855 protein-coding genes, 18 tRNA genes, 3 rRNA genes, 1 other RNA gene and 50 pseudogenes (2 of these 927 only partly in view) are annotated in these 907,946 nt (G+C 66.7%); 475 read left to right on the top strand and 452 right to left on the bottom strand.

The annotated features are described in order from the left end of the window. From MICSW_RS09490 to MICSW_RS09475, 4 genes and pseudogenes are all read left to right on the top strand, one after another. A protein-coding gene (locus MICSW_RS09490; protein ID WP_046746337.1) for an IS256 family transposase crosses the window boundary here: on the top strand, positions 1-1,004 show its 3' portion. The gene continues 232 nt to the left of window position 1, outside the view; only the last 1,004 of its 1,236 coding nucleotides appear in the window; its start codon lies off the left edge, out of view; the stop codon is at positions 1,002-1,004. A 37-nt stretch (positions 1,005-1,041) separates the two neighbouring features. After that, positions 1,042-1,374, top strand: a pseudogene (locus MICSW_RS09485) (sulfurtransferase); the annotation flags it as partial. A 75-nt stretch (positions 1,375-1,449) separates the two neighbouring features. Further along, the gene (locus MICSW_RS09480; protein ID WP_464498316.1) at positions 1,450-1,842 is read left to right on the top strand and encodes a sulfurtransferase; all 393 of its coding nucleotides are present in this window, start codon (positions 1,450-1,452) and stop codon (positions 1,840-1,842) included. 60 nt (positions 1,843-1,902) lie between these two features. Continuing rightward, positions 1,903-2,244: a YciI family protein gene (locus MICSW_RS09475; RefSeq protein WP_228178052.1), complete on the top strand. Its 342-nt coding sequence runs from the start codon at positions 1,903-1,905 to the stop codon at positions 2,242-2,244. 15 nt (positions 2,245-2,259) lie between these two features. On the opposite strand, the gene MICSW_RS09470 is transcribed toward MICSW_RS09475, so the two are convergent. After that, a complete protein-coding gene (locus MICSW_RS09470; protein WP_292727944.1) occupies positions 2,260-3,582 on the bottom strand; it encodes a flavin monoamine oxidase family protein in 1,323 nt (440 codons plus the stop codon). A 43-nt stretch (positions 3,583-3,625) separates the two neighbouring features. Next, entirely contained in the window at positions 3,626-5,320 is a 1,695-nt protein-coding gene (locus MICSW_RS09465; protein ID WP_292736191.1) for an ABC1 kinase family protein, read from the bottom strand. Between the two features lie 56 nt (positions 5,321-5,376). On the opposite strand from MICSW_RS09465, the gene MICSW_RS09460 reads away from it, so the two are divergent. Next, on the top strand, positions 5,377-5,907 hold the full coding sequence (locus MICSW_RS09460; RefSeq protein WP_292736194.1) for a hypothetical protein: 531 nt from the start codon (positions 5,377-5,379) through the stop codon (positions 5,905-5,907). Position 5,908: 1 nt separating this feature from the next. Here MICSW_RS09460 and MICSW_RS09455 read toward each other — a convergent pair whose 3' ends face one another. The 5 genes from MICSW_RS09455 to MICSW_RS09435 form a co-directional block, all read right to left on the bottom strand. Beyond that, positions 5,909-6,490 carry a hypothetical protein gene (locus tag MICSW_RS09455; RefSeq protein WP_292736198.1) on the bottom strand — a complete coding sequence of 194 codons (582 nt, stop codon included), beginning with the start codon at positions 6,488-6,490 and terminating at the stop codon, positions 5,909-5,911. After that, entirely contained in the window at positions 6,487-6,837 is a 351-nt protein-coding gene (locus tag MICSW_RS09450; protein WP_292736201.1) for a hypothetical protein, read from the bottom strand. The genes MICSW_RS09455 and MICSW_RS09450 overlap by 4 nt, the downstream gene beginning before the upstream one ends. Then, positions 6,834-7,844, bottom strand: a complete 1,011-nt coding sequence (locus MICSW_RS09445) for a metallophosphoesterase family protein (protein ID WP_464495412.1) — start codon at positions 7,842-7,844, stop codon at positions 6,834-6,836. The genes MICSW_RS09450 and MICSW_RS09445 overlap by 4 nt, the downstream gene beginning before the upstream one ends. A 151-nt stretch (positions 7,845-7,995) precedes the next feature. Continuing rightward, positions 7,996-8,577 carry a hypothetical protein gene (locus MICSW_RS09440; protein ID WP_228178059.1) on the bottom strand — a complete coding sequence of 194 codons (582 nt, stop codon included), beginning with the start codon at positions 8,575-8,577 and terminating at the stop codon, positions 7,996-7,998. After that, on the bottom strand, positions 8,574-9,395 hold the full coding sequence (locus MICSW_RS09435; RefSeq protein ID WP_464498313.1) for an inositol monophosphatase family protein: 822 nt from the start codon (positions 9,393-9,395) through the stop codon (positions 8,574-8,576). Before MICSW_RS09435 ends, MICSW_RS09440 begins: the two co-directional genes overlap by 4 nt. 123 nt (positions 9,396-9,518) lie before the next feature. Between MICSW_RS09435 and MICSW_RS09430 the strand changes: the two genes are divergently transcribed. Then, a tRNA-Lys gene (locus tag MICSW_RS09430) sits at positions 9,519-9,594 on the top strand. A gap of 226 nt (positions 9,595-9,820) precedes the next feature. On the opposite strand, the gene MICSW_RS09425 is transcribed toward MICSW_RS09430, so the two are convergent. Both MICSW_RS09425 and MICSW_RS09420 read right to left on the bottom strand, forming a co-directional pair. Next, the gene (locus MICSW_RS09425) at positions 9,821-11,062 is read right to left on the bottom strand and encodes an MFS transporter (RefSeq protein WP_464495408.1); all 1,242 of its coding nucleotides are present in this window, start codon (positions 11,060-11,062) and stop codon (positions 9,821-9,823) included. Next, complete coding sequence (locus MICSW_RS09420; RefSeq protein WP_292733487.1) at positions 11,059-11,505, bottom strand: MarR family winged helix-turn-helix transcriptional regulator; 447 nt, start codon at positions 11,503-11,505, stop codon at positions 11,059-11,061. Before MICSW_RS09420 ends, MICSW_RS09425 begins: the two co-directional genes overlap by 4 nt. A gap of 181 nt (positions 11,506-11,686) precedes the next feature. Here MICSW_RS09420 and MICSW_RS09415 point away from each other — a divergent pair, with 181 nt between their 5' ends. From MICSW_RS09415 to MICSW_RS09375, 9 genes and pseudogenes are all read left to right on the top strand, one after another. Further along, a complete protein-coding gene (locus MICSW_RS09415; protein WP_292733505.1) occupies positions 11,687-12,889 on the top strand; it encodes a substrate-binding domain-containing protein in 1,203 nt (400 codons plus the stop codon). A gap of 12 nt (positions 12,890-12,901) precedes the next feature. After that, a complete protein-coding gene (locus MICSW_RS09410; protein ID WP_292729717.1) occupies positions 12,902-13,708 on the top strand; it encodes an ABC transporter ATP-binding protein in 807 nt (268 codons plus the stop codon). After that, positions 13,705-14,448, top strand: a complete 744-nt coding sequence (locus tag MICSW_RS09405; protein ID WP_292729721.1) for an ABC transporter ATP-binding protein — start codon at positions 13,705-13,707, stop codon at positions 14,446-14,448. The genes MICSW_RS09410 and MICSW_RS09405 overlap by 4 nt, the downstream gene beginning before the upstream one ends. After that, positions 14,445-15,320 (top strand): branched-chain amino acid ABC transporter permease, encoded by an 876-nt coding sequence (locus MICSW_RS09400; RefSeq protein ID WP_228178065.1) that lies wholly within the window; start codon positions 14,445-14,447, stop codon positions 15,318-15,320. The genes MICSW_RS09405 and MICSW_RS09400 overlap by 4 nt, the downstream gene beginning before the upstream one ends. Next, a pseudogene (locus tag MICSW_RS09395) lies at positions 15,317-16,431 on the top strand (branched-chain amino acid ABC transporter permease). The gene MICSW_RS09400 and the pseudogene MICSW_RS09395 overlap by 4 nt, the downstream one beginning before the upstream one ends. Continuing rightward, on the top strand, positions 16,428-17,996 hold the full coding sequence (locus MICSW_RS09390; RefSeq protein ID WP_292729729.1) for a class I adenylate-forming enzyme family protein: 1,569 nt from the start codon (positions 16,428-16,430) through the stop codon (positions 17,994-17,996). Before MICSW_RS09395 ends, MICSW_RS09390 begins: the two are co-directional and overlap by 4 nt. Then, positions 17,980-18,663 (top strand): TetR/AcrR family transcriptional regulator, encoded by a 684-nt coding sequence (locus MICSW_RS09385; protein WP_292729732.1) that lies wholly within the window; start codon positions 17,980-17,982, stop codon positions 18,661-18,663. The genes MICSW_RS09390 and MICSW_RS09385 overlap by 17 nt, the downstream gene beginning before the upstream one ends. After that, the gene (locus tag MICSW_RS09380) at positions 18,660-19,412 is read left to right on the top strand and encodes a 3-hydroxybutyrate dehydrogenase (protein WP_292733491.1); all 753 of its coding nucleotides are present in this window, start codon (positions 18,660-18,662) and stop codon (positions 19,410-19,412) included. Before MICSW_RS09385 ends, MICSW_RS09380 begins: the two co-directional genes overlap by 4 nt. Positions 19,413-19,482: 70 nt before the next feature. After that, positions 19,483-20,316, top strand: coding sequence for an alpha/beta fold hydrolase (locus tag MICSW_RS09375; RefSeq protein ID WP_464495400.1), 834 nt, complete (start codon positions 19,483-19,485; stop codon positions 20,314-20,316). Positions 20,317-20,356: 40 nt separating this feature from the next. On the opposite strand, the gene MICSW_RS09370 is transcribed toward MICSW_RS09375, so the two are convergent. Beyond that, positions 20,357-23,164, bottom strand: a complete 2,808-nt coding sequence (locus MICSW_RS09370) for a cation-translocating P-type ATPase (RefSeq protein ID WP_464495396.1) — start codon at positions 23,162-23,164, stop codon at positions 20,357-20,359. 199 nt (positions 23,165-23,363) lie between these two features. Between MICSW_RS09370 and MICSW_RS09365 the strand changes: the two genes are divergently transcribed. Further along, positions 23,364-24,206, top strand: coding sequence for a universal stress protein (locus tag MICSW_RS09365; protein WP_292729744.1), 843 nt, complete (start codon positions 23,364-23,366; stop codon positions 24,204-24,206). Between the two features lie 82 nt (positions 24,207-24,288). On the opposite strand, the gene MICSW_RS09360 is transcribed toward MICSW_RS09365, so the two are convergent. Beyond that, a complete protein-coding gene (locus MICSW_RS09360) occupies positions 24,289-25,074 on the bottom strand; it encodes an IclR family transcriptional regulator (protein WP_292729747.1) in 786 nt (261 codons plus the stop codon). A gap of 140 nt (positions 25,075-25,214) precedes the next feature. Here MICSW_RS09360 and MICSW_RS09355 point away from each other — a divergent pair, with 140 nt between their 5' ends. From MICSW_RS09355 to MICSW_RS09345, 3 genes are read left to right on the top strand one after another with little or no spacing between them, the layout of a single operon-like run. After that, positions 25,215-25,994 carry a CoA transferase subunit A gene (locus tag MICSW_RS09355; protein WP_228178074.1) on the top strand — a complete coding sequence of 260 codons (780 nt, stop codon included), beginning with the start codon at positions 25,215-25,217 and terminating at the stop codon, positions 25,992-25,994. A gap of 1 nt (position 25,995) precedes the next feature. Beyond that, positions 25,996-26,649, top strand: a complete 654-nt coding sequence (locus MICSW_RS09350; RefSeq protein WP_228178075.1) for a CoA transferase subunit B — start codon at positions 25,996-25,998, stop codon at positions 26,647-26,649. Next, positions 26,646-27,830: an acetyl-CoA C-acetyltransferase gene (locus tag MICSW_RS09345; protein ID WP_292729754.1), complete on the top strand. Its 1,185-nt coding sequence runs from the start codon at positions 26,646-26,648 to the stop codon at positions 27,828-27,830. The genes MICSW_RS09350 and MICSW_RS09345 overlap by 4 nt, the downstream gene beginning before the upstream one ends. An 80-nt stretch (positions 27,831-27,910) precedes the next feature. Here the strand turns inward: MICSW_RS09345 and MICSW_RS09340 are convergent, their stop codons facing one another. Next, positions 27,911-28,138 carry a hypothetical protein gene (locus tag MICSW_RS09340; protein WP_228178077.1) on the bottom strand — a complete coding sequence of 76 codons (228 nt, stop codon included), beginning with the start codon at positions 28,136-28,138 and terminating at the stop codon, positions 27,911-27,913. A gap of 104 nt (positions 28,139-28,242) precedes the next feature. On the opposite strand from MICSW_RS09340, the gene MICSW_RS09335 reads away from it, so the two are divergent. The 9 genes from MICSW_RS09335 to serA all read left to right on the top strand — a co-directional run bounded on the left by MICSW_RS09335 (position 28,243) and on the right by serA (position 38,564). After that, positions 28,243-29,637: an alpha,alpha-trehalose-phosphate synthase (UDP-forming) gene (locus MICSW_RS09335; protein ID WP_464495389.1), complete on the top strand. Its 1,395-nt coding sequence runs from the start codon at positions 28,243-28,245 to the stop codon at positions 29,635-29,637. 123 nt (positions 29,638-29,760) lie between these two features. Beyond that, positions 29,761-30,579: a trehalose-phosphatase gene (gene otsB, locus MICSW_RS09330; RefSeq protein ID WP_228178079.1), complete on the top strand. Its 819-nt coding sequence runs from the start codon at positions 29,761-29,763 to the stop codon at positions 30,577-30,579. Positions 30,580-30,588: 9 nt separating this feature from the next. After that, positions 30,589-32,295, top strand: a complete 1,707-nt coding sequence (gene ilvD, locus MICSW_RS09325; protein WP_228178080.1) for a dihydroxy-acid dehydratase — start codon at positions 30,589-30,591, stop codon at positions 32,293-32,295. A 45-nt stretch (positions 32,296-32,340) separates the two neighbouring features. Next, a complete protein-coding gene (locus MICSW_RS09320; RefSeq protein WP_228178081.1) occupies positions 32,341-34,143 on the top strand; it encodes an acetolactate synthase large subunit in 1,803 nt (600 codons plus the stop codon). A gap of 3 nt (positions 34,144-34,146) precedes the next feature. Beyond that, positions 34,147-34,656, top strand: a complete 510-nt coding sequence (gene ilvN / locus MICSW_RS09315) for an acetolactate synthase small subunit (RefSeq protein ID WP_228178082.1) — start codon at positions 34,147-34,149, stop codon at positions 34,654-34,656. An 87-nt stretch (positions 34,657-34,743) separates the two neighbouring features. Then, on the top strand, positions 34,744-35,769 hold the full coding sequence (gene ilvC, locus MICSW_RS09310) for a ketol-acid reductoisomerase (protein WP_228178083.1): 1,026 nt from the start codon (positions 34,744-34,746) through the stop codon (positions 35,767-35,769). A 150-nt stretch (positions 35,770-35,919) separates the two neighbouring features. Further along, entirely contained in the window at positions 35,920-36,414 is a 495-nt protein-coding gene (locus tag MICSW_RS09305; protein ID WP_464495384.1) for a DNA polymerase III subunit gamma/tau, read from the top strand. After that, entirely contained in the window at positions 36,411-36,809 is a 399-nt protein-coding gene (locus MICSW_RS09300) for a bacitracin resistance protein (RefSeq protein ID WP_341578793.1), read from the top strand. Before MICSW_RS09305 ends, MICSW_RS09300 begins: the two co-directional genes overlap by 4 nt. 150 nt (positions 36,810-36,959) lie before the next feature. Continuing rightward, on the top strand, positions 36,960-38,564 hold the full coding sequence (gene serA, locus MICSW_RS09295) for a phosphoglycerate dehydrogenase (protein WP_228178086.1): 1,605 nt from the start codon (positions 36,960-36,962) through the stop codon (positions 38,562-38,564). On the opposite strand, the gene MICSW_RS09290 is transcribed toward serA, so the two are convergent. After that, positions 38,467-39,129, bottom strand: a complete 663-nt coding sequence (locus MICSW_RS09290; RefSeq protein WP_464495378.1) for a TetR/AcrR family transcriptional regulator — start codon at positions 39,127-39,129, stop codon at positions 38,467-38,469. The genes serA and MICSW_RS09290 overlap by 98 nt on opposite strands. 78 nt (positions 39,130-39,207) lie before the next feature. Here MICSW_RS09290 and MICSW_RS09285 point away from each other — a divergent pair, with 78 nt between their 5' ends. The 8 genes from MICSW_RS09285 to MICSW_RS09250 all read left to right on the top strand — a co-directional run bounded on the left by MICSW_RS09285 (position 39,208) and on the right by MICSW_RS09250 (position 47,980). Then, complete coding sequence (locus MICSW_RS09285) at positions 39,208-40,818, top strand: MFS transporter (protein WP_464495375.1); 1,611 nt, start codon at positions 39,208-39,210, stop codon at positions 40,816-40,818. Continuing rightward, complete coding sequence (locus MICSW_RS09280; RefSeq protein ID WP_464495373.1) at positions 40,781-41,833, top strand: 3-isopropylmalate dehydrogenase; 1,053 nt, start codon at positions 40,781-40,783, stop codon at positions 41,831-41,833. Before MICSW_RS09285 ends, MICSW_RS09280 begins: the two co-directional genes overlap by 38 nt. A 72-nt stretch (positions 41,834-41,905) precedes the next feature. Continuing rightward, positions 41,906-43,024, top strand: a complete 1,119-nt coding sequence (locus MICSW_RS09275) for a branched-chain amino acid aminotransferase (protein ID WP_292726888.1) — start codon at positions 41,906-41,908, stop codon at positions 43,022-43,024. After that, positions 43,021-43,800 (top strand): fumarylacetoacetate hydrolase family protein, encoded by a 780-nt coding sequence (locus MICSW_RS09270; protein ID WP_228178090.1) that lies wholly within the window; start codon positions 43,021-43,023, stop codon positions 43,798-43,800. The genes MICSW_RS09275 and MICSW_RS09270 overlap by 4 nt, the downstream gene beginning before the upstream one ends. A gap of 2 nt (positions 43,801-43,802) precedes the next feature. Next, entirely contained in the window at positions 43,803-45,050 is a 1,248-nt protein-coding gene (locus tag MICSW_RS09265) for an MFS transporter (RefSeq protein ID WP_341578946.1), read from the top strand. A 52-nt stretch (positions 45,051-45,102) separates the two neighbouring features. After that, a complete protein-coding gene (gene gltX, locus MICSW_RS09260) occupies positions 45,103-46,623 on the top strand; it encodes a glutamate--tRNA ligase (protein ID WP_464495368.1) in 1,521 nt (506 codons plus the stop codon). A gap of 84 nt (positions 46,624-46,707) precedes the next feature. Beyond that, a tRNA-Gln gene (locus tag MICSW_RS09255) sits at positions 46,708-46,779 on the top strand. A gap of 331 nt (positions 46,780-47,110) precedes the next feature. Continuing rightward, complete coding sequence (locus MICSW_RS09250; RefSeq protein WP_464495365.1) at positions 47,111-47,980, top strand: AraC family transcriptional regulator; 870 nt, start codon at positions 47,111-47,113, stop codon at positions 47,978-47,980. Positions 47,981-47,996: 16 nt separating this feature from the next. On the opposite strand, the gene MICSW_RS09245 is transcribed toward MICSW_RS09250, so the two are convergent. From MICSW_RS09245 to MICSW_RS09235, 3 genes and pseudogenes are all read right to left on the bottom strand, one after another. After that, positions 47,997-49,598 carry an ABC-F family ATP-binding cassette domain-containing protein gene (locus MICSW_RS09245; protein WP_464495362.1) on the bottom strand — a complete coding sequence of 534 codons (1,602 nt, stop codon included), beginning with the start codon at positions 49,596-49,598 and terminating at the stop codon, positions 47,997-47,999. 219 nt (positions 49,599-49,817) lie between these two features. After that, positions 49,818-50,186 carry an alpha/beta hydrolase gene (locus tag MICSW_RS09240; RefSeq protein WP_464495358.1) on the bottom strand — a complete coding sequence of 123 codons (369 nt, stop codon included), beginning with the start codon at positions 50,184-50,186 and terminating at the stop codon, positions 49,818-49,820. A 38-nt stretch (positions 50,187-50,224) separates the two neighbouring features. Continuing rightward, a pseudogene (locus MICSW_RS09235) lies at positions 50,225-50,428 on the bottom strand (alpha/beta hydrolase); the annotation flags it as partial. On the opposite strand from MICSW_RS09235, the gene MICSW_RS09230 reads away from it, so the two are divergent. After that, positions 50,342-50,605 carry a hypothetical protein gene (locus MICSW_RS09230; protein WP_464495357.1) on the top strand — a complete coding sequence of 88 codons (264 nt, stop codon included), beginning with the start codon at positions 50,342-50,344 and terminating at the stop codon, positions 50,603-50,605. The pseudogene MICSW_RS09235 and the gene MICSW_RS09230 sit on opposite strands and share 87 nt — an antisense overlap. A 177-nt stretch (positions 50,606-50,782) precedes the next feature. Here the strand turns inward: MICSW_RS09230 and MICSW_RS09225 are convergent, their stop codons facing one another. After that, positions 50,783-51,652 (bottom strand): NYN domain-containing protein, encoded by an 870-nt coding sequence (locus MICSW_RS09225; protein WP_292728481.1) that lies wholly within the window; start codon positions 51,650-51,652, stop codon positions 50,783-50,785. A gap of 144 nt (positions 51,653-51,796) precedes the next feature. On the opposite strand from MICSW_RS09225, the pseudogene MICSW_RS09220 reads away from it, so the two are divergent. From MICSW_RS09220 to MICSW_RS09210, 3 genes and pseudogenes are all read left to right on the top strand, one after another. Further along, positions 51,797-52,390 (top strand): annotated as a pseudogene (locus MICSW_RS09220) (molybdopterin-dependent oxidoreductase). Beyond that, positions 52,384-53,112: an FAD-binding oxidoreductase gene (locus tag MICSW_RS09215; RefSeq protein WP_464495356.1), complete on the top strand. Its 729-nt coding sequence runs from the start codon at positions 52,384-52,386 to the stop codon at positions 53,110-53,112. The pseudogene MICSW_RS09220 and the gene MICSW_RS09215 overlap by 7 nt, the downstream one beginning before the upstream one ends. After that, on the top strand, positions 53,109-53,417 hold the full coding sequence (locus MICSW_RS09210) for a DUF6510 family protein (protein ID WP_292733978.1): 309 nt from the start codon (positions 53,109-53,111) through the stop codon (positions 53,415-53,417). Before MICSW_RS09215 ends, MICSW_RS09210 begins: the two co-directional genes overlap by 4 nt. Before the next feature lie 27 nt (positions 53,418-53,444). Here the strand turns inward: MICSW_RS09210 and MICSW_RS09205 are convergent, their stop codons facing one another. Together MICSW_RS09205 and MICSW_RS09200 are read right to left on the bottom strand one after the other, a co-directional pair. Beyond that, positions 53,445-54,983 carry a mannosyltransferase YkcB-related protein gene (locus tag MICSW_RS09205; protein ID WP_464495353.1) on the bottom strand — a complete coding sequence of 513 codons (1,539 nt, stop codon included), beginning with the start codon at positions 54,981-54,983 and terminating at the stop codon, positions 53,445-53,447. A 15-nt stretch (positions 54,984-54,998) separates the two neighbouring features. Further along, positions 54,999-55,472 carry an ArnT family glycosyltransferase gene (locus tag MICSW_RS09200; RefSeq protein WP_464495351.1) on the bottom strand — a complete coding sequence of 158 codons (474 nt, stop codon included), beginning with the start codon at positions 55,470-55,472 and terminating at the stop codon, positions 54,999-55,001. A gap of 141 nt (positions 55,473-55,613) precedes the next feature. Here MICSW_RS09200 and MICSW_RS09195 point away from each other — a divergent pair, with 141 nt between their 5' ends. Then, complete coding sequence (locus MICSW_RS09195; RefSeq protein WP_464495348.1) at positions 55,614-56,405, top strand: hypothetical protein; 792 nt, start codon at positions 55,614-55,616, stop codon at positions 56,403-56,405. Between the two features lie 15 nt (positions 56,406-56,420). Here the strand turns inward: MICSW_RS09195 and MICSW_RS09190 are convergent, their stop codons facing one another. Continuing rightward, the gene (locus MICSW_RS09190; protein WP_292728477.1) at positions 56,421-57,059 is read right to left on the bottom strand and encodes an MBL fold metallo-hydrolase; all 639 of its coding nucleotides are present in this window, start codon (positions 57,057-57,059) and stop codon (positions 56,421-56,423) included. Between the two features lie 106 nt (positions 57,060-57,165). Here MICSW_RS09190 and MICSW_RS09185 point away from each other — a divergent pair. Next, positions 57,166-57,241: transfer RNA gene (locus tag MICSW_RS09185), tRNA-Glu, on the top strand. A 65-nt stretch (positions 57,242-57,306) separates the two neighbouring features. Here MICSW_RS09185 and MICSW_RS09180 read toward each other — a convergent pair. Both MICSW_RS09180 and MICSW_RS09175 read right to left on the bottom strand, forming a co-directional pair. Further along, positions 57,307-57,525: pseudogene (locus MICSW_RS09180) on the bottom strand (tyrosine-type recombinase/integrase); the annotation flags it as partial. A gap of 191 nt (positions 57,526-57,716) precedes the next feature. Further along, a pseudogene (locus MICSW_RS09175) lies at positions 57,717-58,066 on the bottom strand (transposase); the annotation flags it as partial. A gap of 127 nt (positions 58,067-58,193) precedes the next feature. Here MICSW_RS09175 and MICSW_RS09170 point away from each other — a divergent pair. The 3 genes from MICSW_RS09170 (at position 58,194) to MICSW_RS09160 (ending at position 59,789) form a co-directional block, all read left to right on the top strand. Then, a complete protein-coding gene (locus MICSW_RS09170) occupies positions 58,194-58,820 on the top strand; it encodes a TetR/AcrR family transcriptional regulator (RefSeq protein WP_292726065.1) in 627 nt (208 codons plus the stop codon). 102 nt (positions 58,821-58,922) lie between these two features. After that, positions 58,923-59,171: a ribbon-helix-helix protein, CopG family gene (locus MICSW_RS09165; RefSeq protein WP_292726067.1), complete on the top strand. Its 249-nt coding sequence runs from the start codon at positions 58,923-58,925 to the stop codon at positions 59,169-59,171. A gap of 246 nt (positions 59,172-59,417) precedes the next feature. Further along, positions 59,418-59,789, top strand: coding sequence for a class I SAM-dependent methyltransferase (locus tag MICSW_RS09160; RefSeq protein WP_464498307.1), 372 nt, complete (start codon positions 59,418-59,420; stop codon positions 59,787-59,789). A gap of 196 nt (positions 59,790-59,985) precedes the next feature. On the opposite strand, the gene MICSW_RS09155 is transcribed toward MICSW_RS09160, so the two are convergent. The 12 genes and pseudogenes from MICSW_RS09155 to MICSW_RS09100 form a co-directional block, all read right to left on the bottom strand. Then, on the bottom strand, positions 59,986-60,483 hold the full coding sequence (locus tag MICSW_RS09155; protein ID WP_292726071.1) for a MaoC/PaaZ C-terminal domain-containing protein: 498 nt from the start codon (positions 60,481-60,483) through the stop codon (positions 59,986-59,988). Continuing rightward, positions 60,480-60,908 (bottom strand): acyl-CoA dehydrogenase family protein, encoded by a 429-nt coding sequence (locus MICSW_RS09150; RefSeq protein WP_464495345.1) that lies wholly within the window; start codon positions 60,906-60,908, stop codon positions 60,480-60,482. The genes MICSW_RS09155 and MICSW_RS09150 overlap by 4 nt, the downstream gene beginning before the upstream one ends. Further along, entirely contained in the window at positions 60,908-61,633 is a 726-nt protein-coding gene (locus tag MICSW_RS09145) for an acyl-CoA dehydrogenase family protein (RefSeq protein ID WP_464495343.1), read from the bottom strand. Before MICSW_RS09145 ends, MICSW_RS09150 begins: the two co-directional genes overlap by 1 nt. 10 nt (positions 61,634-61,643) lie before the next feature. Further along, positions 61,644-62,420, bottom strand: a complete 777-nt coding sequence (locus tag MICSW_RS09140; RefSeq protein ID WP_292726075.1) for an enoyl-CoA hydratase/isomerase family protein — start codon at positions 62,418-62,420, stop codon at positions 61,644-61,646. Further along, entirely contained in the window at positions 62,413-64,107 is a 1,695-nt protein-coding gene (locus MICSW_RS09135; protein ID WP_292726077.1) for a long-chain-fatty-acid--CoA ligase, read from the bottom strand. Before MICSW_RS09135 ends, MICSW_RS09140 begins: the two co-directional genes overlap by 8 nt. A gap of 11 nt (positions 64,108-64,118) precedes the next feature. Then, entirely contained in the window at positions 64,119-64,862 is a 744-nt protein-coding gene (locus MICSW_RS09130) for an SDR family NAD(P)-dependent oxidoreductase (protein ID WP_292726079.1), read from the bottom strand. An 11-nt stretch (positions 64,863-64,873) separates the two neighbouring features. Then, complete coding sequence (locus MICSW_RS09125; protein WP_292726081.1) at positions 64,874-66,049, bottom strand: thiolase family protein; 1,176 nt, start codon at positions 66,047-66,049, stop codon at positions 64,874-64,876. A gap of 34 nt (positions 66,050-66,083) precedes the next feature. Further along, a complete protein-coding gene (locus MICSW_RS09120) occupies positions 66,084-66,638 on the bottom strand; it encodes an enoyl-CoA hydratase/isomerase family protein (protein WP_292726083.1) in 555 nt (184 codons plus the stop codon). Beyond that, complete coding sequence (locus MICSW_RS09115; RefSeq protein WP_292726085.1) at positions 66,631-66,852, bottom strand: AMP-binding enzyme; 222 nt, start codon at positions 66,850-66,852, stop codon at positions 66,631-66,633. Before MICSW_RS09115 ends, MICSW_RS09120 begins: the two co-directional genes overlap by 8 nt. A gap of 107 nt (positions 66,853-66,959) precedes the next feature. Further along, positions 66,960-67,481 (bottom strand): annotated as a pseudogene (locus MICSW_RS09110) (AMP-binding protein); the annotation flags it as partial. A gap of 105 nt (positions 67,482-67,586) precedes the next feature. Beyond that, positions 67,587-68,474 (bottom strand): CoA transferase, encoded by an 888-nt coding sequence (locus MICSW_RS09105; protein ID WP_292726088.1) that lies wholly within the window; start codon positions 68,472-68,474, stop codon positions 67,587-67,589. A gap of 371 nt (positions 68,475-68,845) precedes the next feature. Beyond that, on the bottom strand, positions 68,846-69,076 hold the full coding sequence (locus MICSW_RS09100) for a hypothetical protein (RefSeq protein ID WP_292726090.1): 231 nt from the start codon (positions 69,074-69,076) through the stop codon (positions 68,846-68,848). Between the two features lie 47 nt (positions 69,077-69,123). On the opposite strand from MICSW_RS09100, the gene MICSW_RS09095 reads away from it, so the two are divergent. Beyond that, positions 69,124-69,405 (top strand): hypothetical protein, encoded by a 282-nt coding sequence (locus MICSW_RS09095; protein ID WP_292726092.1) that lies wholly within the window; start codon positions 69,124-69,126, stop codon positions 69,403-69,405. Between the two features lie 5 nt (positions 69,406-69,410). On the opposite strand, the gene MICSW_RS09090 is transcribed toward MICSW_RS09095, so the two are convergent. Both MICSW_RS09090 and MICSW_RS09085 read right to left on the bottom strand, forming a co-directional pair. Beyond that, the gene (locus tag MICSW_RS09090) at positions 69,411-69,716 is read right to left on the bottom strand and encodes a type II toxin-antitoxin system RelE/ParE family toxin (protein ID WP_292726094.1); all 306 of its coding nucleotides are present in this window, start codon (positions 69,714-69,716) and stop codon (positions 69,411-69,413) included. Then, the gene (locus MICSW_RS09085) at positions 69,713-69,928 is read right to left on the bottom strand and encodes a hypothetical protein (protein WP_292726096.1); all 216 of its coding nucleotides are present in this window, start codon (positions 69,926-69,928) and stop codon (positions 69,713-69,715) included. The genes MICSW_RS09090 and MICSW_RS09085 overlap by 4 nt, the downstream gene beginning before the upstream one ends. Positions 69,929-70,143: 215 nt before the next feature. Here MICSW_RS09085 and MICSW_RS09080 point away from each other — a divergent pair. Continuing rightward, a pseudogene (locus MICSW_RS09080) lies at positions 70,144-70,840 on the top strand (transposase). Between the two features lie 32 nt (positions 70,841-70,872). Beyond that, on the top strand, positions 70,873-71,271 hold the full coding sequence (locus tag MICSW_RS09075) for a hypothetical protein (RefSeq protein WP_292726098.1): 399 nt from the start codon (positions 70,873-70,875) through the stop codon (positions 71,269-71,271). Here MICSW_RS09075 and MICSW_RS09070 read toward each other — a convergent pair. The 3 genes from MICSW_RS09070 to MICSW_RS09060 form a co-directional block, all read right to left on the bottom strand. After that, positions 71,268-71,642, bottom strand: coding sequence for a hypothetical protein (locus tag MICSW_RS09070; RefSeq protein WP_292726100.1), 375 nt, complete (start codon positions 71,640-71,642; stop codon positions 71,268-71,270). The two genes, MICSW_RS09075 and MICSW_RS09070, sit on opposite strands and share 4 nt — an antisense overlap. Positions 71,643-71,711: 69 nt before the next feature. Continuing rightward, on the bottom strand, positions 71,712-72,845 hold the full coding sequence (locus MICSW_RS09065; RefSeq protein WP_292726102.1) for a DUF4349 domain-containing protein: 1,134 nt from the start codon (positions 72,843-72,845) through the stop codon (positions 71,712-71,714). Continuing rightward, positions 72,842-73,399 carry an RNA polymerase sigma factor gene (locus MICSW_RS09060; RefSeq protein WP_292726104.1) on the bottom strand — a complete coding sequence of 186 codons (558 nt, stop codon included), beginning with the start codon at positions 73,397-73,399 and terminating at the stop codon, positions 72,842-72,844. Before MICSW_RS09060 ends, MICSW_RS09065 begins: the two co-directional genes overlap by 4 nt. A gap of 38 nt (positions 73,400-73,437) precedes the next feature. On the opposite strand from MICSW_RS09060, the gene MICSW_RS09055 reads away from it, so the two are divergent. The 8 genes from MICSW_RS09055 to MICSW_RS09020 all read left to right on the top strand — a co-directional run bounded on the left by MICSW_RS09055 (position 73,438) and on the right by MICSW_RS09020 (position 81,675). Then, the gene (locus MICSW_RS09055) at positions 73,438-73,623 is read left to right on the top strand and encodes a hypothetical protein (RefSeq protein ID WP_464495320.1); all 186 of its coding nucleotides are present in this window, start codon (positions 73,438-73,440) and stop codon (positions 73,621-73,623) included. A 413-nt stretch (positions 73,624-74,036) separates the two neighbouring features. Next, positions 74,037-75,140 (top strand): TerC family protein, encoded by a 1,104-nt coding sequence (locus MICSW_RS09050; RefSeq protein WP_292726106.1) that lies wholly within the window; start codon positions 74,037-74,039, stop codon positions 75,138-75,140. A 135-nt stretch (positions 75,141-75,275) separates the two neighbouring features. Beyond that, on the top strand, positions 75,276-76,760 hold the full coding sequence (leuC, locus tag MICSW_RS09045; protein WP_292726108.1) for a 3-isopropylmalate dehydratase large subunit: 1,485 nt from the start codon (positions 75,276-75,278) through the stop codon (positions 76,758-76,760). 1 nt (position 76,761) lies between these two features. Beyond that, entirely contained in the window at positions 76,762-77,358 is a 597-nt protein-coding gene (leuD, locus tag MICSW_RS09040) for a 3-isopropylmalate dehydratase small subunit (protein WP_292726110.1), read from the top strand. A 69-nt stretch (positions 77,359-77,427) separates the two neighbouring features. Next, positions 77,428-78,795: a UDP-N-acetylglucosamine 1-carboxyvinyltransferase gene (murA, locus tag MICSW_RS09035; protein ID WP_228178116.1), complete on the top strand. Its 1,368-nt coding sequence runs from the start codon at positions 77,428-77,430 to the stop codon at positions 78,793-78,795. 1 nt (position 78,796) lies between these two features. Continuing rightward, positions 78,797-79,561, top strand: coding sequence for a lysophospholipid acyltransferase family protein (locus MICSW_RS09030; protein ID WP_464495308.1), 765 nt, complete (start codon positions 78,797-78,799; stop codon positions 79,559-79,561). Continuing rightward, positions 79,551-80,687: an NAD(P)H-dependent glycerol-3-phosphate dehydrogenase gene (locus MICSW_RS09025; RefSeq protein ID WP_228178118.1), complete on the top strand. Its 1,137-nt coding sequence runs from the start codon at positions 79,551-79,553 to the stop codon at positions 80,685-80,687. Before MICSW_RS09030 ends, MICSW_RS09025 begins: the two co-directional genes overlap by 11 nt. Beyond that, positions 80,587-81,675: a D-alanine--D-alanine ligase family protein gene (locus tag MICSW_RS09020; protein WP_464495305.1), complete on the top strand. Its 1,089-nt coding sequence runs from the start codon at positions 80,587-80,589 to the stop codon at positions 81,673-81,675. The genes MICSW_RS09025 and MICSW_RS09020 overlap by 101 nt, the downstream gene beginning before the upstream one ends. 27 nt (positions 81,676-81,702) lie before the next feature. Here the strand turns inward: MICSW_RS09020 and MICSW_RS09015 are convergent, their stop codons facing one another. Further along, positions 81,703-82,206 (bottom strand): DUF3515 family protein, encoded by a 504-nt coding sequence (locus MICSW_RS09015; protein WP_228178120.1) that lies wholly within the window; start codon positions 82,204-82,206, stop codon positions 81,703-81,705. Between the two features lie 33 nt (positions 82,207-82,239). On the opposite strand from MICSW_RS09015, the gene thiL reads away from it, so the two are divergent. Next, the gene (gene thiL / locus MICSW_RS09010) at positions 82,240-83,223 is read left to right on the top strand and encodes a thiamine-phosphate kinase (protein WP_464495302.1); all 984 of its coding nucleotides are present in this window, start codon (positions 82,240-82,242) and stop codon (positions 83,221-83,223) included. Here thiL and rsmD read toward each other — a convergent pair. Further along, on the bottom strand, positions 83,193-83,798 hold the full coding sequence (gene rsmD / locus MICSW_RS09005) for a 16S rRNA (guanine(966)-N(2))-methyltransferase RsmD (protein ID WP_464495300.1): 606 nt from the start codon (positions 83,796-83,798) through the stop codon (positions 83,193-83,195). The genes thiL and rsmD overlap by 31 nt on opposite strands. Positions 83,799-83,883: 85 nt before the next feature. On the opposite strand from rsmD, the gene MICSW_RS09000 reads away from it, so the two are divergent. The 7 genes and pseudogenes from MICSW_RS09000 (at position 83,884) to MICSW_RS08970 (ending at position 89,673) form a co-directional block, all read left to right on the top strand. Beyond that, on the top strand, positions 83,884-86,070 hold the full coding sequence (locus MICSW_RS09000; RefSeq protein WP_464495298.1) for an ATP-dependent DNA helicase RecG: 2,187 nt from the start codon (positions 83,884-83,886) through the stop codon (positions 86,068-86,070). 25 nt (positions 86,071-86,095) lie between these two features. Beyond that, the gene (coaD, locus tag MICSW_RS08995; RefSeq protein ID WP_228178124.1) at positions 86,096-86,593 is read left to right on the top strand and encodes a pantetheine-phosphate adenylyltransferase; all 498 of its coding nucleotides are present in this window, start codon (positions 86,096-86,098) and stop codon (positions 86,591-86,593) included. 112 nt (positions 86,594-86,705) lie between these two features. Then, a complete protein-coding gene (locus MICSW_RS08990; RefSeq protein ID WP_464498303.1) occupies positions 86,706-87,197 on the top strand; it encodes a YceD family protein in 492 nt (163 codons plus the stop codon). A gap of 33 nt (positions 87,198-87,230) precedes the next feature. Further along, a complete protein-coding gene (gene rpmF / locus MICSW_RS08985) occupies positions 87,231-87,440 on the top strand; it encodes a 50S ribosomal protein L32 (protein WP_195691641.1) in 210 nt (69 codons plus the stop codon). 13 nt (positions 87,441-87,453) lie between these two features. Next, on the top strand, positions 87,454-88,140 hold the full coding sequence (rnc, locus tag MICSW_RS08980) for a ribonuclease III (protein WP_228178125.1): 687 nt from the start codon (positions 87,454-87,456) through the stop codon (positions 88,138-88,140). Between the two features lie 18 nt (positions 88,141-88,158). Next, a pseudogene (gene mutM / locus MICSW_RS08975) lies at positions 88,159-89,102 on the top strand (bifunctional DNA-formamidopyrimidine glycosylase/DNA-(apurinic or apyrimidinic site) lyase). Between the two features lie 10 nt (positions 89,103-89,112). After that, positions 89,113-89,673 carry an ATP-binding protein gene (locus MICSW_RS08970; RefSeq protein WP_228178127.1) on the top strand — a complete coding sequence of 187 codons (561 nt, stop codon included), beginning with the start codon at positions 89,113-89,115 and terminating at the stop codon, positions 89,671-89,673. Here the strand turns inward: MICSW_RS08970 and MICSW_RS08965 are convergent. Continuing rightward, entirely contained in the window at positions 89,659-91,284 is a 1,626-nt protein-coding gene (locus MICSW_RS08965; RefSeq protein ID WP_464495292.1) for a serine hydrolase, read from the bottom strand. The genes MICSW_RS08970 and MICSW_RS08965 overlap by 15 nt on opposite strands. Before the next feature lie 143 nt (positions 91,285-91,427). Between MICSW_RS08965 and MICSW_RS08960 the strand changes: the two genes are divergently transcribed. After that, positions 91,428-93,158, top strand: coding sequence for a sensor histidine kinase (locus MICSW_RS08960; RefSeq protein ID WP_292726131.1), 1,731 nt, complete (start codon positions 91,428-91,430; stop codon positions 93,156-93,158). Next, positions 93,149-93,796, top strand: coding sequence for a response regulator transcription factor (locus MICSW_RS08955; protein WP_228178130.1), 648 nt, complete (start codon positions 93,149-93,151; stop codon positions 93,794-93,796). The genes MICSW_RS08960 and MICSW_RS08955 overlap by 10 nt, the downstream gene beginning before the upstream one ends. Here MICSW_RS08955 and MICSW_RS08950 read toward each other — a convergent pair. Together MICSW_RS08950 and MICSW_RS08945 are read right to left on the bottom strand one after the other, a co-directional pair. Next, positions 93,786-94,898, bottom strand: coding sequence for a GNAT family N-acetyltransferase (locus MICSW_RS08950; protein ID WP_464495287.1), 1,113 nt, complete (start codon positions 94,896-94,898; stop codon positions 93,786-93,788). The genes MICSW_RS08955 and MICSW_RS08950 overlap by 11 nt on opposite strands. A 14-nt stretch (positions 94,899-94,912) precedes the next feature. Next, a complete protein-coding gene (locus MICSW_RS08945) occupies positions 94,913-95,155 on the bottom strand; it encodes a hypothetical protein (protein WP_228178132.1) in 243 nt (80 codons plus the stop codon). A 462-nt stretch (positions 95,156-95,617) separates the two neighbouring features. On the opposite strand from MICSW_RS08945, the gene smc reads away from it, so the two are divergent. From smc to MICSW_RS08930, 3 genes are read left to right on the top strand one after another with little or no spacing between them, the layout of a single operon-like run. Next, entirely contained in the window at positions 95,618-99,124 is a 3,507-nt protein-coding gene (gene smc, locus MICSW_RS08940; protein WP_464495283.1) for a chromosome segregation protein SMC, read from the top strand. A 15-nt stretch (positions 99,125-99,139) separates the two neighbouring features. After that, complete coding sequence (ftsY, locus tag MICSW_RS08935; protein WP_228178134.1) at positions 99,140-100,012, top strand: signal recognition particle-docking protein FtsY; 873 nt, start codon at positions 99,140-99,142, stop codon at positions 100,010-100,012. Between the two features lie 56 nt (positions 100,013-100,068). Then, the gene (locus MICSW_RS08930) at positions 100,069-100,569 is read left to right on the top strand and encodes a DUF2004 domain-containing protein (RefSeq protein WP_228178135.1); all 501 of its coding nucleotides are present in this window, start codon (positions 100,069-100,071) and stop codon (positions 100,567-100,569) included. Between the two features lie 15 nt (positions 100,570-100,584). On the opposite strand, the gene lipA is transcribed toward MICSW_RS08930, so the two are convergent. Beyond that, positions 100,585-101,631 carry a lipoyl synthase gene (gene lipA, locus MICSW_RS08925; RefSeq protein ID WP_228178136.1) on the bottom strand — a complete coding sequence of 349 codons (1,047 nt, stop codon included), beginning with the start codon at positions 101,629-101,631 and terminating at the stop codon, positions 100,585-100,587. Beyond that, entirely contained in the window at positions 101,628-102,266 is a 639-nt protein-coding gene (gene lipB / locus MICSW_RS08920) for a lipoyl(octanoyl) transferase LipB (protein WP_228178137.1), read from the bottom strand. The genes lipA and lipB overlap by 4 nt, the downstream gene beginning before the upstream one ends. 75 nt (positions 102,267-102,341) lie before the next feature. Between lipB and MICSW_RS08915 the strand changes: the two genes are divergently transcribed. The 5 genes from MICSW_RS08915 to MICSW_RS08895 all read left to right on the top strand — a co-directional run bounded on the left by MICSW_RS08915 (position 102,342) and on the right by MICSW_RS08895 (position 107,560). Continuing rightward, positions 102,342-102,902 carry a TetR/AcrR family transcriptional regulator gene (locus MICSW_RS08915; RefSeq protein WP_228178138.1) on the top strand — a complete coding sequence of 187 codons (561 nt, stop codon included), beginning with the start codon at positions 102,342-102,344 and terminating at the stop codon, positions 102,900-102,902. Positions 102,903-102,937: 35 nt separating this feature from the next. After that, positions 102,938-104,506 carry a signal recognition particle protein gene (gene ffh, locus MICSW_RS08910; protein ID WP_228178139.1) on the top strand — a complete coding sequence of 523 codons (1,569 nt, stop codon included), beginning with the start codon at positions 102,938-102,940 and terminating at the stop codon, positions 104,504-104,506. A 101-nt stretch (positions 104,507-104,607) separates the two neighbouring features. Beyond that, complete coding sequence (locus MICSW_RS08905) at positions 104,608-105,792, top strand: hypothetical protein (protein ID WP_464495269.1); 1,185 nt, start codon at positions 104,608-104,610, stop codon at positions 105,790-105,792. After that, positions 105,789-105,974: a hypothetical protein gene (locus tag MICSW_RS08900; protein WP_464495268.1), complete on the top strand. Its 186-nt coding sequence runs from the start codon at positions 105,789-105,791 to the stop codon at positions 105,972-105,974. Before MICSW_RS08905 ends, MICSW_RS08900 begins: the two co-directional genes overlap by 4 nt. Continuing rightward, a complete protein-coding gene (locus tag MICSW_RS08895) occupies positions 105,971-107,560 on the top strand; it encodes a glycosyltransferase (protein WP_464495267.1) in 1,590 nt (529 codons plus the stop codon). The genes MICSW_RS08900 and MICSW_RS08895 overlap by 4 nt, the downstream gene beginning before the upstream one ends. Positions 107,561-107,569: 9 nt before the next feature. Here the strand turns inward: MICSW_RS08895 and MICSW_RS08890 are convergent, their stop codons facing one another. The 3 genes from MICSW_RS08890 to MICSW_RS08880 are packed head-to-tail and all read right to left on the bottom strand — an operon-like array spanning position 107,570 to position 109,476. Next, entirely contained in the window at positions 107,570-108,730 is a 1,161-nt protein-coding gene (locus MICSW_RS08890) for a glutamate--cysteine ligase (RefSeq protein WP_228178142.1), read from the bottom strand. A 60-nt stretch (positions 108,731-108,790) separates the two neighbouring features. Next, complete coding sequence (locus tag MICSW_RS08885) at positions 108,791-109,108, bottom strand: DMT family transporter (RefSeq protein ID WP_267189664.1); 318 nt, start codon at positions 109,106-109,108, stop codon at positions 108,791-108,793. Next, positions 109,108-109,476, bottom strand: a complete 369-nt coding sequence (locus tag MICSW_RS08880; protein WP_228178144.1) for a DMT family transporter — start codon at positions 109,474-109,476, stop codon at positions 109,108-109,110. The genes MICSW_RS08885 and MICSW_RS08880 overlap by 1 nt, the downstream gene beginning before the upstream one ends. Positions 109,477-109,713: 237 nt before the next feature. On the opposite strand from MICSW_RS08880, the gene rpsP reads away from it, so the two are divergent. The 5 genes from rpsP to pyk (MICSW_RS08855) all read left to right on the top strand — a co-directional run bounded on the left by rpsP (position 109,714) and on the right by pyk (MICSW_RS08855) (position 113,272). Then, positions 109,714-110,151, top strand: a complete 438-nt coding sequence (rpsP, locus tag MICSW_RS08875) for a 30S ribosomal protein S16 (protein WP_228178145.1) — start codon at positions 109,714-109,716, stop codon at positions 110,149-110,151. Positions 110,152-110,154: 3 nt separating this feature from the next. After that, positions 110,155-110,385 carry an RNA-binding protein gene (locus tag MICSW_RS08870; protein WP_228178146.1) on the top strand — a complete coding sequence of 77 codons (231 nt, stop codon included), beginning with the start codon at positions 110,155-110,157 and terminating at the stop codon, positions 110,383-110,385. Between the two features lies 1 nt (position 110,386). Continuing rightward, the gene (gene rimM / locus MICSW_RS08865) at positions 110,387-111,031 is read left to right on the top strand and encodes a ribosome maturation factor RimM (RefSeq protein ID WP_292726148.1); all 645 of its coding nucleotides are present in this window, start codon (positions 110,387-110,389) and stop codon (positions 111,029-111,031) included. A 1-nt stretch (position 111,032) separates the two neighbouring features. Beyond that, entirely contained in the window at positions 111,033-111,725 is a 693-nt protein-coding gene (gene trmD / locus MICSW_RS08860; protein ID WP_228178148.1) for a tRNA (guanosine(37)-N1)-methyltransferase TrmD, read from the top strand. 125 nt (positions 111,726-111,850) lie between these two features. Continuing rightward, positions 111,851-113,272, top strand: a complete 1,422-nt coding sequence (gene pyk / locus MICSW_RS08855; RefSeq protein WP_228178149.1) for a pyruvate kinase — start codon at positions 111,851-111,853, stop codon at positions 113,270-113,272. 19 nt (positions 113,273-113,291) lie between these two features. Here the strand turns inward: pyk (MICSW_RS08855) and map are convergent, their stop codons facing one another. Then, complete coding sequence (map, locus tag MICSW_RS08850; RefSeq protein WP_228178150.1) at positions 113,292-114,074, bottom strand: type I methionyl aminopeptidase; 783 nt, start codon at positions 114,072-114,074, stop codon at positions 113,292-113,294. A 113-nt stretch (positions 114,075-114,187) separates the two neighbouring features. Between map and MICSW_RS08845 the strand changes: the two genes are divergently transcribed. From MICSW_RS08845 to MICSW_RS08780, 14 genes are all read left to right on the top strand, one after another. Continuing rightward, positions 114,188-114,679 carry an MFS transporter permease gene (locus MICSW_RS08845; RefSeq protein ID WP_464495255.1) on the top strand — a complete coding sequence of 164 codons (492 nt, stop codon included), beginning with the start codon at positions 114,188-114,190 and terminating at the stop codon, positions 114,677-114,679. Positions 114,680-114,839: 160 nt separating this feature from the next. Continuing rightward, positions 114,840-115,187, top strand: coding sequence for a 50S ribosomal protein L19 (gene rplS / locus MICSW_RS08840; protein WP_228178152.1), 348 nt, complete (start codon positions 114,840-114,842; stop codon positions 115,185-115,187). Between the two features lie 145 nt (positions 115,188-115,332). Next, entirely contained in the window at positions 115,333-116,100 is a 768-nt protein-coding gene (gene lepB, locus MICSW_RS08835) for a signal peptidase I (RefSeq protein ID WP_228178153.1), read from the top strand. Then, positions 116,097-116,765, top strand: coding sequence for a ribonuclease HII (locus MICSW_RS08830; protein ID WP_228178154.1), 669 nt, complete (start codon positions 116,097-116,099; stop codon positions 116,763-116,765). The genes lepB and MICSW_RS08830 overlap by 4 nt, the downstream gene beginning before the upstream one ends. Before the next feature lie 65 nt (positions 116,766-116,830). Next, positions 116,831-117,154, top strand: a complete 324-nt coding sequence (locus MICSW_RS08825; protein WP_195691615.1) for a DUF2469 family protein — start codon at positions 116,831-116,833, stop codon at positions 117,152-117,154. A gap of 94 nt (positions 117,155-117,248) precedes the next feature. Then, a complete protein-coding gene (locus MICSW_RS08820) occupies positions 117,249-117,611 on the top strand; it encodes a YraN family protein (RefSeq protein ID WP_228178155.1) in 363 nt (120 codons plus the stop codon). After that, on the top strand, positions 117,608-119,128 hold the full coding sequence (locus MICSW_RS08815; protein WP_464495245.1) for a YifB family Mg chelatase-like AAA ATPase: 1,521 nt from the start codon (positions 117,608-117,610) through the stop codon (positions 119,126-119,128). Before MICSW_RS08820 ends, MICSW_RS08815 begins: the two co-directional genes overlap by 4 nt. Continuing rightward, complete coding sequence (locus tag MICSW_RS08810; protein WP_464495243.1) at positions 119,125-120,060, top strand: DNA-processing protein DprA; 936 nt, start codon at positions 119,125-119,127, stop codon at positions 120,058-120,060. Before MICSW_RS08815 ends, MICSW_RS08810 begins: the two co-directional genes overlap by 4 nt. Next, positions 119,973-121,007, top strand: coding sequence for a tyrosine-type recombinase/integrase (locus MICSW_RS08805; protein WP_219879460.1), 1,035 nt, complete (start codon positions 119,973-119,975; stop codon positions 121,005-121,007). The genes MICSW_RS08810 and MICSW_RS08805 overlap by 88 nt, the downstream gene beginning before the upstream one ends. Further along, on the top strand, positions 121,001-123,301 hold the full coding sequence (locus MICSW_RS08800) for a tyrosine-type recombinase/integrase (protein ID WP_464495239.1): 2,301 nt from the start codon (positions 121,001-121,003) through the stop codon (positions 123,299-123,301). Before MICSW_RS08805 ends, MICSW_RS08800 begins: the two co-directional genes overlap by 7 nt. Positions 123,302-123,385: 84 nt before the next feature. Further along, positions 123,386-125,716, top strand: a complete 2,331-nt coding sequence (secA2, locus tag MICSW_RS08795) for an accessory Sec system translocase SecA2 (RefSeq protein WP_464495237.1) — start codon at positions 123,386-123,388, stop codon at positions 125,714-125,716. A 13-nt stretch (positions 125,717-125,729) separates the two neighbouring features. Next, positions 125,730-126,227: a DNA-processing protein DprA gene (locus MICSW_RS08790; RefSeq protein WP_464495233.1), complete on the top strand. Its 498-nt coding sequence runs from the start codon at positions 125,730-125,732 to the stop codon at positions 126,225-126,227. A 118-nt stretch (positions 126,228-126,345) separates the two neighbouring features. After that, positions 126,346-127,245: a tyrosine recombinase XerC gene (locus MICSW_RS08785; protein ID WP_464495229.1), complete on the top strand. Its 900-nt coding sequence runs from the start codon at positions 126,346-126,348 to the stop codon at positions 127,243-127,245. Positions 127,246-127,305: 60 nt separating this feature from the next. Continuing rightward, positions 127,306-127,881 (top strand): YdhT family protein, encoded by a 576-nt coding sequence (locus MICSW_RS08780; protein ID WP_228178159.1) that lies wholly within the window; start codon positions 127,306-127,308, stop codon positions 127,879-127,881. Positions 127,882-127,896: 15 nt separating this feature from the next. Here the strand turns inward: MICSW_RS08780 and MICSW_RS08775 are convergent, their stop codons facing one another. After that, positions 127,897-128,448: a murein hydrolase activator EnvC family protein gene (locus MICSW_RS08775; RefSeq protein WP_228178160.1), complete on the bottom strand. Its 552-nt coding sequence runs from the start codon at positions 128,446-128,448 to the stop codon at positions 127,897-127,899. A gap of 329 nt (positions 128,449-128,777) precedes the next feature. On the opposite strand from MICSW_RS08775, the gene rpsB reads away from it, so the two are divergent. The 9 genes from rpsB to MICSW_RS08730 all read left to right on the top strand — a co-directional run bounded on the left by rpsB (position 128,778) and on the right by MICSW_RS08730 (position 135,438). Then, positions 128,778-129,695 (top strand): 30S ribosomal protein S2, encoded by a 918-nt coding sequence (rpsB, locus tag MICSW_RS08770; protein ID WP_228178161.1) that lies wholly within the window; start codon positions 128,778-128,780, stop codon positions 129,693-129,695. Positions 129,696-129,776: 81 nt separating this feature from the next. After that, the gene (gene tsf, locus MICSW_RS08765; RefSeq protein ID WP_228178162.1) at positions 129,777-130,604 is read left to right on the top strand and encodes a translation elongation factor Ts; all 828 of its coding nucleotides are present in this window, start codon (positions 129,777-129,779) and stop codon (positions 130,602-130,604) included. 86 nt (positions 130,605-130,690) lie between these two features. After that, entirely contained in the window at positions 130,691-131,413 is a 723-nt protein-coding gene (gene pyrH / locus MICSW_RS08760) for a UMP kinase (protein ID WP_228178163.1), read from the top strand. 47 nt (positions 131,414-131,460) lie between these two features. After that, on the top strand, positions 131,461-132,015 hold the full coding sequence (gene frr / locus MICSW_RS08755; protein ID WP_292726839.1) for a ribosome recycling factor: 555 nt from the start codon (positions 131,461-131,463) through the stop codon (positions 132,013-132,015). Between the two features lie 8 nt (positions 132,016-132,023). Continuing rightward, a complete protein-coding gene (locus MICSW_RS08750; RefSeq protein ID WP_292734550.1) occupies positions 132,024-133,031 on the top strand; it encodes a phosphatidate cytidylyltransferase in 1,008 nt (335 codons plus the stop codon). A 37-nt stretch (positions 133,032-133,068) separates the two neighbouring features. Then, complete coding sequence (locus tag MICSW_RS08745) at positions 133,069-133,659, top strand: DivIVA domain-containing protein (protein WP_228178166.1); 591 nt, start codon at positions 133,069-133,071, stop codon at positions 133,657-133,659. Between the two features lie 56 nt (positions 133,660-133,715). Beyond that, a complete protein-coding gene (locus MICSW_RS08740; RefSeq protein ID WP_292726841.1) occupies positions 133,716-134,414 on the top strand; it encodes an aggregation-promoting factor C-terminal-like domain-containing protein in 699 nt (232 codons plus the stop codon). Positions 134,415-134,423: 9 nt separating this feature from the next. Next, positions 134,424-134,708, top strand: coding sequence for a hypothetical protein (locus tag MICSW_RS08735; protein WP_228178168.1), 285 nt, complete (start codon positions 134,424-134,426; stop codon positions 134,706-134,708). Position 134,709: 1 nt separating this feature from the next. Continuing rightward, on the top strand, positions 134,710-135,438 hold the full coding sequence (locus MICSW_RS08730; RefSeq protein WP_228178169.1) for an alpha/beta hydrolase: 729 nt from the start codon (positions 134,710-134,712) through the stop codon (positions 135,436-135,438). A 3-nt stretch (positions 135,439-135,441) separates the two neighbouring features. Here the strand turns inward: MICSW_RS08730 and MICSW_RS08725 are convergent, their stop codons facing one another. Beyond that, on the bottom strand, positions 135,442-136,506 hold the full coding sequence (locus MICSW_RS08725; RefSeq protein WP_228178170.1) for an AI-2E family transporter: 1,065 nt from the start codon (positions 136,504-136,506) through the stop codon (positions 135,442-135,444). A gap of 318 nt (positions 136,507-136,824) precedes the next feature. Here MICSW_RS08725 and MICSW_RS08720 point away from each other — a divergent pair, with 318 nt between their 5' ends. The 3 genes from MICSW_RS08720 to MICSW_RS08710 are packed head-to-tail and all read left to right on the top strand — an operon-like array spanning position 136,825 to position 139,489. Next, a complete protein-coding gene (locus tag MICSW_RS08720; protein ID WP_464495213.1) occupies positions 136,825-138,243 on the top strand; it encodes a DUF8094 domain-containing protein in 1,419 nt (472 codons plus the stop codon). Next, the gene (locus tag MICSW_RS08715) at positions 138,141-138,542 is read left to right on the top strand and encodes a hypothetical protein (protein ID WP_464495211.1); all 402 of its coding nucleotides are present in this window, start codon (positions 138,141-138,143) and stop codon (positions 138,540-138,542) included. The genes MICSW_RS08720 and MICSW_RS08715 overlap by 103 nt, the downstream gene beginning before the upstream one ends. Continuing rightward, positions 138,539-139,489, top strand: a complete 951-nt coding sequence (locus MICSW_RS08710) for a tetratricopeptide repeat protein (RefSeq protein ID WP_228178172.1) — start codon at positions 138,539-138,541, stop codon at positions 139,487-139,489. The genes MICSW_RS08715 and MICSW_RS08710 overlap by 4 nt, the downstream gene beginning before the upstream one ends. A 33-nt stretch (positions 139,490-139,522) precedes the next feature. Here the strand turns inward: MICSW_RS08710 and glgB are convergent, their stop codons facing one another. The 3 genes and pseudogenes from glgB to glgX all read right to left on the bottom strand — a co-directional run bounded on the left by glgB (position 139,523) and on the right by glgX (position 145,954). After that, a complete protein-coding gene (glgB, locus tag MICSW_RS08705; RefSeq protein WP_292734553.1) occupies positions 139,523-141,691 on the bottom strand; it encodes a 1,4-alpha-glucan branching protein GlgB in 2,169 nt (722 codons plus the stop codon). Next, a pseudogene (locus tag MICSW_RS08700) lies at positions 141,688-143,648 on the bottom strand (maltotransferase domain-containing protein). Before MICSW_RS08700 ends, glgB begins: the two are co-directional and overlap by 4 nt. Before the next feature lie 203 nt (positions 143,649-143,851). Beyond that, positions 143,852-145,954 (bottom strand): glycogen debranching protein GlgX, encoded by a 2,103-nt coding sequence (gene glgX, locus MICSW_RS08695; protein ID WP_292734556.1) that lies wholly within the window; start codon positions 145,952-145,954, stop codon positions 143,852-143,854. A 92-nt stretch (positions 145,955-146,046) separates the two neighbouring features. Between glgX and MICSW_RS08690 the strand changes: the two genes are divergently transcribed. The 4 genes from MICSW_RS08690 to MICSW_RS08675 all read left to right on the top strand — a co-directional run bounded on the left by MICSW_RS08690 (position 146,047) and on the right by MICSW_RS08675 (position 151,278). Next, a complete protein-coding gene (locus MICSW_RS08690) occupies positions 146,047-147,234 on the top strand; it encodes a cysteine desulfurase family protein (RefSeq protein ID WP_292734559.1) in 1,188 nt (395 codons plus the stop codon). 9 nt (positions 147,235-147,243) lie between these two features. Next, positions 147,244-148,341 (top strand): tRNA 2-thiouridine(34) synthase MnmA, encoded by a 1,098-nt coding sequence (mnmA, locus tag MICSW_RS08685; RefSeq protein WP_348681175.1) that lies wholly within the window; start codon positions 147,244-147,246, stop codon positions 148,339-148,341. A gap of 85 nt (positions 148,342-148,426) precedes the next feature. Next, positions 148,427-150,718: an NAD-dependent DNA ligase LigA gene (gene ligA / locus MICSW_RS08680; RefSeq protein ID WP_464498298.1), complete on the top strand. Its 2,292-nt coding sequence runs from the start codon at positions 148,427-148,429 to the stop codon at positions 150,716-150,718. A gap of 71 nt (positions 150,719-150,789) precedes the next feature. Then, complete coding sequence (locus tag MICSW_RS08675; RefSeq protein WP_228178176.1) at positions 150,790-151,278, top strand: DUF4262 domain-containing protein; 489 nt, start codon at positions 150,790-150,792, stop codon at positions 151,276-151,278. 11 nt (positions 151,279-151,289) lie between these two features. Here MICSW_RS08675 and MICSW_RS08670 read toward each other — a convergent pair whose 3' ends face one another. Further along, positions 151,290-152,990, bottom strand: a complete 1,701-nt coding sequence (locus MICSW_RS08670) for a long-chain-fatty-acid--CoA ligase (protein ID WP_292729865.1) — start codon at positions 152,988-152,990, stop codon at positions 151,290-151,292. A gap of 53 nt (positions 152,991-153,043) precedes the next feature. After that, entirely contained in the window at positions 153,044-153,523 is a 480-nt protein-coding gene (locus MICSW_RS08665) for a TetR-like C-terminal domain-containing protein (RefSeq protein WP_228178177.1), read from the bottom strand. A gap of 95 nt (positions 153,524-153,618) precedes the next feature. Between MICSW_RS08665 and gatC the strand changes: the two genes are divergently transcribed. The 3 genes from gatC to gatB are packed head-to-tail and all read left to right on the top strand — an operon-like array spanning position 153,619 to position 156,970. Beyond that, the gene (gatC, locus tag MICSW_RS08660) at positions 153,619-153,918 is read left to right on the top strand and encodes an Asp-tRNA(Asn)/Glu-tRNA(Gln) amidotransferase subunit GatC (RefSeq protein ID WP_228178178.1); all 300 of its coding nucleotides are present in this window, start codon (positions 153,619-153,621) and stop codon (positions 153,916-153,918) included. Next, the gene (gene gatA / locus MICSW_RS08655) at positions 153,915-155,438 is read left to right on the top strand and encodes an Asp-tRNA(Asn)/Glu-tRNA(Gln) amidotransferase subunit GatA (RefSeq protein ID WP_292727735.1); all 1,524 of its coding nucleotides are present in this window, start codon (positions 153,915-153,917) and stop codon (positions 155,436-155,438) included. The genes gatC and gatA overlap by 4 nt, the downstream gene beginning before the upstream one ends. After that, entirely contained in the window at positions 155,438-156,970 is a 1,533-nt protein-coding gene (gene gatB / locus MICSW_RS08650) for an Asp-tRNA(Asn)/Glu-tRNA(Gln) amidotransferase subunit GatB (protein WP_228178180.1), read from the top strand. Before gatA ends, gatB begins: the two co-directional genes overlap by 1 nt. A 48-nt stretch (positions 156,971-157,018) precedes the next feature. Here gatB and MICSW_RS08645 read toward each other — a convergent pair whose 3' ends face one another. Further along, a complete protein-coding gene (locus tag MICSW_RS08645) occupies positions 157,019-157,612 on the bottom strand; it encodes a DUF2202 domain-containing protein (protein WP_292727737.1) in 594 nt (197 codons plus the stop codon). Positions 157,613-157,737: 125 nt separating this feature from the next. Here MICSW_RS08645 and dinB point away from each other — a divergent pair, with 125 nt between their 5' ends. From dinB to MICSW_RS08630, 3 genes are read left to right on the top strand one after another with little or no spacing between them, the layout of a single operon-like run. Continuing rightward, positions 157,738-159,000: a DNA polymerase IV gene (gene dinB / locus MICSW_RS08640; RefSeq protein ID WP_464495201.1), complete on the top strand. Its 1,263-nt coding sequence runs from the start codon at positions 157,738-157,740 to the stop codon at positions 158,998-159,000. Between the two features lie 58 nt (positions 159,001-159,058). Further along, entirely contained in the window at positions 159,059-159,379 is a 321-nt protein-coding gene (locus MICSW_RS08635; protein WP_195691589.1) for a hypothetical protein, read from the top strand. After that, a complete protein-coding gene (locus tag MICSW_RS08630; RefSeq protein ID WP_228178183.1) occupies positions 159,354-159,944 on the top strand; it encodes a nucleoside/nucleotide kinase family protein in 591 nt (196 codons plus the stop codon). The genes MICSW_RS08635 and MICSW_RS08630 overlap by 26 nt, the downstream gene beginning before the upstream one ends. A 21-nt stretch (positions 159,945-159,965) precedes the next feature. On the opposite strand, the gene MICSW_RS08625 is transcribed toward MICSW_RS08630, so the two are convergent. From MICSW_RS08625 to MICSW_RS08610, 4 genes are all read right to left on the bottom strand, one after another. Next, a complete protein-coding gene (locus MICSW_RS08625) occupies positions 159,966-160,475 on the bottom strand; it encodes a DUF2017 family protein (protein WP_228178184.1) in 510 nt (169 codons plus the stop codon). Next, positions 160,472-160,765, bottom strand: a complete 294-nt coding sequence (clpS, locus tag MICSW_RS08620; protein WP_374198018.1) for an ATP-dependent Clp protease adapter ClpS — start codon at positions 160,763-160,765, stop codon at positions 160,472-160,474. Before clpS ends, MICSW_RS08625 begins: the two co-directional genes overlap by 4 nt. Further along, a complete protein-coding gene (locus tag MICSW_RS08615) occupies positions 160,765-161,115 on the bottom strand; it encodes a metallopeptidase family protein (protein ID WP_228178239.1) in 351 nt (116 codons plus the stop codon). Before MICSW_RS08615 ends, clpS begins: the two co-directional genes overlap by 1 nt. A gap of 31 nt (positions 161,116-161,146) precedes the next feature. Then, positions 161,147-161,219 (bottom strand) — tRNA-Arg (locus MICSW_RS08610). A 63-nt stretch (positions 161,220-161,282) separates the two neighbouring features. Between MICSW_RS08610 and orn the strand changes: the two genes are divergently transcribed. Beyond that, a complete protein-coding gene (gene orn, locus MICSW_RS08605) occupies positions 161,283-161,906 on the top strand; it encodes an oligoribonuclease (RefSeq protein ID WP_228178186.1) in 624 nt (207 codons plus the stop codon). 36 nt (positions 161,907-161,942) lie between these two features. Next, a tRNA-His gene (locus MICSW_RS08600) sits at positions 161,943-162,018 on the top strand. Between the two features lie 7 nt (positions 162,019-162,025). On the opposite strand, the gene yczE is transcribed toward MICSW_RS08600, so the two are convergent. Next, entirely contained in the window at positions 162,026-162,658 is a 633-nt protein-coding gene (gene yczE / locus MICSW_RS08595; RefSeq protein ID WP_228178187.1) for a membrane protein YczE, read from the bottom strand. Between the two features lie 59 nt (positions 162,659-162,717). Between yczE and yczR the strand changes: the two genes are divergently transcribed. Further along, the gene (yczR, locus tag MICSW_RS08590) at positions 162,718-164,142 is read left to right on the top strand and encodes a MocR-like transcription factor YczR (RefSeq protein WP_228178188.1); all 1,425 of its coding nucleotides are present in this window, start codon (positions 162,718-162,720) and stop codon (positions 164,140-164,142) included. 22 nt (positions 164,143-164,164) lie between these two features. Here yczR and MICSW_RS08585 read toward each other — a convergent pair whose 3' ends face one another. Further along, complete coding sequence (locus MICSW_RS08585) at positions 164,165-164,383, bottom strand: hypothetical protein (protein ID WP_228178189.1); 219 nt, start codon at positions 164,381-164,383, stop codon at positions 164,165-164,167. A 120-nt stretch (positions 164,384-164,503) separates the two neighbouring features. Between MICSW_RS08585 and msrA the strand changes: the two genes are divergently transcribed. The 6 genes from msrA to MICSW_RS08555 all read left to right on the top strand — a co-directional run bounded on the left by msrA (position 164,504) and on the right by MICSW_RS08555 (position 169,551). Further along, on the top strand, positions 164,504-165,028 hold the full coding sequence (msrA, locus tag MICSW_RS08580) for a peptide-methionine (S)-S-oxide reductase MsrA (protein ID WP_292734586.1): 525 nt from the start codon (positions 164,504-164,506) through the stop codon (positions 165,026-165,028). Positions 165,029-165,188: 160 nt separating this feature from the next. Further along, a complete protein-coding gene (locus MICSW_RS08575) occupies positions 165,189-165,665 on the top strand; it encodes a single-stranded DNA-binding protein (RefSeq protein WP_464495191.1) in 477 nt (158 codons plus the stop codon). A gap of 103 nt (positions 165,666-165,768) precedes the next feature. Then, positions 165,769-166,731 (top strand): IS481 family transposase, encoded by a 963-nt coding sequence (locus MICSW_RS08570; protein WP_464495188.1) that lies wholly within the window; start codon positions 165,769-165,771, stop codon positions 166,729-166,731. A 108-nt stretch (positions 166,732-166,839) separates the two neighbouring features. Beyond that, positions 166,840-167,310, top strand: coding sequence for a DUF6993 domain-containing protein (locus tag MICSW_RS08565; protein ID WP_292734593.1), 471 nt, complete (start codon positions 166,840-166,842; stop codon positions 167,308-167,310). Positions 167,311-167,351: 41 nt separating this feature from the next. Further along, positions 167,352-169,031 (top strand): energy-dependent translational throttle protein EttA, encoded by a 1,680-nt coding sequence (ettA, locus tag MICSW_RS08560; RefSeq protein ID WP_292734595.1) that lies wholly within the window; start codon positions 167,352-167,354, stop codon positions 169,029-169,031. A gap of 7 nt (positions 169,032-169,038) precedes the next feature. Continuing rightward, entirely contained in the window at positions 169,039-169,551 is a 513-nt protein-coding gene (locus MICSW_RS08555) for an acyl-CoA thioesterase (RefSeq protein WP_341578859.1), read from the top strand. 26 nt (positions 169,552-169,577) lie between these two features. On the opposite strand, the gene MICSW_RS08550 is transcribed toward MICSW_RS08555, so the two are convergent. Beyond that, on the bottom strand, positions 169,578-170,489 hold the full coding sequence (locus MICSW_RS08550) for an acyl-CoA thioesterase (protein ID WP_341578860.1): 912 nt from the start codon (positions 170,487-170,489) through the stop codon (positions 169,578-169,580). Between the two features lie 68 nt (positions 170,490-170,557). On the opposite strand from MICSW_RS08550, the gene MICSW_RS08545 reads away from it, so the two are divergent. Both MICSW_RS08545 and MICSW_RS08540 read left to right on the top strand, forming a co-directional pair. After that, positions 170,558-171,223 carry a DUF8185 domain-containing protein gene (locus MICSW_RS08545; RefSeq protein WP_464495182.1) on the top strand — a complete coding sequence of 222 codons (666 nt, stop codon included), beginning with the start codon at positions 170,558-170,560 and terminating at the stop codon, positions 171,221-171,223. Positions 171,224-171,279: 56 nt separating this feature from the next. Next, on the top strand, positions 171,280-172,845 hold the full coding sequence (locus MICSW_RS08540; RefSeq protein WP_228178197.1) for an APC family permease: 1,566 nt from the start codon (positions 171,280-171,282) through the stop codon (positions 172,843-172,845). A gap of 19 nt (positions 172,846-172,864) precedes the next feature. On the opposite strand, the gene MICSW_RS08535 is transcribed toward MICSW_RS08540, so the two are convergent. From MICSW_RS08535 to pepN, 6 genes and pseudogenes are all read right to left on the bottom strand, one after another. After that, complete coding sequence (locus MICSW_RS08535) at positions 172,865-174,532, bottom strand: FAD-binding dehydrogenase (protein ID WP_228178198.1); 1,668 nt, start codon at positions 174,530-174,532, stop codon at positions 172,865-172,867. Between the two features lie 37 nt (positions 174,533-174,569). Next, the gene (locus MICSW_RS08530; RefSeq protein WP_228178199.1) at positions 174,570-175,019 is read right to left on the bottom strand and encodes a globin; all 450 of its coding nucleotides are present in this window, start codon (positions 175,017-175,019) and stop codon (positions 174,570-174,572) included. Beyond that, on the bottom strand, positions 175,016-176,095 hold the full coding sequence (locus MICSW_RS08525; protein ID WP_228178200.1) for a mechanosensitive ion channel family protein: 1,080 nt from the start codon (positions 176,093-176,095) through the stop codon (positions 175,016-175,018). The genes MICSW_RS08530 and MICSW_RS08525 overlap by 4 nt, the downstream gene beginning before the upstream one ends. A gap of 64 nt (positions 176,096-176,159) precedes the next feature. Next, entirely contained in the window at positions 176,160-176,963 is an 804-nt protein-coding gene (locus MICSW_RS08520; RefSeq protein WP_375236903.1) for an ABC transporter permease subunit, read from the bottom strand. Next, a pseudogene (locus MICSW_RS08515) lies at positions 176,960-177,870 on the bottom strand (ABC transporter ATP-binding protein). The gene MICSW_RS08520 and the pseudogene MICSW_RS08515 overlap by 4 nt, the downstream one beginning before the upstream one ends. A 102-nt stretch (positions 177,871-177,972) precedes the next feature. Beyond that, positions 177,973-180,516, bottom strand: coding sequence for an aminopeptidase N (pepN, locus tag MICSW_RS08510; protein WP_464495175.1), 2,544 nt, complete (start codon positions 180,514-180,516; stop codon positions 177,973-177,975). A gap of 188 nt (positions 180,517-180,704) precedes the next feature. Between pepN and MICSW_RS08505 the strand changes: the two genes are divergently transcribed. The 7 genes from MICSW_RS08505 to MICSW_RS08475 are packed head-to-tail and all read left to right on the top strand — an operon-like array spanning position 180,705 to position 186,743. After that, positions 180,705-181,517 (top strand): BCCT family transporter, encoded by an 813-nt coding sequence (locus MICSW_RS08505; RefSeq protein ID WP_228178204.1) that lies wholly within the window; start codon positions 180,705-180,707, stop codon positions 181,515-181,517. Then, the gene (locus MICSW_RS08500; RefSeq protein ID WP_228178205.1) at positions 181,435-182,442 is read left to right on the top strand and encodes a BCCT family transporter; all 1,008 of its coding nucleotides are present in this window, start codon (positions 181,435-181,437) and stop codon (positions 182,440-182,442) included. Before MICSW_RS08505 ends, MICSW_RS08500 begins: the two co-directional genes overlap by 83 nt. Positions 182,443-182,468: 26 nt before the next feature. Beyond that, positions 182,469-182,999, top strand: coding sequence for a ribose-5-phosphate isomerase (locus tag MICSW_RS08495; RefSeq protein ID WP_228178206.1), 531 nt, complete (start codon positions 182,469-182,471; stop codon positions 182,997-182,999). Beyond that, positions 182,999-183,997: an Fpg/Nei family DNA glycosylase gene (locus MICSW_RS08490; protein WP_464495171.1), complete on the top strand. Its 999-nt coding sequence runs from the start codon at positions 182,999-183,001 to the stop codon at positions 183,995-183,997. Before MICSW_RS08495 ends, MICSW_RS08490 begins: the two co-directional genes overlap by 1 nt. A gap of 30 nt (positions 183,998-184,027) precedes the next feature. Continuing rightward, complete coding sequence (locus MICSW_RS08485) at positions 184,028-184,657, top strand: FMN-binding negative transcriptional regulator (protein ID WP_292727762.1); 630 nt, start codon at positions 184,028-184,030, stop codon at positions 184,655-184,657. Then, positions 184,654-186,150, top strand: coding sequence for an amidohydrolase (locus MICSW_RS08480; RefSeq protein WP_347425043.1), 1,497 nt, complete (start codon positions 184,654-184,656; stop codon positions 186,148-186,150). Before MICSW_RS08485 ends, MICSW_RS08480 begins: the two co-directional genes overlap by 4 nt. A 53-nt stretch (positions 186,151-186,203) precedes the next feature. Further along, entirely contained in the window at positions 186,204-186,743 is a 540-nt protein-coding gene (locus tag MICSW_RS08475; protein ID WP_292727766.1) for a gamma carbonic anhydrase family protein, read from the top strand. 319 nt (positions 186,744-187,062) lie between these two features. Here MICSW_RS08475 and MICSW_RS08470 read toward each other — a convergent pair. Continuing rightward, positions 187,063-187,136, bottom strand: a tRNA-Gly gene (locus tag MICSW_RS08470). Positions 187,137-187,377: 241 nt separating this feature from the next. On the opposite strand from MICSW_RS08470, the gene MICSW_RS08465 reads away from it, so the two are divergent. The 6 genes from MICSW_RS08465 to MICSW_RS08440 all read left to right on the top strand — a co-directional run bounded on the left by MICSW_RS08465 (position 187,378) and on the right by MICSW_RS08440 (position 192,476). After that, positions 187,378-187,451 (top strand) — tRNA-Pro (locus MICSW_RS08465). A 70-nt stretch (positions 187,452-187,521) separates the two neighbouring features. After that, positions 187,522-188,952 carry a trigger factor gene (gene tig, locus MICSW_RS08460; RefSeq protein WP_292726611.1) on the top strand — a complete coding sequence of 477 codons (1,431 nt, stop codon included), beginning with the start codon at positions 187,522-187,524 and terminating at the stop codon, positions 188,950-188,952. A gap of 135 nt (positions 188,953-189,087) precedes the next feature. Further along, on the top strand, positions 189,088-189,714 hold the full coding sequence (locus tag MICSW_RS08455) for an ATP-dependent Clp protease proteolytic subunit (RefSeq protein WP_347425057.1): 627 nt from the start codon (positions 189,088-189,090) through the stop codon (positions 189,712-189,714). Positions 189,715-189,748: 34 nt separating this feature from the next. Further along, positions 189,749-190,426 carry an ATP-dependent Clp protease proteolytic subunit gene (locus tag MICSW_RS08450; protein ID WP_464495169.1) on the top strand — a complete coding sequence of 226 codons (678 nt, stop codon included), beginning with the start codon at positions 189,749-189,751 and terminating at the stop codon, positions 190,424-190,426. 146 nt (positions 190,427-190,572) lie between these two features. Beyond that, positions 190,573-191,841: an ATP-dependent Clp protease ATP-binding subunit ClpX gene (gene clpX, locus MICSW_RS08445; RefSeq protein WP_292735563.1), complete on the top strand. Its 1,269-nt coding sequence runs from the start codon at positions 190,573-190,575 to the stop codon at positions 191,839-191,841. Positions 191,842-191,897: 56 nt separating this feature from the next. Next, positions 191,898-192,476 carry a dihydrofolate reductase family protein gene (locus MICSW_RS08440; RefSeq protein WP_228178213.1) on the top strand — a complete coding sequence of 193 codons (579 nt, stop codon included), beginning with the start codon at positions 191,898-191,900 and terminating at the stop codon, positions 192,474-192,476. 11 nt (positions 192,477-192,487) lie between these two features. Here the strand turns inward: MICSW_RS08440 and MICSW_RS08435 are convergent. Next, a pseudogene (locus tag MICSW_RS08435) lies at positions 192,488-194,547 on the bottom strand (M3 family metallopeptidase). Positions 194,548-194,638: 91 nt separating this feature from the next. Between MICSW_RS08435 and MICSW_RS08430 the strand changes: the two are divergent. Both MICSW_RS08430 and MICSW_RS08425 read left to right on the top strand, forming a co-directional pair. After that, positions 194,639-195,253 (top strand): ArsR/SmtB family transcription factor, encoded by a 615-nt coding sequence (locus tag MICSW_RS08430; RefSeq protein ID WP_374198019.1) that lies wholly within the window; start codon positions 194,639-194,641, stop codon positions 195,251-195,253. A gap of 217 nt (positions 195,254-195,470) precedes the next feature. Continuing rightward, the gene (locus MICSW_RS08425; protein WP_464495165.1) at positions 195,471-196,766 is read left to right on the top strand and encodes an MFS transporter; all 1,296 of its coding nucleotides are present in this window, start codon (positions 195,471-195,473) and stop codon (positions 196,764-196,766) included. Between the two features lie 8 nt (positions 196,767-196,774). On the opposite strand, the gene MICSW_RS08420 is transcribed toward MICSW_RS08425, so the two are convergent. Next, positions 196,775-197,026 (bottom strand): hypothetical protein, encoded by a 252-nt coding sequence (locus tag MICSW_RS08420; RefSeq protein ID WP_228178216.1) that lies wholly within the window; start codon positions 197,024-197,026, stop codon positions 196,775-196,777. A 1-nt stretch (position 197,027) separates the two neighbouring features. Continuing rightward, a complete protein-coding gene (gene valS, locus MICSW_RS08415; RefSeq protein ID WP_347425045.1) occupies positions 197,028-199,595 on the bottom strand; it encodes a valine--tRNA ligase in 2,568 nt (855 codons plus the stop codon). Positions 199,596-200,026: 431 nt separating this feature from the next. On the opposite strand from valS, the gene MICSW_RS08410 reads away from it, so the two are divergent. Continuing rightward, positions 200,027-200,713, top strand: a complete 687-nt coding sequence (locus MICSW_RS08410; protein WP_228178218.1) for an endonuclease domain-containing protein — start codon at positions 200,027-200,029, stop codon at positions 200,711-200,713. Between the two features lie 119 nt (positions 200,714-200,832). Here MICSW_RS08410 and MICSW_RS08405 read toward each other — a convergent pair whose 3' ends face one another. Both MICSW_RS08405 and MICSW_RS08400 read right to left on the bottom strand, forming a co-directional pair. Next, positions 200,833-201,399: a GNAT family N-acetyltransferase gene (locus MICSW_RS08405; RefSeq protein WP_292729257.1), complete on the bottom strand. Its 567-nt coding sequence runs from the start codon at positions 201,397-201,399 to the stop codon at positions 200,833-200,835. Further along, entirely contained in the window at positions 201,396-202,058 is a 663-nt protein-coding gene (locus tag MICSW_RS08400) for a pentapeptide repeat-containing protein (RefSeq protein WP_464495159.1), read from the bottom strand. The genes MICSW_RS08405 and MICSW_RS08400 overlap by 4 nt, the downstream gene beginning before the upstream one ends. A gap of 233 nt (positions 202,059-202,291) precedes the next feature. Between MICSW_RS08400 and ileS the strand changes: the two genes are divergently transcribed. From ileS to ndk, 4 genes are read left to right on the top strand one after another with little or no spacing between them, the layout of a single operon-like run. Further along, positions 202,292-205,693 (top strand): isoleucine--tRNA ligase, encoded by a 3,402-nt coding sequence (ileS, locus tag MICSW_RS08395; protein WP_464495158.1) that lies wholly within the window; start codon positions 202,292-202,294, stop codon positions 205,691-205,693. Then, the gene (locus tag MICSW_RS08390) at positions 205,690-207,042 is read left to right on the top strand and encodes a bifunctional folylpolyglutamate synthase/dihydrofolate synthase (protein WP_228178222.1); all 1,353 of its coding nucleotides are present in this window, start codon (positions 205,690-205,692) and stop codon (positions 207,040-207,042) included. The genes ileS and MICSW_RS08390 overlap by 4 nt, the downstream gene beginning before the upstream one ends. Beyond that, entirely contained in the window at positions 207,039-207,446 is a 408-nt protein-coding gene (locus MICSW_RS08385) for a DUF4233 domain-containing protein (protein ID WP_347425048.1), read from the top strand. Before MICSW_RS08390 ends, MICSW_RS08385 begins: the two co-directional genes overlap by 4 nt. A gap of 2 nt (positions 207,447-207,448) precedes the next feature. Then, a complete protein-coding gene (ndk, locus tag MICSW_RS08380) occupies positions 207,449-207,865 on the top strand; it encodes a nucleoside-diphosphate kinase (protein WP_228178224.1) in 417 nt (138 codons plus the stop codon). A gap of 39 nt (positions 207,866-207,904) precedes the next feature. On the opposite strand, the gene MICSW_RS08375 is transcribed toward ndk, so the two are convergent. Both MICSW_RS08375 and MICSW_RS08370 read right to left on the bottom strand, forming a co-directional pair. Further along, positions 207,905-208,171: a hypothetical protein gene (locus tag MICSW_RS08375; protein ID WP_292729267.1), complete on the bottom strand. Its 267-nt coding sequence runs from the start codon at positions 208,169-208,171 to the stop codon at positions 207,905-207,907. Between the two features lie 196 nt (positions 208,172-208,367). Beyond that, complete coding sequence (locus tag MICSW_RS08370; RefSeq protein WP_292733779.1) at positions 208,368-208,976, bottom strand: vitamin K epoxide reductase family protein; 609 nt, start codon at positions 208,974-208,976, stop codon at positions 208,368-208,370. Between the two features lie 269 nt (positions 208,977-209,245). Here MICSW_RS08370 and MICSW_RS08365 point away from each other — a divergent pair, with 269 nt between their 5' ends. Further along, positions 209,246-211,711: an Rne/Rng family ribonuclease gene (locus MICSW_RS08365; RefSeq protein ID WP_292733791.1), complete on the top strand. Its 2,466-nt coding sequence runs from the start codon at positions 209,246-209,248 to the stop codon at positions 211,709-211,711. 9 nt (positions 211,712-211,720) lie between these two features. On the opposite strand, the gene MICSW_RS08360 is transcribed toward MICSW_RS08365, so the two are convergent. Then, the gene (locus MICSW_RS08360; RefSeq protein ID WP_228178227.1) at positions 211,721-211,996 is read right to left on the bottom strand and encodes a DUF4031 domain-containing protein; all 276 of its coding nucleotides are present in this window, start codon (positions 211,994-211,996) and stop codon (positions 211,721-211,723) included. A 118-nt stretch (positions 211,997-212,114) separates the two neighbouring features. Then, positions 212,115-213,308 carry an integrase gene (locus MICSW_RS08355; RefSeq protein ID WP_228179575.1) on the bottom strand — a complete coding sequence of 398 codons (1,194 nt, stop codon included), beginning with the start codon at positions 213,306-213,308 and terminating at the stop codon, positions 212,115-212,117. Between the two features lie 267 nt (positions 213,309-213,575). On the opposite strand from MICSW_RS08355, the gene rplU reads away from it, so the two are divergent. From rplU to MICSW_RS08305, 10 genes are all read left to right on the top strand, one after another. Further along, positions 213,576-213,884, top strand: coding sequence for a 50S ribosomal protein L21 (rplU, locus tag MICSW_RS08350; RefSeq protein ID WP_228178970.1), 309 nt, complete (start codon positions 213,576-213,578; stop codon positions 213,882-213,884). A 19-nt stretch (positions 213,885-213,903) separates the two neighbouring features. Then, positions 213,904-214,161, top strand: coding sequence for a 50S ribosomal protein L27 (rpmA, locus tag MICSW_RS08345; protein WP_228178968.1), 258 nt, complete (start codon positions 213,904-213,906; stop codon positions 214,159-214,161). Positions 214,162-214,256: 95 nt separating this feature from the next. Beyond that, entirely contained in the window at positions 214,257-215,765 is a 1,509-nt protein-coding gene (gene obgE / locus MICSW_RS08340) for a GTPase ObgE (protein WP_464495150.1), read from the top strand. After that, positions 215,762-216,589, top strand: coding sequence for a glutamate 5-kinase (proB, locus tag MICSW_RS08335; protein WP_228178964.1), 828 nt, complete (start codon positions 215,762-215,764; stop codon positions 216,587-216,589). The genes obgE and proB overlap by 4 nt, the downstream gene beginning before the upstream one ends. A 10-nt stretch (positions 216,590-216,599) precedes the next feature. Beyond that, positions 216,600-217,880 carry a glutamate-5-semialdehyde dehydrogenase gene (locus tag MICSW_RS08330; RefSeq protein ID WP_464495148.1) on the top strand — a complete coding sequence of 427 codons (1,281 nt, stop codon included), beginning with the start codon at positions 216,600-216,602 and terminating at the stop codon, positions 217,878-217,880. Between the two features lie 51 nt (positions 217,881-217,931). Further along, entirely contained in the window at positions 217,932-218,156 is a 225-nt protein-coding gene (locus MICSW_RS08325) for a hypothetical protein (protein WP_228178960.1), read from the top strand. Positions 218,157-218,163: 7 nt separating this feature from the next. After that, positions 218,164-218,760 carry a nicotinate-nucleotide adenylyltransferase gene (gene nadD / locus MICSW_RS08320; protein WP_228178958.1) on the top strand — a complete coding sequence of 199 codons (597 nt, stop codon included), beginning with the start codon at positions 218,164-218,166 and terminating at the stop codon, positions 218,758-218,760. Then, a complete protein-coding gene (locus MICSW_RS08315) occupies positions 218,757-219,806 on the top strand; it encodes a hypothetical protein (RefSeq protein ID WP_228178956.1) in 1,050 nt (349 codons plus the stop codon). The genes nadD and MICSW_RS08315 overlap by 4 nt, the downstream gene beginning before the upstream one ends. Positions 219,807-219,879: 73 nt before the next feature. Then, complete coding sequence (gene rsfS / locus MICSW_RS08310; protein ID WP_464498286.1) at positions 219,880-220,230, top strand: ribosome silencing factor; 351 nt, start codon at positions 219,880-219,882, stop codon at positions 220,228-220,230. Positions 220,231-220,306: 76 nt separating this feature from the next. Then, positions 220,307-220,382 (top strand) — tRNA-Ala (locus MICSW_RS08305). 64 nt (positions 220,383-220,446) lie between these two features. Here MICSW_RS08305 and MICSW_RS08300 read toward each other — a convergent pair. Then, entirely contained in the window at positions 220,447-221,133 is a 687-nt protein-coding gene (locus MICSW_RS08300; RefSeq protein WP_292726935.1) for a hypothetical protein, read from the bottom strand. A 63-nt stretch (positions 221,134-221,196) separates the two neighbouring features. Beyond that, entirely contained in the window at positions 221,197-222,489 is a 1,293-nt protein-coding gene (locus MICSW_RS08295; protein WP_464495145.1) for a M15 family metallopeptidase, read from the bottom strand. 42 nt (positions 222,490-222,531) lie between these two features. On the opposite strand from MICSW_RS08295, the gene MICSW_RS08290 reads away from it, so the two are divergent. Continuing rightward, the gene (locus tag MICSW_RS08290) at positions 222,532-223,809 is read left to right on the top strand and encodes a glycoside hydrolase family 3 N-terminal domain-containing protein (RefSeq protein ID WP_464495143.1); all 1,278 of its coding nucleotides are present in this window, start codon (positions 222,532-222,534) and stop codon (positions 223,807-223,809) included. 9 nt (positions 223,810-223,818) lie between these two features. Here the strand turns inward: MICSW_RS08290 and MICSW_RS08285 are convergent, their stop codons facing one another. From MICSW_RS08285 to MICSW_RS08275, 3 genes are read right to left on the bottom strand one after another with little or no spacing between them, the layout of a single operon-like run. Beyond that, positions 223,819-224,544 (bottom strand): SOS response-associated peptidase, encoded by a 726-nt coding sequence (locus MICSW_RS08285; protein ID WP_464495141.1) that lies wholly within the window; start codon positions 224,542-224,544, stop codon positions 223,819-223,821. 9 nt (positions 224,545-224,553) lie between these two features. Next, on the bottom strand, positions 224,554-225,555 hold the full coding sequence (locus MICSW_RS08280; RefSeq protein WP_464498283.1) for an App1 family protein: 1,002 nt from the start codon (positions 225,553-225,555) through the stop codon (positions 224,554-224,556). Between the two features lie 39 nt (positions 225,556-225,594). Beyond that, positions 225,595-226,296 carry a DedA family protein gene (locus tag MICSW_RS08275; protein ID WP_292726925.1) on the bottom strand — a complete coding sequence of 234 codons (702 nt, stop codon included), beginning with the start codon at positions 226,294-226,296 and terminating at the stop codon, positions 225,595-225,597. Positions 226,297-226,338: 42 nt separating this feature from the next. Between MICSW_RS08275 and MICSW_RS08270 the strand changes: the two genes are divergently transcribed. The 5 genes from MICSW_RS08270 (at position 226,339) to holA (ending at position 234,422) form a co-directional block, all read left to right on the top strand. After that, on the top strand, positions 226,339-227,661 hold the full coding sequence (locus MICSW_RS08270; RefSeq protein ID WP_464495136.1) for an anthranilate synthase component I family protein: 1,323 nt from the start codon (positions 226,339-226,341) through the stop codon (positions 227,659-227,661). An 80-nt stretch (positions 227,662-227,741) separates the two neighbouring features. After that, a complete protein-coding gene (gene leuS, locus MICSW_RS08265) occupies positions 227,742-230,312 on the top strand; it encodes a leucine--tRNA ligase (protein ID WP_464495133.1) in 2,571 nt (856 codons plus the stop codon). Between the two features lie 93 nt (positions 230,313-230,405). Further along, positions 230,406-230,984, top strand: coding sequence for a ComEA family DNA-binding protein (locus MICSW_RS08260; protein WP_464495131.1), 579 nt, complete (start codon positions 230,406-230,408; stop codon positions 230,982-230,984). A gap of 51 nt (positions 230,985-231,035) precedes the next feature. After that, entirely contained in the window at positions 231,036-233,384 is a 2,349-nt protein-coding gene (locus MICSW_RS08255; protein WP_464495129.1) for a ComEC/Rec2 family competence protein, read from the top strand. Positions 233,385-233,393: 9 nt separating this feature from the next. Next, positions 233,394-234,422, top strand: a complete 1,029-nt coding sequence (gene holA, locus MICSW_RS08250; protein WP_292729430.1) for a DNA polymerase III subunit delta — start codon at positions 233,394-233,396, stop codon at positions 234,420-234,422. A gap of 55 nt (positions 234,423-234,477) precedes the next feature. Here holA and rpsT read toward each other — a convergent pair whose 3' ends face one another. Next, on the bottom strand, positions 234,478-234,738 hold the full coding sequence (gene rpsT / locus MICSW_RS08245; RefSeq protein WP_363495110.1) for a 30S ribosomal protein S20: 261 nt from the start codon (positions 234,736-234,738) through the stop codon (positions 234,478-234,480). A gap of 107 nt (positions 234,739-234,845) precedes the next feature. Next, positions 234,846-235,571: an alpha/beta fold hydrolase gene (locus MICSW_RS08240; RefSeq protein ID WP_464495123.1), complete on the bottom strand. Its 726-nt coding sequence runs from the start codon at positions 235,569-235,571 to the stop codon at positions 234,846-234,848. A 112-nt stretch (positions 235,572-235,683) separates the two neighbouring features. On the opposite strand from MICSW_RS08240, the gene lepA reads away from it, so the two are divergent. From lepA to era, 11 genes are all read left to right on the top strand, one after another. Next, complete coding sequence (gene lepA / locus MICSW_RS08235) at positions 235,684-237,531, top strand: translation elongation factor 4 (protein ID WP_228178934.1); 1,848 nt, start codon at positions 235,684-235,686, stop codon at positions 237,529-237,531. Positions 237,532-237,541: 10 nt separating this feature from the next. Further along, the gene (locus tag MICSW_RS08230; RefSeq protein WP_228178933.1) at positions 237,542-238,186 is read left to right on the top strand and encodes a DUF1990 family protein; all 645 of its coding nucleotides are present in this window, start codon (positions 237,542-237,544) and stop codon (positions 238,184-238,186) included. Continuing rightward, positions 238,186-239,394 (top strand): radical SAM family heme chaperone HemW, encoded by a 1,209-nt coding sequence (gene hemW, locus MICSW_RS08225; protein ID WP_292729418.1) that lies wholly within the window; start codon positions 238,186-238,188, stop codon positions 239,392-239,394. Before MICSW_RS08230 ends, hemW begins: the two co-directional genes overlap by 1 nt. Positions 239,395-239,504: 110 nt before the next feature. Next, positions 239,505-240,539: a heat-inducible transcriptional repressor HrcA gene (gene hrcA / locus MICSW_RS08220; RefSeq protein WP_292729415.1), complete on the top strand. Its 1,035-nt coding sequence runs from the start codon at positions 239,505-239,507 to the stop codon at positions 240,537-240,539. A 48-nt stretch (positions 240,540-240,587) separates the two neighbouring features. Continuing rightward, positions 240,588-241,703 (top strand): molecular chaperone DnaJ, encoded by a 1,116-nt coding sequence (gene dnaJ / locus MICSW_RS08215; RefSeq protein WP_228178930.1) that lies wholly within the window; start codon positions 240,588-240,590, stop codon positions 241,701-241,703. 2 nt (positions 241,704-241,705) lie between these two features. Beyond that, a complete protein-coding gene (locus MICSW_RS08210) occupies positions 241,706-242,443 on the top strand; it encodes a 16S rRNA (uracil(1498)-N(3))-methyltransferase (RefSeq protein WP_228178929.1) in 738 nt (245 codons plus the stop codon). Between the two features lie 52 nt (positions 242,444-242,495). Then, complete coding sequence (locus tag MICSW_RS08205; RefSeq protein ID WP_228178928.1) at positions 242,496-242,843, top strand: HIT domain-containing protein; 348 nt, start codon at positions 242,496-242,498, stop codon at positions 242,841-242,843. Positions 242,844-242,907: 64 nt separating this feature from the next. Then, positions 242,908-243,936: a PhoH family protein gene (locus tag MICSW_RS08200; RefSeq protein ID WP_228178983.1), complete on the top strand. Its 1,029-nt coding sequence runs from the start codon at positions 242,908-242,910 to the stop codon at positions 243,934-243,936. Further along, entirely contained in the window at positions 243,933-244,403 is a 471-nt protein-coding gene (gene ybeY / locus MICSW_RS08195) for an rRNA maturation RNase YbeY (RefSeq protein ID WP_228178927.1), read from the top strand. Before MICSW_RS08200 ends, ybeY begins: the two co-directional genes overlap by 4 nt. Continuing rightward, positions 244,400-245,746: a hemolysin family protein gene (locus MICSW_RS08190; protein WP_292729407.1), complete on the top strand. Its 1,347-nt coding sequence runs from the start codon at positions 244,400-244,402 to the stop codon at positions 245,744-245,746. Before ybeY ends, MICSW_RS08190 begins: the two co-directional genes overlap by 4 nt. Further along, positions 245,743-246,660: a GTPase Era gene (era, locus tag MICSW_RS08185; RefSeq protein WP_292729404.1), complete on the top strand. Its 918-nt coding sequence runs from the start codon at positions 245,743-245,745 to the stop codon at positions 246,658-246,660. Before MICSW_RS08190 ends, era begins: the two co-directional genes overlap by 4 nt. A 20-nt stretch (positions 246,661-246,680) precedes the next feature. On the opposite strand, the gene MICSW_RS08180 is transcribed toward era, so the two are convergent. Next, positions 246,681-247,298 (bottom strand): hypothetical protein, encoded by a 618-nt coding sequence (locus tag MICSW_RS08180; protein ID WP_292729401.1) that lies wholly within the window; start codon positions 247,296-247,298, stop codon positions 246,681-246,683. Positions 247,299-247,485: 187 nt separating this feature from the next. Here MICSW_RS08180 and leuA point away from each other — a divergent pair, with 187 nt between their 5' ends. Then, positions 247,486-249,246, top strand: a complete 1,761-nt coding sequence (leuA, locus tag MICSW_RS08175) for a 2-isopropylmalate synthase (RefSeq protein WP_292729398.1) — start codon at positions 247,486-247,488, stop codon at positions 249,244-249,246. A 27-nt stretch (positions 249,247-249,273) separates the two neighbouring features. Here the strand turns inward: leuA and MICSW_RS08170 are convergent, their stop codons facing one another. Continuing rightward, on the bottom strand, positions 249,274-249,996 hold the full coding sequence (locus MICSW_RS08170; protein WP_228178908.1) for a trimeric intracellular cation channel family protein: 723 nt from the start codon (positions 249,994-249,996) through the stop codon (positions 249,274-249,276). A 36-nt stretch (positions 249,997-250,032) separates the two neighbouring features. Here MICSW_RS08170 and recO point away from each other — a divergent pair, with 36 nt between their 5' ends. The 3 genes and pseudogenes from recO to MICSW_RS08155 all read left to right on the top strand — a co-directional run bounded on the left by recO (position 250,033) and on the right by MICSW_RS08155 (position 252,932). Further along, the gene (gene recO, locus MICSW_RS08165) at positions 250,033-250,809 is read left to right on the top strand and encodes a DNA repair protein RecO (protein WP_228178906.1); all 777 of its coding nucleotides are present in this window, start codon (positions 250,033-250,035) and stop codon (positions 250,807-250,809) included. Next, positions 250,806-251,617 (top strand): annotated as a pseudogene (locus tag MICSW_RS08160) (isoprenyl transferase). Before recO ends, MICSW_RS08160 begins: the two are co-directional and overlap by 4 nt. Continuing rightward, positions 251,580-252,932: a glutamate decarboxylase gene (locus MICSW_RS08155; RefSeq protein WP_464495105.1), complete on the top strand. Its 1,353-nt coding sequence runs from the start codon at positions 251,580-251,582 to the stop codon at positions 252,930-252,932. Before MICSW_RS08160 ends, MICSW_RS08155 begins: the two are co-directional and overlap by 38 nt. A gap of 23 nt (positions 252,933-252,955) precedes the next feature. Here MICSW_RS08155 and MICSW_RS08150 read toward each other — a convergent pair whose 3' ends face one another. Continuing rightward, positions 252,956-253,459 (bottom strand): glutathione peroxidase, encoded by a 504-nt coding sequence (locus tag MICSW_RS08150; RefSeq protein ID WP_228178900.1) that lies wholly within the window; start codon positions 253,457-253,459, stop codon positions 252,956-252,958. A 70-nt stretch (positions 253,460-253,529) separates the two neighbouring features. Here MICSW_RS08150 and dusB point away from each other — a divergent pair, with 70 nt between their 5' ends. The 5 genes from dusB to MICSW_RS08125 all read left to right on the top strand — a co-directional run bounded on the left by dusB (position 253,530) and on the right by MICSW_RS08125 (position 258,909). Beyond that, positions 253,530-254,693, top strand: coding sequence for a tRNA dihydrouridine synthase DusB (dusB, locus tag MICSW_RS08145; protein WP_228178899.1), 1,164 nt, complete (start codon positions 253,530-253,532; stop codon positions 254,691-254,693). After that, positions 254,686-256,002, top strand: coding sequence for a deoxyguanosinetriphosphate triphosphohydrolase (locus MICSW_RS08140; protein WP_292729386.1), 1,317 nt, complete (start codon positions 254,686-254,688; stop codon positions 256,000-256,002). Before dusB ends, MICSW_RS08140 begins: the two co-directional genes overlap by 8 nt. 9 nt (positions 256,003-256,011) lie before the next feature. Beyond that, positions 256,012-257,907, top strand: coding sequence for a DNA primase (gene dnaG / locus MICSW_RS08135; protein ID WP_464495100.1), 1,896 nt, complete (start codon positions 256,012-256,014; stop codon positions 257,905-257,907). A gap of 53 nt (positions 257,908-257,960) precedes the next feature. After that, positions 257,961-258,749, top strand: coding sequence for an ATP-binding cassette domain-containing protein (locus tag MICSW_RS08130; RefSeq protein ID WP_292729380.1), 789 nt, complete (start codon positions 257,961-257,963; stop codon positions 258,747-258,749). Between the two features lie 84 nt (positions 258,750-258,833). After that, positions 258,834-258,909 (top strand) — tRNA-Asn (locus MICSW_RS08125). Positions 258,910-258,933: 24 nt separating this feature from the next. Here MICSW_RS08125 and def read toward each other — a convergent pair. Beyond that, positions 258,934-259,500, bottom strand: a complete 567-nt coding sequence (gene def, locus MICSW_RS08120) for a peptide deformylase (RefSeq protein ID WP_292729377.1) — start codon at positions 259,498-259,500, stop codon at positions 258,934-258,936. Between the two features lie 56 nt (positions 259,501-259,556). On the opposite strand from def, the gene MICSW_RS08115 reads away from it, so the two are divergent. Then, positions 259,557-260,534, top strand: coding sequence for a DMT family transporter (locus MICSW_RS08115; RefSeq protein ID WP_292735442.1), 978 nt, complete (start codon positions 259,557-259,559; stop codon positions 260,532-260,534). Between the two features lie 58 nt (positions 260,535-260,592). Beyond that, positions 260,593-260,666 (top strand) — tRNA-Ile (locus MICSW_RS08110). A gap of 243 nt (positions 260,667-260,909) precedes the next feature. Here MICSW_RS08110 and MICSW_RS08105 read toward each other — a convergent pair. Next, positions 260,910-262,496, bottom strand: coding sequence for an SPFH domain-containing protein (locus tag MICSW_RS08105; RefSeq protein ID WP_464495094.1), 1,587 nt, complete (start codon positions 262,494-262,496; stop codon positions 260,910-260,912). A 239-nt stretch (positions 262,497-262,735) separates the two neighbouring features. Between MICSW_RS08105 and MICSW_RS08100 the strand changes: the two genes are divergently transcribed. Continuing rightward, the gene (locus MICSW_RS08100; RefSeq protein WP_292729368.1) at positions 262,736-263,239 is read left to right on the top strand and encodes a DUF3145 domain-containing protein; all 504 of its coding nucleotides are present in this window, start codon (positions 262,736-262,738) and stop codon (positions 263,237-263,239) included. Between the two features lie 138 nt (positions 263,240-263,377). On the opposite strand, the gene MICSW_RS08095 is transcribed toward MICSW_RS08100, so the two are convergent. The 7 genes from MICSW_RS08095 to aceE form a co-directional block, all read right to left on the bottom strand. Then, positions 263,378-265,078: a hypothetical protein gene (locus MICSW_RS08095; RefSeq protein WP_464495092.1), complete on the bottom strand. Its 1,701-nt coding sequence runs from the start codon at positions 265,076-265,078 to the stop codon at positions 263,378-263,380. Between the two features lie 41 nt (positions 265,079-265,119). Next, positions 265,120-266,355: a beta-ketoacyl-[acyl-carrier-protein] synthase family protein gene (locus MICSW_RS08090; RefSeq protein WP_464495091.1), complete on the bottom strand. Its 1,236-nt coding sequence runs from the start codon at positions 266,353-266,355 to the stop codon at positions 265,120-265,122. 51 nt (positions 266,356-266,406) lie between these two features. After that, a complete protein-coding gene (locus MICSW_RS08085; protein WP_464495088.1) occupies positions 266,407-266,655 on the bottom strand; it encodes an acyl carrier protein in 249 nt (82 codons plus the stop codon). A 93-nt stretch (positions 266,656-266,748) separates the two neighbouring features. Beyond that, positions 266,749-267,750, bottom strand: coding sequence for a beta-ketoacyl-ACP synthase III (locus MICSW_RS08080; protein ID WP_464495085.1), 1,002 nt, complete (start codon positions 267,748-267,750; stop codon positions 266,749-266,751). Beyond that, positions 267,747-268,682, bottom strand: coding sequence for an ACP S-malonyltransferase (locus MICSW_RS08075; protein ID WP_464498279.1), 936 nt, complete (start codon positions 268,680-268,682; stop codon positions 267,747-267,749). Before MICSW_RS08075 ends, MICSW_RS08080 begins: the two co-directional genes overlap by 4 nt. An 85-nt stretch (positions 268,683-268,767) precedes the next feature. Further along, positions 268,768-269,985, bottom strand: coding sequence for a PucR family transcriptional regulator (locus MICSW_RS08070; RefSeq protein ID WP_292729357.1), 1,218 nt, complete (start codon positions 269,983-269,985; stop codon positions 268,768-268,770). 10 nt (positions 269,986-269,995) lie between these two features. Further along, positions 269,996-272,725 (bottom strand): pyruvate dehydrogenase (acetyl-transferring), homodimeric type, encoded by a 2,730-nt coding sequence (gene aceE, locus MICSW_RS08065; RefSeq protein WP_228178882.1) that lies wholly within the window; start codon positions 272,723-272,725, stop codon positions 269,996-269,998. Positions 272,726-272,933: 208 nt separating this feature from the next. Here aceE and MICSW_RS08060 point away from each other — a divergent pair. The 3 genes from MICSW_RS08060 to rnpB all read left to right on the top strand — a co-directional run bounded on the left by MICSW_RS08060 (position 272,934) and on the right by rnpB (position 274,170). Then, positions 272,934-273,006, top strand: a tRNA-Val gene (locus MICSW_RS08060). Position 273,007: 1 nt separating this feature from the next. After that, positions 273,008-273,739, top strand: a complete 732-nt coding sequence (locus tag MICSW_RS08055; RefSeq protein WP_228178881.1) for a zinc ribbon domain-containing protein — start codon at positions 273,008-273,010, stop codon at positions 273,737-273,739. Between the two features lie 73 nt (positions 273,740-273,812). Continuing rightward, positions 273,813-274,170, top strand: an RNA gene (gene rnpB / locus MICSW_RS08050) — RNase P RNA component class A. Positions 274,171-274,209: 39 nt separating this feature from the next. Here rnpB and ppgK read toward each other — a convergent pair. Then, a pseudogene (ppgK, locus tag MICSW_RS08045) lies at positions 274,210-275,006 on the bottom strand (polyphosphate--glucose phosphotransferase). 72 nt (positions 275,007-275,078) lie between these two features. Between ppgK and MICSW_RS08040 the strand changes: the two are divergent. The 3 genes and pseudogenes from MICSW_RS08040 (at position 275,079) to MICSW_RS08030 (ending at position 279,661) form a co-directional block, all read left to right on the top strand. Continuing rightward, a complete protein-coding gene (locus MICSW_RS08040; RefSeq protein ID WP_464495079.1) occupies positions 275,079-275,291 on the top strand; it encodes an SPOR domain-containing protein in 213 nt (70 codons plus the stop codon). Positions 275,292-275,313: 22 nt separating this feature from the next. After that, positions 275,314-276,651 carry a type I glutamate--ammonia ligase gene (gene glnA, locus MICSW_RS08035; protein ID WP_228178876.1) on the top strand — a complete coding sequence of 446 codons (1,338 nt, stop codon included), beginning with the start codon at positions 275,314-275,316 and terminating at the stop codon, positions 276,649-276,651. A 17-nt stretch (positions 276,652-276,668) separates the two neighbouring features. Next, positions 276,669-279,661: pseudogene (locus MICSW_RS08030) on the top strand (bifunctional [glutamine synthetase] adenylyltransferase/[glutamine synthetase]-adenylyl-L-tyrosine phosphorylase). Between the two features lie 76 nt (positions 279,662-279,737). On the opposite strand, the gene glnA (MICSW_RS08025) reads toward MICSW_RS08030, so the two are convergent. Next, positions 279,738-281,162 carry a type I glutamate--ammonia ligase gene (glnA, locus tag MICSW_RS08025; RefSeq protein ID WP_228178865.1) on the bottom strand — a complete coding sequence of 475 codons (1,425 nt, stop codon included), beginning with the start codon at positions 281,160-281,162 and terminating at the stop codon, positions 279,738-279,740. Positions 281,163-281,303: 141 nt separating this feature from the next. Between glnA (MICSW_RS08025) and MICSW_RS08020 the strand changes: the two genes are divergently transcribed. Beyond that, on the top strand, positions 281,304-281,699 hold the full coding sequence (locus MICSW_RS08020; protein WP_228178864.1) for an RDD family protein: 396 nt from the start codon (positions 281,304-281,306) through the stop codon (positions 281,697-281,699). Positions 281,700-281,745: 46 nt separating this feature from the next. Here MICSW_RS08020 and MICSW_RS08015 read toward each other — a convergent pair whose 3' ends face one another. Next, positions 281,746-282,456, bottom strand: a complete 711-nt coding sequence (locus tag MICSW_RS08015) for a DUF4191 domain-containing protein (protein ID WP_292726371.1) — start codon at positions 282,454-282,456, stop codon at positions 281,746-281,748. A 156-nt stretch (positions 282,457-282,612) separates the two neighbouring features. Between MICSW_RS08015 and MICSW_RS08010 the strand changes: the two genes are divergently transcribed. Then, positions 282,613-283,953 carry a hypothetical protein gene (locus MICSW_RS08010; protein WP_464495072.1) on the top strand — a complete coding sequence of 447 codons (1,341 nt, stop codon included), beginning with the start codon at positions 282,613-282,615 and terminating at the stop codon, positions 283,951-283,953. A gap of 35 nt (positions 283,954-283,988) precedes the next feature. Here MICSW_RS08010 and sucB read toward each other — a convergent pair whose 3' ends face one another. From sucB to MICSW_RS07995, 3 genes are all read right to left on the bottom strand, one after another. After that, positions 283,989-285,737 (bottom strand): 2-oxoglutarate dehydrogenase, E2 component, dihydrolipoamide succinyltransferase, encoded by a 1,749-nt coding sequence (gene sucB / locus MICSW_RS08005; protein ID WP_228178861.1) that lies wholly within the window; start codon positions 285,735-285,737, stop codon positions 283,989-283,991. A 62-nt stretch (positions 285,738-285,799) separates the two neighbouring features. Further along, positions 285,800-287,173: a dihydrolipoyl dehydrogenase gene (lpdA, locus tag MICSW_RS08000; RefSeq protein WP_228178857.1), complete on the bottom strand. Its 1,374-nt coding sequence runs from the start codon at positions 287,171-287,173 to the stop codon at positions 285,800-285,802. After that, positions 287,170-288,654 (bottom strand): leucyl aminopeptidase, encoded by a 1,485-nt coding sequence (locus MICSW_RS07995; RefSeq protein WP_464495069.1) that lies wholly within the window; start codon positions 288,652-288,654, stop codon positions 287,170-287,172. Before MICSW_RS07995 ends, lpdA (MICSW_RS08000) begins: the two co-directional genes overlap by 4 nt. An 82-nt stretch (positions 288,655-288,736) precedes the next feature. Between MICSW_RS07995 and MICSW_RS07990 the strand changes: the two genes are divergently transcribed. From MICSW_RS07990 to MICSW_RS07980, 3 genes and pseudogenes are all read left to right on the top strand, one after another. Further along, entirely contained in the window at positions 288,737-289,654 is a 918-nt protein-coding gene (locus MICSW_RS07990; protein ID WP_228178854.1) for a proteasome assembly chaperone family protein, read from the top strand. 107 nt (positions 289,655-289,761) lie between these two features. After that, positions 289,762-291,254, top strand: a pseudogene (locus tag MICSW_RS07985) (RNA polymerase sigma factor). Beyond that, entirely contained in the window at positions 291,251-291,949 is a 699-nt protein-coding gene (locus MICSW_RS07980; protein WP_228178849.1) for a coenzyme F420-0:L-glutamate ligase, read from the top strand. The pseudogene MICSW_RS07985 and the gene MICSW_RS07980 overlap by 4 nt, the downstream one beginning before the upstream one ends. 7 nt (positions 291,950-291,956) lie before the next feature. Here the strand turns inward: MICSW_RS07980 and MICSW_RS07975 are convergent, their stop codons facing one another. Beyond that, positions 291,957-292,973, bottom strand: coding sequence for a sugar-transfer associated ATP-grasp domain-containing protein (locus MICSW_RS07975; RefSeq protein ID WP_228178847.1), 1,017 nt, complete (start codon positions 292,971-292,973; stop codon positions 291,957-291,959). Between the two features lie 32 nt (positions 292,974-293,005). Continuing rightward, complete coding sequence (locus MICSW_RS07970; protein WP_374198029.1) at positions 293,006-293,221, bottom strand: DUF7455 domain-containing protein; 216 nt, start codon at positions 293,219-293,221, stop codon at positions 293,006-293,008. A gap of 166 nt (positions 293,222-293,387) precedes the next feature. Here MICSW_RS07970 and MICSW_RS07965 point away from each other — a divergent pair, with 166 nt between their 5' ends. After that, a complete protein-coding gene (locus MICSW_RS07965; protein WP_374198028.1) occupies positions 293,388-295,460 on the top strand; it encodes a DNA gyrase/topoisomerase IV subunit B in 2,073 nt (690 codons plus the stop codon). Between the two features lie 31 nt (positions 295,461-295,491). Here MICSW_RS07965 and MICSW_RS07960 read toward each other — a convergent pair whose 3' ends face one another. Beyond that, entirely contained in the window at positions 295,492-297,951 is a 2,460-nt protein-coding gene (locus MICSW_RS07960) for a DNA gyrase/topoisomerase IV subunit A (protein ID WP_375236765.1), read from the bottom strand. Between the two features lie 71 nt (positions 297,952-298,022). Here MICSW_RS07960 and MICSW_RS07955 point away from each other — a divergent pair, with 71 nt between their 5' ends. Then, positions 298,023-299,144 carry an alkaline phosphatase family protein gene (locus tag MICSW_RS07955; RefSeq protein ID WP_464495057.1) on the top strand — a complete coding sequence of 374 codons (1,122 nt, stop codon included), beginning with the start codon at positions 298,023-298,025 and terminating at the stop codon, positions 299,142-299,144. A gap of 22 nt (positions 299,145-299,166) precedes the next feature. On the opposite strand, the gene sepH is transcribed toward MICSW_RS07955, so the two are convergent. Next, complete coding sequence (sepH, locus tag MICSW_RS07950) at positions 299,167-300,213, bottom strand: septation protein SepH (protein WP_464495056.1); 1,047 nt, start codon at positions 300,211-300,213, stop codon at positions 299,167-299,169. A 210-nt stretch (positions 300,214-300,423) separates the two neighbouring features. Between sepH and MICSW_RS07945 the strand changes: the two genes are divergently transcribed. Beyond that, complete coding sequence (locus MICSW_RS07945) at positions 300,424-300,717, top strand: DUF4193 domain-containing protein (RefSeq protein WP_228178831.1); 294 nt, start codon at positions 300,424-300,426, stop codon at positions 300,715-300,717. Between the two features lie 16 nt (positions 300,718-300,733). Here the strand turns inward: MICSW_RS07945 and MICSW_RS07940 are convergent, their stop codons facing one another. After that, on the bottom strand, positions 300,734-301,204 hold the full coding sequence (locus MICSW_RS07940; protein WP_292728995.1) for a DUF3093 family protein: 471 nt from the start codon (positions 301,202-301,204) through the stop codon (positions 300,734-300,736). Between the two features lie 24 nt (positions 301,205-301,228). On the opposite strand from MICSW_RS07940, the gene dut reads away from it, so the two are divergent. The 5 genes and pseudogenes from dut (at position 301,229) to dxs (ending at position 308,128) form a co-directional block, all read left to right on the top strand. Then, entirely contained in the window at positions 301,229-301,702 is a 474-nt protein-coding gene (gene dut / locus MICSW_RS07935) for a dUTP diphosphatase (protein WP_292728992.1), read from the top strand. Continuing rightward, positions 301,699-302,327: pseudogene (locus MICSW_RS07930) on the top strand (DUF3710 domain-containing protein). Before dut ends, MICSW_RS07930 begins: the two are co-directional and overlap by 4 nt. Then, positions 302,324-303,079: a DUF3159 domain-containing protein gene (locus MICSW_RS07925; protein ID WP_414683138.1), complete on the top strand. Its 756-nt coding sequence runs from the start codon at positions 302,324-302,326 to the stop codon at positions 303,077-303,079. The pseudogene MICSW_RS07930 and the gene MICSW_RS07925 overlap by 4 nt, the downstream one beginning before the upstream one ends. 132 nt (positions 303,080-303,211) lie before the next feature. Beyond that, positions 303,212-306,046, top strand: a complete 2,835-nt coding sequence (locus MICSW_RS07920; protein ID WP_464495050.1) for an aconitate hydratase — start codon at positions 303,212-303,214, stop codon at positions 306,044-306,046. Positions 306,047-306,181: 135 nt separating this feature from the next. Next, positions 306,182-308,128 carry a 1-deoxy-D-xylulose-5-phosphate synthase gene (dxs, locus tag MICSW_RS07915; protein WP_292733643.1) on the top strand — a complete coding sequence of 649 codons (1,947 nt, stop codon included), beginning with the start codon at positions 306,182-306,184 and terminating at the stop codon, positions 308,126-308,128. 66 nt (positions 308,129-308,194) lie between these two features. On the opposite strand, the gene MICSW_RS07910 is transcribed toward dxs, so the two are convergent. From MICSW_RS07910 to MICSW_RS07895, 4 genes and pseudogenes are all read right to left on the bottom strand, one after another. Further along, positions 308,195-310,342 carry a 3-hydroxyacyl-CoA dehydrogenase NAD-binding domain-containing protein gene (locus MICSW_RS07910; protein WP_347424358.1) on the bottom strand — a complete coding sequence of 716 codons (2,148 nt, stop codon included), beginning with the start codon at positions 310,340-310,342 and terminating at the stop codon, positions 308,195-308,197. A 12-nt stretch (positions 310,343-310,354) separates the two neighbouring features. Further along, on the bottom strand, positions 310,355-311,560 hold the full coding sequence (locus tag MICSW_RS07905) for a thiolase family protein (protein ID WP_228178819.1): 1,206 nt from the start codon (positions 311,558-311,560) through the stop codon (positions 310,355-310,357). Positions 311,561-311,633: 73 nt separating this feature from the next. Next, positions 311,634-312,836: an HRDC domain-containing protein gene (locus tag MICSW_RS07900; RefSeq protein ID WP_464495044.1), complete on the bottom strand. Its 1,203-nt coding sequence runs from the start codon at positions 312,834-312,836 to the stop codon at positions 311,634-311,636. Next, positions 312,829-313,388: pseudogene (locus MICSW_RS07895) on the bottom strand (DUF3000 family protein). The gene MICSW_RS07900 and the pseudogene MICSW_RS07895 overlap by 8 nt, the downstream one beginning before the upstream one ends. Before the next feature lie 48 nt (positions 313,389-313,436). Here MICSW_RS07895 and MICSW_RS07890 point away from each other — a divergent pair. Further along, positions 313,437-314,645 carry an alpha/beta hydrolase family protein gene (locus tag MICSW_RS07890; protein WP_464495041.1) on the top strand — a complete coding sequence of 403 codons (1,209 nt, stop codon included), beginning with the start codon at positions 313,437-313,439 and terminating at the stop codon, positions 314,643-314,645. Here MICSW_RS07890 and MICSW_RS07885 read toward each other — a convergent pair. Continuing rightward, on the bottom strand, positions 314,617-315,324 hold the full coding sequence (locus MICSW_RS07885) for a dihydrofolate reductase family protein (RefSeq protein WP_292726713.1): 708 nt from the start codon (positions 315,322-315,324) through the stop codon (positions 314,617-314,619). The genes MICSW_RS07890 and MICSW_RS07885 overlap by 29 nt on opposite strands. Positions 315,325-315,482: 158 nt before the next feature. On the opposite strand from MICSW_RS07885, the gene zapE reads away from it, so the two are divergent. The 3 genes from zapE to MICSW_RS07870 all read left to right on the top strand — a co-directional run bounded on the left by zapE (position 315,483) and on the right by MICSW_RS07870 (position 318,576). Next, entirely contained in the window at positions 315,483-316,514 is a 1,032-nt protein-coding gene (gene zapE / locus MICSW_RS07880; RefSeq protein ID WP_292726711.1) for a cell division protein ZapE, read from the top strand. A 182-nt stretch (positions 316,515-316,696) separates the two neighbouring features. Beyond that, complete coding sequence (locus tag MICSW_RS07875; RefSeq protein ID WP_292726709.1) at positions 316,697-317,956, top strand: ammonium transporter; 1,260 nt, start codon at positions 316,697-316,699, stop codon at positions 317,954-317,956. 98 nt (positions 317,957-318,054) lie between these two features. Then, positions 318,055-318,576, top strand: a complete 522-nt coding sequence (locus MICSW_RS07870) for a type II toxin-antitoxin system PemK/MazF family toxin (protein ID WP_292726707.1) — start codon at positions 318,055-318,057, stop codon at positions 318,574-318,576. 9 nt (positions 318,577-318,585) lie between these two features. On the opposite strand, the gene MICSW_RS07865 is transcribed toward MICSW_RS07870, so the two are convergent. Continuing rightward, positions 318,586-318,661 (bottom strand) — tRNA-Val (locus MICSW_RS07865). A gap of 144 nt (positions 318,662-318,805) precedes the next feature. Here MICSW_RS07865 and MICSW_RS07860 point away from each other — a divergent pair. From MICSW_RS07860 to MICSW_RS07850, 3 genes are all read left to right on the top strand, one after another. Beyond that, a tRNA-Gly gene (locus MICSW_RS07860) sits at positions 318,806-318,878 on the top strand. A 50-nt stretch (positions 318,879-318,928) separates the two neighbouring features. Continuing rightward, a tRNA-Cys gene (locus tag MICSW_RS07855) sits at positions 318,929-318,999 on the top strand. 28 nt (positions 319,000-319,027) lie between these two features. Then, a tRNA-Val gene (locus MICSW_RS07850) sits at positions 319,028-319,102 on the top strand. A gap of 78 nt (positions 319,103-319,180) precedes the next feature. Here MICSW_RS07850 and MICSW_RS07845 read toward each other — a convergent pair. Together MICSW_RS07845 and MICSW_RS07840 are read right to left on the bottom strand one after the other, a co-directional pair. Then, entirely contained in the window at positions 319,181-320,041 is an 861-nt protein-coding gene (locus tag MICSW_RS07845) for a VOC family protein (protein WP_292726705.1), read from the bottom strand. Positions 320,042-320,073: 32 nt separating this feature from the next. Continuing rightward, positions 320,074-320,649 (bottom strand): NADPH-dependent F420 reductase, encoded by a 576-nt coding sequence (locus tag MICSW_RS07840; RefSeq protein WP_292726703.1) that lies wholly within the window; start codon positions 320,647-320,649, stop codon positions 320,074-320,076. 115 nt (positions 320,650-320,764) lie between these two features. On the opposite strand from MICSW_RS07840, the gene MICSW_RS07835 reads away from it, so the two are divergent. Beyond that, complete coding sequence (locus MICSW_RS07835; RefSeq protein ID WP_292726701.1) at positions 320,765-321,271, top strand: MarR family winged helix-turn-helix transcriptional regulator; 507 nt, start codon at positions 320,765-320,767, stop codon at positions 321,269-321,271. A gap of 51 nt (positions 321,272-321,322) precedes the next feature. Here the strand turns inward: MICSW_RS07835 and MICSW_RS07830 are convergent, their stop codons facing one another. Continuing rightward, positions 321,323-322,096: a hypothetical protein gene (locus MICSW_RS07830; protein ID WP_228178786.1), complete on the bottom strand. Its 774-nt coding sequence runs from the start codon at positions 322,094-322,096 to the stop codon at positions 321,323-321,325. A 149-nt stretch (positions 322,097-322,245) separates the two neighbouring features. Here MICSW_RS07830 and MICSW_RS07825 point away from each other — a divergent pair, with 149 nt between their 5' ends. The 3 genes from MICSW_RS07825 to MICSW_RS07815 all read left to right on the top strand — a co-directional run bounded on the left by MICSW_RS07825 (position 322,246) and on the right by MICSW_RS07815 (position 326,894). Beyond that, on the top strand, positions 322,246-324,264 hold the full coding sequence (locus MICSW_RS07825; RefSeq protein WP_464495030.1) for a DUF262 domain-containing protein: 2,019 nt from the start codon (positions 322,246-322,248) through the stop codon (positions 324,262-324,264). Positions 324,265-324,330: 66 nt separating this feature from the next. Further along, the gene (gene thrS, locus MICSW_RS07820; RefSeq protein ID WP_292733664.1) at positions 324,331-326,340 is read left to right on the top strand and encodes a threonine--tRNA ligase; all 2,010 of its coding nucleotides are present in this window, start codon (positions 324,331-324,333) and stop codon (positions 326,338-326,340) included. After that, a complete protein-coding gene (locus tag MICSW_RS07815; protein ID WP_292726693.1) occupies positions 326,337-326,894 on the top strand; it encodes an HIT family protein in 558 nt (185 codons plus the stop codon). Before thrS ends, MICSW_RS07815 begins: the two co-directional genes overlap by 4 nt. 9 nt (positions 326,895-326,903) lie before the next feature. On the opposite strand, the gene pdxY is transcribed toward MICSW_RS07815, so the two are convergent. Together pdxY and MICSW_RS07805 are read right to left on the bottom strand one after the other, a co-directional pair. Beyond that, positions 326,904-327,755 (bottom strand): pyridoxal kinase PdxY, encoded by an 852-nt coding sequence (gene pdxY, locus MICSW_RS07810; protein WP_292726691.1) that lies wholly within the window; start codon positions 327,753-327,755, stop codon positions 326,904-326,906. Continuing rightward, a complete protein-coding gene (locus MICSW_RS07805; RefSeq protein ID WP_464495024.1) occupies positions 327,752-329,107 on the bottom strand; it encodes an aminotransferase class I/II-fold pyridoxal phosphate-dependent enzyme in 1,356 nt (451 codons plus the stop codon). Before MICSW_RS07805 ends, pdxY begins: the two co-directional genes overlap by 4 nt. A gap of 63 nt (positions 329,108-329,170) precedes the next feature. Between MICSW_RS07805 and pdxS the strand changes: the two genes are divergently transcribed. The 10 genes and pseudogenes from pdxS to MICSW_RS07755 all read left to right on the top strand — a co-directional run bounded on the left by pdxS (position 329,171) and on the right by MICSW_RS07755 (position 339,337). Beyond that, positions 329,171-330,061: a pyridoxal 5'-phosphate synthase lyase subunit PdxS gene (gene pdxS / locus MICSW_RS07800; protein ID WP_414683112.1), complete on the top strand. Its 891-nt coding sequence runs from the start codon at positions 329,171-329,173 to the stop codon at positions 330,059-330,061. After that, the gene (gene pdxT / locus MICSW_RS07795) at positions 330,055-330,657 is read left to right on the top strand and encodes a pyridoxal 5'-phosphate synthase glutaminase subunit PdxT (protein WP_292726722.1); all 603 of its coding nucleotides are present in this window, start codon (positions 330,055-330,057) and stop codon (positions 330,655-330,657) included. The genes pdxS and pdxT overlap by 7 nt, the downstream gene beginning before the upstream one ends. A 36-nt stretch (positions 330,658-330,693) precedes the next feature. Next, positions 330,694-331,452 (top strand): YebC/PmpR family DNA-binding transcriptional regulator, encoded by a 759-nt coding sequence (locus MICSW_RS07790; protein WP_228178775.1) that lies wholly within the window; start codon positions 330,694-330,696, stop codon positions 331,450-331,452. A 46-nt stretch (positions 331,453-331,498) separates the two neighbouring features. After that, on the top strand, positions 331,499-332,062 hold the full coding sequence (gene ruvC / locus MICSW_RS07785) for a crossover junction endodeoxyribonuclease RuvC (protein WP_228178773.1): 564 nt from the start codon (positions 331,499-331,501) through the stop codon (positions 332,060-332,062). Between the two features lie 78 nt (positions 332,063-332,140). Further along, positions 332,141-332,752: a Holliday junction branch migration protein RuvA gene (gene ruvA, locus MICSW_RS07780; RefSeq protein ID WP_292726684.1), complete on the top strand. Its 612-nt coding sequence runs from the start codon at positions 332,141-332,143 to the stop codon at positions 332,750-332,752. Beyond that, a pseudogene (gene ruvB, locus MICSW_RS07775) lies at positions 332,745-333,766 on the top strand (Holliday junction branch migration DNA helicase RuvB). The gene ruvA and the pseudogene ruvB overlap by 8 nt, the downstream one beginning before the upstream one ends. 67 nt (positions 333,767-333,833) lie before the next feature. After that, positions 333,834-334,286: a preprotein translocase subunit YajC gene (locus tag MICSW_RS07770; RefSeq protein WP_228178770.1), complete on the top strand. Its 453-nt coding sequence runs from the start codon at positions 333,834-333,836 to the stop codon at positions 334,284-334,286. Positions 334,287-334,306: 20 nt separating this feature from the next. After that, on the top strand, positions 334,307-336,028 hold the full coding sequence (secD, locus tag MICSW_RS07765; RefSeq protein ID WP_228178769.1) for a protein translocase subunit SecD: 1,722 nt from the start codon (positions 334,307-334,309) through the stop codon (positions 336,026-336,028). After that, positions 336,028-337,017: a protein translocase subunit SecF gene (secF, locus tag MICSW_RS07760; RefSeq protein ID WP_228178765.1), complete on the top strand. Its 990-nt coding sequence runs from the start codon at positions 336,028-336,030 to the stop codon at positions 337,015-337,017. The genes secD and secF overlap by 1 nt, the downstream gene beginning before the upstream one ends. A 52-nt stretch (positions 337,018-337,069) precedes the next feature. Continuing rightward, on the top strand, positions 337,070-339,337 hold the full coding sequence (locus tag MICSW_RS07755) for a RelA/SpoT family protein (RefSeq protein ID WP_292726675.1): 2,268 nt from the start codon (positions 337,070-337,072) through the stop codon (positions 339,335-339,337). Here the strand turns inward: MICSW_RS07755 and MICSW_RS07750 are convergent. Together MICSW_RS07750 and MICSW_RS07745 are read right to left on the bottom strand one after the other, a co-directional pair. Beyond that, positions 339,324-339,872, bottom strand: coding sequence for a type IV toxin-antitoxin system AbiEi family antitoxin (locus MICSW_RS07750; RefSeq protein WP_228178761.1), 549 nt, complete (start codon positions 339,870-339,872; stop codon positions 339,324-339,326). The genes MICSW_RS07755 and MICSW_RS07750 overlap by 14 nt on opposite strands. A 67-nt stretch (positions 339,873-339,939) precedes the next feature. After that, the gene (locus MICSW_RS07745) at positions 339,940-341,196 is read right to left on the bottom strand and encodes a DUF349 domain-containing protein (RefSeq protein ID WP_228178760.1); all 1,257 of its coding nucleotides are present in this window, start codon (positions 341,194-341,196) and stop codon (positions 339,940-339,942) included. A gap of 124 nt (positions 341,197-341,320) precedes the next feature. On the opposite strand from MICSW_RS07745, the gene MICSW_RS07740 reads away from it, so the two are divergent. The 47 genes and pseudogenes from MICSW_RS07740 to MICSW_RS07510 all read left to right on the top strand — a co-directional run bounded on the left by MICSW_RS07740 (position 341,321) and on the right by MICSW_RS07510 (position 389,197). Beyond that, on the top strand, positions 341,321-342,685 hold the full coding sequence (locus MICSW_RS07740; RefSeq protein ID WP_228178758.1) for a replication-associated recombination protein A: 1,365 nt from the start codon (positions 341,321-341,323) through the stop codon (positions 342,683-342,685). Positions 342,686-342,843: 158 nt separating this feature from the next. After that, positions 342,844-343,473 carry a 30S ribosomal protein S4 gene (gene rpsD, locus MICSW_RS07735; protein WP_228178756.1) on the top strand — a complete coding sequence of 210 codons (630 nt, stop codon included), beginning with the start codon at positions 342,844-342,846 and terminating at the stop codon, positions 343,471-343,473. A gap of 161 nt (positions 343,474-343,634) precedes the next feature. Next, positions 343,635-343,931 carry an ATPase gene (locus tag MICSW_RS07730; protein ID WP_228178755.1) on the top strand — a complete coding sequence of 99 codons (297 nt, stop codon included), beginning with the start codon at positions 343,635-343,637 and terminating at the stop codon, positions 343,929-343,931. Positions 343,932-343,994: 63 nt separating this feature from the next. Further along, on the top strand, positions 343,995-346,655 hold the full coding sequence (alaS, locus tag MICSW_RS07725) for an alanine--tRNA ligase (RefSeq protein WP_228178754.1): 2,661 nt from the start codon (positions 343,995-343,997) through the stop codon (positions 346,653-346,655). After that, complete coding sequence (gene ruvX, locus MICSW_RS07720) at positions 346,652-347,125, top strand: Holliday junction resolvase RuvX (RefSeq protein ID WP_228178752.1); 474 nt, start codon at positions 346,652-346,654, stop codon at positions 347,123-347,125. Before alaS ends, ruvX begins: the two co-directional genes overlap by 4 nt. A gap of 379 nt (positions 347,126-347,504) precedes the next feature. Beyond that, the gene (gene mltG / locus MICSW_RS07715) at positions 347,505-348,791 is read left to right on the top strand and encodes an endolytic transglycosylase MltG (RefSeq protein ID WP_228178751.1); all 1,287 of its coding nucleotides are present in this window, start codon (positions 347,505-347,507) and stop codon (positions 348,789-348,791) included. Between the two features lies 1 nt (position 348,792). After that, positions 348,793-349,632, top strand: a complete 840-nt coding sequence (locus MICSW_RS07710) for a shikimate dehydrogenase family protein (protein ID WP_228178750.1) — start codon at positions 348,793-348,795, stop codon at positions 349,630-349,632. Positions 349,633-349,636: 4 nt separating this feature from the next. Continuing rightward, positions 349,637-350,881, top strand: a complete 1,245-nt coding sequence (gene aroC, locus MICSW_RS07705) for a chorismate synthase (RefSeq protein WP_228178748.1) — start codon at positions 349,637-349,639, stop codon at positions 350,879-350,881. Further along, on the top strand, positions 350,868-351,419 hold the full coding sequence (locus MICSW_RS07700; protein WP_228178747.1) for a shikimate kinase: 552 nt from the start codon (positions 350,868-350,870) through the stop codon (positions 351,417-351,419). The genes aroC and MICSW_RS07700 overlap by 14 nt, the downstream gene beginning before the upstream one ends. Continuing rightward, entirely contained in the window at positions 351,416-352,492 is a 1,077-nt protein-coding gene (gene aroB / locus MICSW_RS07695) for a 3-dehydroquinate synthase (protein WP_347424368.1), read from the top strand. The genes MICSW_RS07700 and aroB overlap by 4 nt, the downstream gene beginning before the upstream one ends. A 35-nt stretch (positions 352,493-352,527) precedes the next feature. Continuing rightward, positions 352,528-353,058 carry a GNAT family N-acetyltransferase gene (locus tag MICSW_RS07690; protein ID WP_292726661.1) on the top strand — a complete coding sequence of 177 codons (531 nt, stop codon included), beginning with the start codon at positions 352,528-352,530 and terminating at the stop codon, positions 353,056-353,058. Next, a complete protein-coding gene (locus tag MICSW_RS07685; RefSeq protein ID WP_292726659.1) occupies positions 353,055-353,516 on the top strand; it encodes a type II 3-dehydroquinate dehydratase in 462 nt (153 codons plus the stop codon). Before MICSW_RS07690 ends, MICSW_RS07685 begins: the two co-directional genes overlap by 4 nt. A 41-nt stretch (positions 353,517-353,557) precedes the next feature. Continuing rightward, a pseudogene (locus tag MICSW_RS07680) lies at positions 353,558-353,686 on the top strand (TetR family transcriptional regulator); the annotation flags it as partial. 374 nt (positions 353,687-354,060) lie between these two features. Next, positions 354,061-354,213: a hypothetical protein gene (locus MICSW_RS07675; protein ID WP_464498496.1), complete on the top strand. Its 153-nt coding sequence runs from the start codon at positions 354,061-354,063 to the stop codon at positions 354,211-354,213. Next, complete coding sequence (locus tag MICSW_RS07670) at positions 354,210-355,064, top strand: 3-hydroxyacyl-CoA dehydrogenase (RefSeq protein ID WP_228178739.1); 855 nt, start codon at positions 354,210-354,212, stop codon at positions 355,062-355,064. The genes MICSW_RS07675 and MICSW_RS07670 overlap by 4 nt, the downstream gene beginning before the upstream one ends. A gap of 160 nt (positions 355,065-355,224) precedes the next feature. After that, positions 355,225-355,785, top strand: coding sequence for an elongation factor P (gene efp / locus MICSW_RS07665; protein ID WP_228178738.1), 561 nt, complete (start codon positions 355,225-355,227; stop codon positions 355,783-355,785). A gap of 13 nt (positions 355,786-355,798) precedes the next feature. After that, positions 355,799-356,233, top strand: a complete 435-nt coding sequence (gene nusB / locus MICSW_RS07660) for a transcription antitermination factor NusB (RefSeq protein WP_228178737.1) — start codon at positions 355,799-355,801, stop codon at positions 356,231-356,233. Positions 356,234-356,310: 77 nt separating this feature from the next. Beyond that, positions 356,311-357,876: a Rieske 2Fe-2S domain-containing protein gene (locus MICSW_RS07655; RefSeq protein WP_228178736.1), complete on the top strand. Its 1,566-nt coding sequence runs from the start codon at positions 356,311-356,313 to the stop codon at positions 357,874-357,876. Positions 357,877-357,947: 71 nt separating this feature from the next. Continuing rightward, on the top strand, positions 357,948-358,478 hold the full coding sequence (gene pyrR, locus MICSW_RS07650; RefSeq protein ID WP_228178734.1) for a bifunctional pyr operon transcriptional regulator/uracil phosphoribosyltransferase PyrR: 531 nt from the start codon (positions 357,948-357,950) through the stop codon (positions 358,476-358,478). Further along, the gene (locus MICSW_RS07645; RefSeq protein ID WP_228178733.1) at positions 358,475-359,455 is read left to right on the top strand and encodes an aspartate carbamoyltransferase catalytic subunit; all 981 of its coding nucleotides are present in this window, start codon (positions 358,475-358,477) and stop codon (positions 359,453-359,455) included. The genes pyrR and MICSW_RS07645 overlap by 4 nt, the downstream gene beginning before the upstream one ends. Next, positions 359,452-360,762: a dihydroorotase gene (locus MICSW_RS07640; protein ID WP_228178732.1), complete on the top strand. Its 1,311-nt coding sequence runs from the start codon at positions 359,452-359,454 to the stop codon at positions 360,760-360,762. Before MICSW_RS07645 ends, MICSW_RS07640 begins: the two co-directional genes overlap by 4 nt. Continuing rightward, positions 360,759-361,280: a PH-like domain-containing protein gene (locus MICSW_RS07635; RefSeq protein ID WP_228178730.1), complete on the top strand. Its 522-nt coding sequence runs from the start codon at positions 360,759-360,761 to the stop codon at positions 361,278-361,280. The genes MICSW_RS07640 and MICSW_RS07635 overlap by 4 nt, the downstream gene beginning before the upstream one ends. Next, positions 361,277-362,434, top strand: coding sequence for a glutamine-hydrolyzing carbamoyl-phosphate synthase small subunit (gene carA / locus MICSW_RS07630; RefSeq protein WP_228178728.1), 1,158 nt, complete (start codon positions 361,277-361,279; stop codon positions 362,432-362,434). The genes MICSW_RS07635 and carA overlap by 4 nt, the downstream gene beginning before the upstream one ends. After that, positions 362,427-365,714: a carbamoyl-phosphate synthase large subunit gene (gene carB / locus MICSW_RS07625; protein ID WP_464494997.1), complete on the top strand. Its 3,288-nt coding sequence runs from the start codon at positions 362,427-362,429 to the stop codon at positions 365,712-365,714. Before carA ends, carB begins: the two co-directional genes overlap by 8 nt. Beyond that, on the top strand, positions 365,711-366,565 hold the full coding sequence (pyrF, locus tag MICSW_RS07620; RefSeq protein ID WP_228178725.1) for an orotidine-5'-phosphate decarboxylase: 855 nt from the start codon (positions 365,711-365,713) through the stop codon (positions 366,563-366,565). The genes carB and pyrF overlap by 4 nt, the downstream gene beginning before the upstream one ends. Continuing rightward, positions 366,558-367,466 carry a guanylate kinase gene (gene gmk / locus MICSW_RS07615; RefSeq protein ID WP_228178723.1) on the top strand — a complete coding sequence of 303 codons (909 nt, stop codon included), beginning with the start codon at positions 366,558-366,560 and terminating at the stop codon, positions 367,464-367,466. Before pyrF ends, gmk begins: the two co-directional genes overlap by 8 nt. A gap of 60 nt (positions 367,467-367,526) precedes the next feature. Continuing rightward, entirely contained in the window at positions 367,527-367,781 is a 255-nt protein-coding gene (gene rpoZ, locus MICSW_RS07610) for a DNA-directed RNA polymerase subunit omega (protein ID WP_267189766.1), read from the top strand. Positions 367,782-367,854: 73 nt separating this feature from the next. Then, positions 367,855-369,048, top strand: coding sequence for a methionine adenosyltransferase (gene metK, locus MICSW_RS07605; RefSeq protein WP_228178722.1), 1,194 nt, complete (start codon positions 367,855-367,857; stop codon positions 369,046-369,048). 1 nt (position 369,049) lies between these two features. Continuing rightward, entirely contained in the window at positions 369,050-371,044 is a 1,995-nt protein-coding gene (locus MICSW_RS07600; protein ID WP_464494992.1) for a primosomal protein N' family DNA-binding protein, read from the top strand. Next, entirely contained in the window at positions 371,041-372,009 is a 969-nt protein-coding gene (fmt, locus tag MICSW_RS07595) for a methionyl-tRNA formyltransferase (protein ID WP_292726643.1), read from the top strand. Before MICSW_RS07600 ends, fmt begins: the two co-directional genes overlap by 4 nt. Further along, entirely contained in the window at positions 372,006-373,388 is a 1,383-nt protein-coding gene (locus MICSW_RS07590; protein ID WP_292726642.1) for an RsmB/NOP family class I SAM-dependent RNA methyltransferase, read from the top strand. Before fmt ends, MICSW_RS07590 begins: the two co-directional genes overlap by 4 nt. A gap of 26 nt (positions 373,389-373,414) precedes the next feature. Beyond that, positions 373,415-374,110: a ribulose-phosphate 3-epimerase gene (rpe, locus tag MICSW_RS07585; RefSeq protein WP_228178717.1), complete on the top strand. Its 696-nt coding sequence runs from the start codon at positions 373,415-373,417 to the stop codon at positions 374,108-374,110. Positions 374,111-374,144: 34 nt separating this feature from the next. Next, positions 374,145-374,408, top strand: a complete 264-nt coding sequence (locus tag MICSW_RS07580; protein ID WP_228178713.1) for a phosphoribosyl-ATP diphosphatase — start codon at positions 374,145-374,147, stop codon at positions 374,406-374,408. Between the two features lie 38 nt (positions 374,409-374,446). Continuing rightward, complete coding sequence (hisG, locus tag MICSW_RS07575) at positions 374,447-375,286, top strand: ATP phosphoribosyltransferase (protein WP_292726638.1); 840 nt, start codon at positions 374,447-374,449, stop codon at positions 375,284-375,286. Next, positions 375,287-376,051: an imidazole glycerol phosphate synthase subunit HisF gene (gene hisF, locus MICSW_RS07570; RefSeq protein ID WP_228178711.1), complete on the top strand. Its 765-nt coding sequence runs from the start codon at positions 375,287-375,289 to the stop codon at positions 376,049-376,051. Continuing rightward, positions 376,048-376,407: a phosphoribosyl-AMP cyclohydrolase gene (gene hisI / locus MICSW_RS07565; RefSeq protein ID WP_228178710.1), complete on the top strand. Its 360-nt coding sequence runs from the start codon at positions 376,048-376,050 to the stop codon at positions 376,405-376,407. The genes hisF and hisI overlap by 4 nt, the downstream gene beginning before the upstream one ends. Next, on the top strand, positions 376,404-376,991 hold the full coding sequence (locus tag MICSW_RS07560; protein ID WP_228178709.1) for a Trp biosynthesis-associated membrane protein: 588 nt from the start codon (positions 376,404-376,406) through the stop codon (positions 376,989-376,991). Before hisI ends, MICSW_RS07560 begins: the two co-directional genes overlap by 4 nt. A gap of 42 nt (positions 376,992-377,033) precedes the next feature. Next, positions 377,034-377,264, top strand: coding sequence for a DUF6704 family protein (locus MICSW_RS07555; RefSeq protein WP_228178708.1), 231 nt, complete (start codon positions 377,034-377,036; stop codon positions 377,262-377,264). A gap of 2 nt (positions 377,265-377,266) precedes the next feature. Beyond that, on the top strand, positions 377,267-378,043 hold the full coding sequence (trpC, locus tag MICSW_RS07550; RefSeq protein ID WP_228178707.1) for an indole-3-glycerol phosphate synthase TrpC: 777 nt from the start codon (positions 377,267-377,269) through the stop codon (positions 378,041-378,043). After that, positions 378,040-379,254: a tryptophan synthase subunit beta gene (trpB, locus tag MICSW_RS07545; RefSeq protein WP_464494984.1), complete on the top strand. Its 1,215-nt coding sequence runs from the start codon at positions 378,040-378,042 to the stop codon at positions 379,252-379,254. The genes trpC and trpB overlap by 4 nt, the downstream gene beginning before the upstream one ends. Then, on the top strand, positions 379,251-380,036 hold the full coding sequence (trpA, locus tag MICSW_RS07540; protein WP_228178705.1) for a tryptophan synthase subunit alpha: 786 nt from the start codon (positions 379,251-379,253) through the stop codon (positions 380,034-380,036). Before trpB ends, trpA begins: the two co-directional genes overlap by 4 nt. Positions 380,037-380,108: 72 nt before the next feature. Beyond that, positions 380,109-381,080 (top strand): prolipoprotein diacylglyceryl transferase, encoded by a 972-nt coding sequence (gene lgt, locus MICSW_RS07535; protein ID WP_228178704.1) that lies wholly within the window; start codon positions 380,109-380,111, stop codon positions 381,078-381,080. A gap of 95 nt (positions 381,081-381,175) precedes the next feature. Further along, on the top strand, positions 381,176-385,756 hold the full coding sequence (gltB, locus tag MICSW_RS07530; RefSeq protein ID WP_228178703.1) for a glutamate synthase large subunit: 4,581 nt from the start codon (positions 381,176-381,178) through the stop codon (positions 385,754-385,756). Beyond that, positions 385,749-387,215, top strand: coding sequence for a glutamate synthase subunit beta (locus tag MICSW_RS07525; protein ID WP_228178702.1), 1,467 nt, complete (start codon positions 385,749-385,751; stop codon positions 387,213-387,215). Before gltB ends, MICSW_RS07525 begins: the two co-directional genes overlap by 8 nt. A 70-nt stretch (positions 387,216-387,285) precedes the next feature. Beyond that, positions 387,286-388,734 carry a pyruvate kinase gene (pyk, locus tag MICSW_RS07520; protein ID WP_464498211.1) on the top strand — a complete coding sequence of 483 codons (1,449 nt, stop codon included), beginning with the start codon at positions 387,286-387,288 and terminating at the stop codon, positions 388,732-388,734. A 110-nt stretch (positions 388,735-388,844) separates the two neighbouring features. Continuing rightward, positions 388,845-388,946, top strand: a pseudogene (locus tag MICSW_RS07515) (hypothetical protein); the annotation flags it as partial. Further along, positions 388,937-389,197, top strand: coding sequence for an SHOCT domain-containing protein (locus tag MICSW_RS07510; RefSeq protein WP_464498208.1), 261 nt, complete (start codon positions 388,937-388,939; stop codon positions 389,195-389,197). The pseudogene MICSW_RS07515 and the gene MICSW_RS07510, both read left to right, overlap by 10 nt. Positions 389,198-389,283: 86 nt before the next feature. Here the strand turns inward: MICSW_RS07510 and MICSW_RS07505 are convergent. Next, positions 389,284-389,366: transfer RNA gene (locus tag MICSW_RS07505), tRNA-Leu, on the bottom strand. A gap of 38 nt (positions 389,367-389,404) precedes the next feature. Between MICSW_RS07505 and MICSW_RS07500 the strand changes: the two genes are divergently transcribed. After that, a complete protein-coding gene (locus MICSW_RS07500; protein ID WP_228178700.1) occupies positions 389,405-390,025 on the top strand; it encodes an ANTAR domain-containing response regulator in 621 nt (206 codons plus the stop codon). Between the two features lie 64 nt (positions 390,026-390,089). Here MICSW_RS07500 and MICSW_RS07495 read toward each other — a convergent pair whose 3' ends face one another. Beyond that, positions 390,090-390,545 carry a hotdog fold thioesterase gene (locus tag MICSW_RS07495; RefSeq protein ID WP_228178699.1) on the bottom strand — a complete coding sequence of 152 codons (456 nt, stop codon included), beginning with the start codon at positions 390,543-390,545 and terminating at the stop codon, positions 390,090-390,092. Between the two features lie 49 nt (positions 390,546-390,594). Here MICSW_RS07495 and polA point away from each other — a divergent pair, with 49 nt between their 5' ends. The 6 genes and pseudogenes from polA to MICSW_RS07465 all read left to right on the top strand — a co-directional run bounded on the left by polA (position 390,595) and on the right by MICSW_RS07465 (position 397,422). Continuing rightward, the gene (polA, locus tag MICSW_RS07490; RefSeq protein ID WP_347424793.1) at positions 390,595-393,243 is read left to right on the top strand and encodes a DNA polymerase I; all 2,649 of its coding nucleotides are present in this window, start codon (positions 390,595-390,597) and stop codon (positions 393,241-393,243) included. A 27-nt stretch (positions 393,244-393,270) separates the two neighbouring features. Then, on the top strand, positions 393,271-394,944 hold the full coding sequence (locus tag MICSW_RS07485; RefSeq protein WP_292732688.1) for a DUF885 domain-containing protein: 1,674 nt from the start codon (positions 393,271-393,273) through the stop codon (positions 394,942-394,944). A gap of 60 nt (positions 394,945-395,004) precedes the next feature. Next, positions 395,005-396,068, top strand: a pseudogene (locus tag MICSW_RS07480) (LLM class flavin-dependent oxidoreductase). Positions 396,069-396,072: 4 nt separating this feature from the next. Then, entirely contained in the window at positions 396,073-396,837 is a 765-nt protein-coding gene (locus tag MICSW_RS07475) for an SGNH/GDSL hydrolase family protein (RefSeq protein ID WP_464498201.1), read from the top strand. Positions 396,838-396,869: 32 nt separating this feature from the next. Continuing rightward, on the top strand, positions 396,870-397,037 hold the full coding sequence (locus tag MICSW_RS07470; RefSeq protein WP_464498199.1) for a hypothetical protein: 168 nt from the start codon (positions 396,870-396,872) through the stop codon (positions 397,035-397,037). 121 nt (positions 397,038-397,158) lie between these two features. Continuing rightward, positions 397,159-397,422, top strand: a complete 264-nt coding sequence (locus MICSW_RS07465; RefSeq protein ID WP_228178693.1) for a DUF6458 family protein — start codon at positions 397,159-397,161, stop codon at positions 397,420-397,422. 33 nt (positions 397,423-397,455) lie between these two features. On the opposite strand, the gene MICSW_RS07460 is transcribed toward MICSW_RS07465, so the two are convergent. After that, on the bottom strand, positions 397,456-398,802 hold the full coding sequence (locus tag MICSW_RS07460) for a D-alanyl-D-alanine carboxypeptidase family protein (protein WP_464498196.1): 1,347 nt from the start codon (positions 398,800-398,802) through the stop codon (positions 397,456-397,458). A 276-nt stretch (positions 398,803-399,078) separates the two neighbouring features. On the opposite strand from MICSW_RS07460, the gene MICSW_RS07455 reads away from it, so the two are divergent. The 5 genes from MICSW_RS07455 to MICSW_RS07435 all read left to right on the top strand — a co-directional run bounded on the left by MICSW_RS07455 (position 399,079) and on the right by MICSW_RS07435 (position 403,392). Next, complete coding sequence (locus MICSW_RS07455; protein ID WP_464498194.1) at positions 399,079-399,678, top strand: RNA polymerase sigma factor; 600 nt, start codon at positions 399,079-399,081, stop codon at positions 399,676-399,678. A 166-nt stretch (positions 399,679-399,844) separates the two neighbouring features. Beyond that, positions 399,845-400,852 (top strand): hypothetical protein, encoded by a 1,008-nt coding sequence (locus MICSW_RS07450; RefSeq protein WP_464498192.1) that lies wholly within the window; start codon positions 399,845-399,847, stop codon positions 400,850-400,852. 249 nt (positions 400,853-401,101) lie between these two features. Then, on the top strand, positions 401,102-401,743 hold the full coding sequence (locus MICSW_RS07445; protein WP_464498190.1) for a hypothetical protein: 642 nt from the start codon (positions 401,102-401,104) through the stop codon (positions 401,741-401,743). Between the two features lie 68 nt (positions 401,744-401,811). Further along, entirely contained in the window at positions 401,812-402,732 is a 921-nt protein-coding gene (locus MICSW_RS07440) for an AEC family transporter (RefSeq protein WP_464498187.1), read from the top strand. A 99-nt stretch (positions 402,733-402,831) separates the two neighbouring features. Continuing rightward, entirely contained in the window at positions 402,832-403,392 is a 561-nt protein-coding gene (locus MICSW_RS07435) for an HdeD family acid-resistance protein (protein WP_464498184.1), read from the top strand. A gap of 71 nt (positions 403,393-403,463) precedes the next feature. Here MICSW_RS07435 and MICSW_RS07430 read toward each other — a convergent pair whose 3' ends face one another. Next, positions 403,464-404,264, bottom strand: coding sequence for an SDR family oxidoreductase (locus MICSW_RS07430; RefSeq protein WP_375237044.1), 801 nt, complete (start codon positions 404,262-404,264; stop codon positions 403,464-403,466). Between the two features lie 101 nt (positions 404,265-404,365). Here MICSW_RS07430 and MICSW_RS07425 point away from each other — a divergent pair, with 101 nt between their 5' ends. The 4 genes from MICSW_RS07425 (at position 404,366) to MICSW_RS07410 (ending at position 407,108) form a co-directional block, all read left to right on the top strand. After that, on the top strand, positions 404,366-404,863 hold the full coding sequence (locus tag MICSW_RS07425; protein ID WP_292726002.1) for an NfeD family protein: 498 nt from the start codon (positions 404,366-404,368) through the stop codon (positions 404,861-404,863). Next, positions 404,856-405,785, top strand: a complete 930-nt coding sequence (locus tag MICSW_RS07420; RefSeq protein WP_292726001.1) for an SPFH domain-containing protein — start codon at positions 404,856-404,858, stop codon at positions 405,783-405,785. The genes MICSW_RS07425 and MICSW_RS07420 overlap by 8 nt, the downstream gene beginning before the upstream one ends. Continuing rightward, positions 405,782-406,570: a glycerophosphodiester phosphodiesterase family protein gene (locus MICSW_RS07415; protein WP_464498180.1), complete on the top strand. Its 789-nt coding sequence runs from the start codon at positions 405,782-405,784 to the stop codon at positions 406,568-406,570. The genes MICSW_RS07420 and MICSW_RS07415 overlap by 4 nt, the downstream gene beginning before the upstream one ends. Before the next feature lie 154 nt (positions 406,571-406,724). Then, positions 406,725-407,108: an RNA polymerase-binding protein RbpA gene (locus MICSW_RS07410; RefSeq protein ID WP_292710486.1), complete on the top strand. Its 384-nt coding sequence runs from the start codon at positions 406,725-406,727 to the stop codon at positions 407,106-407,108. Between the two features lie 72 nt (positions 407,109-407,180). On the opposite strand, the gene lnt is transcribed toward MICSW_RS07410, so the two are convergent. The 9 genes from lnt to MICSW_RS07365 all read right to left on the bottom strand — a co-directional run bounded on the left by lnt (position 407,181) and on the right by MICSW_RS07365 (position 417,183). Continuing rightward, on the bottom strand, positions 407,181-408,731 hold the full coding sequence (lnt, locus tag MICSW_RS07405; protein ID WP_292732669.1) for an apolipoprotein N-acyltransferase: 1,551 nt from the start codon (positions 408,729-408,731) through the stop codon (positions 407,181-407,183). 50 nt (positions 408,732-408,781) lie between these two features. Next, on the bottom strand, positions 408,782-411,271 hold the full coding sequence (locus MICSW_RS07400; protein ID WP_464498177.1) for a DEAD/DEAH box helicase: 2,490 nt from the start codon (positions 411,269-411,271) through the stop codon (positions 408,782-408,784). Then, the gene (gene tatC / locus MICSW_RS07395; RefSeq protein WP_228179075.1) at positions 411,268-412,029 is read right to left on the bottom strand and encodes a twin-arginine translocase subunit TatC; all 762 of its coding nucleotides are present in this window, start codon (positions 412,027-412,029) and stop codon (positions 411,268-411,270) included. The genes MICSW_RS07400 and tatC overlap by 4 nt, the downstream gene beginning before the upstream one ends. Before the next feature lie 69 nt (positions 412,030-412,098). Further along, positions 412,099-412,368 (bottom strand): Sec-independent protein translocase subunit TatA, encoded by a 270-nt coding sequence (tatA, locus tag MICSW_RS07390; protein ID WP_228179074.1) that lies wholly within the window; start codon positions 412,366-412,368, stop codon positions 412,099-412,101. Between the two features lie 100 nt (positions 412,369-412,468). Then, positions 412,469-413,446, bottom strand: a complete 978-nt coding sequence (locus tag MICSW_RS07385) for a helix-turn-helix transcriptional regulator (RefSeq protein ID WP_228179073.1) — start codon at positions 413,444-413,446, stop codon at positions 412,469-412,471. Then, on the bottom strand, positions 413,443-414,375 hold the full coding sequence (locus tag MICSW_RS07380) for a helix-turn-helix transcriptional regulator (protein WP_267189816.1): 933 nt from the start codon (positions 414,373-414,375) through the stop codon (positions 413,443-413,445). The genes MICSW_RS07385 and MICSW_RS07380 overlap by 4 nt, the downstream gene beginning before the upstream one ends. A 123-nt stretch (positions 414,376-414,498) precedes the next feature. Next, the gene (locus MICSW_RS07375) at positions 414,499-415,461 is read right to left on the bottom strand and encodes an FKBP-type peptidyl-prolyl cis-trans isomerase (protein ID WP_464498173.1); all 963 of its coding nucleotides are present in this window, start codon (positions 415,459-415,461) and stop codon (positions 414,499-414,501) included. A 4-nt stretch (positions 415,462-415,465) separates the two neighbouring features. Continuing rightward, on the bottom strand, positions 415,466-416,503 hold the full coding sequence (locus MICSW_RS07370; protein WP_292727515.1) for a tRNA (adenine-N1)-methyltransferase: 1,038 nt from the start codon (positions 416,501-416,503) through the stop codon (positions 415,466-415,468). Next, positions 416,500-417,183 (bottom strand): HAD family hydrolase, encoded by a 684-nt coding sequence (locus MICSW_RS07365; RefSeq protein WP_464498170.1) that lies wholly within the window; start codon positions 417,181-417,183, stop codon positions 416,500-416,502. The genes MICSW_RS07370 and MICSW_RS07365 overlap by 4 nt, the downstream gene beginning before the upstream one ends. Before the next feature lie 125 nt (positions 417,184-417,308). On the opposite strand from MICSW_RS07365, the gene MICSW_RS07360 reads away from it, so the two are divergent. Next, on the top strand, positions 417,309-418,175 hold the full coding sequence (locus tag MICSW_RS07360) for a PAC2 family protein (RefSeq protein ID WP_292734621.1): 867 nt from the start codon (positions 417,309-417,311) through the stop codon (positions 418,173-418,175). Positions 418,176-418,200: 25 nt separating this feature from the next. Here the strand turns inward: MICSW_RS07360 and MICSW_RS07355 are convergent, their stop codons facing one another. Beyond that, complete coding sequence (locus tag MICSW_RS07355; RefSeq protein ID WP_228179068.1) at positions 418,201-419,025, bottom strand: undecaprenyl-diphosphate phosphatase; 825 nt, start codon at positions 419,023-419,025, stop codon at positions 418,201-418,203. Between the two features lie 14 nt (positions 419,026-419,039). After that, entirely contained in the window at positions 419,040-420,347 is a 1,308-nt protein-coding gene (locus tag MICSW_RS07350; RefSeq protein WP_375237089.1) for a M20/M25/M40 family metallo-hydrolase, read from the bottom strand. 112 nt (positions 420,348-420,459) lie between these two features. Here MICSW_RS07350 and MICSW_RS07345 point away from each other — a divergent pair. Further along, positions 420,460-420,545 (top strand) — tRNA-Leu (locus tag MICSW_RS07345). 263 nt (positions 420,546-420,808) lie between these two features. Here the strand turns inward: MICSW_RS07345 and MICSW_RS07340 are convergent. The 4 genes from MICSW_RS07340 to MICSW_RS07325 all read right to left on the bottom strand — a co-directional run bounded on the left by MICSW_RS07340 (position 420,809) and on the right by MICSW_RS07325 (position 424,678). Next, complete coding sequence (locus tag MICSW_RS07340; protein ID WP_292727509.1) at positions 420,809-420,937, bottom strand: hypothetical protein; 129 nt, start codon at positions 420,935-420,937, stop codon at positions 420,809-420,811. Then, complete coding sequence (locus MICSW_RS07335; protein ID WP_464498165.1) at positions 420,934-421,596, bottom strand: DsbA family oxidoreductase; 663 nt, start codon at positions 421,594-421,596, stop codon at positions 420,934-420,936. Before MICSW_RS07335 ends, MICSW_RS07340 begins: the two co-directional genes overlap by 4 nt. A 64-nt stretch (positions 421,597-421,660) precedes the next feature. Next, on the bottom strand, positions 421,661-422,743 hold the full coding sequence (locus MICSW_RS07330; RefSeq protein ID WP_464498163.1) for a VIT1/CCC1 transporter family protein: 1,083 nt from the start codon (positions 422,741-422,743) through the stop codon (positions 421,661-421,663). Positions 422,744-422,839: 96 nt separating this feature from the next. Then, entirely contained in the window at positions 422,840-424,678 is a 1,839-nt protein-coding gene (locus MICSW_RS07325) for a DEAD/DEAH box helicase (protein WP_464498161.1), read from the bottom strand. A gap of 71 nt (positions 424,679-424,749) precedes the next feature. On the opposite strand from MICSW_RS07325, the pseudogene MICSW_RS07320 reads away from it, so the two are divergent. Further along, a pseudogene (locus MICSW_RS07320) lies at positions 424,750-425,597 on the top strand (SGNH/GDSL hydrolase family protein). On the opposite strand, the gene MICSW_RS07315 reads toward MICSW_RS07320, so the two are convergent. Then, the gene (locus MICSW_RS07315) at positions 425,572-426,384 is read right to left on the bottom strand and encodes a TrmH family RNA methyltransferase (RefSeq protein ID WP_228179062.1); all 813 of its coding nucleotides are present in this window, start codon (positions 426,382-426,384) and stop codon (positions 425,572-425,574) included. The pseudogene MICSW_RS07320 and the gene MICSW_RS07315 overlap by 26 nt on opposite strands. Before the next feature lie 101 nt (positions 426,385-426,485). On the opposite strand from MICSW_RS07315, the gene MICSW_RS07310 reads away from it, so the two are divergent. The 3 genes from MICSW_RS07310 (at position 426,486) to MICSW_RS07300 (ending at position 428,564) form a co-directional block, all read left to right on the top strand. Continuing rightward, entirely contained in the window at positions 426,486-427,370 is an 885-nt protein-coding gene (locus MICSW_RS07310) for a Sir2 family NAD-dependent protein deacetylase (RefSeq protein WP_228179061.1), read from the top strand. Continuing rightward, on the top strand, positions 427,367-427,975 hold the full coding sequence (locus MICSW_RS07305; protein ID WP_292728278.1) for a histidine phosphatase family protein: 609 nt from the start codon (positions 427,367-427,369) through the stop codon (positions 427,973-427,975). The genes MICSW_RS07310 and MICSW_RS07305 overlap by 4 nt, the downstream gene beginning before the upstream one ends. Before the next feature lie 115 nt (positions 427,976-428,090). Further along, positions 428,091-428,564, top strand: coding sequence for an Lrp/AsnC family transcriptional regulator (locus MICSW_RS07300; protein WP_228179059.1), 474 nt, complete (start codon positions 428,091-428,093; stop codon positions 428,562-428,564). Here the strand turns inward: MICSW_RS07300 and MICSW_RS07295 are convergent. Then, entirely contained in the window at positions 428,536-429,528 is a 993-nt protein-coding gene (locus tag MICSW_RS07295; RefSeq protein WP_228179058.1) for an EamA family transporter, read from the bottom strand. The two genes, MICSW_RS07300 and MICSW_RS07295, sit on opposite strands and share 29 nt — an antisense overlap. 88 nt (positions 429,529-429,616) lie before the next feature. Between MICSW_RS07295 and MICSW_RS07290 the strand changes: the two genes are divergently transcribed. Beyond that, positions 429,617-430,171 carry a CGNR zinc finger domain-containing protein gene (locus MICSW_RS07290; RefSeq protein ID WP_228179057.1) on the top strand — a complete coding sequence of 185 codons (555 nt, stop codon included), beginning with the start codon at positions 429,617-429,619 and terminating at the stop codon, positions 430,169-430,171. On the opposite strand, the gene MICSW_RS07285 is transcribed toward MICSW_RS07290, so the two are convergent. The 4 genes from MICSW_RS07285 to glgA all read right to left on the bottom strand — a co-directional run bounded on the left by MICSW_RS07285 (position 430,131) and on the right by glgA (position 433,493). After that, the gene (locus tag MICSW_RS07285; RefSeq protein ID WP_464498153.1) at positions 430,131-431,030 is read right to left on the bottom strand and encodes an alpha/beta fold hydrolase; all 900 of its coding nucleotides are present in this window, start codon (positions 431,028-431,030) and stop codon (positions 430,131-430,133) included. The two genes, MICSW_RS07290 and MICSW_RS07285, sit on opposite strands and share 41 nt — an antisense overlap. Before the next feature lie 96 nt (positions 431,031-431,126). Beyond that, positions 431,127-431,384 (bottom strand): type B 50S ribosomal protein L31, encoded by a 258-nt coding sequence (locus tag MICSW_RS07280; protein ID WP_067246295.1) that lies wholly within the window; start codon positions 431,382-431,384, stop codon positions 431,127-431,129. Positions 431,385-431,470: 86 nt separating this feature from the next. Continuing rightward, on the bottom strand, positions 431,471-432,259 hold the full coding sequence (locus MICSW_RS07275; protein WP_292728245.1) for an ABC transporter ATP-binding protein: 789 nt from the start codon (positions 432,257-432,259) through the stop codon (positions 431,471-431,473). Between the two features lie 10 nt (positions 432,260-432,269). Beyond that, complete coding sequence (glgA, locus tag MICSW_RS07270; RefSeq protein WP_292735709.1) at positions 432,270-433,493, bottom strand: glycogen synthase; 1,224 nt, start codon at positions 433,491-433,493, stop codon at positions 432,270-432,272. A gap of 46 nt (positions 433,494-433,539) precedes the next feature. Here glgA and MICSW_RS07265 point away from each other — a divergent pair, with 46 nt between their 5' ends. The 3 genes from MICSW_RS07265 to MICSW_RS07255 all read left to right on the top strand — a co-directional run bounded on the left by MICSW_RS07265 (position 433,540) and on the right by MICSW_RS07255 (position 436,020). Continuing rightward, the gene (locus MICSW_RS07265) at positions 433,540-434,781 is read left to right on the top strand and encodes a glucose-1-phosphate adenylyltransferase (protein ID WP_228179052.1); all 1,242 of its coding nucleotides are present in this window, start codon (positions 433,540-433,542) and stop codon (positions 434,779-434,781) included. A 39-nt stretch (positions 434,782-434,820) separates the two neighbouring features. Then, positions 434,821-435,456 carry a phosphoserine phosphatase SerB gene (gene serB, locus MICSW_RS07260; RefSeq protein ID WP_228179051.1) on the top strand — a complete coding sequence of 212 codons (636 nt, stop codon included), beginning with the start codon at positions 434,821-434,823 and terminating at the stop codon, positions 435,454-435,456. Between the two features lie 69 nt (positions 435,457-435,525). Continuing rightward, complete coding sequence (locus tag MICSW_RS07255) at positions 435,526-436,020, top strand: alpha/beta fold hydrolase (protein WP_347424470.1); 495 nt, start codon at positions 435,526-435,528, stop codon at positions 436,018-436,020. Between the two features lie 46 nt (positions 436,021-436,066). Here the strand turns inward: MICSW_RS07255 and fabG are convergent, their stop codons facing one another. Beyond that, on the bottom strand, positions 436,067-436,777 hold the full coding sequence (fabG, locus tag MICSW_RS07250) for a 3-oxoacyl-ACP reductase FabG (protein ID WP_228179049.1): 711 nt from the start codon (positions 436,775-436,777) through the stop codon (positions 436,067-436,069). Between the two features lie 142 nt (positions 436,778-436,919). Here fabG and MICSW_RS07245 point away from each other — a divergent pair, with 142 nt between their 5' ends. From MICSW_RS07245 to MICSW_RS07230, 4 genes are read left to right on the top strand one after another with little or no spacing between them, the layout of a single operon-like run. Next, a complete protein-coding gene (locus MICSW_RS07245) occupies positions 436,920-437,363 on the top strand; it encodes a DUF4190 domain-containing protein (RefSeq protein WP_228179048.1) in 444 nt (147 codons plus the stop codon). A gap of 60 nt (positions 437,364-437,423) precedes the next feature. Further along, the gene (locus MICSW_RS07240) at positions 437,424-437,795 is read left to right on the top strand and encodes a DUF3099 domain-containing protein (RefSeq protein ID WP_267189799.1); all 372 of its coding nucleotides are present in this window, start codon (positions 437,424-437,426) and stop codon (positions 437,793-437,795) included. Beyond that, positions 437,785-438,009, top strand: coding sequence for a hypothetical protein (locus tag MICSW_RS07235; protein ID WP_228179046.1), 225 nt, complete (start codon positions 437,785-437,787; stop codon positions 438,007-438,009). The genes MICSW_RS07240 and MICSW_RS07235 overlap by 11 nt, the downstream gene beginning before the upstream one ends. Next, positions 438,006-438,866 (top strand): SURF1 family cytochrome oxidase biogenesis protein, encoded by an 861-nt coding sequence (locus tag MICSW_RS07230; protein WP_228179045.1) that lies wholly within the window; start codon positions 438,006-438,008, stop codon positions 438,864-438,866. Before MICSW_RS07235 ends, MICSW_RS07230 begins: the two co-directional genes overlap by 4 nt. A gap of 28 nt (positions 438,867-438,894) precedes the next feature. Here the strand turns inward: MICSW_RS07230 and abc-f are convergent, their stop codons facing one another. After that, positions 438,895-440,493, bottom strand: coding sequence for a ribosomal protection-like ABC-F family protein (gene abc-f / locus MICSW_RS07225; RefSeq protein ID WP_228179097.1), 1,599 nt, complete (start codon positions 440,491-440,493; stop codon positions 438,895-438,897). 109 nt (positions 440,494-440,602) lie between these two features. On the opposite strand from abc-f, the gene MICSW_RS07220 reads away from it, so the two are divergent. After that, the gene (locus tag MICSW_RS07220) at positions 440,603-441,241 is read left to right on the top strand and encodes a biotin transporter BioY (RefSeq protein WP_228179044.1); all 639 of its coding nucleotides are present in this window, start codon (positions 440,603-440,605) and stop codon (positions 441,239-441,241) included. Positions 441,242-441,244: 3 nt separating this feature from the next. Here MICSW_RS07220 and MICSW_RS07215 read toward each other — a convergent pair whose 3' ends face one another. From MICSW_RS07215 to sufB, 9 genes are all read right to left on the bottom strand, one after another. Further along, entirely contained in the window at positions 441,245-442,399 is a 1,155-nt protein-coding gene (locus MICSW_RS07215) for a MalY/PatB family protein (protein WP_464498132.1), read from the bottom strand. A gap of 236 nt (positions 442,400-442,635) precedes the next feature. Beyond that, positions 442,636-443,226 carry a disulfide bond formation protein B gene (locus MICSW_RS07210; RefSeq protein ID WP_464498130.1) on the bottom strand — a complete coding sequence of 197 codons (591 nt, stop codon included), beginning with the start codon at positions 443,224-443,226 and terminating at the stop codon, positions 442,636-442,638. Further along, positions 443,226-443,384, bottom strand: a complete 159-nt coding sequence (locus tag MICSW_RS07205; protein WP_228179041.1) for a DUF5993 family protein — start codon at positions 443,382-443,384, stop codon at positions 443,226-443,228. Before MICSW_RS07205 ends, MICSW_RS07210 begins: the two co-directional genes overlap by 1 nt. A gap of 67 nt (positions 443,385-443,451) precedes the next feature. Further along, positions 443,452-444,156 carry a lysophospholipid acyltransferase family protein gene (locus tag MICSW_RS07200; RefSeq protein WP_228179040.1) on the bottom strand — a complete coding sequence of 235 codons (705 nt, stop codon included), beginning with the start codon at positions 444,154-444,156 and terminating at the stop codon, positions 443,452-443,454. A 59-nt stretch (positions 444,157-444,215) separates the two neighbouring features. Continuing rightward, on the bottom strand, positions 444,216-444,545 hold the full coding sequence (locus tag MICSW_RS07195) for a metal-sulfur cluster assembly factor (RefSeq protein ID WP_195693758.1): 330 nt from the start codon (positions 444,543-444,545) through the stop codon (positions 444,216-444,218). A gap of 9 nt (positions 444,546-444,554) precedes the next feature. Further along, positions 444,555-445,325, bottom strand: a complete 771-nt coding sequence (gene sufC / locus MICSW_RS07190; protein ID WP_228179039.1) for a Fe-S cluster assembly ATPase SufC — start codon at positions 445,323-445,325, stop codon at positions 444,555-444,557. A gap of 11 nt (positions 445,326-445,336) precedes the next feature. Beyond that, positions 445,337-445,678, bottom strand: a complete 342-nt coding sequence (locus MICSW_RS07185; protein ID WP_228179038.1) for a non-heme iron oxygenase ferredoxin subunit — start codon at positions 445,676-445,678, stop codon at positions 445,337-445,339. Further along, the gene (sufD, locus tag MICSW_RS07180; RefSeq protein ID WP_292735720.1) at positions 445,675-446,865 is read right to left on the bottom strand and encodes a Fe-S cluster assembly protein SufD; all 1,191 of its coding nucleotides are present in this window, start codon (positions 446,863-446,865) and stop codon (positions 445,675-445,677) included. Before sufD ends, MICSW_RS07185 begins: the two co-directional genes overlap by 4 nt. Before the next feature lies 1 nt (position 446,866). After that, entirely contained in the window at positions 446,867-448,285 is a 1,419-nt protein-coding gene (gene sufB, locus MICSW_RS07175; RefSeq protein WP_228179036.1) for a Fe-S cluster assembly protein SufB, read from the bottom strand. A gap of 241 nt (positions 448,286-448,526) precedes the next feature. Here sufB and MICSW_RS07170 point away from each other — a divergent pair, with 241 nt between their 5' ends. Both MICSW_RS07170 and MICSW_RS07165 read left to right on the top strand, forming a co-directional pair. Next, positions 448,527-449,516, top strand: coding sequence for a COX15/CtaA family protein (locus tag MICSW_RS07170; protein WP_228179035.1), 990 nt, complete (start codon positions 448,527-448,529; stop codon positions 449,514-449,516). A gap of 90 nt (positions 449,517-449,606) precedes the next feature. After that, complete coding sequence (locus MICSW_RS07165; protein ID WP_228179034.1) at positions 449,607-450,047, top strand: dinucleotide-utilizing enzyme; 441 nt, start codon at positions 449,607-449,609, stop codon at positions 450,045-450,047. 93 nt (positions 450,048-450,140) lie between these two features. Here the strand turns inward: MICSW_RS07165 and MICSW_RS07160 are convergent, their stop codons facing one another. Beyond that, entirely contained in the window at positions 450,141-451,061 is a 921-nt protein-coding gene (locus MICSW_RS07160) for a heme o synthase (RefSeq protein ID WP_464498119.1), read from the bottom strand. 249 nt (positions 451,062-451,310) lie between these two features. Here MICSW_RS07160 and tkt point away from each other — a divergent pair. From tkt to pgl, 6 genes and pseudogenes are all read left to right on the top strand, one after another. Further along, positions 451,311-453,409: pseudogene (tkt, locus tag MICSW_RS07155) on the top strand (transketolase). A 27-nt stretch (positions 453,410-453,436) separates the two neighbouring features. Next, positions 453,437-454,546: a transaldolase gene (tal, locus tag MICSW_RS07150; RefSeq protein ID WP_292727578.1), complete on the top strand. Its 1,110-nt coding sequence runs from the start codon at positions 453,437-453,439 to the stop codon at positions 454,544-454,546. Between the two features lie 7 nt (positions 454,547-454,553). Beyond that, positions 454,554-456,173, top strand: coding sequence for a glucose-6-phosphate isomerase (locus tag MICSW_RS07145; RefSeq protein ID WP_464498116.1), 1,620 nt, complete (start codon positions 454,554-454,556; stop codon positions 456,171-456,173). A 13-nt stretch (positions 456,174-456,186) separates the two neighbouring features. After that, positions 456,187-457,736 (top strand): annotated as a pseudogene (gene zwf, locus MICSW_RS07140) (glucose-6-phosphate dehydrogenase). Beyond that, a pseudogene (locus MICSW_RS07135) lies at positions 457,733-458,679 on the top strand (glucose-6-phosphate dehydrogenase assembly protein OpcA). Before zwf ends, MICSW_RS07135 begins: the two co-directional pseudogenes overlap by 4 nt. After that, positions 458,672-459,451 carry a 6-phosphogluconolactonase gene (gene pgl, locus MICSW_RS07130; RefSeq protein ID WP_292727583.1) on the top strand — a complete coding sequence of 260 codons (780 nt, stop codon included), beginning with the start codon at positions 458,672-458,674 and terminating at the stop codon, positions 459,449-459,451. Before MICSW_RS07135 ends, pgl begins: the two are co-directional and overlap by 8 nt. A 79-nt stretch (positions 459,452-459,530) precedes the next feature. Here the strand turns inward: pgl and MICSW_RS07125 are convergent, their stop codons facing one another. The 3 genes and pseudogenes from MICSW_RS07125 to MICSW_RS07115 form a co-directional block, all read right to left on the bottom strand. Continuing rightward, positions 459,531-459,884, bottom strand: a complete 354-nt coding sequence (locus tag MICSW_RS07125) for an RNA polymerase-binding protein RbpA (protein WP_228179026.1) — start codon at positions 459,882-459,884, stop codon at positions 459,531-459,533. Further along, the gene (secG, locus tag MICSW_RS07120) at positions 459,884-460,132 is read right to left on the bottom strand and encodes a preprotein translocase subunit SecG (RefSeq protein WP_228179025.1); all 249 of its coding nucleotides are present in this window, start codon (positions 460,130-460,132) and stop codon (positions 459,884-459,886) included. The genes MICSW_RS07125 and secG overlap by 1 nt, the downstream gene beginning before the upstream one ends. Before the next feature lie 93 nt (positions 460,133-460,225). Beyond that, positions 460,226-460,405, bottom strand: a pseudogene (locus MICSW_RS07115) (IS3 family transposase); the annotation flags it as partial. Between the two features lie 5 nt (positions 460,406-460,410). Between MICSW_RS07115 and MICSW_RS07110 the strand changes: the two are divergent. After that, positions 460,411-461,088, top strand: a pseudogene (locus tag MICSW_RS07110) (IS6 family transposase); the annotation flags it as partial. 121 nt (positions 461,089-461,209) lie between these two features. Here MICSW_RS07110 and MICSW_RS07105 read toward each other — a convergent pair. Both MICSW_RS07105 and MICSW_RS07100 read right to left on the bottom strand, forming a co-directional pair. Next, a complete protein-coding gene (locus tag MICSW_RS07105; RefSeq protein ID WP_292727585.1) occupies positions 461,210-461,992 on the bottom strand; it encodes a thioesterase family protein in 783 nt (260 codons plus the stop codon). Positions 461,993-462,248: 256 nt separating this feature from the next. Next, positions 462,249-462,443 (bottom strand): annotated as a pseudogene (locus MICSW_RS07100) (IS3 family transposase); the annotation flags it as partial. A gap of 225 nt (positions 462,444-462,668) precedes the next feature. Here MICSW_RS07100 and MICSW_RS07095 point away from each other — a divergent pair. Both MICSW_RS07095 and MICSW_RS07090 read left to right on the top strand, forming a co-directional pair. Next, the gene (locus tag MICSW_RS07095) at positions 462,669-463,904 is read left to right on the top strand and encodes an IS256 family transposase (RefSeq protein WP_046746337.1); all 1,236 of its coding nucleotides are present in this window, start codon (positions 462,669-462,671) and stop codon (positions 463,902-463,904) included. 181 nt (positions 463,905-464,085) lie between these two features. Continuing rightward, complete coding sequence (locus MICSW_RS07090) at positions 464,086-465,144, top strand: IS110 family RNA-guided transposase (protein WP_347425086.1); 1,059 nt, start codon at positions 464,086-464,088, stop codon at positions 465,142-465,144. A 54-nt stretch (positions 465,145-465,198) separates the two neighbouring features. Here MICSW_RS07090 and MICSW_RS07085 read toward each other — a convergent pair. From MICSW_RS07085 to MICSW_RS07030, 12 genes and pseudogenes are all read right to left on the bottom strand, one after another. Then, positions 465,199-465,399: pseudogene (locus MICSW_RS07085) on the bottom strand (DDE-type integrase/transposase/recombinase); the annotation flags it as partial. A gap of 12 nt (positions 465,400-465,411) precedes the next feature. After that, on the bottom strand, positions 465,412-465,849 hold the full coding sequence (locus MICSW_RS07080; RefSeq protein WP_464498109.1) for a transposase family protein: 438 nt from the start codon (positions 465,847-465,849) through the stop codon (positions 465,412-465,414). Next, positions 465,846-466,139 carry a transposase gene (locus MICSW_RS07075; RefSeq protein WP_292729955.1) on the bottom strand — a complete coding sequence of 98 codons (294 nt, stop codon included), beginning with the start codon at positions 466,137-466,139 and terminating at the stop codon, positions 465,846-465,848. Before MICSW_RS07075 ends, MICSW_RS07080 begins: the two co-directional genes overlap by 4 nt. Before the next feature lie 161 nt (positions 466,140-466,300). Continuing rightward, positions 466,301-467,089: a triose-phosphate isomerase gene (tpiA, locus tag MICSW_RS07070; protein ID WP_464498106.1), complete on the bottom strand. Its 789-nt coding sequence runs from the start codon at positions 467,087-467,089 to the stop codon at positions 466,301-466,303. Beyond that, positions 467,077-468,294, bottom strand: a complete 1,218-nt coding sequence (locus tag MICSW_RS07065; protein ID WP_228179023.1) for a phosphoglycerate kinase — start codon at positions 468,292-468,294, stop codon at positions 467,077-467,079. Before MICSW_RS07065 ends, tpiA begins: the two co-directional genes overlap by 13 nt. Before the next feature lie 22 nt (positions 468,295-468,316). Beyond that, on the bottom strand, positions 468,317-469,327 hold the full coding sequence (gene gap / locus MICSW_RS07060) for a type I glyceraldehyde-3-phosphate dehydrogenase (protein ID WP_228179022.1): 1,011 nt from the start codon (positions 469,325-469,327) through the stop codon (positions 468,317-468,319). A gap of 152 nt (positions 469,328-469,479) precedes the next feature. Beyond that, on the bottom strand, positions 469,480-470,106 hold the full coding sequence (locus MICSW_RS07055; protein ID WP_228179021.1) for a superoxide dismutase: 627 nt from the start codon (positions 470,104-470,106) through the stop codon (positions 469,480-469,482). Between the two features lie 148 nt (positions 470,107-470,254). After that, positions 470,255-471,232, bottom strand: a complete 978-nt coding sequence (whiA, locus tag MICSW_RS07050; RefSeq protein ID WP_374198030.1) for a DNA-binding protein WhiA — start codon at positions 471,230-471,232, stop codon at positions 470,255-470,257. Between the two features lie 95 nt (positions 471,233-471,327). Then, on the bottom strand, positions 471,328-472,206 hold the full coding sequence (gene rapZ, locus MICSW_RS07045; protein WP_228179020.1) for an RNase adapter RapZ: 879 nt from the start codon (positions 472,204-472,206) through the stop codon (positions 471,328-471,330). A gap of 104 nt (positions 472,207-472,310) precedes the next feature. Further along, positions 472,311-474,287 carry an excinuclease ABC subunit UvrC gene (gene uvrC, locus MICSW_RS07040; RefSeq protein WP_464498098.1) on the bottom strand — a complete coding sequence of 659 codons (1,977 nt, stop codon included), beginning with the start codon at positions 474,285-474,287 and terminating at the stop codon, positions 472,311-472,313. A 2-nt stretch (positions 474,288-474,289) separates the two neighbouring features. Then, positions 474,290-477,196, bottom strand: a complete 2,907-nt coding sequence (gene uvrA / locus MICSW_RS07035) for an excinuclease ABC subunit UvrA (protein ID WP_292729965.1) — start codon at positions 477,194-477,196, stop codon at positions 474,290-474,292. A 225-nt stretch (positions 477,197-477,421) separates the two neighbouring features. After that, positions 477,422-477,664: a hypothetical protein gene (locus tag MICSW_RS07030; protein ID WP_464498095.1), complete on the bottom strand. Its 243-nt coding sequence runs from the start codon at positions 477,662-477,664 to the stop codon at positions 477,422-477,424. Between the two features lie 37 nt (positions 477,665-477,701). On the opposite strand from MICSW_RS07030, the gene MICSW_RS07025 reads away from it, so the two are divergent. Further along, positions 477,702-478,148: a MarR family winged helix-turn-helix transcriptional regulator gene (locus tag MICSW_RS07025; protein ID WP_464498093.1), complete on the top strand. Its 447-nt coding sequence runs from the start codon at positions 477,702-477,704 to the stop codon at positions 478,146-478,148. 89 nt (positions 478,149-478,237) lie between these two features. Here the strand turns inward: MICSW_RS07025 and MICSW_RS07020 are convergent, their stop codons facing one another. Further along, a complete protein-coding gene (locus MICSW_RS07020; protein ID WP_464498090.1) occupies positions 478,238-478,663 on the bottom strand; it encodes a VOC family protein in 426 nt (141 codons plus the stop codon). Positions 478,664-478,709: 46 nt separating this feature from the next. Next, a complete protein-coding gene (gene uvrB, locus MICSW_RS07015) occupies positions 478,710-480,791 on the bottom strand; it encodes an excinuclease ABC subunit UvrB (RefSeq protein ID WP_292729977.1) in 2,082 nt (693 codons plus the stop codon). 108 nt (positions 480,792-480,899) lie between these two features. Here uvrB and MICSW_RS07010 point away from each other — a divergent pair, with 108 nt between their 5' ends. Then, complete coding sequence (locus MICSW_RS07010) at positions 480,900-481,529, top strand: DUF4126 domain-containing protein (protein ID WP_228179013.1); 630 nt, start codon at positions 480,900-480,902, stop codon at positions 481,527-481,529. Here MICSW_RS07010 and coaE read toward each other — a convergent pair. From coaE to MICSW_RS06950, 12 genes and pseudogenes are all read right to left on the bottom strand, one after another. Beyond that, on the bottom strand, positions 481,469-482,089 hold the full coding sequence (gene coaE / locus MICSW_RS07005; RefSeq protein ID WP_228179012.1) for a dephospho-CoA kinase: 621 nt from the start codon (positions 482,087-482,089) through the stop codon (positions 481,469-481,471). The genes MICSW_RS07010 and coaE overlap by 61 nt on opposite strands. Before the next feature lie 2 nt (positions 482,090-482,091). Then, positions 482,092-483,360: a nucleotidyl cyclase domain-containing protein gene (locus MICSW_RS07000; protein ID WP_228179011.1), complete on the bottom strand. Its 1,269-nt coding sequence runs from the start codon at positions 483,358-483,360 to the stop codon at positions 482,092-482,094. After that, a complete protein-coding gene (locus tag MICSW_RS06995) occupies positions 483,357-483,764 on the bottom strand; it encodes a sensor histidine kinase (protein ID WP_464498269.1) in 408 nt (135 codons plus the stop codon). Before MICSW_RS06995 ends, MICSW_RS07000 begins: the two co-directional genes overlap by 4 nt. A gap of 233 nt (positions 483,765-483,997) precedes the next feature. Continuing rightward, positions 483,998-484,300: pseudogene (locus MICSW_RS06990) on the bottom strand (histidine kinase dimerization/phospho-acceptor domain-containing protein); the annotation flags it as partial. Between the two features lie 881 nt (positions 484,301-485,181). Further along, the gene (locus tag MICSW_RS06985; RefSeq protein ID WP_292729330.1) at positions 485,182-485,802 is read right to left on the bottom strand and encodes a hypothetical protein; all 621 of its coding nucleotides are present in this window, start codon (positions 485,800-485,802) and stop codon (positions 485,182-485,184) included. Positions 485,803-485,884: 82 nt separating this feature from the next. After that, entirely contained in the window at positions 485,885-486,493 is a 609-nt protein-coding gene (locus tag MICSW_RS06980) for an alkylhydroperoxidase domain protein (RefSeq protein WP_341579150.1), read from the bottom strand. After that, positions 486,490-487,122: a CMD domain protein gene (locus tag MICSW_RS06975; RefSeq protein WP_464498081.1), complete on the bottom strand. Its 633-nt coding sequence runs from the start codon at positions 487,120-487,122 to the stop codon at positions 486,490-486,492. The genes MICSW_RS06980 and MICSW_RS06975 overlap by 4 nt, the downstream gene beginning before the upstream one ends. An 18-nt stretch (positions 487,123-487,140) precedes the next feature. Further along, entirely contained in the window at positions 487,141-487,893 is a 753-nt protein-coding gene (locus MICSW_RS06970) for an ABC transporter ATP-binding protein (RefSeq protein ID WP_464498079.1), read from the bottom strand. Continuing rightward, entirely contained in the window at positions 487,890-488,852 is a 963-nt protein-coding gene (locus tag MICSW_RS06965) for an ABC transporter ATP-binding protein (RefSeq protein ID WP_464498077.1), read from the bottom strand. Before MICSW_RS06965 ends, MICSW_RS06970 begins: the two co-directional genes overlap by 4 nt. Next, on the bottom strand, positions 488,849-489,649 hold the full coding sequence (locus tag MICSW_RS06960) for a branched-chain amino acid ABC transporter permease (protein ID WP_464498075.1): 801 nt from the start codon (positions 489,647-489,649) through the stop codon (positions 488,849-488,851). The genes MICSW_RS06965 and MICSW_RS06960 overlap by 4 nt, the downstream gene beginning before the upstream one ends. A gap of 389 nt (positions 489,650-490,038) precedes the next feature. Continuing rightward, positions 490,039-490,842 (bottom strand): annotated as a pseudogene (locus MICSW_RS06955) (branched-chain amino acid ABC transporter permease); the annotation flags it as partial. A 119-nt stretch (positions 490,843-490,961) separates the two neighbouring features. Further along, on the bottom strand, positions 490,962-492,119 hold the full coding sequence (locus MICSW_RS06950) for an ABC transporter substrate-binding protein (RefSeq protein WP_292729313.1): 1,158 nt from the start codon (positions 492,117-492,119) through the stop codon (positions 490,962-490,964). A 247-nt stretch (positions 492,120-492,366) separates the two neighbouring features. Between MICSW_RS06950 and MICSW_RS06945 the strand changes: the two genes are divergently transcribed. The 5 genes from MICSW_RS06945 (at position 492,367) to MICSW_RS06925 (ending at position 498,611) form a co-directional block, all read left to right on the top strand. Beyond that, the gene (locus tag MICSW_RS06945) at positions 492,367-494,388 is read left to right on the top strand and encodes an FAD/NAD(P)-binding protein (protein ID WP_464498069.1); all 2,022 of its coding nucleotides are present in this window, start codon (positions 492,367-492,369) and stop codon (positions 494,386-494,388) included. Then, positions 494,385-495,092, top strand: coding sequence for an SDR family oxidoreductase (locus MICSW_RS06940; RefSeq protein ID WP_464498066.1), 708 nt, complete (start codon positions 494,385-494,387; stop codon positions 495,090-495,092). Before MICSW_RS06945 ends, MICSW_RS06940 begins: the two co-directional genes overlap by 4 nt. Positions 495,093-495,449: 357 nt before the next feature. Further along, positions 495,450-497,810, top strand: a complete 2,361-nt coding sequence (locus MICSW_RS06935; RefSeq protein WP_464498064.1) for an ATP-binding cassette domain-containing protein — start codon at positions 495,450-495,452, stop codon at positions 497,808-497,810. 145 nt (positions 497,811-497,955) lie between these two features. Continuing rightward, positions 497,956-498,180 carry an antitoxin gene (locus tag MICSW_RS06930; RefSeq protein WP_228178998.1) on the top strand — a complete coding sequence of 75 codons (225 nt, stop codon included), beginning with the start codon at positions 497,956-497,958 and terminating at the stop codon, positions 498,178-498,180. After that, positions 498,177-498,611, top strand: a complete 435-nt coding sequence (locus tag MICSW_RS06925; protein WP_464498060.1) for a TA system VapC family ribonuclease toxin — start codon at positions 498,177-498,179, stop codon at positions 498,609-498,611. The genes MICSW_RS06930 and MICSW_RS06925 overlap by 4 nt, the downstream gene beginning before the upstream one ends. Before the next feature lie 153 nt (positions 498,612-498,764). On the opposite strand, the gene MICSW_RS06920 is transcribed toward MICSW_RS06925, so the two are convergent. The 4 genes from MICSW_RS06920 to MICSW_RS06905 all read right to left on the bottom strand — a co-directional run bounded on the left by MICSW_RS06920 (position 498,765) and on the right by MICSW_RS06905 (position 503,005). Next, positions 498,765-500,354, bottom strand: a complete 1,590-nt coding sequence (locus MICSW_RS06920; protein ID WP_228178996.1) for an MFS transporter — start codon at positions 500,352-500,354, stop codon at positions 498,765-498,767. A gap of 170 nt (positions 500,355-500,524) precedes the next feature. Then, positions 500,525-501,193: a response regulator gene (locus tag MICSW_RS06915; protein ID WP_464498056.1), complete on the bottom strand. Its 669-nt coding sequence runs from the start codon at positions 501,191-501,193 to the stop codon at positions 500,525-500,527. Further along, positions 501,190-502,305 carry a sensor histidine kinase gene (locus MICSW_RS06910; RefSeq protein ID WP_464498053.1) on the bottom strand — a complete coding sequence of 372 codons (1,116 nt, stop codon included), beginning with the start codon at positions 502,303-502,305 and terminating at the stop codon, positions 501,190-501,192. The genes MICSW_RS06915 and MICSW_RS06910 overlap by 4 nt, the downstream gene beginning before the upstream one ends. Positions 502,306-502,309: 4 nt before the next feature. Further along, entirely contained in the window at positions 502,310-503,005 is a 696-nt protein-coding gene (locus MICSW_RS06905; RefSeq protein ID WP_464498049.1) for a DUF2306 domain-containing protein, read from the bottom strand. Between the two features lie 134 nt (positions 503,006-503,139). Here MICSW_RS06905 and MICSW_RS06900 point away from each other — a divergent pair, with 134 nt between their 5' ends. From MICSW_RS06900 to MICSW_RS06890, 3 genes are all read left to right on the top strand, one after another. After that, complete coding sequence (locus MICSW_RS06900) at positions 503,140-504,126, top strand: NAD(P)-dependent alcohol dehydrogenase (RefSeq protein ID WP_348681448.1); 987 nt, start codon at positions 503,140-503,142, stop codon at positions 504,124-504,126. 89 nt (positions 504,127-504,215) lie between these two features. Beyond that, positions 504,216-504,671, top strand: coding sequence for a DUF6326 family protein (locus MICSW_RS06895; RefSeq protein WP_228178991.1), 456 nt, complete (start codon positions 504,216-504,218; stop codon positions 504,669-504,671). 35 nt (positions 504,672-504,706) lie between these two features. After that, complete coding sequence (locus MICSW_RS06890) at positions 504,707-505,441, top strand: GIN domain-containing protein (RefSeq protein ID WP_347424341.1); 735 nt, start codon at positions 504,707-504,709, stop codon at positions 505,439-505,441. A gap of 22 nt (positions 505,442-505,463) precedes the next feature. Here MICSW_RS06890 and MICSW_RS06885 read toward each other — a convergent pair whose 3' ends face one another. From MICSW_RS06885 to MICSW_RS06845, 9 genes are all read right to left on the bottom strand, one after another. After that, the gene (locus tag MICSW_RS06885; protein ID WP_464498041.1) at positions 505,464-505,916 is read right to left on the bottom strand and encodes a hypothetical protein; all 453 of its coding nucleotides are present in this window, start codon (positions 505,914-505,916) and stop codon (positions 505,464-505,466) included. Between the two features lie 63 nt (positions 505,917-505,979). Beyond that, the gene (locus MICSW_RS06880) at positions 505,980-506,414 is read right to left on the bottom strand and encodes a hypothetical protein (protein ID WP_464498038.1); all 435 of its coding nucleotides are present in this window, start codon (positions 506,412-506,414) and stop codon (positions 505,980-505,982) included. A 123-nt stretch (positions 506,415-506,537) separates the two neighbouring features. Then, positions 506,538-508,013 carry a 30S ribosomal protein S1 gene (rpsA, locus tag MICSW_RS06875; protein WP_443476352.1) on the bottom strand — a complete coding sequence of 492 codons (1,476 nt, stop codon included), beginning with the start codon at positions 508,011-508,013 and terminating at the stop codon, positions 506,538-506,540. 383 nt (positions 508,014-508,396) lie between these two features. Continuing rightward, a complete protein-coding gene (locus tag MICSW_RS06870) occupies positions 508,397-508,966 on the bottom strand; it encodes a hypothetical protein (RefSeq protein ID WP_464498034.1) in 570 nt (189 codons plus the stop codon). Beyond that, positions 508,963-509,472, bottom strand: coding sequence for an AAA family ATPase (locus tag MICSW_RS06865; protein WP_464498031.1), 510 nt, complete (start codon positions 509,470-509,472; stop codon positions 508,963-508,965). The genes MICSW_RS06870 and MICSW_RS06865 overlap by 4 nt, the downstream gene beginning before the upstream one ends. A gap of 177 nt (positions 509,473-509,649) precedes the next feature. After that, positions 509,650-510,375 (bottom strand): AAA family ATPase, encoded by a 726-nt coding sequence (locus MICSW_RS06860; RefSeq protein WP_464498028.1) that lies wholly within the window; start codon positions 510,373-510,375, stop codon positions 509,650-509,652. Then, positions 510,372-513,368, bottom strand: a complete 2,997-nt coding sequence (locus MICSW_RS06855) for a restriction endonuclease (RefSeq protein WP_464498024.1) — start codon at positions 513,366-513,368, stop codon at positions 510,372-510,374. The genes MICSW_RS06860 and MICSW_RS06855 overlap by 4 nt, the downstream gene beginning before the upstream one ends. Positions 513,369-513,370: 2 nt before the next feature. After that, complete coding sequence (locus tag MICSW_RS06850) at positions 513,371-515,230, bottom strand: site-specific DNA-methyltransferase (protein ID WP_464498021.1); 1,860 nt, start codon at positions 515,228-515,230, stop codon at positions 513,371-513,373. 60 nt (positions 515,231-515,290) lie between these two features. Further along, entirely contained in the window at positions 515,291-518,191 is a 2,901-nt protein-coding gene (locus tag MICSW_RS06845; protein ID WP_464498019.1) for an SNF2-related protein, read from the bottom strand. Positions 518,192-518,407: 216 nt separating this feature from the next. On the opposite strand from MICSW_RS06845, the gene MICSW_RS06840 reads away from it, so the two are divergent. Continuing rightward, a complete protein-coding gene (locus MICSW_RS06840; RefSeq protein WP_464498017.1) occupies positions 518,408-520,198 on the top strand; it encodes a GmrSD restriction endonuclease domain-containing protein in 1,791 nt (596 codons plus the stop codon). A gap of 455 nt (positions 520,199-520,653) precedes the next feature. Here the strand turns inward: MICSW_RS06840 and MICSW_RS06835 are convergent, their stop codons facing one another. Continuing rightward, positions 520,654-521,292 (bottom strand): hypothetical protein, encoded by a 639-nt coding sequence (locus MICSW_RS06835; RefSeq protein WP_464498015.1) that lies wholly within the window; start codon positions 521,290-521,292, stop codon positions 520,654-520,656. A gap of 251 nt (positions 521,293-521,543) precedes the next feature. Between MICSW_RS06835 and MICSW_RS06830 the strand changes: the two genes are divergently transcribed. Then, a protein-coding gene (locus MICSW_RS06830) for an IS3 family transposase (RefSeq protein ID WP_370428832.1) occupies positions 521,544-522,940 on the top strand; the annotation gives its coding sequence in 2 pieces (ribosomal slippage) (positions 521,544-521,880 and positions 521,880-522,940; 1,398 coding nt in all). Here MICSW_RS06830 and MICSW_RS06825 read toward each other — a convergent pair. Next, the gene (locus tag MICSW_RS06825) at positions 522,924-523,352 is read right to left on the bottom strand and encodes a type II toxin-antitoxin system VapC family toxin (protein ID WP_464498012.1); all 429 of its coding nucleotides are present in this window, start codon (positions 523,350-523,352) and stop codon (positions 522,924-522,926) included. The genes MICSW_RS06830 and MICSW_RS06825 overlap by 17 nt on opposite strands. Then, on the bottom strand, positions 523,349-523,618 hold the full coding sequence (locus MICSW_RS06820) for a FitA-like ribbon-helix-helix domain-containing protein (RefSeq protein WP_464498009.1): 270 nt from the start codon (positions 523,616-523,618) through the stop codon (positions 523,349-523,351). Before MICSW_RS06820 ends, MICSW_RS06825 begins: the two co-directional genes overlap by 4 nt. Before the next feature lie 84 nt (positions 523,619-523,702). On the opposite strand from MICSW_RS06820, the gene MICSW_RS06815 reads away from it, so the two are divergent. Together MICSW_RS06815 and MICSW_RS06810 are read left to right on the top strand one after the other, a co-directional pair. Continuing rightward, positions 523,703-523,924 (top strand): ribbon-helix-helix domain-containing protein, encoded by a 222-nt coding sequence (locus MICSW_RS06815; RefSeq protein ID WP_464498007.1) that lies wholly within the window; start codon positions 523,703-523,705, stop codon positions 523,922-523,924. Then, positions 523,921-524,289 carry a type II toxin-antitoxin system PemK/MazF family toxin gene (locus MICSW_RS06810; protein WP_464498004.1) on the top strand — a complete coding sequence of 123 codons (369 nt, stop codon included), beginning with the start codon at positions 523,921-523,923 and terminating at the stop codon, positions 524,287-524,289. The genes MICSW_RS06815 and MICSW_RS06810 overlap by 4 nt, the downstream gene beginning before the upstream one ends. Positions 524,290-524,295: 6 nt before the next feature. Here the strand turns inward: MICSW_RS06810 and MICSW_RS06805 are convergent, their stop codons facing one another. Both MICSW_RS06805 and MICSW_RS06800 read right to left on the bottom strand, forming a co-directional pair. Next, a complete protein-coding gene (locus MICSW_RS06805) occupies positions 524,296-525,576 on the bottom strand; it encodes an RNA polymerase sigma factor (RefSeq protein ID WP_464498267.1) in 1,281 nt (426 codons plus the stop codon). Next, a complete protein-coding gene (locus MICSW_RS06800; protein ID WP_464498000.1) occupies positions 525,569-526,006 on the bottom strand; it encodes a YciI family protein in 438 nt (145 codons plus the stop codon). Before MICSW_RS06800 ends, MICSW_RS06805 begins: the two co-directional genes overlap by 8 nt. A 459-nt stretch (positions 526,007-526,465) precedes the next feature. Between MICSW_RS06800 and MICSW_RS06795 the strand changes: the two genes are divergently transcribed. Together MICSW_RS06795 and MICSW_RS06790 are read left to right on the top strand one after the other, a co-directional pair. Continuing rightward, the gene (locus tag MICSW_RS06795; protein WP_363493359.1) at positions 526,466-528,289 is read left to right on the top strand and encodes a hypothetical protein; all 1,824 of its coding nucleotides are present in this window, start codon (positions 526,466-526,468) and stop codon (positions 528,287-528,289) included. 98 nt (positions 528,290-528,387) lie between these two features. Next, positions 528,388-528,798 (top strand): DUF6994 family protein, encoded by a 411-nt coding sequence (locus MICSW_RS06790; RefSeq protein ID WP_464497996.1) that lies wholly within the window; start codon positions 528,388-528,390, stop codon positions 528,796-528,798. Here MICSW_RS06790 and MICSW_RS06785 read toward each other — a convergent pair. The 3 genes from MICSW_RS06785 to MICSW_RS06775 all read right to left on the bottom strand — a co-directional run bounded on the left by MICSW_RS06785 (position 528,746) and on the right by MICSW_RS06775 (position 531,320). Further along, positions 528,746-529,669: an AbaSI family restriction endonuclease gene (locus tag MICSW_RS06785; RefSeq protein WP_464497993.1), complete on the bottom strand. Its 924-nt coding sequence runs from the start codon at positions 529,667-529,669 to the stop codon at positions 528,746-528,748. The two genes, MICSW_RS06790 and MICSW_RS06785, sit on opposite strands and share 53 nt — an antisense overlap. Positions 529,670-529,797: 128 nt before the next feature. After that, entirely contained in the window at positions 529,798-530,076 is a 279-nt protein-coding gene (locus MICSW_RS06780; RefSeq protein ID WP_228179538.1) for a hypothetical protein, read from the bottom strand. Beyond that, positions 530,073-531,320, bottom strand: coding sequence for a hypothetical protein (locus MICSW_RS06775; RefSeq protein ID WP_464497988.1), 1,248 nt, complete (start codon positions 531,318-531,320; stop codon positions 530,073-530,075). The genes MICSW_RS06780 and MICSW_RS06775 overlap by 4 nt, the downstream gene beginning before the upstream one ends. Before the next feature lie 167 nt (positions 531,321-531,487). On the opposite strand from MICSW_RS06775, the gene MICSW_RS06770 reads away from it, so the two are divergent. Further along, positions 531,488-532,357, top strand: coding sequence for a DnaJ domain-containing protein (locus tag MICSW_RS06770; RefSeq protein WP_464497985.1), 870 nt, complete (start codon positions 531,488-531,490; stop codon positions 532,355-532,357). A gap of 235 nt (positions 532,358-532,592) precedes the next feature. Further along, positions 532,593-533,627, top strand: a complete 1,035-nt coding sequence (locus MICSW_RS06765; RefSeq protein ID WP_464497982.1) for an ECF transporter S component — start codon at positions 532,593-532,595, stop codon at positions 533,625-533,627. Between the two features lie 62 nt (positions 533,628-533,689). Here the strand turns inward: MICSW_RS06765 and MICSW_RS06760 are convergent, their stop codons facing one another. From MICSW_RS06760 to MICSW_RS06745, 4 genes are all read right to left on the bottom strand, one after another. Further along, positions 533,690-534,088, bottom strand: a complete 399-nt coding sequence (locus MICSW_RS06760) for a hypothetical protein (RefSeq protein ID WP_464497979.1) — start codon at positions 534,086-534,088, stop codon at positions 533,690-533,692. 96 nt (positions 534,089-534,184) lie between these two features. Next, a complete protein-coding gene (locus MICSW_RS06755) occupies positions 534,185-534,907 on the bottom strand; it encodes a hypothetical protein (protein ID WP_228179533.1) in 723 nt (240 codons plus the stop codon). Beyond that, positions 534,904-535,389, bottom strand: coding sequence for a KH domain-containing protein (locus MICSW_RS06750; RefSeq protein WP_464497974.1), 486 nt, complete (start codon positions 535,387-535,389; stop codon positions 534,904-534,906). The genes MICSW_RS06755 and MICSW_RS06750 overlap by 4 nt, the downstream gene beginning before the upstream one ends. A 147-nt stretch (positions 535,390-535,536) precedes the next feature. After that, a complete protein-coding gene (locus tag MICSW_RS06745) occupies positions 535,537-536,196 on the bottom strand; it encodes an NUDIX hydrolase (RefSeq protein WP_228178683.1) in 660 nt (219 codons plus the stop codon). A gap of 270 nt (positions 536,197-536,466) precedes the next feature. On the opposite strand from MICSW_RS06745, the gene MICSW_RS06740 reads away from it, so the two are divergent. After that, positions 536,467-536,757, top strand: a complete 291-nt coding sequence (locus MICSW_RS06740) for a hypothetical protein (RefSeq protein WP_464497972.1) — start codon at positions 536,467-536,469, stop codon at positions 536,755-536,757. A gap of 25 nt (positions 536,758-536,782) precedes the next feature. Here the strand turns inward: MICSW_RS06740 and MICSW_RS06735 are convergent, their stop codons facing one another. After that, a complete protein-coding gene (locus MICSW_RS06735; protein ID WP_464497969.1) occupies positions 536,783-537,067 on the bottom strand; it encodes a hypothetical protein in 285 nt (94 codons plus the stop codon). A 3-nt stretch (positions 537,068-537,070) separates the two neighbouring features. Between MICSW_RS06735 and MICSW_RS06730 the strand changes: the two genes are divergently transcribed. Next, the gene (locus tag MICSW_RS06730) at positions 537,071-537,226 is read left to right on the top strand and encodes a hypothetical protein (RefSeq protein WP_464497967.1); all 156 of its coding nucleotides are present in this window, start codon (positions 537,071-537,073) and stop codon (positions 537,224-537,226) included. On the opposite strand, the gene MICSW_RS06725 is transcribed toward MICSW_RS06730, so the two are convergent. The 3 genes from MICSW_RS06725 to MICSW_RS06715 all read right to left on the bottom strand — a co-directional run bounded on the left by MICSW_RS06725 (position 537,202) and on the right by MICSW_RS06715 (position 542,087). Next, on the bottom strand, positions 537,202-537,585 hold the full coding sequence (locus MICSW_RS06725; RefSeq protein WP_464497965.1) for a GyrI-like domain-containing protein: 384 nt from the start codon (positions 537,583-537,585) through the stop codon (positions 537,202-537,204). The two genes, MICSW_RS06730 and MICSW_RS06725, sit on opposite strands and share 25 nt — an antisense overlap. Before the next feature lie 229 nt (positions 537,586-537,814). Beyond that, entirely contained in the window at positions 537,815-539,491 is a 1,677-nt protein-coding gene (locus tag MICSW_RS06720; RefSeq protein ID WP_464497963.1) for an MFS transporter, read from the bottom strand. 610 nt (positions 539,492-540,101) lie between these two features. Then, the gene (locus tag MICSW_RS06715; RefSeq protein ID WP_464497961.1) at positions 540,102-542,087 is read right to left on the bottom strand and encodes an NHL repeat-containing protein; all 1,986 of its coding nucleotides are present in this window, start codon (positions 542,085-542,087) and stop codon (positions 540,102-540,104) included. A gap of 253 nt (positions 542,088-542,340) precedes the next feature. On the opposite strand from MICSW_RS06715, the gene MICSW_RS06710 reads away from it, so the two are divergent. Beyond that, the gene (locus tag MICSW_RS06710; RefSeq protein WP_228178666.1) at positions 542,341-542,793 is read left to right on the top strand and encodes a hypothetical protein; all 453 of its coding nucleotides are present in this window, start codon (positions 542,341-542,343) and stop codon (positions 542,791-542,793) included. Positions 542,794-543,223: 430 nt separating this feature from the next. Here the strand turns inward: MICSW_RS06710 and MICSW_RS06705 are convergent, their stop codons facing one another. The 3 genes from MICSW_RS06705 to MICSW_RS06695 are packed head-to-tail and all read right to left on the bottom strand — an operon-like array spanning position 543,224 to position 544,396. Further along, positions 543,224-543,649: a TIGR02611 family protein gene (locus tag MICSW_RS06705; RefSeq protein ID WP_464497956.1), complete on the bottom strand. Its 426-nt coding sequence runs from the start codon at positions 543,647-543,649 to the stop codon at positions 543,224-543,226. Between the two features lie 55 nt (positions 543,650-543,704). Then, entirely contained in the window at positions 543,705-544,208 is a 504-nt protein-coding gene (locus MICSW_RS06700) for an HNH endonuclease family protein (protein WP_464497953.1), read from the bottom strand. Next, complete coding sequence (locus MICSW_RS06695) at positions 544,208-544,396, bottom strand: hypothetical protein (protein ID WP_464497951.1); 189 nt, start codon at positions 544,394-544,396, stop codon at positions 544,208-544,210. The genes MICSW_RS06700 and MICSW_RS06695 overlap by 1 nt, the downstream gene beginning before the upstream one ends. A 132-nt stretch (positions 544,397-544,528) precedes the next feature. On the opposite strand from MICSW_RS06695, the gene MICSW_RS06690 reads away from it, so the two are divergent. After that, positions 544,529-545,212, top strand: a complete 684-nt coding sequence (locus MICSW_RS06690; RefSeq protein ID WP_295795135.1) for a YoaK family protein — start codon at positions 544,529-544,531, stop codon at positions 545,210-545,212. A gap of 15 nt (positions 545,213-545,227) precedes the next feature. Here MICSW_RS06690 and MICSW_RS06685 read toward each other — a convergent pair whose 3' ends face one another. Next, positions 545,228-546,235, bottom strand: coding sequence for a PQQ-dependent sugar dehydrogenase (locus tag MICSW_RS06685; RefSeq protein WP_464497948.1), 1,008 nt, complete (start codon positions 546,233-546,235; stop codon positions 545,228-545,230). 167 nt (positions 546,236-546,402) lie between these two features. Beyond that, positions 546,403-546,588 carry a hypothetical protein gene (locus tag MICSW_RS06680; protein WP_228178661.1) on the bottom strand — a complete coding sequence of 62 codons (186 nt, stop codon included), beginning with the start codon at positions 546,586-546,588 and terminating at the stop codon, positions 546,403-546,405. A gap of 132 nt (positions 546,589-546,720) precedes the next feature. Between MICSW_RS06680 and MICSW_RS06675 the strand changes: the two genes are divergently transcribed. After that, positions 546,721-547,938 carry an FxLYD domain-containing protein gene (locus MICSW_RS06675; RefSeq protein WP_464497944.1) on the top strand — a complete coding sequence of 406 codons (1,218 nt, stop codon included), beginning with the start codon at positions 546,721-546,723 and terminating at the stop codon, positions 547,936-547,938. A 43-nt stretch (positions 547,939-547,981) separates the two neighbouring features. On the opposite strand, the pseudogene MICSW_RS06670 reads toward MICSW_RS06675, so the two are convergent. Beyond that, positions 547,982-548,661: pseudogene (locus tag MICSW_RS06670) on the bottom strand (GNAT family N-acetyltransferase). A 96-nt stretch (positions 548,662-548,757) separates the two neighbouring features. Further along, positions 548,758-549,219 (bottom strand): hypothetical protein, encoded by a 462-nt coding sequence (locus MICSW_RS06665; RefSeq protein WP_228178659.1) that lies wholly within the window; start codon positions 549,217-549,219, stop codon positions 548,758-548,760. Between the two features lie 123 nt (positions 549,220-549,342). On the opposite strand from MICSW_RS06665, the gene MICSW_RS06660 reads away from it, so the two are divergent. From MICSW_RS06660 to MICSW_RS06645, 4 genes and pseudogenes are all read left to right on the top strand, one after another. After that, positions 549,343-549,912 carry a GNAT family N-acetyltransferase gene (locus MICSW_RS06660; protein WP_228178658.1) on the top strand — a complete coding sequence of 190 codons (570 nt, stop codon included), beginning with the start codon at positions 549,343-549,345 and terminating at the stop codon, positions 549,910-549,912. 28 nt (positions 549,913-549,940) lie between these two features. Next, positions 549,941-550,981 carry an LLM class flavin-dependent oxidoreductase gene (locus MICSW_RS06655; protein ID WP_464497936.1) on the top strand — a complete coding sequence of 347 codons (1,041 nt, stop codon included), beginning with the start codon at positions 549,941-549,943 and terminating at the stop codon, positions 550,979-550,981. A gap of 66 nt (positions 550,982-551,047) precedes the next feature. Further along, positions 551,048-551,452: pseudogene (locus tag MICSW_RS06650) on the top strand (NAD-dependent epimerase/dehydratase family protein); the annotation flags it as partial. Between the two features lie 439 nt (positions 551,453-551,891). After that, positions 551,892-553,958 (top strand): ATP-binding protein, encoded by a 2,067-nt coding sequence (locus tag MICSW_RS06645; RefSeq protein WP_464497932.1) that lies wholly within the window; start codon positions 551,892-551,894, stop codon positions 553,956-553,958. Here MICSW_RS06645 and MICSW_RS06640 read toward each other — a convergent pair. Beyond that, entirely contained in the window at positions 553,955-554,521 is a 567-nt protein-coding gene (locus MICSW_RS06640; protein WP_228178655.1) for a ribonuclease H family protein, read from the bottom strand. The genes MICSW_RS06645 and MICSW_RS06640 overlap by 4 nt on opposite strands. A gap of 63 nt (positions 554,522-554,584) precedes the next feature. Beyond that, positions 554,585-555,268, bottom strand: a complete 684-nt coding sequence (locus MICSW_RS06635; protein WP_464497926.1) for a hypothetical protein — start codon at positions 555,266-555,268, stop codon at positions 554,585-554,587. A gap of 127 nt (positions 555,269-555,395) precedes the next feature. On the opposite strand from MICSW_RS06635, the gene MICSW_RS06630 reads away from it, so the two are divergent. Continuing rightward, positions 555,396-555,863, top strand: a complete 468-nt coding sequence (locus MICSW_RS06630; RefSeq protein ID WP_464497923.1) for a hypothetical protein — start codon at positions 555,396-555,398, stop codon at positions 555,861-555,863. A gap of 27 nt (positions 555,864-555,890) precedes the next feature. Here MICSW_RS06630 and MICSW_RS06625 read toward each other — a convergent pair whose 3' ends face one another. From MICSW_RS06625 to MICSW_RS06610, 4 genes and pseudogenes are all read right to left on the bottom strand, one after another. Further along, complete coding sequence (locus MICSW_RS06625; RefSeq protein WP_464497921.1) at positions 555,891-558,494, bottom strand: LuxR C-terminal-related transcriptional regulator; 2,604 nt, start codon at positions 558,492-558,494, stop codon at positions 555,891-555,893. Positions 558,495-558,502: 8 nt separating this feature from the next. Continuing rightward, positions 558,503-560,203 (bottom strand): glucose-6-phosphate isomerase, encoded by a 1,701-nt coding sequence (gene pgi / locus MICSW_RS06620; protein WP_464497918.1) that lies wholly within the window; start codon positions 560,201-560,203, stop codon positions 558,503-558,505. A 76-nt stretch (positions 560,204-560,279) separates the two neighbouring features. After that, complete coding sequence (locus tag MICSW_RS06615; RefSeq protein ID WP_464498509.1) at positions 560,280-561,437, bottom strand: glycoside hydrolase family 18 protein; 1,158 nt, start codon at positions 561,435-561,437, stop codon at positions 560,280-560,282. Positions 561,438-561,493: 56 nt separating this feature from the next. Next, positions 561,494-561,622: pseudogene (locus MICSW_RS06610) on the bottom strand (glycoside hydrolase family 19 protein); the annotation flags it as partial. Positions 561,623-561,818: 196 nt separating this feature from the next. Between MICSW_RS06610 and MICSW_RS06605 the strand changes: the two are divergent. Then, positions 561,819-562,766 carry an aldo/keto reductase gene (locus tag MICSW_RS06605; RefSeq protein WP_292730447.1) on the top strand — a complete coding sequence of 316 codons (948 nt, stop codon included), beginning with the start codon at positions 561,819-561,821 and terminating at the stop codon, positions 562,764-562,766. Between the two features lie 134 nt (positions 562,767-562,900). On the opposite strand, the gene MICSW_RS06600 is transcribed toward MICSW_RS06605, so the two are convergent. The 4 genes from MICSW_RS06600 to trhO form a co-directional block, all read right to left on the bottom strand. Beyond that, positions 562,901-564,400 carry a DEAD/DEAH box helicase gene (locus tag MICSW_RS06600; protein ID WP_464497913.1) on the bottom strand — a complete coding sequence of 500 codons (1,500 nt, stop codon included), beginning with the start codon at positions 564,398-564,400 and terminating at the stop codon, positions 562,901-562,903. A 257-nt stretch (positions 564,401-564,657) separates the two neighbouring features. Then, positions 564,658-565,752, bottom strand: coding sequence for a fatty acid desaturase family protein (locus MICSW_RS06595; protein WP_292730441.1), 1,095 nt, complete (start codon positions 565,750-565,752; stop codon positions 564,658-564,660). A gap of 381 nt (positions 565,753-566,133) precedes the next feature. Then, a complete protein-coding gene (locus MICSW_RS06590; RefSeq protein ID WP_228178646.1) occupies positions 566,134-566,337 on the bottom strand; it encodes a cold-shock protein in 204 nt (67 codons plus the stop codon). Positions 566,338-566,471: 134 nt separating this feature from the next. Then, entirely contained in the window at positions 566,472-567,407 is a 936-nt protein-coding gene (trhO, locus tag MICSW_RS06585; protein ID WP_228178645.1) for an oxygen-dependent tRNA uridine(34) hydroxylase TrhO, read from the bottom strand. Positions 567,408-567,455: 48 nt separating this feature from the next. Between trhO and MICSW_RS06580 the strand changes: the two genes are divergently transcribed. Together MICSW_RS06580 and MICSW_RS06575 are read left to right on the top strand one after the other, a co-directional pair. Next, a complete protein-coding gene (locus MICSW_RS06580; RefSeq protein ID WP_464497908.1) occupies positions 567,456-567,881 on the top strand; it encodes a DUF3054 domain-containing protein in 426 nt (141 codons plus the stop codon). A 19-nt stretch (positions 567,882-567,900) separates the two neighbouring features. Beyond that, positions 567,901-568,548 carry an LON peptidase substrate-binding domain-containing protein gene (locus tag MICSW_RS06575; RefSeq protein ID WP_228178643.1) on the top strand — a complete coding sequence of 216 codons (648 nt, stop codon included), beginning with the start codon at positions 567,901-567,903 and terminating at the stop codon, positions 568,546-568,548. 40 nt (positions 568,549-568,588) lie between these two features. Here MICSW_RS06575 and MICSW_RS06570 read toward each other — a convergent pair whose 3' ends face one another. The 5 genes from MICSW_RS06570 to MICSW_RS06550 form a co-directional block, all read right to left on the bottom strand. Next, positions 568,589-569,086, bottom strand: coding sequence for a DUF427 domain-containing protein (locus tag MICSW_RS06570; protein WP_292726988.1), 498 nt, complete (start codon positions 569,084-569,086; stop codon positions 568,589-568,591). A gap of 231 nt (positions 569,087-569,317) precedes the next feature. Continuing rightward, on the bottom strand, positions 569,318-569,938 hold the full coding sequence (locus MICSW_RS06565) for a response regulator transcription factor (RefSeq protein ID WP_464497903.1): 621 nt from the start codon (positions 569,936-569,938) through the stop codon (positions 569,318-569,320). Positions 569,939-570,028: 90 nt separating this feature from the next. Beyond that, positions 570,029-570,241, bottom strand: a complete 213-nt coding sequence (locus MICSW_RS06560) for a hypothetical protein (protein ID WP_464497899.1) — start codon at positions 570,239-570,241, stop codon at positions 570,029-570,031. Positions 570,242-570,321: 80 nt separating this feature from the next. Then, positions 570,322-571,371 carry a zinc-dependent alcohol dehydrogenase family protein gene (locus tag MICSW_RS06555; RefSeq protein ID WP_464497895.1) on the bottom strand — a complete coding sequence of 350 codons (1,050 nt, stop codon included), beginning with the start codon at positions 571,369-571,371 and terminating at the stop codon, positions 570,322-570,324. Between the two features lie 41 nt (positions 571,372-571,412). Continuing rightward, on the bottom strand, positions 571,413-571,790 hold the full coding sequence (locus MICSW_RS06550; RefSeq protein WP_228178639.1) for a hypothetical protein: 378 nt from the start codon (positions 571,788-571,790) through the stop codon (positions 571,413-571,415). Positions 571,791-571,905: 115 nt separating this feature from the next. On the opposite strand from MICSW_RS06550, the gene MICSW_RS06545 reads away from it, so the two are divergent. From MICSW_RS06545 to MICSW_RS06520, 6 genes are all read left to right on the top strand, one after another. Continuing rightward, the gene (locus tag MICSW_RS06545) at positions 571,906-572,991 is read left to right on the top strand and encodes an AAA family ATPase (protein ID WP_464497891.1); all 1,086 of its coding nucleotides are present in this window, start codon (positions 571,906-571,908) and stop codon (positions 572,989-572,991) included. Positions 572,992-573,076: 85 nt separating this feature from the next. Next, positions 573,077-574,894, top strand: a complete 1,818-nt coding sequence (locus MICSW_RS06540) for a pyruvate kinase (protein WP_464497888.1) — start codon at positions 573,077-573,079, stop codon at positions 574,892-574,894. 57 nt (positions 574,895-574,951) lie between these two features. Then, complete coding sequence (locus MICSW_RS06535; protein WP_347425257.1) at positions 574,952-575,275, top strand: hypothetical protein; 324 nt, start codon at positions 574,952-574,954, stop codon at positions 575,273-575,275. 79 nt (positions 575,276-575,354) lie between these two features. After that, positions 575,355-575,840 carry a beta-class carbonic anhydrase gene (locus MICSW_RS06530; protein WP_464497883.1) on the top strand — a complete coding sequence of 162 codons (486 nt, stop codon included), beginning with the start codon at positions 575,355-575,357 and terminating at the stop codon, positions 575,838-575,840. Then, positions 575,780-577,129 carry an IS30 family transposase gene (locus MICSW_RS06525; protein WP_464496638.1) on the top strand — a complete coding sequence of 450 codons (1,350 nt, stop codon included), beginning with the start codon at positions 575,780-575,782 and terminating at the stop codon, positions 577,127-577,129. Before MICSW_RS06530 ends, MICSW_RS06525 begins: the two co-directional genes overlap by 61 nt. Then, positions 577,113-577,430 (top strand): carbonic anhydrase, encoded by a 318-nt coding sequence (locus MICSW_RS06520; RefSeq protein WP_464497880.1) that lies wholly within the window; start codon positions 577,113-577,115, stop codon positions 577,428-577,430. Before MICSW_RS06525 ends, MICSW_RS06520 begins: the two co-directional genes overlap by 17 nt. 31 nt (positions 577,431-577,461) lie before the next feature. Here the strand turns inward: MICSW_RS06520 and MICSW_RS06515 are convergent, their stop codons facing one another. Beyond that, positions 577,462-577,896 (bottom strand): YchJ family protein, encoded by a 435-nt coding sequence (locus tag MICSW_RS06515; protein WP_464497877.1) that lies wholly within the window; start codon positions 577,894-577,896, stop codon positions 577,462-577,464. Between the two features lie 106 nt (positions 577,897-578,002). Between MICSW_RS06515 and MICSW_RS06510 the strand changes: the two genes are divergently transcribed. Genes MICSW_RS06510 through MICSW_RS06500 form a run of 3 tightly spaced genes read left to right on the top strand, consistent with a single transcriptional unit; the run spans position 578,003 to position 580,337 of the window. After that, positions 578,003-578,551, top strand: coding sequence for a hypothetical protein (locus MICSW_RS06510; protein ID WP_464497874.1), 549 nt, complete (start codon positions 578,003-578,005; stop codon positions 578,549-578,551). Then, complete coding sequence (locus MICSW_RS06505; RefSeq protein ID WP_464497871.1) at positions 578,542-579,360, top strand: hypothetical protein; 819 nt, start codon at positions 578,542-578,544, stop codon at positions 579,358-579,360. Before MICSW_RS06510 ends, MICSW_RS06505 begins: the two co-directional genes overlap by 10 nt. Before the next feature lie 50 nt (positions 579,361-579,410). Beyond that, positions 579,411-580,337: a 5'-3' exonuclease gene (locus MICSW_RS06500; protein ID WP_464497867.1), complete on the top strand. Its 927-nt coding sequence runs from the start codon at positions 579,411-579,413 to the stop codon at positions 580,335-580,337. Here the strand turns inward: MICSW_RS06500 and MICSW_RS06495 are convergent. The 4 genes and pseudogenes from MICSW_RS06495 to trpD all read right to left on the bottom strand — a co-directional run bounded on the left by MICSW_RS06495 (position 580,309) and on the right by trpD (position 584,691). Next, positions 580,309-581,604 carry an MFS transporter gene (locus tag MICSW_RS06495; RefSeq protein ID WP_292734119.1) on the bottom strand — a complete coding sequence of 432 codons (1,296 nt, stop codon included), beginning with the start codon at positions 581,602-581,604 and terminating at the stop codon, positions 580,309-580,311. The genes MICSW_RS06500 and MICSW_RS06495 overlap by 29 nt on opposite strands. Before the next feature lie 243 nt (positions 581,605-581,847). Beyond that, positions 581,848-582,840 (bottom strand): PHP domain-containing protein, encoded by a 993-nt coding sequence (locus tag MICSW_RS06490; RefSeq protein WP_228178680.1) that lies wholly within the window; start codon positions 582,838-582,840, stop codon positions 581,848-581,850. A 154-nt stretch (positions 582,841-582,994) separates the two neighbouring features. Beyond that, positions 582,995-583,489 carry an aromatic ring-opening dioxygenase LigA gene (locus tag MICSW_RS06485; RefSeq protein WP_228178624.1) on the bottom strand — a complete coding sequence of 165 codons (495 nt, stop codon included), beginning with the start codon at positions 583,487-583,489 and terminating at the stop codon, positions 582,995-582,997. A 141-nt stretch (positions 583,490-583,630) separates the two neighbouring features. After that, positions 583,631-584,691, bottom strand: a pseudogene (gene trpD / locus MICSW_RS06480) (anthranilate phosphoribosyltransferase). Positions 584,692-584,794: 103 nt separating this feature from the next. On the opposite strand from trpD, the gene ctaE reads away from it, so the two are divergent. The 6 genes from ctaE to MICSW_RS06450 all read left to right on the top strand — a co-directional run bounded on the left by ctaE (position 584,795) and on the right by MICSW_RS06450 (position 590,799). Next, positions 584,795-585,439, top strand: a complete 645-nt coding sequence (ctaE, locus tag MICSW_RS06475; RefSeq protein ID WP_228178622.1) for an aa3-type cytochrome oxidase subunit III — start codon at positions 584,795-584,797, stop codon at positions 585,437-585,439. A 24-nt stretch (positions 585,440-585,463) separates the two neighbouring features. Further along, the gene (gene qcrC, locus MICSW_RS06470; RefSeq protein ID WP_228178621.1) at positions 585,464-586,267 is read left to right on the top strand and encodes a cytochrome bc1 complex diheme cytochrome c subunit; all 804 of its coding nucleotides are present in this window, start codon (positions 585,464-585,466) and stop codon (positions 586,265-586,267) included. Between the two features lie 41 nt (positions 586,268-586,308). After that, positions 586,309-587,388, top strand: coding sequence for a cytochrome bc1 complex Rieske iron-sulfur subunit (gene qcrA, locus MICSW_RS06465; protein WP_228178620.1), 1,080 nt, complete (start codon positions 586,309-586,311; stop codon positions 587,386-587,388). Further along, entirely contained in the window at positions 587,385-589,259 is a 1,875-nt protein-coding gene (qcrB, locus tag MICSW_RS06460) for a cytochrome bc1 complex cytochrome b subunit (RefSeq protein WP_464497860.1), read from the top strand. Before qcrA ends, qcrB begins: the two co-directional genes overlap by 4 nt. A gap of 163 nt (positions 589,260-589,422) precedes the next feature. Continuing rightward, complete coding sequence (locus MICSW_RS06455; protein ID WP_434969789.1) at positions 589,423-589,827, top strand: rhodanese-like domain-containing protein; 405 nt, start codon at positions 589,423-589,425, stop codon at positions 589,825-589,827. A gap of 48 nt (positions 589,828-589,875) precedes the next feature. Next, positions 589,876-590,799: a DMT family transporter gene (locus MICSW_RS06450; protein ID WP_464497857.1), complete on the top strand. Its 924-nt coding sequence runs from the start codon at positions 589,876-589,878 to the stop codon at positions 590,797-590,799. A gap of 68 nt (positions 590,800-590,867) precedes the next feature. On the opposite strand, the gene MICSW_RS06445 is transcribed toward MICSW_RS06450, so the two are convergent. The 5 genes from MICSW_RS06445 to MICSW_RS06425 form a co-directional block, all read right to left on the bottom strand. After that, on the bottom strand, positions 590,868-591,284 hold the full coding sequence (locus MICSW_RS06445) for a cytochrome c oxidase subunit 4 (RefSeq protein WP_434969786.1): 417 nt from the start codon (positions 591,282-591,284) through the stop codon (positions 590,868-590,870). A 4-nt stretch (positions 591,285-591,288) separates the two neighbouring features. Beyond that, a complete protein-coding gene (gene ctaD, locus MICSW_RS06440) occupies positions 591,289-593,055 on the bottom strand; it encodes an aa3-type cytochrome oxidase subunit I (RefSeq protein ID WP_464497854.1) in 1,767 nt (588 codons plus the stop codon). Next, positions 593,055-593,966 (bottom strand): aa3-type cytochrome oxidase subunit II, encoded by a 912-nt coding sequence (gene ctaC, locus MICSW_RS06435; RefSeq protein WP_228178614.1) that lies wholly within the window; start codon positions 593,964-593,966, stop codon positions 593,055-593,057. Before ctaC ends, ctaD begins: the two co-directional genes overlap by 1 nt. A 138-nt stretch (positions 593,967-594,104) precedes the next feature. After that, positions 594,105-594,470 (bottom strand): iron-sulfur cluster insertion protein ErpA, encoded by a 366-nt coding sequence (gene erpA / locus MICSW_RS06430; protein ID WP_228178613.1) that lies wholly within the window; start codon positions 594,468-594,470, stop codon positions 594,105-594,107. Positions 594,471-594,555: 85 nt separating this feature from the next. After that, a complete protein-coding gene (locus MICSW_RS06425) occupies positions 594,556-595,950 on the bottom strand; it encodes a dipeptidase (RefSeq protein WP_228178612.1) in 1,395 nt (464 codons plus the stop codon). Between the two features lie 159 nt (positions 595,951-596,109). Here MICSW_RS06425 and MICSW_RS06420 point away from each other — a divergent pair. Continuing rightward, positions 596,110-596,559 (top strand): annotated as a pseudogene (locus tag MICSW_RS06420) (DUF3043 domain-containing protein); the annotation flags it as partial. A 117-nt stretch (positions 596,560-596,676) separates the two neighbouring features. On the opposite strand, the gene MICSW_RS06415 reads toward MICSW_RS06420, so the two are convergent. From MICSW_RS06415 to dnaE, 8 genes are all read right to left on the bottom strand, one after another. Then, positions 596,677-597,708, bottom strand: a complete 1,032-nt coding sequence (locus tag MICSW_RS06415; protein WP_292734140.1) for an alanine racemase — start codon at positions 597,706-597,708, stop codon at positions 596,677-596,679. Beyond that, positions 597,705-598,397 (bottom strand): alanine racemase C-terminal domain-containing protein, encoded by a 693-nt coding sequence (locus tag MICSW_RS06410; RefSeq protein WP_443477362.1) that lies wholly within the window; start codon positions 598,395-598,397, stop codon positions 597,705-597,707. The genes MICSW_RS06415 and MICSW_RS06410 overlap by 4 nt, the downstream gene beginning before the upstream one ends. After that, positions 598,360-599,412 (bottom strand): sugar-transfer associated ATP-grasp domain-containing protein, encoded by a 1,053-nt coding sequence (locus tag MICSW_RS06405; RefSeq protein WP_464497848.1) that lies wholly within the window; start codon positions 599,410-599,412, stop codon positions 598,360-598,362. The genes MICSW_RS06410 and MICSW_RS06405 overlap by 38 nt, the downstream gene beginning before the upstream one ends. 81 nt (positions 599,413-599,493) lie before the next feature. Next, complete coding sequence (locus tag MICSW_RS06400; RefSeq protein ID WP_464497846.1) at positions 599,494-600,474, bottom strand: TauD/TfdA family dioxygenase; 981 nt, start codon at positions 600,472-600,474, stop codon at positions 599,494-599,496. 145 nt (positions 600,475-600,619) lie between these two features. Next, positions 600,620-601,648 (bottom strand): quinone-dependent dihydroorotate dehydrogenase, encoded by a 1,029-nt coding sequence (locus MICSW_RS06395; protein ID WP_292726468.1) that lies wholly within the window; start codon positions 601,646-601,648, stop codon positions 600,620-600,622. A gap of 2 nt (positions 601,649-601,650) precedes the next feature. Continuing rightward, complete coding sequence (nrdR, locus tag MICSW_RS06390; RefSeq protein ID WP_228178605.1) at positions 601,651-602,124, bottom strand: transcriptional regulator NrdR; 474 nt, start codon at positions 602,122-602,124, stop codon at positions 601,651-601,653. 12 nt (positions 602,125-602,136) lie between these two features. Further along, positions 602,137-603,438, bottom strand: coding sequence for a histidinol dehydrogenase (gene hisD / locus MICSW_RS06385; protein ID WP_464497841.1), 1,302 nt, complete (start codon positions 603,436-603,438; stop codon positions 602,137-602,139). Positions 603,439-603,523: 85 nt separating this feature from the next. Next, complete coding sequence (gene dnaE / locus MICSW_RS06380; protein ID WP_347424498.1) at positions 603,524-607,042, bottom strand: DNA polymerase III subunit alpha; 3,519 nt, start codon at positions 607,040-607,042, stop codon at positions 603,524-603,526. A gap of 67 nt (positions 607,043-607,109) precedes the next feature. Between dnaE and MICSW_RS06375 the strand changes: the two genes are divergently transcribed. Genes MICSW_RS06375 through MICSW_RS06365 form a run of 3 tightly spaced genes read left to right on the top strand, consistent with a single transcriptional unit; the run spans position 607,110 to position 608,255 of the window. Then, positions 607,110-607,607, top strand: a complete 498-nt coding sequence (locus tag MICSW_RS06375; RefSeq protein WP_228178602.1) for an NUDIX hydrolase — start codon at positions 607,110-607,112, stop codon at positions 607,605-607,607. A gap of 55 nt (positions 607,608-607,662) precedes the next feature. After that, positions 607,663-607,875, top strand: a complete 213-nt coding sequence (locus tag MICSW_RS06370; protein ID WP_464497837.1) for a hypothetical protein — start codon at positions 607,663-607,665, stop codon at positions 607,873-607,875. Positions 607,876-607,880: 5 nt separating this feature from the next. Further along, a complete protein-coding gene (locus MICSW_RS06365; RefSeq protein ID WP_464497834.1) occupies positions 607,881-608,255 on the top strand; it encodes a vitamin K epoxide reductase family protein in 375 nt (124 codons plus the stop codon). A gap of 21 nt (positions 608,256-608,276) precedes the next feature. Here MICSW_RS06365 and MICSW_RS06360 read toward each other — a convergent pair whose 3' ends face one another. From MICSW_RS06360 to murC, 9 genes and pseudogenes are all read right to left on the bottom strand, one after another. Next, entirely contained in the window at positions 608,277-609,206 is a 930-nt protein-coding gene (locus MICSW_RS06360) for an RluA family pseudouridine synthase (RefSeq protein ID WP_348681370.1), read from the bottom strand. A gap of 63 nt (positions 609,207-609,269) precedes the next feature. Further along, positions 609,270-610,028, bottom strand: a complete 759-nt coding sequence (gene lspA, locus MICSW_RS06355) for a signal peptidase II (protein ID WP_464497831.1) — start codon at positions 610,026-610,028, stop codon at positions 609,270-609,272. Between the two features lie 8 nt (positions 610,029-610,036). Next, entirely contained in the window at positions 610,037-610,624 is a 588-nt protein-coding gene (locus MICSW_RS06350; RefSeq protein WP_228178599.1) for a DivIVA domain-containing protein, read from the bottom strand. Between the two features lie 97 nt (positions 610,625-610,721). After that, a complete protein-coding gene (locus tag MICSW_RS06345; RefSeq protein WP_228178598.1) occupies positions 610,722-611,021 on the bottom strand; it encodes a YggT family protein in 300 nt (99 codons plus the stop codon). A 3-nt stretch (positions 611,022-611,024) separates the two neighbouring features. Beyond that, complete coding sequence (locus MICSW_RS06340) at positions 611,025-611,489, bottom strand: cell division protein SepF (RefSeq protein WP_228178597.1); 465 nt, start codon at positions 611,487-611,489, stop codon at positions 611,025-611,027. A gap of 31 nt (positions 611,490-611,520) precedes the next feature. Then, a complete protein-coding gene (locus MICSW_RS06335; RefSeq protein WP_292727477.1) occupies positions 611,521-612,210 on the bottom strand; it encodes a YggS family pyridoxal phosphate-dependent enzyme in 690 nt (229 codons plus the stop codon). A 43-nt stretch (positions 612,211-612,253) separates the two neighbouring features. Continuing rightward, positions 612,254-613,387 (bottom strand): cell division protein FtsZ, encoded by a 1,134-nt coding sequence (ftsZ, locus tag MICSW_RS06330; RefSeq protein ID WP_228178595.1) that lies wholly within the window; start codon positions 613,385-613,387, stop codon positions 612,254-612,256. A gap of 179 nt (positions 613,388-613,566) precedes the next feature. Continuing rightward, positions 613,567-614,646, bottom strand: a complete 1,080-nt coding sequence (locus MICSW_RS06325) for an FtsQ-type POTRA domain-containing protein (protein ID WP_464497823.1) — start codon at positions 614,644-614,646, stop codon at positions 613,567-613,569. A gap of 65 nt (positions 614,647-614,711) precedes the next feature. Continuing rightward, positions 614,712-616,117 (bottom strand): annotated as a pseudogene (gene murC / locus MICSW_RS06320) (UDP-N-acetylmuramate--L-alanine ligase). Positions 616,118-616,221: 104 nt separating this feature from the next. Between murC and MICSW_RS06315 the strand changes: the two are divergent. Genes MICSW_RS06315 through MICSW_RS06300 form a run of 4 tightly spaced genes read left to right on the top strand, consistent with a single transcriptional unit; the run spans position 616,222 to position 619,075 of the window. After that, a complete protein-coding gene (locus MICSW_RS06315) occupies positions 616,222-616,590 on the top strand; it encodes a PadR family transcriptional regulator (RefSeq protein ID WP_464497821.1) in 369 nt (122 codons plus the stop codon). Then, entirely contained in the window at positions 616,587-617,921 is a 1,335-nt protein-coding gene (locus MICSW_RS06310; RefSeq protein ID WP_464497819.1) for a hypothetical protein, read from the top strand. The genes MICSW_RS06315 and MICSW_RS06310 overlap by 4 nt, the downstream gene beginning before the upstream one ends. A 51-nt stretch (positions 617,922-617,972) precedes the next feature. Beyond that, positions 617,973-618,674: a hypothetical protein gene (locus MICSW_RS06305; RefSeq protein WP_347424494.1), complete on the top strand. Its 702-nt coding sequence runs from the start codon at positions 617,973-617,975 to the stop codon at positions 618,672-618,674. Next, positions 618,671-619,075: a GntR family transcriptional regulator gene (locus MICSW_RS06300; protein WP_464497816.1), complete on the top strand. Its 405-nt coding sequence runs from the start codon at positions 618,671-618,673 to the stop codon at positions 619,073-619,075. Before MICSW_RS06305 ends, MICSW_RS06300 begins: the two co-directional genes overlap by 4 nt. On the opposite strand, the gene MICSW_RS06295 is transcribed toward MICSW_RS06300, so the two are convergent. From MICSW_RS06295 to MICSW_RS06250, 10 genes are all read right to left on the bottom strand, one after another. Continuing rightward, entirely contained in the window at positions 619,072-620,142 is a 1,071-nt protein-coding gene (locus tag MICSW_RS06295) for a UDP-N-acetylglucosamine--N-acetylmuramyl-(pentapeptide) pyrophosphoryl-undecaprenol N-acetylglucosamine transferase (protein WP_228178588.1), read from the bottom strand. The genes MICSW_RS06300 and MICSW_RS06295 overlap by 4 nt on opposite strands. Positions 620,143-620,187: 45 nt before the next feature. Beyond that, the gene (gene ftsW / locus MICSW_RS06290) at positions 620,188-621,420 is read right to left on the bottom strand and encodes a putative lipid II flippase FtsW (protein ID WP_228178587.1); all 1,233 of its coding nucleotides are present in this window, start codon (positions 621,418-621,420) and stop codon (positions 620,188-620,190) included. After that, positions 621,377-622,927 carry a UDP-N-acetylmuramoyl-L-alanine--D-glutamate ligase gene (gene murD, locus MICSW_RS06285; RefSeq protein WP_464497812.1) on the bottom strand — a complete coding sequence of 517 codons (1,551 nt, stop codon included), beginning with the start codon at positions 622,925-622,927 and terminating at the stop codon, positions 621,377-621,379. Before murD ends, ftsW begins: the two co-directional genes overlap by 44 nt. Continuing rightward, entirely contained in the window at positions 622,924-624,033 is a 1,110-nt protein-coding gene (gene mraY, locus MICSW_RS06280) for a phospho-N-acetylmuramoyl-pentapeptide-transferase (RefSeq protein WP_228178585.1), read from the bottom strand. The genes murD and mraY overlap by 4 nt, the downstream gene beginning before the upstream one ends. Then, a complete protein-coding gene (locus tag MICSW_RS06275) occupies positions 624,030-625,442 on the bottom strand; it encodes a UDP-N-acetylmuramoyl-tripeptide--D-alanyl-D-alanine ligase (RefSeq protein WP_464497810.1) in 1,413 nt (470 codons plus the stop codon). Before MICSW_RS06275 ends, mraY begins: the two co-directional genes overlap by 4 nt. Before the next feature lie 23 nt (positions 625,443-625,465). Next, positions 625,466-627,202: a peptidoglycan D,D-transpeptidase FtsI family protein gene (locus MICSW_RS06270; RefSeq protein ID WP_228178583.1), complete on the bottom strand. Its 1,737-nt coding sequence runs from the start codon at positions 627,200-627,202 to the stop codon at positions 625,466-625,468. A gap of 44 nt (positions 627,203-627,246) precedes the next feature. Continuing rightward, a complete protein-coding gene (gene ftsL / locus MICSW_RS06265; protein ID WP_228178582.1) occupies positions 627,247-627,834 on the bottom strand; it encodes a cell division protein FtsL in 588 nt (195 codons plus the stop codon). After that, the gene (rsmH, locus tag MICSW_RS06260; RefSeq protein ID WP_464498261.1) at positions 627,831-628,784 is read right to left on the bottom strand and encodes a 16S rRNA (cytosine(1402)-N(4))-methyltransferase RsmH; all 954 of its coding nucleotides are present in this window, start codon (positions 628,782-628,784) and stop codon (positions 627,831-627,833) included. The genes ftsL and rsmH overlap by 4 nt, the downstream gene beginning before the upstream one ends. A 99-nt stretch (positions 628,785-628,883) precedes the next feature. Then, on the bottom strand, positions 628,884-629,315 hold the full coding sequence (gene mraZ, locus MICSW_RS06255; RefSeq protein ID WP_464497807.1) for a division/cell wall cluster transcriptional repressor MraZ: 432 nt from the start codon (positions 629,313-629,315) through the stop codon (positions 628,884-628,886). 283 nt (positions 629,316-629,598) lie between these two features. After that, a complete protein-coding gene (locus tag MICSW_RS06250; protein WP_228178580.1) occupies positions 629,599-629,964 on the bottom strand; it encodes a DUF3040 domain-containing protein in 366 nt (121 codons plus the stop codon). A gap of 66 nt (positions 629,965-630,030) precedes the next feature. On the opposite strand from MICSW_RS06250, the gene MICSW_RS06245 reads away from it, so the two are divergent. Beyond that, the gene (locus MICSW_RS06245; protein WP_228178579.1) at positions 630,031-631,125 is read left to right on the top strand and encodes a polyprenyl synthetase family protein; all 1,095 of its coding nucleotides are present in this window, start codon (positions 630,031-630,033) and stop codon (positions 631,123-631,125) included. Between the two features lie 40 nt (positions 631,126-631,165). On the opposite strand, the gene MICSW_RS06240 is transcribed toward MICSW_RS06245, so the two are convergent. Together MICSW_RS06240 and MICSW_RS06235 are read right to left on the bottom strand one after the other, a co-directional pair. After that, positions 631,166-632,161 (bottom strand): IS481 family transposase, encoded by a 996-nt coding sequence (locus MICSW_RS06240; protein WP_292801103.1) that lies wholly within the window; start codon positions 632,159-632,161, stop codon positions 631,166-631,168. 116 nt (positions 632,162-632,277) lie between these two features. Further along, the gene (locus MICSW_RS06235) at positions 632,278-632,625 is read right to left on the bottom strand and encodes an Rv2175c family DNA-binding protein (protein WP_348681371.1); all 348 of its coding nucleotides are present in this window, start codon (positions 632,623-632,625) and stop codon (positions 632,278-632,280) included. Positions 632,626-632,750: 125 nt separating this feature from the next. Between MICSW_RS06235 and pknB the strand changes: the two genes are divergently transcribed. Further along, positions 632,751-634,718, top strand: a complete 1,968-nt coding sequence (gene pknB, locus MICSW_RS06230) for a Stk1 family PASTA domain-containing Ser/Thr kinase (protein ID WP_464497800.1) — start codon at positions 632,751-632,753, stop codon at positions 634,716-634,718. A gap of 12 nt (positions 634,719-634,730) precedes the next feature. On the opposite strand, the gene MICSW_RS06225 is transcribed toward pknB, so the two are convergent. Together MICSW_RS06225 and MICSW_RS06220 are read right to left on the bottom strand one after the other, a co-directional pair. Further along, the gene (locus tag MICSW_RS06225; RefSeq protein WP_292727503.1) at positions 634,731-636,068 is read right to left on the bottom strand and encodes a class II 3-deoxy-7-phosphoheptulonate synthase; all 1,338 of its coding nucleotides are present in this window, start codon (positions 636,066-636,068) and stop codon (positions 634,731-634,733) included. A gap of 4 nt (positions 636,069-636,072) precedes the next feature. Continuing rightward, on the bottom strand, positions 636,073-636,786 hold the full coding sequence (locus MICSW_RS06220; RefSeq protein WP_228178678.1) for a lysophospholipid acyltransferase family protein: 714 nt from the start codon (positions 636,784-636,786) through the stop codon (positions 636,073-636,075). Positions 636,787-636,985: 199 nt separating this feature from the next. Here MICSW_RS06220 and MICSW_RS06215 point away from each other — a divergent pair, with 199 nt between their 5' ends. Next, positions 636,986-638,812: an AMP-dependent synthetase/ligase gene (locus tag MICSW_RS06215; RefSeq protein ID WP_464497797.1), complete on the top strand. Its 1,827-nt coding sequence runs from the start codon at positions 636,986-636,988 to the stop codon at positions 638,810-638,812. Positions 638,813-638,831: 19 nt separating this feature from the next. On the opposite strand, the gene MICSW_RS06210 is transcribed toward MICSW_RS06215, so the two are convergent. Genes MICSW_RS06210 through MICSW_RS06200 form a run of 3 tightly spaced genes read right to left on the bottom strand, consistent with a single transcriptional unit; the run spans position 638,832 to position 644,274 of the window. Further along, positions 638,832-639,323: a peptide deformylase gene (locus MICSW_RS06210; RefSeq protein WP_228178574.1), complete on the bottom strand. Its 492-nt coding sequence runs from the start codon at positions 639,321-639,323 to the stop codon at positions 638,832-638,834. Between the two features lie 7 nt (positions 639,324-639,330). Then, positions 639,331-640,821: a MinD/ParA family ATP-binding protein gene (locus MICSW_RS06205; protein WP_464497794.1), complete on the bottom strand. Its 1,491-nt coding sequence runs from the start codon at positions 640,819-640,821 to the stop codon at positions 639,331-639,333. A 45-nt stretch (positions 640,822-640,866) separates the two neighbouring features. Further along, positions 640,867-644,274 carry a pyruvate carboxylase gene (locus MICSW_RS06200; protein ID WP_292734175.1) on the bottom strand — a complete coding sequence of 1,136 codons (3,408 nt, stop codon included), beginning with the start codon at positions 644,272-644,274 and terminating at the stop codon, positions 640,867-640,869. A 71-nt stretch (positions 644,275-644,345) separates the two neighbouring features. On the opposite strand from MICSW_RS06200, the gene MICSW_RS06195 reads away from it, so the two are divergent. Next, entirely contained in the window at positions 644,346-645,155 is an 810-nt protein-coding gene (locus MICSW_RS06195; RefSeq protein WP_228178571.1) for a ParA family protein, read from the top strand. Between the two features lie 168 nt (positions 645,156-645,323). On the opposite strand, the gene MICSW_RS06190 is transcribed toward MICSW_RS06195, so the two are convergent. From MICSW_RS06190 to MICSW_RS06180, 3 genes are all read right to left on the bottom strand, one after another. After that, entirely contained in the window at positions 645,324-645,869 is a 546-nt protein-coding gene (locus tag MICSW_RS06190; RefSeq protein WP_228178570.1) for a MerR family transcriptional regulator, read from the bottom strand. Positions 645,870-645,962: 93 nt separating this feature from the next. Beyond that, complete coding sequence (gene ftsR / locus MICSW_RS06185) at positions 645,963-646,655, bottom strand: transcriptional regulator FtsR (RefSeq protein ID WP_292728913.1); 693 nt, start codon at positions 646,653-646,655, stop codon at positions 645,963-645,965. Continuing rightward, positions 646,655-647,164, bottom strand: coding sequence for an FHA domain-containing protein (locus MICSW_RS06180; RefSeq protein ID WP_374198023.1), 510 nt, complete (start codon positions 647,162-647,164; stop codon positions 646,655-646,657). The genes ftsR and MICSW_RS06180 overlap by 1 nt, the downstream gene beginning before the upstream one ends. 122 nt (positions 647,165-647,286) lie before the next feature. On the opposite strand from MICSW_RS06180, the gene lpdA (MICSW_RS06175) reads away from it, so the two are divergent. Then, on the top strand, positions 647,287-648,687 hold the full coding sequence (gene lpdA, locus MICSW_RS06175; RefSeq protein WP_292728910.1) for a dihydrolipoyl dehydrogenase: 1,401 nt from the start codon (positions 647,287-647,289) through the stop codon (positions 648,685-648,687). A 15-nt stretch (positions 648,688-648,702) separates the two neighbouring features. On the opposite strand, the gene MICSW_RS06170 is transcribed toward lpdA (MICSW_RS06175), so the two are convergent. From MICSW_RS06170 to MICSW_RS06155, 4 genes are read right to left on the bottom strand one after another with little or no spacing between them, the layout of a single operon-like run. Then, positions 648,703-649,335 carry a CYTH domain-containing protein gene (locus tag MICSW_RS06170; RefSeq protein WP_228178567.1) on the bottom strand — a complete coding sequence of 211 codons (633 nt, stop codon included), beginning with the start codon at positions 649,333-649,335 and terminating at the stop codon, positions 648,703-648,705. Positions 649,336-649,351: 16 nt separating this feature from the next. Beyond that, on the bottom strand, positions 649,352-650,611 hold the full coding sequence (locus MICSW_RS06165; protein WP_464497785.1) for a YihY/virulence factor BrkB family protein: 1,260 nt from the start codon (positions 650,609-650,611) through the stop codon (positions 649,352-649,354). Between the two features lie 42 nt (positions 650,612-650,653). Continuing rightward, the gene (locus MICSW_RS06160; RefSeq protein WP_464497782.1) at positions 650,654-651,139 is read right to left on the bottom strand and encodes a prepilin peptidase; all 486 of its coding nucleotides are present in this window, start codon (positions 651,137-651,139) and stop codon (positions 650,654-650,656) included. 11 nt (positions 651,140-651,150) lie between these two features. Further along, entirely contained in the window at positions 651,151-651,930 is a 780-nt protein-coding gene (locus MICSW_RS06155) for a glycosyltransferase family 2 protein (RefSeq protein WP_228178564.1), read from the bottom strand. A 104-nt stretch (positions 651,931-652,034) separates the two neighbouring features. Between MICSW_RS06155 and MICSW_RS06150 the strand changes: the two genes are divergently transcribed. The 6 genes from MICSW_RS06150 (at position 652,035) to MICSW_RS06125 (ending at position 656,344) form a co-directional block, all read left to right on the top strand. Continuing rightward, positions 652,035-652,514 carry a hypothetical protein gene (locus tag MICSW_RS06150; RefSeq protein WP_464497776.1) on the top strand — a complete coding sequence of 160 codons (480 nt, stop codon included), beginning with the start codon at positions 652,035-652,037 and terminating at the stop codon, positions 652,512-652,514. A 93-nt stretch (positions 652,515-652,607) separates the two neighbouring features. Further along, positions 652,608-652,967, top strand: a complete 360-nt coding sequence (gene cmtR, locus MICSW_RS06145) for a Cd(II)/Pb(II)-sensing metalloregulatory transcriptional regulator CmtR (RefSeq protein WP_036297877.1) — start codon at positions 652,608-652,610, stop codon at positions 652,965-652,967. Beyond that, positions 652,964-654,880 (top strand): heavy metal translocating P-type ATPase, encoded by a 1,917-nt coding sequence (locus tag MICSW_RS06140; RefSeq protein ID WP_464497769.1) that lies wholly within the window; start codon positions 652,964-652,966, stop codon positions 654,878-654,880. Before cmtR ends, MICSW_RS06140 begins: the two co-directional genes overlap by 4 nt. Further along, complete coding sequence (locus MICSW_RS06135; protein WP_341579579.1) at positions 654,880-655,488, top strand: cadmium resistance transporter; 609 nt, start codon at positions 654,880-654,882, stop codon at positions 655,486-655,488. Before MICSW_RS06140 ends, MICSW_RS06135 begins: the two co-directional genes overlap by 1 nt. Continuing rightward, positions 655,485-656,015 carry a signal peptidase II gene (locus tag MICSW_RS06130; protein WP_464497766.1) on the top strand — a complete coding sequence of 177 codons (531 nt, stop codon included), beginning with the start codon at positions 655,485-655,487 and terminating at the stop codon, positions 656,013-656,015. The genes MICSW_RS06135 and MICSW_RS06130 overlap by 4 nt, the downstream gene beginning before the upstream one ends. Before the next feature lie 11 nt (positions 656,016-656,026). Beyond that, on the top strand, positions 656,027-656,344 hold the full coding sequence (locus tag MICSW_RS06125) for a hypothetical protein (RefSeq protein ID WP_058631820.1): 318 nt from the start codon (positions 656,027-656,029) through the stop codon (positions 656,342-656,344). Here MICSW_RS06125 and MICSW_RS06120 read toward each other — a convergent pair whose 3' ends face one another. From MICSW_RS06120 to MICSW_RS06110, 3 genes are all read right to left on the bottom strand, one after another. Next, complete coding sequence (locus MICSW_RS06120) at positions 656,345-657,616, bottom strand: hypothetical protein (RefSeq protein ID WP_242868642.1); 1,272 nt, start codon at positions 657,614-657,616, stop codon at positions 656,345-656,347. A 683-nt stretch (positions 657,617-658,299) separates the two neighbouring features. After that, a complete protein-coding gene (locus MICSW_RS06115) occupies positions 658,300-658,635 on the bottom strand; it encodes a helix-turn-helix domain-containing protein (protein ID WP_300591470.1) in 336 nt (111 codons plus the stop codon). Then, positions 658,625-659,743 carry a tyrosine-type recombinase/integrase gene (locus tag MICSW_RS06110; RefSeq protein ID WP_259981722.1) on the bottom strand — a complete coding sequence of 373 codons (1,119 nt, stop codon included), beginning with the start codon at positions 659,741-659,743 and terminating at the stop codon, positions 658,625-658,627. The genes MICSW_RS06115 and MICSW_RS06110 overlap by 11 nt, the downstream gene beginning before the upstream one ends. A gap of 161 nt (positions 659,744-659,904) precedes the next feature. Here MICSW_RS06110 and MICSW_RS06105 point away from each other — a divergent pair, with 161 nt between their 5' ends. From MICSW_RS06105 to MICSW_RS06090, 4 genes are all read left to right on the top strand, one after another. Next, positions 659,905-661,062, top strand: coding sequence for an acyl-CoA dehydrogenase family protein (locus tag MICSW_RS06105; RefSeq protein WP_464497750.1), 1,158 nt, complete (start codon positions 659,905-659,907; stop codon positions 661,060-661,062). A gap of 85 nt (positions 661,063-661,147) precedes the next feature. Further along, positions 661,148-662,298 (top strand): IS3-like element ISAar43 family transposase gene (locus tag MICSW_RS06100; protein ID WP_228178562.1). Its coding sequence is split into 2 segments (ribosomal slippage): positions 661,148-661,418 and positions 661,418-662,298, totalling 1,152 coding nucleotides; the frame shifts between segments, so codons are not numbered across the junction. Between the two features lie 448 nt (positions 662,299-662,746). Next, entirely contained in the window at positions 662,747-663,976 is a 1,230-nt protein-coding gene (locus MICSW_RS06095) for an IS110 family RNA-guided transposase (protein WP_341579622.1), read from the top strand. A 45-nt stretch (positions 663,977-664,021) separates the two neighbouring features. Next, on the top strand, positions 664,022-664,549 hold the full coding sequence (locus MICSW_RS06090) for a hypothetical protein (protein WP_464497744.1): 528 nt from the start codon (positions 664,022-664,024) through the stop codon (positions 664,547-664,549). 9 nt (positions 664,550-664,558) lie between these two features. Here the strand turns inward: MICSW_RS06090 and MICSW_RS06085 are convergent, their stop codons facing one another. Beyond that, positions 664,559-665,128, bottom strand: a complete 570-nt coding sequence (locus MICSW_RS06085; protein WP_464497739.1) for a hypothetical protein — start codon at positions 665,126-665,128, stop codon at positions 664,559-664,561. 204 nt (positions 665,129-665,332) lie between these two features. After that, positions 665,333-665,704, bottom strand: coding sequence for a hypothetical protein (locus MICSW_RS06080; protein WP_013350234.1), 372 nt, complete (start codon positions 665,702-665,704; stop codon positions 665,333-665,335). Between the two features lie 590 nt (positions 665,705-666,294). Here MICSW_RS06080 and MICSW_RS06075 point away from each other — a divergent pair. Together MICSW_RS06075 and MICSW_RS06070 are read left to right on the top strand one after the other, a co-directional pair. Further along, positions 666,295-667,239 carry an alpha/beta fold hydrolase gene (locus tag MICSW_RS06075; RefSeq protein WP_035964342.1) on the top strand — a complete coding sequence of 315 codons (945 nt, stop codon included), beginning with the start codon at positions 666,295-666,297 and terminating at the stop codon, positions 667,237-667,239. A 230-nt stretch (positions 667,240-667,469) separates the two neighbouring features. Beyond that, positions 667,470-667,682: pseudogene (locus MICSW_RS06070) on the top strand (integrase core domain-containing protein); the annotation flags it as partial. A 344-nt stretch (positions 667,683-668,026) separates the two neighbouring features. Here the strand turns inward: MICSW_RS06070 and MICSW_RS06065 are convergent. From MICSW_RS06065 to MICSW_RS06050, 4 genes and pseudogenes are all read right to left on the bottom strand, one after another. After that, complete coding sequence (locus MICSW_RS06065) at positions 668,027-668,656, bottom strand: response regulator (RefSeq protein WP_228178560.1); 630 nt, start codon at positions 668,654-668,656, stop codon at positions 668,027-668,029. After that, a complete protein-coding gene (locus MICSW_RS06060) occupies positions 668,653-669,030 on the bottom strand; it encodes a sensor histidine kinase (RefSeq protein ID WP_464498258.1) in 378 nt (125 codons plus the stop codon). The genes MICSW_RS06065 and MICSW_RS06060 overlap by 4 nt, the downstream gene beginning before the upstream one ends. 93 nt (positions 669,031-669,123) lie before the next feature. Further along, positions 669,124-669,261, bottom strand: a pseudogene (locus tag MICSW_RS06055) (histidine kinase); the annotation flags it as partial. A 530-nt stretch (positions 669,262-669,791) separates the two neighbouring features. After that, positions 669,792-670,208: pseudogene (locus MICSW_RS06050) on the bottom strand (GAF domain-containing protein); the annotation flags it as partial. A gap of 170 nt (positions 670,209-670,378) precedes the next feature. Here MICSW_RS06050 and MICSW_RS06045 point away from each other — a divergent pair. The 4 genes from MICSW_RS06045 to MICSW_RS06030 all read left to right on the top strand — a co-directional run bounded on the left by MICSW_RS06045 (position 670,379) and on the right by MICSW_RS06030 (position 673,577). Next, the gene (locus MICSW_RS06045) at positions 670,379-671,287 is read left to right on the top strand and encodes a universal stress protein (RefSeq protein WP_341579586.1); all 909 of its coding nucleotides are present in this window, start codon (positions 670,379-670,381) and stop codon (positions 671,285-671,287) included. Between the two features lie 38 nt (positions 671,288-671,325). Next, positions 671,326-671,997, top strand: coding sequence for a GAP family protein (locus MICSW_RS06040; protein ID WP_464497722.1), 672 nt, complete (start codon positions 671,326-671,328; stop codon positions 671,995-671,997). Positions 671,998-672,072: 75 nt separating this feature from the next. Further along, positions 672,073-673,392 (top strand): arylsulfotransferase family protein, encoded by a 1,320-nt coding sequence (locus MICSW_RS06035; RefSeq protein ID WP_464497718.1) that lies wholly within the window; start codon positions 672,073-672,075, stop codon positions 673,390-673,392. Then, positions 673,389-673,577: a hypothetical protein gene (locus MICSW_RS06030; protein ID WP_464497715.1), complete on the top strand. Its 189-nt coding sequence runs from the start codon at positions 673,389-673,391 to the stop codon at positions 673,575-673,577. The genes MICSW_RS06035 and MICSW_RS06030 overlap by 4 nt, the downstream gene beginning before the upstream one ends. 78 nt (positions 673,578-673,655) lie before the next feature. Here MICSW_RS06030 and adhE read toward each other — a convergent pair whose 3' ends face one another. Continuing rightward, the gene (gene adhE, locus MICSW_RS06025) at positions 673,656-676,355 is read right to left on the bottom strand and encodes a bifunctional acetaldehyde-CoA/alcohol dehydrogenase (protein ID WP_464497711.1); all 2,700 of its coding nucleotides are present in this window, start codon (positions 676,353-676,355) and stop codon (positions 673,656-673,658) included. Positions 676,356-676,525: 170 nt separating this feature from the next. Here adhE and MICSW_RS06020 point away from each other — a divergent pair, with 170 nt between their 5' ends. After that, a complete protein-coding gene (locus MICSW_RS06020; protein ID WP_228178554.1) occupies positions 676,526-676,918 on the top strand; it encodes a nuclear transport factor 2 family protein in 393 nt (130 codons plus the stop codon). A 2-nt stretch (positions 676,919-676,920) separates the two neighbouring features. Here the strand turns inward: MICSW_RS06020 and MICSW_RS06015 are convergent, their stop codons facing one another. The 3 genes from MICSW_RS06015 to MICSW_RS06005 form a co-directional block, all read right to left on the bottom strand. Further along, positions 676,921-677,160 (bottom strand): toxin, encoded by a 240-nt coding sequence (locus MICSW_RS06015; protein ID WP_228178553.1) that lies wholly within the window; start codon positions 677,158-677,160, stop codon positions 676,921-676,923. Beyond that, positions 677,157-677,420 (bottom strand): ribbon-helix-helix protein, CopG family, encoded by a 264-nt coding sequence (locus MICSW_RS06010; protein ID WP_228178552.1) that lies wholly within the window; start codon positions 677,418-677,420, stop codon positions 677,157-677,159. Before MICSW_RS06010 ends, MICSW_RS06015 begins: the two co-directional genes overlap by 4 nt. A 68-nt stretch (positions 677,421-677,488) precedes the next feature. Next, positions 677,489-678,061, bottom strand: coding sequence for a YdeI/OmpD-associated family protein (locus tag MICSW_RS06005; protein WP_228178551.1), 573 nt, complete (start codon positions 678,059-678,061; stop codon positions 677,489-677,491). A gap of 75 nt (positions 678,062-678,136) precedes the next feature. Here MICSW_RS06005 and MICSW_RS06000 point away from each other — a divergent pair, with 75 nt between their 5' ends. The 6 genes from MICSW_RS06000 (at position 678,137) to MICSW_RS05975 (ending at position 681,048) form a co-directional block, all read left to right on the top strand. Beyond that, on the top strand, positions 678,137-678,622 hold the full coding sequence (locus MICSW_RS06000) for a dihydrofolate reductase family protein (protein ID WP_228178550.1): 486 nt from the start codon (positions 678,137-678,139) through the stop codon (positions 678,620-678,622). Positions 678,623-678,752: 130 nt separating this feature from the next. Then, on the top strand, positions 678,753-679,376 hold the full coding sequence (locus tag MICSW_RS05995) for a hypothetical protein (protein ID WP_228178549.1): 624 nt from the start codon (positions 678,753-678,755) through the stop codon (positions 679,374-679,376). A gap of 92 nt (positions 679,377-679,468) precedes the next feature. Next, entirely contained in the window at positions 679,469-679,720 is a 252-nt protein-coding gene (locus MICSW_RS05990) for a type II toxin-antitoxin system Phd/YefM family antitoxin (RefSeq protein WP_228178548.1), read from the top strand. Beyond that, positions 679,717-679,977: a Txe/YoeB family addiction module toxin gene (locus MICSW_RS05985; RefSeq protein ID WP_228178547.1), complete on the top strand. Its 261-nt coding sequence runs from the start codon at positions 679,717-679,719 to the stop codon at positions 679,975-679,977. The genes MICSW_RS05990 and MICSW_RS05985 overlap by 4 nt, the downstream gene beginning before the upstream one ends. A 103-nt stretch (positions 679,978-680,080) precedes the next feature. Then, entirely contained in the window at positions 680,081-680,539 is a 459-nt protein-coding gene (locus tag MICSW_RS05980; protein WP_228178546.1) for a MarR family winged helix-turn-helix transcriptional regulator, read from the top strand. 23 nt (positions 680,540-680,562) lie between these two features. Next, positions 680,563-681,048, top strand: coding sequence for a glutathione peroxidase (locus MICSW_RS05975; RefSeq protein WP_228178545.1), 486 nt, complete (start codon positions 680,563-680,565; stop codon positions 681,046-681,048). A gap of 42 nt (positions 681,049-681,090) precedes the next feature. Here the strand turns inward: MICSW_RS05975 and MICSW_RS05970 are convergent, their stop codons facing one another. After that, a complete protein-coding gene (locus MICSW_RS05970) occupies positions 681,091-681,318 on the bottom strand; it encodes a PIN domain-containing protein (RefSeq protein WP_464497679.1) in 228 nt (75 codons plus the stop codon). A 147-nt stretch (positions 681,319-681,465) separates the two neighbouring features. Between MICSW_RS05970 and MICSW_RS05965 the strand changes: the two genes are divergently transcribed. After that, positions 681,466-682,980 (top strand): IS1634 family transposase, encoded by a 1,515-nt coding sequence (locus MICSW_RS05965; protein ID WP_464496536.1) that lies wholly within the window; start codon positions 681,466-681,468, stop codon positions 682,978-682,980. A gap of 236 nt (positions 682,981-683,216) precedes the next feature. Here the strand turns inward: MICSW_RS05965 and MICSW_RS05960 are convergent, their stop codons facing one another. The 7 genes and pseudogenes from MICSW_RS05960 to MICSW_RS05930 all read right to left on the bottom strand — a co-directional run bounded on the left by MICSW_RS05960 (position 683,217) and on the right by MICSW_RS05930 (position 688,844). Further along, positions 683,217-683,621 carry a PIN domain-containing protein gene (locus MICSW_RS05960; protein ID WP_228178544.1) on the bottom strand — a complete coding sequence of 135 codons (405 nt, stop codon included), beginning with the start codon at positions 683,619-683,621 and terminating at the stop codon, positions 683,217-683,219. After that, positions 683,618-683,839 carry a type II toxin-antitoxin system VapB family antitoxin gene (locus tag MICSW_RS05955; protein ID WP_292728026.1) on the bottom strand — a complete coding sequence of 74 codons (222 nt, stop codon included), beginning with the start codon at positions 683,837-683,839 and terminating at the stop codon, positions 683,618-683,620. The genes MICSW_RS05960 and MICSW_RS05955 overlap by 4 nt, the downstream gene beginning before the upstream one ends. A 46-nt stretch (positions 683,840-683,885) precedes the next feature. Continuing rightward, positions 683,886-684,829: pseudogene (locus MICSW_RS05950) on the bottom strand (siderophore-interacting protein). Next, positions 684,816-685,625, bottom strand: coding sequence for an ABC transporter ATP-binding protein (locus MICSW_RS05945; RefSeq protein ID WP_228178675.1), 810 nt, complete (start codon positions 685,623-685,625; stop codon positions 684,816-684,818). The pseudogene MICSW_RS05950 and the gene MICSW_RS05945 overlap by 14 nt, the downstream one beginning before the upstream one ends. Positions 685,626-685,699: 74 nt before the next feature. Beyond that, positions 685,700-686,770, bottom strand: coding sequence for a FecCD family ABC transporter permease (locus tag MICSW_RS05940; protein WP_228178541.1), 1,071 nt, complete (start codon positions 686,768-686,770; stop codon positions 685,700-685,702). After that, positions 686,767-687,813 carry a FecCD family ABC transporter permease gene (locus MICSW_RS05935; protein ID WP_228178540.1) on the bottom strand — a complete coding sequence of 349 codons (1,047 nt, stop codon included), beginning with the start codon at positions 687,811-687,813 and terminating at the stop codon, positions 686,767-686,769. Before MICSW_RS05935 ends, MICSW_RS05940 begins: the two co-directional genes overlap by 4 nt. After that, a complete protein-coding gene (locus MICSW_RS05930) occupies positions 687,810-688,844 on the bottom strand; it encodes an iron-siderophore ABC transporter substrate-binding protein (protein ID WP_464497664.1) in 1,035 nt (344 codons plus the stop codon). Before MICSW_RS05930 ends, MICSW_RS05935 begins: the two co-directional genes overlap by 4 nt. Positions 688,845-689,031: 187 nt before the next feature. Here MICSW_RS05930 and MICSW_RS05925 point away from each other — a divergent pair, with 187 nt between their 5' ends. Then, the gene (locus MICSW_RS05925) at positions 689,032-690,090 is read left to right on the top strand and encodes an SDR family NAD(P)-dependent oxidoreductase (protein ID WP_443477538.1); all 1,059 of its coding nucleotides are present in this window, start codon (positions 689,032-689,034) and stop codon (positions 690,088-690,090) included. A gap of 1 nt (position 690,091) precedes the next feature. On the opposite strand, the gene MICSW_RS05920 is transcribed toward MICSW_RS05925, so the two are convergent. Then, positions 690,092-690,652 (bottom strand): TetR/AcrR family transcriptional regulator, encoded by a 561-nt coding sequence (locus tag MICSW_RS05920; protein WP_228178537.1) that lies wholly within the window; start codon positions 690,650-690,652, stop codon positions 690,092-690,094. A 168-nt stretch (positions 690,653-690,820) separates the two neighbouring features. On the opposite strand from MICSW_RS05920, the gene MICSW_RS05915 reads away from it, so the two are divergent. From MICSW_RS05915 to MICSW_RS05890, 6 genes are all read left to right on the top strand, one after another. Then, positions 690,821-691,291 carry an Lrp/AsnC family transcriptional regulator gene (locus tag MICSW_RS05915; RefSeq protein WP_228178536.1) on the top strand — a complete coding sequence of 157 codons (471 nt, stop codon included), beginning with the start codon at positions 690,821-690,823 and terminating at the stop codon, positions 691,289-691,291. Between the two features lie 43 nt (positions 691,292-691,334). Beyond that, a complete protein-coding gene (locus MICSW_RS05910) occupies positions 691,335-692,723 on the top strand; it encodes an aspartate aminotransferase family protein (RefSeq protein WP_464497651.1) in 1,389 nt (462 codons plus the stop codon). 204 nt (positions 692,724-692,927) lie between these two features. Beyond that, positions 692,928-694,169 carry an ABC transporter substrate-binding protein gene (locus MICSW_RS05905; RefSeq protein WP_464497646.1) on the top strand — a complete coding sequence of 414 codons (1,242 nt, stop codon included), beginning with the start codon at positions 692,928-692,930 and terminating at the stop codon, positions 694,167-694,169. Between the two features lie 6 nt (positions 694,170-694,175). Then, positions 694,176-695,321 carry an ABC transporter ATP-binding protein gene (locus MICSW_RS05900; RefSeq protein WP_464497642.1) on the top strand — a complete coding sequence of 382 codons (1,146 nt, stop codon included), beginning with the start codon at positions 694,176-694,178 and terminating at the stop codon, positions 695,319-695,321. Between the two features lie 2 nt (positions 695,322-695,323). Further along, positions 695,324-696,235 (top strand): ABC transporter permease, encoded by a 912-nt coding sequence (locus MICSW_RS05895; RefSeq protein WP_228178532.1) that lies wholly within the window; start codon positions 695,324-695,326, stop codon positions 696,233-696,235. Positions 696,236-696,249: 14 nt separating this feature from the next. Then, entirely contained in the window at positions 696,250-697,035 is a 786-nt protein-coding gene (locus MICSW_RS05890; protein ID WP_228178531.1) for an ABC transporter permease, read from the top strand. Positions 697,036-697,093: 58 nt separating this feature from the next. Here MICSW_RS05890 and MICSW_RS05885 read toward each other — a convergent pair whose 3' ends face one another. Further along, the gene (locus MICSW_RS05885; RefSeq protein WP_228178530.1) at positions 697,094-697,549 is read right to left on the bottom strand and encodes an SRPBCC family protein; all 456 of its coding nucleotides are present in this window, start codon (positions 697,547-697,549) and stop codon (positions 697,094-697,096) included. Between the two features lie 167 nt (positions 697,550-697,716). Between MICSW_RS05885 and MICSW_RS05880 the strand changes: the two genes are divergently transcribed. Next, on the top strand, positions 697,717-698,688 hold the full coding sequence (locus tag MICSW_RS05880; protein WP_228178529.1) for a DNA topoisomerase IB: 972 nt from the start codon (positions 697,717-697,719) through the stop codon (positions 698,686-698,688). Positions 698,689-698,702: 14 nt separating this feature from the next. On the opposite strand, the gene MICSW_RS05875 is transcribed toward MICSW_RS05880, so the two are convergent. The 3 genes from MICSW_RS05875 to MICSW_RS05865 are packed head-to-tail and all read right to left on the bottom strand — an operon-like array spanning position 698,703 to position 701,814. Continuing rightward, the gene (locus MICSW_RS05875; protein ID WP_228178528.1) at positions 698,703-699,557 is read right to left on the bottom strand and encodes an N-acyl homoserine lactonase family protein; all 855 of its coding nucleotides are present in this window, start codon (positions 699,555-699,557) and stop codon (positions 698,703-698,705) included. A 56-nt stretch (positions 699,558-699,613) separates the two neighbouring features. Then, positions 699,614-700,426 (bottom strand): TspO/MBR family protein, encoded by an 813-nt coding sequence (locus tag MICSW_RS05870; RefSeq protein WP_464497622.1) that lies wholly within the window; start codon positions 700,424-700,426, stop codon positions 699,614-699,616. Positions 700,427-700,437: 11 nt separating this feature from the next. Then, the gene (locus MICSW_RS05865) at positions 700,438-701,814 is read right to left on the bottom strand and encodes an HNH endonuclease signature motif containing protein (RefSeq protein ID WP_464497619.1); all 1,377 of its coding nucleotides are present in this window, start codon (positions 701,812-701,814) and stop codon (positions 700,438-700,440) included. Positions 701,815-701,952: 138 nt separating this feature from the next. Here MICSW_RS05865 and MICSW_RS05860 point away from each other — a divergent pair, with 138 nt between their 5' ends. Continuing rightward, a complete protein-coding gene (locus MICSW_RS05860) occupies positions 701,953-703,026 on the top strand; it encodes a winged helix DNA-binding domain-containing protein (RefSeq protein ID WP_292726518.1) in 1,074 nt (357 codons plus the stop codon). Between the two features lie 22 nt (positions 703,027-703,048). On the opposite strand, the gene MICSW_RS05855 is transcribed toward MICSW_RS05860, so the two are convergent. Then, positions 703,049-705,553 carry a glycogen/starch/alpha-glucan phosphorylase gene (locus MICSW_RS05855; protein ID WP_347424556.1) on the bottom strand — a complete coding sequence of 835 codons (2,505 nt, stop codon included), beginning with the start codon at positions 705,551-705,553 and terminating at the stop codon, positions 703,049-703,051. Between the two features lie 126 nt (positions 705,554-705,679). Further along, positions 705,680-706,522, bottom strand: a complete 843-nt coding sequence (locus MICSW_RS05850) for a phosphatase PAP2 family protein (RefSeq protein ID WP_464497606.1) — start codon at positions 706,520-706,522, stop codon at positions 705,680-705,682. Positions 706,523-706,738: 216 nt separating this feature from the next. Here MICSW_RS05850 and MICSW_RS05845 point away from each other — a divergent pair, with 216 nt between their 5' ends. The 4 genes from MICSW_RS05845 (at position 706,739) to MICSW_RS05830 (ending at position 709,002) form a co-directional block, all read left to right on the top strand. Further along, on the top strand, positions 706,739-707,470 hold the full coding sequence (locus MICSW_RS05845) for a glutamine amidotransferase (protein WP_464497602.1): 732 nt from the start codon (positions 706,739-706,741) through the stop codon (positions 707,468-707,470). A 115-nt stretch (positions 707,471-707,585) separates the two neighbouring features. Further along, entirely contained in the window at positions 707,586-707,894 is a 309-nt protein-coding gene (locus MICSW_RS05840; protein ID WP_228178521.1) for an RBBP9/YdeN family alpha/beta hydrolase, read from the top strand. Beyond that, on the top strand, positions 707,894-708,730 hold the full coding sequence (locus tag MICSW_RS05835) for a CoA transferase (protein ID WP_464497596.1): 837 nt from the start codon (positions 707,894-707,896) through the stop codon (positions 708,728-708,730). Before MICSW_RS05840 ends, MICSW_RS05835 begins: the two co-directional genes overlap by 1 nt. Beyond that, positions 708,727-709,002 (top strand): hypothetical protein, encoded by a 276-nt coding sequence (locus MICSW_RS05830; RefSeq protein ID WP_464497591.1) that lies wholly within the window; start codon positions 708,727-708,729, stop codon positions 709,000-709,002. The genes MICSW_RS05835 and MICSW_RS05830 overlap by 4 nt, the downstream gene beginning before the upstream one ends. On the opposite strand, the gene MICSW_RS05825 is transcribed toward MICSW_RS05830, so the two are convergent. The 5 genes from MICSW_RS05825 to MICSW_RS05805 form a co-directional block, all read right to left on the bottom strand. After that, the gene (locus MICSW_RS05825) at positions 708,975-709,655 is read right to left on the bottom strand and encodes a GntR family transcriptional regulator (RefSeq protein WP_375237612.1); all 681 of its coding nucleotides are present in this window, start codon (positions 709,653-709,655) and stop codon (positions 708,975-708,977) included. The two genes, MICSW_RS05830 and MICSW_RS05825, sit on opposite strands and share 28 nt — an antisense overlap. After that, positions 709,636-710,565 (bottom strand): DMT family transporter, encoded by a 930-nt coding sequence (locus tag MICSW_RS05820; protein ID WP_228178518.1) that lies wholly within the window; start codon positions 710,563-710,565, stop codon positions 709,636-709,638. Before MICSW_RS05820 ends, MICSW_RS05825 begins: the two co-directional genes overlap by 20 nt. Before the next feature lie 76 nt (positions 710,566-710,641). Then, positions 710,642-712,414: a hypothetical protein gene (locus MICSW_RS05815; protein ID WP_464497581.1), complete on the bottom strand. Its 1,773-nt coding sequence runs from the start codon at positions 712,412-712,414 to the stop codon at positions 710,642-710,644. A 43-nt stretch (positions 712,415-712,457) separates the two neighbouring features. Next, a complete protein-coding gene (locus MICSW_RS05810; RefSeq protein WP_375237645.1) occupies positions 712,458-712,871 on the bottom strand; it encodes a ribosomal maturation YjgA family protein in 414 nt (137 codons plus the stop codon). A 61-nt stretch (positions 712,872-712,932) separates the two neighbouring features. Beyond that, a complete protein-coding gene (locus MICSW_RS05805) occupies positions 712,933-713,724 on the bottom strand; it encodes an SDR family NAD(P)-dependent oxidoreductase (protein WP_464497574.1) in 792 nt (263 codons plus the stop codon). Positions 713,725-713,838: 114 nt separating this feature from the next. Here MICSW_RS05805 and MICSW_RS05800 point away from each other — a divergent pair, with 114 nt between their 5' ends. Together MICSW_RS05800 and MICSW_RS05795 are read left to right on the top strand one after the other, a co-directional pair. Next, the gene (locus MICSW_RS05800; protein ID WP_464497570.1) at positions 713,839-714,306 is read left to right on the top strand and encodes a MarR family winged helix-turn-helix transcriptional regulator; all 468 of its coding nucleotides are present in this window, start codon (positions 713,839-713,841) and stop codon (positions 714,304-714,306) included. A gap of 43 nt (positions 714,307-714,349) precedes the next feature. After that, positions 714,350-715,042, top strand: a complete 693-nt coding sequence (locus MICSW_RS05795) for a HEAT repeat domain-containing protein (RefSeq protein ID WP_228178513.1) — start codon at positions 714,350-714,352, stop codon at positions 715,040-715,042. Positions 715,043-715,070: 28 nt separating this feature from the next. Here the strand turns inward: MICSW_RS05795 and MICSW_RS05790 are convergent, their stop codons facing one another. Continuing rightward, on the bottom strand, positions 715,071-716,666 hold the full coding sequence (locus MICSW_RS05790; protein WP_228178512.1) for a bifunctional NAD(P)/FAD-dependent oxidoreductase/class I SAM-dependent methyltransferase: 1,596 nt from the start codon (positions 716,664-716,666) through the stop codon (positions 715,071-715,073). A gap of 77 nt (positions 716,667-716,743) precedes the next feature. Between MICSW_RS05790 and MICSW_RS05785 the strand changes: the two genes are divergently transcribed. Further along, a complete protein-coding gene (locus MICSW_RS05785) occupies positions 716,744-717,298 on the top strand; it encodes a helix-turn-helix domain-containing protein (RefSeq protein ID WP_464497560.1) in 555 nt (184 codons plus the stop codon). A gap of 28 nt (positions 717,299-717,326) precedes the next feature. Here the strand turns inward: MICSW_RS05785 and MICSW_RS05780 are convergent, their stop codons facing one another. Then, the gene (locus tag MICSW_RS05780; protein WP_464497556.1) at positions 717,327-717,872 is read right to left on the bottom strand and encodes a helix-turn-helix transcriptional regulator; all 546 of its coding nucleotides are present in this window, start codon (positions 717,870-717,872) and stop codon (positions 717,327-717,329) included. A gap of 318 nt (positions 717,873-718,190) precedes the next feature. On the opposite strand from MICSW_RS05780, the gene MICSW_RS05775 reads away from it, so the two are divergent. Then, entirely contained in the window at positions 718,191-719,249 is a 1,059-nt protein-coding gene (locus tag MICSW_RS05775) for an IS110 family RNA-guided transposase (RefSeq protein ID WP_347425086.1), read from the top strand. Positions 719,250-721,429: 2,180 nt separating this feature from the next. Here MICSW_RS05775 and MICSW_RS05770 read toward each other — a convergent pair. Further along, positions 721,430-721,975, bottom strand: a complete 546-nt coding sequence (locus MICSW_RS05770) for a hypothetical protein (protein WP_292736144.1) — start codon at positions 721,973-721,975, stop codon at positions 721,430-721,432. Between the two features lie 91 nt (positions 721,976-722,066). Here MICSW_RS05770 and MICSW_RS05765 point away from each other — a divergent pair, with 91 nt between their 5' ends. Next, a complete protein-coding gene (locus MICSW_RS05765; protein WP_464497548.1) occupies positions 722,067-722,363 on the top strand; it encodes a hypothetical protein in 297 nt (98 codons plus the stop codon). A gap of 152 nt (positions 722,364-722,515) precedes the next feature. Next, complete coding sequence (locus tag MICSW_RS05760; protein WP_464497544.1) at positions 722,516-724,258, top strand: DEAD/DEAH box helicase; 1,743 nt, start codon at positions 722,516-722,518, stop codon at positions 724,256-724,258. A 39-nt stretch (positions 724,259-724,297) separates the two neighbouring features. On the opposite strand, the gene MICSW_RS05755 is transcribed toward MICSW_RS05760, so the two are convergent. Then, positions 724,298-725,209 carry a L,D-transpeptidase gene (locus MICSW_RS05755; RefSeq protein WP_464497539.1) on the bottom strand — a complete coding sequence of 304 codons (912 nt, stop codon included), beginning with the start codon at positions 725,207-725,209 and terminating at the stop codon, positions 724,298-724,300. A 164-nt stretch (positions 725,210-725,373) separates the two neighbouring features. Further along, entirely contained in the window at positions 725,374-726,720 is a 1,347-nt protein-coding gene (locus MICSW_RS05750) for an IS256 family transposase (protein ID WP_464498255.1), read from the bottom strand. A 95-nt stretch (positions 726,721-726,815) separates the two neighbouring features. On the opposite strand from MICSW_RS05750, the gene MICSW_RS05745 reads away from it, so the two are divergent. Continuing rightward, positions 726,816-728,066, top strand: a complete 1,251-nt coding sequence (locus MICSW_RS05745) for an IS256 family transposase (RefSeq protein ID WP_434969675.1) — start codon at positions 726,816-726,818, stop codon at positions 728,064-728,066. A 474-nt stretch (positions 728,067-728,540) separates the two neighbouring features. On the opposite strand, the gene MICSW_RS05740 is transcribed toward MICSW_RS05745, so the two are convergent. Together MICSW_RS05740 and MICSW_RS05735 are read right to left on the bottom strand one after the other, a co-directional pair. Further along, on the bottom strand, positions 728,541-729,011 hold the full coding sequence (locus MICSW_RS05740; protein ID WP_464497532.1) for a YflT domain-containing protein: 471 nt from the start codon (positions 729,009-729,011) through the stop codon (positions 728,541-728,543). A 46-nt stretch (positions 729,012-729,057) separates the two neighbouring features. After that, entirely contained in the window at positions 729,058-729,942 is an 885-nt protein-coding gene (locus MICSW_RS05735) for a M48 family metalloprotease (RefSeq protein WP_434969673.1), read from the bottom strand. A gap of 290 nt (positions 729,943-730,232) precedes the next feature. Between MICSW_RS05735 and MICSW_RS05730 the strand changes: the two genes are divergently transcribed. Next, complete coding sequence (locus MICSW_RS05730; RefSeq protein ID WP_434969671.1) at positions 730,233-730,427, top strand: hypothetical protein; 195 nt, start codon at positions 730,233-730,235, stop codon at positions 730,425-730,427. Positions 730,428-730,477: 50 nt separating this feature from the next. Here the strand turns inward: MICSW_RS05730 and MICSW_RS05725 are convergent, their stop codons facing one another. Both MICSW_RS05725 and MICSW_RS05720 read right to left on the bottom strand, forming a co-directional pair. Further along, positions 730,478-730,804, bottom strand: coding sequence for a MerR family transcriptional regulator (locus MICSW_RS05725; protein ID WP_434969669.1), 327 nt, complete (start codon positions 730,802-730,804; stop codon positions 730,478-730,480). A gap of 76 nt (positions 730,805-730,880) precedes the next feature. After that, positions 730,881-733,001 (bottom strand): amylo-alpha-1,6-glucosidase, encoded by a 2,121-nt coding sequence (locus tag MICSW_RS05720; RefSeq protein WP_434969668.1) that lies wholly within the window; start codon positions 732,999-733,001, stop codon positions 730,881-730,883. Positions 733,002-733,147: 146 nt separating this feature from the next. Between MICSW_RS05720 and MICSW_RS05715 the strand changes: the two genes are divergently transcribed. From MICSW_RS05715 to MICSW_RS05705, 3 genes and pseudogenes are all read left to right on the top strand, one after another. Further along, entirely contained in the window at positions 733,148-734,299 is a 1,152-nt protein-coding gene (locus MICSW_RS05715; protein WP_434969667.1) for a glycosyltransferase family 4 protein, read from the top strand. A gap of 72 nt (positions 734,300-734,371) precedes the next feature. Further along, positions 734,372-735,410: pseudogene (locus MICSW_RS05710) on the top strand (IS256 family transposase). Positions 735,411-735,452: 42 nt separating this feature from the next. Beyond that, positions 735,453-735,719, top strand: a complete 267-nt coding sequence (locus MICSW_RS05705) for a DUF6112 family protein (RefSeq protein WP_464497514.1) — start codon at positions 735,453-735,455, stop codon at positions 735,717-735,719. A gap of 44 nt (positions 735,720-735,763) precedes the next feature. Here the strand turns inward: MICSW_RS05705 and trxA (MICSW_RS05700) are convergent, their stop codons facing one another. The 5 genes from trxA (MICSW_RS05700) to MICSW_RS05680 all read right to left on the bottom strand — a co-directional run bounded on the left by trxA (MICSW_RS05700) (position 735,764) and on the right by MICSW_RS05680 (position 738,320). Next, entirely contained in the window at positions 735,764-736,186 is a 423-nt protein-coding gene (gene trxA / locus MICSW_RS05700; RefSeq protein ID WP_464497509.1) for a thioredoxin, read from the bottom strand. Then, positions 736,183-736,488, bottom strand: a complete 306-nt coding sequence (locus MICSW_RS05695) for a glutaredoxin family protein (protein ID WP_434969665.1) — start codon at positions 736,486-736,488, stop codon at positions 736,183-736,185. Before MICSW_RS05695 ends, trxA (MICSW_RS05700) begins: the two co-directional genes overlap by 4 nt. Further along, on the bottom strand, positions 736,488-737,135 hold the full coding sequence (locus MICSW_RS05690; RefSeq protein WP_434969893.1) for a redoxin domain-containing protein: 648 nt from the start codon (positions 737,133-737,135) through the stop codon (positions 736,488-736,490). Before MICSW_RS05690 ends, MICSW_RS05695 begins: the two co-directional genes overlap by 1 nt. Positions 737,136-737,232: 97 nt before the next feature. Beyond that, the gene (locus tag MICSW_RS05685) at positions 737,233-737,733 is read right to left on the bottom strand and encodes an Hsp20/alpha crystallin family protein (RefSeq protein ID WP_434969664.1); all 501 of its coding nucleotides are present in this window, start codon (positions 737,731-737,733) and stop codon (positions 737,233-737,235) included. A gap of 176 nt (positions 737,734-737,909) precedes the next feature. Further along, on the bottom strand, positions 737,910-738,320 hold the full coding sequence (locus MICSW_RS05680) for an integrase core domain-containing protein (protein WP_464497499.1): 411 nt from the start codon (positions 738,318-738,320) through the stop codon (positions 737,910-737,912). Positions 738,321-738,461: 141 nt separating this feature from the next. Here MICSW_RS05680 and MICSW_RS05675 point away from each other — a divergent pair, with 141 nt between their 5' ends. Then, positions 738,462-739,820: an IS256 family transposase gene (locus tag MICSW_RS05675; RefSeq protein ID WP_464497426.1), complete on the top strand. Its 1,359-nt coding sequence runs from the start codon at positions 738,462-738,464 to the stop codon at positions 739,818-739,820. On the opposite strand, the gene MICSW_RS05670 is transcribed toward MICSW_RS05675, so the two are convergent. Together MICSW_RS05670 and MICSW_RS05665 are read right to left on the bottom strand one after the other, a co-directional pair. Further along, positions 739,747-740,304, bottom strand: a complete 558-nt coding sequence (locus MICSW_RS05670) for an IS3 family transposase (protein WP_464497494.1) — start codon at positions 740,302-740,304, stop codon at positions 739,747-739,749. The two genes, MICSW_RS05675 and MICSW_RS05670, sit on opposite strands and share 74 nt — an antisense overlap. 17 nt (positions 740,305-740,321) lie before the next feature. Then, positions 740,322-740,639 carry a transposase gene (locus MICSW_RS05665; RefSeq protein WP_195692783.1) on the bottom strand — a complete coding sequence of 106 codons (318 nt, stop codon included), beginning with the start codon at positions 740,637-740,639 and terminating at the stop codon, positions 740,322-740,324. Positions 740,640-740,783: 144 nt separating this feature from the next. On the opposite strand from MICSW_RS05665, the gene MICSW_RS05660 reads away from it, so the two are divergent. The 4 genes from MICSW_RS05660 (at position 740,784) to MICSW_RS05645 (ending at position 745,784) form a co-directional block, all read left to right on the top strand. Continuing rightward, on the top strand, positions 740,784-741,101 hold the full coding sequence (locus MICSW_RS05660; protein ID WP_464497489.1) for a hypothetical protein: 318 nt from the start codon (positions 740,784-740,786) through the stop codon (positions 741,099-741,101). Then, the gene (locus MICSW_RS05655) at positions 741,098-741,853 is read left to right on the top strand and encodes a hypothetical protein (protein WP_464497485.1); all 756 of its coding nucleotides are present in this window, start codon (positions 741,098-741,100) and stop codon (positions 741,851-741,853) included. The genes MICSW_RS05660 and MICSW_RS05655 overlap by 4 nt, the downstream gene beginning before the upstream one ends. 87 nt (positions 741,854-741,940) lie before the next feature. Then, positions 741,941-743,134: an integrase gene (locus tag MICSW_RS05650; RefSeq protein WP_228179575.1), complete on the top strand. Its 1,194-nt coding sequence runs from the start codon at positions 741,941-741,943 to the stop codon at positions 743,132-743,134. Between the two features lie 475 nt (positions 743,135-743,609). Beyond that, on the top strand, positions 743,610-745,784 hold the full coding sequence (locus MICSW_RS05645; protein ID WP_464497480.1) for a recombinase family protein: 2,175 nt from the start codon (positions 743,610-743,612) through the stop codon (positions 745,782-745,784). A gap of 147 nt (positions 745,785-745,931) precedes the next feature. Here the strand turns inward: MICSW_RS05645 and MICSW_RS05640 are convergent, their stop codons facing one another. Next, the gene (locus MICSW_RS05640) at positions 745,932-746,138 is read right to left on the bottom strand and encodes a hypothetical protein (RefSeq protein WP_464497476.1); all 207 of its coding nucleotides are present in this window, start codon (positions 746,136-746,138) and stop codon (positions 745,932-745,934) included. Beyond that, a complete protein-coding gene (locus tag MICSW_RS05635) occupies positions 746,105-746,644 on the bottom strand; it encodes a hypothetical protein (RefSeq protein WP_464497471.1) in 540 nt (179 codons plus the stop codon). The genes MICSW_RS05640 and MICSW_RS05635 overlap by 34 nt, the downstream gene beginning before the upstream one ends. A gap of 588 nt (positions 746,645-747,232) precedes the next feature. Here MICSW_RS05635 and MICSW_RS05630 point away from each other — a divergent pair. Next, positions 747,233-748,127 (top strand): IS5 family transposase gene (locus MICSW_RS05630; protein ID WP_464498253.1). Its coding sequence is split into 2 segments (ribosomal slippage): positions 747,233-747,583 and positions 747,585-748,127, totalling 894 coding nucleotides; the frame shifts between segments, so codons are not numbered across the junction. 61 nt (positions 748,128-748,188) lie between these two features. Here the strand turns inward: MICSW_RS05630 and mobF are convergent. Further along, positions 748,189-750,876 (bottom strand): annotated as a pseudogene (mobF, locus tag MICSW_RS05625) (MobF family relaxase); the annotation flags it as partial. A 481-nt stretch (positions 750,877-751,357) separates the two neighbouring features. On the opposite strand from mobF, the gene MICSW_RS05620 reads away from it, so the two are divergent. From MICSW_RS05620 to MICSW_RS05600, 5 genes and pseudogenes are all read left to right on the top strand, one after another. Continuing rightward, positions 751,358-752,602 carry an ImmA/IrrE family metallo-endopeptidase gene (locus MICSW_RS05620; protein WP_464497467.1) on the top strand — a complete coding sequence of 415 codons (1,245 nt, stop codon included), beginning with the start codon at positions 751,358-751,360 and terminating at the stop codon, positions 752,600-752,602. A gap of 390 nt (positions 752,603-752,992) precedes the next feature. Further along, positions 752,993-755,221, top strand: coding sequence for a glycoside hydrolase domain-containing protein (locus MICSW_RS05615; protein WP_464497463.1), 2,229 nt, complete (start codon positions 752,993-752,995; stop codon positions 755,219-755,221). A gap of 194 nt (positions 755,222-755,415) precedes the next feature. Further along, a complete protein-coding gene (locus MICSW_RS05610; RefSeq protein ID WP_464497459.1) occupies positions 755,416-755,697 on the top strand; it encodes a hypothetical protein in 282 nt (93 codons plus the stop codon). Between the two features lie 115 nt (positions 755,698-755,812). Then, on the top strand, positions 755,813-756,118 hold the full coding sequence (locus MICSW_RS05605; protein ID WP_464497455.1) for a transposase: 306 nt from the start codon (positions 755,813-755,815) through the stop codon (positions 756,116-756,118). Beyond that, positions 756,115-756,792, top strand: a pseudogene (locus MICSW_RS05600) (IS3 family transposase); the annotation flags it as partial. The gene MICSW_RS05605 and the pseudogene MICSW_RS05600, both read left to right, overlap by 4 nt. Positions 756,793-756,816: 24 nt before the next feature. Here the strand turns inward: MICSW_RS05600 and MICSW_RS05595 are convergent. Next, a complete protein-coding gene (locus MICSW_RS05595) occupies positions 756,817-757,875 on the bottom strand; it encodes an IS110 family RNA-guided transposase (RefSeq protein ID WP_347425086.1) in 1,059 nt (352 codons plus the stop codon). 217 nt (positions 757,876-758,092) lie between these two features. Between MICSW_RS05595 and MICSW_RS05590 the strand changes: the two are divergent. After that, positions 758,093-758,287: pseudogene (locus MICSW_RS05590) on the top strand (IS3 family transposase); the annotation flags it as partial. 67 nt (positions 758,288-758,354) lie between these two features. On the opposite strand, the gene MICSW_RS05585 reads toward MICSW_RS05590, so the two are convergent. The 3 genes from MICSW_RS05585 to MICSW_RS05575 form a co-directional block, all read right to left on the bottom strand. Beyond that, entirely contained in the window at positions 758,355-758,852 is a 498-nt protein-coding gene (locus MICSW_RS05585) for a peptidase inhibitor family I36 protein (RefSeq protein ID WP_464497447.1), read from the bottom strand. 1 nt (position 758,853) lies between these two features. Then, positions 758,854-759,699 carry a hypothetical protein gene (locus MICSW_RS05580; protein ID WP_464497443.1) on the bottom strand — a complete coding sequence of 282 codons (846 nt, stop codon included), beginning with the start codon at positions 759,697-759,699 and terminating at the stop codon, positions 758,854-758,856. A 157-nt stretch (positions 759,700-759,856) separates the two neighbouring features. Continuing rightward, positions 759,857-760,309, bottom strand: a complete 453-nt coding sequence (locus MICSW_RS05575; RefSeq protein WP_464497439.1) for an RNA polymerase sigma factor — start codon at positions 760,307-760,309, stop codon at positions 759,857-759,859. 70 nt (positions 760,310-760,379) lie between these two features. Here MICSW_RS05575 and MICSW_RS05570 point away from each other — a divergent pair, with 70 nt between their 5' ends. Genes MICSW_RS05570 through MICSW_RS05560 form a run of 3 tightly spaced genes read left to right on the top strand, consistent with a single transcriptional unit; the run spans position 760,380 to position 762,551 of the window. Continuing rightward, a complete protein-coding gene (locus tag MICSW_RS05570) occupies positions 760,380-760,697 on the top strand; it encodes a transposase (RefSeq protein WP_195692783.1) in 318 nt (105 codons plus the stop codon). A gap of 17 nt (positions 760,698-760,714) precedes the next feature. Beyond that, positions 760,715-761,176 (top strand): IS3 family transposase, encoded by a 462-nt coding sequence (locus MICSW_RS05565; protein ID WP_464497431.1) that lies wholly within the window; start codon positions 760,715-760,717, stop codon positions 761,174-761,176. Between the two features lie 16 nt (positions 761,177-761,192). Further along, entirely contained in the window at positions 761,193-762,551 is a 1,359-nt protein-coding gene (locus MICSW_RS05560) for an IS256 family transposase (protein WP_464497426.1), read from the top strand. A gap of 29 nt (positions 762,552-762,580) precedes the next feature. Here the strand turns inward: MICSW_RS05560 and MICSW_RS05555 are convergent. After that, positions 762,581-763,135 (bottom strand): annotated as a pseudogene (locus MICSW_RS05555) (IS701 family transposase); the annotation flags it as partial. Between the two features lie 188 nt (positions 763,136-763,323). Between MICSW_RS05555 and MICSW_RS05550 the strand changes: the two are divergent. Next, positions 763,324-764,220, top strand: a complete 897-nt coding sequence (locus tag MICSW_RS05550; protein WP_464497421.1) for a tyrosine-type recombinase/integrase — start codon at positions 763,324-763,326, stop codon at positions 764,218-764,220. A gap of 178 nt (positions 764,221-764,398) precedes the next feature. Here the strand turns inward: MICSW_RS05550 and MICSW_RS05545 are convergent. Beyond that, positions 764,399-764,471: transfer RNA gene (locus MICSW_RS05545), tRNA-OTHER, on the bottom strand. Between the two features lie 186 nt (positions 764,472-764,657). Between MICSW_RS05545 and MICSW_RS05540 the strand changes: the two genes are divergently transcribed. After that, positions 764,658-766,055: an MFS transporter gene (locus MICSW_RS05540; protein ID WP_464497416.1), complete on the top strand. Its 1,398-nt coding sequence runs from the start codon at positions 764,658-764,660 to the stop codon at positions 766,053-766,055. Here the strand turns inward: MICSW_RS05540 and trxA (MICSW_RS05535) are convergent. Beyond that, positions 766,052-766,480: a thioredoxin gene (gene trxA, locus MICSW_RS05535; RefSeq protein WP_464497413.1), complete on the bottom strand. Its 429-nt coding sequence runs from the start codon at positions 766,478-766,480 to the stop codon at positions 766,052-766,054. The two genes, MICSW_RS05540 and trxA (MICSW_RS05535), sit on opposite strands and share 4 nt — an antisense overlap. Positions 766,481-766,587: 107 nt before the next feature. Here trxA (MICSW_RS05535) and MICSW_RS05530 point away from each other — a divergent pair, with 107 nt between their 5' ends. Together MICSW_RS05530 and MICSW_RS05525 are read left to right on the top strand one after the other, a co-directional pair. Then, complete coding sequence (locus tag MICSW_RS05530) at positions 766,588-767,307, top strand: lysoplasmalogenase (protein ID WP_292727523.1); 720 nt, start codon at positions 766,588-766,590, stop codon at positions 767,305-767,307. Further along, complete coding sequence (locus tag MICSW_RS05525) at positions 767,304-767,678, top strand: RNA-binding S4 domain-containing protein (protein WP_464497408.1); 375 nt, start codon at positions 767,304-767,306, stop codon at positions 767,676-767,678. The genes MICSW_RS05530 and MICSW_RS05525 overlap by 4 nt, the downstream gene beginning before the upstream one ends. Before the next feature lie 6 nt (positions 767,679-767,684). On the opposite strand, the gene MICSW_RS05520 is transcribed toward MICSW_RS05525, so the two are convergent. Together MICSW_RS05520 and MICSW_RS05515 are read right to left on the bottom strand one after the other, a co-directional pair. Then, entirely contained in the window at positions 767,685-768,608 is a 924-nt protein-coding gene (locus MICSW_RS05520) for an NUDIX domain-containing protein (protein WP_292727527.1), read from the bottom strand. A 351-nt stretch (positions 768,609-768,959) separates the two neighbouring features. Continuing rightward, complete coding sequence (locus MICSW_RS05515; RefSeq protein WP_464497400.1) at positions 768,960-771,437, bottom strand: FAD-dependent oxidoreductase; 2,478 nt, start codon at positions 771,435-771,437, stop codon at positions 768,960-768,962. A gap of 496 nt (positions 771,438-771,933) precedes the next feature. Here MICSW_RS05515 and MICSW_RS05510 point away from each other — a divergent pair, with 496 nt between their 5' ends. From MICSW_RS05510 to MICSW_RS05500, 3 genes are read left to right on the top strand one after another with little or no spacing between them, the layout of a single operon-like run. Further along, a complete protein-coding gene (locus MICSW_RS05510; RefSeq protein WP_464497396.1) occupies positions 771,934-773,829 on the top strand; it encodes a ribonucleoside triphosphate reductase in 1,896 nt (631 codons plus the stop codon). Further along, positions 773,826-774,578, top strand: coding sequence for an anaerobic ribonucleoside-triphosphate reductase activating protein (locus MICSW_RS05505; RefSeq protein WP_292732923.1), 753 nt, complete (start codon positions 773,826-773,828; stop codon positions 774,576-774,578). Before MICSW_RS05510 ends, MICSW_RS05505 begins: the two co-directional genes overlap by 4 nt. Before the next feature lie 53 nt (positions 774,579-774,631). Beyond that, positions 774,632-774,811: a hypothetical protein gene (locus MICSW_RS05500; protein ID WP_292732921.1), complete on the top strand. Its 180-nt coding sequence runs from the start codon at positions 774,632-774,634 to the stop codon at positions 774,809-774,811. An 18-nt stretch (positions 774,812-774,829) separates the two neighbouring features. Here the strand turns inward: MICSW_RS05500 and der are convergent, their stop codons facing one another. From der to MICSW_RS05465, 7 genes are all read right to left on the bottom strand, one after another. Next, on the bottom strand, positions 774,830-776,365 hold the full coding sequence (gene der / locus MICSW_RS05495) for a ribosome biogenesis GTPase Der (protein ID WP_292732919.1): 1,536 nt from the start codon (positions 776,363-776,365) through the stop codon (positions 774,830-774,832). A gap of 2 nt (positions 776,366-776,367) precedes the next feature. Next, positions 776,368-777,162 carry a (d)CMP kinase gene (gene cmk, locus MICSW_RS05490; protein WP_292732917.1) on the bottom strand — a complete coding sequence of 265 codons (795 nt, stop codon included), beginning with the start codon at positions 777,160-777,162 and terminating at the stop codon, positions 776,368-776,370. Further along, entirely contained in the window at positions 777,155-778,288 is a 1,134-nt protein-coding gene (locus tag MICSW_RS05485; protein WP_292725586.1) for a prephenate dehydrogenase, read from the bottom strand. Before MICSW_RS05485 ends, cmk begins: the two co-directional genes overlap by 8 nt. After that, complete coding sequence (locus MICSW_RS05480; RefSeq protein WP_292725588.1) at positions 778,285-779,124, bottom strand: pseudouridine synthase; 840 nt, start codon at positions 779,122-779,124, stop codon at positions 778,285-778,287. Before MICSW_RS05480 ends, MICSW_RS05485 begins: the two co-directional genes overlap by 4 nt. Continuing rightward, the gene (gene scpB / locus MICSW_RS05475) at positions 779,121-779,705 is read right to left on the bottom strand and encodes an SMC-Scp complex subunit ScpB (RefSeq protein ID WP_464497375.1); all 585 of its coding nucleotides are present in this window, start codon (positions 779,703-779,705) and stop codon (positions 779,121-779,123) included. The genes MICSW_RS05480 and scpB overlap by 4 nt, the downstream gene beginning before the upstream one ends. Beyond that, on the bottom strand, positions 779,695-780,507 hold the full coding sequence (locus tag MICSW_RS05470) for a segregation and condensation protein A (protein WP_464498250.1): 813 nt from the start codon (positions 780,505-780,507) through the stop codon (positions 779,695-779,697). Before MICSW_RS05470 ends, scpB begins: the two co-directional genes overlap by 11 nt. Positions 780,508-780,676: 169 nt before the next feature. Further along, on the bottom strand, positions 780,677-781,579 hold the full coding sequence (locus MICSW_RS05465; protein ID WP_228177791.1) for a ParA family protein: 903 nt from the start codon (positions 781,577-781,579) through the stop codon (positions 780,677-780,679). A 77-nt stretch (positions 781,580-781,656) separates the two neighbouring features. Here MICSW_RS05465 and MICSW_RS05460 point away from each other — a divergent pair, with 77 nt between their 5' ends. Continuing rightward, positions 781,657-782,604, top strand: coding sequence for an NAD-dependent epimerase/dehydratase family protein (locus tag MICSW_RS05460; RefSeq protein WP_464497369.1), 948 nt, complete (start codon positions 781,657-781,659; stop codon positions 782,602-782,604). A 7-nt stretch (positions 782,605-782,611) separates the two neighbouring features. Here the strand turns inward: MICSW_RS05460 and xerD are convergent, their stop codons facing one another. From xerD to infC, 35 genes and pseudogenes are all read right to left on the bottom strand, one after another. Further along, positions 782,612-783,535, bottom strand: coding sequence for a site-specific tyrosine recombinase XerD (gene xerD, locus MICSW_RS05455; RefSeq protein ID WP_464497366.1), 924 nt, complete (start codon positions 783,533-783,535; stop codon positions 782,612-782,614). Positions 783,536-783,537: 2 nt separating this feature from the next. Next, entirely contained in the window at positions 783,538-784,128 is a 591-nt protein-coding gene (locus MICSW_RS05450) for an NUDIX domain-containing protein (protein WP_464497364.1), read from the bottom strand. Beyond that, on the bottom strand, positions 784,121-785,872 hold the full coding sequence (locus MICSW_RS05445; RefSeq protein ID WP_375237257.1) for a CTP synthase: 1,752 nt from the start codon (positions 785,870-785,872) through the stop codon (positions 784,121-784,123). Before MICSW_RS05445 ends, MICSW_RS05450 begins: the two co-directional genes overlap by 8 nt. Before the next feature lie 17 nt (positions 785,873-785,889). Continuing rightward, positions 785,890-787,587, bottom strand: coding sequence for a DNA repair protein RecN (recN, locus tag MICSW_RS05440; protein ID WP_464498247.1), 1,698 nt, complete (start codon positions 787,585-787,587; stop codon positions 785,890-785,892). Beyond that, a complete protein-coding gene (locus tag MICSW_RS05435; protein WP_228177787.1) occupies positions 787,584-788,507 on the bottom strand; it encodes an NAD kinase in 924 nt (307 codons plus the stop codon). The genes recN and MICSW_RS05435 overlap by 4 nt, the downstream gene beginning before the upstream one ends. Then, positions 788,504-789,304 (bottom strand): TlyA family RNA methyltransferase, encoded by an 801-nt coding sequence (locus MICSW_RS05430; RefSeq protein ID WP_464497359.1) that lies wholly within the window; start codon positions 789,302-789,304, stop codon positions 788,504-788,506. The genes MICSW_RS05435 and MICSW_RS05430 overlap by 4 nt, the downstream gene beginning before the upstream one ends. 10 nt (positions 789,305-789,314) lie before the next feature. Then, a complete protein-coding gene (locus MICSW_RS05425) occupies positions 789,315-789,536 on the bottom strand; it encodes a hypothetical protein (RefSeq protein WP_228177837.1) in 222 nt (73 codons plus the stop codon). An 89-nt stretch (positions 789,537-789,625) separates the two neighbouring features. Further along, positions 789,626-790,660 (bottom strand): HAD-IIA family hydrolase, encoded by a 1,035-nt coding sequence (locus MICSW_RS05420; RefSeq protein WP_228177785.1) that lies wholly within the window; start codon positions 790,658-790,660, stop codon positions 789,626-789,628. Continuing rightward, positions 790,660-791,367, bottom strand: coding sequence for a hypothetical protein (locus tag MICSW_RS05415; protein WP_464497352.1), 708 nt, complete (start codon positions 791,365-791,367; stop codon positions 790,660-790,662). The genes MICSW_RS05420 and MICSW_RS05415 overlap by 1 nt, the downstream gene beginning before the upstream one ends. Positions 791,368-792,019: 652 nt before the next feature. After that, positions 792,020-792,136, bottom strand: a 5S ribosomal RNA gene (gene rrf, locus MICSW_RS05410). A 101-nt stretch (positions 792,137-792,237) separates the two neighbouring features. Continuing rightward, positions 792,238-795,337, bottom strand: a 23S ribosomal RNA gene (locus tag MICSW_RS05405). Positions 795,338-795,742: 405 nt separating this feature from the next. Continuing rightward, positions 795,743-797,264, bottom strand: a 16S ribosomal RNA gene (locus MICSW_RS05400). Together the 16S, 23S and 5S rRNA genes form the textbook arrangement of a ribosomal RNA operon. 513 nt (positions 797,265-797,777) lie before the next feature. Next, positions 797,778-799,105 (bottom strand): annotated as a pseudogene (gene tyrS, locus MICSW_RS05395) (tyrosine--tRNA ligase). Positions 799,106-799,145: 40 nt separating this feature from the next. Then, positions 799,146-799,844 (bottom strand): hypothetical protein, encoded by a 699-nt coding sequence (locus tag MICSW_RS05390; protein WP_292733388.1) that lies wholly within the window; start codon positions 799,842-799,844, stop codon positions 799,146-799,148. Beyond that, positions 799,841-800,485, bottom strand: a complete 645-nt coding sequence (locus tag MICSW_RS05385) for a SatD family protein (RefSeq protein ID WP_228177781.1) — start codon at positions 800,483-800,485, stop codon at positions 799,841-799,843. Before MICSW_RS05385 ends, MICSW_RS05390 begins: the two co-directional genes overlap by 4 nt. Before the next feature lie 69 nt (positions 800,486-800,554). Next, positions 800,555-801,982, bottom strand: a complete 1,428-nt coding sequence (argH, locus tag MICSW_RS05380; protein WP_228177780.1) for an argininosuccinate lyase — start codon at positions 801,980-801,982, stop codon at positions 800,555-800,557. Beyond that, complete coding sequence (locus MICSW_RS05375) at positions 801,979-802,764, bottom strand: hypothetical protein (RefSeq protein WP_464497344.1); 786 nt, start codon at positions 802,762-802,764, stop codon at positions 801,979-801,981. Before MICSW_RS05375 ends, argH begins: the two co-directional genes overlap by 4 nt. Continuing rightward, complete coding sequence (locus MICSW_RS05370; protein WP_464497342.1) at positions 802,737-803,060, bottom strand: heparan-alpha-glucosaminide N-acetyltransferase domain-containing protein; 324 nt, start codon at positions 803,058-803,060, stop codon at positions 802,737-802,739. Before MICSW_RS05370 ends, MICSW_RS05375 begins: the two co-directional genes overlap by 28 nt. Beyond that, positions 803,039-803,962: an ornithine carbamoyltransferase gene (argF, locus tag MICSW_RS05365; protein WP_228177778.1), complete on the bottom strand. Its 924-nt coding sequence runs from the start codon at positions 803,960-803,962 to the stop codon at positions 803,039-803,041. Before argF ends, MICSW_RS05370 begins: the two co-directional genes overlap by 22 nt. Then, positions 803,959-805,230 (bottom strand): acetylornithine transaminase, encoded by a 1,272-nt coding sequence (locus MICSW_RS05360; RefSeq protein ID WP_464497339.1) that lies wholly within the window; start codon positions 805,228-805,230, stop codon positions 803,959-803,961. The genes argF and MICSW_RS05360 overlap by 4 nt, the downstream gene beginning before the upstream one ends. Before the next feature lie 32 nt (positions 805,231-805,262). Further along, a complete protein-coding gene (gene argB / locus MICSW_RS05355) occupies positions 805,263-806,162 on the bottom strand; it encodes an acetylglutamate kinase (RefSeq protein ID WP_228177776.1) in 900 nt (299 codons plus the stop codon). Further along, positions 806,159-807,316, bottom strand: coding sequence for a bifunctional glutamate N-acetyltransferase/amino-acid acetyltransferase ArgJ (argJ, locus tag MICSW_RS05350; RefSeq protein WP_292727012.1), 1,158 nt, complete (start codon positions 807,314-807,316; stop codon positions 806,159-806,161). Before argJ ends, argB begins: the two co-directional genes overlap by 4 nt. Next, positions 807,313-808,356: an N-acetyl-gamma-glutamyl-phosphate reductase gene (gene argC / locus MICSW_RS05345; RefSeq protein WP_464497332.1), complete on the bottom strand. Its 1,044-nt coding sequence runs from the start codon at positions 808,354-808,356 to the stop codon at positions 807,313-807,315. Before argC ends, argJ begins: the two co-directional genes overlap by 4 nt. Before the next feature lie 226 nt (positions 808,357-808,582). Continuing rightward, positions 808,583-810,415 (bottom strand): YhgE/Pip family protein, encoded by a 1,833-nt coding sequence (locus tag MICSW_RS05340; RefSeq protein WP_464497329.1) that lies wholly within the window; start codon positions 810,413-810,415, stop codon positions 808,583-808,585. After that, positions 810,412-813,312: an MMPL family transporter gene (locus MICSW_RS05335; RefSeq protein ID WP_464497326.1), complete on the bottom strand. Its 2,901-nt coding sequence runs from the start codon at positions 813,310-813,312 to the stop codon at positions 810,412-810,414. Before MICSW_RS05335 ends, MICSW_RS05340 begins: the two co-directional genes overlap by 4 nt. A gap of 130 nt (positions 813,313-813,442) precedes the next feature. After that, a complete protein-coding gene (gene pheT, locus MICSW_RS05330; protein ID WP_464497322.1) occupies positions 813,443-815,977 on the bottom strand; it encodes a phenylalanine--tRNA ligase subunit beta in 2,535 nt (844 codons plus the stop codon). After that, positions 815,977-817,032: a phenylalanine--tRNA ligase subunit alpha gene (pheS, locus tag MICSW_RS05325; protein WP_464497319.1), complete on the bottom strand. Its 1,056-nt coding sequence runs from the start codon at positions 817,030-817,032 to the stop codon at positions 815,977-815,979. The genes pheT and pheS overlap by 1 nt, the downstream gene beginning before the upstream one ends. A gap of 55 nt (positions 817,033-817,087) precedes the next feature. After that, on the bottom strand, positions 817,088-818,026 hold the full coding sequence (locus tag MICSW_RS05320) for an amino acid ABC transporter permease (RefSeq protein ID WP_464497316.1): 939 nt from the start codon (positions 818,024-818,026) through the stop codon (positions 817,088-817,090). Beyond that, the gene (locus MICSW_RS05315; RefSeq protein WP_347424931.1) at positions 818,023-818,670 is read right to left on the bottom strand and encodes an amino acid ABC transporter permease; all 648 of its coding nucleotides are present in this window, start codon (positions 818,668-818,670) and stop codon (positions 818,023-818,025) included. The genes MICSW_RS05320 and MICSW_RS05315 overlap by 4 nt, the downstream gene beginning before the upstream one ends. A 55-nt stretch (positions 818,671-818,725) precedes the next feature. Further along, positions 818,726-819,595, bottom strand: a complete 870-nt coding sequence (locus tag MICSW_RS05310) for a glutamate ABC transporter substrate-binding protein (RefSeq protein WP_347424930.1) — start codon at positions 819,593-819,595, stop codon at positions 818,726-818,728. 73 nt (positions 819,596-819,668) lie between these two features. Then, a complete protein-coding gene (locus tag MICSW_RS05305; RefSeq protein ID WP_347424929.1) occupies positions 819,669-820,463 on the bottom strand; it encodes an amino acid ABC transporter ATP-binding protein in 795 nt (264 codons plus the stop codon). An 89-nt stretch (positions 820,464-820,552) separates the two neighbouring features. Further along, the gene (locus tag MICSW_RS05300; RefSeq protein ID WP_347424928.1) at positions 820,553-821,350 is read right to left on the bottom strand and encodes a TrmH family RNA methyltransferase; all 798 of its coding nucleotides are present in this window, start codon (positions 821,348-821,350) and stop codon (positions 820,553-820,555) included. A gap of 113 nt (positions 821,351-821,463) precedes the next feature. Further along, positions 821,464-821,847: a 50S ribosomal protein L20 gene (rplT, locus tag MICSW_RS05295; RefSeq protein WP_228177768.1), complete on the bottom strand. Its 384-nt coding sequence runs from the start codon at positions 821,845-821,847 to the stop codon at positions 821,464-821,466. Positions 821,848-821,877: 30 nt separating this feature from the next. Beyond that, positions 821,878-822,071 (bottom strand): annotated as a pseudogene (rpmI, locus tag MICSW_RS05290) (50S ribosomal protein L35). A gap of 46 nt (positions 822,072-822,117) precedes the next feature. Further along, positions 822,118-822,735 (bottom strand): translation initiation factor IF-3, encoded by a 618-nt coding sequence (gene infC / locus MICSW_RS05285; protein ID WP_464498245.1) that lies wholly within the window; start codon positions 822,733-822,735, stop codon positions 822,118-822,120. A 278-nt stretch (positions 822,736-823,013) separates the two neighbouring features. Here infC and MICSW_RS05280 point away from each other — a divergent pair, with 278 nt between their 5' ends. Further along, positions 823,014-823,442, top strand: a complete 429-nt coding sequence (locus tag MICSW_RS05280; RefSeq protein ID WP_464497304.1) for a DUF1844 domain-containing protein — start codon at positions 823,014-823,016, stop codon at positions 823,440-823,442. Positions 823,443-823,489: 47 nt separating this feature from the next. Here the strand turns inward: MICSW_RS05280 and MICSW_RS05275 are convergent, their stop codons facing one another. The 6 genes from MICSW_RS05275 to MICSW_RS05250 form a co-directional block, all read right to left on the bottom strand. After that, on the bottom strand, positions 823,490-824,302 hold the full coding sequence (locus MICSW_RS05275) for an SseB family protein (RefSeq protein ID WP_347424927.1): 813 nt from the start codon (positions 824,300-824,302) through the stop codon (positions 823,490-823,492). Further along, positions 824,286-825,032: a bifunctional 1-(5-phosphoribosyl)-5-((5-phosphoribosylamino)methylideneamino)imidazole-4-carboxamide isomerase/phosphoribosylanthranilate isomerase PriA gene (gene priA / locus MICSW_RS05270; protein WP_195693440.1), complete on the bottom strand. Its 747-nt coding sequence runs from the start codon at positions 825,030-825,032 to the stop codon at positions 824,286-824,288. Before priA ends, MICSW_RS05275 begins: the two co-directional genes overlap by 17 nt. 63 nt (positions 825,033-825,095) lie before the next feature. Further along, positions 825,096-825,764 carry an imidazole glycerol phosphate synthase subunit HisH gene (gene hisH / locus MICSW_RS05265; RefSeq protein ID WP_464497299.1) on the bottom strand — a complete coding sequence of 223 codons (669 nt, stop codon included), beginning with the start codon at positions 825,762-825,764 and terminating at the stop codon, positions 825,096-825,098. Then, entirely contained in the window at positions 825,761-826,366 is a 606-nt protein-coding gene (hisB, locus tag MICSW_RS05260; RefSeq protein ID WP_228177763.1) for an imidazoleglycerol-phosphate dehydratase HisB, read from the bottom strand. The genes hisH and hisB overlap by 4 nt, the downstream gene beginning before the upstream one ends. Further along, the gene (locus MICSW_RS05255) at positions 826,363-827,457 is read right to left on the bottom strand and encodes a histidinol-phosphate transaminase (RefSeq protein ID WP_228177762.1); all 1,095 of its coding nucleotides are present in this window, start codon (positions 827,455-827,457) and stop codon (positions 826,363-826,365) included. The genes hisB and MICSW_RS05255 overlap by 4 nt, the downstream gene beginning before the upstream one ends. Before the next feature lie 43 nt (positions 827,458-827,500). Beyond that, entirely contained in the window at positions 827,501-827,875 is a 375-nt protein-coding gene (locus MICSW_RS05250; RefSeq protein ID WP_228177761.1) for a LysM peptidoglycan-binding domain-containing protein, read from the bottom strand. 264 nt (positions 827,876-828,139) lie between these two features. Here MICSW_RS05250 and lexA point away from each other — a divergent pair, with 264 nt between their 5' ends. The 4 genes from lexA to MICSW_RS05230 all read left to right on the top strand — a co-directional run bounded on the left by lexA (position 828,140) and on the right by MICSW_RS05230 (position 832,203). Further along, a complete protein-coding gene (gene lexA, locus MICSW_RS05245; RefSeq protein ID WP_228177760.1) occupies positions 828,140-828,820 on the top strand; it encodes a transcriptional repressor LexA in 681 nt (226 codons plus the stop codon). Positions 828,821-828,882: 62 nt separating this feature from the next. Beyond that, positions 828,883-830,253, top strand: a complete 1,371-nt coding sequence (locus tag MICSW_RS05240) for a hypothetical protein (protein WP_464497288.1) — start codon at positions 828,883-828,885, stop codon at positions 830,251-830,253. Between the two features lie 10 nt (positions 830,254-830,263). Then, positions 830,264-831,598, top strand: a complete 1,335-nt coding sequence (locus MICSW_RS05235) for a TolB-like translocation protein (protein WP_464497285.1) — start codon at positions 830,264-830,266, stop codon at positions 831,596-831,598. After that, entirely contained in the window at positions 831,499-832,203 is a 705-nt protein-coding gene (locus MICSW_RS05230; RefSeq protein ID WP_464498243.1) for a prolyl oligopeptidase family serine peptidase, read from the top strand. The genes MICSW_RS05235 and MICSW_RS05230 overlap by 100 nt, the downstream gene beginning before the upstream one ends. Here the strand turns inward: MICSW_RS05230 and hflX are convergent. Continuing rightward, the gene (hflX, locus tag MICSW_RS05225; protein ID WP_292733400.1) at positions 832,166-833,713 is read right to left on the bottom strand and encodes a GTPase HflX; all 1,548 of its coding nucleotides are present in this window, start codon (positions 833,711-833,713) and stop codon (positions 832,166-832,168) included. The two genes, MICSW_RS05230 and hflX, sit on opposite strands and share 38 nt — an antisense overlap. Before the next feature lie 85 nt (positions 833,714-833,798). Here hflX and MICSW_RS05220 point away from each other — a divergent pair, with 85 nt between their 5' ends. Continuing rightward, positions 833,799-834,440, top strand: a complete 642-nt coding sequence (locus MICSW_RS05220; RefSeq protein ID WP_228177757.1) for a class I SAM-dependent methyltransferase — start codon at positions 833,799-833,801, stop codon at positions 834,438-834,440. A 15-nt stretch (positions 834,441-834,455) separates the two neighbouring features. On the opposite strand, the gene dapF is transcribed toward MICSW_RS05220, so the two are convergent. From dapF to dapA, 13 genes are all read right to left on the bottom strand, one after another. Beyond that, the gene (gene dapF / locus MICSW_RS05215; RefSeq protein ID WP_228177756.1) at positions 834,456-835,328 is read right to left on the bottom strand and encodes a diaminopimelate epimerase; all 873 of its coding nucleotides are present in this window, start codon (positions 835,326-835,328) and stop codon (positions 834,456-834,458) included. A gap of 50 nt (positions 835,329-835,378) precedes the next feature. After that, on the bottom strand, positions 835,379-836,293 hold the full coding sequence (gene miaA / locus MICSW_RS05210; RefSeq protein WP_464497277.1) for a tRNA (adenosine(37)-N6)-dimethylallyltransferase MiaA: 915 nt from the start codon (positions 836,291-836,293) through the stop codon (positions 835,379-835,381). A 129-nt stretch (positions 836,294-836,422) separates the two neighbouring features. Continuing rightward, the gene (gene miaB, locus MICSW_RS05205; RefSeq protein WP_292728589.1) at positions 836,423-837,970 is read right to left on the bottom strand and encodes a tRNA (N6-isopentenyl adenosine(37)-C2)-methylthiotransferase MiaB; all 1,548 of its coding nucleotides are present in this window, start codon (positions 837,968-837,970) and stop codon (positions 836,423-836,425) included. Between the two features lie 112 nt (positions 837,971-838,082). Continuing rightward, positions 838,083-838,805: a regulatory protein RecX gene (locus MICSW_RS05200; protein ID WP_228177753.1), complete on the bottom strand. Its 723-nt coding sequence runs from the start codon at positions 838,803-838,805 to the stop codon at positions 838,083-838,085. 2 nt (positions 838,806-838,807) lie between these two features. After that, entirely contained in the window at positions 838,808-839,857 is a 1,050-nt protein-coding gene (gene recA, locus MICSW_RS05195) for a recombinase RecA (protein ID WP_228177752.1), read from the bottom strand. A gap of 260 nt (positions 839,858-840,117) precedes the next feature. Beyond that, positions 840,118-840,339 carry a DUF3046 domain-containing protein gene (locus tag MICSW_RS05190; RefSeq protein ID WP_464497269.1) on the bottom strand — a complete coding sequence of 74 codons (222 nt, stop codon included), beginning with the start codon at positions 840,337-840,339 and terminating at the stop codon, positions 840,118-840,120. Positions 840,340-840,356: 17 nt separating this feature from the next. Beyond that, positions 840,357-840,665, bottom strand: a complete 309-nt coding sequence (locus MICSW_RS05185) for a helix-turn-helix domain-containing protein (protein WP_195693428.1) — start codon at positions 840,663-840,665, stop codon at positions 840,357-840,359. A 178-nt stretch (positions 840,666-840,843) separates the two neighbouring features. After that, positions 840,844-841,335, bottom strand: coding sequence for a CinA family protein (locus MICSW_RS05180; RefSeq protein WP_228177750.1), 492 nt, complete (start codon positions 841,333-841,335; stop codon positions 840,844-840,846). Next, a complete protein-coding gene (gene pgsA / locus MICSW_RS05175) occupies positions 841,332-841,922 on the bottom strand; it encodes a CDP-diacylglycerol--glycerol-3-phosphate 3-phosphatidyltransferase (protein ID WP_228177749.1) in 591 nt (196 codons plus the stop codon). The genes MICSW_RS05180 and pgsA overlap by 4 nt, the downstream gene beginning before the upstream one ends. A 48-nt stretch (positions 841,923-841,970) precedes the next feature. Continuing rightward, positions 841,971-844,637, bottom strand: coding sequence for an FtsK/SpoIIIE family DNA translocase (locus MICSW_RS05170; protein WP_347424916.1), 2,667 nt, complete (start codon positions 844,635-844,637; stop codon positions 841,971-841,973). A 153-nt stretch (positions 844,638-844,790) separates the two neighbouring features. After that, entirely contained in the window at positions 844,791-845,285 is a 495-nt protein-coding gene (locus MICSW_RS05165; RefSeq protein ID WP_228177747.1) for a GNAT family N-acetyltransferase, read from the bottom strand. 58 nt (positions 845,286-845,343) lie between these two features. Beyond that, positions 845,344-847,020, bottom strand: coding sequence for a ribonuclease J (locus MICSW_RS05160; RefSeq protein ID WP_228177746.1), 1,677 nt, complete (start codon positions 847,018-847,020; stop codon positions 845,344-845,346). Between the two features lie 23 nt (positions 847,021-847,043). After that, positions 847,044-848,021: a 4-hydroxy-tetrahydrodipicolinate synthase gene (gene dapA, locus MICSW_RS05155; protein ID WP_292733340.1), complete on the bottom strand. Its 978-nt coding sequence runs from the start codon at positions 848,019-848,021 to the stop codon at positions 847,044-847,046. Positions 848,022-848,090: 69 nt separating this feature from the next. Here dapA and MICSW_RS05150 point away from each other — a divergent pair, with 69 nt between their 5' ends. After that, positions 848,091-848,636 (top strand): NUDIX domain-containing protein, encoded by a 546-nt coding sequence (locus MICSW_RS05150; protein WP_292728573.1) that lies wholly within the window; start codon positions 848,091-848,093, stop codon positions 848,634-848,636. A 6-nt stretch (positions 848,637-848,642) separates the two neighbouring features. Here MICSW_RS05150 and MICSW_RS05145 read toward each other — a convergent pair whose 3' ends face one another. Both MICSW_RS05145 and thyX read right to left on the bottom strand, forming a co-directional pair. Continuing rightward, entirely contained in the window at positions 848,643-849,407 is a 765-nt protein-coding gene (locus tag MICSW_RS05145) for an SDR family NAD(P)-dependent oxidoreductase (RefSeq protein ID WP_464497248.1), read from the bottom strand. A 34-nt stretch (positions 849,408-849,441) separates the two neighbouring features. Beyond that, positions 849,442-850,167, bottom strand: coding sequence for an FAD-dependent thymidylate synthase (gene thyX / locus MICSW_RS05140; RefSeq protein WP_228177742.1), 726 nt, complete (start codon positions 850,165-850,167; stop codon positions 849,442-849,444). Positions 850,168-850,310: 143 nt separating this feature from the next. Between thyX and MICSW_RS05135 the strand changes: the two genes are divergently transcribed. The 4 genes from MICSW_RS05135 (at position 850,311) to MICSW_RS05120 (ending at position 852,655) form a co-directional block, all read left to right on the top strand. Next, the gene (locus tag MICSW_RS05135; RefSeq protein WP_228177741.1) at positions 850,311-850,748 is read left to right on the top strand and encodes a thioredoxin family protein; all 438 of its coding nucleotides are present in this window, start codon (positions 850,311-850,313) and stop codon (positions 850,746-850,748) included. Beyond that, positions 850,741-851,208 (top strand): DUF4395 domain-containing protein, encoded by a 468-nt coding sequence (locus MICSW_RS05130; RefSeq protein ID WP_464497240.1) that lies wholly within the window; start codon positions 850,741-850,743, stop codon positions 851,206-851,208. The genes MICSW_RS05135 and MICSW_RS05130 overlap by 8 nt, the downstream gene beginning before the upstream one ends. 117 nt (positions 851,209-851,325) lie before the next feature. Beyond that, entirely contained in the window at positions 851,326-851,751 is a 426-nt protein-coding gene (locus MICSW_RS05125) for an OsmC family peroxiredoxin (RefSeq protein ID WP_292733337.1), read from the top strand. Next, complete coding sequence (locus MICSW_RS05120; protein ID WP_292733334.1) at positions 851,744-852,655, top strand: TIGR01777 family oxidoreductase; 912 nt, start codon at positions 851,744-851,746, stop codon at positions 852,653-852,655. Before MICSW_RS05125 ends, MICSW_RS05120 begins: the two co-directional genes overlap by 8 nt. A 10-nt stretch (positions 852,656-852,665) precedes the next feature. Here MICSW_RS05120 and MICSW_RS05115 read toward each other — a convergent pair whose 3' ends face one another. From MICSW_RS05115 to MICSW_RS05090, 6 genes are all read right to left on the bottom strand, one after another. Then, positions 852,666-853,118: a hypothetical protein gene (locus MICSW_RS05115; protein ID WP_464497233.1), complete on the bottom strand. Its 453-nt coding sequence runs from the start codon at positions 853,116-853,118 to the stop codon at positions 852,666-852,668. Beyond that, positions 853,115-853,945, bottom strand: coding sequence for a 4-hydroxy-tetrahydrodipicolinate reductase (gene dapB, locus MICSW_RS05110; protein ID WP_292733328.1), 831 nt, complete (start codon positions 853,943-853,945; stop codon positions 853,115-853,117). The genes MICSW_RS05115 and dapB overlap by 4 nt, the downstream gene beginning before the upstream one ends. Before the next feature lie 42 nt (positions 853,946-853,987). After that, a complete protein-coding gene (locus MICSW_RS05105) occupies positions 853,988-854,590 on the bottom strand; it encodes a histidine phosphatase family protein (protein WP_292733325.1) in 603 nt (200 codons plus the stop codon). A 66-nt stretch (positions 854,591-854,656) separates the two neighbouring features. After that, positions 854,657-855,682, bottom strand: a complete 1,026-nt coding sequence (locus tag MICSW_RS05100; RefSeq protein WP_292733323.1) for an aldo/keto reductase — start codon at positions 855,680-855,682, stop codon at positions 854,657-854,659. 200 nt (positions 855,683-855,882) lie between these two features. After that, complete coding sequence (locus MICSW_RS05095; protein ID WP_228177733.1) at positions 855,883-858,162, bottom strand: polyribonucleotide nucleotidyltransferase; 2,280 nt, start codon at positions 858,160-858,162, stop codon at positions 855,883-855,885. Positions 858,163-858,411: 249 nt separating this feature from the next. Next, positions 858,412-860,490 (bottom strand): glycosyltransferase, encoded by a 2,079-nt coding sequence (locus MICSW_RS05090; RefSeq protein ID WP_292733320.1) that lies wholly within the window; start codon positions 860,488-860,490, stop codon positions 858,412-858,414. 150 nt (positions 860,491-860,640) lie between these two features. Here MICSW_RS05090 and MICSW_RS05085 point away from each other — a divergent pair, with 150 nt between their 5' ends. From MICSW_RS05085 to MICSW_RS05070, 4 genes are all read left to right on the top strand, one after another. After that, positions 860,641-861,255: a DedA family protein gene (locus MICSW_RS05085; RefSeq protein ID WP_292733317.1), complete on the top strand. Its 615-nt coding sequence runs from the start codon at positions 860,641-860,643 to the stop codon at positions 861,253-861,255. A 186-nt stretch (positions 861,256-861,441) separates the two neighbouring features. Further along, positions 861,442-862,224, top strand: a complete 783-nt coding sequence (locus tag MICSW_RS05080; protein WP_292733314.1) for a DeoR/GlpR family DNA-binding transcription regulator — start codon at positions 861,442-861,444, stop codon at positions 862,222-862,224. Beyond that, positions 862,221-863,186 carry a 1-phosphofructokinase family hexose kinase gene (locus tag MICSW_RS05075; RefSeq protein ID WP_464497216.1) on the top strand — a complete coding sequence of 322 codons (966 nt, stop codon included), beginning with the start codon at positions 862,221-862,223 and terminating at the stop codon, positions 863,184-863,186. Before MICSW_RS05080 ends, MICSW_RS05075 begins: the two co-directional genes overlap by 4 nt. Positions 863,187-863,206: 20 nt before the next feature. Beyond that, on the top strand, positions 863,207-865,222 hold the full coding sequence (locus MICSW_RS05070; RefSeq protein ID WP_464497212.1) for a PTS fructose transporter subunit IIABC: 2,016 nt from the start codon (positions 863,207-863,209) through the stop codon (positions 865,220-865,222). Between the two features lie 52 nt (positions 865,223-865,274). On the opposite strand, the gene MICSW_RS05065 is transcribed toward MICSW_RS05070, so the two are convergent. The 7 genes from MICSW_RS05065 to rpsO all read right to left on the bottom strand — a co-directional run bounded on the left by MICSW_RS05065 (position 865,275) and on the right by rpsO (position 872,091). Continuing rightward, positions 865,275-865,916, bottom strand: a complete 642-nt coding sequence (locus MICSW_RS05065) for an FMN reductase (protein ID WP_347424148.1) — start codon at positions 865,914-865,916, stop codon at positions 865,275-865,277. Position 865,917: 1 nt separating this feature from the next. After that, positions 865,918-867,114 (bottom strand): LLM class flavin-dependent oxidoreductase, encoded by a 1,197-nt coding sequence (locus tag MICSW_RS05060; RefSeq protein WP_292730432.1) that lies wholly within the window; start codon positions 867,112-867,114, stop codon positions 865,918-865,920. A 90-nt stretch (positions 867,115-867,204) separates the two neighbouring features. After that, complete coding sequence (locus MICSW_RS05055) at positions 867,205-868,119, bottom strand: alpha/beta fold hydrolase (RefSeq protein ID WP_228177726.1); 915 nt, start codon at positions 868,117-868,119, stop codon at positions 867,205-867,207. Between the two features lie 48 nt (positions 868,120-868,167). After that, the gene (gene efeB / locus MICSW_RS05050; RefSeq protein WP_375236747.1) at positions 868,168-869,457 is read right to left on the bottom strand and encodes an iron uptake transporter deferrochelatase/peroxidase subunit; all 1,290 of its coding nucleotides are present in this window, start codon (positions 869,455-869,457) and stop codon (positions 868,168-868,170) included. A gap of 2 nt (positions 869,458-869,459) precedes the next feature. Then, positions 869,460-870,692 (bottom strand): iron uptake system protein EfeO, encoded by a 1,233-nt coding sequence (gene efeO, locus MICSW_RS05045; RefSeq protein WP_228177724.1) that lies wholly within the window; start codon positions 870,690-870,692, stop codon positions 869,460-869,462. After that, entirely contained in the window at positions 870,673-871,659 is a 987-nt protein-coding gene (gene efeU / locus MICSW_RS05040; RefSeq protein ID WP_228177723.1) for an iron uptake transporter permease EfeU, read from the bottom strand. The genes efeO and efeU overlap by 20 nt, the downstream gene beginning before the upstream one ends. A gap of 162 nt (positions 871,660-871,821) precedes the next feature. Continuing rightward, complete coding sequence (rpsO, locus tag MICSW_RS05035; RefSeq protein ID WP_228177722.1) at positions 871,822-872,091, bottom strand: 30S ribosomal protein S15; 270 nt, start codon at positions 872,089-872,091, stop codon at positions 871,822-871,824. 145 nt (positions 872,092-872,236) lie between these two features. Here rpsO and MICSW_RS05030 point away from each other — a divergent pair, with 145 nt between their 5' ends. Together MICSW_RS05030 and MICSW_RS05025 are read left to right on the top strand one after the other, a co-directional pair. Then, entirely contained in the window at positions 872,237-872,458 is a 222-nt protein-coding gene (locus tag MICSW_RS05030; protein WP_464497191.1) for a DUF167 domain-containing protein, read from the top strand. Then, positions 872,458-873,765, top strand: coding sequence for an MFS transporter (locus tag MICSW_RS05025; protein WP_228177720.1), 1,308 nt, complete (start codon positions 872,458-872,460; stop codon positions 873,763-873,765). The genes MICSW_RS05030 and MICSW_RS05025 overlap by 1 nt, the downstream gene beginning before the upstream one ends. Before the next feature lie 70 nt (positions 873,766-873,835). Here MICSW_RS05025 and MICSW_RS05020 read toward each other — a convergent pair whose 3' ends face one another. Both MICSW_RS05020 and MICSW_RS05015 read right to left on the bottom strand, forming a co-directional pair. Beyond that, positions 873,836-874,399 (bottom strand): YceI family protein, encoded by a 564-nt coding sequence (locus MICSW_RS05020; protein ID WP_228177719.1) that lies wholly within the window; start codon positions 874,397-874,399, stop codon positions 873,836-873,838. A 179-nt stretch (positions 874,400-874,578) separates the two neighbouring features. Continuing rightward, a complete protein-coding gene (locus MICSW_RS05015; protein WP_228177718.1) occupies positions 874,579-874,947 on the bottom strand; it encodes an FKBP-type peptidyl-prolyl cis-trans isomerase in 369 nt (122 codons plus the stop codon). A 167-nt stretch (positions 874,948-875,114) separates the two neighbouring features. On the opposite strand from MICSW_RS05015, the gene MICSW_RS05010 reads away from it, so the two are divergent. The 4 genes from MICSW_RS05010 to MICSW_RS04995 all read left to right on the top strand — a co-directional run bounded on the left by MICSW_RS05010 (position 875,115) and on the right by MICSW_RS04995 (position 878,458). Next, a complete protein-coding gene (locus MICSW_RS05010) occupies positions 875,115-875,816 on the top strand; it encodes a response regulator transcription factor (RefSeq protein ID WP_228177717.1) in 702 nt (233 codons plus the stop codon). Continuing rightward, positions 875,813-876,829, top strand: a complete 1,017-nt coding sequence (locus tag MICSW_RS05005; RefSeq protein WP_228177716.1) for a sensor histidine kinase — start codon at positions 875,813-875,815, stop codon at positions 876,827-876,829. The genes MICSW_RS05010 and MICSW_RS05005 overlap by 4 nt, the downstream gene beginning before the upstream one ends. A 16-nt stretch (positions 876,830-876,845) precedes the next feature. Beyond that, positions 876,846-877,454: a cytochrome c biogenesis CcdA family protein gene (locus MICSW_RS05000; protein ID WP_228177715.1), complete on the top strand. Its 609-nt coding sequence runs from the start codon at positions 876,846-876,848 to the stop codon at positions 877,452-877,454. 140 nt (positions 877,455-877,594) lie between these two features. Then, on the top strand, positions 877,595-878,458 hold the full coding sequence (locus MICSW_RS04995) for a fumarylacetoacetate hydrolase family protein (protein ID WP_375237060.1): 864 nt from the start codon (positions 877,595-877,597) through the stop codon (positions 878,456-878,458). A gap of 29 nt (positions 878,459-878,487) precedes the next feature. Here the strand turns inward: MICSW_RS04995 and MICSW_RS04990 are convergent, their stop codons facing one another. From MICSW_RS04990 to MICSW_RS04980, 3 genes are all read right to left on the bottom strand, one after another. Beyond that, positions 878,488-878,826, bottom strand: a complete 339-nt coding sequence (locus MICSW_RS04990; protein WP_292733281.1) for a DUF4190 domain-containing protein — start codon at positions 878,824-878,826, stop codon at positions 878,488-878,490. Positions 878,827-878,933: 107 nt separating this feature from the next. Then, positions 878,934-880,406: an aspartate ammonia-lyase gene (locus MICSW_RS04985; protein ID WP_292727365.1), complete on the bottom strand. Its 1,473-nt coding sequence runs from the start codon at positions 880,404-880,406 to the stop codon at positions 878,934-878,936. A gap of 12 nt (positions 880,407-880,418) precedes the next feature. Beyond that, entirely contained in the window at positions 880,419-881,327 is a 909-nt protein-coding gene (locus tag MICSW_RS04980; protein ID WP_292733279.1) for a phosphodiesterase, read from the bottom strand. Between the two features lie 45 nt (positions 881,328-881,372). Between MICSW_RS04980 and MICSW_RS04975 the strand changes: the two genes are divergently transcribed. Further along, positions 881,373-883,490, top strand: coding sequence for a S9 family peptidase (locus MICSW_RS04975; RefSeq protein WP_464497163.1), 2,118 nt, complete (start codon positions 881,373-881,375; stop codon positions 883,488-883,490). Positions 883,491-883,591: 101 nt separating this feature from the next. Here the strand turns inward: MICSW_RS04975 and MICSW_RS04970 are convergent, their stop codons facing one another. The 4 genes from MICSW_RS04970 to MICSW_RS04955 form a co-directional block, all read right to left on the bottom strand. Then, complete coding sequence (locus MICSW_RS04970) at positions 883,592-884,467, bottom strand: DUF559 domain-containing protein (protein ID WP_228177709.1); 876 nt, start codon at positions 884,465-884,467, stop codon at positions 883,592-883,594. Positions 884,468-884,678: 211 nt separating this feature from the next. Then, a complete protein-coding gene (locus MICSW_RS04965; RefSeq protein WP_292733274.1) occupies positions 884,679-885,707 on the bottom strand; it encodes a 6-phosphofructokinase in 1,029 nt (342 codons plus the stop codon). A gap of 135 nt (positions 885,708-885,842) precedes the next feature. Then, positions 885,843-887,993, bottom strand: coding sequence for a DEAD/DEAH box helicase (locus tag MICSW_RS04960; RefSeq protein WP_228177707.1), 2,151 nt, complete (start codon positions 887,991-887,993; stop codon positions 885,843-885,845). Positions 887,994-888,190: 197 nt separating this feature from the next. Further along, on the bottom strand, positions 888,191-888,811 hold the full coding sequence (locus tag MICSW_RS04955) for a hypothetical protein (protein WP_228177706.1): 621 nt from the start codon (positions 888,809-888,811) through the stop codon (positions 888,191-888,193). 93 nt (positions 888,812-888,904) lie between these two features. Here MICSW_RS04955 and deoC point away from each other — a divergent pair, with 93 nt between their 5' ends. Next, complete coding sequence (deoC, locus tag MICSW_RS04950; RefSeq protein ID WP_228177705.1) at positions 888,905-889,633, top strand: deoxyribose-phosphate aldolase; 729 nt, start codon at positions 888,905-888,907, stop codon at positions 889,631-889,633. Between the two features lie 17 nt (positions 889,634-889,650). On the opposite strand, the gene MICSW_RS04945 is transcribed toward deoC, so the two are convergent. The 5 genes and pseudogenes from MICSW_RS04945 to MICSW_RS04925 form a co-directional block, all read right to left on the bottom strand. Beyond that, positions 889,651-890,628, bottom strand: coding sequence for a bifunctional riboflavin kinase/FAD synthetase (locus MICSW_RS04945; RefSeq protein ID WP_228177704.1), 978 nt, complete (start codon positions 890,626-890,628; stop codon positions 889,651-889,653). Then, the gene (locus MICSW_RS04940; RefSeq protein WP_292726900.1) at positions 890,625-891,086 is read right to left on the bottom strand and encodes a hypothetical protein; all 462 of its coding nucleotides are present in this window, start codon (positions 891,084-891,086) and stop codon (positions 890,625-890,627) included. The genes MICSW_RS04945 and MICSW_RS04940 overlap by 4 nt, the downstream gene beginning before the upstream one ends. Positions 891,087-891,151: 65 nt before the next feature. Then, on the bottom strand, positions 891,152-891,520 hold the full coding sequence (locus MICSW_RS04935; RefSeq protein WP_292733267.1) for a hypothetical protein: 369 nt from the start codon (positions 891,518-891,520) through the stop codon (positions 891,152-891,154). Beyond that, positions 891,517-892,421, bottom strand: a pseudogene (gene truB / locus MICSW_RS04930) (tRNA pseudouridine(55) synthase TruB). Before truB ends, MICSW_RS04935 begins: the two are co-directional and overlap by 4 nt. Further along, positions 892,418-893,092, bottom strand: coding sequence for a nucleoside/nucleotide kinase family protein (locus MICSW_RS04925; RefSeq protein WP_464497143.1), 675 nt, complete (start codon positions 893,090-893,092; stop codon positions 892,418-892,420). Before MICSW_RS04925 ends, truB begins: the two are co-directional and overlap by 4 nt. Positions 893,093-893,184: 92 nt before the next feature. Between MICSW_RS04925 and MICSW_RS04920 the strand changes: the two genes are divergently transcribed. Next, entirely contained in the window at positions 893,185-894,087 is a 903-nt protein-coding gene (locus tag MICSW_RS04920) for an HhH-GPD family protein (protein WP_464497140.1), read from the top strand. 541 nt (positions 894,088-894,628) lie between these two features. Here the strand turns inward: MICSW_RS04920 and rbfA are convergent. The 4 genes from rbfA to nusA all read right to left on the bottom strand — a co-directional run bounded on the left by rbfA (position 894,629) and on the right by nusA (position 899,313). Continuing rightward, positions 894,629-895,066: a 30S ribosome-binding factor RbfA gene (rbfA, locus tag MICSW_RS04915; RefSeq protein ID WP_228177697.1), complete on the bottom strand. Its 438-nt coding sequence runs from the start codon at positions 895,064-895,066 to the stop codon at positions 894,629-894,631. 90 nt (positions 895,067-895,156) lie between these two features. After that, a complete protein-coding gene (infB, locus tag MICSW_RS04910) occupies positions 895,157-897,934 on the bottom strand; it encodes a translation initiation factor IF-2 (RefSeq protein WP_347424140.1) in 2,778 nt (925 codons plus the stop codon). Positions 897,935-897,991: 57 nt separating this feature from the next. Next, complete coding sequence (locus MICSW_RS04905; RefSeq protein ID WP_228177695.1) at positions 897,992-898,279, bottom strand: YlxR family protein; 288 nt, start codon at positions 898,277-898,279, stop codon at positions 897,992-897,994. Between the two features lie 44 nt (positions 898,280-898,323). Further along, complete coding sequence (nusA, locus tag MICSW_RS04900; protein ID WP_228177694.1) at positions 898,324-899,313, bottom strand: transcription termination factor NusA; 990 nt, start codon at positions 899,311-899,313, stop codon at positions 898,324-898,326. Between the two features lie 131 nt (positions 899,314-899,444). On the opposite strand from nusA, the gene MICSW_RS04895 reads away from it, so the two are divergent. From MICSW_RS04895 to MICSW_RS04880, 4 genes are all read left to right on the top strand, one after another. Then, entirely contained in the window at positions 899,445-900,950 is a 1,506-nt protein-coding gene (locus MICSW_RS04895; RefSeq protein WP_228177693.1) for an alanine/glycine:cation symporter family protein, read from the top strand. Further along, positions 900,947-901,777: an NADH:ubiquinone oxidoreductase subunit 4 (chain M) gene (locus MICSW_RS04890; RefSeq protein ID WP_464497125.1), complete on the top strand. Its 831-nt coding sequence runs from the start codon at positions 900,947-900,949 to the stop codon at positions 901,775-901,777. The genes MICSW_RS04895 and MICSW_RS04890 overlap by 4 nt, the downstream gene beginning before the upstream one ends. An 86-nt stretch (positions 901,778-901,863) precedes the next feature. Continuing rightward, positions 901,864-902,673, top strand: a complete 810-nt coding sequence (locus MICSW_RS04885) for a DUF1206 domain-containing protein (RefSeq protein WP_292733250.1) — start codon at positions 901,864-901,866, stop codon at positions 902,671-902,673. A 51-nt stretch (positions 902,674-902,724) separates the two neighbouring features. Further along, entirely contained in the window at positions 902,725-903,228 is a 504-nt protein-coding gene (locus MICSW_RS04880; protein WP_228177690.1) for a pyridoxamine 5'-phosphate oxidase family protein, read from the top strand. Positions 903,229-903,232: 4 nt separating this feature from the next. Here MICSW_RS04880 and MICSW_RS04875 read toward each other — a convergent pair whose 3' ends face one another. Both MICSW_RS04875 and gtfA read right to left on the bottom strand, forming a co-directional pair. After that, the gene (locus MICSW_RS04875; protein WP_292733247.1) at positions 903,233-905,029 is read right to left on the bottom strand and encodes a proline--tRNA ligase; all 1,797 of its coding nucleotides are present in this window, start codon (positions 905,027-905,029) and stop codon (positions 903,233-903,235) included. 66 nt (positions 905,030-905,095) lie between these two features. Next, a complete protein-coding gene (gene gtfA, locus MICSW_RS04870) occupies positions 905,096-906,583 on the bottom strand; it encodes a sucrose phosphorylase (protein WP_292733244.1) in 1,488 nt (495 codons plus the stop codon). A 103-nt stretch (positions 906,584-906,686) separates the two neighbouring features. Here gtfA and MICSW_RS04865 point away from each other — a divergent pair, with 103 nt between their 5' ends. Both MICSW_RS04865 and MICSW_RS04860 read left to right on the top strand, forming a co-directional pair. Further along, positions 906,687-907,325, top strand: a complete 639-nt coding sequence (locus MICSW_RS04865; RefSeq protein ID WP_292733241.1) for a pyroglutamyl-peptidase I — start codon at positions 906,687-906,689, stop codon at positions 907,323-907,325. Between the two features lie 53 nt (positions 907,326-907,378). Continuing rightward, positions 907,379-907,946: the 5' portion of a GntR family transcriptional regulator gene (locus MICSW_RS04860; protein WP_292733238.1), read on the top strand. The gene runs 146 nt beyond the window's last position; only the first 568 of its 714 coding nucleotides appear in the window; the start codon lies at positions 907,379-907,381; its stop codon lies off the right edge, out of view.

The following is a 907,946-nucleotide window of genomic DNA, read 5'->3' as shown; positions in this document are numbered from 1 at the left end:
TCCCGAAGTTGCGGCAGGGGTCGTTCTTCCCGTCGCTGCTGGAGCGGCGCCGCCGGGTCGACCAAGCCTTGTTCGCGGTCGTGATGGAGGCCTACCTCCACGGCGTCTCAACCCGGAAGGTCGATGACCTCGTCAAAGCGCTCGGCGCTGACACTGGCATCTCGAAGTCCGAGGTGTCCCGCATCTGCCAAGGGCTCGACGCCGAGGTCGCATCGTTCCGCGACCGCTCGCTGTCTGACATCGCCTACCCCTACGTGTTCCTCGACGCGACCTACTGCAAGGTCCGCATCGACCACCGTGTCGTGTCCCAGGCGGTCGTCGTCGCGATCGGCGTCGCCGCTGACGGGCGGCGGGTCGTGCTGGGCTTCGATGTCGGAGACAGCGAGACCGAGGAGTTCTGGAAGCAGTTCCTGCGCTCGTTGAAGACACGAGGTCTGGGCGGGGTGAAGCTGGTGATCTCCGACGCCCACGCCGGACTGAAGAAGGCCGCAGCGACCGTGTTGCAGGGCGCCGCCTGGCAGCGCTGCCGCGTCCACTTCATGCGCAACGTCCTGACCGCCCTCCCGAAGGGCCGGCAGGAGATGGTCGCCAGCGTGATCCGCACGATCTTCGCCCAACCCGACGCCGAGCACATCGATGCCCAGTTCGACGAAGTCGTGCGCATGATCGAGCGCGTCCACCCCAAGACCGCCGTGATGCTCACCGACGCCCGTGACGACATCCTCGCGTTCAAAGCGTTCCCCGCCCGGCATTGGCGACAGATCTGGTCCACGAACCCGCTGGAACGCCTCAATCGGGAGATCAAGCGCCGCACCGACGTCGTTGGCGTGTTCCCGAACAACGCCGCCCTGCTCCGCCTGGCCGGCTCCGTCCTCGTCGAGCAACACGACGAATGGGAAGCCGCCGACCGCCGCTACTTCTCCGAAGCCTCCATGACCGAGCTCACCGCGACCACCCCCACCATCGACGAGGCGGTGATACTCCCCGAGATCACCGCCGCCTAAACTAACGACAGCTGATCATCGCAACGAAGCGAAAGACCACCACTCAAACGGACGCGGCCTCCGGCTTCTTGACGTGCGCTACCGTCTCGACAAGCCAGACGGTCGGGACGACTACCGCGCGGGGCACCTCCCGGGTGCCGTATACGTCGACATGGACACCGAACTTGCCACGCACGGTGCGCCCTCGGAGGGGCGGCACCCGCTCCCATCTCGCGCGACGCTGCAGGATGCCGCCCGCCGCTGGGGTCTGCACGCGGGAGACGCGGTGGTCGTCTATGACGACTTCCGTTCGGTGTCCGCGGCGCGCGCCTGGTGGCTGCTCCGCGGCGCCGGCGTCAGCGACATCCGTGTTCTCGACGGCGGCCTGTCGGCGTGGCGGGCGACTGGACTCCCGCTCGAGACTGGCGACGTTTCACCCGAACCAGGATCGATCTTGTTCGACGGTGTGGAAGAGGGCATCTCGATCGATGAGGCTGCAGCCTGGCCGCAGCGCGGAGTACTGCTCGACGCGCGTGCGCCGGAGCGCTACCGCGGAGAATCTGAGCCGTTCGATCCCGTTGCCGGGCACATCCCCGGCGCGGTGAATCTGCCCGCAGACGCGGTGCTCGATGGTGCGAGCTTCGCGCCACCCGCGACGATTCGCGCAGCTTTCGAGAGTGTCGGAGTTAGCGACCTCACATCGGTCGCTGCGTATTGCGGGTCGGGCCTCACGGCGGCGCACACGGCGCTTGCCGGTGCGGCGGCAGGCCTGGATGTGGCTGTCTATCCCGGATCTTGGAGCCAGTGGTCCAATACGGCGGGCCGCCCGGTCGCGACGGGCGCCGAGCCGGGCGCCTGAGGAGCAGACGCGGCAGCGAAGGGGCTGGATCGCGATCACGCCCGGTGCCACACTGCTCGCATGACGAAGTTCATGATCTCGTTCCCGAGTTCGGCCATGGTGGTTCCCGATGACGAGTGGGAAGCCGTGGGGGAAGCCGCGCACGCCGTGATCCGTGAGGCCAAGGCTGCTGGAGTGTACGTCTTCGGTGGCGGTGTCAACGAGAGCATCGCGCCGGTGACCGTCGACGGCGAGGGCGTCGTGACTGAGGGTACCTATCCAAGCACCGGTGACCTGTTCGGTGGCTACACGATTATCGAGGTGCCGACGGCGGCCGAGGCGTACGAGTGGGCGGCGAAGATCGCGGTCGCGTGCCGCTGCCCGCAGGAAGTGCGCGAGTTCCAGTACGACCCCGAGTCCTGAGGGCCGGCTTCCGCGTCAGCGCCAGAGCGTGTCGATCGGGATGTCGTGACCTGCGATCCGCTCGGCGGCGCGATGGCCAGAGAACATCGCTGCGGGCACCGTTGCGGGATCGTCGGTCCAGGTCGCCTCACCAGCCAGGTGCAGCACGCCGCCGATCGGCGTTGCAAGGTCGTCGTGGTCGGCGGTCGTCGACCCGAGCGTCATGTACGCGTAGGAGCCGCGGGCGAACGGGTCGTCGTGCCAAGACGTGATCGCAACGCTCGTCGGTTCGACGACGCGATCGCCGTAGAGCCGGCGAAGCTGCGTGAGGATGTTGGCGACGATGCGCTCGGCATCCCACCCGGCGACCTCGCGGGCCGTGGGGCCGGCGGCGAACGTCAGCAGCGTCGGCGTGCCGTGCAACGCTGTCAGGTCGTACCAGGAGTGCCAGGCCCGGCTCTCGGGGCCCTGCTGACGGATGGCGTACACGCCCTCGTCCCAGAACTTCGTGGGGAAGCGCAGGAACACCTTGTCGAACGCGTTCATCGTCAGGCGCGAGAGTGCGCCCGCGACCGGCTCGGGCAGCGGGGGGCGGATGACGAACTCGTCCGACCGCAGCACACCGACCGGCACCGTGACTACCGCGGTCTCGCCTTCGAACACGCCTCGATCGGTTGAGACGACGACGCCGTCATCCGACCAGTCGACGCTCGTGACAACGTGCTGGAGATGGATGTCGAACCCGTCGGCCAGCCGCGTCGCGAGCACGTCGTACCCGTCCGGAAACACGACCTCATCTCCCTCGATCGCGTCGTCGTCGAGGCCGTGGGCGGCGAGGTCCTCGATCCAGGCGCCGTACTGCTCCTCGGCGCGGTGCTCGAGATACTCGCGCACCCGCTGGGTGCGCTCGGCGTCCCAGCCCTGATCGGCCAGTGCCTGCTCGGTGACATCCCGGTACGAAGCCTCAGGGGCGGATGCCGCGATCACCGCGAGCAATGCCGCATCGACCGTGTGCACGTCGTCCGCAAACGCGCGGGCCTCAGCATCCGAGAGTCGCACGCCGTCCGGGCCGTAGTAGGCGATCGGCCGGCTGTCGGGCTGGTAGCCACCGACGGTGAACTCCACCGTGCGCATCCCAAACGCCTCGGCCGCCGCGGCGACGGGGCTGTCGGTGATGCCGTGGATCCAGGAGGCGCCGAGATCGGTCACCTCACCATCCGTGCGATCGGTCTGCACGCGTCCGCCGACGCGGTCCCGGGCCTCGAGGATGACGACGGTGCGGCCCGCCGCCACGAGCAGCCGTGCGGCGGTGAGCCCCGCAATCCCGGCGCCGATGACAACAGTGTCGAAGCGTTCCATGCCCTGATTCTGCACTGTCCGGATGCTCGCGGGCAGCAGGATGTCAGGGGCGGCGCCCCAGCAGCGCATCGACCGCCGCCGTCACAAAAGACGCGGCAGCTCCGATAGCCAGTGCGACCCCGGCGGCGACGGGGGAGAGCGATCCTCCCTCGAACGGCGGGAGCACGAACATGACGAACGATGCGACAGTCAGCATCCCGCCGAGGATCACGGTCGAGACGCGACGGATGACGCCCGTGACGACCCGGCGATCACGATCGTCGGCGAACAGCCGGATCTTGACGGTGAGTTTGCCGTCGGCAAGATCGCCGACGATGGTCTCGATCCGATCGGGGAGTCGCCGGAGGCGCGGGAATGCGCCGAGCGCGGACCGCCCGATCGCCCCTGCCAGAGCCCGCGGGCGCAATTGGGAGAGGATGAGCGCCTGCGCTGCGTCGCGGGACTCGCCGATGACATCCATCGTCGGTGCCGCAGTGCGCAGGGTCCCCTCGAGGATCGCGAAAGCGCGGCCGGCGGCGACGAGGTCTGCGGGGAGGGCGCTGCCATAGCGGGTGAACAGGTCGCTGGCGTTGTCGATGGTTCGGAGGGTGATGCGGGAGCCGCTGCCGAGATCGTGGGTGACGAACTCCGCGAGCGCGCGCCGGAATCCGGGCTCGTCGGCGGGGTTTGCCAACGGCATGATCGCCAGCGCGGCATCCGCGACCCGGCGTGTGTCGCCCTGCAGGAACGCGATCGCGAGGTCCTGCACCGTCTGGCGCAGATCCCGGTCGAGCCGCCCGACCGACCCGAAGTCGATGAGGGTCGACGTGCCGTCGGGGTCGATGATGACGTTTCCCGGATGCAGGTCGGCGTGAAAGACGCCGTCGATCACGAGCTGGCGCAAGAAGCTGCGCAGAACCGTGCGCAGGGCATCCTCGATCTCATCGGTCTGCCCCTCCCGCCGCAGCGCGGTGATCGTCTCGCCGTCGATGAACTCCATCGTGAGCACGCGATCGGTGGACAGATCGGGGAAGAACCGCGGGATGCGCACCTCGTCACGAGCCGACCGCGCCGACTGGGCGAGGCTCTCGAGGTTGCTTGCCTCACGCGCGAAATCGGCCTGATTGCGCAGATCCTGGGCATACTGCTTCGCGATGTCGAGCGCACCGAACTGGCGGGCCTGCTTGATGCGACGCGTCGCCCAGCCAGCCAGGCGCAGCATGATGTCGATGTCGCAGTCCAGCAGGGCACGGATGCCGGGGCGCTGCACCTTCACGGCCACGACGGTGCCGTCATCCAGCGTCGCCCGGTGGACCTGGGCGATGGATGCGGCAGCCAGCGGCTCCACGTCGAAGGTTGCGAAGCGGCCGCGACGCTCGCCGAGTTCGCGCTCGAGGAGTTCTTCGATCTGTGCGGCCGGCGCGGGGTTGACTTCCTTCTGCAGGCGCGAGAGCTCGCGAACCCATTCGGCCGGCAGGATGTCGTCGCGTGTCGAGAGGAGCTGTCCGGCTTTGATGAAGCCGCCACCTGCTTCTTCGAGCGCTTCGCGAAGCCCTCGTGCCTGGCGCGCACGGAGATCCGCTGTCGCCGGGTCGTAGCTGAAGTCGAGCTTGCGGAAGGGGAGGAGGCCGTGGCGCCTGGCCAGACCCCAGATCTGCCGGAACCGGGCGCGACGCTGTCGCCAGGTCAGGGGCTTCTCGCCCGCCGCCGCAGCGGCGAGGTCGGAGAATCGGGGCGGCGCGAACAGCGACGAACTCACGGTTCGATTCTTCCGTGTCTTGCGGTGCCCCGGGTCAACCGGGTTACGGTGTGGCCATGACCGATACGGATGCTGCGACCTCGACCTCCCTCACGTCGGGATCAGTTCTTCCCGGTGTGGAGATCATCGCCGCCATCCGCCGGGTTGCTACCGTGACGGCTCTTGCTCTCATGGTCTACGTGACGTTCACGCGAGGCAGCGCTGGCACATGTGCCGGCGGGATCGGGGCAGACGGGGGCTACATCGATTCGAACGGCAACCCGACCGACACGGTGCCGCAGTGCATTTCGCTGACGCTGGAGCCGAGCCCGTTTGTCATCGTCGCTGGCGTCCTGGTCTTCATCGTTGCGCTCACTCTCGTGATTCGACGGGCGCAGAGTGTTCCGGCGGCGTTGCGGATCCTCGACCGCGCGACCATTATGATCCTCGCTATCGCCGCGGTGTCGCTGGTCGTCTCGCTTGTCTGGTTCGGACTCCTCCCCATTCGGGACTGGAGCCCTGACAGCGAGTGGGGGTTCCTCTTCCCCTTCCCGTTCGGGGCGTTCGACCTGTCGATCAGCTCGATGTCGGCATCCGTTAGCGGCTAGATCAGACCCGGTCGCGCCGCGGGGTGGCGAACCACGTCGCGAGGATGAACGCCCCGACCAGGCCGAAGACCAGCCACGTCAGCGCGGCACCGACCCATCCGGTGACGAAGAAACCGAACATGAGCGCTGCGAACCACAGCAGCGCCACCAGCGCGACCGTCATGAGGGTCAGCAGGATGCCGCGCAGCGGCGCCCGTGCGAAGAGGCCGAAGCCCCACGCGGTGCGCTGCGGAACTCCGAAGACGGCAGGCAGCATGATGGCAGCGACCGCGAGCGCGGGAATCACGAGCCACGACGCGGTCAGAGCGCTCGCCGAGACGGCCACCGTGAGCAGCAGCACCGCAAGCCATTCCGCCCAGGTCGGCCATCGCCTGCCGGCGTCGAGCGCAGACCGGAACGCGGCCGCAACCAGCGCGACGCTGACAACGATTCCAGCGAGCGAGACGAGCGCAAGCAGCACGAAGACGACGGATGCCGCGGGCGTGACAAACGGCACCACGAGCAGCACCTGCACCGCGGTGTTCAGCAGGGCGACAGGGACCCACACCCGCCACGCGCGGCCGAGCAGCATCCACGCGCTCACAGGTCACCTCGCACGGCGTCATCCAGGATGTCCCAGTACTTGCCGCTGTAGATCGTCTCGTCGCCGACCGTCACCGTCACCGTGTCGGTCGCGTCGGCGGGCGAGGTGACGGTGATCGTTTCGCCGTCTGCCGTCTCGCCCGTGCACGACACCGCCTCGCCGTCCTGCTCACACACCGGCGCGACGAGGACGTCGATGTTCTTCGCGAGCAGGATGTCGATAGCGGCGTACCGAACCTCGGTCAGGTGGTTCCCGCCGACCGGTGCCAGAGCCTCGACCTGCGAGCATCCGGCCACCGCCAGCATGCTCGCCGCGAGCACGGATGCCGTGATCAGTCGCCGCTTCACAGTCCACGCTCCGTCTCGTACGCCAGGATCCGTGCGTTCTCTGTCAGGTGCTGCTTCTCGAGCGCGGCATCCGTGATTCGCGACAGATCGAACGGGGCCTTCAGGAGTAGCTCGGTGTTGCGATCCAGCGGCGAGCCCCGGCGCATCATGGGGCTTTCTGCCCAGTCGTTCGAGGCGAACTCGCGCGAGCGCGACGCGAGGTCGGCGACGCTGCCGCTGGAACCGGGAACGGCGGGGGAGGCGTGATCGAGCACCGTCGTGAACAGCGACAGGGTGCCGTCGCGGTTGTCGACGATCTCGACCACCTGCTGCTGCTGCGGGAAGTCGATGCACGATGCCGTCGTGATCTCCCAGAAGCCGCGCTCGCCGTCCGCGTGCGCGAGGACCTGATTCAGGTGCGTGTGGCCGTTCAGCCAACCGATCACGACGGGGTACTTCAGCAGCATCGCGACGAACTCCTCGGCGCCGTAGAGCTTCTGCGGGTCATCGAAGCGCTGCGCCTTGTTCTCGAGCGTGAGGCTGTTGTGGTGGCTGAAGATCAGGACGAGCTTGTTCTCGGCCTGCGCCTGCTGCAGCTGCGTTTCGAGCCAGCGGAACTGCACCTCGGGAACCGCGCCGTCGGGCCCCGCGACCTGATTGCACGTGTCGAGGCCGAAACCACGGACGTTCGGTGACAGGTCGGCCGACCACCAGGTCTCGCCCGAGTCGACGTTGTGTTGGGTGAAGCCGTGGCCCACGGGGCCGGGCGTCGGCTGGGTGTTGAAGTGTTCGGCCATGAACTCGCGCTGTTCGAACAGGTAGCGCTCGGGGCTGGCGGCGACCTCCTTGAAACCGGGCCGACCCCACGCGAGCCCCGGCGCATCGACTGCCTGCTGCAGGATGCCGGTGGCAGCGGCCCACCCGCCGAGGGCCATTCCCGCCGTACCCTCGAGGGCGTAGGACTTCTGGGCGCCGATCGCCAGGGCAGCAGCACCAGCCCCCGCACCGTAGGCGACGTGGAGAACCATCGACCATCGGTCGACGGGGCGCGTCCGACGGCGCCGCGTGCTGCGCGGGAGAGCATCGAACCTGGCATGCGGCAAGCACACCAGAGCGCAGAGGATTGCACGAGCGGCTTGACAGCTCAGATGCGGGCGCCCCGGCAGTTCCAGCCCGCGCTCAGGCGTCGGGTCGTTCGATCAGCACGAGACCCTGCTTGGTCAGAGCGAGAGTCACCCAGCCGTCGCCGAACAGGTAGGTCATCCCGTACCCGTCCTCATCGACCGCGACGGCGTATTGCGGGTCTGTCGTGATGTAGGTGCCTTGGGCGCCGTCCTCGCGCAGCCAGCCCTGACCGATGAGGTCGGCCTGCAGGCGCGTTGCCTCGCTGGCGGCGATCGGGGCCCAGCCGAAGACCAGCAGGTTGTCAGTCGCTGGGCCGTCGAAGTCAGCCCAGGTGCACTGCAGGCCACCCTCGACGACCGTCGCGCCGACGAGGAAGTCGTCGGCGCGCGAGGTCCAGCCGTAGCTGGTGAGCTCGTCGACGAGCGAGGCGGAGATGAGTGTGTCGCACGATGGTGCTGACGCCTCCGCGGTGGCGCTGGGGGAGGCATCCGGGGTCTCGACCGGAGCTGCTGGCGGGGCCGATTCTGTGGTCGTTGGTGTGGGAGAGGGTGCGGGACCTGTCGAGCAGGCGGCAAGGGCCAGTGCGCCCAGCAGGATTGGAGCCAGGAGGGTCGTGTGCAACGCTCGTGAGGTCATGACGCTGCCTCATCGCCACGGAGAAGGTCGATGAAGGCATCGTGCAGGATGCCGTTGGTGGCGATGCCCGACCGATCGCTTAGGGTGTGGGTTCCGTCGACCGCAGTGAACCTGCCACCGGCTTCGTGCAGGATCGGCACGTAGGGAGCGATGTCGTATTCCTTCACGCCGAACTCGGCGACCATCTCGAGGCGGCCTTCGGCAAGCAGCATGTAGGGCCAGGCGTCACCGTATCCGCGATCGCGCCAGACGGCGCGGGTCAGACGGATGAGGTCATCGACGCGGCCCGCCTCGTCCCACTGGCCGATGCTTTGAAAGCTGACGCTCGCACGATCGAGGGAGTCGATGTCTGAAACCTGTAGTCGAGTCGCCTCGCCCGAGGGGGTCGAGGTCCACGCGCCGAGCCCGGTGGCGCCCCACCAGCGTCGCCCGATCGCGGGCTGACTGACCACACCGACGCGGGGAACGCCGTCGATCGCGAGGGCGACGAGCGTCGCCCACATCGGGATGCCCTTGAGGTAGTTGGCTGTTCCGTCGATCGGATCGATAATCCACTCCCGTGCGGCGTTGCCGGATGATCCGAACTCCTCGCCGAAGATCCCGTCATCGGGACGCTCGGCCTCGAGGACGTCGCGAATGGCCCGCTCGGTCGCCAGATCGGCCTCCGTCACGTACGTGGCATCCGGCTTGACACGGATGTCGAGATCCGCGGCGTCAAAGCGTGCCATCGACACGGCGTCAGCGGCATCCGCGAGCCGCAGCGCGAGGCTCAGCTCTGTCGAGAGATCGCCGTCGAAGGGTGCGTCAAAGCTGTTCATCGCGGGAGAGAAGCTCACAGACCAAGGATAGGCGGCGGCGCCTCCCGCGATTTCTCGGTGACGTAATCGTGATGCTAGAGTTGACCCTCGGTTCGCCGCGCAATCTGAGCGTCGCAAACCTCTGCACCTCTAGCTCAATCGGCAGAGCAACTGACTCTTAATCAGTGGGTTCAGGGTTCAAGTCCCTGGGGGTGCACCACCTCGTCAGTGCTGTCTCGTGTTCGTTCTTCGACGCGCACCGCTGCAGCGTCCTCCTTGCGTGAGAGTGCTCTCACATAGCGTTCGCATAGCCGGCGCTAAAGGTAGATTCGTTATCAGAGCAACACCTTCACGATATTCGGGTAATCGCGAAGAAGGCGGCCCGGGTGAGAGTTTCTCCCCGGGCCGCATTTCTGTCTTCGCGCGAATCTGGCGCGCAGGATGCCTCAGCCGGCGTCTCCGATGAGCACTGCCGCGCCTTCCTCCTGAACATCGGCGACGTGACCGTCGATGCGGGTAAGGGCTCCGCGCCCGAGCAGGATGATCAGTCCCGACACCAGAACCGCGACGGCGGCGACGTAGTAAGGCACGCTCGCCGAGAACGCGTGCCACAGCAGGGCGGCAAGCGGGGGAGCAGCCGCACCGCCGAGGAAGCGCACGGCAGAGTAGGCCGACGACGCGACGGCTCGCGGGTGGTCTGTGGCTTCCATGACCGACTCGGTGAGAACCGTGTTCATGACGCCAAGAAGGAGGCCGCCGATGACGATGCAGGTGACAAGCGCCGCCGCCGACGAGACCAGCAGCCCCGCGGCCAGAAGGTCCGCGGCAAGCAGCACGAGCGTGCCCTGCATGATCGTGGTGCGAGGCATCCGTCGCGCGAGGGTCGGCGCGACCCAGACGCTCGTGATCGCCAGCGCAACGCCCCAGCCGAAGAAGGTCAGGCCGATCCCCATCGCACCGAACCCGAGGGGGAAGGGTGAGAAGGCAAGCAGGATGAAGAACCCGATGTTGTAGAACAGGGCAGCCGTTGCCAGCACGGCAAGGGCTGGGGTGCGCAGCGCGCGAATCGGTGCCGACAGCGGCATGGGGGTTCGCCGCTCGCCGGTCCCGCGAACAAGCACGGCGACGGCGATGAAGGCGATCGCCATCAGCGCCACCACGCCGAAGAACGGGCCGCGCCAGCTGACCTCGCCGAGAAGACCGCCGAGGAGCGGCCCGATCGCGATCCCCAGTCCGAGGGCGGCTTCGTAGAGGACGATCGCCGCGCCGCTTCCGCCAGCTGCCGCGCCGACGATGGTCGCCAGGGCTGTCGAGATGAATAGGGCGTTGCCGAGTCCCCAGCCGGCACGGAAGCCGATGATGGCGTCGACGCTGCCGGAGAGTGCGGACAGGAGCGAGAAGAGCACGATGAGCCCCAGCCCCGTCATGAGGGTGGCCTTCGTGCCGATCCGGCTCGAGACCCAGCTCGTGACGAGCATCGCAAGCCCCGTGACCAGCAGATAGCTGGTGAACAGCAGCTCGGTTTCCACGGGTGTCGCGTCGAGCGAGGCGGCGATTGCGGGCAGGATCGGGTCGACCAGGCCGATTCCCATGAATGCGACGACACAGGCGAACGCGACAGCCCACACCTGTGCCGGCTGGCGCCAGACCGACGCGACGGATGCCGGGGCGTGGGTGGATGCGGTCATTGGTTCCGTCCTGAGGCGTTGAGGGGTACATCGATCGTGCGCTCGCGCAGCAGCTGAGCGGTGCGCTCGAGCGCGGCGCGGTCATCGTCGGTGAGATCGGCGAAGAGGGGAGCGAGTGTCTCGCTCAGCTGCGCCCGCCATCGCGCGAGCGCTGCTCGTCCATCAGCGGTGATGCGCACCACGGTCGCCCGGGAGTCATCGGGATCGGGGGAGCGGGTCACGAGCGCCTCATCCGCCATCTGGCCGATCAGTCGCGTCATCCCGGGCTGTGTCGTTCGCGCTGCCGAAGCGAGCTCGCCGATCCGGAGCGCGCCGTAGCGCTCGAGAGTGGCAAGGGCCCGCCACTGCGCCGCCGGGGTGTCGTTGCCGGTGCGATGCGCCGCGATGCGACCCAGTGAGTAGGCCGCGCTGATGATCGTTTCGATGGGGCCGGCGTCTGTCACGATCTCGACTATATACCTCAGATATATAACACAGGCATGTAATCCCGATCCGGTCGCGAATCGGTAACGGATGTCGGCATCCCGCAGCCATGACTTGCCCCTTGTTCGCCCGTCGCCTACTGTAGGTGCCACCTGAATCAGCTTTCAGGTATGCCCCCTTCCAACGGTGAAAGGCACGCACATGCGGGTTACGAAGAAGTTGCTCCTGGGCACGGTGGTCGCCACCAGCGCCCTTGTTATGGCGGCCTGTGCGCCGCAGGCCGACGGCGGCGACGCCGGTGGAGACGAGACGATGGGACCCTCCGAGGTCACTGTCGGCATCGTTTCGAGCGAAAGCGGTCCGCTTGCCGGCTACGGCGAGCAGTACCTGTGCGGCTTCCGCGCGGGTATGTCGTACGCAACCGACGGCACGAACGAGATCAACGGGACGACCATCAACGTCGAATACCGCGATGACGCGGGCGATCCGGACAAGGCCGTGACCGCCGTGAAGGAACTCATCGGTGACGGCGTCAACATCATCGCGGGCACGGCATCATCGGGTGTTGCGCTCGCTGTCGCCGAGCAGGCGGCCCAGAACAAGGTGCTCTACATCTCCGGCCCCGCGGCTGCCGACGCGATCACCGGCATCAACGACTACACGTTCCGCTCGGGTCGCCAGAGCTCGCAGGATGTCGCGACCGCCGGCACCTTCCTCGACGACATTTCGGGCAAGACGGTGACCGTCTTCGCACAGGACACCGCGTTCGGGCAGGGCAACGTCGCGGCGGTCGAGACGATCCTCGGTGGCCAGGGCGCGACGGTCAACTCGGTGCTCGTGGCCGAGGACGTCACGGAGTTCACGCCGTTCGCACAGCAGGTGCTCGCCGGCAACCCCGACCTCGTGTTCGTCGCGTGGGCTGGGGCGACCTCGGGTGCGATGTGGCAGGCGATGAGCCAGCAGGGCGTGCTCGACGCGATTCCCGTCGTCACCGGGCTCGGTGACTCCGCCACGTTCGGCGCCTACGGTGAGGCATCCGAGAAGATCAACTTCCTGAACTACTACTTCCCGGGCGCCCCCGACAACGCCGTCAACACCGAGATGATCAGCCTGCTCGAAGAGGACGGCTGCACGCCCGACCTCTTCAGCCCCGACGGCTTCAACGCGGCACTCATGATCGTGCACGCGATCGATGAGGGTCAGGGCGATGTCGACGCGATGATCGCAGCCCTCGAGGGCTACTCCTTCGACGGTCCGAAGGGCACGCTGACGGTGCGCGCTGGCGACCACGCGCTGCTGCAGGAGATGTATCAGGTCAAGCTCGTCGCCGACGGCGGCAGCTTCGTTCCCGAGCTGATCGACACGGTGCCTGCCGACGCGGTAGCCCCCGCCGAAGCGCAGTAAGGCCCAGAACCAATGAGCACTCCGGTTCCGTCCGCGCCCGCGCAGCATCCGGCTCCCTCCGCCCTGCGGGTGGAGAAGCTGGGTCTGCAGATCGGCGGCGCGACGATTCTGAAGGATGTCGACGTCGATGTCGCCCCAGGTTCCCTGGTCGGCGTCATCGGGCCGAACGGCGCAGGCAAAACCACGCTGTTCAACGTCGTCTCCGGCATCATGACCCCCACAGCAGGTCGGGTCCTGATGAACGGCGAAGACATCACGAGGATGTCGGTGCCTGCCCGGGCGCGGGCGGGACTGGGGCGCACCTTCCAAACCTCGAGCCTGTTCCCCAAGCTGAGCGTGCTCGAGAACGTCCGGCTCGCCGCGCAGGTCGCGGTGGGGCGTGACTACTCCCTCTTCCACTTTCCATCGAAGAGCGGTGGCGCGAAGAAGGATGCCGCAACCCAGCGCGCCCTGCAGAATCTCGAAGAAGTGGGCCTGACCCACAAGCTCCTCACTCCGGCGGGAGACATCTCCCACGGCGACAAGCGCAAGCTCGAGATCGCGGTGCTCCTGGCCATGGATTCGAAGATCGTGCTGCTCGACGAGCCGATGGCTGGCGTCGCATCTGGCGATGTGGCGGGCCTCGTCGACAACATCCGCGAGCTGCAGGCGAGAACCGGATGCACGGTTCTCATGGTCGAACACCACATCGACGTACTGATGGGGCTCGTAGAAAAGGTGGCAGTGATGTACTTCGGCTCGATCATCGCGTTCGACTCACCCGCTGAGATCATGGCCAACCCGCTCGTGCAAAGCGCCTACCTGGGCAACGCCGCATGAGCGCCATCCTCGAAGTCAGCGACCTGCGCTGCTCGATCAGCGGCCAGCCGGTCGTCGAGAGCGTGACCTTCTCGGTCCCGGCCACCGGCATCACGGCGGTCCTCGGACGCAATGGTGTCGGCAAGACCTCGACGCTGCGCGGCATCCTGGGATTGATTCATCGCCGCGGCGAGGTGCGCCTTGCCGGAGAGCGGATCGACACGCTCCCCACCCATCGGATCGTCAAGCGGGGCGTCGGCTACGTTCCGGAAGACCGTGAGGTGTTCGCCAAGCTCACGGTCGCCGAAAATCTCGCCCTGGCCGAACGGCAGCGCAATCCGCGCCGTGAGTTCGTCGCCGAGCTCTTCCCCGACCTCGTGAACCGTCGCGACCAGATGGCCGGCACCCTCTCGGGCGGACAGCAGCAGATGGTCTCGGTCGCCCGCGCGCTCATGAACGACAACCAGCTGCTGCTGGTCGACGAACCGACCAAGGGGCTCGCCCCCAAGATCGTCACCGAGGTTGCAGACGCCCTCGAGGAGGCAGCAAAGACGGTGCCGATCCTGCTGGTGGAACAGAACCTCGAGGTCGTCAAACGACTCGCGCACGACGCGATAGTCATCGACAGCGGCCGCGTCGTCCACGTCGGGCCCGCCCGCGAGATCCTCGACGACGAGGAGCTCACCCAGCGACTGCTCGGTGTTCATGCCGAGCGGCCCGCGGATCCCAAGCCTGCACCGTCCTCGGAGGCCCACTCGTGAGCACCATCATCCTGACCCTGGTGACCGGTGTCGGTCTCGGGGCCCTCTACTTTCTCGTCGCCTCGGGCCTGAGTCTGATCTACGGCCTCATGCACGTGCTCAACTTCGCGCACGGGGCGTTCCTGACTCTGAGTGCTTTCCTCGGATGGATGGTCGCGCAGGCGCTCGGGACCGAGTCGTGGTGGTCGTTTCTCGTCTCGATCCTTGTCGGCGCTGCGGTCGGCGCTCTGTTTGCAACCCTGACCGAACTCGTGCTGATCCGCCCGCTCTATGAGCGACACATCGAGCAAGTGCTCGTCACGGTCGGACTCTCATTCGCCGCGGTCGCCCTGTTCGAAGGGGTGTGGGGCACCGACGCGATTCCGATCTCGGGTCCACCCTGGCTCAAGGAGACCACCGAGATCCTCGGAGCCCGGATCCCCAACGTGTACTGGATCCTGATGCTCGCCGCGGGGCTCGTGCTGGCAGCACTGGTGCTGTTCCTCCAGAAGACGCGGTACGGCATGATCATCCGCGCTGGCGTCGAGAACCGTTCGATGGTGACGGCTCTCGGAATCGACGTGCGGCGCTCCTTCACTCTCGTCTTCGCGATCGGCGGGGCAGCTGCCGGCATCGGCGGCGTGCTGGCGATGCACTACTCGACGTTCGTGTCAGCGCACCTCGGATCCACGCTGCTGATCTTCGCGTTCATCGTCACGGTCGTCGGTGGTCTCGGCTCGCTGACCGGGGCCGCAGTGGCATCCGTGCTGGTTGCCGTGTTGCAGCAGTTCGCGAACTTCTACCTCGGCGGCACCGGAGACTTCATCGTCGTCATCCTGCTGGCGGTCGTGCTGCTCGTGCGACCTTCTGGACTCCTCGGGAGGAAGGCATGAGCATCCGTCGATACTGGCCGGCGCTCGTCGGCGTCGGGCTCGTGATCTTCATGGCGGTGCTGCCGCTCCTGAACATCTCGATCCCCGGCATCCTGCCTACCCCCACCTACCAGCCGGGAACCCTGGCGCTGCTCTCGCTGTGCATGGTGTTCGCATCCCTCGCGCTGTCGTACAACCTGCTGCTGGGCACGTCCGGGATGCTGTCGTTCGGGCACGCGCTCTACTTCGGCGCCGGCGCGTATGGCCTCGGCATCGCGCTCGAGCACTTCGGGGTGCCGCTCTTTCCCGGCGTGTTCGCGGCCCTCATCGGCGGGATGATCATCGCCTTCGTCACGGGTGCTGTCGCGATGCGCGTCTCAGGGATTCCCTTCGCGATGGTCACGCTCGCTTTCGCTCAGGCAGGCTCCGTGCTCGTGCGTCGCAACTCCGCGATCACCGGCGGTGAGGAGGGTCTGAGCCTGAACACCGACCAGGTCCCGGACTTCCTCGTCGGCGTGATCAACACGCGAAACCTGTACTGGTTCGCCCTGGCGGTGCTGGTGATCGTGTACCTGGTGACGCTCTGGGTCGACACCTCTCGCCTCGGGCACCTCGCCCGGGCCACCCGCGAGAACGAGCAGCGGGTGCGGGTCCTGGGCCTTCGGCCCTACCGGGTGCGACTCATCGTCTTCGTGATCGCCGCGGTGCTCGCGAGCCTTGCCGGGGTGGCGTACATGCTGCTGCAGTCGGGAACGGTGCCGCGGTCCGTCTCCGCCGATCTCACCATCACCGTGCTGGTCATGGTCGTCCTCGGCGGGGTCGGATTCCGGTGGGGTGCGATCGTCGGGGAGTGCTGTACACCCTGCTCGATCAGCGGCTCACGGTCCTCGCCGGGTCCGAGGCCATCGAGTCGCTCCCGGATTTCCTGCGCATTCCGCTGTCGGAGCCGCTGTTCCTGCTCGGTGCGCTGTTCATCATCGTGGTGATGTTCCTCCCCGGGGGCATCGCCGGCACGATCGATGGCTGGTGGCGTCGTCGTCACGGCGAACGTCACGTGCGCGATAGTCTGCGGAGCATCGACGACGCGGAGGCAGATGCCGATGCGGTCGGTGCCTCGGAGGTTCGAGCGTGAGCAACGACGTACAAGACGAGTCGCACACGATCGGCCGGTGGCTGGTCGAGCGCGCCGCGCACACACCGCATCGTGTTGCGATCGACGATCGCGGGGTGACGATCACCTACGGCGAGCTGGCCGACCGGGCGCGAGAACTCGCCGAGAGCCTCGCAGGAGCGGGCTTCGGCCCGGGAACGCGCATCGCAACGCTCGCGGGAAACTCCATCGACCACGTCGTGCTCTTCTTCGGATGCGCGCTTGTCGGTGTCGCGTTCGTTCCGCTCTCGTGGCGTCAGAGCACGCGTGAGCTCGTCGACACGCTCGGCCGCAGCGACCCCCAGCTGCTGGTGGTCGATGACGAGTTCGCCGCGTCCGCGGCCGACGCCATCCGTGAACTGGCGGAGCCTCCGCTGGTTGCCGCCCTGGGGACTGCCGGCATTGAGCGCGCCGTCCCCCCGGCGCGCGACCCGCGGCCAGCCCGCGCGGTCCGCGACGATGACCCTTTGCTGATCGTGTTCACGTCGGGGAGCGAAGCTGCGCCCAAGGGCGTCATCCTCACCCACGCCAACTGCTTCTGGAACAACCTGGCCCTCGGGCGCGCGCTGCCACTGGGTGAGGGGGATGTCGTTCTCACCGTCTTGCCGCAGTTCCACGTTGCGGCGTGGAACTGCCAGCCGCTGCTCGCGTGGTGGGGCGGCGCGACTGTCGTGCTGGAGCGTTCGTTCGACACCGAGCGCGTGCTGCAGCTCATCCGAGAGCGCCGGGTCACCGCGATGATGGGCGTTCCGACGCAGTATGCGATGCTCGCCGAATCCCGAGGGTGGGACGCCAGCGATCTGTCGTCGATCCGCCTCGCGCTCGTGGGTGGAGCCACCCTACCCAGCGCGGTTCGAGACGCGTGGCACGCCCGCGGCGTTGAGCTGGTCCAGGGTTACGGACTCACCGAAGCAGGCCCCAATGTGCTGCACTGCCCGACCGGCAGCGCCGGCGGCCACGAGGGCGCGGTGGGGCGACCGTATCCTCACGTCAGCGTCCAGGTCGTCGACCCCCACACGCTGCTTCCGCTCCGCGGGGACGCGACGGGGGAGCTCTGGGTCCGAGGACCGAGCGTGTTCGCGGGCTACCTCGGTGACCCGGATGCCACCGCGCGGGCCATGCACGGCGACTGGTTGCGCACCGGCGATCTCGTCCACCGCGACCGAGACGGCGTCTTCACCGTCGTCGACCGGCTCAAAGACATCTTCATCTCCGGCGGCGAGAACGTCGCCCCCGCCGAGGTCGAGCACGCGCTGTGTCTGCACCCTCTGGTGAGCGGCGCAGCCGTGGTCGGCGTCCCCGATCCGGTGTGGGGCGAACGGGGCGTCGCCTTCGTCACGATTCGCGCGGGAGCGGTCATTTCTCGCGACGAGATCCTCGCGCACGCCCGGCGCACCCTTGCGGCCTTCAAAGTCCCCATTGCCGTCGAGGTCGTCGAACGACTGCCCCGATCCTCGATCGACAAGTTGGCGAGGTCGCGGCTGCGTGAGCGTGCCAGAGCGACCGTGGCATCGACTCAGGAGGTGTCGCATGAGCGTTCCCATTGAGGACGAGGACGTCACGCCGGTCTCGTCGGCGACAGGCCGGCCGTTGACCAAGCGGGGCGAGGCCACGCGGAGCCGGCTGCTCGAGGCGGCCGAGACGGTGTTCGCCGATCAGGGGTACCACGAGGCATCCATCGTCAAGATCACCGAGCGCGCCGGTATCGGGCTCGGAACGTTCTATCTGTACTTCGACAGCAAGCAGACGATCTTCGAAGCACTCGTGATCGATCTGAACCGGCGGGTACGGCACTCGATGTCGGAGGCGATGGCAGGAGCGTCGAGCCGTCTTGAAGCCGAACGCGCGGGGTTTGCCGGGTTCTTCCGCTTCACTGCGGCGCATCCCGCGTTGTACCGGGTTGTGCGCGAGGCAGAGTTCGTCTCACCCGACACTCTGCGACTGCATTACACGCGCATCGTCGAGGGGTATGAGGCGGGGCTCCGTGCCGCCCAGGGAAGCGGGGATGTCGATCGCGCGCTCGATCCCGAGGTCACGGCGTGGGCGCTCATGGGCATGGGAGAGCTCATCGGCATGCGGTTCCTGCTCTGGGAACGGGATGCCGAGGGCAGGCCGCCTGCCGAGCTGGACCCCGCCGTGATGGCGTCGATGTCGACGCTCATCGACAACGCGCTCGCTCCCCGAGCGGAACCGAAGAAGGAGGAGCCTCGATGACCGAGAACGACCTTGCGGGGCGACGCGCCCTGGTCACCGGCGGCGCGAGCGGCATCGGTTTCGCATGCGCGACAGAGTTCGCCTCTCGGGGCGCAAGTGTCGTCGTTGCCGACCTCAACGCGGACGCCGCTCACGCGGCTGCCGAACAGATCGGCGGCGAAGCCTGGGTCGTCGACCTCTCCGAGACCGAAGCGCTCGATGACCTGAGCCTCGAGGTCGACATCCTGGTCAACAATGCCGGCATCCAGCGGGTGAGTCCCATCGCCGAGTTCGACCCGGCGACCTACCGGATGATGATGCGCCTCATGCTCGAATCGCCGTTCCTGCTGGTGCGTGCCGCGCTGCCGCACATGTACGCGAACGGATGGGGCAGGGTCGTCAACATCTCCAGCGCCCACGGGCTGCGCGCCAGTCCCTACAAGGTCGCCTACGTCGCGGCAAAGCACGGCCTGGAGGGACTGTCGAAGGTGACAGCGCTTGAGGGCGGCCCGCACGGTGTCACCAGCAACTGCATCAACCCGGCCTATGTGCGAACCCCGCTCGTCGAGAAGCAGATCGCCGACCAGGCGAAGGTGCACGGTATCCCCGAAGACGAGGTCGTCGAGAAGATCATGCTCACCGAGACCGCCGTCAAGCGTCTCGTGGAGTCTGACGAAGTTGCATCCCTGGCCGGCTGGCTCGTCTCAGACAAGGCCGGGATGGTCACTGGCGCCTCCTACACGATGGACGGCGGGTGGACCGCACGATGAGCGCGCACACCTATCGCACTGTCGACGTCGTCGTCCCCGGGGTGACCTGCACGTTGGTGTCTGGGATCCGGTGGCCCCGCAGACCGGCCAGGTGCTGCTGGTCCACGGCGTCACCTCGTCGCACCTGGCCTGGCCGTTCGTCGTCGAGGAGCTCCCCGGGATTCGCGCGATCGCGCCAGACCTTCGTGGGCGCGGACGCAGCAACGAGGTAGCCGGGCCAGCTGGGCTTGCTGCGCACGCGGACGACCTGGCCGCTGTGCTCGATCACCTCGGCATTGAGAAAATCCCGGTCGTCGGGCATTCGATGGGCGCTTTCGTGTCTGTCGTGTTCGCTCACCGGCATCCGTCGCGGGTCGAAAGCCTGCTTCTTGTCGATGGTGGGTTGCCCCTCGACGTTCCACCGGGGTTGGATGCGGATGCCGTCGTCGCGCATGTCCTCGGCCCCACCGCGGCGCGCCTGTCGATGCGGTTCGGATCCATCGATGACTATCTCGAGTTCTGGCGGCCCCACCCCGCCTTCGCGCAGGCGTGGTCGCCCGAACTCGAGAGCTACTTCGCCTACGACCTCGTCGATGACGGGTCCGGGATGCTGCGACCGGCCACAAGCTACGAGACGATGGTCGACGACACCATCGACATGAACACGGGGTCTTCGTTGCCGGACGCACTCGCCGATCTGCAGCATCCGACAACCCTTATCACGGTGCCGCGGGGATTGCAGGGTGAGGAGCCGGGGCTGTACGCACCGGAGTACCTCGAGGGGGTCCTCGCGACGTATCCGAGCATCGAGCACACGCGGCTCGATGACCTCAACCACTACACGATCGCGATGAGCGCGCAGGGTGCGCGCGTCGTCGGTGAGGCGGTGCGTTCGGTGCTCGCCCAGCCGCGCAGCGTTGCGTGACCAGCACCGGCGCGCAGCGTTGCGTGACGTCGTGGATCGATCACTGGCGGCCGCGTGCTGACTCGAAGGCGAATCGGCGGTTGCGTGCAGCAGCAAGGACTCGTCCGATTGCCTTTATCACCTCGATGGCGAGGAAGCACGCAAGGGCATATCCAATCGCTGTCGCCCATTGCGCGAGGCTTAGCGGGACGGAGCCGAACCACGCATGGAACGGTGGCAGGTAGGTGTATCCCGTCTGGAGTGCGGCAAGTATGGCGATGGAGATCCAAATCGCGTGATTCCCGGTGAGTGCACGCAGGGTGAAGCTCGATCGGCGTAGGAGGCGAACGTTGAACAACACGGCCACCTGAGCGACCACGAGTACTGTCACTGCTTCGGCGCGCGCCGTCTCGAGGTCAGCACCGCGAGCGAGTTCGGCGAAGAAGGCAATGATCGTCGCGGCTGATACCACAATGCCCATTCCCGCGAGCATGAGCAGCTTTCCTGAGAGGATCGACTCGCCGGCGGACCGGGGTCGTCGTTTCATCGTTCCGGGCTCGACTGGTTCGTAGGCGAAGGCGAGAGAAAGGGTAACGGCGGTAACGAGGTTCACCCAGAGAATCTGAGTGGGCTGCAGAGGGTCGGGGAAGCCAACCACGACGGCGGTGAAGACGACCAGGGCTTGCCCGAGTGTCGTGGCGAGGATGAAGACCACGGACTTGCGCAGGTTGTCGTAGACGCGTCTGCCTTCGCGTACGGCTCGCTCGATGGTGGCGAAGTTGTCATCGGCGAGGACGATGTCGGAGGCGTCTTTGGCGGCTTCTGTTCCCTTCATTCCCATGGCGACGCCGACGTCGGCTCGGCTCAGCGCGGGAGCGTCGTTGACTCCGTCACCGGTCATCGCGACCACGCCACCGCGGGACTGGAGTGCAGCGACGATGCGCAGTTTGTGTTCTGGGCTGGTACGCGCGTACACGTCGACGTCCGCGACGACATCCCGCAGCTGTACGTCGTCCATCCCGTCGATCTCGGCCCCGGTCAGCACTGTCGCGCCGTCGTCGACGACCCCCATCTCGGCGGCGATGGCATGCGCGGTGCGGGCGTGGTCACCGGTGATCATCTTCACGCTCACGCCGGCCTCCTGGCATTCGGCGATCGCGGCCGTCGCTTCGGGTCGTGGCGGGTCGGCGATGGCGACGATGCCCAGCAGCACCAGTCCGCGAAGATCCTCAGACTCGACGGTCAGGACATCCGGTGACACGTCACGACGAGCTGCGGCGAGGACCCGCATTCCCTGCGCGGTGTACTCGTCGACGAGCGCCTGCCACCGGTCGTGCTCCACCGGGTCCTTCCCTCCGTCGGTGGCTCGCTGGTGCTCGCAAAGGGTGAGCAGACGGTCGGGCGCACCCTTGACGAAGATGACTTGCCTTCCCGCGATCGATCGGTTGAGGGTGGCCATGTACTTCACGCTGGCTTCGAACGGGATCTCGTCCTGGCGCGCGAAGTCGGAGGCGTCGATGCCAGCCTTGCGACCCAGGGTGATCAGTGCGCCTTCGGTGGGATCCCCCACGACCCGCCACCCGGCGGTCTCTGTGTGGTCGAGCCGCGCGTCGTTGCACAGGGTGAGCGCGAGCGCCAATTCGCGCAGATCCGGCATACCCGCGGAATCCAGGTCGCCGTTTCGCAGGATCGCTCCCGTGGGATCGTAGCCTTCGCCGGTGACCGTGTACCGGGCGGCCGCGGTGGTGGCGGCCCTCACGGTCATCTCGTTCTTGGTCAGCGTGCCGGTCTTGTCGGAGCAGATTACGGTGACCGACCCGAGGGTCTCTACCGCAGCCAGTCGGCGGGTGATCGCCCGCTGTGCAGCCATCTGCCGCACGCCCAGTGCAAGGGTGATCGTCACTACCGCCGGCAGCCCCTCCGGCACCGCGGCCACCGCAAATGCGATGGCGGATGATAGTAGCAACTCCGGGGAGTTCCCGTGCAGGATCGATCCGAGCGCGACCATCACGACGACCAGCACGAGCACGGTGACCGTCAGCTGACGTCCGAGCCGGTTGATCGAGCGGATGAGCGGGGTGTCCGTGCGCTCGACATCGCGAACCAGCTGCTGGATACGGCCGAGTTCAGTACGGATTCCGGTCGCGGTGACCACGGCCACAGCTCGTCCGGCGACCACGATCGATCCGGCGTGTATCATATTGTGCCGATCGCCGAGGGCGGCATCGTGCGGCACAGTGTCGGTGTGTTTGGCCGCAGGAACCGCTTCGCCCGTCAGCGCAGCCTCATCTGCCCGCACATCACGCGCTTCGACCAGCCTTGCGTCCGCGGGCGCTCGATCGCCGGCGTGGACTCGAATGATATCGCCGAGGACCAGCGTGGCAGCGTCGATGTCATGCCAGCTGCCATCTCGCCGCACGGTGGCGTGCGGCGAGAGCATCTTGCGGATTCCGCGCAGGGCCTTCTCGGCTTGCCCCTCCTGGACGAACCCGATGATCGCGTTGATAAGTGCGACCGCGAGGATCACCGACGCGTCGATATAGTCACGCGACGCGAGCTTGATCACCGCAGCCGCAAGCAGAACGTAGATGATTGCGTTGTTGAACTGCGCCAGGAACCGCAAGACCGGATGCGTCGGCGACGGTTCTGGCAGACTGTTCGGCCCGAAGTGCGCATGGCGCCGGTCTACCTCCCCCGAGGCGAGCCCCGCACGAGTCGTTTCGAGTCCCTCGAGCACGACACCGGCAGGGTGACCATGGGGATCGTTCGGCGAACCCGATGCCGCGGCCGGGTGATGGGTGAGTTCAGCCGGTGTCCGTCCCCGCGGCGCATGAGGCTCCCGAGACCCTTCGCGGCTCACAGCGGACATTTGATTCTGCTCCCGTCACTCCTCGTCCGGGCGTTCCTTCCACCGTGCCAAACCAGGCGGACGTGAGGTAGGGCCCATGGTCCCCGCCGATGGGACCTCCGCCCCTACCCGAGTGGCGCCCGGCAGGGGATGCTGCGATCAGCAGATCCGGGGCGCGACAGCGCCAACCGGACTCCGGGCCCGAACAAAGGAGTACGAGATGCAGGAGAAGATCATCGTCGGGGTGACGGATGCTGCCGTATCGCGCCGCGCCGTCGACTGGGCCACCGAGCGGGCGACGATCAGGGGCGACCGGCTCGAACTGGTGTCGATCGTCGGCGGTGCCGCCGGTGTCATCGGTGAAGGCAACATCATCGATCATGCGCTCGAGCTGACACAGAACATGCTGGATGAAGAGGCCGAGCGTGTGCGTGCACGTGGCGTGCCCGCCCGGACACGTGTCGCACGCGGCAAGCCGGTCGAACAGCTCATCGAAGCCTCGAAGGATGCCGCGCTGCTGGTCATCGGTAGCGACTACCGCGGCCCGCTATCAGGGCCGGCTCGAGGTCCGCACGGGATCCGCATCACCGCCGCCGCACAGTGCCCCGTGGTCGTCGTGCCCGACCTCGACCTCACTGGCCGGTCCGGGGTTATCGTTGGCGTCGATGGGTCAGACGTTTCCGAGCTCGCTATCGCCTTCGCCGCCGTCGAAGCAGACCGATCCGGAGAACCGCTCACCGCGGTGAGCAGCTGGTCTCCGGTGGCGCTTCCCCTCTACGTTCGGTCATACCCTGACGACTACCTCCAGATCATGCAGAAGCTCACCGAGGAAGCGCTCGCGATTTCGATCGCCGGTATTCCGCAGCTGTATCCCGACCTGGACGTGCGCCGCGTGGTCGAGAGGAGTGATAGTCCGGACACGCTGATCAATCGACTCGCCTCGCAAGCTCGCCTTACCGTCATCGGGTCACATGGCTACGGCCGAGTTGCGCGTTTCCTGCTCGGATCCACCAGCCAGCAGGTACTCGCCCGCCTCGCCACGGTGACAGTCGTCGTACGGTGAACAGACCGCGCTGGAGGCGCAGGTCAATCCGGAGGTCGCCTGAGCGCGGCTGACAGCGCCTGTTGCGGCAGCCCGGGCGGTCTCAGCCCCGGGATGCCGCGACGCGTGTCGTCAGCTGGTGCGCGTGGGCCAGCAGGATGCGGCCGAGCTCGGGGAGCCGGTCGGGTCCGAATCGGAACTCGACTCCCGTGAGACTCAACGCCCACTGCGGGTGCCCTTCGCGTGTGAAAACAGCGGCCCCGACGCCGAAGCTTCCTTCGACGATCAGGCCCGGGTTGACGGCGTACCCGCGCTCGTGCGTCTCGCGCAGACGGCCCCGAAGCCGCGTCGGGGCGTGAGCGGCACCCCACCGCTCCGGGAGCTCAGGATGCCGCTCGAAGTATGCGTCCACATCGTGGTCTGGAAGGAAGGAGAGGATCGCGAGCCCCGCCGACGCGACGCCCAGGGGAAAGCGCACACCCTCGGACAGTACGAAGGATCGGATGGGAAAGCTCCCCTCCTCGCGCAACAGACACACTGTCTCGTCGCCGCGTCGCACCGAGAGGAAGGCGCTTTCTTCGGTGCGGACGGCGAGCGAGCGCACGATGTCGCGAGCGAGGCTCGTGATGTCGTACCGGGATGCTGCGGCCGTACCCATCAGGTAGAGCTCGGGCCCCGGCATCCAGGTGCCGAGTGCTTCGTCCTGGTCGACGAGCCCCTCGTGGCGCAGCGCCGTGAGGAGTCGGTGGGTCGTCGGGCGGGTGAGATCCGCCCGACGGGCCAGCTCCGAAACGGTGAGGCCCGCAGCGCCTCCTGCCGACACCAAGCGCAGCAGAGATGCCGCGCGCGCGATTGCCTGCGCGCCCGGTACGGAGGGAGGGCTGTCCATGATGTGGACGGTAGTCGTGGTGATGTCCACATCGCAAGCGGATGCTGGCGTCGGCGGGCGCCAGGCGGAGACGATGGTGGTGCGGCGAGCCATTCATGATGCGCCCCGCACCCGAACCGGCAGACCGAAGGAGTTCATCCGTGATCGACAAGACGTGGGAGTCGCCGGCCGCAGCCGTGGCCGACATCCCCGACGGCGCTACCCTCGCCGTCGGCGGGTTCGGACTGTCGGGCAACCCGATGGCATTGATCGAGGCGCTGCACGCGCGCGGCGTCGGCGACCTGTCGATCGTGTCCAACAACTGCGGGGTGGATGACTGGGGCCTGGGCATCCTGCTCGCCGACAAGCGCATCCGCAAGATGACCTCGTCGTACGTGGGCGAGAACAAGGAGTTCGAGCGGCAGTTCCTCTCTGGCGAACTCGAGCTCGAGTTGACGCCGCAGGGCACGCTCGCCGAGAAGCTCCGCGCGGGCGGCGCCGGGATCGCCGCCTTCTACACGCAGACCGGCGTGGGGACCCAGGTAGCCGAGGGTGGATTGCCTCGGCGCTATGACGGGTCAGGCGGCGTGGCCGTCGCTTCGCCGGTGAAGGATGTCCGCACCTTCGAGGTGTCGGGGCGCGAGCGCGAGTATGTGCTCGAGGAAGCGATCGTCACCGACTACGCCCTCGTCCACGCGCTGCGTGGTGACCGTCACGGCAACCTCGTCTTCAACAAGGCAGCTCGAAACTTCAACCCCCTCGCGGCGATGGCCGGCCGCATCTGCATCGTGCAGGTCGAGGAGCTGGTCGAGCCGGGCCAGATCGACCCGGATGCCGTGCACCTGCCCGGCGTGTACGTTCACCGCATCGTCGAGGTCGGTTCCGACATCGAAAAGCGCATCGAGCGACGCACCGTCTCGGTGACCCCGGAAGGAGCCTGAGATGGCACTCACCCGCAATGAGATGGCTGCCCGCGCCGCCCAGGAGCTCGCCGACGGCGCCTACGTCAATCTGGGGATCGGACTGCCGACCCTCGTGCCCAACTACGTTCCCGACGGCGTCACCGTCGTGCTGCAATCCGAGAACGGCATCCTGGGCGTCGGTCCCTACCCGCAGGAAGATGACGTCGACCCCGACCTCATCAACGCCGGGAAAGAGACGGTGACGACCCTGCCGGGCGCCGCGTTCTTCGATTCCGCGACGAGCTTCGGCATGATCCGTGGCGGCAAGATCGATGCCGCCATCCTCGGTGCGATGCAGGTGTCGGCCTCCGGAGATCTTGCCAACTGGATGATCCCCGGAAAGATGGTCAAGGGCCCCGGCGGCGCGATGGATCTCGTGCACGGTGCAGCGAAGGTGATCGTCCTCATGGAGCACGTCGCCAAAGATGGCACGCCGAAGATCGTCAACGACTGTTCGCTGCCGCTGACGGGCAAAGGCGTCGTCGACCGCATCATCACCGACCTCGCGGTTCTCGACGTGACACCCGAGGGCCTCGTCCTCGTCGAGCTCGCGCCGGGCGTCAGCGTTGCGGATGTCGCGGCTGCGACAGAGCCCGAGATCACCGTTTCGAGCGACCTTAAGGTGGAGGCATGAACCACGAGGATGTCGTCATCGTCGGTGCCGCACGCACCCCGCAGGGCCGGTTGAAGGGGCAGCTGTCATCGCTGCCGTCCACGGCGCTCGGCAGCATCGCGATCCGCGGCGCGCTTGAGAAAGCCGGGATCAGCCCCGAGGTCGTCGACGCGGTTCTGGTCGGGCAGGTGCTGCCCGCGGGCGCGGGCCAGAACCCCGCGCGCCAGGCGGCGATCGGCGCGGGCATCGGCTGGGATGTGCACGCATCCTCGATCAACAAGGTGTGCCTGTCGGGCCTCACCGCTGTCATCGATGCCGCCCGCATGGTGCGCCTCGGCGATGCCCGGGTCGTCGTAGCGGCGGGGATGGAGTCGATGTCGCAGGCACCGCATCTGCTCATGGGCTCGCGCGAGGGCTGGTCGTACGGATCGATCGAGGTGCTCGACCACATGGCCCACGACGGCCTCACCGACGCCTTCGACCGCGAGAGCATGGGCGGCTCCACCGAGCGCCACAACGCCCGTTACGAGGTCACGCGCGAAGACCAGGATGCCGTCGCCGCTCGCTCTCACCAACGCGCGGCAGCCGCGTGGGAAGCGGACGTATTCGCCGACGAGATCGTTCCGGTGGAGATTCCGCAGCGCAAGGGCGAACCGAAGCTGGTCACCCGCGACGAGGGCATCCGCCCCGAGACGACTGTCGACACCCTCGCGGGGCTTCGTCCGGCGTTCTCGAAGGACGGCACGATCACGGCGGGCAACTCGTCACAGATCTCCGATGGCGCGTCGGCAGTGATCGTCACGAGCCGAGCGCACGCGGACGAGAACGGGTGGCCGGTCCTTGCCGTCCTCGGGTCGGCGGGTCAGGTCGCGGGCCCCGACAACACCCTTCACGCCCAGCCCGCGCGGGCGATCCTCGCCGCCTGCGAGCGGGAGGGGATCGCCGCCGCCGATCTGGACTTCGTCGAGATCAACGAAGCGTTCGGTGCCGTGGTTGCGCGCTCGCAGGCAGAACTCGGACTTCCCGACGACGTCGTCAACATCCACGGCGGCGGCATCGCTATCGGTCACCCGATCGGGGCCTCGGGCAATCGACTTGTGGTTCATGCCGTCCACGAGCTGCTGCATCGCGGGAGCGGCACGGCAGCTGTCGCGCTGTGCGGTGGCGGCGGCCAGGGTGACGCGCTGATCCTCAAGCGCTGAGCGAACCCTGTCACGCCACCAAAGCCGTCATGCGATGAGCGGATGCCGCAGTTTCGGCATCCGCTCAGTCGTTCCCGCGGCTAGTCTTCGAGGCGTCGCGCGGCGGGGGAGTCGGCCGGAACGGGCTTTCCCTGGTCGATGCGACGCATGTCGACGATCGCGCCGATCGCCAGAGCAACGGTGATGCCCCAGTTGATCCACGCCAGCGCGGTACGCCAGGTGAAGGTGTCCTCCCGGAGCGCGCGAAGGAGCGAGAAGCCTGAGATGACTGCTCCGATGATGCCGGTGCCAAAGAGGTACTTGCCCATGCGAACCACGCTACACATCAGCTCGCCGCTGTCCACCCCCGGGGTCAACCCGGCGAAGCGATTAGCCTGGAAGTGCCCGCGTCCGCCATCGTGAAGGAGCTCGCGTGTCGCAAGCTGATTTCGTCGTCGTAGCCAACCGCCTCCCTGTGGACCGTGATGACGACGGCGGATGGCGGCGTTCTCCCGGTGGTCTGGTCACAGCGCTCGAGCCCGTGATGCGCAAGACCGAGGGTGCCTGGGTCGGGTGGGCCGGCAAGCCGGGGCTCGAACTGGAACCCTTCGACTTCGAAGGCACACATCTCGTCCCCATTACTCTCAGCGCCGACGAGGTGCAGAACTACTACGAGGGGTTCTCGAACGACACGATCTGGCCGCTGTATCACGACGTGATCGCCGCGCCGCGGTATCGCCGCGTGTGGTGGGATGCCTACGTCGACGTCAACCGACGGTTCGCTGAAGCTTCGGCCACCGCAGCCGCCGAGGGCGCGACGGTCTGGGTTCAGGACTACCAGCTGCAACTCGTGCCGGCGATGCTGCGCCGGATGCGTCCCGACCTCACGATCGGCTACTTCCATCACATCCCGTTCCCGGCATACGGCCTGTTTTCGCAGCTGCCGTGGCGTCGACAGGTCATCGAAGGACTCCTCGGCGCGGATGTCGTCGGGTTCCAGCGGGTGGCGGATGCCGGCAACTTCGCCCGGGCCGTCAGGCGCCAGTTCCACTACACGACCAAGGCCTCGGGCATCACGGTTCCCCTCGAGGACGGCAGTACGCGAAACGTCCTCGCGAAGGCGTACCCGATCTCGATCGACGCGGAGTCGTACATCGAGCTCGCGCAGCGCCCCGACATCCAAGCCCGTGCCAAGGAGATCCGCGAGAGCCTCGGCAACCCGAAGACCGTGATGCTCGGGGTCGACCGGCTCGACTACACGAAGGGCATCCGTCACCGCCTCAAGGCGTTCGGTGAGCTCCTCGAAGACGGCAGACTCAGCGTCGAAGACGCGACCCTCGTGCAGGTCGCAAGCCCCAGCCGCGAACGGGTGGAGGCCTACATCCAACTGCGCGACGAGATCGAACTGACGGTCGGGCGCATCAATGGCGACTTCGACACGATGGACCACACCGCCATCCGGTACCTGCATCAGGCCTTCCCGCGCGAAGAGATGGTCGCGCTGTACCTGGCCGCCGACGTCATGCTCGTGACGGCGCTGCGCGACGGTATGAACCTCGTCGCGAAGGAATATGTCGCCAGCCGCATCGACAACCGCGGGGTGCTGCTGCTGAGCGAGTTCGCCGGGGCTGCCGACGAGTTGGGGTCGGCGATCCGCATCAACCCCCACGACATCGACGGCATGAAGGATGCCATCATGCGCGCCATCGAGATGCCGGGGACCGAACAGGGCCGCCGGATGCGCACGCTTCGCCGCCGCGTGCTCGATCACGACGTGAGCGACTGGTCCAAGTCCTTCCTCGAGGCTCTCGCGGCGGCGAAGCGCTAACCGCGAGTTGTCCTTCCCCCATGCGAGTTGTCCTTCCTGACCGCGAGTTGTCCCTCCCTCACGCGAGTTGTCCTTCCTGACCGCGAGTTGTCCCGCCCGATCACCCGAACGGAAAGAACCGAGATGACGAATCCCGACGCCAATCCCGTCTCCGACGCCCTCCCCGCCCCGGTGCTCGAAGCCCTCTCATCCGTCGCGGGTGTCCCGACCCTGCTGGTCGCCCTCGATTTCGACGGCACACTCTCGCCGCACGTGGAGGACCCGATGACAGCGCGGATGCTGCCCGCGGCCCGTGACGCGGTCCATGCGCTGGCCGCGCTGCCGAACACGGTGGTAGCCCTCGTGTCGGGGCGCAGCCTCGTCGACCTGCGGATCATTGCCGAGCACACGGATGACTCACCGATCACTCTCGCTGCCTCCCACGGTGCTGAATACTGGTTCCCCGGCGAGGGGCCGGTTGAGCCCGCCGAGGATGACGCCGAGCGCGGTCTCCGCGATCTGCTGCGCGCCCGCGCCGAAGAGATCGCCTCGGACTACGAGGGCGTGTGGATCGAGCCGAAGACCTTCGGGTTCGGTGTTCACACCCGCAACGCAACCGAGGAGGCGGGGGAGAAGGCAGCAGCCGCCGTGGATGAGATGGTCGCTTCCGCAGCCCCCGACTGGCGTCGCCGGACCGGCAAGAAGATCGTCGAGTACGCCTTCCGGCACGAGGGGAAAGACAGCGCCATCGCGAACCTCCGCGAGCGGGTTCACGCCGACGCCGTGCTGTTCGCTGGTGACGACACGACCGACGAGGATGCCTTGCGCAGCCTGCAGTCGCAGGATCTCGGCATCCACGTGGGCGACGGCGAGACGGCGGCTCGCGTGAGCGTGCCCGACATCCCCGCGATGGCCGCCACCCTGGCCGAGCTCGCGGATCAGCGGCGCCACGCGCAGGAATAGACTTCGTGCATGGCCCCGCACGACAGCACCATTGACATCAAACCTCGGAGCCGGGTCGTCACCGACGGCATCGAAGCCACCACCTCCCGCGGAATGCTCCGCGCGGTCGGTATGGGTGATGAGGACTGGGACAAGCCCCAGATCGGTATCGCCTCGAGCTGGAACGAGATCACGCCCTGCAACCTGAGCCTGGACCGCCTCGCTCAGGGCGCGAAAGAGGGTGTGCACTCCGGTGGCGGGTACCCGCTCCAATTCGGCACCATCTCCGTCTCGGATGGCATTTCGATGGGGCACGAGGGAATGCACTTCTCCCTCGTGAGCCGCGAGGTCATCGCCGACTCGGTCGAGACCGTCGTCATGGCAGAGCGCCTCGATGGCACCGTCTTGCTCGCCGGCTGCGACAAGTCCATCCCCGGGATGCTGATGGCCAGCGCCCGCCTCGACCTGTCGAGCGTCTTCCTCTACGCCGGCTCGATCGCGCCCGGGTGGGTCAAGCTCTCGGACGGCACCGAGAAGGACATCACGATCATCGACTCGTTCGAGGGTGTCGGCGCGTGCCTGTCGGGCCGGATGAGTGAGGCCGACCTCAAGCGCATCGAGTGCGCCTTCGCGCCCGGCGAGGGTGCGTGCGGTGGCATGTACACCGCCAACACGATGGCATCCGTCGCTGAGGCGCTGGGGCTCAGCCTTCCCGGCTCTGCCGCCCCGCCGTCAGCCGACCGCCGGCGCGACGCGTTCGCCCACCGCTCGGGCGAGGCAGTCGTGAACCTGCTGAAGCTCGGGATCACGACGCGCGACATCCTCACCAAGGAGGCTTTCGAGAACGCGATCGCTCTCGCGATGGCTCTCGGGGGTTCGACCAACGTCGTGCTGCACCTGCTGGCGATCGCGCGCGAGGCTGATGTCGACATCACCCTGCACGACTTCAACCGCATCGGCGACAAGGTTCCGCACGTCGCAGACATGAAGCCGTTCGGGAAGTACGTCATGAACGACGTCGACCGCCACGGCGGCATCCCGGTGGTCATGAAGGCGATGCTCGACGAAGGACTGCTGCACGGCGACGCGCTCACCGTGACCGGCAAGACCCTCGCCGAAAACCTCGCCGACTTGAACCCCGACCCGGTGGATGGCACCGTCATCCACGGGTTCAACAACCCGATTCACGAGACCGGTGGCATCACGATCCTGCACGGCTCGATGGCCCCCGAGGGTGCGGTCGTGAAGTCCGCGGGCTTCGACAGCGACGTCTTCGAAGGCCCCGCACGCGTGTTCGAGCGTGAGCGGGCCGCCATGGATGCGCTCGAGGCCGGGGAGATCTCGGCCGGCGACGTCGTCGTCATCCGGTACGAGGGCCCGAAGGGCGGCCCCGGCATGCGGGAGATGCTCGCGATCACAGCTGCCATCAAGGGCGCTGGGCTCGGAAAAGATGTACTACTCTTGACAGACGGCAGATTCTCGGGCGGCACAACCGGCCTGTGCATCGGCCACATAGCACCCGAAGCGGTCGACGCAGGTCCGATCGCCTTCGTGCGCGATGGTGATCTGATACGGGTCGATATCGCAGCTCGCTCCCTCGACCTACTCGTCGACGAGGCTGAGCTGAGTTCCCGCCGGCAGGGCTGGGAGCCGCTTCCTCCGCGCTATACCCGTGGCGTCCTCGCCAAGTACACGCGACTCGTGCGTTCGGCATCCGAAGGCGCGACGACGAACTAGGCGTTCCTCTCTCGCAACTCTCGACATCCATCGCAAGGAATCATCATGTCTTCCGACATCGCCACGGCCGTGCCCCGGCCCCCCGCTCGCAGCGCCTCGGCGCCTGTGATGACGGGCGCTGAGGCGGTCGTCCGTTCACTCGATCTGCTGGGTGTGTCCGACGTCTTCGGGCTTCCCGGCGGCGCGATCATGCCCGTCTACGACCCGCTCATGGACGACGAGGCTGTCCGCCACATCCTCGTCCGCCACGAGCAGGGCGCCGGGCACGCAGCCGAAGGGTATGCCTCGGCATCCGGCAAGGTCGGTGTTGCCATCGCGACCTCGGGGCCGGGGGCCACGAACCTCGTCACGGCGATCGCGGATGCCTACATGGACTCCGTGCCGCTGCTGTGCATCACGGGCCAGGTCTTCTCGAGCCTCATGGGCACTGATGCGTTCCAGGAAGCCGACATCGTGGGGATCACGATGCCGATCACGAAGCACTCCTTCCTGGTCAAGCGTGCCGAAGACATCCCCGGCGCGATCGCGGCTGCCTACGAGATCGCCTCGACGGGTCGCCCCGGTCCCGTGCTGGTGGACATCACGAAGGATGCCCAGCAGGCCGAGGCGCCGTTCATCTGGCCGCCGCAGATCGATCTGCCGGGGTACCGGCCGGTGACCAAAGCCCACGGGAAGCAGATCCAGGCTGCGGCTCAGCTGATCGCGGAGGCCGAGAAGCCGGTGCTCTACGTCGGCGGTGGCATCATCCGCTCCCGCGCTTCGGAGCAGTTGCTCGCCCTGGCAGAGGCTACCGGCGCGCCGGTTGTCACCACGCTCATGGCCCGGGGTGCGTTCCCCGACTCGCACGAGCAGAACCTCGGCATGCCCGGCATGCACGGCACGGTCCCCGCTGTGCTGGCGCTGCAGGAGTCCGACCTCATCGTGGCGCTCGGTGCCCGGTTCGATGACCGGGTCACCGGCAAGGCATCGCACTTCGCGCCGCACGCGAAGGTCATCCACGTTGACATCGACCCCGCCGAGATCTCCAAGATCCGTGCCGCTGACGTTCCGATCGTGGGTGACCTGCGCGAGGTTCTCGTCGATCTGGATGCCGCGTTCCGCGCGAACGCCGACGCGGGCCGTGCCGACACCAGCCAATGGTGGGCCTACCTCAAGGGTCTGCGCAGCGAGTTCCCGCTCGGATACGCCCCGACGACCGATGGACTCCTGGCGCCCCAGAAGGTGATCCAGCGGATCGGTGAGCTCACCGGCCCCGAGGCCGTCTACGCCGCCGGCGTCGGACAGCACCAGATGTGGGCTGCCCAGTTCATCAAGTACGAGCGCCCCAACGCCTGGTTGAACTCGGGCGGCGCCGGCACCATGGGTTACGCGGTTCCCGCGGCGATGGGCGCGAAGGTCGCCGAGCCGGATCGTGTCGTGTGGGCGATCGACGGTGACGGATGCTTCCAGATGACCAATCAGGAGCTCGCCACCTGCGTGCTGAACAACATCCCGATCAAGGTTGCGATCATCAACAACTCGTCGCTGGGGATGGTGCGCCAGTGGCAGACGCTGTTCTTCAACGGCCGCCACTCCAACACCGACCTGAACACGGGCCACGGCACCGCACGCGTGCCCGACTTCGTGAAGCTGGCTGAGGCTTACGGATGCCTCGCCCTGCGCGTCGAGAAGGAAGACGAGATCGACGACGCAATCCGCACCGCGCTGGAGACCAACGATCGCCCCGTCGTCATCGACTTCGTCGTGTCGGCAGACGCGATGGTGTGGCCGATGGTGCCCCAGGGTGTCGGCAACAGTGAGATCCAGTACGCGCGTGAGCACGCCCCGACCTTCGATCAGGAGGACTGAGCCATGACAAGTCACGTGCTGAGCCTTCTGGTCGAAGACAAGCCCGGCCTGCTCACCCGCGTTGCGGGCCTGTTCGCCCGCCGTGGATTCAACATCGAATCCCTCGCGGTGGGCGTCACCGAGGTGCCGGGCCTGTCCCGCATCACAGTGGTCGTGGATGTCGAAGGGCTCCCGCTCGAACAGGTGACCAAGCAGCTGAACAAGCTCGTGAACGTCATCAAGATCGTGGAGCTCGACCCCGCGGCATCCGTGCAGCGCGAGCACATGCTCGTGAAGGTGCGTGCCGACAATGCGAGCCGTTCCAGCGTGCTCGAGGTCATCAACCTGTTCCGCGCATCGGTGGTCGATTACGCTCCCGAGGCGATGGTCGTCGAGATCACCGGCGATAAAGGCAAGGTTGAAGCGTTCCTGCGCGCGATCGAGCCCTTCGGTATCAAGGAGCTCGCCCAGTCGGGCATGCTCGCGATCGGCCGCGGCGGCAAGAGCATCACCGAACGGGTCCTGCGGGGCTGAGAAGACCACGCCGATCCGCTCCCGGTCGTTGAGCGGGCTCGGCGAGAACAAACGACCACAATCGCACAGTCAAGGAGAGACACCCCCATGGCCGAAATGATCTACGACCAGGATGCCGACCTCGCCCTCATCCAGAGCAAGAAGGTCGCCATCGTCGGCTACGGCTCGCAGGGCCACGCCCACGCGCAGAACCTGCGTGACTCGGGCGTCGAGGTCGCCATCGCGCTGAAGGATGGCTCGAAGTCCGCGCCCAAGGCGCAGGAGGACGGTTTCGAGGTCAAGTCCGTCGCCGACGCCACCGCGTGGGCCGACGTCATCATGATCCTCGCGCCCGACCAGCACCAGCGCGGCATCTACAACAACGAGATCAAGCCCAACCTCGCACCGGGCAAGACCCTCGCTTTCGCGCACGGTTTCAACATCCGCTTCGGCTACATCGAGGCTCCCGAGGGTGTGGACGTCATCCTCATCGCCCCGAAGGCTCCCGGCCACACGGTTCGTCGTGAGTACGTCGCAGGTCGCGGCATCCCCGACATCATCGCTGTCGAAAAGGATGCCTCGGGCAGCGCCTGGGAGCTCGCCAAGTCCTACGCGAAGGCCATCGGCGGTACGCGCGCCGGCGTCATCAAGACGACCTTCACGGAAGAGACCGAGACCGACCTCTTCGGCGAGCAGGCGGTGCTGTGCGGTGGCGTGTCGCAGTTGATTCAGTACGGCTTTGAGACCCTGACCGAAGCCGGCTACCAGCCTGAGATCGCCTACTTCGAGGTGCTGCACGAGCTCAAGCTCATCGTCGACCTCATGTGGGAGGGCGGCATCGCCAAGCAGCGCTGGAGCGTCTCGGACACCGCCGAGTACGGCGATTACGTCTCGGGCCCGCGCGTCATCGACCCGCACGTCAAGGAGAACATGGCGGCGGTTCTCGCCGACATCCGTTCCGGTGCGTTCGCCGAGCGGTTCATCAACGACCAGGACAACGGCGCCGTCGAGTTCCTCGAGCTGCGCGAGAAGGCCGCAAAGCACCCGATCGAGGCCGTCGGCAAGGACCTGCGTTCGCTGTTCTCGTGGAAGCAGCAGGACAAGGACTACGTGGAGGGCTCGGCCGCGCGCTGATCTTCACACCCTCTTCCGCCGAACCCACACCTCCGGCCCCGAACCCACCTGTTCTGCGCGAGCAGCTCAGTGGGTTCGGGCCGGGACGTGTGGGTTCGGTCGTGGGTAGGCTGAACTCGTGAGCACCGACCGCGACGACGACGCCCTCTCGTGGGGGATGACGACCCGACGCTCGACGCGGGTCCCTCGCTGCCCCCGGGTTACGTCGCCGTCGGCAAGGGGAGCGAGGCGATCGCCCCGACGTCAGCGCCGGCCGCGGATGCCGAATCCGACTCTCGCTCGGATGCTGCAGCTCCCGCGCCGGAAGCGGAGCGGGCGGATGCCGACACCGACGACGCACCCGCAGCAGGCCCGAGCAACGCTGCGCTCATCATCCTCGGCGTCTTCGGCGGCGTGTACGCCCTCGAGAGCATCGGGTGGATCATCGGGGGCCTGCGGCTGCAGCAGTACGCCGAGTTCCTCGTCGCGCCGCTGGCCTATCAGGTGAGTCTGTGGCTAGCGGTGCTGACCCCGCTCATCTGGTTCGTCACGGTGTTGCTGCTGACGCGAGGCGGTCGGTCCTGGGTTCGGATACTGCTTCTTGTCCTCGGGGCGCTGCTCGTGCTGCCGTGGCCGTTCATCATGGTGGGGGCGATCGGACAGTGAGCGAGAACACCAACGAGCCGACCGAAACCTCGGTGTCGTCATCCTCGACGGCGTCTGCACCGGCCGTACGTCGCACCGCCCTCCCGGTGTGGCTCATCGCCACGATCGCCGGCTTCTTCGGCCTGTTCTACGCCTATGCCGTCTGGAACGCCGTCGCCTTCCTGATCTCGCAGGCCACCGGCCCGCTCGGACTCAACGGCGGCGGCTGGGCCCTGCTGCTGACAGCCATCGCCTTCCCGATCATCGTGTTCGCCCTCGCCTTTGCCATCGGGTGGAAGCGACGCGCCGGAGCCTTCGCGCTCATCATGCTGTCGGGCCTGGGGATCGTCGCGGTGTTCTGGATGAACGTCATCGCCTATGCCGCCGTCTACGGCGCATCGCTTCTCGGAGGCTGAGCCGACGGGACCATCGGCACGTCATCTGGTCGGGACGGTGGGCGCGCCCGCGATAGGCTGGCGAAGGCCCGTCGTCATGGCGTGCGGCGTGGCATTACCGTCATCCTGCGTGCGATTCACTCGTGCGCGTCTGCTCCGAAGGATCCACCCGTGTCCAAACCGGTCGTGCTGATCGCCGAAGAACTGTCCCCCGCCACGATCGAGGCCCTCGGTCCGGACTTCGACGTCCGAAACGTCGATGGCACCGACCGGCCCGCATTGCTTGCTGCTCTCGCCGACGCGGACGCCGTCCTCATCCGTTCAGCGACGAAGATGGATGCCGAGGCCATTGCATCCTCGCAGAAGCTTCGCGTGATCGCCCGCGCGGGCGTCGGGCTCGACAACGTCGACATCAAGGCAGCGACTGCCGCCGGCGTCATGGTCGTCAACGCACCGACGTCCAACGTGATCTCGGCCGCAGAACTCACCGTCGGGCACATCCTGAGCCTGGCCCGCCACATCCCCGCCGCCCACGCCTCCCTCGCACAGGGTCAGTGGAAGCGCAGCTCGTTCACGGGCGCGGAACTGTTCGAGAAGACCGTCGGCATCCTGGGCCTCGGCCGGATCGGCGCCCTGGTCGCCGAGCGTCTGCGGGCCTTCGGTGTGCGTCTGGTCGGGTACGACCCTTATGTCACCCCTGCGCGTGCCCAGCAGCTGGGTGTCGAGCTGCTGAGCTTCGACGAGGTTGTGCGCGAGAGCGACTTCCTCACGGTGCACATGCCGAAGACGCCCGAGACCACCGGCATGATCAGCACCGAGCAGCTCGCGGCGATGAAGCCCACGGCGTACGTCGTCAACGTCGCGCGCGGTGGACTGTTCGACGAAGAGGCGCTGCTCGAGGCTCTCACCACCGGCCAGATCGCCGGTGCCGGACTTGATGTCTTCACCGCCGAGCCGCCCAAGCCCGACTCGGCGGCAGCGAAACTCGTAGCCCTTCCGAACGTCGTCGCAACGCCACACCTCGGAGCTTCGACCGATGAGGCGCAGGAGAAGGCCGGCGTCTCGGTTGCGAAGTCTGTCAAGCTCGCGCTCGAAGGCGATCTCGTCCCGGACGCGGTCAACGTCGCCGGCGGCGTCATCGACCCGTTCGTGCGTCCCGGTATCGGGCTTGTCGAGATGCTCGGGCAGTACTTCACGGGCCTGACCCACAGCGCGTTGACCTCGCTGGACATCGAGGTTCGCGGGGAACTCGCCGCGTTCGATGTCAGCGTGTACCGGCTCGCGGCGCTCAAGGGCATCTTCACGAACATCGTCAGCGAGAACGTGTCTTACGTGAACGCGCCGCTGTTCGCTGAGCAGCGCGGCATCGAAACCCGCATGATCGTCGAGGCCGACAGCCCTCAGTACCGCAACCTCACCGTTCTGCGCGGCACCATGTCGGATGGCACGACGTTGAGCGTCGCGGGAACGCTCGCCGGGACGCGCATGGTCCCGAAGATCGTCGCCATCAACGGCTACGACATCGAGGTACCGATCGCCGGCCACCACGTCGTGATGCGCTACCAGGACCGTCCGGGCATCGTCGCGATCTACGCCAGGAAGCTCGGTGACGCCGGAATCAACATCGAGGGGCTCCAGGTCGCGCATCCGGATGCCACCGGGCGTGCTCTCTCGGTGCTCACGGTCGACGCAGCAGTGCCGGACGAGCTGCTCGACCAGATGCGTGAGGCGGTCGGGGCCGACCTGTTCCGTCAGATCGAGATCGTCGAGCCGTAGGCCTTCGGCCGCGGTCAGTCGCGCGGAGCGGTTGCCTGTGCGATGAGCTGCACCAAGGCATCCATCTCGGCGTCGCGGGGACTGGCGTTGCCAGACCATCGTGCTGGAGGGCGTTGTTGTAGTAGACGCCGTCGCTGATGAGCATGACGAGGTCCAACGCCGTCTTGTCGGCGACATGCGGGCGGAGAGTGTCGGCCCAGCGCTCCCGGACAGTTCGGAGGGCATCGCTCGCGGCGCCCCGGCCGGCCTGCGCGAGGCGAGAGACGGCGAGGATCGCTCTGTCCAGCGCGGTGCCGTCCATCGCCGAGGTGCGCACGTAATAGGCGACGGGACCTTCCTCTGAGGAGGTCATGCGGGCGAGGTCTTCGTCGACGCACTTCTCGAGTCGGATGAGCAACGCCGCCTCGAGCGCCTCCTTCGACGCGAAGTGGTAGAGCAGGCCACCCTTGGAGACCCCGGCGGCGCGCGCGATGGCATCCATGGTGGCGGCGCGCTCGCCCTCGGCGATGAGGAGTGACTCGAATGCGTCGAGCACCTTCTCACGGGCGTGCGGGGGACGACTCATGCGTTCGATGCTAGCCAGGCAGTCTCCATGGCTGTTACTATACCAGCCAGACGGTATAGAAATTCTGACGGTGACATGATGACGACCCTGACCGAAGACATCCGCATCGCCGAAAGCGAGGGGCGTCCGGTGACCTGGCGTGGCTGGGCTGCGCTGGTGGTGCTGATGCTGCCCGTGCTGTTGATCTCGGTCGACAACACGGTGCTGAGTTTCGCACTGCCCGAGATCGCGCTCGCACTCGAACCCACCGCGGCGCAGCAGCTGTGGATCATCGATGCCTACCCGCTCGTGCTCGCCGGCCTCCTGGTGACGATGGGAACCCTCGGCGACCGGTACGGTCGGCGACGGATGCTGCTGATCGGCGCCACCGGATTCGCTACAGTGTCGGCGCTGTCTGCCTTCGCCCCCTCGGCGGAGTGGTTGATCGCGGGTCGTGCTGCCATGGGCCTGTTCGGTGCCATGATCATGCCCTCGACACTTGCGCTGCTACGCAGCATCTTCACCCTCCGCAGTCAGCGACGCCTCGCGATCGCCATCTGGGCATCGATGTTCTCGGCCGGTGCGGCGCTCGGCCCGATCGTCGGGGGAGTCCTCCTGGAGCACTTCTCGTGGGGATCCGTGTTCCTCATGGCGGTACCCGTGCTCGTGCCGCTGCTGGTGCTCGCGCCGCTGCTGGTTCCCGAGAGCCGCAACCCGGATGCCGGACGCGTCGACGCCGTCAGTATCGTGCTGTCCATGGCGATGATGGTGCCGATCGTGTGGGCCATCAAGGAGTTCGCGGTCCACGGATTCTCACCGACGATTGTCGTCGCGACAGTTGCGGGCGCTGGTTTCGGCATCCTGTTCGTGCGGCGGCAGTTGCACGCGCGCTCCCCGATGCTCGACATGCGGCTGTTCACGCGAGGCACCTTCAGCGGTGCTCTGCTGGTGAACCTGCTGAGTGTCATCTCGCTCGTCGGCTTCATGTTCTTCATCGCTCAGCATCTGCAACTGATCGTCGGCCTGTCGCCGGTGAAAGCGGGCTTCGCGCTCGTGCCGTCACTGGCGTCGGTCATCGTCTCCGGGCTTCTCGTCGTGCCCATTGCGTCGCGGATTCCACCGCGCATCGTGGTTCCCGCGGCGCTCATGTTCTCGATGAGCGGCTACCTCCTCGTCGCGGCGACAGCGGGGAGCGGTGACCTCGGCTGGCTCTTGCTGGCCAGTGTGCTGCTCGGCATCGGAATCGGTGCCGCCGAGACAGTGTCGAACGAGCTCGTCATGGCGAGCGCCCCGCCGAGCAAGGCGGGGGCGGCAGGCGCTGTCTCTGAGACGGCGTATGAGCTCGGCGCCGTGCTCGGAACCGCTGTGCTGGGCAGCATCCTCACCGCCTCGTACCGGTCGGGAATCGCGATCCCCGCGGGAGTGCCCACTGACCTCGCCGCGCAGGCGCGGGAAACGCTCGCCGGCGCCTACGTCACGGCGGGCGAGCTCGCTGCCCCCATCGCCGACGCGTTGCGTGCTGCCGCGGCAGCTGCCTTCGACTCGGGCGTTGCGGTCACTGCCGCGGTCGGGGCCGGTCTCATGGTCCTGGCTGCCGTTATCGCGGCCACTACGCTGGGATCGGCGCCGTCATCTGTGAATCAGGCGGCGCGATCCGAGAACGAGGAGAGCAATGTCGCGCGAGGTGAAGCTAGCCGTCATCCCCGGTGATGGCATCGGTGTCGAGGTCGTCGCCGAGGCCATGAAGGTTCTGGATGCGGTGACCGCAGGCAGCGACATCCGTTTCACGAAGACCCCGTTCTCGCTGGGTGCCGCGCGTTACCTCGAGACCGGCGACACGCTCACGGATGCTGACCTCGAGGCCATAAAGCAGCACGATGCGATCGTGCTCGGCGCGGTGGGCGGCGTTCCGGGAGACGTTCGCCTGAAGGATGCGAACATCGAACGCGGACTGCTGCTCAAGCTGCGTTTCGAGCTCGACCACTACGTCAACCTGCGGCCCTCGAAGCTCTACCCTGGTGCGCCGGGCCCTCTCGCGAACCCCGGTGAGGTCGACTTCGTGGTCGTCCGCGAGGGCACAGAGGGTCCCTACGTCGGCAACGGCGGCGCGATCCGCAAGGGCACGCCGCACGAGGTCGCGAACGAGACATCCGTCAACACGGCCTTCGGTGTTGAGCGGGTCGTGCGCTACGCGTTCGCGTTGGCCGAACGGCGCCGCAAGAAGCTGACGCTCGTGCACAAGACCAACGTGCTCGTGCACGCCGGCGGAATCTGGCAGAGAATCGTGCGCGAGGTGGCAGAAGAGCACCCCGACGTCGCCGTAGACTATCTGCACGTCGATGCGGCAACCATCTTCCTGGTCACAAACCCTGACCGCTTCGACGTGATCGTCACCGACAACCTCTTCGGCGACATCCTCACCGACTTGGCCGGCGCCGTCACCGGAGGCATCGGCCTCGCCGCTTCGGGGAACATCAACCCCGACGGCGCGTTCCCCTCGATGTTCGAGCCCGTCCACGGATCGGCGCCCGACATCGCGGGTCAGCAGAAGGCCGACCCCACCGCCGCGATTCTGTCCATCGCAATGCTTCTCGACCACCTCGGGTTGCACGACGATTCCGCCCGCGTCACCCGCGCGGTGGAAGATGACATTGCGTCCCGGGGCGAGGCCGCCCGCACCACAGCGCAGATCGGTGACGCAATCGTCGCCCGCCTACAGGCGTAGCCTGGAGCCACTCGGCTCCTTGCCGCGCCGGACGGATCCGCCACCGCCGCGCATGAACGACTGGATTTCGACATGACACTTCTTGACACCGACCCCGACGCCGGCCTTGCGCCCCTGCAGTTCCAGGTGATGCGGAACCTGCAGGCAAAGACGGATGCCGAGCGCGAGGCGATTCTCGCCAACCCCGGTTTCGGTCAGCACTTCACCGACCACATGGTAGATGTCTGCTGGTCGGTCGGCGGCGGGTGGCACCGACCGCAGGTGAAACCCTACGGTCCGCTTTCGCTCGATCCGGCCGCAGCTGTGCTGCATTACGCGCAAGAGGTTTTCGAGGGCATCAAGGCCTACCGTCACGCCGACGGATCGATCCACACGTTCCGTCCCGACCAGAACGGTCGCCGCCTGCAGCGCTCGGCGCGGCGGCTGGCTCTTCCCGAGCTGCCGGTGTCGTACTTCATCCAGTCGCTCGAGGAGCTCATCGCGGTCGACGGCGCCTGGGTGCCCTCGGGCGAGAACCAGAGCCTCTACCTGCGCCCGTTCATGTTCGCCAAAGAGGCCTTCCTCGGCGTGCGTCCAGCCAACAAGGTCGGCTACTACGTCATCGCCAGCCCCGCGGGCGCCTACTTCAAGGGCGGTGTGACCCCCGTGTCGATCTGGCTCAGCGAGGACTACTCGCGGGCAGGCAAGGGCGGCACCGGGGCTGCCAAGACCGGAGGCAACTACGCGTCGAGTCTGCTGCCGCAGTCCGAGGCCTACGAGAACGAGTGCGACCAGGTGGTCTTCCTCGATCAGGACGGCAACGTCGAAGAGCTCGGCGGGATGAACATCGTCTTCGTCTTCAAGGACGGCACGGTCGTGACACCGCAGTCGGACTCGATCCTCGAGGGCGTCACACGCGACTCCATCCTGCAGCTGGCGGCCGACCGCGGCCTCCACGTGCAGGGTCGCAACATCTCGCTGCGCGAGTGGCGTGAGGGTGTGGCATCCGGTGACATCGTCGAGGTCTTCGCCTGCGGGACTGCCGCCGTCGTGACTCCCATCGGCGTGCTCAAGGGACGCGACTTCGTCGACCAGCAGCCCGTCGGCTCGCTCGCGCTCGAGCTGCGACAGGAGCTGACCGACATCCAGTACGGCCACGCCGAAGACCGCCACGGCTGGATGCACCGCCTCGACGCCCGCTCCCAGGCATGAGAATCGCGCGGTTCCGACACGAGGATGCGATCGCCTACGGCATCCTCGACGAGGGCGAGCTCGTGGTGCTCGCGGGTGACCCGATGTTCGCCGGCTACGAGACGACGGGGGAGCGCGTGCCGGTCGGCGAGGTCACGCTGCTCGCTCCGGTCATTCCGCGCTCGAAGGTCGTGTGCGTCGGTAAGAACTACCTCGATCACGCCGCGGAGATGGGGAGCGAGGCACCCGGCGAGCCGCTGCTGTTTCTGAAGCCCAACACGGCGGTGATCGGGCCGGACGAGCCGATCGTGCGGCCGTGGCAGTCGGAGCGCACGGACTACGAGGGGGAACTCGCCGTTGTCATCGGCCGTATTGCGAAGAACGTGTCGGCGGATGCTGCGCTGGACCACGTCTTCGGATACACGATCGGCAACGACGTGACAGCGCGGGACCTGCAGCGTTCTGACGGCCAGTGGTCGCGTGCGAAGGGCTTCGACACCTTCTGCCCGCTCGGACCCGTGATCGAGACCGAGTTCGACCTCGCGGGCGGCGCGACACTGACCACACGCGTCAACGGCGAGGTCCGTCAGCGCGGCGCGATCACCGACATGATCCATTCGGTTCCGGCGATCATCGAGTATGTGTCGGCTGCGTTCACACTGCTGCCCGGGGACGTCATCCTCACTGGCACGCCGGCCGGTGTCGGCCCGTTCGTGTCCGGAGACGTCGTCGAGGTCGAGATCGATGGGCTCGGCATCCTGCGCAACACCGCGCGGGATGCGGAGCCGCGCCGGTGACACTGTCTGACGGCTGGGTCGACGATCGCCAGGAGGCGAGCGAACTCGCCGGCATCCAGCGTCGGACCGTCTGGGTGCTCTCGGCAGGCCAAGTGCTCGGCGGGCTCGGGTTTGGAGCGACAGTCTCCCTCGGTGCGGTGCTTGCCGCCGACATCGCCGGTGACGAGTCGCTCTCGGGGCTGGCTGCGGCGGGTGTGACCCTCGGCACCGCCGCGCTGGCGGTGCCGCTTGCTGCCCTCGCGCGTCGGCGCGGACGCCGTATCTCGCTGGCGTCGGGCATGGCGATCGCGCTCGTAGGCGTTTCGCTGGTCGTGGTGGCGGCGGCCGTTCGGTCGTTCCCGCTGCTTCTGCTGGCCTTCGGGCTCGTCGGAGCGGGTCAGACCGCGAACCTGCAGTCGCGTTTCGCTGCCGCCGATCTCGCCACGGATGCCACGCGTGGCCGCGATCTGTCGATCGTCGTGTGGGCGACGACCATCGGCGCCGTGCTCGGACCGAATCTTGTGCAACCCGGCCAGGCGATCGGAGACGCCCTGGGGATGCCGCCGCTGACGGGACCGTACGTCTTCACGATCGTCGCGCAAGCGCTGAGCATCATTGTGTATCTGTTCGCTCTTCGGCCGGATCCGCTGCTGGTCGCGCAGACGGTGGCGCAGCGGCGCCGCGACCGGGTGGTCGAGCAGATCGTCAAGCCCGACCGTCCGGTGTCGGCTCGCTACGCGATCTTCACGAATGCCGCCGCACACGGCGTCATGGTCTCGATCATGGCGATGACGCCGGTTCACATGCTCCATCACGGCGCGAGTCTGACCATCATCGGTCTGACGATCAGTCTGCACATCGCGGGGATGTACGCGCTCTCGCCGGTCTTCGGCATCCTGGCAGACCGCGTGGGCCGCATTCCGACGATCATGGTCGGTCAGGCGCTGCTCGCGGCATCCCTGGTGACGGTCTTCTTCGGCGCGGAGTCGAACACGGCGGTCACCGTCGCGCTCATTCTGCTCGGCCTGGGGTGGAGCGCTGCGACTGTGGCCGGATCGGCCCTCCTGACCGAATCGTCGTCGGAGGAGCGACGCACCACGCGTCAGGGGCGCAACGACCTCTCGATGAGCCTCGTCGGTGCCGTCGGTGCGATCACCTCGGGCGTCGTCCTCGGGTGGATCGGTTTCACGGGGCTCGCGCTGGTTGTCGGTGTCGCCGTGATCGCGACAGTGCTACTCGCGCCGTACGGCCGCATCCGTCAGGTCGCGTAGTCGTACCGAGGCGCGAGGTAAGGCATCCGCACCGGACCTAGACTTGATGTCTATGCCCGGAACGCCGCATCCTGCCACCACGACCGCCACCGGATCCGACGTTCGGGTCCGCTTCTGCCCGTCACCGACGGGTCTGCCGCACGTCGGACTGATGCGGACGGTGCTGTTCAACTGGGCCTATGCGCGGCACAACGGCGGCAAGCTCATCTTCCGCATCGAAGACACGGATGCCGCCCGGGACTCCGAAGAGAGCTACAACCAGCTGCTCGATGCGCTGCGGTGGCTCCGGATCGACTGGGATGAGGGCGTCGAGGTCGGCGGTCCCCACGCGCCCTACCGGCAGTCCCAGCGCCACGAGATCTATCGCGGCGTCCTCGAGAAGCTCATCGCTGCCGGCGTCGTCTACGAGAGCTATTCCACGGCCGAAGAGATCGACGCCCGCAACGAGGCTGCTGGCCGCGCAAAGCAGCTCGGCTACGACAACTACGACCGCGACCTCACTGACGAGCAGAAAGCAGCGTTCCGCGCCGAGGGCCGTGAGCCCGCGTGGCGTCTACGCGTACCCGATCACGACCTCACCTACGTCGACCTCATCCGCGGCGAGGTCACCTTCCCGGCCGGGTCCTTCCCCGACTTCGTCATTGTGCGGGCCGGCGGCGTGCCCCTGTACACGTTCGTGAACCCGGTCGATGACGCTCTCATGGGCATCACTCACGTCATCCGTGGCGAAGATCTGATGCCCTCAACCGCACGCCAGCTCGCTCTCTATGACGCGCTCGTGACCGCCGGCGTCACCGACTTCGTGCCCCGGTTCGGCCACATGCCGCTCGTGCTGGGGGAGGAGGGCAACAAGAAGCTCTCCAAGCGCGACCCGAAGGCAGACCTGTTCTTGCAGCGCGAGAAGGGCTTCATCCACGAGGGGTTGCTGAACTACCTCGCCCTGCTCGGCTGGTCGATCGCTCCCGACCGCGATGTCTTCTCGCTCGACGAGCTCGTCGCCGCGTTCGACATCGCCGACGTCAACCCGAACCCCGCTCGCTTCGATCAGAAGAAGGCAGAGTCGATCAACGGCGTCCACATCCGGATGCTGGAAGCCGAAGACTTCGCTTCCCGTCTGATTCCGTACCTGGTCGCCGCCGGGGTCGTGTCGGATCCGCTGACTGACGCGCAGCTGGAGATGCTCGCGGCATCCGCCCCGCTCGTGCAGGAACGGATGCAGCTGCTCGGTGACGCTCCCGGGTTGCTCGGGTTCCTCTTCACGGATGCCGTCACCTACGAAGAAGACGCCCTCACGTCTCTGCCCGCCAACGCGGGTGAGGTGCTGGTGGCCGGTGTGGGTGCGATCGAGTTGATTCCCGAGGCGGAGTTCACTGCCGCCGCGATTCAGGAGGCCCTTGCTGCTGCGCTCATCGAGGGCCTCGGTCTCAAGCCGCGCGTCGCCTACGGACCGCTGCGGGTCGCACTCAGCGGCCGTCGCGTCTCGCCGCCGCTGTTCGAGTCCATGGAACTCTTGGGCAAGGATGCGTCGGTCCGCCGCTTCGGGGCACTCGTCGATCACCTCGCCGCGAGCTGAGACGCGCCGCTGCCGGGTCTGGTTTGGCGGGGCCTTTCGCGTCGTCTAGACTTGACCCTTGGCGCCCGTTCCGGCGGGAACCCTTGGGGTATGGTGTAATTGGCAACACGGCTGATTCTGGTTCAGTTGTTCTTGGTTCGAGTCCAGGTACCCCAGCAAGAGAAACCCGCGGAATCCCGCGGGTTTCGTCGTTTCTGATGACCCGCGCGTGCGACGCACCCCCGTCGAGGGCGCGCCGTCGCGAGCCCTCGGGGGCGCCTAGGCTGAGCCCGTGACAAGTCGTGAGTCGCAGGCGTGGGAGTGCCCGACGTGCGGCGACCGGCTACGGTACGAGATCCTCGACGATGAACGTTTCCTCGTCGCATGGTCGTGCGTCAGGTGCGGGCTCGTACGCACGACGGAACCCACCTAGGCCGATCGAACCGGACCGGAACGATCGGGCGCGCGCGGGGTCGACTCTCGCAGGCTGGATGTCGAAGGAGGCCTCATGATCGCGGAACTCAATCGGCTGATCGATGCCATCGACGACGACCTGTCCGATGACCTCGATGTCGCGTCGCTGGCGCGGGAGTCGGGCGTGACGGAGTACCACCTGCGGCGGATGTTCTCGTCGCTGGTCGGAATGCCGCTGTCGGAGTATGTACGCCGGCGACGGATGACGGTGGCAGCCGCAGCGGTCGTCGCGGGTGACCCGCTTCTCGACATCGCAGTGCGATTCGGGTACGGCTCGACCGAAGCCTTTGGTCGCGCGTTTCGTGCCGTCCATGACTCGACGCCCGCCGAGGTCCGCGTGAGTGGCGGTCCCCTTCGTACGCAACCGAAACTCAGGCTCCGCCTGACCGTCGAAGGGAACACCACCATGGACACGCGCATCGCCGAACGCCCCGCATTCCGTCTGGTCGGACACGCCGCTCGCGTGCCGCTCATCCACGAAGGAATCAATCCGCACATCCAGGCGCATATCGGCGCACTTCCCGCGGACGAACACGTCAGGCTCACGGGGCTCAGCAGCACCGAACCGAGCGGCTTGCTGCAGGTGAGTGACGGCGTCGATCCGGACTACCGGGAGGGAACCGAGCTCACCTACCTGCACGGCGTCGCACTGGATGCTGAGGCCCCCGTGCCCGACGATCTTGATGTGATCGAGGTCGAGGCAGGGGAGTGGGCGGTGTTCCGCACGTCAGGACCGTACCCCGCAGCGCTCCAGGAGGCCTACGCGGCCTCCGCGTCGGACTGGTTCCCCGCCAACCCCTGGCAGCTGCGCCCCGGTCCCTCGATCGTCGCCGTCCTCGAACGCGCCGACGACTTCAGTACCGCAACGACGGAGCTCTGGATGCCGATCGCACGCCGCTCATAGGTCACCTGCTCGGCGCCTACCGCATCGCGGTCAGCAGTCCTGCGGCATCCAGCTCGAACTCAGCGTCCAGCCTCAGCCGATCCAGGAATCCGCGGTCATGACTGACCACGATGATCGCCCCGCGGTAGGCGCCGAGCGCATCGATGAGTTGCTCCGTGGTCTGAAGGTCGAGGTTGTTGGTCGGTTCATCGAGCACGATCAGCTGAGGTGGCGGGTCGGTGAGGAGCACCTGCGCGAGCGCGACGCGAAAGCGCTCGCCGCCCGAGAGGGCTCCGACGGGCCGATCCACCATGGTGCCGCGTACGAGGAGCCGCGCGAGCCGGTTGCGAAGCTCAACTCGCGGAACGTGGGGGGCGACCCGTGTCACGTTCTCCATAACGGATGCAGCGTCGTCGAGGTTGTCGAGCCGCTGTGAGAGCTTGCCGATGCGGTGAACGTGCGCGACCGCCGCGGCCGTCCCGGGCGCCGCGGCCACGCCGGAAACGAGTCCCTCGAGCAGCGTGGTCTTGCCGACCCCGTTCTGTCCCGTAATCGCGATGCGCTCCGGTCCCTGGATGATGATCGTGCGCCCGTCGCTCCCCGTGAACTCGGCGATCCGCTTGCCTGGAGGGACGGCCGGGTCGGGAAGGTCGATGCTGAGGCGGTCGTCATCACGGATGCGTGACTCGGCCTCCTGCAACGAGCGCTGCGCCGACTGCATCCGATCATCGAGCAACGAGCGCTGCTTTCCTTGGGTCTTTTCGGCAGAGTTGCGTCGGTCATTGACGACGGCGCCGATGTACTTGCGGTTGGCGGCATCCTTCTTCCCCTGCCGCTGGCTGTGCGCGATACGCTCGGCTGCGTCGATGCGCTGCCGCTTCTCGACGCGCACCGCGTGCTCCGCGGAGCGTACCGCGCGCTCGGCCGCCTCCTGGTCCCGCGAGACCTGCTCTCGGAACGCGGAGTACGGACCGCCGTACAGCGTCAGCGAACCGGCCCGCAACTCAGCGGTGTGCTGCATCAGCTCGAGCAACTCGAGATCGTGACTGACGACGATCACCGGACCGCCCCATGCGCCGATGAGGTCGTGGACTCGCGTCCGTCCGTGGGCGTCGAGATTGTTCGTCGGCTCGTCAAGCAGCGCAATGTCGGCTCCACGCATCCGGATGCCGGCGAGCGCGGCGACTGTCGCTTCCCCGCCCGAGATCGTCGTGACGGGTCGGTTCAGGTCGTCGATGTCGACGCCCGCAGCGCTCAGGGTGGCGACCGCTCGCTCTTCGATGTCCCAGTCTGCGCCGATCGTGTCGAACAGGGCGGGGTTGATCGCTCCCCGTTCGATCGCGGCTATCGCGTCCACGATCGAGCGGATGCCGAGAAGATCGACCAGCGTATGGCTAGGGTCGGCATCCCTCCGTTGCGGCAGATAGTCGACGACGCCAGCCGCCTGGACGGATCCCGACATCGGCCGGAGTTTCCCGGCGATCAGGCGCAGCAGCGTCGACTTGCCGACACCGTTGAGGCCGACCAGTCCCGTCGAGCCGGGTGGGAACGAACCCGACACGGCGTCGAGAACGCGGTGGCCGTCGGGCCAGCTGAATGTGAGGTCGTGCAGAACGACGGAAGGAATGGGGGCAGGCATGCGGAACTCCAGAACGTGTCGGTTCCTGACGAAGTCAGGGGTGACGCTGACACGGGTCCGCAGAAAGGGAGGATGGTCCGGTCAGCAGGGGATGCTGAAGCCCGAACCTGTCATGTCTCTTCCTTGCCGTTCACTCCCTCTCACGAGCAGCGGATGCCGCAGGAGTGCGACCTCAGTATGCCACTGCCGCCGCTGTACGCAAACGCGCCCGCGCGTTCCCTAGTGGGACAGGTGCTTCGCGAGGAACTCACGGCACCGTTCGAAGGCGACGTCACCCTCGGGATGGACATCCGGGAAGAAGTAGAAGCCGTGCGGCATCCCCGCGGGCCAGTAGCCGTCGGTGGGAGAGCCTGCCTTCTCAACCAGGGATGCGAACTCCCGCGCCGAATCGATGATGGGGTCGTGCGTGCCGGTCGCGAGAAAAAGCGGTGGGTATCCGGCCAGATCACCGTAGATCGGGCTTGCGAGGGGCTCGGTCCACGGCGTCGTCGGCAGATAGGCGCTGCGGATGAACGCGAAGAACGGGCTGTCGTAGACGATTCCGCGCGGCGCCTGCCGCCGACGCGGCCCGCCTCCCGCACGAGCCACGCATAGACGTCGGCGACATCATTCAGGGGCGTGGGGAAGGGATACTCCGGAGCCATCCGATAGTTCGTCGACACGACGACGACGGAGTTATCGCGCGCCAGACGCCGAGTGATGTAGGCGGTGTCGAAGTCTGAGCCCACCGTGAACCCGCCGCCATGGGCATACAGGATGACGGGCAGCGCGGCATCCTGGTCAACGGCGTGCGGCCGGTAGACCTGAGCACTGACATATCCGTTGCGCACGGGGAGGTAGACCGTCGTCTCCTCCACGTCGGGGACCACTTCCTCGGCCGAGGGTGGGATGAGCGCCGGATCGGGCTTGCGGATGCGGTCGGCACCGATGTAGCCCGTGCGCACCGGGAGGATCATCATGTCGCGGAGCGCAACGGGCTGGCGATTGTTCGCAATGACCCGGTATGACGGCATCGCGGGATCGTCGGGGGAGATGTAGCTCAGCCCGTCGATCTCCTTTACGACAGTGACATCTTCGGCAGCGTGAGCAGTGCAGCGTCAATCATGTGACCTCCCCGATCCGGGGCGATGCTATCCGACCTGCGCGGCTGGGTCCATCCCCGCGTCTGGTCCGTCGTGTAGGTCTCAGCGCGTGCCCGCAGCCAGACGGATCTGCACGATGTTCTCGGTTTCGTCGATCTCGGCGACCTGCGGATGCGCCTTGATGAACTCCGTGAAGCTGCGGAAGCCCAGGGCGCGCTCGCTGAAGCCGGGATCCAGGCGCGTTATCAGGCTCTTGACCACGTTCGCGTGCTGCCAGTCCGTGCCCTCGCGGTCGCCCTCCAGCCGCAACGCCCGCTCGAGAAGCTCGGCGCCCGGATCTGCGGACTTCTTGCGGCTGCGGCGCGTCTTGCCGGACGCCTTGTCTTCGGCATCCTTCGCCGGCTGGCGCTCGATGCCGGGGAGAGCGTCATAGGTGTCGAAGCGGTCACAGGCCGCGGCGAGGGAGCGGGCGCTGGAGCCTGCAACGCCGACTCCCACGACGAAGCGACCGAGGCGCTTGCAGCGCTGCGCGAGCGGCACGTAATCCGAATCACCGGCGACGATCACCACGTGCGAAAGGTCGGGCAGCCGAAACATGTCCTCGACGGTATCCACGGCGAGCCGAATGTCGGCACCGTTCTTCGCGTACGCAGCGGCCGGGAACAGCTGCACGAGATCGACCGCGCGAGCAACGAGCTGCGAACGGTACTCGGCGTTGACAGGCGACGACCAGTCCGCGTATGCCCGCGTAAGCACGAGTGTGCCGAAGGATGCCGCGTAGTCGATGATCGCGCCGAGATCCACGGTGGCTGCTGCCAACCGCTCCGCGATCTCCGGTTCGGTCGGATCGGATGCGATGCGCTGCCGGTCCCTGCCGTAGGCGTTGCGGCCATGTACGGTGTCGTACCAGGACATCACGATGTTGTCGAAGTCCAGATACACGGCTACGCGTGGGTCGGTTCTCTCAGCCATGCTCACTCCTCGTGGGTCCACGGGCGCCCGCCTGCTTCCCCCGAGCCTAGTCTCGACATCCGTCCGCCCACACGGGTCGCGCTGTCCCGCAGATCGCGGAGGATCCGTAGGGTGCCAGTATCGGTGGTGGAGCGGAGGACGCCCATGTCGCCCATGTCTCGCGGTTTCGGTGCTCGTCGGCGCGAAACGAACGACCGGTTGCCGCCGGGGCAGTACCTGACGACCGACTTCCCGGTGCTGTCGGCTGGCCCGACGCCGCGCATCGACACGAGTGCGTGGAGCTTTACTGTTCGTGACGAACGGGGTGGATCGCGGGCATGGACGTGGGATGAGTTCCGTGCGCTTCCGTTCGAAGACATCCACACCGACATCTACTGCGTGACGCGCTGGTCGAAGCTCGACACGAGCTGGCGAGGCGTCTCGGTCGACACGCTCCTGGCGGGCGTCGAGACGGATGCCGAGGCGGCGATGGCGCACAGCTTCGGCGGGTAGACGACGAACGTGCCGATGTTGGACCTGCTCGGCGGAAAAGCCTGGGTGGTGACGGAGTTCGACGGCGCACCGATCGACCCCGAACACGGTGGTCCCGCCCGGCTGTTGGTGCCGCACCTGTACTTCTGGAAGAGCGCCAAATGGGTCAGTGGTCTGTCGCTCCTGCGCCGCGACGAACCGGGCTTCTGGGAGCAGAACGGTTACAACATGCACGGCGACCCGTGGCGCGAGGAGCGGTATTGGTAGGCGTCGGAGCGTGGCTCACGGCATCCGTGCTGGAGGTGCGCCCCGCCGCGTTCGGCGCCCGCACTCTTGTCCTCGACGTTCCGGACTGGCCGGGGAACCTGCCAGGACAGCACCTGGATCTTCGCCTGACCGCCGAGGACGGTTATCAGGCGGTGCGGTCGTACTCGATCGCGTCGTTCGGTTCCGGCACCGCCGTTGAGCTGGGCGTCGACGAGGTCGAGGACGGCGAGGTCTCTCCCTACCTGGTCGAGGACGTGCGCGCCGGTGACCAGATGGAAGTGAAGGGACCGCTCGGTCAGTACTTCGTTTGGGACGCGACCGACCCGTCGCCGGTTCAGCTGATCGCCGGCGGATCAGGAATCGTGCCCCTGATCGCCATGGTGCGTGCGCACATCGCTGCACGTGCCGTGGCGTCACTGCGCCTGGTGTACTCGGTGAAGGATGTCGAACGGGCGATGTACCGAGACGAGCTGCTTGCCGTTGATACACCGCTGATCTCGACAGCGTGGGCATACACGCGCGCGGCTCCCGACGATTGGTCTGGTACCGTCGGCCGGCTCAGCGCTCCTGCGCTCGCCGATGCGCTGCACCCGGCGTCCGTCGACCCGGTCAGCTTCGTTTGTGGGCCGACGCCGTTCGTCGAGTTCGTCGCCGGGGCGCTCGTCTCGTTGGGGTATCGAGCCGAGCGCATCCGCACGGAGCGGTTCGGAGGAGGATCATGACCGCCACCACACATCCGCTGCCCGATCTACCAGCAGCCACGCGGCCGAGCTTGGTCGATGGGAACGCCCTCGTCGGCATTCTCGAGGAGGCCTTTGGCGCTGCAGCCGAAACGCTCACGCTCACCTGCGGGGCATGCGCCGACGCTGTAGCGCTCGCCGAAGCGGCGGTCGAGCTGGCACCGACATCCGCGATCGTGCGGTGTCGCCGCTGCACGCACACCACGCTCACCGTGCGCTGGAGTGCGCACGACCTCGTCATTGATGGCGCAAGCTGTCAGATGACGGTGCAGCGTGGCGCGCGCTGAATCCATGGATCCTCCGCTCCCCGACGGTTACGGAGCGCAGTCGTAGACGACGTCGGGTGCGTCGGCGACCGTCTCGCACGTTGCCTCGACCCACTCGCGGATCTGTGCCGAGGTCGTCGACGTTCCGCCTGAGGGAGTGCTCGCACCCTGTCCTGCCATGCCGGTGGCCAGCACGTACCGCAGGCTGCCGTCGGCGATGAGTGCCCGGAACTCGTCGAGCGTGGGGACTGCATCGTTGCCGTTGAAGCCACCGATCGGCAGCACCGATCCGCCATCGGTCGCGAGAATGATTCCTGCAGCGCTTTGAGCACCGAAGGACGCGACCAGGTAATCCGCGTCATCCTGGTTCTGCTGTAGCCAGGCGATCAGGTCGTTGGATGCCGCGCCGCCCCGGCTGGTTATGCTTCCGGCGGCGCCGTTGGTCGCTTGTCCGGATGCCGCACCTCCCTGTCGCGGCCCGAGCCCGGGGCTTTGTCCCGGAACGCTGTCAGCCTGACCCGGTGCGTTACCCGGGGCCGCTCCCGCCCCCTGTCCCGGACCGCCGCCGGGGACGCTTCCGAATCCGGGTGCTCCACCGCCCTGCCCGCCCGGCCCCATGCCGCCCATGTCTGAGACGCCCCCGGCAACCGGATTGATATCGCTGGGATAGGCGATGGTCACCACCGACCAGACCGCAGGAGTGAGTACCAGCGCGATCGCCGCCACCGGCGCCGTGATCCAGCGCGGTATCGCCCACCCGCTGCCATCGGTGCGCTTGTGCTCGGCGAACAGCAGCACGATTGCGAGCGCGCCGACCGCAGCCTGGATCACCGAGACCACCGTGGAGTAGCCGGGATACCAGAGCGAGATCAGCACCGCGGTCACGCCGGCCACCACGATGAGCGAGACCTGTGGCCACAGGATGCCTCGACGCCGTGCAACCCCGAACGCGAGCCCGACAAGCAGCGCAACCGGCACGGCGAGCGCGGCGGTATAGAACTGGTGCATCCCGTCGACGGCCGAGAACATTGCCGCGAAGATCACGAGCCACGCCCCGAGGAACACGGTGACTGCGCGCGAGAAGCGCAGCATCCATAGCACCGACGCGGCAAGAAGTGCCGCCGGCAGGAGCCACGCGATCTGGCCGGCGAGCTGCTCGGTGAACAGCCGCACCGCGCTCGGGTCTCCGGAGAAGGGTGGGCTGAATGACAGGTACTCGGATGAGTCGGCGGTGGCCGAGAAGCGGCCAAGGCCGTTGTAGCCGAACACCATCTCCCAGGGATTGTTGCTCAGTGTGCTGCCGATGTAGGGCCGCGAATCGGCGGGGATGAGCGAGACGATCACGATCCACGTCAGCGACGCCGCAATGCTGATGGTCGCCGACGCGGCGAGGTGCCAGAGGCGCCGGATGACTGGCTGGGCGGTGATCAGATACGCGAGCGCGAGAGCGGGCCACACAGCCCATGCGACGAGCATGTACATCTGAAACGCGAGCCCGATGAACAGGCCCGCGGTGATGAGCCAGCCGAGGCTCCGCTGGGCGAGGGCACGCGCCGCAGCCCACGCGACCAGGGACAGACTCAGCACGAAGAAGGTTTCCGGCTAATTGGAGCGCGACACGGCGATGAGGATCGGTGTCGTCGCTGCCACCGCGCCGGCGATGAGCCCGGCCGTAGGCGAAACGAGGCGCCGACCTGTGGATGCCACGACGACAACCGTCGCCAGGGCGGCCAGCGCGTTCGGCAAGACGACCGTCCACGTGGAGTACCCGAACGCGGCGACGAAGAGTGCGGGAACCCAGAACGATCCCGGGATCTTGTCGAGAGTGACGGTTCCCGCTGGGTCGAAGGCGCCGAAGAAGAAGTTCGCCGGGCTCTGACTCATCGAGACCGCGATGGCTGCGTAGTACTGCGACTCGGATGCCGAATCGATCGCCCACACGGTGAGCGCGCCGGTTGCCAGGGCGAGGAGGGCGAGGCCGATGCGGAAGCCCCACGGGGACGGGCTCCGGTCGGTGAGAGGTCGCGTTGTGGAGACGAGGGGCGCAGCGGGCGGCGGGTGAGCGTCGGTGACCATGACCCTGACGGTAGGAATCGTGGTGAGGCATGGTCTTTCGCAGTCCTATGAGGAACCTATGGTTTCCGTCGTCGAGCCTTGCTGTGCGGTCGGGCAGGCGCATCGGCCCCCTGCTCTCCTGCCGCCTCGATAATGGAACCCATGAGCGCGACGTTGCCGAGGGACATTGGTCGCGAGCTGGCAGCGCTTCGAGAACGCGCCTATGGCCCGGATGCCGACATCGCGATGGATCCGGCGGCTACCGCCCGGCTCGCCGAGCTCGAGGCGCTTGTGCGCGAGGGTGAAATCTCGGCGGCCAGGCAGTCCAAGACGGACGACACTGCTGACACGCCGCTGACGACGTCCGCCGGCGGCGTGCTCTCAGGGGCAGACGGGGCCGGTGCAGGCGATAACCCCTCGCTGGGGACCGAGACTTCAGCCGAGGAGCCGCTGCTGCCGCCTCCGGCATCAGCGTGGTGGCGGCACCCGGGAGTGTTCGGTGCGGCCGGACTCGCGCTCGCGGTCGGGCTCGGACTCGGGCTTGCGCTACCTGCTGTCTGGACGGATCGACCCGACTTCATTGCCGGCGTCGACCGCGACGCTCCGGTTGACCCGACCGAGGCGTGGATCCGTCAGGCGGAACGGGCTCTTGACGTGGACGCAGGCAACCTTCGGCAGTACGAGCAGGTGCAAGGCGTGACGATGTGGACGGGCACGAACGCTGTCGGTGCACGGTGTCTCATTGTCGCGTGGGGGGAGCTGTGGGGGAACGGGAGTTGCACGCCCGCACCCCTGGACCCGGTCGTCGACTTCCGCGTGAATCCCGACATCCCCATGCCGCTGGCAGCGCCCCTGGACGAGGGCGGCGTCGTGCGCTTTGTCGCTCGCGGCGACGTCGTCGAGATCTGGGTTCGCGAACCCACCGACCTGGGAAGCAACCTCAGCGCGAGCTGATCGGGAGCGGGGGCCTCAGATGTCGACCGAGGCTCCGGCATCCAGTTCGAGGAACTCGCCCCCGCCCTGCTCGGTCGCCCACCGCAGACGCTGACGCCCCATCGTGCGTCCGATGATCGAGAGCGTCATGTCGTGTGTTCCGAAGCACATCCGTGGAGCGACAGCGAGGACGAAGTCCATGGCCTCCCCGATCTTCAACCACGGCGCGCCGACAGGAGCCGCCAGAAGCTTCACGTTCCGTCCTTCCGGCACCTCGTACGAGTCGCCCGGATAGTAGAGACGGTCGTTCACCAGCACACCGACGTTGTCGATGACGGGGATCGATTCGTGGATGACGGCGTGCTTGCCGCCGAAGAACTCGAGCTCGAACGGGCCGACTTTCATGCTGTCGCCGGGCGAGACCACCGTGACATCGAACCCCGCGGCGGCGTCGGCGAGGCCCTGGGGCCCGATGATCTGCGCCTTCGGTGCGTTGCTGAGGATGCGACGCAGATGCTCCGGTGTCCAATGGTCGGGGTGCTCATGCGTGAGCACGATGGCCACGACATCGCCGTCATCCGGGAGCGGATCGGTGAACGATCCCGGATCGACGACCAGCGTCTTACCGGAGTCGCGGATCGTGAGGGCAGCGTGCTCGTGCTTCGTGACTCGCATATCCCGAGTCAACCCTCGCGACGGGGCTCGAGGCAACCCCGCTGCGGTCTTCGCGTCGATTTGGCCGGCCGTTCGGATGCATGGCATAATCGAACGGTTGTCTTGCGGCCCCATCGTATAGCGGCCTAGTACGCCGCCCTCTCACGGCGGTAACGCGGGTTCGAATCCCGCTGGGGTCACCAACCGCACGAATGCCCCCGGTTATCCGGGGGTTTCCGCGTTCCTGGCGATGGGCCGTTTCCAGGCCCTACGCGGCCTTTGGCAACAGATTGGCAACGTCCGATTGCATCGCGGCGCGATCGATCGCCGTGGCAACGCTGTCCAGTTCGTCATCGAACAGGTCGGCGTACACGTCACCGCGTCACCGCGGCCGAGGCGTGCCCGAGCATCCGCTGAACCGCCTTGACGTTCGCCCCGCGCTGAACGCCAGCGACGCGATTGTGTGGCGCAGCTCGTGCGGCGTGAGGGCCCTTGATCCCGACCGCGGCGGCGTCATCGAACCAGCCGACGCCGTCCAGGGCGAGCGCGTGAACGGTCGTGTGGTGGATCCCGAGCAGCGCTGCCGTCTCCTCCTCGGAGTAGAACAGCGGCCCCGGCCCGGTCTGCACGACGCCCTCAGATCCCTCGCTCATGCAGGCCTCTCTTCGCGTATCAGAGAGACACCCCGAGCAGGTAGCAGGTCGCCACCACCGTCGTGAGGGCCGCCTTCGCGCGGCGGTGCTTGGTCAGCAGCCAGTCCGGGAAGAAGGTCGCCTCGCGCAGCTTCGGGATCGCCACGTCGAGGGTCCCGACCCGGGTGTCAAGGTCCCGGTGGCGGTACCCGTTGCGCCGGTTGGTCCGCTCGGAGGTGCGGGCGCCGTATTCGGCGCCGCAGACACTGTCGGCCTGCGCCGAGAGCAGCGCGTTGACGAACGTCGCCAACAGCTCGCGCATCAAATATCCGGGCTGGCCTGGGCCAGCTGCTCGTCCAGGAACGTGGAAGGGTCGATAATGGGGTTCGCGGTCATCGCTGTGCACTTTCTTCGAGGCGGTCGTGAGAGATCACTCGAAGGATTACGCGGTGACCGTACCTACGTCTGCAGGACACGCTCCCCGGGATCGTCGTCCACCAACGTTATGGACTCAACTCCAACAATGAACAGGAACGAGGGGCAGATGGCGGAGCGACAGCCGGGCGCGGCCGTGTACGCAGACGACCTCACGGCGAAGGCACGAATCCGCAACGCCGCCCTCGAACTCTTCGCCGCGCAGGGCGTCGACGCCACCTCGCTGCGCGCCATCGCCGCCGCTGCAGGCGTGACCGTCGGCCTCATCGTTCACCACTACGGAACCAAGGAAGCGCTCCGGGAATCCGTCGAGCTCGGCATCGTCCAGCAGTTCGCCGAGACCATCGCGTCCGTGCCGCTCGCCAGCCGGCCGGCAGACGAGATCGCGGCCGCGCGCGACCACGCCGTCGCCGACATGCTGTCCGCGAACCAGGCGATCGTCGACTACCTGCGCCGAGCCATTCTCGATGGCCGCGCCGAGCGCGGCGACCTGGTCAGCCGGCTCAGCCAGCTCTCCGCCCAACAGGTCCACGACCTGCGACAGGCCGGCGTCGCCTCCACGAAACACGCCGTCGGCGAACAGGTCATCACGATCATGGTCCGACAACTCGGGCGACTGTTCCTCCAGCCGCTCGTCGACCGCATCGCCGAGGAGTTCGACGACGACATGGGCTCATCCAAGAAGCCACAGCTCGTCGTGGACGTCACCCCCTGACCCGAGCACCGGGGCTGACTTCCGGCGGTGCGTCCTTCCGCCCACAAAGGCGCATATCCGCGGCGCCTTTGTGGGCGCCGGTTTTCGTTATACGATTTTGTCATGGTGAGTGATGACCAAGTGACCGAGGAGCGGATTCGGAAGTGGGCAGACGAGGTCGAGGCCGGGAATGACGTCGCGGAACTGAAGCGCCGCGGGCGGGGCCGTCCGGGGCGCGGGGCCGAGCCCACGCAGGTCATCGCCGTGCGGCTCACGGCCGAGGAGATCGCGGCGCTCGACGCGTACGCCGCGCGGGAACACGTGACGCGCTCAGAGGCGATTCGTCGCGCTCTGGGCGGCCACGCCGCGTGAAGGTGTCCACCGCAGTGCGCTCAAGCACGGGGTGTACTGGATGAGGTCGCGGTTCAGGCTGCCGACCTGTCGCTGTGGATCGAGCCCCTAGAGGAAGAGGAATGGCCACACCGCGAGCTGCGGCTCGGGTTCGACACCAGGCACGACTGCTGGAGACTGTTGTGCGACCATGTTGATCATTTCGCGCGCCGGATCATCGTGGCGGGCGCGGGCCTCAAGGTCACCGACATCGACATTTCAACCGAGATGCTCCGAGTAGCGCGCAGCCACAACCTAGACCTCCCCTTCGCAGCGGCATCACTCACCCAGCTCCCGCTGGCCGACGGCGTGGCCGCACGGGTCTTCTGCTGGTGCGTGCTGCACTACGTCCCGGACGATGACTTCGCGATCGCCGTTCGAGAACTGGCCCGCGTCGCCGCTCCGGGCGGTTTCCTCATGCTCGGTGGCGGTCATGGTCACCGTCACGCGAAATTGGCGGAGACCCTCGATCCAAAGCCGCGTCACAGCGCCGCCTGTCCGCGCGGGACTTTCACGGACATGTTCGGTGAGCGCGGGGCGACATACGCGGCGGGTCTGCGTATGGCCTGCGGCCCAGTTGGCACCCGATGGAAGCGTTGACGCGTCCTGAGTCTCCCGGATGGCTGGTTGTTTACGCGACCTCCGGGTCGAGGGTCACGGTCTTCCGCCGCGCAGGGCCAGGGAGGGATAGGTGCCGTAGCCTACGCGTTGAACGGATCTGCGGGTCGTGAGCGTCGCCCGCTCAGGTGTAAGGCGAGACCAGGAACACCACTGCGATGGCGTGCAGAACAGCGTGTCAATCTGAGTTGACGGCACTCTGCTGGACCGCTCGGGAGCGCACCAAGGATTCGACGTGGAGTTCGAGTACGGGTCGGTGATGTTGGTTGGCGAGCGCCCCGTAGATCGTGACCAGTGATCGTCCGGGACCGGCGGGGTCGACGGACCGGATGACGATGGTGCACGTCAGCGTGTCTCCGGCGCGGACCGGGCGCAGGAAGCGCATGTTGTGGATCTCTTTGCCGGCAACGACGTCGTATCGCTGGTAGACGCCGGTGGTGGCGAGCCTCTGGAAGATCGACGCGGTATGCAGGCCGCTGGCGATGAGGCCTCCGAAGTCGCTGTGCTCGGCGAGATCGCGGTCGATGTGGAAGTACTGGGGGTCCCACGTCGTGGCGAAGTCGACGATCTCCTCCTCGGTCACCTCATAGGAGCCGCAGTCGATCTCCTCCCCGACGGGCATGTCCTCGGCGGGAAGTAGGGCGGGTCCGGTGCTCGATGTGTCGCGGAAGGTCATAGGGATCGGGCCACCAGTTCCTTCATGATCTCGTTGGTACCGCCGTAGATCTTCTGCACGCGGGCGGCGGCGTACATCCGGGCGATGGGGTACTCCATAATGTAACCGTAGCCGCCGAAGATCTGCAGGCAGCGGTCGACGACCTTGTTCTGGATGTCGGTGCACCAGAACTTCGCCAGGGAGGCGCCAGCTGCGTCGAGCTCGCCGGCGACGTGCCTGGTGATGCAGCTGTCGACGAGGGTTCGGGCGGCGAGTGCGTCGGCAGCGCACTCGGCCAGGACGAAGCGCGTGTTCTGGAAGGAGAGCAGGTCCTGCCCGAAGGCCTCCCGCTCCTTGGCGTAGGCGACTGCCTCACGGACGGCGGTGTCGGCGGCGGCGGCGGCGGTGACGGCGATGATGAGCCGCTCCTGGGGTAGCTGCTCCATCAGCTGCTGGAAGCCCCGGCCCTCGACGCCGCCGAGGAGGTTGGCGGCCGGCACTCGCATGTCGACGAACGACAGCTCCCGCGTGTCCTGCCCGTGCATCCCGATCTTCTCCAGGACCCTGCCCCGCTGGAAGCCGGGCAGGTCCCTCGTCTCGGCGACGATGAGCGACAGGCCCCGCCCCCCGGCTCGTCGCTCGTCCGTGTGACGATGACGAGCAGATCGGCGTGGGTGCCGTTGGAGATGAACGTCTTGGAGCCGTTGATGACGTAGTCGTCGCCATCGCGTATGCCGCGGGTGCGCACCCGCTGCAGGTCCGAGCCCGTGGTGGGCTCGGTCATGGAGATGGCGCCGACGAGGTCACCGGAGGCCATACCGGGCAGCCAGCGCCGCTTCTGCTCCTCGGTGCCGAATGCGGCGAGGTAGTGGGCGACGATCGTGCTGTGGACGCTGTTGGCCCAGGCGTCGTCGGCGACCCGGGCCTGTTCGGCGGCGATGACGGCCTCGTGCGCGAACGTGCCCCCTCCCCCGCCGTACTCCTCGGGGATGCTGATGCACAGCAGCCCGGCGGCTCCGGCGGCGCGCCAGAAGTCGCGGTCGACCATGTGCTGCTCGGCCCAGCGCGCCTGGTTGGGCACGACCTCCTTCTGCATGAAGGTCCGGGCCAGCTGCTGCAGGTCAGCAAGGTCCTCGGTCAGCCAAGGAGACCGGTAGTCGTCGAGAATCATCTGGGTCGTCCTATCTGCCGGTGAAGGCGGGGGTGCGTCGGTCGGTGAAGGCGGCGACGCCTTCCTGCGCATCGGACGTGCCAAGCGCGAGCAGGAAGTTGCGTCGTTCGTGGGCGAGGCCTTGGTGGAGCGGGAGGTCGTTGGCCCGGCGAGCCGAGTCGACGGCATACGCGACGGCTCGTGGGGCGTTTTCGGCAATCTGGCCGGCGAGCTCGAGAGCGCGGTGGAGGACCTGGTCGTCGTCGACGAGGTCCGCGACGAGTCCTGCGGCGTAGGCCCATTCCGCGTCGACCGGCGCCCCGGTGGCGAGCATGCGCATCGCCTTGGCCTTGCCCACGGCGTGGACCAGGCGCTGCGTGCCGCCCGCGCCGGGGATGACGCCAAGTTTGACCTCAGGTACGGCGAAGCGTGCCGATCGCCCGGCTACAGCGGTGTCGCAGGCGAGAACGAGCTCGCAGCCGCCGCCGAAGGCGAGCCCGCGGACTGCTGCGATCGTGGGGACCCTCAGGGTGGCCACGGTGTCGAAGAGCCGGTCGAAGGGTAGCGTGTCCAGCGGCGAGGCCCCGGTCATGCCGGGGATCTCGCTGATGTCGGCGCCGGCGCAGAAGGCCTTCGCCGACCCGGTGAGCACGACTGCGCGAACGGCCTCGTCTGCGGCGGCCTCTTCCAGGCGGGTGGCGAACTCGGCTACGAGCGCGCGGCTCAACGCGTTGAGGGCGGAGGGCCGGTCCAGCGTGAGCACCACGGTGGTGCCGTGGCGCTCGACGGTCACGAGCTGCTCAGGCATTGCCGTGGTCTCCTTCGTAGGTTCCTGCGTATGCGGCGCGGATCCGCTTCTTGTCGAACTTGCCGACACTCGTGCGGGGGATCTCCGAGACGATCTCGATCGCGTCAGGCAGCTGCCAGGAGGCGAAGGCGCTGGAGAGGTGGTCGCGCACCTGCTCGAGGGTGACCTCCTGACCCCGCCGGGGGACGATGAGGACGAAGGGTCGCTCCTGCCACTTCGGATGGGCCAACCCCACGACGGCGGCCTCGGCGATCGCCGGGTGGCTCAGCAGCAGGTTCTCCATGTCGATCGAGGAGATCCATTCCCCACCGCTCTTGATGACGTCCTTCACCCGGTCGGTCACCTTCAGGTAGCCGTCCGCGTCGATCGTCCCGACGTCGCCGCTGCGCCAGTAGCCGTCGTGGAACCGGTCGGCCCGGTCGTCCTCGGGCATGTTGTGGTACGTCTGGGTGATCCACGGGCCGCGCATGCAGATCTCGCCCGGCGTCACGCCGTCCCAGACCACGTCGTTGCCGATGCCGTCGACGAGCCGGATGTCGACGCCGGTGACGGGCAGGCCCTGCTTGCGCTTGAGTTCGAACAGCTCGTCCTCGCTGAGGCGCTCCCGAACGCTCGGCTTGTACCGGTTCATCGTCACGAGCGGTGTAGTCTCGGTCGCGCCGTAGGCGTGGACGATCTCGGCGCCCGTCAGGTCGTGGAAGCCGCGCATCATCGACAGCGGCGGCTCGGTCGCACCGGACATCATTCGCAGCCGGGACAGATCCGGCTTCTCCTCGAGCGTCTCGATGTAGTGCAGCATCGGCAGGAAGATCGCCGGCGCGCCGTTGGCGACGGTGACACCCTCGGCGATGATGGCGTCGGTCAGCGGCTTGGTGTCCTCGGCGGCGTAGCGGCCGGGCAGGACGATCTTGTTCGCCATCAGCGTTGCCGCCTGCGGCAGGCCCCACGCCTGGCCGTGGAACATCGGGGTGATGAGCATGGTGCAGTCGTCGAGGACCATGCCGATGTTCGTGGCGATGGCGTAGGAGTGCAGGTAGATCGCCCGGTGCGAGTAGTAGACGCCCTTGGGCCGGCCGGTGGTGCCGGTCGTGTAGCAGGCGCCGTACGCGGAGTGCTCGTCGACCTCCGGCCAGGCGATGTGCCCGCTCGCGGCGGCGACGAGGTCCTCGTAGTGGTGGACGTTGGGCAGGCTGGTCTCGATCTGCGAGAGCGGCTTGTCGCTCATGACGACCCAGGCGCGCACCCCGGGCAGCCGGGGGGCGACCGCCTCGGCGACCGGCAGCAGCGACTCGTCGACGCAGATGACGGAGGTGCCGCTGTCCTCGATGACGAACGAGAGGTCCTCCGGCGCCAGGCGCAGGTTGAGCTGGACCATGACCGCCGCGAGTCCGGGGATGGCCCAGTACAGCTCGTAGTGGCGGCGGCTGTTCCAGTCGAGGATGCCGACCCGGTCACCGGGCTGGACGCCGAGGCCGTGCAGGGCGTTGGCGCCGCGGACGACCCGCTCGTATGCCGCGGCATACGTGTAGCGGTCCCACTCCCCGTCGGGGCGGCGGTAGACGATCTCCCGCTCGGGGTGCGTGCGTGCCGCGTGGCGGATGAGGGTCGTGGTGTTGAGCTGGACGTCGTCCCCCATCGTGGAGGGGTAGCCGGTGACGATGGTGCGGCTCGGGGATGCTGTAATCATGGCGTTCTCCTTTAGCGTGCGGTCATGCGCAGGGCTCCGTCGAGGCGGATCACCTCGCCGTTGACCATCTGGTTTTCGATGATGTGGACGGCGAGGGCGGCATACTCCGTCGGGTCGCCGAGTCGTGCGGGGAAGGGCACCTGCTGGCCGAGGGAGTCGCGGGCGGCCTGGGGCAGCACGCCCATCATCGGGGTGAGGAACAGGCCTGGCGCGATGGTGGCCACGCGGATTCCGTAGCGGGCGAGCTCGCGCGCGATGGGCAGGGTCATCGCGACGACCCCGCCCTTGGACGCGGAGTAGGCTGCCTGACCGATCTGGCCGTCGAACGCGGCGACAGAGGCGGTGTTGACGATGACGCCACGTTCTCCGCTGGGGCCGGGGTCGGACTGGCTCATGGCAGCGGCGGCGAGACGGATGACGTTGAAGGTGCCGGCGAGGTTGACCTGGAGGACCTTCATGAAGAGGTCCAGCGCATGCGGGCCGGTCTTGCCGAGGACCTTCTCGGCCACACCGATGCCCGCACAGTTGACGACACCCGAGAGCGGTCCCGGCTGCTGGGTGGCGACGTCGACGGCGTGGGCCACCGCGTCGGGGTCGGTGACGTCGGTCTCGACGAAGACCGAGCCGGCGGGTGCGGTCCCGGCCAGGTCGGCGACGACAACGTGCGCGCCTCGCTCGAGCAAGGCGGTGGTGGTGGCACCGCCGAGCCCGGACGCGCCGCCGGTGACGAGGAAGGTGCGGTTGCTGATGTCCATGACGGTTCTCCTCAGGCGATGCGCTCGATGATGGTGGCGTTGGCCATGCCGCCGCCTTCGCAGATGGTGAGCAGCCCGTATCGGGCCTGCCTGCGCTCGAGCTCGTTGACGAGCTGCGTGAGCAGGCGTGCGCCGGTCGAGCCGAGCGGGTGGCCGATGGCGATGGAGCCGCCGTTGACGTTGAGCTGGTCCTCGGGGTACCCGAACTCCTCCCGCCACAGCAGCGGCACCGGCGAGAAGGCCTCGTTGACCTCGACGAGGTCGATGTCGCCGACGGCCAGGCCCGCCTGGTCCAGGGCCTTCTGGGTGGCTGGGATGATCGCGGTGAACTGGAGCACCGGGTCGTCCGCGGCCACGGCCATCGAGACGATCCGTGCGCGGGGGCGTAGGCCGGCTGCCTCGGCGGCGGCGCGCTCGGCCACGAGCAGGGCGGCGGCGCCATCGCTCATCTGCGAGGCGTTGCCGGCGGTGATGACTCCGTCCGGGGAGAACGCGGGCTGAAGGGCTGCGACCCGTGCAGGGTCGATGTCGGATCGGATGCCCTCGTCCCGGACCATGGGCGCGATCGTGCCGTCCTTGTGTGTGCCGTCGAGGGGCACGAGCGCCGACGCGAAGTGGCCGGCGTCGGTCGCCGCCGCAGCGCGCAGGTGGCTCTGCACGCTGAACGCGTCGAGCTGGTCGCGGGTGAAGCCCCATTTCTTGGCCACGAGCTCGACGGACGGGCCCTGTGCGGGCAGGTCGCCGCCGAACCGGGCGAGGGCCCGTTCGCCGTACCAGTCGCCTCGTCCGCCGCCGGGGACGAAGAGCGGGCCGAGGTCGACCCGGCTCATGGACTCGACGCCGGCGCCGATGGCGAAGTCGTACTCGCCGGACCTGATCGCCTGGGCCGCGAAGTGAACAGCCTGCTGCCCGGAGCCGCACTGCCGGTCGATGGTCGTGCCGGGCAGTCCGATGGGCAGGCCCGCGCCGAGCAGGGCGTTGCGGGCGACGTTGCCGGTCTGCTCGCCGCGCTGGATGGCGCAGCCGACGATAACGTCCGAGAGACGATCCGGGTCCACGCCCGTGCGCACGGTGAGTTGGGCGAGCGTGTGCGCGAGCAGGTCGACGGGATGCCAGGTGCGCAGCTGGCCGCCGCGCTTGCCGACGGGTGTGCGGACGGCGTCGACGATGACGGCTTCACGGGTCATGGTTGAGCTCCTTGGTAGCGGGTGCGGAAGGTGGTCAGGGCGTGGTGGAACTCGGGCGTGGAGGCGTCGGCGACCTGCGCGGCAGCCTCGCGGTGCCGGGCGTCGGCGAAGGTGTCGTCCCACGTCGTGTCGAGCAGGTGCTTGGTGCGGGCCTGGGCGGAACGGGAGAAGGCGGCGAGAGCCGACCGGCCGGGGCGAGGTTGCACCCGGCGCCGACGGCGGAGCCGCGGACCTTCGCGATGACCGGCTGGGGCAGGTCGCGCAGCGCCGGGATGATGGTGTTGAACTCGGCCATCGCGTCGCCGAGCCGGTCGGCGTCGAGGTCGATCGGGTCGGCGCCTGCGCAGAAGCTGCCACCGGCCGCTGTGAGCACGACGACGCGCGGGGCATCGTCTTCGGCGACGTCCGCCAGCGCGGCCAGCAGATCGTGCGCCGAGCCAGTGCTCAGTGCGTTGCGGCGTTCGGGGCGGGTGAGTTCGATCCTGGCGACCGGCCCATCGACGGTCAGCCGCAGGGTCTGCCACGTGTGCCGCCCGGGCGGGTGGGCGAGGGAGCGTTCGCAGGCGCGTGGTCTGGATGGCTCAGCCATGGAGCTTCTTCCGGATGCGGTGCTTGAGAATCTTGCCCGACGGGTTGCGGGGGAGCTCGTCATCGCGCAGGTCAGCAAGCGTGAGCTCGGCTCCGTCCCGTGGCGTGACGGCGACGACCTTCTCGCCGTACTCGTCGTCCGGGCGCCCGACGATGGCGATGTCCCCCACGGCCGGGTGGCCGGCCAGGGCGCTCTCGACCTCGGCGGAGTACACGTTGCGGCCCCAGTGATGATCATGTCCTTGAGCCGGTCGACCAGGGTGATGTACCCGTCCTCGTCCACGCTGGTCGAGTGGCAGAGCGGCGCGGCGTGCAGCATCCGCTTCCCCTCGTGCAGATAGAGACCGAGCGCCGTGTTGATCCCCACCCACACGATGCGGTGCTGGTCGAAGAGCGCGCCCTTGGGCCGGCCGGTCGTGCCCGAGGTGTGGATGATGAGCGCGTCGTCGTCCTCGGCGACCTCGACATCGAGCGGGTTCCCGGACTGCGTGGACGACGCTGTGAGCACGTCGTCGAAATCGTCCGCCTCCCCCAGCGCGAGGGCAGGTATGCCGCCCGGCCCCTCCTGCTGTGCCTGCCATCCGCGGACGTTCGAGACGAGCTCGGGTCCGAACAGGAGCAGCCTCGCTCCGGAGTCCGTGACGAAGTGGTCGACTTCGGGTGGCGCGGAGCGCGGATTGACGGGCACGACGATGGCCCTGAGCCGGAGCCCGGCGAAGAGCGCGACGACGAAGGCATCGCTGTTCCGCGAGAGCAGCGGGACCCTGTCGCCCTTGCTCAGGCCGTGCCCAGCCAGCTCGCGCGCTAGCTGGTTCACGCGTCGGTCGAGCGCGGCATGGGTCAGCGATGTGGAGCCGAACTGGACCGCGATCCGTTCAGGAACGCGAGTGGCCGTTCGGGAGAGGACTCGGGCGAGGCTGCGGATGGCGGGCTCCTGGCGGGTGAGGGATCAGTCGTCGGACCCGGTGTGGGACCGGGCAGGCGTCGAGTGCGCGGCGACGGGATGCACATCGTGGACCGCGACGATGGGGATGTCGAGCGAGCGGCCCAGCGACTCCCAGTGCGCGCTGGACTCCGTCGCGAAGCGGGCTGCCAGCTCTTCACGGGTACGGCCGACGGCACCGGCCAGGCGCTCGGCGAAGTGGGGTTCGATCGCGCCGACGGCCACGTGCCCGTCCATGGTCGCGTAGATGCCGTATGCCGGCAGCCCCCCGCCGAGGACGTCACCCGGGCCGGTGAGTCGGTGGCGGACTGCGGCCCCCGCATGGAAGGCGACGTCATCGAGCACGACCCGCTCGTGCACGGCCGCGCCGATGTCGCTCCGTCGGCCAAGGCCGGCAAGTGTCGCAGTCACGGCTCGCTCCGCTCCCAGCACGTCGACCAACGGCACCAGCGGCATCGACGGAGGGAGCAGGGTGCCGTGGGCCGCCTGGTAGGTCAGGTCGTGGCCGGGCTCGTCCGCGCGGTCACCGTCGTACCCGACGATCTCCACGTGCACCAGGGCGTGCCGCTCCACGCTGGCGCCCAAGTCCAGGCGATCAGACGCAGAAGGCCGCATCGCGGTCAGCAGTACGTGGGCGGTACCCAACAGCCCCTCCAGGTCCGAGCGGCCAGCAACGTCCTTGAGATCGAGGGCGATGACCTCCTGGCCAGCCACGAGCTCGTCGTACCAGCCCGGCGCCACCAGCTGGAGCGGGTCGCCCGCGGGCGGCTCGACCTTGGTCACCGACGCACCCATCGAGGCGAGGCGGGCGGCCGCCAAGGGACCTGGAAGGTTCACCGCGAGCGAGAGGACCCTGACGCCGGCAAGCGACCCTGCATCTGGACTCACCGACACGCTATTGCTCCTTCGCAACCCCGGCTATCTATACAGTTGTATAGCAACTGGTACGGTTGTGCAATAGCTAGGATCGAGCGGATCGACACCAAAGCACTGCGCGCCGCCGTCGCGCGGGAGCGGACCGCCTCACCCGAGGGCGGGAAGCGAACCGGCTGCACGTCGTCGCCGCCGACGTACGCGACGCACGCGAGCAGTTCACGGCCGCGCTCGAGCGCGGCCGTGCCGATCGCGGACTGACCGAGGCGACCGAGCGGGCGCAACTCGCCGTGGCGGGAATCGTCGCGGGCGAGCCAGTACGAGAAGTGAACGCCGAGCGCGTCCGGCTCACAGAGCGAATCGAGGACGCGGAGAAGCGGGAGGCGTGGTGGTCAAAGGCCGCCGGCCGGCTCGACCACCACGCGGACGAGCACCGCGCCGCCGACGGCGAGCCGCACACGAAGCTCCCCGCTGCACGGGAGCACGCCGAAACGGTGCGTGCCGAGACGGTGGCCCCGTTGGTCGAGCACGCCTTCGAGGACGCGGGGGCGCTCATGGCCGCGCTGGACCGAGCGAGCGAAGCCGATGATCCGCCAGCCGACTCCGCCGCCGCAGCGCCGCACGCACCCAGCAGGCCGCAGGACAGGAATCCTGCTAAGCGGCGGCCGATGTGCGCGAGCGTTGGGGATCGACGCCCGCCACCCCGCCGCGCGTCCCGAGCTGGGCGCAGGAGGACTATGCGCAGCGCGCCGAGCAGGATCGGCAGGTTCTCGCCCAGATCGAGGCCCTACCGCCCGCGCAGGCAGCAGCTCTGATCTGCGAGCGCGCCGAAGCCGAACGCCTCGCGGCGGCGGCGCTGGCAGAGCGCGCAGCACGGCTGGCAATGCCGGAACGCGACACTCACAGTCCGACTCGCGGCGGGCCGGAGCGGGGCCGCGGGATCAGCCTGTAGCGGGTTTAGGGAACCCGCTCGGCAAGGGCGTCGTCTCCGCGGCGATGATGCAGAACGGCCACGACTTGCACGAACCGTTCTTCCTCGAACAGGCGATACCAGACGAGGTAGCGGAACGTCTCGGTGCTGACGTGGCGCAGCCCGAACCGGCTGGCGGGCGGCTGGTGCGCGTGTTCCGCTATCCAGTCCATGACCGCCTCGATCGCGTCGAGACAGCGTTCCGTCTCGTGGGGAGCCTGCTCGTCGTAGTACGCCTCGATGTCAGTGAGGTCACGCTGAGCATTGGCGAGGAGTCGAACGGTGTAACTCACGTAGTCCGACGCGCGCGACGGCGCGCCTTCAACTCGTCGAGCGTGATGTAGTCGTCGGGGTTTGCGTCAGCCTCGGCGACGCGCTGCTCCAAGATCGCCCACTGACCGGAGGGCACGTCATCGCCGAGCTTGGCCTGGATCACGTCACGAAGCTCTACCAGCTCGGATGGGCTGAGCCGTTCGACCTGTTCCATGAGCGCCGTGTTCACCATCCTCCTATGATACCGGGTAGGCCCGACGTCAGACAGGATAGAGCCGCATGGAGTGCTGACGACCCCCGCGTCACGAACTGCGATCGATAGGATTCGGGCATGGTGGTGGACTAAGAGGTCGCGCCGGTAGGTGACGGCGTGGCGTTGAGGTGACGCGGGCACGAGACCTGTTGGTCACGGTTGTGTGAAGAACTCGCTGGTTTCCAGGACGCCTCGTGCCCGCCGTTTCATCATCGATCATTGAACCGATCGGGCACCAGTTCGAAGCACTCATCCCGCCGGTCTTGGATGAGCATCCGCTGGGCTGTCACCGGCCTCGCGTGCCGGACCGGGTCGTGTTCGACAAGCTCGTGCAGGTGCTCGTGCTCGGCGCCGCGTACGTCAAGGCCGTGGACGGGTGCATCGTCAAGGCTCCGTGCGGTGGCGAGGCCGCGGGCCGTTCACCGGTGGATCGCGGCAAACAGGGCACGAAACGCTCGGTCCTCGTCGACGGGAACGGAATCCCGATCGGCTGCGTGGTCGCTGGCGCGAACTGTCATGACTCACCACTGCTGGCGCCGACGCTGGAGAAGCTCGACCGGTTCGAGTTCGACCTCCCCGAACGGATCACCGTGCACCTGGATGCCGGCTACGACTCCAGCAAAACCCGCGACCTGCTCGATGTCCTCGGCTGCGACTATGTCATCAGCAAGAAGGGCGAGCCGCTCCAGGCCGGGAACCCGATGGGTCGTAGAGAGAACGAACTGCTGGCATACACGCGGGTTCCGGAAACTCCAGATCTGCACCGAGGTCCGAGCCCGCGTGATCGACGCGTTCATCGCCCTCGCCACCACGATCATCACCACAAGACGCCTCATCCGAGAAGCCTGGACCCGCTACCGCTGGGACAACCGACCCACCCAAAAACCATGACCTACCGGCGCGACCTCTAAGCCGACGACGGCATGATCTGGGAGAAGAAGCTCGTGGGTCGTCCCAAGGGCACCGACTACTCGCAATCGCGTATGGGCGCTCCCGGAGACAAGAGTCCTCTTCTACGATCGGAAGGGGACTCCAGCCTCGACACGCAAGCGATCATTCGTGACCTTGATGACGAGGACGGCGAAGACGGCGAAGACGGCGAAGGGGGCGACTCGATCAACCCCGTCGTTGCGCTGGGATTGATCGCCGCGGGTGTGGTCGGAACCCTCGCCTACCAGCGATTCGTCAAGCCGAAGGTCGACGAGTACAGGGGAATGCGGTGCGCTCATCGCAGAGGAGATCGGCGGGACCGTCTCCGAGCCCGACATCGGGCGGCTCCCGACCAGGTGGATCTTGACGGAGGGGCGGAGACGGCGGGCTAGGCCGCTGGATCGCCCGGCCGATGCGTCCAAGGATGCTGCGGGGCTGTCCCGGTGCTCCAGTGTTGAGCGCGATGCGGCGGTGGACCTGCTGTTCCTGCTGCGTCCTCTTGCAGTCGCCGGTATGCGGGCACGGTCCGCGGGCCGAGGTAGCCGCGCCGTGCGTAGGCCGCGCCAAACGCCGCTTCGTAGTCTGCCAGCCACCGCGCGGCCTCGGCCGTGGTGAGCTGCAGGTTGTGCTCGCGGCGCAACGTTTCGGCTGCCGTGGGCTCCAGTGCCCAGGCGCCGACCTGGGTGCGGCGGTTGTCGTAGAGGCGGCGGTGCCGAGCGTAGATCTGGATGCGGGCGACGGCGAGTGAACCGGTTCTTGGCAATGGCTCCCTCATCTGCGAGCGACGCGGTGCGAGCTACCGCATTCGCACTCGACGCCGCTCGTTGACGCGCTACCTGGGGGTCTGTCCCGAGCGCTGCGTGCTGGCGACCGCCCCGAGCTCACTCCTGCGCGGAGGGGCGCGCCGCCGGCGTACCAGCACCACCACACCCCAGACGACGCCGCCGATCACCGCGAGCACCGCAATCCAGGGGATGAGGAACCCGAGCGCCACGACGATGCCGTTGAGCGTTGCGACCAGGCCGTTCCAGCCGGCCACGAGGCCGTCCCAGAAGCCGGCGGGGTTTGCGTCGGCCGCCTCGTGGCGGACAGTGAATGAGACGCTCAGCGACGACATCGCGACCTGGTCTTCGAGGCTTTCCAGCTGCTGCTGGTAGGACTCGAGCGTTGCCTGTCGCTCGGCAAGCGCGGACTCCGCAGCGATGAGGTCCGAAACCGATCCTGCCTGCGCCATGAGCTCGAGCAGGCGGTCGACGGATGCCTGCGCGGCATCCGCCCGTGCCTGCAAGTCAACCACTTGGTCGGTGACATCGAACCGGTCAATGGAGGATGCCGTGACCTCGCCGACCTGCTCCAGGTCGCCCATCGCGTCGGCGAGGTCATCGGCGGGAACCCGCACGATGATCCACCCGTTCGTCACGGCGACGCCCGGGTCGGCCAGATCGACGGGCGCTCCCGTGTAATCGGACCCGATACTCATCGACTCGACGTACCCGCCGCGCCTATCGGCTGCGGTCGCGATCTGGTCAGCAGCGGCACGAACGTCGTCGACCACAACGGTGGCTGATGAGGAGGCGATGATCGAACGACCGGATTCGCCGATGGCCGAATCCATCGCCTTCCCACCGACGGAACTGTCGACGACCGCTCCGTCCGTGAGTGCGATCTCACCTCCCGACATGCCGCCGTCCACGGACATGTCTGCGGACACGGTGCCCGCTGCTGCGCCCTCATTCGTGCTCAGCCCGCTGAGAACGGTCGGCGCGATGATGGCGGCGACGGCCACCACGGCAGCTGCAGCCGCACCCGCCATCCACACTCGGCCCTGAGCCACAGAGCGTCGAACGGATGCCGCGCGCTCGCTTTCGATAGCGGTGAAGACGCGGTCTTCCAGGATTGCGATGCGGTCGTCATTCATGAGAGGAAGCTGGTCTGCGGCGGGACGCTGGGGGTTCTCGGTGTTCATGTGCTCTCCTGGGCGACGGTCCGCAGACGCCTGCGGACGCGGGAGAGACGGTTGCGGACAGCGCCGTGCGGGATTCCGAGATGCTCAGCTGCGGCGCTGTAGGCGTAGCCTTCGGCCGCGCACAGGCGCAGGATCTCACGGTCGGTGTCAGAGAGGGTCGCGATCTCGGCGGCGATCAGGCGAAGGTATTCCTCGTCGATCATCTGCTGCTCGACATCCACCGTCGCCGGGAGGGCCTCATCTGCCACCGCGCCGGCGTGCTCACGATCCCTCCACTGTGCGCGCATCCGGTTCGCCGACTGGAAGCGGCAGATCGTTGCCAGCCACGGCAGCAGCGAGTCTGACGCCAGGTCGAGCTCCGGGAGCTTGCGCCAGGCGACGACGAAGGTTTCCTGCACGACGTCCTCGGCGTCTGAGGGATCGCCCAGGAGCCGGTGCGCGATCCAGTACACCGGCCGAACGTAGGCGCGATACAACAGTCGGAAGGCTTGCTCGCTGCCGCCTGCGGCTCGGGCGACGAGTTCGGCATCGCCCGTGGTCACTGAATCGGTCATCGGTTCCCCTGTATCGCACCGCGAGTCGGCGCGCCTCATTGTCTCTCACCCCGTCAGTGTCGGCATCCGGCGATTCGTCTCACGGCGTCGACATCGAGAAACCACAGGAGCGGTGCTCGGTCCTCGGGCTCATCGTCGCAGCGTTGGTGTTCGCCCCGTCGCCCGTCGAGGGGTTCGGCACGAGCAGATCGGGCTTCTGCCGTGGCGTCGCCGATGCCCGCTAGCCGTTGTGCTGGTGCTGCTGGCGGGTTTCGGCGCTGCGGCGCTGGCCGGAAACGCTCTCGCCGGGAATCGCGATCGCGGTGGCTGCCGCGGCGTTTCATATCGCGGTGCGCGGCAGCAGACGTCGGGGGTTCACTGACGGGGCATGCGTGACGGTGCCTATCGTCCTGCTGGCCCTGCTCGGATCGGTGGGAAGCATCGTCGACCCCCGGTTCACGTCGGCGACGCCCAGCTCGTGATCCTCGCCTATGAGTCGGCGCTCGTGACGTCCGGCGGGTAGTCTGGGGGAGCGAGAGGGAGTATCCCGTTCTTGCGCGTTCGTCATCACGGGCCGACGGCCCCGGGCGCGCACCGTCACCTGGCGGGGGAGAGACTTTCGATCCCTGCACCTGCCCGCCTGCCGTGAAAGGCCCTCGTGGATCTCACCCTCCCGCTCTGGTTCGAGATCGGATCGCTCGTCGTTCTGACGCTGATCCTGCTCGCCGACCTCCTCATCATCCTCAAGCGCCCCCACATTCCCTCGACGCGTGAATCGACGCTCTGGGTGGTCTTCTACGTGACCCTCGCTCTGATCTTCGCTGGGGGGATGTGGCTGATAGCCGGTGGCGAGTACGCCGGTCAGTTCGTTGCTGGTTGGCTCACCGAATACAGCCTGTCGATCGACAACCTGTTCGTCTTCGTGCTCATCATGGGCCAGTTCGCGGTGCCGCGCCGCTACCAGCAGGAAGTGCTGATGGTGGGCATCATCATCGCCCTCATCCTGCGGGGACTGTTCATCCTCGCCGGCGCCGCCATCATCGAGAATTTCAGCTGGGTCTTCTACATCTTCGGCGCGTTCCTGGTCTGGACCGCGTATCGACAGGCATTCCCCGGCGCCGACCACGACGAAGACGTGAAGAAGGAGAACTTCGTCGTGCGTTTGGTGCGGCGCACCGTCGACATCAGCGACCATTATGACGGCGCGAAGATCCGCACGACGGTCGACGGGAAGCGGATGTTCACACCGATGATCATCGTGTTCGTCGCGATCGGCGTGACCGACCTCATCTTCGCGATCGACTCGATCCCCGCGATCTTCGGCATCACCCAGAGTGCCTTCATCGTGTTCACCGCGAACATCTTCGCCCTCATGGGCCTGCGCCAGCTCTACTTCTTGCTCGGCGATCTGCTCGACCGCCTCCGTTATCTGCATTACGGCATCGCCTTCATCCTCGCCTTCATCGGGGTGAAGCTGTTCCTCCACGCCATGCACGTCAACGAGCTGCCATTCATCAATGGGGGAGAGCCGATCGACTGGGCCCCCGAGATCTCGACGCTCATGTCACTCGGCGTGATCGTGATTTCGATGGTTGTGGCCACCGCGGCAAGCCTCCTGGCGTCTTCGCGCGAGCGTCGAGCTGAGGCTCAGGCACACGCTGCCGGCGCGGCGGATGCGGCATCCGCCGTCGCGCACGAGAAGGGCACACCTTCGACGGTCGACCCGTCCGCGCCAGCCGATCGCCCCAACGAGCGTCCCTGATACCGGTGGTATTCTGAGCGAATGCGGATCGCTCGCCTCCTTCTTAGCGGCCGCGACGGGTCCTAGTTCTCAGGCCATCCCCGTCGCGGAGTTTCGTCGCGGGCTTGAACCACACCTCCTGGAACGAAAGAGCTCATGAGCGAATCCACCGTCGATGTCGGCATTCCCGATCACCCCCGCACCCTGGCCGAAAAGGTCTGGGACGACCACCTGGTCGTGAAGGGCGAGAACGGTCAGCCCGACCTCATCTACATCGACCTGCACCTGGTGCACGAGGTCACGAGTCCGCAGGCCTTCGACGGGCTTCGCGCCGAGGGTCGCCCGGTGCGACGCCTCGACCTGACGATCGCCACCGAAGACCACAACACCCCGACGCTCGATATCGACAAGCCGATCGCGGATCTCACCAGTCGGACCCAGATCGAGACGCTGCGCCGCAACGCCGAGGAGTTCGGCGTTCGCCTGCACTCGCTTGGCGACAAAGAGCAGGGCATCGTCCATGTTGTCGGCCCTCAGCTCGGCCTGACGATGCCCGGCATCACCGTCGTCTGCGGCGACTCGCACACCTCGACCCATGGCGCGTTCGGCGCGATGGCGTTCGGCATCGGCACGAGCGAGGTCGAGCACGTTCTCGCTACCCAGACGCTGCCTCTGAAGCCCTTCAAGACGATGGCGATCACCGTCGAGGGGGAGCTCAAGCCCGGTGTGACGGCCAAGGACATCATCCTGGCGGTCATCGCGAAGATCGGCACCAACGGGGGCCAGGGGTACGTCCTCGAGTACCGCGGCTCTGCGATTCGGTCCCTCTCCATGGAGGGACGGATGACGATCTGCAACATGTCGATCGAGGCCGGTGCCCGCGCGGGCATGGTCGCCCCGGATGAGACCACCTTCGCCTACCTCGAGGGGCGTCCCCACGCGCCGAAGGGCCAGGACTGGGAGGATGCCGTCGCGTACTGGCGAACGCTGCCCAGCGACGAGGGCGCCGTCTACGACGCCGAGGTCTTCATCGACGCTAACGAGCTCGAGCCCTTCGTCACCTGGGGGACCAACCCCGGTCAGGGCGTGTCGCTCAGTGACCGCGTACCCTCGCCCGAGTCGTTCACCGACCCCAACGAGCGTGCCGCGGCCGAGCGTGCCATCGAATACATGGACCTGGTCCCCGGGACGCCTCTGAAGGAGGTCCCGGTGGATGCCGTGTTCATGGGTTCGTGCACCAACAGCCGCATCGAAGACCTTCGCGCCTTCGCATCGATCATCCAGGGGCGCACAAAGGCCGAGAATGTCAGGGTCATGGTCGTTCCGGGATCGGCTCGGGTACGACTCGAGGCCGAGGCTGAGGGTCTCGACAAGGTCTTCACCGACTTCGGCGCCGAGTGGCGCTTCGCGGGGTGCTCGATGTGCCTGGGCATGAACCCCGACCAGCTGGCGCCCGGTGAGCGGTGCGCGTCGACCTCCAACCGAAACTTCGAGGGTCGCCAGGGCAAGGGTGGGCGCACTCACCTGGTCTCGCCCCTCGTTGCCGCAGCCACCGCTGTACGGGGGACGCTGTCGAGCCCGAGCGATCTCGAGCCGCTTGCGGTCAGCGAAACGGTTACTGCCAGCGGAGCGGAGGCCTGACATGGACAAGTTCACAACTCACACCGGTGTCGTTGCGCCCCTGAAGCGCTCGGCAGTCGACACCGACCAGATCATCCCCGCCGTCTACCTGAAGCGCGTCACGAAGACCGGCTTCGAGGACGCGTTGTTCGCAAACTGGCGTCAGGATCCCGAATTCATCCTGAACCAGCCGACCTTCGCGAACGCTTCGATCCTTGTCGCCGGTCCCGACTTCGGTACCGGATCCAGTCGTGAGCACGCGGTCTGGGCGCTCCGCGACTTCGGTTTCCGGGTTGTCCTCAGTCCCAAATTCGCCGACATCTTCCGCGGCAATTCGGGCAAGCAGGGCCTGCTCACCGGTGTCATCAGCGAGAGCGACCTCGAGGCGATCTGGGCCGCGATCGACGCCGAGCCCGGTGTCCAGATGACGGTGGACCTCGAGGCGCGCAGCGCGACGATCGGCGACCTTCAGGTCGCTTTCGAGATCGACGATTACACTAGATGGCGGCTCCTGGAGGGGCTCGACGACATCGGGCTCACACTGCGAAACGAAGAAGCGATCACCCAGTTCGAGTCGCGCCGCGCATCCTGGCGGCCGCGAACCCTCCCCGTTCCGTAGCCGACTACCGAGGCATCAGCAGACCCGATCGGTCCAGCGATGCCGAGATACAAGTGAGGTTCACCCCGGATGAAGACGCTTCTGAGCGACGACGCCGCGCAGGCGGCAGCTACCGAACCGACCGGCGAGGTGCTGCTGGTGCGCGGCGGACGTCCGCTCCGGGGACGGGTCACCGTCACTGGCGCGAAGAATCTCGCGACCAAGGCGATGGTGGCATCGCTGCTCGGCGACTCTCCCAGCACCCTGCGCGATGTGCCGCAGATCAGCGATGTCCGGGTCGTCCGTTCGCTGCTCGAAGTTCACGGGGTCAAGGTCAGCGACGGAGCAGAACCGGGCTCGCTCGTGCTCGATCCGACGGATGCCGTGTCGGCCCACATGGAAGAGATCGACGCCCACGCCGGTGCTTCCCGCATTCCGATCCTCTTCTGCGGTCCGCTCCTGCACCTGCTCGGTGAAGCGTTCATCCCCGACCTCGGCGGGTGCCGAATCGGCGACCGCCCGATCAACTTCCACCTGGATGCACTTCGTCAGTTCGGAGCGGTCGTCGAGAAGCTGCCGACCGGCATCCGGCTCTCGGCGCCCGAGGGGCTCCACGGCGCGAACATCGAACTGCCCTACCCGAGCGTCGGAGCCACCGAGCAGGTGCTGCTGACCGCCGTGCGTGCCGCCGGTGTGACCGAGCTTCGGGGCGCGGCTATCGAGCCCGAGATCATGGATCTGATCGCTGTGCTGCAGAAGATGGGCGCGATCATCTCTTACGAGCCCAACCGCGTCATCCTCATCGAGGGCGTCGACGAGCTCACAGGGTACGACCACCGCTGCATCTTCGACCGCAACGAAGCCGCGTCGTGGGCGTCCGCCGCACTGGCGACCGATGGTGACATCTTCGTCGAGGGCGCGAAGCAGCAGGAGATGCTCACCTTCTTGAACATCTACCGCAAGGCCGGTGGCTGGTTCGACGTGCGCGAGGACGGCATCCAGTTCCGCCGCGGCGGACCCCTCAAGCCGGTCATCGTCGAGACCGACGTGCACCCCGGGTTCATGACCGATTGGCAGCAGCCGCTCATCGTCGCGCTCACGCAGGCCGAAGGCGAGTCAGTCGTGCACGAGACGGTTTACGAGAACCGGTTCGGTTTCACTGACGCCCTGAACAAGATGGGAGCCAGCATCGCCGTGCACCGCGATGGCCTGGACGCGCCGTACCGTCGCGTTCCGCGGCGCGCTCTCGAGCAGGCAGCCGTCGTGACCGGTCCTACGCCGCTGCACGGGGCTGACGTCGTCGTGCCCGACCTGCGCGGCGGGTACAGCCACCTCATTGCGGCGCTCACCGCCGACGGGGAATCCACCGTCCGTGGCGTCGGGATTCTGAGCCGCGGCTACGAGAAGCTCTTCACGAAGCTTTCGGCGCTCGGCGCAGATTTCGATATCGTCGGCTGACATGGGCGACCCCAAACCGCGAGCCTCCTCGGAGAAGACGCGGCCCAGCCTCTTCTGGCCGTTGGCAGCCATTGTCGTGCCGCTGCTGGGAGTCCTGGCGCGTGTCGACATCACGGATGGCCACAAGCTGCCCCGCGAAGGAGCATTCGTGCTCGCGCCCAACCACATGAGCGAGTTCGATCCGATCATCGTTGCGCGCGCCGTGTGGGGGATGGGACGGGCGCCTCGCTTCATGGCCAAGGAGAGCCTGTTCCGGGTCCCTGTCCTGGGCGCGATCCTTCGTGCCACAGGCATGATCCCGGTAGCGCGCGCATCGCCTGCCGGCTCTGCCAAGCAGACCATGGCGCAGGCGGAGCATTTGGTGGAGGCAGGTCGCGGCGTGATCGTCTACCCCGAGGGCAGCCTCACGCGCGACCCGGACCTGTGGCCCATGCGGGGAAAGACCGGAGCCGTGCGCCTGGCGCTCGAGGGCGGCATCCCGCTGGTCCCTGTGGCGCACTGGGGTGTGCAGCGCATCCTGCCGCGCTACGGCAAGCTCAGCCTGTGGCCGCTGCGCAAGCGTGTACGCGTGCTGGTGGGCGACCCGCTGGATCTCTCGGCTTTCGCGGGGCGGACGCGCGAGGCATCCGCCCTTGTCGCGGCCACCGATCTGCTGATGGCCGAGATCGCACGTCTCGAGGGCGTGCTGCGCGGCGAGACCCCTCCAGCGGAACGCTGGGATCCGGCATCCCACGGGCAGAAGGAGACCGGGCGTCTTGAGTCGTAAAGAGGATGCCGCCCGTCCCCGGGTGACCGTGGTCGGTGCCGGCAGTTGGGGCACGACCTTCGGCAAGGTGCTCGCCGACGGTGGTGCCCGTGTGACGATGTGGGCTCGGCGCCCCGAGCTTGCCGCTGAAATCACCGAAGCCAAGCGCAACAGCCACTACCTGCCGGGCATAAACCTTCCTCGGCACATGACCGCGACCTCCCGTCTGGAGGAGGCTCTGGCGGGGGCCGAGCAGATCTACCTGTCAGTGCCGAGCCAGGCCCTTCGGCAGAACCTGAAGACGATCCGTCCGCTCATCGCCGATGCCGGTGTTCCGGTCGTGTCGCTGATGAAGGGCGTCGAGCGCAAGACCGGTCTGCGGATGAGTCAGGTGATCGAGCAGGAGCTGCGGTGCGATCCTGACCTCATCGCTGTCGCATCCGGGCCTAACCTGGCCCTGGAGATCGCGAAAGAACAGCCGACCGCGGCGGTCATCGCATCCAGCAGCCAGGAGACAGCGGATGCCGTCGCCCGGCGAGCCCGCAACTCGTATTTCCGGACGTTCGTGAACACTGACGTCGTCGGTACAGAATTCGGCGGCGTGCTCAAGAACCTGATCGCCGTCGCGATCGGCATCGTCGACGGCGTCGGTTACGGCGAGAACACGAAGGCGTCGATCATCACGCGCGGCCTTGTCGAAATGACAGACTTCGCTGTCGCACAGGGCGCCCACCCCGCTACCCTGCAGGGACTCGCGGGGCTCGGTGACCTGATCGCGACGTGCCAGTCACCGCTCAGCCGAAACAACACAGCCGGCCGTCTTCTCGGCCAGGGCTACAGCTTCCAGGATGTGGTGAAGCAGATGGAGCAGACCGCCGAAGGTCTTGCGTCTGTTGCCCCCGTCTTGGCGCTTGCCGCCGAGGCCGGCATCGACATGCCGATCGTTGAGCAGGTGAAGATGGTTCTGGACGGCACGATGAATCCCCGCGATATCGCGCCGCACCTCACAACGGATGACGACGAACCCCAGGGCGAGAGGACGCAGAATGGCACAGGCGACGGTGGCGGTGCTGTTTGGCGGTCGCTCCAGCGAGCACTCGATCAGCTCCGTCACGGCGGGAGGGGTGCTGCGGGCACTCGACCGTGAGCGTTTCCGGGTCATTCCGGTCGGCATCACCCGCGACGGCATCTTCGTCCTCGAAGAGGACGACCCCGACAAGTTCGCGCTCGACGCTGCGCACCTTCCCGAGGTGAGCGACAACGGCACGCGCGTGCTCTGGCCCGAAGGCGGTGCCGACCGCGTGCTCCGCGTACGCCACGCTGACGGGAGCGTCGACACGCTCGGTTCACTCGACGTTGTGCTGCCGATCCTCCACGGAGTCCACGGCGAGGACGGCACCGTTCAAGGTTTTCTCGACACCCTCGGCATCCCGTACGCGGGAGGCGGTGTGTTGGATTCGGCGCTGTGCATGGACAAGCACTTCATGAAGATCGTGCTGCAGGCATCCGGGGTGACCGTCGCGCCCTGGGTGACGATCACACGCGATTCTTGGGCGGCGGATCCGGATGCTGCGCGAGCGGCTGCGCGCGCTCTCGGCGTTCCGAACTTCGTCAAGCCCTCTCGGGCCGGATCCAGCGTCGGTGTCTCGAAGGTGCACGATTGGGATGAGTTCGACGCCGCTGTCGAGCTCGCGCTCGCCGAAGATGACAAAGCGCTCGTGGAGACCGCCATCGTCGGGCGCGAGATCGAGGTCGCCGTGCTTGAGTCGCCGGGGGCGGCACCTGCACGTGCATCGTTGCCGGGCGAGATCGTGCTGACAACGCGCGAGTTCTATGACTTCGAAGGCAAGTACCTCGGCGGCGACGGTGCCGAGGTCGTGTGCCCCGCCGCGCTTACAGAAGACGAGGTTGCGGCGCTGCAGGCGGCGGCAGTCCGTGCCTTCGAAGCCGTTGGCGGGCGAGGACTCGCGCGCGTGGACTTCTTCCTCACTCCCGCGGGGATCTACGTCAACGAGCTGAACACGATGCCCGGCTTCACGCCGATCTCGATGTTCCCGAAGTGTTGGATCGCCTCGGGGATGACCTACACCGAGTTGATCAGCGACCTTCTGGACACCGCCCTCGCGCGCACCTGACCGCCACGCATCGAAGCCGGCGCGGAGTCAGCCCTCGGCGGATGAGGAGCCGCTGACCTGGTCAGTGCACTGCAGACCGTTCACGGGGAGCGTGTCGACGATGATGTTCCCGAGTGTGTCGAGGACCTCGGCGCTCGAGACCGTGTCGCTGTCGAGGTAGACCTGCACCGCGGGATCGGTGCCGAACGAGGTGATCCGGTAGTAGGGCGCGTCGGTGTCGTCGACGATCCAGTCGACACCGCTGAGGGTTGAGCACGGAAGGGTCGTCGGACCGGGAACATCAACGCCGCAGGCGACGATGATGTTGCTGCCGCCGCCCTGCTCTCCCCACGCGCCAGTCGCCTGGGCATCCGTCCAGCGACGCTCGAAACCGTCGAGGGTCTGCGGGAACCGTACCGTCACCTCAGCACAGCGCGGGTTGTTCGCGTCGGGCGCCGGTTGCAGCGAGACCGTCGTGCTGCACGCCGCGAGGGCGACCATGCTCGTCGCGCACATCACCATCACGGCGATGGTGCGACGGGCAAGAGGCATTGGTCCAATCTACCGCCGCGGTAGCGTGGGACGATGCAGGATCCCTGGGTTGGTGAGCTCTCCGAGGGCGAGATACTGTCAGCAATCCTGCGGGAGCTGGGGCCTTCGGCGGCCGAGGTGGGGCCGGGTGATGACGCGGCAGTGCTGCCGGCATCCGATGGTCGCGTGGTCGCGACGGTCGACACTCTCGTGCATGGTCCGGACTTCCGCCTCGCCTGGTCGAGTGGGTTCGACCTCGGATGGAAAGCGGCAGCCGTCAACCTCGCCGATATCGCCGCGATGGGTGCGCGCCCGACGTCGCTCCTCGTCGCCCTCGCAATGCCCGATGCCACCCGCCTCTCCTTTGTCGTCGACCTTGCCCGCGGGCTTCGTGCCGGGTGTGAAGCCCTCGCACCCGGTTGCGTCGTGGAGGGCGGCGACCTGACGGTATCGGATGTCCTCACCGTCGCGGTGACCGCGCTGGGCACCCTCGAAGGTCGCCCCGCGGTGCGCCGGTCAGGGGCTCGGCCTGGAGACGTCGTCGCTGCCACGGGGCGTCTCGGGGATGCCGCTCGCGGCTTGCGCCTGCTTTTCGACCGCTTTCGGGATGCCGCCGGCAACCCGGTCCCCGTGGACCGGGCGGATCTGACAGCCGACGAGGCTCGGGAACTCGACGCGCAACTGCGGCCCGCGCCGGGCATCACCGACGGGGTGCGGGCAGCCCTCGCCGGCGCCACGGCAATGATGGATCTGTCGGACGGCCTCGTCCTCGACGCCGGGCGCATGGCCGCGGCATCCGGTGTCACCCTCGATCTGCGTCGCGACGCGCTCGGGCCTCACCCCGACGACGCGCTCTCCGGCGGTGAGGACCACGGCCTGCTCGCGACGTTCCCGGCGACGGATGCTGTGCCCGACGCCTTCCAAATCATCGGGGTGGTCCGCGAGCACGGAGAGACGCCGGTCCTGGTCGACGGGGCACCCTTCGAGGGCAGCGGTGGGTGGGATCCCTATCGTGACTGGGATTCGTCGCGCGGCTGATCGTCGGCGTCAGCGACGCTGGGTGCGCACCGGAGCCACCAGATCGCGGTGTCACCGTACCGGCGGTGACGCGCGAGCGTGAGTCCGGCCGGAAGAGCGGGTTCGGGCGATCGTGCGGCACGCTCGGTCACGACGATCGCATCCGGCGTGAGCGAGGGGACGAGAAGCCGCAGGGTTTGGGCGAGGTCGTCCTCACCGAGGTCGTACGGGGGATCGATGAAGACGAGCTCGTACGGTTCGTGCGGGGCGGCGAGGTACGCGTCCGCTGCGGTTCGATGCACGCGGTACGCGCCGCCGACAGCGTGCCGCACGCGCCCCGCGTTGCGTTCGATGACGCTCGCTGCCCGCGGCGACTTCTCGACGAGGTCGACGGATGCCGCGCCGCGGCTGAGCGCTTCCAGCCCCAGCGCCCCCGACCCGGCGTAGAGGTCGAGTACCCGGGCGCCGGCGATGGCCCCTGACGCGTCGAGCGAGCCGAAGACCGATTCGCGGACCCGGTCGCTGGTCGGTCGCGTGCCGCTTTCCGGAACCTCGAGGCTCAGGGAGCCGGCGGCCCCGGCGATGATCCGTGTCACGCGTCCACTGTACAAACCGGTACAGCGCCGCCGCGGGCGCTCACCCGGTCTTCGCGCGTCGGAGGCTCTGCCTAAACTCAGGTGCATGGTCGCTCTCACGCTGTCGTCGCGACTGGACGGCGCGCTCGGCGGCAAAACGGCCAAGGCACTCGAGCGTGCGTTTGCGATGCGCACGGTGGGTGACCTGCTCGAGCACTACCCACGCCGTTACGCGCGCCGCGGAGAGCTCACACCCATCGCGTCCCTGCCGATCGGCGAACCGGTCACGATCGTCGCCGAAGTCCGCAGGGCGTCCGAGCGACGGATGCAGAATCGCCGGGGTTCTCTGCTCGAGGTGGTGATCAGCGACGGCAACGGGGAACTCACCCTGACGTTCTTCAACCAGGCGTGGCGGATGAGAGAGCTGGTCCCCGGCAGGCGCGGGGTGTTCGCCGGCAAGGTGGGCGAGTACCGCCGTTCGTTGCAGCTCGCGCACCCGGACTATGAGCTGTTCGACGACGAAGACCGAGCGAGGGCGACGGCGGAAGCCACCGCTAACCTTCCCGTACCGATCTACCCGGCCACCGCGTCGCTGGCCAGCTGGCAGATCGCGAAGTTCGTCGGGATGGTCCTCGACGGCCTCGACGATCTGCCGGAGCCGCTGCCCGAGGATCTGCGGCGGGCGCATGGTCTGCTGTCGTATCGCATGGCGTTCGAGCGCATCCATCGCCCGGACTTTCCCGACCAGGTTGAGCCCGCGCGGCAGACCTTGCGCTGGCATGAGGCGCTGGTGCTGCAGACGGCCCTGCTGCAGCAGCGACAGTTCGTGCGCGCGATGTCGGCGACCCCGCGTGAGCCCGGCGCACTCCTCGATCGGTTCGACGCCTCGTTGCCCTTCAATCGAACTCCGGATCAGATCACTGTCGGTGACCAGATCGCCCGGGATCTGGTCGGCGAGTGGCCGATGAATCGGCTCGTTCAGGGTGAGGTCGGGTCGGGCAAGACGCTCGTGGCGCTGCGCGCGATGCTGCAGGTGGCCCAGAGCGGCGGCCAGTCCGCGCTCATCGCTCCGACCGAGGTGCTCGCTTCTCAGCATCTGCGCTCGATCGCTCGGATGCTCGGCCCCGACCTGGCGGTCGAGCTCATGCCGACACTGCTGACCGGTCAGTTGACGGCGGCCGAGCGGCGTCGTGCGGCGCTGCGCGTGGCATCCGGGCAGTCGCGCATCGTCGTGGGCACGCACGCGCTCCTGAGCGACGCGACGACCTTCGCCGACCTCGGGCTGGTCGTCGTTGACGAGCAGCACCGGTTCGGTGTGGACCAGCGTGAGGCGTTGCGGGCAAAGGGGACCACCCCGCACGCTCTCGTGCTCACCGCCACGCCGATTCCTCGAACGGTTGCGATGACCGTCTTCGGTGACCTCGACGTCTCCACGATTCGGTCGATGCCCGCGGGACGAGCCGGTATCGAATCGTTCGTTGCGCCGGTCGCCGACCGCCCCGCGTGGTTCGCGCGCGTGTGGGAGCGCGTGGCCGAGGAGGTGGCCCAGGGGCGCCAGGCCTTCGTCGTGTGCCCGTCGATCGATGCCGCCGCATCCGGCAAGCCGGCAGCAGACGAGGTAGCCGAGGTTCCGGCAGCCGAGTCTGCCACAGCCGCGGCAGAGGAGTCCTCGCGTAAGACGCGCTGGGGCGTGGTGCAGGTCGCCGAACTGCTGTCGCGGCATCCGGCATTCGAGAAGCTCTCGGTTGAGATCCTCCACGGCAAGATGCCCGCAGAGCAGAAGGATGCCGTCATGCAGGCCTTCGCGGCGGGGAGTATCGATGTGCTCGTGGCAACAACTGTCGTCGAGGTGGGCGTGGACGTTCCGAACGCCTCGACGATGGTGATTCTCGAGGCCGACCGATTCGGCGTGTCTCAGCTGCATCAGCTGCGTGGCCGCGTCGGCCGCGGTTCCGTGCCGGGGCTGTGTCTGCTCGTGACCGAGAGCGAGGTAGGCACGTCGGGGCGTGCGCGCGTGGAGGCCGTGGCGGCGACCCTCGATGGATTCGCTCTCGCCGAAGTCGATCTCGAACTGCGCGGCGAGGGTGACGTGCTGGGTGCAGCGCAGTCCGGCGCCAGATCGTCGCTGCGCCTGCTGCGCGTCGTGACGGATGCCGATCTCATCGCCCGCGCTCGGTCAGCAGCTGAAGACATCCTGGCCAGCGATCCGGCGCTGCTGTCTCACCGACCGCTCTCGGATGAGATCGAGCGGCGGGTCGGCCAACAGGAGCGGGCGGCTCTCGCCAAGAACTGATGCTGACCCCCGATAGGCTGGAGGCATGAACAGTCGGATCGCCGTGGTTCCGGGTTCCTTCGATCCGCCGACGCGGGGTCACCTCGACGTCATCCGTCGCGCGGCGAGACTGTACGACCAGTTGCACGTGGTCGTCGTACACAACCCCGGCAAAGAAGCGATGCTTCCGATTGCGCAGCGGCTGTCTCTGCTGGAGCAGTCCATCGCTGAGGCAGACATCGAGGGCAGCGTTGTCGTTGCCTCCTGGAGCGTCGGCCTGCTCGTCGACTACGCGCGCGATGTCAACGCCGGCGTGCTCGTCAAGGGCATCCGTTCGCAGGCGGATGTCGTCTACGAAGTACCCATGGCGGTCGTCAACCGTGACCTCGCGGACGTGGAGACCGTCTTCTTGCTGCCCGATCCCTCGCACGCGATGGTGTCGAGCTCACTGGTGCGGCAGGTGGCAGCCCTCGGCGGCGACGTATCGGCCTATGTCCCGCCCGCGGTAGCTCGATTCCTGCACACCGGCGGCCACGACCTCTGACCCGGCACCGAGACTGCTCTCTCCCACGCGGGTAGCATGGACCCCCGTGAGTAGGCAGCACTCCGGACCGTTCGTCGTCCCCGTCCGCGACATCACGCACCGTCCCGGCGAAATGCGGGAGTTCTCTCTCGAGATACCGGCCCCGCAGAAGTGGGGCGAAGGGTTGGTCTCCGTCGCGGAGGGCGAGCCGCTCGTCCTGGACGTGCGTGTGGAGAGCGTCCACGAGGGGATTCTCGCCACCGGCGAGGTCGACACCGAGTACACCGGGGTGTGTGGACGGTGTCTGGGGGAGGTCGCCGAGAGCGTCCGCGTCGCGTTCCAGGAGCTTTTCGCGTATCCTGGGCAGGAAGAAACTGACTTCGAGGTTCAAGACGACCACGTGGATCTTGAAACTCTGGTCAGGGATGCGATAGTCCTGTCGCTTCCATTTCAGCCGGTGTGTCAGCCGGATTGCCCCGGCCTTGATCCGGTCACGGGTGAGCGACTGACCGAGAGCACCGGTTCGCCCGCGAGCGAACCCATCGATCCCCGGTGGGCGGCGCTCCAGGGCTACAGCACCCAGGACGACACCACAGACCACGGCGACCACGACGCACGCGCGTGAGTGGCTGCCGAGAAGAAAGAGATGAGCTGAACAATGGCTGGTAACCCCCCGAAGCGCAAGGTCTCGCGTTCGAACACCCGCTCGCGCCGTGCGCAGTGGAAGGCCGACGCGCCCACCCTCGTCAAGACCGTTGAGAACGGTAAGACCGTCTACAGCCGCCCGCACCAGGCGAAGGTCGTCACCGACTCGCAGGGCACCGAGCTTTTCCTGGAGTACAAGGGCCGCAAGGTCGCCGACGTCTGAGCGTCGTAGCGACGTGACGACTCGCGAGTCCGCTGAACTCGCGCAGAAGCTCGGGGTCGACATTGACCCCGAGCTTCTCGCGCTGGCACTGACCCACAGGTCCTGGGCGTACGAGAACGGCGGAGTTCCTCACAACGAGCGACTTGAGTTCCTCGGCGACTCCGTACTCGGCCAGGCAGTTACGGTGCGGCTGTTCCGCGCGCATCCCGAGCTCGACGAGGGTGCGCTTGCCAAGCGCCGCGCTGCCGTCGTGTCGACCGTCGCGCTGGCAGAGGTTGCCCGGGGCATCGATCTCGGCGCCTATGTCAAGCTCGGGCGCGGCGAGGAACAGACCGGAGGCCGGGAGAAGGACTCGATCCTGGCCGACACCATGGAAGCAGTGTTCGGGGCCACCTATCTGTCGGCGGGGCCGGATGCGGCATCCGACCTGGTTCTACGGCTCATTGAGCCACTGCTTTCCGACCCCGACCGGTACGGCGCCGCAGTCGACCCGAAGACCGCATTGCAAGAGCTTGCCGCCCGTCGCAGCGTCGCTCCGCCGGCGTACGAGGTCTCATCGACCGGGCCCGATCATGACCGCCGCTTCACCGCTGTCGTGGTCGTCGGCGACCACCGAGCCGAGGGTGTCGGCACCAGTAAGAAGCACGCCGAAATGGCCGCTGCCCTCCGGGCCTGGCGCGACCTCACCTCGCGTAGCTGACATCGGGGCCTGAGCACGATGCCTGAGCTTCCCGAGGTCGAGGTTGTCCGCGCTGGTCTCGCGCCGGCTGTCACGGGTGCCGTGATCGAGGCGGCAACCGTCTCCGATGATCGCGCACTGACGCGGCATCCCCCGGAGCGTCAGACTTCGAGACACGTCTCCTCGGCCGCACCCTGGAGGGTCCGGCGAGACGGGGGAAGTTCCTGTGGATTCCGCTGGCGCCCCGTGATCCCGGCGCACCGCCGACGGAGGCCCTTGTCGCTCACCTCGGTATGAGCGGACAGATGCTGCTGCGCCCTTCCGGGGCGCCTCCGGAGCGGCACGAGCGCGTGCGGCTCGACATTCGGCATCCGAATCACGGCGACCTTGCCGTCGTCTTCGCCGATCAGCGCACGTTCGGCTCGCTCGCGATCGACCCACTTCAGGGCACGCGAGATGGACTCGCTGGCGGATACGGCACTGACGACGCCCTCGTCCCGGCTCAGGTCGCGCACATTGCGCGCGATCCCCTGGATCCAGGATTCGACGTTCGGGCCTTTCGCCGCACTCTGGAGCACAAGGCGTCTGCCATCAAGCGCGTGCTTCTGGACCAAACCGTGGTGTCGGGCATCGGGAACATCTACGCCGACGAGTCGCTGTGGGCGGCGCGGATCTACCCCGATACTTCAGCCTCGCACCTGACCACGCGGGCCGTCCATCGCCTCATCACCGAGGTGCAGGCCGTGCTCGAGAAGGCTCTCGCCGAGGGCGGAACGAGCTTTGACGCCCAGTACGTCAACGTGAACGGGCAGGCCGGATACTTCGCGCACTCCCTGAATGCGTACGGACGCACCGGCCAGCCGTGCGCACGGTGTGGTGCCCCCATCGTGAAGGTATCGTTCACGAACCGCTCCTCCCACTTCTGTCCGCACTGCCAACGTCCGCCCCGCACGAAGGCCTCGGCTTCCGCGGGCCTTCCCTAACGGAGCCTCCATGCGCGTCGTCATCTCGGGAACCCACGGCAGTGGCAAGAGCACGCTGCTCGGCGACTTCGTGGCTTCCCACCCCGAGTGGCACGTTCTGCCCGACCCCTACGAAGACATCGATGCCGCAGCAGACGAACCCGGGGCACTGTTGTTCGCGCATCAACTCGGCATCGCGGCATCTCGACTGCTCGAGCCGGCTCCAGGGCCGGTTCTCGCCGAGCGGGGGCCCCTGGACTTTCTTGCCTACCTCTCGGCGATGCAGTCCCTGGGCAGAGCGATCGTTGACTCCGAGCTGATCGAGCGCGGATATGAGCTGACAGCGGCGGCGATGCACTCGGTGGACCTTCTGGTGATTCTGCCCCTGAACCGACGGGATGCGATATCCATCGGCGAGAGCGAAGACCTCGAGCTTCGCGATGCGATGGATATCGCTCTGCTGGAGTACGCCGATGATTCGGATCTCATCGGGAACGCAACGGTGACGGAGATCGCGGGTGATCGTGATCGACGGCTGCTCTTGCTCGAACGAGCTGTCCGAGAACACCGCGACGCGTCAGTTGCTTCCTGAGCCAGCCAGCGTCCAGGTTCCCAACCCCTGCCGGTTGAAGAACTCCATCGTCAGTGCCGTCACGGCGCCGTCTGTGCGGGAAAAGGTCGCGGACGATCTCGAGCCCGGGGGCGCATTCTCGCCCGTCGGAGTGAAGGCAAACGTGTCGGCATCCCACGGATCAAGCGTCACGACGTACGCGCCATCCGGCCCGAGAGCTGCGCGCAGTTCGCCTGCTTCTTCGCTCACCGCCAGTTCGCCGTAGTACGGGTTCGTGTATGTCCCGACGTAATCGGATGCCGGTGCAGGAGGCGACGCATCCGCAGGTGGCGTTTGTTCGACGAGGTCACCGGTCGGGGCGTAATAGGACCCGATCGCCGCGTTGAAGTCTGTCACCCAGTCCCGGGTGACATAGCCGTATTGCACCAGATCCAGGAACTCCGCGTTGATGGCCTCCGGTACGCCCTGGGGTCCACCGTTGGTCAGGGTCACGATGCCCAGATCAAGACTCGGGACCAGCCGATAGCTCGTTGCCGCGCCCAGGATGAAGGCGCCCGAGTGACTGATCGAGGTTCGGCCACTCAGCTCCGTGCCCGTGTTGAACCCGAAGCCGTACATGCTCGTGCGCGCCGTGTTCGATACCGGATGCCCGCTGATCATTTCGCCCGTGGTGGCAGCTGTCAGCGCTGCCGGATCGATGTACTCGGCCCCGGCGATCTTCCCGTCCGAAAGCACGACATTCATCCAGGCGGCGAGATCGAGCACGGTGGACGAGACCCCTCCCGCGGGGGACTGGGGATCAGGATCTCGCTCGGAGAGCGGGACGAACTCGCCATCAACGAGGACGTGGATCGTTGCGCGGTTCGACTGCGCGAGAAAGTCGGCGTACCGGGCGCTCGAGGACGTCATACCTATCGGCTCGAAGAGCAGCTCGTCGATGGCATCCTCCCACGGCTTGTCGAGAGCGGCGGCTGCCGCTTCGGCACCGACGGTGATCCCGAAGTTCGAGTAGTTGTAGGTCGACCGGAACGCTGACAGCGGCTGCAGGTACAGATGTTCCATGATGTAGTCGCGGTCGTAACCGAGGTCCTCGAGATCGTCGCCGGCTCCGGTGGCAAGTCCCGTCCGGTGCGAGAAGTAGTCGCCGATTGTGGCGTTGTGGGTCACGTACGCATCAGAGAGCGCGAATCCTGGCAGTTCCTCGACCACGGGAGTGTCCCAGGTCACGGCGCCCTCCGTGATGGCCTTGGCGACGGCGGTCGCAGACAGGGACTTCGATACCGAGGCGATTTGGAACACGGTCTGCGCGTCGACCGTGTCATCGGTGCCCGCCGTCTTGACGCCGAAACCATCGCTATAGACGATCTCGCCATCGTGGACCACCGCAACGGCGAGCCCCGGGACCCCGCTTTGCTCAAGCGCTGCGTCGATGAGGCCCGGCAAGGCATCAACGGCCTTCGTCACCGCCGCTGAGACCGACTCAGCCGGGAGGGCGATGGCATCTTCTCCCGGGTTGGGTTGGGTCTGCACCGGGATCGTCGCCGGTGGCGAGGTATCCGTGCAGCCGGTCAGGGCGACGAGAACGCTCGCTGACAGTGCGAGAACGGTGCAGCGTGCCGAAAGTCTGGACATCGGGTGCTCCTTGACGGGGTGCGCGGGGGCTTCATCAAGTCTTTTGCGTTGTCCGCGCCGCCTCCATAGACGTAGGTCCATGGGAACCCGCGGGTTGGGGCGCGATAGTTGTCTGCGTGGTCGATGTGTCAGGCTCGAGGCTCATGAGCTCGAGTCCGCCCGGCATCCGTGCCCAGCCGAATCCGTCCCATGCGCCGGGTGCGTTTCTGGTGGCGCTCGTCGCGAGCCTGGGCATCCTGCTCGCGGGAATGCAACTTGCCGTGATCCTGCCGGGATCGCAGCAGCCCGTCACAGCCGTCCTCATCGTGTACACCGCTGTCTTCGTCGTGTACATCGGGGCGGGAGTTCTGGCCTGGATGCGGCGACCGTCCAACGGAATGGGACCTCTGCTGATTGCGGCCAGTCTCGCGGTGTATGCCGGAAACCTCGGCAACGCTTCGGTTGTAGTTCTCGCGCTGGTCGGTGACGTTTTCGCGACTGTCGTGTTCGCGGCGATCGTGCAGCTGCTGTTGGCTTTTCCCTCCGGACGGCTGCGCGGCACAGTGTCGCGCGTGGTGGTTTCTGCTGCGTACGCGGTTGCGGTGCTCCCTGGAGTCGGTGCTCTCATCGCCCCGGGAGATCCGCAGGCTCAGGACGTCTTCGTGCTGACGCAGCGCCTGGGCGGGCTCGCCGTCATGGTGGTGACAGCTGGGCTTCTCGCGCGTACGGTCCTGGCAGCCGACGCCGTCTTCCGGCGGCTCCTTCTGCCGCTGTACGGGTACGGCATTTTCGCGGTGCTGGCTGTGCCGGCAAGCGCGGCGCTCTTCGACGTCCTCGGCGCCCAGGGCTCTGTGGCGCTCGCGACGATACAGCTCATCATCCTCGCGGGCGTTCCCGTCGCTTTTGTCGCGGTCATCCTGCGTGGCGGTTTTCCGCGCAGCGGCGGGTGGGAAGAGTTGAGTGAGGCCCTCGCGGTGGTCAGGGAGGGCAAAACGCCCCTGCGGGATGCGCTTGCTCGCACGCTCGGAGACGAGACCTTGCGCCTCGTGTTCACGGGCGAGGACGGTGCGTGGATCGACGAGCGCGGCGAGATCATCGATCCGCCGCCGGTCGGCGGTCAGCGCGCGCTCATCCCCGTCATGGTGGAGGGCCGCACCGTTGCATCGATCGAATACGATCCGCGGCTCACGGTCGATGGGGACTACGTCCGCCGAGTCGGTCAGGTCATTGCCGTCGCGATCGATCGCGCACGCTTGTCGGTCGAACTGCTGCGCAGCCGGCGCGAACTGATGGCATCCCGGGCGAGGTTGGTCGACGCCGCCGACCGGGAGCGGCTGCGGATTGCCCAGGACCTTCACGATGGGCTGCAGATGCAGCTGGTGCTCCTCGCGCTCGAAGCGCAGCAGATCGCGAACGCTGCTGAGGAAGGCGAGGCGACCAGTGCCCGCTCGCGAGTGCTCCGCGTGAACATCGATGCTGCCGCGAGTGACTTGCGCCGGCTCGTGCACGATGTTCTGCCGTTGCCCCTGGTCGGTCGCGGACTCGGCAACGCCATCGAGGATCTCGTTGACCGGATGCCGATTCCCACGGCGTTGGAGATGACATCGCTTGAGGAGATTCCCACGGCGGCGGCGACCACGGCGTACTTCGTGGTTGCCGAGGCGCTTACCAATGCCGTGAAGCATGCTCACGCCGACCGCGTCACGGTGACCGTCGCCCGAGTCGATGACGTGCTTCGCGTGTCGGTGACCGATACCGGTGTCGGTGGAGCGCACGTCGAGGGGCGAGGACTGGGCGGTCTCGTCGACCGCGTTGAGGCTGTCGGCGGCTCGCTGACCGTGACCTCGGTGGTGGGGGCGGGTACGAATCTGAGGATGGAGATCCCGTGCGGGTAGTGATCGCTGAAGACGAAGCGTTGTTGCGGCAGGGACTTGCCCTGGTTCTCGAACAGGACGGGTTCGAGGTCGTCAGCGCGGTGGGAACCGCCGCCGAGCTCGAGGACGCCGTTGGTGAACATCAGCCCCAACTGGTGATTACAGACATCCGGATGCCGCCGACGTTCACGGACGAGGGACTCGTGGCCGCGCACCGCATTCGCGCATCGTCGCCCGATGTAGCAATCGTCGTTCTGTCCCAGCACGTACAGCGCCGCTACGCGATCGAACTCGTCGGCACGGGTCAGGGCAAGGTCGGCTACCTGCTCAAGCAGCGCATCGCGGATGTTCGTACCTTCACGCAAGACTTGCGACGCGTCGTTCGCGGGGGGACGGCGCTGGACCCCGACGTGGTCGAGATTCTCCTCTCACGTGCCCAGGTGCTCGGCGGTGGTGTCGAGCGACTGACGCCTCGTCAACGCGAGGTGCTCGGCTACATGGCCGAAGGGCGCAGCAACAGTTGGATTGCGGGCGCCATCGGGTTCTCCGAGAAAGCTGTCGTCCAGCACACGTCGAAGATCTACGACGCCCTCGGTCTCGCGGTCGATGCGGACGACCATCGTCGCGTGCTTGCCGTGCTTCGCTATCTCACCCGCTGACGGCGTCGGTGCTGGCGTCGGATGCGGGCGCGAGCGTCTTCTTCCACGCGCCGATGTAGGCGACCGGGCGGAACCCGATCTCTTCATTCACGGCCAGCATGGGCCGGTTCTCCTCGGCGTTGTAGGTGAGAATCCGCTGCGTGTGTGGCGCCAGTTCGCGCCAGCGAAGCAGCGCAGCGGTCTTGATCAGCATCCCGAGTCGGTGACCGCGGTGCTCGCGAAGCACCAGTGTGTCCTCCTGGTGCGTCACGGGGTGCCCAGGGCTCGACGCCAGCTCGGTGAAGGCAACCAGTCGACCCGACGCGCGATCGCGCGCCGCGACAACGAGCACGTCGCGCCCGCCCTCGATCCAATGGGTGTCGTGTTCGAGTATCCGGGCCGCATCCCAGCTTTCCTCGGCGATCTCCATGCCCGCGCTCGGTGCGTCCACACTCATTCGCGACTTCATCCAGGCGTAGTCGGCCACGAACTCCGGGGGAGTCGGCGGACGCCACGAGACGAGCTCGTACCCGGCTGACGCCACGGACGCCTGCTGATGGAGCTCGCTCACCAGATCGACACTGGTGGCCGAAAGGTCGAGGATGCTCTTGCGTTCGACCTGTTCCAGCGCGTAGCCGTGGCGAAGTGCGAATCGCGCAGCGTGATCGAGCGGAATCCGCCCGAAACCGGTCGGCGGAGCAAGTTGCTCACCGTCTGCGGTCGGGTGTTCGATCCATGACTCGATGATGCGACGCTCGTTCTCGGCGGCAGCCGCCTCGAGGATGCCGAGTGCCGCCGTTCCGACGCCATGACTCCACGCGTGGCGGCGAAGTTCGATCTGCGCGTAGGCAGCCGTGGCGTCCTCGTCGTGAGGGAGATTAAGCCCCGCGCGTCCCACGAACTCACCGCCGGACCACACCCCCCAGATGAGTCGCTGCGCGAACGGAGATGGCCGATAGTGGGGGAGAAGCACGGCGGGATCGAGTTCCTCGTCTCGGTTGCCGCTGATCTCGTCATAGACGATGTTGCGGACCCTCACCATCTCGAGGAAGTCTGCCGCCTCGGGGGCGTGGAGACTGCTCGGGATGGTGAGGGGCCGGATGTCGGGTGTTGCGGTTGTCACGTCGGATCCTTCGATCAGCGGGCGTTCAGATGCCAGGCGGCCAGGCGGACGGCCTGAGCTGCGCGCTCTTCGCGCGCACGCTCCTGGTCGTACCGGAGGCGTGCGACTTCGCGCTGTTCCCGGGAAGCAGCACGACGGAGGTGCTGCGTGAGCACCCAGACGGCTACCCGAAGGCTTGCGCGCTCGGCGAGCGTCAGATGTCGACGGACGTGGGGGTGGGTGGTGAGAGCCTCGACGGGCTCGAGCGTGGTGTACATGAGAGACCTTTTGGTCGGCTGCGGATGCCGGTGTTCTTCCGGCATGCAGCGGGGAGGCATCCGTGCGCTGGCCAGCGGGTCAGTGCAGATGCGGAGAGGTGAACGGACAGGTAGTCCGTGGGGCCGGAACCGACGAGGTCCGGTGGCTCAACCAGCGCGCGTTACGCGGCGGTGGGAGCGGCGAGCAGTCCCAGGAAGGTCAGTCCCATGGGAGCGCGCAGCGGGGTGTGTCCGAACACTGCATTGCGAATCATCATGGCTGTCCTCCTCTCGTGACGTGTCGCGATCTGGAACGTTAGCGGGTCGAAGCAGCGTTCGTCAAGCAAGCTCCCAGAATTCGAGGACCTCCGGGCGTGTCGCCAGTCCTGGGCCTGGCTCCCTCGGTGAAGCGGCCTAGCAGGGTAGCGTAGGTCGACGGTCGGTGGTGGGGGTCGGTACGCCACACGTCGGGAAGGAACGCGCATGCACCTGAAGAGCGTCACGCTCAAGGGGTTCAAGTCGTTCGCCCAGCCGACCACCTTCGCCTTCGAACCGGGGGTGACCGCGATCGTCGGACCCAACGGCTCGGGCAAGTCCAACGTCGTCGATGCGCTGGCCTGGGTCATGGGGGAGCAGGGCGCCAAGACCCTGCGCGGCGGCAAGATGGAAGACGTCATTTTCGCCGGTACCTCGACTCGCGGGCCGCTGGGTCGCGCCGAAGTGCAACTCACGATCGACAACAGCGACGGAGCTCTGCCGATCGAGTACTCCGAGGTCACGATCAGCCGGACGCTGTTTCGCAACGGAGCGAGCGAGTACGCGATCAACGGCGAAGGATGCCGTCTGCTTGACGTACAGGAGCTCCTGAGCGACTCGGGACTCGGGCGCGAGATGCACGTCATCGTCGGGCAGGGTCGGCTCGACACAGTGCTGCAGGCCTCTCCCGAAGACCGACGCGGGTTCATCGAAGAAGCCGCGGGAATCCTCAAGCACCGGCGCCGCAAAGAGAAGACGCTTCGCAAGCTCGAGGCGATGGAAGCGAACCTCACGCGCCTGAGCGATCTGGCCGGTGAGCTGCGCCGACAGCTCAAGCCTCTGGGCCGCCAAGCCGAGATCGCCCGGGAAGCTGCCACGATCGCCGCTGTCGTGCGCGACGCGAAGGCTCGCTTGATAGCCGACGAACTCGTCGGCTTGCGTGCGGAGCTGGCAGATCACATGCGGGCCGAGCATGAGCGCCACGCCGAGCGGCTTGTGTTGCAGGATCGATCCGATCAGCTGCGGGTACGGATCGCGCAGCTCGAGGCTGAGCAGCGGTCCGAGGCTGTCGATGGTGCGCGGCGGGTGCTGTTCTCGCTCGAACGCGTGCAGGAGCGCCTGCGCGGGCTGTACTCGCTCGCCGGCCAGCGGTTGACGCTTCTCGGGGAGTCGTCCGATGACGACGGTGCGGCAGTCCGAACCGTCACGAGCGCAATGATCGATGACGCGCGGGCTGAGATCGACGAGGTTTCTGCAGGTCTCGTGGATGCGGAGGATGCGGCATCCGAGGCTGCCCGTGACGTCATGCGAGCTCGAGCCGAACTCGACGCCCTGGATGTCGACATCGCCGAGCAGAGCGCGCTGGTTTCGCAGCATGAGATGAAGCTCACCGCTCTGCGGGGGTCGGCGGACGCCGCAGCGTCAGCGCTGGCGGCCATCGACGATGCGCTGGCACGGCAGCAACGCGCATTGGATGCCGCGACGGCTCGTCGCGAGTCGGCGGCGGCGGAGCTTGCCGGGGTCGATCCCGAGCTCGTTCCCGAGGGCAGCTCGGCGCAGTACGCAGCCGAGTACGACGAGGCTGGCCGCCGGGCGACGGATGCCGAGACCCGCGTCTCGGAGCTCCGGGACCGCCTTCACGAGACCGAACGCGAGATCGAAGCGCTCACCGCCCAGACCACGGCGCTGACGCGCGCGCTGGGCGTCAAGAACGCCTCAGCTGACCTGATTGCTGAGGAAGCTCCCGGGGTTCGGGGCCTGGTCGGTGACGCCATTCAGATCACGCCCGGGTATGAGGCCGCGATCGCCGCCGTGCTCGGTCCCCGCGCCGAAGGTGTGCTGGTGGACAGCCTCGAGGATGGCTTTGCGCTGGCCGAGCGAGTGCGTGACGCCGATCGCGGGGTGGTCGATTTTGTCATCGGCGAGGTCGCGGAAGCGGTTGAGGATCTTTCTGGATTCGGTTCGCTGCGGCCCGCCTCAGATGTTGTCACCGGTCCCGCCGGTGTGCGGGCGCTTCTGGCGCGTGTCGTCATCGCGGACGACCTCGACGCAGTTCGGAAGAGCGCGCCGCAGGTGGTCGCCGACCCGCGCACGATCACCGTCGTCACCCGGGCGGGTGAGGTGTTCACAGGCTCGTCGCTGCGAGCAGGCGCGGGAGCCTCTCGATCCCGACTTGAGCTCCTGGCCGAACGAGACGCTGCCGCCGACCGTCGCGATGAACTCGTCGTGGTGGCCGACTCCCTGCGGGAGGCGCTCGCCGAGGCGCGCGCCGAGGCCGAGGAGGCCAAACGCCACACGAGCGCGGCGCTGACCCGGCTGCGTGAGCACGACGCAGCGGTGGCTGCGCACGCGGAACAGGTCAACCGCGCCACCGTGCAAGTCGAGGCTGCCAGCGCGGAGTGTGAACGGCTTGAGGCAGGACTCGCGCAGGCGCAGGCTGCCCGGGATGATGCTGCGGCAGCCGCAGCGTCGGCTCAGGCGCAATTGCAGCATGCCCTGGAGGCGCCGCGTCCCATTCTTGACGCATCGGCTCGCGACGGGCTTCTCGAGGCACTCGAGGGTGCGCGGGAGCACGAGATGCGGGCGCGGCTCGAGGTCGAAACGCTCCGTGAGCGGGTTCGCGCCGGACAGGCGCGTGTGCAGCAGCTGGAACGCCAGCGCGAGCGCGAGGCCGCGGCTGCCGCCGAAGCGGCGCGACGCGCTGTCATTCGTCGACGCCAACGTCAGGTTGCCGCCGATGTCGCAGCGACCCTGCCGGCCGTCCTGGATTCGGTCGACCGATCGGTCTCGGCGGCGCGTCTCGAGCTCGCTGAAGCCGAGTCGGCCCGCTCCGCCGTCACGTCAGAGCTGTCGGCAGTTCGGGCCGACGAAGCCGCGGTTCGGGAACGTCTGGCAGGACTCACCGAAAGCGTTCACGGGCTCGAGCTGCAGATGCACGAGAAGCGACTTCACGTGACGAGCATCCTTGACCGGGCGCGATCGGAACTGAGTCTTGAGGAAGACATTCTCGTTTCCGAATATGGGCCCGATCAGCCGATTCCTGCTGACGACGGCGAAGAGCCGGTGGCTTTCGACCGCGCGAGTCAGCGGAAGCGGCTCCAGGATGCCGAACGCAAGCTAGCGCAACTCGGTCGGGTGAATCCGCTCGCGCTCGAGGAATTTGCCGCGCTCGAACAGCGACACACGTTCCTCACGGAGCAGCTCGCCGACCTCACCAGCACGCGAAAGGACCTCGTCACGATCATCGAGGACCTCGATGATCGGATGCAGACGATCTTCCTCGCCGCGTTCGACGACACCCGGACCGCGTTCGACGAGGTCTTTCCGATCCTGTTCCCCGGGGGCTCGGGGAGCCTGAGCCTGACCGATCCGGACAACCCGCTGACTACCGGAATCGAAGTTGCGGTGCGGCCGGTCGGAAAGAAGATCGAGCGGCTCTCGCTGCTGTCTGGCGGCGAGAGATCCCTCGCGGCGGTCGCGCTGCTGACGGCGATTTTCAAGGCCCGTCCGAGCCCGTTCTACATCCTCGACGAGGTGGAGGCGGCGCTCGACGACGCCAACCTCGGGCGACTCCTGGGTGTGTTCGAGCAGCTGCGCGCCAGTAGTCAGCTCATCGTGATCACCCATCAGAAGCGGACGATGGAGATCGCCGACGCACTCTACGGTGTCTCGATGCGACAGGACGGCGTCTCGGCTGTCGTTGGCCAGCGGATCGCCGATCGCGCGGCCAGCTGACCGTAGGCTGGAGCTATGGCCGAATCATCCTGGTCGCTCGGACGAGCGCTTCGCGGCATGTTCGTCAAACCCACGATCGATGAGACGACGTGGGAGGACCTTGAGACGGCGCTCCTGACAGCCGACTTCGGCCCTGACATCACCGAGCGCATCGTGGATGAGCTGCGCGAGAAGGTCGACCGGTATCGGACCACTGATCCGCGTGACCTGCAGCGGATGCTCAAAGAAACGCTCGAAGAACACTTCGCGAGATTCGACACCACGCTCAAGCTCACCGAGCGCCCCGCCGTCGTGCTCGTGGTCGGGGTCAACGGGGTGGGCAAGACCACGACCATCGGCAAGTTCGCGAACTTCTTGCGCCGCTACCAGCGCAGCGTCGTCGTCGGCGCTGCCGACACCTTCCGCGCCGCTGCCGTCGACCAGCTCGCGACCTGGGCTGAGCGTGGCGGCGCGCATATCGTCCGGCCGCAGCATGAGGGGCAAGACCCGGCATCCGTGGCCTTTCAGACGATCGAGTACGCGAAGAACACCGGAACCGAGATCGTGCTCGTCGACACGGCAGGGCGCCTGCACACCAAGGGCGGCCTCATGGATGAGCTCGGCAAGATCCGCCGGGTCATCGAGAAGCAGGCGCCGATCAGTGAGGTCCTCCTCGTCCTGGACGCAACAACGGGGCAGAACGGCGTCATGCAGGCCGAGGCGTTCCTGGAGCACGCCGGCGTCACCGGCCTCGTTCTCACCAAGCTCGACGGCTCAGCGAAGGGCGGGTTCGTCCTCGCTGTTCAGGAGCGCACCGGCATCCCTGTCAAGCTGCTCGGGCAGGGCGAAGGAATCGGCGATCTCACCGGCTTCACCCCGCACGTTTTCGCTGCCGCCCTCGTCGATTGACGCCGCGCCGGGCGCGGGGACTATCGGTCGGCCCCCGGGGCTGGTTTCATGGGGTCATGGCGATCGAGCACGACTTCTTCGGCCTGCTGGAATCTGGTCCGGACGGTTCGATCTTCTGGTCTGAGAACGTCGAGTTCGCAGACCAGTCGGTCACCGTCGATCTGACCGCGCCCGATCAAGACGATGTCTCTCCGGACGCGCTCGATGTAGCCGCGAGCCTCATCTCGTCTCTCGAGACGATTGATCGGATCGCGCGCGAGGCGATGGTGTCGCAGCTGAGCGAGCGCACCAGCGAGGTAACCGAGTACATCCTGCAACAGCAGGAAATGCTGGGCGAGGAGTTGGAGTCGTTCCTCGTCGACATTTCCGGAGACACGCACATCGACGTCATCCGTGCCCTGCAACTGATGAGCATGACGATCCTGGCCGACGAACACGGCGGATCCGACCCGTTCGCCGTGCTCGAGTACGCCCTCGACCCGGATGCCACCGACGACGTGCTCCTGGTGAACATCGCCTCGGACGGCACGGTGCTCTCGGTCACCAGCGCTGATTGACCGCGCCCAGCTCGCTCACACGGCTTGAGCGAAGCTCAGGCCTTCGCGCGCGATGTCGTCGGCGAGGTGCGACAGGTTGTCGGGGATCTGTCGTCCCTTCGACAGCATCGACTGTGCCCACAGCCGCCCGGCGCGGTACGACGAACGGACGAGGGGCCCCGCCAGCACGCCGAGGAATCCGATCCGCTCGGCCTCCTCTTTGAAGGCGACGAACTCGTCGGGTTTGACCCAGCGCGCGACAGGCAGGTGACGCGGTGAGGGCCGCAGGTACTGCGTGATGGTGATGATGTCGGTGCCGGCTTCGTGGAGGTCGCGCAGAGCCTGAACCACTTCCTCGGGCTCCTCGCCCATTCCGAGGATGAGGTTGGACTTGGTGATCAACCCTGCCTGCCGAGCCTGGGTGAGAACGTCGAGCGAGCGCTCGTAACGGAACGCGGGGCGGATGCGCTTGAAGATCCTCGGGACGGTCTCGACGTTGTGGGCGAAGACCTCCGGGCGCGCCGCGAACACGTCATCAAGAAGGGCAGGCTCGCCGTTGAAGTCGGTAGCGAGCAACTCGACACCGGTGCCGGGATTCACGGCGTGAATCTGCCGCACCGTTTCTGCGTTCAACCATGCGCCCCCGTCGGGCAGGTCGTCGCGGGCGACGCACGTGACGGTGGCGTACCTCAGCTGCATCCGCTGGACACTCTCGGCGACCCGCCGCGGCTCGTCGGTGTCGTAGGCGGCGGGCTTTCCCGTGTCGATTTGGCAGAAGTCGCAGCGTCGGGTGCACTGAGATCCGCCGATGAGGAAGGTTGCCTCGCGGTCTTCCCAGCACTCGTAGATGTTGGGGCATCCGGCCTCTTGGCACACCGTGTGAAGACCCTCATCTTTCACCAGGTGCTGCAGCTGGGTGTACTCCGGCCCCATCTTGGCTTTCGTGCGGATCCACTCTGGCTTGCGCTCGATGGGAGTCTGCGCATTGCGGACTTCGAGCCGCAGGAGTTTTCTGCCCTCGGGGGCAGTCTGCGCTCCGGTGGCGGAAGCGCCGCCTGTCGATCCTGTCCCGCATGCACTCATGCTGTGACCTCCGCGTACTCTCGCTCGAACTGTTCGACGACGGTGGCCAGGATGTCTGCTGGTGCGACGGGCGCGCCGACCACCTCGCTGACCGTCGTGACGCCGGCATCCGTGATCCCGCAGGGGATGATCCCGCGGAAACCGGCGAGCGTGTTGTCGCAGTTGACAGCGAAACCGTGCATCGTCACACCCTTTTCCACGCGCACCCCGATGGCCGCCACCTTGTCTTCGGACAGGGGGCGGCGAACCCAGACGCCGCTGCGACCCTCGACCTGGTACCCCTCGACGCCGTGCTGCGAGAGGGCGGAGATGAGCAGCCGCTCGAGGCGACGGACGTGGGCCACGACATCGATCGGATCGGGAAGCCGCACGATCGGATAACCGACGAGCTGCCCGGGACCGTGCCACGTGATCTTCCCGCCGCGATCGACGTCGATCACCGGTGTCCCGTCGGCGGGACGCTCGTGCGGCTCCGTCCGCTTGCCAGCCGTATAGACCGCGTCGTGTTCGAGCAGGACGAGCGTGTCGGGGCGGGAACCTGCGACGACCTCGCGGTGGATGCGGCGCTGCATCTCCCAGGCGTCGAGATAGGGAACTGTCGCGGGAGACAGGCCCGCCACCACCACATCGAGCACGCAAGCCTCCGCAGTTTCTGGACTGCGTCCAACAATACGCTGAATCCTGGAAACGCCGACGTGTACCCTTCCTCCATGTCCGGAGGCAGGCCACATGCGGTATCGCGGGATTCAATCGCTGAAGCGGCATGCGAGCTCTTCCTCGAACAGGGCTACGAGCGCACGACTGTCGCGCATATCGCTCGCCGTGTCGGAGTGAGCAGGTCGAGCTTCTTCAACTACTTCGAGTCGAAGTCCGAAGTGTTCTGGTCGGGCCTGGATGAGCGGATCGAGTTTCTCGACGGATTCCTCGCTGCGGCGTGCCCGTCTTCGCGGCCGGCAGAGGTCGTGGCGGATGCTGTGCGTGAGGCCTTCTCGCGGTTCACCCCCGATGCGCTGGCGCTTGCGCTCGTGAACTCTGAAGCGATGGGAGTCGTTCCCGAGTTGACCCAGGAGATGGCGACGCGGCAGTGGCGTATCGCTGCGTCCATCAGCCCCTACCTGCGTCGAACGGGAGAGGAAGCGCTCGCCGCCGAAGTGCACGCCGCAGCCTACGCGGGGGCTGTCGTCGCTGCGCTGCGGGCCTGGGCGCTGGCTGGTGCGGGGCGCGAGAGCCTTGACGATCTGCTTCGTCGCGCCCTGGGAGTGCTTCGCTGATCCCCGGGGGCACGCTCACGTAGAATCGGACGATCATGGCAACCTTCGGCACGCTCTCGGATCGCCTTACCGAAACCTTCCGCAACCTCCGCACCAAGGGCAAGCTCACGCCCGCGGACGTCGATGGGACCGTCCGCGAAATCCGGCGCGCACTTCTGGATGCCGACGTCGCGCTCCCTGTCGTCAAGGAGTTCACCGCGAAGGTGCGAGAGCGCGCGCTCGGCGACGAGGTCAACCGTGCCCTCAACCCGGCCCAGCAGGTCGTCCAGATCGTCAACGAGGAGCTGATCGGCATCCTCGGCGGGCAGCAGCGGCGACTGCAATTCGCCAAAACGGCTCCGACTGTCATCATGCTGGCGGGCCTGCAGGGGTCGGGAAAGACGACCTTCGCGGGCAAGCTCGCGAAGATGCTCGAGAAGGACGGTCATACACCGCTTCTTGTGGCCTGTGACCTGCAGCGCCCCAATGCCGTGAACCAGCTCCAGGTCGTCGCCGAGCGGGCCGGAGCCGCGATCTACGCGCCCGAGCCCGGCAACGGCGTCGGAAACCCCGTGAAAGTCGCCAAGGATGGCGTCGAGTACGCGAAGCAGAAGCAGCACGACATCGTCATCATCGACACCGCAGGTCGGCTGGGTGTGGATGCCGAGCTGATGAAGCAGGCTGCCGACATCCGGAAGGCGACTGATCCCGACGAGGTGCTGTTCGTCATCGACGCGATGATCGGCCAGGACGCCGTCAACACCGCGAAGGCTTTCCAGGAGGGCGTCGACTTCACGGGAGTTGTCCTCTCCAAACTCGATGGCGACGCACGCGGTGGCGCCGCCCTGTCTGTGGCATCGGTCACCGGTCGCCCCATCATTTTCGCGTCCACGGGCGAAGGGCTGGACGACGTCGAGCCTTTCCACCCCGACCGGATGGCGAGCCGGATCCTCGATCTCGGTGACATCCTCACCCTCATCGAACAGGCGCAGAGCGCCTTCGATGAGGCCGAAGCGGCCAAGATGGCCGAGAAGCTCGCGACTGAGCAGTTCACGCTCGAGGACTTCCTCGAGCAGATGCAGCAGCTCAAGAAGATGGGCTCGATGAAGAAGATGCTCGGGATGCTTCCGGGCATGGGCCAGATGAAGCAGCAGCTCGACGACTTCGACGAGCGCGAGATCGATCGCACCGAGGCCATCATCCGGTCGATGACGCCCGGCGAGCGGCGCAACCCGAAGATCCTCAACGGATCGCGGCGCCTGCGTATCGCGCGCGGTGCGGGGATGACGGTCACCGATGTCAATCAGCTCGTGCAGCGGTTCGATCAGGCGGCCAAGATGATGAAGACCGTCGCGCGCGGCGGTGTTCCCAACATCCCCGGCATGGGTCCGGTTCCCGGCGGCGGTCGGCCCGGTGCGTCAGCCAAGCGCGGCAAGCAGTCCAAGGCGCAGAAAGCACGCCAGGGTTCCCGATCGGGCAACCCCGCGAAGCGCGCTGCCGAAAACGCCGGTCTCGCGACGCAGAACGCGACACCCACCGGTTCGGGCTTCGGCCTGGGCGGCGGGCAGCAGGCTCCGACCGAGGCCGACCTTGCTGAACTCCAGAAAATGCTCGGAAAGAACTGACGCCCGCGCGCTGACATTGCGCAGCTGAACTCTCGCCGCGGGACCGGGGCGTTCGCTACAATCCGCACGTCATCTGTCTTCCCCGGCGAGCGGAACCGAGAATGTCCGTGCTCAGCGGTCAGCACCTGTTCGACCGTGATGTGCCGCGCTTTCTCGAGAGCCCCGCGGGCGTGCTCCCGCCCTACCCTCGGCGCACATGGCTGCGCTGGGCGATGCGGGGAGTGCTCGCTCTCCCGCTGATCGTCGTCGTCGTGCGCTACGCGCTGCTGGCTCCCGAACCGTGGCACGACACGGCCAATCAGGCGCTGCTGTCCCGCGTGCGCGACGGAGCAGGAGCCTCGGATTTCAGCCAGCTCTTGACGACGTACTCGCCGCCGCTGGGCGCGCTGCCGGCCCTGGTCCTCCCGTCGGAGTTACTCCTCGCGCTCGGCGGAGCGCTGCTGGGAGGTTTCTTCCTCCAGGGTCTTGACCAGGCGATGTTCCGCCGCGGGCTGCATGGCATCATCCGTCTCGTCGTCCTGGTCTCGCTGCTGATCTCGCCGGTATTTGTTCTGCTCGCGGCAACCGACATCACAATGTTCGGCGCCGTCGTCCTTTTCGGCTTCGGACTCATCGACATCGTGCGTTTTGAGAATCTCGCCAACACCCAGGCGGGATTTCGTGCAGGGCTGTTGCTCGGGGCAGCGGCGATGACCGACGTACGGGCCATCCCACTCGTTCTCACCGTGGCGATCGTGGGTACTCTTCTCATCCACTCCCGCCCACAGGCCCGGGCGGCGAACGCGGTGATCGTGGCCTTTCCCACCGTCGCGGTCACTGTCGCGCTCGCCCTCGCCGGCGTGATCATCGGCTCGGGACCGCTCACTTTTCTCCGCACCGATGCGACAAGTGCCGCCCGCGCGATCGAGGCGCTGGTCTCGGATCCGCTCAGCGAGCCGCTCATGCTGTATCTCGCGCCCGTGCTTGTTGTGGCGATAACCGCGGGAGTGTTCGGATTCGCGCGCTCGGGCGTCATGATGCTCTTGATCGCGGTGGGTGCTCTGGCGGGTGTGCTGGTGGGTTCCCCGCTGATCGCCGCTGCAGCGCTCGCCTATCTGCTGGTGCACATCTCGGTCGCCATCCTTCCGACCGAATCGCCAGCCCAGCATGCGGCGATCGTCGTGATGTGTTCCGTTCTCGTCGGCATCGTCGGGTGGGTGGTCGCCTCGCGACTTCCCGAAGCCCAGGAGTGGTCGGTCGTCTTCACCGGTTTCGGTTCGGTTCCGTCTGGCGGGGGCGACGGATGACGGACATCGATGTGAGCCTCCTGGATGTCGGCTTTCGCGCGGTGTACGCCCGTGAAGGGTGGATTCCGCTCGCGGCCGGTGAGGACGGCACGATCCTGGTCGGGGCCTCTCGCGAGTTGAACCCCGCACAGGGGAAGCGATCGCAGACGATCTCGGCGCACCGATCGAGGTGGTTCCGGTGAGCCAGCAGTTCATCGTCGATGCCGTGATCGAGGTGTTCGCGGCAGAGTTCGCTGCCGAGGCGGCAGATGGTCTCGCAAATGCCAATCCGGTGCGCTCGGCACGCACCGTGCTCTCCCGAGGCCAGGTCATCGGGTTCGCGATCGTGGCGAGCGTCGCCGTGCTCGGTGCACTCTTGCTGACCGGCGCGACACTCGTCGTCATCCTCGCCGCCATCAATCTCTTCTTCCTGGCCAGCGTGCTGTTCAAGTTCGTCGTGGCCTTCCGGGGATCCCGCTACGACCTCGTGAACAAGGTGTCGCAGTTCGAACTGGCGATGCTCGACGAAGACGAGCTGCCGTTCTACACCGTGCTGGTGCCGGTCTTTCGCGAAGAGAAGGTCGTCGCGCAGCTCATGACCAATCTCGGTCGCCTGGACTATCCGCGCGACCGCCTCGAGGTGCTGATCCTCGTCGAGGAGGGCGACGACGCAACCCGTGCGGCGATCGCTCGGTCAGTAGTCCCGGAGCACTTCATCGTCGTTCCGGTTCCGGCCGGGGTGCCGCAGACCAAGCCCCGCGCGTGCAACGTCGGCCTCGAGCTGGCACGGGGGGACTTCCTCGTGATCTTCGATGCCGAGGATGCGCCCGAGCCCGACCAGCTGAAGAAGGCGGTCATCGTATTCTCGCGAACCGATGAATCGACAGCCGTCGTGCAGGCCTCGCTCAACTACTTCAACGCGCGGGAGAACGCCCTCACGCGTCTGTTCACGCTCGAGTACGGGGCGTGGTTCGACTACATGCTCATGGGTCTCGAGGACTCCGACCTTCCGATCCCGCTCGGTGGAACGTCCAATCACTTCCGGATGACGGCGCTTCGACGCCTCGGGGGATGGGACCCGTACAACGTCACCGAGGATGCCGACCTCGGCATCCGCGCCAGCGCACTGGGCTATCGGGTCGGTGTCGTCGATGCCACGACGATGGAGGAGGCGACCTCGCGGGTCCCGCAGTTCATCAAACAGCGCAGCCGATGGATCAAGGGATACATGCAAACCGCTCTGGTGCACTCGAGGCAGCCCATCGCGCTGATCCGTCGGATCGGCCTGCGGCGCTTCGCAGCGTTCGCTCTGCTGATCGCAGGCACGCCGTTCACGTTCCTCAGCGTCATCCCGTTCGCGATCCTGCTCGTGCTCGCCCTCGCGCTGCCGTTCTATGTCGTTCCCGTTGAGGTTCCGCCGATCGTGATCGTGTTGAGCGCCTTGAACTTCTTGCTCGGCTACTCCCTGCTGATCTACATGAACATGATGGGCCCGTATAAACGGGGATTGTTCGGGCTCGTGCCCTGGGCCCTCTTGAAACCGGTGTTCTGGGTTCTGCACTCCATCGCGGCGTACAAGGCGCTGTGGCAGCTGATCACCAGGCCGCACTACTGGGAGAAGACCGAACACGGAACCTCCCGGTTCGCTGCGCCGCACGCCGACACCGCGGAGCATCCCGATCCCGCGCTGCCTGAGGAACCAGCCTCCGATGATCCGGAGGCGGGCCTCAGCCCCGAGGAGCGGGACGCGCGCAGCGCCGGGGAGCGTCAACGCCGGATGTCGTGGTGAATCTCCCCGCTAGCGCAGAGCGTTCAGGTGATCGCGTAGCGTCGGCCCGTCGCGGAACTCGGTGACGAGGTGACGCACGACTGCTCGCAGGTCTCCGCCGTTCTCGTCCGCCACCCTCAGTTGCCGTTCGTAGCTGGCACCGGTGGCGAGGATCTTCTCGACGCCGGCGAATTCCTTGGCGCATTTGAGCTGGACAGAGATCTCGGCGAGGTCATCCAGAACGTCGCGGAGGTGCTGACGAACTGGCGCGAGTGTTCCGTCCCGGTCGACGATGATCTCGGCATCCAGTCCGTACCTGGCCGCCCGCCACTTGTTCTCGCGGAGGAACCAGGGTTGGATGCCGGTCAGTTCTTCCCCGGCGTCGAGTCGCCGTGAGAAGTGCTCCACCAGCACCTGGATGAGCGCCGCGACCGCTGCAAGCTCGGGCAGCGTCGACATCCCGTCGCACGCGCGCACCTCGATCGTGCCCCAGCGTGGTGCGGGCCGGATGTCCCAGCGCACCTCGGTCGCATCCTCCATGACGCCCGTGCGCACCATGTCGTCGAGGTAGGCCTCGAACGCTGCCCAGTCATCGAGCAGCCAGGGCAGTCCCGCGGTGGGGAGCTGTTGGAATACGAGCGCCCGGTTCGACGCGTAGCCGGTGCGGTCGCCAGCCCAGAAAGGACTCGACGCCGACAGCGCCTGAAGGTGGGGGAGATACGTCGATAGGGCGCGGATGAGCGGCATGACCTTGTTGACGTCCTCGACACCCACATGGATGTGGATGCCCCAGATCATCATGTTCCGGCCCCACCACTGGGTTCGCTCGATGAGTGCCTGGTACCGAGTCTTGTCGGTGACCTCCTGGTCGTACCACTGCGCGAAGGGGTGCGATCCGGCGCACATCAGGTCGAGGTCCCGCGGCTCGGTCGCGGTCCGGAGTGCACGGATGCCGTCCACCATGTCTTCGGCAGCGGCGGCCACTGTCGCGCCGATTCCGCTGGTCACCTCGACCGTGTTCGTGAGCAGCTCGCTCGTGAGCGAAAAGCGTTCGAGCTCGATTGCTGGCGCGAGCTCGTCGAGGATCTCGGGAGCGCGACCGGCAAGGTCACCCGTGCCGCGGTCGGCGAGCATGATCTCCCACTCGAGACCGACGGAGGAGCGAGCGGATGTCGCAAAGCCGAGCGTCATGGCGTCAGTTTCGCATGCGTCGTGTCACCGGGCGCCCATTGCGGCCCGGGGCATCGACGATCAGGAAGCGCCGATCTCGATAAGCAGGACGCCTCCGGCGATCGCCACGACCCCCAAGCCCATCAGCCACGTGAACGGCTCATCGAACAGAATCTTCGCCAACACCGCCGTCAACGCGACACCGGTAGCCGACCAGATTCCATAGGCCACGCCGACAGGCATCCCCTCGGCAAGACACAGGAACAGCAGTGTGAACGCAATGACGTAGGACGCGATGACCGGAGCGATCCAGACCGTGCGCCGAAAGCCCTCGGATGCCCGGAGGGACATCGTGCCGGTGACCTCGAAGACGATGGCGCCCACGAGGTACACCCACATCACTGTGCGTCCTCCGGATCACTCGCCGCCCGTCGCGGTACCGTGCGTGCAGCCCCGGCTCCGAACTCCACGAGAAACACCCCGGCGACGACCACGACGATGCCGAGGCTCATGAGCCACGTCAATGGATCACCGAACAGCACCGATGCGAGCACTGCCGTCAGCGCGACTCCGGAGGCCGCCCACACTCCGTATGTCAGGCCGATGGGCGCACCGGCCCGCAGCAGGAGCGTGAGGCAGGCAAAAGCTCCTACATAACCGATCCCGACGCCGACGAACCAGATAGCCGAGTCGACCGAAAGGCGAAGCGAGAGAGTGCCGCCCACCTCCAGCACGATCGCACCGATCAGATAGAGCCACTTCGTCACGCTGCACCTCCGCCTAGGGCAGTCTCTTGTCGTGTCACGGCTCACACGCTACCGGCGACGTGTGTCGACATCGGACGCCAATCGGCGCGGTTCTCGGCATCCGGTCGGATCTGGCAGAATAGAGGGTCGGACCGCGCTCGACCCTCTATCCAGCGCGTCCACCCCCTGAGCTTCCGCCGGGTGTGCACCCCACGCTCCAGGCGATCAGTTCGTTCGAATCCACCACACAGGAGAATCGTGGCTGTCAAGATCCGCCTCAAGCGGCTCGGTAAGATCCGTGCCCCGTACTACCGCATCGTCGTCGCAGACTCGCGCACCAAGCGTGACGGGCGCGTCATCGAAGAGATCGGCAAGTACCACCCGACCGAGGAGCCCTCGTTCATCGAGGTCGACTCTGCTCGCGCCCAGTACTGGCTGAGCGTGGGCGCTCAGCCCACCGAGCAGGTGCGTGCCATCCTCAAGATCACCGGCGACTGGGGAACCTTCAAGGGCGACAAGAACGCCACCTCGACCCTGAAGACTGCAGAGACCAAGGAGGCCTTCGAGGCCGACTCGGCCAAGAAGTCGGTCATCAAGCCCAAGGCTGAGAAGAAGGCTGAGGAGGCCCCCGCGGCCGACGCCGACGCCGACGCTGCACCCGAGGCCGCTGAGTCGGCCGAGACCGCAGAAGCCTGATCCGTGCTCGCCGCCGCGCTCGAACACGTCGTCAAGGGAATCGTCGACAACCCGGATGACGTGCGTATCCTTTCGTCGGAGTCCTCACGTGGTGAGGTGCTCGAGGTGCACGTGCACCCCGACGACCGAGGACGCGTCATCGGGCGCGGCGGTCGCACGGCCAAAGCTATCCGCACCCTGATCTCGGCCCTGGCCGACGGGCGCCGCGTGCGGGTTGACGTCGCGGACGACTGACGTGGTCGATTCGGACGGGCGTCCGGCGCCGCCCCCTTCGGCAGGAACCCAGCTTCGGGTCGGACGCCTGGTGAAGGCGCACGGGCTGAAGGGTGCACTGAAACTTGAGCTCTACACCGATAACCCCGACGGCCGATTTGTCCCGGGAGCGACGTTCACCCTCCAGGTTCCCGACACCTCGCCCTGGCACGGCAAGCCGTTGACCGTTCGGGAGTTCCGCTGGATGAACTCCCACCCCGTCGCCTTCTTCGAAGGTGTCGATGATCGGACCGCCGCAGAGAGCCTCGTGCGTGCCATCCTCTGGGTCGATGAGGCAGCCGACGCGGCATCCGAGGAAGAGGATGCCTGGTTCGATCACCAGCTCGTCGGCCTCGACGTCCGCCGCGGTGACGCCTCCGTCGGCCGCGTTATCCGCGTTGAGCATCTGCCGGCGCAGGACCTGCTGATCGTGCGCACCGAGGCCGAGAGCGAAGTGCTCGTGCCCTTCGTCAAGGCGATCGTTCCGGTGGTCGATCCCGCTGCGGGGTATGTCGTCGTCACGCCGCCGGCTGGCCTGTTCGAGGAGCTCGTCGACGAGGATCCCGAACCCGCCGCATCCTCTGACGATTCCCCCGAGGACCCGGCTGCCGACACCGACGGGAACTGACGTGCGGATCGACGTCGTCACGATCTTCCCCGCGTTCTTCGACGTCCTCGAGGTTTCGCTGATCGGCAAGGCTCGCGAGCGTGGCCTCCTCGATGTCCGCGTTCACGATCTGCGTCAGTGGACGCACGACCGTCACCGCACCGTCGATGACACGCCCTACGGGGGCGGTGCCGGGATGGTCATGAAGCCCGAACCCTGGGGCGAGGCGCTGGACGAACTCGCTCCAGTCGATGCGTCACCTCGGCCGACGATCGTGTTCCCGTCGCCGGCTGGGGAACTGTTCCGCCAGTCGACCGCGCGTGAGCTCGCCCTCGAAGAGCACCTCGTCTTCGGCTGTGGGCGATACGAGGGCATCGACGAGCGCGTGTTCGAGGAGGCCTCCGCGCGCGGCTCGGTTCGCCTCATAAGCCTCGGTGACTACGTTCTCAACGGGGGCGAAGTGGCGGCCATGGCGATGATCGAAGCCGTCGGACGCCTCATTCCTGGGATGGTCGGCAACCCGGCGAGCATCGTCGAGGAGTCCCACGAAAATGGGCTCCTGGAGTATCCGTCGTACACGAAGCCCGCCGTTTGGCGAGATCGCGCCGTGCCCGACATCCTGCTCAGCGGCAATCACGGTGCGATTGCGCAGTGGCGCGCAGAACAACAGATCGAGCGCACCCGGACGCGCCGCCCTGATCTGCTGCCGGAGTGAGCGGGCGCCGCTGAGGCGGCCCTCCGCCAGCGTGGGGAGTCACCGACTTGTCACATGCGAGAAACCCGCCGGCCGGTTCTGCGCGACAGACTGAGAGTCCGTCACCCGCTGAAGGGACCGTTGCCATGCGCCGCGCCAAGATCGTCGCCACCCTGGGACCAGCAACATCCTCATACGACCAGATCGAGGCTCTCGTTCGCGCGGGGATGGATGTCGCGCGGCTGAACATGAGCCACGGCGAGTGGGACATTCACGAGCGGTCGTACGCCAACGTGCGCCGCGCGGCTGACGCCACGGGGCGTGCGGTCGGCATCCTCGCGGATCTGCAGGGGCCAAAGATCCGGCTCGGACGCTTCGCAGACGGCCCGCACCACCTCGAGCCAGGCGACATCTTCACGATCACCACCGAAGACGTCGAGGGGACGCGCGAGATCTGCGGGACCACGTTCCCGCAGCTGGCCTCGGATGTCGTCGCCGGCGACACGCTGCTCATCGACGACGGCAAGGTGCGCCTGCGAGTGCTCGATACCGACGGCGTCCGGGTCCGCACCGAGGTCGTCGTCGGGGGAGCGGTCTCGAACAACAAGGGAATCAATCTTCCCGCCGTGGCAGTCAGTGCACCCGCGCTGAGCGCGAAGGACGAAGCCGACCTGCGCTGGGCGCTGGCGCTCGGTGTCGACATGATCGCGCTCTCGTTCGTGCGTTCGCCCAAGGACGCGCAGCGGGCCCGGATCATCATGGCCGAGGAGAATCGCCGCATCCCGATCATCGCGAAGATCGAGAAGCCGGAGGCCGTCGAGCACCTGCAGGAGATCATCGACGCGTTCGACGGTGTCATGATCGCGCGGGGCGATCTCGGCGTGGAGTTGCCGCTGGAAACCGTGCCGATCGTGCAGAAGCGGGCGATCGAACTGGCACGACGCTGGGCGAAGCCGGTGATCGTTGCGACCCAGATGCTCGAATCGATGATCGAGAATCCGGTGCCGACCCGCGCCGAAACCTCGGATGTCGCCAACGCCGTGCTCGACGGTGCTGACGCTGTGATGCTCTCGGGCGAGACGAGCGTCGGTGCGCATCCCGTCACAGTGGTCGAGACGATGGCGCGGATCGTCAGATCAACCGAGGAGACCGGGCTCGAGCGCGTACCTCAGCTCGGCACGAAGCCTCGGACGCAGGGCGGCGCTCTGACCCTCGCTGCCGCGACGATCGCCGACTTCGTCGACGCGAAATTCGTGTGCGTGTTCAGTCAGTCCGGCGACTCAGCCCGTCGTATGGCGCGGCTTCGCCACCGCGTACCGATCCTCGCTTTCACCGATCTGCCGGGAACCCGGTCCCGTCTGGCGCTCAGCTGGGGCGTGGAGCCGTTCCTGGTCGCGCGGGCCACCTCGACCGACGGGCTCATCGAACTGCTCGACCGGGTGCTCATCGAGGCCGGTCGGGCGGTTCCCGGCGACGTCGTGATCATGACCGCAGGGGCGCCCCCGGGGACGCCGGGGTCGACGAACAACGTGCGGGTGCACCGCGTCGGTGCCTCCGACGGGTCTTGACCGCGAGTGCAGTCGCTACTCAGCTGACGCCGAGGAAGCTCCGGTCGGTGAGGATGACGGGGCCATCCTCCGTGATCGCGATCGTGTGCTCGGAGTGAGCCCCGCGCGAGCCGTCCGCGCTGCGTAGCGTCCAACCGTCGGCATCCGTTCGCAGCTGGTCCGTCGACTGCAAGAACCAGGGTTCGAGTGCGAGCACAAGTCCGGCGCGCAGGGGGTAGCCCCGGTGTGGTTTGCCATCGTTGGGGACGTGCGGGTCCCCGTGCATCTCGCGCCCCACGCCATGACCGCCGAAATCCGTGTTGATCGAAAGGCCCTCGCCGTGAGCGACGGCGGCGATGGCTGCCGAGATGTCGCCGATGCGGTTCCCGACGACAGCCGCACCGATCGCGGCGTCCAAGGCGCGCTCGGTCGTGTCGATGAGGACGAGGTCCTCGTCACGCGGCGTGCCCACCACGAAAGACACCGCCGAGTCGGCGACCCAGCCGTCGACCGATACGGCGAAATCGAGCGTCACGAGGTCACCGTCTCGGATGGCGTAGTCGAAGGGAAGTCCATGGAGCACGGCGTCATTGATCGACGTGCAGATGACCTTGCCGAAAGGACTCGCCCCGAAGGACGGGTGGTAGTCGATGTAGCACGACTCGGCGCCCGCCTTGCGGATCATTTCGTGCGCTCGGCGGTCGATGTCGAGGAGGTTCGTGCCGACGCGGGTCTCATCGCGCAGGGTCGCGAGCACTTCGGCGACGAAGCGACCCGCCGGTTTCATCGCCTCAATCTCGGCAGGGGTGCGCAACTCGATCATCAGTTTCCTCTCGACCGATCCATTCTGTCCGATCTACTATCGATCGGCTGTGAGGATGCCTCGCATCGCGCGCCCCGGATGCCGCGGCCCAGAGCCGGGCGTAGCATCGAAGCATGTGGCTGCGACGCGCGTATTACGGCTGGATGATCCCCGCCGCCTTCGTGCTGCCGTTGTGGCTCTTCGTCGGCTGGATCGCATTCAACGCCGGCGCGTGGGCGTTGCTGTGGGTCTTGCTCATGGCCATTCCCTCGGTACTCATCGGCCAGCTCGTGCTCACGCTCTTGGTCCGCGCGCGTCCGACCGCCCGGTCTGAGCGAGCGGTGTCGTGGTGGGATGTCGCAGGATTCACGGTGTGGCACGCCCTCACCATCGCGCTGGGCTTCTTCGTCGCAGCGTGGTGGTTCCCCGCCTTCCTGCTGACGGTCGCCGTCGGGCTTTCGCTCTTCTGGCTGATGCTCTGGCAGCTGTGGCGCGAAGCACGTCCGGGCCTGTCTACGCTGCGTAGCGCGTCTGGAGTGTCATACATCCCGCCCTCGCCGTCGACTCCGCCGCGCCGCGAGGACCCCGAGGTCATCGTCATCACCGAGCAGCAGCGCGGCTCCTGACGGTTTTGTTCGCGGCGGCTGTCGTGGCAGAATAGCTGTTTGTGCCTTGACGGATTCTGCCTCAGGGGAATCCACCGCCGGTCCTGACCGCGGTTCGGCACGCCTCATCCTTTTCTATCCACCCGCGACCGACCTGTGGCGGCCGCAGAGAGTAGCGATCATGCAGACCCTCGATATCGTCGACGCAGCCTCCCTGCGCAGCGACATCCCCGCTTTCGGCCCCGGCGACACCGTCAAGGTGCACGTGAACATCGTCGAAGGAAGCCGCTCGCGCGTCCAGGTCTTCCAGGGTGTCGTGCTCGGTCGCTCCGGCGACGGCGTGCGCGAGACCTTCACCGTCCGCAAGATCAGCTTCCAGGTGGGCGTCGAGCGTACCTTCCCCGTGCACAGCCCGATCATCGACAAGATCGAGCTCGTCACCCGCGGTGACGTGCGTCGAGCGAAGCTCTACTACCTCCGCGAGCTCCGCGGCAAGAAGGCAAAGATCAAGGAGAAGCGCGACAACTGAGTCCGCACCTCTCCACGTGTGCCCCGGTACCCCTCGGTGTCGGGGCACACGTGTCTTCCCTGGGTGTTGCCCGCCACCCGGGAGCCCCATCGTGTGACACCCTTATCTGAGCGTCCGCAGCACGGCGGACGGATTGGATCGCTGCATGACTTCCGACGCCGAGGCACCCGCTGAGCCCGTGACACGGTCGCAGCGGCGTCGAGAGGGAGGCCGGCGCGGCGGCTGGGTGTTCCTGCGCGATGTGCTCGTCATCATCCTGATCGCCGTCGTCGTTTCGGCTCTGGTGAAGACGTTCCTGGTCCGTTCGTTCTACATCCCGTCGAGCTCCATGGAGAACACGCTTCAGGTCGACGACCGCATCCTCGTCGACGAGCTCACGCCGCGATGGAACGGGTACCAGCGCGGTGACATCGTCGTGTTCCAGGACCCGGGTGGATGGCTTCCCCCGAGCGTGCGCCCGGCACAGTCTCCGTTCGTCGAGGGCATCGATTGGCTGCTCACGCTGGTCGGTCTCTCGGTCTCGGACTCCGAAGACCACCTCATCAAGCGAGTCATCGGGGTCCCCGGTGACCACGTCGTGTGCTGCAACGCGCTCGGCCAGATCACGATCAACGACGTGCCGATCGACGAGTCGGCATACGTCAAGCTCGACCCGGGCCAGAGCGCGCCGGATCCTGTGCCGTTCGATGTCGTCGTTCCCGACGGGAGCCTCTGGGTCCTCGGCGACAACCGTGACCACTCGAAGGATTCTCGATTCAACCAGGACCAACCAGGTTCTGGGTTCGTGCCGATGGAGAACGTCGTCGGTCGCGCATTCGTGATTACGTGGCCGATTGCTCGGTGGGGACTCCTGGACCCGCACAGTGAGGTCTTCGCCGGGGTTCCCTCGGGCGAGGGAGCCGACGCTCGATGACGAACGCATCGCGAGCGGTCCCGCGCCTCACCCTGGAGCGGAAGCTGCTGCGCGAGTACGACCTCGTCATCTCGTGCGACGAGGTCGGTCGCGGCGCTCTTGCAGGGCCGGTTGCTGTCGGGGCTACCGTGACAGATGCTGCGCTGTCTCGCCGCCGCGTTCCCGAGGGGTTGCGCGACTCGAAGCTGATTCCCGAACCGCGCCGTGCGGAGCTGGCTCGACGCGCCGCTGGTTGGGTCGTCGACAGTGCTGTCGGGTGGGCGAGCTCCGCCGAGATCGATGAGATCGGCATCCTTCCCGCGCTCGGGCTCGCGGCCAGGCGCGCGCTGGCGGAGCTCACGGCCCACGGCGTGGACCTGTCGCGCGCGATCGTGATCCTCGACGGGAACCACGACTACATCTCGCGGGCAGCCGGGCCCCGACTCACGGTCCGCCCCGTGATCAAGGCCGATCGCGACTGCGCGGGCGCTGCTGCGGCATCCGTCATTGCGAAGGTCGCCCGAGACGACCTCATGGTCGGTCTCCACGACGACCTGCCCGCCTACCAGTGGGTTCGCAACAAGGGGTACGCGAGTCCCGAGCACCGTGCTGCGATCCTCGAGCACGGGGTGAGCGATCACCATCGGGTGTCGTGGGCCTTCGCTGGAGCTCCGACGCTCTTCTGAGGTGCCCCCAGGAGGAGCCTGGCCGTGGTCGCTTGCCGCATCCCGGGAACTAGGATGAAAGCACCATGGATGACGAGGTCTTCGAGGACTACGACCGCGAACTGGAACTGGCGCTGTATCGCGAGTACCGGGACGTCGTACACCAGTTCCAGTACGTGATCGAGACGGAGCGACGCTTCTACCTCGCCAACGATGTCAATGTCGTTCGCCGGGACACGGAGCACGACTTCTACTTCGAGATCACGATGAACGACGTGTGGGTGTGGGACATTTACCGCGCGGATCGATTCGTGAAGTCCGTGCGCGTGCTCACCTTCAAGGACGTCAACGTCGAGGAACTCCAGCGCGGCGACTTCCAGTTGCCCGACGAGCTCACGCTCGACAGCTGAGCGTCTTTCCTCCCCAGGGGGTTCATTCCCCAGCTTCTTCGTTTCTTGCCTCGACCTTCGCGCTCGCCGATCCGTGTGCGGCGACGCTGGAGATATGGCACGCAAAGACGAGCTCGGCAGAGCGGGCGAAGAGGCCGCCGAGGCCTACTTTCGGGCACGAGGCTTCGAGATCCTCGATCGCAACTGGCGTTGCCGGGCGGGTGAGATCGACCTCGTCGTTGCCGACGCCGACACTGTCGCCATCGTCGAAGTCAAGACGCGACGCTCTGCCGCTTTCGGTCATCCGTTCGAGGCGATCGATGGCCGAAAGCTCCATCGTCTGCACCAGCTGGCGCGGGAGTGGCGCACCGCCCACCGTGATTCGGCGGGCAGCCGTCGCTTGCGCGTCGACGGGCTCGCCATCACCGGCGACCCGACGGCGCCCCTGCGGATCGAGCACCTGCGAGACCTCGCGTGAGCCTGGCCCGAACGTGGGCGATTTCGCTGGTGGGAATCGAGGGGGTCGCCGTCGAGGTCGAGGCCGACCTTTCCGATCAGCTGCCTGACTTTCGCATCATCGGACTTGCCGACCGGGCGCTGGGAGAGTCATCTCAACGCGTACGCAACGCCTGCGCCAACAGCGATGTGCCGCTTCCCAGCAGGCGCCTGACCGTCAATCTCTCGCCCGCAAGCCTTCCCAAACACGGCTCCGGGTTCGATCTCGCGATCGCTGTCGCTGCCCTTGCCACGCAACTGCCGATTTCGGCAGACGCGCTGATCCGCACTGCGCATATCGGCGAACTCGGCCTCGACGGCAGATTGCGCCCGGTCCCCGGCATCCTTCCCGCGGTTATGGCTGCCGCTCGCGCGGGGCTCGAGACCGTTGTCGTGCCGCGAGCCAGTGAAGACGAGGCAGCGCTTGTGCCCGGAATCACGGTTGTCGGTGCGACGAGTCTCGGCGATGTGTTGTCACGCCACGGGATCGACGCGCGACTTCCCGCGGCCGATCCCGTCGACGCGTCTGCTGACGGCGACGCGGCCGAGGAGACGCTGGACCTTGCCGACGTCGTCGGCCAGGACGAGGCAGTTGCCGCAGTCCTTGTAGCGGCGGCTGGTGGGCACCATCTGCTGATGACCGGTCCGCCGGGCGCCGGCAAGACGATGCTCGCCCGACGGCTCCCCGGGATTTTGCCGCCGTTGGATGATGACGCTGCCCTTTCTGCGGCATCCATCCGTTCGCTCTCGGGGAGCGTTGTCACTCATCTCTCCCGCATCCCGCCGTTCGAAGCGCCGCACCACAGTGCGAGTGCTGCAGCCCTTGTCGGCGGCGGCACCCGGGCTCCGCGCCCGGGCGCGATCGTCCGCGCCAGCGAGGGCGTGCTGTTCCTGGACGAGGCTGCAGAGTTCGCCACCACGGTGCTCGATGCGCTGCGGCAACCTCTCGAGTCCGGGCGCATCACCGTTCATCGGGCCGGATACACGGCGTCTTTTCCCGCACGCTTTCAGCTGGTGCTGGCTACCAACCCGTGCCCGTGTGGAAACCGGGGGCTTCGGGATGCCGTGTGCGAATGCCCGTCGCAGGCGATCAGGCGCTACCAAAACCGGCTGTCTGGCCCGCTTCTTGATCGCGTCGACATCGAGTTGACCCTGCTGCGGGTCGGCCGTGTGCCCGAGGCGCGGGGAGCCCTGGACTCGACTCGGGCTCGAGCCCTCGTGGTCGACGCCCGCAACCGGGCCGCGCGCCGCCTCTCGGATACGCCGTGGCGGCGAAATGCCGACGTACCGGGCACGTGGCTGCGCTCCGGCGCGGGGGCGCTTCCGCCCGGGGTTCGCGCTCCTCTCGATGCTGCACTGGCCCGGGGCAGTCTGACGCTGCGCGGCTACGACCGGGTTCTTCGGGTCGCGTGGACACTCGCCGACCTCGACGGCGAACGGATGCCGACACCCGACCACATTGGCCGAGCGCTGTTCCTGAAGAGAGGAACCATCTCATGATCGATCCGCAACGCGCTCGCGATGAGCTCGGTGCCCTCGTGGCTGGCCCCCTCTCCGACGACGACATCCTCGATCGATACGCCCGCGTGGTCTGGAACAGCCTCACCGAGCCGGGTGACGCGGCGGCAGGCATCCTGACGGGTTCGCTCGGGGCATTCGAAGCGCTGGCTCGCGTGCGGCGCGGAGACATCAGCGACAGCATCCTCGAGCCCGGCGAAGCGCGGGCGGCGATGCAACGGTGGGAACCGAGGATGCGGCCGGGTACGGTGTCCGGGGTACTGCGCACAGCGCGTGCCGCCCGGCTGCGATTGATAACACCAGCTGACGAGGTCTGGCCGGATGCCGTCGATGATCTGGGAGTTCACGCGCCGGTCGCGTTATGGGTCCGTGGGGACCCGCGATCCATTGCGACGGCATGCACCGGTGTGGCTATCGTCGGAGCGCGTGCCGCCACCTCCTATGGCGAACATGTGGCGGGAGAGTTCGCCGCGGAACTGGCAGCTTCGGGCATCCCCATCGTCTCTGGAGCGGCGTTCGGTATCGACGCCGCAGCTCACCGCGCGACCCTCGCCGGTGGCGGTCACACAATCGCCCTGATGGCGGGCGGCCTGGAACGGGCCTATCCGCAGGCTCACACCGACCTCGTCGAGCGCATCGCCGCGACGGGAGCCGTCGTGGGGGAGGTCGCGCCCGGCTCGGCTCCGACAAAGTGGAGGTGTGTTTACCGGACTTGCGGTGCGGTAACTACGTTCACCGTGCGAGGCTCATCGTCGTGTCGTCAGGTCTGGCTGTGGGAGCGCTCGTTGAACCGCCGTTCTGGGCGGTCGGTGTCGACGGTGCACCGATGGCCGAGGTCGAGGACTTCCTGCTGGACTTCTGGGCGTGCGGCAATGCCGAGTCCAGCTGCCGCGCGTACGCGTTCGGGTTGCTGAGATGGTTTCGGCATCTTCAGATCGCGCAGACTTCGTGGGAGCGCGCCACGCGCACCACCGTTCGTGACTTCGTGCTTGCATGCAAGCAGCCGTCCGCGTTGTCATCGAGAACGTTGAAGCCGCGCACGATCAACCACAATCTCGCCGTCGTGTCCGAGTTCTATCGCTTTCAGCTTGGGCAGGGCCGCGGTCCCGTGTCTAACCCCGTGCCGCAACGCGGAGAGTCTCGTCGCAACGGCACAAGGAGCCCGGAAGCGCCGTTCCGACTGGACCCGCGCGCTGACCTTCGGCAGCGCGTCCCGCAGGGGCAGCCGCGATCGCTACCCGAGTCGCGCATCGCAGAGTTGTTCCGGATCCTCGATCACCCTCGTGATCGCGCACTCTTGGAGTTCTATCTCTCCAGCGCAGCGCGCCCATCGGAACTGTTGGCGATGACGTTCGAGGATGTCGATCCAGGCCAGCAGCAGATCACGGTCACGCGTAAGGGCACCAGAGCCCGCCAAGCGCTACCGGCGTCGCCGGAGGCCTTCGTGTGGTTGGCGCTCTATCAGCAGTCACTGCCGCCCGAGTTGCTCGCGCCGGGAAACCCAGTTTGGTGGACGACGAGACGCCCGCTTCGACAGCTGAACTATGACGCAGCACGCGCGATCCTGCGACGGGCAGGGTCCGCGTTGGGCAAACACGTCAAGCTCCATGACCTACGCCACACCGCCGCAGCGCAGATGGCACAGGACTCCGCGCTGAGCCTGTCCGACATACAGCGGGTGCTCGGTCACGTTCACCTCTCCACCACGCAGCATTACCTTCGCCAGCACGACTCAGACGTGCTCGCACGCGTGATCGAGCACCTACAGCGCCGGAACGAGCCACGCCCTCCACCATCGCGACCGCCGCTGGCGTATGACCCCGCGGATCTACACGAGCTAACCGGAGACGACGCATGGTGAAGGACCTGGTCGACGTCGACCTGGACGACGTACTTGACGCCGAGGAGACCTCGCCGCCGGCGAGGGTTCCGATCTTCCGACAGCCCTCCAACGCGGCGATCTCGCGAGAAGATCTGCTGGCCCTGGCTGGCGGGCCGAATCGGCTGGCGCAGAACATCGACCGCGACTACCGCCCGCAGATGGCACTCTTCCTCGATCGACTGCTGCAGGAGCCTGGGCGCACTTGGCAACAGCGATGGGAGGCGAGCGGCGCTGAGCGCGCGACCAAGATCGGAGGATGGGCGGACACCTTCCCCGGGTTGCACGCTGCGTCCGTCGCGCACAGCCGCAGCGGACCGGGCCGGATGATCACCATCCTGCTTCGCGCGGACGTGTTCCGCCCCTCGCTCGAGTTCCTCGCTCTGAACTCGAGGATCGATCTCAGCGGTCTTCCGTGGTCGACGCGAGGCCTGGATGAGGCGCTCGAACGATTCGAGCAGCGCAGTCATCTGATCGATACCCCAGCGCCGCGTCGAGGGCTGCTCGCGATCCAAGCTGCTACCGGAAAGCACCTTGATGAGATCGTCGTCGAGGAACTCGTCGTGCTGGGTCGCTCGCTGACCAAGTACCGACGCGCACAGGCAGCGAACGCCTGGGAGGTGCTCAAGCTGATGGGCATCGCTCCGACCGATGCACCGAGCCTCCGGCAGCTGACCCGAGCACCACGCCGCGACGCCACAAGCATGGTCGACTTCTACCAGGTGGAGCCACCCGCTATCCGAGAGATGTTCCTGCGATACCTCCGCGGGCGCGAAGCAACCGTCGACTACTCCACACTGCGCAACCTCGCCTACGAGCTCCTCAAGAACTTCTGGTCCAAGATCCGCGAGCACAACCCTGCTCAGGAGAACCTGCACCTCAGCCCAGAACTGGCGCATTGGTGGAAGGTCGAGAACGCCCGAGATCGAGTCGACGTGCACCGCACGCTGTTCATGGTCCGGGGTCTCTACAACGACATCGCCGCCTGGGCAACGCAGGACGCCTACTGGGCGGGATGGGCTGCGCCCTCGTTCTTGACGAAGAACGACACCGCTGGGCACATGAAGAACAAGCGGCGCATCCAAGCCGCGATGCACCAGCGGATCCGGCACTTCATCGACCGAGTCCCGCAGCTGCTCGACGCGATCGACACCGACAAAGAGAAACAAACGGCATTGCTCGCGATCGCCCTCGAGACTCCGATGGGCGAGCAGTTCGAGTTCCGCGGCGCACGCTACACGCGTCTCGCGCGGCCGCTGCCCGGCCCTGCGACCAAGGTCTGGATCCGCGACGAGGACACCGGCGAGCAGATCCCGCAGGCACGCATCGAACACTTGTCGTTCTGGGCATGGGCGACGACCCACATCCTCCACGAGACCGGCGTCCGCATGGAGGAGCTCACCGAGCTCACCACGACCGCGCTGTTCACCTTCCAACCTCGGGATGGCGATCGAGTGCTCCTGCTCCAGATCGTGCCGTCCAAATCAGACCGCGAACGGGTGCTCCTGGTCTCCCCGGAGCTCGCTCATGTGCTCGCCTCAGTGCGGCATAGAGTCCGCGGTGACGCTGACAAGGTGCCCCTCGCGGTCCGATACGATCCCCAGGACAAGGTGTTCTCGGAGAAGCTGCCCTTCCTCTTCCAACTACCGGGCCGCGGAACCAACCGAGTGATGGCCTACGCGACCATCTACACGTTCATCCAATACGCCCAGGACATCGCCGGGATCGCGAGTGACGGCACCCGACTGACCGCGCACGATTTCCGGAGGATCTTCGCAACTGACGCGCTTCGCACCGGGCTCCCGGTCCATATCCTCGCCAAGGTCATGGGTCACCAGAACCTCACCACCACCCAGGGATACACTGCCGTCTTCGACGAGGACGTCGCACGTCACTTCCGGGAGTTCGTCGATCGCCGCCGCGCGCTTCGACCCGTCGAGGACTATCGGCGACCCAGCGGGGAGGAACTCGACGAGTTCCAGCAGCACTTCGCGAAACGCAAAGTCGAGCTCGGCTCATGCTCCCGCGGCTACGGCACGCCTTGCATCCACGAGCACGCTTGCATCCGCTGCCCGATGCTGCGGCCTGACCCCGCTCAACGACGCCGACTCGAGTCGATCCGCGCGAATCTGCTCGAACGCCGAGGCGAAGCGACACGCATGGGCTGGCGCGGGGAGCTGGAAGGGATCGAAATCAGCCTCCGCGCCGCCGATGAGAAGCTCGCGCAGATGAGCCGCATAGTCAGGCTGACCCTCGAGCGACGTCGACCCGACTGAGCAACCCGTGACGCCCGGAACAAGAGCGATGGACTCGCGAACCACCTGATGGCTCGAGCATGATGTCGCAGGCAGCGTGTTTGGATGGGAAGCATGAAACGGTGGCTGGCGCGAGCAGTCGGAGCGCCGGGCTCCACGTCTCTGCGTCGCTTTCGTCGCGTTGTCTCACGCGCGAGAGAGAGACAAGAGTGGGCCGACCATCTCGCTGATGATGCGCTGGTCGACGCGGCGCGAAGCTCTTTCGCCGCCGCCGACCCTGGTTCGAGCGTTGAGCCGTCTCCAGAGCTCTTGGCGATCCTGCGCGCTGCCGCGCAGAGGACGCTCGCGCAGACGCCGTTCGATGAGCAGCTGCTGGCGTGCTGCGCGCTGCTAACTGGACATGCCGTCGAAATGGATACCGGCGAGGGAAAGACCCTGGTGGGCGCCCTCGCTGCCGTCGGTTTCGCGATCGCCGGCCGCAGGGTTCACGTGCTCTCAGTCAACGACTACCTCGCCGAGCGAGACGCCGACTGGATGCGTCCCCTGTTCGACGCGCTCGGGGTCAGCGTCGGCTGGATCGGCCAGCACACCGACTCATCGACACGCCGCGAGGTATATCGCAACGATGTCGTCTATGCTCCCGTCAGCGAGGTCGGCTACGACGTCCTCCGCGACAGGTTCGCCACGACCGAAGCCGACCGCGTGCTTCCCGTCCTGGACGTTGCGATCGTCGACGAAGCCGACGCCGTAATGATCGACGAAGCGATGTCGCCGCTCGTGCTCGCCGGGTCCTCGACGGACACGCCCAGTGACTTCACCGCCGCCGATACCCTCGTCCGCGAACTCGCCGCCGGCACGCACTACGCCGTCGACGGAGACCACGCGACCGTCTCGCTCACCGACGCCGGACTGGACCTCTTGGAGCATCGGCTCGGCGGGGTGAACCTCTTCGACACCGAGCACACGGCCACGCTCACACGAGTGAACCTCGCCCTGCACGCGCACGTTCTGATCCAGCGCGACATCGACTACCTCGTCGTCGAAGACACCATCAGGCTGATCAACACCGCCCGCGGCAGGGTCGCTCATCAGCAACGTTGGCCGGACGGATTGCACGCCGCGATCGAGGCGAAGGAGCAACTCGAAGTCTCCTCACCAGGCCTGATTCTCGACACACTGACCGTCCAGGACCTGCTGCGCGACTACGCGACGCTGACCGGCATGAGCGGCACCGTCGTCGCCGTCGCCGAGGAGCTCATCGAGTTCTACTCGCTTCCCGCCGGGCGGGTCGAACGACGGCTACCGAACCAGCGGGTCGATCACACGCCACGAGTGTTCCTCGACGACCAGACCCGTCTGGACGCCGTCGTGACCGAGATCCGTGATCGTCACCACACCGGTCAGCCGATCCTGGTCGGCACGCAGAGCGTCGCCGAGTCCGAGCGCTTCGCCGCTTCCCTCGCCGAAGCAGGCATCCCATCCCGAGTGCTCAACGCCCGAAACGATGCCCACGAAGCCGCCGTGATCGCCAGGGCAGGCGAGCTCGGAGCCGTCACAATCTCGACACAGATGTCCGGGCGCGGCACCGACATCCGACTCGGGGGAACCGACGAGCACGACCATGCTCGCGTGGCCGCGACCGGCGGCCTGGCCGTCCTGCAAGTCGGCCGCTACCCATCGGGACGCCTCGACGCGCAGCTACGCGGCCGCGCCGGCAGACAGGGCGACCCCGGCCTCACCATGACGTTCGTGAGCACCACCGACGAACTCGTGCAAGCCAACGCCCCAGCACATCATCTCGGGAAGATCACCAGACGCGGCCCGCGGTTGGATCAGGCCGCACTCGGAAGCATCGTCGACCAAGCTCAGCGAGTCGCGGAAGGCATCCGACACGACCGGCACCGCGACACCTGGGACTTCAACCGCGCGATCGCACGGCAACGAGCCACTGTCCTGGAAGACCGCAACGAAGTCATGCATCACGACCGCGGCCTCTTCGAGCTTGCCAACCGCGTCCCGTCGAAACTCGCAGAGCTCGAGTCAACCTCCTCATCCGAAGTCATCGCTCGCTTGGCCCGCGAAGTCACGCTCTGGTGCCTCGACGAACAGTGGTGCGACCACCTCGCCCACCTCAGCGAAATCCGCGACGGCATCCACCTCCAAGCCCTCGCAGGCGTCAACCCTCGCGACGAGTTCCACCGCATCGCACTCCGCGAGTTCCACGGATTCTTCGCGACCGCCTACGAACGAGCCGCCGACATCATCCAGAAGGCAACGCCCGATCAGCTCAGTCAAGGAATCGCAGGCCTCGGCCTGCGCAGACCCTCGGCAACCTGGACCTATATGACCAGCGACAATCCCCTCGGCAGCCCCATGGACCGCGCCACGCGCGAAGCTGGCAAATGGTGGCGATCACGCATATATCGCATCGAGTAGTTCCCGAGGCTCGTTGGACAAGAGGCCAGCACCGATTCGAGTCGCGTTAGTTCGGAGAAGGTTCCTCCAGCGCAACCGCCTCATCGCAGCGCTGTCAGCCGCGACAATCGTGGTCGAAGCCGGGTGGCGCAGCGGATCCCTGAACACCGCCCATCACGCGAGCGCCCTGGGTCGGCTCATCGGAGCAGTGCCTGGGCCCGTCACAAGTGCGGCCTCAGCTGGCTGTCACCGGTTGCTCCGCGAACTCGAAGCGACCTGCGTCACGACGGCTGGCGAGGTACGGGAGCTGATCGGTTGGGGCGAGCTCATCGGTCCAGGCGATCAGGAAGCCGCGACGCGCACCACCGACGCAACGCGTGTACGCGACGCTCTCAGTGCACGGGTCGCGCGGACGCCTCAGGAGATCGCGCGGCGCAGTGGCCTGGGCATCGCCGACGTCCAGTCCCATCTCGGGATGCTGTACCTGGACGGCGCCGTCACAAGCGACGCGGCAGGCTGGCGTCTCGCGTGAGATGCTCGGGGCAGAAAGGCGCTGAGGCTTCGCGATCTTGAGCGCGCGACAGCGGGTAGGTCGCGCCACACCGCAGCGGGCTCCAGTCCCGTTCGAGCAGCTGAGGCATCCTGTGTGCATGGAGATCTCCGCGGCGGCCGAGCAGTACTTGCGCTACGTCGCCGACGTTCGCCGGCTGTCTCCCGCAACGGTGCGCGCGTACCGGTCGGATCTCGCCGACCTGGCCGACGCTGTGGGTCCCTCCCGAATCCAGGACGTTGATCTCGAGATGCTGCGGAACTGGATGTGGCGTGCCAGCGAGCGGGGCGACGCCCGATCCACTCTCGCGCGGCGCGCAGCCGCGGTGCGCACCTTCTTCGCGTGGGCGTTGGACGCGAACCTCATCGGCACGGATCCGGCAGTGCGGCTTGTTGCCCCAAAACGGGGGCGGACCCTCCCGAAGGTTGCGTCTGCCGAGGGCCTGGCGCAGTTGCTCGATGAGCTCGGGCAGTCGGCACGCGCGGGTGGCGACCCGATCGAGCTCCGGGATCACGCCATGCTTGAGCTCCTCTATGGCGCTGCGCTTCGGGTGTCGGAACTGTGCGCTCTGGATCTCACCGATCTCGATGGCGGACGACACACTGCGCGCGTGTGGGGTAAGGGGTCCAAGGAGCGGGTCGTGCCCTACGGGGGCGCCGCGGCACGAGCACTGGATGCCTACCTCGTGCGGGGCAGACCTGCGCTGGTCGTATCCGATACGGCTCGTCGAGCGCTCTTTCTCGGAGCTCGCGGTGCGCGTATCGGTTCCCGCACCGTCTATGACGTGGTGGCACGCCGCGTCGGGGTCGTGACGGGAGGCAACATCGGCCCGCATGCGCTGCGTCACTCGGGCGCCACGCATCTGCTCGATGGTGGCGCTGACCTGCGGTCGGTACAGGAGATGCTCGGCCACGCGAGTCTCGGAACCACGCAGATCTACACCCACGTGTCGAGCGAGCGACTGACCGCGAGCTATCGCCTCGCGCATCCCCGCGCGTAGGCGCGACGAGCACCAACCGCCGCGTATCCGACGATCCGCACTTCGCCGTAGGGTTATCGCATGCATGCTCCGCGCCGCACGCTCGGTGTCGCCCTGGCGCTCGCGACGACTCTCGCGCTCGCCGGATGCATCGTGGTACCCGGACCGCGCACGACCGTGATCCCGACCCGCGGGCCCGCGACTCCCGTGCCCTCGCCGACGTGGGAGACGCTCGCCCCAACGCCGGCGCCCACAGTCACGGTTGATCCAGCTCCGGCTCCGGATGCTCTCTGCGTGAACGGCAAAGCTGTCCTCGCCGGTAACGACGTCAGCTTCGCTGTCACGGGAGACTGTGCCGAAGTGACGATTGCTGGCAACCGGATCATCGCGCAGATCGCCGGGTCCGCGGACACCGTGCTACTCCAGGGGAGTGGTAACAGCGTCACGATCGGCGACATGGGTGATGTGCGCATCGAAGGTAACGACAACAGCTTCGTCAGCGGAGCGATCGGATCCCTGCAGATCGCCGGCGACCGTATGCGTATCGACGCTGACGGTGCCATCGGAGACGTCACGGTCAACGGCAACGACAACACCTTCAGCGCGACCGGGTACGGCACGATTCAGGACAACGGCGGCAGGAACGTGTTCGGCTGATCCGGTCGCACGCGCTCATGCGCAGCAGGGAAGCAGAACTGCCCTGGGCACGCCGCCCAGCACCACCATCGGGTTGATGTACTCGCCATGCCATCGCACGCCGAAGTGCACACCGCCAGCGGGCGTGTGGCCGCCGTCACCCACGATGCCGACGTCTTCGCCTCGCGCGACGCGGTCACCTGCCACCAGCGGAGAGGTCACGGGCTCCAGTGTCGTCACGAGCCCGTTGCCGTGGTCAATCGTGATGAGGTCCCGATCGACCACGCGGCCGCTGAACTGCACGAAGCCGGCCGCGGGGGAACGGATGGTTCGCACGCCGAAAAGCTCAAGGTCGATGCCACGGTGACCCGGTCCGTAGCGATGCGCCGGTGCAACGTAGGCAGTGAGGATGCGGAATCCCGACACGGGCCAGACCCAGTCATCCGCCACCAGCGCAGGGTCGGCTGAGCGTACCGCGGCTGCTTCCGCTGCGATCCCTGGCGCGGCGGAAGCGGGTGCGGATGCTGCCAGTGAAGCGGCAGCGGTGAGGGCAAGAACCGCGGTCAGCAGATGACGAAAGGTTGACATGCCATTGAGCATCCGGTTCGCCTCAGCACTCCAGGGGCGGCCGATGCCTCGTCGGGGACAGGCGCCGGGTTCGTCGGGCCTGGGGAGGAACCAGCGCTCCGACCTCTCACGTATCTGGGCCAGGCTACCGCTGGTACACTGGGAGGGCATCCCGATCTCGGGGTGACTTCGCGTGCCCACAGCCTGACTATCAGTCAGGTGGCACGACTTCCATCGGTCTGAGCTCACCAGAGCACAGCGGAAGCGTGTCGGGCGCCAGGATCGTCGGTCGCCGACCGGCGAGATCAACCGTAAGAGACGCGGACTCGCGTCAGCAAAGGAGTACGGCCATGGCCGTCGTTACGATTCGCCAGCTGCTCGACAGCGGCGTGCACTTCGGACACCAGACCCGCCGGTGGAACCCGAAAGTCAAGCGCTTCATCCTCACTGAGCGCAGCGGCATCCACATCATCGACCTGCAGCAGTCGCTGACCTACATCGACAAGGCTTACGAGTTCGTCAAGGAGACCGTCGCCCACGGCGGCTCGATCCTCTTCGTCGGCACCAAGAAGCAGGCTCAGGAAGTCATCGCCGAGCAGGCAACCCGCGTGGGTCAGCCCTACGTCAACCAGCGGTGGCTCGGTGGCCTCCTCACCAACTTCGTCACCGTCTCCAAGCGACTTCAGCGCATGAAGGAGCTCGAGGAGCTCAACTACGACGACCCGGCTGCGAGCGGCTTCACCAAGAAGGAACTGCTGATCAAGAAGCGCGAGCTCGACAAGCTCCACAAGTCGCTCGGCGGTATCCGCAACCTGCAGAAGACCCCGTCGGCAATCTGGGTCGTCGACGCCAAGCGCGAGCACCTCGCAATCGACGAGGCCAAGAAGCTCGGCATCCCCGTTATCGGCATCCTCGACACCAACGCCGACCCTGACGAGTTCCAGTACCCGATTCCCGGTAACGACGACGCGATCCGTTCGGTGAGCCTGCTCACCCGCATCATCGCGGATGCCGCCGCTGACGGTCTCATCCAGCGCCACCAGCCCGCTGGCGAGGCCGAGGCTGAGGCTGCTGAGCCGCTCGCCGAGTGGGAGCGCGAGCTTCTCGAGCAGGGCGCACCCGTCGTCACCGACGTCGCGGAGGTCGAGACCATTGCGACCGAGTCCGAGGCTGACGCTGCCGGTGCCGCCGCGCACGAGGCAGTTGCCGGTGACGCGGAAACCGTCGCCGCTGACACTGACGCTGACGCCGTCGCCGAGTCCAAGTAAGCCGATCGACATCGCTCCGGTGGCGCCACCGCGCCACCGGAGCATCCACGAGAACTCATCACGAACAAGGAGCCGCCACCCATGGCAAACTTCACGATCGCCGACATCAAGGCGCTGCGCGAGCAGCTGGGCACGGGAATGGTCGACACCAAGAAGGCGCTCGAAGAGGCTGACGGCGACGTCGAGAAGGCCGTCGAGATCCTGCGCCTGAAGGGCGCGAAGGGTAACGCGAAGCGTGCCGACCGTTCCACGAGCGAGGGGCTCATCGCCGCCCGCGAACTGGATGGCAAGGTCACCCTCATCGAGCTTGCCTGCGAGACCGACTTCGTTGCGAAGAACGACCGCTTCGTGGCCCTCGCCGACAAGGTCGTCGAGGCTGCCGCAGCCGCCGGCGCGAACTCGGTCGACGAGGCCCTGGCCGCATCCGCGGGCGCGGGAACTGTCGACCAGCTCATCTCGGACGAGGCAGCGATCATCGGAGAGAAGGTCGAGCTGCGCCAGGTGCGCACGCTCGAGGGCGAGAAGTTCGAAATCTACCTGCACAAGACCAACAAGGACCTTCCGCCGCAGGTGGGTGTTGTGTTGGCCTACACGGGTGATGACGCCGAGACCGCTCGCGCGCTGGCGCAGCACATCTCCTTCGCCAACCCGTCGTACCTGTCCCGCGACGATGTCCCCGAGGCCGACGTCGAGAAGGAGCGCGAGATCGTCACCGAGATCTCTCGCAACGAGGGCAAGCCCGAGGCTGCCCTTCCGAAGATCGTCGAGGGCCGCGTGAACGCCTTCTTCAAGCAGGTCGCTCTGCTCGACCAGGACTACGCCCGAGACAACAAGCTCTCGGTCGCCCAGGTTGCGAAGGACGCTGGCCTCACGCTCACCGACTTCGCTCGGTTCAAGGTCGGCGCGTAAGCATCATGTCGAAAGGGTCCGCACCATCCAGTGCGGGCCCTTTCTGATGTGCTTCGGTAGGTTGTAGGCGACAAGAGGAGACGTACGTGGCGGATGAATCGACGGGGCGCCGACGCGTCCTGCTCAAGCTTTCGGGGGAAGCGTTCGGGGGAGGGCAGCTGGGGGTCAACCCGGATGTCGTCAGCCAAATGGCACGCGAGATCGCTGCGGCGGTCGACGAGGTAGAGATCGCCGTCGTCGTTGGCGGCGGTAACTTCTTCCGCGGCGCGGAGCTCAGCCAGCGGGGAATGGACCGAGGTCGCGCGGACTACATGGGGATGCTCGGCACCGTCATGAACGCACTCGCGCTGCAGGACTTCCTCGAGCAGGCGGGAGCCGCAACGCGCGTCCAGTCGGCGATCTCGATGACCCAGGTGGCCGAGCCATACATCCCCCGTCGCGCAGAACGGCACATGGAGAAGGGGCGCGTCGTCATCTTCGGAGCGGGCGCGGGCCTTCCCTACTTCTCGACCGATACCGTCGCCGCTCAGCGCGCGCTCGAGATCGGCGCGAGCGAGGTTCTCGTCGCGAAGAACGGCGTCGACGGCGTTTACACTGCCGATCCGCGCAAGGATCCCACTGCGACCCGCATCGACCGGATCACGTATCTCGACGCGTTGCAGCGTGGCTTGAAGGTCGTGGATTCGACGGCCTTCAGCCTGTGCATGGACAACGGCATGGACATGCGCGTGTTCGGTATGGAGCCCGAGGGCAACGTCACACGCGCTCTTCTCGGCGAATCCATCGGCACTGTCGTCACGGTCGGCTGAAAGCCTGCCGACTAGACTATGCAGGTCACACGCAGTAAGGAGTCGCCGTGATCGCGGATGTTTTGACCGATGCCGGAACCCGCATGGATCGTGCAGTGGAGGCCGCGAAGGATGACTTCGCGACCGTACGCACGGGACGCGCCAACCCGCAGTTGTTCCAGCGGATCATGGTCGACTACTACGGTTCGCCGACCCCGCTTGCTCAGCTTGCCTCGCTGAACAACCCTGAGGCGCGCACGCTTGTTATCAACCCCTACGACAAGTCCGCGCTCAAGGCGATCGAGCAGGCCATCCGGGATGCTCCCAACCTCGGTGCCAACCCGACCAACGACGGCACGATCGTTCGTGTCACGATGCCAGAGCTCACCGAAGAGCGCCGCAAGGAGTTCGTGAAGCTCGTGCGCGCGAAGGCCGAGGACGCCAAGGTGCACGTGCGCGGCATCCGGCGCAAGGCCAAGGATGACCTCGACGCCCTCAAGAGCGACATCGGTGAAGACGAGCTTGCTCGCGCCGAGAAAGAGCTCGATGCGCTCACGCGCGCCCACGTCGACCAGATCGACGAGGCGCTCAAGCGCAAAGAAGCTGAGCTTCTCGAGGTGTAGCGGTCGACATGACCGATGACCGTTCCGATGCGCGCGTCCCTGGCGAATCCGCCGGGGAAGCTACGGAGGAGGCCGGCCCCGGCCTCCAGGCGCAGATGCGCACCGCGCGAACCGAGTTCGAGCAGCATGTGGCACACGCGCGCGCGGAGTTCGAAGAGGCCAACGAGCGCATCAAGAAGCGTACTGGCAGGGACCTGATCCTCGCGATCCTCATCGGCGTGGGTATCGGGGCTGTCGCGCTCCTGTCGCTGATCTTCATCAAGTGGGTCTTCATCTTCTTGGCTCTGGGCGTCGTCGTTCTCGGCGTTGTCGAGTTCTCGCGTGCGCTGGCGGGCTCGGATCGCCGTATCGATCTCGCGCCCCAGATCGTTGCTGCAGTCGTGGTGCTTCTCTCGGGGGCGTTCCTTGAGCTGTGGCTGCACTGGGTGGCGCTGTTCGCTGCGTTGGCTTTCGTCGTCGTCTGGCGATTGATCACCCAGATGGCTGCTGCCGACGGCCGGCGATATTCCGCCGTCACGAGCGACGTACTCGCCGGGACTTTCGTGGTGTTCTACGTTCCGTTCCTCGCGAGCATGGCGATGGTGTTGCTGCGTCAGGATGCCGGTGAGTGGTGGATCATCGCGTTCATCGCGGTCGCCGTTGTCGCTGACACCGCCGCCTACGCTTCCGGACTCACCTTCGGGAAGCATCCGATGGCGCCGCGGATCAGTCCGAACAAGACGTGGGAGGGCTTCGCGGGCGCTGTCGTCGGCGCCGTTGCTGCGGGCACCCTGCTCGGTATCTTCATGCTGGGCATTCCCTGGTGGGCTGGTGCGATTCTGGGTGCTGTGATCCTCGGTACGGCGACAACCGGCGACCTCGGTGAGTCGATGGTGAAGCGAGACCTCGGCATCAAAGACATGAGTTCATGGCTGCCCGGACACGGGGGAGTCCTCGACCGGCTCGATTCGATCCTCCCGTCGGCAACAGCGGCGCTGGCCCTGTACTACCTGTTCTCGCCGTTGGTGGCATCATGATGTGGCGTAGCAGCGTGAGGCTGGCAACCGAATGACAATGACTTCTTCTCCGGAATCGGCAGCGCCCGCTGTCCCCGAACCGGCTCGTGCGCTGTTTCCCGTCACGCGTGGCCGAGTGAAGGGCTATGAGCGCGCCGCGGTCGACAGCTTCCTCTCGCACGCGCGTGATGCCTTTGAGGCTCCGGGACACCCGTCGATGACGTCGGGTCAGATTCGGGCTGCTGCTTTTCCGCTCGCGCGCCGCGGATACGAAATCACGAGCGTGGATGCCGCGCTGACCCGTATCGAGGACGCCTTCGCTCGTCGGGAACGCGACGCCGCCATCGCCCGGGTGGGGACGGATGTCTGGATCGCGCGGACGCGGCGAGACGCCCAGACGGTGCTCGACCGCCTGCAACGACCTTCTCGCCGTCGCTTCCAGCGGACCGGAGCTCTCCGATACGGGTACCGGATCGACGAGGTCGACTTCGTCATGAACAAGCTCGCTCGGTATCTCGAGACCGGGAGCGGCGCGACCATCGAGCAGGTTCGTGGGGTCGCCTTCCGCATGCAGCGGGGCGGCTACCGCGAAGTGCAAGTTGATGCCGTCCTGGACGCTGTCGTCGAGATCATGCTCGCTGTCGAGTGAACCCGCGCGTCGCTCGAGGCGAACCCGTGGCTTCGCCTCGGTAGAATCGGGTCATTGTGACTGATGAACGCCGTGGCGCCGACGTAACCGCGCGCGCGAGCAGTGAGCTCGCCCCGCGGCGTTCCAGCGTGCCGCCCCGGGCAGCTGCAGCCCCTGTCGGACACTGGTCGAAGCGCCGCGGCGTGCTCGCGGTCTTCGCTGCTTTCGCGGCACTGGGCTTTGTTGCGGCTAACGCCGGCCCGAGCGGAATGGCTTTCGCGACGGCCGAGGACGACACGCCCGAGCCTGTCTCGCTGTACGCGAGTTCGATCGTCGACGCGCAGTCACTGGTCATAGACACGGATGCCGAGCCTGTCGCTTTTGATCCAGATCGCGGTGGCTACGAGGTGTACGTCAAGCCCAAGCCCAAGCCCACTCCCGTCGTGGCATCCAGCGGTGGTGGAGGCGGCGCAGCAGCACCGTTGTTCTACTCGGGCGGTGGTTCGCCGGCCGAGTGGATGTCGGCGGCCGGGATTCCCGAGAGCGACTGGGGCTACGTCGATTACGTCGTCTCACGGGAGAGCGGGTGGAATCCCAACGCGACGAACCGGCGGTCGGGAGCCTGCGGTCTGGTTCAGGCTCTGCCGTGCAGCAAGGTTCCCGGAAGCGGCTACAACCCGGTCGACAATCTGCGGTGGGCCAACGGCTATGCCGTGGGACGCTATGGCAGCTGGGCCGGCGCGTACAACTTCTGGGTCAACAACCACTGGTGGTGACCGTCGAAGATGCCACGATCCCATCGTCGTCGACCCGAGCCTGCCGGCGATGACGGCCTCGAACGCCTGATCGCCGGCTGGAAGCGAACCGAGGTACGCCGCGGCGTGGAGTGGACGGTTCAGCCGGTATCGGCGGCGCAGGCGACGAAGTCGTATGCGTGCCCCGGATGCGTTCGCCCTATCGAGCCGGGCACCGCCCACATCGTCGCGTGGCGCGCAGATGGCGTCCTCGGGGACGCTGCCGATCTCGCGGCTCGCCGACATTGGCACTCACACTGCTGGAGGATCAGCTGACATGGAGATTCGCGGACCGATGCTTCTTCCCGCTCGCCGGCAAGAGATCGAGCTTCACACGCAAGACGGACTGACTCTGGTCGGTGAACTCGCCGTGCCTGCCGAGCGCACCCCCCACGCCACGCTCGTCACGCTGCATCCGCTGCCGACGGCTGGTGGATTCATGGACTCGCACATCTTCCGCAAGGCGGCGGCGCGCCTGCCCGCCCTGGCCGATCTTGCCGTGCTCCGATTCAACACACGCGGGACGACGTCGCCGCGGGGGACCAGCGACGGCTCTTTCGACGGTGGTGACTCCGAGCGGTGGGATGTCGCTGCGGCAATGTCGTTCGTCGCCGAACGGGGACTGCCGCGTCCGTGGATCGTCGGCTGGTCCTTCGGGACGGAGCTGGCGCTGAAGTACGCCGCCGACCACGACGTCGAAGGAATCGTGCTGCTGTCACCGCCGCTGCACCGAACCACCGAGGATGAACTGGCGGGCTGGGCAGAAGACCCGCGGCCGATCATTGTTCTTGTCCCCGAGTTCGATGACTTCCTGCGGCCCGACGAGGCGGCCAAGCGTTTCTCGGCGATCCCGCACGCCACGCTCATTCCGGTTGAGGGCGGACGCCACCTGTGGGTGGGGGAGAACCAGACCAGAACCGTGCTGACCGAGATCGTCGCTGCGATCAACCCGGACGCCCTGCCGTTGCCGACGGAGTGGGACGGCGAGCTCGGCGAGCCCGCCTGAGGCTCAGCGCTCGTTCTGGCGCGGGATCACGACCTGCCGGTAGATGATCAAGACGCTCGCCGCCGCCGGGATCGCGATCAGGGCGCCGAGGAGCCCAAGAAGCGATCCTCCCGCGAGTGCCGCGACCACCACGACCGCTCCGGGAATCGCGACGGCGCGACTCATGATTCGAGGCGAGATGACGTACGCCTCGAGCTGCATGTAGATGAGGTAGTAGATCGCCGCGATGAGGGCTATCGTCGGCGAGCCGAGACCCGGGATCAGGCAGGTCAGCACGATAATCGTCGACCCGGTGAGCGTTCCCACGAGCGGGATCAGCGAGAACAGTAGCGCCACCACCGCGAGGACCGCGGGGAACGGCGCATCGATGATGCTGAGGAAAATCCAACTCAGGATGCCGTTGATGACACCCAGGCTGACCTGGCCGATCACGTAATAGCCGACCGAATTGGTGATCTGTTCGGCGAGGTCGACGAACCGCTGACGCTTGGATGCCGCGACCAGTTGGTACACGGCCTTCTTGAGCGAGGGGATGGATGCCGTGAAGTAGATCGTCAGGATCAGCACGATGAAGGCGCCGAAGAGGCCACTTGCGATGGTGGCACCGATAGCGAGGATGTTGCCACCGATCGACCCGCCGATCGACGCGAAGTCCAGTCCCTGGAGCCACTGCAGGATGTAGGCGAAGATGTCATCCCATCTGAGCATGGGGAACACCGACTCGAGCCACGTTTGGAGCTCATCCGGCCACGAGGGGTTCTGCAGAATGCGGGTGACCTCGACGACGAACTGCGTGATCTGTTCCACGATGATCGGGAGCACCATCAGGATGACGCCGGCGAAGACGCCCAACACGACGACGATCGTGACGAGTACCGCCGCCCACCGCGGTACGCGACGGCGGATCAGCCACGAAACCATCGGTTCCAGGCCGAGCGCGAGAAACAGCGCTGTGCCCACATAAAGCAGGATCGTCGACAACGTCTGCACGCTCGCGATGAGCAGGAGTCCGAGACCCACGCCGAGGGTCGCGACGAATGCGACGCGGAAGGGGTTCTGCAGCTTCACGGGACCTCGTTCTCTCAGGCGTGACCCGCCTGGCGATCAGAATACGCATAGCCGGGGCCTAGTCGGTGATGCATCGCCTCCCTGGGGACTTTCAGGACATGTTCGCTAGTCTGAAATGTCGAGTTTTCGGCGTGCGTCGACGTCCGTGCGCCGAGGAAGGTTTTTCGTGCGTTTCGTATGGGCTGTGGTCGCGCTGGTTCTGGCGACCGTGATGATCGGGGCGGGAATCGCCCAGCGGACGATCTTCCAGGGCCACGGTCGACGACAGCCGATGTTTCGATCACCCAAGACGAGCCGTATCTGGTCATCGACGGCGCCGTGCTGACCGCGAACCCCGGGTCCCAGACGCTGCGGGTGCTGGGGGATGGCTCTGTCTTCGCCGCTTACGGCAGAACTGCCGACGTGCAGGCATGGCTTGCTGACACCACCTACAACCAGGTAGTGCAGACCGAGGACGGCTCGCTCGTTACCGAGGAGATCGAGCCGACTCCTGAGCCCGAACCGACCGTCGACCCCACCGCCACGCCGGCAACCGACGCCCCGACCGAGGACGGGGCAGCGGCGGGGGATGCCGCGACCGATCAGGGCACCGAGGAGGAAGCTATTCCGGGGCGGAACCCGGCAGGGTCCGATCTCTGGCTGGATGAGTACCAGCAGGAAGACCTCGTCATCGCGCCGCTGCAGCTTCCATCCGACATGAGCGTCATCATCGCCTCGGATGGAACAGAACCTGCCCCGACGACGGTGAGTGTCACCTGGCCGATCGAGAACTCCACGCCCTGGGCTGGACCCCTGATCGTCGGTGGCGGCATCCTGATGGCGGTCGGCGTTGTGCTCTACGTCCTCGGCATCCGTCACGTGCGCCGTTCGCGGGGTCCGCGCCGCAAGGGTCTGCCCGTGCCGGTGACGGAGCCGATTGATCTGTCTGTCGCGGAGTCTGACAAGGGCGTCATCAGTGCCAGCAAGCCACGGCGGGCGCTCGGGCGCGGACGAAAGACGTTCATTGCTCTCCCCGTTGCGGCGGTCACGGTCGGCCTGCTCTCTGGCTGCACGTCTGACGCGTGGCCGCAGCTGGTGCCGACCGAGACGCCGAGCCCGACCGCGTCGGTCATCGTGCCGGAGGGCCAGCAGGCTCCAGCCGTCACCAAGCAGCAGGCCGAGCGGATCGTCGAGCAGGTGGCTCAGACGGTGGCGCAGGCCGATGAGGCTAAGGATGCTGACCTCGCAGCGACCCGGCTCGACGGTGCGCTTCTGGCAGAGCGCAAGACGAACTACACACTGAGGGAGGCCATCGCCGATTATGCGATGCCGACGGCAGTTCCCGGCAAGCCCGTCGAGGTCGTGCTGCCGCAGGCCTATAACGGCTGGCCGCGTTCGTTCCTGGCGATCGTCACGGATGACGAGGCCAACACGTCGAGCATCATGGTGCTGACCCAGGCAGACCCGTGGACTCCCTACAAGCTGAGCTATATCGGCAACCTCGGTGGCAATACGCTGATGCCCGAGCTCGCCCCCTCCTACATCGGCGCCAGCCAGCTCGCCCCGGATTCGCCGTTCCTGTTGCTGCCGCCTGACGAGCTCGCCTCCGCGTACGCCGATGTGCTCGACAAGGGCGATGAGTCGGAGTTCGCGGGATGTTCGACGAGCAGAGCGACCTCTTCCGTGCGGGAGTCGTCGCCGACCGCAAGGAACGTCTCGACGACTTCAACGAGACCGGAGCCGAAACCGGCAGTCTGACCTTCAGCGCCGCCGCCGGTGAGTTCCCTCCGTTCGCGATCGCCACGCTCGAGAGCGGCGCGATCGTCGCGGTAAGCATCGCCGAGACCGACACCGTCAAGCCGACCAACGAAGACGCCGTCATCAAGCTGGACAACAATGCGACGGTCAAGACTCTTTCGGGCGCGGACCAGTCGGCATCCGGGTTCTCGACGACCTTCAGCGACCAGCTCTTCTTCTATGTTCCGGAAAAGGGATCGAACGAACCGATCCGGCTTCTGGGGTACTCGAGTTCGATTTTGAAAGGCTCTGTGCTGTGACACTTCCCGGCTCCAACGTTCCTCTCCGGGGCGCCGTCGACCTGTCAGCCCTGCGCAACCGCCCGGCAGCGGCATCCCCGAGTGAGCCTGCTGCTGGCGCCCCCGCGGGGGGAAACACGGCGCGGCTGGTGATCGACGTCACAGACGCGATGTTCCCCGAGGTTCTTGAGCTGTCCAAGACGGTGCCTGTCGTCGTGGACCTGTGGGCCGAATGGTGCGGGCCGTGCAAGCAGCTCAGCCCCGTCCTCGAGCGCGTTGTCACGGAGCATGCGGGCCGGTTGGTTCTGGCAAAGGTCGACGTCGACGCCAACCCGCAGCTTGCTCAGGCGTTCCGCGCCCAGTCGATTCCAATGGTCGTGGCCCTGGTCGGCGGTCAGGCTGTGCCGTTGTTCACCGGCGCCGTTCCCGAACAGCAGGTGCGCGAGGTGTTCGCCCAGTTGCTGCAGCTTGCCGCGCAGAACGGCGTCACCGGCTCAGTCGGCTCAGGCGACGCCGACGCTGCTGATGAAGAGGGTGCTGCTGCCGAGCCCGCGATGCCGCCGCTTCACGCCGAGGCGTTCGCTGCGATCGAGTCCGGCGACTATGCGGCGGCGATCTCTGCGTACGAGCGCGCGCTCGCTGAGAACCCGCGCGACGCCGACGCGCGGGCGGGGCTCGCCCAGGTGCGGCTGCTCTCTCGGGTCCAGGATGCCGACCTCCAGGCCGCGCGCGCAGCGGCTGCGGCTGCTCCGACTGATGTCGACGCTCAGCTGCTGGTCGCCGACCTCGATCTTGCGGGTGGTCACGTTGAGGACGCCTTTGATCGATTGCTCGATCTGTTCGCGGCGTTGCCCGACGATGATCGCGCGCCAGTGCGGGAGCGGCTGCTTGAGCTGTTCGGCATCGTGGGCGACGACGACCCGCGCGTCATCCGGTCGCGCAGTCGCCTCGCGTCGCTGCTGTTCTGACAGTGGGCGCCCGGAAGGGCGAATTGCCCTGCGTCAGTCGCGGATAGTGGAGGGCACCCGGGCCTGCGGGTCGTAGCGCAGCCAGATGACGCTCGTCGCGGGCAGCACCATTGACGCTCTGCCGTCCTCGCCTGCAACAACCATCCCGAGGTTGCCGACGCCTGCGCCGCCGTAGTCCTGCGCGTCGGTGTTGAGGATCTCGCGCCAGACTCCGCTGTGGGGAAGGTCGAGCGCGTAGTTCGAGAGCGTGGACCCCGAGAAGTTGCACACTGCGGCGACGATGTTGCCGTCCCAGTCCCGTCGGGTGAAGGCGAGCACACTCGGGTTCCATGAGGGAGCGCCGATGCGCGAGAACGCAGACCCGTCGTTGTCGCGACTCCACAGGGGTGGGTTGGCGCGGTACGTGCCGTTGACAGCACCGACGAAGTCCTGGAGCTGTCGGTGGGTCGGCTGGTCTAGCGTCCACCAGTCGAGCCCGCGCGATTCAGACCACTCCGCCATCTGCCCGAACTCTTGCCCCATGAAAAGCAGCTGCTTGCCGGGGTGCGCCCACATGTAGGCGAGGTACGCCCGCATGTTCGCGAGCTTGGCAGCATGATCGCCCGGCATCCGAGAGAACAGACTTCCCTTGCCGTGCACTACCTCGTCGTGGCTGATCGGAAGCACGTAATTCTCGCTGAATGCGTACACGAACGAGAAGCTCAGCTCACCCTGATGGTAGGAGCGGTACAGGGGATCTCGCTTGATGTATTCGAGACTGTCGTTCATCCAGCCCATGTTCCACTTGAACCCGAAACCGAGCCCGGCGTGGTCGGTGGGCGCGGTCACACCGGGGAAGCTCGTCGATTCCTCGGCCATCATGCTGATGCCCGGGAACGTCTTGTAGCACGTCGCATTGACCTCCTGCAGGAACCGAATGGCCTCGAGGTTCTCCCGACCGCCGTGGATGTTCGGTTCCCACTCGCCAGCGTTGCGCGAGTAATCGAGGTAGAGCATCGAGGCGACGGCATCCACGCGCAGTCCGTCGACGTGGAACTCGTCGTACCAGTACAGCGCGTTGGCGACCAGGAAGTTGCGGACCTCGTTGCGTCCGTAGTCGAAGATGAGCGTTCCCCAGTCCTTGTGCTCGCCGCGACGGGGGTCCGGGTGCTCGTAGAGGGCCCTGCCGTCGAACTTCGCGAGTGCGAACTCGTCCTTCGGGAAGTGTCCGGGAACCCAGTCCATGATGACGCCGATGCCGGCCTGGTGCAGCCGGTCGATCAGGTACTTGAGGTCGTCGGGGCTGCCGAATCTGCTCGTGGGTGCGAAGTAACCCGTGACCTGATAGCCCCAGGATCCGCCGAACGGATGCTCCGCGAGGGGGAGGAACTCCACGTGGGTGAAGCCAAGCGCGCTCACGTGTTCGATCAGAGGGTCGGCTGCGTCGCGGTACGACAAGCCGGGGCGCCACGAGCCGAGGTGGACCTCGTAGATCGACATGGGCTCGGTCACCGGGCGACTCTTGGAACGTCGTGAAATCCAGGCCGAGTCCTGCCATCGGTACGACGACGCGGTGACGACCGACCCGGTAGCGGGGGGAACCTCCGCGAGTCGGGCCAGCGGGTCGGCCTTCAGCCGCCACTGCCCGTCCGGTCCCTGGATCTCGTACTTGTAGACCGCTCCCTCATCGACAGCGGGGATGAACAACTCCCAGACCCCGGAGCCACCCATCGAGCGCATCGCGTGGGCTGCGCCGTCCCACCCGTTGAAGTTGCCGACGACCCGAACTGCGCGGGCGTTCGGCGCCCAGACGGCGAAGGATGTGCCATGGCTGTCTTCGTGGGTTCGAACGTGTGAGCCCAGGACGTCCCAGAGCCGCTCGTGGCGTCCCTCGCGGATCAGATGGAGGTCCAGTTCGCCGATGGTGGGAGAGTGCCGATAGGGATCGTCGTCCCGGTAGTCGGGTCCGTCGTCGTACGTCGCGTCGATCCGGTAGGAACCAATCGGTCCGGTGACCGTGCCCTCCCAGATGCCTGCCGCGACATGCTCCAGCCGCACGCGTTTGCCGCCATCGAATACGGCGGTGACCGTCGCGGCGAGCGGTCGGCGGGTCCGGATGACCCACGTGTTCTTGCCGGTGGGATGGATGCCGAGAACGCTGTGGGGGTCGTGATGGCTGCCGTGCGCGACGGCGTCGAGTGTGGCGGGGTCGATCGTAGTCATCGCTGTCCCTCAATCCGCAGGATGTGCACGGGCTCGCGGAAGGCGTCGAGCCGCACGTAGTTGTGGTCTGTCCAGGTCCACTGGGCCCCGGTGATGAGGTCGGTGACCCCGAAGGCCTCACCCGGTTCGACGCCCCACACGCGAGTGTCGAGGTGGACCGTGGTCTCGCGCACCGAATGGGGGTCGACGTTCACCACGACGAGGATCGTGTCGGATTCGCCCGTCGGCGAGAGGGCGGCATCCAGGTGCTTCGAATAGACGAGGATCGCGTCGTCGTCGCTCCAGTGGACCGTGAGATTTCGCAACTGACGCAGTGCCGGGTGATCCCGGCGGATCTCGTTGAGGCGGGTCAGGAACGGCGCGAGGGATGAGCCCGCCGCGTCGATCGCCTCCCACTCGCGGAACTTGTACTCGTACTTCTCGTTGTCGATGTTCTCTTCGGAGCCCGGCCGGGCGACATTCTCGAACAGTTCATAACCCGCATACACGCCGTAGACCGGCGCAGCCGTGGCGGCGATCGCGGCACGGATGACGTACGCCGCGTGGCCGCCGTACTGGAGGTACTCGGTGAGGATGTCGGGGGTGTTCACGAAGAGGTTGGGCCGAAGGAAATCAGCTGTCTCGTGGGCAAGCGAGGAGAGGAACTCCTCGAGCTCCTCCTTCGTGTTGCGCCAGGTGAAGTAGGTGTAGCTCTGTTGGAACCCCGCCATTGCCAGCCCCTGGAGCGGAGCGGGGCGGGTGAACGCCTCGGCCAGGAAGACGACATCCGGGTGCTCGGCGTTCACCTCGCGGATCAACCACTCCCAGAACTGGAGCGGCTTGGTGTGCGGGTTGTCGACGCGGAAGATGCGTACGCCCTGCGCAATCCAGTGGCGCACGATCCGCAGCACCTCGGCGCGGATTCCCTCGGGATCGTTGTCGAAGTTGATCGGATAGATGTCCTGATACTTCTTCGGGGGTTCTCGGCGTACGCGATGGACCCGTCGGGGAGCGTCGTGAACCACTCCGGGTGGCTTGTCACCCACGGATGATCCGGGGACGCCTGCAGCGCGAGGTCGAGCGCAACCTCGAGCCCTTCGGCGGCAGCTGCCCGCACGAACGCACGGAAGTCGGCGAGAGTGCCGAGATCAGGATGCACGGCATCATGTCCGCCCTCTGCCGCGCCGATCGCCCACGGCGAGCCCGGATCGCCCGGACCGGGGGTCAGCGAGTTGTTCGGGCCCTTGCGATTCGTGCGCCCGATCGGATGGATCGGCGGCAGGTACACGACGTCGAAACCCATCCGTGCAACCGCGGGAAGCCGCTTGCTGGCAGTGCGAAACGTACCGCTCTTGACGGTGCCGTCTTTGCGGAGTTTTGCCCCTTCGGACCGGGGGAAGAACTCGTACCAGGCGCCCACGCCTGCCCGTTCGCGTTCGACGAGCAAGTCGCGGTCGCTGCCCACGGTCACGAGGGACTGCAGCGGGCGAACCGTGAACGCTGCCTCCAGACGCGGATCGTCAATAAGGCTGAGCGGCTCGGTGCCGGCATCCGCGCGGAACTGCTCTGCCATCTCGGTGAGCATGCGGCGCTCGGCTGCCGGTCGATCGCGTTCGGCAGCGCCGCGTTCGCACAGCAGCGCCCCCATCTCCAGCATGAGGGGGACATCGACACCGGCGAGCACTTTGACGTGGGCCGCGTGGTGCCAGGTGGCGAAGTCGTCAGCGAAGGACTCGAAGTGGAACGTCCAGGTTCCCTCCTCAAGGAGCGCAACGTTCGTCCACCAGCGGTCGAATCCGTCCCCCGCAGGGTCCAGGCGATGCAGCGACTCGTCGCCCGACGGTGAGGTCAGGCGCAGGTGAACGCCGATGCGATCGTGGCCCTCGCGGAAGGCCGTGACGCCGAACGCGACAGCCTCGCCGTGAAAGGCGCTCGGGCTATAGGCCGCGTCGGGGGTGTCAGGCCTCGGCCGGACCATGGGGATGCGTCCCATGGCGGCGTCAGCGGCCGGCGCGAGCGGCGAGGCGGGGCGCACCGGGATCGCGGTGGCGCTTCGCCACGGCCGAGGAACGGGGGAGCGTCTGCTGGTTGCCACGTTTCGAACCTACCCCGCGCACCGCCAGCGGGAACAGGTGTGGACAGGGGGCGCGCCGTCCGCAACAATGCGCCCCTGGAAGAGGCTCAGGCCGGGTCGGCTACGAACAGGCGCATCGATGTCGGACCGAGCTCGACGGATGACGCGGGCTCGTGGGCGGTGATGTCGTCCGACGGATGCTCGTCCTCGCTCGACCAGACCGCTCGATATCGCGCGACCCCCTCGACCCGTGGCAGAAGCACGGTAACCGGACGCTCGGTGCCGTGCACCACGAGAAGAATCCGGTTGGGTGCCTCGAGTTCGGGAGTCGAAGTCGCGAGGTACTGCAGCGTGCGGTGCGTCGGATCGGCCCACCGCGCGCCCGACATCATCTCGCCGTGTTCGTCGTACCAGTCCATGACTGACGCTGACGGCGTCTCCTGGTCGTCGCGCGCGAATCTGCTCGGACGCAGCGCGGGGTTCTGCGCGCGCAGGGTCAGGAGGCGCTGGACGTGGGCGAAAAGGTTCGCCTGCCAGGGCGCGTGCTCCCACGGCAACCAGGTCAGCGGCCCGTCGTGGCAGTAGGCGTTGTTGTTGCCATGCTGCGTGCGTCCGAACTCGTCACCTGCAGTGATCATCGGGACTCCCGCGGAGAGCAGGAGCGTGCCCATCAGATTGCGCATAGCCCGGCGCCGCGTAGCCAGGATGAGCGGGTCGTCAGTCTCGCCCTCGGCCCCATGGTTGAACGACCGGTTCGTGTCGGCGCCATCACGATTGTGTTCGCCGTTTGCGGTGTTGTGTTTGACGTCGTACGACACCAGGTCGTGGAGCGTGAAGCCGTCGTGTGCTGTCACGAAGTTGACGCTCGCAAGCGGACCGCGTTCGGCGCTGAAGGTGTTCGACGACCCAGCGAGCCGTGTCGCGAACCCGCCGACCCCCACGGGCGCGCTCGCGGCGCGACGACCGTAGTCGACATCGCTGAGCCAGAAATTGCGCACGCTGTCACGGTAGCGGTCGTTCCATTCCATCCAGCCCGGACCGAAGTTGCCTGTCTGCCAGCCACCCATCCCGACGTCCCACGGCTCGGCGATCTTCTTGACATCCGCAAGCGCGGGATCGTCGATGATCGCTCGAAGCAAGGGATGCTCGGGGGTGAAGGTGTGCTCGCGGTCACGCCCGAGCGTCGTGGCGAGATCAAAGCGGAAACCGTCGACCTGCACGTCGTTGGCCCAATACCGCAGCGAGTCGAGGACCAGGCGGGAGGCGGCATCCGTCGCGGTATCGACGCTGTTTCCGCAGCCTGTGACGTCGATGTAGGCGCCGTCGGCGTGCTGACGGTAGTAGCCCCGGTTGTCGATGCCCCGGAAGCTCGAGCGCGGGCCACCGAGCTCGGCCTCGGATGTGTGGTTGTAGACGACGTCGAGGATGACTTCCAGGCCGGCCTCGTGCAGGAGCTTGACCATGCCCTTGAACTCCCGCAGCACCGCTTCCGGACCCTGGCGCCGGTTCTCTTCGGTCGCATAGGCGGCATGGGGAGCGAAAAAGCCGACGGTGTTGTAGCCCCAGTAGTTCGTGAGGCCCAGCTCGAGCAGGCGGGGCTCGCTCGCGAACTGGTGGACCGGAAGCAACTCAATGCTGGTAACCCCGAGCGCGGTGAAGTGCTCGATCATCGCCGGGTGCGCAAGTCCCGCGTAGGTGCCGTGCAGGGCGGGGGGAACCTCGGGGTGGCGCTTGGTCATTCCTTTGACGTGACCCTCGTAGATGACCGTCCGGTCCAGAGGCACGAGGGGTTTGCGCGCGCCGCACCAGTCGAAATCGCCGGCGACGACCACTGATCGCCATCCGCGGAAGCCATTGGATGCGAGGCCCCGTGCGTAGGGGTCGATGAGCAGCGTGGAGGGATTGAACGTGTTCCCGGGGCCCTGCGGTCCATCCACCTGGATCGCGTAATGGGTTCCCGGGCGCAGCCCCGCCGCATACGCCGACCAGATGTCACCGTCGGTGCGCGCCAGCGGAACAGTCTCGACGACCCAGTCCAGGTCGTCGTTGTCGAAGATCAGGAGGTCGATCGAGGATGCGTGCGCTGACCAGACCCGCAGCGTGCCGCCACCGTCATGCAGCCGGACACCGAGGTCGTCGAACCGCGGTGACAGGAGACCGGCGTCGGTCGTGTCGGCGCGCGAAAGTACAGCTGACTCGGGGATCGGCATGCGTAGAGCATAACGACGCGGTGCCTGCCGCAGACGGGTCTGCCGCAGGCGTCGGCGGCCCACGACCCCGGGGCAGTGGCACAGTGGAGTGCGTGAGCATCTACCTCGACCATGCGGCCTCGACGCCGCTGCGTCCTGAGGCGCGCGAGGCCTGGCTGCAAGCGGCGTCGGTCGTCGGCAATGCATCGTCGATCCACGCGAATGGCCAGAGTGCGCGGCGAGTCCTGGAGGATGCTCGTGAACGGCTCGCTGCGGCGGTGGGTTGCGACCCGATCGAGATCGTGATCACCTCCGGTGGGACCGAAGCCGTGAACCTCGCCCTGAAGGGGCTCTGGCAGACCCGTCGCGCCGGCACCTCCGACATCGTCCTGCCTGACGGTGAGCATCACGCCTCCATCGACCCCGTGGACTGGATCGCGAGGCGCGATGGTGCCGGCATCCGGAGTGTGCCACTCACAACCCGGGGAGCCATCGACGCTGCCGAGTTCGCGGCGGCTCTCCCTGGGGCCGCTCTGGCAACGGCGCTTGTCGCCAACAACGAGGTGGGGACGGTCAACCCCGTCGCCGATCTTGCCCGGGCGGCAGCCTCGGAGCGCGTGCCGCTCCATCTGGACGCCGTTGCGGCGTTCGGCCACATGCCGGTGTCGTTCGCGGGCCTGCGCGGAGATGCTCGGCCCGGAGCCGGACTCCTCGCCATGAGCCTGTCAGCGCACAAGGTCGGCGGACCGATCGGGGTGGGCGCTCTCGTGGTCGCCCGCTCTGCCCGACTGGACCCGCTGCTGCACGGCGGTGGTCAACAGCGCGGACTGCGCTCGGGGACCCAGGACATCGCTGGAGCGGCGGCCTTCGCGGTAGCTGCCGAGCTCGCGGTCAGGGAGCTTGCCGAAGAGTCGGCGCGCTTGTCGGGGATGCGCGATCGGCTGATCGCTGGCGTGCTCGCCACGATCCCCGCGGCCGAACTGCTCGGTGATCCGGTCGATCGCCTATCGGGGAACGCGCACATCCTCTTTCCTGGGGCGTCGGGGGAGTCGCTTCTCTTCCTGCTCGACATGGCCGGGGTCTCGGTGTCGACGGGGTCGGCGTGTCAGGCCGGTGTTCCCGAGCCGTCCCACGTCGTGACGGCCATGGGCAGAAGCGATCGGGAGGCGCGCGAGGTGCTGCGGTTCACCCTGGGGCGCTCGACGACGGATGCCGACATCGACGCGGTTCTGCGGGTGCTTCCTGATGCGGTCGAGCGGGCGCGGGCGGCATCCGGGTCCCATACAGATGGCCGCTCGTAGACTGGGACCATGCGTGTTCTTGCGGCCATGAGTGGCGGAGTCGACTCCGCTGTCGCCGCGGCGCGCGCTGTAGATGCCGGCCACGAGGTCGTCGGGGTCCATCTCGCCCTCTCCCGGGCGGGCGGCACGCTGCGCACGGGAAGCCGCGGCTGCTGCACGATCGAGGATGCGATGGATGCCCGTCGCGCGGCCGATCGCCTGGGCATCCCGTTCTACGTCTGGGACTTCTCGGAGCGGTTCCGCGACGAGGTCATCGACGATTTCATCGCCGAGTACCGAGCCGGTCGCACGCCCAATCCATGCATGCGTTGCAACGAGAAGATCAAGTTCGCAGCGCTGTTGGAGCGCGCGATCGAGCTCGGCTTCGATGCCGTCTGCACCGGCCATTACGCGACCCTCGTTGAGACGCCGGAGGGCCGTGAGTTGCACCGGGCTTCGGATGCGGCGAAAGACCAGTCGTATGTGCTCGGCGTGCTCGACGCTGATCAGCTCGCGCACTGCCTCTTCCCGCTCGGTTCGACCCCATCGAAGGCTGTCGTGCGCGCCGAGGCTGAGGAGCGGGGCCTGACCGTTGCGCACAAGCCCGACAGCCACGACATCTGCTTCATTCCCGACGGCGACACGAAAGGGTGGCTGGCTGAGCGCGTCGGGGTCGCTGAAGGGCCTATCGTCGATCGTTCCGGCGCCCAGGTGGGCACTCACGATGGTGCTCACGCCTACACGGTCGGTCAGCGCCGCGGGCTCGCACTCGGCACTCCGGCTCCTGATGGCAAGCCGCGGTTCGTTCTCGAGATCCGACCCGTGACCAACACGGTGGTCGTCGGGCCGAAGGAGGCTCTCGCGACCGCCGAGATCGCCGGATCCCGGGCGAGTTGGGCGGGGCGGGCGCCGGATGCGGCATCCTTCGCGTGCGACGTACAGATCCGCGCCCACGCCGATCCGGTTCCCGCGCGAGCAGAGATCCTCGACGGCGAGGTCGTGGTCAAGCCCGATGAGCCCCTCGACGGGGTCGCTACCGGGCAGACAGCGGTGCTCTACGACGGCACGCGCGTCATCGGCCAGTTCACGATCGATCGCACGAGGTCGGCTGTTCCCATCGAGGCGTGAGCAGCGGCATCCTGTGTCGGCCTGCCGTGTCGTGGGTGGTGCCTAAACTGCACTCGTGGCCACGAACGACGTTTCCCCTGCATCTGTGACGATCCCGGATGCGGAGCTCGCGCGGCTCAGTCTCGACGATGCTCGGGCGGAGGCTTCGCGCCTCACTGACCTCATTGTCGATGCCCGCGGGGCGTACTACGGGCGTGACGAGGTCATCGTCGACGACGCCACGTACGACACGTGGATGCAGCGGCTGGAGGCCCTCGAGCGACTGCATCCCGAAGTTCAGGGGCAGGATTCGCCGACACTCTCGGTCGGGGCAGCATCAGGCACGCTGTTTTCGCCGGTCGAGCATGCCGAGCGGATGCTGAGCCTCGACAATGTCTTCAGCGACGAGGAATTCCGGGCCTGGGCTGCACGCGTGCAGCGTGACGTCGGCGGCTCAGTTCATTACCTGTGTGAGCTCAAGATCGACGGTCTCGCCCTGTCGTTGCGCTACGAGCGCGGGCGGCTCGTGTCGGCTGCCACGCGGGGTGACGGACGCGTCGGAGAGGACGTGACCGAGAACGTCCGGGACGTGGCCGGTATCCCGACCGCGCTTGCCGGGACGGGACATCCTGAGCTTGTCGAGGTGCGTGGTGAGGTGTTCTTCACCGTGGCTGACTTCGAGTCGCTCAACGCCTACCAGGAGTCGATGGGAGATCGCCTGTTCGCGAATCCGCGGAACGCGGCATCCGGGTCGCTCCGGCAGAAGCGCGAGGGCAAGAACGAGCGCCAGCTCGAGGCGATGCACGAACGGCTCTCGCGGCTGCGGCTGACCGTCCATGGCATCGGCGCCTGGCCGAATCCTCCGGTAGCGACCCAGAGCGAGGTCTATGGGCTGCTGGAGTCGTGGGGTTTGCCGGTGAGTCGGTACTTCACGGTCGCAGAGTCAGTCGATGCCGCCGCCGATTACATCCGCCACTACGGCGAACACCGTCACGATGTCGAGCACGAGATCGACGGTGTCGTCGTGAAAGTCGATGAGTTGGCTTTGCACGACGAGCTGGGCGCGACGAGCCGCGCGCCGCGGTGGGCGATTGCGTACAAGTACCCGCCCGAGCAGGTGAACACGAAGCTGCTCGACATCGTCGTTTCGGTCGGGCGAACCGGCCGCGCGACACCGTTCGCCGTTATGGAACCGGCGCGTGTCGCGGGCAGCGTCGTACGTCAGGCGACGCTGCACAACCAGGACGTCGTGAAGGCCAAGGGGGTCCTCATCGGCGACACGATCGTCATCCGCAAGGCCGGCGATGTCATTCCCGAAGTCCTCGGGCCGGTCGTCGAGTTGCGTGACGGCAGCGAACGCGCATTCATCATGCCGACGCACTGCCCCGAGTGCGGCTCTCCGCTCGCCCCCGCCAAAGAGGGCGACATCGATCTGCGGTGCCCGAACACGCGATCGTGTCCGGCCCAGGTTCGCGGTCGGGTCGAGCACATTGGTTCGCGCGGCGCTCTCGATATCGAGGGGCTCGGTGAGGTGTCAGCTGCCGCCCTGACGCATCCGTTGCGGCCCGAGGTGCCGCCGCTGGTCACCGAGGCGGGGCTGTTCGATCTGCGTGCCGAGGACCTGTTTCCAATCGACGTCGAGGTGCGCGATGCCGAGACGGGGCTTGTTCGGCTCGATGCCGACGGTGAGCCGGATGCGCGCAGCCCGTTCCGTCGTCAGCGCAGGTCTCCGCTGGAAGGTCGTGCGCCGACAGCGTCGCGCCCCGATCCCGTGTTCGATCCTGAGGGGCCGTTCGATGGGGATGCCGACTTCATTCTGTCGGCGGCGGCGTATGAGCTGCTCGACAATCTCGAACGCGCCAAGACGAAGGAGTTGTGGCGCTTCCTCGTCGCGTTGAGCATCCGTCACGTTGGCCCGGTCGCTGCCCGCGCGCTGGCGCAGTGGTTCGGGTCGATTGATGCGATTCGTGCGGCGTCCCGTGAGGAGCTCGCCGCGGTCGAGGGCGTCGGCCCGATCATCGCCGATGCGATCATCGACTGGTTCGAGGTCGACTGGCACGTTGAGATCGTCGAGCGGTGGGCGGCCGCAGGAGCGCAGCTGTCGACCCCCGGCCATCCTGGTCCTGGCGCTGCTGTCGTCTCGGGCGGAGTGCTCGAGGGCGTCACGGTTGTGGCTACCGGAACCCTGGAGGGATATACGCGCGAGGGCGCACAAGAGGCGATCATGGCAGCTGGCGGCAAGGCTGCCTCGAGCGTGTCCAAGAAGACGGATTTCGTGGCTGCTGGCCCGGGCGCCGGCTCGAAGCTTGCGAAGGCGGAGGAGCTCGGTGTGCGGATTATCGATGCAGCCCAGTTCCGCATCCTCGTGGAGCAGGGTCCAGCCGCGCTGGGGGAGTAATCTGGCGCCAATCTGAGTGTCGTACGTTTGTTCTAATCTCATGATCAAGGTCACTGAGGGAGGACAAGATCATGAGTGCACTGGACGCCGCAACGCAGGCATGGCTCGACCAAGAAGATCGCCACACCGTTGAGACCATTCGAAAGTACGGCACGTACATCCAGTACGTCGGTGGGGCCGGGCACGTTGAGCGCGCGCCGTTCGCGTACACGGTTGGTCTGTACGGGATCGGTCATCCCGAGCTCGCGATTCTTGGCGTGGGGCCCGAGACTGCGGCAGCGGTTCTCAACGATCTCTCGGCGCGTGTCCGGGACGGATCCGATCTCATTCCGGGCGAGATTCTGAGCTTCCAGGCGTGGCAACATCGCGTCCGCGTCGAGGCGGTTCCCAACCCGGGCGAGATCGCCTTCGCCGCCAATCGGTTCTACGAGCGACCCGACGCGTTCTCGGTTCCTCTTCTCCAACTCACCTACGACGATGTCAACGGCCACTTTCCGGACGAGGTGGGGTACTCGATTCCCGCATGGATCCAACCACGGCCTGGGCAGTGGCGAGCCTGATGCCGCGAGGCCTACTCCTCGCCCGAGAGCTCCAGAAGCTTCGCGCGCACCTGCCGCCGCAGGACCTTTCCGATCAGTGACTTTGGTAGCTCATCGACGACGAAGATTCGGCGCGGCACCTTGTAGGGGGTGAGGATGCTGCGCGCGAACTCGCGAATAGCGGTCTCGTCGATGTCCTCGACGCTGGACTCGAGCACGATAGCGGCGACAACCTCTTCACCGGAGTGCTCCGACGGCATCCCGACGACCGCGACATCGGCAACGGCAGGATGCTGCCGCAGCACTCCCTCGACCTCGGTCGGGGCGACGTTGAAGCCTCCTGTGATGATGAGCTCCTTGATGCGGTCGACGATCCGCACGAACCCGGCGTTGTCGATTGTGACGATATCGCCGGTGCGGAACCAACCGTCGACGAAGACCTCCTCGGTCTCTTCCGGTCGCCCGTAGTAGCCAGAGAAGACCTGGGGGCCACGCACGATCAGTTCGCCACGCTCGCCCTGCGCGACGTCCGTCGTCGGATCATCTGGGTCGACGACGCGACACTCGGTGCCCGGAAGAGGCAAACCGACGGTGCCGGGGACGCGGTTGTCGGCGACGGGGTTCGCCATCAGTACGGGGGAGCACTCGCTGAGGCCGTAACCTTCGACGAGGTATCCGCCGGTCTCGGCCTCGAACGGCACGACGAGTTCGTGCGGGAGTGCCATTGCTCCCGAGATCGCGACGCCCGTACCCGCGAGCGAAATCCCCGTGCGCTGAGACTCCTTCAAGAGTCGATCAGCGATCGGCGGTACGAGCGGCAAGAAGGTCGCCGGATGCTTCTTCGTGACCTCGAGCACCATGTCGGGATCGAACCGCGGGAAAAGTACCAGGCGGGCGCCCATTGACATCGCGAACGTGAGACACAGCGTCAGTCCGTACGCATGGAACATCGGCAGGACGGCGTAGACGACGCATCCTTCGCCGCGCTGGATCGTGGGAACCCACGCTCGCGCCTGGGCAGCGTTCGAGAGCAGGTTGCGATGTGTCAGCGACGCGCCCTTGGGGTTGCCCGTCGTTCCGCTCGTGTATTGGATCAGCGCGAGATCGTCGGTGGAGGGTGACGGGTGCGCGGCAGGCAGCGGCTCGTGGCTCGCGACGTCATCCCAGCTGACGGCACCGCTGACTCGCTCGGTGAGGGCGGTGCGCGCCTCGCGTGCTTTGGCGATCGGGAGCTTGAGTGCCAGCTGCATCGTCCAGGGCATCGCCTTGGTGATGTCGACCGAGATGAGTGTGTCGACACGCAGATCGCGGGGGAACTCCTGAACGGTGCGCACGACCTTGCTCCACACGATCGCGTGCTTGGCGCCGTGGTCTTCGAACTGCTTGCGCAGTTCCCGCGGGGTGTAGAGAGGGTTGTGCTCGACGACAACGGCTCCCAAGCGCAGGATCGCGTAGAACGCGACGATGTGCTGCGGGCAGTTGGGCAGCACGATCGCGACCGGGTCGCCTGCCCGGACGCCGTGTGCGTGCAAGGCGGCAGCAGCGCGTTGGATCTGCTCGTCGAGCGACCGATAGCTCGTCGTACGTCCGAAGAACTGCAGCGCGGGAGCATCGGGATAATCCCGGACGGATGCCGCAACGATGTCGACGAGTGACCCGCTGACCGGATCGAGGTCCTCGGGGACCCCCTCCGCGTAGCTGGCGATCCAGGGGCGAGGCGGGTCGTACTGCATCACGGCATTCAGCCTAGGGGAGAGCGCGCCGCCCCTGAAGGTCCGGCTCGCGGTCAGAGTGTCTCGAAGGCGAGATGGCGCACGATCGCACGAGCGCGTGAATCCGGATCGGGAGGAGGCGGCGTTGCGCCACTGAGCCAGATTCCGGCGAGTCCGTGCACGATAGCGAACGCAGCGTACGCCGAATCGTGCGCCTCCTCGTCATCCGACGCGTCAGTGCGGGCATCGGCAACGGCCCGCTCGAGGATGCCCCATGTCGCCATCCGTGCTGCAGCGAGTGAGGAATCCTCCTCATCGGTCAGTCGCGGTGTCCACATCACCGCGTAGTGGCCAGGATGGGCGAGCGCCCACGTCACGTAGGTCACGCCGTGGTGGTAGATGTCGCCGCCCGCCTCTGTCAGCGCCGCACTGACAACATCGTCGCGGCCGCCGGGGTAGACAACCCTGCCGCGCCTTCGACGCCGCTCCTTCCGCGAGCGATGCTGCAGGTCGTCTTCATCGCGAGCGGGATCGTGGCTGCGCTCCCGGCTCATCGACTCACCGTGCGTCGGACTGAGCGCTCTGCGGCGTGAAGCCGGAGGGGTCTGCGGGGCACAGGCGGTCGAGGTGCCCCACCTAGAATGGTGCGGTGTCTGAAATCACCCCCGATCTCGTGCGCCATCTTGGTGTGCTCGCCCGGATCCGCCTGAGCGACGACGAGGTTCAGCGCCTCACCGGCCAGCTCGACGCGATCGTCGACAACATCGCCAAGGTGTCGCAGGTGGCCACTCCCGAGGTGCCTGCGACCAGTCACCCGATCGCCCTACACAATGTGTTCCGCGCTGATGTTCCGGGCGACATGCTCACGCCCGAGCAGGTGCTGCAGAACGCCCCGGATGCCGCAGACGGCCGCTTCCGTGTGACCGCGATCCTGGGAGAAGAACAGTGACAGACCTCACCCGCCTGACAGCTGCCGAGCTGGCGTCGTCGCTCGCCTCGGGCGAGATATCGAGTGTCGAGGCTACGCGCGCGCATCTCGACCGGATCGCCGCGGTGGATGCCGACATCCACGCCTTCCTCCACGTCAGCGACCACGCGCTCGAGGTGGCAGCCGATATCGACGCCCGGCGCACGGCAGGCGAAGAGCTCCCCGAGTTGGCGGGAGTCCCGCTCGCCATCAAGGATGTGCTCGTCACGACCGACATGCCGTCCACGAGCGGATCCCGCATCCTCGAGGGGTTCATGTCGCCCTACGATGCGACGGTCGTCGCGCGTTCGCGTGCTGCCGGTCTCGTCCCGCTGGGCAAGACCAACATGGACGAATTCGCGATGGGCTCCTCGACCGAGCACTCGGCCTACGGTCCCACGCGCAATCCATGGGATCTCGACCGAATCCCCGGCGGGTCTGGCGGTGGATCAGCCGCGGCAGTCGCAGCTTTCGAGGCGCCACTTGCTCTCGGGTCCGACACCGGCGGTTCGATTCGTCAGCCGGCGCACGTGACCGGCACGGTGGGTGTGAAGCCCACGTACGGCGCTGTGAGCCGGTACGGGGCGATCGCACTGGCCTCCAGCCTCGATCAGGTCGGACCGGTCACCCGGACGGTGCTCGACGCGGGTCTGCTCCACGACGTGATCGGCGGTCACGACCCCCACGATTCGACCTCGCTCGCCGAGGACTGGCCGTCGTTTGCGGATGCCGCACGCGAGGGTGCCCGCGGCGATGTGCTGAAAGGTCTGCGGGTCGGCGTCATCCGGGAACTGCCCGACAGCGGTTTCCAGAGCGGTGTTTCGGAGTCCTTCCGTGCAGCTCTGGCACGTATGGAGGCGCAGGGTGCCGAGATCGTCGAGATCAGCGCGCCCCACTTCGAGTACGGCGTCGCCGCCTACTACCTGATCCTGCCCGCTGAGGCATCCAGTAACCTCGCGAAGTTCGACTCGGTGCGCTTCGGACTGCGCGTCGACGTTCCGGGAGGAACTGTTGAAGACGTCATGGCAGCTACGCGAGAAGCGGGCTTCGGCGACGAGGTCAAGCGCCGCATCATTCTCGGGACATACGCCCTGAGCGCCGGCTACTACGACGCGTACTACGGATCGGCCCAGAAGGTTCGCACCCTCATCCAGCAGGACTTCGACCAGGCGTTCGCGCAGGTCGACGTCATCGCCACACCCACCGCCCCGACCACGGCGTTCCGCCTGGGGGAGAAGATCGACGACCCGCTGCAGATGTATCTCAACGACGTCGCGACGATCCCTGCAAACCTCGCCGGTGTTCCCGGGATCTCTCTTCCCTCGGGTCTGTCGGCAGACGATGGCCTGCCTGTCGGCATCCAGTTCCTCGCGCCGGCTCGACAGGATGCGCGGCTCTACCGCGTGGGTGCGGCGCTCGAGGCGCTGCTGCTGGACGAGTGGGGTGGTCCGCTGCTTGACCGGGCCCCGGTATTGAGCGCATCGACGGGAGGGCGTGCCTGATGGCTACCGCGAAGCTCATGGATTACGACAAGGCTCTCGAGCTGTTCGAGCCGGTGCTCGGGTTCGAGGTGCATGTCGAGCTGAACACCGAGACCAAGATGTTCTCGGCTGCCGGCAACCCGGCCCACGCCTCCAACCACAGCGCTGAGCCCAACACCCTTGTCGCCCCGGTCGACATGGGGCTTCCAGGGGCGTTGCCGGTCGTGAACGAGACAGCAGTGCGCTCGTCGATCAGTCTGGGGCTTGCCCTCGGTTGCTCGATCGCGCCCTCGAGTCGGTTCGCTCGCAAGAACTACTTCTACCCCGACCTCGGAAAGAACTATCAGATCTCGCAGTACGACGAGCCCATCGCGTTCGAGGGCAAGGTCGAGGTCGAGCTCGAAGACGGCACCATCGTCGAGGTTCCCATCGAGCGCGCGCACATGGAAGAGGATGCCGGAAAGCTCACCCACATGGGCGGTTCCACGGGCCGCATCCAGGGCGCCGAGTACTCGCTCGTCGACTACAACCGCGCGGGCGTTCCGCTGATTGAGATCGTCACCAAGCCGATCTTCGGCGCCGAGCACCGCGCGCCCGAGATCGCCAAGGCCTATGTGCGGACGATCCGCGACATCGTGCTCTCGCTCGGCATCTCGGAAGCGCGTCTGGAGCGTGGGAACCTCCGCTGTGACGCGAACGTGTCGCTGCGCCCGCGCGTCGCGGCCGGCGAGCCGCCGGCTCCGTTGGGAACCCGCACCGAGACGAAGAACGTCAACTCGATGCGCTCGGTCGAGCGCGCGGTTCGTCACGAGATCCAGCGCCAGGCCGCGATCCTCGCTGCCGGCGGCACGATCACGCAAGAGACCCGTCACTGGCACGAAGACACCGGCACGACCTCGCCCGGACGCCCGAAGTCGGATGCCGACGACTACCGCTACTTCCCCGAGCCCGACCTGCTTCCCGTTGAGCCGTCGATCGAGCTGATCGAGGAGCTTCGAGCGGCGCTTCCCGAGTCACCGGCTGCGCGTCGGCGCCGGCTGAAGGCGGAGTGGGGATTCACCGACCTCGAATTCCAGGATGTCGCCAACGGCGGCATCCTCGCCGAGGTCGAGGCGACGATCGCTGCAGGCGCATCACCGGCATCAGCACGCAAGTGGTGGACCGGTGAGATTGCCCGAATCGCGAACGCGCAGGACCGCGAAGCGAGCGACCTCGTCTCGCCCGCCGACGTCGCGGCGCTCCAGCGGCTCGTCGATGCGGGAACACTCACCGACAAGCTCGCCCGACAGGTCCTCGAGGGCGTCATCGCCGGCGAGGGCACTCCGCAGGAGGTCGTAGACGCGCGAGGGCTCGCGGTCGTCTCGGATGACGGGGCGCTGATCGCCGCGATCGATGAGGCGCTCGCGTCCCAGCCCGATGTGCTCGAGAAGATCCGCGACGGCAAGGTTCAGGCTGCCGGCGCGATCATCGGCGCTGTCATGAAGGCGATGAAGGGCCAGGCTGACGCCGCGCGCGTGCGCGAGTTGATTCTCGAGCGCGCTTCGCAGTCCTGACCCTCGGTCGGCTCGAGCTGGTGCAGCCCCGCGCGGGGCTGCACTTCATCAAGCCTGCCGCTCGAACGCGGCGAGGTGATTCTGGGAGCCGGCAAGCAGGCGCTCCAGGACAACCGCGACATCATCGGCAGCGTCGTCTAGGGCACGCGTCAGATCGGCGATGTCGGTTTGCTCGATGAGGACTCCGACATCGATGGCGGCGGCCCTGGACCCGCTGCCATCGGCCACGAGCTGGTCGTAGAGCGCCTGGAGGTCGGGGTCGGTGAACACGCCGATCTCGTCCGAGCGCGGATCGGCAAGGTCGTACTCCACGAGAAGTGTTGCCACGGCATCCTGATGCGAGATCTCGGACGCTGCGATGTTGACGAAGACGTTCCCGCCCCACAGGTCACCGAGCACGGTGTACACGTCGTGAGCGAGCTTCTCCTCTTCGATGAGGTACAGCAACTGCGCCTCCAGGTCGCTCGTGACGATCTCCGCGGGGATGGGTGACCCGGTCGGCGCCAGTGGGCTCGCGGTGGTCGGGGCAGCGGATGCCTCGGCCTCGGCGGTCGGTGCGGACGCGACCGTGCACCCCGAGATCCCCAGAGCCGCAGCTGTGACCACTGCGACGGGGAGGACATGGCGTGCTGAACTGATCATGACGTGCTCCTTCGATGTCGGACTCTTATACCCCCTAGGGTATCCCGGAAGGGTCCGCGGTGACCATCCAGCGCCTATGGGAACGCCGACAGAACACTGTCGGTGGGGTGGGCGAGAATGGATGCATGGGACGAGGGGACGGCAGGAATCGCCTCGTGTCGCCCGACGATGCTGACGACACCGGCGCCGTCATCCTTCACGTCGACATGGATGCGTTCTACGCGGCTGTCGAGGTGCTCGATGACCCGACCCTTGCAGGAAAGCCGATCATCATCGGCGCACCCGAGAGCCGGTCGGTCGTGTCCAGTGCTTCCTACGAGGCTCGCGCGTTCGGTGTTCGAGCTGCCATGCCGGTCGGGCAGGCGTTGCGCTTGTGCCCGCAGGCGATCGTCGTGCCACCTCACTTCGATCGCTACGTGGCGCTCTCGCGCGAGGTCATGCGCGTGTTCCACGAGATCACACCGCTGGTCGAACCGCTGTCGATCGACGAGGCCTTTCTCGATGTGCGTGGGGCGCGGCGCCTGTGGGGGTCTCCCGGAACGATCGCACGGATGCTTCGCGCCCGCGTGCGCGACGAGACCGGCCTGACCTGCAGCGTGGGTGCCGCCGCAACGAAGCATGTCGCGAAGATGGCCTCCACCCTGAGCAAACCCGACGGCCTTCTGATCGTCGCCGAAGCAGACACCGCGGCATTCCTCGCGCCACGGTCTGTCCGCGCGCTGTGGGGCGTGGGACCGAAGGCCGCCGAGGCGCTCGAGTCGCGTGGCATCCGTACGGTTGCCGACGTGCTGGAGACGCCGCAGGCCGTCCTCGAACGTGCGCTGGGCGCAGCAATGGGGGAGCGAGTGTGGAACCTCGCGCGGGGCAGGGATGCACGCGAGGTGTCCACCACCCGTGTCGAAAAGAGTGTCGGGCACGAAGAGACGTTTCACACTGATATCAGCGACCCCGCGGTGCTGCGCTCGGAGCTGCGTCGTCTGGCTGACCGTGTTGCGGCACGCCTGCGCGCAGCATCATGGGAAGCCGGAGCTGTCGCGATCAAGGTTCGGTTCGCCGACTTCAGCACCGTGTCCCGCTCGCGCAGCCTCCCGGAGCCGAGCTCCGTCGGCCAGTGCCTGGGGGAGGTCGCTCTGGAACTGTTCGACGCGATCGACAGGCGCCTCCCCATCCGGCTCGTGGGCGTCCGTGCCGAGAAGCTACGTACCCTCAGTGAGTCAGCGCCCACCCTGTGGGACGACGACGGAGAGTGGCGGCGCGTCGAATCCGCACTGGATACTGCGGCTGCCCGCTTCGGTCGAGGGGCGGTCACCCGTGCGACCCTCATCAGCGAACGCGGCGGCGGGACGCTCCCCTCGAACCCCCGCCTGCCCCGCGACGATCAGCGTTGACGAGGACCGGATCCACGTCGGCCTGTCCTGGAGCGTCCCGGGGCGGTAGCGTGGGGCCATGCCCAACATCGCGCTCGAACTCGGCAAGCAGGCGGCATCCTTCGGTGTCTCCGGCATCTACGGAGAACAACAGGATGTCGACGGCATCAAGATCATCCCCGTCGCCCTCGCGTCCTCCGGCTTCGGCGGGGGCTCGGATGAGGGCGGCAACGGTGGCGGTGGGGCCGGCGGTACGGCGATCCCGATTGGCGCGTACATTCGCCGCGGTGATGACCTGCGCTTCGAGCCCAATCTGATCTCTCTGCTTGCTGTCGGCATCCCGTTCGTGTGGGTCGCCGGGCACGTCCTCATTCGTGTCATCCGCGCCCTCAAGAAGTGACGATCCCGTCGGTCAGGTCCTGACCGAGGCCACCGACGCCCTGCGCGACGACATCCTGACGCTGGGTGGCCCGGCGCCCGTCATCCTGATCGACGGGCGCAGCGGAGCCGGCAAGACGAGCCTGACGCGCCTTCTTCTGGAGCGGTGGCCGTTGGATGCCTCACCTCAGTTGCTCGCGCTGGACTCGACGTACCCGGGTTGGGACGGGCTGGATGCCGCCGTCGAGGACGTCACACGTCACGTCCTCATCCCGCATGCCAACGGACAGCAGGGCCGGTGGCGACGGTGGGACTGGAGCGCGGGTGAGTATGCGGAGTCGTATGGCGTGGATCCGGATCTTCCGCTCGTGATCGAAGGATCCGGCATCCTCACCCCGACGACCGCTGCGCTCGCGAGCGTTCGCGTGTGGGTCGAATCGCCGGCGGACTCCCGACGAGAACGGGCCCTGGAGCGCGACGGGGACACGTACCGACCACACTGGGAGCGGTGGGCGCGCCAGGAGGATCGCCACATCACTCGTGACGACCCGGCAGCACACGCAACGCGGGTCTTCGTCGTTCCGTGAGCCGATCGGTGCCTGGTGTCGTCAGGTGCCGCGGGGATCGGAATCTGCGTCGATCGCGCTAATGAGGCTGTCGAGGCGGTAGCCGAGCCAGTCGTAGATCCCGAAACGCGGATCAGAGGCATCGTGGTCGTCATCGGCCTGAATCCCGAGCCTCGTCGCGAGTACGAGCCGAATCGCCGACAGCGTGCGCAGCAACGCGCTCACATCAGCTGCGCTTGCGTGCACGACGACCTCCTCCGTGAGCGCCGGGTCGTCGGATGCGATCGGCATGGCGGGTAGCGTCGGGCGCAGGATGCCGAGAACAGTCTCGGCATCCGTGTGACGGCGGTCCAGCAGCTCGCGCTCGGTCAAGCGGCGGAACTCGCGAGCTGCGGCGTCATCGTCGAGATACCCCTCGGGAACGAGGCGTGCCACGGCATCATCGCTTGATGCGTCTGTCGTGGCGTCGAGGAGGTCCCGGAACTGCTCCGTCATCTGCGAGAGGTGCAGAGCCTCGATCCGCGTGATGGCCATCACGAGTTCGCGGGTCATGCCGGAGCCCTCCGCACCGTCGCCGAGAGCCCGTAGTCATGCATCGCGTGAACGTGGAGCTCCATCTGCTCGCGCGCACCTTCGGCCACTACGGCATGGCCCTCATGATGCACGGCGAGCATCAGTGATTCGGCCCGCTCGGCGCTGAACCCGAAGTAGCTCCGAAAGACATGGGTGACGTAGCTCATCAGGTTGACCGGGTCGTTCCACACGACTGTCTGCCACGGCGTTTCAGCGGCGCGGAGCGTGTCGACATCCTCATCGGCTCGAGGCAGTGTCGCGCTGTTCATCAAGCCCATCCCAACTCGTGGAGCCGGTCGTCGTCAATCCCGTAGAAGTGCGCGATCTCGTGCACGAGAGTCGTATGGATCTCGGCGCGAAGGTCGTCCAGATCGTCGCACGCTGCCAGGTGCGCTTCGCGATAGACGATGATCCGGTCCGGAAGCTCACCCACGCCATATCGATCGCGTTCGGTCAGCGCCCACCCGTCGTAGAGCCCGAGGAGGTCCAGGGAACCGTCCTCGCCGCGGTCTTCGACGACGAAGATGACGTTGTCCAGTCCGTCGACCATGTCATCGGGAAGTCGGTCGAGTTCTTCGACGACCAGGCGCTCGAACGCGTCGGCATCCATCTCGACCATCGTGCCCCGCGCCTTCCCGCCACTCATCTCGTGCCCCCGACTGGACTCGAACCAGTAACCGTCGGATTAGAAGGCCGATGCTCTATCCATTGAGCTACGGAGGCGCATCAACCAGATTACCGGGAGCCGCCGCAGTAGCCGGGAGCGCCCGCTCTAGGATGGGCGGCATGGCTTCGAGCGAGAACGACCGGCTGGTGTGGATCGACTGTGAGATGACCGGACTGGACCTCGCCGTCGACGAACTCGTCGAGATCGCGGTGATCGTCACCGATTTCGAGTTGCGCCCGCTGGATCCCGGCTTCCAGATCGTTATCAAACCTGACGCTTCTGCGCTGGCGAACATGAATGACTTCGTCACCGCCATGCACGAGAAGTCCGGACTGCTCGAGGCGATCCCGAACGGCGTCAGCGTCGCAGAGGCCGAATTCGAGGTTCTCGAGTACATCCAGCGCTTTGTTCCCCTCGAGGGCAAGGCGCCGTTGGCCGGAAACACGATCGGGACTGACCGGATGTTCCTCGCGAAGTACATGCCCCGCGTCGATCGGTGGCTGCACTACCGCAACGTCGATGTGTCGAGCATCAAGGAACTGGCCAGGCGCTGGTACCCACGCGCATACATCCACGCCCCGGCGAAGGATGGCGGCCACCGCGCGCTCGCCGACATCAGCGAATCGCTGCGCGAGCTGGCGTATTACCGCAGCGTCGTGTTCGTTCCCGAACCGGGTCCGACCAGCGATGAGGCCAAGCAGGCAGCGGCTGTCGCCGTGTCGGCGTTCGCCCCCGGCGTGTGAGAGAATCTTTTGGTTGCGCACTCCGGTGTGCACATGGTGGCTATAGCTCAGTTGGTAGAGCACCGCGTTGTGGTCGCGGGGGTCGCGGGTTCAAGCCCCGTTAGCCACCCCACGTATTCCTACCTCGGTGACGCGAGGGGAGTGGTCGGCGCCGCTACCAGCCGCGATGTCGCCCGCGTGCGAGCGGTGTCGAACAGCGGCAAGGTGAGGTGTACCAGCGGGCCGATGGTCGCCGCGAACAGGACGGTCCCGAGCCCGACGGTGCCTCCCAGCAGCCACCCGATTACCAGCACGGTGAGCTCGACGCTGGCGCGAGCTGCCCAGATCGGCATCCCGAACCGGCTGCGCAGGCCGGTCATCAGGCCGTCGCGGGGACCCGGCCCGAAGTGCGCGCCGATGTACAGCCCCGAGGCGACGGCGACGAGCAGGATGCCGCTTACGAGCACCGCAAGCTGCGCGAGGAATCCCGTGATCGGTGGCAGGACCCAGAGGGTGACCTGCATCGCGGTTCCGACGACGAGGATGTTGGCCACGGTGCCGATGCCGGGGCGTTGGCGCAGCGGAATCCAGAGAAGCAGGATCAACAGGCCGAGGATGTTCGTCATCCACCCGACGCCGATACCGGTTCTGATCGACAGGCCCTCGGCCAGCACAGTCCAGGGGTCGACGCCCAGTCCAGCATCAACCGTCAGCGCAGCTCCGGCCCCGTAGAGGGGGAGCCCGATGAGAAGTTGCAGGATGCGGCGCGGCATGGCACCATCCAAGACCAGAAGTGGACTGACGTGACCAGTCCAATCGGGAAGGAGTGGCCGTGGAGTCCCGAATGTCCGCGCGATCACTGACCCTCGCACTGGGCGGATGGCGCACGCGCGAACCGGCTTACGAGGCGCTCGCCGACGGCATCCGTCTGCTCTGCTTGGACAACCGCATCGCGCCCAGGACCGCGCTTCCGGCTGAGCGCGAACTCGCCACCGCACTTCGAATCAGTCGCAGCACCGTCTCGATGGCCTATCAGAGCCTTCGCGACTCCGGGCACATCAGCAGCCTGCGGGGGTCGGGAAGCGTCACCCTTCCGCTCGGCCGGCGCGAGGTCGCGAGGGTGCTCGGAACTGACGGCACCATCGACCTCCAGCAGGCGAGCCCCCCAGCTTGGCCCGGGCTTGCGGGTCACATGGCCGAGGTTGCGGCCGATGCCGCGACCCTCGCCTCGCGCTCGGGGTACGACGTCCTCGGTCGCGCTGAGCTGCGCGAAGCCATCGCCGAGCTGTTCCGCGCTCGGGGACTGCCGACCGAGTCTCGCCAGATCATGATCACCGCCGGTGCCCAGAGCGCGATCCACCTGCTTGCGAGCGTGCTCATCGGACGCGGCGATCGCGTCGCGATCGAGACCCCCACGTATCCGCATGCAGCCGACGCACTCCGTCGCGCCGGCGGGCGGCTCGTCGGCATCCCGGTAGCGGCCGAAAGCGGATGGGATCTCGAGCGCGTCGCCGAGTCCTTCGCTCGCACCCGCCCCTCCCTTGCCTACCTCATGCCCGACTTCCAGAACCCGACGGGCCGCAGTATGTCGGCGTACGAGCGCGAGACCATCATGACGGCTGCACAGCGCTCTGGAACCCTCCTGGCGATCGACGAGACGACCGCCGACCTCGACATCGATCGAGGATCCCAGGACCGCGGTTTCCAGGCGACCGATGAATCCCTCGTGGTGCGCGTCGGGTCGCTCGGCAAGACCGTGTGGGGAGGTTTGCGTGTCGGGTGGATACGGACCGACCATGACCTCATCGACCGGCTCGTGCAGGAACGCCCGGCGTACGACCTCGGTACACCGGAGTTCGAACAGGCAGTGGCAACCGGGCTGATTCCGCGGCTGCCCGAGATCGCGCGACATCGCGGTGAGTTCCTGCGCGAGGGACGGGATGCGCTGGTCTCAGCGCTGGCGGAACGGCTGCCGGAGTGGCGCGTGCCCTCGGTTGATGGGGGAGTCGCCCTCTGGGTCGAGCTGAACGCGCCATTGAGTTCGGCGCTGGTGCTCCAAGCCAGGACGGCCGGACTGCTCCTGTCGGCCGGTCCGAGGTTCGCGCCAGATGGCGGAAACGAACGGCACCTACGCATTCCGTTTACCGCACCCCCCGGCGACCTGCGCCGGGCCGTCGAGATTCTTGCGGACGTCTGGCCGGGCGTGCTTCGAGATGCTCCGCACGGTGTCCGGGACCTCTGGAGCTCACCGGTCTGAGTCGCCGACCTCGGGACAGACGTCAGGTCGACAGCAGGAGGGCCTCGACGGCGTCATCGCGGCTCCAGAACCGTCCGAGCGCATGGAATTGCCTGTCACTCGGGTGGAAGCGTTTCACCGCGAAGTGCTCACCCTGAGCGTCGCGATCGACGCGCAGGTGACCGATCGGCCCGCGGCCCGCATCAACGACGCGCCAGGCGTCGATCCCGATCGGCACGAGCTGTATCTGTGAGGTCTGCATCAGTGTCTCCCTGAGATCGAACATAGATCCGACCTCCGACACATCGCAGGGAACAGCAATACGCGCGAGACTGTTGTTGCCAGTGGCGCCGAGAACCCGGCGCCACAACAAGGAGAAATCATGCACACGTTCGTTCTCGCAGGCGGCTGCTTCTGGTGTCTCGACGCGGCGTACCGCGCTCTTCGCGGAGTGTCGTCGGTCGTTTCGGGGTATGTCGGCGGCACCGTCGAGAACCCCTCCTATGAGCAGGTCTGCACGGGCCGTACCGGGCACGCCGAGGCCGTCGCCGTCACCTTCGATCCCGACGTCATCTCGGACGACGTCATCCTGGATGCCTTCTTCACGATGCACGATCCGCGACAGCTGAACCGACAGGGAAACGATGTCGGCACCCAGTACCGCAGCGCGATGTTCCCCGCCGACGACCAGCAGCGCGAGCTCTTCGAAGCAGCCCGCGATCGCGCGGCCGAGTGGTGGGATGGCGGCATCGTCACCACGATTGAGCCCCTCGGTGAGTTCTATCCCGCAGAGGAGTACCACCAAGACTTCTTCGCGAAGAACCCCACGCAGGGCTACTGCCTCGCTGTTGCAGTGCCCAAGGTGAATAAGGTTCGTGCGCGCTTCGCGGAGTATGTGACGGCCTGAGTTTTCCTCCCCAGCCACGCCGGTGCGCGGTCTGTCCACGGCTCAATGGGGCGGCGGACGTCGGTTAGCGATGATCGGCGAGCCTGATCTCGGCGCTGGTACCCGACGGGCACTCGGGTACCAGCGCAGCCCGGAACCGCTCCGGGCGGGAAAGGGAGAAATGCAGGACATCATCACCGTCACGGGAAACGTTGCGGGCCCTCCGGAATTCAAGATCACGGCGGGAGGTCTGCCCGTCGTCAACTTTCGGCTCGGGAGTGCGCAGCGCCGTCTCGATCGCTCGACCGGCACCTGGGTCGACGACGGGACGAACTGGTACAACGTCTCCGCGTTCCGGGGTCTTGCCGAGCACATCGCCGCCTCGGTCACGAAGGGGGAGCCGCTGGTGGTCACCGGCCGTCTGCGGCTTCGTCCCTGGGAGGCCGGCGGCAAGAAGGGTGTCAGCATCGATATCGACGCCGACACTGTCGGTCACGACTTGCGGTGGGGAACCACGACCTACACCAAGCAGGCAACCGCGCAGGGGACCGCATCCGCCGCTCCGGTGAGCCACGATGACGGTGCGGACTCGTGGGCTGCACCGGGACTCGACGGCGCCGCCGCTGCCCCAGCGGTCGGCAGCGAGACACCGTTCTAGGTGTACCGGGCCATGAGGTTGGTGGCGGTGCGGGCCTTGTGAATGGGGAGGACCTCCGGGCTTAGTGGAGATATCTGACGTCTCTGCTGACCGGAGGTCCTCGATGTCCCACGCTAATGCGCGCCTGACTGTCCGTGGCAGGCTGCTGATCGTTGAACGTGCCCGCGCCGGGTGGAAGCAGGCGCATATCGCCTCGGCGATGGGGGTATCTCGTCGCTGTGTGAAGCGATGGCTTGACCGCTATCGGGCCGAGGGCGACGCCGGCCTTCATGACCGATCGTCGCGTCCGCACCATGTCGCGAACCGCACTGCGGACGAGGTCATCGCCACGGTCGTCGCGGTGCGGACAGCAGAGCGCCTGGGGCGTGACGAGGTCGCAGCCCGGACGGGAGTGCCGGCCCGGACCGTGTCGCGCATCATCGCTCGTGCGGGGCTTCCTCGCCTGGCCGAGTTGGATCCGATGACCGGGGAACGGATCCGTGCATCCAAGACCACCACGGTTCGTTACGAGCGCGAGCGGCCCGGGGAGCTCGTGCACATGGACGTGAAGAAGCTCGGCCGCATCCCCGACGGCGGTGGATGGCGGGTTCTCGGTCGCGACGTCGTCGACCGGCACCGAAACGTCAAGATCGGGTTCGACTATGTCCACTCGCTCGTCGACGACCACTCCCGGCTCGCGTACTCCGAAGTCCTCGGCGACGAGAAGGGACCCACCTGCGCCGCGTTCCTCGAACGTGCGATCGACTACTTCGCCGCGCACGGCATCCCCCGCATCGAGCGGCTGATCACCGACAACGCGTGGGCGTACAGATGGTCGTTGCGCGAGGTCTGCGTTGCGCACGGCATCCGGCAGAAGTTCATCAAACCGCATTGCCCCTGGCAGAACGGCAAGGTCGAGAGGTTCAACCGGACCCTGCAGACCGAATGGGCCTACCGGCAGCCCTTCACCTCGAACCAGCAGCGCACCGAAGCCCTTGACCCCTGGCTCGACCACTACAACACTGGACGACGCCACTCAGCCCTCGGAGGCAAACCCCCGATCAGCCGACTGCAACCAACGTCATGACCGGGTACATCTAGGCTCCCAGGGAGCCGAGGGGAGTGGGGCTCTAGACTCCTCAGCGTGTGTGCCGCTGAAATGACCGCTCCGCCCCCTGTCAGGGGAGGCTCTCGCTTGGGCGGATTCGCCTCCATAGTCAGCGCGGCACTGGTGGTCGGGATGCTCGCGGGGTGTACCGCGACTCCGGAACCATCGCCGACGCCGACTGTCACTGCCATACCCACCCCGACTGAAACAGCGTCTGCGGCACCGGCTCAGGTCAGTGAGGCGACGACCGCCGACGAGGCGCTGCCGTTCTTCGCCGACGTCGTCGCAACCGTATGGGCAACCGACCAGCGTTTTCAGGGGCGCGCCTATATCGATGGCCTCACCCAGGCGGGTTTCGACAAGTCGGCAATGGAAGTCACGTACGACGAGTCGACCGTCGGCAACCCGGCTGAGAGCATCCAATTCTCGGTTCGGTGGGGCGAAGAGTGCCTTGTCGGCCAGGTCGGCCCTTCGACGGGAGACCCCGTGGTAGCCGTCATGCCGGGTCTTCAGACCGGCCGTTGCCTCATCGGGGACACCCGACCCATCGATTGGTGAGGCGCGGGCGACACTCGGGCGGCCCGTAGACTGGTCGGGCTATGGCTGAGTACATCTATCAGATGGTCCGCGCCCGCAAAGCTGTGGGCGAGAAGCTGATCCTCGACGACGTGACGATGGCGTTCCTCCCGGGAGCGAAGATCGGAATGGTCGGCCCCAACGGTGCCGGAAAGTCGACGATCCTGAAGATCATGGCGGGTCTTGACGCCCCGTCCAACGGTGAGGCGACCCTCAGCCCGGGGTTCAGTGTCGGCATCCTGATGCAGGAGCCGGAACTCGACGAATCCAAGACCGTTCTCGAGAACATCCAGGACGGGATCGCGGTCAAGGCCAAGCTGGATCGGTTCAACGAGATCTCGGGCCTGATGAGTGACCCCGATGCCGACTTCGACAGCCTGCTGGCTGAGATGGGGACGCTGCAAGAAGAGATCGATGCGGCAGACGCATGGGACCTCGACTCGCAGCTGGATCAGGCGATGAACGCGTTGCGCACCCCGCCGGGCGATGCGCAGGTCGCGCACCTGTCGGGAGGCGAGAAGCGCCGCGTCGCGCTCACCAAGCTCTTGCTGCAAAAGCCCGACCTGCTGCTGTTGGACGAGCCGACGAACCACCTCGACGCCGAAAGCGTGCTCTGGCTCGAGCAGCACCTCCAGAAGTATGCAGGCGCGGTGATCGCAATCACTCACGACCGGTATTTCCTCGACAACGTCGCCGAATGGATCGCGGAAGTCGATCGCGGCCGGCTCATCGGGTACGAGGGCAACTACTCGACGTATCTGGAGAAGAAGGCCGAGCGCCTCGACATCCAGGGCAAGAAGGACGCCAAGCTTGCCAAGCGCCTCAAGGACGAACTCGAGTGGGTCCGCTCCAACACCAAGGGGCGCCAGGCGAAGTCGAAGGCACGTCTGGCCCGCTACGAGGAGATGGCAGCCGAGGCCGAGCGCACCCGCAAGCTCGACTTCGAAGAGATCCAGATTCCGCCGGGTCCCCGCCTGGGAAGCGTCGTCATCGAGGCCAAGAAGCTGAAGAAGGGGTTCGACGGCCGATCCCTCATCGATGGACTGAGCTTCAGTCTTCCGCCCAACGGCATCGTCGGTGTCATCGGACCCAACGGTGTCGGCAAGACCACGCTCTTCAAGACCATCGTCGGTCTCGAACCGCTTGACGGCGGTGACCTGAAGATCGGCGAGACCGTCAAGATCAGCTATGTGGACCAGTCGCGCTCCAACATCGACCCCACCAAGACGCTGTGGGAGGTCGTGTCGGACGGGCTCGACATCATCACGGTGGGCAAGACTGAGATCCCGTCCCGCGCCTACGTGTCGAAGTTCGGCTTCAAGGGGCCCGACCAGCAGAAGAAGGCCGGCGTGCTCTCCGGTGGTGAGCGCAACCGCCTCAACCTGGCGCTCACCCTCAAGGAGGGTGGCAACCTGCTGCTGCTCGATGAGCCGACGAACGACCTTGATGTCGAGACCCTTCAGTCTCTTGAGAACGCTCTGCTCGAGTTCCCGGGCTGCGCTGTGGTCATCACCCACGACCGGTGGTTCCTGGACCGGATCGCGACCCACATCCTGGCGTACGAAGGCACCGACGAGAACCCGGATGCGTGGTACTGGTTCGAGGGCAATTTCGAGGCATACGAGAAGAACAAGCTTGAGCGCCTGGGGCCGGACGCGCTCAACCGCGCGAGTTCCACGTACCGCAAGCTCACGCGCGACTGATCCGGCGATGCCCGATACTGACACGTCCAAGGGCGGGAGAACCCGGGTTCACCTGCCGATCCACCTGCGCTGGGGCGATCTCGACGCCTTCAACCACGTCAACAACACATCGATGCTGAAGCTGCTCGAGGAGGCGCGGGTGCGAGCATTCTGGCGCCCCGGCACCGGCGAGAACGCGCCGCCGACCGCGGTCATGGACTCGAGCCTGCACTCCGGCGTCCTCACGCTTATCGCCCGTCAAGAGATCGAGTACCTGCTTCCGGTTCCCTACCAGCGGCATCCGCTCGACGTTCAGCTCTGGTTCGGCAGGCTCGGCGGCTCCAGCATCGACGTGTGCTACGAGGTCTGCAGCCCACGGGAGACTGCCGGCGAAGATGGACAGCAGATCTACGCGCGCGCCACGACGGTAGTGGTCAAGGTGGATGCCGAAACCGGCAGGCCGCTGCGTCTGAGCGAGGTCGAACGAGAAGCCTGGGCGCCCTACGTCGGTGAGCCGCTCCGGTACGGGCACCGTCGCTGAGGCGATCAGGGTTTCTGCCGAGCGTGTCAGTCCCGGTCGTGTGGCAGGCGGATCGTGATCTCCTGCGCGACGCTCGCCACCAGTATTCCCTCTGAGGAATAGATCTTCCCGGTGGCAAGACCGCGGCCTCCGCGCGCACTCGGGGACTCCTGTACGTACAGCAGCCATTCGTCGACTCGCGCGTAACGATGCCACCACATGGCATGGTCGAGACTGGCGACCTTTAGCCCGGGCGCGGACCACGCGACGCCGTGAGCGCGCAGCACGGACTCTTGGATCGTCATGTCGCTCATGTACGCGAGCGCGGCGCGGTGCAGATCGGGATCGTCGGGCAACGACCGGCGCGTGCGAAGCCACACCGCCTGGTGGGGGACGTGCTCACCATCCACGTGCAGATATATGGGGCCGGGGACGTGGCGCACGTCGAGCGGCCGGTCAGTGAACATGCGCTTGCTCATCGGATGCAGGCCGATCAAGTGATCTTCAAGGTCGGGCAGCTCGTCGGCGTGCGGGATGCCGTCGGGCATGGGCACCGCGTGTTCCAGACCGGGGCCCTCATCCTGGAACGACGCGATCATCGAGAAGATCGGCACCCCGTCCTGGTAGGCCTGCGTGCGCCGGGTCGAGAACGACCGACCGTCGTGAATCCGATCGACGGCGAACGTAATGCCCGCCGAAGAGTCGCCCGGGCGCAGGAAGTATCCGTGCATCGAGTGGACGGTTCGTCCCGGCGGCAGCGTATGGGAGGCCGCCACGATGGATTGGGACAGCACCTGACCGCCGTACACGCGCCCGAGCGGCATTGATTGCGAGACACCGGTGAAGATGTCCTCGGTGGTCCGTGCCCCGCTCGAGGACAGGGTGAGAACGGCCAGGAGTGCGGCGACCGGGTCCGCCTCCACGACCTCGCCGGGGGTGTTCGTGGCGCCGTCGGTCATCGGTTCTCCCGGAGCTTGCTGATGTCGCCGCGGCCGCGGCAGCTGTTCCGCTTGGTAGTTTAGGTCGAATGCCGACGCCCCTGAATCTCGCCGACGCCGAGACCGCTGTGGACGCGCAGACCTTCGCCTCACGCGCCGCACGCGTCGGAGACGGTGCCGTGCGTCTGCGCGCAACGGGCGGCATCCTCGTCATGACCTGCGCCCCCATCGCGCCGCGCGGGATCCTGGACACAGCCCCGACAATCCTCGGCGTGCGGGTTCTCGCCGCCGACCCGGAACTCGTATGCGACCTGGTCGTCGACGGCGCTTCTCTGCGGGCGCACGGCGTCACACTCGAATTGCCCGACGCGGGCGTGCGCGCGGCCTGGGCCGGTATCTCCCCGCCGGTGTCGGGCTGGACGGTGACCGGTGAGATCGCCTCGACCGACCTGGCCGCGGCTGCCCACCGCGGCATGGAGGAGGTCGCGACGTCGGTCCCCACGAATGCGGGTGAGGATGTGGTGCGTCAGATCCGTGCAGCGGTGTGGGGAGCGCCGGATGCAGGCCTCGGCGGACTACCGCGCGGCGTCGGATTCGTCGCCCAGGTGCTTGGCTTTCTCGGGCCAGACGTCGAGAGTGTGTCGATGCGCGAAACCGGTGCATGGGTGCGGTTGTCTCTTCGCCGCGGGCACGTTCTGGTGCGCAGATCCGGGATGAACCCGCGCGGGCCGCAGGCCGGGGGCCTCCTCGGCTGAGGGCCGGCCGAAGCATATGCTTGACCGCGAATTCGCCGTGCCCCTACGGTGACGGAATGGCGACTGCACCGATTACCTTCACGGCACCCGAGGGCAAGGGGTTGGCAGCCGGCACGCTGGGCTTGTGGGGATCGACCGTCGTCGGGTTGGCATCGACGGCGCCGGTGTACTCGCTGGTTGCAACGCTCGGGTTCATCGTCATCGCGGTGGGTGCGCAGGCGCCGATAATCTTCGTCCTGGCGTTCGTGCCGATGCTCTTCATCGCCTACGCGTACCGGGAACTCAACCGTGAGATTCCCGACTGCGGGACCACGTTCACCTGGGGAACGAAAGCCTTCGGTCCGTGGGTGGGATGGATGGGCGGCTGGGGAGTCGCCGTGGCCGGCATGGTCGTGCTGGCAAACCTCGCGCAGATCAGCGGGATCTATCTCTGGGCGCTTGTCGACGGCATCGTCGGAAGCCCCCAGGACGCTCTCCTTGCCGACAATGCGCTGCTGGTCACCGCGACGGGCGTCGTCTTCATCGTCGCGATGACGTGGGTCAGCTGGCGCGGTGTCGAGATCGGCGAGAGGGTTCAGAACATCCTGCTCGGCCTGCAGTATCTCGCACTCGCGATCTTCATCGTCGCGGCCCTCTGGCACTTCTTCTCAGGCAGCGCACCCGATCCGACTCCGTTCGAGTGGTCCTGGCTGAGCCCGTTCGCGATCGGCGACTGGAGCGGCTTCGTGCAGGCAATCCTGCTCGCCCTGTTCATCTACTGGGGCTGGGACACGACGCTGGCGCTCAATGAAGAGACGAAGGATCCCCGGCGAATCCCCGGACGCGCCGCACTGCTCACGACAGTCATCCTGCTGTTCACCTACGTTGCGGTGACGATCGCGGCGATGATGTATGCCGGGCTCGGCGATGGACCGACGGGCCTTGGCAACGAAGCCAACGCCGACGACTTCTTCATCGCCATCAAAGACGGCCTTCTCGGTCCGCTCGGGTGGGTGCTGGTCGTCGCGGTCATGGTGTCTGCGATCTCGTCGACGCAGACGACGATCCTCCCGACAGCGCGCGGCACCCTCGCAATGGCCGCCTACCGCGCTCTCCCCAGGAGGTTTGCGACGGTGCATCCGCGCTTCAAGACGCCATCGTTCTCGACCCTCGTCATGGGGATCGTCGCGGTCGTGTACTACGTCGGGATGACGCTGATCAGCGACAGCATCCTGCAGGACTCGATCCTCTCGCTCGGGCTCGCTATCGCGTTCTACTACGGAATCACGGGCTATGCGTGCGTCTGGTACTTCCGTCGCGAGCTGTTCACCTCACGGCGGAACTTCTTCTACAAGTTCCTGTTCCCGTTGCTCGGTGCGCTGATGCTGACCTACGCATTCGTCCAGTCGGCCATCGACATGTACAACGTCGACTACGGCTATACGGTGCTCTTCGGTGTCGGCGGCACGTTCGTTCTCGGCGTCGGCGCACTCGCTTTCGGCGTGTTGCTGATGTTCCTGTGGTTCCTCTTCCCGCGCGCGAAGTCGTTCTTCCGCGGCGAGAGCCTCAACCGCGACACGCCGGTCATGGTCCGCGACGAACCGTCAGCATACGGTCGCTCGGTTGACGGCGGACTGACCTGACGCTGGACGCAGCAATCGGTCACACGGTCGCAGCCGCGCCTCGCCCGGCTGCCCGACCGGAGAACAGGCATCCTCCGACGAAGGTCCCTTCGAGCGCGCGATAACCGTGCACGCCTCCGCCGCCGAACCCGCTGGCCTCGCCTGCGGCGAACAAGCCCGCGATCGGCTCGCCGCTGGGTCCGAGAACCCGCCCGGAGAGGTCGGTCTCGATGCCGCCGAGCGACTTGCGCGTCAACACGTGCAGCTTGACAGCGATCAGAGGTCCTGCAGCGGGGTCGGTGATGCGATGCGGGGCAGCCGTGCGGACGAGCCTGTCACCGCGGTAGGCGCGAGCCGAGCGCAGCATCGCGACCTGGGCGTCTTTGGTGAAGTCGTTGTCCATCTCGCGGTCTCGCGCCTCGACCTCGAAACGCACCCGGTCGGCATCCAGGGCTTCGCCGCCAGGCAGGGCCCGCATGCCCTCGATGAGGCTGTCGAGGTCGTCGCGGATGACGAAGTCGGCGCCATGGTCGAGGAAGGCTTGGACGGGACCGGCAGCGCCCTTTCCGAGCCGCGATCGCAGGAGCAGTCGCACATCCTTGCCGGTGAGGTCGGGGTTTTGTTCGCTGCCCGAGAGCGTGAACTCCTTCTCGACGATCCGCTGTGAGAGCACGAACCAGGAATGGTCGTGGCCGGTGGCTCGAAGGTGCGCGAGGGTGCCGAGCGTGTCGAACCCGGGGAACAGCGGAACGGGGAGGCGCGCGCCGGTTGCATCGAGCCAGATCGAGGACGGGCCCGGCAGGATCCGGATGCCGTGCAGCGGCCAGATCGGGTCCCAGTTCTGGATGCCCTCGACGTAATGCCACATGCGGTCGCGGTTGATGAGGTTCGCCCCCGCGGTCTCCGTGACTTCGAGCATTGATCCGTCGACGTACGCGGGTACGCCTGCCACCATGTCGGCGGGAGCTGCTCCCAGTCTCTCGGGCCACCACTGGCGCACGAGGTCGTGGTTGCCGCCGATTCCTCCGGATGCGACGACCGTTGCGCCAGCCTCGATCTCGAAGGTGCCGACGACGTCCCGCGACGTTGCCACACCACGGGCGGCGCTGGAGGGCGCCAGCACGTCGCCGGCAGCTCCTGTCACGGCGCCGTTTCGCAGCGTGAGGGAGGTCACGCGGTGGCGGGGGAGCACCGTGAGTGTTCCGGCACGCTCGGCATCCTCGAGTGCAGCCTGGAAGGGTGCGACAAGACCCGGGCCGGTTCCCCACGTGATGTGAAAGCGGGGCACGGAATTGCCGGGACCGCCGGCGGTGTAGCCGCCGCGCTCTGCCCAGCCGACGACCGGGAAGAATCCCACGCCGCGTTCGCGCAGCCAGCTGCGCTTCTCACCTGCGGCGAACTCGAGGTAGGCCTCGGCCCAGCGGCGTGGCCAGGCGTCCTCTGCCCGATCAAAACCCGCTGTGCCGAACCAGTCCTGTCGTGCCAGTTCGATGCTGTCCCGAATGCCCATCCGCCGCTGCTCGGGCGAGTCGACGAAGAACAGCCCACCGAAAGACCACCACGCCTGCCCACCGACGTTGGTGCGTGGCTCCTGGTCGATGATCGTGACACGCTTGCCCGCCGCGACTGCCTCTGCGGCGGCGACGAGTCCAGCCAGCCCCCAGCCGATCACGAGGACGTCGGTTCGGTGAACGGATGCTTCGGTCATGCGACTCCCTTGTCGTGGAATACCGTCGTCGTGTGTGTCAGTTCTCGGAGGTCAGCGGGATGTCTGCGCGACCGCCAGCCCCGGGCCCGATCTCGGTTCGTTCGAACGTGTTCACCATGGCATGCGCGGCACGACTCAGGTAGTCCCAGAGGGTTTCTTCGTGCAGGGGCGACAATCCGACCTCGTCGACGGCGGCGCGCATGTGTGCGAGCCATCGGTCGCGTGCGTCAGGATTCACCGGAAAGGGTGCGTGCCGCATCCGAAGGCGGGGATGACCCCGCTGCTGGCTGTAGGTCGTCGGTCCGCCCCAATACTGTTCGAGGAACATCAAGAGGCGCTCCTTCGCCGGCCCGAGGTCCTCTTCGGGGTACATGGGCCGCAGCACCGGGTCACCGGCGACCCCGCGGTAGAAGCCATCGACGATGCGCACGAACGTCTCATGTCCGCCGACTGCCTCATAGAACGACTGCTGCTCGGGCGTGCTCACTGCTCTGCTTCCCCGGATGCCTCGGAGTCGGCATCCGTTTTCTTACTCGTTCGCTTGGCTCGCCACACGGGCCGATCCGGAACCCCGGGCTGCGCGATGGGGGTGGGTTTGGTCCGGGGCGGGTTGGCGCCACGCACCCTGCCGGCCGTCTCGAGACCGGACAGCATGATGGAGTTCATCTGCGGCAGGGTGAGTCCGAGCCCATCGATCGCGCGCTTGAGTCTCATGCGCAGTTCGCGCGCGACGTCGTCCTTCGCCCCTGCCCGTGTCTTGATCACGATCCGGATGACCAACGCGTCGCCCGAGACCGACTCCAGCCCCCACACTTCGGGATCCTCGATGATGCGGCTGCGCCACTTCGGCTCCTGTGCGAGAGCGCGCGCGGCATCCAGCATCGCTTGTTCGACCTCGTCGACATCGGCATTCACCGGTACGGCGAGGTCGATGATTGCGCGCGACCATCCCTGTGACATGTTGCCGATGCGGGTGATTTCGCCATTGCGCACGAACCACAGCGTGCCGTTGACGTCGCGAACCTGGGTGATGCGGACACTCACGTATTCGACGACGCCGGTGGCAAGCCCCAGGTCAGCGACGTCACCGATGCCGATCTGGTCTTCGGCGACGATGAAGATCCCGTTGAGCACGTCTTTGACGATGTTCTGTGCGCCGAAACCGAGGCCGGCCCCGATGGCCGCGCTCAGCAACGTGAACGAGCCCATCACCTGAGGTCCCGCGAGGATCAGGATGATCAGCAGAATCGCGACGATCACGACGGTGACGTTCACGATGTTCTGCAGGATCGACCCGAGGGTGCGGGTCCGCTGCACGACGCGAACGGATGCCAACGGCGACCGTTCGAGCGCCTGCGTGTCGTCGACGCGAGCGCGGGATTTGGCGCCTTCGACCACCCGACGAACGACCCGACGGATGATCAGTCGCAGCACCCAGACGACCACCACGGCGCTCACGAGGACGATCGCGACCTGCAGGAGCGTGCCGCCGATCTCGCCGAGTATGGCGAGGAAGCTCTCCCACGGGGTCGCGGGTGCCGGGGCGGTCTCGAACTGGCGCATCACGAGAATCCTAGGACTCTCGTCTCAGCGTTGTCGCCGGGTTCGGACCGCCCCGGTTCATCGCTCACGCGTCGCGGCTGCGCAGCAGCACCCACCCGCCGATCAACGGGAGGATCGCCCAGCCGATGAGCGTGAGAAGGGGTGCGACGACGTCGGTGGCTCCAACGGCCGTGAGCGTCGAAGCTGCGGTCATCGGCAGGTAGGCGCCGAGATCCACGAGCCACTGCCAGCTCTCGCCAGCGAGCGAGAACAACTGGAAGACGATGGGAAGAACGAACAGGATGCCGACGGTGATCGCGATGGCGCCGGCGCCGTTTCGCACGATGAACCCGACGCCGAGTCCCAACAGTGTGAACGAGACCATCGAGAGCACCCCGTAGGAGAGCGGAATGATCGAGTCCGCTGGCGTTCCCCAGTCGATGCCCGTGGCCAGCAATGGCGCGGTGGCTGCGATCGCCACGGCGTAGGTGACGGCTGTGGCCAGGGCCATGATCACTCCGATGACCACGGCCTTGGCGATCAGCACGGCTCCGCGGCGGGGCTCCGCGGTAAGCGTCGAACGGATCATGCCGGTCGAGTATTCGCCGGTGATCACGATCGCACCGAGGATGCCGGCTACGAGCATCGTGAACTGTGTCGGCGACAGGATCGCCGAGATGGGAGGCAGTGGGTTCGGAAAGTCCCGGGAGCTCGCTGCAATGAGGCACGAGATCGCCAGGGAGAGAACGAGAGCGATCCCGAGCGACCACCACGTGGAGCGCAGGGTTGTCACTTTGATCGCCTCGCTGCGCAGCAAGTTCGCACCGGTGAGGCGGTGCGTGCCGGCGTGTTCGACCGTTCGAGTGGGGGTGGCAGTGGCGGTGGTCATGCGATCTCCTTCGTCCGGTACTCGACGGCCTCGCCGGTGAGAGCAAGGTAGGCATCCTCGAGAGAACCGGCATGGGGCGTGAGTTCGTGCAGCGGGATGCCGCGAGCCGCGGCAAGATCGCCGATGCGTGCAGCTGTCAGCCCCGTGATCGTCGCAAGCTCCGGTTCGTTCGAGGTCACGGTGACCTCCGATCCTTCTATTTCGCTGATGAGCTCGGTCAGCCGAGGCGATCGCACTGTCACGGCTGTGCTCGTCCATTCCTGAACGAGGTCGGGCAGATCACCCTCGGCGAGAACCTTGCCGCGTCCGAGCACGACGATGCGGTCTGCTGTCTGTGCCATCTCGCTCATGAGATGACTCGACAAAAGCACCGTACGTCCCTCACCCGCGACATAACGCACGAACTGCCGTACCCACCGCACGCCCTCGGGATCCAGACCGTTCACCGGCTCGTCCAAGATCAACGTGTGCGGGTCACCGAGCAGTGCGGTTGCGATCCCCAGACGTTGTCCCATACCGAGCGAGAAGGTGCCGGCGCGGCGACCGGCCACAGAGGCGATACCGGTCAGTTCGATGACTTCGTCGACCCTGGCCCGACCGAAACCGTGGGTTGCAGCGATCGCGCGCAGGTGGTTACGGGCGGACCGCCCCGTGTGAACAGCTTTCGCGTCGAGGAGAACGCCCACTTCCGTCAGAGGCGCCCGCATCGACTGGTACCGCGCGCCGTTCACGGTCACGCGACCAGCGGTCGGACGGTCAAGGCCCACGATCATCCGCATCGTGGTGGATTTGCCCGCCCCGTTCGGGCCGAGGAACCCGGTGACCTTCCCGGCGGCACGGTGAAGGAGACATTGTCTACGGCGAGTTTGTCTCCGAAGCGTTTCGTGAGCTGCTCTGCAACGATCATGCCTCCACGCTACGGAGGTCACCGCCGAGAAACATCCATCGCAAGGCGGACACGAGCGCGGGGGAAGTACTACCGAAGTGGTACTTCCCCCGCGTTGATACGTCAGAGCGCGTCGCGCTCCTGGACCGCAAGGGCGCGCTCCACGCCGGCGAGGTTTTCTGCCACAAGCCGGCGCAGCGCCGCTGGCGCTTCCCCGTTGGCGGAGAGCCACGCGCGTGTCGCGTCGCGGAGCTTCGCGTTTGCCAGCGGCGCGGGGTACAGGCCCAGCACGAGGTACTCGGCGATCTTGTACGTGCGCGACTCCCAGACGGGAAGCAACATCGCGAAGTACTGGTCCACGAACTCATCGAGCAGCAGCACACCGGCGGGGTGCGTGAAGCCGAGACCTGCGGCGCGTACGAGCGTGTTGGGCAGGCGATCCGAGTCGACAAGCGATGACCACGCCGCGTTCTTCGCCTCCGGCGTCGGCAGCGCAGCCTTGGCCTGCGCGGCGAACTCAGCGCCCTTGGCCGTGTTGTCGCTAGCCAGCGCCTCGTCGATGACGCCCTCGGTGATCACCCCGCCCGCGGCGAGCGACACGAGCAGCTGCCACGACAGATCAGTGTCGATCGTGAGCCCATCGAGGGTGATCTCGCCGGCGCGCAGGGCGCGCACCGTCTCCCAGTGCTCGGGGGTTGCAGCCGCGCTCGCGAACGCGGTGACGAACTGCAACTGGCTGTCGCTGCCAGCATCCGCTGCCTGCGCGAGCGCCCACAGCCCATCTGCCACCTTGTGACGCGACGCGTCGCGCTTGTCGGGGGCCACGTACGAGTTGGCCGCCAGCTGCAGCTGCGCGAGAGTCGTTCGCACCGTGGTCGATTCGGTCTCGGAGGCGATGTTGCCGAGGACCAGGTCGATGTAGTCGGATGCCGAGGCTTCGGCATCCCGCGTCTGATCCCACGCGGCACCCCACACCAGTGACCGGGCAAGCGGGTCGGAGATCTTCGAGAGATGGTCGATCGCCGTCTGCAGCGACCGCTCGTCGAGGCGGATCTTCGCGTACGCGAGGTCGTGGTCGTTCAGGAGAACCAGGTCGGGGCGGGTCAGGCCGACGAGTTCGGGAACATCGGTGAGGTCTCCGTCGACATCCAGCTCCGTGAAGTGGGTGCGGAAGAGTTCACCGTTCTGCAGGTCGTAGAAGCCGACGCCGAGGCGGTGGGGCCGGATCGTCGGGTAGTCCGACGGGGCCGTCTGGACGATCTTGAACGCCGAGATCGTGCCGTCTGCACCCTCGACGATGGCGGGGGAGAGGGTGTTGACGCCGGCGGTCTCGAGCCACTTCTTCGACCACTCGGTCAGCTCGCGTCCACTGGTCGTCTCGAGTTCGGTCAGCAGGTCGCGAAGCTCCGTGTTGCCGTACTCGTGCTTGCGGAAATACGCCCCGACACCGGCGAAGAACTCGTCGATGCCGACCCAGGCTGCCAGCTGCTTGAGCACCGACCCGCCCTTCGCGTAGGTGATGCCGTCGAAGTTCACCTGAACGTCTTCGAGGTCGCGGATCTCGGCGACGACGGGGTGGGTGGAGGGGAGCTGGTCCTGGCGGTAGGCCCAGGTCTTCTCCATCGCATTGAACGTCGTCCAGGCCTCGGTCCACTCGGTGGCCTCGGCCGTCGCAATCGTCGAAGCCCACTCGGCGAACGACTCGTTGAGCCAGAGATCGTTCCACCACTTCATGGTGACGAGGTCACCGAACCACATGTGGGCAAGCTCGTGGAGGATCGTGACGACGCGGCGCTCCTTGACGGCATCCGTCACCTTGCTGCGGAAGACGTACACCTCGGTGAAGGTGACTGCTCCCGCATTCTCCATGGCTCCGGCGTTGAACTCCGGGACGAACAATTGGTCATACTTCGCGAACGGGTACGGGTAGTCGAACTTGTCCTCGTAGTAGGCGAAGCCCTGGCGGGTCTTCTCGAAGATGTAGTCGGCGTCGAGGTACTGCCACAGGCTCTTGCGCGCGAAGATGCCAAGCGGGATGACGCGACCCGAGGCGCTGGTCAACTCGGAGAACGTCGACTCATAGGGGCCGGCGATCAGTGCCGTGATGTAGGACGAGATCCGCGGCGTCGGCTCGAACTCCCACGTTGCGACGCCCTCGCCGCTGGGTACGGGCTCGGGGGTCGGGGAGTTGGAGATCACCTTCCACGACGCGGGAGCGGTCACGGTGAACTGGAACGTCGCCTTCAGGTCGGGCTGCTCGAACACGGCGAAGACGCGACGCGAGTCGGGCACCTCGAACTGGGTGTAGAGGTAGACCTCGCCGTCGACGGGGTCGACGAACCGGTGCAGGCCTTCGCCGGTGTTCGTGTATTCGCAGTCGGCGACGACGACGAGTTCGTTCTCGAGCGCGAGTTCGTCGAGCGCAATCCGGGAGTCGGTGAACGCCGAGGCCGGGATGCTGCGTCCGTTGAGCGTGACGGAGTGGACGCGTCGGGCGATCAGGTCGATGAAGGTCGACGCGCCCTCGGTGGCGGTGAAGCGCACGGTGGAGGTCGACCGGAACACCTCCGGGCCGGTGGTCAGATCCAGCTCGACCTCATAAGACTGCGTGTCGAGGACGCCGCGACGCTCCTGCGCTTCGATGCGGGTGAGGTTTTCTCCAGGCACTTTCGGATGCTCCCAAGTGTGTGAGGGGTTCATGGATGCCGCGAAACGGCCTCGCGCATTGTGGGCGCGACAACCCCCAAGCCTACGCCGCGACCTCCTCGCAGCCGCGCGACCAGCGCAGGAGGCGGTATAGCGTTGAGCCGACGTTTACCTGACGAGTGAGTGCACACGGAATCAGGGAGACCTCGATGGCGCGGACCAATGACGGTGCGGGGACGAACGGACCTGTCAAGCGAGTGCTCCGCGAGGTCAACACCCCAGAGCTCGAGCGCGGCATCCATCCGGCGCTGATCCCCGGCATCGGTGTTGAACAGACGGGGCGCCGATCCTCAACGAATGTGACGGTCTTTCTCACGGCGGGCGTCTTCGTCGCAGCGGTGATCATCTGGGCGATCGTGTCGCCGGCAAGTCTACAGTTCGTCGGCAGCACCGCGCTCGGCTGGGTGACGACGAACTTCGGCTGGCTGTTTTCGACGCTCGCCGTTCTCGTCCTGGGCTTCATGCTCGTGATCGGCTATGGCCGCACAGGCGGGGTGCGCCTCGGTGCTGACGACGAGAAACCCGAGTTCTCGACGATCTCGTGGATTGCCATGCTCTTCTCGGCCGGAATGGGGATCGGACTGCTGTTCTATGGTCCGCTGGAACCGTTGTCATTCTTCGTCGACCCACCGCATGGTTTCACCGTCGAGCCGGGCACGACTGATGCCATGGAGACAGCCCTCGCGCAGACACTGTTCCACTGGGGCCCGCTGGCGTGGGGGTTCTACGCTCTCGTCGGCGCCGCTATCGCCTACGGCGCGTACCGGCGTGGTCGCGCGCCGCTCATCTCCGGGATTTTCGAGCCCCTGTTCGGCCGCCGGGTGGACGGCTGGGCTGGTGGCGTGATCGACATCTTCGCGATCATCGTCACGCTCTTCGGTGCTGATCGTCACCTTGCTGCCGTCGGGCCTGGTGACCTTCTTCAGCGACCTCGGCATCATGATGTCGCGCAACTCCTTTGAAGGTGAGGATGCCGCATCCTTCATGGCGTCCTGGACTACCTACTACTGGGCATGGTGGATCTCGTGGTCGCCCTTCGTGGGGATCTTCATCGCGAAAATCTCGCGCGGCAGGACGCTGCGCGAGTTCGTCACCGTCGTCATCCTCATTCCCTCGGCCGTCTGCTTCGTGTGGTTCACGACCCTCGGCGGAACGGCGATGTGGATGGAGCAAGAGGGAGTCGGGCTCAGCGAGCTCGCCCAACCCGAGGACGTGCTGTTCGGAGTGCTCGGGGAACTGCCACTGGGTGCCCTGACCTCGGTGGTCGCGATCATCTCGATCGTCGTCTACTTCGTCACCTCTGCCGATTCCGCCTCGATCGTCATGGGGTCGATGAGTCAGCGCGGGAAGCCGGAGCCATCCTCGTGGGTGACCATCACCTGGGGTGTGCTGCTTGGTGGGGTCGCTGCGGCGCTCTTGGTGGTCGGCGGTGCGACAGCGCTGCAGGGGCTGCAGTCCATCATGATCGTGACCGCCTTGCCATTCGCGCTCGTGATCATCGGAATCATGATCGCGTGGGCGAAGGAACTGCGCACAGACCCGTACGTGCTCCGCCGGAAGTTCGCTCGTGCAGCGATCGCGCAGGGGGTCCGGCAGGGCATCGCCGAACACGGCGATGACTTCGTGTTCGACGCCACCGAGGTCGGCTCGGGCGAGGGTGCGGGAGCGTGGCTTGATTCGACGGATCCCGAGCTCACCGAGTGGTACACGACAGCGACGCAGGAGATCGACGTGGTCGATGCTGACGACGTTGCACGCACCCTCGAGCCGGGCCGCATCCAGCCGAAGGGGCCTGACCGTCCCGACCACGAGGCATCCGGCGACGCGTCCCTCGTGACACGCGAGCGGCGGCCGAAACCCGCTGAGGACGACACCCCGCAGACGTGACGTCAGTCGCTTCTAGGATGGGAACCATGCGCATCCACATCGCCACCGACCACGCCGGTATGGAGTTCTCCACGCAGCTCCAGCACCACCTCGCCGAGCAGGGTCACGAGGTCATCGACCACGGCCCTATCGAGTACGACGCCGTCGATGACTACCCGTCGTTCTGCATCCGTGCCGCCCTCGGCGTCGTCGCCGATCAGAGTGCGGGCATCGAGGCTCTCGGCATCGTGTTCGGTGGCTCGGGCAACGGTGAGCAGATCGCTGCGAACAAGGTGCGCGGCATCCGCGCAGCCCTCGTCTGGAGCATTGCGACTGCCGAGCTCGCCCGGCAGCACAACGATGCGAACGTCATCGCGATCGGAGCGCGCCAGCACTCCTTCAGCGAGGTCGTGACCTTCATCGACCGGTTCATAGAGACGCCCTTCTCGAACGAGGAACGTCACGTGCGTCGCATCGGCCAGATCGCCGCGTACGAGGCTGACGGGTCGCTCCTGCCCGACCCGCGGGATGTCGCGAACACCGCCGCGACCGACTCGTTCGACCCGGAAGCTGGTTGATGCCCGAGGGTCATTCCGTTCACCGGATCGCTCGGCAGTTCGCTCGCAACTTCGTCGGTCGCGCTGTGCAGGCATCCAGCCCGCAGGGTCGCTTTGCCGACGGGGCCGCAGCGCTCGCAGGCCGGGAAATGCTCGAGGCGCGTGCGGTCGGCAAGCAGATGTTCCTGCGCTTCGATGGTGACCTGTGGCTGCGTGTGCACCTCGGCATGTACGGTGCGTGGGACTTCGCCGGCGTGATCGACGCCGATCCCACCATCGCCTCCGCGAACGGGCGGATGGGACAGACCAACCAGCGCGGCACGGTGATCGACGAGCCGATCATGGATGCCGCGGGCGAGAACTCGCTCACCTCGATCGGCGCGCCCCGGCGCGCGCGCGTTCACGTGCGGATGTCGGAGCAGACGACCGGGCTGCCCGATGAGGAGGGTCAGTGGCCGCCCCCAGTGGTCGGCCAAGTTCGTCTGAGGCTGCTCACCGACGAGACCTGCGCCGATCTGCGGGGACCCACAGCCTGCGAGCTGCAGACGCCGGACGAGGTCGCCGCATCGCTCGCCAAGCTCGGACCGGATCCGCTCGTGGACGACCTCGCCGAGGGTGAGGAGCTGTTCACCGCGCGCGTGCGACGCGCCCCGACGCCCATCGGGCTGCTGCTGATGGACCAGTCGGTCGTCAGCGGAATCGGAAATGTCTATAGAGCTGAACTCCTGTTCCGGGTTCGGCTGAACCCTCATACCCCGGGGCGCGACGTGCCCGAAGAGACGGTGCGAGCACTCTGGCGCGATTGGACCCGGCTGCTCGCCATCGGCGTTGAGACCGGCCAAATGATGACAATGGATGACCTCGATCCTGACGCCTATCGTCGCGCCATGGCCCACCGCGACGACCGTCACTGGGTCTACCACCGCGCCGGGTTGCCCTGCCGGGTCTGTGGCACTGCGATCGTGGTCGAAGAGGCCGCGTCGCGGAAGCTGTACTGGTGCCCCAGGTGTCAGGCGTGAGCCTGGATCCGACCACCTTAGGCTGAATGCATGCGGCAGAATCCGAGCTTCGCCATGACCGACGTTGGCGAGTTGCGACGGATCGTTGAGCAGAATCCGTGGGCGACCCTGGTCAGTTCGACGGATGACGGTCTCGTCGCCTCCCACTACGCGGTGCTCCTGGATGACACTCGTGACGATCTCACCGTCGTCGGTCACGTCGGCAAGCCCGACGACCTGATCCACGACCTCGGGGCTCGCGAGTTGCTGATCATCGTCCAAGGTCCGCACGGCTACATCTCGCCCGGCTGGTACGGCGACCGGCCGAGCGTGCCGACCTGGAACTTCGTGACAGTGCACCTGCGGGGAGCGCCGGAACTGCTGTCGACCGACGAGAATCTACGGGTGCTCGACCGTCTGGTTGCGCGTTTCGAGACCCCGATGCCCGAGCCTCGGATGCTGTGGGAGCGTCCGAACGATGCTGATTTCGTCGAGCGACTCGAGCGCGGCACCGTCGGCTTTCGCCTCACACCGACGTCGGTGACGGCCAAGCGCAAGCTCAGCCAGAACCGGCCCGTCGAGCTCGTCGACCACATCATCCGTGAGCTCGAGGATGACGGTCCGCATCACAATCCGCCGCTTGCCGCAGAGATGCGCCGCGCGAATGACGCTCGCGCATGAGTGCCGTGGGCGCGACAGTGTCGACCATCGTCGGCGCACGGATCACGGGGCCGGGGAGCGAACTTCTGCCGGTCGAGGGCGCGTATGACGTGTTCATCGAGGGTGGCCGCGTCACGGATCTTGCTCCTACCGGCGCTGTTCGTCCGGTCGGTGAGGTGCTGCAGGCCGGCGGTGCGTGGCTGATCCCGGGCCTGTGGGACCACCACGTGCACACGGTGTCAGCTGCCCTCACTCGACAGCGTGAGCCGCTCGGTGGTGCCGAATCAGCGCACCATGCCGCACACATCATGTCGAGCGCCAGGCTGCTCGGTCGTGGCATCCGGGTCGGCGCTGGCTTTCGGGATGCTTTCTGGCCCGATGAACCGACGCTCGAGATGCTGGATGCGGCCACGGGCACCATTCCTACCTACCTGATCAACGCGGACCTGCACAGCGTGTGGCTGAACTCCGCTGCCTTCGCTCGTGAGCAGATCACGCCCCCGGATGCGTCGGGGATGCTGCGCGAGGAGCCGGCGTTCGAGATCACGCGTCGGCTGGCTGCCGCAAGCCCCGACGACGCCGACGAGGCTGTCGCCGACCTCGCCCGGCATGCTGCGGCGCGCGGCGTTGTCGGAATCATCGATCTCGACATGGCCTGGAATGCGGATTCCTGGTCTCGCCGTGTCGCGGCTGGCTTCGATTCCTTGCGCGTGGAGTTCGGCACCTACCCCTCGCAGCTGAGCCGGCTCATCGAGACGGGGTGGCAGAGCGGCGAGCGCCTCAGCGAGCTGATCACGGTCGGCCCGCTGAAGGTCATCACCGACGGGTCGCTCGGAACCCGGACCGCCGCGTGCTCGCATCCGTATCCGGGTGACCCGCACAATCATGGGGTCCTGACCATCCCGCCCGCCGACCTTGTCGCGCTCATGACGGATGCCACGGCTCACGGCATCTCCTGCGCCATCCATGCGATCGGCGACCTGGCGAACACCCACGCGCTCGACGCCTTCGCGGCAACCGGCGCGACAGGAACGATCGAGCACGCGCAGTTGGTTGCTGCCGTCGACATCCCCCGCTTTGCGCGGTTGGGTGTCGGGGCGAGCGTCCAACCCGAGCATGCCCTCGATGACCGGGATCTCTCCGACACCATCTGGTCTGCCCAGATCGCGCGTCCCTATCCCTTCCGGGAACTGGTGGACGCCGGCGCGAATCTGCTCTTCGGGTCCGACGCCCCAGTGGCGCCGCTCGACCCGTGGGCGGCGATGGCATCGGCGATCTATCGCACCCGCGACGGACGTCCACCGTGGCAGGTCGAGCAGGCCATCGACGCCCGCGTCGCACTGGCCGCGTCGACACACGGGGGATCCGCCGCCCCGGGTCGCATCGAACCGGGGACTGTTGCTGACCTGGTCCTGTGCGCCCAAGACCCGCTGACAGCATCCGAGTCGGATCTTCGCACGATGCCGGTGCGAGCTACCCTGCTCGGTGGCCGCGTGACACACCTCGAGGACTGAATCCCTCGTACTGCGGCTGGCCGGGCCGAGTAGCGCTGATCTACTGTCGGAGCATGACCTCAGATTCCGCATCCGTTCTTTCCGTCGCCGGGCTGAGTCCCGAAGTCGACGAGTCCGCGTTTCTCGCCGCCGGTGCGCGCGTGATCGGTGATGTTCGACTCGGGCCCGAGTCCAGCGTCTGGTACAACGCGGTGCTGCGCGGCGACAGCGCCTCGATCACGGTTGGCGCCGGCTCGAATCTGCAAGACAACGTTTCGGTCCATGTGGATGCCGGCAGCCCGGTGGTCATCGGCGAGAACGTCTCGGTCGGACACAACGCCGTGGTCCACGGCTGCACGGTCGAAGACGGATGCCTCATAGGTATGGGATCCGTGATCCTCTCCGGCGCCGTGATCGGCGCTGGATCGCTCGTCGCCGGGGGAGCGCTCGTTCTCGGCGGCACGATCATCCCACCCGGATCGATGGTCGCCGGCGTCCCCGCGAAGGTGCGGCGTGAACTGACGGACGAGGAGAAGCTCGGCATCCTGCGTAACGCCGAGGTCTACCGTGCCGGTGTCCTCGCGCATCGCGAGGCCCGGGACGCGGGGGAGTAAGACTGCCGTTAGCTGGAGGGGGCGACGGGAATCGTCCCCACCGCCACTCCACACGCCGCTGCGCGGCGCGCGGAGCCTCGGGCGGCGTGGGCCCACCCTGCGGGTTCGCTTCCCGCAGAACGCACGATCGCTCTCCCGCACGGCCTGCGGCCGCACGTGAGAGCGATGGAGGGGGCGACGGGAATCGTCCCCACCGCCACTCCACACGCCGCTGCGCGGCGCGCGGAGCCTCCGGCGGCGTGGGCCCACCCTGCGGGTTCGCTTCCCGCAGAACGCACGATCGCTCTCCCGCACGGCCTGCGGCCGCACGTGAGAGCGATGGAGGGGGCGACGGGAATCGAACCCGCACAACCAGTTTGGAAGACTGGGACTCTACCATTGAGCTACGCCCCCGCAGCGGCCGGAGCCGCAGCATCCGACAGTCTATAGGGCACCGCGACCCGTCCTCGCATCCGCGGCCCAACCGGGCCTCGTGAAGGTAGGAGAAATCGCCTGGGTAGGACGGATGCCGGGCCGATCGTCCTTCCTTAGGAAGAAGTCCTACGGCGGCGAGAAGGTCGGCCCCCGCAACGTCGGTCCGCGCGTCAGCTAGACTTCTGTGGGCCGTCTGTCGCACAGCGCGTGAGATCCCGCCCGGGGCGTAGCTCAGCTTGGTAGAGCGCCCGCTTTGGGAGCGGGAAGTCGCAGGTTCAAATCCTGTCGCCCCGACGTCACGGCCTTACACCCAGACCTTCCACCGCGCTTCGGTGCGGTGCAGCACGAGGAGAACAACACAGGCATGGTCACCAGCACTGTCGAGAAGCTCAGCCCCACCCGCGTCAAGCTGCTGCTCTCGATCACCCCCGACGAACTCAAGCCGAGCATCGCGCACGCTTACGAGCACATCGCGAAGGATGTCCAGATCCCCGGCTTCCGCAAGGGCAAGGTGCCTGCGCCGATCATCGATCAGCGCATCGGTCGGGGTGCCGTTCTCGAGCATGCCGTCAACGACGGACTCGACCGCTTCTACCGCGAGGCGGTAGAAGCTCAGGAGCTCCGCGTTATCGGTCGCCCGAGCGCCGACATCACCGAGTGGCCGAACGAGAAGGACTTCTCGGGCGACCTGAAGGTCGAGATCGAGGTGGACGTTCGCCCCGAGGTCACGCTCCCCGCGCTTGACAGTCTCACTGTCGAGATCGAGGCAGTCGAGGTCGACGAGGCCGCGGTGGATGCCGAACTCGACAAGCTGCGCGCGCGCTTCGGCACGCTCATCACCGTCGACCGCCCCGCCACTTCCGGTGACTTCGTCGAGCTGGATCTCGTCGCCACCATCGAGGGCGCCGAGATCGACCGCGCCGAAGGCGTGTCCTACGAGGTCGGCTCCGGTGAACTGCTCGAGGGCATCGACGAGGCAATCGAATCCCTCACCGCAGGTGAAGACACGACGTTCCGTTCGAAGCTCGTCGGTGGAGATCACGCCGGTGAAGAGGCTGAAGTTGCGGTCACCGTCACCAGCGTGAAGGAGCGCGAACTGCCCGAGGCAGACGACGACTTCGCGCAGATCGCGAGCGAGTTCGACACGATCGCGGAGCTCCGCGAAAGCCTGCGCACCACCGCATCGCAGCAGTCGGGCCTGCAGCAGACCTCTGCCGCCCGCGACAAGCTCGTCGACCTCCTCCTCGAGCAGGTCGAGATCCCCGTGCCGGCCGGACTCATCGAAGACGAGGTGCACCAGCACCTCGAGGGTGAGGGACGTCTGGAGGATGACGAGCACCGCGCAGAGGTGACCGAAGCGTCTGAGAAGCAGTTCCGCACGCAGATGATCCTCGACAAGCTCACCGAAACCTACGACGTCAAGGTGTCGCAGGATGAGCTGACCCAGTACCTGATCCAGTCGGCTGCCCAGTACGGCATGTCGCCGCAGGACTTCGTCAATGCGATCCAGCAGGGCAACCAGCTGCCCGCCATGGTCGGCGAAGTTGCCCGCAGCAAGGCTCTTGTTCACGCCCTTCGAGACGTGAAGATCGTCGACACGACCGGAGCCGCCGTAGACCTGTCGGCGCACCTCATCCTCGGTGAGGACGAGGCAGAGGCCGAAGAAGAGGTCGTCGAAGAAGCGCAGGGCATTGCGGATGCCGCCGCCGACGCCGACGAGATCATCGAGGCCGAAGAGGAGCCGGCTCCCAAGAAGCGCGCGCCGCGCAAGTCGACGAAGGCCGACGCCGAGTAAGACCACTGAGCGGATGCCTCGACCACATCGGTCGAGGCATCCGTCGTTTCTTGGGGTAGCGCGTGCGCGCCCCGCGCAGCACGATCTGCCCACGGCGAACACGAGCGGGTCGCGCGAACCCCGCCGGTAGATTCGATCTCACGCAACGAAACGGGAGCACACATGGCTGAACCACTGGTCGCGACGAGCGTCTTCGACAGGCTGCTGAAGGACCGCATCATCTGGCTGGGATCAGAGGTGCGCGACGAGAACGCCAACGAGATCTGCGCGAAGATCCTGCTGCTGGCCGCCGAGGACTCGCAGAAGGACATCTACCTCTACATCAACTCTCCCGGTGGCTCGATCACCGCCGGTATGGCCATCTACGACACGATGCAGTTCGTGCCGAACGACATCGTCACCGTCGGCATCGGAATGGCCGCATCGATGGGCCAGCTGCTGCTGACAAGCGGCACAAAGGGCAAGCGTTACATCACCCCCAATGCCCGCGTGCTCCTGCACCAGCCGCACGGTGGCTTCGGTGGCACGGCGAGCGACATCCAGACGCAGGCGCAGCTCATCACATCGATGAAGAACCGCCTCGCTGAGATCACCGCCGCGCAAACCGGCAAGTCGGTCGAGCAGATCAACGAGGACGGTGACCGCGACCGCTGGTTCACCGCCGAGGAGGCGCTGGCCTACGGCTTCGTCGATCACATCCGCGAGCACGCTGCCGACGTCAGTGGCGGTGGCGGCACCGACACCTCACCCGCGGCGCAGTGATCGACGCAGCGACGGCAGAAGAGAGAGAATCCGCATGAACACCCCGAACCTTCGCCTCCCGCAGGCCTCGCCCGCTGCGCTGCAGATGCCGGGCAGCCGGTACGTGCTCCCGCAGTTCGAGGAGCGCACCGCCTACGGTTACAAGCGCCAGGACCCGTACAACAAGCTGTTCGAAGATCGCGTCATCTTCCTGGGTGTCCAGGTTGACGACGCCTCCGCCGACGATGTGATGGCGCAGCTGCTCGTCCTCGAGTCGCAGGATCCCGACCGCGACATCATCATGTACATCAACTCGCCCGGTGGATCGTTCACCGCGATGACGGCGATCTACGACACCATGCAGTACGTGTCGCCGCAGATCCAGACAGTCGTGCTCGGTCAGGCAGCTTCCGCTGCCGCCGTGCTGCTGGCAGCTGGGGCTCCCGGTAAGCGTCTCGCGCTGCCCAACGCCCGCATCCTGATCCACCAACCCGCGATGGGCGAGGCAGGACACGGTCAGGCGTCGGACATCGAGATCCAGGCGGCGGAGATCCTGCGGATGCGCACGTGGCTCGAGGAGACCCTTGCGAAGCACTCGCACCGCAGTGCCGACGAGGTCAACCGTGACATCGACCGTGACAAGATCCTCTCCGCAGAAGAAGCGGTCACCTACGGGCTGGTCGACCAGGTACTCACGACGCGTAAGCGTCTGCCCGCGACCCCCGCGAAGTAACACCAGAAACCGGGCCCCGGCATCCGTCGCATGACACGGATGCCGGGGCCCGGCGCTGTCGGCACGAGCTGCGACCAATCCCACCGGATGTCGCCCGCCTCGGTTAGGCTCGGACCACAGCCGCCCGGAACGAGGAGGACCCCCTGATGGCACGCATCGGTGAGAGCGCTGATCTGTTCAAGTGCTCTTTCTGCGGTAAGAGCCAAAAGCAGGTGCAGCAACTCATCGCCGGACCCGGCGTGTACATCTGCGACGAGTGCGTCGAACTCTGCAACGAGATCATCGAAGAGCGTATGGCAGAGTCCGGCGACGGGGTTGTCGCCGACTTCGATCTGCCCAAGCCTCGCGAGATCTTCGCGTTCCTCGAGGAGTACGTCGTCGGTCAGGAGCCAGCGAAACGTGCCCTGTCGGTGGCGGTCTACAACCACTACAAGCGTGTCCGTGCGCACTCGACGCTGCAGCCCGCCGAGCAGCGCGCCGAAGACATCGAGATCGCCAAGAGCAACATCCTGCTTCTCGGGCCGACGGGATGCGGAAAGACCTACCTCGCGCAGACCCTTGCCAAGCGACTGAACGTGCCCTTTGCCGTCGCCGATGCGACTGCGCTGACCGAGGCGGGGTATGTCGGCGAGGACGTCGAGAACATCCTGCTGAAGCTCCTGCAGGCAGCAGACTTCGACACGAAACGTGCTGAGACCGGCATCATCTATATCGACGAGGTCGACAAGATCGCCCGTAAGGCCGAGAATCCGTCGATCACGCGGGATGTGTCTGGTGAGGGCGTGCAGCAGGCTCTCCTGAAGATCCTCGAGGGCACGGTGGCTTCCGTCCCGCCGCAGGGTGGGCGCAAACACCCGCATCAGGAGTTCATCCAGATCGACACGACGAACGTGTTGTTCATCGTGGCCGGCGCCTTCGCCGGATTGGAAGACATCATCTCGTCGCGCGTCGGCAAGCATGGTGTGGGATTCGGGGCGCCGCTTCATAACAAGGGCGACGACCTCAGCCTGTTCAGCGAGGTTCAGCCCGAGGACCTGCACAAGTTCGGCCTGATCCCCGAGTTCATCGGGCGCCTTCCCGTTGTCGCATCCGTGTCGCCGCTTGACCGCGAGGCCCTCATCGAGATCCTCACGGCGCCGAAGAACGCGCTGGTCAAGCAATACCAGCGGATGTTCGAGATCGACGGTGTCAGCCTGGAGTTCGACGACGAGGCGCTCGTTGCCATCGCCGATCTCGCGGTGGCGCGCAAGACCGGCGCCCGCGGCCTGCGCGCGATTCTCGAAGATGTGCTGGGGCCGATCATGTTCGAGATCCCCTCTGCCGAGAACGTCGACAAGGTGATCGTGACGCGCGCTGCCGTCGAGGATGGCGCAGCTCCGACGCTCGTACTGCGCCAGGCTCGCAAGTCCGCCTGAGCGGGCGTCACGTCCTGCCCGTGAAGGATGTCGGGGCCACCGAGTAGCGTCGCGGCGTGACGCGATTCATCTATGACACCGCGACCAGCTTCACCGGCTGGATCGCTGACTCCGACCATTCCTTGCAGTGGCTCTTTGACGTGCCAGGCGGCACCGAGCCAGATCCTGAGCTCCTGCCACCCACAGACGCGCTGATCGTCGAGGGGTCGTCGACCTACGAGTGGATACTGCGCGAGTCTGATCTCGTAGATCACCCCGAGAAGTGGCACGAGCTCTTCGGCACCCGCCGCACGTTCGTCTTCACCTCGAGGAACCTGCCCGTACCGGAGGGTGCGGATGTGACGTTCGTCTCGGGGCCGGTGACGGGCGTGTTGAGCGAGATTCGTGACGCCGCGGGGGAGTCGGACGTGTGGATCGTCGGCGGCGGAGAGCTTGCCGCGCAGTTCTACGACGCTGGAGCGCTCGACGAGATCGCCCTATCGATCGCACCTGTCGCACTGACCAGCGGCGCGCCCCTGTTTCCGCGTCGGGTTGAGTCGGACCGGCTCCGCCTGGTCGAAGCGCGCCAGGTCGGTCAGTTCGCGCGGCTGCGGTTTGTTGTCGACGCGCCCCGCGTCGGCCCGGCTGGAGACTGAGGGCGGGCTCCCTAGCTGTCGAGTCCCCGGCGACGCAGCAGCGGGGCGATCTCGGCCTCGCGGCCGCGGAAGTCCCGGTACGCCTCGAGCGGATCCTTCGACCCGCCGACGCCGAGGAGGCGCTCCCGGAATCTGTCGCCGTTCGCCCGCGTGAGACCGCCGTTCTCGCGGAACCATTCAACGGTGTCGGCATCCAGGACTTCGCTCCAGATGTAGGAGTAGTAGCCCGCGCTGTAGCCGCCGGAGAAGATGTGGGCGAAATACGTGGATGAGTACCGGGTCGGAACCGCCGGATTGTCGAGCCCGATCTCCGCCAGCGCAGCAGCCTCGAACTCCGCGACATCCACCGCGTCAGCACCATCAGTTGAACGAAGCGAGTGCCAGGCCTGATCGAGCCAGGATGCAGCCAAGTACTCGCTCGTCGCGAACCCCTGGTTGAAGCTCTCGGTCGCATTCAGGCGCTCCACAACCTGCGCCGGCAGTGGCTCGTCTGTCTCGATGTGGCGCGCATAGGCTGCCACGATCTCGGGCCAGAAGATCCACATCTCGTTGACCTGGCTCGGGAACTCGACGAAATCGCGGAACACATTGGTGCCGGCGAAGTGCGGGTAGGTGACTGTCGCGAACAGGCCGTGCAGCGCGTGGCCGAACTCGTGGAAAAAGGTCGTGACTTCGTCAAGGGTCAACAGCGTCGGAGTGCCCGGCTCCGGCTTCACGACATTGAGGTTATTTACCACGACCGGCGCCGTGCCGCGCAGCTGGGACTGGGAAACGATGGAGTTCATCCACGCGCCACCGCGTTTGCTATCACGTGTATACAGATCGAGCAGGTAGAGCCCGAGTGCCGAGCCATCGGCATTGAACACCTCGAAGACCCGCACGTCAGGGTGGTAGCCCGGAAGGTCGGGGCGCTCGGTGAAAGTGATGCCGTAGAGCTGTGTTGCTGCACGGAAGACGCCGTCTTGGAGCACGCGCTCAGCCTCGAACCACGGACGCAGCGCTGCGGTGTCGATGTCGTATTCAGCTGACCGAACCTTCTCGGTGAAATAGGCCCAGTCGTGTGCCTCTATCGTGAACGGTTCGGCTTGAGCATCCGCCATCGCCTGAAGCGACGCCTGCTCTGTTCGGGCGTTGCGGGCCGCCGGCGCGGCGAGGCGGAACAGCAGGTCGCGAACGGCTTCGGGGCTTCGCGCTGTCTCATCTGAGGTGACGTAGTCGGCGTGTGAGCGGTACCCGAGGAGCTCAGCGCGCTCTGCTCGCAGCTGCACGATCTCGCGTAGTACAGGGCGATTGTCGTTGCCGTTGTCGCGGGTACCACGAGCGCGGGATGCCGCCATGATTCTCTCGCGTGACCGGCGATTGTGCAGGGAACCCAGGTACGGGTGTCCGGTGAACAGGGTGAGCGAGATCAGCCAGCCCCCGTGATGCCGCGATCGGCAGCTGCTCGCGCGGCCGCCGACAGCTCACCCTCGGTGAGCCCGTCGAGCTCGGTGACATCATCGAACAGGACAGCGAGGTCATTTGTGTCGTTCAGGAGATTCTTCTCGAAGGTCGTGGTGAGGGTCGAGAGGCGACCGTTGATCTCGGTGAGTCGGGCCTTCTGGGCTTCGTCGAGGCCCGCGCCCGCGTGGGTCATCTCGCGGTAGTGACGCTCGACCAGATAGCGATCCTCCGGCGCGAGGTTGAGGTCATCCAGCTGCGCATGCACGCTCGCTATGCGTCGATAGAGCTCGGGGTTCAGCTGCACAGCATCCGTGTGCGCCGCCATCAACGGTGCGAGTGCCTCTTCGATCTCTTGAATCTCCGGCGTCGCGTCAGCAGACGAGACGGTGTAGAACGCCGACGCGACATCGTGGAGCAGCTCACCACTCCGCTCCAGGGGCACCAGTGTGTTCTCGAACGTCGGGGCGGCCGCGACATTCGTGATCGCGTCGATCTCGCGCCGATGCCGGGCGAATGCCTCGGTGAACGCCGGCAAATAGTGCTCCGGACGGATGGCCCGATAGTCGGGGAGCCCGTAGGGGAGCGGGCTTGCGGCGAGGAGCGGGTTCGACAGGGCGGCGTCGGTCATGGACTCAACCTATCTCCTCAGTAGCGGACTCCAAAACGTCGTTTGCAAATATATGCTTGCAAAATATTGTTTGCAATCTTATTCTTGCATCGTGAACGAGTCGGAGGAGATGCCGGGCGATCAGCCGCCGAGGATCGGCGAGGCGCGCGAACTGGACGTTGGCGCACTGCGCGCCCTCGCCCACCCGCTTCGCGTGGAGATTTACGACATCCTGAGTCAGTTCGGTCCTCAGACGGCGAGTTCGCTGGCGGAGCAGCTGGGGGAGTCGTCGGGCGCCACGAGCTATCACCTGCGCGCCCTCGCCAAGCACGATCTCATTCGAGAGGTTCCGGATCGCGGGACGGGGCGCGAGCGTTGGTGGGAACGTCCCAAGGGAGCCGTCTCGATGACCAGCCCGACGGCCGTCAAGAGTCCCGCGGGCCGCGCCGCCAGCCAGGTCGTCATCAGCGAGTTCTATCGACGCCGGAACCGGCAGCTCGAGGATTTCATCTCGCGCCAGATTCGAAAGGATCCCGACGAGTGGACAGCGATGCTCAGCACCGCCACCGTTCGGCTGACCGATGGCCAGTTCGAAGAACTCGTTCGCGAGGTTGAGACCGTCATCGACTCCTATGTCGCTCGCTATCGCGACCAGCAGGGCGAGGGAGTGCGACCCTTCACCATCCGAACCGATGTGTTCCCCCTGACAGACCCGGAGGAGTCATGAGCGTCATCAGCACAGTGGCCCCCAGCCGATGCGAGCAGCCGCAGCCGAGTGCGCTCGAGCGGGCGGCGCTGGCCATCTTGCGAGCGCTGGAACGGGATATTGAAGCGCGGGTTCGGAGGCGCGCATCGACACGTCGGATCCGGCACGCAGCGGAACGCGGGTACGCTGACGGGCGCGCTGATGCCCGCGCCGGCGCCCATCTCGGCATCCTGCCACGATGACCCTCGCCCCGAGCTCCGTCCAGGGTCGGGTTCCGCTCGGCAGGGACTTCGGGAAGCTCTGGACCGCTGCAGCATTCAGTAACCTCGCGGATGGCGTGGGCCGTACGGCGGTCCCTCTCATCGCGACGACGCTGACGCGGGACCCGGTAGCCATTGCCGCTGTGGGAGCGCTGGCGTTCGTTCCCTGGCTGTTCTTCGGGCTTCCAGCAGGCATGATCGTCGACCGGTTCGACCGACGCCGGGTCATGGCCTCGGCGAACGTGCTTCGGGGCGGCGTCGCGGTCGCCCTGGCTGCTCTGACGGCAACCGGTCACCTGGAGCTGTGGCACCTGCTCGTTGCGACTGTAGCGTTCGGCATCGGAGAGACCCTCTTCGATAACGCGACGAATGCGGTGATCCCGTCGCTGGTCGGCAAGGCAGGGCTCGACCGGGCCAACAGCCGGATTCAGGCAGCCCAGATCACGATCGACAACTTCGTCGCGCAGCCCATTGCGGGAGTCCTCTTCGCGATCTCGCTCGTGCTCCCGCTCTGGGTCGGATCGGCGGGCTATCTGATCCCCATCGTTCTAGCGCTCATGCTGCCGATCTCCGCTGCCAGTGCCCTGCGTAGGGCCGCCCCGGATGCCGCATTTGCAAGCGACGAGGTGGCGGTTCCCGGTGAGAGGCTCCCGGCATCTGCCGCTGCGCGGGTCTCGACCAAGGATGCTGCGCTGTACCTGTGGCGCCATCGCTATCTCCGTGCGCTCGTGGTCTTTACCTCGATCCTCGGTGGCGCCTTCTCGTTCGCGCAGGCGCCGACGATTCTCTACTTCCTCGAGACGCAGGGCGTGGCTCCTGCGGCGATCGGTTTCGTCACGGCGGGAATCGGAGCCGGCGCGCTGCTGGGCTCACTCGTCGCGCCGGCGCTCGTGCGTCGCTCCGGCCGCGGCGCCGTCATGCTGGGCGCCAATCTGGCTGCCGGCGTCTGCCTGGCTGCGGTGGGAGTGGCCCCCGAACTCGTCAGCGCGATCGTCGCCTACGCAGGAATGGCGTTCGCAGTGTCGCTCTGGAACGTCCCGTGGGGAGCGCTGCGGCCGATGATCATCCCGGGCGACATCTTCGGCCGGGTCCTCGGGATCATCCGGAGCCTCACCTGGGGGCTCTTCCCCATCGCCACGATGCTCGGGGGCCTGGTCGCACGTGTCGACCTTCGGCTTCCGTACGTCATCGCGGCAGCCGTGACGATCATCGCCGCACTCGCCGCCGCGCGGCTTCTTCTGGCAGCGAGCCGGGTGTCACCGAACGAGGAGTGATCGCAGGTTCACGCGAACTCGTCGTCGGGGTCGTGGTGCACGACCGCCTCGCCGTCGTCGTCGAGAGTCACGATCACGCCGGTGTCCAGTTCCGCGATCGGCCGACCCTCGAGCCAAGTGAGCGTCCAGCGCGGTGTCGGCTCCTGAGCGAGCTGTCCGGCAGAGATCAGGTCCTCGACCGCGGCGATCTGCGCGCGAAGCGCGTCGGGCACGGCGGCCGGCGGTGTCGCCCCGAGGGGCCAGCGGGTTCCGAGCTGCATGTCAGACCTCTCCGAGTTCGATGGATGCCACGGTCGTGCTGTCGGCATCCGTGTACGTGATCGTGTCGATGCGTCCCACGGCCTTCAGGTCGCCCTCGGCGGTGCGCAGACGCTCCACTGTCGCGGCAGGTGCACCGATCGTGATCGAGGCCACCGGCGTCTTCTGCGAGGCCTTTGCCTCCGTCTTGGCGCGACGGATGCCGATGAGCGCCTCACCGACCGCGGTCAGTACCGCGGGGTCCCCGTCGATGCCGAGCGGCTCGGGCCACGACGCCGTGTGAATCGAACCCTCCTCGAACCACGACCAGGCTTCCTCGGTCGCGAACGAGATCACGGGCGCGAGCAGACGCAGCTGCGTCGACAGCGCGATGCGTAGCGCCAGAGCGGCGGATGCCTGCCCGACATCGCTCTGGTCGTAGGCGCGTTCCTTCACCAGCTCGAGATAGTCGTCGCAGAAGGTCCAGAAGAACGACTCGGTGATCTCCAGTGCACGGGCGTGGTCGTACGCGTCGAGTGCTGCGGTGGCGTCGCGCACGACGCCGTCCAGGGTCGCGAGCATCGAGGCATCCAGCGCGTGAGTGATGCGGGCGCCTTCGGTGACGGGGAACGAGAGCACGAACTTCGCCGCGTTCAGGATCTTGATCGCCAGGCGCCTGCCGATCTTGATCTGGGTCGGGTTCTGCGGGTCGAACGCGGCATCCGTGCCCAGACGGCTGGATGCTGCCCAGTAGCGCACGGCATCCGAACCGTGCTGCTGCAGGATGTCGGCGGGGGTGACAACGTTGCCCTTGGACTTGGACATCTTCTTGCGGTCAGGGTCGACGATGAATCCCGAGATCGCGGCATCAGTCCACGGCGCTCGCCCGTCCTCGAGCGCGCTGCGAAGCATCGTCGAGAACAGCCACGTCCGGATGATGTCCTGTCCCTGGGGACGCAGGTCGAACGGTGCGACAAGATCCCAGAGCTCGGGATCGCGCTCCCAGCCGCCGGCGAGTTGGGGAGTCAGGGACGAGGTCGCCCAGGTGTCGAAGATGTCACGCTCGCTGTCGAAGCCGCCCGGGACTCCCCGCTGGTCCGCGGTGTAGCCGGGCGGCACGTCGGTGGTGGGGTCGATGGGAAGTTGGTCGTGAGAAGGGAGCAGGACGCGGTCGTAGTCGCGCTCACCGTTCTCATCGAGGGCGTACCAGACCGGGATCGGCACGCCGAAGAATCGTTGGCGTGAGACGAGCCAGTCGCCGGTGAGGCCGCCGACCCAGTTCTCGTAGCGCACGCGCATGAAGTCCGGATGCCACGCCACGTCGCGGCCGAGTTCGAGGAGCTTTTCACGCAGCGCCTCGTCGCGGGCTCCGTTGCGGATGTACCACTGACGCGTCGAGACGATCTCGAGGGGGCGGTCGCCCTTCTCGAAGAACTTCACGGGGTGGGTGAACGGCTTCGGGTCGCCGATCAACTCGCCTGACTCCTGCAGGAGTTCCACGATGCGCTTCTTGGCGCTGAAAACGGTCTTGCCGGCAAGCTCCGCATAGGCGGCACGCGCGGCGTCCGTCGTGATGACCTCGGGAGCCTCGGCGATGATGCGGCCGTCCTTGCCGATGATCGTGCGGTTGGGGAGGTCGAGCTCGCGCCACCAGATGATGTCGGTGACGTCGCCGAACGTACAGATCATCGCGATACCCGAGCCTTTGTCGGGCTGCGCGAGCGGGTGCGGCAGCACTGGCACCTCGACATCGAACAGCGGCGTGCGCACGGTCGTGCCGAATGCGGGCTGGTAGCGCTCGTCATCGGGGTGGGCGACCAGCGCGACACACGCGGCCAGCAGTTCGGGGCGCGTGGTTTCGATGTGGATGTCGCCGCTGCCGTCGCTCTTGTGGAAAGCGAGGCGGTGGTAGGCGGCTGGCTGCTCGCGGTCTTCGAGTTCTGCCTGCGCGATCGCGGAGCGGAAGTCGATGTCCCACAGGGTCGGCGCGAGCGACTGGTAGGCCTCGCCACGTTCGAGGTTGCGCAGGAACGCGAGCTGGCTCGTGCGCATCGTCTCGTCCGAGATCGTGCGGTAGGTCTGGGTCCAGTCGACGGACAGCCCCAGCATCCGCCAGAGATCTTCGAAGTGCTTTTCGTCTTCGACAGTGAGCTTTTCGCACAGTTCGATGAAGTTGCGGCGGCTGATCGGCACCTGGTCGGCTGCCTTGCTGCTCTTGTTGTCACCGCCCTCGTAGGGGGGAGTGAAGTCGGCGTCATACGGCAGCGAGGGATCGCAGCGGACGCCGTAGTAGTTCTGCACGCGGCGTTCGGTCGGAAGCCCGTTGTCGTCCCACCCCATCGGATAGAAGACGGTCTTGCCCCGCATCCGTTCGAAACGCACCTTCACGTCGGTGTGGGTGTAGCTGAACACGTGACCGATGTGAAGCGACCCGGATGCCGTGGGCGGGGGAGTGTCGACGGAGTAGACCCCGCCGCGTCCGACCTCGGCGGCGGCGCCGCGGTTGAACCGGTAGGTTCCGGCATCCGTCCAGGCGGCATCCCACTTCTGCTCGAGACCTTCGAGGGCGGGCTTGTCGGGTATGGCGGCCATGGGTCTCCTAGCGCGATATGTGCGGCACCGTGTGTGCGTGCCTGAGTGTGGGATACGCCTCGATTCTACCGGCCCGGGGCGGTGAGCACCGGGCCCGCGGGTACACCCGGGAGGTGATGCGCATTCCGGAGGGCCGAAGCTGGAGTCTCGTCCTCCCAAGCGTGCATCGCCTCCCGAGTGTCCGGCGAAAGTCGTACTACGTTCCTCCCCTGCCGCGCTGGCCGGGCGCACTCTCCACGGATGCTGCCACTCGAAGCCTCCGCCCCGGCACCGTGCGATGGGCTGGCGAGATGGATCTCAGCGCGTTCGTCGCGACTCACGGGGGTGTCATACCGTCGTCGTGGCTCAGAGCTCGGCGCGTCTCGTCGCGACGCCTCACTGATGCCCTCCGCTCGGGCGTTCTCATCCGGCCGCGGCGAGGGTGGGTTGCCGTGCCGACCGCCGATCCCGAGCTCATCCGTGCCGCGGGGGAGGGCGTGGTAATCACCTGCATCTCGCTCGCGCGCCGCCGCGGGCTCTGGGTTCTCAAAGAGCCGGAGTGGCATGTTGCCGCTCCATCCCACGCCGGTCATGTGGGGCTGCCCGGCGCGGTAACGCACTGGCGGACGCCACTCGTGCCTCGACCACCCGGCTCCTTGGAAGATGAGATCGAGAACATGCTGGTTCAGGTCGCCCTGTGCCAACCGGATGACGCGGCGCTGGCCATCTGGGAATCTGCGCTGCGCACGGGGCGAGCAGACATTGATCGGCTGCGAAACCTCCCACTCCCAGAGCCGGCCTCTCGACTTCTCGATCAGGTAACGCCCTGGTCGGATTCAGGGCTCGAGACGATCGCCGTCGTGCGGTTGAGGTGGCTCGGGCTCCCGCTGCGTCCGCAGATCTGGATCGCCGGCCACCGTGTCGATCTGCTCATCGGCGACAGGCTCGTTCTCCAGATCGATGGCGGGTCCCATGTTGGCGCACAACGGGACAGTGACAATCGGCACGACGCCGAACTGCGTCTGCGTGGCTATCACGTCATCCGGGTGGGTTACCGGCAGGTCGTCGACAACTGGCCGGAGGTACAGGCGCTTGTCATGGCTGCCGTCGCGGCAGGCCTCCACCGTCGTCCGCGCTAGGCATCCGGCTGGTTAGGGCTGTCGCAAACCGGGTTCACTCGGGAGGCGATGCGCGATCGGGAGGGCCCAAGTGGCGTACCTGGTCCTCCCGAGTGGTCACGCCCTCCGGAATGGCCGAGTCAGGGCGACGGATGCCGAGAGCGCCAGGCCGCGCGCGAGATCGCGAAAGCCAGGTGCGGCATGTCGATGTCGCGGTAGTGCTTGACGAAACGCTCGCGGACCGTCATCCCGAGCCGGATCGCGACGTTCATCGACGCGAGGTTCGTATCGCGCACTATCGCGTAGATCTCCGGCACAACGACGTTCGCGAAGCCCCAATCCAGGCACGCGGACGCAGCCTCCGTGGCATATCCGAGACCCCACCGCTGCCGCAGGAGGTGATATCCGACCTCGACGACCTCTGCCGTTGCAGTGCGCTGAACGGTGAGACCGCAGTCCCCGATGACCTCGTCGGTCTCCGCATCCGTCACGGCCCACAGCCCGAACCCGTCGTCGCGATAGCGGCGGAGTTGGCCCTCGATCCATGTGGCCGTCTCCGCCGGAGAGAAACCATGCTCGTACGCGCTCATCGCGACCTCGTCGCCGAGTACACGATGCAACGCCGAATGATCCTGCGGCGTGAGCTCTCGCAACCCGAGCCGAGCCGTCTGTATGCCCGAGAAGGCAGTCGCCGGCTGGGGAATCACTCGAGGACCCGGATGCCGAGAGCCATGGCCAGGGGCGTCGAGTGCTGCTCGACCTGCCGCGTCGTGAGCGTCGCGCCGCTCAGTCCTGCCGGACTGGTGAACGACAGCGCCTCGAGCCCTCGGAGGTCGAGGTGCTGCGAACGCAAGCCCCGCGAGTCGACCTCATCGGCGTGACATCCCTCGAAGGTGACGCGGGTGAGCGCTGCCTCAGGGAGGTCCAGAGAACCGAACCGGCAGTCCACGAATCGAACGTCGGTCAGGGTGGACATGCTGAGGTTCGCGTAGTCGATGCGCATTCCACGGAACTCGACGCCGTCGAGCTCGGCGCCGCTGAGTTCGAGAGTCGCGAGTCGCCCTCCGTTGATCGTCACGGTGCGCCAGGCGCTGTTGGGTGCGATCAGCCGCGTCGCACGGATGCCACTGATGAGAACATCACGCACCGAGGCGCCGGCGAGAGTCAGGGAGTCGAGGTCGACATCCGGAATCTCACACTCCGCGATTCTCGCGAACGAGCCGTCTACCTCGCCGCGAAGCGCACCCACACGCACGCCGAGAAGGTCATCGTGACGATCGATCGCCGCAACCGATTCGAGACTCGCCGGAAGGTCGGGGCTGCTGACGCGCGGAGCCAGCGGTTCATCGGATCGAGAGCGAGGCACGCATCCACCCTAGGCGCCGCTAGAATCGAGCAATCAGCACCGATCCGGCCATCACCGGGGAGCTCTCGGAAGAACGGTCCCGCGAGGGGCTCAGTAGAACCGAGCGGGTCAGGCCCGTCACAGCCGCAGTGAGAGGGGCTGGACCGGACGCAGACCGGACCGGCACGCAGGGTGGTACCGCGGCTCGCGAGAGTCGTCCCGGCAGATGATGTCCGTGACCCCTGCGAGATGACATGAGCTACCCCCGCCCCTCCGCCTTCGGCCCCGCCGCTGACGTTTCGCCGTGCCCGCGCTTTCCTGCGATTGAGCGCGACGTGCTCGCGTTCTGGAAGCAGGACGACACCTTCCGTGCGTCGATCGAGCAGCGCGACGGCGCACAGGAGTGGGTCTTCTACGACGGCCCGCCGTTCGCGAACGGACTCCCGCACTACGGGCACCTTCTCACGGGCTACGCGAAGGACCTCTTCCCGCGATTCCAGACCATGCGCGGCAAGAAGGTCGACCGCGTCTTTGGATGGGACACGCACGGCCTGCCCGCCGAGCTCGAGGCCATGAAGCAGCTCGGCATCACCGAGAAGGCCGAGATCGAACAGATGGGGATCGCCGCGTTCAACGCGAAGGCCCGCGAATCCGTGCTGACCTACACCCGCGAGTGGGAGGACTACGTCACCCGGCAGGCTCGGTGGGTCGACTTCGAACGCGGCTACAAGACGCTCGATGTCGGATACATGGAGTCCGTGCTCTGGGCTTTCAAGAGCCTCTACGACAAGGGGCTCGCGTACGAGGGCTACCGCGTGCTGCCGTATTGCTGGCGCGACGAGACCCCGCTCTCGAGCCACGAGCTGCGCATGGACGACGACGTCTACAAGATGCGCCAAGACCCCTCAGTCACCGTGACCTTCCCGCTGGTCGGCGCGAAGGCTGAGGCCCTCGGACTCACCGCTGTCCGCGCACTCGCGTGGACGACGACGCCGTGGACCCTGCCGACAAACCTCGCGCTCGCGGTGGGTCCCGACATCCGTTACGTCGTCCTGCCCGGTGGCCCGAACGGTGCGGCGGACGTCCACCGTACGCCTGGGGGAGCGGCTGACGACGCGGTCGAGACGATGGCGCACGAGTACCTGCTCGCCGAAGACCTGCTCGCCGGCTACGCGAAGGACCTGGGGTACGAGAGCCCAGAAGAAGCTCGTGCCGCTGTCTCCCGCAGCATCCTGGGTTCGGAGCTCGCGGGCGTCTCGTACGACAGGCTCTTCGACTACTACGCGGATGCCGAGACCTGGGGCACCCAGAACGCGTGGCAGATCCTCGTCGACGATTACGTCACGACCAGCGACGGCACCGGCATCGTCCACCAGGCCCCGGCCTATGGTGAGGATGACCAGCGGGTTTCGGAGGCTGCCGGCATCCCGACGATTCTCTCGCTCGACGAGGGTGGTCGCTTCCTGCCGCAGGTGACGGATGTCGCCGGGCAGCTGTGGATGGACGCCAACCGTCCCCTCATCCGCCTGCTGCGCGACGGCGGCCGGTTGCTGCGCGAGGCCAGCTACGAGCACTCCTACCCTCACTGCTGGCGGTGCCGGAACCCCCTCATCTACAAGGCAGTCTCGAGTTGGTTCGTGCGCGTGACCGAGATCAAGGATCGCCTGATCGAACTCAACGAGCAGATCACCTGGGCTCCCGAGAATGTCAAGCACGGCCAGTTCGGCAAGTGGCTCGAGGGCGCGCGCGACTGGTCGATCAGCCGCAACCGCTATTGGGGCTCTCCCATCCCGGTCTGGAAGAGCGACAACCCCGAATACCCGCGCGTCGATGCGTACGGGTCGCTCGAGGAGCTCGAGCGGGACTTCGGCACACTCCCACGAAACGAGGCAGGAGAGGTCGACCTGCACCGGCCGTACATCGACGACCTCACGCGCCCGAACCCCGACGACCCCACCGGTCAGTCGATGATGCGCCGCATCGAGGATGTCTTCGATGTGTGGTTCGACTCGGGGTCGATGCCCTACGCGCAGGTGCACTACCCGTTCGAGAACCACGACTGGTTCGATGAGCACGCGCCCGCCGACTTCATCGTCGAGTACATCGGTCAGACCCGCGGCTGGTTCTACGTCATGCACGTGCTCTCGGGTGCCCTGTTCGACCGCCCGGCCTTCACCGGCGTGTCCTGTCACGGCATCGTGCTGGGTTCGGACGGGCAGAAGATGTCGAAGTCGTTGCGCAACTACCCCGATGTATCGGAGGTCTTCGACCGCGATGGGTCGGACGCGATGCGCTGGTTCCTCATGTCGAGCTCGGTGCTGCGCGGCGGCAACCTCGTCGTCACCGAGGAAGGCATCCGTGCGGGAGTCCGCGAGTTCCTGCTGCCGCTGTGGAACGCCTGGTACTTCTTCGCCACCTACGCCAACGCCGCTGCCGGACCCAATGGCGCCGGCTACGAGGCGTCGTGGCGCACCGACTCGACCGATGTGCTCGACCGCTACATCCTGGCGCTTCTTGGAGACCTGGTTGCCGGTGTCGCTGCCGACCTCGAGGTACTGGACTCGACGAGCGCTGCCGAGAAGCTCCGCGATTTCGCCGAGGCGCTTACCAACTGGTACATCCGCCGTTCGCGCGACCGATTCTGGGAGGGCGTCACCGACGACCCGCGTTCCCGCGAGGCGTTCGACACCCTGTACACGGTCCTCGAGACCCTCACTCGCGTGGCTGCGCCGTTGATCCCGCTCGTCGCAGAGCGCGTCTGGCAGGGGCTCACCGGCGGACGCAGCGTCCATCTGCAGGACTGGCCGGATGCGGCATCCTTCGCGCCCGCTGCCGACATCCGCACCGCGATGGATGCCGTCCGCGAGGTATCCAGCGTCGCGAACGCGCTGCGCAAGAAGGAGGGCAAGCGCGTGCGCCTGCCGCTCTCGCGCCTCACGGTGGCTGTGACCGATGCCGCGGCCCTCGGCCAATTCGAGGGGATCCTGCGCGACGAGCTGAACGTCAAGAGCGTCGAACTCGTCGAGCTCACGGAAGGCCTGGCCGAGTCCTACGGCATCAGCCAGCGGCTCGCGGTCAACGCGCGGGCTGCGGGCCCGCGCCTTGGCAAGCAGGTGCAGCACGTCATCGCCGGCGCACGAGCCGGCCTCTGGAGCGAAGAAGATGGCGTGGTCGTCGTCGACGGGATCACGCTCGAGCCCGGCGAGTACGAACTCACCCTCGAAGCCGGGGGAGTAGCCGAGGGCACCGCGATCGCGCTTCTCGCGGCCGGAGGGTTCGTGCTGCTCGACACGACCACCACGCCGGAACTGGAGGCCGAAGGGCTGGCGCGCGACGTCATCCGGGCTGTTCAAGACACGCGTAAGGCTGCGGGATTCGACGTCAGCGACCGCATCCGGCTTCGGCTGCTCTTCCAGAACGCGGATGACGGCCACGCGGTCCAGTCCGCGTTCGAGGCTGCCGACGTTGCGGGGGAGACGCTCGCCGTCGACGCGCGGGTGCTGATCGCGGGGGAGCTCGACCCGGCCGATGCCGGCGGCGTGAACACGTTCTCTGCCGTTGCCGCGCGCGGGCACGGTGTGAACGTCGCGAAAGGAACCTACGCGAACCGCGGTTCGTTCATGGTCGTGGTCGAGCGCATTGGAGGAGCAGCATGAACGAGCGAGAGCGCGCAGACGCCGTCTACGACATCCTGCTGACCCGCCAGGGAGAGCAGTGGGTGCAACCGCGGATCGAGCGCACACAGAAGCTGCTGGACTACCTCGACAACCCACAGCGCACGTACCGGGTCGTGCACGTCACCGGAACGAATGGCAAGACCTCCACGAGCCGCATCATCGAGAGTCTCATCCGTGCCCACGGGCTGCGCACCGGAATGTTCACGAGCCCGCATCTCGAGCGATTCACCGAGCGCATCCTCATCGACGGCGAGCCGGTGACCGACGAGGCCCTCGTGGCGGCCTGGGACGAGATCGCACCCTTCATCGATCTCGTGGATGCCGAACTCACGGCATCCGGTGATGCGGAACTCACCTTCTTCGAGCTGCTGACGGTGCTGGCCTTCGTCGTGTGCGCTGACGCGCCCGTCGATGTGCTGGTGCTCGAGGTCGGGATGGGCGGACTGTGGGACTCCACGAACACTGCCGATGGCGATGTCGCCGTGTTCGCGCCCATCGACCTGGACCATGCCGCGAGGCTGGGCGACACGATCGAGCAGATCGCCACCGTGAAGGCTGGGATCATCAAGGAGGCTGCGGCTGTCGTTTCTGCCCGGCAGGCGCCGTCAGCTGAGGCGGTCCTGCGCGGACAGTCCGGACGACGAGACGCGACGTTTGCTATCGAAGGCGACCAGTTCGCGCTGCAGAAGTCTGCCCTCGCCGTCGGCGGTCAGCTGATTTCGGTCCGCGGGCTGGCCGGCGAGTACCCCGATCTTTATCTTCCGCTGTACGGATCGCACCAGGGTTTCAACGCAGCCCTCGCCATCGCGGCTGTAGAGGCCCTGATCGGCGGCGGGCAGCAGCCCATCGCTTCTGATGTGCTCGTGGAAGGTCTGTCCAGTGTCACGTCTCCGGGGCGGCTCCAACTCGTCGGAACGGACCCGACTGTGCTCGTGGATGCTGCACACAACCCCCACGGCGCGCGAGCTCTCGCCCAGGCACTCGGCGAATCCTTCGACTTCGACGAGTGGGGAGTGGTCGTCGGCATCCTCTCGGACAAGGACGCCGACGGTATCGTCACTGCACTGAGTGAGGTAGCCGCAGAGTTCTTCGTCACCGCGCCCGACTCGGACCGCGCAACGGATGCCGATGCGCTGGCCGACCTGCTCGAAGCCCGAGGTCTTCCCGCAGCCGTCTTCCCCGAGCTGGAATCTGCTGCCGAGGCTGCACGGTCGTGGGCGAGCGCAGCGCCGCGGCGCGCCGTCATCATCACCGGCTCGGTAGTCCTCGCCGGCGAAGCGATCACGCTCTCGGCAGACAATGAGTGGAAAGCGGGGTCAGGCGCGTGAGCGCGGACGAGCCCGCGGCGCCCCGCCGCACCCGCGGTGCTCGCGAGTCCCTCGGGTCGGTCGTTCTCGGCTTCGAGTCGATCATCGTGTTCCTCGGCGGCCTTGTCGTCTACGGCCTTCGTGTGCTGCCCGACGGGATCGAGCCGTGGTGGGGGATCGTTGCCGGGTCCGTGCTTGCACTGGTGATGGTCGTCATAGCTGGACTCCTCCGCCACTCCTGGGCAATCGCGGTGGGCTGGGCTCTTCAGGTGGTCGTTCTGCTCGGCGGCTTTCTGGTGCCGGCCCTCGTCGTCGTCGCGATCATTTTCGGTGGCATGTGGGCGTATGCGACGATCAAAGGGGCATCTCTCGATGCTCGCAACGCCCGACGCGCGGCACCCCCCGAACCCTCGAACGGAGAATAACGATGTCGACCGAAGAGACCCTCGTTCTGGTGAAGCCCGACGGTGTAGCGAGGGGCCTGACTGGCTCGATCCTCGCGCGCATCGAAGCGAAGGGATACGCCCTCGTCGACATCCGTTTGGTCGAACCCGACCGCGATCGGCTCGAGAAGCACTACGCCGAGCACGCCGGGAAGCCGTTCTATGAGCCCCTTCTCGAGTTCATGATGTCCGGTCCGTCGGTGGCCATTCGTCTCGCCGGCAATCGGGTGATCGAAGGCTTCCGGTCTTTGGCAGGCACCACCGACCCCACGACGGCAGCGCCGGGAACGATTCGCGGCGACTTCGGCCGCGACTGGGGGCTGGCGGTCCAGCAGAACCTCGTTCACGGCTCCGACAGCCCCGAGTCCGCCGCGCGCGAGCTCGAGATCTGGTTCGGTTGACGACTCGGCGGCGCTGCTCGGACGGATCCGTGGGAGTCGTCAGGGTGCGACGGTGAATTCGACCGCCGCCGAGGCGCACGACGCTCCCTCGGGACACGTCGCGATGTCCCAGTAGTTCGAGATCGACGCCACGGCCTGCCCCGGGCGGATCGTCGGTGGGACAGTGATGGACACCGCGAACGACCCGTCCGGGTCCGGCGTGACACGCGCTTGCGCGAGCGGAATCGTCTCGCCGACCGGCTGGATTCGCACGGTCAGCTCCGCGCCGGCGGGGAGGGGGCAAGCATCCGTGGTAGAGACTGTCACGATTCTGCCTGGCCTCGGGTTGTCGGGATCGACGGTCAGGGCCGGGACGCACACCGTGGATGGAGCGCTCAGGCATGACGTCAACGGTGCGCACACGACAACGAGGAGCATCGCCATGACTCCAATGCTGACGCGCCGATTCATGGCGCCACGTTAGGCCTGCGCGCCCCGACCCGTCCAGCGGCGCGGCGTGATTCTAGAGACCGAAGATGTTGGTCAGGGCCCGTGTCGGTGCCAGCTGCGCGACGATGACGATGATGCCGTAACTCACGATTGTCGCCAGCGGTACCCACCTCATGAGACCGCGCGAGAACCGCAGCAGGCCGGGCGATGTTCCAAAGGCGCCCGAGCGCATGGCGTGGACGGTGACGGCGTAGAACGTCGGAATCGTCACGCTCCACGTGACCATGCACCAGGGGCACAGGGTGCCGAGGACGAACAGGCTCTGGCTGATGAGCCAGATCACGAAACCGAACGCGAACAGCATCCCTGCCCAGAAAAGCAGCCAGAACCATCGAGCGAAGCGTGCGCCGGCCAGCAGCGCGGCACCCACGACGATCGGTGCCACCCAGCCAGCGAGCCCCAGGATCGGGTTGGGGAAGCCGAAGACACTTCCCTGCCACGACTGCAGATTCGCCGTGCACTGCACCAGGATGCTGAAGTCGCAGGATGCTGTCGCTTCCGGGTCTGCCAGAAGGTGGAATCGCTCGACGGTCAGGCTGAACGCGGCGTACCAACCGATGACACCGGCGAGGATGAGCCAGACGGCAAGGCCGATGGGTCGACGAGCGGATGCTGCGGGCATGCGTCAATTCTGGCATCCGTCTTCTTAGGAGACGCCTGAAAAGCGCGGGTCATCCGAACCAATGGAGTGTTTGTGCTCCGATAGTGCGATAATTGCCGGGACGAGTCCGCGGCCGCGCCGCGCGACATGTCGTCACAGACTTCCGGGCAATGGCTGCCCGTCGCAGCGTGAGCTTCGAGCCTGCTGCACACCGAGTTGATGAGCGACCTCCGGGTCGCGGAGATGTCGTCGGGCGACGCGCGGGGTCGCTCGGCAAGGAGTACGCCGACATGGGCGATGAGAACGATGTACAGAACACGATCGATGCCGACACGGAAGGTACACGAGACGACCTGACCGAGTCCTCCATCGCCGCCGAGACCGAGGAGCAGACTGCCTCGCAAGACGAGTCGACGGAGTCGGCGCCGGCTGAACACGATCCGGCTGCCGTTCCCGAGGCTGAGACGCCGGAGGGCGCGGTCGACGCGGAGCAGCCGGCCGCACAGGATGCCGGTGGCGAGGACGCTGCACCTGCTGACGAGCAGATCGACTCCGCCAGTGACGAGAACGCCGCAGCATCCGAGCCGCAGCACGATGGTGCGGCACCGGAGCAGTCAGCTGCCGAGTCGGAGAGTGACGAGGCTGAGACTCCCGCCGAGCCGGACAGCAACGACGAGGCTCAGGCGGCCGACGAGCCGGCGGGCCCGCCCACTGCCGTCAGTCTGGGGCTGCTGCCCGAGAACTTCGTGTCGTCGGTCTCGACGGCGCTGATGTTCTATGCGCCCGAGATCACGCCTCTTCCCGCACTTCCTGAGGACGAGCCTGACGACTCCGAGCCCTCCGGATCATCGCGGCGCCGCAATCGTCGCCGCGGTGGGGGAGAGTCCCGCGAGGACAACAGGTCTAACGGATCGCGTCAGCGTCAGGCTGAAGTGATCACCGAGCCGCAGCGGATCAAGGGGTCGACCCGTCTCGAAGCCAAGAAGCAGCGCCGTCGTGACGGGCGCGAAGCGGGCCGCCGCCGCACCGTCGTAACCGAAGCCGAGTTCTTGGCGCGCCGGGAGGCCGTCGACCGCGTGATGGTTGTGCGTTCGAAGAACGGACGGGTCCAGATCGGGGTGCTCGAAGACAACGTGCTCGTCGAGCACTACGTCGCTCGCAGTCAGGATGCCTCCCTCATCGGCAACGTCTATCTGGGGCGCGTCCAGAATGTGCTCCCGAGCATGGAGGCAGCCTTCGTCGACATCGGTCGGGGCCGCAATGCGGTGCTCTACTCCGGCGAGGTGGACTGGGATTCTGTCGAGACCGGCAACCAGCCGCGCCGCATCGAACTTGCGCTGAAGTCCGGCGACAAGGTTCTCGTTCAGGTGACGAAGGATCCGGTCGGACACAAGGGTGCGCGTCTCACGAGCCAGATCTCCCTGCCCGGCCGCTACCTGGTCTACGTGCCCGGCGGCGCGATGAACGGCATTTCCCGCAAGCTCCCCGACACCGAGCGCGCGCGGCTGAAGAAGATCCTCAAGGAGGTTCTCCCCGAGTCATCGGGCGTCATCGTGCGCACCGCGGCCGAAGGGGCCACCGAAGATCAGTTGACGCGTGACGTGCAGCGCTTGACCGCGCAGTGGGAGCACATCAACCGCCAGGTCGAGACCACCGGTGCTCCGGCGCTGCTGCACTCCGAACCCGACCTGCTGGTCAAGATCGTCCGTGACGTGTTCAACGAGGACTTCTCGCGGATGCTCATCCAGGGTGAAGATGCCCTGCACACCATTTCGCGCTACCTCGAAGGTGTCGCGCCCGACCTGCTCGAGCGTGTGTCGGCTTACGAGGGTGACGCCGATCCGTTCGACGAATTCCGGATCACGGAGCAGATCGAGAAGGCGCTGGACCGAAAGGTGTGGCTCCCCTCGGGCGGTTCGCTCGTGATCGACCGCACCGAGGCGATGACGGTCATCGACGTCAACACAGGAAAGTTCGTCGGCTCCGGCGGCAATCTTGAAGAGACAGTGACCAAGAACAACCTTGAAGCCGCTGAGGAGATCGTTCGTCAGCTGAGGCTGCGCGACATCGGTGGCATCATCGTTGTCGACTTCATCGACATGGTGCTCGAATCGAACCGCGACCTGGTGCTACGTCGCCTGGTGGAATGTCTGAGCCGGGATCGGACGAAGCACCAGGTGGCTGAGGTCACGTCCCTTGGCCTCGTCCAGATGACCCGAAAGAAGCTCGGCCTCGGCTTGCTGGAGACCTTCAGCGAACCGTGCGAGGTCTGCGCGGGTCGAGGGGTCATCGTTCATCACGATCCTGTCGTCAAGCACCGCACCGCGGCTTCCGGCAATGGTTCGCCGCGTCGGAGCCGAGGCGCGGCTTCCGGGAACGGTTCGTCCTCTTCCTCGTCGTCGTCTCAGGCGGGCAACGGCACGCACGTCATCACAGAGGGCGTGAAGTCGGCCCTCGCGCAGATCGCGGCATCCACGATTCACGCCCCCGTCGATGCGGCGGCCGTCGAGGAAGTCGTTGTGGCGGCGGTTCAGGAGGCGAGTGAGCCGGCCCCCGAGAAGCCCAAGCGTCGCAAGAAGAAGGCAGAAGCCGAGAAGCCCAAGTCCGAGAAGGAACTGCTCCTGGATTCTGTGCTCAACGCCCTACCCGAGCCGAAGGCCCCCGGCCAGGGACGCGGGCGGCGTCGTGTGACGACTGCCGCGCTGACAGGAACTCCCGTTTCTGCGACGCCAGCAGGGTCGGACGACGAGTCCTGACCGTCGTCCCTACGTGCCCTGACGGCGCTCACGTGCCGTCACACGCAGCCCCGACGCGATGAGCGCGCGAACCAGCGTGTGACCGTCGACGGGCCGCGCTCCGGCCGCCACGAGCCTCGCGTGCGCCTCGGCGGGAACGTCGTAGTGATCACGGTCGAAACCGCGGCGCGGGATGTCGTTTTGCTCCGCGAAGTCATGGAGCTCGGCGAGGTCAGTGTCGCTGATCAGGTGCGACCACAACCGGCCGTGCGCCGGCCAGCGGGGGTCGTCGATCAGAATCGTCACGCGCCGATCATAGGTGCTGGCCGACTGAGGTCGTCGGCGATGAGGGCCGCTCGCCTTGCCTCACGTCAAGATGTCCGGGTGTGATTCGTGGTTGCCTCACGTGAAATGTCCGCGTGGGTCATGCGGCGGGTCGGGTTCCCTGGGTGCGGGCTGAGGCCAGTTCGATGAGTTGTTGCTGGATCTGGTTGATCCGTCGGGTGATGCGTGCCGGGTTCAGCTTGGCATGCTCGTGCTCGAGGCGCGTCTTGGTCTTGGCGTCGAGGATGCCGTTGTCCAGGAGTCGCTGGTACGGGGTCCGGGGGGTGTCGTAGATCCGCTTCTTTCGGCCGGATCTCGTGGCGGTCCAGCCGGTCGCTTTCACGCAGGGCAGCAGGTGGTTCTTGCGGGCCATCACCAGGTCCCATAGCTCGTTCAGCAGCGTCATTTCCGCGTCGGTCTCGTACCGGTAGCGGAACGCGTGTCTGCGGATCCAGTCGCCGTTGCGTTGCTCGATGTGCGCGTTGTCGTTGTGCTGGTACGGTCGTCCGCGGGTCAGGGGGATGTCGCGGTTGTCGGCCCAGGCGATCACTGACCAGTTCAGGAACTCGGATCCATTGTCGAAGTCCATCCCGGCGATCGGCACCGGCGCGTGCTTCGCGATCCAGTTCAGCCCTTCGTGCACGTGCACGAACGCCTTGTTGCGGACGGTGCGCATCATCGTCCACCCGATCACCGGGTCGGTCGCGTTCAACGTCCACAGGTGCTCGCCCTTGAGGGTGTGGCCGCAGTGCGCGACGGTGTCCAGCTCCAAGAACCCCGGCACGGTCAGCGGGGCATCCATCGCGGTGCGCTGCGGGATCGACGACCGCAGGATGTGCGACGGTTTCGTGCCTGACAGCGCGACCGGGTATGCGGCATCCTTGTGCGGTTTCAGGTACCGGTCGATCGTCGCCGCGGACATCGACCGCAGTTCGTCGAGCACCAGGTCGGTGACCCGAGGGCCGACCTTGCCGAGTTCACCGAACCGGACGAGCCGTTCCAAGGTGTCGTCCATGACCGCGGCGAGGTACTTGCCCGAGGGCTGACCGGACAGCCGCCAGACCTCCTGCAACACCACGAGCGCGTCGTAGGAGTACTTCCGCTCCCGCGGTTTGCGGGGCTGCCGGCCCGCGGGACCGGTCCGGGCGTTCGCGGATCGGATCGCCCGCCGCGCATGATCCCGCGTCCACCCGGTCGCCGCGACGAGCCCGTCGAGGATCTCGCCCTTCGCATGCTTGTCCGCCCGCACATACTCGCGGGCGAACTTCTTCGTGATCTCACGGCGCGCGGCCATCGACAACTCCTGACTCACACGGCCAGAGAACTACGCGGACATTCCTATCTGAGGCAAACGCCACCGTTCCCGGACCTTTTACATGAGTCAAGTCGCCGCTTTGCGACTACGCCGCCGCATCGGGTAAAGTATTCCTTTGGTGCGTCGTGTGCCGCGTTCCGGACGGCGGCACGTCAGGGCCTCGGTTCCGCACCGCAGCGGTCATCCCCTACGGATGACCCCTCAGACAGACCGGAGCGCTGTGCTCCCAGAAGAAACAGGTGTGAAGTGGTTTACGCAGTAGTGCGCGCCGGCGGCCGGCAGGAGAAGGTTTCGGTCGGCTCGATCGTCGTTCTCGACCGTCTCGCCGCCAAGATCGGCGACAAGGTCGAGCTTCCGGCCGTGCTGCTCGTGGACGGCGACACCGTCACGACCGACGCTGCGAAGCTTTCCAAGGTCAGCGTGACCGCCGAAGTTCTCGGCGAAGAGCGCGGTCCGAAGATCGTCATTCAGAAGTTCAAGAACAAGACCGGCTACAAGAAGCGCCAGGGGCACCGCCAGGACCTCACGCGCGTCAAGGTCACCGGAATCAAGTAAGTCCCAGGAAGGCGCAGCAATGGCACACAAAAAGGGCGCTAGCTCTACCCGTAACGGTCGTGACTCCAACGCCCAGCGACTGGGCGTGAAGCGTTTCGGCGGCCAGGTCGTCAACGCCGGCGAGATCCTCGTTCGTCAGCGCGGCACGCACTTCCACCCCGGCGCGAACGTTGGTCGCGGCGGCGACGACACGCTGTTCGCGCTGTCGGCCGGCGCTGTCGAGTTCGGCACCAAGGGCGGCCGCAAGGTCGTCAACGTGGTGGCCGCCGCGGAGTGATCTGCAGCTGACATCAGTTTTCGGAAGGGGCGGGCTTCGGCTCGCCCCTTCCCGTCATCCGGCCCCGATAAGCATCCGAAGACAGGAGAAAGCGCATGGTCACTTTCGTCGACCGCGTCACCCTGCACCTTCGTGCGGGTAAGGGCGGCAATGGATGTGTGTCGGTTCGCCGTGAGAAGTTCAAGCCGCTCGCCGGACCCGACGGCGGCAACGGCGGCCACGGCGGCGATATCGTGCTGGTCGCCGACCCCCAGGTGACGACCCTGCTCTCTTACCACCACTCGCCCCACCGATCAGGTGGCAACGGCGGATTCGGGATGGGTGACAACCGATCCGGCGCCGCCGGCGAATCCATCGAGCTTCCTGTTCCGCTGGGTACCGTCGTGAAGGACCCGTCTGGCGAGGTGCTCGTCGATCTCGTTGAGCCCGGAATGCGTTACGTGGTGGCGCCGGGTGGTCTCGGCGGTCTCGGCAACGCCTCGCTCGCCTCACCGAAGCGTAAGGCGCCCGGTTTCGCACTTCTCGGCACTCCCGGCTGGGAAGGCGACGTCGTCCTCGAGCTGAAGACCGTGGCTGATGTTGCACTGGTCGGTTTTCCCTCCGCGGGAAAGTCCAGTCTGATCGCCGCCATCTCAGCCGCACGCCCGAAGATCGCGGATTATCCCTTCACAACCCTCCACCCGAACCTCGGTGTCGTCGAAGCCGGTGATGTGCGCTTCACCGTCGCTGATGTGCCCGGCCTGATCGAAGGGGCCAGCAGCGGCCGCGGACTCGGCCTGGAGTTCCTGCGGCATGTCGAGCGCTGCACGGCGCTCGTGCACGTGTTGGACTGCGCGACGCTCGATCCGGGTCGCGATCCGCTCACCGATCTCGATGTGATCCTCGCGGAACTCGCCGCCTATCCCGTTCCCGAGGGGCAACTGCCGTTGCTCGAGCGCCCCCAGGTCATCGCCCTGAACAAGGTCGACGTGCCCGAGGCTCGGGATCTCGCTGATCTGGTGCGTCCCGACCTTGAAGCACGCGGTTACCGCGTCTTCGAGATTTCGACGGTGAGCCGATCTGGTCTCCGCGAGCTGAGCTTCGCGCTGGCCTCCATCGTCGCCGAGCACCGGGCCGCGCAGGCGGACACACCGAAGCCCGAACGTGTCGTCATCCGTCCGCACGGCGCTCAGCAGGACTTCTCTGTCCGCGTCGAGGGCGGCACGTATGGCCCGGTCTACCGCATCCTGGGGGCGAAGCCTTTGCGGTGGGTCCAGCAGACCGACTTTCAGAACGATGAAGCTGTCGGATACCTTGCCGACCGGCTGGAGAAGCTCGGTGTCGAAGACGAGCTGTATCGCCTCGGCGCGACGCCCGGCGCGACGGTCGTCATCGGCGGCGACGACGGTGTGATCTTCGACTGGCAGCCCTCGCTGAGCTCCGTAGCGGAGCTGATGACGGCGCCGCGCGGCACCGATCCCCGCCTCGACCAGAACTCGCGGCGTACGACCGCGCAACGTCGCGAGCGTTACCACGAGCGAATGGACGCGAAGGCTGAGGCGCGGGAGGAACTCGAGGCCGAACGGCTGGCAGCACGGGGCGAGGCGGAGGACGACGAGCAGTGACTGTGACCGAGCGCGAGGGTCTCTTCGGTTGCCGACGGGTTGTCGTCAAAGTCGGATCATCGTCAATCAGCGGTGAGCACGCCTGGCGCATCGACGCGATCGTCGCCGCGATCGCTGCGGCTCATGGGCGCGGTACCGAAGTCGTGCTCGTCTCCTCGGGAGCTATCGCGACAGCCCTTCCGCTTCTGAAGCTCGACGGCCGCCCGGATGACTTGGCAACCCAGCAGGCCTCGGCCGCGGTGGGTCAGAACGTGCTCATGTGGCGGTACCAGACCAGCCTCGACCGGTTCGGCATCCTTGCCGGGCAGGTCCTGCTCACTGCCGGTGATCTGGAGAACGCGACGCACCGCTCGAACGCGCGGCGAGCCATGGAGCGACTACTGGGGCTTCGGATCCTTCCAATCGTCAACGAGAACGACACTGTCGCGACGCACGAGATCAGGTTCGGCGACAATGACAGGCTTGCAGCCCTCGTGGCCCAGCTCGTTGGTGCCGACGCTCTGGTTCTGCTCAGTGACATCGAAGCCCTCTACACGCGGCCGCCGGACGAGCCCGGTGCCACCCCGATCGATCGCGTGGAACCGGGCGATGACCTGCACGGTTTCCAGTTTGGTTCGGTCGTGGTCAACAGCGTCGGGACCGGGGGAGCCGCGACCAAGGTCTCCGCGGCGCGGTTGGCTGCGGCTGCCGGCGTGGGGGTCCTTGTCACCAGCGCCGATCGCGTTGACCAGGCGCTGCGCGGCGAGAACATCGGCACATGGTTCGCTCCGAATCCGCATCCTGTCGCATCTGCTCTCACCGGCCCCATCGCCGTCGATCGGTAGGCTGGCGATCATGTCAACCACGCTGATGTCACCGACGGATGCCGTCACCGGCGCTCGGGAGCGGATGCAGCACGCCAAGAGCGCTGCGCGCACGGTGGGCCTGCTCTCCGCGCAGCGCAAGAGCGACATGCTGAACGCCGTTGCGGCGCGACTGGAAGCCGACACCGATCGGATCGTCGAGGCGAACGCGGCCGACCTGCAACGGGGCCGCGACACCGGGCTCTCGGAGGCGCTCCAGGACCGGCTCCGCCTCGACCCTGTGCGGGTCGCGGCGCTGGCAGCAGCGGTGCGCGAGGTCGCCGAGCTTCCCGACCCGGTCGGTCGAGTGCTCGAGGAGCGTCGGCTCGAGAACGGCCTTGCGCTGACCAAGGTGGCGGTGCCGTTCGGCGTGGTCGGATCCATTTACGAAGCGCGCCCGAACGTGACAGTCGATATCGCTGCACTGGCACTGCGCTCCGGCAACGCTGTTGTGTTGCGCGGGGGCTCTGCCGCAGAGAACAGCAACCGGGCGCTCATCGCGAGCATGCGCGCGGCTCTCGAGAGCGTCGGCGTGGACCCCGAAGCGATCCAGACCGTGGATGACTTCGGGCGTGACGGGGCACGGGCCATGATGCAGGCTCGTGGCCTGATCGATGTGCTCGTGCCGCGGGGCAGTGCCCAACTCATCGAGACGGTTGTTACCGAATCGACCGTGCCGGTCATCGAGACCGGAGCCGGGCTCGTTCACATCGTTCTCGACGAGAGCGCGCGCGCCGATTGGGCGCTCGAGATCGTCGTGAACGCCAAGGCACAGCGGCCGAGTGTCTGTAACGCTGTGGAGACGGTGCTGGTGCACCGTGGTGCCGCTGACCGGCTCGTTCCCGACCTGGTGGCGGCTCTCCACGCAGCCGGCGTGACCGTGCACGGTGACGTCGACGTGTCGGCACGAGCCGAAGGAGTAGTCCCGGCCACACCGGAGGACTGGGCAACGGAGTACCTGAGCCTCGACGTCGCCATCCGTGTCGTTGACGACCTGGATGCCGCGCTCGAGCACATCCGCACATACTCCTCGCAGCACACCGAATCGATCATCACCGAGGATCCCGCGGCTGCTGAGCGCTTCCTCGCGGAGGTGGACTCTGCGGTGGTCATGGTCAACTCGTCGACGCGGTTCACGGACGGGGGCGAGTTCGGCTTCGGCGCCGAGGTCGGGATCTCGACCCAGAAGCTCCATGCCCGGGGTCCTATGGGGCTCCCTGAACTGACGAGCACGAAGTGGCTGGTGCGCGGTGCCGGTCAGGTGCGCGGCTGAGAGCTAAGCTGGATACGCGCACCTGTCGCCGCAGCCACGAACGGAGTTTCAATGACCCTCGTCTCGCTTCTCGCCTTCGCCGCAGAAGAGTCGGAGCACCACGGCAACGTGGCATTGGAGACCGTCATCTTCGGGATCATCGCCCTGGCTGTCTTCGGGCTCTTGGCGCTTGTGACTGCGTCGTATCGCAACGTCGCGAACCGTCACGCGCACAAGGCTGAGGCTTACGCAAAGACCCACGCGGCTGAGCTGCAGCGATCGGGGCACGGCCACTAGGCATCCGATGTCGGCAGCACGAGCACGCCGAATCGGGGTGATGGGCGGGACGTTCGATCCCATCCACCACGGGCACCTGGTCGCGGCAAGCGAAGTTGCCGACTCCTTCGGGCTGGACGAGGTGGTGTTCGTTCCCACCGGACAGCCCTGGCAGAAGAGCGACGTCACGGAGTCCGAGCATCGGTATCTCATGACGGTGATCGCGACGGCATCCAACCCCAGCTTCTCGGTCAGCCGTGTCGATATCGATCGAGACGGCCCGACCTACACGATCGATACTCTCCGTGACGTGCAGCGACTCAATCCCGACGCGGATTTGTACTTCATTACCGGCGCGGATGCGATTGCGCAGATCCTCAGCTGGAGAAATCATGATGAACTGTGGGAGTTGGCGCACTTTGTCGCCGTCTCACGACCCGGCCACGTCTTGAACACTGACGGGCTCCCTGTCGAGGACGTAAGCCAACTAGAGATCCCCGCGCTGGCGATCTCGTCGACGGACTGTCGAGGACGGGTTCGCGGGGGACACCCCGTGTGGTACCTGGTCCCTGACGGAGTCGTCCAATACATTGCGAAGCACCATCTGTATCGGAGCAACGAATGACGAATGAGCAGCAACCGAACCAGCCGTTGACGCGTCGGCAGCTTCGGGAGCTCCGCAGCACGGGTGCAACCCCGATCCTGACGCCCGAGGGCACGCCGATCATGCCGCCGGCCCAGGCGACGACAGCTGCGAACGAGGCCAAGGCGCCGTCCGACGCCGACGATCGTCAGGACGTCGGGCAGGCTCCTGCCACGGCGGACTCCGCCGATGAGGCGTCCGAGACCGGTGAGTCAGCCGAGCCCGCGGCATCCGGGGGATCGGTTGACCCCTCGAGAGAGCCCGCACCGGCTCCGGCGGAGGAGTCGCCAGCCGTGGCTGATAAAGGCCAGGGTTCGGGCCCTAGCCCGTCAGAGCCAACTCCCGATCCTGACGGGGCTCCTCTGACCCGCCGGCGCGCCCGGGAGCGTACCGGCAACACTGACGCTCTCGCCGTCAACAATCCTGACGGTGACCACCGTGTGCCCTTCGTCTCGGTTCCGCCGGTATCGCCGGAGGAGCATCCGATCTCCCAGGCCGCGGCCGGACTCGCGTCGGGCGAACCTGCGGAGCGCGGCACGGTGAGCCCGCAGCTCGGATCGGCACTGCTCGCTGGCGTGGCGACAGAGCCCGACCCGCGACCGAGTTTCGACCAGCTCATCTCGCGTCCCAGCGCGGGCTCGACCGGCACCGGCAGCGCGCTGATCGTTACGGATTCCCCGCCGCAGGGCATCACGGCCCCCGTCAACGCCACAGGCGAGGTGCTCGTCACCGGCAGCCTGGCACTGCCCGACCTTTTCGCGACGACCGGGCAGATGCCCGGCACCTCCGAGGGCTTTGACATCGATGCCACGTTTGCCGACGGGGAAATCCCGCAGCACTCGTCGCCGACGCCGATCGCCGCCAGCGCAGCGATCAGTACGGTGAAGACGACGGCCGAGATCATCAAGCCCCCCGCGCCTGAGAAGGGGTCGCGGCTCATGCTGACCCTCGCCATTACCGCAGGCGTTCTCGCGCTGGCTCTGGTCGGCGTCCTGATCCTCGCCTTCGCGACAGGGGTGTTCTCGTGACGCGCTGCGCCGGTTTGTTGGGTCACGCGAGCACGGGAGCGCGCGCGTGACGGCTACTGAAACGTCGAAGCAGATGCTCGCGATCGCGGCTGCCGCGGCTGAGGCGACGGGTGCCGAGGACCTCGTGGCGCTGGATGTCTCGGAGCCGCTCCCGCTCGTCGATATCTTTCTGCTCGCGACCGGTCGCAGCGAACGCAACGTCGCGGCGATCGCCGACGAGATCGAAGAGAAGCTGCTGGAGGCAGGACACAAGCGTCTGCGCCGCGAGGGCCGCCAAGAGTCGCGGTGGATCCTGCTGGACTTCGGTGATCTGGTCGTCCACGTGTTCCACGAGCAGGAGAGAGCCTTCTACGGCCTGGAACGCCTCTGGAAGGATTGCCCGATCGTCCCCATCAATCGACCGGCGCAGGCTGTCACAGACTGAGAGCGGATGCTGCATCGGTTCGGCTGGCGTTCGCCGATGTAGTAATCTGTTCTAGTTGCCTCTTGGGGCAGCATCCGGGCCTGTGGCGCAGCTGGTAGCGCACCTGCATGGCATGCAGGGGGTCAGGGGTTCGAGTCCCCTCAGGTCCACCAAACGAAGAAGGGCGCCCCGCGTGGGCGCCCTTCTTCGTTTGTACGGGGGACCGAAGCACCTTCTCTAGAACCAGGTGATGGGGATGATCACCGTCAGTCCGAGGCCGAGCAGGAAGATGCCGCTGCTCACGCCGATGAGGACCCACTGGGCGCGGCGGTTTCGGATCACCGCGGCGATACCGAGGAGGAAGAGCGAGATCGCCATCAGGACCGTGTTCAACGTCAATCGATCGCTGTACTGATTGGCTTCGTCGCCTCGAGCGAGCAGAGTTTCAGCCTCGGCATCCGTCTCCGACCATCCTCCGAAGAGCGCTTCAAGGTAGTCCTCTGAACCCTGCGGATCGGTGTAGGTCGTTGGGTCTGCCTCGTTCTCGGCCTGAGCCCTCGTGATCGCGGCGTCCAGGTCGTCTGAGACGCTCGTGAAGTACAACTGGTCGTACTTCTCCGATGCTGTGGCAGCGAGGTTCGGGTCTGCGCTGCCCATCTCGATCTGATACTCGAAGAGGCGTGTCAGGGTCTCGGCATCCTGCACGTACTGCTGGTTGGCTTCGAGGTAGAGCGACTCGGCCTCGGTCTGGGCTGCACCGCCGCGCGAGTACGCGGCGGCTTGTTGGCCGCCGTACAACGCCGCTTGGAAAGAAACGTACGCAGTCGCTACCGAAACGACGCCGAGGAGGATGACGATCAGCAGTTGCAGATCGTCGAGAAACGATCGGCGGGGTGCCGGGATCGCATCGGGAGAGTCGGGCATGAGCGAGATCGTACTGCCTCCGGGAGGCCGCTCAGAATAGGCGGGTGGGGTGGCGAAACGCGCTCAGCTGTAGACCGAGGTAATGCCCAAATACTCCTCGAGCGACAGCCCGCTGTTGTACACCGCCGTCGCGGTGTCGACGCCGAGGTAGCGCAGGTGCCAGGGCTCCCAGATGTATCCGGTCACGCCCTCTTTGCCCTGCGGATAGCGCACGATGAAACCGAATCGGTGCGCGTTGGCGGCGACCCATTGACCCTCGGGTGTGTAGCCGAACGCTTCCGTGATGGTGTTCAGATCGAACGCGAGGCCCGACTGGTGCTCGCTGTGCCCGGGCCGCGCCGAATAGCGGTCAGCGGCAGCCGAACCGTCGCGGGACGCATAGCTGTTGTAGACCTTGACCTGCGTCGCGTACGAGCGGAACCCGCTCGCGATCCAGAGGTTGTGGCCCACGGATGCCGCTTCCGCCCGCATCCGCTCGAACGCGGCGAGCGTGTCGCCGGTGAGCCCGTTCCCGTACCAGCTGGGGAGGCGATAGGTCTTGTTGACGATCAGGATGCCGTTGATGTACGTGGGCTGAACGCCGTCGTCCCCGCCGCCACTGTTGCCCCGCGCCTGCGCAGCCTCAGCTGCGGCTTGCGAGTCTTGGACCGCGGTCCATGATTGCTGGTACGCCCCGATCCGCTGCGACGCGCTACCAGCCGCCGGGTCGCCGAGCGCGGCGACCGCGGCAGCGTACGCATCCTTGGTCTCCTGCGAGGCAAGACTCGGCACCTCGACCGCTGCGCCGTGAGCTGCTGCCGACGCAACGACGGCGTCGATGTCGGCCAACGCCGCAGTGGTGGCGGCCTCAAGCTCCGAGGTCGACTGCTCAGATGTGTCGGCAGTCTCCGTCAGGTGGGCCGTATCCTCGGTGAGCGATTGTGCCTGCGCGAGCTGCGCCTCTCGGCCTTCGGGTACGTCTGGCGTCGAGCGCGGGTCGGGCGCGGTTGTCGTAGCCGTCACCTCACCCGGCGCGGCGATCGTCAGCAGCCCCGCCGCGACTAGTGCATCCAACGACGCTCGCAGCGCGTCGAGCGTTGCTGAGTCCTGCAGCATCTCGGCGTTCGTGACCTCGATGACCGTCGATGCCTCAGCCGCCGCAGCGATGGCATCCGTCTGGGCGGCACTGAACGCGGATGCCGATTCGTCGACGGCTTCTCCGGAGGCTACCCACTCAGCGAGTGCCTCATCGAAGGCGGCACGGGCCTTGGCGTTGTCGGTCGTGATCGTCCCGACGACGCCGGCCGTAGTGAACACCGCCGCGAAGCCGAGGAACGTGCGGCGCGCTATAGCGCGGTCTTTGCGGTTTGCCCCCATGAACACCAGGGTAGTGTGCGCCGGAGCGGGTACCGTGAAAAGGTGAGCGCGGCAGGTCGTCAAGGATTTCACGCGGGGCGCCGCGGAGAGCACGCCGGCGTGCTCACGACGCTCGTGCGTACGAGCCTCGCCACGGGAGCTGCCGCAGCCCTCGCGGTGGGTGCTCTGGGTGTCGCCCCCGCTGCAGATGCCGCCACCTCCACGCCCGGTGAATCGCAAGCACCGGCGGGCGAGGTCGTCGTGATCCCCGGTACCGCCGCGAGTGTCACGACGCGCGCAGCCGCGGCAGTCGTCGCGATGAGCCTGAACGAACGCGCAGCGAGCGTCATCATGGGGCACATCCCGACCACCGACCGGGGCGTTCTGCGCGATTACATGGCCACCACCGGGGTCGGCGGATTCATCCTGATGGGCGCGAACGTGCCCGGAACCGAAGACCGACTGCGCGAGATCACCGCGGCGCTCACGGTCGATCCTGCCGTTCCGCCGCTCCTGGGCATCGACCAGGAAGGCGGCGATGTGTCGCGTCTGCCCTGGGACGACTTTGCTTCCTCGGTGACGTTGAAGTACGAGCCGCCGGAGGCTACCGAGCTCGCTTTCGCCGGACGCGGAGCTCTCGTGCAGCGGGCTGGAATCTCGGTGAACTTCGGTGTCGTCGCCGACATCACCGACGACACCGGCATGTTCATCTATCGCCGCGCGCTCGGCACGACTCCCGAGAGCGGCGCCTCGCACGTTGCGGCAGCCGTGGTCGGGGAGGAACCCGAGGCCCTCTCGACCCTCAAGCACTTTCCCGGTCATGGCGCAGCTCCCGGAGATTCGCACCGCGGCATCCCGTCCACGACGGAAAGCTACGACCAGTGGCTGCAGACGGATGCCGTTCCCTTTGCGGCCGGCATCGAGGCGGGCGCCCCGCTGCTCATGTTTGGCCACCTCGCCTACACCTCGATCGACCCGAACCCGGCGACGCTCTCGAGCGAGTGGCATCGCATCGCGCGCGAAGAACTCGGCTTCGATGGCGTCGCCATCACGGATGACCTGGGGATGCTCGAGGCGTCGGGCCTGCGCGAGTACCAGGATCCCGTCGCCAACGCCGTAGCCGCCCTCGCCGCGGGCAACGACATGCTGCTGTCGGTGCTGGGAACGAACTCCGGGACCGCGGCGGAGCTGACGGCGGGCATCGTCACCGCCGTCGAGTCCGGCGCCCTTCCCGCGGAGCGCCTCGACGAAGCGGCGGTGCGGGTGATGACGCTGCGCCTCCAGGCCGCCGGCGCCGGTCGCGGTCTCGTGCCCTGCTCGTCGTGTGCTCCCGCGGCCTGATCCCCGTCGCTAAGGCAGCGGCGGCCCGGGAACGGGCTCGATCAGTGCGGGGGAGTTGTTGCGGACGTTCCCGACGTCGGCGCTGACCGGATAAACCTCCAGAGTGTCGGCGACAATCCCTGCAGCGTCGACTGCGGCATCCAGGATGTCTCGCGGATAGTCGACAGTGGGATCGAGCCAGGCATCGGCGTGATCGGGATCCATGAAGACGGGCATCCTGGCGTGGAGCGAGCCGAGTCCACCGGCAGAGGCGCGGGTGAGGATCGTGAACGAGAGCACCCACCGGTCGTCTGCGTCTTCGGCCTTTGACGGGTCCTTCCACCATTCGTAGAGCCCGGCGAACAGCAGCGGGGCGCCGTCGGCGGGGTGGATGAAGTACGGGGTCTTTCCGGCGTCAGTGCGATGCCACTCGTAGTAGCCGGTCACGGGGACGATCGCGCGTCGCTTCTCGAGGGCAGCGCGGAACATCGGCTTATCTTCGAGCTCCTCGGAGCGAGCATTGAACGCCCGCGCCCCGATCGAGAGGTCCTTCGCCCAGCCGGGAACGAGGCCCCAGCGCGCAGCTTCCAGCCGCCGAACCGGGGGTTCGGACTTCGCCGAATCGAGCACGACGGCAGCCTTGTCGGTGGGAGCGACGTTGAAGGACGGTCCGGGCAGGTTATCGCCGACGAGGTCGACCCGCAGCATCCCGACGAGTTCGGTTCCAACGCTTGCAACCACGAACCGTCCGCACATGCGGCAAGCCTACGCGGGGGATACCCCAGCGTCCTGGAGGCGATCGAGCAGGCCCGCACCGTCGGATGCCGTAACCCACGGTACTTCGGCAGCCGAGTGGTCGTTCACCGCGGTTCGGCCGCCAGCGAGCACGGCTTCGGCGGGGGAGAGGCGGCGGATCGCGACTGCTGCCACGTGGCCCGGGTTCTCGCTCGCGAAAGCCGTGTAGATCGCATCGTCGTGCTGCCCGTCGTCGCCCACGAGCAACCAGCGGATGTCGGGGAACTCCTCGGCGAGGCGCTGCAGACTGTGCTCCTTGTGGGCTCGTCCGCTTCGGAACCATCGGTCATGGGTGGGGCCCCAGTCCGTGAGCAGCAGCGCTCCTGGCGGGAAGAGGTGGCGTCGCATGAATCGCACCAGCGTCGGCGCGACGTTCCATGCCCCCGTCGACAGGTACACGACGGGAGAGCCGGGGTTCTCGCGCGCAAGCCGCTCGAGCAGCACCGCCATGCCCGGAACCGGCTGTCTGGCGTGTTCGTCGACGACGAAGGAGTTCCATGCCGCAAGAAGTGGACGCGGCAGTGCTGTGACCATCACGGTGTCGTCGACATCCGAGATGATGCCGAAGCGCGCGTCCTGTGCGACGACGAATACCCGTGATTCAACGGGAGCGCTGTCTTCGACCGTCATCGTGAACGTCTGCCAGCCCGGCGGAAGCGTGGCGTCGAGAACGACATCCACGACGCCGCCCCGGTCTGCTGCCACGGTGTGAGTCTTGCCTGCGACGGTTATCTGCACGCTGGCGAAGCCGACCGGAACCGCCAGAAAGCTGCGCCAACCTCGAACCGAGGCATACTCGCCGCCGCCGCGCGGTTTACGCGGCGGAACGATCAGTACTCGTCCGAGAACCCGGATCCAGCCATCGCCGCCGTACCCCGCGAACGGGGTCACCGTCGGCTTGTGGCCGCGCGCGCGGGCACGTCGCTCCCGCCAGGTGTGGAATCGTCGCTCAAGCCGTGCGAGCCACAGGATCTTGGGGGCGCGGGGGTTTCCTCCGGTCCGGGCACCCGTTCAGTCTGTCATGCCATCGGCAGCCGGGTTCCGTGTGGCGTCGCCGACGGGACTGCTCTCGTCATCCGCATCCATGTGCCGCCGCTCGATGCGATGCAGCACCTTCTTGCCCAGGTAGATGGCCAGGATGAACAGCGCGATCGCTCCGACGAAGATGTACCCGGCGTAGTGGGCACTGTCGGCGAGGTCGCGGTAGGTTCCCGCCGCGGCCGACGAGACCGACACGTAGATCGTCGCCCACAGGATGCATGCCGGCGCTGTCCACGCGAGGAACCGCCGGTAGGGGTACCCGGTCATTCCGACCGTGAGTGGAACGAGAGAATGCAACACCGGGAGGAACCTACTGAGGAAGATCGCGATCCCGCCGCGTCGATTGACATACAGCTCGGCTCGGATCCACGCACGCTCGCCGATGCGGGCGCCGAGGCGGGAATATCGGATGCGCGGGCCGAGGAAGCGCCCGAGCCAGAATCCGATGCTCTCGCCGATGAGGGCGCCGATCACGACGGCGACGCCGAGCGCGACACCCTCCCACGGGCCGGCGACGGCGGTGCCAGCAATGATCACGATCGTGTCGCCCGGAACGACAAGTCCGACCAAGACGCTGGTCTCGAGCATGATCGCAAGGCCAGCCACGAGGGTGCGCACTACCGGATCGACTGCCTGCACCGTATCCAGCAGCCACGTGAGCCACTCGTTCATTCTTGAAGCGTAGAGCCGCCGACAGCGTTTAGCCTGTGAGGCGTGACCACGCCGCCGTCGATCGTTCCGTTAGCGGCATGGCTCGACCCAGAGCGAGTCTTCTGTGGATGGGCTCATCGCTTCGAGAATGCGTTCTGGCTGGATGCCGGACCCGGTGCGACCTCAGGGCGGAGTTGGGTCGGTATCGGTGAGTCAGTCGCCTCAACCGTCGTCGAACAGGTGGTCGTGCGGGGAAGTGTTGCCGAAGACGATTCGCGCTCGGATGAGCGCGGTCCGAGGCCGGGGGGATGGGTCGGATGGTTCGGTTACGACGGCGGGGCCCGGCGAGCCGGGGCGCCGAGTCTCTCGGACGCGGATGACGAGACCCGATGGATGCGGGTGCGCGCTGTCGTCGAGTTCGACCACGCGACGTGCCGCGCGACGGTATTCGCGGGAGGCGACGCTCGAGAACTCGCCACCGAACTCGCTGCACTGCCGCATCCGGGTGCCGTCGGGGAGCCGACGCCGGTCGTCGCGTCCTCGCGGCACGACGCGGCCACGTACGCGGCTCTGATTGAGCAGTGCCGCGAGCAGATCCGCCAGGGAAACGCGTACCAGCTGTGTCTCACGACGCGATTCGAGGTGGAAGGTGCCGTCGATGCGGTGGCAGCCTACCGACGCCTTCGACGGGGCGTCAGCGCTCACCATGGCGGTTTCGTGCGGATCGCCGACCGCGCGCTGCTGAGCGCGAGTCCCGAGCAGTTCCTCAACGTCGACCGCGGCCGGGTGCGCACTCACCCGATCAAGGGCACCCGTCCCCGCTCTGCCGACTCCGTGATCGATGCCGAACTCGCCGAAGACCTGCGCACCGACGTCAAAGAGCGCGCGGAGAACGTCATGATCGTCGATCTGATGCGCAACGACCTCTCGCGCATCTGTGAGATCGGAAGCGTGACTGTCGAGCGGCTCTTCGATGTCGAGTCCTACCCGGCAGTACATCAGCTCGTGAGCACGGTTGCCGGCAACCTGTTTCCGGGCCTGGAGGTGGGCGAACTCCTGGGCGCGACATTTCCTGCCGGCAGTATGACCGGCGCGCCGAAGCTCTCGGCGATGTCCATCCTGCAGCGGCTGGAGGGCGCGCCGCGTGGCATCTTCGCCGGATGCTTCGGATGGGTTTCACCCCAGGGGGATCTGGATCTGGCAATGGTCATTCGCTCAATCGTCGTTGAGAACGGCCGCGCGTACGTCGGAGCCGGCGGCGGTATCACCTGGCTGTCGCATCCGCCGTCCGAGGTTGCGGAGGTCGTCGTGAAAGCCCGCGGACCGCTGGCGGCTCTTGGCGCATCCGTGCCGTCCGGTTGGACGATGGTCGCCCCGGACGCGTGATTCCAGGCATCCGGTAGCCTGGATGCTGCGCTTTCGCGTGTCTTCCCTGCATCCCGATTGGTACCCGTTACGTGAGTCAAATGGCCCCTACCGACACCGTTGCCGCCCACGGTCCCGAAGGCGGGTATGACCCGCAGGCGGTCCAGGCCAAGTGGCAGGAGCGCTGGGAGGCGGCCGACCCGTTCCGCGCTGGTGGAGCCGACGACACGCGCCCGCGCAAGTACGTGCTCGCGATGTTCCCGTATCCGTCGGGTGACCTGCACATGGGCCACGCCGAGAACTACCTCTACTCCGACATCGTCGCCCGCAGCTGGCGGCACCGCGGCTACAACGTGCTCAACCCCATCGGGTGGGACTCGTTCGGTCTGCCGGCCGAGAACGCCGCGATCAAACGTGGCGCTGACCCGCGCGAGTGGACGTACGCGAACATCGACCAGCAGAAGGCAGGCTTCCGTTCCTACGGGGTCTCGTTCGACTGGAACCGGGTGCTGCACACCAGCGACCCTGAGTACTACCAGTGGAACCAGTGGCTGTTCCAGCGGCTCTTCGAGCGCGGTCTGGCCTACCGCAAAGAGAGCCCGGTCAACTGGTGCCCGGTCGACCAGACGGTGCTGGCGAACGAGCAGGTCGTGGATGGCCACTGCGAGCGATGCGGCGCCGAGGTCATCAAGAAGAAGCTCACGCAGTGGTACTTCCGCATCACTGATTACGCCGATCGTCTGCTCGACGACCTGAACCAGCTTGAGGGCTTCTGGCCCCACAAGGTCATCCAGATGCAGCGCAACTGGATCGGCCGTTCAGTGGGCGCCGACATCGACTTCGAGATCGAGGGTCGCGACGAGAAGGTCACGGTCTTTTCCACGCGCCCCGACACGCTGTACGGCGCAACGTTCATGGTGGTCGCACCCGACAGCGATCTGGCTGCAGAGTTGGCATCCGGGTCGACGCCGGATGTGCAGAGCGCCTTCCGGGACTACCTCGAGACCGTGCAGAAGCAGACCGAGATCGAGCGTCAGAACACTGATCGCCCCAAGACCGGGGTTTTCTTGGACCGCTACGCCGTCAACCCGATCAACGGCGAGCGCCTGCCGATCTGGGCCGCCGACTACGTGCTGGCCGACTACGGCCACGGCGCGGTGATGGCGGTGCCGGCGCACGATCAGCGCGACCTCGACTTTGCACGGGAGTTCGGCCTACCCATCCGCGTTGTTGTGGACACGACCGCACCCGCCACGGGTGCCATCCCGGTCATCGGGGAGGACGGTCCGCTCTCGGAGGATGCCGATGACATCGAGTCCATCGATCCCGCGAAGACGGGGGTGGCGCTCAGCGGTGAAGGACGTCTGATCAACTCCGGGTCGCTGGATGGCCTGAGCAAGCGGAACGCCATCGCGCGGATCACCGAGATTCTTGAGACTGCGGGCACGGGGCGCGCCTCGAAGTCGTATCGCCTCCGCGACTGGCTCATCTCTCGCCAGCGCTTCTGGGGTACGCCGATCCCGATGGTGCACACCGAGGACGGTCGTATCGTCCCGGTCCCCGAGGACGAGCTGCCCGTCAGGCTCCCCGACGCTCACGGCCTCGACCTGGCGCCCAAGGGTACGTCCCCGCTCGGGGGCGCTTCCGAGTGGATGGCTACCACCGACCCTGAGACCGGTGATCCAGCCCTTCGCGACCCCGACACGATGGACACGTTCGTCGACAGCTCGTGGTACTTCCTGCGCTTCCTGTCACCGGGCAACGACTCGGTTGCTTTCGACCCCGCAGAGGCGCAGCGCTGGGCGCCGGTGGACTTCTACATCGGGGGTGTGGAGCACGCCATCCTGCACCTGCTGTACGCGCGCTTCATCACCAAGGTCCTGTTCGACATGGGACTCGTCGACTTCACCGAGCCGTTCTCGAGCCTGATCAATCAGGGCATGGTGATTCTCGGCGGCTCCAAGATGTCCAAGAGCAAGGGCAACCTCGTGCTCTTCCACGAGGAGCTCGCGACGCACGGTGCCGATGCGCTGCGCGTGGCTCTTGCCTTCGCGGGCCCCGTCGAGGACGACAAAGACTGGGCCGATGTCTCCACGACGGGTGCGCAGAAGTTCCTCTCTCGCGCGTGGCGCATCGCGCAAGAGGTCACGAGCGAGCCGGATGTCGTCTGGGCGGAGGGTGATGTCGCGTTGCGCCGAATCACCCACCGCCTCTGGGCGGAGGCTCCGGGCCTCGTCGAGCAGACGAAGTTCAATGTCGTCGTTGCGCGGCTGATGGAGCTGGTCAACGCGATCCGCAGAACCATCGACACCGGTGCGGGCCCCGCAGACCCGGCGGTGCGGGAAGCAGCCGAGGCTGTGGCGATGATCCTCGACCTGTTCGCCCCGCACACCGCTGAAGAGATGTGGGAAGCGCTCGGCTACGAGCCGTTCGTCGGGCTCGTCGGGTGGCGTCAGGCCGATCCGACGCTGCTGGTCGAAGACACGGTCACGGCGGTCGTGCAGATCGACGGCAAGGTACGTGCGACGCTCGAGGTCTCTGCCAAGATCGACGGCGCCGACCTGGAGGCTCTCGCTCGCGCCGACGAACGGGTGCTCCGCTCGCTCGCCGGACGCGACATCACACGGGCCATCGTTCGCGCTCCGAAGGTCGTCAGCTTCAGCACGAGCTGACGCCTTCCTCCCCACGGGAGGTCTGCGAGAGCTTCTGCACCGCTTCGGTCCCCCCGTCGCTCGGTGACTGAGTCATCGCCATAGCGTCGCGATGTGGGTGGGCTTGCGCGCGAGGAGCGACGTCGCTGGGGCGTCGGTGCTGTCGTCATCCTCGCCCTTGGCGGTCTTGCGATCGCGGTGATCGTGGGGATCGTTCGGGGTGCCGGATCCGCTCAGTCATTGGCCCCAGCGCCGGTGACGGTGGCCACGGCGTCCACCTCGCTCTATGTCCACGTCTCGGGAGCTGTGAACGCTCCAGGGCTGTACGTTCTGCACGCCGATGCGAGGGTCGTCGATGCGGTGGCTGCGGCAGGAGGACTCGCCGAGGATGCCGAGGCTGCCGGGGTCAATCTTGCGCGCCCCGTATCGGATGGGGAGCAGGTGATCGTGCCGCGCGTGGGGGAGGCACCGGCAGCTGGACCTGCCGGTGTCACGGCCGACGGCCGGGTGAACCTGAACACCGCGGATGAAGGAGCGCTCGACACGCTCCCGGGCGTGGGGCCAGCCATTGCCGGACGGATCATCGAGTGGCGGGAGGCGAACGGGCGGTTCGCGAGCGTCGATGATCTGTTGTCGGTCTCCGGGATCGGACCCAAGATGCTCGAGTCCCTTCGTGATCTCGTCACGGTGTGAGCGGGCCGCCCTGTGCTGAGCGGAGGGCGGCGATGGCGTGCCGCGCGGCTCGTGCCGGCCGCGGTGGTGGCATGGGCGACGGCTTTCGTGCTGGTGAACGCTCCTGCGCTCGCGCCGATGGCGGTCATGGCCCTGGCGGCGGCCGGCGTCGGTGGGGGAGTTGTGCTCGGTGCGATCTCGCGACCGCGCTCCTCGACCGTGGCCGCGGAGGCCGGCGGCGGCTATCGGCGCGCACCGGGGACGGTGGGCATTCTGTCTGTTGTCGTTGTGGCTGTCGCGGCGGGCGCTGCTGTCGGCATCCATGTTGCGTTGGCGCAGCCGGGGCGGGATGCCGCGCTCGAAGCCTTCGGAAGCGGCTCGCGTGTCGTCGAGGTCGAGGCGATCGTCAGCGGCAAGGTCGAGCCGCGCGCGGGCGGCCAGCGCGCGTTCGATGCGTCGATCCGACTCATCGGGGCTGATGGAGGTGCGATCTCCGGCTGGACTGACGCGGCAGTACGCGTGTCGGGCGAGCAGGTCAGCAGCGGGCTGGATGTGGGCGCACGTGCACGGATGAATGGAACGAGCAGGCCGGCGTATCCGGGAGATCGTGCCGTTGTTCAGATCCTGGCGCACGAGATAGAGGTCGTCGAACCACCCACCGGCATCCTGCGCATCGCAGCCGACCTCCGGCAGTCGCTGGTCCGAGCCGCCGCGGGTCTGCCCGGCGGCGGGGGAGAGCTCGTTCCTGGACTCGCGGTGGGTGATACCTCAGCGGTCAGCTCCCAGACGGATGCCGACATGAAGGCATCCTCGCTATCCCACCTCACCGCAGTGTCGGGCGCAAACTGTGCGCTCGTCGTGGGGATCGCATTCGTCGTTGCGGCTGGACTCGGGGCTGGGCGCCGGGTCCGCGTCGTTTCCGGTCTCGGTGCGCTCGTCGGGTTCGTCATCCTCGTTACGCCCGAGCCCAGCGTCGTCCGCGCCGCGATGATGGCAGGAATCGCCATGCTCGCCGTCCTGCTCGGTCGCGCTGGCGCGGGGGTCGCGCTGCTGAGCGCGGCCGTGGTCCTGCTCCTGCTCTTCGATCCCTGGTTGGCGGGCTCACTGGGGTTCGCGCTTTCGGTGGCCGCAACTGGGGCGCTTCTGACGCTGGCCCGACCGCTTGCATCGGGGCTGACGCGTGCCATGCCGGCACCGCTGGCGCTTGCCCTCTCCGTGCCGCTGGCCGCCCAGCTGGCGTGCGGACCGCTGCTGGTGCTGATCGACCCAACGGTGCCCCTCTGGGGTGTGCCGGCGAACCTTCTCGCCGCACCCGCCGCCCCCGCAGCGACGGTGCTGGGGCTTGCCGCGTGCCTGGCCGCGCCGTTCCCGGTGCTGCAGAGCGGCCTGGCAGCACTCGCGTGGCTCCCGGCAGCCTGGATCGCCGGGATCGCGGATGTCGCGAGCGGGTTGCCCTTCGCACGCGTTCCTTGGGTGAGCGGACTCGTGGGCGCTCTCTCACTCGCTGTGGTGGGCGGACTCGTCGCCCTCGCGCTCGGCCTACCCGCACAGAGCCCCCGGTCCGCCCGCATCCGTCGTGGCTCGGCGCTGCTGCTCGCAGCTCTCGTCACCATCTGGACCTGCACGACCGTTGTCACCGCGATCACGCAGCGGTGGGGCATCCCCGGCGACTGGTCGATTCTGATGTGCGATGTGGGCCAGGGAGACGCCGTGCTCGTGCGCAGCGAGGGCGCGACGGCGCTCATCGACACGGGTCACGACCCCGCGCTGGTGAGCGCATGCCTCGACCGGGTCGGCGTCACACGCCTCGACTTGCTCGTCCTGACGCACTTCGACAAAGACCACGTCGGCGGCACCGAGGCGGTGATCGGGCGCGCCGAAACCGTGCTCCACGGTCCGACCGACGGAAGCGCCGACGAACGGCTCCTGGAAGAGCTCGCGGCAGCTGGAGCGCAGGTGGTGTCGGCTCAAGAGGGGATGACGGGAACGCTCGGTGGCGCCCACTGGAGCGTGCTCTGGCCGCGTGCCACGGCGCTGTTCGCTGCGGGTAATGACTCGTCGGTGACCGTAAGTATCGAAGGCGGTGGCGTCCCACGATCGCTCTTCCTCGGCGATCTCTCCGCGGATCCGCAACGGATGCTGCGCGCGAGTGTCAGCGGCGTCGTTGAGATCGTCAAGGTGTCCCACCACGGCAGCGCTGATCAGGATCCTGGTCTCTACGAGCAGATCGCGCCGCGCGTCGCGCTCATCGGGGTGGGAGCCGACAACACCTACGGTCACCCCACCACGACGACGATCGCAATGCTGCAGGGCAGTGCCGTCGGGCGCACCGACCAGGACGGGATCGTGGCGGTCGTCGGAGAGGGCGACACCCTCGCTCTATGGCGGGAGCGGGCGGCGTCTGTCGTGGGTGGCGGCTAGGCTTTCGGCATGGCTGCACCCCGTCGCTCGAGTTCCTCGAAGTCGGCGATCCGGCAGGTACCGTGGCGTGATCCGCGTCCTGCTCCCATCGTGCTGGTCTCGGGTCCCGAAGACGTCTGCGCAGAGCGTGCGATTGCGGGTCTGCGTGACTACGTCCGCGCAGAGGACCCCGCCGTCGAGGTGACTGATCTGCGTGCCGACGACTACGTGGCGGGAACGCTGCTCACCGTCACGTCGCCGTCGCTGTTCGGTGAGCCTCGGCTCGTGCGCGTCTTCGGAGTCGAGAAGGCATCCGACTCGTTCCTCACCGAAGCCGTGGCCTACCTCGAGTCGCCCCAGGAAGGCGCAACCGTCGTTTTGCGCCACACGGGCGCGAGCGTGCGAGGCAAGAAGCTGCTCGACGCGATCCGGAGCGGAAAGGCTGATGCTGTCGAGATCGCCTGCCCCGCGGTCAAGCGCGATAGCGACCGCTACGACTTCGCCGCTGCCGAGTTCTCTTCCGCGAACAAGCGGATCGCGCCTGCCGCCCTCCGTGCGCTCGTCTCGGCGTTCTCCGACGACCTCACCGAGCTCGCCGCGGCATGCCAGCAACTCATCGCGGATGTCGATGGTGATGTGACCGACGAGATCGTGCGGCGCTATTACGGCGGACGCGTCGAAACCACAGCCTTTGCCGTGGCAGACACCGCCATCGCGGGACGCTACGGCGAGGCGCTCATTACGCTGCGGCACGCTTTGGCCAGCGGAGCTGACCCGGTGCCGCTTGTCGCGGCGATCGCGTCGAAGCTGCGGACGATGGCGCGTGTTGCCGGCCTGCGCGAGTCCTCTGCCGCGATCGCGGCCCGGATCGGGGTGAAGGACTGGCAGGTTGACCGTGCCCGCCGGGATCTCACCGGCTGGAACGAGGAATCTCTGGGCCGAGCCATCCAAGCTGCGGCGCGAGCGGATGCCGAGGTCAAGGGTGCCTCGCGTGACCCGATCTTCGCTCTTGAGCGACTCGTCACCGTGGTCGCGACGCGCAGCGAGTTCGGGAGCTGACGCCCAGAACGACAAAGCCCGCCCCGAAGGGCGGGCTTTGCATGAAGCGTGAGGCTTAGAGAGCCGCGACCTGCTTCGAGATCGCCGACTTGCGGTTTGCAGCCTGGTTGGCGTGGATGACGCCCTTGCTGACTGCCTTGTCGAGCTTCTTGGTCGCCGTGGCCAGAGCCTTCTCGGCGGCGGCCTTGTCGCCGGCGGCGATGGCCTCGCGGGTGCGACGCACCTCGGTCTTCAGAGCGCTCTTGACTGCCTTGTTGCGCTCGTGAGCCTTCTCGTTGGTCTTGTTGCGCTTGATCTGCGACTTGATGTTCGCCACGTGGAGACGTTCTTTCGTTCGAGTGATGGATGGACTGCCGGCGACGAGAGAGGGGCGTCCACCAGCGATCGTGAGGGTAAAACCCACACACAAGCCAATCAGCGAGTCTACCAGGTCTGTTCGATGGTCGTGAGCGCAAGGTTCAGGACCGCGTTGAACACGCGAGGACGCATGGCCGTAACCAAGTGACTCGTCCGCGGCACAACGATCAGTTCGGCATCCGGCGCGACCCGCGTGAACAGTCGCTCGTTGACCCGCAACTGGTCGAACTGTCCGTTCACGAACCACAGGGGGACCTCGATCCGGCCGAGTGCAGACAGCAGATCCAGCACGGACAGACTTCGCAGTGCCGTGTCTTGCGCGTCGAGCGCATAGCCTCCGGCGCCGAAGTCTGCCCGTGTCTCGGGCGGAAGGGTGGCATCCAGCACCCGTTCGCTCAGCCACGCTCCGCGGTCCGGAAGCGAGTCAAACCCGCGGGCGAGAAGTCGATAGGTCTGCAGGGCGGTGCCGCGCGGAATCGCCGTGCAGGATGCAGCAATGAAGCCCGCGATCGGAGGGGGATTCTCCTGGCCGGCGTACTCGATCGAGAGCAGACCTCCCATGGAGTGGGCTGCCAGCAGCACCGTCCCGTGCTCATCCGCAGCCTGGCGCACGGCATCATCGATCGTCGCGAACGCGCCCTCGAGCGAGAACGTCTCGCTCATCCGAGACCCGTGCCCGGGGAGATCGACCGCCGTCACGGGGTTGCCGCGGTCGGTCAGGTACTGCTCTTGTGCCCGCCACATCGTGCGCGAGGTGCGGATGCCGTGCACGAGAACCACCGCGACCGCCATGGGTTCGAGGATACGGTGCGCCGTGTCGTCTCGCTTCGCTCGCTGGGCGAGCGCAACCCGTGCGCCCAGTAGGCGAAGGCGGGGGTACGCGCGCCGGTAGAATCGTGCGGATATGTCCCCCCGTGCCTCTACGCCGCTGCAGCCGGCAGCCACGCCGCCCGCGCAGATCCGCAACTTCTGCATCATCGCGCACATCGACCACGGCAAATCCACCCTGGCCGACCGCATGCTGCAGATCACGGGTGTCGTCTCCGATCGCGACATGCGCGCGCAGTACCTGGACCGCATGGACATCGAACGCGAGCGCGGAATCACCATCAAGAGCCAGGCGGTGCGGATGCCGTGGCAAACGGATGCCGGCACCTTCGCGCTCAACATGATCGACACTCCCGGTCACGTCGACTTCACCTACGAGGTGTCGCGTTCGCTCGCAGCGTGCGAGGGTGCGGTCCTGCTCGTGGATGCTGCGCAGGGCATCGAGGCGCAGACCCTGGCGAACCTTTATCTGGCGCTCGAGAACGATCTGCACATCATCCCCGTGCTCAACAAGATCGACCTGCCCGCCGCCGACCCCGAGAAGTACGCGGCAGAACTCGCCAGCCTCATCGGCGGCGACCCGGCCGATGTGCTCCGCGTCAGCGGCAAGACCGGTCAGGGCGTCGAAGAGCTGCTCGACCGGCTCGTCGCCGAAATTCCGGCACCCACCGGTGACGCCGATGCGCCGGCCCGCGCCATGATCTTCGACTCCGTGTACGACGCCTATCGAGGCGTCGTGACCTACGTGCGAATGGTCGACGGCAAGCTCGAGCCGCGTCAGCGCATCCAGATGATGTCAACGCGGGCGGCGCACGATCTGCTCGAGATCGGGGTCTCCAGCCCCGAGCCGACCCCGACCAAGGGTCTTGGCGTCGGGGAGGTCGGCTATCTGATCACGGGCGTGAAAGATGTCCGCCAGTCGAAGGTCGGCGACACAATCACGGACCAGCGAAAGCCGGCATCCGACGCACTCCCGGGGTACACCGACCCGAAGCCCATGGTCTTCTCTGGCATCTACCCGATCGACGGCAGCGACTACGCGGATCTGCGCGAAGCGCTCGACAAGCTCAAGCTCTCGGACGCTTCGCTGCAGTACGAGCCCGAGACCTCGGTGGCGCTGGGCTTTGGATTCCGTTGCGGATTCCTCGGCCTCCTGCACCTCGAAATCATCACCGAGCGTCTGTCCCGCGAGTTCGGCCTCGACCTCATCACCACGGCGCCGTCGGTGACCTACACGGTCACGACCGACACCGGAGAAACCGTGACGGTCACCAACCCCAGCGAATACCCCGACGGCCGTGTCGCCGAGGTTTCGGAACCGGTGGTGAAGGTCGGCATCCTGCTGCCCAAGGACTACGTGGGTACCGTCATGGAGCTGTGCCAGTCCCGACGCGGGTCGCTCCTGGGCATGGATTACCTCAGCGAGGACCGCGTCGAGCTGCGCTACAACATGCCGCTCGGTGAGATCGTCTTCGACTTCTTCGACCAGCTGAAGTCGAAGACGCAAGGCTACGCGAGCCTCGACTACGAGCCGGCTGGGTCGCAGACCGCCGACCTCGTCAAGGTCGACATCCTGCTACAGGGCGAGAAGGTCGACGCCTTCAGCTCGATCGTCCACCGCGACAAGGCGTACGGGTACGGCACGATGATGACCGAGCGCCTGCGCAAACTCATCCCGCGCCAGCAGTTCGAAGTGCCCATCCAGGCCGCCATCGGAGCGCGGATCATTGCTCGCGAGAACATTCGCGCGATCCGCAAGGACGTGCTGGCAAAGTGCTACGGCGGTGACATCACCCGCAAGCGCAAGCTCCTCGAAAAGCAGAAAGAGGGTAAGAAGCGCATGAAGATGGTGGGTCGCGTCGAAGTGCCACAGGAGGCGTTCATCGCAGCCCTCTCGGGCGACGTCGAGGGCAAAGAGAAGTAGTCTGATCGCCATGCGCCGCGGAACCTTCCGGGACGAGACCGTCGATTATGCAGCAGTCGGGGCCACTCAGGCTCCCGACCTCATGCAGTACCCGCCGGAAAAGAGCATTCCCGCCGAAGAGTCCTGGCGGATCGGAAGCGGCCAGGCACGATTCGAGTCGGCGACCGAGTCACTCTTGGCGTGGGCGCCGCTGCGTGGCGCCGGGTTGTCGTTGGCAGACATCCGCCCGGCATCCGGGTCCGGCTACGCCGGGGTCGCGTACGACTCGGATGGCGCACCGATCGCGCCGTCGCGTCGCGAAGCCGAGCAGCGCTTTGATGCCGAGGGCACTCCGTATGTCAGTGCCGGCGCGACCGTGCACGTCACCGGCCGGCTCAGCGGATACCGCGCGGATGCCGAACTGCGTGTCATCCTGGCCGTCGAAGAACCCCGGCGCACGGCTTTCGCGCTCGGCACCGTTGGTGGCTCTGTCGTCAGCGGCGAGGAGCTGTTCCTGATCGAGTGGCGCGACAACGACGAGGTCTGGTTCACCGTGCGCGCATTCGATCGCCCCGTCTCGGCGCTCTACCGGCTCGTACCGCGCTTCGTTCGCGGGCGGCGGCGACGGCTCTTCCGGGCCTACCTGACGGCGGTATCGCCCTTGTTCGCTCCCTGATGGGCGCAGCGCTTCCCCTCGGCGATCCCGTTCCGCGCGACGGATCGCTCCCCGGTGCGGTCATCGACCCCGCCACGCCGCTGTCGGCCTACGTCCACATCCCGTTCTGTCGCGTTCGCTGCGGGTACTGCGACTTCAACACCTATACGGGCGAGGAGTTGCGTGGCGCGCGCCGCGAGGACTACGCAGGGACGCTCCTTCGCGAGATCGACCTTGCTTCGGGTGTGCTCTCCGTCCATCCGCGCCCGCTGAACACGGTCTTCTTCGGGGGCGGAACGCCGACCCTGCTTCCCGCCCGCGATCTGGCGGTCATCCTGTCAACCCTGCGGGATCGGTTCGGGCTCGAGCCGGATGCCGAGGTCACCGTCGAAGCAAACCCCGACACCGTGACTCCCGAGGTCACGGAGGAACTGGCCAGTGCGGGAGTCACGAGGTTGTCCATCGGAATGCAGTCGGCCGTGCCGGAGGTTCTTCGCACGCTCGATCGCACGCACCGGCCCGAGAACGTCGCAACGGCGGTGAGCGCGGCACGGCAGAGCGGACTGTCAGTGAGCGTCGACCTCATCTACGGCGCCCCGGAAGAGACGCTCGATCACTGGCGACGCAGCATCGAGGCCGCGCTCGCGATGGAGACCGACCACATCTCGGCCTACGCGCTGATCGTCGAGGAGGGCACCGCTCTGGAGCGCCGCATCCGACGCGGAGAACTCAGCACACCCGACGACGACCTGCAGGCCGCCATGTACGAGCACGCCGACACCGCGTTCGAGGAAGCCGGCTACGGCTGGTACGAGGTATCCAACTGGGCGAAGACTCCCGCCGATCGCTCGCGGCACAACCTCGCGTACTGGCGCGGACACGACTGGTGGGGGTTCGGTCCCGGTGCTCACAGCCATGTCGGAGGGGTTCGATTCTGGAACGTCCGGCATCCTGCCGCCTACGCGCAGCGGCTGGCTGCCGGTGACTCGCCGGGGGCCGGTTCGGAGATCCCCGACGAGGATGCACGACTGCTTGAGCGGGTGATGCTGCGGGTGCGTACGGTCGAGGGCCTGCCCGTGTCGGAGCTGGCACCGGAAAGCCGACAAGCCGTCGCCGGTCTTGTCGCGGACGGACTCGTGGACGGCCGCGGGGCGGTTCGCGGGAACCTCGTACTCACACGCGCCGGACGATTGCTGGCCGACGCTGTCGTGCGCGCACTGACGTCGTGATCTGGGGCGTGGGGGAGAGGCATCCGCTAGAATTGGCACTCTGAGGATGTGAGTGCCAGTGCCACGTCGAGCCGCTCAGACGGCCGACGCCGGATGCGGAAGGAGGCGACATGGTCAGCGAGCGTGGGCTTCAGGTGCTCCGGGCGATCGTGCAGGACTACGTCGATACCCGCGAGCCCGTCGGAAGCAAGGCCATCGTCGAGCGCCACGCGTTCGGCGTATCGGCAGCCACCATCCGCAACGACATGGCGCTTCTCGAAGACGAAGAACTCATCGCGGCGCCCCACACCTCCTCGGGCCGCGTCCCGACCGACAAGGGGTACCGCGTCTTCGTCGACCACCTCGCCGAAATCCGGCCTCTTTCGCCCGCCCAGCGCGCCGCAATCGCGAGCTTCCTGCAGGGGCCCGGTGACCTCGATGGTGCGCTGGCGCGAACAGTGCGGGCACTCACGCAGCTCACCGGTCAGGTGGCGATCGTGCAGTATCCCTCGTTTTCCAAGGCGACCATCACGCACGTCGAGCTCGTTGCGCTCGAGCCTTCCCGGGTGCTCGTCATCGTCGTGACTGACACCGGACGCGTGTCGCAGCGACTTGCGCTTCTGACCGTTGCCCTCGACGAGACGGATCTCGCACGCGTGCGCGCCGAGGTGTCGACACTGCTCGTTGGGCGAAGCGTGCGTCAGGGCGCGAAGCGCGTCGAGGAGCAAGCCGACAGCGACGCGCGAACCGCCCACCAGTCGGCGGTGACCGAGATTCTTCGGGTCGTCCAGGAGGAGCTCGACGAGTTTCGACAGGATCGGCTCGTCATGGCCGGCGCAGCAAATCTCGCCCGGCGCGAGAGCGACTTCCGGGGAAGCATCTACCCGCTCCTGGAGGCGATCGAAGAGCAGGTGACCATCCTTCGCCTGATGGGCGAAATGGTCGCCGACGACAACGGGCTGGCGGCCAGCATCGGACGCGAGAATGAGGCATTCGGGCTGTCTGAGGCATCTGTCATCGCGAGTGACTACGATGCGACGGGCGCCAGAGCCCGTGTTGGCCTGATGGGTCCGACCCGAATGGACTACCCCAGCAACCTTGCGGCGGTGCGGGCGGTAGCGCGCTACCTCACCGGACTGCTGGCTGAGGACGAGAAGGGCCGATGAGCCCGTACGAACTGCCCGCGACCACACGTGGGATGCAGAAAGGTGACCGTGGCTGACCACTACGAGGTCCTTGGCGTGTCGCGAGACGCGTCGCCCGAAGAGATCAAGAAGGCCTATCGACGCCTGGCGCGGGAGCTTCACCCCGACGTGAACCCGGGGGAAGAGGCTGCTGAGCGGTTCAAGCTCGTGACGCACGCCTACGACGTCCTCAGCGACCCGCAGCAGCGGCAGCGCTACGACATGGGCGGCGGCCAGAACGGCGGTTTCGGCGGTGCCGGCGACTTCGGCGGTTTCAGCGACATCTTCGAGAGCTTCTTCGGCGGCGGTGGCGCGGCCCGCGGCGGGCGCCCGCGGTCGCGGAAGGAGCGCGGGCAAGATGCGCTGGTTCGCGTCGACCTCGACCTCAAGGATGTGGTGTTCGGTGTGCATCGCGACATCGACGTCGACACCGCTGTCATGTGCGAGACCTGCAACGGCTCGTGCACGCAGCCTGGGACGACACCGGTTCGCTGCGATATCTGCCACGGCACGGGTCACATCCAGCGCACGGTTCGAAGCCTCCTTGGCAACGTCGTCACCTCCCAGCCGTGCGGCACGTGCCAGGGGTACGGCACGACCATCCCGTACCCGTGCGCGACGTGCCAGGGGCAGGGCCGCGTTCGCGCTCGTCGCACCGTGTCGATCGATATCCCGGCCGGTGTTGACACGGGCCTGCGGCTTCAGCTTCCCGGATCGGGCGAAGTCGGCCCTGGCGGTGGGACGCGGGGCGACCTGTACATCGAGGTCTCCGTCGCGACGCATCCGGTATTCAGCCGCGAAGGTGACGACCTGCTCGCAACGCTCGAAGTGTCGATGCCGGATGCCGTTCTCGGCGCGGCCACGACGATCGAGGGCCTCGACGGGCCGGTGGACCTCGAGGTGCGTCCAGGAGTCCAGTCGGGCGATGTGCTGACTATCAAGGGTCGAGGCATCACACCGTTGCGCGGCAATCAGCGTGGTGACTTGCGCGTTGGCGTGCACGTGGTCACGCCCACGAAGCTCGACGCCAAGGAACGGGGCCTCATCGAGGAGTTCGCCAAGCGCACGAAGGCTCCCGCGCCTCACCTGGCGGAGTTCCATCAGGGTCTGTTCTCGAAGCTGCGCGATCGGTTCCGGAACGGCTGATCGTGCCGCTTCACTTCGTCGTCGACGAACCGCTGGATGCCGATACCGGCCAGACCGTGACCCTCACCGGCGCTGAGGCGCACCACGCCGCCACGGTGCGTCGGGTCCGCGTCGGAGAAACGGTCACGCTCGGTGACGGAGCCGGAGTGTGGCTCGAAGGCGCCTGCGAGCTCGTCGCAGCCCGCGAGGTCCTGGTTCGCGTCACGAACCGGGAGGAGGTACCGCGTCCATCCGTGCGGATCGAGCTCGTGCAGGCTCTTGCGAAAGGCGACCGCGACGAACTCGCGGTCCAAGCGTCGACCGAACTCGGCGTGGATGTCATCACGCCGTGGCAAGCTGCCCGCAGCGTTTCGCGGTGGGACGCGGCCAAGCGTGAGAAGGGTGTCACGCGCTGGCGTCAGATCGCGCGGGAAGCAGGCAAGCAGGCGCACCGTGCGTGGCTTCCAGAAGTCGGCGGCCCGCTGACGACTGCACAGTTGTGCGAGCGGGCCGCGGCGACCCGGATGCTCGTGTTGGAGCCGACAGCGGCGCTGCGTCTCAGCGAATGGATGCCTGACCCGACCGACTGCCGCGATATCGCTATCGTCGTCGGGCCCGAGGGCGGGATCGACGCAGGCGAGCTGACGTCCCTCGAAGCTGCGGGCGCGACGCTCGTGCGCCTGGGCGAGCATGTATTGCGTACTTCCACAGCGGGACCCGCGGCAATCGCTGTGCTCAGCAGCACGCTCGGCCGGTGGTGATCGTGCAAGTGGTAGCTGGGCCCGCCGGAGAGGCCGTCGGTAGACTGAGCGCATGAGCGAACCCTCCGTCTTCACCCGCATCCTGCGTGGCGAGATTCCCGCAGAGATCCTCAGCGAGACCGAGAACGTGTTCGTCATCCGGGATATCGCTCCGCAGGCGCCGCTGCACCTCTTGGTCATTCCGAAGACCGCCGAATACCGCGATGTCACCGAGCTTGCGGCGGGTGATCCTGCGTTGCTCGCCGAGATGGTGGCGGTGGCGGGGGATGTCGCCGCAGAGCATGGCAGCGGCGATTTCCGACTGGTCTTCAACACCGGTCCCGGCGCGGGGCAGACGGTCTTCCACGTGCATGCCCACGTGCTCGGCGGCGACCTTGCAGAAGGCAGTCTCGGTGGCTGATTCGGACAACAGTGCGGAATCCGGAGATCGCGTCACGGAGCGGTTGTTCGCCGACGGTGTAGCCATGGTCCAGCTTCTCGGGCCCCAAGACAGGCTGCTGCGCGTGGTCGAGCGGGAGCACCCGGATGTCGACGTGCACGTGCGCGGGAACGAGATCACTCTCGCGGGAAGCGCCGCAGCTGTGGCCGCGGCCCGAGAGCTCGTCGAGGAACTCCTGACGATGACGCGCACCGGTCACGATCTCGCGCCAGCTGACGTATCCAGCTCGAACCGTATCCTGCGAAGCGATGGCAACCCACGTCCGTCCGAGGTCCTGGGCGAAGCGATTCTCTCCAGCCGCGGTCGGGTGATCCGTCCGAAGACACTCGGGCAGAAGTCGTACGTGGATGCGATCGAGAACACCACGATCACGTTTGGCATCGGACCGGCGGGTACCGGCAAGACCTATCTGGCGATGGCCAAGGCGGTGCAGGCGCTGCAGCGTAAAGAGGTCAGCCGCATCATCCTGACCCGGCCCGCCGTCGAGGCGGGGGAGCGCCTCGGCTTTCTGCCGGGAACGCTGACGGACAAGATCGACCCGTACCTGCGTCCCCTGTACGACGCGCTGAACGAAATGATGGACCCGGAGATCGTTCCCAAGCTCATGGCGACAGGAACAATCGAGGTCGCGCCACTCGCCTACATGCGCGGGCGCACACTGAACGACTCGTTCGTCGTGCTCGACGAGGCCCAGAACACCACACCGGAACAAATGAAGATGTTCCTGACTCGCCTGGGTTTCAACACGAAGATGGTCGTGACAGGAGACATCACTCAGATCGACCTCCCGCAGGGGGCATCGGGTCTGCGCCTGGTCACGAAGGTGCTGAGCACGATCGACGACATCCACTTCGCGTATCTCACGAGCGACGACGTCGTGCGCCACTCGCTCGTCGGCAGGATCGTCGACGCCTACTCCGAGTACGACGAGCGGCGCCTGTCCGCGAAGCGAGAGCGCGACGAGGCGAGCGAGCTCAGCAATCGTGCCGAGCGCCGCGGGGCAAGCCGGCCCGCCGGACCACGCGATCACATGCCCAAACGAGGACGCCGATGACGATCGAAATCACCAACGAGTCCGGGATCGACGTCGACGAAACGGTCCTCCTGCGACTCACCGAGAACAACCTCGCCGAGTTGTTCGTGAGCCCGGATGCCGACCTCGCGATCCTTCTGGTCGACGAGGGCGCGATGGAGTCATTGCACGTCCAGTGGATGGACGAGCCTGGCCCAACGGATGTGCTGAGCTTTCCCATGGACGAACTGCGGCCGGGAACTGAAGATGCCCCGACGCCGGAAGGACTCCTGGGGGACATCGTGCTCTGCCCGCAGGTAGCTGAAAGCCAGGCTCAGGCTGCCGGTCACTCCACGATGGACGAGCTGATCCTGCTCACGACCCACGGTCTTCTGCATCTGCTCGGTTTCGACCACGCCGAGCCGGCGGAGGAACGCGAGATGTTTGCGCTCCAACGAGACCTCATCGTCCGATTCCACGCGGCCGAACGCCGCCGCCTCAAGCCGTGACCGCGGCCCTCCTGCTGGCCACAGCTGCACTCCTGGTCGCCTTCGGCGGTCTGATGGCGGCGGTGGATGCAGCCCTCGGGGTGACCTCGCGATCCGACCTCGAGGAAATGAGCCAGTCCGGACGCAATGCTGCGTTCCTTCGCGGCATCGCGGACGATCCGGCGGCCCATGCGAACGCCGCCGGGTTCATGCGCGTCCTGTCCGAGACCACCGCGGCGGTGCTGGTCACTGTCGCACTCACGATCCTGTTCGACAGCATCTGGTGGGCGATGCTCGCTGCCGCGATCATCATGACGGGGATCTCGTTCGTCGTGGTCGGCGCGAGCCCGCGCAGCGTCGGGCGCCTTCACGCCAAGGGGCTGCTCCGTGGCGCTGCACCCGTCATCCGTGCGATGCGCATCGTGCTGGGCCCGCTCGCTCACGGCCTCGTCGCGCTCGGCGACCGGGTGACACCCGGCGTAGCCCGCGGCTCGTCGTTCGCCTCCGAAGAGCAGCTGCTCAGCATGGTGGATGAAGCCGCGTCACAAGACCTCATCGAAGAGGATGACCGCGAACTGATTCACTCCGTGTTCGACTTCACCGATACGTATGTGCGCGCGGTCATGATTCCGCGCACAGAGATGGTGACAGTCGAGGCAGACACGACGACGAAGGACGCGATGGAGCTGTTCCTCGACAAGGGCGTATCGCGCGTTCCGGTGGTCGACGACGAAGCCGATGACGTCATCGGGATGCTCTACCTCAAAGACCTGGTGCAGTTCGCGTATCGCGACGAGGCTGGCTGGCGTGCTGCTGCGATCTCGCAACTTGCGCGACCGGCCGTCTTTGTCCCCGAATCGATGCGAGCCGAGACCCTCTTGCAGCAGATGAAGCGCGAAGCCGTGCACGTGTGCATGGTGGTCGACGAGTACGGCGGGGTCTCGGGCCTTGTCACCCTCGAGGACCTGATCGAGGAGCTGGTGGGCGAAATCGCTGACGAGTTCGACCCGCGGGCCACCGAGATCGCCGAGGTCGCCGAGGGGCGCTACCGCGTCAGTGCCCGACTCGGCCTTGCCGAGGTCGGGGAGCTTTTCGACCTCGATCTCGAAGACGACGAGGTCGACTCGATCGGGGGACTGCTGGGCAAGCAGCTCGGCAAGGTGCCGCAGCCCGGAGCGGTCACAGACTTCGAGGGGCTGCGCATCACTGGCGGCGCATCCCGCGGCAAGGGTCGCGGCATCACCACCGTCTTTGTGGAGCGCATCCCCGTTCGGGCCGATGCCGCGGAGACCGAGGCCGCAGCTGAGGGCGATGGCTCAGTGGCGGCATCCGAGACATCATCTGAGCGGAAGGTGCGCTCGTGAGCGGCAGCGATTCTCGGTCCGGCTCTGATTTTCGGTCCGGCTTTGTGACCTTCGTGGGGCGCCCCAATGTCGGTAAGTCCACGCTCATGAACGCCCTCGTCGGCGAGAAGATCGCGATCACCAGCGACAAGCCGCAGACCACCCGGCGCGCCATTCGCGGCATCCTGAACCGCCCCGGCGGGCAGATCGTGATCGTCGACACGCCCGGTCTGCACCGCCCGCGCACGCTCCTCGGTCAGCGCCTGAATGACCTCGTCGAAGAGGTGCTCGGAGACGTTGATGTGATCGCGTTCTGCGCCCCCGCCACCGAGAAGGTCGGGCCCGGGGATCGACGGATCGCCGAATCGCTCGACGGGTACGCCTCGGCGAAGAAGATCGCCCTGGTGACCAAAACGGATGCCGCATCCCGCGATCAGATCACGGAGCGGCTCATGGAGGTCGACGCCCTGCGCGAGGACTGGGCGGCCGTCATTCCGCTCTCGGCGGTCACAGCCGATCAGCTCGGGGTTCTGGCTGACGAGATCCTGAAGATGCTCCCCGAAGGCCCGGCCCTCTACCCCGACGACGTCGTCACGGACGAGGCCGATGACGACCGGATCGCCGAGATCATTCGGGAGGCCGCGCTCGATGGCGTGCGCGATGAGTTGCCGCACTCCATCGCGGTCGTCGTGCAGGATGTCCAACCGCGCGAGAACTCGGACCTGATCGACGTCTACGCCGACATCGTGGTTGAGCGCGACAGTCAGAAGGCGATCATCATCGGCAAGAAGGGCTCCCGACTCGCGCGCGTGGGTGCCGCTGCCCGCGAACAGATCGAACCACTGCTTGGATCCCGCGTCTTCCTGTCACTGCACGTCAAGGTAGCCAAGGACTGGCAGCGCGACCCGAAGCAGCTCGGTCGCCTCGGTTTCTGACCTCACGTGCAGATCCCGCCTCAGCCGATCGGTCTGAGAGCGGACTGGACGATGACGACGCCGTCGCCGTATTCGGCATCTGCGGCATCCTGCAGGGTGCCGTCATCCCAGATCACCTGCGCCCACACGTAGCCATCCTGCGTCCAGGTCGCGAGCAGCAGATCATCGAGCGCGGTCGGCAGCTCACGTGCAATCTCGTCGAGCTCTGCGACTGGCGTTTCGCCCGGGCCTCCTCCCGTCGGGTCCTCTGCGCGAATCGGATCGTAGAGCGCAAGCATGATCGGCGGTTGGGTGGCGGTGAAGACCTCGCCGTCGAACGTTCCGAAGACGGCATAGGTGCCCCACCGCGTGTCCCCCGACTCCTCGAACCCGTCGACGCCTTCCCAACTCCAGCCCATGAGCGGCAACCCGTCGCACTGCGGCGGGTAGGACTCGGCGATCGGGCCGAGGCAGAGCGCCACATCCCCAGCGACATCCAGCACAGTTCCCGTGCCGACCACTTCGCCGTCCGGCGGGCTGATTTGTGTGGTCGACAGTGAGCCGCCGGATGCACCGGACCCGCTGGCGCATCCGGTGGTGATCAGCAGGAGCGACGCAGCGGCGAGCGCGGCAGTGCCGAGACGAGCAGTGATCCTCATACCCATACTGTGTCGAGCGCGAACCAAACGTCTCACGGATCAGGGGACGAATTGCTGATAACATCGCGGTATGCGTGCACTCTCGCTTCTTCTTAGCTGCCGCGGCGGGGCCATCTAGGGCCTACCTCGTCGCGGAGCTTCGTGTCGGCCCGTTCACCTCGAGCCAGAAGCAGGAAGAAGCGACACCATGAAGAACACTCAGCAGCCGTCGGGGATGCCGACGCACAAGTACGTTCCTTATCACGAGCAGATCCGCGTGTCGGTTCCCGACCGCACGTGGCCCGACGCGAAAATCACCCAGGCACCGCGCTGGTGCGCCGTAGACCTGCGCGATGGTAACCAGGCGCTCATCGACCCGATGAGCCCCGAGCGCAAGCGGATCATGTTCGATCTGCTGGTGAAGATGGGCTACAAAGAGATCGAGGTGGGCTTTCCGTCCGCGAGCCAGACGGACTTCGACTTCGTGCGTCACCTGATCGACGACGACGTCATCCCCGACGACGTGACTATCCAGGTTCTGACGCAGGCGCGCGAGCACCTCATTGAGCGCACCTACGAATCGATCCGCGGCGCGAAGCGCGCGATCGTGCACCTCTACAACTCGACGAGCATCCTGCAGCGCGATGTCGTGTTCCGCACCGACAAGCAGGGGATCATCGACATCGCCCTCGAAGGTGCTCGCCTGTGCCGCAAGTTCGAGGCGACGGTTCCGGGCACGGAGGTGTTCTACGAGTACTCGCCTGAGAGCTACACCGGCACCGAGCTCGAGTTCGCCGTCGATGTGTGCAACCAGGTTCTCGAGATCTTCGAGCCGACGCCTGAGCGCAAGGTCATCATCAATCTGCCGGCGACGGTCGAGATGGCAACGCCGAACGTCTACGCCGACTCCATCGAATGGATGAGCCGCCACCTGAACCACCGCGAGAACGTCCTGATCTCGCTGCATCCGCATAATGACCGCGGCACGGCGATCGCGGCTGCCGAGCTCGGCTACATGGCCGGGGCCGACAGGATCGAGGGCTGCCTGTTCGGTAACGGCGAGCGCACCGGAAACGTCGACCTGGTCGCGTTGGGGATCAACCTGCTGACGCAGGGGGTGGACCCTCAGATCGACTTCAGCGACATCGACCAGGTCAAGCGCACCGTCGAGTACTGCAACCAGTTGCCCGTGCATGAGCGCAGTCCCTGGGCTGGCGACCTCGTCTTCACCGCCTTCAGCGGGTCGCACCAGGATGCGATCAAGAAGGGCTTCGAGTCGATGGATGCCGCCGCCGCGGCGCAGGGCGTCGGCGTCGATGAGTTGGTATGGGCTGTGCCCTACCTGCCGATCGATCCGAAGGATCTCGGCCGCTCGTACGAGGCCGTCATCCGCGTGAACTCGCAGTCCGGCAAGGGTGGCGTTGCGTACCTCTTGAAGACCGACCACGCCCTGGACCTGCCGCGGAGACTGCAGATCGAGTTCTCGGGCGTCGTGCAGGCAAAGACGGATGCCGAGGGCGGCGAGGTCACCAGCGACCAGATCTGGTCGATCTTCACCGACGAATACCTGCCGAGCTCCGTCGCCGACGAGCGCTGGGGCCGTTTCGAACTGCTCTCCACCCGCACCGAAAGCGACATGACCGGTGACGTGGTCCTCGACGTGAAGCTCCGCGACGGCGACTCCGAGGTCTCGGCGCGCGGAAACGGCAACGGACCAGTAGCGGCGTTCCTGGAGGTGCTGCGCGAACAGGGCTTCGGGGTCACCGTCTACGACTACGTCGAGCACGCTCTCAGCGCCGGGGGTGACGCGCAGGCCGCGGCCTACGTCGAACTGCAGGTCGAAGGCGAGCGGTTGTGGGGTGTCGGTATCGACGGCGACATCTCGACGGCGTCGCTGAAGGCGATCGTCTCGGGCGTGAACCGCGCTATCCGCGTTCGCGAAGAGTCCGGAGTGCTCGCGGCCGTCTGACAGTCGAGCGCGCGCGGGGGTCGCCGGTCAGCCGGTTGCCCCCGCGTCGCCGTTGTCCGTTGCTAGCGGGGCGACGACAGTGATAGCTGATGTCTCGACGGCGACCTTCCGGCGGTAGAGGGCGCGTTGCTCGGGAAGCGAAATATCGAAGACGACGGCGAGGAGCCGGATGACCGTCGTCACGGCCACCGCGATGATCGCCGCGGCAGTCAACGGCGCCCCGAATGAGAACGAGACGGTGAGCACGACACACCCGGCGCCTGCAGCTACCGCGTAGAGCGATCCGACGTGCATGATGGCGACCGGTAGGCCCATCAGCACATCACGCAGGATGCCGCCACCGACTGCCGCGGCGACACCAACGAAGATCGCGGGCACTTCCGGAAGCCCGAGATACAGCGCCTTGCTCGTGCCGAACGCGCCGAACAGGCCGATGACGAGAGCGTCGAGTCCGACGATCAGCCAGCTGACGCGCTCGAGGATCGTTGCGAGCAGCATCCCCAGGAGCGCTGCCGCGACCGCGGTGAGCAGGTACCAGTTGGACTGCAACGTCGAAGGCGTGACGTTCAGCAGCAGGTCACGGATCAGACCGCCGCCCATCCCCATCACGATCCCGATGATCGCGACGCCGAGCAGGTCAAGGCGCCGCTGGCCACGGAATCCCGAGGCAAACAGAGCTCCCTGGAGGCCACCGAGCGCCACGGCGGAAAGATCCGCCCAGAGCGGGATCACGAAGAGCGGCTCGTTCACCCGTCCATTGTCGCTCGATGCCGGGATAATCGAGGGGTGCCCACTTACCGTGACGAAGTCGTGGTTCTGCGCACCCACAAACTGGGTGAAGCGGACCGGATCGTCACGCTACTGAGCAGGCGCCACGGCAAGGTTCGCGCCGTGGCGAAGGGCGTACGCCGCACATCGTCGCGGTTCGGCGCTCGCCTCGAGCCCTTCATGGTTGCCGATGTACTGCTGTACCAGGGGCGCTCGCTCGATATCGTGCAGCAGGCTGACAGCCTCGGCGCCTACGGCGCTGACATCGCGCTCCACTACGACAGGTACACGGCCGCGCACGCGATGGTCGAGGCCGCGGACCGGCTGACGGAGTCCGAGGCGACGACGCAGCAGTATCTTCTGCTGCTCGGCGGCCTTCGAGCGCTGGCTCGGGGCGAGCACGCGTCGCGCAGCATTCTCGACTCGTACCTGCTTCGCGTGATGGCTCTGTCGGGATGGGCGCCCGGGCTGGATGCGTGTGCGCGCTGCGGGCGCGTCGGGGAGCACACCTCCTTCGTCGCCCAGCTCGGCGGGATGGTGTGTTCCGAGTGCTCGCCGGTTGGCTCGGCGCGGGTGGATGCCGAGACCCTCGGAGTGTTGCGCGCGCTCATGACGGGGGAGTGGGACATCGTGGACGCGGCATCCGGTGGGGCAAACGGGGCGGCATCTGGCCTGATCGCGGCGTACACCCAGTGGCACCTCGAGCGCGGCATCCGTTCGCTCGAACACCTTGGCACCTTTGCGCCGCCTCCACAGCAGCCAGCAGCCGTTCAGACGATGGAACCCACTCCATGAGCCCCAAGCCCTACACCCACCGTGACGCCGTTCCCTACCGGCCGATCGATTGGACAGGTCTCTATCCGCCCGAGTTTCCCGCGGGCTCGGTACCGAACCATGTCGCCATCGTCATGGACGGAAACGGACGCTGGGCCAATCGGCAGGGTCTCACCCGTGTCGAGGGTCACAAGGCCGGCGAAGCGGCACTTCTCGATGTCGTGGCTGGCGCCATCCAAGCTGGCGTGAAGCACCTGTCGGTATATGCCTTTTCGACCGAGAACTGGTCGCGCTCACCCGACGAGGTCCGGTTCCTGATGGGCTTTAACCGCGATGTGCTGCACCGGCGTCGTGATCAGCTCAATGAGTGGGGTGTTCGGGTTCGCTGGGCTGGCCGCAAGCCTCGGCTGTGGTCGAGCGTGATCAAGGAACTGCAGTTCGCCGAGCAGCTGACCGCAGGCAATGACGTCCTGACGCTCACGATGTGCGTCAACTATGGGGGCGTGTCGAGCTCGTCGACGCGGTGCGCTCCATCGCCGATGACGTGGCGGCTGGTCGCCTGCGAGCGTCGGCTGTGAGCGAGAAGCTCATCGCTCGACGGCTCTATCAGCCGGACATGCCGGATGTCGACCTGTTCATTCGATCAAGCGGAGAACAGCGCACATCGAACTTCCTTCTCTGGGAGTCGGCGTACGCGGAGTTCGTGTTCCTCGACACGCTATGGCCCGACTTTTCCCGAACAGACCTCTGGCGGGCGATCGATCTCTATCTCGGGCGGGATCGCCGGTTCGGTGGTGCCGTCGACACTCCGGAGGCGCCCGCTCTCTAGGCTGCTCGCTGGTAGGCGTCCACGCCTGATTCGGCTCGCCGCATATCGGCTCGTTTCCGACGAGTTGATCCTCGACGGCAATTCGCGTCAGAACCTTGCGACGTTTTGCCAGACCTGGCTGGAGCCCGAAGTTCGGGACCTCATGCGCGAGACACTCGATAAGAACATGGTCGACAAGGACGAGTATCCGCAGACCGCGGCGATTGAGGCGCGGTGTGTCCACATCCTCGCCGACCTCTGGAACTCTCCCGAGGCGGAGAACATCCTCGGCACATCGACGACCGGCTCGAGCGAGGCGGCCATGCTCGGCGGTATGGCCCTGCTGTGGAAATGGCGCGAGCGCCGGCGGGCAGCTGGTCTGTCGACGGACAAACCGAACCTCATCTGCGGGCCCGTTCAGGTGTGTTGGCACAAGTTCGCCCGCTACTGGGACATCGAGCTGCGCGAAATCCCCATGGAACATGACCGGCTGATCATGACGCCGGATGAGGTTCTTTCTCGCGCCGATGAGAACACGATCGGCGTGGTACCCACGTTGGGTGTTACCTTCACCGGCCAGTACGAGCCAGTGCAAGCAGTCAGTGCGGCACTGGATGACCTCCAGGCACGTACCGGACTCGACATCCCCATCCACGTCGACGGCGCGAGCGGTGGCTTCCTCGCACCCTTCACCGCCCCCGACATCGTGTGGGACTTCCGCCTACCCCGCGTGAAGTCGATCAATGCGTCAGGCCACAAGTTCGGTCTGGCCCCACTGGGGGTCGGGTGGATCGTGTGGCGCGACGCATCCGAGCTTCCCGAGGATCTGATCTTCGAAGTGAACTATCTCGGCGGCAACATGCCGACCTTCGCGCTCAACTTCTCCCGTCCCGGCGGCCAGGTGATCGCCCAGTCCTACAACTTCGTGCGACTCGGTCGGGAGGGGTACCAGCGCGTACATCAGGCCTGCTACGACACAGCGATGTACCTCGCGGCCGAGATCGCGAAGCTCGGTCACTTCGAGATCATCAACGATGGCAGTCCAGAGCACGGCATTCCGGCTATCTCGTGGAAACTCGTCGAGGGAGCCGAGCACGGATTCACCCTGTTTGATCTTGCCGACCGGCTGCGCACACGGGGCTGGCAGGTCCCGGCCTACACTATGCCCGCCGACCGGCAGGACTTGGCCGTACAGCGCATCCTCGTGCGCGCCGGCTTCAGCCGCGATGAGGCAAGCCTGCTGATGGATGACTACCGCGATGCCATTGCGCACTTCGACAAGCACCCCGTCTCGGTGCCGATGAGCGAGGAAGAGGCGGGCAGCTTCCACCACTGACCGGTGGTGAAGGCCTCGCGAGATCAGCGGGGGAGTGAGTCTTCGATCACCTCAACGATCGACGGATCGTCGGGCTTGGTCGTCGGGCGGAACCGGTGGACGGTGCCGTCGGGGGTGAGCAAGAACTTCTCGAAGTTCCAGAGCACCGGACCCCGCTTGCCCTCGGCATCCTTCGCCTTCTTGAGCGCCTTGTAGAGCGGCGCGGCGTGAGAGCCGTTGACCTTGACTTTCTCGGCGATCGGAAACGACACACCCCAGGTGGTCGAGCAGTAGTCGAGGATTTCGTCCATGCTGCCCGGCTCCTGACCCATGAACTGGTTGCAGGGGAACCCGACCACGGTGAATCCGCGATCACCGTAGGTCTTCTGAAGCTGCTCGAGCTGCGCATACTGCGGTGTCAGACCGCACTTTGAGGCGACATTGACCACCAGTACAACACCGTCGCCGTAGTCCCCGAGCGTCGCGGTCTGGCCGTCGGCGGTCACGAAGGGGATGTCACGAAGAGAAAGCTGCTGCACGTCGGTCATGGTTTCAGGCTACCGGCGGCTGCGGGGGAGGGCGCGGCACGTCGAGGCGCAGGTCTGGGAGAATGGGTGGATGCCGTCAACACCGTCAGCCACGTCTGTCGCGCCGTTGCGCATCGGCCCGATCACGGTCGACGCGCCGGTCGTGCTCGCGCCGATGGCCGGCATCACCAACACCGCGTTTCGGCGGTTGTGTCGCGAGTACGGCGCCGGTCTCTATGTCAGCGAGATGATCACGTCACGGGCACTCGTCGAGCGCAACGACACGACGATGCGGTTGATCACCCATCACGAGTCCGAAACGCCGCGATCGATTCAGCTCTACGGTGTGGATCCCGCCACGGTGGAGGGTGCGGTTCGGGTACTGGTCGAGGAAGACCGGGCAGATCACATCGACATGAACTTCGGATGCCCCGTCCCGAAAGTCACGCGCAAGGGCGGCGGCGCCGCCCTGCCGTGGAAGCTCGGCCTCTTCCGTGAGATCGTGACGCGCGCCGTAGCCGCGGCGGGGCCCATCCCCGTGACGGTAAAGATGCGTAAGGGAATCGACGACGACCATCTCACCTATCTCCAAGCCGGCAGAATCGCCGAGGATGCCGGGGTCTCAGCCGTCGCGCTTCACGCTCGCACCGCCGCCCAGTTCTACTCCGGGGAAGCTGACTGGGAGGCGATCGCCCGACTCAAGGAGCACGTCACGTCAGTTCCGGTGCTCGGCAACGGCGACATCTGGGCCGCCGAGGACGCGACGCGGATGATGGCCGAGACCGGGTGTGACGGGGTCGTCGTGGGTCGGGGATGCCTTGGGCGGCCCTGGCTGTTCGGAGAGCTGGCGCGGGCGTTCGATGTGGATGCCGGCCCGACCGTGGACGCGAACCTCGGGTTCGTCGCGCAGGCGTTTCGCCGGCATGCCGAACTCCTCGTCGAGTTCTTCGAGGACGAGGGCCGCGGCTGTCGCGACATCCGTAAGCATGTCGCCTGGTACTTCAAGGGCTACCCGGTAGGCGGTGATCTGCGTGCTCGGCTCGCGACGGCATCCTCGCTCGCCGAGATCGACGAGCTTCTCGCGGAGCTGGACCTGGACGCCCCCTATCCCGGCGCCGCCGCCGAGGGCCAGCGTGGGCGCGCAGGGAGCCCGAAGCGACCCGCCCTGCCCGACCGGTGGCTTGAGTCGCAGGAGATCGACGGCGTGGAATCGTGCGCGCTGGCCGAGGCCGAACTGGATCACAGCGGTGGCTGAGCGGGGCATTCCGGTGCATCCGGGATATACGGATGCCGATGCCGAGCGCTTCTACGCTGAGCACCACCGATCGCAGCGCGACGGCTTCGCACGGGATCGGGCGCGCGTGCTGCATTCGGCTGCGCTTCGTCGACTTGCCGCAAAGACCCAAGTCTTGAGCCCGGCAAGCCCTGCGGACTTCGCTCGCAACCGCTTGACGCACTCGCTCGAGGTCGCGCAGGTCGGGCGCGAGCTTGCGACGGCGCTGCAGCTCGCACCTGACGTGGTCGATACCGCGTGCCTGAGTCACGACCTGGGGCATCCTCCCTTCGGCCATAACGGCGAGCGCGCCCTGAACGACTGGGCAGAAGACATCGGCGGGTTCGAGGGGAACGCGCAGACCCTGCGCATCCTGTCGCGCCTGGAGCCCAAGGTGATCGACGCCACCGGCCGAAGCCACGGCCTCAACCTCACGCGCGCGAGCCTGGATGCCACCTGCAAGTACCCGTGGACTTCCGCGCATCCGCTTCCTGATCCGGGTGGCCGGCTCAAGTACGGGGTATACGACGAGGATGAGGCGGTCTTCACGTGGATGCGCGAGGGCGCTCCCGGCCGCGTTCGCTGCATCGAGGCCGAGGTCATGGATCTCTCCGACGACATCGCCTATTCCGTACACGATTTCGAGGACGCCATCGTCAACGGGTACCTCGACCCCGCGCGCCTGGCCGACCCTGCCGAGCATGACGCGCTCATCCAGGCCATCCAGACCTGGGTGGGATACGACTTTGCGCGGGACGAGCTCGAGGACGCCCTCTATCGCCTCATGCGGATGCCGGAATGGGTTGCCAGTTTCTCGGGAACGCGCTCCGACCTCGCGCGGTTGAAGAACCTGACCAGCGACCTCATTGGACGCTTCGCGCGTGCCGCCGTGACGGCGACCCGGGCAGCAGCCGGAGGTCCGGAACTGACGCGTTTTCACGCACACGTCGTGGTGCCTCGTGTCATCGAGGCCGAGATGGGGGTGCTCAAGGGCATCATTGGTGCTGTGGTGGTGAGTATCGACGGCCGCAAGGCGCTGTACAAAGAGCAGCGGCGCCTGCTCAAGCGCCTGGCCACAGCGCTGTGGGAGAACCCGCATGAGCTGGATGCTGTGCACCGTGAAGACTTCGATCACGCCACGACCGACCGCGAACGGCGCCGCACCATCGTCGATCAAGTCGCAAGCCTGACCGATCAGCACGCGATCTCGTGGCACGGCCGCCTCGTTGGCGAGGTCGATGTCGCATCCCTCGGCATCTGGGTGCCCGGCGCGCCGATGCGGGCCCGGTAGGGCGGCCTGATGCCAGGACGGATCGCGCAGGCCGACATCGACGAGGTGAAGGCGCGGACGAACATCGCCGATGTGATCGGCGAGCGTGTAGCCCTCAAGCCCGCCGGTGTCGGTTCGCTGAAGGGACTGTGCCCCTTCCACGATGAGCGCAGCCCGAGCTTCCATGTGCGACCGCAGGTCGGCTTCTATCACTGCTTCGGGTGTGGCGAGTCCGGCGATGTGTACTCATTCCTGCGCAAGATGGACCACCTGAGCTTCACCGAGGCTGTCGAGCGGTTGGCCGGGCGGATCGGCTACACCCTGCACTTCGAGGAGGGCGGCGCGGCACCGGAGAACTCGGGACGTAGTCGCCTCTACGCGGCAAACGCTGCAGCTGCCGAGTACTTTCGAGCCCAGCTTCTGACGCCCGAGGCCGAGGTCGGACGCCGGTTTCTGGGTGAGCGAGGGTTCGACGCTGCTGCCGCTGCGCACTTCGGGGTGGGCTTTGCGCCCAAGGGCTGGTCAAACCTCTCAGACGCTCTCGCTGGGCAAGGGTTCACGCGCGAGGAGCTGTTGGCTGCGGGGCTGCTCTCGCAGGGCCAGCGCGGCACGTACGACCGCTTTCGTGGCCGCCTCATCTGGCCGATCCGAGATGTGACCAGCCAAGTCGTCGGGTTCGGGGCGCGACGGCTGCTCGAGGATGACCAGGGGCCGAAGTACCTGAACACCCCAGAGACCTCGATCTACCGGAAGTCGCAGGTACTGTACGGCCTCGACCTTGCCAAGCGAGACATTTCCCGGGAGCATCGCGTCGTGGTCGTCGAGGGCTATACCGATGTCATGGCGTGTCATCTCGCAGGCATCACGACGGCGATCGCAACCTGTGGAACGGCGTTCGGCAGCGATCACATCACGGTGCTCAGGCGTGTCATGGGCGACGATTCGAGCGGGGGAGAGGTCGTCTTCACCTTCGACCCGGATGCCGCGGGTCAGAAGGCGGCGCTCCGCGCCTTCGCCGACGAGAAGCGCTTTTCGGCACAGACGTACGTGGCCGTGGCGCCGGACGGGCTAGACCCGTGCGACCTGAGGCTCGCTCGTGGTGACGACGCCGTGCGCGCCCTCATGACAACCAAGGCGCCGATGTTCGAGTTCGTCATCGACCAGCGCCTTTCGCAGTACGACCTCGGCACTGTGGAGGGGCGCGCCGCAGCGCTCCGCGCAGCCGCACCTGTTGTCGCCGACATCCGAGACCCGTCGTTGCGACCCGGGTACGTCCGCGTCCTCGCGCGCCGGATCGGTCTGGATCTCGACGAGGTGAGCGCAGCGGTATCGCGAGCTTCCCGTTCGCGTGACACGGGCGGGTCGCTGCAGCGGCGTGGGCGCGATGACTCGCCGCCGGCTGAGCGCCAGCATCCGGATGACGGAGCCGCCGCCTCCGCACCGGTGCTGATCCCGACGATCGCGTCGCTTCCTCGTACCCGCGATGTCGTGATCGAGCGTGACGCGCTCATGGCGGCTCTGCAATTCGGGCACCGCCTCGACGATGCGACGGTCCGTCGCGCCCTGGGAGCGGCGTTCCAGCACCCCGCGCTCGATGCCGTTCGTGCCGCCGTGGTCGAGGCGCCCGATTACACGCGAGCGGGATGGGCAGTGCAGGCCGTTGACACCATCCGCGAGCCCTACCGCGCGCTCGGCTCGGAGCTGCTCATGTCTGCGTTCCCGGCCCTCGGCGAGGCGGATGCCGCAGCCTCGGCATCCGATTTGATGCGTCGATTGATCGTGCGACGCGTCGATTCGGAGAAGGCGGAACTGGTTCGCGCAGTCCAGCGCGTGCCTCCGGACTCCGAGGAGGGGCGTCGGATTCGCCTGCAGCTGCGCGAGCTCGATCTGGAGCGGCAGCGCTGGACAGGCGACACCGAACGCTGATCGACCGGGACTCTGGACTGGATCCCAGCGCAACGGCACGGCAGGATGAGGGTATGTCTCCTCGTCGCAGAGCCACCGAAGCGGCGATCGTGTGCTCGGACCTCTCGATCAGTCACACCGGTCGCGGCGAGACCGACAAGCTCATCGACGGGATCACCTTCACTGTCGCTCGCGGCTCGGTTCTTGCGCTCATGGGTCCTACCGGCGCCGGAAAATCGAGCCTCCTTTCGGTGCTTGCTGGTCGCGCGCACGAAGGCGTGTCGGTCACCGGGGGAGACGCGCTCGTCGATGGCATCTCGGTCCGGCGCCCCGGCAGGGCGATCCGCGAACTGACATATTTCGCCGGCTACCTGCCTCAATCAGCCGGCGCACACTTGCCCTCCCGGCTGACGGTCTCGGAGGTCATCGCCGAGCCGATCACCTCGAGGGAGCGGCGAATCAACCAGAAGGCCCTCGCGATCCGCGTCGCGGGCCTGCTCGATGAGCTCATGCTTCCCCTGGGCGTTGCGAACAAGTTCCCCTACGAGCTTTCGGCGGGGATGCGCCAGCGTGTGGCGCTCGCCCGAGGCCTCGTCGTCGACCCGCGGATTCTCGTGGCCGACGAACCGTTCGCGAATCTCGATGTCGAAGTCCGCAAAGCCGCGCGCGAGGCCATCACGCGGCGACGAGATGACACCGGCATGGCAGCTGTCGTCTCCACGCATGACCCCGAAGCCGTGAAGGAACTCGACGCGAACGTGCTCGTGCTGCGCGGTGGGCACGTCGTCGCCTTCGGCCACGGTACGAACGATCTGATCTGGACGCCGAGCGCAGAAGCAGACCGCCGCTTCGTCGTGTCCTGACGGCGCGACGAAGGCCTGGCTCGCGTCGTTGAAACCCCGTCGGCTTTGCTAAGATAGTGGGGTTGCCCGCTGCGGCGGGCATATTCCTCGGTAGCTCAATTGGCAGAGCAATCGGCTGTTAACCGATAGGTTCTTGGTTCGAGTCCAAGCCGGGGAGCCATTACTCCATACCCTCGTCCTCCGTTCAGGCGTCGAGGTCGTCCACTCCCGGCATCCACGACTTCCCCGGTGTGCCCCAGCCCTGTTTGCGGGAGATCTTCTGGGCGGTGCGCCAGTCGCGGTCACCGAGCCGGTCCAGGTAGAGCACACCGTCGAGGTGGTCGAACTCGTGTTGCAGGATGCGGGCGCGCCATCCATCGACCTCGATGTCGACGGGCTGGCCGTCGAGATCGATCCCGGTGACCCGGGCACGCTCGGAGCGGCGCAGCGGGAACCGCTCACCCGGGAACGAGAGGCATCCCTCCGACTCCTCATCGGGATCGGGCTCGCCCGGTTCCAGGGGAGTGATCCACAGCTCCGGGTTGATGACCACGCCTCGCCACGGTGCACCGTCGTCATCGGTGTAGCTGTAGGTGAAGATCCGAAGCCCTACGCCTACCTGCGGGGCCGCCAGGCCGACGCCAGGAGCGGCATCCATCGTCTCGTACATGTCAGCGACGAGCTGACGGATGTCATCGCTGATCTCCGCGACGGGAGTGGCGGGAGCGTGGAGGACGGGATCGCCCATGATGCGGATCGGGAGAACAGCCATGCGACAAGCCTATTGAGACACACGGCGTCTGGCCGACGCCGGGATAGGGTCGAATCGTGCTCCTCCTGACCGTGTCGGCAAGCGTGACCGACCAGATCACTGAGGCGTTCCGCGACCCCGCGATCCTCGCCGGGATTCCCCTTGCGCTGCTCGGCGCCATCTTCATGTCGTTCGGTGCCCAGTATCAGTACCGGGGCGTCCAGAAGGTTGAGAAGCTCACCGGCCGCTCTGGCGGGAACGGGCTCGATCGCAATCATCTTCTGAACTTGCTGCGGCGGCCATCGTGGCTGGCGGGCACCATCATGTTGGGGCTCGCGATCGTCTGCCAGCTCGCGGCGCTTTCGGTGGCGCCGCTGATCCTGGTGCAACCGCTCGGAGCCGTCTCGCTGGTCATCACCACCCTGCTCAACGCCCGCATCAGTGGGCATCGCCCCACGCGCCAGTCGATTCGATCGATCATCGCGGCAGTGGGCGGGATCTTCATCTTCGTGACGATCGCCGCGTTCTTTGCCACCGAGCGCCCCGTCACGCAGGCGCAGCTGCTGGTCATCCTCGGTCTGCTGGCGGTGACCATCGTCATTTTCGCCGTTCTCTGGCTCGTGTTCCGCAAGCACGGTCTAGCGCTGTTCTACATCGTCGCCTCAGGCGTTCTCTACGGCTTCGTGGCGACACTCGCGAAGGTGGTCCTGAGCCGGATCCGGGACCAGAACTTCGACTGGCTCACTCTGCTGTGCGTCGTCGCCCTGTTGGCGGCGGTGGCGGTCGGTGCGTACTTCGTCCAGACGGCGTACAGCCTCGGGCCACCCGATCTCGTGATCGCGGGCCTGACGGTGATCGACCCGATCGTGGCGGTGGTCATCGGGCTTGTCGTGCTGCAGGAAGCCGAGACTGCGCCGCTGTGGGCCTTCATCGGGTTCGGGGTCGCCGGCGCCCTCGCCGTATACGGAGTGATCAGCCTGGCGCGCAACCACCCCCAGGTGATCAGCGACAGCCTCGAGCTACCGTTCACGCGCGGAAGCTCCTCGGACGATTGATCGGCAGACGGTTCGAAGTCCGCGTCGTGAGCGCACGCCCGGTACGCTGATCTGGCAGGGGGCGGTGGCCAAGCTGGTCAAGGCAGCGGGCTCATAACCCGACGATCGTGGGTTCAAGTCCCACCCGCCCTACGAACAGAGCCCCGCCGTCTGGCGGGGTTCTGTTCGTTGTCGGGGGTGTTGCCGAGAGCGCACCTTGTGGGTGGGCCCCATTCGCCGGAGGCTCCGCGGATCGCGTAGCGAGCCGTGGAGGGGCGAAAGGGACAAGTCCCACCCGCCCTACGAACAGAGCCCCGCCGTGTGGCGGGGTTCTGTTCGTTGTCGGGGGTGTTGCCGCGAACGCGCCTGTGGGTGGGCGGGTGTTGCCGTCGAACGCTATTCCGCCTTCGGCTTGGTTGTGCGCCGGGAGGTGGCTACTTGCACGGGTTCGCTCGCGGCGGCATCCGCCATACCGGAGCCGAAGGCACGGCCGACGGCCTGCCCCTGGATGATGGTGGCGAGGTCAATGCCGGTTGCCGCCTGAACACTGTCGAAAACCGACTTCATGGCTGTCGCGCTGTCGGCCCCGATGACGCGGGATGCGCCCTCCTCGCCGGATCCGCCACCGACGATCGAGACGTTGCCGATGGCGGAGTAGCCCTTCGCGAACTCCGCCATGATCGAGGGGAGCACATCGAGCACGCGCTGAGACAGAATCGCCTCCTGGTTCGAAGCGATGGCTTCGGCCTCGGCTTCGATCGACTCGGCACGCGCCTGACCTTCGGCCCGGATCGCGTCGGCCTCGGCCTCTGCGCGCAGGCGCCGCGCGGTGGCTTCTGCGTCCGCGAGGGCGCGCAGTGCGCTGGCCTCACCGGCGGCGCGCGCCTCGGCAGCGGCTGCCTCACCGGCGGCGCGGGCCCGATCCGCTTCAGCCTGCTGCTCGGCGATTCGGGTGCGAGCCTCAGCTTCTTTGATCTTCTCGATCGCGGCAGCCTCTGCGGCACGTTCGCGAGTGTAGAGCTCGGCCTGAGCACGCGTCTCAGCCTCGTATCGCTGAGCGTCGGCGACGCGCTTGACGTCGGCATCCAGCTGTGCCTGCCGGTTCTCGGCCTGCTGCTGCAGAACCGCCTGCTCAGCCTGGGCTCTCGCGAGTTGCTCAGCCTGTTCGGCCTCGGCGCGGGCGCGACCGATACCGGCATTCGCATTGGCGGTATTGGTGTCCAGCGCCGTCTGCTCGATCAGGTTCGCTTCTTGGTTCGCGATGTTCTTCTGATTGATCGCGCGGTCGGCGTTGGTCTGCGCAATCTCGGCGGCCTGGCGTTTGGCCTGGATCTCGGGTGCGCCGAGCGACTGGATGTAGCCCATCGCGTCAGTGATTCCCTTGATCTGGAACGAGTCGAGGATGAGGCCCTGCTCGGCGAGCTCCTGAGAGACATCGGCGGCGATCTGATCCGAGAACTTCTTGCGCTCGCGCATGAGTTCGACGACCGACAGCGTCGCAACGATTCCGCGCAGCGCTCCCTCAAGCTGCTCCGTGGTGAACTGTTCGATCGCCTTGTCCTGTGACGCGAAACGCTCGGCGGCACGGCGGACGAACACCGGGTCGGACCCGATCTTGACGATCGCAACGCCATCGACGTTGAGCGTCACATTGTCGAGCGACTGCGCCTCGGCGTTCAACGACACCTGGCGAGAACGCAGGGAGATGATCTCGTGACGCTGCGTGATGGGGTTGACCAGTGACTTGCCGTTGACGATCACGGTGACCGGGGATTCGGACATCTCCGATCGGCTCGTGCCGTCGGCATCCATCACCGTGGTCTGCACTCGCTGCTTGCGGCCCGAGATGACAAGGGCCTCGTCTGCGCGAGCGACCTTGATCCATGCCTTCGCCAACAGGAGGCCGATGAGCGCGATGATGATCGCCGCAACGACTGCTATCCCGATGATGATCAGAGTGCCGACAAAACCGGCTGCCTCCATGGATGTCTCCTTTTGGTTCAGGCGCGCGCTCGAACAAGCGCGCGCCGAGAGCCGCATGTTGCCCCCGGGTTCAGCCTTTCAGACGGACGGGCTCCGGCAAAGCCCGAATATCGCGCCCTGCACCGGTGAATCACAGGCTTGTGATTCGGGTCGCCCCGGGCGATAATGGGCCCAATAACAGAACAGCCACAGATCTCCTGAGGACGTTGGGGAAGACGCACCTCAGAACGGAGATCGATATGGCTACATCAATGACGCGCGGTGTGGTGATGATTCACTCCGCGCCGCGGGCGTTGTGCCCCCACCTGGAGTGGGCGGTGGGACGCGCGCTCGGTCGCGCGGTGAGCTTCGACTGGGCCGACCAGCCGGTATTGCCCGGCGCGCGGCGCGCTGAGTACTTCTGGTCGGGACCTGTCGGCACGGGAGCTGCGATTACGTCCGCCATGCACGGTTGGGAGCACCTGCGTTTCGAGGTGACCGAAGATCCGTCGGCCGCCTCAGACGGCGCTCGGTGGATGCACACGCCGGACCTCGGCATCCATCATGCGCAGACGGATGCCGCAGGCAACGTGGTCGTCGGGGAAGACCGCGTCCGGTACGCGCTGGAACTGGCGATACGGGACGTTCATGACATGCAGCGCGAACTGCAGGTCGCGCTCGGTTCGGCATGGGATGACGAACTCGAGCCGTTTCGTCACGCCAGTGACGACGCGCCAGTGGTGTGGCTTCACAAGGTGGGGTAGCAGGCTTCGCGTGCAGCGCGCGTGCGTACCGGATGTCGGATGAGTCGATTCCCGGCGCTGGGAGAGCGTGGCAGCACGTGACGATGAGAACGGGTTCCTCCGGGCAGAGTTGCGGAGGGGCCCGTTCTGCGTTCGGCTTCAGCAGTTCGGCGGCGTCGGATGACCGGCCGGCGGGTGCCCCTGGATCTCGCCCCAGGCGTATCCGCTGACCGCGTTGCCGTCGAGTGTGCCGGAGTACGAGAACAGCCCCTCGTAGACGGCGCGCCCGAGTGCGTTTAGCTCCTGGTCTTGGGCGGTGGCGTTGAAGACGAGGTCGGCCGCGGGTCGCGATGCCGAGGCATCCAGCTTCACGGCGTAGGACAGCTCATAGACGTAGCAGCTATGCGGCGAGGTCCACGTGCTCGTCGGATCCGGCGTGATGTGGATCGCGCCCTGCGGCCAGTTGGCGGTCGGCTGAAGGGTGCCATTGCCTGACTGGGAAGATCCGGCTCCGCCGAGCATGGCGTAGTAGAGGTTCCCAACGTCCTGCTGGCCGGTCACCGCGATCAGCATGCCCTGGTCGGTGTCGGGTAGTTGGACCGAGAACTCCGTCCATGCGTACCCGTTGCTGACGATGTACTTGGCGGAATCGTTGTACGTCTCGGTGAGATTGTCGAAGAACAGCACGCCTCCGGTGCCGCCTCCCGCGTAGGTCGATCCGATCTGAATCGACCACGACTCGACCTCGACGAGCGGCATCGAGTAGTAGTGCGAGCCCTGACCGGTCATCGGATCATTCGTTGCCGCGAGGTAGCTGCCGATGTCCCCGCCGTAGTCGTTCATGATCGGGGTGCGCTGGTCGCTGGTCGCGATCGGGCCACCGGACGCCGGGAGCGGCGTCCCATCGAACATCCACAGCGGGAAGAACCCGTTGGGTCCGTATCCCCACTGGATGATCCCTGTCGTGTCACGCGCGCGGATGGTCAGGGAGGTCGGCTCGCTGACGCCGGATTGGTAAATTCCGGTGTCGACCGAGACGGTGAGCTCGTAGATCGCGCCGACGGCGCCGATGGATCCGGAAACGACCCGCATGTCGACCGTCTGAGGCGGCTCGCCGTGATTCTGCTGCTCGACGTGGATGCTCCACGGCTGGTAGGTGATGCTCGTGGGAACCGTGATGTCGGCGAGGCCGTCGATTCCACCGAACGCGGGTCCGCTGTTCTGGTCGAGCCGGTTGAAGATCAGTCCCGACTCTTCAATGGTGAGGAGGGGGACCTGAAGGCCCGGGATGACCGAGTTTCCCTGCGACATCAACGCGATCGCGTTGATGCTCCCGTCGTCACCGACGAGGTGCCCGAAGAACTCGTAGGACTGCGAGTCGTACTGGGGGAGACCGGTTGACAGGTAGGCCCGGAATCCGGTGCAGTCCCGACCCTGTGCGAGCGGCACCGGTGAGTACTGGGCGATGGAGCCAAACGCGAGAACGGGATCCGCGGGTGGTGTGTTGCTGGTGGGGCACGCCGGCGGGATCGTGGGTGTCGGCGTCGGTGTCGGTGTCGGCACGGGCGCCGGGTCGGGGTTCGAGGTCGGTTGCGGTGTTGGACGACCGGAGCCGCCCGTGCCGCCGCCGTGACCTGGATCGATCGGTGCTGGCGGAGCGGGCGTCGGACGAGCGGTCGGAGTGGCAGTGGGGGTAGCGGTCGGCGTCGATTGACGCCCCTGGATGGTTGCCGAGGGCGACGAGGAGGGGGACGCTGAGGTCTCCGGTGCGGCAGTGGGAGGTCCGAAGGTGCACCCACTCAGCCCGAGGAAGGACAGCGCCATGACCGGAGCCAGCACCATCGCACGAACAGAACCCACAGGTTGAGTCTGCCACACGGGGTCAGCCCGGCTGAGCGTCCCTAGACGCTGCGGAACGCCGCGACGGCGTTGTGTCCGCCGAATCCGAACGAGTTGCTGATAGCGACATGATCGCCGTCGCCGAGTTCGACGGCTTCGCCCACCCGCAGCGGAATCTCGGGGTCCTGTTCTGTGATGTTGATCGTCGGGGGAGCGAGGCGGTTGTGCAGCGCCAAGACGGTGAAGACTGCCTCCAGAGCACCCGTTCCACCGAGCAGGTGTCCGGTGGAAGCCTTGGTCGCAGAGACGGGGATCTCGTGCACGCGGTCGCCGAAGACCGACAGCAACGCCTTGTACTCGGCGATATCACCCGTAGGTGTTGAGGTGGCGTGTGCGTTGATGTGCGTGACATCGTCGACGGAGGCGCCAGCCTGTTCGAGAGCCTGCCGCACCGCCCGTGAGGCGCCGAGGCCTTCAGGCTCGGGAGCCGTGATGTGGTACGAGTCGGCAGTGACGGACCCGCCGGCTACGACGGCGTATATTCGGGCGCCGCGGGCCCGAGCGTGCTCTTCGGTCTCGAGCACGAGGGCGGCAGCCCCCTCGCCCATGACGAAGCCGTCCCGGTCGATGCTGTAGGGGCGTGAGGCGTGCGCGGGGTCGTCGTTGCGCCGCGAAAGGGCCTGCATCGACGCGAAGGCCGCGAGGGTGATCGGGTGGATCACCGACTCGGTGCCGCCCGCGATCACGACATCGGCGAGGCCGAGGCGGATGTGCTCGACGGCGTTGACGATGGACTCGGTGCTGGATGCACAGGCCGAGGCCACGGTCCGTGCGTAGGCGCGCGCTTCCAGGTGCATCGAAATGGCCGCTGCAGGCGCGTTGGGCATGAGCATGGGAACCGACATCGGCATGACGCGCCGCGGACCCTTTTCACGAAGCGTGTCCCAGCCATCGAGGAGAGTCCACAGGCCGCCGATCCCCGTAGCGAAGTCGACACCGAGGCGTTCGGGTTCGACCTCCGGTGTTCCGGCATCCGCCCACGCTTCGCGGGCAGCCACCAGGGCGTACTGCGACGACGGGTCAAGACGCTTTGCCTCGGGCCGGGCCAGGACGGTGTCCGCCGGAACGCGCGCGGATGCCGCGAACGTCACGGGAAGCTCGTAGGTGGCAACCCAGTCGTGCTCGAGTGAGCGCGCCCCGGATTCGCCGGCCAGCAGTGCCGACCAGGAATCGGGCGCGGTTCCTCCGATGGGGGTGGTGGCGCCGATGCCGGTGACGACGATGCGTGAACTGCTCATGTAGTCCTCAGGGATGGTCCGGTGGGGGCTGCGCCCCCACCGGAGATCGGGTCACGCCTGGTTCGACGTGATGTAGGTGACGGCGTCGCCGACGGTGTTGAGGTTCTTGACCTCGTCGTCGGGAATGGTCACGCCGAACTTCTCCTCGGCGTTGACGACGATGGTCATCATCGAGATCGAGTCGATGTCGAGGTCGTCGGTGAACGACTTCTCCATGGCGACCTCGTCGGCCGAGATGCCGGTCTCGTCGGTGATGAGTTCGGCGAGTCCTGCGAGGACGTCGTCGTTTGTGAGTGCCATGGGTATCTCCCTCTGGGTTGATGTGGATGGGTTGTGGTCGGTGTGGGCCTCAGGTGAGGCCGTCCTGCCAGTCTAGAGTTCGAGGCTCCGCCGTCACGGGAGCACGACGACCTGCGCGCCGTAGACCAGCCCCGCTCCGAAGCCGATCTGCAGGGCGAGGCCGCCGCTCAGTTCGGGGTGCTCCGCCAGAAGCCGGTGGGTGGCGAGCGGGATGGAGGCGGCGGAGGTGTTCCCGGTTGTCTCGATGTCGCGCCCGATCACGACGGACTCCGGCAGCCCGAGCTGCTTGGCGAACTCGTCGATGATTCGCATGTTCGCCTGGTGGGGAACGAAAGCTGCAAGGTCGGATGCCTCGACTCCCGCAGCCGCGAGGGCCTCACGGGCAACCTTGACCATCTCCCATACCGCCCAGCGGAAGACCGTCGGTCCCTCCTGGCGGAGCGTAGGCCACGGTGCGGTTCCGTCACGGAACTCCGTGAGTGTGTAGTTCATTCCGACGGCGTCGGCCTTCGAACCATCCGAGCCCCACACCGTCGGGCCGATGCCCGGAGTGTCGGATGGACCCACCACAGCGGCGCCCGCTCCGTCGCCGAGCAGGAACGAGATGGAGCGGTCGGTCGGGTCGACGATGTCACTGAGCTTCTCGGCGCCGATTACCACGGCGTAGTGCGCGCCGCCCCCGCGGATCAGCGCGTCTGCCTGGCCCACGCCGTACGCGAACCCCGCACACGCGGCGTTCAGGTCGTAGGCTGCGGCATCCTTCGCTCCGATGCGCTCCGCAACGATCGCCGACACCGAGGGGGTCTGCCGGGGGTTGGAGATCGTTGCCACGATCACGGCGTCGATCTTGTCCGGAGCGACGCCCGACTTCGAGACGGCTTCGGTGGCAGCATCCGCGGCAAGGTCGATCGCGGTGGTCGTCTCGACCGCGCGCACTCGGGTCACGATTCCCGTCCGTTGGCGGATCCACTCGTCGCTCGAATCGATCGGCCCGACAAGATCGTCATTGGGAACGACTCGTTCGCCCCGTGCCGCGCCATAGGCGTAAATCCGGGTGTGCGCAGCACCCTGGGGCTGACGAAGGGTCGCGGTCATTCGGCGTCTCCTTGAGCGGATGCGGCTGCCAGAAGCTCGGCTGCCGGTGTGAGGTCATCGGGTGACTTGACCGCGACCGAGGGTACTCCGCGCAGCGCGCGCTTCGCGAGGCCGACGAGGGTACCGCCGGGGGCGAACTCGATAAGTCCCGAAACACCGGCGGCGGAGAACGACTCCATACACGCGTCCCACCGAACCGGAGAAGCAACCTGATCGACGACGAGCGAGAGTGCCTCCGCGCCGCTGTTCACGAGCGAACCGTCTCGATTCGTCCACAACTGCAGGCCCGGGTCTGACGGGGTGACGGCTGCTACGGCTGACCGCAGTGTCTCGACCGCTGGCGCCATGTAGTGCGTATGGAAGGCACCCGCAACCGAGAGCGGAATCACACGGGTCCCCGTCGGGGGCTCGGCGCTTAGCGCGGCGAGCGCCTCAGCCGCACCTGCGGCCACGATCTGGCCACCGCCGTTGAAGTTCGCCGGGGTGAGATCGAGCGACGCGAGACGCTCCTCAACCACTGCCTGGTCGCCGCCGATCACGGCGCTCATTCCGGTGTCAGCGAGCGATGCTGCATCCGCCATCGCCCGGCCGCGGATCCCGACGAGCCGCAGGGCAGTCTCCGCATCAATGACCCCCGCAGCTGCCAGCGCGGCGAACTCGCCCACCGAGTGCCCGGCGACCCCGTCGACCGGCGCAGAGGCGCTCTGCGTAAAGAGCTCCCACGACAGAACGGAGGCGGCGACGATGAGCGGCTGCGCGATTCGCGTGTCACGAATAGTCTCAGCGTCCGCCTCGGTTCCCGCCTCGATGAGGTCGACCTCTGCCCACTGCGAGAACTGATCGAGACGTGCGCGGACCCCATCGCGTTCGAGCCAGGGCCGGAGGAATCCTGGTGTTTGGGAGCCTTGACCAGGGAAGAGGGCGATGATCACCATCCCATCCTGCCAGCGTGTCGAGCGGTCATTCTGGAGATTCTGATCGAGAAAACGCGCATTCGTTTGTCGCGCGTCTACACGCTCAGGCTGACACGCGGCGGTGCAGCGCGGCAGGTCGGCGACGCACCGACTCCGTGCCGATCGATCCCAGGATGAGTGCAGTCTGGAGGATGAGCGCCTCCCGGGGACCCGTGGCATCCCAGCCGATGACCTCCGAGACCCGCTTGAGGCGATACCGAACCGTGTTGGGGTGTACGAACAGTTCACGCGCGGTGGCCTCGAGCGACCGGCCGTTGTCGAGGTAGCTCCACAGGGTCGTGACCAGATCCGTCGAATGCGCATGAAGCGGACGGTAGATGCGCTCGATCAAGGTCTGCTTGGCCAACGGATCGCCGGCGAGGGCGCGCTCGGGCAGCAGATCGTCGGCTTCGACCGGCCGTGGCGCATGCCGCCACGCTCGGGCAACGGCAAAACCGGCCAGGGCCGCCCGCGCGCTCATGCTTGCATCGACCAATGCCGGCACCGCGGGGCCGAGCACGAGGTAGCCCGGCCCAAAGCCGGGCTCGAGGCGACGAGCGATCTCGGGGAAGGGCAAGTCCTGCTCCGCGTCTTCCGCCCGTGGTGACGGCTCCGACCGCCCGATCACCAGAACCAGTCGCGACCCCTGCACGCCGATCAGAACATCCACGCCGAGCTTGCGCGCGGTTCGGCGCAGCTGGTCGACGTCGAACTGCGGCGGCGTCGTGCCCACCAGAACAGCGACTTCGCCGTGACCATGCCATCCGAGTGCGGCAATCCGACTCGGGAGCTCCTCGTCGGCCTCGCCCGTGAGGATCGAATCCACGACGAGGGCCTCAAGACGTGCATCCCACAGTCCCCGCGCTTCGGCGGCTCGCGCATACACGTCGGCCGCGGCGAACGCGACCTCCCGGGAGTAGAGGAGGATCGCCTCACGCAGACTTTCGCTCTTGCTCGCGATCCGCTCCTCCGTGACCGTCACTGAGACGCGGATGAGCTGAAGCGTCTGCTGCAGGCTCACGCTGCGCAACAGCTCGCGGGGCGCGGCGGCGAAGATGTCGGCGGCGATCCAGGGCGTCGACTGCGGATCGTCGTACCACTGGATGAAGGATGTGATTCCCGCCTGAGCGACCAGGCCTACCGCGGACCGACGCGCAGGCGGCATCTCCGAGTACCAGGGCAGACTCTGCTCGAGTCGCTGAATCGTCGCGGTCGCGAGATCCCCCGAGATGCGGCGTAGCCACGCCAGAGTCTCGGCCTTGTCGGTGGGATGCGCTGTCATGGCCGGGTCGTCAGCTCTCCCCGCCCGCGTTTCCGCTTGTGCCCGCCTTGACGTTGTGCAGGTCATACTTGCGGATCGCCTGGCCGGCAAGGGCCCGATCGACGGCTCCCTCCTCGGCCAACGCCTGCAGCGTGCGCACCACGATCGAGGGGCCGTCGATCTTGAAGTAGCGTCGCGCAGCCGGACGCGTGTCCGAGAAGCCGAAGCCGTCGGCGCCGAGCGTCGCGAAACGCCCCGGAACCCACGGACGGATCTGATCCTGAACGGCGTGCATGAAGTCACTGACGGCGACCACGGGGCCCTCGGCGTCCTGCAGCTTCTCGCTGATGTACGCGCGGCGGGGCTCGTTTTCGGGGTGCAAGAAGTTGTGCTCGTCGGCGGCGAGGCCGTCGCGGCGCAGTTCGGTCCACGACGTCACCGACCACACGTCGGCCTGAACGCCCCAATCGTCGCGCAGCAACTGCTGGGCTTCGAGCGCCCACGGCACACCGACCCCCGATGCCAGAAGCTGGGCACGCGGGCCCTCACCCTCGGCGGTGGAGATGCGATGGATGCCGCGCACGATGCCTTCGACATCCACACCCTCGGGCTCCGCAGGCTGAACAAGCGGCTCGTTGTAGACCGTGAGGTAGTACATGACGTCGGGGTCGGGGTGGTGTCCGCCGTACATCCGCTCCAGGCCCGACTGCACGATGTGCGCGATCTCGTACCCGTATGCCGGGTCGTACGAGACCGTGGCCGGGTTCGTCGACGCCAGAAGGTGCGAGTGGCCATCGGCGTGCTGGAGACCTTCACCTGTCAGGGTTGTCCGTCCCGCGGTCGCGCCGATCACGAAGCCGCGCGTCATCTGGTCGCCGGCGGCCCACTGCGCGTCGCCCGTCCGCTGGAACCCGAACATCGAGTAGAAGACGTACACCGGAATGAGCGGCTCGCCGTGCGTTGCGTAGGACGTGCCCGTGGCGGTGAACGCGGCCAGCGCGCCGGCCTCGTTGATGCCGACGTGCATGATCTGACCCTGCGGGCTCTCCTTGTAGGCGAGAAGCAGATCGCGGTCGACCGAGGTGTAGTTCTGGCCGTGCGGGTTATAGATCTTCTGCGTCGGGAAGAACGCGTCGATCCCGAAGGTGCGTGCCTCGTCGGGAATGATCGGCACGATGCGGTTGCCGAATCCCTTCGCGCGCAGCAGGTCCTTGAGCAGGCGCACGAACGCCATCGTGGTGGCGACTTCTTGCGTACCCGACCCCTTCTTTGGCATGGCATACACGTCGTCGCCCGGCAGCGTGATCGCGGTGTGCGAGGTTCGGCGCTGGGGGAGGAACCCGCCGAGGGACCGACGGCGCTCCATCATGTACTGGATGGTCTCGTCCTGCGGTCCGGGGTTGTAGTACGGCGGCAGGTACGGGTTCTCCTCGAGCTGGGCATCCGAGATGGGGATACGCATCGAGTCGCGGAAGTGCTTGAGATCCTCGAGCGTCATCTTCTTCATCTGGTGGGTCGCGTTACGACCCTCGAAGTGGTGACCGAGGCCGTAGCCCTTGATCGTCTTGGCGATGATGACGGTGGGCTGGCCCTTGTGCTCGACTGCCGCCTTGTAGGCCGCGTAGACCTTGCGGTAGTCAAGGCCACCGCGGCGCAGCTTGCCCCAGATCTCGTCGTCGGTCCAATCCTTAACGAGCGCCGCCGTGCGCTCATCGCGGCCGAAGAAGTGCTCACGGATGAATGCGCCGTCTTCAGCACGGTAGGTCTGGAAGTCGCCGTCCGGCGTGGTGTTCATCAGGTGCACGAGCGCGCCGTCGGTGTCTTTGGCGAGCAGTTCGTCCCAGCCGGTTCCCCAGACGACCTTGATGACGTTCCAGCCCGCGCCCCGGAAGAAGCTCTCGAGCTCCTGGATGATCTTCCCGTTGCCACGCACGGGACCGTCGAGACGTTGCAGGTTCGCGTTGATCACGAACGTGAGGTTGTCGAGGCCTTCGTTAGCGGCTACCTGAAGCTGACCGCGGCTTTCGACCTCGTCCATTTCCCCGTCGCCGAGGAACGCCCAGACGTGGCTGTCGCCGACATCCTTGATGCCACGGTTCGTCAGGTACTTGTTGGTCATCGCCTGGTAGATCGCGTTGATCGGCCCGAGACCCATCGACACGGTCGGGAACTGCCAGTAGTCCGGCATGAGACGCGGGTGCGGGTACGACGGCAGACCGTTGGGTGCCGCCGACTTCTCCTGCCGGAAGCCGTCGAGCTGTGCTTCGGTCAGGCGTCCCTCCAGGAAGGAGCGAGCGTAGGTTCCGGGGGAGGCATGCCCCTGGATGAAGATCTGATCGCCGCCGGACGGGTGATCCGGGCCGCGGAAGAAGTGGTTGAAGCCGACCTCGTAGAGGGACGCGGACGAGGCGTAGGTCGAGATGTGACCGCCGACGCTGATGCCCGGACGCTGCGCGCGGTGGACCGTGATGGCAGCATTCCAGCGAATCCAGCGACGGTAGCGGCGCTCCAGCTCCTCGTCACCGGGGAACTCAGGCTCCGCATCCGGCGAGATCGTGTTGATGTAGTCGGTGGTTGGCACCTGCGGCACGTTGAGCTGGAGCTCGTGCGATGTCTGCAACAGGCTCAGCATGATTTCCCTGCCTCGCCCCTGGCCCTTGGCCGAGACGAGCTGGTGGAGGGACTCCTGCCATTCCGCAGTCTCGTCGGGGTCGCTGTCGAGCGGTCCCTGCGAGTACGGATCCTGATCGTTGACGGTCACGTGAAACCTTTCTTCGACGGGCAGGGTGTGCCACGAACGGGCGGCCGTGCGCTGCAGGGTGAGCATCGCAGGGTCTGGTCGTGCGCGTGTCGTACGGCAGACCACGACCCAGCCTAGCGAGTCCCGCATCCGGTGGGAGCGGGCGAGGCGGCCGGGCTCGGTCAGCCGAAACCATGGATGCCGCTTTGGCCCCGTAGACTCGCCTCGAGGGCCTTTAGCTCAGCTGGTAGAGCGCCACGTTTACACCGTGGATGTCGTCGGTTCGATCCCGGCAGGGCCCACATGAATGCGAGTCCCGACGACCAGCGGCGTCTTCTCGAGGTCGCTGCCTTGGACGCCCGCATCCGGAGTGCCGCCGCAGCGGCGCGTTCACCCGAACAGGCCGCGCGGATCTCTGAGCTGATGCAGGCGCGCACCGAGCTGAATCAAGACCTCGTTCGGGCGCGGGGGACCGTCGATGACGTCCGCGCCGAGCAGCGTCGCCTCGACGACGATCTGAAGGTCGTCGAGGCCCGCATCGCCCGCGATACGGCACGGCTCGCCGACTCGGCCAACGCCAAGGAGGCGCAGAACCTCGAGCACGAGCTAGCGGCTCTGGCGCGGCGAAAGAGTGATCTGGAAGACGCCGACCTCGAGGCGATGGAGCGTGCGGAGGCTGCCGAAGAGATTGTCGCCGGCCTCGAAGCTCGACTTCGAGAGGTCAACGAAGAAGGCGCATCGCTCAGCGCCGCGGCGAAGGCGGCGGTATCAGCGGCCCAGGCCGACGAGGCTGCCGCGACCCGTGACCGCGAGGCTGTCGCATCCACGGTCGCCTCCGATCTTCTCGGTCTCTACGACAAGCTCGCCCAGCGAAGCGCCGGTGCCGCCCTGTTGACCCGACAGACCTGCGGCGGATGCCACATGGTGCTTGCTGGCAGCGACCTCAGCGCGCTGCGTGCCGCCGCGCCGGAGTCTGTCGTCACCTGCCCCGAGTGCGGCTGCATCCTCGTGCGCACGGAGGAGTCGGGTCTCTAGCTCAGCCGGCAGCTAGACCCCGCGGGGCGCCGCGTAGACCCCGCGGGGCGCCGCGTAGACTCGGCGGTGCGAATGGGTCGGCCGGACGGTCGCGTCGTGGCGGTGCCACGCCGAGGAACGTCCGGGCTCCACAGGGCAGGGCGGTGGGTAACACCCACCCGGAGCAATCCGCGAGACAGTGCCACAGAAAGCAGACCGCCGGGCTCGTCCCGGTAAGGGTGAAAGGGTGGTGTAAGAGACCACCGGGGTCGTGGCGACACGACCCGCACGGTAAACCTCGTCCGGAGCAAGGCCAGACAGGGGATGATGACGCGGCTCGCCGAGTCCCCGGGTAGGCCGCTAGAGCGGCGCGGCAACGCGTCGCCGAGAGAGATGACCGTCGACGGAGCAGCGCTCCCGAACAGAACCCGGCGTACAGGCCGGCCCATTCGCCCTGTCGGGGCCGTACAGCTCCCGACAGGGCCGCCCTCTCACTGCGCGGCGGTGGCCTGCGCGAGCTGCGGCATCACCCCGAGCGAGAGTGCAGCTGCGCCGATGATCCCGGAGTTGTTGCGGTGCACCGCCGGCACGATCGGGGTGTTGAGCTTCAGCAGCGGCAGGAACTCCTCCGGGTGCTTCGAAACGCCGCCACCCACGACGAAAAGGTCGGGGGAGAAGAGGAACTCGAGGTGGCTGTAGTACCACTGCAGCCGCTTAGCCCACTTTGCCCAGGACAGTTCTTCCCGCTCCATGGCGGAATAGGCCGCGTAGTACTCGGCATCCTTGTCCTTGCCAGGGCGAGCGAGGTGGCCGAGTTCTGAATTGGGAATCAGGACGCCGTTGTAGATCATCGCCGAGCCGATGCCGGTGCCGAGGGTGGTGAGCAAGACGAGTCCCTCAACACCCTTCGCCGCGCCGTAGCGCACCTCGGCAACGCCGGCGACATCGGCATCGTTGGCGAAATGGATGTCGCGGCCCAGCCCGTCTTCGAAGAACTTCTCAGCCTCGAAGCCGATCCACTTTTCCGAAACGTTCGCCGCCGACAGGGTCTTGCCGTTCTTCACGATCGCGGGGAACGCAACGCCCAGGGGGATATCCGAGTCCGCCACCTCGAGCGTTTCGAGAACCTGCTTGACGGCATCCAGCACCGCGGGCGGCTCGGCTCCGGGCGGGGTGGGGACCTTGATGCGATCGGTGACGAGCTCACCCGCTTCGAGGTCGACAACACCCCCTTGATTCCCGTGCCGCCGATGTCGATGCCCACTGCTCGGGTCAGGTCAGATGCCATGCGATCAGCCTACCCATCCCGGCGCCTCCGATCAGTAGGATCGAGTCAACGGAACCCACCGAGGGAGCAGACGTGTCAGCTGACGCCGAGAAGTACTGGTACAACCTGACCACCGGTCAGGTAGAGAAGGGCTTCGAGTCGCCCGCTGTCGACCGTGCCGGTCCGTTCGAGACCGCAGAAGAGGCAGCTCGCGCGCCGGAGATCATGAAGGAGCGCTCGCGCGCGTGGGCTGATGACGAAGCACGCGAGGACTCCTGGGGTTCCGGCGGCAGCGCCACCCACTGACGTTCGTACCGAGAGGACCTCCATGGACAAGCAGCGGGACTTTGTTCTTCGCACGATCGAGGAGCGCGGCGTCAAGTTCGTGCGCCTGTGGTTCACCGACGTGATCGGGACGCTCAAGTCGGTGGCAGTTGCGCCGGCCGAGGTTGAGGGTGCGTTCACGGAGGGCCTGGGCTTTGACGGTTCGGCCATCGAAGGGCTTACCCGCTCCTACGAGTCCGACCTGCTCGCGCATCCCGACCCGACCACGTTCCAGATCCTGCCGTGGCGCGGAGAGATCGACCCGACCGCGCGCATGTTCTGCGACATCACGACCCCCGACGGCCAGCCCGCCGTCGCCGACCCGCGTCATGTGCTCAAGCGCACCCTGGCAAAGGCCGCGGACGCGGGATTCACGTTCTACACGCATCCCGAGATCGAGTTCTACCTCCTCAAGTCCTCGTCGTACGGCGCGGAGGGGCCGGAACCAGTCGACTCCGCGGGGTACTTCGACAACGTTCCCGGCGGCACCGCTCACGACTTCCGTCGCCGGTCGGTGAGGATGCTCGAAGACCTGGGAATCTCGGTCGAATACAGCCACCACGAAGGTGGTCCGGGACAGAACGAGATCGACCTGCGCTACGCCGACGCGCTGGCTACCGCCGACAACATCATGACCTTCCGCACGGTCATCAAAGAGGTGGCCATCGAGCAGGGCGTCTATGCGACCTTCATGCCCAAGCCGCTCAGCGGTCAGCCGGGAAGCGGCATGCACACGCACATGTCGCTGTTCGAGGGGGACGTGAACGCCTTCTACGAGGAAGGCGCCCAATACCAGCTGTCGAAGGTCGGGCGGCAGTTCATCGCCGGTCTCCTGCGCCATGCCAACGAGATCAGCGCCGTCACGAACCAGTTCGTCAACTCCTACAAGCGCCTGTGGGGCGGCGACGAGGCGCCCAGCTTCATCTGCTGGGGTCACAACAACCGCTCGGCCCTCGTGCGCGTCCCGATGTACAAGCCCAACAAGGGTCAGTCCTCGCGGGTCGAGTACCGAGCGCTGGACTCCGCTGCCAACCCCTACCTGGCTTATGCGCTGCTGCTCGCCGCCGGCCTCAAGGGCATCGAAGAAGGGTACGAGCTGCCGGCAGAGGCGGAAGACAACGTCTGGTCGCTCAGTGACTCCGAGAGGCGAGCCCTGGGCTACGCGCCGCTCCCGCAGAGCCTCGACCACGCGTTGGAGTACATGGAGGACTCCGAACTCGTGGCCGAGACGCTCGGCGAGCAGGTGTTCAACTACGTCCTGCTCAACAAGCGCCGCGACTGGCAGCAGTATCGTGCACAGGTCACCCCGTACGAGCTGAAGAGCAACCTCGAGATGCTCTGACGCGCCCGGGACCGTCGATGGCATCCACCGAACGGACCACGGGTCTCACCGACCTGGCGCGCGTCGGCTTCAGCGAACTTGCTCAGGCAGACGCCGGGCTCGCGGAACTGGCTGAGACACTCGGCATCGACCGAGCATCCGTGGCGGCCCCTGCTGCAGCCGCCGCAGATCCCGACGCGGCACTGCAGGCGTTACTCCGGGTAGCGCGCCGCGACGCCGACGCACTGCGGGTCGCCGCCTTCGACGAGCGCCGGTGGTCGCACCTGTGGCTTCTGCTCGGCGCGTCGCGCGGGTTCGGCGAGTTCTATGGCCGGCATCCGAATGAGATCATTCAGCTCGAGGGTGGCGCCGACAGGCTCCCGAGCGAGGCGGAGCTTCGCGAAGTCCTTCTGACCGCAGTGGGCGTCCAGGGAGGATTCGCCGACGACGGGTCGGAAGCCGCCTGGGTCCGTTTGCGCATTGCGTATCGGACCCAACTGGCGCGCATCGCGCTCTTCGATCTCTCGCATGTCGCACCGGAAGCCGTCTTGGACGCCGTGTCGAGGGCGCTGGCCGATGCGGCGGCCGCCGCGCTCGAAGCATCCCTGTGTATCGCCAGAACCCGTATTTCAACGGGAGGACCTGCCGGCCAGTTCTCTCGCGAGCAGGTCGATGCGACCCAGCTGGCGATCATCGGCATGGGCAAGTGCGGTGCCCGTGAACTCAACTACGTCTCCGACGTCGACGTGATTTTCGTCGCGGGGACGGATGACGAGTCCCTGGTGTCCGAGAGCCGCGCTGTGGATATCGGCACGCGCCTGGCCGTGCAAACGATGCGTGGAATCTCCGGCGTTGAGATCGAGCCGCCACTGTGGGAGGTTGACCCGAACCTGCGACCCGAGGGTAAGCAGGGCGCTCTGGTGCGCACGCTCGATTCGCACGTGGCCTACTACGAGCGGTGGGCGAAGAGCTGGGAGTTCCAGGCTCTCCTGAAGGCTCGCCCGATCGCGGGAAACCCAGCCCTGGGGAGGCCTACATCGAGGCAGTTCGACCGCGGGTCTGGGCGAGCGCCGCCCGTGAGAACTTCGTCGACAGCGTGCAGCGGATGCGAGAGCGCGTGACCGACCACATCCCCTCCGAGGAGGTCGCCCAGCAGATCAAGTTGGGTCCGGGCGGCATCCGAGACGTGGAATTCACGGTGCAGTTGCTGCAGCTGGTGCATGGCCTCAGCGACGAGGCGATCCGGCAGCGCGGCACGCTTGCAGCGATTGATGCATTGGTCGCTGAGGGGTACATCGGGCGCACGGATGCCGCGGCATTCGCGCGTGACTACCGGCTGCTGCGGCTGCTGGAGCACCGTCTACAGTTGCGTCGGCTCTCGCGTACGCACCTGATGCCCACTGATCCCGACGAGTTGCGCGTATTGGCCCGCGCATCCGGCCTGGCTGACACCGGCGCTGACCTCATCGCGCAGTGGGAAGCGATCAAGCGCGAAGTCCGCGACATTCATGTGCGGCTGTTCTATCGGCCGCTGCTGTCGGCCGTGGCGGCACTGCCCGCTGAGGAGCGCGCCCTGTCCGAGGATCAGGCTCACGACCGCCTCGCGGCGATCGGCTTCCTCGATCCGCCGGGTGCGCTCCGCCACATTCGTGCGCTGACAACCGGTCTCAGTCGCAAGGCGACCATTCAGCGTCATCTCATGCCCGTGATGATCCGCTGGTTCGCTGACGGCGTTGATCCGGACTACGGCCTGATCTCTTTCCGGCGCCTGAGTGAGCGTCTCGGTGACACTCCGTGGTTCCTCCGAATGCTGCGCGACTCGACGGGGGCTGCTGAGCGACTGACCCGCGTTCTTTCCGGTTCGCGGTACGTGGGGGAACTCGTCGAGTGGATTCCCGAGTCAGCGGCATGGCTGGACGGGGAGGAGCAACTTCGGCCCCGCTCTGGTGTGGCGCTCCAGGAGGAAGCCCGAGCCATCCAGACCCGGCACAGCTCCATCGAGGACGCAGCGCGGGCCGTGCGGGCTCTGCGCCGCCGGGAGGTCCTCCGAACTGCGATGGGCGGCGTTCTCGGAATCCTCTCGATCGACGAGATCGCCAACGCGCTGACGACCATCACCGAGGTGACGATCCAAGCCACGCTGCGGGCGGTGCGGCGAGAGGTCGTGCCGCCCGAAGATGATGCACTCGACTTCTCGGTCATCGCGATGGGCAGGTTCGGCGGCGCGGAACTCGGCTTCGGGTCCGATGCCGATGTGCTCTACGTCTATCGTGCCAACGGTGTCGAGGAGGGGCGTGCGAGCCAGCTGGCGAACGCGCTCGTCGCCGGCTTGCGGCAGCACGCGGAGGATCTGCGGCTGCCGCTCGATCTGGACGCTGACCTACGCCCTGAGGGTCGTACTGGCCCGATCGTCCGGTCGCTGGAGGCCTACGCGGCGTACTACCGCAGGTGGTCGCTGTCGTGGGAGGCCCAGGCACTGCTTCGCTCCCGGGGTGTCGCAGGAAGCGTGAAGCTGATCGGCGCGTTCACGGAGCTCGCCGACTCGGTCCGCTATCCGGCGTCTGCCGACGAGAGCGGTTTGCGTGAGATCAAGCGCATCAAGGCACGGGTCGAGAACGAACGTCTGCCGCAGGGTGTCGATCCTGCGAGACATCTGAAGTTGGGCCCCGGTTCTCTCAGCGATGTGGAGTGGCTGGTGCAGCTGCTCCAGCTGCAGCACGCCCATGACGTTCCCGAATTGCGCACCACGTCGACCCTTCGAGCACTCGACGCGCTGGCTTCGCATGGGTTGTTGCCCGCCAGCGCGGTCGAACGTCTGAGACATGCCTGGATCCTCGCGAGCAGATTGCGGTCGGCCAACACCCTGCTGTCGGGGCAGACGAGCGACGTTTTACCGACGGATCGGCGCAAACTCGACGGGCTCGCTCGCCTGCTCGAGTACCCGCCACACTCGGCTTCGCGGGTGGAAGAGGACTATCTCGGCGTCACGCGGCGCGCACGTCGTGTCTTCGAGAAGCACTTCTACGGCTGAAATCGACGTGCGATGCCCAGTGGAAATGGGAGAAGGCCCGCATCCGAGTGGATGCGGGCCTTCTTCGTGATCGGTATCAGACGCCGAAGTACAGCTCGTACTCGAACGGGTGAGGACGGGCGTTGATCGGCTGGATCTCGTTCTCGAACTTGTACTCGATCCAGGTCTCGATGAGCTCGGGCGTGAACACGTTGCCACGGAGCAGGAACTCGTGGTCGGCGCGCAGGGCGTCGAGCGAGTCCAGCAGCGAGTTCGGCACCTGGGGGATGAGCTTGGCCTCCTCGGGGGGCAGCTCGTAGAGGTCCTTGTCGACGGGCTCGTGCGGCTCGATGCGGTTGATGATGCCGTCGATGCCGGCCATCAACTGCGCAGCGAACGCGAGGTACGGGTTACCCGAGGAGTCGGGGGCGCGGAACTCGAGGCGCTTGGCCTTCGGGTTGGATCCGGTGATCGGGATGCGCACAGCTGCCGAACGGTTACCGGCCGAGTACACCAGGTTGACCGGAGCCTCGTAGCCCTTGACCAGACGCTTGTAGGAGTTGAGCGTCGGGTTGGTGAATGCGAGAACAGCCGGAGCGTGGGCGAGCAGGCCACCGATGTACCACCGAGCGGTGTCGGAGAGCTGTGCGTAGCCGGCCTCGTCGTAGAAGAGGGGCTTGCCCTCGAGCCACAGCGACTGATGGGTGTGCATACCCGAGCCGTTGTCGCCGAACAGCGGCTTGGGCATGAAGGTCGCAACCTTGCCCCACTGCTCAGCCACGTTCTTGACGATGTACTTGAACTTCAAGATGTCGTCGGCGGCGTGAACCATCGTGTCGAACTTGTAGTTGATTTCCTGCTGGCCACCGGTACCGACCTCGTGGTGGGCGCGCTCAAGCTCAAGGCCCGACTCGATCAGCCGCAGCGAGATGTCGTCACGCAGGTCAGCGGTCTTGTCGACGGGGGAGACGGGGAAGTAGCCGCCCTTGTACGGGGTCTTGTTTCCGAGGTTGCCGCCCTCTTCTTCGCGGCCCGTGTTCCAGGCACCCTCGGAGGAGTCCACGGAGTAGAAGCTAGAGTTCTGCTTCACCTCGTAGCGCACGTCGTCGAAGATGTAGAACTCAGCCTCCGGTGCAAAGTACGCGGTGTCCGCGATGCCGGTTGAGGCGAGGAACTTCTCTGCCTTCTTCGCGACCTGGCGCGGGTCCTTGTGGTAGATCTCGCCGGTGCGCGGGTTGTAGATGTCGAAGACCATGATCAGCGTCTTGGCGTCGCGGAACGGGTCGAGGTACGCCGTGGTGACATCCGGAATGAGCTGCATGTCCGACTCGTGGATGTTCGCGAATCCGCGGATCGAGGATCCATCGAACAGCTGGCCGACGGTGAAGAAGTCCTCGTCGACGGTGGATGCCGGAATGTTGAAGTGCTGCTGCACACCGGGGAGATCCGTGAAACGGATGTCGAGGAACTTGACGTCCTCGTCCTTGATGAACTTCAGCACCTCAGATGAATCTTTGAACATGAAGACTCCAGAGGTAGGGCGTGGTGATACCCGTGTCGGGTTTCCCAAAACGGTAGTCGGCAGGGATTGCCCTGCCGTGTCCCTATTGTTTCGGGCATGTTACGAGCCTGTCGAATCGACTCGCCCAGGTAGGCTCGTTCGGTGACCTCAGTTGCCCAGGACTACCCCGGCAAACGGCTCGGACTTCCGGAGTCTGGGCCCGGATCGATGGGTCGACTCGGTCGCCGAGTCGGTGCACTGTGCATCGACTACGGCGCGGCGTACCTGATTTCCGGGTTCTTCGGATGGGACCCGCTCGCCATTCTGGGAATCTTCGCGCTCATTCAGATCGCCTTCCTGCCGACGCTGCAGGGCAGCCCCGGTCACCGGATCTTCGGGTTGACGCTCCAGCGCGTAGACGGGGGCTGGGTCGGCCTGTGGCGACCGGTGATTCGCACGCTGCTGTTGATCGTTGTGATCCCGGCAGTGATCTGGGATGCCGATCAGCGAGGGCTGCACGACAAGGCTGCCGGCACGGTTCTGCTTCGCAGCCGCTGAGGCGGGGGCACGTCCGTGGGATCGACGCTCCGCGGGCTGTCAGGGATCAGCGCGGACGCGGTGCCCTGACCTTGGTCGGGTCGATGCCCTTCGGAATCGGAAGCGACGTGAGCGACTGTGAAACCGAGTCAACTCGCTTGATGACGGCGGCCATCGTTGCGCGGTCGATCTTCTTGGGGAGCTTCTTGATCCGGGTTGCGAGCTGCGAGATCGGCACATCGTCATCACCGTGCCCGACGTAGATCACTGTCAGCGGTACACCGGATGCCACACGCTGAACCTTCTGACGCTCGTCGTTGACCAGCCGAGTCAGTCGTCCGCGTGAACCCTCGCCAATGATGACGACGCCGCCGCGACCAATGACGCGATAAACCGCTTCCTGCGTCTTGGGGTTGACGCCCACGGGGTTCTCGTTAGCCTGCCACGAACGGCCGAGTGAGGTGGAGATCACGTGGCCGGTGGCCCCGGGGACGCCGTCGATGCGCTTGTACATCGCGCGTGTCGACAGTCGCGTCGTCAGGGTCAGGCCCATCAGCACGCCGAAGAGAAGCCCGGTGACACCCCAGAGGATGATGCTCCAGACCGCGACCGGCGGGATGAGGAACCCGACTCCGACGCCGAGGGCGGCGCCTGCGAGCACGACACCGACGAGCATCCAGGGAAGACCGCGGTAGGTCTGCTGCGTGAACGTATACAGGGTACGAAGCTGCGAGAAGAAGCCGGGCCTTTTCTCCGGTGAGGACGCGCGTGCTGCCATCCCTCCAGCGTACCCGGGCGGGGCGTGCCGTATGCGTTGCTGCGTACGGCAGCCGATCCCCGAGCGCTCTCCTCCCCAGGCCATGCTTGGGCTCGTCAGTCCCCGCACCGGATGGGCCTTGGCTGGGGCGCCGCCGCTTCCGCTCAGGCTGGGGGCATGAGTGATGCAATGCCCGGGTGGGCGGATGATCCGTTCTTGATCGCCTTCACCCCGCTCCGCCGTGTCACGACGAGAGAGTCGCCGTACGCGGGAACGCTGGTACGCAGCCCGGCGGGAGTGCACCTTCTGATCGATCCAGAACAGGTGCCCGGTGGCGAGCTCTTCTGGACGCCTCAGGATGACACGCACGTGCTCCGAGCGCTGGATGTCGTCCACATGGGCACCTCGCGCTCTGACGCAGCAGCGGGCGCGCTCGTCGAAGCGTGCCGCGAGCCCCTCGAGACGTACCTCGCGGTTCGCGACAGTCTGAGGTCGCCTGTCACGGAACCCGAATGCGCCACCATCATGATCAGCCTTCTGCGCGGAGCGAACGAGCTGCGCGCTGAAGCCCGGAACGACCTCGGCGGAGGATGGTGGCTGTCGGGCTCGGCCAGGCCGGTCTTCGCGCTCTCGCCCGGTGCTGAGCCCGCTCGCGAGAGCGCATGCCGCATCCTGAATCGACTACCGCTCGATGATGCCCGGGGAGGTTCCGTGCGGGATGCCATCGTGGCGCTCTTGCGGACCGATGACGTTCGGGCGGGCGGCATCGACGCTTGTGAGCGCGCGGTGTTCGAGTGGGTGGAGCCAGGGCCCCTTCGCCCGTCTTCCGAGGCCCCGGCCGCCGTACGGCTGACGCCGAGCCCCGCATCTGTCGAACCGCCGCCGCGGGCGGGGGACGGGGGTGCAGCGCCGGATGAGCCCGGTGCATTCGATCGGCTTGTGCGCGGTGGCGATGGCCGGTGGCAGGAGACCCTTGCCGACGTCGCTGCCTCGGCGCGCGGCGCCATGCGGTCATTCCGGCGTCGGCCGACATCGGAGCGCCCCGTCCGGCGTGGCCGACTCCTGATCGCCGCCGCGGCCGTCGGCGCGGTCCTGGCTATCGCTTTCACGGTCCTGGCTCCCGATGCGCGGAGCGCGCCAGAGGAGGGCGCGCCGACCGGTGAAGCCGCTATCCCACCGGATGCCGGAGTGGATGCCTCGTCTGAATCCCGTGTTCAGGACGACCAGCCGGATCTGCCCCGTGCGGCGGGCGCGATCCTCGATGCCGTGACGACGTGCGCCGGTGATGCCGCGTGCGTGCAGACGATCGCCGAACGTGCGGATGTGACGCCCGCGACCGGAGCTGCCACAGCCCCCGCCCCGCTTAGAACCCTGCACGTGGTTGACGAATACGGGGACGTCGCGGTCATCCGCGCCGAGGCAGACGGTTACCCGCCCCAGCTCGTTGTGATTGCGCGGCACGACGACCGATGGCTGCTGCGCGAGGTTCTCGACCTCGCACAGCAGCCATCGTCGTAGCGGTGATACGTTCCTCCGGGCTCGACGCCGATCCGTCAGATACCGAGGTCGCCGGCGAAGTCTGCCTCTTCGAGGCGGGCCTTCACGGCGCCGAGGAAGCGTGCAGCATCCGCACCGTCGATGATCCGGTGGTCATATGACAGTGCCAGGTAAACGTACGAGCGGACCGAGATCGCATCCTTGCCATCAACCTGCACGACACCGGGGCGCTTGACGACGGTGCCGGTGCCGAGGATCGCTGACTGCGGCAGGAAGACGACCGGCGTGTCGAAGAGCGCGCCTCGGGAGCCGGTGTTGGTGAGCGTGAACGTGCCGCCTGCCAGCTCATCGGGCTTGAGCTTGTTCTCGCGCGTGCGCGCCGCGAGGTCAGCGATCTCGTGCGCGATCTGAGCCAGGTTCTTCGTCGCAGCATCCCGCAGTACCGGCGTGAGCAGGCCCCGCTCGGTGTCGACGGCGATCGAGAGGTTCTCGCTTGCCGGGTACACGATCGAGCCCTCGTCGACCGTGGCATTGATCACGGGGTACGCCTGCAGGGCCTCAGCGGCTGCCAGCGCGAAGAAGGGGAGGAACGACAACTTGTCGCCAGTCTTCTTCTGGAAGTCGCCCTTCACCGCATCCCGGAACGCCGCGACCTTGGTGATGTCGACCTCGACGACCGTGGTCAGCTGAGCTGTCGACTGCATCGACGCGACAGCGCGCTCGGAGAGGACCTTGCGCAGACGCGACATCGGCTGCGTGGTCCCGCGCAGCTCCGAAACCTCGCGTTCAGAACGCTTGGGCGCCTCGCTCGCGGCTGCGGGAGTTGCCGCCGACTCGGCAGCTGCCAGGACGTCCTCCTTGCGGATCCGCCCTCCAACGCCTGTTCCCTTGACGTTCGAGAGGTCGACGCCCTTCTCCTGCGCCAGCTTGCGTACGAGCGGGGTCACATAGGTCTTGCTGTCGCCGTCAGCCTCAGAGCCGGACTCGGTTGCAGCTGCCTCGGTCACCTCGGACGAGGTCGCGGGGGTCTGCGCGGTCTGGCTCGGCTCTGCCGACTTCTCTGGCTCAGCTGCCGGCTTCTCCGGCTCGGCAGCAGGCTTCTCGGGTTCCGGGGCACTCTGCTCGGGCTCAGACTCCGGCTTCGGCTCTTCGGCGGGCGCGGGCTCAGGAGCTGACTGCTGCGGGGCGCCGTCCCCGATGCGGGCGAGCGTCGCGCCGACCGAGACTGTCTCGTCTTCCTGCACCAGGATCTCCTGCAGCGTCCCCGCGACAGGGGACGGGATCTCGGTGTCGACCTTGTCGGTGGAGATCTCCAGTAGTGGCTCATCGACCTCGACCGTGTCACCGACGGCCTTCAGCCAGCGGGTCACTGTGCCTTCCGTCACGCTTTCGCCGAGTTCGGGGAGGACGACGTCCTTGCCCCCACCGGACGCGGCAGTCTGTGCCTCGGGGGCAGGCGCGGGCGCAGGCTCTGGGGCCGGCTCGGGCTGCGGCTCCGGCTCGGCCTCCTGGGGCGCCTCATCCTGGGGGGCCTCCTCGGCGGGAGACTCCGACGACGGTGCTGACGAGCCATCACCGATCTTGGCGAGGACTGCACCAACCTCGACGGTCTCGTCCTCGTCAACGAGGATCTCCTCGATCACGCCCGAAACGGGGGAGGGGATCTCGGTGTCGACCTTGTCGGTCGAGATCTCGAGAAGCCCTTCATCGGCCTGAACTGTGTCTCCCACCTTCTTGAGCCAGCGGGTCACCGTTCCCTCCGTAACACTCTCGCCGAGTGCGGGGAGGACCACGGAAGTGCTCATGAGCTTGTCTCCTTCAGAATGCCGATGTCTTTTCCAGCTTAGTGATTCTGCGGGTGCGGTCGTCAGATCGCGTGCAGCGGTTTGCCCGAGAGCAGCAGGAGCGCCTCGCCCAGCGCCTCGCTCTGTGTCGGATGGGCGTGAATGAGCGGAGCGACATCTTCCGGATGCGCGTCCCACCCCACGAGCAACTGCCCCTCGGTGATCAGTTCGCCGACCCGATCTCCGACGAGATGCACGCCGAGAACGGGACCTTCGCGACGGCGCACGACCCGCGCGAACCCGGATGTTCCCAAGATCTCGCTCTTGGCGTTCGCGGCCAGCGGGATCTCGGCGGTCTCGACAGCGTCTTCGCCGAAGCGTTCGATCGCGGCAGCCGTCGTGAGGCCCACCGACGCGACTTCGGGACTGGAGTATGCAACGCGGGGCACTACCTCGTCCGCTAGCGGGGCAACGGCGAGCCCCGCTATCCGCTCCGCCACCGCGATGCCGTGAGCGAACCCGCGATGGGCAAGTTGCGGGCCCCGGACGATGTCGCCCACCGCCCAGACGTGCGGCGCGCTCGTGCGCAGCTCGGCATCCGTCACAACGAAACCGGCGTTGAGTTCCACGCCAGCATCCTCGAAGCCGAGACCTGCGGTCGCAGGTATGCGGCCCGCGGCGACGAGGACGTAGTCGGCGGTGCGCGTCGAACCATCCGACAACGTCACCGTGACCCGATCCTCGCCGGCATCGACGCCGGTGCACGATGCTCCGAAGCTCGCCGCAATCCCGCGCTTGCGGAACGCTCGGAGCAGTGCGGCACTGCTGGCCTCGTCCTCGGAGGGAAGCAAGCGTGCCAGCGGCTCGATGATCGTGACCTCGGCGCCAAATGAACGCCAGATACTGGCGAACTCGACACCGATGACGCCGCCGCCCAGGATCACGACCGATGACGGCACCTCGTCGAGTTCCAGCGCGGTGTCGCTGCTCAACACTCTTCCGCCGAGCGGCACGTCCGCAAGCTCGCGGGTGCGTCCCCCCGTCGCGAGGACGATGTCGGATGCCGACAGAACACGGTCACCGACGCGCACCCGTCGATCAGCTTCGAGGTAGCCGTCACCGGTGATCGTCACGACTCCGCGTGCGGCGAGAAGTCCTGTGAGGCCCGCGTGTTTCTTGCTGACGATCTTGCGCCGGTAGTCGTGGACCGCAGCAATATCGATGGCCTCAAAGCTCGCGCTCACGCCGTGATGGGCAGCGTTGCGCACGACATCGGCAACCTCACCAGAGTGCAGCAGGGCTTTCGTGGGAACGCAACCGCGATGAAGGCAGGTGCCACCGACCTGGTCTCTTTCAACCAGAGCGACGGTCCGTCCGAGCTCCCGGGCGCGCAGCGCCGCCGCATAGCCCCCGGAGCCGCCGCCGAGGACGATGATGTCGAAGCCGTCCTCGCTCATCGGCGCGCCTCGCTGAGCACGAACTCGATGAGGCTGCGGGTCGTCGCGGCGGTCGGTCCCTTGTCGGTGAAGCCGAACGCTGCCCCCTTGTTCATGCCGACGCCGGCGATGTCGAGGTGAACCCACGGGATGCGCGCTTCGTTGCCGTCGGCTTCGCCGCGTGTGCCGACGAAGTGACGAAGGAACAGCCCTGCGAAGAGAGATCCACCCGCGGGATCGCCGACCTTCGCGTTGCGGAGATCCGCGATAGGCGAGTCGAGTTCATCCACCATGTGGTCGGGAAGCGGCATCTGCCAGGCGAGTTCGTTGACGCGATCGGCGGCTGCGAGGTATCGCGCGACGGCGTCGTCATCTCCCATGACGCCTGCGTGTCGCGTTCCCAGTGCCGTGGTGATCGCACCCGTGAGGGTTGCGACGTCGACGATGAGGTCGGGATGCTCGCGGCTCGCGGCGACCAGTCCGTCTGCGAGGACGAGCCGACCCTCGGCATCCGTGTTCAGGACCTCGACCGTCGTGCCGTCGGCGATGCGAAGCACATCGCCCGGGCGGGTCGCAGTCCCCGAGGGCATGTTCTCGGCCAGGCACAGCCACGCCGACACTTGCACGGGAGCGCCGATCCCGGCAACGGCGCGAAGCACAGCAAGCACGGTTGCAGCTCCGCACATGTCGTACTTCATGTCGATCATTCCGGCGGCGGGTTTGAGCGAAAGCCCACCCGAATCGAAGGTGATGCCCTTGCCGACCAGAGCCACATGGCGCGTCGCGCCGTCCGGCGCATACTCGGCGCGTACGAGGCGCGGGGGGCGCGCCGAGCCGCGGCCGACACCGAGGATGCCGCCGAACCCGCCCGTTTCCAGTTCGGTCTCGTCCCACACCCGGACTGTGGCCGGGAGCTCACGCAGCAGGTCGCTGGTCGCCTGGGCCATATCGGCAGGGCCGAGAGCGTCGGCAGGGGTCGTCACGAGGTCCTTCACCAGCGCGACTGCCTCGATGACGGCGCGAACCCGAGCCACATCCGCTGGCGAAACCGCCGCGGCGGTGTGAACGACGACGCGGGTAGCACGCGGCTTGGGCGGCTCCTTCTTGAAGCTGGCGAAGCTGTAGGCGCCGAGCCCTGCACCCTCGGCTGCTGCAAGCGCCGTGTCTGCTGCCTCATGGAACGGCAGAGCGACAGCGACCGACGCGAACCCGGTGAGGGTGCGGCATCCGATACCGACGGCGTTGCGAACTGACGCGGCGTCTCGCCCCGCGCCGCTACCGACCACGGCGACGGGCTTGGCGAAGAGCTGCGGAGCCGCCACGCGAGCGTACGACCCGGACGAGCCGGTGAACCCGATCGACTCCAGGCTCTCGCGCAAACCGGGAAGCGACTCCCACTCGTCGTCAGTGGTTGCAGAAACAAGAGGGACGACCATCACCACCGCGTCTGCGTCGTGTTCGGTAACCGGGGCTTCGCTGAAATCGACGACAGGACTGGCCATGCATTCATCCTAGGTCGGGGGTGTTCGCTCTGAGCGGCACGCGTCGGGGCGGTCGCCGCGACCACGCGCCTAGCATGGAGGCATGACTCTGTCGGTACCCGTCTATCACCGCGTCGCCAGCGCTCCGCCGGTGCCCGCGGGTCTGCCGCTCGTGATCGCGCTCACCGGGTTCACCGACGCTGGCTCCGCCGTGAGTCGGATCGTCACGTATGTGAGGGAAGACCTGGAGCCGACCCCGATCGCGGTTTTCGAGAACGACATCCTTCTCGATTACCGTGCCCGTCGCCCGGTCATCTCCTTCGAGCACGACCACCTCACTGACTATCGTCCTCCTCGGCTGGAGCTCTCTCTCGTCCACGACGCGCTGGGTCAACCGTTCGTCGCGCTCACGGGATACGAGCCGGACTTTGCGTGGGACTCGTTCACGGCAGCGGTCCTTGACCTCGCCGCGGAACTCGACGTGTCGAGCGTCACGTGGGTGCATGCGATTCCGATGCCCGTGCCTCACACGCGCCCGTTGGGAACCACGGTGAGCGGCACCCGGACGGAACTGACGGCGGCTCACTCGGTATGGCAGCCCGAGACACAGGTGCCCGCGACTGTCGGCCACCTTCTGGAGTATCGCTTTGCCGAGACCGCTGCGGATGTCGCGGGTTTCGTGCTTCTCGTGCCTCACTATCTCGCCGACACGCAATATCCGGCAGCAGCTCTCGCTGCGCTGGACAGCGTGACGGTTGCCACCGGACTGGTCTTCGCGGGAGACGAGCTCCGCGAAGAGAACCGGGAGTATCTCGAGAAGGTGCAGGAGCAGGTTGGTGGCAGCGACGAGCTGCAGCGAATGATCGAGACTCTCGAAGAGCGCTATGACGCCTACATGGCTGGGGCCACGAACGCGACGCCGATCATCCACACCGGTGACCTGCCGACCGCGGACGAGATTGCCGCGGAATTGGAGCGCTATCTCGCGACCCGGCCCGCCGGCGACGACGACAAGGGCTGATCGCCACCTGGGCGACTGGAATAGGTAACGCCTCAGAGAGGTTGTGCTGGGTATCCGTTCGCGTGGCCAGGGGAGTAGGCCAGGAATCGTGCACGGAGTATGAGACAATGGTGGTTCGACCCATTGTCACCCGCGACCGTCACACGCCGCGGGACTTGACAAGGGTCTTACTAGCGTCCGAAACCAACAGCGCGGCAATCAGATCGCCGTGCGCTGAGAGGCGAAACGTGACCGCAAGCACGACATCCACCCGTACGCGCGCTAAGAAGGCCGACGCGGACGAGCTGGCGCCCGAGATCGAGAGCGACGACGAAGTCGCCACGACTCCTGCCAGCAAGCGTCCCGCCGCCAAGAAGCGTAGCGGCGCCGCGGGTGCGAAGGCCAGCACCAAAAAGACATCCAAGAAGAGCGCGGATGACGACCACGTCGACGAGGATGAAGAACTCGCCGAGGCTGACGTGGACGGCGACGATGAGGGCGAAGACGACGACTCTTCGGACTCGGAATCGTCCGATGACGCTTCCGACGCGCCGGCCGCGAAGGATGCCTCCGACGACGGCGACGACTCGGACGACGACGAAACGTCCGGCAAGCCGGTGTTCACCGAGCCGCTCCCCAGCGGCGCCATCGTCATCACGTCGAACGACGAGGATGACGTCCCGATCTACTCGACGCAGATCACCGGTGCGACAGCTGACCCGGTCAAGGACTACCTGAAGCAGATCGGTAAGGTTCCGCTGCTGAATGCGGCCGAAGAGGTCGAGCTCGCTATGCGGATCGAGGCGGGTTTGTTCGCCGAAGAGAAGCTCTCGAACATGACGCCCGCCGAGAAGTCCAGCCAGCTCGGTTTGGACCTGCAGTGGATCGCGCGCGATGGTCAGCGCGCCAAGAGCCACCTGCTGGGTGCGAACCTGCGTCTGGTCGTCTCGCTCGCCAAGCGCTACACGGGTCGCGGGATGCAGTTCCTCGACCTCATCCAGGAGGGCAACCTCGGCCTCATCCGAGCTGTTGAGAAGTTCGACTACACCAAGGGCTTCAAATTCTCGACCTATGCGACGTGGTGGATTCGTCAGGCGATCACCCGCGCCATGGCGGACCAGGCGCGCACCATCCGTATCCCGGTACACATGGTCGAAGTCATCAACAAGCTCGCCCGCGTCCAGCGTCAGATGCTGCAGGACCTGGGTCGCGAACCCACCCCCGAAGAGCTCAGCCGCGAACTGGACATGACCCCGAGAAGGTCATCGAAGTTCAGAAGTATGGCCGTGAGCCGATCTCGCTGCACACGCCGCTCGGTGAGGACGGTGACAGCGAGTTCGGTGACCTCATCGAGGACACCGAGGCTGTTGTTCCTGCCGACGCGGTCGGGTTCACGATGCTGCAGCGCCAGCTGGAGTCTCTCCTCGACTCCTTGTCGGAGCGAGAGGCCGGCGTCATCCGGATGCGTTTCGGACTCGGCGACGGTCAGCCCAAGACGCTCGACCAGATCGGCGACACGTTCGGTGTGACCCGTGAGCGGATCCGCCAAATCGAGTCGAAGACGATGGCCAAGCTTCGCCACCCGTCGCGGTCGCAGTCGCTGCGGGACTATCTGGAATGACCGGCGTCGCCAACGAGGGGAAGGCGCTCGAAGTCGATATCGACGGCGCGCGCTATCGACGGATTCCGATCCGCACGCGGGTGGTCATGCCCGGCGATGATCTCGATGACATCATCCGCGAATACGCCCTCGAGCACGCTGCCGCCGGCGACACGCTGTTCGTCACCGAGAAGATCGTCGCGATCACACAGGGCCGCTCGTACGCGGTTTCGGACATTCAGCCGCGCAAGCTGGCCCGGTTCCTGGCGCGCTACGTGACCCGAACTCCCTACGGGATCGGACTCGGAATGCCCGAGACGATGGAAATGGCGCTGCGCGAGTGCGGCACACCCCGCATCCTGTTCGCGGCGGCAGTCTCCGCGGTCACGAAGGCGTTTGGGCGCTCCGGCGACTTCTACCGGATCGCCGGCGACCGTGCCCGCGCCATCGACGGCCCGACGAGCGGAACCATCCCGCCCTACAACAGCGCCGTGGTGCTGGGCCCGGAGCGTCCCCGTGAGGTAGCTCAGCATCTGAAGACGCTGCTGGCGCCGGGCGTCGAGGTCGCGGTGGTCGACATCAACGACCTCGGCGGGAACATCCTCGGGTCGACCCTTTCGAAGACCGACGAGAAGACGCTGCTCGCTGTGCTTCGCGACAACCCGCTGGGCCAAGGCCACCAGTCCACGCCGCTCGGGATCGTTCGCGCCGTCTAGCCGCCTCTCAGAAGCCGATTGCAGCCCGGTACCGGGGCTTGTGGCCGGTGCGGATGCCGGTCACGCTGGGCTTGTTCTCATAAACCCCTGCCGCCCAGTTGCCTTCGACGAGGACAGGGCCGGCGGGAGTCACGACGACATCCCACCCCACGTAACGCACCGTCGGAACGACGCGTGCTACCTCATCGATGAAGGTCTTCACCTCGCCGAGCATCGGCAGAGTGAAGTCGGAGATGCGGCGTCCGGTGTCGGGGTGCAGCTCGTGCACGTTGCCGTGCGAGTCGTATCCGGCGCCGACCGCACGGCCGTCGTCGTCGAGCATCGAATAGAAGCCGCCGAAGCTCATCTGGTCGCTGACTTGTCCTCGGCCGAACTTCTGCGCCATCGCGAGGATATGTGTGCGTTCGCCGTCGAAGAAGGTCGTCACCCGGGTCGTGTTGACCGTGCCCGGGCAGAAAGCCGCAAGGTCAGGATGCTGCGTGATCACTTCTTCGGCGAGAAGCTCTCCGCGGTCGAGCAGACCCCTGTGGAACGCCGACCAGTCGGTGACGGCATCCGCCCGATAGCGGTGCACGCCGGATCCCGCTTGACCGACCGGCTCCTTGACGATGACGGTGCCGTGGCGCTCGACGAAATCGCGGAACTCGTCCGCGTTGTCGGGCGTGATCGTCATCCATTCGCGATGGAGAAACGGCGCAAACGTCTCGTTGAACGTGATCTTGTTGTGGAACTGGGAACGGTGGCGCGGATCGTCGTATCGCTGTGACAGCTCGTTCGAAACGGGATGCGTCATATAGGTGTCCCGTTCCGCGCGGGTCAGGGTCGCGAAGTCATAGTCGACGTAGTCCTGGAATCCGACCTGACGCACGCCCGCCGACCAGAGCATGTCGGCGAGCACGGCAGGAGTCCAGCGATCGTGCTCCCGTGACGTTTCGCGCGCGCGTTGCCACAGCGACACGACGTCGATCTGTCGTGCCCGCGCGGCGCGGTAGTGCATCCGCGTCCGCGGATCAAGCGAAGCCATTCAGGGTGTGCAGGACTCGACGTGTGCTGAGGTCACTCAGCGCTGAGACGGTGCGTCTCGTCGTGCCAGCTCGTCGCAACCTCGCGCAGCTTCTCTTCGTAGCGGCGTCCGTGGTGGGCGCAGAAGAGCAGCTCGCTGCCGTTCACTTCGGCGGCGATGTAGGCCTGAGCGCCGCACGAGTCGCAGCGGTCGGCGGCGGTAAGACGGCTCTCGATGACGTCGATCTCTGCGGGGGAAAGGGTAGCCATGGTCATGCCTCCTCGGTGCGTCACTCCTGGCGGTGTCATGACATACAACCACGGGGATGTTTCGGGTATGCCGCTATTGGGTCACATTTCGCTGAGCGCGTACCGCAGCCCCCAGTGCCGCGTGGCTCCCCGTCGATCCTGTCGACGCCGCGTAATCTGAACGATTGTGACCGCCGAGTACTCCGCCCATCATCTGCAGGTGCTCGAGGGCCTGGAGGCTGTGCGCAAGCGCCCCGGAATGTACATCGGATCGACGGATTCCCGCGGTCTGATGCACTGCCTGTGGGAGATCATCGACAACTCGGTCGATGAGGCGCTGGCCGGCCACGGCTCGACGATCGAGATCGTGCTGTACGCCGACGGGAGCGTCGAAGTGCGAGATCGAGCCCGCGGCATCCCCGTCGACATCGAGCCTCGCACGGGACTGTCCGGCGTCGAGGTCGTGTTCACGAAGCTGCACGCCGGCGGAAAGTTCGGGTCCGGTTCGTACAGTGCGTCGGGCGGTCTGCACGGCGTCGGGGCGTCAGTCGTCAATGCCCTGTCGGAGCGTCTGGATGTCGAGGTAGACCGCGGCGGCAAGACCTGGGCGATGTCGTTCCACCGGGGTGAACCGGGCGAGTTCGCGGGCCCCACGCCGGACTCCGCCTTCACACCGTTCGAGAAGAGCTCGACCCTTCGCGTGGTCGGCAGGGCTCCGAAGGGCGTCACCGGAACACGCATCCGCTACTGGGCCGATCGGCAGATTTTCACGCGCGACGCATCGTTCTCGCTCGAAGACCTACAGCAGCGGGCCAGGCAGACGGCCTTCCTCGTACCGGGCCTGTCGATCACGATCACCGATGAACGTGACCCCGAGGCGCCGCTCACGACGGAGTACCGCTTCGACGGTGGGATTTCGGAGTTCGCGGAGTTCCTCGCTCCGGACGCCGCGGTCACCGACACCTGGCGGCTGCAGGGCACGGGTACCTTTACCGAGACCGTGCCGGTACTGCAGGCATCCGGGGCCATGGTGCCGACGGAGCTGGAGAGGACGTGTGAGGTCGACGTCGCGGTGCGGTGGGGGACCGGCTACGAGACCACGATGCGCTCGTTCGTGAACATCATCGCTACCCCGAAGGGCGGCACGCACCAGCAGGGGTTCGAGGCCGGCCTCATGAAGGTGATCCGCACGCAGGTCGAGCAGAATGCACGTCGGCTGAAGGTCGGCAACGACAAGCTCGATAAAGACGACATCTTGGCAGGCCTCACTGTCGTGCTCACGGTGAGACTCCCCGAGCCGCAGTTCGAGGGACAGACGAAGGAGGTTCTGGGCACCCCTGCCGTCCGCCAGATCGTCTCGACCGTGGTTGCCCGGGAACTTGCTGCGCGATTCTCCTCGTCCAAACGTGACGACAAGGCGCAGACCTCGCTGCTGCTCGACAAGGTCGTCGCTGAGATGAAGGCGCGCATCTCCGCGCGCGCGCACAAGGAAACCCAGCGACGCAAGAATGCGCTGGAGTCGTCGTCCCTTCCCGCGAAGCTTGTCGACTGTCGCTCGAACGACGTTGCCGATTCCGAGCTTTTCATCGTCGAGGGTGACTCGGCGCTCGGTACCGCCAAGCTCGCGCGCAACAGCGAGTATCAGGCGCTGCTCCCGATCCGCGGAAAGATCCTCAACGTTCAGAAAGCGTCGATCAGCGACATGCTCTCGAACGCGGAGTGCGCGTCGATCATCCAGGTCATCGGTGCCGGTTCAGGTAGGTCGTTCGACATCAGCACCGCGCGCTACGGCAAGGTGATCCTGATGAGCGACGCCGATGTTGACGGCGCCCACATTCGTACGCTGCTGCTCACCCTCTTCTTCCGTTACATGCGACCACTGATCGAGGAAGGACGGGTGTTCGCCGCCGTTCCGCCGCTTCACCGCGTCGTCGTGAAGCATCCGGGGTCCAAACCCAACGAGACGCTCTACACGTACAGCGAGGCGGAGCTTCATGCCCTGCTGAACCGCCTCACGAAGGCCGGCCGTACGTGGCAGGAGCCCATCCAGCGCTACAAGGGTCTTGGTGAGATGGATGCCGAGCAGCTCGCGACCACGACGATGGATCGCGCGGGTCGCACTCTGCGTCGGGTTCGCGTCCAGGATGCGGAGGCTGTGGCATCCGTTTTCGAACTGCTCATGGGTAATGACGTCGCACCGCGACGCGAGTTCCTGATCGAGTCGTCCGACCGGCTCGCCCGCGAACGCATCGACGCCTGAGCGGTTCCCGGCAACAGCGCCGGCGTCGGGCTCAGCGGACGACAGTGCCGATCGCGGCGACGCCGGCTTCGAGCGAGACCCCGGACGCGTCGCGCTTGGCGCCGGCGGGGGGCAGGGTTCGTGCTGCACCGTCTTGCGCCACTGCGCGCGGGTCGGAACCTGCCCAGGCCAGAACCAGGCGATCCTCGCCCTTGAGCAGTCGGTGCGCGCGCACACCGCCGGTGGCGCGACCCTTCGGTGGGAATTCGCTCAGCGGCGATACCTTGCCCGAACTCACGTCTGCACCAGCAAGTGCACCTGCACTTCCCGCCGCCGTCACCACGACCGCCTCGGCAGCTTCCATGGCCGGGATCACGGCGAAGCCGATGACGGCAGCGCCCGAGCCGAGACGGATACCGGCCATACCGCCGGCTGCGCGCCCCTGAGCCCGCACCGCGCTCGCGTCGAAACGCAGCAGCTGCGCATCGTCGGTGACGAAGAGAAGTTCGGCATCGTCGGGAGCCAGCGCTCCGCCCACGACAGCGTCGTGGGGCTTCAGGGAGATGATCTCGATCTCGTCGCGGGCGGCGATTTCGCTCGGGAGGACGCGCTTGACGACACCCTGGGCGGTACCCAGCGCAAGGGGGATCGTCCCATCGAGCGGAACGATCGCGACAACGTGTTCACCGCCCGAGAGCCCGAGGTACTGGTCTGCGCGGGTTCCCGCCGCCAGTTGCACCGAGTTGCCGGGGACGGACGGGAGGTCGACCGGCGTAAAGCGCACGAGGCGTCCGCGGGTCGTCAGGGCCCCGAGGTGCCCGCGAGTGGTCGCGTCGGCGGCGCTGCGGATCGCATCATGCTTCGACCGCCGTGTGGGCGACACGATCCCGCCGCCCGTCGCCTCCGGATCGAGGTCAGCCCGAACCATTCGGCCTGTCGCCGAGAGGAACACACGGCAGGGAGTGTCGGCGATCTGCAGATCGACGGGTTTCTTCGACGACGACCGTGACGCAACGGGGCCGCCGTTGAGCAGCAGCGTGCGGCGGGGCGTGCCGAACGCCTCAGCCGCGGCATCTAGTTCGGTGGCGACCTGCGCGCGGATCAGTTTGTCGCTCGCAAGCAGCGCCTCCAGCTCGGCGATCTCGGCCTTCAACGCGTCGCGCTCCTGCTCGAGCTCGATGCGCGAGAAGCGGGTAAGCCTGCGCAGACGAAGCTCAAGGATGTACTCGGCTTGCGGCTGGGAGAGGTCGAAGACCTCCATGAGTCGTGAGCGGGCCTGCTCGCCGTCATCCGAGGTGCGGATCACCTGGATGACTTCGTCGATGTCCACGATCGCGATCAGGAGGCCCTCGACCAGGTGCAGCCGCTCGCGCCGCTTTCCCAGGCGATGACGGCTGCGCCGCGTCACGACCTCGATGCGGTGCCTGACGTAGACCTCGAGCATTTCCTTGAGGCCGAGCGTCTGCGGCTGCCCCTCGACGAGCGCCACGTTGTTGATGCCGAAGGAGTCCTCAAGTGGCGTCAGTCGGTACAGCTGTTCCAGCACGGCATTCGGGTCGAACCCGGTCTTGATGCCGATGACCAGCTGCAGTCCGCGGTGGCGGTCGGTGAGATCGGTGACATCGGCGATGCCCTGCAGCTTCTTGGACGTGACGGCATCCTTGATCTTCTCGATCACCCGCTCGGGGCCGACGAGGTAGGGAAGCTCGGTCACCACCAGGCCGGTTCGTCGCGGCCCCAACGACTCGATCGACACCTTCGCGCGGGTCCTGACCGAGCCTCGGCCCTTCGCGTAGGCATCCTTCACTCCGTCGAGGCCGACGACGATGCCTCCCGACGGGAAGTCCGGTCCGGGAACGAACTCCATGAGCTCTTCCACGGTGGCCTCGGGGTTTTCGAGCAGATGGATCGCGGCTGCTACGACCTCGATGAGGTTGTGCGGCGCCATGTTCGTTGCCATGCCCACCGCGATGCCCGACGCGCCATTGACGAGCAGGTTCGGGAAGGCTGCGGGCAGCACCGCGGGCTGCTGGAACTGCCCGTCGTAGTTCGGGATGAAGTCGACGACGTCTTCATCCAAGTTCTCGGTGAGCGCAAGCGCCGGGGCCGCCAGTCGCGCCTCGGTGTATCGGGGAGCCGCGGGACCGTCATCGAGCGACCCGAAGTTTCCGTGCCCGTCCACGAGGGGCACGCGCAGCGAGAAGGGCTGCGCGAGGCGCACCAGGGCGTCGTAGATCGCCGCATCGCCATGGGGGTGGAGCTTTCCCATCACCTCGCCGACGACGCGCGAGCTCTTGACGTGCCCGCGATCGGGCCGCAATCCCATGTCTGCCATCTGGAAGAGGATGCGCCGCTGCACAGGCTTGAGCCCGTCGCGTGCATCGGGAAGTGCGCGGGAGTAGATCACCGAGTAGGCGTACTCGAGGAACGAGCCCTGCATTTCAGCTGCGACGTCGACATCCTCGATCCGCTCGGCGACCTCAGCGGGCTGGGGGGGACGGGATGACGGCATGACAAAACCTCGAACGCTGGGACGGACGCACCTCGGCCTCCGGGAAGAGGGGCCGTGGGAGACTGGCGTGGATGCCGATCACACTACCTGCGCACTCGCCGAGAACCCGGAGCCTCACCGACGTCGTGCCGGAGATGTTCCGTTCGCTGCGCGGGGAGAGCATCTGGCTGCGACCCGCCCAGAGCACCGTCCTCGTCATGCTCGACGGAGTGGGCGCTGCACAACTGCGGGCACGCGCCGGCCACGCGAGGTTTCTGGCGAGCATCAGCGGCATCCGCGACGTCGCCCGTACGACCTTTCCCTCGACCACAGCCAGCGCGCTCACGGGCCTGCTCACGGCGACGGATCCCGGACAGAACGGGATGCTCGGGTACCGGGTTCGTGTCCCCAAGACCGGCCGCGTTGCGAACCTGCTCCATGGCTGGGAAGACGGCGACCTGCCCGACGATTGGCAGCAAGAGCAGCCGCTCACTCGTGCGCAGGCCCGGCACGCGCCGGTCTTCGTGGTCTCGAAGCCGGAGTTTGCCACGACGGGCTTCACCCGCGCGACCACCGACGGAGCCCAGTTCGTCGGGGTCACCGACCTGGACGAGCGGATCGCCCGTGCGGGTGCACTCGCGGCGCAGCATCCGGGCAGTTTCACCTACCTCTACGTTCCCGAGCTCGACGGCATCGGCCACCGCGCCGGCTGGGAGTCCGGGGCGTGGACGGAGGGCCTCGAACGCGTGGATGCCTCCCTTCGCGACCTCGTGCGTGCAGCGCCGCAGGCCGGCGTGCTCATCACCGCCGATCACGGAATGATCGATGTCCCAGCGGGCCGTCACGTGCTCCTGGACGACGGCGATCCACGGCTCGAGGGCGTCGCCGATATAGCGGGCGAACCGCGGATGCTGCATCTGTATACGGAGCCTCAAGCGGCTGACGCGGTGGCGGGCGTGTGGCGAGCCGCCGATGCCGACCGCGCCTGGGTGATGACCCGTGACGAAGCCATTGCCGCCGGGGTGTTCGGGAGCGTGCGCCCGACCGTCGCTGATCGGATCGGTGATGTCCTTGTCGCCGCACGAGCCCGGGTCGCCTACTACGACAACCGTCTCGACGACCGGTCACCGCAGCGCATGGTGGGGCAGCACGGATCGCTCACGCTCGAGGAGTCAGTCGTCCCCCTGCTACGAGCTGGCGCATACGCAGTTTGACGGCGTTGGGCCCGGGGTCGGGCTACTCGTCAGAGCGAGCGCCGAAAACGATCTCGTCCCACGTCGGTAGGGACGAGCGACCGCGCCTGCGGGATGACGACAGCTGTGTGGCTTCCAGATCCGCCGGCTCCTCGTCGGCCGCCGCTGCAGGGGGAGTGGTGGTCTCGTCGTATCCGGGCTCGAGCGCATCGAACAGCGCAACCGGCGAACGTTCTGCCTCATCGGTCGAAGGCTCCGGAGCGGATTCGCGCTGGCCGCGACGACGGCGCAGCGCTTCGAGCAGATCCGCTGTCTCCGGAGAGGTCGTCACGACAGGGTCGGCGGCGCGCTTGGTCGCCGCCTCACGGACCGCGGCGCTTGCGCGTTCCGGGGTGCGCTCAGCGGGGCGCTCGGCCTCGCGTGCCTGATCATCGTCTCGCCGAGGGCCGAACGCGCCGGAGTCGAACCGTGAGTCATCCTTCGACGGCGACGGATCAAGGGCACGCAGCCGCGGGATGAGACCGTCGGGGAGTGCTCCTTGCCTCGACAGCTGCGTTGCATCGGTGTTCAACGGCGACAGCGTCGTACGTCGCGGGTCAAAGCCCCAGCGCGCATCGCGGTCGACATCACCGGTGCGGAACTCGAGCTTGATCACCCAGCCCGTCGCATCCTTCCAGCTCGTCCACCGCTCCGCGGTGGCACCCGCTTCAGCGAGCTTCGCGCGCACCGCCGCACCGAACGTGGACTCGCCGTCGGGTTCCAGCTCTGCAGAAACGAGCACCGGGACTGCCAGCGCCTGGCTGAGGACGTGCTCTCGTTCGGCCAGCACGGGACCTTCGTACCGGCGCACATCCTCGACACGAGCCCCGAGAAGCTCCGCGACCTCTTCTGCGCTGAGGCCGGCGCGGATCTGCGTCTGGATGTCTCGAGGGCTCGGGCGAGCAGCAGATGCGTCGGACTCGCGTGCCCGGCGGGCCCGGCGGACCTCGAATGCCAGTGCATCATCGAGGGCGAGCGTGAACCTGTCGCCCGACTCTGTTGCGAGGATCAGCTGATCGTCTTCCGTCGCGATGACTTTGAGCTGTTCCATCCCACGCTCCTCCCGTGCCTCTTCGGCGTGTCGGCCCCATGCTGGCACACCGTTCGGCTGCGTCAGGGAATATCCATCGCGCGCCGCCCGTTTCGTCCACGTCGGCACACGGAGTGAGCATTTGCTAAATCCCGATCTGTCGTGCAAACTATCGCCGCCCATAGCGGCCCCGCAGCACCGCACCACAGCATCACGCAACGGAAGTAGAGAATGGCCACCGACTACGACGCACCCCGCAAGAGCGACGACGACAGCGAGTCCATCGAGGCGCTCAAGGAGCGGGTCCCCGACAAGATGTCGGGTTCGGTCGACGTCGACGACTCCGACAACCCGTCTGGCTTCGAGCTGCCGGGGGCCGACCTCTCCGACCTCGAGCTTGACGTGGTGGTGCTCCCGCCGCAGCAGGACGAATTCACCTGCGCCAGCTGCTTCCTGGTGAAGCACCGCTCGCAGGTGGACCACGAGGAAGCAGTTGGCATCATCTGCAAGGAGTGCGCAGCCTGATCAGCGGGCAAACCGCCTAGCGCGACGCCTGCGCGCGCCGAATCGCCGCAGCGAGCCTGTCCGGTGTCCGACTCGAGATGACCCAGGCCCGTGCCGGGTCGTCCGAGTCGACGACAGGGACGACCACGAGCCCGTCGATCCCGCCGCGAATGACGTGCCATGCCGTCGCATCCAGTCCCGGGCCGCGCGCGAAGCGCGCATCCTCACCAGTGAGGGCGACGGGTTCGCCGAGGTAGCTGGCCTCGATCCAGGCGCGGCCGGCGAAGACGCGTCCCTCGCTGACGCGAACGACCGGGCTGACCCAGACCAGCAGCGCAATTGCGGCGACCCCGATCACGGCACCGACAGCCAGTGCGACGGTGGTGTCGATCGGCACCAGGACCAGCGCCGCCATCGGCGCCACCACCGCAGCAGACACGACCACCCACAGCGACGGACCCAGCCGTTCGCGGTAGTCGGCTGAGGTCTGGACTCTCGTCGTCGCCATCGTGTTCTGCATTACCCTCGTTGCGTGACCCCATCCGTGGACATCCCCATTATCGCCGCCCACCCGCCGACATACAGCCACCCGGGCGACGCCGGCGCGGATCTGGTCGCCGCTGAGGCCGTGCGCCTCGAGCCGGGGGAGCGCGCCCTCGTGGGAACCGGTGTTCGCATCGCACTCCCGGATGGATACGCGGCCTTCGTCGTTCCCCGAAGCGGGCTTGCCGCCAAGCACGGCATCACGGTTGTGAACTCGCCGGGCACGGTGGACGCCGGATACCGCGGCGAGATCAAGGTGTGCCTTCTGAACACCGACGCCCGCGAGTCCTACGAGATCGCGGTGGGGGACCGTATCGCGCAGATGATCATCATGCCGGTGACCATCGCGCGTTTCCTGCCCGTCGAGGAGTTGCCCGACAGCGTCCGCGGCGACGGCGGATTCGGATCGACCGGCTACGTCGGGGGTAGCGTTGACGGCATGGGACGGAGCGCAGCACGATGACGGAGCAGATCGACGACGGTTCACCCGACGCCTCGACTGACGGACCCGAGAAGGACGCCAAGTCCGCTCCCGCGGACCGGGAGCAGTCGGGCCCGTTCGATGAGGCCGAAGCGCGGGCCGTGCGTCCGTACATCGACCTCGGCGCGATCAAGATCCTGCCGCGTGAGGGCCTGAATCTGCGCCTCGAGGTGGAGGAGCAGACCAAGCGCATCGTCGCTGTCGGCCTTGACTACGCTGGTTCTACTCTGCAGGTCCAGGCTTTTGCAGCGCCTCGATCGACCGGTCTGTGGAACGAGACCCGAGACCAGATTCGCGCGCAGATCCGCCAACAGGGCGGTCGCGTCGAAGAGCGCCAGGGCCCGCTCGGGCCAGAGCTCCTCGCGGAAGTGCCGGTTGTGGCCGGAACCGATCCGTCGGCAGGTAAGCGCATCGCGCGCTTCATCGGTGTGGACGGACCCCGGTGGTTCCTGCGTGGCGTCGTCGGCGGCGCCGCGGCCACCGATGTGGAGGCTGCAGCACAGATCGAGGATCTGTTCCGCTCGATCGTCGTGGTGCGCGGGACCACCCCGATGCCCCCCGAGACCTGATCCCGCTTCGAATGCCCGCAACGCCGGGTACCGCGTGAGCACTCCACGCTCGGGCGCCGATGACTCGGCGCACCCCGAAGAGTCAGGGCCTTCCCCGGCAGGCGGAGAGCAGCCGCGGGTCTCGGATGCCGTGAGCGCCGCTCTCGGTGAGGCTGCTCGGCGCGCGGGGCTCGACCCCGCTCAGGACGTCACGACTGGGCGTGCAGTCTGGGCTGCGATCGGCGGCTGGCGCGGCATCCTCGAATCGGTCCTCCCAAGCCTTGCCTTCCTCGTGCTTTATACGCTCACGAGCGAACTTGTGCTGTCGCTCGCAGTGTCGGTGGGGCTCGCACTGGTTTTCACCGTCGCGCGTCTCATTGCGCGCTCGTCGCTGAACGCCGCGCTGGGGGGCTTGATCGCCGCAGCCGCTGCAGCAGCGCTTGCCCTCTGGACGGGAAGGGCGGAGGACAACTTCGTCCTCGGTTTCGTCACGAACGCCGTCTACGGATCGGCATTTCTGGTGTCAGCGGTAGTGGGATGGTCGCTGATCGGGCTCGCCGTGGGATTCCTCATGGGCGAGGGAACGGCCTGGCGCCGCGATCCGCGCAAGCGCCGGGTCTTCTTCTGGTTGTCGATCGCATGGGCCGCGCTCTTCGCTGCGCGCCTGATCGTCCAGCTCCCGCTCTACTTCGCGGGAGACGTGACGGCGCTCGGGACGACCAAGCTGCTGATGGGCATCCCGCTATTCGCGCCCCTCATCGCCGTGACCTGGCTGGTGGTTCGGGCTCTGTATCCGCGCCGCGCCGAGTGATACCATTTATCTTGACGTCAAGATACTTTTCGGCTTCAGACCCAGTAAGGCTCGCCTTGCTGGCAGGGTCCGAAGCTGACGAACAAGATGGGGAGCGACCGGCTTCCCGCCTCCGCCGACGAAGGAGCACACATGTCCACCGTTGACAGCTTCGGTGCCAAGAGCACACTGACAGTCGGGGAGACCGACTACGAAATCTTCCGGATCGACTCCGTCGCCGGCTACGAGAAGCTTCCCTTCAGCTTGAAGGTGTTGCTGGAGAACCTGCTTCGCACCGAGGACGGTGCGAACGTCACCAAGGAGCAGATCCAGGCGCTCGGTTCGTGGAACCCTGACGCCGAGCCCGACACCGAGATCCAGTTCACCCCGGCACGCGTCGTGATGCAGGACTTCACCGGTGTTCCCTGCATCGTCGATCTCGCGACGATGCGCGAGGCCGTGACCGACCTCGGTGGGGATCCCGCCAAGATCAACCCGCTTTCGCCCGCCGAGATGGTGATCGACCACTCGGTGATCGCTGACCTCTTCGGAACGCCCAACGCACTCGAGCGCAATGTCGAGATCGAGTACGAGCGCAACGGCGAGCGTTACCAGTTCCTGCGGTGGGGCCAGACCGCCTTCGACGACTTCAAGGTCGTTCCCCCCGGCACCGGCATCGTGCACCAGGTGAACATCGAGCACCTCGCGAAGGTCGTGTACGACCGTGAGGTCGGCGGTGTGCTCCGCGCCTACCCCGACACGTGCGTCGGTACCGACTCGCACACCACCATGGTCAACGGTCTCGGCGTGCTCGGTTGGGGAGTGGGCGGCATCGAGGCCGAGGCCGCCATGCTCGGTCAGCCGGTCTCCATGCTCATCCCGCGAGTCGTGGGCTTCAAGCTCACCGGCTCGATCCCGGCGGGCGTGACCGCCACGGATGTCGTGCTCACGATCACCGACATGCTCCGCAAGCACGGCGTGGTCGGCAAGTTCGTCGAGTTCTATGGCGAAGGTGTGGCATCCGTTCCCCTGGCCAACCGCGCGACCATCGGCAATATGAGCCCCGAGTTCGGTTCGACCGCTGCCATGTTCCCGATCGACGACGTCACGCTCGACTACCTGCGGCTCACGGGCCGCGACGAGCAGACTGTTGCGCTGGTCGAGGCATACGCGAAGCTGCAGGCGATGTGGCACGATCCGGCCCGCGAACTCGTCTTCAGCGAGTACATGGAACTCGATCTCGGCACGGTCGTGCCCTCGATCGCCGGTCCGAAGCGCCCGCAGGATCGCATTCTGCTTTCTGAGGCGAAGGAGCAGTTCGAGAAGGACATTCTCAACTACGCCGCGCCCACGTCATCGGATTCGATCGTCGACCTCGAGTCGCAGGGCTCGTTCCCGGCATCCGATCCCGGTGGGGAGCCCGGTGACGAGGACGGTCACGTGCACGACGTGCTCATCTCGTCGGGAGGTCCGGCTGCGGCATCCAAGCCCGTCAAGGTGACGACCCCCGAGGGTCAGAGCTATCTGCTCGACAACGGCGCGGTCACGCTCGCGGCGATCACCTCCTGCACGAACACCTCGAACCCGTCGGTCATGCTTGCGGCAGGTCTGCTGGCGAAGAAGGCCGTCGACAAGGGCCTCAAGCGCAAGCCGTGGGTCAAGACGACCCTGGGCCCGGGCTCGAAGGTTGTCACCGACTACTACGAGTCATCGGGCCTCGACAAGGCGCTGGAGGGTCTCGGCTTCTACACGGTCGGCTACGGCTGCACGATCTGCATCGGCAACTCCGGTCCGCTCATCGACGAGGTGTCGGCAGCGATCAATGACCACGACCTTGCAGTGACCGCGGTGCTCTCGGGCAACCGCAACTTCGAGGGTCGGATCAGCCCGGATGTCAAGATGAACTATCTGGCATCGCCGCCTCTCGTGGTGGCCTACGCCCTGGCCGGCTCGATGAACTTCGACTTCGAGACCGACCCGCTCGGCCAGGACCAGGATGGGAACGACGTGTTCCTCAAGGACATCTGGCCCTCGACCGACGAGGTCCAGGAGGTCATCGACTCGTCGATCTCGCGTGAGCAGTTCATCAAGCAGTACGCGACAGTGTTCGACGGTGACGAGCGGTGGCGCAGTCTTCCCACCCCGGATGCCGCGCAGTTCGAATGGGACCCGAACTCCACCTACGTTCGCAAGGCCCCGTACTTCGACGGCATGACGATGGAGCTCACCCCCGTAAGCGACATTCGCGGAGCACGCGTGATGGCTACCCTCGGTGACTCGGTGACGACCGACCACATCAGCCCCGCCGGAAACATCAAGGCGGGAACCCCCGCCGCCCAGTATCTGGCAGAGCACGGCGTCGCGCAGAAGGACTTCAACTCCTACGGCTCGCGCCGCGGAAACCACGAAGTCATGATCCGCGGCACGTTCGCCAACATCCGGCTGAAGAACGAACTTGTCGCTGCCGTCAACGACGGTCAGGTCGTCGAGGGCGGATACACGCGCGACTTCACGCAGGAGGGCGGCCCGCAGTCCTACATCTACGACGCGAGCATGAACTACCAGGAGCGCGGTATTCCGCTGGTGGTCTTCGGCGGCAAGGAGTACGGCTCCGGTTCATCGCGCGACTGGGCTGCCAAGGGAACGAACCTGCTGGGCGTGAAGGCCGTCATCACCGAGAGCTTCGAGCGTATCCACCGCTCGAACCTCATCGGGATGGGTGTCGTGCCGCTGCAGTTCCCCGCCGGGGAGAGCTGGAAGTCTCTCGGCCTGGACGGCACCGAGGTCATCAGCATCACCGGCCTCGAGCAGCTCAACGAAGGCGTGACACCCAAGACGGTGCGGGTGACCGCCGAGCCGAGCGAGTTCTCGCCGGAGGGCAAGCAGACCATCGAGTTCGACGCGATCGTTCGCATCGACACCCCGGGAGAGGCTGACTACTACCGTAACGGCGGCATCCTCCAGTACGTGCTGCGCTCGCTCGTCTGAGGTTCATCACGGCGCTGTCGACGTTCATCGCTGGGCGGGATCGAAACACGAGTGTGCTCGATCCCGCCCAGCGGTGCCTCGATAGACTTGCCAGATCGCATCCCAGCTGGGATGCGACCCGACGGGAGGAGTGAGATGGCTCTGCTGCCCACGATCCGCTCACCACGGGATCTGGACGCGCTCACGACGGATCAGCTGGGCGAACTCGCAGAAGAGGTGCGCGCGTTTCTCGTCGAGAACGTCGCCCGTACGGGAGGCCACCTCGGGCCGAACCTCGGAGTGGTTGAGCTGACCATCGCGCTCCATCGGGTGTTCTCGTCACCCGATGACCCGATCATCTTCGACACCGGGCACCAGTCGTATGTCCACAAACTCCTCACGGGGCGTCAGGATTTCTCACAGCTGCGCAGCCGTGATGGGCTCGCCGGCTACCCTCAGCGCTCGGAAAGTGAACACGACGTCGTCGAGTCGTCGCACGCCTCCAGCTCCCTGAGCTGGGCTGACGGAATTTCGCGGGCTTTCGCGCGAACAGGTCGTCGAGATCGGCACGTGGTGGCCGTTGTCGGTGATGGCTCGCTGACGGGCGGCATGACCTGGGAAGCGCTCAACAACATCTCGGACGACAACGATCGCAATCTGGTCATCGTCGTCAACGACAACGGACGCTCGTACGCACCGACGATCGGCGGCATGGCGCGCTATCTGAATCGTGTACGTACGGCATCCAGCTACGAGACGCTGCGTAAACGATCCGACCGGATATCCAGCCGACTCGGGCCTGCAGCTCGCGCCTTCTACCGGGGGGTGCGCGGCGGAACGCGGGGATTCCTTTCCCGATTCACCAATAACGAGGCGTTGTACTCCAACCTCGATATCAAGTACCTCGGCCCGATCGACGGCCACGACCTGCCGATGCTGCTCGAAACACTCGAGCTCGCGAAGGAGCACGGGGCGCCTGTCATCGTGCACGCGATCACCGAGAAGGGTCGCGGTTACGAACCAGCCCTTCGCGACGTCGCGGACCAGTTCCATGCTGTGGGCAAGATCGACCCCGTTTCGGGTGAGCCGGTCGGTGGGTCGGGCGCATCGGCCTGGACCGATGTCTTCGCCCAGGAGCTCGTGGAGGTGGGAACCGAGCGCGAAGACGTGATCGCCATCACCGCTGCGATGCTGCGCCCCACCGGTCTGCAACCGTTCGCAGAGCGCTTCCCGCAGCGGGTCTACGACGTCGGCATCGCTGAACAGCACGCCGTTGCGTCAGCCGCGGGTCTCGCCTTCGGGGGCCTGCATCCGGTCGTGGCGATCTACGCCACCTTCATGAACCGTGCGTTCGACCAGGTCATGATGGATGTCGCTCTGCACCGCGCGGGCGTCACCTTCGTTCTCGATCGCGCCGGTGTCACCGGGCCCGACGGTCCGAGCCACCACGGCGTGTGGGACCTTGCCATGCTCCAACTCGTCCCGAACATCCGGATCGCTGCCCCGCGGGACGCGGAGCGCCTGCGCGAAGAGTTCCGCGAGGCTGTCGCGGTGTCTGATGCACCCACGGTCGTGCGCTTCCCGAAGGGGTCAGTGCTTCCCGACCTTCCCGCCGTAGAACGTCTCGAGGATGGCGTCGATATCCTTACAAGGGGAGGCGCGGAGGACGTTCTGCTGGTGGGCATCGGCCCCATGGCGCACATTGCTATGGACGTCGCCAGCCGCCTGCGCGCCCAAGGGATCGGCGCGACGGTCATCGACCCGCGCTGGGTGATCCCCGTACAGCGTTCTGTCATCGACCTCGCCGCCGCGCACCGGCTCGTGATCACGATCGAAGACGGCATCCGTGTCGGCGGGATCGGGACGCGCGTGCGCCAGGTCCTGCGCGAGGCGGGCGTCGATACCGCCGTTGATGAGCTCGGCCTTCCGGATGAGTTCATCGCCCATGCAAGCCGCGAGCAGATCCTCGAGGATGCCGGGCTCGTCGCCAGCAAGATCGCTCAGGATGTGGTCGCTCAAGTTCTCGGCACCAGAATTCCGATCGCGCGCCGCGCTGAAAACAGCTCCGATTTCGTCGCCGAGTTCGCCCGGCGCCGCGACTGACGCAACAACGGCAAACGAGGAGGGGCCCGGCTGATCCAGCCGGGCCCCTCCTCGTTTGCCGCCAGGTCAGACGGCGGCGATTCCTCGGATCGGAGGTTCGTGGAAGGTACCCCCGAACACGCGCTGAGATGCGCCCTCGCGATCAAGGTACGGCGATGCGCCCCCGTCGATGAAGGGCCAGCCGGCGCCGAGGATCAGGCAGAGATCGATGTCTTCAACCTCGGGTACGACGCCCTCATCGAGCATGATGCGGATCTCCTGCGCCAACCCGTCCTGGACGCGGCGGAGAATCTCGTCTTCGCCTGCCGGGGCGGTACCCACGGCCGGCTTGAGGATCTTCTCGGCAGGCTTCGTCCAACCGGTGACCTTGCCGTTCTTGTCCTTCTCCACGACCTGGGGCAGCTCCGCCAGCTCGTGGAAGTTCTCGTTGGCGTAGAAGCGTTCGGGGAAAGCGGAAGCCATGGTGTCCTGCACATGCGCAGCGACCTTCCAGCCGACGAGGTCGATGAGCTGGAAGGGACTCATCGGTAGCCCCAGAGGGCTGAAGGCCTTCTCGACCGTGAGCAGCGGCGTGCCCTCGTACACGGCCCGAGCAGCCTCGCCCATGACCTTCGCGAGGAGGCGATTGACGACGAAGCCCGGGGCATCGGCCGTCAAGACGGCGTTCTTGCCCAGACCCTTGGCCACAACGAAGGCAGTCGACAGCGCCGCCTCGTCGGTGGTGGGGGTCTTCACGATTTCGATCAGCGGCATCACCGCCACCGGGTTGAAGAAGTGGAATCCCACGAGCCGCTCCGGGTGCTCGAGCTTCGCTCCGATCTCTTCGACCGACAGCGACGACGTGTTTGTCGCGAGGATCGCGTCTTCGGCGATGATCTTCTCGATCTCGCCGAACACCTGCTGCTTGACCCCGACCTCCTCGAAAACCGCCTCGATCACGAAGTCGCAGTCGGCGTACTCGTTCTTGTCGGTGGTGCCGTGGATGAGCGCACGAAGGCGATTCGCACCATCCCCGTCGAGTCGTCCCTTCTGCTCGAGCTTGCCGATCTCTTCGTGGATGTAGGCGAGTCCCTTGTCGACGCGCGCCTGATCAAGGTCGGTGATCAGGACCGGCACCTGGAGCTTTCGCACGAACAGCAGCGCGAACTGGCTGGCCATGAGGCCGGCACCGATGATCCCGACCTTCTGGACCTTCTTGGCAAGCGCCTTGTCGGGAGCGCCGACGGGTCGCTTGGCACGCTTCTGTACGAGGTCGAACGCGTACATGGATGCCGCGAACTGATCGCCGGTGATGAGATCGGTCAGTGCCTCATCCTCGCGAGCGAAGCCTTCTGCTTTCGTGCCGCCCTTGGCCTTGTCGAGAAGATCGAGCGCGACGTAGGGGGAGCGGGGGACCGTGCCGATGCGGCTCTCCAGCATCCCGCGAGCCATCTTGATCGCGATCGGCCACTTGGTCAGACGCTCGATCTTGCCCGGCTCGTTCTTGCGCTCGACCTTGACCGAGCCGGTGAGGACGCCATCGGCCCAGCGCAGTGAATCCTCAAGGTAATTCGCTGCCGGGAAGATGGCATCCATGATGCCGAGGTCGTAAGCCTGCTGGGGCTTGAGTACCCGGTTCTGCTTCAGCGGGTTGGAGACGACGACTTCGAGCGCGTTCTCGATACCGATGAGGTTGGGGAGCAGGTACGCTCCACCCCAGCCGGGAATGATGCCGAGGAACACCTCGGGGAGCGCGATAGCGGCCGCCGAAGCATCCACCGTGCGATACGTGGAGTTCAGCGCGATCTCGAGCCCGCCGCCGAGCGCGAGACCGTTCACGAAAGCGAAGCTGGGTACGCCGAGGCTCGAGAGCTTGCCGAGGACCTGATGGCCCCGCTGCGCGATCAGTTTGGCGATAGCGGCCGAGGGAACCCGAGAGACGTCGCTCAGGTCGGCACCGGCGGCAAGAATGTACTGCTTGCCCGTGATGGCCAGAGCATCGATCTCGCCGGCCGCGGCGCGAGCGGCGAGAGCGTCGAGTGTTTCCCCGAGCTCCTTGAGCGTTGCCGGTCCGAGCGTGTTGGGCCGCGTGTGATCACGCCCGTTGTCGAGGGTGACAAGGGCCAGCACCTTGCCGGAGGCCAGACGCACGTCGGTCACCAGCGAGTGCGTGATGACCTCGCCGTCGGTGAGGTCATCCAGCGGCGAGAAGTCGATCTCGTCGTAGTTGGTCATGGCGGCGAACTCCTACTTCTTCTTCTTGCCGTTGTAGTGCGGGTTTTCCCAAACGACCGAACCGCCCTGCCCGAGACCCACGCACATGGCGGTCAAGCCGTACCGGACGTCGGGGCGTTCGGCGAACTGTGCCGCAAGTTGGATCATCAGCCGCACGCCGGATGCCGCGAGCGGGTGCCCCAGAGCAATGGCGCCACCCCACTGGTTCACGCGAGGGTCGTCATCCGCCACGCCGAAGTGATCGAGCAGTGACAGCACCTGCACGGCGAAGGCCTCGTTGAGTTCGAACAGCCCGATGTCATCGATCGTCAGGCCGGCTTTCTGAAGCGCCTTCTCGGTAGAAGGAATGGGCCCGATGCCCATGATTTCGGGCTGCACTCCCGCGAAAGCGAAAGACACCAGTCGCATCTTGGGGGCGAGCCCGAACTGCTTGACCGCGTCGCCGCTGGCCAGAAGCCCCATCGTGGCCCCGTCTGTGAGCGGTGATGACGTGCCCGCGGTAACGCGCCCGTGCGGGCGGAACGGGGTCTTCAGCGATGCGAGCCCTTCCATCGTCGTCTCCGGGCGGCGACCCTCATCCTCCGTCGCGAGCCCCCAGGCACCCTCAGCAGTCTTGATCGCGACGGGGACGAGATCAGGCTGGATCTTTCCGGCGTCATAGGCTGCCTGCGCCTTCTGCTGACTCCTCATGCCGAAGCGGTCGGCGCGCTCCTTGGTGAGCTGCGGGAAGCGGTCATGCAACCGCTCAGCGGTGACGCCCATGTTCAGCGCGCCCGGATCGACCATCTTCTCCGCGACGAAGCGCGGGTTGGGGTCGGCGTTGGAGCCGATCGGGTGGCGGCCCATGTGCTCAACGCCGCCGGCGATCGCAAGGTCATACATGCCGAAACCGATCGAGCCGGCCATCGTGGTGACACTCGTCATCGCCCCGGCACACATGCGGTCGATCGCGAAGCCAGGAACGGTCATCGGCAGTCCGGCGAGGATCGCCGCAGACCTGCCGAGCGTCAGTCCCTGATCGCCGGTCTGTGATGTCGCGGCGATCGCAACATCGTCAATGCGGTCTTTCGGAACGTCGGGATTGCGTTCCATCAGTCCGATGATCGCTTTGACTGCCAGGTCGTCAGCCCGGGTGTTCCAGTACATGCCCTTCTCGCCCGCGCGCCCGAATGGGGTGCGCATACCGTCGACGAAGAAGACGTCCGACATTTCGGCCACTCTGCCTCCAAGGATTGGGAATGACGCCAGCCTAGGAAGGAGTCAAAACGGCGCGGAATCGGTTGGGTCGAACCTACGAAGCCCTCTCGGAGGCCTCCGGCGAGGGTTGACCGGATTCCACAAAGGCTTCGGCGATCACCTGTGCAGTCTGCTCAATTTGCCAGGGTCGCGCACCGAGTTCCGACAGCGCTGCGCCGATGGACTCGGCGTCGATCGACGCCGGGGGAGCCCAGGCGACGCGTCGGAGCAGCTCCGGGGTGAGGAGGTTCTCGACCGGCATGTGCAGCGACTGCGCGAGTTCGTCGATCGCCGGCTTGGCGGCCTTCAGACGGGCGTCAGCCTCGGGCGCGCGATCGGCCCACGCCCTTACCGGCGGGATCGTGTCGGTGTTTCGCACCCGTTCGGGTGGCAGGTCGGGGTCGGCGCGTCCTGCTTCGAATGCTGCCCACCACCGATCGAGCTCGGAGCGGCTGGCTCGGCCGGTGAACTCTTTGACCGCCGCGAGCTGCTGCTTGGTCTTCGGGTCGGCCAGGATAGCCGCGACCAGAGCACGGTCGGGCACGAGTCGCCCTGGCGAGACATCCTGCGTGATCGCTAGTTCTTCACGGGCGAGCCACAGCGCCCGCGCGATCGCGAGCCCCCGGCGTCCACGCACCGTGTGGAGACCACTGAGCCGGCGCCAGGGATCCTCCCGCGGCGGTTTGGGCTCCCGGGTGAGGACCGCAGAGAACTCCTGCGCCGCGAACGCCGTCTTGCCGGCATCCGCGAGCTGCTCGACAAGGATGTCGCGCACATCGATCAGGTACTCGACATCGAGCGCGGCGTACTCGAGCCACGCTTGCGGAAGAGGACGAGTGGACCAGTCGGATGCCGAGTGTGCCTTTGCCAGGGTGACGCCGAGGGTTTCTTCGACGACGGCACCCAGGCCCACACGCTCTCGTCCGAGAAGTCGTGATGCCAGTTCGGTGTCGAAGATCGTCGGAGGCTCGAGGCCGAGCTCGCGCAGGGAAGGCAGGTCCTGACTGGCGGCGTGAAAGACCCACTCGAGGTCACCGATTGCCTGTTGCAGTGACGTGAAGTCGGCACCGACAGCTGGTGGGTCGACCAGGAAGACGCCGGCGCCACGGCGGAAGAGTTGAACGAGGTAGGCGCGCTGCGAGTAGCGGAATCCGGAGGCGCGCTCGACGTCGACGGCCACCGGGCCTTCGCCTGCTGCGAGCTCAGCGGCGGCACGATGCAATCCGTCGGCATCCGTGATCACGGTGTACTCAGCCACGGCTCACCCTGCGGGAGGTCACCGTTGCGATCTGCTCAGATCCGGGGGAAGTCCCGCGAGCATGCAGACCAGCTCTGCCCACGCCTCGACGTGCGCGTCGAGGTTCGCGGTCGGTGTCCACGAGGCGCGAAGTTCGATCTGCGCGCCATCGCCCTCGTCGGCAAGGCTCCCGAATCCCTTCGAGAGGGTCTTCGTCGCGGTGCCTGAGGGGGAGTGATAGGTAGCGGCGTGTGCCTGCAGGGCGTCCGTGAGCCACGACCAGGTCACATCCGCCAACAGCGCGTCGATGCCGATCTCGGGCTCCAGTGGCGCCTGCGCAAAGCACACGATGCGCCACGCTCCGTTCCACTGGGAGGGCTCGTCCGGGTCGTGCAACAGGATGAAGCGACCCGTTCCGTACGCTGAGTCGGTGCCGGCTGCCTCGGGTCTCACGTCAGCGGCCAGAGCGAGGGCGTGAGGAGCAAGGCCGGTCGGTGCGGGAATCTCGCGGACCGTGAGGTCGTCACGGAAGGTGGCCTCGCGAATCACCGCGGCCACGTCGTCGAACGCCACCCCGACAGAAGGTCTCCGGTCACCCCGACAGACTAGAGTGAGGACCCCATGGTCGAGTCCAGGCGCGCCGCCTCCCCACAGTACGTCGTTATCGTCAAGGCGGCCCTTGCGGTGATCTCGCTGGCCCTCGGCGCTGTCCTCGCGCTGTGGGGCGGGATCGCCGTCCGAATGGCGAGGAAGGTGGTCACGCCGGCAGCGCGCATCCCCGATTGCCGCATCCTCGAGCTTGATACGTCCGCCCAGACCATCACGCTCACGCGCACTCCCGACACCGAGTTGGCTGGCCGGTATGGCCTGTTCACCACGGGAACAGAGCGCTACCTCAAACTCGGATCCGTGCTGTCGGAGACGGCCGACACGGTCAAGCGCAAGCTTCTCACTCATGTCGGCCCCCAGGCTCGGATCGTCAGGGATGCCGCCTTCAGCGGGTGGTACTACGAGCGTCCCGAAGAACTGCATCTGCCCTTCAGTCCGGAGCTGGTCGGTTCGGCGCTCGGACCCTGCCCCGCCTGGTTGTTCCCCGCCGGCGAGGGTGAGATCTGGGTGATTCAGGTGCACGGGCGTGGCACCACACGAGCGGAGTGCCTACGCGCCGTGCCGATCTTCCACGCACTGGGGATCACATCGTTGGTCGTCTCGTATCGCAATGACGGCGAGGCGCCTCGGAGCCGCTCGGGCACCTACACACTCGGTGCCACCGAGTGGCGCGACGTCGACGCCGCTGTCGGCTTCGCCCGCCGCCGGGGGGCGAAGCGAGTCATCATCATGGGGTGGTCCATGGGAGGAGCGATCGCACTGCAGCTCGCCCTGAACTCGGCCCATCGCGATCTCATCGTCGGCCTCGTTCTCGACTCACCGGTCGTCGATTGGCGCATCGTGCTCGATTACCAAGCGCGGCTCATCAAGCTGCCTCCGGCTGTCACGCGCCTGGCGATCACCGTCCTCGGTGCCGACTGGGCGACGGCCCTCACCGGCGCCGGCGCTGCGATCCCCTTCCGACGCCTCGATGTGCTTGCCCGTGCGGCGGAGCTGCGGCATCCGATTCTCATTCTCCACAGCGACGATGACGGGTTCGTCCCCTCGGATGCTTCCCACGATCTGGTGGTTGCACGCCCCGACCTCGTGGACCTCGACGTCTTCAGTGTCGCCCGCCACACGAAGCTGTGGAACTACGACCAGGAGCGCTGGACGGGCAGGATCACGCGGTGGCTGACACAGCACGGGTTCGTCAGCGAGCGCGCAGACGCAGATACGTGAACCCCGTGTCGTCGACGAGGTGACCCGCGATCTCCGTCTCGACGGCGTCGTTGATCCCCAGAAACGGATGATCGGCGGGCGTCAGCGCGGGCGCGACAGTGATGCAGTACTCGTCGATGATCCCCGACTCCGCGAACTGTCGAGCCAGCGACGGTCCACCCTCGCACACGAGGCGACGAAGGCCCCGGTCTCGGAGAGCGTCGACGATCTGCTGCGGTGTCGTTTCATCGGCGGGCAGTCCGACGACCTCGGCGGAAGGGTGAGCGACTGAGGCTTCGACCTGCTCCGTCCGTGACGCGGGACACAGGACGATGAGGCGCTGGCTCGCCTCGTCCGAGACTCGCAACCCCTCGAGTGAGCCAGAGCGCGTCACGACCGCAAGAGTGGCGGACCGGGGGAGAAGGTAGCTCTCGGCGCGAACTGTCTGCGCCCCGACGATCACGGCATCCGCCGCCGCGCGGATAGCGCTGAGAATTAGCCGGTCCGCTCCTCCGGTGAGCGTCTCGCTGGTGCCGTCACCGCCGACGGCGGACCCGGTGAGGGAGGTGATCATGTTCAGCCGCACAGTCTCCGCCTCCGCCGACCCGTAGCGCGCGGCGATCCACGCGCGTGCTGCATCACGATCGGCATCGATCTCGATCGTGTCGAGACTTCGGGGAGACAGCTCGGTCACGATCATGGAGAGATCCTCTCTGTGCCCACGGGAGTTCGGTCGGGGGAGTCTTCGGGTGCGCGGGGCGCGGCGACAGCCCGCGTAAGGTAGGAGGGTCCTCCCGCCCCCCTGACTCTAGGCGGCACGCGGCCAGCCCGCATCCGTCTCCGCCGCGGAAGCAACCCATGCCAGCATCCGGCCCCACCGGCATCGTCCACCTCGCAACGCGTTCGCCCGAACTCTCCGGCGACCAGATGGTGGCGTCACTCACGCCTCCGCCGCAGTTCGCGCACGCGTCTTTCGAGTCGTACCGCGCCGACCCGGCCTTCCCGTCACAGCAGGAGGCGAAGGAGATGCTCATCGCCTTTGCCGGTGGACGACCCGACGCGCCGCGCGGGGGGCTGTTCCGGCGCCGTCCTAAGCAGCCCGAACTGAAGCCCGGCGTGTACCTCGACGGCGGGTTCGGGGTCGGCAAGACGCACTTGCTCGCCGCGATCTACCATGCGATGCCGGTGCGGCGGAAGTACTTCGGATCGTTCATCGAGTACACGGCGCTGGTCGGGGCCCTGGGCTACCAGAACGTCGTCAAACTCTTCACCGGCGCCGACCTTCTGTGCATCGACGAGTTCGAACTCGATGATCCCGGCGACACGATGGTCATGACGCGTCTGCTGGGCGAGCTGGTCGCCACGGGAACCCGGCTGGCGGCGACATCGAACACCCCACCCAATGCGCTCGGTGAGGGGCGATTCGCGGCGCAGGACTTCCTGCGTGAGATCCACGCGATGGCCGAGAGTTTCCAGACCATACGGATCGACGGCACCGACTACCGTCACCGCGACGTAGACGGACACGCGGTGGCCCTGGAGGCTTCCGACTACGAAGCGGCAATCGAATCGGCATCCGGCGAGGCACTGGTCAGCGACGACGCCTTCGACGATGTGGTCGCTCAGTTGGCGCGCGTGCACCCTTCCCGGTACATCCGTCTCATCGAGGGGGTGTCGTTGGTGGGTCTGCGTGACGTGTCGGTGTTCACCGATCAGTCCGCAGCGCTGAGGTTCGTCGCTCTCGTCGACCGCATCTATGACGCGCAGATCCCGATTCGGGCCACCGGCATCACCCTGGACCGGGTGTTTCCGGAGGAAATGCTGGCCGGTGGGTATCGCAAGAAGTATCTCCGGGCGATCTCGCGCCTGGTCGCATCGACGCTCGCGTGAATTTCGTGGCGACCTCGGGGTCGCCCGAAACCTGATGTTTACCTGAGCGTCGGTCGTGTAACAGACGCGAAACACGGGGCGCCCTCTGGTCGAAACCGGTCGCCGCGAGACTGGCTCCGCAAGTGCATCGGCTACCCGCGTCGGTGCAGCTTTCGACACACGACACGAATTGAGGACTCTCAATGGATGCTGGAACTCTCGCCTGGGGTATTACCTCATCGGCGCTAGTCCTGTTCATGACGCCCGGCGTCGCCTTCTTCTACGGTGGTCTCGTCAAGGCGAAGAGCGTCATCAGCATGATGATGATGAGCTTCGGCGCGATGGCTCTGATCGCTGTGCTTTGGATCCTGTACGGATTCAACATGGCCGCCGTGAGCGACCCCTGGGCTTTCGCAGGAAACCCCTTCTCGAACTTCGCACTCTCGTCGCCTGAGCTCTCGAGCTCCGACTTCGTGCTCGCGCTCTTCGGCTCCACCTTCGCGATCATCACGGTGGCCCTGATCTCGGGCGCCATCGCTGACCGCGCCCGGTTCGGATCGTGGATGATCTTTGCCGGTGTGTGGGCAACAGTCGTCTACTTCCCTGTGGCCGCATGGGTTTGGGGCGGCGGCTGGATCATGAACCTCGGCACCACGCTGTTCGGCGAGGAGTCCGGTATCGCGGTTCTTGACTACGCGGGTGGTACTGCCGTTCACATCAACGCGGGTGCTGCAGCTCTTGCCCTGGCGCTCGTGCTCGGCAAGCGCATCGGCTTCCAGAAGGGCATCCAGAAGCCGCACAACGTGCCGCTGGTCATGCTCGGCGCGTCGATCCTGTGGTTCGGCTGGTTCGGCTTCAACGCGGGTGCAGAGGCGAACTGGCTCAACGGTGACGGCTCGTACGGCGCAATGGGCCCCGACTCGCTCGCTGGCGTCATCGTCATCAACACGCTCGGTGCAACCGCTGCCGCCATCATCGGTTGGCTGATCGTCGAGAAGTTCAAGGACGGCAAGGCCACGTCGGTCGGCGCCGCCTCGGGTGCCGTCGCCGGTCTCGTCGCAATCACCCCCGCGTGTGCGTTCCTGACCCCCGGCTGGGCGCTCCTGCTTGGTCTTGTCACCGGTGTCATCTGCGCCTTCGCGATCGAGCTCAAGTGGAAGCTCGGCTACGACGACTCGCTCGACGTTGTCGGCATCCACCTCGTCGGTGGTGTCGTCGGAACGCTGTACCTCGGCTTCTTCGCAACCGAGACGGGTCTGTTCCTCGGCGGCGGCTTCGAGCAGCTCGCGGTGCAGGCGATCGCAGCCTTCGGTGTCTTGATCTACTCCTTCGTCGTCGCCTGGATCCTGGGCTTCGCCATCGAGAAGACGATCGGTTTCCGCATCAAGAACGAGGACGAGCTCGCCGGTGTCGACACCAGCGTGCACGGCGAAGAGGGCTACTCGCTCGCCGAGCAGGTCTGATCTGCCGGGAGTTCGTCTCCCAACCCTCAGGGGCGTCGCGAATGGTTCGCGGCGCCCCTGAGGCGTCTCCGCGCGTCTTCGGCAGCTAGGGTGACCTGGTGAATCGGCTGTCCTCGTTTGTCCGCAAGGTTGCTCGTGCGCTCACGCCGCCGGTGCGCAGAAACGTGCGCACGGATGCCGCCCCCGACGCGCCGCCGCTCACCGTCCGCACCCGGCTCATTGCCTCACCTGGCGCGAACGGCCTGAAGATCAGCTATGCACCCGACGCGGACGGGGACGCTGACGCCGGCGAGATCGTGTGGACCTGGGTGCCTTACGCCGAAGGCGACGGGCGAGGCAAGGATCGGCCAGTCCTCGTGATCGGGCGCCAGGACGCCGATCACGTCTATGCCGTACGACTGACCAGCCAACCGCACGACGGCGAGGGAGGCTACATCGCGATCGGCTCAGGGCCGTGGGATGGGCGAGGGAGAGCATCCTGGGTCGACATCGAGCAGCTCTACAGTGTGCACCGTCGGGGCATGCGTCGTGAGGCGGCGGCGCTGGATCTCGATCGCTTCGTGCTCGTCGCCAACGCACTGCGCCGCCGTTACGGATGGGACGCCGAGAGGCGCCGATGATGCCGAATGTGGTGGGCGATACCAGACTCGAACTGATGACCTCTTCCGTGTGAAGGAAGCGCGCTACCAACTGCGCCAATCGCCCAAGACCCTCGCGGGCCAAGTCTCGATCCTACCGGATTCCTGGTCGAGCACACGACCGCGGACCCCGACACGCGCGGAGCCGTTTCGGTTTTGCGCGGCGGCGATTCTCGACTAAAGTCGATCAAGCGCCACACGGTGGTGCAATGCGGATGTAGCGCAGTTGGTAGCGCATCACCTTGCCAAGGTGAGGGTCGCGAGTTCGAGTCTCGTCATCCGCTCGAGTGCGGGGCTTCCTTCGGGAGCACGACACGTGGGTCGAACCACACACGGTGGCGTGGCCGAGCGGCTAGGCACCGGCCTGCAAAGCCGTTTACACGGGTTCGAATCCCGTCGCCACCTCGCATGACAACTGAATAGCCTTTTTTAGGCGCGATTGGCGCAGCGGTAGCGCGCTTCCCTGACACGGAAGAGGTCACTGGTTCGATCCCAGTATCGCGCACCACGAACAACGAAAACCCCCGGAGTTCCGGGGGTTTTCTCGTGTGTCCAGGTGGTTGGTTCCGCGCAAGCTCGCTGCGCACTACGCGGCCAGGGCCACCCGGATCGAATTCGCCCAGGGATCCTCGAAGGTAAGTGTCGCGCCGTCATCGGCCACGTCGACACCGTGGTGGCGCATCCGTTCATCGAGCGCGCCGAGGTCGTCACTCGATGGGACCAGGAGATTGACTTCACCGAGGCCCAGCGCGGGCTGACGCCGCCCGGCGCCGCGGCTGTTCCACACGTTCATCGCCATGTGGTGGTGGTAGCCACCGGCGGAGACGAACAGCGCCGAGCCGTGGAAGTCCAGCGTGGCGTCGAACCCCAGCCGGTCGACATAGAAATCGCGCGCTATGCTTACGTCTCCGACGCTGAGGTGGACGTGCCCGACTCGCGCCGCACGGATGCTGTCAGGCTCGGTGGACGGGTCGCTGAGGTGCTCGCGCAGGAACTGATTCGGGTCAAGGAAGAGGGTGTCCATCTCGACCTGTCCGTGCGTCCAGGACCACTGCGTTCGGGCGCGGTCCCAATACAACTCGACACCGTTGCCCTCAGGGTCCGTGAAGTAGAAGGCCTTGCTGACGAGGTGATCGGCGCTGCCGGTGAACGTTCCAGGGGCCCGACGTGCGACCGATGCCACAGCCGAAGCGAGGGCAGTTTCTGTCTCGAACAGGATTGCCGTGTGATACAAGCCCGCCTGCCCGGACGCGGCGTGACGGAGCTCGGGCGTGTGAACAAGGACCAGTACGGGAACGCCGCCACGTCCCAGCGTGGCGGTCGGTCCGGCGTGACTGAGAAGCTGCAGCGGCACCGCCTCGGTGTAGTAGCGGATCATCGCATCCAGGTCTCCGACCTTCAGAGTGACCGCTCCCATGTGGGTTGCTGCCGCGAGCTTGTCAGACATGCCGAACCTTTCGTTCCTGTCGTCCAGAGCCGTTACCGGACGACCGCGAAGCCAGCGGTCCAGCTGGTCTTCTCGGAGGCAGCCAGGGTCAGCTGGAGGAAGCCGATCGCCTCAAGCTCGTGTGCACGCGCCAGAGCGCCGGCGTCAAGCGCTGCAAGCCCACCGGCGGTGACAGCGTTGATCAAGGCAGCTTTCGCGTCAGCGTCGTCTCCGGCGACCAGCACCGTGGTCTTCTCGGTTCCGACCGTTCCAGCCGCCAGGGTAGCCGCGAAGTTCGTGTTGAAGGCTTTGAGGACGCGTGCGCCCGGCAGAGCCTTCTGGAGCTCAGCCGCAGCCGATGAGCCGACCGGCACCACGAGGGAGTCGAACGTCTCGAAGTTCAGGGGGTTCGTGATGTCCACGACGGTCTTGCCCGTCAGCTGCTCGCCGTAGGTTGCTGCGATCGTCTCGAGGGCGCCATACGGGACGGCGAGGACGACAAGGTCGCCCTCGATCGTTGCGTCCGTATCACCGCTGACGATGTGCTGGATCGAGGCGCCCCCGCGAGCGAGGACGCCGGCGATGGCCCCGCCCATGTTTCCGTTGCCGAAGATGGTGATCGTGCTCATGATGTGACCTGCCTTCTCTGAGAGTCCCGCGGGCCTGCGGGAGGTGGATAGCCCATGCGAGCTATGTGACTGCCCAACATAGTTGTAGCAACAACTATTCCCGTAGAATCGCACAATGCACAGAACCCGATCTTTCACGGCCGAGGAGCGGGCCACCTGGGTTCCGCTCGTTGCCGTACTCGAACTGCTCCCCAAACAACTGGACACGCAGCTGAAGCGGGATGAACAGCTCAGCCACTTCGACTACTTCGTCCTCTCGCTACTGGCACTCAGCGATGGGCGCACACTGCGGATGAGCACCTTGGCGATCGAGTCAAACGCCACGCTTCCGCGTCTGTCGCATGTCGTCTCACGCCTCGAAGAGCGAGGATTCGTTCGGCGCCTCCCGGCGCCTGAGGACGCGCGTGCGACGGATGTCGAACTCACCAGTGCTGGACGCCGCAAGGTCATCGCGGCCACACCAGGGCACGTCGCCAACGTGCGTTCTTTCGTGCTCGACGCGCTCTCCCCGACCCAGCAGGCGCTGCTGCGCGAGATCGCGGAGATCATTCTTGATCGCCTTGACCCGACCCAGAGTCTCGCTGCGCACGCACGACACGTGCCGGTCGATTCCAGCACGTAACGACGAAGACCCCCGTCCTTCATCGGATGAGGGCCTTCGGGTCGCTGTGGATCAGGCCTCGCTCATCGCGAGCTTCTCCTTCTGGCCCTTTGCGGCGTAGTACGCGGCACGGGCTGCATCCCGGCGCGCCTGCTCGGCCTGGCCGGCCTCGCGGATCTCCTCCGAGACGGGGTAGTACTCGGTGGTGGGCTTGCCGTGGTACTTCTCGATGTAGGCGTCAAGCTCCGGGCCAGACGTCCAGGATGTGATGAGGCAGTAGCGCGGCTCGTCGCCCTGATGGTGGACGGCGTGCCAGAGACGCTGCGTGTCGACGATCAACTGAGCACCAGCCGGCAGCGCGATGCGGTACTCGATGCTCGGGTCGGTGCGGTTCTCACGCAGGACGAAGTAGCTGTCCTTGTCATCGGTCAGGTTGAAGAACCCACGAACGACCCAACCGGTGCCGTCGGGGTTGAGGCGGTTGTTGTCGTCCTGGTGGAGGTTGTAGAGGCAGTCGGCGTACGAGTTCGGCTGCAGCTCGATGATGCGGCACCGTCCCACGTTCGCGCCTGGCTCCTTCGCCCGGGCGGTGAGGGTTGGTGCAAGTGCGGTCTGGGAATCGATCCAGACGCCGTCCTTGTCGGTACGGGGCGGCTGGTGGTTCCAGAAGCCGTTGCACTCGATCTCGCCCTTGGCAGAGGCAAGAGGTGCGAAACGAGTGTCACCCGAGGACTTCCAATCCACGTACTCGATGTCGAGCCATTCCTTCGGATCGATCGGATCGTTGTAGCTGTCGAGGACGACAAAGCCGGTCTCGTCGAGAGCGGCGCTCTTGATGTAACCCATAGGGTTTGTGCCTTTCGGTCGGTGAGCCAGCGCGTTTTTACAGGCCCAACGTAGGCAACCCTACCTCCGGCCCTGCGCGGGAACCTGGGCATCCGCGCCGTGATTATTAGACTCGTCGGGGTCGTCCACGCAGCCTGAGGAGACACTCGATGATCACCGCGACGAACATCCGCGCTCACGCCGTCAACACGGTCGCGTGGCTGGCGTCGGCGCAGGCGACCATCGTCGTCCCGGTGTATCAGCGCCAGTATCGCTGGGATATCGGGGGCTGCGAGCAACTCCTCAGCGACATCCGCGCTGTCGCCGATCGGGATGCCGATCAGATGCACTTCATCGGCTCGATTCTCAGCGCCGCCGATTCTTCGAGTCCCCGCTCGGGCGACGACACGGAGGAATGGGTGCTCATCGACGGACAGCAACGCATCACGACACTGATGCTGCTGGTCGCCGCGCTGTTCCACACCATCCGGGACGAAGACGCCGCCCTTGCCGCAGAACTTGAGCGCGTGCTCCTTCACGCTGCCACCGGTGACACGAAGCTTCGGCCTCACCGTGAGTGGGCAGGAGCCTTCCGGGACGTCGTCGTTGGGGCTGCGGATGGGGTCCCCGCGCCCTCACGGTTCGCCGACAACTACGCGTTCTTCCGTAGCCAGATTTCCGCCGATGATGTGGCCCGGGTCTGGCGCGGGCTTCAGCGGCTCGAGCACGTCGCCATTTCGCTGGGTACTGGCGCCAATGCGCAGCAGATTTTCGAGAGCCTGAACTCCACGGGCGAGCCACTGCGCGACCACGAGTTGATTCACAACTACGTGCTCATGGGACTCTCGCATGCCGAGCAGCTGGTCATCGAAGACGAGTACTGGGCTGCCATCGAGCGCAGCACCGGCGATCACATCGCCTCGTTCTGGGCCCACTACCTCGTCATGGTCGGCGGACGCGAGGTCGCCACTACCGCGTCGGGTCGCGGTGTCTACGACGTATTCCGCACTCAGTTCCCGCGGCTCGACCCCGTGGCGCTTCGAACCCTGGCAGAACAGTGGCGTTCCTTCGCGCAGCTCTACGCGACGTTGCTTGACCCCGAGGGGGAACCGGATCCCGAAATCCGGGCGCGTCTGCACTACCTCAACACGTTCGGCCGCGGGATGTATCCGCTCATCATGGCGCTCTACGCGCGCCACCGCGCCGGCGAGATCGAGCGCAACGATCTTCTGAGCGTGCTCGACGATCTGCAGTCGCTCCTCTTGCGCCGCGACGTGGTCAGCGTCGGGTCGGATCGTCTCGTTGCCCGCCTCGTCCGCGCATCACGGGAGGGCATCGACGCACTCGCGGCTGCGATCTCTCGCCAGACCCCGTCGGATGACCGTGTGCGTGTTGCGCTGAAGCACAGCCCGCTGCCGCATCCGGAGTATGTCCTGTCCCGGCTGGCCGACGTCGATCCGGCGCAGGATGACCTCGTTATCGACCACGTCTTCCCGCCAGCGCCGTCGGACGACTGGACCGGCGGCGATGGGCGGCGGTGGAAGGACTACAGCGAGGACGAACAGAACAGTCACCGGGCTCTAGCCGCGACCCTCGGTAACCTCGCGCTGCTCGAGGAGCCCCTTGCCGCCCAGGTCTTCGACGCGGACTTCCCCGATAAGCGCACGGTGTATGGCAGGAGTTCCATGACCGTCACGCAGCCGTTGGCGTCGATCGAGACGTGGGGAACCGCCGCGATCAGCGGTCGGTCAGCGGAGCTCGCTCAGCAGGTGATGACGCTCTGGCGCCGCCGGGGCCCGCTCGTCATCGACGACGATGGGTTGACCCCCATTCTGGATGCGATTCCGCGCCGCGGATGGCCCCGAGGCTGGGAGCGCGAATTCTCGTATGTGGAGTACGTCGGTGAGCACTGGGAAGTTCCCGACATCAAGTACCTCTTCAATCGCATCTTCAAGCGGTTGTGGGCGGATCGGCGTGACGCGGTCATCGCGTACTGCTCCCGGCGAGGTGGGCCCGTCTACAACGAGCGTGCGTGGAACGGTGACTGGGACAGCCTGGATGACGACCATCACCTGTACATGGGGTGGGACTCGCGATACATGATGGCTGCCGTGCAGGGAGTGCTCGAGGAGGCGGGGCTCGCGCCCGAGGTCTTCGTCAAGTACTCGTACATCGGGCAGATCATGTGATCACTCTGGTCGGATGCCCCCGCGCGGCTCGGTAGCCTTGAGACTGACATCGCCCAGGAGTTCGCTGTGACACAACCGCTCGTCCCGTCTGACGTGGCCTATCCCGCCGACGGTTTCGCCCTCTTCCCCGATCGCTCTGTCGTGGCCCTGCGGGTCAACGGCACGTTGCGGGATCTCGCGACGGTTGTGACCGCCGAGGACACGGTGGAGCCCGTGACGATCGACAGCGCCGACGGGCTCGACATCCTTCGACACTCGACAGCGCATGTGCTCGCCCAGGCGGTGCAGCGGATCCGGCCGCAGGCGAACCTCGGGATCGGACCGCCGATCACCGACGGCTTCTACTACGACTTCGGCGTCGAGGAACCGTTCACGCCCGAAGACCTCAAAGCCATCAAGAAGGAGATGGAGCGCATTGTCCGCGAGGGCCAGCGCTTCACTCGACGGGTGGTCACCGAGGATGAAGCACGTGCGGAGCTTGCCGACGAGCCGTTCAAACTCGAACTCATCGGGTTGAAGGGTGGAGGAGCGGATGCCGCCGAGGGTGCGTCGGTCGAGGTCGGCGGTGCGGAACTGACGATCTACGACAACGTGACCCGCGATGGCGAGACGGTCTGGAAGGACCTCTGCCGCGGTCCGCACGTTCCGGGCACTCGCATGATCGGTAACGGCTGGGATCTGACCCGAATCGCCGGCGCCTACTGGCGCGGCAGCGAGAAAAACCCTCAGTTGCAGCGCATCTACGGCACCGCTTGGCCGACGAAAGACGAGCTGCGCGCCTACCAGCACCGTCTCGAAGAAGCTGCGCGGCGCGATCACCGCAAGCTCGGCGCTGAACTGGACCTCTTCTCGTTCCCGGACGAGATCGGGCCGGGACTGGCGGTCTTCCATCCCAAGGGTGGCATCATCCGCTACGAGATCGAGCAGTACATGCGTCAGCGCCTGCTCGCCGCCGACTACGAAATGGTCAACTCGCCCCACATCACCAAGGGCGACCTCTTCATGGCCAGCGGCCACCTCCAGTGGTACGCCGACGGGATGTACCCGCCGATGGAGCTTGACGAGATCGTGGATGCCGAAGGCCACGTCACCCGGCAGGGGCAGGAGTACTACCTCAAGCCGATGAACTGCCCGTTCCACAACCTGATCTTCCGGTCGCGAGGCCGCAGCTACCGTGAACTGCCGCTGCGACTTGCAGAGTTCGGCACGGTCTATCGCTACGAGAAGAGTGGAACCCTTGCGGGTCTCACCCGCGTGCGGGGGATGACGCAGGATGACGCCCACATCTACGTGACCGCCGATCAGGTGCGCGACGAGCTGACGCGAAACCTCGATTTCGTGCTCTCGGTGCTGCGCGACTACGGTCTGCAGGACTTCTACCTCGAGCTGTCCACCAAAGAGGAAGGCAACCCGAAGTTCATCGGTGACGACTCCTTGTGGGCGGAAGCTACCGAGACCCTCCGCGAGGTGGCCGAAGCCTCGGGCCTCGAGCTCGTGCCCGACCCGGGCGGCGCCGCGTTCTACGGACCGAAGATCTCGGTGCAGGCCCGCGATGCGATCGGTCGCACCTGGCAGATGTCGACGATCCAGCTTGATTTCAATCAGCCCGAGCGGTTTGAACTCGAGTACACCGGTCCCGACGGCGCGAAGCACCAGCCGGTGATGATCCACCGCGCGTTGTTCGGCTCGATCGAGCGGTTCTTCGCGATCCTCCTCGAGCACTACGCAGGCGCCTTCCCGGTATGGCTGGCCCCCGTTCAGGTCGTCGGCATTCCCGTCGCCGATGAATATGCCGCCTATCTCGGTTCGTTCATCGACCGGCTCCGCTCCGCGGGCGTCCGAGCGGAGCTCGATCGCAGCGACGACCGCATGCAGAAGAAGATCCGCACGCACACGACCCAGAAGGTCCCGCTTCAGGTCATCGCGGGGGAGCAGGACCGTTCCGCGGGAACCGTCTCATTCCGTTTCCGTGATGGCTCGCAGACGAACGGCATTCCGCTGGATGAGGCGGTCGCGCGCATTGCGGCTGCCATCGAGAGCAAGACGCTCGTCGATACCGCCGAGGACCTGGCATGACGGATGCCGCGGCATCCGGATCGGAGGGAGTGCCGTCGTCCGAGTTCGCCGGGGTGCCCGACGGCTTTCAGCGGCTCTGGACACCTCACCGGATGGCGTACATCCAGGCCGGGGCCGACGCGATGCGCGCCGCCTGCCCGTTCTGCGCCGCACCGGGAAAGCCGGATGCCGACGGCCTGATCGTCCACCGCGGCACGAGCGCCTACGTTCTGCTGAATCTCTTTCCGTACAACTCCGGTCACCTGCTGGTGTGCCCGTACCGCCATGTCGCGACGTACGATCAGGCAACGGCCGAGGAGACCCAGGAGATCGCCGAGCTCACGCAGACAGCTATGCGCGTACTTCGCTCGGTGTCGCGTTGTGACGGCTTCAACATCGGGATGAACCAGGGTGCGGTAGCCGGTGCGGGTGTCGACGAGCACCTGCACCAGCACGTTGTTCCGCGATGGGCCTCGGACGCGAACTTCTTTCCGATCATCGCGCGCACCAAGGCGCTGCCTCAGCTTCTGGGCGACGTGCGCGAGACCCTCGCGGCAGCCTGGCCCGCCGACTGAGCGTAGAGGTCAGCGAACGCGTGCGACCTCGAACTGCATCCGCGGGTGGGCATAAACCTCCTGCGATTCGATGAGTTGCAGTTCCCGCTCGCCCGAGCCGTACGTGTTCTGCAACAGATCGAACACGCTTGAGACCGTCCGTGCGAGGGCGAGCGCGGCGTCACCGGTCGCCCCGTAGTGGGCGGTGAACAGCGCGGCAGTCACATCGCCGGAGCCGTTCGCCTTCATCGGGATGCGCGGCGTCTGTACGATCCATGCGCCGTCGTCGGTGACGGCGAGCATCTCGATCGTGCCCTCGGGAGCGTCAGGGCGTTCGACACTGGTGACCAGGACCGTCCGCGGGCCCATGGCGCGGGCGAGATCCGCCGAGACGAGCGTGGATTCGAGATCGGCGGGTTCGGTGCCCGTCAGGAAGCCGAGCTCGAACTGGTTCGGGGTGATGATGTCGGCAGCGGGAACTACACGCTCGCGCAGCAGCACCGGGATGGCCGGCGCAACGAAGCATCCTGACTTCGCATTACCCATGACCGGATCGCAGGCGTAGACCGCCGCCGGGTTGGCGGCTTTGACCCGGGCGACGGCGTCCAGGATCACATCTCCGATGCCCTCGGAGCCCTGGTAGCCCGACAGCACCGCGTCGATCTGCGGAAAGACTCCGCGCTCCTCGATGCCGGTGAGCACCTCCGCGACGTCCGCCGGCGAGATCAGCGGTCCGCGCCAGGCGCCGTACCCGGTGTGGTTGGAGAAGTTCACGGTGTACACCGGCAAGACCTCGACGCCGATGCGCTGCAGCGGAAACACCGCTGCCGAGTTGCCGACGTGGCCGTAGGCGACGGCGGACTGGATCGAAAGGATCTTCATGAGGGCTGGCCTGCTTTCGTGGAACGAGCCGCGTCGATAGCGGCTGACAGATCGGATGCCAGGCGTGTCGCCTCGGCATCGGTGAGGTCGTGAACGGTCAGGCGCAGGTGCCGGGCGGCATCCTCCCCGGCGAGCACGAACTCTTCGCCGGAGCGCGCGAGCCACCCGCGCCGCATGAGATGCTCGCCGACAGCGCGAGCTGGGGCCCCGAGCGGCACCCACAGGTTGAGGCCGTCGGCCGCATGCGCCGGAACACCGGCATTCTGCAGCAGCTGCGCAACTGCAGCGTTGCGTTCGGCGTAGTGGGCTCCCGCACGACGGATGTCGTCGCGGACTGCATCGTCGGTGAGCAGCGCGTGAGCAAGGCGCTGAAGCAGATGGCTCACCCACGTCGTTCCCGGGCTCAGGCGCAGCGCGAGACGTGCCGCCGTTTCGGGGTCCGACGCGGTGACCGCCAGGCACATGTCGGGGCCGAGGAATTTCGACACCGACCGGATGAGAGCCCAGCGTTCGTGATCGGGTCCGACGATCGTGTGGAAGGGGCGCTCGGAGAGGAGGGAGAAGTGGTCGTCCTCCACGACGAGAACATACGGGTGCGCGGCGAGCTCGGCGCGCAACGCGGCTGCCCGCGCTGCTGACAGGCTGGCGCCGGTGGGATTCTGGGCGCGGGGGGTGCTCACGATGGCACGCACCCCGGCATCCAGGGCCGCACGGAGGCCGGCGACAGTCATTCCTTCGTCGTCGACAGGAACCGGCACCGCCCGGTAGCCGCCCAAACGCAGGATGTTCATCGTCGACAGGAAGCAGGGGTCTTCGACGGCGACGGCATCCTCACGGGCGAGGGACTGTCCGAGCAGGCGCTCGATCGCGTCTGACGCGCCGCCGGTGATCGTCAACCGCAGCTCGGGCTGATCGACCATCGCCTCGCGCATCCACGCGTTCGCCCACGCCTCGAAGTCGCGGTCGATGACCGGCTCACCGTAGAGCACGGGTCGGCCAGTGACGCGCGAGAGCAGGCGGGTTGGATCGGGGATGAGTGCGGCATCCGGATTTCCGGTGCCGAGGTCGCGCAGAACCGTTCCGGAAGCAAAGCCCTCCTGCGGCATCCGGGGCGATCCGGCAATGAGGGTCCCGCCCCTGCCCCGTGTCACGACAGTTCCCGCCTGGGCGAGATGGCGATAGGCAGCGACGACAGTATTGCGATTCACGCCCAAACGCTCGGCCAGGGCGCGGACCGGGGGGAGCGCGTCACCGGGAGCGAGCACGCCGCGTTCGACGAGGCCCCGAACGCTCTCCGCGATGTCGGTCGCCGTCGAGCCGGCGATGGCCGGGTGCGCATCGAGGGCAGTCATCCCGACGAGTCTAAGCGGTGGGACATGCTAGGTTTTGGCATAGGTCAAGACGAAGGGATCCTCGTGTCCGCATCCACCACCGGTTCGTCTCGCGTCAAGCGCGGGCTCGCCGAAATGCTCAAGGGCGGCGTCATCATGGACGTCGTCACCCCCGACCAGGCGAAGGTCGCCGAGGACGCGGGCGCCGTCGCGGTGATGGCCCTGGAGCGGGTGCCCGCTGACATCCGCGCGCAGGGCGGCGTGTCGCGCATGAGCGACCCCGACATGATCGACGGCATCATCGAGGCGGTGTCGATCCCGGTCATGGCCAAGGCGCGGATCGGGCACTTCGTCGAAGCTCAGGTGCTGCAGGAGCTCGGCGTGGATTACATCGACGAATCCGAGGTACTCTCGCCCGCCGACTACGTCAACCACATCGACAAGTGGGGTTTCACGGTGCCTTTCGTGTGCGGTGCCACGAACCTCGGTGAGGCTCTGCGCCGTATCAACGAGGGCGCCGCGATGATCCGCTCGAAGGGCGAAGCCGGCACCGGTGACGTCTCTGAGGCCATGAAGCACATCCGCAAGATCAAGGGCGAGATCGCCGCACTCGGTGCGCTCTCCAAGGATGAGCTGTACGTCGCCGCCAAGGAACTTCAGGCTCCGTACGAGCTCGTCGCCGAGATCGCTGAGACCGGAACGCTGCCGGTCGTGCTCTTCGTCGCTGGGGGCGTTGCTACGCCCGCGGATGCCGCGATGATGATGCAGCTCGGGGCCGACGGCGTCTTCGTCGGATCGGGCATCTTCAAGTCCGGGAATCCGGCGGAGCGCGCGGCGGCGATCGTGAAGGCGACGACCTTCCATGACGACGCGAAGGTCATCGCGGACGTGTCCCGGGGCCTCGGCGAAGCGATGGTCGGCATCAACGTCGCCGACCTTCCGGCACCCCATCGCCTCGCCGAGCGGGGCTGGTGAGCACTACCCGTCCGCATGTCGGTGTGCTCGCCCTCCAGGGCGATGTGCGCGAGCATGTGGCGGTGCTGCGCGGCCTCGACGTCGAGGTTTCCGTCGTGCGCCGACCCGAGGAACTCGCCGCTGTCGACGGGCTGGTCCTCCCCGGCGGCGAGTCCAGCGTGATCGACAAGTTGTCCCGAGCCTTCGGGATGCGTGAGCCGATCATCGCGGCGCGAGAGGCCGGGATGCCGATGTACGGCACGTGCGCCGGCCTGATCCTCTTGGCCGACGACATCATCGATGGCATCGATGGTCAGCAGACATTTGGTGGCCTGGACGTCATCGTGCGCCGCAACGCGTTCGGAAGCCAGGTCGACTCGTTCGAAACTGACATCGATGTGCCAGTCTTCGGCGAGCCAGCGGTGCACGCGGTCTTCATCCGTGCGCCGCTGGTCGAGCAGGTCGGGGAGCGAGCCGAGGTCGTGGCATCCCTCGACGACGACCGTGTGGTCGCCGTCCGCCAGGGTGCCCTGCTCGGAACCTCGTTCCACCCCGAGGTGACCGGCGAGACGCGGTTCCACGAGTTGTTTCTGCGCGCCGTGCGCTCGGCAGCCTGACGGAGCACGCTTCACGCGGCCGATAGAATCGAGCGCATGTCCGGCCACTCCAAGTGGGCGACGACCAAGCACAAGAAGGCCGTCATCGACGCGCGTCGTGCCAAGTCGTTCGCCAAACTCATCAAGAACATCGAAGTCGCAGCCAAGCTCGGCGGTGCCGATCTCGCTGGTAACCCCACGCTGTACGACGCCGTGCAGAAGGCGAAGAAGACCTCGGTTCCCAATGACAACATCGACCGCGCAATCAAGCGCGGTGCAGGCATCTCGGGCGACGCCGTCGAATACCAGACGATCCTCTACGAAGGCTACGGACCGAGCGGCGTGGCCCTCATGATCGAGTGTCTGACCGACAACAAGAACCGCGCGGCAGCCGAAGTGCGCACAGCGCTCTCGCGCAACGGAGGAACGCTGGCAGACCCCGGGTCAGTCGCCTACAACTTCCACCGCAAGGGAGTCATCGTCGTCTCGGGTGAGGGCACCACAGAAGACGACGTCATGATGGCGGCACTCGAGGCAGGGGCCGAGGAGATCGAGCCGCACGCTCAGGGATTCGAAGTCATCACCGAGGCATCCGACCTCGTCGCCGTGCGTTCGGCGCTGCAGGAGGCGGGCCTTGACTACGAGTCGGCGGATGTCGAGTTCGTTCCCTCGCTCAAGGTCGAGGTCGACGCCGACACTGCACGCAAGGTTTTCCGGATCATCGACGCTCTCGAAGACAGCGACGACGTCCAGAACGTCTACAGCAACTTCGACCTGTCGGCCGAGGTCCAGGCCGAGCTCGAGAACGACGAGTAGGGCGCGCCTTCTGGGCACCGCCGCTCGTCGCGCCTAGCGTTACCGGGTGGCGACTGTTCGCGTGCTCGGAATCGATCCCGGCCTCACCCGCTGCGGCGTGGGTGTCGTGGATGTCGCTGCCGACCGCTCTGCGGCACTTGTCCATGTCGGCGTGATCCGGACGGATGCCGACCTCGCCATCGAGCTGAGGCTCGCCGGCATCGCGTCCGGCATCCGCGAGATCCTGGATTCGCATCGGCCCGATGTCGTTGCGGTGGAGCGCGTGTTCGCCCAGCACAATCGGAGCACGGTCATGGGTACTGCGCAGGCCAGCGGTATCGCGTTGATGCTCGCGGGCGAGCGGGGTCTTCCGGCGGCTACGCACACCCCGACCGAGGTCAAGGCCGCGATCACCGGGTACGGCAGCGCCGACAAACGCCAAGTGCAGACGATGGTGGCGCGCATCCTGCGGCTGGATGTCCTCCCGCAGCCTGCAGACGCCGCCGACGCCCTGGCGCTCGCTCTGTGTCATGCGTGGCGCGGCGCTCCTCAGGCGCGCGCGGCGACCGGCGGCTCGCTGACCAAGGCGCAGCAGGCCTGGCGGGATGCCGAGCGGCGCGCTCGGGTCTGAGCGTGTCGCTCGAACAAATGTCCGATTCGCCGCATAGCCTGCTCTGAGGCGCGGGCCGCGCCGAACGGAAGGAGCACGATGATTTCGTCAGTGCGGGGCGTCGTCGGCTACGCCGACCTGGACTCGGTGGTGATCGAAGTCGGGGGAGTGGGACTCAACGTCGCCGTGACGCCCGACGTCGCCCGCGCGGCGCGAGTCGGTGAACCGCTGTTCCTGCACACATCGTTGATCGTCCGAGAGGACGCACTGAGCCTCGTGGGCTTCGAGACCCGCGACGAGCTGACGACGTTTCTGCTGCTGGTCGGAGTCACCGGCGTCGGCCCGAAGTCCGCACTGGGAGTGCTCAGCGCGATGTCGGTCGATCAGATCGCCACCGCTGTCGCCGCCGAAGACGACGCGCCCTTCCGTCGGGTATCGGGAATCGGCCCGAAGACGGCAAAGCTGATCGTGCTGCACTTGACGGGGAAGGTCATAGCCCCCGCTGCGGCGTCGCGCGCGGCATCCGGATCTGACAGCCGAGCTGACGCGGTGACAGCCGCGTTGACCGGGCTCGGATGGCCCGAGCGCCACGCCGCCGAGGTGGCAGCGAGCGTCATCGAGGATGCCGCCTCCGAGGCGTCAGTGCAGGATCTGCTGCGCCGAGCGCTGGCAGAGCTCGGGCCCGCACGCAAGGAGACGACCCGTGGATGACCTCACCGACCCCGCGCCCTCGAAGGATGAGTCGGAGCTCGCGATCGAGGGAGCGTTGCGGCCGTCGTCCCTCGCTGAGTTCGTGGGGCAGACGAAGGTCAGGGGACAGCTTCAGCTCCTGCTCGACGCAGCACGCCTTCAGGAGCGACCCGCCGATCACATCCTGCTGGCCGGTCCACCAGGCTTGGGCAAGACGACGCTCGCCATGATCGTCGCTCACGAGAGCGAACGGCCGCTGCGGATGTCGAGTGGACCGGCGATCCAGCACGCCGGCGATCTCGCGGCTCTGCTCTCGAGCTTGACTCCCGGTGAAGTGCTCTTCATCGATGAAATCCATCGCATGGCTCGCTCTGCCGAAGAGATGCTCTACCTCGCCATGGAGGATTTTCGGATCGACATCATGGTCGGCAAAGGCGCCGGTGCCACGAGCATCCCTCTCGATCTGGCCCCGTTCACGCTCGTGGGCGCCACGACGCGCGCGGGCCTGCTCCCGAATCCGCTGCGAGATCGGTTCGGCTTCACAGCGCACCTGGAGTATTACGAGCCCGAAGAACTGGAGCGGGTCCTCGAGCGATCGGCGCGGATGCTGGACGTTCCGCTGCCAGCCGAGTCTCGCGCCGAGATCGCCCGGCGCTCACGAGGGACACCGCGCATCGCGAACCGGCTGCTACGGCGGGTCCGCGACTACGTCGTCGTCCACGGTGGCAGCGCCTCTGCGGCATCCGTAGACGCCGCCCTCGACCTGTACGACGTTGACGCGATTGGCCTTGACCGACTTGATCGCGCCGTCCTGGAGGCGCTCGTGCGCCGGTTCCATGGCGGTCCCGTCGGACTCAACACTCTCGCCGTGACCGTCGGCGAGGAAGCCGACACGATCGAGTCTGTGATCGAGCCCTACCTCGTGCGCATCGGCTTCATGGGCCGCACCCCCGCGGCCGCGTTGCGACTCCTGACGCCTACGCGCACCTCGGTGTACGTCATGCCGATCAGACGCTGAGATTCGATGACCTATAATTCCTGGAGGCTTTGACCCCACGCGGCCCGACGTCTGCGCGGCCGCACCCGAAAGGCGCCCTTCTTCATGAACTTCCAGGACTTCTTCCTCAACTACGGCCTGCTCATCCTGCTGGGCGCCCTCCTGGTGTTCATGTTCTGGAACTCCAGCCGCCGCATGAAGAAGCAGCGCGAGGAGCAGGCACAGAAGGCGCGCCAGACCGTTCCCGGCGCCGAGGTGCTGCTGCAGGGCGGCCTGTACGGCACCATCGTCGAGTTCGACCCCGACAATCTCGACCAGCCTGCGGTTGTCGAGATCGCGCCCGGCGTCGACATCAAGGTCCACAGCCAGGCGATTCTGCGGATCATCACGCCCGCTGACGAGGTTGAGGACGAAACCGACGACGGTTTCGACGACATCGTCGACAACTATCACGAGACCCACGACGGCGAGTCCTCGGATGCTGTGACCACGGACGCGGAGCCGGCCGCCGAGACCGACGCCGACGGGCGCGACGGCGACACCAAGCCCAACGCCTGACCCTTTCTGGAAAGCATCCCGTGGCTGCATCCACTCCTGTTCGCCGTGCCTGGCGGGCCCTCACCGGTCTGCTGACAATCACGGCGGTTCTGTTCGGTATCAACGCCCTGGGCGTCTATGTGTTCAACGCAAGTTCATGGGCACCGGAGCTCGCCCTGGACCTGCAGGGCGGCACCCAGATCATTCTCGAAGCGCAGACCGCGGACGGTGCTGACCCGTCGGCCGAGCAGATGAATCAGGCTGTCACGATCATCCGCCAGCGTGTCGACGCCTCGGGTGTCGGCGAAGCTGAGGTCACCACAGAGGGTGGCAAGAACATCGTCGTGCAGATCCCGGGCGAGGCAGACGAGCAGACCCGGCAGAGGATCGAGGCCTCCGCGCAGCTGCAGCTGCGAGCTGTGCTGTACACGGGGTCGCCTGCCACGTCGTTCATCGGCGAGGACGGCGAGTCCACCCCGTATCCGACGCCGGACCCCAGCCTCGAGTCGACGCCGACAGTGGAGCCCACCAGCGGGAGCGACACCAACTGGATCACGCCGGCATTGCAGGCGGAGTTTCTTGCGTACGACTGTGCGAACCCGGACAACGATCCCGCGAACGCGCCCACTGATGAGCCACTCATCACGTGTGACGCATCGGGAACGGTCAAGTACATCCTCGGACCGGTGGAGTTGGACGGGTCATCGATCGTCGACGCGACGAGCGGACTCGAGCAGACTTCCGGTCGATGGGTCGTGAACCTGCAGTTCAACGAGTCCGGGACTGAGACCTTCGGGCAGATCAGCCAGCGGCTCTTCGGAGCGACGCCGCCGCTCGACCAGTTCGCCTTCGTCCTCGACGGCTACGTCCTGACCGCTCCGTCGATGAATGCGCAGATCCTCGACGGACGCCCGAGCATCAGCGGCAGCTTCACGCAGGAGTCCGCAAAGGTCCTTGCCGACCAGCTGAAGTACGGTGCGCTACCGCTGAGCTTCGTCGTCGTGAGCTCTGACACGATCTCGGCAACCCTCGGGTCCCAGCAGCTGCAGATCGGGTTGATCGCGGGCCTTATCGGCCTGGCCCTGGTCGCCATCTACTCGCTCATCGTCTACCGCGCCCTCGGGTTCGTGATCATCGCCTCCCTCGTCGTGATGGCGGTGCTCACGTACGTGATGCTGCTGATCCTTGGCTGGCGCATGGGCTTCCGGCTCTCGCTCGCCGGTGTCGCGGGTCTGATCGTGTCGATCGGGTTCACCGCTGACTCGTTCATCGTGTACTTCGAACGCATTAGAGACGAATTGCGCGACGGCAAGTCGATCACCGGCGCCGTCGAAGACGGTTGGTCGCGAGCGAAGCGCACGATCTACATCTCGAAGTCGATCAACATTCTCGCGGCGGTCGTGCTCTACATCCTGGCCGACGCAACGGTGAAGGGTTTCGCCTTCACCCTCGGCCTCACGACCGCGATCGACGTTTTGATCTTCATCATCTTCACGCACCCCGTGATGCAGCTGCTGGCCCGCACGAGATTCTTCTCATCCGGCCACCCGCTTTCGGGCCTCGATCCCGACGCCCTGGGCGCCGTCTACCGCGGGCGGGCACAGTTCCGCGCGCCGGTCGTGGCGCCAAAGACAGCCGCCGAGAAGCGGGCGTCTCGCTCCAAAGGTGAGGCCGCGCGCCGCCAGACGATCGCCGAGCGCAAGCTTGCCGAGTCCCGCACGTCCGGCTCTAGCCAGACCACCGAGGGAGAGGACACCCCCTGATGCGCTCCCTCAACCAGCTCGGAAACGACCTGTACAGCGGGAAGACGTCCTTCCCCTTCGTCGGCAAGCGGCGGCTGTGGTTCATCATCGCCGCGATCCTCGTCATCGGTTCGGCACTTGTGCCTTTCATCAGGCCGATTCAGTTCTCGATCGAATTCACCGGGGGCTCCCAGTTCACCGTTTCGGGTGCCACCAGCACCGACCAGCTCATCGCCACCGAAGCAGTGCAGTCGGTCGTGCCGGGCGCGACGACGAAGGTCGCGACAGTCGGTGCCGACACGATCCGCGTCCAGACCGATCAGATGACGGATGCCGAGACGCGCGATGTCGCTGCAGCACTCGCCGAGGCGTACAGCGTCGACGCGAGCGAGGTGACCACGTCGTTCATCGGCCCGAGCTGGGGACAGGACGTCACGCGCCAGTCGCTCTGGGGTCTGGCCATCTTCCTCGCGCTGACCTTCATCATCCTCGCGCTGTACTTCCGCACCTGGAAGATGTCTGCGGCAGCAATCATCGGCCTCGTCGACGTGCTGGTGATCACGGTGGGGATCTATGCGCTGTTCGGTTTCGAGATATCGCCTGCCGCAGTGATCGGGTTCCTCACGATTCTCGCGTATTCGCTCTATGACACGACAGTCGTGTTCGACAAGATCCGGGAGAACACCTCGGAAGACGGCGAGATATCGGGCCGCACCTTCGGCGAGTCGGTGAACCTGGCAGTGAACCAGACGCTGGTCCGCTCGATCAACACGACAGTCGTGGCGATCCTGCCGGTCGGCGCGATCCTGTTCATCGGGGCGTTCTGGCTCGGAGCCGAGACGCTGAGCGACATCTCACTGTCGATCTTCGTGGGAATCATCGTTGCGGCCTATTCGACGCTGTTCGTCGCGGCGCCGCTGTTCTCGCTGTTCCGTGAGGGCGAGCCGGCCATCCGTCAGCGCGATGAGCGGGTCCTCGCCGCCCGCGAACAGGCGGTAGCTTCGGCCTGATCGCCCCTAGCGCAGCGTAGGATATGGGCTCCAGCGAAGGGAGGGCTACCGGGTGACCGAGACAGTCCCGCCCGCCCAGAGCGTGCCTCCAGGGTCCTCGTCGTTGCTGAGGCTCGTGCCGCGCATCTTCTCGCGTGCCGCACGTCGCGACGATGTCGAGAAGCTCTTGCGCACCGTCCGCACGCACCATCCCAAGGGTGATCTGGCGATCATCGAGCGCGCCTACGCGATCGCCGATCGCGCCCATTCGGGACAGAAGCGTCAGAGCGGCGAGCCCTACATCACGCATCCGCTGGCTGTGGCCCAAATCCTCGCCGATCTGGGCCTTGGCCCCAAGGCTGTGGCGGCCGCCCTTCTGCACGACACCGTCGAAGACACCGGTTACTCGCTCGATGCCCTCGCCGCGGAGTTCGGCGACGAGGTGGCGATGCTCGTCGACGGGGTGACCAAGCTCGACAAGGTCAAGTACGGCGAGAGCGCGCAGGCAGAAACCGTACGCAAGATGATCGTCGCGATGTCGCGCGACATCCGTGTCCTGCTCATCAAACTCGCTGACCGGTTGCACAACGCACGGACGTGGGGCTTCGTCCCTCCCGAGAAGGCCCGCAAGAAGGCCACCGAGACGCTCGAGATCTACGCACCACTCGCGCATCGCCTCGGTATCCAGACCATCAAGTCCGAGCTCGAGGACCTGTCGTTCGCTGTTCTGCATCCGAAGCTCTACGCCGAGATCGAGAGCCTGGTCAAGCAGCGCACCCCGCAGCGCGATAAGTACCTGCAGAACGTCATCGACGCCGTCGACACCGATCTGCGCGAGTTGCGTATCCGCGGGCGCGTACTCGGTCGCCCGAAGCAGCTGTACTCCGTCTATCAGAAGATGGTGGTGCGGGGTCGCGAGTTCGACGACATCTACGACCTCATCGGCATCCGCATTCTGGTCGCGTCGGTGCGGGACTGCTACGCCGTGCTGGGTGCGATTCATGCCCGGTGGACGCCGTTGCCCGGGCGGTTCAAGGACTACATCGCCACCCCGAAGTTCAACCTCTACCAGTCGCTTCACACGACGGTGATCGGACCGGAGGGTCGCACCGTCGAGATCCAGATTCGCACCCACGAGATGCACCAGCAGGCCGAGTACGGTGTGGCAGCCCACTGGAAGTACAAGGAGCGGATGGCCGGCGGGAAGATCGACGACAAAGCCGTCGACGCAGATCTCGCGTGGCTCGCGCGGATTTCGGATTGGCAGGCAGAAACCGCCGACCCGGGAGAGTTCCTCGATTCGCTGCGCTTTGAGATCGGCGCGAAAGAGGTTTACGTCTTCACCCCCAAGGGGCGCGTGATCGGACTTCCGGCGGGCGCGACGCCGGTCGACTTCGCCTACGCAGTGCACACCGAAGTCGGTCACCGCACGATGGGCGCGAAAGTCAACGGGCGGCTCGTTCCCCTCGAGTCCGAGCTCAAGAGCGGGGACGTCGTCGAGGTGTTCACCTCGAAGAACCCGGATGCCGGGCCAAGCCAGGACTGGCTGAGCTTTGTCAAGAGCACCAGAGCTCGCAGCAAGATCCGGGGATGGTTCACGAAGGAGCGGCGCGAAGAGGCAATCGAACAGGGCAAGGAGTCGATCGCGCGCGCGATGCGACGCCAGAACCTGCCGCTGCAGCGACTGATGAACCAGGACACGCTCAGCGAAGTGGCTGACGGACTGCGTTACGAAGGCGTATCAGCACTGTACGCGGCTGTCGGCGAAGGCCATGTCTCGACGCAGTCGGTCATCGAGAAGGTCACGGCGCTCGTCAGCGCATCGAACGACACGGCCACGGGGCCGATCGACCTCCCGCACGTCGGGCGCTCGCGTCAGCCGCGCGCCGGTGACTCGGGCGTTCTCGTGCGCGGTGCACCCGACATCCTCGTCAAGCTCGCGAAGTGCTGCACGCCGGTGCCCGGCGACGAGATCCTCGGGTTCGTGACGCGGGGAAGCGGTGTCTCCGTGCACCGAGCTGACTGCACGAACGTGGCATCGCTGCGCTCGGACCCCGAACGCCTCATCGATGTGGAGTGGGCCCCGACGACCAAGAGTGTGTTCCTGGTGCAGATCCAAGTCGAAGCCCTCGACCGTTCAGGGCTGCTCAGTGACGTGACTCGCGTACTCAGCGAACACCACGTGAACATCCTCTCTGCATCCGTATCCACCACGAACGACCGTCTGGCGATTAGCCGCTTCGTGTTCGAGATGGGCGACATCGTCCACCTTGACCGCGTCCTCAATGCGGTCCGCCGCATCGATGCCGTCTACGACGTCTACCGGGTCACGTCCTCGTAGGTTCAGCGCTGCGGGAACGCAACAGGTCGAGGGCTCGCACCTTGTGCGGAACGGTGCCGGCGTGCTCTAGCCAGTCGATGCCTGCCCGGATCGTCGCGGGGTCTCGCGCAAAGCCGTCGAGAGCTGTCCGGTGGTCGGCGTCACCCACGCGAGCAAGGTCGGCGACCGTCCGCGCCGGAGACGTGACCAGCACCCCGCCGATCCGGTAGAGGTCGCTGGCGGGCAGGTACGGGTCTCGATAGTGGAGTCGGCGATGGATGACGCCGTGGATGCGATGCGGCACCGCTCGCTGCACGGTATGCCGGGAGGGCGGCTCACTGATGACACCGTGCACCCATGCTGCCGAGAGGTGAGTCGCCGCCATGAGATCGCGAAGCAAGGGCCCCAGAGACGCTGCCCGCGCGCTGGGCGTTTCCACGGTGTCTGCCGGCATATAGGCGGCGTCGATCTCGATGAGGTGCCCGTCGAGGCGTGCGGCAGACAGCTCCGCCAGCGAGAGTCGCTCATCGACGAAGTACAGAAACGGCGAGGTCATCCCCGCAGTCTGCCTCCGGTCGACTCACTCGCCGGTGCGCTGTTGTCAGTCTGTGGAGAAGTCCCGGTCAGCCCTCGACCGCGCGGAGCCAGGCGCGCCGGGCCTCGAGAGCCTCGCTTGCCTGCTTGATCGCCCGCTGGTCCTTACGTGCGGTGGCCTCGGCAAGCTCCGCCTCGAGCTTGGTGATCGCGTCATACAGCTGGCGGGTCATGTCGTTGGCACGTGCCGTGGTCTCGGGATTGTTCCGCGTCCACTCGGCGTCCTCGCGCGCACGGACCGACACTTCGATCTTGCGCAGCTCATCATCGAGGGCACGCTCCTGATCGCGCGGAAAGATGCGACCGATGTCATCCCACGACCGCTGAATCGCGGTGAGGGCGCTGCGCGCAGCGGCAAGGTCTGACATGTCGAGAATCGGGCGTGCCCGCTCGAGGAGTTCCCGCTTGGCGTCGATCTTCTCTTTCGATGCCTCGACCTCCGCAGCCTCACGACCCGCCCGTGCCGAATAGAGCGCGTCCCCGGCAGCTTTGAACCGAGCCCATAGTGCGTCGTCGACCTTCTTGCCGGCGCGGCCCGCAGCTTTCCACTCGTTCAGCAGGTCACGGTAGGCGCCGATGCCGTCTTCGCCGCGCGGCGCGAGCGCCTCTGCGCGCTCAACCAGACGGTTCTTACGCTCACGAACTGCCTTGTGCGCCTCATCGAGCTCGGCATAGAACTCGCGGCGGTGCTTGTCGACAGTTGCCCGCGCGTCTCGGAATCTCTTCCACAGCGACTGCGAGATCGACTTGGGAAGGTGCGGACCGTTCTGCTGGTGAGACTGCCACTGGTCGAACAGCGAGCTCATCTCGGCCGAGGCCGTCTTCCACTGCACGGTCTTGGGGTCGCGCGCGGCGATCGCTTCGGCCTGCTCGACGAGCCGTGTCCGCTCGGCAATCGCGGCATCCACGGCCTCCCGAGCCTGAGCGGCCTCGGCGGCGCTCGCTTCGGTCAGCGACGCGGTGAGAGCCTCGACCCGGGCGCTCAGCGCTGCGAGGTCGCCGACAGCTGACGCTCCCGAGATCTTCCCGCTGAGGGTCGCAGCTGTCGCACGCAGGTCCGCGGCGCTGGCACCACCGCGGCGGTGGCGAACTTCCAGGAGTGTGACCTCGGAGGCGAGATCAGAGAATTTCCGCTCGTAGTAGGCCAGAGCCTCTTCAGCGGTGCCGTCAGGGTATTGACCGACGACGCGCCACTGGTCGCCTTCGCGAACCGAAACCGTGCCGTCGTCATCGACGCGGCCCCAGGGCTGTTCGACGGGGGTGGAGGACGAAGCTGTGTCTGACACGGAAGGCACCTCAATGCGGCGAAGCCGCCTGCGGGGGATGGACGCTTAAGCCTAATACGGAGCGCCTCCGCGGCCAGGCTCGGATGCGGCGGCGATGTCGTCGTGCGCGGCTAGCCTGGATCCCATGGCGAACACGGCGGGGCTCTTCTCCGGGCAAACCCCGCTGCCGGTGCGGATGAGACCCACGTCCCTCGACGAGGTCGCCGGACAGCAGCACCTGCTGCGGCCGGGTGCGCCGCTTGTCGTGCTCGCGGATCCCGATGGTGGCGCGCGAGCGGCGACATCCGTCATCCTTTGGGGTCCGCCGGGGACCGGCAAGACCACTCTCGCCCAGGCTGTCGCGCGCTCATCCGGTCGCCGCTTCGTCGAGCTGTCGGCTGTCACCGCCGGAGTCAAGGATGTGCGCGAGGTGATGCAGGACGCTCTGACGCAGCGCGACCTGTACGGAACCTCCACGATCCTCTTCCTCGACGAGATCCACCGATTCACCAAAGCGCAACAGGACGCGTTGCTGGCTGGCGTCGAGAACGGTTGGGTCGTCCTGATCGCCGCAACCACGGAGAATCCGTCGTTCTCGGTCATCTCGCCGTTGCTGTCCAGGTCGCTGCTGCTGACGCTGCAGCCGCTGACGGATGCCGATCTCGCCGAACTCATCGACCGGGCGGTGTCGGATGCGCGCGGACTTGCCGGTGCCGTGGCCCTGACCGACGAAGCACGCGCTGCACTCGTGCGGCTCGCTTCCGGTGACGCCCGCCGCGCCCTTACCGCCCTGGAGGCAGCGGCGTCCCTCGCCGAACCGGAAGCCGACGGGGCAGCCGGCACGATCACCGCCGAGCACGTCGCGCAGGCGGTGGACCGGGCGCTCCTTCGATATGACCGTCAGGGCGACGAGCACTACGACGTCATCAGCGCGTTCATCAAGTCGATCCGCGGGTCGGATCCGGATGCCGCGCTGCACTATCTTGCGCGCATGATCGAGGCGGGGGAGGACCCCCGCTTTATCGCACGTCGTCTGATCATCTCGGCCGCCGAGGACATTGGTCTCGCAGATCCGCAGGCCCTCCCGCTCGCGGTTGCGGCAGCCGACGCGGTTCAACTGATCGGCTTCCCCGAGGGACGTATTCCGCTTGCTGAGGCGACGGTGTACCTCGCGACCACGGCCAAATCGAACGCCGCGTATCTGGCGATCGATGCCGCGATCGCCGACGTGCGCCAGGGCGGTGGCGGCAGAGTCCCGCCGCACCTGCGGGACGCGCACTACCCGGGAGCCGCGCGGCTCGGACACGGGAAGGGTTACCGCTACCCGCATGACGATGAGCGCGGCGTGGTCGCGCAACAGTACCTTCCCGATGCGCTGCGCGACCGCAGCTACTATCGCCCGACCTCCCGTGGCGCAGAACGGGAGATTGCGGCACGGTGGAGCCGAATCCGCCGCATCCTCGGCAGGCCGGAAGAGCCCGGCTCGGGTGCCGCTTCCGGCGGGGACTGAGAGCTCTGGTAGACTAGTTCGGTTCGAAACCGAGTTTTCGGATATCCCCTCACTCGAGATCACCTTTCGGTGCGCTGCGACGTGCGAACCGAAGCGGGAGTGCGGGATACGTCCATGAGTCGCGAGAGTCGCGGCCATGTCATCGGAAGGAATCCTTCGTGCCTACGAAGTCCCAGGACCGCCGCAAGGTGCGCATGTCGCGCGCCCTCGGCGTCGCACTTACCCCCAAGGCAGCTCGCTACCTCGAGAAGCGTCCCTATGCACCGGGCGAGCACGGCCGCACCAAGCGCAAGGCCGACAGCGACTACGCCGTCCGCCTGCGCGAGAAGCAGCGTCTGCGCGAGCAGTACGGCATCCGCGAGAAGCAGCTGCGCATCGCGTTCAACGAGGCCCGCCGCAAGGACGGCCTGACCGGTGAGAACCTCGTCGAGCAGCTCGAGATGCGCCTGGACGCGCTGGTTCTTCGTGCCGGCTTCGCCCGCACGACCGCGCAGGCTCGTCAGCTCGTGGTGCACCGCCACATCCTCGTCGACGGCAAGACCGTGGACCGCCCCTCGTTCCGCGTCGCACCCGGCCAGCTCATCCACGTCAAGGAGAAGAGCGAAGGCCTCGAGCCGTTCCAGGTCGCCGCGGCCGGCGGACACGCCGAGGTTCTGCCCCCGGTTCCGGGCTACCTCGAGGTCGAGCTCGACAAGCTCCACGCCCGTCTCGTGCGTCGCCCCAAGCGCGCCGAGGTGCCCGTGGTCTGTGACGTTCAGCTCGTCGTTGAGTACTACGCGGCGCGCTAAGCGGCGCGTAGTACAGCCGCGAAGCGGCCAACAACACCGTTACGCGGCGCGCTAAGCAGTCCGCAGAAGCACGTTCGCGAAGGGCGTCGGGGTGACCCGGCGCCCTTCGCCGTTCTCGCCTACGATGGGATGAGCCGCCGTCGCGGAAAGGGAGTGAGCGCATGAAAAACCTGCTGTGGTTCGCACTGGGACTTGCCGGGGGTTTCGTCGCCGCCCATTACGTCAACAAAGACCCACGGGGACACGAACTGCTCGCCGAGGTGGATGCTCGTATCTCGCAGTTCACCGACCGCATCGCGGATGCCTACCGCGAGCAGGAAGCTCGCATTGTCGGAATCGTCGAGGACGCCGTGGACTCGGCATCGTCGACGGTCGATACTGTGGCCGACGCCGTGACGGATACTGCGGGCGACGTCGCTGACGCGGCAAAAGACGCAGCCAAGAAGCTGACTGACTGATCTCCATGCGTGTTCGCATCGCCCCGCGCGGGCGGTGCAGTTCACCTGTGCAAAGGAAACCCGATGAAGACCGCTGAGATCGCGCAGCGCTACCTCGACTACTTCGAGAAGAACGATCACGTCATCGTCCCGAGTGCGTCGCTTGTCACCGACGACCCGTCGCTGCTGTTCACCGTCGCGGGCATGGTGCCGTTCATTCCGTACCTGACGGGCGTCGTTCCCGCACCGTATCCGCGCGCCGCTGACGTGCAGAAGTGCATTCGCACCAACGACATCGAAGAGGTCGGCAAGACCGCACGCCACGGCACGTTCTTCCAGATGCTCGGCAACTGGTCGTTCGGCGACTACTTCAAGGCAGGCGCCATCGAATATGCCTGGGAGTTGCTGACCTCGCCCGAGTCGGCCGGTGGTCTCGGCTTTGCCGAGCGGGACCTGTGGGTCACCGTGTACGAGGACGATGACGAAGCAGCCGGCCTCTGGAAGCGGATCGCAGGACTCCCTGAGGAGCGCATCCAGCGATTCGGCAAGGAAGACAACTATTGGTCGACCGGTCAGCCTGGCCCTGCGGGTCCCTGCTCGGAGATCTACTTCGACCGCGGACCGGCCTACGGTCCCGACGGGGGCCCGGCAGTCGATGACAGCCGTTTCACCGAGATCTGGAACCTCGTGTTCATGCAGTACGCGATCACGAACGTTCGGTCCAAGGTCGACTTCGATGTGGTGGGGGATCTCCCGCAGAAGAACATCGACACCGGCATGGGCCTGGAGCGCGTCGCGTTCATCAAACAGGGCGTCGACAACATGTACGAGACCGACCAGGTGCGTCCTGTGCTCGATCTCGCCGTCGCGCTGTCGGGCCGCACCTACGGTGCAGTCCACGAGGATGACGTGCGATTCCGCGTCGTCGCGGATCACGTGCGGTCTTCGCTGATGCTGCTCTCGGACGGTGTCCGCCCTTCGAACGAGGGCCGTGGTTATATCCTTCGCCGCCTCATGCGGCGCACGATCCGTGCGATGCGACTGCTCGGCGTCGACGCGCCGACGTTCCGCGAACTGTTCGCGGCGTCACGGGATGCCATGGCCCCCGCGTATCCGACTCTCGCCACCGAGTACGACCGGCTCGAGTCCGCAGCCGTCGCCGAGGAAGAGACGTTCCTGCGCACGCTTGCAGCGGGCTCGACGATTCTGGATCTCGCCGTAGCCGAGACCAAGAGCGCGGGTAAGGCCGAGATCCCGGGCTCCGAGGCTTTCCTGTTGCACGACACCTACGGCTTTCCGATCGACTTGACCCTCGAGATCGCCGAAGAGGCAGGCCTCTCGGTGGATCGGGCCGCTTTCGATTCGCTCATGCAGGAGCAGCGCCAGCGGGCGAAGGCCGACGCGAAGTCCCGCAAGCGCGCTATCGCCGATCATTCCGTGTACCGCGAGTTCCGCGCCCTCGGCGAGACGACGTTCACGGGATACACGGATCTTGAAACCGAGTCCCGCATCCTGGGCGTGCTCGTGGATGGGGTCTCGGTCGATCGCGCGACCACCGGTCAGGTAGCCGAGGTCATCGTCGCCGAGACCGCGCTGTACGCCGAGTCGGGCGGTCAGGTCGCCGACAAGGGCATCATCGTCGGTCCGGGCTATCAGCTCGACGTCATCGATGTGCAGAAGCCGGTACCGGGCCTGGTGAGTCACACCGTGGAGGTGACCAGCGGAGAAGTAGCTGTGGGCCTTGCCGCGACGACGATCGTGGATGCCGCCAATCGTCGTGCGGCAGCACAGGCGCACTCGGCGACACACCTCGTCCATGCCGCCCTCCGCGACACGCTCGGCTCGTCTGCCACGCAGTCGGGATCGCTGAACCGCGCGGGCTACCTGCGTTTCGACTTCGCGTGGACACAGGCCCTGTCGCCCGAGACCAAATCCGAGATCGAGGAGATCGCGAACAACGCCGTGCGGGACAACCTCCAGGTGACCACCCGCGTACTTGCCCTCGACGAAGCCAAAGAGCTCGGAGCAATGGCTTTGTTCGGAGAGAAGTACGGCGACACCGTGCGGATGGTCGACATCGGAGGTCCGTGGTCTCGTGAGCTGTGCGGTGGCACCCACGTCGCGACCAGCTCCGAGGTGGGCCTCATCAACCTGATCGGCGAGTCATCGGTCGGCGCTGCCAATCGCCGCGTCGAGGCGCTCGTCGGGGCGGACGCCTTCCGTGAGCTCGCTGCCGAACGGGCGATCGTCTCACAGCTGACCTCGTCGCTGAAGACTCCCCGGGATCAGCTGCCGGCGCGCATCGCTGAGCTGACCGCGAACCTCAAGGCAGCCGAGAAGAAGATCGCGTCGCTGCAGGCGAAGGCTCTGAGTGAGCAGGTTCCGGATCTCGTTGCCGGAGCTCGTCGTGTGGGTGCTCTGTCCGTGGTCGCTGCTAACCTCGGACGCGCGGGCTCGGCTGACGACGTACGTGCCGTCGCACTGAAGGTTCGTGAGCGACTCGGTTCCGACGCTGCGGTGGTGGCTCTCGGAGGCGAGGTCGACGACCGACCGGTCGTCATCGTTGCGACGACGGAAGCGGCTCGCTCGCTCGGGGTGAAGGCAGGTCCCCTCGCGAAAGCTGCGGCGACAACACTTGGCGGCGGTGGCGGGGGACGCGATGATCTTGCCCAGGGCGGTGGTAGCGACGTGAGCGCGCTGGCGCGGGCCCTTGATGATGTCGTGGCGGGGCTGCCCCGACCGTGAGCGGATTTCGCCGCGGCATCCGTCTCGCCGTCGACGTCGGCAAGGCCCGCGTGGGGGTCGCCCAGTGCGATCCGGACGGGATGCTCGCGACGCCGACTGAGACGGTTGCGCGCGGCGACGGCACGATCGGCCGCCTGATAGACCTCGTGCGCGAGGTCAGTCCGCTCGAAGTCATCGTGGGGCTACCGATCAATCTCCGCGGAGAGCGCACAGCCTCAACCGAGGATGCAGAGTCCTTCGCCCACGAGCTGAGAGAGCGAATCGGCGTTCCGATCCGGATGCTGGATGAGCGCCTCAGCACGGTCTCGGCGCACAGCGCACTACGCGCGTCCGGCAGAAACACCCGATCTTCTCGTACGATTGTGGATCAGGTTGCCGCCGTCGTGCTCTTGCAGCAGGCGTTGGACATCGAGAAGAGCACCGGCCGCCCACCGGGTGCGCTACTACCCCCCGCCGAGGAGCCCGCCTGACATGCCCGACGATTCGTCACCGTTCGACGATCCGTTCGCCGATCTTTTCGGGAAGCTCCCGGACGGCCGTTCGCGACCCACCGCAGGCGCAGCCTCATCGTCAGAACCGTCATCTTCCGCGAACACCGAAGGCGACCCCGCTGACACCGCGGCGGAAGACCACGCACAGGACCAGGGCAGCGGTCAGCCGACGTCGCCCTCGCAGGGCGAAAAGCCAGCATCGGTACCCGATTCCGAGGGATTACCCACGCAACCTCCGCCGTCGCGACGCGCAGCCCGCGAAGCGCGCGCCTCGGCCGCGAGCGGCAGCTCCGGGTCGGTTTCTCAGCTCCCCGCGCAGCCGAGGAGCGCGACCGGCTCTGGCTCGAATAGCGACGATGTGCCACCTGAGCTCTTCTGGGCCGCGGTCGCAGCTCCGCCAGCCTCAACCCAGACTCTCACCTCGACCTCGACATCCGTCCCTCGTGCGGATCGTTCCGCGCCGGCCTCGGCCGGCACCCTCGATGACCTCTTCACGGGAGAGCGCACCACGGATGACATCGGCATGACCCCTCCGCCCGCAGAACGCCGTCGCCGCCGTCGCGGTGGATGGATCGCCCTCATCATCGTGCTCGTGCTCTTCGGCGGTGCTGCGGCCGGTGGTTGGTGGGTGTGGTCGAACTACGAGGACAAGATCCGCGAGGTGTTGGGCTGGGAGGAGCCGCAGGAGTACGAGGAGGGGATGGCCACCGGTGAGGCGTTCCTCACGATCGTCTCGGGCGATACCGGCGCCTCGATCTCACCGAAGCTCTACGAGGCCGGGGTAACGAAGACGCCTGACGCGTTCTATGACTACCTCGTCGCCGAAGACTTGAATCCGCCGTTTGTACCCGGGGTGTTCCGTCTGCAGCAGCAGATGACCTCAGCTGCCGCACTCGAGGCGATTCTCGACCCGGCCAACAGGATGGAGAACACTGCGCAGCTACGCGAGGGACTCACGGTCGACCAGTCGATCCAGATCCTCTCGGAGAGCCTGGCGATTCCGCTTGAAGACTTCCAAGCCGCAGTGGCCGACCCCAGTGTCTTCGGCGTTCCCGTCAACGAGGCTGTCGTTGCCGCGGGCGGGCAGCCGCTGGAGGGCTGGCTCTTCCCGGCTACCTACACGTTCGACCCGGGCGTGACAGCGCAGCAGGTGATTCAGACCCTCGTCGACCGCGCGGTCCAGTCCTTGGATACCGCAGGCGTGCCTGTCGATGATCGGGAGCGCATCCTCACAATCGCCTCGATCATCCAGCGCGAAGCCCGTTTTGAAGCCGACTTCTACAAGGTCTCGCGCGTCATCCAGAACCGGCTCGATCAGGGCATGAAGCTGCAGATGGACTCGACTGCCCAGTACGGCTACGGCGAACTGCACGATGGGACCGTGAGTTCTTCTGGCGAGGCTCTGACCGACGACAATCCGTGGAACACCTACGTCATCGACGGGCTACCGGTTGGCCCCATCGCCAACCCCGGAGACCTCGCGATCGACGCGGCCATGCACCCCGAGGATGGCCCCTGGCTGTACTTCGTCACGGTGAACCTCAATACCGGTGAGACGGTCTTCACGACCAACTACGATGACCACCTCGCCGCCGTCGAGCAGTGGCGCCAGTGGTGCACGGATAACCCCGACGCCGGATGTTGAGGTGACGGATCGTCCTCCGCGTCTGGAGGTTTGGGGCGACCCGATCGAGCACAGCCGGTCGCCCCAGTTACACGCCGCCGCGTACCGCGTACTCGACCTGGACTGGTCCTACGGATGCCGCCGGGTCACGGCGGTGGGGTTCGCCACAGAACTGGCCTCGCTCGACGACACCTTTCGAGGCTTATCGGTCACCTACCCGCTGAAGGAAGCAGCTTTCGCGGCATCCGTGACCCGCGACGCGCGCGCGGAGCTCACGGGAGCAGTAAACACGCTGCTGTTGACCGGCGCTGGGCCCTCCGGCTTCAACACTGACGTCGGCGGAATAGTCAGTGCCCTCGCTGACTGCGGGATCGCCGAGCTGCGCCACGTCCGGATCGTCGGGGCAGGCGCCACAGCGACATCCGCGCTCGTGGCTGTCGCCGAGCTCGGTGCGGACCAGATCGAGGTTGCAGCGCGCCGGCCCGAAGCTGTCGCCGCGCTCAGCGAGATCGGCGAACGGCTGGGCCTGTCCGTTCACGGGGTCCCGCTCACGCGACCAGAGCCCGTACCGGTCGATCTGACGATTGCGGCACTGCCGGGCGGTGCGGTGGTGCCCGAGGCCGACGCCGACGCGCTTGCCTCCGGCGGCGGGCCGTTGTTCGACGTGGTCTATGGGCAGGGGATGACATCACTTCAGGCAGCCTGGTTGCGCGCCGGCCGTGACATCTATACGGGCGAAGCGATGCTGCTGCACCAGGCGGTACTGCAGGTGCGGATCTTCGTCGGAGGAGATCCAGCGGTTCCGCTTCGCGACGAGTCGGCTGTCGTCGGCGCGATGCGCGCGAGCCTCGTGGGAGACTAGACCAATGCTCCGCGTGCTCACGGCCGGCGAATCGCACGGCCCCGAACTGGTTGCCGTCATGGAGGGTCTTCCCTCCGGTGTGCCCGTTTCCCGTTCAGAGATCCAGGCCGACCTTGCTCGTCGCAAGCTGGGATACGGGCGCGGATCCCGCATGAAGTTCGAAGAAGACGAACTCACGATCTCCAGCGGCGTCGTGCACGGCCTGAGCCTGGGCAGCCCGATCGCGCTGCGTATCGCCAACACCGAGTGGCCCAAGTGGGTCGAGGTCATGAGCGCTGAGCCCGTCGAACTGACCGAGAGGTCGCGCGGTCGGGGAGCAGCACTGACCCGTCCTCGCCCCGGCCACGCCGACCTGGTCGGGATGCAGAAGTACGGCTTCGATGAGGCACGGCCCATCTTGGAGCGCGCAAGCGCCCGCGAGACTGCTGCTCGGGTCGCGCTCGGAGCCATCGCCCGCGCGTTCCTGGCAGAGCTCGGCATCCGTCTTGTCTCTCACACGGTGGGTATCGGCCCGGTCGAAGCTCCCCGGGACGCTCCGCTGCCCACGCCGGATGACGTGGAGGCACTGGATGCCGACCTGATGCGCTGCTTCGATCCGGAGACCTCAGCGCGGATGGTTGCCGAAGTCGATGACGCACGGAAAGCCGGCGACACCCTCGGCGGTGTCGTCGAGGTGCTCGCGTTCGGGCTCCCCCCGGGGCTCGGCAGCCACGTGCACTGGGATCGCCGGCTCGACGGCAAGCTAGCGCAAGCGCTCATGAGCATTCAGGCGATCAAGGGCGTCGAGGTCGGCGATGGATTCCTGACCACGCGGCGGCGGGGCTCGGAAGCCCACGACGAACTGTTCGCCACCGACGGCGGCATCGCCCGGGCCACCGATCGCGCCGGAGGCACCGAAGGCGGCATGTCTACCGGCACGGTGCTTCGGGTCCGGGCCGGCATGAAGCCGATTGCCACGGTTCCGCACGCGCTTCGGACTGTGGACGTCGCCTCCGGCGAGACCGCCAGCGCGCACCACCAGCGTTCGGACGTGTGCGCGGTCCCGGCAGCCGGCGTGGTCGCTGAAGCCATGACGGCCCTCGTGCTCGCTGATGTCGTGCTTGAGAAGTTCGGCGGCGACAGTGTCGCTGAGACACGACGCAACCTGCAGTCCTACCTCGACGCGATTCCTGGAACGCTGCGAACGAGCGCGGAAAGCGACGACTCGCTGCTGGATGCCGCGGTTCTCACCGGCGATGGCTCCCACTAGCCCGCTCGTTCTGGTCGGCCCCATGGGGGCGGGAAAGACGAGCATCGGCCGTCGCGTTGCCAAAGCGTTGGGCATCAGGTTCATCGACACGGATGCCGTGATCCAGCGCGAGCATGGGCCGATTGAGCAGATCTTCGAAACCCACGGCGAGTCGACGTTCCGTGCCTGGGAGCGTGAGGCAATCCAGAACGCCCTTGGGTGGGGCGGTGTTGTCGTGTCGCTCGGCGGCGGTGCAGTGTTGAATGCCGACACTCGTGCGGATCTGGCGACATGCGATGTCGTGATGCTCACTGTCGACCCTCGCGTCGTGGCGGGGCGGATTCAGGGAACCGCGCGCCCGCTCCTGACTGGTGAGGACCCCATGGAGCGGTGGCGGCGCATCTGGCAGGAGCGTCGTCCCCTGTATGAGAGCGTCGCCGACATCACGATCGACACCTCGACCGGCCCCCTGCAGCACGTTGTGGACGAGATCGTCGCTTGGGCACGCCCGCGTGCAGCGTCATCCGAACCATGCGACACCGCGAAGGAACAGTCATGACCCCTCCGACGACGATCGCCGTCACCGGCGACAACCCCTACGACATCACGATCGGGCGCGGCATCCTGGATTCGGTTGCGCAGGCCCTCCCGGCAGCCGCCCAGCGGGTACTCATCGTGCACCCGCCGACACTGTCAGCACAGGCCGAGGAACTCCGAGGACGCCTTCAAGGGGAGCGACAGGTGCTTCTCGCCGAGGTGCCCGACGCCGAGGCCGGCAAGCGCGTCGAGGTAGCCGCGTTCTGCTGGCAGGTGATGGGGCAGGCGAACTTCACTCGCACCGATGCCGTCGTCGGCTTCGGCGGGGGAGCGGTCACTGATCTCGCGGGCTTCGTCGCGGCGACCTGGCTGCGCGGGGTGGCCGTGGTCCAGATCCCGACGACGGTACTCGGCATGGTCGACGCGGCGGTCGGCGGAAAGACCGGCATCAACACGGCCGAAGGAAAGAACCTGGTGGGCGCCTTCTGGCCACCGACCGCCGTCGTCTGCGACCTCGACCTCCTCGAAACGCTCTCCCGCAACGAGACCGTCGCGGGATTCGCCGAAGTCGTGAAGGCCGGCTTCATCTGGCATCCGGAGATCCTCGAGCTGATCGAGCAGGACCCGGATGCCGCCACAGATCCGGCATCCGCATCGTTCCGACGGTGTATCGAGCTGGCGATCGGGATGAAGGCGCGAGTGGTCTCCGAGGACCTGCGCGAGGCCGGCCTTCGCGAGGTCCTCAACTACGGTCACACCCTCGGTCACGCCATCGAGCACACCGAGCGGTATCAGTGGCGCCACGGGGCCGCGATCTCGATCGGCATGGTGTTCGCCGCTGAACTCTCTCGGCTTGCCGGGCGCCTTTCCGACGATGCCGCCCAGCGACACCGCGACATCCTGACCTCGCTCGGTCTGCCCACCACCTATCGAGCGGGCGCATGGCAGCAGCTGCTCTCGACGATGCAACGCGACAAGAAGACGCGGGGGAGCATGTTGCGCTTCATCGTCCTCGACGACATCGCGCGTCCGACGGTGTTGCAGGCCCCCGACGAGTCGCTCCTTTTCGCGGCCTACCAAGAGGTCGCCCAATAGTGACAGGCGGGCACGGTCTCGCCTCGCGACACGAGGTGCGACGCGTTCGCCTGCACGAGTGGGCGGCAGTTCGCGAGCTGCGGATCCGCGCGACCGGCGATCCGGATGCCCCGCTCGCATTCCTCACGAGCCAGGCCGATGAGCTCGCCCGGGACGATTCCTTCTGGCGGGACAGGACCGCCGGCGGCGCCCTGGGCGAGAACGGCGCGCAGTTCGTCGCTGTCACTCGGGGTGACCGCTGGATCGGCACAGCCACAGTCCTGCTCCGCGCCGTCGGCGAAACCGACCACCTCGGCCGTGTCCTCAGCTACCCGCGTGCTGATATCGTCGGCGTCTACATCGACCCCGCCCACCGCGGGCAGGGGGTTCTCTCAGATCTCGTCGACGCGGTGTCGGTGTGGGTCGGAGCGCGCGGGCACAAGGCTCTGACGCTGGATGTGCACCGCGACAACGTGAGGGCGCAGCGAGCCTATGCGCGGCTCGGGTTCGCCCGCACGGGCGTCGGTTTCGTGAGCGCGATCGGGCCGGAGATCGAGATGCAGCGGGCAATAGAGTTGCCACTGTGACGTCTCCTCCTCGCCGGCTGCTGTTGCTCAATGGACCGAACCTCAATCTTCTGGGCACACGAGAACCCGACGTCTATGGGCACGAGACGCTCGAGGATGTCGAAGCACTCGTCTCGCGCACCGCTGCGGCATCCGGTTTCGACGTACGTGCACTGCAGTCCAACCACGAGGGTGTCCTCATCGATGCCGTCCACGCAGCGCGAGCGGATTGCGCCGGAATCGTGATCAACCCCGGCGGGCTGACGCACACGTCGGTATCCCTGCGTGATGCGCTGTCGGGCGTCGCGCTGCCGGTCGCCGAGGTCCACATCTCGGACGTGTACGCACGCGAGGAATTCCGTCACTATTCGTACATCCGCGACATCGCCGCCGTCCACGTGGTGGGCGAAGGTGTGACCGGCTACGCACGTGCGACCGATCTGCTGATCGACATCATCGCCGGCCACGCCGACGGCTGACGGACGAATAATGAGTAGACTCATTTCTGAGGCTACTCATTATGACCGCAGAACAAGGCCGCCGAGAACGCAGCAAGCTCCAGAAGCGTGCGCGCATCTTCACCGCCGCACGTACCCTATTTGCGGAGCACGGTTACGCCGAGGTGACGACCCAGCAGATAGCCGAACATGCTGACGTCGCCGCGGGAACTGTCTTTCGGTACGCGGCGACGAAGGCGGAGTTGCTGCTGATGGTGTTCAACGCGGACTTTCGAGCCTGCGTCGAGCGCGGTCTGGCCGAGGCCGCCGGCGTCTGGCCCCCGACGGCCGCGATCTGGACTGCGCTGGCGCCCACGCTTGCGGCGGCTGCCGCTCGCCCTGCCGACACTGCTGCGTATCAGCGCGAGCTCATGTTCGGCGGGGAGGCGGATCCGCATCGCGCCGAGGGACTCGCCATCGTCGCCGACCTCGAGGGGGAATCGCCCGTCTGCTCGCGGGGGAGACCCCTCCCGATGACGCGTATAGCGCTGCGCGCGCCGTGTTCGCCTGCGCGCATGTCGTTCTTGTGCGCGCGAGCACCGGCGGTGACCTCCTCGCCGCGCAGCTGCAGATACAGATCGAGCAGATCGTCGCCGGCTGGGACCGGCGCACCATCCGCGCAGCCGATGTGCCGCGCACAGCCGAGCGGGCGATCCCCGCTGGAGAGAAGGAATCATGACCGACATCACCACTGTCGCCGTCCTGGGCACAGGCGTCCTCGGTTCGCAGATCGCGTTCCAGACCGCGTACAGCGGATTCGCCGTGACCGCTTATGACATCAGCGATGACGCGCTAGCCGCGGCACGGGAACGCTTCGCCCACCTCGCCGCCACGTACCGCGCCGAGGTTCCCGGTGCTGCCGAGGACGGTAAAGCCGACCTCGCGCTGATGCGTCTGACGCTCTCCACCGACCTTGACGCCGCAGCCCAAGCCGACCTCGTCATCGAGGCCGTACCCGAGGTACTGGACCTCAAGCGTGACGTGTACACCAGGCTCGGCGAGCTGGCGCCGGCGAAAACGATCTTCGCGACCAACTCGTCGACACTGCTGCCCTCCGACATGGTCGAGTTCACCGGACGGCCGGATCGCTTCCTTGCGCTGCACTTCGCGAACAGAGTGTGGAAATTCAATACGGCCGAGGTGATGGGCACGACGCAGACCGATCCCGCCGTCTTCGCCACCGTCGAGGAATTCGCCACCGAGATCGGCATGGTGCCCATCGCGATTCACAAGGAGAAGGCCGGCTACGTTCTCAACACTCTTCTCGTCCCGCTGCTGAACGCAGGTATGGGCCTCGCCGCCGGCGGCTACGCCTCGGTCGAGGACATCGACAAGACGTGGCGCATCGCGACCGGTGCACCCCTGGGACCGCTGCAGATTCTCGATGTGATCGGACTCACCACGCCGTACAACATCTTGACGCACAGCTCGACGGGAGACGAGAAGCTCGCCACATGGCTGAAAGAGACCTACATCGATCAAGGCAAGCTCGGCGTTGCCACCGGCGAGGGCTTCTACAAGTACGCGTGAACCGGATGCGGCAGGTATGCGGTCCGGCATTTCGCCGGCCGCGTACCGCTGCCTCCTCCATGGGCGACGGTGCGTGCCGGCCGATCCCGTAGAATCGTGCGTCGGACCTGCCTCGACGAGTTCAGTGTCCCTCGGAAACCCAAGAACGGAACCTCCTCCCATGGCATCCACCGCAGACATCAAGAACGGCGTCGTCCTCAACATCGATGGACAGCTCTGGAGCGTCGTGGAGTTCCAGCACGTCAAGCCGGGCAAGGGCGGCGCATTCGTGCGCACCAAGCTCAAGAACGTCCTGACCGGCAAGGTCGTCGACAAGACCTTCAACGCCGGCGCCAAGATCGAGATCGAGAACGTCGACCGCCGCGACTACACCTACCTGTACAACGACGGCGACAGCTTCGTGTTCATGGACCAGACCGACTACGACCAGATCAACGTGCCCGCCGCCACCGTCGGCGACGCGGCGAACTTCATGCTCGAGAACCAGCAGGTCACCATCGCGATGAACAACGGCACCGCGCTCTACCTCGACCTGCCGGCATCCGTTGTGCTCGAGATCACCTACACCGAGCCGGGTCTGCAGGGCGACCGCTCGTCGGCCGGCACAAAGCCTGCAACCGTCGAGACGGGCTACGAGATCCAGGTCCCGCTGTTCCTCGAGACCGGCACGAAGGTCAAGGTCGACACCCGGACGGGTGACTACCTCGGCCGCGTCAACTGACGCGACAGCACCGATGAGTGCACGTTCGAAGGCGCGCAAGCGTGCGCTGGACATCCTGTTCCAAGCTGACGTCCGCGGTGAGGATGTCGCGCTGACACTTGCCGCAGAAGCCCGTCGCGCCGCGTCCGAACCGGCGCGCGAGGCGTCGTGGCTGTACGCCCGTGAAATCGTCGACGGTGTGATCGACAATGCGCCGGCGATCGACGAGGCGATCACGGCCGCCGCGAAGGGCTGGACGCTTGTCCGAATGCCGGCCGTCGACCGCGCGTTGTTGCGCATCGGCACGTGGGAGATCGTCTACAACGACGGCGTTCCCGCCGCCGTCGCGATCGATGAGGCGGTGGAACTCGCGAAGGAGTTCTCGACCGACGACTCCGGCGCGTTCGTGCACGGTGTGCTCGGTCGTGTGGCGCGCGGGGGCGAGACTGCCACGGGAAAGCTCGACTGACCCGCCGCATTTGCACGGCGTGATCCCACTGCCGACGCGCAGGAGCCGCCTACACTCGTCTCGGGAGAGGAGCGTCCATGCGCATCACCGGACTCGGACATGCCGGCATGTTCATCGAGACCACGGGAGGTTCGATCCTGTGCGACCCGGTCATCGGGCCGTCGTTCTTCGGATCCTGGTTCCCGTTCCCTGACAACCGGGGGTTGGATTGGGAGCGTTTCGGCGCCGCTGACTTCCTCTACATCTCTCACCGGCATCGCGATCATTTCGATCCCCGGATGCTGCACCGGTACGTCCGCCGCGACATCCCCGTGCTGTTGCCGGAGTATCCGACAGATGACCTCGAACGCGACCTGATCGACCTCGGCTACACGAACATCGTCCGCACGGAAGCCGGCGTCCCGGTGACGTTCGGTGAGATGACGCTCATGATCACGCCGCTGCGCGCCCCCTCCGACGGCCCGATCGGGGACTCGTCGCTGTCGGTGGACGACGGCACCGCCAGCATCCTGAACCAGAACGACTCGCATCCGCTGGACCTCGAGAAGCTGCTCGCCTTCGGTCGCCCGGACGCGTACTTCACCCAAGTCTCCGGAGCCATCTGGTGGCCCATGGTCTACGACCTGCCGCAGGATTCGAAGCAACACTTCGCGCAGCTCAAGCGCGACGCGCAGAACAAGCGCGCGATGTACTACATCGACAAGGTCGACGCCGGGCATGTCTTCCCGATGGCGGGACCGCCGATGTTCTTGCGCGAAGAGTTGTTCCGCTACAACGGCACCGGGCTTGAGAACGATTCGATCTTCACCGATCAGGCAGAGTTCCTCGAGCACCTGCGCGCGGAGCGGCCTGACAAGGCGGGTCACCTCTTCATCCCCGGAACCCAAGTCGACATCGTGGGCTCCGACGTGACGATCACCCAGACGCTGTACACCGATGCCGAGATCGAGCGCATCTTCCACGACAAGTGGACCTACCTCGCCGAGCAGCGCGACAGTCGGCAGGACGAGGTCCGCGCCGAGGAGTCGCGGCGTGCGACAGTACTCCCGCCGCAGGAAATGCTCGCGGCGATCAAGGAATGGTGGGAGCCGCTCCTGCGGCGGGCCCGGACGATCCGCGATGGCGTCGGTGGCAACGTCCGGTTCCGCATCGGCGAACTCGATATGGTCGTCGACTTCCCCAAGGCGAAGGTTCGCGAGTACGCGGGGGAGGAGTGCATCTACTGGTACACGATTCCGGCTGACCTCGTCTCGACCAATATCGCCGACCACGAGATCGACTGGTCCAACTCGATCTTCCTCTCGATGCAGTTCTCGGTCGGTCGCAGCGGCAAATTCAACGAGTTTCTCACCACGTTCCTCAAGTGTCTGTCGCGTGACCGCATCGAGTACGTCGAGAACTGGTACGCGGAGCAGTCAGATCAGACCGAGGATGTGCAGCTCGAGGACTGGGTCGTGCAGCGCCGTTGCCCGCACCTCCGGGCCGACCTCACCAAGACCGGCAAGATCGAGGACGGCGTACTGACCTGTTCCCTGCACGACTGGAAGTGGGATCTTGCCAGCGGCAAGTGTCTCACCACGACGGGGCATCCCATCCGGTCACAGCGGATCATCGAGACGGCTGACGCGCCTGCGATTCCCTGACGAGCGCTTCCGGTAGGCTCGGACTACAGCAACCTTTAACACCGTCCTGTGAGGCGGAGAAGGGAGCGACGATGAGCACCCGCGCAGTCATGCAGGATGCCGACATCTCACGCGCTCTGACGAGAATCTCTCACGAGATCATCGAATCCAATCGCGGTGCCGGCGAGCTCGTCCTCCTCGGCATCCCGACCCGCGGCGTGCCGCTGGCAGAGCGCATCGCTGCGCTGATCAGCGGCTTCACCGGCCAAGCGGTGCCCGTCGGCTCACTCGACGTCACGATGTACCGCGACGACCTGCACCGCAATCCGACGCGGACGCCCCACCCCACACGCATCCCGGACTCGGGCATCGACGGGAAGACCGTCGTGCTCGTCGACGACGTGCTCTTTTCGGGGCGGAGCATCCGCGCAGCGCTCGATGCCCTGCAAGACATCGGCAGGCCAGCAGCAGTGCGCCTCGCGATCCTCGTGGACCGCGGACACCGCGAGCTGCCGATCCGGCCGGACTTCGTGGGCAAAAACCTGCCGAGCTCCAGATCGGAGCACGTGGCGGTCCGCCTTCGCGAGATCGACGGCGAGGACGAGGTGAGCATCCGATCATGAGACACCTGCTCGACACAGCGACCCTCAGCCGGGCCGACGCGCTTCGTATCCTCGACACCGCCGAAGACATGTCGGACACGCAACGCCGAGAGGTCAAGAAGCTGCCGACCCTGCGCGGCAAGACCGTCGTGAACCTCTTCTTCGAGGACTCGACTCGCACTCGCATCTCCTTCGAGGCGGCTGCCAAGCGCCTGTCAGCCGATGTCATCAACTTCGCAGCCAAGGGCTCGTCGGTCTCGAAAGGCGAGTCCCTGCAGGACACCGCACAGACGCTCCAAGCGATGGGCGCGGATGCCGTCGTCATCCGCCACGGAGCATCCGGCGCGCCGCACACCCTCGCCACGAGCGGCTGGATCAGTGCGGGCGTCGTGAACGCCGGCGACGGAACCCACGAGCATCCCACGCAGGCGCTGCTCGACGCGTTTACGATGCGCAAGCGTCTCTACGGCGATGACAGTCGTGGCCGGGATCTCGCCGGCACCCGGGTCGCGATCGTGGGCGATGTGCTCCATTCCCGCGTGGCGCGCTCGAACATGTGGCTGCTGCACACGCTGGGAGCGCACGTTACCCTCGTCGCTCCGCCGACGCTCGTGCCGCAGGATGTATCGGCCTGGCCCGCTCACGTCATCTACGACCTCGACGAAGCTATAGCAGCAGCTCCCGACGTGCTGATGCTGCTGCGCATCCAGCTGGAGCGCATGAACGCAGCGCATTTCCCGAGCGAGCGGGAGTACGCGAGGCGCTGGGGCTTTGACGCACGGCGGCTCGCGGCCCTCGGCGCCGATAGCATTGTGATGCACCCGGGCCCCATGAATCGTGGGCTCGAAATCTCCGCCGAAGCCGCCGACTCGGCTCAATCGACAGTCCTGGAACAGGTAGCCAACGGCGTGTCGGTCAGGATGGCGGTGCTCTACCTGCTGCTGGCGGGTTCGACGACAACCACAGCGACGACAACGACAGGGGAGGAACGAGCATGACCGAGGTCCTCCTGGTTCGCGGCGCCGAGCTCGTGGACGGCACCCGCACAGATCTGCTCGTGCAAGACGGCATGATCGTCGAGACAGGCTCCGCGCTGGACAAGCCCGGCGCGCGCGTGATCGACGCGTCGGGCCTCATCGCACTTCCCGGACTGGTCGACCTTCACGTGCACTTCCGCGAGCCGGGCTTCGAGGCATCCGAAACGATCTTCACCGGTTCGCGCGCAGCAGCTGCCGGAGGCTTCACCACGGTCTTCACGATGCCCAACACGTCCCCGGTTGCCGACACCGCCGGAGTTGTCGAACAGGAGCTGGCACTCGGCGAGGCCGCCGGCTACGTCACCGTCCAGCCCATCGGGGCCGTCACCGTCGGCCAGAAGGGAGAGCGGCTCGCGGAGCTCGGCGCCATGGCTACCTCCCGGGCCCGGGTCCGTGTGTTCAGCGACGACGGGTTCTGCGTCTGGGATCCCGTGATCATGAGGCGCGCCCTCGAGTACGTCAAGGCATTCGGCGGCGTCATCGCCCAGCACGCGCAAGACCCGCGCTTGACCGAAGGCGCGCAGATGAACGAGGGTGTGGTCTCGGCCGAACTCGGCCTGGCGGGATGGCCGGCTGTCGCCGAGGAGGCCATCATCGCCCGGGACGTGCTGCTGGCAGAGCACGTCGGGTCGCGCCTGCACGTCTGTCACCTCTCGACGGCGGGGTCTGTCGACATCATCCGCTGGGCCAAGAAACGCGGAATCGATGTCACTGCCGAGGTGACCCCGCACCACCTGCTGCTCACCGAGGATCGCGTTCGCGGCTATGACGCGCGGTTCAAGGTCAACCCGCCCCTTCGCACCGCCGAGGATGTCGAAGCCGTGCGCGAAGGCCTTGCCGACGGAACGATCGACATCGTGGCAACCGACCATGCGCCGCACCCGAGCGAGACAAAGGCGTGTGAATGGCAGGCGGCATCCCACGGGATGGTCGGTCTGGAAAGCGCCCTCCGTGTCGTGCACAGGACGATGGTCGACACCGGTCGGATGACGTGGACGGATGTCGCGCGCGCGATGTCGGCAGCGCCGGCGCGGATCGGGAGCCTCAGCGGGCACGGCACTCCCGTGGCGGCGGGCAACCCGGCATCGTTCACGCTCTACGACCCGGCGCCGAAAACCACCTTCTCGGTCGATGATCTTCGCGGGCGCAGCCGTAACTCGCCCTACCTCGGCGAAGAACTGCCTGGCGAGATCCGCTGGACGATCAACCGGGGCACCGTGACCGTGGCTGACGGAGCTCTTCTCGAGACGCCGGGGGTGGTGTCATGACCCGCGAGGCCGCCGTCCTCGTGATGGTCGCGGTGGCCGTGGTGCTGCTGGGACTCGCCGCCTGGGGCTGGGTGCGACGTGCCCGTCGCGATCGGACCCCCCTCATCCAGCCAGCCGAGCTGAACGCTGCGGACGTACCCCGCGAGACGATAGACGCGCTCTACGTCGCGACCACGGTCCACGATGCTCCGCTGGAACGGATCGCTGCCCCGGGCCTCGGTTTCCGATCACCGGTGACTGTCACCGTGACGGATGCCGCTGTCGCGCTGGACCTGACCAACCAGCCGCGAATCACCATCCCGGCTGACAGGATCACCGCCGTCACACAGGCCACCCTCACGATCGATCGTGTCGTCGAGAAGGACGGCCTCGTGCGTCTGAGCTGGCTCGCCGACACCGGCGTGGTCGTCGACACCTACCTTCGCCCCCGCGACACCTCGGCCAGACAGCTGGCCGACGCCCTCGCGCCGCTCGCCGATGCCACCGACCCCTCCACCGCAACCGGAGATTCCGAATGAGCTTGTTCACCACCGATCCCGCCGTGCTCGTCCTCGAGGACGGAACCCGATTCCGTGGGCGCGCCTATGGGGCGCGCGGCGTGACTCTGGGCGAGGTCGTCTTCGCGACCGGCATGACCGGCTACCAGGAGACCCTCACAGACCCGTCCTACGCGGGTCAGATCGTGCTGCAGACCGCGCCCCACATCGGCAATACGGGAATGAACGACGAGGACCCCGAGTCGCGCCGGATCTGGGTCGCCGGCTACATCGTCCGCGATCCCTCGCGCGTCGTGTCGAACTGGCGAGCCGATGAATCCCTCGACGAAGCACTCGAACGCGACGGCATCGTGGGGATCAGCGGAATCGATACCCGCGCGGTTACCCGTCACATCCGGTCGGTCGGGTCGATGCGCGGTGGCGTCTTCTCCGGAGACGCTGCATCCCTGGACGCCGAGGAACAGCTACGCCTGGTGCGGGAAGCGCCGCTGATGGCCGGCCAGAACCTCTCGGCATCCGTCTCGGTGACGGCCGCGGAGATCACCCCGGCGACGGGGGAGAGGCTCGGGTCTCTCGCGGTCATCGACCTCGGTATCAAGAAGGCGACGATCGAGAACCTCGCCGCCCGTGGGTTCGACGTCCACGTGCTGCCGCAGGATGCCACGATCGACGACATCCGCGCGATCGACCCGGTCGGGGTCTTCTATTCGAACGGCCCGGGTGACCCATCGGCCTCTGCGGATCACGTCTCGCTCCTGCGATCCGTGCTCGATGATCGGGTTCCGTTCTTCGGCATCTGCTTCGGCAACCAGCTGCTCGGCCGCGCCCTCGGCCTCGACACCTACAAACTGCCGTTCGGTCATCGGGGCATCAACCAGCCGGTCCTGGACAAGCAGACCGGCCGCGTCGAGATCACCGCCCACAACCACGGCTTCGCCGTCGACGCACCCTTGGATGAACCGTTCGACAGTCCCCAGGGTTACGGGCGCGTCGAGGTGAGCCACATCGGGCTCAACGACCGGGTCGTCGAGGGCCTTCGCGCCCTGGACATCCCGGCCTTCTCGGTCCAGTACCACCCCGAGGCCGCCGCCGGCCCACACGACGCCAACTACCTGTTCGACCGGTTCGCCGAGCTTGTTCGCGCGAACCTCAGCACGAAAGAAGCGAATGCCTAAGCGCGACGACATCCGCTCCGTCCTGGTCATCGGCTCCGGCCCGATCGTCATCGGCCAGGCCTGCGAGTTCGACTACTCCGGTACCCAAGCCTGCCGCGTACTCCGCGCCGAAGGCGTGCGGGTGATCCTGGTCAATTCCAACCCCGCCACGATCATGACCGACCCCGACTTCGCCGACGCGACCTACATCGAACCGATCACCCCCGAAGTCATCGAGACGATCATCGCGAAGGAGAAGCCCGACGCGATTCTGCCGACGCTCGGCGGTCAGACGGCACTCAACGCCGCCATGGCGCTGCACGACCGCGGCATCCTCGAGAAGTACGACGTCGAGCTCATCGGCGCGAAGGTGGACGCGATCCGCAAGGGTGAGGACCGCCAGGTCTTCAAGGAGCTCGTGATCGAAGCCGGCGCGGATGTCGCTGCCAGCCGCATCTGTCACACGATGGATGAAGTGCTCGCGGGTGCCGAGGAGCTCGGCTATCCGCTCGTCGTTCGGCCGTCGTTCACGATGGGGGGACTGGGGTCGGGCTTCGCGTACACCGAGGCAGACCTGCGCCGCATCGCCGGTGCCGGCCTGCACGACTCGCCGACCCACGAAGTGCTGCTCGAGGAGTCGATCCTGGGTTGGAAGGAGTACGAGCTCGAACTGATGCGCGACACCGCCGACAACACGGTGGTCGTGTGCTCGATCGAGAACGTCGACCCCGTCGGCGTCCACACCGGCGACTCGATCACCGTTGCGCCGGCGCTGACCCTCACCGACCGCGAGTACCAGCGGCTGCGCGATATCGGCATCGACATCATCCGTGCGGTCGGCGTCGACACCGGGGGCTGCAACATCCAGTTCGCCGTCGATCCCGCCAGCGGACGAATCATCGTCATCGAGATGAACCCCCGCGTGTCGCGCTCGTCGGCGCTGGCGTCGAAGGCCACCGGCTTCCCGATCGCGAAGATCGCCGCCAAGCTCGCCATCGGCTACCGGCTCGATGAGATCCCCAACGACATCACCAAGGTCACTCCGGCAAGCTTCGAGCCGACGCTCGACTACGTCGTCGTGAAGGTGCCGCGCTTCAACTTCGAGAAGTTCCCGGCCGCCGACACCACGCTCACGACAACCATGAAGTCCGTCGGCGAGGCCATGGCGATCGGCCGTAACTACGCGACGGCCTTGCAGAAGGCCCTTCGATCGCTCGAGAAGCGCGGCTCGAGCTTTCACTGGGGCCCAGAAGAACGCAGCGTCCAGGAGCTGCTCGAGATCGCTCGGACACCCACCGACGGTCGTATCGTCGTCCTCCAGCAGGCCCTCCGCAAGGGCGCGACCGTTGAGCAGGCGTTCGAGGCGACAGCGATGGACCCCTGGTTCCTCGATCAGATCGTGCTCATCAACGAGGTCGCGGCATTCATCGCCGGAGCGGGGGAGTTGGATGCCGAAACACTGCGGATCGCCAAGGAGCACGGCTTCAGCGACGCGCAGATCGCTGAGTTGCGGGGGATCACCGAAACCGAAGCGCGCGGCATCCGCCACGGTCTCGATATCCGGCCCGTATACAAGACGGTCGACACCTGCGCCGGCGAGTTCCCCGCGCTCACCCCGTACCACTACTCCAGCTATGACGCTGAGACCGAGGTCACGCCGTCGGAGCGCACCAAGGTCGTGATCATCGGCTCGGGACCGAACCGTATCGGTCAGGGCGTCGAGTTCGACTACTCGTGCGTGCACGCCTCGTTCGCCCTCAGCGACGCGGGCTTCGAGACGATCATGGTCAACTGCAACCCCGAGACGGTGTCGACCGACTACGACACCTCCGACCGGCTCTACTTCGAACCGCTCACGCTCGAAGACGTTCTGGAGGTGCTGCACGCCGAGGCGCGCTCGGGCACGATCCTCGGCGTCATCTGCCAGCTCGGCGGGCAGACCCCGCTGGGGCTGGCCAAGGGCATCGAGGCAGCCGGCTATACGATCCTCGGCACGAGCCCAGCCGCGATCGACCTTGCAGAGGAGCGGAGCCTGTTCAGCGGCATCCTGGCTGATGCGGGTCTCGTCGCACCGCGCCACGGCACCGCCGTCGACGTCGAGGGCGCGGTTGCCGTCGCCGAAGACATCGGGTATCCCGTGCTCGTTCGTCCGAGCTTCGTTCTCGGAGGACGCGGCATGGAGATCGTGTACGACACCGCCAGCTTGCGCGACTACTTCGTGCGCATCGCCGACCAGGCCATCATCGGCCCCGGGATGCCGCTCCTGGTCGATCGGTTCCTCGACGATGCCATCGAGATCGACGTCGACGCGCTCTACGACGGCCACCAGCTCTACATCGGTGGCGTGATGGAACACCTCGAGGAGGCCGGTATCCACTCCGGCGACTCCAGCTGCACCCTGCCACCGGTCTCGCTAGGACGCACCGAGATCGATCGCGTTCGCGAAGCGACCCTCGCCATCGCGTCCGGTGTCGGCGTCCGGGGCCTCCTCAACGTCCAGTTCGCGATCAGTGCCGGTGTGCTCTACGTCATCGAGGCGAACCCCCGCGCAAGCCGCACCGTTCCCTTCGTATCGAAGGCCCTGGGCATCCCGCTCGCGAAGGCGGCCAGCCGCATCATGGCAGGCACGTCGATCGCCGATCTCATCGCCGAGGGGCTGCTGCCGGCATCCGATGGCTCTCGTGTGCCGCTGGACGCCCCGGTCGCCGTCAAGGAAGCCGTGCTGCCCTTCAAGCGCTTCCGCACCAAGGACGGTCAGATCGTCGACTCTGTCCTCGGGCCCGAGATGCGCTCTACCGGCGAGGTCATGGGCATCGACCGCGACTTTCCGACGGCTTTCGCGAAGAGCCAGGCCGCTGCATACGGCGGACTGCCGCTGTCGGGAACCGTCTTCATCTCGGTGTCGGATGCCGACAAGCGCGCGGTGATCCTCCCCGCCCACCGGCTGCAGGAGCTCGGATTCGAGCTGCTCGCCACCGAGGGCACCGCCGAGATCCTCGCCCGCAACGGGATCGCCGTCGAAGTCGTGAACAAGTACTCCGCGACGCAAGCCTCGGGTGAGACCAACGTCGTGGATCTCATCAACGAGGGACGCATCGACATCGTGGTCAACACCCCAAGCGGCGGGATGGCCCGGGCCGATGGATACGAGATCCGTGCCGCCGCTGTGGCCGGCGACAAGGCTCTGTTCACGACCATGGCGGTCCTCGGCGCCGCGGTGAGTGCCTTCCCGGTGCTTCGCGAAGGCTTCGAGGTCAAGAGCCTGCAGGACTACGCGATCGAGAGGGCTGAGCGCGCGTGAGGTCGTTCGGCGCTCGACTGTGGGACTCGCTAGGCCAGTTCGGTCCGCTGTGTGTGGGTATCGACCCGCATGCGAGCCTGTTGGAGTCGTGGGGGTTGGATGCCACCGCTGACGGAGCGCGCCGGTTCGGGCTCCGTGTGGTGGAGGCGTGCGCGGGTCGCGTGGGTGTCGTGAAGCCCCAGGTCGCGTTCTTCGAGCGCTACGGCTCGGCGGGATTCGCGGCCCTGGAGGACATCTTGGCAGCGGCCCGGAGCGCTGGGTTGATCGTGATCGCCGATGCCAAGCGCGGAGACATCGGCACGACGATGGACGGTTATGCCGCCGCGTGGCTCGAGCCCGGATCTCCGCTCGAGGCTGACGCCGTGACGCTGAGCCCGTACCTGGGTCCCGACTCGCTCTACGCCACCATCACGACGGCGATCCGCCGAGAGAAGGGCGTATTCGTTCTCGCTGCGACCAGCAATCCCGAGGGCCTTCCGGTACAGACCGCTCTCACCCGAGATGACTCGGCTCCCGGCGACGAGAGCGTCGCGGCCCGGGTGGCGCGCGAGATCGGTTCCCTCAACATCGGCCTACCCGGCGCACTCGGTTCGGCGGGGCTGGTCGTCGGAGCAACCGTCGACCGTGCAGCCTTCGGACTCCGCGACGTCATCCTCGCCGGAACGCCCATCCTGGCTCCCGGCTTCGGTGCGCAGGGGGCGCAGCCCGCCGATCTGACGCGGCTGTTCGGGTATGTGGCAACCAACGTCGTCGCGTCCGAGAGCCGAAGCATCCTCGCTGTCGGACCGGACCGCCTGGAGACGCGCATCGAGGAGCGTGCGGCCCTGTATCCGCGAACCAGCCATGACTGAGCGCCCCGCCCCTCCCGACGTCGACCGCGTCGCAGCATCGCAGCGTGCCGTCGCCGCGCGACGGGAGCGTGCCTCGCTGAAGCAGGATGTCGCCACTCGTGTGATCAGCCCCCAGGAGTTGCTCAGCCGAGCGCTTGCGGCTCCGCATTCACCGGCCGGCGCCATGCGTGTCACCGAGTTCCTCACCGCGATCCCCGCAATCGGCGTCGGAAAGCGGGACAGAATTCTCGAGCGTCTTCAGATCTCCCCGGTGAAGCGGCTCGGCGGGCTTGGCCGCCGACAGCAGCAGGCCCTGCGCGCGTTCCTCGATGACCGTGTACCCGAGCCGCGCCCACGCGCTGACCGGTCGGCGCTGGTCGTGCTCGCGGGGCCGACAGCTGTCGGCAAGGGAACGGTGGCTCAGTACATCCGCGCTCATCACCCCGAAATCCACCTGTCAGTCTCGGCGACCACTCGCCCGCCCCGCCCTGGCGAACGCGACGGCGAGCACTACTACTTCGTCGACGATGCCGAGTTCGATCGGCTCATCGCCGATGGCGAGCTTCTCGAGTGGGCTACCGTGCACAACGCGTACCGTTACGGCACCCCGCGCGCACCGATCCGCGCAGCTCTCGATCGCGGTCAAGCAGTTCTGCTCGAGATCGATCTGCAGGGCGCGCGACAGGTTCGCGCGGCCCAGCCCGACGCGACGCTGGTGTTCCTCCTTCCGCCCAGCTGGGACGAACTGGTCAACCGACTGGTCGGTCGAGGCACGGAGGACGCGGAGGAACGTTCGCGACGCCTGCGCACGGCACGGGTGGAATTGGCGGCCCAAGACGAGTTCGATTACCGCGTCGTGAACGGCGACGTCGCCGTTGCGGCGCGCGAGGTCGTAGAATTGATGAATGCGCCCGCGCGCTGAGCGCGACAGCGGCGCCACAGACCTCTCACCGACATCCGTCGCCAGCGAAGGGATTCCGCCATGGCCGGGAACAACCAGGGCATCATCGAGCCCCCCATCGACAGCCTTCTCGAGAAGGTCGACTCGAAGTACCAGCTCGTGATCTACGCAGCCAAGCGCGCGCGTCAGATCAATGACTACTACTCCGACCTGCACGAGGGGAACCTCTTCGACAACGTGGGACCGCTGGTCGACTCGACCGTCGAGGACAAGCCCCTGACCATCGCGCTCCACGAGATCAACGAAGACAAGCTTCGCCTCCGTCCGATCGACTGACGATCACCTCTTTGCGCGTCGGTGTCGTACGCCGTCGCGATACTGATCGACGTCCACCACTGACGGGAGCTCCATGACCGCGTTGCGTCTGTTCACGTCCGAATCGGTCACGGAAGGTCACCCCGACAAGATCTGCGACCAGATCTCCGACAGCATCCTCGACGCGATCCTCAGCGAGGATCCGAGCGGACGCGTCGCGGTCGAGACCCTCGTCACCACCGGACTCGTGCATGTCGCGGGTGAGGTGAGCACTTCCGCGTACGTCGAGATTCCCGCGATCGTTCGCGACGTCGTCAACCGCATCGGATACACCTCGAGCGAGACCGGCTTCGACGGCGACTCGTGCGGCGTGAGCATTTCGATCGGGGCGCAGTCCTCAGACATCGCCTCGGGGGTGAACAAGGCCTTCGAGCAGCGTGAACGCGGATCGTCCGACCCCCGCGACGAGCAGGGCGCGGGCGACCAGGGCATCATGTTCGGCTATGCGACGACCGAGACGCCGCAGCTGATGCCGATGGCCGCATGGACGGCGCACCGCATGGCTGAACGCCTCGCCGATTCCCGGCGCTCGGGTGCGCTGCCGTTCCTTCGTCCCGATGGCAAGACGCAGGTCACCCTCGGGTTCGAAGGCGCCGTCCCGCGCACCGTCGAGTCCGTGGTGCTCTCGACCCAGCACCATCCCGACATCTCGCAAGAGGACCTGCGCGCCCAGATACAGGAGGTCGTCATCGATCCGGTTCTGGAGAGCACCGGACTCGATCTCTCGGGCGTCACCTACTACATCAACCCGGCGGGCCCGTTCGTCATCGGCGGCCCGAAGGGGGATGCTGGCCTGACCGGCCGGAAGATCATCATCGACACCTATGGCGGCGCCTCGCGTCACGGCGGCGGAGCGTTCAGCGGCAAGGACCCCTCGAAGGTCGACCGCTCTGCTGCCTACGCCATGCGGTGGGTAGCGAAGAACGCGGTGGCCGCAGGACTCGCTGATCGGCTCGAAGTGCAGGTCGCCTACGCCATTGGCAAGGCAGCTCCGGTCGGCCTGTACGTCGAGACGTTCGGGACCGGCCACGTGGCCGATGAGATCATCACGACGGCGATTCTGGACGTCTTCGACCTGCGCCCGAAGGCGATCATCGACCAGCTCGATCTGCTCCGCCCGATCTATGCGCAGACCGCGGCCTACGGGCACTTCGGCCGGGAGCTTGCGGACTTCACCTGGGAGCGCACGGACCGCGTCGACGACCTGCGCTCAGCCGCCGGTCTCTGACATGACCACTCGGCGCATCGCGCGAGTGCTCCTGGATTCCCCGCTGCCACAACTGGATCGGCTCTTCGACTACGAGATTCCCGACGAGCTGGCACCTGAGGCTCGAGAGGGAGTCCGCGTGCGCGTGCCGCTTCGTGCGGCTGGCCGTATCGTTGACGGCTTCATCGTAGAGCTGGACGATGAACCCGCCGCTGACCGCCCCCTCTCGGAGCTCGAGTCAGTCATCTCTCCGGTACCCGTGCTGCCTCGGCGGCTCTACGACCTCGCACGAAAGGTCGCCGACCGGTCGGCGGGGTCGGCATCCGACATACTGCGCCTGGTCGTGCCGCGACGGATGGTGCGGGCCGAACGCTCGTGGCAGAACGCCGAACGGGCGGCCGCTCCCGAGGTTCAGGCATCCACCGCAGAATGGGCGGCAGCAGGGCTTGCAAGCTTCCCCGGTTTGGAGGAATCGCTCTCCCGAGGTGCTCGCATCGCGCTGACGGCACCGACCACTCCGGTAACGCCTGGCTCGCCCGCACCGGGGTGGGTGGGCGTTCTCGCTGCCGCGTCCGCGCAGCTGCTGGCGGCAGGACGCAGCAGCATCCTCGTCGTGCCCGACCACCGAGATCTCGATCAGCTCGAGCAGGGCCTGATCGCGCACGGACTCGGTGAGGCAGTCATCCGGACGGATGCAGCTCAAAGCGCCCCCGCCCGCTACGGCGCGTACCTGCGGGTACTCGAGCCCACGCCGTCGATCGTGATCGGCAACCGATCCGCCGTCTACGCGCCAGTCCACGCCCTCGGGCTTGTCGCTGTCTGGGACGACGGCGATCCGCTTCTGCGTGAGCCGCTCTCACCCGGCGTCCACGCGCGCGACGCCGCGCTGGTCCGGCAAGAGCAGGAACAGTTCGCGCTTATCTTCGCCGGGTTCACCCGCACCACCGACGTCCAACGTCTTGTCGATATCGGGTGGGTGGAGGAACTCCGCGCAGCCCGTCCAGCAGCTCCCCGCGTGGTGCTCACACCACTGCGCGAGGGGGAGACCGGGACCGCGCGGGTCCCCTCTGCGGCGTTCACCGCCGCGCGCGAGGCAGTTCGGAGCGGTCCGGTTCTGGTGCAGGTCTCTCGTCCCGGTTATGCGCCAGTGCTCGCCTGTGCCGACTGCCGGCATCCCGCACGCTGCCGCGCCTGCGGCGGATCGCTCCAGGCCGGAGCGCGAGGGGCGACACCCACCTGCTCCGCGTGCGGACGCCGCGCTGAGGGCTGGACCTGCGCGTCGTGCGGGGGCACACGCTTTCTGCTTATCGGCTCCGGGAGCCGCCGCACCGCCGAGGAGCTGGGTCGCGCGTTTCCCGGCGTCCGGGTCATCGTCTCGGACGCCGAGCATCAGGTCCTCGACGTGCCGGCCGCACCGGCCCTGGTCATCGCGACCCGGGGGGCAGAGCCCCGAACCGCGGGCGGATACCGCGCAGTCCTGCTCCTGGACGGCGAACGGATGCTGCTCGCCGACGATCTGCGGATCGCGGAGCACTGCCTGCGCTGGTGGTCGAACGCGGCGGCCTTGGCCGCACCGGGTGCGCCGGTGCACCTGGTCGGAGTCGCCGGGACACTCGGCCGAGCCCTGGCTACCTGGACCCAGCCGGCATTCGCGCGCGCGGAACTGGCCGAGCGCGCGGAGCTTCGCATGCCGCCCGCCGTTCGGGTCGCCGCGTTGGAGGGGGCCCGACCGGCAGTGGAGACCGCGCTGGCCGCCGTGAGGACGGACGTGCCGCGGTTGCGTGCCGGTGACATCCTCGGGCCCGTGCCGCTGCCCGCAACCGACTCACGAGATGACAACGTGCGCGCGCTCGTGCGCTGCGACTACCACGATGGACCCGACGTCGCGCGCTCCCTGCGCGCGGCTCTTGTCGCTTCAGCGCTGCGGGGACGGCGATCGCGGACACGCGGTGGCTCGCGCGCCACCCTACGCATCCGTATGGACCTGCCCGACCTGAACCTGGAGATACAGCAATGAGAATCGTGTTCGCTGGTACTCCGCAGCCCGCGGTACCGTCGCTTCTCGCCCTCGTGGACGCCGGTCACGAGGTGCCTCTCGTGATCACACGCCCCGATGCACCAATCGGCCGCCGACGCGTCCTGACTCCCTCACCGGTGGCCGCTGCCGGCCTCGAACTGGGCCTTGCAGTGCATCGCACCGCGCGCCTCGATGAGGAAGCGCTCACGGCGGTGCGAGAGGCGCAGCCCGATCTTGGCGTGATCGTGGCCTATGGCGGACTGGTCCGTGAGCCTCTGCTCTCGACGCCCCGGCACGGCTGGATCAATCTTCACTTTTCCGTGCTGCCCCGGTGGCGGGGTGCCGCTCCGGTGCAGCACGCGATCATCGCAGGAGATCCCGAGGTGGGAGCCGACGTCTTTCAGCTGACGCACGGACTCGACGAGGGCGACATTTTCGGCGAGATTCGTTTCCCTCGCCCCGCAGACGCGACAGCAGGCGATCTGCTGGCGACCCTTGCGGAGTCCGGCGCCGAGCTGCTCGCGGCGGTCGTCGGCGAGATCGCAGACGGCACCGCTCGGCCCCGCCCGCAACAAGGCGAGCCGACCTACGCACCGAAGCTCTCGATCGAGGACGGTCGCGTCGACTGGGAGCAGCCTCGGGAACAGGTCGTGTCGCGGATCTTCGGCGTCACTCCGGAGCCGGGCGCTTTCGCGACGGCTGACGGCTCACGGCTGAAGATCCTCGCCGCCGGCCCGGCCTCCGCCGACTCACCGCGCTTGCGCCCCGGACTGGCGGCATCTCACGCGAAGCAGGTGATCGTCGGAACCGCCACTCACCCGATCGCGCTGCAGCGTGTCCAGCCTGCCGGCAAGCCTGCGATGGATGCCGGAGATTGGTGGCGCGGCACCCGGCTGAGCGAGCTCCAGTTCGACACTGGCAACGCCGGCGAGCCGTCTCCCGGAGCGAGCGGGGCCACGGCATGAGCAGTGCACTGTCTGCCCGGCGGGTCGCGTTCGACACTCTGCGCGCGGTCCATGACGCCGATGCGTACGCGAATCTCGTCCTGCCGACAGCCATCGCCCGGGCACAGCTGAGTCCTGCGGACGCAGCGCTCGCGACGGAGCTGACCTATGGAACCCTGCGGCAACAGGGAACCTGGGATGCCGTCATCGCCGTCGCCGCGAACCGTCCGACCGAGACTCTCGACCCGCCCGTGCTCGACATCCTGCGTCTCGGCGTGCATCAACTCCTGGCCACGAGGGTCCCGCCGCACGCTGCAGTCAACGAGTCGGTTGCGCTCACGCGGGCAAGCGCGGGGCAGCGCGCTGTCGGCTTCGTCAACGCCGTTCTGCGCAGAATCGGCGGCGCGGATGCCGCGACCTGGATCTCCCGCGCCGAGGAGGCTGCCCGATCGGACGATGAACGCCTCTCGGTGCGCACCTCCCACCCGGTGTGGGTGATCCGGGCGCTCCGGCGGGCTCTGGACGACGAGGGACGCGCGGGCGAGCTCACCGATCTGCTCGCCGCCGACAACGACCCACCGCGCGTAACGATGACCGCGCTTCCCGGTCTTGCAGCCATCCCCGAAGGGTCGGAGCCGACGTCCTTTTCGCCGTACGGCTTCCGCGCACCGGCGGGCGATCCCGGCAGGCTCGTCGCCGCCTCCGGCGGCGCGCTACGGGTCCAGGACGAGGGATCCCAGCTCGCGGCCCTCGCCCTCTCGGAGGTCGACCCCGTGCGACCCGGAGAGCGCTGGCTCGACCTGTGCGCAGGACCCGGCGGAAAGACCGCTCTGCTGGCCGCGCGCGCACTCGAGGCGCGGGAGGTCGGGAGCCCTCTGGACCTCGAGGCCAACGAGGTGTCATCCACGCGCGCCGGTTTGGTTCGCCGGTCCCTCGAGCCGATCCCGTTCGAGGTTCCCGTCTCTGAGGAAGACGGGAGGGAAAGGGCAGGCTCTGCAGCCTACGACCGAATCCTCGTGGATGCCCCGTGCACGGGCCTCGGTGCACTGCGACGACGGCCCGAATCGCGGTGGCGAAAGTCCCCGCAGGATGTCGCGCCGCTCGCAGAACTCCAGGGCGAGCTGCTGTCCGCGGCAGTGACGGGGCTCCGCCCCGGCGGTGTCGTCGCGTACGTAACGTGCTCTCCGCACCTTGCGGAAACGCGCGATGTTGTCGCGGCGGTGCTGGACCAGCACCGCAATGAGCTGGAGGAACTGGATGCGCGGGGCGTGCTGCGTCGGGTCTCGCGAAACGTTCCGGATCTGGCGACCCCGGGCTCGGGCGGTGGACGCGCGCAGCTGTGGCCTCACCGGCACGGCACCGACGCGATGTCGATCACACTCCTGCGACGACGTGGCTGACGGGCGCCCTCGCCCATAATGGACGGGTGAGTTCCCCCGACGCCGCGACGCATGACGCTACGGTACGCATCAATCCCAGCATCCTCGCCGCCGACTTCGTCAACATGCAGGCGGAACTGCAGCGCATCGCCGCCGCCGACTTCGTTCACGTCGACGTGATGGACAATCACTTCGTCCCCAACCTCACGTTCGGTCCGCAGATGGTCGAGCGAATCCAGGCGACATCGCCCGTGCCGCTGGATGTGCACCTCATGATCGACGATGTCGACCGCTGGGCACCGGGCTATGCAGAGATCGGCGCGGCATCCGTGACCTTCCACACCGAGGCAACCGCAGAGCCCGTGCCTCTGGCGCGCCGACTGCGGTCCATGGGGGCACGCGCCGGAATCGCACTGAAGCCGGCTACACCGGTCGAGCCGCTCTTCGACATCCTCGACGAGTTCGACCAGATCCTCGTGATGACCGTCGAACCCGGATTCGGCGGTCAGTCCTTCATGACTGACATGATGCCCAAGCTCCGCACCCTCGCTGATGAATGCCGCCGCCGCGGTTCCGCGGTGTGGTTGCAGGTGGACGGCGGCATCTCGGAGTCCACGATCGAACAGGCCGCCGCATCCGGGGCCGACACGTTCGTCGCCGGATCAGCCGTGTTCGGGGCCGGCGACCCGGATGCTGCAATCGCAGGGCTGCGTTCTCGCGGCACGCACGCCCATCGGCACTGACCGAGCAGGCCGCGCGGTTCGCTACCCTGGCATGGTGAAGTCCTTCGAAGAGCTGTTCGCCGAATTGACGGTGAAGGCGCAGACCCGTCCCGAGGGTTCGGGGACCGTCGCAGAGCTCGATGCTGGCATCCACGCGATCGGCAAGAAGATCGTCGAAGAGGCCGCTGAGGTGTGGATGTCTGCCGAGTACGAGTCTGACGAGGCTGCAGCTGAAGAGATCTCGCAATTGTTGTACCACCTGCAGGTGTTGATGCTGGCGAAGGGTCTTTCGCTCGAGGACGTGTACCGACATCTCTGAACCCGTCGCCCGCTCCCGCTTCGACCCGAAAGACCCCCATGCTCCGAATCGCCGTGCCCAACAAGGGCTCGCTGGCCGAGACGTCTGCCGCCATGCTCACCGAAGCCGGGTACACCGGCAGACGCGACCCGAAAGACCTCCACGTCATCGACCCTGCGAACGAGGTCGAGTTCTTCTATCTGCGGCCGCGCGATATCGCGACGTATGTCGGCTCGGGTGCCCTGGATGTCGGGATCACCGGTCGCGACCTGTTGCTGGATGCCAGGATGCCGGCGCGCGAGGTCGAGTCCCTCGGCTTCGCCGACTCCACCTTCCGCTTCGCGGGGCCTCCCGGAAGGTTCACCGAGCTCGCTGACCTCGAGGGAATGCGCGTGGCTACGGCTTACCCGGGCCTTGTGGACTCGTTCCTTGACGAGCGCGGGATCGCTGTCGACCTCGTTCCGCTTGACGGCGCGGTCGAATCCGCCGTGCGCCTGGGCGTCGCTGACGCCGTCGCCGATGTGGTCTCGACGGGCACGACCCTCAAGCAGGCGGGGCTGGAGATCTTCGGCCCGGTGCTTTTGGAGTCCGAAGCCGTCCTGATCGGAGGGCCCCGCGAGGTCGAGGGGACCGAGACTCTCCTGCGGCGTCTGCGCGGCGTCATGGTTGCCCGCCGATACGTTCTCATCGACTACGACCTCCCGGCGGACCTCGTCGATCGCGCAGTCGAGATCGCACCGGGTATCGAATCACCGACGATCTCGCCGCTCCGGGACCCGTCGTGGGTTGCTGTACGCGTCATGAGCCCGCGCAAGGGCGTCAATCAGGTGATGGATGCCCTGTACGGCATCGGCGCTCGCGCCATCCTCGTGACCGAGATCCACGCGGCGAGGCTCTAGATGGCTGTCGCGACCCGCGTCATCCCGTGCCTCGACGTCGCCGCCGGGCGGGTGGTGAAGGGCATCAACTTCCTGAATCTCCGCGACATGGGAGACCCCGTCGAACTTGCCGCGGCGTATTTTCGGCAGGGCGCTGACGAGATCACGTTCCTCGACGTCACCGCGACTGTCGACGAGCGCGCGACAACCTACGACGTCGTTCAGCGCACCGCCGAAGAGGTCTTCATCCCGCTCACCGTCGGGGGAGGGGTACGCTCGGGCGACGACGTGGCTCGGCTCCTCGGCGTCGGAGCAGACAAGGTCGGGGTCAACTCCGCCGCCATCGCTCGCCCCGGGCTCGTCGACGAGATCGCCGATCGCTTCGGCGCGCAGGTCCTCGTGCTCTCACTCGATGTGAAGCGCTCCGCAGCGGTCGACTCGGGATTCGTCGTGACCACCCACGGTGGCCGCACCGAGACGACGCTGGATGCGCTGGCATGGGCTCGCGAGGCCATCGATCGAGGTGCAGGCGAGCTCCTGGTCAACTCGATCGACGCCGATGGCACACGGGAGGGTTTCGATCTGGAGCTCGTGTCGCTGATGCGCGAGATCTCGTCGGTACCGGTGATCGCCTCCGGCGGTGCGGGATCGGTCGAGCATTTCGCGCCGGCCGTTCACGCCGGAGCAGACGCTGTGCTGGCCGCGAGTGTCTTCCACTCCGGTCAGCTCACCGTCGGTGATGTCAAGTCTGCACTGGCAGCCGAGAACGTGGAGGTGAGAGCGTGACCGATGTCGATGACCGCATCACGGCAGTCTCCTTCAACCCAGACGGACTTGCGCCGGCGATCATCCAGCAGTGGGACACCGGAGAGGTGCTCATGCTCGGATGGATGGATGCTGAAGCGCTGCGGCGTACGCTCACCAGCGGCCGCGTGACCTTCTGGTCGCGCTCGCGTCAGGAGTACTGGCGCAAGGGCGATACGTCCGGGCATGTGCAGTATGTGCGCGGTGCGAAGCTGGATTGCGACGGCGACGCGCTCCTGATCGAAGTCGAGCAGATCGGTGCAGCCTGCCACACCGGTACGCGAAGCTGCTTCGACACGACCGACCTCGAACCGGCTGTCACCCACGGGGACGCATGATCGCGCGGGCCCGGCTCGTCGGAGTTGTCGCTCTGCTGATCGCTGGTGCGACGGGCCTCATCTCCTCGACCCAGACGTGGCTCCTCGTGTCGTTGACAGACGGTGCCGCGGAACCGCTCGCCGTGGCGGGGGCGTCCGCGGTGGTGCTCCTCGCGCCGCTGAGCCTGACGGCGCTCGCGCTCGGAGCCGCTCTATCCATCGTCGGTCGGATCCTCCGTCCCGTGTTCGGTCTGATCGGGGCCGCCCTCGGGGTCACTCTGGCCGTCCTCGCAGCACCGATCGCCATCAACGCCCCCGTAGACGCCGTCGCAGCCGAAGTTGCAGCCGTGACCGGCATCCGCGGCGAGAGCGCGATCGCGGAGCTTGTGGCAGGGATCACCGTCACGGCCTGGCCCGCCATCACCCTCGTCGCGGCCGTCATTATGGCTGCCGCCGGGACCTGGGTTCTCGCGACAGCCCGCCTGTGGCCCGAGGGTGGGAAACGGTACCAGGCCGAGCGCGCCGAGCGACGCCAGAGCGGCGAACCCCTCGATGCCATCGACTCGTGGGATGACCTCTCCCGTGGCGGGGACCCCACCACCTGACCGCTAGACTGGCCACAGCCCGCGCACTACCGGAGGATATCCATGAGCAACCCCATCGGCGACCCCGGCCACGGACACTCGCCGGCGGCCTGGACGGCTGTCGTCATCATGCTCGCTGCCATCGCCCTGGGCACAGTGGCGTTCTTCCTGGAGATCGTCTGGCTCGTGTGGGCGTCGGTAGTCCTTGTCGTGGTGGGGGCGCTCGTCGGTTGGATCATGGCGAAGGTCGGCTACGGCGTGGGCGGCTCCAGGTACACCGCGAAAGAGCATTGAGCATGCTCGCCGACCTCACGGCCGGCGCTCTCGAGGACGCCCGGTCGCGCGAAGCCGTGCGGCCGCTTGCGGATGTCGAACGCGCCGCACGTGATCGTCCCGCCGCGCTCCCGGCACTCGAAGCACTGGCACCCACCGAGAACGTGCGCATCATCGCCGAGGTCAAGCGTGCCAGCCCATCACGCGGCGACCTCGCCGAGATCCCCGACCCAGCCCACCTCGCATCTCTGTACGAGCGCGGGGGAGCATCGGCCATCTCGGTTCTGACGGAACAGCGTCGGTTCAAGGGGAGCCTCGCGGATCTCGAGTCAGTCCGTGCTGCAGTATCCCTCCCGGTGCTGCGCAAGGACTTCGTCTCCACCGAGTATCAGGTCTTCGAGGCCCGCGCGGCAGGCGCCGATATCGTTCTGCTCATCGTCGCGGCCCTCGACCAGCCGGTACTCGAGCGGCTGATGCGCCTTATCGAACAGCTCGGGATGACGGCACTGGTCGAAACACACTCGCTCGAGGAACTGCAGCGTGCCGCGGACATCGGTGCACGCCTGGTCGGCGTCAACGCGCGCGACCTTTCCACGTTCGAACTCGACCGCGGTCTGTTCGGGCGCCTGCGCGAGTCCATCCCCGCGGATGCCATCGCTGTCGCGGAGTCCGCTGTGCTAGCGCCGGCCGATGTCGCGCACTACCGGGCTGCGGGCGCAGATGTCGTCCTCATCGGCGAGGCGCTGGTTACCGGTGACCCCGTCGCGACCCTCACCACGTTCCTGGAGGCAGGATCATGACCACGAGCCTGCGCGAACAGCGCGGTCCCTTCTTCGGCGACTTCGGCGGGCGTTTCATGCCCGAGTCGCTCATCGCCGCAATCGACGAGCTCGCTGCCGAATACGAGGCAGCTCGCATCGACCCGGCGTTCCAGGCGGAGTTCGTTCGGCTGCTGAACTCGTACGCCGGCAGACCTTCTGCCCTCACCGAGGTGCCGCGGTTCGCCGAGCACACCGGCGCCGGGCGGGTGTTTCTCAAGCGTGAGGACCTGAACCACACGGGGTCCCACAAGATCAACAACGTGCTCGGCCAGGCTCTGCTCACGCAGCGTCTGGGCAAGACGCGGGTGATCGCGGAGACCGGAGCCGGCCAGCACGGTGTGGCAACTGCCACGGCTGCGGCGCTGTTCGGTTTCGACTGCACGATCTATATGGGCGAGGTCGACACGCAGCGCCAGGCGCTGAACGTCGCCCGCATGCGGCTGCTCGGAGCCGAAGTCATCCCGGTCACGACGGGCTCGCGAACGTTGAAGGATGCCATCAACGAGGCATACCGCGACTGGGTCGCCAGCGTTGAGAACACGAACTACATCTTCGGCACCGCCGCGGGCCCGCACCCGTTCCCTGCCATGGTCCGTGACTTCCAGAAGGTCATCGGCGAAGAAGCGCGCGCTCAGCTTCTGGATGAGATCGGACGGCTTCCCGATGCCGTCTTCGCGTGCGTCGGCGGCGGATCGAATGCCATCGGCATGTTCGATGCATTCCTCGACGACGAGGGCGTCGCCCTCTATGGCGTCGAAGCGGCCGGGGATGGCGTCGACACGCCCCGGCACGCGGCATCCATCGAGCGGGGCACGCCGGGCATCTTGCACGGCGCCAAGACCTTCGTCCTGCAAGACGAAGACGGCCAGACGGTCGAGTCCCACTCGATCTCGGCAGGCCTGGATTATCCCGGGGTCGGACCCGAACACGCCTGGCTCGCCGACATCGGTCGTGCCCACTACATCCCCGCCACCGACACCGAGGCGATGGAGGCACTGCGCCTGCTTTCGCGCACCGAGGGCATCATCCCGGCGATTGAGTCGGCTCACGCCCTCGCCGGTGCCCTGCGCATCGGGCGCGACCTCGGACCGGAAGCGGTTCTGGCCATCTCGCTGTCCGGTCGCGGCGACAAAGACATGGACACCGCGGCCCGGTGGTTCGAGCTGTACGACGAGGGAGCCCAGCCGTGAGCGCCGTCGCCACCGCGATCGACGCGGCCCGGGCTGAGGGCCGTGGCGCCCTGATCGGCTACCTTCCCATCGGCTATCCCGACCTGCAGACCAGCATCGAGGCCGCCGTCACGTTGGCCGAGGCCGGCGTCGACATCCTCGAACTTGGACCGCCGTACTCGGATCCGGTGATGGACGGGCCGGTCATCCAGGAGGCAACCAACGCTGCGCTGCAAGCGGGCTTCCGGATGCGTGACACCTTCACCGCGGTTCGCGAGGTGTCAGCACGCACCGACGTTCCCGTCCTGGTCATGACGTACTGGAACCCCGTAGTCCAGTACGGAGTCTCCCGCTACGCCGACGACCTCAGCGCCGCCGGTGGCGCCGGGCTGATCACACCCGACATCACCCCCGACGCGGCATCCGACTGGCTCGCCGAGAGCACGCGAACGGGCCTTGACCGGGTGTTCCTCGCCGCACCGAGTTCGACCGATGCCCGCCTCGAGATGATCGTGCGCGAAACCACCGGGTTCGTGTACACCGTGTCAACGATGGGCATCACGGGGGAGCGGGCGCAACTGGATGCTGCAGCCCGCGCTCTCGTCGCCCGCCTTCGCGAGCACGGTGCAGAGCGCGCGTGCGTGGGCATCGGCGTCTCCAACGCCGACCACGTGCGCAGCGTCCTTGAATACGCCGACGGTGCAATCGTCGGCACGGCGCTCGTGCGGGCGCTGCGTGATGGCGGGCTCGACGGCCTCGCTGCTGCAGCGCGCGAGCTCGTCGCAGGCACCGTTCGCGAGTGAGCCCGCCCCACTCGAACTAGACTCACGTCGTCGGCCCTCCGGTCGGCGCCCGACCAACCGAGGACGATCGACATGATCAGCGCTTTCCAGAACGTCCTGACGAGCATCCCCAGTCCGAGTGTCAGCTACATCGACCTCGGGCCGCTGCGCATCCACTTCTACGCGTTGTGCATCATCGCCGGCATCATCGTCGCCGTCCTGCTTACGAACTACCGCCTGACCAAGCGCGGTGCCGAGAACTGGATCGTCATCGACATCGCGCTGCTCGCGGTTCCCCTCGCGATCATCGGCGCTCGGATCTACCACGTCGTCACGCACCCCGGCTTCTACTTCGGCGAGGGAACCGACATCTGGGCGGTCTTCCGCATCTGGGAGGGTGGCATCGCCATCTACGGCGCGCTCATCGGCGGGGCAGTCGGGGCGTGGCTCGGATGCCGCTGGACCGGCATCCGATTCTGGTCATTCGCCGATGCTTTGGCGCCAGGTCTGATCATCGCCCAGGCCATGGGACGACTCGGCAACTGGTTCAATCACGAGCTGTTCGGCCTTCCGACCGACCTCCCGTGGGGCTTGGAGATCGAGTCCACCAACGCCGCGTTCCCTCCGGGCCTTGCCCCCGGGACCCTGTTCCACCCGACGTTCCTGTACGAGATGATCTGGAACCTGCTCGGCGCTGCTGTGCTGCTGTGGGCGGGGCGTCGTTTCGCGCTGCAGTGGGGACGCCTGTTCGGTCTCTACCTGATCTGGTACAGCGCCGGCCGCATCGTCTGGGAGTCGATCCGCATCGATCCCAGCGAGATCTTCCTCGGCATCCGCACCAACGTGTGGGCAGCGATCTTCGGCGTCGTCATCGGCCTCGCGATCATGATCGTGCAGAGGCGCCGCCACCCCGGGCGGGAGCCTTCACCGTACGTTCCCGGTCGCGAACGCGCCGCGAAAGGCACTGTACAATCGCAGGACACTCCCGACTTCGTCGACGTCAGCGAACCACCGGCCCCCGAAGTCACCGCCGGCAGCGCCACAAGCACCACACGGCCGCAGTGATCTGATCACCGGAGTAGTACCCCGATCACCGCGTACACCACACACAGCCGGGCCGACGTCGTCCCATCTTGAGCATCAACGTGAGGACGGTAGCAATGGCATCGAGCCCCCGTCGCATCGCCACCGGCGAATCCGGCTTCCCCGCCAAGCAGGGGATGTACAACCCTGACTTCGAACGGGACGCGTGTGGCCTGGCCATGGTCGCGACCCTTCGTGGGGAGCCCGGTCACGACATCATCGACCTCGCTCTGACCGCCCTTCGCAACCTTGAGCACCGGGGTGCAATCGGGTCGGATGCCGGTACTGGCGACGGCGCCGGCATCCTCACGCAGATGCCGGATGCCTTCCTTCGCGCTGTCGTGGACTTCGACCTGCCTCCGATGGGGGAGTACGCGGCGGGCATGGTCTTCCTTCCCCTGGATCACGAAGCTCGGGCCGAGCAGAAGGCTGGCATCGAGCGCATCGCGGCAAGCGAGAACCTCGAGGTCCTCGGCTGGCGTGAAGTCCCCACCGACGAGGAGCACCTCGGCAAGCTCGCGTTTGAGGCGCGCCCGGCCTTCGAGCAACTGTTTGTTTCGCGTCCCGCGGTCGGTGACGCCCCTGCGCTGTCGGGAGTCGCGCTGGATCGCCGCACCTACCGGCTCCGCAAGCGCAGTCGCACCGAGCTCGGCGCATATTTCGTCTCGCTGTCGGCACGCACCCTCGGCTACAAGGGCATGGTCACGACGCTGCAGCTCGAGCCGTTCTACCCCGACCTGCAGGACGAGAGGTTTGCATCCGAGCTCGCCGTGGTTCACTCGCGGTACTCGACCAACACCTTCCCCTCGTGGCGACTGGCTCAGCCGCTGCGCATGCTCGCACACAACGGCGAGATCAACACCGTCAACGGCAACCGCAACTGGATGCGCGCACGCCAGTCACAGCTCGAGTCCGAGCTGATCGGCGACATCCGTCCGCTGCTTCCGATCTGCACCGACGGCGCCAGCGACTCGGCCTCCTTCGACGAGGTGCTCGAGTTGCTCACGCTGACCGGCAGAAGCCTGCCTCACGCCATCATGATGATGGTCCCCGAGGCCTACGAGAAGCAGGTCGGGCTCGACCCTGATCTGCGCGCGTTCTACGACTATCACGCGATCCAGATGGAGCCGTGGGACGGTCCCGCCGCCCTCATTTTCACGGATGGCACGCTCGTCGGCGCGACTCTGGACCGCAACGGCCTGCGTCCCGGACGATGGACCGAGACCACCGACGGCCTTGTCGTCATCGGCAGCGAGACCGGTGTGCTCGACTTCGAGCCCGAGCGCATCAAGCGACGCGGACGCCTGCGCCCTGGCCGCATGTTCCTCGTGGACACGGCGCAGCGCCGGATCATCGAGGATGACGAGATCAAGCGCGATCTGGCGACGATGCAGCCCTGGCAGGAGTGGCTGGACGCCGGTCGCGTTCGCCTGGCGGAACTGCCCGAGCGTGAGCACATCGTGCATCCGATCGCGTCGATCACCCGCCGTCAGCGCACCTTCGGTTACACGGAAGAAGAAGTCCGCATTCTGCTGACCCCCATGGGGCAGAAGGGCGCGGAGCCGCTCGGCGCTATGGGCAGTGACACCCCCGTCGCGGTCCTGAGCGACCGCCCGCGCCTGCTGTTCGACTACTTCACCCAGCAGTTCGCTCAGGTGACCAACCCGCCCCTGGACTCGATCCGAGAAGAGGTCGTCACCTCGCTCTCGCTCGGTATCGGCCCCGAGCGGAACCTCTTGGACTGGGGCCCGAGCCACACGCGCACCGTGACCCTGGACTTCCCGGTCATCGACAACGATGAACTCGCGAAGATCCAGCACATCGATACCGCAGTGCCCGGACGCTCCTCGGTAACCATCCGTGGCCTGTACCGCGTCGAGGCTGGCCACAAGGGGATGCAGAAGCGCATCGCGCAGATGTGCAGCGAAGTCGACCAGGCGATCGAGGACGGTGCCGAGTACATCGTGCTCAGCGACCGCGACTCCAACAAGGACCTCGCCCCGATTCCCTCGTTGCTGATGGTCGCCGCCATCCACCACCACCTGATCCGGCGCGAGACGCGAATGAAAGTAGGGCTGGTCGTCGAGGCTGGAGACGTCCGCGAAGTTCACCACGTCGCGACGTTGCTTGGTTACGGGGCGTCAGCAGTGAACCCTTACCTCGCCATGGAGACCGTCGAGTACCTCGTGCGCGCCGGGTACATCACCGGCGTTTCGCCCGAAAAGGCCGTCAAGAACCTCATCTATGCCCTCGGCAAGGGCGTTCTGAAGATCATGTCCAAGATGGGGATCTCGACAGTGTCGTCCTACGCGGGCGCCCAGGTGTTCGAGGCCGTCGGCCTGTCGCAGGAGTTCGTGGACGCGTACTTCACCGGCACCGAGACCAAGCTCGGCGGCGTCGGGCTCGACGTCATCGCCGCCGAGAACCGTGCCCGACACGCCTACGCGTACCCCGAGGACGAAGCAGAGCGCGCGCACGAGCGCCTCTGGACCGGTGGGGAGTATCAGTGGCGCCGAGACGGCTCGCCTCACCTGTTCAACCCTGAGACGGTCTTCCGCCTTCAGCACTCGACCCGCACGCGCCGGTACGACGTGTTCCGCGAGTACACCAAGCTCGTAGATGACCAGGCGAGCGAACTGAAGACCCTCCGCGGACTCTTCCGTCTGCGCACCGGTGTGCGCCGTCCCGTGCCGATCGACGAAGTCGAGCCGGTGTCGGCGATCGTGAAGCGGTTCTCAACCGGCGCGATGAGCTACGGCTCCATCTCGAAGGAAGCGCACGAGACACTCGCTATCGCGATGAACCGGATCGGCGGCAAGTCCAACACCGGTGAGGGCGGCGAGGATGTCGACCGTCTCCTCGACCCCGAACGCCGCAGCGCCATCAAGCAGGTGGCATCGGGGCGCTTCGGTGTCACGAGCCTGTATCTGACGGAAGCCGACGACATCCAGATCAAGCTGGCACAGGGGGCGAAGCCGGGCGAGGGTGGGCAGCTGCCCCCGACCAAGGTCTACCCGTGGGTGGCGCGCACCCGGCATGCCACCGCCGGTGTCGGCCTCATCTCGCCGCCGCCGCACCATGACATCTATTCGATCGAGGACCTCAAGCAGCTGATCTTCGATCTCAAGCGTGCCAACCCGCAGGCCCGCGTGCACGTCAAGCTGGTGAGCCAGTCGGGCATCGGTGCGGTAGCAGCGGGTACGGCAAAAGCGCTGGCCGACGTCATCCTGGTATCCGGACACGACGGCGGCACCGGTGCCAGCCCGTTGAACTCGCTCAAGCACGCAGGCACGCCGTGGGAGCTGGGCCTCGCCGAAACGCAGCAGACCCTGATGCTCAACGGCATGCGCGATCGTGTGGTCGTGCAGGTCGACGGCCAGATCAAGACAGGACGAGACGTGATCATCGGCGCACTGCTCGGCGCCGAGGAGTTCGGATTCGCCACCGCTCCGCTGGTCGTTTCCGGATGCATCATGATGCGTGTCTGTCATCTCGACACCTGTCCGGTCGGTGTCGCCACGCAGAACCCCGTCCTGCGGTCGCGGTTCACCGGCAAGCCGGAGTTCGTCGAGACCTTCATGGAGTTCATCGCTCAGGAGGTGCGCGAGTACCTGGCAGAGCTCGGGTTCCGCTCGCTCGACGAGGCGATCGGTCATCACGAACTGCTTGACACCAACCGTGCGATCGCGCACTGGAAGGCAAGCGGAATGGACCTGACACCCGTGCTGGAGGGTCCCGCGTTCTCCGACGACGAGCCGCGCCGCAACCTGCGTCCGCAGGATCATGAGCTCGACGAGCACTTCGACGTCCCGATCATCGAGCGGGCGCAGGATGTGATCGCGCACGGCGGCCAGATCACGATCGACCTGCCCGTGCGCAATACGGCCCGCGCGGTCGGTACGTTGCTCGGCCACCACGTGACGAAAGCTCAGGGCCAGAACGGTCTGCCTGCAGGTTCCATCACGATCAACCTCACCGGTTCGGCCGGGCAGTCCTTCGGTGCGTTCATGCCCGCAGGGATCACGCTGCGGTTGACGGGAGACTCGAACGACTACGTCGGCAAGGGGCTCTCCGGCGGTCAGATCGTCATCCGGCCTCCCGAGGATGCTGCCTTCGATGCGTCGCAGAACGTCATCGCCGGCAACGTGATCGGCTACGGCGCAACGCAGGGAACCCTGTTCCTGCGCGGCATCGTGGGCGAACGGTTCTTTGTCCGCAACTCGGGGGCGACCGCTGTCGTCGAAGGGGTCGGTGACCACGCGCTCGAGTACATGACCGGTGGTCTCGCCGTCATCCTGGGACCGACGGGCCGGAACCTCGGTGCCGGCATGTCGGGAGGAACCGCGTACATCTACCGGCTCGACGCCGACCTCGTCAACCGGGAGGCGCTGGCCACCGGTGAGCTCGAACTCGGACCGCTGGGTTCCGGGGATGCCGAGATGCTGCGCGATCTGCTCGCGCAGCACGTCGAACAGACCGGATCCGCGCTTGCCGCAGACTTCCTCGCGCGCTTCGACGAGGAGGTCGCCAACTTCGTCCGCGTCGTTCCTCGGGACTACGCCGCCGTGCTGCGTACACGGCAGGAGGCTGTCGACGAGGGCCTCGACCCCGACGGCGACGTTGTTTGGACCCGCATCCTGGAGGTGACCGGTGGCTGATCCCAAGGGCTTTTTGAAGGTGACCGAGCGGGAGCTGCCCGCACGCCGTCCGGTGCCTGTTCGCATCATGGACTGGAAAGAGGTCTACGAACCGGGCGACAGCGCTGTGCTGCGCCGGCAGGCGGGACGCTGCATGGACTGCGGCATCCCCTTCTGCCACCAGGGATGCCCGCTGGGAAACCTCATCCCCGAATGGAACGACCTCACGTGGCGTGGCGAGGGGCGTGCGGCGATCGACCGTCTGCACGCCACGAACAACTTCCCGGAGTTCACGGGTCGGCTCTGCCCCGCGCCGTGCGAGAGCGCGTGTGTGCTGGGGATCAACCAGCCGGCGGTGACGATCAAGCAGGTCGAGGTCTCGATCATCGATCAGGCCTTTGCGAGCGGGTGGGTCGAGCCCAAGCCGCCGGGCCGCCTGACGGGGAAGACCGTCGCAGTGGTCGGTTCAGGCCCAGCGGGCCTCGCCGCCGCGCAGCAGCTCACGCGGGCTGGTCACACCGTCGCTGTCTACGAGCGGGATGACCGTATCGGCGGCCTGCTGCGCTACGGCATCCCGGACTTCAAGATGGAAAAGCGCCACCTGGAGTCGCGTCTTCGTCAGATGCAGGATGAAGGAACCCGGTTCCGTGCCGGCGTGAACATCGGCACCGACATCACCTGGGATGCCCTGCGTGCCCGGTACGACGCTGTCGTCGTCGCAACCGGCGCAACAGTTCCGCGGGACCTTCCGATCCCAGGACGCGATCTCGCCGGCGTCCATTTCGCGATGGAGTACCTCGTCGAGTCGAACCACGCTGTCGCCGGGGATGCCGTAGCCAACCAGATCACGGCGGAGGGCAAGCACGTGATCGTGATCGGTGGCGGCGACACCGGTGCGGACTGCATTGGAACGGCACACCGCCAGGGCGCGCTGAGCGTCACGAACCTCGCGATCGGTCGCCGCCCTCCCGAGGCGCGCCCTGAAGCGCAGCCATGGCCGATGGCCCCCACCCTGTTCGAAGTGCAGTCAGCCCACGAGGAAGGCGGGGAGCGGATGTACCTCGCCTCCACCGTCGAGTTCCTCGGTAACGACGCAGGCGAGGTGCAGTACCTGCGGGTAGCTGAGACCGAGTTCGTGGACGGCCGACGCATCCCGAAGAGCGGCACCGAACGCGAGATCCCCGCAGATCTCGTGCTCATCGCCATGGGCTTCACCGGCCCCGAGCGACTTCTTCTGGAAGACCAGCTCGGCACCAGATTCACCGATCGCGGCAACGTTGCCCGTGAGGACGATTACCAGACGACGCATCCGGGGGTGTTCGTTGCCGGTGACGCCGGGCGCGGCCAGTCCCTCATCGTCTGGGCGATCGCCGAAGGACGCGCGGCCGCTGCAGCGGTGGACCGGTATCTGATGGGCGACACGGAGCTTCCGTCTCCTGTTAACCCGACGGATGTCGCCATCGGTATGGCGCACGCGTAGGCTGGGCCCGGCCCCTGCCTATACCCGCAGGCCTTCTGCCTGCATCACGCAAACAACGGAGCATACTCGGATGAGACGCGCGAAGATCGTCGCAACCTTGGGCCCGGCAACCTCGACATACGAGATGGTTCGCGCCATCATCGATGCCGGTGTTGACGTGGCCCGCTTCAACCTCTCCCACGGCGACTACTCGGTTCACGAGAACAATTTCGCCAATGTCCGCAAGGCTGCCGACGACGCACAGCGCGCCGTCGCGGTTCTCGTCGACCTGCAGGGACCAAAGATTCGCCTAGGCAAGTTCGAGAACGGACCCCACGACCTCGCGGTCGGCGACATCTTCAAGATCACGACCGAGGACATCCTCGGCACGAAAGAGATCGTCTCAACGACGTTCAAGGGTCTTCCTGCCGACGTGAAGCCGGGAGACTTCCTCCTCATCGACGACGGCAAGGTTCGCGTCAAGGTCGTCGAGACCGACGGCACGGTCGTCACGACCGAAGTCATCGTCGGCGGCCCGGTGTCCAACAACAAGGGCATCAACCTTCCCGGGGTCGCGGTCAACGTTCCCGCCCTCTCCGACAAAGACGAGGCTGACCTCCGCTGGGGTCTGCGCACCGGCGCCGACCTGATCGCCCTGTCGTTCGTCCGGAATGCCAAGGACGTCCAGCGTGTTCACGTGATCATGGCCGAGGAGGGCCGCCGGGTTCCGGTTATCGCCAAGATCGAGAAGCCGCAGGCCGTCGACAACCTCGAGGAGATCATCGACGCCTTCGACGGCATCATGGTCGCCCGTGGCGACCTCGGCGTGGAGCTTCCGCTGGAGGCCGTACCGATTGTGCAGAAGCGCGCAGTCGAGCTGTGCCGCGCGATGGCCAAGCCGGTCATCGTCGCCACGCAGATGCTCGAGTCGATGATCAACAACCCGGTTCCCACGCGCGCTGAAACGAGCGATGTCGCCAACGCCGTCCTCGATGGAGCCGACGCGGTGATGCTTTCGGGCGAGACCAGCGTGGGGGAGTACCCCGTGGTCGTCGTACAGACCATGGCTCGCATCATCGAGTCGACCGAAGAGCACGGCCTTGAGCGCATCGCGCCTATCCACACCAAACCGCGCACCCAGGGTGGCATCATCACGCTCGCCGCCAACGAAGTTGCCGACTTCGTGGAGGCCAAGTTCCTGTGCGTGTTCACGGAGTCGGGCAACTCAGCCCGCCGCCTGTCGCGGCTGCGACCGAAGATCCCCATGCTAGCCTTCGCCCCAGACCCGGCGATCCGCCGTCGTATGGCGGTCACCTGGGGCATCCAGTCGACCCTCGTCGAACACGTGTCACACACCGACCGGATGTTCCTGCAGGTGGATGACTACCTGCTTGCGAACGACCTGGCCAAGGTCGGAGACAAGGTTGTCGTGATCTCGGGTTCGCCTCCCGGAATCGAAGGCACGACCAACGACATCCGCATTCACAATGTGGGGGATGCGGTGCACGGCAAAGCGCCCGCGTACCAGAACGCGGGCTGACACTCGCTTCGCACGACACGGTCGCGCTCGGCACTATGCTGAGCGCGACCGTTTCGCATTCGGAGGTAGCCGTGCTCGGCATCTGGGACATTTTCTAGTTCGCGCTCGTGATGTTCTACATCGCCGCCTACATCTACGTCGTGGCGCTGATCATCATCGATCTCTTCCGCGACCACACTCTGGCAGGCGGCTGGAAGGCGCTGTGGATCATCTTCCTGGTGCTCGTGCCGTTCCTGACGGCTCTGGTCTACGTGATCGCGCGAGGACGCGGGATGGCCGCTCGCGCGAGCATCCGTCGCGGGGTGGTTCCCGAGACCGACGAGTATCGTCCCGCCGCTTTGCCGCGAACCCGACTGCCGAGATCGAGCGCGCCAAAGCGCTCCTGGATGCCGGCACAATCTCGCAGGGCGAATTCGACGCGCTCAAGAGCAAGGCACTCGGGAACCAGTTCTTCGGCGCCTGAGCCGCGCCCACCGTGCGCTCTTCCCAAGCCGCACGATCGAGACGTGAGAAGAGCCGCACCCCTGGCGGGTCGCGGCTCTTCTCACGTGCCGGTGGTGGGAGTCGAACCCACACGCCCTTTCGGGCAACCGATTTTGAGTCGGTCGCGTCTGCCATTCCGCCACACCGGCCTGGCACGTCCGCATTGACCATACCGTAGGATTCAAAGGTGACAGAGCAAGAGCAGGCCGCTACGTCCGCCGCCCGGACCCCCCGTCGTGTCGTCGTCGCCGAAGATGAGTCCCTCATCCGGCTCGACATCGTCGAAATCCTTCGCGACAACGGCTTCGATGTCGTAGGCGAAGCCGGCGACGGCGAGAGCGCGGTTCAGCTGGCCACGGAGCTACGCCCAGACCTTGTCATCATGGACGTCAAGATGCCACAGCTCGACGGCATCTCAGCCGCCGAGAAGCTCAACAAGAACAACATCGCTCCGGTCGTGCTCCTGACGGCGTTCAGCCAGAAGGAACTCGTCGAGCGAGCCAGCGAAGCTGGTGCCCTCGCGTATGTCGTGAAGCCCTTCACCCCGAACGACCTCCTTCCCGCGATCGAAATCGCTCTTGCCCGGCACGAGCAGATCCTCACGCTCGAGGCAGAAGTTGCCGACATGGTCGAGCGGTTCGAGACGCGCAAGCTCGTGGATCGGGCCAAGGGCCTGCTGAACGAGAAGATGGGCCTCTCCGAGCCTGAGGCATTCCGGTGGATTCAGAAGGCCTCGATGGACCGCCGCCTCACCATGCAAGACGTCGCGAAGGCGATCATCGAGCAGCTGGCGCCGAAGAAGGCCTGACACCCCGGCCCGCTCAGCCCGGGCATTCGCTCACGCGCAGAGTCGACGAGCGCGCGACGCTGGTTCACGCCTCAGGGCGCGTGAGTTCCTCGGGGAGCGGCACATCCTTGATGAGGTTCGTGATCCGAATTGTGGAGCAACGACGGCCCTCATCGTCGGACACCACGATCTCGTGAACGGTCATGCTGCGGCCCAGATGCACGGGCGTGCACACGCCGGTCACGAGACCCGAGCGCGCGGACCGCGTGTGCGTTGCGTTGATGTCGACCCCGACCGCGAGGCGTCCGGGGCCCGCCCAGAGGTTCGCGGACATCGATCCCAGCGATTCGCCGAGAACGACGTACGCGCCACCATGCATGAGGCCGACAGGCTGCGTGTTGCCCTCCACGGGCATCGTCGCAACGGAACGCTCCACGGTGAACTCGACGAACTGCATGCCCATTTTTTGGGCGAGAGTCCCCATGCCGCGCTGCGCCGCCCACTCCATACCGTTGACATTAGCCGGATGCTGCGTGCTCATGACCACCCTCGGGAGAAGTGCTGTCGGAAGCCGTGGGTAGGCTGACAGAGTGACGGACTCCTCGAAGCCTACCCTCCTGGTCGTCGACGGCCATTCGCTGGCCTTTCGGGCGTTTTTCGCCCTCCCCGTCGAGAACTTCACAACCAAAGACGGGCAGCACACCAACGGGATCTACGGTTTCCTGTCGATGTTCGTAAACCTGCTGAAAGCCGAAAAGCCCACGCACGTCGCCGTCGCCTTCGACACCTCGCGCCAGTCGTTCCGTACCCGTGAGTATGCGGAATACAAGGCCAATCGCGCCGAGACGCCCAAGGAGTTCCAGGGGCAGATCCCTCTGCTGCAGGACTGCCTGCGTGCCATGAACATCACGGTGCTCCAGCAAGAAGACATCGAAGCCGACGACATCCTCGCCACGCTCGCCACCCGCGGCGCCGAGGCCGGCTACACCGTGCTGGTCTGCTCAGGCGACCGCGACACGATCCAGCTCGTTGATGAGCGCATCACACTCCTCTACCCGAGCGTGCAGGGAGTGTCCCAGCTCAAGCGGTACGACCCCGAAGCCGTGCGCGAGCGTTACGGCGTCTCCCCTGAGCAATACCCTGACATCGCGGCTCTGGTCGGCGAGACCAGCGACAACCTTCCCGGCGTCCCGAAGGTGGGGGAGAAGACCGCGGTGAAGTGGCTCACCCAGTTCGGCACCCTCGACGAGCTGCTCGAGAACGCCGACCGTGTCACGGGAGTGGTGGGCAACAACCTGCGGGAGCACCTCGATGACGTCAAGCGCAACCGGGCGCTGAATCGGTTGTTGCGCGACGTCGAACTGCCGGTCGGCCCCGACGAGCTCGCTGTCACCGGCATGGACGCACAGGGCATTCGCGACATCTTCGCGCGCTTGGAGTTTCGTACCCTGCTGCCCCGAGTCTTCGATGCTTTGGGTGGCGAGGAACCCGCGGATTCGGCGCCGGCGGTGCAACTCCCCGCAGCCACAGAGGTGGACGCTGACGCTGTGGCTGCTTGGCTGGCAGGGGGCGAGGGCGAGGTCGCGGTCACCGTCGTTCCCGGCGCAGGTGCCGCGAGTTCCGCATCCCTCCCCGCCCGCCTCGGGTTCGCGCGCGAAAGCGACGTCGTCGAGACGAGCTGGACGAGCGAGTCCGCAGCGCGCCTCTCGGCATGGTTCTCGTCCGATAGCCCGAAGGTGTTCGCCGACGCCAAGCCGCAGATCAAGATGTTGCGCCGGGCGGGCATCACCGTGGGGGGAGTCGCGTTCGACACTGCGCTGGCCGGGTGGCTTCTTCGTCCGAGCTTCCCCGACAAAACACTCGGAGATCTCGTCGACCGATACCTGGGAGAAAAGCTCCCCGAGGCCGATCCGACGCAGCTGATTCCCGAGACCGAAGGGGCCACTCCCGGACAGCTGTCATGGTTCACGCTGCGAGTCGCAGACGCGCTGCGGGCTGAACTGCCGGACGACCTCGCCGGCGTGCTCCGCGAGATCGAGCTTCCGACGCTCGACGCACTCGTCGACATGGAGCTGGACGGGGTGGCGGTCTCGCACGAGACGCTCGCCGGGTTCTCGGCAGAACTCGGCACCCGCGCCGACGCGATTGCCGCCGAGGCGTTCGAGACGATCGGTCGCGAGGTGAACCTGGGTTCCCCGAAGCAGCTCCAAGAGGTGCTGTTCGAAGAACTCGGGCTCCCCAAGACGCGCAAGACCAAGACCGGGTATTCGACGGATGCCGCGGTCCTGGCCGATCTGCAAGAGACCAATCCGCATCCGTTCCTCGGTCTGCTTCTCCAACATCGCGAAGCGACGAAGCTCCGGCAGATCATCGAGTCGCTGGATGCCGCGATCGGCGCCGACGGTCGCATTCACACCACCTACGTGCAGACGGGAAGCCAGACGGGGCGCCTCTCGAGCACCGACCCCAACCTGCAGAACATTCCGATTCGGACCGAGGACAGTCGACGCATCCGTTCGGCCTTCGTCGTCGGTGACGGCTACGACACCCTCCTGACCGCTGACTACTCGCAGATCGAAATGCGCATCATGGCGCACCTGTCGGAGGACCCCGGGCTTATCGAGGCCTTCAACTCCGGTGAGGACCTGCACCGCTTCGTGGGCGCGCGCGTGTTCGGTGTGGACCCCGGCGATGTCACTCCACAGATGCGGACGAAGGTCAAGGCCATGTCGTACGGCCTCGTCTACGGCCTTTCAGCCTTCGGGCTGTCCAAGCAGCTTCGCATCGAACAGGCCGAGGCCAAACAGCTCATGATGGAGTACTTCGCGCGATTCGGTGCGGTGCGCGACTACCTCCGAGCGTCCGTCGAGAAGGCGCGGATCGACGGGTACACCGAGACGATTTTCGGCCGTCGTCGCCCCTTCCCTGACCTCACCAGCCCCAACCGGGTTCTGCGCGAGAACGCCGAGCGCGCTGCGCTCAATGCTCCCATCCAGGGCAGCGCTGCCGACATCATGAAGATCGCGCTGTTCCGCATCCACCAGGACCTCCGCGACAGCGATCTACGTTCGCGGGTGCTGCTGCAGATCCACGACGAACTCGTGGTCGAGGTCGCGCCGGGGGAGTGGGACCGGGCTGAAGAGATCGTCAGGCAGAGAATGGCTGACGCGGCGACACTCTCCGTACCGCTGGATGTCGAAGTCGGCCGCGGCGGCGACTGGAATCTTGCCGGGCACTGACCGCCTGTTCTGGCTAGGCTCGAACGCATGACTGAAGCTCCTCGATCTGCCACGCCCATCGACGCGATCGCAGATGCGTGGGTCGACACGCTCGCGGAGCGTGTCCCCACTCTCGCCACCTACATCGGTCGCTCTGAGCACAATGCACGCTACGGCGACTACTCGCCCGCCGGCGCTGACGCACTCGCCGTCGAAGCCCGCAAGACGCTTGCCGCGCTTCGCGCCGAAGAGCCTGTTGACGACATCGACAGAGTCACGAAAGCAGACCTCACCCGCGAGCTGGAACTCGACCTTGAGCTCCACGACGCCCAGTGGCATCTTCGCGACCTGAACGTGATCGCCTCGCCGCCGCAGGACATCCGCGCGGTCTTCGATCTCATGCCCACCGACACCGCCGACGAATGGTCGGTCATCGCGACGCGACTGGGAGCGGTGCCAGAGGCGGTGCGCGGCTACGTCGAAACGCTCCGCGCCGGCGTGTCGGCAGGGGTTGTCCCTGCACAGCGGCAGGTGCGCGAGGTCGTGACGCAGATCGGCCGGTACACGAGTGACCGTGGCTTCTTCGCGGAGTTCGCCGCTGAGGCAGCGCCCTCCGACGGGCAGCTTCCGGCATCCCTCGCGCGCGAATTGTCCGACGCAGCCGGTGCTGCCCGCGTGGCGTACGAGGAGCTCGCCGACGTGCTTGCCGGCGAGGTTGCGCCGGTCGCTCCGGAACAGGATGGCGTCGGCCGGGACCTGTACGCGCTGCATTCACGGCGCTTCCTCGGCGCGACCATCGACCTCGACGAAACCTACGAGTGGGGGATCGAAGAGCTCGCGCGCATGGTAGCCGAGCAGGAAGAGATCGCCGACGAGATCCTCACCGGAGCCAGCGTCGAAGAGGCTGTCGCGTTTCTCGAGAAGGATGCTGCGCGAAAACTCCACGGGACGGAAGCGCTGCAGAGATGGATGCAGCAGACGAGCGATCATGCCGTGGCGGAGCTCGGGGAGACGCACTTCGACATTCCCGAGCCGATCCGCACGCTCGAGTGCATGATCGCGCCCACCAAGGAGGGCGGGATCTATTACACCGGCCCGACCGACGACTTCTCACGCCCCGGGCGCATGTGGTGGTCAGTGCCCGAGGGTGTCGAGGAGTTCGACACGTGGCGGGAGCTGACGACCGTTTACCACGAGGGCGTTCCCGGTCACCACCTGCAGATCGCGCAGGCCGTCTACAACCGGGCACAGCTCAACTCGTGGCGGCGTCTGCTGGCCGGCACCTCGGGCCACGCCGAGGGGTGGGCGCTCTACGCCGAGAGACTCATGGAGCAGCTCGGCTACCTAGATGACCCCGCCGACCGGCTCGGCATGCTCGATGGCCAGCGGATGCGCGCGGCGCGCGTCGTGTTGGACATCGGTGTGCACCTCGGCAAGCCCCGCTTGGACGGCGACGGCGTGTGGGACCACGACTACGCTCTCGCCTTCATGCGCCGCAACGTGAACATGTCGGATGAGTTCATTCAGTTCGAGGTGAACCGCTACCTGGGCTGGCCGGGCCAAGCACCGTCCTACAAGGTCGGCCAGCGAATCTGGGAGCAACTGCGCGACACGGTTGCCGAGCAGCAGGGTGATGCTTTCGACATCAAGGCCTTCCACAAGCGCGCGCTCGACATCGGTGGCGTCGGGCTCGATACGCTGCGTGCGGCGTTGCTGACCTGAGGATCGGAATAGGGACCGGAATCGTATGGTTCTATGCAAGTGCATGGAAAGGATGCCGTCATGATTCAGTTCGGTCTCGATACCTTCGGTGATGTCACTGTTGATGAGAGCGGAGCGCCCCTCTCGGATGCACAGACGCTGCGAAATCTCGTCGAGCAGGCTGTCCTGGCCGACGAGCTCGGCATCTCGTTCATCGGGGTGGGGGAGCACCACCGCCCCGATTTTGCAGTGTCGAGCCCCGAGATGGTGCTCGCGGCCATCGCTGGCCGAACCCGCGACATCCATCTCGGCACTGCCGTGACCGTTCTGTCTTCAGACGATCCGGTGCGGGTCTACGAGCGGTTCGCGACCCTGGATGCCATCTCGAACGGGCGTGCCGAGGTGGTACTGGGCCGGGGTTCCTTCATCGAGTCTTTCCCCCTGTTCGGGTACGACCTGAAGGATTATGAGGCCCTCTTCGAGGAGAAGCTCGAACTGTTTTCTCTCTTGCGCCAGGAGCGCCCGGTCACGTGGTCGGGCACGACCCGCGCCGCGCTCACGAACGCGGACGTCTACCCGAAGACCGAGGGCTCCGGCCTCACGACCTGGGTTGGTGTCGGCGGATCACCGGAGTCCGTCGTCCGGACAGCGCGGTACGGCTTCGGCCTCATGCTCGCGATCATCGGCGGGCCGGCTGAGCGCTTCGCACCCTACGTCGAGCTCTTCCACCGGTCGCTGGCCTCCTTTGGGCACGATCGCAGGCCCGTCGGTGTCCACTCGCCGGGTCATATCGCCGATACCGATGAGCAGGCGTGGGAACAGGCCTACCCGCGTTCGAAGCGATGAATAACCGCATCGGAGCCGAACGTGGGTGGCCGCCCTATAGCCGCATGCGGTTTCAGCACGATGTCGGAGCCGGGGGAGCGGTCTATTCCGGATCTCCCGATCGGGTGGCACGCAAGATCGCCGACACTGTCTTGGCGCTCGGCATTGACCGGTTCGATCTGAAGTACTCGAACGGCACACTCGGGCACGACAAGCTGATGCGCTCGATCGAGCTGTACGGCACGAAGGTCATCCCGATGGCGCGCGAGATGATCGCAGAAGGCGCGGAGACACAGCGCGACGAAGCGACCGTAGGCTAGGGGAGTGCACGAGATCCGCTATGTCGCCATCGGTGACTCCTTTTCCGAAGGCGTCGGCGACGAGCTGCCTGATGGCACTGTGCGCGGATGGGCGGACCTCACCGCTCTCGGCTGGGCGAACGCGCTCGGCGCTCCGATTTCGTACGCGAACCTTGCTATCCGCGGCAAGCTTGCGTGGCCGATCGTCGAAGAGCAACTGGAGCCGGCGCTGGCTCTTCGACCGACGCACCTCTCGTTCAACGGCGGCGGCAACGACATGCTGCGGCCCCGCACGACGATCGCGAGCATCGCGGATGCTTTCAGCACCGTGCTGCGCCGGTGCGATGAGGAAAACGTTCGCCTGGTTCTCCTGTCGGGCGCGAATCCGTCCGCTCAGCTGCCGTTCCGTTCGCTCATCCAACGCCGGGGAGACGATCTCTCGCGCGCGGTCGTGGCCCGAATCGCCGACCGTCCCGATGTCGTCCGGGCTCTCAACTGGCCGGATCGCGAGTTATCGCATCCGTCGTTCTGGTCTGCGGACAGGCTGCACATGAACTCCCGCGGGCATCACCGGGTGGCTGCGCGCCTCCTTGGCGCCCTGGGTCATCCCGCACCAGGGGAGTGGTGGTCGATGCCCGAGCAGTCCACCGCCGACGCCGTTCGAGGATTGGCCTACTATCGCGCGCACGTCGGTCCGTGGGTTCGTCGACGGCTGACGGGCACGTCATCGGGTGATGGCCGGGTACCGAAGTTCGGAGATTGGGTGACGATCGAGCCCGAAGCGGCGTGAGCTGGTCTATCGTGGGGCACAAGGGGGTGGCGATGATGACGTTCTGGAACCGGGTGACTCGCCTCTTTGTCCGTAAGCCCGTCTCGTTCTCCGAGGCGAAAGAGGGCCGCGAAGCGCAGGAAGCTGTTGAGCGAGCGCGTGCCGCGGCTCAGCATCAGTTCCAAGACAGAACCGTGCGCAACAGCGGCTGGTTCATGTGACTCCGCCCGGATGCGGCCATATGCCACATCCGGAATCTAGTGTCAAGGCGCTTCCGGCCGTGCGGTGCGTCCACCAAGGTGTCGGATGCGGCTTCTGCCGCACTGACGAAAGGGACGCTCCATGAGTATTGGTACCGGAATCGTGCTGTTCGTGATCGGCGCGATCTTGGCTTTCGCCGTAAACGTCGAGGTCGAGTGGATCAACCTTGACCTCGTCGGCTACATCCTGATGGGCGCCGGTGTTCTCGTGTTCCTGTTCGGGATCATTCTGTTGGCGCGGCGCCGCCAGACCGAAACTGTGACTCGGTCGAGCGTCGACCCCGCAACGCAGGAGCGCGTGGATCGCCGCAGCACGAGCACGACCGACGACGGCGCGGGCCTCTGATCCTGGGGAGCTGCGCGACAGGCTCCTAGAGGGTTAGCGCCCGATCAGCTCCGCGGGGTGCGTCAGTCGCCACCAGTCAGTGGGAGGGGCAATTGACTCGGTCACGATGAGGTCGGCGCTCTCCGTGTGAGGACCGGCGGTCCAGACGATCTGACCGACGACGTCGCCCGTCGCGAACTCCGTCGGGTCAGCCATGGTGACCTCCACGGAAATCGGTGTGTCGGACCAGGTGAAGATATCGACGTCGCGGGAGACAACGACCTCGGTGGTTCCACCCCACGGTGCCGTGACCGTGCCGATGTGGTCACCCGCGAGTGCGACCGGAACATCGTGGAAGCCGCGACGGATGCTGTCGATCATGCGGAGCACATCCGCGTTGACAGACTCCCGTGTCGCACCACCCTGGATTGCGCCTGTGACATCGAGGTGCATGCCTTCGATGTCCATACCGGCTGTGAACAGGAATGCATAGGTGCCGTACCCGAGGTTTCCGGTCTTCATACCCGTGACGCCGTCGACGCCCAGCAACGCGTTCGTGTTCTGCAGGGACCCGGGCCCGGGGATCGTGAGCGACGGTGTTCCCACGATCGCAGCGATCGTCGGGTTTGCAGCCGCAAGTTTGGCGATCGCGACCAGATCCGTCGGCGTGCTCACATTCTCGGAGTCCAGGCCTGTCGGCTCGACCACCGTGGTGCCCGCCAGACCATGCGCCTGGAGCCAGTCGCGTGCCGCCGCACGGAACCCGGAGATCGAGCCGAAGGCCCACCTGCTGATCGCCTCGGCGTAGTTGCTCGCTGAGGGAATCAGCATCGTGGCCAGGGCGTCGTGCAGCGACATCCTGGTCCCCGTCGGCATCGCCGCGATCGTTGCGCCACGCACGTAGTACTGGTCGTAGAGGTCGTGGTCAGCCTTTGAGAAGGTGATCGTCGGGCCGGGATCGGATGCGTCGGCTAGCGGGTACTTCTCAAGCACCACGAGGGCGGTGATGATCTTGCTGATGCTCGCCATGACCTGGGGATCCTGCGGACCGGATGTCTGCCAGATTCCGCTCGCGCCGTCGCCGAGGTAGATGTCTGCACCTGAGACGCTCAGCGCGGCAGCACCGAATGATGGGACTGAAATCTGGGCCGCGATGGGCGTTTCGACGGTCGGTGTCTGCCACTCCAGCGTCGCGGCAGGCAGGGGCGCGTTCAGCGCCCACGCGACGTAGCCGCCCGTAACCACGAGCGAGAGAACCATGACGATTCCGATGATCAGCCCGGCGATCTTCAGCCCACGCGACGATCCGGAGGTGACGACGAACGCATCGTCCTCCGGGTCGGGAGTCATCAGGTCGGTGATCGTCACCTGATCGTCGCCGTCCGGGGGAGTAGCGGTCATGACTCCGCCCCTCTGAACTCTTCAGAGTGCGGGCGCCACGCACGGCTCACCGAAACGAAACAACCCCGCATCCGACACGCCCCTCCGCGTCATGCACCACACCCGATAGGTCGAGGCTAACCCCGCGAAAGCCGAATCACGAACCTGTGCCGCCGTTCGATCTCGAGCGGGCACCGCACTGTCTGTCCAGGGCTGGAAGCACCTCCATGCACTACGGCAGGGTGTCGGCCCTGCGATTCCCGTGAACTCGATTCGCGAAATCGGACAATACTGAGTGTGACTACCTCTGACGGCGAGCTGATCCGGCGGTCCATCGAGCAGCCAGAGGCGTTCGCCGCGCTGTATGACAGACACGAGCGCGTCATCTACCGCTACGCAGCCCGACGTCTAGGAGCGTCCGAGGCCGATGACATTGCCTCGGAGACATTTCTCGTCGCTTTCGCGCGCCGGCGAGACTTCACGGGCAGCGACGATGCGCGGTCGTGGTTGCTTGGCATCGCCACTACTCTGATGCGCCGCTTCGCGCGAACAGAAGCGCGCGCGTGGCGGGGAATGCTCGCGTCGGACCTGGCACGCACCGACATCGACCAGATTGAGGCCGCTGACTCCCGGCTCGATGCCAATCGTCTCGCGCGCCGACTCGGTAAAGCACTGGTTCGATTACCCCCCGGCGACCGCGATGTCCTCCTGCTGCAGACATTCGGCGATCTCGACTACGAAGGCATCAGCCGAGCGTTGAGCATCCCGGTCGGCACCGTCCGTTCACGACTGAACCGCGCGCGACGCAAGCTGCGCGCTGCGATCGAACCGTTTTCACGCCAAGAGAAGGAACAGAGCCATGGACGAAATCTCGCTCCTGCGCCGAGCACGGACTGACGTACCCGAACGCACTCCAGAGGGGGTTGCTGAGGGCCGCGCGGCGCTGTTTGCTCAGATCGAGGCGGAAACGCCGTACGCGTTATCTACAACTGTGGGGGATGAAACATCTTTCGCGCCGATGGCGGCACCGGTGCGCCGCCGACGAGGGCGCTCCGCTGTATGGATGAGATTCTCCGTCCTCGGCGCCGGCGCGCTGACGATCGCACTCATCGGCGGCAACCTCCTGGGACTCGGCAGTTGGCGTGGCGGCGCCGATTCAGCAGCCGCAGCCGTGCTCAACGCCGCGGCCATCGCCGCCCTCGAAGCGACTGATCCTCAGCTCACGCCAGGCCAATACCTTCGCGTGCGCAACGACGCCGTCTACGTGACACAAACATGGCTGCAAGAGGACGTGGATGCTGCCCGCGTCAACGGGGTGGCGGACCTCAGTTCGGTGCACGCTCAGTTCTACTTGCGACGAGAGCTGCTGGAAATGTTCCAGCCTGCGGATCGGAACGACACTTGGTGGCTAATCCAGTGCCGGGGGAGCGTGGCGCAAACCTTCGGCGCAGATTCAGAGCGGGCCGCGCAGCAGGACCCCTCAAACCGAGAGGGGCCGACAGGAAACCTCATTGAGCTGCCGGGCGGGAACCTCGAGTACGAACTACCAGACGGGCAGATCGAGGTCAGCACCTGGTTGGGCGGATACTTGACGCCGAGTGGGCTAAGCAAAGACTTCTCGCAGCTTCCGCTGGAACCGGGCGAGCTGCTCGCCGAGATCTACCGCTTCACAGACGGGCAAGGTCCCTCCCGCGACGGAGAAGCCCTCGTATGGATCGCAGACACCCTCCGATACGGTGCGGTGCCCGCGGAGTACCGCGCCGCTATGTACAAAGCGGCCGCGCTGATCCCCGGCGTCTACATCACAGACGAGCAAGCGACCCTCGACGGGACTATGGGCACTGCCATTGGTCGAGACGAGAGCAACAACGCTTTCCGCCAAGAGATCATCATCGATCCCGCAACAGGGCAGTTCATCGGCGAGCGGCTCGTCGCTCTGGAGGGATTCGGCGTTACCGACGTTGATCCTGGTCTGCCCGCTGGCACGGTTGTGGGATGGACCGCTGTGACGACGGAGATCGTCGACGCAGCACCGACCGATGTGTCCGTCTGCGGCGCCAATCAAGGGTAGTCCAGTGCTCGAGGCGTCCAGCCCACGGCCCGTTGTTCCGTCAGACCTCACACTTCCCGCCACCTACCAGGTCGAGCTTACGTGGCTCGTGTCGCATACGAATAGAAGTGACGAGCGCTGAGTGCGGGGAGTGATCCAGTGCCGCGAGCTCGAGCGCACTGACATAATGTGCATTATCGGATACTGCTCTCGGGATCGACTGTACGGGGCCGTCCGTCGTCGTGAACGCCGTCTGGTTAGGCTCGACGGATGCTGCGACGAAACCTGACGTGGACAATCGGTGGCAGCGCACTCATCCTCTCCGGAGTGCTTGTCATGATGCGCGAGATCGCGCTGGGTTCCTCACTGACTCCCGCGCTTGCTGTGATCGCCGAACTCACGTGGAGCGTTGGCGTGACAGTGTTCGCAGTGGGACGCACGCGATACGAAAGCGTCGTAGCGCGCAGGCCGTTGGGCCTCGTCGCGATCCTGATCCTCGCCTGGTGGCAGGTCGCCGCCCGCATCGTCTTCGACGCGCTGACGCCGAGCGGCGGCTTCGCTACTCCAGATTCGGTTCCGCCGACGTACGTCGTCTTCGGCTACCTCCATCTGCTGATGCCGCTCGCCGCCGGCATCATCGCAACCGTCCAGATCGCGCGGACCCGCATCGTTCCGTCTCCGTGGCGGTGGGCGCCGCTCTGGGTGCTCGGTCTGAGCGTCCTTGTGGGCGTCATCACCCAGGCCATGTTCGCGACCCTCGCACTCCCGCAGCAGGCGCTGGCCGACGTCGCGACACTCCTCGGCGCACTATCGAACCTTGCCAGCACGATCGGACTCGGTGTTCTCGCACTCGTCCTCAGCGAGCGCGGCCGCGCCTCAAGTGTCCAGATCTTTCGTTCCGGTCAGTCCTGACGCGGCCGCGTGACTGGTGCTCGCGAACGGCGGCGGTAGCGTGGAACGATGCGAGCTCCGGACCTTTCGTGCTGAACGCCGCCACCGGGTTCGCGGTTATCGGCCTCGCGATCGCCGTCGGATACGTGATCGGCCGGATCAACCTCCTCGGCCCGCAAGCCGGCCCGGTTCTGGGACGACTGGTGTTTTTCGTCCTCTCCCCCGTGCTGCTGTTTGTGGTCCTCTCCGAAGCCGATATCGCAACCCTGTTTTCGGCACTTCTCCCGGTCTCGGCGATCACGGCGATCATCGTCATCGGCCTCTACGCAACGATCTCCCGCCTGTTGTGGCGACGGCCCGTGGGAGACACGCTCATCGGCGCGCTCGCGGCCGGTCAGGTGAACTCCAACAACATCGGGATCCCCCTGTCGCTCTATCTCCTGGGATCGGCCGCGTTCCCGGCACCCGTCATCTTGTTCCAACTGCTTGTCCTCGTACCGATCTCGATGGCGATCCTCGAAAGCGTCACCGCGCAGACTCGGAACTTCGGAAAGATCGCGCTACGCACTGTGACGAACCCGGTCGTGATCGGATCGGTGGCCGGAACGATCGTGGCGGCGACGGGGCTTCAGCTCCCGTCACTCGTCACGGAGCCTTTACACTTCCTCGCCGCAGCATGCGTCCCGGTGCTCCTTCTGAGCTACGGGATGTCTCTCCATGGCCAGCGGGTTCTCGCCGCCGGCGGTCACCGCCGCGAGGTGATCCTGGCTACCGCGTTCAAGCTGATACTGATGCCGGTGCTGGCCTGGGTGCTTGCGAGCATCGTGTTCAGATTGCCGGCGCCCGAAACGCTCACCGTGGTCGTCCTGGCAAGCCTCCCGACCGCACAGAATGTCTTCAACTTCGCTCAGCGCTTCGGCGTCGCGGAAACCGTCGCGCGCGACACTGTCTTCCTCACAACAATCGGGTGCATCCCGGTGCTGATCGGCGCGCTCGTCCTTTTCGGGTGATCTCGGGCCGACATGCCCCTCCCACTCCCCCGAAGTCCGGCCGGAAGAACGCTACGCTGAGAACGCAAGCTCTCAGCTAACTCCCAGAAAGGGAACGCCATGTCAACCGAAAGCTCCGTCGCCAAGGAGGCCATCAACGGCGTCCGCACGGCGCTCGGCATCGCCGGTGTCCTCTCGCTCATCGTCGGAATCCTGATCCTCGTCTGGCCGGGCCGCACGGCCATGGTCGTGACCGCGATCATCGCCATCTACGCCATCGTCGGCGGACTGGTCTACGGCGGCCTCGGCATTTTCTCGAAGTCGATGGGTGGATGGTCTCGCGTTGGCCACATCATCCTCGGCGTCGTGTTCATCGCCGCTGGTATCTTCGCCTTCTTCAACCTCGCAGCCACAACCGGCTGGTTCGCCGTCTTCCTCGGCATCCTGGTCGGCATCATGTGGATCGTCGAAGGTGTCGTCTCCCTGACCACGCTGGGTGACGCAGCATCCAAGGGCTGGACGATCTTCTTCGCGATCATCAGCATCGTCGCCGGTGTCGTGCTGCTGTTCTCGCCGCTGTGGGGCGCGGTCGTGCTCTGGTGGCTGCTCGGGATCTCTCTCGTCGTGCTCGGCATCATCCAGATCGTGCGCGCGTTCACGTTCGGTAAGAAGAGCGTCTGACAAGACACATCACAGAAGAAGGCTCCGGGGGATTTCCCGGGGCCTTCTGCTGTGAATGGATGCAGTGCGGACTACTCCCCCACAAAAGAGCTCGTGTCGCCGACGAGCCGCGTGTTGTCCGCGGGGATCGGGTCCACAGCGGCCTGTGCGACCTCGGCAGCGAACTCCGAAACGTTGTAGAGCTTGCCGGCTGATTCGCGACGCGACGCGATAGCTCCGGGGTTCGCACGCTCCAGCAACGTTGCGGTGATGGTTCCTTCGATCATGTCGCCGGAGACGACGACGAACCCGATGCCGCGTTCGAGGAGCGCGGGCACCCGCTCGCGAAGCGCATCCTCGCCGGCACGCTTGGACAGCGCGACCGGCTCATATTCGGGCATGGTCGGGGTCGTTCGGATGAAGTGCGCCTGGTGGCTGGTCACGAAGACCACCCGTGCGTCGCCCCGAAGAAGCGGCACTGCCGTCTCAAGCACGCTGACCTGAGCGTCTCGGTTCAGCAGCAGGGCGTAATCTTCCGCCATTCCTGATTCCATGCCACCGGATGCGTTCAGGACGAGGATGTCCAGGCCTCCGAAGGCCTCCTCGACGGCAGCGAACATTGCCGCGACCGACTCTGGATCGGTGAGGTCCGCTCCCACGACGAGAGCGTCGACACCCAGCTCCCGCACCTCAGCGGCAAGCTTCTCAGCGCGGGGAGCCTTGTTGCGGAAGTTGATGACGACGTTGGCCCCCGCGGCTGCGAGATAGCGGACGGTGTCGGCACCGATTCCGCGCGACGAGCCGGTCACCAGTGCGGTCTTGCCGCGCAGGGTTCCGGGGGCGATCGGGGTGGAAATGTCGGTCACTGTTGCTCCTGTTGCACGGTGGCGCATCGGCCGGGGGCGGCACCGGAATGGCGCGCGTACCGACCCTACCAACCGGTCCGCTGCGCGCCCTGCGTTGATAGGGTCAGTCCAAGAGGAAGGAGACTCGGATGTTGCCCGATCTCACGCAGTATCTGTGGATCCTCTGGCTCGCTCTGGCAGTCCTGTTCGTGATCATCGAACTGCTCACCCTTGAGTTCACATTCCTCATGCTCGCCGCCGGAACTCTCATCGGGGGCCTGGGAACGAACTTGCTGGGCGGCCCGTGGTGGCTGCAAATCGGCCTCGCCGCGATCGCATCAGCGCTTCTCCTGTTCACGATTCGCCCACTCCTGCTGCGGGCGCTGCATCGAAGTTCGCCCGTCGTCCTCACGAACGTCGATGCACTCGTCGGGATGCCGGCGCGCGTGACCCGCGCGTTCGTGCAGGGTGCGGGTGAGGTGAAGCTCGACAACGGCGAGACGTGGACGGCACGACTGAGCGCGGGCGTCACGGATGCCGAGGCGAGCGTTGGACAGTCCGTCAGCGTCATTGCAGTGCGAGGCGCCGCCGTCGAAGTAGCTCCGGAGCCCCGGCCATCGACAGAAAGGACCGTGGAACATGATTGACATCGGCGCGTTCGCGGGACAGATCTTTGTCATCGTCCTGCTGCTTGTCATTGCGATCTTCGTGGTCGTGGTGATCTTCCGATCGATCCGGATCATTCCGCAGGCCACAGCCGGCGTCGTAGAGCGCCTCGGCCGCTATCACAAGACCCTCTCCCCCGGCTTGAACCTCCTCGTCCCGTTCATCGACCGCGTTCGGCCGTTGATCGACATGCGCGAGCAGGTCGTCTCGTTCCCCCCGCAGCCGGTCATCACGGAAGACAACCTCGTCGTCTCGATCGACACGGTCGTCTACTTCCAGGTGACTGACGCCCGTGCGGCCACTTACGAGATCGCGAACTATCTGGGCGCAGTCGAGCAGCTCACGACGACGACGTTGCGAAACGTCGTCGGTGGCTTGAACCTCGAGGAGGCACTGACCAGTCGCGACGAAATCAACACGAAGCTGCGGGTCGTTCTGGACGAAGCGACGGGCAAGTGGGGAATCCGAGTGTCGCGGGTGGAGTTGAAGGCCATCGATCCCCCGGTGTCCATCCAGGACTCCATGGAGAAGCAGATGCGCGCCGAGCGAGACCGTCGTGCGGCGATCCTCACCGCAGAGGGCACGAAGCAGTCGGCCATCCTGCAGGCTGAGGGCGCACGTCAGGCCGAGATCCTGCGCGCCGAGGGCGAAAAGCAGGGCCAGATCCTGCGTGCGCAGGGTGAAGCTGAGGCGATTGCCACGGTGTTCAACGCCATCCACGAGGGCAATCCGGATGACAAGCTGCTCGCCTACCAGTACCTGCAGACGCTTCCGAAGATCAGCGACAGCGCGTCGAGCAAGCTCTGGATCATTCCGAGCGAGTTCACCGAGGCACTCAAGGGTGTGTCCGGTGCGTTCGGGGCGCGGGAGGCCGCAAAGTCTGCACCTGACGAGCAGGCGTGACCCACCCGTACTTCGTCGACGCGCCATACCCGCGCGTCCTTGCGCACCGGGGGCTGACGGTTGACGAAGCGATTGCGGAGAACTCCTACGCATCGGTTGCCGCGGCGAAGCGCGCTGGCGCGACCTACGTCGAGTCCGACTGTCATCTCACCCGGGACGGCGAGGTCGTGCTGTTCCATGACGCGGATCTTCGTCGGGTGACGGGCGATCCTCGACGTGTCGTTGACGTCGAGCTTTCAGAGTTGACTGACTTGATGGCAGATCGCGGCGGACTGATCACGTTGCGCACCGCGCTCGAGGACTTCCCGACCGTGAGGTTCAACCTCGACGTGAAGGCGCCCGGCGCTGCTGACGCCGTCGGCATGCTCGTGGCCGGTCATGGTGAGCGCGTGCTCCTGACGAGTTTTGCGGACACCCGCCGCCGCGCAGCCGTAGCATCCGCAGCTCGTCACGCACCCACCGGCGCGGCGGCACCTGCAACATCGGCGGGTCGCGAGACCATCGCCCGGCTGCTCTGGGGCCTCGTCGCGCGGTCGCCGCGGCTGGTCGCATCCTCGCTCGCGGGCATCGACGCACTGCAGGTCCCGGAGCGTCAGGGACCGGTGCGGGTGGTGACGCCACGGCTGCTTGAAGCCGCTCACCGTCACGGGGTCGAAGTCCACGTATGGACAGTGAACGATCCCGCAGACATGAGCCGGCTTGTCGGCATGGGCGTCGACGGCATCGTCACAGATCGCGTAGACGTCGCGCTCACGACTCTCGGACCCGCGCTGGGCCACCCCTGATTCGGCGGCGCTGACGGCGCCGCACCCCAGGTCGGCGTTGCGCCTATTCCTCCCCCGCTGAAGATCGGCTGAGAATGCTCTCATCTGCGGGTCGGCATGGATGATCTGCCCAGCTGAGAGCGTTATACCTGAACAGCGACGAGAGGACCACACAATGGCAGACCGCAGCCTCCGCGGCATGCGACTCGGCGCCTCCAGCCTACAGAGCGAGGACGGCGTCGTATTTCATGAGCGGGCACAATTCACCTACTCCTGCACGTCTTGTGGACGTGACACCACCATGACCTTCGCGGCAGACGCCGAGGTCCCCGAGACCTGGGAATGCCGCACCTGCGGCGCCGAGGCTTTGCTGCGGGTCGACGGCGAGACCGTCACCGTCGACCACGGCGACGTCAAAGCCCCCCGCTCGCACTGGGACATGCTTCTCGAGCGTCGCACGATCCCGGAGCTCGAGGAGCTGCTCGAAGAGCGCCTCGCCTTCGTTCGCTCACGCCGAGGCGCCGGCGACGACGTCACGGTCGACAAGCTCAGCGCCTGACAGACGCCCACCGCGACGGCTTACGAAGCGGTGCAACAAACGGGACCGGTCCGATCACGGATCGGTCCCGTTTCATGTCCGGCGGCGGCTCGCGACGACTCCGCTGGCGATCAGACCGGCAATGCTAAGAATCGCGATCGCCATGCCCAGTGAGCCGCCGATCACGATGCTCGGGGTCAGGCCGGTCCGCAGCGGAACGTCGGTGAGCATCGCTCCGGCCTCATCGGCGGGAAGAGAATCGATCGTCGCACCGTCGGGGCCGATCACCTGGCTCGTGCCGACTGTCGAGATGTTCACGACCGAACGACCGGTCTCGATAGCGCGCGTGCGCGCGAAAGCGAGTTGCTGCAGGTTCTCGTCGGTGTTGCGGAAGTCGGCGTTGTTGGTCTGGAACATGTAGACCTCGGCGCCGTCTCGCGCGCCTTCATGGATGACGTCGTCATAGATCACGTCGAAACAGATAGCGAGCCCCACCCCGGTGCCATCGATATCGACGTACGGCGGATTGGATCCTGGTGTGTACTCCCGGCCGATGAGCCCGATCAGATCGGGAACGATCATCTCGTAGAACCACCGGTCGGGCACGTACTCGCCGAAGGGAACCGGGTGAGTCTTGTCGTGATACTGCACGGCGCCCTCCCCCGCTTCCCACAGCATCGAGGTGTTGTAGGTCAGGTCGCCCCGCGTTGTTGCGGCGTTGACAAGAAGCGGAGCATCCGCCGCCTCCGACAGTCCGTCCAGAACCGCCGCAGTCGTCGCGTTGGTCATCGGATCCGAGTCGATCCCGCCTTCGGGCCACAGCAGCACATCCATGTCCTGACCGATCAGGTCAGTGGATGCCGACAGCTGCGCGTTCAGGATGTCGTTTCGCTGTCGCGCGTCAAAGTATCCGGAGGGACCGTTGCCCTGCACACTTCCCACGGTCATCGTGCCCGCCGGGGTGGTCGGGAACTGCGGCGTGACGAGCAGGGCGATCCCCAGCCCTGCGACCGGCAGCGCCGTGCGCACATCCGACCACTGGCGCAGTCGCAGCCACTCGATGGTCCCGGCGGTGAAGGCGACCATCAGGAACGACAGGCCCGTCACGCCGATCCACGAGGTCAGGTGTGAAAGGGGGCTCTCGGATTGACTCATCCCGATCCGCGCCCACGGGAACCCTGTGTAGGGCCAGGATCCGGTCACGAGTTCCCGCAGTGTCCACAGCCCGGCTATCAGCAGCGGTGTCAGGACGAGCTGAGCCCACCGACCGGGGGCTGCTCTCGGCATCCACCGGTATGCCAACGCGATGAGCACGGAGCCGAGCGCGACGTAGATGGTGGCCGCGACCGCCAGGGCGAACCACGGGATGACGCCGAGGTAGCGGTTCAGCCACACGATGTGGACGAGATAGAACGTGATCCCGAAGATGAACCCGACCAGCAGCGCGCCCCAGGCGCTGCGCCCAATGAGCGCCACAAGCGAGAGTCCGACACCGACGAAAGCCAACGGCCACCAGCCCACCGACGGGTACGCCAGATCGAGGATGAGCCCGGCAGCAACTGCCACCAATACCGCAGCCCACAAGGGCAACAGCGCACGGACACCGGTGGTACGGCTCTGCGTGGCGCTCGACGGTTCGGGCATGAGGACCAGCCTACATTCGGACGGCTATGGTGCGGCTGAAGGTTCGGCGATCACACCGACGAGTACGCCACGATCCCGCGACGAACACCATCGAGCGCCCGCCGCGCGACCGTGGCAAGGCTGGGTTCGGCCACAAGCGACATCTGGTCGAGAAGGTCGATCGTCTGCTTGGCCCACCGGACGAAGTCGCCGGCGGCAAGGTCTGCCTCGCGAAGCACGCGATCCAGCGGCATCCCCTTTGCCCACGAGTGCATCGCGAGCGCGAGTCCCGCTGCCGGCGGCTCCGACCCGGGCAGCCGCGAGTCGCGTTCGAGATCGTCCAGGCGTTGCCAGAGGTCGAGGGTCTGCGCGAGAGCCTCGCGGAACGCGCCGCGGGGAAGCGCCCGCTCCCCCGGTTCGTCCCGGCGCGGCTCGTAGACCAGAGCACAGGCCAGGGCGGCCAACGACGGCGCGTCCAGCGAGTCCCACAGGCCCAGGCGCAGTGACTCGGCCACGAGCAAGTCACGCTCTCCGTAGATCCGGCGCATTGTGCGACCAGCGGCCGTGAGCGTCGCCGCTCCGTCTGCATCCACGCGCACGTAATCAAGAGAGGCCAGAACATCCACGATGCGGTCAAAGACCCGCGCGACGGTTCCCGTGCGCGCGTCGATCTGGCCACGGAGTCGTTCGACGGTGCGGTTCAGCTTCCAGTACCGCTCTGCCCAGCGGGCGTGATGCTCACGGTCGGGGCACTGGTGGCACGGATGCCGCTGCATGCGCCTCCGCAGCTCACTGATCTCGCGCTGGCGCTTGTCGCGCGTCTGGCGCGAAGCATTGGCGTCCTTGCGATTCAGCTTCTCGAGATCACTCAGCTCGCGACGGATGCCGGAGTATTCGGCGAAGTCGCCCTTGTCGCAGCTCATCGCCTTGGCGTAGCCCGCGAGCGACTCTTCGGCATCCTTCACCTGCCGGGCAAGGCCGACGACAGCGCGGTCGGCCTGGAACTGGGCGAACGAGGACTCCAGGATCTCGCGCGCCCGTGCTCTGCCGAACTGGTCGATGAGGTTGACCGCCATGTTGTAGGTCGGCCGGAAGCTGGAGTTCAGCGGATACGTGCGGCGGGATGCCAGTGCTGCCACGGCCTGCGGGTCGAGTCCTTCGGTCCACTGGACGACGGCGTGGCCTTCGACATCGATCCCCCGGCGTCCAGCTCGACCGGTCAGCTGTGTGTACTCGCCCGAGGTGATCGCGACCCGCGCTTCGCCGTTGAACTTCTCGAGCTTCTCGAGCACGACAGTTCTCGCCGGCATGTTGATCCCCAGCGCGAGGGTCTCGGTGGCGAACACGACCTTCACGAGCTTGCGCTGGAAGAGCTCTTCGACGACCTCTTTGAACGCCGGCAGAAGACCCGCATGATGCGCAGCGACTCCCCGCTCAAGGTTCTCGCGCCATTCCCAGAATCCGAGGACAGCCAGATCCTCCTCGAGCAGGGTTCGGGTGCGCTCCTCGACGATCGCCCGGATCTCCGCCCGCTCCTCGGGTGTCGTGAAGCGGGCTCCGGACCGGCGAACCTGCTGCACCGCGGCATCGCAGTCGGCGCGGCTGAAGATGAAGAAGATGGCGGGGAGCAGATTCGATCGCGCGAGGAGTTCGATCACCTCGGGGCGATCGAGCCGTTCGATCCGTTGTGCATTCGCCGATCTCACCGGCCGCTGACCGCCCTTGTGGGGGCGGCGATGCTGGCCGTCACGGCCGCGACTTCCTGACATTGCGGCACTGCGGCCAGCCTGAGCGCGCCGATTGTTCTCGTAGGTCGGGCCCTTGAACGAGCGGATGCGCATGAGCTCTTGGTTCACCTGCGCCGTCGCGATGCCGGCGCGATCGTCGAACAGTGGCAGGAGGTCGCCGCGCACCAGAACATGCTGTTCGAGCGGAACCGGTCGCGTCTCAGACACGATGACGTCAGTGTCTCCGCGCACGGTGTCGAGCCAATCACCGAACTCTTCGGCGTTCGAGACCGTCGCCGACAGCGAAACGAGACGCACCGCCGGCGGCAGATGGATGATGACCTCCTCCCACACTGCACCGCGGAACCTGTCGGCGAGGTAATGGACTTCGTCCATGACGACATAGCGCAGGTCGCGGAGCGCCGGTGAGCCCGCGTACAGCATGTTGCGCAACACCTCGGTCGTCATCACGACGACGCGAGCATTTCCGTTGATGTTGGTGTCTCCGGTGAGAAGCCCCACATCATCGGGCCCATAGACATCGACGAGTTCGCGGAACTTCTGGTTCGACAGCGCCTTCATCGGCGTCGTGTAGAACGCCTTGTCGGAGGGCTCCCGCATCGCCAGATGAATCGCGAACTCGCCGACAATGGTCTTTCCCGCCCCCGTGGGCGCAGCGACGAGCACGCTTCGCCCCGACTCGAGCGCGTGGCATCCGGCGATCTGAAACGGATCGAGATCGAAACGCTGATCGTCGGCGAACGCCGCCGTGACCGGATACGCACGGGCTGCTTCGGCCCGCGCAAATCGCTCCGCTGGGCTTGGAGCACTCACCCCGTCGCCTCAGGCGGCAGCAGGGCTGCGTCGCGCTTGGATTTGCGTCGGTCGAACAGTAGCGACACACCGGCTGCCGCGAAGAAGAGCACGACGAGGATGCCTGCCAACATCAGCATTGACACGGCGTCAGCTGCGGGTGTTGCAACCGCCGCGAAGAGGGTAGCCACCAGCACTGCAACCCGCCACCCTTTGAGAATGCCGCGGCCCGAGATCACCCCCGCGACGTTCAAAGCAACGAGGAAGACGGGTAGGACGAAAGAAACCCCGACCACAAGGAGGAACTTGAAGACGAAGTCGTAGTAGTACGTTGCGTCGTAGAACAGGGAAGTCTGGTCTGGAGCAAAGGTCGCCATGATCTCGACGACGTGCGGGAGCACGAGCCACCCCACGGTAGTCCCCGCGAAGAACAGCGGAACAGCTGCCCCGACGAACCCCGCCGTGTAGCCGACTTCTTTCCTTGTGAGTCCCGGCATGATGAATGCCCAGATCTGCCACAGCCAGACCGGTGCAGAGATCAGAAGACCGGTCGCGAAAGCGATTCGGATGCGGAGATCGAACGGACCGGTGATCGTCGTGAACATCACCTCGACCTTGTCGGTCTCGCCACGCATGGCCGCCACATCTGCGATCGGAATCGTAATCAGCCGGATGATCGGATCGGTGATGATGAACGCCACCACCATGCCGACGACGAGCGCGAGGGCAGCGATCATGAGCCGCTTGCGCAACTCGATCAGATGTTGCCCGAGAGACATCCTCCGGTCACGGCGCGGCCGGTCGGGCTCTCCTACCTCCGGCAGGGAACTGGTCGCCACGCGGCCGGGTCAGGCTGTGGAATCTCGGCCGCTGGATGACGCGGCCTGCGACGAGCCAGCAGAACCCGTCGAGGACGAGTCAGCGGCTTCGGACGCTGCGACGTCGGGCTTCGCGGCATCCTTGGAGTCGTCGTCCTTCATGGCCTTCATCTCGCCCTTGAAGACACGGGCGGACTGGCCGAGGCTCTTTGCCAGCGCGGGCAGCTTCGCCGCGCCGAACAGCAACAGGATCACCGCGAGAATGATCAGCAGGTGCGGCCACCCGAATGCGTTCCCCATGGGGTCTCCTCACGATTGCGGTTTCTGCAGTCTACCCCGGTGCCGCTCACCGGTACCGGAACCTGGCCTGAGAACCATCCATATCCCTGTTTTGGTCTTCTTATGTCTGCTCGGGGTACTGGGCGAGGCCCGCCTCAGCCCACTCCCGCGCCGCTTCGCGGGCGCCTGTCGGCGCGAGAATCCGCACGTCTCCCCCGCGACGTGCTGCAAGTCGTCGCAGGCTCAGCACATCAGCCACCCGCATCCGTGCGGTGCTCACCCCCGCCGTGGTAGTGACGGTCGCTCGATCGAGGTAGTCACCCAAGAGTGGGGCGACGGATGCCGGGAACTCGAAGGTCACGTTCACGTCGCCCGCTGCATCGTCGCCGGTGTCGGCGAACCAGCCGGGTACGGTTTCTTGCCCGTGCGTGATCGGGATGTCGGTCAGGGCGAGATCGCTCACGCGGTCAAGGTGGAAGGTCCGCATCGCCTCTCGCAGATGGCACCAGCCCTGGAGATACCACTGCCCTTGGGCTATCAGAACCTTGACGGGATCGACCGTGCGTGTCGTCGGTGACCCTTCGGGAGTCTTGTAGGTGAAGCTCACAGCGACCCGACGACCGAGAGCGTCGGCTACGAGACGGCGAACCGCATCGACCGGCTCCGATGCAACGACGACGGCAGCAGGTGCGCGAGACGCGCCGCGCGCGAGTTTCGCCAGCAGCCCGGTATACAACTGCGAATCCCCCACGCCGGGGATCGTGGCCGCAAGCTGCAGTCCCGCCAGCAGAGCAGCAGCTTCGCGGGCGGTCAGTCGTGGCGCCCGCTCGAGACCCACGGAGTTCGTGATCGCGATGAGGTCCCGCTCGTCCAGCAGGTCCCAGTCGATGTCGAAGAGCTCGTTCGCCATCTGCCAATAGCCGGAGTCTCCGGGCAGCCCGATGACGGTAAGGCCGCGCACCATGGTGCGCATCTGCTCCGCGGTGACGTCGAACTCGTCTGCAGCCTCGGCCACTGACACCTCGCCCTTGGAGATGAGGTATGGCACCAACTGCAGGAGCAGTGCTGCGCGGTCGGTCGCGATCGACGAGCCGCTCATCCGTTCCCTCCGTTGTGCGCATCCCGAGTAGAGCGAAGCCGCCGAATGACCTCTGCTTTGACGTCATCCGGTTCGACGACACGGACTTCCGGACCGTACGATGCCAGCTCGTCGGCGAAGACGTGAAGATCCACGTACGGCACCCACCAGCCTTGCGCCGCAGGTTCCGCGCGACGCGAGAGGCGCAACCACGCCTCGGTCCCGGGGTCGATCTCCACCAGTGCCCTCTGCCGCTGTGCGAGCTCGCGCAGCCCGTCGAGCGCGCGGGCACCCGCACCCTCGCGCAGCGCGGGGTCTCCGACGGTTCGACTGATCACGACGTCATCGACGATGCGCGTGAGAAGGAAGGTGCGAGGCGCGTCCAGGTCGAGATCCAGACCGTATACGTGCCACCGAGCCTCGAACTCGACGAGCGCGAGCGGCTGCAGCCGCCGCACTCGCGGCGCAGCGCTTCCGGGCCGCATATATCGGAAGCTCACGATTCGCGAGTCCTCGATCGCCCGCTGCAGGGGCGCAAACGACGGTTCGCGCAGACTGATCCGCGGCGAGTATCCGAGGATCGGATCCTCGACCGGAATGCCGAGCGCGCGAATCTTGCGTAGGCCGCTGCGCGCATCCGCCGACAGAGAGCTTTCGCTCCACACGCCTCCGGCCAGGTTCAGCAGAGCGAGCTCGGCCGGCGTGAACTCGATATCGGCAGGCAGCTCGTACTCGGCGGTCGGTACGCGGTAGCGAGCCTCGCGAAGATCGTCGGGATCGGCACGGTCACCGATCGTCTCGATCGGGACACCGAGTCCACGAAGGCTCTCTTTATCGCGCTCGAACATCTTCTCGAGCGCGTCCTTCGACGTGCCGGCTTCCGACTGCTCGCGGTAGCCCGACACCGACGACAGAATCGTGTCCTTCGTGAGGCCCTGCTCGGTCGCCATCAGGGCGACCACGAGGTTGACAAGCCGCTCCTCGGGCGGGATGCGCACAGTGGACTTCGAGGGCACGCCCCTCATCCTAGGTCCGCGATGGGCGGCATCCTCTCTTGCCGTGGGCGATTTCGCTCAGGAGGCCGGCTCTGGATCGAGCCCCAGGATGTCGATGACGAACACCAGCGTCGCTCCGCCGGGAATCGGCCCCTGACCGGCATCGCCGTACCCCTGGTCCGGCGGCACCACGACGAGAACCTGGGATCCGACGGTCTGACCCTCGAGAGCCGCGGCGAAGCCCGGCACGACCGCGGTCAGATCGAACGAGACCGGATCGCCGTCCCAGCTCGTGTCGAAGACCTCACGCGTGTCCCACAGCAGACCCGTGTAGTGGGCGCGAACCGGCTGCTCGCCGGTGACGACCTCGCCGTCGCCCTTCTTGATCGTTTGGATCGAGAGTTCGGTCGGGGCCGGGGCATCAGGGATGATGACTCCGGGTCGCCCGTTCGGGGCGCGGACGACGGACGGAAGACCGTTGCTGTCGGTGAACTGGTCAGCGCCATCCGCCTTCGGAAGGTAGACCTTCCGAACGTCGACGACGGCGACCGCGGAACTGCCCTCCTTGAGCCCGATCTGCGTCGCGGCAGCCGGGTTGATCGCATCTGCCGGTAGGGCGACAACGACGCGGTCCCCTTCCTGCGCGCAGTGAAGAGAATCCTCAAGCCCTGGCAGGGTGTCGATCCACCGCGACATCGAGAAAACGTTCTCGAGCGTCACGTCGTAGGAGGTGGCGACGGCCGGCTCACCGGTCTGACCGTTGAGGACCACCATGTCGAGGATGACCATCTGGTCGGTCGTGATGATCGGCGTCCCCTCCCCCTGCGTGAGGTCGGTCCATGCGAGCTCATCCACCTGGAACGGGGTATAGACCTCGACGTCGGGCGCCTCGCCGAACTCACCGGTGACTGTCACGAGATCGGTCGCTGCGGGGTCGGTATCGGTGACACGAGCGCACCCGTCGGCTGGGCTTGTCGAGCAACCGACGAGTCCGGCAGCTGTCAGTCCGAGGATCGCGAGGAAGGCGGGTGTCTTTCGCACCGGATCAGTCTAGGTGGTCAGGCTCAGCCGTTTCGTCGACCGTCACAGGGCCGCCGCCGGTGGCGGCTTGGCGGGCACCGTCAGCCGCCTTCTGCGCTTCGCGAACTCGTTTCCGCAGGTTCTTGTCGGTGATCTGACGGTCACCGACGGCACCGGGAGTCCACAGCTCGACATCCTCGTCGCCGTAGCTGCTCTTCGAGGCACGCCGCTTCTGCTCGGGCGCGACAGCGCCGGGCGCGAGGCGTCGAGCCCACAGCAAAAAGCCCGTGTGCGCGACCATTCGGTGGTCTGGGCGAACGGCGAGACCCTCGACGTGCCAGCCTCGCACCATCGTCTCGTTCGCGTCGGGTTCGGTGAACAGGCCGGTGTTGCGGATGTACTCGGCTACGCGGCTCAGTTGCGTGGCGGTCGCGATGTAGCAGAGGACTACCCCGCCCGGGGTCAGGGCCTCCGCAACGGCGTCGATGCACTCCCACGGGGCGAGCATGTCCAGGATGACGCGGTCTACCGTTCCGGGTTCGACGGCCGTCGGCAGCTCAGTCACGAGGTCGCCGACACGAACGTCCCAGGATGCCGGGCGGTGACCGAGGAAGGTCTCGACGTTGGCCTGCGCAACCTCGGCGAACTCCGGCCGTCTTTCGAACGAGACCAGTCGCCCGGCGTCGCCGATCGCGCGCAGCAGCCAAAGCGAGAGCGCGCCAGAGCCGACGCCGGCTTCCACCACGACGGCGCCCGGAAACACGTCAGCCTCGGAGAGGATCTGCGCCGCATCCTTCGGATACACGATCGCGGCGCCACGCGGCATCGACATCACGAAATCACGCAGCAGGGGGCGCAGCGCGAGGTACTCGTGGCCGGCGCTATTGACGACGACCGAGCCGTCCGGGATCCCAATGAGGGTCGAATGAGGCAGCACCCCGTGATGCGTGTGGAGTTCCCCACCTTCGCGAAGCGTAATCGTGTGCAGCCGGTTCTTCGGACCGGTGAGCTGGACACGGTCGCCCACGCGGAACGGACCGGACAGACGTGGTGTGGTGCTCATGCGGCGCCGACCTTTCGGTGTGCGCGGTGAAGCTCGCTGAGGTCCGAAGCTGTCACCCCGTGAAGTGTGGGCCAGACGGCGTGGGCACCGGCCCCCTCGAGCGAGACCATCGCGGGAACGCCCAGAACAACCGATCCCGCGGCTACAGCGGAGCGCAGCCCGTTCGGCGAGTCCTCGATCGCCACGGTGTCGGCTGGTTCTACGCCGAGCGATGTGCACGCCTGGAGATACGGATCCGGATACGGCTTCGGGCGGGTGACGTCATCGCCGGCGACGACGAGGTCGAATGCGTCGAAATCGATGAGCTCGGCGATATGGGAGGCCATCCGTCGCATCGACATCGTCACCAACGCTGTCTTCAGGCCGGCATCCTTCAGGTCGGCAAGAAGCTCGCGCGCGCCCGGTCGGAAGGGAACGCCGTCCCGCGAGATGCTGCGCATCACTTCGCTGGTGAGGTGCTCGATGATATCGCCGGTGGACATTCGCACTCCCTCTTCCTGCAGGATCCGCGCAGAATCCTCCAGGGCGAGCCCGACCAGCGACAGCGCCTTCTCGTGAGTCCAGGACCCGCCGTAGCTCTCAACGAGCGGCGTCTCAGCCGCAATCCAGTACGGTTCCGTATCGACGAGCGTGCCGTCCATATCCCAGAGCACGGCGGAGAGGGCGGGTGGCGCAGTCACCGGACCATGCTACCGACGGCCTCGTTGACGATTGCCCGCTGCCGGCTCCCCCCGACCTCGACGTTTCTCGCACCCGCCCGACAGCGGCATCCTATTCTGGATGGATCGCCACCTGAGGAGGTCACGTGGAGGGACTGGGACGCAGGGTTCTCGTCGCCGCATTCGACGGCTGGAACGACGCGGGTGAAGCAGCGTCCTCGGCGGTCGCTCATCTGCGCGACTCCGGCGGCTACGAGACTGTCTACTCGGTCGATCCCGAACTGTACTTCGACTATCAGTACACGCGTCCCCAGATTCGCACGACCGCGGATGGCGCCCGCGAGCTGACATGGCCAGAGACGACAATTCACCGTCCCACCCGCGCGACGCGGGGCACGCAGCTCTGGCTGCTCACGGGGGTCGAGCCGGCGCGAGCATGGCAGGCTTTCGCGTCCGAACTTGTCGATGTCGCCCTGCGCGAAGACATCACCGGGTTCGTTGCGATGGGGTCGATGATGGCGGATGTTCCGCACACTCGTCCGATCTCTGTCTTCGCGGGTAGCGAGAGCGAACCGGTGCGGACGTCCTTGGGACTTGAGCGCAGCTCCTACGAGGGCCCCGTCGGCATCCTGAGTGTGATCTCGCACGTCGCGACGGCTGCCGGCATCCCGGCGGCGCAATTGTGGGCCAGCGTCCCGCACTACGTCGCCGGCCACACTCCCTCACCCAAGGCGAGCCTGGCACTGCTCGATCGGCTTGAAGACATCACGGGCGCGAAGCTCGACCGCGGCGACCTTCCCGCTCAGGCACGCACGTGGGAGGCCTCCATCGACGCTGCGGCGGCCGACGATGAGGAGATGACGGAGTACATCCACCAGCTCGAACGCACGCGGGACACGTGGGACTCGCCGGAAGCGTCGGGGGATGCCATCGCGCAAGAGTTCGAGAAGTACCTTCGTCGTCGCGGCGACGGGCCCGGTCGCGGTGGACGCGACGAGCCTCGCAAGCCCTGACCCGTTTCGGCCCCGCTCACCCGAGTCAGTAGGGCTGGATGACGCCCATGCTCAGCAGCACGAGCAACGTCGCCCCGAGGGCTACCCGGTAGACCACGAACGGCAGGAAGCTGCGCTTGGAGATCCAGCTCATGAAGAAGGCGATGACGCCGAGCGCGACGATGAAGGCCACACCGGTGGCAGCAGCAGTCTCTATCGGGGTGAACGGCCCCTGCTCGTCCCAGCTCTTGAACAACTGATAGAAGCCGCTGCCGAAGACCGCAGGGATCGCCAGGAGGAAGGCGTACCGGGCTGCAGCCGCGCGTTCGTAACCGAGGAACAGTCCGGCGGTGATCGTGCCGCCAGACCGCGAGACTCCGGGGACCAGGGCGAGAGCTTGCGCGAACCCGAAGATGACGCCGTGTCCCAGGGTGAGCTGGTCCAGTTTTCGCCGCTTCGCACCCACGAGGTCGGCGATGCCCAGCAGTACGCCGAAGAAGATGAGCATTCCGGCGACGAGCCAGAGCGATCGGAGCGTCGTCTCGATCTGATCTTGGAAGAGCAGCCCGAGCACGACGATCGGCACCGATCCGATGATGATGAGCCAGCCCATGCGGGCGTCGGGATCATTCCGCGGCGCCCTCCCGACGAGGGCGAGCGACCAGCGTGAGACGATCCGCACGATATCGCGCCAGAAGAAGACGACGACCGCCGCCTCGGTACCGATCTGGGTGATGGCGGTGAAGGCTGCACCCGGGTCCTCAGCGCTCGGAAGAAATTCGCCCAGGATGCGCAGGTGAGCACTCGATGAGACCGGCAGAAACTCCGTGAGCCCCTGCACGAGGCCGAGGATGATTGCTTCCAGCAGCATGGATGCCTTCCGGATCAGTAAGACAACAGCAGGTCGGTCAGCACGCGCTGACCGAAGACGAGCGAGTCGAGCGGGACTCGCTCGTCAACACCGTGGAACATACCGGTGAAATCCAGATCCGCCGGAAGCCGCAGCGGCGCGAACCCGTAGCCTCGGATGCCGAGTTCAGCCAGTGCCTTGTTGTCGGTGCCTCCGCTCATCAGGTACGGGAGGACCGGAACGCCCGGGTCGTGTCGCCCGAGGGCAGCGACCATCGCATCGACCAGTTCGCCCTCGAAGGGCACCTCGAGACCGATGTCGCGGTGGACGACCTCGATCTCGATGTCCGGCCCGACGATGTCCTGGATGGCGCGCAGGGCACCATCCTCGCCGTCAGGAAGGGTCCGCACGTCGATCAACGCCTCGGCGCGGTCCGGGATGACATTGTGCTTGTACCCGGCGGCGAGCGCAGTCGGATTCGTCGTGGTGCGGATGGTGGAGCGTAGGAATCTCGACGCCGGCCCTGCCGCCGCGGCCACCGCATCAGGGTCATCCGATGCCTGGCCGGTGAGTTCGGCGATCCGTTGGGTCAGCCGTTCCGTCGTCGCGGTCAGTTCCACCGGCCACGCCGTGCGTCCGAGCGCGGCGACGGCCTCGGCGAGGCGGGTGACAGCGTTGTCTTCATGGAAGGCGCTGCCGTGAGCGGCCCGTCCGCGGGCGATGAGGCGGATCCAGACCAGCGCCTTCTCGCCGACTTGCAGGAGGTAGGCGCGGCGACCGGCGAGGTCGATCGAGTAACCGCCGACCTCGCTGATGGCCTCGGTCGCGCCAGCGAACCACTCCGGGTGGTCGCGAACGACCAGTGCGGAGCCCTCGCCGCCGCCGTTTTCTTCGTCCGCGAAGAAGGTCACCACGAGGTCACGCGCTGGCTGACGCCCGCTGCGCAGGATGTCTGCGACAGAGGTGAGGATCATGGCGTCCATGTCTTTCATGTCGACCGCGCCGCGTCCCCACAGCATCCCGTCGCGAATCTCTCCTGCGAAGGGGTCGACCGACCAGTCCTCAGCGACAGCTGGCACGACGTCGAGGTGCCCGTGGACAACAAGCGCGGGCTTGTCGCGGTTCACTCCCGGAATGCGAACGCCGACGTTCGTTCGCCGGTCGATCGGTTCGTAGATCTCGGGCGTCAGGTCGAGCTTCCGAAGATAGTCGGCCACGTACTCTGCGGCTTCGCGTTCGCCGCGGGCCTGTCCCCCACCCCAGTTCGTGGTGTCGAAACGGATGAGGTCCCGGGCGACGACGACGACTTCGGGGAGATCCGATTCGGTATGCGACACGGCCACCAACCTACCGCGATCAGACGACGCGAATGTTTCGGGTCGAGACCTCCTGCGATTATCGGCGGTGCCGCGGACGTGATAATGTCGATCTTCGGTTGCGAAGCCGAAACCACTCTGCGCGGGTGGCGGAATAGGTAGACGCGCTAGCTTGAGGTGCTAGTGCCCGTATAGGGCGTGGGGGTTCAAGTCCCCCTCGCGCACAAACGAAAATGGGTCCCGAAAGGGGCCCTTTTTCGTTTGTGCGGGAGGGGTAGACGCGGACGCACCGGGGTGGGCCCACGCCGCCGGAGGCTCCGCGCGCTGCGCAGCGCGGCGCGTGGAGCGGCGGTGGGGAGGCCCACGCCGCCGGAGGCTCCGCGCGCTGCGCAGCGCGGCGCGCGGAGTGGCGGTGGGGACAAGTCCCCCCTCGCGCACAAACGAAAATGGGTCCCGAAAGGGGCCCTTTTTCGTTTGTCTGGGCTTCGCTAGCTCGTTACGGTTTCGCTGTCCGCGGCGGGGATGTTGCAGACATCGCCTTCGCAGACGATCCCGTCACCACCGAGCATGGTGAACGGCTGGGCAGCATCCTGTTGGGTCGGGGACGAACCGCTCATGCCGGAGTCCGCTCCGACGCCACCTGGGCGAGCACCTGAGCGAAGGTCGCGCTCTCCTGTGCCCCCGAAACGCCGTACTTGCCGTCGAATACGTAGAAGGGCACACCCTGGATGCCGTACGCGGCAGCTTGCGCGACATCCGCCTTCACCGCGGCGGTGTACTGGCCGGACTCGAGCGCGCGGACGACGTCATCATGGTCGAGCCCGACCGTGGCGGCGAGATCGGCGAGATCATCGACCCGGCCGACGTGCCCGCCATCGACGAAGTATGCCTTCAGCAACGCTTCCTTCATCTCTTCCTGCAGACCGTGCGCCTTCGCATAGTGCAAGAGTTCGTGGGCCTTGATCGTGTTCGTCTGATGGATGTGGTCGTAGTCGTAGGCGAGCCCCTCGCCTGCAGCGAGCGTCGTCACCCGCTCGACCATCTGAGCGGCCTGCTCCGGCGAGACCCCCTTGCGCTCGGAGAGGTACTGCACCGGCGACCCGTCGTAATCGACAGGCGTGTCAGGGGCAAGCTCGAAGGAGTGATACTCGATCTCCACGGGTACTCCGGACGCCGCCACGCCCTTCTCGAAGCGCCGCTTGCCGATGTAGCACCAGGGGCACTGCACATCGGACCAGACATCGACCTTGATCGGGGAAGCAGAAGACTCGCTCATGTCACACCGAACCGCGGCATCCCCGACACTATTCCCGGCGGCAGCGGCGGAAGCGGGCTCGCGGTCAGCCGACCGTCACTCCGAACAGCAGCCCCAGAAGGTAGGTCACCGCTGCCGCACCGAATCCGATCGCAAGCTGTCGCAGCGCGCGCTTCAGGGGCGGACCGCCGGACAGCAGCCCCACCGTGGCCCCTGTGGCCAGGAGCGCGACACCGACGAGCGCCAGCGCTGTCGCGACTGCCGCGAGTCCGGATAGTCCGAAGACCCACGGCAGCACCGGGATGATCGCTCCGGATGCGAAGAACAGGAAGCTGGAGAGCGCTGCGCCCCACGCACTTCCGACGACGTCGTCCTCGGCATCGCCCGCCACGCCTCCGCGGGCCAGAGCGCCGGGACCCGCCGTTTGAGCATCGCCGATGATCGCTCGCGCCGCTGTGAGCGCCTCTTCCTCTGGCATCCCGCGCGTGCGAAACACCAGAGCCAGTTCGTTCGCATCGAGGTCGAGGAACGACAACACCTCGTCGGCGTAATCGTTCGGCTGCGTCGCCGCGAGCAGCTCGCGCTGGGATCGCACCGAGACGAACTCACCGGCACCCATTGACAGCGCACCGGCGAGAAGGCCCGCGATACCGCTGAACAGCACGAGTTGCGGGGCGACTCCGGTCGCACCGATTCCCATCACCAGGGCGAGGTTCGAAACCAGTCCGTCGTTCGCGCCGAACACCGCGGCTCGGAACGTCCCCGACAGCCGCCGTCGCCCGCGGGCCGCAAGCCCACGCACGACCTCGTGATGGATCTTCTCGTCGGCCGCCATCTGCGAAGTCGCATGCGGATCGCTGTCGTAGGGAGAGCGCGCTTCGGCGTTTTGGGCGAGAGCGAGCACGAAGATCGAGCCGAAATGCCGCGCCATCCACGCAAGCATTCGAGTCGACACGCGGGGTCGCGGCAGCGTACTCGGCTCGCCCCCGAGCAACTGCAGCCAGTGCGACTCGTGCCGACGTTCGGCATCGGCGAGGGCTTCCAGGATCGCCCGCTCTTCCCCGGTGCGGCGAGCAGCCAGCTCACGGTATACGCGCGCTTCAGCGCGCTCGTCCACAAGGTACTGAGCCCACCTCCGCCGCTCACCAGCCGTCGATTCGGCGTTCATCGGGCTCCTTCTGGGTCTTCCCCAGGCTAGGAGACGCCACCGGGCCCCCGATGCCGAATCCGTGGATTCGCAGCATTTTGGAGCACCGAATCCCGGCTACGACCTCACTCGGGCACGCAACACATCGATGCGCGCCTGGAGCTGCGCGACAGTTGCGTGCGAGACGGCGGGGCCGCCACAGATGCGGCGAAGCTCGGCATGAACGTGGCCGTGTTGCTCACCAGACTGTCTCGCATAGAGCCCCACGAGGCTGTTGAGCAGCTGCCGTTGTTCCTTCAGCGTGCGGTGCAGGGCAGGAGGCGGCGCGTCATCCGTTGCCCCTACTTCGCGCTCCTTTGCTTCACGCGCCTGCCGGTGACGGCTTTGCCGCGCCTGCCGCTGCATCAGCAGATCGTGCACGTGTTCGGGTTCGAGTAGCCCGGGAAGGCCGAGGAACTCCTCCTCTTCCGGCGTTCCGGGGGTGGCGAGCTGTCCGAACTCCTTGCCGTCGAACAGCACGCGGTCGAAATGGGCGATGGCACCCAGCGCGGCGTACTCGAACTCGTCGGTCAGCGCGTCGGATGTCGCATCCTCACGCTCGGCCGCCGCGAGCAGGTCATCTTCGGCCGACCACTCGCCGTCCTCGTCAGACCGCCGATCGAGGGCGTGATCGCGCTGCCGCTCGAGTTCGCCCGCCAGAGCGAGAAGCGGCGGCACGTGCGGAAGAAAGATGCTCGCGGTCTCGCCACGGCGTCGCGCGCGCACGAAACGCCCGATGGCCTGGGCGAAGAACAGCGGGGTGGACGCCGACGTTGCGTAGACGCCGACCGAAAGCCGTGGCACGTCGACGCCCTCAGACACCATTCGTACCGCGACCATCCACCGGGTCGTGTCGGCGGCGAAGGTCTCGATACGCGCGGATGCCTCGGGCTCGTCCGACAGCACGACGGTGGGCTCCTCACCGGTCACTGCCTGCAGGATCTGCGCGTAGGCCCGAGCGGCGGTCTGGTCGGTGGCGATCACGAGGCCACCGGCATCCGTGACGTGCTCTCGCACTTCGGTGAGCCGGCGGTCGGCGGAGCGCAGCACTGCCGGAATCCACTCGCCGCCGGGATCGAGAGCTGTCCGCCAGGCCTGCGCCGTGATGTCTTTCGTGTTGTCTTGCCCGAGTTGGGCCTCCATCTCGTCGCCGGTGCGGGTTCGCCACCGCATGTGGCCGGCGTAGACAAGAAAGAGCACGGGACGCACGACACCGTCTTCGAGCGCACGTCGATACCCGTAGTCGTAGTCGGTACGAGACACCCGGATGCCGTCGGCGGTGGGGTGGTACTCCACGAAGGGGATGGGCGCCGTGTCGCTGCGGAACGGCGTACCCGACAGCAGCAGCCGCCGCGTTGCACGTCCGAAGGCCTCGCGGAGGGCGTCTCCCCAGCTGAGGGCATCCCCGCCGTGGTGCACCTCGTCGAGGATCACGAGGGTTCGGGCCGACTCGGTCACCACCTGATGCACCGATGCCTTCGTGGCGACCTGCGCGTACGTGACCGCGACCCCGTGGTAATGGCGGGCCGGGCGAGTGTGCCGATTCGTGAAGTGCGGGTCCAGCCGCAGCGAGACCCGGGCTGCAGCGTCGGCCCACTGGGTCTTCAGATGCTCGGTCGGGGCGACCACGACGACCCGGTCGATGATGTTGCGCCGCAGCAACTCGGTAGCAAGGCGCAGTGCGAAGGTCGTCTTGCCGGCGCCGGGCGTCGCGGCAGCGAGGAAGTCGCGAGGTCCACCGCCGGGACCGTCGGGCCCGTCCATGTCGAAGTACCGGTCGAGGGCTTCGGCCTGCCACGCGCGCAGGCGCCCGGCCGTTCCCCAGGGTGCACGCTGCGGGTAGGACGGCGACAGGTGTTCGGCGGCGAAGCTCCCCCGGGGATGGTCGGATGCCGGGACCGGCGCTGTCTCGTGCACGCTCCCCCTCCCACAAACATCGGTCGCTCGTCGGACCGCCCGACTACGATAGACGACCAGGAGGACAGAGCATGGCCGCCACCGACGAACACCGAACTCCGTTCATCGCGAACAGCGAACCTCACCCCTGGCGACGGTTCGTGGCGCTCGGTGATTCGTTCACGGAAGGCATCGGTGACCCCGACCCGACCCACCCCGGATCGCACCTGGGCTGGGCCGACCGCGTAGCTGAGGTGCTGGGATCACAGTCCGAAGACTTCGCATACGCAAATCTCGCGGTGCGCGGCAAACTCATCGCCCAGATCGTCGACGAACAGGTCGAGCCGGCACTCGAGCTTTCTCCCGACCTGATCACGTTCTGCGCGGGGGCAACGACGTCATCCGGCCCGGTACCGACCCTGACGAGATCTCGCAGTTGTTCGAGGATGCGGTCGTGCGTCTGAGCAGCACCGGCGCGACAGTCGTGATCTTCACGGGCATCGACACGAGCTTCACTCCCGTCTTCCGCGCGTTTCGCGGGAAGATCGCGATCTATAACGAAAACCTGCGCGCCATCGCAGACCGCTACGACTGCATCGTCGCCGACCAGTGGTCGCTCAAAGAGATTCAAGATCCCCGGTTCTTCGATGACGACAGACTCCACCTGAACGCGCTGGGTCACCACGAGGTCGCGCGGATGGTCTTGCGTGCGTTGAATGTGTCCAACGACCTCGTGCCGATGCAGCCGGATCCCTTCCCGACCCGCACGTGGCGCGAAGCGCGTGCCGGAGATCTCGTCTGGGCACGCACGCACCTCGTGCCGTGGGTCCTGCGGCGCCTGCGACACCAGTCATCGGGCGACAACCTGACAGCCAAGCGCCCTCAACCGCTCCCGATCGCGACCACCGGTGCGATCAGCCTGCCGACAGAGGATGCCTGAGCGCCCACAGCGCGACAGCGCTCGCGGCGGCAACGTTCAGTGAGTCGACGCCTCCCGCCATCGGGATGGTCACGACAGTGTCAGCAACGCCAAGAGCTTTCGGTGTGAGCCCGTCGCCCTCGGCGCCAAGCAGAAGCGCCACACGGGAGGTCGGCTCGAAGTCGTCGAGCGAAACAGCGTCCTCACGCAGCGCAAGAGCGGCGATCTGGAAGCCTTCCTCGTGCAGAATGCTGCGGGTCTGGTCCCAGTCGGGTAGGCGCGTCCACGGCACTTGGAAGACCGTTCCCATGCTCACTCTGACGCTGCGCCGGTAGAGCGGATCGGCACAGCGCGCAGACACCAGCACTGCATCGGCGCCCAGCCCTGCGCAGGCGCGGAAGATCGCCCCCACGTTGGTGTGATCGACGATGTCCTCGAGCACAACGACGAGTCTCGCCTCCCGCAGCACGTCTCGAAGCGGCGGCATCTCCGGCCGGTGCATCGCCGCCAGAGCGCCACGGTGCACGGCGTAGCCTGTGAGGCGCTCAGCGAGGTCGGCACCGACGACGTAGACCGGAACGTCCGGGTGCTGCGCGAGCAGCGGGGCGAGATCATCGATCCACTTCTGCTGGGTCAGGACCGAACGCGGCCGATGACCCGCACCCAGCGCGCGGGCAATGACCTTCGCGGATTCTGCGATATACAGCCCCCCTGCGGGCTCGATGCGTCGACGCAGGGCGACATCGGTGAGATCGCGGTAATCCTCCAGCCGTGGGTCGTTGGCATCCAGGATGTCGACGCGCTGCATCCTTTGATCCTCTCACTCGTGCGGTGCGGACCCAGCAGCACGAAACATGCCGGAAAACGTGGATGCCTAAACTTGAACCAGGCGAGACAGAGGAGGCAGGGATGTCGCTCATCGACGGCGCTGCCACGGACGTTCCCGAAGCTCTCGCCCATGCGCTGCGCGTCCTTGACGGGCGCTCAATGACGATCCTCACCGGTGCTGGCGTTTCGACCGACTCGGGAATCCCGGACTATCGCGGAAAGGGTGCGCCGGTGCGCCGCCCCATGACCGTCGAGCAGTTTCTTGGCAGCGATGCCGCACGTCGGCGCTATTGGGTCGGCTCCCACCTCGGGTGGCGCAGCTTCGCCTCGGCAGAACCCAATGCGGGGCATCGTGCCATCGCCACACTCGAAGAGCACGGGGTTGCCACCGGGGTGATCACACAGAACGTGGACGGTCTGCACGTGCGGGCCGGCAGCCGCCGCGTGGTTGAGCTGCACGGCACGATGCGTCGCGTGTTCTGCACCCGCTGCGGCCAGGTCTTCGACCGGCGGGATCTGTCTTCACGGGTGGAGAGTGACAACCCCTGGCTGGTCACGACGCACGAACTGCCCCTTGGACCCGATGGCGATGTGACGCCCGAAAGTACCGACGGTTTCATCGTGCCGGACTGCTCGGTGTGCACGGGAACCCTCAAACCCGATGTCGTCTTCTTCGGCGAGTACATTCCGACCGAGAAGTTCCGTGAGGCAGAGCAGCTCGTCCTGGGCAGCGAAGCCCTCGTCATCGCCGGCTCTTCTCTCGTGGTGAACTCCGGCATCCGCCTGCTGGAACGGGCGCGCCGCCGGCGAATCCCGATCGTGATCATCAACCGCGGTCAGACGCGAGCGGACGGGCGCGCCACCGTGAAGATCGACGGTGGAACCTCCGAGGCCCTCACAGCGCTGCTCGAGGGATTGGTGACGCCAGTCGGTCAGCGAGAGCTGGCAAGTAGTCTCGAGAGGTGACCCACCTCACGCTCATCCGTCATGGCGAGACGGACTGGAATCGCGCCCGGCTCATTCAGGGCAGTACCGACATCCCCCTCAACGAGACTGGACGAGCGCAAGCCCGTCAGACCGCCGAACGGCTACGCGGAGCACTCGAAGACCCGACCGCTGCGCGCATCGTCAGCAGCGACCTCTCTCGCGCCCGTGAGACAGCGCAGATCATCGCTGACCAGTGGGGATCGGAGGCGCCACTGGCGTACTCGGCGCTCCGTGAGCGCGCCTACGGCGAGGCCGAAGGGCTGACGGTCGATGATTTCGCCGTGCGGTGGGGCAACTGGTACACGGCCGAGGTGCCCGGCGCGGAATCGCGTGAGCAGCTGCAGCTGCGGGCGTTCGCGGCATTGGATGCCGTCGTCACCGACGCTCTTGCCGCTCAGCCCGATCTCACGCGAGTATTCGTGGTCACTCACGGCGCACTCATCCGTTCCGTCATCCATCACGTGAGCGACGGCAGGCTACCTGCCCGCGAAGAGCGGCTTGCCAACGGATCCGACTACACCTTCCAGTACTCGCCCGATGGACTCACCTTGGTCGACTACGCGGGGGCGGCAGTCTCCCTATAGGTTGGGCATACCGATCCGCCCATCGGACTGCGCTACGCAGCTCGCTCAGTTTCGTGATGACATTGTGAGCAACATGAGCAATCCGCGAATCAGCGACATGCTAGCCTTCCGCGATATGACCGCTCTTGACCATGTCGACCTTGAGCTCCTGGCTGCGCTCGCGGCGGACCCGCGCGCGACCGTGGTGGCGCTGTCGGATCGCCTCGGTCTGTCTCGGAACACCGTGCAGGCGCGGATGTCGAGGCTCGACAAGGCAGGCGTCTTCCTCTCGTACGAACGGGCTCTCTCCCCCACCGCTCTGGGTTTTCCCATTGAGGCATTCCTCAACGTCACGGTCCGCCAGGCTGACTTGCCACGGATCACAGCAGAACTCGAGAGAATCCCCGAGATCGTTCAGGTGCACGGCCTGAGCGGGACCGTGGATTTGCTCGTCCGAGTAGCGTGCCGCGATACCCAGCATCTGTTCGATACCGATGCCCGCATCCTCGCGATCGAGGGCGTCGAGCGCACCGAGACCTCGCTGGCGATGGGTGAAGTGATCGGCTATCGGGTGGGCCCACTCATGGAGCTGGCACGAGAGGAACGCTAGCTTTCTCTTCCTTCGCGGCCTCGCCGGGATCGGAACGCACGAGGATCACTCCCGTCAAGATCATCGCTCCCCCGACTGCCTGCATCACGGTCGGCACCTCGGCGATCACAACCCACGCAATGAGCAGCGCGAACAGAACCTCGGTGAGCCCGACGAACGACGCGACGCGGGAACCGAGCATCGATCCCGCTCGCACCCCGAACGCGTAGCCTCCGGCAGTTGCCACGACAATCACCCACGCGATGGGGACGTACCAGGGAAGGCTGACGCCGGCCAGTACGACGTCGACGTCCGGAGCCGTGAACGCCAAGAAGCCGGTACCCACGAGCACGCCCATCAGAAGTGCGCCGGTGATGAGACCGCCCGAGGCTAGCGCGAGCGGCGGGATGTCGTCGCCGGTCTTCTCGGCGATGAGAAAGTACGCGGCGGTGCAGGCGGCTGCCCCCAAGGCGAGCAGGGTGCCGAGCAGGTCGAAGCTTGCCCCGGCAATGTCGACGACGAGCACGAGGCCCGCGATCGCGAGAACCGAGCCCGCGAGAATGCGGCGGGAGGGTGCTCGCCGGGTGCGCACCCACGCGAGCCCGACGAGCAAGACCGGAGCCAAGTACTGGATGAGCAGGGCCATCGCCACCGGCATCCGTTGCAGGGCAGCGAAGTAGAAGATCTGGCAACCGGCCACTCCGGTGAGCCCGAAAGCCACGATTAGCAGGCCGTGCTTGCGAAGAAAGCCGGGCCGGCGACGGATCGTCACAATCAGCACGGGCGCGAGAATCAGGGCGGCTCCACCCATGCGCAGCAACAGGGTCGCGCCCAGGCTCCATCCTGCCTCCATCAGGGGCTTCATGAAGCTCCCCGAGGACGCGAAGCTCAGCGCGGACAACAGTCCGATCGCGAGCCCCGCCAGCGAGGAGTGCCGACGCGCAGGAGCGGTGAGCACGGGGACCGGAGCGGTCGGAGCGGACATGGGCGGCCTGTCAGGAGTGAAAGGGGGTGACACTCGTGACACACTGGTCACGAACGAAACAGTAGCCCTCGGCATGTCAGGAGTCAACATGGTTTTTATCCATGACACCGAGATGGCCCTGCGCGCGGCCGTCGACCTGGTCAACACGCTGCCCCTCGGCGGTGACGACGACACCCTTACTACCGCAGACGAGTACGATGCCTTCCTCGCACGCTACCCCTACAGCGGCACGGTTTCACGCACGCGTGATGAGCACGAGGCTGTGCGCGCCATCCGGTCTCGTCTTCGCACCCTCTGGGGAGTCGACCGTGAGAGTGCCGTGCCGATCGTCAATGCCATGCTCCGCGACGGTGAGGCGCTTCCCCAACTCGTGATCCACGACGAGTACGACTGGCACGTGCACGCGTCGGATGACGATGCGCCCCTGGCCACACGCATCCTGGTCGAGACAGCGATGGCCTTCGTGGAGGTCATCCGCATGGACGAGTACGATCGGGTGCTGGTCTGTGAGGCTGACGACTGCGAAGGAGTTCTGGTCGATTTCTCCCGCAACCGCTCGAAGCGCTACTGCGACACCGGCAACTGCGGCAACCGCATGAATGTCATCGCGTATCGGGCTCGTCGAGCCCAAGAAACGTCCTGATTGCAGCGGCGGCCGGCGCTGGCGTTTCGTAGTGGATGAGGTGTCCGACATCCGCGATCTCGACGAGGGCGGCGTTGGCGAACAGGCGCGCGAGCTCGCGCTCCGCCTCGATCGGCGTGATGTCATCGCGCTCGGCCGCGATGAGCAACGTCGGCTGCGTGATGCGGGAAGCGAATTCCCTGACGTCGTGGGAGACCGAGGCCACAAACGCATCGTGCAGCACATCACGATCGGCGAAGCGCGAGAAGTACGTGTCGTGCTGGTCGTGGATGAACCGGCGCAACTCAGGGTCCCGCGTCTTGGCCATTGACACGCTCATGACCCGCACGACTGCACCGTTTCTGAGGAGCGCAGTACCGACGCCGCTCGGTAGCCGCGCGCCGGCCCAGTAGTAAAAGACCGCGAGCCGGGTGAGGATCCCCCGCGGCCCTTCCAGCGCGGGCGCGCCGATCGGATTCACCAGGATGACACGCGGGGTATCGAGCCCGGCGTCCACGGCGGCAGCCACCACGATCGAGCCGAAAGAGTGACCGAGGATGACCGCCCCCGGCGCGACACGAGAAACGAACTCGGCGAGCCACTCGGCATACAGCGACAGGTCATGCCTGCGCCCGGCGATCGGCGCCGTGTCACCGAAGCCGGGGAGATCGGGCGAGATGATGCGCATTCCCGGGAGGTAAGCGACGACGGGCTCCAGCCCGTGGTGCTCGCCGCGGAAGCCATGAACGGCGACGACGGTGACCGGCGCATCTGCCGGTCCGTAGTCCCAGTACGCAGTCGTGCCGCCGAGCACTGACACCTCACGGCCGGTGACCGGAATCTCGTCCAGAAGCGCGGCGTACGGATGCGGGGCGGGCACCCGACGAGTCTACTGAGCGCACCCGCCCCTTCGACGCTGACAGAAACGACGAAGACCCCGCTCGAAAGCGAGGTCTTCGTCGTGTGCGATTCGTGCTTACTTGCTCGAGCCGCCGAAGTTCTTGAAGCGCTGGTTGAACTTCTCGACGCGGCCGGCCGAGTCCATGATGCGCTGCTTGCCCGTGTAGAACGGGTGCGACGCCGACGAGATCTCGACGTCGATGACGGGGTACTCCACGCCGTCCAGCTCGATCGTCTTGTCGCTGGTGACCGTCGACCGCGTGAGGAAGGTCTCGCCGGAACCGAGGTCGCGGAACACGACAGCCTGGTAGTCGGGGTGAATGTCAGTCTTCATGGGGTTCCTTGCCGAGATGGGGAAAGAAAGTCTGCGGTGCGCTGGCACCAAAGGACGAGTCTATCAGGTTCGCGTGCGGATGCCGATCACGACGTCCGCGCCCGTGCAGCGTATCGACCGGCTTCCTCGTGCAGGGCTATGGGCACCCCGAACGCGGTGCTGAGCGCATCCTCCGTGAGTGTCTCGCGCAGTGGCCCCGCTGCGATGACGGCGCCATCGCGCAACAACAGCACGTGGGTGAAGCCCACCGGGATCTCTTCCACGTGATGGGTGACCATGACCATGGCGGGAGTCGTCGGCTCGGCGGCGTAGCCGCTCAGGAGCGTGAGAAGTTCCTCGCGCGAGCCGAGGTCCAAGCTCGCGGTGGGTTCGTCCAGCAGCAGCAGTTCGGGGTCCGTCATGACCGAGCGTGCGATCTGCACGCGCTTCTGCTCGCCGTCGGAGAGCGTGCCGAAGGTGCGCGTTGCAAGATCATCGAGCTGCCACTCGGCAAGCACCCGCATCGCACGGCGAACGTCGACCTGGTCGTACTCTTCGCGCCAGCGACCCATCACCGCGTAAGCGGCGGTCATCACGACATCCAGCACTGTCTCGTCCGGCGGGATGCGACGCGCCATCGATGTGGACGCGAAACCGACGCGCGGACGCAGCTCGAAGACGTCGGTACGCCCGATCCGCTCCCCCAGGATGCTCACGCGACCCGAGGTCGGGTGAAGCAGCGACGCCGAAAGCTCGAGCAGGGTTGTCTTCCCTGCGCCATTCGGGCCGAGCACGACCCAGCGCTCGTCCTCGGACACTGTCCAATCGATGTGATCGATGATGTCTCGGGCGTTTCTGCGGACGACGACGTCGGAGAATTCGAGCACCTGAGCCATGCGTTCCAGCCTATCGGGCGCCGCGTGTCACCTCGGCGTAGAGCGCGGCGGTTTGCTCCGCGATGCGCTGCCAGCTGAACTCTGTTACCGCGCGCTTGCGACCCGCTAGCCCGTACTCCTTCGCTCTCTCGCGATCGCTCACGACCTCGCCCAGAACCCGGGCAAGGTCGGCGACGAACGCCTCGGGATCCAGTGGCGTTCCGGTGCCGTCCGTGACCTGTTCGATCGGAACCAGCCTGCCCGTCACGCCGTCGGCGACGACTTCCGGGATGCCGCCAGTGGCGGTGCCGACGACTGCTGCGCCGCACGCCATGGCCTCAAGGTTCACAATGCCGAGGGGCTCGTAGATCGACGGGCATACGAAGGTCGTCGCCGCGGTCAGCGCCACGCAGAGCTCGTGTCGGCTGAGGTGGCGGTCGATCCAGACCACCCCATCGCGCGTCTCCTGCAACCCCCGAACAAGTCCCTCGACCTCAGCGAGGATCTCGGGCGTGTCCGGGGCGCCGGCGCACAGGATGAGCTGCACCTCCGGGTCCAAACGCTCGGCCGCGCGCAGCAAATACGGCAGACCCTTCTGCCGTGTGATGCGCCCGACGAAGACGATCGATGGTCGGGTCGGATCGATGCCGAGCGCGGCGAGGGTCTCGGCATCCTCGACCGGATGCCACTGCTCGGTGTCGATGCCGTTGTAGATGACCCGGACGGTCGCCGGATCGAGGTCGGGGTAGCTGCGCAGGATGTCGGCACGCATGCCCTCGCTTACCGCGACGATCGCCGCTGCCCCGTGGTACGCGGTGCGTTCGATCTCACTCGAGACCGCGTATCCGCCGCCGAGTTGTTCGGCCTTCCATGGGCGGAGCGGCTCGAGGCTGTGTGCTGTGACGATGTGGGGGATGCCGTGGAGCAGCCCTGCCACGTGCCCGGCGAAGTTGGCGTACCACGTGTGGGAGTGCACGACAGCGGCGCCTGCCACATCGTCGACGATGAGCAGGTCAGTCCCCATCGTCTGTATCGCCGCGTTCGCGCCCCGAAGCTCTGCCGGCGTGACGTACGACGTCGTGCCAGCTTCGTCGCGATCAGCGCCGAAGGCGCGCACCTGAACGTCGAGCGGAGCGGCGCCAGGCGCCTCGCTCGCCGGAAGCGCGCGGAGTGCCTTGACCAGCTCTGCGACGTGCACACCGGCGCCCCCATAGATCTCGGGCGGATACTCCTTGGTGACGATGTCGACGCGCATGTGTCGAACGCTAGTACAGGGTCACCGGGCGGCATAGTGTGGGGGTATGGCTACGTCGCCCAAGATCTTTGGAATCGTCCTCGCCGGTGGAGAGGGTAAGCGGCTGATGCCGCTGACCGCCGACCGCGCCAAGCCCGCGGTTCCCTTCGGCGGCCAGTACCGGCTGATCGACTTCGCGATCTCCAACCTGATCAATTCGGGGCTTCGGCAGATCGTCGTACTCACGCAGTACAAGTCCCACAGCCTGGATCGCCACATCTCGCAGACCTGGCGGATGTCGCCGATGCTGAGTTCCTACGTCGCCTCGGTGCCTGCTCAGCAGCGGCTCGGAAAGCGCTGGTTCTCGGGCTCTGCCGACGCGATCCTGCAGTCGATGAACCTCATCATCGACGAACAACCCGACATCGTCATCGTCATCGGCGCGGACCACGTGTATCGCATGGACTTCCGCCAGATGCTCGACGCCCACATCGAGTCGGGTGCCCGGGCGACTGTTGCCGGCATCCGTCAACCGATCGGCCTCGCTAACCAGTTCGGCGTCATCGACGTCGAACCGGGCTCGACGCGCATCCGCGAGTTCCTCGAGAAGCCGCAGAATCCGAACGGTCTGGCTGATGCTCCACACGAGGTCCTGGCGTCGATGGGCAACTACATCTTCGACACGGATGCCCTGATCGAGGCAGTCGAGGCCGACGGTGAAGTCCCGACATCGAACCATGACATGGGCGGCGACATCGTGCCGTACTTCGTCAACCGCGGTGAGGCGAGTGTCTACGACATGAAGCTCAACGATGTTCCCGGATCCACGGATCGGGACAGGTCCTACTGGCGGGACGTCGGAACGATCGACTCGTTCTTCGACGCGCACATGGACCTCATCTCGACGCTCCCGGTCTTCAACCTTTACAACACCGACTGGCCGATCCACTCCCAGACCGTCAACTCTCCGCCAGCGAAGTTCGTGCGCGACTCGGTCGGAAGGATCGGGACCGCCATCGATTCGGTGGTCTCGCTCGGTTCCGTGCTCTCGGGAACGCACCTGGAACGCAGCGTCGTCGGCCCGTGGACTCTCGCTGCCGGCGGATCGACCATCACTGATGCCGTACTGTTCGACTACGTGCGCGTAGGTCCGGGTGCGCGCGTCCACCGCGCGATCCTCGACAAGAACGTCGTAGTCGCCGACGGCGCGACGATCGGGGTCGACCGGGCTCATGACCTCGAACGTGGGTTCACCGTCACGGACTCCGGGATCACCGTCGTCGGCAAAGGCGTCGTCGTCGAACGCTGATCCGTGCCGCGCCGGCCGGGCCGGTAGCGTAGTCGGGTGATGCCAGCCCGCTTCCTTGTCGTTCTCGATGCCGATTCGACGCTGCTGCGTAATGAGGTGATCGAGCTCATCGCCGATGAGGCGGGTCGCGGCGCAGAGGTCGCTGCCGCGACGGAGGCAGCGATGCGCGGCGAGGTTGACTTCGCCGCGAGCCTGCGAACCCGCGTGGCCGCTCTGACGGGAGTACCGCTGGAGGCGTTCGAGCGCGTGCTGGCGCGCGTCGAGCCGACACTGGGCGCATCCGAGTTCATCGCCGGCGTCCACGAGCGCGGCGGCGTGGTCGGTGTCGTATCCGGCGGTTTTCACGAGGTCCTCGATCATGTCGCGCCCAGGCTCGGGGTGGACCGTTGGCGGGCGAACCGCCTTGCCGCTTCGGACGACACCCTGAGTGGAACCGTAGAAGGCGAGATCGTTGATGCTGAGGGCAAGGCCGCAACCCTGCGGGAGTGGGCGGGCTCACTCGGCCTCGCCTTGGCGCAGACGATCGCGGTGGGCGATGGCGCCAACGACCTTCGAATGATGGCGACGGCGGGCCTCGGCGTGGCGTTCAACGCGAAGCCCGCAGTCCGTGAGCGTGCCAACGTCGTGGTCGACCCGGTCGACCTGCGCGAGATCCTCCCCCTCCTCCCCCGCTGAAAGCACTCCGAGAGCGAAGCGCGGGCAGGGTCCTGATCGGTGTCGGATGCCGGCGCTAGCGTTGCCGCTATGCACATCATCCTGATTCCCGGCCTCTGGCTGGACGCGTCATCGTGGGACGACGTCATTCCTGCGCTTCGCGAAGCAGGCCACGAACCGCACTCCGTGACGCTTCCGGGTGTGGGCGAACCGGCCGACCGGTCCGGAGAGATCGGCATCACCGAGTGGGTGGGTGCTGTGGTCGATCTGATCGACCAGCTCGACGGCGATGTCGTGCTCGTCGGTCACAGTGGCGGGGGCAACGTCGCGTGGGGTGCGGCAGACCGGCGTGTGGATCGTGTGGGGCGCGTGATCCTGGTCGACACGCTTCCGCCCACCCCTGGCGGGATGATTCGGGAGTTCCCCATCGTGGACGGAGTTGCGCCCTTCCCCGGATGGGACACGTTCGAAGAGCGCGAGATCCGCGACCTCTCCGAGGCGGTGCGAGTCGCGGTGGCACAGCGGGCCCTGGTCGATCGTCGAGATCGACTCGGGTCACTGGCCGCAGTTCTCGGTGCCCGATGAGCTCGCCAGAATGCTCATTGCCGCCATCCGGGAGGACTGAACTGCGTCAGTGCCCCATACCCAGGCCGCCATCGACCGGGATGACCGCTCCCGAGATGTAGGCGGCGTTGTCTGAGGCGAGCCACGTGACCACACCGGCCACCTCGTCTGGGGTCGCGAACCGGCCCGCGGGGATCGTCGCTTTGTACTGCGCCTGCGTCTCGTCCGGGAGCTCGGCGGTCATGTCGGTCTCGATGAAGCCGGGGGCCACCACGTTGGCGGTGATAGCGCGACCGCCGAGCTCCCGTGTCAGCGACCGCGCGAACCCGACGAGCCCGCTCTTGGATGACGCGTAGTTGATCTGGCCCGGCGAGCCGTAGAGGCCGACAACGCTCGAGATCAGGATGACCCGTCCCCACTTAGCGCGCAGCATGCCCTTCGCCGCACGCTTGACGACACGGAATGCGCCACCGAGATTCGTCGCCACGACCGAATCGAAGTCGTCTTCGCTCATACGCAACAGCAGGGTGTCCTTCGTGACGCCCGCATTGGCCACCACGATCGTCACCGGTCCGAGCTTTTCCTCGACCTCCGAGAACGCGGCGTCGACGGCCGCGGCATCCGTCACATCGGCGCGCACCGTCAGCGTGCCGGCGGGGCCCTCTCCGGAGCGGGCGGTCACGGCGACCGGGTACCCCTCCGCGACGAAACGCTCGGCGATGGAGCGACCGATGCCGCGATTGCCTCCGGTGACGAGAACGACGTGATCGGTGGACATGAAGCATCTCCTGCGGTCGATTCGACCCGCTGCGCGGGCAGGACCGACCCAGACTACCGTCCACGTTGACACGCCACGGGGCTACTGGAACGCTGGTGGCAGCACGAACGATCGTGCGGATGCGTGTCAGAAAGGCCGAACCGTGAGCGACCAGAACACCCCCGCAGCCCCCGAGGAACAGCCGCCCGCGGCAGCTCCGGCACCACCTGCTTCCTACCCGCCGCCGGCCCCGCCCGCACCTCCGGCCTACGGCGCGCCGGCAGCTCCGCCTGCCTACGGGGCAGCGCCCGCCTACACCGCGTACCCGCAAGGCCCCAAGACCAACACGCTGGCGATCGTGTCCCTCGTGTCATCGCTCGTGGGTGTCTTCGTGATCCCCGTCATCGGCCAGATCGTCGGCATCATCACCGGCCACATGTCGCTCAGCCAGATCAAGCAGACGGGTGAGGGCGGCCGCGGGCTCGGACTTGCCGGAGTCATCATCGGTTGGGTGACGTTGGGACTGGCGATCCTCGGCATCATCTTGTTCATCGCATGGTTCGGAGTCATCTTCGCGAACGCGCGCGAGATGGGTTATTCGTCCTAACCGTCACGTCACAAGCGTCGCCCCGACGGATCCCGTCGGGGCGGCGCGGCGTAATCTGGTATGACCGTGAAATCATCTGCCAAACCGCAACCGGCGACGTCCCTCCCCCGGGCGCCGAAAGAGGACGCAGGCAAGCGGTCGACGACGTATCTCGTGATGATGGCGATCCGTCTCGTCTGCCTCGGCCTCGTCCTGTTCGTGACGCCCTACAGCTGGTACACCTGGGTCTTCGCGGCCATGGCGATCTTCCTTCCGTATCTCGCTGTTGTCATCGCCAATGTCAGCGCAGACATGACCGCACCCACGGCGCTCGGGCCCGAACGCATGATCGAGGCGCCGGCGCCGGGCCAGACTTCAGCTTCGCCTTCGCCGGCGGCACCGCAAGTCATCCGGATCGACGAGAGTCGGCAGGAGGACGCGGGTGACGACTGAATCCCCGACCGCGGGCCCAGAGACGATCTGTTCACGCGCCGGATGCCGCGAGGATGCGCAGTGGAGCATCCGATGGCGAAACCCCCGAATCCACAAGGGAGATCGCAGCAAGACGTGGCTTGCCTGCGATGAGCACGTCGGCTACCTGCGAGAGTTCCTCGCTGCGCGCTCGTTTCCCCTCAGCGTGGAAGCTTTCGCGGCGGAACAGGCGTGAGTGAGCACAAGGCGCCTGCGGCAGAGCACAAGGCGCCAGCGGCGGTGCGCTGGACGGCGTACATCGGCATCGCGGTGCTGTTCGCGATAGCGTGCGGATTCCTCTCCAACTGGCAGTTCACCCGCAACGCTGAGCGCTCGCAGCAGCTTGCTCTCGTCGAGGCCAACTACGACGCCGAGCCTGCGGCGCTCGATGATCTGGTGCCCGAGACGGGAGATCTGCCGGTCGACAACGAATGGCACCCGGTGGCGCTCCAGGGAACCTATCTGGTCGACGACACAGTGCTGGTAAGGAACCGCCCGCACGGCGGGACTGCCGCCTTCGAGGTCCTGGTGCCGTTCCAGACGACGGACGGCCGAATCCTACTCATCAACCGCGGCTGGGTTCCCCCCGCCGAAGACAGCGATCCGAGTGCGGTCCCCGCACCCCCTGCGGGCACCATCGACGTGATCGCACGGCTGCGACCGGGAGAGTCGCTCCCCCGATCGGGACGTACCGAGGCCCCCGAGGGTCAAGTGCCGACGATCCACCTGCCGCTTATCGCTGAAGCTCTCGGCGGCGACCCCGCTTTCATCACAAGCGCGTATGGCGTCATGGTCTCGGAGACTCCGGCTGCAGCATCCGTACCCAATCAGCTGGAATCCCCCTCTGAGGACCCCGGGCCCTACCTGTCGTATGCGATCCAGTGGATCCTGTTCGCCGTGATGGGGTTCTTCTTCATCGGCTACGTCATCCGCACCGAGGTCCGTCACCGCCGAGAGGAGACCGACGACACCCCTCGCCCCCCGCGAGGCCAGCGCCGGCGCGACCGCGACATGGCCGAGGAAGACGAGATCCTCGACCGACTCCCTCAGTAGGGCGCGAGCGCGCCTGCGAGGCGAAGCCTCAGGCGAGCGTGATGAGGTCGATGTAGTCGCGACCCCAGATGTCTTCGACGCCGTCGGGAAGAATAAGCACCCGCTCGGGGTTCAGCGCCTCCACAGCACCCTCGTCGTGAGAGACCAGGATGACTGCGCCCTCGTAATGTGCCAACGCGCCCAGGATCTCGTCGCGGGATGCCGGGTCGAGGTTGTTGGTCGGCTCGTCAAGGAGCAGCACGTTGGCACTAGAAACGACCAGCGTCGCCAGCGACAGGCGGGTCTTTTCCCCGCCCGAAAGCACCCCGGCGGGCTTGAGCACGTCGTCTCCCGTGAACAGGAACGACCCGAGAACCTTGCGTGCCTCGGTAGCGGTGATGTCCGGCGCCGCGGACATCATGTTGTCGAGCACCGAGCGGCCCACATCGAGGTTCTCGTGCTCCTGCGCGTAGTACCCGATCTTCAGTCCGTGTCCGGGCTCGACCTGTCCGGTATCGGGACGGTCCACTCCGGCGAGGATGCGCAGCAGCGTCGTCTTGCCGGCACCGTTGAGTCCGAGCACGACCACCTTCGATCCGCGGTCGATCGCCAGGTCGACATCCGTGAAGATCTCCAGGGACCCGTACGACTTCGAAAGCCCGGATGCCATGAGTGGCGTCTTGCCGCACGCTGCCGGCTTCGGGAAGCGGAGTTTGGCGACGCGGTCCTCTTGCCGCACCTCGTCGAGGCCCGAGAGAAGCTTCTCGGCACGTGCAAGCATCTGGTGCGCAGCAGCAGCCTTCGTGGCCTTGGCCCCGAACTTCGCCGCCTGCTGCTGGAGCGCAGTGGCCTTCTTTTCGGCGTTGGCGCGCTCCTTCTTGCGGCGCTCCTCGTCGGCCACACGTTGGCGCAGGTAGTTCTTCCACGACATGTTGTAGATGTCGATGACCTGACGGTTTGCGTCGAGGTAGAAGACGCGGTTGACGGTCTCGCCGACGAGTTCGACATCGTGCGAAATGACGATCAGACCGCCCTTGTAGTTCTTCAGGAACTCCCGCAGCCACACGACACTGTCGGCATCCAAGTGGTTCGTCGGCTCGTCGAGGATCATCGTCTGCGCGTCCGAGAAGAGGATGCGGGCAAGTTCGATGCGTCGGCGCTGACCACCCGACAGCGTACTGAGCGGTTGGTCGAGGATGCGGTCGGGCAATGCCAGGTTGTGGGCGATCGAGGCTGCCTCGGCCTCGGCGGCGTACCCGCCGAGAGCCTCGAAGCGCTCGGTGAGCGACCCGTAGCGGCGCATGGCGCGCGCGGCGACATCGGCATCGTCATCGCCCATCGCGAGGCTTGCCTCGTGCATCCCGATGGCGAGCTGGCCGAGCCCCCGCGCGTCGAGGATGCGGGTGCGGGCGAGATCCTCGGGATTACCCGAGCGCGGGTCCTGGGGCAGGTACCCGAGTTCGCCGCTGCGATCGACGCGACCCGCAGCCGGCAGAAGGTCGCCCGAGAGCACTTTCGTGAGAGTCGTCTTGCCGGCACCATTGCGACCCACGAGCCCGACCTTGTCGCCCGCGCCCACGCGGAACGTGACGTCCGACATGAGCACCCGGGCGCCCACGCGAATCTCGAGGTCGTGCACGGAGAGCACAGCAAAGCTCCGTTTCATTCGGTGAGAAGGGTACAAGGGGGCCGATGGCCAGCCCCCTAGTATAAGTCGCAATACTTCGCCGCCTGGATTCAACTGACCAAGGAGCACCATGACGACTGCCGCCGCACCGGCCACGCACACCCGGGTTCTCGCCGACATCATCGCCCGGCCCTCGTCGCGGGCGCGGGCGTTCGCCATCGACGCCGGCCTCGTGCTGGCGGGAGTCGCCGTCGTGGCGTTGCTGGCGAAAGTGTCGTTCTTCATCGGGCCGATCCCGATCACGGGGCAGACCCTCGGCGTCATCCTCGTCGGCGCTGCGCTGGGGTCCGCGCGCGGCGCTGCCACGATGACGACCTACATGTTCGTCGGCCTTCTCGGTCTGCCGGTGTTCGCCGGACCGGTCGCAGGCCCGGCCTACCTGCTGGCTCCCTCGTTCGGGTTCATCCTGGGCTTCATCCCGGCGGCGTTCGTCGCCGGATGGTTCGCTGAGCGTGCTTGGGATCGCAAGCCCCTCCTCGCCTTCGCGGGGTTCGTGATCGCCAGTGTCATCCCGTTCGTCATCGGCGTGCCCTACATGGCCTTCATTCTGTCGACAGTCATGGGCCAGACGATCTCGCCAGCTGAGGTGCTCAATGCGGGCCTATGGCCGTTCATCGTTCCCGGCCTGATCAAGGCGGGCTTTGCGGCGCTCCTGATCCCCGGCGCATGGGCGCTCGTGCGCCGGATCGACACCGCCAAGAAGCGCTGAGGTTCAGCGGGAGAGCTCGCCGATCCGCTCGATCGCCTCGCGCAGAACCTCCGGCGAGCACCCGAAGTTGACCCTCACGAACCCTCGACCCTCGTCACCGAAGGTCGGACCGTGGTGGACCGCGACTCGCGCCTCGGTGAGAATCCGCTCTGCGGGGTCCTCACCCCACCCCAGGCCCGACAGATCGACCCAGGCAAGGTACCCCGCATCGGGGATCGCATACCGCGCCGCCGGTACGTGCTCGGCGAGCAGGTCGGCGAGGAGGTGCCGGTTCGCGTCGAGCGCGGCGAGTAACGCATCCAGCCACTCATCGCTCTCGGGCGAGAAGGCCGCAACGCCTGCCAGTGCGCCGAAGTGACCAGTTCGCCACTCGACTTCCTTCGGGAGCCCCTGCACGACCCGGCGCGTGTGGTCAGCGGCGGTCGACATCAGCGCGCACTTCAGACCAGCGAGATTGAAGGCTTTGCTTGCGCTCGCCACGGCGTATCCGACGGATGCCGCAACCGGAGATGCGCTGAGGAACGGTGTGAACGTCGCCGGCGCATGCACCAGGGGTGCATGAATTTCGTCACTGACGACGATCGCGCCGTGGCGTGCGGCGATCTCGGCGAGTTCTGCGAGCGTCTCGCGGGAGTGCACTGTTCCCGTCGGGTTGTGCGGGTTGCACAGCAGAACCGCGCGGGCGCCTCCGGCCAGTGCCGCCTCGATGCCGGCCAGATCAAGCGTGTATCCGGCATCCGCGAGCAGCGGCACTGTCTCGACGACTCCCCCCGCTTCCGGGATGAGGTCGTAGAACGGCGGATACACCGGGGGCGTGATGACGACGCGGTCCCCGGGTGAGATTGTGGGTCTGAGGATCTCGACGAGACCCATGACGACGTCGCCCGTCGAGCGAACGTGCGCGGGGTCGATCTCCCAGCCGTAGCGCCGCCGCGCGAAACCGGCGTAAGCCTCAGCGATCCCCGGCTTCGGCGGCGTATACCCCGTGTCACCGATCTCGACTGCTGCCCTCAGACGCGCCGTGATCGCCGGTGCGAGCGGGAAGTCTGTCTCAGCCACAAACAACGGCAGCACATCGGCCGGGTAGGCGCGCCATTTCGTGCTCGTCCGCTCGCGCAGTCGCTCGATCGGGAGGGCCTGAAGTGGGCTCGCGGTCATCCTCCGAGCCTAGCGTTGCAAGCCCGAACCTGTCCGGGCGCAGCCGCGCAGCGGGGTGCCGTCCTCGGGGCTGGCACCGGGTCTGGCGGGAGCGGGCGCAGCCCGCGAGGGCATGTCCCCGAGGACGGCACCCCGCGGAGCGGCGGACATCAGACCCAGCCGCATAGCGGCACACATCAGACTCAGCCGCATAGCGGCACACATCAGACTCAGCCGCGTAGCGGCACACAGCAGACTCAGCCGAACAGAAGGTACCGCGACGGATCGTCGGGAAGAACCCAGTTGAAGCCCTCCTCCGCGAACACAACGACGAGGTTGATCGCGATCGTGGCGACGAACGCCCACACCACGACCCACGCGAGAATGCGCAGCCACGGGGTGGTCGGGGCGACCGGCACGACATCCTGCGCGAACACCGCCACGACGCCGGCGAACACGATCACGACGACGAAGGTGATCAGCGCCCACGTGTACAGGTGCAGCCCCAGAACCGCCTCGCCGTACCCGGGGTCACCGGGCAGGATGTGCAGCAGAATCTGTCTGATCGAGATCGCCGCGCCCACGACGGCACCGAGGATCGCTAGCCCCAGGCCGGTCGCGAGTTCGCGCAGCAGAAGCTCGCCGCGCAGCGCCCTCACCACGACGTACAGCGCTCCGAGGCTCGCCAACATCATGCCCATCCGCTGCAGGATGCACAGCGGGCACGGCAGTTCGCCGAGCCCGAATTGGAAGACGAACATCGCCATCGACAGGATGCCGACATAGGCCACGAGGAAGGCCACGAAGGCCCAGAACGAAAGTTTGCGAACCACGATCGAGGCGGACATCAGAAGCTCAACTCCAACACGTCGTTCGCGTGGTAGGCGAACAGCCCGATCACGGCAAGCGCGGCGACGGCCCAGGAGCCGATGACCAGCCACCGACTCTTGGAGAAGATGATGATGAGGGCTACCGCGAGCAGCACGCCGAAGATGAGGGTGTCCACGCCCTCAACGTAGCGGGGGCTCCAGCTCGGGAGCCATAGCGCGCGGAGCCGGCGAGCCGTCCGACGTTCAGTCGCGCGAGCTCGCGTTCACCTCGCCGGAACGCTCTTGACCGCTGAGGGCTGCGATCGCGTTCATCGTGCGCTCGGTGATCTGCCGCCGGGCTTTGCCTGCCGGAACGCCATCGAGATCGGAGAGGTCGAGCGGCTCACCGAAATGCACCTCGATTCGAGACCTTCCCGGCACCAGGTGGCTGAAGGGCTTGACGGTGCCGGTACCGATCAACCCCACGGGGACGACCGTCGCGCCGGTGTCGTACGCCATCCATGCCGCTCCCCCGTGCCCCTCGTGCAGTCTGCCGTCGCGCGAGCGGGTGCCCTCGGGGAAAACGGCGAAGACGCTGCCGGCTCGAAGGATGCTGGCACCGGCCTCGAGTGCCGCGCGCGCATCGCGTCCCGTTGCGCGGTACACCGGCACCCCGCCGATCGACGTGAAGAACCAGCGCATGAACCGTCCGAGCAGCCCGGACCCGGTGAAGTACGACGACTTGATGAGGAACTGGACAGGTCGCGCGGCGGACGTAGGGATGATGACGGTATCGAGAGAAGAGAGGTGATTGCTCGCGAGCAGGACGGGTCCGCGCGGGGGCACGTTTCCCCGACCGACGATGCGCGGCCGGTACAGGATCCAGAACAGCGGGCGGAGGACGACCCGCCCGAGGAAGTAGATGAATCCTGGCCGGGAGACACGGCGGGGCGGAGCGGGATCTGTCACCCCGCCACCCTATCGGCGGCAGAACACGGCGTGATGGCACGCCCGGAAGGAGGAGCCGATCAGATGGCGAAGCCGAGGGCACGCATCATGTCGCGACCATCGTCGGTGATGCGCTCGGGGCCCCACGGCGGCATCCACACCCAGTTGATACGGAAGCGTTCCACGACATCGTCGAGGGCCTGCGCCGTCTGCTCTTCGAGGACGTCGGTGAGCGGGCACCCGGCGGAGGTCAGCGTCATGTGGATGACGAGAGCGTCGTTCTCGTCATCCCAGCTGAGGTCGTAGATCAGTCCGAGGTCGACGACATTGATCCCGAGTTCGGGATCCATGACGTCCTTGAGGGCCTCGGTGACCTCGTCGAACTTCTCAGGGCTGAGAGTCGCGGTCATGACTTGATCCTAGGCGCCGGATCCGGCGGCGGGCTCGAGAAAGCGATCGTATCCCTCGGCCTCGAGCCGGTCGGCAAGCTCCGGCCCGCCCTCTTCGACGATGCGTCCGCCGACGACGACGTGCACGAAGTCGGGGTGGATGTAACGAAGGATGCGGGTGTAGTGCGTGATCAGTAGCACGCCCATGTCGGTCTCGGCCTTGGCACGGTTGACGCCCTCCGAGACGACCTTCAGGGCATCGACGTCGAGACCCGAGTCGGTCTCATCGAGCACAGCGATCTTCGGCTTCAGCAGCTCGAGCTGCAGGATCTCGTGGCGCTTCTTCTCGCCGCCCGAGAAGCCCTCGTTGACGTTTCGCTGCGCGAACTTCTCGTCCATACGGAGGTCCGCCATGGCCTTCTTGACGTCCTTGGTCCACGTGCGGATCGAGGGCGCCTGCCCGTCGATGGCGGACTTCGCCGTGCGCAGGAAGTTCGTCACCGTCACGCCGGGGATCTCGACGGGGTACTGCATCGCGAGGAAGAGACCGGCGCGCGCGCGCTCGTCGACCGACATCTCGAGGACGTCTTCACCGTCGAGCGTGATCGAGCCGCTTGTCACGGTGTACTTGGGGTGCCCGGCGATCGTGTACGCGAGGGTCGACTTGCCCGACCCGTTGGGGCCCATGATCGCGTGGGTCTCCCCCGTCCGAATCGTGAGGGTCATGCCGTTGAGGATCTCGGTCTCTCCGGCATCCGTGTCGACCGTGACGTGCAGGTCGCGGATCTCGAGAACAGCCATGGGGTTCCTTTTCAGTGGATGTCTGGGGTGACGGCCTTGGTGACGGCCGGGTCGATCAGGACGTCGTCGCCCTCGATCGTGACCTCGTACACCGGCACCGGCTCGTACGCGGGAAGGTTCAGGGGGCGGCCCGTCAGAAGCGAGAACGCTGAGCCGTGGGCCCAGCATTCCAATGTCTCGCCCTCGACGAAGCCGTCGGAGAGCGAAATGTCACCGTGTGTGCAGGTATCGCCGATGGCGTGCACGTCACCGTTGGAGTCTTTGACGACAGCGATCGCAACACCGTCGATCACGACGCGCTTGGCAGCGTCCTGTTCCAGCTCGCTCAGCGAGCACACGCGGGTGGCGCTCACGCAGCCGCCTCCTGTTCGAGTTCGGCGGTGACCGCCTCGGTGAGTTCAGCCTCGAGCTCGGGGATGCCGAGGCGCTGGATGATGTCGCTGAGGAATCCGATCACCACGAGCCGGCGGGCTTCGTCTTCGGGGATACCTCGCGCCTGCAGGTAGAAGAGCTGCTCGTCGTCGAAACGACCGGTGGCGCTGGCGTGTCCGGCACCCTGGATGTCGCCGGTCTCGATCTCGAGATTCGGGATCGAGTCGGCGCGGGCACCGTCGGTGAGCACGAGGTTGCGGTTGGCTTCGTAGGAATCGGTGCCGACGGCCTCGCGCCCGATGAGCACGTCCCCGACCCAGACGCTGCGTGCGCTCGAGCCCTGCAGGGCTCCCTTGTAGAGCACGTCGGCACTCGTGTTCGGGCCGCGGTGGTGGACGTACACCTGGCTCTCAAGGTGCTGACCGGAGTCAGCGAACGACAGACCGTAGACCTTGCCCTCGGATCCGGCGCCGGCGAGATCGACGGAGGGGTTCACCCGCACTACCGCGCCACCGAGGCTCACGACGGTGTGCCGGAGGGTCGCGTCGCGTCCCACGACAGCCTGGTGCGCGGCGACGTGCACCGCATCGTCGTCCCACCGCTGCAGCGAGATCAGCGTGAGGCTGGCACCGTCACGGACGATGATCTCGACGTTCTGCGCGAACTGGGCCGACCCTTCGTGGCGAAGCACGACAGTCGCACGCGAGTGCGGGGCAGCTTCGATCACTACGTGGGAGTGGGCGCGGAGTTGGGCGCCGGAGCCCGTGAAGACTACTTCGACGGGCTCATCGAGTTCGGCATCGGCCGGCACCTTCAGATAGAGCGCTTGCGCGGAGCGCTGCCAGGCGATTGCGCTCGGCAGATCCTCGGGCACGAAGGCTTCGCCGCGCGGTGACTCGCCGACAGCGAGGCCGGCTGCCGCGAGCGGGCCCGTCACCGTGATGCCGACAGCGCCTTCGTCGCCGGGCTCGTCGGCGAACAGCGGAGCGACAGCCGCGATGGGGCTGTGCTTCCAGTTGACTTCGCGCCCGGTCGGTGCACCGAACGCCGAGGGCTCGTACGAGCGCGGGCGTTCGGAGCGGGTCTGGACGGGAACGAGGTCCCAGCCCCCGTCGGTGTGCGCGGTCGATCCGGGCGCCGTCGCCGACGCCTGTGCGGTAGTCGTCATCTCAGCCGACGCTGCCTTCCATGCTCATCTCGATGAGCTTGTTCAGTTCGAGGGCGTACTCCATGGGCAGTTCGCGAGCGATGGGCTCGATGAATCCACGAACGATCATTGCCATCGCCTCGTCCTCGGGAAGCCCCCGGGACTGCAGGTAGAAGAGCTGCTCTTCACTGACCCGCGAGACTGTCGCCTCGTGTCCCAACTGCACGTCGTCGACGCGGATGTCGATAGCCGGGTAGGTGTCGGAGCGGGAAACGGTATCGACCAGCAGCGCGTCACAGCGAACCGTGTTGGCGGAGTGGTGGGCATTCGGGTCGACCCGGACCTCGCCCCGGTACCCCGCGCGACCGCCGCCTCGGGCGATGGACTTCGAGACGATCGAGGACGTCGTGTACGGCGCCATGTGGATCATCTTCGCGCCGGCATCCTGGTGCTGCCCGGGGCCGGCGAAGGCGACCGAGAGGGTCTCGCCCTTCGCGTGCTCCCCCATCAGGAAGACCGACGGGTACTTCATCGTCACCTTGGAGCCGATGTTGCCGTCGATCCATTCCATCGTGGCGCCCTCGTGGGCGACGGCGCGCTTGGTGACCAAGTTGTAGACGTTGTTCGACCAGTTCTGGATCGTCGTGTAGCGCACGCGGGCGTTCTTCTTCACGATGATCTCGACGACTGCCGAGTGCAGGGAGTCGCTCTTGTAGATCGGGGCCGTGCAGCCCTCGATGTAGTGGACGTATGAGCCCTCGTCGGCGATGATCAGCGTCCGCTCGAACTGGCCCATGTTCTCGGTGTTGATCCGGAAGTAGGCCTGCAGCGGAATCTCGACGTGCACCCCGGGCGGCACGTAGACGAATGACCCGCCCGACCACACGGCGGTGTTGAGGGCCGCGAACTTGTTGTCACCGGCGGGGATGACGGTGCCGAAGTACTCCTCGAAGAACTCGGGGTGCTCGCGCAGCGCCGTGTCGGTGTCCATGAAGATGACACCCTGCGCCTCGAGGTCCTCGCGGATCTGGTGGTAGACGACCTCGGACTCGTACTGCGCCGCGACGCCCGCCACAAGGCGCTGGCGCTCGGCCTCGGGGATACCCAGCTTCTCGTAGGTGTTCCGGATCTCTTCGGGGAGGTCTTCCCAGCTCTGCGCCTGCTTCTCGGTGGAGCGCACGAAGTACTTGATGTTGTCGAAGTCGATCGCGCTGAGGTCGGCACCCCAGGTGGGCATGGGTTTGCGGCCGAAGAGCTGCAGGCCCTTCAGTCGGGTCTTCAGCATCCACTCCGGCTCGGATTTCAACGAGGAGATCCCACGGACCACGTCCTCGTTGATTCCGCGCTGAGCCACCGCGCCGGCGGCGTCGGTGTCGTGCCAGCCGAACTCGTAGACTCCCAGGCTTTCGAGTTCGGGACGCTCGATCAGCACATCGGACATCGGTTTTCTCCTTCGCGGCCATTGCGGTGTCATCCGCACCGACATCCGTCGCCCCCGGCGGAGTACCGGAGGGGATGTCGCTTACGGGCCCTTTCACGTCTTCGGCGAATTCTCGCGCCTAGACTGGTGATGATCCTGCGGCATTTCTCCGCGGAATCAGACCCTTCGAGTCTACAGGCATCGACCCAGCCCCGGGCCGAGCACGCCGCGCCCCCACAGGGCGATCCCAGGAGTGAAGACCGTGTCCGCACCGTCCCCGTCCCCCGCCCGCGTTTCGCTATTCGGGAGGTTCTGGGCATGGTTGCCTGACCACGTCGATCGGCGCGTCCGGGTCGCCGCGTGGTTGTCGTTTCTCGCCGAGGTGCTGATCATCGGGACCGGGGGCGCGGTGCGTCTGACCGGCTCGGGCCTGGGGTGCCCGACCTGGCCCACCTGCACCGCGGAGTCGATCGTCAACACGCCGGAAATGGGTATTCACGGGTTCATCGAATTCGGCAACCGCACCCTGACAGGTCTTGTCGGCATCCTCGCGATCATCGTGTTGGTCTTCGTGCTGAAGATGCGCCGGGAGCGCCGCGACCTTTTCGTTCTTGCCCTGGTGGTGGTGCTGGGCGTGGTCGCGCAGGCTCTTGTCGGCGGCATCACCGTGCTCACCGGGCTCAACCCGTTCATCGTCGGCTTCCACTATGTCGCCTCGGTCATCCTCGTGGCCGTGTGTGCCGCGTTCCTCGTGCTCATGCGCACGCCGGGGGGCCCGCGCGCTCGCGCTGTGACGCGTGCTCACGCACTGTGGGCCCACGTGGCCACGGCTGTGCTGGCCCTGACGATCTTCTTCGGCATCCTGACCACCGGTGCCGGCCCCCACTCGGGCGACGAGGATGCCATTCGCAGCGGCTTCGATGCGGAGCTGCTCGAACACATCCACGCCTGGCCGTCGTACGCACTGTTCGCGCTGACGCTGGTGCTGCTGGGCTTCGCCTACCGGCGGCGCCAGGAACTGCCACGCGTGTTCGGTTGGACCCTCACGGTGCTCGGGGTCGAGATCATCCAGATCGCCGTGGGCCTCTTCCAGGCCCGTAACGGACTTCCCCCGATCGCCGTGGGCATCCACATGGTGCTGGCATCGCTGCTGGCCGCCGCGATGACGGCGCTCATCCTCAATCTCAAGCAGCCGCGTGTCGCCGAGTTCACGCCGTCGGACCCGGTCGGCGCACAGGCGATCCATAGCTGACGCATCGACACGGCACGCGTCGAGGGACCAGACTGGTCGCGCCGATCTCTTCGGCGTGACTGACATCGATCCCTTCGCAGGAGTTTCCCTATGACCAATCGTCTCGCCCGCAGCGTTCCCTTCTGGGTGCTGCTTCTCGCCTCCCTCGCCAGCATCGGCGTCGGGCTCTGGCTCGTGCTGACCAAAGTGAGCGAGATGAGCGCAACGCTCGCGGATGGTTCGGCGACGTACGAGCAGGTCTACGTGAGCCCTGCGTGGATCGGATTCGGCGGTGTCCTGGTGGGCGCCGGCATCCTCGGTCTGCTGCTCGTGCTGACCCTCGCCGCCCTCCGCTCCGCTCTGCCCGCCCCCGCGGCCGAGACCGCCATCGTGGAAGAAACCGTCATCGTCGAGGAGGCGGCTCCGGTCGCCGAGCAGGCTCCTGTCTTCGAGGATGCCGACGTCGAGACCTCGACGACCGACACCGCCCCGCCCGGTGCCGCGGCAGAGGCCGCAGCGCAGAGCGACACTGGCGCACCCGAGAACCGCTGACCTTAGCGCCGGCTCATAGCGAAGGCCCTCCCGCCGAACATCGTTCGACGAGAGGGCCTTCGCTTATCCGCGGGCCACCCGGGGATGGCGCGCTCAGAACGGGAGCAGCGGATCGACAGCGATCGCGACGAACAGCAGCGTCAAGTAGGTGATGGATGCGTGGAACACACGCATCGGCCGTGGCTCCGTGCCCCGCACCGCGCGAGCGTAGAGAACGTGTGACTCGTAGATGAACCACCCACCGAACACCAGCGCCGATGCCGTGTAGACGAGCCCCATCGAGGCGACAGGAATCAGGAGGAGCGAGGTCACGACAGTCGCCCATGCGTAGAGGATGACCTGAAGGCCGACCTGCGAGCCAGAGCGCGTGGCGCCCAGCATCGGAACCTCGACCTCGTCGTACTGGTCGCGGTACTTCATCGAGAGCGGCCAATAGTGAGGCGGGGTCCACAGGAACACGAGCAAGAACAGGATGAGCGCGGGCCAGGCAAGCGTCCCGGTGACCGCACTCCAGCCGATCAGCACCGGGAAGCATCCGGCGATGCCGCCCCACACGATGTTTTGCTCGGTCCGGCGCTTGAGGATCATCGTGTAGATGACGACGTAGAAGAAGATCGCACCCGCCGACAGCGCCGCGGCGAGCCAGTTCGTCGTGAAGCCGAGCCACAGCGTCGAGGCGATAGCAAGCGACCAGGCGAAGATCAGTGCACCCCGGGGCGAGACCTCGCCGGTGACGAGCGGGCGATTCTCGGTGCGCTGCATGTGCGCGTCGATATCGCGGTCGAGGTACATGTTGAACGCGGCAGCCGAGCCGGCGCTTGCCGAGCCGCCGATCACGGTGGCGACGACCAGCCACAGCGGCGGGAATCCCTGCTGCGCGAGGATCATGACCGGAACCGTCGTCACCAGCAACAGCTCGAGAACGCGCGGCTTGGTCAGGGCGATATAGGCGCGGACGGTGCGGCCGAACGAGGCGGGTGCGAGCTGCGCACGCGTCGTCGTGGAAATGTCCATTGCCCTCACTATCGGCCGTCAACCCGGGGTTTCCAGTCTATGGCATCCCCCACGCGAGGTAGGCGCCGGCGGAGCATGCACGGCACGCGGCGGCCGGGGTGCGGGGCGTCGAAACACGGCCCACTGGGGGAACCGGAATCGCTATGCTGAAAACACACGCGCGCTCTGCGCCGGCTGCTCTTCCCGTGGTGACGCGGTCTGCGGACCGGTGGTCTCAGGGCGCACCCCTCTCGAACGGAAGGCAATCCGGTGACGGAACTGCGTTGGGATGAGATCGACAAGCGCGCGGTGGACACCGCTCGCGTTCTCGCGGCGGATGCCGTGGAGAAAGTCGGCAACGGACACCCCGGGACGGCGATGAGCCTCGCTCCCGCGGCGTATCTGCTGTATCAGCGCGTCATGAAGCATGACCCGGCTGACACGCACTGGCCCGGCCGCGACCGTTTCATCCTCTCGTGCGGTCACTCCTCGCTCACGCAGTACATTCAGCTCTACCTCGGCGGATTCGGTCTCGAGCTCGATGACCTGAAGGCGCTCCGCACGTGGGGATCTCTCACCCCCGGTCACCCCGAGTACGGCCACACGAAGGGTGTGGAGATCACGACGGGACCGCTCGGCCAGGGCCTGGCATCCTCGGTTGGTTTCGCCTACGCAGCACGGTACGAGCGAGGTCTGTTCGACCCTGAGGCACCGGCCGGCGAGTCGCCCTTCGACCACTTCATCTACGTCATCGCCTCCGACGGCGACCTTGAAGAGGGTGTGACGAGCGAGGCATCCTCGCTCGCTGGACACCAACAGCTGGGCAACCTCGTCGTCATCTATGACTCGAACCAGATCTCGATCGAAGACGACACGAACGTCGCTCTGACCGAGGATGTCGCGAAGCGCTACGAGGCCTACGACTGGCACGTGCAGACCGTCGACTGGAAGAAGTCGGGCGAGTACGTCGAGGACGTGCAGGAGCTGTACGACGCCATCGAGAAAGCCAAGGGCGTCACCGACAAGCCCTCGATCATCATCCTCAAGACGATCATCGGCTGGCCTTCCCCCGGCAAGCAGAACAGCGGCAAGATCCACGGCGCCGCGCTCGGCGGCGAAGAGCTCGCCGCGACCAAGAAGGTCCTCGGCTGGGACCCCGACACGACGTTCGACGTTCCCGACGAGGTCATCGCCCACACCCGCTCGCTCGTCGAGCGCGGCGAGGCCGAAAAGGCTGCATGGCAGGAGAAGTTCGACGCGTGGGCCGCAGCTAACCCCGAGCGCAAGGCGCTGTGGGACCGGCTTCACGCTCGCGAACTTCCCGCGGACATCGCTGACGCACTCCCCCAGTTCGAGGCAGGCAAGGATGTCTCGACCCGCGCCGCATCGGGTCAGGTCATCAACGCGCTGGCCGCTGAGCTGCCGGAGCTCTGGGGCGGCTCAGCCGACCTCGCGGAGTCGAACCTGACGACCATCAAGAATGCGGCGTCGTTCATCCCCGAGGAGTGGTCCACGCACGAGTGGTCGGGCAACCCGTACGGCCGCGTGCTGCACTTCGGCATCCGCGAGCACGCGATGGGGTCGATCCTCAACGGCATCGTGCTGCACGGTCCGACCCGTCCGTTCGGTGGCACGTTCCTGATCTTCAGCGACTACATGCGCCCGCCGGTGCGCCTTGCTGCGCTGATGAACATCCCGACGCTGTTCGTGTGGACGCACGACTCCGTTGCCCTGGGTGAAGATGGGCCGACGCACCAGCCGATCGAGCAGCTCGCCGCTCTCCGCGCGATCCCGAACTTTGCTGTTGTGCGCCCGGCCGACGCGAACGAGACAGCAGCCGTCTGGCTCGAGCTCGTGCGCCGCCACGGGGCCCCGCGGGAATCGCATTGACCCGCCAGAACGTTCCGACGTTCCCCCGTGGCGAGGGTGAGGCATCCGGCGACGAGTTCGCTTCGGCCGACCTCGCCGCCAAGGGCGCGTACGTGCTCGCCGACTCGCCGACCGGCGCCGTCGATGTGATCCTGATCGGGACAGGCTCCGAGGTTCAACTCGCCGTGGCTGCTCGCGAGCAGCTTGCCGAACAGGGCATCGGCGCACGGGTTGTGTCAGCCCCGTCGCTCGAGTGGTTCGCCGAGCAGGACGACGCATACCGCGAGAGCGTGCTGCCGGCATCCGTCAAGGCGCGGGTCTCGGTCGAGGCAGGCCTGGCGATGCCGTGGCGCGGGATCGTCGGCGACGCCGGCCGGTCCGTGTCGATCGAGCACTTCGGTGCATCGGCTGACTACAAGACGCTCTTCCAGAAGTTCGGCATCACGACCGAAGCCGTCGTGACCGCCGCCCACGAGACCATCGCCGCCGCCGGCGCCTGAGCCGCGGCTGCACACAAAGGAGAACGCATGACCACCCCCACCGAGAAGCTTGTCGCCGAGGGCGTCAGCATCTGGCTTGATGACCTGTCGCGCGAGCGGATCAGCTCCGGCAACCTGGCCGCGCTGATCGTCGACCGCAACGTCACCGGCGTCACGACCAACCCGACGATCTTCGCCGGCGCCCTGGCGAAGGGTAACGCCTACGACCAGGCCATCCGCGACCTGAAGTCTCAGGGGGCTGACACCGAGACGTCGATCTTCACGATCACGACGACCGACGTGCGCGACGCCGCCGACATCTTCCGCCCGGTCTACGACGCGACCGGCGGCGTGGACGGCCGCGTATCCATCGAGGTCTCGCCCGAGCTCGCACACGACACCGAGGCGACGATCGCTCAGGCCAAGGAGCTGTGGAAGGTCGTCGACCGACCGAACGCGCTCATCAAGATCCCCGCGACCAAGGCCGGACTCCCCGCGATCACCGAGGCGATCGCGTCGGGCATCTCGGTGAACGTCACGCTCATCTTCAGCCTCGAGCGCTACGCGGCTGTCATCGACGCCTACCTCACCGGTATCGAGCGGGCCAAGGCTGCTGGCCACGACATCAGCACGATCCACTCGGTCGCCTCGTTCTTCGTGTCGCGCGTGGACACCGAGGTCGATAAGCGCCTCACCGCTATCGGGTCGGATGCCGCGACGGCACTGAAGTCCCGCGCCGGCATCGCCAACGCGCGCCTCGCGTTCGAGCTCTTCGAGAAGGAGTTCGCTACCGAGCGCGCAACGGCACTGGTCGCCGCAGGTGCCACCGTGCAGCGTCCGCTATGGGCGTCGACCGGCGTCAAGGACCCCGCTCTTCCCGACACGCTGTACGTCACCGAGCTCGTCGCGCGGGGCACCGTGAACACGATGCCTGAGAAGACGCTCGAGGCGACCTTCGATCACGCCGACGTCGTCGGCGACACGATCACCGGCAACTATGGCGATGCTCACGCCGTGTTCGACGGCCTCGCATCGGTGGGGATCGACTTCGCCGATGTCACGCAGGTTCTCGAAGACGAGGGCGTCGACAAGTTCATCGCCTCGTGGCACGAGTTACAGGCGACGGTGACGACAGCCCTCGAGAACGCGGACGTCTGAGCCGGCGATGGCATTCGACATCCACCTGACCGGGCACGTCAAGTCGGTCGTCGAGGCGACGCTGCCCGGTCTCGTCGGCGATCTCGTCGCGTCGGGCCTCACCGCGGGCGACAGCTCGCTGTGGGGTCCGGATGCCGAGGCCGAGGCATCACGCCGGCTCGGGTGGCTCGAGGCTGTCACGGTCTCCCTGCCGCTGGTGCCGCAGATCGTTGCGCTGCGTGAGGAGCTCGTCGCGAAGGGGCTCACGCGGATCGTCCTAGCCGGCATGGGCGGGTCCTCGCTCGCTCCCGAGGTGATCGCGCAAACCGCCGGAGTTCCGCTGGTCATCCTGGACTCGACGTCGCCCGGCCAGGTGCTCGCAGCCCTCGACGGCGACCCCGAAGCTGGCGGTCTTGAGCGCACGGTTCTCGTGGTGTCATCCAAGTCCGGATCGACGGTCGAGACGGATTCCGCGAAGCGTGCCTTCGAGGCGGCATTCCGGGACTTGGGTATCGACCCCACCGAGCGGATCATCGTGGTCACCGACCCCGGTTCGCCCCTGGACGAGTCGGCACGTGCCGACGGGTACCGAGTGTTCAACGCCGATCCGAGCGTGGGTGGCCGATACTCAGCGCTGACGGCTTTCGGGCTGGTCCCCGCGGGCCTTGCCGGCGCCGACATCCAGGAGCTGCTCGCCGAAGCCGATGCGACCCTCCTTGAGGTCGCCATCGACAGCCCCGAGAACCCAGCACTGGTGCTTGCTGCCGCAATCGCCGGCGGCGAGCCGCGCCGCGACAAGCTCGCTCTCATCAGCGATGGCACGCACATCGTGGGGCTCCCCGACTGGATCGAGCAGCTGATCGCGGAGTCGACGGGAAAGAACGGCACCGGCATCCTGCCCGTTGTCATGCTGCCCGTCTCCCCCGAGCTCGAGTCCACACCCGCAGACCTGCAGGTGCTGCGTCTGGTCGACGAGGCTAACGAATTCCACCTGTTCGAACATCACCAGGGCGAGATCCTGGTCAGCGGTTCCCTTGGGGCACAGTTCGTCGTGTGGGAGTACGCGACCGCGATCGCGGGACGGATGCTCGGTATCAACCCGTTCGACCAGCCCGATGTCGAGTCAGCCAAGGAAGCCACGCGGGGACTCCTCGAGCGCACGCCCGAACCGACTGCACCGGCGTTCGTCGTCGATGGCGTCCAGGTGCGGGTCACGGATGCCGCGCTTGCGGCATCCGGCACGATCGCCGGCGTCCTCGACGCACTGTGGGCGCAGCTGCCTGCCGACGGATACGTCTCGGTGCAGGCCTACGTCAACCGCCTCGCGATCCCCCAGCTCCAGGGCCTGCGCGAACTCGTCGCTGCCGATTCGGGCAGGCCCGCCACGTTCGGCTGGGGCCCCCGGTTCCTGCACTCGACGGGGCAGTACCACAAGGGCGGACCCGCGAACGGGGTGTTCTTGCAGATCGTGGAGCGCACCGATACGGATGTCGAGATCCCCGGCCGGCCGTTCACCTTCGGTCAGTTGATCGCCGCGCAGGCCGCGGGAGATGCCGAAGTCTTGGCCGCGCACGGGCGTCCCGTCGTCACGCTGACCCTCACCGACCCCCAGGTCGAGGTTCTTTCCCTGTTCGAAGCTGCTCAGTAAGGCATCCCATCCGATGACAGTCGAGATCTCTCGCGGGCACAATCCGCTGCGCGACCCCGAAGACGCACGCCTGAATCGGATCGCGGGCCCCAGTGCCCTCGTGATCTTCGGCGTGACCGGCGACCTCTCTCGCAAGAAGCTCATGCCGGCCGTGTATGACCTCGCCAATCGCGGGTTGCTCCCGCCGGGGTTCGGACTGGTCGGGTTCGCCCGCCGCGACTGGGAGGATCAGGACTTCGCGCAGGTTGTGCACGACGCGGTCCGCCAGCATGCGCGAACCGCGTTTCGCGAGGAGACCTGGCAGCAGCTGCTGCAGGGCATCCGCTTCGTTCCCGGCGAGTTCGGCGACGACGACGCCTTTGCGCGGCTGCGCGAGACCGTGCAGAGCCTTGACGAAGAGCGTGGCACCATGGGCAACCACGCGTTCTACCTGTCCATCCCTCCGAAGGACTTCCCGGTTGTCGCACGGCAGCTGCGAACGTCAGGTCTCGTGGATGACACCGCCGACCAGCCCGAGCGATGGCGACGAGTCGTCATCGAGAAGCCGTTCGGTCACGATCTCGCGTCGGCCCGCGAGCTCAACGACGCGCTGCGCTCGACCTTCCCGGCCGACTCGATCTTCCGGATCGATCACTACCTCGGCAAAGAGACGGTCCAGAACATCCTCGCGCTGCGGTTCGCGAACGAGCTCTTCGAGCCGATCTGGAACCGCAACTACGTCGACCACGTCCAGATCACGATGGCCGAGGACATCGGCGTGGGCGGCCGCGCCGGCTACTACGACGGCATCGGGGCGGCGCGCGATGTCATTCAGAACCACCTGCTGCAGCTTCTCGCGCTGACGGCCATGGAGGAGCCCATCAGCTTCGACGCGAGCCACCTGCGTGCCGAGAAAGAGAAGGTGCTCGCTGCCGTCACGCTGCCCGCAGACCTGTCGCTCGCGACAGCGCGCGGCCAGTACGCCGGAGGGTGGCAGGGTGGCGAACACGTCACCGGATTCCTCGACGAAGACGGGATGAAGCCGGACTCGACGACCGAGACCTACGCGGCCCTCAAGCTCGAGATCAACACGCGCCGCTGGGCGCATGTCCCCTTCTACCTCCGCACCGGAAAGCGACTCGGACGCCGCGTGACCGAGATCGCCGTGGTGTTCAAGCGCGCACCCGAGCACCTGTTCACGCGTTCCCAGACATCCGGACTCGGTGAGAACGCGCTCGTCATCCGCGTGCAACCGGATGAGGGTGTCACGATCCGCTTCGGCTCCAAGGTCCCCGGTGCAAGCACGCACGTGCGAGACGTCACGATGGACTTCGGCTACGGACACGCGTTCACCGAGGCCAGTCCCGAAGCCTACGAGCGGCTCATTCTCGACGTCCTGCTCGGGGATCCCCCGCTGTTCCCCCGCCACGAAGAGGTCGAGCTCTCGTGGAAGATCCTCGACCCCGTCGAAGAGTTCTGGGCGCAGCAGGGCGGGCCGCTCGACCAATACGAACCGGGGTCGTGGGGCCGAAGTCAGCCGACCAGCTCCTCGCCCGCGACGGACGCACCTGGAGGCGGCCATGATCGTCGATCTTCCCGACACGACAGTCAGCAAGATCTCGCGCGCGCTCATCGATGTGCGTGAGGAGGGCGGCGCCGTTGCGCTCGGACGTGTGCTCACGCTCATCATCGTGACCACCAACGGCGGCACCGAAGACGGTATCGAGGCTGCCAACGACGCGTCTCGCGAGCATCCGATGCGAGTCATCAGCCTCCGACTCGACCCTGAGGGCGAGCCGAAGCTGGATGCCGAAATCCGCGTGGGCGGTGACGCGGGCGCGAGCGAGGTCGTCGTGCTCCGGGCTTCCGGCGATGCGGCATCCAACGTCGAGAGCCTTGTCACGGGCCTGCTGCTGCCCGACGCACCGGTCGTGGTGTGGTGGCCCGACAATCCGCCGGCCACTCCCTCACAGTCCCCCCTCGGTCGGATCGCTCAGCGCCGCATCACCGATGCCTCGACCGTGCCGTTCGAGACCACGCGTGTTGCTCACCTGGGTGACTGCTACTCGCCGGGTGACACCGACCTCGCCTGGACGCGCCTCACGCATTGGCGCGAACAGCTCGCCGCTGTGCTCGACCAGCCGCCGTACGAGCCGATCACCGCGGTGGAGGTTCGCGGTGCTGAAACGTCGCCGTCGACAGCACTGTTGGCTGCGTGGCTGCGCCTGACTCTCGGTGTGCCGGTGGACTGGCACTACCTCTCCCCGACGAATGGAGCGACGGCATCAAGTCGGTCCGCCTCACGCGTGCCAGCGGCGACATCGTTCTGGAACGTTCGAGCACCGCGATCGCCTGCCTGACGCAGCCCGGACAGCCGCAGCATGATCTCGTGCTCCCCCGCCGGACGCTGCGCGAGTGCCTCGCCGAGGAGCTGCGCCGGCTCGACGCCGACCTCTTGTATGGTCGAGTGATCACCGAGGGCTGGGCACTGCTCGACCCGCCACAGTCGCAGGAGACCCATGGCTGAGATCACGAACGAGAAGCGGGTGCTCATCAGCCCCGACCGGGCCACGCTCGCCGACTACGTGGCGAACCGGTTCCTGCGCCGCATCGAGAAGCAGGCTGATGAACCCGCCGTTCATGTCTCGCTCACCGGCGGAACTATGGGCATCGCGGTGCTCGAGGCTGCTGCAGCAAGCCCGCGGCTCGCGGGCCTTCGCTTCGACAATGTTCACTTCTGGTGGAGCGACGAACGATTCGTTCCGCGTCAGGATGCCGAGCGCAACGACAAGCAGGCGCGCGAGGCGCTGCTCGATCGGCTGGACATCCCCGCTGGCAACATCCACAGCGTCGCCGCCAGCGACGAGGGTGTCGACCTGGATGAGGCGGCTCGCGCCTATGCTGCCGAGCTCGCTCGCTTCGCCCAGCCCGGCGGGCCCGCCTGGCCGTCCTTCGACATGTGCTTTCTGGGGGTGGGGCCCGACGCACACATCGCCTCGCTCTTTCCCGACCACCCCGAGATCCGGGACACCGAGAACGCCGTGCTTCCGGTCCGGAACTCGCCTAAGCCGCCGCCGGAGCGCGTGACCTTTACGCGGCCGGTGATCAACGGGTCGCAGCGCGTATGGCTGGTCATGTCCGGCCCCGACAAGGCCGCAGCCCTCGGGCTCGCGCTTGCCGGCGCCAACTACACGAGCGTCCCTGCCGGCGGGGCGAAGGGACGGCGACGCACCGTCTTCTTCGTCGACCGGGAGGCTGCCGAACAGGTCCCGCCCGACCTGATCGACCAGGAGTACTGAGCCGAGTCGATTGACGAGAAACGCCCGGCCCCTCAGGGAGACCGGGCGTTTCTCGTGCAGGGAGCCCCTGCGGAAAGTCTCAGAGACCGCGGCGCTCGCGCAGCGACTTCAGCGCGTCATCCAGGAGCGCGTCGGCTTCCTCTTCGGTGCGACGCTCCTTCACGTACGCGAGGTGCGTCTTATAGGGCTCGGCCTTCGCCATCTGCGGCGGGTTGTCCTTGTCACGCCCGGCCGGGAGACCGGAGTGCGGCGAGTCGATAGTCTCGGGGATCTCCTCATCGGGAATACCCGCCGCGAAGTAGCGGACGGTTTCGTTGCCGAGAGCATCCCAGTACGAGACGGCGACGCGGTCGGCGTGATAGCCGTGGTCCTGTTCGCCCATGGGACCGGCACCCACCCGGGTGCCGCGGATTGCGTTGCCGCCGGTTGCCATCAGATCACCTGGAACTTCGTAACGAGGCCGAGTCCGACGATGGTGATGAACCATACGAGAGCCAGCACGATGGTGAATCGGTTCAGGTTTCGCTCAGCAAGACCCGACGATCCCAGAGCTGAGGTCATTCCGCCGCCGAACATGTCGGAGAGGCCACCACCTCGGCCCTTGTGCAGCAGGATCAGCAGCGTGAGCAGCAGGCTCGTGATGCCCAGAATCACCTGCAGGATCAGTTCGAGAATCGCCAAGACGTGAAACCTTTCGTCGCGACGGTGTCTCGTCGCACAAGCGTCCAGTATACGGAAAGAGGGTTTGATGCACGGTTAGGTGACAGCAAGTAGTCACGCCGCGGACGCGGTCGTGACGCTCATCATCGTCTCGTACTCCACCGGCGTCAACCGTCGCAGGCGCACCTGCCGCCGCCGTCGGTGATACGTGCGCTCAATCCAGGTCACGATCGCCACCCGCAACGACTCCCGGGTATCCCAGACCCGCCGATCCAACACGTTTTTCTGCATCAAACCCCTTCCCTCAAGACGTGATCCTGTGGGCAGTGCGCTGGTACTGCCGCTACGGAGTGTCCTACAGGGATCTCGAGGAGATGCTGACAGAGCGCGGTGTGCCGGTGGATCACACCACGATTTACCGGTGGGTACAGAAGTACGGACCCGAACTGGATAAACGTACCCGCCGGTACCGTCAAACCTCGCCGTTGGTCTCCGACTCCTGGCGAGTGGATGAGACCTGCATCCGGGTCGGCGGGAAATGGTGCTACCTCTACCGGGCGGTGACCAAGGATGACCGGACCTTGGACTTCTACATGTCCACCCGACGCAACACGCAAGCGGCAAAAAGGTTCCTGGGAAAAGCGCTGCGAGGTGCTGGCCACCGCGGTCCTGATAGCAGTCCCCGAGTGATCTGCACCGACAAAGCACCGGCCTACGCCGCGGCGATCACGGAGTTGATCAGGAAGCAGAAGCTGTCGAAAACAGTCCAACACCGGCAGGTGAAGTACCTCAACAACGTGATCGAGGGTGATCACGGCAGGTTGAAGCGGATCCTGGGTCCTAAAGGCGGTGGCTTCAAGAAACCGGTGTCGGCCTACCGGACACTGCAGGGCATGGAGGCGATGCACGCGCTACGCAAAGGCCAAGGCCGGGTGTTCGCCTTCGGGTGTCCGAACCCGGATGCGGTGATCGTCGCCTTAGGCCTTCACAGGCGCCTGAGATACCAGCACGCGGGGTCGGGAACTCCTGGCGTGATCAGCTTTCCGACACCATCACCCCAGATTGCAACAGCACCAGTTATCCGTACCTTCCGGCCGACTACTGCCTACGGATCGTGAGGCTCTGCTCCGCCCGCCCTACAGGGCCGTGAATGTCGTGGAGCACCGTGGAGGTGAGGCCAATCCCAGTCGGGCCCCAGGTCACGGTCGTGTCGAGACCGGTCCAAGAACTCTCGGGCTCCCGGAAGAAGTGGACAGAGAGATCGATGTTAGGGAACATCCACTCGGTCGGGTCCTCACGCACCGCGATGCCATTGGCCGTATCGATCCGGGCAACATACTCGGCAATCCCGATCGGCTTCTCACCCTCGATGAGATGGGTGGGCGAGGTGATCCATGTGGCACTCGAACCGGGACGCGGCTCCGAGACCTGCTTCGCCTCGACCTGATGGATATACCCACCCGTCCACACCCGGGTGAGGTCGCGCTCCCACCCGGACTCGGGCCCAGGGAGCGGCGCCTCCTCGATCACGGAGACCGGCGACGAGTCCGCTTCGGTGAGATACCAGGCCCGCGTGGTGAGTACGCTGCGGCCCCCGCTGGACATCGTTGCTTCTACGAGCTCGATCGTTCGGCCCGGCCGGATCACACGGACATCCACCTCGAACTCTTGAAACGGGAGCCTTCCGAGGATGTCGAAGGTCAGGCGCGCGAGCTGGCTAGGGCCGTTGCCCCGCTCGTGCCGGTCTCGTTCGATCTCATGGACGAGTAGTCCGGCGAGCGGGCTGAAATGCTGGTCGCTATCCGACCACGCCCCGCCCGCATGGACGGAAGGAGTAAAGGTCGAAGCGCCGGTGCGTTGGAAGAAATGGCCGGGGTTCACACCGGAAACCCTAGATACAGCCACCACCACCGTCAACACGTCGGTGCAAGGGTGGCACCGGGTCGCGCAGAATCGGACACGACCACAAGCCACCTGCGGGACAGTCGCACGTAACGACTACACCAACCCCCGCCGGTAATCGGGTCTTACGTCAAGCACGTCACCGCGGGTGCGCCTGGCTCGGTACGAGCCCGATCGAATACGCCACGAGAACGAGCGCCAGGGGTTTGATGCCGGAACGGGTGACAGTTGTTGTTTAGGCCGCGAGGGCCAGGGGTGGGTTCATGATCGTCTCGAACTCGACGGGCGTCAAACGCCCGAGCGCGGCCTGGCGGCGGCGCCGGTGGTAGGTGCGCTCGATCCAGGTCACGATCGCGATCCGGAGCTCGTCGCGGGTCGCCCAGGCGCGGCGATTGAGGACGTTCTTCTGCAGCAGGCTGAAGAACGATTGTGACACTCGGATCATGCTGCGCGGCAAGGTGGTGTCGGCTGACGTGACCCGCAGAATGACCGACCCTCCGGTGTCCTCATTTGGAGATATGTCCGCCAGCCGCCCTGGAGTCCCGCGGGGTGGTGGTCTTTCGGGCCCGCGGCGTCGTGACCGCGACGGGGTGAGCCATCGTGCGATGGTCAGTGAGAACGACCAAGAACTCACACAGAAAGACGACACCGCACGATGGCTCTTGACCAGTCTGCCCTCCTCGAGCTGCTCGGGGAACTGAAGCTCACCGGCACCACCGACCGCATCCGAGCCGCGACCGAGCGGCTCTACCAGGAGCTGATCGACGCGGAGACAGCCGCATTCATCGGCGCCGCCCCCTACGAGCGCACGAGCGAGCGCACGACTACCCGCAACGGTTCCCGGCCGCGGGTGCTGTCGACCACGGCTGGGGATCTGGAGTTGCGGATCCCGAAGTTGCGGCAGGGGTCGTTCTTCCCGTCGCTGCTGGAGCGGCGCCGCCGGGTCGACCAAGCCTTGTTCGCGGTCGTGATGGAGGCCTACCTCCACGGCGTCTCAACCCGGAAGGTCGATGACCTCGTCAAAGCGCTCGGCGCTGACACTGGCATCTCGAAGTCCGAGGTGTCCCGCATCTGCCAAGGGCTCGACGCCGAGGTCGCATCGTTCCGCGACCGCTCGCTGTCTGACATCGCCTACCCCTACGTGTTCCTCGACGCGACCTACTGCAAGGTCCGCATCGACCACCGTGTCGTGTCCCAGGCGGTCGTCGTCGCGATCGGCGTCGCCGCTGACGGGCGGCGGGTCGTGCTGGGCTTCGATGTCGGAGACAGCGAGACCGAGGAGTTCTGGAAGCAGTTCCTGCGCTCGTTGAAGACACGAGGTCTGGGCGGGGTGAAGCTGGTGATCTCCGACGCCCACGCCGGACTGAAGAAGGCCGCAGCGACCGTGTTGCAGGGCGCCGCCTGGCAGCGCTGCCGCGTCCACTTCATGCGCAACGTCCTGACCGCCCTCCCGAAGGGCCGGCAGGAGATGGTCGCCAGCGTGATCCGCACGATCTTCGCCCAACCCGACGCCGAGCACATCGATGCCCAGTTCGACGAAGTCGTGCGCATGATCGAGCGCGTCCACCCCAAGACCGCCGTGATGCTCACCGACGCCCGTGACGACATCCTCGCGTTCAAAGCGTTCCCCGCCCGGCATTGGCGACAGATCTGGTCCACGAACCCGCTGGAACGCCTCAATCGGGAGATCAAGCGCCGCACCGACGTCGTTGGCGTGTTCCCGAACAACGCCGCCCTGCTCCGCCTGGCCGGCTCCGTCCTCGTCGAGCAACACGACGAATGGGAAGCCGCCGACCGCCGCTACTTCTCCGAAGCCTCCATGACCGAGCTCACCGCGACCACCCCCACCATCGACGAGGCGGTGATACTCCCCGAGATCACCGCCGCCTAAACTAACGACAGCTGATCATCGCAACGAAGCGAAAGACCACCACTCAAACGGACGCGGCCCCAGCCGCACCGCCGACTTCAGATGGCTTGATTAGGAGCATGTCCCTTCGGGTGACTCATCACAGTCCTGCCTCGATCCCTTCCGTCGGTGGTTTCCATCGAAGAAGAAGGAGGAAACGGGCATGACTGATCTCGCAGAACTGGTAGACCACGTGATCGGCGTCGACCCTGACCGTGATCGCGTCACCGCCGCCGTCGTGAGCGTCACCACGCAAGGAGAACTGGCAGCAGCGACATTCCCTGCGACGCGACGAGGGTACGGCCAGGCGCTCCGATGGGCGAAGACCCTTACCGTCGACGAGCGCCGCGCCTGGGCGATCGAGTCGACCGGCAGCTACGGCGCCGGCCTCGCCGCGACCTTGGCAGAGAAGGGCGAGTTCGTGATCGAGTTCGACCACCCGAGCACCCGCGCATCGAAGGACGGAGCGAAGTCTGACTCGCTCGACGCGGTGCGCGCGGCACGCGAGACACTCGGCCGCAAAACCTGGGCAACGCCACGATCTCGAGGACTTCGCGAGGGTTTGCGAACGCTCATCGTGGCCCGGGATTCCGCGAAGCTCGCCCGGGTCGCCGCGATCAACGTGCTCAAGGCGCTCATCGTCACCGCACCCGTCGATCTCCGGGAGGACCTCCGCGGGCTCACGTTCGGACAACTCGTCGACCGGTGCATCCGGCTCCGTCCAGACACGGCGACCGAGCCCGAGCACGCCGCCACCAAACTGTCCCTGCGCAGCACGGCGACCCGGATCAAGCAGCTGACGACCGAATGCCGCGAACTCGAGCTCGCGATGCTTCCGATCGTCCGCGAGATCTGCCCCGCTTTGCTCAACGAACCGGGCATCGGCACGCTCGTCGCCGCGCAAATCCTCATCTCCTGGTCTCACGCCGGGCGATGCCGTAACGAAGCCGCTTTCGCTCGGCTCGGCGGCGTCGCACCGCTGGAAGCCACCTCAGGTCAGAACCAGACGCGGCATCGTCTCTCACGCGGCGGTGACCGTCAGCTCAACCGAGCGCTTCACACCGCGATCCTCGCGCGCGTGAAGGTGCACCCTGAGACGCGCGACTATCTCGCGCGACGGATCGCTCAGGGTAAGACGAAGAGAGAAGCGATGCGGTGCCTCAAGAGGTACTACGCCCGTCACATCTTCCGACTCCTGGAAAGCACGCCCACGCCCACTTGACAGCGATAGGAGCATCTCCATCGCGGCGTTGTCGCCGGCCGCGCCGACGCGGCCCATCGATCCGACCAGCCCGTGACGGGGGAGGGTGCGGATCGTCTTCCGAGCGCGAAATTGGCTGCCCCTGTCGCTGTGAACAACACATCCGGCGACGTCGCCGCGGAGCGCGACGGCGTTGTCGATGGCGTTCACGACGAGGCGTGACTTCATGCGCGAGTCGATCGAGTAGCCGACGATCTTGCCGCTGAAGACGTCCTTGACCGCGCAGAGCTAGAGCTTGCCCTCGCCCGTCCGATGCTCGGTGATGTCGGTCAGCCAGAGCCGGTTCGGGGCGTCGGCGACGAACTCGCGCCTCACGAGGTCGTCATGAACGGGCGGGCCGGGCTTGGTCCCCTTACCGCGCGCCTTCTTCTTCCCGAACGCGGACCACCAGCCGTTGACTGATGTGATCCGCCACGCGGTCCGGTCCGCCATCTGCTCGCCATGCTCGTACGCGGCCTCGTCGGCGAGGAGCCGATACCCGAACTCCGGGTCCTCCCGATGCGCGTCGAACAGCGCGTTCGCGCGATACGCCTCGGTCAGCTCCGTGCGAGTGATCGGGGTCTTCAGCCAGCGGTAGTACGGCTGGCGAGCGAGCTTCAACACCCGGCACGACACCACCACGGGGATCCCGTCGGCAGCGAGCTCTCGAACGAGCGGGTACATCATTTTCCCGGCAGATGCGCCTGCGACAGGTACGCCGTCGCGCGGCGCAGCACCTCGACTTCCTGTTCCAGCAGGCGGTTCCGTTTGCGCAGTTCGCGGAGTTCGGCCGCCTCGGCGCTCGTGGTCCCGGGTTGCTCGCCGGCTTCGACGCGTTCCTGGCGCATCCAGTTCTCGAGCGTTCCGGGATGGATTCCGAAGTCCTTCGCGACCTGCGCGATCGTCACGCCGGGTTCGCGGCTCTGCGCGACCCGGACGACGTCGTCGCGGAACTCCTGGGGATAGGGAGCGGGCATGGTGTCATCCTTCCAGTCCGGCCACCTCGGCCAGACACCTCAGATGTCACCTATCCCTGCACCAGACCCAGAGGCGCGCGCGTTTCGTTTCGGCCCGCCGCGCTGTCGCTGGGTGACCGGGTCATCCGGCGACCCAGCGACAGCTGCGAGTCGAAACGCCCTTAGACGCCGACGTGCTTCTGGTAACGGATGATGGCAGCGAACTCATCCACGATGAGGCTCGCTCCGCCGACCAGGGCGCCGTCGACATCCGGCTCACGCATGAAGCTCGCAATGTTCGCGGCCTTCACCGAGCCGCCGTAGAGCACACGTGTGCGCTCCGCGGCATCCGCGCCAAGCGTGTCGGCGACCACCCCGCGCAGCTTGGCGCAGACATCCTGAGCCTGATCGGGAGTGGCGGCCTGACCGGACCCGATGGCCCAGACCGGCTCGTACGCCACAACGATGTCGGCATCAGCCGGCACATCAGCCAGAGCGGTCTTCAGCTGCCCCACCGGCACAGCGCTCGCGCCGTACTTCTCGAGGTCTTCCGCGGTCTCACCCACGCAGATGACCGGCACGAGACCGTGACGCAGCGCAGCCTGAACCTTGCTGGCGACGACCTCGTCGGTTTCGTGGTGGTATTCGCGGCGCTCGGAGTGACCGATGATGACGTAGCGAGCGTCCAGCTTTGCCAGAAACGCCCCGGAGATATCACCGGTGTACGCGCCGGAGTCCTTCGGCGACAGGTCCTGCGCGCCGAGGGCGAAGGGGATCTTGTCGGCATCCAGCAGCGTCTGCACGGTACGCAGATCGGTGAAGGGCGGGAAGACCGCGACCTCGACCGAACCATCCTCGTGCTTGGCGTCCTTGAGGGTCCAGTGCAGCTTCTGGACGAACGCGACAGCCTGCAGGTGGTCGAGGTTCATCTTCCAGTTGCCGGCGATGAGCGGTGTTCTCACTGCTCCCATCCGAGGACCTCCAGTCCGGGTAGCTTCTTGCCCTCGAGGAATTCGAGGCTTGCCCCGCCACCGGTGGAGATGTGGCCGAACTGGTCATCCGTGAATCCGAGCTGGCGCACCGCGGCTGCCGAGTCGCCACCGCCGACGACGCTCAGGCCGTCCACCTCGGTCAGTGCCTGCGCAACGGCCTTGGTCCCTGCGGCGAAGGCGGGCATCTCGAACACACCCATCGGGCCGTTCCAGAACACGGTCTTGCTCGCGCGGATCGCATCGCCGAAGATCTTCGCCGTGTCGGGGCCGATGTCCAGGCCCAGCCCCGTCGCGCCGAACGGGGTCTCCTCGAGCGAGTCAGCGGGAGCGACAACGTGCTCCGCGTCGGCGCTGAAGGATGCAGCCATCACAGCATCCACCGGAAGCACGATCTCAACGCCGCTCTCCTGCGCCGTGGTCATGTACCGGGTGACGGTGTCGATCTGGTCCTCTTCAAGCAGGCTCTTGCCGACCTCGTAGCCCTTGGCCTTGAGGAACGTGAACAGCATGCCGCCGCCGACGAGGATGCGGTCGACACGCGGGAGCAGGTGCTCGATCACACCGAGCTTGTCGCTGACCTTCGAACCGCCGAGCACGACAGTGTAGGGCCGTTCCGGCTTCTCAGTGAGGCGGTCGAGGACGTCGACCTCCTTCTCGATCAGGAATCCCGCCGCCGACGGCAGGATCTCCGCGAGGTCGTACACGCTCGCCTGCTTGCGGTGCACGACACCGAAGCCATCCGACACGAGAGCGTCACCGAGAGCTGAGAGCTCCCGAGCGAACGCGCCGCGGACCTCGGCATCCTTCGCGGTCTCCCCCGCATTGAACCGCAGGTTCTCGATGACCGCGACGTCGCCGTCTTCCAGCGCGGCGACGGCGTCGTGAGCAGACTCACCCACGGTGTCGCGGGCGAACGCGACAGGCTTGCCGAGCAGCTCGGACAGGCGCTGAGCGACAGGCTCGAGGCTGTACTTCGGGTCGGGTGCCCCGTCGGGGCGTCCCAGGTGCGAGCACACGACGAGGCGCGCTCCCTGGTTGATGAGGGCGTTGAGCGTGGGAACGGAGGCCCGCACGCGGCCATCGTCCGTTATGACCCCGTCCTTCAACGGAACGTTGAGGTCACAACGGACGATGACGCGCTTGCCAGCCAGCGAACCCAGCGAATCGAGGGTGCGCAGAGCCATGTCTGTTACCGGATGCCGCGGCTCAGAGCTTGCTGGCGACGAGCTCGGTGAGGTCGACGAGGCGGTTGGAGTAACCCCACTCGTTGTCGTACCAGGCCGAGACCTTCACGAGGTTGCCCGAGACATTGGTCTGTCCGGCGTCGAAGATCGACGAGTGCGGGTCGTGCACGATGTCGGTCGAGACGATCGCGTCGGTGTTGTACTTCAGGTAGCCCGCCAAAGCACCGTCGGCCGCAGCCTTCTCGTAGGCAGCGTTGATGGTCTCCTTCGTGAGGCCCTCGGCCGGCGTGATGATCGTCAGGTCCACGATCGAACCGGTGGGAACCGGAACGCGGTACGACGAACCGCTCAGCTTGCCGTTGAGCTCGGGCAGAACCAGGCCGATCGCCTTGGCCGCACCGGTGGCAGCCGGCACGATGTTCAGCGCGGCAGCGCGAGCGCGGTGCAGGTCACCGTGGGGGCCGTCCTGCAGGTTCTGGTCTGCGGTGTAGGCGTGGGCGGTCATCATGAAGCCGCGCTCGATACCGAAGTTGTCGTTGAAGACCTTCGCGAGCGGCGCCAGGCAGTTGGTCGTGCACGATGCGTTCGAGATGACGTGCATCGTGGCCGGGTCGTACTCGCCGTCGTTCACGCCCATGACGAACGTGCCGTCGACGTCGGTGCCCGGTGCCGAGATGAGAACCTTCTTCGCGCCGCCCGCGATGTGCTTGCTGGCGTCAGCTGCCTTCGTGAAGCGACCCGTGGACTCGATGACGATGTCCACGCCCAGCTCGCCCCACGGGAGGTTCGCGGGGTCGCGCTCTTCGAAGACCTTGATGCTCTTGCCACCGACAGTGATGGAGTCCTCGGTGTACGAGACCTCTTCGCTCAGCCGTCCGCCGACCGAGTCGTACTTGAGGAGGTGGGCGAGCGTCTTGTTGTCGGTGAGGTCGTTCACCGCCACGATGTCGAGGTCCGCGCCCTGCTCCAAAGCTGCGCGGAGGTAGTTGCGTCCGATACGGCCGAAGCCGTTGATACCGATCTTGACAGACACGGTGTCTCCCTGTTTCTCATCGCGCCGAAGCGCCGGGGGTCAGCTCCGGATCGACGACCCGGAGAGGGGTGTCATTTGTGGTGTGTTACAGCAGACAAATGAGGCTGCCGGAGCCCCCGAGCGGGCGAGGGCTCCGCGGCATCCTCACCTGATCATGACCCTAGCAGCAGACCTGCCGTCTTCTCACGAGCCGTGACAAAGCGGTCCTGGACGTTCTGCCAGTTCACGATGTTCCAGAACGCCTTCACGTAGTCAGCGCGGACGTTCTTGTAATCGAGGTAGTACGCGTGCTCCCACACGTCGAGCATGAGCAGCGGAACGCTCGCAGCGGCGAGCTGGCCCTGCTGATCGAAGATCTGCTGAATGACGAGGCGCTCACCGATCGAGTCCCAGAACAGCGCCGCCCAACCCGAGCCCTGCACGCCGAGAGCTGCAGCGGTGAAGTGCGCCTGGAATTTGTCGAACGAGCCGAAGTACTCGTCGATGGCGGATGCGAGCTCGCCGGTGGGCTTGTCGCCGCCATCCGGCGACATGTTCGTCCAGAAGATCGAGTGGTTGGTGTGACCACCCAGGTTGAACGAGAGGTCCTTCTCGAGCTTGTTGACGTTGGCGAGGTTGCCCGAGTCACGCGCCTCGGCCAGCTGCTCGAGCGCCGTGTTGGCACCCGTCACGTATGCCTGGTGATGCTTGTCGTGGTGCAGCTGCATGATCGTGGCGCTGATGTGCGGCTCGAGCGCAGCGTAGTCGTAGGGGAGGTCGGGCAGGGTGTAGGTGGCCATTCGCTCTTCTCTTCCTGTCGTCGCGGCGCCAGGAATGCCCCGGCGTCGCTGGGGTGACAGTTGTCATCCTAGTGAGGCGCGGCACCCGCTCGGCGGGTCTTGCGCGAGAAGAGAACACGCGTTACGGGGGCTGGCCCCGCCGGGATGGTCAGTCCAGGGCGCTGGCCGGAACCGCTGATTCCGTTCCGGGAATACCCTCGGCTGCAGCCTTCTTGTCGGCCATCGCGAGAAGGCGACGGATGCGGCCGGCAACGGCATCCTTCGTCAGCGGCGGATCGGCGTGGTGGCCGAGCTCATCGAGACTCGCGTCACGGTGGGCGAGCCGCAGGTCACCGGCCTCGCGCAGGTGATCGGGGATGTCATCGCCGAGGATCTCGAGGGCACGCTCGACGCGGGCACACGCCGCAACCGCGGCCTGGGCAGAACGACGCAGGTTGGCGTCATCGAAGTTCACGAGCCGGTTGACGCCGGCGCGAACCTCGCGGCGCTGTCGCATCTCATCCCAGTGCGCGGCGACCTGGCGGGCTCCCATGACGGCCAGAGCCGTGCGGATGGCATCCCCCTCGCGCACGACGACGCGGGGCGCCCCACGGACCTCGCGCGCCTTCGCCCCGATGCCGAGCCGGTGCGCTGCCCCAACGAGCGCCATGGCGGCTTCAGACGACGGGCACAGCACGTCCAGTGAGGCGGATCGGCCAGGATCGGTGAGAGCACCAGCACCGAGGAACGCCCCGCGCCACACGGCAGCGAGGTCTCCCCGGGACCCGGTCGTGAGCTTGTTCGGCAGCCCCCGCACCGGCCGGCGCCGCTGGTCGAGCAGGCCCGTCTGACGTGCCAGCGTCTCTCCCCCGTCGATGACCCGCACCGCGAACAGCGCCCCCGCTCGTGAGCCGGATCCCTGCGTCTGGACGATCTCGGGCCTCACACCGTAGATTTCCATGAGCTCTCGGGCGACGCGGCGGGCAAGGGCCTCGGAGTCGACCTCAGCCTCGACCGCGACACGGTTGGCGATGGAGTGCAGGCCGCCGGCGAAGCGGAGCAGTGATGTCAACTCGGCGATCCGGGCGTTCGGAAGCGGGTCCCGGACCGCAATGAGTTCTGCTTTGACATCGGCCGTCAGCGACACGAGGCTCCTTTCGAGGGTGCCGGCACGGCCGGCGGATGACGCTCTAGCCTACTCGGGCGGGCACCTCGAATTCTCGGCGGTCTCCCGGTCCGGCGCTACTCCCGACCGAGGTCGCGGTGCTTGATGCGAACGGCGACCCCAGCCTCATCGCTCAGCCGTCGGGCAAGCTCTTCGACCACGACCACCGAACGGTGCTTGCCGCCGGTGCAGCCGACAGCGACGACCGAATGCCGCTTGTTCTCGCGCTGATAGCCCTGAAGCACCGGCTGCAAGGCTGCAGCGTAAGCGTCCACGAACTCGCGGGCCCCGGGCTGGGCGAGCACGTAGTCGCGCACCTGCGGGTCCTGCCCCGTGAACGCACGCAGCGAGGGGTCCCAGTAGGGGTTGGGCAGAAAACGCATATCGGCGACCATGTCGGCATCCGTCGGCAGACCGTACTTGAACCCGAAGCTCATGATCGTGAGCATGTGGCGAGCCGCACCCTCATCCGAGAAGAGCTCGAAGATCCGTGTCGCGAGTTGATGCACGTTCAACGACGTCGTGTCCACGACGATGTCGGCGCGCTCTCGAATCTCCGAGAGCCGCTCTCGCTCGGTGCGGATGCCGTCGATGAGGGTGCCCTCGCCCTGCAGCGGATGCGGGCGCCGCACTGCCTCGAACCGCCGGACGAGAACATCGTCTGAGGCGTCGAGGAAGACGATGCGCACGTTGCGGCGCGAGCGCAACTCCCCCACTTCCGCGGGGAGCGCCGTGAACAGATCTCGGCCGCGCACATCGACGACAGCGGCGACCTTCGGCAGCGCGGATGCCGCGATCTCCGACAGCTCGAGCATCGGCTTGAGCATCTGCGGCGGCAGGTTGTCGACGACGTACCAGCCGAGGTCTTCGAGGGCGTTAGCCGCTGTCGAGCGTCCGGCGCCGGACATTCCGGTCAGGATGAGCACGTCGCTGCTGGCGGCTGTCGTCTCATCCATCGCGTCCCCTTGCCCTCCGGTGGCGCTTGTGGCGCGGCCTTGCGGCCCCGCGGTCGTCGGGTGCACGGTGTGCCGCCTGCCAGCGGGTTCCGCGCCCCGCCAGCCTATCGACTTGCCAGGTGCGCGTGGATCGTGGCGGCAAGCTTGGGGCCGACCCCGGGAAGCTCTTGAATCTCCTCGGGAGTCGCGTTCCTGAGCGCGGTCACCGATCCGAAGTGGCGAAGCAGCGCCCGGATGCGGGCCTCACCGAGACCCGGAATCTCGGCGAGCACGGTCTGGATGTCCCGTTTGCGCTTGCCGCGCTGCTTGGTGATGGCAAATCGATGGGCTTCGTCACGCAGTCGCTGCAACAGATAGAGCGCCTCGCTGGTGCGCGGCAGGATCACCGGGTAGTCCTCGCCGGGCAGCCACACCTCTTCCAGACGTTTGGCGATGCCGCACAGCGCGATGTCGGAGTGCCCGGCGTCTGCCAGCGCCCGTGCTGCCGCGTTGACCTGCGGCCTGCCGCCATCGACCACGAGCAGCTGCGGGCGGTAGGCAAAGCGCGGGCGGCTGCGCTCCGTCACGACGGTGCCCTCGGCGGTCGGGTCAGAGCTGACGGCGATCTCATCGGCGTCAGTCTCGCTGGCGCCGCCAGCAACGGTCGCGGCGTCAACGGCCATCGGCGCTGCCCCATCGCGCTCATTGTCGATATATGCGAGTCGGCGCATGAGCACCTGATAGAGCGAATCGGTGTCGTCGGTGGTCTCGGCGACACCGAACGTGCGGTACTGGTCCTTGCGCGGCAACCCGTCTTCGAACACGACCATCGACGCGACGACGTTGGTACCGCTCAGGTGCGAGACGTCGTAGCACTCGATACGGAGCGGCGCCTCATCGAGGTCCAGCGCTTCCTGCAGATCGGTGAGCGCCTGCGAGCGTGCCACGTAGTCGCTCGTGCGCCGGGTTTTGTGCAGCAGAAGCGCCTGTTGCGCGTTCAGCGCTGCGTTCTTCATGAGGTCGGCCTTCGCGCCACGCTGCGCGATCTGAATCGTGACGTTCGTGCCGCGCTTCTCGCGAAGCCACGCCTCCAGTTCCGCGGCATCGTCAGGGAGCGCTGGAACAAGCACCTGCTTAGGGATGTCGGCGCTGCCCGAGGGACCGTAGGTCCGCTGCAGAATCTGGTCGACGAGCTCTCCCCCGCTGATGTCCAGTTCCTTCTCGATCGTGGTAGCCCGCACACCGCGGACGCGCCCGCCGCGGATGACGAAGTGCTGCACGGCGGCGGCGAGTTCGTCCTCCGCGATGCCGAACAGGTCGGCATCCGTGTCATCGGGTAGCACGAGAGCGCTCTTGTTGAGCACCGCTTCGATCGCTTGGAGTCTGTCACGATAAACCGCGGCTGACTCGTAATCCATCGCAGCTGAGGCTTCCTTCATCCGCGCCGTCAGCTGCCGGGTGAAGCGCTGATCGCCACCGGACATGAACGCCACGAAGTCGTCGACGATCGCCCGGTGCTCCTCGATCGTCACGCGGCCAGAGCACGGCCCGCCACAGCGGCCGATCTGGCCGGGGAAGCAGGGGCGACCAGTGGCCATGGCGCGCTTGTAGGACGAGTCACTGCAGGTGCGGATCGGGAACACCTTGATCATGAGATCGATGACCTCGTGCACCGCCCACACCTTGGGGTACGGGCCGAAGTACTTCGCGCCGCGGATCTTGTGGTTTCGCGTCACCATGACTCTCGGCGCTTCGTCAGCGAGGGTGATCGCCATGTACGGATAGGACTTGTCGTCCTTGTAGCGCACGTTGAAGGGCGGCGAGAACTCCTGGATCCACATGTATTCCAGTTGCAGTGCCTCGACGTCGCTGCTGACCACCGTCCACTCGACGCCGGTGGCGGTGGTCACCATCCGTCTCGTGCGCTCATGGAGAGTGTGCAGCGGCGCGAAGTAGTTCGACAGGCGCGCGCGAAGGTTCTTCGCCTTGCCCACGTAGAGGATGCGCCCGGTATCGTCCCGGAACCGGTACACGCCGGGGTTCGTCGGGATCTCCCCCGGCGCCGGCCGGTACGAGAGCTGGGGATGGGTGGCGCGCGCCACGCTCAACCTGCCTTGCGAGCCGCCGGCGCGTCGTGGGCGTCGAATAGCTCGGCCAGGAACTGTCCGGTGTAGCTCTCGGGCACCCCCGCGACCTGCTCGGGTGTTCCGGTGGCGATGATCTCGCCGCCGCCGGAGCCGCCTTCGGGGCCGAGATCGATGATCCAGTCAGCCGACTTGATGACATCGAGGTTGTGCTCGATCACGATCACTGTGTTGCCCTTGTCGACCAGGCCGTTCAAGACCTCGAGAAGGCGGCGCACGTCTTCGAAGTGCAAGCCCGTAGTGGGCTCGTCGAGCACGTAGATGCTGCGTCCGTTGCTTCGCCGCTGCAGTTCCGTCGCGAGCTTCACGCGCTGCGCCTCACCGCCCGACAGAGTGGTTGCCGACTGGCCGAGCCGCACGTAGCCGAGGCCCACGTCGACCAGGGTCTTCATATACCGATGGATCGCCTGGATCGGCTCGAAGAAATCGGCTGCCTCGGCGATCGGCATCTCGAGAACCTCGGCGATGTTCTTGCCCTTGTAGTGGACCGCGAGCGTGTCCCGGTTGTAGCGCTTGCCGTGGCAGACCTCGCAGTCCACGTAGACATCGGGCAGGAAGTTCATCTCGATCTTGATCGTGCCATCGCCCGCGCACGCCTCGCAGCGTCCGCCCTTCACGTTGAAACTGAAGCGGCCGGGTTGGTAACCGCGCGCCTTGGCTTCGGGGGTCTCGCTGAAGAGGGTGCGGATGCGATCGAACACGCCGGTGTAGGTGGCCGGGTTCGAGCGGGGTGTGCGCCCGATCGGAGCCTGGTCGACGTGCACGACCTTGTCGAGGTTGTCAAGACCCGTGACGCGCGTGTGCTTGCCGGGAACCGTTCGTGCTCCGTTGAGCCGTGCCGCGAGCACCTGGTAGAGGATGTCGTTGACCAGTGACGACTTGCCGGAACCGCTCACGCCGGTTACTGCCGTGAGGACGCCCAGCGGGAACTGCGCGCTGACCTGTTTGAGGTTGTTCTCACGCGCACCGACGACTTCGAGCATCCGCTTCTTGTCGATCTTGCGGCGCTTGCGCGGCGTCGGGATGCTGCGGCGGCCGGCAAGGTAGTCACCCGTGATCGAGTCGGAGTCGGCGAGGAGTTCAGCCAGGGGTCCGGAGTGCACAACGTGCCCGCCGTCGACGCCGGCGCGAGGCCCGATGTCGACGATCCAGTCGGCTGCGTGAATTGTCTCTTCGTCGTGTTCGACGACGATGAGGGTGTTGCCGAGGCCCTTGAGCTTCAGGAGCGTCTCGATGAGGCGGCGGTTGTCGCGCTGGTGCAGCCCGATCGACGGTTCGTCGAGCACGTACAGCACACCGGTCAGCCCCGACCCGATCTGGGTAGCGAGGCGGATGCGTTGAGCTTCGCCGCCCGAGAGCGAACCGGCCGAGCGGCTGAGGTTCAGATAGTTCAGCCCGACCTGGATGAGGAATTCGAGGCGCGCGCGGATCTCGCGGAGCACCGCGGCGGCGATCATGGCCTCGCGCTCGGTGAGCTCGAGGGTCGCGAAGTACTCCTGTGCCTCCGCGAGGCTCAGGCGCGAGGCATCCGCGATAGAGCGCCCGTGCACGAGTACCGCGAGGACCTCGGGCTTGAGGCGGTCGCCGTTACAGGCGGGGCAGGGAACCTCGCGCAGGTACTCCGACCAGCGCTGGCGCTGCGTGTCGGACTCGGCCTGCACGTACTGGCGTTCGATGTAGGGCACGACACCCTCGAATCCCGACGTGTACCGCATCTCGCGGCCGTAGCGGTTCTTCCACTTGACGTTGACCTTGAAGTTCTCGCCGTGCAGGACAGCGTTCTGAACCTCCGCCGTGAGCTCCCGCCAGGGGGTGTCCAACGAAAAGCCCAGGTCATCGGAGAGGCCTTCGAGCAGGCGCTCGTAGTACTGGAACAGCCCCTTGCCCTGCGTCGTCCACGGGATGAGGACTCCCTCGCGGATCGAGAGTTCGGGGTCGCCCAGCATGAGCTCGACATCCACCGACATCCGGGTGCCGAGACCGGAGCACGTGGGGCAGGCGCCGAACGGGGCGTTGAACGAGAAGGTCCGCGGCTCGATCTCGGTCAGCTGCAGCGGGTGACCGTTCGGGCACGAGAGCTTCTCGCTGAACGACTGCCACGCGTCATCGCCCTCTTCGTCGACGAAATTGACCTGCATGATGCCGCCCGCGAGCCCGAGCGCCGTCTCGACGGAGTCGGTGACACGGCTCAGGATGTCGGGGCCTGCCACGAGACGGTCGACGACGACCGCGATGTCGTGCTTGTAGCTCTTCTTGAGGGTGGGTGGCTCGGCGAGCTGGATGAGGTCGCCGTCGACGACAGCTCGGGCGTAGCCCTTCGCGGAGAGCTCTTTGAAGAGGTCGACGAACTCGCCCTTCTTCTGGCTCACCACGGGCGCGACGATCTGGTACCGCGTACGCTCGGGCAGCTCCATGAGCTGGTCGGCGATCTGCTGCACGGTCTGACGCTGGATCTGCGCACCGCACTCCGGGCAGTGGGGCACCCCGATCCGGGCCCACAGCAAACGCATGTAGTCGTGGATCTCGGTGATCGTGCCGACAGTGGAGCGCGGGTTGCGGTTCGTTGACTTCTGATCGATCGAGACCGCCGGGCTCAGCCCCTCGATGAAATCGACGTCGGGCCGGTCGACCTGACCCAGGAACTGGCGCGCGTAGGAGCTCAGCGATTCGATGTAGCGACGCTGCCCTTCGGCGAAGATCGTGTCGAACGCGAGGCTCGATTTTCCGGACCCCGACAACCCGGTGAACACGACGAGTGAGTCGCGCGGGATGTCGAGATCGACGTCCTTGAGGTTGTGGACGCGGGCGCCGCGAACACTCAGTGTTCCAGTGCTGTGGGCATGCGAAGAGACGGGGACGATGGGCACCCGTCAAGTGTAGGTGTGGCCTCGGACATCGGCTCCGGAGCGCACGTTCGACGATCTGGAGCAGCCAGTTCAGTCGCGTCTTTGTGTCGCCTCCATGCCGTGTGACCCGCATCACGACGCGACCGAACGTGGGTGCCCGAATTCGGTCGCGCCTTCTTGCGGGTCGGTCGCCTTAGCACCCGCAAAACGGCGCCACCGAACCTAGATGGGAGCTGGAGTTGGAACTCAGGGGCAGTACATGAGGGGCTTGTCGGCCGAGCGGTCGAACGTGTGCTGATTCATCGGCTGGTGGCAGAGAGGGCACGCGCGCTCTGCCCGCTGCTCAGCCGTCGGCCCCGGTTCGATGGGGCTGACGGCGGGCGGGCCCGCGACGCGGATGAGGTTGGTGTTGAACCAGGTGTACCAACCGCCCGCTTCGCGCACGCGCTCACGGAGCGGTCGCTTCGGCGCCTCATTCGTTCGTGTCATGATGTTTAGTGTACTAATAGATTGCTAGACTGGCCACATGGCCGACGAAGATGACCTGCTCAAGCTCGACAATCAGGTGTGCTTCGCTCTCGTGACCGCTGCCCGCAACGTGGTGTCGATCTACCGCCCGATCCTCGAACCGCTCGGCCTCACACATCCGCAGTACCTCGTCATGCTCGCCCTGTGGGAGGACTCACCGCGCTCGCTCGGCGACCTCGCCGACGAGCTCGCAATGGAACCGGCCACCCTTTCCCCCCTGGTCAAGCGCCTCGAGACGCAAGGGCGCGTCACGCGCACACGTCGGACCGATGACGAGCGGGTGCTCGACATCGGTCTGACGCCGGCCGGCCGGGTACTCCGCGAGGAGGCGCTCGAGGTACCCCGACGAGTGATGGCCGTGACCGGCCTCGGCGCGGCCGAACTCAAGGAGCTGCGCGACGGACTTCAGCCGTTCGCAGGCCGGATGCCGAACCTGGCCGGCTGAGGCATCCGTCGGACGGCTTGGCGTGCCGTGCCCCCATACGCGGTCGCAACGGCGCACGAAGAGGATGACCTATGGGTCGACGAACCTCATCACGATCCGATCGTGACGCGACCGGCAGCATCTAGTGGCCAGGCGGGGTTGTGCGCGACCTCCCACGGGTGGCCGTCGGGATCGATGAACACTCCAGAGTAGCCACCCCAGGGCGTCGGCGCACCGGCACGTGCGACGCGCGCGCCGGCCGCCGCGGCATCCGTGAGAGTCGCATCGACCTCCTCGGGTGATCGCACATTGTGAGCGAGGGTCACGCCGCCCCATCCACCGCCGTCGGTGACCGCAGAGTCTGCGGCGAGCTTCGCCCGGCTCCAGATGGCGAAGGCCATGCCGTCGAGCTGGAAGAACACAACCTCCCCGGGAACCGACCCGGGATGCGGCTCCCACCCGAGCCCGCGATAGAACGCGATCGCGCGCTCGAGGTCCGAAACCCCGAGGGTGATGAGGCTCAGTCGTTGCTCCACATCCGCTCCGTTTCAACCCGGTGAGCTCGCGGCCAGCTCGGCGGCGTCAGGCGTGACCTGCCCGCTCCATGGCTCGCAGTTCCTTCTTCAGGTCTTGCAGTTCATCACGCAGGCGTGCCGCGAGCTCGAACTTCAGTTCCCCGGCCGCGGCCAGCATCTGGTCGGAGAGGTCGCTGATCATCGCTTCGAGCTGCGTCGCACCCTCGGCGGCGATCCCCTCGCGACGCAGGTTCGGGGTGGGGCTCTTGCCCTTGCCGTTCTTGGATGCGGCGGCATCCTTGCGGTTCAGCATCGCCTTCGTGTCGGCGCCCTCGCGGATCAGTGCATCGGTGATGTCGGCGATCTTCTTGCGAAGCGGCTGCGGGTCGATGCCGTGCTCTTTGTTGTACGCGATCTGCCTCTCGCGCCGGCGGTCGGTCTCATCGATCGCTGCGCGCATCGAGTCGGTGACCGTGTCGGCGTACATGTGCACCTGGCCGGACACGTTTCGGGCGGCGCGACCGATCGTCTGGATGAGGGACGTGCCCGATCGCAGGAACCCCTCTTTGTCGGCATCCAGGATCGACACGAGTGAGACCTCGGGAAGGTCCAGTCCCTCGCGAAGCAGGTTGATGCCGACCAGCACGTCGTAGACGCCGGCGCGGAGCTCACTGAGCAGTTCGACGCGGCGGAGGGTGTCGACGTCCGAGTGCAGATACCGCACGCGCACGCCGTGCTCGCCGAGGAAGTCGGTGAGTTCCTCGGCCATCTTCTTGGTGAGGGTCGTCACGAGGACTCGCTCGTCGCGCTCGACGCGGACGCGGATCTCTTCGAGGAGGTCGTCGATCTGTCCCTTGGACGGCTTGACGACGATCTCGGGGTCGACGAGGCCGGTAGGACGGATGATCTGCTCGACGACCCCGTCAGCGATCCCCATCTCGTACCGCCCGGGAGTCGCAGACAGATAGACGGTCTGCCCGACGCGGTTCTTGAACTCATCGAAGCGCAACGGGCGGTTGTCGAGCGCTGACGGCAGCCGAAAGCCGTGGTCGACGAGGGTGCGCTTGCGGGAGGCATCCCCCTCGTACATTGCGCCTATCTGCGGCACGGTGACGTGCGACTCGTCGATCACGAGCAGGAAGTCGTCGGGGAAGAAGTCGAGCAGCGTGTGGGGCGGCTCCCCCGGCTGGCGACCGTCGAGGTGCCGCGAATAGTTCTCGATGCCCGAGCAGAAGCCCAGTTGTTGCAGCATCTCGAGATCGAAGGTGGTGCGCATCCGCAAGCGCTGGGCCTCGAGCAGCTTCTGCTGGGACTCGAGTTCTTTCAGACGCGATGCGAGCTCGTCTTCGATCGTGCCGATCGCACGCTGCACGGTCTCGGTTCCTGCCACGTAGTGCGAGGCCGGGAAGATCGGCACCGAATCCATCTTCTGGATGACATCGCCCGTGAGCGGATGCAGCAGGTAGAGCGCCTCGATCTCGTCGCCGAACAGCTCGATGCGGATGGCGTACTCCTCGTACACCGGGATGATCTCGATCGTGTCACCACGGACGCGGAAGTTGCCGCGGGAGAAGTCGACGTCGTTGCGGTTGTACTGCATCGCGATGAACTTGCGGATGAGGGCGTCGCGGTCATACCGCTCCCCCACCTGCAGCGCGACCATCGCCCGCAGGTACTCCTCGGGCGCACCGAGGCCATAGATGCACGACACCGTCGAGACCACGACGACGTCGCGGCGTGAGAGCAGCGAGTTGGTCGTCGAGTGACGAAGGCGCTCGACCTCGGCGTTGATCGACGAGTCCTTCTCGATGAACGTGTCGGTCTGCGGCACGTAGGCCTCGGGTTGGTAGTAGTCGTAGTACGACACGAAGTACTCGACCGCGTTGTTCGGCATGAGTTCGCGGAACTCGTTGGCCAGCTGCGCGGCGAGTGTCTTGTTGTGCGCCATTACAAGCGTCGGCCGCTGCACCTGCTCGATGAGCCAGGCGGTAGTCGCGGACTTGCCCGTTCCCGTCGCACCGAGCAGCACGACATCCGTCTCACCCGCGTTGATGCGCGCTGCGAGCTCGGCGATCGCCTGCGGCTGGTCACCCGAGGGCGCGTACTCGCTGACGACTTCGAAGGGCCTGACGGATCGCGTGGTCTGCACCTCTCCAGGGTAGGCGCGCCCTCGGACATCGGGACCGTGCCCACGTCCCGGATCCGAGTTCGGGACGAGGACGGTGCAGGCAGGAGGAAGGATGCCTACCCTGGAGGGGTGCTCGAGTTCTTCGTGGGATCCGGTCTTGCCGCAGCGGCAGGCCTGAACGCGTGGATGCCGCTCCTGGTGCTCGGGCTCGCCAACCGCTTCTTCGACGCGATCGAGCTCCCGGCCTCATGGGCGTGGCTATCCAGCGATCTCGCCCTCTGGATCATCGGCGCCCTGCTCGTTCTGGAGATCGTCGCCGACAAGGTCCCAGTGGTCGATTCCATCAACGACGCGGTGCAGACGGTCATCCGGCCCGCCTCCGGCGGGATCGCTTTCGGTGCCGGAGCGAGCGCCGAGACCGTGCGGGTGGATGATCCGAGCGCGTTCTTCGCGAATCAGAACTGGGTGGCGATCGGCATCGGCGTCGCGATAGCGCTCGCCATCCACGTGGTGAAGGCATCCGTTCGGCCCGTCGCGAACGCGGCGACGGCGGGCGTCGCGGCCCCGATCGTGAGCACCGCCGAGGACGTGTCGAGCCTCGCACTCTCGGTCTTCGCGATCGTGCTGCCGATCGTCGGGTTCCTCTTGCTGATCGGCGTGATCGTGACGGCGATCGTGTGGATCCCGCGCTGGCGACGTCAGCGCGACCGACGGGCGGCGATCCGCAACGGCAACGCCTCCCAGAGCACGTCGACCTGATCGCGGGTCTGCGCGAGGGTCCCCGCGGTGTCGATCACGACGTCGGCGATCGCGAGCCGCGCCTCGTCGGGCACCTGTGAGGCGATCCGGGATGCAGCATCCTGCCGGCTCATGCCGCGCAGGTCGACGAGGCGTTGTTCGCGCACCTCGGCGGGAGCATGGGCGACGACGACGAGCTCCCACGGATCGTCGACCCGCGCCTCCACCAGCAGCGGCACGTCGTACACGACGACGGCGTCGGGGTCCGCCGCGAAGGCCTCCCCGAAGCGGCGGGCAGACTCGTCCCGCACCGCCGGGTGGACTATCGCATTGAGTGCGGCAAGTCGATCGGGGTCGCCGAACACGAGGGCACCCAGCGCCGGACGGTTCAGCGATCCGTCATCAGAGAGGATGCCGTCACCGAACTCGTCGGCGATGCTGTAGAGCACCGGCGACCCGGGTCTCTGCACGTCCCGCACGATCTGATCGGCGTCGACGATCACGGCGCCGAGCTCGGCAAGACGGGCCGCGACCGTGGATTTGCCTGCGGCGATCCCTCCGGTCAGGGCGATCAGCGGCACGATCAGCTCCCCGCCGGCGCCACTGTCGGCGTGTCGGGAGTGGTGGATCCGGGAACCACAGGGGTGGTGGATCCGGGAGAGACAAGGGCGATCGCGCCGGTCGGGTTCGCCTGCGAGGGTTCGGCGATCAGCACCGAAATGTCTCCCGACTTGGCTGAACGGGTGGATGCCGCATCGGCCGCGTCGATGAGGGTGCAGGCGTCGTAGCCGAAGTCGTGAGTGACCGCGACGCCGATTCCGACGACGGGCACGACGGAGTCCGGAACGGTCCGGAGGGCCTCGAACACGGCGGAGGCGAGTCGGGATGCCTGACGGCGCGCTTCATTCGCGTCCCAGGCCGTGTCGCACACCCACAGCAGCGTGGCCCCGTCGTCGCCGATGACCGCGAGGGGTTCGACGGTTCGTCGTACCGCGTCGCGTGCGGCGACGGCGACATTGCGTCCGACCTCGTTGCCGAAGGCTTTCGCGATGAAGGGAAGGTCGTCGATGCGCATCGCGATGACACCGACGCCGATGCCCTTCTCGGAGGCGCGTTCGAGCACGTCGGTGATCGTCGCTCGGAACTGCGGCTCGGTGAGGATGCGGTCCGCTCCATCGGCTCCGACGAGGTTCGTGTACCCGCGGGTGCCGGCGCGTCCGGCTCGCAGGATGGAGGTGACGATCGCGGCGGTGATCACGAGCGCGATCGTCACGAAGCTGGACGGGATGGTCGAGAACCACGCCTGGAAGACCGGGTCGTCGGGGCCGAGCATGAGGAAGGCGATGGCCCTCACCGCCGTGTAGACGGCCTCGACAGCCAGCACGACCCCGAGCGCGATCGTCGTACGGGTCTGGGCCAAGCGGGCACGACCTGTTTCCCATACCGCGAGTGACGCGAGCACGGTGAGCGCCGCGTACATCCAGACGACGCCGGCCCAGTCCCCGCCGTCCGGACCGGCCGCGGCGACCGCGACGAAGGCGATCGTCATGCCGACACCGACGGTCACGTACGCCCAGCCGATGCGGTGCCCGTTGTAGCTGCGGCAGCCGATCCAGATGAACCCGGTGGCGGCGACGAACGCGGCGTTACCCGCGGCGACCGCGATCCACCCGCCCCCGGCTGCCCAGACCGCGTAGGCGACGGTGGTCAGGATGCCGGCAAGAAACGCGATCGACCAGTGCCGCCCCGACACCTCGTCGCGGCGGATGAGCGTCTCCGACACGTAGATGACTCCGACGATCAGCACCACTGCCGCCGTCATGACGCTCACCGAGAAGAGGTCGAGGGTCATCCCGTTGCCTCCATGTCGGAGCGTCCCGCGGTCGTGACCGCACCCGACATGTCGAGTGCTTCTTCGGGGTCGATCGGTGGCAGCATGACATCGACCTTCGCGGGGAGACGGACCAGGAACGCCGACCCGACGCCCTGCTCGCTGCCCACGATGATCTCGCCGCCGTGCGCACGAACGATGTCGCGGCAGATCGCGAGGCCCAGGCCTGTGCCGCCGACGTCGGTTCGGGCCCGGAAGAAGCGCCGGAACAGACGATTCTGGTCATCCGGCGACAGTCCGATGCCGTCATCGCGGACGAGGAGATAGGACGCCACGTCATCGCCGTAGACGGCCAGCTGCACGGAGCCGCCTTCACGCCCGTACTTGATGGCGTTGCTGATGAGGTTGTCGGCGACCTGCCGCATCCGCGCCGGGTCGACGTACGCGTCGGTGGGCTGCACGTCGTCGGTGAAGATCGTGATCCGCCGCTCCAGCGCGCTCGGCTCCCACGCGGCTGCCGCCGCGAGCACCAGATGCTGCAGGTCGACGTTCTGGGGGAGACCGTCACATCCACCGTCGACTTCGACGACGACGTCGCCGAGAGGATGTCGGAGATGATCTGGATCATCCGTTCCGCGTTCTGGGTCGCCACATCCAGGTCGCCGCGGACCTTCTCGGGGATGCCGTCGGTCTCGAGGGCGAGATCGAGGTAGCCGATGATGGCGGTCAGCGGGGAGCGGAGTTCGTGCGAGACCGAGGCCACGACGTTGTCGCGGGCGCGCAGGGCGGTGCGTTCGGCGGTGACGTCGCGGGAGATCACGACGACTCCGGCATCTGCTCCCCGGGCATCGCGTAGGCGCCGCGCCGTCACGCTCAGTGCCCGACGCGTGGTGTCGGGCGCCCCGAACCACACGATCTGGTTGTCGAAGACCTCGCCCCGCTCCGCGCGGGCCACGGGCATCCGTTCCGGATCGAGCGGCGTCTGTCCGTCGGAGTCATAGGGGGGCAGGCGGTTGTGGCCGTCGGCGCTGACGAGAGCGTGCTGCATGCGCGCGTGCGCTTCGTTGGTGATGCTGATGCTGCCGTCGAGCGAGATCCGGATCACACCGAAATCGACCGAGTCCAGCACCTGGGTCAGCAGTTGCTCTTGGTGCTGCGTGCGCTCCAGGCTCTGGCCCAGCACGAGCGCCTGCTTGTCCAGGAGCGAGCGTTGGGCGGCGAATCGGCGCACGCTGAGGTACGCGCCGGTGGAGACTGCCAGAACCACGATCGGCATGAGCAGCAGCGCGAAGCTGAACGCCGACTCGTTACCCGAGACGATCACCCACCAGTACGCGACCCAGACGAAGAGGTTCGCTGCGACGTAGCCGGCCAAGCCCAGGGACGCCGAGAGCCACATGACGGGGAACAGCCACAGCAGCGCGAGTCCCGACTCGGGGAAGGCGACCCGCATCAGCATGATCGCGACGATGTCCAGTACCGGGATGACGCCGACTGCCCACGGGGAGAGCCTGTTCCAGGGAACGAGCATCGTCACGACCGCGAGGACGAACACCATCCCGACGCCGGTGAAGAACATCGTGAGGTCTCCGGGGATGCGGGCGATCACCGCGAAGGCCGTGACCGCCAACGCGACGACGGTGAGCATCAGTTGCTGCAGCACTGCCACGCGGGCCTGCGTCCCGTCGTGCTTCAGGGTCAGCTCCGCCGCGAGTGCACCCCACAGCGTGTTGCGTCGTCCAGAGCGGCTCTCGCCTCGGCGCACAGAGCTGGTGTCCACCTTCCCCATGAATGAACGTTATCGCGCGGGCGCGGGCACGAAGTCCTCCGCGCGCCGCTCGATCAGAAACCGAAGTCGCCGAAGTCCCCGAATCCACCGTCGGCGAAGCCCGCGTCCCCGCCTCCGGCGGCATCGCTCCACCCGGTATCGGCCCCGGTGTCGGCAGCGGTATCGGCGGGTGCGGCATCCGCGGCCCCCGCGTCGGCGGCGAACATGGGAGCCATGAACGCCGACACGAGCGCGGAGCCGATGACGTACCCCGCGACGGTGCCCAGCAGAGACGAGCCCACCATGGAGCCGAAAGTTGGGCCCTGGCGCTGGCCACCGAGAGTGCGCTCCATAGCGCCCGGGTTCATGTATTCCGCGCGGGTGGCGGCTCGGGCCATGTCGTTCGGGTCGGCTGACCGCGGCCGCTCGGATGCCGGGAGCGTCGCGGTCATGTCGGCCAGAACCTGCTGGCGCTGCGGCTCGGTGAGCTTCGCGAAAGCCTCGGCGTGGACCTGCTCGATCGTCTCGGGAGGTGCGGTGCGCAGCAGGTACCGGTAGCGCTCGATCGCGAGCTCGTCTTCGCTCTTGGGCGGCGTGGTGGACGGATAGCCGGCGGCGCGCGACGAGGCGGGCTGCTGGGCGTATGGCTGCCGGTGCTGGGGCTCGGTGCCGAAGAGTCGGTCAAGGAATCCCATGGTGTCCTCCGTGGTGTCGGGTTCGGGGACTCTTGACGTTATCGAGGGCAGCTTTGCGACCGCTGTGAGGTGGGGGGCGTCCTCACTCCGTGGGCGGAACCCCCGGTTCGCCGATCGAGAGCATGAGGCGGTTCGCCCAGTTGAAGAAGGCGCCCGACAGGATCGTGTCGAGCACTTCCAGGTCGTCGAGTCCGGCTGCCTCGAGGCCCGCGATCTCGTCGGCCCCGAACGTGGCGGGCGTGGCAGTGAGCGCGACCGTGGCGTCGACGATCGCGTCCCAGCGCGGGTCGATCCGCGTCGAGACACCCTCGTCGAGCAGACGCTGCACGTCTTCGCGCCTGCCGGAGTACTGCGTCGTAAACGCCGAGTGCACTGATGCGCAGTAGACGCAGCCGTTGACGCGGGATGCCGCGGTCGCGGCGAGCTCCCGTTCGGCACGTGGCAGCCCGGCATCCGTGTTCAAGAAGATGTCGAGGTCGGTCTTGGTGCGCTCGCGCAGGATGTCGGGGTCGCGCACGAGCAGCCGGAAGTACGGGTTCTTGACGCGCGAGCGCTGGACGAGCGCTTCGTAGTGGTGGTCGGTGACGTCGTCGATCGGCAGCGGCTCGACCCACGGCACCCAGTCGAGGGTGTCCTGCGTGAAACGAGTGGGTGCGACGAGATCGGCGGGGGCGGGGATGATGGCGCTCATCGGCCGGCTCCTTCCGTGACGGATGCGGCACGCGTCGCCTGCAGGGCAGTGAGCCCCGCGACGACCCGCAGCTGGAACGCGAGGAAGGCGACCAACTGAGACAGGGTGACGATGCCGGTGGCGCTCCACCCGGCATCCTCGAGGCGACGCAGGTCGTCGGGGGCGGCATCGCGCGGGTGCAGCGTCAGTAGATGTGCGTGTTCGAGGGCGGCGGCGAGTCGGTCGCCGAGCACGTAGCTGGCGGCGACGTCGCTGATCTCGAAGCGCGGGCCCGGGACGCTCTCGGGGGCGTTGTCGGCGGTGAAGTTCCCGTAGGGGCCGACGGGGGCAAGATCCTGGGCGGATGCGGCGAGCTTGAGGACGGTGGCGGCGATGCGCTCGTCGCCCTCCCCCTCGAGCAGCGCGCGGTAGTGGGCCACAGCGGACTCCTGCCGGTGCAATGACGCGACGAACGTCGCGATCGCGGCGCGCTCCGCGACGCTCGCGTGCGACACATCCGCGGGCGCGAAGAGCGCGTCGTAGCTCCCCTGCGCATGCGTGCGCGATTCGGGACGGCGGGCCCGCAGCTCGTCGAGGGGGGAACCCGGCGCGATGCCCGCGAGGGTGTCGATGACGTCGGTGGTCGACATGCGTGTCCTTTCGTGCGGTCAGGCGGTAGTTTGGCCGAGGTAGGCCTCACGTACCTGCGGGTTGGCGATCAGTTCGGATGCGGCACCCTCGAGGCGCACGGTGCCCCCGGCGAGCACGTAGCCGCGATGGGCGATCGAGAGGGCGAGCTCTGCGGCCTGCTCGACCATGAAGACGGCGACGCCGCGCTCGGTGTTGATGCGCTGGATCGTGTCGAGCACCTGGTCGACGATGATCGGCGCGAGCCCCATGGTGGGTTCGTCCATGCAGATCAGGCGCGGGCGCGACATGAGGGCGCGCGCGAACGCGAGCATCTGCTGCTCGCCGCCCGACATCGTGCCGGCCTCCTGCGTGCGCCGCTCTGCGAGGCGCGGGAACAGGTCGTACTGGTTGTCGAGGTCTTCGCGCAGGGCGCGCGCTCCGCCGCGGCGGGTGTGGGCTCCGACGAGAAGGTTCTCTTCGATCGTCATCTCGGGAAAGACGCGGCGTGCCTCAGGCACGCTCGCGATCCCGGCACGCACGACATCGGCTGTCGTGTCGCCCAGGATGCTGCGTCCGTCGAACCGGATCTCGCCGCTGCGGGGCTTCACGAGGCGCAGGATCGTCTTCATCGTCGTGGACTTGCCCGAGGCGTTGCCGCCGAGCAGCGACACGATCTCGCCCTCGTGGATGCGGTAGCTGACGTCCTGCAGTGCGTGGAACTCGCCGTAGTAGACGTTGACGCTCTGTACGTCCAGGAGGGGCGCCGTCGACGGCGCGTTCTCGGCGCTCATCGCGCGTCTCCTTCCGTGCGCGGGGCAGGTTCATCCCCGGTCTGCGCGGGTTCGACGGTGGTCGGGGCGGAGTCCTCGATCGCATCCTCGATGTGGTGCGTGCGGGCGACCACCGTGCCGCGGCGCGACCCGAGGTACGCGGCGATCACGGCGGGGTCGTTCTGCACCTGGTGCGGCGTTCCCTCCGCGATGATGCGGCCGCCGTCCATCACGATCACGCGGTCCGAGATCGTCATCACGAGCTCGAGCTTGTGCTCGACGACGACCATCGTCTGCCCCTGCGCCTTGAGCTCGAGCAGCTGGTGCATGACTTCCTTGGTCTCGGAGACGTTCATCCCGGCGGTCGGTTCGTCCAGCAGCAGCAGGCGAGGGTCGGATGCGAGGGCACGCGCGATCTCGGTGCGCCGACGGTTCGCGTACGACAGGGTCGCGGCGGGGTCGTTGCGGCGGGCGGTGAGCCGCGTCGCGAACCGTTCGAGCTGCGCCGTGACGCGGGCATCGAGGTCGGCAGCCTCGCGCCGCTGCGCAGGGGTGCCGACGATCGCGAGCACCGTCTCGACGATCAGCGCGATCCACCGCAGCACGGGGATGCGGCGCAGCCGCGGCAGCGGTGCGGATGCCCGCACGAGCGGAGTCTGACCGACGAGCACGTTCTCTTCGACGGTGGCGTTGCCGAAGACGCGGCCGTTCTGGAAGGTACGGCGCAGGCCGGCGCGGGCGATGACGTCGGGGGTGCGTCCCGCGATGTCGGTCTGGCCGAGCACAACGTCGCCGCGATCGGGGCGCAGCTCACCCGCGAGCAGGTTGATCGTGGTCGTCTTGCCGGAACCGTTGGGTCCGATGATGCTGACGACCTCCCCGGGCGCGACGTGGAACGAGATCCCGTCGACGGCGGCGAGGGCGCCGAACGACTTCGCGAGGTCGGTGACCCGCACGAGCGGTGTCGTGGCCGCGCTCATGAGCGGGTCTCCTCTCCCCCGTCGGTACCGGTTCGCTCGGCAGGGCCGGTTCGCTCGGCCGCGCCGGTTCGTGCGCGACCGGCGGGCGTGAGGGTTCCCACGAGCCCCGCGGATGCCGACTGCTCGGCGACCACCGGGGTGCCGGCATCCGCGCGACGAAAGAGCCGCGCGAACGGCAGCGGAAGCGTCCACATGCCCTGGGGGCGGAACCAGATCAGCAGCAACAACACGACGCCGTAGATGAGCAGCCGTGTCTCGCTCGCGACCCGGAACAGTTCGAGGCCGCCGACCAGAACGATCGAGCCGAGCACCGCTCCGAACGGGCGCAGCATGGAGCCCAGCACGGCGATGATGACGATCTGGAACGACAGGTTCGGGTTGAAGATCTTGGGCTCGACGAACCCGAATTGCGCCGCCCAGAACGCGCCGGCGACACCGGCGATGAACCCGCCGATCCCGAACGCGAGGGACTTGTACTGCGGGGTCGCGATTCCCGCGGATCGTGCGGCGACCTCGTCGTCGCGGATCGCGCGCCACGTCAGGCCCAGGTGCGATCGGCCGAGGCGGTGGACGAGCAGGATGAGCACGAGCAGGATGCCGAGGCCGAGCGCATAGAACTGGGTTGTCGAGGAGATCTGGATGCCGAAGATGTCGGGCAGGGGGATCTGCGCGATGCCGCTGCCGCCCCCGGTGATCGGGGTCGCGACCAGCAGCACGGCCGAAATGGCAGCGCCCGTGGCGAGGGTCGCGATGGCGGGATAGTGCCCCGACAACCGCCAGGAGGGGGCGTTGAGCACGGCGATGAGCACGGCGGAGACGAGTCCCGCCAGGGGGCGGCGACGAGGAACGGGAGCCCGGCATCCTTCGTCAGCATCGCCGCCGCATACGCTCCCAGGGCTACCGGTCCCGCCTGGCCGAGCGAGAGCTGCCCGGCAGCGCCGCCGATCACCGTCATCGACAGGGCGATCATCGCGAAGGCGAGGATCTGCACACCGATCTGCACGGCGTAGCCGTCGAAGACGCCCGGGATCGTCGGGATGAGCGCGAGTGCGATCAGCACCGCGACCTGCCAGCGCCGCATGACGACGGGACGAGCCTGGGCGAAGAAGGTCCCGGTGAGCGGTTCGCGGCGCACGGTCTTCTTGCCGAGGATGCCCTCGGGCCGGATCCAGAGGACGAGCAGCAACGCACCGAACGTGATGAGTTGGCGCGCCGAGTCGCCCCACAGGCCCACGCCGAAGGCTTCGGCGACACCGAGCACGAGGCCGCCGATGACGGCGCCCAGGAGCGACCCGAGTCCGCCGATCGCGGCTGCGGCGATACCGGCCAGGCCGATCTGGAAGCCCTGCGTCGGGGCGATCGTCGTGAAGTACGCGGCGACGAGCACTCCGGCGAGGCCGCCGAGGGCTGCCGAGACCATGAACGCGATCGACTGGACCCGCGCGACCGGCACTCCCATCTGCGCCGCCGCTTCACGGTCCTGCGAGGTCGCGCGGATCGCACGGCCGAGCTTGGAGTAGCGCAGGACGCCGGCGAGCACGAGCATGAGCGTCACGCTCGTGACCAGGATGACGACGTCGATGAGCCGCAGCGTGATGCCGCCGATCTGCCACGTGATGTCGGGAAGGCCCGAGTCGAAGCGGCGCACCTCGGGCCCGAAGACGATTTGGGTGAGGTTGTCGAGGATGATCATCACCGCGATCGTGGCGAGCACCGCCGCGATCGGCGCCTTGCCCGCGAAGGGGCGGACCGCGACGAGGTTGATGAGCCACCCGAGGGCCGCGGTGACGGCGATCGCCGCGAGGGCGCCGAGCCACAGCGGCATCCCGAGGTTCGACGTGACGACCCAGCCGACCATGGCTCCCACGGCGAACAGCGACCCGTGCGCGAAGTTCACGACGTTCGCGACGCCGATCACGAGCGAAAGGCCCAACGCCACCAGGGCGTAGGCGTTTCCGTTGATGAGGCCGGCGATGAGCAGGTCGAACACGGGGCTCCAGAGGTCGGGACGGGTCGGTGCGAGTCGGGGGACTGATGCCGAAATGCGGACGACCGGATGACCGAGGCCCTAGTGGTTAGGGAGTAGGGCCCCGGTCATCCGGTGTGGGCTCAGCCGACCTGGTCGGTAAGCACGAACTGTCCGTCCTCGACGACCAGCCACTGGAAGCGCGGGCGGTCGATACGACGCTCGTCGTTGTAGGTGGCGGTGCCATAGATGATGGACGGGATATCGGTGCCGTCGCGCAGGGCGTTGCGGATGCCCTCACGGTCGAGGGTCTCGGCGTTCTCGGCCGCCCACGCCAGTTGCTTCAGACCGTCGTAGGCGTACGCGGCGAACAGGTTGGGCGCGTGCCCGAACTCCTCGGTGTAAGCGGTCACGAAGCTCTCGACCGCCGGGTCGTCGGACTCGGGGTAGAACGTCGTGTCGACGTACACACCCTCGGCGGCATCCTGGGCCAGATCGAGGAACTCGGCGGAGTAGTTGGACCCCACAGCGAGGAACGGAACGTCCAGGCCCGTCTGCTCGGCCTGCTGCACGAGGAGGGCGGTGGTGCCGTAGTACGTGTAGAAGATCACGACGTCGGGGGCCGCGTCGCGGGCCTGCACGAGCTGCGGGCGGAAGTCGGTCGAGGTCTCTTCGACGGGCGAGCTGTAGACGATCGTGTCGCCGTTCTGCTCAGCCTGATCCTGCAGCACCTCGAACGCCGTGTTGCCCCAGTCGGTGTTGAGGTAGAAGACGGCGATGTTCGAACCGATCTCGTGAGCGGCATCCTCGATGACCCGGGCCTCGACTGCCTGCGTGACGGACGGGCTGAAGATGTAGTCGCCGGTCGCGGTGAACTCGGGATGCGAGTTGGTGATGCCCAGCTGCAGCAGACCCGCGCGCTGGTAAATCGGGCTCGCGACCATCGAGGTGGCCGACGAGAAGTCACCCAGCACCGCGAGGACCGAGTCGTCGCTGACGAAGCGCTGCGCGATCGTGGTGGCCTGGCTCGCCTCGCCCTGGCTGTCTTGGAAGTCGATCTGCACCTCGCGGCCGTTGACGCCGCCGGCGCCGTTGATCTCGTCGAGGGCGATCGCAAAGCCTTCCTGCCAGTTCTCGCCGTACTCGGCCTGGTTGCCGGTCAGGGGACCCGAGACGCCGAAGACGATCGGTTCGGTGCTGTCGGCATCCGTACCTCCGCTGCTGGAGGCGCAGCCTGCCGCGACGAGTGCTGTCGCGGTGAGTGCGGCGGCTGCCGCAAGGGTGCGCGTGCGCAGATTCATGCTGACTCCTGGTGAGAAGGGATGCTGTGGCGCCGTGGAATACGGACACTGCCGCTTTCGTCGTGAAGCGGCCTGGCTATCTTGCGCTCCGGCCGCCGAGATCACGCAGTCGGGCCGTCATGAAGCGAAGCATTTCGTCACATTCATCCGATTCGACTGTCACAGATCGCGCTTCATGCGGCGTCCAGACGACCGTTTGTGACAGCCGAATTCGCGTTTCGGCCCGGAGTTGCCTAGACACGAAGGTATGTCTGCCACCTCCGCGATCGCGCTCGTCGGCGGGGGGCCGCGCGGCGTCTCGCTGCTCGAGCGCGTCGTCTCGGCGCTCGCCGAGCGCGCGGACCCCGACGCGACCCGCATCGACGTGTACCTGATCGACGATGTCGAGGTGGGCGCGGGCCGAGTGTGGCGCACAGACCAGACGCGCGAGCTGTGCATGAACACCCTCGCCGATGCGGTGACGCTCTTCACCGACGACTCGGTGCAGATGGTCGGCACCGTGCGACCCGGTCCGACGCTGTACGAGTGGGCGATCCTCGCTGCCCACGCCGAGGCGCCGGATGCGCGGACGGCCGAGATCGTGGCGGCCATTCCTGCGCCGCGTCGGGCGGGATTCGCCGAGGCGCCGGTGCGCGCCGGTTTCGCGTCGGACTACGCGGGCGAACTCGGGGCGCTGCGCCCAGAGTCGCATCCCAGCCGGTCGCTGTACGGCGAGTACATCGCCTGGGCGCTCGCGCGCGTCATCCGTGTGGCGCCGGACGGTGTCCGGGTGCACACGCGCACCGGGCGCGTGGGGGCGATCGTCGAACGCGGCGGACGTCAGGAGCTGCAAATCACGGATGCCGAGGGCGGCGCGACCGAGATCACCGTCGATGCCGTGGTGTTGGCGACAGGGTGGCTTGCGAACCTTCCCACAGCCGAGGAGCGGCAGCTGTCGGCATCCGTCTCGGCTCGACCCGCGCTCGTGTGGGTGGCACCGGGGAACCCTGTCGACCAGGATCTCTCACGCGTGCCCGCGGGCGAAGACGTCATCATCCGGGGCCTCGGGATGGGATTCTTCGACACCGTCACACTGCTCACTCTCGGTCGCGGCGGACGGTTCGTCATGGATGCCGGCGCGGCGGGTGGTCTTCGGTACGAGGCGTCGGGCGCCGAGCCGATCCTGTGGGCGACCTCACCCCGGGGTGTGCCGTACCGCGCCAAGACGCTGTACGGGAGCCTGCCGCCGCGCGCACCGCAACGGCACCTGCGCGCCGTGCTCGATGCCGGCCTGTCGCGGCCGATCGACGTCGAGGGGCTCCTGTGGCCGGCGATCCGCAAGGACGCGTTCGAGGCGTACTACGAGACGCTGCACCGGACCCGTCCCGGGGCGCTGACCGGCTCGTGGGACCAGCTGCGGGCGGCGATCGCGGCGGATGCCGGTGACGCCGAGTCCCTGGCCGCGGCTGTCGCACCGTTCGTCGCCAACTCCTCGGATCTGTTCGATCTGACCGCCGCACTCGACCCGTCCCGCCGATCCTTCGCCGATCCTGAGGAGTTCGACACGTGGGTAGCGGCGTTCCTCGCCGATGACCTCCGCGAAGCCGAGCGCGGTGCCGACTCGCCCCTGAAGGCCGCCCTGTGGTCGATCGGGTCTGCTCGGCAGCCCGTGAGCCTGGCCGGAGCGTTCGGGGGGTTCGACGCGGCGACCCGACGCGGAGCGTTCGGCCGACTGCTCTCGATCGGCGGGATGTTCGGGTCCGGTCCGCCCGCATTCCGCAACCGCCAGCTTCTCGCGCTGCACGCGGCGGGCATCGTGCGCTTCCTCGGTCCGCGCCCGCAGCTGAGCATCACCGACGACGGCTTCCACGTCACCTCCGCGCGGGTTCCGGATGCCGACCTCACCGCCCGGACCCTGATTGACGCGTGGATGCACATGCATGACGCGGGCTCGAGCGCCGATCCGCTGGTGCGGTCGCTGACGGATGCCGGGCGCCTGCGCGTGTTCCAGGTCGCCGACCGCAACGGCGGGCTCGGAGCAACCGGCGGCATCGACATCGACCCCGACACCGGCCTGCTCATAAGGTCGGATGGCACGCTTGATCCGGCCGTGCACGTGGCAGGCATCCCGGTTGACGAGGTCGTGCACGACACGATCATCAGCCCCATGCCGGGCACGAATCCGACCATGCTGCGCGAGACCGACCGTGTCGCGCGCAGCGCCGTGCGGATCGCGCTGCGCGCGGCATCCGTCTCGCCTCCAGTTCCGCTCGCAAGGAGTTCTGCATGACCGCATCCGGTGTTCGCCCCCACGCCCTCGTCACCGGCGCGACCGGCGGCATGGGCGGTGAGATCGTTCGCGAGCTCTCGCGCACACACGAGGTCATTGCCGTCGGGCGCAGCGCCGATGCGCTGAGCGAACTCTCGCGGCAGACCGGCGCCACCCCCTGGGTTCTCGACATCACGGATGCCGACGCCCTGGCCGCCCGCACCGCCGAGCTCACGCGCCTGGATGTTCTCGTGCATGGCGCGGCGATCGCGGCCGTGCACACGACCGAGACCGCAACGCCCGCGGACTGGGAACGCCAGTTCGGCATCAACGTGTTCGCGCCGGCCGAGCTCACGCGTCAGGTGCTGCCGCTGCTGCGCGAGAGCCAGGGCACCGTCGTGTTCATCGGGTCGGGAGCAGGCACGCGCCCGGTTCCGGGGCACGCCATCTATACGGCATCCAAGCACGCGCTCCGCGGCTTCGCAGACGTGCTGCGGATCGACGAGCAGCGCCACCGGGTGCGGGTCGTGACGCTTGCGCCGGGCCAGACCGACACGGGGATGCTGCGCACGCAGTCGGCCGAAATGGGCACCCCGTACGAGCCCGAGCGTTACATCAAGCCGTCGTCGGTCGCGGCGACGGTCCGGTTCCTCGTGGACGCCTCCCCCGACGTCCACCTCACCGACATCGCCGTGCGCCCTAGGGTCGAGATCGCGCGCCTCTGACATCGCCGGCTCGGCGCGAGGAGGTGGCTAAGTCCTCACCCGCGGGGCGGATTGCTGTGCGGCTGTGCGCAGCATCCGGTTCCTGCCGCCGTTCTCACTGAGTTGGCGACGGCCGACGACGGAGCCGAGCCGACACGAATCCCAAGGTCGGATGCCGGCCCGGCTCTCTCGCCCGACCGGTTCGGCCCGGCGCGCCGGTGTCGCTAACTCCTCACTTCCGGGCCGAGCCCGCGCGACGCCACGCCTGGCATCCGGCTCGCCCGCCGTTCTTGCTGAGTTGGCCACAGCCGATGACTCGCACGGATGCCGTCACGAATCGAGAAGACGGATGTCGCGGCATCCCGCTAGCGTGTGCTCATGCCTACACCGACGACGCACGCCGCCGACGCCCATGACCTCATCCGCGTGCACGGCGCGCGCGAGAACAACCTCAAGAACGTCGACGTCGAACTACCCAAGCGGCGTCTCACGGTGTTCACCGGAGTGAGCGGGTCAGGCAAAAGCTCGCTCGTGTTCGGCACGATCGCCGCCGAATCGTCGCGGATGATCAACGAGACGTACTCGACGTTCATCCAGGCGTTCATGAATACGCCCCCGCGTCCGGATGTCGACGTGCTCGAGGGCCTGACGACCGCGATCATCGTCGACCAAGAGCGGATGGGCGCCAACGCCCGGTCGACCGTGGGAACGGCGACGGATGCCAACGCCCTCCTGCGGATCCTCTTCAGCCGCGTCGGCCAGCCGCACGTCGGCGGCCCGCAGGCGTTCTCGTTCAACGTCGCCTCGGTCAGCGGCAAGGGCGCCGTGACCAGCCAGACCGCCGACGGCAAGAAGGTCGAACGGCGCAGCTTCACCGTCACCGGCGGAATGTGCCCGCACTGTGACGGCATGGGGCAGGTCAGCGACATCGATCTCGCGCAACTGTTCGACGAGACGAAGACGCTCGCCGCCGGGGCGCTCACGGTTCCCGGATACACGGCCGATGGCTGGTACGTGAAGATCTTCGGCGGAGTCGTACCGATGGATGTGCCGATCAAGGACTTCACCGAGCAGCAACGGCACGACTTCCTCTACGGCGAGCCGCGCAAGATCAAGCTCGAGAACATCAACATGACCTACGAGGGTCTGGTGCCGAAGATCCAGAAGTCGTTCCTGTCGAAGGACGTCGACTCGATGCAGCCCCACATCCGCGCGTTCGTCGAACGGGCCGTCGCGTTTCAGCCCTGCCCCGAGTGCGGCGGTACTCGCCTCAACGAGGGGGCGCGGTCGTCGAAGATCGCCGGCAAGAGCATCGCGGATGCCTGCGCCATGCAGATCTCGGACCTTGCCGCCTGGGTGAAGGGCCTCGATGAACCGAGTGCCGCTCCCCTGCTGCGGAGCCTCGGCGTCCTCTTCGACTCGTTCGTCGACATCGGCCTCGGCTACCTCTCGCTCGATCGCGCATCGGGGACGCTCTCGGGCGGCGAGGCGCAGCGCACCAAGATGATCCGGCACCTCGGGTCTGCCCTCACGGATGTCACGTACGTCTTCGACGAGCCCACGGTCGGACTGCACCCGCACGACATCCAGCGCATGAACCGCCTCCTCGAGCAGTTGCGCGACAAGGGCAACACGGTGCTCGTCGTCGAGCACAAGCCCGAAACGATCGCGATCGCCGATCACGTCGTCGACCTCGGGCCCGGCGCGGGATCGAGCGGCGGGCAGATCATGTTCGAGGGCACGGTCGACGGCCTCCGCGCCTCGGGAACTCTCACGGGGCGGCACCTGGACGATCGGGCGCAGCTGAAGGCATCCGTCCGCCAGCCGTCGGGGGCGATCGAAGTGCGCGGCGCGAGCTCCCACAACCTGCAGGACGTGGATGTCGACATCCCGCTCGGCGTCTTGGTCGCCGTCACCGGGGTCGCGGGATCGGGCAAGAGCTCGCTGATCCACGGATCGGTTGCCGGCCGCGAGGGTGTCGTCGCGATCGATCAGGGCGCGATCAAGGGCTCGCGCCGCTCGAGCCCCGGTACCTACACGGGGATGCTCGAGCCGATCCGCAAGGCGTTCGCGAAGGCGAACGGCGTCAAGCCCGCGCTGTTCAGTGCGAACTCCGACGGCGCGTGCCCCGTGTGCAAGGGGTCGGGCGTCATCGTGACCCAGCTCGGACCCATGGAGCAGGTGGAGACCCCGTGCGACGTGTGTGAGGGCAAGGGCTTCGATGAGGCGGTTCTCGTCCATCTGTTGGGCGGCAAGAACATCGTCGAGGTGCTCGATATGTCGGCATCCGACGCTGCGGAGTTCTTCGGCTCGGGCGAGGCGAAGGTGCCGGCGGCGGCCTCGATCTTGAACCGGATGGTGGATGTCGGGCTCGGCTACATCCGGATCGGCCAGCCGCTGCCCACCCTCTCGGGCGGGGAGCGGCAGAGGCTGAAGCTCGCGGTGCACATGGGCGAGAAGGGCAGCGTCTACGTGCTCGATGAGCCGACGACGGGTCTGCACCTCGCCGACGTCGAGAACCTCTTGGGCCTGCTCGACCGGCTCGTCGACTCGGGGGTGTCGGTCATCGTCATCGAGCACCACCAGGCGGTCATGGCCCATGCGGACTGGATCATCGACCTCGGCCCGGGTGCCGGACACGACGGTGGCCGGGTCGTGTTCGAGGGCACGCCCGCCGACCTGGTCGCCGCCCGCTCGACGCTGACCGGCCAGCACCTCGCCGACTACGTCGGCGCCTGAGATCCGCCCGGTCGCTCCCCGGTCGTTGAGCGAGCGAAGCGAGACGAAACGCCCCCCGCCGCATCCCGGTCGCCTCCCCGCGAAGTTCGCAGAATCGATGCGTTGATGCGTTGATGCGTTGATGCGCTGCTCGTAGAATGGCGCCATGCGCACGACTCTCGACATCGACGACACCGTGCTCCGTGCGGCACGCGCGCTTGCTGCACAGACCGATCAGTCGCTCGGTGCAGCTGTCTCGGAGCTGGCGCGACGCGGCCTCGGCGCAGAAGCCCCCCGTATTCCCCAGGGGTTTCCGACTCTTCCCCGGGCGGGCGGGAGTCACGTCATCACCGATGAGCTGGTCGCCGAACACCGCGACGACGTCGCATGACCATTCCGCTTGCCGTACCCGACGTGAACGTCCTGCTCGCGCTCATCTCCCCGGATCACGTCCATTACCACGCTGCCCACGCGTGGTTCTCCGACACCACACAGTGGGCCACGACGCCCTACACCGAAGCAGGGCTGGTGAGACTCGTGCTCAATCCGGTCGTCGTGGGCGCGACGTTCACCGCCGCAACTGCGCTCGAGGTCCTGCGAGGGCTGCGAGCCCTGCCGCTCCACCGATTCCTTGCGGATGACTCCAGCCTGGCAGCCCCCCATATCGATGTGGCGGCACTCGTCGGTCACCGACAGGTCACCGACTATCACCTCGTGAACCTCGTCGCCCGAAAAGGTGCGCAGCTGGCAACGTTTGACTCCCGGTTGGTCGCTTCCCTCGCCCCGGAGGACCGCCGACACGTGACGATCATCCCGGCCTGACCGCCCCCGCCCGCCCGGTCCCCGCTCCCACCGCACCCCGCTCCCACCGCGCCCCGCTCCGCTCACTTGCCGCAACACGCCGCAACTGGCCCGCTGGCCCCACAGTTTGCGGCAAATGAATGTACCGTGGCCTCGCCCGCCGCCGCATCCGGCTCAGGCCTTGTCGGCGTCGGCCTTCTCGTAGGAGGCGACGAGCTCGAGTTCCTTCTGCTTCTTCGGGAGGAAGAACCAGACGACCGCGGCGCCGATGGCGATGGCGATCGCGCCGAAGGCGTAGGCCGCGATCGACCCGGTCTCCAGCGACTGGCGGGCGGCGGTCAGGATCTGGTCTTTGTACTGCGGGTACTGGTCGGCCACGTGCAGCGCCGAAGCGTACGAGGCCTGCAGCGCCGCGACGACCTGGTCGCTGATGCTCGAGGCCTGCGAGGACTCGGAGATGAGCTTGCCGAAGTGGTGGGCGAAGCCGGCGGCGAGGATGGCGCCGAGCACGCCCTGCATGATCGATCCGCCGAGGTCTCGCTGCAGGTCGGCGGTGGCAGAGGCCATCCCGACGCGGCGCACCGGGGTCGATTCGGTGATCGCCCGGGATGCCGGGGTCATCGCGAACCCCGCGCCGATCCCGATCACGAGGTAGGCGATCGAGACGTACCAGAACGGGGTGGTCTCGTTCCAGAAGAGCATCGTGATGAACCCGAACAGCACGAACAGGTAGCCGATCATCATCGTGAAGCGCGATCCGCGGGTGAGGACGAGCTTCGCGGACTGCGGCGCGACCAGCAGCAGGCCGACACCGGCGGGCACGATCGAGAGGGAGGCATCCAGGGTGGAGTACCCGAGGATGTTCTGCTGGAACTGCTGCCCGACGAACATCGCCCCCATGAGCGATCCGAAGACGATCATGCCGCCGGTCGCGGGCGCCCAGAACATCCGTCGCCGCGCGACGCGCAGGTCGTAGAGGGGCGAGGATGCCGTCGCCTGCCGCCACCCGAACAGCCCCAGCAGCACCACGGCGGCGATCAGCAGGATGAGCCCGAACGTGGCGGTGTCGGGCACGAACACGGTCGAGAGCCCGAGCACTATCGATCCGATCATGAACACCGAGATCACACCGCCGAGGTGGTCGACCTTCTCGTTGTTCTCGGCGACGTGGCTGGGCACGAACATCCACACGAGGATGAATCCGGCGAGGGCGAAGGGGACGGCCAGCAGGAACGCCGAGCCCCACCAGAACCACAGCAGCAGTACGCCGGCGAGCACCGATCCGACGACGGTCGCGGTGGCGCTGACCGCCGACCACAGCGCGATCGCGAGGGTGCGCTGCTTGCCCGGTCCCCACAGGGCGGTGATGAGCGAGAGGGTCACGGGGTAGGCCATGCCGGCGGCGATGCCGGTGAGGATGCGCGCGACGATGAGCATCTCGACGGATGCCGAGAACGCGGCGACGAAGCTGATGACCACCGTGAGGCCGAGGCCGAGGACGAGCAGCTGCTTGCGTCCGTACCGGTCGGCGACTGCGCCGAGGTAGAGCACCGACATCGCGAGGCCCAGCGAGCAGCCGACGGCGACGAGGTTGAGCGCGGTCTGCCCGGCGCCGAACGCATCCCCGATGTCGGGGAGGGCGATGTTCGCGGCGGCGAGGTTGATGTTGCACACCAGCGCGCCGAGGATCAGCGCCGTCAGCACGAGTTTCGGCCGCGGCGGCGCGGCGGGGGTGGCGGGCACGGATGCTGCGGCGTCGGTCACGCGACAACACTAGCGATGCTCGGTCGGCGGCATCGGCATCCGTCGCCAACTCCTCAATACCGCGGCCCGGCGCGGCATTCGGCGCGCAGGACCCCCGCGCCGCCGACGGATGTGAGGAGTTGGCCACACGTACCGCAGGCCTCCTCGCGCGGAGGAACGTCGTCGGGACCTTACGGACGGGGACTCTGGTCGCGCATCCGCCCCGTCTGGTGTGCCCAGATCGCGATCTCGACGCGGTTGCGGGCGCCGAGCTTGGTCATGAGGCTCGCGATGTGCGTCTTGACGGTGCTGAGGGTGATGTAGAGGTTCGTCGCGATCTCACTGTTGCTGAGCCCGCGCGCGACGTCGGCGAGCACCTGCTCCTCACGCTCGGTGAGCGGTTCGATCGGCTGCGGAACCGGCGACGGGGCCGCAGCGCTGAAGACGTGCAGCAGCCGCACTGTGACGTTGGGCGCGATCAGGGCGTCACCGTTCGCGGCAGCGCGGATCGCCTGGGCGAGCAGTTCGGACCCGGCATCCTTGAGGAGGAATCCCTTGGCTCCTGCCCGCAGCGCGTCGAACACGTATTCGTCGAGGTCGAAGGTCGTGATGATGACCACCGCCATCGGGTCTTGGATGTCGGGACCGGCGAGCATGCGGGTCGCCTGGATGCCGTCGAGGCCCGGCATCCGGATGTCGAAGAGGCACACGTCCGGACGCAGCCGGCGCGCCAGCGCGACAGCGTCGTTGCCGTCGGATGCCTGCCCGACGACCTCGATATCGGGCTGTGCGTCGAGGATCATGGTGAGCCCCGTGCGAACGAGCTCCTGATCGTCGGCGATGAGCACGCGGATGGTCACGGAGCCCATCCAACACGAGGGAGGGTCGCGGTCACAGCCCACCCGCCGTCCGGTCGCGGGCCGGCTTCGCAGGTGCCGCCCAGCAGGGCCGCGCGCTCGCTCATGCCGATGAGGCCGAAGCCGGGCGCGGGCGGCGCCGCCAGGTCGCCGTCGTTGACGACGCTCAGTCGCACGCCGGTCTCGTCGGCCACGGCGACCACCTCGACCCGGGTCAGGTGACGGGAGTGACGGAGGGCGTTGGTCACTGACTCCTGCGCGATGCGGAACACCGCGGCGGCAACGGGCGGAGGGATGCTCACCTCGGCCTCGCTGACAGCGACCTCGACCACGACGCCACCGGGTGTGGTTCCCGCGAGCTGTGCGATGTCGCCGAGGCCCGGACTCGGGGCGAGCTCGGCCGTCTCACCGTCTCGCAGCACGCGCACCATCGACCGCAGCTCGCGCAGGGTCTTGGCCGCCTCGATCTCGATCACGCGGAGCGCGTCCTGCGCCGCGGACGGGTCGTGCGGTGCGACCGCGGTGCCCGCCTGCGCGCGGATCGCGATCGCCGTGACGTGGTGCGCGACGGTGTCGTGCAGGTCGCGTGCGAGCTGCTCCCGTTCGTGCATGCGGATGCGTTCCAGCAGGCGCAGACGGGCGCCGGCGCGGTAGCGAAACGCCATGCCGAGCAGGACCGACATGAGCAGGAGGGCGAATCCGCCGACCAGCTCGAGAAGTCCCCCGCCTCGCACGAAGGTGAGACTGAGGCTCGCGATCACGAGCACCGAGCCGATCACGAGGTCGCGCCCCGACGCCCAGCGGAACAGGGCGTAGACGATCACCATCAGGAACAGGCTGGTCGTGAGGCTCGCCACCGGAAGCACGATGTCGATCGGCAGTAGGACGATGCAGAGCATCCACAGCGGCTGAGTGCGACGCCACAGCAGCGTCGGCGTGACCGCGAGGACCACCGCCGTCGACAGAAGTGGGTTCACGAGGTCGGGGGTGAACACGCCTTCCACGACCACGAGCACGGCGACGAGGGCGAACAGCACCCAGTCCCGCCATACCCGACGTGGCGGCGGCGGCACGGCGCTCGGCGCCTCCCAGGCTGAGCGCAAGAGCCCACTCACCGGGTCAGGATACAAGTGCACCACGCTCCGCCGCCCGCGACGTGGCGGCGACCCGGCGCCTGATGATGATCTCGGCCACGAGGCAGTTGAGCACGAACCCCGCGCCCACCACCCAGGTCTCACCGGATGCGTCGGGTTCGCCGAACGGAATCGTCCACAGGATCGAGACGAGCGCCTGTGTGCCGCCCGAGACGGCGATCGCGAAGGCACGGGTCGACCAGGAGCCGTGTGCGGTGAAGTCGCGGCGCACGATGGCGATCGCCGACATCGTGAGGAACACGAGCATGACCGCGCAGAAGAACAGTCGCACCATCGCGAGCGGGAACTCCTCGTCGGGGCCGCCGAAGAAGACCGCGAGCCAGGCTCCCGACACCGCCGCCACGAATCCGAGCGGCAGCAGCACTCGGCCGGCTGCTCGATGCCACCGGCGCCGTGCCCGCAGCGCGGGCGAGAACTGAAACGCACCGGCCACGCAGAACACGCTCATCGAGACGATGTGGGCGACCATCGCCACGGTGGATGCCCACGCGAGGGCATCGGCTGCGGGAGCACTGGCCTCACGCAAGCTGAGGGCGCCACCGATGATCGGAAGCGCGCTCAGCAGCAGCAGTCCGCTGATGGCGGGCCATCCGGACCTCGTTCGCGGCCGGGCATCCGGTGCCGCCGGCAGCGGCGGTGCGTCTTTCACGTGAGAAGGCATGACTCGATGCTCGCGTGGGTGCATCACCGCGCACATCGGCCTGGGGTACGGACTGAGGACCGTACTTTCGGCCGATCAGATCGCGGCCTTCCGGCCGATGACGGATGCCGTGCACGCGGCGCATTCTCGATGTCATGCACACCACGACGACCATGCGCGCCGCCATGCAGCGCCAGTACGGTCCCCCTTCCGTCCTCGAAATCGCCGATGTCGAACCGCCGGCTCCGGGCCGCGGCGATGTGCTCGTGCGGGTGCGGGCGGCGTCGGTGCACCCCGGCGATTACTTCGTCATGACCGGCGAACCGTACATCGTGCGCCTCGCTTTCGGTCTGCGCCGGCCGCGCCATGCCATCCGCGGCATGGACCTTGCGGGCGTGGTCGCGGCGGTCGGTGAGGATGTCGAGGGCTTCGAGCCCGGCGACCTCGTGTTCGGGTGGTGCACGACCGGGTCACTTGCCGAATACGCCTGCGTTCCCGCGAGGAACCTCGCGCCCGTGCCCGAGAACCTGTCGCTCGCGGAGGCCGCCGCGGTGCCGACCTCCGGCATGACGGCGCTACAGGCGATGCGGGATGTCGCGCGCGTGGCACCGGGACAGAAGGTGCTCATCGTCGGGGCATCCGGCGGTGTGGGGTCGTTCGCCGTGCAGATCGCCGCGTCCCTGGGTGCCGAGGTCACTGGCGTGTGCAGCGCCGGCAACGGGGAGCTTGTCGCCTCGCTCGGCACCGACCACGTCATCGACTACGCGGCATCCGATTTCACCGCGCGGGAATCGCAGTACGACGTCATCCTCGACAATGTCGAGTCCCGTCCGCTCAGCGTCGTCCGTCGAGCCCTCACCCCCGCCGGCACCCTGATCCCCAACAGCGGGAAGGGCGGCCGCCTGCTCGGACCGATCGGACGAGTCATCCGCGCCCATGTGCTTTCCCTGTTCACCCGCCAGCGCCTGCGACCGTTCACCTCCGTCGGCACCCGAGAAGACCTGCTCGCTCTGGCCGCGCTCGCCAGCAGCGGTCAGCTCACGCCGGTCATCGACCGCGTCTATCCGCTGGATGCCGCCGCCGATGCCCTTCGCCACGTCGCGACCGGGCATACGCGAGGAAAGGTCGTCGTCACGATCTGAGTTCGCTGACGGCATTCACACCGCGCATCGCGCACCCCGACCTGCCGCCGCCCTGGCGGATGGAACACCCCTGACACCGAGAAGGACCCATGACCACCTCACCCACCACGAAACCGCTCGCCACCGCGCTTGTCCCCGTGCAAGCCAAGCTCGCCGCCGCCTGGACGAGCTTCATGTTCCTGGTCATCTATGTCGACTACTACCACCTCCACAAGCCGAACGTCATCGACAACATCCAGGCGGGTCTGGTCTTCGAGTTCCCGATCACGCCGGCGCTGATGACGGGATTTCTCACGCTCACGGCGATCCCGTCGGTGATGGTCGTGCTCTCCGCGGTCCTTCCCGCCCGCGCGAACCGCATCACGAACCTTGTCGTGGGCGTTCTGTACGTGCCCGTCACGGTGTTCAACGCCGTCGGCGAGACCTGGGAGTGGGCGCCCTTCTATGTCGTCTCGATCGGCATCGAGCTGGCGCTTCTGGCGTACATCCTGCGCTCGGTCTGGATGTGGCCGCGCACCGCCAGCCGACAGAACGCCCGCTCGTGACATCCCCCTTCCCCACCCTCTTCCTACGGAGCACCATGCACACCCGCACCCAACCGTTCACCCGCGCCGCGGTTCTCGCCGCCGCAGTCTTGCTTGTCGCACCGCTGTCGGCCTGCGGACAGATCCCGTTCTCAGGACCCATGACGACCCAGACGCGAGAGCTCGCCGAGGTGGATGCCGTGGACCTTCGCACCAGCGGCGATCTCACCATCACGATCGGCGAGGAGGAATCGCTGACGATCACCGCATCTGCTGTCGCGATCTCGGCGCTGACCTCCGACGTCGACGAGGGCACGCTGGTGCTGGACTACGGCGGCGGCGCGTTCGGCGTGAGCCGGATCAGCTATGACCTCACCGTGCGTTCCCTCGATCGTGTGCAGGTCAGCGGTTCGGGGAGCGTCTCGGGCGCCGGCGTGCTCGGACCTGAGGGGGTCGTCGAGATCACGGACTCCGGCAGCCTCGCGCTGACCGACACTCACACGCAGGGCCTGACGGTGAGGATCGACGGATCGGGCAGCGTCACCCTCGACGGTTCGAGTGTGTCGCTCGACCTCTCCATGGACGGGTCGGGTGACTTCTCGGGCGAGGATCTGCGCACCCAGAAGGCGTCAGCCTCGATCGCGGGCAGCGGCTCCGCGTGGATGTTCGTCACCGACACCCTCCGTGCCAGCGTGAGCGGCAGCGGCGGACTCACCTATGCCGGCGATCCCGTCCAGGTCGCGACGGATGTCACGGGCAGCGGCACAGTGGAGATCGCTGCACCCCGGTAACCCGCAGGGGCGGGATGTCGCGTCAGCCGGTGTAGACGTAGACGTTCTCGCTGATGGGGGTTGCCGTGGAGGGCACCTCGACGTCGTCGGAGTGCCAGCCGAACGTCCCCAGGTCTGCCCCCATCACCTCGCCGTTATGCGGCGCCCCGCAGCCTGCGACCCAGTCCTCTTCACCTGACGACGCGGCGATGAGACAGACGTTCCCCGCCGCGACCGTCTTCACGAGCCAGAGCGACACGTCCTCATAGGTGCCCACGAGTCGAGCGGATTCGACCTCCGGCCTGCCGTCGCCGGTTGACACCTCGTTCATCTGGTCGAGAATATCCTGCGGCGGCTGGTCGGCGGCGGTGGCTTCCCGTTCGAAGATGGGGTAGTCCCGGTAGGCGGAGCTCACGCCGGTGCAGGCGGCAAGAGCGAGCGCTGCAACGAGCGTTCCGGTGGTGGCGGTCAGTGTGCGTCGTGTGAGTGGGCGCATCGTCCAGTCTCATCACAGATCGAGACGGATGTCGAACCTCCGCCCACACGACACCGTGCGAAATCACCGCACGACGTAGACGTTCTCGGCGAGCTTGACGGCTCCATCCGGCGCGGGGTCCCCGTCGGGAACCAGCTGGTACGCCGCAGAGGTCCCTCGGCCGACCTCGAGAACCCCCCGAGATGCGCATCCGGTCGACGCCCTGTCGTAGGCGACCAACACGAGACAGTACTGGGGCCCCTCGGTTCCGATCCCGCGCACGGCCCACACTTGCGTGCCGTTGTCGTCGCCGGCGTACCGCGACATGCTCTGCGTGAGATCCGCAAACAGGTCACTCGCGGCGTCGGGCAGCGTGTCGATGTCTTCGGCACCACTGTCGAAGATGCTGTACGTGTAGGTGCGCGGTGAGTTCGTCGGCTCCGGTGCCGCATCGGTGCATCCGGCGAGCCCGAGCACGCCAACAAGAGCAACAGCAAGTACTGCGATCCCCCGATGCATGCGCCCAGTGTGGCACAGCACCCAAGCCCCCAGGAACGCTGAAAGGCCGGGACCCCCAAGCGGGGATCCCGGCCTTCCTTTGCTGTGTGGTGCTACCGGCTGTGACGCGGGTGGTGCCGGGTCTTAGCGGCCCGAGAGCTTCTCGCGCAGGGCCGCGAGTGCTTCGTCATCCGCGAGCGTGCCGACGGGGCTTTCGCTCGAGTACGAGCCGGAGCCCGATGCGGACGAACCGCTGTAGCTGTCGTCGGCTTCCTTGGCGGCCTCGGCCTCGGCGGCCTTGGCAACCGTGGCCTTGTGGGCTTCCCAGCGAGCCTGGGCTGCAGCGTATTCCTGCTCCCACTTCTCGCGCTGTTCGTCGAAGCCTTCCTTCCACTGGTTGGTCTCGGGGTCGAAGCCCTCGGGGTACTTGTACTCCCCGTTCTCGTCGTACTCCGTGACCATGCCGTAGAGGGCCGGGTCGAACTCGACACCGAAGGGGTCGATGGACTCGTTGGCCTGCTTCAGCGAGAGCGAGATGCGGCGACGCTCGAGGTCGATGTCGATGACCTTGACGAAGACCTCTTCGCCGACCGAGACGACCTGCTCGGCGAGCTCGACGTGCTTGCCCGAGAGCTCCGAGATGTGCACGAGGCCCTCGATGCCGTCTGCGACGCGAACGAACGCACCGAACGGAACGAGCTTGGTGACCTTACCCGGTGCGATCTGGCCGATCGCGTGGGTGCGGGCGAACACCTGCCACGGGTCTTCCTGGGTGGCCTTGAGCGAGAGCGACACGCGCTCGCGGTCGAGGTCGACCTCGAGGATCTCGACGGTGACTTCCTGGCCCACCTCGACGACCTCGGATGCGTGCTCGATGTGCTTCCACGAGAGCTCCGAGACGTGCACGAGACCGTCGACGCCACCGAGGTCGACGAACGCACCGAAGTTGACGATCGACGAGACGGTGCCCTTGCGGACCTGGCCCTTGTGCAGGTTGTTGAGGAAGTTCGAACGCGACTCCGACTGGGTCTGCTCGAGCAGCGCACGGCGCGAGAGCACGACGTTGTTGCGGTTCTTGTCGAGCTCGAGGATCTTCGCCTCGATCTCCTGACCCAGGTAGGGGGTCAGGTCACGGACGCGACGCAGCTCGATCAGCGATGCGGGGAGGAATCCACGCAGGCCGATGTCGACGATGAGTCCACCCTTGACGACCTCGATCACGGAACCGGTGACAACACCGTCGTTCTCCTTGATCTTCTCGACGTCGCCCCAGGCACGCTCGTACTGGGCACGCTTCTTCGAGAGGATGAGGCGGCCTTCCTTGTCCTCCTTCTGGAGAACCAGCGCCTCGACCTGGTCGCCGACGTTGACAACCTCGTTGGGGTCGACGTCGTGCTTGATGGAAAGTTCGCGCGAGGGGATGACGCCCTCGGTCTTGTATCCGACGTCGAGGAGGACCTCGTCGCGGTCGATCTTGACGACGGTGCCCTCGATGAGCGAGCCGTCGTTGAAGTCCTTGCCCTTGAGGGTTTCTTCGACCGCGGCCAGGAAGTCCTCAGCAGATCCGATGTCGTTGATCGCAACCTGCTTGGTGGCCGGGGCGGTCGTTGCAGTAGTCATGTAGTGGGTTGTCCTTGGATGGTGTTGTAGTCGGGGCCAGGATGCTTTCCGTTCGTTGAGCGAGCGAAGCGAGTCGAAACGCGCCTCTCGGTCGTTGAGCGAGTAAAGCGAGTCGAAACGCACTTCACACGCACGGATGCCGCACCAAGGCCAGGTGGATTGGGTTATGCGATGTCACTCCCCCGCGTTCCCGCGGGCAGGCATGCAGAACGAAGCCCACGAGTGACACTTCAGGATATCAGAGTCGACGGGTGAATTGAGGTACCATCACCCTCCGTGCCGGCCGTCTGGATTGAGGTGCTGCACGGAGGACGAGTTAAAGCGGAAGGGCGGGTCCGCCGCTGAAACCAACTCGATGGCTCTCAAGGAACCGTCAGCCATCGTCACGGCGATGCGTTTCCTAGCTTCGTGAAACTCCCGTCGACTTCTATGCCGAGTGCCCTGATGAGGTTCGCGTGCAACGACACAAATACCCCCACACCTTCAGCGCTCAGCGTCGATCGGTCATTCTCGACCAGCCAATTCGCGACTGCCACCTTAGACGGAGCCTTTAGCCCGACGCTCTTGATCCAGTCGTACATCCACTTCGCAGCCGAAGCGCCCGTCTCTGCTCCAATCGGTGGCACTTCTGGAAGATCGCTTGCAGTGACTCCTGGATTGCACTCAGGAAGCAGCGCCGAGATCGCAGCCCTGTAGGCGTCCGGCTCGAGGGCGTTCTCGATCCCCGGAAATCCCAACTCAGCGATCAGGCTCTCTGGCACGCCTGCATCTGTGAGGGCAGTCTTCAGCTTCGCCCCGCCATCATCACCGTCGACGAGGTATGCGACGTGGGCAGCCTCGAGGTCGAGTTTCGGCAGAAAGTCGTTCGGTACTTCGGACAGTCCTGGCGCCACCTGATAGGGTAGATCCGCCTGTCCAGTTGCGGAACGTATCAGCGTAGGTAGAAGGATCATCTCGGTGGCCCCTCGGCCAGGACGACGTAGCGAGCGGGCGTGAAGGCAGCGGCCGCTGCACCCATTGCAAGCATCAGAGGCGAGTAGCCTGCTGCACCTTGCCAGAAGCTGTTCTTCACGTCGCTCACTTGGAAGTTGTCGTGACGCGGTACGACAACACGAATCCCAGTGCCAAGGTCGGGCGGAAGGCACGCAGGACTGTGGGTCGTGTAGATGACCTTGATCGCGTGCTCCTGCGTGACGAACATATTGACCAGATCCGCTTGCGCATCGATGTGGAGATGGTTCTCTGCCTCGTCGATGAGCAAGATCGGCGCACGCTCCGAACCATGAACCTTCAGGAAGGCGATCAGAGCGACGAACATTCGGAGACCGGCACTGCGCTCGTCGAAGACTGTGATGTTGTCGCCGTCCTCCATGAGCTCGATGCGAAGCTGATCACCGTCAAGCTCAAAGTGGACAGCCAGCTTCGACTGTTTCCACGCTTCGTCGAAGATGGCGTCCATCCGCTTGTTGGCCTGGACGATCGCCGTTCGTCGACGCGCAATGTCTCCTGTTCGAACGAACTGGAGAAGCTCTGCGAGGTCGAGTGACGCTGTGCCCGCAAGGTTCGCAAGCGCGACTGGGGTGTCGTTGATCAGCGCGTCGTCGAATGTGTACGCGGATTGAATTGAGCGATCGGCCTAGTCGAAAAGGATGAAGTCCGGCGTGCGCCTCCAGATGCGGTCGCGAGCGGCTGGAGCGGGGTCTTCTCGCTCAGACCACGCGATGATCGCATCGAAGGCCGCACGCAGCGACTCCGCATCGACGTCGTCAGCAAGCGTTACACCCCGGAGGGATTGCGCAGTCTGAACTGCTTCGGCAGGAAGATCACTTCCGACCTCCCCGACGGCAGCCTCGACAGCCTCGACCACGGAGCTGAGCTCCGCCCTGTAATCATGCGGATCGTCAGACCCCGGATCGACATACGCAGTGTTTGGATCGATCCAGTCGTCAAGGTCTTCTTTGACGGCTGCTGCCTTAAGCGTGTCGAGTGCATCTTGGAGTGGCCGCACGGACTTTCGAGGCGCTGGAAGCAGGTCGACGATGAGCTTGTCTCCGGAAGCGGAGCGTGCAACGTGGGCGCGAGTCGGTTGCTCGTGCAAGTCGAGATCCGCAAGGGCAGTGCGATCTTCCTCTTCCACGATGTAGTCGAAGGTCGTCACACGGGTCTGATCGGTTACTTCGGTAGCTCGCGAACGCTGAGGCACCGGCACGGCGGTCTCGCCATCGACGTGAGCGAGCGCCTTGAGCAGGGTGGTCTTACCTGCCTCATTCGGCCCCACGATAGCGATGACCTTCGCATCCAAGTTGATCTTGGAATCGACGATCCGGCCGTAGCCCTGGACGTGAGCGGAGATGAGCCTCATAGCCTCCACGCTCCCGGTACTGCTCGTGCGTAGTCCTCGATGCCAATGGCCTCGAAGTGGCGCTTGGCAGACTTGATCTTGTCGCGCTCAGTCGGGCGGAGCTTCGAGTCATCGAGCGTGCTCTTCGTCTCGCGGATCATGTAGATCCGGTCCTCGCCGTCCTCCTGCTTGATGATCGCCCAGTCAGGGTTGTACGGCCCGACGGGGGTGTCGATCTTGAACTTCGCAGGCAGCTTCATGAACAACTTGATGTCCTCGCGCGAGTCAAGCAGCTCCGCGAACTGGCGCTCGACATCGGAGTCGAAGACGACGTAGTCGAAGTCGGTCTTCTGGGTGTGCTGCACCTTGTACATCTGGTCGAGGAAGCGCTCCTTCTCCTCCTCACCGTCCTTCTGCAACTCACGCAGTTCGTATACCGAGCCCGCGATCCGCTCGTACTGGACGCCATCGACAAGGAGCGCGCCGAGTTCCGCTTTGAGCACGCGCTTGGCCATCGCAATGAAGTCGTTCGGGTTGCCGATGAACTCGCTCAGCCGTTCGCTGCCGATCAGGATGTCGACGATGGTCTTGCGAGTGAGGGAGGTCGCCTCCTGAAGCTCCGTGATGATGTCGGGCAGGTCGTAGCTGCCCTTGAGGTCGGCCGAGCGGGTGCCGAGTTCTTCACCCTTGGCGCCACCTCGAAGCACCTTGACCCCGGCGCGGCTGATCTGGATGCGCAGCGCGTCGATCTTCGGCGCTTCCCGTATCGCCCGGATGGCGTTCTCGATCAGCTGATCGCGACCGACCTTGACGCGGTAGGTGGTCTTCTGGCTGATCGTCTCCCAGAACTCCTCGAACTCGGGGGTCGAGTAGAGCTGCTTGTTGAGCACCCGTGGCTGACGCTTGCTGACCGGCTTGACGTACTTGCCGATGTTGGCGCGTTCGACCAGCTCGATGATGATCGTCTCGGCCCAGGCGAAGTCGACGGGCAGGCCGAGGTCGAAGCCGAGCTGGTTCGGCTGGAACTTCGGCGTGACCGTGCCGTCCTTGTCGATGAAGCCCTTGTCCTTGAGGTGCTCCCACACCAGAACGGAGCGCTGGTAGCCGAACTGATCGTCGGTGAGCGCACCGTTCTCGTCCTGCAGCGGGATCTTCGAGAACTCGGCCCGGCGCACCCGGCCTATCTCGACACCGGCGTCCTTGTACTCGCGCTGGAGCGCGTCCGCGAACTTCGTGTACGACTCGTTCGCCACGACCGTCAACGTCGCGACGCCACGGTCAGCCACACGGGTGTAGCCGTCAGCGGTCTTGGCGACGGGGAGGCGCAGGCCACGGCCGAGGGTCTGGCGGCGCTCGGTCTCGGCACCCATCTCGCGCAGGGTGCAGATCTGGAAGACGTTCGGGTTGTCCCAGCCCTCGCGCAGGGCAGAGTGGCTGAAGATAAACCGCACGGGCTCGTTCTCGTCGAGCAGGCGTTCCTTCTGCTGCATGATCAGTTCGTAGGCGTCGTCATCGGCCTTGGTGGTCCCAGACGAGTCCTGGAAGGTCGTCGTCTTGCCGCGTTTGATCTGGGAGAAGTACGCCCGGCGCAGTTCACTCGGCGCCTGCGGCAGCAGCTCCTGGTAGCGCGCGGACTTCGCGCGCTCCTCGACGAAGACCTCATCGAACCACTGCACGAAGTCACCGCTCGCATCGTCGTTGTTCGTGCCGTCGCCCAGGTAGCTGGCGACCTTGTCCACGAAGAAGAGGCTGAGCACCTTAATGCCCTTGGCGCGCAGCATCGATTCCTTGCGCAGGTGCTCGCGAACGGTCTCGCGGATCATCTCCTTGTAGATCGCGCCGGCCGAAGCACCGATGCTCTCGCCCTCGTACAGGAACCCGTGGGTGGTGAGGTCGACGTAGGCGGGCTCAATGCTCATCTCGTTGATGCGCCAGCCCTCGTAGATCGGGTTGTTCGTCAGGCGTGCATCCGACAGCTCCTGGTGCTGCTTCACGCTCACGACCCGACGCTCGAGCGAACCATCGGCCTTGCGGCAGGACAGCTCCAGCCGGGCCGACCACGACGGCTCACGCCGCACCTCAACCAGCTTGATATACGGCGTCGCGTCCGCGCCCTGCTGGGCCACCTCGGCCACGACGATCTGCTTCACCAGACCGAGATCGTGGGCATCGACCGGGTCAAGCCGGTAGACGACGTTGCGCTGCTTCTTGTGCGTCGCGCTGTAACGCAGAGTGAACACCGGATCGAGTTCACCGACCGCTGACTGCGAGAGCTGCGACTCCATGTTCTGCGGCTCGTCCATGATGACAACCGGGTGGGTCGCCTTCAGATAGTCGATCGGGCGCAGACCGTTCAGCTTGTCACGCGTCTGGTGGATGATGCGGGTGTTCGCATTGCCACGGATCGAGTCAATCGTCATGATCAGGATCTGCACGTTCGTCGAGGTCGCGAACGACTGCACCTCCTCAGCGCTCTTACCGCTGTAGATCGAGGCATCGAAGGTGATGCCCTGCGGCTTGTAGAGGTTCTCGAAGTGCTCGCGCATGAGCCGGATGCTCGTGCTGACACCCTCACGAATCGCGACACTCGGCACCAGGATCACGAACTTCGTGAAGTTGTAGCGGACGGCCAGATCGAAGATCGTGCGCAGGTAGACGTAGGTCTTACCCGTGCCGGTCTCCATCTCGATATCGAAGTCGAGCGCGTCGCCCGCTAGTGCCGGCGCCACCTCAAGGCCGTTGCGATCCTGCACTCGCTGCAGGTTCGCGAGGATCAGGTCACGATCGAGCACCAGGCTGTTGCCGACCGCACCAACCTCCTGCGTGAGATCGATGTCGAGCGCGGCCTGATCCGAATCAGGAAGTACCGCCGCGCCACGCAGGGTCGTGACCAGCTTCTCCGCATCCTTCGGCTGCCCGTCGAACAGGTCAACCACGGACGCGATCGCATCCAGCTGATACGGCTGACTGGCGTCGAACTGAAATCCTGATCCGCTCGCTGTGCCGTTCTTCATACTCAGGCCGTCCAGAGCTCAATGCCCTTGCTCTTGCAGAGCTGGGCCAGGTTGGTCTTGAGTTCGTCGTCGCCCTGGAACGCATCCTCGAGCACGATGATCCGCGTCGGAGACTCGTCAACGAGTGCACGGAGCTGCTCAAGCGTCGGCTTGACGTGCTCGTTCAGGTAGGCCAGCACGGCGATGTCACCATCGCGATCGCGCACGAGACGGACATCGAGGCCACCAACCTCGGCAGCCGAGATGTCCTCGGTCAGCGAGTAGCCCTGCTTGAGCAGAATCTCGGTGAGCAGATCATCAGCAGTCGCATCGTCGGTCGCGCTGTCACGGAGGCCGAGCAGGTGCTGCTGCAGTGCGTCCTCTTCGACATCGCTCGACAGCCGCCACTTGGCGAAGTTCGTGTCAGACAGTTTGTAAGAGCGGAACCCCAAGTCAAGCGGCGCTCCATGCGTTGCTAGTTGTTCCGCTTGCCGTTCTGCAACTTTATTGGCCGCCAAAGCAATGCGTTTCCTCGAAACGTCGGCGATAGTCCTATAACCTCTGGCTCGCGCAGTCGAAGGCTCAGACAATGGTTCAGGAAGTTGAATCGCGATGTACTTGCGAGACCCCCCGTCCTCCGCATTCAGCTCCATCACAGCGTGTGCGGTCGATCCAGACCCTGCGAAAAAGTCAAGAACGGTTGCCCGCTTATCTGTAAGTGCCACCGCTTGCACAACTTGCTTAATGAACTCGACAGGTTTCGGATAGTCGAAGTACTCGTCCATACCGAGCTCGGCTAGATCGTTCTTTCCTTGCTCGGAAAGAACTCGAATAATCGAGTAAATCTTCGAAGTTGCCGCTGCGACCGGAACCAGCTCATAGATGACGTGCATTCCGACATCAGGCCTAGGTTCGAGATGGAGTTTGCCGTCAGCAATCTTCTCGTCGATCTCGCGCTTCTTCTCAGTGCCTTTGACATCTTCGAGTTCCTCGTAGAAGCAACGTCGATCCAGAGACTTGTCATACTTCCCAAAAGAACGCCTTACAACATCATCATTCTTGAGATAGTCGACCCCATCGATAGTCACGACCGGCTGCTGGATCACTTTCGGCCTCAGAAGCGGCGCGAAACGTCCGATATTCTTGCAGACTGCAATAAGGTAGTCATGGCCGCGCACTACGAACTTTGCTTGGCCACCACCCTTGGCGCGTTGGTGAATAAGCGTGCCGATCACGTTCGACTCACCGAATATCTCCCGACACATAAGCAACAGGTTCGCTGCCTCAGCGTCATCGATACTTATGAAGATGGCCCCGTCATCAGCGAGCAGGTTCCGCGCGAGTTTGAGGCGCGGGTACATCATGTTGAGCCAGTTGGAATGGTAGCGACCCTCAGTCTCGGCGTTGGTCGTGACCTTCTTGCCCTCCTCGTTGACCTGGCGCGTCCACTCGAGGTAGGTGTCGAGGCCCTCCTTGTAGTTGTCCGGGTAGACGAAGTCCTTGCCGGTGTTGTATGGAGGGTCGATGTAGATCAGCTTGATCTTCGCGTGGTAGTGCTTCTGCAGAATCTTGAGCACTTCGAGGTTGTCGCCCTCAATGAAGACGTTCTTAGTCGTGTCCCAGTCCTTCGAGTTTTCGAAGTCGGGCTTTAGCGTCGCTGTGGTCGGCTCCTGCGCCGCACGGAGGGCGCGCTTCTTGCCGGGCCAGAAGAGTCCGAACCGTTCGTTGCTGTCGGCCACGTCGCCGTCGAGCAGTTCCTTGAGCTTCTCGACATCCACCTTGCCGTCGGCGATTGCCTCAGGAATCAGATCGGCAAGCTGCGCTGCCAGCTCGGTCTGGAAGTTCGGAGTAGTGGATGGTGTTTCGTAGATCTCGTCGGTCATTCGGGTGATTCTCTTTCATGATCTTAACAATTTGCGTCGGGTTTGTGAATGACCCGTGGTCTATGTGGCGATCCGCCAGCGAATCGTAAACAGGTGCTCGGTCTCCTGGGTTCCCTCGAGCGACTGCTCGAATAGCTCGAGGTACTTATCGGCCTCGGCCCGGAGCTTCTTGCGCGCGTCCCGGAAGTCCTCGTCGGCCTCCTCGGCACGCTGCTCCCACTTGCGGGCCTCCTTCTTGAGCCGCAGTTGCTCCATCGGATCGTCGGCCTGCCGGGCGAGCTTGCGGGCTTCCTTCTCCTTGGCGCGGTACTCGCGGATCTTGCCCTCGTGCTCGGCCTTACGATCCTGCTGGTTGCGGTAGAGGAGTTCCTCCTGCTGGTCGTAGTAGCGAGAGTTACGACCCTGGACTTCCTTCTCCAAGTCCGCACGTCGCGCATCCAGGTGCGGCGTGAAGCGGCTCTCGTCTATCGTCACGGGCCCTGTGCCGACGTCGATACAGGCGAGGTCGAGGATGTCTGCGACGTACTCCTCATCGAGCCACCGGCCGTCGTCAGTCAGTGCGCCGGCGAGCATGTAGGACTCGGAGACGTCCTCGTCGCGCGCCTTCATGCGGAAGGTCGCGACGCTGACGGTGAGCTCGCCGCTGGTGCCCTCGAGTGCGCGGATTGCGCTGCTGACGCGCTTCGACTGGCTCAGCGAGAAGGTCAGCTCGCGTGCCGGGGTGTCGTGGGTCTTGGCGGTCTCGACGACGTGCTGGGCCAGGGGGCTCGCGTAGCGGTACTGGTGGGCGTTCTCCAGCGGCTGGGACTTGAAGAAGTAGCGTCCGGTCGGCGCGTCCTTCACGGGCGACTGGTTCAGCACGAAGGTGCGCCCGTCGCCTTCAAAGGTGGCGTGCTGGTCGAGTTCGTGCCGGGTTACCGCGAGCAGTAGACGTTCGAACTTATTGAGCACCTCACCGGACTGCGTATCGTATGCCTTGAGGCGATCTTGCACGTGGGGATCGAGGTTGTCGAAGACCTTCGCCTTGGCGCTGGCCATCTCGCGCGAGATCTCGCCCGCGTACTGCTCTTCCAGTTGTCTGAACGCGGAGTCCAGCTCGTCGGCGGTTCTGCAGCGGGTGAGGATGTCGCTGATTGTCTTCTCGAAGTCGAGTCCGTCCTCGATCGCACCGAGCACCTCGTCGCTTGCGCCGAAGACGCTGGAGAACAGTTGGAACTTGTTCGTCAGCAGCTCAAGGATGCGTTGTTCGGCGATGTTGCCTTTGTTCGAGAAGTTCACGACGACGACGTTGTGCTTCTGCCCGAAGCGGTGCACGCGTCCAATGCGCTGCTCAACCCGCTGCGGGTTCCAGGGCAGGTCGTAGTTGACGAGCATCGAGCAGAACTGCAGGTTGATGCCCTCTGCCGCAGCCTCGGTCGCGATCATGATCGTGCCCTCGGTGCGGAAGTAGTCCACGAGCGCCTTGCGCCGATCCACGGCGGCGATACCGGTGATCAGGTCGCCGTCTCTGTTCTTCTCCAACCACGCCTGGTAGATCGCGGTCTGCTCCGGGCCATTGTTCGTACCGTTGAACAGAACGAGGCCCTTGCCGCGACCGGCCTCCCGCAGCGAGCGGGCGATGTACTCCTGCGTCTTGGTCGAGTCCGTGAAGATGATGGCCTTCTCGGGAGCGCCCAACTTACGCAGCCGTTCGAAGCCAAGGTCGAGTGCCTCACCGAGTTTGACGGCCTTCTGGTTCTCCGTGATCGAACGGGCAAGCGTCGCGTACTCGCGCAGCTCGGCAACCTCGGCACGCATCGCCTCCAGTAGCGACTCGTCAAGGGGCAACGACGACGGGCGGGAACCGTTGGCGGTGCCGTCGATCTCCTCGGCTTCCTCCAGTTCCTCGCTGGTGATCTCATCGTCGATGGCAAAGTCGGTTGCCACGAGGCCACCGCGACCATCGCGGCGCTGCCCGGCAGCGACCTCATCGGCCAGGCGGTTGGCGATGTTCTCCAGCGTGCTTGCGACGGCATAGGTCGACGAGCCGAGGCGCTTACGGATGATCAGAGCGGAGAGGTGACGCTGGCTGCCCGCGAAGGCGAACAACTCGTCGCGCTGCAGGTAGTCGTTCACCAGGTCGTAGAGCCGCGCCTCGTCCGGCGACGGGGTGAACTCAACGGTCAGCGGCAGGCGCTTGGTGAAGTGGATGTACTTGTCGGCGTCGCGCCGCAGCGTGCGCTTCGAGACGGTCGCGACGCGCTCGACCAGATCGTCGTCTCCGCCGAGGTCTCGGTTCTTGACGTACCGTTCCCGGAAGGCGTCGAGGGAGTAGAAGTAGCCCGGGTCGAAGATCGACACTAGCCCGTACAGTTCCTCGAGCTTGTTCTGTAGCGGCGTCGCCGTCAGCAGCACCGTCTTATGGGCGCCTTTGACGATGTGCGCCACGGCCTCGGCGGCTTTCGTCTTGCCCGTCCAGTAGTTCCGCAGTCGGTGTGCTTCGTCCGCGACCACGAGATCCCACGCCTTGAGCAGCGAGGTCTCATGCCGGAGCGCGAACTCGTAGGAGCAGATCAGCACCTGTGCTGAGCGTCCGCCCGCGGCAGCAAGCAGCGAGTCCTTCGACTTCGGATCGAGGATGACAGACGGGATCAGGAACTTCTCGTAGAGCTCCTGCTGCCACTGCTGTCGCAGGCTAGACGGGGCAACGATCAGGATGCTGCGGCGGCGCTCGGCCCAGTACTGCGAGATGACGATGCCCGCCTCGATCGTCTTGCCGAGGCCGACCTCGTCGGCGAGGATCACGCCCGCCAGGAACGGCGTCTGTAACGCGAACAGCGCCGCATCGATCTGGTGCGGCTTCGGCTCCACCTTCGCGTCGAACAGCAGGCCGGCGAGCTTGCCGACGTGGTCGTTGGCGTAGCTGCGCTGCAGCTCGTGCGCGTAGTACTTCGCCTGGTAGTTCGTAAGCGCTGGCGTCATTTGCTCGCTACTCTCGCTCGCGACACGTGAAAGCACTCCCAGACTGCTAAGGCCCCGCTCAGCAGGGTCAGACTAGCGCAGCGGCTGGCGGCTAGGACATGCTCGGTTGGCGTAGCGTTCACCGTGTTTGCCACAAAGGGTCAGAAGCCAGGATCCGCACCTCGGCGAGACACATCGCTATTGTCTATGCAGTTCTTGCGCCACGGGGGTCAGCACATGTCCAAGTACACAGTCCATCAGCACTCGGTCGAGACTCTCCTTTCGTGGGTCAAGTCTGGGCAGGTCGCCATCCCCGAGATGCAGCGACCCTTCGTGTGGGACTCGACGAAGGTCCGGGACCTTCTGGACTCGCTGTACAACGGCTTCCCGATCGGGTACCTCATCACCTGGCAGAGCGCCGACGTGGGCTTGAAGGACGGATCCGTGTCGGCCTTTCGACAGATCCTGATCGACGGTCAGCAGCGCATCACGGCGATGACCGCCGCCCTCGTGGGACAGGAGGTCGTCGACAAGAACTACCGACGCAAGCGGATCAAGATCGCGTTCAACCCCATCACCGAGCAGTTCGCCACGCAGACACCGATCCTGGATCGTGACCCCGCCTGGATCTCAGACGTGGCAGAGTTCCTCAACTCGTCTTCAATGTTCTCGGCGACCCGGAAATACATGGAAGCGAACGAGCACATCGACGCAGACGGCGTAGAAAAGGCACTCGAACGTCTGGCTGGCATCCGCCAGGCCCAAGTCGGCATCATCACACTCGCTGAAGATCTCGACATCGAGACCGTCACCGAGATCTTCATCCGCATCAACTCCAAGGGTGTGGCGCTCAGCAGTGCTGACTTCGCCATGAGCAAGATCGCGAGTCACGGGCAGATCGGGAGCGATCTGCGCAAGCTCATCGACTACTTCTGCCATTTGGCAGTCGCGCCGCACGTGTACACCCATATCGAGAAACACGACACCGCATTCGCGGCATCCAGGTACCTAAAGTCAATTGCTTGGCTGAAGAACGACAACTCAGACCTATACGACCCGACCTACACCGACGTCATCCGCGTTGCGGGAATCAAGGAGTTCTCACGTGGGAAGGTCGCCGCGCTCGTGAGTGTTCTATCAGGACGCGACTTCGAAACCCGCACCTTCAGCGAGGAACTCGCAGTCGAGTCGTTCAAGCGCCTCGAAAGCGTGTTGCTCGAGATCGTGAATCAGTACAACTTTCAGCAGTTCACCCTCACGATCAAGTCGGCCGGCTTCATCGCCCCTCGCCTGATCAGTTCGAAGAACGCCCTCAACTTCGCCTACGCGCTGTATCTCAAGCTTCGTTCCGAGCGGGCGCTGAATGAGGGGCAGATCAAGTTCGTTGTTCGTCGCTGGTTCGTGATGTCGGTGCTGACCGGCCGGTACACCGGCAGCTTCGAGACCGCATTCGAAGCCGACATCCGCCGGATCAACGAGATCGGCGCCCTGCAGACACTGAGCGACATTGAATCGTCGCAGTTGGCTGACACCTTCTGGGATGTTGGCCTTCCAATGGAGATGGAGTCTTCGTCGGTACGGAGTCCTTACTTCCTTGCTTTCCTCGCTGCACAGATCCACACGCAGGCGCGCGGCTTCCTGTCCAAGAACGTCACGGTCTCGAGCATGGTCGAAGAAGTCGGCGACATCCATCACGTGATCCCGAAGAACTACCTCGTTTCGAACGGAGTGAACGACCGCGGCGACTATAACCAGATCGCCAACTTCGCTCTCACCGAGACGCCGATCAACATCTCGATCAAGGACGCCGCCCCCGCCGACTACATGGCGCGTGTCGACCAGCAGGTCGCCGATGGGGTGCTTCGGCTCGGCGAGCTCGCGTCAGAGGTCGAGTTGGATGCCAACCTGCGCGCGAACGCGATTCCGGCGAGTATCCGGACGACCACAGCGGAGACGTACGGCGCGTTTCTCAAGGAGCGGCGGGCGCTGATGGCGAAGGTGATCCGGGACTATTACTTCTCGCTCTAGGAGAGAATCCTGGGTTGCCTTGGCGCGCCGCCAGCATCGAGCACGCGGCCGCACCGACCTGAACGATGGTGAACGTCCACATGAAGACGTTGCCGGAGCGTACGGCGCAGATGACGAAGAGCGCAAAACTTGCAATCACAGCCAAGCCCGCGAGAGTCCAAACCTGCCGTGGTCGATTGGTGAAAAGAGAAGCGAGCGTCGTGAGCACACCCACACCGGCGAGAATTGCCTGCGGCGCGTACTCCGCGCGTGCGAGCTCAAGTTTCGGTAGACCGATCAGGGACAACGAAACGCTCCCCATTACGGTGGCCCCGCCAGCTACGAGGGTGAATGTGAACCCGCGCCATTCCATCCAAGTGTTATTGGTCGGCGCTTGGCCACCGGACCGATTCGTCCCCACGGGGTCAGGTTAACGACGAGCTCCTCTGTTTGCCATTGCTTAGCGACTGCAGGGGTCACGGAGTGCCGAGGCTGGGCGGTGCCCCCACCGCTCGCCGAAGCGCCTGTCCGTACAGGGCAGGGTCATCGCGGGTCGTTGATGAAACGACGAGGTGCCGGGACGTGATCCGTCGGGAGAAGTCGATGCCATAGGGAAGAACGATGATGGAGTCGATGCCGTCCCGCCACGCCTCGATGAGATCGGAGAGGCTCCTTCGTTCGGGTGCCTCATCGAGTCGTCTGGGCACATCGTGCAGGGTCCGCATCCATTGCCACAAGGCATCCCGGTCGATGCCTTCGCTTCCGTACTGCGTCTCCCACATCGGCGGGAGGTGAGCGGCCAGTTCGGCAAGCGCAGCCTGAGGGTCAATCCGCCCTGCATCCCGGTATTGGATTCCTCCGCCGTCCACGTGCCATGCCCAAGCGGCGTTCCACGTATCGACCCAACGCTCAGACCAGACATCCGGCGACGGCGATTCTGGACGCATTGAGTCTCCGGGCGCGGGTGGCGGCGCCAGCGCGGGGATGTCCACATCTCGAGCGATGTCCCACACTTCGCGGACGAACAGCAGCGTGAGCAGGTTGTTGGGCTGATCGACGCTGATCACCATGTCGTGGGGCCAGGGCTCGCCCGACAGCTCGTGCACAGACCGCATGTCGCCTCCTTGATCACACCTGGGCGCTCTGAGCCCCGATGGAGACTGAGACTGAGACGCCGTCTACACAGTGTGACGGACTTAGAGACGCGAAGCTCGACCGCGTTCTCGGGAAGCTAGGCGAAGACCTCGACGCGTGCGGCCACGCCAGGAACGTTCCCGAGGCCCCTGTGCGTCAGGATGGGGTGAGACACCAGCACTGCTGACCTTCGCACTGCACGGGGCGAGAACGGACCAATACTGAGATGACGATGACGGTTGCTGACGTCGGCACCGATGATGGGGCTATGGCTCCTCGTGCTGACCGGCCCAAGAGGCGGACGTTCACCGCCGAGTTCAAAGCGGCGATCCTGGCCGAGTACGACGCCGCGGACCGCTCTGGGCGTGGGGAGATCCTGCGCCGGGAGGGCCTGTACACCTCCCACATCATCGAGTGGCGCAAGGCCGCGGCCGCCGGCTCGCTGTCCGGGCTGGGCAGCAAGCCGCGGGACCGGCGCGAGCGGGAGCTGCAGGCGCTACGGGCCCGGGCGGAGAAGGCCGAGGCCGAGCTGGCCAAGACCAGGGCGGCGCTGGACCTGATGGGAAAAGCACACGCGCTCTTGGAGACGCTCTCCGAGAGCGCGGACAAGCCGCCGCGGTCGCCGCGGTGATCAACCCGGCCGTCGACGGGCTGGCCGAGCACGTCGGCACCGCGGCTGCGTGCGCGCTGCTGGGTCGCTCCCGCGCCAGTCACTACCGGGCCAAGAACCCGCCACCGCCACGTCCACGGACACCGCGGCCGGCACCGGCGAACAAGCTGTCCGCCGCCGAGCGGGCCCACGTGCTGGCCGTGTTGACCAGCCAGCGGTTCGCGGACAAGTCGGTCGCCCAGGTCTGGGCCACGCTGCTGGACGAGGGCACCTACCTGTGCTCGATGTCCACGATGCACCGGATCCTGCGCGAGCACGACATGGCCGGGGAACGGCGCCGGCAGGCGAGCCACCCGCCCCGGACCCGGCCCGAGCTCGTCGCGACGGCGCCGGGGCAGGTGTGGAGTTGGGACATCACAAAGCTCAAGGGGCCGGAGCGGGGCGTGTACTACGACCTGTACGTCGTGCTCGACATCTTCTCCAGGTTCGTCGTGGGCTGGACCATCGCGGCCCGCGAGGACGCCGAGATCGCCAAGAACCTGCTCGAGCACGCCATGGGCATCCATGGCGTGCCGGAGGCGATCCACGCCGACCGCGGGACCTCGATGACCTCCAAACCGGTCGCTCAGCTGCTCGTCGACCTCGGGGTGGCCAGGTCGCACTCCCGCCCGCACGTGTCGAACGACAACCCTTACAGCGAGGCGGCGTTCAAGACGCTGAAGTACGCCCCGGTCTTCCCCGAGCGCTTCGGGTCCCTGGCCGACGCCGGCGCGTTCGCCGAGCAGTTCTTCGCCTACTACAACCACGAGCACCGCCACTGCGGGATCGGGCTGCACACCCCCGCCAGCGTCCACTTCGGCACCGCCGGGCAGGTCCGCGCCCAGCGCCAGGCCACCCTGGACGCGGCCTACGCCGCCCGTCCCGAGCGCTTCGGCCACCGCCGACCCCAGGCGCCCAAGCTGCCCGAGGCCGCCTGGATCAACCAGCCCTCACAGGAGGCCCTCATACAGACCGCCTGACGGAATCTGTCTCACCCGCCTTGACACTTTCCGGGCGGGCGTCACAGGTCACAAGCGTGGCATTCGTGAGTTCGGCAAGCGCGAGGTATCCAGCATCGTAGGTTGTCACGTTCGCCCGCAGCTGCCACGCCCGCGCCGACAGAAGGTGCCACGGCCAGAGGTCGATCGGAAACTGGGCGAAGAGGTCGCGCGCGGCATCCGTTTGCACTGTCGAGATCTTTCGGCCCCGCTCCAGGCCACGCAATGCACTGTCAACCTCGGTGGGCGAAAGGTGCGGCGCGAGCAGCGTCGCATCCGCGAGACGGGCCGCAATGCGGTCTCCAAGCTCGCCACCTGACGCGACCATGGCCACAACGGCTGATGCGTCGAGCACCACGAGCGCGGATGCCGCGCGGTCGGCATCCGTTGTCACCGACGCCCCTCGTTGACAGCGGCGACGATCTCGTCCGCTGTCAGGGCGGGATTCACACTGGCGCCCAGTCGCGCTCGCACCGCTGCGTCGGCCGCGCTGGGCGTGCTCGCGGTGCGGACGAACTCCGCGCTCAGGAACTCCTGCAGCGACCTGCCCGACCGCGCCGCGCGGGCAGCGAGCTCGTCGCGCACCTCATCGGGCACGTTGCGGATCGTGATGTTCACCGGCATGGCATCAGGGTAGGCGCGGATGCCTGCATTCTGCATGCATTCCTCCCCCATCGCGTACTTGTTCTCTCGGATCCCCAACTCACTCCACCTGCGATCTTGCTACTTCGGTAGCATCCAAGAGTGGTGCATGTGAAAGTCAGCCTCAGTCTCAGCACCGATGACCTCGCGTTCCTCGACGACCAGACGCGGGCCGGCGTCTATTCCAGTCGATCCGCGGCGGTGCAAGACGCCGTGCGGGTGCTGCGCGAAGAACGACTCGCGGATGCCTACGCCGACGCCTTCGCCGAACCTGCCGACGACGCGTGGGATGCAGCATCCGGCGACGGACTTGCGCGGCGGTGACAGATCCTGTGCGCGCGTTGCGGCGCGGTCACGTCGTGCTCGTCGATCTCGACCCAGCCGTCGGATCCGAAGCCGCGCGAACTCGCCCGGCCATCGTTGTCAGCAACGCGACGGCAAACCTCAGCGCTGCGCGCACCGGGCACGGGGTGATCACGGTCGTGCCGGTGACCTCGAACATCTCGACGGTTCATCCGTTTCAGGTGCTTCTCTCGCCGGAAGAATCGGGACTCCCCCGGCCCAGCAAAGCCCAGGCAGAACAGGTGCGCGCTGTATCGATTTCGCGTGTGAGCCGCGTCACTGGCCGCATCACCGCTGAATCGCTCGGCGCTCTCGACGACGCGTTGCGGCTGCACCTGTCTTTGTAACGGCGCTCAGCCGGCCGCATCCGTCGCTTCCGGCAGCGCCGCTGCTTTGCGCTCCAGCACTGAGCGCTGCGCGCGGTTCTCGGTCATCGCGGCAGCCCGAAGCAACTCCTCCCGCGCTTCGCGCGACCTCCCGAGTTGCGAGAGCAGCTCACCGCGGACGCTCGGCACGAGGGGTGATCCGCTGAGCTCGCCCCGCTCGACGAGATCGTCCACCAGCCGCAGGGCCTCGGCGGGACCGGCATCCATCGACACCGCCACTGCCCGATTGAGCTCGACGATCGGGTTCGGGGCGATGCGACCCAGGATGTCGTAGAGCACGACGATGCGCGCCCAATCCGTCTCAGCCACGCTCGGTGCTACCGCGTGACACTCGGCGATCGCCGCCTGCAGGGCGTACGGCCCTCGCGCGATGCCCCGCGCCCGTGCCACCGCGTCAGCGCGTGCCAGCACCTGCCGGGCGCGCGCGATCTGACCGTGATCCCATCGGCGCCGATCCTGATCGGCCAGCAGGATGGGGGTGCCGTCGCGCTCCTCGCGGGCACCGAAGCGCGAGCGCTGAAACTCCATGAGGGCCAGGAGTCCGAGCGGCTCGGGTTCGCGCGGCAGCAGCTCGGCCACGATCCGGCACAGGCGGATCGCTTCGTCAGCGAGATCGGGACGGGTCCAGCGGTCGCCGGATGTCGCGACATACCCTTCCGTGAAGAGCAGGTAGACGACACCGAGCACACCGGCCAGGCGCGCCCGCCACTCGCTCGCGGGAACCGACTCGAACGGCACCTGCGCCTCGGCGAGGGCCTTCTTCGCCCGGGTGATGCGCGCCTGCACCGTGGGGACGCGAGTGAGCAGCATCCGGGCGATCTCTTCGGTCGAAAGTCCGGCGACAACCCTGAGGGTCAGGGCGACCTGCGACTCCCGCGAGAGCACCGGATGACACGCGATGAACACGAGCCGCAGCACGTCGTCGGGGATCGGTTCCCACTCGTCTTCGCGGGCCTCGCCGAGATCCCGCGCGAGCACGGCGTAGCGGGCATCCAGTTCACCGCGTCGCCGCCACGCGTCGATCGCCCGTCGCTTGGCGGCCGCTGTCAGCCATGCCCCGGGATTGCGCGGGATGCCGTCGCGCTGCCAGGCGACAAGCGCCTCGGCGACGGCATCCTGCGTCACATCCTCAGCCAACCCGACATCGCCCGTCATGCGCGCGACGGCGGCGACGATGCGGGCACCCTCGATGCGCCAGAGCGCGTCGACAGTGCGACGGATCGAGGTGTCGATGGCGGCCTCAGCCAGCCTCGGGCCGGGCCGCAGCCTGCTCGGCCTCGCGCCACTCGACCTGCTTCTGGAGGTACTCGTTGTCGGCGAAATCGGCGAAATCCGACTCGTCGGTCACGCGGCGCACCTCGATCTGGTTGCCGGGGGTGAGCGGGGCGCGCTTGGCCCACTCGAGCGCCTCTTCGACCGTGGCCGTCTGCACGATCCAGAACCCGTTGAACAGTTCGTGCACCTCGCCGTAGGGCCCGTCGCTGACGACCGGGGTCTCGCCCGAGAAGTCGACGACGTACCCGGGCTCAGGCGCGAGGCCATCCCCACCGACCAGGACGCCCGCGGTGACCATGGACTCGTTGAACGCGCCCATCGCGTTGATGACGTCTTCCATGTTCATCTCGCCATACGCCTCGACCGCTGCGGCGTTCGCTCGCATGATCAGCATGTGCTTCATTGGTGACTCCTCCGTCGTCATGGTGTGGTCCGGGGACTCCCCCGCCACCGCACTCCCTTCACTATCGCGTCGAATGGCACTCGGGGATATCGACATCGGGATCGAAAGTTCCCGGATGCCGTTTTTCAGCTTGTCCAGAGGGTCGCGAGCACGAGCGCAGTGGGTGCCAGAGGGAGGACCCAGCCGAGGAGTGCGTCGGTGCGGCATCCGTCGTCCCTGAGGCAAGCTCCGAGCGTCGTTCCACGTGACGGGTGTGGCGCTCGCCCCACCACCGCACCAACACGCTCCGCCTGAGCGCGTGGGAGGCCGCACCAGTGCGAAACGGCGCGCGACGAAGTGTTCGAGATCATCCGGGATATGCCCGGAACCCATGCTCGCGTCTTGGCGCGGCGTACGTTGCAGGTGAGCCGTCATGTCCCTTCCGCGACTGGCTCGGCCACCCGACAAGGAAGCACGACCGTGACCCCAACGGCTCCCGAAAACGCAGAACCCGGCGACTCAGCGATCGGCAGCGAACAAACCCGCACGACGAGGCGCCCCCGCCGGCACGGCGCGATCTTCCTCGCGACAGCGATCGTGGCGGTCGTCGCCCTCATCGCGGCAGGCGTCGTCTGGTTCGCCCTCCCTCGCGAGACGACCGTGACCCACGAATGGGGTTCCGGCACTCTCACCGTCCAGGCCACGGGCGTCGACCTCAGCATCGTCGAGGCGGAGCCGACACCCGAGCTGCTCGACGCCATCACCACGGTGGTGCCGACTTCGTACCTCGCCCCGACACCACTCGAGATCACCCCGACGGGCGACATCCCAGACACCGGCGTCACCCTGAGCTGGCAGCTGCCTACGCCCCTCCCCGAAGCCGCCGCCGCCACCTTCGCGTACTTCGACGAAGAGATCGACGCGTGGGTTCCCGAATACACGACGATCAGCGAAGACCGCCTCACCGTGACCGCCCTCGTGCACCACCTCTCGGTATGGGATGCCTTCATCTCTGCGACCGAAGACGTCGTCAGCGCGCTCGGCGACTATATCGTCGACTTCGGAGACGCCTACGTCGCCGGGTGGGAGACCGGATCCCAGCACCTGTTCCGATTCAGCCACGACCTTCTCGGGAACGCCGCAGCCAACCCCGTCTGTTCCGCCGACCTGCCCTCGTGGGTCGACGACACACTCATGAGCGACAATGTCGACGTCGACTACGGGCTCGGCGGTGATGCCGTGGGAACCGCCGCCGTCCTGCTCTGCACCGGCGCCGCCGAGGATGCGGAGTTGCTCGAAGTCCGTGCGGCCGCGAACCGCGGCTACGGCTTCCCCGTCACCTTCGCCGAAGGTGTCGTGCCCGTCTCGGCCGGCCTGTCGGGCGTCGAACCGACCATCGCAAGCGCGATCAGCGTCGGCATGAGCACCTTCTTCGACGGCGCAACCTCGCTCGGACTCTCACCCGACTCGTTCGTCTTCGCGACGCAGGAGTACTCCGCCACGTTCTCGCAGCAGAACCTTCGTGACGCCGCCGCGGGTCGGATCATGGAGTTCGGTCTTCCCAACATCGTGCAGGTCGCCGTGTCCTCGACCTTGAAACTCGCCATGGATCAGATCGCGGGCGAAGAGGATCTGGTCGTCGGCGGCATCCTGACCGTCCTTGCGGCGCTCGAGAACTGCGACCTCACCCAACTCTCTACGCTTCAGGATCCGGCCGAGACGACGCTGTGGCTCGCGGGATGCGCCGCGAGCTTCGACATCGACATGGTCGCCGATTCCGTCGAGGTGATCACGAGCGACGTGGACGGCAACCGCAACGCCGCGGCGACACCCGCACTGAAGAAGATGGCGAACGCCGTGAAGATGCTCCTCCTCCTGAGCGCCGCGCAGACCCTTGTCGACTACATCGGCGATCTCAGCACCGAGTCCATATCGAGCTACCCAGCATGGTTCGTTCAGGTGCAGCTCAAACCCGAGCCGCCGACCCTCGAAGCACTCTTCGGCACCTACACCCGCTCAGATTCCTACGGATTCAACACGTTCACCTTCGGCAGCGACGGAATCTTCCTCAGCGCCTGCTCCGCCTGCGGCGGGAGCGACCAGCTCGCGTCGCTCGGCGGCTCGACGTGGGACGGGCAGTGCTACACCGTCGAGAACCTGATTACGACACCCGGGGTCGACAAACCGTATGTCGAGACCTGGCTGGCATGCCCGGCAGGCTTCGGGGGTCCCGGCGACGACACGATCGACCGGTTGGGATCGATCTTCCGCGACTTCGCGCCGACCTGGTACCTCCGCGACTGAGTCGGACGTGCTGCTCGTGAAGCACACCGACACCATCACGTCGCATCCCAGAGCCGCTCGTAGTACCGCATCCGCCTCTCATCCGGCGCGACGCCAGGATGCATCGCTGTCGGCTGCGCGCGACCTGCCTCGCGGGCTCGCAACGTTCGACTTCGAAACAACGGGCCCGCCGCCACTACTCGGGCCGGGACAGTCCGCTTCGTGAGGCACTGGCACGTTACGCGGAGTTCTTCGACCTCTTCGAGACGTTCGACGGGTACGTCTCCTCCTGGCTTCTCGATGGCCTCGTGGCCGGAGGCGAAATCGGGTTCTTCCATCCTTTCCCCGACTTCGCGACTCCGGCTGTGCCCAAGACCCTCGACGACTATGTCCGGTACGTGGAGGCGAGCAACGCGTTCGTCGCGGCGCGAGACGAACGGATTCGAAGTTGCGACCCGTCGACCTCCACTTCGCAGCTCAACTGGGTCTCGCGGGCGACGGTAGTTGGATCTCAGTCGAGATGCGGGTGAATGTGGCGGTGTCCGAGAATTGGGATGCCAGCCGGTACACACCCAGGAAGCGGTAGTAGACGGCACCGAGCACCGGGTCACGGAACTTCGCGAAGACGACGCGTTCGACATCCTCGTACGGGTGTGTCTGCCAGTCACCGAGACGCTGCTCGACGATCGTCTCGCCGTCCCCGCTCAGCCGGTTGTCCCAGTCGTCGCGCTTCGGTGCTCCTTCTTGGGCGAGGTGCGGCATCCAGAGCTGACGACCGTCCGCGAGCGGGAACACCGCCCGCTGCCACCCCTTGTGGTTGTATCCGAAGAGCCGCGTGACGTGGTGCGTTACCTGCATTTGCGCGTCGTCCTCGACGGTCAATCGCCCCTTTGCCCGCCAGTAGTCGGGGTCGAAACGCGCGCCGAAGGCAAACGGGGTAAATGTACCGCCCGAGAGCGCGGCCTGCTTGCGGCTTCGGACGTCATCGATGAAGGCATCCACCTTGTTGCGGAACTCATCCCGCTCGCGCACCTGGCCGATGCCCAACCGCACGAACTCGAGGTTCGCAAGGGTGAGAACGCGCTGCTCGCGGGCCTTGTCGGCATCTTTACTCCCGGCCGCTAGGTGATGCAGCTCATCCACCTCGAGCGCGACTCCGAACTGGGGGAGATAGAGGTCGAGGAGCGCAAGCCCATCGCTCGTGTGCACGGCCTGCTGCGTGACGAGTTCGATCTCCGGGTCATCGAGACGGTGCAGGATGCGACTGATCGCGTAGACCTCGTGCTTCTTGGTCTGGATCTTCTGCAGCATCCGCGCGTAGTAGTCGAGCTCCGACGGCGGGGTGCGTGGGGCGCGCTTGCGCTTCGGCCTCTGCTCGTGACCCGGCTGCTGAACTTTCATCGCAAACTCCGATTCGGCCTTCTTGACAATCACGAGTAGACCTCCTCAAGCGCGAGGGGATCCTCGCGGTCGTGTGCGCATACTTCGGTGTCTATTTCAGTGGTCACTTGTCTCTCCTAACGACAGGTTCACTCCACAGGTCCGTAGACATCAACGTGCTGGGAGAGCGGGTTCGCGCAGCCGGGGGCGTGCACCTGGGCAAGCCGCACGAGCGAAAGCGCGTAGTGCCGCCCGCACAGAGTGTCAGCGTGAACGTGCGCGTCATCGCCGGCGCCGTGAGAGGTCATGATGCGGTGAGTCGGGGCCGCGGTGCAGACCGTCTCGTCCCAGGAACAACCACGGGGGCGATCGGCATCCGACTCGCTCTCAATGAAGACGCCGTCATCCTGCTTGACTCGCGTGTTCACTTCTCCTCCTTCGCGAGCGCATCGCGGAAGATCGCCTCCGCCCTCGCGATGCCCACGTCGATCTGTTCGTCGGTGAGCGTCACGTGCTCGTCGAGCCACTCTCCCCACTCGGCCTCGAACCGGGCGCGGCGCCGATTCCGCGCCGTCCGCCTTCCTGATTCGTGCGCAGAGAAGGTCACGGTCGCGCCGTCGTTGTCCACCTTCGCTTCCAGCAGCGTGTAAGCCGTCGGGACCACGATCGCGGCATCCGTGCCGATCACGTGGATCGCGAGCCACTCCCCGACCGAGGTCGCGTCGTCTGCGTCGCGAGCCGCCGGCGACATGTCACTCACCTGAGGTGCCTGCACCGCAGTGCCGGCGACCTGCGGGTGGCGATCGATCTCGGCATCCGCGACCAACTCGCTCCACAGCAGCACCTTGGTCGCCCAGCACGACAACACCTCGGATCCCGACATGTTCGTCCACACGATGGGCTCGATCTCGTCGACCGCGTGGAGCGCGTCGCCCCCGTCCCGCGCGAAGCTGACGCGTTGCGCCATCCACTCCTGCCGGTCGAACTCGGTGGACATGAGGATCGGGCGGTACGGGACCGCACCGTCGGGAAGGATGTCTCGCAGGAATGCTCCGGTGCTGACCAACCTGCTTTCGAAGGCCGGCATCCGCGTCACATCCGCGAATTCGACCGACACCTGAGTTCCGGCGAGAGCACTCGTGAACCACCGGCGCAGGTCACCGCGGGTCCACAAGCTCCTCAGACTGACCTCGTGCGTCGAATACGCGACGATTCCCCACTCCGCCCGCCCGACCATGGATTCAAGATCGTCACCGGCCCACCGGCTCTGGCGCCCGTGATCTCGGCCCTCGGCATCCCGCGACTGGATCTCCCACACCCAGTCGTCGACGGCCCCCTCCCCCTCGAGCTCCCGGGTGAAGGGGTGTTGCAGGCGCTCGGCGAACACCGGTGGCTCACCGGAGACGATCATCGACTCCATCCGGCGCAGACCGAAGTGGGGATGCTCCGTGCCCGGATCATCCTCGAACGGGTCGAAACAGTACGCGTTCGCGATGACGTAATCGCACGGCGACCCGTCCCTCGCCAGACCGCGGACACGCCACCCCCAGTAGCCGGCGAAGTCGCCGCCGACGTCGCTTCCATCGAAGAACTCGAAGTCGGTGGGCCGCAGCGCGGCACGATATGGCGGCGCGTAGTCGTCGGACATGAAGTCCGTGATCGGGAAAGTCATCCCCACATCAACCTCCCGGAGACTCGTGCTTCGAGTCAATCAACGCCGCCTCACGCCGAGTGTGCATCGAGCCGTCCGGGATCGTTCGGGAACGGTGCATCGGGATGGAGCGGTCGTGGCCACGACTAGCCTCGACAGCCGAGCGGGGTATAAGAGGGGCGGTGCCGATGGCGACCGGATCGGCGGCGCAGGTGGACCACTACCGCGTGCTCGGCGTCGACCGTTCCGCGACGGATGCCGACATCCGCCGTGCCTTCCGCGGCAGAGCCCGCGAGATCCACCCTGATGTGAACACCGGGATCGATACTGCCGGACGCTTCCAGGAGCTCGAGTACGCATACTCGGTGCTCATCGATCCGGAGTCGCGACGATGTCACGATGAGGAGTTGAGCCGCCGCGACATCCCCGATCCGCCGGCCGATGTGTCGGCCCCATCTCCGCCGCGACCCTCCTCAGCACAAGCGCGCACCGCCCATCCGCAACCGGAACCAGTCCGTCCCACATCGAAGAGCCGACCGGATCAGCCCCCGCGTGGGAAGCGGCGAGTGCGGCGCCGCGGGCGCGCCCTGCTGGGTGCCGCTGTGGCCGTGCTCGTCGCCATGGCGATCCTCCTCCCGTCGTTCTCGACATCGGCACCGACCGAAGAGGTCGCCGCCATCGCTGTGCCGACACCGGCCGACTCCCCCGTCGGCACAGACCTCTACGCGTCCTGCGCGGAGGTATGGGATGCCTTGGGGCGCCCGATCCTCTCGACGGATGTCGGGTTCTCGCCGTCGTTCGACGCGGATGCCGACGCCATCGGCTGCGAGGACGACCCGCGCACCGCGGGCGTCAACGAGGCATCCGTCGATTGGCGCGCCGTCTGGGAGTCGGCCGCGGAGTCGACGACAGCCTTCGCGGGCGCCGCATCCGATGCGCTCCGCGACATCGCGGCCTCACTCGCCCCCGCAACCGAACAGCTTCTCGATGACCTTCGGCAGCACCTGGGGTCGTGGCGGGATCAGGATGCCGCCACGACGGACGGCACCAGCGAGTAGCGGAACCAGTTCCACACCCAAGTGCGGTGCGTGCCCGCATTCTGTGCGACAGCGTCTTGCCGAACGAAGCCGAACAGCGTCGGAGGAGTTCGGTACGCTCTCGATCAAGGCCCGAGGGGGTCGGCAGTCGAGGGTCCGGGGGACAACCGTGCATATCGAGGAACACCCTGAGCACGTCAGGGTGATGGACCGTCTCGTCGCGGAACTTCAGCTCTTGAGACTGAATGCCGGCGACGTGAGCTACACGCAGATCTCGGACCGGGTCCGCGATCTGCGCCAGAGCCGCGGCGAAACGGGATCGACAGCTTTCGTCGGGCGCACCACGATCTACGACGCGTTCCAGCCGGGCAGGCACAGAATCAATCCGGACCTCATCGCCGATATCGTCACCGTGCTGGGCGAGGATGCCGAAGGTGCCGCGAGGTGGCGAGAGTACTGCATCCGGGCCCGCGCCGACGAGACCCGGCGACGGCGCGCTGATACTGCTGCGTTGGCATCCGCAGCGGACGAAAACGGCGTGCCACCCGGCGCTCAAACAGCAGCCCCGGCTCTCGCCGCGCGTCCGTCGCCTCGACCCGCGGATGGCGACCGGGACAACTGGTTCACCCGGACTCTCGGTGCACGCGGCGCGACCCTCACTCTGCTGACCCTCATCGTGATCTGCTGCGCGTTGGTCAATGTGAGCGGATCGCGACTCGCCGTCACGTTCGCGCTGCCTCTCTACCTCGACATGATCGGCACCGCGATCGCCGCGATCGCGGTCGGACCGTGGTTCGGTGTCGCGGTGGCGATCCTGAGCCATTCGCTCGGGGCCCTCGCGCTCTGGGAATGGCAGGGCCTGCCGTTCATGATCGTCAACATCGTCGGCGCCCTCATCTGGGGTTACGGCGTGCGATCGTGGCGGTTGGGCACGACCCCGCTGCGATACTTCCTGCTCAGCATCATCGTCGCGATCAGCTGCACAATCGTCGCGACGCCGATCATCATTCTCGTGTGGGGCGGGGCATCCATCAACGAGGGCGCCCAGGGAATCGCGGCGAACCTGCTCGCCCTCGGGCAGGGAGTGATCGGCGCCGTGCTCTCGGCCAACATCCTCACCTCGATCATGGACAAGCTCATCGCGGGATTCATCGCCATCTCCGTGCTCCCCTATGTCCTTGCCGCACTGCCCGCTCATGCCCGCGGCGTCGAAGTGATCCCCTCGACGATGCACGTGAGATTCCCGAAGGTCTTCGCGCCCGTCCCCGACACAGCCGACGCCTACCGCTGACCGCGCTCGCCCCCGTGTGAGCAGGAAGTGGAAGCCGTCGGGAAAGGAGATGCGTGATCGGGCTACCCGACCGGCTCCAGCTCGAGCAGCGTACCGGGACCGATGTCCACGACCACCGAGTCGGCGGGCGTCACACCGTCGGGCGCGGCGATCCGAAAAGTCGTCGGCCCCAGGTCCGCCGTGCACACCGGCCCACCCTCGCTCCGGAGCTCGATGCTGAACTGGCCGGGAGCCGTCATGTCCAGCGACACCGGAGCATTCGGGCATGAACTGCTGCCCCACGTGATCACGAACCAGTCCTCGCCGTTGTCTGCCCATACGACCGCCGGCTTCGGGTCCAGCCCGTCGAACTCGACGCTCGACGCCTCAGGCGGTAGGTCCCGGAGTTTCTCGGAGTAGAACGTGCTGCATCCGGTGAGCAACACCGCTCCCGCAAGCAGACCCGCGGCCACTGCCGCCACCCGATGCCCCACTGACCAATACTCTCGCCTCGCCACGCCCCCTACCCGAGCGACATCCGCGAACCGCCGCGCTCCCCTCCGGCGCCGTCCGCGGACTCACCCGCGCGGCAGGAAATCCGCCGACAGTGATCCCCCGTCGCCGGTCGCGGTCGTGGTCATCACCTCGGGGCCGCACACGACCTCGAGTCGTCCGGTCCACGCTTCGGGCGCGAGTTCCGAGGGGTCAGGAGCGTATGTGACCCCTCCCGCGGTGATCGACACCGCCGAGGCCATCTGCGCCTGATCCTGGGCGACGAGGTCGTACGCGGATGCCGACGCCGCAGCCCACGCACCGGTCTCGACGCCGTCGTGGGAGATCGTCTGGACGAACGATGAACCATCGGTCGACCCTGTCATGACGTACTCGGACGATCGAGCCGTGATCACATAGGTGCCGTCACGGTTCCAGTCCAGCCACAGCTCGCCTGTGACGTGCACCTCGGCCCCCGGGATCTCGGCGCGCATCATCTCCCCCAGAGCCGCGGCCCATGACTCGTTGTCCATGACCCACCGGCCGACGGGGCAGGTGCCGGCAGCGCCGAGCTGTGATGAGGACGCGGAGCCCTCCCCCGAACTCGCCGCGCCCTCACCTGCCCCGGAACCGTCCGAGCCGCCCGCGCCGGCACCATCGATCGCGAGCAACGTATCGGTCGGCGAGGGTGTCGGCGCACTGCTGCCGTCACACGCGCTCGCGAGAGCGGCGATGCTGAGCAGCGCAATGGCGGTGCCGGCAGCTCGCGCGGCACCTGTGACACCTCTGGCACCTGCCCCGAGCATCACGGCGTCGCGACCACGCTGATGTTGAGCGCGCCGTCAGAGGACAGATCCCAAATCAGGCTCACCGTCCACGTGCCGTTGTCCCACGTCGATTGCGCATAGTCGCCAGCGGTCATCTCATAGGTCTGGGCGAATCCGGCGCTCTCCAGAGCGCCGACGACACTGTCCAGCGTCGTCTCGTCGACACCGGTGTACGTGAGGTTCCAGGCTCCCGCCATCGCCACCGATGACTCGAGGGCGCCGGTCGACGGCAGCGGGACCTCGCCGGGGAAATCGTCGGGCACTTCGGTTCCCGCCGTGATCGTCATCTCGCCGTCTTCGCTCTCGACGGTCACGCTCCCGTCACCGTCGCTGTCGATCGAGACGCCGGTCTGATCCTCGATGAACTGCTCGATCGGGTTCGTGCACGAGGAGAGCACGAGAGATGCGGCGAACAGGGTCGTGACAGTGGCTGTGGCTGCGAGTGCGCGGCTGCGACGGAACATGGAGATCTCCTTAGACCAGTCAGGGACCCACCCAGCATCGAGTGGCTTCCCCCTCACTGCAATGAGTAAGAACTACTCACAGGCCGGGGCGCGGCGCCGACGCCAGCCGCGTCACAGCAGCAGCACCGCCTGCCGGGACCGGTTCGCCTAGGGCAACAGATTCGGGATCGCGAGCCGGCGCATCCGATCCCACGGCTCGGTCCATCCCAGGCGGTCGAACAAGCCGTCCAGCAGCATGGCGGTGAACCCCCAGACCAGGTGCTCGCCGGTCTCGGTGCGCACCTGAAACGCGGGGGCGCGGTGTCTGCGAGGGCCGCGATCGATGACTGTGCATCCGCGGTTCGCGGGATCGAGCAGGTCGGCGACCGGCGCACGGAAGACCGCCGCCGACTCGGCCACATCGACAGCGCGCACCGGCGACGGCTCGCGCCACCACCCCAAGACAGGGGTCACGCGATGAGAGGAGTACGGCAAGGGCACCTCGGCGAGGGTGCCCAGAACATCGACTCCGTCCGGGTCCAGTCCCGTTTCTTCCTGGGCTTCGCGTAGCGCAGCGGCGACGGGACCGGAATCATCCGGCTCCAGACGACCCCCGGGAAAGGCGACCTGGCCCGCGTGCGAACGCAGCGTCGTCGCCCGCGCCAACAACAGCACGTCGAGATCCCGCGAGACGGCTGCGGCACTCGCCCGGTGGGCGCTCGGCGCGTCATCCAGAACCCCGAACAGGATGAGGACGGCAGCGGGTCTCGCATCGGGGTCATCGGGAAGCCCGAGCAGCGCAGCCAGGCTGTCGCGGCGCGCGGCCATCGGGTCGGTCGACACGAGCTGAAGAAGCTGCCGGCGTGCGTCCGGATGCCCGGCGGAGGCAGCCGCAGCGAGCCGGGCCCCGGGCGTGGCGCCCACCGGCCCCGCCGCGTCACGGGAGTCGCGTGTCATCCGTCCAGGCTACGACGGGCGACCCTCGACCTGGCTGAGGCTGGTACATTTCCCGCCTCGGGACAGGATGTCGTCGTCGACGCGCAGGATGAGACAGAGCGACTGCGCGAGTTCGCCACCGGTCACGCGGACTGCCTGCGCGTGAACCCGTGGTCACCGCTCTGCAACAACTGGAGTGCGGAGGCGAACCTCGCTGCTGCCGAAGCGACCCTCGCCGACCTCGAGGCCGACATGGATCTCGCCTTTGCACGAGCTGCGGTCGTCCGCATCCCCTCTGACGCGGCGCGCGCAGACGCCGACGCAGCCTTCGCGGCGGCAGCCGGCGTCGGGACTGCCGCGATGGCGGCAGCCACTGCCACGCTCGGTCCCGCGATCCTGACCGCGCACCGGGCGCGGCCGGTCGGATCCTGGCGCGGTGGCGAGCGTCAGTGACCGACTCGATCACTGACCGGCGCGGTCAGCGCCCCTCTGTCGAGCTCCATCCCGAGAGCCGGCGCTGCTCGAACGCCTCGAGAAGGATGTCGAGAGCGAAACGGAACTCCGCATCCGCGTCGCAGCCGCCCGCGGCGCCCGGGGCCGTCAGCGCCATCCGCACGATATGGGGAAAGGATGCCGAAAGCGATGTCAGCGCGGCTTCCTCCGATGCAGCGACCGACACGCCGTCGGACGCGGCCTCCGATGCCGACGGGGTCGGAAGAACATCGTGGGTGAATCCCCACATCCGGGTGCTCAGCGTGTGCATCGCATGATCGGCCCGGCAGCCGCCTACACCTTCGCCGGCCTACGCACACTCGAGGCCGCGATCATCGGCGATGGCCGAGTCGGTGCCGGTCGCGTGATCGCCACGGGTCCGGCAGTATTCCTGCCGGACCTCCGTCAGTCGATCGCGCGCACCGGCTGACGCAGGATCGTCCTCAGCTTCTCGGGGGCGACCCGTCGCGGATCGCTGAGATAGACCTCGTGGTGCGGCCCGTTGAACGTGAGGTCCTGCGCCGGCATCAGCTCCGCATGCAGGCGCCGAAGCGTCGGGGTCTCCGCATCGTACGAACCCACGTGCAGGATCTGGAGCGACAGCCCCTCCTCGATCGTGCGCGCCGCGACCCTGTCGATCGGCAGCTCGGGCTTCTTGCGGGCTGCGGTGTCGAGTCCGACACGGATGTCGGCATCCGTCACTGCCGGCGGCAACGGGATCAGCATCGTCCAGTCCCACGCATCCTTGCGGCGCTCGACGAAGCTCGACGGGTCGTCGCTGGACCACAACCCCTCGAGCGGACCGACGACGAAGTCGTCACCCGAGCGGGCCCGGAAGGCGAACTTGATGGCATACCCGACGCATAGAGAGCACTCACGGCATCCGTGTACTCGGCTGCCGTGTTGGGGTCGCCGTGACCGTCGATGGCCAGATAGGTCAGGGGCGGCACCGTCACGCGCACGAAATCGTGGGACCCGGGCGCGTACAGATCCTTCCGGTCCTTCTTGAGGTCGTACTTCATCCTTGCCCTCCCATGCGGGCATCGGATGCCGAGACCGCCGCACCCGTCGACCGTGCCGCAGCACGGCGAACGACGAGAGCACCCACGAATCCGAGCAGCAGGAACACCGTCGCCACGAGAAGTGACCAACGTGTGGCATCCGCGAAGCCGTTCGAAAGCGCCGTCACCGCCGCCGCAGTCTGGTCACCGAGCGGACTGCTCGTCCCCTCGGCACGCAACTGACTGATCGTCGTTCCCGCGGACTGCCGGGTCGTGTCGGCGAGCTGGGTCGCACTCGACCCCGTGATGCCGGCATCAGTCAGCGCGGCCGGCAGCGTGAGCGCGAGGGCGACCGCCAGCGCCGCACCCGCGAAGGCCGTACCGAGGGCCGACCCGACCTGCCGAACCGTGCTCTGGGTTGCCGACCCCTGACCCGAGACATCGACGGGCACGTCCTGCAGCACCGTCCCGGTCAACTGCGCGGACGCAAGCCCGAGCCCCAGACCGTAGACGACCAACGGGATCGCGACGATCCACCCCGAGCTGGAGCCGGTGATGAGCAGAGCGAGGACGGCGACCCCGACCACCTCGAGCCCGAGTCCGATCAGCACGGTTCCGGGCGAGCCGAAGCGCGCCGCCAGGTGCCTCGCCGATGCGCCCGAGAAGAACGCGCCGAGCGCCATCGCGGCCAGGACCAGCCCCGCGCCCATGACATCCAGGCCGAGCGCATTCACGAGATACAGGGGCAGCACGAAGATGATCGCGAACTCCCCCACTGCCACCATCGCTGCCGTGACGTTTCCCCAGGTGAAGGTCGGGAGGCGGAAGAGATTCAGATCGAGGATCGCGGAACGGCGCACCTTCTCGCGGTGACGCTCCCACACCACGAACAGCACGAGCGCCACGACAGCGACCGCGAAGGCGATCGGTACCACCGACACCGGAGCATCCGCCGGCCACTGCCATCCGAAGACCGAGAACTCGCCTGTCGGTGCCCACCAGCCCAACTGCGGCCCCTCGATGACAGCGAACACGAGTGCGCCGAAGCCGATCGCGCTCAGCAGCGCGCCGTCGACATCCGCTCCGGGTCGCCCCTTCGCGCCCTTCGTCTCGGGCACCGTGAGCAGGCCCGCGATGAAGACCGCAGCCCCGAGGGGAATGTTCACCAGGAAGATCCAGTGCCACGAGGCCCACTGGGTGAGGGCGCCGCCGGCCAACGGACCGATGGCAGCGGCTCCCGAGATCACCGCACCCCACACCCCGAACGCCGCGCCCCGGTACTTGCCGCGGAACACCGCATTCACGGTCGAGAGCGTCGACGGCATGATCAGAGCGGCACCGATCGCCTGCACGGCGCGCGCCGCGATGAGCGGCCCCGCGGCATCCGCCATCGCTGCCAGGATGCTGCCGCCGACGAAGACGACAAGCCCCACCTGGAACAGGAGCTTGCGCCCCCACCGGTCGGCAAGCTTGCCCGTCGAGAGCAGGAGAGCTGCCAACAGCACCGCGTAGAGGCTGTTGACCCACTGCGCGTCGGTGAGGTCCAGCCCGATGTCGGCGATGATCACAGGGAGGGCGACGCCGACGATCGTGCCGTCGAGGACGATCAGCCCGAGCCCCGTCGACAGTACCGCGAGGGCGAGCCACTCGCGACGTGTCGGTGGTGTCACGCGAAGGTCCGTGCTGGTGCTCACGATCCGAGCCTGGCACAGACCCCCTCGCCGAACCCACACCTTCTTGGGCCCGATCGCGCGAGCCCATCCTGCCGAACCCACACCTTCCCGCGCGAACCCACACGTTTCGGTGGTCAGAACGTGTGGGTTCGGCACGGATGCTGTGGGCTCGCGCCCAAGGGTGGGCTCGCGCGTCAGAGGGGGCTGCGGGGGCGGGCAGGGCAACGACCCCCGACCTACCGAGATACAGCGGTTTCGGGGGCGTGCCGTCGATTCGGGGACCTGACGGTTACCCCTGGGCACGTCGTTGTGGGTCGAGAAACGTAACATCCGCGGGATGCCCCGCGCAAGCATCCGCCTCATCCCTTCATGCCTGCTGGATGCCCCTGGTCGCCCCGGACCACCGCCGAACCCACACCTAACTCGGGAACCCACACGATCCTTCGGCAGAAAGCTGTGGGCTCGGTACGGATGCTGTGGGTTCGTCCCCCATGCACCGCTCAGGGACAACTCGGCTGAAGGAGGGACAACTCGGCTGGAAGAGGGACAACTCAGCCGGAGAAGGGACAACTCAGCCGGAGAAGGGACAACTCGGCTGGAAGAGGGACAACTCAGCCGGAGGAGGGACAACTCAGCCGGAGAAGGGAGGGACCTCGACGGGGGCGGCGAGACCGACGAAGGCGACGATCTGGTGACCGCCGGGGTTCGTCTGCAGCGGAACCTCTTCCCAGTTGTTGGCGATCCACAGGTTGCCCGACGGGTCGACGATCAGTCCCGTGTTGCGGACGAGGCCGTCGAACGCGTACCCGGCATCCGGCGAGATCGGGTCACCCGTCGACAGGCTGCCGGGGCAAGTGTCGGGCGAGGTCCCGCAGAACGCCGACACGCGCTGGTCGGAGAAATTCGCGACCCAGACGTTCCCGTTGCCATCGGTCGTGATGCCCCACGGCCGGGTGATCCCGCCACCGCTGAAGGGGCCCGACACCGTCTGCCCGTCGGCGTCGATGAGCGCGATCGAACCGGTCGGCCCCGACGAGATCGGCCGCGTCGGGCACGGGAGGGTCGTGGAGCCGGAGTTGGCGACCCATACGTTGCCCTCCGGGTCGGAGGCAACACCCATCGGCAACACGAACTCATCCCCTGCAAGCGGCGCGTCACCCACGAGCGTGCCGTCGTAGTTGAAGACCGCCACCGAGCTGCTCGCGATGCCGCTCACGAAGACGTGCTGCCCGGTGTCGACAACACCGAACGCCTGGTCGAGACCGACATCCAGGGTCATCGCCTGCTCGGGATCGCCCCCGGGATACACGGTGACCGTGCCGGTCTGGCAATTCGCGTTCCACACGTCTCCCGCGGCAGTGACGTCCATGCCTTGCGGCCACGCCAGCTCACCGGCGGTGAACCCGGTCACCGGCGGTGAGAGCGGCTCGCCCTCGATCGAGAAGAGCGACACACTGTTGTGCGGCGGCTGCTCGGTGCATCCTTCGCCGGCGAAACCGAAGTTGCTCACCCACAGCTGACCCGACGGATCGAAGGCGATGCCGAAGCCCGAACCACTCAGCCCGCCTCCCGTGTACTTGCCGACCATCTCGCCGCCGGGCGCGAACTTCAACAGCAGGTCACTGCCGCACGTGGGGTCCTGCGGGTCGGCACCGTACTCGTAGTTGTTGTTGACCCAGATGTTTCCGTCGGGGTCGATGGCGAAGTTACCCGGACCGTCGAGGGTCTGCCCGTCGCCGTCGAAGCGAAGCGCGAGGGTCCAGGCGCCAGGGGCCGCCATCAGACCCGGGCGGTCTCCCGCCACAGTCAGCGACAGGTCGTACAGTGCGGATGCGGCAGCGCTGGGGTCGCGCGCGATCTGAGCGAAAGCACGGAACGTATCGACGGACCGCTGATCCGACCGAGCGCTCGCAGCGTCGACAAGGGCGCGGCACGCGTCAGCATCCACGACGCACGCACTGAGGATGTTGGTGAGCGAGGTGAACGTCGGAAGCGCCTCGGTCTGCGTGCCGTTGGGCGCAGAGGTCAGCACCGCCCCGTAATCACCGGTGGACGCGTCCACGAGGTTCGTGTACATCGCGGCGGCATTGGGAAGGCCCGGCGCAGAACCTTCGACGCCGTCCGGACCGGTGAACTGCGCGAGCGCATAGCCGGCTGCAATGGTCGTGCGTTCGTTGAGGACGACAGCTGTGGCATCCGCGGGGATGATGGCGGCGAAGGTCGCGGTCATCGTCGTGTCGTCACCGCCGGGGGCGGTCGCGAGCAGGTAGACCAGATCGTCGCCCCGCGAGACGGAACCGAGATCGACGACGAACTCACCGTCGCGATCGGATGACGTCGACCCGATCTGCGACGCCGGCTCGCCCTCCGCACCAGCCGACCATGCCGAGACCTCCCAGCCGGATACTGCTGCCCCGTCGACGACGGGAACGACGGCACCGCTCACGGCGGATGCCTCACCATCGGGCTCGGCAGGTGCCCAGCAGCCTGCCAGCGCGAGCACGGATGCCGTCACGAGCGCGACGGCGCCGATCATGCGCCGCCCCGGGGATCGGGTGCTCGTTCGGTCGTCGGACTCGATCGGGTGGGGCTGGTCTTGGCGCACAACGTTCCGCATCGAATTCACTCCGTCAGGTGTCTGGGTCCGGTCGTCGGGTCCGTCCCACGCGGCAGGTTAGCAGCGCCCGGTGGCCGGCGTGGGCGAGGTTCAGGTCGAGATTCGGTCACGAATCCCTCTGTGTTTTCGCTGACCGCTCCCCGCCGCGGCCCTCTCGCTCCGGGCAGCCACGCGGGTCGAGTAGGAATCGAGAAGCGCCCGACCGCAGCAGCCCGTACCTTCGATGTCAGCGGCACCAGAAAGGACCCCACGAATGGCCGACAAGCGTGACACCTCAACGGATGGCTTCAGCGACGCAGAACGTGAGGCGATGAAACAGCGCGCCGCCGAGCTGCGCGAGCAGGCCGCCGGCGGCACAGGCTCGGCGAAGAAGGAGAAGGAAGCGCGGGCCTGCGTGGATGCGATCGCCGCACTGAACGGCACAGACAAGGCGGTCGCGGAGCTGCTTCACCGGATCGTGCGGGAAGAGGCACCGCACCTGGACCCCAAGACCTGGTACGGGTTCCCCTCGTACGCGCGAGACGGCAAGGTCGTCGTGTTCTATCAGCCCGCGTCGAAGTTCGACACCCGCTACGGCAGCGTCGGCTTCAACGAGGACGCCCTGCTCGATGACGGCGCGATGTGGGCCACAGCCTTCGCCGTCGTCGAGGTCACCGACGAGGTCGAGGCGACCCTGCGTGATCTCGTCCACCGCGCCGCCGGCTGACGCAGCGCAAGACCGGTGGCCGTCTCGCCAACGCCGGTGGAACGCACGCGCCGCGTCGATGCGTGATTGGCGTGCGCGTTTCGTGACGCTGCCGCGGGAGGAGGGCGCTACGGTCAATCCCATGGCTGCCCCACGCACCCGCCGTGCCCGCGTTGCGCGCCGCCGCGCCCGACGTGTCGCAGCATCGGGAAGCGACCTCACCGACGCCGAATGGATACTCATCCGCGATGCGTGGGGGCGGTGCGCGTACTGCGGACGCGCGGGTCTCGCCCTCCAGAAGGACTGCGTGCTTCCGATCTCGCGCGGCGGCCGCTCGACAACGTGGTTCCGGCCTGCGGCAGCTGCAACGCGAGCAAGTGCAACGCAGAAGTCACGAGCTGGATGCGTCGACGGCGGCTCGACGAGCGGGCGTTCCTCCTCGCCTGGGCTCTTATTCTGCGCGAGCTTCGCGAGCGGCACGAGCCGCGCGACGCTGACGCCACCACTGCCAGAACCGATCCAGCATCCGCTTGACCCACCCGGACAGCCGGCGCGCCCAGTGGAACTCTGTGCCGAGCACCGCGAGTCCGAGGAACACGATCAGCCAGCCCGGTCCCGGCAAGGGAACCAGCACGAGTCCGCCGAGGGTCATGATCGTCCCCACGACGGCGACGCCGACACGGTAGGCGATCTCGACCCGCGGATGCCGCGCAACCCACGCGCGCGCTGTGCGCAGCATCCGTCTGATCGGGCGGTCCTCGCGCTCGGCGTCCGCGATCTCGGCACGGATATCCTGCTCCAGCGCCGTGGACCCGTTGCGCCCGGTCGGGGCGTCCAGATCGGGCATGGTGCGTGCCGAACCAGAGATGGGGGGCATGGCGACGACGCTAACAAGCGAAGTCGCGAGGTCCCTGGGTACCGCGTCAACGGGGTCAGCAGCGCGTCAGGGCTGAGCGCGCCGCCTCGCGATCGGGGCCGGTGATCCCGAGGTCGTAGGCATCGACGACGCTCACCCAGGCGATCACATATCCGCACACGGATGCCGCAGCCGGCGGCATCCACTCGGCCGGGCCCGAGTCGCTCTTGGCGGAGTTGATCTCATCCGCCGTCACCACCAGGTTCGCCGGGTCGTTCGCGAAGACGAGGCGCTCGGCATCCGACCACCGATCAGCGCCGTGGCGCCACGCCCACGCCAATGCGACGATGTGGTCGATCTGCACGAGAGGGGACGTCTGCTCCCCGGACGTGAAGCTCTCGGTGTGCCCGTCGTAGGGATCGACGAGCACCCCCTCGAGGACCTTGCACTCGCCACTCCCCTCGCGAAAGACCACCGCCGACAGGTCACGGGCGAGGACATCGTTGCGGGTGTCGCACCCGTTGCCGTCGACGTCGGCCCAGCGCTCTCCGAACAGATCACGCTGGTATGGCGCGTCCACTACCCCGAGACCGTCGGCAGCCGCGACAGCATCTCCTGCGCCGACGCGGCATCGATCGCCGGCGCAGTCACCGGGTTCCGCCGCGCCTCCCCGCCCGGCCGAGAGGCCGCGCTCCAGCTGATCACCGCGATGACGACGACCCCCGCCAGAGCGGCGAGAATCCCGAGCACGATCACCGCTCGTCTCACAGGGTGTCCGCCGGTTCTTCCACGCCCTCGACTCTAGGTCTGCCGACAGACATCGCCGGCCACGAGCCGGATCGACGGGCCGATACTCTGGGGCAGGTCGGTGTGGAGGAATGCGCCGCCGGAAGGGTCGTCGTGGTCAGGTCGCTCACGCGTTTCCGGCTGGCCATCGCCGTTGCACTCGCGATCCTCGCCGGATACATCGACGGCATCGCCTTCGTCTACCTCGGCGGATACTTCGTCTCGTTCATGAGCGGCAACACCACCCAGTCGGGGGTCGAGCTGGCAGGCGGGGACCTCGCCGCCGCGGGCTTCGGGTTCCTGGTGATCCTGGGCTTCGTGCTCGGGGTGATGGGTGGCACGATCGTCAGCTCCCCCGGTCGCGATCGCGGCGGGATCATCCTCGTCGGCGTCGCCGGCGTCATCGCGATCGGCGCCCTCCTCTCGGGTGCGCCGCCGGTCGACCCGAACGCCCTCACCGGCGCAGCACTCATGGGGGTTGCCCCCACAGCCGTCTGCCTCTCGTTCGCGATGGGGGCCGTCAACACCGTCTTCAGCGGACGCGGTGAACCCTCGTTCGGCATCACCTACATGACCGGAGCCCTGGTGAAGATCGGCGAGGGGATCGTCGGCGCGTTCCGCGGTGGCGATCGCACGAGCTGGCTACGCTATCTGGCGCTCTGGCTCGGGATCGCCGTCGGCGCCGTCGGCGGCGCCGCCGTCTACGCGACCGTGGGGTCGCCGGCGCTCTGGGTCGGCGTCATCGCGGCGGTCGTCCTGGCCGGCATCCTCGTCGCCGCGCGCCCGCGTCCGGCCTGAGAGGAACGCCGCGGATCAGGGGGCTGCTTCGACGATCTGAACACTCAGGAGGCGATCGTCGTCGCCCGACGGGGAGCCTCGACCGTCGGTGTTGTTCGTGAGCAGCAGCAGCTCGTCTCCGTCGATCACCGCGTCACGGATGCGGCCGAACTCCCCGACCCACAGGGGTTGCGGGTCGCTCAGGGCACCGCTCGCGTCGACGTCGACCTGCCAGACGCGTTCACCCCGCAGCGCGGCGACGAACAGGGTGCTACCGGCGGCGGCCAGTCCGCTGGGGCTTGCCTCGTCCGTCGTCCACGTGACCACCGGATCGATGTACGCCGGGTCGCCGGCCGCGCCCTCGTGCACCGGCCAGCCGTAGTTCCCGCCCGCGACGATGCGGTTGATCTCGTCGGTCGCGTTCTGCCCGAACTCGGTCGCCCACATCGTGCCGTCGGCGGTCCACGCAAGACCCTGCACGTTCCGGTGACCGAGGGAGTACACGGCATTGCCGAACGGATTGGACTGCGCGGGTATCCCGTCCACTCCGACGCGCAGGATCTTCCCCGCCAGCGACGCGGGGTCCTGCGAGGCCCCGGTGTTTCCCGCATCCCCGGTGGCGATGTAGAGGTACCCGTCGGGGCCGAACGCGATGCGTCCGCCGTTGTGGTTCCCCGCCCTCGGGATCCCCTCGAGCACCACCTCTGCCGGGCCGAGGCTGCGTTCTCCCGGCTCACCCACAAGCGGCATCCGGATGACGCGATTGTCGCTCCAGCTCGTCAGGTACGCGTAGAGCCAGGGTTCGGCATCCGTCTCGAGGACGGCGAGACCGAGCAGACCCCCCTCTCCGCCGACGTTCACGTCCGGGACGGTGCCGATCGTGCGGGTCGACCCGCTCGCGTCGACCTCGAGCACCGCGCCGCCGCGCAGACTCACGATCCGGGTGCCGTCGGCGAACGGGACGATCGACCACGGCACCCGCAGCGACCCCGCCAGCGCGGCCGGCGCACCAGCCGTGCGCCACAGGGCGGTCTCGGCGGACACGGTCGCGGTCGGACTGGATTCAGCGACGAGAGGGCTACGGGCATCGGCGGTGGCGGAGGGAGAGGTAGAGGTAACGGGTCCAGCGCCGCCGACGCACGCGGTCAGGGTGAGCGTGGCCGCCATCGCTCCCCCACCGAGGGCAGCGATCCGAAGCCGGCGACGCACGGTCATTCTGAGGACGACGACCTCGCGAACACCGCGTGCAAGACGAAGTAGACGACGACGGCGACGACGGCGACCACCGCGAGCTTGAGGATGAGCATCGCCACACCCCACAGCAGTTCCACGAGCAGCCAGGCGATCACGATCGCGGCGATGACTCCGAGGACGGTCCAGAGAGTGCCTTTGTTCATGGTCCCAGCCTACGAAGCCCTCACTCTCGCGGCGCGGGAAATGCGCTTTTGCCCCGCAGGCCAGGCCGCTAACGTCAGTACTGCGGCGGGGGAATGCCGCGGCGCTCAGCGTCGAGTGAAGGGGAGAGACCGATGTCGAACGACACACCCGCCGGCCTGGAAGAACCGCAGAACCCGGCGCCGGACGCAGCCGAACCACCCGTGGCGCCGGCACCGGAGCCCGCTGCCGCGCCCGAATCGCCCGCCGCCGTGCCCGCGGCACCGCCGGCGTACGCGCCACCGGCTGGGTATCCCACGGCCCCAACGACACCGTATGGAGCTCCGCCCGCCGCTCCGGTCTATGGGGCCGCACCCGGGGCGCCCGGCTACGGCGTTGCTCCGGGCGCTCCCGGCTATCCGCCGGCAGGCTACGGCGTCCCGCCGGCACCGCCGAAGGCCCCTGACACCCGGCCCAAGACGCTCGCGATCATCGCCCTGATCCTCGCGATCGTCGGTGTCGTGATGGCATTCATCCCGTTCGTGAACTGGATCGCCGGGCTCGTCCTGCTCGCGGCGTTCATCATCGCCCTCATCGCCCTCATCAGCAAGAAGCAGGGCGGCACCGGCATGAGCATCACAGCCCTCATCCTCTCGGTCGTCGGCGGGATCATCTCGGTTGTCATGATCGCGCTGTCGTTCCTGTGGATCGGCGGCGCCGTCCTGAACGACGCGATACAGGACGAGATCGCGCAGGAGACGATCGCGCCCGAAGACGACGAGCCCGCGGATGACGTCACGACCGCCCAGGACATCGTGATCACCGACGGGTCGTTCGGCCGGTACGAGTTCGATCCCGAGACGTGGTGGTACGTCGTGATGTTCGAGAACCCCAACCAGGACTACATCTTCGACTTCGCGACCATCGATGTCGAGGCGATCGGCGCGGACGGCACGATCCTCGACACCTCGAACGAGTACCGCGTCATCTTGTCGGGTGAGGCCGCGCTCGTCGGCGACTTCTACGAAGTCGGCGCCGGCGAGATCGTCGACCTCAACGTCATCGGCCCGACCGCTGCCGACGCGATCCTCTCCCCCTTCGCCGAGACCGGGGAGTTCACGCTCGGCGACCTCGCCGCGACATCCGATGACTTCTCGACAACCGTGACCGGCACGGTCAGCGGGGACTTCGAGGAAGACCAGGAACTCGTGCAGATCACCGTGGTCGCCCGGGACACCTCGGGCCAGATCATCGGCGGGGCATGGACCTATGTCGACCGCTTGCCCAGCGACGGCACGAAGGTGCAGTTCGAGGCGACCTTCTGGGATCCCCTCCCCGAGGGCACGGTCTTCGAAGCATTCGCCTCCCTGTAGGTCTGATACCGAGCTCCGAGGGTCAGCTGACTCCGGGCACGGGTCACCCCAGCTCGAACGTCGTGATGCCGAAGACCTCGTCGATCGGGAGGTCGAGGGGCTCGCCACGGTACATGCGGGCCGTCTCGAACACCGGGCGCATCCCGAGGCTCTCCGCCAGCTGCACGGCCTCCGCGTTGACGGTGCGTGGATCGAGGAAGATCGCCGCCCCGGGCGCCACGCCCTGGACGAGGCCCTCGATCAGCTGCGCCGCGGTGGCGGCATCCTTCGCGAACAGCGGCCGACCTTGAATCCATCTCGGCACGGTCGGATGACCCCGTACCCCGCGACGTCGCCGACGGTCCCGTCGCCTGCCGTTCCGTCGTCTGAACCACGGACGGCGACCAAGGCGCGGTGGCTGGAGTCGGTGGTCCAGGCACGGAGGAAATCGCTGCGCTTCGCGCCGAAGTGCGCGGCGTCGTAGCGCTCCAGAGCCGAAGGATCGACATCCGCTGCCGGCACGAGCGTGATGCTCCGCCGCCCGTTCGTCGCGACCACCCGCAGCGGAGCGACCCCCGCGTACCGGACGTTGCGGTGGGCGAGGACGAACCCCGACCTGCGGTAGTTGTGCTGCTGATCGACCACACCGTCCAGGCCGACGGTACGGACGTCGGCCAGGTGATCGAGCCCGGCATCCGAATGACCCGGATTCCAGCCCTCGCGGGCTGCCCACTCCACGGGCATCGCCATCTCATCGAGACGGAGGGGACGGATCTCGAACGTCACAGTGCTGTCCTCACAATGGCTGCCCTCACAATGGCTGTGCTCACAAAGCGCCGCTCACCAGCCCACCATCGCGAGACCGATCACGCCGGCGAGCACCCCGAGGAACACGACCAGGTCCGTCCACGTCGCCACCTGCTCGGCGAGCTTCTTGCCCGGCTTCGCGATGTGTCGCACCCCGGCCAACAGGAGGAACAGGGCGCCGGGAACGGCCAGGAGCACCCCCCAGCTGGGCAGGAACGGAATCGCGAGCGCGGTCAGTCCCATGCCGAGGTTCGCGTAGCCGAGTTCCTGCACCACCTGGTTCGCGTCGGTCGCGTCGATCTCCAGGATCTTGCGGGTGCGGTCGGGCTTCATGATCTGGCTGAGTCCTGCCAGCCCGAGACGGATGCCGACGCCCCAGAACCCCCACCACAGCCCGAAGACGAGCCACGGATTCCCGCCGGCGACGAGCAGCTGGATGCCGCCCGAGACAAGCGGCAGGATCAGCGTCTGCAGCAGGATGATGAGCACGTACATGGGCACACTCCGGGTCACGCGCCGTGATCGACCGCGCCTCTGCGGCGATCGTGCGGCGATGACGCTCACGTTAGCGACTCCGGCGACTCGCGGTGGGCATTGAGGCCGCGGGAGAATACGAGCATGATCCGACGCGCCGGACCCGCCGATGCCGCCGCTCTGCACGAGCTGGCCGCCGCGACCTTCCCCCTGGCCTGCCCGCCCGGTTCGACCGCCGAGGACCAGCGCCGCTTCATCGACGATAACCTCAGCGAAGCATCCTTCACCTCCTACCTGAGCGACCCCGGCCGCGTGCTGTTCGTTGACGTGGATCCCGCGGGGCGGCTGGTCGGCTACACGATGCTCGTCGCTGCCCCACCGACGGATGCCGACGTTCGCGCCGCACTCGGCCTCAATGCACCGACCCCAGACTGGAGCGTCAGCGAGCTTTCGAAGTGCTACGCGCTCCCGGGCGCCCATGGCACCGGCATCGCCGCGGGGCTCCTCCGAGCCACCGCCGAGGAGGCAATCACCCGCGGCGCGACCCGGATGTGGCTCGGCGTGAATCAGGAGAACGCTCGCGCACAGCGCTTCTACGCCAAGCAGGGTTTCGTGCGGATCGGCACGAAGCGCTTCCAGGTCGGGGATCGCCTCGAGCACGACTACGTCCTCGCTCTCGACCTCGCTCTCACCTCGGTCCATTCACCGGAATAGAAACCACCCCTCGAAGGTTGACACCGACATGCAGCGATTCGGAACCCTGTCCTTCGGCCACTACGGCCCCCTCGGCGGCGGACACATCCTCACTGCGCAGGACTCCATGCTCCAGGCGATCGATCTGGCCCAGGGCATGGATGATCTCGGCGTCAACGGCGCGTACTTCCGTGTGCACCACTTCGCGAGGCAGCAGTCGTCTCCCATGCCGCTGCTCGCCGCCATCGCAGCGCGCACGCAACGCATCGAGGTCGGCACCGGCGTCATCGACATGCGCTACGAGAACCCCCTGTATCTAGCCGAAGAAGCGGCATCCGTCGATCTGATCAGCGACGGTCGACTCGCTCTCGGCGTCAGCCGGGGGTCACCCGAGACCGTCGTCCGCGGCTACGAAGCGTTCGGCTACACCGGTTCGACCGATCCCCGCGGTGCGGACATCGCCCGTGAGCACTTCGACCTGTTCTTGAAGGCGGTCGAGGGTGCCGGACTTGCCGAGCGCGACGCCATGAGCCCGTTCGGCGGCGGCTCCGGGATGCAGCGCATCGAACCGCACTCCCCCGGGCTGCGCTCGCGCATCTGGTGGGGTGCCGGAAACCGCGACTCCGCCGAGTGGGCAGGACGGATGGGTGTCAACCTCATGTCGTCGACCCTCCTCACCGAGGATCGCGGCCTCCCCTTCGATGAGCTTCAGGCACAGCAGATCGACGCGTTCCGCGAAGCCTGGCGCGGCGCAGGTCACGCTGGCGAACCGCGCGTGTCGGTCAGCCGCAGCATCTTCCCGATCACGACAGCCGAAGACGAGATGTACTTCGGCGGCCGCCAAGACGGCGACGGCGTCGGCTACATCGACGGGATGCGCTCGACGTTCGGGAAGACCTACGCAGGTGCTCCCGATGTGCTCGTCGATCAGCTGCTCGCGGATGCCGCCGTGCAGTCGGCCGACACCCTGATGCTCACGATCCCCAGCCAGCTCGGGGTTGCGTTCAACCTGCGAATCGTCGAGGCCTTCGCGACCCACGTGGCACCGGCCCTGGGCTGGAAGTCGACGCGGGACACCGTCACTGCCTGACTCAGCGCGGTAAGCCCGCAGCGAACCAACACACATCGATCGGTCCGTCTCTGGTTGGCTGACGACGTGACTCGGGTGCTGGTGCTGGGCGGCACCGCCTGGTTGGGAGCGCGCGTCGCCCGGGCGTGGCACGAGCAGGGCGCTGAGGTCGTGTGCCTTGCCCGAGGGAGCGCGGGATCCGCTCCCCCGGGCGTGCGCCTCGTCCGCGCCGACCGCACGCAGCCCTCGGCGTACGACGAAGTGACCGGCCCGTGGGATGAGGTGATCGAGCTCTCGTACGCGCCCGAACTCGTGACCGGCGCACTTCGAGCGCTCTCGCACGACGCCGCCCACTGGACCCTCGTCTCGAGCGTTTCCGTCTATGCGCGAAACGACGAGCCGGATGCCGATGAATCGGCTGACCTCGTGGACCCGCGCGACCTTTCTCAGTATGCGGATGCGAAGGTCGCCGCCGAGCGGGCGACGGTGGATGCCATCGGGGATCGGCTGTTCATCGCCCGGCCGGGGCTCATCCTCGGGCCCGGCGATCCCTCTGACCGGTTCGGGTATTGGCTACTGGGCGGGCCCGCGGGCGCTGCCACTGTGGTTGCCCGCCGCATCCGCCGGCTTCGCCAGGCGGCGCGCCGACGCCTTCGGCTCCACCGGCGGGACAACCCGTCCACTCGCGATGACAGTGACCCGGACGCTCGACGACGAGCTGAAGCGGGGAATCGATCGCCCCCGGCGAGCGGGACTGACCCAGGCCGACGAGTTCGAGACCCTTCGGACCATCACCTCTACACGGAACGACACCGGGTAGACGCCCCGCCTGGACATCGGCTTCTTGCTCCGCCGGGCAGGATACCGAAAGCACCGTTGTGGGCCAGAGTGGGCTCCGCCGCTTCGAGCAGGAGCGGGGTAGGTTTTCTTCATGGTTGGCCGTCTCCTTGCGCCGCACAGCGCGCAAGGATCAGCGCCCGCGAAGGCGCTTCCCTGGTGGATGTGGATTCTCGCGGCCATCGCGATCTTCGTCCTCTCCCAGCTCAGCGTGCTGGTGACACCCCAGGGTGGCAGCGTCGCCGCATGGTGGCCCGCGGCCGGCGTGTCGGTGCTGTTCATCCTGTGGACGCCTCGGAGGCAGTGGTGGGCGTTCGTGCTGATGGTGGCGCTGGTCACCGGAGCGGCCAACGCTGTGGCCGGACGTCCTCTGGCCGTGTCTGTCTGCTTCGGCATCTCCAACGCAATCGAAACCGGCGTGTTCACCCTCCTCCTCCACTACCGGCTTCGACACCGTCTTGTCCTGGACCGGGTGAGCGGTGCCTGGCGGTTCGCCCTCGCAACGATCGCGGCCTCCAGCGTCCTGGGGGTGTTGGTGGGAACGGTCCTCGCACAATCGGCTTCCGACGCAGCGCTCCTCGGTGCGCACGCCGCGGCATCGCACGCGGCGGCGATCCTTCTTCTCGCCCCCTTTGCGATCCTCCCGCCACACATCGGCCAGCCGACTCCGGCAGGCGAGATCGTCGCTCAAATACTTGTGCTCACCGGCATCCTCGTGGTGCTCGCAACCGTCGGCTCAGGGCTGCCGCTGACCTTCCTTCCGGTGGGAATCATCGCGTGGGCGGCATTCCGCTTCCCGATCCGAGCTGCCTACGCCGAGACGCTCATCGCGAGCGTCATCGTCCTGGCGCTGACGGTCCTCGGGCTCGGTCCCTTCGCGGGAGCGGGTCTCACTCCGGAGGTTTCCGCGCTTCTGACGATTCTCTTCATCTTCATGGTCGCCAGTACGAGTATGTTCATGTCGGCAGCGAGCTACCAGTTGCGCACCGCCATCCGCTCCGCGCGGAGCACGACCGAGCTGGTCACGAGCGGCGTCGTCGACTCGAGGGTCGGCGTACTCGTCGTCGAGCACGAGGGCGACGCCTGGCGGGTGCGGCTGTCCAACACGGCATCCCGTACCATTGCCGGTTCTGAGATCGATGCGGACCGGCGATGGCGCGCGGGCGCGCTCCTGCGCGCCATGGCCGAGAGCCTGCGCGAGGGCCATCTCGTCACACACTCGACCCCCGACGGCCGCGTGATCAGCGTCGATGCGTCGAGAATCGCGGGGCTCGCCGAACGTGTGTCGGTCCAGTTCCTCGATGTCACCGAGAACGCCCGGGCGGTCGAGGTGAGGATCGCCGCAGAGCAAGACCGCGCAAGGGCACTCGCCGCACAGCTCGACCTTGAACGGCGCCAGATCGACTTCATCGCGACAGCAAGTCACGAGCTTCGCACGCCGATCACGAGTGTGACCGGATACTTGGAATTGGTCGAGGAGGCGGGCGAACTGCCCGCGCAGTCTCGAGAGTGGCTTGCGGTGGCCTCACGCAACGCCCACCGTCTGCAAGAGCTCATCGAAGACCTCCTGATCGCCGCCCGCGACAAGCGCGCGCGCACCGCCTATCTTGACGTTGAGGTCATCCGCGTCGGGGATCTGATCACCGACGCGCTGAAACCGTTCGACGACATCGCGCGTGCCCGGGGCCTCACCGTCACAGTGAGCGCGCATGCCGGCACCGTGCGGGGGTCACGCCAACAACTCACCCGGGCACTGCGAAGCCTCATCTCCAACGCGGTGAAGTTCACACCCACGCACGGAACCATCCAGATCCTTGCCGAGGAAGAAGTGATCGCCGCATCCCCGGACGCGAAAACCCCGCTTGCCGGAGTTCGCATCGTCGTCTCCGATGACGGACCCGGCATCGAAGCGAAGGACCTTCCGCACGTCTTCGAGCGGTTCTACCGCACCGCCCACGCCGAGGCGACGAATACTGCCGGGTCGGGGCTGGGCCTGTCGATCGCCAAGGACCTCGCCGAAGCCAACGGGGGGCGCGTCGAGATCTCCTCCACGGTCGGGCAGGGCGTCATCGCCAGCCTCGTGCTTCCTTCAGAGCCGGCCGATGCGGCAAGTGGACCGGTCGACCGAGCGCTCAGATCAGCCGGCACCCCTCCTGCCTAGCGGCGCGCGCGGTCGGCCGCAGAGCGGGGCGGATCAGTCGCGACATCGAGGCGATCCAGACCACGCAGCGACGTCCACACGAGCGCCTCACCCTTCGCCGCATGCTCGGAGGCGCGAACCGCCCGCTCGTCGGCCCAGCTGTTGAGGCGGTGGCCGCTGTGCCCGCGGACGTGCTCGAGCACGACGTCGGGCATCCCCGAGGCACGTCGCGCGTCGCGCGCTGCGATCAGACGCTCCAGGATGTCGCGGTTCGCGACGGGCTTCTTGGCGCTTGTCACCCAGCCGCGGCGACGGTGACCGTCCATCCACGAGGAGTAAGTGTCGATCGCGTACTTGGAGTCCGCCTGGATGATGAGCTCGGTGACATCCGCGTGATCGGTGATCGCGTAGAGCAACCCGAGCAACTCTCCGATGTTATTCGTGCCTTCGGGCAGGGACCCTGCGGCCCAGTTGCCGTCCTCACCGACCCACGCCCAGCCAGCCGGACCGGGGTTGCCCTTGCACGCTCCGTCGGTCGCGACGATGTAGCGGTCGGTCGGATGCGGCGCAGCGGGTTCAGGCACGCGTTACAGTCTCGCATTCTCGAGGCCGTGGCGTGAGGACATCACCCCGACGATCAGACTGACCTACGAGACCCGATCCCACTGCAGATCCACCGATCCGCTTCCCGTCTGATACGGCACGGTGAGTGTCGTCGACGTGCACGCGATCGTGCCGGCAGAACTGAGCATCGGGCTCGATTCGATGAGGCTGTTGGTCAGATCCCCGACGTCGAAAGCTTGACCGTCTAGCTGGGCGTCGACAGTCAGCGAGCTGTCTGTCTCGGTGAGCACGAGAGTGCCACCCTCGACCTGCCAGGAGCCGGTGACTCCACCCGTGACCACCGCGCGAGGCTCGATCGTCACGGGACCGGCATTCACACTCAGCACGAATCCGTAGTCAGGCGCGTAGGAGTATCCACCGTCGGCACCGAGTGTCAGGCCGATCGTCCCGAACGGCACGATCTCCAGCTCGGGGATCGACGCGGCGACGGCACTGTAGAACGCCGTCACCTGTATCTCATCCAGCACCCACTGGCCCGGGACGCAGTCGACAAGACCTGCCTCCGCTACATCGCTGCCCCCCGTCGATCCGCCGTCACCGGTTCCCGAACCATCGGTGTCGTCGGAACCGTCGGCGCCGCTGGCCGCCGCGTCGAACGTCGGTGTGGGGCTCGGCTCGCCCAGTCCTCCACTGCAGCCGGTAAGAAGCGGAGCGCCCGCGATGAGAAGGAGTGCCGCGATCGCGGCCGGGCGGGAGACGGAGATCATGTCTACGAGGGTCGATCAGGGATGTCGCGGTCGCAATGGGCAGTTGATGCCCATTGCGACGGTGTGACCCGGGCGGGAGACTCTGTCCGTCCGCCGTCCGGGAATCCGCCCGCAGAATCGAGCACCCATGAATCGCCCTATCCTCATCGGCATCTCCGCAATCGTCGCCGGGATCATTCTGACCGGGTGCGCAGCCACATCCCCGTCGACATCCGCCGAGGACTCGGCCGGCGACGTCGTCGCCGTCGAGCAGGACTCCAGCGCCCAGGAGGAAACCAACGATGCGGATGACGCCTCCGTCGTCGAGACTGTCGCGTACCCCGAAGGCTGGCCCGCCGAGCTTCCCGTCCCTTCCTGCGACCTCGTGAGCGCCCGTACGTACGGATCGGGATTCCCCGCATCCGGGGGGATCGCCGCGCTCGTGTTCAGCTGCGCCGACGGCGAGGCGGAGGGGTCGGCGCTGCTGGACACGATCCGCGGGCAGTACACGGCGACGTCCGATCTCGGTACCAGCGGCTTCTTCGAGAACGACACGTGGCAGCTGCAGGTCGGGTACGACGCCTCCGAGATCCTCTACAACGTGACCGCCCGATAGTCGACGCACCACGGAATCTGAGACGACCTACGTCTGCCCGCCGGCGGTGGCGCGGCCGAGCTCGACCAGCGCCTCCCGCAGCTCATCGCGCGACGAGACGCCGAGCTTTCGGAACACCGAGTTCAGCTGATTGTTGACGGTCGACGGGGAGATGCCCAAGGCCTGCGCGATCTCCCGCGTCCGCTGCCGATCCGCGGCCCTGGCTGCGACGTCCAGCTCACGCCGCGACAGGACCGGGCTCTCACGACGGCGACGCAGCGGCGCGTCGACCTCACTCGCCCACGCGCCGAAGAGCCTGTCGAGCCGGTAGCGGGTCTCGTTGGAGGGTCGCATCGTGCGGGCGAGACTGATGGCATCGAGCGCCGTGGGCGGCATGCCCGCGCTCGCGAGCCGCGCAGCCGGCTCGACGACGGCGGCCGGTCGACGCTCCCGAAGTGCGACGGCCACATCACGCAGGCTCGTGTAAAGCCCGAAGTCCGGTGGCACATCCCGACAGATCTCCTCCAGCATCCCGGCAGCGCGATCGACCACACCCAACCGGACGCACAGTCCGAGCGAGATCGCGGCGACCAGGCGAAAGCCGACGTCCATCGCCTGCCGCGCCGCACGCTCCACGAGAGCGGCCGCTCCCTCCGCGTCACCGTCTTCCGCGAGCAGCCATGCCTCCACCTCGGCGATCACCATGAGGGCCTTCGGCTCGTTTCGCTGATCAGGGCTCAATGCCTCGAGCAATCGCCGCGCCCGCCCCGGATCTCCGAGCTTGGCCGCGGCATCCGCCTGCAGGGCGACAGCCAACGGGAGCACCCCCATCCCGTCACGCCAGCGGAGCTGATCGACGGCGAGCGCGGCCAGTCTGCTGGCCTCCCGCAGGCGCCCGTTGTAGCTACGGTGTTCGGCCAGGGTGCAGGTCCACAGCCCGACGCCCTCTCCCGCGTCGATGCGGCGCGCGGTGGCGAACTCGGCGGCCTTCTCGCCCTCGCCGCGCGAGAGCATCCCGATGTACTCGGCGAAGCCGAGCATCATCGCCGCGCTCGTGTCGAGCCGACCCAGTTGATCACCGAGCCGGCGGAGGATCTGCTCGGCTTCATCCCCGAGCTCGGTCCGGCCCGCCATCGACTCGTGCATGATGGCGGCCATCGCCTCTCGAATGCGGACATCCGGAGGACCGAGGGACGAGCTCCCCTCCGGCAGCGGTGCGCGATAGGCTTCCCCCCGAACCGCCCGCCACAGCCGAAGATCGGCATCAGTGCCAGAGACGGACTCACGCGGCAAGGAACGACGGATGCGTTCGGCCTGTTCGATGGCAGCGCTGACCTCGAAGCACCGGAACGCCAAGTGCTCACCCCGGTGCGCGGCCAGTCGTGCCCACTCCTCCGGGCGGCGTGCACACTCCTCGGCACTCATGAACGAATCGTCGGCCTGGCTCCGGTCTCCCGTGAGAGATGCGGCGTCGGCCAGAACGAGGTGCCCTCGGAAGCGGATCGGCGCGCTCGGATCCCCCACAGCGGTATGCGCGTACTCCGCCGCGTGCACCAGATCGCCGGTCGCGAACGCGTACTCCGCCGCCCACGCCGCTTCGGTCGAGTCGAGCTCGCCGCGCCGCCACTCGATCCGGCACGCAGCCAGACGCGCGGCGTCACCCTCGAGTGAGCGCAGGAGCGCAACGCTGTCTGCGAACACGTCCTCGGCCGTGTCGTCACGCTCGAGTGCCTCAGCGATCAGAGGATGCGCGATCCGCAGATCACCATCGGAGGTGTGGACCACGAGCCCGCTGAGCTCGAGGTGATCGAGCACATCGGGGGTGAGCGTCGTCATCGCCCCGGCAAGCAAGGCCTCACGGCGAATCGGCTGCACGAGGGCGACCAGCTGGAGAGCACGGTGGACCGCGGCGTCGAGGACCTCCAGGCGCTGGGTGACCGCGTCGAGCAGCTCGGGCGGTGTGCGACCGTCCTCGATCACCACGACGCCGTCCGACAGACGGACCGCACCATCGCTAACTGCCGCCTCGACGAGCGCGCGGATGTAGAGCGGATTCCCTTCGGTCCGGGACAGCAGCCTGTCGAGGTCACCATGGCGGACCTGCCCGTCGAACCTTCGCTCGAGCAGTTCGACGGCTTCGTCCCAACTCAGTCCCGGGACGTCGACGCGCTCGACCAGCCCTTCGTCCAGCAGCCGACGTATCCCATCGGGCAGGGGCTCACCGAGACGGGCCGTCAGGATCGCCGGCACACCGAACCCCCGCACGAGCTGATAGACCACAGCCGCAGAGATCGAATCGAGTCGGGGTGCGTCATCGACGAGCAGGATCTGCTGCTCGGGATGCGCGCCGAGTTCAGCCACCAGCGCGGCGACCGCGCGGTGCGGATCGGCCGGCAGCCCCCTCGTAGCGAGCGTCGGAGCCCATGCAGCCAGCGAGACGCCCGACAGCGCGCTCAATCCGATGACGGTGACCGTCTCCGGCGCCGCCGCAGCGTCGGCGAGTTGGCGGGCCAGCACGGTCTTCCCGACCCCAGCCTGGCCGACGATGAACACCCCGGGCGCGGGGGTCCGGTCGAAGCGAGGTGCGAGGTTCTCGACCAATGCGACGCGGTCGACGATCGGCCACTCCGTTCGACGACCGCGCGCGGGCATCGGGTGACTCATTCCTCGCGGGAGCGGACTGCCTCGCGATGCTCGCGGTAGTACTCCAGCAGCGCGCGGGTCGAGGTATCCTGCGCTGCAACGGCGTCCGCATCACCCTCGATCGCCGGAGCGATCTGCAGCGCGAGTTGCTTGCCGAGCTCGACACCCCACTGATCGAACGAGTTGATGCCCCAGATCGTGCCTTGCGTGAACACGATGTGTTCGTAAAGTGCGATGAGTTGACCGAGCACCGAGGGCGTCAGCGCGGGCGCGAAGATCGACGTCGTCGGGCGGTTACCCGGGAACGTACGCGCAGCGACGAGGGCGCCGGTCGAGCCTTCGGCCTCGACCTCCTCGGCGGTCTTGCCGAACGCGAGGGCCTTGGTCTGGGCCAGGAAGTTCGCGAGGAAGAGCCCGTGCACGTCCCGGCCGGCGTCCTGAAGCGGGTACGCCGGGTTCACGAACGCGATGAAGTCCGCCGGGATGAGCCGCGTGCCCTGATGGATGAGCTGGTAGAAGGCGTGCTGCCCGTTCGTGCCGGGCTCACCCCAGAACACCTCGCCGGTATCGGTGACGACCGGTGAGCCGTCCCACCGCACCCGCTTGCCGTTGGACTCCATCGTCAACTGCTGCAGGTACGCCGGGAAGCGATGCAGTTGCTGAGCGTACGGAAGCACCGCGTGGGTCTGCGCACCGAGGAAGTTCGTGTACCAGACGTTGAGCAGGCCCATCAGGACCGGGACGTTGCGCTCCAACGGCGTCGTGGCGACGTGGACGTCGACGGCGTGGAAGCCCGCGAGCAGGTCGCGGAAGGCATCCGGCCCGAGCGCGATCGTGAGCGAGAGTCCGATCGCCGAGTCGACCGAATACCTGCCACCCACCCAGTCCCAGAAGCCGAATGCGTTGTCGGTGTCGATCCCGAAGGCGGCGACCTTGTCGAGCGCGGTCGATACGGCGGCGAAGTGGTGCGCGACGGCATCCGTCTTGGCGGCATCCGACCCGTCGATGGCGCCGGATGCCGACAGCCCCGCCCACAGCCAATCCCGCGCGAGCCGGGCATTGGTGAGGGTCTCGAGTGTCGTGAAGGTCTTGGACGCAACGATGAACAGGGTGGTTTCGGGGTCGAGATCCGCGGTCTTCTGCGCCATGTCGGTCGGGTCGATGTTCGAGACGAACCGCGCCTCGATCCCGGCGGTCGCGTAGGGGCGCAGCGCCTCGTACACCATGACGGGGCCGAGGTCGGAACCGCCGATGCCGATGTTGACGACGTGAGTGACCTTCTTGCCGGTGACACCCACCCACTCCCCCGACCGCACGCGGTTCGCGAAGGCGTCCATCGCGTCGAGCACGCTGTGGACGTCGCTGTCGACATCCTGCCCGTCGACGACGAGTGCGGGACTCTCCCCAGCCGGGCGGCGCAGCGCCGTGTGCAGCACCGCGCGGTCCTCAGAGGTGTTCAGGTGCACGCCGGCAAGCATCTGGGCGAACCGCTCGGCAACGCCGGTCTGCTCGGCCAGCCGCACGAGCGAGGCGAGGATCTCATCGGTGACGAGGTTCTTCGACAGGTCGACGTGCAGGTCGGCGAGAGGGTGGCTCAGGCGTTCGACGCGACCGGGGTCGGTGTCGAACCAGGCGCGCAGATCCGGGGCGAATCCGGATGCGGCATCGGTGAGGGCGGACCAGGCGGGCGTGGTTGTCGGATCGACGGGTGCGTTCACCGTTCACACGCTACCGAACAGAGCCGCCGGAGTCAGGAGCGCCAGCCGTGACAGATAGCTCCTCGCCACGCATCCGTCACCCGATCGCGTCCAGGAATCCGTTCGTGTACGACAGCGATGAGGTGCCACTGGCCACCGAGTTGCAGGTGATCGAGACCCACGGGGTCGGCGGCGAACAGGGCACGTCGCGATCGAGGGACCAGAAGTGGATGCCGGCAAGCCCTTGGGACTGTGCATACGCGGCGACGGTCTGCACATCGGCGAGTGTGAAGATCTCATCGCGCACGTCGTTCATGCCGATCATCGGCGTGAGCTCGATCTTGTCTGTCGGAACTCCAAACGAGTGCTGCAGGTTCGTCGCCGCCTGGATCGCCGAGGCGCCCATGTCACATATCCCGCCGCTGACCACACACACCCCCGGCCCCGCGGCGCCGTAGTCCATCACCATCAGGTTCACGGTGTAATTGCGAAGGTTCGAAGCCTGAATTGCCCGGACTGTTGTCGCGCCCGTCGCGTTCAATCCGCCGTAGCTGCCATCGCTTGCCGCGAGAGTCGCGAGCGTGAACGAGAACCGCAACTGCGGATAGCTGTCCTGAACGCCGGCCGCGGCCGCGACAAGATCGCGGATGTCGGACGCCGACTGCCCGGACTCGATGTCGAAGTCGACACCGATGAGATGATCGGATGCGTACCGCTCGATGAACGAGGTCATCCCAGCGGCCGATGAACAGTGGAACGCCCCCGCCGCTCCGCCCGTGGAGACGACGTAGTCGATGCCAGCCGCTGCCAGAGCGGGAATGTTCGCATCGGCGAAAGCCTGGGCAGCAACGCCGCCCCAGTTCTCGCTTCCGCAGGTTCCGGTCGCGAAAGCCAGCGTGACGGCATCCAGGTCGGTCGCGTCGCTGCCCAGCAGCCCGCTCGCACCGACGAGCGGCTGGGAGGAGCCACCCACAGCCGTTCCCATTGCCGAGGTGTTCCAGTTCATGCCGACTGTGACGTCCTTGTAGGGACTGAAAACGAAGTCGGGTGCGACGCCGGGCGTACCGGTCGGTGTCGGTGTGGGCGACGGAGTAGAGGTCGGTGTCGGGCTCGGCGGGGCGGTCGGTGTTGCGGTCGGCGTCGGCGAGGCGCTCGGGGTGCCGCACGGACCCTGCGCGGTCCAGGGCTGGCCAGTCCCGCTGACGCCGTTGTGGGTCGCCGGATCATCGCCCCGCACGCACCGATCGAGGTCCACGGCTGGCCGGTACCGGTCACGCCGTTGTTCGTGACGGGATCGTCGCCTCTGGTCCACCAGTTAGCCCTGTACTGGGTGCCGTCCTTGCTGGCCGTGTCTCCCCCGACGTACGTCTCTCCCGACGACCACGCCGGAGCACAGGAGGCGGCATCCGATCGCGCTGCAGGCACGATGGACAGCAGCATGCCAGCAAGGAGCCCCAGTAGGGCGAGAACGGCAAGGCCAGGACGGGCGAAGCGAACGATCATGGTGTCCTCTCGGGTGCAGACGCTGATTCGGGGTGGGCGTCGCGAGCCACACGCTAGCGATGACGCACGTGTCGTCACCTCGATGACACGGTGAGAAAGTCCTCATGTTTCGGGGCGGTGCCAGGATGGAGTCATGACCCGCATCGGAACCCGCGACCTCGACGTCTTCCCGCTCTGCCTCGGTGGCAATGTGTTCGGCTGGACCGCCGACCGAGACGAGAGCTTCGCGATTCTCGACGCGTTCACCGAGGGCGGCGGCGACTTCGTAGACACAGCCGATGGATACAGCGCGTGGGCTCCGGGTAACACCGGAGGCGACAGCGAGAGAATCATCGGAGCCTGGCTCGCTGCCCGTCCGTCCGCAGAGCTGACCATCGCAACCAAGGTCAGCCGTCACCCCGACTTCCCGGGCCTGAAGAACATCCGCGGCGCCGCCGAAGCGTCGCTGCAGCGTCTGGGCGTCGAGACCATCGACCTGTACTACGCACACTATGACGACCCCGAGGTTCCACTGGCCGAAGCAGTGTCAGCTTTCGGAAAACTCGTCGACGATGGCCTTGTTCGCACGATCGGCCTGTCGAACTTCACGCCTGATCGCATGCGCGAATGGATGCTGACCGCCGCCGATCTGGGCGTTGCTCAGCCTGTCGCGCTGCAGCCTCACTACAACCTCGTGCACCGCAACGAGGTCGAGGGCGAGATCGCCCCGATCGCTGAGGAGTTCGACCTCGGCATCCTGCCGTACTACGCCCTCGCCAGCGGGTTCTTGACCGGCAAGTACCGGTCACCGGATGCCGACGGTGGTGCCTCGCCGCGGGCCAAGGGTGCAGCGAAATATGCGACAGCGCAGGGACTTCAGGTGCTGCAGGTCGTGGAGCGGATCGCCGCGTCCCACGCGAGCACGATGGCCGCGGTGTCGCTGGCCTGGTTGCGCGAGCAGCCGCACGTTGTCGCTCCGATCGCCAGCGCGTCGCGCGTCGAGCACGTCGCGGATCTGCTGGCGAGCGCGACGCTGGAGCTCACCCACGATGAGCTCGAAGAGCTGAGCGTCGTCTCGGAGTGGACGCCGAGCGACATCTGAGGCGCTCCGGCGCCGCTCTTCGGCTGACCCTGCGTCAAGCGCGAGGGGTCGCAACACGCCGTATCACGCTGTGCGTGTGCGGTGTGTCGCGACCCCTCGTGTCAGACCTGATCCCTGAGCGGGCGCTCCGGCGCTTACTGCGCGGCAGGACGCTGGCCGGCGCCGCGACCACGCGAGCCGCGGCGACGTCGGGCGGGCGCACCGTCGGCCCGCTGCAGGTTGCGCTCCGCTGCGGACCCCTGGTCGGCAGCGTGACGCGGATTGTGGGCATGGGTGGGCTTGGCCGTGTGTCCGGGCTTCGCGGAGCGTCCCGGCTGAGCGCCACGACCCGAGCCGCTGCGCTGTCCGCCGCCGGAGCGCTGTCCACCGCCGCCAGAGCGCTGGACAGCGCCGCCCGACCCACCAGAGCGGGCACGAGGCGTCGACGCGGCGGGGGCGGTCACAGGCAGCATCCGGTGAGCGGCGCGCGGTCCGACCAGTTCGTCGACGGCTGCCGACGATGCCTTCACCGACTCGGCGTCGACCTGGATACCCGCCTTCTTGAGCAGCTGGGCGATCTCGCGACGCTGGGCCTCGAGGCCGACCGTGACGACGGTCCCCTCGGCACCCGCGCGTGCCGTGCGACCCGACCGGTGCAGGTACGCCTTGTGCTCGACGGGAGGATCCACGTGGACGACGAGCTCGACCTGGTCGACGTGCACGCCGCGGGCTGCGACATCCGTCGCTACCAGCACCCGGACGCCGTCGTTCTCGGGAGACGCGGAGAACGCGGCGAGGTTCCGGTCCCGCGCGTTCTGCGAGAGGTTTCCATGCAGGTCGACGGCGGGGATGCCTGCCGCGGTGAGCTGTTTGGCCAGCTTCTTGGCCTGGTGCTTGGTGCGCGTGAACAGGATGCGACGTCCCTGACCCGAGGCGAGCTCGCGGATGAGCGCGGTCTTCTCTTCAGTTCCGGGGATCAAGAACACGCGGTGGGTCATCTCCCCCGCGGGGACGCTCGACTCGTCGACCTCGTGGCTCACCGGCGAGGACAAGAACCGGCGAGCGAGCACATCGATGCCGCCGTCGAGAGTCGCGCTGAACAGGAGGCGCTGACCGTCGGCCGGCGTCGCGGCGAGGATCCGCGTGACGCCCGGGAGGAAGCCGAGGTCGGCCATGTGGTCTGCCTCGTCGAGCACGCTGACTTCGACGCGGTCAAGGCGCACGATCTGCTGCTTCATCAGGTCTTCGAGGCGCCCGGGGCACGCTACGACGATGTCGACGCCAGCGCGCAGCGCCTGCTCCTGCGGGCGCTGGCTGACGCCGCCGAAGATCGTCGTGACCCGCAGGCCCACGGCGTTTGCCAGCGGCTCGATGGTCGCGGCGATCTGTGTTGCGAGCTCCCGCGTGGGGGCCAGCACCAGACCCCGCGGACGCCCGGAGGTTAGCGGGGTCGCGGACGCCGCGATGCGGGCCACCAGCGGCAGCGCGAACGCGATCGTCTTGCCACTGCCGGTGCGGCCGCGGCCGAGCACGTCCCGCCCGGCGAGAGAGTCAGGAAGCGTGTCCCGCTGGATGGCGAAGGCCTCGGTCTTGCCCGAGGAGCTGAGAACGTCGGCGAGCACTGCGGGCACGCCGAGGTCGAGGAAAGTCGTCATGGAGGTGCTTTCGTGATTGTCCGCGCACAGCTGCACGACCCGCGCAAAGCGGCGCAGGGCTGTGGTGAGCGGAGGAGTGGCGACGGCGCGGGTTCGCGCATCGTTTCGCCGTTCGAGAAGAGAGCCGGACCGTCAGGCCGGGATGCGTATCGACGACGCCGGCAGAGATCGAGAACGACATCCGCCGTGAACGACCCTACCAGTGATACCTGGGCGCTGCGGTCGGGCCGCGCCCCCGCACCCCGGGGCCGGAAGGCTCAGACCCTCCGGTACTCCGAGACCATGGGGCAGTCGAACGGGCCGCGGGCTGCCAGTCCCACACGGTTGAGGTAGTCGATGACGATCGCGTACGAACGCCAGAGCGAGGTCTCGGTATAGGGCACGTCGTGGGTCTCGCAATAGTCGCGCACGACCTCGCGAGCTTGTGCCAGGTGCAGGCGCGACATGCTCGGGAACAGGTGGTGTTCGACCTGGTAGTTCAGGCCACCCATGAGCCACGTCGCCCACCATCCGCCGGCGACATTGCGTGAGGTTCGCACCTGCTTGGAGAAGAAGTCGAGCTTCGCGTCGGGCGCGATGATCGGCATCCCCTTGTGGTTCGGTGCGAACGAGGCACCCATGTACACACCGAACACGGCGACCATCACACCGAAGAAGGCGAAGGCCATGCCCAGCGGCAGGAGCAGGAAGATCGGCACCAGCACGACGCCAAAACGCAAGCTCAGGATGCCGAGCTCGGTCCACCGGCCCTTGACCGGCCCCCGTGAGAGCAGGTGACGGAAGCTCAGCGCGTAGAGATTCAGCCCCTCCAGCGTCAGGAGCGGAAAGAACAGCCACCCCTGCTTGCGCGTGACCACGCGCACGAGACCGCGGGATGCTGCGGCGTCAGTCTCGAGGAAGGAGATCGTGTCGACCTCGATGTCGGGGTCCTTGCCGACACGGTTCGGGTTGGCGTGGTGGCGCGAGTGCTTGGAGTCCCACCACGAGTAGCTCATGCCGACGATGCCGCCGAGCACTCGAGCGAGCCGGTCGTTGGCGGGCCCGCTGGAGAGGATCTGGCGGTGCGCTGCCTCGTGGGCGAGGAACGCGACCTGAGTGAACAGGATGCCGAACGCGGCAGCCATCAGAAGCTGAAGCCAGCTGTCGCCCAGAACGATGAATCCGGTGATCGCGCCGCCGAAGCCCGCGGCGATCGCGGCGCCAACTGCCGCATAGAACCACGGCGTGCGCCGGAGCAAGCCGAGTTCACGGACCACCTGCGACACCTGCGTGTAGGCACGGGCCACCGGCGGGAACTCAGCGGTCCCAGAGTAGGTCTGGCGAACCGGCCCGAGTCGGGCCGACTCGTCCACGGGGGGACGGGAAGATACAGAGGATGACGGCACAACGGCACCTGACTTCGCTCGTGCGCCGCACATCGTGCGCGCCGCGGGATGGATGCCAAGGGCAGTTGCCGTTCGCTGTACCCACACTACGGAGAGCGATATGTCGGCATCCGAATACTCGCGTGTTCACACGACATCGTCAGGCTCCCGGCAGTCGGGGACGGTCTCGTCGCCGCGCGGATGTAGGCCAAATCACCGAGGTAGGACGATCCGGCGCCGAAGCCTCCGACCGTCGGAAGATCTCCTACCTCCGAGAGGTCGGTGGCAGGCCTTCGTGAGACGGATGACACGCGGAAACGACGAACGCGCCGACTCCGACATCGGAGCGGCGCGTTCGAGGGGATTGTGTCAGAGTGCGCGGATGTTCGCAGCCTGCAGACCCTTGGGGCCCTGCTCGGTGTCGAACTCGACCTTCTGCGCTTCCTCCAGGCTGCGGTAGCCGCTGCCGGCGATCGCGCTGAAGTGCGCGAACACGTCGGCGGAACCGTCATCGGGAGCGATGAAACCGAATCCCTTCTCGGAGTTGAACCATTTGACGGTGCCGGTGGCCATATCGTCTTTTCCTTCGTAAACCTCCGGATCGCAGTGCGCGACCCGCACGTCGGTGGCCGACGCGGGACTCACACTACGGCACCGGACGCCGACGGCATAAGGATGTTGTGATCTCGTGACGAAGTGTTCCGCGATCAGTTACGGTCGGCCACCGCCCCAGCCGGCCGCATGACGCCGGCGTGGCGGGAGCACAGGGCGGATGCGGCATCCGTGCATTCCTCGCAGTGCACGACGCGCACCCGGCAGTCCCCCTCGGCACAATTGACCATGCGCGAGGTCGCCGCACCGCACGTGACGCATGCCCCGATCGTCGCGGCGTCGGTCCCGAAAGTGATCGACTCACGCCCGTCGAAGACGTAGAGCGCACCCTCCCACAGCCCGGTGTTGCCGAAGCTCTCGCCGTACCGGACAATTCCGCCATCCATCTGGTACACCTCCGAGAACCCGCGCGAGACCATGAGGCTGGAGAGCACCTCACAGCGGATGCCGCCCGTGCAGTACGTGACGACGGGCTTGTTCTTGAGGTGGTCGTATCGGCCCGACTCCAGTTCCGCGACGAAATCGCGCGTCGTGGCGACATCCGGCACGACGGCGTTCTTGAAACGCCCGATCTCGGCTTCGAAGGCGTTGCGGCCGTCGAAGAAGACGACGTCATCGCCGCGCTCCTGGACGAGCTTGTGCACGGCACCAGGCGACAGGTGGGTGCCGCCGCCGACGACACCGGTCGGGTCCACACGCAGTTCGCCGGGGGCGCCGAAACTCACGATCTCATCGCGCACTTTCACCGACAGGCGCGGGAAGTCGACGATCCGCCCGTCGGAGTCGAGGCCGCTTCCCTCTGACCACTTGAAGTCGATGTCACCGAAGCCGGGGTACTCGCGCGTCTTGCGCCAGTAGGTCTTCATCGCGCCGAGCTCGCCGCCGACAGTGGCGTTGATCCCGTCCTTCGAGATCAGGATGCGGCCGCGCAGCCCGAGAAGCTCGCACAGGTCACGCTGCCACAGCCGGACCGCGTTCGGGTCGGTGATCGGCGTGAACCGGTAGTAGAGCAGGATCTTCGACAGTGCCACCGCACAAGGTTAGCTCGGCGACCCGGCCCACCCGGGCACACTGGAGGCATGAGCGCAGACCCCGAACCGAACCGCCCCTCCCCCGCACTGCCGGCTCCGCGCACGGTCGCGATCGCCCTTGTCGTCGACATCGCGTTCGTCGTCATCTTCGCCGCGATCGGGCGGGCGAGTCACGGCGAAGAGGTCGTCGGTCCCGACGGACTCGGCCTGGCACAGACGACCTGGCCCTTCCTTGTCGCTCTTCTGGTCGGATGGCTCACGATGCGGCTCTGGCGCTTCCCTCTCTCAATCCTCAACGCGGGGGTCGCCGTGTGGCTCTACACGGTGATCGGGGGCTTGCTCCTGCGAGCCATCAGCGGCCAGGGTGTGCAGACCGCGTTCGTGATCGTGGCTTCGATCGTCCTCGCGGTCTTCCTCGTCGGGTGGCGCGTGGTTGTCTCGCTGATCCTGCGGCGACGGGCCCCGCGCTCGTAATCGCTGGTTGACTGGGGGCATGGCGGATGTCGCAATGTTCCCGCTCGGGACGGTGCTGTTCCCCCACACCCCGCTCGCGCTGCGCATCTTCGAGCAGCGCTACCTCATGATGCTCGGTCGGGTCCTCGACGACGAGGAACCGTCATTCGGTGTGGTCCTGATCGAACGCGGCAGCGAGGCGGGAGGCGGGGACCAGCGGTTCTCCGTCGGCACCATGGCCCGGATCCTGCAGGTCGACCCGCGGGCCGATGATCTGCACGTGATCGCCGTCGGGGGAACCAGAGTAGCCGTGGACCGTTGGCTCGAGGACGATCCGTACCCGGCGGCATCCGTGACACCCATTCCGGAACTGGAGTGGAGCGATGAGCTGGCGCCGTTGCACGCGCAGGCTGAGCAGATCGTGCGTCGAGTCCTCGCCCGTGCTGCCGAGTTCAGTGACGTGCGCTGGGATCCGAACGTCGAGCTCTCGGAGGACCCTGTCGAATCGGCGTGGCAGCTCGCGGCCATCGCGCCACTGGGACAACTTGACCAATTGCGGCTCCTGGGCGCGACCACGCTCGGAGGCCTGTTGCGCGATGTCATCGATCTGACGCTGGACGCCGAGGTTCTTCTGACAACCGGGCCCGAGATCGACGACCTCGGCGACATCGACCTCAGCGGCACCTGACGTAGCGGCACCTGATCCTCTGCTCCGGAGCTCAGTCGAGCTACCAGCCGGCGGAACCCGGGACGCCCTTGAAGGGACCCCGGATCTCGCTCGTGACCCAGCCGCCGTAGAAGGTTCCCGGCTGGGGTGTGACGAGCTCGCCGTCGACCGTGCACCGGTCCATCGGAGCGGGATATAGCGCGACGCGGCCGGCGAGGTCCTCGAAACCACGGGACGGCTCAGGATAGGTCCACCCGACGCGCGGGGCCACCCGCCCGTTAACCGTGACATCGAAGTACGCAGCCCGTCCTTTGAACTCGCAGAACGATGCGCCCTCGCCCCGGCGCAGCACCCCGGGAACCAAGGCGTCGATCGGAAGGTAGTAGACGGGAGGATGGCTCGTCTCGAGCACGCGGACGACGTCCCGCGTGTCCACGATCACCTCACCTGCGAACTCGACCACGATGCGGCGGTCGACGTGCTCCAGACGCGGCGGCCGCGGGTAGTCCCAGACCGACTCCTGGCCGGGGCCTGTGGGATCAGGGCTCGGTGGTCGCATAGGTGCCAGCGTACGCCGCAGACGCGTCTAACCTTCAGCTACGCGAAATGTCGTATGGCCGGATCTGGATCGTCCTCGTAGCGCCGTAGGCGGAGGGGAGCGTCGCAGCATCCGGGATCGTCGTGGGTCCCGCGCCGCGAGGCTCAGGGACTGCACCGGCGGCTCAACCATCGAATCTTGGCCCCCCGAGGCCGTCGATGGTCCGCCGGTGCAGTGTCCGCGGGGTCGACGTCAGCGCGAGAGCAACGGCTGGCCGAGGATCCCCGCGGCCTCGGGGTGGACGAGGCGCATGACTGTCGCGGCGACGGCGGCGCGGCTGGAGACGCCAAGCGTCGCATGCACGGCTTCAAGATGTTTGCGCACGGTTCCCGTGGAGATCTGCAATGTGGTTGCGATCTGGGGCGTCGCCGCACCGCTCGCGACCAGGAGGGCGATCTCGGCCTGCCGTGCAGTCAAGCCCGCCGATCGCAACGCCTTATGGGCTCGCAACTGCGCGTCATCGATCGTCAGCTTCTGCGGGCTCTCACTCAGTGGCTCCAGTGGAGCAGGCGCCGCGGGCGGTGCCGCGGCCGCTCTCATCGTCGGCCCGTCGGCATCCGTAAAGGGCCAGACGAGGTTACCTTCGGCTCTGCTGACCAGGCGATAGCTGGTCTCAAGCAAGGGCGCGATGGTCGAGAGCATCGCTGCCTCACGGTGCCCGCAGGGGTGGGTGGCGGCACAGTCGATCGAGATCACCATCGAGGTGCCATGGGACGTCGGGAAGATCAACACCGTCTGGCGACGAACACCGTTGGGTTCGTAGAACGAGCGGTAGAGCTCGGTGCGCGCGAAGGCACGCTCAGCTCCATCCACATCCCACGAGGTCGGTCCGACCCGCTCGCCAGAGATGAATCCGCCGAACAGCGGATGCTGCCAGGCGAACTTCTCGAACGCGGGCCCGTACTAGGCGATCCAGCCCGACGGGAACGGCGGCGCTGGCTCGGAGACCACCCGACGCCCGGCGACGTCGATCTCGGTGCACGAGGCCCCTTGGCATGGGAACAGTCGGTAGAGCCCGGCACTCACGCGCGCGGCATAGTCCCGCGTGTCGTGTGAGCCGGCTACCGACTCGAGGACGTCGAGGATCGCCGCGTAATCCTGCGCCTCGAGCTGCATCCGAACATTGTTACAGACAACGTCGGAAATGGCGCCCGACGAAAGTCCCCGCTACAGATGCGGGGGCTACGGGCTACGGGCTACGGGCGCAACAGCACCTTCGTCGCACGACGTTCGTCCATCGCCGCGTACGCTTCAGCGACATCGCTCAGCCGAAGCTCCAGATCGAAGACCTTGCCCGGCGTGATCGACCCCGACCGCACGTCAGGCAGCAGCTCTTCGATGTATCCCCGGACCGGCGCGACACCACCGACGACACCGACGTTGCGGTTGAACATGTCGCGAATAGGCAGCTCCGGGCCGCCAGCCGGCACTCCGACGAACCCGACTCGTCCGCCGGGGCGCGCGGATGCCAAGGCCTGAGCCATTGATTCCTTGGTCCCGACGCACTCGAGGACCCGGTCGGCGCCGATCCCCCGCGTGAGCTGTCGCACGGCAGCAACGCCGTCATCGCCGCGCTCGGCGACGACGTGGGTTGCGCCCAGTTCCCAAGCCAGCGCTTGACGCTGCGGGTTACGAGACATCGCGATGATCTCGGCAGCGCCGAGTCGCTTCGCGGCGATCACACCGCACAGACCCACAGCCCCGTCGCCGACAACGACCACCGTGTCACCGGGCTGCACACCCGCACTCACGGCGGCGTGGTGGCCGGTTCCCATCACGTCAGCCAACGACAACAGGCCCGGAATCTCCTCGTCAGCGACGGGACCGGGCACGACCACGAGTGTCCCGTCTGCCAGCGGCACGCGGACCCGCTCACCCTGACCGCCGTCGGCGAAGCCGCCGAGCCGGTCATCCTGGCCCCACCATCCGCCGTTCAGACAGGACGTACTCACCCCGTTGCGGCAGTTCAGGCAGGTGTTGTCGCACACGTAGAACGGCGCGATCACGAAGTCGCCCGGCCGCACCAGCTCAACCTGATCCCCGACGGAATCGACGACGCCGATGAACTCGTGCCCGATCCGGTGTGGCTCGTCGGTGGGCGCGATTCCGCGGTACGACCACAGGTCTGAGCCGCACACGCACGCCGCGACGACGCGAACTATCGCGTCGCCACCGGTCGACAGCACCGGATCGGGAACGGCCTCCAGTCGGACGTCTCGAGCACCATGAATGACGGTTGCACGCATGGCTCGAGACTATGCCCCGCGAGCAGCTCGCGGGGCATCCGTCACTTCTTCTCGGTGACCTCGACGGTGAAGGTCACGTCCTGAATGCCGCCGTCGCTGTTGGACAGCACGACCTCGGTGGTTCCAACGCTGAGCGCCTTCACGCCGGGATTGAAGGTTGCAGAGCCGTCCGTGTATCCGGCGACGAACTCGGCGACAGCCGGGTCGGCTACTTCGCCGCTGTAGCTTTCGACCGCCAGATCGCCGGTGTTGATATTCAGCACCTGGTCGACGATCAGCTCGACAGTCTCTCCCTGGAGGTCCCCGGCGTCCATCGTCACGGGCGCGATGACGGGCTCGTTGCTTTGCGAGCAACCGCTCAGGGCGATTGACACAGCGAAGACTCCGGCGACAACTGCACTCAATGCTCTGGTTCTCATGACTGTGAGTCTGGCAGTCTCACCTGCGGGCAGTAGTGGGAAACGCCAGAACCGCGCTAGAACTGTTATCAAGCGTCGTGGCGACGACCCGAGCCGTCGGCGCAGGGAGGGATCGATGCGCGCGACCGACTCGCTGTCCATCCGTGGGCTGGTCGGTCTCGCGAAGGCCGAAGCCAAGCGCTGGGGCTCTGATCACGCGACAGTGACGCACGCGGCATCCGCGTTCGCGCAGAACTGGACCGGCGAGTTCCGGGATGCCTTCGGCAGTGACGGCGAGGCGCTGCTTCACCGCCTTCTCGCTGCCGGCCAGACGATCGGCAATGAAGCCGAGGTGCGCAACATGATCACGGCATCGCCGGATGCCGCGGCCCTGGCAATGCGGTTGCAGGCGGCCCTGCGGGGAGACCTCGCGGTAGCCGACCTGTTGCCTGAGGAAAGCTCCCCGACCCGTCACCGCGCCGACGACACCGAGCAATCCGAGGCATCCGACGGGGAGGCGCCCCCGACGCGCACCGATCCGCTGGCGGGTCTTCTTCGAGGACGCGAAGCCCTGGATGTCGCCGCGTACCTCCTCAGCGACCAGCCACTGATCCCCGCTCTCGTGGGTCGACGCGGCTGCGGCAAGACCAGCCTTGCGGCAGAGATCGCGCGCCTTCTTCTCGACCTCGAGGATCCGCTGCCGACCCTCTTCTTCGATCCCGGTACGACAGTGGATGGTGAGCCGGCGATGCTGCTGCGCGATACGCTGTCGGCGCTGACCCGCCGAACGGTCGTCGTCGTCGAAGACGTCGACGAGCTCGCGCGCCTGGGAACGACGGAGCCCGACGTGTCGATCCTGCGTGAGATCTGGCAGTCAGAGCGCTTCCCGCTCGCTCGCCTGGTCATCACTGTGACCGCGCCGTACGAGAAGCGGATTGCGCAGTTCTACGGCGCGTTGTCGGATCGCCTGGTGATCGTGGAACTGCAGCCCTGGGACGAGAACGTCGTGCGGGGCTTGGTCGTGCCGGTGGCAACACATCTGGCCGAACAGTACGGCGTCGTCATTGATCATGCGGCAATCGAGGCTGCGCTTCAGCCCCCGACCGAAGCTGACACCTTCGACCACCCGGGGCTGGCCATCGCGCGTCTGGATGTCGCCTGCGCCCGGACGATGATCGCAGGCGGGAACACCGTGACCGTCGCCGACGTCATCCCGGGGTGAGCGAGCTCCACGCGCCGGATATTCACGCCCCGGGCTCTGCCACAGCGCGCGCCGGAGAGCTAACGTCGAAGGTGGAGGTCGGACGATGCTCAATACTCCTCGTTCTCAACGGCTCGACGCGCTTCGTGCCGAACTCATGGACCTCCGCTCTGCGGTCGAGGATGCCGAGCGAGCAGCATCCGTTCCCCTCTCTCGCGCACATCCCGTCCATGCTGCCGGCGCCGCCAATCTCATCCGCTATGTCGCCCTGCGTTCACGGGACCTACGGGACCTGCAAGATCGCCTGACCGCAGAGGGGCTCTCGTCGCTCGGGAGGATGGAAGCCGATGTTCTGCGCAACCTTGATGCGGTAGTGGGCACGATCGATGCTGCACTCGGGCACGTCGCGCCGGGCGATCACGACAACCCCGGACCGGATGCCGAGCCTCGTCCGCCCACTCCCCTGAGCGTGAACGCGGCAGCGCTGCTGGGCGGCACGGTCGACGACCGCGACACCCGGATCATGGTCACACTGCCGAGCGAAGCCGCGGACGACCCCGCCTTGGTCGCCCGATTCGCCCGAGCCGGCATGGATGTCGCCCGCATCAACTGCGCGCACGACGATTCTGCAGCGTGGGAGCGGATGGCCAGGCACACGCGGGCCGCGGGGACCGGCATCCGTATCGCCACCGACCTCGCCGGGCCGAAGCTGCGCACCGGTTCCCTCGAGCCGGGGCCACGCGTCGTCAAGGTGTCTCCCGCGCGCGACGCTCTGGGACGCGTGATCGAGCCGGCGTCGGTCTGGCTGGTCGCCCCGAGCGCTGACGGGTCGGCTCCACCCCCTGGGGAGATTCCCGTCACGGATGCCGCGTGGCTTGCTCGCCTTCGGATCGACGACACCGTCGAATTCACCGACACCCGCGGGCGCTCGCGGTACATGACCGTCGTCGCGGTGCGCGATGGCGGGGCGCGGATCGAGGGCGACCGCACCGCGTATATCGGAACCGGGACAGTGCTGGATGTCGATGGTCGCGAGACCCGGGTCGGCGCGGTGCCCTCGGTCGACCAGGCGCTGCGGGTCCATCGGGGCGACATCGTCGAACTGCGTCCGGATGCGGAACCGGGATTCACGCACGAGGGACGACACCACGTCGGCTGTACCGTGCCCGAAGCGCTCGACGTGATCCGCGTCGGCGACCGGGTGCTCTTCGATGACGGCAAGATCGAGGGCTTCGTGCGCGCCGTGGCGGTCAATAACGGCCGGCGCGTCGCGGAGGTCGAAGTCACCCTGGCCTCGCCGCGGGGAACGAAACTGCGTGCCGAGAAGGGCATCAACCTTCCGGACACCGACCTCCCCATCTCGGCGCTCACCGACGAGGATCTGCGAGCTCTCGATGACGTCGTCGGATTCACCGACATCGTGCAGCTCTCGTTCGCGCGCTCCCCCGGCGACGTTGCACGCCTATTCGACGAGCTCGACTCGCGGGGTGCCGGGCACCTGGGCGTCGTTGTGAAAATCGAGACGGTGCGCGCCTTCCGGGCGCTGCCCGAAATCCTCCTTGAGCTCATGCAACGGCCACGGGTGGGCATCATGATCGCCCGCGGCGACCTGGGTGTGGAGGCCGGCTGGGAGCGGCTCGCGGAGGTGCAGGAAGAGATCCTCTGGCTGTGCGAGGCGGCGCACGTTCCGGTGATCTGGGCGACGCAGGTGCTCGACTCCCTCGCCGGTAACGGGGTGCCTACCCGCGCGGAGGTGACGGATGCCGCGGCCGGCGAACGCGCTGAGTGCGTCATGCTCAACAAGGGGCCGCACATCGAGGAGGCCATCGAAGCGCTCGATGACATTCTGCGGCGGATGCACGGGCACCTCGAGAAGAAGCGCCCGCTGCTGCGGCGGCTGCGCGCCTGGTCCCACGAAGGCTGAATCTGCCTGCCGCTCGTCCTCAGCCCTGGCCGGGTCGCAGTGCGCCACACTGTGTGCATGGATGCTGCGCCGACCGCGTTCGTCGCGACTGTTGTCGCCGACACCGCGACCACCAAGCTCGACGCCCTGACGATCATCGCGAACGCTGCCGAGGGCGTGATCTCGGATGCGGGCACCCCTCGCGCCGCCGTTGCACTGCCCTCCGGCGCTCGAGCGCTGATCGAGATCCCGAAGTTCGGTGAGCCGCCACCCCTGACGATCGACGTGTTGTCGACCGACTCGGCCGACGCGGCGCGTTCCGAGGCCGAATCTCTGCGCGAGGTCATCGCCGCGGTCACCGGCTGGGAGGTTCGGGTACTTCCTGACCGGCTGCGCCACTGATCGTCACAGACAGTCATACAGCGCACCTCGGGCTGGGTGAGACCTAGCGTGGTGCTGTCCCACCCACCCGAGGAGTGTCATGTCAGTTCTGTCCGAGGTGCTCGAGGCCAACGAGTCCTACGCAACCGCATTCGACAAGGGCGATCTCGCCCTGCCGCCCGCGCGCGGGTTCGCCATCCTCACCTGCATGGACGCCCGGCTGGACCCCGCCAAGTACGCCGGGCTCAGCGAAGGCGATGCCCACGTCATCCGTAACGCCGGCGGACGCGCGTCCGACGACGCCATCCGGTCCCTCGTGATCTCGTACAAGCTGCTGGGCACGAAGGAGTGGTTCGTCATCCACCACACCGACTGCGGCATGGAGGGCGGATTCAACCGGTCGTCGCAACACCTCGATCGTGGAGGTGTTCAGCAGTGGCGACGAAGTACTGGTCTGCGAAGACGAGCGAGGTTCCGGAAGGGGCTCGACGCCAGTGGCGTGCGGACAGGGCGTTGCGGCCGCCGATGCGCTCGCCTGGGCGGCCGGAGCCCTCGCGGGCGGTTCAGCGGCAGTTCTGGCGTCTGATCGCGACGGGCATCAACTCGGCCGAGGCGGCACTGAAGGTGGGCGTGTCTGTGCCTGTCGGGAGCCGTTGGTTTCGTCACGCTGGCGGCATGCCACCGATCTCCCTGACCGAACCCTCCGGCCGTTACCTGTCCTTCGAGGAGCGCGAGGAGATCGCGCTGCTACGCGCCAAGCAGGTCGGGGTGCGTGAGATCGCGCGCAGGATCGGCCGCGACCCCGGGACGATCTCGCGCGAGTTGCGCCGCAACGCCGCCACCCGCGGCGGGAAGCCGGAGTATCGGGCGTTGGTGGCGCAGTGGAAGGCGCAGCAGGCGGCGAAGCGTCCGAAGGCGGCGAGGCTCGCGAGCAACGACAGGTTGCGTGAGTACGTCCAGGAGCGCCTTGCCGGCAACGTCCGCCGGCCGGACGGCAGCATCGTCGTCGGGCCGGAGCCGCCGGCATGGAAGGGGCTGAACAAGCCGCATCGGCAGGACCGACGATGGGTGACCGCGTGGAGTCCGGAGCAGATCTCGCAGCGGCTGAAGGTCGACTTCCCGGATGATGAGTCCATGCGCATCAGCCACGAGGCGATCTACCAGTCGCTGTTCATCCAGGGTCGTGGTGCGCTCAAACGCGAGCTCGTCACCTGCCTGCGAACCGGCCGTGCGCTCCGCCGGCCGCGGGCTCGAGCGCAGAACCGCCCGCAGGGGCATGTCACTGCGGATGTCGTTTTCTCCGAGCGCCCTGCGGAGGCTGCGGACCGCGCCGTCCCCGGGCATTGGGAAGGTGATCTGATCATCGGCACGGGCAGGTCCGCGATCGGCACGATCGTCGAACGCAAGAGCCGTTCCACCCTGCTGGTCCACCTGCCGCGGCTGGAAGGCTACGGCGAGACGCCGCCGGTGAAGAACGGCCCGGCGCTGGGCGGCTACGGCGCCGTTGCGATGAACGCCGCGCTGATCGCGTCGATGACGAAGCTTCCCGAGCAGCTCCGCAAGACGCTCACCTGGGATCGCGGCAAGGAGCTCTCCGTGCATGCTCAGTTCACGATTGAGACGGGCACGAAGGTGTTCTTCGCGGATCCTCACTCGCCGTGGCAGCGGCCGACGAACGAGAACACCAACGGGCTGCTGCGTCAGTACTTCCCGAAGGGCACGGACCTCTCACGGTGGTCCGCCGAAGACCTCGAAGCCGTTGCCCTCGCGCTCAACAACAGGCCCCGCAAGAGCCTCGACTGGCGCACTCCCGCCGAGGTATTCGAGGAGCAGCTACGCTCACTCCAACAACCTGGTGTTGCATCGACCGGTTGAACCCAGGGAGTTCTTCACCGACGAGGTCATCCGCGGACTGCTCGCGAACTCCCTCGAGACCGCCGAGCTGCGCGCCGAAGGCTTCGTGGACGTCGGCACCGGCCCCGGCTCCGCCGAGGCCGCATACCTCGACTGGCTCACGATCAGCGACCAGGCCCAGGCCGTCGTCGACGATGTGGCCCGGATCAAGGCCCACCCGCTCGTCCCGGCGCGCATCCCGGTCTACGGCTATGTCTACGACGTCCGCACCGGTCGCCTCATCGAGGTGCCGGCAGCGACCACAGCGGGCGCAGCGTCCTGAGGACAACCGGATCGGCCGGTCTTGGCATCCGTTACAGGATGCCGGAGCCGGCCGTTTCCGCGTCCAGGTACCACCAGCGGCCGGCAGCGAGGCGGAACCGGCTGCGCTCGTGCTGCTCCCCCGCCTCGGCGCCGTGCCGCCAGCGCGCCCGGAACTCGACGACGCCGGTGGTCCCGGCACCGACCGCGGGGGCGTCCAGGATGCGCAGTCCGACCCAGCGCACGTCGGGGTCAATGTCGATCCGCTCGGGCCGCGTTCGGGGGTGCCACGTGTCGGCGAGGTAGCGAGCGTCGCCGAGCGCGAATGCGCTGTACCGCGAGCGCATCAGCCGTTCCGGGCTCGGCGCCGCCTCGCCCCGGTGCAGCGCTCCGCAGCACCTTCCGTAGACGTTGCCACTGCCGCAGAGACAGGGATCCTGGTCGGCCGGGCGACGGATGCCGGACTGTGCCGCGGATCCGAAACTCATGTGAGAAGTCTATGAACCGCGAGCGCGGCTCTCCCCAACTCCGGGCACGGCGACCAAGGTGTGGATAACAATCACCACGAGGATGCCGCGGGCTACCGTGGTCGACATGACCAGCCGCCGCCCGTTTCGAGCCACGTCGATCGTGATCGCCACGATGCTCGCGGTCGGCGCACTGGCCGGCTGCGGGCCGACAGATCCCACCCCGACCCCGACGCCGACCGGGTTCGCGTCCGAGGAGGAAGCCTTCGCTGCCGCCGAGGCCACCTATCGGGCGTACGTGGATGCCCTCAACCAGGTCGACCTCAGCGACCCCTCGACCTTCGAAGAGGTCTACCGCTGGACCACTGGCGACGCGAATGCCGGCGCCCGGCAACTTTTCTCTGAAATGAATGCCGAAGGATTGTCTGTCAGTGGTTCGTCAATAATTGAGCTTCTCTCCCCCGTCGACTTTGACGCCGGATCTAGCACAGTCGAACTCACGGTGTGCCTCGATGTGCGCGACGTCACTGTCACCGACGAGAGCGGGGCATCGATCGTAGATCCGGGTCGGACCGATGTTCAATCGCTCTCAGTTGCGGTTGCCCCGGCACCCACCGAAACTGGGTTCGCCGTTGCAGGGGTTCAAGGCCGCGAAGGTGAGCCGCTGTGCGAGTAGCCTCCGTCCTCGCCATCGGCGCCGGAATCGCGCTCGCGTGCGCATTAGTTTCGACGCCCGCGCACGCTCTTGATGGCGACCCCTGCAATGCAGCGGGATGGTTCGGCAACTGCACGGTCTCCAACGACGGAAGCCAGGTCGACGTCGGCGGCACCGCGAACCAGCCGGGCTCTGGCGGTGGATCCGGAAGCGGCGGCACAGGTGGCTCCCAGGGCAGTGGCGGCTCCGGCGGCAACGGCTCCGGAACGGGCGCCGGGGGTAACGCCCCCTCCGCAGAGGAGTGCCCCATCGTGGGATGCCGAGGCAACTACACAGTGGTCACGTATCCGGACGTGACGATCGACGATCTCGCGAGTTTCGTTCCGGCGCGTCCGAGCCTCGGTGGCGAGCCCGCCGGTTTCGGGGTCGTCGGAACGCCCACGAACATCGTGGCCGGAGCATCCACGCACACCCTCACCGGCCCGCTGCTCGGGTGGGACGTGACAGTCAGGTTCCGACCGGCCGGTTACGTCTTCGACTACGGCGACGGATCGGGCGCGCGGACAACGACCGGCGGTGCCACCTGGGCGTCGCTCGGACTCTCCCAGTTCAGTCCGACGTCAACGAGCCACGTCTATCGCGAGCGCGGGACGTACACCGTGTCCCTCACGCTGCAGTACTCGGCTGACGTCGACTTCGGGAGCGGCTGGCGCCCGGTCCCCGGCTACGTCAATGCCCCGGCTCCGCCCTACACCCTCGAGGTTCTCGAGGTCCGGACGGCCCTGGTCGACCGCACCTGCGCCGAGAACCCCACCGGCCCCGGCTGCTGAGCCCTCCGTCGGCCGCTCGCATCGTCGGCGGCGCATGCCAGGATGGGCGCGTGGCAGAACGATTGATGTTGCTCGACTCCGCGTCGCTGTACTTCCGCGCGTTCTATGGCGTTCCCGACACGGTGAAGGCACCCAACGGGATGCCGGTCAATGCGGTTCGCGGGTTCCTCGACATGATCGCGAAACTCGTCACCACCTACGAGCCGACGCATCTCGTGGCCTGCTGGGACGACGACTGGCGTCCGCAATGGCGGGTCGACCTCATCCCGTCCTACAAAACCCACCGGGTCGTCGAGGTCGTCGAGGGCGCCCCGGATGTCGAGGAGGTCCCGGATCCCCTCGAGGTGCAGGTGCCGCTCATCCGCAAGGCACTGTCCGCCCTCGGGATCACGATCATCGGCGCTGCCGAGCACGAGGCCGATGACGTCATCGGCACCCTCGCCACCACGGCGACGATGCCCGTCGATATCGTCACGGGTGACCGCGACCTCTTCCAGCTCGTCGACGACGAGCGCAGCATCCGTGTCATCTACACCGCCCGCGGCATGAGCAACCTCGAACTGGTCACCGACCGCACCGTCGTGACGAAGTACGGAGTGCTGCCCAGCCAATACGCCGACTTCGCGACGCTTCGCGGCGACAGCTCCGACGGGCTGCCGGGTGTAGCCGGCATCGGCGAGAAGACGGCCGCTACGCTCCTCGCTGCGCACGGCGACCTTGCCGGCATCATCGGCGCCGCCGAGCGCGGCGAGGGAATGTCGGCCGGCGTTCGCGCCAAGATCACCGCGGGGCTCGACTACCTCGAGGTCGCGCCCACGGTCGTCGAAGTCGTCCGCGATCTCGATCTTCCCCAGCCTGACACGCAGTTGCGGCCGCTCGACGACGATCAGCGTGCAGCGGCGGTGACCCTCGCCGAAACCTGGGCGCTCGGCACTTCGGTCTCGCGGGTCATCGAGGTGCTCGCCACGACACGATGACGGCCGCCACCAGCAGCACACAGTAGGCGAGCACGACGACGAGGGATGCCAGCAGCACGGCATCCCACCCGCCGGTCACCTCGTGCAGGGCCCCCATCGCCGGTGCAGCCAGCGCCGCGGCCGCATAGCCCCCGCCCTGCACCAGTGCAGACATCCCGGCAGCCTCGGCGTCCGAACGAGCGATCGCGACAATCGTGCTGAAGATCACCACGAAGCCGCCAGCGTGTCCGATGGCCCCGAAACTCAGCCAAACCGCGGCCCACTCGGGCGCGATGATCATGCCCAGCGTCAGCAAGATCCACGACGTGCCAATCGCGATCGCCGGAACGATCCGCGGTGTGAACCGCGCCAACAGCGGAACCACGAAGGCTCCCACCACGGCCACCCCGTGGAAGAACGCCGTCAAGCCTCCCGCTGCTGCTGCGCTGACACCGAGATCGTCCGCAATAAGTGTCGGCAGCCAGGTCGCGAACCCGTAATAGACGGCAGCCTGCCCGGCAAAGGCCAGCAGCAGCATCCACGGAATCGGGTTCCGGAACATCGAAACACCCTGCGTCGCCCCTCTCCCGAGCGGCACCGGTACCGGGCCGGTCAGCGTGTCGGCCTCACGGTCGGCCACGGATGCCACGGCGGGACGCTGTGCGCCCGAGAACCGCTCGCCCCAGAGCTCCCCGCGCGCGGCAGCGCGCCGCAGGTGCAAGCCCCACAGCAGCATCCCCGCGATCGTAATCACCGACCACGCGACCAACGCGAGGTTCCATCCGATCACGGAGGCAATCGGCACCGTCAACAGTGACGTCAGCAGCGATCCCGCGTTGAGCATGGCGACGTAAGCAGCTGTGACCAGGGCTACCCGCTCGGGCACGACATCACGGCGGATGATGACGGGGATGACCACATTTCCGACCGTGATGGACGCGCCGATCACGATCATTCCGGCGAGCATCCATCCGAAGCCCGGAACGGCACGCAGGAAGGTGCCGAGCAGCACCCCCGTGAGGGTGATCATGAGCGCGAGCTCCGCCCCGGCGCGACGGATGACGAGAGCTGCCACCGGGGTCAGCAGCGCGAACATCAGCACAGGCGCGGTCGTGAGCAATCCGGCCGTTGCCGCACCGATGCCGAGATCGCTTTCGATCTGCCGCAGCACAGGTGTCGGTGAGACGATGGGTCCGCGAAGACTCAGCGCGGCGACGAGGATGCCGGCGATGACGAGCCCGGCGGCTCCTCCGGCGGCACCGGGAGCGATGCGTCGGTCAGAAGCCACCCGTCGAGTCTAGGGTCGCGTTATCGGCTTCCCGCGTCACGCACGTTGCATCATTCATACCCCTAGGGGTATCCTTGAACATAGACCGTCACAGACCCCGGAAGGACATCTCCCATGTGCTCTCAGATTCGTTGCTCCTCGTGCGGCAAGATCACCTGGACCGGCTGCGGCATGCACGTCGAGCAGGCCCTCGCCGGTGTTCCCAAAGATCAGCTCTGCACCTGCAACTGACGTCGCGCCCGCTCACCTCCGCGTGGCGGTCCACTCCTGCAGGCGCGCCAGTGGCCACGTCGTGACGATCCGGTCAGCCGGAACCCCGACGCGCTCCGCCCGCTCGGCGCCGTAATCCAGCAGCGACAGATGACCCGGCGCATGCGCGTCGGAGTCGATCGAGAACAGGCATCCCTTCGCCAGGGCGAGCGCGATCAGCTCATCCGGCGGATCCTCGCGTTCGGGACGCGAATTGATCTCGACAGCGACACCGTGTTCCGCGCACGCATCGAAGACGCGATCCGCATCGAACTCCGACGGCGGCCTCGTCCCCCGCTGGCCGCTGACCAGCCTGCCGGTCACATGCCCCAGAACATCGATCCTGCCGCTTCGCACTGCGCGCAGCATCCGTGTCGTCATAGGGCCGCGCTCCATCCGCAGCTTCGAGTGCACTGATGCCACGACGATGTCCAGTGAGCGCAGCAGGTCATCCTGCTGATCGAGCCCGCCGTCTTCGAGGATGTCGACCTCGATGCCCGTGAGCAGGGTGAACCGATCGTCGCGGAAGCTCTCCACAATCGGGATCTGCTCCCGCAGTCGCTGCGCCGACAGGCCGTTTGCCACCCGAAGCCGGGGCGAATGGTCGGTGAGCGCGAGGTACTCCCGCCCGAGCTCACGGGCGGCCTTCACCATCGCCGCAATCGGCGTCGTGCCGTCCGACCAATCGGAGTGGCTGTGCAGGTCGCCGCGCAGCAGCGCGCTGAGCGCAGAGGGCCGGATGCCGGCCCGTTCCCGCAACTCGGCGAGATAGTCCGGCACGCGCCCCTCCCGGGCCTGGACGATCACCGCGAGGGTCGAATCGCCGATCCCCTTCCGGCGCCGCAGCCCCGCGGTGTCGGCCAGCTGCGCGGCATCCAGCCCCTCGATCGCTGCGGCGGCAGCACGAAACGCTTTCGCCTTGTAGCGGATCGCCCGCTCGCGCTCCAGAAGCAGGGCGATCTCGATCAGCGCGTCGTACGGCTGCAGCTCCGGCTCGCTCATGCCGCCCAGCCTGACACGCCCCACCGACCGCGCGCATCGCCTTCTGCAGGTAGGCAAAATCCCGGGCGTAGGTCGATTGCTGTCGCGATCGACCTACGCCCGGGAGAAGTCCTACCTCCGGTAGGCGAGGTTCAGAGCATCAGGGGGTGACGGCCGCGCGCTTGACGACGACCGGGGCGCTGGCGAGACGGTGCAGTGCCCAGCCGAACAGGATGGAGAGCACACCGATACCCATCGCGAACGCGGCGACACCGAAGCTCACGACTGACGTGAACAGGGATGCCCGCAGGAACGACGCGTTCATCATGGTCGCGCGCACCGGGTCTTCGCGGTCGAGCTCGGCGTAGGTGGCGCCCCCGGATGCCTCGAGAGCGTGATGCTGAATGATGTCGGCCTGCACATAAGCGGTGAAAGGGCCGGCAACGGTCTGCCCCTGGAACGCGATCGCGTCGTCGGGGATCGTGATGTTCTCGGCGCGCAGCTGGCTCGAGACGGTGGCCCACACGATGATGCCCACGATGATGAGCAGGGCGCCGCCGACGATGCCGAGGATCCCCACCACCTTCACGAGACCGAGGTTGCGGGCAGGCGCCTGAACGGTGTCAGTGGCGCTGGCTGTGTCGGTGGCGGACATGGCAGATTCTCCTTCAGGGACGTGCGTCGTCGGGGGGGGATTCGGCGGTGTATCTCACCGTCGACGTCCACGTTACGAAACCCGTTCCCGTACGGAAAGTGACGTAGGTCCTCCGGCAGGATATTCGGTGAATGACCCAGGTCAGGGGGCAAGCGCCACAGTCGCCTCAGCCCACGCCTGCAGCTTCGCTGCCGCTGCGCCCGAATCGACGGCCGCCGCAGCATCCTCGCGGGCGTCCCGCAGACGCTCGACGATCGGCAGCTGCGCCTGCGCGGCATCCTGCGAGAGGCGATACGCGACGATGCCGGCCGCGGCGTTCAGCAGCACGATATCGCGGACCGGCCCGGTCTCCCCCGCCAGCACGCGCCGAACGATCTCAGCGTTGTGGTCGGGCGCACCACCGCGCAGATCGTCGAGGGTCGCCGGGGGATGCCGAGGTCACGCGGGTCGAGATCGTGCTCGTGGATGTCGCCGCGCGACACCTCCCAGATGCGGCTGTGACCGGTGGTCGTGAGTTCGTCCAGCCCGTCGTCGCCGCGGAAGACGAGTGCCGTGGCGCCGCGGGTCCGGAACACGCCGGTGATGAGGGGCACGCGGTCCAGGTGCGCAACCCCCACCGCATTGGCCTCGGCGCGGGCGGGATTGCACAGCGGGCCGAGGAAATTGAAAACCGTGGGGACCCCGAGCTCGGCGCGCGTAGGCCCGGCGTGTCGGAAACCCGGGTGGAACGCGGCGGCGAACGCGAAGGTGATGCCCGCCCGGTCGAGGACCTCGGCCACGGCATCCGGACTCAGCCGCAGATCGACGCCGAGAGCCGACAGCACATCGGAAGACCCGGATGCCGAACTCGCCGCCTTGTTCCCGTGTTTGACGACGGGGATCCCCGTGGCCGCCGCGACGATCGAGGCCGTCGTGGAGACGTTCACGGTGCGGTGACGGTCACCACCGGTTCCGACGATGTCCAGAACGTGAGGATCCACCGGAAGCGGCAACGCGGCCTCCAGGATCGCGTCGCGGAAACCCACGATTTCGTCTACGGTCTCGCCCTTGGCGCGCAGGGCGATGAGGAATCCTGCCAACTGTGACGGCGTCGCCTCCCCCGCCATGATCTGACGCATCGCCCACGTCGACTCCGACACGCTGAGGTCCTCGCCCTCGAGGAGCGCACTGATGATCGAGGACCAGGACGGCTGCTGGGTCATGGCTCCGAGCGTAGCGGGGCGGGCAACTGAGGTGCGCCTAAGTCGCAAGCCACCTCACATCAGTGGTGGCTCATGCGAAACCCCAGGCAAATCTTCAGCCATAATGAAGAATGTGACCACCAGCTCAGCGACGTACTCCCAGGCCATGCGGTCGGTCAAGCGACCCGACCCGGTCGCAGTTGGAACCATCGTGTGGCTCGGCAGCGAAGTCATGTTCTTCGCCGGCCTTTTCGCGATCTATTTCACACTGCGAAGCACCTCCCCCGACCTGTGGGCCCAAGAGACCCAGCTGTTGAACGTCCCGTTCGCTGCGGTCAACACCACGATCCTGGTGCTCTCATCCGTCACCTGTCAGATGGGTGTGTTCGCCGCTGAGCGTTTCCAGCCGTACACGGTCAAGACCAACCGGTTCCGCGACCGCTGGGGCATGGTCGAGTGGTTCTGGCTGACCTTTGCCCTGGGCGCCATCTTCGTGTCGGGCCAGGTGTGGGAGTACGCCCAGCTCGTCGCCGAAGGGATGCCAATCCAGGCGAACGCGTACGCCTCGGCGTTCTACCTGACGACCGGCTTCCACGCCCTGCACGTGACCGGTGGCCTCATCGCCTTCCTCCTCGTGATCGGACGCGCCTTCGCGGTCAAGAACTTCGGCCGCAAGGAGATGACCTCGTCGATCGTCGTGTCGTACTACTGGCACTTCGTCGACGTGGTCTGGATCGCCCTGTTCTTCGTCATCTACTTCCTCAAGTAACCCGAGCGGAGCTGAATCACCCTCATGGCACGACAGACCAAGCGCCGCTCGACCGGCCGCCGGAGCCCCTGGGCAGCGACCGCACTGATCGGCATCGGACTGCTCATCACGGGCGGCGTCTACGCGGGCGCCTCCGCTGCGATGGCAGCCACCGAACCCGACACCGCCACGGCGACCAGCCTGACGATCGAGGACGGCAAGAAGCTGTTCCAGGCCAACTGCGCCACCTGCCACGGCCTTGACCTGCAGGGCACCGAGAACGGCCCCTCGCTCTATGGTGTCGGCGCCGTCGCCGTCGACTTCCAGGTCGGCACGGGCCGGATGCCGCTGCAGATGCAGGGTCCCCAGGCCCCCCAGAAGCCGGTGCAGTTCACCGACGAGCAGATCCTCGCGATGGCCAACTACGTGCAGTCCGTCGCTCCCGGTCCCGACTTCCCGGACCCCGAGATCCTCGACGGTGAAGGCGACGTCGCACGCGGAGCTGAGCTGTTCCGCATCAACTGCGCAATGTGTCACAACGTCGCCGGCGCCGGTGGCGCCCTGACCGAGGGCAAGTACGCTCCCGCCCTGACCGAGGTCAGCGCTCTGCACATTTACGCCGCGATGGTCACCGGCCCCCAGAACATGCCGGTGTTCAACGACATGTACCTGACCGACGAGGACAAGCGAGACATCATCTCGTCGCTGCTGTACATCCAGCAGACCGAGTCCCCCGGTGGATTCAAGCTCGGGTCGCTCGGACCGGTCGCTGAGGGTCTGTTCATCTGGATCTTCGGGATCAGCACCCTGATCGGCATCACCGTGTGGATCACGGCGAAATCCAACTGACCCCGCATACCGAATACGTAGCAAGACGCTAGAGGAGCACCATGGCACACGAGGACGACCCGCACGGCCTCGACAGGGCGTCGTACCAGCCCTCGTCGGGAACGGCCGTCGCCGTCACCGACCCCGTGCGTAACCCCGAGCTTCCGCCGCACCGTGAGCGGATGACCGACAAGGACCCGGCGGCGATGAAGCGCGCCGTCCGCACGATCTACACGCTCTTCTACATCTCGGTAGCCGGGTCGCTGTGGGCAGTTGCCGCCTACATGATCTTCCCGATCGAGAGCGGCGAGATCCCGGCGATCCGCGACAACAACCTCTTCATCGGCCTCGGCATCGCCCTCGCGCTGCTGGCTATTGGTGTCGCCGCGATCCACTGGTCCAAGGCGGTGATGTCCGACAAGGAGCACACCGAGGCCCGCCACCCCACTCGTGGCACCGACGCGACGCGTGCCGGCGCCGTAGCCGTCTTCGAAGCCGCCAACGAGGAGTCAGGATTCGGACGACGCACCGTCATCCGCGGCGGCCTCTTCGCGGCCCTGATCGCCTCGATCCTTCCGGCGATCACCCTCTTCCGTGGTCTTGCCCCCGAGAACACTCCCGAGCGCCCCAACGCGGGCAACCCGGTGTACCTCCTCAGCCACACCATGTGGAAGCCCGGCATGCGTCTGGCCAAGGACCCCGAGGGCACGCCGATCAAGGCATCCGAGGTCACTCTCGGCTCGGCGGTGCACGTGATCCCCGAGCCGCTCGCCGAACTCAGCCACGAAGAGGGCTACCTCGAAGAGAAGGCCAAGGCGATCGTGCTGCTGGTGCGCATGCTGCCCGAGCAGATCACCGAAACACCTGAGCGGGCGACCTGGTCGTACGACGGCATCGTCGCTTACTCCAAGGTCTGCACCCACGTCGGCTGCCCCGTGGCTCTCTACGAGCAGCAGACACACCACCTGCTCTGCCCCTGCCACCAGTCGCAGTTCGACGTCTCGGACGGCGCGAAGGTCATCTTCGGGCCCGCAGCACGTCCGCTGCCGCAGCTGCCCATTGAGGTGGATGACGAGGGTTACCTCGTCGCGCAGAGCGACTTCACCGAACCCGTCGGCCCGAGCTTCTGGGAGCGCCATTGAGCACCGCCACCGCTACTGACGAGACGGCCGTCGGTACCACCAGAGAAAAGCCGCTCGGCGGCCGATTCGTCGGCGCCACCGCCAACTACCTCGACGAGCGCACCAGCCTCTCGGGACTGGTCAAAGAGCTCGGTCGCAAGATCTTCCCCGACCACTGGTCGTTCATGCTCGGTGAGATCGCGCTGTGGAGCTTCGTCGTCGTCCTGCTCTCGGGAACGTTCCTGACGTTCTTCTTCCAGGCCTCGATGGTTCCCACCCACTACACGGGCGCCTACATCCCGATGCGTGGCGTGGAGATGTCGGCGGCGCTGGACTCGACCCTGCGGATCTCGTTCGACATCCGCGGCGGTCTGCTGGTGCGCCAGATCCACCACTGGGCAGCGCTCGTGTTCATCGCCGGTATCGGTGTGCACATGCTGCGAGTGTTCTTCACCGGCGCGTTCCGCAAGCCGCGTGAACTGAACTGGCTGATCGGCTTCGTGCTGTTCGTCCTCGCGATGGGTGAGGGCTTCACCGGCTACTCGCTCCCCGACGACCTGCTCTCGGGCAATGGCCTCCGAATCATCGACGGCATGATCAAGGGCATCCCGCTGATCGGCACCTGGACCTCGTTCCTGCTGTTCGGCGGCGAGTTCCCCGGCATGCAGATCGTCGGACGCCTGTACACACTGCACATCCTGCTGCTGCCGGCGATCCTGGTCGCGCTGCTCGCGGCACACCTGATCCTCATGATCATCAACAAGCACACGCAGTTCGCCGGCCCCGGCCGGTCGAACGACAACGTCGTGGGCTACCCGATGCTCCCGGTGTACGCCTCGAAGATGGGTGGATTCTTCTTCATCGTCTTCGGTGTGATCGTGCTGATCGCATCCCTCTTCACGATCAACCCGGTCTGGAACTACGGTCCCTATGACCCCTCGCCGGTGTCTGCGGGTACCCAGCCTGACTGGTACATCGGATTCGCCGACGGTGCGCTACGTCTCGTGCCGCCGCACCTCGAGACGGTCTTCTGGGATCACACCTGGTCGTGGAACATCATCCTGCCGATCACGGTGCTGGTGCTCTTCATCGCCCTGGTCGCGTTCTACCCCTTCATCGAGGCGTGGATCACCGGCGACAAGCGCGAGCACCACATCGCGCAGCGTCCGCGCAACGCCCCGACCCGCACCGCCATCGGCGCCGCCGGCGTCACCTTCTACGCGGTGCTGTGGGCAGCGGCATCCTCCGACATCATCGCCACCCACTTCTGGGTGACGATGGAGGGTGTCATCCACACGCTGCAGGCTCTGCTGTTCGTGGGTCCGGTCATCGCCTACTTCGTCACGAAGCGCATCGCTATCGCGCTCCAGAAGAAGGACCGCGAGATCGCCCTTCACGGCTACGAGTCGGGCCGCATCGTCCGCCTCCCCGGTGGTGAGTACATCGAGGTTCACCAGCCCGTCGACGAGTACGAGCGCTGGAAGCTCGTGGACTTCGAGACCTACGAGCCGCTGGTCGTTCGTCCGAACTCGCGTGGGCAGATTCCGTGGCACCAGAACTTCCGTGCCTCGCTGTCGCGCTGGTTCTTCGAAGACCGCCTCGCTCCTGTCACGCAGGCCGAGGTCGACGAGGCGCTCTCGCACCAGCACCACGAGCTCGACCACATCGCCGAGCAGGAGGATGCCGAGATCCAGGCGATGCACGAGCGCGCCGGGGTTCCGGATGCTCCGCACCACCCGATCACCGACGGCAAGCAGTCCGAGACGGCTGTTCGCCCGACGAACGTGATCGTCACTGACCAGGTCGTGGAGAACACGGCTGCCGATAAGGGCACGTCGAACACGGATGTCGATCCTGACGACGACGTTCACCCCAGCGGCGACACGAAGTAGTCCCGAATCAACCAGTGCGCGGGCCCGGCATCCACGGATGTCGGGCCCGCGCCGTTGCCCGCATCTCACTGCAGCGGGCAATGGCAGGATCCGGCCGAAACGTGGCCGCAGGAGGGTGCCTGCGGCGCTCTCAATGTCATGACTTGCCTCTAGTGTCGGCATCATGAGCAGCGCAGACTTCTTCGCCACCCGCCTCGCCCACGAGACCGATCCGTCGGACGTGTACGCCGCTCAGAAGGCCGGAGAAGACATCGTGCTCGTCGATGTGCGCGGCGTCGACGCCTGGCGCCAGGGACGCATCACCGGCGCGATCCATATGCCCTACCGCGAGATCGCGGAGCGCGCCCCGCGCGAGATTGCCCCGGACGCCACTGTCGTCGTGTACTGCTGGAGCCCGGGCTGCAACGCCGGCGTCAAGGGGGCGCTCGAGTTCGCAAAGCTCGGCTACGCGGTCAAGGAGATGATCGGGGGGTTCGAATACTGGGCACGGGAAGGCCAGCCGACCGAGAACGATGACGGTCCGCTCCCCCGCGAGTTCGACCCGCTCGTGATGATCGTGCGCCGGTGAACGAGGGGTCCGATTCCCGCCAGTGCCCTGGCCGCCCCGGCGAGTAGCGTGACCGTCGTGTCCTCGTCGCCGACTCTCGCGCCAGCGCGCTCCAGCACCGTGGTCCTCATGTTCGCGGCGCTGTCGCTGGTGTGGGGAGCGAGTTTCCTCTTCATGAAGGTTGCGGTTGACTCCTTCGACCCTGCTCAGGTGGCTCTGGGACGCATCATCCTGGGCTCCGTGACGCTCGCCGCGATCATGACGCTCACGCGTCGACGGTGGCCGCGAGAGAGACGCCTGTGGCTGCACATGATCGTCGTCGCAGTCTTCTTCTGCATCGTGCCCTTCCTGCTGTTCGCGTGGGCCGCTCAGAGCCTGCCGTCGGGATTGTCGGCCATCCTGAACGCGACCACACCGTTGTGGACGATGCTCGTTGCCGTCGTCGTTCTTCCGAGCGAGCGGATGACGGCACGGCGACTGATCGGGGTGATCATCGGCGCTGTCGGTGTCGCGATTGTCATGGGCATCTGGGACGTTGTCACCTCCCCCGAGTTCACGGCATCGCTTCCCGCGCAGCTCGCCTGCCTGGGGGCCACCGCGTCCTACGGCATCGCCCTGGGGTGGATGCGGCGCTTCATCACGGGAACCCACAACCATGACAGCGTCACGATCGCGTCGACGCAGATGGCTGTCGCAGGCGTACTCGCCCTGGTGCTCGTGCCCGCCATCGGCCTCGCGCCCGTCGCATGGGCTCCCGCGCCGATTCTGGCGCTCCTGGCCCTCGGGTGCCTCGGGACCGGAATCGTCTATGTCTGGAACACACGAGTCGTCAGCGAATGGGGCGCGGTCGGCGCGTCAACCGTCACCTACGTGATCCCCGTGGTCGGCGTGGCACTCGGGATCATCGTGCTCGGAGAACGGTTCACACTGAACGAGCTCATCGGCGCCGTCATCGTGATCGGCGGCGTACTCCTCGTTCAACGCGCCCGCTGATCAGCGTCTAGCCCCGCCGGGCCCAGACGTCGAGCGCGCAGCGCGGAAGAGCGCGCTCCGCGCGGTACTCAGCGAGCGAAGTAGCCGCGGTAGTACTCGTAGACCCAACCGACGATCGCGACCAGGAAGATACCGAACCCGATCGGCACCATCCACGCGCCCACCGAGAGACCGATGATGGCGATCGCTGCCGAGAAAGCGAGCACAATCGGCCACCACGACCACGGGCTGAACTCACCGATCTCGGGGTCGCCGTCGTCGATGTCTGCCGTGAGGGTGTCCTCGGGCAGCTCGCCGCCCTGAGCGCGTCGAACCGCACCGGTGTAGAAGGCGATCAGTGCGCCCATGAGGGCAGTGAAGATTAGCGCGATCGTGCCGACCCACTCGACGTTGCCGTACCAGAAAAGGCTCCAGATCGTGTAGACGACACCGACGAGAGCGAAGAAGCCCGCCAGAATCCACCAGAGCGCGACGTTGGTACGCATCGGACTACTTCACCTTCCCATCGGCAAGATCCACAACCGGTGTGTGCGGAGCATCCTTCGCCGGGCCGACACCAACCGTCATCGGCGCAGCTTCCGGGTGGTTGAGGTCGAACGCCGGGCGTTCGCTGCGGATGCGCGGGATCGACGTGAAGTTGTGGCGCGGCGGCGGGCACGAAGTGGCCCACTCGAGCGATCCACCGTAACCCCACGGGTCGTTGACCGTGACCTTGGGCGCCTTCCGAGCGGTGATCCACACATTCAGCAGGAACGGAATCATCGAGACCGCGAGGAGCATGGCACCAACTGTCGACAACTGGTTCTGCCACGTGAATCCGTCAGCTTCCGCGTAGTCAGCGTAGCGGCGGACCATACCTTCGACACCCAGCCAGTGCTGGACGAGGAAGGTCATGTGGAAGCCGATGAACAGCAGCCAGAAGTGCACGTACCCGAGGCGCTCGTTGAGCATCCGGCCTGTCCACTTCGGCCACCAGAAGTAGAAGCCGGCGAACATCGCGAACACGACGGTTCCGAAGATGACGTAGTGGAAGTGCGCGACGACGAAGTACGAGTCCGACAGTGCGAAGTCCAGCGGCGGCGACGCGAGGATGACACCGGTCAGCCCACCGAAGACGAACGAGACGAGGAAGCCGAGCGCGAAGGTCATCGGTGTCTCGAAGGTCACCGACCCTCGCCACATCGTTCCGATCCAGTTGAAGATCTTCACGCCTGTCGGGACGGCGATGAGCATGGTCATCAGGGCGAAGAACGGCAGCAGCACCGAGCCGGTGACGTACATGTGGTGCGCCCACACAGCGACCGAGAGAGCGGCGATCGCGATCGTCGCGTACACGAGCGTCTTGTAACCGAAGATCGGCTTGCGGCTGAAGACCGGGAAGATCTCGGACACGATGCCGAAGAACGGCAGCGCGATGATGTACACCTCGGGGTGACCGAAGAACCAGAACAGGTGCTGCCACAGCAGCACGCCCCCGTTCTGTGGGTCGTAGATGTGCGCACCGAGCACGCGGTCGGCGGCGGCGGCGAAGATCGCGGCGGCCAGCACCGGGAAGGCCATGAGGATCAGGATGCTCGTGATGAGCGTGTTCCAGGTGAAGATCGGCATGCGCCACATCGTCATGCCGGGTGCGCGCATCGTGATGACGGTGGTGATGAAGTTCACGGCACCGAGAATCGTTCCGAAGCCGCTCATGCCGAGCCCGAGCATCCAGAGATTACCGCCGACGCCTGGTGAGAAGGATGCGTTCGCGAGTGGTTGATACGCGAACCAGCCGAAGGAAGCCGCGCCCTGCGGGGTCAGGAAGCCGGAGATCGCAATGATCGACCCGAACAGGAACAACCAGAACGCGAAAGCGTTCAGGCGCGGGAACGCGACGTCGGGGGCACCGAGCTGCAGGGGAAGAATGGCGTTCGCAAACCCGGCGAACAGCGGAGTCGCGAACATCAGCAGCATGATCGTGCCGTGCATCGTGAACAACTGGTTGTACTGCTCCTTCGTGGGCAGCACCTGCATGCCGGGTTCGAACAGCTCCGCACGGATGATGAGCGCCATCACACCGCCGAGCAGGAAGAACAGGAACGAAGCGATCAGGTACATGTACCCGATCGTCTTGTGGTCAGTGGAGGTGATCCACTTGACGACGATGTTGCCCTTCTGCTCGACACGCGACGACGACATCAGCGCCGCCTGCCGTGCCGGGAGAGTGCGCGGGCGCGACGAGTCCGCGTCCTGAAGCGGCAGCGTGGTGGCCATCACTCGTTCCCCTCATCTGACTGCTGGACCGAGGGATCCGTGGGATCGTTCGGCGTGTTCTGCAGGCGGTCGTATGCGTCGTTGATGTCGCCGGTCTGACCCTTTGCCTCGAGACTTGCGAGGTAGTCCTCGTACTCGTCGGCGCTCACGACCTGGACGGTGAAGAGCATCATCGAGTGGTACTCACCGCACAGTTCCGCACAGCGGCCTGCGTAGGTGCCCTCACGGGTCGGAGTGAAGGACCAGTAGTTGTCCTTCCCGATGTACATGTCCTTCTTGTAGAGGAAGTCGACGACCCAGAACGAGTGGATGACATCCCGCGACTGCAGTTTGATCTGCACGGTCTGGTCGACCGGCAGGTACAGCGTCGGCAGCGCCTCCTGGTCGATGTTGCCGGCCTTGTCGGGCTGGGCCTGAATACCCATCGTCCAGACGGCGTCGGAGTTGTCTTCCTCGTCACCGTTGTACTGGAAGTCCCACGCCCACTGCTTGCCGATCGCGGTGATCGACACGTCCGGGTCTTCGTACTGCGTCTCGATGATCGCCTGGTCCCGCGCCGTGAAGGCGAAGAAACCGATCACGAGGATGAACGGCACGATCGTGTAGAAGATCTCGATCGGCATGTTGTACCGCAGCTGCACGGGCAGGCCGGTCTGGCCCTTACGGCGACGGTAGGCGATCGCGGCCCACCCCATGAGCGCCCACGTGATGACGCCGACAGCCAGCAGCACGATCCACGAGTTGACCCACAGTCCCGAGATCATCTCGGTGTGGTTGGTCGCAGGAGTTCCGTCTTCGACGAAGCCGGGAAGGAATCCGTTCAGCTCCGTCGGCGTACATCCTGCGAGCACCAGGGCCGCGGCGGCACCAACCGGAAGAAGAACCCAGCGGAGTCGGCGTTTGGATGGCACAGGCGCACCTTTCCACGTTGCGAAGTGTGACTGTGGTCAGTCTAGGGCAAGCTCACACCTGCTTGAGGCCAACCACTCAGCATCCACGCACTTTCGGGATACTGAAGGTCGGCCTTCTCGCAGGCTGAAGCTTCTGGGTCAGTGGAAGCTGTCACCGCACGCGCAGCTGCCCTGCGCGTTCGGGTTGTCGATCGTGAAGCCCTGCTCCGAGATCGTGTCCTTGAAGTCGATGGTTGCGCCGTCCAGGTACGGGACGCTCATGTCGTCGACGATGACTTCCACGCCCTCGAAGTCGACGGTCTTGTCTCCGTCGAGATACCGCTCGTCGAAGTACAGCTGGTAGATGAGTCCGCTGCATCCGCCGGGCTGGACAGCCACGCGGAGACGGAGGTCATCGCGGCCCTCCTGGTCGAGCAGGTTCTTGACTTTTGCGGCGGCGGCGTCGGTGAGCGCGACGCCGTGCTCGCGGGCGGTCTGGTCCGTGGTCAGTGCGGTGTCGGTCATGACTCTCCTTATCGGCTGAAGCCGTCGGGGCGGATGCTGAAATTCTACGCCCGCTCTCGGCGAGGACGGCGGAAATGCGGGCGGGTCAGAGCGTGCGCGCGTCCAGCTTCTCCAGCAGCAGCGCCTCGGAGATCAGCGCATGCCGGAAGGTCTCGAGGTGGAGTGACTCGTTGGGACTGTGCGCCCGGGAGTGCGGATCCTCCACACCCGTGACCAGGATCTGCGCGCCCGGGAACTCGCGGACCAGGTCCGCGATGAACGGGATCGATCCGCCCACCCCGATATCGACCGGATCGACGCCGTACCCCTCGGTGAGTGCCTCGCGGGCATCCTGGACCGCCCATCCTGTCGTGTCGACGAGGAACGGGTTGCCGAGGTCGACATCGAAGAACTCCAGCCGAGCCCCGAACGGCGCGTGGGCGCGAAGGTGTGCCTTCAGCGCTGCGTAGGCGTCCGCCGCGGACTGCCCGGGCGCGACGCGCGCGCTGATGACGACGGTCACCTCCGGAGCGAGCGTGTTGGAGGCCGAGGCGACATCGGTGGCGTCGATGCCGATCACGGTGACCGACGGCTTGTTCCAGATCCGCCCGATGATCGATCCCGCGCCGATCGGGCTCACCCCGTCGAGCAGGCCCGTCTCCGAGCGCAGGGTGCTCTCGCTGTACTCAGGGGTCTCGGCCTCGCGCGAGCTCAGGCCCTCGACGCCGACCGATCCGTCGGCGTCCCAGAGCGTGGCCAGCAGCGTGACCGTGGCGAGCATGGCGTCGGGCACCGCTCCCCCGAACATTCCCGAGTGGGATGCGTGATCGAGCGTGCGCACCCGCATCGAGAAGCGCGCGTTGCCGCGCAGCGAGACCGTCAACCCGGGGGTTCGGTCGTCCCAGTTGCCCGAGTCCGCGACAACGATCACATCGGCGCGAAGCGCGTCGGCGTTGTCGCTGAGGAACTGCGCGAACGAGCGCGAGCCGTACTCCTCCTCCCCCTCGATGAACAGGGCGAGACCGAGGTCGAAGTCGGGACCCAGCGCCTCGACAAGTGCACGGATCGCACCGATGTGCGCCATGATCCCGGCCTTGTCGTCGGCGGCGCCACGACCGTAGAGCCGGCCCTCCCGAACCGTGGGTTGGAACGGCGGGGTCTCCCACAGCGCCTCGTCACCGACGGGCTGGACGTCGTGATGGGCGTACAGCAGGACGGTCGGGCGACCGTTCCTCGCTGCACGTGTCGCGAGCACGGCAGGCTGCCCGAACTCCTCCGTGCCGGGAATCGCTGCCCGCTTGATGGTCACGGCATCGAACACTCCCGTGCCTTCGACCAGGGCAGCCACTGCCTCTGCGCTGCGTACGAGTTGCTGCTGATCCATCGATGGCCAGGCGATCGAGGGAATCCGCACCAGATCGCCCAAATCCGCCAGCGCACGGGGGATGCCGGTCTCGGCGGCGTCACGGACAGCATCGGAACGGGAGGCGATATCACTCATGCGGGTAATCTTAAGGACTACCCGTAACGCGACAGCGAGGATCATCGTGGCCAAGACCCCCGCCCCGAGGCACCGAAGGACGCGTCGACGTCGACCGTCGGCAAGGGAAAGGCGACTCCGAGCCGCGCCGAGCAGGAGGCTGCACGCAAGCGCCCGCTCGTTCCCGACACGAAGGAAGCGAAGGCGCAGCGCAAGGCTGAGCTCGCCTCGGCCCGGGAACGCGCCCGCATCGGCATGGCCAACGGCGAGCAGAAATACCTTCCCGCCCGCGACCAGGGACCGCAGCGCAAGTTCGCCCGCGATTTCGTGGACGCCGGTTGGCACCTGGGCGAGGCAGTCATGCCCGCGATGGTCGTGGTCATCGTCGCAACCTTCATTCCGCTGAACTTCATCCAGTACTGGGCGTTCGTGGCGCTGTGGGTGTTCATCTTCTTCGTGATCGGCGACATGATCATCACGTCGATCCGCGTCAAGCGCGCGGTGCGCGACAAGTTCGGCGCAAGCAAGGTTGAGAAGGGGCTCGGCTGGTACGCCTCGATGCGCAGCGTCCAGATGCGCTTCATGCGCCTACCCAAGGCCCAGGTTCGCCGGGGCCAGTACCCCTCCTGAGATCGGTCTAGCAGCTTGGCGCGCTCCGCTGCGCGGGGGTGCCAGGTGTCGAGACATGTGCCCGTCCGCTGCGCTCACCGCGCGACGCTGATCGCGCGCTCATGGGCGTGCCTCGGATCAGATGTAGATGCGCGGGACGAGCGGTGAGACGCGGACGATGATCTCTTCACCGACCGTGCCGATCGCCTCCGCGAGAGTCGTCACACTGGACTCGCCGCGCGTTCCGGGGCCGAAGAGGTAGACCTCATCCTCGACAGCGGCGCCCGGCCACGGGTCGATCAGCATCGTCGCCGGGCCGATCTCGCGGACGAGACGCGGGCCAGCGGGAGTTCCCACCGACATCCGACCCGCAAGCGTCGACGGCAGGCCGTCCAGATACCCGTAGGAGACCGCGACGGCAGAGTCTCCGACGTCGCTCACGGTGGCGATCAGGGTAGCCGCGGGCGCGATTCCCTCCAGCTCGGGGCCGCCCGTCGAACGGATGCCGTAGCTGAAGGCACCGAAGCGGACGAGGTCGAACCGGAACTCCGGCCGTGCGAAAGCCGCCGCACTGGCTGCGAGGTGGCGAACCTGAGGGCGCAGGCCCACGTCCTCGGCAATCCTGATCGCCTCGAGGAACGCGGCACGGGACAGATCGTCGTCCTCGTCGCTGGTTTCGGCGATGTGGCTCCAGATTCCGACGACCCGGATGTCGCCGCTTGCCTCGAGCTCCGCGGCCCGGGTGACGAACGCCGGCCACGCCTCCGGCCTGACACCATTGCGGTGAAGTCCGGTGTCGATCTTGATGTGCACCGGAGCTCCTCGCCCCGCCGACACCGTCGCGATGTCTTCGAGGTACGAGGCATCACCCACGCCGAGTTCGATGCCGGCCTCCAGCGCGACCTCGATCTCGGGCTGGGTGATCGTCACCCACGAGAAGACGCGAGCGTCGGGGCCCGCGGCAGCTCTCGTGCGGACACCCATCGGCACGTCGAAGGCCCCGAACCAGCGCACGCCGTGAGCTGCAGCGGCGGCGACGACACGATCGACGCCGTGGCCGTAGGCGTCGTTCTTGACAACAAGCATGTACTCGGCCGGCGCGATGCGCCCCCGCAGCACGTCGATGTCGGCGAGGATCCGACCGAGGTCCACGACCATCCGCGCGCTCAAGCGACCACCTCCCGCGGTAGCCGCAGGCCCAGCGCACAGACGAGTTCGGCAGCAGTGAGTCCGGATGCCGCCTCCCACGTGGCCAGCGCCGGACCAGCCGGGCCGTCGCCGCCGAAGTAGATGACCTCGTCACCGCGCGCGATGTCGGCGTCACCGATGTCCACGACACAGACATCCATCGCGACCCGGCCGACAATGGGATACAGGGCACCCCGCACCTCGACCGAGACCTGGTTGCCGAGCGAGCGCGCCACCCCCTGGCCGAACCCGCCTGAGACGAGCGCGATCCGTGTGTCCCGCGGGGCAATATGCGTGTAGTTGTACGAGACTCCCTCGCCGGCGCGCAGAGCCTTGATCGAGAGCACGGAGCCGAGAAGGCTCATGACCGGCCTGGCGGGGTCCTCGGAGGCACCGGGGAGACCGAAGATCACGGCGGGGTCCAGCGTAGGAGCGTCCGCGGCCGGGGCGATCCCCATGCTCTGAGCTGCATCGACGGATTCAGCGTCGAGCATCGCCGCACGGATGCCGACCCGCGCCAGAGTCTCAGCGACGAACTGCACGCCGTGGCCGTAAGCATCGCGACGGAGGTCGGGAACGGCATCCGCTCCCCCGGCCTCGATCGCCCGGCCGGCGCCGGCGACAAGCGCCGAGCTACTCAGCCGGACGCGCGGCCCGGTCGGACTGATCAAAAGCCCATCGCCTTCTGGTATCGAGGGCGGTGTCCGGTACGGATGCCGAGCACGCTCGGCTTGTTCTCGTAGACGCCCGTGGCCCAGTTGCCCTCGATGAGCACGGGGCCGTCGGGGTCACGGCGATGTCCCACCCGACGTACTTCACCTGCGGGACGTGACGGGCGACCTTGTCGACGAAGGCGATGACCTCATCGAACATCGGCAGCTGGAAATCAGCGATCGGGTAGCCCGAATCGGGGTGGAGCTTGTGCACGTGTCCGTGCGAGTCGTAGCCGTCGCCGAGCGAGGCTCCGGTCTCGGGGTCGAGCATCGTGTAGAAGCCGCCGAAGTCCATCTGGTCTGCGACCTGACCGCGACCGAACTTCTGCGCGATCGCGAGGATGTGGGTCTTCTCGCCGTCGAAGAACGCAGCGACGCGGGTCGAGTTGACCGTGCCGGCACAGACGGCGGCGACATCGGGATGCTGCACGATGTTCTCTTCGATCAGCAGCTCACCGCGCTCGCGCAGCTGCGCGTGGAAGTCTGCCCAGTCCTCGATCTCGGTCGAGTAATACCGGTTGATGGCAGCCCCCGAGCGACCCGCCTGCTTCTTGGTGATGAGCACGGGATGTGCCTCACCGAAAGCGCGCAGTTCGTCGACGTTGTCGTCGGTGACCATCATCCAGTCACGACCGAGGTACTCCGAGAAGACGCGGTCGAACTCCCACTTGTCGTAGAAGATCCCGCGGTACTCAGGATCATCGAACGTGTACGAGTACTTGTTCGAGTGCGGATGCGTCATCATCGTGCGCCGCTCGCGCCGGTTCAGGATCGCGAAATCGTAGTCGACATAGTCCTGAAAGCCGACCTGGTGGAAGGTCGCCTGCCAGAACATGTCCACGACCACCGCTGGGGTCCACTTGTGGAACTGGGCTGATACCTCGCGGGCGCGCTCGATGACCGAGGGGAGGTCGATGACCTTCAACCGGGCCACCATGTAACCGAAGCGCGAACCGAGTCCTCGCGATGCCATCGCTCTCTCTTTCCGAAGGGTGCTGCCCTCACACGTCGGCCGGCACCCGTCGGGGCGCCGGCCGCGTGCGATCAGCGAATGTCAGGCGCCTACCAGCTCGTTTTCCACCACACGGTGGTGGTTGATGCGGCGGTCGGCGGAGCGTCCGAGGTCATCGGTGATGATGACGCGCTGCAGCCAGCGGTCGGTGCCGTCGTAGCGGGGTTCGAAGGGGGTCCGCGCGTGCATGACGCGACGGTTGTCGAACAGCAGGATGTCGCCGGCACCGAGGGTCACATAGATGCCCTCCTTGTCGGCGCCGTCGTGGAAGGCCTGGAGCGCCGCGGCAGCTTCGTCATCGCCGGTGACGGCGGCGGCGCAGTCCATGTCGATGCGGACGAAACGCTTGCCGTCCTCGCCGTAGAGCGCTGCGCCCTGGACACCGTCTTCGGGACGACCCGTTCCGCCGGATGCCTTGTCGATGCCGTGCATGAAGCGCGGTTGACGGAGGACCGCCTCATCCTCGGCCGACAGGTCGATACGGTCGACCGGCGCCAGCGCCGTCTGCACGCGCTCATCACCCCGGACGCAGAAGAGGCCGACGAACTGCGGGTGGGCGTCGTCGAAGGCATCCTCCGAGTGCCAGTCGAGCAAGCTCCGGCTTCCCGTTCCCACGGCGTCGTACTCGTGGCCGGGGATCGGTGTGACGTTCTGGATCAGCGCACCGCGGTGCTGACGGGCGAACGAGAAGACCTCGCCGGCCACCGAGGCAAACGCCAACAGTGCAGCCTCCGTCACGGGGTCACGATCCTTACCCTCGAACGCAACCGGGTCCCGCGGGCTCTCACCCATGTCGTCCTGATCGACGGTGAGGCCATGGAAGAGTACTCCCCCGTCCGGGACCTCGGCCCGCGCGAACTGGCGGATGATCTCGACGGTCTCGGGGTCGGCCGCTTCGAATGCTGCCTTCGCCTCGGCGAGCAGCTCCTCGAAGGCTGCGTCATCGGAGTAGATACCCCGACGGCCTCGGGCGACATCGATGAAGATCGCGGCGACTTCGGGCTTGATGTGACGTTCGATCACAGAGGTTCCTTCCCATGGCGCGACGGCCGCGCTGAAGCACTCGACGACGCGAATGCCGGTGTTGTGCTGTCGGGAGTATATCCGAGGAGGTCCCCCGCATTCCCGAGGAAGTTAGGGCTTCCTAAGTCTTCGGGGCAGATGCCCCTCATGCGCGGACAAGCCCCCGGTTGATCTGCCGCGCCCAGAGCGGCCCTCGGTACAGAAACCCGGTGTATCCCTGCACCAGAGTTGCGCCGGCATCCAGCCTTTCGCGGACGTCGGCAGCAGTCTCGACACCACCGGCCGAGATGACGCAGAAACTGTCAGGCACCAGGGAGCGAACGAGACGCAGCACCTCGAGGGCGCGCGGAGCGAGTGGCTTTCCCGACAGCCCACCAGCGCCGGCTGCCGTGACCACCGCCGGGTCGGTGACCAGCCCGAGGTCATCGCGCGCGATTGTCGTGTTCGTGGCGACGATGCCCTGCAGGCCCAGTTCGAGCGCCAGGGCCGTGACATCGCGGATGTCGTCATCAGAGAGATCGGGCGCGATCTTGACGAGCAGGGGGGTATCTTCAGCGGCATCCTTCACCGCGGTCAGCAGGGGCCTTAGCGACTCGACTGCCTGCAGGCTCCGCAGACCCGGGGTGTTCGGCGACGACACATTGACCACGAGGTAGTCGGCCACGGGCGCGAGAAGCCGCGTGCTCGTGACGTAGTCGACTACCGCGTTTTCGACATCCACGATGCGGCTCTTGCCGATGTTGACGCCCAGGACCGTGCGGTGACGCCGACGACGAGCGCGTTCGAGCCGACCCGCCGCGGCGTACGACCCGTGATTGTTGAACCCCATGCGGTTGACGACAGCGCGATCCGGGATGAGGCGGAACAGGCGCGGCTTCGGGTTTCCGGTCTGCGGGATCGCGGTCACGGTGCCGACCTCGACATGCCCGAAACCGAGAGCGTGCAGACCGTCGACGCCCACGGCATCCTTGTCGAACCCGGCCGCGACACCGAACGGCGCGTCGAAGGTCAATCCGAGCGTCTGCACGCGCAGCGACGGATCAGGCTTGGTGAGGGCCCGCGCCACCCACGAGAACGGCGGGAAACCGAGCAGCCGGATGACGAGCATCGCCGCGTGATGTGCTGTCTCCGGATCCATCCTCGAGAGGAACGTGCGAAACAGCCACGGGTACATGCTTACTCCTCGAGGTCGGATGCCAGGCGTTGATGATCCGCACGCAACTGTGCGATCGCCGACTCAAAATCCTCCAACGAATCGAACGCCTGATACACGCTCGCGAACCGGAGATAAGCGATTTGGTCGAGTTCGCGGAGTGGCCCGAGGATCGCCAGGCCGATCTCATTCGTGTCGACCTGCGACGATCCGGTCTGTCGAACCGCCTCCTCGACCGTCTGGGCCAGAACGGCAAGATCGCCCTCGGTCACGGGGCGCCCCTGACAGGCCTTGCGCACCCCCGACATGACCTTTTCGCGACTGAATGGTTCGATCACGCCCGAGCGCTTGATGACGTTCAGGCTCGCGGTCTCGATGGTCGAGAAGCGACCACCGCACTCGGGGCATTGACGGCGACGACGGATGCTGAGACCGTCGTCGCTGGTGCGGGAGTCGATCACGCGCGAGTCAGGGTGACGGCAGAAAGGGCAGTGCATAGCAGCCCCAGACTACGCGGTGAAGCGCGCGCGAACGGCTTCACCGTGCGCGGGGAGCACTTCGGCGGTCGCAAGCGCCACGATGGCGTCAGAGACTTCCGCGAGGGCGTCCCGGTCATACTCGATCACCTGCTGCGGGCGCAGGAACGTCGAGGCCGATAGCCCTGCGGCATATCGTGCTTGCCCGCCGGTGGGGAGCACGTGATTGCTCCCCGCGAGGTAGTCACCCAGGCTCACCGGCGAATAGGGACCGACGAAGACTGCCCCGGCGTGCACGAACCGGTGCGCAGCGGGGTCGGCAAGGTGCAACTCGAGGTGTTCGGGAGCGTACGCGTTCGAGAAGTCGACGGCGGCGTCGAGGTCGTCGACGAGCACGATCGCGGACTGCGGTCCCGTCAGCGCCACCTCGATGCGTGCGGCGTGGAGAGTCTGCGCGGCCAGCCCGCCGATCTCTGCCTGCACAGCGTCGGCCAGGCCCATCGACGTGGTCACGAGAACCGCGGATGCCTGCTCGTCGTGCTCGGCCTGGCTGATGAGGTCGGCAGCGACAAGCCGCGGATCGGCGGTGTCGTCGGCGACGATGAGGATCTCGGTCGCGCCTGCCTCCGAGTCGGTGCCGACGCGACCGGCTACGGCGCGTTTTGCTGCCGCCACGAAGTTGTTCCCCGGTCCCGTCACGACATCCACCGGATCGAGGCCCAGGCTCGCGGCCCCGTAGGCGAATGCACCGATCGCACCGGCGCCGCCCATCGCGTACACCTCGGTGACCCCGAGGAGTTTCGCGGCGGCAAGAATCACCGGGTGGACTCGCCCGTCCTCTCCCCGCTGGGGCGGGGACGCGAGAGCGATCTGCTCGACGCCGGCCGCCTGGGCCGGCACGACGTTCATCACGACACTGGAGGGGTACACCGCCTTGCCGCCCGGCACATACACCCCGACCCGGCGCACCGGTTGCCACCGCTGGTGAACGAGAGCTCCTGGGGCCAGCGTCGTGGTGGTCGGCGGCGGAACCTGCACGGCCGAGGCAGCCCTCACGCGGTCGATGGCCTGCTCGAGCGCCGCGCGAACCGCAGGATCGAGCTGCTCGAGAGCCTTGTCGAGGTGCGAGGCTGGAACACGGATGTCGTGACCGGTCACCCCGTCGAACTGTTCGGCCTGCTCGCGCAGCGCCGCCTCGCCGCGCGAGGCGACGTCATCGACGAGGCGCGCGGCGGTCGCGAGCGCCTCGGAACGGGCTGCGGTCGCGCGAGGGACGGCGGCGAGCAGCTCTGCGGGCGACAGGGATTGCCCGCGCAGATCAAGGGTGCGAAGCATCCATCTACGCTATCGCTCGCGCGAGGCGTGAAGCGCCCAGGGCATGCATCGCCCGAACGCAGTTCGGTCGCCGTACGGGGCGGAGCTACCCGAGGCACTGCGGGCCGAGCAGACCCTTGAGTTCGCCGTACAGGTCGGCAGTGACGCTCACCGGATGCGGTACCTCGAAGACCTTCGCCACGCCTGCCTTGTGGAGGCGCAGCGTCACCTCCGTGTCTCCCCGGTGACGGCGTAGGCAGTCGGCGAGATCGCCGATGACCGCTTCGGTGGCCCGCTGCTCGGGAATCACGAGCACGAGCGGTCCGGATTCGTCGACGGAGCCGAGGTCGGGTGAGAACGCCGCCTGCGCGTGAAGGTTCATGCCGTCGTCGCGCCGAGAGACGCGTCCGCGGACCACGAGGATCGAGTCGGCCTGCAGCATCGACTGGAACTCCGTGTAGGTCTTTCCCATGAACATGACGGTGATCTCGCCGTCGAAGTCCTCGACGGTGATCATGCCGTACGGATTGCCGCTGGACTTGGCGACGCGATGCTGCACACTCGTCACCAGGCCCGCAATGGTCACCTGATCGCCGTCAGCCAGGTCTTCGGAGGCCAGCAGGTCATGGATGTTGATCGACGCGTGTTTGGCGAGGGGCACCTCGAGGCCGGCGAGCGGATGGTCCGAGACGTAGAGCCCCAGCATTTCGCGTTCGAAAGCCAGCTTGTCTTTCTTCGTCCACTCCGGGCGGTCGGGAACCTTGTTGACCTGTTGCGGTTCGTCCGCTCCCCACAGCGAATCGAAGTCGAACCCGACCTCGCCGTTGGCTTCGCGGCGCTTGTCGAGCACAGCCTGCTCGGTGGCATCCTCGTGGATCTCCAGGAGAGCGCGCCGGGTCGCACCGAGCGTGTCGAACGCGCCGGCCTTGATCAGCGACTCCACCGTTCGCTTGTTCGCGACCGAGACCGGCACCCGAGCGAGAAAGTCGTGGAACGACACGAAGGGCTCATCCACGCGCGACTGTACGATGGCCTCGACGACGTTAGCTCCGACGTTGCGCACGGCGCCGAGCCCGAAGCGGATGTCGTCACCGACTGCCGCGAAGTAGCGGATCGACTCGTTCACATCTGGGGGCAGCACCCGAATGCCCATCCGTCGGCACTCGTTGAGGTAGATCGCCATCTTGTCTTTCGAGTCGGCCACGCTCGTGAGAAGCGCTGCCATGTACTCCGCGGGATAGTGGGCCTTCAGGTAGGCGGTCCAGTACGACACGAGCCCGTAGGCGGCGGTGTGCGCCTTGTTGAAGGCGTAGTCGGCGAACGACTCGAGCACCTTCCACAGGGTCTGCTGCGCGGCATCCGAGAACCCGCGCTCGGTCATGCCGCCGAAGAAGACCTCTTTCTGCTTGTCGAGCTCGGACTTCTTCTTCTTGCCCATCGCGCGGCGCAGCAGGTCGGCCTGACCGAGTGTGTAGCCGGCGACCCGTTGGGCTACGGCCATCACCTGCTCCTGATAGACGATGAGCCCGTAGGTCGTGTCGAGGATGTCGGCGAGGGGCTCTTCGAGCTCTTTGTGAATCGGCTCGATCTCTTGCTGCTTGTTCTTGCGCAGGGCGTAGTTGATGTGCGAGTTCACGCCCATCGGACCCGGGCGGTACAGCGCGAGGACTGCCGAGATGTCCTCGAAGTTGTCGGGCTTCATGAGGCGAAGAAGGGACCGCATCGGACCGCCGTCGAGCTGGAACACCCCGAGGGTGTCGCCGCGGGCGAGCAACTCGTACGATGCCCGGTCGTCGAGGTCGAGCTCCTCGAGGACGAGGGGCTCACCGCGGTTGGCTTCGATGTTGTCGAGCGCATCGTTGATGATCGTGAGGTTGCGAAGCCCCAGGAAGTCCATCTTGATCAGGCCGAGCGACTCACACGACGGGTAGTCGAACTGCGTGACGATCTGGCCGTCCTGCTCACGGCGCATGATCGGGATGATGTCGATGAGCGGTTCGCTCGACATGATGACACCGGCTGCGTGCACACCCCACTGGCGCTTCAGGTTCTCGAGGCCCACCGCCGTGTCGAAGACCGTCTTGGCTTCCTGGTCGGTTTCGATGAGAGTGCGAAACTCCCCCGCCTCCTTGTAGCGGGGGTGATCCTTGTTGAACATGTCGGTCAGCGGCACGTCCTTGCCCATGACCGCCGGCGGCATGGCCTTGGTGAGACGCTCGCCCATGCTGAAGGGGAATCCGAGCACGCGACCGGCATCCTTCAGGGCCTGCTTCGCCTTGATCGTGCCGTACGTCACGATCTGCGCCACCCGGTCGTCGCCGTACTTCTCGGTGACGTACTGGATGACTTCACCGCGGCGACGGTCATCGAAGTCGACATCGAAGTCGGGCATCGAGACGCGGTCGGGATTGAGGAACCGCTCGAAGATGAGGCCGTGCTGCAGGGGGTCGAGGTCGGTGATGCGCATGGCATAGGCAGCCATCGAACCCGCGCCCGATCCACGGCCCGGGCCGACGCGGATGCCGTTGCGCTTTGCCCAGTTGATGAAGTCGGCGACGACGAGGAAGTAGCCCGGGAACCCCATCTGCACGATGACGCCGACCTCGTATTCGGCCTGCTTGCGGACCTCGTCGGGGATCCCCGCCGGGTACCGCTCCTCGAGGCCGGCCTCGACCTCTTTGACGAACCAGCTCTCCTCGGTCTCGCCGTCGGGCACGGGGAAGCGGGGCATGTAGTTGGCGCTGGTGTTGAACTCGACCTCACAGCGCTCGGCGATCAGCAGCGTGTTGTCACAGGCGTCGGGATGCTGCCGAAAAATCTGGCGCATCTCGGCCGGCGTACGGATGTAGTAGCCGTCGCCGTCGAACTTGAACCGCTTCGGGTCATCCAGCGTCGAGCCCGACTGCACGCAGAGCAGGGCTGCATGACTGTTCGAGTCACGCTGGTGTGTGTAGTGCGAGTCGTTGGTCGCGAGGAGCGGAATATCGAGGTCTTTCGCGATCCGCAGCAGGTCGGTCATCACCCGACGCTCGATGTCGAGACCGTGATCCATGATCTCGGCGAAGTAGTTCTCTTTGCCGAAGATGTCTTGGAACTCCGCGGCGGCCGCGCGCGCCGCATCGTATTGGCCCAGGCGCAACCGGGTCTGCACCTCGCCGGAGGGGCATCCGGTGGTCGCGATCAGGCCCTTCGAGTAGGTCTCCAGAAGCTCCCGGTCCATGCGGGGCTTGAAGTAGTACCCCTCCATCGAGGCCTTCGATGAGAGTCGGAACAGATTGTGCATCCCGGCTGTCGTCTCCGACAGCAGCGTCATGTGGGTATACGCGCCCGAGCCCGAGACGTCGTCGTCGCTCTGCTCAGGTGACCCCCACCGCACCCGCGACTTCTCGGACCGGTGCGTGCCTGGCGTCACATACGCTTCGATGCCGATGATCGGCTTGATGCCGGCATCCTTCGCCGCCTTGTAGAACTCGAAGGCCGCAAAGGTGTTTCCGTGGTCGGTGACGGCGATCGCCGGCGACCCCTGGGCTGCAGCCTCCTGCACCATCGCGCCGATCCGGGCGGCTCCATCGAGCATCGAATACTCGCTGTGGACGTGCAGGTGGACGAAGGAGTCGGACGCCATGCCGAGAGTCTACGTTCGGGCTCGGACGCCGGCTCGCCTGGCCCGCCGAGGCGGCTACGGTTGCCGTGTGCCAACTCCCGACTTCATCCTTGAGCTGCGCCGATTCGTCGGCACCCGCCCGCTCCCCCTCGTCGGCGTCACCGCTGTCATCATCCGCGGCGGTGAGGTCCTGCTGGGCCGTCGCTCCGACAATCACGCCCTGACCCCGATCACCGGCATCGTCGATCCGGGCGAAGAGCCGGCGGATGCCGCGGTGCGGGAGGCTGCCGAAGAGGCCGGTGTCGTCATCCGTGCCGATCGGCTCGCGTGGGTGCATCAGATCCCGAGGATCACCTACGCCAACGGGGACCAGAGCGACTACCTCGACCTCACTTTCCGGTGCACATGGATTTCGGGCGACCCGGTTCCCGTCGACGGCGAGATGACGGAGGTCGCCTGGTACCCGCTCGATGCCCTGGGCGACGTGGATGCCGACATGCGCGCTCGCATCGCTGCGGCAACGCCGGATCACGGCGAGGCTCGGTTCGTGACAGGCGGCAGCGACGCGCAGCCTCCCTCTGCCTGATTAAGTCCGGCTCGGCCGTCGACGCAGCGCCCTGACCGGTACCGACAATGGGCGGGTGGCCCTGCACCGACCCACCGTCGCCCTCGCCGTCTTCTGGATCGTCGGCGGGATCCTCGGCGCCATCGTCGCGTTCCTGCTGTACCTGGAGTACATCGGTCAGCTCACCGGCGCGGATGCGATCATCTCGTGTCAGTGGGGTGTGTTGGTCACGTGCGGCCCCAACCTGCTCTCCCCGGCGGCAACATCCTCGGATTCAGCAACTCGATAGCGGGCATGGTGCTGTTCCTGGGCCCCGTCTACGCCGGCGTCAGCGAGCTGGCATCACCATCCGGCCTTCGTCGGTGGTACTGGCGGACGTACGGCATCTTCGTTGCCGGGGCGTTCGTTCTCGTGCACTACTTCGCATTCCAGAGCATCTTCGTCTACGGATCGTTGTGTCCCTGGTGCATGATCATCTGGCTCGTCACGATTCCGCTCTTCTGGTTCACCACAGGCTGGATGCTGCGCGACGGAGTGTGGACCGAAGCGCCTGCGGCGCGGCGCGTGGGAAGCGTGATCTTCTCGTGGGCGTTGCTTGCCACCGTGCTGGACTACGCTCTGATCGCGGTCACGGCCCAGCTGCGGCTCGATCTTCTCGGCAGCTTCTGAGGTCCTCGGAAGCTGCAGGGCTCAATCCAGCTCCTCGCCGCGGAGGATCGCGAGGGCATGAGCGAGATCAGGCGCATAGGGCGAGTCGAACGAGACCCACTCGCGGGTTGCGGGGTGCGCGAAGGCAAGCGTGCGCGCATGCAGCCATTGGCGGGTCAGGCCCAGCCGCTCTGAGATCGTGGGGTCGGCGCCGTAGAGCGGATCGCCGACGCACGGATGCCGGTGTGCTGCCATGTGGACACGGATCTGGTGGGTCCGCCCGGTCTCCAGGTGGATTTCCAACAGTGAGGCTCCGGGAAAGGCCTCGATGGTCTCGTAGTGAGTGATCGAGGGCTTGCCGTCGCGGGTGACCGCGAACTTCCAGGAGTGCGAGGGATGACGCCCGATGGGAGCGTCGATCGTACCGGCGAGCGGGTCGGGATGGCCCTGAACTACCGCGTGGTAGATCTTATCGACGGTGCGATCCTTGAACGCAGCCTTCAAGACGCCGTAGGCGTGCTCGGACTTGGCCACGACCATGAGTCCACTGGTGCCGACGTCCAGGCGGTGAACGACGCCCTGCCGCTCGGGTGCGCCGCTGGTCGCGATCTGGAACCCCGCAGCTGCGAGTGCGCCAAGCACCGTCGGGCCTTCCCACCCCACCGAGGGATGGGCTGCCACACCCGCCGGCTTGTCGACCACCACGATGTCGTCATCGTCGTACACGATGCCAAAACCCGGAACGACGACGGGGATCACCTCGGGCTCACGACGGTCGGTCCATTCGACCTCGAGAACGGTTCCCGCCGTCAGCCGGTCCGACTTGCCGAGAGCTCTGCCACCTTCACTGATGCCTCCGGATTCGGCGACCTCGGCGGCGAAGGTACGCGAGAATCCGAGCATCTTGGCGATGCCGGCATCGACCCGCGCACCGTCGAGGCCGTCGGGAACCGGCAGCATCCGCGCCGGCATCTCAGCTTCCGTCTCGAGCGGGCCGACGGTCGGATGCCGCAGCAGCTCGCCTACCGGGACGGCTCACGAGTCGCGGCGGGATTCCTCGTCGGCGATCCGGTCCGCTTCCCGGGCCACTGCCTCCTGCTCGGCCTCTGTCAGCGGCGGGAGTCCGATCTCGGAACGGGGCACCCCGGCGTAAGGATCCGCGACGGGGAACTCGGAATCAAATCCTCCGGCGACACCCCCTCCGGGAGGGAACTCGTCCCCCGCGGTGCCAAGGATGGTCTCCTCCTCCGCGGCATCCGTCTCACGGTTGTGGTGTCGCTTACCGTCCATCTGTACTCCTACGATCACGAGCAGTGCCACCCCGATCATCATCGACACGATGAAAATGTCCGCGATGTTGTAGATGGCGGGGCTCATCCAGAACCACATCCACGGTGTGTTGATGAAGTCTACGACGTGTCCCACGGGGAATCCGGGTTCACGGAACAGGCGGTCCGTGAGGTTTCCCAGCACCCCGCCCAGCAGAAGTCCCAGCACGATCGCCCACAGGCGTGACTGCACGCGGGTGGCCGCCAGCCACACGATCACCCCGGCAACCACTGCCAGGGCGATGGTGAAGATCCAGGTGTACCCCTCACCGAGCGAAAAAGCGGCACCGGGGTTCTTGACGAGGTAGAACTGCAAGAACTCACCCACGACGGGAACCGACTCCTGCAGCGGGAGGTTGGTCAGCGCGAGGTACTTCGTGAACTGGTCGACGGCCAGCACCAGGATTGCGAGCAGCGCAATCGTGATGCCGGCCGCCGCGTGACGCAGAGGTGGCCGGGACGCCAAGAGCGTCCTCAGTTCGTGATGTTCGCGACCGACGCGCTGTCGGTCGAAGAGGAGTCGAGGTCCTTCAGGTGACCTTCGATGAAGTTGCGCAGCTGCGAGCGGTAGTCGCGCTCGAACTCACGCAGTTCGCCGATGCGGGCATCCAGTTCGGCCTTCTTGGCCTCCATGCGAGCGATCTCGTCGCGTCCGCGAGTCTCAGCGTCGGAGATGATCGAGGCAGCCTGAGCCTGGGCCTCGGCGATGAGCTGGTCGTGGCGCGCCTGGCCTTCGGCGACGTGCTCGTCGTGCAGACGCTGCGCGAGCTCGAGCAGGCCGGCGCTTGCCTGGGTCGGAAGCGGCGTGCTGGCCGGAGCAGCCGGGGCGGGAGCGGGGGCTGCCTCTTCGGCGGGCGCCTCTGCCGGTGCCGCGGGGGCCGCGGGCGCGCCGGACTCGAGTTCGGCGATGCGTGCCTTGAGCTCTTCGTTCTCGGCCAGGGCTTTACGCCACTCGACGACGATCTCGTCGAGGAAGTCATCGACCTCGTCGGGGTCGAACCCTTCCTTGAACCGGACGTGCTGGAACTGCTTGGTGACGACGTCATCCGGAGTCAGTGGCATTTCTTCCCTCTTTCGTTCGCCCGGCCGCTGGCCGATCGCGCCTTCCGGCACGCGGTTGTGGACGGTTGATAACAGCAAAGCATAGTCGTGGGTGGATTCATCCTGCGAAGGCGCGTGTCACCGACAGGAGGATGAAGCACGAGAGCATCGTGAGCGCGAACGCGAAGTCGATGGCGATGCTGCCGATTCGCAACGGGGGGATGAAACGACGGAGGAAACGGATCGGAGGGTCCGTCGCGGTGTACACACCTTCGGCGACAACAAGCATCGCGCCACGAGGACGCCACTCACGGTCGAAGACGGGGATCCACTCGAAGACGAGTCGGGCCAGCAGCACGAGAATGTAGATCAGGACTGCCGCGTTGAGGATTCCGGCAACGATCTGGATGACGTTCACGTATCAAGTCTGCGGGAAAGGAACCGCCTCCGGATCCGCTTGCGCCACGGCACCCTCACCCGACACCGCAACATTCTCGGGTGAGAGCAGGAAAACCTTGCTCGTCACGCGCTCGATGCGGCCGTACAGGCCAAGCGACAGGCCGCTCGCGAAGTCGATGAGACGACGCGCGTCGGCGTCGCTCATCTGCGAGAGGTTGATGATCACGGGAACGCCCTCGCGGAAGCTTTCGGCGATCACCTGCGCGTCGCGGTACTGCTTGGGGTGCACCGTGACGATCTCGTTGAGAGCGCCGACTGCGGGCTGACGAACCACCGCCGGACGGTGAATCGGCGTGACCGGGGCGGCCTTCTCGACGGATGCCGCGGCAGACTTGCGCGTGGGCGCAGGCGCTGGCGTCTCGTCGTAGACCTCTTCCTCGTCGGCGAGGCCCAGGTAGACCATGGTCTTCTTCAAGGGGTTCGACATCGCATCCTCCGTTTGCTCGTCTGCTCCGAGGTTAACCGCGCACAGGGCGCGGACCCGTGATTGCCGTGCCGATGCGCAGGTGTGTCGCGCCGGCGTGAATTGCAGCTTCGAAATCGCCGGTCATCCCGGCCGAGATCCAGGTGGCGTCCGGGAAGACACGGCGCACGGTGTGCGCGTGGCCGGCGAGCCGTTCGAAGGCTGCGGCAGGTTCTTCGCCCAGGGGGGCGACAGCCATGACTCCCCGGACCCTCAGTCCGAGACACCCGGCGGCGTGCTCGGCGAGCGCCGAAAGACTCTCCGGGGCGACTCCCCCGCGCCCGGGGTCGTCGGTGAGGTTCACCTGGATCAGGACGTCCAGGCGCACCTCGGCCTCGGCATCCAGCGCATCGGCGAGCTTCGGGCGGTCGAGCGAGTGGATGACCGAGGCCACGCGACGCACGGCCCGCGCCTTGTTGGTCTGCAGCTGACCGACGAAATGCCACCGCAGGTCGGACAGATCCCCGACCCCGACGACCTTCTCGAGTACTTCCTGAACCCGGTTCTCGCCGACGTCGCGCACGCCGAGGCCATAAAGCTCCTCGACCAGCGACGCCGGATGGAACTTCGTCACGACGATACGAGTGATGTCTTCAGGCGAACGCCCCGCTTGCCGCGCAGCAGCAGCGATACGATCGTCGATCGACGCCAGACGATCCGCGAGCTGCGCGTCCGACTCAGTCACAACTGCCGCCTCGAGCCGCGCACCCTCGCCGGCGCGGATGCGGTCACTTCAGGAAGTCGGGGATGTCGAGGTCGTCGTCCCCGAACGCCGAATCGAAGGCTGCATCCGAGATCGAGGGCACCGGAGCCAGTTGCTCGGGACGCTGCGGCTCGTCTTCGGAGTCTGCGGCTGCACGCTGCTCGACGGGCTCGCGACGGACCACCGGGGTGGCATCCGGACGCGCTTGCGGCTCGCCACCGTCGAACCCGGCGGCGATCACCGTGACGCGCACCTCGTCACCGAGCGTGTCGTCGATGACGGTACCGAAGATGATGTTCGCCTCAGGGTGGGCGGCTTCCTTCACCAGCTGGGCGGCGTCGTTGATCTCGAAGATGCCGAGGTTGGAGCCACCCTGAATCGACAGCAGCACACCGTGCGCACCCTCGATGGATGCCTCCAGCAGCGGCGACTCGACAGCAAGCTCTGCAGCCTTGATCGCCCGGTCCGCACCGCGTGCCGAGCCGATTCCCATGAGCGCTGAGCCCGCCCCCTGCATGACGGATTTCACGTCGGCAAAGTCGAGGTTGATGAGTCCGGGCGTCGTGATGAGGTCGGTGATGCCCTGGACACCGGCCAGCAGCACCTGGTCTGCGGTGGCGAAAGCCTCGATCATCGAGATCCCGCGGTCGCTGATCTCCAGCAGCCGGTCGTTGGGCACCACGATGAGGGTGTCGACCTCTTCTTTCAGGCGCGCCACTCCCGACTCGGCCTGGCTCTGGCGGCGGCGACCTTCGAACGAGAACGGCTTGGTCACCACACCGATCGTGAGCGCGCCGATCGACTTCGCGATCTTCGCGACGACGGGCGCACCGCCCGTACCGGTGCCGCCACCCTCACCGGCGGTGACGAACACCATGTCGGCGCCGCGGAGCGCCTCTTCGATCTCTTCGGTGTGGTCCTCTGCGGCGCGGCGACCCACCTCGGGGTCGGCGCCGGCACCCAGCCCTCGGGTGAGTTCGCGCCCGACGTCGAGCTTGACGTCGGCGTCGCTCATCAGCAATGCCTGGGCGTCAGTGTTGACGGCGATGAACTCGACCCCGCGCAGGCCGAGCTCGATCATCCGGTTGACGGCGTTGACGCCTCCGCCGCCGACGCCGACCACCTTGATGACTGCAAGGTAGTTCTGGTTCTGGCTCATGCCGACTCCTGTGCTCGTGTCCTGCAACCTTCAACCTCAACTGGAGGTATAAAGTATTGCTGGGTATGTATTTCCTAGACACGAAGCTAAGCGTCGACTCCCCGATTCCGCGCGCTTGCGGGGGCGTGTCGCACATCCCGTTCTTTCGTGCACCCGCTCGGCCCGGTGGGCTCAGCGGATCACTGGATGACGACGGCTGACGGCGACGAGACGTCGTAACGCGAGACCGTGTCCGGCGGGCGCGATTGCATCGCCGCAGCCAGCGCCACCGACTTGTTCGAGGACTCGTCAGCGTTGCCCCAGACGATCTTGGTGCCGGTTCCACCGAGGGTGAGGGTCACGTCGTTGGGGGTCGTCGCCGACGCCGCGGTCACCTGCGACATGATCGTGTCGGGAAGCGACCGCAGCACGTGCCCGACCGCCTCGAATGCTTCGGATGCCGTTCCACCGGTGATCTCCAGCACGGGTCTGCCGGGAGCCGGGGTCTGTGTCGTCGAGAGCGCGACGCCGGCGGCATCCACGAGGGTGAACCCGGCAGGTGAGGCGATGACCCCGATCGGGGTGCGTTCGACGACGCGCACGATCAGATCATGCGGAGGCCGGGCCTCGACGGTGTACGACTCGACGAGCGGGAACGCGACCAGCGCCGCTTTGATGGCGCTCTCGTCCACAAGTGGCAGTGGCGTGCCCAGCTGTGACGACAACGCGTCGGATACCGCTGCGGTGTCCAGCTGCTCAGCGCCCGCTACCGTGATCGTCTCGACAGCGAACAGCGGGCTGTACGCCGCCCCGACGCTGCCGAGCGCTACGAGCACGACTGCCGCGATGGACCCGAGCCAGATCGCGCGACGGCGACGGGCCCTGACGGTGAACCGCCGCACCTCGGACTTGAGCGCGCGCCGCCGCGCACGCGCAGCGCGCCACACCACGCGCATACCCACCGGCGACGAACCGTCAGAGCCGGGCGCAGCTGCATCTTCCGCGAGCGGCTCGGTTGCTCCGGCCTCGTCTGCGCCGAGCGCCCAGGTCGGAACGCCGGGAAGGACGGAGGCGGCATCCCGAGCGCTCGAGCCGGTGCCGGCATCGGTCGGGAGGGGCCAGACCAGTGCGGGAGCGGTGATTCCGGTGAGGTCGATCGGCTCCGTCGGGGCGTTCTCGACGGGAACCGATGCCGATTCAGCCCACCGGTCCGTGGGGGCAGCTCCGCGTTGCTCGGGTGAGACGCCCCGTCTGCCGTCTCCGCCGGATGGGGTGCGCAACGAGGATTCGTCGTCAGCGCCCGACGGGGCCCCGGAGGGCGGGAGCGGAGTCGGCCGGCGCACCGCTACTCCGCCGGTGCGCCCTGCTGGCCGAGCGCGGCGAGCACGTCGGGAATGATGAGGTAGACGTTTCCACAGCCGAGAGTGATGATGTAGTCCCCGTCCCGCGCGATCGATGCCGTGTAGGCAGCTGCGGCCGCCCAGTCCGGCTCGAAGTGGACGCGTTCGGCATCCGTGAACCTGCTCGATACGAGTTCGCCGGTGACCCCCGGGATCGGGTCCTCGCGCGCGCCGTACACATCGAGCACGACGGTGTGGTCAGCGTGGCTCTCGAGCACCTCGGCGAATTCCGCGGCCATGTGTTGCGTCCGGGAGTAGGTGTGCGGCTGGTGCAGCGCGATGATGCGTCCATCGCCGACGACGGTGCGGGCCGCGGCCAGGGCTGCGGCGACCTCCGTCGGATGATGTGCGTAGTCGTCGTAGACGCTGACGCCGCGCACGATCCCGTGGAGTTCGAAGCGACGCACGGTTCCGGCGAACGCCTCGACGGCCTTCACGGCATCGGAAAAGGCATGCCCCAGGGTCAGGAGCACAGCCACGGCCCCGGCCGCGTTGACCGCGTTGTGCTCTCCGGGAATCGCCAGCGCGGCCGAGACCGTTTGCCCCGCGTGGGTGAGCTCGAACGACACAGGTCCGTCGGTGCGGATGCCGTGCACGCGCACATCGGCATCTTCCGCCTTTCCGAAGGTCATGACGCGCGGGTGGGTGAGGTGAGGAAGGATCCGACGCGCGCCCTCGTCGTCCGACGACAGGACGACGGCCTCGCGCGCCTTGTTCGCAAAGCGCGCGAACGCGGCATCGAAGGCTTCCCGGCTGCCCCAGTGGTCCAGGTGGTCGGGGTCGATGTTCGTGATCAGCGCGACAGCCGTGTCGTAGAGAAGGAACGTGCCGTCGGACTCGTCTGCTTCGATGACGAACAGATCGTCAGCACCGGTGCCGCTGGAGACACCGAGATCGGCAATGACTCCCCCGTTGACGAAACTCGGGTCGGCACCGAGCGCACGCAGCGCCGTGACGATCATCCCCGTCGAGGTCGTCTTGCCGTGCGCTCCCGCAACCGAGACCAGCGGGCGGCGGCCGATCAGCCAGTAGAGCGCTTGAGAGCGATGGATGACGGGCAGTCCCCGTTCCTTCGCCGTGACGAACTCAGGGTTTTCGGGCCAGATCGCCCCGGTGTGGATGACAGTGTCGGCATCCTGCAAATGCGCGGCGTCGTGCCCGACGTGGACACGCGCTCCTCGGGCAGCGAGGGCCTGGAGTGCCGCACTGTCGGCGCGGTCGGATCCCGAGACGCGGATGCCGCGATCCAGGAACATGCCCGCCAGGCCCGACATCCCGAGCCGCCGATACCGATGAAATGCGCTGCCTCGATGGTCTCGGGGATCGGGAGGCTGAGGTCGGGTCTGATCATGACCCGACAATCCTAGGTCGGCGTCGCTGAGGAACTCCTTCGGCACGCGGCCTATCGCAGGCTCACCGTATCGATATTCCATGATCGGGAATATGCTCGGGGTCATGGCTACCGCGCGACCTGACACGACCTTCTGGATTCTGACGGCGCTCGCGAACGGACCGCAGCACGGCTACGGCATCCTCCGGAGCGTGTTCGAGGCATCCGGCGGCGCGGCGTCCCTCAAGACCGCGACCCTCTATGCGACGCTCGATCGCCTGACCGCGAGCGGCGCTGTCGAGGAGTCGGGCGAACAGATCGTGGATGGGCGCGCGCGCCGCTACTTTCGCCTGACATCCCAGGGCGTTGCGCAGCTCGAGAGCGAAACCGCCGAGCTCGAGCAGCGGGTCGCCGCCGCCCGCCGGGCGCTGGGCACCGCAGCGGGCGGCGATGCGAGACCGCGCCCCGCTCATCCGCGGAGCGCGCTGGCATGAGTCTCGACCGAGACCGCTTCGAGCGCCTCGTCCGCTGGTACCCGCGCTGGTGGCGCGACGCGAATGCCGCGGTATTCGTGGGCACAGCTATGGATGCCGCCGAAGCGGGCGGGCTGAGCGCGCCATCGCGCGGTGAACGAATGGCAGCAGCGCTGGCGGGCCTGGGCACCCGCCTCGACGCCACCCCCGCGCGCGTGGCCGGCGTTGCCGCGCTGGCCGTGTCAGCTCTCGTTGCGGCAGCTGGCCAGCTCGGGCTCACCTACGCTGCCCCCTGGCTGTTCACGACGATTCTCGTGACTCAGGTCGGGCTGGTCCCGGCTCTGTGGTGGACGGTAGCCCTCGCCAGTGCCCGGCATCGTCTTCATCTCGATCCGATCCGCACGCTGGTCGCGCTCGGCATTTCCATGATCGCGACAACGGGCGCCGCGCTCGCCTTCACGTCCTGGAGCGTCGGGTTCGATGAGGCGGACGCCGGCGACCCTCGCTCCCTCTTCTCGGCCCTGTTCCCCGCCTTCATCGCACTCGGATCGACAGCAGCCGCATGTGCAGTGGTCGTGGCGGTCAGCGACCGGCTCGCGCGTCGCCGCGGGATGCGGGTCCTGATCGTCGGGACGAGCATCATCGGCGCCGCGCTGTCGCTTCCCCTCGCGGCCGTCATGCTCATGTCACCGATCACGACATTCCTCGTCTCTGCCGCGGCGGTCGTGATCGTCGCCCTCGTCTGGCCCGGGCACCGGGAGCGCAGCAGTGCGACAGCCTCTGCTGTCGACTCGCATGCGGGCCGGGTCGGACGGCGACGCGCTGCGCGTGCGCTCGCCGTTGCCGCCATCATTACGTCGCTGCTGTCGATCACCTTCGCGGTGACAGGGTCTCTGTACACGAGCCTCGACGGCACCGAAGCGATGCTCGTCGGCATGCGCGCGTCAGCCGGATGCGGCATCCTGGTGATCCTCGCGCTCGCCCTCCGCGCGCCGCGGCGGACCGCGACGCAGCAAAGATCAGTGTGGGGGGCCACAACGCTGGGTGCGCTCACGCTTGTGCTCGTCGTGACCGGATGGGGAACCATACTCCCGTCTGGCAACCCTCGCCCGATAGGCGCCGTCGTCTGGCTTCTTCCGGCTGCCGCGATCGTCTGGCTCGTGTGGGCCGCCTCGTGGCGAAACCGATCCCTCGCCCTGGCGGTCAGCCTCATCGTCGCGGTGGCGTTGCCGATCATGGGGCAGATCCTTGCGGCTGTTCTCGGCATCCTGACGCCGATCGTCGCGATCGTGTTGGTATGCCTGCGGGTGAGCGCACCGGTGCCGCAGCACATGCAGGTCGAGCTGGCTTGAACCTCATGGAACTGTATCGACACATTGCGACAATATTGATACAAAAGAGACATGTCTTTCGAGTTCGGCATGGTCTGGTTCACCGCCGCGATCTTGTGCGCGCTCGCCCTGGTGCCGATCATCTACCTGATCAGAAGCCGACGGCACGACCTGAGCGCGCAACAAGCCGCGCGATACGAGCGAGTCGTGAAGCTACCGTTCGGAACCGGCGAGAACTACCTGCGTCAGCCCTGGCGGCGTGTTCTGGCCCCCATAGCCCTCGGAACTGCGTCTGTGGGCGTGGCCGCTGTCCTCGCGTGGCGTTTGGTGCAGCCCAGCCGCATCGCGACCGAAACCGTGCTGTGGTGCGCCGGGCTTCTTGTCTTCGCGATCATCGTTTTCGTCGTGATGCGCGTGATGGAGCGGATCGTGCTATCCCAGCCGCAGGTCGCCAGCGATGACCTCCAGCTGGCGTGGGACGACCTGTTCCGCGCGGACGCGCTGTGGTCACTGCGCAGCGCCGCAACAATGGCCGCAGCACTACCGCTGGGAATCGCTGCGGGAACGCTCACCCTGACCCCGATTGCCGCCACACGCCCGGAGTTGTCGACGCTGATGAGCCCATGGACTCCGGTGTTGATCGCCGCAGCGCAGGTGACGTACTCGCTGGGGCTCGGGAAGATGGCAGCGTCACGATATCCGGCCGCGTTGCGCCCCCAAAGTCGGCGATTCGCGAGCCCGTCGGTCGAGCTTGCCCGGGGAGAAGGCGCATGATCGTCATCGACCCCGCCTCGCCCACACCTCCGTTCGAGCAGCTGCGCGCGCAGTACGTTGCGGCGATAGCGAGCGGTGAGCTGCCGCCAGGCTCTCGGCTGCCGACAGTGCGCCGACTCGCCGGGGATCTGGGACTTGCGCCGGGCACGGTGGCTCGGGCCTACCGGGAGCTCGAGACCACGGGCCTCATTGAAACGCGCGGCCGTAACGGCACGTTCGTGTCCGTCGACGAGAACGCCGCGCTCGGCCAGATACAGCGAGCTGCCGCAGCCTTCGCCGAGCAGGTCCGTGGCCTGCGCGTCGACACCGATCAGGCCATCGCGGCCGTGATCGCAGCGCTGAAGACCACCGAACCGACGAACTCCCCGCCTGAGGTGGCAACCGTGCGCGCCGACGGTTAGGCGAGGGCCTCGTCGATCATCGCGATGAGATTCTCGGTGCCGGTGCGGATGCCGATCTCCGCGGCTTTCTCGGCCATACCCGCCCGCTCGTCGGCATCCGTCAGCAGGGGCAGGATGCGGTCCCGGACCGTCCCCGGGGTGAAATCCGCATCGGGAATCAGGATCGCAGCACCATGCGCCACTGCGGAGGCAGCGTTCAGCGCCTGCTCCCCGTTGCCCACGGCATAGGGCACGTAGACGGCGGGGATTCCGAGCGCGCTGATCTCGCTCACCGTGGCAGCCCCCGACCTCGAGACGATGAAGTCGCACGCCGCGAAAGCAAGGTCCATGCGGTCGACGTAGCGACGGAGGGCGTATCCCGGCTCCCCCGGGTCCTCGAGATCGGAGCGATCACCGGTGACGTGGAGCAGCTGCCACCCGGCATCCAGCACGTCGCGCCACGAGCCTGCGATCGCGGTGTTCAGCCGCAGCGCTCCCAGCGACCCGCCGAAGACCAACAGGGTCGGCGCTTCCGGACTCAGGTCGAAGTGAGCAGCAGCCTCGGCGCGACGCGCCGCACGATCGAGGTCCTCGATCTCGCGGCGCAGGGGCATCCCGACCAACCGGGCCCGGGGAAGCGGCGTGCCCTCGAAAGCGACACCGACACCAGCGGCTCGGCGGGCACCGAGGCGGTTGGCAAGTCCCGGCCGGGCGTTGGCCTCGTGGACGACGAACGGAATGCCGGCGCGCCGGGCTGCAACGTACGCGGGGGCCGACGCGTAGCCACCGAACCCGACGACGACATCCACCTCGTGTGTCGCAATGTGTGCCCGCACCTGGGCCACCGCGCGGCGGAACCGGCTCGGAAACGCTGCGGCAGCACGATCGGGTCGCCGTGGAAACGGCACCTTGTCGACGACAAGAAGCTCGTAGCCCCGCTGCGGTACCAGCCGCGACTCCAGCCCCTCCGCGGTCCCGAGGACGCGCACATCGGCACCCGTGCCCCGAGCGCGCAGCCCATCAGCAACGGCCAACAGGGGGTTCACATGCCCGGCGGTCCCGCCGCCGGCCAGCAAGTAGGTCGTCACCGTCCGACCCTATCTCGCCCCGCCGAATAGCTGCGGGCGGCGACCTCAGCGGCGAGCGGCCGACCGGGGCGCCGGCCTCGCGGTCACCGGAATCGTCCGGGCGAACGCCAGCAGAACCCCGGTCGCAACGAGCACCGACACCAGCGACGTGCCACCCTGAGACATGAACGGTAAGGGGACACCGAGCGGCGGGAACAGCCGCAGCACGACGCCGATGTTGATGAGCGCCTGACCGACGATCCATACGGTGATCGCGCCGGCAACGATCCGCACGAAGGTGTCGTCGGTCTTGCGGATGATGTGGAAAGCGCCGATCGCGTAGATCGCGAACAGCCCGAGCACGACGATCGCGCCGATGAGGCCGAGCTCTTCACCGACGATGGCGAAGATGTAGTCGCTGGATGCCGCGGGCAGCCACTCGTACTTCTCTTTCGAGTTCCCAAGTCCGAGGCCGAAAATGCCGCCGCCGGCCAGTCCCCAGATACCGTGCAGCGGCTGGTAGCAGGTGCTGAGGTAATCGGCGGTGCAGTCGGTGTTGAAGACGCTGAGGATGCGCTCCATGCGGTTCGGGCTCGTGACCGCCAGCGCCGCGACTGCCACGATCGCCAGCAACAGCGGGATGACGAACACCCGCAGCTTCACACCGGAGAAGAAAAGGGCGCCGAGGGCGAGCAGGAACAGCACCATCGCCGTTCCGAGATCGTGCCCGGCCAGAACCGTCGCGATCACGGCGGCGGCCACCGGCACCACCGGGATGAAGACGTGCCGCCAGTCGCCGAGCAGCGTGCGCTTTCGGTAGAGGATGAAGCCGAGCCAGAGGGCCAGCGCGAGTTTCAGAAACTCCGAGGGCTGAGCCTGAATGCCAGCGATGAGGATCCAGTTTCGGTTTCCGCCATCCTCGACGCCGAGGGGCGTGAACACGAGGAGCTGGAAGGCGGTGGTGACGATCAGCGCGGGCCACGCGATCCGCTTCCAGAAGCTCACTGGCAGTCGGCTCGCGATGAACATGAGCGGCAGGCCGATCGCGGCGAACACCGCCTGCTTGATGACCGCATCGTACGGAGCCTGACCCGCCGCGGTCGCCGTTGCGCTGGTGGCCGAGAGCACCATCACGAGACCGAAGATCGTCAGCAGGACTGCCGTGGATGAGATGAGCAGAAACTCACCGGCAACCGGGCGGAACAGCGATCCGAGAGAGACGCGGGCAGCAAGCCCGCGCTTGGGCGTCGGCTCGTCAGGCTCCTGCGGGAGCGGACGGATCGGCGTCGGCGTCGCCATGTTCGCCCCTTCCCACTCGCTGCCTGACCGCCGCAGCGAACTTCTCACCGCGATCCGCGTAGGAGGCGAACTGGTCGAAGGATGCCGCGGCCGGTGCGAGGAGGACGACATCCCCCTCGGCCACGAGTCCGATCGCCAGGTCTACGACCTGCGCCATGACGTCCCCAGTCTCATCGGCAATGACCTCGTGCAGCGGAACGTCGGGCGCGTGTCGCTCGAACGCCGCCCGAACGGCATCGCGCTGGTCACCGATCACGATCGCTGCCTTTGCCAGACGCCCCCGCGTCGAGACGAGCGTGGTGATGTCGACGCCCTTGAGCAGTCCCCCCACGATCCAGATCGATCCGGGGTAGGCGGCAAGCGAGGATGCCGCAGCGTGCGGGTTGGTCGCCTTCGAGTCATCCACCCACGTGACACCGGCGACTGTCGCAACGATCTCCATCCGGTGGGGGTCCAGCCGGAACTCGCGCAGTGCAGTGGCTATGGCCTCGGGCGGTACGTCGAGCGAACGGGCCAGCGCACTGGCAGCAAGGATGTTGGCAACGACGTGTGGGGCCGCGAGGCCGAGCTCTCGAAGCTCGTCGATCGTCGTGAGTTCGAGAGCGCTGGTGCGCCGCTCGACAAGGAACGCGCGGTCCACGACGATGCCGTCGACCACGCCGAGGTCGCTCGGACCGGGAACGCCGAGGTCGAACCCGATCGCTCGCGCTCCCTCGATGACATCGGCTTCTTCGACCATCTCGCGCGTCGCGAGGTCGGCCTTGTTGTAGACGCAGGCGACGCGGGTGTGGTTGTACACCTGCGCCTTCGCGTCGCGATACGCCTCGAAGGATCCATGCCATTCGAGGTGGTCGTCGGCGAGGTTCAGACAGACCGCAGCGTGCGGCGAAACCGGTTCCGGCGAGGACTGCAGGCTGAGGTACCAGAGCTGGTGGCTGGACAGTTCCACGACGAGGACGTCGAAGCCCGACGGATCACGGACGGCATCCAGGATCGGCGTGCCGATGTTTCCGCACGGGACTGCCCGCAGACCCCCTGCCACCATCATCGTGGCGGCAAGGCCCGTGGTTGTCGTCTTTCCGTTGGTGCCGGTGATCAGCACCCAGTCGGCGGGAGCGCCGCCGGGGCGGACTACCTTGTCGCGCACGCGCCACGCGAGCTCGATGTCTCCCCACAGCGGGATGCCGCTTTCGAGCGTCCAGCGCACGAGCGGGTGCGTCGGGCTGAAGCCGGGCGAGGCGATCACGACCTCGGGAGCGAAGTCCACGAGCTCGGCGGGCGGCGTGCTGAGCGACCCCATCGATGACCGCACCCCGATGACGGGTAGCAGGCGCTCATAGGCCGGGTCGGCGGATTCGGCGAGAACGAGAACCTCCGCGCCGAGTTCTGCCAGCGTGTCGGCCACCGAGAAGCCGGTCACCGAGAGGCCGAAGACGGCAACCCGCAGGCCGCGCCAGTCGGCGTGCCAGCTGGTCAGTCCATCCAGCCGGGAGGATTCACCGGTCATGTGCGCGCGAGCCATTCAACGTAGAAGAAGCCGACGCCGGTGACTGCCAGTCCCGCGGCGATGATCCACATCCTGATGACGATGTTGGTCTCCGACCACCCGCGCATCTCGAGATGGTGGTGGAAGGGGCTCATGAGGAACAGACGTTTGCCGCGGGTGAGCTTGAAATAGATCCGCTGCAGGATGACCGAACCCGATCCGATGATGAACGCCCCGGCGGTGAGGACCGTGAGGATCTCGGTGTGAGAGAGGATCGAGACCGCGGCGATCACGCCACCGATCGCCATCGACCCGACATCCCCCATGAACACCTGAGCCTTCGGCGCATTCCACCATAGGAACCCGACCAGAGAGGCAGCGAAGGTCGCCGCGATGATCGTCAGGTCGAGCGGGTCCCTCGTCTGGTAGCAGGCCTGCTGGTAGGCGGCCACGAGGTCTGCGCCGTCGCAGCGCTGCTGGAACTGCCAGAACGTCGTCAGGCTCATCGCTCCGATCGTGAACACACCCACACCGGTGGCCAGGCCGTCGAGGCCGTCGGTGACGTTCGTGCTGTTGGACCAGGCGACGCCGATGAAACTGATCCAGGCGATGTAGAGCAGGATGCCGATCGCAACCGGCAACGCCAGGAAGTTCAGCACCGAGATGTCGCGGAAGACCGAAACGTAGGCCGTCGCGGGGGTCTGGCCCTGGGCATCCGGGAACTGAAGTGCGACGAGCGCCCACGGCACGATGACGATCACCTGACCGACGATCTTGCGCCAACCCGACAGACCGAGGCTTCGCTGGCTGCGCAGCTTCATGTAGTCGTCGATGAAGCCGACGAGCGCGAAGCCCACCATCATCCAGAGCACGAGGAAACCCGAGATCGTGGGCGGGTTGCCGCCGGCGTAGGTTCCGATCAGGTACGCGATCGTCGTCCCCCCGACGAAGATGACGCCACCCATCGTGGGTGTACCGCGCTTGAGTTCGTGCTGAGGGTTGTTTCCCGCGTCGGGGGTACGGATGACCTGGCCCCATCCCCACCGGCGGAACAAGCGCAGGAAGACGGGTGTGAGAAAGAGCGAGAACGACAGGGCGATCGCCGACGCCATCAGGAGGGATCTCACGAGAAGGATTCTCCCAGACGGTCGCCGAGGTGCCGGAGGCCCGCGGAGTTGGACGATTTCACGAGCACCCGATCACCCTCACGCAGCTCGGACATCAGGTAGTCGTACGCTTCGTCAGCTGTCTCGAAGAAGACTGCCTCGCCATCCCACGACCCCTCGCTGATCGCCGAGAGGTAAAGCCGGCGCGCAGCAGAGCCGATGACGACGATCCGTTGGATGCGCAGCCGCACCGCGAGAAGACCGACGCGGTCGTGCTCCTCCCCCGCGTACTCGCCGAGTTCGCTCATCGCGCCGAGAACGGCGACAGTGCGCTGATCGGGCGCAGTGATCTGCGCGAGAGTGCGAAGCGCTGCGGCCATGGAGTCCGGACTCGCGTTGTAAGCATCGTTGATGATGCGCACGCGCTCCGAGCCCATCGGCTGCATCCGCCACCGCTCTGCCAACTCCATCGCCTCGAGCCGCTCGATGCAGGCTTCGGGACGGATGCCGAGACTTGTCGCCGCAGCAATCGCGGCCAGCGCATTCATGACGTGGTGCTCGCCGAGCACGCGCAGAACGACCGGAAACTCGTCGCCGTCGATGACGGCACGGAATCGCGTTCCCTCGGGCGTGACCTCCACGTCCTCGGCCCGCACATCCGCTGCCGAGCCTCGCCCGAACCAACGGACTGTCGCGCCGCGTTCGGTGGCGATACCGGCCATCGCTGCCACGCGCGGGTCATCCGCGTTCAGCACTGCCACGCCCCCGGGCCGGACGGCGTGGATCAACTGCGACTTCTCGACGAAGGTCGACTCGATGCCGCCGAACCCGCCGGCGTGCGCCATCCCGACCATGAGGACGACCCCGATGTCGGGGTGGACGAGACCGGCAAGACGCGCGATCTCTCCCGGTGCACTGGCGCCGAACTCGCTGACGAGATAGCGGGTTCGTTCGGTGATCCGGAGCATCGTCAGCGGCGCACCGACTTCGTTGTTGAAGGATGCCTGCGGCGCTACGGTCTCATCCTCGGCCTCGAGGATGCGCGCCATCATGTTTTTCGTCGTCGTCTTGCCGTTCGAGCCGGTGATCCCGACGATCCGAAGGGCACCGCGTGCCCGCACCTCGCCCACAACGAAGCGGGCGAGGTCTGCCAGGGCATGCACAGCCCCCGGCACCACGATCTGGGTGATGGCGGCATCCAGCGGTCGCTCGACGATGGCGAGCACCGCACCCCGCTCGATCGCGGCGGCAACGAAGTCGTGGCCGTCAGCGTGCTCGCCCGGTTTGGCGACGAAGATGTCGCCGGGGCCGATCAGTCGAGAGTCGGTGTCGACGGTGCCCGAAACCACCGTGTCAGCGGAGTCGGCGCCGCGGAGGACGAGGGTTCCGCCGAGGACATCGGCGATTCGGGACAGAGTCAGACTGATCATGCGCAGGAGGCGTGCCGTCGAGATCAGCCGAATGTCGGGAGATCGGGTGAGGCGGAGTTCGAAGGCATGATTCGGTAGGTCTTGAGCACCTGGGTCATCGCCTCGCGGAACGCCGGAGCGTTGGCACTAGACGACTTTATCGTGGTCGGCTCATCGAGTGTCACCACGACGACGTACTGGGGATCGTCGGCGGGGGCGAAGCCCGCGATCGTCGTGAAGTACGAACCGACCTTGTACGTCCCCGCGCCCGGATCGACCTTCTCAGCGGTTCCGGTCTTGAGCGCGATCCGGTATCCGGCGATGCCGACCTTCTCAGAGACCGACCCCTTCGTGGCGACGTTCTCGAGCATGTCGGTCACCTGGCGGGCGGCCTCGGGACTGATCACCTGCGTGGGCTCGCCGTTCTCGGGGGTGGTCACGGTGCCATCAGCAGCAGTGCACGACTCCACCAGCCGAAGCGGCAGCTTCAGGCCGCCGTTTGCGATCGCCTGGTAGGCGTTCGCCAGCTCCGGAACCGTGGTCGTCAAACCCTGGCCGTAGGAGGTGTTGTACTTCGTCTGGTTGTCCCACTGGCCGGGGTCGCGAACGAGGCCGTTCGCTTCTCCAAGGAAGTCGACGTCAGTGCCCTGCCCGATCCCGAATCTCGTGAGGTAGTCGTAGCGAGCCTGGTCGCTCATCATCCCGGCGAACGTGGAGATACCGACGTTCGACGAGTTCACGAGCACACCGTTGAGCGTGTAGTCGTAGTCCGGGTGGGGAAGATCGTCACGAACGCTCGCACCGTTGTCGAAGGTCTGGCGGAAGGGCACGCGGACCACCGAGAAGGGGTTCGCGGTACCTGAGTCGACGAGCATCGCTGCCGAGAGCGCCTTGAACGTCGAGCCCGGCTCGAAGGTGTTGCGGAAGATCCGGCTTGCGCGATCGGACTCGTCAACGACTGTCGGAGCGTTGGGGTCGACGGTCGGGTACTCGGCTGCCGCACGGATCGCACCGGTCTTGACCTCGACGACGAAGATCGAGCCGTTCAGCGCCCCGGTGTTCTGCGTCTGCTCGGCGATCAGTTGCTGCAGATACCACTGCAGGTCACGGTTGATCGTCAGTTGCAGCGTCCCCCCGTCGATGGCGGGTATCTCGGTCATCGTCCCGGGGATGATGACGCCGTCACCGCCGCGCTGATACCGAATCTCGCCGTCGGTCGAGGCGAGGCATCCGTTCTGGGAGGACTCCAGCCCAGCGAGCGCCGTGCCATCGGACCCCACAAAGCCGACGAGGTTACCGCCGACCGCGCCGTCGGGGTACGTGCGCGCCGGGTGCGGGAACATCGCGAGATACGGGATCTTCATATCCGCGAGTTCCCGGTACTGCGCCGTCGTGAGGCCCCGCGTGAGCATCGCGTATCGACTGTCGGGGTTCTCCGCGAGGGCGGCAGCGACGATCGCCTGAATCTCTTCGGCGCTCTGACCCGTGACGGCGCCGATCTCAGCTGAGATCGTCTCCCACGGAACCTTGACGTCCTCGCCGTCGATCTCACGGTCGATCGGGCCGACGAGTTTCGGATCGAGCTGCGCGTCGTAGAGCACGATGCTGCCGGCAAGGGTCGCGCCGTTCTCGTCGACGATCGCACCGCGGGTTCCGTATGTCTCCTGCGAGCTCGACAGCCCCAGTTCCAGGGACTGCTCGATGTGCTCCTTGGCATTGACGACCTGGATGTCGACAAGACGGATGACGAAAGCACCGATGACTGCCAGAACAACGAACATGGCGACGACGGTGCGGCGCCGTGGGCTTCGTGTGCTGCGTCCGGTCATCGTGTCGTGGGGGTCGGCAGGCCGTCGGTGAGCGCGGGCGGGATAACCGATTGACCGGTCTCGTCCGTGACCTCGACGGGAGTTCCTTCGATGGTCGCGGCGGGGTCGGTGACCAGTGGCGTCTGGGTGATGAGGGCGTTTGCCACTGCTCCCCTTCCGACGGCGTCGATCGATGACTGCCACCCTGCGGCCTGCGAGGCTCCCACCAGCGCTCCGTCCGAGAGACGGAGGAAGGTAGGCGCTTCGCTGATGACCATACCGAGGGCCGACGCGTTTGCCGCGAGGTACTGCGGCGAGCTGAGACCTGCAACCTCGTCGTAGAGGATCTGCCGGTCCCAGGTGAGCTGTCGCTGCTGCGAGGTGAGGGCCGAGATCGCGTACGTGTCTTGCGTCGTGAGGATCGACACCACCATCTGGGCCGCGACGATCGCCGCGGCTCCGAGGACCGCGACGATCCCGTAGGCGAGGCGCGGACGGCGCCTCGCTGCGGTCTGCTCCACCGGACGCAGCCGCGGGGCTTGTGTCTCGACCGGGCGAGCACTCGGGGCGAACTCATCAAGGGCTGCCAGCAGATCCGCGCTCATGCGGCATCCTTCACTCGTTCGGCCGCGCGCAGCCGCACGGGCGTGGCACGGGGATTGCGTAGCTTCTCGTCGTCGGAGGCCATTTCGGCGCCCTTGACGATGAGACGGAACTGCGGGGCGTGCTCGGGGAGTTCCACGGGTAGGCCCGCGGGGGTTGTCGAGCGGACCGCCTGGGCGAGGACGCGCTTGACGAGGCGGTCCTCGAGGGACTGATAGGACATGACGACGAGGCGGCCACCGACTGTCAACGCGTCAAGCGCGGCGGGAAGTGCCGTCTCGAGGGCCGCGAGCTCCGCATTCACCTCGATGCGCAGGGCTTGAAACACCCGCTTGGCGGGATGACCGGCGTTCTTGAGGGCAGCGGGAGTCGCGGCCTGCAGGATGTCGACGAGCTGAGCAGACCGCTCGATGGGCTGTTCGGTTCGCGCCTGGATGATGGCTCGGGCGTACCGTCCGGCGAGCTTCTCTTCGCCGTATCGCTCGAAGATCCGGCGCAGGTCTCCCTCGCCGTACGTCGCGAGGACGGTCGCGGCTGTCACTCCCCCGGACTGGTCCATCCGCATGTCCAGCGGCGCATCCTGGGCGTAGGCGAAACCGCGGTCCGCGACATCCAGCTGCAGCGACGAGACACCGAGATCGAACAGGATGCCGTCCACGCGCGTGAATCCGGAGCGTTCGATCGCCCCGGCGATGCCGTCGTAGACGGTGTGCACCGGGATCAGGCGGTCACCGAACCGGGCGAGACGCTCGGAGGCGACGCGCAGGGCGTCGGTGTCGCGGTCGAGCCCGATCACCGTCAGCGCGGGAAACCGCTCCAGCAGCGCCTCGGTGTGCCCGCCCATTCCGAGCGTCGCGTCCACCACGACGGGGTTCTCGCCGCCGAGCGCGGGAGTCAGCAACTCGATGCAGCGCTCGAGGAGGACGGGGGTATGGATGTCGCGCAGGTCCATGATGTCGGGCCGGACCACTGGGCTCTGATCCCCACCCGCTGAAGACCTGGCGCCGGGGAAGTGCGTCAGGGCCCCGCAGATGGGCATCACAACCGAGGGTCAGAACAGGCCGGGGATCACCTCCTGCTCCATCTCTGAGTAGGTGGCTTCGTTTCCTTCGAGGTAGTCGTTCCAGGCCTGCGCATCCCAGATCTCGGCGTGAGCGCCCACACCCGTGACGACGAGCTCGCGCTCGAGCCCGGCGTAGGCGCGCAGTGGCGGCGGGATGGTGATGCGGTTCTGGCTGTCGGGAGTCTCAGCGCTGGCGCCCGAGAGGAACATGCGCAGAAAGTCACGTGCCTGCTTGTTGGTCAGCGGCGCCTCGCGGATGCGGTCGTGGACTCGCTCGAACTCCTCAGCCGAGAAGACGTAGAGGCATCGCTCCTGCCCGCGCGTCACGACGATGCCGGCGCCGAGATCGTCACGGAACTTGGACGGCAAGATGACGCGTCCTTTGTCGTCCAGCTTCGGAGTGTGAGTCCCCAGCAGCATCCCGCGTCACCCCCCTTCGTCCGGCCCCTCCAGGTTGGTCGCCACTTTACTCCACTTCCCTCCACTTTGTCACCACATTCACGTCATAGTGCTCCCCCGGCGCGTCCAGGCGCGCCAAAGGAAGCGAAAGCTGACACCGGAAGGCGCTGTCGACCGGATGCCGAACCCGGCGGTTAACGACGAAACGCCGACCCGGAGGTCGGCGTTCGGTGGCCCGTCAGAGGGCGGTGGAGCGGTGTGGAGTCAAGCGGTGGAGCGCAGTGGAGGGCTCAGCCTCGATCGGTCAACGACCTTCCTGGCGGCGGTCCCAGCGCTCGTTCATACGGTCCATGAAGCTAGCGTTCGTGCGGGCCGTCGCTTGACGCTGATCAGCGCGCGGGGGTTCTGCGCTTGTGCGCTTGGCTGGCGTAACGGCGACGATCACTCCGGCGATCATCGCGAGGAACCCGAGAACACCCACGATGATCAGCTGCATTGCAACACCGACGATGAGGGCACCGATGCCCGCGAGCACGAGGATCGTGCCGTACACGACATTGCGATACGAGAGACCACCACCGCTGGACGCCGAAACGACATCGGCGTCATTGCGCATGAGATGGCGCTCCATCTCGTCGAGCAGACGCTGCTCCTGTTCGGAGAGTGGCATGAGATCCCCCTCGGGCTGGATCGGTGGCACGATTCTACGCGCGCCGTCGATTACTAGGCTAGGCCCGTGTCAGTAGGTAGTGATCCGGTCGCGGCAGTTTCTCAGCGAGTCGAGGACTTCTTGGCAGCACGGGAGGCCGAGGTCGAGCTCTTCGGCGATGAGGCGATCCTCCTCCACGGCGCCGCCGCCGAGTCCGTTCGCGGCGGAAAGCGGCTGCGCGCCCGCTTCTGCTTTGCCGGGTGGCGCGCAGTTCGCGAGCACTCCAGCGAAGCTGTAGCGCCGACCGAGGACGTGCTCGCGGTAGCGGCTGCACTGGAGGTCTTCCACGCCGCCGCCCTCGTGCACGACGACATCGTCGACAACTCCGACACGCGGCGCGGGCGTCCCTCCGCTCATCGCGCCCTCGAAGCCGCCCACCGCGCCCGCGGCTGGGTCGGCGACCCCGCACGCTTCGGCCGTTCGGGGGCCCTCCTCCTCGGCGATCTTCTGGTCGCGTGGAGCGATGATCTCCTCGAAGAGGGCCTCGCCGTGGCCACTCCGGCACACGCCGCTGCCGGTCGCCGGGAGTTCGCGCTGATGCGCAGCGAGGTGACGATCGGACAGTTCCTCGATGTCGCCGAGGAATCGGCCTATGTGACAGAGGCTGACGACCGCCACGCTGAGCGCGCGCTGCGGATCGCATCCCTGAAGTCAGCGAGATACAGCATCCAGCAGCCGCTCGTCATCGGCGCGGCGATCGCGGGAGCGGACGCCGCACAGCAGGGGGCTCTGGTCGCGTTCGGGCACCCGGTCGGTATGGCCTTCCAGTTGCGCGATGACGTGCTGGGTGTCTTCGGCGACGCCGAAGCGACCGGCAAGCCGTCGGGCGACGATCTGCGCGAAGGCAAGCGCACGGTTCTCGTCGCGTACGCGCGGGAGGCGCTCCCCACGGGATCGCGCCGGCTGTTCGACGAGATGCTCGGCGATCCGTCTCTCGAACCCGACCAGATCGCGGCGATGCAGCAGACGATCCGTGACACCGGCGCGCTGGAGCGGGTCGAAGACCTCATCCTCGACTACACCCGTACCGCCGAGCGGGCGCTGTCGGGCGCGCCGCTCGGCAACCGATCCGTGAGCGAACTGCGGGAGCTTGCTCGCGCAGCCACCGTGCGCACAACCTGAGCGCGCCGCCCGCCCGGCTCCCGGGCGAGCATCTACTTCCTTAGGTGTGATGTCCAGGCAGGTTGTTGAGTCTGCTGAAGGGTGGGGCTCCGATCGCGGAGTGGCGCCTGTGCTGATTGTAGAAGTGCAGCCAACCGGGCAGCGCGGCGCGACGCTCGCTGTCTGAGGAGTAGAACCGGGCGTATGCCCAGCCGTCGGCGAGGGTACGGTGGAACCGCTCGATCTTCCCGTTGGTCTGTGGGCGGTAGGGGCGGGTCCGCTTGTGTCGGATGTTGAGCATGGCGCAGGCGTCTCGCCAGGCGTGGGAACGATAGGCCGATCCGTTGTCGGAGAGGACCCGTTCGACGGTGACGCCGTGGTCAGCGAACCATGCGACGGCGCGTTCGAGCACGCCGATCGCGGTGACTGCCTTCTCGTCCGTGCAGATCTCGACGTAGGCGACGCGGGAGTGATCGTCGAGCACGGTGTGCAGGAACGCGGTGCCGATGTTGGGATGGCCTTTCTCGGTGTATCCGGCGCCGGCGCGGGCGGCGCGCTGCTTGTTCTGCTTGCCTTGTTGCTCGCCCACGTATCGCCAGCCGCCGCCGTCGGGGATGTTGCCGAACTTGGTGACGTCGACGTGGATCATCGCCCCTGGATGGTCGTGTTCGTAGCGACGGATGGGTTCGCCGGTGACCCGGTCGATATGGCTGAGCCGGTTGATCCGCGCCCGCACCAGCACCGCATGCACGGTCGAGGCCGAGATGCCGAGCTCGCCGGCGATCTGCGCTGGACCCAGTCTGCGACGCCACCGTAACCGTAGGATCCGCTTCACCGTCGCGGGCGGTGTCTTGGTGGGCATCGAGCGTGGTCGGCTGGACCGATCAACCATTCCCGCGGGCCCTTCGGCGCGGAACCGGGCCGCCCACTTCCGGGCGGTCGGCGGGGAAGTCATGAACATCTTCGCCGCGACGATGACAGGCCAGCGCTCTTCGACTATGAGCTTGGCCAGCCGCAGTCGAGCGCGCGGGGTGAGAGCAGCGTTAGCGTGGGACAAGAAGGCCTCCTGTGTGCGTGAAGCGGTTCCTAGACAGCTCCACTCTCGCAACGGGAGGCCTTCACCCGTCACCAGATCACACGCGATTCACGCAACAACGTCCCTGGACATCACACTTAGGCGAGCGTCTGGGCCACCCGCCGGACCTCGCTCTTACGTCCCGCTCGGAGCGCCTCGATGGGCGCCACGCCGATCGTGTCATCGGGCGCGAGCATCCAGTCGATCGCTTCGTCGTCGGTGAACCCGGCGTCGTGAAGCACAATGATCGTGCCCCGCAACGACGGCAACGGGTGACCGTCCACGATGAAGACGGCGGGCACCGCGAAGGCGCCGTGGCGCTTGGAGCCGATCAGCTGTGACTCGTCCAGAAGTCGACGCACGCGGCCCAGCGGTTCGCCGAGAACCTCGACGAGTTCGGGCATCGTGAGCCAAGCGGTTTCGGTTGCAGGAGATGGGTTGGTCACGACAGCCATGATCTCACCACGGGCAGCGTCGCGACCGCGCTGCGACCAATCGACGCGCGATACTGCTCATCCGCTTCTGTGAGCCGCTCCCAGGTGGGGCCGCTCCTGCTCCGTAGACTCGGTGCGTGAGCACCAGCGCGCAAACCGATCCGTTGATCGGCCGTCTCGTCGACGGCCGATACCGGGTGCGCGCCCGGATCGCGCGGGGCGGCATGGCCACCGTCTACGTTGCGACGGACCTGCGCCTCGAGCGCCGTGTAGCGCTGAAGGTCATGCACGGCCACCTGAGCGATGACACTGTTTTTCAGAGCCGGTTCATCCAGGAAGCCCGTGCGGCAGCACGGCTCGCAGACCCCCACGTTGTGAACGTCTTCGATCAGGGCAGCGACGGCGAGATCGCGTATCTCGTGATGGAGTACCTCCCGGGCATCACGCTGCGCGAACTACTTCGCGAAGAGAAGCGACTGACGGTGCCGCAGACGATCTCGATCATGGATGCCGTACTCTCGGGTCTTGCCGCGGCCCACCGTGCCGGCATCATCCATCGCGACGTCAAGCCCGAGAACGTCCTGCTGGCAGAAGACGGCCGCATCAAGATCGGGGACTTCGGCCTCGCGCGGGCAACGAGCGCGAACACGGCGACCGGCGCTCAGCTGATGGGTACGATCGCCTACCTTGCCCCCGAGTTGGTCACCCGGGGCACCGCGGATGCCCGCAGTGACATCTACAGCCTCGGGATCATGCTCTACGAGATGCTGACCGGTGAGCAGCCCTATCGCGGTGAACAGCCGATGCAGATTGCGTTCCAGCACGCGACCGACTCGGTCCCCCGCCCGAGCGTCAAGAACCCCGGCGTTCCTGAGCAGCTCGATGAACTCGTGCTGTGGTCGACCGAGAAGAAGCCCGACGATCGACCCGCTGACGCGATGGAGATGCTGCAGCGGCTGCGGGAGATCGAGCGAAACCTCGGCATCTCACCGCAGGTCGTCACGGCGGCGACCTCCGGGATGATCGACCGCGAGGATCCGAGCGAGCTGACCAAGGTTCTTCCCACCACCACCGGCGCGACTGCCGTGCATTCCGAGGTCGACAACGCGGCACGTCTGCGACGCTCGGCGAACCGCCAGGGCGCGCGCACCGCCTGGATCGTCACCGTCGTGATCCTCCTGGCGGCCCTCGCCGCCGGGGCCGGGTGGTGGTTCGGGTCCGGACCCGGTTCGCAGGTCTCCGTCCCCGCCGTCGCGGGACTCGACTACGAGGGCGCAGCTGCGGCCGTCGAGGCCCAGAACCTCGTTCCGGAGCAGGCGGGTGAGAACAGCCTCGAGGTCGAACAGGGTGTCGTCATCCGTACCGATCCCCCGGCGGGCGACCGCGTCGACAAGGAGTCGACGGTTCGGATCTTCGTGTCGCTGGGCCCGGCTCAGCACGACATCCCCTCGGTGGCAGGGCAGTCAGCGGCCGATGCGCGCGCGACACTCACCGGTTATCAGCTCATCGTCACGGAACCCGACGCCGAGCTCTTCTCCGATGCCCCAGCCGGCACCGTCGTCGCGGTCTCTCTCACGCCGCGCCTGCAGAGCGATCCGGTGAACTGCACGGACGGGTGCACGGCGTTCGAGGGCGATACAGTCACGCTGACTGTCTCGCTCGGTCCCGTGCCCGACGTCCGGGGTATGTCGGTGGAAGCCGCTACCCAAACGCTCGAATCCGCGGGTCTGAGTGTGTCGGGCGAGAACATCGAGCAGTACGACAACGACGTCGCCGCCGGTGAGGTCATCGGCATCGCCGAGCGCCAGGATGGCGGACAATGGCGCCCGGGTGACACGGTTACCCTTGTCGTGTCCAAGGGTGTTCAGCCGGTAGAGGTGCCCGCGGTCATCGGTCTGTCGGTGCGCGACGCGGTCACCGTGCTCGAGGATGCCGGGTTCCAGGCCGAGACGGCGCTGCCGGAGGGCAGCCTCTGGGACGTGTTCCGCGTCAATGAGATCGACCCGAAGGCGGGAACCTTCCACGTGCCCGGCACCGTCATCACCATCACCGATATCGGGATCGGTGGCGGTAACGGCGGGGGCAATGGCGGCGGGAACGACTGACCCGCCCGGCGCTCAGCGCTTCTCGAGCTCCTCGGCGACGAGGAAGGCGAGCTCCAGCGACTGCATGTGGTTCAGTCGCGGGTCGCACAGCGACTCGTAGCGCGTTGCCAGACCCGCTTCGTCGATCATCTCGGATCCACCGAGGCACTCGGTGACGTCATCTCCAGTCAGTTCGACGTGGATGCCGCCCGGGTGCGTACCGACGGCCCGGTGGGCTTCGAAGAACCCGCGCACCTCGTCGACCACATCGTCGAAGCGACGGGTCTTGTAGCCCGTCTGCGACGTGATGCCGTTGCCATGCATAGGGTCGGTGACCCACAGCGGGGTCGCGCCCGAGTCCTTGATGGCTTCGAGCAGCGGAGGCAGCGCGTCGCGGATCTTGCCGGCACCCATGCGGGTGATGAAGGTCAGACGGCCCGGCTCGCGCTCCGGATCCAACTTGTCGATGAGGGCCAGCGCGGTCTCGGGAGTCGTGGTCGGGCCGAGCTTGACCCCAATGGGGTTGCGGATGCGCGAGAAGTAGTCGACGTGCGCACCGTCGAGTTCGCGGGTGCGCTCCCCGATCCACAGGAAGTGGCTCGACGTGTTGTAGGGCGTTCCGGTGCGGGAGTCGATCCGGGTCATCGGGCGCTCGTAGTCCATGAGCAGGCCCTCGTGCCCGGTGTAGAACTCGACGCGTCGCAGTTCGTCGAAGTCGGCGCCCGCGGCTTCCATGAACTTGATGGCGCGGTCGATCTCGGTCGCCAGGCGCTCGTAGCGCTGGTTCGCGGGGTTCTGCGCGAAGCCCTTGTTCCAGCTGTGCACCTCACGCAGGTCGGCGAACCCACCCTGCGTGAACGCACGGATGAGGTTCAGCGTCGATGCTGCAGTGTGGTACGCCTTCAGCATCCGTGCCGGGTCCGCTCGCCGCGAAGCTTCGGTGAAGTCGTAGCCGTTGACGATGTCGCCGCGGTACGCGGGAAGGGTGACGTCTCCGCGGGTTTCGGTGTCCGACGAGCGGGGCTTGGCGAATTGCCCGGCCATGCGTCCCATCTTGACGACAGGCATCGAGGCGCCGTAGGTCAAGACGACTGCCATCTGCAGCACGGTCTTGATGCGGTTGCGGATCTGCTCGGCAGTCGCACCCGCGAAGGTCTCGGCGCAGTCTCCGCCCTGCAGCAGGAACGCCTGCCCGGCGGCGGCGCGCCCGAGCTTCTCGCGAAGGATGTCGACCTCGCCGGCGAAGACGAGCGGCGGGAGTGTCGCGAGCTCAGCCGATATCTCGGCGGCGGCCTCCGGCGCATACCACGACGGCTGCTGCTTAATCGGGAGCGTGCGCCAGTGGTCGAGCGGGTCGGTCTTGAGGAGCATCCGCTCAGTCTATCGGGGCGGGAACTGCCTCAGAGCGCGGCGGGGCGGCCCGGTTCTTGACCGTCGACGCGTACACGTCGTCGTACTTCTGTTCCCCCAGCCGCTGCAACGCGACCATGATCTCGTCGGTGATGGAGCGGAGGATGTAGCGGTCCCCCTCCATCCCGTGGAAGCGGGAGAAATCGAGGGGTTCGCCGATGACGACGCCGACGCGCACGACGTTGGGGACCCGCTGCCCGATGGGCATCATGGTGTCGGTGTCGACCATGACGCACGGCACGACGGGGACGCGGGCTTCCAGGGCCATCCGGGCGATGCCGGTGCGCCCGCGGTAGAGCTGCCCGTCGGGACTGCGTGTGCCCTCCGGGTAGATGCCCAAGAGGTCGCCGCGACCCAGGACCTGGAGCCCGGTGTTGAGGGATGCCTCGGAGGCCTTGCCGCCGGAACGGTCGATGGGAAGCTGCCCGGTGGCCTTGAAGAACACGCGCGTCGCCCACCCCCGAATCCCCTTGCCGGTGAAGTAGTCGCTCTTGGCGAGAAACGTCACGGGGCGGTCGATCATGAGGGGAAGGAAGATCGAGTCCGCGAACGAGAGGTGGTTGCTCGCGAGGATCGCAGCGCCGGTCTTGGGGATGTTGCGCCGTCCCACGATCCAGGGGCGGAAGATCGCCTTCACGATGGGGCCGATGACCACGTACTTCATGAGCCAGTAGAACACCGCTCGCACGCTCCTTTCCCCGTCGCAGATGCCTCTGAAGTCTAGTCACGCCGTACTCTCGTGCTGAGAACACCGATTCCCGAGCCGCGCCAGCACATTTCCGGACTGGAACGTGGTGTCATCCCGGCTGAGATTGAGTCTCATCATGTAGCATTGGCGGTCAACCGATCCGCTTTTCACCGGTACCGAAGGAGTTGCCGTGGTTCAGTTCGATACCCCCGCGGTCGTGGCCCCCGACCCGCAAGCCAACATCACCGATCTGCTCGTGGAACGGGTGAAGAAGACGCCGCAACTCGCGTTGTTCGCCGTCCCCGACGGCGACGGATGGCGCGACATCACCGCATCCGAGTTCTTGAATCAGGTCGTCGCGCTGGCGAAGGGACTGGTCGCCGGTGGCATCGAGCCCGGCGACAAGATCGGCTTCATCGCCCGCACGACCTACGAATGGACCCTCGTCGACTTCGCGATCTTCTTCGCGGGAGCCGTCATGGTTCCGATCTACGAGACGAGCTCCTCCACCCAGATCGCCTGGAACCTGTCGGATTCGGGCGCGGTCGCCTGCATCTGCGAGTCGGCCGATCACGAAGCCCGTCTTCAGGAGGCCCTCGCCGAGCTCCCGAACGTGCGCTCGACGTGGGCGATGCACAACGGCGATCTCGACGCGCTCATCGAGAAGGGCACCGCGATCACGGATGACGAGATCGAACGGCGCCGCTCGATCGCCGTGGGCGCCGACATCGCGACCTTGATCTACACGTCCGGGTCGACCGGGCGGCCCAAGGGATGCGTCCTGACCCACAGCAACTTCGTCGAGCTCTCGCGCAACTCCGCCGAGGCCCTCAAGGAGGTCGTCGCCAAGCCCGGGGTCTCCACGTTGCTGTTCATCACGACCGCTCACGTGTTCGCGCGTCTCATCTCGATCCTGAACGTCCACGCGGGCGTCAAGACCGGCCACCAGCCCGACACCAAGCAGCTCCTGCCCGCGCTCGGCTCGTTCAAGCCGAGCTACCTGCTGGCGGTGCCGCGCGTGTTCGAGAAGGTCTACAACTCCGCTGAGCAGAAGGCGGAAGCCGGCGGCAAGGGCAAGATCTTCCGCACGGCGGCCCACACGGCGATCGAGCACTCCAAGTACGTCCAGGAAGGACGTCGGGTGCCGTTCATGATGGGCCTGAAGTTCCGCCTGTTCGACAAGCTCGTCTACTCCAAGCTTCGGGAGGCAATGGGCGGTCGCATCGAGTACGCCGTGTCGGGGTCTGCTCCCCTGGGTGAGCGTCTCGGCCACTTCTTCCACAGTATCGGCGTCGACATCCTCGAGGGCTACGGCCTGACCGAGACGACGGCTCCCGCGACGGTCAACCTGCCCGGAAAGTCCCGGATCGGAACTGTCGGTCCGGTGCTCCCCGGCGTGGGCGTGCGAATCGCGGACGACGGTGAGATCGAGGTGCGCGGCGTCGACGTCTTCCAGGAGTACTGGCGCAACCCCGAGGCCACGGCCGCCGCATTCGATGGCGAGTGGTTCAAGACCGGTGACATCGGAGCGTTCGACAAGGACGGCTTCCTGCGCATCACCGGCCGCAAGAAAGAGATCATCGTCACGGCAGGCGGAAAGAACGTCGCACCCGCCGCGCTCGAAGACCCGATTCGGGCGAACCCGATCGTCGGGCAGGTCGTCGTCGTGGGCGATCAGAAGCCCTTCATCTCGGCCCTGGTCACCCTCGATCCTGAGATGCTGCCGACCTGGCTGGCCAACAACGGTCTGCCCGGCGACATGTCTCTCGAGGATGCCGCGACCAACGACGCGGTCCGCGCCGAGGTGCAGAAGGCGATCGACCGGGCCAACGCCTTCGTCTCACGTGCCGAGTCGATCCGCAAGTTCGTCATCCTGCCCACGGAATGGACCGAGGCCAGCGGTCATCTGACGCCCAAGATGAGCATCAAGCGCAACGTGATCATGGCCGACTTCAGCGACCAGATCGAAGAGCTCTACTCGGTACCGGTCTCGACGTCGAACCTGTCGCTGTCGTAACCGACGCCGCCTGAGCGGATCAGAACCAGTCGGACTCGCGGACCTCGCGCATCGCTTGCTTGCGACGCGCGGGGTCCAGCCGGTCCAGGTAAAGAGTCCCGTCGAGGTGATCGGTCTCGTGCTGAAGCGCCTGCGCCATGAGCCCTTCCCCCTCAAGCACGACGGGGTTGCCGTCAAGATCGATGCCGTGCACAACAGCGTGGGGATAGCGCAGGGTGTCATGCCACAGGCCCGGCACCGACAGGCATCCTTCACCCACGAGCTCGGGCTCCCCCGACACCGAGACGAGCACGGGGTTGAGGACATACCCGATCTCGCCGTCCACGTTGTAGCTGAACGCGCGAACGCCGACCCCGATCTGGGGGGCTGCCACTCCCGCGCGCCCCGGCAGGGCGACGGTGTCGAGCAGGTCGGCGACCAGGGCCTTCGTGCCCTCGTCGATCTGCTCGATCGGAGCGCTCGGGGACTTCAGGACAGGGTCACCGAACACACGGATGGGACGAACTGCCATTCGAGCCTCAGACCGTCGCCGGAACGCGCAGCGACTCGACGACCGCTGCTGCCAGCTGGCGGGCAGCTTCCCGGGTCGCGGGGTGGATCTCGTGGAAGCCGATCGCCGCACCCGAGGCGATGTGGGAGTCGTACGGCATCCGAATGACCGAGCGGACGCGCGTGCGGAAGTGAGCCTCGACCTCGTCTGCGCGAACCAACGGTGAGCCAGGACGCGTCGTGTTGAGAACGACGACGGCGTTTCGAACCCGATCGCCGTATCCGTTGGTCTCGAGCCACGTCAAGGTCTCGGATGCCAGGCGTGCTTCGTCGATGCTGAGGCCTGCGACCACGACCAGTGAGTCGGCACGTTCCAGGGTTGCCGACATCACGGAGTGCACGATGCCGGTTCCCGTGTCGGTGAGGACCACCGAGTAGTAGTGCGCCGCGACCTCGGCAGCGGCGCGGTAGTCATCATCGCCGAAGGCCTCGGAGACACGCGGGTCGGCATCCGAGGCGAGCACATCAAGTCGCGTCTCGTCGCGGGCGACGATCGTCGAGAGGTCGTTGTATCCGACGACCTCGTCTTTGATCCGCACGAGATCGCGGATCGTCTTGCCGCTGGTCCGCGCGATCCGCTCGGCGAGCGTGCCACGGTCGGGGTTCGCGTCGACAGCGATGACGCGGTCATCGCGGGCGTCGGCCAGCGCCATCCCGAGCAGCGTCGTGACGGTGGTCTTGCCGACACCGCCCTTGCGGCTGAGAACCGGCACGAAGCGTGCTCCCCCGGGAAGCGGCGCCGCAATGCGCCGGCTCAGCTCCTTGCGCTCCCGGGCCTTCTTGCTGTCGCCGAGGTTGATCAGAGTGCCGGATGCCCGGTACAGCGCACTTTGCCAGAAACCCTCGGGCTCCACCTTCGTGACGTGATGCGGGTCGAGCAGCCGGTCAGCGGTCAGCACATCGGCGCCTTCGCGGCTGACCTCCAGCTCACCCAGACGCTTCGAGGCGAGCGTGACATCGAAGGCCACCGGCGAGGGCTCGACGGCACGGACCGGCTGCGCCACGGGAACAGCGACGCGCTCGGCGGGCGCTGTGGGCTCGTCTTCGCGGTCTGCCACGGCATCCTCCCGGGCCTCTTCCACGGCATCCTCGATGTCAGCGTCGTGGGTGTCGGTGTCGTTTGCATGCGTGTCGTATGCGTGCGTGTCGTTTGCGTGCGTGTCGTAGACGTGGGTCGCGTGCTCTGCGTCCACCGGGGTCTCGTCGACGTCATCGATGATCTCGGCTTCTGCCGTGTCGGTGTGCAGGGGCATGCCGTAGTCGGCCGCGATGTGCGCCGGACCGGAAGTTTCGTCGAAGTCCTCGTCGATCGAGTCGTCGTCATCGGCGGGCACCGGAAGGGTCACGTCGACCTGCGCCGTCGACCCGCCGAGGAAGATCCCAGAGGTGTCCACGCGCTCCTCGTCGAGGATGCCGTGCTCTTCGGTCTCCGCTCGTTCCGGGTCCGATCGATCTGCCACGTGCTCTCCCTGCCGTCGTTGTGGCGCGATGCGCCGCCCCTCAGGCTATCCGGCGGGTCGCACGACGAGCAAAAGATCTCCGGCGTCGACCTGCTGCGGGGACCCGATCACGAGCCGTTCGACGACACCGTCGACCGGCGACGTGATGGCGGCTTCCATCTTCATCGCCTCGATCGAGGCAACCGGCTGACCCGCGGAAACCCGATCGCCTTCGGCGGTCTTCAGTGTGACGACGCCCGCGAACGGTGCAGCCACCTGGCCGGGCTTCGAGGTGTCGGCCTTCTCGGCCTGGCGCACCTCGACAGAGATGCTGCGGTCTCTCACGAAGACGGGGCGCAGCTGACCGTTGAGCGTGGTCATGACGGTCCGCATGCCCTTCTCATCGGCTTCGCCGATCGCTTCGAGCCCGACGAACAGCTGTACACCGCGCTCGATCTCGACGACGTGTTCGGCGCCGTGTTCGAGTCCATAGAGATAGTCGACGGTGTCGAGCACGCTGACATCGCCGAACGTGTCCCGGACACGCTCGAACTCTTTGGTCGGCGCCGGGAACAGCAGCCGGTTGAGGGTCGCGCGACGCTCGACGGACGACCCGGCGAGCTTCTCGGCATCCTCTGCCTGCAACGGTGCCGAGCCGACGTGATGCTCGCGCCCCTGCAGGACCTTCGAGCGGAAGGGTTCGGGCCAGCCACCGGGCAGATCGCCGAGTTCCCCGGCCATGAAGCCGACTACCGAGTCCGGGATGTCGTAGCGCTCGGGGTTTGCCGCGAAGTCGGCGGGGTCGGCCTTCACCGCAGCCAGGTGGAGCGCCAGGTCTCCCACGACCTTCGAGGACGGGGTGACCTTGGGGACGCGCCCGAGGATGTCGTTGGCCGCCGCATACAGGTCCTCGATGAGCTCGAAGTCCTCGGCAAGTCCCAGGGCGATCGCCTGCTGGCGAAGGTTCGACAGCTGGCCGCCCGGGATCTCATGCCGGTAGACCCGGCCGGTGGGGCCGGGAAGACCGGACTCGAAGGGGCGGTACAGGTGACGCACAGCCTCCCAGTACGGTTCCAGATCGGATGCCGCTGCCAGGTCGATTCCGGTGTCCCGGTCGGTGTTGGCAAGGGCCGCCACGAGCGCCGAAAGCGAGGGCTGACTCGTCGTGCCGGCCATCGGTGCGGCAGCGACATCGACGGCGTCAGCACCGGCCGCGGATGCCGCCAGCAGCGTCGCCAGCTGCCCACCAGCGGTGTCGTGGGTGTGGACGTGCACGGGCAGGTCGAAGCGGTCGCGCAGCGCCGCGACGAGCCGGGATGCCGCTGCGGGCCGCAACAGACCTGCCATGTCCTTGATGGCGAGGATGTGCGCGCCGGAGGCGACGATCTGATCGGCGAGTCGCAGGTAGTAGTCGAGGGTGTAGAGGTCCTCGCCGGGGCTGAGCAGGTCGCCGGTGTAGCACATGGCGACCTCCGCGACGGCGGTGCCGGTGGCCAGCACGCTGTCGATCGCAGGACGCATCTGGGAGACGTCGTTGAGCGCGTCGAAGATGCGGAAGATGTCGACGCCGCTAGCTGCGGCCTCGGCGACGAAGGCATCGGTGACCTCCGTCGGGTACGGGGTGTATCCCACCGTGTTGCGCCCGCGCAGCAGCATCTGGATCGCGACGTTCGGCAGGGCTTCCCGAAGGCGGTCCAGCCGCTCCCACGGGTCTTCACCGAGGAAGCGCAGCGCCACGTCGTAGGTGGCCCCGCCCCACGCTTCGACCGAGAGCAGCTCGGGCGTAAGCCGAGCGACGTAGGGCGCTACAGCGACCAGATCCTTCGTGCGCACGCGCGTGGCAAGCAACGACTGGTGCGCATCGCGGAAGGTCGTCTCGGTGACGGCGAGCGGAGTCTGTTCGCGCAGCGCGCGGGCGAATCCTTCCGGGCCAAGCTGGAGCAGACGCTGGCGCGAGCCCGCGGGCGGCTCCTGGGTCAGATCGGCGGCGGGAAGCTTGAGAGCGGGGGTGACCGTCAGCGGGTTGTCGCCGTTGGGGCGGTTGACGGTGACGTCGACCAACCAGTTCAGCATCTTCGAGCCGCGGTCCTTGGACTCCCGCCCGCGCAGCAGCTCGGGCCGCTCGTCGATGAACGCCGTCGACAGGTCGCCGACGAGGAAAGCCGGGTCTTCGAGCACAGCCTGCAGGAATGGGATGTTGGTCGAGACCCCGCGGATGCGGAACTCGGCAAGCGCACGCCTGGCCCGCAGCACGGCGGCGCCGAAGTCGCGCCCGCGGCAGGTGAGTTTTGCGAGCATCGAGTCGAAGTGCGGGCTGATCTGGGATCCTGCCGCGGTCGTGCCCCCATCGAGCCGGATGCCGGCACCGCCCGGCGACCGGTAGGTCGTGATCTTGCCGGTGTCGGGACGGAACCCCTGAGTGGGATCTTCGGTCGTGATGCGGCACTGCAGTGCGGCACCTCGAAGTCGGATGTTCTCCTGCTGAAGTCCCAGCTCCTCGAGGCTCGCACCCGCGGCGATCAGCATCTGCGACTGGACGAGGTCGACATCCGTGACCTCTTCGGTGACGGTGTGCTCGACCTGGATGCGGGGGTTCATCTCGATGAACACGACCTCGCCGGTGCGGGGGCCCGCGGTTTCGAGGAGGAATTCGACGGTGCCCGCGTTCTCGTAGCCGATCGACTCGGCAAATGCCACGGCGTAGCGGTGCAGGTCATCGCGAACCGTCGGGTCGAGGTTCGGCGCCGGCGCGATCTCGATCACCTTCTGGTGGCGACGCTGCACCGAGCAGTCACGCTCGAACAGGTGAACGGTGTGGCCGGCGCTGTCGGCGAGGATCTGCACCTCGACGTGCCGCGGGCGCTGCACTGCCTGCTCGAGGAACACCCGCGGGTCACCGAACGCGCTGCCCGCCTCGCGCATCGCCTCGGCAAGAGCCGGCGGCAGCTCATCCGCGGTCTCGACCCGGCGCATGCCGCGCCCGCCACCGCCGGCGACCGCCTTGACGAAGATGGGGAAGCCGATCTCGGCAGACTGCGCCACGAGCGCGTCGACATCGTCCGAAGCATCCGTCGACCGCAGCACCGGCACCCCGGCACCCACGGCGTGCTGCTTGGCCGTGACCTTGTTGCCAGCCATCTCGAGGACCGCGGCGGGGGGCCCGATGAAGGTGATGCCGGCTGCTGCAGCTTTCTCGGCCAGTTCCGGGTTCTCGGAGAGGAAGCCGTAGCCCGGGTAGATGGCGTCGGCGCCGCTCTCTCGGGCGACGCGGATGATCTCGTCGACATCCAGGTAGGCGCGCACCGGATGCCCCGGCTCGCCGATCTGGTAGGCCTCGTCGGCCTTCAGCCGGTGCAACGAGTAGCGATCCTCGTAGGGATAGACAGCCACGGTGCGGGCCCCGAGTTCGAAGGCCGCTCGGAAGGCTCGGATCGCAATCTCGCCGCGGTTTGCTACCAGGATCTTGCGGAACATCACACCTCGCTGTTGGTGACGGGGCCTGCCTGAGTGTGCACCCAGCCTAGGGGACGGTAACGTAGAGCCTCGTGCACGTACTGTCGGTGAGCTCGCTCAAGGGTGGTGTCGGCAAGACCACTGTCACGCTGGGGCTTGCCTCCGCCGCCTTCGCCCGAGGTGTCCGCACCCTCGTGGTCGATCTCGACCCTCAGTCGGATGTCTCCACCGGCATGGACATCCAGGTGGCCGGCAAGCTCAACGTCGCCGACGTCCTGGCCAACCCGAAAGAGAAGGTCGTGCGCCAGGCGATCACCGCCAGCGGCTGGGCGAAGGTCCACCCCGGCACGATCGACGTCATGATCGGGTCGCCCTCGGCGATCAACTTCGATGGCCCGCATCCGAGCGTCCGCGACGTGTGGAAGCTCGAGGAGGCACTGGCGACCATCGAGGCCGACTACGACCTGGTCCTCATCGACTGTGCTCCCTCCCTCAACGCACTGACGCGAACGGCGTGGGCAGCGAGCGACCGCGTGATCGTCATCACCGAGCCGGGCCTGTTCTCGGTTGCGGCAGCTGACCGGGCCCTGCGTGCGATCGAAGAGATCCGTCGCGGCCTCTCCCCCCGTCTTCAACCGCTGGGAATCGTGGTCAACCGGGTGCGCCCCCAGTCGATCGAGCACCAGTTCCGCATCAAGGAACTGCGCGAGATGTTCGGCCCGCTGGTGCTCTCGCCTCAGCTGCCCGAGCGCACATCGCTGCAGCAGGCTCAGGGTGCGGCAAAGCCGCTCCACATTTGGCCCGGCGACTCGGCTCAGGAGCTGGCAGCAGACTTCGATGCGATCCTGGACCGCGTTATGCGCACGGGGCGTATCCCCTCCCCCGACGCCGCGGCATCCTGATCACGCCGCCGCCCTGATGAGGCGCCGTCCCGCGCCCGCGGAACCCACCCTCGCCGAGACTGCACCGTGCCCGCCAGAGTGCGTCAGAAACGCGCAGCCTCGCGGGCAGACTGCAGTCTCGCGGATCGCAGAGCGGATGCAGAAGTCGGGGAGCCGGCGTTGTGCGGCTCAGGCTGAGCGCGCGGCGCGCCGCGCGGCGAGTTCGTCGACGGCATCCGGTGCCTGCGGGTCGAACTCGACGAGCGTCGACTCGACCTCACGCCACACCTTGCCGACCGCGATGCCGAACACGCCCTGCCCGCGGCTGACGAGGTCGATGACCTCATCGTTCGAGGTGCACAGGTAGACCGAGGCGCCATCGCTCATGAGGGTGGTGCCGGCAAGATCACGGATGCCGGCGGCACGCAGCTGCTCGACGGCGGTGCGGATCTGCTGGAGTGAGATGCCCGTGTCGAGCAGCCGCTTCACGAGCTTGAGCACGAGGATGTCGCGGAAACCGTAGAGACGCTGCGACCCGGAGCCTGAGGCCCCGCGCACGGTCGGCTCGACGAGTTCGGTGCGAGCCCAGTAGTCCAGCTGACGATACGTGATGCCGGCAGCTCGCGCAGCGACTGCTCCGCGGTAGCCGACCTCGTCGTCGAGGGCCGGAAGGCCGTCGGTGAACAAGAGGTCTGCCGTCAGGCTGGGCGTCGACTCCGCCTCGCGTGCCGTCATGGCAACCTCCCCAGTTCGATCGGACATGTCAACGCTAGATCAGCCGAGAGGCTCGGGCAACGACATCCGGCCGTTGCGTCTCGGCGTGTCGCACTATGAGAGGAATCGTTCGAGGGCCGAGCGCAAGAAGATCGAGCGCACTTCCTCCAGGCGACGCGCCAATTCGGGCGCGAGTTCCTCGGCTCTGCCTCGGGATGTTGCATCGTTGCGGCGGGACAGCGGCGCGACGGCGGATTCGACGAGGGCTGCGTCACGCTCGGCACTCTGACGCAGCGTCCTGATGTGACGGGGCTCGATACCGTGGCGATCGAGGGCCACCAGGCACCGCAGCAGCGCCACGGTCTGCTCCGTGTAGCTTTCGGCGGCGGCGATCACCCCGGTGCTGATCGCGTCGTTGAGCAGCTGCGGTGCAGCCCCGGCAGCAGCGAGCAACTCGTCACGCCGATAGCGCCGCGGCGCCGCGACGATCGAGGTCGGCGGCGCGGGGATCGGGGTGACCGGGTCGCGCCCGGCATCCACATCATCGAGGTACCCCCGGATGACATGGAGGGGCAGATAGTGATCGCGCTGCAGCGTGAGCGCAAGCCGTAGCCGCTCGACATCCGCGGGTGCGAACTTGCGGTATCCCGACTCGGTCCTGGTCGGAGTGACGATGCCCTGTACTTCGAGGAAGCGCAGTTTGCTCGAACTGAGCCCGGGAAACTCGGGAGAGAGCCGCGCGAGGACTTGGCCGATGCTCAGAAGCCCCGCAGACGAGGCGCGATCACGGGCGGGAACGCCCGCCATCACTGGTCCGCCGCGGGCTCGAGGTCAGCCGGCGAGACGAAGAAGTTCAACCGGAACTTGCCGACGCGCGCCTCTGAGCCGTTCGTCAGGACGGCCCGGTCCACGCGCTCGCCGTTCACGTACGTGCCGTTGAGCGAGCGCTGATCGACCAGCTCGAACGTCGTACCGGAGCGGGTGATCTCGGCGTGACGGCGAGAGACCGTCACATCATCGAAGAAGATGTCTGCCTCGGGGTGGCGGCCGACCGTCGTCACGTCGGCATCCAATAGGTAGCGGGCGCCCGCGGTGGGGCCCGACCGGACGATCATGAGTGCCGACCCCGACGGCAACGCCTCGATCGCCTCGAGCTCGACCTCGGTCAGTTCGGCGCCGAATGGCACGAATGACAAGTCGGAATCGTGTCCGAATGAAGCCGTCGTATCCGTGCCTCGACCACCGGGAGCAGCGGCTCCGGGGTCGCCGGAGGCGCGACGGATTTCGTCGGGTTCAGCGGGCGCATTGTGTTCCACGGGAGGCCTCCTCAGGCTCCCCAGGATAGTCGGATTTGGCAGGCGGATGTCGAGTGGGTCGTCGCTGTTCTCAACCCGGCTGCTGGCGCCGGCGGATTGTCTCCGAGGGATAGGCTGGGACCATGCCTCACTACGACGTCGTCATCCTTGGTGCCGGCCCCGGCGGCTATGTCGCGGCCGTTCGCAGCGCTCAGCTGGGCCTGTCTACAGCGGTCATCGAAGAGAAGTACTGGGGTGGGGTGTGCCTGAACGTGGGATGCATCCCCTCGAAGGCGCTGCTGCGCAACGCCGACCTCGCTCACACGTTCCACGCGAAGGCCGATCTGTTCGGCATTTCGGGCGATGTGCACTTCGACTTCGGTGTCGCCTGGGACCGCAGCCGTGAGGTGGCGGCCGGCCACGTCAAGGGCATCCACTACCTGATGAAGAAGAACAAGATCACGGAGTACGACGGCCGTGGCTCGTTCGTCGACGACCACACGATCGAGGTCAAGACCTCTGAGGGTGGCACCGAGACCGTCACCTTCGACAACGCGATCATCGCGACCGGCTCGACGGTGCGTCTGCTCCCGGGCGTAAGCCTGAGCGAGAACGTCGTCACGTACGAAGAGCAGATCCTCACCCGTGAGCTGCCGAAGTCCATCGTGATCGTCGGCGCCGGAGCCATCGGCATGGAGTTCGCGTACGTGCTGTCGAACTACGGCGTGAAGGTCACGATCATCGAGTTCCTCGACCGTGCACTTCCCAACGAGGACGCCGAGGTCTCGAAAGAGATCGCGCGCCAGTACAAGAAGTACGGCATCGAGATCCTCACCTCGACCAAGGTTGAGAGCGTCACCGACCACGGCGACCGCGTCACGGTTGCCTACACCGGCAACAACGACGGCGCCCAGGGCTCGATCGACGCCGACAAGGTGCTCATGTCGATCGGGTTCGCGCCGCGCGTCGAGGGCTTCGGGCTCGACAAGACCGGTGTGAAGCTCACCGACCGCGGCGCCATCGACATCGATGACCACATGCGCACGAACGTGCCGCACATCTACGCGATCGGTGACGTGACCGCCAAGCTGCAGCTTGCCCACGTCGCCGAGGCGCAGGGCGTTGTCGCCGCCGAGACGATCGGCAAGGCCGAGACCATGACGCTCGGCGACTACCGCATGATGCCGCGTGCGACGTTCTGCTCGCCGCAGGTCGCCAGCTTCGGCCTGACCGAGGCGCAGGCCCGGGATGCCGGCTACGACGTCAAGGTCGCGAAGTTCCCCTTCAGCGCCAACGGCAAGGCGAACGGCCTGGGCGAAGCCGTCGGTTTCGTGAAGGTCATCGCCGACGGCGAGCACCTCGAACTGCTCGGTGCCCACATGATCGGCCCGGACGTCTCGGAGCTACTGCCCGAGCTCACCCTGGCTCAGAAGTGGGACCTCACCGCCCTCGAGGCGGCGCGCAACGTCCACACCCACCCGACGCTGTCGGAAGCCGTGCAGGAGGCCTTCCACGGCCTTGCCGGCCACATGATCAACATCTGACCAGCGGGTCAGGCCTCACACGCCCAGGGCGCGTGCGAGCTTCGAGTCACTCGAGGCCTCGCGCGCGCCCTTGGCGTATGCGGCGACGGTCACCGCGTCGAAGAACGCGGCACAGGCATCCGCATCCTCTGGAGCTGCCGGCCCGAGTTCGATCTCCCACTCGCGCCACGCCTGCTCCATCCCCCGCTGCTCGTCGCGCGTGCGCACGCGGTCATCGACCATCTCGGCGAGGATGCCGCCCTCGGCATCCCGGAGCGCATACGCGGTGCGCGTGTTGCGGATGCGGGCGATCACGACCAGCGGGTCCGTCGTCAGATCCCCGATATGCGCGGCGATCTCGGGCGGGACGCCGGTCACGGATGCTGTGTCGCCACCGATGTCGAGCGGCCAACCGGTCTCCATCCGACCGGAGCCCTGGCGGGGTCCTTTCAGATGCCAGCCCGCATCGGGCCCACCTTCCCGGCGCCGAAGCGCGTAGCCGGCTCTGCCGAGGACGTACTCTGCGGTGTCGTAGTAGACGGCGTCGAGTTCACGCACTTCCGGCTCGGCGACAGTGACGACCAGTGGAACCTGGGTCCAATCGGGGACCTCGGTTTCTGGGTCCACGTCGAAGGTGATTTCAACCTCGAGGGACTGCGAGGGCTCCATCGATGGCGTGGTCGGCTCAGTCGTCGGACGGGGCGATCTCGTCGGTGGACTCGACGAAGTAGAACTCGCCCTCGGTCGGTCCGTCGTGATCGCCCGTGTGCTCGAGGGCACCACGTCGTTCGTAGATGACCTGGCCTTCGCCGTAGGGAACGATCATCGTGTCTGCATCCGGGGCTTCCAGGGGCAGGACTTGCCCGTCGAGCGGGCCTCCGTGGAGTCGTGCAATGGCCATCCCCCGAGCATAAGCCCCGATCTCGTCCCCTTCGGCGATCGCGGCGGCGCGTGCTTCAAGGAGCTCGGCTGTCGCATCGCGCGCGGATGCCTGTGCCCGGCGCAGTCGGCGCTGGGCGAAGGTCAACGGAGGGGCCGAGGAGACCACACCGTGCGCCTCCTCGGAGGCGACCACGATGTAGGTGCAGGAGATGAGGATGACCTGCGCCGAGAAGTTGATCCACAGCAGCAACGCGATGAGGGTGGCGAAAGTACCGAGGAGCGGGTTGGCCTCGGCGCCCCGCACGAACAGTCCCGACAACTGCTGCAGCACCGTCAAGCCCACTGCGCCCAGGAGCGCGCCGCCCCACAGCGCCCGCGCGGGAGGACGGATCCCGCCGAGCACCAGGAAGATCGCCGCGATGAGCGCGGCATCCAGCACGAATACCGTGACGATACCGACCGTGCGGGTCAGCACCTCCGCGATCACCGTGTCGCCGTCGATGCCTATCCAGTCCAGGGCGAGAGAGACACCGGCGGTTCCGAAGTAGGTGATGGCGGCGGTCGCGACGATCGCTATCGCGACTCCGACGGCCATCGCGAAGTTTCGGAGGATCACCCACAGGAAGAACCCGTCGTCCATGACGGTGCCACCGATCAGGTGGAGCGCTGAGCGAAGCGTTCCGACGGCACCGATGGCAGCGAACAGAAGTCCGATGACCGCAGCGATCGCCGCGATCGACAGACCCGACTGGAACTGATCAAGGCCCGATCGCAGGTCTTCTTCCCGGATGACCGCGTTCTCGCCCCCGATCAGCCCGGGAATCACGGAGTTCACGGCACTGACGAGCGCGTTCCACGCTTCGGGGTTGCCCGCGAGCCAGAGTGCTGCGGCCGAGAACCCGAGCAGGACCGCCGCAAAGACCGAGAACAGCGCACGGTAGGTGACGCTGTCGGCAAGGACCGGTCCGCGCTTCTCGGTGTAGAGCAGCAACGCGCGAACGATGCGCAGCGAGAGCGCCCATCTGATCACGACGGCAACGAAGGTCTTCAGGGCGGCCGGCATGGTTCCAGGCTAACCGGGAAGCTCTGCGGGGGGCCGAGACGCTCAGGGCCTTGACACGGTCAGCACGATCGCGACCCATGCGCCGGCCAGCATCCATGGACCGAACGGGATCGCGCTGCGGCGGTCGGCGCGGCGAACGAGCAGCATCCCGGCGGCGAAGACACCGCCGAGCACGAATCCGGCCAGTGTCCCCACGAGCACGCTCCCCCATCCCAGCCACCCGAGGTGCAGTCCGATGACCGCTGCGAGCTTGACGTCGCCGCCGCCGACACCGCCGGCCGACAGCATCCGCAACACGAGGTACGCGGCGAAAAGAACCAGCGCCGCCAGCAGAGCCCGGATCAGCGCATCCATTCGACTGCCGGTCAGTGCTGCCGCAACCAGGAGCACGACACCCGTGACGCCGACCGTCGCGACGAGGCGGTTGGGAAGACGGTGAGTGCGGATGTCGATGATTGCGAGGATCGCTCCGATGACCGCGAACGTGACGAAGGCTACGACCGTGAGGGCGGTCGAGATCGTCGGCATGGCGACTGAGCCTAGGTGACGGCGACCCCTCGGTCCTCGCCATCCTGGCCTTCCTGTGGATAGCTGTCGTGCCGGCGCCGCCAGGGAGCACCCGCGGGCCAGCTGGCGGCGAAGGTCGGAACGACCCGCCCGACCCTGCGCGCGAGACCTCGGACCGAGGTCAGGGGGCGTGCCGAGACCGGCATTGTGAGCGACCGATCCCAGCGCACCCCGTCGCTCTCGCGCAGGTGGATGGTGAGGTCGAGGTCGTCGTGGATGCGGGGGTTCTCGCGGTGCACCACCGTGCGGGCCCGCTCCCAGATGGCAGCACGCATCGCGAAGTTCGACCCGAACACCAGCGGGATGCCGAGCCACAGGTTCACCCAGACCCTCCCCCCACCGATGTACCAGTGCTCGCCGAGATAGCTGATGACTCTGCCGGCGCCGTAGAACTCGGCGCCGCCGGTGAGCACCCCGAGCGCGGCGTCGCTGTTGAAGGCTGACTCAATGCGCGCCAGCCAATCCGGATGGGGCCGGGAATCGGCATCCAGTCTTGCAATGATGTCGCTGGTGGGTAGCGCAGCGTCGTATCCGCGTGCGGCGGCGGGCCAGATCCCCACGAGCGGCTCGTCGATCAGCTCGACACCGGCCTCGCGCGCGACTGCCGCCGACTCGTCGGTGCTGCCGTTGTCGACCACGATGATGCGGTCAGCGGGACGCTCTTGCTTCTGCAGGGCGAGCAGGCATTTGCGCAGGAACTCGGCGTCGTTGCGACACGGGATGACGACCGAGATGCGCAGCGCCGATGTCACCCCCTCACCCTATCGGCGCGGTTCGCGGATGCCGGGAGCGCCGCATCCGGGAACCGCCCGTGGCACGTGCGGGCTTACCGTGGAGCCACGGACGAGGGAGTCGGATGAAAACACACGAGGTCGCGAACCAGGCGCCCGCACGCACGGGGCTGGATGAGTACGAGGCGAACATCGCCCTGCGCGAGGGCGTCGAGACCTACAGCGGGCCAGGTGCCGCGGCGCGGCTGCACCACATCGGGCATCGCGTCGGCTCTTCCGCCTTCCAACGCGATGCGGTGCGCGCCAACCGGGTCGAGCCGGTGCTGCAGACGCACGACCGCTATGGCCGCCAGCTCGATGAGGTCGAGTACGACCCGGCCTACCACCGCATCATCGGCGCGGCATTGGCCGACGGCGCCCACACCGGGGCGTTCCGAGAGCCCGGGCCCGGGGCATCCGTCGTGCGCGCCACCGCGTTCATGCTCTATGCGCAGGTAGAACCCGGCCACGCGTGTCCCGTCTCGATGACCCACGCGGCCGTTCCGGTGATCGCCCAGCACGACGAGCTCGCCCGGGAGTGTACTGGTAGCGCCGATTGTTGCTGAGTTGCGTATTCAGCGGCTTCCGACTCTTCTCCCAATGAATGGTGGGGCACTGATCACCAATGATTGATCAGCGCTTGCTGTATAGTTCAGTACATGCTGACTATTGCTTCGCGCCTCGACGTCATGAACCGGCTCGGCCGGGCCATGGCGGACCCGACGCGCTCCCGGATCTTGATGACGCTGCTGAACGCCCCGAGCTATCCGGCCGTGCTCTCGCGCGAGCTGGAGCTGACCCGCTCGAACGTCTCGAACCACCTGACGTGCCTGCGTGACTGCGGGATCGTGGTCGCCGAGCCTGAGGGTCGCCAGACGCGCTACGAGATCGCTGACCCGCATCTTGCGGCTGCGCTGGTCGCGCTCGTGGATGTGACGCTGGCGGTCGATGAGCACGCGCCGTGTGTGGACTCGTCGTGCACGGTGCCGGGCTGCTGCGGTACAGGGGCGGACGCGTGAGCGCGGCGTGTAGCTGCGAGCACGAGCCTGCCACTGCGGCGGAGGATGAGACCGAAGAGGTGGAGCGGCCCTGGTGGAGGGACCGTGGGATCATGGTGCCGGTCCTCTCCGGTGTCGCGTTCCTGGCTGGTCTGATCCTTGAATGGTCCGGGCTCGAGATCCCGGCGCTCGTACTGTTCTGGATCGGCCTGCTGCTGGGCGCGTCGACGTTCACTCCTGGCGCGATTCGGAAGCTGTTCAAGGGCAAGCTCGGGATCGGGCTGCTGATGACGATCAGCGCGATCGGCGCGGTCATCCTCGGCTATGTGGAGGAGGCCGCTGCTCTGGCGTTCTTGTACTCGATTGCTGAGGCGCTTGAGGACAAGGCGATGGACCGTGCCCGTGGCGGCCTGCGGGCGCTGCTGAAGCTCGTGCCGGAGACGGCGACCGTGCTGCAGAGCGGCGTCTCTGCGCAGGTGCCGGCGAGGGAGTTGACGGTCGGCCAGGTCATGGTGGTCCGCCCGGGCGAACGGATCGCAACCGACGGGATCGTCCGCTCTGGCCGCTCAAGCCTGGACACCTCGGCGATCACCGGGGAGTCGATCCCCGTCGAGGTCGAGCCCGGGGACGCGGTGTCGGCCGGCGCGATTAACAGCTCCGGCGTGCTGGAGGTCGAGGCGACCGCGGCCGGTACCGATAACTCGCTTACGACGATCGTGGAGTTGGTCGAGAAAGCGCAGACGGAGAAGGGCGAGCGTGCGCGTCTCGCGGACCGGATCGCCCGCCCGCTCGTACCCGGTGTGCTGATTCTCGCAGCGCTCGTCGCGATCATTGGGTCACTGCTGGGCGACCCGGAGGTATGGATCACTCGTGCGCTCGTCGTGCTGGTAGCGGCCTCTCCGTGCGCGCTGGCGATCTCGGTGCCGTTGACGGTCGTTGCCGCGATCGGCGCGGCGAGCAAGTTCGGCGTGATCATCAAGTCCGGCGCGGTCTTCGAGCGCTTCGGCACGGTCCGGCACGTCGCGGTCGACAAGACCGGCACCCTGACCCGTAACGAGCCCGCGGTCACCGCGGTCCTCACTGCGAACGGCATTGCCGAGGAGCAGGCGCTGGCTTGGGCGGCGGCTCTGGAGCAGCACAGCACGCATCCCCTTGCGGCGGCGATCACCGCTGCAGCCCCGGGTGTTCCCGTGGCCGCGGATGTGACCGAGCAGGCCGGGCACGGCATCGACGGCACCGTCGATGGCGCTCGTATCACGGTCGGCAGCCCCCGCTGGCTCGACGCCGGCGAGCTCGGCGACCGGGTTGCAGGGCTTGAGGAGCAGGGCATGACTGTCGTGATCGTGCACCGCGACGAGGCACCGGTCGCGGCGATCGGCGTCCGCGACGAGCTGCGTCCGGAAGTCCCCGAGGTGGTCCGCACGCTTGCGGATCAGGGCGTCGGCATGACGATGCTCACCGGGGACAACGCCCGCACCGCTCGTGCGCTGGCTGCGCAGGCCGGGATCGCTGATGTGCGCGCGGAGCTGCGCCCTGAGGACAAGGCGACCGCGATCGGCGAGTTGTCGAAGGCGGGATCGGTCGCGATGATCGGTGACGGCATCAACGACGCCCCGGCCCTGGCGTCCGCGGACATCGGCATCGCGATGGGAGCGACCGGCTCCGATGCGGCGATCGAGTCTGCGGACGTGGCCTTCACGGGTCATGATCTGCGGCTCATCCCGCGGGCGTTCGATCACGCGCGGCGGGGCCGGCGGATCATCAACCAGAACATCATCCTGTCCCTGCTGATCATCACCGCACTGCTCCCGCTCGCGCTCTTCGGGGTCCTGGGGCTCGCGGCTGTCGTCCTGGTCCACGAGGTCGCGGAGGTCATCGTGATCCTCAACGGCCTGCGCGCCGCACGCACCCGCACACCACGAATGGAAAGCTGATGCTCGCAACCATCGGGTCGGCGATCGGCCTGTTCGCGGCGACCAACATCGACGACATCGTCGTGCTCACCGTGCTGTTCCTCGCCTCCAGCCGGGGAAAGCCGCGACCGTGGCAGATCGTCGCAGGCCAGTACCTCGGGTTCATCACACTCGTCGTGATCAGCGTGATCGCCGCGCTCGGTCTCACGATCGTCCCGGACGAATGGGTCGGCTTCCTGGGTCTGATCCCGCTCGGCATCGGCATCTGGACGCTCATTCGCGGCCTGCGCCGTAACGGCGACGACGATGATGACGACTCCAAGATCACCGCGGTCGGACTATGGGGGGTCGCCGGGATCACGATCGCCAACGGGGCCGACAACATCTCCCTCTACACGCCGATCTTCCGCACCAGCTCGCCCGGCGACGTCGCGGTCATGATCGTCGTGTTCCTGATCCTCGTCGCCGTCTGGTGCGCTGCCGGGCGACTGATCGGCACCCACAAGGCCGTCACCGAAACGCTCGAACGTGTCGAGCACTGGCTCGTCCCCGTCGTGTTCATCGGCCTGGGCCTGTTCATCCTCATTGAATCCGGCGTTATCGTCCGTCTCTTCGAGGCCCTCGTATGACCCCGGACACGAATACCGACGTTGAGTCGGCATCGGCGTCGGGAGAGCGTCCGCAGAGAGGACGCTGGCGGCTCACTGCCTGGGCGCTTCTGATCGCCGTGGTCGTCGTCGTGATCGATCAGGGAACGAAAGTGTGGGCCGAGGCCACCCTGTCGGAGCACGAGCGCATCCCGCTGATCGGCGACCTGTTGGGCCTGCAGCTCGCGTACAACCCCGGCGCGGCGTTCTCCTTCGGGGAGAGCTTCACCTGGGTGTTCGCTCTCATCGCCGTCGCGGCCACGGCCACCGCGATCGTGTTCGCGTTCCGGGTCCGACGCCCCGGGTGGGCGATCGTGATCGGTGCGCTCGGCGGGGCCGCTGCTTCGCACGCCGGCGACCGGCTTTTCCGCCAACCAGGATTCGCCCGGGGGCACGTCGTCGACTTCCTCGCCTACGGCAACTGGTTCATCGGGAACCTCGCCGACATCGTGATCGTCACCGCTACGATTGCCGGAGCGCTCCTGACGCTCCGCGGCACCGAGAACTGAGAGGGCCAACCATGGAGATCACCCTGCAGTACTTCGACGGCTGCCCGAACTGGGAAGTACTCGACCGCCGGCTTGCTGAGCTGCTCGACGGTCGATCAGATATCCGCGTCACACGACAGTTGGTCGAGACCGCCGAGGACGCCGAGCGCCTCGGATTCCACGGGTCACCGACCGTCCTCGTCGACGGCGTCGATCCCTTCGCCGACGAGCACACGCCGGTCGGGCTCGCCTGCCGGGTGTTCCGTACCCCTGCCGGGCTGGGAGGCTCTCCGACCGTCGAGCAACTGCGCGAAGCGATTTCCGGCCCGGCTCTGACGGGTGATGCTTGATCAGGGGTGGGTGGAGCGGAGAGCCGGGTAATCGGACCACTCGCCACCGGCGAGACGCGACCATGAGGCAGCGGATGCCGTCGTGATGCCGAGGAGATCCGAGACGATCCGGGGATGCAGTTGCCGGGTGAGCTCGATGAGCGCTGTCGTGCGGGCGCTCCCGGCAAGCAGGCCTTCGGCGCGAAGGCGACGGCTGAGCGGCCCCGGGGTGAGGTGACGGCCCGGGTTCCGGCCGGGGAACAACCACCCTTCAGGATGGCCTTTTGTGGCATCGACGAGCTCGACGATGGCGTCGCCGAGGATCGCGGGGACCTCGATCGGCTCGGCCCCGACGGTGAGCGTCACGGGCCGCGAGCTCGTGTCGACCTGTGCCCGGGTGATCGTGACGATGCGGGTCAGCTGGATCCCGTAGAGCAGCACGAGGAGACCCGCGGCCCGGGTCTTCGGGTCCATGTCGGCATCGGACAGGAACCTGCGGGCCATCTGCCATCGGTGATCAGAGGCGTAGTCTCGCCCCTCGAGGCGATGGGCTCGAAACTCGACCCGAAGGGTGCTCAGCCGGTGTTTTCGCAGCCAGCGAGTGAACGGTGCCAGCGCGTCGCGTTGGCTAGGCGAATCGGTCAGATACGCGTCGAGTAGGCGCTGCGGGAACGTCGCCAGTGTCTCCTGCTGCGCCCGGATCTCCCCGAGGAACGCGGCGCAGTACTTCAGTGCAGCCCTCTGCCTCTGGAAGCCGGAAGCAGGGCTGGACGCGCTGCGCAGTGTCCGAGTGGATCGGAGGAGCTCCCAGGTGCAGTAGCGGCGCAGGATCAGCCGGTCCTCGGGATGGTCGATGCCACCGAGCCAGTCGTTGAGCCAGTGGTCGAAGCGCGTGCCCTCGACGTCGAGCTCCGGCAGCACGCCGGAACGGACCAGCAGTGAGAGGAGGAACGCGACCGACTGTCCCGACCGGGCTCGGGTGATGATCGCCTCGGCGGTGAGCGGCAGGGTCCCGTCCGCGAGCTCGCGGAGCACCATCGCGCACTTGCTCTTGTGCAGCCAGCGTTCGAGCGACGCCGCTTTGCCATGGTGCGTGAGCAGATAGTCAGCAAGCGGGTGGAGATCCTCACGGATCTCTCCCGCATCGTCGGCGAGCAGCTGTTGGATCGCGACGGGCCGGCGGCACTCGACGCAGAGGTGATGTTTGCGGATTTCCTCGATCGAGCCGCATCCAGGGCAGGCCATCGTGATCGGAGTGCCCGCGCAGTCGGCGCAGACCTTCTGGCCATTCATGAACCCGGTGAGGAACACTCTGCGCGCGCACTCGGGACAAGGTTGGGGTCTGCGCATCGCGTAGTAGCAGCGCGCGCATACTCGTCGTCCGTCGAGGTGCGAGGCGACGCGGCCAGGTTCTCCGCAAAGACCACAGGTCTTGATCGGTGCGGTGTAGCAGGCCAGGCAGACGAGTTCCGGGCGACGGACGATGATGGTCGCGTGCTGACCGCACCGCGAGCAGTCGCCGAACGATCGAGGGTCGGCTCGCCAACAGTCACGGCAGAAACGCTGTCCGTCGATGGTGCGCTGCACGGGCCGGACCCGGCCACAGGACGCGCAGGAGACGGACCGGGCCTTCCGCTCGCATCGGGAGCAGTGCCGACCACCGCCCGGCGTCTTGTGGGGCATTCTCACCGCGCGTCCGCAGGACTCACACGTCGGCAACACCACCCGGCTCGCCCCTTCTTTGACCAGCGCATGGGCCAGATTCTGAACGGTCGCTGGCACGTTCGCATGCTGCCCCTCCAGGGCTCCGGGCTGCTTGATCAGCGCGAGCTCAAGAAGCCGCTGCGTGAGGGGTACTGGCGCGACCGTATGCACGATCTCAGTGAGTCGCTCGGGAGAGATCTCGGAAACGAGAGGGCGGACGAGAGCGACGACTTCAGCGACTCGCGGCAGCTGCGGAGGCTTGGCCACCGCGGCTACTTCGTACGCGGCCGACGGATCGCCGCGCGAACAGGACGGAGATCACCGATCGTCCCCCGTGTCGCCTCCTCACCCACCGCCACCGGGGTCGAGGCCTCCCGGCGAGTGATCGTCACGAGATCGTCGAGCGAGCACTCCAGCGCATCGCACAACGCCGCCAACACGTCGAGACGCACCCGCTGGGGCGGCTGAGTCACCAGCCGATACACCTGCTCCCGGGACAGGTCGATGCCGCGCTCTTCGAGTAGGGGTTTCAGCTTGGAGGTCTGGAAGATCCCGCGCGACGCCATCACGCTGCGCAGATTCCAGCCGGTGTCGAGCTCAACGGTCATCAGCTTCTCCTTCGATGAGGGCCTTCAGCGCTTCGGCGAGCACACGGTTCTTGTAGTCCGAGCTGACGGAGGCGTAGATCGAGGTCGTCGAGGCATGCATATGCCCGACCTGCTCTTGGACGAATCGATCGGCGTACCCGAACTCCAGAAGGTGCGTGACATAGGAGTGCCGGAGGCTGTGCAACGTCAGGTCCTTCGACAGGCCGGCTTCATCACGCAACTCTGCGAACCTCCGATCGAGATACCCAGCAGACAGACGCGTGCGGCGCTCGGTCACCCAGAGCGCGTCGAGGTCGTCTCCGGGCGCGAAACGGGCCCGGGCCTGCTCGAGCCATTGCTGCATGCCGGGGACCCACCAGTCGAATTCCGGCACCAGCAGCACCGTGCGACGTCGTGGCGCGCCACCGCCCGCCGCCTTCGCCCATCGCACGTGGACCGCGCCGTAGCGGCCCCACTGGCGCATCTTCGCGTTGTGGTGCAAATCGACGGTATCGAGCATCACCGCCTCAGTGCGGCGCAGACCGAACGCGTAGACCGTCTTCAGCAACTGGGCATCCCGCAACGCGCCGAGCGCACCCTTTCGCCCGGAACTCACGAGCAGCTCGACGCGGGCGTCGGCCGTATCGAACAGGCGCTCGATCTCGTCGTACGTGAACGGGCGACGCTTCCCATCGCCTTCGAACTCGAACCGGTGCGCCACCGTGTTCCACGGCAGGCACACCTGCGAAGGGACCTCCCCAAACTCGCGATCGCAGATCTCCATCCAGTCGTACAACGGGTTCGTGAGGTAGTCACAGAACCCACGGATAGACCCATGGTTGGCGCGCATCGTCGACAACGTCCGAGTGCGACCGCCAGACTGAGCAGTGAACTCATCCACATCCGCGACAGTCCACCTCCAAGGCGGTTTGTCCACGAAATCACGGAACCGTGTCACCGTCGCCGTCCGGTTCCGGATCGTCTGCTCACGGAGCCCGCGCGACAGCTGCTGGTTCCGCCAACCATCGATCATCGCACTGAAAACCTGCGCTTCCGGGTTCGCCAGTGCGACGTTCGATGCTGACGTGATCAGCCGAAGCGCCGCTGGAGAAGCCTCAAAATCTTGCATTAGATGCAACAAAGTATGGGACAGTGCATCACTGTGTCAACCCAGATCTCCGCATCCGCGAGATCACGCTGTTATGGTCGGAACACTTCGACACCGAAGGAGCCGAATAGGTATCGATTGCAAGCACGGACAGTTGCATTCACTGCAACATGCGAGGGTTGATGCCGCGGCTGCTGAACACCGCGTACGAACCCGAGCTCGTGCCGGGAAAACGCAGTGCCCTGTTCGGGATGGCGATGACCGAGAAGCAGGGCGGTTCAGACGTGCGCGCGGGAACGACTGCCGCCAGGCCGATCGGCGGTGACGAGTACGAACTCACCGGGCACAAGTGGTTCTGTTCCGCGCCGATGTCTGACGCCTTCCTCGTGCTCGCGCGGGCGCCCGGAGGCCTGTCGTGCTTCCTTCTCCCCCGGCTGCTGCCCGACGGCTCGCACAACGAGATCCGCATCCGTCGCCTGAAAGACAAGGTGGGCAACCGCGCCAACGCCTCGAGCGAGGTCGAGTACGAGGGCGCCCGCGCACACCTGGTCGGCGAGGAAGGCCGCGGCGTGCGCACGATCATCGAGATGGTGACGCGCACGCGACTGGACTCGGTGCTGGGGTCGACTGCCGGGATGCGGCAGGCAACCGCCGAAGCCGCCTGGCACGTTCGACACCGCGCCGCGTTCGGAGCACGCCTGATCGACCAGCCGCTCATGACGCAGGTGATCGCGGATCTGCAGCTCGAAACCGAGGCTGCCACCGCGACCTCCCTACGGCTGGCCCGTGCCTACGACGAGGACGCGACGGCCGAGGAGGTGGCCTTCCGCCGCCTGGCCACCGCGGTGGCGAAGTACTGGATCTGCAAGCGGGGTCCCGGGCACGCCTATGAGGCGATGGAGTGCCTGGGCGGCAACGGGTACACCGAGGCGTTCCCCCTCGGGATGCGGTATCGCGAACAGCCCGTCATGGCGATCTGGGAGGGGTCGGGCAACGTCATCGCGCTGGATGTGCTGCGAGCGCTCTCGCGCGACCCGCAGAGCTTCGAGGCCTTTGACGCCGAGCTCGCGCGGTCAGCGGGGGCGGACAGGCGCCTGGACGCGCATGTGCGAAGAACCCGCGAACTCATCGGCGAGCTCAGTCGCGACGACGCCCGCGACGCCCGCGCCCGAGAGCTGGTCACGGCGCTCGCACTCGCTGTGCAGGGATCGCTGCTGGTGCGCGCAGCGCCCCCGTCGGTAGCCGACGCCTTCATCGGATCACGGTTGGGCGGCGATGGTCACCTCTCCGGCGTCCTGCCGCTGGGCACGGATGCGGCATCCATCGCGGCTCGCGCCTGAGGTGGGCTGACCCCGTTTGGTAGGTCCGGTGGTTGTGTGAGTCGTCCTGTTGCCCGGGGGTCCGGGCAGTGAGACTGGTCAGATCATGACGAACAGCAGGAAGCGTCACACCTCGGAGCAGGTCGTCCGTAAGCTCGGGCAGGCCGACAGGATGCTCGCGGGCGGTAGCGACATCGCCGGGGTGTGTCGAGAGCTCGGAGTGTCCGAGCAGACGTACTACCGGTGGCGGAACCAGTTCGGCGGCCTCAAGGCCGACGACGCAAAGCGCCTGAAGGAGCTGGAGAAGCAGAACGCGACCCTGAAGCGTCTGCTCGCGGAAGCGGAGCTGGAGAAGGCCGCGCTCAAGCAGCTGGCTGAGGGAAACTTCTAGGCCCGGGCAGGCGCCGCGCCGCCGTCGACCACCTCAAGCGCAAGCTGCGGGTGAGCGAACGAATGGCGTGCCGTCTGGCCGGGCTGAGCAGGTCCGCATACCGTCGCCCGCTCCAGGGTGAGACGACAGCCGACCCGGACCTGGCGTTGCGGGACTGGCTGCGGGCGTATGCGAAGAAGCATCCGCGGTGGGGATACCGCAGGGCCTACCACGACGCTCGCGGCGAGGGGTGGGTCGTGAACCACAAGAAGATCCAGCGGCTCTGGCGCGAGGAAGGGCTGCGCGTCCCGCAGCGGCGTCGCCGCAAACGCGTTGGGTCTTCGACCGTCGACGCCCCGGCAGCGGTCGCACCGAACCTCGTGTGGGCGGTGGACTTCCAGTTCGACGCGGACGAGCAGGGCCGTCCGATCAAGATCTGCTCCATCGTCGACGAGCACACCCGTGAGTGCATCGGAGGGCTTGTCGAGCGGTCGATCACCGCGGACCGGCTCACCGCCCACCTCGAGGACCTCGTCGCCGTCCGCGGCGCGCCCGCGGTGCTCAGATCAGACAACGGCCCGGAGTTCATCAGCGACGCGATGGCCGACTGGGCCGGCACCCGCACCGGCCTGTTCTACATCCCGCCCGGCTCGCCCTGGCACAACGGGTACGTCGAGTCGTTCAACAGCAGGCTCCGCGACGAGTGCCTGAACATCAACAGCTTCTACTCGCTGCTCCACGCCCAGGTCGTGATCGGCGGCTGGAAGACCGAATACAACCACGACCGCCGGCATTCATCGCTCGGCTACCTCGCACCCGTCGACTACGCTCGGCAATGCACCCATCAATCGGAAACCGACGACTCGCACAGCGACCGGACCGAATGAAGGGGGCGGCCCAGCCTCCCCCGGCATCTCGGGGGAACGTTCACAGTGTTCTCACGCGAAGGGACGCTGCTGCACGACGCGGAGAAGAGGTGCCAGGCCGCCCCGCAACACCGCGCGGGTCCCAGGATCACCGAGAGGCTGCCGCCGAATTCGATGGCCGGGCCGAGTGATTCGACCCATGAGGGCGCCGGTCCCGGACTCCCCCGTTACTTTCTTCGTAGCCGTTCGGTGAGCATGCTGGGCGGTGACAGTCTGCCGGGCTCGGCATGATTGGTCCCCCCTGTCGCACGCATGATCCGGGGGGTGTTGTCACCGAGCCTGGTTGGCGGTGGGTGATCGCTGATAGGGGCCAGGCCCGGGCACGCTCGAGGTCGTTCGTAACGTGGATGCCGAGACGCACCGTCGCAGCTGTCATTCACAACGGACGGAGGAGCAGGTGGTCAACCAGATCGACAACTACGACCAGGTCGACGTGTTCGTCGGCCTCGACGTCGGCAAAGGCGAGCACCACGCGGTCGCTCTCGACCGCGGCGGGAAGAAGCTTTACGACCGGGCGCTCCCCAACGACGAGCAACGTCTCCGCACGGTGCTGGCCGATCTTCAAAAGCACGGCGTCGTCTTGTTGATCGTGGATCAAACCGCCACAATCGGCGCGTTGCCTGTCGCGGTTGCACAAGCAGCCGGCGCGCTGGTCGGCTATCTACCGGGGCTCGCGATGCGACGTATCGCTGACCTGCACCCGGGCGAGGCCAAGACCGACGCGAGAGACGCGGCGATCATCGCAGAGACCGCACGTTCCATGCCGCACACGCTTCGCTCGATCCAGGCGACGGATGAACAGGTTGCCGAGCTCACGATGCTCTGCGGATTCGACGACGACCTCGCCGCCCAGATCACCCAAGTCGGCAACCGCGTCCGCGGACTCCTGACCCAGATCCACCCCGCACTGGAACGCGTGGTCGGGCCACGGCTCGATCACCCCGCCATTCTCGATCTCCTGCAACACTGGCCGTCGCCGCACGATTTGCGCTCGGCCGGGGAGAAGCGGATCGCGGCGCGGATGCTGAAACTCGCGCCCCGCAAGGGTCGGGAATGGGCGCGTGAGATCGTCGTTGCGCTGGGCGAGCAGACCGTCGTCGTCACTGGCACGAACGCGGCCGCGCTCGTGGTCCCACGGCTCGCCGCGCAGCTCACGACCCTGCGGAAGCAGCGTGACGAGATCGCGACGGAGGTCGAGAAGCTGGTTGATGCGCACCCTCTTCAGCCCGTCCTGACGAGCATGCCGGGAGTCGGCGTCAGGACCGCAGCCAGACTCCTCACCGAAGTCGCCGGCAAACACTTCCCCACCCCGGGTCACCTCGCCGCTTACGCCGGCCTCGCACCCGTCACCCGCAGATCCGGATCGTCGATCCGCGGCGAGTACTCATCACGACGCGGGAACAAGATCCTCAAGAACGCGCTGTTCCTCTCCGCGTTCGCCGCACTCCGCGATCCCGAATCCCGCGCCTACTACGACCGCAAGATCAGCCAAGGCAAACGTCACAACCAGGCGCTGCTTGCCCTCGCCCGGCGCCGCTCCGACGTCATGTTCGCGATGCTGCGCGACGGCACCCTCTACCAGCTGCCAGCCGATCGACTGGCAGCTCCGATCGAAAGCCGCCGTCCGAGCGCCGCATAGACTTCGAATATGAGATGGCGAGGGTTACGCGGCACTGCCGCTGTCGTGAGCCTTGCTTTCATGTTGGTGGCATGCACAGCGGCACCTCCACCAGACATCGACGCTCAAACACCAGAGCCCAGCCAAAGTGAAACCTCTGCACCAAGCCCCACCCCGGCGATCACACCAGACGTTCAACCCGTCGATGATTCCGGCCCCTGCGCCTCCGCCGTACCCGCCTACCCGGTCGCAGACAAGACGGAAGTCGAACAGCTCGGCGGCGCGACCCTCGCCGTCCCGTTCGACCGCGGTTCCATGCCCCATGCCGCCGGCGAGGCGATTGTCAATGACCAGGGTGTTCCCGTCGCATACAAGGTCGCCCCGAATGACGTGATCTCTACAGTTGGCGCTCGGTTCTGCGTCGGCGAGCAATGGCTTTACTGGGTCAACTACGTCCGACGCGACGGCGACGCCCTCTTCGCCGGCGACACGCTCAACCTGGATGCCCACACCATCCTCAGCGTCGGCGATCAGAACGGCGTCGTTCACAACAACGCACTACCCGAAGATTTCGTCATCCCCCCACAACGGTGAGCTCGGCCGTCAGTCGGCTTCCAGGGTGACCACCGACTGCGCCCCGGTCTCGGTGTCGTACGTCGTGACTGTCCACGCCGGCCGACCGTCCTCCATGACCCGTTCCAACTCGATCAGGCGCGGACCCGGGTAAACCTCGCCGGAGAGCTGCGCAGCGTCATGCGCACCGACGCTGAGTTCGGCCAGTTCAGCCTCCGTCAACGTGACGTGATGCTTCTGCACCAGAGCGAGCGTGCTCGCATCGTAGAGCGCCTCCTGCCCACGGTCGGGCTCAGTGACGGATTCACCCCAAATGTCACGCCCGGGGTCAACACTCCTCACCCTCCACACCCATTGATCCTCGACATACTCCAGACGCAGTCCCACAATCGGCCCGGGAGGCGAGTTCGGCTCACCAACGAATCCTTCGAGCCAGTCCGACGGCCAAGCGACACCTACCGGGACGCCGCCATCGGGATAGTCCTCACCGACAACAGTTGGAGGGCTCGGGAAGAACGCCGTGCACGCCGAAAGGCAGAGCGCGCCAGCGAATACGATCAGGCCGACGAGCACCCTCATACTTCGTCGCACATTGACCATCCCGCCAGCCTAGGCTCGGCGCGACAAGAGCGACGAAGCCCTCACGAGCTTGACGAACCACATAGGGGCACCCCCCGAGGGGCGGAGCCGACATGCGGCGACGGCGCCACCCTCGCAAGCGTGACGCGTCGCTCGGCCGGGCTCGGCGATGCAGGCCCGCCACAGGTGGGCGTGGTGGTGATGGCCACGCCCACCTGTGGTCGCTCAGGAGCGGGCGAAGAACATCTGGTTGACGGACTTGTTCGCACCCCAGGCGGAGGTGGGGCGGGCGCCCTTGCCGAGCTCCCACGCGATCGTCACCGAGCGACCACGCGTGATGGAACGCAGGCGCGAACCGGTGTGCACGTCACCCACACGCGAGGACGTCTTGGCGTTGATCACGGCCATGACCTGCGCCTTGCTCGCGTCGGCGGGCACCCGCACCGTCACGAACTGCCAGTTGTTCGCGCCCCAGAGGGCGCGGTCCTCGCGGTAACGCAGCACGCCGTCGTCGTCGAGGCGCGCCACGACCCGGGCCTGAGCCGCGGTCTTGGGCATGTACCGGTCCACCTGGAAGGTGCGCTGCACCGCCTTCACTGCGGGGACGCTCGGACGGGTCGTCGGGCGCGTGGTGGGCGTGGTCGTGGGGCGCGTCGTCGGCGCGGGCACCGTAGTCGCGGGCGACGTGGGCCGCGGCGTGATCGCCGGGACCGAGGTCGTCGGCGCCGGGCTCGTCGGCCGGGGGGCCGTCGTCGGGTACACGCAGCACCGGAGCGGGGACGCCGTTTCTCCATGTGATGTCCCGTGTCGCCTGTCTGATCGACCCCGGCCTCACCTTCCGTAGCCGCGATGCCGAGGCCTGGTCCACGTTCTGCGGGCCGTCCGGGCGTGGACGGGCACGCCCGGCGCCGGCACAGAGCGTCCGAAGTGCCACGGGGCGGGCCGGCAGACATGATCCGGGCGGGACGCGGCCCCCCACCGGGGGTGACCCTGCCGGGCCGCCGGGTCCGGACCCGGTCACGCGGCTCTCGGGACGGGCTGGGCGCGTACCTGCCGCTCTCAGCGCCCGCGACAGGGAGTTCCGCGAGTAGGCGACGGAGGTCGGGGGCCGGACATCCCGTTGTCGGCAGGTACGGTAGGGTCATACCGTCGAGCTCCCCGCCCGAGGGCATGACGAGGAGGTCAGCATGGCTCTGCGCGAACTCGAGTTCACGTCGCACAACGGCACCGACACCATCCAGGCCTGGGTGTACGAACCGGCGGTCACGCCGGTGGCGGTGGTCCAGCTCATCCACGGTCTCGGCGAGCACTCCCGCCGGTACCTGCACATGACGGCCGCGCTGGTGGATGCGGGGTTCGTCGTGGTCGCGGACGATCACGCGGGTCACGGTCGGACGGCGATGCAGTCGGGGACGTGGGGTGACGCCGGTGACGAGTCGGCGACGGTCATCGTGCAGGACGAGGTGACGCTGTACCGGAAGGCCAAGGAGCTGTTCCCCGACCTGCCGTACGTGGTGTTCGGCCACAGCCTGGGGTCGATGATCGCGCGGGCGCTGGTGCTGCAGCCGGGTGTCGAGGTCGACGGGCTCGCGCTGGGCGGTATCGCCGTGGGCATGCGCGGTGTCGAGTCGACGCTGGATCGCGAGGCCCTGAAGGCTGCCGTGGCGGCCGACGGTTCCGCCCCCGCTGCGGATGCGTTGGTGGGCCAGCTGTTCGACGGCTTCTACGACCGCCTCGGCCCGGACTTCGGCCCGACGGACTGGGTGGCGCGCAACGCGGACGTCGTCCGTGATCACGGCCGCGACCCCTTCAACAACTTCGGCGCCCCCTTGAGCAACCGGTTCCTGCAGGGCTTCGTCGACGTGTACGACCAGGCCAACGGCGACGACTTCTTCGACCGCCTTCCGCAGGTTCCCGTCGCGATCTTCGCGGGCGCGGAGGACCCGGTGACCAACTACGGCGAGGGTGCGCGCGAGGTCGCCCGGCGCCTGGAGGAGAAGGGCCACGACGTCGAACTCCACATCTACCCCGACGTCCGCCACGAGGTTCACAACGAGCCCGAGACCCGCGCCGAGATGGAGAACTCCCTCATCGAGTTCGTCCACCGCGCCGCCGGGCGGGACGACGCCTGACCCCCGAGGCGCACCCGGCCGCTCGCGCCCAAGCACCGTGACGGGGCCCTGCCGTGAGGATCGTCTCTCGGCAGGGCCCCGTCGGTGATGTAAGGTCTCAGGCCATGACGGGACGCACGCGTCGCCCAGCGAGGGGCTCGTCCATGGTGACCTCGCGAAGCGGAGGATGTCGCCGGTGGCGCAGCGAGGGCGAGAGGCCTGGCCACGGGTGACCTCGCCGAAGTGAAGGCGAGGATGCCGAGAGCAGGCTCCGCGACGAGTGCCTGAACATCAACAGCTTCTACTCGCTGCTCCACGCCCAGGTCGTGATCGGCGACTGGAAGACCGAATACAACCACGACCGCCGGCATTCATCGCTCGGCTACCTCGCACCCGTCGACTACGCTCGGCAATGCACCCATCAATCGGAAACCGACGACTCGCACAGCGACCGGACCGAATGAAGGGGGCGGCCCAGAGGTGTCTCGGCATCCGTCGCGGGAATCTGACACGGCCCATGGGAGCGGGACCAAAGACCCTATGGACTGAGGTGTTCGGTGCGGCACTCTGATGTCAGACCACAAAAGTCGTCCGAAGCCCCGCCGAGGATGACAGGTTTCGTCGCTGGACGATGTTCGGCGACGCACGTGGGGAGAGGTATCCGGCGGATAACCCAAACCTGGTGCAGCGGGCCCGCCGTCGATCTGCGAGCCTCCCCCACGCATGCCGTCGCGGCGCCCGACTCGTCACCGGGCGCTGCGACGGCCTCACTGTTTTCGGCTCGCGATGCGCGGATGGCGACGCGTGGCTACTGCGAGCGAAGCGAGGTGGCGTAGACGGCTGCCTGAGTGCGCCGCTCCATGCCGAGCTTTCGCAGCAGCCCAGTCACGTAGTTCTTGACCGTCTTTTCCATGAGGTCGAGGCGCTCCCCGATCTGGCGGTTGGTGAGACCCTCGGCGATGAGTTCGAGCACCTGACGCTCGCGCTCGGTCAGGTCGACACCGGGCGTGCTCGAGCGAGTCTCGCGTGCCTGCTCGCGCACCCGCGTCGCGGCAGCCGACGAGAGCAGGTTCTTGCCGGCTGCGACAGCACGGATGCCGTCAAGCAGTCCATTGGCCTTGATGTCTTTCAGGACGTAGCCGGCAGCGCCTGCCAGCACCGCCGAGTAGGCGGCTTCGTCATCGTCGTACGCGGTGAGGATGAGGCATGTGACGCTCGGGTACTGGGAGCGGATCTCGCGGCAGACGTCGATGCCGCTGCCGTCGGGAAGCCGCATGTCGAGGACCGCGACATCGGGCATGGTGGCCGCGATCCGGCCGAGTGCCTGCCGGGCTGTGGATGCCTCGCCGATCACTTCCATGTCGCGCTCGGCGTCGATCAGGTCGACCACCCCGCGACGGACGATTTCGTGGTCATCGAGCACGAAGACACGGATCATGTGGTCTCTCCCTGGGCCAAGGGCACCGCCCACCGCAGGCGGGTGCCGCCGCCGGCGCGTCCGGTGAGGGCGAACTCCCCGTTCCAGCGCGCGGCGCGATCCTCAAGATTACCGACCCCGCTGCGGCGCGTCGTCGACTCTGGCACGCCGACTCCGTCGTCGAGGATTTCGACGACCAGCATCTCGTCGGCGATCCCGACTCGCACGGAGGTCTCGGTCGCCTGAGCGTGGCGGGCGACGTTGCTCACACCTTCGCGAACTACCGCGACGACGTCTTCGGCGACATCCGGCGGCGTGCGCAGATCGAGCGGCCCTTGGAAGACCAGTCGCGGTGACTCCGAGAACGACGGCGCTACTTCGCTGATGACATCCACGATGCGGTGCCTGACCGATCCCGATGACGCGCGGGGTTGGCGCAGGGCGAAAATGACGGTGCGGATCTCGGTGATGGCGGCATCCAGCGCATCGACCTGTTCGAGCAGTTCAGTTCGTGCTGACGCGTCACCGACCCTGCCAGCGACAGCTTGGAGCGAGAGCCCGGCGCCGAACAGGCGCTGGATGACGTGATCGTGCAGGTCGCGGGCGATGCGGCCGCGCTCGTCCATGAGCGCAAGCGCCTGCCGGTCGGACCTGCCTCGCGCGAGCTCGAGGGCGATCGTGGCTTGCGCTGCGAGGTCCGCGGCGAGGTCGACATCCTTGTCGGTGAACCGGGGGCACCGACGGGCCGTCCCACAGTGAGGACCATGGGGGCGCCGTCTGCACCGAGCATCGGCACGACCACCGTCGGACCCCACGCGACGAGTTCGTCCCCGAGTTCGACGGTGTCGCCGCTGGCCTGCAGCGGCTGCCAACTGTCGAAGACACGGCCGGAGAGGGTGCCAGCTTGCGCATGAACGGAGCCGGTGAGTTCGTCGGCGTGCTCGCCGCGCGCTACCTCGACGCACATCATGGTGTCGCTGATCGATGAGATCACCACGACGGTGGCGGCATCCGTGAGCTGGAGGACCTTGTCGGCCAGAAGCTGCAGCGGCCTGCCGGTCTCGTCCGAGAACATGGCTGCGCTCATCTCGGCCGCGGCTGCGGCCCACCGCTCGCGGCGCACCGAGTCTTCGTACAGGCGCGCGTTGTCGATGGCGATGCCCGCGGTGGCAGCAAGGGTCTCGAGCAGCTCGGTGTCCTCTTCGCTGAAGGCGCCGTCGGGGTGCTCAGTGAGGTACAGGTTGCCGAACACCTCGCCGCGGATGCGGATGGGAACCCCGACGAAGCTGTCCATTCTCGGGTGGTTGCGCGGAAAGCCGACCGAGCGCGGGTCGTGGCCGATGTGCTCCAGCCGGATCGGGCGAGGATCGTGGATGAGGGCTCCGAGCACGCCGCGGCCACGCGGGGGCGGGCCGATCGCTTCGACGGTCTCGGCACTCAACCCGACGTGGATGAATTCCTCGAGCATCCCGTCGGGTCCGATCACACCGAGGGCACCGTACTTCGCGCCGACGAGCTCAACTGCCGATTCGACAATGCGGCGCAGCACCGCCGAGAGCTCCAGCTGGCTCACGACAGCGGCGTTCGCCGTCAGGAGACTGCGCAGCCGTGCCTCGATATCAGCCACCCGGTTACCCCGTTCTCGTCCCTCGGCTCTCTCGCCAGGATCCTATCGCGGGACCTTCGACCCTGTGCGGGGAACTTGGCGGGCCGGATGCTGGAACAGACAGGAGGGGCAGACGGATGCGAAACACACTGCACGACTCGCACGTGGGCCTGTCCGAGGGCGGCTCGTTGAGCGCCCCGGCCGGCGACACGATCTGGCGGGTATCGCCCTACGATCGCCTCGTCGTGGGCGTAGACGGGTCAGGTCCGAGCACCGGCGCGCTGGCATGGGCCATCGCGTACGCGGCCGATCACGCCACCGAGCTCCTGCTCGTGCACGTTGTCGACGACACGTGGGGCGTTGCCGGCGCCGACTATATGGCTGATGCGCAACGGCGCGGCATTCACGTGCTTGACGCTTCCCGGCGCCGCGCGGTGGATGCGGGCGTCGCCCACGTGCAGACCGAACTCGTCCACGGTCGCGCGCCCAGTGTGCTGTCGGGCGCTGCCCGCCCGCACGACCTTCTCGTTGTGGGTTCGCACCGCACCGGCTTCTTGCGTGGGCGCGCGTTCGGCGCAGCATCCGTTTATGTCGTCGCTGCCGCCCGGTCGGCGGTCCTGGTCGTGCCGAACCTGCCGCTTGAGGGCCGGCACAGTGTCGTGGTCGGGGTCAGCGGATCGCCGGCCTCGGATGCCGCGCTGATGCAGGCAGCTCGCGAGGCTGCCCGCACCGATCAGCAGCTGGTCCTCATCCACGCCCGGCCTCCGGTTCCGCACGAGGAATCGTCGAGCAACGGCGAGTACCGCGCGTCGGCTGCGCGGGATGTCGTCGCGCGCGCCAGCGCACACGCTCTCATCGACATTCCTCACCTCGACCTGAGTTCCCGGGTCGTCGCCGACAACGTCGCCCCGGCGCTGCTGACAGCGTCCATCGATGCCGCGATGCTGGTGATCGGGCGCGGCCAGAGCGAGGAGCCCCCGAACATCTCGACGGTGGTGCATGACGTGCTCATGAACCTCAACGCGCCGGTGCTCATCGTCCCCTGACACCGCGAGCACCCCACCCGCGGCCCTAGAGTCGAGGGGTGGATTCGGTGCTGTGGTACGTCGTGCCGCTGGGGGTTGCGGCGGCGCTGAGCGTGTTCCCGATCCTCGCGGTCGTGCTGCTTCTGCTCTCGCCGAACCCCATCCCGGCGAGCGTCGGCTACCTCGCGGGGTGGTCGGGCGGCGTGCTCGTGCTCGTGACGCTGTTCTCGCTCGGGGCGCGCCTCATTCCTCCGTCGACGACAGAACGGATGCCGTCCTGGGCGCACGCGGTCGAGATCGCTATCGGCGTGCTTCTCGTAGTGGGAGGGGTCTGGCGCACGGCGGCCGATCGCGGGCGCCCGGAACCTGCCAGCGCGCCATCGTGGACGAAGGCGCTCGACAATGTCGGGCCGCGCCGGGCCTTCGCGTTCGGACTTGCGATGAACGTGAGGCCCAAGAACCTTGCGATCGCGTTGGCGGCGGGACTGGCGATCGGTTCGGCCTCCCTCAGCATCGTCGGCAGCAGCCTCACGGTGCTGATCTTCACGGCGGTCGCGGTCTCGACGGTCGCGGCCCTGGTCTTGGCGTATGTCTTCGGCAGCCATTCGATTCGGCCCCGGCTCGAGCGTTTCAGCGACTGGCTCGTGGCGAATTCCTCCCTCGTGCTCAGCCTCTCGGTCGTGCTGATCGGAGCCCTGCTGATCGTCATCGGCACCGTCAATCTGCTCTGACACGACAGGCGGTGCTTGTGTGAGAATCTCCTCAGCGGGGGCCGCCAGGGCGATGTTCCGTGGCACACTCCCCCAATGGTGAGTCGCAGAACCCTCGCTGTTGTCGGCGTCGCGGGAGCGCTCGCGCTCGGGGGCTGTGCGGCGCAAACGAGCACGAAGGAGCCGAGCGAAGAGGTCACGGCTGAGCCGTGGTCGTTCGTGAGCCGGCCTGATCTGACGCCCCCGATCGTGACCGTGACCACCTCCGAGCGCGGCGCGACGCTGGACCGCGACGGCGTGTATGCGTTCCTCGGCCCCAAAGATCTCGACCAGGGGTCGGCAATGCAGGGCGCCGCGATCGTGGATGGCGACGGCGACCCGGTATGGGTCGCGAACACGGGCGATGACTCGGCGTTCGATCTGCGTGTGCAGGAGTACCAGGGTGAGCCGGTGCTGACCTATTGGGTGGGCCAGTCAGGATTCCATGGGCGCGGCGAGGTCATCATCCTGGATGACACGTACACCGAGATCGCGCGCGTGTCGACGGGGGAACCGATCGGCGCGGGCAACGCCGACATGCACGAGACGACGATCACCGAGGACGGCACGATGCTGCTTCTCGCGTACGTGACAGCTCCCGCAGACCTGACGGAGGTCGGGGGCCCGCGGAACGGATACGTGCTGGAGGGTCACGTGCAGGAGGTGGATATCGCCACTGGCGAGGTGCTGTTCGAATGGGCTTCGCTCGATGAAGTCCCGGTGACGGAGTCGAGGCATGTTCTCGACGAGGACGGCGGCACCCGCGCAGAGCCGTACGACTACATCCACCTGAATGCCGTATCGCTGGACGGCGACGACGGGTTCCTGGTTTCGGCGCGCAACACGAGCACGGTCTACCGGCTCGATCGCGAGAGCGCGTCCGTGGACTGGCGCTTGGGTGGGCACAGCAGCGACTTCGAGATCGACGGCGATGCCGAGTTCGCGTGGCAACACGACGCTCACCGCCGCGCCGATGGCACGATCACCCTGTTCGACAATCAGTCCGAGGATGACGCCGGCTGGTCGCGCGGGCTGCGCCTGGCCGTCGACGAGGATGCCATGACAGCTTCGCTCGTGACGCAGTACACGCCCGAGCAGGATCGGCTGTCGGCGACACAGGGCAACCTGCAGGAGCTTGCCGGAGGGAACGTCGTCGTTGGGTGGGGCTCGCGGCCGTTCTACTCGGAGTTCGATCGCGACGGAACCCTGCTGTACGAGGCGACCTTCACTGCCGGGACGAGCTACCGGGCGTACGTACTGCCGTGGTCGGCGATCCCCGCCACTCCCCGGATGCGCAGCTGGTCGAAGACGGCCCCTCGGCGAGCCTGTTCGCCTCGTGGAACGGCGCCACCGAGGTCGCATCGTGGCACCTTGTGACGGGGCCGGATGAGGCATCCGCTGTCGAGATCGCACGCGTGCCGCGGGAGGGGTTCGAGACCGAGATCCCTATCCCCACGGGTGCGACACTCGGGGCCTACGTCGGGGTGCGGGCGATGGATGCCGCGGGCGAGGTGATCGGCGGCGGTGCCGCCCAGATCGCCGCACCCGAGCCGTCGAGCTGAGGTTGCTGCCGCCCGGCATCAGGGCACGCCGAAGCCCCGCCGGGAAACGCGACCCGGCGGGGCTTCAGTGATTTCGTACTACGCGCCGCGCTTGGCGAGCGGGGCTGCGGGGGCCTCTGACGGGGTTTCTCCCGCAACCGCAACCTCACCGCGGTGGGCACGAACCTCGTCGAACGAGGTTCCGTAGTACGCCGCCTCCATGAGGGTTTTCATGTCGGCAAGCATCGGCATCCGGGGGTTGGCCGGAGCGCACTGGTCTTCGTAGGCAGCCATCGCGAGCTCGTCGAGGCGGCCGATGAAGGCCTCCTCTGCGACACCCTGCGCCTGGAAGGAACGCTCGATGCCGACGAGGTCACGCAGCTTCTCCACGGCCCGGGCGTAGGACTCGACACCCTCTTCGGGGGTCGCGGCCTTCAGGCCCAGGTGCTGTGCGATCTGCTGGAACCGTTCGGGAGCGATGTAGCGCTCGTACTTGGGCCAGCTGGTCAGCTTCGTGGGGATGCGTCCGTTGTAACGGATGACGTGAGGCAGGTAGATCGCGTTGGTGCGTCCGTGGATCAGGTGGAACTTCGATCCGGTGACGTGAGCCATCGCGTGCACGATCCCGAGGAACGCGTTGCCGAAGGCCATACCCGCGATGGATGCCGCGTTGTGCATCTTCTCGCGTGCCTGGATGTCGGCGGGGTCCGTGCTGCCGGGGCGAGCCTTCGCGCTACGTTCGATGTTCTCGAAGATCAGCTTGATGGCGTGCAGGGCCAGGCCGTCGGTGTAGTCGTTCGCGTACACCGAGACGTAAGCCTCCGTCGCGTGCGTGAGGGCGTCGAATCCGGCATCCGCCACGACCTTGGCCGGCAGAGCCGAGGTCAGGACCGGGTCGATGATCGCCACCGACGGGGTCAGCGCGTAGTCGGCGAGCGGGTACTTCATTCCCGTCTCGTCATCCGTGATGACCGCGAACGGCGTCATCTCAGAACCCGTGCCCGAGGTGGTCGGGACGCAGACGAGCTGAGCCTTCTTGCCGAGGTCGGGGAACTTGAACGCGCGCTTGCGAACATCGAAGAACTTCTCGCGCATGTCGGAGAACTGCACGTCGGGGTTCTCGTAGAGCAACCACATGACCTTGGCGGCATCCATCGGGGAACCGCCACCGAGCGCGATGATCGTGTCGGGGTTGAACTCCCGCATCTCGGCAGCTCCCGCGACGACGCTCGAGAGCTTCGGCTCAGGCTGGACGCGGTCGATGATCTGCAGGTGCACGCGGTTGCGGCGGCGGTTGAGCACATCGATGACCTTGTCGACGAAACCGAGGTTGGTCATCGTCGGGTCGGTGACGATCGTGACCCGCTCGACGTTTTTCATGTCGATGAGGTAGCGGATCGCGTTCGGCTCGAAGTAGGTCTTTGCCGGAACCTTGAACCACTGCAGGTTGTTGTTGCGACGACCGACACGCTTGACGTTCACGAGGTTCACCGCCGAGACGTTGTTGGAGACGGAGTTGCGTCCGTAAGAACCGCAACCGAGGGTCAGAGACGGCATGAACGCGTTGTAGATGTCGCCGATGCCACCGAGGGCCGAGGGGGCGTTCTCGATGATGCGGACGGCGCGGACGCGCTTGGCGAACTCGTCGATGACGCTCTGGTCATTGCTGTGGATCGCACCGGAGTGGCCGAGGCCATCGAAGTTGACCATCTGCTCAGAGAGCGAGATGCCTTCTTCGGCGTTCTTGGCGCGCAGCACGGCGAGCACCGGGGCCAGCTTTTCGCGGGTGAGCGGCTCCTGCGGACCGACGACGGCGCACTCGGCGAGGAGCACCGAGGTGTCTTCGGGCACCGTGAAGCCGGCCTGTTCGGCGATCCACACCGGGGACTGTCCGACGACCTTCGCGTTGAGCTTGGCCTCGCCGCAGTTCTTGGCGTTGGCGTGGACGCCGAAGATGAACTCTTCGAGCTTGCGCTTCTCGTCAGCGTTCACGACGTAGGCGTGAAGGCGCGTGAACTCAGCCATCGCCTCGGTCGCGATCGGCTCGTCGAGGATGACGGCCTGCTCGGACGCGCACACCATGCCGTTGTCGAACGCCTTGGACAGCACGACGTCGTTGACGGCGCGGCCGACCTTGGCGGAGCGCTCGATGAAGGCGGGGACGTTTCCGGCGCCGACGCCCAGAGCGGGCTTGCCGCAGGAGTACGCGGCACGAACCATCGCGTTGCCACCGGTCGCGAGGATCAGCGCGACACCGGGGTGGTTCATGAGCTCGCCGGATGCCTCGAGTGAGGGCTCGGCGATCCACTGGATGCAGTTCTTCGGCGCACCGGCCGCGACTGCGGCATCCCGAACGATCTTCGCCGCAGCCACCGAGCAGTTTTGAGCTGAGGGGTGGAAGGCGAAGACGATGGGGTTGCGGGTCTTCAGCGCGATGAGGGACTTGAAGATCGCGGTGGAGGTGGGGTTGGTCACCGGGGTGATGCCCGCGACGACGCCGACGGGGTCGGCGATCTCGGTGATGCCGGTGATCTCGTCGTGGCTGATGACGCCGACCGTGCGCTGCTTGATGATCGAGTGCGTGACGTGCTCGCACGCGAACATGTTCTTCACGGCCTTGTCTTCGAACAGTCCACGGCCGGTCTCTTCGACGGCCAGGACGGCGAGTTCGCCGTGGTGGTGGAGAGCGGCGACCGATGCCTTGCGCACGATGTGGTCGATCTGCTCCTGCGTGAACGACGCGTACTCGGCCAGAGCATCTTGTGCTCGTGCCACGAGTGCATCGATTGCGGTGGACATCGGATCCTCCTACCTGGTGTGGACCCGGTGTCCACGCCTTCGTCCTGACACCATCGTGGCACTGTGGTCAGACCACATATAGGGACCATGGTCCCCGTGGAGGCGGTTGGACGCGGCGGCCTCGCGGATCGCTAGTGTCGAGCCATGGCCACGCCGAAGGAGGGACGCGGATGGATGTCGACCGATTGGTCCACGAGTACCTGGCGAGCCTCGAGATCGGCGATGCCAAGCGGGTGATCGCGCTCTTCGCGCCCGACGGGATCGTCGAGTCTCCCCTGTATGGCACGATGCCCGCGGCTGAGTTCTACCCGGCCCTGTTCGCCGACACGGCTAGCTCGCGGCTGACGCTGCGCGCCACGATGATCGGATCGACCGAGGTCCGCACGGTCGTGAGCTTCTGGTTCGACTTCGACTGGACACTCTCGACCGGCGAACCCGCACCCTTCACCGTGGTCGACGTCGCAGAACTCGACGAGCACGGCCTGATCGAGCGCCTGCACATCGTCTACGACACCTTCCCGATCCGGGATGCCTTCAACAACGCCCACGACGGAGAGCACTGAGGTCAAGGCAGCAGGTCAAGCATCTGGGGTCGAGCCTTCATCGCATGGATGACGAGCTCATTACCGCTGTCGAAGACGAGGACGACGGTCTCGAGCAGCCTCCCCTGCGTGTCGAATCCCAGCCTTAGTTGGCGAGCAGGAGAGTCGTCGTCGAGGTCCTCGATCCACAGCGACCAGGAAGCGGCCTGTCGAATATCTTCGGGCGCGATCCCGTGCCTGAGCGCAGCGTCGTGGATCTTCACGCGGCGTATGCGGCGATCGCTTCGCGGATCAGTTCCGATCGCGACTTGTTCTCGCGGGCGGCGCGAGCGTCGAGCGCGGCGAGCTCATCGGCAGTTAGCCGGAGAGCAACCACCTGCGCGGGTTCCGATCCGCGACCGGGACGTCCGCGACCCCGGCGCTTGAGCGCGTCCACGTCGTAACCCGCGTCGGCCTCCGCCGCCCAAGCTGCGATCTGCTCCTCGGTGACGGGTGTGCCGTTGATGGTCTCGCCGCTACTCATGGCCGCATCGTAATACGAAAAACGCAGCTTCGTGACGGAAATCCCGGTGTGAGTCCAGAATTCCCGACTCAGTGGAGCGTCTCCCCCTGTTCGAGCATCCGGACGTACTCGGCGACGCGGGCTGCACGGGATTCGGGTCGCTTGAGGTTGCCGACGCGGAACGTCATCGCGAAGCGGTTCTGCGCGGATTGGGCTGCGAACGCGGCGGCGATCTTCGGGTCGGCATCCAGCGCCGCCTGCAGCTCGGCAGGGATGTCGCCATCGCTCTGGCGGTAGGCGGCATCCCACCGACCATCGGCCTTCGCGCGGTCGATCTCGAGCTGGCCGGCGGGCCGCATCCGTCCTTCCTCGATCAGACGGTTGACGTGCGCGATGTTTACCTTCGACCAGAGGCTGCGGGGCCGGCGCGGCGTGAAGGCCTGCAGGAAGTAGTCGGCATCCAGTGACTGCTTCTGTCCGTCGATCCACCCGAAGCACAGTGCGACGTCGAGCGCCTCGGCGTAGGTGATCCCCGGCTTGCGCGTGGATGTCTTGCGCAGGCGCAGCCGCACGCCGTCGGGGCTCGGATCGGCATCCAGCCACTGCTCCCAGTCTTCGACGGTGTCGACATGAAGGACGGGCTTGTCGTTGTGGGCGACCATCCTCGAAAACTACCCCCTCGCACCGACACCGCCCGGCGTGGTGAACTGCGCGCACCGCGTCGACGAGGAGGACCCATGGCCGCACGCTTCGTGTATTGGATGAACGTCTCGCTCGACCTGTTCATCGAGCACGCGCACGACGAGCAGGGCGGCGGCGACTGGATGAGCATCGGCGACGAGCTGCACGAGGAGTTCAATGCGCGCGCCGAGGCGCTCACGATGATGGTGCAGGGCCGCAAGGTCTTCGAGACGATGGAGAGCTTCTGGCCCGAGGCGCCGTACAACACGACGGTGTTCGGCGGGGATGACGCGATCAAGCGGCTCGGTGAGCTACGTGCCAGTTCGAGCGGAGACATCGGGGTCGGCGGGGCGGATGTCGCGACGCAGCTCCTCGCGGCGGGGCTGCTTGATGAGGTGCTGCTGTTTACGCATCCGGTCATCCTCGGGTCGGGACGGCCGCTGTTCGATGAGATGACCTCACCGGTGCGGCTCGAGCTGCTCGAGCAGGCGACCTACGCCGGTGGCGTGACGATGCACCGCTACGCGATTGGGGATGTCTGACCGCAACGATCGGGCAGGCCCCACGAACTTGAGTGCGGATGATTCGTTGATGCGCGGATCAGGTTATCGACCACATAATCGGGACGTCCGAGAGGGCTCATACCAGCGGGCCCCGTCCTATCGTGGTGGCATGCGCGCGATCCAAGTCGACGAACGAGACTCATCGTGGGAATCGAACGAGCCGCGCTACCGGATCTACGTCTTCGAAGGCCCCGGCTCAGCGGTGACCACGGTCGATCTTGTCGACGCGACGCTCAGAGACGTTGAATCGTCCGCGACGACGCTCGCCGGAGATGACCGTCTGTGGTCGGTCGCGCTGGTCGTCGACGACTCCACCCACGGACGCGGCCTAATCTGGTTGGTCGGAGGCGACTACAACTCGCCGCCGACGTCACCGCGTGAGTGGCGAATGCGCGCGGAAATGCAAGACCGGCTCCTCTCGCGGCGGAGCCAAAAGAAACTTCCGCTCACCCTCCCAGACGGGCGGCGCGTGATTCGACTCTTTCCGGATTGGGGTCGCGAGTGGCCGCTATGGGAGTCCTTCAGCGAGCGGTACGCGCTCGCCGCCCGGGATCTGCCCCTCAGTCGTGAGCTGGCCGCCGATCTCCACCAGTGGAACGCCGTTTGGCAGGCCCGGGACGAGACCGAGCCGGTGCCAGAGGGGTGGATCGAGCACGGGCGACTGCTCCACGCGCGCATGCAGGAGCAACTCGACGAGCTCGCCGAGGTGCGTCCAGACTTCGAGATGCCTTGACAGCGTCACTCTTTACGGAGACATGAATGCGGTCCCGACCGAACACCAGAGTGGTACCGTTTTACGTACTACTCAGCCGAAGGGTCGCAGCCATGGCCGCCATCACCGCGAGCGAAGCGCGAAAGAGCCTGTTCGGGCTCATTCAGCAGGTCAACGAGGACCACACGACCGTTGAGGTCGTCTCCCGCCGCGGCAACGCCGTGATTATGTCCAAGGACGACTTCGACGCACTCACCGAGACTGCCTACCTCCTGCGCAACCCGGCGAACGCGGAGCGACTGCTCGAGGCCGTCGAGCGCGCACGTCGCGGAGAGTTTGAGCAACACGACCTCCTCGACGCGTGACGCGATCGCTCACCTTCGACCCGAACGGGTGGGAGGACTACGTCTATTGGCAGACGCAGGACCGCAAGACGCTGAAGCGGATCAACCTGCTGATCGCGGATGTCGTGCGCGATCCGTTCGACGGCATCGGAAAGCCCGAACCGCTCCGTCACGTTCTTTCAGGCGCCTGGTCTCGTCGCATCGACGAGAAGAACCGACTCGTCTACTACGTGACCGATGACCACATCGTCATACTGCAGGCGCGAGACCACTACTGATTCGCGGCACGCAAGCCGGCCGTACGTTGCGCGCAGATACGAGAGAGCTATGAGCCATCGCAACAACCTTGCATCCAAATAACTTGCATGCAAAGCTTCTCGTGTGACCCGACCCAGCGTGACCCTCGAGGATTCCGTGTGCTTCGCGGTCTACTCCGCCGCGCAGGCAACCGTGCAGCTCTACCGCGACCTGCTCGCGCCGTGGGGTGTGACGTATCAGCAACTGCTCGTGCTCGGCATCCTGTGGCGTGACGAATCGACCAGCCCGGGGCGCATCGCCGACGAACTCCACCTCGACGCCAGCACCATCACCGGACTCGTCAACCGTCTCGAAGCCGCGGGGCTCGTCATCCGTTCCCGCCCGGCCGGCGATCGGCGCACCGTGATGGTGACCGCGACCGAGGCATCCGCCGACCTGCAAGCGTCCCTCCACCGCGTCGCGGGGTGCGTCGCCGACGCGATGAAGATGGCCCCGGATGCTGCGCACAGCCTCATCAGCTCGCTTCATGATCTGCGAGAGAACCTCACCAGCGCTGACCGCCCCTCGCTTCGCTCCGCCTAACCCCTCCCGAAAGGACCCCACCCATGGACCTCTCTGACATCCCCGTCACCACCCTTCGCGGCGAGCAGACCACCTTCGGCGCGCTCACGGGCGGCAAGGCCGCGCTCGTCGTGAACGTCGCGTCGCGCTGTGGGCTCGCTCCGCAGTACGAACAGCTCGAGGAGCTGCAGAAGACCTATGGTGAGCGCGGGTTCACGGTCATCGGGTTCCCCAGCAACCAGTTCCTGCAGGAGCTGAGCTCGGAAGAAAGGATCGCCGAGTACTGCTCCGCGACCTGGGGCGTGACGTTCCCGATGACCGAGAAGGTCAAGCTCAACGGCAAGAACGCGCATCCGATCTACCAGCAACTCACCACGGTTCCGGGCGCCGACGGCAAGGCCGGCAAGATCAGCTGGAACTTCGAGAAGTTCGTCATCAGCCCCGACGGTCGCGTCTGGCGCTTCAGCCCCCGCACCCTGCCCGACGCCCCCGAGGTCATCGAGGCGATCGAAGCCGCACTCCCCGCCTGATCAGGACCGGATCTGCCCCCACCGGTGTTGGACGGCAGCGGTTTAGGCCTCCACGTACTCCTGCCTGACCGCACCCCGGGTCGCGACCGCGATGTAACCGAAGTCGCGGTCGGAGTTCAGAACGACGGCGTCATTGACGACCGCGTAGGCCGCGATGAGGCAATCCAACGCCGCAGCCGCGCGCACGAACCCCGAATCCCAGAGCGCCTGCTGAATGTCGAGCGCCTGACGCTCGTCGGGATGCTCCCACGCGGGCAAGAGTTGCGCCATGTCCGCGCGGAGTTCCTGGTGCTCCTGCGGAGTCCTGACTCGTGCCACTTGAGCGCTGATTCGGCGGTCGTTGGTCGTTCTGCCCTGATTTTCCGGGGTTCGGGGTCGGCGGGTTACGCACTAACGGCGGCGATTTAGACTCCCTCGATGGGGTTGTTCGTCCGGAAGGTGAAGACGCGTTCCGGGGCGACGGCGGTGCAGATCGCGCATACTCGTCGCGGAGTGCAGACGATCCTCGAGCACATCGGCTCGGCGCATGACGACGCGCAGCTTGCGGCGTTGGTGGCGGTTGCGAAGAGCAAGATCCATGCCGGGCAGCAGACGTTCGATCTGGACGCGCTGACACCGACTGCGCCGACCGGGGCGGCGCCGACCGTGACGGGATCTCGTTCGCGGGTGCTGTGGGACGTGCTGGAGGCCGCGTATCGGCGGCTCGGTTTCGATGCCGCTGTCGATGACGACGTGTTCATGAAGCTGGTCCTCGCTCGCGTGGTCGAGCCGACGAGCAAGGCTGACACGATCCGGGTGCTCGGCGAGCTCGGGGTGCCGGCGCCCGGGCTGCGGACGATCTGGCGGACCCTCGCGAGATGTGTTGAACACGATTGGCGGGACAAGCTCGCGACCGCTGCGTATGCGCATGCGACCCGACATGGGCACGTGAAGCTGGTGCTCTACGACGTGACCACGCTCTACTTCGAGGCCGAGGACGAGGACGCGCTGCGGAAGGTGGGGATGAGCAAGGAGCGCCGCGTCGACCCGCAGATCCTGGTGGGGATGCTGGTCACCCCGGACGGGTTCCCGCTTGAGGTTCACGAGTTCCCCGGAAACACCGGCGAGACGCTCACGCTGTTGCCCGTGCTCCGCGCGTTCCAAGACCGACACGCAGTCGACGACGTCGTGGTCGTCGCCGACGCCGGCATGCTGTCCGCGTCGAACCTGAACCAGATCGAGGACGCCGGGTTCTCGTTCATCGTCGGCTCCCGAATCAGCAAGGCCCCTTACGACCTGGCCGAGCACTTCGACGCGCACGGCGGCGTCCTCCACGACGGCGAGACCATGGAGTCGAAGCGGATCATGGGCGTCCGGGAGAACGCCAGACAGCGGCGGGTGGTCTATCACTACTCGGCCAAGCGTGACCGGCGCGACAACCACACCCTCGACAAGCAGGTCGAACGGGCGCAGAAGATCGCCGACGGGACCAAGCCGCTCAAGAAGGACCGGTTCGTCAAGCTCACCGGCACCCGCCCCGCCGTCGATCAGGTCCTCGTCGACCGGGCCCGTCAACTGGCTGGGCTGAAGGGGTACGTCACCAACATTCCCCAGGTCCGGCTCACCGGGAATGAGATCGTGGCCGCGTATCACGAACTGTTCCAGGTCGAGGCATCGTTCCGGATGGCGAAGACCGACCTCCGTGCGAGACCGATGTTCCATCATGAGGCCGACTCGATCCACGCGCACCTCACGATCGTGTTCACGGCCCTCGCGATCTCACGCCATCTCCAGGACATCACCGGGGCGAGCGTCCGCAAGATCGTCCGCACCCTGCGACCGCTGCGAGACGTCACGATCAGCATCAACGGGAACGAGATCGTAGCGAAGACCCCACCCGGCGACACGGCGCAAGCCATCCTCGACGCCGTCGCCGCGAGCGTCACGCACTAACTTGGCGCGAGTCAGGTCCGATCTACCAGCAACTCACCACGGTTCCGGGCGCCGACGGCAAGGCCGGCAAGATCAGCTGGAACTTCGAGAAGTTCGTCATCAGCCCCGACGGTCGCGTCTGGCGCTTCAGCCCCCGCACCCTGCCCGACGCCCCCGAGGTCATCGAGGCGATCGAAGCCGCACTCCCCGCCTGATCAGGACCGGATCTGCCCCCACCGGTGTTGGACGGCAGCGGTTTAGGCCTCCACGTACTCCTGCCTGACCGCACCCCGGGTCGCGACCGCGATGTAACCGAAGTCGCGGTCGGAGTTCAGAACGACGGCGTCATTGACGACCGCGTAGGCCGCGATGAGGCAATCCAACGCCGCAGCCGCGCGCACGAACCCCGAATCCCAGAGCGCCTGCTGAATGTCGAGCGCCTGACGCTCGTCGGGATGCTCCCACGCGGGCAAGAGTTGCGCCATGTCCGCGCGGAGTTCCTGGTGCTCCTGCGGAGTCCGTGCCGAATGGCAGTACTCGAGAACCTGAGGCGGGCAGGTAATGAGCAGGTGCGCGGGCGAGAGCTCCCGGAGCCTGGCCGCGATCACCTCACTCTTTGAGGCCTTCTGCCAGATGCTGTTGTCGACGAGGTACGTCGTCACTGGCCAGCAGTCGACGCCGCCGGCGGGATCGTCGGAGCATCGATTTGGTCGGGTTCGAAAGTGCGGGCAATGATTCGCTCGACAGCGGCAGGCTGACGACGAACGGCGATAAGAGTGCGCAGCGCGAGGTCGACCGTTTCGCGATTGGAGGTCGTGCCGGCGAGCTCCTTCGCCTGACGCAGCTCGTCCGGGTCGATATCGATTGACGTGACGGCCATGAACCCCTCCTCCGTGTTTGTATAGAGGAGTATATAGACTCCCGACTCAGCCGCGCATGGCGACGCCGCGGCGCCAGTAGCCCATGAACGCGACCTGCGCGCGATGGATGCCGAGATCCTTCACGAGGTGACGGCGCAGCGTCGTCACGACCGAGCTCTCCCCGCGATCCAGAAGTAGCGATCGATCGTCTCGACCGCGTCATCCAGTTCCTCACCCGAGCCCGAGAAGACGGGGGTTTCCCACAGGAGTTCCTCGGTCCCGTCATCCGTCACCGTCACCGTCGCCGTCGCGCCCAGGTGACCGAGCACGGTTGGGATGAGCCGCGACCCGTTCGCCGCGCCCTCCCGCGCGACCCAGCGCACCTCGACACCCTCGGGCGCGTCGATCGCGAGCGCGTCCTCGGCGTGGGGCACCTCGATCACAGCGAGGCCGGCAGCGTCGCGGTCGATGTCTTCGAGGATGCGGGCAATCGCCGGTGCCGCGGTCTCGTCGCCCGCGAGCAGAATCTCGCGCGCTTCGCCGGGCGCGTACTCGATGCCGCCGCCGTTCGGGCGGCCCCGGCGCGGTCCGATGATCAGCAGCTCATCGCCGACGGATGTCTGACTCGCCCAGGCCGACGCAGGACCGGTGAACCCGGGCTCGAGGTGCAGCACGAAGTCGATCACGACAGCGGTGCCGCCCTCCTCAACGCGCAGCTCCCGAATCGAGTAGGTGCGCATCGAGCCGCGCTCCTCCTCGGGAACGGCGAGGAACGCCGCCCACCAGTCGCCATCCGGGTGCTCGAGGTCGGGCAGCCGGCCCGAACTCGGCGGGAAGATCAGCTTGATGCGCTGGTCGAGGATGCGCTCGGGGTCACCGAACTCATCGAGGTCCGCGCCGCCGAACGTGATGCGCGCGAAGCTCGGCGAGAGCAGCTCGACCGAGCGAACAGCGGCGCGCGCCACCACGAACGGCGACGCCTCGACGACGGTGGATTCAACGACGGACATGGTGCCTCCCCATGGGCAGAACGACGGGCGAACCTGAGACGGGATCGGGGATGACGCGGCTGTCCATCCCGAACACGTCGCGAACAAGGTCTTCGGTGACGACCGCGTCGGGCGCGCCGCAGGCGTGGACCTGGCCATCCTTCATCGCCACGAGCTCATCGGCATACCGCGCCGCAAGGTTCAGGTCATGCAGCACCATGACGATCGTCGTGCCCCGGCTGCGGTTCAGATCGGTGAGCAGATCGAGCACCTCGATCTGGTGGGCGACGTCGAGGAAGGTCGTCGGTTCATCCAGCAGCAGGATGCCGGTCTCTTGCGCGAGTGCCATGGCAATCCATACGCGTTGACGCTGCCCACCCGAGAGCTCATCGACCGAGCGGTCGGCAAGGTCTGCGATGTCGGTGGCCTCGAGCGACTCCGCGACGACCTGATAGTCCTTGGCGCTCCAGCGGGCGAGCATTCGCTGGTGCGGATGCCGCCCCCGGCCCACGAGGTCGGCAACCGCAATGCCCTCGGGCGCGATGGGGTTCTGCGGCAGCAGGCCGATCTCGCACGCGATCTGCTTCGTCGGGGTGCGGTGGATTTCGCGGCCATCGAGCACGACCCGCCCGGCCTGCGGCGGGAGCAGACGGGCGAACGCGCGCAGAAGCGTCGACTTTCCGCATCCGTTGGCCCCGACGATCGTCGTGATCGCGCCGGTGCGAATCTGCAGGTCGAGGTCACTGACGACCGCGCGGTCGCCGTACGCGAGCGCGAGGCCCTCGGCGGCGAGCCTGTGGCCGACCGAGCCCGGCACCGATGCCGGATCGAGCGACGCGGAGGCCGCAGGGGCAGCATCCGGCGCCAGGAGCGTGGTTCCAAGAGGCGGGTTCACAGGGATCCTCCCGACCGGTGCGTGCGCACCAACAGATAGACGAGGTAGGGCGCGCCGAGGATGCCGGTGATGACCCCGACCGGGTAGCGCGATTCGAAAGCCCACTGGCCGACGAGGTCGGCAACGAGCACCAGCAGCGCGCCGACAAGGCCCGCCGGCAGCAGCAGAGACGGCCCCGGGCCCAGCAGCCGCGCAGCGATCGGCCCAGCCATGAAGGCGACGAAGGCGATAGGGCCGGTCGCGGCGGTGGCGAAGGCAAGCAGGATGACGGCACCGAGAATGAACAAAACGCGGGTGGGCGAGACGCGCAGGCCGAGGGCCGCGGCAGAGTCATCGCCGAGGCGCAAAATGTCGAGATCACCGCTGCGGGCGAGCATGACCGGCACGACGAGCAGCATCACGATGACGAGCGGCACGAGCCGTTCCCAGGATGCGTTGTTCAGGCTCCCCGAGAGCCACTGCATCGCGGCCTGCAGGTCCCATTCGGCGGCGCCCGAGAGCAGATAGGCGATGAGGCTCTGGATCATCGCGGCAACACCGATGCCGATGAGGATGAGCCGGGCGCCGGCGAACCCGCCGCGGTTTGCCAGCAGGTAGATCGCGCCGGCGGTGACCACAGCGCCGATGAGGGCGACGACCGAGACAGCGATGTCGCTCAGCGAGAAGACGATGATGCCGGTCACCGCGGCAAGACTCGCGCCGGCGCTGATGCCGATGACATCCGGCGAGGCGAGCGGGTTTCGCAGCATCGTCTGGAACGTCACCCCCGCCATCCCGAACGCGAAGCCTGACAACAGGGCGAGCAGCGCGCGCGGCAGGCGCAGCTCACCGACGGTGAAGGATGCTCCGGGCACGGTTTCGCCGAGGATGACGCGCACGACGTCGACCGGCGTATAGAAGGTGTGCCCGACCATCGTGCTGATGGCGACGACGGCCAGGACGATCACGGCGAGGATCGCGGTGATCACGGTCCAACGGCGGCGGCGGATGCGGCGACCGCGAGCGATCGCGGCGGCGGTCGTCGAGACCGCGGCGGGGGTAGCCGTGGGGATAAGGGTGGCGGTCATAGCTCGCGCACCTTCTGACGGCGGACGATCCAAATGAACACCGGTGCTCCGATGAGGGCGGTCACGATGCCCACTTCGATCTCTTCGGGCTTGGCGACCAGGCGCCCGACGATGTCGGCGGCAAGCAGCAGCACGGCGCCGCCGATCGCCGACAGCGGCAGCAGCCAACGGTGGTCGGGTCCGACCAGCAGCCGCACGAGGTGCGGGATGACGAGACCGACGAACGCGATCGGGCCGGCGATCGCGGTTGCTGCGCCACACAGGATGACGGCACCTGCCGACGAGATCAGCCGCGTGCGCGACACGTGCTCGCCGAGTCCCGCTGCCAGGTCGTCGCCGAGCGCGAGCGAGTTCAGGCCGCGCGCTGTCGCGAACACGATCAGGGCACCGATCAGCAGCGCGGGCGCGACCACGGCGATGCGGTCCCATTCGGCGCCGCCGACGCCGCCGATCTGCCAGAACCGGAAGGTCGACATCACATCGATGCGCGGCAGCAAGATGGCGCTCACGAGTGAGGCGAGGGCAGCCGCGGTCGCGGCGCCTGCCAGCGCGAGCTTGAGCGGTGTCGCTCCCCCGCGCCCGAGCGAGCCCACGGCGTAGACGAAGATCGCCGCTGCGGCAGCGCCCAGGATCGCGAGGCCCATCTGGCCGTACGGGTCGACGATGCCGAAGAACGCGAGCCCGGCGACGACGGCCAGTGCCGCACCGCTCATGACCCCGAAGATGCCGGGGTCGGCCAGTGGATTGCGTGTGACTGCCTGCATGCTCGCGCCCGCGAGGGCGAGGGAGGCGCCGACGAGGATCGCGAGCACGGTGCGCGGCATCCGTTTGATGACCGCTGCTGACTCGATCGAGGAGGCGTTGCCGGAAAGGCCCGCAACGAGATCGGCGGGACTCACGTCGGCGACCCCGAAGGCGACGGATGCCACGGCGAGCACCACGAGGAGGGCGATGCTCGCGATCAGCCACGCGACGCGCACCGATACCGATCGTCGCAGCGAGGCGACGGCCGGTACCGGTGCGGGCGCGTGGAGGGTGGTCACTGCTGTGCAGAGACTCCGGAGGCGAGCAGAGCGAAGTAGTCGTCAACGCCCCAGCCGATCGACAGCGGCGACGGGTTCGCGGATGCCGCCAGCGGCGTGCTGTTCTCGAGCACGACGATCGAACCGTTCGCGATCGCCGGGATCTGCGAGAGCAGCGGATCAGCCTGCAGCTGCTCGACGATGTCGCTGCCGGGGTCGCCGTAGGTGACGAACACGTCGACGTCCGCGAAGCGGTCTGCCTCTTCGGCGCTGACCGAGGTGTAGAACTCCTCGGTATTCGCCGACTCTTCGGCAACGATCTCGGGAACGGGGAACCCGATGCTCTCGAGGAAGCCGGGGCGCGTGTCGTGGCTCGTGTAGAAGCCGATCTGGCTGAAGTCAGACGGGTCGATGTAGCTGAAGAGGATGCGAGCGCCGTCGAGCTCGGGGTAGTTCTCGAGCGAGGTAGAGACCGTCTCGTGCAGTTCGTCGATCAGCTCATTGCCCTCGGCCGAGAGACCGAGCGCCGCGGAGTTCATGCGGATCATGTCTTCGTACGAGGTGCCCCAGGCAACCTCGGGGTACGCGACGACCGGCGCGATCTTCGACAGGGTGTCGTAGTCCTCCTGTGTGAGCCCCGAGTACGCGGCAAGGATGACGTCCGGCTGCGTGTCTGCCACGGCCTCGAAGTCGATTCCGTCGGTCTCATCGAACAGAACGGGGGTTTCGGCGCCGAGTTCCTCGAGCTTGTCTTCGACCCACGGCAGCACACCGTCGCCGTCGTCGTCACCCCAGGTCGCCTTGCTCATGCCGACGGGAACGACGCCCAGTGCCAGCGGTACCTCGTGGTTCGACCAGGCGACGGTCGCGACACGCTCGGGCTTCTCCTCGATCACGGTCTCGCCGTAGGCGTGCTCAATCGTTACAGGGAAGGCACCGGTTTCGGTCGATTCAGTGTCGGTGGTCCCGCCATCCGTCGAGGACGAACACGCGGCAAGGGAACCGGTCAGGGCCACGGAGATGCCGAGGGCGATGAGACGGGAGGCGCGCACGGGCGCTCCTTTCGTGGGCTGCTGTGGATAGGCTTACCTTCGATTGGTAAGCCTCGCCTAACCTACCTTGCCTCCGAACCATCCTTCAATCTGAAGGTTCATCCAGCAGACTCTGTCAACTTTGTTGACTCGTTCTCTAGACTGGGATCACGCGGTCCCGAAACCGCGACTGACTCAAGGAGGAGACATGGCCAAAGACAAGGCACTCACCGCAAAATCATCGATCGGCGCGTGGTTGAAGCATCCGGTCGGCGGCCCGATCCTGCGCGACCTGCTCGCCCAGGGCGGCCAGAAAGAGTCGGCCCTGGCCCCCGTCAAGCTCTTCTCGCTCGAGCGAGTCGCCGCCATGAGCGGCGGGCAGATGTCGCAAGAGCTGATCGACGATATGGTTCGTCGCGCCAACGACCCGAGCGCATTGGCCGCTGCGCCTGCAGCTGACGACGATGGCGAGGATGACGAGGACGAGCCTCCCGCTCCCCCGATGGCGGCCCCGTGGGTCGAGCGCATCACGCCCGGCCGATTCGATGGCAAGACGGTCATCGTGACCGGCGCCGGTTCGGGAATCGGACGCGCGGTGGCTGCCCGTGTTGCAGCCGAAGGCGGGAAGGTCGTCGCTGTCGACATTTCGCAGGAGCGCCTCGATGCGGCGGTCCCCGAGATGCCCGGCGCTGTCGCGGTTGCCGGCGACATCACCTCGGAGGACTCGATCGCGAAGATCGTCGCGGCAGCCGACGGACGCGTCGACGGGCTTGCGAACGTCGCGGGAATCATGGATGACATGACGCCGCTGCACGAAGTGAGCGACGCCGTCTGGTCGCGCGTCATGGCTGTCAACGTCGAGGGGACCTTCCGACTCACTCGCGCGGTCCTCCCCCTCATGCTCGAGGCCGGCGGCGGATCGATCGTGAACGTGGCGTCCGAGGCGGGGCTTCGCGGCTCAGCTGCGGGCCTTGCCTACACGACCTCGAAGCACGCCGTCGTAGGCCTCACCAAAAGCACGTCGTTCATGTACGCGGCAAAGAATATTCGCGTGAACGCGGTCGCTCCGGGGCCGGTCGCTACCGGAATCGAGGCGTCGTTCGCCTCCGAACTCGGCCAGGAGCGCGTCGGGCTCGCGATGACGATCCTGCCGCCGATCGCCGAGCCCGCTCAGCTCGCGGCATCCATCACGTGGCTACTGAGCGATGACGCGACAAACGTCTCGGGAGTCATCCTGCCGTCTGACGGCGGCTGGTCGGCGATCTAGCTCAGCCGGTGATCGCTGCCTGTAGCAGCGCTCCGTAGCGGCCGATGAGGGTCTCGCGCTCCAGATGCGCGAGACCCTCATCGCGCACCACCCACAGGCTGTAGAGCAGGCCGCCGACCACGGCGGCAGCCATCCGCGCACGCGTGTCGGCATCCGCCGCATGAGCAGGCGACGCTGCGATCCGTGCGCGGAACGGCCGCACGAATCCCTCCTCGTGCGCGGCTCGCAGGTGGGTCCAGATGCCGCCGGAATCGCTGGCTCGCAGGAGCGCCAGATAAATGCCGCGAATGTCAGCGTCGTCATCGAGGATGAAAGCGATGAACCGCTCACCGAGGGTCTCGAGCGGACCCTCGAAGGCAGTAGCCGCGACCTGCACCTCCATGGTCTCCATGAAGAGCTGTTCTTTCGAGCCGAAGTGGCGGATGACCAGTGCCGGGTCAACGGATGCCTCGCTTGCGATCTCGCGCACCGAGGTCCGCGCGTAGCCGTTCTCGGCGAATAGACGCTGCGCAGCCTCCCAGATCGCCCGCTTGGAGGCTGGCGCGTGTTCGGGCAGGCTCATCCCCCCATGGTCGCACGTCGCCCTCTCGCCAGGAGGAGGCCCACCTGCGAACCACACGGTTCTGATTTCCTCCGCGAAGACGCGTCGCATCTGCGGATTCCGCATATATCGCCGCAATGATCGACGCTTTCGGTTGTCTTCTGACAATTCCTCTGCGATGATCGTCGCGTGGCAGATCGCACTCCCCGGGTTCAGCAGCTCGACGACATCTCGCGCGCCATCATCGAGCACCTGCAAGCCGACGGCCGGCGCTCGTACGCCGACATCGGCAAGGCCGTGGGACTCTCCGAGACCGCGGTGCGCAACCGCGTACAGCGCCTCGTCGACGCGGGAGTCATGCAGATCGTCGCGGTCACCGACCCCCTGCAGCTCGGCTTCGCGCGACAGGCAATGGTCGGCATCCGCACTTCGGGTGACTCGACGCGCATCGCCGCCGAGGTCTCGGCCCTGCCGGAGGTCACCTACGTCGTGCTCACCGCCGGCAGCTTCGACGTGCTCGCCGAGGTCGTCTGTGCCTCGGATGACGAACTCATCGATCTGCTCAACAAGCGCGTCCGCGCCATCGACGGCGTCGTCGCCACCGAGTCTTTTGTCTACCTCCGCCTCGTGAAACAGCTCTACGACTGGGGCACGCAGTGATCGCACCCCGCGCCGCCGCTACCGCGCCCCGAAAGGACCCGTCATGAACTCCCCCGCCGATCTGCAGAAGAAGGCCCAAGACCACCTGTGGATGCACTTCACCCGCCAGTCGGTGCTCGACAGCTCCGGGGTGCCCGTCATCGTGCGCGGCGAAGGCCACCACATCTGGGATGACCGCGGCAAGCGCTACTTCGACGGCCTCTCCGGCCTGTTCGTCGTCAACGCGGGCCACGGCCGCAAGCGGCTCGCTCAGGCTGCTGCGAAGCAGGCCGAAGAGCTCGCGTTCTTCCCGCTGTGGTCGTACGCGCACCCGTCGGCGATCGAGCTGGCCGACCGCCTGGCCGACGAGGCACCCGGCGACCTGAACCGCGTGTTCTTCACGACCGGCGGCGGCGAGGCCGTCGAGACAGCCTTCAAGCTGGCTAAGCAGTTCTGGAAGCTGCAGGGCCAGCCCCTCAAGCACAAGGTCATCTCGCGCTCGATCGCCTACCACGGCACCCCGCAGGGGGCCCTGGCGATCACCGGCATCCCGGTCATGAAGGCTCCGTTCGAGCCCCTCGTCCCCGGCGCTTTCCGGGTGCCGAACACCAACGCCTACCGCGCCGAAGAGGCAGGCTTCGTCTGGGACGGCGAGGGCGACCGCCTCGAGGCTTTCGGGCGTTGGGCTGCTGACCGCATCGAAGAGATGATCCTGTTCGAAGGCCCCGAGACGGTTGCCGCGGTCTTCCTCGAGCCGGTGCAGAACTCGGGCGGATGCTTCCCCCCTCCCCCCGGCTACTTCCAGCGCGTCCGCGAGATCTGCGACCGCCACGACGTGCTGCTGGTCTCGGATGAGGTCATCTGCGCGTACGGCCGCATCGGCCACACCTTCGCCTGCAATGCGTACGACTACGTGCCCGACATCATCACCTCGGCCAAGGGCCTCACCAGCGGCTACTCGCCGCTGGGCGCAACCGTGATCTCGGACCGGATCTACGAGCCGTTCCGCCACGGCCACACCTCGTTCCTGCACGGTTACACCTTCGGCGGGCATCCGGTCTCGGCAGCTGTCGCGCTGGAGAACCTCGCGATCTTCGACGAGGAGGGCCTGAACGAGCGCGTCCGCGAGAACTCACCCCTGTTCCGGGCGTCGCTGGAGAAACTGCTGGACCTGCCGATCGTCGGGGACGTGCGCGGTGATGGCTACTTCTTCGGCATCGAGCTCGTGAAAGACAAGGCGACGCGCGAGACGTTCAACGACGACGAGTCCGAGCGGCTCCTGCGCGGATTCCTCTCGGGCGCACTCTATGACGCTGGCCTGTACTGCCGCGCCGATGACCGCGGCGACCCCGTCATCCAGCTCGCGCCGCCGCTCACGATCGGACCTTCAGCGTTCGACGAGCTCGAGCAGATCCTGCGCGACGTTCTCACGCGCGCCGCAAGCCTGCTGTAGCGGATTCGAAAGCTGCGGATTCCGGCCACGTCGGAATCCGCAGCTCTCGCACGTGAAACCGTCGCGCACGTTACTTGAAACGACAGATTCCTGTATCAAGTTTGTTTCGGACTGCGGATTGCGCTTGCCGCCTCGGGTGATGTCGTGACACGATCACTGACAATCCGTGCACAGCACGCATTCAGCTGATTGAGGTGACCGACTATGCCCGACCGTCCACTCCCCTCCGATCCGATGATCCGAGCGCTGATTTCGCAGGCCCGCGCAGCGCAGATCTCCCGTCGCGGCGTGCTCGCCGGCGCCGGTGCCCTCTCGCTCATGGGATTCCTCGCAGCCTGCACCGGCCGCGTCGGCGGTTCGGACTCCACGGGCGGCTCAGCGCTGACCGCCCCCGAGGACCTCTCGTCGAGCGTGAAGACCCTCACCTGGGCGAACTGGTCGTTCTACCTCGACGAGGATGACGACGGCAACCACCCGACGCTGCAGGCCTTCGAAGAGCAAACCGGCCTCACGGTGAACTACGACGTCGCGATCGACGACAACAACACCTACTTCGCGAAGGTCCGCGACCAGCTGGCGCTCGGCCAGGGCATCGGCGCCGACGCGGTCTGCCTCACCGACTGGATGGCGAACATCTGGATCGCGTCCGGCTACACGCAGGCTTTCGACAAGGCGAAGATGCCCAACGTCTACGCGAACCTCAACCCGAGCCTGATGAACCCGAGCTTCGACCCCGGCCGCGCCAACTCGGTGCCCTGGCAGTCAGGCTTTGCGGGTCTCGCATGGAACACCGAGAAGCTCCCCAACGGCCTGGCATCCGTCGAAGACCTGTGGAACCCCGACCTGAAGGGTCGCGTCGGCGTGCTCAGCGAGATGCGCGACACCATCGGCCTCATCATGCTCAGCCAGGGCGTCGACATCTCGTCGGACTCGTGGGGCGACACCGAGTTCCAGAACGCGATCGACGTTTTCGCGCAGCAGGTCTCGGACGGCCAGATCCGCAACATCAAGGGCAACTCCTACGCCGACGACCTCATCAACGAAGACACACTCGCCGCGATCGTGTGGTCGGGCGACATCACCGCGATCAACGCGGAGGTCGGCTACGACAAGTTCGGGTTCGCCCTCCCCGACTCGGGCGGGACGCTCTGGAGCGACAACTTCATGATCCCGATCGGTTCGCAGCAGAAGACCAACGTCGAGACGTTGATCGACTACTACTACCAGCCCGAGGTCGCCGCCGAGGTCGCCGCCTGGGTGAACTACATCACCCCCGTGGTCGGAGCACAGGAAGCGATGGCCGACATCGACCCCGAGATGGTCGATAACCAGCTCATCTTCCCCGACGAGGCGACGCTCGCGAACGCGTACATCTTCCGGGCGCTCAGCAACCAGGAGCAGGAGAAGTACAACGCCGAGTTCGAAGCCGTCGGACTCGGCGCCTGACCGGGCATGAGCACATCGACACCCGAGGCCGGCGCTGACCTCGAGCTTCGCGGCATCCGCAAGACCTTTCCGGGCTTCACCGCTCTGCACGATCTGGATCTGGTGATTCCAGCGGGTTCGTTCTTCGCCCTCCTCGGCCCGTCGGGGTGTGGCAAGACTACGACTCTGCGCATCGTCGCGGGCCTCGAGCGACCCACCGCAGGTTCGATCTCGATCGGCGGTAAAGACGTGACATCCGTGCCGCCGCACAAGCGGCCGGTGAACACGGTCTTTCAGAGCTACGCGCTCTTCCCCCACATGACGGTGCAAGAGAACGTCGAGTTCGGGCTGCGTCGGCGCAAGGTGACGGATGCCGCAAGCCGCGCTCTGGACGCCCTCAAGCTCGTCGAGCTCGACCACGTCGCGGGGCGCAAGCCCTCGCAGCTGTCGGGTGGTCAGCAGCAGCGTGTCGCGCTGGCGCGGGCGGTCGTCAACCGGCCGGCACTGCTGCTGTTGGATGAGCCCCTTGGCGCCCTCGACCTGAAGCTGCGTCGCCAGATGCAGTCCGAACTGAAGACGATTCAGGACGAGGTTGGGATCACGTTCTTGCACGTGACCCACGACCAGGAAGAGGCCATGACAATGGCCGACACCGTGGCCGTCATGAACCACGGTCGCATCGAGCAGATGGGTCCGCCGCAGGAACTGTACGAACTCCCCCGCACGGGGTTCGTCGCGAGCTTCCTCGGGCAGTCGAACCTGATCCCCGCGACCGTCGAATCAGCGGCAGGTGGCACCCTCGTCGCGCGCACCACGGCTGGGGGCACGCTCCGAATGCCGATCGAGCGCGCCGTCGCGTCATCCGGCCCGATCACGGTGGGTGTGCGGCCCGAGAAACTGATGCTTGCCGCCGAGGCGCCGACCACTGACGACAACGTCCTTGGCCCGGGACGTATCACCGACCTCTCGTTCACCGGTGTGAGCACGCAGTACACCGTCGAGATGCCGGGAATCGGACCCGTCGGGGTGTTCGAGCAGAACATGGTGTTCGGCTCGGTCTTCTCGGTGGGAAGCGAAGTCTGGGTGCGGTGGCGACCCGAGCACACGTTCGGGCTGGATGCCGACGCCCAAGCTGGGGCAGCCGAGGCCATCGCCGACAGCGAGGACTCCTAGCCATGGCGATGTCGGCGCTGGCTGTCGCCGATACGAAGAAGGCGTCGCCGCAGCGTCGCGCCAGCTGGGTGGCGTTCGCGCTGCTGCTGCCGGGGCTCGCCTACCTCGCGCTGTTTTTCGTCGTCCCGTTCGTGTCGCTGCTGATGACCTCGTTCGGCGTGAACGACACGTCGCAGTACGGCGCGTTCTACTACGCCTTCAACTGGCAGAACTACGTCGACGTGATCGCGGAGTACTGGCCCCAGTTCCTCCGCTCGTTCTGGTACGCGCTGCTGGCCACCCTCTTCGCGCTGCTGATCAGCTATCCGATCGCGTACTTCATCGGTGTGGTCCTGCGCGACAGGCCGCTCATCCGGAACCTGCTGCTGGTGCTGGTGATCGCGCCGTTCTTCATCTCGTTCCTGCTGCGGACCTTGGCGTGGAAGGCGCTGTTCGCCGACGAGGGACCCGTCGTCGGGTTCCTGCAGACGATCGGGCTCTTCGGTCCGCAAGATCACATCACGGGCACGGGATTCGCCGTCGTCTTCGGTCTGACCTACAACTTCATCCCGTTCATGACGCTGCCGCTGTTCGCTTCGCTTGACCGGCTCGATACGCGCCTGCTCGAGGCGAGCTCCGACCTGTACGCCACGCCGGGGCAGACGTTCTGGCGGGTCACGTTCCCGCTCTCCCTCCCGGGCGTCGTGTCGGGGACGCTGCTCACTTTCATCCCGGCATCCGGTGACTATGTGAACGCCAGCCAGGCGTTCCTCGGAAGCCCGTCGACGACGATGATCGGAAACGTCATCCAGTCGAAGTTCCTCATCACAGTGAATTACCCACAGGCGGCAGCCCTCAGCATCCTGCTGATGGCCGTCATCCTCATCATCGTCGGCAGCTACGTGCGGCGCACGGGAACGGATGACCTCCTGTGAAAACGCAATGGACCGTGCGGTCCCGAATCCTCGGCATCTACGTCATCGCCGCGTTCGTGGTGCTGCTCATCCCGATCGCTTACACGTTCCTGTTCTCGTTCAACGAGACGACCCGCACCAACATCACCTGGAACGGGTTCACGATCGAGAACTGGCTCACCGTTTGCGAACAGCCCGAAGTGTGTGTGGCGTTCGGCAACAGCATCCTCGTCGGCTTTGTCGCCACGATCATCGCCACGACCCTCGGCACGATGATCGCCCTGGCACTGGTGCGCTACCAGTTCAAGGCCCGCGGCTCGATCAGCCTGCTGCTGTTCCTGCCCATGGCAACCCCCGAGGTCGTCATCGGCGCCGGTCTTGCCGCCCAGTTCCTGACGATGGGCGTCGCGAAAGGCCTCGGCACGATCATCCTGGCCCACACGATGTTCTGCCTGAGCTTCGTCGTGGTGACGGTGCGGGCCCGAGCCCTCTCGCTCGACCCCTCGATCGAAGAGGCCGGACGAGACCTCTACGGCTCGCCGCGCCAGGTGTTCTGGCGCATCACGTTCCCGCTGCTGCTGCCGGGCATCATCGCGGCGGCGCTGCTGTCGTTCAGCCTCAGCTTCGACGACTTCATCATCACGTACTTCACGTCCGGCTCGGTGCAGACCTTCCCGGTCTACATCTACGTTGCGGCTCAGCGCGGCATCCCGCCGCAGGCCAACGTGATCGCGTCAGCGGTGTTCCTGCTCGCGATCATCGGCACGCTGGCGTACGGGATCGTGAACGCGCGCCGTGCGGCGGTTCGTCGGGGTCGCTGAGTGAAACACCGAAGCTCCCCGCACCCTACTGGGCGTGCGGGGAGCTTCGGTGGTGTCGTCAGTTGTGGACTTCGCCGCGCCAGCCGCCGGTCTCGCGGCCGCGGTCTTCGATGAACGACTTGAAGCGCTCCAGGTCCATGCGTGCTGCTGCCTCATCGAGGTTGAGTCCGGCGCCCGCCTTCTCGATGAAGGTCTCGGGCTCCCACTCCATGCGCAATTCAACGCGGGTGCGGTCATCGCTCACAGGTGTGAACGCGACGCGTCCGGTGTGAACCCGCTCCCCCGTGCTCGCCCACTCGATGTGGTCGTCGGGAACCTGGTCGACGATCTCGGCGTCGAACTCGCGCTCGACACCGCCGATGCTGACCGACCAGTGTGTGAGGTCGTCGGTGGTCTGGGTGATGGAGTTCACTGATCCCATGAACTCGGGGAACTCCTCGAACTGCGTCCACTGGTCGTAGACGGCGCGGATCGGTGCGTCCACCTCGATGTCTGCGGTCATCGTGCTTGTCATGACGGTCTCCTTCATGGTCACCGTGCTGCCGGTCGCCGGATCGGCGATCGGTCGACGGCGACGATACGGATGCCGACACGAGTCGCTGAGGGGGTTGACAGCATCCGCGCCGCGGTCAGAATCACCGAACCGCCCTCGCCCCCATCGCGGCGGCGTAGCGTGAACGCATGCCCCGCCTCCGTCGCAGTCGCACCACAGAACCCGGGTTGCGGCGCGTGCGTCGCGGACGGGGGTTCGCCTACCTCGACGAATCGGGTGCGGCGATCACCGACGAGGCCACCCGCGAGCGGATCTCGGACCTCGCGATTCCACCCGCGTGGAACGACGTTTGGATCTCACCGCATCCCCACGGGCACATCCAGGCAACAGGCGTCGACGACGCCGGCAGGCGCCAGTATCTGTATCACCAGGTGTGGCGCGAGCGTCAGGATCGAGTCAAGTTCGAACGGATGCTGGACCTCGCCGAGACGCTACCGGGGGCCCGGCGCACGGTGACGCTCGATCTGCGATCCGACGGGCTCGGGCGCTCCCGCGTCCTGGCGACGGCGTTCCGGATGCTCGACACCGGGAGCCTGCGGGTCGGGTCAGAACGCTACGCGGACGTGCACGGCAGCTATGGCCTGTGCACGCTGCTGTGCGCCCACGCGAGCGTGCACGACGGTGAGCGCGTCGAGCTGCGGTTTCCGGGCAAGAGCGGTCAGCCATGGGAATCGGAGCTGACCGACCCCGACCTCGCTGCGGTGGTGCGAGCCCTGAAACGCCGCGGCGGGCGGGCACGATTGCTGGCCTGGCGCGACGGCGACGGCGAGGTGCACCCGCTGCACCCCGAGGAAATCAATGCCGACATCCGCCGACGCACGGGCGGCGACTTCACCGCCAAGGACTTCCGGACCCTGCACGGCACCGCGGCTGCGGCGCTGAGCCTTGCGAAAGCGGGACCGGTGGAGTCGCCGTCGCGGCGGGCGCGCATGGTCGCCGCGGCGATGCGAGACGCCGCGTTCGTCCTCGGCAACACCCCGGCGATCGCTCGCAGCAGCTACGTGGATCCGCGGATCGTGGAGGCCTACGAGCACGGCACGACGATCGACCCGTCGCGTCCGGCATCCGTGGAGTCGGAGCTGCGCGCGATGCTTCGGTGACGGTGCGCGTGCTGTCAGGCGACGAGTTCGGCCGCCCGGGGATCGTGACCGGCGATCACCTGAAGGCCCGGTAGCCGCTCGCGCAAAGCTGCGAACTGCCGCAGTGTCTCGCGTTGCTGCTTTCTGTCGCCCACGTCCGGAACGACCGCCTTCTCGATGAGGCTCGGATCGTAGGTTGCATCGCCCACGAGCAGGAGCGGGTTTCGTCCGTTGCTGCGGCGGACGAGCAGGCTCATCGACCCGGCGGTGTGACCCGGGGTCGGCAGGAGCGTCAGTGCGCCGTCGCCGAAGATGTCGTACGCGCCGGCGAAGTCGACGAGCGCTGCATCCTCGGACGGCGCGAACGTGACGGGCCGCCACTGAACAGCCGCATCGAGCAAGTGCTCGGCCAAGACGCCGTGCATGTGTGGGGACTTGCCGGTGAGCACGGCATGCTCCTGTTCGCTGACGAGCACCGGGATGCCGGCCGCGGCGAGCTCACCGACGTTTCCTGCGTGGTCATAGTGCAAGTGGGACACTGCGGCGAGGGTAAGTCGCTCGATCGGCACGCCGGCGAGCTCGAGCTGCTCACCCAGTCCCTGGCCGGGTGTCAGGGTCGAATCAACCTGCCGCGCGTAGACCGCGCCGACGAAACCGCCCGGAAAGTACTCGCGCGGCGTGTCGGCTGACGCTGGCGCTTGCCCGGTGTCCCAGAGAACCCAGCCCTGTTCGTGTTCAACGAGAACGACATTGACCGGCAACGGATCCGTCCATCGCCGCGACGTGAAGGTCCACCACAGCATGGGGGTGCCATTGCCGACGATGTTGTGCCGCCGCAGCCGCACCTCGCCGATGCTCAGAACCGATACACGCCCGACGCCGCTAGTCATGTGGTTCAGTGTGCCAGGTCGCTGTTTCGCGCACGGGGCGACGAGGTTCCGGCGTGTCAGTCGGCGAGTGTGCGCTCACGCATGAGCCTGCCGACAACCGGGACGATGATCACGATCACCGCGACGATGATCGCCGTGATCCCGATCGGGACGTCGACGAGGTCACCGAGCAGACGGGCGACGGCGAGCCATCCGAGCCCCCACGCGATCGACAGGACGGGAGCGATACGCCACCCGCCCGACGCCGATATGCCGAGCGCGACAGCGGCAACGACAATGAGCACGATGACTCCGACGACGGATGCCGCGCTCTCCCAGTCGGCGGGGACGGTCGCCGTGAGCGCCGCGGCGATGTTCGCGACGGTGGCAAGGGCCACCCAGCCGAGGTGCAAGCCGGTGACGACGTCGATCAGGATGCCGTCGAGCCAGCCATCGGCCGGCTCCCGGGTGCGGACCGCTCGAAGGTAGGTGATGACGAGCGCTGCGAGGAGCAGGATGATGCAGACCACGGTCGCCCAGACCGAGAGGAACTGCACGGTGACGAGCCAGAGCCCGTTGAGCACCATCGTGAGGGCGATGAGCCAGCCAAGGCTGCGCTGACGATCACGGGCGCGCTGCGACGGGAGCGCCTGCCAGACGACGTAGATCGCGAGGCCGAGATAAATCGGCGTCCAGATGGCGAAGGCCTCGGTAGCCGGCGTGAGGTAGGACGTGTCCGGCGAGAAGGACCCGCCCTGCGCATCCTGAATCGGCGTGCCGCCGAAGGCTCCGAGGCCGACGGCGTCGCCGATGATCATGAAGACGAAGGCCGCGATCACCAGGATCTGGCGGGTCACGTCGCTGCCGCGTGCTGATTCCGTCGCGCTCATGCCCCCCGGTATTACGCACCTGCGGCCAGCGGGCCAGGTTCAGGCTGCGTTGGGTAGAAGGTGGGGAGGTGTCGCTCGGGCTTCACGATGTATCGGCGCCCGTGTGGGGATACCCATTCCAGGGACCCGTCACCCAGGTGGGTGATCTGCCACCCGCCGTGATGCTTCACGGTGTGGTGGCCCTGGCAGAACGGTGCCGTGTTCGTCACCGATGTTTCCCCGCCGTCTGCCCACGCGACCGAATGGTCGATCTGGCACTGCGACGCCGGTTTCCCGCATCCCGGTCCCATGCACCGGTCAGCCCGCCACTTCACCAGTTTCGCGAGCTCCGGTGGTGGCCGGTACTTTGTGCGTCCGACACTGATGACGGCCCCGGTTTCGGGGTGGGTCAGTACCCGCATCCACCCTGACGCGTTACCGGCGAGTTCACGGGCGGTCTCGATCGGGATCGGACCGACCCCCTCCACCTCCGCCGGGTCGGTCACCCCGTCGACGCTGAGGAGCGCGAGGGCGGGGACGGTGACGACAACGGTTGCTTGGATGCCCCGAGCCTGCTTCGGGTGCTGGGGAACGGTTCCGTCGATGAGGAGGTCGCAGAACACGTCAGCGCGGATCTCATCCAGACTCCGCTCCGACCCATCCCCCCGCTCCCCTCCCCGGGTCGCACCGCGGTCATGGTCACGGATCACCACAGCCTTCTGGGTGACCCGCCCGTAGATCGCGTGGGCTTCCACCGACGGGACCAGAGCGTGCACCCACGACATCGAATCCCCCGCCGGCTCCACCAGGATCCGACGACCCCGCACCGCGGCTTCGTGACGCTCCGTCAGGCTCGGCGCGGTCTCCCGGTCAATCAGCCGGCGCAACGCCCGCCGGAACGACCCCACCGGCAGAGACTCCGCCAACCCCAACGCCCGACCCACCAGGCCCGCCGCGATATCGGGGTCGAGTACATCGAGGTCATCGACCAGGATCTCCGCGTGCCGGACCGTCACGTTTGCGTGGGAGAGGGACTCCAACACCGTCGGGTAGGAGTGGACGAGTGATTCGGCGCGGGAGAGCATCATCCCCGCCGCGTTCTCCGTGACCCGCAACGCGGACGCGAGCTCGAGCCGCAGGGAGCGCATCACCAGCTCCCGGGACCCACCCCCATACCGGGACACATCGTCCAGGGCTTCCAGACGCAGGTCATCGACCCGCGCGAACCGTTGCGCAGCGAACACCGCCTCCAAATCGGCAGCCTCCAACACCAGGGCGACAGCGTCCGGACGCGGCGGAACCCACCCGACCTCACCATCCCACTCCCGCACATCACCCTCAGAGACGAACACGTCAGCATCCGCAGCCGCAGGCCACTGACCCGCCTCGCCCATGCCAACCTCATCCATACCCCGACACTACGAGGGGGGTACGACATTCAAACCCCGGGCCACCCGAGACAAAGCCCGGCACTCCGAGCGGCAGCAGTCCACCGGGAGCCCCGCCGTCCCGGCTGCGTGGGGGTGGCTCGTACTACGGTGATCGGCATGACGGCGTCCCTCTCCCCCGACCAGGCGCGCGGGCTACGCCACCGTGCCCAGCTGCTCGGCGGCTCGACCCTCTCCCCGCGGGAAGTGGTGGATCGAGCGGTCGCCCTCCAAGGCCAGGATCTTCCGGCAGTCCTGCGCGCGATCGCTCTGCGGTCGGCCCCGGGAACGACCGTCGACGATGTCCGCGCCGCGTTTGACAGCGGTGAGTTGGTGCGGTCCTGGCCGATGCGCGGCACACTGTTCGCGACGACGCCCGAGCACTTGGCGTCGCTCCTCGCCCTGACCGGCACGAGAATGCTGCAGTCGATGACGCGGCGCCGGGAGCAACTCGGGCTGGATGACGCCACGATCGACCGCTCGCATGAGGTCGCGGTTGCGGCGCTCGAGACCGCTCCGCTGCGGCGCGCCGACATCCTTGCCACGTGGGAGGACGCCGGGATCTCGACCGACGGCGGGCGCGGGTACCACCTGCTCGTCCACCTGTGCATCAACGGGCTGGCGCACTGGGGCGCATTCGCTCCTGACGGATCGGAGCAGTACCTCACCCTCACGGCGACCCAGCGTGACACCGACACGGATGCCGCACTCAGCCGTATCGTCGCGGGCTATGTCGCCGCGCGGGGGCCGGTGACCCTCGACGACCTGGCCTGGTGGACGAAGCTTCCCAAGACGGGGCTGCGCGCTGCCGCCGCATCCGTCGACCGAATCGAGCTGGCACAGCTCGGCGAGAAGCCCGTATATCTGGATGCCGCGGCATCCGCGTCAGCCGACTCGAACTGGCAAGGGTCTGCTGAAACGGTGACGCTCGTTCCCGCGTTCGACGAGTGGATCCTCGGTTATGCCGACCGGTCGCTCGTGGCCTCCGACGCGATGTTCGACGCTCTCGTTCCCGGCAAGAACGGCGTCTTCCGCCCGGCAGTCCTCGTCGACGGCGTTGTGGTCGGTACCTGGCGCTTCTCGGCGCCTCGAGGTGCGAAGAGCCGGACTCCGGTGGTCGAACTCCTCGAGCCGGTGTCCGGTCGGGCCGCACGACTCATCGATGACGCGCTGGCTGCCTGGCCGCACGACTGACGCGACGGTAGCCGCGAACTCGTCAGAGCAGCGGGCGGGCGTGCCAGATGCGGTCGAGGTAGTCGCGCATCGAGCGGTCGGATGAGAAGAACCCGCAGCGGGCGATGTTGAGGATCGCCGATCGGGTCCAGGCATCCTGGTCCGCATATGCCAGGTCAACCTGCGCCTGCGCCTCGATGTATGAGGCGTAGTCGGCGAGCACCATGAACCGGTCGTCGTAGAGCAGATTCGACACGATCGGCTCGAAGACCGTGCGGTCACCGCCCGAGAACGCGCCCGAGGCAATGAGGTCCATGGCGGCGCGCAGCTGCGGGTCGGCCTGGTAGAAGTCGGCCGGCTTGTAACCCTTCGCCCACAGCGCCTCGACCTCGGGCTCGGTCATGCCGAACAGGAAGAAGTTGTCGTCGCCGACAAGCTGGCGGATCTCGACGTTCGCGCCGTCGTCGGTGCCGATCGTCAGCGCACCGTTCAAGGCGAGCTTCATATTCCCCGTACCGGATGCTTCCTTGCCGGCGAGCGAGATCTGCTCCGACAGGTCGGCGGCCGGGATGATGCTCTCGGCGAGGGTCACGTTGTAGTTCGGCGGGAAGACGACCTTCAGGCGCCCCTCGACCCGCGGATCGTTGTTCACGACCGACGCGACCGAGTTGATGAGGTGGATGATGCGCTTGGCCATCGCGTACCCCGGAGCAGCCTTGGCCCCGAAGATGAAGGTACGGGGCTGGATGTCGGCAGCGGCGACCTTGCCCGAGACGATGCGCTCGTACTCGGTGACAATGTGCAGCACCTTCAGGGTCTGGCGCTTGTACTCGTGGAGGCGCTTGACCATGACATCCAGCAGGTGGGTGTCATCGATCGTGACACCGTCACGGCGCTCCAGCACATCGCTGAGGTGCCGCTTGTTGGCTGCCTTGACGGCGGCGAACCGCTCCCGGAATTCGGCGTCTTCGGCGAGCGCCTCTAGCCCCCGGAGCCGCTCGAGGTCGACGGTCCAGCCCGCGCCGAGCGCCTCAGTGATGAGGCTCGCAAGCGACGGGTTCGCGAGACGGATGAAGCGGCGTGGCGTGACACCGTTGGTCACGTTCGTGAACTTGTCGGGGTACATCTCGGCGAACTCGTGCAGCACCTTGTCGCGCAGGAGCTGCGAGTGGAGTTCGGCGACGCCGTTGACCTTCGCCCCCGCGACCGTCGCGAGGTAGGCCATCCGCACCGACCGGTAGGGGTGTTCCCCGATGATCGACATGTTGCGGATGCGCATCATGTCGTCGCCGAAGCGTTCACGCACTTCCTCGAGGAAGTCGTCGTTGATGCGGTAGATGATCTCGAGGTGGCGCGGCAGCAGCCGGCCGAGCAGGTCCACCGACCAGACTTCGAGCGCTTCGGGCAGCAGCGTGTGGCAGGTGTACGCGAAGCACTTCTGCGTGATCGCCCATGCGTCGCCCCACTCCATGCCGCGCTCGTCGACCAGCACGCGCATGAGCTCGGGCACGCCGATGACCGGATGCGTGTCGTTGAGCTGGAAGATCACGCGGTCGGGAAGCTTCTCAAGGTCGAAGCCCTCGGGGAGCACGCGGTCGAGGAAGTCGTTGATGGATGCCGCGACGAAGAAGTACTGCTGCTGCAGGCGCAGCTCCTTGCCCTGGGGCGTCGAGTCCTCGGGGTAGAGCACCTTGGAAATGTTCTCGGCGAAGGTCTGGGCGCGCACCGACTCCTCATAGTCGCCGGAGTTGAAGATGCGCAGATCGAAGGCGTTGGTCGCCGCCGCGCGCCACAACCGCAGGGTGTTGACCCGGCCGTTGTGATACCCGGGAACCATCATGTTGTAGGGCACCGCGAGCACGTTCCAGTCCGGAATCCAGCGCGTACGCTCCACACCGTTGTCGTCATAGGTCTCGGTGCGACCGCCGAACGAGATCGTCTGGGCGGCTTCGGGGTGGGGGAACTCCCACGGCGAGCCCATGCGAAGCCAGGCATCCGGTTGCTCGACCTGTTGATCGTCGACGAAGGTCTGCCGGAAGATCCCGTACTCATAGCGGATGCCGTACCCGATCGTCGGCACACTCATGGTGGCGAGCGAATCGATGAAGCAGGCAGCCAGTCGCCCCAGGCCACCGTTACCGAGGCCCGGCTCGACCTCGACTTCGCGCATGTCGTCCATCGAGATGCCGCACTGCTCGAGCGCCTCCGTCGCGATCTCGCCCAGACGCGCCGCGAGCAGATTGTTGTCGAGCTGCTTGCCCAGCAGGTACTCCGCCGACAGGTAGCAGACCGTCTTGGCCTGGTGTTCCCGCTGGCGTGTCTGGTCCTCGAGCCACCGCGCCATCAAGTAGTCGCGGACCGTCCCCGCAAGTGCCAGGTACTGGTCGTTCGCGTCGGATGCCGACAGCGAGACGCCCTGATCGAAGTTCAGATTCGCGAGGAACTGCTTGACAAAACCGTCAACCGACGCAGGCGGTGCGATGACGGGAGCAAGGGCCAGGGGATGCGTGGGACGCAGGGTCGCGTCGGAGTTCTGTGTGTCGGGCACGACACGAAGATACCGAGTCGCACGGAGCGATTCATCCTCGGCCGCGAATCGCCACGCGAGGTTTACACACTCGTCACGAAGCTGCCCGCAACCGGCGAGGCGCGGCCGGACGTTCGGGAAGCGACCCTACGCCGGCTTCACAGCGTCCGGAACGTCCAGCCCCCGCCAGGTTGCCCAGAAACCCAGCGCGGCAAAGACCGAGCCCGTTGCAGCGAGCAGCTGCGCCGACGCGTAGGCGTGGAACTGCCCCGTCGAGCTCTGCAGCCCGAAAGCGATGGCCAGGATGCCGAATACCAACCCCGCGATCAGACCGATGCTCGCGAGAGTGGCGGCGACGATGACGTAGACGCGCCGACCACGGAACTCTCCGCCGCCCGTGTACTGCTTCACCCGCTCGGACCTCAGGAGCCAGAGCGAGGCAAGGCTGCCGAGGTACAGCGCGAGCATGTCTGCCGCCAGAGTGTCGGAGAGCCTGTGCCAGTGCACGGTGACCGTCAGCGCACCGATCAACCCGGCCCAGGTCATGACGATGCCCATCGCCAGGCCCCGCCACCGGAACGGAACCACGATGATCATCGCGACGATCAGGGTCATCGCGATCGTGGTGTGTCCACTCGGGAAACTGTTGTGTCCCGCACCAAGGTCCGCCGGGGCGAGGTCGGGCCGCCACAGGATGAAGCGCTTGAGCGCCTCAGACAGCAGCACCCCGACGACGATCACGGCCATCCCCGCCAGGGCCGTGCGCACCTGCCGCCGCGCGAATCCGATGATGCCGACCACGAGCACGGCAATGGCGAGCGACCACGTCTGGATCAGATCGAGATTGTCGTCGGCATCCGTCGCTTCCCAGGGCAGAACCTGGCCCGAGCCCGCGATAGCCGCGTTCTCCCACTCCTGCCCCCACACCGTCAACACGGCGATCACGTACACGACGATGAAGCCGACAACGCATGCGGCAGCGAGAATCACCCACCGCCTCGCGGCGCTCGATAGCGCTGAAGCGGATGTGTTCTCGCGCGGATCTGTTTGTTTCGCACTGCTCACGGCCTACTGCCCCCTTTGCCGTTGCTGGTTTCGTCGTAACAGTAGCGGTCTCGGTGACGGCGCGACGGCACCGAAACCGAATGTTCCCGGCGCGTGCCGATTTCAGGATGAACGGGGGTTCGGGGCGCTTAAGCTGAGCGGATGAAGCCGTTCATCCTGCTGGCGACCCGCGCGGAGGACGGTCCGGCCGATGAAGAGTACGAGCTTTTCCTGCGTTACACCGGTCTCGCGGAGTCTGAGCTGCGACGGGTGCGGCTCGAGGCAGGCCCGATGCCCGAGCTCGACCTCGATGGCCTGTCGGGGATCTTCGTCGGCGGCGGACCGTTCAACGCGTCGGATCCGCCCGAGCAGAAGTCCGCCGTGCAGCGGCGCGTCGAGACGGAGTTCGCTGCGCTCCTGGACCAGGTCGTCGCGCGCGACTTCCCGTTCCTGGGCGCCTGTTACGGCGTGGGAACGGTCGGCGCCCACCAGGGTGCCATCATCGACCGCACCTACGGTGAGCCGGTCGGCGTGGTGGAGGTGTCGCTGACGGATGCCGGGATCACCGACCCCCTGCTGGCCGGCATCCCTCCGCGCTTCGATGCTTTCGTCGGGCACAAGGAGGCGATGCGCTCGCTCCCCTCCTCGGCGACGCTGCTCGCCTCCTCCACCACCTGCCCCGTGCAGATGTTCCGCGTGCGCGAGAACATCTATGCGACGCAGTTCCACCCGGAGCTCGATGTCAACGGCATCACCGCGCGCATCCACGCATACACGGATTACGGGTACTTCGCGCCGACCGAGGTCGATATCCCGCTTGCTGCCGTGCGTCGACGCGAGGTGCTGCATCCGAGCCGGATGCTGCGCACCTTCGTGGATCGCTACGCCCGCTGACCGGTCGTTTGCGACGGGCCAGCAAACGCACATTGGCTCTTCTGGCCGGCGACTCGCGCCCGATGTGATGGAGACAATCGGGTGCGAGTGCGAGTGGGAACGGAGGAGGAGTGCGATGCAGGATGCTTCGGTCGTCGTTGTCCCGGGGCTCGGTGGTTCATCCCCCGGCCACTGGCAGTCGATCTGGCAAGCGCAGCATCCGGCCTGGGTGCGCAGCACTCCGGCATCCTGGGACGAACCCGACTCCGACGACTGGGACCGTGCCGTCGGCACTGCAGTGCAGGAAGCTGGCGAGCCGGTGGTGCTCGTCGCGCACGATGTTGGCGACGCCGGACACATCAATGTCCTCAGCGGCCACGGCCCGTGGCCGGAGGGACTCGACCTGCTCCGCGGATTCATCCGTGACCTCGAGGGAGGACGTTGATGTCAGCATCGTTCGAGCAGCTCGCCTCGGAACTCGTCTCGGCGGCGACCGGCCGCACCGAGCTGGTCGCCGCGCTGCGGCCGCCGGCGGGTCCGGTGACGTTGCCGTCGCCTCTCCCCGTCGCCCGGCTCGCCGCCACAGCGGTCGGGGCCGCATCGGTTGCCGCCGCCGCCCTGGCGTACGCACGCAGCACTGGCCGCGAGGTCGACGTGGCGAGCCTCATCCCGGTCGTTCTCGACGGACCCCGCCTGACTGCTGCCTATCGCAGCGAGCAAGTCTTCACCTGGAACGGCGAGAGACCGGATGCCTGGGCCCCGGCATCCGGGTTCTTCGAGACCGCCGACGGGTGGGTCAGAACCCACGGCAACTATCCGCACCACGCGGCGGCGCTCCGTCGGATGCTGGGGCTCGGAGACGACGCGGGCAAGGATGCGATCGCCGCAGCACTGCGCACCGCGACGGGTGCGCACTGGGAAGACCGCGCTGCCGCTGAAGGAGCGATCGTCGGCCGGGTTCGGACAGTGCAGGAGTGGCGAACGCATCCGCACGCCGACGCCGTGCGCGCCTACCCGCTCGTGCGCCGTGACGTGGCGGACCCTGGCGCATCGCCGCTGACGGAGCCGGCATCGTCACTGCCCCTCGCGGGCGTCCGGGTGCTCGACCTCACGCGGGTGATCGCCGGACCTGTCTCGACCCGCACCCTCGCACTGTTCGGGGCGGACGTGCTGCGCATCGACAGTCCCCGCCTTCCCGAGATCGACTGGCAGTTCCTGGACACCGGCCAGGGCAAGCGCTCGACCACACAGCCGGCTACCTGCTCGCGGCATCCGTCATGAGTGCGCTGGAGCTCCGTCACCTCACCGGCGCGGTGTCGCACGTCGGCGTCTCGCTCGCCCGGGTGGCGCTGACCCTCCTCGACGGACCGCGCTCGTCGGTCCCGGCACCCACCCCGACCCCGGACGAGACCTGGCGCGAGCAGACTGTCGATCTCGCCGTGGCGGGAGGGGGAAGCCTCCACTGCGCCGCGCCCGCGCCGGTCTGGAACGGGAGCGCACTGACGTACCCCGCGACGATCGTCCGCTACGGCTCGTCGGTGGCCGCCTGGTAGCGGGCGGCGCGGATGAGGTCGGCCGAGTGCGCCAGATGTGCCCGGACCGCGTCCCCTCCTTCGCGCTGAATCTCGTCAAGATAACCAGTGTGCTCCCGGGCGAGCGAGCCCGCCGGATAGTCCGGCCTGACGTGCGTGAGGAGCAACAGGATCTCGGACTCCAGCTGCCGATGGGCCTGCGCAATCCGTGGACTTGCCGCTGCCTCCACGATGAGACGGTGCACCTCGGCGTGCGCCCGCGTTGTTGCGAGCCAGTCTCCTGATGCCTCGGCCAGCGCGAGCCGGTCGATCGCCTCTTTCACGGGACGCGTGACAGCAGCCGGCCACGGCGTGCCGTGCTTGGCGCTCACCTGGCGAACGGCTTCCGCCTCGAGCGCACCGCGCAGCTCCTGGAGCGCTTCGACCGCATCGTCGTCGAGGTTGGCGACGCGGGCTCCTCGGTAGGGCGCAATCGTCACGAGCCGCTCTGCCGCGAGCGCCTGAAGTGCGGCGCGCACGGTGTGTCGAGACGCAGCGTGCTCCGCGGCGAGGCGCTCTTCCCGAAGCGGAGCGTCTAGACCCAGCTCGCCGGACAGGATGCTGGCGCGCAGCGCGTCGGCAAGCGCTGCCGCGTGGGTCGGACCGGGTTCGCTCTCACGCCGGCGCGGAGACATCCGTCTTCTCCTTCCGGGCGGTCGGCAGTGAGAGCACCACGAGCCCGAGGGCGAGCACGACAAGACCGATCGCCGACGCCACCGTGAGGTGCTCGTGAAGCACCCAGACGCCGAGCAGCGTCGCACCGAGCGGCTCCGCGAGCGTGAGCGTCGCAACCGTGGTCGGGGCGAGCCGCCGCAGACCCCATCCGAAGAGCAGATACGCGACCGCAGTCGTGACGACGCCGAGCCAGAGTGCGAGCGCGAGACCCGCGGGGGTGACCAGCCACCCGGGCGAACTCGCAAGAAGAAGCGGCAGGCTCACGACCGCTGCCACTCCGAACACGGCGCCCATCGCGGTCTGGAAACTCCAGCCGCGGTCCATCAGCAGCTTGCTGGCCAGCGCATAGAGCGCATACGAAGCGCCCGCGGCAAGCGAGGCAAGAACTCCCAGCGGCCCGACGCCCGCGGCTCCTGCGCCGCCGACCAGACCCGAGACGAGAACGACGCCGACCAGCGCGATGGCGGTCGCGACGCCCCAGCGCAGGCTCGGCATTCGCCGACGGATGAGGGCATCGAGGATGCCGGTCACGATCGGCGCCGATCCCAATGCGATGACCGTACCGACCGCTACCCCGTTCAGGCGTGTGCCAGCGAAGAACGTTGGCTGGTAGGCCAGCACGCCGATCGCCCCGACCGTGACGATGACCCAGGTAGGCGCCCTACGAGCTACGGCCGCTTCGGCTGACGGCGCAGCGCGCGGCATCAGTGGCCGCGTCACCAGGGCGATCGCGCCGAGAATCCCGCCCCCGATGAGGATGCGCGCAGCGCCGACCGAGAGCGGGGATGCATCGACATCCGCGAGCGCCTGCGCCGTTCCCGTGGTCGCGAAGCACAGCGCTGCCAGCACCACGGCGATCACTCCGGTCACCGCAGCATTGTTACACAATGTTCCCGGGTCCGCGGGGCAAAAGCCGACGGGCCTCCGAGCTGCCCGAACAGGGAAACTAGAAGCTCGCGGCAGAGGGCTCCGAAGAAACACCGGAGGGATCATCTGAGACGGGGGCGAGGAAGGATTCGAGCACGACATCATCGTCGGATTGGTATATCCGGGTGTCGGCGTTTCGCGTTCCGATTCCCGACGCCTGCTGCTCGGCCGCGGGAAGCCTGCCCGGCGAGACAATCCTGACCCGCACGCGACCGGTGTCTTCGGTCGCGAGCGTGACGACCGCGTGCCGGGCACCCGAGTGCTTGACCGCGTTGACGAACGCTTCAGTGACGATCTCGGCGGCGCGCTCATCCGTGTCGCGGTCGCGCAGCGCCGCCTGCGCCTGAGCGGATGCGGTGTAGGCGATGTCAAGCACGGCCCGCCACGCCGAAATCACCCGACCGAGGGAACCGAGCGGACCGTGGCGCGACCCGCGCCCAACCTCGATGTCACTGACCGGACCCAGCATCCGCTCAAACGCGTCGTCAGTTCGCTCGCGGAACTGAGCAACCTCAGCGACGGTGGGCTGACGCTCGTCGGCGTGCGCGGCGAGTATGACGCACTGGCCCTGCACTCCCCCGTGCAGGATGCCTACAGCATGGCGAAGGGGATCCGATGCGCGCGCGCTCTCTGCAGCCACATCGCGTGCTGTGACCGCGAGAAGCTGCTGCGACTGTGTGGCGGCCAGGTGCGCGGAACGCAGCGCGTCGACGCAGACCGAGACCACGATCGCAAGGCCCGGGATCGTGATGATGCCGACCAAACCAACCATGCCGATGCTCGGCAACAACGCGAGTGACATCGCGGCGACAACAATGCCGGCGAGCGTCCACACCAGCAGGAACAAGATCGGGCGAGTGCGTGCGCCGGGCGCCGGAAGCAAGCGCCGAGTGGCCAGCCCCCCAGCGAGGTCTATCAGGACCAGACCGACCATTCCGAGCGCCGCCACCCCGACTCCGCCGTGCATAAGAGAGAACGGCAAGGTCGCACAGCCGTAGACCAGCGCGACCGCGAACCACGGCGGCGGCATGAGACGCTCCGAGACGCCGCGTCGGCGCTCGGCCGCGAGGGCGACGGGGCCGGATGCCGGCGCCGAAGTATCGACTGCGTCAGCGCGCGCCTCAAGCAGGTGACTTTCGGTGCGAACCTTCTCGGCGTAGGCGCGTACGGTCTCGAAGTCGACGGGACGGGCGAGCATGACGTTGCGGGAGGCCCGGAGCCGCTGTGCGGTAGCCGCGAGCACCTCATCAACCTCAGCTGCCTGGACCCGGGCCCGCTCCAGGCGTGTCCGCATCGGCGCGAGCGCGCGCTCGAGGCGTGCTCTAATCGCGCGCCGGCGGGCGTATTCAGACAGAGCGATGGCGACGAGGGAGAACATCGCGAGCCCTGACACGATATTCGTGATCACACGCGGCGCGAACGCTCCCGTCGTCCCGACATCCCACAGCCACAGACTCAGCGCGTCATTGAGCGGCGTGCGCACCACGCACAGAGCGAGGAGGGTCGTGAGTACGACGATGCCGCGGGCGGGCCGCGATCGCAGGCGCCTTTCGGCGATCGTTGCCGGCAGCGCGAGAGCCGCAAGCACCACCCACCCGAGGGCCCCAATGACGACTGCCTGCAGGTAGCCCTGGACGGATGCCCCGTGAACCGTGGGCACGCCGACGATGGCTGCAAGCACGAACGACAGCAGCGCGCTCCACCGATTGAAGAACGTGCCATCGGTGACGTCCCGCCACCAGATCGCGACGACACCTCGCACGAGCAACCGCTCCCACACCTTGATCACCACCGGCCCAGATTCAGACCACCGTACCGATCTCGGCTGGGAAGCGTCAGGGCCGGTGGTCCCGCACGCGATGGATGACGGCATCCGTCGCCGTGACGATGACGATCGTCGCCCCGTACACGAGCAGATCACGCGGGTCGAAGACAGTGCCGAGGACGAGCATCGCCGGCGGGAACGCGGCGCCCGCCGCAAGCGGAACGCCGGTGAGCTGGAAGAGCTCGATGCCCACGCACCAGGCCAGTGCGATGGCACCGACAAGGAGCGGATGCCGCCGCGGGATGAGCAGGATGATGAACGCATAGACCGCCGCCGCGTAGAGCGCATCGCCGGCGATGTCGGTAGCTGCCGTGTCGGGCAGTAGGAAGTGAACGCCGAGCCCTGCCGCGATAACCGCGCCTAGCGCCACCGCCGCCGTGATGCGGCGGACGCCGTTTCCACTGCGCCACCCCGCATCCGTCATGCTTCTACCGTAGGTACGACGGCCGGTGATTCGATGCGCTCAGGCGCGTGTAAGCCCGGTCTCACACGATGGTGGTGAGCACTCCCCCGTCGGCACGCACGGCGGCTCCGTTGGTCGCCGACGCGAGCGGGCTCGCGAGGTAGGCGACGAGTGACGCGATCTCCGCCGGCTCGATGAAGCGCTCGAGCAGGGTCGTCGCATTCTGGCCGATCACGGCATCCTTCACCGCATCCATCGGCGCGCCCTGCGCCTGCGCGATCTGTTCGATGGCAGCTGCCACACCATCTGAATAGGTCGGGCCGCCGAGAACCGTGTTCACGGTCACGGCCGTGCTGCGCGTCCGCTTGGCCAGGCCGTTGGCGAGGGCGATCATGGCGGCCTTCGTGACGCCGTAGTGGATCATGTCGGCGGGCACCGAGACGCCCGATTCGCTGCCGATGAAGACGATGCGGCCCCATCCGCGCTCAAGCATCCCGGGAAGCAGCGCCCGCGAGAGCCGAACGCCGCTCATGACGTTGACGTCGAAGTAGTGCTGACACTGTGCGTCGTCGATCTCTTCGAAGGCGCCGAGACCGAACAGTCCCACGTTGTTGATCAGCACGTCGACCTCGCCGAGGCGCGCGATGAGGTCGGCGACCTGCGCAGGGTCGGCGAAGTCGGCGGCAATCCCTGAGATCTCGGCGTTGGCATGCGTCTCTTGAAGCCTCGCCACGGCTTCTTCGACCCTCTCGGCGCTGCGGCCGTTGACGATAACCCGCACTCCCTCGGCGGCGAGCGCGTCCGCCACCGCGTAGCCGATTCCGCCGGTCGATCCGCTCACGAAGGCGCTCTTGCGGGTCAGTTGCAGGTCCATGGATGCTCCGTTCTGGCGTCCGTCGGGTGCAGGCTCGCCGATTGACTTGCTCAGGAAACTCAACCGTACGTCGAATGACTTTCCTGAGCAAGTCAATCGGGCTAGGCTCGATCCATGCCCCTCACTACTGCGCAACTCGCGACGTGGGCGTCGCTTGCCACCCTCGTGGAGCGCCTCCCCCGAGCCCTTGACGCGCAGCTGCAGGAGAGTTGCGGACTGACGCACTTCGAGTTCGGCTTGCTCTACGCCCTCGACGCGGCGCCCGAGCGGACACTGCGCCTCAGCACTCTGGCGGGCTACGCGAGTTCCACGCTTTCGCGCCTGTCCCGCGCGTTCACACGGCTGGAGCGACGCGGGCTCGTTCGGCGTGAGACGGATACGGCGGACGGACGGTTCACCCTCGGCATCCTGACCGCGGCCGGCCACAACCTCGTGGAGTCGGCGCTGCCCGATCATCACGATCTCGTTCGCGAGCTCGTGTTCGACACACTCAGCGACGAGGAGGCCGCACAGCTCGGTGAGATGAGTCGCCGGATCTCGCAGCGGATCGACCCGGCAGAAGTGTGGGCTCCGGCGCCCTAGTTCCGCGTATCCACCGGCCACCCCTGCGGCGAACTGTCGGGATATGACCGGCCGCACCCAGTGGACTGCTGCGTTGCGAGCGATGCCGACCCCGGAGTGGGCGGCCTACCTCTCGGAGCACTCGGGGCTTCCGGGACCGCGCGCCAACCTCGAGCTGGTCTCGGCGTATGTACCTCTGGCCGACGAGACCACCATCGACACGCTCCTGTCCACCGGCGACGAGTATCACGCGACGTGCGCTGCTGCCGCCCTCGGCGCGAGGGCCGAGGGCACGGCATCCGAGAAGCGAGCGCTGGAGCTTGCCGCCGACGCCCGGTGGCGCGTGCGCGAAGGAGTCGCGCTGGGCCTCCAGCTCCTGGGCGACACAAAGCCCGCGGCGCTCGCGTCGATCGTGGACGCGTGGGTCGACCACGCCCATCCCCTCGTGCAGCGCGCCGCCGTCGCGGCGATCTGCGAGCCGCGCCTGCTGCGGGATCCGCGGATGGCATCGCTCGCCCTGGATGCCTGCGAGCGCGCGACCCGGCATCTCGCGACTCGGGAGCCTGAGGAACGGAAGACCCCCGACTCCCGAACCCTACGCCTGGCGCTCGGCTACTGCTGGAGCGTGGCAGTTGCCGCCGACCCGACGCACGGTCTTCCCGCCTTCGCCGCGCTGGATACCGACGATCCGGATGTCGCGTGGATAGTGACCCAGAACAGCCGCAAGAAGCGCCTGTCCTGCCTGCTCGACAGCTGAGGCCGCGCCACCTTCCGCAGCGGGTCGGTCAGACGGTTCGCCCAGCCCGCAGCACGACGTCCTCGACGTGGTGGCCACTCACCGCTCCGGCAGGACGCGGCCGCTTCTCGTGCACCTCGATGCGCCACCCGGCATCGGCAGCGAGCGCTGCGACGATCTCGGTGACGCCGACGTAGGCATCCGGATCGAACATCGGAGTGTGCTCGGCGGGGTCGACCGCCTCCCGCGCCCATGCGGTGTCGTGTGCGACGACCAGCAGGGTGCCGCCCGGAGCCACGGCGTCGAGGAGGCTGCGCACTCCCCTGCCGTCTGGCGTGCGGGCGAACGACCCGTACTGCAGCGAAACGAGGTCGAATCTCTCGTCCCCGTAGGGACGGGCGCTGTTGGCATTCACGTGCCACGTGCGCACGGCAAGACCCCGGCGCCGCGCTTCGTGCTCGACGCGCGCGAGAGCACGGGAGGAGACATCGGATGCCGTGACGCGCCATCCGTTCGCCGACAGCCACAGCGCGTCCGCGCCCTCGCCGGCGCCGACATCCAGCGCGGTTCCCGGAATGAGAGCGGATGCCTCGGCGACGAGTGTGCCGTTCGGATTCCCGCTCCACACTTGCTCGCCGCCGTAGCGACCGTCCCATTCGGTTTCGACGCCCGACGGGCGGTCACCGGCGGCCAGGTCCTCGTCGGCGAGGCTGAAAGCGATCTGCGCACCGACCATGCTGCCGTTCGCTGCGGCAGGAAGCACCTGCAGGCTCGGGTCGACGACGTTACCTGCCGCGAAAACGCCGTCCACCGCCGTTCGGCCTGTCGCGTCGGCCGTGAGCACCTCCCCGAACCCGGTCGCATGCGGAGTCGCTGCGAGCCCAAGGCCGCTCAGCGCTTCGACGCGGGCATGGAACCGGGCACCGACGAGCACGGCATCGGCGGCGATTCGGGTGCCGTCGGCGAGGTCTATGCCGAGCGCGCCGTCGGCATCCGTCACCCGGGTCGCGGGTGCGGCGATCACGGTGACACCTGATGCCTCAAGTCGCCGCACGGCCTCGGCATCCACCTCCACCCCATCGTGCAAGATCACAGTGAGACTGTCGGTCAGGTGGCGCATGAGCGGGGTCGGGTGCAGGGCGAGGGGGCTCGTCACGATCTGGACGACGCGCTGATCACGCACCTCCCAGCCGTGACAGAACGGACAGTGGATCACTTCGCGACCCCACCGCTCGGCCAGACCCTCAATCGGGGGCAGTTCGTCGGTGAGCCCGGATGCCACGAGCACGCGACGCGCGAGCAGGGCACCACCTCCGGAGAGTTCGACGCGGAACCGTTCGCCGTCGCGGCGAACATCGAGAACGCGACCCGAGAGGATCTCGCCGCCGTAGGAGCGGACTTCCTCTCGCCCGATCGCTCGGAGCTGTTCCGGCGATGCGCCTTCGCGCCCGAGGTAACTGTGCATGTGCTCGGCCGGCGCGTTGCGCGGTGTGCCGTCGTCGACCAGGATCACCGAGCGGCGCTGGCGGACGAGCTGGAGTGCGCCAGCGAGCCCGGCAGCCGAGCCGCCGATGACGGACACATCGCACCGGCGGATCATCGCAGGTCCGTGAGAGTTGTGGTGAGACGAGTCGTGTTTGCCCATGCGTCGAGGGTAGGCCCGTCTGGGCGAATAGTGGATGCTAGCTTGCAGTATTCGCAAGAGAGACGGATGCTGGACCCATGGCCAGTACCAATGTCGAGACCCTCGCACGGATGCGATTGCGCAGCATCCGCACCACGCTCGGGTATTCGCTCGACGAGATCGCCGATCGCAGCAACCTCAGTGCCTCGACGGTCAGCAGGATCGAGACCGGCAAGCGCGCGCTCAGTATCGACGTGCTGGTGCCGCTGGCAGAAGCACTGCAGGTGAGCGTCGACGACCTGTTGCGCGCCGAGGACGACGACGATGTCGTCATCCGTCCCACCCAGCGCACCGACGGAGCACGGACGACATGGGCGCTGAACCGCGTCGACGGGCGCACGATGGCGATGAAGATGCGCCTGGAACCCGAGCGCGAGATCCCGGCGACCCGCGTGCATCCAGGTTTCGACTGGTTCCTCGTGCTCGAAGGACGGGTGCTGCTGCAACTCGGCGATCGGCGCATCGAGGTTACCCAGGGCGAGGCCGCCGAGTTCTCGACGATGACCCCGCACGCGATCAGCGCGATCGACGACCCGGCGGAGCTGGTCATGGTCTTCGATCGCGAGGGCCAGCGCGCCCATCTGCACCGGTGAGCGGATAGGCGTGACTCCGCCGGCGCCCTCAGGCGTCCCGCAGAACCGCCGCGAGCTCGTCGCGGCTGGCAACGCCCAGCTTGCGGTACACGTTCGCGAGGTGGTTGTTGACGGTGCGCTCCGATATCCCCAGTCGCACCGCGATCTCCCGGCTGCGCTCGCGTGCCGCCGCCCCTCGTGCAACCTGGAGCTCGCGCGCCGAGAGGACTGCACCGTCGATCTCCCGATCGCGCGTGAGCGCCGGCTCGCGCACCGTCACAGAGGCGAGCTCGGCAGCCACATGACGCGCCTGCCGTCGGGCCTCCGCCGAAGCGGATGCCGAACGTGCCGCGTCCTCGGAGAACGTGCGAGCGAGTGCGTCGAGGCCGGCGCTGCGCAACGCGGGCACGAGCCTCATCGCGGCGTCGGCATCCTTGGCCGAGGCTACCGTGGCGGCATCCGCGACCAGCCGGACGAAGCGTGACGGAGTCTCCGTCGCCGCCGCCGCGAGGGTCTCGGCGACTGCCTCTGCGATTCCGAGCCGGATCGCCGTCGACGCGGTCAGTGCCGCCAGAAGGTGATGGCCGTACTGCACAGCTGCCGCGACCGCGTCGGTGAGCGGCGCCGCAGCCTCCTGCGCGCGACCCTCAGGAATCGCCAGCCAGGCGGACGCCTCAGCTCGCTGCAGAATGACTGTGACACTCGGATCATGCTGCGCGGCAAGGTGGTGTCGGCTGACGTGACCCGCAGAATGACCGACCCTCCGGTGTCCTCATTTGGAGATATGTCCGCCAGCCGCACCGCCGACTTCAGATGGCTTGATTAGGAGCATGTCCCTTCGGGTGACTCATCACAGTCCTGCCTCGATCCCTTCCGTCGGTGGTTTCCATCGAAGAAGAAGGAGGAAACGGGCATGACTGATCTCGCAGAACTGGTAGACCACGTGATCGGCGTCGACCCTGACCGTGATCGCGTCACCGCCGCCGTCGTGAGCGTCACCACGCAAGGAGAACTGGCAGCAGCGACATTCCCTGCGACGCGACGAGGGTACGGCCAGGCGCTCCGATGGGCGAAGACCCTTACCGTCGACGAGCGCCGCGCCTGGGCGATCGAGTCGACCGGCAGCTACGGCGCCGGCCTCGCCGCGACCTTGGCAGAGAAGGGCGAGTTCGTGATCGAGTTCGACCACCCGAGCACCCGCGCATCGAAGGACGGAGCGAAGTCTGACTCGCTCGACGCGGTGCGCGCGGCACGCGAGACACTCGGCCGCAAAACCTGGGCAACGCCACGATCTCGAGGACTTCGCGAGGGTTTGCGAACGCTCATCGTGGCCCGGGATTCCGCGAAGCTCGCCCGGGTCGCCGCGATCAACGTGCTCAAGGCGCTCATCGTCACCGCACCCGTCGATCTCCGGGAGGACCTCCGCGGGCTCACGTTCGGACAACTCGTCGACCGGTGCATCCGGCTCCGTCCAGACACGGCGACCGAGCCCGAGCACGCCGCCACCAAACTGTCCCTGCGCAGCACGGCGACCCGGATCAAGCAGCTGACGACCGAATGCCGCGAACTCGAGCTCGCGATGCTTCCGATCGTCCGCGAGATCTGCCCCGCTTTGCTCAACGAACCGGGCATCGGCACGCTCGTCGCCGCGCAAATCCTCATCTCCTGGTCTCACGCCGGGCGATGCCGTAACGAAGCCGCTTTCGCTCGGCTCGGCGGCGTCGCACCGCTGGAAGCCACCTCAGGTCAGAACCAGACGCGGCATCGTCTCTCACGCGGCGGTGACCGTCAGCTCAACCGAGCGCTTCACACCGCGATCCTCGCGCGCGTGAAGGTGCACCCTGAGACGCGCGACTATCTCGCGCGACGGATCGCTCAGGGTAAGACGAAGAGAGAAGCGATGCGGTGCCTCAAGAGGTACTACGCCCGTCACATCTTCCGACTCCTGGAAAGCACGCCCACGCCCACTTGACAGCGATAGGAGCATCTTGATGTCGGCGTGCGCGGCGTCATCGACGGTTGCGAGCAGCGCCTGCGCGGCGCCTGCATCCCCCGACATCGCCGCGGCCGTCGCCCCCAGCGCGATGGCCGCGCCGGACAGCCCCGTGAAGTCGCGCCACGCCAGCTGGCGAACGGCAAGGTCGGCGAGGGGACCCGCACGGTCGAGCCGGCCCGCGTGAAGCTCGATCAGCGCAAGGACATATGACCACTGCCCCGCGGCATCCGGGGTTCCAGAGACCCGCTGACGCTCGGCGAGCGCGCGTGCGTCGGCGATCGACGCATCCGCCAACTCACTCAACATCTGGGAAAGATTGAGCAGCTCGCCCGCGTACGGCTGGTCGTGGCTCACGAGATCGGCGAGCGGTCGCGCCTCCGCGACGGCTCCACGGGCTGCCTCCGCGTCGCCTCGCATCGCCGCGATCATCGCCGACGTGAGCCCCATCGAGAGCCTGCCGAGCACGTCGACGTCGCGGTCCGCGGAATCGTCGTCGGTCGAGCCGGGTGGCGGTGCGAGTCGAGGCAGCGTCGACACCGCGGCATCAAGGGGAACCCCTGCCATCAGCCGCCACTTGACCATCTCGGCATCCAACGCCACCGACGCGTCCGCCGACAGCGGCGCGCGCAGTGTCGTTGCACGCTCGAGTGCTGCGACAGGATCGGCGCGGCGGTACGCCAGATGCTGACCCCATCGCAACGCGAGAAGCGCGCGTTCGGCATCCGTCTGCGCTGTGCGCGCGGCGCGATCGAACTGTTCGTCGGCGGAGTCGGTTTCGCCGAGCACGGAGTGCGCCGCCGCAGCCAAGACGTGGGCTCGAAACCCTCCACCCGCCTCTGCCGCGGCATGGGAGAAGCTCAGCGATGTCGCCGCGTCCCCCACCGATGCCGCGTACCCCGCCGCCCACTCGAGATCTGCGGCAGACAGCGTCGAGCCGCAGTCGACCTCAACCTGCCCGGCGTCGGGCCCGCGCTCCGAGCCCTCGCGTTCGACGCTCGAATGAACCCTCGCCAGCCGTACGGCAGCGAACCGGTCAGTGTCTCTACCCGTCGTCCGCAACGCCGCCGCCGCCGTCGCGGCACGCTCAGCACGCTCGCTGCTCGACATGAGCGCGATCACCGCTTCGGTCAGGAGCGGGTGGGTGAGACGGATGCCCACACCTGCACCATCATCGACCAGTCCGCGGCTGCGAAGAGACGACAGCACCTCGGCGTCTTCCGTGCCCACCAGATCGGCGGGCCAGGGTTGGGCAAGTGCCAGCAGCCGCACGAAGCCGAGCTCTTCGGCATCCAGCTCGGTCACGCGGTGCCGCACCGAATCGACCAGATGAACGGGCAGTGCCGCCGCCTCGACCTCGACACCGAACGGCCCCTCGTGGACGCGTCCGGCGCGTTGCGCGGTAAGCACCAGCTCGCGCAGAAGCAGCGGGTTCCCCGCTGTCGCACGCAGCAGCCCCACCACCGACTCGGGGCGGACAGACCCGGCGAGATGGTGTTCGACGAGCTCCTCCAGTTGCGCGGCATCCAGCGGCTCGAGGTCGGTGACCGTGACGAGATCTTCGTGCAGCATCCGCGCAATCGGGCCCATAAGGCGATGCTCGTCACGCGCGGTCAGCAGAGTCGGAACCCCGTACACGCGGACGAGCTGATACACCACGGATGCCGACAGCGCGTCGAGCAAAGGGGCGTCGTCGACGACCAGCACGTAACGGTCCGGCGCTCCTCCGATCAGTCCGATCAGACGCTGGACCCGACCGGCGACGTCGTCCGAAGCATCCGCCACCGCTGAGGCGTTCAGAAGCGGTGCCAATGCCGCCAGCGGCACCTCGGAGAGCTCCTCGAGGGCCACCACCGGGACCACTGTCATGTCCAGGCGTGTGAGCTCTTCACCGACCTGAGCGGCAAGCGTCGTCTTGCCGATTCCGCTCGCGCCGCGGAGCATCTGCGAGCGGGCAGGGCGCGTGGCGAGCGCCGCGACGAGCGGGTCCCGAAGCTCCGGCCGAACCATCACGGGCCATCCGCCACGGGAGGACAGGAACTCGGCCATCTCGACCCACTGTAGTGCTCGTCAGAGCGCTGCCTCATCGGCGCTGTCACCGCCCCCGCGCACCACGGAGTCGACCCTCAGCTGCCCCGAGAATCACCCGCGGCCAGGCCTCACTTGGGTTCGATGCGATAGTCGATGTAGGCGGCGTCGGTACCCAGGTCACGAGCGGCGATGTTGACCCGGTAGGTCTCGCTCTCAGTGAACCAGGTCTTCCACCCCTCGCCATGATCGTCGACGGCGGTCACCGCGTACCCGGCGGCCTCGAGTTCCGTCACAAGGTCCTCGATCACCGACTCCCCGCTGATCGTGAACTGCAGGAACGCACCGGCGTCGTCGACAGTCGTCCAGCGGTATTCGCCGGCCGGCATGGGCAAGTCGGCCGGGAACCAGTCGGGCAGATCGGCGGCGTTGACCTGTGCCACGACGTCTGGCGCAGCTTCTGTGTCGACGTCGGATCCCGTGTCAGCAAGCGTCTCGGCGACCGAGCTGCTGACGTCGGATGGCGGCTGGGAGACCGCACACCCGGCGAGCACGGCGATGAGGAAAGGCGCGAGGAGCAGAGCTCGGGCGGTGCGCGCAGAGGCCTTGTCGCGAGCCTCGATCGAGGAATCGGCACGACATCCGTGGGCGGCGGGGACGCTGCGGAGCAGGGGCATCGGACTCTCCTCGATCAGGGGCGGGTGCCCGATCAGCATCCAGCGGCGTCCCCTCACCCGCAATGAGTAAGAACTGCTCAGCCGCCGCGCGGTGCCGTCTGGATACTCACTCGCGTGGGACACACCGTGGCACAAGCGGATGGGTGCTGCAGATCTCGACGACATGCCCGTCGTGCAGAGTCTGCTGCCCTCATGGGAGCAGTTCTCCGCCGAGTACGATCTAGGAGCCGCGATCGGTTGGCTCATCGACGGCGCACCGCGTCTGGGCTCGACCGCGACAGCTCATCAGCTCGGCGTACACAACCGTCTGGAGGCGGTGGCCCTTGCCAACCAGCAAGGTCTGGTCCGGTGGCACCACAACGACGGCGTCGGGGGCACGGATGCCTGACGGCGCGGGCTGACCAACGGGGCGGAAGGAGCACCGCCGCAGAGACGAAACCGGTCGATGCTCGCGGTGGTCCGCTGCGGCCTCACATCCTCGCCCCGGCGTCTGGTTCAACCGAATCGCGACAGACCCGCGGAGCGACTAGCGTCACACCTATGGCCTCTTCCCTCGAAAACGTGACCGACGGGGCAGCGCCTTCCCGACCCGAGCCCGCCTTTGCCGACCTCGGACTCGGCGACGCCGTCATGAAGGCGTTGAAGGATGTCGGGTACGAGACACCGTCCGCCATTCAAGCCGCGACGATCCCTCCCCTACTGGCGGGACGCGACGTCGTCGGTCTCGCACAGACTGGCACCGGAAAGACGGCAGCATTCGCGCTGCCGATCCTCTCCCGGCTCGACCTGTCGCAGAAGACCCCGCTGGCACTCGTGCTCGCTCCCACCCGCGAGCTGGCCCTGCAGGTGTGCGAGGCGTTCGAGAAGTATGCCTCGCATCTGCGCGGCGTGCACGTCCTTCCTGTCTACGGCGGCCAGGGCTACGGTCAGCAGCTCTCGGCGCTGCGCCGAGGCGTACACATCGTCGTGGGAACGCCGGGCCGCATCATGGACCACCTCGATAAGGGCACGCTCGACCTATCGGAGCTGAAGTACCTCGTGCTCGACGAGGCCGACGAAATGCTCAAGATGGGCTTCGCCGAGGATGTCGAGACGATTCTCGCCGACACCCCCGCGACCAAGCAGGTCGCCCTGTTCTCGGCGACGATGCCGGCGCAGATCCGCCGCATCTCGGCGCAGTACCTGAGCGACCCCGAAGAGATCACGGTCAAGACCAAGACCACCACGTCGGCCAACATCACGCAGCGGTACCTGCTGGTGTCGTACCCGCAGAAGGTCGATGCGCTCACCCGCATACTCGAGGTCGAGAACTTCGAGGGCATGATCGTCTTCACGCGCACGAAGAACGAGACCGAGACCCTCGCCGAAAAGCTGCGCGCCCGCGGATACACGGCTGCAGCGATCAGCGGTGACGTCGCGCAGGCGCAGCGCGAGAGGACCGTCAACCAACTCAAGAGCGGCAAGCTCGACATCCTGGTCGCCACGGATGTCGCAGCCCGCGGCCTCGACGTTGACCGCATCAGCCACGTCGTCAATTACGACCTACCGATCGACACCGAGTCCTACGTCCACCGCGTGGGCCGCACGGGACGAGCCGGACGCGCGGGAGCGGCGATCAGCTTCGTCACCCCGCGCGAGCGGCGCATGCTGACCTCGATCGAGAGGGCCACGCGCCAGCCCTTGACCGAAATGAAGCTGCCGAGCGTCGAGGACGTCAACGCGACCCGGCTCACACGCTTCGACGACGCGATCACGGCGGCGTTGGCCGATCCGGCGCAGATCGGCACCTTCCGCGACATCATCGCTCACTACGTCGAGCACCACGACGTGCCCGAGGCGGATGTCGCTGCGGCCCTTGCCGTCGTGGCGCAGGGCGACACTCCCCTGCTGCTCGACCCGGACACTGAACCCGAGCCCCGCTTTGCGCGCGATTCGCAGGACCGACCCGAGCGTGGTGGACGTGACCGCAACGAACGCTCCGTTCGCGGCCCCCGCAGCGGAGGCGGACCGCGAACGACTTACCGGATCTCCGTTGGCCGGCGCCACAGGGTTGAGCCGCGCCAGATCGTCGGAGCCCTAGCCAACGAGGGGGGCCTTCGCCGCGAGGACTTCGGCGCGATCCAGATCCGCCCCGACTTCTCGCTCGTCGAGCTGCCCGCGGATCTCTCGCCCGACACGCTGAGGCGCCTCGAGAACACGCGCATCAGCGGCAAGCTGATCGAACTCAAGCCCGACCGCTTCGGCAACTCGGCTAAGCGCGAAGGCCGTCCACCGCGCCGCTGACCCGTTGCGGCATCCGGTGTCGCGGCATCGGCTCGAGCGTCATTCGCGGATGATCACCGGAGTTCCGAGCGGGAGCGCGGCGAGCGCGTGGGCTGCGGCTTCATCGACGCGCAGGCATCCGTTCGACACCCGGCCGGAACGTGTGTCGTGATAGTGGAAGGCGGTCACGGCGACATCGCCGCCGTCGAATCCGTCGAGAGTCGGACTCTGCACCGACAGGTAGGTGATCGGGTTCCCCCTCGTGTACGCGAAGCTCGGCTCGGTGCGCACCGTCATGATGAACGAACGACCCAGCGGCGTCGGCGTCGCCTCCACGCCGGACCCGAAGTCGGCTGCGACACGCTGCCGGTCCTCCCCACGAACGATGTCGATGGTGCGGTCGCCGAGCGAGACCTCGATCACCGCCTCTTGCGCCGTCAGCTCGACATCCTGCGTCCGGAGCCATCCGGTGAGCTGCCCGGAGTTTCCCCCGGACGGGTAGGACTGGCGGCCCACGAGCATGACCTTCACCCATGCGTCGTACTGCTCGATCACCGGCACCGAGGTGCCGTCGTAGTAGGACTCACGCGGAAGGGAGGCCACCGGAGCGCGACCGGGCTCGGCGAAAACGGGAGCCGCGGCACCTTTCGCGCGAGCGGCGACCCCGGTAAGCCCGCCGAATGGATCGTCGTCGACGGGCAGCTCAGGGACGATGGCGAAGACGGTGATCTCGGGGAGTCCGGCAAGGTCGTAGGCGGTCGTGTCCGCGGCGGGCCCGATCGGAGTGGGTGTCGGCGTAGGCGTGGGCTCGACGGTGGGCGTCGGCGTGGGCGTCGGCGCTGCCGCGAGCGGCGCACCCCTTCCCGACGCGACGATCCACGCGATGGCGAGCGCCGTCGCGACGAGGACGCCGGCGACGGCAAGCGCGATCCATCCCGCGTTTCGTCGGGTGAGCGTGCGCGTCGTGGCCATGCATCCATCGTCGGCGCTGACGAAGACCCCCACAAGCGCCGAAGTTGGTGTAGTTCGCGGTGGCCGGTCTCGTCGTAGAGATGGGTGCGGTCACCGTGTAGTTCCCTTCGAGAAAAACTCTCGGGCTTGTCAAGTTGTCTGTGTAAGCGGTTCGGTGTTGGTGGTTAGAGGTAGGGGGTGATGCGGTCGGGGTAGGCGAGTGCGAGTTGTTCGAGGGCTTGTTTCCAGTTCGTCGTGGTGTTGCCCTCGATGAGCCGGCCGGAGGCTTTCCTCTGATTCGCGGGGCGTCCGCGTTCCTTCTCGCGTTCTCGGGCGCGTTTGTCCTCGATGTCGCAGATCGCCAGCCAGAGCAGCTTGACCGCGGCGGCGTCGTTCGGGAAGTGCCCCCGCGATTTCGTGACTTTCCGCAGTTGATAGTTCAGCGACTCGATCGCGTTGGTGGTATAGATCACGCGGCGCAGCTCGGGCGGGAACGCCAGAAACGGTGTGAATCGGTCCCAGGCGTCCTGGAACGTCTTCACCGCCGAGGGGTAGCGTCGGCCGACGTCGGAGTCATTGAATGCCTCGAGCGCTTCCAGGGCGGCGTCGTCGTTCACCGCGGTGTAGATGGGTTTCAGCGCGGCCGCGACGGCTTTGCGGTCTTTGTAGCTCACGAACCGCATCGCTGCGCGGATCAGGTGGACCACGCAGGTCTGCACGGTCGCTTGCGGCCAGGTCGCCGCGACGGCCTCGGGGAATCCGGTGAGCCCGTCGGTGCAGACGATGAGCACGTCACGGACGCCGCGGTTGGCAAGCTCCGCGCAAACCGATGCCCAGAACTTCGATCCCTCGGTGGCCTGAACCCAGATCCCGAGGACGTGCTTGATCCCGTCCATGTCGACGCCCACGGCGATATGCGCGGCCTTGTTGCGCACGTGCCCGCCATCACGGATCTTCACGATGATCGCGTCGAGATAGATCACCGGATACAACGCCTCCAGCGGGCGGGTCTGCCACGCGAGGACCTCGTCGGCGACCTGGTCGGTGATCTTCGAGATCGTCTCATGCGACAGGTCGGTGCCGATCGTGTTCGCGAGGTGATGCTGAATATCGCGGACCGTCATCCCTCCGGCATAGAGCGAGATGATCATCCCGTCCAGCCCATCCAGCCGCCGCTGACCCTTCGGGACCAGCATCGGGCTGAACGAGCCGTTCCGGTCCCTCGGGACCGACAAATCGATCTCACCGATCTCGGTCGATACCGTTTTCGGCGTCGTGCCGTTGCGAGAATTCGGATACAGCGACGCCTCCGCGTCACCACGCTCATATCCGACGTGCTCGGTCAGCTCCGCCTCCAGACCGCGCTCCAGCGCAGCCTTGAGCATCCCGCCGAGCAGTCCCTGATCGCCGGTGAGCGGGGTACCGGCATCGATCTTCGCGAAGATCTCATCCATCGCTCCCGACGACTTCAACTGCTCAGCAAGCTCTTTCTGGCGGCGACGACGCTCCTCGCGCTCCGGACTGATAGCCATGCTCTCCATGATGTTCTCCTTCGAGGCGAACCTCACTTACACAGAACATCTGACACCCCCAAACTCTCACATCCCACTCGAAAGGCATCTTCACGATGACCGCACCTCATATTGTCGACCCCGCTGGCCTGCTTCAGGAAGCGCTGGGCGACGCGTCTCCCGATCTGATGCGCAGGTTGCTGCAGACAACGATCAACGCGCTGCTGTCCGCCGACGCGGACGCCGTCGTCGGCGCGGAATGGGGCCAACGCTCCACCGACCGGGCGGCGCAGCGCAACGGCTACCGGCACCGCGACCTCGACACCCGGGTTGGGACGATCGACGTCGCGATCCCCAAGCTGCGCTCCGGCACGTACTTCCCCGAATGGCTCCTCGAACGCCGCAAACGCGCCGAGTCGGCGCTGATCACGGTCGTCGCGGACTGCTACCTCGCTGGCGTCTCGACCCGCCGGATGGACAAGCTTGTGAAGACCCTTGGGATCCACAACCTGTCGAAGTCGCAGGTCTCACGGATGGCCGCGGACCTCGACGAGCACGTCGCCCAGTTCCGGCACCGACCCCTGGGGGATTCGGGCCCGTTCACGTTCGTCGCCGCCGACGCGCTCACCATGAAAGTCCGTGAAGGCGGTCGGGTGATCAACGCCGTCGTGCTCGTCGCGACCGGCGTCAACGCCGACGGGCGCCGCGAAGTCCTCGGGCTCCGCGTCGCGACGTCCGAGACCGGGGCGGCCTGGAACTCGTCCTTCGCCGACCTCGTCGCCCGCGGCCTGGGCGGCGTTCGCCTGGTCACCTCCGACGCCCACGCAGGCCTGGTGGAGGCGATCGCGGCGAATCTGCCCGGCGCGGTCTGGCAACGCTGCCGCACCCATTACGCGGCCAACCTGATGAGCGTGACACCGAAGACTATGTGGCCGGCGGTGAAAGCGATGCTTCACTCCGTCTACGACCAACCCGACGCTGCCGCCGTGAACGCCCAGTTCGACCGGCTCCTGGACTACGTCAACGGGAAACTCCCCGACGCGCACGAGCACCTCGACACCGCACGAGCTGACATCCTCGCGTTCACCGGGTTCCCCGAAGGGCTCTGGCAGCAGATCTGGTCCAACAACCCCAACGAGAGATTGAACCGGGAGATCCGTCGCCGCACCGACTCCGTCGGCATCTTCCCCAACCGCGACGCGATCATCCGCCTCGTCGGCGCCGTCCTCACCGAGATCACCGACGAATGGGCCGAAGGCCGCCGCTACCTCGGGCTCGAGATCCTCGCGAAGTCCCGACTCGCCCTCGTCGACAACACCGGCACGGAGGAGGTGAACACCGACAGCACCCTCGAGCTCACCGCCTGAACCATCAACAGATCGAAGGAACCCGAACTACACCACTCCCTGGGGCTTGACCTAGCGCGACAGCGATTGCGATCACGATGGCCACCACAACAGCGACAAGAGTCGCGGCAGGAGACCGCAAGATCATTGAGGTTCTCGAGCGCCACCATCGGGTCCCGGGTACTTCCGACAAGACTCTTTCCTCTCTGTAGGAACACCGCCGCCGGTGCTCCTCGCCACGCGACGTCCCCGCTAGGGCGCAATCCGAACCACCAGGATTCGCTGTGAACAGCCGTCCGGTTTCTGCAGGAGGGTGTCCCCCTTGGCTGCGTCGCAGAAGCATCAGCTCGGCTGGATGAGCGGACGACGCCAAGAGGTCGACGGCGCCCAGCCGCAGCTTGCGGCAGTTGACGCGCACGGCGACGAGCGAGAGCCGTTCGCTTGGACGCGCGGGTTGCGCGCGTACGGGGTTGAGTGGCTGACGAGTTGGCTTGGTTACTGTTGCGGCTGGGCTTCGGCGAGCAACGCCCGGGCCTGTTCGAGATGGTTCGGGCTGGTCATGACGTCCCAGTGTTCAGCGGCGAGTTGCTGTACGGATGAGAAGTCGCGGCCGCCCCTCCAGATGCCGTGCCCTGCGAGACCGAAGATCGCTCCCCAGAGCGCACCGAGGCCGACTGCCCACAGTGCCGTCCAGAGCCAGAGAATCCCTGGCGTGAACAGGGACAGTACGAGTCCGATCAGCAAGCCGAACCATGCCCCGCTCGCCGCGCCGTAGCCGGCGGCGCGAGCGAACGTCATGCGCCCGGTCACCTGCTCTTCGATCCGGACATTCCAGCCGACGATCGAGACGTGCTCAACGGGGAAGTCGGCATCGGCGAGCTTGTCCACGGCGGCCTGCGCGGCCTGATAATCCTCGTAACGGGCGAGGAGTGCACGAGCGGGCGTGGTTGCGTTGTCCTCGGTCATCAGAGTTTCTCCTTTCGAAGGTGCGGTTATCGGTGGTGCGCCATACTCAGCGAATCGACGCCGGGCGTCGGTGATCTCGGCGTTCGTCGGCGAGTTCGAGCAGTCGCCGCACACGTTGAGACGTCGGCGGATGCGTCCGGAACAATCCACCGAGCCCGTCGTCGGCGAGCGGGTTCGCGATCATCAAGTGGGCGTTCGCGGTGGTCGCAGGCGTGCTCACCAGCGGCGCGCTGTGCACGCCTGCCTCGATCTTCTGCAACGCCGCCGCCAACGCGAGCGGATCGTCGGCGAGCTCGGCACCGTCAGCGTCGGCCTCGAACTCGCGAGTACGGCTGATCGCGAGTTGAATAAGTGCGGCCGCGACCGGCGCGAGAACGAGCATGACGAGCGTCGCCAGCGGGTTCGGGGCACCCTCATCGTCGCCGCCCACCGGCAGGAAGAACGCAAAGTTGGCCAGCGACGTGATCACGCCCGCGAGACCGGCGGCCACGCTCGAGACGAGGATGTCTCGATTGACCACATGGGACATCTCGTGCGCGAGGACGGCACGAAGCTCACGCCATGTCAGCAGCCGCAGGATTCCCTCGGTGACGCATACCGCCGCATGACGTGGGTCACGACCCGTGGCAAACGCGTTCGGCTGCGGCAACGGGCTGATATACACCTTCGGCATCGGCACGCCCGCAGCATCCGACAGCTCCCGCACCGTCGCAATGAGAGTGGGCGCCTCCCACTCACCCACGCGACGCGCTCCCATCGCGCGCAGCGCGAGACGATCCGACCAGAAGTAGGCGGCACCGTTCATCGCCAGCGACAAGAGCGCCGCGACCGCGAGGCCCGAGCCGCCAGCGATCGCATACCCTGCTACGAGCATCAACGCGGACAGCGCACCCAACAGGACAGCTGTCTTGAGTCCGTTCCAACGACGCATTGGACATCAACCTCCCCGGCTCATTAAACTTGCGTCGCTACGTGTCAAGTTTAACTTGACTCTGTCTATCCTTCAACTCGATCTGCGAGTAACCTGCTACTCTAGTTGAAGGTTTTCAGGCTCAGTATGTGCAGCACGCAAGCGTTGATCTTGCCCTCGGCTGCGCACCGGTGCCGCGAGGTCCCACGCCGTGCTCCGGAAGTCATCGCAGCAGCGCGGTGGGCGACTTCGAGCAGGCGAGGCATCTGAGGTTCAGCGAATGAGGCGATGAGGATAAGGAGGAGCTGGGGATGACGAAGCAACCGGGTGAGGATCCTGAGGTTCCCCTCGAGGATGCACTGGAGCAGGACATAGATGCGGGCCCCGACGCGGCGGACGACCGGGTCGCGACCTCGGTGCCGCTGCCGGAAGACGCCGACCCGATTGACGCATGGGAGCAACGGATCGAGACTCCCCTCGACGATGAGGATCAGCGGGAGCTCTAGAGACGAGTCAAGAGATCGTCGGCCGGCCCAATCTTCCGACCGAGTCGGCGTCAGGCCGTCGGTCGCGACCGCAACTCGCTGATCTCGTGCTCGAGGGCCTCGACCCTTCGCCGGAGGGCGAGAACCTCTCTGACGCCAGGAAGCGTGACCCCGGCGTCGGTGAGGTCCTGGACCTCGCGAAGCCTCTCGACCTCGTTACGCGAGTAGCGCCGTTGACCACCATCGGAGCGCTCTGGGGACACGATGTCCTCGTCGTCCAGTCGACGAAGCGCAGCCTGCTGCATGCCGAGCAGGGTAGCCACCTGGCTGATCGTGTAAATGGGGGCGTCGTCCTGGTACAGGGGCGGCATCGCTTCGCTGCTCTTTACCTCCGCCATCTCTCATTCCTTCTTCTCCATCGCGCATCTCACGGACGCATCTTTGAACACGCGGACGGCGGCTGGGTCCGGCCGCTCAGTTTCGAATCACACGAGCGTGATGCTGGTCGGCCTCCACGTCGACCCTCCCGGAACCGAGTGGCAGACCGCGGATCTGCACCTGTCCGATCATCGCAGGAACTGGCGCCACCGTCACAAGCGCGCCACGCTCGTCGGCGTCCAACGCGAGTGCGATCCTGAGCAACTCGAAGGGTGTGGCCGCCGACCATGCCTGCGGTGAACAAGATGTGGGATACGGAACCGGCACCGGCTTGTCGCGACGGTCGAACCCGCAGAACAGCTCGGGAAGACGGCCACCGAACGCCTCGAGAGCGTCGAGAAGACCGGACAGCACGCGGATCGCCGCATCTTCGCGCCTGTACCTGATCATCCCCGCAGCGGCGATGACGGAGTCGTGCGGCCACACGGAGCCGTTGTGGTAGCTCGCCGGGTTGTATCGGGCGGAACGGTCCGAGAGCGTGCGAATGCCGAAGCCGGTGAACATGTCCGGCGCGACCAGCCGGTCGATGACGGCGTCCGCGACGTCGTCGTTCACGATGCCTGTCCATAGGCAATGCCCGATGTTGGAGGAGATCACCGTGACGGGCCGCTTCTTCGCGTCGAGCGCGAGGGCATAGAAACCCTCCTCCGGCATCCAGAATGCGTCGTGGAAACGAAGTCGCAGCCTCTCCGCGTCTTCGCGGAGACGTTGCGCCTCGGCCGCCGAACCGAGAGCATCCTCGATCTCCGCAGCCGCGAGATAGGCTGCATAGCAGTACCCCTGCACCTCCGCGAGCGCGATCGGCGCTTCCGCGACGGAACCATCGGCATGGGCGATCGAGTCTCCGCTGTCTTTCCATCCCTGGTTCAGGAGCCCGCGGTCGGTGCTCCGCTTGTACTCCACGAACCCGTCTCCATCGCTGTCGCCGTAGGTGCGGATCCAGTGCACCGCAGCGTCCACGGCAGGCTTGAGCTCGGCCAGCTCTTCCACCGGGACCCCCCACCTCAGTGCCCGGCCCACCAGCATCACGAACAGCGGCGTCGAATCCACCGAGCCGTAGTACACGCTTTCGCCCCCCAGGGTGAGGGAGAGATCCGCGCCGCGCCGGACTTCGTGGAGAATCTTGCCCGGCTGCTCCTCAGCCATCGCCAGCTCCCTCGTCCCCTGTAGCCGCGCAAGCGTTCGGGCGGTCCCGAGCGCCAATCCGGGAGCGTAGGGAAGCATCATCCAGCTGGTGATCAGAGCGTCACGCCCGAAGAGGGCCATGAACCACGGCGCGCCCGCCGCGACCACCTGGTCCTCGGGATGCTCGGGGTCCACGATCCGCAAGGCACCGAGATCACGTTCGCTGGTCGAAAGAGCCTGGGCGAGCACGGTGTTGCCGACCTCGATGACCGGTGCCGCCTCGTGCCATCCCTGCATCCGCCGCGCAGGCTCGGTATGGGCCAGCGGCCGATCAAGGGGGAAAGACGCCGCCAGTTCGTCGCCTGCGACGATCGGAAGAACCTCGACACTGGTCTGCCACTGTCCATGAGCAGGCACCACCGTGCGGAAGGTGAGGACCCCTGGAACGGCCTGCGCTCCCGGCGCGTACACGCGCACCCCGCGCTCCTCTCCTGACGACGCGGACACAAGGAAGGAGACCGAATCAGAGCTCGCCGTCGACGAGACTCCGAGAGCGCGCACGGGTCTCGCCTCCTTCACCTCGAAGAGGTCGGCGAAATCGGCATCGAGATGCAGAACGATGTCGAGTCCTGCAGACTCGGCCCCGAAGTTGGACACCACGATGTCCTCCCGCATGCCCTGCCCGACCATCCGATGGCGCTCGACGATCACCGTGGGCTCGACCTGTCCCGGTCGGGTGGGGATACGACCCACGAAACGGCACTCGAAAGGCTCAGCAGGCAGCACGGTGAGCGGCTCGACCTCATGCCCGTCGATACGCAACTGCCACCGCGAGAGCACTCTGGTGTCCATCACGAACAGCCCGTCGCTGCGGTGGGGGACGATATCCCCGTTGGGCTGCGACACGCAGAACGAGGAGCCTTCCACCAACGTCACGGAGCCCTGGAGCTGCGGAACCGCTCCGATCCCGTGGGGTCCGGGCTGATCATCACCGACCAGGCCTCGCGCTTCCAGGTCTGCTTCGGAAGCCACTTCGCGCTCCTTCCTCACTCGAACTCTCGCTCGAGACCACCATACCTATACTTGTAACGGTAAGTTACATGTACCTATAGTGCGAGCAACTCTTCGATGGGGAAGGGAGATGTGATTCCGGGAACAAACACTCTTGGGAGTAACTCATGTCACTCATCGTCGAACGGCAAGACACCGCGACACCGCACGAGGGCGGGCAACCGCTCAAGATCGGCATGATCGCGCCGCCATGGTTCGAGCTTCCCCCCGCGGGATACGGAGGCACCGAGACTGTCGTGGCCGGACTGGTCGACCAATTGGTCGACCGCGGGCACGAGGTCACCCTCGTCGGGTCCGGCAGGTCCGGAACGCGCGCACAGGACTTCAGACCCGTGTACGACACGCCTCCGTCGCATCTGCTCGGATCGAGCGTGATGCCCGAGCTCGTGCTCGCCGCCGAAGTAGGACGGATCATGGACGAACTCGACGTGGACATAGTCCACGATCATTCCGCGGCCGGCCCGCTGCTCGCGCGGCACCGACGACAGCCCACCGTCGTGACCATGCATGGTCCGGTCGCCGGTGAGAACGGTGATTACCACCGTCGCCTCGGATCGACGGTCGGCATCATCGCGATCTCCGACGCCCAGCGACGACAGGCACCAGAGCTGAACTGGGTGGGCACCGTCCACAACGCCATCGATGTCGCGGCCTTCCCCTTCCGAGAGCAGAAGTCGGACACGGTGCTCTGGCTGGGTCGGTTCAGCCCCGACAAGGGAGCGCACGTCGCCATCGAGACCGCCCGTCGCGCAGGGCGGAAGATCATCCTCGCCGGAAAGCTCACCGAACCCTCGGAGAAGGCGTACTTCGACCGAGAAGTCCGCCCCCTGCTCTCCCACGACGCCGAATACATCGGCGAGGCCGATACGCACCTCAAACGCGAACTGTTCGCGAACGCCGCGTGCCTGCTGTTCCCGATCCAGTGGGAGGAGCCCTTCGGGATGGTGATGGCTGAAGCGCTCGCCTGCGGCACGCCCGTGATCGCCACGCGCCGGGGAAGCGTCCCCGAGATCGTGCGACATGGGGAGAACGGTTTCATCGCCGACGCTGCCGACCAGCTCGTCGAGGCGGTCCAGCGCGCCTCGGAGATCGACCCGCATATGTGCCGGAACGATGCCGAGCAACGCTTCGACCTCCCCGTGATGGCCGCGGGATACGAGCGCATCTACCGCATGCTTGCCGAGGGAACCGCGGAGATTCGAACAATGACCGGAACCGCCGACGCATCGGAACCCAGGAGGCGGAGCGACAGGACATGACGGGACTGTCTGACTAGCGGTGGATCTGGTCGGGCCTGACCGAAAGGAAGGGTGATGACCGATGTCATCGAGATGATCGATCCTGTGACGGGGGGAGATCATCGACGAGCAGCAGCTCGCGGAGCAGCTGCTGAAGCAAGCGTAGGAACGGGGCGTCGACCTCGGCGGCCCGGACGGGTTGCTGAACGGACTGACGAAGCGGGTGCCGGAGACGGCGCTCGAGGCGGAGATGACCGAGCACCTCGGCTATGAGAAGCACGCTGTGTCGACCAGCGAGAATGCGCGCAACGGGACGAGGTCGAAGACCGTGCTGACCGAGGTCGGTCCCGTGCAGATCGAGGTTCCTCGGGACCGGGACGGGTCGTTCGACCCGAAGATCGTCAAGAAGCGGCAGCGGCGGTTGACCGGGGTCGACGAGATCGTGCTCTCGCTCGCCGCGCGTGGGCTGACGACCGGGGAGGTCGCCGCGCACTTCGACGACGTCTACGGAGCCTCGGTGTCCAAGGACACGATCAGCCGGATCACCGACAAGGTCATCGAGGAGATGACCGAGTGGCCAAGAACCGCGGCGTCGAGGACGTGTGCATCGTCGTCTGCGACGGCCTCAAGGGCCTGCCAGAGTCGATCGATACGGCGTGGCCGCTCGCGACGGTGCGGACCTGCATCATCCACCTGATCCGTAACACGTTCCGGTTCGCGTCCGGCACTACTGGGAAGAGATGGGCAAGGACCTCCGACCCGTCTATACCGCCCCACCGAATCGGCCGCGGTCGAGCGGTTCGAGGAGTTCGACGCGAAGTGGGGCGGGCAGTATCCAGCGATCACGAAGCTCTGGCAGAACGCGTGGTCCGAGTTCGTGCCGTTCCTGGACTGGGACGTCGAGATCCGCCGGATCATGTGCTCGACAAACGCGATCGAGTCCCTCAACGCCCGCTACCGCCGCGCCGTGAGGGCGCGCGGGCACTTCCCCAACGACGCTGCGGCGCTGAAGTGCCTCTACCTCGTGACCCGCTCGCTTGACCCCACCGGCAGGGGCAGGGCACGCTGGGCGACGAGGTGGAAGCCGGCACTGAACGCGTTCGCGATCGCATTCGAAGGCCGAATCAACTAACCATGCGCTCGGCCAGATCCACCGTTAATCGGACACACTCTGATGGACGTGTTCCCCGACCTCGGTGGCGTCGGGGGTGCTGCCCGGCTCCACGAGATCGTCGGCGCGCTGCTCATGGCTGTCCTCGTCACCGCTGTGCTCATGCTCACCGTCTGCGCCATCGCGTGGGCGGTCGCATCATCCTGTGGCAGTCACCAAGCCGTGACCAAAGCCCGCACAGGACTGTTCGCCGCGGTCGGCGCTGCGATGCTGGCCGGGGCCGGCGTGGCCTGGCTCAACTTCCTGCTGGACGTCGGCACTGGGCTCTGAGCCATGCGTTCCGCCGTGCGGGTGCCATCGCCTATTGGGTTCTGTCAGGTGTTGAGGGAACGTTCGACCCAGGCGCGCAGCTGCGGCGCGGGAACGGCGCCGACCATGCGGTCTACTTCTTTCCCGTCGCGGTAGACCAGAAGGGTGGGGATCGAGGAGACGGCGTGGCGTTGGGAGATGCGTGGCGAAGTGTCCGCGTTGACCTTGGCGACCTTGAGGCGTCCGGCGAGGTCGCGGGAGAGCTGGTCCACGACCGGCGAGATCTGCCGGCACGGGCCGCACCAGGGCGCCCACACGTCCACCAGCACGGGGAGTGTCGCCTCCCCGACCACCGTGTCAAACGAGTCATCGTCGGCGTCCACGAGCCAGGGCAGGTCGGTGTGGCATTTGGCGCAGCGCACCCTGCCCGGACGCGCCTGGGGCACGCGGTTCTTCGCCGCGCACCCCGGGCACGTCACGACGCTCACAGCCACACCCCGTGCCGGGCGAGGACGGCCTGCACCTGGCGGAGGCTGGGCTCCATGAGCCACTCCCCGTCGATGTGCACGACCGGAGTGCGCAGCCGTCCGCCCGTTAGCGCCTCCAGGCGTGCTTGCACGGAGGGATGGTCGTCGAGGTCGACGTAATCGTATCCGACACCTGCCCGATCCAGCGCCCGGCGGATCAGCTGCGTGATCCCGCACCAGCGGTTGCCGTAGATCGCCACCGGCACCGTTCGCGTGCGGGGCGCGCGCCGAGGGCGGGTGGGCGTGACATCCCAGATCGTCATCACTGCACCTCCTTGTCGTCGTTGTTGCGCTCGTTGTCGTCGTTGTGCTCCTCGACCGCGACGAGGTCGAGGGCGTCAACGAGCGCGTCGAAGTCCGGCAGCTCCTTCAGCCGCTCGGACACGTGAGCCCAGCGGATGATCCCGTCGGCGTCGACCAAGTAGACGGCGCGTTCGCTGTGCCCGTCGGCGTTCCGCCACACGTTGTACGCGCGGGCCGTCTCACCCCGTGGCTGGAAGTCGCTCAGCAGCGGGTAGCGGATGCCGCGCACCGCAGCCCACGCGCCATGACTGTAGATCGAGTCGACCGAGATGCCCAGCAGGCGGATGCCGCGGGATGCGAACTCGTCATACTCCTGTTGGTACAGCTCCAGTTGCACACTGCATCCCGGACTCCAGTCCAACGGATAAAACACCAGCGCCACCGGAGACCCGCGCAGCTCCGAGAGCCGCACGATCGTGCCGTCCGCGGCCGGGAGCGCGAAATCCGGCGCCGGCGTCCCCGGCTCCAGACCCGTCGTCACCCGGGATCCGTCCATCGGAGGCGCGCTCCGATAGAGTTCGCGAACCGCAGCCAGATCGTCCGCAGGCTCTACGACGGGGGCGGTCTCGATGCTCGTCGCCGAGTCCAACAGATCGAAGGCGTCCATCACGCAACCCCCGTTCTCCGAGAACGGACGACGTGAACGGGAACGTTCCCGCGCATCCGGAGCCCGGGGCCCTTCCGGGCCCCGGGCAGCCACCGGGTCAGGAGTCGACCGAATGCGCGGGTCGGGCTTTTGGGTCCGCGACCTCCTTCTCGGCCACGCCCGCCCCGATCGCGTGCGGGGTAGAGGACGAGGATCCTTCGACGGCGACAGCGACCTTGCGCGGGAGCGCATCGGCTCTCACCGGCAGCGTGATCTTCAGAACGCCATCTCGATAGTCGGCCGCGATCGCATCCAGATCCACCTCGTCGCTCAGCGCAAGCTGCCGAACCACGCGCGCGGAACTGCGCTCGCGGACCAGCCAGCGCTCGCCGCGGTCCTCCCGTGAGGTATCGCGGTCCGCGCGGATGGTCAACAGCCCCGCCTCAGCGGAGACGTCGATCGACGACGGGTCGAACCCCGGAAGATCGGCCTCCACTACATAACGATCATCCTCCCGGTAGAGGTTGATCGGCGCGGAACTCAGCGCAGACTCCGGGAACCCGGAGAAGAACGCCGAGCTGATCCGGTCCAGTTCCTTGAACGTATCGAACAGCATCATCACTCTCCTCTCGTGTATTGAGTCACCTCGACTCAATTTTACTCTGGGTGACGCACGAGCACGCAGATTTATTCCCGCTCGCGCAGAAGAATCTCCGCGCCGAGAACCATGCATCGTGCATCGCTGTCGCACCTAACTGTCGAGATCTATCTCGGCAGCATCAAAAGTGTCCCGCGTCAAGTAGTTGGCAGGATTTCTTCTCTTTCGAAGGTGGGGATGGTGGGGTCGGCAAGGCCCAGGTGCACGTCCATCGGCCGGTTCCAGGCGATCGCCTCGTGAGGACGGATCTCGTTGTATTCGATCCGGTAGTCCTCAGCGCGTTCGACGAGCGTCATCGCGTCGGGGATCTCGTCGAGGAACAGCCGCTCGTACTTCAGCGTCCCGAACCCGCGTTCGCGTGACCCGTTCTGCCCGGGCGATTTCACCCGAGTGCGGACGTGCCGCAGCTCGGGGTGACGCAAGATGAACAACTCGAAGTTCATCGACCGGAACGGGCCACCATTGTCAGTCACGAGGGTCACGACCGGCAGCAGCTCGCCGGTCTCCGGGTCGACCTGACACTGATCGACGAGGGGGTGCCCGAACATGCGCTCGTAGTCGGTCAGGGCGAGCTCGACGGCGGCGATCGCGTCATGCTGGTTCGCCGTGGGCGAGGTATGGAAGGGGTGCTCGGAGGGTGTCAGATGGTTTGTGTAAGGGGTGGTGCTCCTAACTGATCGGAGACACTGATGACCATGGTTGACAAGCAGACGCGTGAAGAGCGTCGGCGTGAGCAGCGTGAGGGCGTGGAAGCGCTCGAAGCGTCGGGCGCGCTCGATGGCCTCTACGCGATGATCGATGCGGGCGAGGTCCGCCTCGAGGGCAAGGACGGGCTGATCCAGCAACTCATCAAGGCCGGCCTCGAACGGGGTCTGCAGGCTGAGTTGACCGAGCACCTTGGCTACGAGAAGGGCGACCCCGAAGCCTCGCTCCACGAGAACTCGCGGAACGGGTCGTCGGCGAAGACCGTCGCGACCAGCGTCGGCGATGTCGAGCTCGCGATCCCGCGGGACCGTGACGGGTCCTTCACGCCCGTCCTGGTGCCCAAGGGGTCGCGTCGCGTGGGTGGCCTCGATGACATGATCGTGTCGCTCTACGCGGGCGGGATGACCGTCCGCGATATCGAACATCATCTGGTCTCCACGATCGGCACCGAGATCAGCCGAGAGACGATCTCGAAGATCACCGATGAGGTCCTCGACGAGGTGATGGCCTGGCAGCAGCGACCGTTGGAAGTGTTCTACCCGGTGATCTACCTCGACGCGATCATCGTGAAGGTCCGTGATGGCGCGCACGTGCGCAACAAGGCCGCTCACATCGCCGTCGGCGTCGATATGGACGGCATCAAGCACGTCCTCGGGATCTGGATCCAAGCCACGGAGGGCGCGAAGTTCTGGGCCGGGGTCTGCGCGCAGCTCGCGAACAGGGGCGTCGCGGACGTCCTCATCGTCTGCTGCGACGGTCTCACCGGGTTCCCCGAAGCGATCGAGGCGACCTGGCCGCAGTCGACGGTCCAGACCTGCGTGGTGCATCTGATCCGCTCTGCGATGCGGTTCGTGAACTACAAAACCCGCAAGGCCGTCGCAGCCGCGCTCAAACCGATCTACCAAGCCGCGGATGAAGACGCCGCCCTGGTCGCCCTCGCCGAGTTCGCCGCCTCTGAACTCGGGCAGGCGAACCCGAACACGGTCCGCGTGTTCGAGGACGCCTGGGAAAGGTTCACCCCGTTCCTCGCGTTCCCGCCGATGCTGCGGCGGGTGATCTACACCACGAACAGCATCGAGTCGCTGAACTACCAGCTCCGGAAAGTCACGAAGAACCGGGGCCACTTCGCCTCAGACGACGCGGCCGTGAAGCTGCTCTGGCTCGCGATCTGCAACATCGAAGACAAGCGAGCCCGCGACCGACTCAAGGAACGCGGCCGAGCCCGCGGAGTCAAACGCAACGCGGAAGGACGCCTCGTCGAAGGGCAGATCACCACGAACTGGAAGCAAGCCCTCGCGCAACTCGCGCTCGCCTACCCGGACCGAATCCAGCCCTACCTCTAAACCCCGAGCCCCGCCCGCTTACACAAACAACTTGACAGGCTCGGTGCTCGACCTTGGAGAACCAATCCCGGCACCCCGCGATCCGCCACGTCCCACCCTGGGTGGTCTCGAACTCGCTGAAGTCCAGCTGCCACACCTGGTTCGGGCCCGTCGGGTTCCTCGCGAACGCCGCCTTACGGTCTCTCGCGAGCTCACGGCGCTGCTTCTGATACTCCGACGGCAGGTTCAGCCCGTCATCGCGCAGCAGGCGCAGCACGGTCGCCTGCGACACCCGGTGCCCGTCGTGGCGGGTCATCGCCCAGATCTTCCGATGACCCCACGCCGGATGCGCCAGCGCGTGCTTGGTCGCGAGCGGCCTGGCCGCGTCCCGCGCGGGCTGCGGCCACGGACCCTTCGGCGGGCGATCCGCTCTCGCTTTGGCCTGCCAGCGGCGATACGAACGCTCGGGCACGCCCGTCAGCTTGCAGAACCTCGACGTCGGCATGCCCGCCTCCAAACGGATCACCTCGAGGTCCTCGAAGGGCCCAGCCGGCCCTCCGCGCTCTTCTTCCACACCCGGATCTCGACCGCCGCCTCACCGAGGGCCTGCGTCAACTCCGCGACCTCATCCTCGAGCTGCTGCTCCCGGGTCGAGGGTTTGGACTTGCCCGCCTCGATGCCGGCCTTGCCGCCCTCGAGGAACTGGCGCTTCCAGTTCCCGATCGCTTGCTCGGACACCTTCTCGCGGCGGGCGGCTTCGGCGATCGTGATCTCGCCTTGCAACACGGACAACACGATGCGGAGCTTCTTCTCTACCGGGATCGTCGGGGGACGACTCATGCTTCAGACCTCTCAGCTGGGGCGTTGCATCAGCAACTAACTACCCCTGCCAAACATTCTGACGCGCGACACCAGCGAGCAAGCCCTCGACACCCTGGCCCCGTACAGGCCGCACCCATCACTCACCCCGAAAGGAGGAACACCATGAACACCAACCCCACCCACAAGAAGACCCCGCTGCCGAAATGGCTGCGCCAAGTCGATCAGACCGAGCACGCACACTTCGTCATCGACGCGTGGCTCGCTCTCGACCCACACACGCAGCACACCCGCCTCGCGCGCCTGATCGCGGCGACCGTCCACGGCGGCGCGAGCAGCGCACTGGAACGCTTCGCCGCGACCGGAATCCTCGATGCCGAGGCAGCGCTCACCGAACTCAACCACGTCACCGTTCCCCTCGAGCGGGAACCGTGGCTCGACGCTCTCGGCCGCTACATCATCACCGCGGAGCGACGGTCATGACCGAGCATGAGCCAACCCCAATCGTGGAAACCCGCCTCGCCCCCGAGCGCACCCCACCCGACTGGCGTCGCCTCGAAGTCGTCGCCCGCCGATACGAACACCCCCTCCAAGAAGGCATCGCCAGAGCGCTGACGAACAAGACCGAGATCGACGAAGGCACGGCGCGCTGCATCGCCCACGTACTTGGACGGGCACTCGGCCCCGATTCCCGCCTCGCAGCGTTTGCAAGAGACGGCGAAGGAAACTACTTCGACCTACGCGACGAATATCTCGACCTCTACAACGCAGAAGAGGCAACCCCAGAGGTCAAGGAGCTGATCAACTGGCTCGGCACCTACCTTGTCGCAGCAGAGAACCGCGGCTCCGGAGTGAGACCACGCGACGCAGCTCAACCACCCCGGCTCGACCGCTTCCTCGTGCGAACCCGGGTCACCACAAGCGGACGCCCGACCACCATCTACGTCCCCGGCACCCTCAACAGCAAAGACATCGAGACCCTCGTCGTCGGCCTCGAAGAGTGCCAAGAGTTCTTCGGCGCAGCCTTTCGCGCCTACCTGTCGCTCCCCGACGTGAACGCCGCCGACAACGACCTGCTCGACACCTTCAACGAGAACTACGCCGGAAGCTTCGACTCCTACGAAGACGCCGCCCACTTCCTCAGCCCCCTCGAGGATTGGGAGATCGAACTCGCCAACTGGGCCGACGATCACAGGCTACCGCACGACGCCGTCGAACTCCACGTTGCGACTTGACTCATGTAAAAGGTCCGGGAACGGTGGCGTTTGCCTCAGATAGGAATGTCCGCGTAGTTCTCTGGCCGTGTGAGTCAGGAGTTGTCGATGGCCGCGCGCCGTGAGATCACGAAGAAGTTCGCCCGCGAGTATGTGCGGGCGGACAAGCATGCGAAGGGCGAGATCCTCGACGGGCTCGTCGCGGCGACCGGGTGGACGCGGGATCATGCGCGGCGGGCGATCCGATCCGCGAACGCCCGGACCGGTCCCGCGGGCCGGCAGCCCCGCAAACCGCGGGAGCGGAAGTACTCCTACGACGCGCTCGTGGTGTTGCAGGAGGTCTGGCGGCTGTCCGGTCAGCCCTCGGGCAAGTACCTCGCCGCGGTCATGGACGACACCTTGGAACGGCTCGTCCGGTTCGGTGAACTCGGCAAGGTCGGCCCTCGGGTCACCGACCTGGTGCTCGACGAACTGCGGTCGATGTCCGCGGCGACGATCGACCGGTACCTGAAACCGCACAAGGATGCCGCATACCCGGTCGCGCTGTCAGGCACGAAACCGTCGCACATCCTGCGGTCGTCGATCCCGCAGCGCACCGCGATGGATGCCCCGCTGACCGTGCCGGGGTTCTTGGAGCTGGACACCGTCGCGCACTGCGGCCACACCCTCAAGGGCGAGCACCTGTGGACGTTGAACGCGACCGACCCGGTGATCGGGTGGACGATGATGCGCACCGTCCGCAACAAGGCGTTCGTGCACGTGCACGAAGGGCTGAACTGGATCGCGAAGCACGCGCCGGTGCCGATCGCCGGGATGGACTTCGACAATGGATCCGAGTTCCTGAACTGGTCAGTGATCGCCTGGGCCGACAACCGCGACATCCCCCTGACCCGCGGACGACCGTACCAGCACAACGACAACGCGCACATCGAGCAACGCAACGGCGACTGGATCCGCAGACACGCGTTCCGCTACCGGTACGAGACCGACGCGGAAATGACGCTGCTGAACGAGCTATGGGACCTGGTGATGGCCCGCAAGAACCACCTGCTGCCCTGCGTGAAAGCGACCGGCTGGACCGCCACGAGATCCGGCCGAAAGAAGCGGATCTACGACACCCCCCGGACCCCGTACCAGCGACTCCTGGACAACGGCATCCTCGACGCCAAGACCAAGACGCGCCTCGAGCACGAGCATGCCAAGCTGAACCCGGCACGCATCACCCGACGGATCAACCAGATCCAGCAACAACTCATCGAACTGGCCTCAGCCCGCACCCAGGGAACCCGACCCGCCGCATGACCCACGCGGACATTTCACGTGAGGCAACCACGAATCACACCCGGACATCTTGACGTGAGGCAAGGCGCGTTGACTACGTCATCCAACAGACGCGAGAAGCCTACGACCTGATCGAAGAAGGAGGCCGCCTCCATGCGTTCGGTACCTAGCCAGCTCGAGCCAAAGAGGCGTGGACGCCCGCGCGCGGAGCGCGATATCTCGGTCACCCCGGCGTGGAGAGCGCGCCCGGACCCGAGGCGACTCGCTCGCATTCTGCTCGGAATCGTGGCGCATCTCGACGCACCAATGCAGGGCGGCGGATCTGACATTGAGAGGGAAGACCGACATGAAAACGAGTGACGAGCGAGGTGAAAACTACATCGCCGACGTTCCCCCGGTGGACGGCGGTCGAGGTGCCCGGAAAACAGACGAAGGGCTGGACTTCTTGGCCAAGAAGAGCGTAAATCCGGAGGACCTAACCGAAGGAGGGCCTCATATGTACCAAGAAGGCGAGGAAGCGGCAGCTACCCTGGCGCAGCCGAATCTCACATCCATCACCGGACTCGAGCATCTATTTGAGGACGACGACGGGTTAATCATTCCGCTCCGCACAGGCGTGGCTGTCAGCTACCTGCGCGTATCCACGACTCGTCAGCTCAATACCGCTGCTGATCTCGATGAGGATGGCAACAGCATCGCAACGCAGCGAGAGTGGGCGATCCGCAAGGCGAAGGAGCTCGGCGTACCGATCCTCCGCGAGTTTGTTGAACCTGGACAGTCGGCGCAGACCATCGACAAGCGGCCAGAGTTCAAGAAGCTCCTGCGCTTCGTCGAGGCCAACCCCGATATCCGTTACGTCGTGATCTACATGCGCTCTCGCGTCTTCCGCAACCACCTCGACGCTGCCATCACCAAGCGCCAACTGCGCGACAAGGGGGTCGAGCTGATCTCGGCCAAGGAGAACTTCGGCGACGGGTACATGGGCGATGCGATGGAGGCCATCACCGACGTCGTCAACGAACTCCAAGTCCGCATGAGCGGTGAGGACATCCGAATCAAGATGGCCCACAAAGTCGAGCGGGGCGGAAGCGTCGGGCGAGCGAAGCTTGGCTACCTCAACGTGCGCAAGGACTTCGACGGACGCCTCGTCAACACGATCGACGTTGACCCCGTGCGCGCACCGCTCATCATCTGGGCCTTCGAACAGTACGCCACGAACCAGTTTTCGATCACACAGCTCCAGATGATGCTCGAAGATCAAGGCCTGACTACGCGACAGTCGAGCAAGCGGGCCGCGAGGCCGCGGTCGAGCAGCCAGCTCGCGATGATCCTGCGCGACCCGTATTACACCGGAGTCATCCGTTACAAGGGGAAGCTCCACCCGGGCAGGCACACGCCGCTCATCCCGAAAGAGCTGTTCCTCTCTGTGCAGAAGATCCTCGACGGACGGAACCGCAAAGGTGACCGTGACCGGATTCACTTCCACTTCCTGCGGGGCCTGGTGTACTGCGCCGAATGCAAGGCGGAGGGGCGCACGAGTCGACTCGTCTACAGCCAGAACAAGGGGCACGGCGGCACATACGAGTACTACGTCTGTACAGCGAAGCAGCGCGGTCACTGCTCGATGCCGTCGGCGCGACTCGACGAACTCGAAGACGAGGTGGCGCGACGGGTCGCGGCTGAACGCTTCGATGCAGACGACATCGCGTCCGTACGTGAGGAAGTTCGACGTGCCCTCGTCGAACTCCAAGCCGCGGATCAGGAAGAGAAGGACGCCCTGCGCACGCAGCTCAAGAAGCTCGAAGGCCAGGAGGAGAGGCTCATTGAACTCGCCGCCGACGGCACGATCGCCGTCGAGAAACTGCGTCAACGCCTCGAGTACGTGACGCTCCAGAAAGGCGCCATCACAGAGAAGCTCACCCGGACCGTCGAACGCATCCGGCACGGCGTCGACAAGGCCTTCGCGTTCGTCGATCTCCTAGACGATCCCGCGGCGCTCTACAGGCAGCTGCCCGACAACGTCCGCCGCGAGCTGCTCACCGCGTTCTTCACGCGACTCGACGTCCAGGTGACCGACCGTGAGGTGAGCATCGGCGTCGAACGCACCGAACTCAACGCCGGCCTGCACGACTGGCGCGCCCAGCACCGCCTCAGCGCCGCAGCCCACACACCAACCAAAGAAAAGAGAGCCTCCCGCATTCCTGCGGAAGACTCTCTTTCGGACCTATACCCGCTTACTCAGTCCAAAGGTTTGAATAAGCCTGTATTGGTCGGGCTGCTGCGAAACTACTGCCAACAAGCGCGGAAAACCGCGGAGCTGGCCGAACTCTTGGCCACCGCCCGCAACTCGACGCGGAAGCCGGACGACCGCCCGCTCTCCCGGCAGAACGCCCTCCACAGGTCGGTCGTCAAGCTCCTGATCGAGGACTACGAAGCCGGAGCGTCCACGTACGAGCTTGCCGAGCGGTACAACGTGCGACGCAACACCGTCCGCGACACGCTCCGCCGCGCAGGGTTCGACCTCACCGTCAAGGCGAAGCACGCGGCCCTCAGCGAGGAACAGAAGGCCGAGGCACGGCGCCTGTTCGCCAGCGGGACGACCCGTCGCGAGCTGATGGAGATGTACGGAGTGAGCGAGTCGACGATCCGGCGAGTGCTGCGCCGGCGATGAACAGCACCTACTCCTCGTCGGAAGGATCAGCAGTCGCGAAGCCCTCCTTCGCCATGTCGCGGCGGCGTCGCGAGTGCATGCGTTCCAGGAGTGGAACGTCCTTATCGCGATAGGCGTCGTCGTTGACGAGTAGCCGGGCGGCCCAGATCAGTTGAAACGGAACGTGCGGTACGAGCTCTGTACGTTGAAGCGGCGGCCTTCCTTCCGTCGCTGCAGGAACCCCGCCACGGTGTCAACGTCGTCCGGCCGCATGCCGAGCGCCCGGCACTTGGCGCGCACCTGTTCGACGGTAATCGGCACCCAGCGCTCCGGCCTGTTCATCATGTCTGCCTTGAGTTTGTCTTCTTCATCCACTTCAAACCAGACGAGTAGCCAGCCGCCATCGCCGCGATGTGCTCGAGAATCCCATCCACCCCGTTCGGCAACGGTTCCTGCCGATCTGCTGGCTCCTCGACAGGCTGAGGCTCGACGGTGCGCCCATGAAACAGTTGGACAGGGTTGGCGTCTTCGATCCACTCCGCCGTCTCGTCCTCATTCCACTCGATGACCGCAAGCGCGTCAGCGTCAACGCTCCACAGGCCATTCAGGTGCTTCCGGTTCGGCCAGGCGTAGAGCACACGGCGGCCCGCGAGCGACCCCGTCGAGAAGCCCCTCCATGAAAGATGAGTGACTCCAGATGTCGCCACCAGCCGCTTCAGGATGTCGCTGTGCACCTGCTTCTGCGGCGTCACGACAACGACAGGACCGCCGGGTTGATCCGCGAGCCACTGAATCGCACGCAGGTTCTGCGGCTCGCGAGAGGTCTCCCCCTCGCTGAGCCGCGAGATCGCGACGGGGAACTGATAGGCGTCAGAAGTCATTGCACATCTCCTCGCTTGGGATCGTGAGACTCACGGTATCCGCAGCCTCCGACAGTCCTCGATTGGTCAACCAACCCGCCTCAGACCTCTGACGGCCATCTTCGATGTCGGAGGGCGCGGATAGAATGGAAGCACAACAAAACAGTGCTCGTTGATTGAGGTGCCCGAGCGGGAGAGGGTTCGACCCCCTCGCCTTGGCAGGAATCCTTGCAGCAACCGTGACTCTCGCAGCTATCCGTCTTTTTTCTGAAATTCGAATTGACAAGAGGGTGAGGCATCGCATGGAAGCTAATTGGAAAACAAGGCAACACCGCAGCACCAAAACAAACATCCCGAGAAAGTTCTGGCAGTACCTATTGGAGACAATCTGGGCGATGGCTGCGGGAGCTTCGGTTAGCTCGCTCGGTTCCTGAGTCAACGATTACAAGGCGTCGTTGACCAGCACGGCGTCCTCATCCGTTCGCATCCCAAGTGCCCGGTACTTAGTTCGCACCTACTCACCAGTGATCGACACCTTCGCATCCCAAGTGCCCGGTACTTAGGGCGTGTCTGATAAATAGTTCGGGGTCGGGCTGAGAGTCTGGGATGGTGTCGCGATTCCAGTTGCTGTCGGATGCCCAGTGGTCGTTGATCGAGGGGATGCTTCCGCGTCCGACAGGTAGGAAGGGACGCCCGTTCTCGGACGCGCGGACGATGCTTGAGGGCATCATCTACCGGTACCGGTGCGGGATCGCGTGGCGGGATCTGCCTGAGTCTTTCGGCCCGTGGCAGACGGTGTGGACCTGGCATCACCGGATGGCGACGGACGGCACCTGGGACAGAGTGCTCGCGAAGCTCACCGCCAGCGCGGACGCTGCCGGGATCGTGGACTGGTCCCTGTCAGTGGACTCCACGATTGCTCGGGCGCACCAGCACGCGACGAACACGACCCGCACCACAGGGGGCTGGATCGAATTACACGAATCCGCAGGAAGAGCCGCCTGACCACGGCATCGGCCGCTCCCGCGGCGGGCTCTCGACGAAGATTCACCAGCTCGTCGACGGGAACGGGCTGCCGCTGGTGACGCTGATCACGCCGGGGCAGGCCGGCGACTCACCCATGTTCCTCCCCCTGCTGGCGCACCTGCGCGTCGCGCGCGACGTGGGTCGGCCGCGCACGAGACCGGACGCGGTCCGCGGTGACAAGGCATACTCGTCCCGCGCGATCCGCGGGCACCTCCGCGCCCGCGGAATCAGAGCCGTCATCCCCGAACCCGACGACCAGAAGGGCCACCGCAAACGGCGCGGATCGCGCGGTGGCAGGCCCGTCGGGCTCGATGCCTCCGACTACAGGAACCGCAACGTGATCGAACGCCGGTTCTGCGACGTCAAGCAGTGGCGCGGCCTCGCCACTCGCTACGACAAACACGCCATCGTCTACCGCGCCGCGGTCCTCATCCACGCCGCAATCGCGTGGACCAAACAATTATCAGACACGCCCTAGTTCGCACCTACTCACCAGTGATCGACACCCAGCGGGGCAGGTAGAGCGCGGGAAGCGAGGGGTCGGGCTTGTCGATGGCGACGTAGGCGGTGTTCTGCTCGCTGCCGCGGGTCATGGCGACGTAGAAGGTCTCCCTGGTCATCGAGGCGTCGGCCAGGACGTGCGAGGAGTCGACCGTGACGCCCTGAGCCCGGAAGGACGTCACCGCGTAACCCAGGTCGACGTGCTCGGCCGCGTACTCGGCGGGCAGCACGACCGAAGCGCCCCGCCTCTTGCCTGCGCGGCGGATGGTGAAGGAGCCGTCGTCGCGGACCTCGGCGACCGTCCACCTGTCGCCGTTGCGGACCCAGGATCGGCCGGCGCGCAGGCGGCGGTCGTTGTGGCGGGTGATGACGGTATCCCCGGCCGCGGCACGGGTGCCGTCGTGCAGCTCGACCTCGCGGCGGGCGTTCACCGTGCCGTCGAGGATCAGGTCGGCCCGGGCCCGTTGGTTCAGGGCGAGGACGGATTCGTTGGAGTCGGTGACGAGGATGCTGGCTCGCCCGGCGAGGGTGTCGGCGCGCCATGCGGTGTAGGCGGCGTTGATCATCTCCTCCGTCTCGCCGCCTCGGATGCGGTCGTGCTCGGCGTAGGTGTCGATGACGCTGGTGCGGCCGTGCCGGAGGCCGAGGGAGGCGGTCTTCTCCCAGGTGTGGGTGAAGCGGTGCAGGGTGATCAGCTCGGGGGCGTCGTCGCGGTCGTTCACGAGGAGCGCGAACGCGCCGCCGGCGGTGACGGACTGGAGCTGGGCGTGGTCCCCGACGAGCAGCACCTTCGCCCCGGCCTCGGCCGCAAGGGCGGTGATGCGGTCGAGGGAGAGCGTGCCGGCCAGGGATGCCTCGTCGACGATGACGAGCTGCCCCTTGTCGAACGTGGTTCCGGTGCGCTCGTGGGTGTCCAGCCATTTCGCCGTGTTCTCGGTCTGGATGCCGAGGTCGTCGGCGAGGACCTGCGCCGCGACCGCTGACGGGGCGAGCCCGACGACGGAACCGGCGCCGTGCTCGTGCTCCCACGCCCGCCGCAGCGCTGACATGGCCGTGGTCTTGCCCGCACCGGCCGGCCCCACGAGCACGTCGACCACCCGGCCGGAGAGGGCGATCTTGGTCAGCGCGCCGGCCTGGTCGGGACCGAGCATCCGACCCTGGCGATCCGGCCTGCCCGTGATCCGCTCGACCGTGGCGAGCGGGACGGTCGGGGCCGTGGTGGTGCGAGCGCGCTCGAGGAGGCGGTCTTCGGCGGCCAGCAGCACCTCGGAGGAGAACAGTGCCGAGTGCTTCGGGCGGAACACGCTGGTGCCGTCCGGGCGGTGGAACGCGGCCGGGCTGGAGGCGAGCTCGGGCGGCGTCAGCCGCAGAGAGGCGGCCTCGGCCGCATCCACCACGAGCCCGACGATCGCCTCACGGTCTTCGACGGTGGCGAACCGGTAGCCCATCGTCTGCCTCGCGGCCTCGGCGGTGAGGTTCCAGCGGTGCCAGGTGGACCGCTTCTCACCGACCGTCGCCACGACGTCGTGCCCGAGTGAGGCGATCACGTCCAGGGGCACGTCGTCCGCGCGCAGCAGCAGCGGCTCCTCGTTCGCCGTCACCCGCCGCGCCCACGAGGTCGCGTCCGCGCCGAGCACCTGCCCGGCGCGCTGCCGCCAGGAGGCGGTGAGGTCGGCGAGGGAGTGGACCTCCTTCTCCGGGCGGGTGGAGAGCGTGGCCTGGGCGCGGAGCTTCATGATCGTCGCCGGCGACGGCCGCCGCCCATGCTCGGAGACGTAGCTGTCGATGAGGCGATCGGTCTCGGCGTCGATGTGCCGGGCACGGGTCGAGAACTCCTTGACCAGCTCCTCCGGGACGGCGGCGATCGCCCACGCGGGGTTGCGGTCGCGGCCCATGTCGCGGGCCTCCCACTCGACGCCGAACGTGCGGGTCAGGTGGTCCGCGAACACGGCCTCGTGGAGCTCGGAGAGGGCGACGACCGCGGCGTGCATAGGCCGTCCGTCCAGCGACCGCCATTTGCCGTCGAGGACCGTCTGCACCTTGTTGCTGATGACGACGTGCGTGTGCAGGTGGGGGTCGCCCGCCCTGCTGTCGTAGTGGTCGAACGCGGTGGCGATCAGTCCTGCGACATCGACCTGTGCAACCGCGCCGTCGCGGCCGGTTGCGCCCGTGCGCGTGGCTGCAACCTCCCGCTCCATGAACGCAACCACCTCCGCAACCCCCGCCTGATGCGCGTCCGCAATGAGCGCCCGCGTGCCCGCGTCCGCAACCGCCCACAGCACGCTCGCGGACTTCGGGATCGAGAACGTTAAGTCGAACCCAGCGACGGCCCGCCGCGACCCGCGCTCGTTCTCCTCGGATTCGATGGCGGTGACCGCCTCGGAGCGGGAGGCCGGCCCGAGGTTCGGATCGAGGGCAGCAGTGCGTTCCTCGATTCGCTCGGCCAGCGTGCGGTACTTGGGGTAGGCGCGGCCAAGCGGTTCACCGGTAATCGGGTCGCGTCCCATGCCAACGAGGAGCTGGAGCTGGGCCTCGGAGACCTGATCGCCCACCGGTATCTGCCCGCTGCCAAGCCCGGCGACGCCGGCGCCGAGCCACCGGCCCGGCGGGGTTCCTTCTTCCGTGTAGTAACGGGTCAGCGGGGTCGAGAGCGACCTGTCGACGTCGCCGGCCGCGACCGTGCGCAGCAGGTACTTGTACCCGTCACCAGCGCTCATCACTCGCATCGACACTGTCACCGCTATGACCTCCTCGATGCTGAGGTGAGCAGCTTCTCCATGAGCGCACGGGACCTGCGTAGAATCAGACGGTGAGGACTCCTGCTAGAAGGCGAGCGCGGCCGCAGTCTCTGGCGACCACTCCGGAGCCTCGTGAGCTGGAAGAATGGGCGGACAGTGTCACGTACATCGGCTCTCCCGAACACAAGACGTATCCCTCATTCGCCGGACGACCGAAGCTTCGGTCGGACGCGACACCATGCCCCAAAGAGCTCAACAACGCTGAATCGATATGCGAATGGTTGCGTGAAGCAATCCTTCAGGGAAACGTGAGTGCCTACCGAGACCAAGGCACGTTTCCGCGATACGTCTGGGACAAGCGGCAGGATCGGTGGTTCGAAGCGCGCCTCGTGAACGCTGTCTCGGGCAGCTACAAGGGTTATCCCGTCACTGAAGAGAGTGTCCCTCGTGAACTTCTGGAGCGCGCTTCATGAGCTTCACTATTGAATGCAACTGGGAATCTGCGCCCGGAGTACGAGCGCCGGAATTGCGCGCAACATGGGGCGAGCTTCGCATCGCCGTCGGAGATGAGACTGCCACTCTCGTCAAGGAGCGCGAGAGCCCCGGCCAGGTTCGAGAAAGGATCGATGTCGCCGCCTATCCGCTTGCAGAGTGGCTTGCACTGAATTGGTGGGCACTCGATACCCCGTCGCACCTCCCCGACTACGCAGGCCTCAATCTCGCTGGAGCCGGCGACGGTTTCCCCTGGCCCGCGATGACGCTCCGTTCAGACCGACAGCAAATGTGGATCCGAGCAACGCCCCACTACGACGCAAGCGCAAGGGTACGCACACTCAGTTCCATAAGCGCCGTGCTTGACGCCGACGAAGTACGTCGATCTCTGAGCCGATTCATCGACAGCACCGTGCGCCGCCTCGAGGATGTCGGCATCTCTGGGACCTTGTTGCAGGACGAGTGGTCGGCAATCCAGGGCGCGGACGACGACGAGCGGCAGTTCGCTACGGTTGCAGCGGCTTGGGGGTTTGACCCCTACAACATCGGAGACGATGAGGCGCAGCTACTTCTCTCTGCGGGCGAAGCACTCCACGACGAGATGCTCCTCGCGGACCTCGCACGGGCGGTTCCTTTCTCCGCGCTCGAATCGGCGGAGCATTGGATGCACGATGCACTTAGCCGTGAGGCGCCATCACTCCCCCGTCAGCAGCGATCACTTCCTGCCGTCGAGCCGCTAGTGAGCGTCTCCGGTGCAGCGCCGTGGCGTGAAGGCTATAGGCGCGCACTCTCTCTTCGCGAGCAACTTGGACTCTCGCTCACCCACAGGGTCGCGATCGAGGATCTTGTGGCCCTCACAAGCGTCTCCGCGCCTCCACCAGGCAACATAGAAGCACTTGCGAAGATAGAGAGCGACACCGCGTCTGCGGTCGTCGGGCCTAACATCGATCCGTTCGCTCCGCGAGGTAGGTTCATAGGCGCACGAACTCTTGCTCGTAGAATCACAGATCCGCAAACCAGATCGTCACTTCTGACTCGGAGTTCCCGATATACCGACAAACTCGAGCGAGCATTTGCCGCCGAGTTTCTTGCTCCCGCGGAAGGAGTGCGCGAGATGCTGCGCGGAGACTTCAGTGAGGAGTCGCAAGCGCATGCCGCTCAAGCATTCGGCGTAAGCGAATTCGTCATCGGACACCAAATCGACAATCAGCTTGCCGCGTAATCGCAGACTTACCGTTGTACGTCTGAGAAGCGCGCTCGCGCCCATTCCAATCAGATGAACCCGCACCGGGGTGTCTAGCGTGCGAGGATCTACCTCGATCTGCAAGAGGCGTGGTGGCGCTAAGGCGAGGTCGAAGACAACGGTGTCATGGTGGTCCGTGAGTAAGGACTCCGGAACGCGGAGCGAACAGCCTGCAGATGTGCCTACGGCAATCATGACCGCCACTGCTGGGGCTGTGGCTCTGCCAAAGCCCTCCGGGAGGAACCGAGACGATGTCCAGATACCTGACGCTCAGGAAGACGACGCGCACGTAAGGTTCCGCCTGTTCACCAAACGATTCCAGCATCAGGATCGACGATCGCGACCAGAGCCAGAATCGAGGAACAAGCTATGTCCGACCCGTGGGTTGAGAACACGCAGCAGTGGATCAACGATACCTACCCGGGCATGCTGGGTATCCCGCCGCTTGTCGTTGACGGGCAGACGGGATGGAACACCGTCTACGCTCTCATCCGAGCTCTGCAGCACGAGCTTGGTATCACCGCGCTCTCGAACAACTTCGGATCGGGCACCCTTGCCGCGCTTACCGCGGTGAGTCCGGTAAACAACAGCACCGCGAACAAGAACATCATCCGAATTGCTCAAGGCGCTATGTACTGCAAGGGCTACAACGGCGGCAATGGCGCATTGGACGGCATATGGGGCGCAGTCCCAGTTGCCGGAATGCAATCGCTGCGAACAAACATGGGTCTATCCGCCGGGGATGGATCGATCGAGCCCAAGGTATTCAAGGCCCTGCTGAACATGGACGCCTTCACCCTCGTGTCAGGCGGCACCAGCACGATTCGCTCAATCCAGCAATCGCTCAACGGCCGCTATCTTGATCGATCTGCGTTCTTCGTGATCCCGACGGACGGGCAATACACCACCGACATTCAGACAGCGTTGATGTTTGCGATCCAGTACGAGGTCGGTCTGCTCGATGGCGTTGCCAACGGGAACTTCGGACCAGCGACCAAAGCGGGCCTCGCCACCTACGGTGCTCTCAGCTACGGGAGCACCGACGGCGCCCGCTACCTCGTTCACCTCTTCCAAGCGGCATTGATCTTCAACGGCTACACCGTTAGCTACGACGGCTACTTCGGCAACATGACGCAGCTCCAGACCGAGACCTTCCAGAGCTTCGTCGCGCTTCCTGTCAATGGCAACGCGGATGTCCAGACGTGGGGCTCACTGCTCGTGAGCACAGGCGACGCCGACCGACCGGGAACTGGCGCGAACTGCGTTTCCACGATTACCTCCGAACGGCTCACGTCCCTCCAAGCCGCCGGCTACAACTACTTCGGGCGCTACCTGACGAATACACCGGACACGCGTCTACCGAGTGCAGGTCTTGACAAGTGCATCAAGACCGGAGAGCTCCAACGCATCTTCAGCGCGGGCGGGCATGCATTCATTCTCTTCCAGACCGGCGGCGGCGACATTGCACACTTCACGACTGCCCGAGGTCAAGAAGTCGGCGAGGAGGCCGCGTCTGCCGCTTGGGCGTATCGGCTTCCTGCCAACACGATCATCTACTTCTCTGTTGACTTCGATGCCACCGACAGCCAGATCCTGAACTCGATCATCCCGTACTTCCAGGCGCTCCCCGAGCGACTTGGCCGCATGGGTAGGACGTTTCGCATTGGCGTCTACGGCCCACGAAAGGTATGCCATGCGCTGACGAACGCAAGTCTGGTCGTCAGTTCTTTCGTCTCCGACATGTCAACCGGATACGGCAGCAACCGGGCCGTGACTTTACCTTCTAACTGGGCCTTCGATCAGATCCAGACGACGATTGTCGGAACGGGGTTCGGCACGGTTGAGATCGACAAGGACATCGTGTCGGGCGCATACTCGGGCGTCTCCAGCCTCGTTGCCGCGTGGGGAGTCGGTGACGACCCTGCCATCCCGGCCGGGTCTTACACAGATATGTGGAACGACATGTTCCGTGACACCTTCGAACATGAGAATGTCATTCAACAGGCCGTCAACCTCGACAACGCCTACGGTATGAAGATTCGCGTCTGGGACTACGACAACTACATCACGGACCTCGCAGCTGAATTCAACGCCCCGAAGGCGATGATCCTCACCCCAATGGTGCACGAAGGACTTTGCGTAAACGCGCTCGACACTGCCGCTGATCTCGCGACGATTGCCTACTACCAGAACCTGGAACTCGGGATCGGGACCTTCCCCGACGCTAACGATGACTGCTCCACAGGCTTCTGCCAGATCCAGTCGCAGGCAGCGATCTCCGGGCTCAACTATGCCATCAACATGGGACTCACTACGGGGAGCATCCTGGATCGCGACATCTGGCAGGACCGGTGGTCAGTCTGGTGGGGGCTGTACTCAGACGGCGAGTTTAACCTCAAGGCGACGCTCTTCTACATGATGTACGAGGCGTACCGGGCCTATGGCATCACTCCGTCCGAACTCCGTGAGATGACCCCTAGCCAGGTGATGGGCATGTGCGTCGGGTATAACGGCACAGGCGAGGGAGCCATGGTCTACGGCCGCAACCGCATGTCCCAGTACTTCACCATCCAGCGATGGGAGGAGTCGTTCCGATAGGAAGGAATCGATGTGATCACGGACCCGCTCTTCTGCGCGAACCATTTTGTTGGAGTCCCCTATCGAGATGAGTCGCCCCAATGACGGCAAGCGATTCTTCCTCGAATGAGGGGGATTCCGTCGGAACAGCGGGCGTTATCGGAAGCGGCGTTCTCGCTTGTCTTGCGGGCCTCGCCGGGATTATCTCACTCGGTATGACGGGGCTCGCGTGGTACAACGGAGAGCTGCGTGAGACAACAAGCTACGACTCGACCGAGGCAGGTATCGGCTACGGCATTGCATGCTTCTTCTGGGTGGTGGCGGCTGCGCTGGTCATCGTTGCGTTCGTGCTGGCGCTAATACAGGCGCGACGACAGCCGGAGCGTCGGAAGTTCTTTCTCGCTCTTGCCGGCCTTGTGCCCGTGGGGTGCGCGGTCGTCGTGACCATTGGATGGTTCGTGCTGCTCGCGCCGGGGGGCGCGACCTTCGCGCCGTAAGGCACCGGCCGCGCCCCCTCCCCCAATGAGGCGTACACCAGCTGCTGGGCGTGAAGAACGGATCGGTGACAACTGATCGTTAGTGTCGGGAGGCGCTGGCGGGGAGGATGTCATCATGCCCGGTCCTTATCCCAGAGAGTTCCGCGAGGACGTTGTCGCGGTCGCTCGCAGCCGCGAGAGCGGCGTCACCATCAAACAGATCGCGACTGATTTCGGGATCAGCGAAGCGACGCTGCAGAACTGGCTCCGTCAGGCCGACGTCGAAGACGTCAACCGTCCCGGTCAGACCGCGGCCGATGCCGCCGAGGCACGCGAGTTGAAGAAGCGGATCCGGTTGCTCGAGCAGGAGAATGAGGTCCTCAGGCGTGCGGCGGCGTATCTGTCGCAGGCGAACCTGAAACTCGGTGGCTCCCCAAAATGACGTACCCGCTCGTATCTGAGCTCGCCGACGCGGGGATTCCCGTGACGGTTTCGTGCCGGGTCCTCGAGCTCGCCCGCCAGCCCTACTACCGCTGGCGCAACGACCCGATCCGTGACGCCGATGTGATCCGCGCGTATCGGATCAACGCGCTGCATGACGCGCATCACGATGACCCGACGTTCGGATACCGATACCTCGCCGACGAAGCGCGGCGGGCGGGGTGGCGGATGAGCAGGCGAACGGCGTGGAAGCTGTGCTCTCAGGCCGGGATCATCTCGTCCGCGCAACGCCGACGGCGCGGGAAGGGCAAGAAGGCAGGCCCGCCCGTGTTCGACGACCACGTTCAGCGGGTGTTCCGCGCGGACGCGCCGAACCGGCTCTGGCTGACCGATATCACCGAGCATCGCACCACCACGGAGGGCAAGCTGTACTGCTGCGCGATCAAAGACGTGTTCTCCAACCGCATCGTCGGCTACTCGATCTCGGATCGGATGACGGCGAAGCTCGCCGTCGACGCGCTCCGCAACGCCGTCACCAGACGCGGTGAGGTCGCGGGCTGCATCCTGCATGCCGATAGGGGCAGCCAATTTCGAAGCAGGGCGATGGCCCGCGAGTTACGCCGTCACGACATGGTCGGATCGATGGGACGCGTCGGAGCCGCGGGGGACAACGCGGCCATGGAGATGCTCCTATCGCTGTCAAGTGGGCGTGGGCGTGCTTTCCAGGAGTCGGAAGATGTGACGGGCGTAGTACCTCTTGAGGCACCGCATCGCTTCTCTCTTCGTCTTACCCTGAGCGATCCGTCGCGCGAGATAGTCGCGCGTCTCAGGGTGCACCTTCACGCGCGCGAGGATCGCGGTGTGAAGCGCTCGGTTGAGCTGACGGTCACCGCCGCGTGAGAGACGATGCCGCGTCTGGTTCTGACCTGAGGTGGCTTCCAGCGGTGCGACGCCGCCGAGCCGAGCGAAAGCGGCTTCGTTACGGCATCGCCCGGCGTGAGACCAGGAGATGAGGATTTGCGCGGCGACGAGCGTGCCGATGCCCGGTTCGTTGAGCAAAGCGGGGCAGATCTCGCGGACGATCGGAAGCATCGCGAGCTCGAGTTCGCGGCATTCGGTCGTCAGCTGCTTGATCCGGGTCGCCGTGCTGCGCAGGGACAGTTTGGTGGCGGCGTGCTCGGGCTCGGTCGCCGTGTCTGGACGGAGCCGGATGCACCGGTCGACGAGTTGTCCGAACGTGAGCCCGCGGAGGTCCTCCCGGAGATCGACGGGTGCGGTGACGATGAGCGCCTTGAGCACGTTGATCGCGGCGACCCGGGCGAGCTTCGCGGAATCCCGGGCCACGATGAGCGTTCGCAAACCCTCGCGAAGTCCTCGAGATCGTGGCGTTGCCCAGGTTTTGCGGCCGAGTGTCTCGCGTGCCGCGCGCACCGCGTCGAGCGAGTCAGACTTCGCTCCGTCCTTCGATGCGCGGGTGCTCGGGTGGTCGAACTCGATCACGAACTCGCCCTTCTCTGCCAAGGTCGCGGCGAGGCCGGCGCCGTAGCTGCCGGTCGACTCGATCGCCCAGGCGCGGCGCTCGTCGACGGTAAGGGTCTTCGCCCATCGGAGCGCCTGGCCGTACCCTCGTCGCGTCGCAGGGAATGTCGCTGCTGCCAGTTCTCCTTGCGTGGTGACGCTCACGACGGCGGCGGTGACGCGATCACGGTCAGGGTCGACGCCGATCACGTGGTCTACCAGTTCTGCGAGATCAGTCATGCCCGTTTCCTCCTTCTTCTTCGATGGAAACCACCGACGGAAGGGATCGAGGCAGGACTGTGATGAGTCACCCGAAGGGACATGCTCCTAATCAAGCCATCTGAAGTCGGCGGTGCGGCTGGCGGACATATCTCCAAATGAGGACACCGGAGGGTCGGTCATTCTGCGGGTCACGTCAGCCGACACCACCTTGCCGCGCAGCATGATCCGAGTGTCACAGTCGTTCTGGTCACTGCTGCAGACGAACGTGCTCAACCAGCAGCGATGGACAACGCGGCAGGAGCTGCGTCTCGCGATCGTCGTCTGGATCGAGCGGAAGTATCACCGGCAACGAGCCCAGGACACCCTCGGCGGATTGACGCCCATCGAATTCGAAGCCAAACTAACCGAGCCGCTCACACTCGCGGCCTAAACCACACCTGTCACCAGTTCGTTCCTCACGCCCGCTGGTTGCCTGCGGACGTGTCGCTGAGGGTTCGTCAGCTTACGCAGGTGAGTTTCGTGATGCTGGTGGAAGCGTAGGCGAGGGAGCCACCGGCGCTGACCGTGGCGAGGACGGTGCCGCTGGAGTTCTTGCCCTGCACGTAGCCGCTGCTGCGTGCGTTCGCGAGCGATCGGACGACGCTGAGAGCGCCCGTTGACTGTGTCGTGTTGCAGGCGGAGAAGCTGAGCTTGCTTCCCGAGAGGTTGTACCCGGAGTAGGCGCAGTAGTAGCCGGTTGCGCAGGACCCGACCGCCATCGTGGTGATCAGACCCTCGTCGGCCGCAAGAGTGAGTATCACCGCACCGTCCTCCCAGGTGACCTCGTTGGGTGCTGTCTGGGATCCACCGGGGAACTCCGCGAGCACGGCGTCAACGCGGGCTTGGAGCTCGCTGGTTTCGTCCGCGTACGCCGCGACACCAGGCGTGAACAGAGCCAGGGCAAGAGCACCTACAGCGGCAAGAACGGCGAGTCGACGAGAACGGGTAACGGTCATTTCATCTCCATATCGTGTAGTCAGTTACGGCGCCGGCGGGAATCCCGAAGTCCGGGAGTCCGTCGATCGTGTTGGTCTCTGCCGCGAGGATTCGCCAGGAGGCAGGGTCAATGATGAGTCGGGTGCGGTAGTCGGGCTGAAGGTCGGTGGGCTCGGTGTTCAGCACTACCCCGGACCGACCGGCCCGGTCGGTCGTCTCCCCCGCCACTGTGACACCTGCCGCGTCGAGGATGACCGTGATCGCGGCGCGCTGTGCCGCTTCGCTGAGCGTCCACACTTGCATCAGGGAGGTGACCGCGAGGACGTAGTCGCCCGCCGACGGCGGGTCAGCGTCGGTCCCGCCTTGTTCCCTCAGGAAGGCTTGGAGGTAGGCGCGCATGCCGTCGACGTCAGCAGGTGGTGCGGTAGGGAACGGCGTGACGAGCTCGCCAGGCGCCCAACTGTCCTCGTAGAGGATCGTGCCTGTCGCCTCCGCGGACGCTGGTACCGGTTCAATCGGGGTGCCGTCGGCGGACATGGGGACTCCGGCGATGACCCGACTCGTGCCAGAGAGATCGTCGTTCCACTCGATCTGCGTCCGCTGCGGCTGTATGAATGTCGCGGTGGGGCTGTCCAGGTCGAGCTGCACGAACCAGCCTTCCCACTCCGCACCGCGGCGGGACTCGGCAACCTCAGGAGCTGGGACACCGGTCATCGATTCCTCCAGCAGTGTCTCCACAGTCCAGGAAGTCGGTTCGAGCGGCAACCGGTCCGGCGTGATCGCGACGGCGGGCACCGGCCGCAAGATCACGAGCGCGATCACGGCGACGACGGTCACGGCTACCGCGAAACCTGATCCGGCGAGCACCAGTGGCCGCCATACACGACGCGGCGAGACTGACCGCGCTGATCGATCCCATTGAGGCGTGCGGCGTCCGGTGAGCAAGTCATCCAACGTTTTCACCGCGTGCTCGGGCAGGGGCTGTCCCTCATGAGGATTGGCCTTGCGAAGGCGCCGACTCAGATCATCCATCCAAATCACCACCCTCAACCAACCTCGGCGAGATGCTCATGTGGGACTCCTCCATGAGCATCGAACGGATCTTTGCCCGGGCGCGAGTGAGTCGCACCCATACTGCCCCCGTGGAGCAATCCAGAAACGTCGCCGCCTCAGATGCTGACAGGCCGTCCCAGTAGGTGAGTTGCAGCACCAGCGCGTCAGCAGGGCGCAGCCGGGCAACCGCTCTCACCTCCAAGTCGTCCTCGTTCTCGTTCCGCGCCGCTGCGGTGAGTTCTTCGATCACAATCCGCTGCATGCGAGCCTGGGCACGGTCGCGTCGCTGGTACTCGTTTCCGATCAGATTGCGAGCCGCGCGAATTAGCCATCCGACCGTAATGGTCACTCCATTTTTTTGTTTCTCCAGGGCCCGGGCGTAGGTCTCCGCAGTAAGGTCTTCAGCAAGCGCATGGTCGTTCATGTCGCGCGTCAGAATGTTTGGCAGGGGTAGTTAGTTGCTGATGCAACGCCCCAGCTGAGAGGTCTGAAGCATGAGTCGTCCCCCGACGATCCCGGTAGAGAAGAAGCTCCGCATCGTGTTGTCCGTGTTGCAAGGCGAGATCACGATCGCCGAAGCCGCCCGCCGCGAGAAGGTGTCCGAGCAAGCGATCGGGAACTGGAAGCGCCAGTTCCTCGAGGGCGGCAAGGCCGGCATCGAGGCGGGCAAGTCCAAACCCTCGACCCGGGAGCAGCAGCTCGAGGATGAGGTCGCGGAGTTGACGCAGGCCCTCGGTGAGGCGGCGGTCGAGATCCGGGTGTGGAAGAAGAGCGCGGAGGGCCGGCTGGGCCCTTCGAGGACCTCGAGGTGATCCGTTTGGAGGCGGGCATGCCGACGTCGAGGTTCTGCAAGCTGACGGGCGTGCCCGAGCGTTCGTATCGCCGCTGGCAGGCCAAAGCGAGAGCGGATCGCCCGCCGAAGGGTCCGTGGCCGCAGCCCGCGCGGGACGCGGCCAGGCCGCTCGCGACCAAGCACGCGCTGGCGCATCCGGCGTGGGGTCATCGGAAGATCTGGGCGATGACCCGCCACGACGGGCACCGGGTGTCGCAGGCGACCGTGCTGCGCCTGCTGCGCGATGACGGGCTGATCCTGCCGTCGGAGTATCAGAAGCAGCGCCGTGAGCTCGCGAGAGACCGTAAGGCGGCGTTCGCGAGGAACCCGACGGGCCCGAACCAGGTGTGGCAGCTGGACTTCAGCGAGTTCGAGACCACCCAGGGTGGGACGTGGCGGATCGCGGGGTGCCGGGGATTGAGGGTGTCAGATGGTTTGTGTAAGGGGTGGTGCTCCTAACTGATCGGAGACACTGATGACCATGGTTGACAAGCAGACGCGTGAAGAGCGTCGGCGTGAGCAGCGTGAGGGCGTGGAAGCGCTCGAAGCGTCGGGCGCGCTCGATGGCCTCTACGCGATGATCGATGCGGGCGAGGTCCGCCTCGAGGGCAAGGACGGGCTGATCCAGCAACTCATCAAGGCCGGCCTCGAACGGGGTCTGCAGGCTGAGTTGACCGAGCACCTTGGCTACGAGAAGGGCGACCCCGAAGCCTCGCTCCACGAGAACTCGCGGAACGGGTCGTCGGCGAAGACCGTCGCGACCAGCGTCGGCGATGTCGAGCTCGCGATCCCGCGGGACCGTGACGGGTCCTTCACGCCCGTCCTGGTGCCCAAGGGGTCGCGTCGCGTGGGTGGCCTCGATGACATGATCGTGTCGCTCTACGCGGGCGGGATGACCGTCCGCGATATCGAACATCATCTGGTCTCCACGATCGGCACCGAGATCAGCCGAGAGACGATCTCGAAGATCACCGATGAGGTCCTCGACGAGGTGATGGCCTGGCAGCAGCGACCGTTGGAAGTGTTCTACCCGGTGATCTACCTCGACGCGATCATCGTGAAGGTCCGTGATGGCGCGCACGTGCGCAACAAGGCCGCTCACATCGCCGTCGGCGTCGATATGGACGGCATCAAGCACGTCCTCGGGATCTGGATCCAAGCCACGGAGGGCGCGAAGTTCTGGGCCGGGGTCTGCGCGCAGCTCGCGAACAGGGGCGTCGCGGACGTCCTCATCGTCTGCTGCGACGGTCTCACCGGGTTCCCCGAAGCGATCGAGGCGACCTGGCCGCAGTCGACGGTCCAGACCTGCGTGGTGCATCTGATCCGCTCTGCGATGCGGTTCGTGAACTACAAAACCCGCAAGGCCGTCGCAGCCGCGCTCAAACCGATCTACCAAGCCGCGGATGAAGACGCCGCCCTGGTCGCCCTCGCCGAGTTCGCCGCCTCTGAACTCGGGCAGGCGAACCCGAACACGGTCCGCGTGTTCGAGGACGCCTGGGAAAGGTTCACCCCGTTCCTCGCGTTCCCGCCGATGCTGCGGCGGGTGATCTACACCACGAACAGCATCGAGTCGCTGAACTACCAGCTCCGGAAAGTCACGAAGAACCGGGGCCACTTCGCCTCAGACGACGCGGCCGTGAAGCTGCTCTGGCTCGCGATCTGCAACATCGAAGACAAGCGAGCCCGCGACCGACTCAAGGAACGCGGCCGAGCCCGCGGAGTCAAACGCAACGCGGAAGGACGCCTCGTCGAAGGGCAGATCACCACGAACTGGAAGCAAGCCCTCGCGCAACTCGCGCTCGCCTACCCGGACCGAATCCAGCCCTACCTCTAAACCCCGAGCCCCGCCCGCTTACACAAACAACTTGACAGGCTCCGGGCCAGCATGCCCATCGCGAGCTCCGGCTTCGTCTGAAACCCGCGCTCCTTCGGGACACCGGCGCGGGCGCAGCGGGCACGGTCCTCGGTCCACGTCTTCGGCAGATACAGCTCCCGATCCAGGAACGTCCGGCCCGTGGGTGTCGAGTACGTCAGGAAGACGCCGACCTGCGCGTTCTCGATCCGTCCCGCCGTGCCCGTGTACTGCCTGGCCACGCCCGCGGACCGGTCGCCTTTCTTCAAGAACCCGGTCTCATCGACGATCAGGATTCCGGCACGGTCGCCGAGGTGCTCGACCACGTAGGAGCGGAGATCGTCACGGACCAGGTCGGGATCCCAGTCCGTGGTCGACAACAGCCGCTGCATCGGATCCGGCGTCACCTGACCGGCGTGCTCCGACAGCGTCCACGAGTTCTTCCGCTCCTGCTCCGACAGCAGCCCTCGCACATACGCGACAGCGTTCCGGCGCGGCTCCGAACGAGCGAACCGCGGCCCGATCAGACCAGCGACCTCATCCAGCTCCGCCGCCCACTCCCGCACATCCGCTCGTCGTACCCGACGAGGAGGCCGCCGAGGCGTTCTTCAACGATCTGCTGAAGTCCTCGGAGATCGGCATCGACCGCCGCATCACCTTCGCGGACTACCTGGCGACCATCGGAGATCGATGGACGCGCGGCCTGGACCCGACCTCGACCGCCGACGGCTACAAGGTCGGCCTGCGTCTGCGCGTGCTCCCCGCACTCGGGCACCTGCCGCTCTCGCAGATCACGGCCGGGATGATCGACCGCACCATCGACGACTGGGAGAAGGTGCACTCTGCCTCCACGATCAAGAACAGCATCGCGCCGCTCGTGCGCGTGCTCGACGAGGCAGTGCGCGACGACGTGCTCGCCAGCAACCCGGCCCGCAACAGGTCCCGGCGCAGCCTCGGCAAGTCCGCCCTCATCATCCCCGTCGAACACACCTCGCCGCGCGCGCACGCCCTGCCGGACCTGGCGACGCTGAACCGGCTCGCCGACGCGTGCGCACAGGTGCACCAGAGCTACTCGGACTTCGTCATGCTCTGCGCGCTCCTCGCTTCCCGCGGTTCCGAGATCGCAGGGCTCCGCGTTGGCGACGTCAACACGGAGACAAACATCGTGACCATCGAACGGCAGACCTACCCCGGGTCCGGTGGCCTGGTCACCAAGCAGACCAAGGGACGAGCGGCGCGTCCGGTTCCGATCCTGAACGCGCTCAAGCCGGTCTTGGAGCGTCTGACCGCAGATCGCGAGCCCGACGAACGGCTGCTGCGCGGCCCCAGAGGCGGCGTCCTCACCACAGCGAGCGTGCGCGACGCGACCAAGTGGGACGACCTCGTGACCGGGCTCGGGCTGCCCTCACTCACCCGACACGGGCTTCGACACACCGGCGCGACCTGGATGGCCGACGCGGGCATCCCCCTGCACGTGCTGCAACGCATCCTCGGACACAAGTCGATCGAGACCACCCGTGGCTACCTACACCCCGACACCCGCCACCTCGCCTCCGCCGCCGAGCAGGCGAACGCATTCCTCGACGCCCAAGAACAGCGGCCAACGCCCTCCCGGACCTCCGGCGCGACGCGGACCTCACCGCACCGGTGATCCGCCTCACGAGCCGCGAGTTGGGCGCCGGTGTCCCGGCTGTGTCCCGGCGCGTGGCAACGCACCCACTCGTGGACATCGCGACGCAACGGAACCCAGTCCACGAAGGTCCCCATAAACCCTCGAACACGAATGACGAAGCCCAGGCGAGAAACATGCTCTCACCTGGGCTTTTCTGTCGGGATGACAGGATTTGAACCTGCGACCCCCTGACCCCAGTCAGGTGCGCTACCAAGCTGCGCCACATCCCGTGGCTTCGATATTCAGTTTTGTGGATGGGCTACCGCGCTTGACCCCCAGTCAAGTGCGCTACCAAGCTGCGCCACATCCCGGAGCCCGCACCGAAGCGCGGACAACTCCCCTATCCTAGCCGGTCCCGCGGCCAGTCGAGAATCGAGTCAGTCGGCGGGTTCGGCATCCGTCGGTAGCGTGGATGCATGGCCCAGAGCGAACCGGTGCGCGCACGGATGTCGCACCGTGCCGTCGTAAGCCTGGTCACCCTGGTCATCGCAACTCTGGGAGCAGCACTCCCCCTCTCGATGGTCGCGCCGACGCTCGCGATCACCGCCGACCAGTTCGGCACGACAGCCGCCGAATCCAGCTGGACACTCACGATCGTGCTCGTCGTCGCCGCGACGACGACACCGCTGATCGGACGGCTCGGCGACACGTTCGGACCCCGACTGGTCCTGCTGATCCTGATACCGGTCGTCATGGTCGGCCTCGCGATCGCGGGCCTCGCCGGCTCGATGGGCGAGTTGATCGCGGGTCGAACACTGCAGGGCCTCGGCGGCGGAGTCTTCCCGCTCGCGATCGCCCTCGCGCGCTGTGCCGTCCCCGAAGCGCAACTGTCCCTCGCCGTCGGACTGCTCACGGGAACGTTTGCGACCGGAACCGGACTTGGGGTCGTCATCGCCGGCATCCTCGTCGACCGTGTCGGCACGCAGGCTCTCGCATGGCTGCCGTTCGCGCTGCTCGCCCTTGCCGGAGCGATGACAGTCGGGCTCACCGAGGCCCCACGCGCGGATCGCCAGCCACTCCACCTCGGGTCTTCGCTGCTGCTCGCAGCCGGTGTGGCGATCCTGCTCTTCGCGGTGACCGAGGCCCCGCGCTCCGATGCCGAGGTTGCGCTGACCGTCGCGAGCCTGGCCGCCGGCGCAGCTGTCATCTCCGTGTGGGCATGGCGAGTGGTCAGACGGTCAGAGTCCGCGGGCGTCTCGCACCTCCGTGTCCGGGCGCTTTGGACCTCGCACGTGACCGCGCTCTTCCTCGGCGCAGCCCTGTTCGCCACGTTCGTCGTGCTCCCGGTCTTCATCGAAGTCGGCGACACCACGGCCGGTCCGCTGACGCCGGCCACGCTCGCGGGGCTCCTGCTCCTACCCGCGACCGCGGCGATGGCGGCGGTCGGGCCGCTGTCGGGCATCCTGCGGCGACGCCTCGGCAGGCGCGGGCCCGCGGTTCTCGGCGCGGCGGCCACGGTCATCGGTGGCATCATCCTCGCGGCCGGGGCTCATACGCTGCCGACTCTGCTCGCCGGCTCCGTCCTTGTCGGTGCGGGCGTGGCCACGGGCTCGGCGGGCCTGGTCAACGTGCTCGTCGACGTCACGGATGACGACACGATCTCGAGCGTCAGCGGCGTCAACATCGCCGCACGTCAGATCGGCGGCGCGTTCGGGGCAGCAGGATGCGCGACTCTGCTCGCCACCAGCGGAGACGAGCCGGATCCTGCGTCCTACACGCTCGCGTTCGGGCTGATCGCGGTGCTCGCGGTCGCGGCGCTCCTCGCCTCGCTCCTCATCCCCACGCGCCAGGCACCCGGGGATGCGGGGCCCTAACCGACCTGCCCGGCAACCCACTGGCGCAGCTGCGGTGCCGGAAGAGCGCCGATCTGCCGCGACTGCTCCGCACCGTTCCGGTACAGAAGCAGAGTCGGAATGCTCTGGATGCCGTGACGCTGCGAGACCCGCGGCGACTCATCCGAGTTCACCTTGACGACCTTCAGCTTGCCGGCGAACTCCCGCGACATCTGCTCGACGATCGGCGACACCATCCGGCACGGACCGCACCACGGCGCCCACACGTCCACCAGCACCGGAAGCGACGCGTCACCCACTACCGAGTCGAACGAGGCATCGTCAGCCTCAACAAGCCAGGGCAGATCTGTGTGACACGAGGCACAACGGACCTTGCCGGTGCGCGCCGCCGGAACACGGTTCTTCGCACCACACGACGGACACGCCGTCACCGTCGACTCCGCCATCCTGACTCCCTCCCCGTCCATTGTCGCGATCACTCGGCCGCAAGCGCTACCTCTCGCGCACTCACCAGCAATAGGGTGGGAGCGGTTCCCAACACGAAGGAGTGTCTGTGACCGCCGATGCCGCCACGACCCGAGTCGCCGCATCCGACCTCTCCCCGCGCTGGTGGTGGGGGTTCTTGCCCTACGTTGCGGTGTCGATCGTGCACGTCACGGCGCTGCTGTCGGGGTGGGATGCCGTGAGCGGCCCCACCAAGCTGGCACTCATGCCGCTTCTTGCCGTGGCTGTGCTCTGGGGTGGCCGCGGGTCGCAGTGGGGTCCGCCCTACACGCTGCTTTTTGTCGCTCTCGCGCTGTCGTGGCTCGGCGACGGCGCCGCGACCTTCTTCCCGTTCCTCGATGACGAGCTGCCGGCGATGCTCCTGTGCTTCGGCCTCGCGCATGTCGCCTACATCGTTTTGTTCTGGCGGTTCTTCGCGGTTCGGCGTGTGCCGTGGTGGTCTGCCGTCTACGCCGTGTGGTGGGTCGTCCTGGTCGTGTACCTCTGGCCGACTCTCGGCGGACTCGCGGTGGCGGTCGCGCTCTACGGCCTCGTTCTCGGCGGAACCGCCGTGCTCTCGACGCGGTGCCACCCCGCCATCGCGTGGGGCGGCGCGTTCTTCCTGATCTCCGACACGGTGCTCGCGTTCCGGCTGTTTCTTCCAGACTCCATGCCGTCGGGAAGCAGCGCCCTCGTCATGATCACCTACACACTCGGGCAGGGACTCATCGCCGTGGGCGCCGTGATCGCGACCCACGCGGCGCGGGCCGCGAGAGAATCGACGGTGTGACCGACTCCGTGCGCGTGGATGCCTGGCTCTGGGCAGTCCGGGTCTACAAAACCCGATCCGCAGCCACTGCGGCGTGCCGTGCGGGGCATGTTCGCGTCGGAGGCGATCGCGCGAAGGCCGCACAACCCGTGCGGATCGGCGATGAGCTGCGCATCCGGATCGCAGGCTTCGACCGCATCCTCGTCGTCAAGCAGCTCCTGACCAAGCGCGTCGGTGCACCGGCGGCAGCCCTCGCGGTAGACGATCGCACCCCGGCCCGGCCGTCGCGGGAAGAGACACCCTTCGTTCCCGTCCGTGATCGCGGGGCGGGCAGGCCGACCAAGCGTGAGCGCCGCGATATCGACCGGCTGCGCGGCCGGTCCGCCGAATAACGCTCGTTACGCGGACGCGTCAAGCTGATCGAGCAGCCAGCCTGCACCGACCACCCGCGCACCCACTGTGCTGACCCGGGCGGCCAGTCCTCGGTCGCTCGTCACGACCACGACCTGCTCACCGGCGCCGATGCGCCGCTGCGTCTCGGCGACGATTTCGTCATCCCCCTCGCCGGGTGCCAGCACGACACGGATGCCGGCGCCTGCGTCATCCGCAGGTCGAGCCGCGCCTTTGGCCTGACCCTCGAGCACGACCGCCACGGCAGGGAACCAGTGCGCTCCCGGAAGCCCGAGCGCCTCGGCATCCACTCCCCGCGCCTGCCAGTGCCGAACCCGTTCGAGCAGGCGCTCGGCCGCACCAGCACGGTCGCGCCACCATCCGTCTGGCACCGAACCCACGACGTTCGCGGAGTCGACGACGACCGCAGGACGCACCGACAGCAGCGGGCGAAGATGCTCCCACGCCGAGGCGAAGGCCGGATGCAGCGGTCGATCCGCGACCGCGTCCACGGGAACCCACTCGAGCGCAACGCTCTCGGCATCCGCGATTCGCGGGTCGAACGGCACGATGACGTCGGCGATCACCGTTGTGTACGACCAGATATCGAGATCGAGCACGCTCCAGAACCGCTGCCGCACGGCATTCGGCGGCACCGCGGCTTCCTCCCGAGCCTCGCGAAGCGCCGCCACACCGGCATCCTCGTTCTCGTGTCGCGCACCGCCGGGCAGCGCCCAGGTTCCGCCGTGGTGGCTCCAGCCGACGCGGTGCTGCAACAGGATGCCGCGCTCGGCATCCACGGCGAGCAGACCCGCTGCGCCGAACCGACCCCAGTAGCGCTCCCCCGTCGGCGCGATCACCCACGCGTCACCGGGATCGCGCGGGCCCGACGGGCGGCGCGGCTCTCCGGGAGCGGGGGGTTGGATCGTCACGATCTCAGCCTGTCACACCGCGCGGGCTCTCCCGGTCGCAGCCCCCCTCCGTTCAGTCGCGCCTTGTTGCGGCATCCCAGCCCCAATAGCCACAACACGGCGCGACCGAACATGCGCACTCAACCCCCAGGAGCCCCCCTTTTGTTCAGTCGCGCCTTGTTGCGACACCCCGGGCAGCACACCCGCAACACGGCGCGACCGGAAGAAATCGGATCCAGTATCCGAGACCCCCCGGTTCAGTCGCGCCTTGCTGCGGCATCCAGCCCTCAACACCCGCAAGAAGGCGCGACCGAAACTGACGACGAGGCCCGATACCGACGCTCGAGGCCGACGCTCGAGGCCGGTCGCGCGCTAGATGAACAGGGTCGTCCCAGACTTCTGGGCCTCGCCGAGGAACGTCGCGACGCCACCGAAGTCGATGCCCTCCTGCAGATCCGATTCGGCGATGCCGAGCAGGTCCATCGTCATCGTGCACGCCACCAGCTGCGCGCCACCCTCGCGCGCCGAGATCATGAGCTCCTCGAGCGTCGGGACGTTGTGCTGCTTCATGACGTCCTTGATCATCTTGGGCCCCATGCCCGCCATGTTCATCTGAGACAGCGGCAGGTGGCCGGCATCTGAGGGCATCATCATCGCGAACATCCGGTCCATGACCTTCTTCTCGCGCGGCGGCGCATCGTGTCGGCGCAGCATGTTCAGCCCCCAGAACGTGAAGAACATCGACACCTTCTGCCCCATCGCGAGCGCCCCGTTGGCGATGATGAACGCGGCGATCGCCTTGTCGAGGTCGCCCGAGAAGACGACGAAGGATGTCTGATTCAGCGTCTGCACGGCGCGCGGGGCATCCGTTCCCGCGCTCTTGCGGAAGGTCGCCACATAGCCGGGCCCCTCGGGTGCGATCGCGAGCATCTCGTGGCCGTGGCTTGCGGCCCACGCCGGAGCGTCGTGCGCGAACCCGGGATCCGAGACGTGCACGACGACGTCGTCGCCCGGCTGCAGCTCGTCCATCTGCTTCGTGAGCTTCATGATCGGGCCTGGGCACGCGAGCCCCGTGCAGTCGAGGTCGACCACCTGGCCCGACCCCTTCACCTGGGCGAGCAGATCGGATGCCTCGGCATACGGGATTTCGGCGGGCTTGGCCACGAACCCCACGGGCTCGAGGTCATGGAAGAAGCGGAACGTGGTCGAGCCACCCGACAGCGTTCGTACATCCGTGAACCCGCGCTGCACGAGCGCCCGGTATGCGAGGTAGCTGCGGAAGCCCACAGCGCAGTAGAGACGGATGGGAACATCCCGGTCCCAGCTCTGGCACACTTCGCGGATGATCCCGAGGGGCACGTTCTCGGCGCCCGAGATGTGCCAGATGTCGTACTCCACCTCGGTGCGCACATCGATGATGCGGCATCCGTCGGTCGCTGCCGGATAGTCCTTCGCGTACCAGAGCTTCAGGTCGCCGCTGAGCACGTTACTCGCGACGAAGCCCACCATGTTGACGGGGTCTTTGGCCGACCCGAAGGGCGGTGCGTACGCGAGCTCGAGGTGCTCAAGGTCGTGAACTGTCGCGCCGAGCCGGATTGCCGTCGCGAAGACATCCAGCCGCTTGTCGACCCCGTCGAACCCTGCGATCTGCGCCCCGAGAAGCTTGCCGTCCGTCGGCGAGAACGTGACCTTGATGTGCATCTGCGCCGTGCCCGGGTAGTACCCGGCATGCCCCGAGGGATGCACGTGCGCGGTGAGGTAGTCGACGCCAGCCCGCTCGAGCTGACGCTCATTGGCACCGGTGGCGCCGGCTGTCATCTCGAACACCTTCACGATTGAGGTGCCCTGCGTCGAGAGGTACTCGGTGTCGCGACCGCAGATGTTCTCGGCGGCAACGCGAGCTTCGCGGTTCGCGGGCCCTGCAAGGGGTGTGATCCAGCGCCCCGGCAGCACGGTGTGCGCGGTCTCGACAGCGTCGCCCGCCGCCCAGATGTGCGGGTCGGAGGTGCGCATGTGCGTGTCGACGACGATGCCGCCGCGCTCGCCGATCTCCAGCCCCGCCTCGCGGGCCAGGGTCACGTTCGGGCGCACGCCCGCAGACAGCACGACGAGGTCGGCCGGAAGCGACTGTCCGTTGTTGAGTTCGACGCGCAGCATCCCATCGGATGCCTGCGTGAAGGCTGCGGCCGCGGTGCCGAGCTGCAGTTCGACGCCGCGCCCCCGCGCGTGCTGCTCGACGGGAATCGAGACGTCCTTATCCAGCGGCGGGAGGATCTGGTCGGCGAGCTCGACGATGGTGACCTCAGCCCCGCGATGGATGAGGTTCTCAGCCATCTCGATGCCGATGTACCCGGCGCCGATCACGACGGTCTTCGCGGCCCGTCCCCGGGACGCTGCGGCGGCCAAGACCTCGTCGAGGCGCGACTTAATGGCATCCATGTCGGCGACGTTTCGCAGGGTGTGGATGCCGGGAAGATCGATCCCCGGCAGCGGAAGCTGCAGCGGATCGGCACCCTGGCACAGCGCGAGCGCGTCATAGGACTCGGTGTATTCGCGGCCTGTCGCGACCTCGCGCACCGTCACCGTCTGGGCGGCCCGGTCGAGCTCAACCACGTCCTGGCCGATGCGCACGTCGATGTCGAGCGATTCGCGAAGGCTCTCGGGAGTCTGCAGCAGGAGGCGACTTCGATCGGCGATGACACCACCGATGTGGTACGGCAGACCGCAGTTCGCAAACGACACGTACTCGCCCCGCTCGAGCACCACGATCTCGGCCGACTCGTCCAGACGGCGAGCTCTCGCGGCAACGGATGCCCCTCCAGCGACTCCTCCGACGACGACGATCTTCATGGCGCTCTCCTTCACATTCGGGCCGCAACGGTTCGCGGCTCCGACATGAAGGTACTCCCGGGGGTATACCTCCAGTCAGGGGCCAAGGTCCCCCCATCGGTGACCCAGGTCCGGACACCCTGGACTCGGTCGCGCCAAACTGCGACATCCACGGCAATCCACCCGCAACCCGGCGCGACCGAAAGAGATGGGCTCTACCATCCCAGTCCACCCCCTCACACTTCGGTCGCGCCTTGTTGCGCCATCCAGCGCTCAACACCCGCAACACGGCGCGACCGAACAGTTGGGCTTTGGCCAGATACTCCTCCGTGGCGTTTTCGCTGGGACCGACACGCGATGCTGTACGCCGCCACAAGGATGCAGGATGCCATGTGGTCTGACCATGTCGATCACCACATATTGTGTCGAGCTCGAGATCGAGCACTGCATATAGTGGCATTCCCGCGATCCGGGAAACCCTCCGAACCGCGCGCCCACACTCCGAAGGAAGCCGCCGATGAAACCTCGCCCTGCCGCCTCACCGCGAACCGTGGCCGTGTCAGACACGATCAACGAATACCTGTCCCGGTCGGACTGGCGCGTGAACGCGAACGCGAACCAGGGCTACTCGCTCGGCGGCATGATCCTCAACACCGCGGGCAAGATCATCGCGAACTACTGGCTCGATGAGGTGTACTCCCCCGAGGCCGGAGCCGCGCACCGCGACGGCGACATCCACATCCATGACCTCGATATGTTCGCCGGATACTGCGCGGGATGGTCGCTCCGCACCCTCCTGGAACAGGGCTTCAACGGCATCCCCGGCCGGATCTCCTCTGCGCCGCCACGACACCTGTCGGCAGCGACCGGTCAGATGGTCAATTTCCTCGGCACGCTGCAAAACGAGTGGGCGGGCGCACAGGCGTTCAGCTCCGTCGACACGTATCTCGCGCCTTTCGTTCGCATCGACGGGCTCTCGTACGACCAGGTGCTCCAGGCTGTGCAAGAACTGGTCTTCAACCTCAACGTCCCCTCCCGCTGGGGAACGCAGACGCCCTTCACGAATCTGACGTTCGACTGGACGTGCCCCGACGACCTCGCAGACCAGCGGCCCCTGATCGGGGGCGTCGTGCAGGACTTCACCTACGGAGACCTCGCCGAGGAGATGTCGCTGATCAACCGCGCGTTCATCGAGGTCTACGCCGACGGGGATGCCGACGGTCGCGCCTTCACGTTCCCCATCCCGACCTACAACATCACGAAGGACTTCGATTGGGACGGCCCGAACGTCGACGCCCTCTTCGCGATGACAGCCCGCTACGGACTCCCCTACTTCCAGAACTTCATCAACTCAGACCTTGACCCGCACATGATCCGCTCGATGTGCTGCAGGCTCCAGCTGGACCTCACCGAGCTCCTCAAGCGCGGAAACGGGCTCTTCGGATCCGCTGAGCAGACCGGATCGATCGGCGTCGTCACGATCAACTGTGCCCGCCTCGGATACCTCCACCCCGGCGACCGGCAGGGAGTTCTCGACCGACTCGATGAGCTGATCGCCATCGCCCGCGACAGCCTTGAAGCCAAGCGCGCAGAGATCGGCCGCCACATCGACGGTGGCCTGTTCCCGTACACGAAGCGCTATCTCGGCACGCTCGACAACCACTTCTCAACGATCGGCGTCAACGGCATCAACGAGTTCATCCGCAACTTCACCCTCGACGCTCACGACATCACGGATGCCGAGGGCATGGAGTTGGCGTCGTGGCTGCTCGAGCACGTTCGGGCTCGCATGGTCGAAGCCCAGGAACAGACGGGGCACATGTACAACCTCGAAGCGACCCCCGCCGAAAGCGCGACCTACCGGTTCGCGCGGCTGGACATCGCCAGATTCGGCGATCAGAGCGGCGCTCCCCGGGGCGCCGGCGGCGACGGCATCCGCCACGCGGGCACCGCCGACCACCCGTACTACACAAACTCGTCGCAGCTTCCCGTCGGCTACACCGATGATCCGTTCGAGGCGATGAGCCTCCAAGAGCCGCTGCAACAGCTCTACACCGGCGGAACCGTGCTGCACCTGTACCTCGGCGAAGCCGTTGCGTCGGCATCCGTCTGCAAGAACCTGGTTCGGCGTTCCCTCGAGCAGTTCCGGCTCCCCTACCTCACTGTCACGCCCACCTTCTCGATCTGCCCCGCACACGGATACGTCTCGGGCGACCACCCGCTCTGCCCGCGCTGCGGTCGGGACTGCGAGGTGTGGACGCGCGTCATGGGCTACTTCCGGCCGGTGTCCTCGTTCAACATCGGCAAGCAGGGCGAAGCCGCCGAGCGCGTGTACTTCGATGCCACCCGTGCCGCGGCGGAGCCGGAAGCCGCCGAGCCGGATGCAGCGCCCCCGGCGCTGGCGCGACAATGAACGCGCTCGCGTCAGAGACAGCTGACGAGCTACGCATCGCCGGACTCACGAGATTCTCGGGAGCAGACTGGCCGGACCACCTGGCCGCGACGGTCTTCCTTCAGGGGTGCCCGTGGGACTGCGTCTACTGTCACAACCCCGACCTCATCGACCCCCACAGCACCGGCACGATCGCGTGGCGCGAGGTCCTCGCGTTCCTCGACGAGCGCCGCACCCAGCTCGACGGCGTCGTCTTCTCCGGCGGTGAACCGACGATGCAGACCGCGCTGGTCCCCGCCATCGACGAGGCGCGACGGCTCGGCATCCGGGTCGGCCTGCACACCGGGGGCGCGTTTCCCTCGCGACTGGACTCGGTCCTTCCCCAACTGGACTGGGTCGGCCTCGACATCAAGGCATCCGCCGCCGACTACGCCACCGTGACGCAGCGCCGCGGCAGCGGCATCCATGCCTGGCGCTCCCTGCGGCGCCTGCTGGATGCCGCACGGGCGCGCGCGGGCAGCGAACGCCCGCTGGAGTACGAGGTGCGCACGACCGTCCATCCGACGCTCACCGATGCCAGCCGACTGCGCCTGTTGGGCGAACAGCTGCTTGCCGAAGGCGTGCAGTGGTGGGCGCTGCAGTGCGCCCGCGCTATCGGCACGCGGCCAGAGCTCCCGCACGCATCCGGAGGCGAGGCGGCAACGACCAAGCTCGTCGAGATGATCGCGGCCGAATTCGACGGAGCCTTCGCGAACGTCGTCACGCGCTGACCGCCGTTGTCAAGACCCTCGCACCGCCGACGCACGAGTGCTCGGGTGGTCTCATGGGAAACGCACACGACCACGAGATGATCGAAACTCCAGAGAACGGCGAGACGCACGGCCAGTGGGAAGACCACGACTTCGGTGATGCCGAGTCAGGAACGGACAAGGGCACCGGCGACCCGGGCGACGACCGCTCGCACCTGCAGGACCTGCCGCCGGCCAAGACCGACGGCGCCTGAGCGCGGCGCGCGAAAACTTCAGCGCTGGCGGCGCTCGCGGACTCGCATGTTGAGCACGATCGGCGTCCCCTCGAAACCGAACAGCTCGCGCAGGCGACGCTGAATGAACCGGCGATAGCCGGGGTCGAGGAATCCGGTCGTGAACAGCACGAACGTCGGCGGACGCGTCGCGGCCTGCGTACCGAACAGGATGCGGGGCTGCTTGCCACCGCGCAGCGGGTGCGGGTGTTCGGCCACGAGTTCAGCCAGGAAGGCATTGAACTTGCCGGTCGGGATCCGCTGATCCCACGACTCCAGCGCCGTCTCGAGCGCCGGCACGAGCTTCTCGAGGTGACGGCCGGTCCGGGCAGAGATGTTCACCCGGGGGGCCCACGACACGTGAGCGAGATCCTGTTCGATCTCCCGTTCGAGGTACCGGCGACGGTCCTGGTTCTCGAGCTCGGGCGTTGCGAGCAGGTCCCACTTGTTGAACGCCAGCACGAGCGCTCGCCCGGACTCCAGCACCAGGTCGATGATCCGCACGTCTTGCTCGCTGAGCGGCTGGCTGACATCGAGCACGACGACGGCGACCTCAGCCTTCTCGAGCGCCGCTGAGGTCCGAAGCGAGGCGTAGAAGTCGGCGCCCTGCTGCAGGTGAACGCGGCGACGGATGCCGGCAGTATCAACAAAGGTCCACAGGCGCCCCCCGATCTCGACGATCTCATCGACCGGGTCGCGCGTGGTTCCCGCCAGCTCGTTGACGACGACCCGCTCCTCGCCGGCAGCTTTGTTCAGGAGCGACGACTTGCCCACATTGGGGCGACCGAGGATCGCGACACGGCGCGGCCCGCCGATCTCGTGCTTGGCGACGGCTGAGACATCCGGCAGCACCTTCATGATCTCGTCGAGAAGGTCAGCAACCCCGCGGCCGTGGATCGCGGAAACCGGATGCGGCTCCCCGAGCCCCAGGTTCCACAGCGCGGCAGCCTCGGGCTCCTGACGGGCGTCATCGATCTTGTTGGCGACGAGGAAGACGGGCTTGCCGCTCTTACGCAGCAGCTTGACGACGTGCTCGTCGGTCGAGGTGGCCCCGACCATCGCGTCGACCACGAACAGCACGACATCCGAGAGGTCGATCGCCACCTCGGCCTGCGCCGCCACCGACCGGTCGATACCACGGGCGTCAGGCTCCCACCCGCCGGTGTCGACGAGGGTGAACCGGCGGTCCATCCACTCGGCCTTGTAGGTCACGCGGTCGCGTGTCACGCCCGGAGTGTCTTCGACGACTGCCTCGCGGCGCCCGAGGATGCGGTTCACGAGCGCCGACTTGCCGACGTTCGGACGTCCGACGATCGCGACGACCGGCAACGCCGGCAGGTACTCGATGCCGTCCTCACCGGCCACGAGCCCAGCGAGGACCGCGGCGTCATCCTCGTCCAGGTCGTAGTCATCGAGGGTCGCTCGCAGCGCTGCTGCCCGGGACTCCGCCAGTTCCTCGTCGAGGTCCGCGAGAGTATCGGCGAGGTGGTCCTCGCCCGCGGCGGTCTCGTCAAACTCGTCACCAGTGGTGCTCATGGTCAGTCCTTCCCCTCCACGCCCGGGGCTACCCGGTCGGGGTCCACTGGCGCGGCGCCCCCGAGTTCCCGGCGTGCGACGGCGAGCACTTCTGCCACCGTCTCGTCGAAATCCAACGCGGTCGAATCGACCACGGCAACGCCTGGAGCGGCGGTCAGGAAGTCCACGACCTTCGAGTCCGACGAATCGCGGCGCCGCAACGCCTCCGCGACCTCTGCCGCGGTCGATCCGCTGATCTCGGCGCTGCGTCGCGCAGCCCGAACCGCGGGATCAGCGGTCAGCAGGATCCGCGCCGGCGCATCCGGGGCGACGACGGTCGTGATGTCCCGACCCTCCACGACAACCCCGGGACGACCGGATGCCGCCACCAGGCGCCGGAACGCCGCATTGATCGCTCGTCGGATCGCCGGAACGCGGGCGACGCCGCTCACGGCATCCGTCACCCGCTGCTCGCGAATCGCCTCGGTTACATCGACTTCGCCCGATCGCACCCAATAGTCATCAGGGTCCAGGGAAATGCGGAAGTCGAAGTCGCTGACGGCTTCCAGCACAGCAGTGGCATCGGAGGTGTCGACCTCGCGCGCCAACGCGTGCCACGCGAGCGCCCGATACGCCGCTCCCGTGTCGAGGTAGCCGAAGCCGAGCGCGCGGGCCACCTGCTTCGACACGCTGGACTTGCCGCTGCCGGCAGGGCCATCAACCGCGACGATCACGACGTCGGACGCGGCGGTGTCTGCGGCGACAGTGTCGGCGGCCACAGTGTCGGCGGCCACAGCCTCGGGGGCGGTATCAGTCATTGGTGGTGCTCGCGATCTTCCATCCGCGCTTCTCGAGTCCGGCTGTCGCGTCGCGCAGCACGGATGGCGCGACGGCGATTTCGGCGAGGCCGAAAGGGGCCCCCGGCGAGTGTTCCAGCCGGAAGTCTTCGACGTTGACCGCGAGCGCGCCCAGGTCACCGAACAGGCGGCCGAGTTGCCCGGCGGTGTCATCGACCATCACCACGAGGGACGCGAAGCGGCGGTTCTGGCCGTGCTTACCGGGCAGGCGCTCCACGCCCTCGTTGCCCCGGCGAATGGTGTCGGCGATCTCGCGTCGAGCTCCCGGCGCCTCGGGCGTGCGGAGCGCCTCGGCGACGGCGGCAAGGTCCTGCGACAGTGCGTCGAGGATGTCGACGACGGGGGCGGCATTGGCCGCCAGGATCTGCACCCAGAGCTCGGGAGCCGAAGCGGCGATTCGGGTGGTGTCGCGAACGCCCTGACCGGCGAGCCGCAGCGACCCGTCGGGGGCGTCGGTGAACCGGCCTGCCAGCAGGCTCGCCACCAGCTGCGGGACGTGTGAAACGAGGGCTACCGAACGGTCGTGGTCTTCGGGGGTCATCTCGATCGGGGTCGCCCCGAGATCCAGCGCGAGCGCCTCGACGAGGGCAAGGTCGGATGCCGGGGTCTTGCCGTCACGGCAGACCACCCACGGGCGACCGATGAACAGGTCGGCCCGCGCTGAAATCGCACCGCCCCGCTCACGACCGGCCAGCGGATGGGACCCGATGTAGTGCGTGAGGTCGACGCCGCGAGCTTGGAGCTCCTGCAACGGCTCAAGCTTGACGCTCGCGACATCCGTCACGACGGCGCGCGGGAACGTGCGCAGTTCCCGCTCGACGACGTCGGCGACGACATCCGGCGGAACCGCGACGACGATGAGCGTGGGCTCGTCGGCGGGCGTGGCAGCGCGTCCGGCGCCGTAATCGATGGCGAGACGCAGTTGCGATGGCGAAGCATCCTCGAGCACGACATCCACGCCCAGCGCGCGCAGCGCGTGCCCGACGCTGGCGCCGAGGAGACCGGCACCGACGACGCGCACTGTGCCGGTGACGCGTGGGGTCAGCGAATCACCGCCTGCCACGGCTGACGTATCGGGGCTCGTCACGGGGAAGTCTCCTGAGAATCGGGCGACGAAGAGTCGTCAGCCTCGTGGCGCGCGATCTCTTGCTGCGGGTCACCCTCGCGGCGCGCAAGAGTCAGCAATGCGCCTCGTTCTACTGTAGTCAACTCCCTCACCGCCCCGACCGGGAGGCTTCCCAGGTGCAGCGGGCCGAACTGGCGGCGCACGAGCTCCACGACCGGATGACCCACCTCGGCCATCATCCGTCGCACGATGCGGTTGCGGCCCGAGTGCAGGGTGAGTTCCACGAGCGAGCCACCGCCGGCATCGGATGCCGACAGCAGCCGCGCCTTGTCGGCGGCTATCGGGCCATCCTCCAGCGTCACTCCGCGTGTGAGCCGCGCGATCGTCTGCGGCGTGACGCGCCCCTCGACCTTGGCGATGTAGACCTTCGTCACCCCGAACGACGGGTGTGAGAGCACGTGCGCCAACTCACCGTCGTTCGTGAGGACGAGCAGTCCGCTGGTATCGGCATCCAGGCGTCCGACGTTGAAGAGTCGCTCCGACCATTCCGCCGTGTATTCGCGAAGATCCGGGCGGCCCCGCTCGTCGCGCATCGAGCTGACGACGCCGCGCGGTTTGTTGAGCACCACATATCGCTTGCTCTCATCGAGCTGCACGGCGACCCCGTCCACATCCACGAGGTCCGTGGTCGGATCGATACGCGTCCCGAGTTCGGTCACGACGCGGCCGTTCACCCGAACACGCCCGGCCGCGATCAGCTGCTCTGAGACACGACGCGACGCTACTCCGGCTCCGGCGAGCACCTTCTGCAGGCGCACGCCGTCGGGGCCCTCTGACTCGAATCCGGATGCCGTCATCGGATCGACTCCTCCGCGAAACCGTCTGCACCGTCATCGAGCAGGGGTGAGATGTGCGGCAGCTCATCAAGGGAGTTGATCCCGAGGTTCACGAGCAGGGCATCGGTCGTGCCGTAATGGATCGCCCCGGTGTCGGGATCCGTGAACACCTCCGTGATGAGACCCCGCGACAGGAGCGTCCGCACCACCGAATCGACATTGACGGCACGGATCGCCGCGACTTGCCCGCGGGTGACGGGCTGCTTGTAGGCGATGACGGCGAGCGTCTCGAGGGCAGCCTGCGAGAGCCGCGACGGAGCCTGCGTTCCGACGAAGTCGCTCACGAGATCGTCGAACTCCTCTCGCACATACATCCGCCAGCCGCCGCCGACCTCGCGCAGCTCGAACCCGCGCTTGGGGCCGCCGGTCAGACCGTCGTAGTCAGCGACGAGGGTCTCGATGGCCTGGCGTACGGCGGGCACGGGCGCCCCTACTGCCGCGGCAAGGCTCACGAGGCTGTGCGGCTCGTCGAGGATCATCATGATCGCCTCAAGCCGGCGGGTGATGTCGGAAGCGAAGTCCGAGGTCGTGTCATCGGTCATAGTCGGCTCCCAGTGTCGCAAGGTTCTCGTCCGACCACCGCTCGGCGGTCCAGCGCAGCGTGAGTTCGCCGAGGGGTTCGACCTGCTCGAATGAGAGTGCCGCGTGGCGGTACAGCTCGAGAACCGACAGGAAGCGCGCTACCACGATCCCCGGCTGGTCCACCCCGACGATCAGCTCGCGGAAGTTCAGCGATCCGGAGTTTCGAAGCAGCGTCACCACGACAGCCGCCTGCTCCCGGATGCTGACCAACGGCGCGTGCAGATGGTCGAGCCCGACCTGCGGGATCTCCTTCGGCGCGAAGGCGAGCATCGCGAGCGCAGCAAAATCCTGCGGTGAAAGCGTCCAGACCAGTTCGGGGACGGCATCCCGGTACTTCGCATCGAGCCGCACCGTGCGCGCGTGACGTGTGTCCTCGCGCACGAGGCTGCGCCCGAACCACGCCGAGACCTCCTTGAACGCGCGGTATTGCAAGAGGCGGGCGAAGAGCAGATCGCGGGCCTCGAGCAGCGCGACGCTCTCGGCATCCACCAACTCCCCCTGGGGCAGCAGGCCTGCGACCTTCATGTCCAAGAGCGTCGCGGCAACGACCAGGAACTGCGAGGACTCGTCGAGGTCGTGCTCGGGGCCGAGCGCCCGCACGTGGGCGATGAACTCGTTGGTGACCTCGCTGAGCGAAACCTCGGTGATATCGAGTTCGCGTTTGCTGATGAGTGTCAGCAGCAGGTCGAACGGGCCATCGAACACATCGAGCGTGACGCGGAACCCGCCGTCTGCTTCGGCCGCGCCATCCGCCGAGGCCACCCCATCTGCCGAGGCAACGGGAGCGGCATCCGCAGCGGCACCGGGCGCGGCATCCGTTCCCTCGTGTGCTGCAGTTTCGTGCACCTGCGGCTCATCAATGCGCCGCGGATGCACGGAACTGCCGCTCTCGTCTGACGGCACCGGAGCGGCATCCGTCGCGCTCGAGGGGTCAGGCGACGGCGCCACGGGCGACGAGCTCTCGCGCGAGCCGCAGATAGGCCTGCGCTGCGGCGTGTTCGGGAGCGAACGTCGTGATCGGCATCCCCGACACCGACGCGTCCGGGAACTTGACGGTGCGACCGATCACGGTCTCCAGCACGTCATCGCCGAACGCCTCGACGACGCGTTCGAGCACCTCACGCGAGTGCAGCGTGCGCGGGTCGTACATGGTCGCGAGTACCCCATCGAGACGGATGTCGGGGTTCAGGCGATCGCGGACCTTGTCGATCGTCTCGATGAGCAGGGCAACCCCGCGCAGCGCGAAGTACTCGCACTCCAGCGGAATGATCACGCCGTGGCTGGCGGTGAGGGCATTGACGGTGAGGAGTCCGAGCGAGGGCTGACAGTCGATGAGGATGACGTCGTATTCCCCCGCCACCTTGCGCAGCACCCGGGCAAGGATCGTCTCGCGTGCTACCTCGTTGACGAGGTGGACTTCCGCAGCCGACAGATCGATGTTCGCCGGGATGACATCGAGCCCCTCCACCGACGTCTTCACGATCGCGTCGTGCGGGTCGCGCTTGGGATCGAGCAGCAGCTCGTAGATCGTGGTGATGTCGTGCGTCGGGATGCCGAGACCCGCCGACAGCGCACCCTGCGGGTCGAAGTCGACAGCCAGCACTCGCCTGCCGTAGTCCGCGAGCGAGGCAGCGAGATTGATCGTCGTCGTGGTCTTGCCGACGCCGCCCTTCTGGTTGCACAGGGCGATCACGCGGGCAGGACCGTGCGACGACAGCGGCGGAGGGGTGTCGAACCCGCGATATGGGCGACCGGTGGGACCGAGGATGTCGGACTCCGCGTCCGTCTTCGCGCCTCGTTTGCTGCCCGCCACCGACTCTCCTGACTTCGCCATGCCGTTGATCGATTCTAGTCACCGAGCGTTCACCGACCGCGAGGCGTGCCGGGCGCGTTCGGCCCTACACTCGGGCCATGTCCAGCGCACCCCACGTCATCGTCGGAGCCGGCCCGGTCGGGTCGTCTCTCGCGCGCGTCCTCGCCGGCGACGGTGAACCGGTGATCGTCGTCACCCGCTCGGGCAGTGAACTTGGCGGCGACGGCATCAGGTCGATAGCCGCGGATGCTTCGGACCCGGAGGCGCTCACCCGCATCGCCTCCGGTGCGGCAGCGATCTACAACTGCGCGAACCCGGGGAGCTACACGCAGTGGGAACGCCTCTGGCCGCCGTTGGAGTCGGCGCTCCTGACCGCTGCCGAGTCGACCGGCGCCGTGCTCGTGACGATGTCGAACCTGTACGGCTACGGCCCCGTCACGGAGCCGATGACCGCGCAGATGCCGCTGAATCCGACTGATCACAAGGGCGCTTTGCGGGCCCGGATGTGGGAGGAAGCACGCGCGGCACACGAGGCAGGCCGCATCCGTGCCACCGAGGCCCGCGCCTCGGACTACATCGGCCCGACGCTCCCCGTTGCCAGCGGGCTCCTCGCGAGGTACGCCCAGTCGACGCTCGCCAGCAAGCCCGCATCGGTGTTCGCCGACCCTGATGTGCCACACGCGTGGACAGCGATCGACGACGTCGCACGGACCCTCGTAATGCTCGGCCGCGACGAACGGGCCTGGGGCCGGCCGTGGCTCGTGCCGAGCAATCCGCCCGTCAGTGTGCGCGAGGCGCTTCGGCGACTGAGCGCGGCGGTCGGCGCTCCCGAACCGCGACTACGCGTCGTGCCGCGGTGGCTGCTCAAGACCGGTGGTCTCGTCGTCCCGCTCCTTCGCGAAGTGGACGGAATGCTGTACCAGTTCGATGCGCCCTTCGAGGTCGATGCCACCGAGACCGAGCAGACCTTCGGCATCCGCCCGACGAACTGGGACCAGCTCCTCGCCGAGACCGCGCGAGCATGGCGGGAACGTCTGTCGTCGTGAGGCCTGCTCAGCGCGCGCGAGGGTGCGACGTCGCATACACATCACGCAGGGCGTCGACGCTGACATGCGTGTAGATCTGCGTCGTCGCGACCGAGGCATGGCCGAGGAGTTCTTGCACGACGCGGACGTCGGCGCCGCCCTGCAGCAAATGGGTCGCGAACGAGTGCCGCAGCGTGTGCGGCGACACATGCGCCTCGAGGTTCGCGCGCTCGGCGGCGGCCTGGATCACGAGCCACGCGCTCTGTCGCGATAACGGCGCCCCGCGCGCCCCGAGGAACAGCCGCGGGCTTGCCTTGCCGCGACGGGCGAGCTCGGGACGCGCCCGGGTGAGGTAGGCATCCACCGCTGCCCGCGCGTACGAGCCGATGGGAACGATGCGCTCCTTCGAGCCCTTGCCGCGCACCCGCAGGATGTCGCCATCGGTCACGTCGTCGACATCGAGGCCTACCGCCTCCGACACGCGCGCACCCGTCGCGTACAGCAGTTCGAGAAGTGCCCGATCCCGCAGCGCCACGAGATCGCCGGGTGTCGCTGCCGCAGGCTCGGGACCCGCAGCAGCCAGCAGCGCCTCGGCCTGGGCGATCGTGAGCGCCTTCGGGAGGCGCCGGGGCATCTTCGGCGGCCGCACGTGCGTCGTCGGATCGACGGGGTCGATGCCCTCGACAACGAGGAACCGATGCATCCCCCGCACCGACGACTGCAGACGCGCAAGGCTCGTGGCAGCAGGCGGCGGGTCGGATGCCGCGCGCTCGGCGATGTACTCGGTCACGAGCGCCGCGGTGACCTGCGCCGAGTCATCGATGCCGCGGTCTGCGAGCCACTGCCGGTACGGCCCGAGATCACGGCGGTACGCGGCCACCGTGTGCGCCGATAAGCCCCGCTCGATCGTGACGTGGCGCAGGTACGCATCGAGCGCCCAATCGAGCTGCATCCTCAGTCCCGGCGTTCGCGACGCAGCACTTCGGCGGCGGCGAGCACCCCCACCGAGAGGATGCCGTTACGCAGGTTCCCATCCAGGACCCCCGAGATGACCTCATCCACGGACACCCATTCGAGCCGGATGTCGGCTTCCTCGTCCTCACGCTCGTGTACCTCCGGCGCCGGGCTCAACCCGCGCGCAAGGAACAGGTGCACGACCTCGTCGTTGCCGCCCGGCGTCGTGAAGATGCTCACGAGCGGCTGCCACGACGCGGCAACAAGGTCGGCCTCCTCGGCAAGCTCCCGCTGCGCCGTCGCCATCGGCGGTTCGCCGGCGACATCGAGCAGCCCCGCCGGCACCTCCCAGTCCCGGTGGCGAATCGGATGCCGATACTGCTGGATCAGCAGCATCCGCCCCTCGTCGTCGATCGCGACCACAGCCGCAGCGCCCGGATGGTCAACGTACTCGCGCACGATCTCGGCATCGCCGTAGCGAACGGTGTCGCTGCGGACGTCCCACACCCGGCCCTCGTGCACCAGAGTTGACGAGACGACGGGAGCCTCGAACGGCTCATCGTGCACTGCGCCGGTCACGTTCTCACTCATCCGATTCGACGTCGAAGAGCTCGCTCGCGCGGTGACGGTCGAGAGCTGCACCCACGAGCCCGCGGAAAAGCGGATGCGGCGCCGTCGGCCGCGAACGCAGCTCAGGGTGGGCCTGGGTCGCGATGTAGTACGGGTGCACCTCACGCGGCAGCTCGACGTATTCGACGAGGTTCCGGTCGGGAGAGAGCCCCGAGAAACGCAGGCCTGCGGTGGCGAGGCGGTCGCGGTAGGCGTTGTTGACCTCGTACCGGTGGCGGTGGCGCTCCGAGACGCGCGTTGATTCGTAGACCTCGGCCGCGATCGAGCCCTCGTCGAGCTGCGCCGGATACAGCCCCAGCCGCATGGTGCCGCCCAGGTCGCCGTGGTCGATGATGTCGACCTGCTCGGCCATCGTCGCGATGACCGGGAACTCGGTGTCGGGATCGAACTCGCTCGAGGATGCCCCCGGCAGGTCCGCCATGTTGCGGGCGTACTCGATGACCATGCACTGCAGGCCCAGGCACAGGCCGAGCGTCGGGATGCCCTGCTCGCGCGCGAAACGCAGCGCACCGAGCTTGCCCTCGATGCCACGGATGCCGAAACCGCCGGGAACGACGATCCCATCGACCGACGCGAGCGCCTTCGCCGCGCCCTCCGGGGTCTCGCACAGGTCCGAGGGAATCCAGGTGATGGTCACGTGGGTCTCGTGCGCGAACCCACCGGCCTTCAGGGCCTCGGTCACCGACAGATAGGCGTCGGGAAGATCGATGTACTTGCCGACCAGCCCGATCGTCACCTCGTGCTTGGGGTTGTGGACCGCCTGCAGCACGCGGTTCCAGCGCGTCCAGTCCACGCGGTCGGCCCTCGCGATATCGAGAGCGTCGACGATGTAGTCATCCAGCCCCTGGTCGTGGAGCATCGTCGGGATGTCGTAGATGCTCGGCACGTCGACCGCGTTGACGACGGCGCCCTCGTCGACATCGCACATGAGCGCGATCTTGCGCTTGTTCGCCTCGGTGACGGGACGATCGCTGCGCAGCACGAGTGCGTCGGGCTGGATGCCGATCGAGCGCAGCGTCGCCACGGAGTGCTGCGTGGGCTTGGTCTTCTGCTCCCCCGAGGCTCCCATGAACGGCACGAGCGACACGTGCACGAAGAAGACGTTCTTGCGACCCAGCTCGTGCCGGATCTGGCGCGCCGACTCGATGAACGGCTGCGACTCGATGTCACCGACGGTGCCGCCGATCTCGGTGATGATGACATCGGGCTGCGGGTCCTCGGTCGCCTGCAACCGCATGCGCCGCTTGATCTCGTCGGTGATGTGCGGGATGACCTGCACCGTGTCGCCGAGGTACTCACCCCGGCGCTCGCGGGCGATGACCTGGGAGTAGATCTGTCCGGTCGTGACGTTGGCCGCTTGGCTCAGGTCGATGTCGAGGAACCGCTCGTAGTGCCCGATGTCGAGGTCAGTCTCAGCACCGTCATCGGTCACGAAGACCTCGCCGTGCTGGAACGGGTTCATCGTTCCGGGGTCGACGTTCAAATACGGGTCGAGCTTCTGCATCACGACCCGCAGGCCGCGCGCGGTGAGGAGGTTGCCGAGGCTTGCGGCAGTCAGACCCTTGCCCAGGGAGGAAACGACGCCTCCCGTGACGAAGATGTGCTTCGTCGTCGTGAGGCCCGACGAGCGGTCATCGACGGTGGGAGAAAGGGACGCCGGGGCGTCATCCGAAGGGGATCCGTGCGAGTCACTCGGGGTCTGCATCACGGGCTTCGATCCTATCAGTCGGCGATCGTGCCCAGGTCGAGCAACTCGCGGGCGTGGGTGAGCGCTGCCTCGGAGTCTGGCATCCCCGACAGCAGTCGCGCCATCTCAGCCTCGCGAGCGGCGCCGGTGAGCTGGTGAACACCGGATGCCGTGACCGCGCCATCGCTGGCCTTGACCACACTCAGATGATTGTTCGCGAACGCCGCGACCTGCGCGAGGTGGGTCACGGCGATCACCTGGGATGTCTGCGCCAGGCGCGCCAGGCGCCTGCCAACCTCGATGGCCGCAGCGCCGCCGATTCCGGCATCCACTTCGTCGAAAACGAAGGTGGGCACGGCATCGACCGCCGCGATCACGACTTCGATCGCGAGCATGACGCGGCTGAGCTCACCGCCGGATGCGCTGCGCGAGACCGGGCGTGGCGACGAACCCGGGTGGGGTGCCAGGAGGATCGCCACTTCGTCCCGCCCGGAGCGGCTCGGAGCTGCGGGGGTGACGGAAACCTCGATCTCGGCATCCGGCATCGCCAGAGCATGCAACTCGGCGGTCACGAGCTCTCCGAGGCGGGCGGCAGCCGTCGTGCGCGCCGCCGTGAGGGCAGCTGCCGCCTCATCGAGAGCGGATGCCGCCTCCTCCCGCTCCCGAGTGAGTCGCTCGACCCGCTCGCCGTCGTCGTCGAGTTCTGCCAGCCGTGCCGACCCGGTGTCCAGAAGCGCGATCGCCTCATCCAGGGAGCCATGCGCGCGCACCAGTTCGGACAGTGCGGCACGGCGCTCCTCGACGGCGGCAAGTTCGTGCGGACCCGATTCATCGAGGTCGGCGAGGTACCCCGCGAGCGAGGCTGAGACATCGACGAGCCGGTACCCGATCTCGGCTACCTGCTCGGCGAGACGCTCGAGCTCGGGGTCACTTCCCGCGGCACGCTCCAGGGCACGCCGCGCCTCCCCGACGAGGGTCGTCGCGTCTGTTGCCTCGTCTTCGGCTGTCAGTGCCGCATGCGCCAGCGCCGCGGCCTCCCGCAGCGCCTCGGCGTTCGCGAGCCGCTCGGCCCACTGGGTGAGTTCGGCATCCTCCCCGGCGCGCGGTGCCACCGCTTCGATCACCGCGATCGCGGCGCGCAGTTCCTCGGCTTCCGCAGCCCGCGCGTCGCGATCGGTGATCAGGGTCGTCAGTTCCTCGTCCAGTCCCTCCCACGCCGCAAACCGGTCCCGGTAGGTGACGAGCGCGTCGGCGACGTCGGCACCGCCGAACCGGTCGAGAGCGTCGCGCTGGGCGGCAGCCGAGCGCAGCCGCAACTGCTCGGACTGCCCGTGCACGACCACGAGGTCATCGGCAAGATCCGACAGGACCGCGGCGGGAGCTGCTCGCCCGCCGACTGCAGCCCGACTGCGTCCCTCGCTCGAGATGATGCGCCCGACGATCAGCTCGGCCCGCGTCTCGTCGATCGGTTCGACGTCGGCGCCAGCTTCGCGCACCCGCTCTGCCACAGCCCCGTCGGGCGGCACGATCCACACGCCCTCAACGGATGCCTGCGCCGCCCCCGCGCGCACTGCACCGCTGTCCGAGCGCTGACCGAGAAGCAGGCCGAGGCCGGTCACGACCATCGTCTTGCCCGCGCCGGTCTCACCCGTGATCGCCGTGAAACCCGGACCGATGGGCAGGGTGGCCTCGGCGATGACGCCGAGGTCCCGCAGGGTCATCTGCTCGATCACGAACTCTCCGCGGCGGGTGACGGGCCGCGCCATCCTTCGACGGGCAGGCGGAACTTCTTGACGAGCCGGTCGGTGAACGACGCGGGATGCAGGCGCGCAAGCCGCACCGGATGCTCGGATCGGCGGACGACGACGCGCGCCCCGGCCGGAAGATCGTGCGAGCGGCGGCCGTCGCACCACAGGATGCCCGTGCCGTTCGTGCGCTCGAGCAACTCGACGGCCACGGTGTGCTCGGGCGCGATCACGAGCGGCTTGGCAAACAGCGCGTGCGCCGACAGCGGGACGACGGCGATCGCCTCGACTCCCGGCCAGATCACCGGACCGCCGGCGGAGAAGTTGTACGCGGTCGAGCCGGTCGGAGTGGACACCACGATGCCGTCGCAGCCGAACGACGACAGCGGCCGGCCGTCGATCTCGATCACGACCTCGAGCATCCGCTCCCGGCTGGCCTTTTCGACCGTGGCCTCGTTCAGCGCCCACGTCTCGTAGATGACCTGCTCGTCGCGGTCCTTGATCCGCACCTGCAGCGCGAGTCGCTCTTCGACCGTATAGTCGCGGTCGATGACCCGCCGGACTGCCTCGTCCATGTCATCGCGCTCGATCTCGGCGAGGAAGCCGACGTGACCCATGTTGATCCCGAGAACCGGGGCGCTGCCCTCGCGAACGAGTTCTGCGGCCCGCAGGATTGTGCCATCGCCCCCGAGGACGATCGCCAGCTCGATGTCGGCTACCGCGACATCAGCACCGAGGGTCGCGAGCGGCCCCGGTATCGCGGAGTCGAGCTCAGCCCGGTCGTCGGAGGAGAGCACTGGTGTTGCGCCCGCGTCACGCAGGGCGCCGATCACACGGGCAGCAGCGCCCACCGTGTCAGGTCGACGCCCGTGCGCGACCACGAGGATGTTGCGCGCCTCGTCGGTCATCCTGCTCCCGTCAGCTGATTCACCGTGCTGATCCATTCTGTCGGATTGCTCCCCCGCGACGCGGCAAGATGCACGAGGTACTCGAGGTTGCCGTGGGTACCCACGATCGGGGAGGAAATCACCCCGATCGTGCCGAGTCCCGTGTCCCACGCCGACCACAGGACCCCCATGACGGCCTCGGAACGCAGCGCGGCATCGGTCACGACCCCTTCGCGGATGCCGGTGCGCCCCACCTCGAACTGCGGCTTTACGAGCAGGACGATGTCGGCATCCGCCGCCGCCACGCGGCGGATCGCAGGAAGGACATGGCTCAGGGAGATGAAGGAGAGGTCCCCCACGACGATCCGAGGCTCGAGTCCCACGCCGGATGCCGAGCGCAGCGTCTCGGCATCCATGTAACGCACGTTGAACCCCTCGACCGAGATGACCTCGGGGTCGGATGCGATGCCGGCCGCGAGCTGTCCGTGGCCGACGTCGACGGCAACGACCGGCGTTGCCCCGCGCTCCCGCAGCACCTGTGTGAACCCGCCGGTTGACGCACCCAGGTCCAGCGCAGCTCTGCCCGCGATGTCCACCCCGAACGCCTCGAGCGCCGCGACGAGTTTGTGCGCCCCACGGCTGACGTAGTGATCCTCGGCTGCTACCTCGATGACGGATGCCGCGTCCACTGCCGCTGACGGCTTCACCACCCCGCGCCCGTCGACGGTGACGCTGCCCGCGGAGATCAGGCGCGCAGCATGCGTTCGCGAGCGCGCCAGGCCGCGAGCGGCGAGCTCGGCATCCAGTCGGGGTGTCATCGGCGAGAGATCACTGACGAGGCGCCTCAGGATTGTGCTCCAGGCGCCGAGCCAGGTCTTCGTGGATGGCTTCGTACGCCGCAGCCCGGTCAGACAGCGGCTGCGACTCGACGATATCCAGCTGCGAGAGAAGGTTTTCGTCAGGGCGGGGAGCGGCGGCTTCCGTCACGGTGTCGCCGTCCTTGATCTCGTCGGAGGCGGCATCCTCATCGGGACGGTCGTCGCTGAGCATGACACCCAGACTACGGGCGCGACAGCGCGATCAGGCCCGACAGCGCGGTGAAGGCCCCAGGAGGGTGGAGGCCCAGGGCCGGTGAACGCTCAGGGCCGGTGGAATGGATCCGCGTAGAGGCGCTCCGGCACACGGAACCCGAAGATCGCACGGCCGGTCCGCCAGATCGCGGCAGCCCCGGCACGCAGGAGGTCGATGGGGCGCTCCCCCTCCGCGAGGATTTCCACATCGGGACCATCGATGCGAACGCGAGCACCCCGCACCTCCGTCACCCCGTCATGGGTCACAGCCTCGGGGTACGGCTCGAAGAGTTCCCGAAGATCACCGAGGATAAACGTGGGCTGCGATCCGGCGGGGGCTGCCAGCACGTGCTTGGGCCGGTCGATTCCCGTCAGCACCAGAGCCGAGGCGATTCCGGCCCGGCAGGCGCCGAGAATGTCGGTGTCGAGGCGGTCACCGATGAACAACGGATGCTGCGCCCCGAAACGCGCGACAGCCTCCTCGAAGATCGGCGTCTCGGGCTTTCCCGCGACGGTCGCCAGGCGCCCGACGGCAGTGTGCACCGCCGAGACGAGCGTGCCGTTGCCCGGTGCGATCCCGCGGGCCTGCGGGATCGTCCAGTCGGTGTTGGTGGCGATCCAGGGGATGCCACCCTCGTCCTCCGGGGTCTTCAGCGCGAACGCCGCCTCTGCCAGCTGCTTCCACCCCACATCCGGGGCGAAACCCTGCACGACAGCCGCCGGCGAATCCTCAGCACTCCGGGTGACGGCGTACCCGGCGTTCTCGAGTTCGACGACCAGCCCCTCACCACCGACGACGAGAATCGTCGCGCCCGGTTCTACGCGGGTACGCAGCAGACGCGTTGCCGCTTGCGGGCTGGTGACCACGTCCGATGCCTGCGTCGCAAGGCCAAGCTCCCGAAGGTGCTCGGCGACAGCCTCGTCGGTCCTGGATGCATTGTTCGTGATGAACCCGAGGCGCCGCTCCCCCAGCGCTGACAGGCTCTCCACTGCCCACGGCAATGCGCCGGCCCCGGCGTAGACGACACCGTCGAGGTCGGCGAGGACCGCATCCACTCCATCGAGCGGCGTCGATGACGTGCGCCGCCGCGAGAACATCGCCATCAGCCCTCTCCGTCGGCGCGCTCGGTCTCAGTCGCGGGACGCGAGGTCGGCTCGGCGGTGGCCGCCGGCGCGGCGGCGGGCCCTTCGGACGAGAGTTCCTCGGGTTCAATGTCCTCGACGAACAGCTCTTCGCTCTCGGCAAAGCCGGCTGCCGCATCCAGGGCATCGGCGGCGATGATCGCCCGCCGCTGCCACTCCTGTGCCTCATCGACGCGTCCGAGCTCGTCCAGAACCGTGGCACGGGCGGCAAAGAGCGCGGGTGACCACTCGAAGGCGCGATCCGGGTCGAGCTCCGGAATATCGAGCTCACTGAGCGCGCGCTCGGGCTCGCCCAGATCCAGGCGCGCGCCAGACATCGCGATCGCGAGCTCGACACGTACCCCCGCCGGGAGCGCGTCGCGGTCGACGGCCCGGCCCGCCTCCAGGGCACGGTCGGGACGCCCCACCCCGCGTTCACTGTCGACGAGCAGAGCGATCTGGTCATCCTTGCCCGAGATGCGGCGATACGTCCGCAGCTCACGCAGCGCGAGGGCGAAGTCCCCGGTCGCGTACGCGGTGATCGCGGCAGTCTCACGGACCACGGCGATCCGACCCGCACGCTTGACCGCGGCCTGCGCGTGCTCGTGCGCGAGGGCCGGATCGGTATCGATCACCCGCGCCGCCATGGCGAGGTGCCGGGCAACGGCGTCCGCGTTCTCTTTGCTCAAGGTCTTGAGCTCATTGCGGGCGGGCGCAGCGAGGTCCCGGGCGGTGATCTCTTCAGGGATCTCGGGCGCGCGCTCGCGGGTTTCGTTGTCGCGAGGTGGGCGTTCCCTACGCTGCGGACGATCTGCGCGACCGCGGTCCGTATCGCCCCTGCGCTCCGAGGGGCGGCCTCCGCGATCCGATGGACGACCACCGCGCTCGGACGGACGACCACCTCGATCGGAGGGACGACCACCTCGTTCAGACGAGCGCGGCCTGTCGGCGTCACGCTCACCCGCGCCGCGGGGGCGGGCCGAGCCGTGGGGCCGGCCGCGGTCATCGCTGTAGCGAGGACGGGCTTCGCCTCCGCTCGCGCCGCCGTCGCGAGGGCCTCGCGACGAGCCGCGGGCTGACTTGTCACCGGGAGCGCTCCGCCCAGCACCAGCCCGACGATCCGAACCAGCCCGATCGGGTCGGCCACCCCGCGCAGAACTGCCCTCGCGATACGGACGAGCCGCTCGATCCTTGCGGTCGCGACGGTCCGAATCATCCGCGTTCGGCGCGCTGTCCTCTACCATCTCGTGCCCGATCCTTCCACGTGGCGTACATCAGCGATGCAGCGGCCTGTTAACGAGAAATGGCCACCCAGCATTGGGTGGCCATTTCTTAAAAGAAGTCCGGCGGTGTCCTACTCTCCCACAGGGTCCCCCCTGCAGTACCATCGGCGCTGAGAGGCTTAGCTTCCGGGTTCGGAATGGGACCGGGCGTTTCCCTCTCGCTATGGCCGCCGAAACACTATTGATGTTTCAGTCTGCACAACAAAAGTCATTGTCATGCGGTTCTCGACCGTACATCGAGAACCACTCAGTGGACGCAAGCACCAAAAACGGTGTGTTATCAAGTCATCGGCTTATTAGTACCAGTCAGCTGCACGTGTTACCACGCTTCCACATCTGGCCTATCAACCCAGTAGTCTGCTGGGAGCCTCTCGCCCGTAGGCATGGAAGTCTCATCTTGAGGCCGGCTTCCCGCTTAGATGCTTTCAGCGGTTATCCATCCCGAACGTAGCTAATCAGCGGTGCTCCTGGCGGAACAACTGACACACCAGAGGTTCGTCCAACCCGGTCCTCTCGTACTAGGGTCAGATCCTCTCAAACTTCCTACGCGCGCAGCGGATAGGGACCGAACTGTCTCACGACGTTCTAAACCCAGCTCGCGTACCGCTTTAATGGGCGAACAGCCCAACCCTTGGGACCTACTCCAGCCCCAGGATGCGACGAGCCGACATCGAGGTGCCAAACCATGCCGTCGATATGGACTCTTGGGCAAGATCAGCCTGTTATCCCCGAGGTACCTTTTATCCGTTGAGCGACAGCGCTTCCACAAGCCACTGCCGGATCACTAGTCCCGACTTTCGTCCCTGCTCGACCTGTCAGTCTCACAGTCAAGCTCCCTTGTGCACTTACACTCGCCACCTGATTGCCAACCAGGTTGAGGGAACCTTTGGGCGCCTCCGTTACTTTTTGGGAGGCAACCGCCCCAGTTAAACTACCCACCAGGCACTGTCCCTGAACCGGATTACGGTTCTAAGTTAGACATCCAGAGTGACCAGAGTGGTATTTCAACAACGACTCCACAAGAACTGGCGTCCCTGCTTCAAAGTCTCCCACCTATCCTACACAAGCCACACCGAACACCAATACCAAGCTGTAGTAAAGGTCACGGGGTCTTTCCGTCCTGCTGCGCGTAACGAGCATCTTTACTCGTAGTGCAATTTCGCCGAGTTCGCGGTTGAGACAGTTGGGAAGTCGTTACGCCATTCGTGCAGGTCGGAACTTACCCGACAAGGAATTTCGCTACCTTAGGATGGTTATAGTTACCACCGCCGTTTACTGGGGCTTAAATTCTGAGCTTCGCTTGCGCTAACCCGTCCTCTTAACCTTCCAGCACCGGGCAGGCGTCAGTCCGTATACATCGTCTTGCGACTTGGCACGGACCTGTGTTTTTAGTAAACAGTCGCTACCCACTAGTCTCTGCGGCCTCCAAACGCTTTCGGAGCAAGTCCTAATACGTCGAAGGCCCCCCTTCTCCCGAAGTTACGGGGGCATTTTGCCGAGTTCCTTAACCACGATTCTCTCGATCTCCTTGGTATTCTCTACCTGACCACCTGAGTCGGTTTGGGGTACGGGCGGCTAGAACCTCGCGTCGATGCTTTTCTCGGCAGCATAGGATCACCCACTTTTTATCCGCATCGTGTCTCAGCCATATGAGTGACGGATTTGCCTATCACTCGGCCTACGCACTTGCACCAGGACAACCATCGCCTGGCTTGGGCTACCTTCCTGCGTCACACCTGTTAATACGCTAACCGCACCAGCATGGGGTCGTGCGCTAGGCCCAATGCCTCACCCCGAAGGGATCGTACAAAGGGATTCGGGCACTTAGCACCACTGGATTGATTGGGACGGTTCTTCGCCGGTACGGGAATATCAACCCGTTGTCCATCGACTACGCCTGTCGGCCTCGCCTTAGGTCCCGACTTACCCAGGGAAGATTAGCTTGACCCTGGAACCCTTGGTCTTTCGGAGGACGTGTTTCTCACACGTCTTTCGCTACTCATGCCTGCATTCTCACTCGTGTAGCCTCCACGGCTGGTTCACACCGCCGCTTCGCTGGCCACACGACGCTCTCCTACCCATCAACACGGCTGGACCACGAAGGCCTACCAATAATGTCAATGCCACAACTTCGGTGGCGTGCTTGAGCCCCGTTACATTGTCGGCGCGGAATCACTTGACCAGTGAGCTATTACGCACTCTTTCAAGGGTGGCTGCTTCTAAGCCAACCTCCTGGTTGTCTGAGCAACTCCACATCCTTTCCCACTTAGCACGCGCTTAGGGACCTTAGTTGGTGGTCTGGGTTGTTTCCCTCTCGACTATGAAGCTTATCCCCCACAGTCTCACTGCTGCGCTCTCACTTACCGGCATTCGGAGTTTGGCTGACGTCAGTAACCTTGTAGGGCCCATCGGCCATCCAGTAGCTCTACCTCCGGCAAGAAACACGCAACGCTGCACCTAAATGCATTTCGGAGAGAACCAGCTATCACGAAGTTTGATTGGCCTTTCACCCCTATCCACAGCTCATCCCCTCAGTTTTCAACCTAAGTGGGTTCGGCCCTCCACGACGTCTTACCGTCGCTTCAGCCTGGCCATGGATAGATCACTTCGCTTCGGGTCTAGGACATGCGACTGAATCGCCCTATTCAGACTCGCTTTCGCTACGGCTACCCCACACGGGTTAACCTCGCCACATATCGCTAACTCGCAGGCTCATTCTTCAAAAGGCACGCTGTCACAGCTGCTAGGGCTGCTCCAACGGTTTGTAAGCAAACGGTTTCAGGTACTATTTCACTCCCCTCCCGGGGTACTTTTCACCTTTCCCTCACGGTACTTGTCCGCTATCGGTCATCTGGGAGTATTTAGGCTTATCAGGTGGTCCTGACAGATTCACACGGGATTTCTCGGGCCCCGTGCTACTTGGGATACTTCTCGCGCCAAGGGAGGCATTTCGACTACGGGGTTGGCACCCTCTATGACTGGCCTTTCAATGCCATTCGTCTATACCTTCTTGTAACGCTTGCTGTTCGGCAGAACAACACGAAAAGTCCCACAACCCCGAATACGCAACTCCTGCCGGATATCACACGTACTCGGTTTAGCCTGTTCCGGTTTCGCTCGCCACTACTAACGGAATCGCGGTTGCTTTCTCTTCCTGTGGGTACTGAGATGTTTCACTTCCCCACGTTCCCTCTACCCGCCCTATATATTCAGGCGGGAGTCACTGGGTCGGCACGCCGCCCAGCGGGGTTTCCCCATTCGGAGATCCTCGGATCAAAGTGTGCTTATCCACTCCCCGAGGCTTATCGCAGATTGCTACGTCCTTCTTCGGCTCCAGATGCCAAGGCATCCACCGTTTGCTCTTAAAGACTTGAAATCACATGAGTTTTATCAAGAATCGGATCCGACCGAAGCCGGATCAGAAATTGACTAATGATCTATAAAGATCATCTTTGTGAAACGATCCGAAGATCGTCTCTAAGATGCTCGCGTCCACTGTGTAGTTCTCAAAGTACGGGCGGTACCTTCTCCGCGTGTCGCACTGCGACCGCCAGAAAAGGCCCTGAGGTTCAGCTGCCGCATTCGCGACACCCGGTCCCTCAGGACCCAACAGCGTGCATGTGCCGATCGTTCACGATCCGCGGTTCCAGTCCCGAAGGACGTACTGAGCGGGGCGATCTTCGATCGACACCTCGTCAAATGTTCCACCCATGAGCTAACCGGCGAGAACGTATGTCTCGATCCGGCGCCTGGACACCCGAGGGTGCCAGATGCTCCTTAGAAAGGAGGTGATCCAGCCGCACCTTCCGGTACGGCTACCTTGTTACGACTTAGTCCTAATTACCGATCCCACCTTCGACGGCTCCCTCCACAAGGGTTGGGCCACCGGCTTCAGGTGTTACCGACTTTCATGACTTGACGGGCGGTGTGTACAAGACCCGGGAACGTATTCACCGCAGCGTTGCTGATCTGCGATTACTAGCGACTCCGACTTCATGAGGTCGAGTTGCAGACCTCAATCCGAACTGGGACCGGCTTTTTGGGATTCGCTCCACCTCGCGGTATTGCAGCCCTTTGTACCGGCCATTGTAGCATGCGTGAAGCCCAAGACATAAGGGGCATGATGATTTGACGTCATCCCCACCTTCCTCCGAGTTGACCCCGGCAGTATCCCATGAGTTCCCACCATTACGTGCTGGCAACATAGAACGAGGGTTGCGCTCGTTGCGGGACTTAACCCAACATCTCACGACACGAGCTGACGACAACCATGCACCACCTGTTTACGAGTGTCCAAAGAGTTGACCATTTCTGGCCCGTTCTCGTATATGTCAAGCCTTGGTAAGGTTCTTCGCGTTGCATCGAATTAATCCGCATGCTCCGCCGCTTGTGCGGGTCCCCGTCAATTCCTTTGAGTTTTAGCCTTGCGGCCGTACTCCCCAGGCGGGGAACTTAATGCGTTAGCTGCGTCACGGAATCCGTGGAATGGACCCCACAACTAGTTCCCAACGTTTACGGGGTGGACTACCAGGGTATCTAAGCCTGTTTGCTCCCCACCCTTTCGCTCCTCAGCGTCAGTTACGGCCCAGAGATCTGCCTTCGCCATCGGTGTTCCTCCTGATATCTGCGCATTCCACCGCTACACCAGGAATTCCAATCTCCCCTACCGCACTCTAGTCTGCCCGTACCCACTGCAGGCCCGAGGTTGAGCCTCGGGTTTTCACAGCAGACGCGACAGACCGCCTACGAGCTCTTTACGCCCAATAATTCCGGATAACGCTTGCGCCCTACGTATTACCGCGGCTGCTGGCACGTAGTTAGCCGGCGCTTTTTCTGCAGGTACCGTCACTTTCGCTTCTTTCCTGCTAAAAGAGGTTTACAACCCGAAGGCCGTCGTCCCTCACGCGGCGTTGCTGCATCAGGCTTTCGCCCATTGTGCAATATTCCCCACTGCTGCCTCCCGTAGGAGTCTGGGCCGTGTCTCAGTCCCAGTGTGGCCGGTCACCCTCTCAGGCCGGCTACCCGTCGACGCCTTGGTGAGCCGTTACCTCACCAACAAGCTGATAGGCCGCGAGCTCATCCCTGACCGAAATTCTTTCCAGCTGCTGAAGATGCCTTCGCAGCTCGTATCCGGTATTAGACGCCGTTTCCAGCGCTTATCCCAGAGTCAGGGGCAGATTGCTCACGTGTTACTCACCCGTTCGCCACTGATCCACAGAGCAAGCTCTGCTTCACCGTTCGACTTGCATGTGTTAAGCACGCCGCCAGCGTTCATCCTGAGCCAGGATCAAACTCTCCGTGAAGAAATGTTGCTGCGATCAGCCGGAAATTGACTGAAGCAGCGAGTTTGATCTGACCAAAGGGATGTCATTGCTGACTATCCGTTGCCGACACCGAAGTGCCGGACTTTGATCCAAAGGAATCTCATTCAGCCGAAGCTGAATCGAGGTTTTTTGGCATTTGACAAGTGCACGCTGTTGAGTTCTCAAGGATCGGATGCTCCTGCTTTCGGCCTCTCGACCTCCCCGCAGGGCAACTTCTCTATCTTATCCGCTTCCTCGTCGCTGTCAAATCGGCGTCCGGCGAGTCTCAGACTCGCTCGAGCGGTCGACAAGACCACCGCGAAGAGCGGATCCCCCATCGTAGACCCGGAGGTCTGTGACTCTCAAGGAGTCTGTGTGTTGGGGGGTGGTTCACTGCTTGAGGAGGGGAGGCTCTCAGCCTCACCGCGCTCCTTTGGGGCGAACAAGAAAGACATTACGCGGATATGAACAACGTGACAAATCCTGCCCGCATCCCGGGCGTGTCGCGCCGCATCACGCGGATTCACGCGGTCCGAGGAAGACTCCAGCAAGCGTCTTCTTGCCGCGACGCAGCACCGACACTCCCCCGGGGAGCCCACCGGTCACCCGCGCGCCGTCGTCGTCGACGCGGATGCCGTCGAGCGAGACCCCGCCCTGCGCGATGGCCCGCCGAGCCTCGGAGAGACTGGCCACCAGTCCGGTTGCGACAAGAGCTTCAACGACGGTCATCTCCCGCGCCCCCTCCACATGTGGCAACTCCTCCAACGCGGTGCGAAGGACCTCTGCATCCAGCGAGGTGAGATCGCCCTGCCCGAACAGCGCGTCGGATGCGGCGATCACTGCTGCCGTCGCCTCCGGGCCATGCACCGTCGTCGTGACCTCCAGGGCGAGCCGCTTCTGCGCGGCCCTGCGGTAGGGCTCCACCTCGACGAGTCGTTCATACTCGTCGATCTCCTCGCGAGTGAGGAACGTGAAGATCTTCATCCGCGTGATGACGTCGGCGTCGTCAGTGTTGAGCCAGAACTGGTACATCCGGTACGGAGAGCACATGGAGGCATCCAGCCAGATGGCGTTGCCCTCGCTCTTGCCGAACTTCGTACCGTCGCTGTTGGTGATCAGCGGCGTGCCGATGGCGTGAACCGACGCATGTTCGGCGTGGTGAATCAGATCCACGCCGCTGGTGAGGTTCCCCCACTGATCGCTGCCGCCGGTCTGCAGAACACAGCCGTAGGTCCGGTACAGCTCGAGATAGTCGAGCCCCTGAAGGATCTGGTAGCTGAACTCCGTGTAGCTGATCCCCGCCTCCGAGTTCAGACGAGCGCTGACCGCGTCTTTCTTCAGCATGGTGCCAACGCGGTAGTGCTTGCCGATCTCGCGAAGGAAGTCGATAGCCGACAGCGGCGCCGTCCAGTCCAGGTTGTTGACGATGCGTGCGGCGTTCTCCCCCTCGAAGCTGAGGAAGCGCTCCACCTGGCTGCGCAGTCGCGACACCCACTCGGCAACGGTCTCGCGCGTGTTCAGGGTCCGCTCGGCTGTCGGTCGCGGATCGCCCACCAGGCCGGTCGATCCCCCGACCAGGCCGAGCGGTCGGTGCCCCGCGAGCTGCAGCCGACGCAGCAGGAGCAGCTGCACGAGGTTACCCAGGTGCAGGCTCGGCGCCGTCGGGTCAAAGCCGCAGTAATACGTGATCGGGCCGCCCCCAGCAGCGCGCGCAGCGCCTCCTGATCGGTGGAAACGTGCACCAAACCACGCCAAACGATCTCGTCCCAGACCGATTCGAACGAAGGGTCGTTCGCGGGCTCCAACGCGCGGACGGGGGAATCGGTCGTGAGTTCTGCCACGAATCTCAGGCTAGCAGCGCGCCCACCGCTGACCGCGGCGTCAGATCGAGGTCCCCCACCATACGAGGAAAGCTACAGCGAGGGCAGTCGTCCAACTCACGAGGCTCCCGATGAGGAAGTACTCCGCGCGGATGCCGCCCTCTCCGTCCCGGGAGATCTCGGGAAAGCGGACGATGCCCTTCGCTGCAAGCACCGCGGCCAGGAGCGTGAACGCGCCGGTGAGGGTAAGGGCGAAGACGAGCACCCGCTCGATCGGACCGATGAGTCGTCCGCCCTTCAGCGTCGCCGCACGCTCCTCAACGGGCACGTCGCCGTCTCGGAGCGCGATTCGCACGATCACGTTCCCGGATTCGAGAAGGAAGACCAGCGCTCCGGCGACGAGCACTGCGACGTCCAGGCTCACCGCGCCCAGCGGCGAGTGGGAGGGCCACACCTCGCCGAGCGGCCCCTGGTCTTGTCGGACGCCGAGAAGCGCGACGGCGAGAGCAGCGACAGTTACCACGAGCGCGACCGGCCAGAACCCGGCTCGCCCGCCCCGGCGATCCGGGGTGGCCAGAGCCCAGGCCGCGGCCACGCCGACGGCGACGAAGCTCCAGACCGCGGCATCCGCGCCGGCCGAGGCGATCAGCACCACGAGTCCGAGCACGGCCAGAACGATCGCGCGACGCATCCCGGTCAGCGAACGCCGCGTGAGGTCGACGCCACCGACTGTCAGGAGCACGATGCCGGCGGCGATCATCCGGACGCTTCGTCCAGGATCTGGAATCCGGCCACAAGCCCCGCGGCTCCGCCGGCGGCGAGCGCTTGGGAGACCGCGGACTGCGTGATCCCCTCCTCTGCGGCGAGGTCGTGCTGCGTTCGACCGAGGCAGCGACCATAAGCGAGGCGGCGCGTGCGTGACGTCATCGCGCCGACGATCTCATCGCGGACGAGCAGGTATGCGTTGACGGATCGGACACGCTCGGCCATGGCGGCATCCTCCCCCGAAGCTGCGACAACGCGCGTCCGCGCGCGCGGCACGGCGCGATCCTGGAGGCGGTGCACGGCCTCGACGGCATCCCGGGCTGACCACCAACCGGGCCCGTCGGAGATGCGGTCGGTTGCTGACGAAACGGCCCCCACGGTGCCGATGCCGATCCCGAAGCGCAGCTCGATCTCTTCGGGAAGAGCAAGCTGGAGCAACAGGAGCCACGCAAGCGCGTGATCGAGTTCCGCGAAGACCGCCTGGAATTCATCGGCGAACGTCGCCGTCAGCGGGACGATCGCTGTCGGCCGGTCAGCGTTGACGCGCGCGATAGTCGCCTCGAGCTCGCGCTGCGCGGCATCCCGGTCGGCGAGGCGCCGGGATCCGACGATATCTGCGATCACCGCGACGGTCACACAAGCAGTCTATCGCTTATGAAGCGAGATAATAAGCCCCGGGCTGATTTTTTGGATCTATCAGTCCCGTCACAGCCCCAGCGCGTGCGCAGCGTCCTGCACACGCGAAATCAGTTCCGCGCGCTGCTCGGCAACCCGCTCCGGAGCGGTTCCGCCCACGCCGGTGCGACTGGAAACCGACCCCTCGATCGTCAGGACCTCGCGGACTCCCGGCGTGAGCCGCGGCGAGACCCGCGCAAGCAGGTCGTCGTCGGCGTCCTCGAGTCCGATCCCCCGAACTTCACACGCCTGCACGAGCTTCCCGGAGATCTCATGCGCATCACGGAAGGGAACGCCCTCCCGAACGAGCCACTCCGCGACATCCGTGGCAAGAGAGAAGCCCTGCGGTGCAAGCTCCGCCATCCGGTCGGTGTCAAAACGCAGGGTCGCCACCATCCCGGCGAAGGCGGGCAACACCGTCTCGAGCGTCCGCACCGAATCGAAGACGGGTTCTTTGTCTTCCTGCAGATCACGGTTGTACGCCAGGGGCAGGCCCTTGAGCGTGGCCAGCAGCCCGGTGAGGTTTCCGATCAGGCGCCCCGCCTTGCCCCGCGCCAGTTCCGCGATATCAGGGTTCTTCTTCTGCGGCATGATGCTCGAGCCGGTCGAGTAGCCATCATCGAGCGTGACGAAGCCGAACTCCCGCGTGTTCCACACGATGATGTCTTCGGCAAAGCGCGACAGATCGACCCCGATCTGCGCGGCGATGAACGCGAACTCGGCGACGACGTCGCGCGCCGCGGTTCCATCCAGCGAGTTCTCTGCGGGCCGAGAGAGCCCCAGTTCTGCAGCGACAAGCGCGGGATCAAGTCCCAGAGTGGATCCGGCGAGCGCTCCCCCGCCGTAGGGCGACACCGATGCCCGCGTCGACCAATCGCGGAGCCGTTCGAGGTCGCGCACGAGCGGCCACGCGTGAGCGAGCAGGTGGTGCGCCAGCAGGATGGGTTGGGCGTGCTGCAGGTGAGTTCGCCCCGGCATGATCGCAGCCGGGTGGGCCTCAGCCTGGGCGACGATGGCATCGATGAGACGGACGATCTCACGTACCAGCGTCCGCGTGTGGTCGAGGAGGTACATCCGCACCAGCGTCGCGATCTGGTCGTTTCGGCTGCGCCCGGCTCGGAGCTTTCCGCCGAGCTCGGGACCGACGATCTCGATGAGCGCCTGCTCGAGCGCACCGTGGACGTCTTCATCCTGAGGCCGGGCAACGACCTCGCCGCGGGTGACTGCAGCAGCGAGCTCATCGAGCCCCGCGCGCATGCTGGCAGCTTCGTCGGCGCTGAGATAGCCAGCAGCCTCGAGGGCTGACGCGTGGGCACGCGATCCCCGGATGTCGTAAGGGGCGAGTGCCCAGTCGAAGTGGGTGGACACGCTCAGGGCCGCAAGTTCGGGCGATGGACCCGAAGCGAATCGCGCACCCCAGAGGGCGCCATCGTGCGTTGCATCACCCGTCGCAGTCATCGTGCCAGCCTATCCGCGCGCGGCCGCGACACCGTATCGACCAGCCGCTCGAGAGGGCCGCGCCCGAGCAGCAGTGCCCACGCGAAGCAGGCTGCGATGATCCCGAGCGTCATCGGCCAGAACGGGTTCAGGGCCCGGAACCCGAACAGGTCGGATGTCGTCCCCAGTGCGATGAGCGCCCACACCGCCCACACGACGATCTGCGCAGAGTATGCCGTCAGCGGCATCGCGCCCAGGGTCCGGATCGGAAGCACGACGGCGCGCAGGATAGTACGGCACAGCAGCACGCACAGGGCGATGATCGCGATGGCGAACCCACCCGAGCCCCACACCTCGAGGATGCCACCACTGTGCCCGCTGGCCCGCCACACCTGGCCGAGGTACCCGTCGGGGGCTGGAACAACGACCGCGAGGGTCTCTGCTACCGCGGCAGTCACAAGACCCGCGCCCGCCGTGACCCACAGCACTCCTGCCCGCGCGAGGTCGAGGCGGCCGACCGCCATTCCGGCCAGCAGGAACGCAAGCCAGAGCGGAGCTGGGTAGGCCCATCCGGTCAGGAGGAACACCGCTTCGCCCGGCGCCGTGTCCCAGAACGGCGCCGCCTCGATCGGCGGAAGCAGCCACGGCACGATAAGCGCCACCGCGACAGCCCAGACCCACAGCGTCGCTGTGCGCACGCGCACGAAAGGAATCGCCGCGGCGAACAGGATCGCGTACGCCGGCAGGATGACGTACACCGGCACACCCGTGAGGATCAGTGCGATTCCGATGACCCAGAGCACGAGAGCTCGCCAGGCCAGCCACCTGCCCGGGGCGCGGGGGCGCGTGGGCCGGCGGTGACGATCGAGATCGAGACGCCGGCGAGAGTCGCGAACAGAATCGACGAGCGACCGCCGACGATCCCACCCCAGGTCACCGGATCGGTCCAGTCGATCTCGGGCAGCGTGAACAGGTGAGCCGCGAGCATCCCGATCACGGCGAGCCCGCGGGCAAGGTCCAGCCCCGGAATCCGCGGCGGCCCGTCCAGGCGGCGCAGATTCCCGACGACCCGGTCGGCTACTGCTGCTGCAGCAGCCACACCAGCAGCGCCTTCTGCGCGTGGAGTCGGTTTTCGGCTTCGTCCCACACGACGCTCTGCGGGCCGTCGATCACCTCGGCATCCACTTCGTACCCGCGGTCGGCGGGGAGGCAGTGGATGAAGTTCGCGTCGTCCTTGGCGAGGCTCATGAGTTCCTGCGACACCTTGTAGGGCGTGAGGTCGCGAAGCCGTTGGAGCTTTTCGTCCTCCTTGCCCATCGAGACCCAGGTGTCGGTGACGATGATGTCTGCGCCGGCGGCAGCCTCGTTGGGGTCGGTGTAGAGCGCGACCGAACCGCCGGTCTGCTCGGCGCGGCGGTCGGCGTCGGCCACGACATCCTCACGCGGTGCGTACTCCACCGGGGAGGCGACGCGCACATGCATGCCGGCCGTGACCCCGCCGAGCACATAGGACTGCCCCATGTTGGTGCGCCCGTCCCCGAAGAAGGCGAGCGTGAGGCCCTTCAGCTCGCCCTTGTGCTCCTGGATTGTGAGCAGATCGGCGAGGATCTGACACGGATGGAAGTCGTCGCTGAGCGCATTGATGACGGGCACCCGCGTGCCGGCAGCCATCTCTTCGAGGCCTGCCTGCGCATAGGTGCGCCAGACGATCGCGGCCACCTGCCGCTCGAGCACGCGGGCGGTGTCGGCGGGGGTCTCCTTGCCGCCCAGCTGACTGTTGGCGGTCGAGATGATCAGCGGCGACCCGCCGAGATCGGCGATTCCGACAGCAAACGACACGCGCGTACGCGTGGATGACTTGTCGAAGATCACCGCGACGGTCTGCGGGCCAGCCAGCGGCTGAACCTTCCAGCGGTCCTTCTTCAGGTCTGCCGCAAGGGCAAGGATCTCTGCCTGCTCCTTCGGGGTCAGGTCATCGTCGCGAAGCAGGTGGCGGGTCATTGCGCGGCTTCCTTGTGGTCGGGCTGCGAGGTCTCGTCGGGCTGCGAGGTCTCGTCGAGCATGAGGGCGTCGGTCACGGTGGACAGGGCCGCGGTGAAGAGGGTCAGGAACTCGTCGATCTCGACGTCGCCGATCGTCAGGGCCGGCGCGATCCGGATCGTGTCGTCGTTGGCGGCGTTGACGATGAGTCCGTGTTCCTGCGCCGCGGCGACGACGGCCTTCGCGACGGGGCGGGTCAGCGCCACGCCCAGGAGCAGTCCCTGCCCGCGGCATCCGGCGATCAGCGGGGAGTCGATCGCGAGGATGCCCTCACGCACCTGCCCGCCACGGATGCGGGCGTTGGTCACCAGATCGGCGCGCTCGATCTCGTCGAGCACCGCCCCCGCGACCGCGGTAGCCAGCGCGTTCCCCCCGAACGTCGACCCGTGGGTACCGGGGTAGAACAGCTCGCTCGCCTCGCCGTAGGTGATGAGCGCCCCGATCGGGAATCCGCCGCCAATACCCTTTGCCACGGTGATGGCATCCGGGGTGATACCGGTGTGCTGGAAGGCGAACCATTCGCCGGTGCGACCGGCCCCGGTCTGGATCTCATCAAGGATGAGGAGCGCACCGTGGCGGCGGGTCAGCTCGCGCGCGGCTTCGAGATAGCCGTCCGGGAGCGGGAGCACGCCAGCCTCACCCTTGATCGGTTCGAGGATGAGGGCTGCGACCGAGTCATCCATCGCGGCTTCGAGAGCCTCGATCGTCGAGTCCAGGAACTCCACACCAGGAACCATCGGAAGGAACGGTTCCTGCATGGCCGGCTTTCCCGTGAGGGCGAGGGTGCCCATCGTCCGCCCGTGGAAGGCGTCGGTGAGGGCGAGGATCCGGGGCCGGTCAGTTCCGCCGTGCAGCCGGGCAAGCTTGAACGCCGCTTCGTTGGCCTCCGCACCCGAGTTCGAGAAATACACGCGGCCGGAATCACCGGTTCCCGCGAGTCGCTTGAGCTTCGCGGCCAGGGCGAGCTGCGGCGGGGTGGCGAAGTAGTTCGACACGTGCGCGAGGGTCGCGGCCTGAGCAGAAACCGCCTCGACGAACGCGGGGTGTGCGTGCCCGAGCGAGTTCACCGCGATACCGGCAAGGAAGTCCAGGTAGCGCTTACCCGCGTCATCCCACAGGTAGGCGCCCTCACCGCGGGTGAACAGCGCAAGGCGGTCTCCGGCGTTGGCAAGAAGGTCGCGGCGGGCATCGTGCTGCCAGGATGCCGTGGTCGGTGCCTCGTCGTTCATTGCGCCTCTTTTCGTCTCGGGGAGTACTGCACTCATGCGCTCACCACTTCGGTTCCGATGCCCTTACTCGTGAAGACTTCGATCAGGAGCGAGTGCGGCACGCGCCCGTCGATGATCGCCGCCGTGTCGACTCCCCCGTCGACGGCGTCTAGACACGCCTGCATCTTGGGGACCATTCCCGACTCCAGCGTCGGCAGCATCGTTCGCAGCTCCGTCGAGGTCAGGTGAGAGACCAGCGAGTCACGATTCGGCCAGTCCGCGTACAGTCCGGGGACGTCGGTGAGGATGACGAGCTTGGCGGCATTCAGCGACACCGCGAGCGCCGCCGCCGCGGCGTCGGCGTTGACATTCAAGGTGTGTCCCGGACGATCCAGGTCGGGCGCGATCGAGGACACGACGGGGATGCGGCCCGCCGCGAGGTGGTCGAGGACCGCCGTCGGGTTCACGTGAACGACATCCCCGACCGACCCGAGGTCGACCTCTTCACCGTTGACGACAACCCCGCGGCGGCGGCCGCCGAACAGCCCGGCGTCCTCACCCGAGAGGCCGGCGGCGAACGGGCCGTGCGCATTGATCTTCGATACGAGCTGCGGGTTGATGTGGCCGGTGAGGACCATGCGCACGACCGAGATCGCCTCGGTGTTCGTGACGCGGTATCCGCCCTGGAACTCGCTCGGGATGTCGAGGCGCTCCAGCATGCGGGAGATCTGCGGGCCTCCCCCGTGGACCACCACGGGCTTGACGCCGACGTAACGCAGGTACGCGATGTCTTCGGCGACCGTGCGCTGCAGTTCTTCGGACACCATCGCATTGCCGCCGTATTTGACGACCACGATCTGGTCGCGGAAGCGCTTGAGCCACGGCAGCGACTCGATCAGCACGGCTGCCTTCTCGGCAGCCTCGTCGGGCGTGGTCTCTTGCAGGTCAGTCATGACGAGTAGGCGCTGTTCTCGTGAACGTAATCGTGGGTGAGGTCGTTGGTGTAGATGGTGGCCGAGGCATCGCCCACCTTGAGGTCGATGACGACGCTCGTTGCCCGAGGGGTGAGATCCACGAGTTCGCGGGGCTGGTCGGGACCGCCGTCGGAGCACACGCGGACACCGTTCATCGTGACATCCACGGCATAGGGGTCGAATGCGGCATCCGTCGTCCCGATCGCCGCGAGCACGCGCCCCCAGTTCGGGTCGTTGCCGAAGATCGCCGCCTTGAAGAGGTTGTTGCGCGCGACCGAGCGTCCCACCTCGACGGCGTCGTCTTCGGATGCCGCGTGGATCACCTCGATCGTGATGTCGTGGCTCGCCCCCTCGGCGTCTGACTGCAGCTGGGTCGCGAGGTCGGTGCAGACCGCGATGAGCGCGGTGCGGAAGGCACCCGGCTCGGGCGTGACGCCGCTCGCACCGCTGACCATCAAGGTCACCTGGTCGTTCGTGGACATGCACCCGTCGGAGTCGAGGCGGTCAAAGCTCACGCGCGTCGCAGCACGCAGGTGGCCGTCGGCTTCTGCCGCGCTCAGGACGGCATCGGTGGTGAGAACGACGAGCATCGTCGCGAGCCCGGGCGCGAGCATTCCGGCGCCCTTGGCCATTCCGCCGATCGTCCAGCCGTCAACGGTGATGGTGGTGGTCTTCGGGCGGGAGTCGGTGGTCATGATCGCTCGGGCAGCATCCTCGCCGCCATCCGGCGACAGGGCACCGATCGCGGCTTCGGTTCCCGCGAGGACCTTGTCGCGGAAGACCTGATCGCCGGTTCCGATGAGGCCGGTGGAACAGACCTGGATGTCGCCGGCGCTCACTCCGAGCAGCTCGGCGGCGCGCTCCGCGGTCAGGTGGGTCGTCAGAAACCCGAACGAACCCGTGAAACAGTTCGCGCCGCCGGAGTTGAGCACGATGGCTTCGACGACGCCGTCCTGGATGGCCTGTTCGGACCAGAGAATCGGGTTTGCCTTGGCGCGGTTGCTCGTGAAGACGGCAGCGCCGACGGTGAGCGGCCCGCGGTTGACCACCACGGCGACATCCGGCTTTCCGGTCGACTTGAGTCCGGCGGCAACTCCTGCCGCCTCGAACCCTGCGGGCGCGGTGACGGTCACGGTGCCACTCCGTTCGTAGTGAGGGCGCGGCCCTCGGGAAGGCCGAGCGCGATGTTCATGGATTGGACCGCGGCACCGGCCGTGCCCTTGACGAGATTGTCGACAGCGGCGACGACGACGACCCGGCCTGCGGCCCGGTCGATCGCGAGCCCGAGGAGCGCAGTGTTGGCCCCGACCACGTCGGCCGTGCGAGGGACCTGTCCCTCCGGCAGCAGCTGGACGAACGGCTCGTCGGCGTACGCCAGCTCCCAGGCCGCGCGGATGTCGGCATCCGTGGCGCCCGGAGCAATCGGCGCGGTGGAAGTCGCAAGGATTCCGCGGGCCATCGGGACGATGACGGGCGTGAAGGAGATCCGGACGTCGGTCCCTCCGGCATCCTGCAGCGCCTGACGGATCTCGGGGATGTGCCGGTGTGTGCCGCCGACCGCATACGGGTTCGCGCTGCCGAGCACTTCGCTTGCCAGCAGGTGCGGTTTGAGGCTCTTCCCTGCCCCCGACGGGCCGACGGCGAGCACGCTGACGATGTCGCTCGGATCGATCACGCCGGCAGCCACCCCCGGCGCGAGCGACAAACTCACCGTCGAGGCGTTGCAGCCGGGTGCGGCGATGCGAGTCGCGCCCGCGAGGGTGTCACGGATCTTCCCGCTCGCGACGGGCAGCTCGGGAACGCCGTAGGCCCAGGGCTCGGGGTGCGCCCCGCCGTAGAACTGCTCCCACGCTGCCGCATCGCGCAACCGGTGATCGGCGCCGGCGTCGATCACGAGGGGCACATCTCCGAGGGCATCCGTGTATTGCGCTGACTGTCCGTGCGGCAATGCGAGAACCACGATGTCGTGGCCGGCAAGGGTCTCGGGAGTGGTGTCTTGCAACGTCAGATGCGAGAGCGAGCGCAGATGCGGCTGGTGCTCGATGAGGGGCTGCCCGGCGTTGGAGTGGGCGGTGACGGTGCGGATATCGACATCAGGATGCTGGGCTAGGAGCCGCAGGATCTCGCCGCCGGCATATCCGGAGGCGCCAGAGACGGCGACCGAGTAGGTCATGGATTCCACCTTATTGTCTGGGTTCGTCGTGCATCGAAAGCACAGAGCCGGAGGTGGCGACACCGCCGCGCGCGACAGCGCAGCGGGGTCGCCTAGAGTCGGCGACCGCCCAGACGTCGGCGCAGCACGCGAACCGTCGTCGCGAAAGCAACGAGGTCGTGCGGTGCCGGAAGCATGTCGCGAGAGTACCGATCTAGGCCTCGACGCCGCAAATCGACGCGCGAGCTCACGCCGGAAGCAGGGCGCTCACGGCACGTGAGCGCGCGCGGCGCACCCCGATGACCGTGCCAGCGAAGGCGACCGCAGCCCACAGCAGAAGTCCGACTGCAGCCCCGAGCACTTCGTGTAGCGACCCGCCCACCAGAGCGTCGGCGCCCTGCAGGGCAACGCTCAACGGCAGGATCGAGAACGGCGTGGCAGCCAGCGAACCCTCGGTAACCGGTTGAAGGGTGCCTGCGGCCACCAGCTGGAGACCCAGTGCGAGCACCGACACGATGAGACCTGCTCGACCGAACAGGGCGGTGAGTGCCTGGTGGAACAGCGTGAACGACACCGCGGCGGCAAGGGTCAGCCCGTAGGCGACGGCGATCCGATCGGGGACGACACCGAGGACGGCAACCCCCAGCCACACGAGCACCGACTGCACAACGGCGATTCCCATCGCAACCAGTGCAGCGTCAGCGGCGATGTGCGCGGACGTTGCCGGGGCCACGAGCGACGCCCGCGCAAAGGGAGAAACGACGAGGAAGGTGGCGAGCGCCCCCAGCCACAGCGACACCGGCGCCAGCGCTGCCACCGCCGCGGCCAGAGCGGAATCCGGGCCACCGATGCTGGTGGTGGTGACGCCGATCGGCGAGGCGACGGTTGCCGCGATGCTCTGCTGCTGGGCACTCGAATAACTCGGGATGCTGGATGCCGCCTCACCCAGGCCGCTCGCGAGTTCACCAGCGGCGCCGGCCGCGGTATCGAGCCCGCTGGCAAGGTCTGCAGCGCCGGCCGCGAGATCAGACGCACCGGACACCGCCTCCTGCTGAGCCGCCGCGAGTTGGGTGAGCGCTGACGCCGCCGGCCCCGCGAGGTCGGCCACGGCGTCGGCGCCGACGGCGAGTTCGGCGGCATCCACGGCGTCGCCGGCAAGAGCGCCGGCCTGATTCTGAAGGTCCGATGCAATCGCGGCGGCCCCACTGCGGAGGGCCAGGATGTCATCGAGCAGGTCGCCGGCTGGCACGGTCGGGTCCGCGGAGATCACCGCAGCGAGGGCGTCGAGATCGGCGACGCCGAGATCCTGCGCGAGCGAGAGCGCCTCGGCGTCGATCGCAGCGCCGGCCAGCGACCCCGCGAGAGCCGCGGCATCCGACCCGGCTGCGGCGCTCAGCGCACCCAGGTCGCGGACCCCTGTCGGGAGGGCGCGAAGCACCGTTCCAATCCCCTCGAGCCCCGCGACCAGCTCCCGCTGCCCCTCTGCGAGCACTGCCGCTCCCCCCGCGGCGTCCCCGATGCCGCTCGCGAGTTCGCTCGCGCCGTCGGCTGCCTGCCCGATTCCGGTGTGCAACTCAGTGAAGGCCGCCAGCGTGCCTGACACATACCCCGACGTGAGCTGAGCTTCCACTCCGCGCGGAAGGCCCGCTGCCAGAGCTTCGGCCAGCACGCCCGAGAGATACCCGTGACGAGTGCTGGTCTGCACTGTCAGCGAAGCCTGCGTCGGCGCATCAGTGCCGAGGGTTGCGACGTCCTGGGAGAAGTCGGCCGGGATCGTCACCACCGCGAGATAGGTGCCCTGCGCGAGCCCCTGGTCGGCTGTCGCGGTGTCCGTCAGGGTCCACGCGATCCCGTCGTCGGCTGTCAGAAGGTTCTCGGTGACGAGCTTGCCCGCGGCGACGGGCGTGCCCCCGTCCTCGATCGGAACATCAAGATTCACGATCGCCACGGGAACCTGTTCCTGGGTCTGACGCGGCAGCAGCGTCAGCATGACCAGCAGCGGTATCAGGATCGCGAAGACCGCGAGCGCGATCGCCCTGCCCCGACCGCCACCGGTCAACAGCCCCGACAGCCCGGTCATACGACCACCTCGTCGCTTACGTCTTGCCGGCTGCGACCTTCAGGTGACCGGTCTGCAAGGAGGACCCTCACGACGCGGCCGTGAGGGGTCAGGGCAAGTGCATCTTCGGCCACGGGATCACTGACAGCGACAACGAGCGTCGTCGAGGCCGACGCGGTGCGCAGGATGCGGTCAAGCAGCGCCGATTGATCTCGCCTGCGCTGCAGATCGAGGACCGTCACCTCGGGCGTCGATGCGAGCGCGGCAGCGGCATCGAGGGTCCACCGCTGGTGCTCGTCAAGACGCGACATCGGCACATCGACCTCGTCGAGAACGTTCGGCCCGCCCGTCAGTTCCCCCCAGAGCTCGATCGCGCGGCGCACCCGATCACGGTGATCACCACCGCTGCCGTTCAGGCGTACCTGTCGCCGCACATGTTCGACGAGAGTGCTCGCGTCAGTGGGCGTAGGAAGCGCCGGAACCAGGACCGAGACCCGAGAGAGCGGCTCTCTCTCGAACGGGATGAGCCGACCGCCGACGGCAAGGTCGCCACCGATGCCGGGAATCCGGCCCGAGAGACCTGCGCAGACGGCTGCGGCTTCGGGGCCGTGGACCACAAGGACGCCGGACTCCGGCAGATCGACGGTGAGCGGCGCCGAGTCACCGAACGTCGCCTCGTGCGCATGGATGCCGCGCCCTCGCGTCTCCCGATCGGCCTCGCGCCAGGTTCGCTGATCGAGCATGCGGCGCACTGCCTCACCCTCAATGTCAGCATCCGGCAATGCCCGTACCGCCCAGCGCGGCAACCACCACGCGCGCGCACCGAGCAGTGCCATGAGGGCGGGGATCAGGGTCATCCGCACCACGAACGCATCAATGAGCACCCCCACCGCGAGCGCGAGAGCGATCGGCTGGATGATCGCGTTTCCCCCGGGGACGAACGAGAAGAAGACGGAGAACATGATGAGCGCGGCGGCAGTGATGACCCGCGCGGAGGCGGAGAAGCCCTGGAGTACCGCGGCGTGCGCGTCGCCGGTGTCGACGAACCGCTCGCGCATCCGTGAGACGAGGAACACGTGATAGTCCATCGCGAGTCCGAACAGCACAGCCATGACGAGGATCGGCATGAAGCTGATCACCGGGCCGACCTTGCCGACCCCCAGAAGGGATGCACCCCAGCCCCATTCGAAGACCACGGTGGCGATCCCGAGCCCCGCCCCCACTGTCAGGAGGTAGCCGAAGGTCGCGGTGATCGGCACGGCGATGGAGCGGAACATGATCGTCAGCAGCACCAGGCTCAGCCCCACGACCACGATCGCGAACGGCAGCATCGCCGCGCCCAGGCGATCGGAGATGTCGATGGCGAGGGCAGTCTGTCCGGTGATCTCGTAGGTGAAGCCGTTCGCCTCCTCGAACGCCGCGGCGCGATCGCGCAGGGTCTGCACGAGCTGAGCGGTCTGATCGGATGACGGGGAGCTGTCGGGAGTGATCGTCACGACAGCCATGTCGAGGGCTTCGTTCGGGAACGCCTGCGAGACCGCGGTGATCCCGGGCACGCCCTGGAATGCATCCTGGAGCGCGGTGAGAGCCTGCTCGATCTGGAGCGTGCGAGAGATGTCGGCGGTGACCAGCAGCGGGCCGTTGAAGCCGGGTCCGAAACCCTCGTCGAGCAGATCGTAGGCGACGCGCGCCTCGGATCCGGGCGGATCGTATCCGGCATCGGGCAGCGTCAGACGAAGTCCGGATGCCGGGATCGCGATCACCGCGAGCACCGCGGTGACACCGAGCGCGGTCAGCAGCGGCTGACGAGTGACGATCTTCACCCAGCGCGCTGTGTGTCCCGGCTCCGCGCCGCGGCGAGCGGCCCGACGAACGGCCCGACCCCGTGGGATGAGTCGGCGGCCGAGGAGCGAGAGGATCGCCGGAAGCAGAGTGACAGCCACCAACAGCGCCGTGAGCACCGCGCCAGCAGCTCCCAGCCCCATGACGGTGAGGAACGGGATCCCGGCCACCCCGAGGCCTACCAGGGCGATCATGACCGTCATCCCCGCGAAGACGACAGCCGTGCCCGCCGTTGCTATGGCCACCGCTACCGACTCGGCCGGATCCATCCCCTCCCGGAGGTTGTCGCGGTGCCGGGATGTGATCAGCAGGGCGTAGTCGATACCGACAGCAAGGCCCAGCATCGTCGCGAGGACCGGAGCCGTCGAGGAGACCGGCACGAGGGCACCGACGATCGTGATGGCACTCGCTGCGAGTCCGACACCGAGCGCGGCCGTGACCAGGGGAATCCCCGCGGCAAGGAGGGAACCGAACGTGATGGCCAGGACGATGTAGGCGATGCCCATCCCGGCAAGCTCCGTCCAGTCGACCCCCGACGATGAACTCGCGGCCAGTCCCGACACGGCAACGGTCAGTCCGGCATCCGACAGCGGCGCGGTGGCCTGCCCGACTGAGGCCACGAGCGAGTCGGGAATGTCGGTGGCGGCCACCGAGAGCTGAATGGCGATGAAGGCCATGTCACCGTTCGCGGAGATCTGCGAGGACGCCCCATCGGATGCCGCCGTCGAGCCGCTCTCGGCCATCGGGTACGGGCACGTGACAGCAACGACATCATCGAGGGCGGCGATGTTCTCGCAAGCGGTGGAGATCAGCTCCTCGCTCGTGGAGATCTGGTCCCCCGACGGCGCGGCGGCAACGACCTTGGCGCTGGCGCCACTGATCTGCGGGAAGCGCTGCTCCAGGGCGTCCAGCGCCGACTGCGCCTGGGTGCCCGGCACGGTGAAGCTCGACTGCAGGTGGTTGCCGAGAACACCGGCCAGCGCCGAAGCACCGACGACCACGGCGATCCAGATGACGATGACCGTCCACCGACGACGGGCCGCGAATCGGCCCACGCGGTAGAGGAACGACGACATCGGCGCGGCTCCTATCGGGTCGTGTGGTCGCGGCGAGGGGCCGGCCTCTGCGCCCGGACCCTTCGCCAGCGTAGCGGGCGGTCCCCGTTAGTGCAGGAACCGGCGCCGCGATCACGACGACCGATGTGTCTTACTCCCGGATGCGCGCCCCGAACCGCTCGGCAGCAGCAGCGACACCTGCCAGTTTCGCCTCGGTGGCCTCCGCCGCCGTCAGAGTACGGTCGGGGGCCCGGAAGCGCAGCGCGTAGGTCAGACTCTTCGTGCCCGGATCAACACCCGGCCCGCGGTAGTCGTCAACCAGACGCACTGCCTCGAGCAGGTCACCGGCGCCCGAGACGAGCGCCGCCTCGACCTCGGCCGCGGGAACCGCCTCCGACACGACGAGCGAGACATCCTGCGTCGCAGCCGGGAACCCAGACAGGGACGCCGCGACAACCCGCTCCCCCGCGAGAGAGATCATGAGATCCAGGTCCAGCTCGGCAACGATGACGCGGCCGGGCAGGTCGGCGTCTGCTGCCACGGCGGGCAGGAGCTCGCCGACATAGCCGACGGTGACATCACCGACACGAACATCGCCCGCGCGCCCCGGATGCAGCGCAGCGCGCCGCGTCTGGACGATCGTCACGTCGACGCCCGCCGCCGAAGCGACGGTGCGAACGGCGTCGATGACATCGGCGAGGTCTGCAGCCTCGGCGCCCTGACCGGGCTGCTTGGCCACCCGCGCTCCGGTCAGCAGCACCGCGACATGGCGCGGCTGCGACGGAATCGACGCGTCAAGTCCTGCGAGCGTGGCGGCATCCGGGCGAACGCCGAGCGGCGGCACGAACGGCGTCCCGTACTCGACGCCCGCAGCGGGGAGGAACACGACACCGGTCTCGAACAGGGCGAGATCGACCAGTCCGCGCGACACGTTGCGGTGCGCGACCTGCAGCAGGCCCGGCACGAGCGAACGGCGCAGGAAGGGCAACTGGCCGTCCAGCGGGTTCGCGAGCTTGATGCTCGGAAGATGGCCCCCGTCGGCGCTGCCGTGAAGGTCATTGCTCTCGACGGTGGCGAACGGGAACGACGGCGTCTCGACGTAGCCGGCGGCTGCCAGCGCGTTCGAGACGCGTCGGCGCGCGCGCTGGGCCGAGGTGAGCCCGCGCCCCGACGGCGGAGTGGGCAGCACGGAGGGCACCTGATCGAGCCCATGGATGCGAGCCACCTCTTCGGCAAGGGTCCACCGGTCGGTGAGGTCGGGACGCCACGACGGCGGGAAGACCAGCCAGGGCGCGGCCGCGTCGGTGCCGGCATCCTGGATGTCGCAACCGATCAGTCGGAGGGCCTCGACGACCTGGTCGGCCGTGTAGTCGACGCCGATCAGACCAGAGACGAAGCCTTGCGGCAGCTCGATCGCCGCCTGTTCGTGACCAGAGCGCAGCGCGCCCCCGAACGACGTGTCAAGCGTCCCGCCAGCCAGCTCCACCATCAGGTCTGCTACCCGACGAGCGGCCGCGAAGGCAATAGCGGGGTCCACGCCTCGTTCGAAGCGGCGCGAGGCTTCCGACGACAGCTTGTGTCGGCGCGCCGTCCGCGCGATCGACACCGGGTCGAACCGGGCTGCCTCGACGAGCACGGTGCGCGTCGCGGGCCCCATCTCTGTCGTGGCCCCGCCCATCACTCCGGCAAGTCCGATCGGACCGGACTCGTCGGTGATCAGGAGGTCCTCGGCGTCGAGCGCGCGCACCTGCCCATCGAGGGTCTCGAGCTTCTCACCAGCGCGAGCGCGTCGCACGGTGATCCCGCCCCGCAGGGTGTCGTAGTCGTACCCGTGGATGGGGTTCCCGAGCTCGAGCATCACATAGTTGGTGATGTCGATGAGGATGCCGAGGGGCCGGATGCCGGCGAGGGTCAGCCGCGTGATCATCCACGGTGGTGTGGGCTTGGAAGCGTCCACATCACGCACGAGACGCACAACGAATTCGGAGGCTCCGACCTGACCACGAATGGGGTTGGGGTCATCGACGGTGATCGGGAAGCCCTCGCCGGGATCCACGTCCTCCCAGGGCCGGTCCGCAGGGTCGCGGAACGCCGCCCCCGTGGCGTGCGAGTATTCGCGCGCCACACCCCGGATCGAGAGCGCGTAGCCGCGGTCGGGGGTCACGTTGATCTCGACTGCCTCATCGTCAAGCCCCAGCAGCGCGATGGCATCCGAGCCCACGGGAGCGTCGATGCCGAGTTCGACCAGACGCAGGATCCCCGAATGGTCCTGACCGAGCCCCAGCTCCTTGGCCGACGCGATCATGCCGTCCGAGACATGTCCGTAGGTCTTGCGCGCGGCGATCGGGAAGGGTCCCGGCAGCACCGCTCCGGGCAGCGTCACGACCACCTTGTCGCCGGCGAAGAAATTGCTCGCGCCGCACACTATGCCGCGGACGGCTGGCGCGTCATCCGTGCCCTCTCCGTCTGCAACGCGCACCTGGCACCACCGGATCGTCTTGCCGTTGGACTGCGGCTCCTCGACGAACTCGAGAACCTCGCCCACCACGATCGGACCCGACAGATCGAAGCGGTGAACGTCCTCTTCTTCGAAGCCGACCGACACTAGTGCTGCGAGGACATCCTCGGGAGTTGCCTCGGCGGGCACCTCGACGAACTCACGCAGCCACGACAGCGGAACGCGCATCACACCACCATCCCGAACTGCTCACTGAAGCGCACATCACCCTCGGCCATGTCGCGCATGTCCTTCACGTCGCTGCGGAACATCAGGGTGCGCTCGATCCCCATCCCGAACGCGAACCCGGAGTACTCTTCGGGATCGATTCCGGCAGCTCGGAGGACGTTCGGGTTGACCATGCCGCAGCCGCCCCACTCGATCCACCGCGCACCGCCCTTGAAGGTGGGGTGCCACAGGTCGAGCTCCGCGCTCGGCTCCGTGAACGGGAAGTAGTTGGTGCGCAGACGCGTCTTGGCCTCGGGCCCGAACAGGACGCGCGCGAAGTGGTCGAGCGTGCCCTTCAGGTGCGCCATCGTGATGCCTTTGTCGATGACGAGCCCCTCGACCTGCGAGAAGACGGGCAGGTGCGTCGCGTCGAACTCGTCGGTGCGATACACGCGTCCGGGGCACACGACGTAGACCGGAAGCTCACGATCGAGCATCGAGCGCACCTGCACGGGGCTCGTGTGCGTGCGCATGACGAGATGCCGATCGATCGGGTCGACGAAGAAGGTGTCCTGCATCTGGCGGGCAGGGTGATCGACGTCGAAGTTGAGGGCGTCGAAGTTGAACCACTCGTGCTCGAGCTCAGGCCCCTCCGCAACCTCCCAGCCCATGCCGACGAAGACATCCGAGATCTCCTCCTGCAGCAGGGTGAGCGGATGCCGGGCACCGACCCGCGCGCGCGAAGGCAACGCCGTGATGTCGATCGCTTCGGCATCCAGGCGGGCCGCCAGCTCAGCGGCTTCGAGTTCCGTCTCACGCGCCGCGAGGGCCTGGGCGACGCGCCCACGGGACTGCCCGATGAGCTTGCCGAACTCAGCCTTGCGCTCGGGGGCGACATCGCGCAGCAGCGCGTTCAGCTTCGCGAGCGGCGACCCGTCCCCCATGTGGGTCGCGCGGGCGACCTTCAGCGCGGCGCTGTCGTCGGCATCCGTGAAGGCCGACAGGGCGGCGAGGACGGCGGCCTCGACCGTCTCGGGGCTGATCTCTGGAGGTACGGATCCGGGGGCGTCAGACACGAGAGTCGAGTCTACCGACGACCGGTCGCGGCCGCCGTCCGCCGCCGTCGGGACGCTACCTGTCGGGCTCCTCGGCGGCGGCGAGGCGGGCGGCATCGGCATCGGCCAACCGGATCGCCGACGTCGGATCGGCGGTTCCCCCCGCGGGCGGGCCCGCGGGTCCCCCCTTTCGGTACCCCGAGGCCGTGCGACGCGAGAGCCAGCGAGCGAACCAGGACAGCGAGAGATTGATCGTGAGATAGATGGCCAGGGTGACGGCGAAGAGCGAGAAGAGGTAGCGGTTTCCGAAGTAGCTGCTGAGGTTGTACATCGTGGCGCGGATCGTCTCGTTGTACCCGACGATGTACCCCAATGACGTGTCCTTGAGCAGCACGACGAGCTGAGCGACGATGATCGGGAGCATCTGCCGGAACGCCTGCGGGAACTCCACGAGGATCTTCGACTGGACGTGGCGCATCCCGATGCTCAGCGCCGCCTCCCGCTGCCCTCGCGGCTGCGCCGCCAGCCCGGCTCGGAGCGCCTCGCCGATGAGCGTGCCGTTGTAGACGATCAGAGCGATCACGACAGCCCAGAAGGCCCCGGTCGAGGCGACGAGCAGGATGAAGAGCATCATCAGCAGCACCGGCATGCCGCGGAAGAACTCCAGCAGCCAGGCGGTCGGGATGCGCAGCCAGGCGTGCGTGGAACTGCGAACGAGAGAGAACACGATCCCGAGAAGGACCGCGCCGACGGCGGCGACGGCCGCCGCGCGCAGCGTGTTGAGCACGCCTGCGCCGATGAACTCCCAGACCTCGGGGTCGACGAAGATGTCCCAGCGGCTGGCGTCGAACATCCCAGGGAGGGTGATCCCGCCCGAATCCCGCGGCGCGGCGAGCAGGACGAACAGCCACACGGCGAGCCCGAGCAGCGCGAGAGCAGCCACGACCGATGCCAAGAGCGAGATGCGGCGGGCTCGCGGCCCCGGGGCGTCGAAGAGGACGCTCGATCCGCTCATCGACTCACCACCCAGCGCTTCTCGAGCTGCCCGGCCGCGAATCCGAGCGGAACGGTGATCACCAGGTAGAGGGCCGCGGCGACGAGCAGGATCGGGATGACGAGGTTGCCGTTGTTGTTCGCCAGCTGCCGGGTCGTCGCGAAGAGCTCGACGACGAAGAACCCGCCCGCGACCGAGGTGTTCTTCGTCAGCGCGATGAACACGTTGATGAGGGGCGGAACTGTCATGCGGAACGCCTGCGGGAGCACCACGAGCGAGACCGTCTGGCGGAAGCCGAGCCCGATGCTGCGCGCGGCCTCGGCCTGGCCGACCGGCACCCCGTTGACCCCCGAGCGCAAGGCCTCCGCCACGAACGGTGAGGTGTAGTAGGTCAGCGCGACGAAGGCGAGCAGCAGGAACGGCGCACGCACCCCGAGCATCGGCAACACGAACGCCGTGAAGAAGAAGACGAGCGTCAGCGGCGTGTTGCGCGCGATCTCGGTCCAGAAGGCGGCGAACCCGCGCAGCACCGGTACCGGCGATATACGCATCGCGGCGATCGCGGTTCCGAGGACCAGTGCGAGCACGCCGGACACGGCAAGCAACAGCAGGGTGACGCGGAAACCCTCCCAGAATTCCGGCATCAACGACCAGAGCTGCTCCATCCCTCCTCCTGTCTCCCGGAGGAAGGGGCGCCCCGCGGGGCACCCCTTCCCGCTATCAGTAGCGATCGGGCGCGGGTGGCTCGACGAACGGCAGCACGGCGCCGGCGGTGTCGTTCCACGCCTGCTCGTAGCGGCCGTCGGCGTAGGACGCCTCGAGCACGTCGTTGATCCACATCCGGAACTCGGTGTCATCGAGCGCGAGACCGATGCCGTACGGCTCCTCGGTGAACGGCTCGCCGACGACCTTGAACTCGCCCTCGTTCTGCGCGGCGAGCCCGGCGAGGATCACGTTGTCGGTCGACACGGCGACGACCTGACCGTTGCGCAACGGCTCCAGGCAGTTCGAGTACGTGTCGGTGAGCACCGGCTCGGCGCCGATCTCCTCGAGCATCGCCGCCGGCGTCGACCCAGTCACCGAGCACACCGGCTGACCGACGAGGTCGTCCTCGCTCGTGATGTCCTCGTTGTCGGCGAGCACCAGGATCGACTGCCCCGCCTGGTAGTACGGACCGGCGAAGGAGACGACCTCCTTGCGTTCGTCGTTGATCGTGTACGTCGCGACGACGATGTCGACCTGCCCGTTCTCGATGAACGGCTCACGATTGGCCGAGACCGTCTCGACCCACTCGATGTCGTCTTCGGCGATCCCCAGCTCGGACGCGATGATCTTGCCGATCTCCACGTCGAAGCCCTCCGGCTCGCCGCTCGGGCCGAGCAGGCCGAACAGCGGCTGGTCGAACTTCGTGCCGATCGTGATCGTGCCGGCCTCGGCCAGCGCCGCCATCGTCGTGCCCGCTTCGAAGGTCATCTCCTCGGTGGTCTCACCGGTCGATTCCCCGCCGGTGGTGTCTGCGCTGCCGCAGGCCGTCAGCGCCAGGGCGCCGGCGGCTGCCAGCGCGATGAGAGGGAGTCTCACTCGCTTCATGTCTCGTCCTTTGCTGTGCGCGGCCGCCGGAGCGACCTCTTCTCGATTCCCGCCCGCGACGCGGATCGGGCCTTCAGTGCTCGAGGATCTTGGACAGGAAGTCCCTCGCCCTCTCGCTCTGGGGGTTCGTGAAGAACTGCTCGGGCGCGGCTTCTTCGACGATTGCTCCATCGGCCATGAACAGCACGCGATCGGCCGCCTTGCGGGCGAATCCCATCTCGTGCGTGACGACGATCATCGTCATTCCCTCGTGTGCGAGTCCCACCATGACGTCCAGGACCTCGTTGATCATCTCCGGGTCGAGCGCGCTTGTCGGCTCGTCGAGGAGAATGAGCTTCGGTGTCATCGCGAGCGAGCGTGCGATCGCGACGCGCTGCTGCTGACCCCCGGAGAGCTGACTGGGCATCTTCGCCGCCTGGTCGCCCACGCCGACGCGGTCGAGCAGCGCCATGGCCTTCGTCTCGGCGTCCTTCTTCTTCATGCCGCGGACCCGGATCGGCCCGAGCGTGACGTTCTCGAGGACGCTCTTGTGCGCGAAGAGGTTGAAGGACTGGAACACCATTCCGACGTCGGCACGCAGTGTCGCCAACGCGCGACCCTCCTCGGGCAGCGGGACGCCGTCGATGGAGATCGTCCCGGAGTCGATGGTCTCGAGGCGGTTCACGGCGCGGCACAGCGTCGACTTGCCCGATCCGGAGGGTCCGATCACGACGACGACCTCTCCCCGGTTGACGACGGTGCTGATGTCGCGCAGCACATGCAGGTCGCCGAAGTGCTTGTCGACGTGGTCGATGACCACGAGAGGCTCACCGCGTCGCACGGTGATGTTCGCCGTGCGGGCCGCCGACGGGGCGTCGGATGTCGTCATGGGCCGACGATAGTCGGGCCATCGGGGGTCGAGCCAGGACGAGCGAACGACTTTAATCGAGCTGTAACCGGGTCTGTACGGGCGGGAAATCAGCCGGACCGCTGCGCGAACGCTGTCTCGTAGAGACACACGCTCGCGGCGGTGGCGAGGTTGAGCGACTCGGCCCTGCCGTAGATCGGCAGCCGAAGCGCCAGATCGGCATGCGAGAGCGCGTCCTCCTCGAGCCCGCGCGCCTCGTTGCCGAAGAGCCACGCCGTCGGCTCGGCGAGCAGCGGCCGTGAGACGAGGAAGTCGGTGCCGTCCACGTCCGCGGCGACGACGCGCACCCCGGCGGCGTGAGCTTTGTCGACCGCGTCAGCCAGATCGATGCCGACCGCGATCGGGAGGTGGAAGAGCGAGCCCGTCGTCGAGCGGACGACCTTGGGATTATAGGGATCGACGGATTTTCCCGTGAGAACCACGGCATCGGCGCCCGCTGCATCGGCCGCGCGGATGATCGTGCCGAGGTTCCCCGGATCGCGAACCTGCTCGCAGATCGCGACAAGACGAGGTGCGGCGTCGAAGACGGCCTCGAGCGACGAAGGCGTCTGACGGGCGACGGCCACGATCCCCTGCGGAGTGACCGTGTCGGCCATGGCGTCCAGAACCGCGTCCGCCGCGAGCTCGGGAACCAGCGCGACCGCCCGTGCCGCGTCCCGGATATCGGGATGCCGATCGAGAGCGGTCGGGGTCGCGTACAGCTCGACGACCGCCTCGGGCCGGTAGGTGAGCGCTTCGCGCACCGACTGCGGGCCCTCGAGGAGGAAGAGCCCCGTCTCCTGGCGCGCGCTGCGCTTGGAGAGCTTCGCGACGGCGCGCACGCGCGGCGATCGCGGATTCTCCAGCACGGGCCCAGTTTAGGGGCAGCACGTGACCGGATCCCGACCGTCCCCGTCGGCGACGAACGCGAGAGGGGGCGCCTCCCCGAAGGAAGACGCCCCCTCTCGTCGGGACGGACGGCTCAGGCCGACTTCGGTGCGTTGACGTCGCTCGGCAGAGCCTTCTTGGCGGTGTCGACGAGCGAAGCGAACACCTTCGGCTCGTTGACGGCCAGCTCGGCCAGCATCCGTCGGTCGACCTGGACACCCGCCAGGTTCAAGCCCTGGATGAAACGGTTGTAGGTGAGACCGTTCTGGCGGCTCGCCGCGTTGATGCGCTGGATCCACAGGCGACGGAAGTCGCCCTTGCGCTTGCGGCGGTCGCGGTACGCGTAGACGAGCGAGTGGGTGACCTGCTCCTTCGCCTTGCGGTACAGGCGCGAGCGCTGTCCGCGGTAGCCGGATGCGCGCTCGAGGATGACGCGACGCTTCTTGTGGGCGTTGACAGCCCGCTTGACTCTAGCCATTTCGTTTCGTTCCTGTTCGTACCGGGGCGCTCAGATGCCGAGGAGCTTCTTGGCGACCTTCGCGTCACCGGGGCGAGCATCTTGTCTGCCGACAGACGGCGCGTGCGCTTGGTGGGCTTGCCCTCGAAGTTGTGGCGGAGGTTCGCCTGCTGCTTCTTAATCTTCCCGGTTCCGGTGACCTTGAAGCGCTTCTTGGCACCCGAGTGGGTCTTCTGCTTCGGCATCTTGTTTTCCTTCGTTGTGGTTCCCGCCGGGCGGGAGTCTGGGGGCCTACTCGGCGGGAGCGGCCGTGGGCTCGGGGGCTTCACCGCGGGCGGACTGACGTGCAGCCTCCTTGGTGGCAGCGCGCTGGGCGTTCTGCTCGGCCTTCGCCTCGGACTTGTTCTTGTGCGGTGCGATCACCATCGTCATGTTGCGGCCGTCGATCGTGGGGTTCGATTCGACGGTTCCGAACTCGGCGACGTCCTCTGCGAACCGGCGCAGCAGGCGCACACCCTGCTCGGGACGCGACTGCTCGCGACCACGGAACAGGATCATTGCCTTGACCTTGTCGCCGGCCTTCAGGAACGACTCCGCGTGCTTGCGCTTGGTTTCGTAGTCGTGCGGCTCGATCTTCAGGCGGAACCGGACTTCCTTCAGGACCGTGTTGGCCTGATTGCGTCGCGCTTCCTTCGCCTTCTGCGCAGCCTCGTACTTGAACTTGCCGTAATCCATGATCTTGACCACGGGCGGCTTCGAGTTCGGAGCGACCTCGACGAGATCGAGATCGGCCTCCTGAGCCAGACGCTGCGCGACTTCGACGCGAACGACACCGACCTGTTCGCCGCCGGGACCGACCAAACGGACCTCGGGCACGCGAATGCGGTCGTTGATACGGGGATCGCTGATGCGGAACTCCTCTTCGTGCGGGTGTAAGGCACCACGACACGGGGTGCGTCGCGGGTGAGATCAGAACACTCCACCCGCTCGACGCATGGCATCGGCTTCGTGCACCCTGCCACTCGACTGTTCTTCGAGTGCGACCTCCCCCGACAACCAGGTTGCCAGCAGAAGCGGAGTGCGTGGACCCGGTAGCCTTGAGCGGCAAGCGCGGGTGGGATGTGATCCTCTTTCGTGTCCGGGGCATGACGCTCCGGAGCCCGCATGAGTCTAGCAGAAAGCACCACGTGTCGACGATTCCCGGTATCCCCGACTCCGCAGCATCCGACAGCGAATCGGCAGACCGCCGAGACCGCGAGCGCGAGCAGCGCTGGGAAGAGGATGCCGAGGCCGCCGCTGCCGCGTCCCGAGACATCGCCGACGTTCCCGCGGTCGAGGTCATCACGACCACCGCCGTGCACCTCATGAGCGCCGCCGCCGTCAAGGTCGGGCTCGCCGACGACCCCGACCGGCAGAAAGACCTCGATGAGGCTCGCAAACTCATCAACGCCCTCGCCGGTCTGATCACGGCAGGTGCCCCGGAGATCAGCGACATGCACGCTCGCTCACTGCGCGATGGCCTGCGCTCACTGCAGCTCGCGTTCCGCGAGGCATCCGTCATTCACGATCCGATCGGCAAGGGGCCGGGCGAGAAGTGGACCGGTCCGGTCACCTGACCAGAGCCGACGCGCACTCCGGATGCGCCGCGCCAGGGCGCGAGTCCTCAGGCCTGTGAGCGCCGGATCTTCACGGCCAGGGAGTCCACGAGGACCGCGATGCGGTCATCCGTCGACCAGCGCTTCGCGAGCCGCTGCAGCACGGCATCGAGCTCCTCGCGGTCCAGGCCCGGCATGATGTCCAGCTGGACCTGCACCTCGGGCCCTCTCCCCCGCGCCTGCGGATCAGCGGGGGCCAGCGACAGATCGAGAACGGCAAGCTCCGCGCCGATGCTCTCCTGGAATCCGGCGAAGACCTCGGGTGAAGAGTGGGCAGGCTCCCACGCCTGCCCCTGCGCGATAGCCCACACGGCGGGACGACGGATGACGAACTCGGTCTCGGATCCGGGATCGAGCACGATCAAGTCTGTGCCGTCGTCGACGGCTGCCGCGGCGGTGCGCACGCCGTCGGCCGGAACGGGACGCGCCGCGGTGTCCCACACGCTCATCGCCGCGACCGACGAGAACACCGGCAGCACACGCCTGCCGTCGGGCGCGGCAACGGTGACGATCGACAGCTCCTGCGTCTTGTCGACGGTCAACCCGTGAGCGCCGACCCCCTCGTCGCCCTTCTCGGCGATGAGGGGGATCAACAGGCGCGCCGACCGGTACGCGTCGATCACCGCACCGACGGGAGCCTGACCCGCCCGGAATCGCTCGATCGCGCTGACGAGCTCGGGATCTGCCGATCCATCGTCACCGGAGAACGGGTTCGCCTCGAAGCTGCGACCTTCCCAGGGAAACCCGGCGGAGTCTGCAGTGTGTCGTGGTGCGTCAGCAGCGGAACCGCCGGTGCACCGATCGTCAGCCTCCGGCGACATCCAGCGCCTCGGCCAAGGTGAAGGCACCTGAGTACAGCGCCTTCCCGACGATGGCTCCCTCGACACCGAGCGGAACGAGTTCGCGCAGCGCGGCGATGTCATCCAGGGTCGCCACCCCGCCCGACGCGATCACCGGCTTGGGGGTGCGTGTGGTGACCTCACGAAGCAGGTCGAGATTCGGGCCGCGCAGCGTCCCGTCCTTGGTGACGTCGGTGACGACGTAGCGACTGCATCCGGCATCCTCGAGACGATCGAGCACCGCCCACAGGTCGCCGCCCTCCTGCGTCCAGCCGCGGGCGGCGAGGGTCGTTCCCCGAACGTCCAGTCCGACGGCAACCAGCTCGCCGTACCGCCCGATCACGTCGGCCGCCCACTCCGGGTTCTCGAGTGCGGCGGTGCCGAGGTTGACGCGCTCGGCGCCGTACTCGATCGCAAGCTCGAGGCTGCGGTCATCCCGGATGCCGCCCGATACCTCGACGTGCACGCCCTTGACCTGCTTAATGACCTTGCGAATGACGCCGACGTTGCTGCCGCGGCCGAAGGCGGCATCCAGGTCGACCAGGTGGATCCACTGCGCGCCCTGCCGAGCCCAGTCGACGGCGGCCTCCACCGGGTCGCCGTAGCTCGTCTCCGACCCCGCGGCACCCTGCGTGAGGCGCACCGCCTTGCCATCGGCGACATCGACGGCGGGCAGCAGGATCAATTCGGGCGTTGACGCGAAGTCGTTCATGGTTCCTCGGGCGGGTTCACGGAGCCCGCGGCACGCCGATGACTCTCGGAGGCAGGCACGAGTTCAGAGGGTAGCCGCGGGAAGGCTCGCGATCCAATTCGCCAGCAACCGGATGCCCGCCTCGCCCGATTTCTCGGGATGGAACTGCGTCGCCGCCAGCGGACCGTTCTCCACGGCTGCCACGAACGGGACGCCGTGCGTGGCCCACGTGACGACCGCGCTCGGGAAGGGCTCCTGCGACGGGAGGGTCCAGTGCTGCGCCGCGTAGGAGTGGACGAAGTAGAACCGTTCCGACTCGATCCCGCGGAACAGCGTCGAGCCTGAGCCGGCCTCGACGGTGTTCCACCCCATGTGCGGCAGGACGGGAGCGTCGAGCTCGGTCACCGCGCCGGGCCACTGTCCGAGTCCGAGACTGTCGGCTCCGCGCTCGACACCGTGCTCGAACATCACCTGCATACCGACGCAGATCCCGAGCACGGGTCGTCCGCCCGCCAAGCGTCGCTCGATGAGCTGATCCGCCCGGGATTCGCGCAGCGCATCCACGACGGAGCGGAAGGCGCCGACGCCCGGAACGACCAGACCGTCCGCAGCCATGATCAGGTCGCGGTCATCGGTCAGGCGGGCGTCAGCCCCCGCCAGGGCCAGCGCCTTGACCGCAGAGTGAACATTGCCGGATCCGTAGTCCAGAACGGCGACCGTCGGCCGCGCGGTCGTTGTCGACGCCGAGGTCACAGCGCACCCTTCGTGCTCGGGATACCGCGCACGAGGGGATCGAGTGCCTTGGCCTGGCGGAAAGCGCGCGCGAAGGCCTTGTACTCGGCCTCGGCGATGTGGTGCGGATCACGGCCAGCCAGAACCCGGAGGTGGACGGTGAGGCCGGCGTGGTAGCTGATCGCCTCGAAGGTGTGCCGCACGAGCGACCCCGTGAAGTGACCGGCGATCAGGTGAAGCGCGAACCCGTCGGGCTCGCCGTCGTGCACGAGGTAAGGACGTCCACTGATGTCCACGACAGCTTGGGCCAAGGCATCGTCCAGCGGAACGAGCGCGTCGCCGTAACGCGAGATGCCCGACTTGTCGCCGAGGGCTTCACGGATGGCGTCACCGAGCACGATCGCGACATCCTCGACGGTGTGGTGAGCGTCGATCTCCACGTCACCTTCGGCACGCACCGTGAGGTCGGTCAGGGAGTGCTTCGCGAACGCCGTGAGCATGTGATCGTAGAACGGGACGCCGGTGTCGATCGTGCTGGCGCCGGTGCCATCGAGGTCAAGGCTCAACTCGACGCGCGACTCGCTCGTGGCTCGCGTGACCGATGCGGTGCGGCTGCTGCTCATGCGCGAGAGTCTATCGACGCGAGTGCTTCCAGAAACGCGGTGGTCTCCTCGGCGGTGCCGGCCGACACCCGCAGGCTGCGCGGGATGCCGATGTCACGAACGAGGATGCCGCGATCATAAAGCTGTTGCCACGTGCGTCCGGGGTCTTCTACCCCGCTGAACAGCACGAAGTTGGTCCACGACTCGTAGGCGCGGTAGCCGAGAGCTTCGACTGTCGCCGAGATGCGATCGCGCTGCATCACGATCTCATCCACCATCTGGAGCATCACCGGGGCGTGGGCAAGCGCAGCGAGCGCCGCCGCCTGCGTGAGCGAACTGAGGTGGTAAGGCAACCGCACCAACCGCAAGGCATCGATCACGGCGGGATCGGCAGCGAGGTAGCCAACGCGGGCTCCGGCGAAGGCGAACGCCTTGCTCATGGTGCGCGAAACGAGGAGGCGTTCGCGGCCCGGCAGCAACGACAGCGCGGATGGCGCCGTTCGAGGCGCGAACTCGAAGTACGCCTCATCGACGATCACGATCCCGCGCGTCGCCTCGTAGGCGGCCTCGATCACCTCGAGGCTCATCGGCGTCCCTGTCGGATTATTGGGGGCGCACAGGAACACGATGTCGGGATCGGCGGCAGCGATCTGGTCGACCGCCGATACGGCATCCACCGTGTAGTCGGCACCTCGGCTTCCGGAGACCCACTCGGCCCCGGTCGCTCGCGTCAGCAAGGGGTACATCGAATAGGTGGGAGCGAACCCGAAGGCGCGACGCCCCGGCCCGCCGAACGCCTGGAGAACGTGCTGAAGCACCTCGTTCGATCCGTTCGCCGCCCAGATCTGGTCGGCGACGAGGCCATGGCGAAGGTACTCGGCGAATCCCTCACGCAGTTCCCGGAACTCGCGGTCCGGGTAGCGGTTGATCTCGCCGAGGGCGCGTCCGATCGCATCCAGGATGTCGTCGGCTACCTCCCGCGGCACCGGGTGAGTGTTCTCGTTGACATTCAGGGCGACAGGAAGTGGCGCCTGCGGTGCGCCGTACGGGGTGAGACCCCGTAGGTCATCGCGGAGCGGAAGATCATCGAGGCGAATCGTCACCCGTCCCATCGTACGGTGCCTGATGAGGCCGCACTCGGTTCTTCAGCAGGATTCACTCGCTGTAGGCGAGGGGGATAGCGAGCTGCTGCCCCGCGCTCACAACGCTTCCCGTCAGACCGTTCAGGCGGGAGATCTCGGCCACGACGTCGCGGGGGTCGGCATCCGGTGCGATCTCTTGCGCGATGGACCACAGGGAGTCCCCCGCCGAAACGGTGACCGTCTCGAACGTCCCCGCCGGCGCCGAGGAATCAAGGGAGGCGAGGGCGGCACCGCCACCCCAGATGACGCCGAGGATGACGATGACCGCCGGCAGCGCAGCAAGCGCCGTGAGGACGGCTCGACCACGAGCAGTCAGTCGAAGCCGTTTCGCGGCGGGTCGGGCCGCAGCGATCGTCGTGGGTGCGGTGCCGAGAGCAATCGTCGTCATGTCATCCTCCGTCATCTCGAGGAGAGATTCGCATCCACCGCCCGGCCAGGAGTGGCGGATGCGAAGCTCTCTTCCGAAGTTATCTTCGAGTATTCTGGCTGTCAAGTCGGATTCCTCCCGGGGATGTTTCGAACACGACACGCGGGCCGGGTATCCCCGAAAGGGTATTGAGGCGGTTACGGTTTCGATGAAGACAGGTCATCACCAACCTCCGACATTCGAAGACGAGTGCGGGCAGATGCGAGCAGCGACAGGAGCGGGGCAATGAACGAGGAGCCGGTACGGGAACGCGCTAGTACGCGGCGGCGGCGCAGCCTCAGCGAGAAACAGCTCGCGATTCTTGAGGTGATCCAGCGCTCGATCGCCCGAAACGGCTACCCGCCGAGCATGCGTGAGATCGGCGATGCCGTCGGGCTCAAGAGCCTCTCGAGCGTCACGCATCAGCTCAACCAGCTGGAACTGAGCGGATACCTTCGCCGCGATGCCGGCAAGACGCGCGCAATGGAGGTGCTCATCGACCTACCGGGCATGGCCGCTGAAAACCCCGCAGACACCGCGCCGTCTGTCGGCGACGCAGCGATGGTGCCGCTCGTCGGGCGCATTGCCGCTGGCGTGCCGATCACCGCTGATCAGCAGATCGAAGAGATCTTCCCGCTTCCCCGACAGCTCGTCGGCAAAGGTGAGCTTTTCATGTTGCGGGTCAGCGGCGAATCGATGATCGACGCTGCGATCTGTGACGGTGACTGGGTGGTCGTACGCTCCCAGGCGACCGCCGAGAACGGCGACATCGTCGCCGCGATGCTCGACGGTGAAGCGACGGTCAAGGCATTTCGCCAGCGGGATGGACACACCTGGCTTCTCCCCCGCAATTCAGCCTTCGAACCCATCCTCGGCGACGAAGCGACGGTCCTCGGCAAGGTCGTGGCGGTCCTTCGCGCGGTCTGAGCCGCACCGATCGCCATATTCGGGTGAGGCGGTGAACGTGGTCTTCCGCCAAAATGGGGCCCATGAGCTCGCCGACACCCGAAGACCTCGAATCCCGGATCCGCGCCCTCGAGGCTGAAAACGCGCGTCTGACGGTCCGCACCTCCCCGTCCGGTGGGTGGTGGCGCGCCGCCCTGTCGGCGTTCGTCATCGTGATCGCGACGATTCTCGTGCCGGTGTCGGTGGTCACCACGTGGGCACGCGTGCAGCTGGTCGACGAGGATGCCTTCGTGTCGACGTTCGCCCCGTTGACCGAGGATCCCGCCGTCCAGGAACTCATCGTCGATGAGGCGACGGCAGCCATCGATGCGCAGGTCGACTTCGCGGGCCTCACCGACCAGGTCTTCGACGGCATTGAGGACCTGGGACTGCCTCCCGCGGCATCGACAGCGCTCAACGCACTGCGCGCGCCGGCTGCCCAGGGCGTGCAGAACCTGGTCAACTCCGCGGTCGAACGCATCGTGGAGTCAGATGCCTTCTCGGATGTCTGGGCCTTCGCGCTTCGGGGTGTCCACCGCTCGATCACGACCGTCGCGACAGCCGACGGCGGCGGAATCCTCGTCCTCGACAACGACGGCCTCGGGATCGCGCTGGGCCCGATCATCGACCAGGTCAAGGAACGGCTCACCGAGAGTGGGGTCGGCGTTGCCGGGCTCATCCCCGGCATCGACAAGACCATCATCATCGGCGACGGCGAGGCGCTCATCGCGTTCCGGACTGTCTATGCGCTCGCTGATGCTGTCGGCTGGTGGCTCTCGATCGTGACCATCGCGCTGTTCGTCCTGGCCATCGTCATCGCGCGGCGCCGCAGCGTCGCGGTAATCGGTACGGGGGTCGGACTGTTCATCGGCGGCGGCATGCTCGCTGCCGGATTCAGTATCGGCGCTGCAGCAAGTACCGTCGTAGCCGGCCAGCTCGACCTCTCCCCGTCGGCCCTCAGTGTGATCTATGCGCAGCTCACCGCATCCATGGCGCAGAGCGCGCTTGTGATCGCGCTGCTCGGTCTCGTGATCGCGGTCATCGGCTGGCTGATGGGGTCGAGCCGTTCAGCCACCGCCACCCGTGGCGGCGTAAGCGGCTTCAACGCGACTATCCGCGGCGCTCTCGCCGCGCGGGGACTCAACACTGGCGCCTTCGGACGCTTCCTCGCTCGGTACCGCGTCGCGATCCGGATCGCGCTGGTCGTCCTCGCGGTCATCTGGCTTCTTGCGCTCCGCCCACTTTCCTTCAGCGACGTCGTCCTGGTGTTCCTCGTGACGCTGATCGTCGCGTGGGTCCTCGAGTTGCTGCAGCGGCGCGAGATCGTCGAGGTCGAGGTCATCGAGGTGGACGTGGCCGACGCGGACGGCTCCGAGGAGATCGTCGTCGAGGAGCGCGCCAGCGACCGCGCGTAGCGTGGGGACCATGGCTTCCTCCCTTCCCCGGCTCCCCTACGGCACCTGGCCGTCTCCGATCTCCGCAGCATCCGTCGCCGCGGCGTCCCCGCGCTACGAAGGTGCGGCGTTCGTCGCGGCCCCAGACGGCGAGGAGATCTGGTGGGGACAGAGCGTTCCAGCCGAGAGTGGGCGCACGACAGTCCGACGGCGCCTGGCCGATGGGACTGTCGAAGAGCTCCTGCCCGCCCCGTGGAACGCTCGGTCTCGTGTGCACGAGTACGGCGGCGGCCCGTGGGCAGCGACGGATGACGGCGCGTTGTGCTTCGTCGAGAAGACTGACCAGCGGATCTGGATCCTCGCCCCGGATTCTGAGCCGCGCGCCCTGACACCGGCCGGGACGCGGATGCGATTCGGTGGACTGCGGTTCGCCGCCGGAGAGCTGTGGGCGATCCGAGAAGACCACACACGGCCCGGCGTTCCCGCTCGCGACATCGTGCGAGTTCCGCGCAACGGTTCTGCCGCGAGCGATGTGGATCAGATCGTCTCCGTGGTGGCGGGGAGTGACTTCGTCGCCCACCCCGCGGTTTCGCCCGACGGATCCCACCTCGCCTGGATCGCCTGGAATCATCCAGCCATGCCATGGGATAGCACCGAGCTCCGTCTCGGTCGATTCGTGAACGGCCGTATCGAGAAGTGGCAGACCGTCGCCGGTGGCCCAGACCGAGCGCCCCTGCAACCCGAGTGGCTGGACACCGACAGACTCGTGTTCCTCGACGACCCCGATGGTCGGTGGAACCTGCACTCCTGGTCGGCCTCTCACGGCGCAACGCCCATCGCCCCGGCCCCGGAGGACACCGGAGGGCCGCTGTGGTCCCTCGGGGGGCGCTGGTATGCCCTGGGGGCAGACGGCACCGCTGTCTGCGTCCGCACCCAGGGCACCGATCGGGTCGTCGCCGTCGCTCCCGGCGGCGATATGCACGATCTCGGCGGACCGGTGAGTTCCGACGTGTCGGTCGAGGATGCCGCGGGCCGGCGTGCCCTCGTGATCGGCTCCCGGACGGACGGCGCCGCCGGCGTGTGGCTGGTCGATATCGACAGCGCGCGCTGGGAGCCGGTCGCCGGCGGTGAAAGCGCCTGGCCTGCCGAATGGACGCCGCGGCCGATCGAGCTAAGCACCGAAGGCCCCCGGGGTGAGGTCCACGCCTTCGCCTTCCCCCGACGAACCCGGAGGCGGCCGCTCCGGAGGGGGAGCTTCCGCCCTACATCGTCCTCGTACACGGTGGTCCGACGGGCCATGTCGGCGGTGCGGCATCCCCGAAGATCAGCTACTTCACCAGCCGTGGAATCGGTGTGCTGGACGTGAACTACGGCGGCTCAACCGGGTACGGGCGCGAATATCGCGAGAGGCTCCGGGGGCAGTGGGGTGTCGTTGACGTCGAGGACGTGCGCGACGCGGCGCTTGCGCTAGCGGAGGCCGGACTGGCAGATCCTGCCCGCATAGCGATCGACGGCGGATCCGCGGGCGGTTGGACAGTCCTCGCAGCGATCGTCCAGACCAACGTGTTCGCCGCCGGGGTGTCCCGCTACGGCGTCGGCGATGCTCGCGCGCTCGCTGCCGATACCCACGACTTCGAGGCTCGGTACCTCGATGGCCTCATCGGCCCGCTCCCCGAGGCGGAACACCTCTATCTGGAGCGCTCTCCGCTCTCGCATCCCGACGGCTTCGACGTTCCCATGCTCCTGCTTCAGGGAGCGGAGGACGAAGTCGTACCCCCAGCACAGGCAGAGGCCATTCGAGAAGCGCTAGCTGCGCGCGGCATCCCGCATGCCTACGTCCTCTACGAGGGAGAGGCTCACGGCTTCCGGCGCGCCGAGACCGTCATCCACGCCATCGAAACGGAGCTTGCCTTCCTCGGCGCGGTGTTCGGGTTCACTCCCCCAGGCGCCGCACCGCTGACGCTGAGCTGAAAGGCGCGAGCTCGGCTGCAAGCTTCTCGGATACGAATGCGTGGAGGGCCGTCCCGGACTCCTCGTGGGTGATGGCGATGACGTGCCCGGACTCGTGTGCGGCGGAGATCAGGTCGCCGCGGTCATAGGGAACGATCGCGTGGACTTCGACCGCCGGAAGCGGAAGAGCCCGCTCGATGGCAGCCCGAAGCTCGGTTATGCCCTCCCCCGTGCGGGAAGAGGCAAACAGCGCCGCGGGCTCCAGCCCCCGAAGAACCATGCGCGTCGATTCGTCGACGAGGTCGGCCTTGTTGAAGACGACGATCTCCGGCAGGTCACGCGCTCCGACATCGCCGATGACGTCACGAACGGTAGCCAACTGCGCCGCGGGGTCGGGGTGTGAAGCATCCACGACGTGCACGATCACGTCCGATTGGCCGACCTCCTCGAGAGTCGACCGAAAGGCTTCAACCAGCTGGTGCGGCAGATTGCGCACGAAACCGACGGTGTCGGTGAGGGTGTAGACCCGACCATCGGACGCCTCGGTACGGCGCACCGTCGCATCCAGCGTCGCAAACAGGGCGTTTTCGACCAGTACTCCGGCGTTCGTGAGCCGATTGAGCAGGCTCGACTTGCCCGCGTTCGTATACCCCGCGATCGCAACCGACGGCACCGTATTGCGGCGGCGCTCAGCGCGCTTGGCATCCCGCGCCGGCGCGAAATCGCGGATCTGCCGCCGCAGCTGCGCCATCCGAGTACGGATGCGGCGGCGGTCGAGTTCGATCTTGGTCTCACCGGGACCGCGAGAACCCATACCGGCTCCGCCGGCACCGACCTGGCCACCGGCCTGGCGGCTCATCGACTCACCCCAGCCGCGAAGGCGCGGCAGGAGGTACTCCAGTTGGGCGAGTTCGACCTGCGCCTTGCCCTCGCGGCTCTTCGCGTGCTGGCTGAAGATGTCGAGGATGACCGTGGTGCGGTCGATTACCTTGACCTTGACGACATCCTCGAGTGCGCGCCGCTGGCTCGGCGCGAGTTCGGTGTCGGCGATCACAGTGTCGGCGCCAAGCGAGGCGACGATGTCGCGGAGCTCCTCGGCCTTGCCTCGTCCGAGGTAGGTGGCGGGATCCGGGTGAGGGCGGCGCTGGAGGACGCCATCGAGCACGACGGCTCCGGCAGTCTCGGCGAGCGCGGCGAGCTCCCGAAGGGAGTTCTCGGCATTCTCCTGCTCACCCTGGGGGTGGACGCCGACAAGAACGACGTTCTCGAGCCGAAGCTGGCGGTACTCGACCTCGGTGACGTCTTCGAGTTCGGTCGACAGGCCCGGGATGCGTCGGAGCGCCGCGCGTTCTTCGCGATCCCACTGGTCGCCGTCGGAGTCCGCTCCTCCAGCCGTCGCGGCATCCTGCAAAGCCTGAGCCGACCCGAACACCCACACGTCGGATCGGCCGCGGGCGCGCTCAAGCACCCGGTCAACAGGGTCGACAGGGTGCTCCGCTGGGGCGTTCTGGGTGTCTGGGATCTCGTCCATCATCATTTCCGTGGGATGCCCGGCATCAGGCATCCGTAAACTCTAGCCTCCCGGAGGCGGCCCGTCCTCCGCTACGCTCGTCGCCATGGAGAGCGATCACTACTTCTCGTCGTCGCCTTCCAGTCCCGAAAACCTCCGGCGCATCCGTGTCTCGATCGCGGGGCATCCGGTGGAGGTCACTACGGCCGGCGGGGTGTTCAGTCCGGATCACATCGACACCGGCACCACCGTCTTGCTCGAGAACACTCCTCCCCCGCCTGCGGGCGGGCATCTGCTGGACCTCGGGTGCGGGTGGGGTCCCATCGCGCTGACCCTCGCGATGGATGCTCCGCACGCCACGGTGTGGGCCGTTGACGTCAACGAACGGGCTCTCGACCTCGTGCGCTCCAACGCGAGCGAACTCGGCCTTGCCAATGTCAACGCCGTGCTGCCGGGCGATGTTCCCGATGATGTCGTCTTTCGGACGATCCGCTCCAACCCCCCGATCCGGGTCGGCAAGGACCAGCTGCACGGGTTACTCGAGGAGTGGATTCCGCGACTGGATGAGCGCTCGGATGCGTGGCTCGTCGTCTCGCGTAACCTCGGTTCGGACTCCCTGCAGCGGTGGATGGCCACGACATTCCACCGCGGCTACTCGGTGCATCGCTCTGCTACCGCCAAGGGCTTTCGGGTGCTACGCGTGCGTCGCCACGGGTCGACGCCGACCGCTGCCATCGACGTCGTCTGACGCCTGGCCGCACGGTCAGGCCAGGGCCATCTCGCCGGAAAAGACCAGGGTCGCAGGCCCCGCGAGGAAGACGTGCGACTCGCCGTCCACTGACGCCACGCGAACCCCGAGTTCACCGCCGGGGACGCCGACCTGCCAAGCATCCGGAGCTGCAGCACCCGCCCAGTGGCGGACCGCAAGCGCAGCCGCAGCGACCCCCGTGCCGCATGAGAGCGTCTCACCGACGCCGCGTTCGAAAACCCGCATGCTCAGGCCCCCGGTGCCGCCCTGCACGAGCGGATCGTTCGGCACGACGAACTCGATGTTCGCGCCTGCGGCGGGAGCCGGGTCCAGCTGCGGGACGCGGGAAAGATCGATGCCGGCGAGTTCTTCGGCCGTGGGGAGCGCTACCACGACGTGGGGGTTACCGACATCCACCCCGATTCCGGGCCGGGCGACATCGAGATGGCGTGCGCGAACCAGCACCTCGGACTCGTCGATCCGGAAGGCACCGAGATCCACTTCGAAGCCGCGCTGGTGTGCCGTCACGGGCTTGATTCCTGCTCGGGTGCCCACGAGCACGGGCCCGGCGTCGGCATCCGCCCAGCCGACCGCCGTGAGGTAGCGCACGAAGACACGGATGCCGTTCCCGCACATCTCCGCAGCAGACCCGTCGGCGTTCCGGTAGTCCATGAACCACTCGACGCCAGCGGCTGTAGCCGCAGCACCCTCGGGGATCGCCGCGGCCCGCACAACCCGCAGCAGTCCGTCGGCGCCGACCCCGAACCGGCGGTCACACAGCGCCGCGACCTGGTCGTCGGAGAGGTCGAGCTCCCCGTCGGCGTCGGGCACGATGACGAAGTCGTTGCCGGTGCCGTGGCCCTTGGTGAACGAGATGGGGGTCGACATGCCTTCAGTCTAGGATCGCGCGGCCCGGCTCCCGGGACGGGGCGACCCGCTCACCGATCCAGCATCCGCGCGGCGTCATCGTCAGGTTCGAGCCAGTGGACGCCGACGTACCGCCGGAACCACGACACCTGACGACGTGCGTATCGGCGCGTGAGGGCCTGGGTCTGAGCGATAGCCTCGTTCTCCGAGAGCTCTCCCGCAAGCTGCGCCAGCGCCTGGGCGTAGCCGATGGCGCGGCGCGCCGTAACGCCACGCTCGATGCCGTCAGCGCGAAGTGTCTCCACTTCGCCGAGGAGTCCGTCTCCCCACATCCGTTCCACACGGGCATCGAGGCGAGCGACGAGGTCCTCTCGGGGCATCCGTCGCCCAATGATTCGCGTTCGCGGATGCCACAGCACCGGCCGATCCGGCAGCGCAGCGCCGTGGCCGGCACTTCCCGATTCGACGACCTCGAGCGCGCGGATCACCCGCCGCTCGTTGGCAGGATCGATTCTCGCGGCGGTGGCGGGGTCGAGGGCGCGAAGGCGCTGGAAGAGGACGCCGATGCCCTGCTCGGCAGCTTCCGCTTCGAGCGCGGCTCGGCGGCCGGCGTCACGAGGAGGGAACTGGAAGTCGTAAATGGCGCTTGAGACGTAGAGCCCTGATCCCCCGACGAGGATCGCTTCCGCTCCCCGAGCCTGGGCCTCGGCGATAGCGGCGCGAGCCGCGGGCTGATAGGTCGCGACGGCGGCCTCTTCGGTGACGGCGAGCACGTCGAGCAAGTGGTGCGGAATCCCCCGCCGTTCGCGCTCCGGCAGCTTGGCCGTTCCGATGTCCATTCCGCGGTACAGCTGCATAGCGTCAGCGTTGATGATCTCTGCATGCCTCCCGCGCCGGCCCAGCTCCTCAGCGAGAGCGAGAGACGTTTCGCTCTTGCCGGTTCCGGTGGCGCCAACAATGACCCACAGCGTCGGCTCTGTTGTCACGTCAACGCTCCCGTCCGCACAGTTCCAACCCCGCGTGTGCTGCTGTTCGGTGCATCCGCGGCGGAAGAATACGCAGCAACTGCACCGAACTGCCGCACTCGCTGCGACGCGCCACCGGCAGGGTTCGCGTCACGCGCTCACACGGAGCGAGGGCACGCCCAGCGAGACCGCACGGCGCTCACCGGGAGCGGACGGGCTCGGCACAGCACACGACTCGGCGAGCGACCGGTCCCAGGCATCGCCAGCGCGCGTACGACGAATCCGAAGACGCCCACCCTCGGGCGCATCGGCAAGCAGATGGAACGGTGCAGCGTGGGTCACCTCGACGGTCGCGACATCGCCGGGCCTGGGCACGTCCGACCCTTCGGGTACCTCGAAATGCACAAGCCGGTTGTCTTGGGCGCGGCCCGTCAACCGCCGGGTCTCGACATCCTTCTTGCCCTCGCCGGTCGAGACGAGCACCTCGAGTTCACGGCCGACCTGAGCCTGGTTCTCTTCGAGGCTGATGCGCTCTTGGAGTTCGATGAGGCGGTTGTAGCGCTCCTGCACTACTGCTTTCGGAACCTGATCGGCCATGGTGGCAGCCGGGGTCCCTTCGCGAATCGAGTACTGGAACGTGAAGGCACCTGCGAACCTGGCGCGCTCGACGACGCGCATCGTGTCTTCGAAGTCCTCGTCGGTCTCACCCGGGAACCCGACGATGATGTCGGTCGAGATCGCGGCGTGCGGGATGCGCTCGCGCACACGATCGAGGATGCCGAGGAACCTGTCGCTGCGGTAGGAGCGGCGCATGGCCCGCAGGATCCGGTCGCTTCCCGACTGCAGCGGCATGTGCAACTGCGGCATAACGGCGGGAGTCTCGGCCATCGCATCGATCACATCATCCGTGAACGCGGCGGGGTGAGGGCTGGTGAACCGAATACGTTCGAGGCCCTCGATCTCGCCCGCGGCGCGCAGCAACTTGCCGAAGGCCTGCCGGTCGCCGAACTCGACACCGTAGGAGTTCACGTTCTGCCCAAGAAGCGTGACTTCGATCGCTCCGTCATCGACGAGCAGTCGGATCTCGTTCAGGATGTCGCCGGGCCGCCGATCTTTCTCTTTGCCGCGAAGGCTCGGAACGATGCAGAAGGTGCAGGTGTTGTTGCAGCCGACCGAGATCGACACCCACCCCGAGGCCGCGCTGTCGCGCTTGGTGGGAAGAGTCGAGGGGAAGACCTCCAGCGACTCGAGGATCTCGAGCTCGGCTTCCTCGTTGTGCCGTGCGCGCTCGAGCAGGGTCGGCAACGACCCCATGTTGTGCGTGCCGAAGACGACGTCGACCCACGGCGCCTTCTCGAGGACGCGCTCCTTGTCCATCTGCGCGAGGCATCCGCCGACAGCGATCTGCATTCCCTCACGCTTGTCTTTGCGGGACTTGAGGTGCCCGAGGGTGCCGTAGAGCTTGCCGGCCGCATTGTCGCGGACCGCGCACGTGTTGATGACGACGATGTCGGCTTCGTCGCCGGCCGCGGCACGCACGTAGCCAGCGCTCTCGAGCGACCCGGAGAGTCGTTCGGAGTCGTGGACGTTCATCTGGCAGCCGAAGGTCCGCACCTCATACGTGCGCGCGGCGCCCGTGGATGACACGGCTGCGGCGGACGGCGCGATGAACGTCGGCGAAGCGGAGGGCATGGTCATAGTGCCTGCCATTCTACGAGCCGCTCCCGGGTACCGGCCGAGCGCGGGCTACCTGGGTACCAGTGGCTACCAGCCACCGATGCCCGGGCAGCCGTTGATCCGAGGGTCGACCTCAGTCGCGCGGCTCAGCCAGCGCAAGCCGCGCCGCCGTCATCGCCACCCCAGGCGGGTAGCCGCGTCGCTGCAACTGACCCACGAGGCGCCGGATGGCGACGTCGACAGCCACCCCGCGGTAGCCGCCAGCCTTCTGGCGTGCGAACTCGAGAGCCCGCTCGGCGTCGTCGTCAGGCAGCGTCGCCAGAGCCGCATCGGCGACGTCACGGGGAATGCGGCGCTTGGCCAGCACCTGGGCGATCGCCCGCCGGCCTTCGCGACGTCTGGTGACGGCGGTATGCACGAGTTGCTCTGCGAGGTCGGCATCACCAAGCCATCGCTTACCCACGAGGTCAGCCACGAGAACCTCTGCGACAGCCTTCTCAACGCCATCAGCGACGAGCTCGTCGGTGGCCTCAGCCTCCGACAGTCCGCGCCGACGCAAACGCTTGATCAGGCGATCGAGCGCAGCACGAGTGACAGCAGACGACGCGCGCGATTCCCCGTAGGGATCGTCGAGGTACCGGTCGTCATCATCTTCACCGATATCGTCGTCATCGACCCACGTCGAGTGCCATGTGCCTGCTGACAGTTCCGCGCACGCTTCGCCGCGATCTTCGCCGAGGAGGCCGTTGTCGCGGGAGACTGAGCCGCGGGAGACTGAGCCGCGAGAGAAAGCCCCGTCACCGAAAAGCGGGATGACGGGGGCGAGCGACCGCTCGCCCCCGGTCTCACGCGTCATGATCAGGCCGGGCGCCGCTTGGCGAGCTCGTCCTCGACATCACCCGCGGGCTTGGCCCCGCCGATACCGAGCTTCTCTTTGATCTTGGTCTCGATGTCGGCAGCGATGTCTTCGTTCTTGATGAGGAAGTTGCGAGCGTTCTCTTTACCCTGACCCAGCTGCTCGCCGTCGTAGGTGTACCAGGCGCCGGACTTCTTCACGATGCTGTGCTCGACACCGAAGTCGATGAGGCTCCCCTCGCGAGAGATCCCCGTGCCGTACAGGATGTCGAACTCGGCCTGCTTGAACGGCGGCGCCATCTTGTTCTTCACGACCTTGACGCGCGTGCGGTTACCGACAGCATCCGTTCCGTCCTTCAGCGTCTCGATCCGGCGGATGTCCAGTCGCACTGACGCATAGAACTTCAACGCCTTACCACCGGCCGTGGTCTCGGGCGATCCGAAGAACACACCGATCTTCTCGCGCAGCTGGTTGATGAAAATCGCCGTCGTCTTGGTCTGGTTCAGGCCACCGGTGAGCTTGCGAAGTGCCTGGGACATCAGGCGAGCCTGCAGGCCGACGTGGGAGTCACCCATCTCGCCCTCGATCTCGGCCTTGGGCACCAGCGCTGCCACCGAGTCGATGACCACCAGGTCGATGGCGCCGGAGCGGATCAGCATGTCAGCGATCTCCAGCGCCTGCTCTCCCGTGTCGGGCTGCGAGACGAGGAGCTGATCGATGTCGACGCCGAGCTTCTGGGCGTAGTCGGGGTCCAACGCGTGCTCAGCATCGATGAATGCGGCGATGCCGCCTGCCTTCTGGACGTTCGCAATCGCGTGGAGCGTGAGAGTCGTCTTTCCCGATGACTCCGGACCGTAGATCTCGATAATGCGGCCGCGTGGCAGGCCGCCGACGCCGAGGGCCACGTCAAGGGCGATGGAGCCCGTGGGGATGATCTCGACCGGAGCGCGCTCGTCGCTGCCCAGTCGCATCACCGAGCCCTTTCCGAATTGCCGGTCGATCTGCGCGAGCGCTGAATCGAGCGCCTTCTCGCGGTCAGCGGGTGTGGGCATGGCGTGTGCTCCTTCAGCACTCGGTCCGTCGTCGGTGTGTCCGGCTCCGGAGAATCGGCCGCCTGTAGGCTGTCGCGCCGCTGCTCGAATGAGCATGAGCCCGACAAGGCGTGTGGTGTCGTTCGACGCTGCTCACGGTACGTGGGGGTTCCGACATTGCTGCCGGCCTGTCCGCGTGTCGTGAGGGAACGCCTTCTCGACTCCACTTGTGCAGGAGACTACGCGGTCATCGAACAGATATTCGACGACACGCCGTCGTTTCAGCGGCGAGGTTCGAGCCGACCGACGCCGTACCGCCGCTGGGCGGGCACATCGGTCTCGGCGCACAGGGCGAGCCAGACATCGCGCGGCGGAACACCAGCCGCGATGGCCTCAGTAGCGGTTCGCCCCCCGACGCCGGAAAGAACCAGGTCGGCCAGAAGCGCTGCCGACTGAGCACCGAACTCGTCGGTGACGGCGCGGTCGAATTCGCTGCGACGCATGCAGAGCGCAGCGCTGGTCAGCGCAGCGAGAGCTCGGCGTCCATTGACGCGACAAGCTCGTCGGGAACGACGTCGGGGAATGTCTGCAGGCCCTCGAGCACTGCAAGGCGGTCACCGACTTCACGCATGATCGTCGAGATAGGAACATCCAGCGCTTCAGCGACCGAAGCGAGGATTTCGCTCGATGCTTCCTTCTGACCACGCTCCACCTCGCTCAGGTAGCCCAGCGCGACGCTCGCGCGGCTGGCGACCTGACGGAGGGTGCGACCCTTCTGCTGGCGGAAGTCACGAAGGACTTCGCCGATCTCTTGACGTACCAGTACCATCTCGGGTCCCCTCCTCACTGACTGCTTCTGTTGGTGGCGATTCCGCTGGTGTCGCGGGTGGACAACAGTACAACACCGATGTAGGTCACACTAATGCCGCCTTCTGGGGAATGGGTGGGAATCACCGAAAGTAACGCATCCGAAACATCAGGTGTTCCCGCGAGCGACCTCCGGTCGCTCAGAGCGAAACCCGCAACAGTTCGAGTGCCGCTCGGACCGCCTCCGCGCGGATCGTCGCTCGGTCACCGGCGAGCTGATGCTCGGTGACCGACTCGCGCTCCGGTGTCACCACAGCGACATAAACGCGGCCAACCGGTGCGTCATCTTGCGGGTCAGGCCCGGCAACGCCGGTCGTGGCCACCCCGACCTCGGTGAGAACACCGGCTGGCTTTGTAGCAACCCGGATGCCGCGGGCCATCTGAATCGCAACCTCAGGGTGCACCGCACCCTCGCGGCCCAGGAGCGCGGCCTCCACCCCGAGCAGGCTCGCCTTCAGGTCGGTGGCGTACGCGACGACGCCGCCACGGAAAACGTCCGAAGCGCCAGGGACCGACACGAGAGCCGAAGCGAGCGCGCCGCCGGTCAGCGACTCGGCAACACCCAGCCGCCATCCTCGGGAGCGGAGCGTCGCGAGAACCTCGGACGCACTCGCGGAGGCGTCGCCCGTCATGATTCCGCCGACGGCGCTACCTCACCACGTCGAGTCCGAGCTGCCCGGATCTCCGTGACGACATAGTCGATTCCACTCGCGATCGTGAGAACGACGGCGATGGTCATGGCAACGCCGTTGACCCAGAAGATCCATTCGCCCACGAGGTTCCACAGCGGCAGGAGGGCAAGTGAGAGCGCAACGGCCTGTGCCACTGTCTTGAGCTTTCCCATCCAGGCTGCAGCGAGCACATGATCGCTGACGACGATGAACCGATAGATCGTGATTCCGACCTCGCGGATCAGGACCACGATCGTTATCCACCACGGCAACTCGCCGAGGATCGAGAGACCGATGAACGCGAACCCGGTGAGCACCTTGTCGGCGATCGGATCCAGGAGCTTGCCGAGGTCGGTGACGATCTCGTACTTGCGGGCGAGATACCCGTCGATCCCGTCGGTGGCGATGGCGACGATGAAGATCACCGCCGCCCACCATCGGAGTGCACCGTCCGATCCCCCGTCGGCGAGCAGCATCCACAGGAAGATCGGCGCCATGAGGATGCGCACGATCGTGATCGCGTTGGGAAGCTGCCGCGGAATCGCCATGGGCCGAGCCTACTGCGAGAGGCCCCGCCTGCCGCGGGACGAGACCGGTCAGTCGCGCCCTGTCAGCCCCCAGGCATCTTCGCTGCCGTCGTCGCCGTCGACGACCTCGTACCCTGCGAACTGGCTGTCCACGGCATCCGGACCGTACGGGTCCTCGGATGCCGCACCCGGCGAATCTTCACCGCGAAGACGAGCGAGCACGTCGGGCAGCTGCTCCGCTGTCACCAGCACATCGCGCGCCTTCGACCCCTCAGACGGACCGACGATCTCGCGTGATTCGAGGAGGTCCATGAGCCGCCCCGCCTTCGCGAAGCCGACGCGGAGCTTGCGCTGGAGCATCGAGGTCGAACCGAACTGCGTCGAGACGACGAGTTCTGCTGCAGCCAGCAGCAGTTCAAGGTCGTCACCGATGTCGGCATCCACCTCTTTCTTCTCGGCAGCCGCCTGCACGTCCGATCGATACTCGGGGCGGGCCTGCCCCGTCACGTGCGCGACGACTTTCTCGATCTCGGATTCGCTCACCCACGCACCCTGCACGCGCAGGGTCTTCGAGGCCCCCATCGGCAGGAACAGCGCATCGCCCTGGCCGATCAGACGGTCGGCGCCGGGCTGATCCAGGATGACGCGGGAGTCGGTGACGCTGGTCACCGCGAAAGCGAGACGCGAGGGGACGTTGGCCTTGATGAGGCCCGTCACGACGTCGACCGAGGGTCGCTGTGTCGCCAGTACCAAATGGATGCCGCTCGCTCGCGCCAGCTGTGTGATGCGCACGATCGAGTCTTCGACATCGCGTGGGGCGACCATCATGAGGTCGGCGAGCTCGTCAACCACGACCAAGAGGTAGGGGTAGGGCTTGAGGACCCGTTCACTGCCGGGCGGCAGCTTCACCTCGCCAGCGACGACCGCACGGTTGAAATCGTCGATGTGGCGGAACCCGAACGACGCGAGGTCGTCGTAGCGCATGTCCATCTCTTTCACGACCCACTGGAGGGCTTCCGCCGCCTTCTTGGGGTTCGTGATGATGGGGGTGATCAGGTGCGGCACGCCAGCATAGGAAGTCAACTCGACGCGCTTGGGGTCGATCAGCACCATCCGCACCTCGGAGGGCTTGGCGCGCATCAGCAGGCTCGTGATCATCGAGTTCACGAAGCTCGACTTACCCGACCCGGTAGAACCGGCAACGAGTAGGTGGGGCATCTTGGCGAGGTTCGCCACAACGAAGCCGCCACCGACGTCCTTGCCCACGCCGATCGTCATCGGATGCGTGGACTGCGTGGCAGCCGCCGAGCGCAGGACGTCACCGAGCGTGACGATCTCTCGATCGGTGTTGGGGATCTCGACACCGATCGCGCTCTTGCCGGGGATCGGCGCGAGGATGCGTACCTCGTTGGAGGCGACGGCGTAAGCGATGTTGTTCGTGAGCGCCGTGATGCGCTCGACCTTCACACCGGGGCCGAGCTCGATCTCGTACTGCGTGACTGTCGGCCCGCGCGAGAACCCGGTCACCCGTGCGTTGATCGAGAATTCCTCGAAGACGCTTGTGATCGCCCGGACGACCGCGTCGTTGGCCTCCGAGCGCGACTTCGCGGGAGTCCCCGCCGAGAGGTTGTTGACCGACGGGAGTCGGTAGGGCGCGGTCGGAGCAGACCGGGGGGCATCGCTGCCAATGCCGATCACGCCGGGGAGGGCGGCATCCTCGTCGTCGGCATCGTCGTCCTGGAGCCCCGTGTGCGATCCGCTGACCGCCTTCTTCGCGCCGTCGAGGACGGCGGGATCGATGACCTCGGTGAGGGCATCGGGTGCCGGCGCATCCGATGCAACTGCCGCGAAGGCCTGATCGAAGCCTCCCTCGGGAGGGCCCGGCGGCAGGAGTTCGGTGAGGAAGTCCTCGGTCGACTGACCGCCGTCGGCATCCTGCTCGCGCCCCGAGCTGTTACGGCGCCACCAGGGCAAGGACGTGCGTTCGCCAGACTCTGTCTCGTCAGTGTCGGCCGACTCGGCGGGTCGCGTCGCGCGCTCCGCGCCGAACATCCAGGCATAGAGGTCGCCCAGGCGCCTGCCGATGCGGTTGGGCGGCGTCTTGGTGAGGATCAGGATGCTGAGGATGCCGAGCAGGGCCAGCACGATGCCGGCGCCGATCGAGGTCAATCCCAGCGCGAGCGGCTCGCCCAGCATCCAGCCGAAGACGCCGCCTGCCGCACTCAGTGCCGGGAGGCCGTCGCGCGGCTGCGGGCGGCCGCCGTAGACATGGGCGAAAGCCGCGATGACCAGGATGATGAGACCGAAGCCGATCCCGATCCTGCCGTTGTCGTGGACGGATGCCGGATGACGAAACAGCCAGCCCGCGAGGATCACCAGCAGCACCGGCAGCACGAACGCGACGCGTCCGACAAGCGCGCCGACCGAGTAGGCCGAGATCGTCTCGCCGACCTCCGACCCGATGAAGAACCACTCCACTACTGCGCCGGCGATCGCGAGCAGCACCAAGAAGAAGGGGAATCCGTCGCGCCGCTGGTCTTTCTCGAGGGTCTCGGGACCGAACGCGCGGAACATGCCGCCGGTCGCGTGAGCCAGGCCCAGCCACATCCGCACGATCAGTGCGGGGCGCTCTTCGTCGCCGACGTACCGCTTGGGCGCCGGCGTTGACGCGCGCGAACGCGAGCCCTTCGCGGGCGCACGACCAGAGGTCGAGGTCTTGGTGCTACTCCTCGGCATGACCTCCACGGTAGGTGCGACCACCGACAATTCCCCGGAACGACGCGGCCTGTCGGCATCCGCCCGATGCGTCCGCCGCGAAACTGCAGTGTGCCCGCGAGCCAGTGCGCGCCTCACGCGCCCTCGCGGGCACGATGCAGTCTCGACGATCCGTCAGCGCAGGCGCTTGACCATGGTGTCGCGACCGAAACCGCTCTGGACTACCGCGAAGCCCTCGGTGCGGTAGAAGACCGCGGCGAAGTTGCCCCGCTCGACGCTCAGGCTCAGACGCGCGAACCCGGCGGCGCGAGCGTTGTCGGACAGGGCGCGCAGAAGCGCGCGGCCGACCCCGTGTGCCCGCCAGATGGGCCGCACCCCGATTATCAGCTCGGGAACACCAGTGCCGACGTAGCCGAATCCGGGGTCGGATCGCGGGAACATCCGATACCACGCCGCCCCGATGGGCTCCCCCTGCGGATCCGACGCGACGAACCCGGCGTCCCCGGGACGCATCCAGCCCGAGACATACCTGCCGTGCTCGGGGGCAGTCAGCACCTCGTATCGCGGACGAGAGCGTCCCGGCGACCAGTTGGCTGCCTCGACGACCATGTCACCCAGGAACGCGCCATCGGCAGCCGTCGCGGGGCGGATGCTGAAGGTGGCGGGCATGCCGTGATTGTAGCGAGCGCGACAGGTCGCGCATCCGCCGACCAGCGGCGCTGGAAGCTCAGGCCTCGATGACCAGCGGCACGATCATCGGCCGGCGCCGCAGGGACTGATTCACCCAGCGGCCGATCGTGCGACGCACGACCTGCGAGAGCGCGTGATTGTCGCGCACACCGGACTGCGCTGCCTCCGCGAGTGCCGCAGCGATCTTGGGCTTCACGCTCTCGAACACTGCAGCGTCCTCCGCGAAACCTCGGGCGTGGACCTCGGGACCGGAGATGATGCGGCCGGTTGCGGCATCCACGACGACGATCACCGAAATGAAGCCCTCTTCGCCAAGGATGCGACGGTCCTTGAGGTCGGCATCCGTGATCTCACCGACGCTCGACCCGTCGACGTAGACGAACCCGAGATCGAGCTGACCGACGTTGCGCGCGACACCGTCGCGGAGATCGATGACAGACCCGTTCTCGGCGACGATCGTATTCTCGGCGGGAACGCCGGTCTGCTGCGCCAGCTGGGCGTTGGCCATCAGGTGCCGGTACTCGCCGTGGACGGGGAGCACGTTTCGGGGCTTGAGGATGTTGTAGCAGTAGAGCAGCTCGCCGGCGGCAGCGTGGCCCGACACGTGGACCTTGGCGTTGGCCTTGTGCACGACATTGGCACCGAGCTTGGTGAGCCCGTCAATGACGCGGTAGACGGCGTTCTCGTTGCCGGGGATCAGGCTCGAGGCGAGGATGACGGTGTCGCCCGGACCCGGCTCGATCTCGTGGTCGAGGTTGGCCATGCGCGAGAGCACCGCCATCGGCTCGCCCTGCGATCCGGTCGACATGTAGACGATCTGATCGTCCGGAAGGTTGCGGGCCTTCTTGTAGTCGATGAGAAGGCCGTCCGGCACGTTCAGATAGCCGAGGTCTTCGGCGATCGTCATATTGCGCACCATGCTGCGGCCGAGCAGCGCCAAGCGGCGTCCGTGGGCGGCAGCGGCATCCATCACCTGCTGAACGCGATGGACGTGGCTGGAGAAACTCGCGACGATGACCCGGCGCGGCGCTTTGCCGATGACCTGGTCGAGGACCGGGCCGATCTCCTTCTCGAGGGGTGTGAATCCGGGGACGTCGGCGTTGGTGGAGTCGACGAGGAAGAGGTCGACACCGGCTTCGCCCAGGCGCGAGAACGCTCGAAGGTCGGTCAGGCGCCCATCCAGCGGGAGCTGGTCCATCTTGAAGTCGCCGGTGGCCAGCACCGTGCCGGCGTGGGTGCGGATGGCTACCGCGAGCGCGTCGGGAATCGAGTGGTTGACCGCGACGAACTCGAGCTCGAACGGGCCGAGCCGTTCGACCTGGCCCTCCTTCACCGTGAGGGTGTAGGGGCGCAGCCGGTGTTCCTTGAGCTTTGCTTCGGTGAGCGCGAGGGTCAGGCCCGAGCCGATCAAGGGAAGGTCGCCCTTGAGTTTGAGCAGGTACGGAACCGCGCCGATGTGGTCTTCGTGACCGTGCGTGAGCACGACCCCGACGATGTCGTCCAGGCGCTCCTTGAGGGGCTCGAAGTCGGGAAGGATGAGGTCCACTCCTGGCTGATGCTCCTCAGGGAAGAGCACCCCGCAGTCCACGACCAGGATCTTGCCGTCGAGCTCGAAGATCGTCATGTTGCGGCCGACCTCGCCGAGGCCCCCGAGCGGGATGACGCGCAGCGTCCCCGATTCGAGCGGGGGTGGGGCGAGAACAGCGTTGGACATGCGACTCCTATCGGCGCTGGGGATCAGCGCGTGGTGCCCGAGACCTTGGGCAGGGCACCGCCGGCGGCAGCGTTGCGGTCGGGGCGGAAGTTCGAGAAATCGGCACCGGGAACGCCCGACACGAGGGCCAGTTCATCCTCGATCTTGGCGGCTTCCCACTCCTCCGGGCCCACGAGCGGCAGCCGCACGCGAGGGCTGGTGATCCGGCCGAGCCCGTGGAGGATGTACTTGGCCGAAACGGTGCCGGGAACGTGCGTCATGACGGCGCGCACGAGCGGTTCGAGCTTGCGGTGGGCGGCAGTGGCAGCGGTGAGGTCTCCCGCGTTCACGGCGTCGACGATCTCCCGGTAGGGCTGCGCGGCGATGTTGGCCGTGACGCCGATCAGGCCGGATGCTCCGATCGACAGATGCGGCAGCACGTTGGCGTCATCGCCGGAGAAGTACAGCAGGTCGGTCTGGTTGAGCACGCGGCTCACCTCGCTGAAATCGCCCTTGGCGTCTTTGATCGCGAGGATGTTCGGGTGCTTGGCCAGCCGCAGGATGGTCTCGTACCGGATGGGCACGCCCGTGCGGCCCGGGATGTCGTAGAGGATGACGGGCAGATCCGTGGCGTCGGCGACGAGGCGGAAGTGGGTCAGGATGCCGGCCTGGGTGGGCTTGTTGTAGTAGGGCGTGACGATCATGATGCCGTCGGCACCGACCTTCTCGCTGGCCTTGTACAGCTCGATCGCGTGGGCTGTCTCGTTGGAGCCACCGCCGGTGATGATCTTCGCCCGTCCGGCTGCGACGTCTTTGCCGACCTCGACGAGGCGGATCTTCTCGGCATCGGTCAGGGTCGAGGTCTCCCCCGTCGTTCCGGTCACCACGATGCCGTCGGCCCCGGCGCCGATCACATCGTCGATGTGCTTCTCGACGGCCGGCCAGTCGACTTCGCCGTCGGCGGTCATGGGAGTGACCAGCGCGACGAGCACCTGCCCGAACGGGTTTGTCGAGTGCGTCATGGGTTCAGGCTATCGGTTCGGCATCCGGGGTCACCGCGACCGGCACCTGCGGGACTCTAGCCTGGTGGCATGTCGTGGCGCACGGAATCCTCGAGATCGGTCTATGAGAACCGCTGGATCGCGGTTCGGGAGGACGGCGTCAGCGGTCCTGCCGGCGCGGGGATCTACGGCGTCGTCCGGATGCAGCATCCCGCTGTGTTCGTCGTAGCCGTCGATACGCACGACCGGGTGTGCCTGGTCGCCCTGGAGCGCTACCCCACCGGCACGAGATCGATCGAGGTTCCCGCCGGGGGCACCGATGGGGAGTCCCCCCGCGAGGCTGCCGAGCGAGAACTCCGCGAGGAAACCGGCCTGCGGGCTGGCGAGCTCACCGAGATCGGCTTCATGTATGCCCTCAACGGCATCGCCGACGCCCCCGAGCACGTGTTTCTGGCGACCGGCCTGGAGCCCGTTCCCGGTGCCCATGCGACAGACCGCCACGAGGAGGGCATCGACGAGGTGTCGTGGGTTCCGTTTCCTGAGGTGCTCGGGATGATTCGCGACCGCCGGATCACCGACGGCGAGACAATCGCGGCGCTGATGTTCGCCGCCATCCACCTCGGGCGCGTGAGCTGACGGGACTCACCGACCGCGGCTGCCCGCGGCTGCAGCGACGGATGCCGGCAGCAGGCGCGCGACGGCGGTGATCAGCTTCCACTTCAGGGACGGGATCGAGACTGCCCGGCCGCGCGCTGCATCGCGCAGGGATTGCTCGACGACGACCTCAGCGTCGAGCCACAGCCAGTCGGCCACGCCCTCGCGGCCTGGCGCCAGCCCCATCCGTTCGTGGAAGTTCGTGTGGGTGAAGCCAGGGCAGACCGCGGTCACCGTCACCCCCGAGGGCGAGTAGGCGGCATTGGCCCAGCGCGAGAACTCGACGACCCACCGCTTGACAGCGCCGTAGGTCGATCGCGGCGTGTACGCGGCAACCGACGCGACGTTGATGACGCGTCCGTGACCGCGGCTGAGCATGGGGCCGAGGGCTGCGTGCATGAGCCGCATCGGTGCCTCGACATGCAGCGCGAGGTGACGGGCTTCGTCCTCGATGTCGTTACGTTCGAACGCGAGGGGAAGGCCGAAGCCGGCGCTGTTGACCAGAACCTCGATGGGGCGCTCGGGATCTGTCAGCCGGGCCTCGACCTTCGCCCGCTGGCGCGGTTTCGTCAGGTCGGCGACGAGGACCTCGGCCTGAACGCGGCAGCGATCGCGGATCTCTGTGGCGACGGCATCCAAGGCTGCCCCGTCCCGACCCACGAGCACGACATCCGCTCCCCGCGCTGCGAGGCGGCGGGCGTACTGCGCGCCGAGGCCCGAGCTTGCCCCGGTGACCAGAACGGTCTTCGGCATTGCGCTCAGCCGATCTCGGAGCAGGTCATCGGCGTCACGGAGCCACGCGGCCGTTCGCCGCGAACGCCGAGTGTGTCATCGGCATGAGGGTCGCCCACAGGTCTTCCATCTTCTCGGCGCACATCTCGATCTCCCGCTGCGGGAACGACGGGAAGTGGGAACCTTCGACCTTCGTCCGCAGCGACAGGAAGTTCATGAGCGACCGGGCGTTCATCGTGACGTACATCGACGAGTAGGTGTTCAGCGGCAGCACGATGCGCGCAACCTCGCGGGCAACGCCGGCATCCAGCATCCGTTGATACGCCGCGAACGCGTGCGCGGATGCCTCCCGCGTCGCCTCATCGACGATCTCGGTCTGCTCGGGGGTGCCGTCGATGAAGTCGTATGCACCGGGCTTTCCGACCTGAACGAGCTTTCGCTCGGGAGCCGGCACGTAGAACACCGGCCGCAGTTCGCGGTAGCGACCGGATTCCTCGTTGTAGGAGGCGATCCGGTGCCGCATGAACTCGCGGAAGACGAAGATCGGCGCCTGCACATAGAAGGTCATCGAGTTGTGCTCGAACGGGGAACCGTGCCGGTCACGCATCAGATAGTTGATGAGCCCCCGATCCCGGTCGGATGCCTCCACCCCGGCTGCTGCGTCGCCGAGGGTCTGTTCGCCGAGCGTCGACACGCGCGCCGCGAAGAGAACGTCGGAATCTGCTGCACTGGCTCGGACAAGCTCGACTGTCACGTCGCTGCGAAACTCGATGTCGGTCACGGCTCACACCCTACTCGCGCAAGCCCGCGTGGCACGCTGCGCGCCGGGCGCGTCCTGCCTCTTGCGATCTGGGTGCTCCAGCACAGTGTCACAGTCCGTCACGCGCGCCCCTCCCGCCTTCCGGTCGCTTAGTGTGGGATGCCGTGGAACCCCTCTCTGCTCTTCTCGGCATCGCCGCTCTGGTCGCGGTCACCGCCGTGATCGGCATCCTGCTGCGCAGCCGACAGGGGCGCCTGCGGCGTGATGTCAACCATGAGATCGTCGAGCCGTCCCGTCTCGGTGCCGACCGGCTCGGGGACGCTGCAACCCTGCTGCAGTTCAGCACGGAGATGTGCAGCCGATGCCCCGGCGTTCACCGGACGCTCGGCGAAATCGCCGCCTCGCGTCCCGGGGTTCTTCACCTGGATGTCGACCTCACTCATCGCCCCGATATCGCGCGCCACTTCAACGTGCTGCAGACCCCGACAACCCTCGTGCTCGACCGTGACGGCGCAGTCCAGACCCGGTTCGGCGGCGTGCCGAACCGCCACGTGCTCGAGCTCGAGCTTCAGCGACTGACGACGGAGAGCGCCCATGCCTGACAAAGCCCGCGGTATCGACCCTCGGGGTCCGCGGTTCGCCGCCGCGATCACATCCGTCCTGCTGCTCGTCGACGTGTTCCTCGGGCTGACCAGCGCCACCGTCGCAGCCTTCGTGCTGCTGGTCGCGATCGCCCTGCTATTCCTGTGGGGGGTCGTGTCGCCGCGCACGGCTCCGTGGGGCGCTCTTTATCGCGGCCTCATCCAGCCCCGCCTGGCGCCGCCCAGCGAGCTTGAAGACCCGCGCCCGCCGCGCTTCGCGCAGGGGGTCGGTCTGTTCGTCGCCGCTATCGGCATCCTGCTGTTCGTCGTCGGCGTGCCGTGGGGAGTCCCGGCAGCTGCCGCTGCAGCATTCGTCGCGGCTTTCCTCAACGCCGTATTCGGGCTGTGCCTGGGATGCCAGCTGTACCTCGTGCTGCAGCGCGCCGGGGTACTCGGTAGACGCAACCCCAGCGCCGCCTAAGCCGGATATCCGGCCGGCGGCGCGGGTTTGGTCAGGAGCCTGCCCTCCCCCGCGAAACGCCGTTAGGCTGACCGCGGAAGCGCCCACTCCGGGTGCATGACGACCAGGGAGGTCCCCATGTCCGTGACGAGCGAAGCCACCACCGTCTGGAACGGCAGCCTGACCGATGGATCGGGAACAGTGACGTTCGACAGTTCGCACCTCGGCACTTTCGATGTCAACTGGAAGGCCCGCAGCGAAGGGTCCTCGACAGTCACCACACCCGAAGAACTCATTGCGGCAGCCCACGCGTCCTGCTTCAGCATGGCGTTCTCGCACGAGCTCACCCAGAACGGCACGCCCCCCGAGTCAGTGCGCTGCTCGGCAGCTGTCACTTTCATTCCCGGCACGGGCATCACCGGAAGCCACCTCAACGTGCACGCGTCGGTCCCGGGCCTTTCCCAGGAAGACTTCGATCGCATCGCGAGCGCCGCGAAGGCCGGATGCCCGGTCTCGGCAGCTCTGGCGGGAATTGAAATCACCCTCGAGGCGACGCTTGCCTGAGTCGGCTCCGCGACACGTCGTCATCGGTGGAGCGTCCGGCCTCATCGGCCGGACGCTCGCCGCGAGTCTGCGGGCCGACGGCGTCCGCGTGACGACCCTCGTCCGCACGCGCGACGCGGGTGCTGACGAGGTGCCGTGGCTCGTCGACTCCGACGTGCTCGACCCGGCAGTGCTGGACGGCGCTGACGCGGTCATCGGGTTGAACGGAGCGAGCATCGGCCGATTCCCTTGGACGTCGTCGTACAAGCACACGCTGCTGTGGTCGCGCGTCACGCCGACCCGCGCCGTGGCACGCGCCGTACGGGAGTTGGGCGAGAGCGCACCGCACTTCGTGTCGGCATCCGCCGTCGGCTACTACGGCACGCATCCCGGTGGCCCGATCGCCGAGGACGCCCCCCGCGGCGACGGATTCCTCGCTGATCTGTGCGGCGAGTGGGAAAGCGCCGCGTACGGCGCCGGCGACAATGCGCGCGTCACGACGCTGCGAACAGCGCCGATCATTCACCGTGATGGTGTGCTCAAACCCCTGATCCTGCTCACGAAGCTCGGGCTCAGCGGGCCGCTGGGGCGAGGCACGCAAGTGTGGCCGTGGATCTCGCTGGATGACGAGGTCCGAGCGATCCGGCACGTCATCGACACCGGCACGATGGGGCCCGTGAACCTGTGCGGCCCGACCCGAGCCACCGCGAACGACATCGGCTTCGCCCTGGCGCGAGAGCTGAACCGACCGTACCTGCTGCGCGCCCCGGAGTGGGGCCTGAAGCTTGTACTGGGGTCAGACCCGACCGAGTCGCTCTTGACCACGGACGCCTACCTGATCCCCGAGGTGCTCGCCGCCTCCGGCTTCTCGTGGACGCACGAGAGCGCGGAGGACGCCGTTCGGGCGGCGGTCGGCCAGAGCTGACGGTTATCGGTCAGCTCTGCTGACCCCGCCCGCGCTCGAGCCGGATTGCGGTTCGCACTGCGGCCCGTGCGCGACGTCGGTCACCAGCCGCGTCATAGACGATCCCGAGCCGATACCAGGCCCGCCAGTCGTCGGGTGCGCTTTCGACATCCGCTTTGAAACGGGGGAAAAGCGCATCCCCGTCAGCGCGCACGACGCGCCCACTCGGGCGCACCGCGACGAGATCATCAGGCAGCTCACCCTCGGCCTCGAGGCGCCGACCGAGTTGCTCGGCCCGCACACCGAACCACAGCTCCCGCGCAAGCGCCCAGATCGCGATGACCGGCAGCACCACCAGCACCGCTCCCATCGCCACCCCGACCGGGTCGCCGCTGACCAGCAGCAGCCACGCCCGCTGGGCTACCAGGGCGATGTACAGCAGCAGGAGCGCAGCCATCACCGCGACGGCGATGCGCGAACTCATGCGCCGGTGGCGCGGGCTACCTGCCCCGGCACGCCGCCCTCATCCACGGGCGGCTGGTCGACGAACGCCGGTAGGCGAACCCCGATGTCGAGGAAAGCGTCAAGCCCGATCAGGACTCGGCCGGGTTCGACTCCGGCGACGCGCCGCGAGACTGCTCCGAGCACGAGGCGGATGCCTGGCGCGTAGGCGGCTGCAGGGTCGATGGTGTCGTGGGTGAGGGTGAGCGTCTCCCCCGGTCCCGAAAGCAGGACGCTCTGGCTTGCAACCACTCCGGGCCTCCGGAGGGAATGGATGGGAACGCTCGCAACCTGCTGCCCTCGCGCCCGCTGGTCGACATGGGGGGCGGCGACGGGACCGGCATCCGCACGGGCCGCAGCGATCAGCTCGGCGGTGCGCACCGCCGTACCCGACGGCGAGTCGATCTTGGTCTCACGGTGGGCTTCGATGATCTCGATCGACGAGAAGAAGGGGGCCGCAGCAGCAGACAGCGCCGAGCCGATCACTGATCCGAGCGAGAAATTCGGGATGAACACCGCCCGGATCCCGGCCTGTTCGATTTCGGGCCGCACGCGCGCGATGCGTTCGGCCGACCACCCCGAAGTCCCGACGATGATGTCGATGCCCCGCTCGGCTGCGGCCTTGACGATGTCGATCGACACCGCGGGAGTTGTCGCATCCACGACGAGGTCGGCGCCATCGAGCTCTGACATCGCTGAGCGCGAATCGAGCTCGGAGTGGACCTCGAATCCGGGCTCAGCAGCAACGACGTCGCGGATGATTCCGCCGAGCTTTCCCGTGGCACCGACGATGGCGACGCGTGTGGTCATGGGCTCCAGCCTATCCGCGGCAACCGGCAGTCTCGGCGTAGCTCAGAACGCGTAGGCCTCGGGAAGCCCCGTGCGGTCTTCGACCGGCAGGTGCGCGAGGTCGTTGTGCGACAGCAGGGTCCACGGCCTTCCCTGCTTCTGCGCGAGCACCGTCAGACCGCAATTGGCCTGATTCAGCGTCATCCACTTCCACTCGGGAGCCTGCAGGACCTCGCGAACGAACCACCCGATGACGAAGTTATGCGTCACGAGCAGTTCATGGACTTCGCCGGATTTACGCACCAGGAACGCATTGACGGCGTCGGCCATCTGCGCACGGCCGGCCTCGATCTCTTCCTCGGTGACAGCTCCGAAGAACGGCTCGAACACGGCGGGGGTCTCCTCGACCATGCCGGTGGGAACGCAGTCGAACAGCAGAGCGGAGGGCGTCGGGGCCAGCGCCGGCATCCGCTCCGCGATCGCCCGCGCCGTCTCGGCGGCACGGTCGAGCGGGGAATGCCACAGCGCGTTGAAGGGGATTCCCGAGAGGCGGTCGGCCAGGAGCGCTGCTTGGCGCTTGCCGCGCGGCGAGAGGGGTCCGTCGATCAGGCCATGCTCGGCATCCAGATGTTCACCGTGGCGAACGAGGTAGATGTAGTGGGTCACGGGGCCGCTTCCTCGACGTGCTCGGAACAGTCCTACCCTAACCTCTCGGCCCCGAGGCGGGGTGACTCAGTCTGCCGCGCGGGCGATATCTGCCAGCTGGGCGCGGGTGAGTCGCACACCCACGCCCTGGACGAGCTCGTCGACCTGATGCGGGGCGAACGCGTTGATGATCGGCGCCGTGATGATGCGCTGCGCAAGAAGCCAGGCCACGGCTACCGAGGCGTTCGTGACACCCAGATCCGCAGCGATTGCGTCCAGGGCCTTCAGGGTGCGTGTACCGCGGCGGTTGACGTTCGCGGTGATCTGCTTCGCGCGAACCGACAGCGGTCCGTTCATGCGGTCGCGGTGCAACCCCGAGAGGAACCCGTGCTCGAGGGCGTGCGAGGGTGTCACCGCCATCGACTGGGCGTTGGCCACCAGACGCAGGTCGCCGTCGAACTCATGCCGCCGCAACACGTTGAAGGGAACATCCAGCACCGAGATGCGCGGATAACCCGCCGAGCACAGGATGCGCGCCTCCACGAGCTGCGCAGCCTGATAGCCGATCGCTCCAATCGCGCGCACCTTACCCGCGCTGATGAGCCACTCCGCGGTGGCGAGTGTCTCTTCGACCGCGGTGGTCGTGTCAGCACGAGCGTCAAGGTACAGAACGTCGATGCGGTCGGTGCCGAGCCGCGTGAGCGAAGCCTCTGCAGCGCGCACGAGATCTACCGGCCCGAGTCCCGGGTGGTCGGGATGCGCACCGACGCGAACGGCGAGAACGATGTCATCCCGGATGCCGCGGTCTGCCATCCATCGGCCGATGATGTGTTCGCTGCGCCCGCCCGAGAAGCTGTCAGCGGTGTGAATGGCGTTGCCGCCTGCCCGAACGTACGTGTCGAGGATCTCGTGGCTCGTGGCCGCGTCAACCGTCCAGCCAAACTCACCGCCGCCAAGAATGAGGGGAAAGACCGACATGCCCGTCTCGCCGAGGTCGACGCGCACGCTCGAGCCGAGCGGCTGCCCGAGGACGGGGATTGGGGCTGACGGGTGGGCGGGGTTCACCGCTCCGGCTCCTGCCGTTGCCGCGGCACCGAGGCCAAAAGCAGCCATTCCCTCACCCCCTTCACGGTATCCGTGGTGGTGAGTGACGGATGCCGACGCGCTCCCCGGCGCGTGTTTCGAGGTTACGGCTTACCGGCGGCGGCGCGGCGACGCCAGGCAACACAGGCGTGAATATTACATAACGCTTCGATCACGCCGAACGCGAGAACGCCCGCCCCCGGAGGGACGGGCGTTCTCGACAACGGGTATCAGCCTTCCGCGGGAGCCTCGGGACCCTCGTTTGCTGCGGCACGGCCCTCCTGATCGGCGGGCTCGTCGATCACGGGCTCAAGGGAGAGCTTGCCGCGGTCGTCGATCTTGGTGATTTTGACCAGCAGCTTCTGCCCGACCGACAGGACATCGTCGACGTTTTCGACACGCTTGCCACCGGCGAGCTTGCGGACCTCGCTGATGTGGAGCAGGCCGTCCTTGCCCGGAAGTAGCGAGACGAACGCCCCGAACGTCGCGATCTTGACGACGGTTCCGAGGAACTGCTCGCCGACCTCCGGGTTGGTGGGGTTGGCGATCGCGTTGACCTGGGCGCGGGCCGCCTCGGCCGACGGACCGTCGGTAGCGCCGATGTACACGGTGCCGTCCTCTTCGATGGAGATGTCGGCGCCGGTCGCATCCTGGATCGCGTTGATCGTCTTGCCCTTGGGCCCGATCAGCTCACCGATCTTGTCGACGGGGATCTGCACGCTGATCACGCGCGGCGCCGTCGGAGCCATTTCATCGGGGCCGTCGATAGCAGCGTTGATGACGTTCAGGATCGTCAGGCGCGCTTCCTTGGCCTGCGTGAGCGCAGCCGAGAGCACAGACGACGGGATGCCGTCGAGCTTCGTGTCGAGCTGGATAGCGGTGACGAACTCGCTCGTGCCGGCGACCTTGAAGTCCATGTCGCCCAGAGCGTCTTCTGCACCGAGGATGTCGGTGAGCGCCGCGTAGCGGGTCTGACCGTCGACCTCGTCCGAGACGAGGCCCATCGCAATACCGGCGACGGGCGCGCGAAGCGGCACACCCGCGTTCAGCAGCGACAGCGTCGAGGCACACACCGAGCCCATCGAGGTCGATCCGTTGGAGCCGAGCGCCTCGGACACCTGACGGATCGCGTAGGGGAACTCCTCGCGCGGGGGCAGCACCGGCACGAGCGCACGCTCGGCCAAGAACCCGTGGCCGATCTCGCGGCGCTTCGGGCTTCCCACGCGACCGGTCTCACCGGTCGAGTACGGCGGGAAGTTGTAGTGGTGCATGTACCGCTTGCTCGTCGTGGGCGAGAGCGAGTCGATCTGCTGCTCCATCTTGAGCATGTTCAGCGTCGTGACGCCCAGGATCTGGGTCTCACCGCGCTGGAAGATCGCTGAACCGTGCACACGCGGGATCACCTGGACCTCGGCATCCAGCGGACGGATGTCGGCAAGCCCACGGCCGTCGATGCGGACACCGTCGGTGAGGATGCGACCACGAACGATCTTCTTGGTCACCGACTTGTACGCTGCCGAGAATTCACCCAGAGCCGTTTCGGGCAGCTCACCGGCTTCAACGGCGGCGACCAGCTCTGCCTTGACGGCATCCTTGAGCTCATCGTCGGAGTTCTGACGCTCGACCTTGTCGGCGATCTGGTAGATCGGGACGAGCTTGTCGTAAGCGCGACCGGCGACGAAGTCGTAGGTCTCGTCGGCGTACGCGGGGAAGACCGGGTAGGGCTGGATCTCCTTCGCGGCGGTGTTCGCGACGACGTTCTGCGCGGCCACGAGCTCCTTGATGAAGGGCTTGGAGGCCTCCAGGCCCTGCGCGACGATCTCTTCGCTGGGCTTGGTGGCGCCGCCCTTGATGAGGTTCCAGCTACCTTCGGTGGCCTCGGCCTCGACCATCATGATCGCGACGTCACCGTCGGGCAGGACGCGCCCGGCGACGATCAGGTCGAAGACCGCATCCTCGAGCTGCTCGGCCTTGGGGAACGCGACCCACTGGTCGGCGTGCTCGCCGTGGCCGGGGATCAGCGCGAGGCGTACACCGGCAATGGGACCCGAGAAAGGCAGACCGGAGATCTGGGTCGAGAGGGATGCCGCGTTGATCGCGAGCGCGTCGTAGAACTCACCCGGCGCGATCGAGAGCACCGTGACAACGATCTGCACCTCGTTGCGCAGCCCCGAGACGAACGAGGGGCGCAGCGGACGGTCGATCAGACGGCAGACCAGGATCGCCTCGGTCGAGGGGCGACCCTCACGACGGAAAAACGAACCGGGGATCTTTCCGGCGGCGTAGGAGCGCTCTTCGACATCCACCGTCAGGGGGAAGAAGTCGAAGCCCTCGCGAGGGTGCTTTCCGGCGCTCGTCGCCGAGAGCAGCATGGTTTCTTCGTCGAGGTACGCGGCAACAGCGCCCTGAGCCTGCTGGGCCAGGCGTCCGGTCTCGAACCGGACGGTGCGGGTGCCGAAGCGGCCGTTGTCGAGAACGGCTTCAGCGGCGGTGATTTCAGGACCTTCCAAGAGGTCTCTCCTTCTTTGTTTTGACTCGCGCACCCGTGTGGCGCGCGAGCACATGCGAAGGAGCAGGAACAGGCAGTATCGAGCGTGCGGCATAACGCCGCGTGAATCGTCGGCGCTGGCCACCAGTAGAAGACCACCCGGCGCAACACGACGGGGAACCCACCACAGGGGACCAGCTTCCTGCCGGCCTGCTCCATGAAGCTCACTGTGAAGTTGAGCGGATGCCGTAAGGCAACCCGGACGATCCTATCAGGGGCGCACTCGCCGTGTCGGGTCGGCGCCCGGCGACTCCGCTCCGTCACGCACCGGGCTCGCTCCGGCATCCGGCACGACCGGCGACTCGGAAACGGTCGCCGGCCGCCGCGAGATCGTTACGTAATCCGCATGCTTCGCGCTCAAGCCGTCCCCCGCGGTTCGTCCACGGAGTCGCCGCCAGAGCCAGGGCACCGCATCGCGACGAACCCAGCCGCGCGGGTTCGGGTCGTCATCGTCATGGAAAGCCGAGTCGAGCGTCGCCAGCTCGTCAGCGTACGGGACGCCGAGCGCCTCAGCAGCCCGGTAGGCAACGAAGCGATGACCCTTCGACCGGAAGTGGACCTTGTCGTCGGCCCACATGTCGAGGTCACTGATCGCCGGCTGGGCCTCAAGATCCAGCAGCATGCAGCCGGTGCTGGCCGCAATGCGTCTGATTTCGGAGTTGTAGACGGCAACGCGGCGAGCGAAGATCATGGCTGCGGGCCGCCGGGGAAGAACGATGCTCACCAGCAGCACATCGATCCCGCGGGACCGCAAATCCACGACCGCCCGTTCGAGCCCCTTCGCCAGGATGAGCGGATCGGCTCCGCGGCTGACCAGGTCGTTTGCGCCCATGAACACCGACACCAGATCGGGTGCCATCTCCAGCGCGCGCGGGAGCTGCTCGTCGAGGAGGTCCCGGATCTTGCGGCTGCGCACAGCGAGATTCGCGTACCGGAACGGCTCCGCGCTCGCTGGAAGTCTCGCCTCTCGGGCGCCGGCCAACAGATCCGCGAGACGGTCGGCCCACCCGCGATACTGACCTTTCGGCATCCGCGATGTGTCGCACAGCCCCTCGGTCAAGGAATCACCGAGGGCAACGAAACGCGACCACCGCGGGGTTCCCTCCGTCGCGGGTGCGGGCGGAGCTGCGGGGCGAGTCGCCGCACGCGCGAACAGGGCGTCATCGATCGGGCGGAGCATCCGGGCCTCTGCGTAGTGACCGACAAGCTGGCGGCCCAGAGCCTCCCAGGTGCGCTCGCGCACGGATTCGCGGGCCGCGGCCGCAAAGGCTCGCCGCTTGGATTCGTCTCCGATGAGGTCTGACACGCGCGCGCGGAGATCAATGAGGTCGCCCGGCCGATAGAGCCATCCGTCGACGCTGCTGCGAACCAGATCGACCGGCCCGCCTGTGCCCGTCGCGACGACGGGAACTCCAGCCGCGAGAGCCTCCTGAATCGTCTGACCGAACGTCTCGCTCTCGCCGGGGTGAACGAAGACATCGAAGGATGCCATCGCCTCGCCGAGAGCGTCGCCGGACAGGTGTCCGAGAAAGACAGCGCGCGGGAGGGACCGTTCGAGCGCTGGTCTTGACGGTCCGTCACCGACGATCACGAGGCGGCTTCCCGGAAGATCGTGCAGCGCGGCGAGATCTTCGACCTGCTTCTCGGGGGCGAGCCGGCCCACGTAGCCGATGATCGTCTCACCCGGGGCCACGCGCTGGCGCCACGCAGCGCTCCGGTGCTCGGGAGCGAATCGGATGGCATCCACTCCCCGCCCCCACCGGCGGAGGCGATCAATGCCGAGACCTTCGAGCTGAGACATGCTCGCCGAAGACGGCACCAGGGTCAACGTCGAACGCCGGTGCAAGCGCGCCAGGTGCGACTGCACGATCGATGTCGCAGCCGGCAGCCCGTACTTCTGGGCATAAGCGACGACATCCGTCTGGTAGACCGCGACAACCGGAACCTTCAGCGCGTCGGCAGCGGCAGTTCCCTGCCAGCCCAGCACGAAGGGCGATGCCAGGTGAATGACATCGGGTCGAAACTCGCCCAGGTGCGCCGCGAGCTTCGCCGCGCGAGCGAACACGACCCGCACCTGTGGGTACGAGGGCAGCGGCACCGACCGCAGCATTGTCGTGCGAGCGCCGGACAGATCAGCGCCGCGCAGATCCGTCTCAACGTCGCCTGCCTTGGGTGCGATGACAAGGGTTTCGTGTCCCTCGTTCGCGAGATGACGAAGGATCTGGAGCACCGAGCCGGTGACTCCGTTCATGTGGGGGAGGAACGATTCCGCCAATACCGCGACTCTCACGGCTCCAGGGTGACGCCTGTCGGATCGCCGAACACGCTGAGGCAGGCACGGTCGCCGAGAGTTCACCGGATGCACGCTAGCGCGTCACCGGACGTGCCCCGTTCCGTCTCCGTTCACCCGCGCGTGTTACCCAGAAGTGTGATCGATGAGGTGCTGACGCACGTTGCCGGCAGCCCCTGGGCACTCCCTCTCATGTTCGCGCTCGTCCTCGCCGACAGCCTCCTGGTGCTGGTCCCGGGAGAGGTCGCCGTGACCGCCTTCGGTGCGCTCGCTGTCACCGTCGGCTCACCGCCACTCCTGGGCGTTGTGCTACTGGCCGCGGTCGCAGCGTTCCTCGGCGACATGATCGTGTACGTCGTCGGGCGCCGCGTCGGGCTGGACCGGTGGGCGTGGATGCGGGGTCGCAGAGTGAGTGCCGCCATCGGCTGGGCCCACCGGCGACTGCACCGATCGAGCGCGACAGTAGTCTTCACAGCCCGGTTCATCCCGTTCGCCCGATTGGCGGTGAATCTGACGGCTGGAGCATCGCGGGTTCCGGCTCCTCGATACCTCATTCTTGTTGCCGCGGCCGCCACGGGATGGGCGGTGTATCAGGCTGCAGTCGGAGCGATCGTCGGACGACTGGTTCCGGGTGGACCCGTGGTCGCCGTCCTCATCTCCATCGGTGTCGCGATCGTGTTGGGGATCGTCATCGACCTGATCGTGACGCGCATCTCATCCGCGCAGGGCAGCCGCTCCCCCGGCGCTAAAGACACCTCCGCGTAGCTCGCGCCGCAGTTCGAGATGCCCGCGGTGGCCGTGCCCCAGCCTCCGGGGCGGATCCAGCACGCCAGCGGCATCCGCGGTCGCGCGACCGAAATGCAGATTAACTCTTGTAACCTCACACATACACAGCTAATCTCACACATACACAGATTTCGACGTCACGGATGACGCCGGGTGGGAGAACACATGTACGCGACGGAGCGCCAGCAGCGCATCGCGGGAATCGTCACCGACGAGGGCCGGGCATCGGTAACCGCCCTGTCAGCTCTGTTCGGCGTCGCACAAGAAACGATCCGCCGCGATCTTGATCAGTTGCAGGCCGACGGCGTGCTCCTGCGCGTGCACGGGGGCGCGGTTCCCGCGGGTCGAACGAGCGCCGCCGAGCCGAGTCTGGCGGCCCGCGAAGCCACGGCGACCGAAGCCAAGGAACACATCGCCGCGGCGGCGCTCGATCTGATCCCCCGCGGTCTCGGCGGGGCCGTGCACATCGACGCGGGGTCAACGGCAGCACGCGTCGCCCGGCTTCTGGCCGCCCGAGAGGACGGCAACGCTTCGCTCACGCTCATCACCAACTCCGTGATCACCGCGTCGACGCTCAGCCACCTCACCACCCCGGCGGTGCGCGTGATCGGCGGAAGACTGCGAGCGGTGACCGGCGCGCTGGTCGGCGCAGGAGCCATCGACCAGATCGCGGGCTTGCGGCCGGATGTGGCAATCATTGGGACCAACGCCGTAAACGCCAGATTCGGGCTGAGCACACCTGACGAGGCCGAAGCCGAGGTCAAACGAGCCGCTGTCGCCTCGGCGCGGCGTGTGATCGTCGTCGCTGACGCATCGAAGCTCGGCGAAGAATCGCTCGTACGGTTCGGAGGGCTCGATGACATCGACGCCCTCGTGACCGACGGCGAACCGGATGCCGACCTGAGCGCTGCCCTGCGCGCAGCCGACGTGGATCTGGTGCGCGCATGATCGTCACCGTCACGATCAACCCGAGCGTCGATCGCACCATTCAGCTCCCCTCGCCCCTCGTTCGCGATGCGGTCCTTCGCGCGAGCGCCGTCAGCTCGCAGGCAGCCGGCAAGGGCGTCAACGTCTCGCGAGCGCTGGCTCACGCATCCGTCGCGACCCGCGCCATCGTTCGCGCCGACTACCACGACCCCTATGTTCGTGAACTCGTCGAAAGCGGGCTGGCCGTGGTCACGGTCGATCCCGGCGCGAGCGTGCGCACCAATATCTCTCTCGTCGAACCCGACGGCACCACGACGAAGATCAACGAGCCCGGTTCACCCCTGAGCGCCGCCGCCGTCGCAGCCCTTCACGACGTCGTGGCCGCGGAGGCCCCCCGGGCGAGCTGGGTGGTTCTTGCCGGTTCGCTCCCCCCGGGCGCCGATGTCGAACTGCTCGCCGATCTGGCGCGGACGGCACGGATGGCAGCGCCCGCCGTCCGAATCGCGGTAGACACCTCGGGCGCGCCCCTTACCGCACTGCGCACCGCGGGCGTGCGGATCGATCTGATCAAACCCAACCTCGAAGAACTCGCCGAGCTGACCGGGTCGAACCCCGCGACTCTAGGCACACCGGAGGCCGTGGCCAGCGCGTGCACGGCACTGCGGGCCGACGGTATCGCCGCCGTGCTGGCAACGCTCGGCGCCGCCGGCGCGGTCCTCGCCTCGGCCGATGGCGCCTGGCACGCCACCCACCCGCCGGTGATCGCCCGCAGCACCGTCGGCGCTGGCGACTCATCCTTGGCCGGCTACCTCATCGCCGACGCCGAAAGGCTCTCGCCTGCTGCGCGCCTAGCACGCGCCGTGGCCTACGGCTCGGCCGCCGTTTCCCTACCCGGGACCACCATCCCGCGCCCCACAGACACCCGCCCTGACCAGGTCACGGTCACCGAGATACACCTGCCCGCCACGGTGACAGCACCGTGACGTTCATCAAAGGAGAGAACATGTCAATCATCACCCCGGAGCTCGTCGCTCTCGATGTCGCGTTGGGCGCGACATCCGGGGACGTCATCGATGCCCTCAGCACCATCGTCGCCGGCGCGGGTCGCACCACTGATGCCCACGCGCTGGCGGCAGACGCCCACGCCCGTGAGGCGCAGACCTCGACCGGCATGCCCGGCGGGATCGCGATACCCCACTGCCGCACGGCTGCCGTGACGGAGCCCACACTCGCGTTCGCACGCCTGTCGGATCCGGTGGACTTCGGCGACGATGACCCGAGCGATCTCGTGTTCTTCATCGCCGCGCCGATCGGAGCCGACACCGATCACCTCGCGATCCTCTCCACGATCGCCCGCGCGCTGGTGCGCGAGGAGTTCGTCGACGCGCTCCGCGCCGCGACTTCGGCCACCGAAGTCGTCGCCCTGATCGACGAGGCGATCGCCCCCGCTCCTGCCGCGAACGCCGCGGCGCCGGCGTCGTCGGATCAGCGCGTGCTCGTCGCCGTCACCGCCTGCCCGACCGGCATCGCCCACACCTACATGGCAGCCGACGCCCTCGTGGCTGAGGCGAAAAAGCGCGGCATCCGCCTCGAGGTCGAGACGCAGGGATCAAGCGGATCGACGGCGCTCGATCCCGCCGTGATCGCCGCAGCCGACGCCGTCATCTTCGCGGTAGACGTGGATGTGCGGGACCGCGGGCGCTTTGCCGGCAAGCCCGTCGTCCAGGGGCCCGTCAAGCGAGGCGTCGAAGCTCCCGGCGCCATGATCGATGAGGCCCTGGCTGCGGCCGCGAACCCGGATGCTGCGCGGGTCGCGGGTACCGAGACCACGACGGCGACAACCGATACCGCCAGCGAACACGCCGGGCGCAAGCTGCAACGCTGGCTGCTCACCGGCGTCAGCTACATGATCCCCTTCGTTGCCGGCGGTGGCCTGCTCATCGCCATCGGCTTCGGCCTCGCGGGATACGACATCAATGCGACGGCCAGCGACATCGTCGCGTCGTCGTCCCTGTGGAACCTTCCCGACGGCGGTTTCTGGACGTATATCGGCGCCGTCGCCTTTGTCATCGGTGCAGCTTCCATGGGCTTCCTGGTCCCCGCGCTTGCGGGCTTCATCGCCTACGCAATGGCCGACCGCCCCGGCATCGCACCGGGATTCGTGGTCGGCACGATCGCCGTCATGATGAACGCCGGCTTCCTCGGCGGCATCGTCGGCGGCCTCCTCGCGGGCCTCGTCGCAGCCTCGCTCACCCGCATCCCGGCACCCCGCTGGCTGCGTGGCCTGATGCCGGTCGTCATCATTCCGCTGTTGGCATCGATCGCCGCATCCGGAGCCATGATCCTCTTCCTCGGCGGACCGATTGCCTGGCTGATGACGACACTGACCGATTGGCTCAACAGCCTGACCGGCGTCGGGATCGTGCTGCTGGGCGTCATCCTTGGCCTCATGATGTGCTTCGACCTCGGCGGACCTGTCAACAAGGTCGCTTACTCGTTCGCCGTCGCAGGCCTCGGCGCTGCGTCGTTGGCCAACCAGGTGCCGCTGGAGATCATGGCTGCCGTCATGGCGTCGGGCATGGTTCCCCCGCTGGGCTTGGCCCTGGCTTCCACGGTCCTTGCCCGCAAGCAGTTCACTCCCGTGGAGCGCGAGAACGGTGTCGCGGCGTGGCTGCTCGGTGCATCCTTCATCTCCGAGGGTGCGATCCCCTTCGCCGCAGCCGACCCGCTGCGCGTCATCCCCGCATCCATGCTCGGTGGCGCCGTCACCGGTGCGCTCTCGATGGCCTTCGGGGTCACCTCGCAGGCACCCCACGGTGGAGTCTTCGTGCTCTTCGCCGTCGGGAACATCCTGTGGTTCCTGCTGTCGATCGCGATCGGCGCCGTCATCACCGCTGTCGCGGTCATCGGCCTCAAGCGCATCGGCCGCCGGCCGAGCGCCGCGACTGTCGAGGCCGCGGGAGCTGCCGACGACACCGAGGCCAGCGGCGTGCTCGCCAGCGGCGCAGCCCGAGCCTGAGAACTCACGATGCCCCGGCCGTCGGGTGCGGCCGGGGCATCGTGTATCTGCGTCAGTCGGCGCTGAGTCCGCCCAGCAGGCTCTCGAACGAGCGACCCTCACCGAGGTAGGTCGCCGGGTCGAACGGGTCCTCACCAACTGTCGCGCCCCGACGGGCGACGGCATCCGCGAGCTCTCCCGCGGCCCGCTCAGTGCGCGAACGTAGCGAGGATGCTCCCTCGCCGCCGGCCCAGTCTTCCGATGCCGCGAACACGGATGTTGAGACCGGGTTGGCGTGCAGGTAGGTGAACAGCGGGCGCATCGCGTACTCGAGTGCCAACGAGTGGCGTGGTGACCCGCCGGTGGCTGCCAGCAGCACCGGCATCCCCCGCAACGAGTCCGGATCCAGGATGTCGAGGAACGACTTGAACAGACCGGAGTAGCTCGTCGTAAAGATGGGCGTGACGGCGATGAGGGCGTCTGCCGAGGTCACGGTCTCGATCGCCTCAGCGAGCCCCCGGCGCGCGAACCCGGTGAGGAGATTGTCGGTGATCGCATGAGCGTGCTCGCGCAGCTCGATCACATCCGCCCCGACCTCGATCTCACGCTCTGCCAGCTGTGCACGAACGGCCTCCGCCAGCCTGTCGGCAAGCAGCCTCGTGGATGACGGGTTCGAGAGCCCCGCGGTGACGACCGCGATGCGGCGCGTGGTCATCTCACGCCCCCTGACGTGTCGCTGCGGCACCGAATGCGGCACCTGCAAGCGGCGCGCTGTCACGGTACGGGGAGCCGCCGGTGACGTTGTCGCCGCGGTTGGGCCGCGGCCGAGCTTCACGCGCTCCCCCGGCCGCTGCTACCAGGCTCTCGTGTGTCGGAGCGTCGGCGACGCCTTCCGGGCGATCCTTCGCGAGCTCCTTACGGAGCACCGGTACGACCTCGCCGCCGAGCATGTCGAGTTGCTCGAGAACGGCCTTCAGGGGCAGGCCCGCGTGGTCGATCAAGAACATCTGGCGCTGGTAGTCACCGAAGTGCTCCCGCATCGCCGCGTACCGATCGATGACCTGCTGCGGCGAACCCACCGTCAGCGGCGTCATTTCGGTGAAGTCCTCCAGGCTCGGTCCGTTGCCGTAGACCGGCGCGTTATCGAAGTATGGGCGGAATTCGCGGACCGCCTCCTGGGAGTTGCGGTGCATGTATACCTGCCCGCCGAGCCCGACGATCGCCTGCTCCGGGGTGCCGTGTCCGTAGTGTTCGAACCGCTCACGGTAGAGGGCGACCAGCCGCTGGAAGTGCTCCTTGGGCCAGAAGATGTTGTTCGCGAAGAAGCCGTCGCCGTAGTACGCGGCCTGCTCGGCGATCTCAGGGGTGCGGATGGAGCCGTGCCAGACAAACGGGGGAACGCCGTCGAGCGGCCGCGGCGTCGACGTGAAGCCCTGCAGGGGCGTGCGGAACTGGCCCTGCCAGTCCACGACATCCTCGCGCCAGAGTCGGTGAAGCAGTGCGTAGTTCTCGACGGCAAGGTTCAGGCCCTGGCGGATGTCCTTTCCGAACCACGGATAAACCGGGCCCGTATTGCCGCGACCGAGGATGAGGTCAGCCCGGCCACCTGAGACGTGCTGGAGCATCGCATAGTCTTCGGCGATCTTCACGGGGTCATTGGTCGTGATCAGGGTCGTGGCAGTCGACAGCAGGATGCGCTCGGTCTGGCCCGCGATGTAGGCGAGGGTCGTCGTCGGCGAAGAAGACCAGAACGGCGGGTTGTGGTGCTCGCCCAGGGCGAAGACGTCAAGTCCCACCTCCTCGGCGTGCTTGGCGATCTGCAGCGTCGCCCGGATCCGCTCAGCCTCGCTGGGGGTGTGACCTGTCGTGGGGTCTTCCGTAATGTCGCTGACGGTGAAGATCCCGAACTGCATCTGGCTCATCGTGCTCTCCGCTCTCGGTCGCGGGGTATGCGGCCGATCTATGCAAGTGAATGTATCTTGTGCAACGCGGTGCCGGCGAATCTATTCCCCGGCATCGACAGGATCGGGCAGACCGTCGACCTCGGCAAACATCGCGAGCATGTCGCGCACCAGCTGATGGGGCGCCGTCTCGCACGGGCTATGTCCCGTTTCGTAGACCGCCACTTGCGCGCCGATGCGCCGCGCGTACGCGACGTACTGCTCGGTGGGCCACAGGTCATGTGCCCCCGTCGCGACGAGCGTGGGCACGGATGCCGCGCGCACCGCATCCGCGACATCCGGCATCCGCATCATGAGCCCGACGATGTCATCGACGCTTTCGCGACGGGTCAGAGCGAATCGCGCACGAACGAAGGCGATGCGTTGCGGGGGGACCCGGTTGAGGTTGTTCCGGATGCCCCACAGCAGGAGTGAGGCGCCGCTTCGCGGGCCCGCGAGACTGCTGAACCGGCCGATTCGCTTCACGCCCCGGAATACCTGCCCGGTGGCGGGCGGAGTGGACAACAGGGTGAGTGTTGCGAACAGTTCCGGACGCTCGGCGACGATCAGCTGAGACACGAGTCCGGCAAAGGAGTACCCGAGCACGTGGGCGCTCGCGCCGTTCTCAAGGACGGCGGTCAGGTCTTCGATGAACAGCGGATAGTCGTAGCGGGTCCGGGGCGGATCGAGGTTCTCGGGGCCGGCATCCCTCGACTCGTACTGGCCCGCAAGGTCGTACGCCTCCACGCGGTAGCCTGCCTCGGCGAGGAGCGGCAGCATGAGCGTGAAGTCCTCTTTGGAACCTGTCACGCCGGGAAAGAGCACCACCCGTCCGCGCGCGCCGCTACCGAGACTCACCCGTGCGAGCTTCCCGCTCGGGGCATCGAACTGGTCACGCACAGTCCCGGCGGGGAAGACCCGCCAGTCGAGGTCGGGAATCGCCGCATCCCGCTCGCGGGCGTCATCGGTAAGCGTCATCGACGCCCGAGACTACTCCAGCAGCGCTCGCGCAGGCAGTATTCCGGGCTACGAGAACAGCGCGGCGCCGACGAACGAGCCTTCCGAGGGCGCCGGCGGGATGGCCCAGATGCCCGATCCGATCGTGAGGAGATACTCCATCATGAGGTCGGTTGCGACCGAGCGCTGCACCGTGATGAACCGATCCGGCGAGCGCACGTAGCCGAGGAAGAACAGCCCAGCATCCAGCCTGCCGAGCACGGTGTTTCCATCGACGTAGTTGTAGCCGCGACGCAGCATCCGGATGCCGCCGTTGTGGTCGGGATGCGCCCGCGCGACGTGGGATGCAGGGTCGATGGCGGTTCCACCGGATGCCGAGAGCGTGGCGAAGTCAGGAGCGGTGAACTCGTCGCCTCCGCTCAAGGGGGCACCGCTGCCTTTGGCGCGGCCGGTGATCTGCTCCTGCTCGATGAGGCGAACCCGGTCCCACGTCTCGATCTTCATCGCGATCTTGCGGGCGACGAGATACGAGCCCCCGGCGAGCCAGGCTGGGCCATCCTCGGACGAGACCCAGACGTGCTCGGCGAGCGCATCCTCGTCGGTCGCCAGGAGGTTGGCGGTGCCGTCTTTGAACCCGAAGAGATTTCGCGGGGTCTGCTGCTGCGCTGACGTTCGTGAGGTGCGACCGAACCCGAGCTGCGACCAACGGAGGCGCGCTCGTCCAAACGCGATGCGGCTGAGGTTGCGCACGGCGTGCACGGCGACCTGCGGATCATCGGCACAGGCCTGGATGCACAGGTCGCCACCGGTGTGGTTTGGGTCGAGGTCGTCACCGAGGAACGGTGGCAGGGGCGCGAGCGCCTCAGGCGCCTGGGCTGCGATTCCGAAACGATCTGCTCCGTCCGCGGTGCGGAACAGCGTAGGCCCGAAACCGAAGGTGATGGTCAGATTGCTCGCCGGCAGCCCGAGCGCCTCACCGGTATCGTCCGGTGGCGCCTCCGGTGAGCCGCCCACGGCTCCGGAGGCGCTGACCTCGAGCCCGAGCATCATTCTCGACGCGGCATAGCTCCAGTCCTGGAGCAGTTCGACCAGTTCCTCGCGGCTGGTCGTGTCCATCACGTCGAAGGCTGCGAAGTGAAGGTGGTCTTGCACCTCCGTCGTGATCCCGGACTGATGCTCCCCGAAGAAGGGGTGCGTGTCGGCGCGCGGCGCGGCCTGCGCGTCCGAGACGCGCGCCACCACCGCGGCGCCGCCGACGCCGACGGCGACCCCCGCGGCGCCGGCACCCAGCGCCAGGCCGAGCAGGCCTCGCCTGCTCAGCCCGGCCACCGGGCGTTCCTGCGATGCAGGATTGGTCATACTCACTCCAGGACTGTCACCGTCAGCTGCGACAGCGGCTCGGCGAGGGTGTTGATCTGGTCGGACAGCGTGCGCTTGTCAGCCTCCGTCAGTGTGCCGTATGAGACGAATCCGTCGCTGAGCGAGCCGAACTCCGCCAGCTCCGCCTCCAGCTGAGCGTATCCATCGTCGATCAGCGCGACGAGTTCCTCCCCGTCGGGGCCACTCGAGAGCGCGAAGTCGCGGACGAGTGAGAAGGCCATCTTCGACCCCTCGACGTTGGCGGCGAAGTCGTACAGGTCGGTACCCGACCACCAGTCCTCCTCGCCGCTGATCTTGCCGGTCGCTACCTCATCGAGCAGGGCGATTGCGCCGTTGGAAACGCCCGCGATGCCCTGCGACTCGAGTGTGTCCACGAACTCCTGACCGTGCACGTAGTCGTACAGTTCCTGCACATCGGCGATGAGCAGGTCACCGAAGTCAGCCCGCTGCTCGGGCGTCGACGGCGCCCAGTCCTGCCATGCCAGGGTCACACCATCGGAGTTGAGGGCATCGGTCGCGGGGACCCAGAGATCCTTTTCGATCCGGTGGAAGCCCGTCCAGTCGATGCCGTCCGCGACGGCGTCGACCTCACGGAAATCGATGCGGGGGTCGAGGTCACCCAGCGCCTCTGCCACGGGCTCGATGCGCTCGTAATACGCGCGCACCTGCGGGAACATCGCGCGGGCGGTGTCGTCGTCGCCCGCGACATAGGCTGCGACGAAATCGTCGACGGCGGGAACGAGCTGACCCACCTGATCCTTCACGAATGCCGCGTACAGATCCACCGCCTGCTGCTTGAGTTCGGCATCCTGAGCGTCCACCTCGACTGCCTCACCGGTGACGGCGAAAGCCGCGCGGCCCACGCCATCGCCGATCATTCCCGGTTTGCACAGCGTGTAGTAGTCGCCGGGCTGGGCCAGAACCGTGAGAGTGCGCGATGCGCCGGGGGCGATGTTCTCGACCTCGCCGACGATCCGTAGCCCGTCGCTGGCGAGCAGATAGAACTCTGTGGTCTCCGAGCCTGCGTTCGTCACCGCGAAGTTCAGCGTGCCACTGGCAGAGCTGGCAGAGGAGATCTCGCACGAGTCATCCGTCGAGGTGACGGTGAGCGCGTCGCCTGCTGCCTGATCGGCGCGGGCCACGCAGCCAGCGAGGACGAGGGAGCCGACCGCGGTCGCGGCGACCAGGGTGAGGCTACGAGAGAGGGTGTTCATGGGTCTCCTTGCTGTGGGGACTGAGAGCGGACGAGTGAAGGTTCGAGTCGGCCGTGTCCGTCGTGGGGCCGGCGGTCGGCGGTGTAGGCGCCGGAGACGGCGACGCGGTGACCGCGCGCACGAGGAAGAGAGCGCCGACGACCCCGACGTAGAGCATCCAGGCGATCACTTGTAACCAGCTCATGCGGGCGGTGAATCCGATGGTTGCCTGCAGGATGACGGCAGCCGGGCTCGTGGGGTCGAACGCGGTGGTGAGATCAAAGGCCCAGCCGAACGGGAATCCTGACCAACCGACCGCGACGACTCCGTCCACGACGGGCGCGAGAACTGTGTTCGGACCCGGGAGGACGCCCGCCTCCTGCAGATCTCCGATGCCGTAGGCCAGCACGCCCGCCGCGACCACGATCAGGAATGCGCCGGTCCAGGTGAAGAAGCGGCGGAGGTTCAGGCGCAGCATCCCGCGGGCGACGAGCCAGCCGAGGACTGCCGCGCACAGGATGCCGAGCACGGCGCCGGCGAGCGACTCCGGCGCGTTACCGAACGATTGCACCATCGACCACAGCAGAAGCGTCGTCTCCACGCCCTCCCGGGCGACCGAGACGAACCCCAGAACGACGATGCCCCACAGTCCGCCGGTGGCGATAGCCCGGTCGACGCCGCTGCGCAGTCCGCTCGCGAGCGTTCGCGCGTGGTTCTGCATCCAGAAGATCATCCAGGTGACCATCGCGACAGCCAGCAGGGACAGCAGTCCCCCGATGATCTCCTGCGCTTCAAAGGTCAGAGCGTAGGCACCGAACGTGAAGAAGGCTCCGATCGCGAGCGCCAGCGCAATCGCACCCGCGACCCCCAGCCACAGGCGCGGCAGCACGTCGCGGCGCCCCAGCTGTGTGAGATACGCCACCAGGATGCCGACGACAAGCGCCGCTTCGAGCCCTTCGCGAAGGCCGATCAGAAAGCTAGCGAGCACGCGGATCCTCGGGGTGAATTCGGTAAGCCTTACCTAAGCGTTCCGAGACTACTCCCCCGCCCCTCGGCTGAGCAATTCCCACCCGCACCCCCACATCAACGACGAAGGGCCGCCCCACACCGTGGGACGACCCTTCGAGAAAGCGATATACGCGGTTCGCGCTTAGCGGCGAAGCCCGAGACGCTCGATCAGCTTGCGGTAACGCTCGATGTCGATGTCCTGGAGGTAGCCGAGCAGACGACGGCGCTGACCGACGAGCAGGAACAGGCCACGACGCGAGTGGTGGTCGTGCTTGTGCTCCTTGAGGTGCTCGGTGAGGTCCTTGATGCGCTGCGTCATGAGCGCGACCTGCACCTCGGGGGATCCGGTGTCACCGGGGTGCGTTGCGTACTCTTCGATGATCGCCTTCTTGGTCTCTGCTTCCAGTGCCATAGAACGATCCCCTCTCTCTTCGTTGCGCGGTGCCCGTCACCTGCTGTGCGAGCTCTCTTTCTCCGCGGCCGATCTAACGGCAACCGAACAACTCTACCAGCCCCGGGCAGAGCCCGCGAGCGCGTGCGCGGAGTAGCCTCATCGGGTGCGCATCACCGTCCGAGTAAAACCCGGGAGCCGGCGCGGCCCCCTGGTCGAGACGGTGGGATCCGATCTCGTCGTGTATCTCCGGGAGCCGGCCCGTGAGGGCGAGGCCAACGCCACCCTCCCCCGAGTGCTGGCAGAACACTTCGATACCTCGCCGAGCCGCGTCTCAATCGTTCGGGGACACTCGGCGCGCATCAAACAGGTCGAGGTCGACCTGTGATGGCGCGAATCTCGCGAGACCAGTTCCTCGATCTTCGCCCCTTCCGCGCGAGCCCCGCCTTCGCGCGACTGTGGATCGGTTCCACCCTGGCCGGGCTGGGCGGGCAGCTCACGATCGTCGCGGTCATGCTCCACGTCTACGACCTCACGCAGAGCACCTTTGCGGTCTCGATGATCGCCGTCGTCGGGCTCGTGCCGATGGTTGTCGCGGGGCTCTACGGCGGAATGCTTGCCGACGCATTCGACCGTCGCCTGGTCGCACTGCTGGCGGCATCCATCACCTTCGCCTCCACCGCGCTGCTGGCTATCCTCGCATGGACCCAGTCCGAGACAGTGTGGTCGCTCTACGCGCTCAGCATCGTCAACTCCGCGGCGAACTCCGTGGTTCTCGCGACCCGCTCGGCGATCGTCCCTCGACTCTTACCGCGGCAGCTTCTCCCGGCGGCTGCCGCCCTGCAGGGCATCACCGTGGGCATCATGGTCATGGCGGGCCCGGCGCTTGCCGGGGTGCTCGTTGCAACGGTCGGCTACGCGTGGACCTACTCCGCCGATGTCGTGCTGATGACCTCGCTGTTCCTGGGGCTCTGGACGCTCCCCCGCATTGTCCCCGAAGGCGAGATCGTCAGACCCGGCCTCGAGTCGCTGCGTGATGGCATCGCGTTCCTCCGGCGCGCCGCGAACATCCGGTTGCAGTACATCCTCGACATCACGGCGATGACGTTCGGTCAGCCCCTCGCTCTGTTTCCCGCGATAGGCGCCGTGCTTCTGGGTGGCGGCGCGATCACCACCGGCGCTCTCACCGCGGCTTTCGCAGCCGGCGCTTTCCTCTCGAGCCTCTTCTCGGGCCGCATCGGACGGTACCGCGCGCACGGGCTGGGAATCGAGCGCGCGATCCTCGTCTACGGCGTCGCGATCCTGGCCTTCGGTGCCGTGCTCCTGGCTGCATCCTTTGGCGTCGGCGCCGCGGGCGGTGTCAGCGAGACCTCGCCCAACATCGCGCTGATCGTTCTGGCCGTGCTGGTTCTAGCTGTCGCAGGCGGCGCCGACAATGTCAGCGCGATCTACCGGTCGACCATGATGCAGTCTGCGGTGCCCGACAGCATCCGGGGCAGGCTCCAGGGGATCTTCATCGTCGTCGTCGCCGGCGGACCCCGAGTGGGGGCGCTCTACGCCGGAACGCTCGCAACGTTCACGACCCTCTGGTTCCCGCCACTGCTTGGCGGACTGCTCATTCTGGCGATCGTGACCACGCTCGTGCGCCTGAGCCCAGGCTTCCGCGCCTACGACGCTGACAATCCGGTTCCCTGATCGGGCACGCGACGAACGGCGGTGGGGCGGATGCCGCAGCATCCGCCCCACCGGAAAGTCGCGCGTCGCCTCAGTCGGCCTGGAGGGCGCCCTGCAGGTCAAGCTCGATCGTCACGTCCTTGCCAACGAGCACGCCGCCCGTCTCGAGCGCAGCGTTCCAGGTCAGACCGAAGTCCTCGCGGTTGATGACAGCCTTGGCCGTGGCGCCGGCCTTGTAGTTGCCCCACGGGTCGTTACCGAAGCCACCGAACTCCACCTCGAAGGTCACCGGCTTGGTGACGCCACGAATGGTGAGGTCGCCGTCGACGAAGAAGTCACCGTCCTCGATGCGAACACCGGTGGAAACGAAGTCCATCGTCGGGTACTGCTCGGCGTCGAAGAAGTCGGCCGAGGCGAGGTGCTTGTCGCGGCCCTCATCCTTGGTGTCAACCGACGTCACGTCGACCGAGGCAGTCACGGTGGTCTCGAGGGGGTTCGCGGGAGTCACGAACGTCGCGCTCTTCACACCGAAGGTGCCCCGCACCTTCGAGATCATCATGTGCCGGACGGTGAAGTGGACCTCGCTGTGCGACGCATCAAGCTGCCACGTTCCCACGCGGTAGCCGGGGATCTCGACGGTTGTCGTTTCGGTCATGCTCTCTCCTCGGGAGTTCTCTGTGCCGCCAGTCGGCGACAAGAGCCCCAACGAAGCCACCAGCGGACTCTATTCCCGTGAATGGAAAAATTTCCGAGCGCGTCATCTCCTGGTCACGGTAGCGACGAAACGGCGGCGGATACCGAAGCATCCGCCGCCGCGTGATCAGCCAGCGAGACTCAGCCGACCGAGATCAGGTCGATGATGAAGATCAGGGTCTTGCCGCCCAGGAAGTGACCACCGGCGGGGCCGTACGCCAGGTGCGGTGGGATCACGAGCTCACGGCGACCGCCCTCACGCATCCCCGGAATGCCGTCCTGCCACCCCTGGATCAGCCCGCGCAGCGGGAACTGAATGCTCTCACCGCGGTTCCACGACGAATCGAACTCCTCACCCGAGTCGTACTCGACGCCGACGTAGTGCACAGTGACGCTGTCGCCGGGCTTCGCCTCTGCTCCCTCACCGACGATGAGGTCGCGGACGACGAGTTCGGACGGAGCAGGGCCCTGAGGGGCATCGATGTCGGGCTTGGTGCGGTCATCAGTCATGCTCACCATCCCACCAGAGCCGGTCGCGGCGCGCAATGCGGCACCGCGGTCGGCCGAAGCGCTGAGCGCTCTCGTGTGAGCACCCGTTCTTTCGCCGGTCATTACGAACTCCTGACGGCAGAGCTTGCGTGGGTGTCGCGCACGCGGCGGATGCCTATAGTGGGGCCGTGGTGCGCCTGATGCTGGTCGAAGACGATCGGACGATGCGCGAGACTGTCGCGGCCTACCTGGCCCGCGCCGGGCACGACGTGGTCGCGGTCGCCGACGGAGACGCAGCGATATCGCGGTTCGCCGAGTCCGGCGTCGACCTGGTGCTGCTCGACCTGATGCTGCCCGGAACAGGCGGGCTCGAAGTGACAAGACGACTCCGCGCGATGCGGCGCGATCTTCCCCTCATCATGGTGACGGCGCGCACGCAGGAGCACGAGCGGGTCCAGGGACTGCTCGCCGGAGCCGACGACTACATCACGAAACCGTTCAGCCTGAGAGAGCTTGACCTGCGCATCCGTTCCCTGCTGCGCCGGGCCACCACGACACCCCGGGCGACCTCCGACATCCTCGTCGACGGGGATCTGCGCGTCGAGGTCGCTGCCGGCCGGGCCGTTCGAGACGGGGAGGCCCTGACCCTTACCGCGCGAGAGTTCGATCTGCTGGTCTGGTTCCTGCAGCACCCGGGAGTCGTTCACAGTCGTGAAGATCTCATCCGCGAAGTCTGGGGATGGAACGTCGGAGATCCCTCCACCGTGACGGTGCACGTTCGACGCCTCCGTGAGAAGGTCGAGACCGACCCATCCCGGCCCACGCGGCTGGCGACAGTATTCGGCAAGGGGTATCGCTGGGACACTGACGGCTCGGCGGGCACACCATGACCCCGGACGAGAACGCCGTCGTTCTGTCGATCCTCACCACAGCGGGCGTCGGGCTGGTCGGCACCGCAATCGTGGCGGCGCTTCCCCGCTCCAAGCCCGTCGTGGCTGCCATCGCAGCACCGTTCGTCGTCGTCGCCTCGCTTGCCGCCGGCGTGGCCGTAGCGACCCGGCAGATGCTCATCGACGATCACACCTCCCAGACACTGCTCATTGTGCTGGCAGCGTGCGCACCGCTTGCACTCCTCGTCGGCCTGGTCCTGGCGCGCCGAGCCCGCGCCGTGGAGCGTGAGGCAGCCGCCGAGCGAGCCGACAGACAGCGGGCCCGCGAGGTCGAGGACTCCCGGCGAGAAACGGTCAGGTGGCTCTCCCACGACCTTCGAACGCCGCTGGCCGGCATCCGAGCATTGGCCGAGTCCGCCGCACAGGATGACTCCCCCGACGACCCGCCCGCGCGCATCGTCCGCGAAGTCGACCGACTCGACGCGATGGTCGATGACATCGTCGAGCTCTCGCGGCTCCACGGCCAGAGCCGGCGAGAAATCACCGCTGCCGCGCTCGATGACATCGTCTCGGACGCGGTGGCCTCGGTCTCTCCGCTCGCGACGGCCGAGGGAGTGCGGATCGAAGCGACTGCCCTCGGCGGTGAGATCGTCGAGGTCGATGTCCGCGAACTCACCCGCGCCGTGACGAACATCATCAGAAACGCCGTACAGCACACGCCAGCAGGAGGTCGCGTTCTGCTCACGACAACACGTGCTGAGGGCTGGGCCGTGGTTTCGGTCACAGACGCGTGCGGGGGCATTCCGGCAGGCGGTCTTCCGCACCTCCTCGAACCCGGCTGGCGCGGCGACTCCGCCCGATCCGGCAGAGGCATGGGCCTGGGCCTTGCGATCGTCGACGAGGTGGCCCGGGCCCATGGCGGCGCCGTCACGATCGTCGGGACCGCACCCGCCGAGGGCTGCACGGTGAGCCTGCGGCTTCCGGCGAATCACGCAGTTCTTACAGACCCATGACGAGCGCGGCGTTTGAGTGGCCAAGCGCCTCGCGGTCACCCTGTCGCTTGGCGCGAGTGTCACGGTCTTCACGCTGCTGCTTCGAGCTACCACGGCGCTCATCGATATCCCCACCCAGGTGTGGCAGATTGCCAGCGGCATCCTGCTCATCGTCCTCGGCCTGTTCTCGGTGTTCCCCGCGGCGTGGGACCGCATCTCGCAGCGCACCGGACTGACCGGCGCCTCCACGCGGAACCTGGATGCCGCCCACCGACGCGGCGGCACCGCCGGCGCGATCCTTACCGGCGCCGCTCTCGGTCCCGTGTTCACCTCGTGCAGCCCCCTGTTCGCCTATGTGATCGTGACAGTGCTTCCCGCCGAGCCGGCACGAGGACTGGCTTTGCTCGGCGCCTACGTCGTCGGCCTGATGGCCGTCCTGCTCGTGATCGCGCTGGCGGGACAACGGGCCGTCCGCCGGATGCGGTGGGCGGCTGACCCGCACGGTTGGTTCCGGAGGGGGCTCGGCATCCTGTTCATCGTCATCGGGATCCTCATCGCGACCGGCCTGATGCAAGACATCGAGGCCTGGATCCTCACCTCCTCGCCCATTGCGCCGTGGGAGATCGGATCCGATATCGGTCGCTGACGCAGCTCGCCCGCGGGGCTCTTGACAGGGCACGGATGCAGCGAGAAGCTTGTTCTAGATCTACTCAGCGCCCGGATTCGACTCGCAGGCATCGCCGCGGCACCGGGCGCTGAGTCTTTGTTCAGCGCTAGCGTGGTTGAATGCGCTTCGCCCACGTTTCCCTTCCCGGGTCAGCCACGCCGCAGCTCGTGACCGTCGATGACGACGGCGCAGCCGTGGTGTCACTGCTCTTCGACGGGGCGCCCGCCACACTCAACGCACTCATCGAGGGCGGCGACGAACTGCTCGAACGCGTGCGTACGACGGCCTTGAACGCTCCCCGGGTCTCCCTGGAGGGCGCCGTGTACGGCCCCGCTGTCCCTCGGCCGCCCGTCATCCTCGCCGTCGGCCTGAACTACGCGGCGCACTCCAGTGAACTCGGTCTGAAGACCGACACGGCGCCGACGGTGTTCGTGCTGTGGCCCAACTCCCTGACCGGCCACGACGGCACGACGAGCTGGCCCCGCACACTCAGCGAGTCCGTGGACTACGAGGCCGAGCTCGGCGTGGTCATCGGCAAGCCAGCCAAGGATGTCGCCCCCGAGACGGCGCTCGACCACGTCTGGGGCTACACGGTCGTCAACGACATCACGGCACGCGACATTCAGTTCGCCGAGGCGCAGTGGTCGCGCTGCAAGTCCTTCGACGGGTTCACTCCCGTCGGCCCCGTTGTCGTGACAGCCGATGAGATCCCCAATCCGCAGGACCTGCACATCTGGACGGTCCTCGACGGACACACGCTGCAGGATGCCTCGACGAGTCAGATGGTCAGGCCGGTCTCCACACTCGTCGCGCATCTGTCGGCATCCGTCACCCTCCTACCGGGAACCCTCATCTCCACCGGCAGTCCGGGCGGTGCCGGATACTCCCGCGACCCGCAGGTCTTCCTCCGCGACCGTTCCACCGTGACCGTCGGGGTCGAAGGCATCGGTGCGTTAACGACGCACTGCCGGATCATCGGCTGATCCGGCAGTGCGTCAGGTGGCTTGCAGGATCAGCCGCAGGTGACCGTGACGCCGTTCACGTCGTGAACACCCGTACCCAGCTCCGAACACATAGCGAGCGCCGAGCCGAGCGAGCTGACGATGACAATCGCGATGATGATCCCGATCACCATGAACACGATCGAGAGGATGATGGCCCACAGTGCCGGAGTGTTCTTGGCTCCGACCTTGCGGCTCTGCACGAGCGCGACGATCCCGAGGATCAGGCCGAGCAGCTGGAAGAAGAAGGCGAGAATCAGGGCGACGATGCCGAGCGTCTTTCCCGGCACGGGGGCCGACGCTCCTGCGGGAGCCTGCGGGGCAGGCTGGTAGGCGGGTGAATCAGACATGGGCGACTCCTTGCGTCCATTGCGGGTGAGGGTGGTCGCACGCCATTGAGCGACCTCGCCGCAATCTAGCGGCTAATTCCCAGCTTCCGCAACGGCCCCAATCTGGGTTACAGGTCAGTGTCTCCGGTGGGAGCGTTCTCGAATCCGATGATGGGCATCGCCGCGGTCACGGCCTGAAGTCCCGAGAGCCGTTCGGGCGAGAGTTGCTTGTCGACTTCCGCGCGTGACATGAGTCCGCCTTCGACCACCAGATCGGCGATGTTTCGGCCCGACACGAGGGCAGACTTTGCCAGGGCAGCAGCAGCCGCGTAGCCGATGAACGGCGTCAACGCTGTCACGACACCGACCGAGGCTCCGACCGACGCCGCAAGCCGCTCACGATTCGCCGTGATGCCGTCCACGCAGTTCACTCGCAGTGTGCGCATCGCGCGTCGCATCCAGGTGATCGATTGGAAGATCGAGTGAGCGATGATCGGTTCGAAGGCGTTCAGCTGCAGTTGGCCGCCCTCGACGGCCATTGTGACGGTGAGGTCCGCGCCGGCGACGGCGAACGCCACCTGATTCACGACCTCTGGGATGACCGGATTCACCTTTCCGGGCATGATGCTGGATCCGGCCTGGCGGGCAGGTAGCGAGATCTCACCGAGACCCGCCTGCGGGCCCGACGAGAGCAGCCGAAGGTCGTTCGAGATCTTCGAGAGCTTGATGGCGTTGCGTTTGAGGGATGCCGAGAACGACATGAACGCCCCGGTGTCGCTGGTCGACTCCACGAGGTCGGATGCGGTTTCGAGATCCAAGCCCGTGATCTCGCGCAGGTGTCGCAGAACCGCAACCGCATAGTCGGGATGCGCGGTGATGCCAGTGCCGATCGCCGTCGCGCCGAGGTTCACCTCGAACAGCAGATGTGCGTTCTCGGTGAGGCGCTGGTAGTCCTGACCCAACGTCGTTGCGAAACCGTGGAACTCCTGCCCGAGAGTCATGGGGACGGCATCCTGCAGCTGCGTGCGGCCGACCTTCAGGACGTTGTGGAACTCGCTCGCCTTGCGCAGGAACGACTGCCGCAGCAGGTCGAGCTCCTCCAAGAGCGTCTGCAGGTCAAGGCTCAAGCCGACCTTGATGGCCGTCGGGTAGACGTCGTTGGTGGACTGGCTGCGGTTGGTGTCGTCGATCGGCGAGAGGAACGCGTAGTCACCCTTGGGGCGGCCGGCAAGCTCCAGCGCGATGTTGGTGATGACCTCGTTGGCATTCATGTTGGTGGAGGTGCCCGCGCCGCCCTGCACGACTCCGACCACGAACTGGTCGTGGTAGCCGCCGTCGATGACCAGCTGAGACGCCCGGTCGATCAGCGCCGCCTTCTCGCGGTCGAGCACGCCGATCTCGGCGTTGGCTCGCGCCGCCGCCTGCTTGACCATCGCGAGGGCGCGCACGAGATCGGCATACACCGAGATCGGGCGTCGCGAGATCGGGAAGTTCTCGAGGGCGCGTGCGGTGTGGATTCCCCAGTACGCGTCAGCCGGGATCTCCATCGATCCCAGAGAATCAGTTTCGGTGCGCGTCGGGGCGGCGGTGTGGTGCGTCATTGTTCCTGCCGTTCATGAGCGCTTTCGAGAGAAGGCTTCGAGGCGCTCGTGGGGGGTGAGTGCCGCCATCCGCTCGACCCACTCCTCGGAGAAGTAGTCGCCGGTGTCGGCGTCGACGACCGGCACGACGGCGTGCGTGATCGTCGCCTCGTACACGTGTACGAGGTGGAAGGACTGCCCGGCGTCCATGCCGTTGACCTGCTGCGCGGGCCGGGCCAGATTCATGGTGTAACAGGTAGCTGCCGACACTGACACGGGAACGCCCGCAAAGGTCCCGCTCGTCGAATAATGCAGGTGGCCTGCGAGGATGCCGCGGACATCGGTACCTGCGATCACGTCGGCGAGGCGCTGCTGGTCGCGCAGTTCGAGAATGTCGAAGAACGGCAGATGCGATGGGATCGGCGGGTGGTGCATCGCGATCAGCGTCCCGAGCGGGGCGGGAGTCGCGAGCTGCTCCCGAAGCCAGCCGAGCTGGCCCTCGTCGAGGTTGCCGTGATGCCAGCCCGGCACTGAGGTGTCGAGGGCGATAAGCCGCAGGCCATCCAGATCCCAGACACCGGTCACCGGCTCCTGCGTCGGTTCGGCATCCAACAGCTGCTCGCGGAGCGCTGGCCGCTCATCGTGGTTGCCTGCCACCCAGACCAGCGGTGCAGCAAGCTCCCGGGCCAGGGGCTCCAGGAGCTCACGCAGGTCACGGTAGGCGCCGGGCTCGCCCTCGTCGGTGAGATCTCCGGTGACGACGATCGCGTCGGGATGGATGCCGAGGCCGCGCACCTTCTGCAGGGTCCTGCCCAGGTTCGCCGCCGTGTCGAAACGCCCGCCGAGCGGCCGATTGGCATCGAGAAAGTGCGTGTCGCTCAGGTGCACGATCGTCCGAAGTGCGGGCGGATACTGACCGAAACGGACGGGAGCCGAAGCCATGCCGCCAGCATACGTCGCACGGGCGACGCGGCCCTCTCGACTAGCGTGGGTCGGGTGAGATCCGCCCCCGAAGCACCCCGCGCCGCCCGCCGCCCCGTCCCGCGTTCCCACCATGGCGACGAGGTCGAGGATGCCTACGAATGGCTCCGAGCGAAGGACGACGCCGGCGTCCGCTCCCACCTGGAGGCCGAGAACGCCTTCACCGAGGCGCGCACCGCGCACCTCGCGCCGCTTCGCGAGCAGATCTTCGAGGAGATCCGCTCCCGCACGCTCGAGACCGACATGTCGGTGCCGGTGCGACGGGGGCAGTGGTGGTACTACACCCGCTCGGTCGAGGGGCAGCAGTACGGCATCCATTGCCGCGCACCGTTGGGCTCACCCGACGACTGGGACCCGCCCGCCCTCTCCCCAGGTAGTGAGGTTCCAGGCGAGCAGGTGCTCTTGGATGCCAACCGCGAGGCCGAGGGCCACGAATTCTTCGCCCTCGGCAGCTTCGAGGTGTCCACCGATACGACCCGGTTGCTCTATGCCGTCGACACGGTCGGCGACGAGCGCTACACGATCCGGGTGCGCGACCTCGAGAGCGGTGAGCTGCTACCCGACGAAATCCCCGATACGTTCGCGGGGGCGACGTTCTCCCCCGACGGCCGCCACATCGTCTATACGACAGTCGACGAGGCGTGGCGACCCGACACCGTGTGGCTCCATGAGGTCGGCACCGCGGCATCCGCGGATCGCACGCTCTTTCATGAACCCGATGACCGCTACTGGGTCGGCGCGGGGTTCACGCGCAGCGACCGCTACCTGGTCATCGAGCTCGGCTCCTCGATCACCTCAGAAGAGTGGCTGGTGGACGCCGACGATCTGTCGGGGCAGCCCCGCGTCGTGTGGCCCCGACAAGAAGGCGTGGAGTACTCGAGCTCCCACGCTGTCGTTGACGGCGAAGACGTGCTCTACATCGTCCACAACGACCGGGCGCTCGACTTCGAACTCGTTCGGGTTCGCGCCGCCGATCCGCAGGGTCCGCGCGAGGTCGTGCTCGCGCATGAGCCCGGGCAGCGCCTGCTCGGCATCTCAACCTTCCGAGACTGGGCAGTGCTGGCCTACCGGCGCGACGGCCTCTCTCGGCTCGCGACCTTTGACTATGCGACCGGGTCGCCCACTGAAATCGCCTTCGACGAGGAGCTGTACGACGTCGGGACTGCAGGAAACCCCGAGTGGGCACCGCCGATGATCCGCGTCGCGTTCGGATCGTTCGTAACGCCCTCAACGGTGGTCGACCTCGTGGTCGCGACCGACGAGCGCCGCATCCGCAAGCAGCAGCCGGTGCTCGGCGGCTACGACCCTGCCGCCTACGGGCAGCGGCGGGTATGGGCACTCGCCGAGGACGGCACGCGGATCCCCGTTTCGCTCGTGTGGCGGCGCTCCTTCGGGGAGCCCGGCGAGAAGCCACGCCCACTGCACCTCTACGGCTACGGGTCGTACGAGCACTCGATCGATCCGGCGTTCTCGATAGCGCGGCTGTCGGAGCTCGACCGGGGTGTCGTGTTCGCAGTCGCGCACGTGCGCGGCGGCGGCGAGATGGGGCGCAGCTGGTACGAGGACGGCAAGCTGCTGAGCAAGCGCAACACGTTCACCGACTTTGTCGCGGTAGCCCGGCACCTCGTCCACAACGGCTACACGGATGCCGAGCACCTCGTTGCCGAGGGCGGCAGCGCCGGCGGCCTGCTCATGGGCGCGGTCGCCAACATTGCGCCGGAACTGTTTGCCGGCATCCTGGCTGTCGTTCCGTTCGTTGACGCGCTGACGACTATCCTCGATCCGTCACTGCCGCTGACGGTCATCGAATGGGACGAGTGGGGCAATCCCCTCGAGGATCCGGATGTCTACGCGTACATGAAGGCCTACACGCCCTACGAGAACGTGCGCGAGGGCGTCACCTACCCCCGAATCCTCGCCGTCACTTCCCTCAACGACACCCGCGTGATGTACGTGGAGCCGGCCAAGTGGGTCGCGCGGTTGCGCGAGGTCGGTGCCGACGCACTCTTGAAATGCGAGATGTCAGCCGGGCACGGTGGTGTCAGCGGGCGCTACAACTCGTGGCGCGAGCGGGCCTACGAGCTGGCCTGGATCTTCGACGTCCTCGGGGTTGCCGACGCCTGATCCGCTGGCGCGCGCCGCCGCCTCCCGCCTCCTGCGGCCTCCCGCCTCCTCCCGCAGGTAGGAGAAATCACCGGCGTAGGACGATTCAACGCCAACACCTCCTACCTCCGCGAGAACGCCCACCTGCGGGATGCGAGCGGCTGTCGATGGAGGCCCTGAGCGACGGCATCCGTGACTGTCGCCGTCACGTAATCGGGCTCGAACAGGACCTGATGATAGTCGAAGCGCAAGACGGTGAAGCCGCGCAGGGCGAGTCGAGCATCAGCCCGAAGATCCCGGCGGCGATCGGATGCTTGGTGATGAGCGAACCCGTCGAGCTGAATGGCGAGGCGATCGCCGATCAGCCCGTCCAACGGGTGTCCGTCGACCCAGACCTGCTGCGCAACGGTTACGCCGATGCCGTGCATGAGATGGAGGAAGTGTGTTTCGATCCCCGAGTCGGACAGGAGCGATGCCACCTCCGCCAGCCGCCGCGCCCGCCCGCTCCCCCATTGGACGCGCTCCAGCACGTACCGGTCGGTGCGACCGCTGCGCAGCGCTGACTCCCACACGGCGGCCGCGTCAGCCAGCGGCACACAGCGAGCCACATGGAAGAGCACATTGACGAGCGGCTCGGCGGTCTGAGTCGGCGAGGTCGGCGCCGGCCCACCACCCCAGTGCAGCCGTACTCCGGGAGCACGGACCCGCGACGCCGTTGGCTCCACGGCTACGTGCACGTCGTCGTGGTGTGGGGTCCATAGTCCCAGCGCCGATGCTGCGCTCAGGCAGGTGAGTCGTCCGCCAGCCGTCGCCGCGGTTCGCCGCGCCGGATCGCAGCCAGGACCCACGAGCCAGCTGCGCCGCACGCGCTCGAGCACCCCGAGCGCGATAGCAGTACGCACCACGTGCATGGTGAAGCCAGCGGCGGCAATCGACCGTGAGTGCGCGGCGCCGCCGCATCCGTCGACCCATGCCACAAGCTCGTCCACGCTCCGCATCCGTCGACTCTTGCGTGCGCGACCCGACGCGAGCGTTCGGATACGCAGAGTGTGGATGCCGCAGGTCGTATGCCCCCGGGGAGGAGCGACGCGCCCCTACCTGAGGGAGGAGAAATCCCCGGCGTAGGACGAATCGACGTCAACACGTCCTACGCTGCGAAGAAGTCCTACCCTCGTGCGCGAGCGGCAGCGTTCGGGCGGATGTCGCGGATCAGCCGAAGAGGGCGGCAGCTTCCTCGTAGCGGTAAAGCGGGACGGTGTTGAGCTCGCCGAGCGCCTCTTCGAACGAGACGCGGACGATGTCGGTTCCGCGCATTGCGACCATCTGGCCCCAGGCGCCGTCGACGAGCGCGTCAGCCGCGTGGAGTCCGAGGCGAGTTGCGAGGACGCGGTCGAACGCCGAGGGCGACCCGCCACGCTGGATGTGGCCGAGCACTGTCGCGCGCGTCTCGATCCCCGTGATCCGCTCGATCTCGGGAGCGATGAGCTCACCGATACCACCGAGGCGGGGGCGGTTGAACGCATCCAGTCCTTTGTGGCTGTGCGCCTCGTCCATTCCCGTGATCGTGAAGCCCTCCGAGACGACGACCAGAGGCGCACGTCCGCGATCATGGGCGCTCGTGACCTGCTGGCAGATCTCGTCGATCGACATCGGGACTTCGGGGATGCAGATGACATGCGCTCCCGCTGCGATGCCGGCGTGCAAGGCGATCCACCCGACGTGGCGACCCATGACCTCGGCGACCATGCACCGCTGGTGGGAGTCGCCGGTCGTGCGAAGGCGGTCCATCGCATCGGTGGCGATGTTCACGGCGGTGTCGAACCCGAACGAGTAGTCGGTGGCGCGCAGGTCGTTGTCGATCGTCTTGGGGACGCCGAGGACGTTGATACCGTCCTTCCAAAGGCGGTTGGCCGCGGCGAGCGTGCCTTCACCGCCGATGGCCAGGATGCCGTCGATGCCCGCATCCTCGAGCGTCCGAGCGATGTTCTCGGCTCCGCCGCGAGGTCCCTCATAGGGGTTGGTGCGGCTCGTGCCGAGGATCGTGCCGCCGACCTTCGACAGACCCTTCACGTCGTGGCGCGAGAGCGGGAAGAAGTCCCCGTCGACGACGCCACGCCATCCGTCACGGATGCCGACGAAGTCGAGTCCGTATGCCGTCGTGCCCTTGAGGACCACGCCGCGGATGACCGCGTTCAGACCGGGGCAATCGCCGCCGCTGGTGAGGATGCCGATTCTCATGTGCCGTCCCTGTTGGTGTTTCCGGATGCAAGGTGGCGACGTTGCCTCCACCGACACTAGCGTCCGCACCGCGCAGCATCCATCCCCGGGCCGCCGTGATTACTCGACGCACCCCCGGCTGCCGGCGCGCGGCGCTCAGTCGACCTCGCCCAGCGCCTGCCGGAGCAGGTGCATCAGCGCCGCAAGCTGCACGGAGTCGCTCGAGGCCGGGTCGACAGCTTCACCGTCGAGAGCACGCAGCGCGAGCCCCTGCTTGGTGTCGATCAACTCGGCGATCTTCGTGTCGATCGTGTGCGCGGCGATGATCCGCCACGCCGTGACCGGCTCGTCCTGTCCGATGCGATGCACGCGGTCGATCGCCTGCGTCTGCTCGGCAGCCGTCCAGCTGAGTTCTGCGAGAACCACGTTCGAGGCTGCCTGCAGGTTCAGGCCGACGCCGGCCGCCGTGAGCGAACACACCGCGATTGCGACACCGGCGTCCTCGTTGAACGCATCGATCGCCTGCTGGCGAGCTGCCGTGGTCTGCTCGCCACGGATCGAGACTGTCCGAAGGCCCGCCTGCGCGAAGTGGCGCTCGGCGGCGTCCATGACATCGATGTGCTTGGCGAAGAACACGACCTTGCCGACCGAGCGCTGCAACTGGGCCGCGTAGTCGGCGGCAACAGTGGCCTTGGCCTGGCCGATACGGCGAACCATCGTGAACACGTTCTCGCTGCCGGTACCGGCCGCCTTCGACTCTTCGAGTTCGCCCTCCGCGACGAGCCGGACGATGTCCCCGTCGATCTCGCCGGGCGCGAGCCCGCGATCGCCGCGCGCGTCGATGATGCGCCGGTACTTGGCTGCCAAACGCGCACCGAGCTCTTGCTCGGCTTGCCGGATCGACCGCCCGTATTCGTCGTCGAGTTCCACCGGCAGGTCGGCGATGAGCTTGTCGGGCAGGTCGGCGGCGACATCCTTCTTCTTGCGCCGCACGATGCCCATCGAGATCACGGCGGAGCGCGCTTCGGGATAGAACGCCTTGTCGGCCGGGGTGAGCCCCGTCTCGTCAAGCTTGGTCATCAGCTCTGCGCCGGGCTTGTCGCCCGTGGTCCAGCCGAGGAACCGCCAGATCGCGTCGAAGTCTTCGACGTCATTGATCAGCGGTGTACCGGTCAAGGCGAGCAGCAGCGGATTGTGGACCTGCTCCTTGATACGGCTGGCCAGCGCAAGAACGTTCTGCGAGCGCTGCGACGTGAGGTTCTTGATGAAGTGGGCTTCGTCAACGACCATGCCCTTCAGCCCGATCGAGCCGAGCCATGACAGGTGCCGGTCGAGAATCTCGTAGTTGACGATGAAGACGTCGGCGAAGGCATCCAGATCTTCACCGTCGCCCGAGATGACCGTGGCGCGCCGGTGCGGCGTCCACCGCTCAACCTCGCGAGCCCAGTTCATCTTGACGACATTGGGCACGACGGCAAGCAACGGGTAGGCGCCGGCGACGGATGCCGCGAGCACCGATTGCGCGGTCTTGCCCAGGCCCGGCTCATCGGCCAGCAGGAACGTGCGGTGCCCCTCGCGCACCGACTCCAGGAACCGTGACTGGTGAGGCATGATCTCGAGGCCGCGCGGTGAGAGCCGATCGAACTCGGGAACCGGCGGAAGCTCCATGGATGCCGCCGCGCCTCCGGCGCCGGTCTCGAACGCCTTGTAGAGGGGACCCATGAGTTCCCATCCGTCGAGGCGGCGACGGGGGGTGTCTCGCGGAGCGCGGGCGGTGAGATCCGGAGCGAGGAACGGGTTCGCCATCTGTCGCGCCTCGATCGAGGCAGGGACCACCTGACGCTCGGCGAGCGCTGCGGGCACCACCTGCTGCGCGGGAGCCGGCGTGTCGGTGATGATGAGTTCGTCCGGCGGGAGTTCGGCGCCTGATTCCAGCAGCCAGTCGCGGCGCATACGACGCGCCACGGGCGAGGTCGCCTGATCGACTTCGAGCAGCTGGATGAGGGACGTGTCCCGCGCAGCGGTCTTGGCGAGGATCGTCGCGACACCGTCGAGCCGCTTGAGCAATTCGACACGCGCGGCATCCGTGAGCGACGTATCGGCCTTGACCCTGGCCCGCTCCTCGCGCACGAGGAACGCAATGACCTGGAACTTCACGCGGTTGGTCGGCCCGAGCTTGCCGCGCTGGGCCTTCGCCTCGACCTCGCGCACCTTGCGCGCGAGGATCGGGATGATCGGGGCCTCATCGTCGCGGCGTGCGGACGAGGATTTCTTGCGCCGCTGGGCGGCGGTTGCCGTAGCCGGCATGCTCCTCCTGAGCGTTGGTACATCTGTGACCGCCGCCATCGTGGCGTCGGATGAGCGCCTGCAAAGACGCGATCTCACTCGAACATCGACACCTGCGGCTCACGACAACACGGGCACTCGCTTCTGCGAACCGTGCAGTGTGACGCGGCGTCTCCCCTAGTCTAGCGCGAGTGGCCCGCGCGCCATCGCAGGACTCGTCAGGGCCACAGCGTGGCGACGATGTCCTCCGTGTAGCCGTCGGGCGAAAAGTCCACCCAGTGGGTTGCAACCCAGCCATCGCCCTGCAGGTAGTGCGTCTCACCGATCGTCACGATGTTGTCATTGCGATCGATGGTCTGCTGCTCGATGCGGCACACCGTGCCGGCGCCGAGTTCCTCACACGCCATGCCGGAGCCGGCGAAAGCATCCATGAGCGCCGTGGATTGGTCGGCTGAAACGACCGAGACGTTTGTTACGAGCCCCGGCGCCCCGGCGGCACCCCAGGAGCAACGCAACGTCGGGATCCCGGAGTTCAGGATCTCCAGGGCAGCAACGTTCTCTGTCGCGTAGATCGTGATGCCGGGGTCGTTCAGCGGCGGGTTGGTGCTGTTCAATTCCTGGAGCATTGTGGGCGAGTACAGCGCGTCGCACGCTCCCGGCAGCGTGAATCCCGCCTCCGCGGTCGGCGACGGCGTGGCCGACGACGTTTCGCTCGGAGCGGGGGCAGCCGAGGACTCGGATGCCGTGGGCGCAGGAGTCTCGGAAGGCAGTGCGTCACAGCCAGCGAGCACGAGGGCGCCCGCGATCAGCACCACGGCGGCGAGGGATCTCGAACGCATCCTGTTCTCCTTGGGCTCGACAGCACGAGCGACGATACCTCGCGCTTGCCTGATCCGGTGTCCCCCGCGCCGACCGGTGCGTAGGCTGAAGGCATGAGCGAGACCACCGAACAGATCACCGAGGCGCAGCTGGCAGCCACGATCGACCACGCGATCCTCAAGCCGGAGTTCACCCGCGACGACGTCGACGAGCAGCTCACGATCGCCCGGGATTGGAAGGTCTTCAGCGTGTGCGTCCGCCCCTCCGACATCGCCCATGCTGTGCAGTTCCTCGAGGGGTCCGGCGTCGCTGTCGGCACCGTCATCGGCTTCCCGCACGGAACCACTTCGACAGCGGCGAAGGTGGCGGAGACCAGACAGGCCGCCGCGGACGGAGCTAGCGAGTTCGACATGGTGGTCAACATCGGCGCGCTGCGTTCGGGGTTCGATGATGTGGTCCGTGACGACATCCGCGCCGTCGTCGAGGCCGCGGGCGGTGCCGTCACCAAGGTCATCCTCGAGGTCTCCCTCCTCGACGATGAGCAGATCGAACGCGGCTCCCGGCTCGCCGAAGAAGCCGGGGCCGACTTCGTGAAGACCTCGACGGGCTTTGCCGGCGGGGGCGCGACGGTCGAAACTGTCAGCCTCATGCGGCGAACCGTCGGGCCGGACACGCAGGTGAAGGCGTCAGGTGGGGTACGCAGTCTCCAGGACGCAATCGCGATGCTTGACGCCGGCGCAACCCGACTGGGAACAAGCGGCAGCGCGACGATCCTCGGCGAGCTTCGAAGAATCGCTGCCGGCGGAACGGCCAGCGGCGCGGTGGACGAGTCCTCCTACTGAGCGGTAAGCGGCGGTGGTCAGTCCGTTGACTGATCACGCGCGAGAATCTCGCGGGTGCGCTCGACATCGTTCGCAATCTGGGCGACGAGGGCCTCGATACCCTCGAATGCGCCCATGCCGCGAATGCGCTCGACGAACCGCAGCTCGATCTGACGGCCGTAAAGGTCAAGATCGGTCTCGTCGAGCACGTACGCCTCGACCTGCCGCGATGCGACGTCATCGAACGTCGGGTTCGTGCCGATGCTGATCGCCGCCGGGTATCGGATGCCGGGGCGCAGGCCACTGGCATCCGCTTGATCGATGAGCCAGCCGGCATACACACCGTCGGCCGGAACGAACCCTTCGAGGTCGTCGCTGAGGTTCGCGGTCGGGTACCCGATCTCTCTTCCACGCTTGAGTCCGTGAACGACCTCGCCGACGACCGAATGGTCGCGGCCGAGCAACTTGCGCGCGCCCACGACGTCCCCGGAGCTCAGGAGCTCCCGAATCCATGTCGACGAGACGCGCCTGCCTCGGTCGGCAGCTCGCACGTCATGGACGACGTCAACCTCGAAGCCGTGGCTGAGACCGAAAGCGGTGAGGGTTTGCGCAGTACCGACGCCACCCCGACCGAAGCGGAAGTCGGCGCCGACCAACACGGCCTCGGCGGCCAATGCGTCCACCAGAACGAGACTGGCGAACTCGTCAGCTGCCAGAGACGCGAGATCTTCGTCGAAGCGCAACACCAGCACGGCGTCCACGCCGGTATCGGCAAGCAGACGTACTTTCTGGTTCACCCCAATGAGGTTCTCGGGGCACTTGTCGGGGGCCAGCAGCGCTAGCGGATTGCGGTCGAAGGTGACGGCGACCACTGTCGCGCCGAGCGACACTGCCTTCACCCGCGCTCGGTCGATCACCGCGCGGTGGCCGGAGTGCACACCATCGAATTTACCGATGACCACAACGCTCGGACCGAAGCCCGGCGGCACCTCGGCGGGGTCCCGAAAAACGATCATGACACCGCGGCGACGTCGTCGAGAGAGGCGACGCGGGCAGGACGGTGCGACCACAGCCACCACAGCCCCAGGAACGGCAGGACGAGGGGGACGAAGAGGTATCCGATATAGCCGTCCGGTCCAAGACCACCGAAATACGACCACACCGACGGATGCCCGAAGATATCGGGGACGAGGTAGCTGAGCGTCCCGACGATGAGGACGCCCGCCAGTTCGAAAGAGATGGCGATCCAGGCGACCAGGTACCAGCCGCGGCGTCCTGCGAAGATCAGCGCGAGGGTAGCGAGGATATAGACGACCGCGGCGAGCGCGGACAGCGTGTATGCGACAGGTGCCTCATCGAATTCGCGCACAATCTGGACGAACGAGCGACCGGTGGCCGCGAGAGCCATGATCGCGTAGACGATCACGAGTACCCGTCCGATTCCGGTCATGCGGGGTCGGGAAGGCGTAGTCATAGCGGCATTCATCCTACGTCCCGCGCGGCCGGTCTCGGGGCGAGCCGCGACCTCGCGGACGTGCCTCATCCGATCTGGATCGTCCAGATGACCTGCATCCGCCACACCATCACCGCAACGGAAAGAGCCGCGATCCCCATGATGACGGTGCTCCACCTGCTGCGCTCCAGCAGGGCCCAGATCACCGCTGCTGGCGGAAGAAGCGCCGCCGAGACGAGGTAGACCCAGAACTCGAGGACGCTCCCGGTCGGAAGGTTACCGACGAAGGGAGCCACGATGGCGATGACGACCTGCGCCACCAGCAGAAGCTCCAACAGCGCGAGGGCCCCAACGGTGTAGTCACTCGGGCGACGCCCGGTAAGACCCAGGATGACGCACAGCAGACCTCCCAGGACTGCCACTCCCACCTGCACGTAGGTGAACCACAGGATCATGACCCCTCCGCCATATTCATCGCACTCTTCAGATCATTGCCGCGCCGTTCCAGGATGCCGACGAGCCGCCCGTCAGGGTCGATTGCCGCAGTTCCCGACGACAGCCGCTCCGCCGCCCCGAGGATCCGTTTGCCCTGACGGAGGTCGCGCGCCTCCTCCGCTGACACGGGGACCGCTCCGAGAACCGTCCCGGCGACAGCCGCCGGTGGGAGCAGTCGAGCGGCTGAGATGTCGTCGATCCTCGTCCCATCGGCAACCAGGAACGGGCCGATGCGGGTGCGTCGCAGCGCGGTCAGGTGTCCCCCACGCCCAGGGCAGCGCCGAGGTCTCGGGCGAGTGCGCGGATGTAGGTTCCGCTCGAGCAATCGACCGAGACATCGAGATCGATCACCGGCAGCGCGGCACCATCGGCATCCGTCGCAGCCCGGCGCGTGTGGCGAACCTCGAATCGCGACACCGTCACAGTGCGAGCCGCAAGCTCTACCTGCTCACCCGCTCGTACGCGGTCGTACGCGCGTCGCCCGTCGACCTTGATCGCGGAAACGGAACTGGGAATCTGGTCGATCGTCCCGGTGAGCGCGTCGATGCCGGTGCGGATGTCGGCGTCGGTCACCGCATCGGCCGCCACCGCCGCGATGACCTCGCCCTCCGCATCATCGGTGCCGGTCGAGACGCCGAGGCGGATCGTCGCCTCATAGGTCTTGTCAAGTCCCACCATGAAGGTCAACAGGCGTGTCGATGCCCCGACACCCAGCACGAGCAGTCCCGTGGCCATCGGATCGAGGGTTCCGGCATGGCCGATTTTTCGCGTGCCGAGCGCGCGCCGCGCGCGGGCAACCACGTCATGGCTGGTCATGCCACCCGGCTTGTCGACGAGCAGGATGCCGCTCGGATCGCTCATCTGATGACCTTCGGGTTCGTCGGATCGGAATTGTCGATGCGAACCGCGGCGAGAGCTGCGGGATCCACGCGTGCGATGTACATCTCCTGGCCCACGCGATAGCGCTCGTTCGACGCCGCATCCGGGTCGGGGTCGGTGCCGTCGCGCTCCGCCATGCGAGCGAAGCGCACGGTAGCCGGAGCATCAAGCCAAAACGACCAGTCCCAGACGTCGATGAGCTCGGGCCGGTGCAGAAAGATGCCGTCGACGACGAGCACGGCATCCTGCGGCGCCGTCGTCCACTCTGCTTCAACGGGGATGTCGCGCTCGAGATCGAACGCCGCCACCTGAAAGCCCGCGGTCGCTCCGGTCAGCCCGCCCTCGCGAAACGGGTCGATCAGAACGCGGCGGAACGTCGCGTCGTCGTAGGAGTCGAGGTAGAACCCCTCGGGCGAGCGCCTACCGCGCGCGTAGCGCTCTGCGCGAGGCCGGTGGAATCCGTCGATGGATGCGCGGATCGCCACCACGCCGAGGTCGTTCATGACAGCGGCCAGGGTGTCCGCGAACACGGTCTTCCCGGCCCCGTCAGCCCCGTCTACAGCGACGATCGAACGGCCCGCCAGCCGCCGCCGGGGCAGCGCACTGACAAGTTCACGCATCAGCGTCACTGTCGGTGTGGCGGGCAGACGCATGCCTCCAGCCTATTCGGCGAGGGCCGACTCCCCTGCGGCCCGCCCGAGCCACCGCAATCCGACCTCAGCGCGGGACGCATAGGCTGAGGGCCGTGCATCCGCTCGCTTCCGATCTCAATGAGTGGTTCCGGCACAACGCGAGAGACCTACCCTGGCGGGAACCGCGCACGGGTGCGTGGGCGATCCTGGTCAGCGAGTTCATGCTGCAGCAGACACCGGTCGCTCGTGTGATTCCGCACCTGGAAGCGTGGCTGCAGCGCTGGCCGACGCCCGCCGATCTCGCGGAGGCGTCTCCCGCCGAGGCCGTCACCCAGTGGGCCAATCTCGGATACCCCCGGCGCGCGCTGTGGTTGCACCGTGCAGCTGAAGAGATCACCACACGACACGGCGGTGTGGTTCCCCGCGACGTGGAAGCCCTCCTGGCACTGACCGGCATCGGCGACTACACGGCCCGTGCGGTGGCGGTCTTCGCCTACGGTGAGCGGCATCCGGTCGTCGATACGAACACGCGCCGAGTGCTCGCGCGCGTGATCGACGGACGATCTCAGCCCGGTCCTCCGTCCCGGCGTGACCTCGATGCCATGGCAGCCCTCCTCCCCCTCGAGCGGAAGGATGCCGCGCTCTTCAATGCCGCGACGATGGAGCTCGGCGCGACGATTTGCACGGCCCGAGCGCCGCGTTGCGATGCGTGCCCGGTCGCAGAGAGATGCGCGTGGCGAGCTGCCGGCTACCCCGACACCGGAGACCGACGCCCGCGACAGGCAGCGTATGAGGGAAGTGACCGCCAGGTTCGCGGCCTCGTACTGCGGGCTCTCCGCGAGGCCGCACCCTCCCCCGTCGCAGCCGAAACCCTCGCGCCGGATTGGCCGGATCGGACACAACGTGACCGCGCGATCGATTCACTCATCGCCGATGGCCTCATCGAGCTCGAAGCCGACATTGCCTGCCTGCCGCGGGGGCGAAAGTCCCTAGGCGAGGCACGCGCGACACCCTAACCTCAACACTCGTGAAGACTCTCGTGATCTACGAGTCGATGTTCGGCAACACCCGAGACATCGCCCGAGCGACCGCCGAGGGGCTGGCTGAGTGGTCGGATGTGTCGATCACGGATGTCGACAGCGCGCTGCTGACCGTCCCGGCTGATGCCACTCTGGTCGTTGCCGGCGGCCCGACCCACGCGTTCTCGATGTCGCGCGAGACCACACGCCACGACGCCGTCGCACGGGGGCCGTCAGAGGCAGTGCCAGAGGGCTCCGCGACTGGCTCGCGGCCGTCAGCCTCGCCGCGCCCGTTCCCCTGGTCACGTTCGACACCCACACCAAACAGCGGTGGGTGCCGGGATCGGCCAGTCGGGCTGCGGCAAAGGAAGGCCGAACGCGCGGCTTCATTCCCGTGGCCTCACGCAGCTTCTATGTCACCGACGTCCAGGGCCCACTCGTAACCGGTGAACTCGAGCGCGCCCGCCACTGGGGACGTTCGCTGTACTCAGGTGTGTCCGGCTCCGTGCGGAGCAGAACGGTGCTCGACTGAGGGAACTCAGTCCTCGTCGTCGGCAAGGATGCGGGGCGCCACGTACGGGTCGGCATCGCCGGCATACGTCGCCGATGCTGCAAGACCGGCAACGGCATCGTCCCGTTCACGCGCCTCACGAAGCAGCTCCTCGATGTGCCCGGCGTCTTCGGCCAGTCCATCGTGGATGAATTCGAGAGTCGGGGTCAACCGCACGCCGAGCTTTCGCCCGACCTCGCTGCGGAGCATGCCGGTTGCCGCGCGCAGGGCATCAGCTGTCGATGCCCTCTCCTCGTCGCTTCCAAGAACCGTGTAGAACACTGACGCGTGCTGCAGGTCGCCCGTGACGCGAACATCAGTGATCGTCACGAACCCCATGCGAGGATCGCGCAGACCCTTCTCGAGACGCTCGGCAACGAGCACCTTGATCCGGTCGGCCATGCGTGCCTGACGTTCCCCAGTCATCTCATCTCTCCTTGCGCTTCCAACCGCCGAGACTCAGGATGTCCCGACCTCAATGGGCGGGACATCCCGAGTCACAGCGTGTCGTGGTCCTCAGCCGCGCGGCTTCTCCACGAGCTCCGTCGTCTCGATCTCGTCGCCGACCTGGATGTCGTTGAACTTGCCGAGCCCGATACCGCACTCGTAGTCGGTGCGAACCTCGGTGACGTCATCCTTGAACCGGCGGAGCGACTCGATAGCGAGGCCGTCGGCGATGACGACACCCTCGCGGATGACGCGCGCCTTGGCGTTGCGGGTGATCGTGCCGCTGCGGACGATACATCCGGCGATGTTGCCGAACTTCGAGGAGCGGAACACCTCGCGGATCTCGGCCACGCCCGACTGCACCTCTTCGAACTCCGGCTTGAGCAGACCCTTGAGGGACTGTTCGACGTCGTCGATCGCGTTGTAGATGACCGAGTAGAACCGGATGTCGACACCTTCGCGGGCAGCGCGCTCGCGAGCCTTCGAGTCCGGTCGCACGTTGAATCCGAGGATGATCGCGTTGTCGATCGTCGCCAGGTTCACGTCGGACTCGGTGATCGCACCGACACCGCGGTGGATGATGCGCAACTGCACCGAGTCGTCGACCTCGATCTTGAGCAGCGACTCCTCCAGCGCCTCGACGGCACCGGAGACGTCGCCCTTGATGATGAGGTTGAGCGATTCGACCTTGCCCTCCTCGAGGGCACGGGTGAAGTCCTCGAGCGAGATGCGCTTGCGCGCCTTGGCCAGCTGGGCGTTGCGCTCGGCGGCCTCACGCTTCTCGGCGATCTGGCGGGCCATACGGTCCTCGTCGGTCACGATGAACACGTCACCGGCGCGGGGCACGGAGTTCAGACCCTGCACCTGGACCGGACGCGAGGGAGCCGCCTCCTCGACCGGATCGCCGTTCTCGTCGACCATCGCGCGGACACGGCCGTACGCGGTACCCGCGACGATCGCGTCACCGACGCGCAGCGTTCCGGACTGGATGAGCACCGTCGCCACCGAACCACGGCCCTTGTCGAGCTTGGCTTCGATCGCCACACCGCGGGCGTCCTTGTTCGGGTTCGCACGCAGGTCCAGGCCGGCATCCGCGGTCAGCAGGACAGCGTCCAGCAGATCCTGGATGCCGGTTCCCTGGCGCGCTGACACGTCGACGAACATGACGTCGCCGCCATACTCTTCGGCCACCAGACCGTACTCGGTCAGCTGCTGGCGGACCTTCTGCGGGTTGGCGTCGGGCTTGTCGACCTTGTTGACCGCCACGACGATCGGCACGTTCGCCGCCTGCGCGTGGTTGAGCGCCTCCACCGTCTGCGGCATGATGCCGTCGTCGGCAGCGACCACGAGGATCGCAAGGTCGGTCACCTGCGCACCTCGGGCACGCATGGCCGTGAAGGCCTCGTGACCCGGGGTGTCGATGAAGGTGATGGCACGCTCGATGTCCTCGTGCTCGGTCCACACCTGGTACGCACCGATGTGCTGCGTGATGCCACCGGCTTCACCCGCCACGACGTTGGTCTGACGGATGGCGTCGAGCAGGCGGGTCTTACCGTGATCGACGTGACCCATCACGGTCACGACGGGAGGACGGATCTCGAGGTCTTCGTCGTCCTCCTCAGCGAGCTCCTGCTCGAGATTCAGACCGAAGCCTTCGAGCAGCTCCTTGTCCTCGTCCTCGGGCGAGACCATCTGGATCTTGTAGCCGAGCTCTTCACCGAGGACCTCGAAGGTCGCCTCATCCAGCGACTCGGTGGCAGTTGCCATCTCACCGAGGTTGAACAGGATCGTCACGAGGGTGCCGGGCTGCACCGTGTAGCCGCGGATCGCTTCGAGCTTGTCGGCGAAGTCCGAGATCGACGCGCCGCGGCGCAGGCGGATGATCTCGCCGTTGCCCTTCTGGACGTTGACGCCGCCGACCTGCGGGGCATCCCTCATCTCGAATTCTTGACGCTTCGCCCGACGCGACTTGCGCTGCTTGGACTTGCCACCGCCCTTACCGAAAGCACCGGCGGTGCCACCGCCAGGACCGCGGCCACGGCCGCCGCCACCGGGACGGGCGGGGAAACCGCCACCGCCGCCAGGCGCGCCGGGACGAGCGAACCCACCGCCGCCACCGGGACGACCGGCGCCGCCGGGACGCTGCTGGAACGGTGCACCGGGGCGACCGCCACCGCCGGGACGGCCTGCGCCGCCCGGCCGGCCGGGGCCACCGGGGCGTCCGGGCGAACCAGGACGCGGAGCCTGAGGCCGCGGGATGTTGGCAGGAGTCGGGCGCTGGCCCATACCCTGCTGCGACGCGAACGGGTTGTTGCCCGGACGCGGGCCGGCCGGGCGCTGGCCCATACCCTGCTGCGACGCGAACGGGTTGTTGCCCGGACGCGGTGCGCCACCGGGACGCGGAGCCTGCGGCGTCGGAGCAGCAGAGGATCCCGTGTCGGCGGAGTTGCCTTCGGACGCCGGCGCGCTGGACCCCGTAGGCGCAGCGGGTGCGGATGCCGCCGGGGCGGGAGCTTCCGCCTTCTCCGCCGGCTGCGGGCCGGGACGCGGTCCCGGGGTCGCAGCCCCGGGAGTTGCAGCCGGGCGCGATCCCGAGCGACCTGACGTCGCGCCGGGACGCGGGGCGGGGCGCGCGCCTGACGCGCTCGAGGGTGCGGTCGTGCCGCTGCCCTTGGCTGCGTCAGCGCCCTGTCCCTCGAACGCCGCGCGCAGCTTCCGCGCGACGGGAGGCTCGATCGTCGAAGAGGGGCTCTTGACGAATTCGCCGAGCTCCTTCAGCTTCGCGAGAGCCACTTTGCTGTCAATGCCGAGTTCGGATGCGATCTCGTGCACGCGTGGTTTTGCCACAGTTCTCCTGTCTGGGGTCCACCCAGACAGGGGCGGACCACTAGTTGCGGACGGGTCTCATTTCGAGCCGTTCACTTTGTGTCCATTGCCATTCAGCCGTTTCTCGTTCAGCCGTTTCGTGAGCGCTTGCGAATCCAGAGAACCTGGGGCGCGAAGCGCGCGTACGAAGGCCCGACGCTTCAGTGCCGCGTCGACGCACTCTCGCGTCGGATGAACCCACGCACCCCGCCCCGGCATCGAAGCCCGCTCGTCCCAGACGAGTGAGGATTCGATGGCCACGACGCGAAGAAGCGCCGATCGGGAAGAACGCGTGCGACATCCGACGCACGTTCGTACAGGTTCCATTCTACACCTGCCCTCCCGGGCCAGCCCACGCGAGGCTCGGCCGATCAGGACTCGTCGAGAATGCTGTCGGGCTGGATGTCGATCTTCGCGCCCGTGAGTTTTGCGGCAAGCCGCGCGTTCTGTCCCTCCTTGCCGATGGCAAGGGAGAGCTGGTAATCCGGCACGAGGGCCCGTACGGCCTTGGTCTTGGCATCCAACACGAAGCTGGAAGTCACCTTCGCCGGCGAGAGGGCATTGCCGACAAACGTCGCGAGGTCAGGGCTGTAGTCGACGATGTCGATCTTCTCGCCGCCAAGTTCCTCGGTGACCGCGCGCACACGCCGCCCCAGCTCCCCGATGCAGGCTCCCTTGGCGTTGATCGACGGATCGTTGGCCTTCACCGCGATCTTGCTGCGGTGCCCCGCCTCACGCGCGAGGGACACGATCTCCACGAGCCCCGCGGGAATCTCGGGAACTTCGAGAGCGAAGAGCTTGCGAACGAGGCCCGGGTGCGTCCGGGAAACGGTGATCGACGGACCCTTCGTTCCCTTCGAGACGGATGTCACATAAACCCGCAGCCGCGAACCGTGGGCGTAGTCCTCTCCGGGCACCTGCTCCTCGGGGGGCAGGATCGCCTCGACCGTGCCGAGGTCGACGTGCACCATGCGCGGGTTCGGTCCCTGCTGGACGACACCGGCGACGATGTCGCCCTCTTTGCCCCGGAACTCGCCGAGGACGGCGTCGTCGGCGATGTCTCGCAGGCGCTGGCTGATGACCTGCTTGGCGGCGAAGGCCGCGATGCGACCGAAGTTCTCGGGCGTGGTCTCCTCTTCGCCGATGACCACACCCTCGTCATCCAGCAGCGGCACAAAGATCGCGACGTGGCCCGTCTTACGGTCCAGCTGAGCGCGCGCGCCCTCGGGTGCCTCGCCGGTTGGCGAGGTGTGTTTTGCATAGGCGGTCAGAATCGCCTGCTCGATGATGCGAACGAGTTCGTCGAACGGAATGTCCTTCTCGCGCTCGACCGTTCTGAGCAGTGTCAGATCGATGTCCATCGTGACCTCCCTATTCAGCTCTACCCGTCGCGAATCACACGCCGCGCGGAATCATCCCACGTTACCCGATCGCTCCTTTGCTCGTCCCGTGTTGGTCGCTCATTCCATCCCGGAACCGACATACTGATGCCGTGGATGACGTCAATTCCCTCATCGTCGAGTGGGGTGACCTGTTTTGGACCTGGGCGGTGCTTCCGATCGTCGTCGGACTGGGCCTGTATTTCACGGTGCGATCGGGCGTCGTGCAGATCCGGCTCTTCCCGGAGATGTTCCGCACCCTCACCGACAAGACGCCGCGAACAACCGACGGCGCACCGCAGTCCGTGTCGTCGTTCCAGGCTTTCACTATTTCGGCGGCCTCGAGAGTGGGCGTCGGCAACATCGCGGGGGTCGGAACCGCGATCGCGCTGGGCGGACCCGGAGCCGTGTTCTGGATGTGGCTCATGGCGCTGATCGGTGCGTCCTCGAGCTTCATCGAGTCCTCGCTCGCACAGCTGTTCAAGGTGCGCGACGCCGAAGGCGGCTTCCGCGGCGGACCCGCGTATTACATGCAGCGGGGACTCCGTGCGCGGTGGATGGGTGTGCTCTTTGCCGTCATCCTGCTGATCTGTTTCCCGTTCGCGTTCTCATCCCTGCAGGCCAACACGATCGCCGACACGGTGTCGTCGAGCTTTGGGACGGATGCCGGATGGGTCGGCCCGGTCACCGGGGTGATTGTGGCCCTGTTGACGGCGCTCGTGGTCTTCGGCGGCATCCGTCGTATCGCGTCAGTCACCCAGACCCTGGTGCCGCTCATGGCGCTCGCCTACCTGCTGCTCGGCCTTGCGGTGGTCGCCATCCACATCGATCAGCTCCCTGTCGTTTTCGGGGAGATCTTCACGCAGGCGTGGGGGTTCAACGAAGTCGTCGGCGCGACGTTCGGATACATCGTGCTGACGGGTGTACGACGCGGCATGTTCTCGAACGAGGCGGGCCTCGGTTCAGCTCCGAACGCGGGTGCCAGCGCCGCCGTCACGCACCCGGTCAAGCAGGGTCTGGTGCAGTCGCTGGGCGTCTACTTCGACACCTTCCTGGTCTGCTCGATCACCGCCTTCATCATCCTGGTGTCTGTCCCTGATCTGGCGGGCGCATCGCGAGGGATCGCCCTCACCCAGGGGGCACTCGTCTCCACGCTCGGAGAGTGGTCGAACATTGCGCTGAGCATCATCATCTTCCTGCTCGCGTTCTCGTCGATCCTCGGCAATTACTACTACGGCCAGTCCAACATCGAGTTCATCACCACCCGACGCGGCATCCTCCCGGCCTACCGTGTTGCCGTTGTTCTCGCCGTGCTCCTCGGCTCGCTCGCCTCTGCCGACCTGGTGTGGAGCTTCGCGGACGGCGTCATGGGGGTCATGGCACTGATCAACCTCATCGCCATCGCGCTGCTGTCGGGCATCGCCTTCCGCCTGCTGCGCGACTACACCCGCCAACGCCGGGAGGGCCGCGATCCCGTCTTCACCCGCGACCTGCTGCCCGGCGTCACGGGGATCGAGTGCTGGGAAGACGAACTCACCGTCACCGGTCCGCTGGATCTCATCACCAAAAAGCGGCAGTCCCAGAAGCACCGCGATCACCTCCACGGAGCACAGCAATGACCCGCAGGCGAACACTGCCCGCCGCCGCAACCGCCCTCGTCGCCCTTCTTCTTGCCCTGTCGGGTTGCTCGCTGACAGCGTTCACCGACTTCGGCGTCGTCGACGAGAGCGGCTCCGGCCAGTACAGCGACGGCGAGGTCTACACCGAGGATGACGAGGATCTCGGCGTCGTCCAGGTCTACACCGTCGAGCCGGATGCTTCGCTGTCACCCACCGGCGACGAGACCACCGAGTCGGTCTGGGACATGTTCGTGAGGATCGCGACCCCCGAGGTGGCAGGCAGCGTCATCCGCGACTTCCGTGTCGGAGATTCAGAGTCCAGCGACCTGGGGGCCTACGTACGCCAGACTGACGATCCCGCGCGGTGGACACTCGTGGTGAACCTCGCTGACGGGGCAGACCAAGATGTGCTGCTGCCCACGATGATCCACGAGTACGCGCACATTCTGAGCCTGTCTCCGGGCCAGACCGACCCCGATGCGTGGAGCTGCGACACGCTGCAGCTGGACGAGGGGTGCGCAGCGCCGGATTCGGCGCTGTGGGCCTTCGACCAGGGTTTCTGGTCCCGGTACGGGTCGGATGCTCCGGATCCTGGTAATGCAGACGCCGACCTCGCCTACGAGTTCTATCTCGATCATGAAGAGGACTTCGTGAGCGACTACGCCGCCACCAATGTGGTCGAAGACTTCGCCGAGAGCTTCATGACGTTCGTGCTCGAGCCCGAACCCGACGACGACACGGTGATCGGGCAGAAGCTTCTCTTCTTCTGGGATCGCCCGGAGTATGTCGAGATCCGCGACCACGTACGTGCGGAGTTCGGACTCTGAGCGCACACTGACGATCGCCTGTTGCATCGGCTCGCGCTGACGTCAACCGTCTCCGCGACCGTGCCGACCGCAGATACGCTCGCCTCATGGCCCCCGGCAGCGTGAAAAATACCGCGCGCGATGCGCAATCTCATCCCGCCGTTCGAGCGCTCGCCAGAGGCGGATACGTCGCGATGGGCCTGGTGCATCTGCTCCTGAGTACCCTCGTGATCACTGTCGCGCTGGGAGGATCGAGCGAGCAGACCAGCCAGAGCGGGGCGTTCACCGCACTTGCCGAGGCGCCGTTCGGCATCATCCTCGTCTGGGTGATTGCCGCGCTGCTTGCCGTGCTCGGCGCCTATCAGCTCGCGGACGGCCTTGTCGTACGCGGCTCTGATGAGCCCGACAGGTGGCGGCGCAGAATAGCCTCCTGGGGCCGCGGGGTCGTCTACCTGATCCTTGCGGTGCTGGCGGCAGCAATTGCACTGGGCGCGCGGCCCAACAGTGAACAGAGCGCGGAGGATGCCAGCGAGGGCGTGCTCTCGCTGTTCGCGGGACCGATCGTGCTTGGCATCCTGGGGATCGGCATCCTCATCGCCGGCGTTGCTTACGCCGGTGTCGGCGTGACCCGCGGCTTCCAGAAGAAGATGTCATACCCGGGCGGGGGGCTCGGGATGACGGTGACAGTGCTCGGAATCGTGGGATACGTCGCAAAGGGCCTCGCGCTTGCCGTCGTGGGCATCCTGGTCGTGATCGCGGCGGTCACCACCGACCCAGACGCCGCCGGAGGATTGGACGAAGCGATCCACTCCCTGCTCGCGCTACCGGCCGGCCCGGCACTCGTCATCGGCGTCGGCACAGGCTTCGCCGCATACGGGCTCTTCTGTTTCTTCCGCGCCCGATATGCAGACCTGTGACCCGTGTCAATCCCCTCGCGCGCGCGAGGGGATGACCCACATCCTGCCGACATGACGGAATTGACAGGAACCGAAGCCCGCACCCGCGCCAAGGAACTCGTCGAAGACATCGACATCACGATGCTCACGACGCGCGATGACGGCGGCAATCTGGTGAGCCGCCCGATGAGCACACGCCGGATGGACGAGAACGGAGACATCTGGTTCTTCACGGCCGAGCACACCAAGAAGGTCGACGAGGCCGAAGCAGATGACGAGGTCGGACTGTCCTACTGCGACCCGAAGGGCATGCGCTACGTCTCGGTCGCCGGTCACGCCCGCGTCGTCCACGACGATGCACTCATGCAAGAGCTGTACTCGCCGTCGCTGGAGGTGTGGTTCGAGGACGGGCTCGATACGCCCGGGATCACCCTCCTGCGGGTGAGCCCGGTCGAAGTGGAGTTCTGGGAACCCGGACAGAACCGGTTGGCGCAGGCCGCCGGGATGCTGAAGGCGCTGGTGACCCGCGACACACCGGACGACGACATCGTCCGGCACGCGAAGATCGCCTACTGATACCTCACGGCGCGAGGCGAGCGATGGCGTCGTCAAGCGTCATCGTCTCGCGCTCGCCGGTGCGGCGATCCCAGAGCTCGACCTCACCGGCCGCCGCTCCCCGTCCGACCACGAGGATGCGTGGCACGCCGACAAGCTCTGCGTCGCCGAACTTCACCCCCGGAGAAACCTTGGGCCGGTCATCGTAAACGACCTCGAGACCGGCCGCCTCAAGTCGCGCGCTTGCCTGTTCCGCAAGGTCGAACGCGACGGCGTCCTTGCCCGTGGCGACGACATGCACATCGAAGGGTGCCACGGCAGTCGGCCAGATGAGACCCTTCTCGTCGTTGCTCAGCTCAGCGATGATCGCAAGGATCCGCGTGACGCCGATGCCGTAGGAGCCCATCGTCACCGTCACGAGCTTGCCGTTCTCATCCAGAACCTTCAGGCCAAGCGTCTCGGCGAAGAAGCGGCCGAGTTGGAAGACGTGACCGATCTCCATTCCACGCGCCAGTTCGACGGGTCCCGAGCCATCCGGTGCCGGGTCGCCGGGCAGAACGTTCGCTACCTCGACGAAACCGTCGCCGCTGAAGTCCCGTCCCGCCACGAGTGAGTGGACATGCTTCTGGTCGATGTTCGCGCCAGTGACCCACGACGTACCCTCCACGACACGCGGGTCGAGGAGATACCGGATGCCGGTCGCCGACTCTTCGCCGAGAATCGCCCCCGTCGGTGACCAGGGACCGATGTAGCCCTTCACGAGCAACGGGCTGTTCTCAAAATCGTCAGCCGTCGCCGCCTCGACGGCGGCGGGCGCGAAGGCCACCTCGGCGCGCTTGTCGTCGATATCGCGGTCTCCAGGGATACCGACCACGACGATCTCGCGGGTGCCGTCGAGGTGGGTCAGCGCGAGCACCACGTTCTTCAGCGTGTGAGCTGCCGTCCACGTCGTGTCGCCATCCGTGGCGGGACCGGCGATGCCGGGAGCCGGGGCAGCCTCGTTCGCGTTGAGGTGGTCTACCAGCGTGGCAATCGTCGGGGTGTCGGGCGAGTCGAAGATCACCGGGTCCGGAAGGCCATCGAACGGCAGGGGTGCAGGAACGACCGTGGTGAAGGCCTCGACATTGGCGGCGTATCCCCCGGCGCTGCGAACGAAGGTGTCTTCCCCGACGGGGGTCGGATGCAGGAACTCCTCACTGCGAGCGCCGCCCATCAGCCCGTTGTCGGCGTTGACGATGACGTACTCGAGCCCGAGCCGCTGGAAGATTCGCTCGTACGCGTCACGCTGGGCCTGGTACGACGCATCGAGCCCGGCATCCGTGTAGTCGAAGGAGTAGGCATCCTTCATCGTGAACTCACGCCCGCGCAGCAGCCCCGCGCGCGGCCGAGCCTCGTCGCGGTATTTGTCCTGGATCTGGTAGATCGCCAGCGGCAGATCCTTGTACGAGGAGTAGAGGTCCTTCACCAGGAGCGTGAACATCTCCTCGTGGGTCGGCGCGAGCAGATAGTCGGCGCCCTTGCGATCCTGGAGGCGGAAGATACCGTCGCCGTAAGACTCCCAGCGCCCCGACGCTTCGTAGGGCTCCCGGGGCAACAGCGCCGGGAAGTGCACTTCGTAGGCTCCCGCGGCAGCCATCTCGTCGCGGATGATCTGCTCGAGCTTCGCCTTGACCCGCAGGCCCAGTGGCAGCCACGCGAAGATGCCGGGTGCCTGACGCCGGATGTAGCCGGCGCGCACCAGGAGTTTGTGGCTGGTGACCTCGGCGTCGGCGGGGTCTTCGCGAAGCGTGCGGAGGAAGTAATGCGAGAGACGGGTGACCACGAGCGTCAAGTCTAGGCCGCGGCGGCGCACCGGTTCAGCGAACGGCGAGCCGAAGGCGTCCGGGCCTCACCCATCGGTGGGAGGCTGCTCGAGCAGGTCCGCCGTAGCGTGCTCGCGCCCGTCGGCACGCGCCCAGCGGAGTTCGGCCTGGCCCTGGTCCAGCCGCGCCCGCAGCTCGGACCATCCGGATGCCGACTCCCACCGCATGTGCAACCATCCGTCGTCATCGAGCCGCGACTGGAAGGCCCCGTCGAGCCCCGGGGCGCCAGCGCGGAATCGGCACAGCTCCAACAGAGCGGCAACGACAGGCCGCTCGAGGTCGCGCGTCACGTCGGCGTCGCTGTAGATGTGGCGGTTGATGTCGCGCCCGACCCCGGTGCGCCCGAGCAGATCCATGTCATTGGTTCCAGCGAGAGCCCCGACGTAATAGATCTGGTGGATGCCGGGCAAGAACAGCTGCACTGCACGTGCTGCCAGGTACGCCCGATCATCGCGGCGCAGGGCGTCGTAAAAAGTGCTGTTGACCTGATAGATGTCGAGGTTCGAAGCCGCCGCGCCCGTTGCCGCCCGGCTTTGCCCGCCCGTGGCGTCGTGGATCGCTTCGACCAACGCGTCGAGCTGGGTGGCATCCAGAAGCCCGGGCTCCCCCGTCGCCGCGTCGGGCCCCACGTCCACGATGCCGATGCCGTCGTGAGTGTCCAGCACGGTCACGGCGTTCTCGGGCCGCTCAGCGATCCAGCGCGCCAGCGGCGCGTGATCTCCTGTCGCGGCAGCGAACAGCACCAGGGGCGGAAGCGCGAAGTCGTACACACGGTCGACGCGCTGGGCGATCTCGATCTGGCGACGGTAGAACGAGTGAACCTCGACGAGGACCTCGAGCCCGCGCTCGTGCGCCAGCACGGTCAGCTCATCGATGAAAGCAAAGGTCTCAGGCGTCATGAACGACGAGCTGCCCGGCGTCTTCACCGCATAACCGACAGCGTCCAGGCGAATCATCCGTGTGCCAGCATCGCGCAGGGCATCCAGGATCGAAAGGAGGTACGCGGACCCCGCAGCACTGCGCACATCGATGTCGACCTGTGCCGCGGTGAAGGTGGTCCACACCAGCCGGGTCGACTCGCCCCACGGATACGGAGTGAACGGGAGCCCGGGACGGGGCCGATAGATCCGCAGCAGATCGGCTTCTGTCGCACCGTCCGGGAAGACAGTTCCCATCGTCAGGAACATCTCCGCGTAGCGCGACTGGTCCCCGTTCTGGATGACGTCGCGGAACTGCGGCGAGCGGGCAGACACGTGATTGACGATGACATCCACCATGACATCGAGGTCGTCAGAGAGGGCGCGGACATCGTCCCACGTGCCCAGCCGAGGGTCGACTGTCGTGTGATCGTCGGGGTCGAACCCGGCGTCGGCGCCGTCGAAGGGCGTGAAGAAAGGAAGGATGTGAACGCCGCCGAAGGCTCCAGCGAATCGGTCGCGTACTACTTCACCGAGCGCGGGAATCGTCCCTCCCAGGCGGTCGGCATAGGCGATGAGCTGGATCGGATGGGTCATGAGCAGCACTCCGGGGCGTCTGCGGCTCGGTCCTGACGACCTCCTCCGCGTTGCTAAATCGTGTCAGCATATTCTACCGGCATCCTCGACGTACCGTGAAGGCATGTCGACCGTGCTTCTGACCGGCTTCGAACCGTTCGCCGGTGATCAGACGAATCCGTCAGGCGACGCGGTAGTGCGATTGGGCGCCGCGTGGAACGGGCCGGCTCGACTGGTCACGGCAGTACTTCCCGTGGATTTCGCGCGCGCTGGCGCAGAGCTGATCGAGCTCGTCGCCACACACAGGCCCGATGTCGTCATTGCGACAGGCCTGGCCGGCGGTCGCGACGCCATCACGCCGGAGCGCATCGCCGTTAATCTGCGCGACGCCCGCATTCCCGACAACGCGGGGCATCAGCCCGTCGACACCGCCAGCATCCCCGGCGCGCCCCTCGCGTACGCATCCTCGCTCCCCGTCAAGGCGATCGCCACGGAGATCGCGGCCAGCGGCATCCCCGCCTCCGTGTCGCTATCGGCCGGCTCGTTCGTCTGCAACGACGTGTTCTTCACGCTCGCACACGTGAGCGTGAACACCCCGGGACTGCGGGCGGGCTTCATCCATGTGCCATGGGATGCCGAGAACGCACCACCCGGCGCGGCGTCGCTCCCCCAAGCCGACATCACGCGCGCGCTCGAGATCGCCGTGATCACGACGCTGACGTACACCCGCGATCTCGACGTCCCCGCCGGACACCTGGCCTGAACCCCGTCGGTCGGAGTTGACAGACACGCGTCGTTCCGTATGCAATATATTGCATGCCGGTCCCCTCGACAGCGGGCACCCACCGCCCCCTCCTCCGCGACGAGGTACAAGCACGGCTGCGCGCCGCCATCGTGGACGGCACCCTCGCGCCGGGCGAACAGGTGCGTGACGCCGACATTGCGCAGTGGCTGGGCGTGAGCCGCACACCTGTTCGCGAGGCGCTGCTCGAGCTCGCACACGCGGGACTCGTCCAGACGACACCGGGACGGGCGACAATCATCTCGCCGATCGAACGTCGGGCCACCAGTGAGGCTCGCGATGTCGTAGCGGCCATGCACCGTCTCGCTGCGATTGCAGCAGTGCCGCGACTCGACTCGAACACGATCGAGCGGATGCGTGCTGCGAATCGCCTGTTCGCCGCAGCGCTCCGGTGCGGTGACATCGACGGCGCCATCGCCGCCGACGAACTCTTTCACGGCATCCTGGTCGAAATCGCCGACAACGATGCAATACGAACGGTGCTGCGCCTGTATGAACCGGTCCTCCTGCGAGCAGAACGCGCACAATTCTCGTCGGAGCACGCCGAGCTCTCGACACTGCGCCACGACCAGCTGATCGCGC

The organism is Microbacterium sp. SW12, assembly GCF_055391095.1.
This window is presented reverse-complemented; position numbering and strand designations above follow the sequence as displayed.

What these genes read in the sequence shown, in the direction of transcription:
- xerD (WP_464497366.1), bottom strand. Translation starts at nt 783,535, where the DNA reads ATGCAGCTCGATTGGGCGCTCGATGCGTACCTGCGCCACGTCACGATC.
- MICSW_RS08535 (WP_228178198.1), bottom strand. Translation starts at nt 174,532, where the DNA reads ATGACCGAAGCATCCGTTCACCGAACCGACGTCCTCGTGATCGGCTGG.
- MICSW_RS05150 (WP_292728573.1), top strand. Translation starts at nt 848,091, where the DNA reads ATGTCGTGGCGCACGGAATCCTCGAGATCGGTCTATGAGAACCGCTGG.
- MICSW_RS08820 (WP_228178155.1), top strand. Translation starts at nt 117,249, where the DNA reads ATGGCACGCAAAGACGAGCTCGGCAGAGCGGGCGAAGAGGCCGCCGAG.
- leuC (WP_292726108.1), top strand. Translation starts at nt 75,276, where the DNA reads ATGAGCGAATCCACCGTCGATGTCGGCATTCCCGATCACCCCCGCACC.
- MICSW_RS09000 (WP_464495298.1), top strand. Translation starts at nt 83,884, where the DNA reads ATGGTCGCTCTCACGCTGTCGTCGCGACTGGACGGCGCGCTCGGCGGC.
- MICSW_RS06820 (WP_464498009.1), bottom strand. Translation starts at nt 523,618, where the DNA reads ATGCAGAATGCAGGCATCCGCGCCTACCCTGATGCCATGCCGGTGAAC.
- MICSW_RS06455 (WP_434969789.1), top strand. Translation starts at nt 589,423, where the DNA reads ATGAGCAGCGCAGACTTCTTCGCCACCCGCCTCGCCCACGAGACCGAT.
- MICSW_RS07450 (WP_464498192.1), top strand. Translation starts at nt 399,845, where the DNA reads ATGAGATTCTCCGTCCTCGGCGCCGGCGCGCTGACGATCGCACTCATC.
- MICSW_RS08330 (WP_464495148.1), top strand. Translation starts at nt 216,600, where the DNA reads ATGTCAACCACGCTGATGTCACCGACGGATGCCGTCACCGGCGCTCGG.
- MICSW_RS09320 (WP_228178081.1), top strand. Translation starts at nt 32,341, where the DNA reads ATGTCTTCCGACATCGCCACGGCCGTGCCCCGGCCCCCCGCTCGCAGC.
- MICSW_RS08890 (WP_228178142.1), bottom strand. Translation starts at nt 108,730, where the DNA reads ATGACGCTCGGCTTTGCGACATCCGCTCGCTCCTCCGTCGGTCTCGAG.
- MICSW_RS04925 (WP_464497143.1), bottom strand. Translation starts at nt 893,092, where the DNA reads ATGCGTCTGCCCGCCACACCGACAGTGACGCTGATGCGTGAACTTGTC.
- MICSW_RS09435 (WP_464498313.1), bottom strand. Translation starts at nt 9,395, where the DNA reads ATGAACAGCTTTGACGCACCCTTCGACGGCGATCTCTCGACAGAGCTG.
- MICSW_RS09155 (WP_292726071.1), bottom strand. Translation starts at nt 60,483, where the DNA reads ATGACCTTCCGCGACACATCGAGCACCGGACCCGCCCTACTTCCCGCC.
- MICSW_RS06085 (WP_464497739.1), bottom strand. Translation starts at nt 665,128, where the DNA reads ATGGTCAATGTGCGACGAAGTATGAGGGTGCTCGTCGGCCTGATCGTA.
- murA (WP_228178116.1), top strand. Translation starts at nt 77,428, where the DNA reads ATGAAGACGCTTCTGAGCGACGACGCCGCGCAGGCGGCAGCTACCGAA.
- MICSW_RS07640 (WP_228178732.1), top strand. Translation starts at nt 359,452, where the DNA reads ATGACCGAGGTCCTCCTGGTTCGCGGCGCCGAGCTCGTGGACGGCACC.
- carA (WP_228178728.1), top strand. Translation starts at nt 361,277, where the DNA reads ATGAGCTTGTTCACCACCGATCCCGCCGTGCTCGTCCTCGAGGACGGA.
- alaS (WP_228178754.1), top strand. Translation starts at nt 343,995, where the DNA reads ATGAAGACCGCTGAGATCGCGCAGCGCTACCTCGACTACTTCGAGAAG.
- MICSW_RS07845 (WP_292726705.1), bottom strand. Translation starts at nt 320,041, where the DNA reads ATGTCTGACAAGCTCGCGGCAGCAACCCACATGGGAGCGGTCACTCTG.
- MICSW_RS08390 (WP_228178222.1), top strand. Translation starts at nt 205,690, where the DNA reads ATGAACGAGCGAGAGCGCGCAGACGCCGTCTACGACATCCTGCTGACC.
- MICSW_RS05795 (WP_228178513.1), top strand. Translation starts at nt 714,350, where the DNA reads ATGACCGGCCGCACCCAGTGGACTGCTGCGTTGCGAGCGATGCCGACC.
- MICSW_RS08085 (WP_464495088.1), bottom strand. Translation starts at nt 266,655, where the DNA reads ATGGCACTCACAAACGACGACGTCCTCGCAGGACTCGCCGAACTCATC.
- MICSW_RS07385 (WP_228179073.1), bottom strand. Translation starts at nt 413,446, where the DNA reads ATGAGCGGCTCGTCGATCGCGACCGACCGCGCAGCACTGCTCCTGCAG.
- MICSW_RS07125 (WP_228179026.1), bottom strand. Translation starts at nt 459,884, where the DNA reads ATGGCAACCGGCGGCAACGCAATCCGCGGCACCCGGGTGGGTGCCGGT.
- MICSW_RS05185 (WP_195693428.1), bottom strand. Translation starts at nt 840,665, where the DNA reads ATGGTACTGGTACGTCAAGAGATCGGCGAAGTCCTTCGTGACTTCCGC.
- MICSW_RS06550 (WP_228178639.1), bottom strand. Translation starts at nt 571,790, where the DNA reads ATGAGAACCAGAGCATTGAGTGCAGTTGTCGCCGGAGTCTTCGCTGTG.
- MICSW_RS06970 (WP_464498079.1), bottom strand. Translation starts at nt 487,893, where the DNA reads ATGAGCGCCGAGAACGCGCCGTCGACGGCGCCCCTCCTGGACGTACAG.
- rplT (WP_228177768.1), bottom strand. Translation starts at nt 821,847, where the DNA reads ATGGCTAGAGTCAAGCGGGCTGTCAACGCCCACAAGAAGCGTCGCGTC.
- MICSW_RS07790 (WP_228178775.1), top strand. Translation starts at nt 330,694, where the DNA reads ATGTCCGGCCACTCCAAGTGGGCGACGACCAAGCACAAGAAGGCCGTC.
- MICSW_RS05585 (WP_464497447.1), bottom strand. Translation starts at nt 758,852, where the DNA reads ATGACCGTTACCCGTTCTCGTCGACTCGCCGTTCTTGCCGCTGTAGGT.
- MICSW_RS08570 (WP_464495188.1), top strand. Translation starts at nt 165,769, where the DNA reads ATGTCCCACGCTAATGCGCGCCTGACTGTCCGTGGCAGGCTGCTGATC.
- MICSW_RS06575 (WP_228178643.1), top strand. Translation starts at nt 567,901, where the DNA reads ATGGCGGATGTCGCAATGTTCCCGCTCGGGACGGTGCTGTTCCCCCAC.
- rpmA (WP_228178968.1), top strand. Translation starts at nt 213,904, where the DNA reads ATGGCACACAAAAAGGGCGCTAGCTCTACCCGTAACGGTCGTGACTCC.
- MICSW_RS04885 (WP_292733250.1), top strand. Translation starts at nt 901,864, where the DNA reads ATGGCCCCCGGCAGCGTGAAAAATACCGCGCGCGATGCGCAATCTCAT.
- MICSW_RS06675 (WP_464497944.1), top strand. Translation starts at nt 546,721, where the DNA reads ATGTCGAACGACACACCCGCCGGCCTGGAAGAACCGCAGAACCCGGCG.
- MICSW_RS05460 (WP_464497369.1), top strand. Translation starts at nt 781,657, where the DNA reads ATGTCCAGCGCACCCCACGTCATCGTCGGAGCCGGCCCGGTCGGGTCG.
- MICSW_RS06850 (WP_464498021.1), bottom strand. Translation starts at nt 515,230, where the DNA reads ATGACCGACGAGATCTACGAAACACCATCCACTACTCCGAACTTCCAG.
- MICSW_RS05665 (WP_195692783.1), bottom strand. Translation starts at nt 740,639, where the DNA reads ATGAGTCGTCCCCCGACGATCCCGGTAGAGAAGAAGCTCCGCATCGTG.
- MICSW_RS07210 (WP_464498130.1), bottom strand. Translation starts at nt 443,226, where the DNA reads ATGTCCGCCTCGATCGTGGTTCGCAAACTTTCGTTCTGGGCCTTCGTG.
- MICSW_RS09285 (WP_464495375.1), top strand. Translation starts at nt 39,208, where the DNA reads ATGACGACCCTGACCGAAGACATCCGCATCGCCGAAAGCGAGGGGCGT.
- MICSW_RS09230 (WP_464495357.1), top strand. Translation starts at nt 50,342, where the DNA reads ATGGGCATACAGGATGACGGGCAGCGCGGCATCCTGGTCAACGGCGTG.
- sufB (WP_228179036.1), bottom strand. Translation starts at nt 448,285, where the DNA reads ATGTCCGATGTGCTGATCGAGCGTCCCGAACTCGAAAGCCTGGGAGTC.
- MICSW_RS07255 (WP_347424470.1), top strand. Translation starts at nt 435,526, where the DNA reads ATGCACATCATCCTGATTCCCGGCCTCTGGCTGGACGCGTCATCGTGG.
- MICSW_RS07315 (WP_228179062.1), bottom strand. Translation starts at nt 426,384, where the DNA reads ATGCAGCGCGTCGACATCCTGGATGCCAACGACCCACGGCTGGAGGAT.
- efeB (WP_375236747.1), bottom strand. Translation starts at nt 869,457, where the DNA reads ATGACCAATCCTGCATCGCAGGAACGCCCGGTGGCCGGGCTGAGCAGG.
- ftsL (WP_228178582.1), bottom strand. Translation starts at nt 627,834, where the DNA reads ATGAGCGCGGATCTGCTGGCAGCCCTTGATGAGTTCGCCCCGAGTGCT.
- MICSW_RS08810 (WP_464495243.1), top strand. Translation starts at nt 119,125, where the DNA reads ATGATCGATCCGCAACGCGCTCGCGATGAGCTCGGTGCCCTCGTGGCT.
- yczE (WP_228178187.1), bottom strand. Translation starts at nt 162,658, where the DNA reads ATGCCGCGCCGCATCCTGCAACTTCTCATCGGGCTCCCCCTCTACGGG.
- MICSW_RS05690 (WP_434969893.1), bottom strand. Translation starts at nt 737,135, where the DNA reads ATGGACGCCTTCGATCTGTTGGACTCGGCGACGAGCATCGAGACCGCC.
- secA2 (WP_464495237.1), top strand. Translation starts at nt 123,386, where the DNA reads ATGGGAAGCATGAAACGGTGGCTGGCGCGAGCAGTCGGAGCGCCGGGC.
- MICSW_RS04990 (WP_292733281.1), bottom strand. Translation starts at nt 878,826, where the DNA reads ATGTCTGATTCACCCGCCTACCAGCCTGCCCCGCAGGCTCCCGCAGGA.
- MICSW_RS09135 (WP_292726077.1), bottom strand. Translation starts at nt 64,107, where the DNA reads ATGATTACAGCATCCCCGAGCCGCACCATCGTCACCGGCTACCCCTCC.
- MICSW_RS06715 (WP_464497961.1), bottom strand. Translation starts at nt 542,087, where the DNA reads ATGCGGAACGTTGTGCGCCAAGACCAGCCCCACCCGATCGAGTCCGAC.
- MICSW_RS04960 (WP_228177707.1), bottom strand. Translation starts at nt 887,993, where the DNA reads ATGCCGGCTACGGCAACCGCCGCCCAGCGGCGCAAGAAATCCTCGTCC.
- nrdR (WP_228178605.1), bottom strand. Translation starts at nt 602,124, where the DNA reads ATGCACTGCCCTTTCTGCCGTCACCCTGACTCGCGCGTGATCGACTCC.
- MICSW_RS06530 (WP_464497883.1), top strand. Translation starts at nt 575,355, where the DNA reads ATGTCAGTTCTGTCCGAGGTGCTCGAGGCCAACGAGTCCTACGCAACC.
- MICSW_RS08240 (WP_464495123.1), bottom strand. Translation starts at nt 235,571, where the DNA reads ATGGCGGTCGCGGTGGTTCTCGTGCACGGCATCCGCACCTCGCGCACG.
- MICSW_RS06950 (WP_292729313.1), bottom strand. Translation starts at nt 492,119, where the DNA reads ATGAATCTGCGCACGCGCACCCTTGCGGCAGCCGCCGCACTCACCGCG.
- MICSW_RS05005 (WP_228177716.1), top strand. Translation starts at nt 875,813, where the DNA reads ATGACCCCGGACGAGAACGCCGTCGTTCTGTCGATCCTCACCACAGCG.
- MICSW_RS06315 (WP_464497821.1), top strand. Translation starts at nt 616,222, where the DNA reads ATGGCTACCGCGCGACCTGACACGACCTTCTGGATTCTGACGGCGCTC.
- MICSW_RS05910 (WP_464497651.1), top strand. Translation starts at nt 691,335, where the DNA reads ATGAACTCCCCCGCCGATCTGCAGAAGAAGGCCCAAGACCACCTGTGG.
- MICSW_RS07770 (WP_228178770.1), top strand. Translation starts at nt 333,834, where the DNA reads ATGAACTTCCAGGACTTCTTCCTCAACTACGGCCTGCTCATCCTGCTG.
- MICSW_RS08150 (WP_228178900.1), bottom strand. Translation starts at nt 253,459, where the DNA reads ATGACCGACGTGCAGCAGCTTTCTCTTCGTGACATCCCCTTCGTGACC.
- mraZ (WP_464497807.1), bottom strand. Translation starts at nt 629,315, where the DNA reads ATGCTGCTGGGGACTCACACTCCGAAGCTGGACGACAAAGGACGCGTC.
- gltX (WP_464495368.1), top strand. Translation starts at nt 45,103, where the DNA reads ATGCCCGGAACGCCGCATCCTGCCACCACGACCGCCACCGGATCCGAC.
- qcrA (WP_228178620.1), top strand. Translation starts at nt 586,309, where the DNA reads ATGGCACACGAGGACGACCCGCACGGCCTCGACAGGGCGTCGTACCAG.
- MICSW_RS07740 (WP_228178758.1), top strand. Translation starts at nt 341,321, where the DNA reads ATGGCGAACACGGCGGGGCTCTTCTCCGGGCAAACCCCGCTGCCGGTG.
- argF (WP_228177778.1), bottom strand. Translation starts at nt 803,962, where the DNA reads ATGACCCGCCACCTGCTTCGCGACGATGACCTGACCCCGAAGGAGCAG.
- MICSW_RS05515 (WP_464497400.1), bottom strand. Translation starts at nt 771,437, where the DNA reads ATGAAGATCGTCGTCGTCGGAGGAGTCGCTGGAGGGGCATCCGTTGCC.
- MICSW_RS07840 (WP_292726703.1), bottom strand. Translation starts at nt 320,649, where the DNA reads ATGAGCACGATCACCATCTTCGGCAACGGAAACATGGGCGGGGCCATC.
- MICSW_RS05275 (WP_347424927.1), bottom strand. Translation starts at nt 824,302, where the DNA reads ATGTCGCCGGAGGCTGACGATCGGTGCACCGGCGGTTCCGCTGCTGAC.
- MICSW_RS08915 (WP_228178138.1), top strand. Translation starts at nt 102,342, where the DNA reads ATGTCCGGAGGCAGGCCACATGCGGTATCGCGGGATTCAATCGCTGAA.
- MICSW_RS06210 (WP_228178574.1), bottom strand. Translation starts at nt 639,323, where the DNA reads ATGGCAGTTCGTCCCATCCGTGTGTTCGGTGACCCTGTCCTGAAGTCC.
- MICSW_RS06510 (WP_464497874.1), top strand. Translation starts at nt 578,003, where the DNA reads ATGACCAGCCGCCGCCCGTTTCGAGCCACGTCGATCGTGATCGCCACG.
- MICSW_RS08490 (WP_464495171.1), top strand. Translation starts at nt 182,999, where the DNA reads ATGCCCGAGGGTCATTCCGTTCACCGGATCGCTCGGCAGTTCGCTCGC.
- MICSW_RS08325 (WP_228178960.1), top strand. Translation starts at nt 217,932, where the DNA reads ATGACCCTCGTCTCGCTTCTCGCCTTCGCCGCAGAAGAGTCGGAGCAC.
- MICSW_RS05745 (WP_434969675.1), top strand. Translation starts at nt 726,816, where the DNA reads ATGACCGCACCTCATATTGTCGACCCCGCTGGCCTGCTTCAGGAAGCG.
- MICSW_RS06160 (WP_464497782.1), bottom strand. Translation starts at nt 651,139, where the DNA reads ATGCCGACGATCTCGACCGCCCTCACGGTCGTAGCCTTCGTCACGTTC.
- MICSW_RS05920 (WP_228178537.1), bottom strand. Translation starts at nt 690,652, where the DNA reads ATGAGCCTGCCCGAACACGCGCCAGCCTCCAAGCGGGCGATCTGGGAG.
- MICSW_RS05645 (WP_464497480.1), top strand. Translation starts at nt 743,610, where the DNA reads ATGTACCAAGAAGGCGAGGAAGCGGCAGCTACCCTGGCGCAGCCGAAT.
- MICSW_RS07970 (WP_374198029.1), bottom strand. Translation starts at nt 293,221, where the DNA reads ATGGCTACCCTTTCCCCCGCAGAGATCGACGTCATCGAGAGCCGTCTT.
- MICSW_RS05675 (WP_464497426.1), top strand. Translation starts at nt 738,462, where the DNA reads ATGACCATGGTTGACAAGCAGACGCGTGAAGAGCGTCGGCGTGAGCAG.
- MICSW_RS07940 (WP_292728995.1), bottom strand. Translation starts at nt 301,204, where the DNA reads ATGGCGACGACGAGAGTCCAGACCTCAGCCGACTACCGCGAACGGCTG.
- ilvD (WP_228178080.1), top strand. Translation starts at nt 30,589, where the DNA reads ATGGCCCCGCACGACAGCACCATTGACATCAAACCTCGGAGCCGGGTC.
- MICSW_RS06165 (WP_464497785.1), bottom strand. Translation starts at nt 650,611, where the DNA reads ATGCCGGCCGCCCTGAAGACCTTCGTTGCCGTCGTGATCAGATGGGCG.
- MICSW_RS04940 (WP_292726900.1), bottom strand. Translation starts at nt 891,086, where the DNA reads ATGACTACGCCTTCCCGACCCCGCATGACCGGAATCGGACGGGTACTC.
- MICSW_RS05790 (WP_228178512.1), bottom strand. Translation starts at nt 716,666, where the DNA reads ATGGGCAAACACGACTCGTCTCACCACAACTCTCACGGACCTGCGATG.
- MICSW_RS06300 (WP_464497816.1), top strand. Translation starts at nt 618,671, where the DNA reads ATGATCGTCATCGACCCCGCCTCGCCCACACCTCCGTTCGAGCAGCTG.
- MICSW_RS09340 (WP_228178077.1), bottom strand. Translation starts at nt 28,138, where the DNA reads ATGGGCAAGTACCTCTTTGGCACCGGCATCATCGGAGCAGTCATCTCA.
- MICSW_RS05575 (WP_464497439.1), bottom strand. Translation starts at nt 760,309, where the DNA reads ATGAACGACCATGCGCTTGCTGAAGACCTTACTGCGGAGACCTACGCC.
- ftsZ (WP_228178595.1), bottom strand. Translation starts at nt 613,387, where the DNA reads ATGAGCCAGAACCAGAACTACCTTGCAGTCATCAAGGTGGTCGGCGTC.
- MICSW_RS09410 (WP_292729717.1), top strand. Translation starts at nt 12,902, where the DNA reads ATGAGCACTCCGGTTCCGTCCGCGCCCGCGCAGCATCCGGCTCCCTCC.
- MICSW_RS08545 (WP_464495182.1), top strand. Translation starts at nt 170,558, where the DNA reads ATGCCGACGCCCCTGAATCTCGCCGACGCCGAGACCGCTGTGGACGCG.
- MICSW_RS06065 (WP_228178560.1), bottom strand. Translation starts at nt 668,656, where the DNA reads ATGATCCGTGTCTTCGTGCTCGATGACCACGAAATCGTCCGTCGCGGG.
- MICSW_RS05825 (WP_375237612.1), bottom strand. Translation starts at nt 709,655, where the DNA reads ATGTCTCCGCGCCGGCGTGAGAGCGAACCCGGTCCGACCCACGCGGCA.
- ctaE (WP_228178622.1), top strand. Translation starts at nt 584,795, where the DNA reads ATGAAGAATGTGACCACCAGCTCAGCGACGTACTCCCAGGCCATGCGG.
- MICSW_RS06555 (WP_464497895.1), bottom strand. Translation starts at nt 571,371, where the DNA reads ATGCGTGCAACCGTCATTCATGGTGCTCGAGACGTCCGACTGGAGGCC.
- dxs (WP_292733643.1), top strand. Translation starts at nt 306,182, where the DNA reads ATGGCTCTGCTGCCCACGATCCGCTCACCACGGGATCTGGACGCGCTC.
- ftsW (WP_228178587.1), bottom strand. Translation starts at nt 621,420, where the DNA reads ATGGCGACGCCGACGCCGATCCGTCCGCTCCCGCAGGAGCCTGACGAG.
- MICSW_RS05680 (WP_464497499.1), bottom strand. Translation starts at nt 738,320, where the DNA reads ATGTTCGGGCACCCCCTCGTCGATCAGTGTCAGGTCGACCCGGAGACC.
- MICSW_RS07430 (WP_375237044.1), bottom strand. Translation starts at nt 404,264, where the DNA reads ATGCGCCACCGTGCAACAGGAGCAACAGTGACCGACATTTCCACCCCG.
- MICSW_RS07750 (WP_228178761.1), bottom strand. Translation starts at nt 339,872, where the DNA reads ATGACCTCGCCGTTTCTGTACTTCGTCGATGAGCGACTCTCGCTGGCG.
- gltB (WP_228178703.1), top strand. Translation starts at nt 381,176, where the DNA reads ATGGCATCGAGCCCCCGTCGCATCGCCACCGGCGAATCCGGCTTCCCC.
- MICSW_RS06115 (WP_300591470.1), bottom strand. Translation starts at nt 658,635, where the DNA reads ATGACCGTTGAGCTCGACACCGGCTGGAATCTGCGCAGCGTGATGGCG.
- MICSW_RS07910 (WP_347424358.1), bottom strand. Translation starts at nt 310,342, where the DNA reads ATGACCAACTACGACGAGATCGACTTCTCGCCGCTGGATGACCTCACC.
- nadD (WP_228178958.1), top strand. Translation starts at nt 218,164, where the DNA reads ATGTCGGCAGCACGAGCACGCCGAATCGGGGTGATGGGCGGGACGTTC.
- MICSW_RS05320 (WP_464497316.1), bottom strand. Translation starts at nt 818,026, where the DNA reads ATGAGCGGATCGAGCGTCCTCTTCGACGCCCCGGGGCCGCGAGCCCGC.
- MICSW_RS05435 (WP_228177787.1), bottom strand. Translation starts at nt 788,507, where the DNA reads ATGACCGACGAGGCGCGCAACATCCTCGTGGTCGCGCACGGGCGTCGA.
- MICSW_RS05450 (WP_464497364.1), bottom strand. Translation starts at nt 784,128, where the DNA reads ATGAGTGAGAACGTGACCGGCGCAGTGCACGATGAGCCGTTCGAGGCT.
- MICSW_RS08275 (WP_292726925.1), bottom strand. Translation starts at nt 226,296, where the DNA reads ATGAACGAGTGGCTCACGTGGCTGCTGGATACGGTGCAGGCAGTCGAT.
- MICSW_RS06535 (WP_347425257.1), top strand. Translation starts at nt 574,952, where the DNA reads ATGGATGCTGCGCCGACCGCGTTCGTCGCGACTGTTGTCGCCGACACC.
- MICSW_RS07890 (WP_464495041.1), top strand. Translation starts at nt 313,437, where the DNA reads ATGGTCGAGTCCAGGCGCGCCGCCTCCCCACAGTACGTCGTTATCGTC.
- MICSW_RS09275 (WP_292726888.1), top strand. Translation starts at nt 41,906, where the DNA reads ATGACACTTCTTGACACCGACCCCGACGCCGGCCTTGCGCCCCTGCAG.
- MICSW_RS08585 (WP_228178189.1), bottom strand. Translation starts at nt 164,383, where the DNA reads ATGCAGACCTCACAGATACAGCTCGTGCCGATCGGGATCGACGCCTGG.
- MICSW_RS05060 (WP_292730432.1), bottom strand. Translation starts at nt 867,114, where the DNA reads ATGCAGTTCGGGATCTTCACCGTCAGCGACATTACGGAAGACCCCACG.
- lipA (WP_228178136.1), bottom strand. Translation starts at nt 101,631, where the DNA reads ATGAGTGCATGCGGGACAGGATCGACAGGCGGCGCTTCCGCCACCGGA.
- MICSW_RS09085 (WP_292726096.1), bottom strand. Translation starts at nt 69,928, where the DNA reads ATGGTGAACACGGCGCTCATGGAACAGGTCGAACGGCTCAGCCCATCC.
- MICSW_RS06930 (WP_228178998.1), top strand. Translation starts at nt 497,956, where the DNA reads ATGCGCACGACTCTCGACATCGACGACACCGTGCTCCGTGCGGCACGC.
- MICSW_RS06350 (WP_228178599.1), bottom strand. Translation starts at nt 610,624, where the DNA reads ATGCCACTGACTCCGGATGACGTCGTCACCAAGCAGTTCCAGCACGTC.
- cmtR (WP_036297877.1), top strand. Translation starts at nt 652,608, where the DNA reads ATGCTGACTATTGCTTCGCGCCTCGACGTCATGAACCGGCTCGGCCGG.
- pyk (WP_228178149.1), top strand. Translation starts at nt 111,851, where the DNA reads ATGCGCCGCGCCAAGATCGTCGCCACCCTGGGACCAGCAACATCCTCA.
- MICSW_RS05885 (WP_228178530.1), bottom strand. Translation starts at nt 697,549, where the DNA reads ATGACAAGCACGATGACCGCAGACATCGAGGTGGACGCACCGATCCGC.
- MICSW_RS06865 (WP_464498031.1), bottom strand. Translation starts at nt 509,472, where the DNA reads ATGGACGCCATCTTCGACGAAGCGTGGAAACAGTCGAAGCTGGCTGTC.
- MICSW_RS07945 (WP_228178831.1), top strand. Translation starts at nt 300,424, where the DNA reads ATGGCCACCGACTACGACGCACCCCGCAAGAGCGACGACGACAGCGAG.
- MICSW_RS05020 (WP_228177719.1), bottom strand. Translation starts at nt 874,399, where the DNA reads ATGACCGAAACGACAACCGTCGAGATCCCCGGCTACCGCGTGGGAACG.
- MICSW_RS05990 (WP_228178548.1), top strand. Translation starts at nt 679,469, where the DNA reads ATGGCCGCCATCACCGCGAGCGAAGCGCGAAAGAGCCTGTTCGGGCTC.
- MICSW_RS08780 (WP_228178159.1), top strand. Translation starts at nt 127,306, where the DNA reads ATGCATGCTCCGCGCCGCACGCTCGGTGTCGCCCTGGCGCTCGCGACG.
- sepH (WP_464495056.1), bottom strand. Translation starts at nt 300,213, where the DNA reads ATGGAACAGCTCAAAGTCATCGCGACGGAAGACGATCAGCTGATCCTC.
- MICSW_RS09160 (WP_464498307.1), top strand. Translation starts at nt 59,418, where the DNA reads ATGCTCCGAGTAGCGCGCAGCCACAACCTAGACCTCCCCTTCGCAGCG.
- ndk (WP_228178224.1), top strand. Translation starts at nt 207,449, where the DNA reads ATGTCGACCGAAGAGACCCTCGTTCTGGTGAAGCCCGACGGTGTAGCG.
- rsmH (WP_464498261.1), bottom strand. Translation starts at nt 628,784, where the DNA reads ATGGACCTGCGCGACATCCATACCCCCGTCCTCCTCGAGCGCTGCATC.
- MICSW_RS05160 (WP_228177746.1), bottom strand. Translation starts at nt 847,020, where the DNA reads ATGTCCAACGCTGTTCTCGCCCCACCCCCGCTCGAATCGGGGACGCTG.
- MICSW_RS05785 (WP_464497560.1), top strand. Translation starts at nt 716,744, where the DNA reads ATGGCCAGTACCAATGTCGAGACCCTCGCACGGATGCGATTGCGCAGC.
- sufD (WP_292735720.1), bottom strand. Translation starts at nt 446,865, where the DNA reads ATGACGACTACCGCACAGGCGTCGGCGACGGCGCCCGGATCGACCGCG.
- MICSW_RS07370 (WP_292727515.1), bottom strand. Translation starts at nt 416,503, where the DNA reads ATGAGCACCACACCACGTCTGTCCGGTCCGTTCCGCGTGGGCGACCGT.
- MICSW_RS06000 (WP_228178550.1), top strand. Translation starts at nt 678,137, where the DNA reads ATGGCCGCACGCTTCGTGTATTGGATGAACGTCTCGCTCGACCTGTTC.
- MICSW_RS06150 (WP_464497776.1), top strand. Translation starts at nt 652,035, where the DNA reads ATGAAAACACACGAGGTCGCGAACCAGGCGCCCGCACGCACGGGGCTG.
- MICSW_RS07080 (WP_464498109.1), bottom strand. Translation starts at nt 465,849, where the DNA reads ATGATGTACCCGCTCGTTCGAGAGCTCGCTGCCGACGGGATCCCCGTG.
- MICSW_RS05845 (WP_464497602.1), top strand. Translation starts at nt 706,739, where the DNA reads ATGAAGCCGTTCATCCTGCTGGCGACCCGCGCGGAGGACGGTCCGGCC.
- MICSW_RS06730 (WP_464497967.1), top strand. Translation starts at nt 537,071, where the DNA reads ATGATCGGCCCGGCAGCCGCCTACACCTTCGCCGGCCTACGCACACTC.
- MICSW_RS05735 (WP_434969673.1), bottom strand. Translation starts at nt 729,942, where the DNA reads ATGCGTCGTTGGAACGGACTCAAGACAGCTGTCCTGTTGGGTGCGCTG.
- MICSW_RS09060 (WP_292726104.1), bottom strand. Translation starts at nt 73,399, where the DNA reads ATGACCGATTCAGTGACCACGGGCGATGCCGAACTCGTCGCCCGAGCC.
- MICSW_RS05100 (WP_292733323.1), bottom strand. Translation starts at nt 855,682, where the DNA reads ATGGCTGCTTTTGGCCTCGGTGCCGCGGCAACGGCAGGAGCCGGAGCG.
- lepB (WP_228178153.1), top strand. Translation starts at nt 115,333, where the DNA reads ATGACTTCCGACGCCGAGGCACCCGCTGAGCCCGTGACACGGTCGCAG.
- MICSW_RS05895 (WP_228178532.1), top strand. Translation starts at nt 695,324, where the DNA reads ATGGCGATGTCGGCGCTGGCTGTCGCCGATACGAAGAAGGCGTCGCCG.
- MICSW_RS05055 (WP_228177726.1), bottom strand. Translation starts at nt 868,119, where the DNA reads ATGACGCTTACCGATGACGCCCGCGAGCGGGATGCGGCGATTCCCGAC.
- msrA (WP_292734586.1), top strand. Translation starts at nt 164,504, where the DNA reads ATGCACACGTTCGTTCTCGCAGGCGGCTGCTTCTGGTGTCTCGACGCG.
- MICSW_RS05070 (WP_464497212.1), top strand. Translation starts at nt 863,207, where the DNA reads ATGTCAATCATCACCCCGGAGCTCGTCGCTCTCGATGTCGCGTTGGGC.
- MICSW_RS06895 (WP_228178991.1), top strand. Translation starts at nt 504,216, where the DNA reads ATGACCACCTCACCCACCACGAAACCGCTCGCCACCGCGCTTGTCCCC.
- MICSW_RS05695 (WP_434969665.1), bottom strand. Translation starts at nt 736,488, where the DNA reads ATGACGATCTGGGATGTCACGCCCACCCGCCCTCGGCGCGCGCCCCGC.
- serB (WP_228179051.1), top strand. Translation starts at nt 434,821, where the DNA reads ATGCCAGCCCGCTTCCTTGTCGTTCTCGATGCCGATTCGACGCTGCTG.
- MICSW_RS06870 (WP_464498034.1), bottom strand. Translation starts at nt 508,966, where the DNA reads ATGATCCTTCTACCTACGCTGATACGTTCCGCAACTGGACAGGCGGAT.
- MICSW_RS05685 (WP_434969664.1), bottom strand. Translation starts at nt 737,733, where the DNA reads ATGATGCTGTTCGATACGTTCAAGGAACTGGACCGGATCAGCTCGGCG.
- MICSW_RS07160 (WP_464498119.1), bottom strand. Translation starts at nt 451,061, where the DNA reads ATGGACATTTCCACGACGACGCGTGCGCAGCTCGCACCCGCCTCGTTC.
- rpmF (WP_195691641.1), top strand. Translation starts at nt 87,231, where the DNA reads ATGGCTGGTAACCCCCCGAAGCGCAAGGTCTCGCGTTCGAACACCCGC.
- MICSW_RS09120 (WP_292726083.1), bottom strand. Translation starts at nt 66,638, where the DNA reads ATGGCTGAGCCATCCAGACCACGCGCCTGCGAACGCTCCCTCGCCCAC.
- MICSW_RS06305 (WP_347424494.1), top strand. Translation starts at nt 617,973, where the DNA reads ATGTCTTTCGAGTTCGGCATGGTCTGGTTCACCGCCGCGATCTTGTGC.
- MICSW_RS07335 (WP_464498165.1), bottom strand. Translation starts at nt 421,596, where the DNA reads ATGAGCGAGTCTTCTGCTTCCCCGATCAAGGTCGATGTCTGGTCCGAT.
- MICSW_RS08540 (WP_228178197.1), top strand. Translation starts at nt 171,280, where the DNA reads ATGGCGACTGCACCGATTACCTTCACGGCACCCGAGGGCAAGGGGTTG.
- MICSW_RS05635 (WP_464497471.1), bottom strand. Translation starts at nt 746,644, where the DNA reads ATGACTTCTGACGCCTATCAGTTCCCCGTCGCGATCTCGCGGCTCAGC.
- obgE (WP_464495150.1), top strand. Translation starts at nt 214,257, where the DNA reads ATGGTCACTTTCGTCGACCGCGTCACCCTGCACCTTCGTGCGGGTAAG.
- MICSW_RS08845 (WP_464495255.1), top strand. Translation starts at nt 114,188, where the DNA reads ATGTGGCTGCGACGCGCGTATTACGGCTGGATGATCCCCGCCGCCTTC.
- MICSW_RS07420 (WP_292726001.1), top strand. Translation starts at nt 404,856, where the DNA reads ATGATTGACATCGGCGCGTTCGCGGGACAGATCTTTGTCATCGTCCTG.
- MICSW_RS05865 (WP_464497619.1), bottom strand. Translation starts at nt 701,814, where the DNA reads ATGGATGAGGTTGGCATGGGCGAGGCGGGTCAGTGGCCTGCGGCTGCG.
- glgA (WP_292735709.1), bottom strand. Translation starts at nt 433,493, where the DNA reads ATGCGCGTCGACATCGTCACCAAGGAGTATCCGCCCGAGATCTATGGG.
- def (WP_292729377.1), bottom strand. Translation starts at nt 259,500, where the DNA reads ATGGCTGTTCTCCCGATCCGCATCATGGGCGATCCCGTCCTCCACGCT.
- rbfA (WP_228177697.1), bottom strand. Translation starts at nt 895,066, where the DNA reads ATGACTGGGGAACGTCAGGCACGCATGGCCGACCGGATCAAGGTGCTC.
- MICSW_RS08625 (WP_228178184.1), bottom strand. Translation starts at nt 160,475, where the DNA reads ATGACCCGCGAACTCGTGATGGCCATCACGCGGATCGAGGCTCTGCAC.
- MICSW_RS08200 (WP_228178983.1), top strand. Translation starts at nt 242,908, where the DNA reads ATGGTCCAGCTTCTCGGGCCCCAAGACAGGCTGCTGCGCGTGGTCGAG.
- rpsO (WP_228177722.1), bottom strand. Translation starts at nt 872,091, where the DNA reads ATGGCACTGGAAGCAGAGACCAAGAAGGCGATCATCGAAGAGTACGCA.
- MICSW_RS05540 (WP_464497416.1), top strand. Translation starts at nt 764,658, where the DNA reads ATGGCCCAGAGCGAACCGGTGCGCGCACGGATGTCGCACCGTGCCGTC.
- MICSW_RS07730 (WP_228178755.1), top strand. Translation starts at nt 343,635, where the DNA reads ATGAAAAACCTGCTGTGGTTCGCACTGGGACTTGCCGGGGGTTTCGTC.
- MICSW_RS07990 (WP_228178854.1), top strand. Translation starts at nt 288,737, where the DNA reads ATGACTCTGTCGGTACCCGTCTATCACCGCGTCGCCAGCGCTCCGCCG.
- MICSW_RS07645 (WP_228178733.1), top strand. Translation starts at nt 358,475, where the DNA reads ATGAGACACCTGCTCGACACAGCGACCCTCAGCCGGGCCGACGCGCTT.
- MICSW_RS07700 (WP_228178747.1), top strand. Translation starts at nt 350,868, where the DNA reads ATGGCTCCCACTAGCCCGCTCGTTCTGGTCGGCCCCATGGGGGCGGGA.
- MICSW_RS06125 (WP_058631820.1), top strand. Translation starts at nt 656,027, where the DNA reads ATGGAGATCACCCTGCAGTACTTCGACGGCTGCCCGAACTGGGAAGTA.
- MICSW_RS05235 (WP_464497285.1), top strand. Translation starts at nt 830,264, where the DNA reads ATGGCTTCCTCCCTTCCCCGGCTCCCCTACGGCACCTGGCCGTCTCCG.
- MICSW_RS05075 (WP_464497216.1), top strand. Translation starts at nt 862,221, where the DNA reads ATGATCGTCACCGTCACGATCAACCCGAGCGTCGATCGCACCATTCAG.
- MICSW_RS07275 (WP_292728245.1), bottom strand. Translation starts at nt 432,259, where the DNA reads ATGGCTCAGGTGCTCGAATTCTCCGACGTCGTCGTCCGCAGAAACGCC.
- MICSW_RS06360 (WP_348681370.1), bottom strand. Translation starts at nt 609,206, where the DNA reads ATGCCGGCGCGGATGCTGCCGGTTCCCGACGGCCTCGACGGTGCGCGG.
- MICSW_RS09270 (WP_228178090.1), top strand. Translation starts at nt 43,021, where the DNA reads ATGAGAATCGCGCGGTTCCGACACGAGGATGCGATCGCCTACGGCATC.
- MICSW_RS06900 (WP_348681448.1), top strand. Translation starts at nt 503,140, where the DNA reads ATGCACACCACGACGACCATGCGCGCCGCCATGCAGCGCCAGTACGGT.
- MICSW_RS06515 (WP_464497877.1), bottom strand. Translation starts at nt 577,896, where the DNA reads ATGAGTTTCGGATCCGCGGCACAGTCCGGCATCCGTCGCCCGGCCGAC.
- MICSW_RS09475 (WP_228178052.1), top strand. Translation starts at nt 1,903, where the DNA reads ATGACGAAGTTCATGATCTCGTTCCCGAGTTCGGCCATGGTGGTTCCC.
- MICSW_RS06905 (WP_464498049.1), bottom strand. Translation starts at nt 503,005, where the DNA reads ATGCCTTCTCACGTGAAAGACGCACCGCCGCTGCCGGCGGCACCGGAT.
- tal (WP_292727578.1), top strand. Translation starts at nt 453,437, where the DNA reads ATGACCACCCCCACCGAGAAGCTTGTCGCCGAGGGCGTCAGCATCTGG.
- hisB (WP_228177763.1), bottom strand. Translation starts at nt 826,366, where the DNA reads ATGAGCAGCAGCCGCACCGCATCGGTCACGCGAGCCACGAGCGAGTCG.
- MICSW_RS05875 (WP_228178528.1), bottom strand. Translation starts at nt 699,557, where the DNA reads ATGACTAGCGGCGTCGGGCGTGTATCGGTTCTGAGCATCGGCGAGGTG.
- MICSW_RS04945 (WP_228177704.1), bottom strand. Translation starts at nt 890,628, where the DNA reads ATGATCGTTTTTCGGGACCCCGCCGAGGTGCCGCCGGGCTTCGGTCCG.
- ruvA (WP_292726684.1), top strand. Translation starts at nt 332,141, where the DNA reads ATGATTTCGTCAGTGCGGGGCGTCGTCGGCTACGCCGACCTGGACTCG.
- MICSW_RS06250 (WP_228178580.1), bottom strand. Translation starts at nt 629,964, where the DNA reads ATGCCACTCTCCGAACAGGAGCAGCGTCTGCTCGACGAGATGGAGCGC.
- MICSW_RS08930 (WP_228178135.1), top strand. Translation starts at nt 100,069, where the DNA reads ATGGCGATCGAGCACGACTTCTTCGGCCTGCTGGAATCTGGTCCGGAC.
- rpsA (WP_443476352.1), bottom strand. Translation starts at nt 508,013, where the DNA reads ATGACTACTGCAACGACCGCCCCGGCCACCAAGCAGGTTGCGATCAAC.
- MICSW_RS08990 (WP_464498303.1), top strand. Translation starts at nt 86,706, where the DNA reads ATGCGGGAGTTCTCTCTCGAGATACCGGCCCCGCAGAAGTGGGGCGAA.
- MICSW_RS08960 (WP_292726131.1), top strand. Translation starts at nt 91,428, where the DNA reads ATGAGCTCGAGTCCGCCCGGCATCCGTGCCCAGCCGAATCCGTCCCAT.
- MICSW_RS06660 (WP_228178658.1), top strand. Translation starts at nt 549,343, where the DNA reads ATGATCCGACGCGCCGGACCCGCCGATGCCGCCGCTCTGCACGAGCTG.
- lepA (WP_228178934.1), top strand. Translation starts at nt 235,684, where the DNA reads ATGTCCCCCCGTGCCTCTACGCCGCTGCAGCCGGCAGCCACGCCGCCC.
- MICSW_RS08230 (WP_228178933.1), top strand. Translation starts at nt 237,542, where the DNA reads ATGCGCCGCGGAACCTTCCGGGACGAGACCGTCGATTATGCAGCAGTC.
- pyrR (WP_228178734.1), top strand. Translation starts at nt 357,948, where the DNA reads ATGAGCACCCGCGCAGTCATGCAGGATGCCGACATCTCACGCGCTCTG.
- tatC (WP_228179075.1), bottom strand. Translation starts at nt 412,029, where the DNA reads ATGTCTCTCGGGCAACATCTGATCGAGTTGCGCAAGCGGCTCATGATC.
- MICSW_RS06135 (WP_341579579.1), top strand. Translation starts at nt 654,880, where the DNA reads ATGCTCGCAACCATCGGGTCGGCGATCGGCCTGTTCGCGGCGACCAAC.
- MICSW_RS07470 (WP_464498199.1), top strand. Translation starts at nt 396,870, where the DNA reads ATGATGACGTTCTGGAACCGGGTGACTCGCCTCTTTGTCCGTAAGCCC.
- MICSW_RS09470 (WP_292727944.1), bottom strand. Translation starts at nt 3,582, where the DNA reads ATGGAACGCTTCGACACTGTTGTCATCGGCGCCGGGATTGCGGGGCTC.
- MICSW_RS06190 (WP_228178570.1), bottom strand. Translation starts at nt 645,869, where the DNA reads ATGACGGCACGCGAGGCGGAGTCGACGCCCAGCCTGACGGCAGACCTC.
- MICSW_RS06110 (WP_259981722.1), bottom strand. Translation starts at nt 659,743, where the DNA reads ATGCAAGATTTTGAGGCTTCTCCAGCGGCGCTTCGGCTGATCACGTCA.
- MICSW_RS06665 (WP_228178659.1), bottom strand. Translation starts at nt 549,219, where the DNA reads ATGTACGTGCTCATCATCCTGCTGCAGACGCTGATCCTGCCGCTTGTC.
- MICSW_RS09250 (WP_464495365.1), top strand. Translation starts at nt 47,111, where the DNA reads ATGATCGCGGAACTCAATCGGCTGATCGATGCCATCGACGACGACCTG.
- MICSW_RS04965 (WP_292733274.1), bottom strand. Translation starts at nt 885,707, where the DNA reads ATGAGAATCGGCATCCTCACCAGCGGCGGCGATTGCCCCGGTCTGAAC.
- tpiA (WP_464498106.1), bottom strand. Translation starts at nt 467,089, where the DNA reads ATGGGAGCAGTGAGAACACCGCTCATCGCCGGCAACTGGAAGATGAAC.
- MICSW_RS08505 (WP_228178204.1), top strand. Translation starts at nt 180,705, where the DNA reads ATGGCGCGGACCAATGACGGTGCGGGGACGAACGGACCTGTCAAGCGA.
- MICSW_RS05315 (WP_347424931.1), bottom strand. Translation starts at nt 818,670, where the DNA reads ATGGAGCAGCTCTGGTCGTTGATGCCGGAATTCTGGGAGGGTTTCCGC.
- aroC (WP_228178748.1), top strand. Translation starts at nt 349,637, where the DNA reads ATGCTCCGCGTGCTCACGGCCGGCGAATCGCACGGCCCCGAACTGGTT.
- lgt (WP_228178704.1), top strand. Translation starts at nt 380,109, where the DNA reads ATGATCAGCGCTTTCCAGAACGTCCTGACGAGCATCCCCAGTCCGAGT.
- MICSW_RS07835 (WP_292726701.1), top strand. Translation starts at nt 320,765, where the DNA reads ATGCACAGAACCCGATCTTTCACGGCCGAGGAGCGGGCCACCTGGGTT.
- lpdA (WP_228178857.1), bottom strand. Translation starts at nt 287,173, where the DNA reads ATGAGCGAGGACGGCTTCGACATCATCGTCCTCGGCGGCGGCTCCGGG.
- MICSW_RS07380 (WP_267189816.1), bottom strand. Translation starts at nt 414,375, where the DNA reads ATGGCGACCGAGCAGGGCCTCACGAAGGACACGATTCTGTCGTCGGTG.
- MICSW_RS08475 (WP_292727766.1), top strand. Translation starts at nt 186,204, where the DNA reads ATGACCTCAGATTCCGCATCCGTTCTTTCCGTCGCCGGGCTGAGTCCC.
- MICSW_RS08805 (WP_219879460.1), top strand. Translation starts at nt 119,973, where the DNA reads ATGGCCGAGGTCGAGGACTTCCTGCTGGACTTCTGGGCGTGCGGCAAT.
- MICSW_RS06075 (WP_035964342.1), top strand. Translation starts at nt 666,295, where the DNA reads ATGGCTCTGCGCGAACTCGAGTTCACGTCGCACAACGGCACCGACACC.
- MICSW_RS09280 (WP_464495373.1), top strand. Translation starts at nt 40,781, where the DNA reads ATGTCGCGCGAGGTGAAGCTAGCCGTCATCCCCGGTGATGGCATCGGT.
- MICSW_RS07240 (WP_267189799.1), top strand. Translation starts at nt 437,424, where the DNA reads ATGACCGTGAAATCATCTGCCAAACCGCAACCGGCGACGTCCCTCCCC.
- MICSW_RS05560 (WP_464497426.1), top strand. Translation starts at nt 761,193, where the DNA reads ATGACCATGGTTGACAAGCAGACGCGTGAAGAGCGTCGGCGTGAGCAG.
- ettA (WP_292734595.1), top strand. Translation starts at nt 167,352, where the DNA reads ATGGCTGAGTACATCTATCAGATGGTCCGCGCCCGCAAAGCTGTGGGC.
- rpsB (WP_228178161.1), top strand. Translation starts at nt 128,778, where the DNA reads ATGGCCGTCGTTACGATTCGCCAGCTGCTCGACAGCGGCGTGCACTTC.
- deoC (WP_228177705.1), top strand. Translation starts at nt 888,905, where the DNA reads ATGAGCGAGACCACCGAACAGATCACCGAGGCGCAGCTGGCAGCCACG.
- MICSW_RS08905 (WP_464495269.1), top strand. Translation starts at nt 104,608, where the DNA reads ATGTCCGTGCTCAGCGGTCAGCACCTGTTCGACCGTGATGTGCCGCGC.
- MICSW_RS06705 (WP_464497956.1), bottom strand. Translation starts at nt 543,649, where the DNA reads ATGCCCCCCATCTCTGGTTCGGCACGCACCATGCCCGATCTGGACGCC.
- MICSW_RS06600 (WP_464497913.1), bottom strand. Translation starts at nt 564,400, where the DNA reads ATGACGACTTTCCTCGACCTCGGCGTGCCCGCAGTGCTCGCCGACGTT.
- MICSW_RS08520 (WP_375236903.1), bottom strand. Translation starts at nt 176,963, where the DNA reads ATGACCACCGCCACTGCCACCCCCACTCGAACGGTCGAACACGCCGGC.
- coaD (WP_228178124.1), top strand. Translation starts at nt 86,096, where the DNA reads ATGAACAGTCGGATCGCCGTGGTTCCGGGTTCCTTCGATCCGCCGACG.
- MICSW_RS06750 (WP_464497974.1), bottom strand. Translation starts at nt 535,389, where the DNA reads ATGTTCCGTCGCAGCCGCGCACTCGCAGCCACAGCCACTGTCACGACC.
- MICSW_RS07090 (WP_347425086.1), top strand. Translation starts at nt 464,086, where the DNA reads ATGACTGATCTCGCAGAACTGGTAGACCACGTGATCGGCGTCGACCCT.
- MICSW_RS09405 (WP_292729721.1), top strand. Translation starts at nt 13,705, where the DNA reads ATGAGCGCCATCCTCGAAGTCAGCGACCTGCGCTGCTCGATCAGCGGC.
- dapB (WP_292733328.1), bottom strand. Translation starts at nt 853,945, where the DNA reads ATGACCACACGCGTCGCCATCGTCGGTGCCACGGGAAAGCTCGGCGGA.
- MICSW_RS08775 (WP_228178160.1), bottom strand. Translation starts at nt 128,448, where the DNA reads ATGTCAACCTTTCGTCATCTGCTGACCGCGGTTCTTGCCCTCACCGCT.
- MICSW_RS07875 (WP_292726709.1), top strand. Translation starts at nt 316,697, where the DNA reads ATGGATGCTGGAACTCTCGCCTGGGGTATTACCTCATCGGCGCTAGTC.
- MICSW_RS08745 (WP_228178166.1), top strand. Translation starts at nt 133,069, where the DNA reads ATGACTTCTTCTCCGGAATCGGCAGCGCCCGCTGTCCCCGAACCGGCT.
- MICSW_RS08105 (WP_464495094.1), bottom strand. Translation starts at nt 262,496, where the DNA reads ATGGAGGCAGCCGGTTTTGTCGGCACTCTGATCATCATCGGGATAGCA.
- MICSW_RS07330 (WP_464498163.1), bottom strand. Translation starts at nt 422,743, where the DNA reads ATGAACGCCGAATCGACGGCTGGTGAGCGGCGGAGGTGGGCTCAGTAC.
- MICSW_RS05505 (WP_292732923.1), top strand. Translation starts at nt 773,826, where the DNA reads ATGAACGCGCTCGCGTCAGAGACAGCTGACGAGCTACGCATCGCCGGA.
- MICSW_RS09145 (WP_464495343.1), bottom strand. Translation starts at nt 61,633, where the DNA reads ATGATTCTCGACGACTACCGGTCTCCTTGGCTGACCGAGGACCTTGCT.
- leuA (WP_292729398.1), top strand. Translation starts at nt 247,486, where the DNA reads ATGAAGAACACTCAGCAGCCGTCGGGGATGCCGACGCACAAGTACGTT.
- MICSW_RS05925 (WP_443477538.1), top strand. Translation starts at nt 689,032, where the DNA reads ATGGCCAAAGACAAGGCACTCACCGCAAAATCATCGATCGGCGCGTGG.
- MICSW_RS06445 (WP_434969786.1), bottom strand. Translation starts at nt 591,284, where the DNA reads ATGCGTACCAACGTCGCGCTCTGGTGGATTCTGGCGGGCTTCTTCGCT.
- MICSW_RS08645 (WP_292727737.1), bottom strand. Translation starts at nt 157,612, where the DNA reads ATGATCAGTTCAGCACGCCATGTCCTCCCCGTCGCAGTGGTCACAGCT.
- MICSW_RS05970 (WP_464497679.1), bottom strand. Translation starts at nt 681,318, where the DNA reads ATGGCGCAACTCTTGCCCGCGTGGGAGCATCCCGACGAGCGTCAGGCG.
- MICSW_RS06545 (WP_464497891.1), top strand. Translation starts at nt 571,906, where the DNA reads ATGCGCGCGACCGACTCGCTGTCCATCCGTGGGCTGGTCGGTCTCGCG.
- MICSW_RS05715 (WP_434969667.1), top strand. Translation starts at nt 733,148, where the DNA reads ATGTCACTCATCGTCGAACGGCAAGACACCGCGACACCGCACGAGGGC.
- dnaG (WP_464495100.1), top strand. Translation starts at nt 256,012, where the DNA reads ATGCCAGGACGGATCGCGCAGGCCGACATCGACGAGGTGAAGGCGCGG.
- MICSW_RS05840 (WP_228178521.1), top strand. Translation starts at nt 707,586, where the DNA reads ATGCAGGATGCTTCGGTCGTCGTTGTCCCGGGGCTCGGTGGTTCATCC.
- MICSW_RS06365 (WP_464497834.1), top strand. Translation starts at nt 607,881, where the DNA reads ATGGTGCTGTTCCTGGGCCCCGTCTACGCCGGCGTCAGCGAGCTGGCA.
- MICSW_RS06200 (WP_292734175.1), bottom strand. Translation starts at nt 644,274, where the DNA reads ATGTTCCGCAAGATCCTGGTAGCAAACCGCGGCGAGATTGCGATCCGA.
- MICSW_RS06835 (WP_464498015.1), bottom strand. Translation starts at nt 521,292, where the DNA reads ATGCGGTCTGTGCACGAGCTGTCGGGCGAGCCCTGGCCCCACGACATG.
- MICSW_RS07885 (WP_292726713.1), bottom strand. Translation starts at nt 315,324, where the DNA reads ATGATCGTGACCGAGCTGTCTCCCCGAAGTCTCGACACGATCGAGATC.
- MICSW_RS06275 (WP_464497810.1), bottom strand. Translation starts at nt 625,442, where the DNA reads ATGATCAGTCTGACTCTGTCCCGAATCGCCGATGTCCTCGGCGGAACC.
- dnaE (WP_347424498.1), bottom strand. Translation starts at nt 607,042, where the DNA reads ATGGCGTCCGACTCCTTCGTCCACCTGCACGTCCACAGCGAGTATTCG.
- aroB (WP_347424368.1), top strand. Translation starts at nt 351,416, where the DNA reads ATGACCCCTCCGACGACGATCGCCGTCACCGGCGACAACCCCTACGAC.
- MICSW_RS08485 (WP_292727762.1), top strand. Translation starts at nt 184,028, where the DNA reads ATGCGGCAGAATCCGAGCTTCGCCATGACCGACGTTGGCGAGTTGCGA.
- MICSW_RS05615 (WP_464497463.1), top strand. Translation starts at nt 752,993, where the DNA reads ATGTCCGACCCGTGGGTTGAGAACACGCAGCAGTGGATCAACGATACC.
- tsf (WP_228178162.1), top strand. Translation starts at nt 129,777, where the DNA reads ATGGCAAACTTCACGATCGCCGACATCAAGGCGCTGCGCGAGCAGCTG.
- MICSW_RS09425 (WP_464495408.1), bottom strand. Translation starts at nt 11,062, where the DNA reads ATGACCGCATCCACCCACGCCCCGGCATCCGTCGCGTCGGTCTGGCGC.
- MICSW_RS06395 (WP_292726468.1), bottom strand. Translation starts at nt 601,648, where the DNA reads ATGTACCCGTGGCTGTTTCGCACGTTCCTCTCGAGGATGGATCCGGAG.
- hrcA (WP_292729415.1), top strand. Translation starts at nt 239,505, where the DNA reads ATGGTCAGCGAGCGTGGGCTTCAGGTGCTCCGGGCGATCGTGCAGGAC.
- MICSW_RS07220 (WP_228179044.1), top strand. Translation starts at nt 440,603, where the DNA reads ATGACGACTGCCGCCGCACCGGCCACGCACACCCGGGTTCTCGCCGAC.
- MICSW_RS06925 (WP_464498060.1), top strand. Translation starts at nt 498,177, where the DNA reads ATGACCATTCCGCTTGCCGTACCCGACGTGAACGTCCTGCTCGCGCTC.
- MICSW_RS07355 (WP_228179068.1), bottom strand. Translation starts at nt 419,025, where the DNA reads ATGCTGCTGGAAGCAATCATCCTCGGCCTCGTGCAGGGGCTCACGGAG.
- MICSW_RS06710 (WP_228178666.1), top strand. Translation starts at nt 542,341, where the DNA reads ATGGCCGACAAGCGTGACACCTCAACGGATGGCTTCAGCGACGCAGAA.
- ilvC (WP_228178083.1), top strand. Translation starts at nt 34,744, where the DNA reads ATGGCCGAAATGATCTACGACCAGGATGCCGACCTCGCCCTCATCCAG.
- MICSW_RS08555 (WP_341578859.1), top strand. Translation starts at nt 169,039, where the DNA reads ATGCCCGATACTGACACGTCCAAGGGCGGGAGAACCCGGGTTCACCTG.
- thiL (WP_464495302.1), top strand. Translation starts at nt 82,240, where the DNA reads ATGCAGGATCCCTGGGTTGGTGAGCTCTCCGAGGGCGAGATACTGTCA.
- MICSW_RS06645 (WP_464497932.1), top strand. Translation starts at nt 551,892, where the DNA reads ATGGTTGGCCGTCTCCTTGCGCCGCACAGCGCGCAAGGATCAGCGCCC.
- MICSW_RS04905 (WP_228177695.1), bottom strand. Translation starts at nt 898,279, where the DNA reads ATGGAACCTGTACGAACGTGCGTCGGATGTCGCACGCGTTCTTCCCGA.
- pheT (WP_464497322.1), bottom strand. Translation starts at nt 815,977, where the DNA reads ATGCGCGTTCCGCTGTCGTGGCTGCGTGAGTTCGTCGAGGTGCCCGCC.
- MICSW_RS07600 (WP_464494992.1), top strand. Translation starts at nt 369,050, where the DNA reads ATGACCACTCGGCGCATCGCGCGAGTGCTCCTGGATTCCCCGCTGCCA.
- MICSW_RS05805 (WP_464497574.1), bottom strand. Translation starts at nt 713,724, where the DNA reads ATGGACCTGCAACTGACCCGCAAGAGCGCCTTCGTGAGCGGATCGACC.
- miaB (WP_292728589.1), bottom strand. Translation starts at nt 837,970, where the DNA reads ATGACCATGCCCTCCGCTTCGCCGACGTTCATCGCGCCGTCCGCCGCA.
- gatB (WP_228178180.1), top strand. Translation starts at nt 155,438, where the DNA reads ATGGCTACCGCGAAGCTCATGGATTACGACAAGGCTCTCGAGCTGTTC.
- MICSW_RS06525 (WP_464496638.1), top strand. Translation starts at nt 575,780, where the DNA reads ATGCGCTCGCCTGGGCGGCCGGAGCCCTCGCGGGCGGTTCAGCGGCAG.
- MICSW_RS09370 (WP_464495396.1), bottom strand. Translation starts at nt 23,164, where the DNA reads ATGTCCGCTGTGAGCCGCGAAGGGTCTCGGGAGCCTCATGCGCCGCGG.
- MICSW_RS07310 (WP_228179061.1), top strand. Translation starts at nt 426,486, where the DNA reads ATGTCGCTCATCGACGGCGCTGCCACGGACGTTCCCGAAGCTCTCGCC.
- MICSW_RS05335 (WP_464497326.1), bottom strand. Translation starts at nt 813,312, where the DNA reads ATGTCGTCGTTCCTCTACCGCGTGGGCCGATTCGCGGCCCGTCGTCGG.
- rapZ (WP_228179020.1), bottom strand. Translation starts at nt 472,206, where the DNA reads ATGGATGAGACGACAGCCGCCAGCAGCGACGTGCTCATCCTGACCGGA.
- MICSW_RS05165 (WP_228177747.1), bottom strand. Translation starts at nt 845,285, where the DNA reads ATGCCCGCCACCTTCAGCATCCGCCCCGCGACGGCTGCCGATGGCGCG.
- MICSW_RS05065 (WP_347424148.1), bottom strand. Translation starts at nt 865,916, where the DNA reads ATGACCACGCGCCGCATCGCGGTCGTCACCGCGGGGCTCTCGAACCCG.
- rsfS (WP_464498286.1), top strand. Translation starts at nt 219,880, where the DNA reads ATGCTCGCGATCGCGGCTGCCGCGGCTGAGGCGACGGGTGCCGAGGAC.
- MICSW_RS09380 (WP_292733491.1), top strand. Translation starts at nt 18,660, where the DNA reads ATGACCGAGAACGACCTTGCGGGGCGACGCGCCCTGGTCACCGGCGGC.
- MICSW_RS06120 (WP_242868642.1), bottom strand. Translation starts at nt 657,616, where the DNA reads ATGAATGGCCAGAAGGTCTGCGCCGACTGCGCGGGCACTCCGATCACG.
- MICSW_RS05750 (WP_464498255.1), bottom strand. Translation starts at nt 726,720, where the DNA reads ATGGCTATCAGTCCGGAGCGCGAGGAGCGTCGTCGCCGCCAGAAAGAG.
- MICSW_RS09015 (WP_228178120.1), bottom strand. Translation starts at nt 82,206, where the DNA reads ATGCCTCTTGCCCGTCGCACCATCGCCGTGATGGTGATGTGCGCGACG.
- dusB (WP_228178899.1), top strand. Translation starts at nt 253,530, where the DNA reads ATGCCGTCAACACCGTCAGCCACGTCTGTCGCGCCGTTGCGCATCGGC.
- MICSW_RS09210 (WP_292733978.1), top strand. Translation starts at nt 53,109, where the DNA reads ATGACCGCCACCACACATCCGCTGCCCGATCTACCAGCAGCCACGCGG.
- MICSW_RS05905 (WP_464497646.1), top strand. Translation starts at nt 692,928, where the DNA reads ATGCCCGACCGTCCACTCCCCTCCGATCCGATGATCCGAGCGCTGATT.
- MICSW_RS05595 (WP_347425086.1), bottom strand. Translation starts at nt 757,875, where the DNA reads ATGACTGATCTCGCAGAACTGGTAGACCACGTGATCGGCGTCGACCCT.
- MICSW_RS06680 (WP_228178661.1), bottom strand. Translation starts at nt 546,588, where the DNA reads ATGAACAAAGGCACTCTCTGGACCGTCCTCGGAGTCATCGCCGCGATC.
- MICSW_RS08670 (WP_292729865.1), bottom strand. Translation starts at nt 152,990, where the DNA reads ATGCAGTACGACCCGCCTCGCCCCTGGATCGCCAGCTACGCGGAGGGG.
- MICSW_RS05145 (WP_464497248.1), bottom strand. Translation starts at nt 849,407, where the DNA reads ATGCCGAAGACCGTTCTGGTCACCGGGGCAAGCTCGGGCCTCGGCGCG.
- MICSW_RS08900 (WP_464495268.1), top strand. Translation starts at nt 105,789, where the DNA reads ATGACGGACATCGATGTGAGCCTCCTGGATGTCGGCTTTCGCGCGGTG.
- glgB (WP_292734553.1), bottom strand. Translation starts at nt 141,691, where the DNA reads ATGACTACGATCGACCCCGCCACACTCGACGCCGTCGCGCACGGCAGC.
- MICSW_RS07025 (WP_464498093.1), top strand. Translation starts at nt 477,702, where the DNA reads ATGGCCGACGAAGATGACCTGCTCAAGCTCGACAATCAGGTGTGCTTC.
- trpB (WP_464494984.1), top strand. Translation starts at nt 378,040, where the DNA reads ATGACCACGAGCCTGCGCGAACAGCGCGGTCCCTTCTTCGGCGACTTC.
- MICSW_RS06745 (WP_228178683.1), bottom strand. Translation starts at nt 536,196, where the DNA reads ATGGCCGCGCGCCGCGACAGCCTGGCTGCGCTGCTCGGGCTTCCCGAT.
- MICSW_RS07445 (WP_464498190.1), top strand. Translation starts at nt 401,102, where the DNA reads ATGCTGCGACGAAACCTGACGTGGACAATCGGTGGCAGCGCACTCATC.
- MICSW_RS09290 (WP_464495378.1), bottom strand. Translation starts at nt 39,129, where the DNA reads ATGAGTCGTCCCCCGCACGCCCGTGAGAAGGTGCTCGACGCATTCGAG.
- MICSW_RS06005 (WP_228178551.1), bottom strand. Translation starts at nt 678,061, where the DNA reads ATGGTCGCCCACAACGACAAGCCCGTCCTTCATGTCGACACCGTCGAA.
- MICSW_RS06995 (WP_464498269.1), bottom strand. Translation starts at nt 483,764, where the DNA reads ATGCGGCAGGTCGCCGACAACCTCATCAGCAACGCCATCAAGTACGGG.
- MICSW_RS07095 (WP_046746337.1), top strand. Translation starts at nt 462,669, where the DNA reads ATGGCTCTTGACCAGTCTGCCCTCCTCGAGCTGCTCGGGGAACTGAAG.
- MICSW_RS05605 (WP_464497455.1), top strand. Translation starts at nt 755,813, where the DNA reads ATGCCCGGTCCTTATCCCAGAGAGTTCCGCGAGGACGTTGTCGCGGTC.
- MICSW_RS07055 (WP_228179021.1), bottom strand. Translation starts at nt 470,106, where the DNA reads ATGGCCACCTACACCCTGCCCGACCTCCCCTACGACTACGCTGCGCTC.
- MICSW_RS07145 (WP_464498116.1), top strand. Translation starts at nt 454,554, where the DNA reads ATGGCATTCGACATCCACCTGACCGGGCACGTCAAGTCGGTCGTCGAG.
- MICSW_RS07195 (WP_195693758.1), bottom strand. Translation starts at nt 444,545, where the DNA reads ATGACCGCGACTCTCAGCCCTGAGAAGTTCGACGAGGTCACCGAGGCC.
- MICSW_RS07300 (WP_228179059.1), top strand. Translation starts at nt 428,091, where the DNA reads ATGACCGCTCTTGACCATGTCGACCTTGAGCTCCTGGCTGCGCTCGCG.
- MICSW_RS05445 (WP_375237257.1), bottom strand. Translation starts at nt 785,872, where the DNA reads ATGCAGACCCCGAGTGACTCGCACGGATCCCCTTCGGATGACGCCCCG.
- hisG (WP_292726638.1), top strand. Translation starts at nt 374,447, where the DNA reads ATGCTCCGAATCGCCGTGCCCAACAAGGGCTCGCTGGCCGAGACGTCT.
- MICSW_RS06590 (WP_228178646.1), bottom strand. Translation starts at nt 566,337, where the DNA reads ATGGCCACCGGCACCGTCAAATGGTTCAACTCCGAGAAGGGATTCGGT.
- argH (WP_228177780.1), bottom strand. Translation starts at nt 801,982, where the DNA reads ATGACTGCGACGGGTGATGCAACGCACGATGGCGCCCTCTGGGGTGCG.
- metK (WP_228178722.1), top strand. Translation starts at nt 367,855, where the DNA reads ATGACCGCGTTGCGTCTGTTCACGTCCGAATCGGTCACGGAAGGTCAC.
- MICSW_RS06735 (WP_464497969.1), bottom strand. Translation starts at nt 537,067, where the DNA reads ATGCACACGCTGAGCACCCGGATGTGGGGATTCACCCACGATGTTCTT.
- MICSW_RS06785 (WP_464497993.1), bottom strand. Translation starts at nt 529,669, where the DNA reads ATGAAAGTTCAGCAGCCGGGTCACGAGCAGAGGCCGAAGCGCAAGCGC.
- MICSW_RS05025 (WP_228177720.1), top strand. Translation starts at nt 872,458, where the DNA reads ATGGCGCGAATCTCGCGAGACCAGTTCCTCGATCTTCGCCCCTTCCGC.
- MICSW_RS07000 (WP_228179011.1), bottom strand. Translation starts at nt 483,360, where the DNA reads ATGACCCTCGACCTCTTCTCGGTGAGCGTCATGACGGCGGCAGTGGTG.
- MICSW_RS08615 (WP_228178239.1), bottom strand. Translation starts at nt 161,115, where the DNA reads ATGGTCGAGATGGATGCCGACGCGTTCGAGCGCCTGGTCGTCGAAGAA.
- ilvN (WP_228178082.1), top strand. Translation starts at nt 34,147, where the DNA reads ATGACAAGTCACGTGCTGAGCCTTCTGGTCGAAGACAAGCCCGGCCTG.
- MICSW_RS05390 (WP_292733388.1), bottom strand. Translation starts at nt 799,844, where the DNA reads ATGATCGCCGCCGGCATCGTGCTCCTGACAGTCGGTGGCGTCGACCTC.
- MICSW_RS06945 (WP_464498069.1), top strand. Translation starts at nt 492,367, where the DNA reads ATGTCTGCCACCTCCGCGATCGCGCTCGTCGGCGGGGGGCCGCGCGGC.
- MICSW_RS07815 (WP_292726693.1), top strand. Translation starts at nt 326,337, where the DNA reads ATGACGGATGCCGCGGCATCCGGATCGGAGGGAGTGCCGTCGTCCGAG.
- MICSW_RS05305 (WP_347424929.1), bottom strand. Translation starts at nt 820,463, where the DNA reads ATGACGACATCCGACGCCCCGTCGGCGGCCCGCACGGCGAACATCACC.
- MICSW_RS05080 (WP_292733314.1), top strand. Translation starts at nt 861,442, where the DNA reads ATGTACGCGACGGAGCGCCAGCAGCGCATCGCGGGAATCGTCACCGAC.
- MICSW_RS09150 (WP_464495345.1), bottom strand. Translation starts at nt 60,908, where the DNA reads ATGGAGCAGCTACCCCAGGAGCGGCTCATCATCGCCGTCACCGCCGCC.
- MICSW_RS04935 (WP_292733267.1), bottom strand. Translation starts at nt 891,520, where the DNA reads ATGATCCTGTGGTTCACCTACGTGCAGGTGGGAGTGGCAGTCCTGGGA.
- MICSW_RS06540 (WP_464497888.1), top strand. Translation starts at nt 573,077, where the DNA reads ATGCTCAATACTCCTCGTTCTCAACGGCTCGACGCGCTTCGTGCCGAA.
- MICSW_RS08090 (WP_464495091.1), bottom strand. Translation starts at nt 266,355, where the DNA reads ATGAGCAGTTCACGCATCGTCGTCACCGGCATCGGCGCCACCACCCCC.
- MICSW_RS05725 (WP_434969669.1), bottom strand. Translation starts at nt 730,804, where the DNA reads ATGGCGGAGGTAAAGAGCAGCGAAGCGATGCCGCCCCTGTACCAGGAC.
- MICSW_RS08285 (WP_464495141.1), bottom strand. Translation starts at nt 224,544, where the DNA reads ATGTGCGGACGGTTCGTGGTTGCAAGCGTTGGAACCGAACTCGTCGGG.
- MICSW_RS07655 (WP_228178736.1), top strand. Translation starts at nt 356,311, where the DNA reads ATGCGCATCACCGGACTCGGACATGCCGGCATGTTCATCGAGACCACG.
- MICSW_RS07635 (WP_228178730.1), top strand. Translation starts at nt 360,759, where the DNA reads ATGACCCGCGAGGCCGCCGTCCTCGTGATGGTCGCGGTGGCCGTGGTG.
- MICSW_RS05130 (WP_464497240.1), top strand. Translation starts at nt 850,741, where the DNA reads ATGCCTGACAAAGCCCGCGGTATCGACCCTCGGGGTCCGCGGTTCGCC.
- hflX (WP_292733400.1), bottom strand. Translation starts at nt 833,713, where the DNA reads ATGGACGAGATCCCAGACACCCAGAACGCCCCAGCGGAGCACCCTGTC.
- MICSW_RS07995 (WP_464495069.1), bottom strand. Translation starts at nt 288,654, where the DNA reads ATGGCCAGTCCTGTCGTCGATTTCAGCGAAGCCCCGGTTACCGAACAC.
- lnt (WP_292732669.1), bottom strand. Translation starts at nt 408,731, where the DNA reads ATGCCCGAACCGTCGAGCGCCACGCAGAGCCGTACCACCGGTGTCCGT.
- MICSW_RS08315 (WP_228178956.1), top strand. Translation starts at nt 218,757, where the DNA reads ATGACGAATGAGCAGCAACCGAACCAGCCGTTGACGCGTCGGCAGCTT.
- MICSW_RS09140 (WP_292726075.1), bottom strand. Translation starts at nt 62,420, where the DNA reads ATGCCTGAGCAGCTCGTGACCGTCGAGCGCCACGGCACCACCGTGGTG.
- MICSW_RS08055 (WP_228178881.1), top strand. Translation starts at nt 273,008, where the DNA reads ATGAATGCGAGTCCCGACGACCAGCGGCGTCTTCTCGAGGTCGCTGCC.
- MICSW_RS08295 (WP_464495145.1), bottom strand. Translation starts at nt 222,489, where the DNA reads ATGGGGGCAAACCGCAAAGACCGCGCTATAGCGCGCCGCACGTTCCTC.
- MICSW_RS07560 (WP_228178709.1), top strand. Translation starts at nt 376,404, where the DNA reads ATGATCGCGCGGGCCCGGCTCGTCGGAGTTGTCGCTCTGCTGATCGCT.
- MICSW_RS05170 (WP_347424916.1), bottom strand. Translation starts at nt 844,637, where the DNA reads ATGCCGAGGAGTAGCACCAAGACCTCGACCTCTGGTCGTGCGCCCGCG.
- rplS (WP_228178152.1), top strand. Translation starts at nt 114,840, where the DNA reads ATGCAGACCCTCGATATCGTCGACGCAGCCTCCCTGCGCAGCGACATC.
- lpdA (WP_292728910.1), top strand. Translation starts at nt 647,287, where the DNA reads ATGCCTCACTACGACGTCGTCATCCTTGGTGCCGGCCCCGGCGGCTAT.
- MICSW_RS06885 (WP_464498041.1), bottom strand. Translation starts at nt 505,916, where the DNA reads ATGCGCCCACTCACACGACGCACACTGACCGCCACCACCGGAACGCTC.
- MICSW_RS04970 (WP_228177709.1), bottom strand. Translation starts at nt 884,467, where the DNA reads ATGCGGAGCGTGGACGAGCTTGTGGCATGGGTCGACGGATGCGGCGGC.
- MICSW_RS05880 (WP_228178529.1), top strand. Translation starts at nt 697,717, where the DNA reads ATGCCCCGCCTCCGTCGCAGTCGCACCACAGAACCCGGGTTGCGGCGC.
- MICSW_RS07980 (WP_228178849.1), top strand. Translation starts at nt 291,251, where the DNA reads ATGACCGGCGTCGCCAACGAGGGGAAGGCGCTCGAAGTCGATATCGAC.
- MICSW_RS06570 (WP_292726988.1), bottom strand. Translation starts at nt 569,086, where the DNA reads ATGCGACCACCGAGCCCTGATCCCACAGGCCCCGGCCAGGAGTCGGTC.
- MICSW_RS08100 (WP_292729368.1), top strand. Translation starts at nt 262,736, where the DNA reads ATGGCTACATCAATGACGCGCGGTGTGGTGATGATTCACTCCGCGCCG.
- MICSW_RS08015 (WP_292726371.1), bottom strand. Translation starts at nt 282,456, where the DNA reads ATGGCAGCACGCGCGTCCTCACCGGAGAAAAGGCCCGGCTTCTTCTCG.
- MICSW_RS06860 (WP_464498028.1), bottom strand. Translation starts at nt 510,375, where the DNA reads ATGAGGCTCATCTCCGCTCACGTCCAGGGCTACGGCCGGATCGTCGAT.
- MICSW_RS05730 (WP_434969671.1), top strand. Translation starts at nt 730,233, where the DNA reads ATGACGAAGCAACCGGGTGAGGATCCTGAGGTTCCCCTCGAGGATGCA.
- MICSW_RS07670 (WP_228178739.1), top strand. Translation starts at nt 354,210, where the DNA reads ATGACCGACATCACCACTGTCGCCGTCCTGGGCACAGGCGTCCTCGGT.
- MICSW_RS05180 (WP_228177750.1), bottom strand. Translation starts at nt 841,335, where the DNA reads ATGACGGGCGACGCCTCCGCGAGTGCGTCCGAGGTTCTCGCGACGCTC.
- MICSW_RS05995 (WP_228178549.1), top strand. Translation starts at nt 678,753, where the DNA reads ATGCGCGCGATCCAAGTCGACGAACGAGACTCATCGTGGGAATCGAAC.
- MICSW_RS08010 (WP_464495072.1), top strand. Translation starts at nt 282,613, where the DNA reads ATGAGTGATGCAATGCCCGGGTGGGCGGATGATCCGTTCTTGATCGCC.
- argB (WP_228177776.1), bottom strand. Translation starts at nt 806,162, where the DNA reads ATGACTGACCTGCAAGAGACCACGCCCGACGAGGCTGCCGAGAAGGCA.
- MICSW_RS06225 (WP_292727503.1), bottom strand. Translation starts at nt 636,068, where the DNA reads ATGCTCCTCAAGACCGACCCGCTCGACCACTGGCGCACGCTCCCGATT.
- MICSW_RS09170 (WP_292726065.1), top strand. Translation starts at nt 58,194, where the DNA reads ATGAACAGGAACGAGGGGCAGATGGCGGAGCGACAGCCGGGCGCGGCC.
- pyk (WP_464498211.1), top strand. Translation starts at nt 387,286, where the DNA reads ATGAGACGCGCGAAGATCGTCGCAACCTTGGGCCCGGCAACCTCGACA.
- MICSW_RS09385 (WP_292729732.1), top strand. Translation starts at nt 17,980, where the DNA reads ATGAGCGTTCCCATTGAGGACGAGGACGTCACGCCGGTCTCGTCGGCG.
- MICSW_RS09345 (WP_292729754.1), top strand. Translation starts at nt 26,646, where the DNA reads ATGAACCACGAGGATGTCGTCATCGTCGGTGCCGCACGCACCCCGCAG.
- MICSW_RS05240 (WP_464497288.1), top strand. Translation starts at nt 828,883, where the DNA reads ATGAGCTCGCCGACACCCGAAGACCTCGAATCCCGGATCCGCGCCCTC.
- MICSW_RS06790 (WP_464497996.1), top strand. Translation starts at nt 528,388, where the DNA reads ATGCATCGCTGTCGGCTGCGCGCGACCTGCCTCGCGGGCTCGCAACGT.
- MICSW_RS06580 (WP_464497908.1), top strand. Translation starts at nt 567,456, where the DNA reads ATGAGCGCAGACCCCGAACCGAACCGCCCCTCCCCCGCACTGCCGGCT.
- MICSW_RS09075 (WP_292726098.1), top strand. Translation starts at nt 70,873, where the DNA reads ATGATCTGGGAGAAGAAGCTCGTGGGTCGTCCCAAGGGCACCGACTAC.
- MICSW_RS05425 (WP_228177837.1), bottom strand. Translation starts at nt 789,536, where the DNA reads ATGCTCAGCGACGACCGTCCCGATGAGGATGCCGCCTCCGACGAGATC.
- MICSW_RS04995 (WP_375237060.1), top strand. Translation starts at nt 877,595, where the DNA reads ATGCGCTTCGCCCACGTTTCCCTTCCCGGGTCAGCCACGCCGCAGCTC.
- MICSW_RS08730 (WP_228178169.1), top strand. Translation starts at nt 134,710, where the DNA reads ATGGAGATTCGCGGACCGATGCTTCTTCCCGCTCGCCGGCAAGAGATC.
- MICSW_RS09200 (WP_464495351.1), bottom strand. Translation starts at nt 55,472, where the DNA reads ATGGTCACCGACGCTCACCCGCCGCCCGCTGCGCCCCTCGTCTCCACA.
- MICSW_RS05870 (WP_464497622.1), bottom strand. Translation starts at nt 700,426, where the DNA reads ATGAGCGCGACGGAATCAGCACGCGGCAGCGACGTGACCCGCCAGATC.
- MICSW_RS07495 (WP_228178699.1), bottom strand. Translation starts at nt 390,545, where the DNA reads ATGAGCACGCAGCATCCGGCTAATGTCAACGGTATGGAGTGGGCGGCG.
- MICSW_RS06985 (WP_292729330.1), bottom strand. Translation starts at nt 485,802, where the DNA reads ATGGGATTCCTTGACCGACTCTTCGGCACCGAGCCCCAGCACCGGCAG.
- MICSW_RS06010 (WP_228178552.1), bottom strand. Translation starts at nt 677,420, where the DNA reads ATGAGTAGCGGCGAGACCATCAACGGCACACCCGTCACCGAGGAGCAG.
- MICSW_RS08800 (WP_464495239.1), top strand. Translation starts at nt 121,001, where the DNA reads ATGGTGAAGGACCTGGTCGACGTCGACCTGGACGACGTACTTGACGCC.
- trxA (WP_464497413.1), bottom strand. Translation starts at nt 766,480, where the DNA reads ATGGCGGAGTCGACGGTGACGGCGTGTCCGTCGTGTGGTGCGAAGAAC.
- smc (WP_464495283.1), top strand. Translation starts at nt 95,618, where the DNA reads ATGCACCTGAAGAGCGTCACGCTCAAGGGGTTCAAGTCGTTCGCCCAG.
- MICSW_RS08785 (WP_464495229.1), top strand. Translation starts at nt 126,346, where the DNA reads ATGGAGATCTCCGCGGCGGCCGAGCAGTACTTGCGCTACGTCGCCGAC.
- fmt (WP_292726643.1), top strand. Translation starts at nt 371,041, where the DNA reads ATGAGAATCGTGTTCGCTGGTACTCCGCAGCCCGCGGTACCGTCGCTT.
- MICSW_RS05360 (WP_464497339.1), bottom strand. Translation starts at nt 805,230, where the DNA reads ATGAACGACGAGGCACCGACCACGGCATCCTGGCAGCACGATGCCCGC.
- MICSW_RS09445 (WP_464495412.1), bottom strand. Translation starts at nt 7,844, where the DNA reads ATGGTTCTCCACGTCGCCTACGGTGCGGGGGCTGGTGCTGCTGCCCTG.
- MICSW_RS08945 (WP_228178132.1), bottom strand. Translation starts at nt 95,155, where the DNA reads ATGTACACCACGCTCGAGCCCGTCGAGGCTCTCACCACCCACCCCCAC.
- MICSW_RS05650 (WP_228179575.1), top strand. Translation starts at nt 741,941, where the DNA reads ATGGCCGCGCGCCGTGAGATCACGAAGAAGTTCGCCCGCGAGTATGTG.
- MICSW_RS08665 (WP_228178177.1), bottom strand. Translation starts at nt 153,523, where the DNA reads ATGAGCCGGGAGCGCAGCCACGATCCCGCTCGCGATGAAGACGACCTG.
- MICSW_RS06980 (WP_341579150.1), bottom strand. Translation starts at nt 486,493, where the DNA reads ATGAGCGCCATCATCCCCGCCCCCGCCGATCTCGTCGCACCCACTCGT.
- tatA (WP_228179074.1), bottom strand. Translation starts at nt 412,368, where the DNA reads ATGGGGAACGCATTCGGGTGGCCGCACCTGCTGATCATTCTCGCGGTG.
- dapF (WP_228177756.1), bottom strand. Translation starts at nt 835,328, where the DNA reads ATGTCGACCCCCATCTCGTTCACCAAGGGCCACGGCACCGGCAACGAC.
- MICSW_RS05810 (WP_375237645.1), bottom strand. Translation starts at nt 712,871, where the DNA reads ATGACGGATGCGGGGTGGCGCAGTGGAAACGGCGTCCGCCGCATCACG.
- MICSW_RS07295 (WP_228179058.1), bottom strand. Translation starts at nt 429,528, where the DNA reads ATGTCCGCTCCGACCGCTCCGGTCCCCGTGCTCACCGCTCCTGCGCGT.
- MICSW_RS07280 (WP_067246295.1), bottom strand. Translation starts at nt 431,384, where the DNA reads ATGAAGACTGACATTCACCCCGACTACCAGGCTGTCGTGTTCCGCGAC.
- MICSW_RS08450 (WP_464495169.1), top strand. Translation starts at nt 189,749, where the DNA reads ATGAACACCCCGAACCTTCGCCTCCCGCAGGCCTCGCCCGCTGCGCTG.
- MICSW_RS08825 (WP_195691615.1), top strand. Translation starts at nt 116,831, where the DNA reads ATGGATGACGAGGTCTTCGAGGACTACGACCGCGAACTGGAACTGGCG.
- MICSW_RS09460 (WP_292736194.1), top strand. Translation starts at nt 5,377, where the DNA reads ATGACCGATACGGATGCTGCGACCTCGACCTCCCTCACGTCGGGATCA.
- MICSW_RS06975 (WP_464498081.1), bottom strand. Translation starts at nt 487,122, where the DNA reads ATGTCGACCACCGACGTCATCGACACCCTCGCGGGCATCGCGCCGGGT.
- MICSW_RS05955 (WP_292728026.1), bottom strand. Translation starts at nt 683,839, where the DNA reads ATGGCCGTCACGTCAATCGATATCGACCCGGACGAGCTGCGTCAGGCG.
- MICSW_RS05740 (WP_464497532.1), bottom strand. Translation starts at nt 729,011, where the DNA reads ATGACCGAGGACAACGCAACCACGCCCGCTCGTGCACTCCTCGCCCGT.
- MICSW_RS05760 (WP_464497544.1), top strand. Translation starts at nt 722,516, where the DNA reads ATGGCCTCTTCCCTCGAAAACGTGACCGACGGGGCAGCGCCTTCCCGA.
- MICSW_RS05420 (WP_228177785.1), bottom strand. Translation starts at nt 790,660, where the DNA reads ATGGCGATGTTCTCGCGGCGGCGCACGTCATCGACGCCGCTCGATGGA.
- MICSW_RS07590 (WP_292726642.1), top strand. Translation starts at nt 372,006, where the DNA reads ATGAGCAGTGCACTGTCTGCCCGGCGGGTCGCGTTCGACACTCTGCGC.
- MICSW_RS05465 (WP_228177791.1), bottom strand. Translation starts at nt 781,579, where the DNA reads ATGGCGAAGTCAGGAGAGTCGGTGGCGGGCAGCAAACGAGGCGCGAAG.
- MICSW_RS09350 (WP_228178075.1), top strand. Translation starts at nt 25,996, where the DNA reads ATGGCACTCACCCGCAATGAGATGGCTGCCCGCGCCGCCCAGGAGCTC.
- MICSW_RS05430 (WP_464497359.1), bottom strand. Translation starts at nt 789,304, where the DNA reads ATGACACCCCGACTGGATGCCGAGCTCGCCGCTCGCGGCCTGGCGCGC.
- MICSW_RS06105 (WP_464497750.1), top strand. Translation starts at nt 659,905, where the DNA reads ATGCCGCGGCTGCTGAACACCGCGTACGAACCCGAGCTCGTGCCGGGA.
- der (WP_292732919.1), bottom strand. Translation starts at nt 776,365, where the DNA reads ATGAGCACCACTGGTGACGAGTTTGACGAGACCGCCGCGGGCGAGGAC.
- MICSW_RS07165 (WP_228179034.1), top strand. Translation starts at nt 449,607, where the DNA reads ATGACCAATCGTCTCGCCCGCAGCGTTCCCTTCTGGGTGCTGCTTCTC.
- MICSW_RS07805 (WP_464495024.1), bottom strand. Translation starts at nt 329,107, where the DNA reads ATGACTGCCCTCGATGCGCACCCGGCCATCGCCGGCTCGACGGCGACC.
- MICSW_RS08525 (WP_228178200.1), bottom strand. Translation starts at nt 176,095, where the DNA reads ATGCGCCAGTTCGAGACCGCCCCGGCACCCGCGACCCCGTGGGAGAGC.
- MICSW_RS05480 (WP_292725588.1), bottom strand. Translation starts at nt 779,124, where the DNA reads ATGACGGCATCCGGATTCGAGTCAGAGGGCCCCGACGGCGTGCGCCTG.
- nusA (WP_228177694.1), bottom strand. Translation starts at nt 899,313, where the DNA reads ATGGACATCGATCTGACACTGCTCAGAACGGTCGAGCGCGAGAAGGAC.
- MICSW_RS05830 (WP_464497591.1), top strand. Translation starts at nt 708,727, where the DNA reads ATGAGTGCGCTGGAGCTCCGTCACCTCACCGGCGCGGTGTCGCACGTC.
- MICSW_RS07465 (WP_228178693.1), top strand. Translation starts at nt 397,159, where the DNA reads ATGAGTATTGGTACCGGAATCGTGCTGTTCGTGATCGGCGCGATCTTG.
- priA (WP_195693440.1), bottom strand. Translation starts at nt 825,032, where the DNA reads ATGAACGACTTCGCGTCAACGCCCGAATTGATCCTGCTGCCCGCCGTC.
- MICSW_RS06310 (WP_464497819.1), top strand. Translation starts at nt 616,587, where the DNA reads ATGAGTCTCGACCGAGACCGCTTCGAGCGCCTCGTCCGCTGGTACCCG.
- secF (WP_228178765.1), top strand. Translation starts at nt 336,028, where the DNA reads ATGCGCTCCCTCAACCAGCTCGGAAACGACCTGTACAGCGGGAAGACG.
- MICSW_RS09020 (WP_464495305.1), top strand. Translation starts at nt 80,587, where the DNA reads ATGGCACAGGCGACGGTGGCGGTGCTGTTTGGCGGTCGCTCCAGCGAG.
- MICSW_RS06800 (WP_464498000.1), bottom strand. Translation starts at nt 526,006, where the DNA reads ATGAAGCACATGCTGATCATGCGAGCGAACGCCGCAGCGGTCGAGGCG.
- ybeY (WP_228178927.1), top strand. Translation starts at nt 243,933, where the DNA reads ATGACGATCGAAATCACCAACGAGTCCGGGATCGACGTCGACGAAACG.
- murD (WP_464497812.1), bottom strand. Translation starts at nt 622,927, where the DNA reads ATGACCGGTGAATCCTCCCGGCTGGATGGACTGACCAGCTGGCACGCC.
- MICSW_RS05770 (WP_292736144.1), bottom strand. Translation starts at nt 721,975, where the DNA reads ATGCCCCTGCTCCGCAGCGTCCCCGCCGCCCACGGATGTCGTGCCGAT.
- zapE (WP_292726711.1), top strand. Translation starts at nt 315,483, where the DNA reads ATGCCAGCATCCGGCCCCACCGGCATCGTCCACCTCGCAACGCGTTCG.
- leuD (WP_292726110.1), top strand. Translation starts at nt 76,762, where the DNA reads ATGGACAAGTTCACAACTCACACCGGTGTCGTTGCGCCCCTGAAGCGC.
- MICSW_RS05510 (WP_464497396.1), top strand. Translation starts at nt 771,934, where the DNA reads ATGAAACCTCGCCCTGCCGCCTCACCGCGAACCGTGGCCGTGTCAGAC.
- MICSW_RS08480 (WP_347425043.1), top strand. Translation starts at nt 184,654, where the DNA reads ATGAGTGCCGTGGGCGCGACAGTGTCGACCATCGTCGGCGCACGGATC.
- MICSW_RS06880 (WP_464498038.1), bottom strand. Translation starts at nt 506,414, where the DNA reads ATGCATCGGGGGATCGCAGTACTTGCTGTTGCTCTTGTTGGCGTGCTC.
- ileS (WP_464495158.1), top strand. Translation starts at nt 202,292, where the DNA reads ATGAGCTACCCCCGCCCCTCCGCCTTCGGCCCCGCCGCTGACGTTTCG.
- MICSW_RS05500 (WP_292732921.1), top strand. Translation starts at nt 774,632, where the DNA reads ATGGGAAACGCACACGACCACGAGATGATCGAAACTCCAGAGAACGGC.
- MICSW_RS07425 (WP_292726002.1), top strand. Translation starts at nt 404,366, where the DNA reads ATGTTGCCCGATCTCACGCAGTATCTGTGGATCCTCTGGCTCGCTCTG.
- MICSW_RS08130 (WP_292729380.1), top strand. Translation starts at nt 257,961, where the DNA reads ATGTCTCCTCGTCGCAGAGCCACCGAAGCGGCGATCGTGTGCTCGGAC.
- ftsY (WP_228178134.1), top strand. Translation starts at nt 99,140, where the DNA reads ATGGCCGAATCATCCTGGTCGCTCGGACGAGCGCTTCGCGGCATGTTC.
- MICSW_RS07410 (WP_292710486.1), top strand. Translation starts at nt 406,725, where the DNA reads ATGGCAGACCGCAGCCTCCGCGGCATGCGACTCGGCGCCTCCAGCCTA.
- rpoZ (WP_267189766.1), top strand. Translation starts at nt 367,527, where the DNA reads ATGGCCGGGAACAACCAGGGCATCATCGAGCCCCCCATCGACAGCCTT.
- MICSW_RS08300 (WP_292726935.1), bottom strand. Translation starts at nt 221,133, where the DNA reads ATGCCCGACTCTCCCGATGCGATCCCGGCACCCCGCCGATCGTTTCTC.
- MICSW_RS07920 (WP_464495050.1), top strand. Translation starts at nt 303,212, where the DNA reads ATGTCCACCGTTGACAGCTTCGGTGCCAAGAGCACACTGACAGTCGGG.
- MICSW_RS06170 (WP_228178567.1), bottom strand. Translation starts at nt 649,335, where the DNA reads ATGGAGCCCTCGCAGTCCCTCGAGGTTGAAATCACCTTCGACGTGGAC.
- MICSW_RS04955 (WP_228177706.1), bottom strand. Translation starts at nt 888,811, where the DNA reads ATGCGTTCGAGATCCCTCGCCGCCGTGGTGCTGATCGCGGGCGCCCTC.
- MICSW_RS08420 (WP_228178216.1), bottom strand. Translation starts at nt 197,026, where the DNA reads ATGCAGCTCGGAACCCGCTGGCCCCTCGGGGCGACACCGCCGGCCGCC.
- MICSW_RS08675 (WP_228178176.1), top strand. Translation starts at nt 150,790, where the DNA reads ATGAGTGCACTGGACGCCGCAACGCAGGCATGGCTCGACCAAGAAGAT.
- MICSW_RS07975 (WP_228178847.1), bottom strand. Translation starts at nt 292,973, where the DNA reads ATGGCTTCGCTTGATCCGCGGACGCGGATGCACTACCGCGCCGCGCGG.
- MICSW_RS06405 (WP_464497848.1), bottom strand. Translation starts at nt 599,412, where the DNA reads ATGGCATCGCGAGGACTCGGTTCGCGCTTCGGTTACATGGTGGCCCGG.
- fabG (WP_228179049.1), bottom strand. Translation starts at nt 436,777, where the DNA reads ATGTCCACCGATCACGTCGTTCTCGTCACCGGAGGCAATCGCGGCATC.
- MICSW_RS05860 (WP_292726518.1), top strand. Translation starts at nt 701,953, where the DNA reads ATGACGGCGTCCCTCTCCCCCGACCAGGCGCGCGGGCTACGCCACCGT.
- dapA (WP_292733340.1), bottom strand. Translation starts at nt 848,021, where the DNA reads ATGACGCACTCGACAAACCCGTTCGGGCAGGTGCTCGTCGCGCTGGTC.
- glgX (WP_292734556.1), bottom strand. Translation starts at nt 145,954, where the DNA reads ATGCCGATCCCCGAGTCAGCTGTACTTTCGCGCGCCGACACGACCGAC.
- MICSW_RS09225 (WP_292728481.1), bottom strand. Translation starts at nt 51,652, where the DNA reads ATGGCTGAGAGAACCGACCCACGCGTAGCCGTGTATCTGGACTTCGAC.
- MICSW_RS08575 (WP_464495191.1), top strand. Translation starts at nt 165,189, where the DNA reads ATGCAGGACATCATCACCGTCACGGGAAACGTTGCGGGCCCTCCGGAA.
- MICSW_RS05835 (WP_464497596.1), top strand. Translation starts at nt 707,894, where the DNA reads ATGTCAGCATCGTTCGAGCAGCTCGCCTCGGAACTCGTCTCGGCGGCG.
- hisD (WP_464497841.1), bottom strand. Translation starts at nt 603,438, where the DNA reads ATGCTTCGCACCCTTGATCTGCGCGGGCAATCCCTGTCGCCCGCAGAG.
- MICSW_RS05900 (WP_464497642.1), top strand. Translation starts at nt 694,176, where the DNA reads ATGAGCACATCGACACCCGAGGCCGGCGCTGACCTCGAGCTTCGCGGC.
- MICSW_RS07830 (WP_228178786.1), bottom strand. Translation starts at nt 322,096, where the DNA reads ATGGGTTACATCAAGAGCGCCGCTCTCGACGAGACCGGCTTTGTCGTC.
- MICSW_RS08425 (WP_464495165.1), top strand. Translation starts at nt 195,471, where the DNA reads ATGACCCTCGCCCCGAGCTCCGTCCAGGGTCGGGTTCCGCTCGGCAGG.
- MICSW_RS06770 (WP_464497985.1), top strand. Translation starts at nt 531,488, where the DNA reads ATGGCGACCGGATCGGCGGCGCAGGTGGACCACTACCGCGTGCTCGGC.
- MICSW_RS04980 (WP_292733279.1), bottom strand. Translation starts at nt 881,327, where the DNA reads ATGGCTTCGGCTCCCGTCCGTTTCGGTCAGTATCCGCCCGCACTTCGG.
- ctaD (WP_464497854.1), bottom strand. Translation starts at nt 593,055, where the DNA reads ATGGCCACCACGCTGCCGCTTCAGGACGCGGACTCGTCGCGCCCGCGC.
- MICSW_RS08365 (WP_292733791.1), top strand. Translation starts at nt 209,246, where the DNA reads ATGGGCGATGAGAACGATGTACAGAACACGATCGATGCCGACACGGAA.
- MICSW_RS06485 (WP_228178624.1), bottom strand. Translation starts at nt 583,489, where the DNA reads ATGTCCGCCACCGACACAGCCAGCGCCACTGACACCGTTCAGGCGCCT.
- MICSW_RS05220 (WP_228177757.1), top strand. Translation starts at nt 833,799, where the DNA reads ATGGAGAGCGATCACTACTTCTCGTCGTCGCCTTCCAGTCCCGAAAAC.
- MICSW_RS07290 (WP_228179057.1), top strand. Translation starts at nt 429,617, where the DNA reads ATGGTTTTTATCCATGACACCGAGATGGCCCTGCGCGCGGCCGTCGAC.
- MICSW_RS05340 (WP_464497329.1), bottom strand. Translation starts at nt 810,415, where the DNA reads ATGACCGGGCTGTCGGGGCTGTTGACCGGTGGCGGTCGGGGCAGGGCG.
- MICSW_RS05190 (WP_464497269.1), bottom strand. Translation starts at nt 840,339, where the DNA reads ATGCGTCGCAGCGAATTCGACCGCGCCGTCACCGACGAGTTCGGTGCT.
- MICSW_RS09165 (WP_292726067.1), top strand. Translation starts at nt 58,923, where the DNA reads ATGGTGAGTGATGACCAAGTGACCGAGGAGCGGATTCGGAAGTGGGCA.
- holA (WP_292729430.1), top strand. Translation starts at nt 233,394, where the DNA reads ATGGCTGCACCCCGTCGCTCGAGTTCCTCGAAGTCGGCGATCCGGCAG.
- MICSW_RS09190 (WP_292728477.1), bottom strand. Translation starts at nt 57,059, where the DNA reads ATGCGAGTCACGAAGCACGAGCACGCTGCCCTCACGATCCGCGACTCC.
- MICSW_RS06855 (WP_464498024.1), bottom strand. Translation starts at nt 513,368, where the DNA reads ATGAAGAACGGCACAGCGAGCGGATCAGGATTTCAGTTCGACGCCAGT.
- MICSW_RS06035 (WP_464497718.1), top strand. Translation starts at nt 672,073, where the DNA reads ATGGTGAGTCGCAGAACCCTCGCTGTTGTCGGCGTCGCGGGAGCGCTC.
- MICSW_RS07460 (WP_464498196.1), bottom strand. Translation starts at nt 398,802, where the DNA reads ATGACCGCTACTCCCCCGGACGGCGACGATCAGGTGACGATCACCGAC.
- dinB (WP_464495201.1), top strand. Translation starts at nt 157,738, where the DNA reads ATGGGACGAGGGGACGGCAGGAATCGCCTCGTGTCGCCCGACGATGCT.
- glnA (WP_228178876.1), top strand. Translation starts at nt 275,314, where the DNA reads ATGGACAAGCAGCGGGACTTTGTTCTTCGCACGATCGAGGAGCGCGGC.
- MICSW_RS07265 (WP_228179052.1), top strand. Translation starts at nt 433,540, where the DNA reads ATGGCTACGTCGCCCAAGATCTTTGGAATCGTCCTCGCCGGTGGAGAG.
- MICSW_RS09365 (WP_292729744.1), top strand. Translation starts at nt 23,364, where the DNA reads ATGCAGGAGAAGATCATCGTCGGGGTGACGGATGCTGCCGTATCGCGC.
- MICSW_RS07030 (WP_464498095.1), bottom strand. Translation starts at nt 477,664, where the DNA reads ATGACACGAACGAATGAGGCGCCGAAGCGACCGCTCCGTGAGCGCGTG.
- MICSW_RS07485 (WP_292732688.1), top strand. Translation starts at nt 393,271, where the DNA reads ATGACTGAAGCTCCTCGATCTGCCACGCCCATCGACGCGATCGCAGAT.
- MICSW_RS08830 (WP_228178154.1), top strand. Translation starts at nt 116,097, where the DNA reads ATGACGAACGCATCGCGAGCGGTCCCGCGCCTCACCCTGGAGCGGAAG.
- MICSW_RS05200 (WP_228177753.1), bottom strand. Translation starts at nt 838,805, where the DNA reads ATGACGCGTGAGACCGGGGGCGAGCGGTCGCTCGCCCCCGTCATCCCG.
- MICSW_RS08970 (WP_228178127.1), top strand. Translation starts at nt 89,113, where the DNA reads ATGCGCGTCGTCATCTCGGGAACCCACGGCAGTGGCAAGAGCACGCTG.
- tig (WP_292726611.1), top strand. Translation starts at nt 187,522, where the DNA reads ATGGTCACCAGCACTGTCGAGAAGCTCAGCCCCACCCGCGTCAAGCTG.
- MICSW_RS05125 (WP_292733337.1), top strand. Translation starts at nt 851,326, where the DNA reads ATGTCCGTGACGAGCGAAGCCACCACCGTCTGGAACGGCAGCCTGACC.
- MICSW_RS06560 (WP_464497899.1), bottom strand. Translation starts at nt 570,241, where the DNA reads ATGCAGCTCGAGGCGCAGGATTACGCGGCGATCCTCGACGTCCTCGAG.
- trpC (WP_228178707.1), top strand. Translation starts at nt 377,267, where the DNA reads ATGCTCGCCGACCTCACGGCCGGCGCTCTCGAGGACGCCCGGTCGCGC.
- MICSW_RS04985 (WP_292727365.1), bottom strand. Translation starts at nt 880,406, where the DNA reads ATGACGCACCACACCGCCGCCCCGACGCGCACCGAAACTGATTCTCTG.
- gtfA (WP_292733244.1), bottom strand. Translation starts at nt 906,583, where the DNA reads ATGACCCATCCGATCCAGCTCATCGCCTATGCCGACCGCCTGGGAGGG.
- MICSW_RS08635 (WP_195691589.1), top strand. Translation starts at nt 159,059, where the DNA reads ATGCCCAACATCGCGCTCGAACTCGGCAAGCAGGCGGCATCCTTCGGT.
- mnmA (WP_348681175.1), top strand. Translation starts at nt 147,244, where the DNA reads ATGCGTGTTCTTGCGGCCATGAGTGGCGGAGTCGACTCCGCTGTCGCC.
- MICSW_RS09125 (WP_292726081.1), bottom strand. Translation starts at nt 66,049, where the DNA reads ATGACCCGTGAAGCCGTCATCGTCGACGCCGTCCGCACACCCGTCGGC.
- efp (WP_228178738.1), top strand. Translation starts at nt 355,225, where the DNA reads ATGGCATCCACCGCAGACATCAAGAACGGCGTCGTCCTCAACATCGAT.
- MICSW_RS09065 (WP_292726102.1), bottom strand. Translation starts at nt 72,845, where the DNA reads ATGAACACCGAGAACCCCCAGCGTCCCGCCGCAGACCAGCTTCCTCTC.
- efeO (WP_228177724.1), bottom strand. Translation starts at nt 870,692, where the DNA reads ATGAACACCCTCTCTCGTAGCCTCACCCTGGTCGCCGCGACCGCGGTC.
- gmk (WP_228178723.1), top strand. Translation starts at nt 366,558, where the DNA reads ATGACTGAGCGCCCCGCCCCTCCCGACGTCGACCGCGTCGCAGCATCG.
- MICSW_RS05705 (WP_464497514.1), top strand. Translation starts at nt 735,453, where the DNA reads ATGGACGTGTTCCCCGACCTCGGTGGCGTCGGGGGTGCTGCCCGGCTC.
- MICSW_RS08495 (WP_228178206.1), top strand. Translation starts at nt 182,469, where the DNA reads ATGCGCATCCACATCGCCACCGACCACGCCGGTATGGAGTTCTCCACG.
- MICSW_RS06425 (WP_228178612.1), bottom strand. Translation starts at nt 595,950, where the DNA reads ATGAGTGATATCGCCTCCCGTTCCGATGCTGTCCGTGACGCCGCCGAG.
- MICSW_RS06625 (WP_464497921.1), bottom strand. Translation starts at nt 558,494, where the DNA reads ATGCCCGCGCGCGGTCGTCGAACGGAGTGGCCGATCGTCGACCGCGTC.
- pgl (WP_292727583.1), top strand. Translation starts at nt 458,672, where the DNA reads ATGGCTGAGATCACGAACGAGAAGCGGGTGCTCATCAGCCCCGACCGG.
- sucB (WP_228178861.1), bottom strand. Translation starts at nt 285,737, where the DNA reads ATGAGCACTTCCGTGGTCCTCCCCGCACTCGGCGAGAGTGTTACGGAG.
- MICSW_RS07555 (WP_228178708.1), top strand. Translation starts at nt 377,034, where the DNA reads ATGAGCAACCCCATCGGCGACCCCGGCCACGGACACTCGCCGGCGGCC.
- MICSW_RS08550 (WP_341578860.1), bottom strand. Translation starts at nt 170,489, where the DNA reads ATGACCGACGGCGCCACGAACACCCCCGGCGAGGTCGTGGAGGCGGAC.
- MICSW_RS04880 (WP_228177690.1), top strand. Translation starts at nt 902,725, where the DNA reads ATGACGGAATTGACAGGAACCGAAGCCCGCACCCGCGCCAAGGAACTC.
- MICSW_RS06965 (WP_464498077.1), bottom strand. Translation starts at nt 488,852, where the DNA reads ATGAGCGCGGCCACGACACCGCTCGTGCGGGTCACCGACCTCGCGAAG.
- MICSW_RS08965 (WP_464495292.1), bottom strand. Translation starts at nt 91,284, where the DNA reads ATGTCCAGACTTTCGGCACGCTGCACCGTTCTCGCACTGTCAGCGAGC.
- MICSW_RS05115 (WP_464497233.1), bottom strand. Translation starts at nt 853,118, where the DNA reads ATGAGTTCGCGCATCGCCGTCGCGGTGATGGCTGCGCTCCTGCTGCTG.
- valS (WP_347425045.1), bottom strand. Translation starts at nt 199,595, where the DNA reads ATGGCCGCCATACCCGACAAGCCCGCCCTCGAAGGTCTCGAGCAGAAG.
- MICSW_RS08070 (WP_292729357.1), bottom strand. Translation starts at nt 269,985, where the DNA reads ATGACAGCGCATCCCACCGACAAGGCCGAGACTCTGGCGTGGCTACGC.
- MICSW_RS09030 (WP_464495308.1), top strand. Translation starts at nt 78,797, where the DNA reads ATGGGCGACCCCAAACCGCGAGCCTCCTCGGAGAAGACGCGGCCCAGC.
- MICSW_RS07075 (WP_292729955.1), bottom strand. Translation starts at nt 466,139, where the DNA reads ATGCCCGCTCCCTATCCCCAGGAGTTCCGCGACGACGTCGTCCGGGTC.
- MICSW_RS07340 (WP_292727509.1), bottom strand. Translation starts at nt 420,937, where the DNA reads ATGAGCGGTTCGTCCCCGACCCAACAGGATGCTGCCCAGCCGTTCACC.
- MICSW_RS06845 (WP_464498019.1), bottom strand. Translation starts at nt 518,191, where the DNA reads ATGACGCCAGCGCTTACGAACTACCAGGCGAAGTACTACGCGCACGAG.
- MICSW_RS08750 (WP_292734550.1), top strand. Translation starts at nt 132,024, where the DNA reads ATGACCGATGACCGTTCCGATGCGCGCGTCCCTGGCGAATCCGCCGGG.
- pdxY (WP_292726691.1), bottom strand. Translation starts at nt 327,755, where the DNA reads ATGAAGATCCTTTCGATCCAGTCCGCCGTCGCCTACGGCCACGTCGGC.
- MICSW_RS05655 (WP_464497485.1), top strand. Translation starts at nt 741,098, where the DNA reads ATGACCGAGCATGAGCCAACCCCAATCGTGGAAACCCGCCTCGCCCCC.
- clpS (WP_374198018.1), bottom strand. Translation starts at nt 160,765, where the DNA reads ATGAACAGCGCGACACTGCCTCGAGCCGATGAGGATGTCGACACGCTC.
- pgsA (WP_228177749.1), bottom strand. Translation starts at nt 841,922, where the DNA reads ATGGCGATTCCGCGGCAGCTTCCCAACGCGATCACGATCGTGCGCATC.
- hemW (WP_292729418.1), top strand. Translation starts at nt 238,186, where the DNA reads ATGGGCGCAGCGCTTCCCCTCGGCGATCCCGTTCCGCGCGACGGATCG.
- map (WP_228178150.1), bottom strand. Translation starts at nt 114,074, where the DNA reads ATGATCGAGTTGCGCACCCCTGCCGAGATTGAGGCGATGAAACCGGCG.
- argC (WP_464497332.1), bottom strand. Translation starts at nt 808,356, where the DNA reads ATGACCTACTCGGTCGCCGTCTCTGGCGCCTCCGGATATGCCGGCGGC.
- ftsR (WP_292728913.1), bottom strand. Translation starts at nt 646,655, where the DNA reads ATGGCGGGCGTTCCCGCCCGTGATCGCGCCTCGTCTGCGGGGCTTCTG.
- leuS (WP_464495133.1), top strand. Translation starts at nt 227,742, where the DNA reads ATGGCCCCTACCGACACCGTTGCCGCCCACGGTCCCGAAGGCGGGTAT.
- MICSW_RS07435 (WP_464498184.1), top strand. Translation starts at nt 402,832, where the DNA reads ATGTCAACCGAAAGCTCCGTCGCCAAGGAGGCCATCAACGGCGTCCGC.
- MICSW_RS07215 (WP_464498132.1), bottom strand. Translation starts at nt 442,399, where the DNA reads ATGACCGCGAGCCCACTTCAGGCCCTCCCGATCGAGCGACTGCGCGAG.
- MICSW_RS08735 (WP_228178168.1), top strand. Translation starts at nt 134,424, where the DNA reads ATGCCACGATCCCATCGTCGTCGACCCGAGCCTGCCGGCGATGACGGC.
- MICSW_RS06270 (WP_228178583.1), bottom strand. Translation starts at nt 627,202, where the DNA reads ATGTTCGTTGTTCTGGCAGTCATCGGTGCTTTCGTCATCCGTCTTGTC.
- MICSW_RS06775 (WP_464497988.1), bottom strand. Translation starts at nt 531,320, where the DNA reads ATGACTTTCCCGATCACGGACTTCATGTCCGACGACTACGCGCCGCCA.
- MICSW_RS06840 (WP_464498017.1), top strand. Translation starts at nt 518,408, where the DNA reads ATGTCCAAGTACACAGTCCATCAGCACTCGGTCGAGACTCTCCTTTCG.
- MICSW_RS06890 (WP_347424341.1), top strand. Translation starts at nt 504,707, where the DNA reads ATGCACACCCGCACCCAACCGTTCACCCGCGCCGCGGTTCTCGCCGCC.
- MICSW_RS04890 (WP_464497125.1), top strand. Translation starts at nt 900,947, where the DNA reads ATGACCCGCAGGCGAACACTGCCCGCCGCCGCAACCGCCCTCGTCGCC.
- MICSW_RS06940 (WP_464498066.1), top strand. Translation starts at nt 494,385, where the DNA reads ATGACCGCATCCGGTGTTCGCCCCCACGCCCTCGTCACCGGCGCGACC.
- erpA (WP_228178613.1), bottom strand. Translation starts at nt 594,470, where the DNA reads ATGACCGACACCGCACTGACCACGGACCAGACCGCCCGCGAGCACGGC.
- MICSW_RS08715 (WP_464495211.1), top strand. Translation starts at nt 138,141, where the DNA reads ATGTTCGACGAGCAGAGCGACCTCTTCCGTGCGGGAGTCGTCGCCGAC.
- MICSW_RS08180 (WP_292729401.1), bottom strand. Translation starts at nt 247,298, where the DNA reads ATGAGGATCACTGCTCGTCTCGGCACTGCCGCGCTCGCCGCTGCGTCG.
- MICSW_RS05975 (WP_228178545.1), top strand. Translation starts at nt 680,563, where the DNA reads ATGGACCTCTCTGACATCCCCGTCACCACCCTTCGCGGCGAGCAGACC.
- MICSW_RS08370 (WP_292733779.1), bottom strand. Translation starts at nt 208,976, where the DNA reads ATGCCCGCAGCATCCGCTCGTCGACCCATCGGCCTTGCCGTCTGGCTC.
- MICSW_RS08355 (WP_228179575.1), bottom strand. Translation starts at nt 213,308, where the DNA reads ATGGCCGCGCGCCGTGAGATCACGAAGAAGTTCGCCCGCGAGTATGTG.
- MICSW_RS06935 (WP_464498064.1), top strand. Translation starts at nt 495,450, where the DNA reads ATGCCTACACCGACGACGCACGCCGCCGACGCCCATGACCTCATCCGC.
- adhE (WP_464497711.1), bottom strand. Translation starts at nt 676,355, where the DNA reads ATGTCCACCGCAATCGATGCACTCGTGGCACGAGCACAAGATGCTCTG.
- MICSW_RS05755 (WP_464497539.1), bottom strand. Translation starts at nt 725,209, where the DNA reads ATGGCCACGACGCGCACGCTCACCCGACGAAACGCGGGATGGATCGCG.
- scpB (WP_464497375.1), bottom strand. Translation starts at nt 779,705, where the DNA reads ATGACCGATGACACGACCTCGGACTTCGCTTCCGACATCACCCGCCGG.
- MICSW_RS05660 (WP_464497489.1), top strand. Translation starts at nt 740,784, where the DNA reads ATGAACACCAACCCCACCCACAAGAAGACCCCGCTGCCGAAATGGCTG.
- MICSW_RS06020 (WP_228178554.1), top strand. Translation starts at nt 676,526, where the DNA reads ATGGATGTCGACCGATTGGTCCACGAGTACCTGGCGAGCCTCGAGATC.
- MICSW_RS08205 (WP_228178928.1), top strand. Translation starts at nt 242,496, where the DNA reads ATGAGCGAACCCTCCGTCTTCACCCGCATCCTGCGTGGCGAGATTCCC.
- MICSW_RS09415 (WP_292733505.1), top strand. Translation starts at nt 11,687, where the DNA reads ATGCGGGTTACGAAGAAGTTGCTCCTGGGCACGGTGGTCGCCACCAGC.
- MICSW_RS09245 (WP_464495362.1), bottom strand. Translation starts at nt 49,598, where the DNA reads ATGCCTGCCCCCATTCCTTCCGTCGTTCTGCACGACCTCACATTCAGC.
- MICSW_RS06605 (WP_292730447.1), top strand. Translation starts at nt 561,819, where the DNA reads ATGACCCGCATCGGAACCCGCGACCTCGACGTCTTCCCGCTCTGCCTC.
- MICSW_RS05255 (WP_228177762.1), bottom strand. Translation starts at nt 827,457, where the DNA reads ATGGGACGGGTGACGATTCGCCTCGATGATCTTCCGCTCCGCGATGAC.
- cmk (WP_292732917.1), bottom strand. Translation starts at nt 777,162, where the DNA reads ATGACTGATACCGCCCCCGAGGCTGTGGCCGCCGACACTGTGGCCGCC.
- MICSW_RS05940 (WP_228178541.1), bottom strand. Translation starts at nt 686,770, where the DNA reads ATGACCGCCACCCTTATCCCCACGGCTACCCCCGCCGCGGTCTCGACG.
- MICSW_RS09195 (WP_464495348.1), top strand. Translation starts at nt 55,614, where the DNA reads ATGAGCGCGACGTTGCCGAGGGACATTGGTCGCGAGCTGGCAGCGCTT.
- carB (WP_464494997.1), top strand. Translation starts at nt 362,427, where the DNA reads ATGCCTAAGCGCGACGACATCCGCTCCGTCCTGGTCATCGGCTCCGGC.
- hisF (WP_228178711.1), top strand. Translation starts at nt 375,287, where the DNA reads ATGGCTGTCGCGACCCGCGTCATCCCGTGCCTCGACGTCGCCGCCGGG.
- MICSW_RS09440 (WP_228178059.1), bottom strand. Translation starts at nt 8,577, where the DNA reads ATGACCTCACGAGCGTTGCACACGACCCTCCTGGCTCCAATCCTGCTG.
- MICSW_RS06130 (WP_464497766.1), top strand. Translation starts at nt 655,485, where the DNA reads ATGACCCCGGACACGAATACCGACGTTGAGTCGGCATCGGCGTCGGGA.
- MICSW_RS06340 (WP_228178597.1), bottom strand. Translation starts at nt 611,489, where the DNA reads ATGTCGAACCCCTTGAAGAAGACCATGGTCTACCTGGGCCTCGCCGAC.
- MICSW_RS07960 (WP_375236765.1), bottom strand. Translation starts at nt 297,951, where the DNA reads ATGCCGTCATCCCGTCCCCCCCAGCCCGCTGAGGTCGCCGAGCGGATC.
- MICSW_RS05610 (WP_464497459.1), top strand. Translation starts at nt 755,416, where the DNA reads ATGACGGGGCTCGCGTGGTACAACGGAGAGCTGCGTGAGACAACAAGC.
- otsB (WP_228178079.1), top strand. Translation starts at nt 29,761, where the DNA reads ATGACGAATCCCGACGCCAATCCCGTCTCCGACGCCCTCCCCGCCCCG.
- MICSW_RS05670 (WP_464497494.1), bottom strand. Translation starts at nt 740,304, where the DNA reads ATGCCGACGTCGAGGTTCTGCAAGCTGACGGGCGTGCCCGAGCGTTCG.
- MICSW_RS05775 (WP_347425086.1), top strand. Translation starts at nt 718,191, where the DNA reads ATGACTGATCTCGCAGAACTGGTAGACCACGTGATCGGCGTCGACCCT.
- orn (WP_228178186.1), top strand. Translation starts at nt 161,283, where the DNA reads ATGGCTTCGAGCGAGAACGACCGGCTGGTGTGGATCGACTGTGAGATG.
- MICSW_RS05620 (WP_464497467.1), top strand. Translation starts at nt 751,358, where the DNA reads ATGAGCTTCACTATTGAATGCAACTGGGAATCTGCGCCCGGAGTACGA.
- MICSW_RS04865 (WP_292733241.1), top strand. Translation starts at nt 906,687, where the DNA reads ATGTCGACCGTGCTTCTGACCGGCTTCGAACCGTTCGCCGGTGATCAG.
- MICSW_RS06655 (WP_464497936.1), top strand. Translation starts at nt 549,941, where the DNA reads ATGCAGCGATTCGGAACCCTGTCCTTCGGCCACTACGGCCCCCTCGGC.
- MICSW_RS05565 (WP_464497431.1), top strand. Translation starts at nt 760,715, where the DNA reads ATGCCGACGTCGAGGTTCTGCAAGCTGACGGGCGTGCCCGAGCGTTCG.
- MICSW_RS05965 (WP_464496536.1), top strand. Translation starts at nt 681,466, where the DNA reads ATGGGGTTGTTCGTCCGGAAGGTGAAGACGCGTTCCGGGGCGACGGCG.
- MICSW_RS05015 (WP_228177718.1), bottom strand. Translation starts at nt 874,947, where the DNA reads ATGACTGATGACCGCACCAAGCCCGACATCGATGCCCCTCAGGGCCCT.
- ffh (WP_228178139.1), top strand. Translation starts at nt 102,938, where the DNA reads ATGGCAACCTTCGGCACGCTCTCGGATCGCCTTACCGAAACCTTCCGC.
- MICSW_RS05570 (WP_195692783.1), top strand. Translation starts at nt 760,380, where the DNA reads ATGAGTCGTCCCCCGACGATCCCGGTAGAGAAGAAGCTCCGCATCGTG.
- MICSW_RS05800 (WP_464497570.1), top strand. Translation starts at nt 713,839, where the DNA reads ATGCCCCTCACTACTGCGCAACTCGCGACGTGGGCGTCGCTTGCCACC.
- MICSW_RS06045 (WP_341579586.1), top strand. Translation starts at nt 670,379, where the DNA reads ATGCGAAACACACTGCACGACTCGCACGTGGGCCTGTCCGAGGGCGGC.
- glnA (WP_228178865.1), bottom strand. Translation starts at nt 281,162, where the DNA reads ATGTTCAAAGATTCATCTGAGGTGCTGAAGTTCATCAAGGACGAGGAC.
- MICSW_RS08885 (WP_267189664.1), bottom strand. Translation starts at nt 109,108, where the DNA reads ATGTGGGTGTACCTCGTGGGCGCCATCGTCTTCGAGGTCACCGGCACG.
- MICSW_RS07955 (WP_464495057.1), top strand. Translation starts at nt 298,023, where the DNA reads ATGCCGATCACACTACCTGCGCACTCGCCGAGAACCCGGAGCCTCACC.
- clpX (WP_292735563.1), top strand. Translation starts at nt 190,573, where the DNA reads ATGGCACGCATCGGTGAGAGCGCTGATCTGTTCAAGTGCTCTTTCTGC.
- sufC (WP_228179039.1), bottom strand. Translation starts at nt 445,325, where the DNA reads ATGGCTGTTCTCGAGATCCGCGACCTGCACGTCACGGTCGACACGGAT.
- MICSW_RS07825 (WP_464495030.1), top strand. Translation starts at nt 322,246, where the DNA reads ATGATCACCGCGACGAACATCCGCGCTCACGCCGTCAACACGGTCGCG.
- nusB (WP_228178737.1), top strand. Translation starts at nt 355,799, where the DNA reads ATGAGTGCACGTTCGAAGGCGCGCAAGCGTGCGCTGGACATCCTGTTC.
- MICSW_RS09130 (WP_292726079.1), bottom strand. Translation starts at nt 64,862, where the DNA reads ATGGACATCAGCAACCGCACCTTCCTCGTCACCGGCGGCGCGTCCGGG.
- qcrC (WP_228178621.1), top strand. Translation starts at nt 585,464, where the DNA reads ATGGCACGACAGACCAAGCGCCGCTCGACCGGCCGCCGGAGCCCCTGG.
- MICSW_RS06630 (WP_464497923.1), top strand. Translation starts at nt 555,396, where the DNA reads ATGAATCGCCCTATCCTCATCGGCATCTCCGCAATCGTCGCCGGGATC.
- MICSW_RS05250 (WP_228177761.1), bottom strand. Translation starts at nt 827,875, where the DNA reads ATGACGACGATTGCTCTCGGCACCGCACCCACGACGATCGCTGCGGCC.
- MICSW_RS06635 (WP_464497926.1), bottom strand. Translation starts at nt 555,268, where the DNA reads ATGATCTCCGTCTCCCGCCCGGCCGCGATCGCGGCACTCCTTCTCATC.
- MICSW_RS07065 (WP_228179023.1), bottom strand. Translation starts at nt 468,294, where the DNA reads ATGGCTCTGCGCACCCTCGATTCGCTGGGTTCGCTGGCTGGCAAGCGC.
- MICSW_RS05310 (WP_347424930.1), bottom strand. Translation starts at nt 819,595, where the DNA reads ATGAAGCGAGTGAGACTCCCTCTCATCGCGCTGGCAGCCGCCGGCGCC.
- lexA (WP_228177760.1), top strand. Translation starts at nt 828,140, where the DNA reads ATGAACGAGGAGCCGGTACGGGAACGCGCTAGTACGCGGCGGCGGCGC.
- MICSW_RS08080 (WP_464495085.1), bottom strand. Translation starts at nt 267,750, where the DNA reads ATGACCGCGACCCTTCGTCAGCCCCAGGGTGCTGCGCACACCCGGATT.
- MICSW_RS09360 (WP_292729747.1), bottom strand. Translation starts at nt 25,074, where the DNA reads ATGGACAGCCCTCCCTCCGTACCGGGCGCGCAGGCAATCGCGCGCGCG.
- recA (WP_228177752.1), bottom strand. Translation starts at nt 839,857, where the DNA reads ATGCCCACACCCGCTGACCGCGAGAAGGCGCTCGATTCAGCGCTCGCG.